The following is a 922,746-nucleotide window of genomic DNA, read 5'->3' as shown; positions in this document are numbered from 1 at the left end:
GACGGTGCCAATGGGTGTCTTAGGTATTTACCTGTTTGTAGACTATTTTGATACCGTAAGGGGCAAGAAGCAGGCTAGGCAAGCTGCCGAGAAGCGCAAGTTAGATGAACGGAAGAAAGCTCGAAAGGAAGGATTCAAAATCCACATTCCAGACCCGATAGAGCAATCTGATAGAAATACGCATAGATAGGTGGTGGCGAAGTGCCAAAGGGAATTTTTATTACGCTTGAGGGGCCGGATGGCTCTGGCAAAAGCACACAGGTTGAAAATATTAGGGCTTATTTTGTAAGCAATGGCAGGGAAGTTGTAGTTTCCAGGGAACCCGGTGGAACGTCGATTAGTGAGAAGCTTCGCAGCATCGTTCTTGATAATGCAAATGCCGAGATGGACGATGTTACAGAGATGTTAATATATGCGGCCGCTAGGGCACAGCATGTTGCTGAGAAGATAAGACCAGCGCTCGAGGGAGGTGCGGTTGTAGTTTGCGATAGATTTGTCGATTCAAGCATCGCATATCAAGGCTTCGGAAGAAACCTTGGTGACCAGGTTTCAGAGGTGAATAGATATGCGACAGGTGGACTTGAGCCAGATGTCACTTTCTTCATGGACTTAGACCCTGAGATTGGTAGAGCTAGAATCGGTAAAGATGTTAGAGACAGACTTGAGCAGCAGAAGCTGGATTTCCACTATCGTGTGTATGATGGCTATAAGGCGCTTTGCGATAAATACCCTGAGCGCATAGTCAGGATTGATGCGAGTAAAACGATAGATGAGATAAAGGGCGACATCTATTCGAAACTCGAGACACTATAGTATAGGGATAATATAGCGAGATAGATGACTGAATATTTTACAGGCATCGGAGGATACGGGAGAGATATGGCACGGGAATATGCACATGCATACATCATAGAGGGAAGAAGTGGTGAAGAAAGGGATGATTATATCAGAAGCTTTGCAAAAGATATAATTTGCCCTAATACGGACTTGTCTGGACATGCGTGTGGAAGCTGCCCCGCCTGTATAAGAGTGAGCAGCGGTACTCATGAAGATCTGCTCTTTATGAGCCAGAGCGGTAAGGAAACTTATAAGACGGCTGACGCAGCAGCCATGATAGAAAGACTTAGCATGAGACCTTATGGAGAGCACAATGTGGGTATCATTGATAACGCAGAGAGGCTCAGCGAAATAGTTCAGAATAAGCTGCTCAAAACATTGGAAGAGCCATATCCTGGTACGGTAATCATTCTCGCTACAGATAACAAAGAGTCGCTTCTACCTACAGTAAGGTCCAGATGTGTCGAATTAAGAATGCATGAACAAACAAGCGATTTTGCAAACTCAGATAGCATTGAGCTTCTGATGAAAGAGTGGTTTGGTAAGACGTATTTTTTCAAAATCCGCGAACTCATTAGGAAAAGCTTTAAAGGCAACGAGGAGGCGTTTAAGTTTCTTGATGCACTGGAGAATAATTTGCACGAAAAGCTGATAGGTGGTGAAAGACTTCCTAAGGATGCTGGAGCTATTCTACAGATGATTGATAAAGTTGAGGAGACGAGGATAAATATCAAGCGTGGCATGAGCCCAGAATATGCGTTAAATTCATTGTTTCTGAGCAGAAATAACATAAATAATCGTTAGCAACTATCCGGATGTTTAAATTCGGTTTTTAATAGATAAGAAGGGGATTTTATAAATGGTAGAAATTATAGGTGTAGGCTTTATGAAAGCCAACAAGACATATTACTTCGATCCAGCAGGGGTTAGCTACGAACTCGGTGAACTAGTAATAGTGGAGACAGCTAGGGGCATGGAGCTCGGTCATATTTCAATAGCAAACTGTGAGATCGATGAGAGTGAGCTTGTTGCACCGCTCAAGGGTGTCGAGCGCAAGGCGACGAAGGAAGATATACAGAGATACAAGGACAATCTTGCTAAGCGTGACGGCGCTATGAAGGTCTGCGAAGAGAAGATTCTGCAGCACAAGCTGGATATGAAGCTTGTGGATGCGGAATTTACGATAGATGGTACAAAGGTGATATTCTACTTCTCAGCAGATGGAAGGATTGATTTTAGGGGGCTTGTAAAAGACCTTGCGTCCCAGTTTAAGATGAGAATAGAACTTCGCCAGATTGGCGTTCGAGACGAGGCGAAGATGCTCGGTGGCATAGGGATTTGTGGCAGACCGCTTTGCTGCAGCAAGTGGTTAAATGACTTTCAGCCGGTTTCAATCAAGATGGCAAAGCAGCAGAATCTTTCTCTCAATCCATCCAAGATATCTGGTACTTGCGGTAGACTTATGTGCTGCTTAAACTTTGAAAATAAGACTTATCAGGAGCTCCGCAAGGGGATGCCTAATGAGGGAGAGCGCATCGAGACTCCTGACGGAATAGCTAAGGTCGTAAACGTCGATCTATTTAATGGAAAGGTCACAGCTAGACTTATCGTCGAGGATAAAGAAACTGGAGAGGATACGCTCGGTCCTGATTACAATATCTATTTCAAAAAAGAAATTAAGCGAATAGATAAGAAACACCACCACAAGAAAAATGATGACCTAGGAGACCTCGACGAAGAGACTCTGAAGGAGATTAAAGAGCTAACGCGTGACTAGTTTAGGTATATTGAGATGCCTTATGGTGAGGACCTGAGATATGCAGAGAAAACCAGAGCGAATCGATGATATAGGAATGGGTGGATTTAAAGTAGTACAGGGGGATGGCTTTAGCTACGGTATTGATGCGGTTTTGCTATCAGCTTTTGCCAGTGGCGAAACCGGTGCTAAACCTGTCAAGAGTAGGCTCAAGATGCGCGTAGCTGACCTCGGGACAGGGAATGGGATTATTCCATTTATACTTGCACATAAACTCCCTATATCTGAGATTGTAGGATTTGAAAGGAACCCCATAGCTCTTGATAGAGCAATGCGTGGACGTGAGATGAATGCTCTTGAGAATAGAATAAGCTTCGTGCTCACAGATGTTTCTCAGCTTGATGGATACGATGGTTTTTTCGACGCTGTTGTCACCAACCCACCTTACTTTAGGCGTGGTTCTGGGATTCCAAACGAAGATAGTGCAAAGTTCATTGCGCGGCACGAGACCACGGCTGGAGTCACTGAATTTGCAAAGTGTGGAAGTCAGATTCTGAAGTCCGGAGGCGACTTCTACATGATTCATAGACCATCGCGCCTACCGGACATCTTCGAAGCCCTGCGAGCAGCAGCACTGGAGCCCAAGGAGCTGCAACTCGTCGTACCGAGCAGCAATGAACCAGCGAATCTGGTTCTCATCCATGCAGTAGCAGGTGCAAAGCCTGACCTTAAGATGCTGCCAGAGATTGCAGTCTACAATTCCGATGGCTCCGGATATACAGATTTGATCAAACGCATATATTTATAGAACTGCATGAAAGATGAATATCATAAAGGAATATATGAGATATCGTATATTTATAAGATTGAACATACAATATGCCTAAGGTATAATTTATATACTACCTAAAGAGTAGAAGGAGGGAATGATGAGAGTCTCATTAGATATCAAGCAGGCGGCAATATTGCTAGTGCTAATCGCACTTTTTATACTCATAATTTTCTTGATTAGATTGGCTATCAAGCTTGCTGACACGCTTAGAAACGTGGATGAGTTGCTAGCTGATACCAAGAGGATGACAACAATTGCAGCAGCTAGAACTGAACAGGTTGATGAGCAGATAGACCATGCGATTGACATGTTTACGAGTGTGAGCGATAAAATTAATGAGAACCGGTCTATTATTAGGACTGCAGGCAATGTAGGAACTGCCGCTGGTGCACTCAAGTCATTCAGCAGAAAGTCGAAGAAGCGTGCGAATAGATATGAGATGGACGAGATGAATTACGAGCGTCCTAACAGGATTCGCAAGAGAAAACGCAGATAACTATATAAGATAAGGCAATTATTTAAGAGGTGCTTTTCGGCATCTCTATATCTATTTATCAAGGAGAAATTTCAGTGGCAAAGATACTAGTTAACAATAGCGGACCTTTAGAAGGAGAGGTTAAAATTAGCGGAGCAAAGAATGCGGTTCTTCCGCTCATGGCAGCGACTCTGCTGACTCCAGACACATGTGTGATCGATGATGTCCCAGACCTGTCAGATGTAATGGTTATGCGCAAGATGCTCGAGAGCTTTGGAGCTGTCGTATCTATGTCTGATCCAGGTAAGCTGTCGGTCAATGCAGCTGAGATTACTACGGTTGAAGGAGATGCCGAGCTCGTGTCCCAGATGAGAGCTTCTACAATGGCTATGGGTCCACTTCTTGCAAGATGTGGCAAGGTCGTTATGCCGCTTCCAGGAGGATGCACTATCGGGAAGAGACCTATCGACCTTCACCTCAAAGGATTCAAAGCTCTTGGAGCAACCGTGACGGAGGACCTAGAGAATTCGAGTATCATAATCGAAGCACCGAAAGGCGGTCTTGTAGGTGATGCGATTTACCTTGATTTTCCTAGTGTTGGTGCGACAGAGAATATCTTGATGGCAGCAGCGCTTGCCAAGGGGCCTACTATTCTAGAGAATGCAGCCAAGGAACCTGAGATTGTCGATTTAGCCAATATGCTGAACAAGATGGGAGCGAAAATTAAAGGTGCCGGCACAGATACCATACGTATTACTGGAGTTGATGAGCTTTCAGGTGCGATTCACACCGTTATTCCGGATAGAATAGAATGTGGAACATTTATGCTAGCTGCTGCTATCACAAGGGGAAAGGTACTCATTAGAAACGGTATTCCTGGTCATGTAAGACCGATAATCGCCAAGCTAAAGGAATGCGGAGTTTCGGTAAATGTCGATGAAGAGGGCATCCTCGTAGATGCAACTAAGGGAAATCTCGTTGCGACTGATATCAAAACTCTGCCATATCCAGGTTTTCCGACAGATATTCAGTCACCTTTTATGGCATTTCTGACTACTGTCGAGGGAACTAGCGTCGTTAGAGAGACAGTTTTCGAAAATCGTTTTATGCACGTTGTTGAGCTTAATCGTATGGGTGCGGACATTTCTACAGATAACAGCAGAGAGGCGACGATTCCTGGAGGCAAGCAGCTTCATGGAGCAAAGGTTAGATCAACAGACCTTCGTGCGGGTGCGGCAATGGTACTTGCAGGATTAGTAGCAACTGGAACAACTGAAGTGAGTGAGATATATCATATCGAAAGAGGATATGAAGATTTTGTAGGAAAATTCAAGAGTCTAGGTGCAGACCTCATGAGAGTGGAGGAACACGATGTCTAACAATAAGTATCTCGAGATGCTAGCTCAGAAATATCCAAATCATCGCTCTGTCAATGCAGAAATTGTTAACCTTAGAGCGATTCTCGCCCTGCCGAAGGGGACAGAATACTTTCTAAGCGATCTTCACGGTGAATATGATGCGTTTCAGTACTTTGTGCGCAGTGCATCTGGTACTATCAAGATGAAAATCGATGAGAACTTTGGGGCGATTCTTAGCGCAACAGATAGAGAGCAATTAGCGGCGCTCATATACGATCCGATAAATGAACTTAAGAGAAGAGAGGCAAATGAAGCCGATTTTAATGCTTGGTGCTCTTCTGCTATTTATAGATTGATAATCATTTGCAGAGCAGTATCTAACAAGTATACCAGATCCAAGGTTAGAAGAATTCTTCCTGATAATACTGGTTATATTATGGATGAGCTGATGTTTGCAGATGATGATGATAACAGACAGAAATACTATCAAGAAATCATTGATTCAGTAATTGAATTTAAAATTGCCAAGACGCTGATCACTGAGATTGCTAATACGATAAGTGAACTGGCTGTCGATCACCTTCATATCATCGGAGATATCTTTGATAGAGGCCCTAAACCTCACAGGATTATGGACTTCCTCATGTCTAGACGGAGTGTGGACATTCAGTGGGGTAATCACGACGTTGTGTGGATGGGTGCAGCGTGCGGGAATAGACCGTGCATTGCAAATATCATTCGCATGAACGTTAGCTACAATAATTTCGATATGCTAGAGTATGGGTATGGCATCAATCTGCGTCCGCTAGCGACACGAGCGCAGCAGATTTATGGAGATGATCCTTGTACAGGTTTTATGCCTCATGTACTCGAAAAGAACAGATTTGACCCAATTCCTGAAGAGCTTGCAGCTAAGATGCACAAGATGATTGCGATTATCCAGTTCAAGGTTGAAGGTCAGACTATAATGAACCATCCGGAGTTCAAGCTTGATCACAGGTTGATGCTTGATAAGATTAATTTGGATGAGGGAACAGTTAATTGCTACGGAGAAGTTTATCCGATCAAGGATACGAACCTTCCTACTATCGACCCAGCAGATCCATACAAGCTAAGTCCTGAAGAGGAGGAGGTAATGGTTGCGCTTGAGGCATCTATAACTAATTCCAAGAAGCTACAGGAGCACATTAACTTTCTATATACTCACGGAGCTCTTTTTACAACATACAATGGCAACCTATTGTTCCATGGATGCATCCCATTTACGGAGGATGGCGATTTCATGGAAGTTACAATAGCTGGTAAGACAAACCATGGGGCAGGGCTCATGAGACAGCTTGACCAGGAACTAAGAGAAGTCTATTTCAATCCTAGATGCGAACTCGATAAGGCTGATGCTGCAAATCTAATGTGGTATCTCTGGCTCGGACCAGATTCGCCGCTGTTTGGAAAGGATAAGATGACTACCTTTGAGAGGCTCTTTATCGCAGATAAATCAACTCACAAGGAGCACACGGTTCCGTATTATAAGCTGATTAAGAATAAGGACATCTGCATCAAAATTATCCGTGACTTCGATCTTGACCCATCGAAAGGGATTATCCTCAATGGGCATGTTCCGGTTAAAATCAAGGACGGAGAAAGCCCAATCAAGGGAGAAGGTAAACTTATAGTTATCGACGGTGGTATTTCAAAGGCTTATCAGAAGACTACTGGAATTGCCGGATATACGTTTATATTTAACTCCTGGTTTATGGCGCTATCTGAACACGAACCATACCATCCGCTCCAGCCAGACGGTACGCAAGAGTTTAATAATCCTAATATCGTTACAACTCACACCCTTCCTGCTCGTATGCTTATTATAGATACGGACATAGGGAAGGTGCTGCAGTCTCAGATAGATGACCTTCAGCAGCTGAATGCTGAATTCCGCAAGGGAACCATCAAGGAAGTTTATCCGAAGAGGGGCAAATACTACTCTAAGAACTAGGCGATACTCGCTATGAAAGTGGAACCAAAGCTATTAAGTGTCGCTAATACTATTTATCGAAAGAAGGTGCTACTATGATTCGCATAATAAGCGTTGTGCTCGGCGGAATTTTATTTGCTCTATGCATTTACTATTTTATGTTGCTATACAAGAATAATAGGAGAAATAGATTCTAATGAATGTGCAGACCATTAGCATTCCCAATAAGAAGTGCGATAAGCCGTCCAGCGGACTAGCTTGCGTAACTGGTGCTAGCTCTGGTATAGGTGCGGAGTTTGCACGTCAGCTTGCAGCCGAAGGATATTCAATTATCTTGGTTGCAAGAAGAGAGGATAGGCTCGTTGACCTTGGTCAGGAACTCGCAAGCGATTACCGCGTAGAGTGTGAGTGTATAACAGCGGATTTATCAGATTTAAATGAATGCGAGAACCTTATTTCGCATCTCAAATCAAAGCGCGAGATGCCTTTAGACATACTCATCAATAATGCTGGTTTCGGAGCGGTGGGAAGATTTGATAAGAGCGATATTTCGAATGATTTAAACATGATAGATGTCAATGTTAAGGCTCTTCACTACATCGCACATCAGATGATGCCGCATTTTATAGAGCGGGATTATGGACATATCATCAACGTAGGGTCTGTTGCTGGACTTATGCCAGGAGGACCGTATATGGCGACGTACTATGCGACCAAATCCTATGTCGTATCTCTTACAAATGCACTTGCAGAAGAACTGAAACTCCTCGGTAGCCACGCCCAGGTTCATGCGCTCTGCCCAGGGCCGGTAAATACAGAGTTCAACGATGTTGCAAACGTGAAATTCTCGCTTAAGGGAATATCTGCGCGTGAATGTGTATCGTATTGCATAGACGAAGCGGATAAGGGCAAGATTATCATAGTTCCTAATATGATGGTTAAAGTAGCTGCAATTGCTTCAAAGTTTGTACCAAGAGAGATAGTACTCGGCATAGTGGCACGCAGTCAAAAAAGTAAAATTGAAAGATAAGCTTGTAAGACCATTGAATTTACTTGACAACAGCACTATACCATGTTAAATTGTTATAGTGCTTTGAGCGCCTATAGCGCAATTGGATAGAGCGTCACACTACGAATGTGAAGGTTCGGGGTTCGAGTCCCTGTGGGCGCACCACACAAAATACTGCAACTCAGCTGAGTTGCAGTATTTTGCTTTTTGTAGATGCAATACCATTCAATTTGATATTGATTATTTCAATTTTAAACCTCTAATAATAGAACATCTTCAAATAGATTTTACCTATAGGCAAATCTATTGAGATTAAATGCCGTAGGTGGTAATCTCTTTTACGTAATGAAAATGAAAATTTATGGAGGTGTATGTAATGTCAATTACAGCTGAAACAGCGCAAGCGCACAAGAATGACCCTGCGGTTCTATGCTGCAGAGCGGAGGAGGGAACTGAACTAACTCCGGCAAACTTTGAAGATCCGGCAATTTTTCCTGATCTAATTGATACTGGACTACTTAACATCGATGGAGCGCTTAAGCTTGGACAGGTGCTCAACGGATCGAAGCTAACTAAGACCGTTGATTCCCTAACTCCAATTACTCCAGACATTGTTGATAAATACGACGAAGAAGTCGATGAGGCTGCTGAAGAGACTGAAGAAGTGGCAGAAGCTGGCGCATTGACAGAACCTTCAATTGGTGGACAAGTACAGAACGTTAATATGTCAGTTGTTGGCGGCGTTGTTAAGCTCTATATCGGGGAGGGCAAAGACATCGCAATTGAGTTCCCAGTTTAGAACCATCATTTTTACCGCATAGATAGATTGATCAACTCCTTTGAGCCAGGCTTAGCCTGGCTCTTTATTTTAAATAAAGAGATGAAAAAATACGGGCTGACATTTGCCAGCCCGTATTTATTATGAGTATAAATCATATTTATATACTATTTAGGAACTACGAAACCCTTTCCTAGAGCATCGTCTGGATCGATGAACCAAGTAGCTTCTCCGCAGAGATATGCACCACCCTTTACCTGAGGTACGATTGCATCGAACTCGCCAACCTTTGTCTCGCTCTGAATCATGCCGTAGAACTTAGTTCCGATGAATGACTCGTAAACGAACTCCTTACCAACAGGAAGTTCTCCGAGTGCATGGAGCAGGGACATCTTAGCTGATGTACCAGTTCCGCATGGGGATCTGTCTAGCTGAGGGTCTGCAGGATCTCCGAATACTACGAGGTTACGTAGGTCTGCATCTGGGGTATCTGTTGTTGAGTAGTTCTCAACTAGGTCTACAGATGTGATATCTAGCTCAGGGTGCTGTATGGAAACGGTCTTGTTAACTTCCTGTAGCATGAAGCTTGAGAATCTTGTTAGGAAGCCAGCTGTGTCAGGGCCAACCTTGATTCCGAAGTTCTTCTCTGTATCAACAAGAGCGAAGAAAGAACCACCGAAGCAGATGTCGTATACAACGTCTTTGCCTTCGAATTCAACATGAAGATCTTTCTTATATCTGAATGAAGGAACGTTTGTTAGAGTTACACCGGTAACCTTGCCATCCTTAACATCAGCAACAGTTCTGATGATACCAGCTGGAGCTTCTAGAACAACCTCAGTCTGAGGCTCTTTCATCTCCATTAGACCACCTTCAAGGATTGCTGTTACAACACCGATTGTGCAGTGACCGCACATGTTGAGGTATCCGCCACCGTCCATGAAGAATACGCCGAAATCAGCTTCCTTATTGCAAGGCTCAACAACGAAAGCACCGAACATATCGTGGTGTCCACGAGGCTCGAACATGAGAGCGGTTCTTAGATAATCGTAGTGCTCTTCGAGGTAATGCTTTCTCTCAATCATTGTGTTTCCTTCTGTCTTTGGACAATCGAGAGCTACTCTGCAGTACTCACCTTCAGTGTGAGCCTCTATAGTTCTGATAGCGTCAGTGTACTTAGTGTAATCAATCTTAGCAGTTAGTGCCATATCATGTACCTCCTTAGGTTACATAAGTATAAAAATAAATAATTGCCACCTAAGTAAACTATAGAGCAGTAAATATTAAAAGTCAATAATATAACAAATGCATATTACCAAAATTAAAACACAGATGGTATGAGTGTTAGTTCAAATGCACTGAAACCATCTTGTTTTAACGAAAACGTTGTGAATTGATTATCAAGAAAATTCAATAAAGTTTTGATATCGATAGAAATTACTGATTAAAATATGTGACTAAATATGTGACTAAAAAAGCAGATATTGTATAACAAAGGATAAGATATGACAGAAAATTATCTATTGAAAAACTCAATAGATAATCTAACAATTATCATTGAAATAAATAAATCGTTATGTTATCATCAATCTAGAAAAGAGTGCGCATTACCTTTATTTGTGTGGCTTTTCGAACGATACGCATTAATGATTTGTAGAGTCAAAGATATTTAAGGAGAGACTGTGTCATGGAAAATTTGCAGATTTTGTTGAGACAGCATGTAGGTAAACCTTGTGCTCCAATTGTTAAAGTTGGTGACAAAGTTAAGAAGGGAACCCTCATTGCAGAACCAACAGGTCTCGGCGCAAATATCTTCTCCAGCGCTTACGGCGTTGTTGAAGAAATAACAGACGAGATGATTGTTATTAAGCCTGATGAAGAGCAGAAGGACGAGTTCGTTCCTATCGAAGAAGGAACTCCTCTTGAGATGGTTAGGGCTGCTGGAGTTGTAGGAATGGGCGGAGCTGGATTCCCTACTGCAGTTAAGCTAGATGCTCATTTTGAGGATGGTGGTTACATCCTTGTAAATGCTTCTGAGTGCGAGCCTGGACTAAAGCACAACATTCAGCAGATTGAGGAAGAACCAGAGAAGGTTATCCGTGGAGTAAAGCTCTGTATGGAAATCTCTGGAGCAGATAAGGCAATTATTGCTATTAAGAAGAAGAATCGTAAGGCTGTTGAAATCCTTGACGAATGTCTCAAGGATGAGCCAAATATCACTAGACATCTTCTACCAGACATCTACCCAATGGGTGAAGAAAGAGCTGTAGTAAGAGAATGTCTAGGTATTGAGCTAGAGCCAAGCCAGCTTCCATCAGCAGCAAAGTCTGTTGTAATCAACAGTGAGACTTGCTCAAGAGTAGCTGAGGCTGTAGATGAGAGAAAACCATCATTCCTAAAGCACCTCACAGTAAGAGGTAAGCTCAACGGAGGACACGATGCTCACGTATTTATGGACGTTCCAGTTGGAACAAGCGTTGGTGCTCTAATCGAGAGAGCTGGTGGAATTGATGGTGAGTATGGTGAAATCGTAATGGGTGGTGCCTTCACTGGTAAGTCAACAACATTAGATGCACCTATCACTAAGACAACAGGAGCTATCCTAGTTTCTATGCCATTCATGGATTTACACGGAGCAAGCATGGGAATCCTCGTTTGCGCATGTGGTGGTAACTATGAGAGAATGCAGGAACTTTGCAAGAAGTACAACGCAAAGGAAGTTTCTCACTGCTACTGCAAGCAGGCACAGGAAATGCCTAATGGTTCAAGAAAGTGCGAGAGACCAGGAAACTGCCCAGGTCAGGTATCAAACAACCTACAGTTCAAGAAGGATAAGTGTGAATACATTATTATCGGAAACTGCTCAGATTGTTCGAACACTGTAATGGCTTCTGGACCTAAGATGGGTCTAAAGGTAATTCACCAGACAGACCACATCATGAGAGCGGTTGATCATCCACTATATAGAACTCTGAGAGTTTCTAAGCAGGTTGATCAGGATCTTAACGTAGTAGATAACGTTGAGAACAACTAGTTGATATTTAATCCGAGTGCTTCATGTGCCCGATCGCATGAAGCACGGACGGAATAAATATATAAAATTTTGCATTTGCAAAGGCAATATTTTCAAGGAGGAAGATCGATATGTCAATCACAGCTGAAACAGCTAAACAACATGCGAACGACCCAGCGGTACTATGCTGCAGAGCAGAAGAGGGAACTGTTCTTGAGCCAGCTAACTTCGAAGATCCAGCAATTTTCCCAGATCTAATTGATTCTGGTCTGCTGAATGTCGATGGAGCTCTCAAGCTCGGTCAGGTACTAAACGGATCGAAACTAACTAAAACTGTTGATTCTTTAACTCCAATCACAGCAGACATCGTTGATAAGTACGATGCTGATGAGGTTGCAGAGGAAGAGGCTCCAGTTGCTGAGGCAGAGGAAGCTCCAGCTGCAGTTGCAGCTCCAGTTGCTCCAGTTGCTGCAGCAGCAGGAACAATTAAGCTACACATAGGAGAGGGAAAGAACATCGACATCGAGCTCCCAGCAGGACTTGGTGGCAGCGTTGTAGCTCCAGCTCAGGCAGTAGCAACAGCAGCTCCAGCAGTAGCAGCAGCTCCAGTTGAAGAGCATACTGAGACTGTTCTAAGAGAGATGACAAGAAAGCACTACAAGATCAACAAGGTTGTTCTTGGAGACGAGACTAAGATTGAGGGAGATACACTTTACGTTCGTAAGAGTGCAGCTACAGAGGGTGCTGAGGCACAGAAGCTAGTACAGTCCCTAGAGCTTAGCCTAATTACACCAGATAATTACCACGTTTACACAGAGACAGTAATGGATATCCAGCCAATCGCTACAAAGGCAGACTCCGATATGGGTCTTGGTGAGGGCGTTACTCAGGTTCTCGATGGCGTTGTAATGGTTGTAACTGGTGTTACAGAAGAAGGTGTTCAGGTTGGTGAGTTCGGTTCATCCGAGGGTTACATCGACGAGAACATGATGTGGGGTCGTCCAGGTGCTGTTGATAAGGGTGAGATCATGATCGTTGCTCACGCTGTTATCGACAACCTAAAGAACATGGAAAGACCAGGACCTATCGCAGTTCACACTGCTGTAGACCACGTAGTTTCTGAAATCAGAGAAGCAATGAGAAGAGACCTTAAGGATGTTACTCCTTCTGAGGAGCAAACACTTAAGCAGACAAGACACCCTGGAAAGAAGAAGGTTGTTATTGTTAAGGAAATCATGGGACAGGGTGCTATGCACGACAACTTCCTATTCCCTAACGATCCTGTAGGCGTACTTGGAGCTAAGCCAAACGTTGACCTAGGTAACGTTCCAGTAATGGCTAACCCACTCGAGGTACTCGATGGCTGCATCCACGCTTTAACTTGTATCGGACCTGCTTCAAAGGAAATGTCCAGACACTACTGGAGAGAGCCACTAGTTGTTGAGGCTGTACATGATGAGGATATTGACGTAGTAGGCGTTATCTTTGTTGGATCACCTCAGGCTAACTCCGACAAGTTCTACGTATCCAGAAGACTTGGTCAGATGGTTGAGTCCATGGGCGTTGACGGTGCATTTGTTACAACTGAAGGATTCGGAAACAACCACGTTGACTTCACTTCCCATATCGAGCAGATTGGTAAGAGAGGAATTCCAGTTGTTGGATTCTCATTCTGTGCTGTACAGGGTGCTCTAGTAACAGGAAACAAGTACTGCGATGCAATGATCGACAATAACAAGTCCATGTCCGGAATTGAGAACGAAGTTCTCGCTTGCAACACTCTCTGCACAGAGGATGCTATCCGTGGACTTGCTATGCTGAAGGCTAAGATGGCTGGTGAAGAGATTAAGGCTCCAGAGAGAGCATACAACGTAAATGTTAAGAACAACAACGTTGAGCTCATCGAGAAGGCTACTGGTACAAAGATTGATCTAGTAGAAAACGAGCAGTCACTTCCAATCAGTGAGAAGAGAAAGGAAAAGTACGACTAATCTTTGCTTGCGAAAGGTAGATATTACAGATGAATTACGGAGATAAGATAATCAAAGTTGAGGGAGTCATTACAGAGGTTCATGATGGGGGAATCTGCGTAGACATTAAAGGTCGACTAGGTGAACTCAAGGTGCCGATGAGGATGGTAATCTCGGATTATCCGCTACAGGTCGGACAGACGGTCGCTTGGAATATGAGCTTCATAGAACAAGAGGGACCAGAAGTTAACGAGAAGTACGTAAGTAATATCGACATTCTAAACAGACGTCGTGCTGAATACGCTGAAAAGCACAAATAACTAAGGAGGAAAAGACAAATGAGTATGACAGTTGTAAAAGGCTTACAATCTGAAATATTTGTTCCTATTACACCTAAGTCAGTATTTACACCAGTAACTAAGCCTCTCAATGAGATGACAGTTGCTCTTGCTACTGCTGCAGGTGTACACGTAAAGACAGATAAGAGATTCAACCTCGCTGGAGACTTCACTTGGAGAAAGATTCCAGATGATGTTCCATCAAGCGAGCTAATGGTAACACACGGTGGATACGATAACTCTGACGTAAATAAGGACATCAACTGCATGTTCCCTATCGACAGACTCCACGAGCTAAGAGACTCAGGTTTCATTAAGAACACTGCACCTACACATGCTGGATTCATGGGTGGTGGTGGAAACATCGAAAAGTTCACTAACGAGACAGGTCCAGAGATCGCTCAGATGCTAAAGGATGAGGATGTTGATGCAGCAATCCTCACAGCTGGATGAGGAACTTGCCACCGCTCTGCAACAATCGTGCAGAGAGCAATTGAGGCTGCTGGAATTCCAACAGTTATTATCGCAGCGCTTCCACCAGTTGTAAGACAGGCTGGATCTCCACGTGCGGCTGCTCCTATCGTACCTATGGGTGCTAACGCAGGTGCTCCACATGACGTAGAGATGCAGACAGCTATCGTAAAGTCAACACTAGAGCTTCTCGAGACAATCGAGACTCCAGGAAAGATCGTTCCACTGCCTTACGAGTATCACGCTGTAATCTAGTTCTTAATTAAATAGGACATCGGAAACGAAGACGGGGCAGATTTATATCTGCCCCTTTTTTCTAAAGGAAGTTCGAGAAATTCTTAACACATCATGCCACCTATTTCTAAGATTAATCGAACAGACTAGGAATTATTATGTAAATTATATATAAGCTAAAGTATTGAGGTATGCATATGAGTGTACAAGAAATTGATTTGAGAAGGCTTGTCATTAAGGCTTTTCATATGAATGACGTTGAGATGGGTGACCACAATAGCGTTGGGTATAACGGTATGATGACCGTATCCAAAGAGATTATCCCATCACTTCTAGAAAAATATGAAACACTTGATAATATAGATATTCAGGTAATTAAGCCGGGAGATCATGATAGATGGACTAATACTATCATGGATATCATCCCTATATCTGCAAAGGTGCTAGGAAAATGTGGAGAAGGTATCACTCATACATTAACAGGTGTATATGTGATGCTTACTGGTGTTGATACCGAGGGTAAACAGACACACGAGTTTGGGTCTTCAGAAGGTCAGCTTAGCGAACAGTTAGTTCTTGGCAGAGCTGGTACACCAGGTGAAGATGACTATATTATCTCATTTGATGTTACCTTTAAAAAGGATATGGGACAGGAAAGACACGGCTGTCTAGAAGCTCATCAAGCCTGTGATGACTTTATTCAGATATACAGAGAGCTGATGAAGAAATTTGACGGAAATAAAGCTACAGAGCGTCATGAGTACCATGACATCGCAAGACCAGGGCAGAAAAAGGTGCTAATTATCAGGCAGGTTGCTGGTCAGGGCGCTATGTACGACACATATCTGTTCCCAGATGAGCCGTCAGGCGCTCATGGTGGACGTTCTATTATAGAGATGAACAATATGCCTGTCTTCTTAACTCCAAATGAGTACAGAGACGGTGCTATCCGTTCAATGCAGTAAGGAGGTGCTGATATGGGAATTGGTCCTTCAACAAAAGAAACAAGCTTACATCACTTTAGAGATCCACTAGTAGATATAGTCGGTTCAGATTCGGGTATCGATCTAATGGGAGTTCTACTATTTGGTACATCTGATGATAACAAGGAGAAGCTTAGAAATAGCAAACGCGCTGCAATTATGGCAGAAGGTATGAGAGCTGATGGTGTAATCCTTACATCTGATGGATGGGGAAATAGTGACGTAGACTATACAAACTGCGTTGAAGAGCTCGGAGAGATGGGAATCCCGATGTCTGGGCTGAACTTCAGCGGAACTATGGCTACTTTCGTGGTTGAAAATGAGTATTTGCAAAATAATATCGTAGATATCAACAAGAACCCAGAAGGGCTTGAATCTAATATCGTAGGTGAGAACAACATGACAGCTGACGATGTTAAGAAGGCACTTATGATTCTTAAAATACGCATGAAGGAAAAAGAACTCAAAAACAGATAGTAAAGTGTTGGTATCATTAATATGATATAATAGCGACAAGGGATGACGGGGAATTCCGACATCCCTTGTTTTATAGTTATGAATACTAATAAAAGCGCTATACATTTGATTAGCAACAGAGTATAAGCTAATATAAGGAGAAGGAGATAAAGCGTGAGCCAATAATAAGTAACTGGCTATATCGCAAGACATGAGTCATATGAGAAATCCAAATAGACAGGCGGCAAAGAGGCGTGCTACACAATCAGAGAATTCAGACACTATACTAATCTATAATTCTAGCAATGGTGCCACAGAGAAGTATGCAGAATGGATAGCAGAAGCACTAGACTGCGATGTGATGAAATATTCACGTGCTAAACTAGGATATGCTTCGATGTATAAAAATATAATATTTGGTAGCTGGATTAGGGGTGGTGAGATAACACGATTTAATATGCTTCGCGCAAACCTATCAAATTTTGGTATAGATAATAATAACCTTATCGTATTTGCAACTGGTGTTATTGAGCCGACAGATGAGTATAGGACCTTTGTAAAAGGGCTTAATGGTTGTAAACAGCTGCCGGATGATTGTTTTTATATGCTTCCAGGAAAATATAATTCAAAAGATTGCAAGAGTGCAGATAAGATTGCACTAAAAGCTATGGGAGAAAAGATATTTGTTCCAGTGCATGATGATCAAGTTCAAGATGCAAAGGAAAGATTTGAAAATGGCTATGACGGAATTGATCATGAGGCAATTCTCCCTATCCTTGAGAAGGTGCGTGAATTTAGGGGAGCGTAGATATAAAAGGTTCTGTGATACAGGAATTAGTAGATATAGAAGTGCTGTAATTCAGTGAGTACGAGACTGAAATATTATTGATGATAGAGCCTATAGATTAGCAGGTACTAAAATATTAAATACATAAAAAAGGTCTCCATCTGGAGACCTTTTGCGATTTCTTATTGTGCTTACCAATTAAGCTTTCTTTTTATCAGCAAGAGCATCCTTACCAAACATGAATGCTGTGAAGTATACAACTACGATAACAACCTTAAGAAGTACATCTATTGGCATCTTCTTTACTAGGAAGTATGCGATGCAAACACCAATTACACCACCTACCATCTGGCAAAGTGTGCAAACCATGTCGAATCTGTTTTCCTTGATGAACTTAGGTCCATTACCAAATGCCATTAGGTATGCGCAAGATCCCATCATGATTGGGAATGCAGCTCCAATGTTCATTCCGAGAACGGAGATAAGTGCTAAGCAAGGAGCATATAGACCTACACCGATATTCATAAGTGCGCCTAGGAAGAAGTTAATAACTACAGCGATTACCAGCTTAGCTCCGTGAAGAGCAGTTGCAGTTCCAACTAGTCCGAAAGGTCCAATATTAGCAGTCTTGCAAGCCATTACAGTTCCTAGGATAAGTAGACCAACGCACATTCCGATACGAACCTTGTGCTGATCCCACTTTGTAACGAATCCAGCTCCTACGAATGCACCTAGTACAGCTGCGACAAGCATGGATACAAGTGTTAGAGTATCAATATCAACAAATCCGAAGAATAGGAATGCCTCTAGAAGTACAGGGAGAGTATCTCCAACGTTTAGAGTTCCAGGGATATAAATGTCCTTGATGGACCCTCTGATCTTAAAGAGTGCGCAAGATGTAGCATATGAACCGATTCCTAGTGTGTCGAAGAAGTTAGCAACAACGCCGACCATAGCGTTCCAAGGTGCAAATTTCTTCTGCTCAGCCCATTCAGCCTTACCTTCTTCTGTTGCTAGGTTAGCTTTTACCTTTAGTAGTGTTAGCGCAATACAGAGAACCATTCCGATCACGCATAGACCTTTTAGTGCATATAACATAATAACCTCCATACGTTTAAAAAACGATGTAAAAAAGATAATTCCTACAGACTCCCGATCGTCTGTTCTTGAGTTCATTATATTGGTTTGACATATGTTTGTCAATAATATAGCGATAATATGTTATTATTATGAAGATATTGATATTTAGCTATTTTCGGGTTATTGTGATACAATTTACTGACTGAAAGAAAAATTATTTTTAATATATTATTTATTAATTAATATATTTATTAGTAAAGAGGTAGAGATGGCATTTACACACTTACATGTTCACTCAGAATACAGTTTGCTAGACGGAATGTCCAAGATTAACAAAGCACCAGAATATGTGAAGAGTTTAGGAATGGACTCCTTGGCTATAACCGATCATGGTGTTATGTTCGGTATTATCGACTTTTATAAATCCTGCAAAAAATCAGGCATTAAGCCAATTATCGGCTGTGAAGTTTATGTTGCTCCGAGAACTCGCTTTGATAAGGACCCTGATCGTGACAGGAATATGAATCACCTCATACTGCTTGCGGAGAACATGATTGGATATAAAAATCTAACTAAACTCGTGTCAGCTGCATTTACAGAGGGATTTTATTTTAAGCCGAGAGTAGATAAGGAGTTGCTGCGCGAGCATAGCGAAGGAATAATTTGCCTTTCCGCTTGTCTAGCTGGTGCAATTCCAAGAAAGATATTAAATGGTGATTACTCTGGTGCGAAGGCAGAGGCGCTTGAGTTACGCGATATATTTGGAAAAGACAATTTCTATTTGGAGATACAAAATCACTTTCTAGATGATGATAAGCCAGCTACTCAGGGACTCGTTAAACTTGCAGAGGATATCGGTGCGCCACTGGTTGCTACTAATGATGCACATTATATAAAGAGGAGCGATGCTAAGGCTCACGATGTGCTTCTTGCAATCCAGACAGGATCAACGGTTGACGATGAAAATCGAATGAGATTTGCGAACGATGAATTTTATCTTAAGAGCGAGTCCGAGATGATGGAACTTTTTCCAGATCACCCGGAAGCTATAGAAAATTCACACAAGATTGCGGAGCGCTGCAATGTAGAGTTTGAGTTCGGCGAATATCACCTACCAGAATTCGTACCACCAGAGGGAATGACTAACAAAGATTATCTCAGGAATCTTTGTTACGATGGGCTTGAGAGAAGATATGGTAGCGAAGCTCTTCAGGATGAATCCATATATCGTACCAGGCTAGAGAGTGAGCTCGAGGTGATCGAGAAGATGGGGTATGTCGAGTACTTTCTAATCGTATGGGACTTTATTCATTATGCCAAGAGCAATGATATCCCCGTTGGACCTGGCAGAGGTTCAGCGGCGGGAAGCATAGTGGCATACAGCCTGGCAATCACCGAGATAGAACCTATTAAGTATAATCTAATCTTTGAGAGATTCTTAAATCCTGAGCGAGTAAGCATGCCCGACATAGACGTCGACTTCTGCATCGATAGAAGACAGGAGGTCATTGACTATGTTGTTCAAAAGTATGGAAAAGACAAGGTGTCGCAGATTATCACTTTTGGAACGCTTAAGGCGAAGGCTGCCGTGCGTGATGTAGGTAGGGCGCTCAATGCGAGCTATGCGGAGGCTGATTCAATTGCGAAAGCGATTCCGGCAGAACTTGGTATGACTATCAGCAAGGCTCTCGATATCAATCGCGATCTCAGGGCGAGATACGAAACTGAGCCTCTTGTAAAAAATATCCTCGACATGTCGATGGCAGTTGAGGGTATGCCACGCCATTCCTCGACGCATGCCGCAGGAATTGTAATCAGCAAGATGCCTCTCGATGAATATGTTCCTCTATATATGTCGGATAAGGGGCTAGCTACTCAGTTTAACATGACGACGATTGAGGAGCTGGGGCTTCTGAAGATGGATTTCCTTGGACTTAGAAACCTTACCATGATTAATGAAGCTATTCAGCTAATCAAGGAGAATCATGGTGTAGAGATTGATTTCAGCAAGATGGATTACGATGATCCAGCTGTGTATGAGATGATTTCAAAGGGCAACACACAGGGAATATTCCAGCTTGAAAGTGCTGGTATGACCGAGTTTATGAAGAACTTGAACCCATCTTGCTTTGAAGATATAGTAGCCGGAATCTCACTATATAGACCGGGTCCGATGGACTCGATTCCAAAGTATATAGAAAATAAAAAGAATCCAGAGAAAGTCAAGTATGTTGATCCTCACTTGGAGCCAATTCTTAACGTGACTTATGGATGCATGGTTTATCAAGAACAAGTAATGCAGATTGTGCGTGAACTTGGAGGATATTCATTTGGTAGATCTGACCTCGTGCGTCGTGCTATGTCCAAAAAGAAGATGAGTGTCATGCTGGAGGAGAAGAAATACTTTATCCACGGCAAGGACGATTCCGACGGAACACCGGCAATTGCTGGCTGCGTGGCAAATGGCATACCTGAGAGGGCAGCAGAGGCTATATTTGACGATATGGTTAGCTTTGCCGAGTATGCTTTTAATAAATCCCATGCTGCAGCTTATGCTGTTGTATCTTATGAGACCGCTTATCTCAAGGCACATTATCCTGTAGAATTCATGGCGGCTCTTATGTCAAGTGTGATGGGAGAGCCTCGGCACATCGCGGCGTACATCAGGAACTGCAAAGAGCTTGGAATCGAAGTGCTACCTCCTTCAGTCCTGCATAGCAGGAGAAAATTTATCGCCAAGGATGGCAAGATCAGATTTGGACTATTAGCTATTAAGAACGTTGGAAGCAGTATAGTTGATGCGATAGTCGAAGGAAGAAGAGGGCGTGATATAGATAATTTATACGATTTTATCAAGTCTATTGAACCATCAGAGCTGAATAAAAAGGCTATAGAGTGCCTTATCAAGGCTGGCGCGATGGATGAATTTACGCAAAATAGAGCCGCGCTTCTCGCTATAAGTGACGATGCCGTCGGAGCAGCCCAGAGTAGTGCTCGCAGAGTTTCTAAGGATCAGATTTCTCTGCTCCAGCTCGATTCCGATATCATGGAAGATGTCAAGACTGCACCAGAGCTTCCTAATATACAGAATTTCGATAAAGCACATCTTCTCGCCATGGAGAAGGAGATGATGGGCGTATACCTGTCTGGACATCCACTCGACAAGTATCGTGATTTGATAGATGAGAATATAACTGCGAATACCGCAGAAATATTTGATTCCAATCTCAGCGGTGATGGTGAGACTGAGTCTGAGTTCATAGAGGAGAGATCATCTGGAAGTAATCGCTTTAATGACGGCGACACAGTTATAATGGCTGGTATGGTTGGGGATTTACGCCGCATGATAACAAAGTCTAACCAGGAGATGGCTAGACTTACTATCGAAGATTATTACGGTGTAATAACTGCGATTGTATTCCCTAGAGATTATGCGAAGGCAAAATACGTGTTAGAAAACGATGCTATCGTCGCTATCAAAGGCACGCTAAGCTTCAAAGAGGATTCAGACCCAGAGATCTTAGTAAATAAAGTGACTGAAATAGAGCGAATCAGTGAGTTCAAAGACCAGGGTAGAAATGATTATAATCGCACTAGCATGAGAAACTATTCGCGAAGTAAAGCGAAGACCGAACCGTTACGTGAAAAGCAGTATCTCAAGTTGAGAGTCAGTCAAGAACTGTCTGATATGCTCGGAAATGATGAAATTCAGCAGAGAATACTGGGAGCTGTATCAGCACACAGAGGAGACACGGATATGCTAATATATTTGCCAGGGCAAAAGCCACTTAAATCAGCAAATGGTGTGGATATCGATGAAAATTTACTGATTGAATTAGAGCAGCTTCTCGGAAAAGAGAACGTAAAGCATTAAAATAGATTTGTGAGGAATAGTTTTGATTAAAAAAGCAATAGTAATATACAATTCAAAACGTGGCTCGACTAAGCAGTATGCAGAGTGGATTGCCGGTGAGTTAGGATGCACATCGGTATCTCTAGAGAATCTTGACTATAGTTCACTTGGGCAGTTCGATGTCGTGATTTTCGGTAGCTGGTTAAGGGGGAGTGGAATAGTTGGATTTGACAAGTTCAGAAAGCAGATTGCGTATTGTGCTGACAAGCTGATAATTTTTGTAACGGGAATTTCCGAGTACAATCCACAGAACTATCAGCAGATATGTGAGATCAACTTCAAAGACGGAATAAACATGCAGAACACGCTCCTATATTTTTGCCCAGGCAGATATGTGCCGAGCGAAGTCAAGGGACTGGATAAGTTTCTCATGGCAATTTCAAAAAAAGTGCTTATATCAGGGGCTACCGATAGGGCATCGTCGTCAGCAGCTAGTACTATGGTAGATGCTATAGAAAATGGAGTAGATAACGTGGATAGGCGTTATACTGAGCAGGTGCTAAGGGCAGCGCGAAAGAAACTAAAGGATGAGTCTTAGGACCCATCCTTTTCCCTTTAATATCACAATATTATAGATTAAAAATTCTGTATTAACGCTTGAATTCAAGTGGAAAGGTGATTAGATTTTCAGTATATTTAATAAAGTATCAAGTATGTAGTTACTTTAAGAACTTTTCCTGATGTTTACAGCTTGCTCTGATAATTGCCTTAAATATTTCTTCGTTTAAATCTGCTAGGTCATCGATGGAAAGGAACTGTATCCTCTTCAGTAATGATGCCTCTCTATTTGAATCAATTATTCCAAGATTATTTTCTTTCTTGTATGCGGCAACTGATTCGGCAATTTGCAGTCTACGTTCTATTAAGTTTAGCAGCTGCAAATCTATCTCATCAATCGATGATCTAAGATGTGAGAGGTCGTCGGAAGCGAGACCGAAGCTGCTAGCTGAAGTAGGTGATGCCGTCGTCAGTCCCTTTGATTTTTTAGAAGCTGCAGATGAAACAGCTTTTTCTGTCAAAACTAGATCAGCTATCACAACTGCAGCGGCAGCCTCCACGCAAGGGACGGCCCTCGGCACTATGCATGGATCATGCCTGCCTTGAACTTCGATTACAGCCTCCTCTGTACTATCGTATACTATGGTCCTCTGCGACCTTGCAATAGATGGTGTCGGTTTTATTGCCACGCGGAACTCTATATCCATACCGTCGCTTATTCCACCCAGTATGCCGCCACAGTTATTTGTTCGGGTGCACACCGTGTCATTCTCATCGTAGTAAAATTCATCGTTATTTTCACTTCCGTACATACGTGTCGATTCAAAGCCAGCACCAAATTCGATGCCCTTGACCGCAGGTATCGCATATACTATTTCTGCAATTCGGCCTTCAAGTCCTTCGAATAACGGTCCGCCGTATCCAGCATCTAATCCACTTATGGTGCATGAAATCGTTCCACCGACTGAATCCCTAAGTACTTGAGCTTTTTTTATCTCGGATAGAGGATCTTCTGCATTTCCATGAATATCGTGGATTGAAGCGTGAATATAAATTCCTCTCTCCGCAAGTAGCTGCTTGCAAATTCCGCCTGCTATACATAGCGGTGCAGTCATGCGGCCAGAGAATGCTCCGCCGCCTCGTGAGTCCTCCAATCCACCGTACTTTACGTGTGCTGTGTAATCGGCGTGCCCAGGTCTAGGTGTATTCGCTATCTTTGAATAATCTGAGGATTTCACATCTCTATTGTAGATTATCGCCTTTATCTCAGATCCATCTGTAGTAAGGTTTCTTGAATTTCGAGAACTCCCAGATTTTAGACCGCTCACAAACTTAGGGATATCAGGTTCTTTGCGGCTAGTCGAAAGGGGACTATTTCCAGGAGCCCTTCGTGCCATAAACTCCTGCAAGACATCAAGATTGATATTAGCTTCTGAAGGAATTCCAGATAGTGTCATTCCAATCGATTGGCCGTGTGATGTGCCGAATATTGATAATGTGAGTGTTTGACCTTTATAGATAGACATTTGTCCTCCTATGGCATAGGGTGATTAACATACGATATGTTGATATTACACGAGTTCGAGATTGTCATCGAACCCTAGTAGTTTAATAACTTCAAAGAAGTTTGGATATGATTTTGCAACTGCTGAAGCCTCGTGGATTCTAACAATACCGTCTGATATGAGTGAAGAGACTGCAATCATCATTATGATTCTATGGTCGCCATATCCATTACCCTCGTAAGAACCACGAAGTGTATCTACTCCTTCAATGATTAGTCCATCTTTTGTCTCTTCTATATTAGCACCGAGATTCCTAAGTACGCTGCATGTGCTAGCGAGCCTGTCGCTCTCCTTGTATCTCAGTCTTTCTGCATGGTTTATAACTGTCGTACCGTTCGCAAGGCTAGCAACCAAAGCGATGATAGGAACAAGATCGGGGAACCCTGAAGCGTTAATACTATTAATTGCCCTTAGGTTTCTGCATGGAAATACATCTATACTTCCACCATTGACATCCAATATATCTGGATAGCAATTAATGGTTACGCCAAAATCTTCAAGCAAATCGAGTATATTCATATCTCCCTGCATCGATGGAAGTGGTAGGTTACGGACTCTTATTGGGCTATTCCCAAGTGCTCCGAGTGCTAACAAAAAAGCCGCATTTGACCAATCGCCATCTGGAGTAGAAGCTGAATAAATATACTTCTGGTTACCAGGTACGTTAAATACCCATTCTTTATTTGTATGCGCATAATCCACTTTTATACCATATTTCCCAAGCACATCGAGAGTCATCATTACATATGCCGAGGACTCAAGGTTATTGAGTATGCGGATAACACTGTCACCGTTCAGCAGTGGCAGGGCAAATAGCAGCCCAGTTATGTACTGCGACGACTCGGGGTTAGCAAAATTATACTCGCCAGGTGTTATGTGGCTAGAGCTAGCAGATATTGAAATGCTTCCTGAGTCACTTATCGTTATGCTTGCACCATGTCTCCCTAATTGACTGATTAGCTGCTGCATAGGGCGTTCTCTTAGTCTGCCAGTTAGCTTGAATTCAGCATTTAGTCCGAGTGCTGCGACTATTGGTAGCAGAAATCTGAGTGTGGAGCCGCTTTCTTTACATTCAAGTATGAGTTTGTCATCTGATGAAACGATGCTAGACTCAAGGTTTCCCAATGCTGAGCAATTAGTATGATTTGAAATAATCTTTACCGCCTCATATGTCGCAATGATATCATCCGAAAGTTCTTTAGTATCCAGACATAAGTCACTACCCGACAGCATAGCCGCTATAATCTCTCTATGTAGATAAGACTTAGAAGGTGGAGCAGATACCGATCTCGTAGGTGCAAATAGAGGTGCGCCGCGATGTGATATAGCCGCACTTTCGGGACATATCGCACTATAGGTGGCAAGTATTTCTCCTAGCTGCGCTAGCGTTATGAGTTTAATCTTGGACTGTCCTATATCGCTGCTGACTATAAACTTAATGGCATCACCAGCATTTTTTTTATCGCCCGCCATAGCATTTGCTATATCACAAGCTGGAAAATCAATAGATAGATCATATCCAAATTTTTCAAGCAAGGCATGTATACGGTCCCTGCAGTCGATACTGCACCAACCTAAGTCATACGAGAGACTTGCTGTGAATGCAATTCCTTTTGCAACAGCATGACCGTGACCAATCTCATAGCTACTCAGCTTCTCGAGCGCATGTGCAAGCGTATGACCGTAGTTCAGCATATGCCTAATTCCAGAATCATTTTCATCTTTTTCGACGTAGTAGGTTTTAACTGCAACACAGTCGTCAATTATCTCTTGTATATCGAAGTTCCCCGACTCAAGTTTCTTGAACAAATCATCACTTCTAGAGATACAGGCAGTTTTGATAATTTCTGCGTAACCATCCATCAAGACGTAGTCATCTTCGGAAGCGAGTAGCGCCGTGTCTTGAAGTACGAATTTTGCCTTGTGAAAGGCGCCGACTAAGTTCTTGCCAAAATAAGTATTAATTGCCGATTTTCCTCCTACCGATGAGTCTACGGCAGCAAGAAGGGTTGTTGGAACTTGGTAGAAATTGATTCCCCGCATATACGTTGCAGCCACAAAGCCAGCTATATCTCCAACCATGCCACCTCCGAGCGCAACTATTCCGTCTGTTCTCGTGAGTGAAATACGAGATGCATATTCGATTATTTTGATATAAGTTTCAAAAGACTTTGACTCCTCTCCAGCGGGAATAGCGTAGCTATCACAAGCTAGTCCACAGGATTCGATACTCAAAATCGCTTCGTTTAAGTAGAGAGGGGCAACGTTAGTGTCCGTAATTATGAGTACGGTTCCGCGTGCTTGATATTTACATATAAGTTCTCCAAGTCTGGATAATTTCATCTCTCACTCCAAAATTTATAAAAAAATTACAATATGATATATTATTTTATGGTGAACTAAATCACATAAACCTAATAAACTAAAAGGTAATATATTGTCTTACAGTAATTGTAACAGTTACAGACGGAAGGGGCAAATATCACAATAATTAAAGTATATATTTATTTTTAATTATACCCACTGAGTCTATCATGTATAATTGCATGTGATATAATACAATTATAAATACGATGTTAATCGCATATGGCTAATCGAATTAGAAAGGAGTTAATTTATGGTTAACGAAAAATATCATGGACTCGGGACTGCCCCATCCGTAATCAGAGAGCTTTTTGCGTACGGTCTGCAGCAGGCAAAAGTAGTTGGTAAGGAGAATGTGTTTGATTACTCTCTTGGTAATCCAAGTATCCCAGCACCTGCTAAGGTTAACGAGACAATTAAGAAGCTCATTGATACTACTGATTCCATTCAGCTTCACGGATATTCAATGGCTCCTGGATTTGAGAACGTGCGTCAGGCAATTGCTGACAACCTCAATGCTAGATTTAACTGCAATGCAAAGGCAAGTGAGCTATTCATGACTTGTGGATGCGCTCCTGCTCTAGTATCTGTTGCTCACGCACTGACAACTTCCCCAGAAGATGAATTCATCGCTATCGCACCATTCTTCCCTGAGTACAATGTATTCTTTACATGTGCAGGTGCTAAGCTAGCGGTAGTTCCAGCTGATACTGTTCACTTCCAGATTGATATGGATGCACTCGAGAAGACAATAAATGAACACTCGGTCGCAGTAGTAATCAACTCTCCTAACAACCCTTCAGGCGTTGTTTATACAGAGGAGACTCTTAAGAAAATCGCTGAGCTTCTTGAGAAAAAGAGCAAGGAGTATGGACACCCTATTTACATCGTTGCTGACGAGCCATACAGAGAGCTCGTATACGATGGAGTAAAGGTTACATTTATCCCTAACGTATACGACAACACCATCGTGTGCTATTCATGGTCGAAGTCACTTTCTCTACCAGGAGAGAGAATCGGATATGTATACGTTCCTGAAAAGTGTGCAGATGCTAAGGCTGTATATGATACAGTTTCAGGTGCAGCTCGTGAAATCGGTTCAGTTTGCCCTCCAACACTTACTCAGAAGGTTATCGGAGAGTGTGTTGGCGAGATGCCAGACCTTGCAGCTTATGAAGAGAACAGAAACCTTCTCTACAACTCACTAACAGAGTATGGATATGAGTGTGCTAAGCCAGATGGCGCTTTCTACCTATTTGTAAAAGCTCCAAACGGTGATGCTGTCGCATATTCTGAGAAGGCTAAGCTAGATCACAACCTACTCGTAGTTCCTGGAGACGGATTTGCTTGCCCAGGATACTTCAGACTTTCGTACTGTGTAAGCAATGATATGATTAAGAGATCGCTGCCTGCTTTCAAGGCTATGATTGAGTCTTACAAGTAAGTCAAGCGAGCTTCGGTTACAAATCAATATTTAGATTTTACGGTGATGGGTGGGACTTTTGTCTCGCCTACACCTTTTTGTAGAGGAAATATTCTCATGGAAGCTAAGACTATAGTAACTTTTATTAAAGCGGCGGAGCTTGGTAGCTTCTCGCGCACAGCAAATGTACTAGGTTATTCACAGGCTGCTGTAACGGTGCAGATTAAACAGCTTGAGGATGAACTTGGCACGAAACTGTTTGATAGAATGGGAAAGGGAATTCAGCTCACATCAAGTGGAGAGCGGTTTCTTCCTTATGCGCATCAAATTCTTAAAGCCAATGAGCAGGCTCGCAAGTTTATGCAGCAGGACGACGAGATACGTGGAACCATAAGAATAGGCACAACCTCATCTATGGCGAATGCTTATTTTCCTACGCTCCTACGTGAATTTAGCGAGACATATCCTCATATTAAGCTTATGCTCAAGACATCGGATTACTTTGATAACCTATATGAAAAGCTTAAGCAAAATGAGATAGACTTTGCGCTATTTATCGATAGAAAGATGGTCTATAAGGACTGCAACACTGTAGTTGATCATCCAGAAGATATGATTTTTATCGCTTCGCCGGATAATCCGCTTACAGGACAGAAGGATATCCCGATTAGAGAGGTTGTAAAGAGTGGATTTATCACCTCTGATCAAGAGGTAAGCTATCCTAGATTCCTCGACGATTACTGCAAGGACAACGGTATAGATTATGACCCAATTATGGAGGTCAGTTCAATCATTGCGATAAGTGAAATCGTTGCAAGTAGCAACTCAGTATCGTTCATCCCTAGATCATCAATAGTTAGAGCGCTAGAGCAGGGAAGAGTGGTTGCCCTCGATGTTGAGAAAGATTTCAAGTGTAGAATGTACTCTCAGATTGTATATAGGAGAGAGAAGTGGATTGAGCCGCACCTCGGACTATTCATGGAATTCGTGAGAAATAGAATTAAACGAATCTATGATGAAGATAACGATGAGTAGAGATTTAATATATTGGAGTTAGAGAGCAATAGAGATGAAGATGAGCAAAACCGGTATTATAGATTTTATTTTAATCACGATTGGTACGATAATTTGCGGCGTAGCGACGTATTTCTTTATGTTGCCGAGCAACCTTGCGATTGCCAGCGTTTCTGGTGTCGCTATCCTAATTGGTAAATTTGTGCCTTTATCAAAAGCTATGCTAATACTCATCTTGAACCTAGTGCTCCTCGTCATATCATGGTTCTTCGTAGGACGTGAGTTTACTATCAAATCGATATATCCTTCTGTCGGACTGCCTGTGGTTATGATGATTCTCGGGCACTTTACTCCGAACTATCATGGGGTGATGAATGATCAATTCTTAGACATGATTTGCTACTTGTTCCTCTGCGACCTTGGAATAGCGCTCATGGTCGTGCGAAACGCATCATCTGGGGGATTAGATGTTCTCTACAAGATGGCTAATAAGTATCTGAAAATAGATTTTGGTGTTGCGACATCGGTAATCGGTTTGTTTATATCAGCGCCGGCAATATTCATCTATGACCCGAAGACTGGAGTTCTCAGTATCCTTGGTACTTACGTAACTGGAATCATTATAGATCACTATGTGTTCGGCATGACCACTAAACTGAAGGTATGTATACTGTCCAAGAAGAACGACGAGATTTGCAAATACATCATCGATGAGCTACACAGCGGAGTTACAAGGTATGAGGCATTAGGTGGTTTTACAGGAGACAAGTTTGACGAGATAAACGTAATCGTAAATAGAAACGAGTACGCAAAGCTGATGAAACACCTGCGTGAAGTGGATCCAGATGCATTTGCGACAGTGACCAATATTCACGATGTAATGTACAGGCCAAAGCGAATTGCTAAGCAGCATAATTCAAAATAGAATAGTGTCAATATGGATGTTACCTATATGAGATGGTGGCATCCATTTTTGTTTAATCGGCTGACTCATTGAGTCTAACGACAATAAAAAAAGAACGAAGGGAGACACTCCTTCGTTCTGGCGTATTTTTAACTTATACGCTGCACGTCTATGTGCTGTGGGGACGGGTGAGTTTTACTTACTCTCCTTGAGATTGTTAAGTCTCTTTGCGAGTCTCGAAACTGTTCTCGAAGCGGTATTCTTGTGGAAAGTACCCTTAGCAGCAGCCTGCATGAACTTCTTTTCAGCGTGCTTAAATGCCTTCTCTGCCTCTGCAACGTCACCAGCCTTAACAGCAGCTAGGAAAGCCTTCTCAGCTTCGCTAACATGGTTCTTAACTCTGATGTTACGAGCAGTTTTCTTCTCGATAGTTCTGATTCTCTTCTTTGCGGATTTAATGTTTGCCATTTAATTTACCCCACTTTTCTTTTAAATAGTTATAATTCGCCTAGCCATTATAACTCAACGGCTTTGAAATTTCAAGATATGAGTGCAGTTTATTAATGTGTATACTCCAATTTACTCGAGGGCTGCCAGCTCTTCGCGCAGATACTTTGCAATAAGCTTATGTCCCGCAGCATTAGGATGCATACCGTCTATACATATATAGTCGCTATAGTCTCCAAGCTCTAGAAATGGCTTTCTGATATCGAATACCTGGATTCCATACTCATCTGCCAGTTCAAGGATCATCTCGTTGTATGAGCTATGCCATCTTTCTATAAATATAGTGCTTCCGCCCATGTACTTCATGATATTATCCTTATTAAGGTCTCGAGATACCCACTCGAAGAATCTGTTCCTCTCAAGTGGCGGTAATGTGAGCAGAATAGGACGACTGCCAGCGTACATCGTCTTCTCGATTATATCCTCGTATGTAGCTTTAAACTCGGATAGCGGAGTCTTGGCGAGATGCTCCGCATTAGGCGTAACTGAGATCTGCTCCCAGTTGAAGTTGCAATCGTTTCCGCCAAATTCAATTAAAGTGTATTTATGTGACTTAATACTTGAGTAGCGTTCTTCAAATATCCTTAGCCCTTTCGTAATAGTCGCTCCAAATGAAGCGAAGTTCTTTATCTTAGTGCCGAACTCCCTCTGTAGCAAAGAGATAAAGTTGTCGTTAAGCACTGCATACCTATCTTTTAAATCGTCAAAAACTATTCCCTTAGAGATGGAATCTCCCAATACGCATATATCTGTCACTTTGGTCACCTCCATGTGATTACAATACCAGTAGCTATATCATTGTCTAGATATACTTGAGTAATATGATAAGCATTATGTCTTAATATAGTATTCAATATTATATTAAATAATTATAAAAATTGCAATATATCAATATGAAGATTTTCTGAATGAAAGCTGTTATTTGCGAACATGATTAAGTATAATAGAATGTATAAATTTGAGAGAGGTACTTACATGTCAGAACGAATTAACGAACTCGTCTCAAGACTTGAGAATTCCAGGCCTGAGAGCTGGGATAAGATTCCAGATATAGATCTATATATGGACCAAGTCATCGGATATATGAAGAGACAACACATAGGGCTTGAGTGTGAAGGTGAGGAAACTCTCACGCCAGCCATGATTAACAACTACATGAAGAGTTCGCTCCTACCGAGAGCGCATGGCAAGAAGTACGACCGTGAGCATATAGGGTATCTAACAGCCATTTGCTTGTTCAAGCAGGTCATGAGTGTCAAGGAAGCTGGTCTTTTGCTCGGTTCGGAAATGGAGCACATGGATGTAGAGCATTTCTATGATGAGTACTGCAGGACTATAGATGATGAATACTTGCGAGTAGCGGATAAAATTAAAGGCTGCAAAGACAAAGAAACTGCTACGAAGCTGGCACTTGAACTGGCTGTGGCAGGGTATGCGAATATGCTCGCTTGTAAGGAGCTCATAGCCTCTATTGCAGAGACGGATGAAAGTAAATAAGAATTAATATAAATTGAGATAAGGACGAATATGGATTACTTAAAGAAAATTAGAAATTTCAGCATCATCGCTCACATCGACCACGGTAAGTCGACTCTGGCTGACAGGCTGATTGAAAAGACTGGACTCGTCGCGTCAAGGGATATGAAAGAGCAGTTCCTCGACAATATGGATATCGAGAGAGAGCGAGGCATTACTATTAAGCTACAGACGACGAGGCTCTCATACAAGGCAAAGGATGGAGAGGAGTACGTACTAAACCTGATCGACACTCCTGGACACGTGGACTTCAACTATGAGGTATCTCGTTCTCTAGCCGCTTGCGATGGTGCCGTACTGGTAGTGGATGCCACTCAAGGCGTAGAGGCGCAGACGCTTGGCAACGTATATCTAGCTCTTGATGAAGACCTCGAGATACTTCCAGTTCTTAACAAGATGGATTTGGACAGTGCAAGACCTGAGGAGGCAAAGGCTGAAATAGAGGAGATTATTGGAATTGATGCTGAAGAGGCACCGCAGATTTCTGCCAAAACAGGTCTAGGCATAGACGAGATGCTCGAGAAGCTCGTTGAAGTTATTCCACCACCAGAGGGTGATCCCGATGAACGACTCAAGGGTCTAATCTTCGACTCGTACTATGATAGCTATAAGGGCGTCGTTATATATACGAGAATCTTTGACGGTAGAGTCAAGAAAGGTGATTTCATCCGTATGATGAACACCGGCAAGGACTACGAGGTAACTGAGGTAGGCTACTGTATACCGAGCATGGTTCCCTCTAAGGAGCTAAAGGCAGGAGAGGTGGGCTACATCTGTGCCAGCATCAAGCAGGTTGCCGATGCCAGAGTCGGAGATACAATTACTCTGACTAAATCGCCGACAGAACATCCACTCAAGGGATATAAGAAAGCGCAGTCAATGGTGTACTGCGGAGTATATCCGGCAGAGGGTGAGAAATATGAGAATGTAAAGGATGCACTCGAAAAGCTACAGGTAAACGATGCGGCGTTCAATTTTGAATCTGAAAATTCTGCTGCGCTCGGATTCGGATATCGCTGCGGATTCCTCGGGCTACTTCACATGGACGTGATTATCGAAAGGCTCGAGAGAGAGTTCGATCTTAACGTAGTTACGACTCTTCCAAGCGTTATCTATAAGGTAGTTATGAAAGACGGATCAGAGATCATGGTTCAGAATCCTTCTAACCTTCCAGATCCAGCTGATATCCAGAGAATAGAAGAGCCGATTGTTTCGGCTGAAATCATGACACCTAAGGACTACGTTGGCACTATCATGACGCTGTGCCAGAGCAGGCGTGGAAATATGGTGCACATGGAATATCTGACTGAGACGAGAGTTCAGTTACACTACGAGATTCCTCTAAACGAGGTAATCTATGATTTCTTTGATGCGCTCAAATCCAAGACAAAGGGATACGCTTCGCTTGACTACGAATTTAAGGAGTACAGAGCTGCGAAGCTCGTGAAACTAGATATTCTGCTCAACAAGGAACTTATCGACGCCTTCAGCACTATCGTGCCTGAAGAGGAAGCATATGCAAAGGGGCGTACGATCTGTGCAAAGCTCAAGAAGTTAATTCCTATGCACCAGTTTGAAGTCCCGATTCAGGCAGCTATCGGGCAGAAAGTAATTGCGCGTGAGACCGTAAGAGCTTACCGTAAGGACGTAATTGCGAAGTGCTACGGAGGAGACATCTCGCGTAAGAAGAAGCTGCTCGAGAAGCAGAAGGAAGGTAAGAAGCGCATGAGGCAGTTCGGAAGAGTTGAGGTGCCTCAGGAGGCATTCACAGAGGTTCTGAAGTTCGATGACGACAAATAAGAATCCTGGTATATACGTTCATATTCCGTTCTGTGTGAGGAAGTGCAACTACTGTGCGTTTCTATCTGGAGCTTCGGATGAAGCCCTGAGAGAACGCTACGTGAAGGCGCTGTGCGAAGAGATTCGCATCAGAGCAAGGCTTATGAGTGACCATGCACATGGAGTCTTCGATACCATCTTCTTTGGCGGTGGAACTCCTTCGCTGCTAAGTAGCGACCAGATTGCAAGGATAATTAGTGAGCTAAAGGCGAATTTTAATATAGCTAGTGAAGCCGAGATTACTCTCGAATCTAATCCTGCGACACTGTCCATGGAAAGCCTGAGAGGTTACAGGCAGTCTGGTGTTAACCGCTTATCTATGGGCGTTCAGAGTATGAACGATGAGATACTGAAGAGGCTTGGAAGGATTCATACAGCTGGGGATGTGATAAGAGATGTGCAGAATGCTAGAGAAGCAGGCTTTGATAATATCAATCTCGATCTCATGTTCGCTGTGCCAGATAGCAGCTTGGAGACTACGCTTATAGATATAGAAGCTGTTACGAGCCTAGAGCCTGAACACATATCCTTCTATAGTTTGCAGCTTGAGGAAGGTACAGCCTTCTTCAAGGAGTTTGAAAGAGGAGAGCTCAAGGAAGTTCCTGATGAAATCGATAGAGCTATGTATCACGCTGGAACTAAGCTCCTTAAAGAGAAGGGATATGAGCACTATGAGATTTCTAACTTCGCTAAGCGTGGCTATGAATCTAGACATAATCTCAAGTACTGGAACATGGCTCCGTATCTCGGTCTAGGACTCGGGGCATCTTCGTTCATCGATAACAGCAGGGTTATGAATGTCTGCTCGCTCGATGAATATTTTAACCTCACTGGTAAAGGTCTTGCGCCTTCCGCTGAAGTACACGAGAACTCGGAGCATGACAACGTGGCGGAGGCTGTTTTTACAGGGCTTAGGAAGGTAGAAGGAATTAGATACGAGGATGTGCTGGGTAGTTACGAGAAATTCTGGGAATATTACAGTGATGTCTTTGAAGAAGCTTGCGAATATGAGAGAGAAGGCAAACTCATAATAGATGAAGAGGGCATGAGGCTCACAAGCGACGGAATAGATATAAGCAACAGTATTATGGCGCTTTTTGTATAGCATGGATAGGAGGCTATGATGGGTGAATACATCATGACACTCGACGAAGGTACGACGAGTGCGAGGTGCATAATCTACGATAGAGTGGGAAATGCGGTAAGCGTTGGACAGAGGGAGTTTAAGCAGATTTTTCCTAATGATGGATGGGTTGAGCATGATGCGATGGAGATATATTCCACGCAGATGGCGGTTGCTCAGGAGGCGCTGCTCAAGGCGAGTCTTACCTATAGGGATATCGACTCTATCGGCATAACCAATCAGCGTGAGACCACTATTGTCTGGGACAAAGAGACCGGAAGGCCGATTTACAATGCGATTGTGTGGCAATGCAGAAGGACTGCAGACACCGCTGAATGGCTTAGAGATCAGGGATATTCCGATATGATTAGGGAGAAGACGGGTCTTATCATAGATGCGTATTTCAGTGCTACTAAGCTCAAGTGGATACTCGACAATGTAAAAGGTGCGAGGGAAAAAGCTAAGCGTGGTGAGCTGCTGTTCGGAACGGTTGAGACCTGGCTTATCTGGAAGATGACTGGTGGCGCTAAGCATCTCACTGACTATTCAAATGCAGCCAGAACCATGATGTTCAATATCAATACGCTTGACTGGGATGATGAGATCCTATCTATCCTAGATATACCACGTGTGATGCTTCCGAAGCCAGTGCCATGTGCTGGTGACTTTGGAGAGACTATTTTCGAATTATTTGGCGGTAAGCTACCTATCACTGGAGCGGCAGGAGATCAGCAGGCTGCACTCTTTGGTGAGGCTTGCTTTAACGAAGGCGAGATTAAGAGCACGTATGGAACGGGAAATTTCCTACTTCTGAACACTGGTAATAAGCCCGTATATAGCAGCAGTGGCCTCCTCACGACTATCGCTTGGGGGCTAAATGGTGAGGTTAAGTACGCGCTCGAAGGCTCCGTATTCGTGTGTGGTGCTGCTATCCAGTGGCTACGCGATAACCTGCAGATGATTAAGAAATCGAGTATCTCGGAAAACTTCGCGAGCAAGGTTCCAGATAGTGATGGAGTAGTCGTTGTGCCTGCATTTACAGGACTTGGAGCACCTTACTGGGAACCAGATGCGAGGGGAGCGATTCTCGGTATTAAGAGGTCTACCAAGAAGGAGCACATAGTTAGGGCGACACTTGAGTCAATTGCTTTTCAGAGTGATGATCTGATCAAGGCTATGGAGAAGGATCTTGGCAGAAAGATCACTGATCTCAAAGTAGACGGAGGTGCTTCGCTTAACAATTTCCTAATGCAGAACCAAGCGGATATCTCGGATATACATATAGTCCGCCATAAATCGATAGAGTCTACTTCGCTCGGAGCCGCGTATCTGGCAGGACTTGCTTCAGGGTATTACAAGTCGATTGAGGATATCATCGAGATCAAAGATATTGACAAGGAATTCTATCCAGCGATTGAAGATGAGGAGAGGCAGCGTGCTAAGGCTAAGTGGCATAGGGCTGTTGAGGCTGTGCTTGCGCTGGCAGAGGATGAGGAATTTTAGGGGCAAAGAGTCTTTGCTCGTAGTTGTTCGTATTAAGGAAAATGGAGATGTTTGTACACAAACATCTCCATTTTTAGCGAGTTTTTAATATCTCATCAAATTATTGAGAGAGTGTGTATTTTTTCTGTAAATTCGTCTTCCATGGCAGTTACTAGAAGAGTCTCGTAAAAGTTAATATTCTATTTAACTTTTGTAACGCTTTTGACTGGTTCACGATACCACGTTGATAATGCTGGTACTATATCTGATTCATTTGTTACGTATACACCAGCTTTATCTAGCATTTCGCGATATTTTACATAAGTATCATTATCGATGTTGTCTTTGTTTAACGCCGAATCAACGTTCTTGATTCCATAAATATAAAAATGAGTTGTTTCATCAATACCTCCTTCGCCGTCTCTTTCAACATGATATTCTTTAAATACCGCAACTAGCACATCACTGTCTTCTAACTTTAAGAAATATGTGCCATAATATGAAAAATTATATGAATAATAGGGATCATTAGAGTAAAACTTGTTTAATTCAGATTCTCCTTTGGATTTAACAAGTTGAACAATTTCAGTACTAATATCACTGGCACTATCAAATCTATAATTTAGTTTCTTAACCTTGATTTTCTTTGAAGATTTAGTTATTTTTAACTTTAATTTCTTTGCTTTCTTTTTATCGTAAACTACATTTACAGTTATCTCATCACCATTCTTAATTTTATTTGATTTTGAATAATCATAGTTGAGATTACTGATAAATTCAGAAATTTGAGCATCGTTTTTATCGTATTTAATGTCATTTTTGATATCAGAAATATATGCATTTCCAGATATTCCATCAATTGTTAATTCAATATTTGAAGATAAGTCAATTTTAGTGAAATTGAAAAAAGTATTCCATATGTAGTATCCACCACCTGCTACAGCAAAAATAATAACAATAATAGAAATTAATATGATTCTTTTTTTCGTAAGTACACGTTTATTGTTATTAACAACATTAACAACTTCTGTTGTATTAATAGGATCGTTAAGATTATTATCTGTTAGGTCGGAGTCTTTGTGTTCATTTTCAGATTCTATTTCATTAAAATGTTCTGTTGCAATAATATTTGTAGAGTCGTTTTGAACCTGATTGTCATTAATTTTGCTTCTTCTATAATCAAATTTCGTGATGCTCGCAGTCCCCTTAAATGCATCCATAGATACGTTCATATATATGTTTTGCCCATACTTGCTAAACATTGCTAGAAGATATACGGCATAAATTGAACTAATGACACCTAATAGTATCATTAGTTTGAATTTAATAGGAATAATATTTTCGCTATCCAGAAATGATGATGCAGCTTCAAGGTTACCAACTGATAATTTTCCGCTAATAAAATCGTTTGGATCAGATGACATAATGATTCTCATACCGTTCATATACTTGTAATTCATGAGCATGAGAAGACAACTTATTACAGATATTACAGAATAAGTGATCACCTTTAAATCTTTATAATGAATAGCATTTAATATTGAGACAATAAGTGAAATAATACCTGTAATTAAAGCTAAATAATATAACCACGGTATTAGTTTCATTAAGGTGTTTATCAAAGTTAATTTGTCACTATAATTGTTTAAAGTGATGTTATACAAGGTTTTCATTGTAATTAAGGAAATAATCCCAATTATGCAAAGTATAGCACCAGCAATAACACCAAGTATAACGAATATTTTGTCTCTTGACAGAGTTTGAAGAGTATTTTTGAAAGAGTTTTCATTGTGCGAATCAGAAGATTTAGAATCAACAAATAGGTTGTCTTGATTATTGTTATTGTTGCTTTGAGGTTTGTTAGGTATTCTCTTGTCTTTCATAATAATTGCCTCCCAAATAGGAAATTAACTATATTCACTTCAGTATCGAAATTATGCACAAGTAATCGCTATTAGCAAAATGGGTGCATATAAAATGCAAATAAATAAATTTTAATGATTATCTAATCGCACATGGTGTTTTGATTGGAATTCAATATCGCTACTACATAAATAGAGTATTCCTTCAATAAAACCAATTATTCCAGGAATAAATGTCCAACAAAAAAGAAGATACAGCACACCCATTCCAGGTTTATTTAAATAAAATTTATGAACACCTAAACCGCCTAAAAAAATAGCCAAAAGCGCTGCAACAAACTTATTACGTACAGGTAAATTTTCTGTAAAATGAGAGGGAGCTTCTGGGGAAGGGTGGTTAGGAATAGCAACACCACATTTTAAACATACGGATTGATTTGGATTAATTTCACTACCACAGTTACTACAAAAACTATTTCCATTATTTTTTTTAATACCACAGTTCAAGCAAATAGCCTGATTTTCATTCATTTCTGTACCACAATTTTTACAAAACATAATTCCTCCTATTTTATACGCTGTGACATCTAGTGAATGTCAATTATGGGTTGATTCTACCATACATTTATCTTAATGACAATCACTGAATGTCATCAGTAGTTGGTAGGAGATTTAAGAAATGTTTATTAATAAAACTTTTGATGGAAGAAATAATATATCGGGTAGAGAGATATCAAGGTTGAGAAAGAACAATAATATGTCACAGAGAGAATTGGCTGACAACATGCAGCTTCTGGGACTTGATATTGATAAAAATGCAATTCAAAGAATAGAGGCAGGAAAGCGCTTTGTTACAGATATTGAGTTAATAGTTTTTGCTGAAATGTTTAAGATTACAGTCGACGAACTGCTGGAAAAGTAACAGTATTGTTTGTATTATGAAAACAACTAGTCACGTATAATGTGACTAGTTGTTTTTTCTATAAGGTTTATTTATTTTCATAATGTCGTTGATACCGATGGAATCCTGATCAGCATTGACCTTAGAAGTCAGCCAATCTGTGAAGCCTGTTCCGATGAAGGTCGGGATATGACTCCTGTACATCCTGCCCGAATAAGCTTCGTGAGGAATATTTATGAAGTGCGGTAAATTACCATTTTCATCTCTCGTCAGAATTCGTCTATAGATAGGATCTGCGATTACGCATTTTGCACCCTTTAGCACCTTCTCTATGTCAGCTTCGTCGCGCACCATAACATCGCCCTCTCTAAGCATATGAGCATCTACCTGAGTAGGGCATAGTATGTGAACTTCAGTAATTCCAAGGTCGTGCTCCAGCACATAGCGTATGCCTGCTGCATTAATCGCTTCTCCGATAATCCAGGTGCCACCCTTGGCTCTATCTCTAAGTGTGAAGCTAGACTTTGCGTGTTCAAGTGGTGGGATACAGGTTATCTCATCGGCTGAGCCGAGCAGACGTGATTTACCATCAACGGCAGATTCCCTTATAAGCTTTTCAAGTTCATAGCAAGCAGCCTTTCCCATAGGTAGACCCAGAACTGCAGGTGTTCCGTACTTATCATTGAGTATTCTCGCACCGTCAAGTGCCAGAGATGAGCAGACGACATTGACATCAGCTTTATAAGCCTCTGTCATTTCAGAAAGAGTGCAGCCCATCGTCATGCAGCAATTAACCTCGATACCGCAATCTTTAAAATACTCCTTTAGAGCCTCAACGTTTCCGATTATCGAGAAGTCGAGTGGAGTTACGCCGAGTAGATTTACGGATATGGAAGATGAATCAGATATAGCCTGGCTACCATCAAGAGCAGGGCAGAATCTATCTAGGAATTCTCGGTATACCATGTTACCGCCTAGCACATAAGTATCCATAGCATTAGTCGTAAATCCAAATGTCGGTATTCCCGTGCGCTTCTCGATGATGCGGGCGATTCCCTTCATATCCGTGCTCATAAAGAGTGGAATCAGCGCAGCAGAGATAGCGATGAATTTAGGATTAGTTTCCTGTGCAGCCTCAATTACATCGCTTATAAGTTTCTCATCGTTTCCGAGAATTACGTCATTTTCAATGAGCCCAGATATGTAAATCATGCTCTCTATATCATACCAACGCGGCTCATCGTGCGTGTTGTATGTTGAATTGCAGCCGGATGCATCGTGCATTACAACGAGACCGCCCAGCTCATATAGGACGGAGCAGATGCCGAAGAGGTCGGCTGAATAGGTGGATAAAACTCTTGCTACTTGTTTCATGCCGAGCACCCCCAAGCCTTAACCTGAATTATGGACTTAGTGTCTTTTTCGTTGTTAAACGCATCGATCATTTCTGCTGCGAGCTTCTTAATCGCGTCATATCCATACCAGCTGTTGTTGGCGATTAGATTTACAAAGTGGTTAGTGCCAGTAAAATACGCAGCTTTCTGACCTATTGCAAGCAGCTTGCCACCCTCAGCTTCGTCTCTTGGATAGAAGCGTGCACGAAAATCCTGAGTTGCAATCAGCGGAATATCTGGATAATTCTGCTGCAGCCACTCGAGATCAAGTTTGCTATCTGGCGTTAGAGCATCTCCATAAATCTCAGTCACGTTGAAGCCACGTGAGAGCAGGAGCTTTGCAAGGCTCAAAAAGCGCGGCGTGCTCATGAAGTCTATAGCAATCTGTGCATCTCCGATAACAGAAAGTGCATCTCTTAGAGCTTCATCAGCTTCTGCCCGAAGCGATGCAAAATCAGGAGCAGGAGCTCCGATAATCTTAGAAAGCGCACTCATATCATGGTCAATCTCGTCGTAGTCGTAAGTGTACGGCATGTACAGGCTCTTCTGACCGAGCCTCTCCTCAAGGCATTCAGTGGACCACTTCGCGATAGGAAGGGAGTAGATATTGAGAAAACTCTCGCCCATAGCCTTGTACTCATCGTAATCATCGATTGAAGCGAGATCATGAGTACGGAAACCATTATCATGTAGTAGCTTCATATGATCACCAGACCTATCAATCGGAAAACTATCGCCGATGAAATTAACGACTTTATCATTAAGCGGTTGTTCCTCGATACACAGATACATCGAGCGACACATGTCCTCTTCAGGTGTGTGGTCGTTTATCTTCATAGTCGGCGTCATCTGCGAAGAGATGAAGTCGATGTCTGGAAAGCGAGCCGAAAGTTCGTCATATATATATTCGATATCCGTGGCTAAGAAGTAGTGAATGCAGCCTGTAAAAGGGAGCACGCACGTAGGCTTGTGGTCAAGCTTATTCAGGATGTCGGTAACGCCCTCGATAAAAAGCTCTTCCATGTTGCCACTAAGAATATCCTTTTCCTCAATGAGTACCATTGAAAATCTATCCAGCCCCTCATACTCGGCGGCAGAGAGAACCACGCCGCGTAGACATGCTGACGCTCCGATGTATATCATGTGCGAACCAGGAATAATCATCGGTGTATGCGCGATAGTCCAGCCACCGCGCGAAGGACATGAGTATTCAAGTTTGCGTGGGAAAGGAGCCAGGGTATCGAGATCTCCAAGCTTCACCTTCGCTTTATTAATATCGGGTTTGTGTAAATCAATCAGCATATTAGTCCCTGTTTATAATCTCCATCGCTATCTTAGTATATACGTCAACCATCGGGTCATCGGGAAAAGCTTCGGCGACAGTGAGAGCGTCGTCAGACGCTCTTTTTACCACCATGCTGTGCTCGATAGTTCCGACTATCGGGCACTCGAGGTCTTCACTGAGTGTATGAAGTTTCTCGTCTTCGCCGTTGACATTGCGCTTGTTGGCAATTATTCCAGATAGCCCGTTGTGACCTCTGCGTTTAAAATTTTCCATCGCTAGACCGAGGTTCATCGCCGCATATATCGCCATCTGCTCCCCAGAAGAGATAACATATACGTTGTCCGCATAATTCTTGCGAAGCGGCATCGAGAAACCGCCACATACTACGTCTCCGAGCACATCGTAGAAGACGACATCGGGATGGAGTACTTCTTCGAAATTCTTTTGCTTGAGCAAATCCAGCGCCTTAGCAACGCCGCGTCCAGCGCAGCCAATGCCTGGAGTTGGACCACCAGCTTCCACGCAGATAACACCGTTATAGCCGATGGTATACATGTCTTCAAGCTGAATGTCCTTGATCTTATCCCTGTAAGTATCGAGAACTGGAGTGAGATTCCTTCCTTGGCGAAGACTAATCGTGGAATCTGCTTTCGGATCGCATCCAATCTGCATGACCGTATATCCTTTTCCAGCGAGTGCCGCAGACATATTAGAGACGGTAGTGGATTTTCCAATTCCGCCTTTCCCATATATTGCAATTCTTTTCATAGAGAAATACTTCCTAAAAAATAAATTTCACCTCACCAATTTACACCTTTTTAATAGGTATAAAGAGAGAAAATGTATTTAAAATATTTTATCAGTCACTCAAAAAAATGTAAACGATTGTGATTAAAATACCTTTTATTGCGCACAATCTGTTGCGATAGTATAATTTTAATTAATTAAATGAAGACCAACCACAAGGTGTCCCGAGTGGTATGAAATTGTTTTCGGAGACTTCTACCTGTGTGGTTTGAAGTCTTTTTGTGTAGGGGGATAAATGATTAAAGTAGCAATATATGGTAAAGGTGGTATCGGCAAGTCGACGGTGACTGCGAATCTCGCAGCAGCCTTTGCAGTTAAGGGATATAAGGTAGTTCAGATTGGATGTGATCCAAAGGCCGACTCGACTATCAATCTTCTCGGCGGCAATCCGCTGATTCCGGTTATGAACTTCATGAGAGATAACGACGATGAACCGACTATCGACGAGATGGTTAAAACTGGATTTGGAGGAGTAGAATGTATCGAGACTGGTGGGCCTACACCTGGCATCGGATGCGCAGGCAGAGGTATCATCTCGACTTTTAATCTAATAGATGACCTAGATGTTTTTGGCAGATTTCATCCTGATGTAGTCCTATATGACGTGCTCGGGGACGTAGTCTGTGGAGGCTTTGCTGCACCTATCAGAGAGGGCTTTGCAGAGGATATACTCATCGTAACGTCGGGTGAAAAGATGGCTCTCTATGCGGCAAATAATATCAAGACGGCTGTAGATAATTTTGCGGACCGTGGCTATGCCAAGGTAAAGGGCGTGGTGCTCAATCACCGTAACGTCGAGAATGAGACGGAGAAGGTGCAGGCATTTGCAGATGAGGCTGGAATACCAATCGTAGGAGAGATCCCTCGCAGTCAGGAGATCATAGACTGGGAGGATCAGGGTAAGACCGTAATCGAGGGTAATCCTGAGTCGGATATCGCAAAGAGGTTCTTTGCACTGGCAGACTACCTGATTAAGGAGAATTCGTAATGGCGAGAGACACTTATTTCACGACAATAGGAGCGCTCGCTGAGGCTGGCAGTATTCCGACCGAGCTAGTGAGCAACGAGCATCTCGTGTATAGCTCACCGGCGACCTTGATGTACAATTCACCAGGTGCGCAGGGATTTGGCGTTAAGAGAGCAGGAGTAGTAATACCAGAATCGGTAATGCTCGTGGTTGCGCCAGCTTGCTGTGGCCGCAATACCACGATTTTGGCGGACGAAGGCGGATATAGTGAGAGGATGTTTTTCCTTCAGATGAGTGAAAATGACCTCGTCACAGGTAGACATCTATCCGATATACCAGAGGCTATCGAGGAGATCTATGAAGTCTGTGAAGTGAAGCCTAAGGTTGTGGTTATCTGCATCACATGCGTCGATGCGCTTCTCGGAACTGATCTAGAGCGTGTCTGTAGAAAGGCTGAGGAACGCACGGGAATTCATGTAGTTCCTACATATATGTATGCGCTTATGCGCGAGGGCAAGAACCCACCGATGGTAGCTGTAAGAGAAGCGATTTACTCGCTGCTTGAGAAGAGAAAGCCGACAGGTGGGACCGTTAATTTACTCGGTAATTTTACACATCTCGAGGATGATTCTGACCTGTATGATATCCTCGGTCAGATGGGAATCAAGACCATACATGAGGTAGGGAGAAAAGAAACCCTCGAAGAATACATGGAGATGGGCGGAGCAGATTTCAATATCATACTTCATCCAGAGGCTAGAAAGGCAGCATTCACACTTGAGTCAAAGCTCGGAATCCCTTATGTGGAGCTGACTAGAGTATATGAAATAGATAGAATTCAGCGTCAATATGCGCTGTTCGCTGCGGCTCTCGGAGTAGAAATCGATGATTCGGAATACTTCCGTGAGGCTAGCGATGCGTGCCTAAGACTTCAGCAGCTGTGTGAAGGAAAGACATTTGCAATAGGACAGGTTGTAAATGGAAACTCAATCGAGATGGCGCTAGCACTCGAGAAGCTGGGACTACGCGTTAAGTCGGTGTTTGCGAATGTAAGCGAAGATGACTTCCCTTTTATCAGAGAACTTGCTAGCTATAACCGGGGCCTTAAGGTGTACTCGACTATGTCGCCGACAATGATGAACTATGATGGTTCGGAAAAGGTTGATATTTCAATCGGTATAGATGCACAGTTCTACTATCCAGAGTCGATAAATGTGCACTGGAATAACGAGATTCAGCCGTTTGGATACAAGGGACTAGTACACTTTGTAGAGGCAATAGAGAGGAGGCTCGCTGATGAAAGGGCTTAGAAAATATCTATCGCCGTTTACGCCAGACCAGTCTGGAGCGGTCTCTGTGCTGTTTCACTACGGCGGTATGCTGATAATCATGGATGCTGGCGGATGTGTTGGAAATATCTGCGGATACGATGAGCCGCGTTGGGATAAGAAAAAGAGTGCGATATTTAGTGCAGCTCTTCGTGACCTAGATGCGATTCTCGGCCGTGATGAGCTTCTCATCCAGAAGACTAAGGAAGCACTCGGAGATATAGATGCTAAATTCGTCGGTCTAATCGGGACACCAGTACCAGCCGTTATCGCTACTGACTATAGAGCGTTAAAACGCCTGATGGAGACTGACTACGAGGTGCCAGTTGTGCCTGTTGAGACTAATGGAATCGACATGTATGACGAAGGTGTTAGCAGGGCGTTTCTACAGATACTCAAGAACTACTTGTATGAAGAAGGTGGATCAGGAGCAAGGTTCATCGCAAATGGCAGTCTTGAGCAAAAAGCCATTAGCTTGGAAGAGCTAGAAAAGCTAGGAAAACTGGGCAAGCTAGGTGATTTAGGTAAGATTGATAAGAGTAATGCTTCCGAAAGAGTTGGGGTACTCGGCTTTACGCCGCTCGACACCCCTGGAAGCGGCGATTACGAAGATATGGTGACTGCACTTAGCGAGCAAGGCATGGATAACCCAGTTATCTATGGCATGAACGATACGCTCGAAGATGTGGCTGCCGCTGCACATGTGGATAGAAATATCGTCGTATCTCCAGGCGGTGTAAAGCCTGCGAGATGGCTAAGAGATAAGTACGGCGTACAGTATGAGATATGCTATCCACTGCCACAGGAGCGTTCAGATAGGTTCGCCCATAAGGTGATGGACCACGAGCCTCGGAAGGTGCTAATCGTGCATCAGCAGGTTTTGGCAAATTCTCTTAGAGACGTGATTCTAGAAGCTTCCAAGGATAAGTCATTAGAGCGCGTAGACGTTGCGAGCTGGTTCATGATGAGCAAAGAGGTTCGTCATGAAAATGATACTAAGTTAAATGAAGAGGATGAGCTCATGAAGCTCGTAGATGCAGAAGGATACGATATGGTGATTGGTGATCCGCTAATCAAGAGGGCGCTTCCTGGATGGAAGGGTACTTTCCTCAGTCTTCCTCACTTCGCAATCTCGGCTTCTCTGTACTCATCGAGCTCAGATGAAGAATACTGGCAGAAAGCTGGAGATGAAGTGAAATAGATAGATATTGGTGATTGCAATTGGTATGTAGATTAATTAGGATTTATGGAATAGTTCAGGGCGTTGGCTTTAGACCCTTTGTGAGCAGACTTGCGGATAGATATGGCATATCTGGAAGTGTCTGTAACAAGGGCTCTTACGTTGAGATAATCGCAAGAGCAGATGAGTCCGTAATCGGCGATTTTGTGCATGCCATAGAAGCAGAAGCGCCAGAGCGGTCTGCAATCGTCAAGGTTAAGGTAATGGATAGCCCTGTAGATATATCGATAGACTCTGGATTCAAGATTGCACTGAGCAAGCATGAGGATGGTCAGATATTCGTATCGCCTGACATAGCAACTTGCCCTGACTGTGCAAGGGAACTGTTTGATAAGAATAACAGGAGGTATCTCCATCCGTTTATAAACTGCACTCAGTGTGGTCCTCGTTTAACTATACTAGATTCTATGCCTTACGATAGGGTGAAAACCAGCATGGCTGGTTTTCCGATGTGTGAGGCCTGCAGTGTTGAATATACCGATATGGATTCGAGACGCTACCATGCCCAGCCTGTATGCTGTAATGACTGCGGGCCGGAGCTATACACCCTCGTGGGCAGGGCTTCTGAGTCTGACGTACAAGGTATGGGAACTGATTCGGAGCGCCCCGAGGGTGCATATGGCGCGGCGGCGCTTCTAGAGACCAGGGCTGTGATCAGGAATGGCGGCATCGCCGCCATCAAGGGAATCGGTGGTTTCCACCTCTGCTGCGACGCCGCGAATGAAGCAGCGGTCCAGCGCCTCAGACAGCTGAAGGCGCGCCCGATGAAGCCGTTTGCTGTGATGATGCGGGATCTCGAAGTGGTCGGGCGCGAATGCAGGCTGGAGCCAGAGATGGAGCCGCTGCTTACCGGCCCGCAGAAGCCGATAATACTGATTCCTAGACGTCACGATTCAGCTGAGTCGGCAGAGCTTGATTCCAATATACAGGAAGAAATTAAGACCAACAGCCAGATACGGCATAGATTAAGAATCGCAGCATCCGTAGCACCTGACAATCCTAATTTAGGCGTGATGCTGCCATATACACCAGTTCATATGCTTCTCTTCGATTATCCAGACGATGAGCCAATATCTGATGTGCTGGTGATGACTAGCGGAAATCCATCTGGAGCTCCGATATGCATGAACGATGAGGAAGCGCTTAAGTATCTATCGCCGATGTGCGATATCATACTTTCCAACTCTAGGGACATACGGATAAGAGCGGATGATACGGTTATGGCATTTTACAGAAGCAAGCCTTATATGATCAGAAGGTCAAGAGGATATTCTCCGCTTCCAATAGTAGCGAAGAGAGAAAGCTCGTACGCGGTGCTCGGAATAGGTGGAGAGTTAAAGAATGCATTTTGCCTAGGCGATAAGGGGCTTTTTTATCCATCACCATACATAGGCGATATGGCGGATATGAGAAGTGTGAGAGCACTTGAAGCAGCGACAACTCGCATGGAAAGGCTATTAGAGATTCATCCAGATATAATAGTGGGAGATATGCACCCAGGCTATAACACGAGTGAGATGGCTAGGGTGATTGCAGAGAGAGAAGGTGTTCCGGTTATGGAAGTGCAGCATCATCATGCACACATGGTATCGTGCATGGCAGAGAACGAATACGAGGGAACAGCTCTGGGAGTGACTTTTGACGGAACTGGATACGGTCCAGATGGAACTATCTGGGGCGGGGAATTCCTGCTTGGAGATGAGAGCGGATACGAGCGTGTTGGCAGTATTGCACCGTTTATACATGCTGGCGGAGATATTGCCTCTAGGGAGGGGTGGCGAATCGCATACTCCATGATTAGCACAGCGCTCGGAAGCGAGGCGGCAAACCGTATAGGAGAGACACTCGGGCTCGGAGACGAGAAGGGTAGGCAGAGCATCGATTTCATGCTAGGCAATAATATAAATACAGTGAAGTCGACAAGCGCAGGTCGCCTCTTTGACGCAGTAAGCGCAGTGCTCGGCATAAAGTCAGCCAGCACCTTCGAAGGCGAGGCCTCGATGGCGCTCCAGTTTGCAGCTGAACGCGCCGAAGCACAAGGAATAAGCCTAGCGCCTTACGAGGGCAGGCTGATGAATATCGACGAAGAGCAGTTCGAACTGTGCACAGACACCTTGCTCATGGAACTAGCTGCAAGGAGTCTGGCGGATCAAGATACTGACCAGCTGGCATACTTATTTCATAAAGCGCTGGCAGACATGATCGTTATCGCTTGCTGCTACCAGCGTACGAGGTGCGAAGTGAACGTTGTTGCCCTATCGGGAGGAGTGTTTCAAAACCTACTACTTCTAAGGCTAGTGGATGACGGGCTTGAACGAGAAGGCTTCAAAGTGCTGAAGCACGGAGTCGTGCCGACAAACGACGGCGGCATAGCGCTCGGTCAGGCGGCTGCAGGAATAGCGGCGCTTCGGGATGAGGAACAAAATAAAGAACAATAAGAAGAACAATAAATAGTACAGTCACATGACTGAACATGGGTATAGAATATATAGAGATTAGAAAATGACGGAGGTGCACATATGTGCGTGGGATTGAGAGCAAAGGTTGCTAATATAGAGAATAATATGGCTGTCATCGATGCTGGCGGCGTTAAGAGAAAGGTTTCTGCGGAGCTGATTTCAGACCTCGCTCCTGGAGATTATGTGATGGTGCACGCAGGTCTTGCTATTGCAAGAGTTGCAGCAGATGAGGCGGCAGAGGCCGATAAGGTAATGGAGGGGCTGAATGACAATTAACGAGAGTGCAAAAAAAGCTCGCGACATTGTCACCTCTTACGACGGCCCGAAGCTTAGAATCATGGAAGTCTGTGGAACTCATACGCATGAGATTTTTAGACTTGGAATCAGGAGACTTCTACCGGATAATATCGAGCTGATTTCAGGACCAGGATGTCCAGTCTGTGTTACGCCAGTTTCGTATATCGACGAGGCCGTCATGCTGGCGCTGGATAAGAAAGCGACCATAACGACTTTTGGAGACCTGATTAGAGTTCCCGGAACGGAGATGAGCCTTGCAGGGGCTCGCAGCAAGGGGGCGAATGTAAGTGTTGTATACTCGCCGCTCGACTCGCTAGAGTATGCCAAGGAGCATCCAGATGAGCAGGTCGTATTTCTTGCGGTTGGATTTGAGACGACAACACCTGGGAGCGTGATGGCGGTTCGTGAAGCGAAGGCGCAGGGCATCGAAAATTTCTCGATACTGACAGCCAACAAGACGATGTATAACGCGTATCTAGCGCTCAAGGGCAGTGCTGATGCATTTCTGTATCCAGGTCATGTGAGCACGATGACTGGTATGGAGGAATACTATAAACTCCGTGATGAACACGGAATATCTGGAGTAGTTGCTGGTTTCTCTGGCTCCGAGGTGCTAACAGCGCTAGCGGTAATCATCAAGAAGATAGAAGAAAACAAACCTTTCGCAGTAAATTGCTACCCAGCAGTGGTAACTGAAGAGGGAAGCCCTGCAGCTAGAAAGCTTGTCGAGACGGTCATGGAGCCTTCCGATTCAGAGTGGAGAGGGCTCGGCGTTATAGAGAAATCAGGTGTTGAGCTTAGGCCAGAGTATCGCGATTACGATGCTAGATATAAGTTTAATCTTCCAAAGATAGAAGGGAGACCAAATCCAGCATGTAGATGCGGAGAGGTGCTACTCGGCAAATGCAAGCCTTACGACTGCAAGGTGTTCGGTAAGGGCTGTACGCCAGAGCATCCGATAGGAGCGTGTATGGTTTCTAGCGAAGGCGCATGTTCGGCGTTTTATAAATACGGAGGCGACATATGGAACAAACAATAACCCTCGCGCACGGTGCAGGTGGAAAGCAGACGAATGACCTGATCGGTGGGATTTTCAAGAAATATTTCGACAACAAATACCTAACAGCGGACGATGCGGCAGTGCTGCCACCTCCAGTCGGCAGGATGGCGATGTCCACGGACGGATTTATCGTATCTCCTGCAGAATTCCCTGGCGGGAACATCGGGAAGCTCTCGATATGCGGTACGGTAAATGACCTCGCGTGCATGGGCGCAAAGCCACTATATATCTCTTGCGCATTTGTAATAGAGGAAGGATTCCCCGTTGAGAAGCTGGACCGCATCGCTAAGGCGATGGCTGAGACAGCTCATGAGGTAGGCGTTTCGATCGTATCTGGTGATACCAAGGTTGCTGGTAAAGGGCAGGTGGATGGCGTGTTTATCACGACCACCGGCGTAGGCGAGATACTGGAAGGCGTTAATCCAGCTGGTGCAAATGCTGAACCTGGCGATAAGATCATCGTGACTGGAGACGTTGGCCGTCACGGTTGTACGATTCTACTCGAGAGGGACAGATTCGGCATGGAGGCAAATGTGACGAGTGATTGTGCGCCACTCTGGAACGCTGTAAATGCTGCACTTGAAGCCGCACCAGACATCCACGTTATAAGGGATGCGACGCGCGGCGGAGTTGGGACTGTGCTCTATGAGATTGCTGACCAGAGTGATGTCGGAATCAAGCTCGATACTGAGTCCATTCCTGTAAACCATGAAGTCGCTGGTGTCACGGGCATGCTCGGGCTAGAGCCACTTTATCTCGCTTGCGAGGGTAGGCTTGTGATGTTCGTCCCTGCAAAATCCGCTGACGCTGTACTCGCGGCACTGCACAGCTCCGAGCATACAGAGGGTGCGGTGGTAATAGGCGAGGTGACTAATGAGATGCCTGGTCACGTTGTGATGACCACGGAAATAGGCACTGAAACGCTGCTGCCACCACCAAGCGGAGAGCTGCTGCCGAGGATTTGTTAGTGAAGTCTGGAAACTAGTGAAACTAAAAAATCCTAGTTAAACGAAAAAGTACTAGACAAGTTCTGAGATATTATGTATACTAATTCGTGTCGCACTCGTGACACGAATATATGCCGCATTGGTCAAGAGGTTAAGACGCAGCCCTCTCACGGCTGAATCTCGGGTTCGATTCCCGGATGCGGTACCAATATAAACAAAGAGAAACCTTGTAACTATTGAAGTTACAAGGTTTTTTGTATCAGTCATCATAATTTTTTAGGGACAAATTTTAGGTCGTGTTTGTAGGACCTTACGAAATGTAAAGGGATTATCATTTGATTATTATAAGTTTTATGCTTATATAATCAATACCACTAAGTTGTATATTATGATAAAATACTTATAATATATATTTAAATTTTAAATTATAATTATTACTTAACAATTTTATGTGAAAATACTACTCGTGGAGTTTTGATAAAATCACGATATATAAAGGAGAGAGTGTGAGTACGGATATAAAACTAGATGATAGTTATGAGAAATTTCTAAAAAAGAATAATTCCAGTGTTAGTCTTAATGTTTCCTTGAGTTTTGAAAATGACGATTATTCCCATTTGTCTGTGAAATCTAACATGAATGATATAAAGAACATGTTAAGTCAAATTTATTGCAAGTATCAAGACATCGCTCGTGTTGATGCAAGCAATTTTGCAAAACTTGGTAGACAGTTTAAAGAACTGGATGAAGAAATTGCGAGAGATTTAAATAATTCAAATTAATAAATGCGATATGTATTAAAAAGAAGGTTTATATAGTATGGATAAATTGAATCAACAGATTGAAGATTTAGATATATTAATAAATAGCTGTAAGAATGACTTTGCTGATATGTATGAGCAAAGCTTTTATCGCTTGAATCAGATTGATGAAGAAGCGTATAGATTCAGTTCAGATAAAAAGATAACTGCGAAACTTGATGAGCAACACAATTTGGAGAGAATCATAAGGCAAGAGCAGGATGATGTGGTTGAAGAATTACTGGGTTATCGTAGGAAATTATTGAATGAGAAGGAAGAAGTAGAATACAAACGACGGAAAGAAGGTGTGAGTAGTGGGGCTTAAAGTTGATCCCAAACAAATTCAAGCAGAAGCCAAGAGCATAACAGACAATGCAAATAAATACTATTCAATGGTTAGTGGAATAAGGGATTCAATGAATTTCCTTCTAACAAATAGTACATCTGAAGGATTAGCTATTTCTGCTGCAAAAAATCAGGCTCATGCACATATAGTTGCAATCGATTATTTCGAATATATTTCGGTAGAAATTCTTACGCAATATCAGAAGCTTGTAACAGCGATTTCTAATAATGAAATCACTGAAAAGCTTGATGAAGATGAGTTAAGGGCATTAATTAATCAAAAGCAAGAAGACTATAACTTCTATGGTAATAGAGTAGATAATATAAGGATGCTACAACGGAATTTTGAATTCTGTGCATCAGTGTTTGATTTGCTAAAAAATCATTATAAAGCTGCTCGAGACAATGCTCTTTCTTTAAAGAAAGATTATGAAAAAAAGCTTATTAACCTCATTAATTTGGAAAAAGCTAGCAGTTCGTATTACTCCTCAGTTAATACGATGATCAAGAAACAGAATATGTTACTATATGACCTATCTATCGCCGGGGCTAAAGGCAAATTTCCTAAAACGAAGCTTGCAAATGCACTATCAATATATTCAGCAATTCGAGACCATAACATAGATCCGAATAAGTTGTTATTTTGTAAGGATGCGAGTGGCAAAAAAGTAATCTCTGTGGAAGCGATTGGGCTGTTTGCAGATACCGAGAAGAAAAATATGTCTCCGCTCCAGCTTTCTATGTATAACTATATTATTAATCATATACACTCAAGTAAATGTACGACTCATGATTTGGATAATATTATTGAGGGATATTATGGACAGGAAATTAGAACAAAAAGGGGTGATAGTATAGTTTCACTTCGACAGCTCAAAAAATCTGCACCGAACCTCGTTTCAGACTTAAATGAAAACCTAACTAAGTTAACTAAGAACGGTAAATCAAATAATAAATTGGTCGAAATAACCGAGTTTGTAAATACCGTTTTTAAAGAAACAGAGGTGACCAAAGTCGGACAAGTTAAATACCATAATGGATATTCAATAAAGATTCATACCTATCGATATGAATATGGAGCTTGGAAATATGAAAATGGTGTTGCTCATAGTTCGACTAGAGCAGTAAGCTGTACAAAAGATATTACGGTGCATACCTTCGGAAAAGGTGTTGATGGGGCAGTAGAATATCATACAAATGTATTGAAAAATTATATAAATGAGAACAACTTTATATTAAAACGATCAATGGCAAAGATAGGAATTGATGTTGCTCAAGATTTTATTCCTACACCAGGTCTATCTGCAGTTATGGATTTTACTGAGGATATGAATAATGATTACAGAGCTAGAATTTTTGCAACAAATTTAACAAGACTTGAAATGGCAAAATCAACTGATTCATATATTACACAGGTTAATGACGAATGTATTATACGTATTGGACCAAACATAGATGCTGTAATGAAATATATGAACGATAAAGGTTATCCTTTAGAAGGAACAATGAAGGAAAATATTGATAATATGATAAAATATGGTAAAGATATAAACAGAAACTCAACTGTACAGATTAGGGATCATATTATAAAAGAGCTTAGAGAAGGAGGCTACGAGTGGATAGATTAAATAAAAGATTTACTTTAATTGTATTAGTTTCGATATTTATATCCATTTATTCGTGCTACTCCATACTTAGAATGAGTAATGCTATATATAATACAAAACTCTTAATCAATTTAGACATGAATATGTATTTATTGAGCCTTGACTGTCAAGTTTCAGAGTTTGAAATAAGAAATGGAGAGATCATCTACAGTGTAAAAATGGGGCCTAACACTAATGAGATTATGAAATATCTAAACAGTGAAGGTTATTACATATCAATTAAAGAAAAAAATAATAAAGCAAAACAGCTGATTGACTTTCAAAAATATTATCGTTCTAAAAACAATATAAAGGGAATGTATAAAGGTGTATATATTAGAGATAAGATACGCGAGGATATGACAAAAGTCGGATATCAGTGGGAATACTAACGAATATTGCGTGCATGTTGAGTTCTGTTACAAGGGAGATTTAAGAAAATGAGCACTAAGCGAAAAATTATATTATGTGTACTTTTATTGATTAATATAGTATGTCTAGCCTTTGCAGTACGAAATTATCTGGAACTGAAGAGTCTTCATGAAGCACTAGACAGTATAGAAATCAACTAAAATTAAAGATGAAATATTTAGTTTGAAAGTAAAGACTTATTCGGATGTTAAAAAGAAATAGCTTGTTATAATTTAAGGAGGTCTAAGAAAATATGAGTTACGATTTAATGGTTTTCGAAAAAGCACAGGCTCCAAATAATAAGACAGAATTTATAAAATGGTACGAAAATCAAGTGGAGTGGAAGGAAGATCATAATTATGATTCGATAGAAGTAAGCTCAGCTAATCTAAAGAACTGGTTTATGGATATGATACAAGTATTTCCACCGATGGAAGGAGAATTTGCTCTTAGTGATGATGAAATAGAAAATGATGAAGATCTTGCAAATCGCATTACAGACTATTGTATTGGTAAAGATGTGATATATGCATGTTTTGCATGGTCACTAGCAGAGGACGCATATAATACTATGCTTAAAATTGCGTTAAAACACGGTGTCGGATTTTTTGATGTGAGTGGTAATGGAGAGATTATATTATCTGAATGTGATGAACAAAATTAGGATGTGCAATTTAGCTAAAAAGATCGTTTAACGCCAAACCTTGAGTGATAGCTCAAGGTTTTTTTATACCCTTACACATCTAGCTCACATGTTGTATCATTAAGTTATTCTATAAGAGTTACATAAAAGAGGAGATACTGATAATGGAACTAAAGGAGATGCGTAAGCTCCTCGGCTTATCGCAAGCGACATTTGGAGAAAAATATAACATCCCAGTAAGAACAATTCAAGATTGGGAGAGTGGGCGCAGGCAAGCTCCCGTATACGTTCTTGAACTACTAGAGCGAGCTGTGATTGAAGATTCCAAAGCTTAAGTGAATTAATAGATATCCACACTTCATAGGCAGTCTGGCCTAATGATTTCATGTGGGTTATTAATCCTTTAAACAATAACAACAGGAATAACTTATGGACAAGAAACGAAACGACCGCATAGCAACTATTGTATCTATCGGCTTACTAGCTACAATATGGCTGATTTCAGGCCTGACAAGATATTTCAGTTCAGGAGATGTTGACACTGGCACGGGATATTCTACCCTCAGCTACAATGTGACTGTGGATGTTAGAAATGACTATTCATACGTAGTCGTAGAGAAGATTAAGGTGAATTTCACCGACCCAAAGCACGGTATAGTTAGAAACATTCCTTTCGGCAAGGGATACAAGATCAAAGACGTATCCGTAGATGGGGATAAATACAAGATTAAGAATCTGTATAAAGCTAACCAAATGCAGATTAAAATCGGTGATAAAAAGAAGACGGTTACTGGCGTTAAAGATTACACCATCATCTATACCCTTGCTAATTACGAGCGCAAGAATAATCCTAACGACATATATGTGGATGTGCTTCCATCGGAATGGGCAACAGACATCAAGTCGGCATCAGTTTCTGTGTGCTTGCCACAACATTTTCCGTACAGCGGCATGAAAGGGTATAGTGGCCCGCACAAGAGCACGTATAATATGTACGGTACATGGACCTACGACAAGAATCAAAATATAATCGAATATAACGTTCAGAACTTGCCTGCGAATAATGGTGCGACATTGCTCGTAGATACTCCTAAAGGCTACTGGTACAAAGCGCCTAGCAAGTACTGGGTGAACTATGCGACCGTAATAGTAGCAATTCTCGGTGTCATTATACTTATCGTGCTTAGGGTTTTGAATGAAAAAGAACACCCAATTGTTGCGCCCGTTACGTTCAAGCCACCAAAAGGTGTTCCGCCTGGAGAAATCGGATATCTGATCGACGAAGAAGTGAATAAGAGGGATATCACATCGATGTTCTTTTATTTGGCATCTAAAGGGTATATATCGATTGAGGAATACAAGAAGGGAAAATATCAGTTCGAGAGCCTCAGGATTCCCGATGTATATGACGAGCCCCCAATTACCGTTACTTTTTACAAAACTATATTTGGAAGCACGAAGAATGGCACACTTGGCAAGGTTGTGAGCCTAGAGGAAGCGAGCAAACGCATAGGCAAAGAATGTGAACTTATTAGAAAGGTAATAGTTGAAGAGTACACAGACAACAAATCGATATTCTCTAAGAAATCGCAGAAAAATGAGAAGATTGCAGCTATCATCAGCTGCATAATAGGAGGTATGCTAATCGCACTTTCTATGTATGGAGAGTTGTACCAACCCGGCTGGCAAATTTTGATATTCGTGTATGGTGGCTCGGTGATTCTTGATGCATTTTGGAGATTGCCTGTTAAGAGGATGTGTAGAGAGTATCATTTTCATAGGACGAGAAGCGGTATAAGGAGCGTTACATCTTTTGCGTTCTGGGGAATTATCTATCTGGCGATATCATCGTTTATGTTATTGTTTTTGTACAAGATTGCAGGCGGTGAGATGACGCTGTATGCTCTAGCTGCAATAGCTGTATATGCATTGGCTGTACCATTGATTCTATTAGGATTCCTCAAGAGAACTAAGGATAGTGCTAAGCTTTATGGTGAGATTATCGGCTTCAAAGAATTTATCGCTACAGCAGAGGTGGATAGGATAAATGCCCTTGTTCAAGAAGACCCAGCGTATTTCTACGATGTGCTTCCGTATGCCTATGTATTTGGGCTTACTGACACTTGGGCGAAGAAGTTTGAACCAAAGAATCTAGCTGGACATATTGGATACAGTGCGTTAGTCGGAGATGTATACGACTTTATAAATATGGACATTATGATTCATCATGTTCAATCTAGCGCATTTTCTAGAGTATCATCGGCATTGTACGAAGATGTCAGCGGAGGTCTAAGCTCTGGCGGCGGCGGATCGGTCGGCGGTGGCTCTGGCGGCGGCGGAGGCGGAGGCTGGTAGACACTGCTTCCCAATATATACGCACTACACCTAAATCGATTATTCCTAAGTTCATAAGTTACAGAATGACGATTCGAAACGGCTTGAACTAATAACACTAATTTACTAAAGGAGCAGCAATGCAGCAGTACTTCATATACGGCAGCCCTAGCGCTGAAACTATTGAGATAACGGACAAGGATACAATCAAGCACATGTTCCAGGTCATGAGACTTAGGGCTGGCGATGAGGTAGTTCTCGTATTTCCAGATGGGATAAAGAGACGTGCGGAGGTTGTAGATGCAGAGAGCAGAACTATGCGCATCGTAGAAGAACTAGACGAAAATGTTGAATTGCCAGTTCAAGTTACTATCGCATGCGGCTTTCCTAAAGGCGATAAGTTTGCGACCATAGCACAGAAGGCGACGGAGCTCGGGGCAGCTGAGATATACGGCTTTCCAGCAGATAGATCAGTAGTGAAATGGGACGATAAGAAGCTCACCAAGCTAGCCGAAAAGCTTGAAAAGGTAGTGCAGGGAGCTGCCGAGCAGAGCAAGCGCAATATCGTTCCTAGCATAAATCTTGTTGCTAACAAGAAGGAATTTGTAGATAGCTTCACTGAGTACGATAAGGTCTTCGTAGCCTACGAGGAAGCGGCAAAGGAAGGCGAGAAATCTGCTCTTGCAAAGGCGCTTTTGGAAGTTTCAGCAGGAGAGAAGTTGCTCTTTGTATTCGGGCCAGAGGGCGGGATTACTGACAAGGAAATAGAAGCGTTTACAGAGGCTGGAGCGGTATGCGTAGGGCTTGGACCACGCATCATGAGAGCTGAAACGGCACCTATGTACGCACTGTCTGCTGTGAGCTATGCGCTAGAACTCAGTAAGGAGAAGTGATATACGAACTATGCGAAGCTTTTGGCAATGTATTAAAATTATTTTTTGCAAAAAATTTTAATTTACCTCTAGACAAATTGAATAAGTGTGCTAGAATACTTAAGGTTTAAAAATATTGAAGCACATAAGAAAGAGGCAGAAAGATGAAGAAGCGAATGTTTCGCGACTCGTATCTTGAATATAGTAACGTAGATTAGGACTTCGACATTGGAATTGTTATTCCAGTGATCGAAGTCTTTTTTTTAAAATTAATGTAGATGTGGAAACAGGAAAGGTGGAAAAAATGGCAAAAAGAAGTGACATCAAGAAGATTCTAGTTATCGGTTCAGGACCTATCGTAATCGGTCAGGCGGCAGAGTTCGACTACGCGGGCACACAGGCATGTATTGCTCTAAGGGAAGAGGGATATGAGGTAGTGCTCTGTAACTCCAATCCAGCAACCATCATGACGGACACATCTATGGCAGACAAGGTGTATATGGAGCCACTCACTCTCGAGTATCTGGCTAGGATAATCAGATATGAGAGGCCCGATGCAATTCTTCCAGGTATCGGCGGACAGACAGGTTTAAATCTTGCTATGCAGCTCGAGAAGAAGGGCGTACTCAAGGAGTGCCGTGTAGAGCTTCTCGGAACTAGGAGTAGCAGCATCGAGCGTGCTGAGGATAGAGAACTTTTCAAGGAGCTTTGCGAAGATCTAGGCGAGCCGGTAATCCAGTCGGACATTGCAAATAGCGAAGAGCACGGACTTGAAATCGCAAAGGAAATCGGCTTCCCTGTAGTTCTCCGTCCAGCGTTCACACTCGGTGGTACGGGCGGTGGATTTGCATATGACGAAGAGGAATTTAAAGAGCTTATAAAGCGTGCGCTATCCATCTCACCAACTCATCAGGTACTAATCGAGAAGAGCATCAAAGGCTTCAAGGAGATAGAGTACGAGGTAATGAGAGATGGCACTGATAAAGCAATCGCAGTCTGCGATATGGAAAACCTCGACCCAGTTGGAGTACACACAGGCGACTCGATAGTAATCTGCCCAACCCAGACTGTAAGCAAAGAAGACAACGAGATGCTTAAGAATAGTGCGCTTAAGATCATCCGTGCACTTCAGATAGAAGGTGGCTGCAACGTGCAGTTTGCGCTAAATCCAAATTCGTCTGAATACTACTTAATCGAGGTAAACCCAAGGGTTTCTCGTTCATCCGCACTTGCGTCCAAGGCAAGCGGATACCCAATCGCAAGAATCACAGCCAAGATTGCAGTGGGCATGACACTGGATGAAATCGAGATTATAGACCAGCCCGCTTCGGTAGAGCCTGCCGTTGACTATGTTGTGAGCAAGGTGTCTAGGTTCCCGTTCGATAAGTTTGCAGATGCAGATAACAAGCTAGGAACGCAGATGAAAGCCACTGGAGAAGTTATGAGCATCGGTATGAATCTCGAAGAGAGCATTCTTAAAGCCGTTCGCTCCCTTGAAATAGGTGTTTCCCACATATACATGGAGAAGTTCGATACTTGGGAAACTGACGAGATGAAGGAGTATATAACTGAGGGTCGTGACGATAGAATATTCGCCATAGCAGAGCTTCTGAGAAGAGGAGTGAGCAAGGCGGAGATATGTGAACTGACGGCAATAAATGAGTATTTCATAGAGATGTTTGAGAATATCATCTCCATAGAGAACGACCTAAAGGCTAACAAAAACGATGTCGCAAGACTGAGGATAGCAAAGCAACATGGCTTCTCGGATGTAGAGATTGCAAGGCTCTGGGGCACAACTGAGCAGGAGGTGTGGAAGCTTCGTGAGGCAGTTTCCCTCTTTCCAGAGTACAAGATGATAGACTCGTGCGCAGGGTCTAAGGATGCATACGTGCCATACTTCTATTCGACATTTGACGGAAGTGAGACCAAGAAGACTAGGGATTCTGGAAGGAGAAAGGTTGTAGTTCTCGGTTCAGGGCCAATTAGAATAGGACAGGGCGTTGAGTTCGATTATTCGACTGTTCAGGCGGTGAGAACTCTCCGTAGTCAAGGCTGCGAAGCTATAATCATAAATAATAACCCTGAGACAGTTTCTACAGATTATACTACGGCAGATAAGCTATACTTCGAGCCACTCTGCATCGAGGATGTAATGAACATCCTTAGACTAGAGAAACCGGATGGAGTAATTGTTTCACTCGGAGGGCAGACCGCTGTAAACCTTGCAAATGCACTCGACGAGAGAGGCGTAAATATTATCGGAACCGACTGCGCTGCAATCAACTCTGCCGAAGATAGAGATGAGTTCGACAAGCTGCTCCAGGAGCTCGGTATCGCTAAGCCAGAAGGAAAAGCGGTAACAGATATAGATGAGGGCTGCGCTGTTGCTAAGGAGATCGGCTATCCAGTGCTCGTTAGACCAAGCTTCGTGCTCGGTGGTAGAGCGATGAGAATTGTAGCGGACGAGACTCAGCTCAGACAGTACCTGAGAACAGCCGTGGAGATCGACGAAGATAAACCAGTGCTCGTTGACCACTATATCCGCGGAAAGGAAATAGAGGTGGATGCGATCTGCGATGGCAAGGATGTATTTATCCCTGGCATCATGGAGCTCGTTGAGCGCACAGGTGTGCACTCTGGAGACTCGATTAGCATCTATCCGCCATGCTCCATCTCAGAGAAGGTAAAGGAGACTATCAGAGAGTATACGGAGAAGCTGGGCCTAGGAATAGGCATTTGCGGTCTATTCAACATCCAGTTCATCGTCGATGCTTCTGAAAATGTATATATAATTGAGGTAAACCCTAGATCCTCGAGAACCGTTCCATTCCTATCCAAGGCAACAGGATATAACCTCGCTGATATAGCATCCAAGGTAATGCTCGGCATCAGCCTAGAGGAGCAGGGATTCAAGGGGTTAAAGCCACTCGAGAAGAAGAGATGGTATGTAAAGGTGCCAGCGTTCTCATTTGCAAAGCTATCAGGAATGGATATAAGACTATCTCCTGAGATGAAATCTACTGGCGAAGCCATCGGGTATGACGATGATATGATGCGAGCTTTTTACAAGGCTATGCAGGCAGCGGGCATGAGAATGCAGAATTACGGAACGGTATTTGCATCGATTAACGACGAATCTAAGGAGGATGCACTGCCACTAATCAGAGGTTTCTACGACCTTGGGTTCAATATCGAGGCGACAGAAGGTACGGCGCAGTTCCTCAAAAATAACGGCGTAAAGACCAGAAGCTTCAAGCACACTGATAACAGCCTAGATGCAGTTATGGATGAGTTCAGACAGGGATACGTGACATACTTGATTAACATCGGAGACATCAGATCCGTAGATGCAAATTCTATGGGTAGCCGCATCAGAAAGTGTGCTGCTGAAAATAACGTGACTACGCTCACCTCACTCGATACTGTGAGAGTCCTTCTAAAAGCGCTTGATGATATAACATTTAAGGTGTCCACAATCGACGCTTAGTGTTATAATTAGGTATTATTCAACTAGAGGAGGGGGCTATGAACATCAGAGAGTGTGTAAAGGTGAGACACTCCGTGCGTGCTTACGAGGACAGGCCTATCGATGCGAAGGTAGCAGAGGATCTTAAGGTCATGATTCAGCAGTGTAATCGCGAGGGAGATATGCATTTTCAGCTTATACAGGATGAGCCAAAGGCATTCTCGAGTCTACTTGCAAAATACGGCAAATTCTCAAATGTTAAAAATTACATTGCCGTAGTCGGTAGGAAGCGTGAAGACCTCGATGAAAAGGCGGGATACTACGGTGAGAAGCTAGTGATCCGCTGTGTGCAGCACGGGCTCAGCACTTGCTGGGTAGGTGGAACCTATAAGAAGGTCAAGGAAGCGATTGATGTCGGACACGATGAGAAGATCGTTGCCGTAATTACCCTAGGCTATGGATGCACGACGGGAGCTAGCAGGAAGTCTAAGAAGCCAGAAGATGTCTTCGATGGCAAATCTTCGAGGATTTCAAGCTTCGAGGACACTCCTGAGTGGTTCAAGAAGGGCATTGAGATGGCGCTCCTAGCACCGACAGCTATGAACCAGCAGAAGTTTACCTTTGCGATAAGCGGAGATAGAGTGAAGATAAAGCCTGGCTTCGGACCATTTACTAAGCTAGATGCTGGCATAGTTAAGTATCACTTTGAGATAGGTTCTTCACCAAAGGATTTCGTGTGGGCATAGTGCTACGCACAAGGCAAAATACGACGCATAACTGCTCAAAGTCAAATCAGAAGTGAGAACTTCTAATCGTAAGCTTCTAATCAGATGATACGTCAATCAGGTATAGGACAGGATAATGAACGACATACATGAGATTCGCCAGGTTGCTGTAATGAGATCTGCTTTCAAGCAGAAGTACGGTATTCCGAGGCAGCCAAGGCTCGTACAGGGCCTTAAGTCGGAGGTAGTCTTCGGCGACGAATTTAATAATCCTGACGCTGTGAGAGGACTCGAAGAGTTCTCTCACATTTGGCTAATTTGGGGATTTTCGGACACCAAGATAGATATGACCGAGGAGCATCCTGCGTGGAAGCCTACCGTGAGACCACCTCGCCTCGGCGGGGATATACGAAAGGGCGTATTTGCTACGAGGTCGCCATATAGGCCAAACTCACTTGGCATATCTGCAGTCAAGCTCCTCGAGATACGAGATGATAATGGTCAGCTCAGACTCATCGTCGAAGGGGCAGATCTACTCGATGGCACGCCGATATACGACATCAAGCCGTATATCCCATATAGTGATATCATCACAGAGGCAGATGAAGGGTTTGCAAAGAGCATTGATAATTCGATTGATGTCGAATTTCCAGATGACCTACTTGCAAAAGTCGATGAAGAGTTTCGCGCGCCACTCATAAGGATTCTTGAGCTTGATCCAAGGGATGCCTATGATAGGGATTCTGCAAAGCCATGCAAGATGGCGTTTGTGAACGTCGATATAGAGTTCGTGTTTCGAGACGGAAGATTGGTTGTCACAGCGGTGAACGAGCTTTAAGGCTGATAACAGAATCAGGTAAGGCTTGATTTAAAAAACAGCATAATATTTGAACAGGAAAGAAATGGATAACGACAAGATTATTACAGCGAGAATAGAGGATAAGCTCGAGCAGTGCGAGCGTGGTAGCTACATTACTGCGACAGGCTTTCTTAACATGCACGAGCAGTCGCTTGCCATGCGCATCGTGAAGGGAAGAAGTGATGTCAAATCTTTTTTCTACGGAGGGTATGATGATGCCGAGAGACGGATTATCATGTTCGTTCCAGATGGATACGCTGATACTCTCGAGGAAACGCTAGAGATGATTTCACCGCTTTCGGTACTTCACATCAAGGTGGTTCCAGGCGGCAGAAAGCTCACGCATAGGGATTATCTCGGGTCTGTGCTCTCGCTTGGGCTTGATAGGTCTGTGATCGGTGATATCCTTGTAAATGACAATGGTGCCGACATGATTGTGAATTCTGAAATTGTGGATTTCCTTCTAGCCGAATTTCACAGTGCCGGTCATACAAATCTCCAGATTACAGCCTCTGATATAGGCGAACTGGAAGTACCCGAGCAGAGGGTGAAAGCGGTTAGAGACACACTTTCTTCGCCAAGACTAGACAATGTGGTGTCAGCGGCGTTCCATGTCTCGCGGAGCGAAGCGGTGAGAGCCATCAAAGGAGGCATCGTTTTTGTAAACCACGAGGAAGTTACCAAGGTAGATAAGCGTATCAATGAAGGTGATACGATAGTGCTCCGCGGCAAAGGTAAGGCGATACTTTCTGAGCTCTCGGGGGTCTCCAAGAAGGGAAGAATCTGGGCGGAGTTCAAGGTGTTTATTTAACAGAGTTCAAGGTGTTCATTTCATATAAGATAAGGAAATCATTTCTACACCATAGCTCCAGCTTCGCTAGCTACACTTCTCAGTGGAAAATCAGCAGAATTGGTGCCGCAACAGCTCCATAACCGTTTGAACTGGTTGCGCCCCGGTGTTACAATCAAAATGTAATAAATATTTCTCTATATTATTATTTTGGAGGTAGATAAATGTTTGAATATACTGATATCAAGACTGCACCTGCAGCTCTAGGACCATACTCACAGGCAGTGATGGCGGGAAATACACTTTACGCTTCTGGTGCAATCGGAATCGACCCTGAGACAGGGAAGTTCGCTGGCGAGGATGTGCAGAGTCAGTGCGAGCAGGCTTGCAAAAATGTAGGCGAGATTCTCAAGGCTAACGGCATGACTTACGATAACGTAGTTAAGACAACTTGTTATATCCTCGACATGTCAGAGTTCAAGGATTTCAATGAAGTATATGCTAAGTATTTCACTTCAAAGCCAGCTAGATCATGCGTTGCAATCACAGCGCTTCCAGCAGGAGCACTCTGCGAAGTTGAAATTATTGCAGTGAAGTAAAACTCGTAATCAATAAAACTATGAAGCAAAACTGCATATTAAATCAGTTAATAAAACACTGTGACGAAAACCCGTATTGAAATTTTCAATAGCGAAAAATGCACTAATTTCGGAGTAGTAACTATGATAATCGACTGATTTTGCATAGCTGTAACATAAGAGACCGCCTTTAGAAGCCTTCTGGCGGTCTTTTTATTTTGAACTCCTATAAATCATGACCGAAAATTCATGTATAATAGCCATTATGAAAGGAAGGGGTTATGAACGATATTAAGGTTATTAGATTTGATAATTTACATGATATAGAGCTACCTCACGTGTTCGAGTGTGGTCAGTGCTTTCGCTGGAATGAATGTGAGGATGGTTCATACATAGGTGTTGCAGGAGGTCATGCGGCACACGTTTCGCTCGAGCATGATGGCGATTCGTGCTCGCTTATAATCGAGTGCACGGGCGGTAGTGAGGAGTATTGGCATAGCTACTTTGATTTGGATACTGACTATGGAGCGATGAAGAGAGCACTTCTCGCTGGTGAGCCTAAGCTAGCGAAGTCTATAGATGTGTGTCACGGCATCAGGATACTTAATCAGGACTACTGGGAGGTTCTGATCTCATTCATAGTCTCGCAGAACAACAACATACCTAGGATTAAGAAATGCATTGAGTCACTTGCGAAGAACTACGGCACTGAAATCGGTGAATTCATGGGCGAGGTGAGATATGCATTTCCTACGCCGGAGCAGCTGTCGAAAGCTACGCTTGAAGAACTTGCGGACTTAAAGCTCGGATATAGAAACGCATACCTAGTATCAGCTCCTAAGCATTTCGCTGAGCACGGAGTGCCTACGGGAACAACGGAGGAGAAACATAAGGCTCTATTATCTTATCTTGGTGTTGGCCCTAAAGTCGCAAACTGCATACTTCTATTCGGGCTCAGAGACTTTACGGCATTTCCGATTGATATCTGGATGAAGAAGATAATGGTTGATCTATACGGCTTTGATATCAAGGATATCAAGGGTATGCAGAAGTTTGCTGATGAGCACTTCGGCGAACTAGGCGGCATAGCACAGCAGTATCTGTTCTATTACTATAGAAGCATGCAGTGAAGATATTTTCACATTTAATTCATAGTGCTGTGTTGACAATGCATAAGGGGCTGAGTAAAATTATGTTATGAAGGTTAGCACTCTTGATTATTGAGTGCTAACAATACGAATAAAGCGTATAATCAGGAGGTTACAAATGAGTATAGGAATAAAGCCACTAGGCGCAAGAGTTGTTATTAAGCGTAGCGAAGCACTTGAGAAGACTGAAGGCGGTCTGATACTTTCGGCAAGTGCCAAGGAGAAGCCACAGGAGGCTGAGGTTCTCGCAGTAGGTCCAGGAACTGAGGACGAGAAGATGGAAGTAAAGGTAGGAGATAAGGTTATATTCTCGAAGTACGGCGGTACAGAGCTCAAGTATGGTGGCGAGGATTATATCATCATGAGCCAGAGGGATATATTGGCAGTTATCGAGTAATTGCTTAGCCTCTATATAAGTATAGAGAGTGCTACTAGGAGAGGCAGATATACATAATGGCTGTAGAGTCAGTAGTTTAAATATAATCACGCACCGTGATTGGTGCATATATAGGAGGAAGCTAAAATGGCAAAGGATTTACATTATGGAGAGGAGTCTAGAAGAAAGCTCCTCGCAGGCGTAGACAAGCTTGCAGATACAGTTAAGATTACACTTGGACCTAAGGGCAGAAATGTTCTCATAGAGAGATCGTATGGATCACCACTTATCACTAACGACGGTGTTTCAATCGCTAAGGAGATCGAGCTCGAGGACCAGGTAGAGAACATGGGAGCTCAGCTAGTTAAGGAAGTTGCTACAAAGACTAACGATGTAGCAGGTGACGGAACTACTACAGCTACACTTCTCACACAGGCAATCGTTCGCGAAGGATTCAAGAACGTAACTGCTGGAGCTAATCCAATGGTTCTCAAGAAGGGAATCAGCGGTGCTGTAGAGGTTGCAGTTGAGTACCTCAAGAACAGCGCAGTTAAAGTAGATGATAAGGAGAGTGTAGCTCAGGTTGCATCTGTATCTGCTGGAGATAGAGAGATTGGTGAGCTAATATCCGAGGCTATGGAGAAGGTTGGAACTGATGGCGTAATCACAGTTGAGGAGTCGAGATCACTCGGAACTACACTAGACGTAGTTGAGGGTATGCAGTTCGACAGAGGATATCTATCACCATATATGGCAGCTAATTCTGAGAAGATGGAAGCAGTTCTCGATAACCCATACATCCTTCTTACAGATAAGAAGATTTCCAACATTCAGGACCTAGTACCGCTTCTTGAGGATATCATGAAGTCAGGCAAGAAGCTGCTCATCGTTGCAGATGATGTAGATGGTGAGGCACTTGCAACACTAGTAGTTAACAAGCTGAGAGGAACACTCGATGTAGTAGCTGTAAAGGCCCCTGGATTTGGCGACAGAAGAAAGGCTATGATGGAGGATATTGCAATCCTCACAGGCGGTACTGTAATCAGCGAGGAGCTAGGATATGAGCTCAAGGAAGCTACAGTGGATATGCTCGGTAAGGCTGGAACTGTTAAGGTTAATAAGGATCACACAGTAATCGTAAACGGTGCTGGAGATAAGTCTGAAATCGAAGAGAGAGTGGAGAAGATCAAGGGAGAGATTGAGGACTCAACTTCTGACTTCGATAGAGAGAAGCTGCAGGAGAGACTTGCTAAACTAGTAGGTGGAGTTGCAGTTATCAATGCTGGAGCTGCTACAGAGACAGAGCTTAAGGATAAGAAGCTTAGACTCGAGGACGCTCTAAATGCTACTAGAGCTGCAGTTGAGGAAGGCATCGTTGCAGGTGGTGGTACATCGCTTATCTCTGCAATCGACAAGGTTTCTGAGTATGCTGAGAGCCTTGACGGAGATATGAGGACGGGTGCAAGAATCGTTGTTAGGGCACTAGAAGAGCCAGTTAGACAGATTGCTGAGAACGCAGGATATGAAGGCAGCGTAATCGTTGCTAAGGTTAAGGAGTCCAAGAAGGGCGTCGGATTTAACGCAGCAACAGAGGAGTATGTAGACATGATTGAAGCTGGTATCGTTGACCCAGTTAAGGTTACAAGATCTGCACTTCAGAACGCTTCGAGTGTAGCAGGCATGCTTCTCACTACTGAGGCTGGAATTTCAGAGATTAAGGAAGACTTGCCAGCTGCACCTGCAATGCCTGCAGGCGGCGGAATGGGCATGATGTAATAGGCGAGGGATATGGCAGCAAGAGCATCATCAAAGACGGATAGAGTAATAGCTGAACGCCTCATGGTGAGCCCTCTTTTCGATAATATGACGGTAGACGAAGTGCATAACTGCTTTACATGCAGCGGTGCACTCTGCCTCTCGTTCAAGAAGGGGGACATGATATTCACTGAAGAGGATGAACCAACAAAGCTTCACATCCTCCTAGAGGGTGGAGTGAGAATCGGCTATGATTCATTCGATGGCAATAGGAGAATTATCGGAAACTTCACGGATACGGGAGAGGTGTTCGGAGATATACTGCTATTTCTCGGCAAAGAGAAGTACGGTGTATTCGCGCAGGCTACTTGCGATACCAAGGTTATTGCGCTACCACGCGAGTTCATGTCTGGGACATGCGCGAGCGGATGTGACTATCACAATCATCTGATCAATAACATGCTTATGAGCTTTGCGAGAAACGCCTACGCGCTAAATATGAGGCTCAGGATTCTATCTTGTCCGACTCTCCGCCAGAAGATCGCTAAGATGCTGCTCGTCTATAACGACAGGGATATGAGCAAGCCGATCAATATGACGAGAGAAGGTTTAGCTGAATTCCTGGGAGTGACTAGACCGTCGGTTTCGAGAGAGCTTATGAAGATGCAGGACGATGGCTTAATCGAGATAAAAGGGCGCAAGATATATGTTCTTGACCCTGCAGAAATCGAGGCGCTCAACTGATGGTGAATCATTTATTCGCATATAATTAATGCAGATAGAACGCAACTAACGTAGATAAATGCATTAATTCAAAAACAAAAATAAAAAGATGGAATTGTAACATTAGTTACAGATTCCATCTTTTTTTAATGATATGCTTGTGCCATAAACTTAAAGCAAACATTAATTAAAGCAAAAAACAAATGACGTTATATAACAGTGAAAGGAGAAACACATGGAAAACCGTATGTTTTGTTATCAGTGCCAGGAGACAGCAAAGGGCACAGGATGTACTATGAGAGGAGTTTGCGGCAAGCTTCCAGAGACAGCAGGACTACAGGATCTGCTCGTATACGTAACTAAGGGACTTTCTGCAGTAACTACACAGCTAAGAGCTGAGGGTAAGGAAGTGAGCGAGCAGGTAAACCACCTAGTGTCGCTCAACCTATTCACAACTATCACGAATGCTAACTTCGACGATGAAGCAATCACAGCTAAGATCGTTGAGACGCTAACATGTAAGGAGCAGCTACTAAAGCAGCTTGACGATGCAAGCAAGCTTCCAGAGGCTGCAAAGTGGAACGGCTGCGTAGGTGAGTTCGCTGCTAAGGCTGCAAGCCCAGAGGTTGGCGTTCTATCCACTGAGAACGAAGATGTAAGATCGCTAAGAGAGCTCATCACTTACGGACTAAAGGGACTTTCCGCTTACAGCAAGCATGCAAATGCTCTACTTAAGGACAACGTAGAGGTTGATGCTTTCATGCAGAAGGCTCTAGCACTTACACTAGACGATTCTCTATCAGTAGATGACCTAGTTGCACTTACACTAGAGACAGGTAAGTATGGTGTAGATGGTATGGCTCTACTCGACGAGGCAAACACATCTGCTTACGGAAACCCAGAGATCACAAAGGTAGATCTCGGTGTTAGAAAGAACCCAGGAATCCTGATTTCAGGTCACGACCTAAAGGACCTCGAGATGCTTCTAGAGCAGACAGAGGGAACAGGCGTAGATGTATATACACATTCTGAGATGCTCGCAGGACAGTACTACCCAGCATTCAAGAAGTACGAGCACTTCGCTGGTAACTACGGAAATGCATGGTGGAAGCAGAAGGAAGAGTTCGAGACATTCAACGGACCTATCCTGATGACTACAAACTGCATCGTGCCACCAGCAGATAGCTACAAGGATAGACTATTTACAACAGGTGCAGCAGGATACCCAGGATGCAAGCACATCGACGGCAAGTACGGTGAGACTAAGGACTTCTCTGAGATTATCGAGCTAGCTAAGAAGTGCCCAGCACCAACAGAGATCGAGACTGGAGAGATCGTAGGTGGATTTGCACACGAGCAGGTATTTGCACTAGCAGATACAGTAGTTGAGGCAGTTAAGTCTGGAGCAATCAAGAAGTTCTTCGTAATGGCTGGCTGCGACGGCAGAATGAAGTCTAGAAACTACTACACAGATTTTGCAAAGGCTCTACCTAAGGATACAGTAATCCTCACAGCAGGATGCGCTAAGTACAAGTACAACAAGCTAGACCTTGGAGACATCGGTGGAATTCCACGCGTGCTCGACGCAGGACAGTGCAACGACTCATATTCACTAGCATTGATCGCGCTCAAGCTCAAGGAAGTATTTGGACTAGATGACGTTAACGAGCTACCAATCGCTTACAACATCGCTTGGTATGAGCAGAAGGCTGTAATCGTACTTCTCGCACTTCTATACCTCGGTGTTAAGAACATCCACCTAGGACCAACACTACCAGGATTCCTCTCGCCAAACGTTGCAAACGTACTTGTCGAGAACTTCGGAATCGCAGGAATCGGAACAGTAGACGACGATATCGAGCTATTCCTTGGTAAATAGGAGGTAACGATGAGTTTATTTCTAGGACCTATACATCAGTGGCTATATGACAAGATTATATTTCAGGAAGACCTAACAGACGCTCTGATCGATGCTGGAAAGGCAGAGGGATGGAGCGAGCTAACAGAGGAGCTTGCAAATGAGTGTCACAGCTACGATAGACGTCCGCTTGAAGAGGCGGTTGACCCTGACAACATTCACGGCAGCCTTCAGGCAAGAATTGCAGATGCAGAGAGCAGATATGCGAAGCTAGTTCAGACTATCGCATCAGCAAACCCTGCAAGAGTAGAGGATCTAAAGCAGGCAGCTAGACGCTTCGGCGAGCTAAATGCGGTGCCAGCTGGAACTAAACCAGATGTAGCTTTCGGATACCTCAACAACACACTGCTCGACGGTATGCCTTGTGACAATGTAAATGAGATGATCAGCCAGACAGACGACTCCATCACATGGAGGCGCAACATGGACATTCACGCTCAGCACTGGGCTAATGAAGAGGATGAACTCTACTATGTGCTCAGATCAGAAATCGTAAAGGGAATGTTCGAGCCTGCAGGACTCACATACGAGGAGCCTCAGGAAGGGACATACGAGATTAGAGCGTAGTTCAAGGGGATACAAAAGGGAACACAAGACTAGAGTGTAGCCACAAATAGGGGATATACTAGATTAGAACTTAGTTTCTAAAAAGGGTATACGAGATTAGATAGTCACAAACAGAAAGTTAATGAACCAAAATCATAACCGAAGCTAGTGATTACATAAAAATTAAATCATGGGGTTGTGGCTGGGCGATTCGCTTGGCCACAGCTTTTTTATTATATTTTCCGCTCCAACCACTACCGAAAACCACCCTATTGTGCTATAATTTTCAATTAATATCTTAACTTACAATTTGATTTTCATATATAGAAAGAGAGAGGTGCAAAATGGCAATCGTTCTAACAGAACCATCAAGAACATTTAGCGAGTACCTTCTAGTGCCTGGATATTCTAGCGCAGATGCTAGGCCTGAGAATGTGTCGCTCGCGACTCCGATTACTAAATTCAAGAAAGGCGAGGAGCCTAAGATCAAGGCAAATATTCCACTTGTTTCCGCAGTAATGCAGGCTGTTTCTGATGACGGGATGGCGGTTGCATTAGCGAAGGAGGGTGGAATTTCTTTCATCTTCGGTTCTCAGTCAATCGAGAGCCAGGCGGCAATGGTCAAGAAGGTTAAGTCCTACAAGGCAGGCTTCGTACCAAGTGATACCAACGTAAAGCCTGACAGTACACTTGCTGACGTTCTCGCAATTAAGAAGAACTCCGGACACTCGACGGTAGCGGTTACAGATGACGGCACAGGCCACGGCAAGCTAGTCGGCCTCGTTACAAGCAAGGACTACAGAATTAGCAGACTCAGCACAGATACTAAGGTTTCTGAGTTCATGACACCTCTCGAGAACATCGTGTACGGCAACGCTGGAATCACTCTATCCGAGGCAAACGACATCATATGGGAGAACAAGGTAAACCAGCTGCCAATCGTGGATAAGGACGGATGCCTAGTAGCATTTGTATTTAGAAAAGACTATGACTCTCACAAGCAGAATCCTAACGAGCTACTCGACGACAACAAGAGCTTCATCGTAGGTGCAGGAATCAACACTCGTGACTACGAGGAGAGAATCCCAGCTCTCGTAGAGGCAGGCGTAGACGTGCTTACAATCGACTCCTCAGAGGGATATTCTGAGTGGCAGGCTAGAACCCTCAAGTGGGTTAGAGAGAAGTACGGCGATACAGTTAAAATCGGTGCTGGTAACGTCGTAGATAAGGAAGGTTTCGACTTCCTCGCTAAGAGCGGCGCAGACTTCATCAAGGTCGGAATCGGTGGCGGCTCCATCTGCATCACTAGAGAGCAGAAGGGAATCGGACGCGGACAGGCATCTGCAGTGCTCGAGGTTGCAGCAGCAAGAGACGAGTGGTTCGAGAAGACAGGTGAGTACATTCCAATCTGCTCCGACGGCGGAATCGTGTACGACTATCACATGACGCTAGCACTCGCTATGGGCGCGGACTTCATCATGCTAGGAAGATACTTTGCAAGATTTGACGAGTCACCATCCGCTAAGGTTATGGTAAATGGCAACTACATGAAGGAATACTGGGGCGAAGGTTCTGCGAGAGCTCGTAACTGGCAGAGATATGACCTCGGCGGCGATAGCAAGCTCAAGTTCGAGGAAGGCGTTGACTCCTACGTTCCATATGCAGGATCGCTGCACGATAACGTAAACCTCTCTCTAGACAAGGTTAAGTCGACGATGTGCAACTGCGGGGTTCTCTCGATTCCAGAGCTACAGCAGAATGCGAAGCTCACACTCGTATCGGCGACAAGCATCATCGAGGGTGGAGCGCACGACGTTGTACTCAAGGACAATAGCGTAGCAACAGTAAGACGTTAGGAGCGATAATGGCTAACAAGATATTAATTATTGATTTTGGCGGACAGTACAACCAGCTCATCGCCCGCAGGGTTCGTGAACTCGGCGTGTACTCGGAAGTCCATAATTTCGAAAGCATAACAGTTGATAAGGTCAAGGAATTCGACCCATGTGGCATCATATTTACAGGTGGACCGCAGTCCGCATACGGAGAGGGTGCACCAGCAATCGACAGAGGAGTGTTTGAGCTAGGGCTACCGATACTCGGCATCTGCTATGGCGCACAGCTTATGGCACACGTGCTTGGCGGTAAGATCGGAACAGCTCCGACGAGCGAGTACGGCCGCACCGATACAGTGGTTGACTGTAAGGAAGGCCTCTTTGCAGGACTTAGCGACGAGACCGTAACATGGATGAGCCACACTGACTATATCAGCGAGGTTCCAGAAGGCTTCACGATTACGGCACATACAGAAAATTGCCCAGTTGCAGGTATGGAAGATAGGGCGAGGGGCTACTATGCAGTTCAGTTCCACCCAGAGGTAAATCATACGGCAGAGGGCACAGAGCTGCTTAGCAACTTCATACTAGGCGTGTGTAAGTGCGAGCAGGATTGGAAGATGGATTCCTTCGCTGAGAAGGAAATTGCAGAGATTCGCGAGAAAGTTGGAGACGGAAAGGTGCTACTTGCGCTCTCTGGCGGCGTTGATTCCAGCGTAGTTGCGGCACTTATGGCAAAGGCAATCGGCAAGCAGCTGACCTGCGTGTTCGTGGACCACGGACTACTCCGTAAGGACGAGGGCGATCAGGTTGAAGAGATATTTGGCAGCAAGGGTGAGTACGACCTCAACTTCGTGCGTGTAAATGCTCAGGAGAGATATTACGCAAAGCTCGCTGGCGTGACAGACCCAGAGACGAAGCGTAAGATTATCGGTGAGGAGTTCATCAGAGTGTTCGAAGAGGAAGCGAAGAAGATAGGTGCAGTGGACTTCCTGGCACAGGGAACGATATACGCAGATATCATCGAGAGCGGCCTCGGCAAGTCGGCAGTTATCAAGTCACACCATAACGTGGGCGGACTGCCAGAACACGTTGATTTTAAGGCGATAATCGAGCCACTCCGCATGCTGTTCAAGGACGAAGTGCGAGCACTAGGAAGAGAACTCGGTCTCCCAGACTATCTGGTTGACCGTCAGCCATTCCCAGGACCAGGACTCGGCATCAGAATCATCGGCGAAGTAACAGCTGAGAAGGTTAAGATAGTGCAGGAAGCTGATGCGATCTACCGCGAAGAGATAGCAAAGGCGGGTCTCGAAGGCTCAATCAGCCAGTACTTCGCAGCTCTAACTAATATGAGATCAGTCGGCGTAATGGGTGACTTCCGTACGTATGACTATGCGGTTGCGATCCGTGCGGTCGAAACAGTCGACTTCATGACGGCGGAGGCGGTGGAAATCCCATGGTCAGTGCTGCAGAAGGTGATGAATAGAATAATAAATGAGGTGGATCACGTGAATAGAGTGTTCTATGATCTGACCTCGAAGCCACCGGGAACGGTGGAGTTTGAATGATGGAACTACACGAAAAAGGGACAATGCACAAAATGTGCATTGTCCCTTTTCCGATGTAGTTCCTCCGCCAGGACTGTCCAAGAAGCGAGCGACAGCGAAGCTGATTGGGAACAGTCTACGGCGTGTTGGATTTTGGGATAGTCCCTCTAATGAAGGGTAGCCTTTTTGATTGTAGGTCCTCCACCAAGACTGCCCACGAAACAAGCACAACGTGCGCAGTTGAGTGGTTGCAGTCGACGATGCATCTGGATTCCGATGTAGTTCCTCCGCAAGGACTGTCCGAGAAGCGAGCGATAGCGAAGCTGATTGGCACAGTCTACGGCGTGTCAGTGATTGATGTGTGTCCTCCGCCAAGACTGTCCAAGAAACAAGTACAAGGTGCGAAGTTGAATTGATTTCTTATAAGAACTATATGTATTGGATTAAGTGCATATGTATGATAAATTATTTGTATATTGCGGGTTTAGGGTATTTGAATTGATAACCGTTCTATATTTTATAACTAAATGAACTAAACATAATTGATTAAATTGGCACTTATCAAACTATAAGCCTTCCATCATCTGGCTTTTGTGGAAAATGATAATGAAATATTTGAAGTTGTGGAGGAGGTGTAAAATATGGGGTTTTGGATATTTATGTTCATCATCACATTATTAATACCTGCTGCGTTATTATTAACTTGGCATTTATGCCCGAAGCTCAAAACGATTAATAATGCAAGTGGATATAGAACGAAGCAGTCTATGAAAAATCAAGATACATGGGATTTTGCACAAAAATATTGTGCAAGAATGTCGATATATATGTTTTTTCCATCGTTGATATTGACAATTGCAATTATGCCTACAGTGATTAATAAGTCAATTGATAGAATAGGGTGGATAGGACTTGGTATTACAATAATTCAAATGATAAGTTTTGTTGTTATTATATTATCTACTGAAAAAGCTTTAAAGAATACTTTTGATGAAAGTGGAAACAGAGTGTAAAGAACTGCCTACTTAAAGGTAGAGATAAATTCCAGTTTTGTTTAAATTATCGAACAGTATAAAAGATAATGCACATGACTTTGAGGAGAGGATGGGGCGGATAAAAACTTGAACACATATTGAGACTCTAAAAGAAGGCATTGATGTATTCAAAAGACAGATGGTAAAGGTGCTACGTATTTATCATCAGATAGGATCTGTTACAGATACGGTGCACCAACTTGGTTATCACAGCAGGGAACATCTGTACGCATGGATTCGTAACGAGGGAAAAACAAAAGGAGACAGAACAGTTATGGATACATACAAATTTTATTATGATGAGTCTGAACACAGTAGAAAAATCAACTATAATACCGTAACTGCTACAAATTATTATGACAATTTTGTCACTGTTATAGTTGGTTGGTCTAAAGAAAAAGAAAAAGAAGCTTTCAATAAATATAAGGATTTTGAAAGTAAATATGCAGACCGTAAAGATAAAAACGGAGAATTAAAAAGTACAACCTTGAAGCAAAAGAAGTTTGAATGTGGATTTGCTTCGCTCGATAAAGCCAACATACAGTTTATGATGGACTTCTTAGCCATTTTCGATGAAAGTACCAAGTTGTATTTTTCTGTTGCGAGTAAGATAGAATATTTGGTTTTGCAACTTTTTGAAGGCTATCGGAATAACTTAATTATAAATGCAGATGCAGTTAAGTATTCCATTACAAAAGCTCTTGTTACTTATCGTCCTCAGAATGTTATCAAAAGTATTTACGATAATCCAGAAGAATTTGTAGATGAATTGAAAAGATTTTTTAGAGAACGAATTGAATTTAACCGCTCAAATATAAGTCTTAAAGAGCTTGAGAATGAAGCCTTTGAAAATTTACTGTATATATTGGACGATATTTCAGCTATTCCAAAATTGCAATGGGATTATCATATGCCATTTGACGGTTTTGCGAAATATTTGCAGGAAGAACAGATTAATAATTACTCCTTAGTTTTAGATAAAGAGGGAGAGCAGAACGAAGCCAGCAGGACAATGCAAGCTGCAGTTGTAATGGGACTGTCTAATGTGACAGAGAAAAATTCAAAAGATAGTTATGGCTTGCGTATGGCAGATATGATGGTGGGAATTATTTCAAAGCTGTTAAAATCCTTGTGTGATGAATTACACTATCATTCCTTTGCTGAGGGAACGGAGAAAAGGCTGCTAAATGCAAAATGGTTTCAGCTTAATGAAACTCAACTGGAATTATATAAAAAATTATATAAGATAATTTGTGAATGGGATAATGCTTGGTATAAGGCTTATGCAGGAATTTATTCCGATGACTTAGTGTGTTTTATAGGACTACTTGGCTATATGTCTCATTTTGAAAATTCAGAATATATTGTTAATGAGAAACTCAAGGCATACGGTGAATATTATAATGGATATGTTTGTCAGCAGTTATTTGATTATTTTAAACTTAGGTGAAATAAATTACCTATAGACTTTATTGATTAGAATTTTAATGATTCTGTGCTTATAGAGATACTAAATTATTTTGAAACACGAGATGATAAGCGAATAGAATAAAGTGTTGCAGATGAGACTGCAATACCAACTATCTTTGAATATATTTTGGGAATTATATATGGCATAAAGTAAGTAAAGACAATGGAATATCTTGGACTTCATGAAGTTATAATTAGAAGCTAATTTATTGCCTAAGACACATGTAGCTGGAAGTTATGCAGATATTATATATGAATATTAAGCATACACCTATTATCTTAAACATTCGCTATTATTTGTAGCAACTCTTGTATGCGGAAACAATCAAAGAAAAATAGAGATGGAGCCTGTTTAAAGACATTTAGGAGATATTGCAGAATTAGGTTTAATAATCCGTTCGATTACAGTTTGTTTGTCAGCACATACTTAGATAAAAATGTGATTTCAGATTTTAGGTATAGAAAAATAATCCTATATACCAGAGATGAAGAAACTATTACAGGCATGAAGATTATTTCAATGGATACAGATTCTCTGAAGAAGATTATTGAAAATAAGGTCAAGTATAAGTATCTGTATGAAGTATTTGATAAATATCATGAAATGCCATTAGAAACGGTAGATTGGCATGACGGAATGATAAGAGAGGCTACTGGAGAGTATAAGTCTTAATTACAATAAAAGGAAAAGTATAATGAATGATGTAATTGAAAGAAAAATTGGAGAAAGTATTATATTAGAAATTCATAATCTAGGTGATGAATTAAAGGATAAAATAAAAGAGCAATTGGTTGAAATTTGTCATGGAGAATATGCTCTTGTTTCAGGACTCAATTATCATTCATTTAATGAAACTGTAAAAGAATTGGTAAATCATAGAATTCCAAGTAATATAAATAGAAAAGTAGGAGTGATAGGTGAGTTATTGTTAAATGTGCTGATTAGAGAATTTACTGATATTAAAATAGTTTCACCATTTTTTAATTTAGAAGAAAGAAATGTAAAAAAGGGTTTTGATATTATTGCTGTTGATCCTAATAAAGATTTATGGATTATAGAATCAAAAGCGGGAGAATTAGGTAAACTAAAAACTTCTACTGAAAAGGTACGAGAAAGAATCAATACTGCTAAAAGAGATTTAGATACACGACTGAATATGCACAATTCACAATTATGGTTAAATGCAGTGAATAGCGTTAGGAGTGCATTGGATGATACTAGTGAAAAAAATACTATAGTTAATATACTTAATAAAAATAGCAACTCATGTTTAAGCAACGATAAAAATGTTATTTTAGGTGGTACTGTGTTTTGCATATTTAATTCTACAATAGATTCAATAGAACTAAGAAAACTGTACAATTCGATATTAAGCTCTAATAAATTTTCAAAATTGAAATTAATTGCAATACAAAAACAAACATATCAAGCAATAATAGATTTTTTAGTGACATTAGTATAGGAGGTTTGAAGTGGATAAATTAACATTGAGGAAGCTTTATAACACTGAATTTCCAGAACTATATAAAAAGTTACAGATAGGTATAGAGTTATCAGATGAAGAACTAGAAAAAATATTATCTATAGGGATTTTTTTGACTGGATTGGATAATAAAAATCTACAAAGATTAGGATACAGATTATTTTTATTGTATAGCAAAATAACAGATGATTATAAACCGCTATACGAATTAAGTTTGAATAAAGGGCTTATCCCCATATCAAAATTTATAGAAAACAATCTAAATTATTCAGAGAGATATGGGAATATCTATACTGAAATAAATAGTATAGAGAGTGATGAATTTAAATGGAATAATTCGTATCAAACAATAGGGCAGTTTGAATTATTTAAGGAAGCTACAGAATCAAAATTAAAATCGCAGATTATTGTGGCTCCAACATCGTATGGGAAAACGGAATTGATATTATCATTTATTGAACACACTAAATTTAAAAAAATATGTATCATTTCTCCTACAAAATCTCTTTTGGTGCAAACGAAGAAAAGGATTATAAATAAATTTGGATATAGGAAAATAATAACATATCCAGAAATGTATAGTGATAAAGATAATGAAATAATTGCTGTGTTAACTCAAGAAAGACTGTTGAGATTGCTACAGAATAACCCAAATTTGAAATTTGATTTATTAGTTATTGATGAAGCACATAATATATTAGATGAATTTTCAGATGAAAATAGACGCAGTGTGATCTTGGCTTCTGTTATTATTATTTGCAAAAAAAGAAACGAAAACCTTGTTTGCAAATATTTGACGCCATTCTTAAGATCTAAAGAAAGTTTAAAGATTGAATGTCTCCCGAATGTTGATGAATGGTATAGTGTTGTTGAAAATGTTAAGTCAGAAATGTTTTATTTTTACGATTTGGAGAACAATAAGAAAGTTTTATTAGATCAATATTCTACGATGAAGGACAAGCTGATTGATTTACAGGTCAATGAATTAGGAGACGACGCAGATGTTGTTATTACAAATTGTGATAACAAAAATATAATATATTTAAACAGTCCTAAAAAGCTTGAAAATTTTGCGTTTAAACTATTTTCTAAACTCCCTGAAAGACAAATGCTTAGACTTAATAAAGCTGCTAGTGATTTGAGGGAATATGTACACGAGGATTATAAATTAGCTGATTATATTGAAAAAGGAGTTATTTATCATCATGGTTCAATACCAGAGCCAATAAGGTATTTTATAGAGGACTTATATGTTGATTTACCAGAAATAAAAATGCTTATTGCTAATTCTACATTACTTGAAGGAGTAAATATTCCTGCAACAAAGATGTTTATATTAGATCCTTGTAGAGGGTTTCGTGTCATAATAATGACACAGGCAAATAGTCAAGTAAATACAAGGGTTTTAGAGCTTCTACCAAAGTTTAAAATCAAAAAAATGAATCGTTGGTGTGCTGTTTAGAGCAGTTATTACGAAAATAAATGTTGTAAACAGTACATCAGCATAAAGGAGGAACTCACATGTCTAAGGTGAAAAAAGACACGATCGAAGCAAAAGGTTTTGCTATTCAAATTTATACTGAAGACTTTAAAAATGACTATATAAGTCTAACGGATATTGCAAGATACAAAAATGTGCATGAACCTAAAGATGTTGTTAAAAACTGGCTAAGAGTAAGAGATACAATTGAATTCCTTGGTCTCTGGGAGACTATTCACAATCCTAATTTTAAAGGGGTCGAATTCGACTCCTTTAGAAAGGAAGCAGGAACAAATGCATTTACATTATCACCTCAAAGATGGATTGAAAATACAAATGCGATCGGTATTGTTTCTAAATCTGGGAGAGGTGGAGGAACGTTCGCTCATCCTGATATAGCAATGGAATTTGCTTCATGGATTTCAGCAGAGTTTAAGCTCTATTTAATCCAAGACTACAAAAGGCTTAAGTCAGATGAAAATTCTAAGCTATCGTTAGGTTGGAATTTGAATAGAGAAATTTCTAAGATTAACTATAAAATCCATACAGATGCAATCAAAGAATATCTATTAAAGGATCTTACCGACGAACAGTTATCCTATAAATATGCAAGTGAAGCAGATATGCTCAATGTTGCCTTATTTAACAAAAGAGCAAAACAGTGGCGTGAAGAAAATCCAGATTTGAAAGGTAATATGAGAGACTATGCAAGTCTGAATGAATTATTGGTACTAGCAAATATGGAAAGCTATAATGCAATCCTTATTGGTAAAGGTATGGAACAAAAAGAAAGAATGATAGAACTTAGAAAGCTTGCGAGAACTCAGCTGATGTCAATTGAAAAGTTGAACAATACAGGAATTAAGAGTTTAGAGGATAAGTCAAAGAAATAGAGAGGTATGTTATGAGATGGGTATTAAAAATTATCTTATTTCCAATAATATTGCTCTTGTCGATACTAATTGCTTTTCTAAAATATATTATAAGAGTTAGTGGAATGATTTTAGGTATAATATCTTTTCTAGTATTTATAGGAGCAGTAGCTTGCTTTATACAAAAAGATATGGCAACAGGAATAGCAGCATTACTACTGGCATTCTTGATCAGTCCTTATGGGCTACCTAAAATTGCACTTTGGATCACAGCATATCTTGAAGTAGCGAAAGATACATTAAAGGAAATATAAGAGAGAGTTAAGACGATGGAATATAAATCTATCGTCTTTTTCTATGCCTAAATTTCAGAGAAAGGAGGCGATGATATGAGTATGTATTTATTTGATGAACAACCTATACTGGCTAATAAAGCATTAGCTAGAGAATTAGGCTTAAATGAAGCTCTTGTGCTTCAACAAATAAATTACTGGATTGAGATAAATAAGAAGTCTGGTAACAATTATCATGATGGCAAGTATTGGACATATAACTCAATACGAGCATGGCAAGAAAAAGATTTTGATTATTTAAGTGTTGATACAGTAAAGAGAACTTTTTCTAAGCTTGAAAAAGCGGGCTATCTTTTAGTTGGAAACTATAATAAAGATCCTAGAGATAAAACGAAGTGGTACACAATAAATGATAAGAAATTAGAAGAACTTTATCTTGAACTAAATCAAAGAAAACAAGAGAAAGAAAGAGAAATATTAGAACAAGTAAGTAAAAGTGCTATGCCTAATGCATTAGGGCAAAATGCACCAATGGAAGAGGGTAAAATCAACCAATGCAATGAGGCATTTAGCACCGATGCATTTGATGAAAATCTACCAGTGCATTATGGCAACTTGCATGAACCATTACCAGAGATTACTACAAATAATTCATCAAAGATTACTTCAGATATTTCTACAGAGAATTCCTCCCACCTACCCATCTATGAAAGAGATCTGTTTTATTCAGGGGACGGAATGGAGGAAGGACGTAAACAAATAAAATCATATAAATCTTGTTTAGAAGAATTAAGAGAAAGCACAGGATACAACGAACATATGAAACTGGGCAATAAGATTATTGCTAAAACCTTTGATGAAATAATTAAAGTTTTAGCTGATGTTATGGTATTAAATGCGGAAGATACAGTCACAATAAATCAAACGAAATTACCAGCATATGTTGTTCAAGAGAGATTTAGAGAATTAGATTCTTCGCATATGGAGTATCTTGTAAATGCTTTATCAGAGAACGAATCAAAAATAAGAAATGTAAGAGCATTTATTTTAACGGCAGCATATAATGCACCAAGCAATATGGATGCCTATTATACAGCACTTGTTAGTTATGATATGAGGGAAGGAGGTTACTGATGATAAATGAAGAAATTTCTAATAGAGTAGTTAATATTGAAGTTAATGTCTTAAAGGCAACATATCAAGAAATCTTAAGCCAAGTAAAGAAGTTACAACAGAGATCAAAACAACATGGTGGCTTAGATAAACTTATCAAGGCTGAGGGAAATGAAGTCAAACTCAAAGATATGGTTAAGAAAGGTCAGCTTGAAGAAATCAATGTTAAAGATGGTGAATTAAAAGAACTAAAAAAAGAATTGAATAAACATGGCGTTAAATTCTCAGTGATGAAAGATAAGGAGACTGGGACACATTCAGTATTCTTCCAAGCAAAAGATACAAAAGTTATGAATAAAGCTTTTCAAAATGTGCTTTCAAATATTGAGAAGAAAGAGAAAAATAAGGAGTCAATTCACAAGAATATTGAGAAGTTCAAGGAGATGGCTAAAAACTCTGTTTCCAAAGATAAAATCAAGAATAAACAAAAGGAGCAGAGCCTATGATAGATAAAATATTACAGGACATCAAAGGCTTATTTAAGGTGCAAGATAAGGTAAAGTTTCTAAAGCAGAACATTCCCTATCTTGCATTTTTCTATGTTGGCAATATCTTTTCTCGTCATGTACGAGCATATACGGGTGGCGATGTGATAGACAAAATCTTTCAAGGGATATTAGAGATTAATACGATGAGCTTTATTACGAGTATTCATCCTACGGATATTATAATGGGCGTGGTAGTAGCTGTTTTAATCAAATTTATCGTATATACCAAAGGGAAAAATGCTAAAAAGTTCAGACAGGGGAAAGAGTATGGCTCAGCAAGATGGGGAACGACAAAAGATATTCAGCCATATATGGATGAAAAGTTTCAAAACAACATTTTGCTTACCCAAACTGAACGATTAACAATGAATGGAAGACCTGCTAATCCAAAGTATGCTCGTAACAAAAATGTACTTGTTATTGGTGGTTCAGGCTCAGGTAAGACGAGATTTTATGTAAAACCGAACCTAATGCAAATGCACTCGTCATATTGTGTTACAGATCCTAAAGGAACGATAGTAATTGAGTGTGGTAAGATGCTTGAAGATAACGGGTATGAGATAAAAATCTTAAATACCATCAACTTCAAAAAGAGCATGAAATACAATCCATTCGCCTACCTTAGAAGTGAAAAAGATATACTCAAATTAGTGCAGACAATCATTGCAAACACTAAGGGTGAGGGTGAAAAAGCAGGTGAGGATTTTTGGGTCAAAGCCGAAAAACTCTACTATACAGCTCTTATCGGATATATCTTCTATGAAGCTCCAAGAGAAGAAAAGAACTTTGCGACACTCCTTGATATGATAGATGCTTCAGAGGTAAGAGAAGATGATGAAACTTACATGAATCCGATTGATAGACTCTTTGAAGCGTTAGAAAAGAAAGAGCCAACACATTTTGCAGTGAAGCAATATAAAAAGTACAAATTGGCTGCGGGAAAAACGGCGAAGTCTATTCTTATATCATGTGGTGCAAGGCTTGCTCCTTTCGATATTCAGGAGCTTAGAGACTTGATGAAGGAAGATGAACTTGAGCTTGACACTCTTGGCGATAGAAAGACAGCGCTCTTTGTTATTATCTCTGATACAGATGATACTTTTAACTTTGTGGTATCTATTATGTACTCACAGCTCTTTAATCTACTTTGTGATAAGGCAGATGACGAGTACGGAGGAAGATTACCTGTTCATGTAAGGTGTTTGCTTGATGAATTTGCAAATATCGGCTTAATTCCAAAGTTTGAGAAGCTAATTGCAACAATCCGTTCAAGAGAGATTTCAGCAAGTATTATCTTGCAGGCGCAATCTCAGTTAAAGGCGATATATAAGGATAATGCTGACACAATCGTGGGCAACTGTGATAGCACGCTATTCTTGGGCGGAAAGGAAAAGACAACACTTAAAGAGCTATCTGAAACATTGGGGAAAGAAACCATAGACCTGTATAATACATCGGAAACACGCTCCAATGCCAATAGCTATGGATTGAATTATCAAAAGACAGGAAAGGAGCTGATGAGCCAAGACGAGATAACGGTTATGGATGGCAGTAAATGTATTTTTCAGCTTCGAGGTGTCAGACCGTTCTTATCAGACAAATTCGATATTACAAAGCATAAGAATTACAAGCTCTTGGAGGACTATGATAAGAAGAATTTATTTGATATTGAAGACTATATCAAAAGAAAAGGTAAAGTTAAACTTAATAGAAATACAGTAATTACAAGATTGTAATATTTTCTTTTATAGCTTTATGTGGCGTGGGTATATTTGGTATAATAAGATAAATTTGAATTTATGGGGGTGTGGCTATTTGAAGAACGGTAGACCTGATTTCAGAGATATAAAGTCATTTGAAGAATTTTCTAGATATTATTGGTACAGAGAGGAACTTTCAAAAATTTGCAAGTCACTTGGATTAGAATATAGAAGTACAAAGCAAGAACTGAATCGTATCATAGAACAATATTTTATGGGAAATAGAATAGAGAAATCTCAGAGAAATGGAAACAAAAATCAAACAGAAGTTGTAACATTATGTACACCATTACTTGAATGTGCTTTTTCCTTTAATCAAAAATTTAGGGACTATTTTTCTGCAGTAACGGGTGTTAGTCCATTTAAGTTCAATGCCGATATGGCAACGGCATGGAGAAAAGTGAAAACAGAAAATGACTTAAACTTTACAATTCAAGATATGCTCAAAGTATATTATGGCGAGTCAGACTACGCTAAGTATGATAATTCAGCTTGTCAATGGAATCAATTCCTAAAGGACTTTTGCTCAGATGAATTTAGCGACTATTATTCTAACAAGTTAAAAGTTGCTGCTATTATATGGAAAGAAGTTAGAGACTCAAAAAATGAAAAAATTTATTCGAGACAACTCCTAAACGAATATGGAGATAAAATAGAGGAGTATCATAAATAAATCCTAGTTTGTCGAACTGAATATAAAGTATTAAAGACGATAGAAATAAAAAATCTATCGTTTTTTTTCATGCCTATTTTCAATTTATATTGCGATCAATAAATAGGAAAAACTCGCAAGAGTTGCTAACTAGTATTTCAAATGCCTCTCACTAATATATACACGACAAAATGATAGTTCCCTTAAATATGTTACAGAAAATAAAGGAGAAAAGATGCTAAGGATAAGAAGCCCTACCTAAAAGACAACTAAATATAAAAATACTTGGCGATTGGAATTAACTTTTCAGTCGCTTTTTTAATTGGAGGAAAAAATGGATAAAGAAATGATTAATATCAATGCCAACCTGTTAAAAGAACCCACTTTTGGAACTTTTACAAGAGATGATGAAGAGGTTCAAGTTGTAAATTTTGCTCTTTCGAAAGGATATGGAAAAGGTAGAGAGTATATCAACTGTGCAGCCTATGGCAATAAATCTGACGTGGCTAAGGAATTTTCAGAAGGTGATTTCATTCATGTGTATGGTTACTTCAACAAACGAACTAAAAATGGAAAGACATATAAGAATTTTGTAGTTATGTCTATGAACAAAATCGAAAAGAAAGAAGAAAACGAGGAGGAATAAATAATGGATTTTTTCGTACAAGCAGTTAATGTATTAAAGATTTTGGTAATGGCAGTAGGTGCTGGTCTTGGAGCATGGGGTGTTATTAACCTTATGGAGGGATATGGTAATGATAACCCTGGAGCAAAATCTCAGGGCATTAAGCAGCTAATGGCTGGTGGAGGCATCGTTCTAATCGGCTTAAAACTAATCCCATTACTTTCAAATGTATTGAAGTAAGGAGAGTAGCTTATGTTTGGTATTTTCGATAAGATAGAGGAATTTTTTAAAGAGCTTCTTCTCGGAGGTATCCAAGCAAATCTTGAGTCAATGTTTATCGACATTAATGATAAAGTCGGAGCAGTAGCAACCGATATAGGCAAGACACCAATGGGATGGAACTCAGAGGTATTTAACTTTATTAAGAGTATCAATGATAGTGTCATTATTCCAATTGCAGGTTTAATCATTACAGCAGTTTTATGTATTGAACTGATAAATATGGTTATGCAAAAGAATAATATGCACGATACAGATACCTTTGAGTTTTTTAAATACATGATAAAGATGTGGATAGCGGTATGGCTAGTATCTCATGCCTTTATATTCTCGATGGCAGTCTTTGATGTTGCACAACACCTTGTAAATCAGGCGGCAGGAGTAATCAATACTTCTGCTACCGTTTCAGGTGATCAAATTGTTCAGATGATTGAGGGATTAAAAGACAAAGGACTTGGAGAACTGGTGATGATACTCTTTGAAACCTCGCTTGTTAAAGTTGCAATACAGGTTATGTCGGTAGTCATAATGCTAGTTGTCTATGGCAGAATGTTTGAGATATATGTTTACTGTTCAGTTTCAGCAATTCCATTTGCCACTATGGGAAATAAGGAGTGGGGACAAATTGGAACAAACTATATCAAAGGTCTATTTGCTATTGGGCTTCAAGGCTTATTCTTGATTATATGCTTGGGTATTTACGCAGTTTTAGTAAAGACGATAAAGATAACGGACATTCATGCAAGTACCTTTATGATATTAGGCTATGCATTACTTCTTGGTCTAATGATGCTAAAGAGTGGAACGCTTGCAAAGAGTGTATTAAACGCACATTAAGGAGGATTTTTAATGATAGAAGTAAATAAAAAGTTATTTCCTGTTTCAATTATTGCAGTAGGAATTGGAGCATTTGCTATCTCGATTTTTAACAGGAACAAATTAAAGAATTTAGAAGATGAAGTAAAAAGTACAAGAGATGATGTGAAATCTATTCTTTGTTATCAAGAGCAGAAAAATGCATTCATTGAGTCAGAATTAGAAGAGATGAGAAATGAAGTTGCTTCATGCTATGAACATTTTGAAGCATTTTCAAAGGAAAAAGAAGATGGGAGGTAAGCTATGGGCTATGTACCAATTCCCAAAGATTTAAAAAAGGTAAAAACAAAGGTAGCCTTTAACCTTACAAGAAGACAATTAATTGGATTTACACTTGCTGGACTGGTTGGTATACCAGTCTATTTATTTATGAGAAAGTTTATGCCAAATGATATAGCGATACTGTTTTTAATTGTATCAACGCTTCCAATCTTCTTTGTAACACTATTTGAAAAAGATGGACTTACCTTTGAGAAATATTTTAAGCACATATATCTACACAAGTTTTATCAACCACAGAAGCGACTGAGAAAGGAGGTTTACCTTGAACAAGAAAAGAAAATTACAGCAAATTCAATTAGAAAAAAATCAAAAGGTATTAAAGGAAAACAAAAGAAACCTGAAAAAAGAAAAGCTGACTAAGCAGAAGAAAAAAGCTTCTCTAATCGACTTAATATTTAAGAAAGAGCCTAAGAGATATACTGTTGAAGACACAATACCTTATCTGAGAATGCTAAAAAGTGGAATATGCCAGCTTGATGAAAAGCACTATAATAAGTGTATTGCATTTCAGGATATAAACTATCAGCTTGCCTTAGAAGAAGATAAGGATTTGATTTTCAATCAATTTGCGAATGTTTTAAACTCTTTTGATCCAAGTGTAGATATTGAGTTTTCATATATCAATCAGCTTGGAAGAAATAATGAATTAAAAGCAGCTATTCAGATACCGGATAAAAATGATGGTTATGATGATATTCGATTAGAGTTTCGTGAGATGTTAAAAAGTCAGCTTGCAAAGGGAAATAATGGTTTAAAGAAATCGAAGTATATCACCTTTGGAGTTGAAGCGGATAGTTTGGAGCAAGCGACTGCAAAACTTGAGCGACTTGAGATTGATATATTATCAAATCTAAAGAGTATGGGAGTTCGTGCTGAGGGCTTAACTGGAGTAGAAAGACTGAAGGTATTGCATGATATTTTAAATCCAGATAAGCTCTTTTCTTTTTCCTATAAAGACTTAAAACCAAGAGAAAGTACAAAGACGGTGATTACACCAGATTCTTTTAATTTTGTACCAAGTAAGTATTTTAAGTTTGGAAAATATATTGGAGCTGTTAGTCATCTTCAAATACTTGCAAGTGAGCTATCGGATAGAATGCTTGCAGAATTTTTAGATATAGATGATAACATCAATATTTCCTTTCATATCAAGGCAGTTGAGCAGACAGAAGCTATTAAAATGGTGAAAAGAAAAAATACAGATATTGATAAGATGAAGATTGAGGAAAATAAAAAGGCAGTTAGAAGTGGCTATGACATGGACATATTGCCAAGTGATTTAATTACCTATGGAGATAATATCAAGATGCTTTTAAAAGACCTTCAGACAAGGGATGAGCGTATGTTTATCGTAACGATTGTCTTTATGAATTTTGCAAGGACAGTACAAAAACTTGATACGACTATTTCTCAAATTTCATCTATTGCAAGTAAACATAATTGTAAGATTAAACGCTTAGATCATAGCCAAGAACAAGGTTTTATCAGTGTATTACCTCTTGGCGTAAATAAGATTGAAATAGATAGAGGACTAACATCATCATCTACAGCAGTCTTTTTACCATTTACAACAGAGGAGCTTTTCATAAACTCATCAAATAGCTTGTACTATGGATTAAATGCCTTAAGCCATAATCTCATTATGGCGGATAGAAAAATGCTTAAAAATCCAAATGGCTTAATTTTAGGTACGCCTGGTTCTGGAAAGTCCTTTTCCGCAAAGCGTGAAATGGCAAATGCTATTCTTACAACCGATGATGATGTCATTATCTGTGATCCAGAGGGTGAATATGGCAATCTTGTTAAACAGTTCAAGGGGGAAGTCATAAAGGTTAGTGCAAAGAGTAAGGACTATCTCAATCCACTGGATATAAATATGAATTATGGAGATGGTGATGCACCACTTAAGGATAAGGCAAATTTTATTATGTCTATGCTTGAACTTGTGGTTGGTGGTAGTGGACTTACGGCAGAAGAAAAGTCTGTTATAGATAGGTGTTTACCTAGAATTTATGAAAAGTATTTTGAAAATCCAATTCCAGAGAATATGCCTATACTTCAAGACCTTTACAATATGTTAAGAGGGCAAGAAGAAAAGGTGGGAAAGAAACTTGCAACAGAAATGGAAATCTATGTTTCAGGAAGTCTTAATGTCTTCAATCATCAGTCAAATGTAGATTTAAATAAACAGCTTATTTGCTTTGATATTAAAGAACTTGGAACGCAGCTTAAGAAGATAGGTATGCTTGTTATTCAAGACCAGGTTTGGAATAAGGTTTCCCAAAATAGAAATACCGGCAAAAGTACAAGGTATTACATTGACGAGTTTCATTTGCTTTTAAAGGATGAACAGACTTCACAGTATTCGGTGGAAATCTGGAAGAGATTTAGAAAATGGGGAGGTATTCCAACAGGAATTACACAAAATGTCAAAGATCTACTTGCAAGTAAAGAAATTGAAAATATTTTCGACAATACGGATTTTATTCTAATGCTTAATCAAGCAACAGGTGATAGAGATTGGCTTGTTGTAAAGCTTAAAATCTCAAAGGATCAGGAAAAATTCGTTACCAATTCAAGAGCAGGTGAAGGTTTGATTTTCTTTGGAAACACCATTGTTCCATTTGTAGATAACTTCCCTAAAGACACAATCCTATATCAAAAGATGACTACAAAACCTGAAGAAGTGAGGTAGCGTCTTATGAGTAAAAAAAGAAAGCGAGATTTGAATGAAAAGTTAAGGGCAAGAGAAGAGAAAATCATCACAAAATCTGAAACAGATGATGTCCTAGATTATAAAAGAAAAACTGGAGATGATTACAGGGATAAGGTAGTTAAAGAAGAAAATAGGTTTCAAGATAAAATTCACGAGAAGATAAGTAAAAGAACGGATATTACTAGTGAAATAGAAACAAGTAACAAGAGCAAAAATGCTATAAAAAGAAATATTCGAAGTAACAGTTTTCAAGCCGAAGTAGCCAAGTCAGATTATCAAACAGAGGTTAAAGAAAATCGAATCTATGATCCTTTAGCAAAAGACCAAGATGGTGATGGTGTTATTGATAGATATGATAATGACTTTAGAGATAGCGATGTATCTTATGAGCCTTTAGGTAATAAAAAATCCAAACTTCATGAAAAGCAGAAAAAATCACTTAAAAGAAAGAACTATTCGGATAAGCTCTTTACAAGAAAAGGGGCAGATAAGAAAAAGGAAGATAATATTAACGTTTCTAACACTGGTAAAGAAGTCATCAAAGATAGGGAAAAGAAAAATCAGCTTTATAAAAGGTATAACAAGGAAACCTTAGTTGGTGGAAGTGTGATTGGAGCTGCAAAACTTGGTGAGGTTACAAGTGCTTATCTATCATCTGGTAGTGATGAAAATGCATCTGTTGAAGCTGCTGAAAAAGGCTTAGGAAGTTCCTCTAAACTTATTCATGGTGTAAAGAATTATTCGGACAAGAGAAAAAGTAAGAAGCTATATGATTTAGAAAAGAGCGATAGGAAAATCCAAAGTAGAAAATCTAAGCTTCAGTTTAGAAAAAGCATGGACGAGGTTAAGAAGACCGACCAATATAAAAAAGCAAATGCTTATAAAAAGTTTCAAAAGAAGAAACAGATGAAGTCAGCTATCTATAAACAAAATAAGACAAGAATTAGAGATAGAGTTAAAAAGACACTGATGGATACATTTAAGGTATCTAAAGACTTCATCATAAGAAAAGCAAAAGTGGTAGCAATCATAATGACCGCCATAATTATTTTTGGAACTTTTGTATTTAACTTTGCAAGCATGACAATGGGTGGATTTGCTAATTCTACGAGCAGTGTTTTAACAACATCATATTTATCAAGACCAAATGTTTTAACTGAGATTAACCAAAGTTTTTCAAACAAGGAGAATGACTTATATAGCGAGCTTGAAAATGTAGAAAAGAATAATCCCGGATACGATGAATATATCGTAAGAAAAAATGGAGATATTGGTCATAATGTTCATGAACTTTTATCCTATATCACTTCAAGATGTGGTGAAGTAAAGAGTTTATCTGAAGTTAGTAATATTTTAGATGACTTATTTAAGACTATGTACCATGTCGATTATAAAGAGGAAATAGAGATAAGATATAAGTCTGTAACTGAAACTTACACTGATGAAGATGGGAATGAATATACTGAGAGCCACGAAGAACCTTATGAGTATAGAAAACTCATTGTTACTTTAAGTAAAAGGGAAATGGATAGTGTAGTTCGAGAAGTCTTCGCAAAGTATCCAGATAATTTAAAGCATTATGAAACACTATTCCTTGCACAGGGGAATATGGGTGAAATGTTTGGCAACACGAATCTCATTACTGCAAATGGTGGCATAGGTGGAGGAAAAGAATACGAAGCATCGTCTGATGTTCAAAAGAAAATTGTAAATGCAGCATATATTACTCCATCACCTGGAGCAGGGTGGTGTGCAATGTGGGTTTCACAGGTTTATCAAAATGCAGGTCTTGGATATATCGGAGGAAATGCTAATGATATGTACCGAAATCATACATTTACTTCTGATAGATCAAAGTTAAAAGTAGGAATGATTGTAGCTGTTGAAAGTAGCAGTAGTGGTGGACAAGCCGGACTTACTTATGGTCATGTCGGTATCTATATTGGTGATGGTAAGGTAATGGATAATATCGGAGTAGTTAGGGTAACAACCTTAGATGATTGGATTGCAACATTCTGTAAACACCATCCAGTAGGATTTGGATTTCCACCAAACGTACAAAGATAGAAGGGAGTGGAAAATGTGAATAGGGAACTGAATACTGTTAATAAAAAAATTCAAAAATTATTAGATAAGAGGGCTCATATCGATAAAGATTTAGAGCCTTTATTTATTCGTAAAGAAGAACTATTAGACCAAGAATATGTAGTGATTTGTAGAGAGAACAATATCACTCTTGAGGAATTAGTGAAGATGTTCAAAGAGAAAAAAGAAAAGGAGAAATATAGTAATGAAAAGCAAATTGAAGAATAAGAAAGTATTGGCCGCACTTATTGGAGCAGCGTTACTTTTGGTTTCAATTATAGGTGTGATGACTGTAAATAAGCAGATTGTATTTGCAAAAGATGGAACTGTACTTTCAATGCTTAATCCGATTGAAGCTCTTGCAGAAACGGAAGAGAAATTTGAAGTAAAGATTAAGTATGTATTTTCAGACGAGAAAGTATTTAAGGAAGAGGTTGTAAAGGCAGATAAAGGACAAATCCTTGATAGTGGTGACTTGCCAATATTACCTGACGATATGAAATTCATTGATGATTTTCTTTATTATGAAGTAAAAGGCGATGGAAAAGATGAGATTATCCGTAAGGTAGAAAAGATTGTAAAAGATGAAGCAACTCAGACTGAAAATGATAAAGATAAAGAAAAGAAGTCTGATGAAGCAAAACAAGATAAAGCCACTCAAACAGAAGAACCTAAGAAAGATTCATCAGCTCAAACTTATATTACTAAAAATGATTTAGATAAGATGGATAAGGAGTCTAAGGACTTAAAAGAAAAGGTAGATAATCTTAGCAAGGAACTTAAGGATAAAGATAAGTTAAGTGATAAGCAAAAAGATAAAATCAAAAATCTTGAAGATGACATTGAAGCTTTGGAAAAGAAAATCAAAAAGGATAAGGATTCTATTGATTCATCAAAGGAAAATATTGAGCTAAAAAAATCTATTGAAGAGTTAGAAAAGAAAACTAAGGAACTACAGGAAAAGCTTAATTCTGTAAATAAGATAGGGACTAATGTTAATCCAACTATTTCAAATCCAGTACCTAAAAACAGTGGATCATTTAGTAGTTTTATTCCAAGCACACCTATAAATACAGGAAAAGGAAGCGATGCTTCTGGTAATATTTCAACACCAACATCTAAGACTGAAAATAAGGTAGAAACTAAGTCAGATAAAAAAGAGGAGAAACAGGAAATCCGTTATCCGAATAAGCTAACACCTAAACAAAATTCAAGTAATGGAGATACGTCTTCTATGGATGGAACAAGTAAGCCTGTAAATACCAATAAAGGAGTAGCGTCAGCACCATCAAAGGCAAGAGGCTCTGTTACAGAGAATAAGGATAATGCAAACAAAGATTATCCAATTCACCACAACGATGGTAAAGATAGTAAGTCTACGGATATGTATTCAGCAGATGCAAGACAGTTTGTAACTTTTACAACTAAAAATGGAAAGACTTTTCATCTAATCATTAATCATGATGAAGATAGCGAGAATGTAATGCTTTTAACAGAAGTTTCGGAAGACGACTTATTGAACATGGTTGAAAAGAAAGAGACACAAAAGGAGATTGTAAAGGAAGAGCCAATAAAAGAAGAGACTAAACCAGTGAAAAAAGAAGATAGTAGTAATATGGGAACATACTTAATTCTGATTCTAGTAGTAGCTGGAGCATTAGGTGCAGGTTATTACTTTAAGGTTGTTAAAAAGAAAGAGAATGAAGAGCTTGAAGCATTAGAAGATTATGACGATGATTTTTTCTCAGAAGCTGATGAAAGTGAAGAAACATCAGAGATAGAGGTTGAAGAAATCGAAGAAGATGAAGAATAAAATGCACCATAAATTATATGATTTTGGGTGCAAGTTAAAGGCAAGGGAGTATTATCTTTCGCCTTATTTCATTTGAAAGATTGGAGATAATATGGAATTAGTTATTGCAGAAAAACCGAGTGTAGCTATATCAATTGCAAAGGTAATAGGAGCTACAAAAAAGAAAGATGGATACTACGAGGGAAATGGATATAGGGTATCCTGGTGCGTGGGTCATCTGATTCAGATGGCAAATCCTGATAGCTACGATGAAAAGTATGCTAAGTGGAATATGGAAGATTTACCGATTATTCCAAGTGAATATAAGTATGAGGTTTCAAAATCTACAAAGAAACAGTTTAGTATTTTAAAAAAATTATTGAATGCTAAAGAAGTAGAGAATGTAGTAAATGCTTGTGATGCAGGTCGTGAGGGAGAAAGCATATTTAGACTTGTTTACAATCAAGCAAATTGTAAAAAGAAGATGAAACGACTTTGGATTTCATCAATGGAAGATGGTGCAATTAAAGATGGTTTCAATAACTTAAAAGATGGAAGTTACTATGATGATTTATTTGAATCTGCTAAGGCAAGAGCGATTGCTGACTGGCTAGTCGGAATGAATATTAGTAGGCTTTATTCTTGCTTGTATAAGCAAAATTATAGTGTGGGAAGAGTACAAACACCTACACTTGCAATGATTGTAAATAGAGATGATGAAATTAATAATTTCAAGAAAGAAAAATACTATACAGTAGAGCTTTCTTTAGATGGATTTTCACTTTCTACAGATAGAATTGATGACAGGACTACAACAGAGCAGCTAATCAATTTAGTAGGTAATTCTATAGAAATTATTGATGTCGTTCAAAAAGAAAAGATAACAAAGCCTGAGTTACCATTTGACCTCACAACACTTCAAAGGGAATGTAACAAGTATTTTGGATATAGTGCGAAACAGACACTTGATTATGCTCAAAGTCTTTATGAGAAGAAACTTATCACATACCCAAGAACTGACAGCAGATGTCTGACTGAAGATATGATTACAAGCGTAATTAACAATATATTAGGCAAGAATGACTTTGATACTGAAAGAATTAAGATAGTGTTTAACTCCAAAAAAGTTACGGATCATCATGCGATTATACCGACAATCAGCTCATTAAAAGAAGATATTTCAACTCTTCCAGAAAGTGAAGCAAAGGTATATAGACTTATAACAAATAAACTTCACGCAAGTGTTGGATACCCTTTAGTAGAAAATACTACAAAAATTGTTGCTGAGTTTGATGGCTTTGAATTTACAAGTAGTGGCAAAGTGATAATTGATGAGGGATTCACTAAGTATCTAAAAGAATATAAAACGAAGAAAACGGAAGATATACTACTCCCAGATATAAAGGTTGGAGATGTATTTGAAATAAAAAATAAAGAAATAAAAGAGAAATATACAACAACACCTAAACATTTTACGGAAGATACACTTTTAAAGGCTATGGAAGTAGCAGGTAATGACGCGTTAGAAAAAGGCATTGAGGTAGAAAGAAAAGGACTTGGTACACCGGCAACTCGTGCAGGTATTATTGAAAACTTGATTTTCAAAGGTTTTATCGAAAGAGATAAAAAGAATTTAATTGCAACCAATAAAGGAATTAGTTTGGTGGCTATTGTTTCAGATACTTTTAAATCAGCAGAAACTACTGCCGAATGGGAAATGAAACTATCTGACATTGCTAATGGCAAGGCGGATAAGGATGACTTTTTAAAAGGTATAGAGAATGAAATAAGAGAAACAGTAGGAATATATCGTAAATAGTTTTTTAGGGGGAATGAGATCTAATCTTGTTCCCTTATTTTATTGGAGGTGATGAAAATAGATGAGCTAAATGTATTAGAACTGTTTGGTGGTATAGGTGCTATTAAAAAAGCTTTAATAAGGCAAAAAATACCTCACAAGACGATTGATTATGTAGAGCTAGATAAGAACTGTGTTAAAAGCTATAATGCACTTTATGATGAAGAATTTGAGCCTAAAAGTATAGTAGATTTTCATCCAACAGATAAAAAAATAGATTTATTAATGCACGGTAGTCCCTGTCAAGATTTCAGCAGAAGTGGCTTAAAGCAAGGTGGTACAAAGGGCAGTGGTACAAGAAGTAGTCTTCTTTTTGAAACAATACGAATAATAGAAGAAATGAATATTAAGCCAAAGGTTGTGCTTTGGGAAAATGTAAAGGGAGTTCTCGATAGAAATTTGAGAGCTTCCTTTTTTCATTACTTAAAAGAAATGGAGAGACTTGGATATGAGAGCAAATATGAAATTCTAAATGCTATGGATTTTGGAATACCACAGAAAAGAGAGCGTATCTTTGTTGTGAGTATTTTGGAAAATAATCCTTTTGATTTTGTCAAACTAGAAAAAACACAAGCAAGGGATATATCTGAATTTCTTGAGAAAGACACTTCAAATATTTATGAAGTAAGGCAAGAGTCAATGCTTCGATATATAAGAGGAGAGCCTAAAAATAATAATTTTAGAGGAAGACTTAAAGTGATAGATAAGTTTGCCTACACAATTTCTACCAAGCAAGTGCGTATTCCTAATTCAGGAATTATTGATTTAGGTAATGGCAAATATAGATATTTAACTGAGCGAGAGTGTTTTAGACTTATGGGTTTTGATGATGAAGACTTTAATAAGCTAAAAGCAATTTATCCAGGAAGAAAAGGTAAATTATCGTCAATACTGTATAAACAAGCTGGAAATAGCATTGTCGTGAACGTGTTAGAAGCAATATTAAAAAATATCTATCATATAAAATAAGGTTCGTGTGGGGTATAATATAGATAAATTGAATTTTGGGTGGTGATAATATTGGATTTATTCTCAAAAGTAGAAGTAAGTGCTTATTTAGAAAAAATTAAAACAAAAATGGAAGATGAAATATTGAGTCTTTCTGACGAACAAGTAACTACAATTGATATTGATGAGTGGCGTGAATATTATTATTCTAACTATCAAATTGAACCAATTTTAATCTATGTAGATCAGGCAGAATTAGATATATCTGAAGTTAAAATACAGGAATATAATATATGGTCTAAATATGACCCTTATGAGCAAGAATATTTTCTAGTTGATGGGTACAAGATAATATTTAAAATTCCATTTTATGGAGAAAGTGAGTTATTTAACTTACGCCCTTCATCATTTATTTTGAGTAGGTTTGTGGCTGATAAAATTGTAAGTCCAAGAAATGATAACCCTGGTTATTTATTTTATGCTTCTCAATATAAGAGAAATGATTTGAAAGGTAAAGAAGATATTAGAACATTTGTAATTGAAGAGTTTAAAAGTGGTTTTAGAAGCTATTTAACAATGATTGAAAATGTAAATAACGATATTAAAGGTTTTAATGTGGGGTTAGAAAATTTAGTAAAAAGCAAATTAGAATTAAGAAAAAATAAAGCTAGTGATTTTGATAATATTAAAAAAGCCTTACAAATTCCAATGAATTTAAAAGCAGATGCACCTAATATAAGACCATTGCCTTTGAAAAAAATTCGTAAAATTATCAAACCCAAAACTAAAAATGTATTTGCAGAACCAGAATATTGTATTTCAGATTCAGACTATAACAATATCTTAAATATTATTCATAATGCATGTTCAACCATGGAAGCAACCTCACGAACCTTTAATAAAAATAACGAGGAAGAACTCAGAGATTTTATAATATCAACCCTGGGGACTCATTATGTTGATAGCGTGACTGGAGAAACATTTAGAAAAATAGGCAAAACAGACATTCATGTAATATTTGAAAATAAATCAGCATTTATTGGTGAATGTAAAATATGGCATGGAATTAAAAAGTTTACAGATGCAATTGAACAAGTTTTTGGATACTCTACTTGGAAAGATAGAAAAATATCGTTGATTATTTTCAATAAAGATAATAAAGATTTTAATAGTATTCTTGATGTGATTGAAGATTGGATAAAAGCGAATACAAAAAAGGCAACGAAAGAGAATGCTAATATGTGGAAGTGTCTAATACACAGAGAAGAAAGCAACTCTGATATTCAGATAGCAATACAGGTGTACGATATATCCATATAATATATACAAATATATACCAAATACAAAGGCGATAGAAATATCGTCTTTTTTAGTGCAAAAAAATAAGGAGGTAAAGATGAGGACGAATGATTTTTACAACATAATTGAGCTTGTAAAAAGAGATGTTTTAGATAGTGAAAGAGAATATTTAAAACTCTTAAAGGTCATTGGAAATAATCAAAGATATGACTTTTTAAGTCAACTTAGTATCTATGATAAAAATCCCAATGCAACTGCTTGTGCAAGCTTTGATATGTGGAGAGAAAGATTTAATCGAACTGTTATGAGAGGGCAAAAAGGGATACCTATTCTAAATGACAGTAATGCTTTCCAAAAGGTAGGATATATCTTCGATATTAGTCAGACGGTATCGATGGATAGAAATGTTAATGAAGTGGAACTATGGTCTTTTGATAGAGAAAAGCATGAAAATTCATTAAAAGATATGATTGAGCTGCAAGGGTATGATTCAAGTGAAAACCTATCAGAGAATCTATATTCTCTTAGCAGAATATACGCAGATGAAAGCATATATGAGCTTGCAAATAATCTGAGGATTGCTGATGAAGATAGAAACTCATTTATAAATTTTATGAGAAATTCTATTAGCTTTGCAATTTCAAATAGATTTAATCTGGATTATCCTATTCCAATGGATAACTTACAAGAAAATTTTAAGTACCTAGATAGAATTTCTTTAATGAGCGTTGGTAACTGTATTTCCAATGCTTGTAGCAATATTATTGAAGCTACGATGGTTAGAACAAGAAATTTATCTGTCAATTACGACCTGACAAAGAGTATAGGTGCCGATTATAATAAGCTTAACGAAAATAATAAAGAATTAGGAGGTGTGGAGAATGCTATTCGATCAAATGACGAAAGAGATGATAATGACAGAAACCGAATTTTCAGGGATGGAAAATACGGACGAGATAATTTCGATAATCAAAGAGAAGACTTTGAACAATCTGGAGGAAGAGAAGAAATTCATGGAAGAATTTCCGAATCCAATTTACGCAGTGATGAGATTGGACTTTCTAACAGAGAGCAGCGAGGAGAAACACTATCAAATGCTAATAGACCTTTACAAAGAGAAGAGCCTAGTGAAACACTTGATGGAAGTTCAAAAGAGAACCATCGATTTTATGAGGAAGGAAAAGCCGAATATGATGGAAGCTTGGAAAATAGAGAGCGAAACGAATCCAGAATACAAGGCAATGGTTTCAGCCTTGAAAGAGATGACAATCAAGGAAATAGTGGAAGCTTAGAAAATAGCATTGAAAAAACAAACGAGGGAGCAGAAAATGCTTCCTTTTTCTATTCTAAAGAAGATCCATACAATTTAATGACTGATGAAATGCTTGAGCGTGTTCCAAAACTTTATGACCAAGAACACACTGATCTGGCAGATACTCAGGTTCATGCAGCATATATCATTCCATTTAGAAGCAATTGGACATGGTATATGACGGAATATGATAGGGAAACAGGAGATGCATTTGGTCTTGTTTTAGGAATTGAACCAGAGTGGGGATATTTTAACATTCGTGAGCTTGAAGAACTAAATGCTCAAAGACTTATTTTAGAAGATTTCCCAAAGACTTTTAGAGAGCTTAAAGACAGAGAATTAAAAAAGCAGATGGATGAACATGAACTTCAAATGGTCTTTAATGGAGAACTTAGTTTTGAAAATGAGGTAATTCCTAAAGAAGTTACCAGTGAAATAACAGATGAATTTGAAGAAGAATTAAGTCCTAATTTTGCTGAAGAAGTTGCCTCTATTATGGAAGAATACGAAGTCCCAAGAGATGTTGCAATTAGCAGACTTGCCACTAGTAAATTAGAAGAAGCTCTTCAAGGAACAAACATTGGGATTGATGATTTCAATTTTGAACAATTAGAACAGATTATGAGTGCTATAAAAGAGTATGACTTTTATGGAAATGAAATTACTGAGATTGCAGATCCTAAACTTCCTGTATGGAAGATGGAACATTTGAAATGGCTTATTGATGATTGGAACAAAGGTCTGGATGGTGTTACATCAGAAAAGATAAAATATCTGAAAGAGTTAGACATTGAACTTGCTAAGTTTAATGTGCTTAAAGGTTATCTAATGAATGATGAAGTAAGCATAAGTCAAATCGAAGAATTTAAGGATAACATTGACTTTGTTACGATGAGTGAGTTTGTTGATAGCCTTAAAGATTACGCATATAACAATCAGAATGAGAAAGTAGCAGTTAAAGTCGGCAATGAATTTATACTTGCAAGTAAAAAAGATAGCTTAGATATTAGCCTTGAAGATACTGGAAGAAAAGTAGAAGTTGATGGAGTAGAATATTCACTTAATCGAGGAGTAGATTTTAAGGAAAGTACAAAGATTGATACTTTGATTGATAGTGGAAAATATGAAGCATATAAGATTGCTGATTATGTTGTGGAAGCTACTCAAGTTGAAGCAAAACAAGAGACACTTTTTGATTACCTTAATCCAGAAGAAGATAAAGAAAAATCATTAGATTTATCTATTGGAAAAACTGTCTACATGGATCATGAGGCATATAAGATTGATGATGAAGTGAGCTTTAATGAGATTCTAAAAAAGAATGATTTAAGACTTGCTCCTCTAAGAAATGGTAATCATATGATGCCTATAGTAAGTTTTGCAGATGATAAAGAGCTATTAGAAAAGATTAGATTTGATAGACCTAAGCTACTTGTTGGAGACGAAGTTCACTATAAAGATAAAGACTACACTATAACTCGCTTTGACGAGATGGGTGGTGGTCTTAAGACTGTTACAATAAAAGATAATGTTGAGTATCTTGGAGGAATGATTACGGGTTCAGAAGTTATTCCGTATAGATTAGAAAGTGATTTAGAAAGATTTTTTGGACTTGAGGAAAAGAAACAAGAGAAAGTATCAAACTTTAGAATTAAAGAAGATATTTTCCCTGATAAACTTACTCCAAGCGAAAGGTTAAATAATAATCTTGGAGCCATTTCAATGCTTAACAGAGTAGAAAAAGGTGAAAGGGATTTAGATATTACAGCACAGGAAACTTTATCTAAATATGTTGGTTGGGGTGGACTTGCTGATGTCTTTGATGAAAGTAAAGACGGTCAATGGAAAGAAGCAAGAGCTTTCCTAAAAGAAAATTTATCATCATCAGAATATGAGGCTGCTAAGGAATCTACCTTAACAGCTTTTTATACGCCTAAAATTGTAATTGATGGAGTATATAGTACGCTTTCAGAAATGGGATTTAAGAGTGGAAATATCTTAGAACCATCGATGGGCGTAGGTAATTTTATCGGTAATCTTCCATATGAAATGAATAAATCAAAGTTTTATGGGGTTGAGCTTGATTCTGTTAGTGGTAGAATTGCAAAACTTCTTTATCCTGAAAGTGATGTGCAAGTTAAAGGCTTTGAAGAGACCAGTTTTTCAAACAACTTCTTTGATGTGGCAATCGGTAATGTTCCGTTTGGTGAATTTAAGGTTAATGATAGGGAATACAATCGTGATAACTTTCTAATTCATGACTATTTCTTTGCTAAATCTATTGATAAGGTGAGAAATGGTGGTGTTATAGCATTCGTCACATCATCTGGAACTATGGATAAGAAAGACGAAAGTATCCGTAAATATATAAATGCAAGAGCAGAATTTTTAGGTGCAATAAGACTTCCTAACGATACCTTTAAGGGTGTTGCCGGTACAGAAGTAACTTCAGATATTATATTCCTAAAGAAAAGAGATAGTGTACTTGAGCGTGATGATAACTGGGTTCATTTAGCGGAAGATGAAAATGGTCTTGTATATAATAAATATTTTGTAGACCATCCAGAACAAGTTCTTGGAAACATGAGAGAAGTAAGTGGAAGATTTGGAAAAACTCTTACTTGTGAGCCAATAGCATTTTTACCTCATGAAATAAATATGTCTTCTTTAAAAGATCGTATTGAAGCTGCAGGTGAAAGAATATCAAAAGATTCGAAGTATGAAGAGATAGAGCTACTAGATGATGAAGTAACCTCAATACCCGCAACCGATGATGTAAAAAACTTCTCTTACACCTTGATTGATGATGAGGTATATTACAGAGAAAATTCACTTTTCATTAAGAGAGAAGTATCAGACAAAAACAAGGAAAAGATTAAAAGTTATCTTGAATTAAATGACGCACTAAAGGATGTGATATACAAGCAAAAAGAAGATTTTAGTGAAGCTGAAATTAAAGAGTCTCAGGATAAATTAAACGCTGTTTATGATAACTTTTCTAAGAAACATGGTTTTGTTAATAATTTAAGTAACACCAGAGCTTTAAGAGAGGATAGTAACTTCCCACTGGTATCTTCTATCGAGATACTTGATGAAGAAGAAAACTTCAAGGCAAAAGGCGATATTTTTTCTAAACGAACTATCACAAAAGCGAAAGTTATTGACCATGTGGATTCTTCACTTGAAGCATTGGTACTATCTATTTCACAAAAAGGTTATGTAGATTTTGATTACATGACAAATCTAACGAATAAGGATAGAAACACTCTTATAGAAGAACTTAGAGGAGAAATCTTTCTAAATATTAGGGAGGAGAATGTTAGTTTTAATCAGAAGCTTTCTTTTGACTTGGAAGATGGTGATTTACCATTTGCTTGTAGTGATGAAACTAACTCCTTTAAGTATACCTATGTAACGAAAGATGAATACTTAAGTGGAAATATTAGAGAAAAAATAGGTATTGTAGATAGCTATATCAATAGGTTGCGACAAGCAGAACGAATGCTTACAGAAGAAAGTGAAAACGAAAGGGAAACACTTGTAAACGAACTAAGCAGACTGGAATATCAAAAAGCAGAACTTCAAAGAGTAATACCAAAAGAACTCGAAGCCAGTGAAATCAATGTAAGGCTTGGTGCAACATGGATTCCACCTAAGGATATTGAAAGATTCATATTTGAAACATTAAAGACTCCAGGATATGTAAGATGGGATATTAAAGTTAAATTTTCACATTTAACCAGTGAATGGAATGTTGAAGGTAAGAGCAAAGATAGAGGAAATGACCTTGCTGAAATGACCTATGGAACAAGTAGAGTGAGTGCCTACAAGCTGATTGAAGATGCTCTAAACCTAAAAGAAACAAAGGTGTTTGACCAAATTCTCAATCCAGATGGTTCAAAGACTTCAGTACTAAATAAAAAAGAAACTATGCTTGCGGGGCAGAAACAAGAACTTATAAAAGAAGAATTTAAGAATTGGATATTTAATGATCAGGAAAGAAGAAATAGACTTGTAAAAGCCTATAATGAAAAATTCAATTCTATCCGTAATCGAGAATATGACGGATCAAATTTAAGCTTTGATGGAATGAGTACAGATATTTCGCTTCGTCCACATCAAAAGAACGCAATTGCTAGAATACTTTATGGTGGTAATAGCTTACTTGCTCATGTAGTAGGGGCCGGCAAGACTTTTGAAATGGTGGCAAGCTCAATGGAAGCTAAGAAACTTGGAATGTGTACTAAGTCATTGTTTGTTGTGCCAAATCATCTTACAGGGCAAATTGGTCGTGAGTTTATGCAACTATACCCATCAGCTAATATTATGGTGGCCGATAAAAAAGACTTTGAACCAAAGAATCGAAAGAGATTTATTGGAAAGATTGCAACAGGCGAATATGATGCAGTTATTGTTGGGCATAGTCAATTTGAAAAGATTCCAATGTCTAAGGAATATCAACAAAAGCACATTCAAGACCAGATTGATGAGATTATAAATTATGTAGAAGAGTACAAGCATGATAGAAATCAAAATTTTACAGTAAAAGAGCTTCAAAAAACCAGAAAGAAATTAGAAACAAGGCTTGAAAAGTTAAATGATGATTTCAAAAAGGATGATGTTATTACTTTCGAAGAGCTTGGCGTAGATAAGCTGATTGTTGATGAAGCTCATAACTACAAGAACCTATATCTTTATACAAAAATGAGAAATGTTGCAGGTATTGGGCAATCAGAGGCTTTTAAGTCATCAGATATGTTTATGAAATGCCGATACATGGATGAAATGACTGGTGGCAAAGGAATTGTATTTGCGACAGGCACTCCAGTATCAAACTCAATGACAGAGCTTTATACTATGCAAAGATATTTACAGTATGACACTCTGAAAAAGAATGGACTAGAGCATTTTGATTCGTGGGCTTCAACTTTTGGAGAAACACAATCTGCTTTTGAATTATCTCCAGAGGGAACAGGCTACAGAGTGAAGACTCGTTTTTCTAAGTTTTATAACCTACCTGAGCTTATGAGTATGTTTAAGGAAGTAGCCGATATTCAAACTGCAGATATGCTTAATCTTCCTGTTCCTGAAGCTCATTTTAAGGTCATTAAGACTGAGCCAAGTGAAGAGCAAAAAGAAATACTAAAGAGCTTGTCTGAAAGGGCTGATAAGGTGCGTAATAAGTCCGTAGAGCCTGAAGAAGATAATATGCTTAAGATTACTAATGATGGTAAGAAACTTGCCTTAGATCAGCGTTTAATCAATCCATTACTACCAGATGATGAAAATTCAAAAGTTAATGTATGTGTTAAAAATGTATTTTCTATTTGGGATAAGACAAAAGAAGAAAAATCAACACAACTTCTATTTTCAGATATGTCTACACCAAAAGGTGATGGTAGTTTTAATATCTATGATGATATTAGAGATAAACTTGTAGATTTAGGAATACCAAAGGAAGAAATTGCTTTTATCCATGAAGCCAATACTGATAAACAAAAAGATGAACTCTTTGCAAAGGTAAGAAAAGGAGAAATTCGTATTTTAATGGGTTCTACTCAGAAAATGGGTGCTGGTACAAATGTGCAAAATAAACTAATTGCAATGCACGATTTAGATGTACCATGGAGACCTGCTGACCTTGAGCAGAGAAGTGGTAGAATTGTTCGCCAAGGCAATGAAAATAAAGAGGTTAATATTTATCGTTACATCACTGAGAATACCTTTGATGCGTATCTTTGGCAGACGATAGAGAATAAGCAGAAATTTATTTCACAGATTATGACTTCAAAGACTCCTGTTCGTGTTGCAGAAGATGTGGATGAAAGTAGTCTTAACTATGCTGAGATTAAGGCACTTGCTACTGGTGATCCAAAGATAAAAGAAAAGATGGATTTGGATAATGAAGTCACGAAACTTAAAATGCTTGAAGCAAACTATAAGTCCAATCGATATAGATTAGAGGATAAGGTTGCAAAGACATATCCTGAAGAAATAGCAAGGACTGAAAAGTTAATTGAAGCAGTGAAAAAAGATATAGAAAATGTTGAACCACAAGGAAGTGGTGAAAATAAATTCACTTCTATCACGATTAATGGCGAGATAATTCGAGATAAAAAGATAGCTGGAGAAAAGCTCTTAGAAGCTATTAAAAGCGTAAAAATTAATGAAAGTAAGGTTATAGGAGAGTACCGAAATGTGGACTTAGAGGTAAGTTATAACTTCTTCACCAATGAGCATAATTTCACTTTAAAAGGTGCTACAAACCATTCAGGAGAGCTTGGTACAAGTGCAGATGGTAATATCACAAGACTTGATAATGCTATTGATAAAATGCCAGAAAAGTTAAATCGTCTTGAAGAAAAACTTGTTGGCACAAAGGAACAACTGGAAAATGCCAAAGAGGAATTGAAAAAGCCTTTTGAAAAAGCAGATGAGCTAAAGACAAAAGTATTAAGACTTGCAGAATTAAACAAGCTACTTGATATGGGAGAAGTAGAAGAAAAAGAAAATCTTAATCCATTACTTGAAGATGTAAAGAGGGCTATTGTAGATTTTTGTAAAAGGGAATATGAAGATGATAGTTATACCTATGAAAATTTTAGTAATCTATTTCCTGACCTTGCTCATATTGGAATTGCATATACTACTACACCAGATGAAAAGCATGAAATTCAATATGAAATTAGCTTAGAAGATTTTACAGCTACTCAATATATCAATGGAGAACCAGTTACAAAGATTGATTATCTCAAAGACCTTGGAAGTGAAGAAAAGGCGTTGGAATTTCTAAAACAAGAAATGGAATATGGAGACTTTGGAGAGTTTGTATCTATTGATGATAATGACCTTAAAAAAGCATTAGGTCTTGAAAGAGATGACGATGGTAATATCTATGATACGCTTGCAAAAGATTTGGACAATGATGGTGTGCCAGATAGATACGATAATGACTTTAGAGATAGTGACTATTTTGAAACTACTTATGATGTAGAGGATAATTTTAATGCAAGGGCAGAAAGCAAAGAAAAGGTATCTGAAAAACCATCTATTTTAGGGCAAATTAAGTCATATCAGTCACAAGAAAAACAAGCAGAAACACGAGAAAATAAATCAAAAGAACACGATGAACGTTAAGGGGCTTATTACAAGCTCCTTTTCATTTTTAGTAGAAAAATGGAGGTATATTATGAACTACAATGAAATGAGAAATACCCTAGAACAAATGGCAAACGAAAATCACGAAGATTTTGCAAAGGCACTAATTAGTTTTGAAAAAGGAATTAATGATAAAGATGCCTTGGACAAGTTATACCAGGAGTATATGGATAATGACAGTATGAGCTTACTTAATGATGAGTTTGATTATTTGATTGATGAACTTAGAGAAAATGGACAGATTAAAGAAAGTGTAGCAATCGAAAAAGAAGATAATAATCTGGTGAACATTGTTGGGAATGTCGTAGGTGAGATTGAAACAATTGATAGAGAAAACAAAAATGGAGAAGCCTTTAAAGTAGTTAATTTCTCGGTTGTGTCAAAAGATGATGAGGGAAATAAGACTTATACAAATTGTTCGGCTTATGGAGATAAGGGAGATATACCAAAGAATTTTAAGCAAGGTGACTTTGTAAAGATTTTTGGTCAGGTAAGAACATCCATTGACGATAATGGAAAAGAGCATACTAATATTAGAATCCTATCGTCTAAGCTTTTGAAAGCAAAGGAACAGATGAAAAACCAAGAAGAAAAGAAAGAATCTGTACTTGGGGCAATAAAAAAATATAAAGCTGAAGAAAAAGCAAAATCTATTGAGAGGAAAGAAGCTTCAAAGGAAACTGAGAGATAGAATATGTCGGTGTAGTCCTCGAGCTACACCGATTATTTTTTTATGAAAATTAGCTCTGGAATAGATTTTTCATGGCTGGTATAATAAAAGGTAATAGTTTTTGAAATATAAAATCACAATGAAAAGTTATATTTGATTTTAAAGTCTGAATTCAGCAAAAAAGGAAAACATAGGGCAATTAATAACATAAGCCCTAATTTATGTGAAATGACGAGTATCAGTTCTACATTAATGTATGTAAGTGATATTTCTGCGATTGTGAAAGAAAATGAATGAAAAATAAAGGGGGAAAGTTATGGGTGAAATAGTAATACTTGATAATAGCTCACCTGAAATTCAATACCTCTGCAAGAAAGATAAACGATTAGCAAAAGTAATATCTATGATTGGTTCCATTACGTATGAGATTTATGATGAAGATCCTTATGAGTTTCTTATTCATGAAATCATAGAGCAAATGCTATCTATCAAAGCTGGAAATAAAATATTCTCCAGATTAGTAGATTTATGTGATGGCGAAGTCACACCTTCAAAGGTGAACAAATTATCCGATGAACAAATTAAAAGTATCGGAACTGCAAATTCTAAAGTATCTTTTATTAGAAGTGTTACTAATGCTGTTCTTAATGGTGAATTAGATTTTGGCTCATTAAAAGAAATGAATGACTCTGATGTTTTTAAGCACCTAACATCATTCAAGGGAATTGGAAAATGGACAGCAAATATGTATTTGATATTTGTTCTTAACCGAATGGATATCTTACCTACAAACGATGCTGCTTTCTTACAATCCTACGAGTGGCTTTATAAGACAACTGACCGTTCAGATACATCAATACGAAACAAATGTAAAAAATGGAAACCTTACTCCTCTATTGCTTCTAGATATTTATACCGTGCATTAGATTCAGGATTAACAAAGGAAGAATTCCATTTGTATAAATAACAAAGGAGATTTTGATTATGCCAGATTTTAACTATCTTGATAAACGTGCTAACGAATACTACATAAATAGCCATGTACCGTTCTCTCCACTAGGAACACTAAATCCAGACTTAGTAGAAACAGTATTTGATTTTGCATATCAAATGACTTTCGGGCAAGGCGGAGAACACAGAGCACACAGAACAGGTGGAACTCATCAAAGACGAAATGGAGAAATCTTTGCGAATACATTCCAAGGTAAGCTTGCAGAATATGCTCTTTTTTGCGTACTGACTAATAGTGGCATTAATGTAAGTGAACCTGATTTAGGTGTTTTCGGTTTAGGCGAGTGGGATTCTGTTGATTTAACAATCGGCGATGAATCAGTTTCAATTAAATCAACAAAGTCTTTTGGGAATCTTCTTTTATTAGAAGAATATGATTGGGACGAACAAGCAAATTATCTACCTAATGGTCATGGGTATGACTATACATTTTTAATTAGAATGAATCCATTCTGTGAAGACGTTATGAGAAGAAATAGATTTTTATATTCTGATAGCATTAATGAAGCAATCCTTAAACAAATAATCATGGCAGAAAGCTGGACGTTTGATATACCGGGATATGCAACCAGAGAAGACTTAATTCAGATAATCAACGAAAACTATATTCTTCCACGCGGTTCTATGCTTAACGGTAAGACTCGAATGGATGCATCAAACTATTACATTCAATCAGGTGATATGAGAAACTTGAACAGTTTCATTATAGACCGAGGATAAGGAGGATATATGATTACTATACCAATAAACAAAAATGACATACTGAAGTCGATATATTTCATCACAGCAATCATACAAAAGCAAACAAGCGGTTCAATGCAAGGGGCGTTAAGTTCCAAAGGCGACTTGATGGGTGGTATTTTTGACAGATGGATTAACACCGTTCCTGAAAGTATTATTTTCAATAAAATTATACTTCCGGAAGTGAGAAATGGTCAGTCCTCTGAAATCATTTCAGACTTTTATTTGTATGATCCTAAAACAGCAGGAATAGCACCAGATGTAATAGGAATCAGAACCCCTAACGGTACTATACCATTTGCAGTTTTTAATGAACGATGGATTCCTGTAGACAATATGCCTCAAATTGAAGTTAAAACCTTCAAGAAACCTCAAAAAATGATTTCACTTAGAAATCAGGATTACGATGGCAAATATCTTGTAATGGCTGAAAGTGAACTAAGAATTGATTATTTGTTACCGTTTTTTGATGCTTCAATCTTCCAGGATTCAATCCATAGCAATCTTGTAATGGATGATGATTCTTTTATTGTTTCTAATTCTGCTGGTAGATTGCAAGGAATAGACATTGTTAACATTAACAATTATGAAATCGGAACTGTCACATTACTCAAAGTTACTACAGCCGAAGCTTTCATGAATTCTGCTACTTTCTGTGAAGGTACTGTAAGTGTTCAATACATAAATGGAGTAGAGAAAAAAACAAGAGTTCCTGCCGGGGCCTCTGAAGAAATCCCGTTATCAGAATACTGCAATAGAACAGAAATTGGTTTATACAGATTTTCAGATAAGTGGTATGAGGGATATACATCCGAAAAGATACCGTATTATACAAAAAACTCACGTGGTGGGTCATCAAATGCATTTTTGTATAGAACATTGGATTTTTATGTGGACGATATTAATTCAGTAAGCATAATTAAAAAATCTAATAGTTCTATGTATATAAAGACTAATAAATCTATTAGATTAAACGAGCATCAGCTCCAAGCTGATTCGATTTACAAGGTTGACTTTGCTATGCTTGACCGCAGTTCTAATAACGGTGTCGAGTATTTTATGCAAAAGAGTTTAATAACACACATTGATGATTATCAAGAACAATTAAAAAATTCACTTGAAATAATAATAAACGGAGGAAAATAATAATGAAAGACTACAAAGTAAGATTAAAGGATGGAACAATTATCACAGGAGATGACTTTGACCAAAATGACTTTGAAAAATTGAAAAGCATATTTAAGAAATGGTTAGATATTAACGCCGATTTAAAATCTCTTAAAGGGCGTGGGTTAAATGTCCCTGATGTTTTCAGTGAAGCCTTGTTCTGCATTGCTTTTGATGCTGTTCGTACTAACAATGATCCAGGCGCACACTCTTATGACTGTGTCATCAAAGCAACAGATGAAGGAGTTCAAGTTAAATCTGCATCTATTCCTAATGATTGCACTTCTTTCGGACCTACCTCAACTTGGGATTTATTATACTATGCAGATTTTGCCCCAAATGGTTATGTAGATGGTAATGTATATTTCTATGAAATAGATTCTGCCGATGTATACAGTTTAGTTTTAAATCAGAAAAAGAATGAAACTTTTGCTGACCAGCAGGCACAAGGAAGACGTCCACGTTTTTCTATGCAATCAAGAATAATTAGAGAAAAAGGTCTTAAACCTGTTAAGAAAATAAGTCTCGTTGATTAAAAAAACACAGCCAGAATGAAAATCTCTCATTCTGGCTGTTTGTTATTTCGAAATAATTTTCAATATTTCTTCTGCTATAAGTGTAATCACAGGAACTGAAACTGCATTTCCCGCCTGTTTATAAAGATGGCTATTTCCATACGCCTTTCCTTTATAAGTTGTAGGTAAACAATATCCATTTCCGACTGGAAATCCTTGTAACTTGAATGTTTCTGCAGGAGTCAGTTTTCTTATACCGCTTGGTGTCAGAATCAAAGGAACGTTATGCCCTCCAGTTCCCATGTTAGCCGTTAAGGTTGGACAAACATCGGATTGATTCTTTCTAACATACTGACCTCTTCTAAGCTGATAAAACTGGTACATTTCTGTAATTGCTTCTGTTAAATGGATGCGGATATTCTTTTCACCTTCCAGTTCTTTGAATTCCGCCTCCGTAACAAAATAGTGAGGATATCTCTCCCTAGTGTAAAAATATGACTTATCTTCAACGGAGTAATCAATTATCTTTTTTACATCTTCAGCTCTTTCTTCTGTTCCTTTTTTCTTTTGGAAAGGAGTCAAGTTATCAAACATGGTAAACTGATCAGCATCTTCCTTATTCAAGAAACCAATGATATAAATACGCTCTCTGTTTTGTGGCAAATCAGAGTAGAGCATCGTATTTAGAACCATCTCTTTGATTATATAACCACTTGCTTCTAGTTTGCTTTTGATGACCTGATAAGTTCTACCTTTATCATGCGCCTTTAAATTTTTAACATTTTCTAGAAAAAGAATTCTAGGTTTCTTTCCAAACTTTGCATCCAGCTGGCTTATCAAATCAATGAATGACATAAACAGATTTCCTCTTTCATCATTGAAACCTTTCTGTTCACCAGCAATACTAAATGCCTGGCAAGGAAATCCGCCATTTAAAATATCGATTGGTTCTGCCAAAATCTTCTCATGTAACTGTGAGTAATATTCAATATTATCGCTGTTTTCAGGATGTAAAACCATATTTATATCACCCTCAAGCAACGTATGTTTAAAGTTTGTTCTGTATGTTTCACACGCAAATTCGTCTATTTCATTTGCCCAGCTCATTATATATTCAGCATCTGGATTTTGGGCATTCATAAAGCCTAAACAAATACCACCTACACCGGCAAACAAACTTCCGACTTTATACTGTTTTTTCATAATATTATCCTTTCAATTCTTATTTATTTTCATCTTCATCAACCCTAAGAATAAGTTGAACATTAAGTTGGTCATAATAAACTTTGAATTTACTTTTCCCTTTTTCTATATTTAGATTTTCCAAAATGCTCTTGGGCATTCGTATTCTCATGTCTTTTTGTAGTACATAAGTGTCAAGATATATTAATTCTTCGTCTTTCATATGGCTTCCTCCTCAACCTGATTTTAGACTAATTATAACCTGTTTTTAGTCTAAAGTCAACTATGTGTGAGCTAAAATGAACTATTTCAAAATTAGTAAATCAGATAGATTATCATATTCTTATACCTATGTGTTACAAAAATATATTTTAAATTTAAAATTAATTCTCTAAAAGTTAACTCACTTAGAATTCTCCATAAATATAGTAAACATATGCAATAAAAGATTTATAAAAGCTATCTCTCCATTTCCATACTCATATATTTTTCATAATTTTTTCTGATTTGATACAGTTCTTTCATATCGGATTTTGAAGAAGAATACTCTTGCATTAGGGTATTCTTTTTTTCATGCAATGAATCAAGCTCTTTCAAAATATCCTTGGAGTTTGGAAATTTTGAGTAATATTTTTTTAGGTCTAAAAGAACATTTTCATAGAGTGTAATTTCTGATTTATGCTCTTCAAAAAAAGCTTTGTCTGATGGATCTTTCTTATATTCCAGATAGATTTGACGATACAATTTTACGGTATGAACTTGTTCCATAATATTTGATAGAGTTGAAATTTTGTTATCAACAACTTTGATTTGATCCTGTATATTTTGTCTTTTTAATGCGCTTTCTTTAATGAACTCATCAAGCTGGGAGATAGACTTAAATCCTTTTTCACGCATCAAAACCACAGTATCGGCTGCAGTTTTTAAATTATGTTTTGTAGCCCAATACTCGTAGCCTTTGCTTGATTTTATCTTTTCATTATTTGCAATATCTATAATATTTCCGATACGTTTTTTAACAGCATAGGTTCTTTGATTAGCATTATCTAAGATACGCTCTTTTAATCTATCCTCAGTATAATCTTCTCCAATAGTTTTAGCTCTTGTAAATCTTTCTTTGTCCTTGTGCTTAAATGCAATGTGTTTTCCATATTTGATCTCATAATTAAGGGCAGCCATTCTCTTTATAAAATCATCCCAATCTTTGGATTGTTTAATAGCTCTATCTATATCAAATTGAAGTCTACTTTTCCAAGAAGTACCTTTTTTAAATTGGTCATTTTCATACCATGACTTTCCATTAGTCTTATATTTCTTCCTATAAGTTTCGTAGAACTCATCAATAACAGATAGGTTGTTTTCTTTGCATAGTTTATCACTTTGATACTTAATTTGATGATAGCTTCTCTTGTTGGACTGGTAGCACTTGCCTGTAACCATATTTACATTATTGAATATGATGTGATTGTGGATATGCCCTTTATCTATGTGAGTAGATAGTACAAATTCGTATTCGTCCTTTAATATCTTTTTACACAGTTCAAGACCGATTTGATGTGCCATTTCGGGCGTTGCTTCACCGGGTAGAAAAGATTGAATAAGGTGTCTTGCAAGTACAGAACCACTCACTTTGTTATCTTCTCTTGTCTTTATAAAAGCAGTATGAGCAGTAGAAGCAAAGCAGTTGTGAGTGCTTACCAAAATCTTTTCATCGGTTTTTTCTTCGTTGGTAATATAATCAATAGCAAGATTAAGTGTAGATTTTATAGGGTGTATTTTTGTAATTGCCACTTATATGTCATCTCCTTTGTTGGTAGTTTTATTGAGCAGTAGGGAATGTATTTGCCATATTTCTTTTGATAGATGTTCAATTTGGGACTGCATATCTTTTATGTCATCGCTATAGATAACACAAGTCGAATTAACTCGTTTAGCAATTTGGTTGACGCTACTTGCATACCTAAAAAGCAATCCTTGAATTTCTCTAAAGGGCTGTAAATCAACAACATAAATATCTGTTTCAGATACTACTTTTCTTAAAAAATGGTTCATTGTTTTACACTTTGCCATCTTCATTTTCTTTTTGAAAAGTGCTTTTTCTTCTTCTGTTAAGTTTATTTTCAGCTGAATATTTCTAATTCTATTTGCCATATTTGTTACTTCCTTTCATAAAATCTGGGGTCTTAGGGTACTCCCTAACAAGCTAAAATTGATAAAAAAAGAAGCAACTCCACGAGGGGTTGCTTCATCGATTTTTCGTAAGTGGGTACACACTTACTGTGCTTGCTACATAAGAATGATTTGTAAAACAAGCGTTAAGCGAGATATGAGTTTGTGTCTTAATTATACCAAGTATAGAAGTTAATGTCAGCGTATTCAGGAAACTATTTCTAAAAAAATTGAAATAGTTATTGAGTTAAGTCCTGTGATGATGTTATAATTATTTTGAAAAAAATTGAAATAGATTATGGAAAGGCTAAGCTAATGGATTATTATGATAAGTTTAAAGCTCTATCCGATCCGATAAGACTGGATATATTAAATGCATTGAATAATGGAGAGTTATCTGCAGGGGATATTGCAGATAAATTTGCTTTACCAAATTCAAAAATTTCGTATCATTTAGCGATACTAAAAAAAGCAGATATGGTTACAGAAAGAAAATATAAGAATTTTATTTTTTATAGCCTAAATCGAAATGGTATTCAGGAAGCTTTAACTTGGTTTGATAGATTTCAAAAATAAAATTCACATAAATAAGCTTTCTAAAATTAGCAATTACAAGGAGATGAAGATTTAACTGTTAATTAGGAGGATGATGTGCATGGGATGGGTTACGCACGATTTAATAAAAGGGATTCATAATTTTTTGTGCGGAAAATTTTCCTTATTACATTTATCCTTTACCTAATCCCAAACTTAATAAATTAAATAGTAGAACTGTTTTTGTTCATTTGAGAGGACTCGGTGTGCCATCATGCCGTAGTCCTCCTTTTTTGTCTTCAAACAAGATTTTGAAACAAAAAGGAGGACGAAAAATGAATAAAGAATATTTCTTGTTTGTAAACGGAAAGAAGATCAAAGTTAGCGAGGAGATTTATAAAGTCTATTGGCAAGAGAAAAATCATGAGAATTACTTGAAGCAGATAGATCGAAAAAATCATCTGCTTTTATTTTCTTCTTTTGATCATGATGGACATTTTGAGGATAGTATAGTTGATGAGGATTTTGATGTAGATAAGATCGTTCAGACACAGATGATGATTGAGGCAGTGCGAGATGCACTGTCAAAATTGAATGATGAAGAAAGAGAAATCATTGATAGACTTTATTTCAATGATGAAACCATTCGCTCAGTAGCTGAAACTAAAAAAATATCTCATCCAGCTCTCATAAAGAGAAGAAATAAGATATTAGACAAGCTAAGAGAATTGCTGAAAGACTTTAGATAATATTAATCAAAAGGAGCTAGAAAGATAAAATCTATCGGCTCCTTTTGATTTGATAGAATGGAAAAATATGTTTAAAAATGGTATAATTATATCATATATTCAGAAAAAATTTTAAAAATACAGAGTTTTAATTTGTATTATGTATAAAAGAGAGGAGATAATATGGCTATAAATTTTTCGAAATTGAAGTCTTCTTCTAACCAATCATCTATAGAACCGAGAGATATTTTTATGGCATTGCCTACAAAGGATAAAAGCTATGGGTATCCTCGTGATGTTCAAACAGAAGTTTGGAAACAGTGGTTTGATAAACGCAATGAAAAAAACACAATCATAAAAATGAATACTGGAAGTGGAAAAACTGTTGTGGGGTTAACAATTTTACAGAGTTGTTTAAATGAAGGAAAAGGTCCTGCAGTGTATATTGTTCCAGATAATTTTTTAATAAAGCAAGTTTGTGACGAAGCAATAAAGCTAGGGATTAGGGTTGCTTATGATAATGAAGGTGTGAAAGGTGAAGAAGATTATTATTTTAAGCATAATAAAGCAATTTTAGTAACAAATATACACAAATTAATTAATGGTAAAAGCGTGTTTGGGTTACGCTCAAGTAATAATGTTAAAATTGGTAGTATCATAATCGATGATGTACATGCTTGTTTAGATACAATAGAAAAGCAACACACAATAACTATTGAATCTAATCATGATTTATATAAAAAAATAATTTCATATATATCTAACTACACAGAAGTCAAGGAAAGTCAAAATTTTTGTGATATAAAAGATAGAAATGATCCGAGATATAGTTACTTGGTTCCGTTTTGGATTTGGCAAAAAGAATGTCAAAATATATATAATAGTATTTCTGATGAAGATTATAAGGATGAAGCATTCGTATTGTTTAATCTTCCGTTGATGCGTGATAATTGGAAAACAGCTAATTGTGTTATTTCTGCTCGTAGGGTTGAAATAACATTAAAAGGTACTCCTATAAATAAAATAACTAGTTTTGAAGAAGCTCAACGTAGGATATTTATGAGTGCGACACTAGCGGATGATAGTGTATTTGTATCTAGTATTGGATTAAAAGAAAAAGAACTTTCCAATATCATTACACCTGAAAAGGCAAATGATATTGGAGAAAGGCTCATAATTTTTCCTAAACATTTAAATGCCAAGATAACAGATGAAGAGATAAAAAATGAAATTTGTAATGTTGCTAATCAACATAATGTTGTAGTTATTGTGCCATCTTTTGATAGAGCTAATTTTTGGAGTGATATAAGTCCTAGTCAAATTCTTTCATCAAATGCAGATAATATACAAAGTGGTGTTGATAAATTAAAAAGAGGAGAATTCACGGGAATTACAATTCTAGTAAACAAGTATGATGGAATTGACTTACCAGATGATGCTTGCCGAATGCTTGTTGTTGATGGATTACCAAGTATACGGAGTGAGTATGATTTGGCAATACAAGGGATGAATCCAAATGACAACAGATTATGCAGAGAACAAATTCAGAAAATTGAACAGGGAATGGGTAGAGGGGTTAGATCAAATAATGATTTCTGCTCAATAGTATTAATGGGAGAAAAACTAACTGATGTAATTGTAAATCAACATGGTAAAGAATTTTTCAGTTCAGCAACATTAGAGCAATGGAATCTTTCTCAGCAGCTATGGGAACAACTAATGGAATCGACACAAAGTCCTACTATAGAAAATATTTTTGCTTTAACTAATTATATGTTTGAGCGTAACCCAGAGTGGATTTCTGCTAGTAAATCTAATTTATCTAATGTTGTGTACAATAAATCTGGCAATGTAGATTCTTTGATTCTTGCTATGCGTGAAGCTTTTGAAAAAGAATGCTTAGAAAACTATGAAGAAAGTTTTTCAATTATAGAGCAAGAAAAGAATAAAACAAATGATAACAAAACTAAAGGGTTGTTGATGCAGTATATGGCTGAATATAAGAACTTCAGCAATCCGGCTGTTGCACAGGAAATATTACTTTCAGCAAGAAACCTTAATTCTATGGTTTTAAAACCAATTAAGGGAATCCAATTTTCAAAATTAACTAGTACAAATAATGGACAATCTAACTCTATTATAAAATATATTGAAGAAAATGGATTAAATGCCAATGAATATATTCTACGTGTATCGGCTATATTGGAAGATTTAAAATTTTCAGATAATCCTGCGAAGCGATTTGAAAAAGCACTTAATGATATAGCATCAGTTATAGGTATTGCATCATCTCGCCCAGAAGTTCAGTTTGGAGGAGAAGCTCCTGATAACTTACTAGCATTTTCGAATTCTGAATATGTAATTATTGAATGTAAGAATAGAACAATAACAGAATTAATTTCAAAAGATGACTGTGAGCAGTTACTTAGTTCGATACAATGGTTTAAGAATCATTATATTCTTGGAGAAAAATATACTCCAATTATGATTCATAACAGTGATACTTTCCGAACTGAGGCATCACCTAGTCCAGATATGAGAATTATGACACCTGAATTATTGGATGAATTTTCACGAGCAATAAGAGGGTTTGCAGAAGGTGTTGTCAAAAATGGAGTCTTTGGGAACAATAAAGAAGTTGAAAAATTATTAAATTCATTTAAGTTAAATGGTTATCAGATAATTAATCAATATACAAAGCCATTTAGTAAAAATAAATAACTTTTAAATTTTGCATCTATAATTTTATAGATGCATTTTTTGAAATTTCATAAATCTGGTTACCAAGAAGGATAAATTTTCACTATTAAAGTGTAGGGGGGAATTTATCCTTTTTGCTTTTGAGGTAGAAGAGAGAATCTATTCCGTTATTAAGCAAAGAATCCTACATAGCAGAAAGCTAATTGATCTTTGACAACTGAATAGACCAAGGTGGGACGTTATCCATTTGTAGAGAATTATGACCTACGCCAAGACTTTTCTGCTGAGAGATTGGTTTAAATGAATACTGGTAAGTGCCAAGGATAAAAGAAAAAGAGCGATAAATAGGAATACATAAAGGATAGATGTGGCAATCTATCTCTGTGATGCAAATGGTGATAATGATACTTCAATAGTTTAAGCCGGCTCGTCTTAATAAGGGGCGGAGGTGAGATTCCTATGTAGCAGCCAATGCACCTACCAATGTCAAAAAACTTATTAAAAAAATAGTGAGGTTAAGACTATGAATAAAACAAAAGAAGTTAAACAAGATAAGGATAAAAAGCAAATAGCAGATGATTATTCTAAGAAAATAACCTACTCTACGAGCGAAAGTGAAAAGCTCGATTTACTTGATATTGTTGAGATGTATCTATGTAAATCTTGTGTCAGAATTTGAGGGGCTGACAAAGAGAAATAGGGTGCGGTAAAATATAGGTGGTAGAAGTAATCTTCCGAAATGACTATTTGCCAAAATATCATTTTAGGAGGATTGTTATGAGAAATACTGCATGTATGTATCTTCGTCTTTCAAGAGAAGATGGGGACAGTAATGAAAGCAACTCTATTTCAAATCAAAGACAAATAATCAAATCTTACGCTAAAGAAAAGGACATTGAATTATCCTATGAATATGTAGATGATGGATATAGTGGTTCTAATTTTGAGCGACCATATTTTAAGAATATGATTGATGACCTGAATAAAGGAAAGTTTTCTATCATTATGGTAAAAGACTTATCTCGTTTCGGCAGAGATTATATTGAGTCTGGGAAGTATTTGCAAAAGATATTTCCTGAAAAAGGTATTCGCTTTATATCTGTAAATGATAACTATGATAGTGATAATGCAGATGTTAGTGATACACATTTAATACTTCCAATTAGAAATTTTATCAATGACAGTTATTGTCGAGATATTTCTATGAAAGTGAAATCATCAAAAGAGGTGAAAAGGAAGAATGGCGAGTTTATTGGATCATTTGCTCCTTTTGGATATAAGAAAGATGATAAGAACAAACATCAGCTTGTAGTTGATACAGAAGTAGCTCATATCATTGAGCGAATATTTAATATGAAAATAGAGGGTTATTCCTCAAAGGCTATTGCCGACTTTCTAAACAGTATTGGAACAGTTACACCATCAAAGCACAAAGAAAATAATGGTGATAACTTCAATACTGGTTTTGTTGTGAAAAAAGCAAAGTGGGATGCTAAGATGGTAAACCGTATTATTTCAAATAAGGTTTATATTGGTGTCCTGGAACAAGGAAAAACCACAAAATTAAATTATAAATCAAAGCATGAAGTCGATGTTTCCAAAGAAGACTGGATAGCAATAGAAAATGCTCATGAAAGCATAGTATCAAAATCCATCTTTGCACTTGCAAACAAAATGCTACTTCGTGATGTGAAACAGTCTAAAGATAAGCCATATATATTATCAGGTATGCTTTATTGCAAAGATTGTGGAAGTCCTATGATTAGGCGAAAAGTAAGAGACAAGATTTTCTACATTTGCTCTGAATATAACAATGCTGGAGAGTGTTCAAGACATAGTGTAAAAGAAGACTATGTTACTCATGCAACTATTCATGCATTAAATGAATATCTATCTAAGTACAATGAACTGCTTAAAAAAGTTAGCGAAATAGATGCGTCAAAGTTTAAATTAAAAGTTGATTTTGAGTCATTATATGCAGAAAAAAGAAAGTATGAAAGACTTAGACAATCTCTTTATATGGATTTAGAAGAAGAACTTATAACGACTGAAGAATTTGAACGATTTAGAAAAAATTATCTTATTAAGATTAGGGAAATTGAGAAACAAATTATTACAAAGCAAAATATCGTAAATGAACTGAAAATGAAGATAAACGATAAAGGTAGTTTCGTTTCTGAGATAGTTCCTAATCCTGAAAGTGATGAACTAAATCGATTGTCTTTAGTGTCTTTTATAGATCGTATTGAGATTGGAGAAGATAATGTAATTAACTTTGTCTTCAACAATATTGAAACAGTGAACCTGCTTCAAGCAATTGTGGATAGTGATAAGGTTGAAGCTAAGGATACACATAAGGCAAGACTAATATCAATGGGCAAGCTATTTGGTGAGCATTTAGAAAGAGTTGAACCTATGCTTGCAGTTGGAGGTGTTTGTTAATGGCAAGGACTTCCAAAAGATATATAAGAAAAAGTGAAGAACAAACACAAAAAGTATTTTATAAAGCTGGAATATATACAAGATTATCCAGTGAAAGAAAAGAAGAGTGGCGTGAGAAATCATCGTCTATCGAAACACAGGTGCTTTGTTGTAAAGAGTATGCTTTAAAGGAAAATATTAAAGTCGTAAATATTTACACAGACTATGAATATAGTGGGACAAATTTTGAAAGACCACAGTTTCAGGAGATGATGCAAGATATTCGTGAAAGAAGAATTAATTGTATTATCATAAGGGACTTATCAAGACTTGGAAGAGAATATCTTGAGATGGGAAGACTCATAGACAAGGTATTTCCGTTCTTGGGAGTAAGGTTTATTTCTGTTAATGATAAGGTTGATACCGTTAAGGATTTAGACTCTAAGAAGTCATTTGAAGTAACTCTTAAGAATATCGTCAATGATATGTATGCTAAAGACATTTCTGTAAAGATAAAGACAAGTAAACATAATAGGGCAAGAAATGGATATTTTATTGGTTCTGTTCCGCCCTATGGATATAAGGTAGTGAAATTAAAAGAGGGACAGAAGTTAGAAGTTGATGAGAATGTTCGAACCATTGTTGAAGAAATGTTCCGACTAACACTTGAAGGAAAAAGCCAATATGAGGTTGCAAAGCACTTTAATACTATGGGTTATGCTACAGGAATGGTCTATTACAAAACAGGTAGAATTTATAGACAGAATGGTGATCCGCAGTGGAATAAAGGTACTATTTCCAAAATGCTTACTAATAGAACTTATACGGGAACTTTGGTGCAAGGCGTTAAGCAACAAAATCTTGCAAAAGGAATGAAGCAACAATTTGTAGATGAAAGCCAGCATATTATATATGAAAATGCTCATGAACCTATTATCTCAAAAGAAGACTTTGAAAAAGTGCTGCAAGGGCGAGCAAATAGATTAAAGAACAATGCTTTTGGTGCAGAGATGCATAACTTTGAAAGAGATTATGAGAATAGATATAAGGGCTTGATTTTTAATAATGCAACAGGTAAGGAACTTTATCGAAGAACCAGAATTTACGGGACAAACCATGATAGGCTTTATTACTCTTTTCAAAACGATACTTGCACAGGCAAGATAGATAACGAAGTAAGAGTATTTATTATGGAGAGAGACTTAGATAAAGCAATGTCAGAAAAGGTAGCAGATTTTATTACTAAGGCTACAAGCAAGACAAAGCTAATAGAAAGAGTTTCTAAAAGATTTTCTGAAAGTATTGGTAAGCTAAACAAAGATATTTCAAAGCTTAAAATTAAGACGGAGAAGGAAGAATTCCTAATTCAAAAAGCTTATGAAGAATATAGCTTAGGCAAGATTGATAGGGAAACATATAGTCTGAAAAGGGAGATTGCTTTAAGTCATATTGCAACAATCAATAATGAAGTTATTGCTATTGAAAAGGTTGTAAAAGACCTTGAAAGGGATAATAAAACATCTATTAAGTGGATTAAGGATGTGTTTTCGGCAAAAAAGGTTGAAAAATTACCAGCTGATTTAATTCATAGCTTAGTGGAAAAGATAATTGTCTATGGCAATCATAACTTTGAAATAATCTTTAAATTTAATATGGATAGTTTGATGGGAGGTGTAAAGTATGAGTAAGATTGCCCTTTATATCAGATTATCTGTAGAAGATCAGATGAAGAAAGATGAGAGCGAAAGTATCGTCAACCAAAGGTATTTCCTAAATGATTTTCTTAATAGAAATGACGAATTTAAAAGCTTCAAAAGAGAAGAATATGTTGACGATGGATATACAGGGACAAATGAGAAAAGACCATCTTTTCAAAGAATGCTTGAAGAAGTTAAGAATGGTAAAATCAATGCCATAATTGTAAAAGACTTGTCGAGGTTTATGAGAGATTATATTACCCTTGGTGATTATCTGGAGAATATATTTCCGTTTCTTGGTATTAGATTTATTGCTATTAATGATGGATATGACAGTGCTAAGGAAAAAGGAAATGGGACGGATTTTGATATTCAGTTTAAAGGATTGTTATATGACTTCTATACAAAAGATATTTCGCAGAAAGTAAAGACAGTTACTACTGAACTAAAGAAGCAAGGAAAGTTTCTTGCTTGGAGTCCACCATTTGGTTATATGAAAGATCCGGATAATAAGCACAACATTATTATTGATGAAAAGACAGCTTGGATTGTGAGGAAGGTATATGATTTAGCACTTACAGGACTTGCATCGAGAAAGATTGCAGTAGTTATGAATGAAGAGAATATACCAACACCAAACGAGCGTAAAAAAGAACTTACCAATATGGATTATGAATATAACATAGTGTCATCAGATACAAGAGACGCACCAACATGGACAAATGGTACAGTGGTGGATATTTTATCCAATGAAAATTACACAGGCACTTATGTCTTCAATATGCAAGAAAAGTCGGTATTGACTCCTGGTAGTTTTAAACTTAATCCCAAAGAGGAATGGAGTAGAGTTTATGAACATCATGAGGCTATTATCTCAAGAGAAGAGTTTGAAAAGGTTCAAGCTATCAAAGAAAATAATAGTTTCTTAAAAGGGAAAAATACTGACTATCCATGGAGAAAGCATTCTCCATTACAAGGATTTGCAAGATGTCCTACTTGTAACCATATTCTGGGACTTACTCAATCAAAATTTAAGCGACCAGATGGAAGTATGAGAATACATAAGTATTTTCATTGTAGGATCTGCAAGTGCAATAATGTAGAACATAAAAACTCAAGAGTAGATAAGTTAGAGGATCAGGTGCTTGCACTTATTAAAGAGAAATATGGTGAAGCAGAAGTGAAGCCCAAAGAAAAAATAAGTATTAAAGATATAGAGAAGAAGATGGAAAAGCTTCAGGCGAAAAAAATGTCTGATTTTGAAAAATATAAGCTTGGTAAAATGACAAAAGATAAGTTTGTAGAAAGTAAAAACCAGATAGATAATGAATTTGATAGGCTTGATGAAAAGATAAAACTATCTTCTAATGAAACAGAAGTTGTAACAGATAATGAACTTACACGAGAACTTATGGAAAAGTATGTTGAGTCGGTTATCTGTGAAGGTAGTATAGTTCAAAAAATCATATGGAAATAGACGCAAGAGGGAGTGAGAAATCACTCTCTTTTTGCTGTCTAAAAATAGACAATATATTTTGTGTCAGTCGCTTGACACGAGAGGGGAATAGTTATTTATCGCCATCGTCTTTTAAAAATTTAATTGGAAGGGTATGTAGATTTGGAGAGATTTTTAATAATAGCACTGGAGATTTAAAATACTTGTTGCCAGAAATTCATATTGTTAAAGGCGGATATTGTAGACAAAATTTTAAAGTAGAAAATTTTGTCAAAGGACGAAAAATATTAGTTGAAGATTATGATAAAATTGTTGATGATATAAAAAATCCACTGTTAGTTAATTCTGATTCTGATGAAGTTAAAAAGAAAAAGGCAGAAGAAATTCTAGAAAATATTTCTCATAGCGATGTTATAACAGACAATAACTCAAATAAGGCAAAAACAAAAGTTGGGCAGTTATGTTTTGAAAATAATATTAATATATTCAGTATACTTGAAATAGAGAAGCAAATAGATAATGAGATAGAAAACATAAATATAGCTCAAAGTATAGACACAGTTTTCAATATAATAGATCATTTATTTTTTTCTAAAATAAATGATAGTAACGGAGAATACAATAATTTAAAGCGTTTGAGAGAACATGAAGCACAAAGTTTTTACAAAATGCTAATTAACTGGAGAATAATGGGATTTACCATGAAAGTAATGACAGATGAGGTGGTTGGATATTGGAATACACTTAGAGAAGAACAATCAAGAATTGTTTATGTTGGCAAATGGGGGGATAAAACCAGAGGTGGACATAGAGAATATTGGACTGATATTACAGAAAAAGATGAATATGAGAAGGTTAATTTAGCTATCGTAAGATTAAAAGAGGAATATGATTTTATAGACAATGAAATAGTAAAATATATAGAAGTACTATATTCTTTAGAACTTATCGAAGAGTCCCTTTATCTAAAAATAAAATACGGAACAGATGATAAAACTAAAATTGCGTTATTAAACTGTGGCATTAGTAGTATTCTTTCAAAATTGTTGCAAGAAAAATATTCGGATATGTTTGAGGCTGATATAGGTAATAGTACTGTGACTTTTTCTAAAAATTTGATTTCTGAAATGTTAAAAAATAGTGAAAATGGTATATTTATTTCAGAGGTAAAAATGAATGCTAAAGAATAAATTGGAGTTCCATGCTTGCAAAAAAATCGGATAAACAGAAATAAACTGGATAATAAGACTAGATCCGATAACAAAAACCTTGATTATATGCCATTTATACAAAAGGATATTAATGGACATATTGAGATGGAATGATGGACACACACAGAAAGCACGCTCCGAAAGGAGCGTTCAATTAGGGATTTATGGAAATCATGTTTAACTGATAACCTTTAAGGGGTTATAGGACAAAACGTGTTGGTCACTAATCCCAATAATTCTGAAATTCAGATGACTTATGCAGCTCTCCCCAGACCACCGCATCTCCCCATGTAGGGATAGATGAAGTGCGTTTATCCAACTCTGAAATCTTATGGTATAAAGCTGCAATACTTTTATCAGTTGGCATTACTTTTAATAGGGGTCATCAAAGTTTTTTAGGGTTTGCCAAAGTTTGTTAGGGGCGAATTTTAGGGTCTGGTTTTAGGGTCTTACGAAATGTAAATGGATTGGGCAGTTTGCCCAATCCATTTTGCATGGGAAAACATCATTGGTTTAATAATTAGCCTTTGTAAATTGGATTTTTACGAGTAGCAAAAAGGAATCGATTTCTCATGTGTTCAAAGTTTCAAAATCCTCTACCTAGTCGCTTTAGGTCTTTTACTTTGCGATTTAAAGATTAAATTGGATCATTAGAAAGGCGGCTGTTATATATACCGTCTGGTCTGATCCTATCCACCAGTATGAATGAGTTAATAATGGGATTCTTGTATTTACGTAGCAAATTCCCAAATTCAACGAATATCGGATATTCATTTCTTGAGTATTTTTGTATTAGAGAATCTATTTATTTAGCAGCTTTTAAGGTATTACCAGCATTTCTAGAATTAAATCTTACGTACTCTTCTTTTAAATCTCTGAAGACTTTGATATATGGATGAAGAGCGAGAAATTTTTCCTCATAACCAAAATTGTTTATGAAATACCGAAAGTGTCTGTTTTTTCAGAAGTTAAATATTTACAATATATTGCGTGAGAATAATTATATTAATATAATTAAACAAATATATTATATAAAAACTTTCATGTGATTAAGGAGAAAGAACAAACGGAGATTAACGATGGCTATTCCAACTGTAAAAACCATAAATATTAATAAAGCGTTAAAGTATATTGATCAGCATGGTATTCCACACAATAATCAAAGTACTGGATATGATCTTATAAACGATGAAGGAAAGAGGTATCCCCCTAAATATGTAATTGCAGTAGCTAAGTACCTTGAAGGACAAACACCAGATATTACTACTTTAGGATGTGGATCGCGTACTGCAAGAGCATTTTTAAAGAAACTGGGCTTTACGATTGCGCCAAAAAACAAAACAAATAAAAACATGAATTCAAAAGATAAAGTTGCTTTGACTAAAATGTATTCAGGATGGCTTCTAAAATCTAAGAATATAGTATTTAGAGGGGCACCTGGTACGGGGAAAACATATCTTTCTAAGCAAATAGCCGCAGACATAATAAGTGGTGGTTACACAGACAAATGGGCTGATTTAACCGAAGCGCAGAGAAGACAAGTCGAGTTTGTCCAGTTCCATCCAAGCTACGATTATTCAGATTTCGTTGAAGGTTTAAGACCTAAAATGAATGAAGATGGAAGCATGGGTTTTGAGCTACAAGACGGTATATTTAAAAGCTTTGTAGATAGAGCAAGACGAAACTTCGAGGATTCTCAGAAGCCTAAAGAGGTAAGGGAGAAAGAAATATCTTCAAGCACTGCGCTCGAGGAATTCTTTGCAGACATTGAGTTTGGGGAAGAAGAATTTAAAACTATAAAAGGCAGTAAGTTTACTATCACCAATATGGATGATAAGCACATTTATCTTGCAATACCAGGCAATGAAACAGTAAATAAACTAAGCCTAAATATAGATGAATTACGAAAGATGCTTGAGTCTGGACTCGAATTCAATAAAGTAAGCGATATTACTAAGTTCTTCGGTAAGCAATTCGGCACGCAGAACTACTCATACGATTTTGCTTTATTCAAAGCCATTAAAGCAACAGGAAAAGCCAACCGAAAGGCAAAAGTCGAAGAAGAACCATTAAAGAAATACATCTTCATCATCGATGAAATCAACCGTGGAGAAATTTCAAAAATCCTCGGTGAGTTGTTCTTTGCAATCGATCCAGGATACCGTGGACAGGCTGGTGAAGTGGCAACCCAGTACTCAAATATGCATGTTAACCCAGATGAGAAGTTCTACATCCCTGAGAATGTATATATCATAGGCACTATGAATGATATCGACAGATCTGTAGATAGCTTCGATTTTGCGATGCGAAGAAGATTTAGGTTTGTTGAGATTGGGGCTAAATCAACGCAAAAAATGCTCGATACACTTTCGGATACTAATATTAGAACTGAAGCAAAAAAAAGAATGGATAAATTAAATGAAGCGATTAAAAATACTGAGGGATTAAATGAAAACTATCAGATAGGTGCTTCGTATTTTCTTAATCTCAAAGATATGGACTTTAATCAGCTGTGGGAAGACTTCCTTGCCCCTTTATTACAAGAATATGTGCGTGGGCTATATGATGAAAAGGGGATCATGCAGAGGTTCGCTGGAGTTTATGGAAATTCTGCCTTAGATGAAGGTGTTGCAGATGAATCCAATGAAAATTAAGGATAATGAATCTCGTGAAAAAGAGAAATTCTATCAAGTAAAATCCATAGCCTCGTGCGTTTCCGACAAGACGCTTGAGCAGCTTGAACGAGAAGGTGTGTTCGTATTCCCTGAGATAATGAAGGATGCGGAAGACATAACCAAGAATCAGATGATTCTACAAAGCTGTAATGACATGTACTGCACGGGAAATGTCATGGGATTTCTTGGCTCGGGCGATGAACGTCTTATCATAGAGTCGAGGTTTAGTCGTGGTGAAAACGACTATTTCTTCCAGTACCTACTAGAAAAGGTGCTGGATTTTCCTAATTTCATAAGTCTCGATACGAATGCTAATCAGGAAGAGCGGATGTTTAATTTGCTGCTTTTCCTGTTTCCTCATTATCTCAAGGTTGCTGCTAGGAAGGGCGCATTCAAGACATACATACGCAATAAATACAATGATGGCAACGTGCGGGGAACGATTGATATTGCTAGGCATATCAAAAATAATATTCCATTTGTAGGTGATATCGCGTACAACCAGAGGGAATATTCTTTTGATAACTATCTCATGGAGCTTGTGAGGCATACGATTGAGCATATAAAGAGCAAGTCTTATGGTCACAAACTGCTTAATAACGTAAAGGATGAGATAAAACTCGTCGTAGATTCCACGCCTCGATATAAAGCCTCTGATAGAAGAACTATATTAGAGGCTAACAGGAAAAACACCATTCGTCATGCGTACTACCACGAATATAGAGATCTGCAGAGGCTTTGTATATTAATTCTTCAGAATCAAAAGCATAAACTCGGAGTTGGACAACGAAAAGTATACGGTATTTTATTTGATGGCGCTTGGCTGTGGGAGGAGTACATTAACTCACTTATCAGCGATATGTTCTACCACCCAATGAATAAGTCAGGTAGTGGAGCTCAAAGGCTTTTCGCTAGTGGAATCGGCTTGATATATCCAGACTTTATAGGGAAGAATCCAACTGAAAGAGTCATCGCAGATGCTAAATACAAACCAATTGATAACATTGGTAATAAGGACTATCTTCAGGTTCTTGCCTATATGTTTAGGTTTGATTCTAAGCGTGGATATTATCTATATCCTGATTCAACTGACTCTGGGAATAAGTGCCTGATGATGAATGAAGGCTCGACGTACGAGGGGGGTGTGTCAGCTAGAAAAGATATTAGTATTACTAAGCTTGGGCTGAAGGTTCCGAGTGAGTCGAAAGATTATGAGGAGTTTAAGAGGCAAATAGTGGGTAGTGAAATGGCCTTTATAAAATCAATCGAAGTAACAGTATAACTTCAATTAGTTAATTACAGTTACTGATTTTGATAGCCCTCAGTTGAATCATACTATTACTTGGGAACAGCGTAAGTTGGGGAATTTAGTTATTATTGAGCGTGGTGGCTCACCAAGACCGATAGAAAATTACATCACAGATGCACATAATGGCTTAAATTGGATAAAAATTGGAGATGCGCCTACAAATGGGAGATACATTAATAAAACAGCAGAAAAAATTAAGCCGGAAGGCCTATCAAAAACGAGACAAGTATACCCTAATGATTTGATTCTCTCGAACTCCATGAGTTTTGGAAAACCTTATATAATGGGGATTAATGGCTGTATCCATGATGGCTGGTTACTTATAAGAGATACTCAAAAGAAATTCGATTTGAAGTTCCTATGCCATATGCTCGGAACGGAGCAAATGCTTAATCAATATAGGATGTTTGCCGCAGGGAGCACGGTCAATAACCTAAATAAAGAGTTGGTTGGAAAAACTATAGTTTCCATTCCGTCCACCGAAGAACAGCGGCTAATCGGAGAATATCTAGATAACCTCGACAACCTTATCACCCTTCATCAGTGTAAGTATGACAAGCTAGTTAATGTCAAAAAGGCAATGCTCGAAAAAATGTTCCCGAAAGATGGTGCTGATGTACCAGAGATTCGTTTTAAAGGTTTTACTGAAGCTTGGGAACAGCGTAAGTTGGGGGAGTTAATGACTGTTACATCTGTCAAGCGTATTCATCAGTCTGATTGGATGGGTTCTGGAGTTAGATTTTTAAGAGCAAGAGATATTGTTGCAAAACAAAAAAATGAAAAAATTACGGAACCATTATTTATTTCAAAAGAAAAATATGACGAATACAGTGCCTTATGTGGAAAAGTTAGTATAGGCGATTTGCTTGTTACCGGTGTAGGAACCATAGGTGTTTCCTTACTGATAAAAAGCCAGGAGCCAGTATATTTCAAAGATGGAAATATAATTTGGTTTAAGAATGAAAATAAATTAGATGGTGATTTTTTTTATTATTCATTTAACTCTGATGGTATTCAGAGTTTTATAAATGAATCTGCTGGAATTGGTACAGTTGGAACATACACTATACAGAGTGGTAAAAACACTCCAATAAATTATCCATATAAAAAAATAGAACAAACCAAAATTGGAATGTTTTTTCGAAATCTCGACAACCTTATCACCCTTCATCAGCGTAAGCTTGAAAAGCTCAAAAATCTCAAAAAAGCATGCCTTGAGAAGATGTTTGTATAGCAAAAACCATGAATCTTTAAAATACGGAGGAAAACTCTATGATTTTTAATAAAGAAGCTGACTTTGAAGAAGCTTTAATAAAAATACTATCTGAAAAAGGCTGGGAAAAAGAAGTCCTTAAGAACTATACAGAAAAGGACTTACTAGATAACTGGGCGAACATCCTTTTTGAGAATAATCGTGATATCGATAGGCTTAATGATTATCCGCTAACTGATAGTGAAATGCAGCAGATATTAGAACAGATAGAAGCGCTTAGAACACCACTTAAGTTAAATGGCTTTATCAACGGCAAGAGTGTTTCTATCGTTCGAGATAATCCAGATGACACACTTCATTTTGGTAAAGAAGTCAGTCTTAAAATTTATGATCGAAGAGAAATCGCTGCAGGTCAAAGCAGATATCAGATAGTACAGCAGCCTAAGTTTCCAACGAAGTCAAAAATTCTAAATGATCGTCGTGGAGACCTGATGCTTCTTATCAACGGTATGCCTGTAATTCATATTGAACTTAAGAAGAGTGGAATACCAGTAAGTCAAGCCTACCACCAGATAGAAAAATACTCACATGAAGGTGTCTTTACAGGACTATTTTCATTAGTTCAGATATTTGTAGCAATGGAGCCAAATGAAGCCGTATACTTCGCAAATCCTGGACCAGAAGGTAAGTTCAATCCTGATTACTACTTCCATTGGGCAGACTTTAATAATGAGCCAATCAATGAATGGGACAAAGTAGCTTCCACGCTACTGTCTATTCCTATGGCTCATCAGTTAATAGGATTTTATACAGTTGCCGATGATTCAGACGGAGTCCTGAAGGTTATGCGTAGTTATCAGTATTTTGCGGCTAATGCCATTTCCGACAAAGTCGCAAAGACAAAGTGGGAGGGTGACAACCAGCTTGGTGGCTACATCTGGCATACGACTGGCTCAGGTAAAACTATGACCAGCTTTAAGTCAGCTCAGCTAATAGCGAGTTCAAAAGATGCTGATAAAGTAATATTCCTTATGGACAGAATTGAACTCGGCACTCAGTCGCTTAAGGAGTACCGTGGGTTTGCTGATGAGAACGAAGACGTTCAAGCAACTGAAAACACTAATGTTCTCATATCAAAGCTAAAGAGTAGCTCTCCTGCAGATACACTTATAGTTACATCTATCCAGAAGATGAGCAATATAAAAGATGAAGAGGGCGGACTAAATGCTCATGATATTGAGCTGATAAATAAAAAGCGCCTTGTATTTATCGTGGATGAAGCACATCGTTCGACATTTGGCGACATGCTGATCACTATCAAAAACACATTTACAAAGGCGATATTCTTCGGATTTACGGGTACACCAATTCAGGATGAGAATAAGAAAAAGAAGAATACAACGACCACAGTATTTGGAGATGAACTTCACAGATACAGTATCGCAGATGGAATTAGAGATAAAAATGTCCTAGGTTTCGATCCATACAAGGTGTTAACCTTCAAGGATAAGGATGTTAGAACTGCCGTTGCACTTATGAAGGCAAATGCAAAAACTGTGGAAGAGGCTATTAATAACCCTGAGAAGAGCAAAATATACTATTACTATATGGACTCTAGTAAGGTTAAGATGGCGTCATATAAAGATGAAAATGGTAAAAGTATCAAAGGAATTGAAGACTACGTTCCTAATACTCAGTATGAGACAGAAGCTCATACTAAGGCTGTAGTTCAAGACATATCAGATAACTGGCTCACCTTAAGTAGAAATGGTAAGTTCCATGCAATATTTGCTACAAGTAGCATAAATGAGGCAATTAAATATTATCGCCTCATGAAAGAGATGTTGCCAAAACTCAAAGTCACTGCGCTGTTCGATCCGAATATTGATAATAACGGTAATTTCCGCATTAAGGAAGATGGGCTTGTAGAGATAATAACTGACTATAACGAGATGTACGAGCAATCTTTTGCAATCCCTACATTTGCAAAAATGAAAAAGGATATAGCTGCACGATTAGCGCACAAGAAGCCTTATGAGAGGATCGAGAGAGAACCTGAAAAGCAGATTGATTTGCTAATTGTCGTTGATCAGATGTTAACTGGATTTGACTCAAAATGGGTTAACACTCTGTACCTAGATAAGGTGCTAAAGTATGAGAATATTATCCAGGCATTTTCACGTACAAATAGGCTGTTTGGGCACGAAAAGCCTTTTGGCACTATTAGATATTATCGAAAGCCACATACTATGGATCAGAATATTAGTGATGCAGTAAAGCTGTATTCTGGAGATAAGCCGCTAGGATTATTTGTTCAGCATCTAACCGAAAATCTTGTACAGGTAAATATAATATTTGAAAGTATTACCGTGATTTTTGCGAATTCTGGAATAGATAATTTCGAGAAATTACCAGATGATGTAGAGTCGAGAAAGAAGTTTGCAAAAGACTTTAATCAGTTAAATATCTTTTTAGAATCAGCAAAAATTCAAGGCTTCACATGGGATAAGAGCTCATATACTGATGAAGTATCTGGAGAGATAATTTACGTTTCAATTAGTAAAAATACTTATGATATATTAGTTCTTAGGTATAAGGAGATAGATCCAAGTGGACCTAATCCACCGTTTGATGACATGGCGCCTTATGATCTAGAGAGCTATATAACAGAGATGGATACTGGCGTAATCGATTCAGATTATATGAATTCACGTTTTGACAAGTATCTGAAGCTTCTTAGAGCAGAAGATGTAAGCGAGGAGGACGTTGAACGAGCAGAATCTGAACTTAATAAGTCGTTTGCTATGCTTACCCAAGAAGAGCAGAAGTATGCTTATCTATTCCTTCATGATATTCAGAGAGGTGATGTAAATATCAGTCCTGACAAGACATTAAGGGATTACATAAACGATTACATGCTACGTGCAAAGACTGATCAGATTCACCAAATGGCTCTGAACCTTGGCCTTGATGAACAGAAGCTCGCGGATATTATGAGTTTGAAGCTCAATGATTCAAATCTAAATGAGTTTGGTAGATACGATGAGCTTAAGCAAACAGTCGATAAGACGAAGGCTAAAGAATATTTTGAGAGAATCGAAGGCGTGAATCTTATACCACCAAAGGTTAGTATCAAGACCGACAAGCTTCTTAGAGAGTTCATCCTTAGTGGTGGCATGGATTCTACAGAGGATGAAGAGGAATTAGACTAGATTTTATAAGAAAAAAAGTGAGGTTGGTTCATGGCAAGAGTATTCAGAATGAAATTTGTTCCAACTATATCAACCCCTGGAATTAGCAATGGAGAGCCTGGATATAATACATGCCGAAATGAAATATTCGATAAATTTCTAAAGCATGGATTTGTTGGTACTGGCTGGGGCTATCTTGGTTTAAGAGCAGGAATGGTTGATAACGAAATAAGACCGCTTATAAAAGCTGGTGAACAGCTTTATACTCTAAGGTTACTCTGTCAAATTGACAAAGATGACTTGATTTGGGTTTTACATAATGGTTCATACTATCTATTTAAAGTGTCAAAGAACCTTTTAGGTAATCAAAAGTCAATGAAAGAATATTATGATATTAAGGATTGGTATTCTGAACGAGATATAAGTAGCATATATACAGGTGAGTGGTGTTATATAGGTGATGTTATTAATGTTCCTGGCGTTATCGTTAATGCGATGGGAATTGGACCAACTATGATGGAGGTTAAGACTGCTCCTGAATTAACCATGAACATTTGGAATCACAGACATCCAAATGAAACTCCATATACAATGAGAAAGATAACGGATGAGCTTTTTTGGCATATGTTAACTGACAGGCAAAAGGAAGGATTAGCTTTAACGTATATTCAAAAAACATATGATTGCATTGTTAACACAGAGAGTCTGAAACACAATACAGCTGTATATGAATGTGAGTTAATAGGAGAAAATGGTACTAGATTTTTGCCACAAGTGAAATCAGGTAAGAGTGGGGATAAGGAATATCCAGTAGAGGAGTATTGTAAAATAGTTAAGGGTATGTTTGATGAATATCTCGTAAAGCCGGTGTTATTTTATGAGAATGAGGAATATGGAACATATGAAGATGAAGATCTTATTAAAATTACAAAAAATGATTTAATGAATTTTATTAGAGAATATCCATACTTGGTTTCAAAGAAAGTAATGGAGGTATATGAACTAATTGAGGATTAGCTGATTGTTAAATTTGAACAAAGTGTTCTCATTTCCAAAACCAATTACCATTCCTACCCCCCCCCAGATGATATAGTCTTAAAACTATTTCAACAAAGGAGAACTACTTGAAACGATATATGAATTCCGCCATAATATACGCAATCCTCGCAATGCTCGTAGTTCGTGGTATAATGCAGGTTCTAGAAAGTAACCTGTCGTCTGTACTAAATGCTTTGATCTCAGGTATGGCAGGAATCGGTCACATACTACTAACAGTGAGTATGGTGATACTGTTACTTCAGATTAGACGAAGTGTGTCTGAAGCAGACAAATAACTAAAAATAATGCACCAAAATCAGGATCACGTTTGTTTTTTCCTTTTATGGGGGAGAATTTTGTGAAACATAGTGGTATAGAAATTATAATTTTAGGAGGGACAGCATGCTAACAATAAGTGATATTATGAATGACAACTTTGAATGGGATGAAGTTATAATTGATGAAGATGAATTTGAGGAATTAAGCACAGAGCTTATTATTGATTTTCTTAAGAAAAATACTCCGAAAGAAAGACATCTACTAGCAATAAGTTGGAACTTTGATAATTCTAAAAAAGTAATCCAATGGATTGTTGAGCAGCCGGATACTGACAAAGGTACAATCCTTTATTTGTACTGGTACATGACACCTAGTTTTTTAAAAGAGAACTGTGCAGATAGAAAAGAGTGCGAAGAAAACTATTCATGGGCTTTAGAAGATTATGACATCATAAGTACCATTGAGAAAAACTATCTTTCGGATTTCTATAATGAACACATTTACGCATTTAATCCTGCTAACGATTTATATTCTGATGGATATGATTGGACAAAAGAATATGACGAAAGTAAAGCAAAAGTAAAGATACCTGATGTAATGTTTAAGGCATTAGAAGGTGAGACGCTTGAACATCCAGACTGGGATGAAGGAATTCCAACGGATCTTTCTGAAATTATGGACAAACTTTACAGCGCTTTGGATGAATAGAATAATTCCAATTTATCTAGCTCATTCGAAATATGCTTACAGAAGCCTTCCATCATTTTGGTGGGAGGTTTTTGGTAATAGCGGATGACAAATTTGAAGTTGCAGAGAACTAAAAGTAAACCATGGAGTAAACTTCAAATACTAATATTATATTAAAGCTCATGCGAGGGATTATGGAAACATATAGAATTGCACATTTTGGAACTTTTGATGCATCTCAGTTGGACTTGGAAATAATAGCAATTTATAACAACGATTTAGAAGCATTGAAAAAACTGCTCGGGAAAAGAATTAATAAGATTATTAAAATAAATGGAGCATATCCCGAGCCTTTTACTCCGCTTGAAGTAGCACTGTACTTGAACAAAAAAGATATAATCAAATATTTATTTGATAACAATGCATCACACAAAGGGAAATTCCACCCTAAGCCGATTGAAATTGCGGTAAGGTGTTGTGATGCCGAAACGGTTCTTATGTTTAAAAATGATTTGGAAAGTTTGGACGAAGAGAAAAAAGCTGAGCTTTTAAAAACGGCTTTTTGGGGAGAACATACGGCTGAAAATATAGACGCTTTGGAGAGTCTTGGTATCACCATTTCTAAATACGGAGGCCTTATGTTAAGATATGCAGCTTTTAATAATGATATTGAAACGGTGAGACTTTTCTTAGAAAAAGGAGCCGATGTAAATTATCAAAAAGCGGACTCGGTATTTAACGATACAAGTACACCAATATTGGAAGCTGTGAGATGTAGTAACCTTGAAATTGTTCGTTTGCTTGTCGAGCATGGAGCGGATACAAATATCAAAAATAAGTGCGGAGAAAGACCATATTCTCTTGCCGTTAAGAATGGTAACAGAGAAATAATAGAGTTATTAGCAAAATACGAATCAAAAGATTCGTATAATAATGATTCGTATAATATGGAAAGTAAGAATGCAGAACTGCAAAAGTATAACTTACCGAATAGTCTGGTTGAATTTATTAAAGGAGACAAACTCAAGATAAATTTTACCAATGACAAGTATTGTAAGTTTATTCGCTTTTACCCTTATCTCGATACGGTAGAAACTAAATGGAAAAGAAAAAAAGTACTGTCATTGGTCGCGGAAGTAGACAATTACAGCGTCGTGGATATCGTTTGGCAACCTAATAAACAAATGATTTGTGCTATTGACGAGGAACATTGTACCTTTACTCCACTTGCCTCTTGGGAGGAGTTTAGTTTAAATATGGAAAAAATTGTTTTGGCATACTTGAATGGAGAATATGAATAAAGGAATCTGAAATAGCCTTTGTAAAACCGATTAAACGAGCAAAATAAATACAAAATGCTGTGGGTTTAATCCCATAGCTTTTCTAAAATAAACCAAAATTTTGCACCTCTAAATCCTTATTTGAACTCACCTTGTAAATCAGTAATCAACTAAGCAAGAACTGATGGCACACTATGATCCTGAAAGTTTGAGAAAACTGTAAACCAGCATATCAACCACACTATTGTCGTATCATTACCTATTGAAAATTCAAAGAAACTTGTGATGCACTAGGAGTAAGTCAAGCCTCAGCTCTTACTGGTTTAATGAGGCAGTTTATTTCAGAAAACAGGTCATTTTTGAAATAAGCAGTGAATAATAAAGCTCTTATTTCAAAAACCATCACTTTTTTGAAATAAGGAACACATATTATCAGAACTATCAAAATTTTTCAAAGCCACAAAAAAATCAGGCCCATGCCTGATTTTTTTTCCTTACCCTATATAGTTCTGTGCATATCCAAACTTACTCGCACATCGCCATCTCAACGCTATCGAGATACTGACAGAGCGACTTATTAAACTTCTCATAATCAGCATATGCAAATTCCTCAGTAGCCTGCGCGATATTGACATACACAGTCTTAGACTGGTTATAAAAAGTAATCATCAGTGGCAGCTTGAACACCGTCGAAAATCCCCTAACTGTTAGATGGCCAGCTTCCTCTATATTCATGATGTCATCCTTCGAATGAGCACCTGTTAGATGATCATCCGCTAATATCTCAACTGGCATCTCCTTGCTATCATAGTAATCGTACATCTTAGCAGCAGCCTTGCAAATGCCCTCCCAGCCTGTAGCATACGTAAGATTCCACTGTGACAATAACCAGTTTCCATCCGCTCTTACTCCGACTAATAGCATCTTAACCTCCTGACCCATACCACTAGGTATGTATCCAATATTTTCTGACTATAGAGTAAACCCATTATCATTCATTTTCAACCATCTAGGGCAAATAACTCTTCGCATGCATATATACACGACAATCCGCATAGTTTCACTTTACCCCGTACTTTTAGTATAATACTCTGTAATAGACATAGAGATTGCGGAAGATAGGATATTAACTACTTAAAGATGCTTGTGATATTCGCTAGAAATTGCATACCATTTGCACATAACAGAGCGAGCACCAAAAGGAGGAAAACCATGAATACCAAGATGAAGCTAAGATCAGCGATTGCGATTTTACTATCCGCATTGCTCATCTTATCTATCGCAGGCTGCAGCAAGAAGGTGCCTAAGAAAGAGGAGAAGAAGCCGCCAAAGCCAAAAAAAGTCACTGAGCAGCAAGAGAAGAATAGGAAAGCTGCGTATAGCGCGTATAAGACTATCATTGAGCAGAATGCTACTGCGATAAAAGCGTACTCGTGGCAGACAGTTCCAGGTAAGGATACATATAATGCTAGAGGTATAGATAGGCCTATTGCACTGTGCGATATAGACGGTGACAATGTTCCAGAGCTGTTCTTCTTCACCTCGCAGAATCAGGGAATCGCGAGCTTGCACATCTACACCTTTAATGGCAAGGAAGCAGTAGAACTCAGTTACGATGGCTTTAATGAAGGTGCATATAGTGGCAAACTCGCGGATCAACAAGCTGCTGCGGGTACATCGTATGTAGTGTATAAGGGCAAAGAGTCAAATACTCTATATATTTATGATTCAAACGGCGATGATTACATGCAGTATAATATCCATAGATACGTGATGAAGAATTCCAAGCTTGAGCTTGTTGAATCTCTATCTAACCGCGTTGGACAAGATGATTCGGGAAATACTTCGGATATATATAAGAGAAACGGTAAAACCGTGCCAAATGCACAGGGCGGGAAGTCTTTTACAAGTTCATTTGCCCAGCTCGATAAGGCAATTATTTTCAGCGCAAATAGAGAAGAGAACAACGTATCTATCTGGAAGAAGTTCAGCTTCGATGGGGCACTCTGCATCTCGTATGATCAGGCGATAGCTAAGCTGAGTAAATAAGCCTTTGTAAGCTTAAATATTATCTAAGAGAGGCAGTGCCTCTCTTTTTCATTTCTTCATTCTATGAAATTCTGTTAAATTATCTACTATATATGCTACAATAATCATTACCGCGCCGATATTCGTCTGCGTGATACGAAATTATAGGAAAAGAGAATTTATGATTAAAAACGGAGCGATTTTCATAATGCTTTCCGGCACCCTCTGGGGCACAACCGGAATATATTCACATCTATATAGAGCGTACGGCATCCCGCCAGTGACGATGTCAATCCTGAGAGTATCATGTGCGATGCTAGTCATCCTCCCGTTCATGCTCATGAAAGGGCGAAAGAGTTTCAAACTCAGTAGGCGCGGTTTCAAGATAGCCTGCGTGCAGGGCGTAATCACACAGGCCGTGTTCAACGTGGCGTACTTCACAGCGATTGGTAAACTCGGCATGGCGAGCGCAGTCGTGCTCGTCTACACATCCCCGATAATCGTGGCGATTATGTCGTACTTTATATTTAAGGAAAAGCCTACCCTGAGAAAAGTCTTCGCCATGTGCGTGACCATCATGGGAGTTACATTCACGGCGACCGGGGGAGTGTTCGACCTAGGGAAGCTGTCTCTTTATGGTATATTCATGGGACTTATATGCGGATTCTGCTTTGCAAGTTTAGCGATTACAAGTAGACTTGGCGGACAGTCGGAAGATACGACAGCGATGACATTCTATACGATGGTATTTGGGCTCATCGCTCTTTTGATATACGGATCCATAGTTGGCATTGGCGAATTTCGTGCTGACGGAAAGCTGGTGCTCATAAGTATAATCAATGGCTCGACGTCTGTTGCCCTTCCATACTTCATGTACGGCTTCGCGATAACGAGGCTTAAGCACGTGTCGTATGCGCCGATATTGTCATCGGTGGAAAATGTCGCAGCGACGCTATTTGGCACACTGCTATTCGGGGAGGAACTCGGCCCATGGAGGGTTGTTGGTATCGTGCTGGTTATCACATCGATAGCGATGATTAACATGCCAGAACGCTCAAAATGCGCCCTAAAATCACCTGGATGCGAATAACGCAAGGCAAAAAAGTACCAAAAAACGGAAAAATTTGCACAATTTTTGACCTAATATACACTATTTTTGAAAACATAGAGACAAAGCATAAAAATAAGGTTATACTACCTACATGAGAACAATAAATAATATCAAGCAGCAAACTTCTCGTAGCTAATAGCTAGTATAGCGGCAAGCTGAGAAGGAATAAGGAGAACTTATGATTAGCATATTTGATACCGATATTGTGACTTTCGAAAAGCCTAAGTACACATTAGAGATTCGTAGTGACGGCTTCACCTACACGCATAAGAAGAAGGGTGTGCTGAACGTTAGTTTCGACGATATACTGACCATTATCACGACGAACTATTTCAGTTCCAACGGTAGCTACAACATTAATCTGGTTAGTGTAGATCCTAAGCAGAAAATGATAGATATAACCTTGGATGAGGATTATGGCTATGAGACTCATAATATCAAAGAGACTAAGACTCTTCTTACTGCCTTTGCTGCACACAAGCTCACCAAGGACTTTCCTAATAACATCGGTGAGTTAGACCTCACACTTGGCACATCTCTCAGGGAGAAGCAGATAAAGCTCCGTGGTAACAAGATTATCGGTGCTAAGCACGAGATAGATATCAATGATATTAAGCGAGTTGTATGCGCAGTTAGTGCAATAGGAACCTTCGGCATATACACTAGCGAGACCAAGAAGGGATTGTTCGATAAGGCGGACATGGTTGTACCAATCAATTCCGTCACTGCTCCACTCCTAGAGGCGATAGTTACTAAGAATACAGGTAAAGGAATAGATTTCAGCAGGGGTAATAACTGGGATCAGAAGAACTCTGAATTCATAATTATTCGCTTTATGGAGCCAGGATTCTTCCTTACAGATAGGGATTCTATCAAGGAAGAGTGGCAGAAGATTGCCTTTGATAGAGTAGTCATGTATGGATATTTCATCAATGGCGATATGTAATTAATTTGCTATTTTCATTCTTTCAGATACACACTGTTAAAGGGACGAGCCAACGGCTCGTCCCTTTAATTGTTTGCATTATTATTTTGTTCTAAAACTCTATAAATATCCTTAGATAAGTAAAATTATTGGTTCAAAAAAATATTGCATATTTGTGCAATTTGCATTAAAATACAATATACATTAGTTCAATTTAACTAACTTTTGTAAAATATATCTAACTTATTCAAAATTTTCACACTCATTCATAGGAGGAAAGATGAAGACAACTGGTTTCAAGGGAGTGCTGTCCTTTGTCGTAGCCGTGGCTGTTACCGCCGCTATGGCTTATTCGGCTGTTACGGTCGTAGAGAAGAACAACGCTGCCAAAGAAAAGGCTGCCAAGGAAGCTCAGGCAATTGGTTCAGAGGTTTCTACTGAAGGTCTTAAGGATGGAGAATACGAGGGTACTGCAACCGGTTACGGTGGACCCCTTACTGTTCGCATCACCGTTAAGGGTGGAAAGCTGACAGATATCAAGGTTGTATCCCAGACAGAAACGCCAGAGTATTTTAACAGGGCGAAAGCTGTCATAGGCAAGATACTGAGCAGTGGCAATGTAAACGTTGACTCTGTTTCAGGAGCGACTATCTCTTCGAATGCGATTAAGAAGGCAGTTGCTGATGCTCTAAGCAAGGCTGGATCGAAGCAGCAGGCGAAGGTGACGCCAGTCAAGAAAGACGCTAGATCTGCGAAGGGAAGAAAGGGCAATGCAGCTGGAACTTTTTCAATCGGAAGTGCTAACCTGAACGACGGTGTGTACACTGGTTCGGGTCAGGGCTACAATGGTCCAATAAGAGTTCGTGTGACCGTTTCTGGCGGTAATATTACTAATGTTGAAATACTTTCAAATAGTGATGATGCCCCATTCTTTAATCGTGCAAAGGCGGTAATCGGTAGATTGCTCGGAAGTCCAGGCAAGAGCGTGGATACAGTTTCTGGTGCTACATACTCTAGCCGCGGTATTATCGATGCCGTGAGAAATGCACTTTCAGGTGCAGGCAAGACTAGTGTTACTAATACTAGTAGCAGCACAACCACGCCTGCTGCACCGGATAATAAGCCAAGCGAGGACAATGTATCTCCAGCGGTTAACCCTGAGACAGGAGATCCAGCATATGTAGATGCAGCACTTCGTAAGCATTATCCAGGAGATAAGCTTAAGGATGGAGACTATACTGGAATCGGTATCGGATACCTCAATCCAGGTGGAATCAAGACCTATATAACGGTAAAGGATGGCGAGATATCGTCTCTAAGGGTCGGTGTAGGTGACGATTACCGCGATGACATGGGACCATTTAGAAGTCAGGCGGAGAACGTGATACCGTTCCTGCAGGGTAAAGACGGTCGCTGGAATATCGCTAAGCTGGGATTATACCGTGAGTACTTTGAAGCTATAAGGAAGAGCACTGATCCTAAAGCTAAGGTCAAGGAGCTCCTTGGCGATAAGTATGTCGGCATGCTAAGTGGTCTATCGGGAAATAACACAGTGTCTGACCTAACGCTCATGTCGCGCGCTGTAAAGGCTTACATGAACGACCGATATGAAGGCAAGAAGATGTTCGATAGTGTGAGTGGCGCAACGATTAGTGCGAGCGGAATTTCGGCTGCTACCAAGGAAGCTAGCAACAAATCAGCAAACGATTACAAGACTAACTCTGGTATTAAGGAGATTTCAATCGTATCGCCTAAGTCGAAAGCGGTAGAGGTAAACACTGGTAGCCCAGTCGACTTCTCGAATCTCAAGGTTAAGGTCGTTAAGCGAGACGGAACAGAAGCGGAAGTAGCATGGAATGATTTTGAGGCAAACGGACTCAGCATCACAGATGAGGACGGAAATGCAATCGAGAACGGTAGCGATCTCAAGGTGTACGGTGATAAGAAGGTCATCAAGGCAAAGGTTATTCATAAGCAGTCGCTTTCATACGATAACTTCAGAATCCTCGTTGGCCGCTACAGCAAGGACTACATCGTTGGACTCGAGTACAGCAAGGACGGCTCAAAGTGGTATAAGGCTGATACCTTAAACAAAGACTCTATAGATAGCAACAAGATCGATGATCAGCAGGTTATCGATGCACCAACTTCGTTTGAGTTTGAGAATGTAAAGGTGCGCCTAGTATCCAAGGAAGGTCATCGCTATGAGTACACAGCTGATCAGACACCTGTCAGCAAAAAGGTAAGATACACAGTGGTTAAGGATGAGAATCCTAATGCACCGCAGGCGCTGTTCGTATCATTCAACCTATCTGGTACAGAGGCGGATAAGCAGCTCGTTCAGAATTCAAGTTCAGACAATGAAAACCCAGGAACTACTGAGCCTACTGAGAATCTCCCAGAGGTTAAGGTAGACAGCAAGGTAATCGAGACTGTACTCGACGAGCCAGGCAGACCTAAGTGGACACAGGGTGTTCCTATTAAGCCAGCTACAGTTACAAGCCTAGATAAGGACGCGGAGATGGTCGCTTCGATCGAAGGACTTCCTAAGGGTCTATCTTTTGACGGTACTACAATCACCGGCACACCAGTCGTGGATGACGACAACTGGGATGGCGATGACGGAATGTTTAAGACAGTAACTATGAAGTTTAAAGCCAAGAAGAACGGCAAACTTCTAGTTAGAGAATACAAGTACTGGATTTACAGAGACAAAGACCACGACGGAATCGCGGATGATGACGAGGACGGCGGAACAGCATTTACACCGCAGAGGGTTAATGCAAAGCCTATCGACGTGGATGGCAAGGCGCCAACGCTCGAAGATTACAAGGCTAAGTTCAGCAACATCCCTGCGGACGGTTCTGTAAAGGTTAAGCTGCTTCAGAAGCCTGACCTATCTAAGAAGGGGATAACTAAGGCAGTGCTCGAGTTCTCAGTTGATGGAATCGACAAGAAGAGCAAGGCAATCGTGATGGTTAACGTGAAGACTCCAGCAGCAGATACAGAGGATGCGCTCCCAGAGGTTAAGGTAGACAGCAAGGTAATCGAGACTGTACTCGATGAACCAGGTAGACCTAAGTGGACACAGGGTGTTCCTATTAAGCCAGCTACAGTTACAAGCCTCGACAAGGATGCGGAGATGGTCGCTTCGATTGAAGGACTCCCTAAGGGCCTATCTTTTGACGGCACGACAATCACCGGCACACCAGTCGTGGATGACGACAACTGGGATGGCGATGGCGGAATGTTCAAGACAGTAACCATGAAGTTTAAAGCTAAGAAGAACGGCAAACTTCTAGTTAGAGAATACAAGTACTGGATTTACAGAGATAAAGACCACGACGGAATCGCGGATGATGACGAGGACGGCGGAACAGCATTTACACCGCAAAGGGTTAATGCAAAACCTATCGACGTAGATGGAACTGAACCTACACTCGAAGACTACAAGGCTAAGTTCAGCAACATTCCTGCGGATGGTTCTGTGAAGGTTAAGCTGCTTCAAAAGCCTGACCTATCTAAGAAGGGCATAACCAAGGCAGTGCTCGAGTTCTCAGTTGATGGAATCGACAAGAAGAGCAAGGCAATCGTGATGGTTAATGTGAAGACTCCGGTTGCTAGTGGGGCAACATCAGCCGTTACTAGTGGAACAACTAGCACGAGAAGTGCAGTAACTGCTGCGATCTCTGGAAATTCTAGTGTAGAGACTAGAGATAGCGGAAAGGCTAACAAGAGAGAAGATATACAGAAGCCAGCAGAGAGCAAGGTAGTAGCAGAAAATTCTGCTGCGGCTGAGACGGAAAGGACGGTATCGTGAACTTAATATTTGGAATCGCAGTGACTGTCATATTCTATATTCTGACAGCAGATGCAATTAAGAAGCACCCAGGGGCTTTTTATCTGGGCATATACGTGTGGTGCGGAGCAGTTGTTATGTACTTCAACCTCGGCTATGACCAAAAATTCCCAGAGTGGTTCAACGTATACTTTATGAACATGTTCAGTAGAGGCATCTTTACGACAGCTACCTTTATGGTGGTAATGTATCTAGGTGTCATCACTAAGCACAACAAACTATCCCGTAAGCTGATGAGCGTGCGTGGAGAGATATCCATCATAGGAAGCTTGCTGACTTTAAGCCACAACGTGGTGTTCGGAGTTAAGTACTTCCCGATGCTTTTTACAAATCCAAAAGCTATGCCTACTAGAGAGCTCATAGCATCGTCAATCACTCTGTGCCTGCTAGCTATGCTTATTCCTCTCTTCATCACCTCGTTTAAGTCGGTTCGCCGCAAGATGAGTGGTAAGACTTGGAAAAAGATTCAGCGCATGGCATATCCGTTCTTCATCGGAATCTATGTACATATAATGGTGCTGTACTCGGCAGATGTGAAGTCTCATATAACCGGAATAGTCGTTTATACATTGATATACGGAAGTTACGTAGTACTAAGGCTCAGAAAGGCAGCGCTAAAGAGCAGAAAGCTCAAGGCGGCTACAGCATAAATACGATAGCTTTCATAGTCTATACATAAAATAAAGTAGCAAACAGGGGCTGGTCTCATTTGAGACCAGCCCCTGTGCTGTTTCATATTATTAATACTTGTAGCTAGGCACAAGTTCCTTAAGTGTAGGCATGATGCCTATATTGCCAGGAGTCTGCCCTGGTAGCTGCCAGAAATCGTGAGCGCAGTACACGTTGCCCTCGATGATAGCAGGTCCATTAGGAGTAACAGCGACGTCCCAGCCGACGTATCTGATCTGTGGAACCTCCATAGCTGCCTTTAGAATCATCTCCTTGGCCTCCTTGAAAAGAGGTGTCTTAAAGCCTACTAGCTTCTCATGTGTATTAGGGTGCTCAGTGTATAGCCCCTCAGCTTTCGTATCACCAGAGTGTGCAGGGAATAGGAATTCACCAGTCTCTAGGTCAACTGGTCCATGAACTCCGTAGTTATCTACAACTCTGCCGTTGATACCGAATTTCTGCACTGCGTAGATTAGATGTGGCTTGCCGTCATCACCGATAATCGTGATCATACGCATCGTGTTGGCACTGCCGGAATATACCTTGTCGAGATCAGGATGGTTCTCGATAACACCCTCGAGAGTACCAAATCCCTTTTCCTTGATATATGAATAGAATGCGTCGAAATTCTCAAAGTCAGAAGTCACCAGTCTCTCGCAGCCTATGCCACATTCGAGATCCTTCATCTTGCAGAAAACCTTGTCTTTTCTGTTGAAATACTCCTCTACCTCGTCCTTAGTCGCAGTCTCGAGTTCGATGAAGTCACGACCGATGTAATCCTTGAATTTCTCATTGAACTCATCCTTGTTATCAAAGAAATGTGCGTAAGCAGGGTCATTCATCTGAGATACAAGCTTCTTGCTTCTGAATCTTGTGAGATAAGTGTCTCTCTCTGCATCGGTCTTGTCCCAGAACTGGAAGATTACATAATCATAGTAACCAGCATCGAATTTTCTCATGCAGTGCACAATGTCCATCGCGCATGCAAGCTTGCTCTTACCGGATATTCTGTGTGCTTCGTTGACACAGTCCGTGAACTTCTTGAAGCTCGCGTTCTTTAGCACTCTTAGTCCGTACTTTAGTTTGCTTTCGCCCATTTAATTTCCTCGTTTCATAAATCGTAAATTTTCAGTTTATCTTTAATATTTTATATCAGGTAATAGTTATAAATCAAATGTTTATTGGGCAAATTCATGAACCGCAAAATGTCCAATGCCTGTCGGTCTATGGTATCATAAGCATATTGAATTTAAGAAAAAGAAGTTAATAAGATTATGCAGTTAAATGATCATGATAACGGCACTGCAATCGATAGCAGCACAGTGTTAACACTGGGAGCAGCAGCGTCTTACATCATAATAGATACATGAAAAGGGCTTAGGAGATATGGCTAGACAGAGATACTCGGGGCAAGGATATAGGGGATATAGTAGAGTGAATAAGAAGATGGAGAAAATGGTTGCGACATTAGTGATCGTTGCGACTGTTTTCGTCCTTAATCAGATGGGAATAGATATAGGAGGCTCAGGTAGCTCAGGTAGCAAGGTAAAGCCACTAAAGGAAAAGAGTGTAGAGCAGCTACTCGATGAAGTGAAGGTTGCCTCGCCAGATGAGTACGCTGATTATGATAGGAACTCCTATACAGAGCCATATAAGAAAATCGAGTATAAAGGCAGAAAGTATTCGCTGAGAAAGTTCGCCTTTGTGACGAGTAAGCACTACAAGGATGGCGATTATACAGACCCATATACGGGCGATGAACTCTCTCTTGATGACAGCAATTTCGACCATATCATTCCGCTTAACTATGTGAATAAGCATGGAGGCGCCAAATGGAGCCATTCTAAGAAGCACCAGTACGCGACAGATGTGCGTGTTGGAGTAGATGTAGATGGGGCGGTAAATCGCGATAAGTCAGATAAGGGACCGAGCGATTGGCTGCCAGAGACGAACGTTGATGACTACTGCTATACTTGGTTGGTCATCGCTGTGAGCTACGATATACCGCTTTCGCCAGAGGACGTCAAAGTTATTAGGGACCATGTCGGAAGTAGTCCAAAGCTGATAAATCCATATAATTAAAGGAGTGCTGCTATGTACATGTATTATTACGACTCACCGATGGGTGTTATGAAGCTTTGCGCTAATAAAGAGAGCCTTCTCGGTGTCTGGTTCGATGAAGCGCGGATAGCAGAGGCTTCTTTAGATATCGAAGCAATCGAGAATTTCCATGATAATAAACATATAAGCGATGCAGTGCGCTGGCTTGACGAATACTTTGCAGGAAATGTTCCAAGTTTTACTCCGAAGCTAAAGCTGCAGGGGTCAGAATTCAGAAAGACCGTATCAGAGATAATGCTCAAGATTCCTTATGGCGAGCTTAGCACTTATGGTGAAATTGCGAATGAAGTGGCTATGAGAATTGGTAAAGACCGCATGTCAGCTCAGGCTGTTGGCGGAGCGGTCGGTAGCAATGAGTTTTCAATCATAGTGCCTTGTCACCGAGTGGTGGGGAAGGGCGGAAAACTCACGGGCTACGCAGGAGGCATGGATAAGAAGGTTTATCTGCTTCACCATGAGGGTGTTGATTTCGAGAAGTACAATCTCAGGTGAGAATACTAGAAGATACAACTAATAAAATAGCAGGCAGAGCTACGCTCTTTGCCTGCTATTTTCGTTTGATTTTAGAATTACTTTTCCGCCTACCGTCCAGTTGATAGCGCTTGTAGGGCATATGCTCCTGCACTTACCGCAGCGAATGCATTCAGCGCTGTTGATGTTATCCAGAACCTTGACCTGCATATCGCAGTGGATTTCGCATTTCATGCAGTTAATACATGCACCCCTATCCACTTCCATCTGAAGCACGCTAAAGCGGTTAAAAAACGAATATATCGCGCCTAGAGGGCATATGTATTTACAGAAAGGTCTGTAGATCATCGTCGAAAGTATGACCGTGATAATCAGGAGAATCATCTTCCAGTCGAACAAGATGCCCATCATAGCTCGGAGGGATTCATTCTTAATGAGAAGCGGGATGCCGGCTTCGATAGTGCCAGCAGGACAGATGTACTTGCAGAAGAACGGCTCTCCAATCCCAAACTCATTCGATATTGCGATCGGAAGTGCGAATACGAATACCGCAAGTATAACGTATTTGAGATATCTGAGCGCTTTATCCAACTTCACAGGTATCCTTCGCTTCTTCACTCTGATCTTATATAGCAAGTCCTGAAAGAATCCAAATGGGCACAAAAATCCGCAGACGAACCTACCGAGAAATGCTCCAGTAATAAGTAAAAATCCCATCACGTAGTATGATATGTGGTATTTGTTACCGTTTTCGACCGACTGCAGTGCTCCGATAGGGCACGCTGCGCCGGCTGCCGGGCAAGAATAACAGTTTAAGCCAGGTGAGCAGAAACTCTTACTCTTTCCTTTGTGTATGGTGCCGTCGGTGAAATTCGAGACGTGAGGATTTGTCATGAACGTCGCTATGAGCTGCACTAGATGACGCCTTGGGCTATTAGTCTTCATGACGCCTCCTATCCGATGCCTATGCACTCGAGACAGACGGTGGCAGCCTTGCTGAAGACCGTCATCATCTCACCTCTACTGACACCTATTATTAACATAACGATACCAGCTACGATGAGCGCAGCCGGTATCAGCCTTTTATACTTCTTAGACATAATCTATTCCTGATAATCCCTGCCTATGACAATTTCTTAAGACGAGAATTTACTTCATTCATGTATAGCTCCGTAATCGCATCAGTATCATGTGTTGAGAACGCTCCAACCTTTGGATCGCCAATTTGCTTTCCGTTCTTATCAAAGAACACGGTGGTAGGAGTGCCGCTTACGTACTGAAGAAGTCCTTCGTTCAAAGAATCGCTTGGAACGAGCGTCTTTGCCGTTAATCCCTGCTTAGAGAGAATCTCCTTTGCTGTATCTGGTGAAGCTTCTCCGTCGAGACAAATAGATACAAACTGTACGTTGGAAGGAAGCTGATTCTTGAGCTTCTCAAGAGCAGGCATCTCATCGATGCAATAGCCACAAGTCGTCGACCACACGTTAACCACGGTGAGGTCGTAATCCTTCAGGTTATCCTGAGTGAACTTTTCGCCGTCAAGCGTAGTTGTTTCGAAGTTCTTAAGGCTAGCCTTTGGACCGTTACTGCCTTTTGATTCTGAATTTGAACTATCCTTACCGCAGCCTGTGAGTGCTATTGCGAGTGCTAGCAAAACTGCCGCTAGCAGTGTAAACCTTTTAATGTGTAGTTTTCTCTTCATAATATTCCCCAATATTCCTTATTTATCGTGATTAAACGAAACATAATGTATTATAATCTTACGATATGGGTTTAGTATAACATCTAAGTGACGGAATTAATCATTATAAAAATCTTAATTTAAATTGTGCACTATCAAAAATATTGATGAAAGCGATATATTGACCGAAGAGGTCAACGATACTAAAATGTTACGATACGGAAAAGGAGAAGAAGGATATGAATATTACAGTTTACTGCGGATCTCGATTCGGTGAGAAGCCCGTGTTTAAGGATAGAGCAGTTGAGCTCGGAAGCTGGATTGTAGAGAGCGGTCATAATCTTGTATACGGCGGCGGAAATGTAGGACTCATGGGAACCGTTGCAAATACAGTACTAGAAGGCGGCGCCAAGGTCTACGGTATCATCCCAGAGTTTCTGCTCGACCAGGAGAAGGGACACGAGGGGCTCTATACACTGGAAATTGTGAAGTCTATGCCAGAGCGCAAGACTCGTATGATCAACCTTGGTGATGCATTTATCGCTCTCCCAGGGGGGCCTGGCACACTAGAAGAGATTTCAGAGATAATCTCCCTAAGAAGGCTGAACAGAACTGAGAAGCCTTGCATTCTATACAATATAGAAGGCTTTTATGAGCCTCTAAGAAAGCTGCTTGAGGAGATGGTAGCTGCCGACTTCCTGCCAGCTGAAGACCTAAGCAAGGTTGTCTTCGCGAGCAATCTGGATGAGATTAAGGCAGCGCTGGGCGAGAATTAAAAGTAATAAGGGAAGATAATATTGCTTATGAGAGAACCCTGCAAGTGATGGAATTCATGCTTGCAGGATTTTTAGTGCACAAATTTACATATAATTCATTATAAGGATTATCTATACAAATGGCAGAAGTATAGATATAAGCAATTGTTAGAATTTTGATAGACTAGCTAGAATAATAAGGAATGTTATTCCCCAAAACATAAAATATAAAAGGAGGAACTATGAAGTTCAAGAGCAAGAGCTCAAGAAGTCTAGTAAAGGTCCTAGCGCTATCGATGATACTATCGACAGCACCATTGTTTGCCTTTGCAGACGATTCTGCAGTTACTGAAAAAACAGAAACTGCAAGTGTTTCAACCGAAGCGAAAGCTGAAAAAAGTGATGCTACACCGGCTACAAGTAGCGTATCGCAGCCAGCTAACCCAAGACACGGATCAGGATTCCGTGCAGCAGAGCCTTCCAAGACTGGTCCTTATAAGGAGTCGGATTTTGCACTTCTATATAAGACTGAGAAGGCAACACTTAGGAACATGCCTGTAATTGACAAGGCAACAGGTAAAGCGCTAACTAAACCAATTAAGTTCAAGGTTTGGAATGCAACACTTCAGAGATTTGAAAAGGAAGTTACTTCATCTAATGGTGTGCTTCCAGATGTTGAATTAATCAAGGATCATCATTACATCATTTTTGCACAGGACAAAGAGTATAATTTCAAAAATAACGCATACATAATTATCAAGGAAACTGGAAGTGTCGTATATAATGACAGAACTCCAATTACAACGAGCCATCCAGGACAAGATGAAAAAATCACCTCATTCGTTCTAGAGAAGAGGGCTACACCGATTACGGATGCTACAAAGGCAAATCGCGTAAAGATTAATCTACAGCTCTTCTATATGGAGAAAGTTGGCAGAAACTATCTACCAAGTGACGATAGTTTTGACTGGGAGGAAACTAATTCAACCCTAGTCCTGACAAGCCCGTTCGAGACAATTAGAGTTCCAATCAGGGACAGCACAGTTGAAGTTGAACTCATGGAAGACGATGTATACACAGTAAGTGTTGAGAGTGAGCAGCTCGGCATGTATACGTATCCGCTAACTGTTAAAGACCACTCAGAGCGTGGTGCTGACAAGCTTGCGTATAACCATCTCAGCTGCACAAACAAGGATACTATCATGCTTTTTGACAAAGATGGTCAGATTGAGAAGAAGTATCTTGATGCACTAACAAGCGTAAGTGGAAAGACTAAAGTAGAAGGACTAAACTTCAACAGCAGAATTTTACCAAGATGGTTCGAACAGTATAACGATAGCGTAAGATACACTATGAATGAAAAGCTTCTCGATAAGGCTGTTGCAAAAGGTCTAAAGGGAGATTTTGATGTAATAGATATTCACTCTATCAATATGGCTAGAACTGAGCGTTCACGTCTCATGCTTGCTGAAGGTCAGTTCTTTAATTACACAACTGAAGTTCAGCCTGGTAAAAACGTGGGAAAGGTTTCATACATAGACAGCGATGGCAAGCTAAAGCCACTATCGTTCACTCAGACTGGTAATAAAATCAAGTTCAATATGAATTCCCTGTCCGTATATCCGATAGTGGTTCAGTACGTATCAGATAGCAGCGTTCAGTATGTAGCAACTGAAGGTGACGGATTATCATTTGAGAAGGGTGATAACGTTGATGTAAAGGCTGTATTTAAGTCTACCTCCTCAGTGGACAAGAGCTTTGAAAACTTCAGTGGAGTGGAAGTTGATAACGTAAGACTCGAGGATTCTGACTACACTGTCACTAAGGGAAGTACAGTTATCAGGCTTAATAAGAGTTTTGTGGACAGGCTATCTGCTGGTAGACACACACTTACTGCATACTTCGATGCCGACACAAAGTCATCTTCGATTACATTTACAATTAAGCCTGCAGCAGTGCGTAGCAACAATGGTGCTGTAAATAATACAAGTTCAAACAGTAGCGCACCGAGAGTTTCTAACTCTACGGCTCGTAGGAGCGCTGTTACATATGACAAGACTGCTAAGGTAAGAGCAGGTAGAGTTGTAAAGACTGGTGATCCAGGAAATTACGCTCTACATGCTGTGCTATTAATTTCGTCAATATCCGTACTATCTATCTTACTTAAGAGACGTAAGGAGAATTAGAGGGAAGATACTGGAAAGGAATATGAGAGAGATTAATAAGCTATTTATATTAAAAAAGCTTTCTTTGATGATAATAATAGTTGTTTCTCTATCAGTGATTTTATCAGGCTGTACTGAACAGACAAGAAAACAAGCGCTTGAAACAGTCAAGGGCATTAAGATAGAATCATACATGGTAGAGGAACAGCCAATCGTCAAAGACCTTAAGAAGGAATTCTCGAAAGAAATTGATAAGGCTAAAGATGACAAATCTATCAAAAAACTGCTAAAAGATTTTAAGTCTCAGATTAAGTCTATCTCAACTAGAGAGGATAAAATAAAGGCTTTTAAAAGGCTTCTGAAAAAGCAGATTGATGCAATGGATGGGAGCAAAGCTGAAGAAGCACGTAAAATCCTGAAGTCATATGAGAAGAAGTTCAATAAGGTAAAGAGTGACAGTGATCTTACTCTGTTAACAAATGAAATAGGTCAGAAGATTGCAGAGAAAAGTGGTATGTCGTTTGACGCAAGTGCGACGACAAATCTAATCGAAAAGGAAAATAAGACTAGCGAAAAGCTGTCTAAGCAAAAGAGTTTATCTAGCAGTAGTTCTACAAAAAGCAGCTCATCGAGTACAAGCACAACTAGCCAGAGCAGTAGCGATGGTGGCAAGAAAAAACACTGGGTACCTGCAGTTACTAAGACTATAACGCATCCAGAAACTACTAAAGAGAAACGATATATTGTTAGCTATGTATGTCAATGCGGAAGATCATTCCCAAATCTTTCAGCATGGCAAGCTCATAAACCAAATCCTTGAGATGGGAACCATGTGTACTACAATCCAGTCTGGGGAACTAAGACTGTAAAAGTACCTGCATGGACTGAAACCGTGGTTGTTTCAGAAGGTCACTGGGAATAGGTGAAAATATGAAGAGAAAGATAATACCGATTATTATAATTCTGGCTATAAGTACAGCGCTACTAGCCGGCTGCACTAAGAAGGGTGCAGATGACAAGAAGAATAAGGACGGATACACGCATATCTCTGGTAAGGAGGCTGCTAAATTCGTTGAAAATGCTGAAAAGGATGATGCTAAAATCATCGACGTACGAGGCAAGGTTGCTTGGGGAATGGGCCATATTCCGAATTCTATACCTGTATGGTACGAAGACTTCGATAAGGGGGAAGTAAAGGAACTCCCTGATAAGAACCAGAAAATCCTACTTTACTGCGATTACGGTGGTCTGAGCAAGAGGGTTGCAAAGCGTCTTGTGAAGCAGGGTTATACCAACGTATATGAGTTTAATGGACTCAAGGTATGGAAGGGTAAAGTCATAGTCGAGGAGGAGTACAAAGACCTCCAAGAAGGTGAGAGCAACTAAGTCTCTGCCGTACAGGCAATATTTATAAAACAATAACAGCGAGGGTTATACCCTCGCTGTTCTATTGCAGTAATACTATTGTCTAATATTCTTCCTGTTCAACACCTACGATGTTGTAACGACCATCTCATGTGTTGCCTTGAGATAACCATGCCTGCCTTGCAGCTGCAATCTGACCAGTTGAGTAGTAGCGCCCTGCTCTAGTTATGTACACAGTTCTCGTTCTCTTGGCAGCAGGTTGCTGCGGCTGAGAGTGCGATGATGCCCCCGAAGAGCTACTCGAGCTTGAAGACGAATGAGATGAGGATGAGCTTGATCCTGATGAAGAGGAAGAACTTTTGTTGCTTGCAGCATCCTTCTTGCTCTTGTCATCTTTCTTATCCTTCTTGTCATCGCTTCCCTTGCTCGTTTCGGATGAAGCCACCGCAGAATCTCCGGATTCAGAGCTGCAGCTGTCTGATGCGGCTTCTATTTGCTTTTTATTTTTTGTTTTTGCTTTCTTATCCTTACTGGACTTTGAGCTTCCGCTCATGTTTAAACTCACAGCAACTATTAGTGCAGCAACAGCTATTACAAGCAGTAGCACAAGCACCTTTTGCATGAGACTCATTTGTTTTATTCTGTTCATCGATAAATTAATCCTGTTTCCCTATTCCCAAGTTTTTTAAATTTTACTTTCGTTTCTAGTTCCCCGTATGTTACTTCTTGACGGTGAGCTTCCACGATTTGTTATCCTGCTTGTCGAAGTCTAGAACTTCATGATTGTGCTCTTCGCAGTAACCGGGTAGATTTACCACTGCATCAGGGCAAGTGAACTCAACCTCTATTATCTGTCCATCTTCAGCATCACCTAAAGCTTTCTTGAGCTCTATCAGTGGCAGCGGGCAGTCCATTCCCTTAGTATCTAGTTTAATATTTTCCATCGTCGTTCCTCCTGATGATAGATTAATGTTTTATACCTATTGGTTTCATAAAATTCTATACTCTCGATAATCCTTTATAGCCTCGATTAACCTCTTGCACTCTTGGAGCCACGTACGTACATAAACCATGCGCCAAACCAGATTCCAAGTGCGATGAATAGCAGTGCTAGCCAGGCTCTTGTCGCAAGCTGTGAAGTTGCGACCAACCCGTTCCCGATAAGGCAGCCCTTTGCCCATACAGCACCTATTCCCATGAGCATGCTTCCAATTACAGTTTTTATTACGATTCTCTTATCCGTCTTGACTATCGAAAATTCTTTACTAGTGAAAGCTGTGAAGAATGAACCTATGATTATTCCTACGATCACCAAATTATCCCAACCGACACCGTCGGTTTTGTTATAGACAACTCATCCGATAGGTTCTGAGTGAGTGCCTGTTATCATGTTGAACCACGATAATACCGGGTCTGAAATTGAGATTCCACCATTTCTGCCGGTGAGGTTGCTGAAGTAGAATGCAGCAGCCATCAGCACGCCGATTAGTATGACAGTTACCTCGCGACTCCAAATCTTTTCGCAGAAGACGTGGCGCATCCCTGTGTAGCTTTGCGGCAACTTGTATTTGGGTCTGTGCGCTCGGTAATGACGAAACATGATGATGTATAGCAGCACAGCCAATGGCGCAAATATTAGTATCGGGGAGAAAGGCATATCAAACAAATCGATGTCGTATACCTCCTGTAGTCCCATAACCTTTTGCGTAAATGGCTTAAAAATCCACTTGTTTGTAAAGTATTCAGTCGTTGCAAAAACTATAAGCGATAATATTCCGATGATTCGCCCGTCTCCGACCTTGACGAGAGTGCTCGTAACGCAGCCATTGGTGAGCACCGCTCCGATTCCGAAGATGAATCCACCTATAGGAACTGCAACCATTGAATAGCAACCGAAGTATGGTGATGGAATTACAGTGCTTCCAACCATTATGTGATAAAAGAGTCCTTCAGTTGCGATTATCGCCAAGATGAGGACTGCATTATAGTATTTCTTCTCAAGATAGATATCTCGTATCGTTCCAGTAGGACAGAATCGTCCGCGCTTAAGTAGAAAGCCGAACAGCAATCCTATAAACAAACCAGATATGTTAAGTAGCAAAATAGCCTCCTTTTATATGAATTCCAATTGATAATTATATTTCTTTATGTAAAGTCTTAAAATATGTATACAGATAATCAATACAGAATTATTCTAAATAGAGATTATCAATGCATTAAAATACGTGTAACCGTTGTAATGTACGGGGAATAAGAAAATAAGAAGATCGGATTAATGGGAAAATGTTGACTAGCACGATGGATAAGAATATAATCATTAACATTAAGAATAGTTAACAATGTTAATTGATTTGCTTTAAAGAACATTTGATTAATTTTGAGGTTAGTAACGTATAGTGCAATTCCGTTAATAAACGTTTTTTGCTGAAAAGGAGTTTTAAGTGAAAGAATATCAATCTAAATTTTTGCTTCAGATGCATAACTTCCATAAGATTAAGTTTTGGAGTCTAGTCCCAGAGCTTAACCCGAGCGAGCACATGCTCGTGTTCGCTTTATGTAGATGTGAAGCTGGAAAATGTGGTGAGTTTAGCGATGATCTCGATATAAAGCTGCCTGAGATGAAGGGGGTTAAGGTCTCTGATTTAGCCAAAGCGGTACGCATGACGATGCCAGGTGTATCCAGGGCATTAGCAGGTCTGGAAGAAAAAGGCATCATAGAGCGGAGAATCGACAAGAGTGATAGGCGTAATACCTTGGTGTTTCTAACTGAAGATGGGTATAGCAAGATAAGAGAATATAAAAAAAGAATAAATAAATATTTCGAAACCGTCTTCGAGAGATTTGGGGAAGATAGAGTAGCCGAGGTTATAGAGCTTATCGGAGAGCTATCTGAGATTGCCCAAGAAGAATTACAGAAGGAACTAATTGGTAGCGAAAGCATGCAAGATGGTAGGGCTGTGAGCGAAGATAAGATCAAGGATATACATCAGTAGGGAGATGAGAAGTAACAGATGATAAAATTAATTAGGAATTTAAAGCCATACAAAATGGCTGTTCTGACGCTTCTCGTAGTACTTGTGGTTCAGGCATTTGGAGACATTTCGATTCCAAGCTATATGCAGAAGATTATCGACACTGGTATTCAGAACAAAGGTGTTGAGCACATAATGCCGAGCAAGATTAAGGGAGACGAGTATAGGGAAGCGCAGATTTTCATGAATGATGGCGAGAAGGCGCTTTGGTCGTCCTCGTACAAGAAGGATGGCGAGAATTACACTCTCGTGGTTAAGGATGAAAAGAAACTAAATAAGCTTGATAGAACATTGCTTAAACCGATAGTTCTTAGTTATCAGCTCGGTCATATGACTGTTAAGCAGTTTAAGAATACTGTAAAGGAGCAGCTAAGTGCTAGACCAGAAACTAAGGCGATGGCTATGCGCATAGATGACATGTCTATTTCTGAAATTGCTAATATGATGAAGGTGGATATCAAGTCGTTTAAAGCAAAGGACCAGAGCGGTAAAGTGCATACTTACGTTGACATGCGTCCCCTGATTCAGTCGCATATTGCTAGCGGAGAGATGGATGAATCGGAGATTAATAAATCAAGGAGTGATATGGATAAGACTATATCGTCCGTTGGCGATAAGACGCTTAGGTCTATGGGTATAGCTTATGCAACTAGCGCATCTCAGGAAGCCGGAGTAGATATAGATGGCGTACAAAAGACATATCTGCGTCACACTGCTTTTAAGATGATGCTCGTCACATTTTTGATGATTTCAGCTGCCATTTTAGCGTCCTATATAGCTTCGAAGGTCGGAGCTAAGATAGGCATGACTCTCAGAAGAGAGGTCTTTGAAAAAGTCATGAGCTTCTCAAGCGCTGAGATGGATAGATTTCAGACATCTTCTTTGATTACGAGAGCTACCAATGATATTCAGCAGGTGCAGATGACAACGACAATCATGCTTCGTATGGTGCTTTACGCGCCTATTTTAGCAATCTGGGGAATCATCAAGGTGATTGAGACGGGGGCACATATGAGCTACGTGATTGCGCTCGGTGTAGCTACTGTAGTTGTTATAGTATTAATACTTATGATTATTGCCTTGCCAAAATTTCGCATCATGCAGGAGCTGGTGGATGCTCTAAATAGTGTTTCACGCTCGATACTCACCGGCATCCCGGTAATTCGTGCCTTCGGAAGGGAGCGATCGGCGGAAAAACGCTTCGATAAGGCGAGCCTTGATCTTATGAAGACTCAGTTATTTACCAATAGGATTATGACCTTCATGCCACCGATGCTAATGATGCTGATGAATTTGCTTGGCGTGGCAATTGTATGGGTTGCTTCGCACCGAATTAACGCGGGTAATATGCAGGTTGGATCAATGACTGCATTTCTCACATATTCTATGATGATAGTAATGTCATTTATGATTCTAACTGTTATGTCTATACTAATTCCGAGAGCTGGGGTTGCAGCTAATAGGATAGATGAAGTGATTATGTCTGAATCATCGGTGGTCGATAGTTTTGATGCAATTGTTATTAATGAATGTTCAGGCCGATTGGAATTTGATAACGTTTCATTTAGATATGAAGGCTCTGATGAGGATGCTCTATCAGGTATAAGCTTCACGGCAAATCCAGGTGAAACCACTGCGATAATCGGAAGCACAGGTTCAGGCAAGAGCACGATAGTTAATCTGATACCGAGATTCTTTGACGTAACCGCTGGATGCATTAGACTAGATGGTAGGGATATACGTGACATCAGCATGAAGTCGCTCAGAGATCAAATCGGGCTAGTGCCTCAAAAAGGTATTCTGTTCTCGGGCACTATCGATTCAAATATTAGATTTGGAAACGAAGCTGCTACACCAGAGGAGGTCCGTGAAGCTGCGGAGATAGCACAGGCTCTCGAGTTCATCGAGGAAAAGGAAGATGAATTTGAAAGCTCAATTGCACAGGGTGGATCAAATGTATCTGGCGGACAGAAGCAGAGACTTTCCATCGCAAGAGCGATTGCCAAGAAGCCCAAGATTCTAGTGTTTGATGATAGTTTTTCAGCACTCGATATGAAGACGGATGCGAAGCTCAGAAGAGTGCTTGCAAAGCATGAGAAGGAAGCGACTAAAATCATAGTCGCACAGCGAGTTGGCACGATTATAGATGCTGAACAGATTATCGTTCTCGATGAAGGAGAAATCGTTGGAAAGGGTAGGCATAGAGATTTACTTCGGACTTGCGAAACCTATAGACAAATAGCTGAATCGCAGCTTTCAAAGAGCGAATTGGAGGTGGAATAATGGCAGGAAATACGAATAAGAAACCAGCTCCAGTTAAGCGAGGTCATGGTCCAGGAGTAGGAGCACCTTCTGAGAAACCAAAGAATTTCAGCAAGTCTATGAAGCAGATAGTTAGTTATAGTGGAAATTATAAATATGCATTCGTAGTAGTTATATTGTTTGCAATTTCAGGTACAGTGTTTCAGGTAATCGGACCTAAGGTGATGGGACGGGCGACCACAGTACTTGCAGAAGGTCTGATGTATAAAATCAAAGGGACAGGCAACATTGATTTTACTACGATTGGTAAGATCTTGGTCTTAACTGCTTCCTTATACGCACTTAGTGCGGTGCTGACCTTTGTGCAGGGGTGGATAATGACCGGGATCACTCAGAAAATCGTATATAACTTACGGCGAGATATATCTGAAAAGATTAACCGCATGCCGATGAAGTATTTTGAGAGTCACCAGTACGGTGATGTGCTGTCGAGGATTACGAACGATGTAGACACCTTGGGGACGGGGCTAAACCAGAGTGTAACCACGATTATTACATCCGTGGCAACTGTTATAGGGGTGCTAGTAATGATGCTGACCATATCGCCACTTATGACATTGATATCATTTGTTACGATTCCAGTGTCTATTTTTCTGCTCGGTTTAATAATCAAGGCGTCGCAGAAACACTTCAAAATGCAGCAGGAGTACCTCGGCAATATAAACGGACAGATAGAAGAAAGTTTTGCAGGGCAGCTCGTGATAAAAGCTTTTAACAGAGAGAAATCAGTGGAGAAGACATTTAATGATACAAATGAGATTCTCTACGAGTCAGCCTGGAAGTCTCAGTTCATATCGGGCATAATGCAGCCTGTTATGATGTTTGTCGGAAATCTCGGATATGCGGGGGTAGCTATTTCAGGAGCCATACTGGCAATCAAGAATGTGATTGGAATCGGAGATATACAGGCGTTTATACAATATGTTCGTAATCTTACGCAGCCACTTTCACAGGTTGCTCAGGTTATGAATCAGGTACAGTCGATGGGAGCGGCAGGAGAGCGCGTATTTGAATTTTTAGCAGAGGAAGAGGAACCTAGGGATCCTGATGATGCCATTAGTACCCTCAATGTAGAAGGGGTTGTCGAATTCGAGCATGTGAAATTTGGTTATGATTCAGACCAGATTATCATAAACGACTTTAGTGCTAGTGTTAAACCGGGACAGAAAATCGCTATCGTCGGACCGACAGGTGCGGGTAAAACCACAATAGTGAAGCTATTGATGCGCTTCTACGATGTAAATGGTGGGTCGATAAAAATTGACGGTAATGATATTCGTACGATGAGCCGTCATGGTCTGAGGAATAATATCGCTATGGTTCTTCAGGACACTTGGCTGTACTCAGATACTATTATGGAGAATATCAGATATGGGAATCAGGATGCGAGCGATGAAGAGGTTATAGCTGCTGCTAAGGCGGCAAGGGCAGATCGATTCATCAAGACTCTCCCTGGCGGATACAATATGGTTTTAAACGAAGATGCAACCAACATATCAGAAGGACAGAAGCAGCTTCTAACCATCGCGAGAGCGATTCTTGCAGACCGTAAGCTTCTGATTCTTGATGAGGCCACATCTTCGGTTGATACAAGAACAGAGGTTAGGATTCAGGAAGCCATGGATCAGCTTATGAAGGGACGTACAACTTTTGTCATAGCACACCGATTATCGACCATCAGAAATGCTGACCTCATACTCGTGATGGACCACGGTGATATAATAGAGCAAGGAACGCATGATGAACTTCTCTTAGAAGGCGGAGCATATGCTGATCTGTATAACTCACAATTTGACGAAGTGGAGGCATCTTAATGAACAAAGCTAGACTTAGCACGCTGTGTTATATTGAAAATGATGATAAGTATCTTATGCTACATCGCATCATCAAGGCAAATGATATAAACCATAATAAATGGATTGGTGTCGGAGGTCATTTCGAAGATAGAGAGAGTCCCGATGACTGTCTACTTCGTGAAGTACGTGAAGAGACGGGGTACACGCTTACAGACTACAAGTTTCGAGGCATAGTTACCTTTATCTACGGAAGCGGTGAAAAAGAGATGGTCGAGTACATGCATCTCTTTACGGCGACTGGATTTGTAGGAGAGGAAGTGCCGTGTGATGAAGGCGTCCTCGAGTGGGTGCCAAAGGATAAGTTGCTAGACCTCGAGCTGTGGGAAGGAGATAAGATATTTCTTAGACTTCTAAGTGAGCGAGATGATTTCTTTTCGCTTAAGCTCGTATATGACGAGAGCGACGAACTGATAGAAGCTTTGCTCGATGGAAAGGCGATATAACACTCGTTTAGGAAAATAATTCAAAATAAAAGACCTAGGAACTGGAACTATGTGATTCCAAATCCTAGGTCTTGTTCATATATTAGCGGTCAATTGATCTAGATTAAATTCTAATCTTAGCGATGTAATGAGCGTTTTCAGGAAGCTTTAGATCTCTACCTGCCTCGTCGAAACTCCACATCTTTACACCAGCTCTAGTTGAATCAAGAACTGCATAGAAATTGAACATTGCAATTCCGTAGTTGAGAAGCTGGTCTTCAGTAGTTGTGAGCTCGTCGTCTAGACCAATTAGCGATACGATATCATCATCAACGATTACTCTGTATGGCTGACGATTGAAGAATGACTGTGCAACAGCGATTGATAAAAGTGCATCTTCAAGCTCAGTGTACAGAAGCTCCATGTTAACTGGCTCTCCATATACCTTGTAAGATAGAAGGTCCTGCATGCTAATCTTAGGTGCAACCTTCTTCTCGCAAGAAACCATCGTAACGTTGGATGGGCTCTTGATATCGAGACGAACGTCCTTTTTAGCCTTGTTTCCGTGTCCAAATGCGATAAATACTGCAAGAGTTTTATCAGTATCAATGCCGAGTGCGCCCTTAGCTGCTTCTGCATCGTTTACAGTTAGCCAGCAAGCATCGAATCCAAGCTGTGTGAGCTTAAGTGTTAGACCCTGTGCGATAAATCCTGCATTCTCTAGATAATGAGGTGCTTCCTCTGAGTAAAGCGCTAAGTAGTTAGGTGCCTTTACAGTAAAGCCGTTATATCCTACGCTGCTTCCAAGGAAATCCGCCACATCGCCACCGAAGAAATGAAGCTCGGTAGAAATCTCAGGAAGTAGCTTTGGCACTACTTCGTTATAAGCTTTAATTTCCTCAACTGAAGCAGCATCAACTACTGTATCTGCGAAATCGCGGCACGACTGGCGGCGAGAAACGATCTCATCATAATATCTTAGGTATTCCATAAAGTTCTCCTTTCAAGTCCATACATAAGAACATAATATCAATTTTGCACAATTAGTACAAGACGGATAATCAATATATTTCTTAAATACTATAAAAAAACAATAGCTCTGACAGGGCAAACGGGTGCGCAGTAGCCACATCGCACGCACTTTTCAACGCTGATTTCTGCTAGGCCACTATCATTCCAGGATATAGCTTGACTGACGCAGCGGGCCTTACATGCTCCACAGCCTTCGCAGTCACTCTGGTCGACCATCATGCGTTTCTTGCTGATATCGGGTCTGTAATCGCTGCCGAGATTTCCTTCAAAGTAACTAACTGCAGTGTCGACTTCATCCAGACTTCCCATGCCAATCATCACAGCATCCACACCCTCGAGTGAAGTTACGTAATCAAGACATTCTACATAATCCTCAATGATATTTCCTCCGCCGAAAGCCTTCATGGTGAATACTCCAACGCCATGATTTGAACAGAGCTTTATCGCTTCAGCCATATCATCTCGTGTACCAGGGCCCTCTCCGTCTCTGATTCCCATGCCAGCTTTGTTTATCAGTGGGAATATCACATCACACGAGTCTAAGTTCGCCGCTGCACGGCATGCATCAACATGATGCGTCGATATTCCGATTGCCCTAATTAAGCCGGAGGCTTTTTTGTCCCTAAGCGCCCTCCAAGCCTCGCTTCTCTCATGAAGGTCGACAACTCCTCGAACTTCGTGAAGTAGAAAAATATCTATCTTCTCGAGATTAAGTTCAGAAAGGCATTCATCGACTGCAGCTGATGCACTCTCGTAGTCAGATTCGAGAGTCTTGCTACAGACAACCGGCATATCTAAGTTTTCATCTGATTTAATTGTATCTAGCGCAGGTCTAAGATATCTATAGGTGTCATAATACTGCGCAGTATCAAGAAAGTTAATACCGCTCTTTACCGCATGCACGATGATGCGAGCACCTTCGTCGGTGGAAAGATTCTTTTGCGAGAAACCCATCGTAAGCGTTCCCATACCTACAGCTGAAACCTCTATACCCGATAATCCTAATCTATTTCTATTCATATCATAATTTTAACACGCAACTGATGTATAATACACACTAAAGTTTATGATGAGGGTGTGCGTTTTGCTACAAAGTGACGTACGTAATAGGGGAGATAGATGTCGCTAAAAGGGTATGATTTGCATTTTTTAAAAAAAGATATTCCTGCCGGAATCATCGTTGCGCTAGTGTCCATTCCGATTTCCATCGGGTATGCATTAGTTGCAGGGCTTCCGCCAATTTATGGTCTATATGGATCACTGCTCCCTATATTGGTGTACGGATTGATAACGAGTTCACCGAGATTCGTTTTCGGGGTTGATGCTGCCCCAGCTGCACTTGTTGGAGGCATGCTATATTCGATGGGCATTGCATATCAATCGCAAGATGCGGTGAGGATAATACCTGTAATAACACTATTTACTGCTGCCTGGATACTGATAGCACGCTTAGTTGGACTCGGTAGGCTGGTCAAATTCATCTCATCGCCAGTAATGGGAGGCTTCATAACGGGTATCTGCTGCACGATTATATTGATGCAAATTCCTAAACTATATGGCGGGGATGCAGGGCGTGGAGAACTCCACGAGCTCTTAATTCATATCTATAAAACAGCAAGTGTAGGAGTCCATATTCCGTCACTTGTGCTTGGGCTCGGTACGATCATCATAATCTTGGGATCTAAGAAATTTATCCCAGCTGTACCAATGAGTGCAGTTATGATGTTCGCTGGGGCGGGGCTGAACTATGCTATGGACCTTGGACAGTACGGAGTTAAAATGCTTCCGGAGGTGAAGGCAGGGCTGCCGCCTCTGGCTATCCCTGACATTTCGCTGGTTCATGGGAATGTTAGAACTATGATGCTTCAAACGCTTATCATAGCAATCGTAATCATCGCTGAGACTCTTCTTGCAACCAATAACTTCGCACTTAAGTATGATGATAAAATCGATAATAACAGGGAGATTCTCGCCTACGCGATGAGTAATCTAGCAGGTGGTCTCGTTGGCTGCTGCCCTGTAAATGGAAGTGTTTCGAGGAGCAACATAGCTGATCAGTTCGGCGTGAAGTCACAGGTGATGTCGATATCTGCGGCAGCTACGATGATGATAATTCTGATCTTTGGTACAGGTTTTATACACATGCTTCCAGTACCGGTTCTGACTGCAATAGTGATTTCTGCACTCATCAGCAGCACTGAATTTGATCTCGCCGCTAAGCTGCGCAAGGTTGACAGAACTGAATGGAAGATATTCTATGTGGTGATGTTCACAGTCTTAATTTTTGGAACGATATATGGCGTGCTTATAGGAATTATCCTCTCCTTTGTGACAGTAATCATCAGAGCATCCAATCCCCCTAGAAGTAGACTCGGGTATATTCCTGAGAAAGATCAGTTCTATCCTGTCGACAGGACTACGGGTACTCGTGAGATTAAAGGGGTGCTTATATACAGATTCGGAGGAGCGTTGTTCTTTGCCAATGCGAATACGATCAAGGACGAGATTGATGATTTGGTAACCGACGACATGAAGGCCGTAATTATTGATGCAAGTGGCATCACGAGCATCGATGTCACAGCTGTAGAGCGGTTGATGATTTTATATACAAAATATAAAGAGCGTGGCATAAAGCTCTTTCTTACCGAGCACTCTGGAAATTTAAATGATCAACTGCGTGCTTTCGGAGCGGAGCAGATGTTCAAAGACTACGCTATAGTCCCACACATTTATCAGGCACTAAAGTCGGTGGGTATAAATAAGCCATATGAACTAGGTGATTGCGAGGGCGATGTCTGCTATATATCCATCAATGGCTCGGCTGGAAGCTCTCAGATTGCTGAGTTTGAATGGGCATATGGTGATCAAGCAGAAGCTAGGATGGAAGAGGTTGCTAATTCGCTCGCAGATAAACTTATTAGTCTTGAAAGAGTAGATGAGGATATGATTCGCGAGGCTGAGCGAAATGCGCTTGGCAGTAACTGGAGTGAGATTGACGAGGAGAAGTTCCTAGATTTCCTAGAATTCCAACTTGCACATCTTCTCGAACTCGGCAAGATAGATCTCGAAAAATTTCAACGAGTACGAGAAAAGATTCTGCTATATCACGCAAAGCTCGACATGCAGATTAACGATAGAAATTCCGAGGAACTCGATGAAATCATCAGGACGAGAATTGTCCGTGAAGAACAGTTTAGAAGTAGATTCCCTGATGCATATAATGCTTTTGCAGAAGAGAGAGCTAGGCACAGAGAAATCCTGAAGACTGATTATCCTGAAATCTGGGAGAGAATCATGAAGATTCGCCGAGAGGGAGAAGATAAGGACAAACTCCGAGATAAGATTCATGATAAGCATTTATTCCCAGGACTTGATGAGATTGAACATATAGTAGATGGTGTAAAAGATTATTTTCATAGAAAGAAATAATTATAGCTTGTCCATCAGGGTAAATGCGTCGAGACGATATACATAAAGAAGCAATTAGGCTGCATATTACTAATAAATTAAAATAGAAAGGTTAATTCGTTATGAGGCTATATATTCTTAGGCATGGGCAGACCGACCTAAATAGCGAGAAGCGCTTTCAAGGTCACATGCAAACAGAATTGAACGATGTTGGGATTGCTCAGTCAGAGAAGGTTGGAGAGCTGCTACGCGAACGTGGCATTAAGTTCGACAAGATTTATTGTAGCCCTCTAGAGAGAGCAATCAAAACAGCAGAAATCGCTACCTCGGAGACAAGAGACAAGTTTATAATAGACGATGATCTTACGGAAATCGACTTCGGGATAAATGAAGGACGAAAGTATGAAGAACTTCAGGGTAGTAAGAACAATATATTTTTGTCTCCAGGCAATTACATGCCCCCAGAAGGTGGCGAGTCACTAGAGACTCTTAAATTCAGGGTAAAGAGGTTCCTTGAGAGGGTGCGAGATGAGAACGATGAAGGAAATATACTGGCGGTATCTCACGGAACGGCAATTCACATGATGCTCCTATATATGAGAGGCATGGAATTCAGCGATTTATGGACGGAACACGTCGGAAACTGCAATGTAACTGTAGTCGATATCGAAGGTTGGGAACTTAAAATTAGGGATGACCTTCAGATCGAAACTGATAAATATGTAAAATAGAGAACTTTTTATAAAAAAGGGGGTAAGACATGAGAGGCGTTATAGATGTTGGTGGCGGTACACGCGATATATTTGGAGCAGGAGTGTTCGATTATTTTTTAGAGCACGGAATAACTTTTGATAAGTGCTATGGTGTATCGGCAGGCTGTGCGAATATATCTTCCTTCCTTGCTGGGCAGCAGCATAGGAATTATGAGTTTTATACGGAGTATTCGATGCGTAAGCAATATATGAGCTTTGATAATTTCTTCAAGACGGGTTCATATGTGGATCTCGATTACGTTTCGGATGAACTTTCAAACAGTAGCGGTGAGTATCCGCTTGACTACGAGAAGCTGAAGGCTAATCCTGCAGACTTTACATTAGTGGCTGCAGAAGCAAACACAGGTAAGACTAAGTACTTTACGAAAGATGATCTGAGTTTGAATAACTATGATCCGATAAATGCTTCTAGCTCGGTGCCTGTTGTCAATAAACCGTATGAAATAGATGGAGTTGAATATTTTGATGGAGGGCTTGCGGACCCTATTCCTTACCAGAAGGCATTAGACGATGGATGCGATGAGCTTGTGATAATACTCACTAGACCTAAGGATGGATATCGAGTGGATACTAATGACAAGCGGATGGCACAGATACTTGCCAGGCAATATCCTAAGGCGGCGGAGCTTCTCGAGCATAGAGCTGAAACCTACAATGCTCAGCTAGATGCTATCAAAAAGCTTGAGGAAGAAGGCGTCGCAAAAATCATTGCACCTGAGAGCATTGGGAAACTCAAGACTCTGACTAGAGATGTGGATATGCTTAAGTCGCTGTATAGAAAAGGCCTTGTTGCGGCAAAAAATGCTGACATAAAGTAGCAAAATTATATTAATTGATATTAGATTAAGTGGACCAAAGTCAAGGCATCACGATTATAGATGTATACTCGAAAATTAGCTGATTATGAAAATAGGCAGGAGCATTCGCTCCTGCCTATTTCTTTGATGTTGTTCAATGTAAGCGCCTGAACTCGCTCTTACTGCTCGATTGTATTCATGAAATTATGAAGTAGTTTGAACAGTGCTGCAGCTTCGTCGTCAGTAAGACTAATACATGAACGAATCTCCTGTGGTACGGCAAGCGCTTCCTCACGGAGAGCCATACCCTTGTCCGTAATCTTGATGATTAGATTGCGTTCATCCTTTACCGAACGATTTCTAGTTAGATAACCCTTAGATTCAAGCTTCTTGAGAAGTGGAGTTAGAGTGCCGGAATCAAGGAAAAGTTTATCTCCGAGTTCCTTAACACTCAGCTCGCGAGTCTCCCATAGTACCATCATAGTGATGTACTGTGTATATGTGAGATCCAGCTTGCTCAGAAATGGCTTATATCTGCGAGTTATCTCCTTAGAGCATGCGTACAGCGGAAAGCATAGTTGATTTTCTAGCTTTAGGCTATCGTACTTGTCCATCAGTTTTCCTCCCAGTTGTGCAGATACTGTATGCAATTCTCTAAATATATATCTTGTTGCATACAATTTAATTTGATTTTAGCCTAACGCAATATATGTGTCAACAATTGTTTGTACAAACGTTCAAAGAATCACGCATTTTCTTTTGTTGTTATAATATTTCATTGTGTTAAAATATCTAGTAGGGGGATTAGAAAAATGACTGAAGTTATGCGACTAGCACGCAAGCTTGTTGAAGACGGGCTTTTGGAACATAACGAATATGTGGAGCTACTTGCAGATAGAGATGATGAGGTTCGTGAGTATCTACGCAGTACAGCACAGGGCATCGCAGTTAGTAACTATGGTCACGATATATTTTTGCGAGGACTCATAGAGTATTCCAACACGTGCAAAAATGACTGCTATTACTGCGGTATTAGACGGAGTAATGATAACGTTGAGAGATATAGGCTTAGTCTTGAAGAAATCCTAAGCTGCTGTGAGATAGGATATCAGATAGGGCTTAGAACATTCGTGCTACAAGGTGGAGAGGATCCATATTTTACGGATGATATGATGTGTGAAATTATCTCTTCGATTAAGTCGCACTATCCCGACTGTGCGTTAACTCTTTCGATTGGAGAAAAGGGACGCGAGAGCTACGAGCGATATTTTGCGGCCGGTGCAGATAGATATCTGCTGAGGCATGAAACTGCTGATATTGATCATTATAGGCGCCTTCATCCAGAGTCACTTTCGCTAGAGAATCGCATGAGATGTCTCGAAGTACTGAAGGATATTGGGTTTCAAATCGGAGCTGGCTTCATGGTTGGTTCACCGGGTCAGACCTATGATACGATGGCAAGCGACTTTGAGTATTTAAAGAAGCTGAATCCTCATATGATAGGAATCGGACCATTTATACACCATAAGGATACACCGTTTAGGAACGAAGCTGACGGAACACTTGAACTGACGCTTTATTGCCTTAGTATGCTGAGGATAATGTTCCCTAAAGCGTTACTGCCGGCGACAACAGCGCTTGGTACAATCGACAAAACGGGTCGTGAAAAGGGCGTGCTTGCGGGTGCGAATGTTATAATGCCGAGTCTTTCACCGGATAATGCCAGGAGTAAATACCTTCTGTATGAGGGCAAGGTGGGGGTCAAGGACAAAGCAGCAGAAGGCCGTCAGTTGCTCGATGAGAGATTAGCGGAGATCGGGTACAGGACGGTGACAACGCGTGGAGACTACAAAGGTTGGGATAGAACGTAATTTTCGTATCAACTCAGCTGGTTTGTGTTAATTTATAAAGAATGAAATTATAAAGAATGAAATCAGACGTTATCATATGATTATCGACTGATTCACAATATATTGCAGTATATTTTATTCATTGTGGAGGTGCTTAATGGATAAAGAAACTCGTCCGTATATAGCTTGGGATGTTGTGCAGGATTTTATGGTAAAGGCATTCACAGAACTCGGAGTTCCTGAGGCTGATGCCGAGATCTGTGCTGAAGTTCTAATGGAGAGCGATAGGAGAGGTATCGAAAGTCATGGAGTAAATAGATTCAAGCCTATTTACGTTGACCGCATCAACAAAGGTATCCTTAATCCAGTTACAGAGGTGGATATTATCAGGGAATCTCCTACGACCGCAGTGCTCGATGCTAACGATGGCATGGGAATGGTTGCTAGTAAGATGGCTATGGATATGGCTATCGAGAAGGCGAAGAAGTACGGAACTGCCTGCGTTGCCGTTCGTAACTCATCGCACTACGGTATCGCGGGATACTGGACTTCTATGGCGACTGATGAAGGCATGATAGGGATCACAGGAACTAATGCAAGACCGTCAATCGCACCGACATTCGGGGTGGAAAATATGCTTGGAACAAATCCGCTTACGATTGGAATTCCTACGGATGAAGGATATCCATTCTTAATTGACTGTGCGACATCTATAACACAGAGAGGAAAGCTAGAGTTTTACGAGCGCATCGGCAAGGATACTCCGGCAGGAATGGTTATCGGAAGAGACGGTTCAGCGCTGACTGATACATCTTACATCTTGAAAGCACTGAATAATAGGGAAGCTGCGCTAGCTCCACTCGGCGGAATAGGAGAGGAGCTTGGCGGATATAAAGGTTACAGTTATGCGACAGCCGTTGAACTGCTATCGGCAGCTCTTTCTGGAGGTATGTTCCTCAAGAACTTGACGTGTATAGGCGAGAACGGAGAACTAAGACCTTATCACCTCGGACATTTCTTCATCGTAATTGATCCTGAAGCGATGATTGGCAGAGAGGTGTGCGAGAAGACTGCGGGCGATATACTTAGAGCTCTTAGAGCGTCTCAGAAAGCGCCTGGTCATGACAGAATATACACTGCTGGAGAGAAGGAGTGGGATATAAAAGAATTCCGCAAAGACAAAGGCGTTCCAATGGGAGAGGATGTACAGCGTGAGTTTATCGAGGTGCGTGACTCGCTCGGCATGGATTTCAAATTCCCATTTGAATAGATGAATTACAACTAAATACGTAATAAGGGGGGATATATGATTAGATTAGCTATCAATGGATTTGGTCGTATAGGTAGACTAGCATTCAGACGTGTCATGGAGATGGAAGAATTCGAAGTTGTTGCAATCAACGACCTAACATCTCCCGATATGCTGGCATACCTGCTAAAATACGATAGTGTACAGGGAACTTATCTGGGACATACTGTGGAAAATGACGAAGATTCAATCACAGTCGACGGTAAGAAAATTACTATTTACAAGGAGTCAGATGCTAGGAATCTACCTTGGGGAGAATTAGAAATAGATGTCGTGCTTGAATGCACAGGCTTCTATACGTCTAAGGAGAAGTCGCAGGCACATCTGGATGCAGGTGCCAAGAAGGTCCTGATTTCAGCACCTGCTGGAAATGATCTAAAGACCATCGTATATGGCGTTAATCACGAGACTCTGACTTCTGAAGATAGAATAGTGTCAGGGGCGTCTTGTACGACGAACTGCCTCGCTCCAATGGCAAAGGCGCTCGCTGATTATAGAGAATTGCGCACAGGATTTATGACGACCATCCATGCTTATACTGGCAATCAGAAGATACTCGATGCACCGGATAAGGGGTCTAAATTCAGGAGGTCGAGAGCAGCGGCAATCAATATCGTTCCTACTACCACAGGGGCGGCGCAAGCGATTGGAAATGTAATTCCAGAGCTTGCAGGAAAGCTAATTGGATCTGCGCAGAGAGTTCCAGTAGCTACTGGATCCATTACTATCCTAGATGCTACCCTCAAGGACGAGACTGATTCGGTGTCAGTAGAGGGAATCAATGCAGCAATGAAAGCTGCGCAGGATGCATCGTTTGGTTACAACGATGATGAAATAGTATCGACAGACGTTATCGGGATGAGCTATGGCTCATTGTTTGATGCAACTCAGACTCTAGCTCAAAAGTGCGGAACGCATATCTACGAAGTTAGAGTAGTTGCATGGTATGACAATGAGATGAGCTATGTAAGCCAGCTGATAAGAACTCTAAGCTACATGGCGAAGCTATAAGGTTATTTCAAAGCAGGAGGAGATTATTAAAATGGAAGTAAAGGAAGCAAGACAATACGTCGTTGACAAACTAGAGTACGCATTTAAGCCAAACTCAATCGCTGTAATAGGAGCTAGCCGTAATGAGACTAAGGTTGGGTTTAAGGTAATCCAGGGACTGAGAAAGTGCGGATATGAGGGAGAGCTTTACCCTATCAATGTTAAGGCCACAGAAGTTGCTGGAATTCCAGCATATCAGAATATAAAGGATGTTCCTGGTGATGTTGACTTAGCATTCGTATCGCTACCAGCAACGGGTGTTTTCGATGCTTTAAAAGACTGCGTTGAGAAAAACGTTAAGATAGCGGTAGTTTCATCATCTGGTTTTAAGGAAGTTGGAAACGGTGACCTGCAAAATGAGATAACCAAGTTCTGCCGTGAACACGAGCTTCCGCTGATAGGTCCAAACCTAGTAGGTATTGGAACTCCATACCACGATTTCAACTGTGGATTTATACCATATCTGCCTAACAAGGGACCAGTTGCACTGATTTCGCAGTCAGGATCTAACCTACTAGCTGCGCTAGGCTCATCTCAGATTGACCACTTTGGCATCAGCATGTTCGTAGGACTTGGTAACAAGGCTGATGTTGATTTCTGTGAGATGATTAAGTACGCAGACAAAGAGCCTAATACGAAATGCATCGCAGTTTATATCGAAGCTCTAGATAGCCCTGAAGCATTTAAAAAAGCTTGCCTTGAGTGCGAAAAGCCGATTACTGCAATAAAGGTTGGTTCTTCTGAAATAGGTGTTAAAGCTGCTTTTGCTCATACTGCATCTGAGAATCAGGGTCATTCAAATGCTGAGTACGATAAGTTATTCGAGGAATCAGGTGTTCTCCGCGAGAAGACATGGCAGGAGTTCTTAGATACTTCACTCGCTTTAGGTAACTGCCCTCCGCTGAGAGGTGACAATGTAGTTATCATCACAAATGGAGGTGGTGCAGGACTTCTAGCAGCTGACCATTTTGAGAGACTGGGCATGCCTTTAAAGGAGCTCAAGGATATCTCACCAGACCTTAGAGAGAATATCAGAAATTACATGCCTGCATTCGGTTCGCCTCTCAACCCTGTTGATATCAGTGGAACAGCAACCTCTGATATGTATGGTGGTGCACTTAAAACGGCATATAGAGATGAGCACGTTGATGGAATTTTGATTTCCGTTTGCCCAACTGCAGTAACTGACGTTGAGGCTATTACTGAGACTGTAATTAATATTCACAGACAATACAAGAATCTCGGAAAGCCATTCATTATGGAGTGCCAGGGTGGAAATGAATGCAGAGAAGCTATCATGAAACTCAGAGACAAGGGAATCCCTGCTTACTCTACACCTGAGCAGGCGGTGAATGCTATGGTTGCACTAAGAAGATATAGCCATATCATGAACAAAAAAGAGAAGCTAATCAAAAATATTTAATGACTCTAATACAGTCTAATTTTAAAAGTGAGATAATGCGTTGTGTTTGAGTGATGCAGGTATTCCTGCATCACTCTTATAAGGAATGAGTATGAACGGAGACAAACTTTTCAGACTTCTAATGGCCCTATGCCTGGCTATGGGTATTATGGGAATCACCGTCGGGAAATTTATTTTAGGTGGTATTTTCGTCGGACTTGCAGTGGCAATATGGCTGACGACAGGAGGAAAGCACTACAATGATCGTAACCTATATGACAAAATCGTTGAGGGCTGTGAAGATATCACTATAGAGCATATCTATGAATGTCTAAGAACTGTTGACACATGTTTAGGATGTCCGTGGATGGGGAGCAACACTTTTACGAGTGGAGATGCTATCATGTTTGGACCAAGTCCATTCAAAGACTATATTACGATTTATAAGGATAAAAAAAATAATATTGTCGTTAAAAGTGGCACGGAACTCAGTCATATCGTGAGAAATGCGGATAATGAAACCCATTTTAAAGATGTCCTGGACACGAAGAGCATGACGGTTAATCCCAAAACTTATTCGCATTTTGCTAGCTGGAAGTTGATGAGTGCTGTTTTGGTTGACGATTTAACGGAAATAATAAAAAAAATCAAAGTTGGCGATAATTCAGCTGTTAAGTCACTGGGCAAATTTAAATTTTTCTATGCAAATAGCACGGACTGTTTGTATAGAGATAGTGATGATAATGAGTATACCTATGTGAGAACGATAAATGAGCCTCTCAATGTGAGAATCTACGAGATACCTGAAGGTGATGAATCAATTGAAGAAACTGGTGAAATGCTCGCTCAGGTTACAGGATCTGCAAAAGCCGAGAAGAATGGATTTAAGTTCTATATGTCAGGTGAAGAATATGGAACTCTATACAGAGACACTGAAAGCGATAGTGATTCATACTTTATTGAGACGAGCGATGGACGTGTTTATGTAGAGGGATTTAGAGCCGTGCGAAAGGCGAATCTTAGCTGTAATTACATCATCACGATAGATGGTGTGAGGAAGGCCGTGATTGCAGGAAATGCGAGAATTGCTTTCGAAGAAGATGTGCTCACTGAAAATAGTCTAATCTGCAGTCTGGATGACGAGTACCTGCTGTTATATATGGCTATACAGGAGATGATAATGACCAAAAACAAGTGGCTGAAATAGTTTAGCCACCCTTTAGTTTGATTTTAATATCGCTAAAATGTATAATTAATTTGTATATTTAAATGGGAAATTAATGTACTTATTAGAAAGTAGTAAGGGTGATTTGATGAAGAGAATTCTTGTGCCAGTTGATGGTTCACCTAGGAGTTTAATAGCGCTTGAGCAGCTTAAAACCACGTTTTCGCCGAAGGCTTTCGAGGTTGTGCTCGTTATGGTGCGTGAAAATACAGGATATGCGCTCTCTCTCGGTGAGGAAGCAGAGATTCGAGAGGAACTCGACAAGAAACTCAATTCTATTGCCAGGACAATAGATAAATATAGTGTCATAACGAGATCTGCAGTAGGTCGTGCCGGAGCTAGAGTTATCGAAGCGGCAAAGGAATTTGGCGCAGAGATGATTGTCATGACAAAGTCTACAAAGCCAGGTGCAGGCAGCACGATAGGTCTTACGGCATCATACATCATTAGGCATGCACAGTGCGATGTGATGATAGTCAAAGAATCGGAGACAAAAAAGATTCAAGAGTATAGAGGTGCTATTTATAAGAGAGCAAAGGGGACTGTTGCTCTTCGCGGGCAGCTCAGCCTAAAGCAGAGCGAATGCTTAATTCCTAGTGTAAAGGGTGATGTGATATATCACATCGATGTTAAGAGAGGAAGAGTTAGATTCCTGCATAGGTCGTTTAATGCTGTTACTAAGGAGTGGGATTTACCACCAACAAACGGTCAACAAGAGGTATATGAGATCGAAGCAGGGGTATCGATTCAGATTCCAGTCAATGCTACCGGAGATGGCAAGATGGCCGATAGAATCAGAATATTAAATCGTAGCATGAAGACTGAAGCTGTGTTCGACTATGAGATTACAGCTGATAAGAGATCTCTGAACTCACATTCTGCATCTGAATCAAGCGAGATTCAGGATAGAACGGATGGTGATAAGACTGATAATGACAAATCTTCTGATGTAAAAGAAGCTTTGGCATCCAATGCCGATGCGGTTGCTGACGAATCGGTTCTTGAAAAAGTGCCTGGGGCGGAAGTATCAAATTATTCTAGCGTGAACGCGGAGGAAGCTACCGAGACTCTTAACTCTGTAGATTCAGTTGAATCTGCAGAAGCTGAATATGTAGAGGTAACTGAGCCAGAGGCGATTGAATCGAAAGTAACTGAACTAGAGGCTGATGAATCTGAGCAAGCTGAACCAACTGAACCAGAGGTTACTGAGCTGGAAGTAACTAAACCGGAGGTTGGTGCGTCAGAGCAAGCTGAATCAGAATCAACTGCACCAGAGGATCCAGAAGGAGTTGTCAAGACATCTGAATCTGAAGACAGAACAGGTGCAGATAGTGTAGAAACTGAAGAAACCGAAGAGCGTGAAGAAGGTACAGAAAGCACAGAAACTTTAGACTTGAGTGATCTAGAGAAGGAGCTTGAATCTACACCTAAAGGTTCAAAGGACACGATTGCAGCTATCGAGAAACTTTGTGCTACAGGTGCAATTGATGCAGTTGAGCTAATCAAGGCGCTTGATGAACTTGAAGCGAAGTCCGAAGAATCTCAGGAGTAAGCAATAAAGATAAATATATACTTTCAAAATCAGAGTATATTCGGAAGTATGATTATGAAATGCAAATAACTGCGTCAGGATTGACAGTTTTAAGCGTATTTGATATTCTATAACGAGTAATTAGGAGGATAACGTAATGAGCAGAATTAAGACAATTTCAACAAGAAATATGGCAAAGTCAACACTTTCTGGTGGATGCGGTGAGTGCCAGACATCTTGCCAGTCCGCAAGCAAGACTTCATGCAGCGTTGCTAATCAGCATTGCGAACAGGCTAAGAACAAATAGTAACTGAAAGCGCTGCTTATTGCAGCGCTTTTTTATTGTTTGAGCTATTTCTTCGATTATTGAAGATTAACGAAATGAATTTTATGAGGTATGGTACAAGAGTAAATGATACATCAGTATAAATTAAACGGATATAACATAGTGATGGATGTGAATAGCGGAGCTGTTCACTCTGTAGATGAGGTAGCCTACGATATAATCGCCTTGTATGACAAAGGTGTGCCTAGAGAGGAAATCATAGATGAGATAAAAGCTAAGTACGGTTCAGTTGCAGATAGTGATGTCGATGAGACAATAGCTGATATCGAGGAACTTAAGGCGGAGAAGCTGCTTTTCTCAGATGATCCATTTGAGGAGATTGCAGGCGATTTAAAAGCTAAACAGTCTGTGCTTAAAGCAATCTGTCTCCACGTCGCACATGGATGTAATATGGACTGCAAATACTGTTTTGCGGGTAAAGGTGAGTACAGTGGCAAAGCTGGAATCATGTCTCTTGAAGTTGGTAAGCAGGCACTTGACTTCCTGGTCGAAAATTCCGGAAGCCGTAAGAATCTTGAAGTTGATTTCTTTGGTGGCGAGCCACTTTTGAACTGGGACGTATGCAAAGAACTCGTTGCGTATGGAAGAGAGCTCGAGAAGACGCATAACAAGCACTTTAATTTTACGCTTACTACAAATGGTGTACTGATTGATGATGATGTAATCGAGTTCGCAGATAGAGAATGTAGCAATGTCGTTCTGAGCATGGACGGACGCCGAAAGACACACGACTTCATGCGTACGAGTAAAGATGGCAAAGGTACGTATGACAAGATTATAGAAAAATTTAAGAGCCTAGCTGAGGATAGGGGACAGAAACAGTATTATATGCGTGGAACGTATACTGCACATAATAAGGATTTTGCTGAAGACGTGCTAGCTATGGCGGATCTTGGATTTAAAGAAACCAGTATAGAGCCTGTTGTCAGCGATCCTAGCACCGATTATGCTCTTCATGAGGAAGATCTGGATATCTTGAAGGCGCAGTATGAGAAACTAGCCATTGAGATGCTAGAGAGAGAAAAGAGAGGCGAGGGATTTAACTTCTATCATTATACAGTGGACCTTACGGGAGGACCTTGTATCTATAAGCGCGTTAGCGGATGTGGTGTAGGTACGGAATACCTTGCGGTTACACCGTCTGGAGACCTTTATCCGTGTCATCAGTTCGTGGGAGATGATGATTACAAGGTCGGAAATGTCTATGATGGGATAGAAAAGCAGGAAATAATAGACGGTTTTAGATACAATAACAACCTATACACTAGAGATAAGTGCCGTGGTTGTTTTGCTAAGTTATATTGCTCTGGTGGATGTGCAGCTAATAATCTTCATACTAATGGAGATATCAACAAGGTTTACAACTTTGGGTGTGAGCTTCACAAAAAGAGAATTGAGTGTGCGCTCATGCTAAAGGTAGCCGAAGAAGAGCTCGGCATCGATAGAATATCAGAATAAGTGGCCAATAACTATAATCCATATTGGAAGTGTAATCATCGACATCATCGTGGACATGGCAACGGCTTCTGACATAAGTTTAGTATCCTTGTGTTCAGCAGCCGCTAAAGCTACACTGAGAACAGCACTAGGGTATGTAAATGAAAGAGCTATAGTGAGTTTTAAGACGCTAGCTAGCGGTAGAAACCAAATGGTGACAATCGCAAGTGCTGGCTCTAGCACTAGACATACGAGGCTAGAAATAATTAACTCTTTGTCTGTGATGAGACCCCTGAGTTTGCAATCGCCGAGTTGGATACCGATTATAATCATGGATAACGGAACAGTTGTTTCTCCGATAGATGATAGGAAATTCATGGCAGGGGCAGGAATCCTGATACCAGAAAATAGAATAATTACAGAACAGATTGAGACGATTGTCACGACGTTTTTGAACGGCTTGATAATGGTCTCTTTGCTTATGGCTCTAATCTTACCTGAGTCATCTTTGCTATCACCGAGGTTCATCTGAATCATGCAGCCTATAAAAAGGTATAGGTTACATGCGATATTCTGGACTACTGAATAATAAAGCACAACTTGACCAAATACTGAGCGAGCGATAGGAAAGCCCATAAAACCTGAATTGCAGGTAACCATAGCTACCGATAAGACATTTTGCTGATCGTTGCTTTTCTTGCCAAATAATCTGGAGATTTTAACCGATATTGCACCGAATATAATGAACATAAATATTGAGAGAAATATAATAATAATCGTGTTTGAAAATGTATCAGGGCATATGGATTGACCGCAGATTGAATAAATCAATAGGCATGGAGTTGTGATGTTCAAAACTAGTGAAATCAAGTGATTTATTGAGTCTGTTCCTAATATACGAAGCTTATTCGCAGCAAAACCTATAGCTATATATAAAAATATAACAAAAACTTTTGAAGCTATTAATTGCATAGCACTATTATCCTTTCTTTTACAAGTAATATAATACCAAAAATTCGTCATTAACAAAATACGCCGTGTTTTATTTGTAAACCAAGATAAAATACATAAATAAGCAGTTCGTTATGGTATAATTACTATGATTTTTGAGAATAAGAGACCGAGGTTGTCTTAAGTGAATCGGACTTTTATTTCAAAAAAATGGGTATTGTTAAGGAGATGTAGATGGACAAAGTGATTTTGGCGACGCAGAACGAAGGGAAAATTCGTGAGATGCGCGACATATTCTCTAAGTTTGGCATGGATGTTATTTCGCGTGATGAGATGGGATTGCCAAAGGATGAAATAGAAGAAACTGGCACAACTTTTGAAGAAAACTCTTACATAAAGGCTTCTACGATTGCAAAACAGTGCGACGGGATAGTAGTTGCAGATGATAGCGGTATAGCCGTTGATTGCATTGGGGGAAAGCCGGGTGTTTATTCAGCGCGATTTGCTGGTGAAGGCTGTACTCCGCATGACAACAATGTAAAACTACTTCAATTAATGGACGGTATCCCAACCGAAGAAAGAGGGGCTCGTTTTGTGTCAGTGATTACGCTTATATATCCAGATGGAACGAAGCTTGTTGCTCGTGGAGAGTGCGAAGGCTCCATTTCTGAGGATATGCGTGGCGAGAATGGCTTCGGGTACGACCCGATATTTATTCCAAAAGGATATGATCAGACTTTTGGTGAGCTGCCTGCAGAGCTCAAGAACAGAATTAGCCATAGGGCTAAGTCGCTTCTGAAGCTAGAGGAACTTATCAATGAACAAAGAGACAGAAAATAAGTCAAATATTAATATTGACAAGGAGAAGAAAAAGAAAGTTCGCCTGAATAAAGACAATCTTATTAAAATTGTCTTTCACATATTCAGACAGTTCGACGACCAGTATTATGCGGGTTTTGCCGCACAGGTTGCGTATTACTTCTTCATGGCCAGTGTTCCAACACTCATAGTGCTTTCACAGGTACTAGGAGTTTTTGACTTATCATTAGATATTATAAAGAATTGGCTCAACCACAATGTTGATTCGCAGCTTAGCGGGTTCGTAATGGGGCTATTTTCCGCTTCATCTGTGAGGCTTGGTAACTTCATCATGATTTTCTTAGCGCTTTGGTCAGCTTCTGCCCTGGAGTTCTCGCTCTCTAGGTTGACGAGTTATACACTAACTGAAGGTGCTTATAAATTCAACTTCTTTGCAGAGAGGCTGAAAGCTGTTCCCGCAGCTGCTATTACAATTTTCGCAGTAGCATTTACACTTGTTGTATTCGTATATGGAGAAGATATATTTTACAAGTTATTTAATGGTGGAATCCTCGCAAAAGCTCTTATTGCACTAAAACTACCGATTGTGGCGATATCTTTCTTCGCCATGATTACTTTAAATTATTATATATTGCCACTTGTAAGAGTACCGATTAGAGCGATACTTCCTGGGGCTGTATTTTCGTCGTTTGGACTTTTGATTGCGACCACGATATATGCAAATTACATCAGTTACTCGGTAAATTACGACATTCTGTACGGTGCATTCGCGTCGATTGTCGCTCTGATGCTGTGGTTCTATATAATTTCGTGGATACTGTGCGTCGGGATGATGTTCAATAAGGCATGGGATGAAGTCATGCAGCGGAATAGGCTGAGTCATGAAAAGATGATTGAGTATATTGAAAAGAAGTCGATGCTACTTGGCGAGGAAAAATCAAAGAGATACATTATATCGGGTAATGATAATTACGGCGCTGAACTAGAAACAATTGCAGTTAAGTTAAGCCGTAAATTTGTCAAAGGCTACGAAGAAGAGCTTCGTAAAGAAAAGCAGAGAAAGGCGCACCGCAAGCTGTAGCTTGTGAGTACTAGTGAAATAATTCTAATAAATTGGTGGGGCTATAGTCTCAGGTTAACTTGAGGTGAACGATATGGAAGAATTAAATATTATTGAAACTATCGATAGAAAAAAACTGCTATTTATTCTAAATCCTCGTGCAGGCACTATGCAGGCGAGCAAGAATTTAAGTGATATTCTGCAGATTTTTTCAGATGCTGGGTGTTTAACCAGTGTGCTGGTGACAACGAAATCAGGTGACGCAAGAGAATTTGCACATCGATATGCTAATGAGTACGATGTGGTTGCCTGTGCAGGTGGAGATGGTACGTACAACGAGATGATTGATGGCGTTATATCTTCGGGTGCTAAGTGCAAGGTCGGATATATTCCTGCTGGCAGCACTAATGATTTTGGATCCAGCATCGGTTTATCGAAAAATATCATCGAAGCGGCAAAAGCTATTGCAAATGATGAGTCTATTACGCTTGATGTAGGTTCGTTTAATGGGCGCTACTTCTCGTATGTGGCCTCGTTTGGAGCTTTTACAAGCACATCTTATTCAGTGCCGCAGAACCTAAAGAATTTACTTGGGCACACTGCATATGTGCTACAAGGAATCAAAGACATAGTTAATATTAAATCCCAACATGTAAAGGTTATCACAGACGAGGGACTTCCGACTGAACGTGTTATTGAAGAGGACTTGGTGTTTGGTGCTGTATGTAATGCGACATCCGTAGGCGGAGTGCTTAAGCTCGATTCATTCAGAGTAGATATGAATGACGGATTGATGGAGGTTCTACTTATCAAGTCTCCTAAGAACTTGCTAGATGTGAATTCGATTGCAAGGTCGCTGTTGGCAAATGATTTAGACACTAAGGATATTGCATTTTATAGCGCAAAGACTGTCAGGTTTGAGATGAGCTCCGACGTTCCGTGGACTCTCGATGGAGAGTACAAGGAAGGCGAAAGTGATATCAAGATTGAGACAGTCTGCGATGCGGTAAATATCTTGGTTTAAAGATAGCTTTATAGAAGAGGTTCTTAATTTTTTGAACCTCTTTTTTGTGTAATTGGACTTGATAGGTTGTTAGGTGCACTTTAGGTCAATAAGAAAGGGAAGTAATGGCAGCAGAAGCAGTTGATAAAATAAAGAAGGACATAAATGACGAAAAAACTCGTCGTAGCAACCTTACAAGGGCAGATTTAGAAAAATCCTATCTTGAGTTGGAAAGTAATGATTTCGATTCTGGCATGAGGATAAAATTTGCAGCCGACTTAGCAGAAAGTAATGAAATTTCATATCACTATGAACTTATTATCAAAGACTGGGAACTGAATTTAAATCTACATCTTGAAAATGGTTTTTATAAACATGACAGAGAAGGGATAGTACTTTTATTTGGGAAACTGGATGAAAATATAGATGAAAAAGTAAAAGTATACACAGCTTATCTATTGGCAAAAGCATTATCGCAATTAAAGCATAGAGAATTTTATCTACCGTTTTGTAATAAAGCCTGTGATATTCTTGTTTCGCTTTTAGATACAAATGATGATAACCTTCGTTGTAAAGTCATCATTGCCATTGGCTTTATAGGAGCATCGAATGAAATTGAATTACTTGCGCATCAGTTGCTCTATGATGAGGAAGCGCTTTGCCGTGCGTGGTCTGCATCTAGCCTTATGCAGATGATGTTTCATCGTGTCAAAATAGAAGAATTACAGGAAAGAACTAAATTATCATTTCTCGAAGGAATTTCTAGTGAAATGGATTTATATACCTCGGGAATTATGATAGAAGCGGCACAAACCATATTTGGAAAAAGATGGATATCTTCATCCGCTGTAGAAAGTGAAGAACCTGCAGCAATCGAGAAAGCGAGAAAGTCAGCTGTGCGTTTTTTACGGAAGTAATCAAGATTGCTAATCTGATTAAGAATTTAAAACTGCTGGCAAATGCGTTACGCATCTGCCAGCAGTTTTGTGTTATCAAGTAAGTTTGCTAGATTACAGGCCACATTTCATATTCATAGAGAATCGACAGCCTGAGCACTGTATTTCTTACAGCTCGCGAACTCTGAGGATTCCTTCTCCAGATAGCTCGCCAGATGCATCTGCAGGTACGAGTGCAATCGCAGCACCATACTCTGAGCGGCTCTTGCCAACGCATACGTCGTCAACGCTTCCATAAGCAGCCTTTACAGCAGCCTCAACATCGAGTTCGCCCTTGAATAGAATGCTAACCTTCTTAAATCCTTCCTTAGCTGGAAGTTCAACAGCAGGGAAGTTAACAGAGTTTCTGATAGTTCCCTTCTCTAGGTAATCCATAAGCTCATCAACAGCCATAGCAGCACAGTTCTCTTCAGCCTCTGCTGTGGAAGCGCCAAGGTGTGGAGTAGCGATTACGCCAGTTTTGCCGACTAAATCTTCACTTGGAAGGTCAGTCAGGTACTTTCTGAGCTTGCCAGATTCTAGTCCTGCTAGGATATCCTCGTTCACTACTAAATCAGGTCTAGCGAAGTTAAGTATAATTGCGCCTTCCTTCATGTTGTCTATAAGTGCTTTGTTGATCATGCCCTTAGTCTCAGGAAGGGATGGAACGTGGATAGTTATATAGTCACAAACCTTAACCATCTCAGAGATATCGTCATACATCTCGCATGGGGCAGTGAGGATTGGGTGGATTACTACAGAGTTTCCAACGATGTTCATGCCTAGAGCATGAGCTGCATTTGCAACCTTTGCTCCGATAGCACCTAATCCGATAACTCCGAGAGTCTTGCCAGAAATCTCAGTTCCAGCGAACTGTTTCTTTCCCTTTTCTACCTGTCCAGCAACATCACCTTCGAGAGTATTTGTCCAAGCAACTCCTTCGCAGATGTTTCTAGCTCCTACGATCATTGCAGAGATTACAAGTTCCTTTACGGCATTGGAGTTTGCTCCAGGTGCATTGAATACTACGATTCCTTCATAAGCACATCTGTCTAGAGGAATGTTGTTAACTCCAGCACCAGCTCTGCCGATAGCGAGTAAATTGTCAGAGAAATCCATATCGTGCATCTTGAAGCTACGAACTACAACTCCGTGTGCTGTGTCTATATCTTCTGTCAACTCATACTTGTCTGTAAGTCTACCAAGACCTACCTGTGAAATGTTGTTGAGCGTACCGATATTAAACTTATCCATTCTTAAGTACCTCCTATTGCCTCCCGAGTTAGGGGGCGTGGTCAAAGTGTTGAAAATATAATTCGTTGAACAGCCCATTAATCACGAACTAGACGGCTTGTACACAGCCATAAGTGTTGAAAAATGCACTATTTACGATATTAAGTATAGCATTATTATTCTTTACATTCAATGTTGAAAGTGCTACAATTTTTATGTAAGTTTGAAACAAATTTGGAGGTATTTAAATGGCTACAAATGAACGTGTATTTAACTTCTCTGCAGGTCCTTCAACTCTACCTGTAGAGGTACTAGAGAAAGCTGCAGCAGAGATGCTCAACTACGATGGCACAGGCGAGTCTGTAATGGAGATGAGCCACAGATCGGCAGAGTACAAGCAGATTATTGAGGATGCTGAGAAGAATCTAAGAACTCTGATGAACATTCCTGATGATTATTATGTTCTGTTCCTTCAGGGTGGTGGAACTCTCCAGTTCTCCATGGTTCCAATTAACCTGCTAACTGGCAGCAAGAAAGCTGATTACCTCATCACAGGTAACTGGGCTAAGAAGGCTTATGAAGAAGCTACTAAGTTTGGTGATGTAAAGATTCTTGCAAGCTCTGAGGAAGACAATTATTCATATATTCCTAAGTTTAAGCCAGAGGATATCAGACCTGACGTAGACTACGTTCACATTTGCTACAACAACACAATCTTCGGTACACATTGCAACGAAGTTCCTGATGTAGGTGATCATCTACTAGTTGCCGATATGTCATCTTGCATTCTTTCTGAGGAAGTTGATGTTACTAAGTTCGGTCTAATCTATGCCGGCGCGCAGAAGAATGTTGCACCTGCTGGTGTTACGATTGTAATCGTTAGAAAAGATCTCGTTGGAAAGGCACCTGCTAACACTCCAGTTTATCTAGATTATGCTACTCACGCTAAGAAGGGATCGATGTACAATACACCTCCATGCTACCCAATATACATTGCTGGCGAAGTGTTCAAGTATCTTCTTAAAAATGGTGGTGTAAAGGCTACTCACGAGAGAGATGTTGAGAAGGCTAACCTTCTATATGGCTACCTTGATAAGAGCGAGATGTTCAAGCCATCAGTTGCTAAGGAAGACAGATCGCTGATGAACATTACTTTCGTAACAGGAGATCCAGAGCTCGATAAGAAGTTTATCGCTGGCGCAAAGGAACAGGGTATGATTAACCTTGCTGGTTATAGAACTGTTGGCGGAATGAGAGCAAGCACATACAATGCAATGCCTTTAGAAGGTGTTGAAGCTCTCGTCGCTTATATGGAAAAGTTTGAGAATGAGAACAAGTAACAAGGCTGTTAATTCAAAAAATATTAATAAAAGTTTTGTGAGAATTTTGGTGACCGTCATGGTGATGCTTCTGGTGTCATCATTGATGGTCACCATCAATATTAATACAAGCTTTGCCGCTTCAAAGAAAAAAGCAAAAGCAAAGACGAGCACCATTTCTGCACCAGAGATTGAGGCAGAATCGGCGGTCGTCCTTTCGGCGTCTACGAGTGAGGTTGTTTACTCATCTCGCAAAGACAGAAAGCTCCAACCTGGGAGCACAGTGCAACTCATGGTAGCTATGGTTGTCATCGACAACATGCATGATGATAAAGAATATAAGAACAATGTCCAGATTTCGGATGCTGTCTACAGTGCAGGCACCACATTTCCATCGGGGTCAAATGTCAAGGTCGAAGACCTCATGTACACCATGCTGATGTCAGGAGATGCGGAGTCAGCCAGAGCTTTGGCAATTTATTCAGCAGGTTCGGAGGCGAACTTCGTCGACCAGATGAATTCGAAGGCTCAGCAGCTTGGACTAGTCAATACTAGATATACGAATGCGACTGGAGAGTATGATACTGATCAGTACTCCACAGTTGAAGATACGGCAAAAATTGCCAAAGCAGCATACCAATACGGTGCCATCAAGAGAATGTCTGGCGAAAGCAGTCATACTGTCAAGGTAACAGATGGTGGTGGTGATAAAAAAATTACCAATACGCACCCATTTATGACGGGAAGTGATTCCTACAAAGGGTTTAAGGGCGGTACTTACTCAAAACTCACAGAACCTGAGGGCAAAGAAGTATTCCTAGCATACGTAACTCATAACGATATGAGTCTTGTGGTTGTATTGTTTGACGAAGCGGAGGGCAAGTCCGCAGAGGATGCAACTAAGCTGTTCGACTATGGCTTTAAAAAAGCAACCCAGAAGGTCATTATTAAGAAGGGTGTAAAAGTCGGTAGAGTCAAGGTTAAACATGGTGCAAAAACCAGGATGAAGGTTTATACATCTAGCAAGGGATATGTCTATATTCCTCCAGAGGGGAGTGATTCTCTCGTAAAAACCGAAGCAGTTATATACAATAATGTTGAAGCACCGCTAAAATCAGGCGATAAGGTTGGAGAATACCGCATTTATGTAGCAAATGAGCTTACAGGAACGGTAGATTTAGTTGTCACTGAAGATGATAAAGTGGGGTGGTTGCCGTCTTATATATATATTTCCAATATGATGACGGTAACTATATGTGTGATACTATTCGTAATTTTTCTACTTTTAGTACGTGCTAGAAATATAAGAAGACGTAGGAAGAGATTAAGGGCTCGAAAGCATAAGGAGAAAATCCGTGAGATTGCGAGACAGAGGCTCGAAATAGAAGAGGATAGAAGAAGGCGTAACTGGACTTATAGATAAGAAAAGGGTCAGATATCATAATAGGGACAATATTCAATGTTTAACATCGAAGAGGAGCTTAAAAAATTACCCCTTTCACCGGGAGTATATATGCATAAGGATAGCCTTGGTAACGTAATTTACGTTGGCAAGGCTATTAAGTTAAGAAATCGTGTTTCGCAGTATTTTCATAAATCCTCACAGCAATCACCTAAGGTGCGTGCTATGGTGGATAACATCGCGGAATTCGACTATATTACATGTGCTACGGAGATGGAGGCGCTGATTTTAGAGTGCAATCTCATCAAGAAGTACATGCCGAAGTATAATATCCTGCTCAAAGATGGAAAGACATACCCCTATATAGAGGTTACTGTTAGCGAGGAGTTCCCGCGCGTTATCAGGACGAGGGAAGTAAAGAGAGATGGCAATAAGTATTTCGGACCGTATTCAGATAGCGGGGCTGTTACAAAGATTATAAAGCTGATCGATGAGATTTATCCTATCAAGAAATGTAAGACTAAGGAGTTCCCGGCAAACTTCCGTCCGTGTTTAAACTATCACATCGGGAAATGTAAAGGTATTTGCATAAATGCTGTAGATAAGACCGAGTATGATGAGATGATAGATAGTATTCTCAAGATTCTAAATGGTAAGGATGCTAAACTTATCAAGGAGCTTAAAGAGAAGATGATGTCAGCCTCTGACAAAATGGAGTATGAGGAAGCTGCTAAATACAGGGATTATATAAATGCCTTTAAAGCGCTTGGAGAAACGCAGAGAGCAACTATGGCTACGGATAGAGACATAGATGTACTACTGCCGCTAATTGCTCAGAACAGTGAAATTATCGCTCAATACAAGGTGCGAGAAGGCAAACTCATAGGGCGCGAGATTCACTATATGAATGAACATGATTCTGACCTAAGCAGTACAAGAAATGAGATGGTTTCTGCATTTATAAAGCAGTACTACACGGGAAGTGCCAAGCTGCCTAAGGAGATTTTGCTCACGGAGCACATCGATGAAGAAGATCTCGTCATAGGCCTTCTCAACAACACAAATGAAGAGAATGCAAAGGCGAAGAGTGATACTATGCATCACACCAAGATAATCGTTCCGGAGCGTGGTGAAAAGAAGGCGATTCTTGATCTTGCGATAAATGATTCTTTGCAGGTTATAAAGGGCCTAGATGAAAGAGCGGAGCGCGATGCCGAGAAGAAAGATAAACTTAGAGATGAGATTACGAGGCTAATTAAGAAGGCAGCACAAGTTGAAGGCTCAATTCCGTATATCATTGAAGATGGAGATGATCGCGAATATAGAGTTGAAGCCTATGATATATCTAATATGAACGGCCTAGACACTGTCGGTGCGATGGTTGTATATGAAGGTGCAAAGCCGATTAGAAATGATTATCGAAAGTTTAAAATCAAGAGTGAAGATGCTGAGGGAGATGACTATGCGTCGCTTCAGGAGGTTATCTATAGACGATTAAAGCGTGCAAAAGATGGTGACGCAGGGTTTAGCACATATCCGGATATACTCTTCATAGATGGAGGCCTAGGACAGGTGCATGCGGTACAGAAAGTTGTCTCTGCACTACGTATGTCGATTCCTGTAGTGGGTCTTGCGAAGAATGATGTCCACAGGACTAGAGCTATTGTTTTTGGCGATGGTTCGGAGATTGAGCTCGAAGGAGATCCACTTCTATACAGTTACTGCGGCCGTATCCAAGAGGAAGTTCACAGATTTGCGATAACTTTCCAGCGAGGGCGAAGAACTTCTGCGATGACCAAGTCGGCTTTAGAAGAAATTCCAGGAATCGGACCGTCTAGACGAAGGGAGTTATTAAAGCATTTCAAAGATATTGAATCGATAAAACGTGCTAGCTATGAAGAGCTTCTTGCTTGCGATACCATTAACAGCAGGGCTGCAGAGAGTATAATCGAATACTTTAGCAAGAAATAACGGAAATGCATTGATAAATGAACATATTAATGTTATATTAACCTAACACAGATAGAGAAAAGGAGAGTAACTATGTCTCAGGAAGAACGTAACATGATTGAAGAAGAAGAGGATATAATCACTCTAGAATTTGACGACGGAACTGCAGTTGATTGCGATGTTCTAGGAACATTTGAAGCTGATTCCAAGGAGTATATTGCTCTTGCCCCAATTGATGGAACTGATGATGTATACATCTATGGATATAAGGATATCGATGCTGATACATTTGATATCGTAGATATCGACGATGAGGAAGAGTTCAATACTGCTGTGAAGGCTTTTGAAGCAGCAATGGCAGAAGAAGACGAATAATATAACTGATAGATTATATCGCCGCGCTGATTTTCTCAGCGCGGTTTTGCTATGAGTATTTTATATTTACATTTTTTTTTAATTATTGTATAATATCGCTTGTCTATTTCAGTTTAAAACTGCATGAGCGGATGTGGCGGAATTGGCAGACGCGCACGGTTCAGGTCCGTGTGACGAACAGTCATGAGGGTTCGAGTCCCTCCATCCGCACCACGTGAGCGAGGTTTATATGTAACCTCGCTTTTTTGTTAAGGAGAGGGAGATGGATAATAGAGCAATAGGATTCTTTGATTCTGGGCTTGGTGGCCTGACTAGCGTGCCAGTTCTTAAGTGCGCCCTTCCAAATGAAAAAGTATTATATTTTGGCGATACTGCGAGGACTCCGTATGGTTCCAAGTCACCAGAGACAGTTTGCAAGTTCTCTGCACAGATAGTTGACTATCTGGTTAGCAAGAACGTTAAGCTGATTGTAATCGCCTGCAATACTGTTACAGCAATGGCGCTTGATATGCTGAGAAAAAGGCATCCTGAAGTTCCAATTGTCGGGGTAATAGATCCGACAGCTAGACGTGTAGCCGCAGATAACACTCTCAATGTAGGGATTATCGGAACAAAGGTGACGATAGAGAGTGGGGTCTATGCCGAGAGAATTCATGAACTTAATCCAAATATCAACACCTTTAGCCTAGCTTGTCCGGCTTTTGTGCCGCTGATTGAAGAAGGAATTATTGATAATGAGATAATGGATCTTACAATTAAGTATTACATGGATGATTTTGTAAAGAAAAATCAGCTAGATAGTCTGATTCTTGGGTGCACTCATTATCCGCTTATTGCACCAAATATAAGTAGGCTTTATCCGAAGCTAAGGCTATATAATTCTTCAGCTGAGGTTATAAGCGATGTTGTGGACATACTGACAGAAAGGGATATGTTGGCAGAAGAAAATGACTTCCCAGATAGATTCTACGCCAGTGACCTCTCGGAAAACTTCATAAGAATGACAGATACGCTATTTGAAGGGTATGATACAAAAATTAAATTAAAGAAATTGGACGAATAATACCGCAAAAGCGGTATTTTTTATGTTAAAAGTGTGTAGAAATGCTCAAAAGTGGGTGCCGAAGTGGCTCTCGCATTGACAAAATCAACGGTTTTATGTAAAATCAATTGATATTACGAAAAATGCCGTACTAGCGGCTATTGGGAGTTTATATGGAAACAGAGTTTAAATTTTGTATCGATGACACGTCTCTTGTAGATAAAATTATAAATGATTCAATGCTTGATGATTATGTTGATCGCAATGCATTAGAAGTAATCGACATGAAGGCGGTTTATTTTGATACGGACGATCTTGATCTTCGTAAAGCGGGGATCGCCTATAGGGTTAGATATGAGAACGACCGCATTACTGCTACAGTGAAGTGGGATAACAAGGTTGAAGATGGACTTCACTCTAGAGAAGAGTTCAATTTAGTAATCAACGATGAAAGGTTCGCTATGGAGCCTGACATTGAAGCCTTCGAGTCAAGTGAAGCGTATGATGTGCTTATCAAGGCAGCAGGAAGCAAGAAGTTGAAAGAAGTTATGAAGATGGATTTCACACGTGAATTGCTTAAAATTGACACAGGTGATTCCATAAGCGCTCTCTCTTTTGACATCGGCACTGTTCATGGTGAATCGGGAGACGTTCCTATTTCAGAGATGGAACTCGAATGGTACCACGGAAGTGAAGAAGATTTTAAGTATATTGCTAGTAAACTGGCTGAGAAGTACAATCTTAAAGCGGAGAATATCTCAAAGCTTCAGAAGGGCTTTGCAGAATAGAATATGAAGACTCCACATGTATAACATAATATCAACATTAATTATTTAAGGAACAAAATTTAGGAGGATATATAATGAACACTAATCTGATCTCAAAGGAAAATAACATCGCTAAATTCACCCTCGTATTCACCGCTGACGAGTTCGAGGATGCTATCGTAGACGCATACAAGAAGAACAAAGACAAGTTCTCTATTGATGGATTCCGTAAGGGCAAGGCGCCTAGAAAGATTATCGAGAATAACTATGGCGAGGATATTTTCTATGATGAGGCTTTAAATGGTCTGCTCAACAAGGCTTATCCTGAAGCAGTAGTAGAACTTGACCTTGAGGTTGTTGCTAATCCACAGCTTGAGGTTGGAGAGGTTAAGAAGGGTGAAGACGTAACAGTTAATGCAACTGTTCAGCTCTTCCCAGAGGTTGAAGTAAAGAATTACAAGAATCTGGAGGTAACAAAGGTTGCATCAGAGGTTACTGATGCAGATGTTGATGCAGATCTAGAGAGAATTCAGAAGAGCCAGGCTAGACTTGAGACAGTTGAAGGTCGCAAGACTCAGGATGGTGATACAGTTGTTATCGATTTTGATGGGTCCATCGATGGAAAGCATTTCGATGGTGGAAAGGCTGAGAACTTTGAACTTAAGCTAGGTTCTGGACAGTTTATCCCAGGCTTTGAAGATCAGCTAATCGGCAAGGAAGCTGGTGAGGAAGTAGAAGTTAGAGTTACATTCCCAGAGAACTATAATGCAAAGGATCTCGCAGGCAAGGATGCTCTATTTGAGACAAAAATCCACGAGATAAAGGTAGAAGTTCTCCCTGAAATTGACGATGATCTAGCTAGTGATGTAAGCGAGTTTGAGACACTAGCAGAACTAAAGGCTGATGTTAAGAAGAATCTTGAAAAGAATGCAAAGGATAGAGATGAAGCCCAGATGAAGAACGAGCTTCTAGATAAGCTTTGTGAAGTAAATGAAGTTGAAGTTCCTGCAGCAATGGTAGAAGAAGAAATCGATAGAATGGTTAACGAGATGAATCAGCAGCTCGCTTACCAGGGACTATCTCTTGATCAGTACATGCAGCTTCTCGGACAGACAATTAATGATGTAAGAGAGGGAGCAAGAGAGGATGCCAAGAAGAGAGTTGCTATGAGAATTCTCATCAGAGCAGTTGTTGCCAAGGAGGGTATCGAGGCTACTGAGGCTGAACTAGAGGAAGAGCTACAGAAGTTCGCTGAGCAGTATGGACAGTCTATCGATCAGGTTAAAAAGGTTATGGGTGAAGAAAATCTTAGATTCTTCGCTGAAGATGTAAAGACACGCAAGGCTATCGATTTCATGTTCGATAACGCTAAGCTGGTTGAAAAGAAGGAAGAGGCAGAGGAGAGCAAGTAGGCTCTCAGTCAGATATATCTGCCATAGGGAGGAAGCATAGTGAGTTTAATACCTTACGTAGTTGAACAGACTGGCGGCGGCGAGCGCAGCTATGATATCTATTCTAGATTGCTCAAAGATAGGATTATCTTTATTGACCAAGAAATAGATGATCATCTTGCGAGTGTTGTCGTTGCACAGCTATTGTTTCTAGAAGCCGAGGATCCTGAGAAGGATATTAATATTTATATCAATTCACCAGGTGGCTCCGTAACGGCAGGAATGGGTATCTACGATACGATGAAGTACGTTAAGCCTGATATCGCTACTATCTGCTTTGGGATGGCTGCGAGCATGGGAGCTGTCCTCATGACGGCAGGCACAAAGGGAAAGCGTTTTGCACTACCTAATGCTGAGATTATGATTCACCAGCCACTTGGCGGAGCTAAGGGCCAGGCGTCAGACATCAAGATTCAGGCAGAGTGGATGCAGAAGACAAAGGAAAAGCTCAATAAGATACTTTCTGAAGCGACAGGTCAACCTTATGAAATGATTTTAAGGGATACTGACCGAGACAACTTTATGTCAGCTTCAGAGGCAGTTGAATATGGCCTTGTAGATAAGGTTCTGTCTAGAGATGAATTGAGCAGATAGCTGGAGGTAGAGCTTGGATAACAATCATAATCCAAATGAATTAGTTTGCTCATTCTGTGGCAAGACTAGCTCCCAAGTTAGACGTATAATCGTAGGTCAGGATGTAAATATCTGTAACGAATGCATTGAGCTTTGCTCGGAACTCCTCAAGGAAGATGGGGTGACGGGTGAAGTGCATGAGACGCTGACTACGCTACCAACTCCAAAGGAGATTGCGAGAGAGCTAGGAGAATATGTAATAGAGCAGGAAACTGCAAAAAAGAGTCTTGCTGTAGCTGTTTATAATCACTACAAGAGGATTAAATATTTAGAGCAAAATGCAGATGAGAAGAACAACGATGCAGTTGAGCTTCAGAAGAGCAATGTTTTGATGCTAGGACCGACTGGTAGCGGTAAGACGCTGCTAGCTCAGACGATGGCTCGCATCCTCAATGTTCCGTTTGCAATAGTTGATGCTACGTCGCTAACTGAAGCTGGATATGTAGGTGAAGATGTCGAGAACATTCTCTTAAGACTATATCAGGCAGCAGATGGTGATCTTGATAGAGCGCAAAAGGGAATAATCTATATCGATGAGATTGATAAGATTGCGCGCAAGTCTGAGAATACATCTATTACTAGAGATGTAAGCGGGGAGGGAGTGCAGCAAGCACTTCTCAAAATTATCGAGGGAACGGTGGCAAACGTACCACCTCAAGGCGGACGGAAGCACCCAATGCAAGAATTTATCCATTTCGACACTAAGGATGTGCTATTCATATGTGGCGGTGCTTTTGCTGGGCTTTCGACAATAATAAAGCGCAGGCTTGGAAATAAGGTTATCGGCTTCAATGGTACAAATGATTCTGCTCACGATATCGATGAGAAGGAGATTTTGTCGATGGTGGAGCCGGAGGACTTGCTAAAGTTTGGAATTATCCCAGAACTGATAGGAAGACTTCCTGTAATCGTTTCACTTGATGAACTGAGCGAAGAAGCTCTCAGCAAAATCATGAAGGAGCCTCGTAATTCGCTAATTAAACAGTATACAACCATGCTTGCTATGGACAACATTGAGCTTGAGGTTGAAGAAGAGGCAATTTCTGCCATAGCTAACAAGGCAATTGAGCTTAAGACAGGTGCTAGAGGCCTGCGAGGGATATTTGAGGGCATGATGACAGATGTCATGTATGAGTTGCCGTCAAGAAATGATGTGCACAAGTGCATTGTCACTAAAGAGACTGTCGAAAAGGGTACTATGCCTATTTTAGTGACAGATTCTGAAAGCAAGGAAAAAGACGCATAAAATTTCAAATGATATCTCAAGGCGGCATTAATGTTTGATGCCGTCTTGTGGTATAGGGACTTAAGGAGGGAGTATGAAAGTTAGAGTACCATTCATACCACTTAGGGGACAGACCTTCTTTCCAAATACAATAGTTGGATTTGATATCGGAAGAGACAAGTCCCTTAAATCGCTTGATGCTGCTATGAGCGAAGATAAACATCTCATTGTAGCAACTCAAAGAGATATTTCTATAAATGCACCAAAGGAAGAGGATATATTCACGACTGGTGTAGAGATTCGTGTTAAACAAGTTATAAAGCGCCATGAGGAGTACGTGAGAGTGCTCGCAGAGTGTGTAAACCGTATTAGGCTTTCTGCTGTATATGACGAAGATGACACTCTATATTGCGATTACGAAGTACTTGATACTATTTCTGAAGAGAATTATGAACTAAATGTTATCGCTCTTGTAAGAGTGCTTAAAGAGACTTACTTCAGTTATGTCGAGATGAGTAACTCCGGAGAAGCTGCTGCACGGGCTCTGATAGATGGGGTAGAAGATCCGGTAGAACTCGCCTACACTATAGCGGGAGAACTTGCTGTGCCGTATGATGTTCTGCAAGGACTACTAGAGTTGAATTCAGTAAATGAGTTGATAGAGCAGCTTATTGAGACAATTTCTAGGGAAAACGAGGTTTTGACACTAACAAAGCGCATTAACAATCGTGTTATGCAAAATATGAATAAAGGTCAACGTGAGTATTATCTACGTGAACAGCTGAATGTCATCAAAGAAGAACTTGGCGAGAATGATGATGATTCTGATGATGAGGCGGATGGATGGCTTAAAAAGCTCGATGAACTTAAATTAGATGAGAAGGTTGATGAAAAGCTTCGCAAGGAAATCAGTAAATTCCGTAAGATGAATATGATGAGCCCTGATGCAAACGTGAGCAGGACCTACATAGAGACTATTTTGGAGCTTCCTTGGAACAAAGAGTCAAGGGTTAATACGAACATCAGAAAAGCTGAAAAAACACTTAATAACGAGCATTACGGTCTAACAAAGGTTAAAGAGAGGATTATCGAGCAGCTTGCTGTTATGCACCTTACAAAAGGAGCAAAGGGACCCATCATCTGTCTCGTTGGACCTCCGGGCGTCGGAAAGACATCTATAGCTCGGTCAATTGCTCATGCTACTAATAGAGAGTTTGTGAGGATGTCGTTAGGTGGAGTTCGTGATGAGGCAGAGATTAGGGGTCATAGACGCACCTATGTTGGCGCAATTCCTGGTAGAGTTATCAATAACTTCATAGAAGCTGGGACGAATAATCCGCTGTTCTTACTCGATGAGATTGATAAGATTGGAAGCGATTTTAGGGGAGATCCTGCATCCGCACTGCTAGAAGTGCTAGATCCAGAACAGAACAAGACGTTTACAGATCATTATCTTGAAGTGCCATTTGATCTATCGAGAGCAATGTTTATAACCACCGCAAACACAACTCAGACCATTCCAAGAGCTTTGCTCGACAGAATGGAAGTCATTGAACTCTCAAGTTATATCGAGGAGGAAAAGGTTCATATTGCAGAGAATTACCTGATTCCAAAGCAGCTTAAAGAGCATGCTATAAGAAAGAGTCAGCTATCGTTCTCTGAATCAGTAATTCGCGATATAATCAACTACTATACGAGAGAAGCTGGTGTTCGTAATCTGGAGCGTGCAATCGGATCGATTTGCCGTAAAGTAGCAAAAAATATTTTAACTGAGAAGAAGCATAGGTACTTAATTACATCTAGAAACCTTGAAAAGTATCTGGGTAAAAAGATATTTAGAGAGGATCTCGATGATTTAAGTCCTCAGATTGGTGTAACAACGGGGATGGCATGGACGGCTGTTGGAGGGGTAACCCTTGAGATTGAAACAATCAAGATGCCGGGAAGCGGAAAACTCATACTGACTGGTCAGATGGGGGACGTGATGAAGGAGTCGGCTCAGGCAGCTCTGGGTTATATCAGATCTGTAGCTTCGAAGTACGACATTCCAGATAGTATATTTAAGGATAACGACCTTCAGGTTCACATTCCTGAAGGTGCAACTCCAAAAGACGGACCGTCAGCAGGCGTGACGATGTGTTCAGCTCTTTTCTCTACTTTGTCTGGCAAAAGGGTTAGGAGAGATGTCGCTATGACTGGTGAGATTACACTGAGGGGTAGAATCCTACCGGTAGGTGGAATCAAGGAGAAAGTGCTCGCAGCGTACAGGCAGGGGATTAGAAAAATACTTCTACCTGCTGACAATAAGCGTGATACTGAAGAAATACCGCTATCAGTCCGCAAAAAGCTTGATTTTGTGTTCCTCGAGACAGTTGAGGATGCATTTAAAGAGATTATACTTGAGGATGAGGCGAGCAAAAAACAGGATAAAGCAAGTAGTTAAAGAGGATGAGATATGCAGATAAATAAATCTGAACTAGAGGCAGTTGCAGTCAAATCTGCGCAATACCCTGAATCTGGTGTACCAGAGATAGCTTTTGCAGGTAGATCAAATGTAGGAAAATCGTCGCTACTTAACTTGCTGACTAGAAGAAAAAATCTAGCAAGAGTTAGCGGTAGCCCTGGCAAGACCAGAACTATCAATTTTTATAGGATAAATGATGAGTTCAGGATTGTCGATTTACCAGGATATGGTTATGCAAGAGTATCAAAATCTGAGTCTGAGAAATGGGGCGCGATGATGGAAAGCTATCTTGAGAATAGAGAAGGCCTCCTCAAAGTGATTCAGCTAGTAGATATCAGGCATAAACCTTCTGCGCAGGATGTTCAGATGTATGATTATCTTAAGTATTTCAATTTAGATGGCATCGTTGTGGCGACGAAAGCTGACAAAGTGTCATCTAATCAGCGTAGTAAAAACATCTTAGAAATCCGAAAGACTTTAGGTATGAGTAATGCGGATAAGATTATTCCAGTAAGTGCGCTCAAGAAATCAGGGCATGAAGTTCTATTAGATGAAATCGAGAAACTGCTGGAAAACTACGGAGAATAGAATAATTTAATCTTTTTAAGAAGTGTATACCGTGATTATTATTAAAGTGGAGGGAGCAAATGGCTAATATTAAGGCTTCGGAAAGTGGAATTTTTGGGAAAATCCTATATACTGAAGAGCAGATTAGAGAGCGTGCAAAGGAGCTTGCAAAGCAGATTTCTACGGACTTTGAAGGAGAGGAACTTATAGTAATAGGTACTCTTAAGGGCTCTGTGCTGTGGATGTGTGATCTATTAAAGGAACTGACGATAGATACGAGCATTGACTTTATTAAGGCCAGCAGCTACGGCTCAAGTACTACAAGCTCTGGAGTCGTTAAGATTAAGATGGATACGGATATGAACCTATACCAAAAGAATGTGCTTATCATTGAGGACATAGTCGATACGGGTACTACTCTTACTTTCCTGCTCGAAAAGCTTAAGGAGAGGAATCCAAAGACCATCAAGGTTTGCACAATGCTTGACAAGCCATCACGCCGAACAACTGGTTTTGTAGCTGATTATATCGGATTTACTGTCGATGATTTATTCATAATTGGTTATGGCCTTGATTTTGATCAGAAGTATAGAGGACTTCCGTATATTAGCTATCTTCAGCCTGAAGAATAACGCATGAAAACTTCTTAAAGAATAACTTTTTTAGAATATTTTGGACCTGTTTATGCAGGTCCATTTATTTTTTTCTGTTTTTTTCTTACACTTGATATGTAAAGGAGGAATATGTATGAAAGAGTATCAATATCGAATTGAAGGTGAGCGATGTCTGCCGAGAGAAGTTTATTACCAATGTGTGTGGATGATTCGCGATATGGAAAGATTAGAGAAAATCGCCATGAGTTCCAATTATGAATCTGGACAGGATCATAGGATAGATGACGCAATTGTCAAACTTGATTGTCTTAGGAGAGCTCTTGAAGAAATACCTGATTATTATAGGCAAGGGGTTATTAGCAGTGTCAAAATCAGAGGGGGTGGCTTCGATGATTTTGCTCATATCAACACATGGAAGAAGTGGAAGATGAGATTTATGCATGCATTTGCCGCAAATCTTGGACTTTACTAGTACCATTAAGGGTAAATGGCTATATGAAAATCATTTATATATTCGTGAATTCAAATTTGTTTTCATTACCCGTTCAAATTTCGTCTAACTAAAGATGTGCTGAAGGGGAAATCTTTCGGTGATACTATTAAGCCGTATCTTATTTCTTGCGCATGTGCGTGTGTGAATATGAGAGCAACACATAATTTTTAATTTGCAAAATCCCTCGATTTTAAGTAAAATTACGAGGGATTTTTTATAATTTTAGAAAATACGTAAATTTCAAGCGAAAATTCAAGCTTTTTTTGTTTTTTTTAAGTATAATGGCATGCTATTAACATAAATTGTGATAAAGTTATATTAGTAAATGGAGGGTATACAGGAATATTTATGGCTTATGAGGAAAAAACATTAGAGTCGAATATTGTATACAAAGGGAAGATTTTTGACATTAGAAGGGATAAGATTTTAGCAGTCAATGATAAGATCTCATATAGAGATATTGTTGTGCATGGGGGAGCTGCAGTACTTATACCGATTACAGAAGATGGAAAAATAGTATTTGTAAGACAATGGCGACAGGCTCTCAGAAGACAGGTTATCGAACTTCCGGCAGGAAAAGTCGATCCTGGAGAGTCGTTTGAGGACGCAGCAAAGCGTGAACTCAGAGAAGAGACAGGGTATTCGGCGGGACAAATGGTTAAGCTCTTTCGAATGGCTCCATGTGTTGGATATTCTGAAGAGATACTTGAGTTTTATGCTTGTCATAATCTCAGCCCAGGGAAAACCGATTTCGATGAGACAGAGGATATCGATATCGTTCAGATGGCACCTGATGAGGTCATTAGAAGGATAATGTCCGGGGATATTGAAGATGGCAAGACGGTTGCAGGTGTACTGTTTGCTAGAAGTGCGGGAATTATCTAAACCGGGTGCATATAATTATAACGGGGGGTTAGGTTATGATTAATGAATTTATTACGTATCTAAGGGATACAAAAGGTAAAGCTGATAATACCTTGGTGGCTTACAAGAGGGACGTTATCTCATTTGCGAAATTCCTTGAGGGTCATAGTGGTCGAGAGCTTGCAGAATGCAAAGAGAGCGATTCAATTGCATATATCTTAGAGTTAAATAATGCAAGCAAGTCTAAAGCGACAATCAATCGCAAACTTTCATCGCTCAGAACATTTTACGATTATGGGATTGAAACCGGTGAAGTGACTGAGAATCCTTTCTCTAAGATTAAATCTGCAAAGAACGATAAGAGACAGATTGAATTCTTGTCAATTGAAGAGGTTGAGAAGCTTCTATCGCTGCCAGATCAGACTGTAAAAGGAATTAGAGATACAGCTCTGTTTGAGTTCATGTATGGAACAGGCGCTAGAGTAACAGAGGTCGTGCGTCTAAAGTTCGAAGATGTTAATCTCAAGATGAATTTTGTAACTCTCCGTGATGGCGAGGGAGAGAGCAGAATCGTACCGCTGGGTTCGTATGCGCAGAAAGCTCTTAGAAGGTACAGAGATACGGCATATTCGGGTTTGGCTCGTACAGAGGTTACGGATGACAGCTATGTGTTTATCAATTTTAGAGGACAGCCTCTAACCCGGCAGGGAATTTGGAAGATGCTGAAGGAATACGGTGCGATGATTGGCATAGAAGATCGCATGACTCCACAGATTCTAAGAAATAGCTTCGCAGTGCATATTTTGCAAAATGGTGGCGACCTCAAGACACTTCAGGAGCTTATGGGATTTGATGATATGTCTGTAGGTATTGCTTATCTATCTGTGACGAATATTAGAATAAAAGACGTATACAGCAGGACGCATCCAAGAGCATAAAATGGAGCCCGCAGAAGCGGGCTTTTTTAATAGAAATGCTTTTAACCCTTGCAATACGAGTATTGGTATGATATTATACAAAAGTTATTACGGACGGTCCTCTAGCTATGCAAGTAATGGGCAGAGCTCGATGAAGAAACATGCTACGAACGTCTTTGAGAGAGAGGAGGAATAACGATGAATATTTTAGATCAGATTACTCAGGATTATAAGAAGAATGATGTTCCTGAGTTCAATGTCGGTGATACTGTAAAGGTACATGTTAAGATTATCGAGGGTCAGAGAGAGAGAATCCAGGTATTCGAAGGCTATGTGCTCAAGATGCAGAATGGCGGCATTTCTCAGACTTTCACTGTAAGAAGACTTGCACAGGGAATCGGTGTTGAGAAGACTTTCCCAATACACTCACCTAAGGTTGACAAGATTGAGGTAGTTAAGAAGGGCCGTGTTAGAAGAGCTAAGCTTAATTACATGCGTGAGAGAACAGGTAAGGCTGCTAGAATCAAGAAGGCAAAATAGTCTTAGCTTACAAGCAAGGATAATAATGCATACCTCGGCATATTGCTGCGGTATGCATTTTTCTTAGGAGAAATTATGATTAATAACATTAATTGGTATCCCGGACATATGAAAAAAACTCGAGAGCTCATCCAAGAGAATTTAAAGGCTGTGGATCTCGTAGTTGAAATAGTGGACAGCAGGATTCCGCTTTCCAGTAGAAACCCTATTATCGATGAATTGATTTCGGGGAAAAAGCGTGTGGTTATTCTAGGAAAATGCGATCTTGCTGACAAGCGTGCAACGGACGAGTGGAAAGCTTACTTTGAGTCGAGTGGAGATATTGCTCTACCTGTGGATTCCAGAAATGGCGAAAATATAAAAGCTTTTTATAAGATTCTTGATAAGCTTCAGCAGGAGAGAAACAAGGAGCGCTCTCTAAGGAGGCCTCTTAGAATGATGATTGTAGGTGTTCCTAACGTAGGTAAGTCCTCGTTTATTAATAGACTCATCGGAAAGAAAAGTGCCAAGACTGGAGATAGACCAGGTGTAACAAAGGGGAAACAATGGGTTACACTGGAGAATGGCATGCAGCTTCTCGATACACCTGGAATTCTGTGGCCGAAGTTCGAAGATCCACATGTGGGGTTAAACCTCGCTTTTTGTGGAAGCATCAAGGATGAGATTCTGAATGTGCAAGACCTAGCATATGAACTACTTAAGGTTTTAAGAGAAAACTACCCAGAAGAACTAATCGCAAGATATAAGCTTGACGGTCTTATGGATGAAGACGAAGAGGTGTATAACGAGTATGGCGAGCCTTTAGATCCGGTGCTTTTTGATATGGAGGCGATTGCTTTGAAAAGAGGATTTATTCAGTCTGGTAAGCGCATAGACTATGAGAGAACTGGCCGTGCAATTTTAGATGAATTTAGAGCGGGAATAATAGGGAATATCACGCTAGAAAGACCCGTGCTCAAATAAATTGGCATGTTGTTATGGTATAAACATATGTATGAGAAGAGTGTCTAACTATGACGAAGCAAGAACGTGAAGAAAAGAAAATAATGAGGATGCAGGAGCTTCTTCAAATTGAAGATGAGCTACGCAAATCAGGTGTCAATATTATAGCGGGCATAGATGAGGTCGGCCGCGGACCACTTGCTGGGCCCGTTTATGCGGCCTGCGTGGTGCTCCCAGCGGATTTTAGAGCGCCTGGAGTTGACGATTCCAAGAAGGTTACTGAAAAGCAGAGAGACATGCTTAGCCAGAAAATCTGTGAATGTGCTATAGCATATGGGATTGGTGTCGCAACTGCGAAGGAAATCGATGAAATTAATATCCTTAATGCTACAAAGCTTGCTATGCATAGAGCTATAAAGGAAGTTCAGGACAAACTTCCTGAAGGTGAGAAAATAGAAATGCTGTTAGTTGATGCGGTTGACCTTGAGTCTGAAGGGATACCACAAAAACCGATCATTAAGGGCGATGCAACATGCTACTCTATTGCAGCAGCGTCGATAGTCGCAAAAGTTGCGAGAGATTCGTTTATGAAGGAGCTTGAAGGTGAATACCCAGGATATGGGTTTGCCAGCAACAAGGGATACGGAACGGCTGCTCACTATGACGGTCTACGCGCTCTTGGGATCTCTCCGGTTCATCGCAAATCATTTCTAAAAAAGTTCGAGGCAAGCGAGGATAGTAAAGTGTCAAAGAAAAAGTTTTATGCGGTAAAGGTAGGAAGGGTTCCGGGCATCTATGGTACTTGGGATGAGTGCAAGATGCAGGTTGATGGATATCCGAATTCTGAATACAAGGGATTTGCAAGACTTAGCGAAGCAGAGAGCTTTGTAGGTCCAGAAGTACTTGAAAGCATGAAGTTAACCTCTGATATCTATGCACATGAAGAAAAAGCATCCGTACCACTAGAAGATGGTTATGCTGTAAAGGCGTATGTCGATGGCAGCTATGATGTCGCAACGGGGAACTACGCTTCTGGTGCGGTAATCCTCGTAGATGGAAAGACTGTAGAGCTAAGCAAGCTCTATACAGATGACGCAGGTGGTAAACTAAGAAATGTCGCTGGCGAAATCAAAGGTGCAGAGCTGGCGATTGAGTACTGTAAGAAGCAGGGAATCGATTCAGTGGTCATTTACCATGACTATCTCGGCGTAGGGAAATGGGCTGATGATGAGTGGAAGGCAAATCTCGATATGACAAAGGCTTACAAAAGTTATATACGTGAATGCCGAAAGAATATGAGAATCAATTTCGTGAAAGTAAAAGGACATTCGGGAGATAAGTATAACGACATGGCTGATGCACTTGCAAAAGCAGCGCTAAATAGCAAATAGCACTGGGTTTTACGAGTATAGCAGTGATTATGAGATTTTTAATTAATTGCAATAATGAGTGTTATCGTATATTTTATGCGATAACACTTTTGTTGTTTAGCTTAAAGAATATACTAATTCTTTTGTCATTATGCTATAATATTAAATGGTTTTACACGTTAAAAATGCGGAGGAAACATCAGATATGCATACATTGTTAAAAGGCGCTCCCGTTAGGGATGCGATAGATCAGGATATTATTTCAAGAGTTGAACTGTTGACGAAAGCTGGTAAAACACCAAAGATTGCCACTTTTAGAATTGGTGACGATGACGGAGAGAAATACTATGAGGGCGCTATTATCAAGAGAGCTGGCAAATATGGAATAGACTGTGAGTCAGTTGTGCTAGATGAAGGTGTGTCTCAGAGTGACGCCGAGGAGGAGCTCGTAAGGCTAAATAACGATGATAATATCGACGGTATTATCATGCTTATGCCTTTTCCTAAATCAATCGATGGCGAACGTTTGCGCGCACTTCTTTCCCCAACAAAGGATATAGATGCGATTACAGATGCTTCCTATGCAAACCTTTTTGCAAACGATCCTAATGCATTTTACGCATGCACAGCGGAATCCTGCATGGAGATACTAAAATTTTATGGGGTTGATTTAAAGGGAAAGCAAGTAACGATTGTTGGCAGAAGCATGAGAGTTGGAAAGCCACTTATGCTCATGATGATGAATGCAAATGCCACAGTTACAGTTTGCCACACGAAAACTACTGATGAGAATCTTAGAGAAGCTTGTGAAAGAGCGGATGTTGTTGTACTTGCAACAGGTCAGATTGAGTCATACAGTCCTGAGTTATTCCATGATGGGCAGATAATCATAGATGTCGGAACTGGTACAGGCAAGGATGGAAAGCTCGCTGGGGACTTTGACTCTGGCGCACTGGAAGCTGAAGGCATGCCTAAGTCGCTAAGCTACTCTCCTGTTCCAGGTGGAGTAGGTACAGTTACAACCGCTTTGTTGCTTCGCAACGTCGTAAAAGCGGCGGAACTTGCCTAAACATAAGATATTTATAAGGTCGTGTTTGACCGGTAGTTTTGAAGGGCATAAGGTGGAATGAATATTACTAATGAGATACTTAATCCTGAAAGACTGAGCAAAAACAAGCTGGAGCTTGTGCGAGATAAGGAAGCCTTTTTTCAGGAAATCGCTGATATAAGGCTAGAGTATGAGGCGGCGATAAAAGAGATTTCCACTAAGCTGGAGATTTTAGATGATGACTTCAAGCAACAAGATGATCATGGTCCTATCCACCACATTCAATATAGACTAAAGTCTGTTAACAGCCTATTTGAAAAGGCAGAGAGATATGGGATAGAGGATCCGCTTAACAACATATCTGAGATTAGAAAGCAGATTTACGATATAGCGGGTGTTAGAGTCGTCTGCAACTATCGAAACGATATATATAGGCTATCAAGTTTATTGCTGAAACAAGAGGATATAAAGCTCATCAGGATTAAAGACTACAGTTCAAATCCAAAGGAAAGCGGGTATAGAAGCCTACACGTTGTTATAGAGGTACCGATATTTCTTGTTAGCAAAAAAGTATCGATTCCAGTTGAAATGCAGTTCCGGAGCATCGCTATGGATACTTGGGCAAGTTTGGAACATGAGCTAAAATATAAGAATGAAGGTGCGCTGAGTGACGATCTTCAGAATAAGCTAAAAATCTGCTCAGAGATTCTCGCTGATGTCGATAATATGATGGAGAATATCAGGCACGAGGTTTTTTCTGAGGAATAGAAAGATATTGCACATATTGTAGAGCGGATTATTCTGTAGCTGAGACTATTTGGCTACTGAGATAGATTAACGATAATAGGAATTTAGGAGTAAAAAATGGGTAGAAATCTTGCTAAAACATACGATCCAAAGAGTTTTGAAGATCGTATTTATGAGATGTGGGAGGAGCATGGCTCTTTTAATGCAGAGGTGGACAGGGACAAGAAACCATACTGCATCGTAATGCCACCACCAAATATCACAGGGCAGCTACATATGGGTCATGCTCTTGATCAGACGCTTCAGGATATCCTCATCAGATGGAGGAGAATGCAGGGCTATAGTGCACTCTGGCTACCTGGCAGCGATCATGCAAGTATCGCAACTGAGGTTAAGGTCAACAATGCTCTTCGTGAAGAGACTGGCAAGGATAAGAAGGACATAGGTAGAGAGGCATTCCTCGAGCGCGCATGGAAGTGGAAGGAAGAGTATGGCGGCAGGATTACGAAGCAGTGCCGCAAGCTCGGAGATTCCTGTGATTGGCGCAGAGAACGTTTTACGATGGACGAGGGCTGTAACAAGGCGGTTACAGAGCTCTTTATCAGGCTGTATGATAAAGGCATGATCTATAAGGGTAATAGACTTGTAAATTGGTGCCCGGACTGCATGACATCCCTTTCGGATGCTGAGGTTGAACATGAGGACGAGCATGGCAAGTACTGGTACTTCCGTTACCCTGCAAAGGACGGTGGAGAGGGAATCACCGTTGCGACATCTAGACCGGAGACTATGTTTGGCGATGTTGCAATTGCCGTGAGCCCTGAAGATGATAGATATAAGGATTTAGTAGGGAAGACTGTAATTTTACCTATTTTGAATAGGGAGATTCCGGTTATTGCGGATGAGTATCCAGACCCAGATAAAGGTACGGGTGCTGTAAAGATTACACCTGCTCATGATGCCAACGATTTCCTCGTAGGTCAGAGACATAATCTAGAGATTATGTCCTGCATGAATGATGATGCCACGATGAATGAACTAGCTGGAAAATACGAAGGTATGGACAGATATGAGTGCCGTAAGGCATGGGTTCATGATCTTGAGGAAGCCGGCTTCCTTGTTAAGATTGAAGAGCTTACTATTCCGGTAGGAAAGTGCTATAGATGTCACAATGCCATTGAACCAAAGCTTTCAGACCAATGGTTCGTTAAGATGGAGGATCTCGCTAAACCAGCGGTAGAGGCTGCAAAATCTGGAAAGCTAAAGCACGTTCCTGAGAGATTTGAGAAGATTTACCTAAATTGGCTAAATGATATTCATGATTGGTGCATATCGAGGCAGCTATGGTGGGGTCACAGAATACCTGCATACTACTGCGATGACTGCGGAGAAATCGTCGTAAGTCGCACTATGCCAAGTGCATGCCCTAAGTGCGGATGCACTCACCTACACCAGGATGAAGATGTGTTAGATACATGGTTCAGCTCTGGACTATGGCCTTTCTCTACACTAGGATGGCCTGATAAGACGCCGGAACTCGATTACTTCTATCCTAATTCAGTAATGGTTACGGGATACGACATTCTGTTCTTCTGGGTTATCAGAATGGTATTCTCAGGGTGCGATGCTATGGGTGAACCACCTTTTGAATATGTATTCTTACATGGACTCGTTCGCGATGAACAGGGTAGAAAGATGAGTAAGTCGCTTGGTAACGGAATTGATCCACTTGAGGTAATCAATAAGGTTGGTGCAGATGCGCTAAGGTTTATGCTCATTACAGGTATTACACCTGGTAACGATACGAGATTTATCTGGGATAGACTCGAGTCCTCGCGTAATTTTGCTAATAAGCTTTGGAACGCATCGAGATTTACAATTATGAATCTTCTGGATGACGAAGGCAATCCGTTACAGGTGGCAACTGCTGAGAAGACAATGCTTAGAGATGAGGATAAATGGATTATCTCCCGCGTAAATGAAGCTACTGCTGATATCACAAATTCACTGGAGAAGTTTGAACTAGGGCTTGCAGGTCAAAAGGTTTATGAACTCATCTGGGATGAATATTGCGACTGGTATATTGAACTTGTTAAAGCGAGATTATGGAGCGATGATGAAGAGGATAAGGCAACTGCAAGATTCGTTCTGCAGAGCGTCCTCAAGGATTTACTTAAATTGCTACACCCATTTATGCCGTTTATTACAGAGGAAATATGGGGATATTTACCAGCAGAATCAGGCGATTCAAATGACGATGATAACTTGCTAATCACTTCATCGTGGCCGATTTATGACGAAAGAAAGATATACTCTGAGTCTGTTTCAAGAATTGAGACTGCTAAAGAAATCATCAAAGCAATCAGAAATGCTAGAACAGAAGTAGATGCTGCACCTAGTCGCAAGCTTAATCTGATCGTCAAGACGGATGCGCTTAAGGATACAGTTGAAGTGATTTCTGCCCACATAAAGAAGATTGCTAATGTTGTAGATATAACTGTTGAAGGAACTGATAGCGAAACTCCAGATGGGGTAGTTTCAGCGGTATTCACTGGAGGGGAACTCCTAATTCCGCTAGCTGATCTGGTTGACTTCGAAGCAGAACGCGAGAGACTTGAGAAGGAGAAGAAGAGACTCGAGGGCGAGGTTGCTCGTGTAGACAAGAAGCTCTCTAACCAAGGGTTCGTTGCGAAGGCTCCTGCATCAGTGGTTGAGGAGGAGAAACAGAAGGGCGACAAGTACCGTGAGATGCTAGAAACAGTTATCAAGAGACTTGAGTCCATGGGTGAAGCAAGTGCCAAATAAAGCGAGTGAGGCGGTTATACGGCGCATTTGGGAAATGACAGCTAAGAGAGGTCCGATTGGACTTTCACGGATGAAAAGGCTTCTCGAGTTATTAGGTAACCCTGAAGAAGACTTAAAATTTGTCCATGTTGCTGGCACGAATGGTAAAGGTTCTGTATGCCAGTTTATAGCATCTATGCTGCGTGCTGCTGGTTATTCTGTAGGGGTGTTCACGTCTCCCCATGTTATGGAGTACAATGAGCGCTTCGATATAGACAGGAACTATATCAGTGATGATGATTTCTGTAGGATTGCAACATATGTGATGTCCTTTGCGGAACAAGTTAATGACGAGGGATATGGATACTTCTCTGAGTTCGAGATACTGACATCAACGGCTTTGCTGTATTTTAAAGAGCGATTACCTGATATAGTGATTCTGGAGACTGGAATTGGCGGTAAGATGGATATGACAAATGTCATTTTAAATCCTCTAGTTTCAGTGATTACACAAATAGGATTTGACCACGTCGATATGCTCGGGGACACGCTCGCTAAGATTGCTGAGGCTAAGGCTGGAATTATCAAGGAGGGTGTACCTGTTATATCTGAATCTTCTGAGCTTGAGGTAAAAGAGGTCATATCCGATGTCGCTAAGGAAAAGAATGCAAAATTTATTGATGCTTCTCTTGCCAAATACAGAATAAATGATTATTCTGAATTTATGGACTTCGATTTTGAAGTTAGTGATGGAACTGACAAAGTCAAAATGGATGGCGTAAGGATAAGCCTCATCGGGGAACATCAGATTAGGAATGCCATAACAGCATTACTTGCTGTAAAGAGTATGCGAGATCGCATGCTAATAGATATCGATGAATTAGAGATGCGTGAGGGTCTAACCAGTGCAAGAAATATGGGACGCTTTGAGATTCTCAAGAACAATCCATACATAGTTATAGATGGTTCGCACAATCCTCAAGGGCTCAAAGCTGCTATGGAGACACTTAAGGAGCTTAGAGAAACTATATTCAAGAATAAGAGAATAATTACGGTCTTCGGGTGCTTTGGAGATAAGGAGTATCAGGATATGACTGAGATACTCCGTTCAGGACTTACTGCAGTAGATGCTAATGAGGTTATTGTAACTGAACCAGTTAGTCCAAGAGCTCTTAAAGCAGAGAAGCTAAAGAAATTACTCGAAGATGAAAATATCGCTGTTACAGCTATCAGCGATGAAGAAACAGCCTTTGATAGGGCACTGTCGTCTGGTGCAGACGTAATGCTCTTTTTAGGATCCATATATCTTATTGGAGATATAAGAATTTTTTTCAATCGAAAGGACGGGAAAATTAATGTTTGACAGAAATGGCTACGATGACAGCAGATACAACTTAGAAAATATCGCTGAAATTGCAAAGACATCTCCTACAGTTGCTGCTCTAGTTGAGAAGGAGTACAACAGACAGAAGAACAACGTGGAGCTAATCGCATCTGAGAACTACTGTTCAGAAGCAGTTCTTGCTGCTTGCGGAAGCTGTTTATCATGGAAGTATGCAGAAGGATATCCTGCAAAGCCAGTTGATAGACATTCCGGAAACAAGGGAAGATACTACGGCGGAACAAGATACGTTGATGAACTTGAGGAATACTGCTGCGATAAGTGGAGAGAGGTATTCAATACAGATTATCACGTAAATGTGCAGCCTCACAGTGGTTCACAGGCTAACTTTGCTGCATACAACGCAGTACTAGAGCCAGGTGATACAATCCTTTCACTCAACCTAGACAACGGTGGACATCTGACTCACGGTTCATCGGTTAACTTCAGCGGTAAGTTCTTCGATGTTCATTTCTATAACGTAGATGATAATGGATTCATCGATATGGAAGACCTAGAGAAGAAGGCGAAGGAGCTCCAGCCTAAGCTGATACTAACTGGTGCTAGTGCTTACTCAAGAATCATCGATTTTGAGAAATTCGCTGAGATTGCAAAGAGCGTTGATGCTCTATTCATGGTAGACATGGCTCATATCGCTGGTCTCGTTGCTGGTGGAGTACATCCATCCCCATTTGGATATGCTGATATCATCACAACAACAACTCATAAGACACTTAGGGGACCAAGAGGCGGAATGATTTTCTGTAGGGAAGAGCTCGCTAAGAAAATTGATAGCGCAGTATTCCCATTCGCACAGGGTGGTCCGCTTGAGCACATCATCGCTGGAAAAGCTGTTTGCGCTGAGGAAGCATTAAGACCTGAATTCAAGGAATATGCAGCACAGGTTGTAAAGAACTGCGCAGCATTTGCTGACGAAATGCTCAAGCTAGGATATACAATTGTAACTGGAGGAACAGATAACCACGTATTCCTTATCGACCTTTCAGATAAAGCATTCTCTGGTAAGGATCTCCAGAATGCATGCGATGAGGTTGGCATAACTCTTAACAAGAACTGCGTTCCTAACGAGAAGCGTTCTCCAATGCAGACTAGCGGTGTTAGAGTCGGTACAGCGCCGATGACAACAAGAGGCTTCGTCGAGGAAGACTTTATCGAGGTTGCACACAGAATCGATGAAGTTGTTAAGAAACTCGACGCTGAGAAGGCTGCAGAAGCAAAATAGTGACTAGTTTTAAATACTAATTAAATTCGATACCCGGATTTGTTGATATACAAATTCGGGTATTGTATAATCAAAAAAAGAAAATAAAGGAGGACGATTCCATGGTTAAATTATTGGTAGGACATAAGGGTAAGGGTAAGACCAAGAAAATGATCGAGCTAGCTAACGCAAGTGTCGAGGAGACCAAGGGTAGCACCGTATTTATTAACAAAAATTCCAGACTTATCTATGATTTAGACTACAAGATTCGTGTAATCTGCATGGAGGATTTTGTTCACATAACTAATGAGGATGAGTATATCGGATTTCTATTCGGTATCATCAGTTCTGACAATGACATCCAGACAATATTCTTGGACGGTATCATGAGACATGCTGATTTCTCTCTAGATATGCTTCCAAGCTTCCTTTCAAAGATTAAGGATATCTCAAAGGATTATGGCATCGACTTCGTAATTAGCATCAGTGCTGAACTCGAAGAGATGATTGGGGTTAACTTCGATGGAGTAGAGGTTCTCAACTAATTTTAATATGGACTTATAGTGCAACCTGGCTATCGATTTTCGATTAAGCCAGGTTGTTTAGTTTAACGGATATTTTTATATATCAGAGTTCATTGATTGCTTCAATCAATGAATCAACATCCCGCTGCTCGGTATACCAAGCGGTACAAAGTCTCATGCACTTATGAGACTCATCTATAGTCTCAATTTCAGATAGCATGTATTCTTTGCTAAGCGCTTTAATCTGCTCATTGGTCATAATAAAGAACTGCTGGTTAGTCGGACTATCTACGGCAAGCTTGATGCCTTTTGAAAGCATAGCAGACCTTATGTCTAGCGCCATCTTTACTGCTGGCTTAGCAATTTCGCTATATAAGTTATTATTAAATAGGGTGTAGAACTGAAGCCCAAGAAGCCATCCTTTTGCAAGGAGCGCACCATGTTGCTTCTGATAACTAAAGAAATGAGGCTTTAGCTCATCATTCAGTATAACAACTGCTTCGCCAAACAGAGCACCACACTTTGTGCCACCAATGTAAAATGCATCGCAGTTATCAGCCAGACATTTTAAATCAACGTCGTTAAAAGGGGAGGAAAGTGCATAGCTAAGACGTGCACCATCAACGAACAGGTAAAAACCAAATTCATCACAAGCTCCACGAATCGCTTCGAGTTCCTCCTTGCTATATAGAGTGCCGAATTCTGTAGGCTGTGAGATGTACACCATCTTAGGTTCTACTACGTGACCTGGCGTAGGGTTATATAACTTTAGCACACCTTGTTCCCTAACCTGTGCAGATGTGATTTTACCATCTACTGATGGTAGGGCTATAACCTTGTGGCGTGTGAACTCAATAGCCCCTGTTTCATGGACATTTACATGACCCGTATCCGCGGATATGACACCTTCAAAGCTCCTCAGTGCTATGTCTATTACAGTCATGTTAGTCTGCGTGCCACCTATGAAGTAGTGGATGTTTGCATTCGGTTTGCCGATTGCCTTTCGAATTTCTTCACTTGCTCTTTCGCACCATGAGTCTAGCCCATAGCCAGCATATGAATTATGCATATCTTCACTTAAGGCCTCGATTATCTTTGGATGTGCACTTCTACTGTAATCGTTATCAAATTTAATCATTTCAATCCTTTGAGCTTAAATCACTTTATGTGCTTTATATATCTACTTTGTTTTATTTTCTTCCCACTCTTTAATCGCTTTTCTAGCACACTTATCGTCATCTTGGGGGATGTTAACACCGTTAATATGTTGATATTTATCATCACCTAGACCGATGATAGCGACGAGGTCACCCGGCTCGGACTGAGTAATAGCATAGTGTATAGCCTCCGGTCTATTCTCTATAACCATGTACTTTCCTCCAGTAGGCTCAAGCCCAGACTTAACACCCTCAAGTATAGTCTCAAACGGTTCAAACCTGTTGTGCTCAGTAGTAATAATTGAGAAGTCGGCATATTTTCCAGATGATTCACCCATTCCAATTCTTCTCTCAATATCTCTGTTTCCCCCAGCGCCAAATACACATACGAGCCTCTTAGGATTATATGCTCTAAGTGCCTCGAGAACAGCTCTCGTGCTCTCTCTAGTATGAGCAGAGTCAATGCATACACTTAGGTCTTCTGTGCGATAAATCATGTCCACTCTGCCGTTAATATGGATATGCGAAAGAGCTTTTCTCGCTGCATCTGCAGGTATTCCGAGAGCTTCTATAGTAGCGATTGTAGCTGCTCCATTTAGTGGAACGAACTCACCGGGCATGTTTACAAATACAGTGTCATTAAACCTACCTGAAAGTTTAAACTCTTCACCGATAAATCCGCTACATTCCTTGGTGTGAGATTCTGAGATGACATAATCTGGTCTGCTGCCGAGCTTGTCCGTTTTCTTATGTATTCCATCATGACCGACAGTAATAAGATTACATGTTGCATTTTTTACAATGAAATCAATATTTTCATCATCTAGATTAATGATGCCTGTATTACACTGCTGTAGCAGAAGACTTTTACAATATGCATAGTTTTCAAATGTAGGGTGTTCATCTGTTCCAACATGGTCTCCATGCTGAATATTTAGAAATACACCGACATCAAAATTAATCATATTCGTCCTATGTTGCATAAGTCCCTGTGAAGAGCACTCGAGAACTGCGTACTCTATACCTTTTGATACCATGATAGAAAGAAACTTTTGCATCTGGTCAGAGTCAGGTGTTGTGTTGGCAACCTCTAGAACTTCGTCGCCTAAGTTCACCCCATTTGAGCCTATTGATGCCGCTCTATAGCCTGCTTCTCTTAACGATGCCATAATCATCGTTGTAACAGTAGTCTTGCCCTTTGATCCAGTAACGCCAACCATCTTGAGCTTTTCCGCTGGATAACCATAAAATGCAGCTGAAACCACAGCCTTAGCATGTCTTGTATCCGAGGTTGAAATTACAGTTGAGGTTACAGCTGATAAGTCGAGTTCGCAGCTCTCGTCTACTATGATGAGGGCAGGATCGCCACTATCGATCTCTAGAAGTGCATCGTGCGAGTCAAATGATGCGCCGCGAATGCATACAAAGACATCGCCGGACTTCACTTTTCTGCTATCGAAACAGATACCTGTAACAGCTTGGTCAAGTGACCCTTTTAGCAATTTATATTTTAGTCTCGAGATAATTTCTTTTGTGTTCATAATTCCTCCGAAATCCATAAGAATATGGGATTTACAACTTATAATTATATCCTTAATTAGTTAATTTTCCAATACATATGGTATAATACAGCGGTATAAAGAGGAGTAAAGATGATTAGATTAATAAGTTCACATGAAGAAAAACGAGACTTTTTAAAATCACTAGATGAAAAATCTAACGAGAAAATAAGAGCACTTAGGGAGTATGCGTTCCGAGGCATTTCTGATGAACTCATTTTAGGATTTCGCACTGAAGATGACAATTCAGCACTTATAATCACATCTCGGAATGAATGCGTTCTTATAACGGAAGATGCAAAGCTTATCGAATGTATATCAAAGGTTAACAGCAAAGATCCTCGCGATGAACTTCTCGAATTGATGTTAGAGTATTCATCAGATGACATATATGAACTAGAGAATCTTGAGTCGAGTATAGTCGATATGGAGGAAGAGCTATTTGGAGGCGCTAGGCCTGATAAAGCAGGGCTCAAACAAATTGTGGTTAGACGAAAGGAAATCATGTTCAAGAAGCAATATTATGAAAGAATGGAGCTTCTTACCGATGACCTAGCAGAGTTAGATAAAACATTTTCATACTTAGATAAGAGATTTGATAAACTCTATAGCTTTATACTCAGGGTTCAAGAATATCTTAATCACGTCAGCGAGATGTACCAAGCTCAGATAGATATAGAGCAGAACAACTTGATGAAGTTCTTTACGGTCGTGACCAGTATATTTGCACCGCTAACACTAATTACGGGATGGTATGGTATGAATCTGAAGCTACCAGAATTCGGGTGGAGATTTGGTTATATCTACGTATCTGTACTCAGTTTAAGTGTGGTACTGGGGCTTATCTACGTGTTTAAAAAGAAGAGGATACTTTAGGAACAGAGTGCAATCGAATTAATGACTGATGATTCTAAGTTTAATGTTTAGGCAATAGGAGAAAAGATGGATAATAAGGACTATATAGTAAGAGCGAGCCTTGCAAATGACAGTGTTAGAGCTTTCGCTATCAGCTCTACTCATCTCGTGGCTGAAGCAAGAGAGCGTCATAGGACACTGCCCGTAGTGACGGCAGCCCTAGGTAGACTGCTATCAGCAGGAGCCATAATGGGCAGCATGATGAAGGGTGATAAGGATATAGTGACGATTTCTCTCAAGGGCGATGGTCCTGCGGGATATATAACCGTCACGGCGGATAGCCATGGTCATGTCAAGGGATTTCCAGGAAATCCAAATGTTGATATACCGCGCAAGTATGCCGGGAAGCTCGATGTAGGGACGGCAGTAGGCAGAGGCCTTTTAACGGTTAGCTACGATCTCGGATTAAAGGAGCCGTATAGCGGTCAGGTTGAGATTCAAACTGGAGAGGTTGCTGAAGATCTAGCATACTACTTTACGGTGTCGGAACAGCTACCATCAGCAGTTGGTCTAGGGGTTATGGTAGATACAGATAGCAGCGTAAAGCATGCTGGAGGCTTCATAGTACAGCTCTTACCAGATGCTCCTGAGGATGTGATTGAACTCCTGGAGAAGAAGTTAGCTAACCTGGAACCTGTAACAACTATGATGGAGCAGGGGATGACACCTGAAGAGATGCTTTTACATATATTTGAAGGCGTCGATATTGAGTTTACGGAGAGGCACGATGTCAAGTTCTACTGTGACTGCTCCAAGGAGAAGGTAAAGAGAGCGCTAGCCGCAATTAGCGATAAGGATTTACAGGATATCGTGAATGATGATGAGGATATTGAGGTTAAGTGTTTTTTCTGCAATACCGCATACAAATTTAGTATAGCTGACATAAAAGACATACTTTCGTCGAGAAAAATCGATTAAAATTTGTTAGAAATCAATAAAAATAATACATACGTATTGAAAGAATTTACAAAAAATGCTACAGTTAGATGTAGTTAAACCATTGTAATGATAAAAATTTTTTAGAAAAAGGTGTAGTAATGAAAGATAGAATTTATCTAAACGATAATGAAGTCATTTTGAACTTCGATTTAGTATACCCAGAGACTAGTCTAGAGGTTATTAAGTCTAAAGAATTCAAAGTGTTTATGCAGAGTTATATAGCTCATCTCGAAGAGACTGACTCAAAGCTTTATAATTGGGCAACGCAGGGTAAGTCGCTACAGACGGCTATCGAGGCGCTATCTACATTTGCACGTCAGACATTAGTTTTTTCTGCAGAGGAGATTGAATCACCGTACATTGAAGATAGAACGTCAGCACTTTCGTTCGTCGAAGGCATGTATGACTTCTGGAAGGCTCACGAGAGGTATTCAGTTACAACAGATAGAAGAAGAGAATCGAGCTCAACAACATTTGTACATGCTGATTCTTCTCATAACCAGCTTATAATGGCTACATATAGACGCATCGAAGAAACTCTAATGGGTCGTGCAAACAAGATATATCGTCAGCAGCCTGCAGGAACTAATGCAGCTCTGTCCCTATATAAAAATGAATCGTTTAAACTAGGTGCACGATATGAGTCCTTGAGAAAGGTTAAGTTCATAGACTCAATCATGCTCCGTACACCGATGATTCTGCATCCTAAGTCGAACAAACGTGAGTGGGCATTCCAGCAGGTATATGAGAATCCACTAGATACATTTAAGGGCAATAGTGATGAATTCTTCTGCTTCCCAGCCAAGGTTGGAGATCTCACAGTTTTCGTTTACTTCCACAGAGATTTTATGTCAAATGGAGTATCGCTAGCTAACCTATTTGAGCTTGCATCCAAGAAGGAGGCTTCGAAGAAACCTGACTGTGTGCTGATTTTCGGCAACGATGATGGCAAGAATGCATGCACATTCTACCACGATGAAGAGGAGAATATCTGGGTAGGATCGGTTACATATAACGAGAAGATCTCTTACTTCGGATATATGAAGAAGACCGTTCTAACGCTCCATAACGTTGCGATGATGCAGAAGGGGTGGCTGCCAATTCACGGTGCGTTTGTAAATATTACTCTCAAGAACGGAAAGAGCAAGGGTATCTGCCTCATGGGAGATTCAGGAGCTGGAAAGTCTGAGACTATTGAAGCTCTAAAGTCGCTTGGTAATGAGAAGATTAAGAATATAGAAATCGTGTTTGACGACATGGGAACATTCCATGTTGAAGATGGTACAGTATACGCAAAGGGTACTGAAATAGGTGCGTTTGTAAGACTTGATGACCTCGATCCAGGTACACCTTATCGTGATATGAATAGATCTATATTCTTTAACCCAGATTTATCTAATGCGAGAGTTATTACGCCAGCAGCTCCTTATTCAGTAGTTACAGAAAATCATCACGTAGATTTATTTGCTTATGCAAATAACTATGATGAGGATCTCGGACTGCATGAGTTCGAAAACCTCGATGATGCAAAGACTGTATTTGTTGAGGGTAAGAGAATGGCGAAGGGTACCACTCAGGAAGTTGGACTATCCACCACTTACTTTGCTAACCCATTCGGCCCGATGCAGCAGCAAGATATCTGCGACCCAATTATCGACAAGGTGTATGAGTGCCTGAAGGATAACGGCGTATTTATCGGAGAGGTATACACTCACCTCGGTAGAGATCCAGAGGATAGAGAGAGCATCGTTAAAGGTGCAGAGGAGCTTCTAAGATTTATAGAAGAGAACTAATCGCAGTGTAGATTTTAGAAAATATGAGGCGAAGCAGCAGCGCTGCTTCGCCTCTTTTATAAGTAGTGAAAAAATCAGATTGAGTTGTTATCCTAAATGGATGAATATATAATTGCTTAAATAGCATATACAGGAACGATAGTTCAAAGCATGTGACTAGCTGAAATAAAAGAAAGATAAATATAATCTGGGTATGAATGAAATAGAGAGATTAAAAAAATCATTAATTGATGATCCTGGGGCGGAGTCTACCGCTAAGAGTTTCGGTGTACTGATACCTATAATAGAGACTCCGCACGGGCTATCTGTATTGTTTGAGGTGCGTGCCAGGAATCTGAGGCGGCAGCCAGGTGAGATATGTTTTCCTGGCGGCAGCACCATGGAGGGCGAGCCTCCTGCGCATGCTGCAATCAGAGAGGCGAGCGAGGAGCTCCTCATCGCCCCATCTAGCATCGAAGTTCTGGACGAGCTCGATGTAGTGAACATATATTCGGGCGGCACCTTGCAGCCTGTTGTTGGGCTTCTTAGGGACTATGAATATACTTTCTCATCTGATGAAGTAGCTGAAGTCTTCACGGTGCCGCTTGCGTTCTTTTTAGAGAATCAGCCAGAACGCTATGACGTAGCGATGAGGAGCGTACCAGTCGAAGGCTTTCCCTATGATAGAATCGAGGGAGGGAAAGCCTACGCCTGGGATTCTAGCTATAGAACCATATATTTCTACCATCATGAGGGTAGAAATATATGGGGACTTACTGCCGGCATAGTAAACGATTTTATAGAGAAAATAAAGCGAGGTGGATACCTTAAATAATGGTGAACTACAGTTCTGATTGAGTATATATCTAAAAGTATATTAGTGCAGTTTCGAATCAAAATTCTTATTTTAAAATAAATATTACAGTATTTGCATAGACTTTTCACACAGTACAAATAAAGATTATGCTATAATAAATTAAAAGTTGATGTGGGTGTTCATCACCCGCATTTATTTTTTAGGATATTCATTATTCCAAGGCTGTTATTTCAAGCGATGCATAAAAGAGACATATAAAGAGAGACTTTAATGAATTTAAGCACCAAAGAAGACAAGTTGATAGATAAAAATTATACGCCTGCTATCTCGGCCCGTATAGCTTCCTTGATAGTGGCTTTATTTCTGTTGGTGTTTTTTGCTTCTAGTTCGGTATTTGCAGGCACTTCCCTACCAAGCACACCGCCGGATAGAGAGGGGTATTATGAATTTCTCGGCATCGATGTATCCGAATGGCAAGGCAGTATCGACTGGAATGCTGTAAAGGATGATGGAGTAAACTATGCATTTATTAGAGCTGGAGCCACCACATCGTCAAATTTTGATTTGAAGACGGATTCTAAATTCGATGTGAATATGGAAGGAGCAAAGGCAGCAGGCATCGCACGAGGAGTATACTGGTATTCTCAGGCCACGAACGAAGATGAAGCTGTTGCTGAAGCTAAGAAGCTCGTTGCGCTTGCTAAGAAGTATGATCTAGAACTCCCGCTCGTCATGGATCTAGAATTTTCCGATGGCAGATTTGACAACGCATATACTTCTTGGCGTGCAAATGGAAGCGAGTACGCAAAGAAGCGAATGACCGCAGTTGCGGATGCTTTTTTGTCCTACTGCCGATCGCAGGGATATCCTGCTTCGATTTATCTTTCAACATCTCTCGCAGGAAGTACTACTGGAGTGGATACTACAAGTCTTGTGAATAACTCAAACGAGGTCTGGGTTGCTCATTATGCGAGCAATCTCTCTGCATCATCTGACTATACGATGTGGCAATTTACAAGCACTGGAAGAGTGAATGGTATCAAGGGTAAAGTGGATTATGACGTTATGTATGTGGATAAGAAAGCCACAAAAGCAGGCAATCCGGGTCTTAACGCAGAGGCATCTAATGACATGCTTAAGTACACGGGCAGTCCTGTTACAATCAATGTTAATCTTACTGATAATGGAAAATCACTAACGTTAAACCAGGATTATACCGTTTCATATATTGATAATGTTAATACTGGGACGGCATATGCGCTAGTTAAAGGAAAGGGCGATTACATTGGTTATACCGAGGTTATACCGTTTCAAATAGGTGATGAAGATATCCTTAATTCCAATGAACTTGAACCATCTAAAGTAGTAACAAGCGTGAAGGGTGGAAAGACAAGCGTGAAGTTTACACCTGCAAGTGGCAGAGTAGACAACTATAGGATTGAATACAGGAATAGTGATTCTGATGAGTGGGAGTCAGTGATGACTGATGGCAAGACTGAGTATGTTATAGATGGAACGCCTAAGCAGATAAGAGTATCTTCTGTTCTGGGAAAAGACATATACGGTCTAGTTACACCGGATAACTCGCAGAAATACGAAATTATCGATGGCTCTGTAGAGGCTGATTACAAGCTCGGCGGACAGTCTCTATTAAATAGCGATAAGTTTAAAGAGATCAATGAGGAGGTAAGTGACGATGTCGTCATCTAAAGGTAATAGCCCGCATAAGAGATATACTCGTAAGCAGAAGCTTCTTATCGGATTACTTATCTTTATCATCATAGATGTCGCATTATTTATGTTCACTGTTACCAGATACACAGGATACGATCTCATTAACTCCGAGAAGTATGTAGAATTCAGGATGCCAAAGGAGAAGACGCTCACGGAGCAAGAGTGGCAAGCGCTTGTTAAGAATACAAGGGTGATCAAATACCCAAAGGTTCAGTTATCAATAGAAATTAATAACATTAAGAATCAGTATAGGAAGCGCATCAAAGAATATGATATGACCATGACTGAGTATCTAAAAGAAGCGGATTTGACACAGCCCCAGTTTGATAAACAGGTTGAAGAGATGGCAAAAGCGAATGTGAAAGCTAAGCTAGTGCTCCATGCCATCGCAGAGAAAAAACGGGTATCAGTAAGTAAGACCGAGATAGATAAAGCTGAGAAGGGGATTCTCAAGGAGAAGGGCGTTAATTCGGAGACAGAGTACAAGAAGTTAACTGGAGAGTCACTTGGTGAACACGTCAAAGAAATAGACCTCGAATCGAAACTTCTATACGCTAAAATCGTTAAGAAATAGAATGATGCTGGTAAGAGCATTCGAACATTGCTGACCAAAATGGGGTGCTGCATTGCATCTCATTTTTTAATGAGAACAAGCATTGTATAAGTATAAAAACCAAGAAATTCCAATCTTAATTTTTATTTAATAATTTCTTCCCAGTCATTTAATGCGATTTATATAAAATTTATAATAACAAAGGAGTAATGGAGGTACGATATGGATATCATAGCAAAGATTAAGAGCACTGCTATAGAAACACCTGATCGCTTGGTGTTTAGCTCGAGAGATGGCAAGATGACATATGGCGAACTTTGGAAAAAGTCATCAGCACTTGCTAGCTACATATCGAATAGACTAGAGGGAAATCGCGAACCTATTATGGTCTATGGACACAAGCATCCTGATATGCTCGTTGCTTTTCTCGCATGTGTGAGATCGGGTCATGCGTATTGTCCAGTAGATATAGGCAACCCTAGGGAGAGGGTGAGCGATATTGCATCAGCTATAGATAATGAGATTGTAATAGTTGTACAGCACGAAGAGATGATTGATATAGATGATAAGTACGAGATTGTGGGTAGAGAAAAACTCGATACTATTCTTGAAAGTGACACCTCTTATGATGATAACGAGCCTGTGTCAGGTGATGAGACGTATTACATAATATTTACATCTGGAAGCACAGGAAAGCCTAAGGGCGTTAAAATCCCAGCTGATGCGCTTAACAACTACTTAAAATGGTCAGTTACACTTTCAGGCGGAATTCCAGAGGCTACTAGATTTTTAAATCAAGCTCCCTTTTCTTTTGACCTATCTGTAATGGATTTGTACACTGGACTCGCAACTGGATCGACAATTATTGCGCTAGATAAGGGATTACAGCAGGATATGCCGGAGATGCTAAAGTATATTGCATCGTCCGATATCGAATACTGGGTATCTACTCCTTCCTTTTCTGATATGTGCCTTGGAGAAGCTGATTTTAGCGAGGAAAATTTTGGAAGCATCAAGGCGTTCCTGTTCTGCGGAGAGGTTCTTACTAAAGATACGGCAAAGCAGCTAAGATCTAGATTTCCACATGCTAAGGTAATCAATACATATGGACCGACAGAATCGACCGTATGCGTGACAGAGGTTGATATCACAGATGAGGTTATCGCTAGAGAAGGCGCACTTCCTATCGGGCTTCCTAAGCCAGGAACCGAGATTAGAATTGATCCAGAGAACAGCGAAATGATAATCGTCGGAGATTCAGTAAGCTCAGGATACTATAAGGACAAGGAGAGAACTGATAAGGTCTTCTTCATGGCTGAGGCCGGATCTCTTAGTGAAAATCCTAAGGATATGGTTAGGGCTTATAGAACAGGCGATACAGGGCACTACGATGAGTCAGGCATGCTATTCTGCGATGGCAGAATCGACCATCAGGTTAAGCTGCATGGGTATAGAATAGAGCTTGGAGATATTGAGTCTAACCTTACGAATATTGAAGGAGTTGCAGCTGCGGCGGTTATTCCAAAGAGACATGAGGGAAAGGTTGAAAGCTTAACAGCATTTGTTGTAAGAGAAGGAGATATCATCGCTGATGACTATAGTGGCAGAAAATATGTGCGCGAAACGTTAAAATCATTTTTGCCTAGCTACATGGTCCCAAAGCGTGTAAAGTTTATAGACAAGATGCCACTTACTAATAACGGTAAGGCAGATAGAAAGAAATTGGAGGAGTTGGTATAGATGCAGCTTTTTACAGACAATAGCTTCTTTATATGGTTAGCGGGTCTGTCGATTCCTGCAATATATCTAGGTTGCAGGGAGAAGTCACTCAAGTGGTACGGTATGTTCGTAACATTTGTGTTCGTATGGCTGTCGATGGGTAGCAATCTAAATGCTCTCTTCAATCTAGGGCTGTACACGGTTATAGAATATGCTGTTGTACGCATATATCTTGAGCTAAGAACTAAGAAGGGTAGAGTAACATGGCAGTATAGGATATTTTTGTTAGCGAGTTTAGCTCCGCTCACAATTTATAAAATCCTGGGCCTGACTGGTAATAAGTACCATATCTTTGCATTCTTAGGCTTGTCATACATGACGTTCAAGTCTACTCAGATGGTAATCGAGATATATGATGGAGTTATAAAAGACTTTAAGACCTCAAACTTCATATACCTACTGCTGTTTTTCCCCGCTATCACATCTGGTCCTATTGATAGAAGCAGAAGATTTGATGAGGATATAGATAAAATCATTCCTAGAGATGAGTATCTAGAGCTTTTAGGAGAAGGCATATACAAGATACTCAAGGGCATGGTTTACAAGATGGTAATTGCAGCATGTTTCTACACGGTTATGAACTACTTTGGAACTGGAGGAACATGGTACTCGATAGCGATTTACTTCTATATATACGGAGTATACCTGTTCTTTGATTTTGCCGGATACAGCAATATGGCTATAGGAGCCAGCTACATATTCGGAGTTAGAACGCCTGAGAACTTCAACGCTCCGTTTGTGAGTAAAGATATCAAGGAATTTTGGAATCGCTGGCATATGACACTGTCGTTCTGGTTTAGAGATTTTCTTTTCTCTAGAATCACAATGGCACTAGTCAGAACTCGCAAGATTAAGAACAAGCTTGTGATTGCCACAATCGCATTCATGATTAACATGTTTGTCATGGGTGTATGGCATGGGCTTGAGCTAAACTACATCGTTTACGGTCTATATCACGGAGTGTTATTATCTGCATGCGAGATATTCCAAAAGAAATCGAAATTCTATAAGGCGCATAAAAAAGATAAGTGGTTTATAGGAGTATCTTGGTTCATTACGCTTCACCTCGTTATGTTCGGATTCTTCATCTTCTCCGGAAGACTAGGGATCTTACTTTCGAATCAAGGCTAGGTATGTGTAAATAAATTTTGATCGCATAATTAAAGAATCAGAAAAAATAGAAACACTGAAAACGCAATAATAATTAAAATAAAAAAGTATTTAAAACATAGCTAAAATTAGGAGGAAATTATCATGAGAGATAAGCTACTAGACATCATTGAGAATATTTGCGGAGATGAAATTGTAAAGGAAAATCCAGATATCAATTTACTGGAGGAAGATTTAATTGATTCGCTCGATTACGTTAGCCTCTTGTTAGATATTCAGGATGAATATGGAGTTGTTTTATCGCCATCTGAATTTACAAGAGAGCAGATGGATACACCAAACAAGATTATAGAAACAGTTTCAGCAAGAATTCTAGGGGAATAAGACAGGAACGAAGATAAGATGAAGAAGATAAATTCGTTTGTAGCGGCTCTCGTGCTGCTGGCGATGTTCACAGTGGTTGTGCATTTCATATGTGCTAATAATGATCTTAAAGACAACACAGGGCAGTTTGGAACTTGGTATAACACATATAAAGATCTGTCGTACAATGCATTGTCGCGAAATCTTGAAAAAGATTCGGTGCTCATGCTCGGCTCATCTGAGTTCAGACATGGACGTAAGACGCAGTACCATCCAACGAACTTCTTCAAGGATACAGATGTTAAACTCGTTACAGTCGGAGGACCGTTCAACCAGACGCTGTTCCACACTGTTGCACTTGGGTCACTTCAACCACATCTAAAGAGTAAAAAAGTTATATTGCTTGTTTCACCAACCTGGTTTAAACACTCAGGTGTTAAGAAAAATGACTATGCTCTGAGGTTTTCGGAGACGGAATATTTTGCATTCATGGAGAACAAGAATGTTCCGCTCAAGACAAAGAAATACGTTGCAAGAAGAACAGAGCATCTGCTATCTAAGAATAAGAGCCTACAGATGAAGGCGCGCATGATTGATAAAGTAAATCTTAATGACGAATCAAATCTCCTATATGGATTTGAGAGACGCCATGCTTTCGACAAAGATAAAATCACTGTTGGAGCAGCAATGAGATTTATGATGAAGAACAAAAAAACGCCGCAGAAATTCGAGAGGTACACGCCAGATAATTTCAATTGGAATGGTTTCTTGAAAGAGGCATATAGAGATAGTGAATACAAGGCTGATAATCCGTTCTATATGAGCAATCGTGTGTGGAGAAATAAGTTTAGACAGGTATATCCTAAGATGAAGGATGTTCGTTTGAATCAAAACTACAATACTTCACCAGAGTACAACGATCTTAAAGCATTTCTCGAGATCGCTAAGGCTAATGATATTAAGGTCAAACTTATTCTACTTCCTGTAAATGGTAGATGGTATGACTATACAGGTATGACTGCTGATAAGCGTGTAGTTGTTGGTCAAAAGATTCAAAAGCTCGCTAATGAATACGGTGCAGATTACACTAATATGACAGAATATAGCTATAACAAATACATTGTTTCGGATGCAGTTCATCCATGGAATGAAGGTTGGGTAAGGATTAATGAAAAAGTCGCAGAATTCGCTCATAAGTAAAATTAAGAATAAGATATCTTTAAAGTATACTCTTTATATGTTTATATTCATGGCTGTGCTGTATGTGTTCTCGCTGTTTGGGAGCATGCTCAGCAGTCCGGCATTTACATATGCTGAGTTCTAAAACTCTTTAATAAGTTGCTATTTATTAAATGCTCCGTGGTATGAGAATGCAGGCGCTATTCTCTTAACACGGAGCATCGTTTATTTTGAACTCTTCAAATAGACATATTAATATCAATATTTTATAATTAACAGACATATCCAATCAGCAGTGGATGACATGGTCGCTAAAGAGGAAGGTTAAGATGAGCAAAGTTTTAGGAATTGCAGAGAGCATAATTAAAGGATTAGAGCATGGAGAAGTTACGGTATCTAAGCCATTCAGTGTCTTGGAAAAACATATGTATGACAGTTTTCGTGCTAATGAAGCTAACTCTGATTTAGACAATAATATTCTAGCGCTTGGCGATAACCTAGAATTTATGTCATGGCTTCTAGAAAATGGATATGAGGGTAAATTTAAGTGCATATATATTGACCCACCGTTCTTTACAAAGTCGAAATACGATGCAACTGTAGAAATATGTGACAGTGATGGAAAGATACATAAAGTTAAACACCTTGCATATGATGACACATTCGACAGAAGCATAGAACAATATGTTGAAAACATGACCACTAGACTTGTAATCATGAAGAGACTTCTTGCTGATGACGGCTTAATCTGGGTGCATCTTGACTGGCATTCGGCACATTACGTTAAGCTAGCGATGGATGAAATTTTCGGTTACGAGAACATGCGGAATGAAATTATATGGAAATATAAATCTGGTGGCAGTGCAAAGACACATTTTTCAAGAAAACACGATACGATTCTCATGTATAGTAAGTCGAAAAAATATTCATTAGATGTGCCTAAGGAGAAGTCATATAATCGAGATTTCAAGCCTTATCGATTCAAGGGGGTTAAGGAATATCAAGACGAATATGGGTGGTATACACTCGTTAATATGAAAGATGTTTGGAGTATTGACATGGTGGGCAGGACCTCCAGCGAAAGAAATGGTTACGCAACTCAAAAGCCTTTAGAGCTGATGAAACGAATAATTAGTTCATGTACAGAAAAAGGCGATTTGGTTGGAGATTTTTTCTGTGGTTCTGGTTCATTTCTAAAAGCTGCCAATGACATGGATAGATGTTGGGTTGGATGCGATGTAGAAACTCTAGCGCTTGGAACTGCTAAAAAAAGGCTCGATGCATGTGAGTCAAACTATCTTTTTTATGGAAATGGAGTAGAGCGCCCTTACAGAGCAGATGCGATAATCAAAATAGAGAGAGCTGATGAGCTGGAAAATGGTAAGAAGCTTTGTCATGCTAGGCTCATGGCCTTCAGACCTGAGCTAGAGATAGGATATGTCCAGCACAAGGACAGGGAGTTACTACAAAATGCTTGCAAGAGTTCACCCGAATCACTTATAGACTATATTATGATAGATCCTGATTATAACGGGGAGTTCTCCGCTGAGATAAGCGTAACCGACAATTATGATGATATAAAATTTATTTCCCGCGGTAATGTGGCATATATTGTTGTTGATATTTTTGGTAAGGAGTACTTGGTAAAGTGAAAAATGCCCGGACTCTTGAATTAATAATCGGAGTGTGAACTATTCACACTCCGATTTTAGGTTTTTTGTATTACCGTGACTATTTAAAACTTGCTTAGTAGCAGTGCATAAATGCTATTTAGTCAGGCGCTTCTCGAAATTTCCGTATATCTGGGCGCCTTCATTTACAATGACGAACGCATCTGGATCGGCCTCTTTAACAATCATGAGCAGTTTTGTTATCTCGTATTTAGCAATAATAGTAACTATTACATTAGAGTCTTCCTTTGTATATGCGCCGGTTCCATTCCAGTTTGTAACTCCTCTTCTTAGTTCGCTCATTATAACGTCTTCAACACCAGGTTTCTTAGTGAATATCATGACCTGCATATTGATGTTCTGAATGTGAACTCTGTCTAGTGACATAGCGAGGATAGTCGTGTATATCAAGGAATAAGCAACAATTTCTATGTTGAATAGGAATAGGCAGATTATATAAATTCCAATGTTGATCATGATGCTTATCTTGCCAACACTGTAATTTGGATTTAGTACCGATACAATAACTCCGATGATATCCTGACCGCCCTGCGAGCTACCTGCCCTGAGCACCATTCCGGCGCCTGTACCGGCAACGACTCCGCCTATTAAACAAGCAGTTAGATAGTCATTAAATACCGGGGTTTTAGGAACTGGTATCACACCGAGTGCGACAGAACATAGAGTAATTGATATAACTGATGTTATGCAAAACTCTTTATTAACCACCTTGTATGAGATTATAAGAAGTGGCAGGTTAAGCAAGAAGTAGAGAATACCAACTATATCAACACCTGGTATCTCGGGCATATGAAAAACATTTACAAAAAGAAGTCTAAGAAGCTGCGCCATCCCTGTGAATCCACCATTGTAAAGATTCATCGGAGTGATGATAACATTTACTCCTAACGCAAATATTACGTTTCCAGCGAGCATCCAGCCAAGATAATGGACGAGATATTGTTTGCGTGGTGATAGATTATTGTATAGGTTCAAAGTGGACCTCCTGCAAATGATAGTAATTAAATACAATAAAAATTATCATATGACATTGTATTAACGATTATAATACTATTAAAGAGCATATGAATTCAACCGCCGATTGCGCACAATCAACTGCAAGAAATGCGGGGAAAATATGATATAATAAATTTACATTTATATAAAAGAGATGCGCAGGTAGTTTCTGTCTGCGTTTTTGCGTTGGGATTTATAGAGATTATTTAAGAAAGGAATTTAAAAATGGGAGAGTCTAAGGATAAAGTTATGTCATCTAGCTACCTCATTCGCAGGTTTGCACCATATTTTAAGCCGTATAAAGGGATACTAATCTTTGATCTAATCTGTGCTTCGTTTACTACGGTAAGCGATATAGTTCTGCCTCTGTTAATCAGATATATAAGCAATGTTGTTGCTGCTGATTTTGCGGAATTTACAACTGATTTGATAGTCAAGATTGTAGGAATCTATCTATGCCTGAGGGCGGTTGACGTGGTGGCAAATTACTATATGCAAAATACCGGGCACGTGATGGGTGCAAAGATAGAAACTGACATGAGGCGTGATCTATATGAGAAGTGTCAGAACCTATCTTATTCATATTATAGTGAAAATAAAACAGGTCAGCTGATATCTAGAATTACGAGTGATTTATTTGATATAACAGAGTTTGCGCACCACTGTCCAGAAGAATACTGGATAGCATCGATAAAGATCATTCTGGGTTTTGTACTCTTGGTGAGAATAGATGCTCTGCTAACTGTGCTTATGTTCGCAATTATTCCTATCATGATTGCTGCAACATATACTTTTAGGAAGAAGATGAGACGTGCTTTCAAGATGCAGCGAAGTGGTCTCGGAGAAATCAATTCACATGTGGAGGATAGCCTTCTCGGGATAAAGGTTTCAAAATCATTTGCAAATGAAGAATTTGAGCAGGCTAGATTCGATGTAGATAATTCGAGATTCCTGGGGGTAAAGGCCATAGGGTATAAGGCGATGGCAGGGTTCCGCAGTGTTACACGCACATTCGATGGCTTAATGTATATAGTTGTAATCCTTGTTGGATCATTTGAACTTAAGAACGGAAGGATTACCACAGGTGACTTCGTAGCCTTTATGATGTATATAGGAGTGCTGCTAGAAGCAGTTCGAAGAATTGTAGAGTTCACTGAGCAGTTTCAGCGTGGAATGACAGGGATTGAGAGATTCATCGAGGTTATGGATGAGCCTATAGAGATCGATGATGCACCTGATGCTATCGATTTAAAGGACATCAAGGGTGCAATTGAATTCAACGATGTTACATTTAGATATAGTGACAGCGAGGAAATACTCAATAAGATCAACCTAAGCATTAAACCTGGAGAAAACCTCGCTTTGGTAGGGCCATCAGGAGCAGGAAAGACGACATTTTGCAACCTTATTCCAAGGTTTTATGAGGTTTCGGAGGGAAGCATCAAAGTAGATGGTTACGACATTAGACAGCTGACATGCAAGTCGCTTAGATCGCACATAGGAATGGTTCAGCAGGATGTATATCTATTCTCCGATACTATTGCAGGTAATATCGCTTATGGAAAACCAGGAGCGACAATGGAAGAGATTGAACAGGCTGCAAAGCTCGCGGGAGCTGACGAATTCATAAGAGAGATGTCTGACGGATATAATACGAGTGTCGGTGAGCGAGGTATGAAGCTGTCAGGTGGTCAGAAGCAGCGTATTAGCATTGCAAGGGTATTTCTCAAGAACCCACCAATCCTCATTCTCGATGAAGCTACATCAGCTCTGGACAATGAAAGTGAGAAGCTGGTGCAGCGGTCGCTAGCAGATTTGTCGAAAGGAAGAACAACTATCACAATTGCGCACAGATTAACCACAATTAAGAGTGCAGACCGAATCATCGTGTTAAATCAAGATGGAATTGCAGAAGAGGGAACACACGATGAACTCATGGCGAAGGACGGTATATATGCAAATATGTATCGTATGTACCAGTTATAAACGGATGTCGAAACATAACGATAAACGGTAAAATATAATGAGCAAAAATGCGAGTTAAGTTGGTGAAAGTTCAAGAAAAGACTAGCATAAAATTTTGCTCATTTTTTAATACACCAAATTCCTATATGAATAATAGGAAAATGCTTGATTGGTTGTGCGCAATGTGTTATTCTTCAGTTGTAAGAAATGAACACGCAAGATATCAAAGAAAGGAAGAGCCATGATTGTTTCAACAAAAGGTCGTTACGCTCTGATGGTCATGATTGATCTTGCTAACCACGACGATGGAGGTTACGTATCTCTCGCGGATATATCAGATCGGCAGAAGCTATCGATGAAGTATCTCGAGAATGTCGTATCGATGCTTAACAAAGGTGGTATGCTGAGGAGCCTTCGAGGTAAGAACGGTGGCTATAGATTGATTAAATCACCTGAAGATTATAACATCGGTGAAATCCTTCGTATTACGGAAGGCAGTCTTGCCCCAGTAGATTGTATAAAGTCTGGTGAGGTCAGCTGCGGTAGAGCGCATTCATGCGTGACACTTCCACTGTGGATTGGCCTTGACAAGGTTATCGATGAGTATCTTGATAACATAACGCTACAAGATCTCATGACTGGTAATGTCGATAAGCTCATACAAGATCAAGACACATCAAGATAATTGTTTTAAGTTATATCCAAGAGTAATTCCTATTGACCAGGTAGGGATTAAAGGGATATAATACAACTGCACTAAGATGACTAAATTATTGGTAGGGAGGTATACATGAGAGTATATGCAGATAATGCGGCAACAACTTATTTGAGCGATGTCGCACTCAATACGCTGCTAGATTGCCTTAAGAATTATAACGGCAACCCTAACAGTCTTCATACGGATGGACAGATTGCTAAAGAGAAGCTGGATGAGTCCAGAGAGAAAGTAGCTAAGGCGCTTAATGCTGCAAAGCCTAATGAGATTTATTTTACTTCAGGTGGAAGTGAAGCAGATAACCAGGCTTTAATTTCTGCAGCTAGAGGGCTAGTTAAGAAGGGTAAGAAGCATCTGATTTCTCTTAATATAGAGCATCATGCAATTCTTCATACACTTCGCAAGCTAGAAAAAGAGGGCTTCGAGGTTACACTGCTAAAACCACAGCCAAATGGAAGTGTAGACGTTAAGGATGTTGAGGACGCAATCAGAGAGGATACGGCACTCGTATCGATTATGTTTGCTAACAACGAGATGGGAGCTGTTCAACCAATTGCTGAGATTGGAAAGCTGTGTCACGAAAAGGGCGTGCTCTTCCACACAGATGCCGTTCAGGCTGCAGCACACCTACCTATAGACGTTCAGGCAATGAACATAGATATGCTATCATTATCAGCTCATAAATTCCACGGACCTAAGGGCGTTGGAGTTCTATATGCTAGAAATGGTATCAGATTAATAAACGTAATTGAAGGTGGAGCTCAGGAGAGAGGCAAGAGGGCTGGTACGATTAACGTTCCAGGCATTGCTGCTCTTGCTGCTGCCCTTGAAGATGGAATTGAGCACATGGAAGAGAATAATGCAAAGACAATTGCCCTTAGAGATAGACTTATCAAAGGGTTGTCGGATATTCCTTATTCGCAGCTCAATGGAGACCCTGTAAAGAGACTCCCTGGTAACGTTAATTACTCGTTCGAAGGAGTTGAGGGCGAGTCGCTGCTATTGGCTCTTGATATGTATGGCATCGAATGCTCATCTGGATCAGCTTGCACAAGCGAATCCCTCGACCCAAGCCACGTTCTAATAGGTATGGGTGTTCCTATTGAGGCAGCACACGGGTCTCTTAGATTTAGTCTCAATGAGGAAAATACAGAGGAGCAGGTAGACTACATCATAGAAAAGGTTCATCAAGTTGTTGAACACTATAGAAAAATATCACCATTCTGGGATGAACTAGAGAAGGGGGAGAGAGAACATGTTATATAGTGAAAAAGTAATGGATCATTTTGAGCATCCAAGAAATGTAGGCGAGATTGAAAATGCCGATGGAGTTGGTGAAGTAGGAAACCCAACATGTGGCGATATCATGAGAATTTACCTAAAGATTGATAATGATATCATCACAGACGTAAAGTTTAAGACCTTTGGATGCGGGTCAGCGATCGCATCTAGCTCAATGGCTACTGAGCTTATCAAGGGCAAGAGCATCAAAGAAGCTCTCGAACTATCTAACAAGGCAGTGGTTGAAGCGCTTGATGGTCTACCATCAAGGAAGATACACTGTTCAGTACTAGCTGAAGAGGCTATCAAGGCTGCACTTGTAGATTATTATGAGAAAAATGGACTTGAGCTTCCACCGGAGATTAAGGACTTTGAGCCATCTGAAGAAGAGTAATTCTTCTATAAGAAAATTATCAATATTAATAACAAAATTTTGCGGCGGATTTTAACATTCCTCTCACATAGTGCGTTTCAAAAATGTTATACTTTCATATAGTAATTAACGAGAGTTATTAGGGAGTTTAATATAATTGGAGGGACTATGACTACTGCAATCAAAGGCGGAAAGATTTACAAATCTGGAGAGTTTTTACCTAACGAATTGTTTGTAGTTGATGCTCGTGAGAAGGCCGGTCTAGAATCCGAAACCGGTAGTGATTTTGATTTTGAAAGAGTTATCAATGCTGATAACTCTTTTATTTTGCCGTCATTCTGTGATGTGCATGTTCATTTTCGCGAACCAGGCCAGTCTTACAAAGAGACCATCAGCGCAGGGAGTAAAGCTGCAGCACACGGTGGATACACTACAGTGTGTACAATGCCTAATTTGAAGCCAGCACCATCTACACTTGATGCACTTAATGTGCAGCTTGATTTGATCAAAAAGGATGCCGATATAGAGGTGATTCCATATGGAACTATCACTATGTCACAGAATGGTAGAGGAGAGCTCTCAGATATGAAGGCTCTTGCGCCACATGTGTGTGCATTTTCTGATGACGGACGAGGTGTGCAGGCAGACGGGCTGATGCGCGACGCAATGTATCAGGCTAAGGAACTTGGCAAACTCATCGTAGCTCATTGCGAAGATGAATCACTGCTAAGGGAAGGCAAGGTCAGAGAGAGTGAATGGAAACAGATAGAGAGAGATCTAAAACTCGCAGATGAGACTGGTGCTGGATATCATGTATGCCACATCTCCTGCAAAGAGAGCGTTGAAGTGATTAGAGATGCCAAGAAGAGCGGTGTAGACGTCACATGCGAAACAGCACCTCATTACCTCGTGTTCGATACGGATTATTTAAATGCATTTATTAACAGATGGCCAGAGCTTGGTGGCAGGTTCAAGATGAATCCTCCGATTAAGGATATAGCTGATAAGAATGCTCTTATAGAGGGAATTCTAGATGGCACTGTAGATATGATAGCAACAGACCACGCACCTCATAGTGCTGAGGAGAAGAGTAGGGGCTTTCTGAAGAGTCCAAACGGAATCACTGGACTTGAGTGTGCTTTTTCGGCTCTTTACACGTACCTGGTTAAGACCGGTATCATATCGCTTGAGCACTTAGTAAAACTGATGTCAGTAACACCAAGGGAGAGATTTGGTCTTGAGCAAAATGGATTTACTGTAGTTAATTTAGATAAAGATTACAAGCTAGATGCATCAAAATTCCTCTCATTAGGAAAGTGCACTCCTTTTGATGGGAACATGCTTAACGGACTAGTGGAGCTCACAGTTATGAATGGTAAGATAGTTTACGAGAATTTGGAGAAATAATATGAGGGACCTACGAAGCGAAATACTTGAGAATAAAAAACTCGCTGAAGGCATTTACCGGATGACTCTCGAGACACCGAAGTCTGAATTTACAAGACCAGGTCAGTTTGCGATGGTTGAAGTTCCAGACAAATTTCTGAGGAGACCAATTTCGGTTAGCAGCTACGATAGCAGCAGATACACTCTAATCTACAAAGTCGTTGGTGAAGGGACAGATATCATGAGCAGGATGGAGCCTGGAGACTATGTAAAAGGAATTACAGGTCTAGGAAATGGTTACGATCTCGATAAAATCCCAGATGGTGCATATTTAATCGGTGGTGGTATCGGAATTCCGCCGATGCTTGGATTACTCAAAGCGATGGTTATGGCGGGAAAATCCTGTAAGGTGGTGCTAGGCTATAATTCTGCAGATGAGATGTTTATGCTCGAAGACTTCGAACATTTTTCAGATGATATAACGGTTATGACTGCTGATGGCTCATATGGACAGAAGGGATTTGTGACGGATGCTTTTGACAAGTGTGAATATGCATGTGCTTGCGGTCCTCTGCCGATGCTTCGTGCTCTAGATCATAAGGTGGAGCGCGGGCAGTTCAGCCTCGAAGCTCGCATGGGATGCGGATTTGGAGCATGCATGGGATGCTCCATAAGAACGGTAGATGGAAGTCAGAGAGTCTGTAAGGAAGGACCGGTTTTTGATAAGGAGGTGCTAAGATGGGAAAGCCTTTAACTAAGGTTAATCTGGCGGGAATTGAACTCAAGAATCCGGTTATGCCAGCAAGTGGGACATTTGGCTACGGGCAGGAATATAGAGAGTTATTCGATTTAAATGTCTTAGGCGCTGTTGTGACGAAGAGTGCAACTGCTGAACTGAGGTATGGAAATAATCTTCCTAGAATCGCTGAATGTACGAGTGGCATGCTTAACTCTATAGGGTTACAGAACCCTGGAATAGATCGTGTAATCGATGAGGATTTACCTGCGCTAAAAGATATTTATCAGGGACCTCTAATTATCAACATAAGTGGATTTAGCATTTCTGAGTTTGCTGAGGTAGCATCAAAGCTAGATGCGTCGGGATATGCCGATATACTTGAGGTGAATATTAGCTGCCCTAATGTGGAGCATGGCGGATCGGCATTTGGCGCTGATCCAAGTATGGCTGAGAGAATAACTAGAGCCGTCAGAGATGTTACGAAACTGCCGATATTTATGAAGCTTACTCCAAATGTAACCGATATTGCTGAGATTGCAAAGGCTTCTGAAGCAGGAGGTGCAGATGGAATCAGTTTGATCAACAACTTCAAAGCTATGAGAATCAATCTCAGAACGAGAACAACTGTGACGGCGATGAAATATGCAGGTCTATCTGGACCAGCTATCAGACCGATTGCCCAGCGCATGGTAAATGAAGTGTTTCATGCAGTAAAGCTCCCAATAATTGGCATTGGTGGTATTCAGAGTGTTGATGACGTGCTAGAGATGATAATGGCTGGAGCAACAGCGATAGAGATCGGTTCTGCAAACCTTATCGATCCATGGACAATGCCACGCATAATCAGTGAGCTACAGCCTAGGATGGAAGAGCTAGGAATCAAGAATTTGGATGAAATTAGAGGAGTAATATAGATGAAGCCAGAGATAATAATAGCATTAGATTTTCCAAGTGGAGAGAAAGCACTTTCATTTCTCGATAAATTTGAAAATGAGAAACTATATGTAAAGGTTGGTATGGAACTCTTCTATGGCGAAGGTCCTTCAATCGTGAAAGAGATTAAAGGTAGAGGGCACAAGGTTTTCTTGGATCTTAAACTGCACGATATACCAAATACAGTTAAGAGTGCGATGAAAGTCCTCGCCTCTGTAGGGGCTGACATGGTTAACGTCCACGCAGCTGGTGGAATCAAGATGATGAAGGCAGCTGTAGAAGGTCTCGAAGAAGGCTCAGCTGGGGGCATTAGGCCTGAGATTATAGCGGTTACTCAGCTTACATCTACAGATCAGGAGACTATGAATAGAGAACTCAGGATTGAAGGTGACCTCAAGGATACAGTACTAGCATATGCAAGGAATGCACAAGCGGCAGGGCTAGACGGAGTAGTTTGCTCGGCTTGGGAGTCGGAAGAAATACATGATGGGACTTCGAAGGAATTTCTTACAGTAACACCCGGAATCAGACTCCTTGGAGACGCGAAGGGTGATCAGAGTAGGGTTGCAACCCCTGGGCGAGCAAAGGAAATGGGATCAAATTATCTTGTAATTGGCAGGAGCATAACGAAAGCAGATGATCCTGTTAAAGCATATAAAACTTGTATGGAGGAGATTAACAATGACTAATTCAGCGAGCAAATCAAAGCAGATTGCAGAGGGGTTACTCGGCATAAAAGCGGTATTCCTAAGCCCAAATGATCCTTTTACATGGGCAAGCGGTATCAAGAGCCCTATTTACTGTGATAATAGACTTACACTCACTGCACCTAAGGTGAGAGATGTTATCGAGCACGAGATGGCTAGAGTAATCGATGAGAAATTTCCTGAGTGTGATGTAGTAATGGGTACGAGCACAGCTGGAATTGCTCATGCAGCCATTTCAGCCCACATACTGGGGAAGCCTATGGGGTATGTAAGAGGAAGCTCCAAATCACATGGCAGAAACAATAGAATTGAGGGAAAGCTTGAAAAAGGAGATAAGGTAGTAGTTGTAGAAGATCTTATCTCTACGGGTGGATCATCAATCGAGGTAGTTGAAGCGCTTCGTGAGGCTGGAGCAGAAGTGCTCGCGGTTATTAGTATCTTTACATATGAAACTGCGAAGGCTGATAAGAATTTCCAAGATGCAAATGTCGAGAAACTAAGTCTATGCACAATAAGTGAACTCATAGATACTGCTGTTGCTGAAAATTACGTAACAAGTGAAGAAGGAAAGGTAATAATTGAATGGCTAAGAGAGATTTAATTAACATTACTGATCTCGACCTAGATGAGCTAGACCGACTGTTAGCGCTAGCAAGCGATATAATTGAATCACCTGAAAAATACCAGGATAAGTGCGCTCATAAGACCCTGGCGACATTGTTCTATGAACCAAGTACACGTACGAGGCTCAGCTTCGAATCTGCAATGTATGGACTTGGAGGCAATGTGGTTGGGTTCTCTGATGCTAACTCATCGTCAGCTTCTAAAGGGGAGACGGTAAGCGATACGACGAGAGTTATGGAATGCTTTGCCGATATAATCGCTATGAGGCATCCTAAGGAAGGAGCAGCACTTGTAGCTGCTAACTCATGCGACGTACCGGTTATCAACGCAGGTGATGGTGGTCATTTACATCCATCTCAGACACTAACCGATCTACTCACGATACTTCGTAACAAAGGGCGTTTAACAGATTTAAAGGTGGGATTTTGTGGTGACCTTAAATTCGGTAGAACAGTGCACTCGCTCATCTTGGCGCTTTTGCGATATAAGGGGATTGAGGTTGTGCTCATATCTCCTGACGAACTAAAGCTCCCTTCGTATAATAAAGATGCCATGGATGATGCCGGCATTAAGTGGGTTGAGACGACATCCCTAGAAGAGGCGCTCCCTGAACTAGACGTACTCTATATGACTAGAGTGCAGAAGGAGAGATTCTTTAATGAAGAGGATTACGTTAGACTCAAGGATACTTATATACTAGATGAACAAAAGTTAGAATCGGCAAAGGATGATTTAGTAATTATGCACCCACTGCCAAGGGTTAATGAAATTTCCGTAGAGGTAGATAAGGATCCTAGGGCTAAATACTTTGATCAGGTTAAGAACGGAAGATACGCGAGAATGGCGCTAATTCTCATGCTTCTGGGTATCGAAGGAGGTCTGAATTAATGAATATTGATGGAGTAACAACCGGAATAGTTCTTGATCATATTGATGCAGGAAAATCTCTAGCCATATATAATCTGCTAAGACTTGATAAACTAGATTGTAGTATAGCTATTATCCAGAATGCTAAAAGCGGTAAGTATGGCAAGAAGGACATAATCAAGATTGATCAAATTATCGATTTGGATTTTGATTTAATAGGCTTTGTAGATCCTAATATTACAGTCAATATAATCAAGGATAGTAAACTCCATAGCAAGAAGCATATGAAGCTGCCAGAGCGACTTACAAATGTTATTCAGTGTAAGAATCCTCGCTGCATTACCTCGACTGAGAGAGGAATTGAACATAGATTCCGTCTTGATGACGCTGAAAATCACATATATAGATGTGAATATTGTGATACTGTTCATCGTGGCAGTATCAAGCTTTAATGGGCTTCAAATTGTATTTTACTTATTTAGGAAACTTTACAGATAATGATATTTACCCTCTTTGCCGGATAACCTGCGAGGAGGGTTTTTTGTGTAAATTTATATAGGGGTTAGATGGGTTGTTTTACAAAATTAAATCTGATACAATACGAATAATCCGATTGTTTACTGATAAAAAATGATAAGAGAAGGAATGTATTATGGAAGACAAAATTATGAAATATGAAACTACAAATTCATCAAAATATAGACGTGCTTTTTCATTTCTTTTAATTCTGCTTTTTACCGTGCAGCTCGTATTGTTCTTCGATATCGACGAGACTTTTGCGGAGGGGAATAATACTTCGGGAGCAACGGCTGTCGATGAGAATATATCGTATACAGGTTCATATACTCTGACAGGACAGGAAATGAATGAATATATTAATTCATGGAAATCTATCCACTCAGATATTGTCAATCCAGATGCTAATGATCCAGCTGCAGAACAGGCAGCAGCTACAGTTATACCTTGGGCAGGTGGTAAATATGGAGAATACAGGGTTGCTACACAGACAATTAGGTATCGAACTGTAGAAAATGGGGTAGAGGTGTTTAAACCCGTAAAGAGACGCGTTATATTTCTTGGTCTAACGGTTACTGGAGCTGTTCCTAACGTTACTATAGGGGCTGAACAGAAAGCAGCAAAAGTGACCAGATACATCGATGAAGATGGCAACACCGTAAAAGAGGCTGGGACCTTCGGATTCCTCGATGCAGATCAGTATATATACGATGCAGGTGGCAAGATCGCTTATGTCTTTAAAAATACCCTCCCAGACACTTCGGATATTCGTACGCATGTCTACACTAAATATGTAGAGTCCGTTTCAACTACACCTCAGATTCAGAATGTGCCAAAACCTAAGGTCTCAAAGTCAAGTGATCCATCTAGACATGGGATTTCTAAGGCGAAAAAAGCTAGTAGTAGCAGGATTACGCCAAAGACAGCTGACAATACAGGTATTGAATTTTACTCGGGACTGCTTGGTCTCTCGGTAGCTAGTGTCATGCTGATTATGAGGAAAAAGAAGTTTAACCTTAGTAAGTAAAATCGTCTTAAAAGAAAGCATGTACAAGAAAGCACAACCGCTTAACAGGTGTTAGGTGGTTGTGCTTTCTTAGATTTTATATAATGTAGTGCTATACGAAATATGAGCTGCATTAACTGTTCAATTCCATGCCCAATATTTGCATATGTGCTTAATTATATGTCATTTATAAATGGAACTTACGTTAAGACCATAACTACTCATCAAGTCCAGAAATGGTCTCGCGAATAATTTTTTCTACAAGAGGTCTACAGTTTCCACAGCTAGTGCCTGCACCTGTTTTCTCTTGAATCTCTGTATATGTACGTGCTCCATTTAAGATGGCTCGTTCGATGTCAGAGCGATATACTCTGACACATCCACAGATCAGTTTGTCCTTCATGAATTACTCCAAATTCTATATTAAAGTTAATTAATGTGATGAATTAGTATGATATATGGGATTTTAACATGAAAATCGATTGCGCACAATAGATTGTGCGTCAAAGAAAAATAGGGTATAGAATTATGAAGTTGTGGTAAACTTTTATCTGACAGCCAATCATTTTTTTCATAATGTGATTGCTGTCATTGTGCTATAATAAAAACTATCATTAAACAATATACAAGGGGGACTAATAAAATGAAGATCATTCTTATGGAGCCACTAGGTATTTCCGAGGACACCTTGAAGAGACTATCGAGTACACTGACAGAACAAGGTCATACATTTAAGTCATACGATACTGTGACTACTGATACAAGCGAGTTAATAAAACGCGCTGAAGATGCAGAGGTTCTTATCATAGCAAATCATCCACTTCCTGGAGAGGTCATTAGAGCAGACGAGAATCTTAAACTCGTCTCAGTTGCATTTGTGGGGATAGATCATGTGGACGTTGAAGCTTGCAGGGAAAAAGGAGTACTTATATCCAATACGGGCGGATACTGTGATGACGCGGTGGCGGAGCTCGCAATAGGGTTGACTTTAGACTGTTTGAGAAATATTACTCTATGCAACGAAGCCGTTCAAAATGGACTTGGTAAAGGCAGCCTCGCAGGCAGAGAGCTCGCAGGTAAGGTTGTCGGAATAGTAGGTACAGGTGCAATCGGCATTAGAACTGCTGCTATTTTTAAGGCATTTGGCTGTAAACTTATTGGTTTTAATAGGAGTGAGAAAACCGCAGCCAAGGCTCTTGGACTCGAGTATATGCCGCTCATCGATGTCATGGCGAACGCAGATATTATTTCGATCCACACTCCTTTGACACCAGAAACTAAAGGTTTAATTGGGGAAAAAGAAATTGCCACTATGAAGCAAGGAGCAATACTCGTGAACACAGCAAGAGGGCCTGTTATTGAGACAGAAGCATTAGCGAATGCGCTTAGAGAGGGACGAATTAAAGCTGGAATAGATGTTTTCGAGAAGGATCCTCCGCTCCCTAAAGATCATCCGCTTATTGGCGCGCCTAACCTAGTTTGTACACCTCATGTGGGCTTTGATACGAGGGAATCCATCGATAGACGTGCAGAGATGGTATTTGAGAATATAACATCATGGATGGATGGAAAACAGATTAGAAAAATGCTGTAATAAAGCAAAATAAATTTTTTAGACGGAGCGTCATGCTCCGCAGGAGGCATGTATGTCTATGTCAAAAAGACATTCAATTAAGATATTTTTTACACTAATGCTAGCATTGGGGATTAGTCTTTCTATGGCAGCTTGTTCGTCTTCTTTTAGCAAAGCAAAGCTTAAAGAACTTTATGCACACCCTGAAGAGTTTAAGGGCAAGACGATAAAAGAATTAAAAATGCAGATTGTTGCTGTAGATAAAGTCCACGGGGAGATTCATCTGCAGGGATATGAGGACTTCGCCAAGCAGGAGCACCCAACAGTTGTAGTTGTATCCGATAATAAGGTAAAGTACGAAGATGGCGAATATATAAAAGTAAAGGGTAAAGTCATTGGCAAAGCGCAGGTCGTTGATGCGGAATCGACAGAAATGACGGCTGTTAAACTCGAAGCAAAAAAGATTCAAAAGATAAAATCAACTGATGCGATTCCGGCGGAGGAGACTCTGGATATCGGATATGATGTTAAGGTTAAGGGCGTTTCAGCTACCGTTCAAAAGGTTGATTTAACAAGCGATGAGACGAGAGTTTACATTAAGGTAAAGAATGGCACTAAGAAAAACATCGAAATATATCCAAATCAAAGCATACTTAGTCAAGACGGCAATGATTATGAGGCTGACCTAGAAAATTATCTTTATGACGATGTTCATATGCAAAAAAATATCAAGGCTGGAGCGAGCATATCTGGAGTGATCATATTCAAGAGGATAGATTCAAATCTTCCATTCAAATTTACATTAGAAGGCGCTGATAATGAAGGTAATGAACTTGAATTACCTTTCTCCTTCGAGATGCAGTAATCCGATGAATATATAAAGAGCAATGCATTCAATGGCTGAACGCATTGCTCTTTTAAATCTATGATTTGTATTTTTTGTTAGGCTATCTAATTTACCATTTTTCGTTATGAACCTTATCTGAAGGAAAACTTGGCAGCTCATGAGCCTTAGGCTGTTCATCAATATGACCTAGCACTAGTAGAGCTTCCACCTGCATGTTTTTAGGTGGGTTGAGTCTTGCATTTACAAATTCTTCAGCTGTAACACCCTCCACGTTTGAAGGACGTAACCTAATCTGAAGCCAAACTGCGCCTAAACCAAGATCGGCTGCTTCGAGTAGCATGTGAGTCATAGCAATTGAGCTATCCTCTGTATATGTATCAGTCTTATCTGAATCAGAATAAACCGCAATGGCAACATTAGCCGTCTCGAGCATCTTTGCGCCTCCCTTACGGCAGTTCATCAATTCTCTAAGAGTATCCTTTTCTCTGACAACTACAAATTCCCAAGGTCTAAGTCCTTTACCATTTGGAGCGAGTAGGGCTGCTGAAATAATATCGTTTAATTCCTTCTCTGTAACAGGTTCGGTGTTATACTTACGAACACTGCGTCTCTTCTGCATTGTTGTTAGTAGACTCATTTCAAATACTTCCTTTCGTCTTAGATATACACATTATACCACAAAATTAAAAAGTGGTTGAAACACAATTAAATATTCAAAAAAATACCTTCGTTTCAACAGCTGATTGAATATTAAATTTTAGAAAGATGTGTCATGCTCCAATATATTCCCGTTAACGTATCTATACCAGATGTATGACCTATATCTAGAAAACTGTCTAGCAAATTATCGATTTTATCTTGTTCAATGCCCGGTGACTGAACATTATCTAAACATAATGAATCATATAGATCTATGATTGCCTTGCTAAATTGACCTCTTAATGCACAGTCGATGAATGTGCTGCTTATTTCGTTAGTATTGTTTCGTCTACTACATACTGAGTTAGATAGAGCTGAAATCAGTTTGTGGTTAAAGCATTGCGGAAGTGCTTTAAATGTTGAAAGTACCCCCGTCATAAAGTCGTCACCGCTAGGTGTAAGACCAGTGCCAACACCTATCAGACCTGATAGTAAATCACACAATTTAGTAAGCTGATTCGATTTAGTGGGTTCATCTGCTGAATTCCCAGACATCATAGTGTTACATATCGATTCCGCATCAATTAGTTTTTTCTTGGCATATGAAAGGGCAATATCATCTGGAGTGTTTTGTGATTTTATGAGGGTTGAAAAACCGTCTCTATCAGAGGCTATTATAAGCTGCCACACTACATCCTTTAACGAAGATGAACAGGTGTGCTCGTAGAGCGTATCATCATAAACATCATAGGCGCGATCTAGTGAAATGATATTTTCCCCTACTAACAAATTGGTACCATCTATTGATACAGGACTATTAGATTTTATTTTTAGTCTGTCTAAACCCGTTTCGTCCAATGGCAAAATGATGCTTATAGGAGAAACTGGAGAATCAGCAATCTGCAGTGCTATAAGCTGACCATCGAGCATTAGATTTATAGTGCGTTCATATATTGAATGAACGTACAAGTCTATGTTTGGTCTAAGTTTAGCTGATTTCAGTCTATTGAAAGTTTTTATTGTGTACATAGATGTTTGCAATATGTCCATCTTTACTACCCTCGATTTGGAATTATTAACACTATTATAACAAAAACTAAAAAGTATTTTAGTTTTAACGTACAACTTCAACAAACAATAAAAAATTTTAATTAAAAAAAGACAATCAATCCGTATTTAAATAAATAAGGATATTGAAGATTTTTAGCTACTAATGTAGTATATATCCATAGAAATATTGAAATTGGTTGACCACATTTTTTTATAAATGAATGTACCTAATCAATTTAATTAATTACTTCACATTTATAGTCTAAAAGGCTATAGGGAGGGGATTATATGTATGATTTATTAATTAAGAACGGACAGGTAGTTACACCTGATCTAGTTCAGGATGCAAATATTGCTGTCAAAGATGGCAAGATTGCAGCCATACTAGCAAAGGGTGATGAACCTGAAGCGGCTAAAGTAATTGATGCAGCTGGCAAGCAGGTTTTTCCTGGAGCTATTGATACTCACGCACATCTTAATGATCCGGGCTACGAGTGGAGAGAAGACTATGAACATGGAACTGCAGCAGCTGTAGTTGGTGGATATACGACGATCATCGATATGCCACTTCAAAATGAACCAGCGCTTACTACACCTGAGATTTTTGATGCTAAGCTAGCAAAGGTTCAGCCTAATGCGTATTCAGATTTTGCATTCTGGGGAGGACTTGTACCGGGTAACCTTGACCAGCTAAAGGGTCTCGATGAGCGAGGAGTAATAGCTTTTAAGTCATTCCTAGGACCAGTATCACCTGACTATTCACCGCTAACATACGGGCAGGCATATCAGGCCATGAAAATCATAAAGGAATTTGGCGGCATGGCTGGATTCCACTGCGAAGATTTTGCGATGATTAAAGAAGGGGAAAAGGCACAAAAGGAAGCTGGTAATCTCACATGGAGAGGTTTCCTCGATTCAAGAACTCCAGCATCTGAAATCGTAGCAACAGAAACTGTAGTAGAAATTGCTAAGGAGCTTGAATGCCGTGCACACATCTGTCACGTAAGCCATCCAGCAGCCGCTGAGAAGGTGTATGAGGCGCAGTGTGAAGGATATCAGGTTTCTGCAGAGACATGTGGACATTACCTGTCATTCACAGAAGACGATGTGTTAGAGAACGGTCCGCTATTCAAGTGCGCTCCTCCGCTCAGGACGAAGGCAGATGTTGAAGGCATGTGGATGTGCGTAGAAGCAGGTGTTTTCGCTGGGCTAGCATCAGATCATTCGCCTTGTACATATGATGAGAAGTTCAATGAAATCCTAGGACAGAAGATAGAGAATGTATTTGACGTATGGGGTGGAATAAGTGGCATCCAGAGCTGCGTTCAGGCGATTTACTCTGAAGGAGTTTTTAAGCGCGGAGTTGACCCACGTGTCCTTGCTAACTCATGGGCTAAGCTGCCTGCAGAAGCATTCCACATTTATGGAAAGAAGGGTGATATTAAAGTTGGCTTTGACGCTGATATTGTAATAATTGACCCTGAGAGAGAATGGGAGATTACAGCAGATTCTCTATACTATGTAAATAAGATTTCTGCATTTGTAGGAATGAAAGGTAAGGGTCTACCTGTAGCTACTTTCGTAAGAGGGGAGCTAATGGCAGAAGACGGTAAGCTTGTTGGACAGAAGGGTACAGGCGAACTGGTTAAGAGACTATTCTAAACGAAATTATTTGAAAAATTAAAGGAGAATATTTTAATGAGTATTGTAGATAACAAAACACTTGATCCGAATCTTGTTGTCGGAGTCAATGAAGACCTACAGCCGACAAAGAGTCGAATCATGGGATCGCTATCTTACACAGCATCGTTTCTAGGTGGTTGTGTATCCATCGGTACATTCTCGATGGGATCAGCACTCATAGGCACACTAACAATCGCGCAGGCTATTCTAGCTATGACGATCGGATGCCTTGTAATTGCAATTGCGCTAGTGCTTATCGGTAATGCAGGACATAAGTATGGTATGCCATATGTTGTTCAGCTAAGATCCAGCTTCGGTACAACTGGTGTAAAGATTCCAGGAGTTCTTAGAGGTCTTCCGGCTATCGTGTGGTTTGGATTCCAGTCATGGGTTGGAGCAGGAGCTATCAACAGCTGCTTCAAGATTCTGTGGGGATTCGATAACCTCCCAGTTGTATTTGGCCTCTTCACGCTTCTGCAGGTTGGCCTCGCTATCAAAGGATTCCACGGAATCAAGTGGCTTGAGAACTTCTCTTGCGTATTCATCGTAGCAATCCTCGCATACATGCTATACGTTGTAAAGACTAAGTTCGCCGTAGATATCAGCGCATCGTTTGCAAATGTTAAGGGTACATGGGGTATGCCTTTCTGGGCTGCGACAACTTCGTTCCTTGGAATCTACTCGACAATGATCATCAACGCATCAGATTACTCGAGAAACCTTAAGGAAGACATAAAGCCAGTTAAGACTGGTTCGATTTATACGATCGCTATCCTGCCAGTAACACTGTTCATGGGACTCATCGGACTTCTCGTTACTGCAGCAACAGGAAATTCAGACCCAGTAGTCGTATTCTCAACAACAATGGGAAGCAAGTTCCTAACAGTTATCACACTGTTATTTATCGCATTCGCACAGGTTACAACTAACGTACTGAACAATATCGTTCCACCAGCATATGTTCTGATGGAGTCCTTCAAAATGAAGTGGTCACATGCGACAGTGCTCGTTGGTATCCTATCTGTGTGCGTAATGCCTTGGAAGCTAGTTACTGCTGACTCAGCTGCTGGACTATCCCTTTTCACAAAGGTATACTCCGCATTCCTCGGACCTATCTTTGCTGTAATGGTTGTAGATTACTACTTCCTTCGTAAGAGCACACTTGATATCAATACTCTTTACGACAAGCAGGGTCCTTTCAAGGGAATCAACTGGGCAGCTATAATTTCAATCGCTGTTGGAGCCCTCGTATCAGTATTCGTTGTAGACCTATCGTGGTATATCAGCCTCATCCCAACAGGTGTTGTTTACTATCTACTGATGAAGCACATGCCATCTTCTAAGAATTTCAGAACTGGAACAATCTTTGAAGACTAATAACAAATTCAGTTAGAATTTTATGTAATCATTCATTCAATAAATAAGTGGAGAGGTGCGATAAGCATCTCTCTCTACTCATAATAAGGAGGATTAGACATGTATGATCTAATTATCAAGAACGGTAAGCTGGTTACACCAGACCGTGTCTACGAAGCAGATATTGCTGTAAAAGACGGCAAGTATGCTGCATTCCTAGCTCCAGGGACTGAAGCTGAAGCTACAGAAGTTATCGATGCAGAGGGAAACCTAGTATATCCGGGAATCATCGATTGCCATGCTCACCTAAACGAGCCTGGATTCGATTACAGAGAAGACTTTGAAACGGGTTCAAGAGCAGCCGCTGTTGCAGGCTGTACAACTCTTATCGACATGCCTCTTAACAATGACCCATCGCTCATGAATAAGGAAATCTTTGATCTAAAGATGAGCAAGATTACTAAACATTCATACATCGACTTCGGTCTATGGGGTGGAATTGTAGGGGACTTCGATGATGATCCAGACTCGGTTCATAACAATCTTGCTGATTTAGAGGACCTTGAGAAGGCTGGCGTAGCTGCATTTAAGGGATTCACATGCCCTAACGGACCACTTTTCCCAACTGTGAATATGGGTAACGTTCGTGAAGCTCTTGAGCTTCTAAAGCCATACAAGGCTCTCTGTGGATTCCACTGCGAAGAATATGGACAGGTTCTCGAGAGAGAGAAGAAGGCTAAGGCTATGACCGGTCTTTCAAGACAAGAGAAAATCAGAGCTTTCCTCGATTCTCACGATGTATGGACAGAATACGTAGCTACTAAAAATGTAATAGACATGGCTAGAGCAACTGGCGGTAGAGTGCATATCTGTCACGTAAGTCATCCTATGGTTGCACAGGTCGTTAAGGAAGCTCAGTACGAAGGGCTACCAATAACTGCTGAGACGTGCCCTCACTACCTAGGTTTCTCAGAAGATTTTGTGTTTGAAAAAGGCGGACCAGCTAAGTGCACACCACCTCTAAGGACTAAGGAAGACGTAGAAAAGCTTTGGGATTATGTACTCGATGGAACTTTATCATGCGTTGGTAGTGACCACTCACCAGCAGCGGACGAGGAAAAGGATAATGAGTCGAGAGACATTTGGCAGGCCTGGGGCGGACTCAATGCTATACAGTTCTTCCTGCCTATGATGTTCGATATGGTAGTACATCAGAAGAAGCTTTGCCCAAGCCTAATAGCTAAGGTTATGGACTATAATCCGGCAAAGGTATTCGGTTTCTATGGACAGAAGGGTGCATTTGAAATTGGGTTTGACGCTGATGCGGTAATTCTTGATCCAGAAAAGCCTTGGAAGGTTGAGCAGGAGAAGCTCTTCACAAAGGGACATGTAACTTGCTTCGACGGACTGGAAGGAAAGGGTGCACCAACATGCACAGTTATCCGTGGCCGCGTTGTCGCTAAGGATGGTATGTATGTAGAAGAAGCTAAGGGCTTTGGAAAGTATGTAACACCAGTTAGATAAAGGTGCTAAATAATTAAGGGAGAACAATATGAGTACAGAAAACAAGAACGTAAATACCTCTAATAATGAGGGCGAGAGCATCAAACCGATTCCGTGGGAGAAACGTACCATGAGCTGGGGCTCGAACACTATGCTTTGGCTCGGTGGCTGTATCTCAATCGGAACTTTGGCAATGGGATCCGCTCAGATGGAGACAGGTCTCAATTTAATACAGCTGTTCCTAGCAGTGCTGCTTGGCTCAACGATACTAGTAGTTGGAATAGCTATGAATGACCAGTTCGGTTATAAGACTGGAGCACCATATTCCATCCATCTTAAGAGTGCATATGGTACTAAGGGGAATGTACTTCCATCTATGATAAGAGGTCTTCCGGCTATCGTATGGTATGGCTACCAGACATGGCTAGGTGGAGCTGCTATCAACAATATTTCGAAACTATTATTCCACTATGATAATATCTGGCTATTCTTCATCCTCTTCCAGATTGTGCAGATTCTGCTCTCAATCAAGGGATTCAAGGGTGCAAAGTGGGTCGGAAATATCGGCGGAACGGTAATTGTAATTGCAATGTTCTATCTGCTTTACATATGCCTTACAACTCAGTGGGATGCTATTTCTGCTAACCTAATGCATAAGAGCGGTACATGGGGACTTCCATTTGTTGCTTCTGTAATTGCTTTCTTTGGAAACTCAACTACAGTAATGCTCAATGCATCGGACTATTCTCGTGAGATGAAGCAAGGATACAGCGCACCTGTAAGAGGCTTCTCGTATTTCATGGCTATGGTTCCAGCGACAGTTATGCTTGGAATTATTGGTGCTATGGCGTCGACAGCTACTGGAATTGCAAATCCAATCAACGCATTTGCTGAGATGGTAGATAATAAGATTGTACTAGTTGTTACGCTGGCATTTATCATATTTGCACAGCTTTCGACAAACCTTGCAAGTAACGTAATTCCACCAGCATACGTATTCATGGATACATTTAAGATGAAGCACAGAACTGCTGTAATCCTAATCGGAATCCTTGCAGTAGCAACTTGCCCATGGATCCTAACTAATGATAGCTCTGCAAAAGGTCTATCGCTATTCGTTAAGATTTATTCGGCGTTCTTCGCTCCAATCTTCGCTATCCTTATTGTTGACTACTTCATTCTCCACAAGAGAAACTTCACTAAGGAACAGCTAGACGATCTATATAATCCAAATGGGTCAAAAGCTGGTGTAAACATGGCGGCTATCATTGCAACTGTAGTAGGTGCAGCAATTGGACTTTACAAGGTTGACCTTTCGTTCTTCACAGCTACGATTCCTACAGGGGTTATCTATTACCTGCTAATGAAGAATATGAAGTCTTGTGAGAACTTCAGAAAAGGAACTACACTCGAGAAATAAACTAGTAGAGATTATATTACGGGATTTGCGAATAACTTTTCCTAAAATAGACTAAAATTCATCAAGCCCATTCACTCAAATATTGAGTGAATGGGCTTTTGTTTTGGTATAATATCTTTAAGTTGTGAAAGCGGGGAAAAGATATGAATGAAAAGATGACGCAAGCTGAGAGGTTAGATTTTCTAGTTGAGCAATTTAAAGCGGATTCTATAGATTATAAAGATTTGCAAACGCCAGGGGACGTTGTTGGAAAAAGGCGACTTCTTCGTTCACTTATGAACATACGCAGCCCTCGTCACATCGACGATTTAATTTTGAGAGTTCAAGATGAATATTTAAAAGGTGTAGCAGATGAGCATGGAATTGTTGAAGTAAATGATATTCCTATTAGAAGCGAATGTCTCTCAATCTGGCAAGGGGACATTACTAGGCTATCTGTAGATGCAATAGTAAATGCTGCCAACTCACAGATGCTAGGCTGTTTTATCCCTATGCATACTTGTATAGATAACTGCATTCATACATACGCAGGAGTACAGCTTAGAGAGGAATGTAATAGGCAGATGAATCAGCTAAGAGCCAAGTTCGGAGCAGATTACCAACAGCCAACGGGAATCCCTATGCTTACAGACGGATATAACTTGCCGGCGAAGAAAGTTATCCATGTTGTTGGACCTATCGTGCAGTTCAGTCTTACTCATGAGCTTGAGCAAGACCTTGCAAATTGCTATATCAATACACTGAATATGTGCATGGAAAACAGTTTAAAGACAGTAGCGTTTTGCTGTATATCGACAGGGGTATTCCATTTTCCTAATGAGCGCGCTGCAGAAATTGCAGTTAGTACTGTAAGAAGCTGGCTCTCGGAACACCCAGGGGTTATGGACAGAGTGATATTTAACGTATTTAAGGACGAAGATAGAGGGTATTATGAGAGACTTATTTAGAGATAGACCTAATGGATATATAGAGAGCATAAAGAGAGGGCAAGCGGTTATGAGCTACCTCAATGGGCAGATGGTTTATGGTGAAGGCTCTATTCAAGAAAGAACTGAAAAGCTGGCGGTAGCCATAGAGTCAGCCGATGCCGTAATCATCGGAGCAGGGGCAGGGCTTTCAACATCGGCGGGTTTTACGTATAGCGGCGAACGATTTGAAAGATATTTTTTTGATTTTGCTGAGGAGTATGGAATAACCGATATATATTCAGGCGGTTTTTTTCCATTTCCTAACGATGAAACTCGCTGGGCATGGTGGGCAAGGGCAATTTATTATAATAGATATATAAAGGCTCCTAAGCCTGTCTATGAAAATTTACTTAAGGTTGTTAGTGGAAAAGATTATTTTGTAGTAACTACGAATGTTGATCACCAGTTTCAGAGGGCAGGTTTTGATAAAAAGAGACTATTCTATACACAGGGGGACTTCGGGCTGTTCCAAAGTGAGAATGGTAAGGATGGCATTACCTTTGACAACGAAGTCTGGGTCAATAGAGCTATGGAGGCACAGGGATTTATACGTGATGATTCTGGCGAATTCGATGTTCCTAGTGATAAGTCAATCAAGATGCAGATACCTTCTGAACTAATTCCTGTTATGCCGACCACAGGAGGACCAGTAACAAATAACCTTAGAGCTGATGGGACTTTCGTCGAAGATGGTGGCTGGCGAGATGCTTCGGCAAGATATTCGGATTTCCTGCGCAGACACGAGAACATGAATGTGCTATTTCTTGAGCTAGGTGTCGGTGCAAACACACCGGTGATAATAAAGTTTCCATTTTGGCAGATGGCGATTACAAATAAGAACTCAACTTATGCTTGTGTTAACTATGGAGAAGCATTTTGTCCAGCAGAACTTGAAGATAGAAGCATTTGTATTAGCAGTGATATCGGTGATGTGCTTGAAACAATACTGCAGTTCTAATCAATAGCTTAGGAGAATTTGAGTTGCATGAATATCTTAATTGAAAAAGGCATAAATGATGCTGATGCATTGTCTCTATGTGAATGGTCTAATGATAAGGGTAAGGATTTTCAAGAACAATGGATGGGGAACAAGGTATCTTATCCGCTTGATTGTGACAAAATAAGAAAACTTGAAAATGTTTTTTCAATTTTCAATGATGATGAGTTTGTCGGAATAATACAAGAAATAAGGTCAAGTATAGATAGTATCCACATCGGTAGGTTTGTAATAAATCCTGAAAAAACAGGTATGGGCTTAGGTTCAATGGCATTAAAAGAATTTTTAAAATACATTTTCGATAATAAAAACGTTAATAGCATTACATTATCAGTTTTTGATTCTAACAAAGTTGCTAAGAACCTATATGAAAAACAAGGGTTTATAATAGAGAAAACAATTGAGAAACCAAAGTTAAAATATATTATGAGAAGATTCCGATGAATTTTCATACGGAATCCCTCATAGCATCTAATTATATTTAAATATTATTAGATATAAATGCAATAGTCTTATTAAGAAGTTCAACTGTCTCAGGTTCATTAGTATTCCTGTCGAAGTCATGTTCAGGTATAGAGGCAACGAATTTATCCGGATGATATTTACTACATAGGGCGATGAATTCGCTATATGGAACATCTGTGTCACCTGTACTATGTGCAGCAAATAAAGGCGCCGGAAGACTATCTACGGCTCTTAACGTGTATAACAAAAAGAAATATTTATCGCGCCCCTCGTATATTAAGTCTTTCCATTTCCCAGTCTGCCTTGCGTATATATATGTGCTGAAATAGTTAGCTATATCCCCTCGATATACGATTTCTTTATCGTGAATCTTCGTAGAGCCTTCTTCGACAATAGGAAGGTTCACATAGTGTGGGCTTGGCGTGTCATACCAGCTGTCACATAGAAATCCATAACCGTAGTACGAAATTATTCCGTTCAATTTAAGGTGGAGCTTATCGCTAGCAGATGCGAGCAATGCGAGGTAAGCGCCTGCAGATCGCCCCCAGACGAATAATGGGAGATCGCTTCTAAGACCAGTTAGCTCAAAACAATTATTTATAGAATCAATAATGTCTTCTAGAATATCATCAATCTTCGCCTGCGGAGCAAGAGGGTAATCAATAGCTAAAATAGCGTATCCCTCGTCTGTTAATTTCTCTTTATGAAGTTCCGGCAAATCCTTTGCATTACCACATAGCAGTCCGCCTCCGTGTATGTATACGATTAAAGCGCGTATAGAAGAATCGCTAGGATAATAAAGAGTGAATCTTCTTGACGAGTTAATACTGTTTTCTTTTAAAACCGTAATATTCTTAACATTTAACATAATTTTAATAACTCCTTCGCTTGCTATCCAAAAAAATTTTTATGTTAAAAATAAAAATTATCTAACCAATGAATTATAAATTAATGAATACAAATAGAGCTTGTATATTTAAATATCATTGAATTATAAAATATGCAAAATAAATATATCTTAGAAAGCTTGAAAATACATGATAAATACAATGAAATCTTATAGAATTATATAACACTATTAGATAAAATTCAAAAAAGCAATAAGGACGATATTTAGAACACAAAATTTCAAACTAACACTTGAAAAAAAGGTTGAAAGATGATTAAATTGTAATAGAAAATTGGTTGATAAGTTTCACCAAATTAAAAGTCTATTATTATTAAACATGAGGAAGAGAGGTAAACTTCATGAGTTATTTAAACAATAATACTGGTTACAGAGAGACACTGCTTTCGACAAGATCTGTTTATAAGAAGGGTAAGTACACTATTCTTGAGCCAGACGGCATCGTTAAGAACGTTATCCCCGGCTACGAGAACTGCGATACAACTATTCTAGGTTCACCTGCTATGGGCGCATCATTTGCTGATTATATTTCAACAGTTCATCCAGGCGGAAAGAACGATAAGATTGGAGGAGATGGAATCGAATCTTTCCTATATGTAATTAGTGGAGAGCTTACAGTAAAGAATGCTGACAAAGAGGCAGATTTGACAGAGGGTGGTTACATTTATTCGCCAGCAGATAAGCCATTCAGCTTCGTAAACAATAGCGATAAGGACGCTTTCGTTTATATCTACAGAAGAAGATATAACCCACTTCCTGGGAAAGAAGCTTACACAGTTGTTGCAAATATTAACGATACACCTTGGAAGGATTACGAGGGCATGACAAACTGTCAGAGCAAAGATTTCCTCCCTGCAGCAGAGGATCTAGGATTTGATATGAACATGCACGTACTGAAATTTGCTCCAGGTGCATGCCATGGATATATCGAAACTCATATTCAGGAGCATGGCGCATACTTCCTACAGGGTAAGGGAATGTACGTGCTTGATGATGAGTGGGTTCCTCTACAGAAGGGTGACTATGTATTCATGGATTCATACGTACCACAGGCTTGCTACGGTGTAGGTACTGAAGACTTTATCTACATCTACTCAAAGGATTGCAACAGAGACGTTGAGCTGTAAGTTTAAACAATATTAAGAATTGTTGGTAACAGGTTCGCGTCATAGATGCGGACCTGTTTTTATAGAAAGAATTTGTATATACAGGTTCATGGAGGAAAAAACAAGTGAAATTATCTAGAGAAGAATTAAAGGGCCTGATGAAAAATAAGCTCATGCAGGCGGGACTACATGCTGATGACGCTGAAACTACAGCAGAGATTCTTACTTGGGCTCATGAAAGGGGCTACTATTCTCACGGTGCAGTAAGAGTTGAGTACTATAGTGAGAGAATTGCTAAAGGTGGAATCACGGTTGAGCCAAACATGACTTGGAAAGAAACTGGACCATGCTCTGGAATCCTTGATGGAGATAATGGAATAGGTTTTACTGTTGCTAAGGTAGGCATGGAAAAAGCTATTGAGATGGCTAAGAAGAATGGAATCGCTGTTGTAGGAATGGCAAACCTGTCACACTCGGGATCCATTGGTTACTACACCGAGATGGCTGCGGATGAAGGGCTACTAGCAATTTCGTTCTGCCAGTCAGATCCTATGGCAGTTCCTTACGGTGGTGCTGAACCATATTACGGAACAAACCCTATGTCATTTGCAGCTCCAACCGCCGATGATAGAAAGGTAGTATTCGATATGGCTACTACAGTTCAGGCTTGGGGAAAGATTTTGGATAAGAGGTCTAAGCATGAGGAAATTCCTGCAGATTGGGCGGTAGATGAGAATGGTGCTCCTGTAACAGACCCACATAAGGTCAATGCGCTTAACCCTATTGCTGGAGCTAAGGGGTATGGACTCATGATGCTCGTTGATGTCTTCTCTGGAATTCTTCTTGGTGTACCATTCGGTGGTCATGTTAGCTCCATGTATCATGATCTATCAGAGGGCAGAAGACTTGGTCAGATGCATATCGTAATTGACCCAGAGAGATTTGTTGGCGCAGAAGCATTCAAGAAGGCTATGAGCCAGTGCCTAGACGAACTTGATGCAATGAAGCCTGCTCCAGGATTTGATAAGGTAAACTTCCCTGGAGAGAGAGCTAAGAATAGAATGGAAAAGGCTTATGCAACAGGTGGTTTAGATGTTGCAGACGAACTAGTCGAGTATCTAAAGGGTGAACCGGTTCACTTCAATAGATATGATCACAAGAATAGATTTGCTGACTAATATAAAAGGGAGAGAATAAATGCTAAAGACAATTGTAAAAGCAGGAAGTTATCATGATTCTGTTACCCTAATGCTACTTACCAATGCGGTTTCAACAGTTGATGGTGTAAACAAGGTATCCATCATGATGGCAACTCCAGCTAACAAGGACATTTTTAAGCAGAGTGGGCTTGAGACTGAAGAGCTAATGAATGCAACTGCCAACGATATGGTAGTTGTTGCTGATGTAACAGAAGAGAGCGTGCTCGATGCGCTTATGGATAAGGTTGACGAGTACTTCGCAAAGGAAGCAAATGCTGATAAAAAAAGCGAAGGAAATAAATCAGCAAAGAGCTGGGATCAGGCACTTAAGCAGATGCCAGATGCAAACCTAGCAGTAATCTCCATTCCAGGAGCTTACGCTGCACTTGAGGCAGATAGAGCTCTCGACGAGGGTATGAATGTATTCATGTTCTCTGACAATGTAACGATTGAGGATGAGAAGAAAATCAAGGATAAGGCTCACGAAAAAGGGCTCGTGGTAATGGGCCCAGACTGTGGAACTGGAATCATTCAGAGTGTGCCAATTGCATTCACAAACACTGTAAATCCTGGTTCAATCGGCATAATAGGTGCTTCAGGAACGGGTATTCAGGAGCTCACAACTATTATAGATAGACTGGGTGAAGGTGTAACAAATGCTATCGGTACCGGTGGACGTGACCTCTCTGAAGAAGTTGGTGGTACCACTATGATGGATGTCATCGACGCTATGGAAAAGGATCAGACAGTTAAGGTGCTCGTAGTTATCTCAAAACCACCAGCAAAGTCAGTAAGAGATAAGATTGCCGCAAGACTTAGCGTTTACAGCAAGCCTGTAGTTTGCCTATTCCTAGGTGAGAAGCCAGAGTATTATGAAGAAGGTCTATATCAGACTTATACACTTGATGAGTGTGCTCGTCTTGCAGTCAGTCTAGTAAGAGGTCAGAAAGTGGCTGAAGGGACTGTTGATTGTGACAGGTCTAAGTTCTTCAAAACTGAAGATAAGAAGACAATCAAAGCATATTATTCCGGCGGTACATTGGCAGGCGAGGCCGCTATGATGATTAAGGATGCCCTTAAGATTACTGATAATACGCATGCAGATGGATTTAAGCTAAATCACGACGGTCACGTTGTAATTGACCTAGGTGATGACATGTATACTCAGGGTAAGCCACATCCTATGATTGATCCTACAAAGAGAGTGGAATGCATGGAAGAGGCTATGGACGATCCTAGCACAGGTGTAATCCTATTTGACGTTGTTCTAGGATATGGTTCTCATGACGATATGGCAGGCGCCCTTATTCCTGCTGTTGAGACGCTAAAGAATAAGGCTAAAGCTCAGAATAGAGAGGTTTTCTTCGTAGCAGAGGTTTGCGGAACAAGAAATGATTATCAGGGTTATGACGAATCTGTTAAGAAACTTCAGGATGCAGGTGTAATCGTTGCAGAGACTAACAAGCGAGCTGTTGAGACGGCTATCGAAGCTGTAGGATATAAATTTACTGAGGAGCCAAAGGAAACAAGACCTAAGGAAGTAAAGGAATTTACTCCAGCTGAGCCTTCAGAAAAGCTTTTATCGATGCTTTCACACAAGCCAAAGGTAATTAACATCGGTCTTAAGAGCTTTGCAGAGGTTACAGCTAAGTTCGGATGCGATGTAGTTCAATATGACTGGATGCCACCAGCAGGAGGAAATATTGAGCTCATTAAGGCTCTTAACTTCCTCAGAAACTACGAAGGATTTGATATCGACGAAGCAAACCGTAAGGTTATCGCTAAGGTTGTAGCTGCACAGCCAGTTCTGAAGGATAATGTTCCAGCTATGACGGTTATCCCTGAGCTCAACGAGAACAATGGAAGAGTTATTCTTCACGCCGGCCCTCCTATTGAGTACAAGGATATGCCTGCTACAGTACAGGGTTCTTGTGTAGGTGCAGTATTATTCGAAGAGTGGGCAGACAACGAAGCTGATGCTCGTAAGCTCCTTGAGTCTGGAGAAATTAAGTTCATCCCTTGTCACCACTGCAATGCAGTAGGTCCTATGGGAGGAATTACTACTCAGCATATGCCAGTGTTCGTGGTTCAGAACGAAACTGATGGTAATTATGCATACTGCCAGATGAATGAAGGAATAGGAAAGGTTCTTAGATTCGGTGCATACTCAGAAGAGGTTGTAAACAGACTAAGATGGATGAGAGATGTTCTAGGTCCAACACTCGGAAGAGCTATAAGAAGCATCGAAGGTGGACTGAATGTTAATCCATTAATTGCTAAAGCAATTGCTATGGGTGATGAATTCCACCAGAGAAATATTGCTGCTTCTCTATGCTTCCTAAAGGAAATGGCACCGATAATCACCGATATGGATATGCCAGAGGATGAAAAGTCTCAGGTAATCAAGTTCCTGTCTGATACAGATCAGTTCTTCCTCAATATAATGATGGCTACAGGAAAGTCAATCATGGATGGAGCTAGAAGACTTACAGAAGGAACTGTAGTAACCGCAATGTGCAGAAATGGTGTGAATTTCGGAATCCGTATCGCAGGTATGGGAGATGAGTGGTTCACTGGACCAGTTAATACACCACAGGGTCTCTATTTTACAGGATATGACGGGGAAGATGCTTGCCCAGATATCGGTGATAGCGCTATTACAGAAACCGTTGGAGTTGGTGGTATGGCTATGATTGCTGCACCGGCTGTAACAAGATTTGTTGGTGCTGGTGGATATGAGGATGCTCTAAATACATCAAATGAGATGACAGAGATCACAATCGATAGAAACCCTAATTACATTATTCCAAATTGGAATTTCACTGGTACTTGCCTAGGAATCGACGCAAGACTTGTTGTTGAGAAGGGAATCACTCCTGTAATCAATACAGGTATTGCTCACAAGATTGCTGGATTTGGTCAGATCGGTGCCGGAACAGTGCACCCACCAATTGAGGCATTTGAAAAAGCAGTACTAGCGTATGCAAAGAAGCTTGGTTTCTAGAACGTATAGAAATCTTATAAGACAAAACAACGTAGCGGCCTGAGAAATCAGGTCGTTACTATTATTAGACAATATCAAGGGGGATATAAATATGGCAAAGAAGATTGTCATCGCACTAGGAGGAAATGCTCTAGGCAATACAGTTGATGAGCAGCGTGAAGCGGTTGCTCATACTGCGGAAGTAATCGTTGATTTGATTGCTGAAGGCCATGACCTTATAGTTACACACGGGAATGGACCTCAGGTTGGAATGATTCAGAATGCAATGGATGCTCTTGCAGCTACACACCATGGATATGGTGCGGTTCCGCTACCTACAAGTGTTGCTATGTCACAGGGATACATTGCAATCGACCTTCAGAATGCAATAAAATACGAGCTTAAGAAGAGAGGAATGGACAAGAAGGTATCATCGATTATCTCACAGACACTCGTTGATCCTGCTGATGAAGCATTTAAGAATCCAACTAAACCGATTGGAAGCTTTATGACTAAGGAAGAAGCAGACAAGCTTATCGCTCAGGGTGTCTCAGTAGTTGAAGACTCTGGCAGAGGTTACCGCAAGGTGGTTGCATCGCCAATGCCACTAAGAATCTGCGAGCTAGGAACTATCAGAACACTTGCTGAAGCAGGTCATGTTGTAATCACTTGTGGAGGTGGCGGAATTCCAGTATTTGACGAAGGTGGTAAACTCGTTGGAGCAGAGGCTGTAATAGATAAGGATAACGCTTCGAGTCTTCTTGCAAGGGAGATTGGGGCTGATTATCTCGTAATCCTTACAGCCGTAGAAAAGGTTGCCATCAACTTCGGCAAGGAGAACCAGGAGTGGTTATCTGATCTTTCAATTGATCAGGCTAAACAGTACATTTCTGAGGAGCAGTTTGCAAAAGGCTCAATGCTACCTAAGGTTGAAGCGGCTATCCGCTTTGCAGAATCTGGAGAAGGCAGAAATGCGCTTATAACACTGCTAGAGAAAGCTAAAGAAGGTATAAACGGAGAGACGGGAACGGTTATTCACAAATAATTCATCCCGCATAAAATAATTGTCCGTATAATTCATAGGAGTTATTAAGAAAATGAACATACCTGTTAATTTTGCGATGTGGGGCATGGCTATCTTGCCAATCATCGTATTAATCGTATTAATGATCAAATTCCGCTGGGGTGCTACTGAAGCTGCTCCAGTTGGATTGATTGTAACAATTGTATCTGCAATGACGTTTTACAAAGCGCCAGCCAATCTTGTTGCCGTTGAGAGTGCAAAAGGTGTATGGAGTTCTTTGGTAATACTCTTAATCATCTGGACGGCGATATTACTATATCAAGCAGGTCAAGAAGCGAACGCTTTTCTAGTAATAAAAAATGAGCTTAGCAAGCTCATTCCAAATGAGCTACTGCTGATATTAGCTCTCGGTTGGGTGTTTGTAAGTTTCTTGCAAGGAATTACTGGATTTGGGGTTCCGGTTGCAGTTGGAGCACCGCTATTAATAGGAATAGGTGTAAGACCGATATATGCTGTTGCAATCTCGCTTCTAGGTCAGGCATGGGGAAATACCTTTGGCACATTGGGAGCAGCTTGGGATGCACTTGCTGATTCTGCTGGAATTAAAGCTGGAAGTGATGAGTATTTTAAGGCAGCTTTTTGGGCAGCGGTATTTCTATTAGCGTGGAATCTTGTTACAGGTGTTATTATTTGCTGGTTCTATGGTAAAGGAAGAGCTGTTCGCAAGGCATTTCCCGCTGTTCTTATTCTGACACTTGTTGGAGGAGGCGGACAGCTAGTTTTGAGCCAGATAAATACGACGCTGAGTAACTTTATTCCTGCGGTTTTAGCTCTTGTTATAGTTATGCTTCTCGGTAGGATGAAGCTCTATAATACTGATTGGAAAATCGAAGAGTCTTCAATCATGGACAGAACAGAAAGAAGCGACAAAGCTGAAGGTGAAATTCCTGATATGACACTATTTCAGGCATTTCTTCCATATTTGCTTTTATCAGCTATGACGATTGCTGTTCTAGCTATAAAGCCTGTTAATGAAGCTCTTGGACATTTTAAAATAGGTATCACAGTTCCCGAAACACGTACGGGGTACGGAATTGTAAACATGAGCAGTAACAATTATTCGCCAATTGCGATATTTACACAGGCTAGCATGTTTCTTTTCCTCGCAGCCATAATAGCGCTCATTTACTATAAGAAGAAGGGTTGGATAAAGGAGGGAGGCATAAAGACTGCCTTTGCAAACTCTATATCCATGACAATGCCTTCAGGGATGGCTGTAATCGGACTTGTAATAATGTCGAAGATTATGGGTGGCACTGGTCAGACAATAGTTCTATCACAGGGAATTGCAAATGTACTCGGAAGCAAGTACCTACTACTTGCTCCGTTTGTTGGTCTTCTCGGAACATTTATGACGGCTAGCAACATGAGCTCAAATATATTATTTGGTGGATTCCAAGTTACTACTGCTAATCTACTGCATGTTTCTACTTCCGGCGTACTCGGTGCTCAGACTGCGGGTGGTGCTATTGGTGCTGCAGTTAGTCCAAGTAAAATTATTTTAGGCACGACTACAGCTAACATTCTCGGCAAAGAGGGTGAAGTGCTAAAGATTCTACTCGCTATAACAATTCCAGCAACGATATTAATCGGCGCTTTCTTGTTCGCAGTATTTGGAATATAGGAGGTGTGATATGGATAAAATAAATTTCTGGAAGACAAAGGCGGGTGCACTGACTATAGGTTTTATACTTGCAATGTTAAGCTTTATAATAATACTATTTGGAATTAAGATGAATTCTGAGACGGTCGAGAATTTCGGGCTGATTGTAGTAATCGTTGCAGTATTAATTTCGCCTATAAAAGTTTTTATACTCGATAAGCGGAGTAAAAAGGAGGATTAAAGATGGAAATTGAAATGATCACAGGAAGAATTGCTCAGAATCTAGAGCATCTAAAAAGATATACTTCCACACCTGACGCAGGATGCACTAGACTTCCGTTTACAAAAGAGACCCGCGAAGCAGTTGATTATCTCAGAAAAGAGATGGAAGAAATAGGTCTAGAGGTTAAGGAAGATGCTGCTGGTAATGTATACGGAATTCTTAGAGGAACAGACCCAACGCTTCCTTGTGTAATGACAGGATCACATATTGATTCAGTGCTTCATGGTGGAAACTATGATGGTATCGGTGGAGTTGTGTGTTCTTTGGAGGTTGCAAGACAGATTGTTGAGATGGGACTTGAACACAAGAGAGATCTTGTTGTAATCGGTTTCATGGATGAAGAAGGAATGAGGTTTGGTACCGGCTACTTTGGTTCAGGAGCTATTCTAGGACATAGAAATGCAGAATACACTAGACAGTTCTCCGATATAAACGGTGTCACTATAGCTGAGGCAATGAGAGAATATGGACTTGATCCTGATAAGGTTGAGGATGCTGCATGGCCAGAAGGATCAATTGGAAACTTTGTAGAGGCACATATTGAACAGGGACCAGTACTGGATCAAAAAAATATTGAAATCGGATTAGTTACTGGAATCGTTGGTATTCAGAGATACATGGTTAAAGTGTATGGAAGAGCTGACCATGCTGGCACAACACCGATGGATATGAGACTTGATGCAGCAGATGTAGCAGCAAAGGTAATATCCAAGATTGCTGACTGGGCTAGAGAAAAAGCGGACGGAACTGTTGCAACTGTCGGACTGATTAAGGTTCCTAATGGTGGAATGAATATCGTAGCTGAAGAGGTTGAATTTACTGTTGACATTCGTTCGATGAACAATGACAATATAAATGATATTGCAAATAGAATTAAAGCAGCATTAACACGTGAGTGCAAGATAATGGGCGGATCATTTAAGATTGATACAAAGCTTGTTATCACACCAGTTGAACTGAGCAAGAGCATGCTTGATAAGCTTGAGACCTCGTGTAAAACACATGGTTTCTCGTATATGAGAATGCCAAGTGGAGCGGGTCATGACTCCCTTGAAATCGGTCAGCAGCTACCTACTGTGATGGTGTTTGTGCCTAGTAAGGATGGAAGAAGTCACACACCAGTTGAATTCAGCAGATATAGCGACCTTGCTAAAGCTTCGGTACTGATGACAGACCTGATTGCAGATTTATTGAACAAGTAATATTAATAATGGATGGTGAAAGCTATGGTGGATGGTAGATATAATTCTGCCTTCAAAAGGAAAAACATTAGACAACTGAGACGTGCGCTAAAGATGACACAAAAGGAATTTATAGATTACTTTTTATCAAATAGCGACAATAAACCATCGATGAGCATTGCCACACTCTCCAACCTAGAATCAAGGGGGGGAGAGCGTGTCAATGAGGTTGTTAGCTCAGTATGTACAAAGCTCCAAATCGATACGATGTTATTCTCGCTGAGCACAGAAGAATTTATTAAAGAGATAGAGAAATATCTTGCTGAGCATAAGGATAACGAAGAATTAGTGCGGGGTATAGAAAAGAAGGGCAGCATTAGCAAACTAGTGAACAGGCTTACTATGTATTTTGCTGACGAGATGCTTGAAGGTAGGCTTAAGCGTGGAGATCAGATCGAATCTGATAGAGAGCTAGCTAGGAAGTTAGGTGTAGGGAGATCAGCAGTTAGAGAATCCCTTAAGGTGCTTGACGTACTTGGAATGATTGATATTAGACTGGGGCAAGGAACTTATATTTCTAGTAGAGAAACTAATTTCTTCTCCATCCCTTTATCTTGGTCTCTGTTTCTTGATGGAGATCAAGTTGATAGTATCTTAACTGTAAGAACTATTCTTGAAATTAAATCAGCTGAACTTGCTGCACAATGCGAAAATCAGGTCAAGCTAAACAGGTTAACCGATATCTATAATAGGATGGAGCATACATTTGCTAGTTATGATACCACGGATAATGTACAAGTTGCTCTCAAGGAAACGCTGGATGAAGATATCGATTTCCATACTTGTATTGCAGAATGTTCGGGTAATCCAATAATTATATCTATGCTCAGAACAATCAGAAACTTCTTACAGAGAGTAAGTGGTACCGGAATGGTTGAGCCGAAGCAGATATCTGCAGTTCTTGTGGAACATAAAAACCTTTATGAGGCGATCATGTCACATGACCCTGATGTAGCAGCGCAGGCGATGAAAAATCACCTCAATGAATCGAGTCTGCGTTATAATCTATAATTAGATTAACTTGTATAAAAATTGAATTAAACTTAGTGAAAAATTGGTTGAAAACTAGCGTGAAGCTGTGGTAAAACATATTCAACCAATTTTTACTTATGTTGACACTATTAGATGCGAGTAGTATAAATATATGTAAGGCTTTATTAATAGGGCTTTTAGTATTATTTATTTTTATTCGTGCGAATGACTTAAGACGCATATAAACTATTTTATATAACTATAGTCGTATTAACTTTTTTAATATGGAGGCAAAATGTACAAGATAGTTAGTAAAAAAATCTTGAACCCGGCACTTGGACTTATGGAGATTCATGCACCATTTGTCGCTAGAAAGTGTGAGGCAGGTCAGTTTATCATTCTAAGAGTTGATGAGGATGGAGAGAGGATTCCTCTCACGATTGCCGATTTCGACAGAGATAAGGAAACTGTTACAATCATATATCAGAAGGTTGGATATTCCTCAAATCTGCTGGCAACAAAAGAAGAAGGGGATTACATTGAGGACTTTGTTGGACCGCTAGGTGTCCCATCACCTCTTAAATATACCGATAAAAAGATTATCGGCGTTGCTGGAGGACTCGGTGCTGCACCAATCTATCCGCAGCTTAAGAAATTAGCTGAGATGGGCGTTAAGGTGGATGTTATTCTAGGCGGAAGATCTAAGGAATTTGTAATTCTTGAGGAGCAGTTCAGAGAATTCTGTGACAACATTTATGTTTGTACAGATGATGGCTCATATGGAGAAAAAGGCTTTGTTACAGTTGTGCTTCAGGAGCTTCTGGATAAAGGCGAAGAATACGAAGAATGCATTGCTATAGGTTCGCTAGGCATGATGAATGGTGTGGTTAATGTTACCAAGCCAGCAGGTCTTCATACAATGGTTTCGCTTAACCCTCTTATGATTGATGGTACGGGTATGTGCGGATGCTGTCGTGTAACAGTTGACGGTGAGATGAAGTTCGCATGTGTTGACGGACCAGACTTTGATGGATTTAAAGTAGATTTCAAGGAATGCATGGAGCGTCAGAACTTCTTCAAGGATAAGGAGAAGGAGATGAATGATCACGCATGTAAGATAGGAAGGGGTTAAGATGGCTATTAATAGAAATATGAGTCTTGAGAAGGTCAAGATGCCTGAACAGGATCCTAACGTAAGAAATAGAAACTTTGATGAAGTTGCACTTGGATATACTCCAGAGATGGCTATAGAAGAAGCTCAGAGATGTCTACATTGCAAGCACAAGCCTTGTGTAGGTGGATGTCCTGTAAATGTTCCAATTCCAGAGTTCATAGAGAAGGTTGCCGAAGGTGACTTCGACGCAGCATATGAAGTTATCACAAGAGAGAATGCACTTCCTGCAATTTGCGGACGAGTATGTCCACAGGAGGATCAGTGCGAGGGTAGGTGCGTTCGTGGTATCAAGGGAGAACCAGTTGGAATTGGCCGTATGGAAAGATTCGTTGCAGACTACCATATGGCTAAAGGTGATGCATCTGAACCGGTTGTTGAAAAGAATGGAATTAAGGTTGCAGTTATCGGCTGTGGTCCTTCAGGAATAACTTGTGCAGGAGAGCTTGCTAGAAGAGGCTATGAAGTAACTGTTTTTGAAGCACTTCATAAGCCAGGTGGGGTACTAGTATACGGTATTCCTGAATTTAGACTTCCTAAGTCATTGGTGGCAAAGGAAATTGAAAATGTTGAGAAACTCGGTGTAAAAATTGATACAAACGTAATCGTAGGTAAATCAATTACAGTTGATGACCTAATGGCTGATGGATATAAGGCTGTATTTATTGGAAGTGGAGCAGGATTACCTAAGTTCCTTAACATCCCTGGAGAGAATCTTCTCGGCGTTTATTCGGCTAATGAGTTCCTCACAAGAGTTAATCTCATGAAGTCCTTTAAGTTCCCAGAGGTTCCTACACCTGTTAAGGTTGGTAAGAAGGTAGCTGTAGTAGGAGCAGGAAATGTTGCTATGGATGCTGCAAGGACTGCGAAGAGACTAGGCGCTGACGAGGTGTATATCGTATACAGAAGAAGCGAAGCAGAGTGCCCAGCTAGACTTGAGGAGGTTCATCACGCTAAGGAAGAAGGAATTATCTTCAAGTTCCTCAATAATCCGTCTAAGATACTCGGAGATGAGAATGGATATGTAACAGGTATTGAAGTTGTTGAGCAGGAGCTAGGAGAGCCAGATGCATCTGGAAGACGTAGGCCAGTTCCTATCGAGGGCTCAAACTATGTCATCGATGTTGATTCGGTTATTATCTCTGTAGGAACAAGTCCAAATCCTCTGCTTAGAGCGACGACTCCAGGGCTTGATACACAGAGCTGGGGCGGAATCATAGTTGATGAGGCTACTATGGAGTCGAGCAAAGAATACGTATATGCAGGAGGAGACGCTGTAACTGGTGCGGCTACTGTAATCCTAGCTATGGGTGCTGGAAAGACTGCAGCAGCAGCGATAGATGAGAAGCTTAAGGCTAATAAATAAGCTATGTCCAGGTTCGAAAGAGCCTACATATAGATACATTACCTCATACTTATGGATAATTGAGTACATGCTGATGTATAAGATTGTTCAGAAAACCCGCTAACGACCTTACCTGTTGGCGGGTATTTTTATGAAAATATCTAGCGATGAGTGTGCATAAATTATATTTGAATTCATTGCAGTTTCCGTATTTTATCACGCTTATTTGGTAAAAAAGTTCGTAAATTTGGCTTATAAATGATTTATAAAGCCAACATTAATGATAATTTTTCCAAATCTTTTATTAATTATTGAAATTTAAATGTTTAACAGATAAGCTATATATGAGAAATAGTGAAATCTAGAATAACTAGATAGATGGAGAAGACAATGGAAAGAAAAGTAGGCACGATATCAAGAGGAATTAGATGTCCTATTATTCGTGAAGGTGATGATATCTCAAGTGTTGTGGTTAAGTCTGTACTTGAAGCTGCAGAGTCTGAAGGTTATGAAATCAGAGACAGAGACATTGTTGCTGTAACAGAGTCGGTAGTTGCTAGAAGTCAAGGTAACTACGCTAGTGTTGAGGCAATTTCGAAGGACGTTAAGGCTAAGCTTGGAAGTGATACGATCGGAGTAATTTTCCCGATTTTGTCGAGAAATAGATTCGCAATATGCCTACGCGGTATATCGATGGCTGCTAAGAAAATAGTTTTGATGCTTTCATTCCCAAGAGATGAAGTGGGTAATCAGCTTCTAACTGAGGATCAGCTCGATGAGGCAGGAATCGATCCATATTCAAAGGTTATGTCTCTTGAGGAGTACCGTGAACTTTTCGGAGAAAATAAGCATCCATTTACAGGAGTAGATTACCTCGCTTACTATGGAGAGGTTATAGAAGCTGCAGGCGCTGAAGTGGAGATTGTTCTCGCTAATCATGCGACAGAGATTTTGAACTACACAGACAAAGTTATTAACTGTGATATTCATACTAGAAAGAGGACTCGCCGCATACTAAAGGACGCTGGTGCAACAGTGCTTGGCATGGACGAGATTCTAAATGCTCCAGTTGATGGAAGCGGATTCAACAGCAAGTATGGACTGCTAGGTTCCAATAAGAGCACAGAGGACAGTGTTAAGCTTTTTCCAGAGAGCTGCGAAGATGTTGTACTAGGTATCCAGAAGTCAATACTCGATAAAACAGGTAAGTGTGTAGAGGTGCTAGTTTATGGTGACGGAGCATTTAAGGATCCTGTTGGTAAGATTTGGGAGCTTGCAGACCCAGTAGTGTCACCTGCATACACTCCGGGGCTTGAGGGTACACCTAACGAACTTAAACTTAAGTATCTAGCTGATAATGATTTTAAGGAACTAAGTGGCGAAGAGCTAAGAGAAGCAATCTCTGCTAGAATCAAGGAGAAGGATGACAACCTTGTTGGCAAGATGGAGACAGAGGGAACTACACCTCGTAGACTGACTGACCTCATCGGTTCGCTTTGCGACCTAACAAGTGGTTCTGGTGATAAGGGAACTCCTGTAGTGCACATTCAAGGCTATTTTGATAACTATACAAATTAATATTAGAAACTATAAAGGCTCGGATGTATCCGAGCCTTTTTATATAAGAAATACCCTTTGTATTATATGAAATTCGTGGTAAATCCCCTTTACCGATTGTGCAAAATCGAGTAGAATATACGCGGGTTAAAATGAAAGGAAGGAATATGGGAAAGAAACAAAGTCTCAAAGAACGAATTATAGAAGTGTCGTGGGAACTGTTCGAAGAAAAGGGCTACGAAGCAACAACGATGAACGACATCATCGAGAAAGCGCAGGTGGCGAGAGGCTCTTTTTACTATTACTTTAAAGGGAAAGAGAGTTTGCTTGATACGCTCGCTAATGTTTTTGATAACAAGTATAGAGAAATTATGAAAGGAATCCCAGCGGACACTAGTGTTTTTGATACGCTGATGATCCTCAATTTTGAAACTCATACGTTTATTGAGAAGCATATCGATCATGAGCTTCTAGGCAATATGTATGCAAGTCAGCTAACCAACACTGCTGCTAGTAAGCTGCTCGATAAGGACAGATATTATTTTAAGCTCCTCGGTGAATTGCTCAAGCGAGGACAGGAGAACGGGGAGATAACTATAGAATTCAGTGTGCCTGAACTGGTTAATAATTACGTAATACTTGAGCGTGCACTCGTTTCTGACTGGTGCATGAAGAATGGTTCGTTCTCACTAGCTGAGTATAGCAAGAAGTATATGCCACTATTCTTTGGGGAGTTTAGGGTTAAATAATTTTTGTAAACATTGAAGATGAATGCAAATTGATTAATTTAGCGGAGTGAAAGCTCCGCTTTATTTTTTTGCAAAATTTTGAAAATATTTTAACAAAATAGATTGACAAGGTTTTATCATGATGATATGGTTATATTAAATTTAGAACGCAGTCTAAAAATTATTAAAGGGTGATTGAGACATGAAAGCAATTACTAACATTCAGAAGTTTTCAATACATGATGGAGACGGCATCAGAACTACCGTATTTTTCAAAGGTTGTCCGCTTCACTGCACTTGGTGTCATAACCCTGAGACACAGTGCTACAATCCAGAGGTTGAGTTCGACAGCGAGAAGTGTGTAGGGTGCGGCTTCTGCATTGGAGCTTGTCACGCTGAAGCAATCAGTATCGTAAACGGAAAGGCGTTTACGGATTCTAACAAATGCGATCGCTGCGACAAGTGCGGTAAGATGTGTCCAAGCTCTGCTAGAAGGGTAATGGGCAAAGATTACGAACCAAAGGCACTTGTAAAAGAGCTGATGAAAGACCTCATGTTCTACGAGGAGTCAGGTGGTGGCGTAACACTCTCAGGCGGCGAAGTGATGATGATGGATATAGACTATCTGCTCGCTATAGCTAAGGAACTAAAACGCAATGGGATTTCGCTTTTTATCGATACATGCGGATATGTTCCATATGAGAGGCTAAGCAAAATCCTTCCATACACAGATACGTTCTTATACGATCTCAAGTGCATGGATGATGAACTCCATAAGAAATACACTGGAGTTAGCAACGAGAAGATCCTCGACAATCTCGCAAGACTTTCTAAGGACGGAGCAAGGATCTATGTAAGAATCCCAGTTATCAAAGAAGTTAATGGCAATGAGAAAAACATGCAGGATACTATAAAATTCTTGCAAGATAACGGAATACATCCTGCTAAAATCAACCTTTTACCTTATCACGACGCAGGTGTTCCGAAGTATTCGAAGATTGGAATGGTGTATGAGGGACGTGAACTGCATGCGCCGTTCAAGGAAGAGATGGAAAAGTTCGCTGAACTATTTATAAAAGCTGGTTTTATTAATACCAAGATAGGAGGATAGCAATGGCAACACATGGTATGAATGATAGGATTCAGAAGTTAAGGGACATCAGTGTAAACACACCGGTACACATCGATCTCGAAAGAGCTAAGATTGAGACAGACTTCTACAGAGAGAACGATGGAAAGTACTCGATTCCTGTAATGAGAGCTATGGTTCTCAAAGAGTATTTCTCCAAGAAGACGCTTTACTTTGGAGATGGAGAGCTTATCGTCGGTGAGAAGGGTAAGGACCCTCAGGCATCACCTACATTCCCTGAACTATGCTGCCATAGTGAAGAAGATATGATTGTAATGAGCGACAGAAAGCTCGTTTCATTCCATACTACAGTAGAGGATAGAGAACTACAGAAGAAGGAAATCATTCCTTTCTGGGAAGGAAGAACTATCCGAGAGAAGATTCTAGCATCGATGAAGCCAGAGTGGCATGAGTGCTACGAAGCAGGTGTATTCACAGAGTTTATGGAGCAGAGAGGCCCTGGACACACTTGCGGTGGAGAGCAAGTATTCACTACTGGATACATGGATTATAAGGCTAAAATTAAGGAAACAATGGATAAGCTAGACTGGATGAACGATCCTGAAGCTTTTGATAAGAACGAAGAGCTAAAGGCTATGGATATCTGCTGTGATGCAGTAATCATCCTCGGTGAGAGATATCACAAGCTTGCCCTCGAGAAGGCTGAAGCAGAGACAGATCCAGTTAGAAAGGCTGAGATTTTGCAAATTGCTAAGAACCTCGAAGTCGTTCCTGCACATGCACCACAGACTTACTGGCAGGCAATCCAGCTATACTGGTTTACACACCTAGCAGTTACAACTGAGCTCAATCCATGGGATGCATTCAGCCCTGGCAGAATGGACCAGCACCTCATCAAGTACTATGAAGCAGATACTGAAGCGGGTATTCTCGATGATGAGAAAGCTCTTGAGCTTCTAGAGTGCCTATGGGTTAAGTTCTATAACCAGCCAGCTCCAGTAAAGGTAGGAATTACACTCAAGGAGAGTGCAACATACACAGACTTCGCTAACATCAACACTGGTGGAGTTACACCAACTGGAGAGAACGGTGTTAACGCAGTTAGCTATCTAATCCTTGACTGCATGGATGATATGAAGCTTGTACAGCCTAACTCAAACGTAACAATCAGCAAGAAGACTCCTCAGAGATTCCTAAGGAGAGCTTGTGAGATTTCAAGAAAGGGTTGGGGACAGCCAGCATTTTATAACACAGAAGCTCAGATTATGGAGCTGATAAATGCAGGAAAGACACTCGAAGATGCTCGTCGCGGCGGTTCTTCTGGATGTGTTGAGACTGGAGCATGGGGAAGTGAAGCATATATCCTTACAGGTTATATGAATATTCCTAAGATATTCCAGATGACACTGTTCAACGGATATGATCAGGTGTCCGGCAAGCAGCTAGGTCTAAAACTTGGCTATGCTAAGGATTTCAAGACTTACGAGGAGTTATGGGATGCGTTTAAGAAGCAGCTAGAGTACTTCGTAAACATCAAGATATACGGTAACAACATCATTGAGAGAATCTATGCTGAGTTCATGCCAGCACCTCTACTTTCTGTAGTAACTAACGATTGTATCTCAAATGCTAAGGACTACAATGCTGGTGGTGCTCGTTACAACACAAACTACATCCAGGGTGTAGGAATCGGAACAGTTACAGACTGTCTAACATCTGTTAAGTACAATGTATTTGATGAGAAGAACTTCACTATGGACGAGCTCATCGAAGCTATGGAGCACAACTTTGAAGGATACGACTATATCTATAGCCTCGTAACTGAGAAGACTCCTAAGTACGGAAATGATGATGACTATGCTGATGATGTTATGAAGCAGATCTTTGACTTGTATCACGATACAATCGTTGGCAGACCAAATATGAAGGGCGGAAAGTACGGAATCGACATGCTGCCTACAACTTGCCACGTATACTTCGGTGATGTTATCCTTGCAACTCCAAATGGACGTAAGGCACACAAGCCGGTATCTGAGGGAATTTCACCAGAGAAGGCTGCCGATGTAAACGGACCTACAGCTGTAATCAAGTCCTGCGCTAAGATGGATCATCTCGCAACAAGTGGCACTCTTCTAAACCAGAAGTTCACTCCTGATGTAGTGGCTGGTGAAGAGGGACTAGCTCACATGGCTGACCTTGTTCGTTCATACTTTGCTATGGATGGACACCACATTCAGTTCAATATTATCGATAGAGCAACTCTGATTGAGGCTCAGAAGAACCCTGAGGAATACAAGGATCTAATCGTAAGAGTAGCTGGATACAGTGACTTCTTCCGTAACCTTGATAAACCTTTACAGGATGAGATTATCAATAGAACTGAGCAATCCTTCAGCTAAAAGGGATAAACCGTGTGTAGAAGAAATTTCGATGTATAATAGATATATGAAGCGACTATGCGCAGTGTATCCTAAATAATTACAACTTGACTGGATTGGCGTGAGACTGCGCCAATCCATCTAATATAACTTTACTTATAGTATTTGCGTGCGTTAGGAGGCAGAAATGAAAATAGGCTTTATCGGCACAGGGGTTATGGCAAATGCGATGATGGGAGGTATCATCAGCGCTGGAGTCTGCAAACCTGAAGATATCATCGGTGCAGATCCAACTGAGTTTGGAAGAACCAAAACTAAGGAACAGAATGGAGTAGAGGTTACAGACAATAATCTAGATATACTTGAAAAATGCGACTACGTATTCTTAACTGTAAAACCGCAGTATTATGCACCGGTAATCGAGGAAATAAAGGATCACGTAAAGGAAAATCACGTGTTCATCTCGATTGGAGCAGGTGTGACACTAGACTATCTTGGTAAAGCTTTCGGTGACAAAAACGTAAAACTCGTTCGCGTAATGCCAAATACACCAGCTCAGGTTGGTGAAGGCATGTCGGCAGCATGCCCAAATGAGTTCGTAAGTGAAGAAGAAACTAAGACTACTCTTAGCATTCTGTCTGCATTTGGAAAGGCTGAAATTATACCAGAAAATCTATTTGATGTGGTTACTGGAATTAGTGGCAGTGGACCAGCTTACGTATTCCTATTCATCGAGGCTCTTGCTGATGCGGCAGTGGTTGGAGGCATGCCTAGAAGACAGGCCTATGAATTCGCTGCACAGACAGTATATGGTGCTGCTAAGATGGTTATGGAAACTGGTAAGCATCCGGGTGAACTCAAGGATATGGTATGCTCACCAGCAGGAACTACTATCGCGGCTGTTCGCACACTCGAAGCAAACAACTTCAGAAGCGCAGTAATCGAAGGTGCCAATGCAGCTACGGAGAAGTCAGCGGCTATGAGAGGCTAGAGTTTGATTAGCAAAATATCTAGCTGATACTAACATTGACATATATATGTATAGAATATTGTTGCATAAAAAGAACTCGATTCAGCTGAATCGAGTTCTTTGCTTACTATTTGTCTTTCTTAGACTTCTTATCTTTCTCGTAGTAATGAGAATAAGTCTTTTCAATCGCATTTGCTACGGCTTTTGCGTTTCCTTTTAAATTTTTGTCAAATAACTTGTTATCGTGCTTATTGCTGATAAATCCAATCTCAACTAGGCAAGAAGGCATCTTATTGACACTGAGTTCGTCGTACTCGTTGTTTTCGCTAACGAGTGTTCCTGAACGCACTCGTCTTTTTGCAAAGCCTTCATCATGTAGCTGTTTCATAATCTGTTTGCCGAGATATCGGCTTTTTGGATTATCATCCTTTGGAAGAAAGACCTCTACCCCTTGAGCTCTAGGGTCTCCGGCTTTGTTTCTATGAATTGATACCATAAGCTTGGCTTTTTTTCTGTTAGCCATTTTTCCAATTTTGATCCTCTCGGTAAAGCGATCATTCTCACGAGTTAGGTAGACCTTAAAATTTTTCTTGTTAAGTTCTTTTTTTATTTGTAGTGCTATACGAAGCGTATCATCTTTTTCTTTTCGAGACTTGGTTTGAGAACCTGGGTCATGTCCACCGTGACCAGGATCGATGAAAATTACTCCGCGATCAAGCTTTGGTGGTGCGAGTACATCTCTATTACGGTATAGTCCGATCACAAAAAATAGAACTAAGAAGAGCGATATGAAAAATGTATATTTGCGTCTACGACGTCTACGCATTTTTTTCTTGCGCCTGTCTGCGATTATTATCTCGCGCATCTGCTGCTCTGTAAGTGCCAATTTCTTCTCCTGTTTAATTGTCAATATATGTAACTATGCTACTATATTGCATAAAATTTGTAAATATTACATATTGGGCTCCTTAGAATTATTGAAGGAGCTTTGTTAAAATGCTATAATTTAAGCAAACTATGTCGTAATAGGAAGAGGGGCTTTTATGTATGCATTGACGGCGAAGGCTATGCGTTACATGGATGAATATACGATTGGCAAGGGTATACCGAGCGCAGTTCTTATGGAGAATGCTGCTGGGGGACTTGTTAATGAGATTATTTCTCGCTTTTCTGATAAAGACACCGAAGTGCTCATAGTTGTTGGTCATGGCAACAATGGTGCAGATGGTCTCTGTGCAGCTAGATGGTTAATTCATCTGGGTTATGTTGTTAATGTCTACTTCGTTGGAGATAGAAGTAAGGTTTCGCGTGCGTTCACTGACCAACTAAGAATTTTAACATCTATGAGCAAATCCTTTAGGATGTACGGGTTGGGCTCAAGAGATGATCTTAAGATTCTACAGCAACGTTACGATGTAATTATAGATGGTATTTTTGGAATTGGGCTAAATAGGAGATTTGGCTCTAACTTTGCTAAGTTTATCGAGTATTTAAATACGAAGTCAGGCTTCAAGGTTGCTATCGATATTCCATCAGGGTTAAACGCCACTACAGGTGGTATCATGGATGCTGTGTTTAAGGCTGATCTCACAGTGACATTCGGAAACTACAAGACAGGGATGTTCTTTGGCGATGGAAGAGCCGTGTCTGGTGAAGTTAAATTAATAGATATTGGAATAATCAAATCCGGTTATTCTACAATCGAGGATAAGCTTTTTATATGCGATAAGAAGTTTTTAGATGATACAAGGCATCTTGCTCTAGTTCCACGTGAAGAACGCTCTCATAAAGGAACCTTCGGTTCGGTTGGAATTGTGGTTGGACCTAATGCGATGATGGGAGCTAGCATGCTGGCGGCCAAAGCGGCCTACAGATGCGGATGTGGCCTGGTTAAGATATTCTGTCCTAATAAGTACGTTGGATATTTCAATGTTGCGATCCCTGAGGCTGTAGTCGTGCCGTATAAGAACGATGATATCAGTGGTGCGATGACTGAGTTTGCAAGCTCTGTTGATGTTGTGCTTGTAGGACCTGGACTCAAGGAAGATTCTACAGGAAGGATACTTGTAAAGCAGCTATTAGCAATGGAAATCAAACTTGTTATAGATGCAGGTGCACTTAATATTATCGCACGAAATCTCAAACCTTTCCGCAAGAGAAGAGCAAGCTGTGTCATAACTCCGCACGTTGGCGAGATGGCAAGGCTGTGCGATGAGGACATAAAGGTCGTTGATAAGAACAGAGTTGGATTTATTAAAAAGTTCTCACAGCACTATAATGTGAGTATGGTGTTGAAGTCTGATGTGTCGCTGATATCGCTTTTGAACGGTAATGACCAGAGGTTGTTCCTTAATACGCTTGGCAATTCGGGCCTTGCAACTGCAGGTTCCGGAGACGTGCTTGCAGGTACAATCGCTTCGCTTGTAGCGCAGGGCAATAGTCTTAATAACAGCTTACTATACGGAGTTATGATTCATGGCAATGCTGCGGATAAGCTCGACACTGGTGAAGATGCTAGAAGAAAGATGATGGCTAGCGATATAGTGGAGAATCTTTTTTAAGAATCAATAGTTAATTTGAATAATTACGGAAGTCGCTTGCATAAGATTAAGTCTGAAGTGGCTTCTGTTTTTTATTTCTTGTACTAAGCGAGTGAAAATGTTATAATCAATCCGTTATGACGAAGCTTGTCCATAACACTCTGAAATGGCAGGAGGTGAATCAGTAATATGGCACAGGTTACCGTTAGAGAAAACGAGAGCTTGGAGAGCGCGCTCAAGAGATTTAAGAGATCTTGTGCACGTGATGGAGTAATGTCCGAACTTAGAAAGAGAGAGCATTACGAGAAGCCAAGCGTAAAGCGTAAGAAGAAGTCTGAAGCTGCCAGAAAGAAGGCAAGAAAGTTTTAAGTCTTAGGAGGTGAAGAGCGTGAGTTTGAAAGAACAGTTGATGGCTGATTATAAGACAGCTATGAAGGAGCACGACGTCACCACCAAGGAGACCGTCAACCTCGTTAGAGCCGCTATTAAGCAGCACGAAGTAGATCAGAAGGTCGCACTTGAGGATGACGCCGATATCGTTCCAATCATCAAGAAGCAGCTCAAGATGCGTAGAGATGCGCTAGCTGATTTCGAGAAGGCTGGAAGGACAGACTTGTTAGATGGTTATAAAAAAGAGATTGAGGTTCTCGAGAGATATCTTCCCGAGGAGATGTCTGAAGAGGAAATCCTTGATGCTATCAAAAAGATTGCTGACGAGACAGGAATCGAACGCAGCATGAAGAGCATGGGCGTTATGATGAAGACTGCTATGGCTAAGCTACACGGTAAGGCTGATGGCTCACTCGTGTCTAAAATGGTTAAGGAATACCTCAGCAAATAACTATCAATATGTAACTAACAGGGCATACGCCCTGTTTTTTCTTTTTATCTCATTGAAATTACAAATGCTTGTTAAGTATCATTTCGTTGTAATAAGTAGTTAAAAAAGCTATAATAATAGTTAATATTTACAAAGGAAGAGTGCATGGATAATAGTAAAGATATAGTTAGATTTGAGATTCCAGAGGATATTAATAGAGAACAGCTTTTTGGCACACTTGATGCTAATATCAAGCAGGTCGAAAAGGCTACGGGCACGTCAATCGTAATGCGAGATGACGGGCTTTTTATTAAAGGAACGGAGAACCTGAAAGCTGCAAATATAATTAATAGAATGGTTGAGAATCTACGAGTTGAGCCAGAAATCGATGCGCGCAGGGTTAACTACCTGATCGATCTTGAACAGAAAGGCGAGAGTTTTGATGCTAGAGAGCAGGTAAATGATGTAATCTGCTACACGCATAAGGGGAAGCCGCTTAGGCCGAAGACCAAGGGACAGAAACGATACATCGACACCATTCGAAGGAATGATATGGTTTTTGGCATCGGTCCAGCGGGAACAGGAAAAACGTATTTAGCATGTGCTCTTGCTGCTAATGCCCTTAAGAATAAAGAAGTAGAGAGAATAATATTGGCTAGACCAGCTGTAGAGGCGGGCGAAAGCCTCGGTTTCTTGCCAGGAGACCTTCAGGATAAGGTTGACCCATATCTTAGACCTCTATACGATGCTATATTTGAGATAGTTGGGCAAGAGACTGCTGCTAGGCTCAAGGAAAGTGGGGTTATCGAGGTTGTACCTCTAGCTTATATGAGAGGTCGTACACTCGATAATTCATTTATCATACTCGATGAAGCGCAGAACACTACGCGTGAACAGATGAAGATGTTTTTAACTCGTATGGGCTTCAATTCAAAAGTCGTTGTAACAGGTGACATCACTCAGATAGATTTACCGAAGGGCGCGGGGTCCGGTCTTGTTGAGGCAAAGCGTGTTCTATCTGGTGTGGAAGGTGTCGAATTCAGCTACTTGACTGAGGTGGACGTAGTTAGGCACGAGCTTGTTAAGCGGATTATAAAGGCTTATAGTGATTATGAAGACTCGAATAATTCCGGAACGAATGTCAGACGTGGTGGGAGTAAATGATGATTTTAGATATCAACTACAGTGATGCTATATATGGTGATGCTGATATAGATGAACGCATCGATAAAGATTTGATTCATGAGGCCGCAGTCTACCTAATATCCTCAGAGCTGCTCGGTGAGATGAGTGAAGAAGCGCTTGATAGAGCGTCGGAGTTGCCAATATACATTGGCGTGTCCCTTGTTTCAGAGGATGAAATAAAGGACATTAATAGAGATTTTCGTGGCATAGACAAGGTCACTGACGTGTTGTCATTTCCGCAGTTCGAAAGCACTGATGAAATTCTTGCGGAAATAGAAGGTGATGAGGCACTCGTAGATATTCCGCTAGGTGATGTGGTTATTTGCCTTGACCAAGCAGAACGTCAATCGAAGGAGTATGGAACGTCCATTAGACGCGAAGTTACATACCTCTTCGTGCACAGTATACTTCATCTGCTAGGATATGATCACATGGAGGAAGAAGATAAGTCATTGATGCGGGCACATGAAGAAAAAATCATGACGGCACTAGACATCTTAAGATAGGTGATTCTTTAATTAAGTTACTAAGCGGTAAGTTTCTGTGTTCTCAAAAACATAAGAGAACTGGAATTATTGCTATCAAAATGAATGGAGAACTAATGAAATCAGGTTTTATTGGAATAATCGGAAGACCTAACGCGGGGAAATCTACACTTCTTAATAATGTACTAGGTGAGAAAATTGCCATCACCTCGGACAAGCCACAGACGACGAGAAATAGAATTACGGGTATTTACACGGATCTCGAGTACGATGAGGGAAGTGGTATACAGATGATTTTTCTGGACACACCTGGGATACATAAGCCTAAAAATAAACTGGGGGCAGCGATAAACGAGACTGCGATTAACACTATGGGTGGGGTGGATGTGGTCTTGCTTATTGTAGATGGGACAAAGAAGTTCGGAAGGGGAGACCAGTATATTTTAGACATGCTAGCTCAGTCAGATAGCAAGAAAGTGCTTGCAATCAACAAGATGGATTTAATTAGTCCCGAGGAATATCTTGAACTTTATAATAGATATGATGAAAGTGGAATGTTCGATGGGATTTTCGGAATCTCAGCACTTCAGGACACTAACGTAGACAAACTCATGAAATGCCTAACGAAATATATGGCCGAAGGACCTATGTATTATCCTGAAGATATGGCGACTGATCATCCTGAAAGGTTCATAGTAAGCGAGATAATTAGAGAAAAACTACTGCAATATCTAGATCAAGAAGTACCACATGGAATCTTCGTTGAAATTGAGTCATATGAAGAGAAACCACACATCACGGAAATCGGTGCAGTCATATGCTGCGAGCGCACATCGCACAAGAGCATTATTATCGGTAAGGGTGGACGCAAACTCAAAGGGATTGGAAAGAGCGCAAGGGAAGAAATTGAATTGCTGCTTGGAACCAAGGTGTTTCTGTCGCTTTGGGTAAAGGTTAAAGAACGGTGGCGTGATTCTGACAGGGTTATTAGAAATCTTGGATATAGGGATGAGTAATAATGCTTATTAATACAGAAGGAATAGTGCTTCGTCAGAGCAAGATTGCCAATAACAGACGGATTATTACGCTTTTCACAAGGCGATACGGTAAAATAACTGCGGGGACAAGTATTAACGAGCGTGCTAAAGGAAGGGCGGCGCTTGCTATAAGACCTTTTACATATGCGGAATATGACATATTTAAAGGGCGAAACTATTTCAATATCAATAATGCGGATGTAAAGAAAAGCTATTACTCAATCGGCGAAGATATAGATAGATATATGGTTGCTTCAAAGCTTCTTGAGTATATAGATAAAACAACTGAAGAGGAACAGCTTAGGCCTAGACTTTTTGATTTATCAATTGAGTTCATGGAGTCAATCACCAATGCTAAGGGGAGTTACGTGACACTCCTTTATGCGTTTGTTGTAAAGTCGCTATCGCTTAACGGAGTGATGCCAGAAATAAAGCAATGTGTGAGCTGTGGTAAGTCGCTTTCTGATATCAGAAAAGAGGGAAATGGTAAGGTAAAGTACTTTTCTGTGACTGGTGGTGGCATTCTGTGTGAGGATTGCTACACAAGGCTTGATGCGCAAGATGTTTCGTTGATTTTCAAACCCGATTTTGATATAGTTGAAGTGTTAGATTACTTTGCAAAGAAGCCACTCTCGAGTTTTGAAAAAGTAGCTCTCAAGCCCGCAGTATCAAACGGATTGCAGAGAATTTTATCTGAATACTTGAAGTATTATCTTGATGTTGATATTTTCGATAATGACATTAGCTTATAGAGTTAGTTGCAAAGTTTAAAAAGGAGGATGCTATGGAAATCACATTAGAAAAGATTGAATTAGTGAAAGACAGGACAGGGGTTAGCTATAGAGAAGCAAAGAGTGCTCTTGAAGAAGCTAATGGAAGCGTGGTCGATGCTATTATTCTCATTGAGGAGAATATGGGGACCGAGGATTCAGCTGATGAAAATCTGTACGGCAATGAACTTTTCGCTCGTCTTAAGAAGACTGCTGAAAAGGGGAATATGTCACGAATCATCATCAAGAAAGGCGATGAAGTGCTCGTTAATCTACCGCTTACAGTTGGTATTTTAGGTGTTGTTATCGCCCCTTGGGGAATGATACTAGGTCTAGTCGCTGCGGCAGGATTTAACTGCAATGTCGAGTTTGTAAATGACAAGGGAGAAGTTACAGATGTTAACGGCAAAGTTAAAGCTCAGTATAGCCGTGCAAAGAGCGCTGGCACCGAGACTGTAGATAAGATTAAAGATAGCGAGCTGTATAACGATATTAGAATCAAGGGACAGGATAAGTTTGAAGATTTAAAGGATAAGGGTCTCGATAAGTTTGATCAGGTTAAGAGCAATGTCAATCTCTCTGATTTAAAGCGCAAGGGCAGTGAGATTCTTAAGAAACGCAGCAAAGACGACGAATTTGATTTTTCTGAAAATGATATAGCTGATGATGTTGATGGATACTATGATTTGGATATTGAGAATCTAGGACCTGATCAGCCAGGAAACGTATTTGTTGACAATGAGGAAACTCATAAAGAAGATACAGAAGAAAAATAAAAGCTTGCGCTAAGCTGCGCGAATAGTTAGAAATTTTTTAGATAGGACAGGTATAGACAGATGGCAATTGATAAGAGTGTAGTTCAGCCAGATAGAGTTGTAACTATGGATAAGATTACTGCTCTGGCGAAGAACAGAGGTTATATTTTCCCCGGATCAGAGATTTATGGTGGCTTAGCCAATACATGGGATTATGGACCTCTTGGAGTTACATTCAAGAACAACGTTAAGAAGGCTTGGTGGAGCAAGTTCGTCCAGCAGTCAAAATATAATGTTGGCATTGATGCTGCTATCCTCATGAATCCAGAGACCTGGGTAGCATCTGGTCATGTGGGTGGCTTCTCAGACCCACTTATCGATTGTAAGAGCTGTAAAGCAAGGTTTAGAGCGGATAAGATTATTGAAGACTACCTTGTTGAAAAGGAGGGCAAGCAGATTTCGTGTGACGGCTGGAGTAATGAGGAGATGGAAAAATATATCTCTGAGAACAATATTCCGTGCCCAGAGTGTGGTAAGTCTGACTTCACAGGAATTCGCAAGTTTAACTTAATGTTTAAGACTTTTCAGGGTGTAACAGAAGATTCTAAATCAGAAATCTTTCTAAGGCCTGAGACGGCACAGGGCATATTCGTTAATTTTAAGAATGTCCAGAGAACTTCGCGCAAAAAGATACCGTTTGGTATAGCGCAGATAGGCAAGTCGTTCCGTAACGAAATTACGCCTGGAAACTTCACTTTCAGGACTAGGGAGTTTGAGCAGATGGAGCTAGAGTTCTTCTGCAAACCAGGAACTGATCTAGAATGGTTTGAGTATTGGAAACAATATTCAATTGATTTTCTCAAAAATCTTGGCATGAACATGGAAAATATCCGTGTTAGAGATCATGAAAAAGAAGAACTATCGCACTATAGCAATGCAACTTCAGACCTAGAATATTTATTCCCGTTCGGGTGGGGAGAGCTATGGGGAATAGCGGATAGAACAGATTTCGACCTCACTAGACATCAGGAGCACTCAGGACAGGATATGAGTTATCTTGACCCTGAAACAAACGAGAGATATGTTCCATATTGTATAGAGCCATCTCTTGGAGCAGACAGAGTAGCACTCGCATTCCTAATCGATGCATACGATGAGGAAACTGTGGTTGATGGAAAGGGCAAAGAAGATACTAGAGTTGTTCTTAGACTTCACCCTGCACTTGCTCCTTACACAGTTGCAGTTCTGCCACTATCTAAGAAACTAGAAGATGTAGCTTTGCCTATTTACGAGGAACTTAGTAAGCATTTTAACGTTGAATACGATGCTGCTGGTTCAATAGGCAAGAGATATAGAAGAGAAGATGAGATTGGAACACCTTTCTCAATCTGTGTGGATTTCGACACAGAAACCGATAAATCAGTCACTATACGCGACAGAGATACGATGGAGCAGATTCGTCTACCTCTGTCTGACGTTAGGGAGTATATAGAAAACAAATTGCAGTTTTAACTAAGGAGAAATGCCATGGAAAAATTTGTTTATTCTTTCAATGAAGGCTCTAAGGATATGAGGAGTCTTTTAGGTGGTAAGGGTGCAAACCTTGCTGAAATGACTAAGATTGGTCTGCCAGTACCATTTGGATTTACTATTTCAACGGATGCTTGTAAAGACTATCTCGACAAAGGTGGAGTATTATCCGAAGAGATTGTTAAGGAAGTATATGACCATCTTTCAGAACTTGAACACGTAATGGGAAAAACTTTTGGAGATGTTGAGAATCCTCTTCTCGTATCGGTTAGATCTGGAGCTCCTGTATCGATGCCTGGTATGATGGATACTATCCTCAATCTTGGTCTTAATGACGAGTCTGTAAAAGGGCTTGCTGCAAAGACTGGAAACGAAAGATTTGCTTATGACAGCTATAGAAGATTTATCCAGATGTTCGGAGATGTAGTTCTTGAGATATCAAAAGCTAAGTTTGATTTTATCTTCGACGGTAAGAAAGAAGCAGTTGGAGCTGAGTTTGACGTTGATCTATCTCCAGAAGATCTTAAGTCTATTATCGAAGACTATAAAGCACTCGTTAAAGAGGAGCTAGGAAGAGATTTTCCACAGGATCCTAAAGACCAGCTGATGGAAGCTATCCAGGCTGTATTCCGTTCGTGGAATAACGACAGAGCTATTTTATACAGACAGCTAAACAACATTTCCGCATCTCTTGGAACTGCGGTTAATGTACAGTCTATGGTATTCGGAAATACTGGCGAGACGTCAGGAACTGGTGTTGCATTTACAAGAAGCCCTGTAAACGGAGAGAACAAGATCTTTGGTGAGTTCCTTGTAAACGCTCAGGGTGAAGATGTTGTTGCCGGAATTAGAACACCTCAGCCAATCGCAGAGATGGAGCAGGCTTTCCCTGAAGTATATGCGAAGTTTGAGTCTGTAGCTGAGATTCTGGAGAAGCATTACAAAGATATGCAGGACATGGAGTTTACCGTTGAGGATAACAAACTATTCATGCTCCAGACTAGAAATGGTAAGAGAACTGCTACTGCAGCTGTTAAGATTGCAGTGGACATGGTTGAAGAAGGGTTAATTGATAAGGAAACTGCTATACTTCGTATAGAACCAGATCAGATTAACCAGCTACTTCACCCTACATTTGATAGTGCAGAGCTAGCAACTGCAACTGCTGTTGCTAAGGGGCTTCCAGCTTCACCAGGAGCTGCTTGTGGTGAAATCGTATTCAGTGCTGACGACGCTGCAGAGGCTGCTGCATTAGGTAAGAAAGTCGTACTTGTAAGAGAGGAAACTTCGCCAGAAGACCTGGCAGGTATGGTTGCTGCTCAGGGTATCCTTACTGCAAGAGGTGGTATGACTTCTCATGCGGCTGTAGTTGCTCGTGGAATGGGTAAGTGCTGCGTTGCTGGTTGCAGTGAGGTTACAGTACATGAGTCTGCGAAGAAAATGGTTGTAAACGGTAAAGAGTACCATGAAGGAGATGTAATTTCTATCAATGGTACTGACGGAAGTGTTTATGATGTAGCAATTAAGACTGTATCACCTGAGCTATCGGGTGACTTCGGAACTATTATGAAGTGGGCTGATGATGTTAGAAATCTCGGAGTTAGAGCTAATGCTGATAACCCAAGAGACGCTAGACAGGCGCTAGAGTTTGGAGCTGAAGGAATCGGTCTTTGCAGAACTGAGCACATGTTCTTTGAGGATGAGAGAATCCCTAAGATTAGAAGAATGATACTTGCTGATTCTGAGTCTGAGAGAAGAGAAGCGCTAGCAGGTCTACTTCCATACCAGAAAGGTGACTTCAAAGGTCTATATGAGGTAATGGGCGAGAGACCAGTTACTATCAGACTTCTAGATCCACCTCTACATGAATTCCTTCCTAAGACTGAGGCTGATGTTAATCAGCTTTCAGAACAGTTTGGAATTTCTAAGGAAGCTATAGAGAAGAAGACTGTCGAGCTTCATGAGTTCAACCCTATGCTCGGCCACAGAGGTTGTCGTCTTGCTATTACTTATCCTGAAATAGCTGAGATGCAGACAGAAGCTATTCTAACTGCTGCACTTGAAGTAGCTAAGGAGAAGGGTTATAAGATTAAGCCTGAAATCATGGTTCCTCTAGTAGGAAATGTTAAGGAACTGCGTTTCGTTAAGAATACAATTGATGAGACAGCTAAGAAGTGCTTTGAAAAGGCAGGAATGGAACTTGAGTACATGGTAGGTACTATGATCGAGATTCCAAGAGCGGCTCTAACTGCAGATGAAATTGCTGAAGAAGCAGAATTCTTCTCATTCGGAACTAACGACCTAACTCAGATGGGATTTGGATTCTCTCGTGATGATACGGGTAACATCATTAAAGAATATATCAATGATGGCATACTTGAGAGAGATCCATTCCAGTCCCTAGATCAGAAGGGTATTGGAAAGCTAGTTAAGATGGCTTGTGAAGGCGGAAAAGAAACCAGACCAAACATCAAGTTAGGTGTTTGCGGAGAGCACGGTGGAGATCCTGATACTATTGAGTTTATGTACAAGACTGGACTTCAATACGTATCTTGCTCACCATTCAGAGTACCAATCGCAAGACTTGCTGCTGCACAGGCAACAATCAAGAATCGTAAATAGTATCTATCGGTGAAGCATCCGCTATGGATGCTTCACCATAAATTTTTTGAAATGAACTGGTTTAATAAATTTGAAGATAAATGGAATGGATTATCAAGTACAATACTGATAATCCTAGGAAACTTAATCTATGCGTTCAGCATAAACCTTCTAATTACTCCGATGCATCTTTATAACGGTGGCTTTCTCGGAATTTCCCAGATTGTAAGACATTTAATTGTCGCTAATACTGGCGTTAGAACGATATATGGGCTTGATTTTACGGGTATTATCTACTTCCTGATAAATATTCCTTTATTTTTGTATGCGTACTCTTCAGCTGGATTTAAATTTGCGACTAAGACACTGATTTCAATAGGCATATCGTCGGTTTGTCTTACACTTGTTCCGGTACCGAAGATTCCTTATATTGATGACTACCTAACTGCATGCGTGGTAGCAGGTGTTATCGGAGGAATAGGAACCGGAATGATTTTAAGGGGTGGAAGTTCCACTGGTGGCCCAGACATCATTGCAGTGTGCATGGCAAAAAAGAATCCAAACGTTAGTGTAGGGATGCTTAATAATGTTGTGAATTTTGCTGTATATGGTTGCTGTTTATTGCTATTTAATGTAAAGATAGCAGTTTATTCCTTCATTTACTCTGCTATCAAAGCGATGTTTATCGATAGGATGCACACCCAAAATATCAAGACAGAGGTGCTGATTATTACTAAGAAAGAAGGCATTGAAAAAATTCTTACTGAAGAATTAAACAGAGGTGTTACTAGCTGGAAGGGAACAGGCGCATATACAGGAGATGAGGTAAATATAATTCTAACGCTTGTCTCAAAATATGAAATTGAACATCTTAAGGGAATCGTTCACGATATTGATCCTCATGCATTTCTAATGATGTCAGAAGGAGAAAATATTGTGGGGAATTTTAAGAGACACATAGGGGTCGGCGAATAGCAAAAGGCTGCGAGCATTGGAAGCAGATTTCTTTTACTCGGCGGATTATACAAAGTCTGCGTAACTTGATGTGATAAAACAATACTCGACTTTGTTAATCCGCATTCTCGTAAACGTTTAACACTTCCAAAACCTCGCAGCCTTTTGTATTCGCCTTCAGCTTCTTAACTGTGATGACTGACCAAAAGGTAGCCTGCGAGCATTGGAAGCAGATTTCTTTTACTCGGCGGATTATGCAAAGTCTGCGTAACTTGACGTGATAAGACAATACTCGACTTTGTTAATCCGCATTCTCGTAAACGTTTAACACTTCCAAAACCTCGCAGCCTTTTGTATTCGTCTCCAGCTCCTGAACTGTGATGATTGATCAAAAGGAAGCCTGCGAGCATTGGAAGCAGATTGCTTTTACTCGGCGGATTATGTAAAGTCTGCGTAACTTGATGTGATAAAACAATACTCGACTTTGTTAATCCGCATTCTCGTAAACGTTTAACACTTCCAAAACCTCGCAGCCTTTTGTATTCGCCTCCAGCTCCTGAACTGTGATGATTGATCAAAAGGAAGCCTGCGAGCATTGGCAAATAGTTTCGCTTACTTGCCGAATTATACGAATACTGCGGAACTTGACATTGTAAGAAATTTTTTTAAACTTAATTTAGTGAGAATAAAAAAAGTGAGAAGTAATCTATGAGTTTTTTAATCAAACACCCATGGATAGTAATAGTTGCGATGTCCGTGTTGTTTTATATAAGTGTGGGTATATTGCATTATAAGAACACTAAACGGCGGAAAGCATTTAATACTATTAAGAGCATGAAACGCGATAAGGAGCTGCCTAAGGTATACCTTAGAATCGATAACGGTTATGGTCAATTCTATGATATGTCATTTTCGGCTGATGGAGAGAACTGGTCATCTGGAGTATTATTTTCAGACGAGTTTCTAACACCGTCTATCTTGATGCCTCCAGGAGAGTACAAGATAAGATTCTCAATTAAAGCTCGCCCTGGGATATCGGCATATTACAAGAAAAAAGGACCTTTTTACACGGAGGTCTTAGTAAAACCGTTTACTGACACGATGATCGTGTTTGATAATGATACATTAACTAGTTGGCAAGAAGATTTAAAGGAGTAAAGTTACATGAGTGATCTAAGAATCAATTTTATAGACAACTGGGAGAAGAAGGACGTAGACTTAGAAGAGCTAAAGCGCGCTCTTGAGGATGGAAACTCATCTGTTTACAATGATGCAAGTATTAAGAAAGTGTCTGCTAAGTGGAAGAAGTTCAAGGAGAGAGGGGTATCTAATCTATACCTTCTAAAGGAACTAGATGATGATGGTGTTGCGTGTGCAATGTATGCATATTCGATTACTGATGGATTTATCGATGATGAGACTCTAGAGAAACTAAGAGAAATATGTGCTCAGAATCTATCCTCGGGTGAGATGAGAGCTGATGGCTCATTCTCGAAGCCAAATGAGTGGTGGGACACAAATCCTGGACGTTCTATCAAAGCTGTTGAATCGGGTTCTGCGGATAGCTTGCATCAGTATCTGGGTGCTGAACTATATCCAAAGGGAATCGTGCTAAGCTCTAGAAGCATTAAGTCAAAGAATGCTGATGAACTAGCTTGTTCAGCTATCGCATGGGGCGTAAGTACATCGATATTTAAGAAGGGTGCTTACATGAGCGTTCTAATTCATAATGATGCGCTATAAATATTGATTTTAGGGTTTATTAGTTTTAAGTAAATAAGGTAGATGTGGTCAACATCTACCTTTTACTTGGTTTTATAAATTTACAGTTCTGTTATATACATAGGATTCTTGATTGAAAGTCTATGTGAGTATTTGATACATGTAATAAATGAATACAGTTAGACCGGAAATAGTGACAATAAAAAGCAGTGCTAACCAAATTAGAAGAATGATTTTAGGTCTATCATCAGGGTTTCTCCAACGTGGTTTTTCCTTCAATGTAAATACCCTTAGTAATATTAAAAATGCACTTCCTAATGAAATTGATGCCGTTCCTAATACGATGAATGTTATTAAACAGATAACAGTTAAAAATAAAATACCACAAAAGAAAAACAAAACTATAATACTCATTAATTCCCTCCACACATCTTATGAATAGATGATTAATATTTATTGTACATTTATGTTGATTAACTGTCTACACCAACGCCTGCTCAAGCGAACCTTTTCCCTGTGCGCATGTAACTCTGCCGTACGCACCATTTATCACTGTAAAGCATGGCTTTACATGGCCGATATCTGCATTCCAGATGAATGGGATATCCGGAATAGCTTGACGTAGCTGTGCTATATATTCCTCGTCTGATTTGTCTCCGAACATAGTTCTCCCAAACACTATCGCTTTGGTGCCTTTAAAGTAACCGCAGTACTTCATCTGCATAATTGTGAGGTATAGGTCAAATGAAGTCATCGCAAAATTATCTAGGAACCATATTTTATGAGGATATTTCTTTACAAATGACTTGCTGCCATCGAAAGGAGTTCCTATTAGTTTTGCGATACAATCTATGCATCCTCCTATAAGTCGCCCCTCAGCTATTAGCCTTGGTGAATCAGCAGCGGACGATTTATCTATTATCTCATCTGTACCTGGCATTGATAGCTGCCAATTTACGTCTCCATCAAGAACCACATCCTGAACGCTAAAGTCGGTGTTAGAGTCGTACTTATCGAATGAGTATTGTTTTATAGTGTTGCCGTACATAAGTTTGAGTGAATTCTTCTGGAACTCGTGAAGTGTATCCCAGTCAAAGCTACCTGCATTAAAACCGTACATCGTAGCTATGTCGAGTTTAGTAGTTACGTAGTACATAATGTTAGTGGGGTCGCTTGCACCAGCAATCCACTTGGGGTAATTAGCCAACGTCTCTGTATCTAAGTAAGGTAATATTTCGATGTTATAATCACCACCAGCTGCAGAAACAATCATCTCTACATCAGGATTTTGAACGAGAAAGTTAAACTCTTCACCACGAGTCTTAGCATCAGCAGATTTTATATTATCATTCCTAACACTAGCTGTTTCTATAATATCAAAGCCCGATGATTTAAGGGCTGCTAATGATTTATCAAACAATTTAATTTTGTGACCAACTCCAGCGCTCGGGGCACAGATGCCTAGAGAGGAACCTTTTTCAGGAAATTTAGGATATATCATAATGTCCTCCTTATATTAAAAAGCGCCCTGCAAACCGCTGCTATAAAGCTTCCCGCAAGTAACATACATTGAAAAAGTAGAACGCAGCAAAGTGATTCCCAATGAATTTGCAAGAGTGACAAGCGATGGCTCTGGTTCGTAAATGCCAATCAAAATGACACATTGAACGCCTTTCATTTCAGCGGTTTTAAGGATTTGAGGGTTATACACTGCCGTGATAAGTATCGACTTATCGCTAGCATATGTTACGATGTGACTTATTACATCAGATGAAAAGGCATTAACTAGCTCAAGATTTAGATCTGGATTCTTGGTTAGGATCTTTCCTTCTATAATAGAATTAATTTCAAGTAGTGTCATTATGTCCTCCCTAGTCAACGCATGTGCAGATACAATTATGCTTATATTATACGTTACACAATTATCAATTGCGAGTGGATTTATCGAAAAAAGCTGCGGATAATTACAGCGAAAGTAACAGTGAAATGAATGGTTTCATCACATAGATAGATTCGTAACTATCATTGAAATAAATTTATTTAATATATATAATAAATTAAACATATGATTTAATTTTGTTAAATACCACTAACTAATTTGGTTGAAGGAGGTTCTAGGTATGAAGGTTTCAAATGTCCCATTCAAGGGCACACCTGAGCAAGAGCAGCAATTACTAAAGGTTATTGACGAGCTTAAAGGTGAGAAGGGTTGCTTGATGCCAATCATGCAGCATGCACAGGAGATATATGGGTATCTCCCATATCAGGTTCAGAAAATCATTTCCGATGAAACGGGTTTTCCTATGGAGAAGGTATATGGTGTAGCTACATTCTATGCTCAGTTCTCAATGTCACCTAAGGGTGAACATGAAGTTTCAGTCTGTCTAGGTACTGCATGCTACGTTAAGGGTGCAGGAGATATATTTGATAAGTGTGTTGAGGAACTCAAGATTGGTGATGGAGAATGCACACCGGATGGAAAGTTCTCCTTAGATTCATGCCGCTGCGTTGGGGCTTGTGGACTTGCTCCAGTAGTTATCGTTGGCGGAGACGTGTATGGCAAAATGACTGCGGATAAGATCCCAGAGGTTCTTGCTAAATACATGTAGTTTTCGGTTGTAAATGATACGCTTAGCAGCGTTGTGTAGACTATGGAGGTTATTATGAAATCGCTTAATGAACTTAGAGCCATCAAGAATAAGATGATGTGCCAAGTAAACCTCAGGCTAGGTGGTGAAGCAGCTATCCATGCTGAGGCTGAGGGGGCACAGGTTCATAAGAATTATATACTTGTGTGCGGAGGGACAGGATGTACATCTAATCACAGCTTAGATGTAGTTAAAGCTTTCGAGACTCACCTCAAAGAGCATGGACTTCAAGATGATGTGAAAATCATCCAGACAGGATGTCTTGGTCTATGTGCTAAAGGTCCTGTAGTTGTAGTTCATCCTGGCTCTGTTTACTATGAAGAAGTTGATCCTGAGAAGGTAGAGGCAATTGTCAACGAGCATATCGTTGGTGGTGTTCCGACTGACAAATACATGCTCAAAGAGGAGACTACTGATGGAAGTCCTGCAAAGACAATGACAGAGTCCGACTTCTATACTAAGCAGGAGAGAATTGCACTTAGAAACTGTGGAGTTATTGATCCAGAGAATATCGATGAATACATCGCTACAGGTGGATATGAGGCACTGGGCAGATGCTTAACGGAGATGACCCCAGATGAGGTTATCCAGACTGTACTCGACAGTGGCATTAGAGGCCGTGGTGGTGCAGGATTCCCAACAGGAAAGAAATGGAAGTTCGCATCTGGCAATAGAGGAGAAGTCCAGAAATACGTATGTTGTAATGCTGACGAGGGAGACCCTGGTGCATTCATGGATCGTTCAATATTAGAGGGGGATCCACATTCAGTTTTCGAAGCTATGGCCATTGCAGGATATGCAATTGGTGCAGATCAGGGATACATCTATGTTCGTGCGGAGTATCCAATTGCCGTTAATAGGCTAGAGATTGCGCTTAAGCAGGCTAGGGAATATGGCCTGATTGGCAAGGACATATTTGGTACGGGATTTAACTTTGATATCGACTTAAGGCTCGGTGCGGGAGCATTCGTCTGTGGAGAGGAAACTGCTCTTCTAACTTCTATCGAAGGAAATAGAGGTGAACCACACCCTCGTCCACCGTTCCCTGCTGTAAAGGGATTGTTCGGATGTCCAACAATCCTTAATAACGTTGAAACCTATGCTAACATACCAGTGATATTTAATAAGGGACCAGAGTGGTTCAGTTCTCTCGGAACGGAGCTATCCCCAGGGACTAAGGTATTCGCGTTAGGTGGTAAGATTAATAATACAGGGCTTGTAGAGGTCCCAATGGGCACAACTCTGCGTGATGTAGTTGAAAATATCGGTGGCGGAGTTCCAAACGGTAAGAAATTTAAAGCTGCTCAGACAGGCGGTCCATCTGGCGGATGCATACCTAGCACATACTATGATATCCCTATCGACTTCGAGAACCTAAAGAGCATCGGATGTATGATGGGCTCTGGCGGTCTTATCGTAATGGATGAAGATAGCTGCATGGTAGACATCGCAAAGTTCTTCCTAGAATTTACGGTTAGTGAGTCATGTGGCAAGTGTACACCTTGCAGAGTTGGTACTAAGAGAATGCTCGAAATACTAACGAGAATCTCCGAGGGAAAAGGTGAGATGGAAGACCTTGAAAAGCTCGAGGAATTGGCTAACTTTATTCAGACCAACTCGCTATGTGGACTTGGCCAGACAGCACCAAACCCAGTTCTTTCGACAATGAGATTCTTTAGAGATGAGTACGTTGCCCACATAAAGGATAAGACATGTCCTGCGGGTGTCTGCAAGAAGCTACTCAAGTACAGCATAATCGAAGAGAAATGTAAGGGATGTACTCTCTGCGCTAGAAACTGCCCAGTTGATGCTATCTCTGGTGCAGTTAAGACACCTCACGTAATTGATACTGCTAAGTGTATCAAGTGCGGAGCATGTATGGATAACTGTAGATTCGGCGCAATAATCAGAAAGTAGTGGAGGAAACGAGATGTCAGATGTTAAAGTAACAATTGATAACATAGAGGTTAATGTTCCTGAAGGTTCTACGCTACTCGAAGCAGCGCACATCGCAGGAGTTGATATCCCTACGCTATGTTATCTAAAGGATGTAAATGAAATTGGTGCATGTAGAATGTGTCTATGTGAAGTAGAGGGTGCTCGTGCACTTGCGGCAGCATGTGTATTCCCTGTATTTGACGGAATGGTTGCACGTACTAATACACCGAAGATAGTTGAGTATAGAAGAAAGAATTTACAGCTTCTATTATCAGATCATAACATGGACTGCCTAGGTTGCTTCAGAAGTGGCAACTGCGAGCTTCTAAAGCTATGTAGAAGGTACGGGGTAGATGATACTGAGTACTACAAGGGTGCAAAGAATCATTCCGTAATAGAAGACAGTTCGAAGTCAATAGTTCGCGACAATAGCAAGTGTATACTATGTCGTCGCTGCATAGGAGCATGTAATAATCTTCAGAGCATCGGAGTAATCGGTGCTAACAAGAGAGGATTTGACACTTACGTTGGGACGACTTTTAATATTCCTTTAGCTGAGACGAGCTGCGTAAATTGTGGACAGTGCATCGTTGCTTGTCCAGTAGGCGCTCTATATGAGAAGGATTCTATCACGCAGGTTAAGGAAGCGATTGAAGACCCAGATAAGTTCGTAGTCGTTCAGGCTGCTCCTTCAACCAGAGTTGCGCTAGCTGAGTGTTTTGATCAACCGATAGGTATGGAAGTAGAAGGGAAACTGTCTGCAGCTCTGCACAGGCTTGGCTTTGATAGAGTTTTCGATACGAATTTCTCGGCGGACCTCACTATCGTTGAGGAAGCAAATGAGCTTGTCGAGAGAGTTAAGGGGGGCGGAGTCCTTCCTATGATTACTTCTTGCTCGCCAGGATGGGTTAAGTTCTGTGAGCACTACTATCCAGAATTAATTCCTAATCTATCGACATGCAAGTCGCCTCAGCAGATGTTCGGTGCTGTGACAAAGTCATACTATGCAGATGTTATGGGTATCCCGGTGGACAAAATCGTGTCTGTAAGCGTAATGCCATGTACAGCTAAGAAACATGAGCTTGGAAGAGATGATCAGGGTACTGATGGATATCAGGATGTTGATTACTCGCTTACAACTCGTGAGCTTGCGAGGATGATAAAGATGGCTGGTATCGAGTTTATGAAGCTTGAAGATGAGCCTTATGATAATCCGCTTGGTGAATACACCGGAGCTGGAGTAATATTTGGTGCTACTGGTGGTGTAATGGAGGCAGCGCTCAGAACGGCTGTCGAAAAGCTTACAGGTGAAGAGCTTATTGATCTTGATTTCGTAGATGTTCGTGGCGTAAAGGGCGTAAAAGAGGCTGAATACGACCTGCAGGGCAAGAAGGTTAAGGTTGCTGTTGCCAGCGGGCTGGCAAACGCCAGGATAATTATGGATAAGGTAAAGGCAGGAGAAGCTGACTATACCTTCATAGAAATCATGGGATGTCCTGGTGGCTGTGTAAATGGTGGTGGCCAGCCACATGTAGACTCCCAGGTTAGAAACTTTATCGATGTCAGAGCTGAACGAGCAAAAGGGCTATATACCTTGGATAAGAATGCTCCAATTCGTAAGGCTCATGAGAATCCAGTAATTATCAAGATGTACGATGATTATCTCGGAGTTCCAGGAGGCGAGAAGGCACATCATTTACTACATACTTCATATGTAAATAGAGGTGTGAATAAGCAGGCTGACTAATTATTGATTAAGATTACAATACCCCGTCTCCTATGGAGACGGGGTATTATTCGTAATTACCATTATAGTAGGTATGACATGTATGCAGTTGAAATTTATCTCTACAATTCGCAGTTCTGATAGATAGATCAGCGTTTTTGAGACTACGCCTCTATAATAAACGCCTTATATCCCTTGTATGCTTCGTATACGTCAGACTTGCTAACCGCTTCGTATGGAGCATGCATGTTGAGTACTGCGATTCCGCTATCTACAACTTCCATGCCGTAAAGTGCCAAGATATACGCAATAGTACCACCGCCACCGACATCTACTTTGCCGAGCTCAGCTGACTGGAACATTACATTGTGCTTATGCATGATCGCTCTGAGCTTGCCGAGATATTCGGCATTAGCGTCGTTAGAACCACCTTTTCCTCTGCTTCCTGTGTACTTGTTGAACACGATTCCTCTACCGAAGAGAGCAGCGTTTCTCTTGCTGAACTTGTCTGCGTACATAGGGTCGTAAGTTGCACTTACATCGGATGAGAGCATGCGAGAATTTCTCAGAACGCGAGCTGCATTTAGCTCTGTGTAAATTCCTAGTCTATCTAGTAGTTCTCTAACTATATCCTCGAAGAAGTGAGACTGCATACCTGTAGCACCGTAGCTACCGATTTCCTCTTTGTCTACAAAGAGTCCACAAGTAGTGGTCTTTGGATTTTCAACTTCGAAGAGAGCAACAGCAGAAGTGTACGCACAAGATCTATCGTCGTGCCCATAACCGAGAATTAGGCTCCTGTCTAAACCTGCTTCTCTGGCTCTTCCAGCTGGCACAGCCTCAATCTCAGCCGACCAGAAGTCGTCTTCTTCGATACCGTATTTATCCTTGAGTAGCTTTAATACGTTAGCCTTCACTGCGGATTCACTCTCGCTGTCAAGTGGCTGCGTGCCGAATACGATATCCATGTTTTCACCATCGATCAGCTTGGCTGCGGTAAGCTGCATCTGGTCCTGAGCCAGGTGAATTAATAGGTCGCTGATGAAGAAAACTGGGTCTGATGGATCCTCGCCTATATTTACATTAACAACGGTTCCGTCCTTTTTGGCAATTACGCCGTGAAGTGCAAGGGGCATAGTAACCCACTGGTACTTCTTGATGCCACCATAGTACTGTGTATCTAGATAGGCAAATTCATCAGTCTCGTATAGTGGATTCTGCTTTAAATCAATTCTAGGTGAGTCGATGTGCGCCCCGAGGATGTTCATACCGCGATTAACGATGTCTTCGCCTATGTTAAATGTAATAAGACACTTATTCATGTTAACTGCGTAGACCTTGCTACCTATGCTCAAAGTTTCATTATTTTTAATCACCTCATTTAGGTCACGATATCCATGAGCCTCTGCCATCTTGACTAGAAGCTCTGTGCACTCGCGTTCAGTCTTCCCTTCTGAAATGAAATCTATGTATCCCTTGTTTAAATTCTCGAGAGCTTTAAGCTCCTCTGGAGAGTAGTTATTCCATGCGTTTTTATCTTTCATAATGTACCTCCTATAGTATGTAAATGGTAGCACAAAAGGTATTTAAGTACAATCAATCTGTGTGAGGGTATTATGAATTGATAGAGATATCGGCGTATGCTACAATAAATGGGTTAAATATAATATATAAATATCAATCAAATCTAGAGAGTATAAATTTACAGGTATTATTTTTCAGCTATATAGTAACTGTGAGAAAGGAAGGGTAGATGCTAAAAACGTTTCTTATGGCTATGGTGCCTATTATAGAGCTACGTGGTGCAATACCGTATGGTGCTGGAATTGCAGGACTACCAATCTGGCAAGCGGCATTAATTGCGGTGCTCGGCAATCTGCTACCTGTTCCGTTTCTCGTCGTTTTTACAAGGGACGTATTTGCGTTGATGCGCAAGAAGTCTGATAAGCTTAACAGTATAGTCCTTAGGATGGAGCGAAAAGCTGATAAGAACAAGGACGTTGTCCTAAGGTATGAGTTCTGGGGACTTATGATTCTTGTAGCGATTCCACTTCCTGGAACTGGAGCATGGACAGGTGCTCTAGTGGCTGCGATGATGGATATGCAGCTCAAAAGAGCGTTCCCTGCAATTGCCCTAGGTGTAGTCGTCGCAGCATTCATAGTTACATGGGTAACGTACGGAGCATCGATGTTTTTATAGAGTTCTAGTGTTTCTTGCCTAGATAATCTAGTTCATAGCGACTAAGGTCTGGTTGATTATGATCAATCAGACTTTTTCTTATGTATTTGATTTCAGAAACAGCCTTGTCTATGGCCATTTCGTACTTCTTCCAAATTTCAGAATTGCTCTCCGCTGAGCGAGGATCATATTCGTTAGATGCTACCATGTCGCATTGTTTCATTGTTACTCTGTTAGAAGCGAGGATTGAGAGAAGTCTTCTGCGAAGGAAGTCATTCTTTGTTCCGAGTATTAGAATTGAACGCCTCATATCTCTAGTTGCTAGCTGCATCTGGCTAGCGGTAGGGGATTCATAAAAAGGTGCCATTATTGAACCGAGATTTTTCCTCACTGGCGCAACGAGCTTTAGCTCAATAGTAAATGGCGTAAGGTCGTGCTGTTCTAGCACATAGTGATCAAACTCTCTTTCGACCAAGCTGTGTGACATACCAGTTGTTTTTACGTAATTATTAATAATAGGGTGACATAGAGAATCTAGTATATAGTGACACATCGCACCATATAAATAGCTGATTTTCTCTACAGTAGGAGATTCTTGAACAACCTTAAAGGCATGTTTAAAGAAGGATGAACCAGGACTATGATGGATAGTTGCACCTTCTTTATTAAGGATGCTTGGAAATATCGGTCTATAAAATGCAAGGATATCAGGTCCTTGGAGCCCGAAAACAAATGCCGCATATGAATCGGCATTTGTATTAATTAACCTCTCAGTATCAGCAGGTAACTTGCTTAGAACAGTTCTTCCGAACAGATAGTGTGCGTTATGTGCAGGCATGATGACCTCCTATATATCTTATAAATAAATAAGCCGTGGGCTATCATAATGCTCACGGCTCATAAAATCTTAAGTCGGTAAAGTACTAAACTTTAAATGTCTGGAATTTATCGTCTTCGTTATCCTCGTCAAACTCATAATCTTTTCCAGGGAGTAGCATATTAGCTACAATGCCAACTATAGCCGCAATGGCGAGTCCAGAAAGAGTGATTTTTACGCCAATAACTGTAAATGTTATACCGCCAATCTGGTTAAATCCTAGAGAGCATACGAGAATGAGAGCAGTGATTATAGTATTTCGAGTGTTTTTGTAATTAACCTGGTTTTCAACAAGATTTCTAATGCCGACTGCAGAAATCATGCCGTATAGTATCAGTGAAACACCGCCAATAATTGCTAATGGAATAGTTTCTATGATAAATGCAAACTTTGGTATAAACGAGAGTATTATCGCAAAGCATGCGGCAATTCTTATTACTAGTGGATCATATACCTTTGTTAGTGCAAGAACGCCAGTATTTTCACCGTATGTTGTATTAGCAGGTCCACCAAATAGAGAGGCGAGCATCGTTGCTAGTCCGTCACCGAGAAGCGTGCGGTGTAGACCTGGGTCCTTAATGTAGTTGTAACCAGTTGTAGCGCTGATGGCGGATATATCTCCGATATGCTCCATCATTGTCGCTAAGGCAATTGGAGTGATTGTGATAATTGCGCTTATATTAAACTTAGCCATCATGATGGGAGGGAAGGCAACAATTGACTCTTTACCCATACCCGAGAAATCAATCTGTCCCATCGCTAGAGCTACTAAATATGAGATTATTACACCTAAAATGATAGGTACAATCTTGGCCATGCCACGGCCCCACATATTGAAGAATATGATCGATGCTAGGGCAACAATGGCTAGAAGCCAGTTAGTTTGTGCATTCTTGATAGCAGATGGCGCGAGTATTAAACCGATTGAAATGATGATCGGCCCTGTAACTACAGGAGGAAAGAATTTCATGACCTTTTCAATCGTAAATAACTTTATAAGTGCAGCAAGTATTACATATACAAAGCCTGCAACAATTACTCCACCGCAAGCATATGGGAGCATTTCTGTATTGGGGTGACCATTCTGAAGCGGTGCTACAGCTGCATAACCACCAAGAAAAGCGAATGAAGAGCCGAGAAACGCCGGTACCTTACCTTTAGTCAGCAGATGGAATAACAGTGTTCCAAGACCAGCCATCAAAAGCGTAGTGGATATGCTAAGACCTGTGAGAAGTGGTACCAGCACGGTTGCACCGAACATGGCAAATGTATGCTGAAGGCCTAGTAGAATAGTTTTCGGCCAACCGAGTGTTCTTGCATCGGTTATGCCGTTAGAGTAGTGATGTTCGTTACTCTGTGTCATCGTTTCCTCCTTGGGTACGTATAAAGTGAAATATTAGTTAAAATATCTGAAGACTCCCTTAACCTTGCCGACAATCTTACAGTCATCGACAATTATAGGCTCCATGAAGTCGTTTTCAGGCTGTAGCCTTATGTGTCCTTTTTCTTTATAGAACCTCTTAACTGTCGCCTCAGTCTCAAATGCGCCGTCTATCATCGCAACAACAATATCGCCGTTAGATGCAGTCTGATCTTCTTGTACGATTAAGTAATCGCCATCATTTATTCCGACATTAACCATACTGTCACCGTGTACTACCAGCAAGAAGTTATTTCCATTACCGATAAATCGAGCAGGGAAAGGGATGTTATCCTCAATATTTTGCTCGGATAGAATCGGAACACCTGCTGCAACGTTACCTATTACGGGAAGCTGCACCATGTTGATGTCATCCGCTTCAAACATAGGCTCCTTCGCATCTTTGCTAATTGAATCGACAATTGCCAGTGCACGAGGTTTGCTAGGGTCTTTTTTGATGAACCCCTGGACTTCAAGTGCTTTGATATCGCTATATACCGTTGAAGTTGATTTGATCCCTATAGCGTCACAAATCTCCCTAACGGTTGGGGGAAATCCTTTTAGTTTTATAGTTTCCTTCATGTACGCGAGCACCTGCTGCTGACGTTTTTCGCTTTTTTTAACCTTTGTCATGTCAAATCCTCTATAAAGTAAGTGAATTGAGTGTCATCTCTTCGCCGTAATTATTCCAATCATCGTATATTTCACCAGTTTGTCTGATGATAATATCACCGACTTTACCATTGATTTTGCTGTATGGAAGCGTTTTGTGATAAGTGATTCTGCTGTCTCCAAGCTGAAATAGGAAGCCAGTACGGAACAGTTCCTTTTCAAGCTGTCCCTTGTATTCAGCGATGGAATCGATTAGCTTGAATAAATCGTCATGCTCTGTGTCGAACACGTTATCAAGTGTCAACTTAGAGTAGTTAGCTCGAAGTTGTATCTCATGACCAGAGAATCTATCTAGAACCTTGAGCAGTTTTTCCTTTGTGTCAGCTTCAGTTGCATCCTGGAAAATAACGCAGTTAATGCGATGTGGGACTTCAAGAAGCTCGAAAATCTCATCAGAGCATTCCTTGACGTAATGCTTAAGGTGTCTTGATACATTAATGCAGCTAATCTTATCTTTATTTTTGTTAAGCACTGCTGCAACTCTATGAATATCTTGATTCTCATTGGTTGGCAGTGTTGTGTTGATGTACACATGATGACCATCCTTAATGTGATCAAGTATGTCCTGAAGCGCATCAAGATCTGCAAGAGGCTCACCTCCGGTAAGCACTATATCGTTGTGCGGTAAAATCTTGTCTAGTAAGTCTAGAGACCTGTAGCATCTATCAAGATTGAACGAAGATGTATCTCTATAGTCTTCTTTATTTACACAGAAAGGGCAACAATTGTTACAGTCGTATGGAACGAACATGGTAACAGTTTGTCCCTCTTTGATAAAATCTTTCATTCTAGTTTATCCCCCTATACTAAAATCATTAAATTATACCATTTCGAACAGTTGTTTGCAATTGAAATGACAACGAAATACAGCGTTATGACCATTTTTAAGACCAGAAACATAAATAATACAATTATGTATGGTTAATAGAACAAAAGCCTTTAAAGGTTGTCAATAATAATGTATACTAAAATTAATGTTATCAATTCAATCAATTTTATATATGAAAGGTTAAAAGCAAAGATGAGGGAATTCTTTCGCGACCGGCATCTAGCTAGCAACCCGTACCTCAATTTCATCGAGGTTTATGGTTTGTTATTGCTTCTCTGGATTGTGATGTCAGGAATATTTACAGTTAAATTTATAATTTATGGATGTGTTTCCTCGTTTTTGATTTCATGTTTCGTAGTGGGCTCTCTGCGCATCGGAGGGCTTAAATCTAACCGAACATATTTTATTCTTCATGCTAATTATCCAAAACTGCTAATCTATTTTCTGTGGCTTATGAAAGAGGTCGTTAAGAGTGCAATAGACGTTTCTAAGATTGTATTATCTTCTAAAATGAAAATTGAGCCTCTCGTAGTATGGTTTAAGGCAGATTACGACAATCCGGCAGCAAGGGCGATTCTTGCAAATTCAATCACATTAACACCGGGAACTGTAACTATCGATATCTATGATAGCGGTGTTTTCTCCGTTCACGCGCTAAATAGCGAGTTTGCTGATGGACTGCTAGATGGATCTATGCAGATGCGTGTTGCAAAACTTTACGGAGAGACTATAGATTACAAGGTGGTCGATGTGGTTACTGATTACGACTTTACGGAGAAGGAAGTCGTTGAACTGACATCAAAGCGATTCAAGAGAAGGAGGAAGAAGTCTAATGCATAATTATTTTATCGCGCTTCTTGCTGGTCTGCTTGCAATCGTCATAGTAATGGTTATAACGATGTTTATAGGTAAGACGGTATACGACAAGCTCAATGCTTTATTCGTCATAAATACGAATATCGTTATGCTGATTTTAGTCGTTGGCTTGATTGACAACAGAATGGATATGCATATAGATATCGCACTAAGTTATGCGATTTTAGGGTTCGTAACAACTGTTATTCTCGCTAAATTCATAGGAGGTAGAAGGTAATGAGTTTACAAAACATCGTGGCGATTACTATTATTTCCTTCGGTTTTATGTTTATGGCTTTAGCAGCAGTTGGAGTAATAAGATTTCCTGATTTTTTTACAAGGCTTCATGCTTCTGGTGTAGGAGAAACTTTCGGAGCACTGATGATGACTATAGGAATAATGGTGTACACAGGATTTACATTATTATCAGTAAAAGTATTTATCATATTCTTTCTACTACTACTTACAAATCCTCTCGGAACTAATTTGATTATGATAACATCGGTTCATGCCAAGAATTACCAGGATTATAATCACAAGAAGCATATGGGGGTAATCAGGATGATACTGCGGATGAAAAGGAGGGAAGATAGATGAGTTCATTTCTTGTAGAAGCTATTCTACTTCTCGCTTTAATATCTATTACTCTCGTGATTATATTTGATAAAGACCTCGTGTCAGTTGTCGTAGTGTATTGCGCATTCAGCTTTGTAACGATGTTTCTGTACATTATCATGGGCGCACCTGATGTAGCCTTTACAGAGGCTGTAATTGGTGTTATTTCAACTATTTACTTCATAATGACACTTAAGAGTATAGATAGGCGGTGTAAGTAATGCGCAAGTATATTAACATGACATTTTTGATTGCGGCGATACTGCTACTCTTTGTTATAGTAGCTAAGATCGATGTACTCCCAGCAATTGGGGATATCGACTCTGCACCAGCACTTCATGTTTCAAAATACTATATAGAGCATTCCGTACAGGATACGAATTCTCCAAATATGGTTACTGCTATGATTGTAGACTACCGTGCATTCGATACAATGTTCGAGACGACAGTTATGTTCCTAGCTGGAATAGGGGTAATCATGATTCTGGCGGGTAGACCAAAGGCAAAGAATAGAATTGTACAGCCAAAGAGATATTTTGGTCACCGTTATAAGCTCGGAGATCCTGCATACAAGACTATCAATAAGGATGTAATGATTACGCTCATTGGACCGCTAATCTTGATATATGCATTCTATGTATTATTTCATGGAGAAGTCAGCCTTGGTGGAGGATTCCAGTCTGGAGCGCTCATTGCATTGACGTATATCATTGATATTCTAGTAATTCCCGATAAGAAAAACTTGTTTATGATGACAGGCAAAAATTCGGCGAGTATTGCAGGCATTGGTGTTTTGATATATGTGATGACAGGAGTTGTTCCGATGTTCAACGGAGGCTCATTCATGGATTACACCTATCTGCCAATTCCGGTTCACGCTGCAGAACGACATGCGATTGGAATTCTGCTCGTTGAGATAGGCGTAACTATCGGAGTAATGGGCACTATTATCACGATTCTCAATGCGATTATGAAGAGGGTAAGATTTGATGATGACACAGATAAATGGACTTCTGGCAAGTAAAGGGATTTATTTTTTAACTTTACTACTTTTGCTACTTGGAGTTTATGGAATGGTTTCTTGTAAGAACTACATGAAGAAACTCATTTGCATGAATATCATGCAGGTTGCAGTAATATTTTTCTACCTATGCTTTGCTCAGAAGAAAGGTGGAACTATTCCTGTTGCGCTAGATACAATAGTTAATGCTGATAAATACGTTAACCCAATTCCCCATGGATTAATGCTAACAGCAATCGTTGTAAGTTTAGGTACTACTGGTGTTGGACTTGCGCTACTAACTAGAATTAAGGAAAAGTATGGCAGCATAGAAGAGGACGATATAATAAGAAGGGAGAACCGTTTCAAATGAATGATCTTCCAATAATTATTATTTTATTTCCACTAATAAGTGCGCTACTGTCACTCCCACTGTCCAAGATAAATAAACACTTAGGAAGAAATGTGGTTGCAATTTCGATATTTGCGGCCTTTGTTTGCTCGGTAAAGCTTCTAGCTGAAGTTATACATGATGGCGCAATTCGATATACATTTGGAGGCTATAAAGCACCGTACGGTATCGAATTTTATATCGACTCAATCGGTGCAATTATCGTTTTGATAATTCTGCTCCTCGGATTTATTACAGTACTATATACCATGAATTTTGAAGTTACCAATGAACGCAAGGTTATAGGCGGAGCATATGCTCTTATAGGCTTGTTAATAGTCGGAATGTGTGGTATGACGCTAACTGGCGACGTATTTAATCTATACGTATTCTTAGAGATTACTTCACTTTCTGGTTATTGTTTAATTGCTCTAGGTGGTAGCAGGGGAATAGTAGCGTCTTTTAGATATCTTCTAGTGGGTACAGTTGCAGCTACCATGTACTTGCTCGGTGTCGGCATACTATATGCATCAACAGGGACGCTAAACATGACTGATATGAGGAGCATTCTGGATTCACAGGACTATACAGTCCAGATGACTGTCTCCATGTGTCTTTTTATCGGTGCTTTTGGCATCAAGATGCCAATGTTCCCGTTTCACGGCTGGCAGCCATCGGCATACGCACATGCTGAACCAGGTTCTAGACCGCTGATCGTCGGAATAATGGGTAAGATTCCAGCTCTCGCTATGTTTAGATATCTGTATATTATCTATGGCACAGATTTCAAGTATTTTAATCTATTTCTAACCATAATCGGTGTGCTCTCTTGCATTGGTATTATCTATGGATCGATTAGAGCTATGGCACAGGAGGATATCAGAAAGATATTCGCATATTCATCTATTGCTCAGATTGGGTACATAACACTCGGTTTTTCCATAGGTAATTCATATGCACTAGCTGGAGCCTTCTTGCATTTGATTGGACACGTATTCATGAAGAGCGGGCTTTTCTTCAGTTCAGCTGCAATCAGATACAGATTCGGAAACTTCGAGCTTTCGAGTTTCGGCAGGATTTATAAGAAGATGCCTATTACATCAGCTCTTATCGTTTTGGCCTCACTTTCGATGATCGGAATACCGCCAACTGTAGGGTTTTTCAGCAAATGGTACATTGCGCTAGGAGCTGTACAGAATCATCAGTTTGTGTATTTAGCCGTATTAGTGCTTAGCAGTTTGCTAAATGCGATTTACTTCTTCAAGTTAATTGAGAAGATCTTTATTAATAAACCGACAGAGCTTAACGATAGACGAGAAGGAGAAGTGCGTGAACTTCCTATATCTATGCTTATTGCGATTGTAACTTGTTTTGTAGCAATAATTGCTATAGGAATACTTAACGTAAGCGTTATAGATGTGATTATGATGACTGTGAAGGGGGTAGGAATATGAATTTAATTTCTCTAAATATCCGCCCACTTCTTGCGATATTAGTTTCGCTATGTGCATCTGGGCTTATATATGTGCTCGGCGATCATATAAAGGAAAATGCAAGAGAAGCTATAACCTTTATAGCTGCAATTATTAAAATTGTTCTCGTATATTCAATGGTACCAGCTGTTTTGGCTGGCCATACTATAAGATTAGAACTATTTAGGATAGTGGATGACGTAGATTTCACTTTAAATGTGGATACAGCTGGAATTGTTTTTGCATGTAGCGCATCGACGCTATGGCTATTAACATCTATATATTCTGTTGGATACATGAGAGGGCATGGCGAGAAAAATCAGACCGGATATTATGCATCTTTTGCAATGTGCCTGTCAGCGGCCATGGGAATTTGCTTTGCAGCAAACATGATAACATTTTTCATATTCTTCGAAGTGCTTACTATTGCGACTTATCCGTTAGTTGTGCATTATCGTGATGCCGAAGGTACTAGATCTGGAAGGAAATATCTAGCATATACGCTAATCAGTGGGCAGATATTCTTTGCAGCTATGGTCATAGTTTACTCTGTATCAGGTAACATGGAGTTTAAACCGGGTGGATTCCTGGATAAAAGCATGCTACCAGCGCCTTGGGCACTAGTTGTATTTATGATGATGATAGGAGCAGGAATAGTTAAGGCAGGTGTTATGCCTCTCCATAGTTGGCTTCCTGCGGCGATGGTAGCGCCTACTCCTGTAAGTGCGCTCCTTCATGCTGTAGTAGTCGTAAAGGCTGGAGCATTTGCAACACTCAGGGTGGTGCTATATGTATTTGGACCTAAGCTAGCTAGAGAGTGCGGTGGTGCAACTATACTAGCTTGGATGGCAGTAGCGACTATTCTAATATCATCACTGATAGCACTTAAGAAAGACAATCTAAAGGCTAGGCTTGCATTTTCAACTATAGGGCAGCTGTCTTATATCGTACTCGGAATAGCTATTCTGTCTCCATTAAGCACAGCGGGAGCTCTATATCATCTTGTTGCTCATGCATTTATGAAGATTACACTCTTTATGTGTGCCGGTGCGATATTTGTGACTACTCACAAGAAGGATATCAGTGAAATGGTTGGACTTGGCAGGAGAATGCCCGTTACTATGAATGCATTTACGATTGCTTCGCTTGGTATTGCAGGATTCCCATTTTTCGTGGGATTTGTAAGTAAGGCAAATATCATCATGGGTGCACTCAAGACAGGGCAGCTGCTATTTGGTGCTACACTTATTGTAAGTGCAGTACTGGCACTTACGTATCTGATGCCAGTTGTACTTATTACTTTTAAGAGAGAACCGGTGAATCCAGAGTTCAATACGTACGGTGAAGCTAGCAAGACGATGCTAGTTCCGCTGCTTATCACAGCGACTGTATCTGTGATACTCGGTGTGGCTCCAAACTTCGGACTTCACCTGCTAGACCTAGCGATGAGCACGGGTGAAGCGGTGTTTGCCCATGTGGGAGGTGTGATATGTTAAACGAGATATTACATTTTACCGTACTCTCTCTTGTAGGCTCGTTGGCGCTTGTATTTATAAGTAAGGTTATCTTAAATAAGCTTTTACGCCGTAATGTGAATTACTACGAGGGCACAGAAATAAATGAAGAAATGGAACTTATTCAGCATGCTGGATTAGATGCGTCTTATTTGGAAAGGAGGACTGATGATGATAAATAGTTTTCACCCTGGACTCCTTATGATTCTGGTTGGAGCGTTAATCCTCGTTCTACCAGATAGATTTAAAAAGCCGTGTTCAATTGTTGCAGCTGCATCGGGAATTCTTGGATTATTCACACTAAATAATAGCAGCCATTTGGTGTATCAGATTACACCAGATATCAAGCTGCAGATGATTCATGTTGATAGATTATCAATGATATTCGTAATCATCTTCAGCATAATTATGGTCATCAACTCCATTTACTCATTTGACATACAGGACAAGTGGGAGAAGGGTGTTTCAGTTATCTATGGAGGCAGCATCATAGCTGCAACTTTAGCAGGTGACATAATTACCATGATCGTGTTCTGGGAGGTTGCTGCATTTAGTGCGGCATATCTGATATATGCAAGGCACACAAGGCGTTCGTCAAGGTCCGCGCTTAGATACCTTCTGATGCATGCATTTGGAGGAAACATGCTTCTAGTAGGTTTCTTGCTGCACGCAGCACAGACGAATTCTCTTGGAATTCCTAAATTTACCGCACTAGGTGGTTCAGCTACATTCTGGTTCGTTCTAATTGGAGTTGGGGTAAATGCATTAGTTCCGCCGTTTAGCTCGTGGATTTCGGACTCATATCCTGAGTCTACTATTGCAGGAACAGTTTACATGTGCGGATACACTACAAAGCTTGGTATTTACGCTATGATAAGGATTTTTGCCGGTACTGAAGCACTTGTGTATGTTGGCGTATTTATGGCGCTATATGGCGTATTAATGGCTTTATTAGAAAATGACCTCCGCAGGCTATTCAGCTATCACATTATGTCACAGCTGGGCTATATGGTTGCAGCGCTTGCTATAGGCGGAGCATGGGGAATCGATGGGGCGTCATCTCATGCGTTTAACCATATACTATACAAGGGTGTACTTATGATGTGCTCAGGGGCTGTAATAATGGCAACAGGTAAGCGAAAAATTACAGAATTAGGCGGACTAAGGAAGAAGATGCCAATTACAGCATGGACTTTTCTCATAGCCTCGCTATCAATTGCAGGTATGCCATTTTTGAATGGCTTTGCTTCCAAAAGTATTATTATGCACGCAGTCAGTCTCAGTGGACATGAGACAGCAGCTCTGCTGCTTACCGTGACATCAATAGGAACATGGCTCTCTGTAGCTCTAAAGGTGAACTGGTTTGTGTTCTTCGGCAAGGCTAGAAGTGAGTTCGAGGTAAAGCCTATACCTGTGAGTATGAAGATGGGTATGATTCTAGGCGCTTCAGGATGTATAATTCTGGGCGTATATCCATCTCTTCTATATAGGATTATGCCGTACAAAATATCAGTGAATCCGTTTAACATCAGTCATATCGCGGAGTATATAATACTGTTTGTTGGGGCTACACTAGTGTTCTGGATTTTCAGAGTTAAGATGCTTCCGCACGATGAACTTTCATTAGATTTTGACTGGTTCTTTAGGAAGCCGCTGGCAAAGTTCGTTAATTGTGTTTCAGTTGGTCTTAATAGGTTCACGGCATGGGCAGACAGTAAATCGCTGAACTTCGTGCATTTCCTTGGCGAGAGACTAGGGAATCCATATAAATGGACAGAGAACTCAAGAAATGGTGCTATTAGAAATATTTCGTTTGAGAATGAAGATCGCGATATCGGAGTCGTAATTGAGATATCGGTTTCGATGTTTGCGCTGATTCTGATGATTGCGATGATTTACATTAACTAGATTAATTGTATAGTACAAACCAGTTGCTTTGCATAGCAACTGGTTTTTTTCTTTGATGCTGAATGATAATAGAATGTTTTATCCAATATGTAAGTTATTTCTGATTATTATCATTGGATAAGAAATACATCGCCAAAATAAGGCAAGCAATTCGGATGCTCCACGCAAAATTTGTAATTCTACTTATAGAGAATTCATCGGTTGTCACGTTAATATGGTCTGAGATAAAGGTGCTTATTGGTGTAGAAAGCAAGCAAATGCATACAAGCCCTAAAATTAACTTTAAATTGTCCTTACGCATGATTTCCCTTTCTTAGATATTAATTAGATTATTTATATTTAACTAAATATTATCATATTGTATGTGGCATATCTTAGCCTTTATTTTAATCAATAAAGGATGATCTATTAGTATTTGTAATAGTTTAAACCATAGTTTTTTATTGACAATAATACTCAGTCACTTATAATTAAAGATAGAGTATGCAAGGTCATACGAAGGGGTACACCACCTTGGGTGTAAAACTTCGTATGACCTTTTTTTGTTGCCGTATAGCTACTTAACTTATGACAGCAGCTAATAAACGAATCGAGGGGAATAGGCAAATTATAAAGTCCATTATGAAAGGTGGTGAGAATTTGATTAAGGTAAATGGTAAGGAAATTGAATATACATCTGGCATGACAGTACAAGACCTTGTGATATCGCTCTCGTACAGCACATCTCGTATTGCGGTAGAGAGGCTTGGTGAGATTATACCTAAGAAGAATTATGCAGACACTCTAATAAACGATGGTGACAAGATAGAAATAGTTTGCTTCATGGGAGGAGGTTAAACGATGGACAATTTAAATTCTTCTACTAAGAAGTTTCCTAGTGCCAGCGAGTTTGATAAGGCTAAAGATGATAGATTTTCACATGATGTCCATCAGAAACTAAAGCGGGCAAGCGTAGCCATTGCAGGTGCGGGTGGTCTCGGATCAAATATCGCTGTTATGCTAGCTAGAAGCGGCGTTGGACACCTTCATATTGTCGACTTCGATATCGTGGACATAACTAATCTGAACAGGCAAGTATATACCGTTAGGCATATTGGTTCGCGAAAGGTTGATGCCATAAAGGAAATTCTCATGGAGATAAACCCATACTTGAAAGTAACTACCGACTGTGTTCGAGTAACAGCGGATAACTGCGATGAGATATTTGGCGGTTATGATATTGTGTGCGAGGCATTTGATGGAGCCGAGTCAAAGGCGATGCTCATAGATTCACTCCTCACGGTTGAAGATGGACCAATTGTGATTTCAGGATCTGGCATGGCTGGGTATGGTAGCGCAAATGAAATAAGGTCTAGACGCATCATGGATAGATTATTCATATGTGGTGATGGACATACAGATGTAGGTGATGGCATTGGACTAATGGCTCCGAGAGTTGCTGTCTGTGCAGGTCATCAGGCAAATCTCGTGATAGGGCATATTCTAGGCGCGGATAATATTTAATCGAGATTTAATGTGGAATTGAGATAAATTGAGATGTAATTGGGTAACGGGGTTTGGTTATGCGTATAAACAGGGGATTTTAATTAAAAGGAGCACATAATGAATGATAAATTAGTGATTGGTGGTCATGAATTTGATTCCAGATTCATACTTGGTTCTGGCAAATACGATGTTGAGCTTATACAAGCTGCCGTTGAACAGGCGGGGGCAGAGATGATTACTCTCTCGGTTAGAAGAGCGAATACAGATGTTCAGAATATCCTTCAGTACATCCCAGACCACGTAACCCTGCTTCCTAACACATCTGGAGCGAGGAATGCTGAAGAAGCAGTTAGAATAGCAAGGCTCGCTAGGGAGCTGGGATGCGGTGACTTCATTAAAATTGAAGTCATCAAGGATTCGAAGTACTTGTTCCCAGATAATTATGAGACTATTCGTGCAACAGAGATTTTGGCAAATGAAGGATTTATCGTGATGCCGTACATGTACCCAGATCTTAATGTTGCAAGAGCTCTTGTAGATGTAGGCGCTTCAACTATTATGCCACTAGCTGCACCAATTGGTTCAAACAGGGGATTAGTAACTAAGGATATAATCAAGATTCTCATTGATGAGGTGGATATCCCAATCATAGTAGATGCCGGTATAGGTTCACCATCTCAGGCTTGTGAAGCTATGGAAATGGGTGTAAGTGCGATTATGGCTAATACGGCAATCTCTACGGCAAATGACGTAGCAGGGATGGCAGGAGCATTTGGAAGTGCCATTAATGCAGGTAGAGCAGCTTACCTTGCTGGTCTTGGACGCATCGTAAGAGATGGCGGAGTTGCATCGTCACCGCTTACTGGATTTCTGGAGGATTAAAATATGACTGATGTGAAACATATGGATTCATCTGGTAGTGAGAAAATGATGATGCGCACTGACCATATGGCTTATATGGATGGAATGGAGATTATTCCTCATGATATTTTTGATAGAGTTATAGCCGAAATTAATTCATATAACCCTTTGGAATACAGCGAATCAGATGTAGTGCGTGCTATTAAGTCGGATAGATGCAGTATCGATGATTTCAAGGCACTGCTATCTCCAGCAGCTGATAAATACCTAGACCAAATCGCCGAGAAGGCAAGTCTTGAGAGAAGGAAACATTTCGGTAATGTTGTAAATTTATTTACACCTCTCTATATATCGAATTACTGCGAGAATTACTGTGTGTACTGCGGCTTCAACTGCCATAACAAGATTCATAGGGCTAGGCTTTGCTCTCACGAGATAGAGAAGGAGATGAAGGCTATCGCGAAAACCGGGCTTGAAGAGATTCTAATTTTAACAGGGGAAAGTAGGAGTAAGTCAGATATAGAATACATCGGTGAAGCATGCAAAATTGGCAGAAGATACTTCAAGAACATCGGGATTGAGGTTTATCCGATGAATTCGGATGAATATGCGTATCTAAAGGCGTGCGGAGCTGACTACGTGACTGTCTTTCAAGAGACGTACAATTCCGATGAATATGAGAGGCTTCACCTAGCTGGACACAAGAGGATTTTTCCATATAGGTTTAACGCTCAAGAGAGAGCACTTATGGGCGGTATGAGGGGTGTGGGATTCGCGGCACTTCTTGGACTTGATGATTTTAGAAAAGATGCTTTAGCTACTGGCCTTCATGCATATCTAATTCAGCGCAAGTATCCATGGGCAGAGATTTCGCTATCATGTCCAAGACTGAGACCAATCATAAGCAATAACGATGAAGGGGCGATGTTCACTCCGAACCAGAATAATGAGAAGGTGGGGGAGCGCCAACTGCTTCAAGTTATCTCTGCATACAGGATTTTTCTTCCGTTTGCAGCGATGACCATTTCAACTCGTGAGCGAGCTGGATTCAGAGATAATGTCATGGGTATAACTGCTACAAAAATCTCTGCAGGTGTGGATACTGGAATCGGTAGCCATAGCGATGATGAAACGAGTTCTGGTGATAATCAGTTTGAAATAGCTGATGGAAGATCCGTTGATGAAATCCGTAAAGCTCTTAAGGAACACGGCATGCAGCCGGTTATGAACGATTATGTATACGTTTAAAAAAGTCTGTGTAACGAACCGCCACTTAACCGATAGACCGCTTTATGAACAAATTAAGGTAGTATTTGCAATTTCGAAGCCAGATATCGTCATACTTAGAGAGAAAGATCTTTCTGAAGACGAATATAGGGAACTAGCTTATAAAGTTAAATTGCTCTGTGATTTATACTCTGTAAGACTGATTGTGAACAAGTACTATAAGGTTGCGCGCGAACTCGGTACAACAGTTCAATTATCGATTAATGATTATGAATCCAATGTTAGAAGCTTAAACGGATTATCGGTATGGGTTTCAGTTCATTCACTTCAAGAAGCTATTAGCGCTGAAGAGTCTAGTGCCAATGCCATACTTGCTGGTCATATCTATGAAACTGATTGCAAGAAAGGGCTTCCAGGACGTGGTATAGACTTCCTGACAAGCATAATAGAGCAAGTTGATGTACCAGTATATGCGATAGGTGGAATCGATGAGTTCAATATAGAAGAAGTTTCCTCGGCAGGAGCAAGTGGGGCATGCCAGATGTCGTTTTATATGAAGCTATAAAAAGTGGGGCTAGCATATGTAATATGCAGCCCCATTTACATTGATGTTATTTATTAAGTTCGCTGATTATCCTATTATAAGGTAGCCCAACGACATTTTCGTAATCGCCTCTAAACTCTCTGATATATTTTCTAAAACCGCCTTGGATAGCGTATGCGCCAGCTTTGTCAGCCGGTTCACCAGCCTTTATATATGACCATATATCTTCATCTGTATAATTACCGCATATGATCTCCGTGACTTCGGCAAACGAGCATATGTCATCAATCTGAGGAACTCCGTCAATAATGTCGATGAGTGTGACACCAGTAGCCACATAATGGGTATCATTTCGTAGAGATGCCAGCATATTAAAAGCATCCTCGTTATCGTGTGGTTTGCCCATGATAATGTCTTTATAGACGATAGTGTCCGAAGCAATAAGTAGCGATTTGCCTTCAAATACTAATATATCTGGAAGTTCTAATGCTGCCATAGCTTTTCGCTCGGAAAGCATCGTTACCGCATCTGTAAATGATATACCCTCTGGTAGTGATTCGTCAGCATTTCCAGGTTTTACAATTGGTTCAACGCCATGATCTCTCAAGATATCTAATCTACGTGGTGATTTCGATGCAAGAATAACTCTGTCATATCTTGATAACAAAGGGTTATCAAGCTTAGTTTTCATTCTTAATCCTCTCAAATATGCTCTTAACAGGTGGCATGTTAATTACAACAACAGTTATTGCAGCTTCAACTGCTAGGTAAGTGAAGTTGTACCAAATCGACCATGTAACTGCGTGGAAGCCCTTTGGCGCATACGCTCCAAAGAAGATTATGCCCGATGCCACAGCACAGAAGTATCTCGCAAATACACCTGTAAGGTATACCTTTGTGAGCCCGTTCTTTCCGTCGCGCAGTGCTCCTCCAAGACCGAGGGCTCCGAAAGCAATCGGATAGTCGAGAAGTAGCTGAACCGGATGGATTACGTAAGGTCCAAAGATTAGATTTACAAGACCGAGCGCAACTCCGGCAGTTACTCCGCGCTTCGTTCCGTACAGGTATGTGATTACCGCAATTGGAAGAAGTGAGAGTAGGGTGACAGAGCCTCCTTGAGGCATGGTAAATATCTTAATGTTGGATAGCACCACAGCTATTGCAATTAGAAGTGAGGAAATGGTTAATGCTTTAACATCTATTTTCTTGCTATCGCTCTTTGACTTTCCGCTAACTGTTATTAAGCATAGTAATAGGATGATTATAAATACAATCAAAACCTGACCAACTCTTGATTCGACAAAACTCTGTAAAGTCATAAAAAAACCTCCTATAATGCAGGAGGGGGTGCTTTTGTATTCTAGCCAGCTTCCCGCTACGGCATTATCCGCAGGGTAGAAGGGTCTCGCTTCATCTTAGTGTATAAAATGACCAATTTATACGTAAGTGAAGCAACTCTCAGCTATCGCTCCCCCAGCAATATTTCATTCATTAATTGTATATTGTTATATGTGATATTGCAATACGATAAATTTTATCAGTGTGACCATTGTTATTTTTATTATTTTTTATGTTCAATTCTATTATAAATGTTGATTGCATTAGATCTTTAAAACAAAGACCTTACTCTACAATCCTATAAAATATACTACTTTTTTCTTTATCAAAAGTTTCAACGATTCCTTCGGTTCCCCATATTAGTGGAGCTTGAAAATTTTCTTCGCCAAATTCTATATCACTACGGTAAAATGTATTTGATTCGAGATTTTGTTCATCGGATTCTATCATCCGATATGGCCAAGGATGATGCCCTTTGCTTTTTTTGCAATGGTCGCATGTCCCATTGTCGATAACTCCATAAGTGACTTTTCCCTCAAATTCAACACGTATCTGTTTTGCTTTTTCAAGATCGAAGGATACAGTATTGATGAAGTTGCAAATATAGTAGCCTTCGGATTTTTTAAAAGGTATAAACTCGATGCCTTTCATTTCATAATTATGATATATATCGTAAAACTGTTGGTTCACAATGCTTACACCGTCGTATGTGGTAGCAAAGAAAGTCTTGTTTCTCCATTTTAATGTTGCGGCGGCTTGAGATATTAAAGCTTCGCGATTAAGGATCATCCCGCAATATGGACAGAACTGTACATTAAGTTTCGAATTTCTTTCTAAGTATAAATAATCAGTATCATCCAAGCAGATGTTGTAATACTTCATTTATTATTTCCTCATTACTATATTAAATAAACATTAGGTACTATGATTGTAACATTAGATTGATGCCATTGACATTTTAAATTTAATGACACACTTACAAAGTATGTGAAAAGCTCTTAAAATACATAGAAAAATATAAATTAACGGTGTAAGAAAGTTTGATTTTGTGTAAAATGATAGGTAGTGCTTTTATTCGATTAGTAAAAGTTTTAAGACGTTACTTTTATATTAGACGAGTTATTGAGGGATTTTAATGAAAGAACAAATTAAACTTCACCAGGAAAGAGAAGCAAGTGGCTTGGCGTTAATTCCACTTCTTTTCTTTATCGTTATTTACCTGGGCGTTGGAATTGTCCTACATTCCAAGGGTGTAGAAATGGCATTTTATCAGTTCCCTTCTGTGGTCGCTATGACAATTGCCGTTATACTGGCTTTTTTAATGTATCACAAGACGGGAATCGACAATAATTTTAAGCTATTTGCAAGAGGTGCTGGGGATGAAAATATTATGACGATGCTCATGATATTCCTTTTAGCAGGTGCTTTTTCTTCTGTTGCTGGTGCGATGGGAGGAGTATCGTCAACAGCAAATCTTGGACTCGCGATTATTCCACCTAGGTTCATTGTCCCAGGAATTTTCATAATAGCAGCATTTCTATCTACTGCTACTGGCACATCTATGGGTACTGTGGGAGCGATAGTTCCAATTGCTTATAATATGGCTAAGACAGCAGATCTTAATATGTCATTCGTGGTTGCTGCTGTTCTCACAGGTGCGATGTTCGGGGATAACCTTTCGATGATTTCTGACACTACTATTGCTGCTACAAGGACTCAAGGGGTAGATCTTAAGGATAAGTTTAGAACTAATGCGTGGATTTCTATTCCTTCTGCGCTAATTACTCTTTCACTTATGGTTATTTTTAGCAAGGGCGGCACTGCAACTGGAAATCTAGATTACAACTTGATAAAGGTAGTACCATACGTGCTTGTTCTCGGGCTCGCATTATTAGGACTCAATGTGTTCGCTGTACTGATTATCGGAATTATCAGCGCCTCAGCAGTAGGTGTTGGAACTGGTGCAATTGGTCTTATGGAAGTTGCAGCTAAAATCTGGGCAGGTTACCAGGGTATGATTGAAGTATTTATTTTATCAATGTTTGTAGGTGGTCTTGCAGAACTTACTAAGCATTACGGTGGTCTTAAGTGGATTATAGATAAGACAAGTAAGCTATTAAAAGGTCCTAAATCTGCATCTGTAGGAATCGCGGTATTATCAGCTTTAACAGATGCTGCAACAGCTAACAATACAGTAGCGATTATCGTTACTGGTGAGATTGCCAAAGAAATTTCAGAGAAGTATAAGATTGATCCTAGAAGAACAGCTTCGTTCCTCGATATATTCTCATGTATAATGCAGGGCTTCATTCCGTACGGAGCACAGTTCCTTCTAATCGCCAGCTTGACTAAAAATGCAGTAAATCCGACTAGTATGATTCCATATAACTGGTACCTGATAATTCTAGGAATAATGTCGCTAATCTCAGTAGTGTTTCCTTCGTACAATAGGATTGTGTGTAAAGGAGAGTGGAACTGGGAGAATATGAAGCCAGAACAAGAAGTTGAAAAACAGTAAAGGCATATGTCTTTTAGTATTGACACAAGTTCAACAATAGTCTATAATCATCTAGTCAAAGAAGAAGTTATCCGCTTCTCACCTTGTGGGCGCAGGCGTACGGGTTATCAATAACTTGATTTATTTCAGTTAATTCGCGGATACTTCTGTATCCGCTTTTTTATTATATGGAGGTAGACCAATTAGCAAGGATAAACAACAGATCAACGGAGATATTCGTGCAAAGGAAGTCCGTTTGATAGATGAGAATGGAGATATGCGCGGAGTTATGGGCATAAGAGAAGCGCTCGCAATTGCAGAAGAGGCTAATCTAGACCTCGTAAATGTTTCTCCGAATGCTGAACCGCCAGTTTGCAAGATCCTAGACTTCGGGAAATATCGCTACGAGCTCCAGAAGAAGGATAAGATGGCTAAGAAGAACCAGAAGACCATGCAGGTTAAGGAGGTTCGTCTCAGCACATTTATCGAGGAGCACGATGTAAATGTAAAGGCGAATACAGCAATCAAGTTCCTAAAGGATGGAGATAAGGTCAAGGTTAGCCTTAGATTCAGAGGGAGAGAACGTGATTACACAGCAAAGGGCTTCGATGTTATGAACAGCTTCGCAGAGCTGGTTTCTGAATACGGTATCATAGACAAGAAGCCAAAGTTTGAGGGACGAAGTCTTACTATGTTCCTATCACCAAAGAATAGTAAGTAATGAATTAACAACTTAGGAGGAAATCATTATGGCAAAGAACAAGATGAAGTCTCATAGAGGCGCAAGCAAGAGAATGAAGCTTACTGGTTCAGGTAAGATTAAGAGAAACAAGGCATTTAAGAGCCATATTCTGACAAAGAAGACTGCAAAGAGAAAGAGAGGTCTTCGTAAGTCCACAGTACTTACTAGTGCAGATACAAAGCGTATGCTTAGATCAATGGCAAAGTAGTTTAGGGAGGTTTTAAGATATGGCAAGAGTAAAGAAGGGCGTAAACGCTCATAAGAGACACAAGAAGATTTTAAAGCAGGCAAAGGGCTTCTACGGACAGAGAAGCAAGAACTTCAGAGCTGCTAACCCAGCAGTTATGAGAGCTCTAAGATCTGCTTTCGTTGGAAGAAAGAACAAGAAGAGAGAATATAGAAGACTCTGGATCGCAAGAATTAATGCTGCTGCAAGAGCTAACGGCATTAACTACAGCAACCTGATGAACGGTCTAAAGAAGTCCGGCGTAGAGCTAAACAGAAAGATGCTCTCCGAGATGGCTATCTATGATGCTGCAGGTTTTGCTGAGCTTTGCGAACTAGCAAAGAAGGCTAACTAATAATGGAATATTTTCTAAGCCATGTTGGCGTTATATTTATCGCTGGCCTAATTGTTGCTGTGTGCGCGGTTACTTGGTGGGGGTTAACGGCGAGAAATGAAGTTCTTAAGCGAGAAAGAGCAAAAGCACGTAAAGAGGCTGCACTTGCAAAGCGCAGAGAACAAGAAAATAATGATTAACTCAAATGACAGGGAATTATCCCTGTCATTTGTTATTTATTCTTAAGATTTATTAATTGTAATACTCGTGTGGTTACTGTGAAACTCGTTGAACCCTCGATTTTGCTATGATAATATATATTGAAAGAATTATAAGTATAAACAACTTAAAGCACAATATATAAGGGGTTTTAATATGTCACGTAACAAAATATGCAAGTCGACAATTGTGGCGGTTATGGTAGCCGGTGCACTCATGCTTACTGCGTGCGGTGGAGCATCTGTACCAGACAAGTATAACTATGATGATTTTAGTAAATATGTAAAGCTGGGCAAGTATAAGAATCTTGAGTACACAAAGGCTGATGCTTCAGTGAGCGATACTGAGGTCCAGGATGCAATTAATACTACGCTGGAACAGGCGAAAACCAAGGAACAGGTAAAAGAAGGAACTGCAGCGTCGGATAGCATTGTTAACATCGATTATACAGGTAAGATTAACGGCAAGAAGTTTGATGGTGGATCAGCTACTGGATATGAACTAAATCTTGGAGATAGTAATTTTATCAGCGGATTTGCCGAACAGATAGTTGGACATAAGGTAGGAGAGACTTTTGATATAACGGTTACGTTCCCTGCTAACTATTCTAATAACACTGAGCTTTCAGGTAAGAAAGCGACGTTTACAATTAAGCTCAACTCTCTTGTTAAGACTGTTACACCTGAGTATACTGATGAATTTGTAAAAAAGAATACAAAATTCAAGAATAAAGCTGAATATGAGAAGAATCTAAAAAATCAGCTTTTGAAGGATAAGAAAGCTCAGGCAGCAAGCTCTGAGAAACAGGAATTGTTCCAGAAGATATTGAACTCAAGCAAGATTAAGAAATACCCTAGTAAGGAACTTAAGGATGCTCAGAAAAAGATGATTGACACGTACAAGGCTCTTGCTAAGAAGAATGATATGTCATATGAGAAGTATTTAAAGAGCTCGATGGGTATGTCCAAAAAAGCTTTTGAAAATCAAGCAAAAGTTGCAGCAAAGAATACTGTTAAGCAAGAACTTGTGCTATTTGCTCTAGCCAAGCAGTATAATATCAAAGTATCTGATAAGGAATACAAGGAGTACTTAGATAAACTTCTTAAGGACGCAGGTTATACACGCTCTCAGTATGAAAAGGCTGCTGGTATGTCGATTGAAAAATATGCTGATCAGAACAATCTGTACGATACCATGGTGTACGAGAAGGTTATGGCAAAAGTCCTAAAGGACAGCATTGCAAAATAACTTTTGCCGTAGCTTTATGCTGAATGCCAACCCTTATATATACTTAATTAAGATAAAACATAAATAAATTGATAAATCATATGCTACGAAACTTTTTATTGTTAATTAAACATGGAGGAACGATATGAAGTGCCCTTATTGCGGTAATCCTGATACAAAGGTTGTTGATTCTAGACCTGTTGAAGAAGGTCTTGCTATCAGACGTCGTCGTGAGTGCGACAAGTGTCATAAGCGTTTTACAACATTCGAGAAGATTGAAAACTCGCTACTTGTGGTCATAAAAAGTGATGGCACTAGGGAGAGTTTTGACCGCAACAAATTGATAAATGGTGTATTAAAGGCTTGCGAGAAAACCAAGGTTAAGTACGATGACGTGCAGAGAATTGCTGATAACATTGAACGTGGCCTAAATAACACTATGGAAAAAGAGATAGACAGCAAGATGATCGGGGCTCTTATCATGGATGAACTTCGTGATTTAGATCAAGTTGCATATGTTAGATTCGCATCTGTATATCATAGATTCACAGATATAGATACATTTGTAAAAGAGATTAATAATCTGCTGGAGAAGGACAGAAATGGTCACGATGCGGAGAGATATGTAAAGGAATCTACTGGCGAAGAAGATTCCGCAGACGAGAATTAAGGTGCGAAGATGATAAGAATTGCTATTGATGGGCCTGGTGGTGCCGGCAAAAGTACTATCGCCAAGCTTGTAGGTGATAAGCTAGGTCTCGAGTATATTGATACTGGTGCTATGTATCGTGCTGTAGGACTAAAACTCAATCGCAAGGGAATTAAACCTGATGATTTAATATCTATTAGCAATGTATTAGAGGAGACAACTATTGATTTTGTGAATGGTAAGATTATTCTCGACGGGGATGATGTCAGCGATATCATAAGAACTCAGGAGATTTCCAAATTTGCATCAATTTATTCTCAAATACCAGAAGTTAGAAGCAAGCTTGTCGACATACAGCGAAGAATTGCTGCTGGTAAAAGTGTAATCATGGACGGGCGGGACATAGGAACCAATGTTTTGACAGATGCAGAACTCAAGGTTTTTTTAACTGCTGATTCTATGGTTAGAGCTCGCCGTAGATATGAAGAACTTAGGTCAAAAGGCGTAAATGCAAATCTTGATGATATCCACGAGGAAATCAAAGAGAGAGATTATCAGGATATGAATAGGAAGCTTAATCCATTAGTTCAGGCTGAAGATGCGATTAGGTTAGATACTTCTGATATGACTATTGATGAGGTTGTAAATACAATTGTAGCTATGGCCGCAAGAGTTTCGTGCAATTAGTAATGGAGGTCATGTATGAAAGAAGGTGCGATTGCACTTGGTAAAGTTAGAGGGTATTGTTACCTGATATTTTTGTTCGATATACTTATTTTGTTCCATTCTGAAATAGCTGGATTTTTTGGAACAACGGATAAAAAGATTCTGTATGGTTTTACAGCGATAATCTTGTTTCAGGCAGTGCTTAGTGTCCTTTATGTGGTGAAGTATGTAACTACAGTGGGTCAAAAATACAAGAAACGTAAAGAGATTATAATGTACGCTGCTCGCTTAAGGTACTGCTTTATGGCTATGTTAGTGTTTCTCGCAGGAATTATCTGTAATTATGCGGTAGCTGACAATATTTATGTTGAAAAAGCGTTAATTATGATGCTTGTAATGATGCTTTTGCTGGCACTTAAGAATCTAACAATACTCCAGCGTGGTAGATATTAGAATCAATATAATAATTGAAATTAAATATTCTAAATTAAGGAATTTTGGACCCTGTCTGTGCTTGTTGCAGACAGGGTGTTTTGATATAATTCTATTGTGTTGCTCTCGAGAGAGGGTTATATATGGATAATGAAAATAACAACCTATACAGGTTGCCACAGGAAAAACTAATGTATTCTGGGGCATCATCACTTTCTGATGTCGAACTTTTGGCTTTAATTTTAAGGACTGGAACAGCAGAAAAGAAGGTGATTCAGTTAGCGGAAGAAGTGATGAACTACACTGATGATTTATCACAGAATATCGCTAGTGTGGATGCTAGAGAGCTGCTTAATGTAGACGGTATAGGGATTAGCAAAGCTTGCTCAATTGTTGCTAGCATGGAACTAGCTAGACGCGTTAGAAGGTCTAGTCTACAATCCGGTAAGACTATTACAACCGCTGAAGATATAGCTGAAATTTACATGGAGCGTATGCGTGGTGCAAAGCGCGAGCATGTTCAGATGTTTATTCTTAATACAAAGTGTAAAATTGAATCTGAATACACGGTCTCTATTGGTGAATTAAATTCTGCCGATATCCATCCTAGAGAGGTTTATAGCATTGCTATAAGGCGAAGCGCTGCAGCCATTATAATTGCGCATAATCATCCTAGTGGTGACCCTACGCCTAGTAACCTTGATATTGCAGCAACAAAAAGACTCGAGGCGGTTGGCAAGATAGTAGGGATTAAGCTGCTTGATCACATAATAGTCGGGTATGACAGCTATGTTAGTCTAAGAAGCGAAGGAATTATTGAACAAGATTCTTAAATGGAGAGTGTGATAAGGTGTCCAAAACAATTTACATCACGTCTGGAAAAGGTGGCACGGGAAAGTCCACATTTGCTGCGAACATCGGATTAACGCTTGCATATATGGGCAAGCGTGTTATTTTGCTTGATATGAATATGGGCATGAGGGATTTAGATCTCTATCTAGGTGTTCAAAATGAAGCGATATTTGATGTTTATGACGTAATTATGAGAACATGCGAACCTAGGGATGCAATCATACATTCTACTTTTGTGGATAAGCTTGCCATAATTCCTGCACATCAAGGTGGAAACTGGATTGATATATCAAGGGCGGATATAGATGAACTTATAGAACACCTTAAAGGTGAGTATGATATCGTGATTATGGACGGGGCACCAGGTATAAATCGTGCTGTCGATTTGTGCCATAGTTCTGCTGATGAAGTAATAATAGTTACAACTCCAGATTACTCTGCTATAAGAGACGCAGATGCCATCGAGGATAGATTAATCAAAAACGAGATTATGAACAGGCATTATGTCTTAAATAGGGTGATGCCTGTGAGCGATGATCTTGGATGTGGGCCTAGCTTGGTAGAGATCGACTTGCGTTTTAGATCGCAACTACTAGGTGTGATTATGGAGGATGAAAATATTCGTGCTTCGTGTAATATTGGCATACCAATAGTTGCAAAAAGAGATACCTATATAGCTAGAAATTTTGATAAAATAGCGGAACGCGTGATTAGAGAGATTCTCTAATAGTTGACTATGTTTTCATTAAAATATATAATTAATCAGTATGATTATATACACGAAATACTTATTTTTAATAATTAATAAGTAAAAATATACTGTATTACTAACAAATAACTAAATAAGGAGTTGAACATGACACCGCTATTAATAACTATGGTGGCTGGTATAGCGTTCCTGATTATTGGATTGCTACTTGGCTACAGTGTGCGTAAGCGTGTCGGAGAGAAAGAAATTGGAAGTGCAGAGCAAAAGGCTCAGAACATAATTCTTGATGCGGAAAGTTCCGCTGAGAATCTCAAGAAAGAAAAGGTTCTTGAAGCCAAAGAAGAGGTGCACCAAATCAAGGAAAATCTCGAGAACGAAATTCGCGACAGACGTAATGAGGTTACAAGAGCTGAAAGACGTATTCTTCAGAAGGAAGAAAACATTGAAAAGAAACTAGAAAGCATCGAGCGTAGAGAAGAGGGTTTATCAAAACGTGAGCGCTCAATGGATGAGAAGCATAAGGAAATCGATCAGTACATTGAGAAGCAGATTGCTGAACTTGAGAAGATTTCCGGTTACTCAAAGGATGAGGCAAAGCACCTCTTGCTTGAAGAAATCGAGAAGGATGTTAGAAAAGATGCCTCGGCCATTATAACTAGAGTTGAAGAAGAAACTAAGGATGAGGCAGATAAGAAGGCTAGAGAGATAATTACTTTAGCAATTCAAAGATGTGCGGCTGACCAGGTTGCAGAGACGACTGTTTCAGTAGTGGCACTTCCTAACGATGATATGAAAGGTCGTATCATCGGAAGAGAAGGAAGAAATATCAGAGCTATTGAGACACTAACTGGAGTTGACTTAATCATCGACGATACACCAGAGGCGGTAATTTTATCAGGATTCGATCCAGTAAGAAGAGAGATCGCTAAAAGAGCGCTCGAGAAGCTTATTTCAGACGGAAGAATTCATCCAGCGCGCATCGAGGAGATGGTACAGAAGGCTACAAAGGAAGTCAATAACATTATCAAGGAGGAGGGTGAACAGGCTTGCTTCGAGACAGGTGTTCACAATCTCCATCCTGAGATGGTTAAGCTTTTAGGTAGACTAAAATACAGAACTTCATATGGTCAAAATGTGTTAAAGCACTCCGTAGAAGTTGCTCTCCTTGCAGGTATGATGGCTTCGGAACTAGGGCTTGATCCAAGGTTAGCAAAACGAGCAGGATTACTCCACGATATTGGAAAGTCTATTGATCACGAAGTTGAAGGAACACATGTAGAGATAGGTGTAAATATCTGCAAGAAGTATAAGGAGTCCTGGAAGGTTATCAATGGAGTTGAAGCTCACCACGGAGATGTTGAAGCAACGACACTTGAAGCAGTTCTTGTAGGTGCTGCAGATGCTCTATCTGCTGCTAGACCAGGCTCAAGAAGAGAGACTCTTGAAGCTTATATAAAGAGACTTCAGAGCCTAGAGAATATTGCAAATACTACTAAAGGCGTTGATAAATCATATGCTATTCAAGCTGGTCGTGAAATCAGAGTTGCAGTTAAGCCAAACCAGGTTAAGGATGATGAAATTCCGATGTTGGCTAGAGAAATTGCTAAGAAGATTGAAGCTGAGCTTGAGTATCCTGGTAACATCAAGGTCAATGTAGTCAGAGAGACTCGCGCAATAGATTATGCAAAGTAAAATTAAGCTCTCCGCTTGCGGAGAGCTTTTTAAAAGCAATCAATGATATTGGAGAAATAATGATATATCTAGATAATAGTGCAACAACATGTCAATACGAGGAAGTGACAGAGCTCATATATAAACTGAGTAAGGAAGCCTTTGGAAACCCTTCATCGCTCCATATGCTCGGCTTTAGGAGCGCCGAGTTGATTCGCGAAGCAAGAGGACAGGTTTCCAAAGCCTTCCCAGCAAATGGGGAAATCATATTCAATTCTGGCGGTACAGAAGGTGATAATACCGCCATATTGAGCACCGCGAGAAAGCTGAGACGAAGAGGCAACAAAATTATCACATCTAAGATTGAGCACCCTGCGGTTATGGAACCTTGCAAGAAACTAGCTGAAGATGGATTTGAAATATGCTATCTCGATGTGGATAATACCGGAACTATTAAGCTAGATTGTTTAAAAGAGGAATTAGACGATAAGGTAATACTTGTCACGCTGATGGCTGTAAATAATGAAACTGGCATGATTCAGCCTATCTTAGCAGCATATGATCTTGTCAAGGATTATAATAAAGCTAATGGAACAAACATACTATTTCATACTGATGCAGTTCAGGCATTTGGCAAGATGAATCTTAGATCAGTGCCTTTTGATTTAATTACAATCAGTGGTCACAAATTTCATGCACCTAAGGGCGTTGGAGCGATGTATGTGAAGTCAGGACTCAAGCTTCCGGCGTTCATCACTGGAGGCGGTCAGGAGAACGGGAATCGCTCTGGCACGGAGAATACGCAGGGCATATCAGGACTTGGGTTAGCTACAGAGCTTGCTTATGATAATTTGGCAGAAAAGCAAAGGCATATCATCAATTTAAATAATCGATTACGTGAAGGCCTAATGTCTGAACTTGATGATATAATAGTTAACGGCACTATAGATATGGGGGTTGACGTTTCTGATTATGGAAAGCGCTTTCCGTCGGTTCTTAATATTTCATTTCTAGGGGCTAGGGGCGAAGTCATACTTCATACTTTAGAGCAGGATGAGATATTTGTATCAACGGGCTCGGCATGCTCATCTCATAAGAATAGCGATAGCCATGTACTGGCTGCAATGGGGCTGGGTCACAAAGAAATTGAAGGTGCTATTAGATTTAGTATCTCTGAATTCAATACACTAGAAGAAATGGATGAAGCTGCAGCGAAGGTTTCGGCAGCGGTTAAAAGGTTTAGAAGATTAGGTAGCTTCAGATAGGGGTTATGATGAACGAGAAAAATATTTACATTGTTAGATGCGGAGAAGTTGCGCTTAAGGGCATGAATAAGCCATATTTTGAGAGAGTGCTTCTTGAGAGAGTTCGTGGGGTTCTCACTTCGTATGAAAATACGGAATCTAAGTGGAATGACGGACTCATGATTGTAAAGATTCCTAAGGAAATTGATAGAGAAGATGTAATAAGAAGAGTTTCAAAGGTTTTTGGTGTTGCTTCAGTAAGTCCAGCCGTTGAAGCGGAAAAAGATATCGAGAAAATCGGTGAAGCTGCAGCAGAGTTTATGATGGAGCTCATAGAGAAAGAGGGAATTAAGACCTTCAAAGTAAAAGGAAAGAGGGCTGATAAGACTTTTCCTATACAGTCGCCAGAGATTGGCAGGATAGTGGGAGCTAAGATTCTTAAAACGTGCAAGGTTTTGTCTGTAGATGTTCATAATCCTGACTGTGAATTATATGTAGATGTGCGACGTGAAGGCACATATATATTTAGGGATAAGATAAAAGGCTTTGGTGGACTACCTCTTGGGACGAATGGCAAAGGGCTAATCCTAATGTCTGGAGGCATAGATAGTCCAGTTGCAGCATTTATGATGGCGAAACGTGGTATGAGGATCGAAGCTGTTCATTTCCATTCATATCCTTATACCAGTCCTCGTGCCCAGCAGAAAGTCGAGGATCTCTGTGCGACACTTGCTGGATATATGGGAACCATTAGAATGCATGTTGTAAACCTTCTCCCAATTCAGGAAGAAATTGTAAAAAACTGCCCTGAAGAGGAGACGACGCTGCTCGTTAGACGTTTCATGATGCGTATAGCCGAGAGTATTGCGGTTCGAAAGAAAGATATGATGCTGATAACTGGAGAGGATCTCGGTCAGGTTGCCAGCCAGACCGCAGAAGCTCTTGTAGTTACTGACAGTGTAGTTAAGATGCCAGTTATGAGACCGCTGATAGCCATGGATAAGGTTGATATTATGGATAAGGCTAAAGAAATTGGAACGTATGATATCTCAATTCAGCCATATGAAGATTGCTGCACGGTTTTCTTGCCTAAACATCCTGTTACAAAACCAAAATTAAGTAAAATTGAAAAGTCCGAAGAAGCACTAGATGTAGAGGCTCTTGTTATTGCAGCAGTAGATTCAGCAGAAGTTATTGATATAACACCTAGATAATAATTGAGATATTTGCTAACATATGGTTAGCTATACGTTTACTTAATCGATTAATATATAGGATATAGGGATTACAATATGAGAGACAATAATATCAAGGATAATCACGGCGGTAAGAGTAGACAATCTACAAAGGGCCAGAATACATGGCTTATAGCCGTAATAGTAGTCCTTGTTCTTATGCTAACAATAGGTATAGTGGTCACAACACTTGCATATATTGGCGGAGCTAGCTTCAGCTCCATCTCTGGAAAAAGTTCGTTTGGAGGCAATTCTGTCGCTGTTCTAGATGTTCAGGGCGAGATTGGTGATGTCAGTGCGAGAGCTACTTATGATCACAATTGGACGATGCATACAATCAATGAACTGATTGATGATTCGTCTAATAAAGGTATTGTCATCCGTGTTAATTCTCCGGGTGGTAGTGTTTATACATCTGACGAATTATACGAGGAACTCATGAAGTATAAGAGTGAGACAAAGCGTCCAGTTTATTTCTATTTTCAAGATCAGGCCGCATCTGGTGGATACTATATCGCGATGGCTGGAGATAAGATTTATGCTAATCGAAATACATGGACCGGATCTATAGGCGTTAAGACAGGTACTCTCTATGATGTTAGAGGATTGTTAGATAAGCTCGGGATTAAAACCAATACTATTACAAGCGGCCGAAATAAAGCTATGGGTAGCATGACAACTGAGCTTACTGATGAGCAGCGTGAAATCCTTCAGAGCCTAATAGATGAAGCATATAATCAATTTGTTAGGATTGTTGCTAAGGGCCGTAATATGTCCGAGAGTAGAGTGCGAGAGATTGCGGATGGACGTGTCTATTCGGCTAGTCAAGCCAAAGAACTCGGTCTAATCGATGGTGTGTGCAACGAGGAGGATTTCTTTAAAACTGTGAGAACATTCAAAGGGATGAAGGATGTTTCCTTTGATTATATGGAACCAGAAAAGGAAGAGCGTGTATACGATTTGCTGCAGCAGTTCATACAGTCAAAGAGCAGCAGCGGTAAAGCAGCAGAATATCAGAAACTCATTGAGCTATCTGAAGACGGTAACAAGTTTACAGTTATGTACCTAGCGGACATCAAAAAATAGATATCATAAGGAGTTATCATGGGCATTAAGTACAAAAGAGTTTTGATTAAACTGAGTGGCGAGGCGCTTGCTGGAGAAGATAAATTTGGGGTTAATCCAGATGTGACTCTCAAGACCGCTAAGCAGATAAAGGAAATCAGAGCGAATGGTGTTGATGTAGCTATTGTTGTCGGTGGAGGAAATTTCTTCCGTGGTCGTACCGGTGGAAGTATAGATAGGGCTACTGCCGATTACATGGGGATGCTAGCCACAGTTATGAACGCCTTAGCCTTACAGGATTCACTTCTCTCAATCGGCTGCGAAGCAAAAGTTATGACGGCTATTGAGATTAGGGATATGGCTGAAGGATACTCTAGGCGCAAAGCTCTCGATTATTTGAAGGAGGGCAAGGTCGTAATATTCGGTGGAGGAACTGGAAGTCCATTCTTCTCAACAGATACGACTGCAGCTCTTAGAGCAGCTGAGATGGATGCCGAGGTTATTCTCATGGCAAAGGCTATCGATGCTGTATATTCTGCGGATCCAAAGCTTGACCCAAGTGCTGTTAGATATGAACACTTGACGTATATGGATATCGTTGAGAAGGATTTAAAAGTTATGGATCTAACTGCCGCAACGCTTTGCAAGGATAATTCCATTAAGCTATATGTATTCGCACTTGCAGAAGAAGGCGGACTCATGAAAGTAATAAATGGTGAGAATATAGGCACTCTAGTAGAGTAGTTACTCATCGCTTTGTTTGGTAATATTTAAAAATTTATATTAAGTATCACGGAGGAAATCATGGCTAAGAAGAGCTTAGAAGAGAAGATTGAAGTTACTAAAAACGTTCTTAAAGAGAACCTTAACACAGTGAGAGCAGGAAGAGCAAATCCAGCACTTCTCGACAAGGTAATGGTTAGTTATTATGGAGTACCGACTCCTCTAAAGTCACTTTCCAACATCACAACACCAGATCCACGCACACTCATGGTTGCACCTTTTGATGCAAGTTCCATTGGTGACATTGAGCATGCTATAAATGAAGCAAATTTAGGCTTAAATCCATCCAATGATGGAAAGGTAATCAGACTTACAATTCCGCAGCTAACTGAGGAGAGACGTAAGGAACTGATTAAACATGTCAAGAAGTTTGGAGAGGATGCAAAAGTTGCAGTGCGCAATATAAGACGTGAGGAAAACGAAGAGCTTAAAAAGCAAGAGAAGGCGCATGAAATTACTGAAGATGACTGCAAGAGTGAACTGGATAACGTTCAGAAAAAGATAGATAAGGCTGTTAAGGAAATCGATGCTATCATTGAAAGTAAAAACAAGGAAGTAATGGAAGTATAATTCTTAGTAAACGTGGCCTAGGTCACGTTTGCTTTTTATGAGGTTGCAGGATGTTAGAGATTGGTAAATTACCCACACACGTAGCTGTTATTATGGATGGCAATGGGCGATGGGCTAAGAGCAAGAACAGACCTCGTCTATTCGGGCATAATGCAGGTATGCAAGCGATGAAACAGATAGTTATCACCGCTTCAAATCTTGGAATTAAGTACTTAACAGTTTATGCTTTTTCTACGGAAAACTGGAAGCGTAGTACAGAAGAGGTCTCTGGTATATTTAAGCTTATAATTAAATATGTGGATTCAGAGTTAAAAGAGCTTATTAAGAATAATGTTCGTATCAACATACTTGGTGACTATAATATGCTACCGGGCGATTCCGTAAGAGCGATAGATGAACTACTTGACAAGACAAGGGATAACGATGGACTCGTATTCAATATTGCATTAAATTACGGCGGTAGAGATGAGATTGTTAAGGCTATCAACGAGATTATAATTGATAGAAAGGCTCTTGCAGATGAAGGGATTTCGGTTGATGTGACTGAAGATGAGGTATCAAATCATCTGTATACTGGCGTCCTGCATAAGAATATTCCTGATCCAGATTTAATCATAAGAACGAGTGGTGAAGAACGGCTGTCAAACTTCTTAATCTGGCAAGCTGCTTACAGTGAGATGATGTTTACTGACACACTGTGGCCAGATTATTCGCCAGAAGAATTTACGGCCATGATTGAGAAATTCTCACATCGTAAGAGGCGATTTGGCGGGAGAGAAAAGGAAGACAAGTGATGAAAACTAGAATTATCTCGGCACTAGTGATGTTGCCGCTGCTCGCAGTACTTTATTTTGGTGGTATCTGGCTTGTAGGAGCCGCGCTCCTAATATCAGTAATTGGAGTAAAAGAATTCTTTGATGGATTCAATGCCTGTGATATTAGACCTTCGCGTAAAATTGCCATTGCTATGGCCGTTATCTTATATGCGGGATACCTTACACTTGGCAATGTATCGGATTTTGTTGGAGTTTGGCTTGTTGCTTCAGTTATGGCGAGCCTAGTTTATGGATGGGATATCAAGAGTCGCGGAATTAGCGACTCAATCGCTACACTTACAGGTATAGTATATGTTGTGCTGTTTCCATATTTCATAGTGCTTATTGATGCATCTAGATATAAGCATCTAACTTGGCTCGTTCTAATTGCGGCTTTTGGAGCTGATATTATGGCGTATTTTTCAGGTATGGCATTTGGAAAGCATAAGATGGCACCTAACCTCAGCCCGAAGAAAACAATTGAAGGGGCAATTGGAGGACTCGCAGGGGCATCAATTTTTTCTGCTCTATTTGGTTACTTTGTCATGCCGGACATCGTAGTGCAGTGTGCAATTATCGGTGTTCTCGGTGGTGCGGTATCGATGGCTGGAGACTTAACGGCTTCTGCATTTAAGAGACAGATGGGAATTAAGGACTATGGCAAAATAATACCTGGTCATGGCGGAATACTAGATAGATTCGATAGTGTGCTTTTCGTTGCACCTTTTGTATATTATTTTTCGGTATTTTTCATTCATTAAGGGTAGATAGGAAAAATGGGGATAAAGAGAATAATTTTGCTCGGTAGTACGGGTTCAATTGGAACTCAGACCTTGGATATAGTTAGAGAGAATCCAGATAAGTTCAAGGTTGTGGCGCTAACTTGCAAAAACAGGATAGATAGTCTGATAGAACAGATTCAGGAATTTAAACCAGAAGCTGTATGCGTTGGAAATAAAGAAGCAGCCGCACAAGTGAGTGCGGCTTTTCCTGCTATTGAAGTGAATATTGGTGACAATGGATTAAGAGAAATTGTTAAGGTTGATGCTGATATCGTTCTCAATGCTTTGATGGGAATAAGTGGTATGGCACCTACTTATGAGGCAATTTTGACTGGAAAGGATATCGCACTTGCTAATAAGGAGACACTTGTTGCAGGGGGCAGTTTGATTATGGAACTTGCTTCTGAGAAAGGCATCAAAATACTCCCAGTGGATAGCGAACACAGTGCAATCTTTCAATGCTTAGAAGGGAATAGCGGAAGAAAGGTGAGGAGGATTTTACTCACGGCTTCTGGTGGACCATTTAGAGGATATAGCCTGGAGCAGCTTGAGAAGGTGTCTCTACAGGAAGCACTCCATCATCCGAAGTGGAGCATGGGGCGTAAAATCACCATCGATTCAGCTACAATGATGAATAAGGGGTTAGAAGTTATTGAAGCAAAATGGCTTTTCGATATAGAGCCCGATAAGATTGACGTTCATGTTCATCCAGAGAGCATCGTTCACTCGATGGTAGAGTTTGATGATACTTCGATTATCGCACAACTTGGGCTTCCAGACATGCGAATTCCGATAAGCCTTGCGCTTGGATATCCAAGTAGGCTTCATTACTCCGGTAAGAGCTTAAACATGTTCACGGAAGGTTCAACACTCCACTTTGAAAAGCCTGATACAAATGTGTTCGAATGTCTATCTATGGCATATGAGGCTATTGAAAATGGGGGGAGTTATCCAATACTGCTTAACGGTGCAAATGAAGAGCTCGTAGCGATGATTCTAGATGGTAAGATAGATTTTCTCGACATACAGAGATCACTTCGCAGATTGATGGACGAACATAAGTCGGTGAAACCACAGACGATTGAAGATATTTTAGAGATTGATAAGGAAGCGAGAGCTAGGGCAAAAGAGCTCTTTAAGTAAAAGTGATTTATATGATACTAACGGTAATTCTGACAATATTGATGCTCATGATAATCACAGTTCCTCATGAATTTGGGCATCTGATAACGGCTAAAATCTTTCATATCAAAGTAAATGAGTTTGCAATAGGCATGGGACCACTTCTCGCAAGTAAAGACAGGGGCGAGACGAAATATTCACTAAGAGCCATTCCTATAGGTGGTTTTTGTGCGATGGAAGCGGAAAATGAAGAAAGTGATGAAGAGGGGGCATTTAACAATAAGCCAGCTTGGCAGAGATTAATTGTTTTAGCTTCTGGTGCTGCTGTTAATGTGCTTGTTGCATTAATTTTGATGATTATAATAACCATATATGTTGGGGTGCCGACTAATACCCTAGATAAGGTGGTTTCAGGTTCGCCAGCAGCGATGTCAGGTTTAGTAGCGGGTGACAGAATAACATCGATAGACGGAAAAGAATCATCATCATGGTTAGACACTGTGACAACAATTTCTAAGAATACTGACGGTAAAGCGATGAAGGTAGTAGTGGAGCGTGATGGAAAGATTCATGCATATACCATTACACCGACTAAGGACAAGGATGGAAGGCTAGTAATTGGTATAGTATCTAGGGCATCACACAATGTTTTTGTTTGTGTAGGTCAAGGCGTGAAGGTCACTTGGAATCTTAACAGCCAGATGCTAGGTGCGCTTAGACAGATGGTGCATAAGGGGATAGATAGAGATAGCGTGACTGGTCCTGTGGGAATGGCAGGTCTGGTGAATAAAACAGCTCATACTGGAATTTTATCGTATTTATATCTGGTGGCACTTATAAGTCTAAATATGGCGATTATAAATCTTTTACCTTTTCCGGCGCTCGATGGTGGTAGAATCATATTTGTCTTGATTAGAAAAATTACTGGTAATATGATTTCTACTAAGGTGGAAGGATATATGCACTTAGCGGGATTTGCCATTCTCATGGCGCTTTTTGTGCTCATCACATGGCAGGACTTGTCTAAGTTATTAGGACATTAAAAAATGGGTAGGTAGTAGTATGAATAAACAGGTTAGATGTGGCAGAGTTCTTATTGGCGGAGGTGCACCAGTATCAATTCAGTCGATGACAAATGTAGATACAAGAGATAGCGAGAAACTTCTTACGCAAATTAAAGCGCTTGAGGCTGCTGGCTGTGACATAGTGAGAGTTGCGATTCCTGATGAAACTGCGGCAAAATCATTTGCGAAAGTACGTCAAGAGACGGAGATGCCACTCGTAGCAGATATTCATTTTAACTATAAACTAGCACTTGCGGCAATTGAGGCTGGTGCAGATAAGATCAGAATCAATCCAGGTAATATCGGAGCCGATGATAGAGTTGCTAAGGTAGTTGAAGCTGCTGGTAACAAGGGAATTCCAATTCGTGTAGGAGTGAATTCTGGTTCGCTTGATAAAAAACTACTTGCTAAGTATGGTGGTGTAACGGCTGCTGCGCTAGCAGAGAGTGCGATAGAGACTCTCAGCAAGATTGAGCGAATGGGATTTGACGATTTAGTGCTATCTATTAAGTCGTCTAATGTCAAGATGAACTACGACGCTCACATGCTAGTCAAGGAGATGACCGACCATCCTCTTCATATAGGTATAACTGAGTCAGGGACTCCTGAAAATGGTAGACTTAAGTCGGCCGTAGGAATCGGGTCTCTTCTTCTCGCTGGAGTAGGTGACACTCTTCGCGTATCTCTTACTGATGATCCGGTAAATGAAGTTATATTCGGACGTAAAATACTAGAGTCTGTCGGACTTAGGGAGAAGAGCATAGAAATTGTCTCATGTCCGACTTGCGGCAGGACTGAGGTCAATTTAATCGACATGGCCAATGAAGCTGAAGAAAGCCTTAGAGAGCTTGGTGAAAGAAGAGCAATACTCGGTTTAAAGCCACTCAAGATAGCGGTCATGGGATGTGTAGTGAATGGACCGGGAGAATCAAGAGAGGCAGACTACGGAATTGCCGGCGGCAACAAGGAAGGGCTTGTATTTGCCCATGGAGAGATAATCGCAAAGGTGGCTGAAGACGAGCTGATTCCTACTCTTATTGATATAGTATCAAATGATATGACTAAGAAGTAATGCATTGATGGAGAGAATTAATCGATGATTGAAGTACCTAATGGAATAATAACTCCTGAAGAGGTAAGTGAGTCTGCTGGTAAGCCAGAAGATGAGCTAACGCTATCTTTCAAAAACATATCTCTTGATAGCGCTGGATTAGTGCTGGAGCTAGATGTGCTAGTAAACTTTGACGTTAAGCCACGACTAGAGCGTGTCATGAGGGATAGACTCATCAAGTCACTCGGAAATATAAATGATGTAAAGTTTAATTATTTCTATGACGAGAGCTATGGAGAAAGCAAACAGCAAGCATCAAGAGCAAATAGCAAACCTACTGAGAAACTAAAAACTAACAATAATGGGATAATACTTGGCAAGAGAATTACCATGGCTGAAACTGCGTATGAGAATCTTGCAGAGATTTCTGGTGCTCGAACCAAGGTTGCTGTATCAGGTACTGTGTTCGAAATAGAGATTAAGGATACCAAGAAGAAGAACTTCTGGGTTATGACTCTAAGGATTAATAGAGGACCAAAGGCTGTTGCTGTAAAAGCATTTATAAAGAGTAAGCAGGAATTTGATGCAGTTAATGAATTAATATCAAAAGGTGACGAAATAATCGCTCAGGGAGATATTAGATATGACGAGTATATTCATGAGAATGTCATGATTGCTAATAGCATCAATAAATCTGTAAAGAGCACTAGAAAAGAAACGTATGGTGGGCAAAAGCGAGTAGAGCTACATGCCCACACGAGAATGAGTGAAAACGATGGGTTTAATGATGTCGAAGAAATGGTAAAGCAAGCTGCCGAATGGGGACAGCCTGCTATAGCAATCACTGACCATGGTGTCGTACAATCGTTTCCCGATGCTGCTAATACAGCGAAGAAACTCGCAAAAAAAGGAAAGAATATTAAGATACTGTACGGTATGGAAGGGTATCTCTATCCAGATGATGACGCATATGATGAGAACGGCAATATCAATCTGAGTAAAAAGCGAAATACATATCATATAATACTAATCGCCAAAAATCTTACTGGACTTAAGAACCTTTACAAGATAGTTTCATATACGCATATCGACTATTTCTACAGAAGACCTCAGCTTCCAAGAAAGGTGTTAGATAAGTATAGGGAGGGACTGATTATTGGAAGTGCATGCGAGGCTGGAGAAGTGTTCCAGGCAGTGCTCAAAGGTGCTTCTGATGAAGAGCTGCTCAAGATTGCATCATATTATGATTATTTAGAGATTCAGCCACTTGGAAACAATCACTTTTTAATAAATAGCGATAGATATCCTCATGTGACGAGCAAGCAGGACCTCATCGATATGAATATGAAGATTGTTGAGCTAGGAGATAGGTTAAGAAAGCCTGTCGTTGCAACTACAGATTCACACTATCCAGATAAAGAATCTGCTATTTACCGTAATATCGTCATGTCGATGGTCGGATTCAATGATACGAACTCAAACTCCCTTTACCTTAGAACTACCGCTGAGATGCTCAAGGAATTTGAATATTTAGGTGATAGGGCTAAGGAGATAGTCATAGATAACACTAACCTTATAGCGTCCATGACCGAAGAGTTCCAGCCAGTGCCAGATGAGAAGTGCCCACCTAGCATCGAAGGAGCAGATGAGACTCTAAGAGAATCGTGCTATGCTAGGGCTAAGAGCATATACGGAGATCCACTCCCTAAGGAAGTTCTGGATAGGCTCGATACAGAGCTCAATTCTATCATAAGCAATGGGTACGCCGTTATGTATGTGGCAGCGCAGCTTCTCGTTGAAAAGTCAAATAAGGACGGTTATCTTGTAGGTAGCCGAGGTTCGGTAGGTTCTTCATTTGCAGCTACAATGGCAGGAATTACGGAAGTAAATCCGCTTGAGCCACATTATATATGTCCGAATTGCCATAATTTAAAGTTTACAGATCAGCTGGATAAGTATGATACTGGCTTTGATATGCCTGATAGAGTATGTGAAAAATGCGGAACTAACATGAACAAGAATGGTCTGAACATTCCGTTTGCAACATTCCTTGGATTTAATGGTGATAAGGAGCCAGATATCGATCTCAACTTTGCCGGTGAATATCAGCCTATCGCCCATAAATTTGTCGGTGAAATATTCGGTGAGGAGAACATCTTTAAAGCTGGAACAGTTGCGACAATAGCCGAGAAGACAGCTTTTGGATATGTAAAGAAATATGAGGAAAACACTGGAAAGAGCTTCTCTAATTCAGAAGAACTCGTACTTGCAAACGGCTGTACTGGGACGAAGAGGACCACAGGTCAACATCCTGGTGGTATCATAGTAGTTCCTGCCGATAGAGAGATATTCGAATTCTGCCCAGTTCAGAAACCTGCAAATAACAGAGATGCTGAGTTTATAACAACTCATTTTGACTATCACAAGATTGATAAGAACCTACTCAAGCTCGATATACTCGGGCATGATGTGCCGCAGATGATTAGGCATCTGCAGGATATGACCGGTGTTGATCCGCTTGGAATAGATATTGCTGACAAGAAGACGCTAAGCATATTTACATCCATTGATGCATTAAACATTGTCAATCCAGATGATTATGAATTCAAGCATGGTACTTATGGTATACCTGAATTTGGTACAAACTTTACCAGAGGGATGCTCGATGCCATAAAGCCAAAGACAATTTCAGCTCTGATCAAGATCTCCGGCTTTTCGCATGGTACTGATGTATGGACCAATAATGCTGAGGACCTAATAAAAAATGGTGTTGCAACTATTGACGAGCTTATATCTTGTCGAGATGACATCATGAACTATCTTATGATCAAAGGTGTAGATAAGAGTAACGCTTTTAAAATCATGGAGGCTGTGCGTAAGAACAAAGAGCTCAAGCAAGAGGAACTCGATATCATGAAAGAGCATGGTGTGCCTGATTGGTACGTTGAGTCCTGTAGGACACTCAAATACCTATTCCCTAGAGCCCATGCTGCAGCATATGTAATGATGGCACTCAGAATGGCGTGGTTTAAGGTTTACTATCCAAGTGCTTTTTACTGCGCATGGCTATCAACCAAGATAGATAACTTCGATGTAAATGTAGCTAGAGGAGGTGTAGAGGCGGCAAAAGCTGCGTTAAGCTCACTAAACTCCGAAGACGATGATACCAGCGCCGCAAAAAAGAAAGAGCTCAAGGTAGTGTATGAAGTCATATACGAACTTCTATCTCGAGGCTGTGAGTTTTCACTTCCAGAGCTTGGTGTATCTGATCCATGCATGTTCAATGTTGTAGATGATAAGATTAAGATACCGTTTATGGCAGTTTCTGGAGTAGGAAGAAGTGCTGCTATTTCACTCGCTGAGGCCTACAAGGAAGGACCATTTTTATCAATAGATGAGGTGCAGAGAAAGACTAAACTTTCAAGCACAAATATCGAAGATCTCAAAGCATGCGGAGTGTTTGATGAACTACCGGATAGCGCACAGGTATCCATCTTTGATATGTAGAAAAGTTTGCAATTTGCAATATTTTATGATAGTATAAATGCGAACGTTAAAGAGCGAAAGAGTGGGGCAACCCACTCTTTCACTTATGTTATGACTTTTTCCGGGAGGAATTATGGCAAAACAAGATGTTGCTGCAAGGATTGAAGACTTGCTAAATGAGTATCTTACAGGGAAAGAGCTTGAGATATACAATATAGAATATAAGAAGGAAGGTAAGGACTGGAAGCTTCGAGTTTATCTTGATAAGCCGATTGACTGTGATACAGAGTACGTAGACATCAATGAGTGCGAAGAAGTTACTCGTTTTTTGAGTGATAAGCTAGATGAAGAAGATTTTATCGAGAGAAGCTACACTCTCGAAGTTTCCTCGCCGGGACTTGATAGAGAGTTGATTAAACCTTCTGATTTTGATCGATTTAAAGGCAGAGAGGTTGAGGTTAAGCTGTATAAGTCAATCGATGGTAGGAAGGAATTCACGGGCACTTTGATTGGCAAATCTGCAGGCGAAGTTACAATAGATATAGATGAACGTAAGGTCGGTATTCCGGCAGATCAAATTTCTAAGATTAATTTAGCAGTAATTTTTTAGGAGGATTCAATGAACAAAGATTTTCTGGATGCTCTCACTGAACTAGAGCGTGAGAAAAACATTTCAAAAGAAGACATTATCACTGCGATTGAAGATGCAGTGGAGCTTGCTTACAAGAAGAACTACGGAAACTATCCAAACGTAAGAGTTTTGGTAGATCGTGAGGATGGTGAAGTGCTCGTTCTAATGAGCAAGGAAGTTGTATCAGAAGTTGAAGATGACATGATGGAAGTTTCGCTTGAAGAGGCTAGATCATATGATGAAAGATATGAAGTTGGTGATGTCATCGAATATCAGGTTGATCCAAAAGATTTCGGCCGTATCGCTGCTCAGACTGCAAAGCAGGTTGTTGTGCAGAGAATCAGGGAGGCGGAGAGACGCAACTCTTATGATGAATTCGTTAACAAACAAGGTGAAATTGTCACTGCTAAGATTGAGAGAATTAACAACGGAACGATGTTCTTGTCGGTTGGTAACTCTGAGGGTATACTCCCACTGTCGGAGCAGGTTAAAACGGAGTCTTTTAACGTAGGTGATAGAATAAAGGTTTATGTAATCGACGTTAAGAAGGCTACAAAAGGTCCTCAGATATTCCTGTCGAGATCGCATCCAGGCCTCGTAAGAAGATTATTCGAATTAGAGGTTCCTGAAATTTCTGATGGAACGGTTGAGATTAAGGGAATAGCTCGTGAGGCAGGATCGAGAACCAAGATTGCTGTATATTCACACGACGAAAACGTGGACCCAGTCGGTGCATGTGTTGGTAACAGAGGTACTAGAGTTCAGAGTATCGTTGATGAGCTATTCGGTGAAAAAATCGATATCATCGTATGGGACGAGGACCCAGCTGTGCTAATTAGCAATGTACTGAAACCAGCTGAGGTTGAAGGCGTATATATCAACTATGTGAGTGAAAAGGAAAAGATGGCAACGGCTGTGGTTCCAGAGCAGCAGTTATCTCTTGCAATAGGCAGGGAGGGACAGAATGTTAGGCTCGCTGCTAGGGTTAGTGGCTGGAAAATCGATATCAAGAGCAAGTCACAGCTTGAGGACAGCGGCTTTGATTTTGATGAATACGAAGACCAGGATGGACAGGCGGTAGATGTGCTTAACGATGAGGATGTGCCTGCAGATGCTCCGCTTGATCTAGAAGCTGCTGAAGTAGAAAATGATGTAGATGCGGAAGCATAAGTATGGCTCTAAATGAAAACAGAGAGCCAATGCGTAGATGCATTGGATGCAGGAGTTCACATCCAAAAAGAGAAATGTTTAGGTTTACATGCCGTGGTGTGGAAATCTATGAAGATATAACGGGAAATGACGAAGGCAGAGGCGTTTACCTATGTAAAAGGGAGTCATGCATAGAGTCTGCCCGTAAGAATAGAGCATTTAACAGGGCTTACAAGAAGGCGATTGATGATAAGAGCCTCAGCGAGCTTCTCGTAAAGATGCTAGAGAAAACAAGGAGGTAGCGGATGACGAAAAAGGTAAATGAGCTGATGACAGAGCTCGGTGTGTCATATCAGGATATTAAGAAAGCAGCTGATACGATGGGCATCGAGGTAAAGTCGGAGCGCACAAATCTCGCTCAGAAGGACGCTGATAGATTGAATGACACAATTAGCAAACTGAAGGGACTGGATTCAAAATCCGATAAGAATAACAACAAGCCTAAAATTAAGGCTGTTCCAATAATTAGCAAGGATTTTGCGCATAAACCTAAGGCACCAGTAGGAAAGCCAATGCCACGCAAGGCAGAATCTACAGATGGTGAAGTTGATGAAGTGAAAGCAAAATCAGAAGTGAAGGTGACAGTAGATAAAGAGGTAAAAGCTGAGGTGAAAGCGGAAAATGCAGAAGCCAAGCCTAAGACTACTAAAAAGAAAACTGCTGTTAAGGAAAAGCCATCCGATGAAGTTAAAGAATCAAAGGTAGCGAATAAAGAAAAGGCAGTAGCGTCAAATGAAGATGCTGAAAAGGCTGAAGGAAAGCCTAATAAAGGTGAGGAAGCAGCTAAAGAACCAGAGAAAAAGATAGAGAAAAAAGAGGAGTCATATGAAAATGCTCCTAACAAGCCAATGCGCTTCAAGAAGATTTTCGATGCATCATCAGCACCAAAGGAAGAGCCTAAGCCTGCTCGCAAGAAGTCTTCCGACAAAGACGGACGTAAGGACAGTAAGAAGGATGAGCGTGGCGGCAGAAAGAACGATAAGAGAGATGGACAGAGCAGAAATTCTGACTCAAAGCAGAGCAGAAGTTCATCAAGACCTCAGAGTTCAGCTGCTGCAGATGCACCTATGGCAGATAAGCCACAGACTAAGGGCAAGAGCAAGAAATTCTTTGACAAGGATAAGGATAAAGATCGCGATAAGTTCAAGCATGAAAAGCGCAGTGAAGGAAGAAACAGCAAGTCTCGCTTCTTTGATGAGAGAAACCTTGAGAAGCAGGTTAAACACAGAAAGAAGAAGGCTCCAAAAGTTACTGAGCCTGAAATAGAAATCGAAGAACTACTTCCAGAGGGTGCAGTGGCTGTGACCGTTCCGATTACTGTTGCTGGTCTAGCTGAACAGGCAGAAATTTCTGTCAGCAAGATTATCATGTCGCTCATGAAGCTTGGAATAATGGCTACTGTAAACCAGACTCTCGATAAGGACACCGTTGAGATGCTCGGAGAAGATCTCGGGATGCAGGTTGTAGTAACAGAAGAGAAAGAAGAAGTTGTTGAAGAAGGTCTTGACCTACGAGAGGACAAGGAAAACGAGTTAAAGCCTCGTGCACCAATCATTACCGTAATGGGTCACGTTGATCACGGTAAGACTTCGCTTCTCGATGCTATTAGAAATACCAACGTAACGGCTGGTGAGTCTGGAGGTATTACACAGCATATTGGTGCTTCTGAGGTTAAGATCAATGGCAAGAAGATTGTTTTCCTAGATACGCCAGGGCACGAAGCATTCACTACAATGCGAGCTCGTGGTGCTCAGGTAACTGACATCGCTGTACTAGTAGTTGCGGCAGATGATAGCGTTAAGCCACAGACAATAGAATCTATTAGCCACGCGAAGGCAGCAAACGTTCCTATGATTGTTGCCATCAATAAGATAGATAAGCCAGGCGCAAATGTTGACAGGGTTAAGAAAGACCTTGCTGACCGTGGTGTACTTGTTGAGGATTGGGGCGGAGATGTAATAAGCGTTCCAGTATCAGCTAAGAAAGGTGAGGGAATTACAGACCTCTTGGAAATGATCCTATTACAGGCTGAGGTTCTCGAGCTTCGTGCAAATCCAGACAGGCTTGCTATGGGAACTGTAATTGAAGCAAGACTCGACAAGAGCAAAGGACCAATTGCTACACTCCTTGTTACTAATGGAACTCTCAAGGCTGGACAGAGTGTCGTTGCTGGTACAACATCAGGTAAGATTAGGGTAATGACTAACTTTAAGGGAGAAGCAATTAGAAAGGCTCTTCCTGCTACACCTGTTGAAATACTTGGACTTTCTGATGTTCCTATGGCAGGTGACTCATTTAATGCTGTTAAGGATGACAAGGTCGCTAGAGAGATTGCAGAGAGTAGACAGGAGAAGATGAGAGAAGATGTACTTGCAAAAAATGCAAGCACTACACTAGAGAAACTTTTCTCTCAGATTCAGGAAGGCGAGACAAAGGAACTCAACCTAATCATCAAAGGAGATGTACAAGGTTCCGTTGGTGCTATTATTTCATCGCTTGAGAAGTTAGATACTGAGGACGTGCGAGTAAATGTAATTCACTCAGGTGTAGGTACAGTTACAGAATCTGATGTAATGCTTGCTGAAACTTCAGGGGCTATCATCATAGGCTTTAACGTAAGGCCAACGACCGCAGTTCAGGCGAGAGCAGATGATGCGGAGATTGAAATCAGAACATACCGTGTAATCTATGACATCATCGATGATGTACAGAACGCTATGAAGGGTATGCTTGATCCTGAGTATAAGGAAGAAATTCTCGGTAAGGCTGAGATAAGAGAGACATTTAAGGTTCCAAACATCGGAATTATCGGCGGTGCGTATATCGTTGAAGGTAAGGTTAAGAGAAATGCTCAGGTTCGTCTCGTAAGAGATGGTATCGTAATTCACGAAGGCACGATTTCTTCACTTCGCAGATTTAAGGACGATGCTAAGGAAGTAGCTCAGGGCTATGAGTGTGGTATCGGAATTGAAGCATACAATGATATCAAGCCTATGGATATTATCGAGTGCTTCCACATGGTGGAAATAGAGAGGTAACATGGGAAAGAATTACAGACAGGGGAGACTCGGTGAGGAAATTAAGAAAAGCATCTCAGGATATTTACTTAATGGCATCAAGGATCCAAGACTTTCTACTAGGATAATCACCATATCAGCTGTTGAGGTGTCGAGTGATGGAAGCTATGCGACCGTCTTCTTCACACCTCTCACGCTGAGCGGAGAAGATAGTAACGAAGTTAGCAAAGAGGTTCTAAGTGCATTCAATAATGCGAAGGGTCTATTTAGAACTAAAATATCTCACGACATAAAGCTTAGACATGCTCCTGAGCTCAATTTTAAGCTAGATTCATCGATGGAATATGGTAGACATATTGATGAGATTATCGATGAGATAAATAAGCCGGAAAGATAAATAATGACAAATAATACTTATAAGGAAATAGCTTTAAAACTGCATGGTTACGACAAGGTTCTGATTTTTCCTCATGTAAACATGGATGGGGATTGCCTTGGTTCATCAGCTGCGTTATGCCACGCGCTTCGCGGCTTTGGTAAAGAGGCTTATGTCCTTGCCGACGATGTAACCCCTCGCAATCTGGATTTTCTAGAGAGTGGTGTGGTTACTAGAGATTATGATGTATTTGATGAATATGACCTTGCTATTCTTGTGGACTGTGGAAGCAAAAGTAGGATAGGAGAAAGAGCGGCCGTTTTTGATAGAGCTAGAGAAAATGCGGTAATAGATCACCATGGGGTGTCGGAAAATGATACAGAGTTCAACTTTGGAATCATCGAACCGAGCTCCGCAGCAACTGCTGAGCTCATCTATCTGATCGCGAGCGAGATGGGAGCAGAAGTTACACTGCGCATCGCACAGTGTATTTTTGCTGCCATAAGTACTGATACAGGAAGCTTTCAGCACTCAAACACCACTGCTAGAACTCATAAAATTGTGAGTGAGATATATGAGGTTCCGGGCTTTGATGGTAATAAGATTGCTCAGCTTTTATATAATAGAAAGTCGCTAGGTGCAATTCAGCTTGAGGGCAGGGTTATCTCTGAAATGGAAACTTTTAGCGGTGGCAGGATTATCATGAGCGCCGTAACTCAGGCTCACTTGATTGAAACTGGCACCCTAATGAATGAGTCTGATGGTATAATACAGAAACTCATGAGCATCGACGGTGTTGAAATAGCTTGTGTTCTTAAGGAAACAGACGATAAGACTGTTAGAGCAAGCCTAAGAGCTAAATCTTATGCAAACGTTGCACGTGTTGCCAAGAGCTTTGGTGGAGGCGGGCACATTCGTGCGGCGGGATTAACTTTTGAAGGAACTATATGTGAAGCAAAAGCTGAGATTGCTAAAGCTCTCGAGGCTGAACTTGTTAGGTCAAATGATGAAAAATAGCGGTGTTATAAACATTAATAAACCTGAGGGCTACACATCTCACGATGTAGTAGCTAAACTTAGGCGTAAGCTCGGAATCAAGCGAGTTGGACACACTGGAACTCTCGATCCGATGGCGACGGGAGTTCTTCCTATTTGCTTTGGCAAGGACACGAGACTAATTGAATATTACGATCACGATTGGAAGACTTATGAAGCAGAATTAGAGCTTGGTAAGATTACAGATACATTAGATATTACCGGCGATGTGCTTGAAGAGCGCGAAGTTAAAGATATTACATCAGAGGACATCGAATTACTTGCTTGTAGATATAGGGGTACGATCACACAGATTCCACCTAAATATTCGGCGCTAAAGGTTAATGGACGTCCTCTGTACAAGTATGCTCGCGAAGGGCAGGAAATAGATATCGAAGCGAAAAAGCGCCATATAGAGATAAAGCATTTTGAATTTAATTTTATAGATATCGATTTAAAAAAAGTATCTTTTATCGTAACTTGTTCGAAGGGCACATATATAAGGAGTATTTGTTCTGAGATAGGTGAATTGCTAGGAGTTGGAGCGACGATGACTAAGCTTGTGAGAAGGAAGAGTGGCGTATTTACAGACGAATCATCATATGATCTGGAGCAGGTGCTAGAAATGAGTGAGTCAGAATTAAATGATATTATCATCAGCGGCGAATCTACTATTGTTAATCTCAGAAAGCTTGTGCTTAAAAACGGTAGCGAGCCATTCTATTTTAATGGCAGAACTATAGAAAAAAAGTACTATATGACTTATGAGGAGGCCTGCGATGCTATCAAGCAAAAAGAAAAATTAGTTAACAAAGGGAGTTTTGATATCGCAGAGGACGAGCTAAACTTCTTCAGCGACATATACAGACTATATGGTGAAGAAGGTGCTTTTCTAGGAACTTGCCTGATGAAAGAAGATGGCAGCCTGAAACCAGAGAAAGTAATGGGTAATAGAAATTAATATGAAGGTGTACAGATCACTTGCAGATATTAATATAGATTTTGAAACGTCAGTTGCATTGGGTAATTTTGACGGTGTCCATATAGGACACCAGAAGATTTTAAAGTCTGCCGTTAAGCTGGCAGCAAAGCTTGGTGTAAGGCCAGCTTGTTTTACATTTTCAAATCATCCACGCGAGCTATTTGGGAAGACTGGTGGTGGCGTACTCTTTATTGCTAATGATGATGAAAAGTTGCAGCTTTTTGAAGACGCAGGAATTGAAGTAGTGTTCGATGTGCCATTTGATGAAGTTACGATGAATATGTTGCCAGAGGTATTCATTAAAGATATTCTATGTGATAAGCTAAAGGCGAAAGGCGTATCTTGTGGCTTTAATTACCGTTTTGGTACAAGGGCTAGTGGTGACGACAATTTGCTCCTTGAACTTGGTAGTATATACGGATATGAAACTAGTATAATTCCCCCGGTTAAAGTTGGTTCTGAAATAGTTAGCTCAACTGCCATAAGAAAATACATAGAAGCCGGGGATATCACAAAGGCTAATGAATATCTCGGTAGACCATTTACCATCAATGGCACTGTGATTCACGGAAATCATATCGGTTCAAAAATAGGATTTCCGACAGCTAACATTGAACTTAGTTCGACCAAGATATCGCCTATGAATGGAGTGTATTTTACACGCACCTCAGTGGGTCTTTCTACTTTTAATAGTGTGTCTAACGTCGGTAATAAACCGACTATTGGTGATTATAATAAATCTATTGAGACGCACATATTTGGCGTAAATGAAGAATTATATGGAAGAGAGATAAAAATTGAATTTCTTAGGCTTCATAGACCAGAGGTTAAATTTAAAAGTATAGAGCTGCTCACCGAACACATCGCTGATGATGTAGAATCAGCTAGGAGATTCCATGGTGTCAAAGCGCTTTAATAATGAACATAAAGATAGAGAATTAAATAAAGATGCGATTTTAGCAGAGAAGATAATTGCCGCAGCACAGGACAAGATCGTCGCAAGCATGCGGTTTATGGACTCTGCTGTTTTTGCGCTCAAAAAAGAAATTGCGCTCGATAAGAAGGGTGTTTTCATGGTAGATGGAACAACGCTGTACTATAGTAGCGATGAGATATTTGCTAGAATGAAGCGCGGCCTTTCTTCTTTCACACATGATTATATGCATGTTCTTCTTCACTGCATTTTCAAACACTACTATGTGAGTGAGAAGGTAAATAGACTATACTGGGATTTGGCATCAGATATTGCTGTTGAAGAAATGATTGAGTCGCTTGGAGCACCCTGCTTAAATACACCTGAAAGCAGTGAAAGAAGAGATGAACTTAAAAGAATTAAAGCTAAACGAGGGAGGCTTTCGGTTGATAGACTATATAAGTCTTTTGTAAATGACCCACCGATTGAAGCTGAAGTAGGGCTGATGCGAGAACTATTTACAGTAGATGATCATTTGCTGTGGTACGGAGCTGATAAGAGTTCGAATAAGCCAGTTGAAACTTCCGAAGCGAGTGATGATGAGTTAGAAAATTCTAGTCTGCAAGATCAGGAGGAAAATCAGCAGCGAAGCTTCGACGATGATACTGATACGAAGTTTAATATAACGAGCATAGAGGAGTTAGGCAATAATGAAGAATGCGATGGTGCAGCGCTGCTATCTGACCAGGATTGGGATAAGATTCGAGAGACGGTAAAAACCGCACTCGAAATGGATGATGCAAGCTTCGGTGACGTTGGTGGAACGATGAAGCGAGAGCTAAGGTATGCTGAGGAGAAACGAATAGATTACAGCACATTTCTCAGGAAATTTGCTGCCAATCATGAGACTCTTAAGGTCGATGACGATTCATTTGACTATATCATGTATACGTATGGATTAAATAGGTATAGAGACATGCCACTCATCGAGCCCCTCGAGTACAAAGACGAGAAGAATATTCGTGACCTCGTTATAGCAATTGACACATCAGGATCCACGGATGGTGAGCTAGTGAAGAAGTTTGTTGACAAAAGCTTCGAGATACTTTGTAACAACGATGTTATCGGAGCTAAATTTAACATTCATGTGGTACAATGTGATGCAGAGATTCAGGATGACACAGTGCTTAAGAACCGGGATGATGTGGATGGTTTTCTGCGCAATTTAGAAATTAAAGGCCTTGGCGGTACAGATTTTCGCCCAGTATTCCATTATATAAATGAGCTCATACGTAAGAAGGAACTAAGAAATCTAAGAGGTCTGCTGTATTTTACGGATGGAAAAGGGACTTACCCAAAACGAAAGCCGGTGTACGACACTGCATTTATATTCGTAGATGATGATGCATGCGGCGATGATGTTCCGGCGTGGGCGATGAAGGTGTATTTTGACGAGTGAAACATATCTAGGTATGTGGAAATGGAGATAAATTGAATATTCAAGAAGCAAAGAATCAGGTGAAATATGCAGTTATTTCATACCTATCAAAAGATGAATTTGGAGAATATAAGATTCAGGTTGAGAGGCAGAGACCAATATTTCTCGTAGGACCACCGGGAGTTGGCAAGACTGAGATTATGTCACAAGTGGCAGAGGAAATGGATATCGCTCTGGTGTCATATTCTATGACGCACCACACTAGGCAGAGTGCAATAGGACTGCCTTTCATTTCTGAACATCAGTATGGTGATGATAGCTATAGGACTACGGAATACACCATGAGTGAGATCATTGCTAGTGTGTATGACAAGATGGAAGAAACTGGTAAGAGGGAAGGAATTCTCTTCTTAGATGAAATTAACTGTGTATCGGAAACACTTGCGCCCGCAATGCTGCAGTTTCTTCAAATGAAAGTATTTGGCCGCCATAGACTTCCTGAGGGCTGGGTGGTCGTAACGGCAGGAAATCCTCTGGAGTACAATAACTCGGCAAGGGAATTCGATCTTGCAACACTCGATAGACTTAAGAGAATTGATGTAGAACCGGAGCTTGATCCGTGGCTCGTATATGCTAGAAATAATGCTGTTCATGCTGCAGTACTAAATTATTTAAGCATCAAAAAAGATGACTTCTATAGTGTAAGGCTTACGGTCGATGGCAAGCTCTTTGTAACAGCTAGAGGATGGGTAGATCTATCTGAGATGATCTACCTATATGAACAAAACGATATCGAAGTTAATCTCGCACTGGTGAGCCAGTATATTCAGGATGAGAGAATCGCTCGCGATTTTACTTCGTACTACGATTTGTTTTATCGCTATAGGAGAGAGTATGATATCGCTGGAATTCTTGCAGGTACAGGCTTTGATAAAGCGGCTGCGAAACTCGCAGATGCCCCGTTTGATGAGCGCATTATGGTCGTCAGATTATTAAGTGATGCTCTAGGCTCAGAATTTAGACGTGAGTTTGTGAAATCTGCAGTTATAGATGAAGTAGTGAGCCGTATTAAGATTCAAAAGGATGAATTACTAGGTGCAAAGCTTGATAAAGCTGCTCATATTTTGAAGCTTATATCCTCCGATATGGAACTTGATTTAGAGGATCGTAAGAAAGCACACTCTATATCTAAGATGAACGAGAGAATTGCAAGAAAGTCTATCCAGACCATGAGAGACATCATGCACAATGTCATGGGTGGAATAGGTGAACCTTCGTCAGTTATTACTGGTGAGATGAGTAAACTAAACGATGAGAGAAATGCTCTTGTAAAGTCGGTGCAGGATCGCCTCAGAAACTCATTTAATTTTATAGAAAGCTCTTTTGAGGGAGATAACGAAATGATGATATTTGTTAGAACTCTTTCAGAAGATAGATATAGTGCGGGCTTCCTAGGGAAGCATGGAAGTGAAGAATACTCGAGGTGGAGCAAGGGGCTTATGATGAGCGACAGGGAGCAGGAGCTTACCAGAGAGATTGAAGGTTTAGAATAGTAAGGAGTCTGTATGCCAAAGCTAATAGCAGGACACACACTTATCAATTATGATGAAAATGTGTCACGAGTTGTTATTCCTAAATTCGTGTTTGCGATAGCAGATAGGGCGTTTAGCGAAAGAGGACAGATTAAAGCGATTGAAATGGGAGAATCGGTCAAGAGCATTGGTAATTACGCTTTTAGAATGTGTTATAGCATGAAGGAGATAATTCTGCCACAGACTGTAGATGAGTTTGGGAAGGGTGTATTTGAGAATTGCTGGGCTCTTGAAAGGGTTGCAATTCCAAAAGGAACTAAGGTTATTGATGATGAGATGTTCATTGATTGTAACTCTCTAATCGAGATTTATTTACCGAATAGCATTGACGTGGTAGATGATAATGCATTCAGCAGGGTCCCTAAACTGACGACGCTACATATGGGTCCGGAGAAACTTGAAGTCCTCCCTGAGGCTATCAGAGATGTTGCGGTTCTTTCTTATTTGGAAAAACATAGCAGTGATGATGTAAGTCAGGAAAAGCCTAATGAGTCAGAATTAATCTACAGATATATCGACGAACATGGTGATAGGCTTACGAGAAGGGCTATTACTGATTCTAGAACTCTTGCGATAAGCTATATGGTTAGAAGAAATCTAGTGAAATCAGCCTTCATCAGCGAACTCGTGGATATGGCTGCTAGTCAAAGAAGCTCTGAAATTGTTGCCCTTCTTATTGATGAACAAAATAAAATTCAGAGAGAGGAGTCTGAGCAAGCTGAAGAGGCATGGAATCCATTTGCTTAGAGTAGGGGGAAATATGAAAAAGGAGTTTGAAACTTCTGAATCAATGAGAATAGGAATACTGCTTGCAATATGCGGTGGATTTATGGATGCTTATTCATATACCTGCAGGGGTGGAGTTTTTGCTAACGCTGCAACTGGTAACATAGTACTGCTTGCAATCAGCCTAGGTAATCACAATATACGAAATATATTTCATTACCTAATACCTATAGTTTCATTTGCAGGGGGAGTTATGATTTCCCAGCACGTAAAAATAATTCGCAAAAATAGACCGACAAGACTTCATTGGCGTCAGGTCACTATTTGTTTCGAAATCATTGCTATGTTTGTAGCAGGATTCCTACCACAGGAGTATAACCTACTTGCAAACTCACTTATATCGTTAACGTGTGGTATTCAGGTTGTGACTTTTGCAAAAGTGCGTGGATATACTATTTCTACTACGATGTGTACGGGAAACCTCAAGACAGGAACCATGAATATAAATATGTACATGGCGACAAAGGATTTTAATTATATACGAAAGAGTCTTCATTACTATGGATGCATAATGTTTTTTATATGCGGGGCAATCATCGGGGACTTCTTTACGCGAAGAATTCATGAATCGGCAGCGTTCATAGTTGTACTGCTATTACTCATCGCTAATATAATGATGTTCTTCAATAGTAAGAGCATCGAAAGGAAATGCCGTGAAGATAAAAGAGATTAGAAGCAAGCTTTTTGATATGCAGGACATTGACTATAAGAAATTCCACTGCAAGCTAATTCCAGGGGTTAATCCGGATACAGTAATAGGAGTTAGAACTCCAGCACTGAGGAAACTCGCAAAGGAAGTTTTTAAATCTGGTGATTATGGAGAGTTCATAAGCGACCTTCCTCACGAGTATTATGAAGAGCTTAATCTCCATGGGATGATCATCTGTATGATAAGTGACTATGAAGAGGCTTTAAGTGAAATAGATAAGCTGCTTCCATATGTAGATAACTGGGCAACCTGTGATTTGCTCAGCTTTAAGAAAGCATTCAAGGGTAATCTGAATAAACTTGAAAATGAAGTTAAGAGATGGATTTCATCGGGTGATACTTATACCGTTAGATTTGGAATTGGAGTACTGCTGGAGTTCTATCTCGATGATGCGTTTGATCCACAATATCTGGAATGGGTGGCAGGAGTTAAATCTGATGAATATTATGTGAGGATGATGCAGGCGTGGTACTTTGCAACTGCACTTGCTAAGCAATATGACGAAACGATTCCATATATCGAGAACAAAAGGCTTGATGAATGGGTGCATCGCAAAACCATTCAGAAGGCAAAAGAGAGCTATAGGGTTAGCGATGATACAAAAGCGTATCTGAATTCACTAAAGTAATTTGCTCGAAAACTAGACAGATACACGTATGTATGATAGTATAACAAAGTAATTTTTTATACCCTTGCTTCGGCTACACGTTACTCCGAACGGTGGCGATGTGAGGGCGGATGACCAATAGGAGGAGAAACGATGCTTACAAAGGAAAAGAAGCAGGAAATTATCAAAGAGTATGCTACTAAGGAAGGCGATACGGGTTCCCCAGAGGTTCAGGTTGCGATTTTAACTTACAGAATCAACGATCTTAACGGACACCTCAAGGAGCACGCTAAGGATTACCATTCAAGAAGAGGTCTTCTTAAGATGGTAGGACAGAGAAGAAACCTACTTAAGTATCTTAAGGATGCTGATATCGAGAGATACAGAGCACTTATTGCTAGACTCGGCCTCAGAAAGTAGTAATATTATCTGACAATATAAGCGGGATGTGTATCCCGCTTATTTGTATATAGGAGGGAATAATCCCGAAGTCAATCTAATATAATGATTGACTTGCAATGCGAATCTTATTAGTAAAATAGTACGATTAACAGGAAGGAGTTGTTAATTATGGGAAGATTCACTGATTATCACACATTTAGAACAGCACTAGGCGGTAGACTGTTACAGCTTGAAATTGGAAAGGTTTGTGAACAGGCAAACGGCCAAGTTACAGTTAGATATGGGGATACCGTTGTAAACTGTACAGCTACAGCTTCGAAGCAGCCAAGACAGGACATTGATTTCTTTCCTCTAAGCTGCGACTATGAAGAGAAGATGTATGCTGTAGGAAAAATCCCTGGCGGATACATCAAGAGAGAAGGAAGACCTGGTGAGCACGGAATTTTAACTTCTAGGCTTATGGATAGACCACTCAGACCTCTATTTCCAAAGGGGTTTAGAAATGATGTTTCAGTTGTTGCAGTAGCTATGAGCGTTGATCATGACTGCTCGCCTGAAGTTGCAGCTATGATTGGTTCATCTGTTGCCCTAGCTACATCTGACATTCCTTGGGATGGTCCTACAGGATCTGTAAAAGTGGGAAGAGTAGATGGAGAGCTTATCATCAATCCTACATATGAGCAGAGAATGAAGTCAGATATAGACTTAACAGTAGCTGGAACTAAGGAAGCTATCATGATGGTTGAAGCTGGTGCGAATGAAGTTTCCGAGAGTGACATGCTTGATGCAATCATGTTCGCTCATGAAGAGATCAAGCAGTTATGCGTATTTATTGAGGAAATTGCTAATGAAGTTGGCAAAGAGAAGATGGAATACGTAGTTTTCAAGGCTGATGACGATGTTGATGAAGCCGTTCGTGCTTACGCTACAGACAAGATGATTGAAGCGATAAAGACATTTGATAAGCTTGAGCGTCTCGAGAATATGGAGAAAGTCGAGACTGAAACTCATGAACACTTTGCAGAGATTTTCGAAGACAGGGATAAGGAAGTAGGCGAGGTTCTATACGCCATCAAAAAGGAACAGGTTAGATCAATGATCCTTGATGAAGGTGTAAGACCAGACAATAGAAAACTAAGTGAGATTAGACCTCTATTCTCAGAGACAGGATTCCTGCCAAGAGCACATGGTACAGGACTATTCAAGAGAGGGCAGACTCAGGTTCTATCAGTCGCTACACTTGCACCTCTATCAGAGGCACAGGATTTAGATAGCATTGATATCGATAGAACTACCAAGAGATACATGCATCAATATAACTTCCCAGGTTACTCTACAGGTGAGCCAAAGCCACCTCGTAGCCCAGGCAGAAGAGAGATCGGTCACGGAGCACTCGCTGAGAGAGCGCTTCTTCCTGTAATTCCAAGCGAAGAGGAATTCCCATATGCAATCAGAGTGGTATCGGAGGTTCTATCTTCAAACGGATCATCTTCGATGGCATCAACTTGCGGCTCTTGCCTTGCTCTGATGGATGCCGGTGTTCCAATCAAGAAGCCTGTATCAGGAATAGCGATGGGTCTAATCGAGAGAGTCGAAGAGGATGGAAGCAGTAGATATGCAATTCTATCTGATATCCAGGGCATGGAAGACTTCCTCGGAGACATGGACTTCAAGGTAACTGGTACTCCTGATGGAATTACTGCAATTCAGATGGATATCAAGGTTCATGGTCTATCTAGAGAAATTCTAGAGCAAGCACTTGAACAGGCTAGAGTTGGTAGAGCATATATCCTTGAAAGCATGCTAGAAGAGATTGCTGCACCAAGAGCTGAACTATCACCATATGCGCCAAGATGCATCTCGATGAGAGTGCACCCTGACAAGGTAAGGCTAGTAATTGGACCTGGCGGCAAGAATGTTAACAAGATTGTGGAAGAGACAGGCTGCAAGGTTGATATTTCTGACGACGATGTAGGTCTAATCAGTATCTATAGCTCCGATGAAGCTAGTGCTGCTAAGGCTAAGTCTATGATTGAGTATCTTACAGCTGATGTAGAAGTTGGCAAGACTTATGAGGGTGAAGTTAAGAGAATTATGAACTTCGGTGCATTTATCGAAATTCTCCCTGGTAAGGAAGGTCTGCTACACATCTCTAAGATTGCTAACCATAGAGTTGACAAGGTTGAAGATGTAATGAACATTGGAGATAAGGTTGTTGTCAAGGTAACTGAAATCGACAATCAGAACAGAATCAATCTATCTAGAAGAGAACTAGTAGAAGACTAATTCTTATTAAATAAGTATTAAAATGAGCATAGTGGTTTTACCGCTATGCTTTTTTTGATATTATTAAAGACGTACTTTATTGGTATAATATCAATCTAGATGATTAAAACTGAAGGGGTTAACTATGTATCATAAGGCATTTAGGAACATGCTTAGTAAAATAACTCTGATTCTGGTTGTGATATTTGTGGTTACAATGGGTATAGCTATCAAGAGTGATGTTTATGGGAGTTCTTCTTATAATTCATATTCTAATTCTTACTCTAGCTCATATACAAACTACTACAATCAAAATCAAGCATCGCCATTGGCTGAGCAAGATTATACTAGGTCAGGATATACTACAAAGATCTTTGATGTAGATGTAAAGGTTAATAAGGATTACTCATATGACTTCACTGAGACGATAAAAGTCGATTTTAGATATGCAAAGCATGGAATTATTAGAAAAATTCCTATTGCTAGTAACTATAAGATCAAGGATATCAGCGTTGAAGGTGGTGATTTTAAAGTAACTAAGGATAACAACGTTAACATCAGGATTGGGAGTGCTCATTCTTATGTGACGGGTGAGAAAACATATGTTATAAAGTATAAAATTTATAATTATATACAAAGTAATCAAGAGAATAACATTTATGTAGATGTACTTCCATCAGGATGGGAAACATCGATTGCATCTTCAAAAATCAATGTTTCACTTCCAAGTGATTTCAAATACACCGAGATGAAGGGATATGCAGGTTCATATGGTTCATCTACTGAGGATAATAGCAAGTGGACATATGATAAAGCGAATAACACATTGTCATATGAAGATGCTGCTATAAGCTCTAATTCTGGAGTAACGCTGATGGTCAAGACACCGGATGGTTACTGGGTTGGGGCTCCAAGCAAAGCATGGAGTAGTGTCGCAAACGCTGCAGTACTCGTCATCTGTCTTATATTATTAATTTATATCAAGGTTACAAGAAAGAAGGACGCAGATATTGTCGCACCTATAATGTTCAATCCGCCTGAAGGTATAACACCAGCTGAGCTTGGATATCTCGCAGATGGTGTGATTGATAAAAAGGACATTACTTCATTATATCTATACCTAGCATCAAAAGGATATATACAGATTATTGAAGGGGAGAAGAAAAAAATAACCATAAAAGCTTTACAAGCACCGAGCGATGAACCGGCATTTGTAAAGAAGATGTATAATGCAATATTTGATGAAAAATCTGCTCCGGCGGTGGGAAGCACGATTAGCATAAAAGAGTCTGGAAAATCAATCGGAGAGTCATATGACACGATTAAGTCGCAGCTAAAGGATAGATATACTGGAGATAAGGCTATTGTATCTACCGCTTCGGATGCGAAGGGGATTTTTGCTACATTTATTGCTGCGATAGGTTATATACTTAGCATTGTGTTCAGTGCATATAGAGCTGGTTCCGTCGATGTTTTGTTTGGTTCAAAATATGGTGGTATAATGGCCATTTTCGTAATAATCTTCGTATTGGGTATTTGGGCATCGATATGGCTTCTGATACTTCGTAAGTTAAATGATGCATTCTTCTATCGCAAATCTTTAGGTCCTGGCAGTTTAACTTTTAGGGTTATTGTATGGCTATTAATTTATTTTGTGTATATGAGCACCCTGATAAACTCATTGTATTTTGCCGGCAAAGGTGAAGGGGAGATGTACTTATTAATAATACTCGTCGTATATACAGTCGCTATGCCTTTCCTGTTGTCGAATATCCAGAGCAGAACTGAATACAACCGCAAGGTTTATGGCGAGATACTGGGATTCAAAGAATTTATAGAAACTGCTGAGCTTGATAGAATCAATGAACTTGTAGAAAGCGAACCTTCTTACTTTTACAATATTCTGCCTTATGCATATGTTCTAGGACTAACGGATAAATGGATAAATAAATTCAATACCATCAAGATCCCTGAACACGCTGGATTTAGCTCATATAACGCAACTACGTTCGATTACATGAGGATGAACATGATAATGAACAGCATTCAGCATAGCACGTATTCTGGAATTGCTGCCGCACATGCTGATAGTGGTGGTGGAATCGGCGGATTTGGTGGTGGTGGTTTCTCTGGCGGAGGCTCCGGTGGTGGCGGAGGCGGCTCTTGGTAGAGGCTGTATCACAAGATAAATTAAGTACGTTTCATATGTTGAAGTAAGTGTACTGATGTGCTAATATAACGAATCAATAGATATTAATAGTTATTACTTTTTAATAAAGAAGAGGTGTAAAAATGGTAATTTGGATAGTTTTAGCGGTGGTCGTACTTCTGCTACTATGGGTTATTGCTACATATAATGGCTTTGTAAAGCTAGCTGTAAACTGTGATGAAGCTTTCTCGACTATGGATGTGTATCTCAAGAAGAGATTTGACCTAATTCCTAATCTGGTTGAGACTGTAAAGGGTTATGCAGCTCATGAATCGGAGACACTCAAGGCTGTAACAGCAGCTAGATCTGCCGTTGGAAATTCCTCTACAACTGCTGAAAAGCTTGAGAATGAGAATATCCTATCTGGTACTTTAAGAAGCTTGTTTGCTGTTGCAGAGTCGTATCCAGATCTAAAGGCAAATGCGAACTTTATCGAGCTAATGGAGCAGCTAAAAGCAGTTGAGAATGATATCGCTAATTCTCGCAAGTACTACAATGCTGTTGTAAAGAAGTTCAACGTAAAATGCAGAGTATTTCCTTCAGCAATCATCGCAAGGATGTTCGGATATGAAGCGAAGCCAATGTTCGAAGTTTCGTCAGAAGCTGAACGTGAAAATGTGAAGGTAGATTTCGGAACAAGCAAGTAGTTATTGATCGAAGTTAATATCGTTCGGATACAGAGTGTGCATGGGTGCGCACTCTGTTTTATTGTTATTAAACAAAAAAACAAATTTTAAATTATGATTTTTGTTTATAAATACTATTAATTTTGTTAGAATGACTACGACTAATAAAACACGAAGGGTAATGTATATATGTACGTAATAATTGATATTGGTTCTAACACGATAAGAATGGCGGTTTATAACATAGGGAATGATAAGTCTTTCAGTCAGATTATGAGCAACAAGATTTCATGTGGAATTGCTGGATATATAAATGATAATGAGATGAGTGCAGAAGGAGTAGAAGTTATGATTGATGCACTCAAACAGTTTAGGATTGCAGTAGACGGAATGTCTAATGTCCTCGTATTTGCAATAGCTACTGCAAGCATAAGGGAACTTAAGAATAAAAAAGAAATTGTCGCACGCATCAAGGATGAAGTTGGATTTGAAGTAGATGTAATAACGGGTCAGGATGAGGCTAGATACGATTACTACGGCATAATGAAGGATATCGGAGATGCTACTGGAATGCTTACAGATTGTGGTGGAGGTAGCACAGAAATATCTATATTTACAGGGGATGAGATAATTTTTGCTGATACCATGCCTATAGGATCTCTCAATGCTTATCACCGACATGTAGCTGAGATATTTCCTACAAAAGAAGAGTTATCATCGATTAAGAAAGAAACTGAGAAGCTTCTTTTGAAGCTGCGTATTCCAAAAGATGTTAAAGCTTCACCTGGGCATGTATATGCGATTGGAGGTACTGTCAGGGCCACATGCAAGCTCGCAAATAAGCTTTTGGATAGGAGCAAGAGTACGGCTACACTTTCTGCAAGAGAGTATGACGAGCTGTTTGAACTATATTTTACTAATCAAAGGGACTTTATCAGAACGTTACTCAAAGTAAAGCCAGAGCGTGTTCAGTCGCTTGTCACAGGGATGTGTATACAGAAGACGATTATGGATAAACTAGGTTACGATGAAATAACTGTCTCCGAATCGGGAGTAAGAGAGGGATTTCTGATGAAAAAGCTGGAAGATTTGAATAATAATTAAAGTGAGGCGTATCGATGAGTGAGCTTTATCTTGAAGGGTTTACACAGAACCGAGATCTCTCGTGGCTTAAGTTTAACGAGAGAGTATTAAATGAAGCTGCAAATACCATGAATCCGATTCTTGAAAGAGTAAAATTTAGATTGATTTACGAAAAAAATTTAGCAGAATTTATACGGGTACGTATTGGTAGTTTGAACAATATTAGAAAGGTTGATTCGCTAACACGAGACACAATGTCCGGTCTTAATTCAGATGAGCAGATTCATTACATATGGCGTGAGATACGTACAATTAATGAAAAAGCTGAAATGATAACTGAACAGATATACAAAGAACTGAGAGAAATAGGTGTGCACTGCGGTTCTTATAAAGATTTAACGGAATCTGATTACGACTTTGTTGATGGGCAGTTTCTTATGAAGTTTTCATCGAGTTTTAAGCCGCAATTTGTTGATAAAAGCGATATTTCGGAAAACATAAAAGATAGTCATCAGTATATTCTTATTGATACTTCTGTAGATAATATCAGAAAACTGATGATAGTTGAAATTCCAGAGTCGCTTTTAAAAGGTGTAATTGTTCGCAATTCGTATGGTATTAATTTATTACTTCCTTTAGAGCTTATTAGATTGTATCTGAATAATATATGTTTCCCATTTGAACCAAAAGGGTTTATAGCTTTTACGGCTTTTAGAAATGCTGATATTGACTTTGAATATGACAATTTCAATCTTGGAACTGGCGCAATAGAACGAATAAAAAAGATGCTTGATAAGCGTGGAAATTCAGAGTTTGTAGGAGCATTTGCATATTCCGAATGTATTGATAATAGTCTCTATGATTGCTTGAAAGATATTCTTAAGCTTCCAAATGAGGAATTAGTTCTTTGTTCCAATATTCCGTCGTTAAGTCACCTAGGCTCCTTAAAGGAGCACCTATCAAGGCACATAGTTTTGAATAACTCATTTCCTGAATTACGTAAAACAAATTCTGAGAAAAAGGTTAGAGCCAATATTATAGATCTGATAATGGAAAGGGATTTGCTCGATGCATATCCTTATGATTCAATGGATAACTTGCTTGAACTTTTAAGAGAAGCTGCGAGCCATAGTAAAGTCAAAGAAATAAAAATCAGTATTTATAGAATGACCAGTCATCCTAGAATTATCGAATATTTGATAAAAGCTGCTAATAATGGTAAGCGTGTTAGAGTACTTATTGAACTCAGGGCTAGGTTTGACGAGGCCAATAACGTAGATTGGGCAAAAAAACTTAAAGATTCTGGATGTGAAGTATATTACGGAACTAAGCGATTTAAGTCGCATTTTAAGGCATGTCAGATTGTCTTTAAAAAGTCATTTAGTAAAATTGGAGAGCAAGAAATCATTACGCAGGTTGGAACCGGAAATTATAACGAAACTACAGCACACCAGTATACTGATTTTTCAATTCTAACATCAAACCGTATACTTGGTGAGGAGGTTTCAATTCTATTCGATAATGCCATCGATGGGATTATTGATAATCAATTTAGATATATAATTACATCACCTTCTTGTATGAGGAAGCGTCTTATTGAGTTAATTGAGCGTGAATGTGCAAAGGGATCTAAAGGAAGAATTTTTATAAAAGTAAATTCACTTTCAGACCGTTACATCGTAGAAAAGCTATCTGAGGCATCACAGGCTGGTGTTAAAGTTCGCATGATAGTTAGAGGAATTTGTACAATCCTGCCTGGTGTAGAAGAATACACCGATAATATTCAAATAATAAGCATTGTAGGTAGGTTCTTAGAGCATTCTCGCGTATATATATTCGGAAGTGGCTCAGATGAACGTGTGTATATTTCATCGGCGGATATTATGAACAGAAATATGGATAAACGTTTTGAGCTAGCTTTCCCTATAACAGATGAAACTTGTATTGCGAAGATAAAGTTAATTATGCGGATGAATATGATGGATAACGCCAGGGCTAAGTACTTTCTTTCAGATGGGAGATATGTTAATATCGCATCTAATGGTATAATGTTCGACAGTCAGGAGAGGCTCTTAAAGGAATTTGGAGGTCACAATCAAAGGGAGGGACAATGATAGCTGGATATATACTGACTGATATTGCAATATTTTTTCTTGTATATGCAGTAATCGGCTGGATTACAGAAGTTATTTATCAAGCAATCAGTAAAGGAATTGTCGTAAATAGAGGATTTTTAAATGGACCTATTTGTCCGATATACGGTTTTGGTTCGCTTTTTGTTATCCTTCTGGTAAAGGCGCTTGGATTAGACCATAGTTCATTTACTACAGATGTACAGGTGTTTCTCCTTGGTATGTTGCTATCCACAATGCTTGAGTTAGTCGGAGGATATGCGCTTTTAAAAATATTTCATGCTAGATGGTGGGATTATACTTCGAAACCATTTAATTATCATGGATATATTTGCCTAGAATTCAGCATTATATGGGGATTTGGAATTTTGGTTGTAGTGAGGCGAATACAGCCATTTGTTGAGGTAGTATTCGGGGGCCTGGGAACATCTACATTTGGGATAATATTGCTTCTTATAGCATATATTGCGTTTATTTCAGACTTCGCTGTTTCTGTACTTATCACGCTCGGACTTAACAAAAGGATTACGCGTCTTGATGATATGAAAAAATCGATGACTGAATTCAGTGACTTGCTCAGTACTAGAATAGGTGATGATGCCATAAATGCTAAGGGAAAGGTTGACGCTTATAGAGCCGAAAGCACCTCCTTCAACGCTGAAATTAGGGATGCAGCTGCAGAGAGAAGGGCTGAGGTTGCAAAGGAACTTGCAGATATGAAGAGAGACTATGAGCTTGCAAGAGAAGAATTTTATAAGAAGATGCGTAAGACTAAGTTCTTCGGGACTGGTAGAATTCTTAAATCTTACCCTGATCTAAGGATAGTCAATCACGGCGAAATCGTTGATAAAATCAAAGAAACTCTTAGGTATAAGACCAAATCATAGTATTTGTTTTTGGCTATATACATAGCGCTCGTTTATTGACAATTTGTGCTTTGGATAGTAAAATGAATAAATATTTTGTTTATATTAATAATAAATGATGTTAGAGGAAGGGATATTAAAAATGTTTGAAAACTTATCTGAGAAATCAGTAGCAGATATTCAAGAAGAACAGGTTCAGCATTGGTCTGACATAGATCTTCTGCATCTCTGCGTAAAGGAACGAGAGGGAGATCCTAGTTTCGTATTCTATGAGGGACCTCCAACAGCTAATGGTAAGCCTGGTATACACCATGTAATGGCGAGAACATTGAAGGATTCAATCAATAGATATAAGACGATGCAGGGATTTCAGGTTAAGCGTAAGGCTGGTTGGGATACTCATGGTCTTCCTGTTGAAATAGAGGTAGAGAAGCAACTTGGTATGTCCGGAAAGAACGATATCGAGAAGTACGGAATCAAGGAATTTAACGAAAAGTGTCGTGAGTCAGTATTTAAGTACACTAGTCTTTGGCGTGAAATGTCAGAGAAGATGGCGTATCTTGCTGATATGGATGATCCATACATCACGTATGACAACAACTATATCGAATCTGCTTGGTGGATTATAAAGAAGTTTTTTGATGCCGGGCTCATCTATGAGGGACACAAGGTTCTCCCTTACTGTGCAAGATGTGGAACCGGTCTTGCTTCTCATGAGGTAGCACAGGGGTACAAAGAAGATCCAGTTCTTACTGTAACCTGTAAGTTCAAGCGCAGAGATAGAGAAAATGAGTATTTCCTAGCTTGGACAACAACACCATGGACACTTCCTTCTAACATTTTAATTACAGTTGGTCCAGAGGTTGTATATGTAAGAGCTAAGATGCTTGAGGGCGAAGAAGAGGGAAATATCTTCTACGTTGCAAAGAACCTCGCAGACAAGGTCCTAGGTGAGGGCAAGTACGAAGTACTTGAAGAGATGACCGGCAAGGACCTAGAATATGTACCTTATGAACCCCTTTCAACGTTTGTATATGGAGAAGACCTTGATAATGTAAAAGGCTTTTATGTTGCAACTGCAGATTACGTTACTGTTGAAGATGGTACTGGCCTCGTACACACTGCATATGCATTTGGTGAAGATGACTATAATACTTGTCGCAAGTATGGTGTAGACTTTGCAGAGCCCGTAGATGAGAAGGGCTGCTTTACGACGACTCCATGGGAAGGTCGTTTTGTAATGGAAGAAGGTCTTGATGTTGAGATACTCAAGTATTTCGCTGCAGAGGATAAGGTGTTTGCAAAGCAAAAGATGGTTCACAATTATCCACATTGCTGGAGATGCGATACACCACTAGTTTACTATTCTAAGCCAGGTTGGTATATCGAGATGACTAAGCTTAGAGATAATTTAGTTGCTAATAACAATACTGTAAATTGGTATCCACCATACGTTGGAGAAAAACGTTTCGGTAACTGGATTGCAGACGTTAAAGACTGGAATATCTCTAGATCTAGATACTGGGGAACTCCAATTCCAATATGGAGATGTGAGTGCGGTCATCTTGAGAGTGCAGGAAGCCGTGCAGAACTTGCCGAAAAAGCTGTTGAGGATGTAAATCCTGATACAATCGAGCTTCATAGACCTTATGTAGACGACATTCACTTCAAGTGCCCATGCTGCGGCAAGACTATGGAGAGAATTCCTGAGGTTATGGACTGCTGGTTTGACTCAGGCGCTATGCCTTATGCACAGTGGCATTATCCATTCGAGAATGCGGATAGATTTGAGAAAGAATTGTTCCCAGCAGACTTTATCTGCGAAGGTATTGACCAGACTAGAGGATGGTTCTATTCATTGATGGCTATTTCAACATTTATTATGGATAGAGCACCATATAAGAATGTTCTTGTTAATGACCTTATCCTCGATGCAAAGGGTAAGAAGATGTCTAAGCATGTAGGAAATACTGTAGATCCATTCGATATGATGAGCAAGTATGGTGCAGACGTAATTCGCTGGTATCTCGTTTCCGTATCGCCTGCTTGGACTCCAACTAAGTTCGATGAAGAAGGTGTTAAAGACGTACAGAGCAAGTTCTTCGGAACACTTAGAAATATATATAATTTCTTTGTGCTATACTCCAATATGGATGACTTAGATCCAGCAAGTCTTGATGTTCCATATGAGAATAGACCTGAACTCGATAGATGGATCATTTCAAGATACAATAGACTCGTTGCTAATGTAACTGAGTATATGGACGAATATGATCACATGAAGACAGTAAGAGCTATCAACGATTTTGTCGTTGAAGACTTCTCAAACTGGTATATAAGAAGAGCTAGAAGAAGATTTTATGCGGAGGGAATGACTGACGATAAGAAGAGCGTATATGCTACAACATATGAAGTTCTTCTTGGTGTAATCAAGATGATTGCTCCGATTGCACCATTCATCTCAGATGAGATGTACGTTAAGCTAACCGGTGAAAAGACAGTTCATATCGCTCATTTCCCAACTTCAAACGGTAATCTAATCGATGAGAAGACTGAAGAGAGGATGGGGCTAGTAAAGACTCTAGTTAACCTCGGAAGAGGAACAAGAGAGAAGGAGAGACTCAAGGTTAGACAGCCTCTAAGCGAAGTGATTGTTGACGGTAAGTATGAAGAGCTAATCAGTGACCTTGTGCCTCTGATCACGGAGGAGCTCAACGTTAAGAACGTTGTGTTTGAGAATGATCTTGATAAGTATATGAACTTTGCTGTAAAGCCTGATTTCAAGGCTGCAGGACCAGTGCTTGGCAAGGATATAAAGGAATTTGCAGGAAAGCTAGCGAAGCTTGATGCGAAGGAACTCATCGCTGATGTTTCAGCTGGTCCTGTAAAGCTTGAACTAGGCGGAAAAGAATATGAAATCACAGAAGATTTCCTAGATGTAAGAATTTCAGCAAAGGATGGTTTCGTCGTAGGAATGGAAAACAATGTGTTCACTATTCTTGATACGACTCTAACCCCAGAGCTTGTTAACGAAGGATACGTTCGTGAGGTTATATCCAAGGTTCAGCAGCTGCGTAAACAGAATGACTTTGAGATGCTAGACCATATAACCATCAGTTTTGAAGCAGATGAAGAAGTAAAGGCAGCGGTTCTTGATGCGGCTGACCACATCAAGGAGGAGACACTTGCTGATTCATTAGTTGAGGCTTCGGGTCTAGAGAAGTTCGATATCAACGGACACAAGACTGGTCTTGCGGTTGCAAAGTGCTAAGAGATTTAAATATTATGAGTGAAGAGAATTACAACAAAACTTCTAAGCTCAATATCGCAGATTACGATCCCGACGAATTAGCCGGGGTCGTTTCTTCATGCGGAGATAAGCGATTTAGAGCAAAGCAGATATTTGGCTGGATTGCTAAGGGTGTAGAGTCCTTCGATGAAATGACTAACATTCCAGCAAAGCTTAGGACGGCTTTAGCTGAGAGATATTACATTGGACTTCCTGAGGCCATTTTGGTTCAGGAGTCTAAGAAGGATGGTACGAGAAAGTGTTTATTTGAATTTCGTGACGGAGCTAGAGTCGAATCCGTCTTTATGAAGTATAATTATGGAAATTCTATATGCATTAGCTCTCAAGTTGGTTGCCGCATGGGATGTACGTTCTGTGCTTCGACGCGTAATGGTCTTGAAAGATCCCTTACTGGCGGTGAGATGCTGGCGCAGGTTCTTAAAATGCGTAATATCACCGGAGAAGATATTGGACACGTTGTGATTATGGGAATTGGCGAGCCTTTTGATAACTATGACAACATATCAAAGTTCATAAAGCTTATTAATAGCAAGCAAGGATATAATCTCGGTATGAGAAACATTACTGTGTCTACATGTGGTCTGATTCCATTTATTGAAAAATTTGGTGAAGATTTTCCGCAAGTGAATCTTGCTGTTTCTCTTCACGCTCCTAATGATGAGATTCGCTGCCGTACGATGCCTGTAGCGAGGAGCTTTGAGTATTCAGAGCTCATGAAAGCATGTAGGAATTACACTGAGTCTACAAAGAGACGAATTACGTTCGAATATGCACTGATTGACGGTGTAAACGATGAGCCGGAGCATGCCCGTGAACTTGCAAGCCATTTGAAAGGCTGGCTTACACACGTGAATTTAATTCCTCTGAACGAAGTTTCTGGGACTGGATACAAGACATCACATAAGACTAACGTTAGAAGTTTTGCTTCACTATTAGAAGAGCAAGGGGTGGCAGTATCCGTCAGACGAACTCTTGGTACAGATATTGATGCTGCTTGTGGACAGTTAAGATTAAGATAATGACAATAGCAACTAAAAAGTGCTGCTCCATTATAGAGCAGTACTTTTTAGTTGTGATATTTCTTAGATGGCTTTAAATATCGCATGTTCTAGCGTTTTATGGTATAATAATGTGCTAATTTAAAGCTTGTTTTAAAAACGTATTACATAATACTGATATAAGCTTTCGTAATAGGCTATGAAATATGCGAAGACTAGCTTGCGTAGTTTACGAATCATGGAGGGACTATGAGAATACTAATCGATGGTATGGGCGGTGATCACGCTCCTCAGGAAATAGTAAAGGGTGCGATTCAGGCGGCAAGAGAGATTGACGATACAGTTGTAATCATCGGCGCTGAAGATTTAATAAAAGCAGAACTCGATGTTCAGAAATGGAATGGAAGTAACATAGAGGTCGTGAATGCGACAGAGGTCATAACAAATAACGAATCCCCAGCAATGGCGGTTCGCAAGAAAAAGGATTCGACCATTAATCGTGGAATGAAGATGGTCAAGGAAGGTGAAGCAGATGTCTTCATATCTGGAGGAAGTACAGGCGCACTTCTAGCAGCTGGACTCCTTGGACTTGGGCGAATCAAGGGAATAAAGAGACCTGCCATTGCAGCGTTTTTTCCACAGATAGGAAAAGACGATACCACCCTCTTGTTGGACTGCGGTGCTAACGTAGATTGCAGGCCTGAGTTTCTGTATCAATTCGGTGTGATGGGAAGCATTTTCGTACAGAACGTCAAAGGAAAGGAAAGCCCTGATGTTAGACTTCTCAATGTCGGTGCTGAGTCCGAGAAGGGCGATGAACTCCATAAGGAAGCATACGAACAGTTAGCTAATAGCTCGATTAATTTCCAGGGTAACATCGAAGGCCGAGAAGTTGTATCTGGTGTGTGCGATGTTGTAGTAGCTGATGGATTTTCAGGAAATATATTCCTTAAGAGTTCAGAAGGTCTTGCTTTATCAATTATGGGCAGACTCAAGGAAGTCCTTATGGGCGGAACTATCTCCAAGATAGCAGCGCTACTACTAGCAAAGCAGCTAAAGGGTATGAAGAAGGATTTCGATTATTCCGAAGAGGGCGGAGCTCCTATCTTAGGTCTAAAAGGCCCTGTTCTCAAAATTCATGGTAGCTCAAAAGCCTATGCTGTATATAACGCTATCCTCAAAGCTAGAGATTATGTAGAGTCAGATGTAACAGGTCAGATTGAGAAGGCAATTGCTGAAAGCGATGAGATCAGCAGCGGTGAGGCAGTTAAAACAGAGGCTTAATATATAGCTTTTGACAGATAAGATGTTAATGCTTCTAATTTATGGATGTTAGGTTTATGGACAGCTTAGAGAAGAAACTAGGATATAAATTTAATAATAGAAAGCTACTTGAGATAGCTCTCACACATAGTTCTTACGCATCCGAACATGGCAAAAGCTATGAGTTTAACAACGAGAGACTCGAGTTCCTTGGTGATGCTTTCCTCGATGCTATTGTCGGAAAAAAAGTCTTCGTTATCATGCAGGAGGCCAATGAAGGCGTTCTGTCAAAGACGAGGGCCGATGTAGTTTGTGAAAAATCTCTTGCTGATGTAGCTAAATCTCTGAATCTAGGAGATTATCTCAGACTAGGTAAAGGAGAGGAAAATGGGGGCGGAAGACAAAAGCCTTCAATTGTCGGCGATGCTGTAGAGGCTTTAATTGGTGCTATGATAATCGACGGCGGATATGAGAGAGCTGAGAGAATAGTTCTAGACTTATTCTCGGATAAGATTAGACTAGCAATCAAAGGAGAGCTGCATAAAGATTATAAGACTAAGCTACAGGAGAAGTTACAAGATCACATAAAAGGAGTTTGCATAGAATATAAGCTAGTGCGTGAGGAGGGTCCTGACCACAGAAAAGAATTCGTCACAGCCGTTTTGGCTAATGGTGAAGAACTTGGGCGTGGCATAGGAAAAAGTAAAAAGGAATCAGAGCAGGCGGCAGCATCAAATGCGCTTACGAAGGGAGATATAGCTTGTATTTTAAACGAATAGAGCTTCAGGGATTTAAATCGTTTGCAGATCCCGTGACCATAGACTTAAATGATGGAATAACATGCATTGTAGGACCTAACGGAAGTGGTAAGAGCAACATCAGTGATGCACTACGTTGGGTGCTTGGTGAGCAGAGCCCGAAATCACTTCGCGGCGGTAAGATGGATGATGTTATATTTGCCGGAACTGCGACCAGAAAGCCTAAGGGAATGGCCGAAGTTTCTCTTGTTATAGACAATTCACTGGGCATTTTGCCTCTTGAGTATAACGAAGTGCAGGTTACTCGTCGCATGTATAGATCTGGTGAGAGTGAATATCTTATAAATGGCAACCAGTGTAGACTGAGAGATATTAAAGAGCTTTTTATGGACACTGGAATAGGTGTTGACGGATATTCAATTATTGGACAGGGCAAGATTCAGGAAATTGTCAGCACTAAACCTGAGAATCGCAGAGAGATATTTGAGGAAGCTGCGGGGGTAGTTCTGTATAAGAGTAGAAAGGCTGAGGCTGAAAGGAAGCTTGCTTCCGCATCTGATAATCTCGAGCGAGTTAAGGATATTATTGCTGAAATTGAAGGCCGCATAGGAACGCTGAAGGATGAGTCTGAAAAGGCAAGTGAATATATCGTCCTCCGCGACAGATATAAGTACGTAGGTGTTAATATCATCATTCACAATATCGATGGTTTAATTCGCACTGTTGAAAATTCTCGCAATGAACTTATCGAGATGGAAAATCAGCTTAGAGCTATAGATGAGAGATCTGAAAACATTGAACTTAAGATTGAGGAAATAAGAGATAAGTCATCGATGCTTGATCAGGCATACGAGGAAGCGAATGCTGAGCTTCTAGAAAAGATTGATGAGCTCAATACTATTACGAGCCGCGGACAGGTCAATGAAGAAAAGATTCAAGGCATTGAACGTGAACTAACAAGACTCGAATCTGTCATCGAAGAGACGAAGAATAAACTTGAGGCAGAAAATAATAATTTTGCAGAACTAGAAGCAAATGAAAAATCATATAGAGCGGAGAAGGGGGAGGCTTTAGCTGCTCTTCAGAAAGCTGAAGCTGACTTCAATGAGAGTAAGAGAAAGCTGGAAGCTATTAATTCAGAGATTGAAAATAGTAAAGATGATATCATCAGCCTTAGCAACAAGAATATTACTAGAAAGGCAGATATATCAACTCTAGAGAATTATGTAACAACGCTCAATGACAGAAAAGAAAAACTGAGCGAAGAGTATAGTGGCAAAGACGAGACTGATGCAGAGAATGCCCGCCAGCTTAAACAGCTAGAAGAACAGTATAGAGAAGTAGAGAATAAGCAGAATGTTGCAGCAAGTCAGCTTAATGAGATTATTGCAAACATTAGATCGCTTGAAAATCAGACTAGCAATAATGCAAAACAGATAGAAGACCTCAGCAATAAGTACAATAGAACTCTTGCTCGTAAAAATACCATCGAAGAGATGGAGAGCAACTATGAGGGATATAACAATGCTGTTAGATTGCTGATGAAACAGCATACTGGGGGGATCATCGGTACAGTTTCAGATTTAATAAAAGTTCCGGCTGGGTATGAGGTTGCAACCGAAACTGCGCTTGGGGCGGCAATGCAAAACATCATATGTGATGATGATGCTTCGGCAAAATCTGCGGTAAGATGGCTAAAGGATAATAAGGCTGGGAGAGCAACGTTCCTACCACTATCATCTATTAGATATAACAAACAGTATCCAGAGCGCGAGATTGAGAATGCTCCTGGATATCTTGGAGTTGCATCTGAGATTGTTAAAGCGGAAGATAAATACCACAGTATTCTCGAGTATTTGCTAGGACGCGTTATATTTACTAGCAATATGGATGATGCAGTTAGAATATCTAAGATGACTAGCAAGGGCTACAGGATTGTTACTACAGACGGTGAAGTTATCAACTCTAGTGGTGCAATTACAGGTGGAAAATTTAAAAATAAGTCTGCAAATATACTCGAACGCAAAAATGAAATTAAGGAACTTAGTGAGGCTGCTCTAAAGCATAGAGAACAGATAACTGCACTTAGAGAAGAAATCACAGCTGCTAATGTTAAAATTGCAGAGCTCAAAGAATCTAGAGGAAAGGCATATGATGAGCTCCAGCAGATAGAAGTTGACAAAGGTGTAATCGCAAGTGAACTTGAGAGAATCAAAAAGCTGACAGATGATGCCGGTGCACACAAAGACCTTTATGCAAGTGAACTCGATACTCTTAATGGAGATATAGAGAGAGCCACTGATATGGTTACGAAGCATAGAGCTGAAATAGCAGATGCTGAAGCAGAAATCACTAGACTCAATAATCATATTGAGGAGCTCATGGGAGAGGCTGAGAAGTACGACGATCGCGTTAATAAGCTTCGTGAGATAACACTAGAAAATAAACTTCAGTTAAGTGAGCAGGATGCGAGAATTCTCGGTCTAAACGAATTGATCGAACGAGTTAGAGACACCATTACAGACCTTGAAAATGAGCTGGAGGAGGCTGCAGAAGCACATGAAGAGCTTAAGGAAAAGCATCATATGCTTACCAGTAGCGATGCCGAATCAAGTGAGAAAATTTTACAGCTTACTGAATTTAAGCAAAACCTCGAAGAGCGAATCAAGGGACTAGGCGAATCTATCGACGATAATAAGGCAGCTTACGAAGAGGCTATTAAGGATCAAAAGAAACTTGCAAATGAACTAAATGAACTACAAGATGCTAAGTACAAGCTTGAGGTTAAGAGCGCCAAGAGCGAAACACTGCTCGATACGCAGAAGGATAAGCTATGGGATGAATTCGAAGTTTCATTCGCGGAGGCACAGGATATCAGAGACGATGATTTTGGTATCACTGCTGGTAATAAAGAAGCCAAGGAGATCAAGCTTCGTATGGCTGAACTAGGCGATGTAAATATATCCTCTATTGAGGAGTATAAGTCGGTAAGCAAGAGATATGAGTTTATGACGGCACAGGAAAACGATATTTCTACAGCTATGAAGGAGCTCAGGTCAATTATTACCAATATGGAGCGCAATATAAGGGATAAGTTCAAAGAGAATTTCGATAAGGTGGTCATTAACTTTGAGCACAGCTTTAGAGAATTATTCGGAGGTGGTCACGCTGAACTTAGACTTGAAGATGAAAGCGATCCTCTTTCATCGGGCATTGAGATTATCGCACAGCCACCGGGCAAGAAGCTCAAGAATATCAATTTGATGTCAGGTGGAGAGAAGACTCTGACAGCGATTGCGCTGATGTTTGCTGTAATTAAGGCTAAACCAACGCCTTTCTGTATTCTCGATGAGGTAGAGGCAGCGCTTGATGAGGCGAATATCGAGAGATTCTCAAGTTATCTTAAACGCTTTGAAGACGTTCAGTTTGCACTCATAACTCACCACAAAGCAACTATGGAGCATGCAGATGTGCTCTACGGGGTAACAATGCCAGAGCAAGGGATCTCCAGAGTGCTTTCACTTAAGTTTGAAGACGGATTTGATCCAAGCGAGTATTCGAACGAATAGATAACTTGTACAGCTTTAGCTGGAAAGGATAAAGATGGGACTTTTTAAAGATAAAAGCACATTTCGAAAATTTACGGAAAAGGTTACCAATGTAATCGTCGGTAACCCAAACATCGATGAGGAATTTTATGAGGAACTCGAGGAGTCACTTGTAATATCCGATATCGGTATTGAAACGACAGATAAAATAATGGATATGCTAAGGAAGCGTATTAACGCAAAGTATCTTACCAAGCCGGAAGATATCAAGCGAGCACTTGCAGATGTTATAGCCGAAATCGTTGATAAAGGTGATAGAAATAAACTTTCAAGTGATTATCCACTCGTTATTCTGATGATAGGTATTAATGGTGGGGGTAAGACTACATCTATAGGTAAGCTGGCAAATATGTTTAAAGAACGCGGTCACAGTGTTCTGCTTGCAGCTGCGGACACATTTCGTGCAGCGGCCGCAGATCAGCTTGTAGAGTGGGGAAACCGTTCAGGAGTTCGAGTCATTAGACATGAAGAAGGGACTGACCCAGCCGCAGTAATATATGATGCCGTACAGTCTGCAAGGGCAAATGATATAGATGTCCTAATATGCGATACCGCAGGCAGGCTTCAGAATAAGACCAACCTTATGAAGGAACTCGAGAAGATGGATAAAATCATCAGCCGTGAGTATCCAGAGGCTTCGAGGGAGACGCTGATAGTGCTTGATTCGACCACTGGTAAGAATGCAATCAGCCAAGCTAAAGAATTTTCAGAAATCGCAGATATCACTGGCATAGTTCTTACAAAGCTTGATGGAACAGCTAGAGGAGGAATTTCTATTACTGTAACTGATGAATATAATCTTCCGATCAAGTTCATAGGAGTAGGTGAGGGAATTCACGACCTAAAGGAATTTGACCCAAAGGAATTTGCAGGAGGTATTTTCGATGAGTAAACCTATACTCGCAGTTGTAGGTAGACCTAACGTAGGAAAATCTACATTCTTTAATAGAATAATTGGAGAAAGAAAAGCCATCGTTCAGGATACCCCGGGAGTTACTCGCGACAGAATCTACGCAGAGACTGAATGGAACGGCAGGGAGTTCGCTATTGTCGATACAGGTGGTATCGAGGCTAATACGAGCGATGTAATCCTCTCTCAGATGAGAGAGCAGGCTGTGACTGCGATGGAACTTGCAGATGTTATTGTGTTTATGGTAGATGGCAAAGAAGGTCTGACTTCGGCAGACCATGACGTTGCTGATATTTTACGTAGAACCGGCAAGGAAATAATTCTTGTAGTCAATAAGGTCGATAATCCAACCAAGTATGGCGATAATATTTATGATTTCTATGAACTCGGATTAGGGGAGCCTATTGCAATCAGCTCTGTCAATATGCTCAACATCGGGGACTTGCTAGATGCAATAGTTGCAGGCTTTCCAGATGAAATATATGGGTATGAAGAATCGACTAAAATTGCTATCATAGGAAAGCCAAACGTGGGAAAATCTTCCCTAGTAAATGCACTCACTAACGAGAAGCGCGTAATCGTCTCGCCAATTGCTGGAACTACTCGTGACTCTATAGACACGCCATTTACTTATAAAGACAGGGAATATACACTTATTGACACAGCAGGACTCAGACGTAAGAGCAAGGTAAACGACTCCATTGAACACTTCAGTGTTATCAGAGCCGTTACGGCTGTCGAAAGATGCGACATATGCATCATGATGATTGATGCTATGGAAGGACTTACTGAACAGGATAAGAAAATTCTTGGCATTGCTCATGAAGCCGGTAAGGGTCTGATGATAGTGGTTAACAAGTGGGATCTCGTTGCAAAAGAAACAAATACTATGCGAGACTATGAACGAACACTCAGAGCAGATCTACAGTTCGTATCATATGCACCTATAATATTTACATCTGTACTAGAGAAAAAAAGAATATTTGATATTATAGACAAGGCTTCCAAGATTGAGGAAATCAGGTCTAGGAGAATAACGACAGGAAAGCTAAACAGCATTATTGAAGATGCTGTAATGATGAGACAGCCACCTTCAGATAAAGGTAAACGTCTCAAGATTTATTATGCTAGCCAGATAGGTTCAAGACCACCGCTATTTTCATTCAATATAAATTCACGAGAGCTGATGCACTTCTCTTATTCGAGATACCTCGAGAACAAGCTCCGTGAAGCGTATGATTTTGAAGGAACACCTATCAAATTCTTATTTAATGAGAAAAAGGGAGATCAGTAATGAAATATTTACCGCTTATAATCATGGTAACTTTTGCATATCTTATCGGTAATATATCCCCAGCAACATTAATAGGCCGATTCTACGGAATAGACATCAAAAAGTCTGGAAGTGGAAATGCCGGAACAACTAATGTACTAAGGGTTCTGGGGACTAAAGCAGCAATATGCACATTGCTGATAGATGTGTTTAAGGGATTTATAGCAGTTCATATTGCACAGGGTAGATTTAATAATCTTGGAGCAATGCTTGCATTTGCTGCCGTGGTTATCGGACATATCTATCCAGTCGTATTTAAATTCAAGGGAGGCAAAGGAGTTGCAACTTTTCTAGGAGCAGCTATGGCTTTAAATTGGCCTAGTATGTTTGCAGCAGCATTAATAGCTGTTGTTGTAGCAGCGGCATCGAAAAAGATGTCACTTGGGTCAATAACTGCAGCGATGATATATCCGTTTCTGATGCTTTATTACTACCCAAAAGCATTACCGATTGCAATCATAATGACATTTATAATCTTATTCACTCATCGTGGGAATATTAAGAGGCTGATGAAAGGTGAAGAGAAGGAATTAAGCATCGGTTCAAAAATTAAAGAGAAACTAAGAGAGCAGCTAGATGAATCAGAGAATATTAATAAAATAGATACTGCTAATATCTCTGATTCATCTGGAAAATCTGCTATCAATAAAAAGATTTCCAACGCATCTGAATCTGAAAATAGTCTCAAACATGAAGATAATGAAGAACAGACAAATGTGAAAAGCGATAGTGGTACAGATGAACGGGCCAACGATGAAAAAGATGATATGATGATCATTGGTTCAGATAATGAACTTGTGAGTGAAGCAACCGCTATAGAACACACTAAAATTAAGGTATCAGATAAACCAATTGATTATTATAAGGATGTTGATATTCCGCACTTAAAAACAGAAGATAAGAGGGTAGTATCAGTAATTGGAAATGGAAGTTTTGGTACTGCTATTGCTAATGTAATAGCACATAACGGACACCGTGTAACGATATATGGTCGTAATAAAGAAGATATAAATAATACGCGTGAAAGTAGGGTAAATGAAAAGTATTTACCAGGGGCTTTGCTTTATGACAAGATTAGGTTTACTTCTAATATTAGAACTGCTGTCGGTAAGCGAGATATAATTATATTTGCTATTCCAGCGCAGCAATTCGGTGCTTTCCTCGAGAAGAATGCAAAGTATATAGATAAAAATGCTATCATTGTTAACTTAGCAAAAGGAATAGAGAATAAGTCTCTTAAGACTATGTCCCAAATTGCTAAGAAATTTATTAAAAATAAATATGTTGCTGTTTCTGGGCCTTCGCATGCGGAGGAGATTGTTCGTAATTACCCGACCACTGTTGTAGCAGCATCGGAAGATGAGAAGGCTGCTAAAGAGATTCAGAATATAATGATGAGCAAAACCTTTAGGGTATATACCACTAACGATATAATCGGGGTAGAACTTGGCGGGGCCCTAAAAAATGTAATCGCTTTGGGCACTGGGATCACAGATGGCATGAATTTTGGTGATAATTCCAAAGCTGCACTCATGACTAGAGGAATTCACGAGATATCAAGACTTGGTGAAACTATGGGCGCAAACAGTGAGACTTTCTCCGGCCTTTCGGGAATCGGAGATCTAATGGTAACATGTTCTTCTGATTTATCAAGAAATAGAAGATGTGGTCTTTTAATTGGTGGCGGCATGACACCAGAAGAAGCAGTTGCAGAAATTAAAACCACTGTAGAAGGAATTTATACAGTAGAAGCGGCAAGCAAATTGGCTAAAAAGCTCAAGGTTGACATGCCTATTACGAATGCTATAAAAGAAGTAATCGATGGTAAACTAAACCCACGAGATGCTGTCGAGATGCTCATGAATAGAGATAGGAAGCAAGAGAACAAATAATAGATGAAGAGATATCATATTATAACATTCGGATGTCAAATGAATGAACATGATTCCGAGAATATCGCGGGAATGCTCGAAAGTATGGGATATGTTCTAGCAGACGACCCTTTTAAAGCAGAAGTTGTAGTACTTAATACGTGCAGTGTTCGCGAACATGCTGATAAGAGATTTTATGGAATGCTGGGGCAGTTTAAAAAAAGACGTGATGAGAATAAGGATACAAGAATTGTGTGTGTCTGCGGATGTATGCCGCAGCAACCACGTGTTCAAGATGAGATAAAAAAGAGCTTTTCATGGGTAGATGTAGTATTCGGTACGCAGACTATTGGTGATTTTCCTAGACTTCTCAATGATAGAATATCAACAGGCAAAAAACAGTTTTCTATTACCGCAAATAATTCTATCGTGCCAGACGAAAAGGAATCAAAGAGGCTTCATAAGCACAAGGCTCTTGTTAATATAACATATGGATGCAACAACTTCTGCACTTACTGCATAGTCCCTTATACACGAGGAAGAGAGAAGAGTCGCTCTCTTGAAGATGTAGTGTGTGAGGTGAAAAAACTGGTTGCTGATGGAGCAATTGAAGTTATGCTCCTTGGACAAAATGTTAATTCATTTATTGATGACAAGGGGAATACTTTTCCGACTCTTGTAAGAGCGATTAATGACATAGAAGGACTTGAGCGAATTAGATTTATGACTTCTAATCCTAAGGATTTATCAGATGAGCTGATAGAATGTTATAGGACATGCGAAAAACTATGTAAACATATACATCTACCTGTACAATCAGGTAGTAGCTCAGTACTGAAACGCATGAATAGACGATACGATAGAGAGAAGTATATCGATATCATAAATAAGCTTAAGTCAGCATGTCCAGATATTGCAATTACTACGGATATCATCGTAGGATTCCCAGGAGAGACAGAGGCGGAGTTTGAGGACACATTATCGTTGGTAGAATACGTGAAATACGATTCAGCTTTCACGTTTATCTACTCGCCACGAGAAGGGACACCTGCTGCTGGATTTTCAGACCAGATACCATACGATATTAAGCACGAGAGATTTGAACGACTAAATGAAGTTGTAAATAAGTATTCGCTTGAGAAGAATGAACGACTTTCAGACAAAACTGTCAAGGTGCTTATTGACGGCTCCAGCCGCAAGGATGATAAATCATATTCTGGAAGGACAGATGGGTTTAAACTCGTAAATGTCTCTTCAGGGAGAGATATTACTGGTCAGCTTGTAGATGTTAGAATTACTGAATGTAAAACATTCAGTATCGATGGAGTACTTGCATAAAATAGGATGATGATATGAGAGATAATTTAAAAAATTTACTTCGCTCTGGACCAGGAATTATATTAATTCTACTATTGATTACGAATTTCCTGGATGGAGGATTAAGCAATCCAAAGACATACTTCTTTGACATGCTTCTAACCTTACCGGGGATTATAGTTGGGTTATCATTTCACGAATTTGCACATGCTTTTGCATCTAATGCATTTGGTGATCCGACACCAAGGATGCAAGGAAGATTGACTGTTAATCCTGTAAAACATATTGACCCATTTGGGTTTGCAGCACTGATATTCTGTGGATTTGGATGGGGTATACCCGTTCAGATTGATAATCGATATTATAAGCACCCTAGGCTAAATGAGTTTATAGTCTCTATCGCAGGCGTATCTATGAATTTTATTATCGCAATAGTTTTTGCTTTTATAACTAGGTTTTCTATTAACATGTGGGGCAGAGAGGCCATACTAGAAGATTCATTTCAAGGAATCATAACAAAAATATTTTTATATGTAGTAATGGTCAATATAACACTGATGGTATTTAACCTGATTCCAGTGCCTCCACTTGATGGATTTGGATTAGTTACAGAACTATTTAATCTACGCAAAACAAGTTGGTACTCTACTGTGTACCAGTATGGAGGTATTATCTTACTGTTAATGTTACTCTTTGGTCTTGTAAGTAAGATACTTCATCCATTAACTAGTGGCATATATTCGGCTATACTTAACGGTATTATCTTGTCCTAATCATTGGTATATAAGAATAAAGCTGCGTATGATAAAAAATAAGCTTAAATCCGCATCTTCACATAATCATCACGTTAATTATTAGCACTCGTCACAGACGAGTGCTAAATTATTAATGTAAGCAAAATGTGATGCTTATAATAAAGTAATTATTTAAGGAGGAAGGCAATGAATATTGAAAAATATACACAGAAAATGCAAGGTGCCATTCTCGATGCGCAAAGTATAGCTAATTCGTATGGACACCAGCAATTAGAAATTGCACATGTTCATTATGCAATAATAAGTGATAGTGATGGTTTGATTCCTAAGCTTTTGGAGGCAATGAATGTAGATGTTAAATCTTTAAAAGCTGACTTGAAATCAGATCTTGAAAAGCTACCTAAGGTAAGTGGTAGCTCTGCACAGTTATATATGAGTTCTGAGCTTAACAATGTGCTTACTAAAGCCGAAAAAATAGCAAGTGACTTCAAGGATGAATACGTAAGTGTTGAACATCTATATCTTGCAATTCTTGATTCTAACAACCAGGAAGTAAGCAGATTGATGACCAAGTATGGTATTAATAAAGACGAATTCATGAAGGCTCTGACTATGGTTAGAGGAAATCAAAGAGTGACAAGTCAGAATCCAGAGGATACGTATGATGCTCTAAATAAATATGGAACAGATTTAGTTGATGCTGCAAGAAAGGGTAAGCTTGACCCAGTTATAGGCAGGGATCTCGAGATTAGAAGGGCAATTGAAATCCTATCGAGAAGGACGAAAAACAATCCGGTACTTATTGGACAACCTGGAGTTGGAAAGACTGCTGTTGTAGAGGGACTTGCTCAGCGTATTGTAAATGGCGATGTTCCAGATGGACTTAAAGGAAAGACCATTTTCTCTCTTGATATGGGTTCGCTTATTGCCGGTGCCAAGTATAGAGGTGAGTTTGAAGAACGTCTTAAGGCGGTTCTAAATGAAATTGATAAATCAGATGGGAATATCATACTCTTTATAGATGAGATTCATACTATTGTCGGTGCTGGAAAGACTGAAGGGTCGATGGATGCAGGAAATCTTCTAAAGCCAAAGCTTGCTAGAGGTGAACTTCACTGCATAGGGGCAACAACTCTTGATGAGTACAGAAAGTACATAGAGACAGATGCAGCTCTTGAAAGACGATTCCAAAAGGTGATGGTAGATGAACCATCTGTTGAGGATACTATATCTATTTTAAGAGGTCTTAAAGAAAAGTTTGAGATTCATCATGGTGTTAGAATCACTGATAATGCTTTAATCGCATGTGCAACATTATCTAACAGATATATTAGCGACAGATATTTACCTGACAAAGCTATTGATCTGATGGACGAGGCCGCTGCTAGGATTAGAACTGAAATAGACAGTATGCCTTCAGATCTTGACCAGATCTCTCGTAAAATCATGCAGCTTGAAATTGAAAAACAGGCGCTCTCCAAAGAAGAGGATAAGGCTAGCAAGAGTAGGCTTGATGCGATCAGCGAGGAACTAGCAAATCTTAAGACTGAAAATGACGAACTCATGGCTAAATGGTCAAATGAGAAAAATATGATTCAAGAGCTTAAGAATAAAAAGCTAAAGCTAGATGAGCTCCGCCATGAGATTGAAAGTGCAGAGCGTGAGTATGATTTAGAGAAGCTAGCAAAGCTGAAGTATGGTGAGCTACCAGCTCTTGAAAAAGAAATTGAAGATTTAAAGAATAAGACAGAACAAGCTAATGAAAGCCGAATGCTCCGTGAGGAGGTTGGAGAAGAAGAAATTCAAGCAGTAATCTCTGAGTGGACAGGTATTCCGGTAAGTAAGCTAGCTGAATCTGAGCGTGAAAAATTGCTCCACCTGGAGGATATTCTTCATAAGAGGGTAATCGGTCAGGATGAGGGTGTAAAAGCCGTTTCAGAGGCAATTTTAAGGGCTCGTGCAGGGCTTAAGAACGAGAATCGTCCAGTTGGGTCATTTATATTCTTGGGACCTACAGGAGTAGGTAAGACAGAGCTCGCAAAAGCGCTTACAGAGACACTATTTGATACTGAAAAGAACTTAATCAGAATCGATATGTCAGAGTACATGGAAAAGCATACGGTCTCAAGACTAGTCGGATCTCCTCCAGGATATGTTGGATATGATGAAGGTGGACAATTAACTGAGGCTGTAAGAAGAAAACCTTATAGTGTCATATTGTTTGACGAAATTGAGAAAGCTCATCCAGATGTATTTAACATACTCCTTCAGTTACTGGATGATGGAAGACTTACAGACAACCAGGGACGGACGGTAGATTTTAAGAACACAATCATTATCATGACGTCTAATCTACCTGAATCACAGCTTAAGACATTCTTCAGACCAGAGTTTCTCAATAGAATAGATGATATAGTCGTGTTTAAGTCACTCACAATTGAGCAAATAGAAAAGATCGTTGATTTAATTATTGAGTCGCTCGTAAAGAGGCTTGAAGAACGCGGTATAGGTCTTGAACTTTCCGAAGATGCAAGGCGCTTTATAGCTAAAGAGTCATATGACGAAGAATTTGGTGCAAGACCTGTAAAAAGGTATGTACAGAAGAATATCGAGAATCAAATTGCGGAGATGATTATTTCAAACGAAGTAATTGATGGTCAGACTATAGAAATCACAGTATCTGATAATAGCCTTAAGTTCGATGTTCGTTAAGCTTGTGCGTACAATAGTTAATACTAACTGATAGATAGAGATAGGTGTTTTATTTGCACCTATCTCTTGTGCTATACTCTATTATAGGGTGTGAATTATCATCATAATTATTAAATTTGAATATTAAATTTATTGGGATAAATTAACACAAGCATAATATTGTGAGGTGACACATGGCAGAATATAGGGATATATATAGACGTGCAGCAAACGGTGAAGGACAGGTTGTTTCGTTTAAATACACACGCGTAAACCCACGTGCTATAGTTCAGATAGTACACGACATTAGCGAACATAGCATGCGTTATCATGAGCTAGCCGTGGCGCTTAATGACTATGGATTTTACGTATGTGGTAATGATCTTATAGGTCACGGGATGAGCAAACAGGGGCACCAAGGTTGCTTTGGGATAAAGAAAAATTCCTACGAGGGATTGCTCGGCGATATAGATTCACTTTTTAACGAGGTTTCAGCTGAAGTTGGCGGCACAGTTCCTAGAATCATAATTGGTGCTGGATTTGGAGCAATGCTTAGTGAGCTATATACGATTAAGTATGGGAATATATCAATGATAATCTCTATGGAAAATCTTGAAATTCCCGCAGCTCTAAGCTTTATTAAATTAAATGCCAATAATCACATTAAGAGGAAGGGCTTTAACTCCGTATCTGAGAGTGTTCATAATACGATGTACCAGATGGGAAAGCCGGCAGGCTCACCCCCTTACAATGAATTTTTCTGGATAAGCAGCGATGAAGGAGAGTTAAAGAAATATGTGGACGATGAAGATTGTGGATTTATGCTTACTGCGTCTGCCTATAGAGAAATGATAAGTGTAATTGAGCAATTGAGAGGAAAGGACGGTATAGTTAGACTACCAGATATTCCTATCTATATACTTGCTGGTTCGGAAGACCAAAGAGGAAACTGCGGGAATTCGGTCATGAGAATAGCGAATATGCTTAGCGCAAAAGGTCATAATGAAGTTTCGTACAAACTATATAAGGATTGTTATCATGATATTCTTCATGATATTTGTAAGAAACAAGTTATAAAGGATATATTGGGGTGGATAGAGCACAAGTTAAACAAATAATCTAATTCATATAAAATGCGATAGTATTATTAAAAAATAATGCTATCGCATTGATATGTTATTTAGAAGAGATGAGACATTCTTCGAAGTTTGCTTTGTTTCATATGGTATTCCATAGCAGTTTTACCAGCGGCTACATTTTTAGTTTCGAAGGCTTCAAAAATATTCTTGTGCTCCTGCAGTATCGTTTTCAGATAGTCATCGGAGAATGTCTTTGCAGGTGCTGAGTGCTTAAGGTATGTTTGATATGTTGATAAAGTAAGATAGAGCATTCTGTTTTTAGTACCTTTATAGATGATATTGTGGAATGCGGAATTAAAATACAAAACCTTATCTACATCATTTTTTAGAGTATAGAACTCCATAAATTCGATGTTCTCTCTAAGTGTGTTTACTTCATCATCATTCATTCGCTCAATCGCCCATTCGACTGCTTGTACTTCAAACGTTCTCCTAAGATCAAATAGGTCTGAAATATCACGGCTTGATAAACCGATTACGTATGCACCGCGATTAGGTATATTTTCAATTAGTCCGTCAGATTCTAATTGTCTAAAGGCCTCGCGTACAGGAGTTCTACTAACGTTGTATTTCTTGCAGATTGCCTGCTCTGTAAGCTTTGAATTAGCTGGTATTTTTCCGCTGAGAATGTCTTTTTGGACCTTTACGAAAAGACTATTTGATAGAGGCTGATTGCTCTCTAGTTCGGGGTTCATTACCATATTTAGCTCCTTTAATTGTAATTACACTACTGTATGGGGTATACAATTTGTATAAATGTATTCTTCGTATACGATTATATTGAAAGCATGTATAAAGTCAATATTTAAACACGAAAAAAGGGTAGTATCATGAATAAACGTAAAACAAAAAAATATTTTAAAACTGATGATGAAGTAAAATTAGTATTGGATAAGCTGGAAGCAGAGTATCCTGATGCTGATTGTGCACTACATTATGATTCGATCTTTCATTTGCTACTTGCAGTTGTATTATCTGCACAGACGACAGACGCAAGTGTAAACAGGATAACACCAAGACTTTTTAGTACTTATGAGAATCCACGTCAACTAGCAGCAGCAGACATCAAAGACGTGGAAGGAATGATTAAAACTCTAGGATTATATAAAAATAAAGCAAAAAGCCTTGTAGGAATTGGAAATATGCTAACTGAATCATATGGGGGAGAAGTTCCTCGCAACTTTTCAGAACTTCAAAAACTTCCGGGAGTAGGGCGTAAGACAGCCAATGTAGTCATGTCTGTCGGGTTTGGAGAGCCTCATATAGCTGTCGATACCCATGTGTTTAGGGTTTCTAATCGAATTGGGCTCGTTGATGAGGGTGATGTTTTAAAAACAGAAAAAGCACTTATGGAAGTAATTCCTAAGAATAGATGGTCACATATGCATCATGTATTAATTTTTCACGGAAGAAGATGCTGTACCGCCAGAAATCCCAAATGTGATGAATGCTGTGTAAGGGATGTATGTAGATATAATAGAGAGAATCAAAAATAAATTTAAAATTGCATTATTGAAAATACAACACCTAACTGATATTATATTTTTGTTGAAAGTTTTAGTTTTTAAGGAGATGAATTTGTCACTACATGTAGTCCTAGTTGAGCCAGAAATACCTCAAAATACTGGTAACATTGCAAGAACCTGCGCAGCAACCAATACTACGCTTCATCTAGTGCGACCACTTGGGTTTAATATAGATGAGAAATCGGTTCGCAGAGCTGGACTTGACTACTGGAGATACGTTGATTTAATCGTTCACGATAGTTTAGATAAGTTCCTCTCTGAACATGGGAATGCGAGATTATTCCTTGCTACCACTCACGGTGATAATTGTTATACTGATTTCGAATATGAAGATGGTGATATGTTCTTATTTGGGCGAGAGACAAGAGGTCTTCCTAAAGAGCTGATTGGAAATTATGCTGACACAGCTATTAGAATACCCATGAGTGAGAATACAAGGCTTAGGTCTCTGAACCTTGCTAATTCAGTCAACATTGTTTTATTTGAAGCTCTCCGTCAGAACGGATTCCCTGGGCTTCTATAGTGTCGTTTTATGTAATGGCAATCTTTTTCGAATGTTAAGGAGGAAAAAATGATTAAAGTCGGTATTAGCGGATTCGGAAGAATTTCAAGAGTAGTCATGAGAGCAGCTCTTGATATGGATGATATCGAAATTGCAGGTATTAATTGGCGTAACTCCGATCTAGATTATATCGTCTATATGCTTAAATACGATTCGACGTTCGGCAGATTCCCTGGAACTGTTGAGAAGTATGAAGATGGAATCGTTGTAAATGGCAAGAAAATTCCAGTATTTATGGAAGATGATGCGAAAAATATTCCTTGGGATAAGTGTGGAGCGGAATACATAGTTGAAGGAACAGGTGCTTATAACACTACTGAAAAAGCTCAGGCACATCTCGATGCTGGTGCTAAGAAGGTAATTATTTCGGCTCCTGCAAAAGATAAGGCAACACCTACGTATGTCTATGGTGTTAACCACGAGGATTATGATAGTAAGTTCAATGTTGTTTCTAATGCATCTTGTACAACGAACTGCTTGGCTCCTCTTTGTAAGGTTATCAATGATAACTGGGGAATCGATCAGGGTCTGATGTCAACCATTCATGCTGCAACAGCAAAGCAGAAAGTTGTTGATGCAAGATCTATGAAGGACTGGAGAACCGGAAGATCTGTATTTAACAATATAATTCCTACTACAACCGGTGCAGCAAAGGCTGTATCTCTTGTAATTCCAGAATTAGAGGGAAGACTAACAGGTAAAGCTTACCGTGTACCAACAGCGAATGTATCGGTTATAGATTTAAATCTTATTCTCAAGAATCCAGCATCTTACGAAGATATTTGTGCTAAGGTCAAGGAAGCTTCTGAGAATGAATTTAAAGGAATTATCGAATTCGTTGATGATGAAGTTGTGTCGTGTGATTTTATCGGGGATCCTTGTACGTGCATATTTGATGCTAGAGAAGGTATAGAATTAAATGACAGGTTCTTCAAGTTTATTATGTTCTATGATAATGAGTACGGATATAGCATACAGCTTCTAAGACTCATCCAGCACATGGGGAAAGTTGATAATAAATAAGAATTATAACTATACGATGCCGTGCATTATGCGCGGCATATCATTTATTTTGTACAAGTGAGGTACACGATATGAAGAAGACGATTAGGGATATTGATTGGTCTGATAAAACAGCGGTGGTAAGGTGCGACTTCAATGTTCCGCTTGTAAATGGTAAAATCAGTGATGATACTAGAATTGTTGCTGCATTACCAACTATAAATTATTTACGTGATAATGGCGCTAAAGTTGTTATTTTATCGCATCTTGGTAGACCAAAAGGTGAGCCTAATGATGATTTCTCGCTCCATCCGGTAGCGGAAATGCTTAGTGAAAAACTTGGATCTCATGTTAAATTTATAAAATCTGATGTAGTGGTCGATGATAAAGTTTCTGAAGCTGTTAAAAATCTTGCTCCTTCAGAAGTTGCTCTTATTGAGAATGTAAGATACAGAAGTGAAGAAACGAAGAATGATCCTACGTTTGCACGAGAGCTAGCATCTCTCGGTGATGTATTTGTACAGGAAGCATTTGGAACGGCGCATAGAGCGCATGCTTCAACAACAGGTATAGTCGATTATATTCCTGCAGTGTCGGGATTCCTGATTGAGAAGGAATTGAAGTTTTTGGGTGCTGCAATTGAAAAACCGGAAAGACCGCTGGCTGCAATAATGGGTGGCGCAAAGGTAAAAGATAAGATTCCGGTTATTATTAATCTATTAGATAAGATAGACTACTTAGTTATTGGTGGAGGTATGGTTTATACTTTCCTAAAAGCTGAAGGCTATAGCATTGGAAAATCTATTTTCGACGAAGAAGGTTACGAACTTATCGGAAAGATTAAGACTGAAGCAGCAGCAAAGGGTGTTAAGCTCATGTTACCTGTGGACGTTGTAGCAGCAAAAGAGTTCTCGAATGAATCAGAGCACGGTGTCTATAGTGTGTCAGAAATTCCTGACGACATGATGGGAATGGATATCGGACCAAAGTCTGAGCAGTTATATTGCAGTGAACTTGAGAAGTGCAAGACCGTAGTGTGGAACGGGCCAATGGGAGTGTTTGAAATGCCAACGTTTGCTTCTGGAACAAGAGCGATTGCAGAATGCCTAGCATCAATTGATGCGACTACTATAATTGGGGGTGGAGATTCAGCTGCAGCAGTGACTTCGTTTGGGTTAGCTGATAAGATGACGCATATTTCCACAGGAGGAGGAGCAAGCCTAGAATTCTTAGAAGGAAAAGACCTTCCTGGAATAGCATGCTTAAATGAAAAATAGATTAAAGGGCAGGATAATTAGATGAAGAAATTTTTAATTGCTGGTAATTGGAAGATGAATAAATCAATTGCTGAAGCAAAACTCTTTGCCGACCAATTAAAAGGTGAGAGGATTGCACATCCAGAGCAATTGGCTGTAATTGCACCGTTTACGCAGCTTGAGACCCTCAAGAGAGAACTCGATGGGACAGGTATAAAGGTCGGTGCACAGAATGTTCATTTTGAAAAGAGTGGAGCCTATACTGGAGAGATTTCAGTCCCTATGCTCAAGGAGCTTGATATTGATCTCTGCATCGTGGGTCACTCTGAAAGAAGAGAATATTTTGCTGAGACAGATAGTACGGTAAATATGAAGCTTAAAGCACTCTTAAATGCCGGAATCACGCCTATTTTATGTGTTGGGGAAAGTCTAGAAATTAGAGAGACTGGCAATGCAATGCTATTTGTCAGTGGACAGATAACTGAAGACCTAGACGGACTCACCCCAGCGGAAGTTGAACAGATTGTTATAGCATATGAACCAATTTGGGCGATAGGAACAGGTAAGACGGCAACACCAGATCAGGCAGAGGAGATGTGTGGATTTATCAGAGGAATGATAGAAGGGATGTATGGAAGGGAAACTGCAGAAGGAATGATAATTCAGTACGGAGGCAGTATGAAACCTTCAAATGCCGATGAACTTCTAAAAAAACCTGATATTAACGGAGGCCTTATAGGAGGTGCAAGCCTGGAGGTTGGAACGTTTATGGAAATTGCAAAGGCAGCGTTCAAACTACAGTAATTACAGATATATATTATGTGTATTCTGTTATATTATATTAAATTTTACTTAAAAACGGAGGGTATGGTATGTCATCTATAATCACAAATGTAATTGGCAGAGAAATTCTTGACTCAAGAGGAAATCCTACAGTTGAAGCTGAGGTATGGTTAGAAGATGGGACTGTGGCAGTTGGCGATACACCAAGTGGTGCATCAACGGGTATATATGAAGCTCTTGAACTTAGAGATGGTGATAAATCTCGTTACGGTGGCAAGGGTGTTTCTAAAGCAGTATATCACGTCAATAATGAGATTAAGACCTTGCTTCTTGGCAAGGATGCTCAGGACATATATGCAATAGAGAAGCTAATGATCGACGCAGATGGAACTAAGGGAAAGAGTAACTTCGGTGCAAATGCTATTCTTGCAGTGTCTCTTGCTTGTTCTAAGGCTGCAGCTAAATCATTAGGTATTCCACTATTTAAATTTTTCGGTGGTATTAACGGAAACACACTTCCTGTTCCAATGATGAATATCCTGAATGGAGGAGAGCACGCGTCAAATACCGTCGATGTACAGGAGTTTATGATTATGCCTGTAGGTGCACCTTCCTTTAAGGAATGCTTAAGATGGTGTGCTGAAGTTTATCATCAGTTAGGTAAAGATCTTAAAAAAGCAGGATATTCCGTAGGAATTGGTGATGAAGGTGGATTCGCACCAGACCTAAAGGATGAATTTGAAGTATTAGACTACATCTTAGCAGCAATCAAGAATGCTGGATATACTCCAGGAAATGACTTTGTAATTGCGATTGATGCTGCTGCAAGTGGCTGGAAAACCGATAAGACGGGTTATTACAAGATGCCTAAGTCAGGTAGAGAGTTTAGCGCTTCTGAACTAGTTCAGAACTGGGCAGAGTTCTGTGACAAATACCCAATTGCTTCTATCGAGGATGGAATGGACGAAGATGATTGGGATGGATGGAAGCTCATGACTGAAAAGCTTGGAGATAAGATTCAAATCGTTGGTGATGATTTATTTGTTACTAATCCAGAAAAATTAGCAAAGGGTATTGAGCTCGGCTGTGCAAATGCAATTCTAATTAAACTTAACCAGATTGGAAGTATATCTGAGACACTAGAGGCAATTGAACTTGCTAAAAAGAACGGATACAATGCAATAGTTTCGCATAGATCTGGTGAGACAGAAGATACTACTATTGCAGATTTAGTAGTAGGCATCAATGCAAGACAGATTAAAACCGGAGCACCTGCTCGTACAGATAGAGTTGCAAAGTATAACCAGCTTTTAAGAATTGAAGATAAGCTTGGAGCTGGTGCCAAATTCCCTGGGAAAAAGTGCTTCTAAAAACTGGTAAGGTGGATAATTGGAAATAATAAGAGCTGATCATTCTGGGTTTTGCTTTGGTGTAGAGAAAGCCATTGATAAGACCTTTGAACGAATAGATAGAGCAAAAAAAGATTGCCGTACTACATACACGTGCGGCAATCTAATTCATAATAGGGCTGTCACTGAAAGGGTTGAATCCATGGGAGTGAAAATGATTTCTTCTCTCGATGAAGCAAAAGAAGGTGACGTTGTAATTGTACGCTCTCATGGGGAACCAAAGGAGTTTTACGATAAGGCAGATGCAAAAGGTATAGAATTAATAGACACAACCTGCGTATTTGTAACTAAGATTCACAAATTGGTTTTATCGGCCCATGGAGAAGGTAGGCCAATCATAATTGTCGGGAGTGCAAATCATCAAGAAGTTAAAGCTACCAATGGATGGTGTGATTATGCTGGAATAATTTTAGAGAATAAAGAAGAGGCAGATAGATACGTTAGAAATTTTAATTCTGACAAAATTCCATTAATAGTGTGTCAGACAACTATAAAGCGAGAACTGCTGGATTCTATTCTTGGCGTTTTTGACAAGGCATCTCTCAAATATGAGATAAAAAACACTATCTGTAATGCAACCAGAGATAGACAGGAAAGCTGTGCGCAACTAGCAAAAAAAGTAGACGTTATGGTTGTTATTGGAGATCCGAATAGTTCAAATTCAAAAAAACTATATGAAATAGCAAAAAAATACTGTAAAAATGCATTATTTATACAGGATATTTCAGATTTAGAGTTGAAAGAACTGGGCAATTATAATAAAATAGGGGTAACTGCGGGTGCTTCAACACCCGAATGGATTATTAAGGAGGTTATTGCTAGTATGAGCGAAAATGTCACAGCTAATGTGGATCATAATCCAATGTTGGATTATATGGATGACATTGAGAATTCTTTACGTCTACCAAGACCTGGAGAAATTGTTGATGGAACTGTGCATCAGGTAATGGATAACGAGGTAATCGTTAACATTGGATGCAAGAAGGATGGAATCCTTTTGAAGAATGAGGTATCTCTAGAGCCAGGACAGACTCTAGCTGACTTATTTAAGGAAGGTGATGAAATCCAGGCCAAGGTAATGAAGTCAGATGATGGTGAGGGTGGAATTCTTCTTTCTAAGAAGAGACTCGAGATGAACGAGAACTTCAAGGAACTTGCCGCAGCACAGGCTAATAAGGAGATTATTTCAGTTAAGCTCGTTAAATCTGTTAACAGCGGAGTAATTGCAGCTTATAAGGAGATTTCAGGATTTATTCCTCTTTCTCAGCTATCTGATAGATATGTTGAAAATGCCGATGAATTCCTAGGACAGACAGTAGATGTTGAGGTTATCAAGGTTGACAACAAGCGTAACAGAGCAGTTTTCTCAAGAAAGGCTGTACTAGTTGACGAAAAGCGTAAGCAGGTTGCAGAGATTTGGGCGAACCTAAATGTTGGCGATGTTGTTGAAGGAAAAGTTATGAGATTCACTGACTACGGTGCATTCGTAGATATCGGTGGTGTTGACGGTCTTCTTCACATCTCTGAAATTTCTTGGGGCAAGCTTAAGCACCCTAAGGAGGTTCTCAACATCGGAGACATTATCAACGTTAAGATTCTTGCATTAAACGAAGAGAAAGGGAAGATTTCTCTTGGTCTCAAGCAGACTCAGCCTGAACCATGGTCGCTAGTTGGTTCAAAGTATGAGGTTGGTCAGATTATTGAAGGTAAAGTAGTTCAGATTAAGGACTATGGCGCATTCGTTGAGCTAGAAGCTGGTCTTGATGGACTAGTTCATATTTCTGAAATTGCCAACAGAAGAGTCGAGAATGTTTCTGATGAGCTAGCGCTCGGAAATTCGATTACTGCTAAGATTATGGAAATTGATGCAGATAGAAAGAGAATCAGTCTAAGCATTAAGGCTTTGCTTGGTGATGAAGAAGAAGTTGAAGCTGAAGCTGAATCAACAGAAGAATAAATAATCAATAGATTATCATGGCCGACTTTTGTCGGCCTATTTTTATATTTACAAGTAGGATGAGATGTCTAGAAGAAGAAAGATAAAGAAGCCGAAGCGAAACGCTAGGAGAACGATGATTGTAGAAGGTAAACTCATGAAGAATAAACGTGGGTTTGGTTTCGTGTGCCCTGATGATGGTGCTGATATATTCGTATCAGGAAGAGACATGAATGGTGCCATGAATGGGGATATTGTACGAGTGAAGTCTCGTGAAAATCACAGAAGGCGGGGTGCTTTTGAAGGCAATATAATTAAAATCGTAGAGCGGAGCTGTAAATACGTTATCGGACATTTAATCGTGCAGCGTGGCTTATACCTTGTAAACCCCATTAATAAAAATAACGACCATATAATGATATCTAAGCATAATCTTAGCAGTGCTAAACCTGGAGATATCGTTAAGGCGAAGATTATTAGATACCCTAAAGGCGATTATATTGCCGAAGGTAGGATTAAAAGAATAGTAGCTAGAGCTGGAGATAAAGATCAGTTCATTCTCAGTCAAATGGCTGATTATAACGTTAAACCACATTTCTCTAATCGAGTAATAAATGATGCAGATGAAATAGCTAATAGAGTAAAGACTGTTCCTTCGCATGGACGTAAGGATTACAGAGCGCTTATGACCGTAACTATTGATGGAGCTGATTCAAAGGATTTTGACGATGCTATAAGCGTTAGAAAGCTAGATAATGGAAATTACGAGTTGCTTGTACACATCGCTGACGTTGCGGAATATGTACGTGAAGGCAGTTCTCTTGATAAGGAGGCTTTAAGTAGAGGAAATAGTGTATATCTACCTGATAGAGTTATCCCTATGCTTCCTGAACGTCTTTCAAATGGCGAGTGCAGTTTAAATCCTGATGTCGAAAGACTTACGATTAGCTGTGCAATGGAAATTGATGATGAAGGGCATGTTGTAAATTACGATATTAGTGAATCAATAATTAAGTCTAATTACAGGTTAATTTATGATGATGTATCGGATATGCTAGAGAATAATAATGAGGAACAAATAAAAAAGTATTTTGATGCGTATCCGATGCTGACAGACGCCTCCGAATTATATCATATCCTCTCAAGCAGACGGAAACGTGACGGAAGTCTTGACTTTGATTTACCTGAATCAAGGATAATATTAAATGAAGATGGTGAGCCGATAGATGTTATTCTGTCTAATCGCAGAGTAGCTAACCGATTGATTGAGGAATTTATGCTTGCTGCTAATAGGACTGTTGCAGAGCACTATTTCTGGGCGAAAAAGCCATTTGCCTATAGAGTTCATGAGAAACCCGATACTCTTAAAATGATGGAGCTAAAGGAATTCCTGATGAATCTAGGCTTTTGTCTCAATGGCAAATCAGATTCGATAAAGACAAAGGAGCTAAGCAATATTCTTACTATGCTTGATGGCAAACCAGAAGAAGCACTAGTAAGCCGTGTTATGATTAGAACAATGCAGAAGGCATATTATTCATCAGAATGCCTAGGTCACTACGGTCTTGCGTTTAAGTACTATTGTCACTTTACATCCCCAATCAGAAGATATGCTGATTTGCTCGTTCACAGAACGATTAAGAATCAAATTCACGCAGGAGAATTTATTTCGGATGGAACAGGATATAATGCGTTCTTGGAGGAGGCTTGTAAGCACATATCAGAGACTGAACGAAATGCTATGGAGCTTGAACGAAAGGTTACAAAGCATTACCAAGTTATCTATATGCGTAATCATATCGGCAGTGAGTTTGACGGGGTTGTAAGTGGAGTAAAATCTCACGGTATATACGTTGAGCTTGAGAATACGATAGAGGGGTTTGTAAGTATTGATCTGCTTGGTAATAGATATATAGTTGATGAGAAGACATATTCTGCTATTGATGAGATTAGTGGAAGTGTAATTACACTCGGACAGTCGATTAGAATCAGAGTCATTGATGCAAGTCCAGAAGACGGATATATTGATTTTGACATTGTTTAACGCTAGTAACTTTATGGCTATATAGTAATCAGTCTATTTTTCGACTAATTTCAGGACGACAGATTCCTTGCCGGCATTATGTCCTACAACGGTATCTATTTCCCAGTGACCACACTCAATTTTGAGTGAAGCAATCTTAAGACGTTCATCTATGCGAGCACCAAGAATACGTTTATTAGTATGAGCTTAATGTGTCTTGCACTTTCCAGTACCCCTGTGAATTTCGTTTAGAACCGTAGAAGCGGAGTAACCAACGGCTTCGGGAGTCTTGCGTAGATAATAACCAGATTTAGTAAAGATGCGAATGCTGCATATGTCCTCAAAGTTTAAGTGCTGACATCTTTCCCTATCAGGTGTAAATGTAGTAGAATTAGTTAATCCATGATGTTGATTCCTTTCTTGAATTTCTTTGATAACTTAATTCTAGCAAAGAATCCATCACGGATTACTTTTTTATTCAAGTGTTCAAGTTGATTTTACAATTAACAAAAAAATTTTGGACTCAAAACCTAAAGATAAGAATCTTGGTTTGGCATATTCTGCTATATGCGTTGCTTATATTGAAGGTAAGTTGTCATTTGAAAAGGAAGCCTAGCTATATTGTCTTTTAACTTTGGATGGCCATTATTATGCAATTTTAAAGAATATTGATGGTGAGGTACAAATGAAAGAATATAAAATTAAAGGTACAGTATACAAAATTCGATATAATGATTTTTATGGTGACTCAATACCAATTGTATTTATACATGGTTTAGGATGTGCGGGATCTTTTGACTACGTTGAAGTAGCATCTGCTCTTGGAAGTGAACATAGAATAATTTTAGTTGATTTATTGGGTGCGGGTTATAGTGATAAACCATTACTATTTAAATATACAGTTTCTTCACATGTTAAATACTTAAAAGAATTTATTGAAGATCTTAATTTAGAAAAAATTATTTTATTTGGTCACAGTTTAGGAGGTGCAATAGCTATAGAATTGTCTGCTTTGTTAAAAAGTCGTGTAAATGCTCTTATCCTTAGTGAATCAAACTTAGAACCTAGCACTCCTGGATCAGCAAGTTTTGAATTTGCAAATTTTAATGAGATGGATTTAGATAAGTCTTTTGAAAAGAAACTTATAGAGTATGAAAAATCAGGAAATACAATGTGGACCGCCACATTAAGAAGCTGGCTACCAAAAGCCGCATTTGAATTATCTGTTAATGCTGTTAGTGGTGGTAAAGTATCATGGAGAGAACTTTTATATAGACTTGAATTTCCAAAATATTTTATTTTTGGAGAAAAATCATTGCCTGATGCAGATTTTGATAAATTAACAGAGCATGGTATTCTTGTTGAAGTTGTTCCAAATGCTGGGCACTCAATGGCATGGGAAAATCCTGATGACTTTGCACAAGCAATAAAAAGGTGCTTGAATTCAATGTCTCTAGGATAAAAATCGAATGTAAAACTATGGGAGATTGATAAATTCCATCTCTTTTTTTCAAACGATAGTGAGGTGCATTAACAATTTATACCGTGAAATTGTATCTATTTGCGAGTCCCAATGAACGGTGCCGCCCTCTCACGCAAAAAAACGGGTTCAAAGGAGGTATTAAAGAATATCATTCGAAAGGTAAAATATTTATTCTAGCCTATTGACAATAAAACTTGGCATGATACAATATTAATACCAAGTAAACTTGGCAAAAGGATAAAGGAGAATGAATATGAAGAGAGATGAAGTTTTAGCAAGAAGTCGTGAGGGGTATAAATATCACGATGAGATGATGGTTGATATTTTTAAAAAAGCAGGTGAAATTTCCAGCCAAATCGGATTAGCTGTTGCTGCCATCCTATTTGGAATTGAAGCTTTTTTCTTCAATTCCTTTAATTATGGAATACTAAGTATTTATTTTAGTATTGAAGCAACGAAAGAACTTGTAAAGTATACAAAACTAAAAGAAAGAAAGCAATTGTTAGTGGGGATACTTATGGCGATTATAGGAATTGCCTTATTTGTAGCTAGCCTTATAACATTGAAGTAGTGATGGATTATGGATGATGAACTAGTTCTCAAAAATCATTTAAAAGAAGTCAGAAAAGAAAAAGGCTATTCACAACAACAGTTAGCTGATGAGGTGGGTGTTTCAAGAAACACAATCAGCTCAATTGAAACTGGTCAATTTAACCCCACTGCTAAATTAGCTTTGATACTTTGCATTGCTTTAGAAAAGAAATTTGAGGATCTTTTCTATTTTTAGACAAACATAGTTAAACCAAAATCTCCCTACAGTAAACAATATTGTTTATTGAAGGGAGATTTTATATTTAAGTATTAGGAGGTGATACCGTCGCTAAAGATGGAACATACAGAGGTGGAAGACGTGTAGAAGCAGGAGGGAAACCACAGCCTGCTGCTGAAAAAATAGAAAAAGGTAAAAAAGTAGAAATACTAATGAATGATATTCCAACATTCACGCCAAAAGAAATAGATGCTGTTGACTTACCAGATGGAGCAGTTCTTGATGGAACGGATATGCCAACACCTAGTAATTATCTATCAGCAAAACAAAAGAACGGCATATGATACTGTATTCGTGGAGGTAAATGCACATGAATACAGTACTATTAACTCAACTAAAAATATTAAAAATTAGCGACATTAAACCAAATTTTTCAGAGCTTGCAAGGTTATATGAAATGGACCGAAGAACTATTAAAAAATACTATGAAGGAAGATCTAAAAATAGATATAAAACTAGTAAATTAGACAAATTATAGTATCAATGAATAACGCTACACGCAAATGGATACAATAATATATTTGCATTTTGTAAAAACAATTTGGACAAAAGTGAGTTGTAGACACATTGCCAACAGTAACTATTTTCTTTAACCCTTGAACTTCGCAAGACAATAACTCAAGGTCATTGTCTTCTATGTATAATAAAGATGTGATAATATTCATATGAATTTCTTTCTCAGATGTTTTCCCCAAAACATATTATGAGAAAGTGAAAAGCGAGGTAAGAATAACAATTGCCTCGCTTTTCAAATACCAAATCTGGCCCCTAAAACCAGACCCTAAAATATCTAGATTCTAAAAAACTTTGATTCCCCGCATTTTATTAGAAGAAGTCGTTGTCATTCTTCCAAAAGCTCTTAAAGAATATGAGGATAAAAGGATAAATTTCAAGCCTACCAGCAAGCATTAGAAACATCATAGTTATCTTTGATACTACAGAGTAGTCATCAAGAATCCCAGTCGTTGCAGTTTGATTAATATAAGTACCAGTGTTAGTGAGCATCGCTAGCGAAGTGCTTAGTGCAGTATTAAGATCAAGATTAATCGATAATATTAGAGCACCAAACAGATACGTTACAACAAACATTACAATGTATAAGTTACAACGTAGAAGGGTGTTGAGTTTAAGCGGTGTTCCTGCGTATTTAATTGGTCTAATAGCATTCTTGTGAATATGGTGATAAAGCGTTCTAGAAGCCGTTTTTAAGGCAATTATTGTTCTTGCAGCTTTTATTCCACCACCAGAAGATATCGCGCATGCTCCGATAAACATCTGCACTAATATAATTGCACAAGCTGCTCCTGGCCATCGGCTAGTATCAGAAATTTGATACCCTGCTGTAGTAAAATAAGAATTAACTTGCATTAGAACATTACCGAATTCTTTTAGCGATGAAATACTTCTGTTATATGTGATATACAATATTCCCGTAATGAAAATAGCAGTTGTCAAAATTCGTCCAGAGTGAAATTTTAATTCTGGTCCTTCAGTTAACTCTCTAAATTTTCTCATAGTTGCTAATAATAGAATAGAAAAGTTGAGCGAACTCATGAAAGCGAAAGTTGTAATTATTATCTTTACAGCTAGTCCATAACTAATAATATTCCCATTGTTAAGGTTCATTAAGCCAGCTGTACTAATGTTGCTCAACGATGTAATAAGAGAATCGCTTTTATTTAAACCCGATAATCTTAATAGTGCATATTGTATTGCAGTAAGTGATATATATATTGCTAGAGCTCTGCGATAAGTCTTTCTGAATGTAGTATTTATTTTCATAAATCCAGGACCTGCTATTTCTGTAATGACAAGAGATCTTCCTACAAACTGCCATGTCGGTAAGAAGTTTAAAGCAATAACAATAATCCCGAGTGCACCCATCCAGTTACACGAAGCGCGTAGCATTTGAAGACCAATTGGCATAACATCTGAGTTTACAACCGAAGTACCAGTAGTTGTCCATGAAGCAACGGCTTCATATAATGAATCTATATACGATAAATTAAGGCTACTCAGATAGAAAGGGATTGATGTAATGAAAATCATAGTGAGCCACGTAAAAATAGTCGTCATAAAGCATATTCTCGAGTTCATACGATTTATATCATAGTAAAACACTTTCTGACCTATAAAACCTATAATGAATGTTGATATAGATATAGTACCAATATGAGCTAGTTCATTGTAATCCTGATATCTTATGCATAACAAAACAGCTGGAACCGTGAAGGCTCCAAATATCATCAAGGATGCAAATACCATATGAAGAACAAATCTCTTTTCTTTACTAACCATCTGATATCCTCATTAAACTCTATGTCTATTCCAGTAATGCCTAGAGAACATGATCAGAAATGTGCTAAGCTCGAGTCTTCCAATTATCATTATTAACGCAAGTACAAATGTTGAAAAGTCAGAATAGAAATGGAAGTTTTCTATCGGACCAACTTGGGCTAATCCAGGACCAACGTTACTTATACAAGATAAAACAGCTGTAAAATCAGTGACCAAATCAGCGTTTGATCGGAGAGAAACTAGCATAGTTCCAATACCTAGCGTCATCAAAAATGTAATGACAAATGATAGCATGTACATCATAACTTCACCAGAGATTTTCGTACCGTTATATTTAACATCGTCAATAATGTTGTCATGAAGTCTAACCCTAACTTCACGCTTAAACATCTTAAATACTGACAATACACGGATGATTTTTATTCCACCTGCTGTTGATGAACTCATTGCTCCTGTAAACATAACTAATATCAAGACCATCTTACAAAATGCAGGCCACAGATTAAAATCAGTAGTTGCATATCCAGTAGTGGATATCATCGTTGCAACTTGAAATGCCGCATCAGTAACTGCTTTAAATGTATTCTTATATCCACCTTGAAAGAGAAGTGATATTGTTATAAGTGTTGTAGATATTGCCAAAATGCCAGCATAAAGTCTCAATTCCTCATCAGCCAGAGCAGTTTTAATTTTGCCTCCAAGCATTGTAAAAAAAAGATTGAAGTTAGTACCTGCTATAATCATGAATATTATAATAACCCATGTAATGTAATAGCTATGGAAATGAGCTACACTATCATTATAAACACCAAAACCACCAGTAGCCATAGTTGAGAAAGAGTGGGCAACAGCATCAAACATGCTCATACCGCCCAAAAGCAGCAGAACTATTAGAATAACAGTAAGTATTACGTATGCGATATAAAGACTTCTAGCAGTATCGGAGAATCTAGAAGTCAGTTTCGTTACAGTGGGACCGGGTGTCTCTGCACTTGCAACGTTTTGCGCCTTTACTCCTAGGTTAGGAACTAGTGCAACCATTAAAACGACAATTCCCATTCCTCCAAGCCATTGGGTCTCTGAGCGCCATAGTAACATTGATTTTGGCAGGGCCTCAACATCTGTAAGAATAGTTGCTCCAGTGGTTGAAAAGCCAGAACACATCTCAAAAAAAGCGTCTATAACATTTGGAATAGACCCTTGTATTACGAATGGTATCGCAGCCAAAACAGAGGACATAATCCACGCAAATGAAACGATAAAATAGCTATCTGTGTAGCGAAGCGCTTCAGTAGAGCTAGATCTTCCTAAAATGCTCGTTGTAATTATGCCTAACCCGAAAGAAATTGCGCATGCTATAGTAAAAGCAACTACTGAGTTATATTCTTTGTAAATCACCGCGACAAATAGAGGTAGCATCATGCTACCTCCGATAATAAATTGCAGTTTTCCGATTATATTAATAACTCGTTTATACATGGCACTTACTTTAAAATACTAAGTCTTATATTTGGCTTAAATAGTTTCTCTACATATCCGATGTTGGAGATCATGCAGACGATTGTAACTCGATCTCCAGGTTTGATTTTTGTATTTCCATCAGGAATTATTGTGTCCATTCCGCGGTGGATGGCAGCGATGATTATATAATCAGGCAGTTTCATGTTTTTAAGAGGAATATTAATCATGCCCATGCCTTCCTGCGCATAAACCTCCATGAGTTCAGCCTGACCCTGTAAAAGAACAGATGATATAACTTTTTTTGCCCCGCGTATGAGCCTAAGAATAGTTGAACAACTGATATCAAGTGGGTTAAGAACTACATCTATACCGAGCTTTGAAATTAAATCTGTATAGCTGTCATGGCTAACCTTAGAAATTACATCTTCTATACCATGCGTCTTGGCCATAAGAGCAAGAAGGAGGTTCTCTTCATCATAACCTGTCGCCGTTACAAAAGCATCCATTTCATCCATATCCTCTTCAGTTAAGAGACCAACATTAGATCCATCACCATTAAGAACCATTACATTTTCAAGCTTATTCGCCAAATAGTGACAACGAGCTTTATCTTTTTCGATTATCTTTACGAACACGCCGTATTCAGATAGCCTAGAAGCAAGGTAATACCCGGTTTTTCCGCCACCGATAATCATAACCTTCTGTACTGCAGAATGCTTCATTTTAGTGTGTACACGACTAGCTAAATCAAATACATTTTCCTTCTCGCCTATAAGATATAGGAGGTCGTGTGCTTCTATAACCGAATTTCCATGCGGAATTATCATTTTCCCTTTGCGAGAAATACCTACCATTAGCATATCTGGCATAATAGTTCGAAATTCAACTAGCGATTTACCGATAAGCTGAGGTTTCTTATCAGCATCAAATTCAATAAGTGCGATACTTCTCGAAGTAAAAATACCATTGCTAAGAGTGTATTTCTCAACCAGATATCGATAGATTTCAGAAGTAATCAGGAGGTCAGGATTAATGAGCATATCAATATTATAGTGCTCTCTAAGAAAGTCCAACTGATTCATATGTTCCGGCTCTCTAACTCTTGCAATTACGCGTTTGCAGCCGAGAATCTTTGCAAACGAAGCAGCTAAGATATTTGTATCATCAGATGTCGTTGTGGCGATGAGAAAATCGAAAGATTTTACGTCAATCTTATTGAGTGTTTCGATAGTCTTCGCATCACCAAGAACAGTGAAAACGTCAAACTGCTGGGCTAGTATATCTAATTTTTTTTCATTGTTATCTACAACTGTAACATCATAATCTCCATCAAGCAGGGCTTCAGTAATTCTGATTCCAAGCTTTCCGGCTCCAATTATCGCAATTTTCATTTCGCCATCCTGTCATAAAATAAAATATAGATTAACGAGCGTGATCAATATATAATGTATTTCATTAATAGCTCAATAGTGAATTATAATTCAAACACACATTATTTGCAATTGAGTTATCGTTTTTTGATTGAAAAATCAACAAAAAAGTGCATTATGAGGTATAAATGAGTATTAAGATTATTGGATTAGATTTAGATGGAACAACTCTTGGAATTAACGGTAAACTACCCCCAATCAACAAGATTGCTATTGAGCGCGCAATTGATGCGGGTATCAATGTTGTTGTGACGACAGGGCGCGTCATTTCAGCAGTTCCAGAAGATATTATGAATATATCAGGGCTAAGATATATAATTTCTTCAAATGGGGCTCATGTTCGCGATTTAAAGCAGGGACATGATGTGTATTCCAGTTTTATAGATCCAGATGTAATCGGGAGAGTAGTGGATCTTGCAAGAGAACGCAATCTATATCTCGAGGCTTTTCACGATGGAAGAGCATATATAGATTCAGCTCTCTATCATGATATTGATGTTAATGGAAGCATTCACAGAAGGCGCGAGTATGTTCTTAGGACGAGAAATCCACTAGACGATATATTTGGATTTATGCTTGATAACTGCACAGAGATTGAGAATATAAATATCTTTTTTGAAGATATGAATAAGCTTGAGGATATTCGAAAGATAGTAAGCAAATATGATGATGCTAATGTAACGTCATCTGTGCCAAATAATATTGAAATCGGTGGACTCGGCTCTAGCAAAAGCAAAGCGTTGTCTGAACTTATGAAAATACTCTCGATAGACAGATCTGAGCTTATGTGCTGTGGTGATGCTGCGAATGATATTCCGATGTTGCAGTTAGCGGAAATTGGAGTTGCTATGGAAAATGCATGGGATATCGTTAAGGAGAATGCCGATTACATAACGGATACAAATGTAAACGGAGGCGTCGGTAAAGCCATATTAAAGTTCTGCTTTGGCGAAGAAGTGTAAAATCAAATCAAAATAAAAAAGCAATGCATACGAACTGTAAATTCACTATTTGCAGTCCTGTATGCATTTTTTTTGCAATCATAATGAATGCTTATCTATTTCGTGATAAAAAGAGTTTCCATAACAATTAGAAATTGCATCTATTAATTATTGAAACGGAGGATGTATGAAGTACAACAAGATAATAGGTAGTCTAGGCGAAAAGATGGCCGCAGATATACTTGAACAGCAAGGATATGAGGTGATTGCAAGAAACTATACATGTAAATTAGGAGAGATAGATATTATCGCTATGGATACGAGGGAAAATGTACTTAGCTTTATTGAAGTTAAAACGAGGACGAGCGATAAATATGGTTATCCAGCAGAGGCAATATCAACCAATAAAATCCGTCACATCAAAAACGTAGCCGGTCATTTCTTGCGTAAACACGCAGATTTTAGCGATTATAATGCTCGATTTGACGTAGTCGAAATTGAATGCAAAGTTAGTAAGAATTGTTTTTAGAGGTGAATATGCTATCAACGATTACAAGTGGAGTTATTAAAGGAATCGAAGGTCAGAAGGTAAACATTGAGACATGTATAGGCAATGGTCTTCCTAATTTCAATATTGTTGGTTTAGCTTCAAAATCAGTTATAGAATCGAGGGAAAGGATTCGCTCAGCAATAATACATTCAGGTTATGATTTTCCTCATGGCCATATAACTGTCAATTTATCACCAGCAAGTCTTAATAAAAATGGAAGTCATCTAGATCTCCCGATTGCAATCGGTGTACTCTCGAGTACTCTAGTAGTAAATAGTAGGAAAGCGAAAGCATATGCGGTCATTGGAGAGCTATCTCTATCGGGGAGGATTATGCCAATAGATGGGGTTTTACCTTTGATAATAGCCTTTCGTGAAGCAGGCATAAAAAAGGTTATTCTTCCTGTAAGAAATGTTAAGGAAGCATCGATGGTAGAAGGCATTTCTGTTATAGGGGTTAAGAAACTTGAAGAAGCAATAGTTGCTATTAATAACGAACTTAGTGAGGGAGACACTTTTCCAATTGCAAATTACTCTAGTGAGAGAATAGAAGAATGTGATTATTCAGACATAAAAGGGCAAGAATATGCAAAAAGAGCACTTGTTGTCGCCGCTGCTGGTAAGCATCCACTACTTATGATTGGACCTCCCGGGTGTGGTAAAACTATGCTTGCAAAGCGGATGCCTACAATATTAACACCGATTACAAATAGTGAACTGCTAGAAACTACAATAATACACTCCGTGGCAGGGCATCTTAATAAGGGCAGTAATAACTTGATAAATAGACCTTTTAGAGCCCCGCATCACACTATATCTAGAGCAGCTCTTCTCGGTGGTGGGGTATATCCGATGCCTGGAGAACTTTCTTTAGCTCATAATGGAGTGCTGTTTCTCGATGAATTTTGTGAGTTTGATTCAGGTCAAATAGAAGCACTTCGGCAGCCGTTAGAAGATCATAAAATCGTAATATCTAGACAAGGAATTACATATGAATTTCCATGTAGAGCACTTGTGATTATGGCGGCAAACCCTTGCCCATGTGGATTTTTTGGAAGTGAATCAAATGAATGCACTTGTACTGCACAAGAGATTGCTAGGTACAGAAGACGAATGAGTGGTCCAATTTTAGATAGGATAGATTTGCAACTTACCATGCAAGAGGTAAGGTATGAAGACCTTAAATTTGAGAAAATTGGGAAAGACAAGGTGCTAGATAGTGAAACCATGAGTTCGATGGTAAGTGATGCTGTAAGGTTCTCTAAACTAGAAGGTAGAGACGAGAAATGTGGAAATATTAGTGATAAGAAAATTAGAGATGCTTGTCTACTTGGTAATCTTGAAAATAAATTTTTAGAAAATGCATATGATAGGCTTAAACTATCTCCGAGGAGTTATATACGCACACTTAAGGTAGCGAGAACCATTGCAGATATAGAGCAAGAGAGGAAAGTTAGTATTGAACATTTAGCAGAAGCACTAGGATATAGATGTAGTGAATATGATATAGGAAAAGATTAAATATGAATAACAAATATAGTAATGAAATTAAAGAAATTGATTTTAATTCACCTTATTATCCAGAAAATCTAAGAATAATAAATAATCCACCTGAACGTCTATATTGTATAGGAGACTTAAATCTTCTTGGTCTCAAATCAGTAGCAGTAATTGGTTCGAGGAAATATACACTTTATGGAAAAATTGTAGCCCAAATGATAGGTAAAGAACTTGCTAAAGCTGATATTCCCGTGGTTTCAGGTCTTGCATATGGAATTGATAGTTTTGCGCATGAAGGAACAGTGAGTCTGGGAGGGAAAGCCATAGCTGTACTCGGTACTGGAATCGATATAATTCATCCAGTGAGAAATGCATGGCTATATAATAAAATAGCTTCTAGCGGATTAATTATATCTGAATATGAGCCTGGTACACCAGGCGCTAAGTATACATTCCCTCAGAGGAACAGGATTATAAGCGCAATATCTGAAGCTGTAGTAGTTGTGGAAGCTGGTCTTAACAGCGGCTCACTAATAACTGCTGACTTTGCAAATGAACAAGGAAAAAGCATCTACTCTGTGCCTGGGAACATAAATAGTCAGTTTAGTGTTGGAACAAATAAATTAATTAAAGATGGTGCAATTCCGTTGATTAGTATCAGTGATGTAACATCGGAAATCAAGGGAGTAGAATATACTCCTCAAGATATTGAGATGGATCTAGGAAATGATGAACTAGAGATTTATAAGGAGATTCAGAAATCCACATGTTGTACTATTGATAGCATTGCACACAATCTCAACAAAAACGCTGGAAAAGTCAGTGCTATACTTACAGTGCTCGAGATTAAGGGGGTCATTACAACCTACGGTGGCAAAGTATTTCTTGCAAAATAAAATCCCAAGGTTTATGATGAACTCTAATATTATAGAGAAGTTATATTTATAAATTAATTGTTAAGGGGTTAATTGATGCCTAGTACAAAAACTAAAACGTCAACCAAGAATAAAAAAACAACGAAATCCAAGAAAATTGCTAGGAAGCGCACACTATTAATTGTTGAGTCGCCTTCAAAAGCTAAAGTTATTGGAAAATACTTAGGTCCTTCTTATAATGTGCTCGCTTCGGTAGGACATGTAAGAGATTTACCTAAGAGCAGACTAGGGATAGATATAGAAAATCAATTTGAACCTGGATACATAAATATAAGAGGCAAGGGTGACAAGATTAAGGAACTTAAGAAAGCGGCAGCGTCTGCGTCACGTGTTCTTTTAGCAACTGACCCAGACCGTGAGGGAGAGGCTATATCATGGCATTTAGCATATTTGCTTGATATCGATCCAAAAAGTGAATGCAGGATAGTTTTTAATGAAATAAATAAAGAAGCCGTAAAAGAAGCTATTAAGCATCCTAGGTCAATTGATATGGGATTAGTAGATGCTCAGCAAGCCAGGAGAGTGTTAGATAGATTAGTTGGATATCAGATTAGTCCGCTTCTATGGCAGAAGGTAAGGCGTGGTCTCTCTGCTGGTAGAGTGCAGTCAGCAGCTCTCAAGATGATTTGCGATAGAGAGAATGAAATAAAATCTTTTGTACCTGAAGAGTATTGGACTATAACGGCTGATTATGGAGATAATTTCAATGCATCGCTCAGTAAATACAATGGAGAAGATATTCGCATTACTAAAGCTGAAGAAGCTGATGCTATTGAGAAGCAGCTAAGTGCAGGAAGATTTGTAGTAGAGAGTGTAAAGACAGGTAAGAGAAAGCCAAAACCTTATGCGCCATTTACTACTAGTAGTCTACAGCAGGATGCTTCTATAAAGTTGAATTTCCAGACTAAGAAGACTATGCAAATTGCCCAGCAGCTTTACGAAGGGATTGACGTAAAAGGAATTGGAACGAGAGGTTTAATTACTTATTTACGTACTGATTCCGTTAGAATATCATCTGCTGCAAAAGAAGCTGCATCGGAATTTATAGCTAATAAATTTGGTAAGGAATACTGTTCCAATAACTCATTTTCAAACAAGAATAAAGACATACAGGATGCACATGAAGCAATTAGGCCAACAGATATAAACCTTGAACCGGAGGCAATTCGTGACTCATTGACTTCAGATCAATTTAAGCTATATACACTTGTTTGGAATCGATTTGTTGCATCACAGATGTCAGCTGCAGAGTTTGATACAGTAACCGTAACCATAGATAATAATGGATATGAATTTAGAACATCTGGATCAAGATTAGTTTTTGATGGCTGGAGAAGGGTATATCCAATTGCAAGCGATAAGGATTCGTATGTACCAGAACTCAAAAAAGGTGATGAACTTAATTGTATAGAGCTTATTAAAGAACAGAAATTTACACAACCACCTGCTAGATATACGGAGGCTGGTCTTGTTAAAGAGATGGAAGAAAAGAATATAGGAAGACCTAGTACATATTCAGCCATTATAACAACGCTTACGGGCAGACGCTATGTTACTAGAGAAAAGAAAAATCTAGTACCAACACAACTGGGCTTTGATGTTACGGGTATTCTTTCAGAGTATTTCGGAGATATCGTAGATGTCGAATTTACGGGTGAATTAGAGAATCAACTAGACCAAGTCGAACTAAAAAAAGAAGCTTGGAAGCATGTAATAGAGGATTTTTATGGACCATTTAGCAAAGAGTTAGAAGTTGCTCAAAATGAAGTAGAGAAGATTGAACAGGAAGTAGTTCTAAGTGATGAAGTTTGTGAATTATGTGGGAAACCTATGGCGATTAAAGAAAGCCGATTTGGTAAATTCTTAGCCTGCACCGGATATCCTGAATGCAAAAACACAAAACCAATTTTAAAGGAAATTGGGGTAAATTGTCCAAAATGTGGCAAACCAATTATTGAAAAGAGGACCAGACGCGGTGGCAAAATATTCTACGGGTGTAGTGGTTATCCAAATTGTGAAGTTTCATTTTGGGATAAGCCAACTGGAGAACTGTGTCCTAAATGCGGATCAATGCTTCTTGAAGGCAAAGGGAAAAAAGCTAAAATTAAATGCTCTAACGAAAATTGTAGTTATGTAAAACCAGAGAAAAAGTAAAGGTTTATTATAATTTGGAGGTAGATAATGGTTCAATTTCATGCGACAACTATTTGTGCAGTTAAAAGGCCTGATGGAGATATTTGTATTGGTGGCGATGGGCAGGTTACGATGGGGGAAACTACCATCATGAAGAACGGTGCCAAGAAGGTTAAGAAAATCTTTAAAGGAAAAGTCCTAACTGGATTCGCAGGTTCCGTGGCTGATGCCTTTTCACTAACCGATAAGTTTGAGAACAAGTTACAGGAGCATGATGGAAATTTAAAGCGTGCAGCTGTTGATTTAGCTCAATTTTGGAGAAGCGATAAAGCAACGCGTAGTCTTGAAGCTTTGATGATAGTAGTTAACGAGGAAGATTTACTAGTTATATCAGGAAACGGGGAAGTTATTGAACCTGATAAAAATGTCGTTGCTATTGGTTCTGGCGGTAATTATGCGTATTCTGCTGCTTCCGCTCTATTTGATAATACTGAATTAGATGCTGAAAGTATTGTTCGCAAGTCACTAGAAATTGCATCTTCTATTTGCGTATATACAAATGACAATATTTCTGTTGAGAAATTATAGGAGGTAAATAATGAAAAATAATATTAAAACGATGACTCCTAAACAGATAGTGGCTGAGCTTGATAAATATATAATTGGACAGGATGAAGCAAAAAAATCAGTAGCAATTGCTCTCAGAAATAGATATAGGCGCAGTCTACTAAGCGAAGACATGAGAGAAGAAATCACTCCTAAAAACATTCTCATGATGGGACCTACTGGAGTTGGAAAAACTGAAATTGCAAGAAGACTTGCTAAAATTATGGAAGCACCTTTTGTAAAGGTTGAAGCCACCAAGTTTACTGAGGTGGGCTATGTTGGACGTGATGTTGATTCGATGGTTAGAGATCTAGTTGAGGCCTCTGTCAGGATTACTAAACAGCAACGTATAAATGAGAAATATGGAATTGCTGATGAACTTGTTGAGGAAAAGATTATTGATGCTCTTGTTCCAGGGGCGTCATCAGATAATGTCAAGAATGTTAATGGACCTAATCCGTTTGACTTTTTCCTTAACAATTCCAACTATCCAAGTCAAAAGAAGCAGTATGAAGAGCAGCAGAATTTGGAAAAGCAAAGTGTTCCAGAAGACGTTGCTATGGCTAAAGAACAAGTTAAAATTCATTTAAGAGAAGGCAAACTAGAGGATCAACTTATAGATATAGAAGTTGAGGACTCTGTAAATACTAATCAGTTAGATATGCAAAATGAAGGAATTGGCATAGCGATAGGCAATATATTTGGAGATATGATGCCTAAAAAGACCAAGCACAAAAAAGTTACGGTTAGGGAAGCAAGAAAAATCTTAAGGGAGCAAGAGGCACAAAATTTGATAGATATGGATCAAGTTATTGATGATGCTATCGAAAACGCTGAGCAGAACGGTATTATTTTCATTGATGAGATAGACAAAATTGCTTCTAGAAGTTCGATGGCTTCAGGTGCGGATGTTTCCCGTGAAGGTGTACAACGAGATATTCTTCCGATTGTTGAAGGGAGTGTAGTTAATACAAAACATGGTCCAGTAAAAACTGATCACATGTTATTTATTGGAGCTGGAGCATTTCATGTTTCTAAACCTTCTGATTTAATTCCGGAGCTGCAGGGAAGATTTCCGATAAATGTTGAGCTAAAGAATCTCGATAAAGCGGATTTTAAAAAGATTCTTACTGCTACAGAAAATGCTGTAACAAAACAACAAAAAGCATTACTCGAAACTGAAGGAGTAAATGTTGAGTTTACAGATGACTCAACGGATGAAATTGCTGAAATGGCATATCTTATGAATGAGCAGACTGAAAATATTGGAGCAAGAAGATTATATACGATTCTTGAAAAATTACTTGAGGATATATCATTTATGCTTCCAGATAATTCTGTTGAAAAGATAGTGATTGATAGAGAGTTTGTAAAAAATAAATTCAAGGAGACTGTCAAGGAAGTAGATGTTGACAAGTACATTTTGTAAATGAAGCTCTATGACACTGTATACCAAGAAGCTAAAGCTGAATATATAACCCAAAAATCTCGTTTTATAGCACATATTTCGCCGGTGGACTCATGTGATGAGGCGAAAGCGTTTATCTCGTCAATTAAGAGTGAATATAAGGATGCTACACACAATGTGCCGGTTATGGTAGTAGGAGATAAACAAGAGATACAATGGTCTAGTGAAGATGGTGAGCCACAGGGGACTGCTGGCGCACCGATTCTTCGCATGATTGTTGAAAGAGGGCTAACTAACCTGGCTATTGTCGTGACTCGCTATTTTGGTGGAATAAAGCTTGGTACTGGGGGCCTCGTGCGGGCATATTCGACTTCTGCGAGACTTGCGATAGATAAAGCATTGCTTTCTGAAGTAAGGGAAGCTATAGTTTTAACATATGAAATTTCATATTCGCATTTGACACAAATTGAAAACATTTCAAAAACAGGGGTTTTCAAGATTGCAAAAATAGAGTACACTGATAAAATCACACTGGATGTTAGTGGAGATATTGATCAAAAGCAATCAATAATCGATACAATAACAGAGGTTACCGCAGGTAAATGCAAGCTGTTGAAAGAGAAATCAAGAAAAAATAAATTTCTGATTGACAGTGATTAGATGCTGTGTTAGTATGAATAACGCAGTTGAGTGAAGACTGCAGCACGAAATTGACGCTTAAGGTTAAATAATCTAGTGCGACAAATATCTTTGGACGCTTAGCTCAGCTGGGAGAGCATCTGCCTTACAAGCAGGGGGTCATAGGTTCGAGCCCTATAGCGTCCACCATATTTTGGCCGGGTAGTTCAGTTGGTTAGAATGCCAGCCTGTCACGCTGGAGGTCGACGGTTCGAGCCCGTTCCCGGTCGCCAATTTTAACGGTTATGCTGATGTGGCTCAACGGTAGAGCAGCTGATTTGTAATCAGCAGGTTGGGGGTTCGATTCCCTCCATCAGCTCCAATATTTCGAGGGATTCCCGAGTGGCCAAAGGGGGCGGACTGTAAATCCGTTAGCTGTGCTTTCGATGGTTCGAATCCATCTCCCTCGACCAATAAATATGCGGAAGTGGCTCAGGGGTAGAGCATCGCCTTGCCAAGGCGAGGGTCGCGAGTTCGAATCTCGTCTTCCGCTCCATTTTGCGGATGTAGTTCAATGGTAGAACTTCAGCCTTCCAAGCTGATAGCGTGAGTTCGATTCTCATCATCCGCTCCATTTTTTTTAAGGGTCCATAGCTCAGTTGGATAGAGCAACGGCCTTCTAAGCCGTGTGTCCGGGGTTCGAATCCCTGTGGGCTCACCATTTTTAGATTTTGTTTGGTTAAGTAGACGAACTAGAAGTCATGCTTTTGGGGTATAGCCAAGTGGTTAAGGCAACGGACTTTGACTCCGTGATTTCGCAGGTTCGAGTCCCGCTACCCCAGCCATTGTGACCCATTAGCTCAGGTGGTAGAGCACTTGACTTTTAATCAAGGTGTCCGGAGTTCGAATCTCCGATGGGTCACCAATTTTTATCAACATCCGGAGAGGTGTCCGAGTGGTTTAAGGAGCTGGTCTTGAAAACCAGTGATTCTGAAAGGGACCGTGGGTTCGAATCCCACCCTCTCCGCCAAGAATCATTTAGTTATAGCTTTTGGAGAAGTACTCAAGAGGCTGAAGAGGACGGTTTGCTAAACCGTTAGGGTTCGTATTAGGGCCGCATGGGTTCGAATCCCATCTTCTCCGCCATATTTATATACCATAGGGGTATAGCTCAGTTGGTAGAGCAGTGGTCTCCAAAACCACGTGCCGAGGGTTCGAGTCCTTCTGCCCCTGCCAAGATTTTCGGGGTGTAGCGCAGCTTGGTAGCGCAACTGGTTTGGGACCAGTGGGCCGCGGGTTCAAATCCTGCCACCCCGACCATTATTAAACTGAATATATTAATGTTTACAAATAAGTCCTTGAGTGTTAAAATCATATGCGCCGGGGTGTAGCGCAGCTTGGTAGCGCAACTGGTTTGGGACCAGTGGGCCGCGGGTTCAAATCCTGCCACCCCGACCACTTTAGGGCCATTAGCTCAGTTGGTCAGAGCGTCCGGCTCATAACCGGCAGGTCCTGGGTTCAAGTCCCCGATGGCCCACCATTATTTATTTAGTTTATTTGCCCAGATAGCTCAGTTGGTAGAGCAAGGGACTGAAAATCCCTGTGTCCTTGGTTCGATTCCGAGTCTGGGCACCATTAAAGAAGCAGAGATGCTTCTTTTTTTATATCTATATATTGCTTTATTCTATTTAACTATCTTTATATATTGTGGTATTTATATTATTTTTTACTTTTAAGCAATTAATTCCCTCTTTTATATTGAAATTTCAATACTTATAACGATTATTTTATTTAAATTAATTTTCCTATTTGTTAAAATATATAAATATTAGTTATATTTTGCTACTAAGAAATTAGAAAATTATTTATTAAGAAAGAGGGACTAATGAATAATATTATAGCTATAAAACTTAAATCAATATTTGCAGTTCTTGTTTTCATAATTCTGCTAATGTTGGGTTTTGCTGAGGCTGCTAATGCACAATCAGTTCAGAATGCGACAGGTTACATCAATTCAAAATCAGGAGTAAACGTTAGGGCGGGTACTTCCGTATTTTCTAAAAAAGTGACGTCTATTTCTAATAATAAGAAGGTTACAATAACAGAGGTTGTTTTTTCGTCAAATTCAAATGCAGCTGCTAGGGATAAATGGTATCATGTAAATTATGGCGGAAAGTCAGGTTATATTAGATCTGATTTGATTAATAGGGTGGAATATTCTGCAGTTGCGGGTAGAACATCTTCGACTTTAAACAGCAGACTTGGTGCCGGGACTAGATTTGCTAGTGTTACTACATTTGGAAAAAATGTAAATCTTACAGTCCTTTTAAAAGCTAAGGCTAATAAGTCAAATGTTGACTGGTATATGATTAAATATAATGGTGGCTATAATTATGTCTGTGCTACTTGGGTAGATATTACTGGAAGTATTTTCTCGAATAACAGCGGTGGTACTTCTGATAATGCTGGTACGATAACAACTAATCCAGAGCCAAATCCTGATATGAATCCATCAGATAATAATGCATCGCCTAGTAATGGCACATCATCACCCGATAATTCAAACACTGTAAACAATCCTGGTAACACGAACAACAATGATAGTGGTAATACAAGCAGCAGTGTAAATTCAAATGTTGATCAAACACAAACTGATTTTGAAAAATCAATTGCATCTTTTCCTGAGGATTATAAAGTCCATTTAAGAAAGCTTCATGCTTCTCATCCAAATTGGAAATTTATCGCTAAGGAAACAGGAGTTGATTGGAATACTGCATTATCAAAGCAGAGTCGTGACGGAGTGTCTCTCATTAATGGTGCTTATCCATTATCATATCGAGATATCAATCCTTATAGCTTCAAGGCTAAGGATCAGAGTAGACCTTTGTATAGTGGCGCAAGTATTTCATCTGGTTCAGTTGGCTCAGCAAGTGCTAATACTGATATTTCATTGTTAGATGAAGTATTTAATGCTAATAATGGAAGCGATGATGCAAAATTTGTTCACATTAGAACCGCTTCTGGACAGACTGGATATATACAGGGCAGTGTAACTAACGAAAATTATTCACATGAGATTAATGGTACTGTAAAAGGTGGTTATACGAACATAAGAAAAGGTGCAGGAACCGGTTATGGAAGAATTGGCGGGGCAAATACCGGAGATAAGGTTTCAATTGTTTTGACAGCAAAAGCGTCAGATGGTGTTGTTTGGTATAAGATAAAACAGGGAAACGGATTTGGATACATATGTAGCAAGTTTGTGAAAGTTGATGATTCCATAGCTCCAAGTTCAAATACTAAGCAGACGACATCAACATCATCAACAACAAATACTGATGTAGTTTTCGGAACTCTAAATCAAAGCGCTTCATACAGAATGGGACCATCTGATATCTTTAAAGAGGCTGGAACTTTAACCTCCGGACAGAACGTAACGATTATAAACAGCGTAAAGAATATTGATAACAGTAATTGGTATAAGATAGCTGTAAGTGGAAAAGTGTATTATATTCCTTCAAGTTATGTTACATCTTCGGGAAAAGTTAAGGATGGAGAAGCAAGTGTAAGTGGCAAGGTCCATGATTACTTAAACTATAGATCGTCATACGATATTACAAATAAGCCTGTAGGAACTTTTCCGAAGAACACAGATGTAGTCATCACAGGAGCTATAAATTCTGGTAACTACAACTGGTATAGAGTTCAGTATAAGGGAAAAACATACTACGCAGCAGCAAATTGGATAACTGTATCAGATCAGAAGTATGATGGTAAGGAAGCGACTCCAGCAAGTGATGCACAATCTGTTGAAGCTCCTGCTGGAGGTATAGAGTCCCTGAAGGGAGTTGGTAGATTTACTGCATCAGGAACTTATATACCAAAGGATGGATCAACGTGGTTCAATGCTAGTTCACAAGTAGTTGGTTACTATATGGATCCTCGTAATTTCATTAATGAAAATAACATTTACATGTTTGAAGATTTGTCGTATCAATCATACCAGTCTCAAGCTGCTGTTTCTAAAATAATATCAGGGACTGCGCTTGAGAGGAATGGTTTTATGGCTAGCTGGTTTGTGAGTGCAGGTAAGGAAAATGGTATGAGTCCAATTGCACTTGCTGCAAGAGCTCGCCAAGAAACTGGCGGAGGAAGTATTGCAATTTCAGGGTATATATTCCCTGATGGTAAGTATGCATATAACCCATATAATATTGGTGCTTATTCTAATGCAAATCCTGTTATGAGAGGACTCGAATATGCTAAGAAGCAAGGATGGGATACTAAACAGAAAGCAGTATTTGGAGGAGCCAAGTTTATCGCTAGCGGATATATCAAGCAGGGTCAAAACTCCGTTTATTTCCAACGATTTAACGTTGCAAATGGCGCTGCTAAAGTTGGAACACACCAGTATATGACAAATATATCAGCTTGCTACACTGAATCTATTTCAACAAAGAATAGCTACAGTGCTTACGGAATTACAAATGAATCACTAGTGTTTGTAATTCCTGTATATACCAATATGCCGGCATCAACAGCATTGCCACACTAGTTTGTGTATTTATCGATTTTAAATAATAGCAGAGCGGATATTACTAAAACAGGTAATATCCGCTTAATATATCGAGATAATTTTGAAGATATCTATTTATTTAGTTTTGCACCTTGAAAAGTATCACGTATGCGAAGCTCTCTATTAATTGCATTTAGAATCGTTCTTTTTTTATAACTCCACTCTGGGCTGATTAAAAGCTTTCTAGGTACATCACCAGTCAAACGATGAATAGTTATATCTGGAGGTATTTCTTCAATCATCCTTACTACTAGATCAACATAGCTTTCTAGACTATCAAATGAAACATATTCTGGCATTTCCCTATAAAGTGGAGATGTACTAACTATATTCATCAGGTGAAGTTTGATGCCAAATATACCACTATTTGTTACATGATGAAGTGATTCAAACATATCACGTTCAGTTTCACCAGGGAGTCCTAGTATCAAATGTGTCACAGTTTTGATTTTTCGTTTTGACAGTTCATAGATTGCCTTATCATAATCTGTTAGGTGATAACCAATATTCATACTATTAAGCGTCTTTTCGTGTATGGTTTGAAGTCCTAGTTCTATCCACATAAAATGATTTTCATTTATTTCTGCAAGTAAATCTAAAATTTTATCATCGAGACAGTCAGGTCTAGTCGCAATTACTATTCCTTCAATTTCAGGATGAGATAGGGCGGCATAATATTTGCTCCTAAGAACATTAACAGAAGCATAAGTGTTTGTGTGGCTTTGAAAATAAGCTAAGTGGCCGGCATTTGGCCATTTATCGCTTAGCAAACGAATCTGCCCTGATATATCTGATGCGAGTTCTCCCGAGCCACCAGATGAGCAGAACTTGCAACCACCATAACTAACTTTCCCATCGCGATTTGGACATGTAAAGCCAGCTTCGATTGAAAGCTTTGCCATCTTCTTGCCGAATCGTCCCTTTAGGTAAGTGTTTATTGAATAAAATCTTTGACTATCAGTAAATTTCAAACATAAACCTCGCTGAAATTATATTGGTGAAATAACTCCTAAATATTGATATTGTTATTGTTGCTATAGAAAAAAGCGACAATATTTTGTATAATAAATAGATAATTTTAAAATTCAGAGGTACATCTAATGAAAGAAAAATGTGACACATATGTGGGTTTTCGTACGAATGAATTTCAAAATAAAGTTTTGCCTGTATACATGCATACTGACTTAACTAATAGGAAGCCAAGAATACTTCTGCATGCATGCTGTGGTCCATGTTCGACTTCTTGCGTCGAACGGCTTGCTTTTGACTATGATGTTACTGTTTTTTATTATAATCCAAACATTACAGATCAGGAAGAATATCTTTTACGCAGGGATAATCTGATAAAGTTTATCGATGCTTTTAATGATGAGTTCAAAGAAAGGACGCATGTTAATTACATTGAAGGTGAATATAAAGTCGAAGAATTTATCAAAGTAGCACAACCACTCTGTCATGAACCGGAAGGTGGAAAGCGATGTGATGTGTGTTTTGAGCTTAGGTTGGAAGAGACAGGACGTATTGCGAGTGGCCTCGGAATGGATTATTTTGCAACTGCAATGGCCGTTAGCCCTCACAAGGACTATGCTTCTATACTTAGAATTGGAGAGAGTATTGGCGCATCTAATAATATCAAATTTTTGGATGTGGACTTTAAGAAGAAAAATGGTTTTGGGAGAAGCATTGAGCTTTCGAAGAAATACGGTTTATACAGGCAGAAATTTTGCGGCTGTGAGTACGCACGAGCTATGATGAAAAGCAGATAACTATATTTCTGTTTAACAATATTAATAAATAAATTTTATATAGAAAGGTTTTAGGATATGGGGAAATTAGTACTACCGAAAGATTATAGACCTATTATTGATCACGTTGAGACACAGAGGGCGATTAAGAAGATTAAAGATTATTTTCAGCAAGAGCTAGCATATGGTCTACAGCTTCGCAGAGTGTCAGCGCCTTTATTTGTATTTCCAGAGACTGGACTCAATGACAATCTTAATGGATATGAGCGCAGAGTAAATTTTACAATTAAGGATATTGATGAGAAACAGGTAGAGGTTGTTCAATCACTTGCTAAGTGGAAAAGAATGGCGCTCGCTAAATATGAAGTAGAGCCTGGTCACGGTATATATACCGATATGAATGCAATCAGAAGAGATGAGGAGCTTGATAACATACATTCCATCTACGTCGATCAGTGGGATTGGGAGAAAGTAATAACTAAAGATCAGCGAACCGATGAATTTCTAGAAGAGACAGTTATAACAATTTACAATGCGATGAAGAATCTAGGTGATTATGTTAATCGCCTATATAGAGATATTCAGATTGAGTTACCAAATGAAATTACATTCGTAACCACACAGGAGCTTGAAGATAAGTACCCGAAAAACACCCCAAAAGAGCGTGAGAAACTCGCAGCTAAGGAGTTTGGTGCTGTATTTATCAAGAAAATTGGTGGCGTCCTCGCATCTGGCAAGAAGCATGACGGACGAGCTCCAGACTATGATGATTGGGAGTTGAACGGGGATATTATAGTTTGGAATGATGTCCTCGATGATGCTCTAGAACTTTCATCAATGGGAATTCGTGTTGATAAGGAGGCCATGGAGCGTCAGTGCAAAATTGATGGCAAAGAAGATAGGCTTAGCCAGTCGTTCCATCAGAGTGTTCTAAATAACGATGTTCCTTTGTCTATTGGTGGTGGAATTGGTCAGAGTAGAATATGTATGTTCTTTCTTCAAAAGGCTCATATCGGTGAAGTGCAGGCTTCAGTATGGCCAGATGATATGATTGAAGCTTGTGCGGAGGACAATATATTTTTACTATAGGATCAATTATGGTTCAATAATTTAAAATCTTATAAAGAAAGGATTCATGTTCATGAAATATGTCGATGTCGTAATTGATAATAAAAGTGAATATATGGATTCTTTTTTTACTTATTTGGCTCCTGATGATATTAATGTGGGAGACAAAGTTAGTATACCTCTAGCTAGAAAACCAAAAGGTGCTGAAGGATACGTGGTGTCAATCGATACTACACCAGGCATTGAGACAGATAAGGTTAAAGAAATAATTAGTATTGATAAAGATAGGTCTCTTACACCAGAGATTATTGATACTGCTATCTGGATGAGATCTAGATATGGTGTTAAGTATATTGATGCTATTAGAATGTTTGATGTTACAGGTAAGCGTATTCCCCATCATATTAAGGAATATCATGAAACAAAGCTTGAGGATGAACCAACTTTATCTGAAGAACAGAAGTACGCAGCCTTAGACATATGTAATTCGATTGATAATGAACTTGGTAAATCGTTTCTTATCCATGGTGTGACGAATTCAGGCAAGACGGAAGTTTATATTAGAGCTGCAAAAAATGCCATAGCTAAGGGGAAGACAGCGATTATACTAGTCCCAGAAATCGCACTATCATCACAGATTGCCGATCGTTTTTCAAAGCGTTTTGGTAAGGATAAAGTTGCCATAATGCATAGTAAGCTTAAGACTAGTGAACGTCTCGCTGAATGGATGCGGATAAAATCCGGTGAAGCAAAGATTGTTGTAGGGGCGAGAACTGCAGTTTTTGCTCCAGCTTCAGATATAGGTGTAATTATAATTGACGAAGAGCATGAATCTACGTACAAGTCTGATCATAATCCTAAATTTGAGACAGTAGATGTTGCTTTTAGAAGAGCAAAGTATCACAATGCAACATTGGTTTTAGGGAGTGCTACTCCAAGCATAGTTTCCTATAACCGTGCCATGGACGGCATTTATCAGCTTATTGAGATGAAAAACAGAATTGGTAAAAGCATTATGCCTGAAGTTAAGATTGTTGATATGAGGGATGAACTAAGATCAGGAAACTCAAGCGTTATCAGCAGAAAGCTGCTAGCATCGATAGAACAAACTGTAAACAATGGCGATCAGGTAATATTGTTCCTTAATAGGAGAGGCTTCTCTACACAAGTACTATGTCCTGAGTGTGGTTACAGAATGATGTGCCCAGATTGTGATATTACGCTTACCTATCATAAAAGAGATAACGCTGCGATATGCCACTACTGTGGACGCAAGTTCAAGATTCCAGAGATTTGTCCTGAGTGTGGAAATAGCACCTTATCTTTTATAGGGACAGGAACAGAGCGTTTAGAAGAAACTATAGAAGAGCTTGTTCCAAATGCTAAGGTAGAGAGGTTTGACCTTGACACAGCGAAGAACAGTTCTGAGATTAAAAAAACACTCAGGCATTTTAATTCTGGCAAAACCAATATTTTAGTTGGAACACAGATATTAGCAAAAGGATTAGATTTTAAAAATGTTGGTTTAGTTGGGATAATTTTAGCAGACTCATCACTCAATATACCTGATTACCGTTCACCGGAACGAACATTTCAGCTTATAACTCAGGTATCGGGTCGTGCAGGTAGAGAAGGTGGAAAAAGTAAGGTGATCCTTCAAACGTATCAACCTGAAGATGATACAATAAAAAAAGCTGCAAATAGAGATTATTATGGTTTTTATGAACAAGAACTAGCTCACAGAAAAAACATGAACTATCCACCTTTTTCTGATATTATCACTGTGATATTCGTTGATAAAAAAGGTTCAAAGACTGAATATAGTTCGACACTAGATCATGCCAATGATTTTAGAAAATATCTTTTATCGATGAAAAACTTACCAACGGGCACAACGATTTATGAGCCAAAGCTTGACACTCAAAGAGGTGGAGCTGATAGGAACCGTGTAATTTTTATGATAAAAGCACCCAGAGGAACTAGAAGTGGATTTGTTAATGCCTATATGAATTACAAGGAACTTATGATAAAACATAGAAGTACCTGTCATATTGAATTAGATATAAATCCATATGGAATAATTTAGATTAATTAATATTGAAGGGAGTATTATGGCACTAAGGAAAATAGTAATTAGAGGAGATGAGATTCTAACAAAGAATTGTAAGCCCGTTTCCAAGATTACAGATAGGATTAAAGTATTATGTAATGATATGCTCGAGACCATGAGAGAGGCTGATGGTGTTGGGCTTGCGGCACCTCAAGTAGGGGTTATGAAAAGGATCTTCGTTTGCAGACCAGAACTTGAAAACTTTGATCAAGAATATGTAATGATTAACCCTGAGATAATCGAAACGGAAGGGGAGCAGGAATCAGCAGAAGGATGTCTTAGTGTACCGGGATATATAGGAATGCTTAAGAGACCGAACAGAGTTAGGCTTAAAGCTATGAATCTGGAAGGTGAAATTAATGAGTATGAGTTTTCTGGATTTGCTGCAACTTGTATAATGCACGAGAATGATCACTTGAATGGAATTGTATATACTGATGTAGCGGAAGAAGTATACACTACTGAACAATACAATGAAATGATGGCAGAAATTGCCGAAGAAAATACAGAGGAAGAAAACTAAATGCGAATTATATATATGGGGACTCCTGAATTTGCTGTTCCAGCATTAAACAGCATAATAGACGCTGGGCATGATGTGGAATTGGTCGTGACACAGCCCGATAGACGAGGTAATAGAGGAAAAGTGGTTTTCTCACCTGTTAAAGCTTGTGCTCTTCATCGTGGAATTAAGGTTTCTCAGCCTAATAATATAAAAAATGACCCAGATTTTATTCAAGAGCTTGATGCATTAAAGCCGGATCTAATTGTAGTTGCAGCTTTTGGGCAAATACTTCCTAAGGAGGTTCTAGACATACCAGTTTACGGATGCATTAATATCCATGGATCTATTCTTCCAGAGTATAGAGGTGCTGCGCCAATGCAATATGCCATACTGGATGGCAAGGACAAGACAGGCGTTACTATCATGCAGATGGAGCTTGGACTTGATACAGGAGATATAATCAGTGCAGAAGAGGTTGAAGTGGGAAGGAAAGATATAATTACCTTATCTGAGGAACTTGCTGAATGTGGGGCTAGGTTAGTCGTTAAAACGATTGATTTAATAGCTGAAGGTCAAGCAACGTACACAAAACAAGACGACTCAGCTTCATCATATGCTCACATGATTCGCAAAGAAGATGGATATACTGATTTTAATTCCTCAGCTGCTGAAATTGATAATAAAGTGCGTGCCTTTAAAATTTGGCCAGGTACATTTACCAATATCGGAGATAAAGTCCTTAAGCTTTTTGATGTTTTACCAATAGATGATGTCGATATAAATGCTGATTTTGGTGTGATTACCAGTGTTGACAAGGAAAAATTTACCGTGAAGTGCACCAATGGGACGCTTGAAATTAGGGAAGTTCAATTGCAAGGCAAGAAGAGGATGAGCGTTTCAGATTTTATTAGAGGTAACAAACTAGAAGTTGGAATGCGTCTTAAATAAATATTATATTGGAGGTATAGAGATATGTTCGGTGGATATTATTCATCTATGATTGTGTTAATTCCAGCAATGATTTTTACGATGATAGTGCAGGCGCGTATAAAGCGTGCCTTTTCAACATATACTGATATTGAAAACAGCAAAGGGATAACGGGTTTTGAAGCAGCTCGAACGATGCTTGATGCTAACGGTCTTCAGCAGGTTTCAATCAATGTTTTGAATGGAGATGCACTAACTAATTATTACGATCCAAGATCTAATACAGTTAATCTTAGTTCGGAGATATATTCTCAAGATTCTGTTGCATCTGTTTGTATAGCTTGCCATGAAGTTGGGCATGCGATACAGCATGCTACTAGTTATGCTCCTGTCAAGATGAGAAATGCACTTGTACCCGTAACTAACTTTGCCCAAAACACATCATGGCCTTTAATCTTGTTGGGCATTGTTCTCTCATCTACAACAGAGTACGGGAATATGTTTTTTAATATAGGAATTTTTTGCTTTGTTGCTGTCGTTTTGTTTCATCTTGTTACACTTCCAGTTGAGTTAAATGCAAGTAGTAGAGCTCTACAGCAGATGAAAGCACTAAATCTTGTCGATGATTCTGATTACGCTGGAAGCAAAAGAGTTCTAAGTGCTGCAGCGATGACATATGTTGCTGCATTAGCCACTGCGGCGGCAGCACTAATTAGAGTTCTTCTGATTAGAGGAAATAGAGACTGATGAACAATGATTGGTATGCAGTATATGATGTACTTCGTAGTGTATACTGCGATAATTCATACTCGAATCTTGCGATTAACGAAGCGCTTAAGGAACATGAAGTATCCTCACAGGGCTTCGTTCGTGTTATGTCTAAGGGTGTTATACGGGATACAATCCTTTTAGATTATAATATTGATAGATTAGCAAAGAATGGTATCAAGGGAATTAAGAAAAAGAATTTAATTATTTTGCGTATGGGCATGTATGCAATGGCAAAAATGGACTCGATTCCAAACTATGCAGCTGTCAATGAAGCTGTCACTCTTGCTGAAAATATTTCACCATCAGTAAAAGGTTTTATCAATGGTATGCTTAGAACTTTTGAACGTGAAGGTGCAATATTATTAATTCCTGATTCCGAAGATATCCTAGAGTCATTTTCATATAAATATTCCTTTCCGTACCATCTTGTCAGGTTTATCTCTAAGCAATATGGTGAAGGGAAGATAGAGGAGATTATCAAAGGTCTTTACGATATACCCGAGCTTAACATAAGAGTGAATTCATTAATTTGTAATCGTGAAGACTTAAAAAAATGCCTATCAACTAGAGATATAAAAGTTAGAGATAATCCATTTTCTCGAAATGGGATAATAATAGAAAATGGTTCAATAGTTAATATCCCAGAGTTCAGAAGTGGGATGTTTACAGTTCAAAGCACTTCTTCGCTAAGATGTGTGGAAATGCTAAGTCCAAAACCTGGTGATAAAGTACTCGATATATGTGCTGCTCCTGGGGGTAAAACTACCGCAATGGCGGAACTTATGAATAATACAGGTGAAATCTTTGCCTGTGATATTCATGAACATCGTGTGAAGCTCATAAACGAGCTTTCAAAACGCCTCGGAATTTCTTGCATTAAGACAAAAGTGATGGATGCCACCCTATACGACAAGAGTTTAAGTGAACGTTTTGATAAAGTACTCGCAGATGTTCCTTGTTCTGGACTTGGGGTTATCGCTGGAAAACCTGAATTAAAGCTACATGTTAATCTTAATGAGCTTCCAGGTTTATATGAAATTCAGTACAGCATTTTAAAAAATGCCTTTATGTATTTAAAACCTGGAGGAGAGCTAGTGTATTCCACTTGTACTATCAATAAGCGGGAAAATGAACAGATAGTTTCAAGGCTCTGTAACTCCTTTGAAAATTCAAGTATTGTTGAATACAATTCAATTTTACCGTATAATAAACAAGTAGGATTTTACTATTGTAAAATCAGTAAGTGTAACAATTTATAATTTTAATTTACTCAGGTGGTAAGACTTTAATGAGAGTAGGATATTTAACAGATAAGGGCATGAAGCGCCCTAAGAACGAAGACGCTGTAAAAGTATTAAAGGATAGCAGATTTTTCATGCTGGCAGACGGCGTTGGCGGAAATAAGTCCGGGGAAATTGCAAGCACTGCAGCAGTAGATTTCCTTGCAGATTACGTGTACAACAACCCAATAGAACTTGTTGAGGGAAGTGAAGCGATTTTCACATATTTTGAAAATGCTGTTAACTTTGTAAATGAAAGTATTTTACAGCTTTCCAACACAAAACCAGAGTACGTAGGAATGGCGACAACACTCGTTTTTGCATATGTTGACCACAAAATTCTATACGTAGGCAATGTGGGAGATAGCAGAGTGTATTTCCTTCACAAGGATGAAGTGCATCAGATTACTGATGACCACACCTATGTAAATGATTTAGTTAAGATGGGTGCTATTACACGTACTGAGGCGGATCATCATTATAAAAAAAATGTAATCACTAGAGCTATTGGTGGAAATGCATACAACAATCCTGACTGCTTCAATATATATATGGAGCCAAGTGATAGAGTATTAATCTGTAGTGACGGACTCTATGAGGAAGTGTCAGATAGCGAAATTCTTGATATATTCAATGAAAGCTCTGATATGCAGGATTGTGCTGAACGTATGGTTGAAAGAGCAAACTTAAACGGTGGAAATGATAATATTTCAGTAATCTGTATTGACATGTTGGAGGAATCAAATGAGCAGTAGACTTCTATCTGGCCGTTACGAACTTCTTGAGAAAATCGGTGATGGCGGTATGGCAGTCGTTTACAAGGGTAAGGACAGACTGTTAAACAGATTCATCGCTATCAAGATACTCAGACCGGAGTTCACAAAGGACGCTTCGTTTGTTGAAAATTTCAAAAGAGAGTCGCAGGCAGCTGCTGGACTTTCTCACCCTAATATAGTAAGTGTTTACGATGTAGGTAAGGAAGGAAATATTAACTACATAGTAATGGAGCTTGTTGAAGGCCGTAACTTAAGCAATATAATTGCAGAAGATGCACCTCTAGACTACCGTACGGTAATCGACCTTACTAAGCAGGTTGCATCTGCATTGAGAATTGCGCATAAAAATAAGATAATACATAGAGACGTCAAGCCTCATAACATCATGGTTACATCTGATGGTGTTGCAAAGCTTGCCGATTTTGGTATTGCTAAGGCTGTTAATGACGCAACACTTTCGACAAACAGCAAGGTCATCGGATCAGTACACTATTTTTCGCCGGAGCAGGCTAGAGGAAACTACGTTGATGAAAGATCCGATATATACTCACTCGGTATTGTAATGTATGAGATGCTCACAGGGCGAGTTCCATTCGATGGAGATAATCCTGTATCCATAGCCCTCAAGCATATAAACGAAGAAATTGTGCCACCACATGAATATGTGGATGGAATTCCACCTGCACTTGAAAGAGCTGTTCTCAAGGCTACAAATAAGTTTCAAACTAATAGATTCAACAGTGCAGATGAACTCATTGAAGAACTTGATAACATCGAATTCGTGACTAAGGTTGTTGGAAATTCAATTTTTGCAGAGGCATCTAATGAGGTTGCACGTAAGCGATCTGATACTGAAGAAGATGATAGTGACGATATAGTTTCAGAAAATTCAAAAGGCAGGAAGAAAAAGAAGAAAAAATCTAATTCTTCTAGTCGCAAGAAAAAGCTTATTAAACTTGGTATTGCCGGAGCGGTTCTACTCGTTCTTGTTCTGGGCGTTGCTTTTGCAACAGGTGTCTTCTCTAGTAAAGCTAAGGTACCTGATATGTCTGATATGACTTATAAGGAAGCGAAAAAAACGGCTGAAAAGAGCGGATTTAAAGTTGAAAAGGGTAAAAGTGTATATTCATCGGAAATTTCTGAGGGACATGTAGTCGAACAGGATCCTTCTGGTGGAGAAGAAGCTAAAAAGGGTTCAACGATAACACTTCATCTCAGCAAAGGTTCGAAGGAAGGAACCGTACCTAATATAGTTGGTCAAGACTATAAGAAAGTTGAAAAGAAACTCAAAAAGGCAGGCTACAAGCTTGGAATAGTTAAGTCTGAGACTTCAAATAAGCCTGAGGGAACGATACTAACCCAAGATCCTGCAGCTGGAACAAATGCCGACAAAGGAACAAAAATTAACATTACAATTAGTGATGGAAAAGGGAAGGAGAAGGGAACAGTACCTTCTTTAACAGGAAAGTCACTTGAGGAAGCAAAATCGGCTATTACAAATGCTGGATTTAAAGTCGGAAATATTTCTTACGACGAAAGCAATGTTTATGGCAATGGTTATGTAATGTGGCAACAGTATGCTGCTAATACATCACTCGAAAAAGGTGAAACAATTGATATTGAGGTAAGTAAGGGTAAACCTTCTTCAGGAAGCTCTTCCGACAACTCAAATAACAGTGGAACAAGGTTATAATATGCTGGGAAGAGTCGTTAAGGGAATTGGCGGTTTCTACTATGTTGATGATGGAAAACGAGTTCACATGGGAAATGCTCGCAAAAATCTTAAGCGAGGTAAATCAATCATCTATGTTGGGGATATTGTAGAATTTGATTTAAGGCAAGAAGACGGCGACTGTATAATAACAAAGGTGCGCGAAAGAAAAAACTTTCTTTCGCGCCCACCTGTTTCTAATCTAGATAAGCTTGTTGTTGTATTTGCAGCAGCTTTTCCTAATCCGAACAATCTTATTATTGATAAGTTTACCACTGCAATACTATATAACAACATCGAAGTTATTATCTGTATTACAAAACCTGATCTTGTATCGGAAAATGACCTAAAAGAGCTTGTTTCAACTTACGATAAAGCTTTTCCAGTTGTTGTTGTTAATGGCAAGAACGGTGATGGCATAGATAGGTTATATGATTTGATGAAGGGATCTAATGTTGCGCTAGCCGGTCCGTCAGGTGTTGGAAAGTCAACAATCATGAACCATATAACCGGTAGAAATGATATAGAAACAGGAGATATTAGCGATAAAACTGCCAGGGGCAGACACACGACACGGCATGTCGAGATTTTTAGTATTGATAACGATACTCATTTTTATGATACACCAGGTTTTACATCTCTAGACATGCCTAGACTTGATAGGTATCATGTTAGAGATTATTTCCCTGAGATTAATGCATTTAAGGGCTGTTGCAAATATCTAGATTGTATTCATGTTGATGAACCTGAATGTGCGGTAAAAGGAGCACTCGAAAAAGGAGAAATTAGCAAAACTAGATATGAATCATATTTATCAATTTTGGAAGAGGTAAAAAAATGGCAAAAATAGCACCTTCGATTTTAGCAGCCGATTTTGCTAAACTTGGTTCTGAAGTCGCTGATATCTGCAAGGGCGGATGTGATTTTATTCATGTAGATGTTATGGATGGCGCGTTTGTTCCTAATATCAGTTTTGGAAGTGCCGTTATGAAGAGTCTTAACGGCTATGCAACTGTCCCTTACGATGTTCATTTGATGATTGAAAATCCAGATCAGTACTTGGAGGAGTTTGTGACGGATAGTACTGCTTATATTACGGTTCACTACGAAGCATGTCCTCACATTTGCCGGACTCTATCACATATTAAAGAGCATGGGGTAAAAGCAGGTGTTTCTATAAATCCGGGTACTCCTGTATCTTGCCTTGAAGCTGTACTTCCTTTCGTTGATATGGTGCTAGTTATGTCTGTGAATCCAGGATTTGGTGGACAGAAATTTATTCCTGAAACTGCGAAAAAAGTATCTCAGCTTAATAAGTTAAGAAAAGACAATGGATACAATTTCGAAATCGAAGTTGATGGTGGTGTATCTGATAAGAACTCAGGGCTTTTAATTTCATGTGGAGCTGATATTCTTGTTGCTGGTTCTGCAGTTTTCAAGCATGAAGATAGAGCAGAAGCCATAATGAGAATTAAAAAGGTTGATGCATAAATCTCATTAGAACTGCTTTGACAAAAAGTAAAATAAGCTAATGCCTAGCTTTCTACCTACGTAGAATGGATAGGCATTTTTTCATATCATCTGGCAAAGGTGCCTCAATATTAAGTGTTTTTTCTGTCATTGGGTGCTTTAAACTCATTTTTGCGGCATGTAATGCCTGTCTTTCCATAAGCTCTGGTGCATCACCACCGTATAAGTGATCGCCCGTAATTGGATGACCTATATGAGTGAGATGAACTCTTATCTGATGTGTTCTTCCAGTATGTAATGTAACTTCAACGAGCGTATTTCTTTTAAATCTCTCGAGAACTTTAACATCCGTAATTGCATCTTTACCACCTTCTGATAGTACAGTTCTCTGAATCGATTCTTCACTAGGTCTCCCGATAGGCTCGTCTATAGTAAATTCATCATCTTCAATAACACCGTTAACGATTGCTATGTACTGCTTATGCACTGAATTGGCACGCATCTGGTGGGATATGTCGTTTTGTGTGTTCGCATTTTTTGCAACGATGACGATTCCAGATGTATCCATGTCGATTCTATTAGCGAAACGAATCTTGTAGCTTTGGTCGTTATCCTTCATGTATTTCATTAGACCATTTGCGATAGTATGAAGTGGGTGTCCTTTAGTTGGATGAACTATCACGCCAGGCTGTTTGTTGATAAACATGAGATCATCATCTTCATAAATTACATCTATAGGAATATCTTCAGCTGGAAAATCGCTAATTTCTTCTGGAAGTCTTATCGATATTACATCTCCTACATCTGGTTTAATAAATCCAGGAGTAGGTATACCGTTGAGATCAACAAGTTTCTGAAATTTTATCTTAGTTTTGAACCGTGATGAGAATTTGAAATTCGCTTTTATGATCTGATTTATGCTCAAACCGATATCAGATTCAGTTACTTTGTGATTGTATTTTCCCATTATTTCCTCAAATTCAGTCTATAAAAGCTTGTTCGTAAGCTTCTTCCAGTAATCGTAACCAGGCAGTCTTAGAAGATGAATCTCGTCATCTGCCTGCATTACATCAATTTTAGATACATTGCTAAATTCTCTTGTAAGTCCATCATATGCTAATAAAAGTTTGTCTCCGACGGTACTCTTGCGCGTTACCAGTCTAACTTTTTTTGACGCAGGGTAGAGAATACTCGACCTAAAGCATCTGTAAGCGCTAGTATTCATCGGAGCCATCGGTGTTAATTGTAGGGCATCTAGCTCTGGAGCTACCAGTGAGCCACCAAGTGAATAGTTATAAGCGGTTGATCCAACAGGAGTTGATACGAGGATTCCATCGCCGATAAACTCCTGAATTGGAGTATCGTCCATGATTATCGAAAGATGGGCAAGTTTTGTATACATACCCATTACAAGTATCTCGTTTATTCCCGTTATCTCGTGAATGCCATCTCTGTCTGTGATTAGGGCGCGTATTGGATGTATCTTTTCAACTGTGTAATTGCCATCATTATAGTGATTAACAAACATCTCAAGTTCAGAAGGAACCAGCTCCTGAAAAAAACCTAGATGACCGGTATTTATCCCGATAATAGGCGTCTTTGGGAGTCTGCATTCATGTACACAGTTTAGAAAGGTTCCATCACCGCCGATGCAAGCGATCAAATCAACGGTTTCATCATATTTGCTCGCAATCTCAAATTTTTTTTTGCTTAGAACGTTGACAAGTTCATTGGCAGTAGCCTTTGATAAACCTGTATCATTGCTATAGATAAATACTTTAGTTGGTTTCATAGTATTTCCTCATATAAAATGCGCTATATCATCTCGTCTAGTTCATCAACTAGTTTTGCAAAAGTAGATAGAGCAGAGAGAACAGGCTCCTCAGTACTCATATCTACTCCAGCGATTTTAAGTAATTCTATTGGGTAGTCAGATTCTCCGGTAGCTAGGAATTTTAAATAATCATTTCGTTCAGCTTCTCCGCCGGTTAATATCCTGTTAGCGATAGCATTTGCAGCGGAGTATCCCGTAGCATACTGATATACGTAGTAAGCACGGTAGAAATGAGGAATTCTTGACCATTCATACTGAATAAACTCGTCATGTTCAATTGACGGACCATAATAAATAGTGTTTAGCTTATCGTACTCCTCGTTTAGATATTGTGCTGTGAGTGATCCACCATTTTCGACAGTTTCATGTGCAATTTTTTCAAATTCAGCAAACATTGTCTGTCTGAACAGTGTAGATTTAAACTCGTCGATATAGAAGTTGATTAGATATTTCTTCATATCTACTGATTCAGCATTACTTAGAAGGTAATGAATCAATAGCGTTTCATTAACAGTACTAGCAACCTCTGCTGTAAATATAGAGTGTCCTCCATACACAAATGGCTGTGTGCGTCTAGTATAGTATGAATGCATTGAATGACCAGCTTCATGAATGAGTGTAAATACGTCACGTAGTTCTCCGCTGAAGTTCATCAAAATATATGGATTACTATCGTAAGAACCGAAACTATATGCGCCAGATGTTTTACCTGCATTCTCATATATATCAACCCATCTATCTTCGGTTAATCCTTTTCGTAACGTCCTAACATAGTCTTCGCCTAGAGGTGCCAAGGCTTTGCAGGCGATATCTACAGCCTCTTCATAGCTGCATTCTAATCCTTCTGGCTTAACAATGGGGCGATAAACATCATACATTCTTAGTTCGTTAAGACCTAAAGCTCGTTTTCTAATTTCCATATATTTATGCATAGAAGGTAGGTTCTTATGCACAGCATCTATAAGATTATCATACACTGAGAGTGGAATGCGTTCGCCAGATAGCTCGCTATCGAGTGTAGATTTATATTTACGTAGCTTGGACATGATATAGTCATGCTTTACACTGTAGTTATACATCACAGAAATTGAGTTATTAAACTCCTTGTATCTTTGGTACATTGCTTCAAAAGCATTCTTTCTAACCTCGCGGTTTTCCGACTCCATAAACTGGATATAATTTCCGTGAGTGAGTTCCACATCTATCGCATCTTCATTAGTGACTTTGCCAAAAGAAAGATCCGCATCATTAAACATAGTGTAAATCTCGTCTGGTGCACTAGCAGATTCATTAAGCTGAGCTATTATGCGTTCTTCATCAGAAGACAGAACGTGAGGCTTGCTAAGCATGATTGAATCGAGCATGAAGGAAAATTCCTTTAAAGCTGGTACTTCATAGATATATCCCTTTATTACAGTTTCATCAGCTTCCAGCAGTTCGGGTGTAAAGAATGATACATTAGCTGAAATTTGAGCGAGAGTAGAGAGGGATTTATTGTTCATCTCTGTATATTTCGTATTCGCATTATCCTCATCATGACGCATTCGTGAATAAACAAAAGCATTCTCGGCTTTACGCATCATATCAGCGTATAAGCGCAGTGCTTTAAGAAGGCCTTCTGCCGACTCTGTTAGACGACCTTTAAGTAATATAAACTCTTCACTCGACTTAAGAGCAGTGGACAAATCTTCTTCCCATTTGGCTTCATCTGGATACATCGCTTCTAGATTCCATTTATCTCTATCCGCTATCTCAGAGCGGTTTTTTAAATCGTATTTCTTCATTTAACTAGCTCCTTATGCTATAATTGATGATGTATTATTATAGCATAAATCGATTTAAAGGTGAATTAATGAACAGAGATGAACTCTATCAAATCCTTGATATTGTTGCACCAGAGGAGTTTGAGTATTATGAAAATCTTGCTGCACTTCTAGAAGCCGATGAGGTAATAGATGTCCAGCTAATTCTAGAACTGGTAAAAGAATTAGATATGGAATCTTTAGCAGATATGTTTGATTCATATTTTGAAGAGTGGAATAAATCAATCCCTGATGAACTTGCGGAATTCTATGTGACTGTCGATACAGCAAAGCGCAGCATTATGGGGAATTTCAATGATGGTATGACTGACGAAGATTATTCAAATCTTGCTAGCGCTATATATGATTTTAGACGTTGGTACGTTATTACACCGCATGTAATCGATAATGATACCGGAGTAGAAATAAACGTGAGAGATGCCAGGTATAATATCAGTGCGTCTAGATATACTGGAGAAACCTGTAATTATAGTTTTGATGACGCTTATGAGTACACAGGGGACTCGTATTCTGTGAGACTGTCAGATATTATAGGTGCAGAGTATAACTAAGGGGGATGTATGCTAGAGGTTATAACGCTGGATTCAGGCGTAAGACTAATTCTTAATTCTATGGATTCAGTGAGATCTGTATCCATAGGTATATGGTGCAATAACGGTTCAGTAAATGAAAATGATAATGAACAGGGGATTTCGCACTTTATCGAACACATGCTATTTAAAGGAACCAAGAATAGGGATCACTTTCAAATAGTTAATGAGATAGATAAACTTGGCGGACAGATGAACGCATTTACCAGCAAAGAGTGCACTTGCTTTTATGTGAAATGTCTTGATGAGCATTTTCGTGCAAGCGCTGAAGTGTTGACGGATATGATCTGTAATCCTACTTTTCCAGAGGACGAACTTGAGAAGGAGAAGGGTGTAGTTATTGAAGAAATAAATATGAATGCAGATGATCCTGATGAAGTAGCTTTTGATATTCTTGAAGATAATGTATACAAGGGTATGGGGATGTCTCATCCTGTACTTGGAACAAAATATACGGTTTCATCGTTTACACATGACAAACTTGATGAATATTACTTTAATCACTATACAAGAGATGAAATTATAGTGTCGATTGCTGGTTCATTTGATAGACAAGATGTAATCGAGTATTTTGAAGACAAGTTCTATAGTCTAAAAGAACGTAGAGAGTTCGTTACTGATAAAAATGTCTCTCCGGCTTCTGAAGGGAGATACATTGAAGTAACGAAGGATATTGAGCAAGCGCACATTGCGATGGGAGTTAGACTTTTTCCGGCAGAAGACCCAAAAAGGTACCCTATGATGCTACTTTGCAACATACTTGGTGGAGGAATGTCATCACGATTGATGCAGAATGTTCGTGTTAAGAAAGGGCTTGCTTATTCAGTGTACTCTATGACCGGATTTTACAGTCATACGGGACTCTTTGTTATATGTGCTGGTGTTGCCAAGGATAAGGTGGATGAAGCTTTAGATGCAATCAAAGAAGAGCTAGATCGACTCAAGGATGATGATATTAGCGTTGAAGAATTCCAGAGTTCAAGGGAGCAGCTTAAATCCAGCTTTATATTCGGACAGGAGAGTGTGCAGAATCTGATGATATACAACGGGAGAAATCTCCTTACTTACGGAAGGTCTATAACTCCTTCTGAAGTTCTGCAGATGTTAGACGACATCACATTGGAAGACATAAACAATGTAAAAAAAGAAATTTGTGATTATAGTAGGCATATTGTTATTAATGTTACTGGTAAAAAATAAATGTAAACCTGTAGACGTTTGTGCTGAGCAATTTAGCTTTGAAAGCTTTAAATCTCAGTGGTTTCTTATCATTTGTTAGAAAGGATGCATTCTAAATGGAATTAAAATTTAAATCACTCAGTGGTTCACTTCCAGCTTATGCTACAGATGGGGCATCAGGCATGGATCTCCGAGCTTTTATAGATGAGCCTATAACATTAAAGCCTATGGAGAGAAGTCTCATTCCAACTGGACTATTTGTTCAAATTCCAGAAGGTTATGAAGGACAAGTCAGAGCAAGGTCAGGACTTGCTATTAAGCATGGAATAGGTCTAGTTAATAGTATTGGCACTATTGATTCCGATTATCGTGGAGAACTTAAGATTCCTATGATTAATTTTGGAAATGAATCCTTTACGATAAATAGTGGTGATCGCGTAGCGCAGCTTGTAATTGCTGCTTATGAGAGAGTAGAACCGATAATTGTATCCGTACTAGATGAGACTGATCGTGGAGAAGGCGGTTTTGGACATACAGGGGTGAAAGGATAGATGATTTTACGTGATGACCTTGAAAGGAGAGAATTTAATTATCTTGATGAGCGAGCTTCAAAGTCTAAGAACTCTTTGGGCCGCGATGTATTCGAAGATAAATGTTCTTTTCGAACCGACTATCAGCGTGACAGAGATAGAATTATCCATTCAAAAGCATTTCGTAGGCTGATGCATAAAACACAGGTATTTCTTGCACCAGAAGGTGACCATTATAGAACCAGGCTTACACACACCCTCGAAGTTGCTCAAGTTGCTCGTACAATTGCAAAAACTCTCAATTATAACGAAGATTTGACGGAAGCAATTGCTCTAGGGCATGATCTTGGACATACGCCATTTGGACATAATGGAGAGGATGTTCTGAACAGGATTCATCCGGGTGGATTTAGACATAATGAACAGAGCTTAAGAATTGTAGAACGTCTTGAATGCACATCAAAAAGAGTGGGGCTTAACCTTACAAAGGAAGTAAGAGACGGAATTCTCAATCATAGGGGTGAAGGTATTCCGATAACACTTGAGGGGCAGATAGTAAAGATTAGCGACCGTATTGCTTACATAAATCATGATATAGATGATGCAATAAGAAGTAATGTAATAACAATCGATGTACTTCCTACTGAAGATCTCGATGTACTTGGGCATTCTCATAGCGAAAGGATAAACAACCTGATCTCTGATCTTGTGACATTTAGTGACGGAAAAGACAAAATCAGCTTAAGTCCTGATTTTAATAGAGCTCTTCTTCATTTACGAAAGTATATGTTTGAACACGTGTATTGTAGCGAGCTCGTTAAACGTGAAGAAGATATGAATAAAGTTGAAGTGGTTATTACCGCACTTTACAACTATTTCATTAAACATCCAGACAAGCTGCCTGAACTATACAGGGAGGTAGCCTTAGAGGATGGAAATGCTACGGCAGTAAAAGATTATGTCTCAGGAATGACAGATAGATATGCGATATCACTATATTCTGATTTGTTTGTTCCTCGTGGATGGACGGAATTTAAGTAAGCAATTTGCTTAAAAGGAGAAAACATGGCGATTGGCAGTAGCTTTATCGATGAGATAAAGTCAAAAGTTAATATTGTGGATGTCATTGGTCGTGAAGTTCCTCTAAAACAAAGCGGTAGTAACTTTAAGGGTCTTTGTCCATTTCACAATGAAAAGACACCATCATTTATGGTAAATGAGCAAAAGCAGATTTTTAATTGTTTTGGGTGCGGTGAAAAAGGTGATGTAATCCATTTTGTGCAGCGGTTTAATAATATGGAGTTCATGGAGGCGTGTGAAAAGCTAGCTGATGAATATAATATTGAGATCCCAAAGCACGGAACACGAAGGAAAGAAGATTTATCTCGCTATTATGAGATTAACTCTACAGCTGCAAGATTTTTCTTTGATAACCTCACGAAACATGCTAATCCCGGATATACATATATTCGTAAAAGGGGTATTAGTGATGAAACTATTAAACGTTTTGGACTCGGATATTCTCCAAATTCTTGGAACAGTCTGTATAAATTTCTACAAGATATGGGCGTATCAGATGAAGATATGCTTAAGCTAGGATTGGTAACACAAGGGAAAAAAGGTATTTATGATAAATTCCGAGGAAGACTTATGTTCCCAATTTTTAACACCCAAGGAAAAGTAATAGGTTTTGGAGGTAGAGCTATCGGCGATGAGATGCCTAAGTATCTAAACTCCTCTGAGAGTGAAGTTTTTCTTAAAAAAATAACCTTTATGCTTTAAACTTTACTAAGAAAAGTATCAATGATACAGATCAGGTTCTTATCGTTGAAGGATATATGGATGCAATATCCTTATATCAAGCTGGAATTCGAAACGTTGCTGCCTCGCTCGGCACAGCTCTGACAGAGAACCAATGTCAACTTATTACTAGGTATACTAAGAATGTTGTGTTATCATATGATTCTGATTCGGCTGGAATAAAAGCAGCTCTCCGAGGGATCGATGTAATGCGAAGTTCAAATGCAAACGTAAGGATTTTACACGTAACTGGTGGAAAAGATCCTGATGAATTTGTAAAGAAATATGGAAAAGAGGAGTTTTTAAAGCTCGTTAACAGTGCCGCTCCATCTACAGAGTTCGTGCTAGAGATGATGAAGAAAAATTTCAATCTTAGCGACAACCTTGATATTATAGAGTATATAAGGAGTTGTGTTCCAGTATTAAAAAAGCTAGGTGCTGTGGAACAGGATTTATATGTTAAGAAGCTTGCCTCAGAATTTGATATATCTGAGCACGCTATACTAACAGAGATAGCTTCAGATGAAAGCAGACAAAGTGCTTCTTACCAAAAGAATTTGCGTGAAAGGAAAGAATTCAATACCGATAGCTTTGGAAATGATGAAAGGCTTGAAGTTTCTATTCTCTATATTTTAACGAGGGATGTGCGATATCTCGATACTTTTAGAGAAGACGATATAGAGTTCAGAACTGCTCTTGGCCGAGAGTTTTATGATGTTGCAAATAAGCTAATTTTGCAGAACAGAATGTCTGAAATTAATATTAACGACATATATAAAGAACTAGATCCTGAGGACGAAAAGGCTCTTAAAAAGATATTATCATTGATAAGAATTGGTGCGGATGAAAGTTCGTACTACAGAGAATGTTATGTTAAATATGCGCAGATGCATTACGGAGAAAAAATAATAGAGCTACAAAATGCGATTGCTGTCGCTGAGAAGCTGGGTAATGAAGAAGAAATCTCGCGTCTTGCTATGCAGTTACAAGATATTGAAGATAAGAGGAGAAAGGTTAGGTAAAATATGCCAAAGAAAGAAGCAACCGAAACACCAGCTAATGAGCGCGTTGAACAGGCTGTGGAAGAGATTATGAGACTCTCTGAAAACACTGGCAATGAAATAACTCTAGCTGAGATTGGAGAACATCTATCGAGAATAAAACTAAATAAAGATCAGATAGATGAAGTCTACGACTTGGTGGAAAAAAATGGGATTAGCATAGTTGATACAAGGGAACCTAACGGCAACGAACTTGAAGATGTTGAGGAAGATGACGTAGATGTTGATGATGGACTAGTTCTTAAGACAAATGGTGAAATTGATGTAGATGCAACTGTTCCTAAATCGCTACCTACTGATGATGCAGTTAGAATGTATCTCAAGGAGATTGGTAAAGTACCTCTTCTTACAGGAGCAGAAGAGCGAGAACTTGCAATCCGCATGGAACAAGGCGACGAGGAAGCTAAGAAGAAGCTGTGTGAATCAAACTTAAGACTTGTTGTAAGTATTGCTAAAAGATATCTAAACAGAGGACTCAGCTTTCTTGATCTTATTCAAGAAGGTAATCTCGGTTTGATTAAGGCTGTTGATAAATTTGACTATACGAAAGGATACAAATTCTCGACCTATGCTACTTGGTGGATAAGACAAGCAATTACTCGATCGATTGCTGATCAGGCTAGGACGATTAGAATTCCTGTTCATATGGTTGAAACCATCAATAAATTAATCAGAATATCTAGACAGTTGCTTCAAGAGCTTGGGCGTGAACCTACTTCTGAAGAAATCGCTAAAGAGATGGGGATAACAGTAGAAAAGGTTAGGGAAATAAAGAAAATTTCTCAGGATCCAGTTTCGCTCGAGACACCGATTGGTGAAGAAGAAGATAGCCACCTTGGTGATTTTATTCCTGATGATGATGTACCAGCACCAGTAGAAGCAGCTGCATATTCAATGCTTAAGGAGCAGCTGATGGAGGTTCTTGACACGCTATCAGATAGAGAAAAGAAAGTTCTCATGCTTAGATTTGGACTCGAGGATGGAAGACCACGTACTCTTGAAGAGGTTGGTAAAGAGTTTAACGTTACAAGAGAACGAATCAGACAGATTGAAGCTAAGGCACTTAGAAAGCTTCGTCATCCTAGCAGAAGCAAGAAGCTGAGAGATTACCTGGAGTAAATATGAAGATTAGTGACAGAATAAAAGCAATATGCGGTGCTGTCACATCTGGAGAGACAATTGCGGACATAGGCACAGATCATGCCTATGTCCCATTAATTCTATATAAAAATAATGTTTCTCCACATGTGATTATGTGCGATATTAGTGCTGGCTCTCTATCAAAAGCCAAAAAAAGTTTTACCGATGCCGAAATTGATATGCCTGAATCATCATTTAGAGTGGGTGATGGGATTGATGTAATCGAAAAAGGGGAAGTCGATGTCCTTATCATTGCTGGACTTGGCGGGGTAACTATTGTAGATATTCTTTCAAATGATATCGATAAATTGCAGAGCTTTAAAAAACTAATTTTACAGCCTCGTAACAATAGTGGTCCATTAAGAAGTTTCTTATATAGATATGGGTTCGATATTACCGATAACAAGCTCGTAAAAGAGGGTAAATTTTCATGTGAAGTTATTGTAGCTGTTAGAACATCAAATATTAACAGAGAAAATGGTTCAAGCTCCGAAAGGGAGCTACCTTATAAAGATACTGATATAAGATGGCGATATCCAGAAGGCATTATAAACAATGATGCGTTAGTGGTTAGTAAAAGACTTGGTCATGCTATAGAGAATCACAAAAGGGAAATTGAAAACCTTAGACGCGCGAAACACGACCAAAGTGATAGAATAGCTATGCTTAAAAAGGAGCTTAATTATCTGTACACATTACTAGGGGAATAAATGGATAAAAAATTAAATTTCTTTACTGTAGCGACGATGTACATAGGCGTCATAATGGGTGCTATATATCAGACTGCAACTAGCACTTATTATGGCTTCAGTATCACAATAAATAATACACCTATGAAGAAAACAATCCTTTCAATTGGAGCGATAGTTGCTTTTATTGCTGGATTAACGGATTTTAAAAAAATAGTAGCGATATTGTATCCAACACAAGGATATATTGGGTGTATCATTTTAATTTTAGTGGCAGTAAACTTTATTAAAATAATTATTAATAAATTAAATAATTTTAATTGTGGATAAAAATGTATCCAATATATATTTTGCACAATGTATTTGTGGTATCATTATATCCTGAAATGGGTAAACTGGATGATCGCGTGATGTAACAATCACGAGGAAAGTCCGGGCTCCATAGGGCGAGGATGCCAGATAACGTCTGGCGTAGGTAACTATAGGGAAAGTGCAACAGAAACATTCCGCCGAAACGGATAATGCCGTGGTAAGGTTGAAATGGTGAGGTAAGAGCTCACCGGCATCATGGAGACATGGTGGCCGTGTAAACCCCATCCGGAGCAAGACTAAGATAGGTATGAAATGCGGCGGCCCGTCGCAGCCGGAAGGTAAGTCGCTTGAAGCAGCTAGCGATAGCTGTTCTAGATGGATGATCATCGTATACAGAACCCGGCTTATAGTTTGCCCATTTTAATTTAGGGATATGAGTGAAAGGACCTCGATATCTCTATCGAGGTTTAGGTGACCATATGAGATTAGGTATTGATGTTGGATCTACGACGGTAAAACTTATCGTTTTAGATGATTCAAATAGTATTGTGTATTCTAGGTATGAACGTCATATGTCGAATGTTTTCGACAAAGTTGCTGAGCTTCTCACGGATATGACAAAGGAGCTTGGCGATATTGAAGTTAATGCAGTTATCACCGGTTCAGGTGGTATGGCATTAGCACAGATTTTAGGAATAAAATTCGAACAGGAAGTAATTGCATGTAGCAAAGCAATCGAAACAATAATTCCGATGACAGACGTAGCTATTGAGCTTGGCGGAGAAGATGCCAAGATTACTTTCTTCGAGTCAACTATTGAGCAAAGAATGAATGGTGCGTGTGCAGGTGGAACCGGCGCATTTATCGACCAGATGGCGGTACTTCTTCATACTGATGCACAAGGCCTCAATGAAGCTGCGAAAGAGCATACGATGATTTATCCGATTGCATCAAGGTGCGGAGTATTTGCAAAAACTGATATTCAGCCGCTTATAAATGATGGTGCAAAAACCTCGGATATCGCAGCCTCAATTTTTCAGGCAGTTGTAAATCAGATGATCAGCGGACTAGCATGTGGTCATCCTATAAGAGGTCATGTTGCGTTTCTTGGCGGTCCTCTTCAGTATTTATCTGAACTTAGAAAGAGATTTGTTGAGACTCTTGGACTTAGTGAGGATGAGGTTATTTTTCCTGAAAATGCAAAATACTTCGTTGCCATTGGAGCAGCAATTCTTGCTGAAAAAGAGACTAAGCAGGTAGAACTTAATAAGTTAATTGACTTAGTGAAAAAAGCTGATCCTGCTTCAGCTGGTGGAACTGTTTATCTTGATCCGTTATTTGAGAATAAAGAAGAACTTGAAGAGTTTAGAGCAAGGCATGCCAAAGCTAAAGTAAAAAGAGCTGATATATCAGAACAGTCTGGTCCTTTGTTCCTTGGAATCGATGCTGGATCAACTACAACTAAAGCGGCACTTATCAATAAGGATAAGGAGCTCGTTTTCGAGTACTATCAGAGCAATGAAGGAGACCCATTAAACGTTGTTCGTAACATAATGACAGAGATTTACGATAAGATGCCCGAAAGTGCTTTTATTGGGAGATCAGTTGTTACTGGTTACGGTGAAGGTTTGATAAAAGCAGCTTATAGGCTTGATGGTGGCGAAATTGAGACGATGGCTCACTATAAAGCAGCTGAAGAATTTCTTCCAGGCGTTACATTTATCCTCGATATCGGTGGACAGGATATGAAATGCATGAAGATTAAAGACGGTGCAATCAATAACATTATGCTTAACGAGGCTTGCTCAGCTGGATGCGGATCATTTATCGAGACATTTGCTAAATCTGTAAATACAAGCGTTGAGGAGTTTGCTGAGGATGCACTTGAATCTAGGATGCCGGTAGATCTCGGTACTAGGTGTACTGTATTCATGAATTCGAAAGTTAAGCAGGCGCAGAAAGAAGGGGCTACAGTTGCTGATATTTCAGCCGGATTATCTTATTCAGTTATTAAAAATGCGTTATACAAAGTTATGAAGCTAAGAAATCCTAGTGAGACAGGGGACAAGGTTGTAGTTCAGGGTGGTACTTTCTTAAATGAGGCTGTTTTAAGAAGTATTGAGCTTGTGTTAGGCAAGGATGTAGTCAGACCAGATGCTTCTGGACTCATGGGTGCCTATGGTGCAGCTATTATAGGATCAAATGAATATGTTGATGGTGAAAAGTCGAGCGTCCTAACTAAGGACGAACTAGATGGTTTTTCAGTTGAAACTAGTAATGACAGATGTCAGAAATGTGGTAACCACTGTCTTCTGACGATATCAACATTCTCTGACGGCAATAAGTATGTATCGGGAAATAGATGTGAAAAGGGAGCTGGCGAGACAGTTGAACCACATAATAATCCTGATTTATATAAAGAGAAACTAAAGCTTTTGTTCGGTAGAAGAAATTTAAAACAAGAAGAAGCAAAACGCGGAATAATAGGTATTCCTCGTGTACTTAATATGTACGAAGATTACCCATTCTGGCATAGTTTCTTTACAACATTAGGATTTAGCATAGTATTAAGCCCTCAGAGCTCTAAGAAACTGTATGAATCTGGTATGGATAGTATCTCATCAGATACTGCTTGTTACCCTGCAAAAATCACACACGGTCACATCAAATGGCTAGTTAATAAAGGTGTGAAGAGGATATTTTATCCATGTGTTAACTTTGAGGTTATCGAGGATAAGACTGCTGCAAACCATTATAATTGTCCAATAGTAGCCACATATCCTGAGGTTATAGATAAGAATATGGCAGACTTATTCTACGAAAATAATGTGGAGTTTTATCACCCATTCCTGCCATATGATAACGACGATAGAATGGTTGAAGAGCTCTATAAATTCTTCTCTGGAAAGAGAAAGATTGACGTTGATAGAGCAAATCACACTGATTCGATAAATCGTTTTGAAAATGATACGAGAATTTATAGCTTATTCGGATTAAACCTATCTAGATCTGAACTTAGAGAGGCTATCAGAGCTGGTAGAAAAGCTTACCAAGAATTTAAGGATGATATGAACAAACTCGGTGACGATGCTCTTAAGTTTATGGAGGAAAACAACAAGAAGGGTATTATTCTTTCAGGTAGACCTTATCACTTGGATCCTGAAATTAATCACGGAATTAATAATGTAATCAATCAGCAGGATATGGTTGTCCTCACAGAAGATTCCGTTTCGAATAAGATTGATATTGCTCGTGATGTCAGAGTGCTTGATCAATGGACATACCATTCTAGGCTATATAAAGCGGCTGTTTTTGCAGGAAAGAGAGATGATCTTGAACTTGTTCAGCTCAACTCGTTTGGCTGTGGACTAGATGCTGTAACTACAGATGAAGTTGATGAACTATTAGGTCAGAACAATAAACTTCATACTGTGCTTAAGATAGATGAAGGATCAAATTTAGGTGCAGCCAAGATCAGAATCAGATCACTAAAGGCTGCGCTTGATGAGAGAGATAAGGCCGGAACTCATTCAGAGGGTTTAAATGAACCATATAAGAGGGTAATATTTACACCGGAGATGAGAGAAGAGTATACGCTTCTCGTCCCTCAGATGTCTCCGCTTCATTTCCAGTATTTCACACCGATTTTACGTGCAGCTGGATACAAGGCAGAACTGCTACCTGAAGCAACTAAAAATTCAGAAGAAGAGGGTTTAAGATATATCAACAATGATGCTTGCTATCCAACTATAGTTACATTAGGACAGATTATTTCTGCTTTAAAATCTGGCAAATATGATCTAAATAAAGTTGGTGTGTTCATGTCACAGACTGGTGGTGGATGCAGAGCTAGTAACTATGTTGCACTTCTACGTAAGGCTCTCAAGGATCTTGGAATGGAGCAGGTTCCTGTAATTTCCTTTAATACAGCAGGGCTTGAAAAAAATCCAGGTTTTAAAATAACTCCTAAAATGGGTTTAAGCCTTGTGTTTGCCGTTAACTATGGCGATTTAATAATGAAATGCTTATATCGTACAAGACCATATGAAAAGGTTAAAGGCAGTGCAGAGAAAATTATGCACAATTGGCATGATAGAATAGTTGAGAATGTTTTAAACTGTAAGGCGAGTACCTTTAAGAAGAACATAAAAATGATTGTTAAGGAGTATGACACTCTGCCAATTTATGAAGATGTTAAAAAGCCTAGAGTTGGTGTTGTAGGAGAGATACTAGTTAAGTATCATCCAAACGCTAATAACAACCTCGTTGAGATCATCGAAGAAGAGGGCGGAGAAGCAGTGGTACCTAGCTTTATTGATTTCTTTGAATATGGCATGCTCAATAAGCAGTTTAACTTCAAGAACCTTTCTGGTTCTCGTAAAGAGATGATTTTCAATAGTGCAGCTTTAAAGGCTATTGAGCACTATAGAGAGTATGTAAGAAAAGCTTGTAGAGCTAGTGAAAGGTTTGAACCAGATCACTATATAGAAGAGACGGCACTTAATGCTGAAAACATTCTTTCTGTTGGTAACCAGTGTGGAGAAGGATGGCTCCTAACGGGAGAGATGGTAGATTTAATAAATTCTGGGGTTAAAAATATTCTTTGCCTACAGCCGTTTGCGTGTCTACCTAATCATGTTACAGGTAAGGGCATGATTAAAGTTCTTCGAAGCTATGATGAGGATGCAAACATTGTGGCTATAGACTACGACCCTGGTGCAAGCCATGTAAATCAGTTAAATAGAATCAAGATGATGATGTCTACGGCTTTCAAAAATCTTGAAAAGAAGTAGTTTGATATGCTATTATATTACGGCAAATTTAATAGTAAAATGAATAGAAGGAGGTCCACCTGTGGGTAGACATGGTACGATTGCAGGTAGAAAATCTGCACAGGATGCAAGAAGAGCAGCGATGTTCACGAAGTATACAAGACAGATTATTGTCGCAGCAAAGGATGGTGGCGACCCTGAGTTTAACTCATCACTTAGAGTTGCAATAGATAAGGCAAAAGCTATAGGCATGCCTAATGATAATATTAATAGAGCTATCAAGAAAGGTACTGGTGAGTTAGCAGGCGAATCGTATGAGGAACTGTTATTTGAAGGTTACGGTCCATCTGGTGTCGCTGTGATTGTTGAAGCTCTAACTGATAATAAAAATAGAACAGCTGCATTTGTAAGATCGACATTTGATAAAAATGGTGGAAATCTCGGCACTCCAGGATGCGTATCTTATATGTTTTCTAGAAAAGGTGTAATATTCATCGAGAAGACTGACAGTCTTGACGAGGATACAGTTATGATGGAAGCACTTGAAGCAGGAGCTGAGGATATGATTGTTAATCAGGATAACTTCGAAGTAAGAACAGAAGCTACTGATTATCATGCAGTCCTTGAGGCACTAAAGGCAGCAGGATATGAAATTGCTGAATCCGAAGTAGAGTTTATACCATCAATGGAATCAAAGGTTGATGATGAGTCTGCGATAAAGGCTCTTCATAAGCTAATTGATACACTTGATGATAATGATGATGTGCAGAGAGTTTCTTATAACTGTGACCTGCCTGATATGGAATAAAATCCTAAACGGATAGTGGTTAAATCACTATTCGTTTTTTATTTCAAGTATTGAATTTAGATTTTATGATAATATAATCAAAATATAAGTTCTGGGATATGCGTTGTGTATCATTAATTGAACCTACACTTCTTACACGGGATTCCGAGTTCGCTTCTAGGCGATATGCTAAGCTGGTATACCGGAGACTTAGAAATTACTGAATAGCGACAGGAAGTACCCACCTTATCAATCGATAGGGCGTCAATTAAGAGCATGACGGTATTTCGGATCTTTTCTAAAAAAGACAAGCCTCATCGTATGATGAGGCTTTAATTTTGTTTAATTAAAGTCTGTTACATGCTATAATATGTTGAATTGATATAAATTAAATCGTTCATGTTGTTTTGTCGTGTATGAAGGTAAGAATATAAGCGAAAGGTATCAGAGAATGGGCTTTAAGAGAATTGATGTAAGGGATATTGATGGCTTTAAACTAGGCAATGCTGAAAATCAAAGTGCAGGCACTGGTTGTACCGTCATTATATCTGAGAATGGTGCTGTAGCTGGAGTTGATGTAAGGGGCGGTGGTCCAGCCACTCGCGAGACGGACCTTCTAAAATCGGAAAATACTGTTCAGGCTGTTAACGCAGTGGTTTTGAGCGGTGGAAGCGCTTTTGGTCTTGAGGCAGGTTCAGGAGTAATGAAATACCTCGAAGAAAAAGGTATTGGCTTCAAGGTAGGGGAACGCAATGTTCCTATAGTTACTCAAGCTTCTCTTTATGACTTAGATGTTGGCTCGGGCGATGTCAGGCCTGATTTAAATATGGGAGCACAAGCATGCATAAATGCATATGAAGGAATTTTTGATCACGGAAATCATGGCGCAGGAACAGGTGCATCTGTAGGCAAATTCTATGGTATGGATAGAGCGATGAAATCCGCACTTGGAACTTTTGCTTGCTCTGATGATGTTCTTGAAGTCGGCGCAATTACTGCTGTCAATGCCTTTGGAGATGTTTATAACGGCAATAATAACATAATTGCAGGACTTTTAAGCAAAGATAAGGAATACATTAAAGGCTCTATTTCAGTGATGAAGAATCATGTGCATGGAGAAGGCGGACCGGAAGCACCAGACATTCGTGACCCATTTAAAAATGATGAAATAGTTGTTACAAACGAAGTAGATGATGATGGAGACGTTAACACAGAAATTGACGAATTATCTATTAAGCATGATATAACTGATCAACAAAATTCAGCAGATATACAAACTATCAAAACTTCAGATTATGAAGCTGTTAGCGAAGAAATTGAAGATAATAAAGAAGACAGTAGGTCAGAGATTGATGAAATCGAGTCTAAAATCAAAGAACTTCGTGCAGAGCTTGAGAGTAATTCTGAACATCATGACACGTTGTTTAAAGAAGACAGTGTACAGGGTGAACCTGATCATGAACCAATTCCAGTTGAAGAGATGGGATACGATGTTCCTTTTAACACGACGTTATCGTGCTTAATCACTAACGCCAAACTAACTAAAACTCAAGCGAATAAGCTAGCTTCAATTTTGCACGATGGTTTTGCGCGGGCTATAAAACCAGTTCACGGGACTCTTGACGGTGATGCAATATTTGTAATGACAACAAATCAAGTAGAAGTTAATTTCGATGCTTTTGCAGCACTTGCAACAGATATTCTTCAGTATAGTGTAATTGATGGTGCGCTTGCGGCAACTGATGCTTATGGACTTAAGGCATCGCGTTCAATTATCGGTAAATAAGCTTGATTAATGAGAGGAAATAGCTTATGAGACTTGTAATAATCGATGGCAACAGCTTGCTTTTTAGGGCTTATTTTGCCATGAGACCAATGATGACAAAAGAAGGGGTGTACACACATGGTGTGTACGCCTTTATCAATATGCTTAATAAAATATTAGGCGATTATACTCCTGACTACATTGCTGTTTGCTTTGATATGAAGGCTAAGACGTTTAGACATAAACAATATGAGGAATATAAAGCAGGTAGACAGCAGACACCGATTGAACTTCTTTCCCAGATTCCTCTCATGCATGATGTACTAGATGCTATGAATATTTCTGTTTTCGAAAAGGAAACATACGAAGCAGATGATTTAATAGGTACAATTACATCTGAAGCTTCGAGAAGAGGCATAGAGTCAATCATAATTACGGGTGACAAAGATGAACTTCAGCTAATTGATAAGAATACTAAGGTCGTAATCAATAAGAAGGGTATGACCGAATTTGACATATATGATGAAGCTGCGATGATAGATCGATATTCGTTGACTCCAAAGCAGTTTATTGATCTAAAAGGTCTCATGGGAGATAAATCCGATAATATTCCTGGTGTTCCCGGAATTGGTGAAAAGAAAGGAATCGCTCTTCTTAAGGAATACGGTTCAGTTGAAGGTGTTCTAGAGAACGCTGATAAGATTAAAGGTAAGCTTGGTGAAAATGTTAGGGCTAATAAAGAAATGGCAACACTTTCAAAGTCGCTTGCTACCATTAGACGCGATGTGCCACTTGATTACGAGTTTGATGATTTAAAATTTGTTAAGCCTAACTATGATGAACTCCTCAATATATATAGAAGTCTTGAATTTAATAGTCTGATAAAAAAATTAGATTCATCAGAACATGAAGCAGTAACAGAAATTAAGAAATCAGGCGCTAATATATTTGATGAATATTCTAAATATAATCATGTAGATCCTTCAAAATTCTATGACAGAGTAAGTTCAGGAAGTGATGTCGTTATAACGTTTAAAGGAGATAATAACCACTCGAGCATGCCTATGCTTGATAGTGTTTCGCTCTTGTCGGCTGAAGAGAAGATTATTACTAAAATTGAACTATCACCGCTTAACGTTTCTTCGGCTATTGAAACGCTTATAAGTAGACGATATGAGTATATCTGCTATGACATCAAACCATTTATATATACGTTACTTAAATATAATATAAATGGTTTACGAATAAAACATGATGCATTTGTTGCAGAATATCTTTTAGATCCGAATAGAAGCAGATATTCCTTAGATAAAATGCTCGTTAAGTATACTGATTTTACCTTTGATGAATCAACTGATGACTCCGTTCATTTGTTATATATATTAAAAGTATATGAAGGTCAGAAAAAAGGAATAGATGAGAATGGGCTCACCACTGTATATGAAGAATGTGAGCTTCCACTTATTGAAACTATGGCAGCTATGGAATCTATCGGCATGAAGGTAGATAGGGCTGTGCTAGAATCTGTTGGAATAGAGCTCGATGCAAGAATAATTGATTTGGAAAATTCAATTTATGAAAAAGCAGGACAGTCATTCAATATTAAATCGCCTAAACAACTGGGTGTGGTATTATTCGAAGATATGGGAATTCCTTATCCTGGTCGTGGTAAAAAGAAGACTGGATACTCTACATCGGTAGATGTTTTAGAGAAGCTGAGAGACGAGCAGCCTATAGTTAATGATATTCTGGAGTATAGAAAGGCCACTAAGCTAAAAAGCACATACATAGAAGGCCTTATTGCTCTTATAGCTGACGATGGCAAAATCCATCCGCATTTTAACCAGACTGTTGCAGCTACAGGTCGTATCAGCTGCACTGAACCTAATCTACAAAATATTCCAATCCGTGATGAATATGGTCGTTATATCAGAAAGGCTTTCGTGACTAGTGACGAGAATCACACATTCATAGGCGCGGATTATTCACAGATTGAATTGAGAATATTAGCGGCGCTCAGTGGTGATGAATCTTTGATAAATGCTTTTAATAATAACGAAGATATACATCGGATAACCGCGTCGAGGGTATTTAATGTGCCACTAGATCAAGTAACACCGCTTGATAGATCTAGAGCAAAGGCGGTAAATTTCGGGGTTATTTATGGAATGAGTGGATTCGGGTTAAGTGAAGAGCTCATGATTTCTAGAGCTGAAGCTCAGCGTTATATCGATGATTACTTTTTAAAGCATACGTCTGTCAAAGCTTATCTCGATGAACAGATTAAAATAGGTGAGCGTGACTACGCTGTAAAGACAATAATGGGGCGCATTAGACAGATTCCTGAATTTGCTTCACGTAAATATATGGATCGTCAGTTCGCAAATAGATTGGCAATGAATACACCTATTCAAGGAAGTGCGGCCGACATAATCAAATTGGCAATGAACAGTGTGTATCTCGAGCTTAAGGATAGAAACTTAAAATCAAAACTGGTTCTTCAAATTCACGATGAATTAATTATTGAAGCGGTTAATGACGAGCTCGAAATAGTCAAAGAATTGCTAAGACGTAATATGGAAAATGCTTTTGAACTTAAGGTTAAGCTGGTATGTGATATGCATACTGGTAGCACTTGGTATGATTTAAAATAGGGGCTTCATTATATGTTAAGGATTGCCATTACGGGGGGGATTGGTTCGGGAAAAACCGCCGTTACTAATTACCTGGAATATCTAGGGTTTACTGTCGTAGATGCCGATGTGATATCGCGTGAGATGACAGGTCCAGGGGGATGTGCGATTGAACGCATTGCCGAGGTATTTGGACCCGATATTGCTTCAATTGAAAAAGGGCTATCACGTGAATATATTCGCACTCTTATATTTAGTAACAATGAAATGAAACAAAAATTTGAGGACATAGTTACTAAATCTGTTATCAAGACTATTAATCGCATTTTAAAAGGCTATGAACTATCAGGAAAGAGCGCTGTTTTCGTTGCGGCACCACTTCTATTTGAATATGATATGCAAGATGATTTTGATGCAGTTTGGTTAGTCGTAGCAGATGAAGCTAAAAGAATAGCAAGGGTGGCTGAACGGGATGGGCTTGATGCAGAAATGATTACCAGAATAATTGATTCGCAGTTAAGCGATGAAGAAAAATCTCTACTTGCATCTGATATCATAGAGAATAATTCGACGGTAGATCATTTGAAAGACGCTGTTAATGTGCTTTTAGATAAATATAAACTAGGGCCATAATTGAGAGATAGTAATATTTGTGATAAAATTATATGTCTTAAATTATGTGAGGTAGAGTTATGAGTGCAAATTTTCTTTATAAACTTAGGGTGCTTTCGGGAGCGAGATTCTCAAAATTAAATGATGTTGCTACTGAAATTAATAGAAGATGTGGAAAAAGTAAATCTAGTATTATAAGAGATATATATCACTGCTACAGACGATTCGGTAGTGGATATTACGATTACATAACTTATCATTTTTATGAATTAGATGATAAAATGCGTGATACGTACATGACGCGTATGCGTAGCAAAAAATTAATTACTTTTCTAAACAATCCTGAAAAAGCAAAGATTTTTGATAATAAAAACAAGTTCGATGAAGTGTTTAAAGAATTTATCGATAGAGATTTTCTTGATGCACTTAATTGTGATCTCGATGAGGCAACACGCTTTTACAATGAAAACGAAGTTGGGTTTGGTAAAATGCTTGATCTCTCATGCGGAAAGGGCGCCGAGATTATCAGAATGTCAGACTTCGAAAATGCTGAGGCATTCTATGACTATATAAAAGAAAAGGGATTCGGAGTTGTTGAGGAGTATCTAATAAATCACGATAAGATTCGTGAAGTATATGAACCTGCACTTAATACAATGCGTATGATTACAATTATAGGCGATGACAACGAACCACATTTATTCTTTGCCGCTCAGAAATTTGGCGTAAATGGTCGTTTTATCGATGTTCACGGTATTCATGCTCCAATAGATTTGGAAACAGGGATTGTTCATTTCCCTTTTCACAGCGGAAATACCGATACTGATTTGATATATACAAAACACCCTGACACTGGCTATGATTTAACAAATTATGAGGTACCTTTGTTCAAGGAAGCTAAAGAAATGATTCTGCGAGCAGCAACGAAGGTTCCCGAGATGAGATATGTAGGATGGGATGTTGCTGTTACAAATAAAGGACCTAAAATTGTTGAAGGAAATGATTACACTGCATATGACTACATGCAGCTTCCGTATCAGAATCCTAGCAGAATCGGTGTTATTCCTGATATTTTAAAGCTTGTCCCTAGCTTCAAAGATGAACTATACAAATAATTCGCACTTAAGCTTGTATGCTAATGGAGAAAGGTTGGCACGAATAAATGGGTAAATTGCGCTTTTTCTGCGCTCTCTTAATTGCAAAGCTATCTATTATTGCGCTTAAGATTACTAGGCATAATGGCACTAACTTTCCTGGTATAGTTGCTATTAGAATATGTCCTAATTTTCTTGAGTATATTGAGCTACCTGATAAGATAATCGGAATTACTGGAACTAATGGCAAAACTACATGTTCTAATCTACTTAATGACGCCCTTACTTTTTTAGGAGAGAAGGTACTTAATAATTCTGCTGGTTCTAATACGATCACTGGTATTACAACGTCACTCATAAATAGTGTAAATTTGGCTGGAAAACAGAGCTATGACACAGCAGTCTTTGAAATAGACGAGCTATCTTCTAGAAGAATATTCCCATTTATACATATCGACTATCTCGTGGTTACTAATTTGTCTCGTGATTCCATAATGAGAAATGGACATCCAGAATACATGAGGTCAATTCTTGAAGCTAATATTGACAAATCTACAAGACTTATTTTAAATGCAGATGATCTTATATCTTCACTGATGTGTCCTGACAATAGCAAGGTTTATTTCGGAATTGAATCACTTGATAGCGACAAAAATTGCTGTACGAATCTTATTGACGACTGCCCAATTTGTCCAGTATGCAGTTCGAAATTAATGTATACGAAAAACAGATACAGCAATATAGGTAGGGCATATTGCCCAAATTGTAATTTCAAATCATTTACTGCTGATTATTTAGCCACAGATGTTAATATCGATTCCATGACGATGAACGTATTTCTAGAAGGTGAGAACTGCAAATTTAACCTGTTTAATAATGGAATTTTCAATATTTATAATGAATTAACGCTTATAGCGACTTTGAGTGAATTAAACTATAAAGTGGATGAAATTAAAGAAGCTGTAGGAAGCGTTCATATAACAAAAGAGAGACTGAATGAATTTGAGGCTGGTGGAATTAAATTAAGTTCTGTTCTTTGTAAGGATAGAAATGCATATGCGAGCTCAAGAGTGTTTGAATACATCGAAGCACAGCCTGGAGATAAGGAACTTCTATTATTCAACAATAACTTCCAAGACGATGCCACATGGTCAGAAAATATGTGCTGGCTTTATGATGCGGATTTTGAACTACTCGCAGATGACAGAATTAAAACTATAGTTACTACAGGGTCTAGAGGATTAGATTTTAAATTAAGACTGCTTTCAGCTGGAGTTAGAGAAGAAAATATTAGATATGTAAAGGATCCTCTTGACTGCGTAAAAGAGTTGAATTTTACAGAAGGGGAAACCATATTTTTGCTTTATGGAACTGATCCGCTTTCACCGGCACGAAAAGTCAGAAAAATTCTAGAAGAACATCTAAACAGGATTGATAAAAACGAGAAGGTGCATTAAATGATTATCGAAATGCTTTATCCAGAGCTCAGTAACTTATATGGAGACTCCGCCAATATTAAGTATCTTAAGGATTCTTTTCCAGAGATTGAAATAATAGAAACAAATATTGGTGAGCGTCCCACTTTTTTAAACAAGGGTAAAGTCGACCTTGTATACAGAGGAACCATGACTGAACGCGGTCAGCAGCTTTTTATAGATAATGCATCAATGTATGTCGACGAAATGAAAGATGCTATAGAGCAAGGGCAGCGTTTTTTAGTTACTGGCAATGCTGTTGAGGTTTTTGGTAAATATATAATTGATAAGACAGGGGAAAAGATTGACTGTCTTAAAGTTTTTAATTATCACACTGAGAGAGATATTCTAGCCAAACGTTTTAATTCACTCTATGTCGGTATGTATAATGATATTAAGATAGTTGGATTTAAAAGCCAATTTGGTCATAGTTTCTATGATGATGAAATTGAACCACTTTTTGATACCATTAGAGGACCTGGATTTAACAGTAAAGAAACACGTGAGGGTATTCATTATAAAAATTTTATGGGCACGTATTTACTTGGTCCATTACTGATTCTCAATCCGGATTTTACAATTGATTTTGCTAATGAAATTGGCATGTCTGAATTTAAGCCTGCATTTTACGATACAGCTAAAGCTGCTTACGAGATGAGGCTTAAGCAGTACACAGATGATAAGACAGGTTTTTATTACTAGTATATTAAATCTTAATTTGGACAGGTACATAATCTAATTAAATTTCTCTTGTTCATTTGATTGTTATCATTGATTAATTTAAAAGTTTTTTTATATTTTACTTGCAATTAAAGCGATTATTTTGTATATTTAAATAGTCGTGTGGCTGTGGCGGAATGGCAGACGCGCATGCTTGAGGGGCATGTGGGAGACCGTGCTGGTTCGAGTCCAGTCAGCCACACCATTTTTTTTACAAAAAAATAAGAATTTTGCCGGCGTGGTGGAATTGGCAGACGCGCGGGATTCAAAATCCCGTGGTAGTAATACCGTATGGGTTCGACCCCCATCGCCGGCACCAGTTTATTTTTCATTTATTACCATAACGAAAATATGGAGGTTCAGAGATGAAGACAGGTTTATACAATATCGTCTTAATATTGGTATTTATACCACTTATCTACTTTATGCTTATTAGACCACAGAGAAAGCGTGACAAAGAAGTTACTAGCATGAGAGCTGCTCTTAAGCCTGGTGATAATATCGTCACAATTGGTGGTATTGTCGGAAAAATTGTAAGAATTAAGGATGATAGAATTCTTATCGAAACTGGTTCAGGCAAGACTAAAATGGAGATTGTTAAATCTGCTGTAGGTAGCGTTGTTGGCAAACAGGAATCTGACAAAAAGGAAGATAAACAGCCTGAAGAAAAAGCTGAACCTGCAGAAGAGACACATGTTAACAGATCCAAGAAGGTTACTCCAAAGAAGCTTGGTGCTAAAAAATCTGATAGCAAGGATGACACTGAAAAGGATGCCGAATAGTTAGAGTTTAGGGTGTGCATGTTGCACACCTTTTTTATTTGTTTTTTTACTAAAAGACTATCTAAATTAACGACAAATAAGGTCATAAATAACCTTATTTTGAATTATGCTCAAAATAGCTATTTATCAACGGATTTATCACTTGAAGAAATCGCCTATATAATGTAAAATATCTTGAAGTATTATTTAATAATTGGGGGCTTGTGTCCTCATTGCATGACGAAGGAAGGGCAATTCGTAATTATGAAAACTGGAACAAAAAAGTTTTTAGCAGTATTAGTTACAGTTATTATCATTATTGGATGGGCTATTGCTATTAACGGAGCTGGTCCCATTAAGAGCATTAACAAACAGCTCAAATACGGTCTTGATATTAACGGTGGTGTGTATGTATTACTTCAGGCAGATACGAAAGCAACTGGATCTGATCTTAGTAAACTTATGGATCAGACTAAATCAGTACTTGAAAACCGTGTTAACGCAATGGGTATTTCAGAGGCAACAGTTTCTGTAGAAGGTAATAATAAAGTTCGTGTCGAAATGCCGGGAGTTGATGATGCTGATACAGCCATCAAGCAGATTGGTAAGACGGCTCAGCTCAGATTTTTACTCGCTGATGGCACTCAGATTATGAATGGTAATGATATCAAAGATGCATCATTTAGCACTGATTCAAATAATGGTGGATACAAGATTACTATGGACTTCACCTCTGCAGGCTCACAAAAGTTTGCAAAAGCGACTGAAAAAACTTCTCAAGGTGCTGTAACTGCAACACTAAAGAACTCCGATGGTAGCGCCTTTGATGCACAGTCAATCATCATTATGCTTGATAACAAAGTTATTTCTGCACCTACAGCGAAAAGCGTGATAAACAGCAGAAGCTGTGAGATTACTAGACAGGGTGGTTTTTCAAAAGAAGAAGCTTCACAGACATCGTCTCTCATTAGAGGAGGTGCACTACCTGCGTCTCTTACAGAAGTTAACTCATCAGTTGAGACTGCGACGATTGGAGCGAATGCGCTAGTTAAATCTGTTAAGGCAGGTATCATCGGTCTTGCTATTGTTTTCTTAATTATGCTTGTAGCATATGGACTACTAGGATTTATTGCGGACCTTGCTCTGTCGCTATATGTTCTAATAGTATTGGTAGCAATGGCTTCACTAGGGGCAGTTCTAACGCTTCCTGGTATTGCTGGTATAATTCTCTCAATAGGTATGGCTGTTGACTCAAACGTTATTATATTTACTAGAATCAGAGAGGAAATATCAAAGGGTAAATCGATCAGAGCTGCAGTTGACACAGGATTTAAATCTGCATTATCAACTGTTGTCGATTCTCAGACCACAACGCTGATTGCTTCAATCGTATTATATCTAATTGGTACTACAGCGGTTAAGGGCTTCGCTCTTACTCTAATGCTCGGTACAATTTGCAGTATTTTTACAGCTGTTATAATAACTCAGCTATACGTGACGCTTCTTGCTGACAGTAAGACATTTGGAAAGAACAAATATTTTGGAGTAAACGAAGACGGTACTCCTAGATTTAAACTAAAGCGTGAGTTTGACTTCATCGGAAATCGAAAGAAATTCTACGCTCTCTCACTTAGCGTAATTATCATCGGAATCGCTTGTGCCGGGTTTAAGGGTTTCAACTACGGAATCGATTTTACTGGCGGAACAACTATTCAGCTTGATATGGGCAAGAAGGTCAATATCGAAGAGGTTAAGAAAACGATCGCTAAGCACAAACTAGATCCTCAGATTGTATATGCTGGCGACAAGAACAACCAAATTGTAATTAGGACGATAAAAGCGCTAAAAGCCGATCAGCGACAAGAGGTAATTAATACAATTGATTCAAAATACAGCTTGAAGAAGGGCGCTGTTCTTTCATCTGAAGAGTTTGGACCAACAGTAGGAAAAGAGCTGAGACATAACGCTGTTAAGTCCGTACTCATAGCAACGTTCTGTATGCTTATATACATAAGATTTAGATTCAAGAACTGGAACTACGGACTTGCTGCTGTCAGCGGACTTGGTCATGACGTATTAGTAACGCTTGCTATTTACGCAATATTTGGATTTACAATCAACAATCCATTTATCGCTGGTATATTGACCGTTGTAGGTTATTCCATCAATGATACTATCGTAGTGTTTGATAGAATACGTGAGAATACAAAGTTCTACAAGCGTAAAGAAGTTGTAGAACTCATAAATGACAGTATCAATCAGACCCTATCGAGGTCGATTATGACGTCGCTTACAACTATTGTTGTTATGATTCCACTGTTCTTCCTAGTTTCATCTGAAATTAGACAGTTCTTGATACCGTTAATTATCGGTGTATCGGTAGGAACGTATTCATCAATATTCTTATGCAGCCCACTTCTTTATGAGTCGATGCGTAAGCAGAATATGTCAAAGTACGCAAAACGCATAGAGCAAAACGAGAAGCAGCGCAAGAGGATTGAGCGCGCTAAACGCGAGAACGACGGCATAATAAAATAGCAATTTAAATTAAATCTATTGGAGGCAAAATTTGCAGTCAGAAGCTGTAGTTATGACAACTGAAGAATTTATAGCTAAGCTTGAAAGTCTTAACCACAAGTATAATTCACCGCTTGTGGTTAAGGCATTTGAAATAGCTAATAATCTGCATAAAGGGCAGCTTAGGAAAAGCGGGGAACCGTACATAATTCATCCTATTGCTGTCAGCTTTATATTGGCTAATTTTGGCATGGATACCGAAACAATTATTGCCGGACTGATGCATGATGTCGTCGAAGATACTCCATATACCCGCGAACAATTAGTCGAAGATTTTGGTGAAGAAATTGCACTTCTGGTCGATGGTGTTACCAAACTTGGCAATATCAAATACGATTCAAAAGAAGAACTTCAAGCTGAAAATTTTCGAAAGATGTTCCTTGCTATGTCGAAAGACATTAGAGTACTGATTATTAAGCTTGCCGATAGACTTCATAATATGAGAACTTTAGAATATATGCCGACAAAAAAGCGTGAGGAGAAGGCTCTAGAAACACTTGAGATCTATGCTCCACTTGCTGGACGCCTCGGTATATATAGCATTAAATTTGAGTTAGAAGACTTAGCTCTTATGTACCTTCATCCAAACGAATATAAGGAGCTATCTAGCAAAGTAAGTCAGAGACGAGAGAGTAGAGAAAGCGTTGTTCAGCGATTAATATCTGAAATAAAAGAAGGACTTGATAATGCACATATTGAATGCGAAGTAATGGGGCGCTCTAAGCACCTATACAGCATTTATAAGAAAATGGTAATCCAAAAGAAGCAGTTAGATGAAATTTTTGATTTAACGGCTATCAGAATCATCGTCGATAGTGTAAAAGATTGTTATGCTGCTCTCGGACTTGTTCATACTAAATGGACTCCTATTCCTGGCAGGTTTAAAGATTACATTGCAATGCCAAAACCAAATATGTATCAATCGATACACACAACCGTCCTAGATGATAATGGTAATCCATTTGAAATTCAGATTAGGACTAAGGAGATGCATCGCATTGCAGAATACGGTATCGCCGCTCACTGGAAATACAAAGAAGGAAAGGCTGTCGGTACCGAAGATGAAGATGAAAAGAAATTAGCGTGGTTAAGGCAGGCTCTCGAATGGCAAAAGGAAACTGATGACTCGCTAGAATTTCTTGAGACTTTAAAAGTTGATTTATTTGATCATCAGGTATTTGTTTTTACACCTCATGGTGATGTTGTTGAACTTCCTGCGGAGTCTACACCTATCGATTTTGCATTTAAAATCCATACAGATGTAGGCGTAAGGTGCGTTGGTGCTAAAGTTAACGGAAAGATGGTCACTATTGACCATAAGCTTAACACTGGTGATATCGTAGAAATTATCACTTCAGCGAACTCTGCTGGCCCTAGCATGGATTGGCTTAATATCGCAAAGAGCTCTCAAGCAAAAAATAAGATTAGAAATTGGTTACGCAAAGCTGATAAGACTAATGTTGTTGAAAAAGGTAAGAATAATATCACTAACTATATTAGAAAAAAAGGGTACGATCCTGCACTTGTTGCAAAAAATTCTTACCTGCTTAAGGCTGTAAAAGATTTAGGTATGAGTAATATAAATGAGCTATACTCCTCTATCTCTGGAGGTGGTGCAGCTCAGGTAAGACTTGGTCAAAGGCTTATCGATTACTATATCGAAGATACTCATAAAGAAGAAAAAAAAGCTGAAGAAATAATAAAAAAGAAACCAATAAAGCATGAATCCAATTCAGGAACACCTGGAATTACGGTTAAAGGTTCTGACAACCTTCTGATTAAAGTTGCTAGATGCTGCAATCCTGTACCTGGTGACGACATCATCGGCTTTATCACAAAAGGTAGAGGTATTACTGTCCACAGAAAAGACTGCACAAATATACTTAGCTTGCCGAATTATGAGAAGGGTAGACTTATTCAGGTAGAATGGGAAACTCCTAAACTCGGTCAGACATACTATGCGGATGTCCTTGTTTCTGGGCAGGATAGAAAAGGGCTGTTTAGTGATATATCAAAGGTTTGCGAAGATTTAGATATAAAGCTTTCTGGAGTTAATATGAGACCAGCCGAGGACAACAATATTACATGTACACTAACGGTATCAATATCAGATACACATCAGATGCAGCGACTTTTAATAGCGCTTCGTAATGTTCCAGGTATTTCAGAGGTATATAGGGCTAGATCATAATGAGTATAAATGTTAAACGAATTGAATGTGCTCCAATAGGAGAAAACACATATGTAGTAAAGGATGATGCTACAGGGCTTTGTGCGGTAATTGATCCAGGCTGTCACAATGACTCTATCGATTATTTTATCGGAGGAGAGAATAAGTTAAGTTATATTATTCTGACTCATGCACATTGGGATCATATAATTGCCCTTAATGAATACAAGAGCAATTATCCTAATGCAAAGCTGATTGTAAATTTTGATGAGCATGAGATGATAACCGATTCTTCAATCAATGGAACTAAGCAATACACGAATGAAGATATCGCCTTAGAAGCTGATATCTACATTGCTGATAACGAAGAACTTATGCTTGGCAACACAACCCTCAAGTTTATCACAACACCAGGTCATACTAAGGGTGGGATGTGCATTCTTGCTGATGGAAATCTGTTCAGCGGTGATACTTTGTTTTTCAAGAGTGTTGGAAGAACAGATTTATATGGCGGAAATTGGGGGCATCTCAAAGAATCAATTCAGAACAAGCTCTTTAAACTAGATGGTAAGACGATTGTATATCCAGGTCATGGACCATCCACAACTATTGAATTAGAGATGAGGGAAAATCCTTTTGTATAGATTATATGTTAATGGAATACATAACGAACATCACTATTCTGAGTTAGCTCGCGAGTTTTTTGCTGACGATGAATATGAGGTTATACCAATTAATATAGAAAATGCTAAAAATTTATCACTTGGTGATTACAGCCTGATTTTTAACGCTGATTTGGGACAAGATAGAGATTGTATAAAACGCGATATATTTAGAACACTATCTGAAATTACTGGCAAATCTCCTGATTGGGGAACTCTGACAGGTGTTAAACCTCTCAAGCCTGCGATGAACCTCTATCTAGAAGGATACGATTTTTCAGAAGTTGAAAAGGGCTTATCTGATATATATATGGTTTCAGATTGCAAAAGAAAACTTATAGATGAGATTCTAAGATATCAGATTGAAAATGTACCCGTTGCTGACAGTAACAAATGGTCAATATACACTAGCATTCCATTTTGCCCTAGCCTCTGCTCATATTGTTCATTCGGTTCTGAGCTTGCTAGAGATAAGTCAATTCTCAGATATATTCCGGAGCTTAAAAAGGAAATAAATGAATGTGGCAGGCTCTTTAGAGAATCTGGCAAGAGCATTGAAAGTGTATATTTTGGTGGTGGCACACCAACTTCTCTAAATGCTATGGAACTTGTTTCTTTATTTAATTCAATAGAGCACTCTTTTGACATTAAACTGAGAGATATGGAAACGACAGTTGAAGCTGGTAGACCAGATACGATAGATAAAGACAGATTAAGCGCAATAAAGGAATTTGGCGTTAGGCGAATTAGTATCAACCCTCAATCGTTGAATGATGAAACACTTAAGAAAATCGGTCGATCTCATTCAAGTGACGACATAAGAAATGCATTCAAACTTGCTCGTGAATATGAATTTGAGGTTATAAATTCCGATGTTATAGCTGGTCTTCCAGATGAAACAGCTGATGATATCGAAAACACTATTAAGAAGTTAATAGATATAGGTGCTAACAACATTACCGTGCATACATTATCTGTAAAACGAGGCTCTAAACTCAAACAGGAAGATCCCGATTATCATTTGAGAGGGATTAGAGAGGTGGAGACGATGTTAGAAAAAGCATCTAATATACTTCATGCAGCTGGTTTTGTGCCTTATTATGTATATAGGCAGAAGCATCAGATGGGATCGTTTGAAAACACCGGTTGGTGTATCCCTGGTCTACATTCTTTGTATAACATAAGGATTATGGAAGAGATGCAGACAATTATGGGGCTCGGTGCAGGAGCGATTGGAAAGCGTTATTTTCCATCAGAGAACAGGTTAGAACGAATACCTAATATAAACGACTATAGAATGTACGTAGAACGGATTGATAACATCATCGCTAGAAAGCATAAATATTTTGATTAAAAGCACTATTTAGGAGGAGATTATGGCAATAAAAGCACCAAAAGGAACCAAAGACACAATGCCTAGGGATTCATACAAAGTGCAATATATCGAAAGAGAGTTCTCGGAACTTTGCCGCCTTTACGGTTTTAGAGAAGTGAGAACACCTATGTTTGAAAGTACTGAGCTTTTTAACAGAGGCGTTGGGGAGACTACCGATATAGTACAGAAGGAAATGTACACATTTGAGGATCTTGGTCATCGCAGCATAACTTTGAAGCCTGAAGGAACTTCTCCTGCTGTTAGAGCGTTTATTGAAAGCCACGACTATGCAGAAATGCAGCCAACTAAGTATTATTATGATACGCCTTGTTTTAGGTATGAGAGACCGCAAGCTGGTAGGCTTCGCGAATTCCACCAGTTTGGTGTCGAGAATTTCGGTACTCCAGATATGATGGCTGATGCTGAAGTCATAGCACTTGCGTCTGATTTTATTAAAAAAATTGGAATTGAAGATGTTGAATTAAGAATAAACAGTGTTGGGTGCAGAGAATGTAGACCAGTATACCGTAAAGCTCTTCAAGATTACTTACGTCTATATTATGAGGAACTATCAGATATCAGTAAAGATCGATTTGAGTCAAACCCAATGCGTATCATCGATAGCAAAGATATTACTGATCAGAGAATTGCCAAAGACGCTCCGTACATGCTCGATTACCTTTGCGACGATTGTAAAGCTGCATTTGAGGCATTAAAAACTAATCTTGACGCAATGGGTATTTCCTATGTTGTCGATCCAAGGATCGTACGTGGACTAGACTATTACACGAAGACTGCTTTCGAGTTTGTAACAACAAAGATTGGTGCACAAGGAACAGTTTGCGGGGGTGGTAGATATGATCACTTAGTAGAAGAAATTGGTGGACCTTCAATTCCTGGTGTTGGATTCGGGTTAGGTAAAGAAAGATTGCTTATTCTTATGGAGCAAAACGATATTATCGTAGATGATCCAAATGTTCCAGATATATCTGTTTCATTTATCGGTGATAAAGCTAGACTTTATGCTCTCGATTTAGTTCACAAATTAAGAGCGTGTGGTGTTTCGGCAATCATAGATACTTTAAACAGAAATCTCAAAGGTCAGATGAAGTATGCTAATAAGCTAAATGCACGATACTCAGTTGTTATCGGTGAAAACGAGATTGAAAAGGGTATAGTTACGCTAAAAAATATGAATAGCGGTGAGCAAAAAGAAATTAACGCCATAGATATAACTAAGGAGATTGAAAAATAAGATGTCTACATTACTTAAAAGAACACATATGTGCGGTGAGTTAAGACTAGAAGACGCTGGTAAAGAAGTTGTCCTAAACGGTTGGGTTGCTAAGGCTAGAAGCCTTGGAAGTCTTGTGTTTGTCGACATCAGAGATAAGTCTGGAATTACGCAGATCACATTTAACGAGGATATCCCGGAAGAGCTTCTAGAAAAAGCTAAATCCCTCAGATCAGAGCATGTTATAGGGGTTACTGGCACGGTAAAGGAAAGATCTTCAAAGAATGATAATTTGCCAACTGGAGCAATAGAAGTTTTTGCAAATGACCTTGTGATTTATTCCGAAGCTGATACTCCACCGATTTATATTAAGGATGACGATAATGTAGATGAAAACCTCAGACTAAAGTATCGCTACCTGGACCTGAGAAAGAGTAAGATGCAAAGAAATCTTTCATTTCGTCACAGGCTCACGAAGCTTGTACGTGATTATTTCGATGAAAATGGATTTACCGAAGTTGAAACACCGATGTTGATTAAACCAACGCCAGAAGGAGCGAGGGACTATCTTGTGCCTAGCAGAGTTAATCAGGGGGCTTTCTATGCGCTACCTCAATCACCACAGATGTTCAAGCAACTCCTAATGGTGGCAGGTACTGATAGGTATTTTCAGATTGTTAAGTGCTTTAGAGATGAAGATCTTCGCGCAGACAGGCAGCCAGAGTTTACTCAAATAGATCTCGAGATGTCTTTTGCAGATTCTGATGATGTTATAGGTATGCAGGAAGGTTTGCTGAAGCGCATCATGAAGGAATTAAAAGGAATCGACATAGATACACCGTTCCCAAGATTAACATATAAAGAAGCTATGGAGAGATACGGTTCTGATAAGCCTGATACTCGTTTTGATATCGAATTAAACAAATTAAACGATATTTTTGAAGAAAGCGACTTTATGGTGTTTAAAGATGCACTTGAAACCGGTGGGGACATACGAGGTATTTCAGTTCCTGGTGGAGCAGCTGAATTTTCTAGAAAGAAAATCGACAAGCTTACAGATGAAGCTAAGCACTATGGCGCTAAAGGTCTTCTATGGATTAAAGTTGAAGAAGATGGATTCTCTTCTTCGGCTAGCAAGTTTCTTAATGACGCAGAATTAATTAAAGTAGCTGAACGTTGTGGCTCAAAACCGGGTGATATAATATTTATTGTATCCGCCCAGCCAAAGGTAGTGTTTGATACTTTAGGATGGCTTAGAAGGAAAATTGCCGGAATTCTTGGTCTTCTTGATGATAACAAGTTTAACTTCCTTTGGGTAGTGGATTTCCCAATGTTTGAAAAGGATGATGAGGGCAATCTTAAAGCGATGCATCATCCATTTACTCAGCCAAAACTTGATGAATTAGATAAGCTCGATGGAGATATATTATCTTTAAATGCAGATGCATATGACATTGTTTTAAACGGAGTTGAACTAGGTGGGGGGTCAATCAGAATTCACGATAGAGAACTTCAGGATAAAATGTTTAAGGTACTTGGCCTCGGAGAAGAGGAAAGGATGGAAAAGTTCGGATTCTTTATCGAGGCATTCAAGTATGGTGCACCCCCTCATGCAGGGCTCGCATATGGACTAGATAGAATGGTAATGCTTTTACTTGGCGAGAGTAGCATCAGAGAAGTAATTGCATTTCCTAAGAATGCGAATGCTGAATGCCCAGTCTCAGAAGCTCCTGGAAAGGCGGATTCTGTTCAGCTTGAAGAGTTAGGACTGGCCGTTGTGGCTAAGCACGAACAAAATTAATTATATGCTAATAAATTTTAGTTTATAGGAAATAATCTTGATGAAAAAAATAGCGATATTCGGAGGTACATTCGATCCTATTCATATTGCACATATTGCACTGGCAAAGACAGCTTTAAATGAATTAGGCTTAGATAAGTTAATATTCATGCCCAATTCAGTTTCACCATTCAAGCTAGATGCGAATATTACTTCAGCTGAGCATCGATGCAACATGATTGAACTAGCCATAGAATCTGACGAGCGTTTAGAGATGACTAGATATGAGATAGAAAAACAAGGTATTTCATATACATATGATACGCTTAATGAGCTTACAGCTATATATGATGCTCGTCTTTACTTCGTATTGGGATTCGACTCCGTAGTTGCTGTCAATTCATGGTATAGAGGAGAGAGTATTTTAAAGGAGTTTCCTCTTATTACCGCTTTAAGACCTGGAGTTGATAATTCTTTGGGCACTAAGAAAATAGCCGAATATCGTAAGACATACAACGCCGAAATACATATTTTGCATATGCCTCCGATTGACTGTTCATCATCTCAGATACGTGAACTATGTAGGAATGGGGGATCAATTACAGGTTTAGTAAGCGAAAATGTTGAGGAATATATAATTAAAAATGGATTATACAAAGACTAGAGAGATTGACGATTATCTTAAGCATGTACTTAAACCTCAAAGATATATTCACTCGTTAGGGGTGGTAGATATGGCTGGTGACTTAGCATCGATATATGGTTCCGATGTTAAAAAAGCTAGATTTGCAGGATTGGTCCATGACATAGCAAAATGTTTCTCTTGTGAGACCATGAACCGTTTGATAAGGACATATGGTATCGATTTAAAATATTACAATAGACCTGAACTTGCCCATTCTAAAGTGGGTGCGGCAATGCTTAGAATAGATTTCGGTATCGATGATCCAGAGATTTTGATGGCAGTTTCATCCCATACTGCAGGTCGCTATGGAATGAGTATGCTTGAGGAAATTGTATATGTTGCTGACGCTATCGAAATTAATAGAAATTATCCCGAAGCAGCAGAACTTAGAGAACTTGCTAGAGAAAATCTTGATATGGCTTGTCTTACGATAATTGATTACAGTATTGAATTATTAGGTAGACGAGGTATTTCAGTCGATGATGACACATATGAAGCAAAACGTTTCATTCTTGATAAGATTACCGAAAGGAAGGATTAATTATGACAATGCAGAATAACGCAATTGAAATAGCTAAGGTTCTATCCGAGAAAAAGGCTCGTGATATTACAGTTATTAATATTGCTGAAAAATCCTCATTTGCAGATTTTTTCATCAACGCAACTGCAGGTTCTGACAGACAGCTTAGTGCACTTCTTGACTTCGCAGAAGGGAAGGCAGCGGAGCTGGGACTTGAACAGAAAAACGTCGAAGGGATTCAAGGTTCCGGATGGATTCTCGCAGACTACGGGGATATAATAATAAATTTATTTACGGCAGAGACTAGAGACAAATACACTCTCGATAAGATTTGGAGTGATTGCGAAATAGTATTCATTGAAGAATAAAAGAAAGGGTAGGATTATGAACGAAAAATACAATTTTGGCGAAATAGAATCAAAGTGGCAACAAATTTGGTCTGATGAACAGGCCTTTAAAACGAGTGATGACAACTCAAAAGAAAAATACTATACACTCGAGATGTTCCCATATCCATCGGGAAAGCTCCACATGGGACATGTACGTAACTATTCTATTGGAGATGCTATTGCAAGATTTAAGAGAATGAAGGGCTTTAATGTACTTCATCCAATGGGCTGGGATTCGTTTGGACTTCCTGCAGAAAATGCAGCTATAAAGAACGGTATTCATCCTGCAATTTGGACTGATAGCAACATTGCCGAGATGCGTAAGCAGCTATCTGCACTTGGATTTAGCTATGACTGGGATAGAGAGGTAGCTACATGCAAGGAAGATTACTATCGCTGGATGCAGTGGTTATTTATCCAATTTCATAAGAAAGGACTCGCTTATAAGAAAGAGAATCCCGTGAATTGGTGTCCTTCATGCAAGACAGTTCTCGCTAATGAGCAGGTAGTTGAAGGGGCTTGTGAGCGTTGTCATACACCTGTAACAAAAAAGCATCTATCTCAATGGTATTTAAAGATTACTGATTATGCTGACGCTTTACTTGAAGATCTTGATAAGCTTGATGGTTGGCCAAATAAAGTTAAGCTTATGCAGAAGAATTGGATTGGTAAATCGACAGGAGCTGAAATCAGATTTCAGATAGATGGAACAGATAATGCTCTAAATGTATATACGACGAGATGTGATACAGTTTACGGAGTAACATTTATGGTTATGGCTCCAGAGCACCCTTATGTTAAGGAGTTAACTGTAGGAACCGAATACGAAGAAGCAACAAATGAATACATTGCAGAATGTGCACATAAGAGCGAAATTGAGAGAGTTTCACTGACAAAGGAGAAAACCGGTGTATTCATAGGGCGTTACTGTATAAATCCGTTTACTGGCAAGAAGATTCCTATTTACATTTCAGATTACGTACTTATGGACTACGGAACTGGAGCTGTAATGGCGGTTCCTGCCCATGATCAGAGGGACTTTGAGTTTGCAAAGAAATTTGGCCTAGACATTATTCCAGTAGTAGACGTCAATGACCCAGAAGTTGATTTATACGACCTCAAAGAGGCTGCTCCTGCAGAAGGTAAATTGATCAATTCAGGTGAGTTTAATGGTCTAGATAATCTTAAATCAATTCCTAAGGTTATCGATTATATTGAAGAAAAAGGAATCGGAAAGAAGTCAATTAACTTTAAGCTTAGGGACTGGCTAATTTCAAGGCAGAGGTACTGGGGATGCCCTATACCGATGGTTTATTGTGATGAATGTGGCTGGGTACCTGAAAAAGAAGAGAATCTTCCAGTAAAGCTTCCTACCGATATCGAATTTACAGGTAAGGGTGAATCGCCAATAGCTACTAGCTCAACTTTTATTGATACAACTTGCCCTTGCTGTGGAAAACCAGCTAGAAGAGAAATCGACACTATGGACACGTTTGTTGATTCATCATGGTATTTTTTAAGATATTGTGATCCTCACAATGACAAAAAGCCTTTTGATAGAGATAAAGTTGACTACTGGATGAATGTGGATCAGTATATCGGTGGTGTTGAACACGCAATTCTTCACCTTCTATACTCAAGATTTTTCCAGAAGGTACTAGCAGATCTTGACTTTGTTTCGGCTAGAGAGCCGTTCCAAAATCTTCTCACTCAGGGTATGGTTATTAAGGATGGAGCTAAAATGAGTAAATCACTTGGCAACGTTGTTAGCCCTGAGGAAATACAGAAGAAATATGGGGCAGATACTGCTAGATTGTTCATACTATTTGCTGCACCACCAGAAAAGGAGCTCGATTGGTCAGACGCTGGTGTAGAGGGAAGCTATAGATTCCTTAACAGAGTTTACAGACTTGTATATGATTATGTAACAGATATTAGAGATATTGATGCAGTTTCTGGTGATATAGTTGCAGTTACTCCTGAAGACAAAGCTCTTAACTATCAATTAAATAAAACTATTAAGAAAGTATCAGATGATGTTGGAGGTAGATTCAGCTTCAACACTGCAATCAGCTCGATAATGGAGCTGGTTAATGAGCTATACAAGTATAAGCAGCTTAAAAATGTTAATATGCCTCTTCTCGATAAGGCTATTAAGAGCACAATATTGGTTCTAAGCCCATTCACACCACATATATGTGAAGAACTTTGGTCTGATTTAGGTGAAAAATCACGCATATATAATGTGCTTTGGCCAGAATATGATGAATCAGCATTGGTTCTTGATGAAGTTGAGATTATTGTCCAAGTAAATGGAAAGCTGAAGGACAAGCTCACAATGTCAAAAGATTCATCAAAGGAAGTGCTTGAAGAAGCTGCGAGAAATAGTGATAAGGTTCAGGAAGCTATCGGTGATTTAAATATCGTAAAAGCTATAGTAATTCCAGGTAAGCTAGTAAACTTCGTGGCTAAGTAATCTTCGGGTATGAATATGGGAATAGAAAATAGAAATAGTAAAAAGTTCCAGAAGACAGGTAGCTCAAATCCTTCAGTAACAAGAAAAAATATTGCTAATAATCGTGGCGGTGACTCATCGCCACGTAATAGCAATTTTAAAGTTAGTGATAATTCTCGTTCCAGAGCCAAAGGGGCAAAAGTCACTGTTAATAAAGGAAATAATAAACAGTCTAAAAGTGGAACTCAGAAAAGAAACAATAGGTTTAATAACGATAACATTACCTACAATAACAATAACACAAATAAAAACGGCAAAAGAGTAAACAATAACCAAAATAAAAAGCTTGGAAATGGTAGTAAGAATACACCAAGTAACAGTCACTCTGTAAATAATCAGAAAAACAATCAAAGGAAACGACCTAAAGCTCCAATCGAAACTATGCGTGTTATGCCATTAGGCGGCCTCAAGGAAATTGGAAAAAATATTACTCTCGTTGAATATAGAGACGATATTCTTATAATTGACTGTGGTTTTTCATTTCCTGAAGATGAGATGTTTGGAATCGACGTTGTGATTCCTGATTTCACATATCTTAAGGAAAATATGGAAAGAATCAAGGGTCTTATCATAACTCATGGTCACGAAGATCATATAGGTGGAGTACCGTTCCTTCTCAAGGAAATAAACGTTCCAGTATATGCGCCTCCACTCGCTATGGGTCTCATACGAAATAAACTAAAAGAACATGGTTTAGCCATGGAAGAACATGTTATCGAAGCCGGTGACATCTTTAATGTTGGTGCTTTCAGAGTTGAAGCTATTCATACTAATCATAGTATTGCGGATGCAATGGCATACTCGATAAAGTGTCCTGGAGGTCATCTCGTTCATACCGGTGATTTTAAGATTGACTACTCACCATTAGATGGCAAGAGAATTGATCTTGCTAAATTTGCGCAATTGGGACAAGAAGGTGTCGACGTTCTTCTCTGTGATAGTACAAATGTGCTAAGACCGGGATATACTCCATCAGAAAGAGTCGTTGTAGATTCTATGAATGAGATTTTTGCAAAGACGGAGAAACGTTTAATCATAGCAACATTCTCATCTAACATATATAGGATCAAGTACTTCATGGAGGCTTCAATTAAGTACGGTCGAAAGATTGCGATCTCTGGTCGTTCTATGGAGAATGTTCTAACACTAGCAAGAGAACTTGGATATGTTAATCTTCCAGAATCTGCTTTTGTTGATATAAGAAAAATTGGAAATATTCCAGATGCGAATATCACCATTATTACCACCGGAAGTCAGGGCGAACCGATGTCTGCACTGACAAGAATGGCAAATGATTCTCATAGAGCCGTTAAATTAAAGTCTGGTGATACTGTCGTCTTCTCATCATCGCCAATTCCAGGCAATGCAAAAGCAGTAACTAATATAGTTAATAAGCTTTACGAGAAAAAAGTTAACGTATTTTTATCAGATTTCGTTGATATACATGTTTCAGGGCACGCATGTAAAGAAGAATTAAAGCTTATACACTCGCTTGTAAAACCAAGATTCTTTATACCTGCGCACGGCGAATATCGTCATCTACGAGAACATGCACGGCTTGCCGAATCAATGGGGATGGATAGAGGCAATATCTTCGTTATGAACAACGGAGATGCACTTCGTATAACTGGTAAGCAGGCAAAGGTTGAACCAGCTGCAGCACCTGCAGAAGATGTACTCGTAGATGGTTATGGAGTTGGAGACGTTGGAAACGTTGTACTACGTGATAGAAAGCAGCTCTCTGAGTCAGGACTAATTGTTATCGCTGTTTCGATTGATAGTAATTCAGGATTACTAGCTGCTAGACCTGAGCTTATAACACGTGGCTTTATCTATGTTAAGGAGAATATGCCTCTTATAAACGAAGCTACTGAAGTTGTATACGAGTCAATAGATAAATGGAATAATCTGGGTTCAGAAGATATTAACGCTTTAAAAAGTATTATCAAAGATGATATGAGGGGCTTCATATACAAGAAAACGCGCAGAAGTCCAGTAATTTTACCAGTGATAATGGATATTTAATGAACGCTTTGGTTTAGGAGGTTTTTAAAATGAATGTATATTCAAGTGCCCATGAACTTGCTTCTGCAATTAAGGCAAGTAATGAGTTCATGGACTATGATAAGCTTCGCAAGGAGATAGAGCAGGATCCGACTCTCAATCAGATGATTAGCGATATACAAAAGCGTCAAATCGAGATTCAAGCTAAGCAATTAAGCGGTGAAGAGATTGGACAAGAGGCAATGGCTCAGATGCAGTCAATGTATGCTATGATGTCATCTAATCCTAAAGCTGCAGAATACATGCAAGCAGAGGCGAGATTTGCTATAATGATGAAGGACGTGTATGAAATCCTATCAGATGTTGTAAAGATCAATATTTAACGGGAATATTTGATATAATACATACGTATACGTTACATAAAGATAATAATTTTAATTTTTAATATCACAGAAAGAGAGATTAAGTATGATTAGTGCAGGAGATTTCAGAAAAGGCGTAACTTTCGAGATGAACGGAGAGCCACATGTAGTACTTGACTTCCAGCATGTAAAGCCTGGTAAAGGTGCTGCTTTCGTTAGAACTAAGTACAGAAATATTCTTACTGGTGCTACCAGAGAAGAGGCATTCAACCCTAACGATAAGTTCCCAAAGGCTCATATCGAGACAAAGACTATGCAGTATCTCTATAACGACGGCGAGCTATACTACTTCATGGATCAGGAGACTTTCGACCAGGTTCCTCTAAGCGCAGATCTCGTTGAAGACGCTGTAAAGTTCATCAGAGAAAATGATACCGCTACTATTAAATTCTATCAGGGAAATGCCTTTGCTGTTGAAGCTCCAAACTTCGTTGACCTCAAGGTTATCGAAACTGAGCCCGGAGTTAAGGGAGATACAGCGACTAATGTTACTAAAGCTGCTACAGTTGAGACAGGTGCTGTAATTCAGGTTCCAATCTTCATCGAAGAAGGAGAGGTTATTCAGATAGACACTAGAAATGGTGGAGAGTACTTAGGAAGATCTAAGTAGTATAAAGCTTATTTAAATTATCAATTTAAATACTGTGTAATGAAAATTGTTAGCTAATTTCAATTTAGTTTGATATTGGCTAACAATATTCCTAGTTGTTGGAGGTAATATGAAGAAGTCAGTAAAGAAAGCATTAGGCATTCTTATCGCTTTATTGCTCATCCTTGTCGCATTAAGTGCATCACTTCTTATAATTAACAAACCAAAAGATCGAACAGATAATACATTTGTAGTTGTTAAGATTAAAGAAGGTTCATCAACTAATGATATTGCGAAGGAGCTTTACAAAAAGGGTGTAATCAGCAGCGTATCTAAGTATAAGCTCGTGTCTAAGATTTGGAGATATGATGGTAAATACAAGGCTGGTAGCTTTTCAGTATCTCCTAGTATGAGATCTAGTGATATAGCACAGACCATCGTTAAGGGAGTTTCAAGTACAAAGACCTTTACAATTCCTGAGGGATATACTATCGAACAGACAGCTACTAAGTTAGACAAAGAAGGAATTGTCAATAAAGATAAATTCCTTGAAATTGCTAAGCACGGAGATTTTAGCAAATTTTCTTTTTTAAAGGGTGCTCAGACAGGTGATAATCATCTCGAAGGATATCTCTATCCAGATACTTATGCGGTAGACTTAGATGCTGATGAAACCCAGGTTATCACTACGATGCTCAATCAGTATGATAAGGTGTTTACTAAGAAATATAGGAAGCGTGCAAAAGAGCTAAATCTAAGTGAAAATGAAATAATAATAATCGCTTCTCTAATAGAACGCGAGTCTCAATATGATGGAGACAGAGCTAAGATTGCAAGTGTTATATACAATAGAATCAAAGCTGGCATGCCTCTGCAGATTGATGCAACCATTCAGTATGCACTAGGAAAACCTAAAGAAAATCTATCAATTGCTGATACAAAGATTGATTCACCATACAATACGTATACTAATAAAGGATTACCACCAGGACCTATATGTTCACCTGGAAAGGCGTCGATTAAAGCTGCTCTTTATCCAGAGAGCACCGATTACTTATATTATGTTGTAAGTGAGAAGCTTGATGGCACACACAACTTTAGTAAGGACTATAATAAATTCCTAAAAGACAAAGAAGCTTATTCAAAAGCTTTAGCGGAGAAGAACAAATAATGAGTATAACTGACGAAAAAATCGTTAATCTTTTAGACTCATTTTACTCACCCATATCAGATAATTTAGGAAAATTTAGATCCTTTTGTGAGAATGATAATGTACCGTTGATACTGCGTGAAACCGAGAGCTATTTAAATACTTTTTTAAAGATTGCGAAACCAAATAATATACTTGAGATCGGAACGGCTTACGGGTATTCAGCATGTTATTTTGCAACTACTTGCGAGGGGGCTCATATCACAACGATAGAGAGAGCCCCTCATATGTACGATTATGCAGTTTCTAACATAAAATCACTTGGTTTAGAAAGCAGAATCAATTTAAAATTTGGTGATGCAAATGGCATATTAGATTCTTTAATCAAGGATAATTCACCAGATGCACGATTTGATCTTATTTTCATAGATGCCGCAAAGAGTCATTACCGTGAGTTCTTTGATAGAGCTGAGAAATTATCAAAACCAGGGGCAACCATAATCTGTGACAATATGCTAATTCACGGGTATTTAACTGGTTCAACAATTGATCCTGGACGCAGACACCGTACAAGCGTCAAGAGGATGAAAGAATTTTTAGAGTATTTAAAGGGTAGAAAGGATTTGACCATTTCATTGTTAAGCTGTGGTGATGGTCTTGCTGTAATTAAACTAAATGACTAATAAGAAAATCGAACTACTTGCTCCAGCTGGAGATATTGAGAAGCTTAAGACAGCTATTATATATGGGGCTGATGCAGTTTACTTTGGAGGTGAACTATTTAGCCTTCGTGCCGGGGCAGGAAATTTATCTATAGACGAAATCAAAGAAGCGATGGAGTTTATCCATGAACACGATGCTAAAGGATATATGACCATCAATATATATCCGCACAATGATGATATTCCGCCACTCAAGGCATATCTTGAAAAAATAAAGGATATACCGATTGATGCATTCCTTGTTTCAGATCCAGGTGTAATGACAATAGTAAAAGGCATCATCCCTGATGCTGAAATTCATATTAGCACACAGGCAAATACGACTAACTATATGACTGCTGCATTTTGGGTTGAACAAATGGGTGCAAAAAGAATCGTTGCAGCCAGAGAGATGAGCCTTGAAGAGCTTAGAGAGATGAAAAAAGTTCTTCCGCCTGATACCGAAATTGAGGCATTCGTTCATGGAGCTATGTGTATGTCTTACTCAGGCAGATGTCTACTTAGCAATTTCATGGTTGGTAGAGATGCAAACAGAGGTTCATGTACACATCCATGTAGATGGAAATATTCACTAGTCGAAGAAAAAAGACCAGGTGAGTATTATCCTGTTGAAGAAGATAATCGAGGAAGTTATATCATGAATTCTCGTGATTTATGTATGCTTGATAAACTTCCTGATCTAATAGATGCTGGAATCTCCTCTCTGAAAATAGAAGGACGTATGAAGAGTCCATTTTATGTAGCGACTGTTGTTTCTGCATATAGAGCGGCGCTTGATGAATATCTTGAGGACCCAGATAATTACACATTTCAGGAAAAATGGTATAAAGAGCTGTGTAAAGCCAGTCACAGAGAGTTTTATCACGGTTTCTATTATTCTAAGCCCGATAGTAGTGGGCAGAATTATTCTAGCAGCGATTACACTCGTGAGTATTCGTTTATCGGTGTTGTAAGAGGCTATGAACCTGATAGTGGTCTAACCATTGTCGAACAGCGTAACAAATTCTGTGTTGGCGAGGATATCGAAGTTTTTGGACCTAGTACAGATTATACTGATGAGATAGTTAGAGAAATGTATGATGAGAATAATAATCCAATAGAATCAGCGCCTCATCCTCAGCAGATAATCAAAGTTAAACTTAGCAAAACGTATCCATCTGACTTCATACTCAGGAAGAAAAAGGAATCATAAAAGCAACAATATCGCATATTTATATTAAATAAATTATTAAAAGGAGAAAATCATGTCATCTGACCCCGTGAGTTGGACCATATATGTACTTATAGTGTTCGCAATTCTAATTGCCAATGGATTGGTTTCTGCGTCACTAAATGCACTTGACTGTGTAGATAGAAATAAGCTTAACGAAATTTTAGAGGACGAGCCTAACAATAAAAGAGTGGAGCTCATCCATAATTTCATAAAAAAACCATCTAAATACCAGTATCCGGATAGGATTTTCATGTATTCGATGGCAATAATTGCCATAGTTGTTTTTAATTTTGGTTTTTACAATAGGCTGAGTACATACAGATTTCTTCCAATTATAGCAAATATTGTCTTTGCTACTATTTACTTTGCTATAGCTGATATTTTCCCGAAGAAGCTTGCCGCACAATCTGCCGATTCATATGCTATCAGATTGATTAAAATGCAGCGGTTTGTGTATGTTGTACTATTTCCTATCACAAAGCTATGTTTAGGCGTTGCCAACTTATTTCTTCTCGTGATGAGAAAAGATATTGATGTAGATGATGCGCAGTTCTCTGAAGATCATGTAAGATCAATGCTAGATAAAGGGCAGGAGAGTGGTGATCTCAAAGAAGAAGGACGTCGAATGATCGACAGCATATTTGAATTTGATGATTTACTCGCATATGAGATCATGACACCACGAACTGATGTTTTTATGATTGATCTACAGGATGATAAAGACGAGTATTTCGAAGAGTTAATGGAGCTTCGTCACTCACGTATTCCAATATGTGATGGTGATACTGACAACATTATAGGACTTCTTCTGGTTAAAGACTACTTGCTGAAAGGTGCTTCTTCTGGTTTTGATAACATAAATATCAAAGAGATAATGCGAGAACCTTATTTGGTACCTGAAACCAAGAATATCGACTCCCTTTTTGTAGAACTGCAAAAGACAAAACAACATATTGCAATATTAATTGACGAGTACGGCGGGTTTAGTGGCATAGTATCAATTGAGGATATTATCGAACAAATAGTTGGAGATATCGATGATGAATTTGACGATGAAGATAGGATTATAGAGAAGATTTCTGACTCAGAATACATTGTTGATGGAAATGTATATCTTGATGATCTTGACAAAGAAACTGGTATCGAACTTGAATCTGAAAATAGTGAGACTGTTGGAGGATTTATAATTGATTATATCGGTGAAATTCCTAAAGAGAACTCCACGTATAGCCCCATCGAATATGGTAATATTACTTTCCAAATCTTAGAGGTAAAAGATAGACGTATTGAAAAAGTTCGTATAACAATCGAAGATCATGATAAGTATAGCGAAAAGGAAGACAATTTAGATGAGTAGTTTCAATACTGGTAATGGCTGTATCTCGATAGATGATCAAGTTATTGTTGGATATATTACTGAGGAAGTACACAAAATCAAAGGCGTAAGTAAAATGATTTCAAGTATTTCTGATAATTTCTCAAAAAATATTTTTGGTCGTGATAGCGGTATGAATGGCGTGCGAATTAATCGAGACGGCGATAATATATCTATCAACTTACATATTATAGTGTATTATGGTTACAACATTCCTCAGTTATCTTATGAAATTCAGAGTGCGATCAAAAATGTAATCGAAGAATTTACTGGACTGAAAGTAGACGCTGTAAACATAAGTGTAGAAGGAATCGACCAGGAGAATGATTAATGGATAGAAGAATAATTAGAGAAAACATAATGCAGTTCGTTTACCAAATGGATGTAACTGATAATTTTGATTATGAGCAACTCACCTGTGTCGAAGAGGCAGAGAAGGCGTTAAAACAAAATCAAGCAACAGATACACTTAACGCTATTCGAGATCATATCAGTGAAATAGATAAACTTATTTCTAAGAATATTGATAATTGGGATATAAACAGACTCCCTAAGGCTGATCTCGCGATACTTAGAACTGCACTTGCTGAAATTCTATATGTTGATTCAATTCCGGCAAATGTTTCTATTAATGAAGCCGTTGAACTTGGCAAGATTTATGGAGATGAAAGGTCTTACGCATTCATAAACTCGGTACTTGGTAAGATAAATAGGGAGTTAAATGAGCAATAGATATTGTCTTGGCATAGATACATCTAATTACAAAACGTCGGTTGCAATTACTGATCAAGATAACAATACAATATTTGAAAAGTCAGATTTTTTGGAGGTTGAACACGGTGCGCTTGGACTAAGGCAGTCTATCGCTTTCTTTAAGCACGTAAATGTTCTGCCTTCATTTATTGATGAGGCTCTTTCTGTAGTAGATAGAAGTAAAATTTGTTGTATATCTGTTTCCGATGCTCCTAGACGAGTTGAAAGTTCATACATGCCCGTTTTTATGGCAGGATTTAATGCAGCTAAGCTTCTAAGCAGCAGTCTTGCTGTACCGCTATATACATTTTCTCATCAGGAGGGACATGTAGCTGCAGTTTTAAAATCTTTTGAAACGGACTTGTCAGATGATAAAATAATATTTTTTCATCTCAGTGGCGGTACAACAGAAGCTCTTCTTGCGACTAAAGACGATATTCACTATGACCTTGATATAGTTGGGGGAACTAAGGATATAAGTATTGGAAAGTTGCTAGATAGAGCTGGCGTTGCTCTCGGTTACAATTTTCCAGCAGGGAAGTATATCGATCAACTCGCTTTAAAATATGGATATAACGGCTCTAGCCACCTTACAAAGATTAAGGTTGATGATGGATGGTTTAATTTGTCAGGTACTGAGTATCAAGTTTTAAATGCAATCGAAGAATCAAGAGCGGAAGTTGCCGCGGAGCTTATGGAAAGACTATCTATATTGCTCTTCGATGTTTCAAAATATCTTGCTAATAAGTTTGATATACCTAATATTTATATGGCTGGTGGAGTGGCATCTAGTAAGTATTTTAGATTGAAGATAAAAGAATTTATGGACGGAAGTAGTTCTTTAAAAATAAATTTTGGTAGCCCAGATCTATCTGGCGATAACGCAGTAGGCATATCTATTCTTGGAGGAAACGCATTTAATGAATCCATTTTCAATAACACAATTTAACGAGTACGTTTCAAAAAAGTTAAACGGTGATCCTAACCTCAAGAATTTGCCATTAATAGGTGAAGTATCAGGTGTTTCTACGAGTGGCGGTCATATGTATTTCTCCTTAAAAGACGAAAATAGTGTACTTCGTGCAGTCATATGGAGGAGTAATATTTCGAGAATCGACACATCTCTTATTAAGAATGGTAGTAAAATAGTAGCGCTTGGAGACATAAGCGCTTATGCTCGTGGTGGTAACTATTCCTTTTCCATCCGTATGGTTGAAAGCTTTGGTGAAGGCGACCTTGCAAAGGAATATAATCGAGTAAAGAAGCTCCTCGAATCTGAAGGGTTGTTTTCTCGAGAACATAAAAAGCCAATCCCTAGATTTGTAAAGCGTATTGGTGTAATAACTTCTGACACTGGAGCAGCTATAGAGGATATTAAGAAGATAATCACAAGCAAGAACGATTATGCTGATATAATAATTTTTCCAACGCTAGTACAAGGCATAGGTTCTCCGGCGAGCATTATAAAAAGCATTGAAACTGCTAATAATTATAGTAAATCCGTCAAATGTATAGACGTTCTTATTATTGGACGTGGTGGTGGTTCAGCCGAGGATTTAGCGGCATTTAATGATGAAGATGTCGCACGGGCTATCTTTGCATCAAAGATTCCGACTATCAGTGCAGTTGGTCACGAATCAGATGTATCAATATCGGATTGGGTGGCTGATGCAAGAGCCGAGACCCCAACCGCTGCTGCTGATATGGCTGCTATTAATACATTTGAACTTAGGGAGCAAATCGCGAGAAATGAGCAAGAGTTAAAAAAATCCATCGCTTATAAAATTAAGATGGAGCGTAACAATATTAAAATTCAAAGAGAGCATCTCATTCATGCAATGAGTGGCAAGATTCGCGAAATGAAACTTAACATCGATAAAGCAGTTATAACACTTAAGGAGAATAATCCAACTAATGTGCTCAGTAAGGGTTATGCTCTTGTCACAAAGAATGACATAGTGGTCTCAGACATGTCAAATATCGCTTTAGACGAGATTTATACCATAGTTATGGCTGATGGGTCATTTGAAGCAAAAACTACGTCGAAAACGCAAAATTAAGAGGTGTGATATGACAAAGAATATAGATAAAACATTTATGGAGGCTTATCAGGATCTAGTGGATGCCGCTAATAACATTACCAAGCATACAACTTCAATTGATGAGTCTATGAAGCTATTTGATCAAGGCATGAAGGATGCAGAGCTTTGTAATAAAATACTCGATGAAGCAGAACAGAAAATTGAAGTTTTCAATTCTGATGAAGAATAGGTGCGGATATGTACGATTATAACGAATATAAAGCTCTTATCGAAGAGCATTTGCTCGATTACATTCCTAGGATTGATACTAAAGCGCAAATGCTCTTTGAATCAATGAAATACAGCTTGACAAGCGGCGGTAAGAGGCTTCGCCCTGTACTACTGTTAGCTGCATGTGATTTTGCTGGCGGCAATATATATGAAGCGCTACCATTCGCATGTGCAATTGAATATATCCATACTTATTCGCTAATTCATGATGATTTACCAGCGATGGACAACGATGATTTACGTCGTGGAAATCCAACTAACCATAAAGTATTTGGAGAAGACATTGCAATTCTCGGAGGAGATGCACTACTGAATACTGCTATGGAACTTATGTTCAGGGATTTTACATATCAATTTGATAATCTCGAGAAGCTTAGGAGACACTGCCGAGCAGGTCTTATAATCGCAAAAGCTGCCGGAGTTAATGGGATGATAGCCGGTCAGGTGGTAGATGTCGAGAATAGCTCAAAAGTTAATTTGCAAGAGTATGTGGATTTTATTGAAGAAAACAAGACAGGAGCTCTTATCTGCGCACCAATTATTGCTGGTTTAAGTATAGCTGGAGCGGATGAATCTATAATCGATGCATTTAATGTATATGCTAGATGTATCGGAAAAGCATTTCAGATATCTGACGATATACTGGATATGACCGGTTCAATAGAAGAACTCGGCAAGACACCTGGCAAAGATTCCCAGCAGGAAAAAGCTAATTTTGCAATAGTAAACGGTATAGAGCAAGCAAAAGAAGAGCTACACACCCTTACAATAACTGCGATTGAATCGATTGAACAATTTGAAACATCAGATAAAAAATTCTTTAGAGATCTAGCACTAAGGCTAGAACAGAGGAGAGCATAATGAAATATGATCTTGAACATGAAGATCTGATATCTATTATAAAATCAGCCGACGAAAATGAACTCGAGGAACTGTGCAGTGACATCAGGGAATTTTTGATTCAGAAAGTTTCTAAAACTGGTGGTCATCTTGCATCAAATCTCGGTGTAGTTGAGTTAACTGTTGCTATGCATAAGGTTTACAACAGCCCTGTTGACAAGATAATCTATGATGTCGGTCATCAGACTTATGTACATAAGATACTCACGGGCAGAGCTGATCAATTCGATAAACTACGTAAATTTAAGGGGCTAAGCGGTTTCCCTAAAGCATATGAAAGTGTTCATGATGCATATGATACTGGTCACAGTAGCACATCACTTGGTGCAGCTGCAGGCTACGCAGTGGCTCGCAATTTAAAAGGAGAAGAAAGCGAAGTTGTTGCGCTAATAGGGGATGGGGCCATGACCGGCGGGTTGGTTTATGAAGCTTTAAATAACATCGGTTCTAATAGACTAAAGATACGCATAATACTGAATGATAATGGCATGTCTATCGCTCATAACGTAGGGGCTATGTCAAAGCATTTGCAGCGTCTTCGTAGCTCATCTAATTATATAAATGCAAAAAAATCCGTACGCTCATCACTGAATAGAGTTCCGCTGATAGGAAAGCCTATTTCAAATGGAATAAGTCGAACAAAATCACGAATTAAGCTTTCAGTGCTAGATCAACGGGGAATCCTTTTTGAAGAACTTGGCATTAAGTATATCGGTCCAATTGATGGATATGATATTCCTAAGCTCATAGAGGCATTTAATGCAGCAAATGCGGTCGAAGGACCGACTATCGTTCACGTTATTACGACAAAAGGCAAAGGCTATTCATGGTCCGAAAAATTTCCTAGAAAATTCCATGGTGTCGGTCCATTTAGTATTGATGACGGTAATTTATTATCGTCAAATAATTCATCTAGTGAGGTTTCATTCTCAGAAGTATTTGGTAACAAGTTACTAGAATTAGCAAAAGAAGATGACCGAATAGTTGCTATTACAGCAGCCATGGGAACCGCTACAGGGCTAGGTCCATTTTGCGATGAACTTCCAAATCGTTTCTTTGATGTAGGAATTGCTGAACAACATGCTGTACTATTTGCTGCAGGACTTGCAAAAGCTGGCATGATTCCAGTTGCGCCAATCTACTCTTCATTCCTTCAGAGGGCATATGACCAAATCATTGAAGATGTATGTATACAAAATCAGCATGTCATATTTGGAGTTGATAGAGCTGGACTAGTAGGTGCAGATGGTGAAACACATCACGGTGTATTTGATCTTAGCTATCTTTCAAGTATTCCCAATATGACAGTGTTTGCACCTGCGGATGGAGCGCAGCTTGAAGAGATGCTCGAATATGCTGTAAAGAACATGAAATCTCCTGTAGCTATAAGATACCCTCGTGGTTCTTCCAAATTTGATCATCTCAAATTAAAGGCATTTACAGGTAATAATATAAAGCTTTCTGATGGCGCTGATATTACTATCTTTGCAGTTGGAAATATGCTCGACACTGCACTTGAAGCTGCACAAGAACTCATGTCGAAGGGTTATGACGTTGGTGTAACAAACGTATGTGTAGTAAGTCCGTTTGAAGAAGACCTGACTAAAATAGATACTAATCTTGTGATTACTATAGAGGATAATATTGTTCGCGGAGGTTTTGGAGAGATATTCGCTACTAGAGCGACAGAAACAGGGAATGATTATGGGTTAATCACCTTTGGTGTTCCTGATAAATTTATAGAACAAGGCTCTATAGAGCAGCTTCGTATTGAATGCAGAATGACAGCAAATGATATAGTGAAAGGAGCAACTGAGTACTTTGAAAGAAAGGCTTGATGTCATACTCGTGAATAATGGACTTGCCTCATCACGGGATAACGCAAAGCGTACAATAATGGCCGGTCTTGTAACAGTTGACGGAATTGTCGAGACTAAATCTGGTCAAAAATTCGATGTAGATAGTGAATTTAAAGTTAAAGACAAGCTTCTTAAATATGTTAGTCGTGGCGGTCTAAAGCTGGAAAAGGCTATACAATCATTTAATATCAAACTAAATGGTTGCTATGCTGTTGATATGGGAGCTTCTACTGGCGGTTTTACCGACTGCATGCTCATGAACGGAGCACTAAAAGTTTACGCTCTAGATGTTGGTTATGGCCAGCTCGACTACAAGCTACGTGTAGACCCTAGGGTGATCAACATGGAGAAAACTAACATTCGTTATCTCGATACAACCCTTATTGAAGAGCCGATTGATTTCATATCCATCGATGTTTCATTTATTTCATTAAGGCATATGTTTCCTGTTGCATCAAAAATTCTCAAGGATACAGGAGCGGTTATGTGTCTCATTAAGCCGCAATTTGAAGCAGGTAGAGAGCAGGTGGGAAAAAAAGGCATAGTTCGTGATAGTAAAGTCCACGTGGAGGTGATAGAGAATGTCATCGGCTACGCATCTGATAACGGACTATACCCACATGGGTTAGATTATTCTCCTGTTAAAGGAACTAAGGGTAATATTGAATATCTACTATACCTTAGGAAAACAGAATCATCTAAGGAAATCTCGCCACAAGAAGTTGTGAGTATAGCTCACGGCGAGCTCGATTATTAATAACATACAAAAAGGGGGGGATTATGGGCCTTTCACCGATGATGAAGCAATACTTCGACATAAAAGAGCAATACAAGGACTGCTTGTTAATGTATAGGCTAGGTGATTTTTATGAGCTTTTTTTTGACGACGCTCTGATAACATCTCGTGAATTGGAACTTACGTTAACCGGCAGAAATTGTGGTTTAGAAGAAAGAGCACCTATGTGTGGTGTTCCTTTTCATGCAGCGAATTCATATATTGCTAAACTAGTAGCAAAAGGATATAAAGTTGCTATTTGTGAACAGATTGAAGATCCAAAAGAGGCTAAAGGCATTGTGAAGAGAGAAGTAATAAGAATTATTACTCCTGGAACAATTGATATAGATGAGTCCACAAATGCGAAAGACAATTTATATTTAGCCTCTGTATATATTACTAAAAAGACTAGCGGGATAGCATACACTGATATCACTACCGGTGAATTTACAGCACTTGAAGTCCGTGATAATCATGACAACGAGCTGTTGATTTCTGAGCTTGTAAGAATATCTCCTAAAGAAATCATTTACTTTGATGAAACCTCTTCAGATTTTATAGAAACATACTCTAAGACATCACCTGGCACATATATAAATACAATAGATGAATCATATTTTAAATATTCGTCTTGCGAAGATATACTCTTGTCCCAATTTGAGGTAACTTCTCTTATTCCTCTCGATATACAGGATAAGAGGGAAGTTACAATTGCCTCAGGATCGCTTCTTCTGTATCTAATGGAAACCGAAAAGCATGCATCTCCACAGATTAAGCATTTAATTCTAAAGGAATCCGGCCTAAATATGATTCTAGATAGGTCTACTATGCGCAATCTAGAACTGCTAGAGACGCAATATAATCAGAGTCAGAAGGGCTCTTTGCTTGACGTTTTAGATAAGACACATACAGCAATGGGTGGAAGACTTATCAGAAGGTTTATTAAAGAACCTCTAAAGGATAGCGATGCAATCAATAAGAGGCTGGAGGCGGTTGAAACACTGGTTGATTTGCCAGTTAATAGAGCGAATATAGTGTCATCACTAAAACACGTATATGATTTTGAGCGTCTCACAGCTAGGATAGCGAGTATGAGAGCTAATGGCAAAGACCTCATAGCACTAAAGACTACTATTAGAGAGCTACCCTCAATAAAAGATGAGTTATGCAATATAGATACGCCTCTTTTAAACGAAATCTATTCATCTCTTGACGATTTTTCGGAGCTAGAGGCTCTTATCGAGAATTCTATTGTTGAAGAACCACCATTTACAATCACGGATGGAGATCTCATTAAACCAGGTTACTCCGAAGAACTTGATAGTCTAAAATTATCGATCAAAGATGCAAAAGAATGGATTACAGGTCTTGAGACTAGAGAAAAAGAGCGTACAGGTATTAAGAATTTAAAGGTTGGATTCAACAAGGTATTTGGATACTATATCGATATTAGTAAATCTAATCTTCCTCTCGTTCCAGATGACTACATAAGAAAGCAAACACTCGTCAACAACGAGAGATACATAACACCAGAGCTGAAGGAGAAGGAGAGTCTTGTCTTATCAGCTGAGGCTAAAATTAATAATATAGAATATGAGATTTTTAAAGAAGTTCGAGCTTCTATTGAGCCTTATTTTGCTAGGCTTCAAAGAGCATCTGCCTCAGTAGCTCTTCTCGACGTCCTGACTTCTCTTGCCGATGTCGCTTCAAGATATGGATACGTAAAGCCCATTGTAGATGATTCTAGTGTAATAGACATTAAAGAAGGTCGTCACCCAGCAGTGGAGCAGATGATTGGGGAAGGATTATTCGTATCAAATAGTACGCTACTTGATACAGTATCACGCAGCATGCTGATAATCACAGGTCCTAATATGTCTGGTAAATCCACTTACATGCGCCAAACAGCCATTATAGTGCTGATGGCACAGATTGGGTCGTTTGTTCCTTGTGAACATGCTCATATTGGAGCGGTTGATAGAGTGTTCACCAGAATAGGTGCTTCCGACAATTTATCTCACGGTCAATCGACTTTCTACATTGAGATGAGTGAACTAGCAAATATCCTTAGAAATGCGACTGAGCGTAGCCTAATCATACTCGATGAAATCGGTAGGGGTACTAGTACCTTCGATGGCCTTTCAATTGCATGGGCTACTATTGAGTTTTTGTCAAAACCAGGAAATTGTATTAGGACCATGTTCGCTACTCACTACCACGAGCTAACGGTTCTCGAAAGTAAATACGCAAACGTTAAAAATCTATCTGTTGCCGTAAGTGAGCAGGGAAGTGATATTGTATTTCTCCACAAGATATCTGAGCAACCTGCTAGTAAAAGCTACGGTATTCATGTTGCAAAAATCGCCGGGGTTCCTTCTGAAATCCGTAAAAAGGCTGCTTCAAAGCTCAGAGAACTTGAGTCTGGTTCTAGTTCATCACCACTATCTAGTGATCAGATATCATTCTTTGGACAGAGTATTGTAGCAGATGACGAGAACGAATATGAAGAAATTATCGATGAAATTAAGGATATAAACCTTAATAACATCACACCGATGGAAGCAATGTTAAAACTGAAAGAAATCCAGGATAAAGTAAAATAGAAGGAGTTACTATGATTAGAATTCTCGATGAGTTTATAGCAGATAAAATAGCTGCAGGTGAAGTCATTGAACGCCCACTTTCTATTGTCAAAGAGTTGATTGAGAACTCTATTGACGCTGGCTCCTCGCAGATAGTAATTGAAATCAAAAATGGTGGTAAGTCATGCATAAGGGTAACAGATAATGGGTCTGGAATAGTTAGCGATGAGATTGAACTGGCATTTGAAAGACACGCAACAGGTAAAATATCAAAACTCAGCGACCTAGATCATATAAATACTCTTGGGTTCAGAGGTGAAGCACTAGCTAGTATAACTGCAATCTCTAGAATTACAGTCTATTCCAAGACTGCGGATTCTGAACTGGGCACTAAGCTCAAGATGCAAGGAGGAACAACTGTAAGCATAGAAAAGACTGGTATGAATACTGGTACTACCATGGTGGTTGAGGATGTATTTTACAACACTCCTGCAAGACGAAAATTTATGAAGAGCGATGCTGCAGAAGCAACAGTGATCATCGATATGATTCAAAAGATTGCCATATACTATTCCCACATTGCTTTCAGACTCATTAACAACAAACAGACTGTTATTGCAACACCTGGCACTGGTGATATCCTCACTACAATTCAGTCAATATATCCATCTTACCGCCAACTAATAGAAATTCACGGTGACTATGTTCACGGATTTATCTCAGATCCAGGAAGCACAAAGAGCAACAAAAGAGGGCAGATATTCTTCGTAAATGGTAGATATGTAAGTAGCTCTACTATTGAAAATGGCATTGTAAAAGGATACGGAGACAGAATATTCTCCGGTCACCCGATTTGCATCCTGTTTCTTGAAGTTAACCCGGAAACTATAGATGTAAATATTCATCCTAATAAGAAGGAAATAAAATTTCTACACGAAGAAGATATTGTCAAAGACATAGAAAACGCTATCAAGCGTGTAATTAACTCAGAGAATACAATTCCTTCAGCAATGGGTCTTAGATCCGAAGGCACTTCTGATACAAACGCCTCTTCAGCATTGAATATTACCACTTCAAACGCTGAAAGACTCTCTTCAGAGACCTATCAAGACAATTCGCTAAAATCCGATGAAAAAAAGAGTACGCAGGTTGATATAAAGTCATTTCTTGCATCTAAAACGAGGGTTTCAGATATCACTGATACATATACACCTGATGGATTAGCTGAATCTACACAAAATTGCACTGATACAGATTCTGTAAAGGGTGGTTTTGAAGAAGCTAATCATAATAATAACACATCAAATGCAAATAATAATGATGTTAAAATCAACGATAATGCTAAAGATAATGCTATAATTAAAAAGCAGATTGCAATTAAAGCACCTAATGTCCAGACATTTGATTTTGATTCACTAGTATATAAGGGATACTTATTTGATACATACATTATCATGCAATCAACTGATATAGCATATCTAATTGATCAACACGCTGCACACGAGCGTATCATGTACGAGCGTTTTATCACTGTGTATAATAACTCGGAACACGTATCTCAACCAATGCTAATGCCTTTTTCCATTGAGACTTCGAGCGATGTATATGCTGCCGAAAGATTCTGGATGGATGATCTCGCTAGACTAGGTTTCGATATCGACGATTTTGGAAATAATACATTCATCGTTAGAGGTATTCCGACCTACATGGATAGAGGTGAGGCAGAGCTATTTATCCACACATACATTGAGGACCCAGAATCAAGATCTGATAGAGGGAATACGACCGTTATCGATAAACTTATCATGCGCTCGTGCAAAGCCGCTGTAAAAGGCAATAATAAGCTTAGTACGATGGAGATTGAGGAACTTATCGAGCAATTGTCAAACTGTGTAAATCCATTTAGTTGTCCTCACGGGAGGCCTACATTCATTAGGTTTACATTATCAGAAATTTCGCGCGCATTTAAGCGTTAACAATATATAGAAGGGAAATCGTTATGACCATAGGTAATAAAAAAGTTTATATAATTGGCGGGCCGACTGCTGCTGGAAAAAGCATTGTAGCACTATATCTCGCCAAGAGAGTTAAGGGAGAAATTGTAAACTGTGATTCTGTTCAGCTTTATAAGTATATGGATATAGGAAGTGCTAAACCTTCTCAAAAGGATATGAAAGCCATTCCTCATCATCTATATGGTTTCGTTGATCCGGCTGATGATATAACAGTAGCACAGTATCAGAAGCTCGCTTTTGAGAAGATAGATGAGATATTAGCACGTGGCAATACGCCAATAGTTGTAGGTGGAACTGGACTATATCTTAACTCACTTATATACAAGATGTCATTTGCAGCTAAGCCAATAAACCTAAAGCGTAGAGATGAATTAGAACATCTTGCAGAGGTAAGAGGTAATGAATATCTATTTGAGCTTCTATCTGCAGTCGACCCTGATGCAGCCGCAAGAATTCACCCTAATAACATTAGGAAGATTATCCGAGCAATAGAAGCTTATGAACTAGGCTCAAAATTGGAATCAATGGATAAACTCGAACCTAATACTAAATATGATTTCAAGATTAATATTGTTAATATGGAACGTGAATGGCTTTACACTCGTATAAATAGACGTGTTGATAAGCTAATGGAGGAGGGACTACTCAAAGAGGTAAAGCACCTTCTTTCTATGGGATATAATAGCGAAACACCAGCGATGAAAGGTATCGGATACAAAGAACTCTTATTGTACCTTGACGGTAAAGCTACACTTGAAGAAGCTGTGAATAATATTAAAACGAATACACGACACTATGCAAAACGTCAATTGACATGGTTTAAGCGCTACGAAAATGCTCACTGGATTGAGATACAAAAGGGACAGATGGTTGGCAATGTAGTCGATGAAATTCTAGAAGCTAGCAAATAATTGGGACTATGGCTATAAAAAGAACTATCGGAGCCGCTGGCAACGATGTAAAGCGGCTCAAAATTCACAATAAATCTGATAAACCAGATAATGTGATTGAAAAAGAAAACGAAATATACATGAAGTGTGAGGCAATTGAACGCGAACTACCTAGTTTTTTGCGTTCATATTTTGTGTACCTAAAAGGAAATGTTCTTCCCATGTCTAGACTTGCATACCTGCAGGATGTGCGTTTTTTCTTCGATTATCTCATTAGTAATACTTCGCTCACAGATGCTGATGTTCCAAAAAATATAAAACTTGACGAAATTCGTGAACTAACATCTATGGATGTCAATCTATTTATTGATTTCTGCCGCAAGTACACTGTAGATGATGGCGATAAGATAATTATTTATGAGAATAATAACAAAACTCTCGCACGCAAAAAGTCTTCTGTATCCGTCATGTTTAAACAGCTTTATCGTGATGGATTTATTGAGAACAACATAACTGATGGATTTGATCCAATAAAGGTTCCTAAACCTGGTGAGCGTGAGATAAAGGCACTTCAAGATGACGAAGTAATGATTATGCTTGACGCGGTAAGCACTGGTTCAAACATGACTCCACATGAGCGCAAGTACTGGGAGAAGACGAAGCTTCGTGATAAAGCAATTCTAATTCTTTTCTTAACATATGGTCTTAGGCTTTCAGAGCTTCAGCAGCTCAACATTTCTTCATTTAACTTCTCTCGTGGCGAATTTATCATTTATCGCAAAAGAGGTAAAGAATCAAGCATGCCGATTAATCAGTCAGTACAAATGACTGTTCAGGATTATATCAACAACGAACGTTCTTCGATTGCTGAAGAAACGGAAGCCGACGAGGATGCGTTATTTCTATCTTTGCAAGGAAGACGTATGACATCAAGGTCGATAAGGGAGCTAGTAAAAAAATATACTGCAATCGCGCTTAACACTACAAAACACAACGGTTATAGCCCGCACAAGCTACGCGCAACAGCGGCCACTAGTCTCATAGGGCGTGGAAACTCCATCTATGATGTACAAGCTCTACTTGATCACGAGCAAGTAACGACGACTCAGCTTTATGCTTCACATAAGATGAACGTAAAGCGAGATTTGGTGAAAGATATGGAGTGGGAGATAGAGAGAAAGGACAACGATTAATGACTAGCTATAATGAGCATCTCATAAAGAATTTTGATATTAAGCCTGCTGTTCTAGACATCGTAGATAGGGCAGAGGAACAGCTAAAAAACCAGTTTGCTGAACTAGAGGATATATGTGCTATTAACCAGCTCAAAGTTCTAGGTGCATTTCAGGATAATAAAATTAGCGATTCACACTTCGCATGGAACACTGGATATGGATATGACGATGCAGGTCGTGAAGCCGTTGAAAAGGTATATGCTAGTATCTTCAATACGGAGGCAGCTCTTGTAAGGCCAAATATTGTCAATGGCACACATGCGCTCTCTACGACGCTTTTTGGCATACTAAAACCAGGCGAAGAATTGATTTACGTGACAGGTAGACCATATGATACCTTACAGACGGTCATCGGCATTAATGACCATGATTATATGGGAACTTTGACGGATTATGGTATAGAGTACAGCGAAGTTGAGTTAAATGATAACTTGGATGTTGACCTAGAGGCAATAAAAAATTCGCTCCACGAGAATACGCGGGTAGTTGCAATGCAGCGTTCAACAGGGTACGACTGGAGACCAGCGATAACCTTGGACAGCATCCGTAAAGTCACTGATCTTATACACAAAATTCGCCCGGACATCATAGTTATGGTAGATAATTGCTATGGTGAATTCGTAAGTGCAGAGGAGCCGACTGATTTTGGTGTGGATGTAATTGCTGGTTCTCTTATCAAGAATCCAGGTGGTGGACTAGCGCTTTCTGGTGGATATATCTGCGGAAGAGAAGATCTAATAGAGAGAATCTCATATCGCCTCACGTGTCCAGGCATTGGTTCAGAATGCGGATTAACTTTTGGACAAAATCGTTCCGTTCTTCAAGGAATTTTCCTTGCACCCAAGGTTGTAAATGCAGCGCTAAAGGGAGCTATGTTATGCGGTGCTGTTTACGATATGCTCGGATATGAGGTGTGCCCACCGGTTTCTTCAGAGAGAAGTGACATAGTCGAGGCAATTAAATTCAGGAATCCTGACTTAGCGATAGCATTTATTCAGGCGATTCAGTCTGCTGCACCAATCGATGCATACGTTACCCCCATTCCCTGGGATATGCCGGGTTATGATGACCAAGTGATTATGGCAGCTGGCGCCTTTGTACAAGGTTCTTCCATTGAATTAAGTGCTGATGCCCCGCTCAGAGAGCCTTATATTGCTTACTATCAGGGCGGTCTTACTTATGAACATGCTCGATTCGGTATCATAAAAAGCTTGCAGGAGCTAGTAAATAGAGGCCTAATAGATGTCAACAAAGCACAAGGAGAAAACAGAAAATAATATTGAATGTACAGCGAAAGCAACAATAACTGATTTAAAACAAGATGTACGTGCAAATACACGTAATATCACTATTTCTAAACGGTTAATCGCCTTTGGTAAGCTATTTTTGCTTTTTGCTATATTAATTGTTGTTCCACTCGTGTTATATCTCTTATATAAAGATACATTGTTCAATAAGGATTATTTGTCAAATATATCAAATAGACTTGATGACTTTAAAGGTTTTGCATTTATTCCTCTAATATTACTGCAAATTATTCAAATCGTCATATGTATCATACCAGGTCAACCGATACAGTTCGCATCAAGTTACTTATATGGGGTACTAGGTGGTTTCTTAATATCACTAGCGGGAGCTTTCATTGGGACAGTAATCACTTACTACCTTGCAAAAGTCCTTGGAAATGACGCTCTTCATGTTATATTCGGCGAAGAAAAAGTTAAATCATATGTGAGAAAACTTAATAGTAGACGCGCTTATGTGATAATATTTCTCATATACTTAATACCTGGTATTCCGAAAGACTTCACCAGCTATATTGCTGGTATTTCAAATATAAAAATCAAACCATTTATATTTATTTCGATACTCGGCAGGTCTCCGGGAATTCTTGAAAGCTTGTTATTCGGAATGTTTTTAGCACATAGAAATTACCTTGGTATTGCTTTCTTGATTATTGTTAGCATTATTATTATGCTATTTTGTTATATAAAACGCGATTTATTACTTAAATTTATTGACTCTTATGAAGATTCTGAAGATAGTTTAGAGGTTTAGATTATGGCTAAAAAAGAAAAAATTGAAAAAACTAATGCGATGAGACAGCTAGATAGCGCTGGTATTGACCATGATATAAGTGAGTATGATTATGATGAATCTGATCTCTCTGGAGAGCATGTTGCTGCAGCACTAGGAATATCTGAAGAAGAAATTTTTAAAACATTGGTAACTCATTCAAATACTGGAGAATATTTCGTATTTGTAATTCCAGTTGCATCTGAGTTAAATCTTAAAAAAGCAGCGTCTGTAGCAGGTGCAAAGAAGATAGAGATGATTCATGTAAAAGAGCTACTTCCGCTAACAGGCTATGTTAGAGGTGGGTGCTCTCCAATAGGAATGAAAAAACATTTTCCGACCTTCATCGATGAAACTGCAATACTATATGATCATATATATATCTCGGCAGGAAAGAGGGGAGCCCAGATAATAATTAATGGAGAAAAACTAGCTGAGTTTATTGATGCGTCTTTTGCAGATATAACAGCATAGTCATCTAAAACTCATACAATACCTACCATATCTATTCTTTCCAAGCAATAAAACAAGAAAAAACTATTAATATTTCGAACAACTTATCATCCTTAAGATGCTGTAAATACAGAATTACAGCATCTTTTTATATTTTTTCAAACATTTGTTCTTTTTCTTATTGACTTTAAATATGTAAGGGGTTATACTATGAACATCCAAATAGAACATTTGTTCTTTTTAATTCATTGATAGTTAATACCATAGCTATAAGCTATTAGTATCATATATACGGAGGTAATCATTATGAAAAAGAAATACAAAATCGTTTCGCCAGTTAGATTTTTTATATTTGTCCTAGTAACAGTATTAAGCATGACTATGCTCGTGTACAGCTTACTAGGTTTCGCTACAACTGAAGCTGGTACTTCAGATACATATAGACAAGTTGAAGTTAAACAGAACGATACACTTTGGTCTATTGCTAATAAGTATAGTGGCAAGTACGTTGATCCTCGCACCACAGTTAACAAGATATGTGAACTTAATGGTATATCTGCTTCTGATGTAAAAACAGGAGATACTATTCTAGTTCCAGTAGAGTCGTAAAAAAGCGAGGCCAAAATTTCGCCTTAGAGGCGTTTTTTATGAGATAAGGGTATATGACCCCTCCGTGTTACGGTAGATATTCGAATACAGAGTATATATTCCTTATTATTACATAGGTATTGGTACAGTGTTACATCACTTGTTGTCAAATACATAAAGCTCCATTTACGAGGCTGCCTCCGTGGCAGCCATATTTCTTGTTTTATAACTATTCCCAAAATTATGATTTTAGGAATAGTTATATCTCATTAGATTCATGTCCCCATCGATACTTATTTGCTTCACTGTGATAATACCTTCATATTCTTTAAATATCTTTTAATTATTTTGTTAATAAAAAACTACCTAAACTAAATCGTTCAGGTAGTTTCCTTATCATTCGCAACATATCAATTACAGAAATATTTAATATATTACGCATCATCTCATATTCATTATGACTAAAATTCTCACTTATTATCTCTATCTAGCATTTACTATCTTGTGTATCTTATCTATCAAAGCTCCAACGTAATATACACCCACAACCATCGCTACTCCGATTTCAATTGTCATCCTTATTAATGGAGTTGTTGAATCTAGATTCATCGATAACATCGCTATCGCCCATCCTGCTAGGAAACTTGGCAGATATACATACCTGGGAAATTTTGCAGATATTATTACTGCAATAAATCCTAGTATAAATAAAGTAGACCAAAGTTTAATATTCGCACTAAAAGGCGTTTTTTGCATCACGACTGTGGCAATTAATGACCATATGTCTCCAGCGATATATCCAGCTGCTATTTTAAAAGAGTCTTCGAATTTATTCCCATTTGCACCATATATGCCAGCAGCAATAAGAGCTATTGGTCCAACGTGCACTCCTATATATGGGCTTATTAAAGCCCATGTTGGAGGAAGAATTCCAACTAAGAGAGCAAGGGTAAGCACTTCTTTATACTTACCCTTGCCACCGTCGCGATTAAGGCTTTCCCTTTTACTCATATTATTTCCGTTCTTACCTCATTGTAATATAACCATGATAACCAGTCATATTATCTGATCTTGCTATATCTGATAAGAAAATTCCCGAGATTCCATATGACTTTTTGAGATATGGGAAATCCGCAGTCTCTCCCCAAGATGGCTTTTTTACTATTTTAGCAGCCTTTTCTGTCGCTGCTACCCACGCGGACTGACATGGGAACCACATTTCAACAACGCGATCAAAATCACAGCCATTTATTTCCTTTATTATCTTGCTAGATAAACATCTTATTACTTCATCCTGTTCTGTATAGGCTGGTAAGAATTCTTCCTTAAGCCACTTATCTCCTTCTTCAAGAGTAACCCCCTCAGGGTAATGAACCATAAACTGCCATCTATAGTTTGGTCCATCTTCAACAGTTCTGCCTTCACCTTTGAAGTCTTCTTCCCACCATACCGGGATAAATGCAAATATAAATGGAACTGTACCTAATTCTTCGCTCCCTTTTGTAGCTCTCGCATCATCACCTTCAAAATTAACCTCTTCGGATTTATTAATTTTATGAGAGTTCCCCTCATCAGGCATATTATTTTGCCATATTAGTACATCCTTAGGAAAATACTCTGTCAGTGCCTTATGATGTACGAAACTTCTAATATCATTTGGATTTGCTAGCCAGTAGTGCTCTGTCATCTGCATTCTTACAGTACCAAATCTTTCACCACCTGGAGGTGTTGGAAGAGCCTGATAAAATGCATACTTTGACACATAAGGTCCAAATTGCGAAATACTATCTGGAATATGGTACCTGTATAACCAATTCTCAAGCTTTATCCTATAATCCTCATGGGCAAGATCGACGTATATTAGACTCCTGACTGGATAGAATTCTGGTCTATTCATACTAACACCTCCTATTTATTCATGACAAATTGCTCTTGAAGCCTTGTCTGCTACGGGATACCATATCATCGCTATAATTAGTGTTGGAATATAACATGGTATAAAGCCAGCAACAACAGCAAACAAATAGTCATTCATCGTTCCATTACCAGCTATGAACACACCAAAAGCTGTCATCACTAAATCCAAGATAACTACAAAGAAAAAAGCTACAACAACATTTGCAAGAAGTCCAAACTTGAATGTATTATCTTCTGCATACTTACTTGCGAATTTAAAACCTATCATACCAACAGGCAGAAAATTAATAAAAAATGTAAGTACATAAGCTAAGCAAAAGCTCGGAATAAATCTTTCCATTGTCAGATTACCACCTAGTGCAAGTGCTACCATAGTAACAACGATGCTGAGTGGTAAATCCATAATGAGTGCATATACTGCAGTTAATTTCTTACTCTTTGGCATTGTAATACCCTCCATCCATAATAAAAACAATCCATAGCTCAAAATCGTTAAAACCGAAACGACCTTGTTTGTCTATATTTTAAACAAACAAGGTCCCTTTGTATAATTGAATATTAGGTATGCTCTGCATAACCGCGTTGTTATGAATCAGCTGAACAAGATATAACCAGATCATATAATTCCCTAACCTCATCATTAGTGCTGTTCTTAATCATTCCAGCACAGATAAATTCTTTTTTTTGTAAATCAATAGATTCTAAATTCTTATCATTGAGATATCCCGTAAATTCATCGCAAATTGCAACACCAAGGTTGTATCTTACACAGTTAATCATCGATTCAAAATTATTTACGAACTGAATATTCGGCCTGATACCATACGGCTGCATATACATGTTAATGCTCTTTGTAACTGTATCATCCATGATACTCCAGGGAGCAAAAAATTTTTCATTAGCAAAATCTGCTGGACTGAGATTTTCTTTCATAGCTAAAATATTTTGCTTGTTATATACGAGTTTCTTTCTGGTTTCGAGTATATTCCGAGATTCTATCTCTGCGAATGTGTCAAAAGTATTTTTTAGCGAAATTGCAATGTCAATCTCATCCGTAAGGAGCAGCGTTGATACTTCCTTGGCACCGACATAATTAATCAATATATCTACATAACCATGTGAATCTCTATACTTTTTTATAGCGTTAGTAAGCCATGATGCAAAATCCCAACCTTCAAGTATTCCGATGGTTATTGTTTGGGCAGTAATGCCATCTAATTCAGCTACTTCGTGTTTAATATTGCCCATTTCAGTCTTATATCGACTAAAAAAATCAAAATATCTCTTCCCAGCCTCTGTAAGTTCTGTTCTCCTGTTATTTCTAATGAATAGCTTAACCCCAAGCTCTCTTTCTAGAAGTGCAATTTGCTTGGAAATTGCAGGCTGAGATACAAAGAGTTCTTCCGATGTCTTGGTAAAGCTCGAATTAGTAGCTACGGCCATAAAATAATCTATTTGAAGGTCGTTCATAACACGCGTATATTCCAGTTACCTGATAAAAATCTGGATTTTCCTTTCTCCGAGACTTCTCGGTGATTTTATTTCATTATGCTAAATATATATATTCAACAACTAAATCGCAAAGCTCTCCGTTTTCGTCATAACCAAAATAGACAGGATATCTTCCATCTCCAAACCCTGATTGTATCATGGGAATTGAGAGTTCTGAATTTGGTATTTTAAAATTTATCCAGTCGCCACCCTCTCTTTGATAAACTGGATTCTCCTCAGCATTCTTTGCAAAAACCTCAGCAAAAAAATCGTCATATATATTCTTGTCGGGGTTTTCTGCATACCATTTATCTTTAAAATCACAGTATGCGTTTCTTGTCTCTACATCAACTATAGTTGCAAGACCAGCATCTACATTAAATCCAAATATGCTATCACCATCTACATCATCTAGATTTTCATCACCCTTAAGTGCCTCGTAATAAATCTTAGGGACGTTTTCTGTAAATCTCACTCTGGTTAGTGCGTACCTGTAGTGATCTTCTTCTAATTTTACAACTAACGTTTCAATTCTATATTTTCCTCTCGGCACAGATGTTAAATATGCTTTTTCATCTCTGTTTAGCCATACTAATGGATCTCTTACAAGTATATCTCCTGTAGAAAATTCAATTTCACCCATATCCAAAATGAATATTTCCTTGCCCTGAATTTCCTTCATGTCAAAGCACTTTGCATAGTTTACCGGTGATGTAAGCAGGTTCTTTACCTCTTCATACCTTTTCTTCCACTCAATTGATGGTTGCAGCTTTTTCATTTTACTCATTCGTTTCATGCAAAATTATCCATTCTTTCCCCCGAATTTAATCTCGTATATTTCACTTATTATTATATTTGCAAAGTGTCCGCACAAATAATCAGTTTCAGTATCAAGATCGATATGTCTTCTCCATTAATCAGGCTCCTAACAATAATAGTAAAATATAGACTTACCAAGCACCGCCGCCGCCACCTCCGACACCGCCACCTGAGAATCCGCCGCCGCCGCCACCTGAGAATCCGCCGCCGCTGAATCCGCCACCTCTACTGCTACCCATAAATCCTCCCGAGTAGGTATTTGGCACTTCAATTTCTGTTCTTAGCTCAATATTACTTATCATCCTATTAACTGTCATAGGATTTAAATCATTTTGTCCAAATGAAGTATAAGAGCAATGGTTAGGCACCGATATAGTATTGAACTTCGAAATCCATTTATCCGTTAACTTAAACACATATGCATAAGGTAAAACATCATAGAAATACGCTGGATTTTCATCTACAAGCTCATTTAGCCTGTCAAGCTCTACACTTTCTATAAAGTTCTTGAATCCGACAATTTCACCAAATATATTTCGGTTGTAATCGCTTCTGACTTTTATCCCGTTTATTAAAAATGGAAGAAGCATCAAATATATTATAAAAGCTAAATATAAATATATTGGTGTTAGATATCTGGATATTGAAAAAAGAAAAACATTTAGTGCGATTGCACATATTCCATAAAGCACACCCAACAATATTATATTACGCATACCATTTGATGCAGTACTCATTTTTCTATATGATATTTTCTTTATTATATAATTAATCGACACAATGCAGATAGCTGTAATTAGAAAAAATATATTTGGAGGAATATTCCAAGTTTCGATGTGCAATCTATCTAAGTAAAACAGTAAGGTTGATACAATTCCGAAACCACCTAATATCTTAGCAATTAGTTCACGTCCCTTAGATTTCTCAGAGTAGAACGATTTATCTCCTTCGAATTTTTCTATAATACTTTTGCAAATTTTATCAAGAGAGTTTTCTAATCTTTTACTAGCATCATCTATACTAATCTGTTTGCCTACACTTACTTCATATATCGAATCAAATAAAGCTATGTAGAAATCATTTACATAACTTTCTTCATTCTCGGGAGGCTTTAAAGATGTAATCATAATCTTGCTTTTATCTTTGTTATCCTCTATTTTTATATATCCCTTTGATGCTAAATATAAGTAAAGTGAAACAATATCTTCGTTATCGATTACTTCGTCTGCTAAATATCCGAGCTCTGCTGATGTAATTCCATCTGGCGGATTAAACATCACAGGTATTATAAGATCTTTATTTTTGTGGTTTGTATACTTAAATACTGCAATAATAATTAAAATTATTAAAAGTATAGCCATGTTTAAATTGACACTCCATCTATTACTTGGAACATCAACCCAGTAGTTTTTAGGTGTATCTACTTGAAGTGTCACTCCGTAATTTGCCGGAAGCATAGTAGCCTTATAATTCAACGTATTGCTTTTCTTATCGTATTTCCACTTAGTAGTCTGCTTAGTACTTCCATATTTACCTACATAGCTTTTCATCTTTGAATACGGAAAACCGTCAGGTAACTTAACCGTGACATTTGCATTCATGATGATCATTTCCCAGTTTGTTGGTATTACATTAATATTTATTTGCTTATCTGCATTTGTTGGAAGGTAATTTTCTATTTTGTATTCAATTGTATAACTATTTTCTCCAAATACTGTTCTATCTGGTCTTCCGATTGTAATTACTTTATTTCCTTTCACAATATTCACATTGTAATTGTAATCGGAGACTTGTAAATCATTTATTTTATAATTGCCTGTAAGTGGAATAGACCTTACAATCCCATGCTTATTTCGATTTAGAATTACATTGATTTCCTCTCTAACATTATAGCTATAGTCTTTATTTACTGTGATTTCAACATCAAAATAATTTGTTGTTGCTCCATAACGCTTGAACTCATTTCTTGCAGCTTTGCTGTTTGGTGTTTCATCAAATAATTTATTGATTTCATTGTATGAATATTTATCATAATCGTAGTATTCACTGTTCCAAATATCGCTTTCTTCTGCAAGCACCGATACGATGCTCAAAGCTGTAAGTAACATAAGCAATACTATAACTATCTTTACATGCCTTTTCTTATTTATCTTATGCACATACAACCTCCTTTGATATCACGTTTTAAAACAATTGAATCACTAAACAACACGTTTAGGCAGTTTACGCTTCACCAAACACCGCCGCTATCCGATTTACCCATATATAATCAAAGCCACCAGCTCTATGTGAAGTATAACTGCTATGAATAGGAATTTTGATGTCTTCATACTTTTTTTATATAAAATATAAATTTCAATACTTACTATAGATCCGTGCACACAGCATAGGCTGTGTTTCCCTTTGCCGCAATAGCATAAAGCTTATCATTATCTATTATCATTTGCTGATATACTGTTATTTCGAATTTATCAAATTCGAGTTTCTTATATAGGGTACCGTCATTTCTATTTATCAAAACAGGTTTGTTTTTCTCATTCGACAGAAGTACATAATCTTTGTAATAGAGAAAATTAGATGTTCCCCTGGTGTTATAGCTATACTTTATACTTCCATCAGACAAGTTAACAGCAAAGAACTTTCCGCCCATTCCATCCGTTCCGAAATACAATATACCCTCTTTCTCATCAACATCTGTATAAAGATACGCGCCCAGTTTAGTCTTCCAAATAACTTTGCCTGAATCAGCCTCCCGACATGCCATTATAAAGGATGAATGCATATAAACCTCTATGTTTCCGAAGCGATATACTTTGCCGTCACTATAGGTATTATCTAAAGGAGCAGGCGCATCCCCTATCACTTTTAGTTCTTCATCAGTGACTTCTATCAACTTTTCTAAAGACTTGCGATATCCCTTATATTTCTTTGTATTAATTATGAATCTCCCATCTTTCTCGTTAAGCTCACAATCGAGAGCCGATATATCGTCTAGATCCATAAGACGAATCTGTCCATGATTCATAAAATCAGTAGAAAAATTTGTAAGTATAAATCCCTGCATATAGTCTTTTGAATCATCTATATGAGCAGTATAAGATACACAGCTAAGTACTGCGATTTTATTCTTTATCTTATATATTCCAACAGTATTATTTGCTCTTAGTTCAATATCATCCCAAGTCAAAGGATATGCTATCAAATGAATCATATTTCTTCCTCGTTAAGTTCTCTAAAGCTATCTATATGATATCCAAAATAGCTTTTTCCAGACCTTCCGATAAATATTCCATGCTCCGGCATATTAGAGATTTCACCTAAGAAGATCATGGGTAAATCATCTGAAAACGGATATTCTACCTCTATATCATTCTTTAGCGTAACAAGTGCTTTTTCTTTAATCATCCAAATCACCAAATTAATATTAAAAACGATGAAACTTAGTGATGGAACAGTCTGAATCCTGTAAACGCCATAGCTATTCCATACTTGTTACAAGAATCAATAACTAGATCATCGCGGGTCGAGCCTCCAGGCTGGGCAATATACGAAACACCACTTTCATGAGCCCTGTCGATATTATCGCTAAATGGAAAGAATGCATCTGATGCTACTGATACGCCTGTACTCTCATCAAGAATCTGTCTTTTTTCTTCAACTGTAAAGACCTCAGGCTTCTCCGAGAATAATTCCTTCCAGTCAAAATCCCCTCTAGCTTCAGGCGTATCCTCCATTGCTATATATCTATCTATAAAGTTATCCTTGTTGGGTCTCTTTATACCTTCCTTAAAAGGTAGATCGAGTACCTTTTCAGACTGTCTGAGATGCCAATTATCAGCCTTTGAACCAGCAAGACGAGTGCAGTGAACTCTTGACTGCTGACCAGCTCCTACTCCAATTGTCTGACCATCTGCTGCATATGCAACAGAGTTTGACTGTGTATACTTAAGTGTTATTAGGGCAATTACCAAATCATCCTTAGCATCCTCTGGAATATCCTTTATTTCAGTCACTACATCATTAAGGCAAGACTTGTCTATTTTTATATCATTATGCTTCTGTTCAAAAGTAACGCCAAATACCTGCTTTGTCTCAACTTCAGGTGCTCTGAACTTTTCATTCACTTTGAGAATCAGATAATTTCCATTTTTCTTCTGTTTCAATACCTCTAGTGCTGCGTCAGTAAAATCTGGAGCAATTACACCATCAGAAACTTCTCTCTTAATTAGATTCGCACATGTTTCGTCACAAGTATCACTCAAAGAAATGAAATCACCAAATGATGACATACGGTCAGTCCCACGAGCCCTCGCATATGCTGTTGCAATCGGAGATTCATCTAGACCAGCAATATCATCTACAAAGCAAGCTTTTTTAAGCTTATCGCTCATAACTCTCCCAACAGCAGCAGACGAAGGACTTACATGCTTAAAAGAAGCAGCTGTAGCTTTACCAGTCGCCTCCTTTATCTCACTTACCAGCTGCCATCCATTTAAAGCATCTAGAAGGTTAATATATCCAGGTTTGCCATTTAAAACCTCAAAAGGCAATTCTGAACCATCTTCCATATATACAGAAGCTGGCTTTTGATTTGGGTTACATCCGTATTTTAATTCGATTTTTTTCATTTCATTCACCACTCGTAACTACGCGACAATTCTTACTCTTATAATCGAGATAAGAGGCTATTAAAACAGCCTCTCATCTTATATATTGCATTAATTAAATAAATTTGAAATTAATAACCTCTATAGGTTAATCTCAGTTTCGATGTTTTTCTGAGGATGACGTTCGATAATTGGATCAATAACCTCAGTAATCAATTCTTCAACCTGAGATGGACTTCTTCCTACATATAGAATTGGATCCATAGCTGATAGAATCTCTTCTTTAGAAAGTCCAAATGTCTTATCGGCAGCAATTCTATCTACAAGATCATTATTAAGTCCATCTCTCTTAACTCTTAAAGTTGCCTCATGAGAATGAACTCTTATCTGTTCATGTAAATCCTGTCTATTTCCACCCTTCTTAACTGCTTCCATCATTATATTCTCAGTTGCGATGAACGGGAGCTTCTCCATAGTACGGGCATTTATAACCTTAGGATACACCACCATATCACTTGTTATATTGATATACAGATTAAGAATACCATCTAGTGCTAAAAAAGCTTCAGGAACGGAAATTCTCTTATTTGCAGAGTCATCCAGTGTTCTCTCGAACCACTGCGTTGCAGCCGTAATCGCTGGGTTAAGTGAGTCAACGATTACATATCTAGCAAGAGATGTAATTCGCTCGGATCTCATTGGATTTCTTTTGTATGGCATAGCAGAAGAACCAATTTGATTCTTTTCAAAAGGCTCTTCCATCTCTCCAAATGACTGAAGGATTCTAAGGTCGTTTGAGAACTTAGAGGCACTCTGTGCAACTCCTGAAAGCGACGATAATATATTAGCGTCCACTTTACGAGAATAGGTCTGTCCAGATACCGGAACACAACCAGATACTCCGAATTCTTTTGCAATAATCTCATCAAGCCTCTTGACCTTAGACTCATCGTTGTTGAAGAGGTCCATAAAGCTTGCCTGAGTACCTGTTGTGCCCTTTGAACCAAGCATTTTGAGATCTTCGAGCCTTCTTTCAAGTTCGATTACATCGAGCGCTAGTTCATACATCCACAGCGATGCTCTCTTACCTACAGTAGTTAGCTGTGCTGGCTGCAAATGTGTGTATCCAAGGCAAGGCATAGCCTTATATTCTCTTGAAAACTTCTTTAGATTTACAAGGACCTGAACTGTCTTCTCGATGATAAGTTCAAGAGCTTCCTTCATCAAAATAACATCTGTATTGTCACCAACATAGCACGACGTAGCTCCGAGGTGAATTATCGCCTCTGCTTTAGGGCAACGCTTTCCATATGCATAGACATGGCTCATTACGTCGTGACGTACTTCTTTTTCCCTAGCTTCTGCTACTTCAAAATCAACGATGTCCTTGTTATCAATCATTTCCTGGATCTGTTCATCAGTGATATCAAGACCAAGTTCTTTTTCAGCCTTTGCTAGAGCTATCCATAGCTCATGCCATGTTGTAAATTTCTTCTTTTCGGAGAATATATACTTCATCTCCTTGCTCGCATATCTAGAAGATAGTGGCGACATATACTGCAATCTATTGGTTTCCATTAATCCCCCATTCTCTTGTTATAAATATTAACTTCTCTTTCTAGAGTCTCCGGATTGATCATCATAGTGCACAGAGAAATTTTATTATCATCATTAAGGCTATTCCATATAGTATCAGTAAACTCTTCTATAGTATCTGGAATTTTAAATAGCTTAGGCTCACCTTCAAATGTTGGAAGAGGTGTATCGTTACCCTCATATGTGTGTATAAAATGTGCGTAGTTTGGACGCGAAGGGTATTCGTAGAAATATCTATGACAATCTGTCCCTTGTCCATCAGAATCCTTGAGAATACTCAGTGTATACGAACCATCTACAAGGCTTAGAATACCACTAATTCTCGGTGTAAAATGAGGCGCATCAGGTTCGAAACATCTAGTTCTCAAAGCATCCTCAAATGTAAGGCCTTTGTTAAGGAACTCCTCGACTGTATCCGTCTGATCTCCATTCGTTACAATTAAATTCTTGCCATTTGTCTTAATTGGATAATAGATGATGAGAGTTGGGTCAATATCTGCCTCTTTATCGTATGGTGCAATTGCTACTCGATCATCTTCCTTATAAAAAATTCTATTTCGACTATTTTCACTTCTTCCCATTATAAAATAGGCAACGGCAATCTTATTTGATGTTCTTCCAATAAGGATGCCCCTGCCCCAATAGTCATTAGAAGCGAGAAAACTAAGTTCATTAATTTGTGTCTTATTCATTGCTCACCCTGTCTAAATAACTTTGTAATATTAAAATTGCTGCCTGCTTGTCAATAACCTTCTTGCGATCACTTCTTTTTACATCACCTGCAATAAGGATATTTTCTGCTAACTTCGTCGTAAATCTCTCATCCTGCCACTCGATATTTACATGAGCAAGACCGGAGCTTCTTAATTTATTTTCAAGCATAGTACGGAAATCACGTACCTTTTGAGTCTGTACGCTATCGGTTCCATCAAGGCTTAGAGGAAGCCCGACTACAACTGTATCACACTCATATTCACGCACTAAATCAAGCACCTTGGTAGTATCCTTTCTAATACCAACACGCTCAATTGTAGTGACTCCCTGTGCTGTAATATCTAGTAAATCGCTTACCGCAACACCTATAGTTTTTTCACCGACATCAAGTCCTATTTTTCTCATCTAATATAAAACCTACTTATCAAGCTCTAGATAAGACTTTAAAATCTCCTCGAGTAGCTCATCTCTATCAATCTTAAGAATGAGGTTTCTCGCATCATTATGGCTTGTTATATAAGATGGGTCTCCAGATGTTAAGTATCCAACCATCTGATCGATAGCATTGTATCCCCTCTCCTGAAGAGATGAATAAATCTGATGCATCGCTTCTTTGTTGGAAATCTGTTTGATCTTTGCACTTTCGAACAAAATTGTATCCTTGCTCATATCTTCCTCCTATTTTTTATAGAATGTAGCGAGATATATTTAGTTATAATAGGTGAATTATAAGCCACTCACCTATTATCTACCTAACTTATTTATTTGCAACTAGAGTCTTTGCTAATTCGAATGCTTCTTCTAACTTGCTTTCATCCTTTGCTCCAGCCTGCGCCATTCCAGCCTTTCCGCCTCCATTACCGCCGGCAACCTGCGCGATTTCCTTAACTAGCTTTCCAGCATGGAAGCCTTCGCTAACAAGCTCATCGCTTACAGAAACAAGAATTGCAATCTTACCATCATTTACAGATGCAGCAACGAAAATAGACTTAGTCTCGCTGGACTTTATAGCATCTGCCATCTCTCTAAGTTGAGCAACATCTGTATTGTCGAACCTCTTCGTTATTAGCTTGATACCATTTATATCAGAACCAGATGCGATGATTTCATCAAGTGAACCTGCGATTTCATCTGCCTTCAAAGATTTAATTGTCTTCTCAAGTTCCTTATTGTCGGAAACGAGCTGAGCTGCTTTCTTTTCAATATCACTAGCATTAGACTTAAGTGTTGCACATACATTTGAAATTACTGACTCTTTGTCTTCAGTATAACCGATAACCTGAGTTCCAGTAATTGCTTCAATTCTTCTGATGCCAGATGCAATACCAGCTTCAGAAATAATCTTGAATGCACCGATTTTACCAGTATTGTCGATATGAGTACCACCACAGAATTCTACACTATAATCACCCATGCTTACAACGCGGACGATATCCCCATACTTTTCACCAAATATGGCAGTAGCGCCCATCTTCTGAGCTTCCGCGATTGGCATTTCCTGCATAAGAATCGGAAGAAATGCGTCAATCTTATCGTTAACGATATCTTCTACCTCTTTAATCTGATCATGAGTCATAGCCTCGAAGTGATTAAAATCAAATCTAAGATAGTGATTATCAACATAAGAACCGGCCTGTGATACGTGTTCTCCAAGTACATCCTTTAGGGCTTGCTGAAGAATATGTGTTGCACTGTGCCCTCTAGCTGTTCTATTTCTATTTGCTACATCAACCTTTAACTCTGCAGTATCTCCGACATTTACATTATCAACTGATTCATCAACAAAGTGTAAAAAGATATCATTTTCTTTAGTTACATCATTTACATGATATTCCTTATCAGCTATGATAATCACTCCTATATCATGAAGCTGGCCACCGCTTGTAGCGTAGAAGGGAGTCTTATCGAAAATAAGCAGATTCTTGCCCTTACTACTGTTAACGTATAAAACTTCAGCGTCGGCATTAAATTCCATATAGCCGAGGAATTTACTCTTTGGCAATTTATCGTAATCAGCTGCATCTTTCCATGCTACATCTTCTGTGGATTTCTGACCCTGACGCGCGAGTTCCTTTTGGCGGTCCATGTTTTCCTTGAAACCATCCATATCAACGGTAATCCCTCTCTCAGCCAGAATTTCTTCAGTCATCTCTACAGGGAATCCGTAGGTATCATAAAGTTTGAATGCATCTACACCATCTAATACCATCTTATCGTTTTTATCCAGCTTTGCAATGTACTCTTCAAGAATTCCCATGCCATTATCCATGGTCTTTGCAAATTGCTCTTCCTCGATAGCTATTAGCTTCTTAATATAGTCATGCTTTTCGACTAGCTCAGGATATGCTCCGCCAGAAACTTCTACTACAGAATCCATAAGCTTAGCTAGAAAATTATTCTCTTCAATTCCTAAGAGTCTTCCATGTCTAGCCGCCCTTCTGATAAGACGCCTTAAAACGTATCCTCTTCCTTCATTACTTGGCATAATTCCATCTGCGATCATAAATACCATAGATCGCAAATGATCAGTAATTATTCTCAAACTTACATCATTCTGTTCATTTCCAGCTTGATAGTCAACTCCTGCCATTTGTGCAACTGAGTCAAGTATCTTTCTAATAGTATCTATATCAAATATGGAATCTACATCTTGCATAATGCAGGCAAGTCTTTCAAGTCCCATTCCAGTATCAATATTAGGATGCGCTAAATTTGAATATGATCCGTCGTCTTCCTTCGAAAACTGTGAAAATACATGATTCCAGAATTCTATATACCTGTCGCACTCACATCCTGGTTTACAGTCAGGTGCACCACATCCATAAGCTTCACCTCTATCATAGTATATCTCGGAACAAGGTCCACATGGACCAAGACCTATTTCCCAGAAGTTATCTTCTTTTCCGAGCCTTACTATCCTTTCAGCAGGCATACCTAGTTTTATCCATATATCGTATGCTTCATCGTCATCCTGATATATAGTAGCCCAAAGTTTATCCTTAGGCATATTCAGATGTTCGGTAATAAATTCCCAGCCCCATGTCAATGACTCTTCTTTAAAATAATCTCCAAAGCTGAAGTTTCCTAGCATCTCAAAGAATGTACCATGACGTGCAGTCTTTCCAACATTATCGATATCTCCAGTTCTTATACATTTCTGGCAAGTCGTCATCCGTTTAGATGGTGGTGTCTCCACTCCTGCAAAATATGCCTTTAATGGTGCCATGCCAGAATTAATAATAAGCAAACTTTTATCATTTTTGGGAATCAAAGATGCACTTCCCGCTGCATAGTGACCCTTACTAACAAAGAAATCACGGAATAAATCTCTTATTTCATTAAGACCAAGTTTTTCCATTTAAAAAAAATCTCCCTTTATATACAATGCTTATATTTTATACTGAAATATCGATATTCACAAGTAATTAGAGCATTAAGAATTATAATTAATCGACAATTTCTATGCATTCAAGTTGACTTTTTACATCTTTTTTAATATCAGCCAGAAATTCCTTGCGGAGTTCTGCTTGTTCCAACGTCTCCTCAACTGTTAAACCTTCGCTCTTGCTTTTTTTTGCGAGCTCATTAATTCTATCGATTTTTTCTTTTTTCATCTTGCACCTTTTCTTTTTTTCTAATTAGATAAACATGCCATACCCGCATAGCGAGTATGACATGCAATTTATTTAAACTATTTATTTAAACTATTTATTTAAATCCCTTGCTTCTTTTCACAAGATCTTCGTATCTCGCTTCAGCTTGTTTAGCTGCCTCGTCAAATAGCTTCTTTGCTCTTTCTGGATTCGATTGCTCTAATGCCCTGTATCGAACTTCTCCATCTAAAAACTCTTTATACTCAAGAGTTGGTTTTTTACTATCAAGAGTGAACGGATTACCATCACCCTCAATAGCTTTTCTTGGATCAAATCTGAAGAGGTTCCAATAACCAGACTGAACCGCTTTCTTCATCTCGTTCATAGAGCAGTTCATTCCGGCTCTAATTCCGTGATTTATACAAGGCGAATAAGCAATGACAATGGAAGGCCCATCGTATGCTTCTGCTTCTTTTAGAGCCGTCAAAGTCTGTGTAGGGTTAGCACCCATTGCAACTTGTGCCACATACACATAACCATAAGCCATTGCAATTTCCGCAAGGTTCTTTTTGCCTACAGCCTTACCAGCTGCAGCAAACTGTGCTATAGCACCAGCCGGAGTAGACTTAGAAGCTTGTCCTCCAGTATTCGAGTATACTTCAGTGTCAAATACCAGAATATTTACATTTTCACCGGAAGCGATTACATGGTCGAGACCACCGTATCCGATATCATAAGCCCATCCGTCACCACCGAATATCCATATAGAAGGTTTTGGAAGTAGATCAGCATTTTTTGCAACAAATTTAGCATCAGCATCATCACTATCCTTGCAAACTTCTATTAGCTTTCTAGCAGCGCTTTCAGCCTTACGGCTATCTTCCATTCCATCAAGCCATTCCGTTGCGACATCACAGAATTCACTCTTTTCTGCAAGTCTCTTAACTGCCGACTTCATTTCTTTACGGCGAGTATTCATCGAAACAGCCATTCCAAGTCCAAACTCAGCATTGTCTTCGAATAATGAATTGGACCATGCTGGCCCTCTTCCTTCACGGTTTATAGTGTAAGGGGTACTTGGTGCACTACCACCCCAAATTGAAGAACATCCCGTCGCATTTGCGATAAACATTCTATCACCGAATAGCTGTGTTACAAGTCTAGCATAAGGCGTCTCACCACAGCCTGGACAAGCACCTGAGAATTCAAGCAGTGGCTTAATAAAGCTTACGTTACGAGGAGTATCTACATTGCCATCTAATACATTCTCATCTGTATGGTCATTAGCATAATCAAACACCCTCTGCTGTTCCGCTGACCTCTCATCTTCATAAGGTATCATCTTAAGAGCTTTTTCCTTAGCAGGGCACACCTGAACACATGAGCCACAACCCGTACAGTTCACTGTAGATATGGAAATCATAAATTTATGATCTGGATTGGCTTTTGATTTTAAAGTTGTTGCCTGCGCTGCTTCTGCGTCGGCTTCGCTTAAAGCAAATGCTCTAATAACCCCATGCGGGCAAGAGTATGCGCACAAGTTACACTGAATACAGTTTTCAGAAATCCATAGAGGAACATCTATGGCAATCCCACGCTTTTCGTATGCTGCGGTTCCTGCTGGAATCATTCCATCTGCAACATCTAAAAATTTGGATGTAGGAATCTCATCACCCTTCATCGCAGCATCAGTTGTTAAAATATCATTGAGATACTTCTTAAGGTCTGGTCTATCTGACTGAAGCTGTTCTTTATTTGTTGAAACTGTAATAGTCTTCCATCTCTCTGGTGCTTTAACTTTATGAACATGAGTAACCCCAGCATCTACAGCGTTACAGTTCATATTAACAATATCCTCACCTTTATTCATGTAGCTCTTCTTGATAGCAGACTTCATGTACTCTATAGCTTCATCAATAGGCATTATATTAGAAATCTTAAAGAAAGCGGCCTGCAGTACAGTGTTAGTTCTTCTTGAGCCGAGCCCAACCTGATTAGCAAGTTTAACTGCATCACAAGTGTAGAATTCTATATTATTGTCAGCAATATATTTCTTTGCTGCATCAGGAAGATGTGTTTCTAACTCTTCATCTGTCCAACTGCAATTCAGAAGGAATTTACCACCTGGATTAACGTCTTGAACGATATCATACTTATGCATGTACGCTGCACTGTGGCAGGCTATGAAATCTGCAGAATTCACATAGTAAGTTGATCTAATAGGTTCATCTCCAAATCTTAGATGAGATATGGTTACACCACCAGATTTTTTAGAATCATACTGGAAATATGCTTGAACATACTTATCGGTATGATCTCCAATAATTTTGACGCTATTCTTATTAGCGCCAACCGTTCCATCAGCACCGAGTCCCCAGAATTTACATGCAACTGTTCCTTTTGCAGAAACAATCGGATTTGAAGTTCTCTCTAGAGAAAGATTGGTAACGTCGTCGTTGATAGAAATAGTGAATTCTTTCTTTGGATTATCAGCAGCCATGTTGTCATAAACAGCGATAATGTCACCCGGCTGAGTATCTTTAGATCCAAGTCCATAGCGACCTCTTGTTAATCTAGGATTTAAATCATCCGAATCTGCTAGTGCAGACACAACATCGAGGTAAAGTGGTTCTCCATTTGAACCAGGCTCCTTAGTCCTATCAAGAACTGCGATATTTTTTACGGTTCTAGGAATCTCCTGCAGTAAATACTTGCTAGAGAATGGTCTAAAGAGCCTAACCTTTATTAGTCCAACTTTTCTACCATTTTCATTTAGATAGTCAACCACTTCAGCAGCAGTTTCACATACAGAGCCCATGGCAATGATTACATCGGTTGCATCTTTTGCACCATAATAGTTAAATGGCTTGTAATCAGTGCCAATACTCTCATTAACCTGATCCATTACGCCTTTAATTATATCTACAGATTCATCATAAAATACATTTCTAGCTTCATTATGCTGGAAAAATGTCTCTGGCTGTTCAGCAGAACCCATCAGATGTGGATGACATGGGTTATTAGCATGCTGCTTGAATCTATCTACAGCATCATGATCAAGCATCGAATCAAGTGTTTCATAATCCCATACTTCAATCTTCTGCTGTTCATGACTTGTCCTAAACCCATCAAAGAAATGTACAATTGGTAGGCTCGCTTTAATAGAAGCTAGGTGCGATACAGCAGCTAAATCCATAACCTCCTGTGGGCTATTTGCAGCAATCATACCTACACCAGTTGCCCTTGCAGCCATAACATCAGAATGATCACCAAAAATAGAAAGTGCATGCGTCGAAACAGCTCTAGCAGCAACGTGGAAAACGCCTGGTAATCGTTCTCCAGCAATCTTATACATATTAGGAATCATCAGAAGAAGACCCTGAGATGCTGTATAGGTGCTGGTCAAAGCGCCCGCATTAAGTGAACCATGAACTGCTCCAGCAGCTCCACCCTCAGATTGCATCTCTACAACGCGTACCTTCTCTCCAAATAAGTTTTTTCTTCCTTCAGAAGCCCATTTATCAATTACCTCAGCCATAACAGAAGATGGTGTTATTGGGTAAATCGCTGAAACTTCAGAGAAAGCATAAGCAACATGGGCCGCAGCCGTGTTGCCATCCATAGTCTTTTTAACCCTTTTTACTCTACTCATACTTACATACCTTTACTTTCATGTACTAATAGCAAGTTGAACAATTAATATAATATTTACAGTTTATCACGATTCAATAGTGCATTCAACGAAATTAAAGGTTCTAAAGATTGTACTTTATATAGCTAAAGCCTCTAATAGTTTCTGTATTTCTAGCATTTTAATAGCCATGAAAACGATGGTATCTTTATTTGTAGGTGGCGAATTTAAACTAGGAAACACAAAATTATAAATAGCAAGACATTTAGTTTTATCTTTACAAACCATCCATAATTCTTTTGTAAAGTATCGAATAGCCTTTTCCACAGCCTCAGGAGATACATGAAATCGCTCTGCAACTTGTCGATATATCTCTCCAGCAATAATAACGTTTTGACGTGCTAGCAGTTGCTTACATACTATGACTGCTTCTACTAAATAACTTGCCCCCATTCCATCTTTCATAAAAACAGAACCAGCAAATGCACTTCTCAAAATGTGATCATCTACTAACTGACTTAGATCATAATCGCCTTCATCCATGCAATTAATTATCTTTTTAATTTCAGCATACAAAATTCTTAGTTTCAAATCTCTGAAATAGTTGAACGATGTACACTTACTAACTTTACAATCATGATTTAAACAAGAAGCAAACACTAACGATAACGCATCTTCTGCGTCAAATGATATAGATTCATTATTTTTAATAGAGTAAAAATTTTTCATCGGATTATGCTTGTTATTCATAATAATAATTCCCTCTTTCATTAATATTAATGCCCACACTTAAACATTAAACAGTAATCATATTTTTTAACTTCTCAAATGTAGCGTCTCCAATACCTTTAACTTGCTTCAAATCTTCAACTTTTGAAAACCTATGGTCCTTTCGATAATCAATAATCCTCTGTGCAATCGCATCCCCAACGCCAGGGAGGCTCATGAGTTTAGACTTGTCTGCCAAATTAATATTAATTATCCCACCATCATTGTTCGATTTATCCTCATTTTCTCTAGTTATATCCCCACCTCCATTGCTCGGTATAACGATTTTCTGACCATCTTGAACAAACTCTGCTTGATTTAATGCGTCCAGATTAGCATCTGATTTTAGACCACCTGCTTTTTCAATAAGTTCAAAAACTCTAGTTTTTTTCTTGACCTTATATACTCCAGGTGAATTAACGGCGCCACTTATATCTATGTAAAATTCATCTACTGCTTGAGGGCGTTCCTTTTCCTTGACTTTTTCTGTCTTATCAAGCTTGATAGTATCAGCATTACTAGATTTCATATGTATTCCTGTAGCTCCAATGAAGATAACAACAACAAGTGCAACCTTGTATTTAAGCTTTCTATCCTTCGCAAATTGGAATCTAATACAATCAATTAAGTGATTTATCAGGTCATTATTTGTTTTTTTCATATATTACCCCTTCCGGGGGTAGATTCAACTACATAGATAATACAATTTAGAAAATTATTTTGCAACAGTCTATCAGAAAGTCAGGAACATGTAAATATATATTATTTATAATTATTTTACAACATAAAACCCCATATAAATCAATGCACTCTAGATTGGCAATACAGTATTAAATATTTTTTATATAGGTTTTTAATGTAAAATAGGTGAATACATACTGCAAATAATGCAATTATGTATCCACCTATTTTGCTTATAATATCTTAAGTACATCATGTAGTGTCTAGATATAATTTTAGCCACATGAAAGATTTAGAAGCTTGAAAGAAAATTAATTACCTAGTCATCGTAATATTCAAACTCATAGTCTTCTATTCTAACCGTATCTCCCTCTTTCAAACCAATCTTCTTTAGCATTTTAATGCCGCCTCTATCCACAATAAATTTATACAAATATCGCATTGAACCTGTATCCGTAAAATTAGTAGATCTAAAGATTTTAGAAAGCTGCTTACCTTCGAGAACAAAAGCGCCGTCATACGCTCTATAGGCCTTAAGTTTCTTGAAGTCTTCATCGAGCTCATCCTTCTCAAAATCAAAGTATTCAACTTCTTCCGCTTCTGGTTCAACATAATTATCTAGCTCATTGATTGTAGCATTAAGAAGTTCTTGTATACCTTGTCTAGCCGCAGCAGAAATCTTGAATACTCTTTTGCCTTCATTTTCAACAAATTCAATAAATTCTGTTAGCTTTTCCTCATCGCAAACGGCATCTATCTTGTTTGCAGCTACAAGCATAGGCTTTGCCAGCAGCCTTTCATCGTACTTTCTTAGCTCATCAATTATCTTCTTATAATCATCTATTGGGTCCCTGCCTTCACTGCCAGAAACATCAACTACATGAATAAGAACCTTTGTGCGCTCAATATGCTTTAGGAACTTAATTCCGAGCCCCATACCTTCATGTGCACCTTCTATAATTCCCGCAATATCTGCCATCACAAAGCTTTTGTCATATAGATCAACTACCCCAAGATTGGGATCTATAGTCGTGAAGTGATAATTTGCAACTTTAGGTTTTGCACATGTAGAAACGGAAAGTAACGTTGATTTTCCAACATTAGGGAAACCAACGAGTCCTACATCAGCGATGAGTTTAAGCTCCAGAATTACAGTTCTAACTTTAGGTAATTCACCAGCCTCAGCAAAATTAGGTGCTTGTCTGATGGAATTCTTAAAATGAACGTTACCCTTTCCACCTTTACCACCTTTTGCTGCGACAAGCGTATCCCCGTTATGCGCCATATCCTTCATCAGAAGTCCTGATTCTTTGTCAATAATCATGGTTCCAACAGGAACTCTTATCTCCAAATCCTCCCCGCGCTTACCGTATTTCTTACGACGCATACCGTTTTGACCATTTTCAGCTTCATACTTGCGCTTGTATTTAAAATCCATTAGTGTGCGAAGGTTATTATCGGCAACAAATATAATATTACCTCCATCGCCTCCATCGCCTCCATCTGGACCACCTTCTGGAACGTATGGCTCTCGTCTAAAGGTTACGGCTCCATCTCCACCTTTTCCAGATGTAATAATTATTTCAGCTCTATCTACGAACATTTATTTCTCCAATATATTAAAAATGACCCCTTGAAATAAGGGGTCAATAAGTTTAAGCTTCTTCGCTGTATACGCTGATCTGCTTTCTCTTCTTGTCAAATCTCTCAAACTTAACGTTGCCATCGATCTTTGCAAATAGAGTATCATCTCCACCGATACCAACATTGTTACCAGGGTGGAACTTTGTTCCTCTCTGTCTAACAAGAATGCTTCCAGCACTTACATACTGTCCCGCACCTATCTTAAGTCCCAAGCGTTTGGACTCGGAATCACGACCGTTCTTGGAACTACCTACTCCTTTTTTACTTGACATGACTAGTCACCTCCTATATTGAAATTCTTAATTACTTAGATTCAATTGCTGAAAGAATATCAGCCTTAGTAGCCTTTGAAGGAACCTCAACTCCAAGATTCTTAGCAATCTCTAGAAGCTCTTCCTTCTTCATTGATAGCGAAGCCTTCACTTCAGACTTCTCTGCCTTCTCTGTAGTCTTAGCCTTAGCTGGAGCTGCCTTCTTAGCTGCTGCGCCAATGCCTGTAACCTTAACTAGAGTGTATGGCTGTCTGTGACCATTCTTTCTTCTGTAGTCCTTCTTAGCCTTGTACTTAAAGATAATAACTTTTTCGTTCTTACCCTGCTCGAGTACCTCGGCCTGAACTGCACAACCTTCAACAAATGGTGTACCTACCTGAAGTTTGTCTCCTCCAACAGCTACAACCTCATCAAAGGTAACTGTCTCTCCAACTGCAGCGTTAAGCTTTTCAACCTTAAGTACGTCATTCTCCTGTACTCTATACTGCTTACCGCCTGTTTTAATAATTGCGTACATATTAATTCCTCCTCAAACCAGACTCGCCAGAATTACGGGTGCTACGCTTAAAAACCCATTCTGTGCGGCTAACCGTCTAAATATAACATGTTCCAGGACTTATGTCAAATCCCAGAACATTATAAATCATTATTATTCGATTACTACTCCATCTTCGTCAACTTTAAGCTCTTCTTCATCATTACCGTGAATGGCATCCATGATTTTAGTCTTAAGAGTCTCAAGAATCTCAGGATGAGAAACGAGAAATTCTTTTACATTCTCACGACCTTGCCCTATTCTTTCACCCTCATAGCTATACCACGAACCCGCTTTATCAATGAATTTCATATCTGTAGCAGTATCTAGCACATCACCTGCAATAGAAATACCTTCTCCATACATTATATCGAACTCAGCAATTTTAAATGGAGGTGCTACTTTATTTTTTACAATTTTAACCTTGGTTCTATTACCAATGGTCTCATCACCACGCTTGATAGAATCAGCACGTCTTACGTCAAGTCGCATGCTAGCATAGAATTTGAGTGCTCTGCCACCAGTTGTCGTCTCTGGATTACCAAACATGATTCCGATTTTTTCACGAAGCTGGTTGATAAAAATAACACAAGTATTAGTTTTGTTAACGGTTCCTGCAATCTTTCTGAGGGCTTGTGACATAAGTCTGGCCTGGAGTCCAACGTGAGAGTCTCCCATATCACCCTGAATTTCAGCCTTTGGAACTAGTGCAGCCACAGAGTCTATAACAATAAGATCAATAGCTCCACTTCGTGCTAGCATATCGCAAATCTCTAGCGCTTGTTCTCCAGTATCAGGCTGCGACACTAATAAATCATCTACATCTACACCTAGATTCTTAGCATAAACAGGATCTAGCGCATGTTCAGCGTCGATAAACGCTGCCTTACCGCCAGCCTTCTGAGCCTCTGCGATGCAGTGCAATGTAAGAGTTGTCTTTCCTGATGATTCAGGTCCATAAATCTCAACAATACGGCCACGGGGAACACCACCGATACCGGTCGCAACATCTAGTGATATAGAGCCCGTGGAAATCCCTTCAATGTTGTTATGAAGACCTTCATCTCCAAGCTTCATAACTGCACCTTTGCCAAACGCTTTCTGAATCTCATCTAGAGCATGTTCAAGAGCCTTTTCTTTATCACTAACATTACCGATTAAACTCTTGTCTTTACTTGACTTAACTGCCATAGTCCCTCCTGTATATTTCGAACATCTGTTCGTATTGTATATAATCTTCTTTTGTTTGTCAAGATTATATATTCTTTGCATGATAACGGTCAAATTAAATATCGATATAAATCAATATTAGAACCACTATTTCAGTAAATTTTCACACTATAATACATTTTACCAATATTCATGAGATTACATAAAAATCTAGCATTATCTATTATCGATTTAATATTTAGATCATTTTTTATTAATTACTTAAATTGCGTCATTGATGATATTATAAACAACTAAAAGCATCCTAAGTTTGAAGAAGTTACGATTCCATTTTCTATCGTTTCTCTTGGTGTTAATCTCAATAAAACCGCTCTTGTTACCTAGTTTATTGCCACAGGCATACCCAATGAAAGCATTTCCATTTTCACGTCCTTCATCAGCTTCTGGTCCAGCGTATCCTGTTATGGAGATTGCAATATCGCTATTCGAAGACTTTTGTGCTCCTTTTGCCATTAAAACCGCAACTTCTGAACTAACGACAGAGCATTCTTCTATAATTTTACTATCAACGCCTAAAACTCCAGCTTTCGCAGTCTCGCTATACGTGACAAACCCATGCGAAAAAACATTAGATGCACCTGGTACATCAGTTATACAAGATGCGAACATGCCTCCCGTACATGATTCTGCAGATGATAAAGATAATTTGTTTTCTCTTAGCTTCCTAACAACAACCTCAGCCAGTTCTTCGTCATTATAACTGTATATATACTTCCCAATTAACTTGTCGATCTCACGAATCATGTTCTCCACAGCTAGTTGAGCTTCTGTCATCGTTTCTCGCTGTGAAGCTACACGAAGTGTACACTCACCTTCTTTTGCATACGTTGCTATCGTAGGATCCTTCTGATTATCGATGATTGGAAGAAGCTTCGTCTCTAGGTCAGATTCACCTATTCCGATAGTCCTAATAACCCTATAATACATTTGCTTACTTGAAAATCTTTTTAAATAATCTACTACGCAGTTTTCAAATAACCATTTCATCTCACGTGGTGGACCGGGTAGACAAATTGCACATTTCCCATCCTTCTCAATGCCAAAAGCCGGTGCTGTTCCAGCTTCATTATGAAATACTTCCGCGCCTACAGGGATATATGCTTGCTTGCGATTATTTTCAGCCATAATTCGATTTCTATCATCAAAATAAGACTTTACTTCCCTATAGCATCTTTCATCAAAATACAGATCTACACCCATAGCCTCTGCAACTATTTCCTTGGTAAGATCATCCTGAGTTGGTCCTAGTCCACCTGTCAGTATAATCATATCACTTTCAACAAAGGTAGAAATAATTAACGCTTTTAACCTTCCAGAGTTATCGCCAACTACATGGTGATACATGACATTAAACCCCATCAAGTTCAATTGATTTGAAATATATGTCGCATTTGTATTTACAGTCTGACCAAAAAGTAATTCAGTTCCAACCGCTATTATCGAGACGTTCATCTTGATTACCCCTTATTACCCCTCTAAGCAATTACTCGGCGTACCTGAGCACCCCGAGTAAGTTTAATATATTAAATATATGTTTTGATACTAATACTAATGACATTTTGCATTATATTTGAAATGCAAAATTTACATTGAGAATACATCTTTATTTTTGATTATATACTCGCATCCCGAATAAATTGTTGCTGCCAAAGAGGCCCAGAAAAGCGCCATACCTATTGTCATCAGCACATATACTGAATCAAACGTGAGCGCAAGAATCAGTGTAGGGACTGCAAGCATCTGAAGGACTGTCTTAATCTTACCGCTCATTCCAGCGGCAACTACTCGACCTTCTGAGGCTGCAACTGTTCTCATTCCACTTACCGCAAACTCTCTAGCCAAAATAACAATAAGCGACCATGCCGGAATCGTTCCTTCACCTATTAAAAGACAAAGCGCTGAGTATACCAGTATTTTATCCGCTAGCGGATCCATTATCTTCCCGAAGTTAGTAACAAGGCCTCTTGCTCGAGCAATCTTCCCGTCCAATAAATCAGTAAACGAAGCAGCAATAAATATAATGAATGCTATCATGTAATACTGCAACATAAATGCAGCGACAAAAAATGGAACAGCAATCATTCTGCCAACTGTAAGTTTGTTAGGTAAATTCATCTAAACCTCCTCACCTATGAGATCATATTCATAAGCCTCTGTAATCTTAACCTTTACAATATCCCCTGACATATGAGCAAGCTTACTAGTGAAAGTAACCTCATTATCAATCTCTTGTGCATCATACCTTGTTCTACCTATGTATTCACCATCAGATTGAACCTCATCGACCATAACCTCGAAAATCTTTCCAATTTTATTTCGATTGAGTTCCTCACTTATACCAACCTGTAGTTCCATTATAGTATTTCTGCGATTTTCTTTTACTTCTTCTTGTAGCTTTCCATCGAGTCTATGAGATAGAGTGCCCTCTTCATCAGAAAATGCAAATACACCTAATCTATCGATCTTAGCCTCTTTTACAAATTCTACAAGTTCATCAAAATCTTCTTCGCTCTCTCCCGGAAATCCTACAAGCAAAGTGGTTCTAATATGTACCCCTGGGATATTATCGCGCAATTTTTTGAATGTATCCCTGATGGAATCTCCTGTTGAATTTCTCCTCATCCGGCTAAGCACGTTATCTGAAATATGTTGGATTGGTATATCTAAGTAATTACATATTTTTTCATTTGCAGCAATGGTATCGATGAGCTCATCAGTAATCCCATCATCGTAAACGTACATGATTCTAATCCAATTGATACCATCTATATTACATAGCTCTTCTAGGAGTTTTGGCAACATAGCTTTGCCATAAAGGTCTTTGCCGTAATAAGATGTATCCTGTGCTATGATTGTCAGTTCTTTAATGCCTTGCTCAGCCATAACTTCCGCTTCTCGAACTACATCCTCAATTTTTTTACTTCGATATGGTCCGCGAATTTTTGGAATGGCGCAAAATGCACATGTATTATTACAGCCTTCAGCAATTTTTAGAACGCCAGAATACGAATTCTTCGGAAGAACCCTTTCTTTATATGGCAGAACTCTACCAACCTTCCCCTTAACACTATCTGCCATCACTTCTTCAGCTGATAGCAATAGTTCAGGAAGTTCGTCGTAGTCATTAACACCTGTAAAAATGTCAACCTCAGGAATCTCTTTTACCAAATCTTCATGATAACGTTCTGAGAGACAGCCTGTTACTACAAGCTTCTTAGTCTCTCCTTTAATAGCTGCCATACTGAATATATGTTCAATTGATTCAATCTTCGCCGATTCAATAAAACCACAAGTATTTACAATCAGAATATCCGCCGATTCTGGAGAATCTGAAAGCGTACACCCTCTACTCATGAGTTCAGCTGCCAAAACCTGCGAATCATAGTCGTTCTTCGCACACCCTAAGGTATCAATATAGAACGTCTTGTTCGTATTTGTCATTAAAAATCTCCGTTACTATTTACCACTTCATCGTCTTTAGGATCCAAATCGTCATTTTGTGCTCCGCTATCAAAGGTCGTCTGATCAGCTGGTCCATAATACTCCTCCTCGGTCATTAACACTTGTCTAGGTCTTGAACCATCAGACGGACCAATTATGCCCATATCTTCTATCTCATCAATGATGCGAGCTGCACGATTATATCCAATTCTAAATCTACGCTGTAACATAGAAACCGATGCTTGCTTTTGCTTTAAAATAAATTCTATTGCATCTTCAGTTAGTTCATCTTCTGCTGACTCCTGTGCAACAGGCTTGTCTGTTACTTCAATGCTCTGAATCACATCTTCTCGGTATTCCGTTTCGCTTTGCGATTTTACGAAGTCAATTACCGCAGCACTCTCCGTCTCTGATATGTATGGACCCTGAATTCTGATAGGCTTATTAGCCTCAACCGGTGAGAAGAGCATATCACCCTTACCGAGAAGTTTTTCAGCTCCAGCAGTATCGATAATTGTACGTGAGTCAAACTGCGATGATACACTAAATGCAATTCTTGAAGGAATATTTGCCTTAATCAGACCAGTTACAACATCAACAGATGGTCTCTGAGTAGCTACTATTAGATGCATACCAGCGGCTCTTGCCTTCTGTGCTAGTCTACATATAGCTTCTTCAACCTGAGATGACGCCGCCATCATGAGGTCTGCAAGTTCATCTATGACGATAACAATCTGAGGCATAACCTTTTCTGCATCTCCAGAGTTAGAAACAGAATGATTATATGATGTGAGATCCTTAGCTCCAATCTCAGCAAATTTGTTATATCGTTGTTGCATCTCGTTTACTGCCCAGTTAAGCGCAGCAGCTGCTTTCTTGGGATCTGTAACAACAGGTATTAACATGTGTGGTATTCCATTATAGCTCCCTAGTTCAACCACCTTAGGGTCGATAAGTACAAGTTTAACTTCATCTGGCGAAGCTTTGTAAAGGAAACTTGTAATTATGGTGTTTATACACACACTCTTACCAGAACCAGTTGCACCTGCTATAAGCATGTGAGGCATGCTGTGAAGATCTGCAATGACATTCCTTCCCGAAACATCTTTTCCCACGACGAAGCTTATCTTAGACTTTGCATGCTTAAACTCATTAGATTCGATTAGCTCTCTAATAAGTACAGGTGCTGCTTTTTCATTTTCGACTTCTATTCCAACAGCTGCCTTACCCGGGATTGGAGCCTCTATTCTAATGCTCTTTGCCCTCATATTAAGAGCAATATCATCAGCAAGCCCTGTAATCTTACTAACTTTAACGCCTGTAGCCGGTTGAACTTCATATCTCGTAACAGACGCACCTTGTGTAACATTTAGGACCTTCGCTTCTACATTAAAATCATTCAAGGTCTGTTCTAACAATCGAGCTCGTTCTTCAAGTTGATTGCCACTCATCATATTGTTATTAGGCTTAGGCCTATTTAGTAAATCTACCGAAGGGAATACATATTTGCTTTCCTTCTTTGCTTGACCTTCTTCCACCTGCTTTACAATTTCGTCATGGTCAGCCTTAGTCGGTCTAGTATCTTCTTTTTGATTATATACGGCATCTTCTGTAGATTTTCCAGGTACAAGATTTCCAGCAGCTGTTGCCGCACCTATTCCTGCACTTGTACCAAGACCTGATTTCAATGCGGATTCCTGTGCCTTTAATCCATCAAATTCAGGTGTCCCTGGGCCGCGATAAGTTGCAATTCTAGACCTTGAAGTTTTTCCTGCATTTGAATCATCAAGCCCTAATCCCGACTTAGGAGAAATGCTTCTATCATCACTTATTCCATCATATCCACAAAGACCTGTCGATCCTGAAGATGATGATTCTATAGCACCATCGAGCCCATAGCCAGCTTGCCCTCGTGATGATAAATCATCTCCAGTACCAAGGCCACGACCAATATCGCTTGCATCCTTCCCTCTATACCCCTCATAGACTACACTTTCATCTCCACCAAAGTCAGATCCATTATCGAGCATATCCGCTAGTTCTCTCCTAGTATCCTCATCTGGAAATCCTGCGGCAGTTTTCTTTCCACAGGCTTCGCTATTCTGCGAAACACCTATGTTTGAGCTCTCTTTTGTAGGTTGTATTCTAGAATCTCCGGTATCATTCGCCTGAGCTCTTTCCTTCCTTGAATTAAGGTGTTTGGCAAGCATTCTACCAAATAAACCTGATGTTGGTTCTTCTTCCAATTCGTCAGTATAGACATGACTCGTATTTCCAGAAAGGCTATAATCAGTTACGGCTGAAGAGGCTGCAGAAGTAACGCTCACGCCTACTTGCTCGTCCTCTCCAAACTTCATTTGTTTATTGTTATCAGTTCTATCCGAAGTAACCCCTACATCATCAGCCTTATTCACTCCAAAACTTGATGACGGTCCAATGCTCCCTCCTGAACGTTCAAATTCTCTAATTAGACGTTTCTCTTCTCGAGCTTCTCTAAATGCGTGTATTTGCTTAGAAATAGGGGTATTAGCAACTAAGAGCACAGATATAAAAATCAAAGCTAAGCCAAGAATGATCAATCCTGGTTTTCCGATAAGCTTAACAAGAACATTTGCTAACTCCATCCCGACAGCTCCGGCATTATACCCTTTTACGCCATCTCGATAAAAAATCAATATATCACCAAATCCGAATTTGATGTTATTAGAGTCTACAAATCTGTATCCATTAAGTGCACACATCATAAAATATATGAGCGTAGTTAATGATGCTGTCCTAGCATTTAAATGCTGTAACTTCTGAAGGAATAAGCAAATTGCAACCAATATCAAAAAATATGGAAGCACATAAGACATCCCGCCGAATAGACCTCGTAAAATGTTATGTATTCCGTGACCGAAACTTCCAGTACTATCACTCTTCATCGTAAATATCAAAAAAACACCTATTGCAAATATGGCAATTCCCCATATCTCATCAATAAGCTTTCTATGTGAATTCCTTTTTTCCTGCATCTCACGAATCTGCTTCTGTTCAGCATTCTCCGCATTACTGCTGCTTCTCTTATTATTAGAAGTAGATGCAGATTTTTTTGACTTATTCTTACTTCCGGGCGGTCTGCCTGGACCACGTTTTTTCTTATCCTCTGCCATAATTCCCCAATTCGTGTTTATACATTATATATTCTTTAATTATACTATTTGTAAAGTATATTTGCAAAAAAAGAAAAAGACCCGAGATATCTCGGATCATGGGCTTGTCTTAACTATTCAGCGTTATTTACGACGTCTTTTCCATCATAAAATCCGCATGTTGGGCAAACTCTGTGTGGAAGCTTTGGCTCATGACACTGAGGACAAGTTGAAAGTCCTGGAGCGCCCATCTTCATGTTAGCAGCCTTTCTGCTAGCAGTCTTTGCTTTCGATGTTTTCCTCTTTGGTACTGCCATTGTCGACACCTCCTTACAAATGTGATTATCTCAAATATTGAAATTACGTTTCACGCATTACAAGTCAATATTATATACGTAACATCTATCTATGTCAATGAAATTTAAAGCATTATCGGACTTTTTACGCGATCCGATTCTTTGTACATATCATTCATTGCTACAATATTGTAAGTATCCGCAGCCTTAATGTCAAGAAGCAATTGATTCTTAGCAAATATTGGTAGATTCTGAGCTTCCCTGTTGATATTTGTCAATATGGGCAGCATATTTAACTCTTCGTTCTTTGCCATTCTAACAAGCTTTCTCCCCATCTCATTAGCAGCAAGTAGCCTAAGGTATCCTGGATCCATTCCATCAAACTCGGTGCGTTTAATCCTTAGTACAATCTGCATCAAAAGCCTTGAAATGCGGGTATATGTATATCTCTTGCTCTTTGCCGCCATAATAAGTTCATCTGCCGACTTACATTTGTTAATTGCATCCAGAAGCTTTCCTCCTATACCTTCTCCACCCTGTGGAAACTCGTCAATTTCATCAGGCGAAAGATTTAAAAGGGCATATCTCACTAGGTTAAATAGATTATCATCTATTCTGTCTCTAATGACAGCAGATTTATTTTTCATGTACTTCACTGAATCTTCAGGCATAAAATCAGATACATCAATATTATTTCGAATGGCTTTTCTAATTCCAGATGCACTTTGAAATTTCATACGAGCATCAAAGACTGCTGAATACCCAGATGACTCGCGTTTTACAGTGTGAAGATCAATATTTGAGTTTTTAAGGACTGCATTTGCTTTGATATACTCAAGTGCAAGTGTATCATTTGGTCTACTTAAAATTTCATTAGAACTATCACCAAATAGCTCCTCGTACGCAATTAAACGCGCCTTTGGATAACTGTGTCCCTCTTTTGACAGTTCATTAATCCTCTCGCCTATCCTTATGTCATTCAGATTAGAGGCAGTCTCTGTCAATTTTTCTAGATTACCCGATTCACTACCAAATGATATAACATCTATAAAACCAGTTGCAGAGAGAAGTTTAATTGCCGTAGACGCATAAACAGACGCATTGCCGAGACATGCATAAACAGGTATCTCAAACACTGCGTCTATTCCATTCTTAATTGCGGACTCTGCTCTAACCCACTTGTTAGCCACAGCAAGCTCACCACGTTGCATATAATCTCCGCTTAAAGCGACTATTACTGCATCAGCACCAGTTTCTTGCTTTGCCTTATTGATATGATACAAATGTCCATTATGAAGAGGATTGTATTCAGCAACAATTCCCAAAACTTTCATCGGGTAATTATTGCTCCTCTTCTTCTACTTCGGGAGCTGTCTGCTGTCCTTCGCTATATGATGCTCCGCCCTGAATGCGTTCAGCAAGCGCTTTCATTTCCTGACGGTTTCCATTTACTCTTCCATTCATCTCGCCTAGCATGTCAGTGAAGTAATCATTCATTGGCTGAATGTACTCTGTAGCAACCTTCGCAATATCATTCTGCATGTCGAAAAGAAGCTTATCTACATACTCATAAGAACGAAGCTTAATATATCTGCTATGATTTTCAGCCTCAGAGATAAGAGCATCTGCCCTCTTTTCAGCTTCCTTCTTGATAATATCATTCTCAACAAGATATTCAGCCTGCTTTTTTGCTGCGATGATTACCTTATCGTACTCACCTCTTGCTTCGTTAAGAATTCTGTCCTGCTCGTCCTTAACCCACTTTGCCTGCTGAATGTCCTTAGGCATACTGAGTCTGATATCATCAACAATACTCCTAATTTCATCGCTATCTACAATTGCCTTCTCCGAAAAAGGAACCTTAGATGCATTAGCCAGAATTTCCTCGAGATCGTCAAGTAGTGTCATAACTCTAATTGATGCGTCGCTCATAACGATTTCCTCCTAGTTTATTGATTATCAACTTTTGTTTTAATCATTTCGTTTGCATAGTCTGGTAGCAACCCATCTACATCGCCACCATAAGATACCACTTCTTTGATGAGAGATGAACTAATGAACGAATACCGAGGGTCTGTCATCAAGAAAACAGTCTCTGTCCCACCCGTGTATAAGCGAGCATTCATCTGCGCCATCTGAATTTCATATTCAAAATCAGTAGTTGCTCTAAGCCCCCTAACAACCGCTTCGAAATCGTGCTTGTTAACATACTCTGCGAGCAGTCCATCGAATACATCGATTTCGATATTAGGTATGTGTTCCGTCACCTTGGAAATTATCCTCTTGCGTTCATCCAAAGTAAAGAGTGGAGTCTTAGAACTGTTAACGGCTATGCCGACAGTCAAACTATCGAACATATTAGCTGCGCGTTCAATTATATCCAAATGACCATTGGTTATCGGATCAAAAGAACCCGCATAAATTGCAGTTCTCTTCATATTTATCACCATCTCTCAACGTATTTTAACAAACAGATATTGTATTTGCAAGGCTTTAAGCTCTTTCAAAGAAGTCTACACCTATAGTTCCATACCTTTTATGCTTAGTTCTAGAGAAGCCAAGTATATTGTCAGATAATTCATTATCGTTTAAATGCTCGGCTACGATCACTCCACCATCTGCCAAAAGCCCATATTCCTCAACGAGTTCAAAGACTTCACCATAATACCCTTCACGGTAAGGAGGGTCTACAAATATTATATCAAACTCTCTATTTGCAAGTGTAAGAGCCTTTCTAAAATCATTATTATATATTGAAGAAATTTCTTCAGCCTTACAATTTGTAATATTATTTTTTAGAATCTTATAGTTTTTTCTATCACCTTCGTTAAAAACGCAGAACTCAGCCCATCTTGATAGAGCTTCGAGTCCTAATGATCCCGAGCCTGCAAACAAATCAAGCACAGTCGCTCCTTCTACCCTACCTATAAGCATGCTGAAGACCGCTTCTCTAACTTTCTCTGTAGTGGGTCTAGCGCTCTCAGGAATCTCCAATTTTCTGTATTTGAACCTGCCGGAATTAATCCTCATTGATATCTCCTTTGCTATTTCCTACTATATTATATTACTATTATCTTGCATCATGATATTGTTTGTTCGAAGCTGCAGCTGCTCTATGTCTACGAGCTCTTTAATCTCACTTTGATCCTTAGACAGGATCTGTTCTGCGTCAGAAGTTGCAAGTTTTAATATTTTATCATATCCAAATAAGTCATAAAAACTATTACCAGAATACCCGTGCTGCATAGTCCCCATCAAATCACCTGCACCACGCAGCCTATAATCTTCTTCGCTAATCTCAAATCCATCGCTAATCTCTACCATGGCATTCATTCGTGCTATTGCATTCTCAGAATCACTATAACAAATTAGATAGCAAAACGACTGCAAATCATTTCTTCCGACTCTTCCCCTAAGTTGATGTAGCTGAGCTAAGCCGAATCTTTCTGCATTTTCAATTACTATGACAGTTGCTTCAGGAACATCTATACCAACTTCAATTACAACAGTCGATACGAGCACATTGATAGATCCATCAGCAAATTCATTCATTATTCGCTCTTTTTCTAATTTTTCAAGTTTTCCATGAATAAGCCCTACCTTTAAACCCTTGAATTTTATTTTCAGTTCTTCATACAGCGCTTCCGCAGATATTAAATCGCTTTCTTCATTTTCCTCGATTGACGGTGCTACAATATACGCTCTATTACCGCTCCTTACCTCATTATAAACATTTGCATACACACGTTCTCGAGATTTTTCGGTAGCATATCTTGTTATTATATCCTTGCGATTCGATGGTTTACTCTTTATTACAGAAAAATCCATATCACCAAAGACTGTAGCCGCGAGCGTTCTGGGAATTGGAGTTGCCGACATTACCAGTACATTAACGGCTTCTGACTTTTCTGACAAAATCTTCCGCTGGTTAACACCAAATCTATGCTGCTCATCGGTTATAACTAGACCAAGCTTTGCAAACTCTACATCAGACTGAATGAGAGCATGTGTCCCTACAATTATATCAATATCACCGCTAGAAATACCTGAAAGAATTTCTCTTCTCTCAGCTGATTTAAGTCCACTGATAAGAAGCGCTATTCTCATTCCGAACTTTGCAAAATCCACACTAAGCTTAGCAAAGTGCTGTCTAGCTAAAATTTCAGTTGGCGCCATAAACGCAGCCTGCCACCCCGCACTAACAGCATGAAAGATAGCTGTTTCAGCGACGACAGTTTTTCCGCAGCCAACATCGCCCTGTACGAGCCTGTTCATGGCTCTTGTGTTCATTAAATCATGTTCTATATCATCTATTGCACTCTGCTGCCCTAACGTAAGTCTAAAAGGAAGAGACTCTAAGAACTTGCCTATGTCTACTGGGGCAATCTTTGAGTTTCCGCATTCTTCATCAAGAATTCGACGGTTATACAGAACGGAATATTGAAATGCCAGTAGTTTATCATATATTAATCTAAACTTTGCCCTATTGTAGGCTGCTCCACTTTCTGGAAAATGAATATTCCTATATGCATAGTCTTCGGGAGCAAGATTATTTTTCTCGATAAGCTCATCGCCCAGCCACTCACATGATTCATCTAGCTTGTCCACTATGCTTCGAACCAGTTTAGATAATTCATTAGAGGATATTCCTGCAGTGCGTCTATAGACAGGAATTATGCCACGAATGTCACGAGGACTATCCGTAGGATACATTTCGGGATTGACAATAGTCTTTGCCCCATTTCTCCACTTCATCTTACCAAACAATGTGTAATCAGTGCCCAATCTTAAATTCTTTTCAAGAAACGGCATATTAAAAAAAATTGCGTGAAAGATACCGCTCTCATCTCGTAGCGCACATTCAAGCATTGTTCGACCTTTTCCTATAGACCTAAGCCTTTTATTAATCAATATGCCACCTATCAAAACATCTTTACCCTCAGGAACATCCATAAAAGGCTCCCTACTCAGTCTGTTCTGATATCTAAATGGCTTATGCTCAAGTAAGTCGTATATAGTGGATATTCCCATAGCCTCGAGCAGTATTTGCTTTTTAGCACCCACACCCTTAATTGTAGTTATACTATCGCTTAATCTCATACTCTATTCATTCGTCCTAATCACTTCAACATCTCTTCTCGTAAGATGCTCAGCTTGTACACCCTTAATGCAGGCCTTTATCTCTACAGGTTTGACGAGAGAAAACATTTCGAAGTCACGCTCTATACTATCAAAAATAGCATTGCTAATCTCATTAATACTTTCACCAAACTTTACTATAATATAGAAGACTATGTAAGTCCCATTAGCTGCCTCGTGAATCTCAATAGAAGAAAGTAGTTCATTTATACCGGAAAAGAATCCTTTTTTTAAGGGTTTTCCTGTCTGGCTGCATGGGAATACAATATCTTCATATTTAAGTAATTCATCAAGGACAAGTTTATTCATAACTTGTTTAGTGATGTTTATAGCTCCATAATGAGATTTATTAAGCACCTGCATGACATCCTCCACATCGCATTAACTACCCTTTCTTCCGTGAACCTATATTTAAGATTATATCCGATTATTTAATGAATAGCGATTATATATCGCTTTAATTCAAAAATAAAAAAAAGCCTTAAACGGCTAGCCGTTTAAGACAAGAAATCGGGTATATAGACTAAATGGCACGGTCTACTTTGCCAGATCTCAGGCAACTCGTGCAAACGTTTGCCTTTCTGACCGTACCGTTCTCGCTAATCCTTACAGACTGAATATTAGCATTCCACTTTCTCTTCGAATGTCTGTTAGAATGAGAAACAGCGTTTCCCGAAGCCTGACCCTTACCGCAAACTTCACATTTTCTGGACATTTGCCGCACCTCCTTGTAGTTAATATAGTTGCATTCACTAGTAACGCGATGAAAATTATAACACAACAATTGCACTAGGTGCAAGGGTTTTGTTATCATTTTTGTATTCATTTAATTATAACAATACTATTACCGAAATCAACTTTAATTTGATCTACACTTATAAGATTAATTTAGAAATTAATTAAGTATCATAATAGTAGATTTTCTTGTTCTAATCTTCACACTTACTCTGTATAATGAACTCTATATAAGATATAAAAAACTGAAAGGATTTCCATGCGTAATTCTAATAAAAAAACCACAGCTATTGTGCTCGTAATTGTTTTAGCATTTGTCGGCATTATTGCATATTATAAAATGACGAAGACTCGACTTGTTAATAAGGAAAACTACATGAGTTTTCGCGAGCAGCTTTTAGCAAAATCAAAAGATTTTAAATCTAATTCTGACCTGCAGAAATTTATCGAAAGCGAAACTGCTAAAGATAAGGTCTTATTTATAACCGACGAACACGGTAATATAATTATCACCAAGACAGCGTCAGATGTTACGGCTCCTGCCACTGTTGTTATCGCCGATTATAATTATAAGACTGCTGCTATTGATGCTGATGCACTTGCTACTCTCCACGAAGTATCAACATCCAAGACAAATGGAGGCAGCGTAATAGCAATCTTTATGAATAACGAAAATAATAATCATGTCGGAGCAAAGAATATAAACAAATCATATATACCTGCAAATTCCAATGTCATATATGTAAGTGGCGGAAAGAAACTATATATATCAAATAATTCATTCGCAAGTGGTATGAGTGATATATCTATCCCATATACTACAGAAGCGAGAACACAGAATACCGGTATCAAAATTAAGATTACTGGCATCAAAACCGATGTTCCTAGCTCCTACATCTCACAGCAACCAGATGTATTTGATGTATTCAGTTCCATAGTATCTAAATATAAAAATAAATCTGTATCATACCAGATTGCTGATATGAAGGTGGGAAATAACGGTAATATGTATCCAAGTTCGCTTGAGTTTACACTTCTTGTAGATTCATACAACCTAGATGATACAAAGGAGTACTTTGACGGCCAAGTCGAGAAATTTATGAAGGCAAACAAAAAGTATTTCCCAGATGCTAAGATGACCTATTCTGTTATCACAGATGAATCAAAGTTACCGGACACTGCAATATCCCAAAGCACGATTGAGTATTTAACAACTTATCTTTATATAGATAAAAACAGCAATTATAGGTTCGGTGACGATGATAAGATTCCTCATAAGTATTCAAAGGGTGATGTATATGCGACAAATACGATGGAAGAGCTATATGTAGAAGGTAATATTATGCATCTTAAAATGAATACGACAGGTGTTACCAATGCATATCGTGACCAAATAATGAAGGATAATGCATCGGCAGCATCACTATCTGGTTTAGAAATTAAGACCTATGACCTATATGATGCATATGAAAATAAAGACCAGAAACTTTCTAGTGCTCTCAGTTCTATTTACTCAAATGTAAATGATAAAGCAGCACAGACAATCGCTATTCCAATTGATAGAGATCAAAAGTTTACAACCATGTCACTGCTTAAGAGTGTTCAGTCCGATGCTAATATTACTCATATTAACCTAAATGACGATGATCAAGATGCAGGTATAAAGGTAACGAATACTATACTAAACTATGTAAATTCTTATACAAAATCTGGGTTAATAAATTTTTAAAATGCATTTTATTATCATGTAATAGACTGTAATTTTAAGCAGTTCTATTTAAAAAAACATTTTTAACGCTTCTGCCCTATTTGATGAATTTCAGATAGAATAGAGGCGTTTTTATATAATAATTTAATTTAAGCTTCTATTAATATTTTTCATACGAATATATGTGATATAATGATATGAATTATATAATGTAATAATCTGCTTTATATTTATTATTTATAATTGGAGGGTTTCTAATGAAGTCTGATAATGACAAGATTTCTAATAACGAACGTGAAATAGATGAATTTCTATCTAAGTTCGAAGCGCTTGATAGCGATGATACATCACAGGCATCTGCTAATGTCGGAGATGCATCGTCTGATAAAGGCAGCAAAAGAAACAAAAAAAATAAATCTAAAACCAAAGGCTCTAAAAACCATAGAGGTTCTTTTCTTGCACGATTAATTAAGGGAAATGGTGAGCCTCTCAAAGATAGGCTGTTTCTTAAAGAAAATCCCTACTATAACAAAAGTCTAGGCGCATCGGTAGTTGTCAATGGAAAAAAAGTAAAAAATACACCGAAAGTTATAAGCAAAGGAAAAATTGCAAAGGATCTTATAATTTTATTTGCCATCTTGTTTGTGATTGCAATCCTATATACATTCGTTGTAATCAGTACTGCTCCTAAGATAGATCCCGAGAATATCTATGATTCGGTAGCTCAAAGCTCGGTAATCTATGACGATCAAGATAAAAAGGTTTCAACTGTTTTCTACAATCAGGATAGACAGCTCATATCTTATAAAGATATGCCAAAGAATATGATCAATGCCTTTGTAGCACTAGAGGACAAGACTTTCTGGAAGCACCACGGGTTCAACTGGACGAGAATGGCGGGAGCTGTAGTTCAGTCTTTTACAGGCTCTGGTCATATAAGTGGAACAAGTACTATAACGCAACAGCTCGCACGTAATGTATACCTACCAAAGATTAAGAGTCAGCGAAGCATTAAGCGTAAAATCCTCGAGATGTACTATGCTAGTCAGATTGAAAGATCTTTATCAAAGAAGCAAATTATCGAAGCGTACCTTAATACAATTTACCTAGGTTTTGGAAGTTATGGTGTATATTCAGCATCGCATGCTTACTTCTCTAAGGATCCTAAGGATTTAACTCTCGATGAGTGTGCAGCGCTTGCCGCCCTACCTCAGGCGCCTGATACTTATGCGCTAGTTAAACTTGTGGGTAAAGACTCTGTAACCGAAGGAAATACCAACATAATCCTTCGTGACCCAGATACTTATATAGCTAATGACACATCTAAAAATCGTCGTGACACCGCCCTTAAGCTGATGCATGAACAAGGCTATATAACAGATAAAGAATTTAAAGCCGCTTATAATAAAGACTTAATTAACTTTATCAACCCATCTGTTAAAAGTAACAAGAGTGTAAATTCATATTTCAATGAATATGTAATTGACGAAGTATCTCACGACCTACAGAAGAAATATAATATTTCACCAGAAGAAGCTGAGAGAATGATCTATACCGGAGGACTACAGATACACTCCACTATGGATTCTACAGCACAAAGTGTAATAACAAAGGAATTCGAAACAGGATCTAACTTCCCTTCCCTAGTAAGTATACGCAAGGATTCTTCTGGCAATGTGATAGGCGCAAACGGAACCATATTATTATATGACTATAACGATAGCTTTAACTCTGACGGTGACTTTACGCTAAAGAGTGACGAAGTAACTATTAATAAAGATGGTTCAGTTACTATTAAACGTAACAAAAGGCTAAATATATTCACTACAAAGGCTGGTGGAAAAGTAAATTATAGCCTTGAGTTCAAAAAACAATATGTTCAGGAAAACGGTACATTTTACATATATTCAGGTGGATTTATAAATGTGCCAAGCAAGTATAAGAAACTAGATAGCGACGACAATCTGGTTATTGATAAGAGTTATTTCAAGGACTTCCCTAAGGCTATGGTAAAGTCTGGAAACACATTGATCATTAAACCAGATGCATACTCGTTAAATGAAAAGACTATTCAGCCACAAGCGGCAATGGTTGTAGTAGAAGTTGGAAGCGGTAAGATAAAGGCGATGGTCGGTGGTCGTGGTCAATCCGGTAGCAGATTGTATAACCGTGCACTTAACCCAAGGCAGGCTGGTTCATCAATAAAGCCACTCTCTGTATATGGTGCAGCACTCCAGAAGAGTTTTGACTATGCAGAGAAAGGTGAAACATGGCCGTTTGTCGATTATAAGCATGATAAGCAAGGAGTTAAGAGCTACGGTAGCTATTTAACAGCCTCATCTACCATTGTCGATGAGCAGATGACATTTAACGGAAAAGTATGGCCTAAAAATGCAAGCAACAGCTTTACTGGTCCAGTTACCATGCGTAAAGGATTGCAGCAATCTATCAACACTATAGCTGTCAAGATTCAGCTCCAGGTTGGAAATGAATATTCTGCAGATATGCTAAAGAAGTTTGGATTAACAACAATTGTTACTAAAGGCGATACTAGCGATATGAACTCAGCGGCGCTTGCGCTTGGCGGTCTTACAAATGGTGTAATCCCTCTTGAGATGGCTCAGGCTTATGCTACCTTCCCTAACGGTGGTGTGCGTCAGTCCTCTATAGCTTACACTAAAGTTACAGATAGGCACGGTAAGGTTCTGCTAAAGAGTAAGTCTAAGAAAAAGAAGGTCATGGATGAAGGAGTCGCTTTCATCATGACTGATATGCTTAGAACTGTAGTATCAAATGGTATTGCCGGAGCAGCATCTATAAGTGGTGTTCAGGCCGGAGGTAAGACCGGTACTACTAACAGTAATTACGATATTTGGTTTGATGGATTTACACCTAATTACGCTGCTTCACTATGGATTGGTACAGACGTTAATATCAAGCTATCATCCATGTCCGGTATGGCTGCAAGACTATGGGGCAGAATTATGAATCAGGTGCCTAATGCTAAGAATGGCAAGTATAAATCAATGCCAAACGATGTCGTAAAGGTAGGAAGCGAATACTACACTAAGGGTACAGAAAAAGGTCGTTCCACATATGTGCAACCTAAACCTACTCCTCAGCAGAAGCAATATGAAGAGGATGATGATACCGATGATGACACCAGCCAGTCATCATCAAATACTAATTCTGGACCTACCATCCCTGGTGCATAAAGCTTGACTAGATTAGTTGTTGAAATTTTATAATGACTGAAAAATTACTTTGTAAAAACAGCTCCGCAAACACTGCGAAGCTGTTTTTCTCTATACATAGAAGCACTTTATCCTCACCTTTTATATTAATAATGATGTTACAAATTCTAGCTATTTTCTAAAATATTTATTGATGTAACAAAAATTTTTAATAATTAAAATTATATCAATATCTCTGTATTAGTTGAAATAAAAGGCTTATGCCATACGAAGTGAAAAAGTGTCGAATTTGTGATGATGAAGTCATATTGACAACACAATACACCAATTCTATAATCAAACTGTACTTGTAATAGGACTTTGATTATTCTATGTATGGAGGTTATTTAAAATGGAACAGGAAAACAACAAAGGCCAATTTAATTCCAATTTTGGATTTTTGATGGCTGCACTTGGTTCCGCTGTAGGTCTTGGTAACCTATGGTCCTTCCCTTATAAGCTAGGACTTGGCGGCGGATTCGCATTCCTAATTATTTACACAATTCTTGCTATCGTAGTAGGATATCCTCTGATGCTATCCGAGATTGCTCTTGGACGTAAGACTCAGAAGGCTGCTATCGAAGCATACAAAGAAGCTGATCACAGATTCAAGTTCAACGGTGTTCTTCAGACTATCGTTCCTTGGTTCCTAATCTGCTTCTACTGCACATTTGGTGGATACATCACTAAATACTTATTTGAGTCAATTCAGGCTCTATTCGTGAAGAATTCAGTTCTCAACACTGGGGATCCTGGTGCTCTATTCGGTGGCATGATCGGAAACGTTGGAAACTCTGTAGCATGGATGACTGCATTCCTTCTACTCACTATGGTAATAGTATTTGGAGGAGTATCAGGCGGAATCGAGAAGTTCTGTAAAATCGCTATGCCTGCACTATTCTTCCTACTAATAGCTGTAGTTATCAGATCTTGCACACTTCCTGGGGCTGGTCCTGGACTTAAGTTCCTCTTCTACCCTGATTTAACAATGTGGAAGACTGACTTCTTCGAAGTAGTAAGACTTGCTGGTGGACAGATGTTCTTCTCACTGTCACTTGCTTCTGGCTGTATCATCGCTTACGGTTCATACCTCGGTAAGAAGGAAAACCTCGAGTCTAACGCTGCTATCATCACTGCAGGTGACTCCATAGTAGCTGTTCTCGCAGGAATGGCTATCATGCCAGCTGTATTCGCATTTGGTCTAAAGCCAAGCGGTGGCCCTGGACTACTATTCGTTTCGATGACTACTGTATTCCAGTCGATGGGTACTACTGGAAAGTTCTTCCAGCTAGCATTCTGGCTACTAGTATTCTTCGCAGCTCTATCTTCCTCAATCGGAATGATGGAAGCTGGTATCTCTGCTATCCTCGACTCCAGAGTTAAGGCTGGTAAGCCTGCAAGCAGAGTTAAAGTTTCTGTTATCATGGCACTTGCAGCATTCGTAGGAAACTTCCTAACAACTGCTGACAGCCTAGGCGGAAACCCTAAGATGAACTGGTTCCACCTATTTGGACAGGCTGACGTTCTCAGCGTATGGGATTGTCTAGCTGAAGGCATCTTGATGCCACTAACAGGTCTCATCATGGCTATCCTACTTGGATGGGTTGTACCTCACTCCCTCGATGAAGAAATCGAGAACGGTGGAGCTCGTACATTCAAGACTAGAGGATTCTACAATTTCTGCATCAGATGGATCGGACCTCTCTTCATGGCTATGATTGTATATGGACAGTTCAAGGATTTCTTTGGTGCGAAATAAGATTATAATCTCATAATGAGGTAATAAATTATATGATCAAAGTCTCAAAGGCCCTCCCTATTGGGAGGGTCTTTAATTTCTACTATAAATGACAAAACTAAAAGCCGCTCAAATTATGCGGCTCAAATTGGGTAATCTATTTGATAAATTTCCTTCATGTGGTCACTCTATAATGCTGTCAACAAATGAAGAGAAAGTCTTCTCATATTCATCTGGCTGTACAACATACGAACACACATGTCCAGCTTCTTCTACTATAAGTAACTCCTTAATCTCTGACTTACATACTTCATATAATCTTAACGAATTATCAGGCAGTACATATCTATCGTCTTTACCGTGCACAAACATAATTGGGAGCTTTATATGTGACATAGATGTAATCGGAGATGCATCACTAGCATTAGCCTTTGCTCTAAGCCGCATATTTGCCTTAAATAGGCCTATAGCTATCTTTTTGGTAATATTACTCCTCTTTCCCAATAAATACTCTATCTGGCCGATTATATTGTCATATGGGCTATCTGCTATGCAGCAGATTATATTAGGTTTGCTATTATCATCTACAAGGTTATCATATATGCCCGCAGCTATTAAAACCGTAGCCGCTCCCATTGATACTCCGTGTAAAATTATCGGAATATCAGGTGCATATATCTTGCGTACAATATCGACCCAATCAAGGACATCCAATGACTCCTTTGCACCAAAAGTTAGATATTCGCCTTCTGAATCAAAGTGGCTCCTCTGAGAAATGATTAGATAATCAAATCCGTTCCTTGAATACATATCAGCGAATCTGCCCATATCTCTTAGACCTCCGCTATGGAAGCCGTGAACAGCAATTACAACAGCTCTAGGCTTATTTTTTTGCTTCTTATAGAGCCGTCCCTTGAGCACTAGTCCATCTCTAGATTTGATATGAACCAGTATTGGATCTTTGAGAGCCTCGCCTTTTAGAGATTCTTCATACTGTAGTAAATACGCTCTGTCTCTAGGTTTACAATTGTCAGATGTTATATTGAGGGCTCTATCGCTCCTTTTCATAAATTCAAAAATAGCATTACCTCCTATTTAAGAGGGAGCTTTAGCAAATCCCCGTACTTCTTTTTGCTGTTAATAATAATTATTACTTTGCATATTTTAACTTAATTTTAAATATTTGCAATAAGAGATTTATATATCTTATTTATGAAGCTCATTACAGTATTATGGCACAATAATACCCTCATCGCTCAAATTGAGCAATGAGGGCAATTATTAATGAAGTTGTTTTAAAAGTAAATTAATTAGCTTTCTTTCCACGTCTATAGCCCAATAGTCCAAGCGCCGAAGCAGCTGTCCCAAGCATCAATGTATATAGCGCTAGATGGCTATCATCACCAGTTCTCGGTGAAATATGTTTCTTTGGAACAGAAGGCTTTTTAGGTGTTGGTGTTGTCGTCGATGGAGGATTTTCTTTCTCATTGGTAACAGTAAATCCATCCGTAGCATTTCCCTTATAAATAACCTTATATGATTTACCACCGAACTTAATTAGATTTCCATCTTCACCTACCTCTTTTACAGTATATTTAATCTCTTGATTGCTATTGTTGTATTTCTGTAGGTTTGCAAATACGTGTTTCCAGTTGTTCGCTTCTTTAAGCTCTACCTCACCAACTTCTGAACCATCTGCGAACAGTTTAACCTTTGCACTATCAGCAGCTTCTCCTACCCACTTCTTCTCTACAGGAATGGAAATTTTATCAGTTGAGGTATTAGTTATAATAAATCCTTCGTTTTGATCGCCAGTAATATCCGTGTCATATCCGGCAACATTTACTTCCTTCACGTAGTATTTGTAGATAACTGGATTTTCGCCATCTTCTATATAGAATTCATACATATCCTTAAATGTATGCTTCCAATTATTAGAATCGTTAAGCACTGCAGAATCTACTTCTTCGTCTATAGTAGTTGTTACATTCTTGTTAAGATTATAGTCATACTTTGTTACCTTGCAGGTCCTATAAAGCTTAACTTCCACTGGACCGCTCTTCTTACCTACCCATTTCTTCTCTACGGGAATGTCTATTATGGATTTATTGATCACTACATCGATAACACTAGTATGAAGATATTCTGTCTTATAGCCGAGTACAGGTGTTTCCTCAATTGTATATTGTATCTCGTGATTATCTCTCTCATCATACCTTGGAAGATTTTCAAATTTGCCAGTCCAATCCATATCCTTTGTTAGCTGCATTGTATCAACTACTCTGCCGTCAGCTAAAAGCTTAACTGTGATAGAATCGGGAACTGCAACCTTTGATTTACTTCTGTCATCAGGTTGCTCTCCATCATCAGAAGAATTGACAGGGTCATCGTAATTTTCATCTTCTGTATTTGAATCAGCAGCAAGGCTTGTATCCAAGGAATAGCTCATAGCATCATCAAAGGCACTCAAAACATTTGTCACGAAAAACATAGTAGGCGGAGCCGCAGGACTTGGTGTACCTGGAATTACAATATTAGGTATCATGTTCCACGACTTACCTACAGTTATGTCGATTAGTGAGAAATTCTTGATAACAAAACCACTTGTCGCATCGCCAGAAATCGTCGTCTTATATTTGAAGCTTCCGTATGTAGTTATATTAGGCTGAGTTACAGTGTACTTAATCTCATCACCATTTTCATCATACTTAGGCATATTTCTAAAGGTATGCTCCCAGTGTTTCTGATAGTCTAGATAAACAGTCGCTTTCTAACACCGTTAGCCCACAGTGTAACATCAACTGGAACTCTATCTCTACCCGTCCACTCTACCTTAAGAGGGATATCGATTTTTTCATTTGCTACACTAGGAGATACGCCGTGAGCAACACCGCTACCCGCCGTTGCTACAACTCCAGCTGTAGAACTAGTTGCTGGTTGCGTCTCATTTGTTGCCGCATAGACAGAAATTCCTGCTACCATAAACAGAACAAAAGAAAATAGCACAGCCATAACTCTTTTTAGTCCTCTAGAATTCATTCAATCTCTCCTTCTACGTCTTCCTTCTTCAGTGAATTATACATACTAAATCAATTTTTAACAATTATACTAAAATTATAACCGTAAGTCTACTTTTATAGTCCAATATTTTTAATTAATATTACAAAATGCAATTGTGCTATAACAACTTTAATTGTAATTTTTCCCAGCAAACGTTAACATCAATTAAGCAAATCTCTAGATTTTTTGATATAATGTATTGGTTATTGAGAAAAGGAGTTTAAAATGACTGTAATTTTGCAAGCGATTTTCTTTGGTATTGTTGAAGGCATTACAGAATGGCTACCAGTTTCTAGTACTGGTCATATGATTCTTGTTAACGAGATTTGGCCTATGCAAGTCAATAAGGATTTTATGAGTATGTTCTTGGTGGTGATTCAGCTTGGAGCAATTCTAGCCGTAGTAATAACATTTTGGAATGACATATGGCCTTTTACATCAGACAAATCTAAGAAATATATCCGCAAGGATGTTTGGTCTATGTGGTTCAAAGTCATCGTGGCATGTATACCAGCTGTAATCGTCGGTCTCAAGTGGGATGATGCGATTGAAGAGCATTTTTACAACTACAAGGTAGTAGCAATCATGCTCATATTAATAGGTGTTCTCTTTATCATTGCTGAGAACCGTAATAAGCATCTAAAGCCTACTACTAATTCGCTGGATGAACTGACCTATAAGCAGGCGTTTATCATCGGATTATTTCAACTCGTGGCAGCTGTATTTCCTGGTACATCACGCTCGGGATCTACAATTCTCGGTGCACTAGTTATAGGTGTTAACCGTAAAACTGCAGCGCAGTTCACATTCTTCATGGCAATTCCTGTAATGTTTGGAGCTAGCCTACTAAAGCTTCTAAAATACGGATTCGATTTTGGAGGAAACGAACTGATAGTTCTGCTTGTCGGAATGATAGTAGCATTTGTAGTATCGTTATTCATCATCAAAATACTCATGAACTATATCAAGAAGCATGATTTCAAGGTATTTGGTTACTACAGAATAGTGCTTGGAATCGTTGTACTATTGTATTTTATGTTTAACTAGCATTTGATTTAAATCAACAAAAAAATCCACACGCAAGCAAGCTTTCCATATCTATGGAGTATTCTGCACCGTGTGGATTTTATATTATTTTCAAAGTATATTATTTAATTGTCTAAGAATGACGTTATTGTCCTATAGAAATTAGGATAAGTTTCTTTTAGATATTTAGCATTTACTACCCAGTTTATAAGTAGGAGTTCCAATACCTGGGCAAAATCACTATTTAACTCCGTCAAATCATTTGGCGTGAGCTTAACGTAATCGCCTCGTAATCTAAATTCATCCATTAAGTGTAGAAGCTCCCACAACAGATCAGAGAAGTACTCGTGGTCATATAACATTGGATTTGAAGAAAGGATCAAGATGTCTGTCTTTGATGCTATGATTACATCGCTGATTATTGTATAAATCCCCATATCAGCATTGACAGTAAGACCACTATTCTTGATGGCGGTGATTTTATCCGAATCAGATAACTCTGTGTCATTTATTGTGTGAAGTAGTTCTTCATCTATATTGGATACAAGAGCAAGCATACTCATAAGCTCAAAACCTATATCGCTAAAGAATGTGCTCGTTAACATTCGCGTCTTTTGACGACTGTCACGCTTATTATTGATATCGAGGAGCTCCCCGACTACAACAGTTGTAATTGCAATACTTATAGGTATGAATGCCATATCTTGAAATATATAGAACTCTGTATTTCTCACATCCTTAAATATGAGAATCTGCATTCCATATATACAAGCGGATATTGCGAGCAGTACCGATATGATAATAATATTTTTCTTATTGAACATAATATCCTCCCGCTTATAACACCCAATGTAAAGCTATACTTATGTTAACACTAATCTCTTCTATACTAATTTATCATATAAATGGTTCGTTTTATCTTTTACCGTAGTATCTTTTGATAAAAAATCACTTAAAGCCCTATTAAATTTCTTATAGTTCCAGCGTGCAACAGTATGTTTTCCAGGAATAAATTCAAGCTGTGCATCGGGTATGTGCTCAGCAATAAACTTTGTATGACTTCCATACATTAAGTCAAATGTACCCGCAATAACAAGCGTTTTAGACTTTATCCCCTTTAGCTCATCTGCACTTACTACCGGTTCATTCTTCATTAGTTCAAGCCTCTCAGCTCTAAGCCTCCTCTTTTCAAGGCTCACGCTAAATGTAGCATTGATGAGCTCGAGCAGTTCAATTCCAATACGAACAGTAAATCTAAGTGCCCTATACTTGATATTCGCTCCATTAAGTATGAGCTTATCAACACGTTCTGGATGATCTATAGCGAAACGAATTGCGACATTTGCTCCATCTGAGAAACCAAGGATATGCGCTTTCTTAATATCATGCATATCCATAAAGATTCTTAGATCTTCAGAGAACTGCAAAATTGTGAGAGGCTTATCACCACGCGGAGTCCTCCCGTGACCTCTCGAATCAACAGCTATAACCCTATATTTAGTTGAAAAATAGTTAATCTGGTGATAAAAGTAGCTGCTATCTAAACCATTTCCATGAAGCATAATCAGCACTTCACCTTCACCTTTTTCTATATAGTTATGCTTAATCATGATATTTACATTGTATCAAACTAGTTTTGTTTTTGAATATCATTTTAGTGAATTTTTTGAATAAAATTAAACGTATTTTCACATTTGACTCAAGCAAACAACAAGTGAACTCTACCAGATGCATTGATGGTGCGCTATAATTAAACTATGAAGAATAAGTATTTGCTAAGAATGGCTATCTCGATGGTGGGTTCGGTCATTTTATTTATGTTTGTCGTTAATAATTCCTGGATGTATAAATCTCCAGTCGCAAAAGTCCTTGCTGTCCATAACAATGGTAATAAGCAGTCTATTGAACTGCGCCTTGAAAATGGCAGTGATAAAGGAAAGACTATCTATGTAAAAAATAAGTACGATAAATCGCAGGTTTACGACGAGAGATACTTTAAGCACGACTACGTATTTCTTAATGATGAATACACAGGTATAACAGGAGTTAAAAGAGACTACTGGGTTGCGGCTATATTCTTAATCTTGCTTTCTGCTCTGATCACGGTTGGCGGAAAAAGAGGTGCTTACACATCAATATGCATTCTCGGTAATATAGCGCTTTTTGGTATTATTATCTATATGAATATGCGCGGCGTCGATATTCTCTATATGACAATTGCTGGTACTGTGGTATTTACATTCTTCGTACTACTTGTGGTAGACGGATTGTCTCATAGGATGATGCTTTCCTTTGCCGCAGCATTACTAACTACCCTGCTACTCTCTAGTCTTGTCATGCTTCTGATATGGAATACCGATATTGATTATGATTTTCTTCACTTCTTGCCAGAGCCATTCACAACTACAGATGCAAATCATTTTTTCCTAGCTCAGATAATAATCGGTTGTCTAGGAGCTGTAATTGATGTATCAGTTACCATTACAGCAGCTTGCATGGAGCTCATCGAACGGACGCCTAACATCAGTAATAAATCGCTTCTTAAGTCAGTGCGAGAGGTTGCAGATGATATAAATGGAACCATGATAAGTGTCGTTCTTCTAACGAATATCGCCTCTACCCTTCCGATATTCTTGATTTCAATGTCCAATGAAATAGGTTTTAGAACGGTAGTAAACCACGACGCATATTTTTATATAGTTCGTTCACTTACTGGAATGCTCTCTATAGTTGTTGCCATACTTGTCTCAACATTCGTCACCTCTCTTGTAGCTAGAAAGGAGCTTAAACATGATTAAAGTTCTTATCATTGTATTCGTACTCCTCTCTCTCCTTGCAGGAGGTGATCGAACTGCCAAATCACTTATGACAACTGCAATTAATGTAACAATATTCGCCGTGCTCATAGAACTCATCTATCTTGGATTCAACATCGTGTTTACAACGACCATCGCTGTTATTCTAATTACGGCTACGACAGTTTTTTACCAGAATGAGAACAATATCAAAACAGTTTCTGCATTTATTTCAGTTGTTATAGTTCTTGTTCTGTCCTCATTTTTTATAGCTTTTATCATAACACATGCTCATCTTCAGGGTTTTGGAATAGTCGGTGATGTCAAAATACAACCTTCAAATGGATACGAGGAAGACATCGGAATTAATATGAAATTAGTTCAGGTAGCAGTCTTTATAGTTATTCTTATTGGTGGATTGATAGATACTGCCGTAGCAATATGTTCAGGGACTTATGAGATTATAAGGCATAATCCGAATGCAAACCGTTCAGAAATCATTGAGTCAGGCATGAACATCGGTTGCAAGATACTAAGCTCTAATGTTAATACACTATTTTTTATATTTGCAGGAGAGTTCATGATTATGTGCATTAGTTTCCTAAAATTCTACTCTTGGGGCACATTAATCAACTCTAAAGATTTTACCCAAGAGCTCATTGCAATTATGATCAGTGCAATAGGAACGGTTGTAATAATCCCTATTTCTTCATATGTTGCTTCTCGGTTCATGTTCCATAGGAATGTAGCGGATTAGCGAGTGCGTGTATTTACATTTATTAACACTCATGTAAAATAAATATATGGAGACTAAGATTAAACGTAACAAAATTCAATTATCAGACCATTTCACTTATTTTAAGTTGATAAGATTCGTCCTTCCTTCTATAGGTATGATGGTATTCACTTCAGTTTATGGAATAGTAGATGGTCTTTTTGTGTCTAATGTTGTAGGAAAGACGGCTTTCGCTTCTATAAATCTCGTCATGCCAGTCGAAATGATTGTAGGTGCGATAGGATTCATGATTGGTACTGGTGGAGCAGCACTTGTAGCTAAGACTCTCGGTGAACAGCGAAGAGACCGCGCAAATCAATATTTTTCTGTGCTTATAGGCGCTACCACGATAGCCGGAATTTTTATATGCATCTTAGCGTATGTGTTTATGGAGAATATATGTTTAGCACTCGGTGCTGACTCTAACATGATAAGTGACTGCGTTACATATGGAAGAATAAGCATGTACTTTAATGTATTCTTCATGCTACAAAACTGCTTTCAGGATTTTCTAATCGTTGCTGAAAAGCCTCATCTTGGACTTCTATGCACTGTAATCGCGGGCCTCTCTAATATCGTGCTTGACGCACTATTTATATATGTTTTTGGCTGGGGTGTTGCAGGTGCTGCTATTGCTACAGGCATTAGCGAAGCTGTAGGTGCGATTATACCTATAATTTACTTCATCAAACCTAACTCCAGTCTTTTGAGTCTCGTAAGATGTAAACTTGAAATTAAGCCTATCCTTAAAGCTTGTAGCAACGGAATTTCGGAAATGGTTACGAGCATCACTTCTTCATTTGTAAGTATGTTTTATAATGTACAGCTTATTAAATACGTAGGCTCTGATGGTGTTGCTGCTTATGGCGTTCTAATGTACGTGTTATTTATATTTGCAGCGATTTACATCGGTTACTCTATGGGTTGTGCTCCTATCATTGGTTATCATTATGGTGCTAAAAATCCAAGTGAATTACGAAATATACTTAATAAGAGCTTCAAGCTATTAACATTCACAGGATTCGTAATGCTGATCGTCGGAGAGGTATTTGCTAGACCACTTTCAAGCTTATTTGTCGGTTACGATGTTACGCTAACGAATATGACTGTTCATGCTATGAGAATCACCACTATATGCTTTGTGATTCTTGGCATCAATGTGTTTACTTCATCATTCTTTACCGCACTAAGTAACGGATGGCTTTCAGCGATAATATCGTTCCTTAGAACTTTCATATTTAAGCTTTCGTTTGTGATTTTCTTACCTGTGATAATGGGAATTGAAGGTATCTGGTGGTCAAATCCACTTTCAGAAATCGTAGCATTTATAATTTCAGTCGTTTCCTTATCATTAATGCGTAAACGATACGACTATTAGATTTAAAATTAAGTTGAACAAACAACAATCCTGGTCTACAGAATACTGTATGACCAGGATTGTTTTAGTTTAGATAATATAGTTAAGCATATCATCTATAATTTACTTTGAGTGTTAGTAGCGTATTCTCTACTTCTCGTTGCTCTTTCTTCTAGCATAAACTGTAACAGCAGCGAGCATTGTAGCAACAAGTATACTTAGTGAGTATAAAATTACTGAGCTTGAGTCACCAGTCTTAACTACTCTGCTAGTTGACTTTCCATGCTTTGTAGCCTTTGCAACATGGCCTTGATTTGACCTGTGAGCAGAAGCATTATTAATTGCTGATGAGTTTGCTGGCTTCTTATTTGCAAAGAAGAAGTTCGAGAAATGATCAGCTTCAAACTCAATCTTCTTTCCATCGATAATCTTGAAGTCCTTGATTTCCTCAAGCTGCTTATTTCCCTTATCGTGGAGGATAACAAGCTTTTCAGGATCTACCTTCTTAAGCTCAAGCTGAACTTTAACCTTCTTACCAGCCTCTGGCTGAACCTTGTTATCTGAACCATCTCTTAGAGAAATATCATACGCCTCATAATCATAATCGTTTAGATTATATCCAGCAACGTTATAACCGAGGAAGATTTTCTTAATAGCATGTTCAGAATCAATCTTTTTAACCTCAACATCCTTAGTCCCAGGAGCAATGATCATTTCCTTTACACTTGGATGTCTATCTGATTTAAGTTCGATAGTATAGATACCAGCTGCACCTTTTTTGAAGATTGGAGTCTCAGAACCGTCTTTACCCTTTAGCTTTCCATCGAAATTAACTGTTCCATCTGCATTAAAGATAGCCTTCATTAAATCACGGCCTTTAACTCTCTTTCCATCAATAAGAACTGTGCTGATTGATGATGCATAGTCTTCCTGCGAAAGACCTTCTGGAAGTGTCAGCTTATTATCTACTAGTTTAACTTCACCATCATGGTACTTAGATCTCAAATTGAAAGATGCTTCGATGTCAGCAAAGTTCTCATCTTCGTAAACAACTATATATGTGCCCATTCCAGTTTTGTCTGTTTCCTTGATGGATATCTTGTTACCGGATACTGTGTAGTCCTTGCCCTGCTCAAGAGTATTTCTACCCTTGTAAATAGCTGCTATCCTATAGTTGCTTCCCTGAGGAGTCTTAACATCAGATGTTACAGTAACACCGTCCTTGAACTCAGCATCATTTATAGTAGCTCCATACTTTTCATCCAGAAGTGTCTTGCAAAGTACATTAGTGTTGATAACAAGATCAGCTTTATCTCTTACTAGATAGCGAATCTGAGTTATTCTCTTACCCTGTAGATCCTCGTGACGCTTATAATCAACGGTATTACCGTGTGGCTCAACGAAACCCTTCTTTACGGCGAACGAGAACTCGTTTGGACGAAGCCAGATATTTTCAAGATGCTCCATACCATACTGCTTACCATCACTAGTCTTAACGATAATTCCTTCGATTTCATCAACCTTAGGAATCTTTTTGGAATCAACGTTTACTAGGTAGTGGCCCCAAGCACGTCCAGTCTCAACTGTTACCTTTGCATCAGGATCGAGCACTTCCTGTGTGGTTGTAGCTGATAGTGTTCCATCACCATTAAGAACCTTATACTCATAGGAAGCAGCTGCAGGATCTTCATTTGCCTTGAAATTCTTGACAAGGTTTAGTAGAGGGTTGTTGGAAGACTTGCCTTCTTTGATTGCCTTCATCGCCTCAACATATAGACTCTTTCTGATTGCAACATTAGCATCCTTTATGCCAAGGATTTCAACGCCGTTTTCCTTTTCCTCAAAGTAAGTAGTTGGGAATCTCTTTGACTTTACCTTTGTAGCACTTGTCACTGCATCGTACTGCCCTGCACCCCTCATGCTTGCAGCCTTATCTTCAGCATTCAGATCCATACTCTGAATTCCATTCCTTATATTGTTAAGCTCACCATAGTAGAAATCAGCATATGCTAGGTTGATCTTGCCGTATATATAATCATTATCGGCTATCGCATCTATGCCTGTCTTTGGATCTGTGTTATTTCCTGGTGTTGGGTTATTATTTCCAGGATTTGGATTAGGGTTTGGATTCTCATTGTTACCAGGATTTACAGGTGTGGTTCCGCTCTCCTTAGCTTCGGCATCCTGCATCATCTTAACAGCGATCCTCTTCGCTCCCTTGAGTGAATATGTCGCACCAGTATTAGAATCAACTAACCCGTTAACAGAACTTAACGTAGCTGGCTTACCAACAAGTGTTCCTAGCTGCATTCTTGTTAAATCCACATATCCTCTGTTCATTCGATCCATATTTGCAGCGGGAGTGCACTCTATAGACTTGATAACTCCATCTTTTACTTCCATCTTAAGACTGATATCGTAACCACTCCATATAGAATGCGGATCCTCAGTTACTCTACCGGAGCCCGTATATACTTTGTCCTTAGCAACCTGGTCACCTGTAACCGCAAAAGAGTTAGCGGCACCCATGCTGAACAACATACTGGACGTTAAGGCTGCGGTAAGAAGCTTCTTCGACCAATTTTTCTTCATCTACTTATTCCTCCTTAATGAATAAATACATGCAATGCAAAAGCGTGTTAAATAATACTGCTGGGTTAATATAAGAAAACCAAGTTAGTTCGCTTAAACTAACCCATGAAAAATTTTAACATCATATCAATAAAAAATCTACACATAATTTATTTAAATTTATTACAACTTTTCCACAATTTAACTAAATATTACAATCCTATTGTCACGCCACATTGTGACGCATACTAGATTATTGTTACTTACAGTAAATAAAAAGCCTGATCAGTCAACAGAGAATACAACTCCCTGTTAACGTTCAGGCTATCGTCAATCATTATGATTTGAAATTTGTATATGCATACTTATGAAAAATATCTAAATATCTCTACCAGAGTCCCAATACATGCTGAAGAATAAGACTCACTATCGTAATGCCTGCCCAGCAAATTGCCCCAAGAACAAGCGGTTTTCCTCCTGTCTTTATAAGCTTCACTACGTTGCTATTTAGACCTATTGCTCCCATGGCCATGACTATAAGAAATTTGCTGAGTGTCTTAAGTGGTTCGAAAACCCTTGCATCTACTCCAGCTGATACAACTATAGTCGTTATCAAGGAAGCAACTATAAAGTAAAGTACAAACATCGGAAATGCGCGCTTTAGGCTAAATGAATTTTCACTTTCGGCTTTGCCACAAGTGTTACTTTTCTTTTTCGCTGTATATACTGCAAGTACTAGTGTAATTGGAATTATCGCTAGTGTTCTTGTGAGCTTAACTGTTACGGCTTTATCGAGCGACTGAGTTCCAAGGTGCCACATACTGTCCCACGTAGACGCAGCTGCTGTAACCGAAGATGTGTCATTTACAGCAGTTCCAGCAAAAATTCCAAATGCATCCCCGCTAGTCGTGCTCATTCCAATCATATGGCCAAATATTGGAAATATCAGCGCTGCAATAACATTAAAGAAGAATATAACCGAGATTGACTGCGCTACCTCATCATCAGTAGCATCAATTACAGGCGCTGTTGCTGCAATTGCAGATCCTCCACATATAGATGAACCGACTCCTACAAGTGTAGCTGAATTTACATCTACCTTCATAATCTTATGCATCATGTATGCTAGTACAAGGGATGTCGAAATTGTGCATACAATAATCGGCAGTGACTGGGCACCAGTATCGAGTATGACCCCTAAATTAAGTCCAAACCCTAATAACACAACTGCCATCTGCAGGATATACTTTGAAGTAAACTTTATCCCCTGACCAAATCTGCCTTTATCAGTCCAAAAAAGAGTAATAACCATACCTAGAAGAATTGAAAAAACCGGTCCGCCAACAACCGGTACGAATTTACCAAGTAACCAGGCTGGTATGGCAATCGCAAGGCATACGATTAGTCCCGGTAATTTGGTTTTAAATGAATTCATGTAAATCTCCTCGAAATGCTGCAAATAAGCTATAAGTATACTAATAATATATCACAAACAGTCTAAAATTTCATATTTTGTGAGAGCTATTATGCCCTATCTTATCTCGGATTTGCTTCAAGCCCTGCATCACTTGGATTAAGAGATATACGTCCATTTTCTAATACAAAGCAAGGAATTCCAACACCTCCCGCTTCTTTTACATCTTTAAAGATTTCTACATTTTCATCTGAATCTCGCAGTCTAAGAAATTCCTTCATCTTGAGCACGTGTTCACCTATCTCTACATACTCATATTTATCTTTAAGACCAGCGATTTGGTCCATTAGATAAGAACAATCTGGACAAGTAATCATACCGTAAATCTTGATCATTTTACACCTCTCTTAAAATACTTTTGTAGTCCACTCGGTACAGTCCCATATCTCTGTAGCTAAATCCTCATAGAAGAACGGATCGTGACAAACCATCAAGATGCTACCCTTATATTCGTTAAGCGCTCTCTTTAACTCGTCTTTAGCATCTACATCTAAATGGTTAGTAGGCTCGTCGAGCACTAGCAAGTTAGAAGGTCGATTTAGAATTTTGCACAGCCTAACCTTTGCCTGCTCTCCTCCAGACAGCACTTTAACCTTGCTCTCGATATGCTTAGTCATCAGACCGCATTTTGCAAGAGCCGCACGCACTTCCGCTTGTGTATATGACGGAAATTCTTTCCACACAGCCTCAATACAGGTATTGTCATCATCAGATCCGTCTTCCTGCGCAAAGTAGCCGATTTCAAGACCGAATCCCCTTTCCGAAGTTCCAGAAAGTGGACTGATAAGCCCGAGTAGGCTCTTAAGGAGTGTCGTCTTACCAATTCCATTAGCACCTGTGAGAACCACCCTGCTTCCCCTCTCGAGTGAAATATTAAGCGGAGAGGATAAAGGTTCATCATATCCGATAACTAAATCCTTAGTCGTGAAAATAAACTTTCCAGGCGCCTTGGAGTACTCAAAGTGAAACTCTGGCTTAGGCTTCTCGACAATTTTCTCAATAAGCTCCATGTTATCGAGTTTCTTCTTACGTGACATCGCCATATTTCTAGTGGCAACCCTGGCTTTATTTCTATTTACGAAATCCTGAAGCTCTGCAATCTCCTGTTGCTGCCTGTTATATGCAGCCTCCCTCTGAGCCTTCTGCATCTCAAAGACTTCAAGGAAATGATCGTAGTCGCCGACATATCTGTTAAGCTGCTTTTCATACATGTGATAAATTGTATTGATTACGCTATTTAGAAATGGAATCTCATGAGAGATTAGGATAAATGCGTTTTCGTAATCCTGTAGGTATCTAGTCAGCCAGGCGATATGTTCCTCGTCGAGGTAGTTGGTCGGCTCATCGAGAAGTAAAATCTCAGGCTTCTCTAGTAAAAGCTTACCAAGAAGAACCTTCGTACGCTGACCGCCTGAAAGCTCTGACACATCGCGGTCTAGCCCAAGATCAGTTAACCCTAGCGCACGTGCGACCTCACTCACTTTGGCATCGATCATATAGAAATCATGCGCAGTCAGGAGTTCCTGAAGTGTGCCAGCTTCCTCCATATAAGAATTCATAGTTTCTTCATCCACATCAGCCATAGACATATACAGATCGGTGATACGTGATTCCATATCATATAGATAGTCAAAAGCACTAGCTAAAACGTTTTCAATCGTCATGCCCTTCTTGAGTACAGAATGCTGATCAAGATAACCAACACGTACATTCTTTGACCACTCAATCTTGCCCTCATCTGGCTGTAAACTGCCAGTTATTATATTCATAAAAGTAGACTTTCCTTCACCATTGGCACCGATTAAACCGACATGCTCTCCTGGAAGAAGCCTAAATGAAACATCCTCAAGAATTGCTCTATCACCGAATCCATGTGAAACGTTTGAAACAGTTAAAATACTCATTAATCTCTTTTACTCCTGTATATGCAGATATATATTATCAAAATTCACGTCCCTAAATTATACACTATCACTACTATATTGTAATGCTTAAGCTGATATTAAGATTTAGAAGTTTATGCAAAATAATAAGGGTACCCATAGGCACCCTTATCTGAATATTGTGTTGGTTATACGGCTTGGCATATCGCCTTTATCAGCTATTATTTTGAAGGCGATGGAGTTGGCTCACAAACTGATGTATAATGTGCCTTCCTCGCTTTGAAAGTCTCATCCTTAAACAGGTTCATGAGTCTACCTTCGTTCTCAAAGATATCCTGACCATGTAATGCTTTTCCAGATAGAATATCGTGAGCATGATGAAGTGTAGCTGGATCGAACTTGAGTCGTAATGCTCCGTCCATCATAACGAGCTCACCCTTAAGTCCACAAAGCTCGCATTCAGCTTCGTTGGTATCTGGGTGGATATAGAAGTTGTTTCCATGACAGTGAGGACATGCACCCTTGTGTCCCTTGAAATAGTCAAGCTTATCGTTTTCTGGATCCATAATCATGAGATTTCTCTCCGCGATGTCCTTCGCAGCTTCAACCAGATTCCTTCCAATTTCCTTCACGCGAGCAACCTTGTCATCCTGCATGAGAACATCCTTTGACCAAGAGAAGTAATCGTTATCCACAACCTTCCAGCCAGGGCTCATAGCCAGCATTGCGTGATCAGTCTCAGTACGCACAGCCCAGTCAGATCCGCCGATTCCGAGGAATGAAATCGCTCTCTGCTTAAAATACTTCATTGGTAGTGGCTCCTTGCCCTGTTCCATCATCTTAGCCTGACATCCGAGCATTAAACCAGTATCATGACCAGGCCCCATTCTATCCATTAGATTATGGAACATACCTGTACCACCTGACTCAAATATTGGGTCTACAACTAGTATTCCGTCTGAATCGGTCATCTTCTCATATAGCGCTGCAAAGTCGTCCTTCTGCGAACAGACCATCCCCTTGCCCATTACGAGAGCTCTTGAACAAGCGACACATCCAGTACATGGCTTGATGTTCCAGTCAAATAGATGGATAAACTCTATATCGCACCCCATCTCCTTTGCCTCTTCAAGTGCAACGCGACACATAGTGTCATTATTACCGTTCTTTGTTCCTAGAGAAATTCCTAAAATTTTCATACTCAATCCCCCAACATTTACCATAAATCATCCATTTATAAGCACTTGTTAAAAACAAAACACTGCTTACAACTAGATATTACAATAGGAGGATTCATTTGTATAATTGATATATACACATAAGTATCATAACTGTTATGTTATGAACTGCTAGCCTATAAACCCATTACTTTTAGTCCATATCAGCTTCGATTTACGTTTAACTACATTAAACTCCCTTTTATATCTTTCAAGATTAAATTCATCTTGTGGTATGGTGTAAATAAGAACCTCTCTTTCCTTATACCTCTCCCATGCATCTGATGACATATAATAAACTTCCTCTATATCAGCTAACTTTTCTTCACCATTCTTATCTTCATACGAATATTCCCGATTTGGTCCTTTCCAAATTACTCGGTCAGAATAACTGCTATCGTTACTAGTTCTATGTGTTCGATTCAAAACTATAATTAGTGATTTTCCGTCAGTTGAGATTACCTGATTAACGTCTCGATACTTCTCACTAGTTTGCATACTATCTTTTACCCACTTTATTTTCGCCTCTTTGTATGGCATATAAATCCTGTGATTATCGTAGTAATCCCAAGCACCTACAGCTACGATCGCTGTAAATATGACCGATATCAAAACTGTTATCTGTATCTTAAAGCTTATCCTCTTCCGTATTTTATTAAGGGAATCATAGATACTTTTATTTTCAATTTGGTTAACTGCACAGCTATGTACTTCATCTCCTGATAGTTTTTTTAGCTCATCCCTACAGCTTTCACATTGTTCTATATGTTCATCAACTAAATTCTTGCTATCATTAGACAGCATATCTTCGACATATAAAGGTAGTAAGTCTCTAATCACATCACAGCTTATCTTCATTTTAAGACCTCCAAACTATCCATTATCTTTAAACGACTTCTGTGGTAAGTAACGCGCGCCCATCCATCAGATTTACCAAACAGTGTCCCTATGTCACTAAATGATAAGTCGGCATAAACTCTAAGCATAAAAACTTCTTTATAGGGTTCCTCTAAAGCATGGATTGCGGCTCTTAATTCCGCTGACTGTTCCTTGCTTAGGATAGCGCTCTCAACACTTTCATCCACAAGGTTATCTGATTCATCGAATTTAAACTCACAGAGGCGATTATTCTTATTGAGATAAGAGAAATAGATATTCTTAGCAATTTGACAAAGCCACACCCTGGCACTCGCTTCTCCGCGGAATGAATCAAGTTTTTTGAGCGCTCTAAAGAACGTCTCCTGTGTAATCTCTTCGGCAAGCAAGGAGTCTTTACACATAGAGAAAATGTATCTATAGACCGAGGTGAAATATTCACGATATAGCTGGTCTAAATCCATCATATCCTCCTTTAGTATTTGCGTTTCTATATATATGACTCTGCTTAATCTAAAACGTTACAAGATACCCTCTTATATTTTAAATATATTGAAATAAAAAAAGAAAGTCCATGAGTATAACACCGACTTTCTTAGAATATGTGAAAAATATTTAATTAGCTTAGCTTTTATCCTTTAAGCTCTTCAAGTAGCTGCATTACTGTCTTGTTAAGTGCAGGATGACGGAGATGAGGTGCAATCTGAGCTAATGGAACTAGCACAAAGTCTCGCTTATGCATCTCGATATGAGGAATAGTAAGGTTCTCTTCCTCCACTATATAGTCATCATACATGATGATATCGAGATCCAGCGTCCTTGGCCCCCAGTGCACCTTCCTCTCGCGATGTGCCTCAAGTTCAATTCGCTGTAGCTCGCTAAGGAGCTCTTTAGGAGATAGTAGTGTATCAACTTGCAGCGCTCCATTTAAGAAATCATCCTGCTCAACACCACCATAAGGCTCTGTTTTAATATATTCAGATACTTTATTAACTCTGCACCCTTCGATTTCTACTATACTCTTAACTCCGAAGTCAAGGTATGCCTTTTTGTCACCCATATTTGATCCGATAGCTATGTAAGCATTGTGCCAGAAGCGCTCAATCTTGACAGAAGCCTCTCTAAGAGGGAGCCCAATCGGAGCCCATGGCTTCTTAATCTCAACAGAGACACCCTTCGCCATATCATATCGGAGCAGCATTGCCTCAGCTAACTCTTCAGCAGCAGTTTCAAGAAGCTTCACGGTATGAGTTTTAGTGTATTCGGTGACAAATGATGCTACATCACCATAGTTAATCGAGTCCTCTAGCTGATCAGTCTTCCCTGTAATTCTAGTATCCATATATAGCTTTATTGTAAATACGAACTTCTGCCCTAAAGTATTCTCTTCAGGTAAAACCCCATGATTTGCAAAGACTTCAAGGTCAGTTATTTTAATCTCATCGTACATTTTCCGTCTCCTCGCGTACGTTCAAGCTTTGAAAATTATCGGTCAGCAAGTAGTATTTGTAAACCTATCCTAGATATGCTCCCTGAGAATTGCCTGCATAGTCTTCATCGCACGATAATTCTCTTTAACATCATGAACTCTAAATATAGACGCACCCTTAGCCACACCGTAAACAGTAGTTGCAACTGTTGCCTCAACTCTCTCTTCAACAGGAAGGTCAAGAATCAGCCCGAGAGTAGACTTTCTAGAAGTTCCGAGCAGAATCGGTAGCTCTAACCCCTTCATCTTGTCTAGGTGATGCATAGCTATAAGATTGTGTTCGGGTTTCTTACCAAAACCAAATCCAGGATCCATTACAATCTTGTCCATGCTTACGCCGTGAGCCTTAGCGATATCGATACAACCACGCATATCATCTAACCACTCTTTAACAAAATCAGTGTATTCGGTATTATTTCTATTGTGCATGAGGCAAACTGGGACATCATACTTTGCTACTGCCTCAGCTACCTTCTCATCATACTTAAATCCCCATATATCATTAACCATATCAGCTCCGCATTCAAGAGCAGCCAGAACAACTGAGCCCTTGTAACTATCGATAGATACCGGAACATCAAAATGCTCTTTGACAGCTCTTATTACAGGCACGATTCTCTCGATCTCTTCCTGCTCCGTAATCTGAATGTGTCCAGGTCTAGTCGACTCACCGCCGATATCAATAATTGCAGCACCTTCATGAATCATCTCTTCAACGTGACGCAGCGCACTATCCATGTCGTTCCACTTGCCTCCGTCAGAAAATGAATCGGGAGTGAAGTTAAGAATTCCCATGATATAACAGTCGTTTTTTAAATCAAAGTTTTTATTTCCAATTTTCATTTTATTCCTTATCCTTTCCACATAACTATTGTGGAATTACACTATTAACCCAATTAGTACTTGATGTTCATATTCTTCTTATCATTAGGCCACTTACAGGTATCGCGTGCATCACAGCTCAAGCATAGACGCGACTCCTTATCCGCACGTTTAATTACGTATGATAGTCTCTCTATTAATCCGCTAGCCTCTTCTGGTACATAATGACCTCGATGATCTCGAACTGCAGTAATTATCGCTTCTCGCTCCTTTTCGCTGTATGATGACCTCTTTAAAATTTCCTCTGCTATACTAGCGCCCGCTTCGTCATGAGGAATACCATCAGTATACTCCTTACTTCGTCCAATATCGTGAAGTAGTGCTGCAGCGTAGATGACATCCTTCTGTATACATAAAGCCTCTTCAACCGAAAGAATATACGCTATACGAGCCACATCCATCAGATGAGTAAAATCATGCCTACAGTAAATTCTGCCACTTTCAGCGGCTTCTATCTCTTCCATACAAATCAGCCAAAGTTCGTCATGATAAATATCCTGAAAGCGGTCTATAAACCCTCTCTCATGCGGAAAAGCTACATCAATCGTGTTCATACTTTTTACAGAATAAGCCATTTAATCTACTACCTATGCTCTAACATTCTAAAGAATGTATTTTGTAGGCATTCGTCGTTCTCGAAGCTTCCGCGCGCCATAACCGTAACTGTCTTGGTTCCTGGTTTCTTGATTCCGCGCATAGTCATACACATATGTTCAGCCTCAATCATAACCATAACACCCTTTGGATTTAACTCCTCCATGAATGCATCAGCTATCTGCGCTGTCATTCTCTCCTGAAGCTGCAGTCTCTTGGCAAATACCTCAACAGTTCTAGCCATCTTGCTTAGTCCAATGACCTCTCCATTAGGTATATATGCGATAGCCACGCGTCCATAGAACGGTAGCATGTGATGTTCGCATAGTGAGTAGAATTCAATGTCCTTCTCGAGAACTATGTCGTTGTTCTCAACATCGAATCGTTTCGCTAGGTGTGTGCTAGCAGAATCAGTGTATCCACCTGCTAACTCTTCATACATTTTGGCTACACGCTCAGGTGTTTCGAGCAAACCCTCTCTTGTTACATCCTCGCCAATTCCATCGAGTATTAACTTTACACCTTCCATGATTTTTTCTCTATCCATTGTTCGTACCCCTTGTTTCTATAATCCTTTTTACATCCCCTAGGAAAGATAGTGACCCACACACTAGTATCACATCATCCTTACTAGCGTATTCATACGCTTTATCAATCCCCTGATAAATGCTATCCGATGCCTCGACATGCTTAGAATAAGAGAGCGCCTTTTGTGCAAGCGCAATTGCTGGCATAGCTCTGTCGTTATTTGGCGTCTCAACAGTTATAACCTGCTTTGATAACGGTACTAAGTGCGAGAGCAACTTATCGTACTCCTTGTCTTTAAATACACCTATAACCAGTATAACTTTCTTATCCCCAAAATACTGGCGAATTGACGATTCAAGTGCCATAGCTGCACCCTCGTTATGTGCACCGTCGATGATTACCGTTGGGTCCTTTGCTAGTTCCGTAAATCGTCCAACCCACCTTGCAGCTCTGAGTCCATCGTATATCGCTTCATCTGGTATAATGACGTCCTTATCTCTTAAAGCCTCAACCGCAAGTAGAGCGAGCGAGGCATTGCTGAATTGGTGCGTTCCCGCAAGCGATATGGTCACGTCCGCCCAGGAGCCGTAATTAAAGCGTTGTTCTCCTATTCCATATGAAATCGGTTCAATAGCAGCTTCATCAACCACTCTAAGCTCAGATCCGAGTTCAGCGCACTTAGCAGCTAGCACTTCTTCAGCATCAGCATGCTGCTTAGCACTTACTACTATGGTATCAGGCTTGATTATACCAGCTTTCTCACCAGCGATTTCCCTAATAGTCTCTCCAAGAAATGCCATGTGGTCCTTAGAAATTGGTGTTATCACTTCAACCAGGGTTGTACCAACGACATTCGTCGCATCCTCCCTGCCGCCTAGACCTGTCTCTAGCACTACGAAATCGCATCCTCTGCTCTTGAAATATAGCATAGCAAGAGCCGTTTCAGCTTCGAATAGCGTCGGTGAATTAAGCCCATCTACCACCATGCTGCTAATCGCTTCGGCTATCTCTGTAGTATGGCGTGCGAGCTCATCATCTGCGATATGAACCCCATTCACCTGAAACTGCTCGCCGTATTCAAAAAGCCACGGAGAGAAGTAGCACCCCGTGGTATATCCTGCTTGAATTAAGATACTGGATAGATACGAGAGAATCGACCCTTTGCCATTGGTGCCAGCGACATGAATAAACTTTAGCCCGTCTTGTGGATCACCCAGTCTGTGGAGTAGCTCGCGCATACTGTCCAGGCCAAGTACACTTCCGTATCTGGATAGTTCATCCAGATATACTCTTGACTCATTGTAATTCATTTATTGCTCCTAACTTGTTTTAACTCCATATATTCTAATGCAGTTAGTAATTTCTATCAAGTGATAATCGCAACATAAAAACCTCCCTATTTCAAATAGAGAGGTTTTCATCAGTATTAATCTTTCAAAATTATTTTACTATCTTATAGTATGTGCGTGACGTCATCTTAAATATCACGAAATATATCACGAAGAATACACCGATTACCAAGCCGAAGTATGTTCCATACTGCGTAAATTGGTTTACTCCGAACATCTTTAAAAGTTGATATACGATCTTAGATGCCACCATACAGTGTACAATCGCTACCATAAGCGGTGCGTATAACATCCATACAATCTGAGAAGCTCCAGTTTTTTTAATCAGATCATCATTAAGTCCTATTTTCTTCATGATCTGATACTTTTCTCGGTCTTCATACCCTTCACTTATTTGCTTATAGTAGATTACGAGGATAGTTCCAGTTAAGAAGATTATACCGATAAGTACTCCAAGAAATAGGAATCCGCCGTTTAGTTCGTATAAACCCTTTAGTACCTCTACTCTACTCTCAAGTGTATATCCATTATCATTCTTTAGCTTACTTAGGCTTCTATCATACGAATTCTTATTTATCCCAGACACATTCCATTCTATGCTGCACTTTATTGAAGAATTTTCCATGGTTTTATTCTGGATATTATACGTCTTCAGCACGGAAGCTATATACTGCATAGTAGATAGATCTTTTACAACAAGTGCATAACTATCTACATTTGCACTAGAGAGGATTTTATTATCAATTTCTCTCACTTTAAAGGTGCGGTCACCGATTTTAAGGCTACTCATATTGAGAGCACCTTTTCTATTAGAAGTCATTAGCACTTCGTCATCTTTAAGAGAAATATTTTTGTTTAGCTTTTTATTATAACTAGCAAGGTCATATGTGAACATGAAATACGGCGAAGTTTTCGCATCTCTCGTATATGTCTCAATTGAATTTCCTTTTTTAGCTACAGCAGGATTCATGCTGAGCTCTATAAAAGAGTCCTTTATCTTCGCTTTACCTGTAACAGTCTGACTCACTCTGTTTTCAAGATTTTTCTGAATATCTTTGAAGTTATTCTCATATACAGCAGTATCACTTGTTAGAATGTAATCTCTTGAAAATGCGATAAAGCTATCTCCATTTTTCTGAATATTAGAATAGATAGTTGCCGTAGCTGATAGCGTGATAATAATACCAACACTCATAACAGCTATACTTGCGAGAGATACTGCATTGCTCTTCATCCTATAAAGTAGACCACTGACACCGAGAAACTTCTCTGGCTTAAAGTAACTTTTTCTTCTTCTCTGCATCTTCAATATAATAATTGAAAATGAGATGAATAATAGATATGTAGCCGCTATAACCAGTAGTGATGCGATGAAGAAATTAACCAGTGCGGATAGCGTTCCTTCTGTTGTTAGGGCAATTCCATATCCGCCGCATAGAGCTGCTAATCCTATAATTGTTAAAACAAATCTTGATTTTGGTTCACCTTCGCCACTATGTTGTTTTCCTAGCAGCTGCACTGGTGTCGTCATATATATTCTATAACTGCTTCTTGCAATAGTTATGAAATATAAGCCAAGCATCGTAATAGAGCATACAATCATCGCAGTTATACTGAATGGATAATCCATGATTCTGCCCGTTACATCATGCATTAATCTATTGAGTCCCAAAAATGAAATCTGTCCAAAAATGTATCCACCAACCATTCCGAGTATCGCTATGATTGAGAATAATACGAAGAACTCAATGCTTATGATTTTACGAATGTGCTTCTTCTCAAGGCCAAGAATTGCATATAAAGCAAACTCTTTATTGCGCTTTTTTAGTAAAAAATTAGTCGTGTACATTACGAAGATAATCGTAAAAATTCCAACTACCACAGCTCCCATAGTGATAAGTTCGGGAAGAGTTTTATGTCTCGTCTGAACATACTTATTGTTGATAAGTGAGATCATGATGTTGAAAAGCATCAGCATAATTCCAGATGATAATACAAATGGTATCTCCAAAATTCTGTTTGCCTTTAAATTTTGAAAAGCAAACTTTCTTGCCATCGAAAACTTCATTAGTTATCACCTCGATTCAGCATGAATTGAGCCTGATTAATGCGCTCCATGAACGCCTCTTGCCTTTCGTTCTCACCTCGATAGATTTCGTGATAAACGATGCCGTCCTTTATAAAAAGTACCCTTTTTGCATAAGATGATGCCCTCAGTGAATGAGTAACCATGATGATGGTCTGTCCAGCTTCATTTATCTTGCAAAACATCTTAAGGAGGCTCTCCGACGACTGCGAGTCTAGTGCGCCAGTCGGCTCGTCAGCAAGAAGAAGTGCGGGATTAGTTATTACTCCCCTAGCAACTGCGATTCTTTGCTTCTGACCTCCTGAGACTTCATAAGGGTATTTTTCAAGAAGCTCGCCGATTCCAAGAGCGGATTTGAGTTTACTTAGTCTGTCCTTCATAACGGCTTCTTTTTCATTAGATAGAACAAGTGGAAGAAATATATTATCCCTATTATTGAATTGATCTAGCAAGTTAAAGTCTTGGAATACGAAGCCTAATTCTCTTCTACGAAAATCGGATATCTCGCTGTCCTTAAGGAGACTTGTATCTTGTCCATTTAAAATTACTGATCCTGAGGTTGCTCTATCGAGAGTTGCAATTATATTTAGCAGCGTAGTTTTTCCTGCACCTGATTCACCCATTATGGAAATGAATTCGCCACTATCGACCGAGAAATTTACGCCCTTTAGAGCCTCTGTTGTCACTTTTCTAGTTTTATACGTTTTCTTTACGTCTTTTAATTCTAAGATTGCCATATCTTTAGTCACTCCTTTTTTCTTTATGCTCTAATTTTACATATCGTAATCAATCGCTGCATTTATCTAATATGACAATCGATTATAACAACCTTACAATTCTGAAAGATTAGTTCGAAGGAAATCTAATCGAGAACACACTCCCGACATTCAATGTCGACTGAACATTTACTTTGACGTTAATTACATTCGCAATAGTTTTGACTAGATATAAACCGAGACCGCTAGATTTTTCATTAATTCTTCCATTAAATCCAGAATAACCTCGGTCAAATATTTTACTTAGATCCTCTGAGCGTATTCCAATTCCAGTATCACGGATTTTAAGTGTGTTTGAATCCTCTTCAAAAGTTATCTGTATAGTTCCTGATTCGGTGTATTTAATCGCATTTGCTAAAATCTGTTCTATCAATATCGATAGCCATTTTGTATCTGAAATAACATTAGCTGAAATATGATTGTAATCTAAGGATATGTGTTTCTCAATGAACAGCATCGAATACTTCTTAAGTAGACTTCTAATTAGAGAATCTAGGCTAATAGATGTAATATCCATATCTGCATCCCTATCCATGAGTTTCAGATAGTTTATAGCCATATTAGTATATTCTTCGATATAGAACATCTGCTCTTTAAGTTTATTCTTATCTTCAAACTCGCCCTTTTGTAATATTAAATTTGAAACTGTTATAGGTGTCTTTATCTGATGAACCCATAATAAGAAATATTCTTCAAGTTCTCGCCTATCAATGGTGGCTTGATTTAATAGCCTTCTGTTTTCTATTTCAAGCTCCTTCGATGTTATCTTGTAATTTTCTTGTCTTGTATAGTTTGTCCATTCGATAAAAAGGAATATCGCACTAATAAAAGCAACAACTTTTACTCCAAGCCAAAAGTATTCTCGATTAAAATTTGCAAACGAAAAGACAATCCCAAACACACCTGTTGTGTATAGCACTGTTACGATGATCTTATATTCATTTTTTAAAAAATCGCTTACTTTTCTCATATTCTCTCTACCTTAAGAAATACCCAATACCCTTTTTTGTTTGAATTAAATCTTCAAAGCCAATCCCGTTTAACTTTTTTCTTAGCCTCGTCATATTTACCGCAAGTGTATTGTCATCTATGAAGTCATCACCTTGCCAGCAGTGATTAATTATATCTTCTCTCTTGGCTATCTGTCCTTTCATATTAAACAAACTTTCAAGTATCAGTAGCTCTGTTCTAGTTAGTTCAACTGTGACGTCCTTACCTTCAAGCAGTGCGGCAGACAGATTTAAAGTCAGTTCTCCATAAGTTATCTTTTCGGAATCCACCGTGTAATCATAAGCTCTTCTCAGTACAGCCTGTATCTTAGCCCTGGTAACTGCAATATCAATAGGCTTTATAATATAATCATCCGCCCCAAACTGAATCGCTTGAATCATATCCATCGATTCTGAATGAGATGAAATGAAAATTATAGGAACATTAGATTCTTGTCTTATCCTTTGCGTCCAATAAAACCCGTTATACTGAGGAAGCGTAATATCCATTAGAACTAAATCTGGCTCAAACTCTTTAAAATCATCATATACATCATTAAAGTTATCAATTCCACGAGTCTCGTATCCCCACTGGGAAAGTTCTTCGCTTATGATTGAACTGATGTTTTTATCATCCTCCACAATTAATATTCTAAACATGCTTTATACTCCTATTATCATGAGATATCTATTCTTGTGATGCATTAACACTATATTCATGCTTTCATAATAAAAAATAGCCCTGTAGTCGTATAATTTCAAGGGCTATATCATTAAGTTCTTTTTTTAATTCTTACTTATTTAAGCGCATTAACAGGGCACACCTTAACGCACTCAGTGCAGAGTATGCACTCTGTACCATTCGCCCTTTTTCTGGAATTGTCCGTCATCTCGACATCCATCGGGCAAACCTTCTTGCATTTACCACATGATATGCACTTATCAGTATCACACTTGATTCGGACTAGTGAGTAGTAGCTCATCGGTTTCATGAATACTGTTATCGGACAGACGTATTTGCAAAATGCTCGGTTATCCTTAAATGCAAACGCCATACCTATTCCAACTGCGTAATATAACGCATTGCCAATTATAAAGGCAAAGAACATTATTCGTTCGATATTACCTACTTTAGCTAGGAATAAAGCCGATACGAAGAAAAACGCTGCTACAAATGTAGTGTATCTAATCCAACCTATTTTCTTTCTAGGTCCAGATGGCACTTTGTATGGCAAGAAGTCTAACACCATTGCGGTCCAGCACGCATAACCGCACCAGCCTCTACCGAATATAAGTGGTCCAAAGATTTTCGCCACAGCATAGTGAATCGTAGCTGCCTCGAAGACGCCGGTGAACAAGTAGTACCAGAAGCCTTCTATTTGCATGTTCTCGTTGTTTATGAGTCCAAGATAGATGAGCATATATAGTCCGATGAGTAGCTGCACAATACGCCTTGCATGTTTATACCTACATATAAATAACATCTGCCCAATGAATATAGAAATACCGATATAGCTGAAATTGAGAAGATAAAACAGGTTGTCCTTAGCGAGCCATAGCGTCACTGCTATCGTCTCAAATGTTACCAGCATCAGCACTGGCAGACAGTATTTTTTCATCTCTTACACCTTTGTACCTTCATATAATTTAAATTGACGTTACTCATGTATGATAACACTAGTAACGTCAATCTCTCAACGAGTGCATAGTCTTTTATTCAAATTGAATTATTTGTCCAGCATACTATTTCTTCCCGAACAATTTTGATAGAAACCCCTTCTTCTTCTCTGGCTTAGGAGCACTCTCTTCTGGTATCTCATGATCAGTCTTCTTGTATACGACATTCTCAGCTATTTCATCATCGCTCATACCAGTCGCTTCTCTAACCTGTGCTAAAGCCACCTCACGGTATATAAGAGCGCCTCGAGGATCGCAAAATCGTATATCTGAATAGCAAGTTGATTTATTTAAGTCAAATGGCTGAACCTCCATTACCTCGGTTGCTTCGATAAGACCACTATCTGTATTTGCAGCATCTTGTAAAGCAAACTGAAATACCCCCAGGTTGTCCGGTCCAAATGATTCTGTAACAATGCTGCGGACAGCTTCATCACTTTCTATATCTCTTAGTAGCTCCTTTACGTGATCAGGACCAATGAATATACCTGCAGAGTAATTCTCCTCAATCAAGTCGTTGCTAGGAGCAGGAAGCCACGAAGGTAGCACTTCAGACCAAGGGGTGCGGTATCTATCCATCTCGGGATGTCTTTCTATTACAAACGAAAAAGCAGCACCGCGTACATATTGATAGTCGCGGAAGAATCCACCGATTATAGGTAATCCGTATAGAAGTCCCTTTTCCGATGGCTCTCCTTCATCTATCGATGTGAAGTATTTCATGTGATCAACAAACTTTTCGTGAAAGAATTCCTCTCCTTGTGATTCCATTAAAGCATTTAGAACACTCTCATCTCCATCTCTAAGAGCCTTGAGCGGAGCAAAGTACCACTCCTCCATCTGAGTTCTGCTCATAGGATGATAGCTAATATCAAAACCCATATATATCCTCCTTAATAATATTACTTATAAATTAAAACTGTACAGATATCTTCATACAAATAGGTGTTTTCACCACATGCTTGTTCTCAGGATAATCCGAATAATTAACTACCGGATACTGATCCAAATACGACCTTAGAGCCTTTCGGATCACCTGCATATTTTCGATAACACCTGTCTCATCACCCCAATTAAAGTAACGCCTTAGAAGAACTCCATAGTATCTTTCTCCATCAAGATTCTCTTCTCCTTCTACTTCTAAATAGCTTGAAGAATCATATTCACTCGCTGGAAACTTAGATGCCAAATTATATATCATATCTATGTAAAGTGTGTCTGTCAGCTGACCTCGCTTACCCTGCTTAGTACTGGTTGCAAGGTAGAAAGGCATATCCGGATAAGCATTCAGTTTTACCTCTACTTCACCTTCATGCGAAACTTCATCTGATGGAACTTTTCTGAATGTGTAAGTTCCACTACCATACTTAGAGTCTAAATACGAAATAATTTTAGACTTGCTAATTTTATCTCGCATAGCTGGTTTTTTATATTTGGCAACAGCTGGAACAGCTCCCCGTGGCTCCTTGAAATAAGCCAAAACATATGCATCCTTAACGACAGAACTATAGTGTTCATTCATGTATTCGCACATTGCCTGCAGCTTAGAACACAGAGCTTCAACATCCTGATCACTTTTTACATTGCATTTATACTTAATTATTGAATCCGAGAATTCTATATTTTTTATCTCTTTTCGGCTGAAAAACTTATGCAGGACAATTTTACCTAATATTTCCATTCTATTATCATCATCCGTATATGCAGGGACTGGAATTACACCTCCATGACCAATTTTCTGCTTAATGGTGTACTTGATATCAGGATAATCAGTAGGCGAAATTTCCCAAGTCTTCCTATCAAGCTGTTTAACTTTTACCTTACCTGCACCGTAACGCTCTTCGGCCTTCTCCGTTACACTCTCAGTGGTTAATGGTTTACCATCAGGCAGTATACATCCAGAGCACAATATCATAATTAATGTTATTACCAGCCCTAATAAGTATATTTTTTTCATATATTAATATGCCTCTTTCATATAACATTGTTAATACAGCTTTGATCTAAGATAGTAGTTCTATAATCTTCTCTCGCGTTTGAGAATTTAGTTTATTGTTAGTCATTAAAGGAAATACTTACGTTACAGAGTAGAGTGTCGTCATTACGCAGAGTTTCTCGTATCAGCTTACTAGTGAACTTCTCGCCTCTTATACCGGCTCTTTTCTGGCCAGATTGTGCAAGATTGCCTCGATGCCAGATAACTATTATCGGCACAATTACAATTATTGCAAGTAATATGATTTCAAAAATATAATTCATGATAGGTATATCTCTATGTGTTACATTATGCAGAACCTCTTCCATTATAAATTAAAATTATAAGAGTCCCAACAGTTCTTTTCGCTTAATATATAAAAAAGCATCTAAGAACAAACCGAAGAGCTATTTTAACCATCTCCTTGCAGTTTTTTATCATTCATATTTATATTAATTTAGTCATAGTTGCAACTGCACACGGAATCCTTCCATCTGCCAGCTCTACATTTACATCATCATATCCAGCTGTTTTAAAAAATTCAATATAGCTAACAACATTAAAATATTGTTTAAAATCAGCCCCTGCTTTTCCGACCGAATCAGTCAGTGCGCTCTTTTTATCATGTTTATCACGATTCATATACGTTGGAATTATTAAAAGTCCACCAGGTTTGCAGACACGGTTTAACTCGGCAAGTGCCTTTAGTGGTTCATCTAGAAGATGTATCACGTTACCAGCAATAACCTTATCAAAGCTATCATCCGGATATTTAAGTGACATGATGTTCGCATATTCAAAATTGATATTAGTATAAGACGAGCAGTTCTTCTCAGCACGTTTAATCATCTTAGGTGCAAAATCAGTTGCGACAAGCGTATTACACCTTTCAGCTATAACAGCACTAAGCATACCGGTTCCTGCCGCACACTCGAGCACATTGTCATTTGACTCTATGTATTTGCCAACTATCCTCTTTAGCTCGTTATGTGTCTTTCTGTTTATAACTTTAACGAATATGTCATATACGCCTGCTATATTATCCCAGAACATTTTTTAACTCCTTTATCAATTCCGAGTGTAAATCAATCTTTCTCAGCTTAGTTATGCTCAATTTTTATTCATAGCATAATTAAATTATGATAATCTGCCGTTATCCATCTCATATATTCTATCGGCAAGCGAAAGTGTCGATTTCCTGTGAGATACGAGTACTATTGTCTTTCCTATTTTTTCATTTTCAAGAGACTTTAGGATAATTCCCTCATTCAGAACATCTAGATTGCTGGTCGGTTCGTCAAGTAGCAAGAGCTCTGAGTCATGAAGAAATGCTCTTGCAAGCCCTACTCTCTGCTTCTCACCATCAGACAGAGTGCTACCGAGCTCTCCTACGTTTGTCTCATAACCGTGCGGAAGTCTAATAATAAAATCGTGAATGCTAGCCTTCTTAGCTGCCTCCTCAACTTTAGCGAGCTCTGCGTCTGGATTAGCAATCCTAATATTATTTGCTATGGTATCACGAAACAGTATCGTATCCTGTGTTACATATGACGACATTGAGCGAAGGTCATCTGTATTGATTTCCTTGATATCCTTTTCAGATATCAGCATCTGGCCCTCTTTCACATCCCAAAATCTCATTATGAGCTTTAAGAGCGTTGATTTTCCAGAACCGCTAGCACCATGTATTCCGAGCACCTTACCCTTTTCAATATCTACCGTTACATTTTTTAATATAATCTCGTCTTCATATGAGAAAGTTATATCGTCTGCCTTAGCCCCTTCAAAATAAGTATGCTCCTTGCCACATACTTCCTCGACCGGAGGTGCTTCCTCGAGTAGTGCCAGGACTCTCTCCCCGCAGGCAAGTGTCTGATTTAAGCTATTAGAAAGCGAAGCAAGTGCAACGACTGGTCCGAAGGAGCTCATCATAGCAAGTGTTGAAATCAGCACTTCAGAAAATGTAGCCGCACTCTCCATATAAAGGTAAATCATCGTAAATAACATGCCCCAAGAGAATAGCTGGATGACAATATTAGTTACTGCCCTCTGAGAGCCTTCGAATTTGCTCAGATTCTCCTGATCCTCGGCAAGCGATTGTGACTTTTCATTCATCTTACTGAGCTGCTGATCACCTTGACCATACTGCAGAATCTCATCCACACCGTACATGCTATCTAGTACGAAGCCATTTAGTTCACCGACGCCGTTACGAAACTTCATTCCAGCACTAGCACTTCTCTTACCGTTCCATATCGGTAGTACAACTCCAACTACAGTGTATCCCATACATGCTATGACCCCAGCCACCATGCTTTGAGCTCCTATGAATACCACCATTATTAGCGAAGTTAAAAATGCAATTACAATCGGAGATATGGTATGTGCGAAGAACACCTCAAGAAGTTCGATATCACCCGTGATAATAGAGATTAGGTCGCCCTTGTTCTTTCCTTCAAGCTTCGCCGGACAGAGCTTTCTAAGGCATTCAAAAACCTTATGACGTATAATCGCAAGAATTCTAAAAGCTATATAGTGATTACAATACTGCTCGCCATAGTGAAGAATACCTCTCGCTAATGCAAGCCCAATAAGCAGCACAAATATCTGATTCCAAGAAATCACTTCATCTAGTGCAGTGCTGCCGAACATGACGTCTCCACCAAATACGGATAGACCTTTTATAACTCCAATGCCACCTACAATGGTTAGGAATATAGCACAGAGGAATCCGGCTACACCAAGTATGATGCCTGTTATCATTACGCCTGTAAGAGGCTTTACTAGTACGATTAGTCTCCGCATTATCGCTATATCAGACCTACGCATATCTTTGTCCATATTTAAGCCTCCTCTCTTCCTCTTGAATAGTTTTCAAGCTCTGATTGTTCAGAGAAAAGATTTGCATATGTTCCCTTGATACCCATGAGTTCATGATGCGTACCTTTTTCGATGATCTTGCCATCTTTAAGCATATATATTGCATCGCTATCTGTGACATTAGCAAGTCTATGGGATATTAAGATTACGGTCTTCTTTTTAGCAATCTGCTTAACAGCTGTCATTATAGCTTCCTCACTGTCAGCATCGATGTTAGATGTTGCTTCATCAAATATGTATACTGGTGTGTCGTGAAGGAGAGCTCTAGCTAGGGCAAGTCTCTGCTTCTGACCACCTGAGAAGTTAGAAGCATTTGATTCCACCCTAGTATCTAAACCGCTCTGTGACTCAAGAAAGTTCTTTAGATTTACATTATCCAAAGCATCTAACAGTTCAGCATCAGTTGCCGTAGGATTTCCCATAAGCAGGTTCTCACGCACTGTACCCTTAAAAACCCAGCTGTTATGGCCAATCATAGTGAAATTCTCCATAAGCGATTTGCTAGATAATTCTTTATGCTCAGTACCGTTAACTTTTATACTGCCACTATAATAATGATTCTTACCAAGCAAGATTCCAGCAATTGTGGATTTTCCTGAGCCCGAAACTCCAACGATGGACACAAGAGAGCATGAATCTATATTCATACTTATATCATGTAAAACCTCTCTGCTCTCATCATAAGAAAATGAGACATTATCGAGCGATATATCTATCTTGTTCCCAGCAATTTCCTCTTCTCCACGTTTCTGCTCTGGCAGATTAAGAAATGCAAATATTCTATCGCTTGCCTTCATACCGTTCATTCCGATATGGAAGAAGCTACCAAGGAGGCGCATGGGAAGAAAAAACTCTGCAGCTAAGAATATGCACATTAACACTCCCGAAACATTGATGTTACGGTCAGAAAATTCTGTTAGCGCACTTATAATTCCAGCAGCTGCCCCACCGTAAGCGATAATGTCCATAATCGAGGTGCTGTTAAGTTGCATCATCAGAACCTTCATCGTTATCTTGCGGAACTGCTCTGATTCACTATCTATCTGCTCTACTGCCCTCCGGTCAGCTCTATAAATCTTCAGAGTTGTCATTCCCTGCAGCTTCTCGAGAAAGCTGTCTCCAAGGCCATAATATATATCGAAGTAATTCCCGAGAATCTTTCTAGCAATAAACATTACTAACATGATTACAATCGGAATAAGCGGAACTGCAGCGAGTAACACGACAGCTGTTCTTAAGCTAATTCTTGAAATTATAATAAATAGAGAAAACGGTGCTAAAAGCGCGTATAAAAACTGGCTTAGATACCTGCCAAAATAAGTCTCAAGCTGTTCTACGCCTTCACCAGTCATCTGCACAATTTCAGATGTTCTAATCTGCTCGCGGTATGATGGTCCTAGCCATAGAACCTTTCTATATATTTGCTCTCTAAGCACACGCTTAACATCGACACTAGCCAAATAACACGAACGTGAATATAAACGGTCGCAAATAAACCTAACGATAAGTCCAGCCGATACAATTCCAATAGTCATAAGAACACCGGAGCTTGTAATACTCTTTTGCCACGCTTCATCGATTAACTGAGTTACCTGCCATACTATCGCAATCTGAGCGAGCAGTGAAAGCCACTGCCATGCAATCTGATAGATTATGTACTTTCCAGAGCCCTTCAATAGCTTAATAAGCCTCATCTTAATCACGCCTAGTTCTCCTCTTTTCCTTCGCTCCTGTTATAACATGTCTTAGACACAGAAGCGGATGATATATGATAATTCGCGGTCCACTATAACGCATGACCTTCTTAATTTTATCTCTCATATCTGGCGAGTAGCAGTGAATCTTACAGTTACTGCAAAATGACTTGCTCTTCATAAAACGGCATTTCTCGCTACGTTCACGCGCATACTCGATCAACTCTTGACATTCATCGCAAAGTTCTTTTCCATTCCGATTAGTATGATTTTTATGACAATAAAGCTTGATCATCTGTGAAACTAGCATTATCTCTTTTTGGCGTTTACGCTTGATTCTACTTGATTCCATGTTTCCTCAAACCTCTCATTATCATATAAAGCCGTTATAATAAATTGTAATCGCAAATTTATTATGTCTATATTATCATATTAGATACATCTAACAAATATTAGAGGTCAGTATACCTAAAAAAATCACATATATATACTGTGTGCATAAGATTTTATAAAATAATAAGAGCACCTGCTTTTGATATACACAGAATTGTAATCATATATCGTTTACAGATGCTTAAAATTATCTCATATAAAATTGTTAATATTGACTTGTTTATTTCTATCCTATAGCAAGAACAGGAAGATAAATAATATTGCATAGAGTACTACAAATGCCCATTTAATCTTTACGCAAGCAGCGATAAACTCTCTTATGAAAGCAGATGGAATATAATAACCCGCGGTTCTACACCCTAGTCCGTCTCCGTCCATCTTAATCTTTCTTGCATAAGCGCTAGTTCTATACACATGATAATTATTAGTTACAAACAAGAACTTCGGTTTATCTACTAACTCTTCTCCGATTTCTTTTGAAAACAGCAAATTCTCATATGTCGTAGTAGATTTTTCTTCGAGAAGCACACGGCCCATCGGTACTTCCGTATTGGATGCAATGTAATTTGCCATGGCTTTAGCTTCAGAAACTTTCTCATCTGACCCTTGTCCACCACTACAAATAATCTTAATGTTCGGATTACTGGAGTTATGAAAAGCTTCAATGGCCTTGTCAATTCTCTGCTTTAACAGCGTCGTGACATATTCACCGTCACGAAGACCAGCACCATGAATGATGATGAAGTCATATATCTTTTTCTTTGGAGTAGCTAGATAGATAAATGAATACAGCAGGAATGCTATAAATGCTGTGACTATTGCAAATGTTATTAAGTACATTCAGTCCTCGCAATTCTTCACTTGTCTACTTATAAGTTGTAAAATACAATTTGCCGTCTTCATATTCCGCTAGGAAAACATCCCTATGCGATTTAATCCCACGTTTAATAATTAGAATCATCACAATGAACCCTATAAACAGTTTAAGACTTATCAGTGTAAATATATGCATATAATATCCTTTCGTAATTGCAAAATCATTTTGTTATTCTTGTCATTATATAATGCACCATCGATTATTTCTATTATCAATTTAAGGTTTATGATATCATATAAATCAAATGATTGGAGGCAAATAAATTGGATACAAAAAAATCACCTTTAAAAAGACTACTATTTTTATTTCTACCATTTATATTTTTGTTTGTATATGACATATTGGCATCTTTAGTATCCGTTGTTATAGAAAGAGGACTAACATTATTTTCAGTTAGCGATAAATTTCTGAGTTCAAGCGCGAGCTTTATGGATGCATCCATAGCTTTCGTATTATCTATCATATGCTACATATTTTATCGCACAGTTTTTACCAAAAGAGAGCCCGAAGTTCGTATATCTAAACCAACTGGAGTAATATATGCTATAATCCTCGGCTTCGGTACGGGTGGAATATCGAGCCTTTGGTTAAACGGCGTGTACATTATTGCTGATTATTCACCTTTTCTCGCAAAGCAAGTCAAAGGATTTGATTCGCTATATAGCGATATGGAGAAAGGCCCGTATATATGGCTATTCCTTGCGATTGTTGTAGTAGGACCGATAATCGAGGAAATACTTTTCCGCGGAATCATCTTTAGCAGCTTTGAGAATGCAACGAGAAGTTCATGGTTTCCTGTAATCATAACCGGTGTTATGTTCGGTATATGGCACGGAAGCTTTATACAGGGTGTGTATACGGCAATCTTTGGCATGATCCTAGCTTACTTCATGAAGAAGTGCAGATCGCTGGTGTTTGTTGCATTTGCACACGGCATTAACAATCTGAGCGGAACATTGCCACCTTCACTCGATACTGACTTTACTAACACACTTCTAAATGTTACATCGTACGTATGCATTCTACCAACACTTGCGATCTTATATCATCTGCATCGGAAGAGTAAGAAAATCACTAATTAGTATGATACATTTAGAGATTTATTATCACTTATACATGGTGTAAAGCAATTTAAAAATCACTTATTTATAAGAAAAAAGCGTTTGCCGAAGTTCATGGCAAACGCTTTTATTGGTTGTAATATTTGTTAAACTAAGGCCTTACATATACTTTCTTTTTACTCCATATACGAAGCCGAGTGATACAAGTGCACCAATTCCTAGAATCGTGAAGAATACCACATGATTTGCATCACCAGTCTTAGGTGTGCGCTTAACCTTCTTAGGAGGATTCTTAGGGTTTGGCTTTGGCTTTTCAGCATTGGTAATAACAGTCTTGCCATCCTGGTCAATCTCACCATAGGTTACTTTATAAGTACTACCATTAATGGTAATTTCACCATTTGACTCTCCAACTTCAAGAACCTTATATTCGTTATTATTCGCTGCACCGGCATCCTTTACGAGGAGATTCTCAAATCTTGTTGTCCAGTTATTAGCGGCATTTAATGTAACGACTGTCCCCAGCGGAGCTCCATTTTTGTATAGCTGGACCTTAACTTCGCTAGCTTTCTTACCTACCCAATCCTTTTTAACCTCTATGGTCATCTCTTCTGGCGCAACATTATTGGAGATTGTCTGTTTTGAATCACCAGTAGCCTCTGTAACTATTTCATATGCAACCTTTATCGTCTGTGTTCCAAAATTTGCTTTCGACTCATTCTGAACCCAGTTTCCATTGCTGTCCATTTCACGAACAACATAAATGAAAGGATTATTAGTATCCTGAGCATCATTCACCATGTTGAACTTTATTAAGTCAACGAAGCTATGTTTCCAGTTATTTGCATCATTAAGAACAACCTGATCAATTTGCTGATAATCAGTAGACCCGCTTTCCATCAGCTGTTTAATCTTTGCTTCGGATAGCTGGCTAGCAGTCCAGCCAGTTGTATCTATAGGATTACCATTTGCATCCTTCAGCACCACGCCGTCAATGACACTCTTAGTAACTCTGAACAAACCAACTGTTACAGATGTTACATGATCATTATTATCAGTTTCCCACTTCTTTGTGACTTCTAGTTTTATCTTGTCGTAGTTAATTGGAGATGTTCCAAAATCAACTTCACCATTAGATCCAATTCCACCACCACGAGGTGCTTTATTTCCTGTAACTACAACCTTTGCGGATGTTCTAGCTGCTGCCTTACCCTGATCTGACATAATGGACTTCAAACTGATGTTATCAGTTATTCCATTTAACGTACCTCTATCAACAGGAGGGTTAACTGTATTAGGGTATCTATCACTTCCGTTAGATGCGCCTAGATATGAATTATCAATCTTTCCATCTTCATACCAGTGAACAAGCCAATTATCTAATCCATTATTAGATAGTATTAGAGTCTGTGTAGCTGGGTCATTCTTTGAAATGGATGCAACATCATCTCCAGCTGCAGTTGTATCATTGTTATTTGCACCAGTACCTGCTGTGTTGTCAAAGAACGAAGCGCCATTAGTAATTGCCGTCTTTGCACTTCCTGTTGGGCAAAGCCACATTCCGCCACCAAGCTTTGTAGCTGTATTTCCAGTCACCATAGTCTTACCCATCTGAAGCCTATATGGTACAGCGGCAACATATACTCCACCACCCTGCTTTCCAGCAGTATTGTTGGTGATATTAGCGCCATTTATAGTAACTTCCTGTGAAGCAACGTAGATACCACCACCTACGCCGTTCTCTGCATAAGGGTCATTATTTACCTTGTGACCAGTTAGAACCGCATGGTTACCAGTGATAGTACCGTTGTTTATCGTTACCTTAGTAGGGAAAAATCTTCTCCAAGTGCTCTCTGGGTATGAACCACGGTCGTTAGAAAGAAGATAGTCATTAATTCCTATTCCACCGCCAAATGGTGCCTTGTTTCCAGAAATAGTTCCACCTTCCATTGTAAGCTGACCCGCTCCATTAACAGCTATACCGCCACCAAGCGAGTTAGCAGTATTGTTAGAGATGGTACCCCCATTCATTGTCATCTTACCGGTCGAAAAGATATACGCTGAATTTGACCAGTTAAGGTCACGCGTACTTGCTGTACTGAAGCTTCCAACGAGCACTCCGCCAAAATCAGCACTATTGCCAGTGATGGTACCCCCATTCATTACCATAGTTGAGCTTCCCTTGATTCCCTCAACGGTTACGGCAGCATTATTTCCAGAGCTTCCATCTGGTGTAAGAGTGTTATTAGAGATATCACCACCGTTCATAGTGAATGAAGCACCCTCTGTAACCTTGACAACAGCAATAAACTGGTTAGACATCTTGTTATTGTGAATCGAGCCACCGTTCATAGTGAACGAAGCATTTGTCCCTCTCACTTTAACTATGCCAACAAATCCCGAATCAGTTTTTACATTCTTGATTTCTCCGCTATTCATCGTGAGTTTACCAGCATTATCGATGATGGCGGAACTATAGTTTGTGCCAAGCTGATTTCCATCTAGCTTAACATCCTGCCATGTCAAAGACCCACCTTCCGCAATCTTTACAGCTATTCCAGTGTTCTTCTTAGTGATTGTTACAGCACCCTTCAAAGTGATGTCCTTACCTGCTGGCACATTAATCGGTGTACTGAGATCCATATCTCTAGTAAGAACAATTTCAGTAGCCCCTGTAGCATTGTTAATTGCCTGCTGAATCTCTGCAGTACTGCTCGCATTTACAGTCGCTGCGTTAGCTTCTAAACCAAACATTATGAATGCTGAAATTAAGGTTACCAGTGTCACCAAGATAGGTGTAAGAGATTTTCTAATACTCATTTCAAACCCTTTACTTTCATGAATAAAAAATAACCTATTCCAGTATGTCAAAATTTACATACTTGTTCACACATTATACACGATATTACCAAGCATTTGTGCAATTATCGAGATTTTATCATATATTAATATCTTAATTTATTTAGATAGAAAAATGGACCTGAGCACTGTGCTCAAGCCCATTTTATTAACCATTAATACCTTCTAAGGTTTAGAGAAGGTTAAAATTCGTGCAACTAGTGCTCCTATTAACGGTCTCTTCTTCTCTTGCGAATTAGCATCAGAATTGCTGCTTCAAATGCTGCAAAGATAGCAAATCCTGCATATACATAAACCTCAAAGCTATCTCCTGTCTTAGGACCGAAAACGGATCTTAGTGGAGTCTTTCCTGCATGATTACGTGCATTATGTCCTCCTGGCCTTCCTGAGTTTGCACCAGAGGTTGGTCTAGAATTCGCATCCTTAGGATTAGTTCCATTTGAATCTTCAACAGCATCTGAATATCCATCTCCGTCATCATCCGTATCTGTAATGTCTGGATCACCGTCACCATCTGTATCCCTTAGCACTGTGATTTCAACAGTCTTGGTAATCTTGGAACCATCTGGATTCGTAATGACTACTGGAATCTCAAACTTGCGTTTTTCTTCCGTACTACCCCAATCAGTTACATTTGGCGTGCCACTAATTGTCTTAGTTCCTGAATCATAAGTTACACCGTTTGGTAGTTTGCTACTGTCTACAGTTACAGTTGCGTTATTATTTCCTGGTGTTACTACGATATTGCTAATCGCAGTCTTATCATTAACGCTCTGCGTTCCATTAGTGATCGTTGGCTGTGCAATAGGTGTAATCGTAGCAGCTGGTCTAGAATTCGCATTCTTAGGATCTGAGACCTTTGCCGTCTCTACCGTATCTGGAACGCCATCGCCATCGTCATCCGTATCTGTGATGTCAGGATCACCGTCACCATCTGTATCCCTTAGTACTGTGATTTCAACAGTCTTGGTAATCTTAGAACCATCTGGATTCGTAATGACTACTGGAATCTCAAACTTGCGTTTTTCTTCCGTACTACCCCAATCAGTTACGTTTGGTGTTCCACTGATAGTCTTAGTACCTGCATCGTAGGTAACACCATTTGGTAGCTTGCTATTGTCTACAGACACAGTTGCATTATTATTTCCAGGTGTCACTACGATATTGCTAATCGCAGTCTTATCATTAACACTCTGTGTTCCATTAGTGATCGTTGGCTGCGCAATAGGTGTAATCGTAGCAGCTGGTCGAGAGTTCGCATTCTTAGGGTCTGAACCCTTTGCTGTCTCAACCGTATCTGGTATACCATCGCCATCATCATCCGTATCGGTAATATCTGGATCACCATCGCCATCTGTATCCCTTAGTACTGTGATTTCAACAGTCTTGGTAATCTTAGAACCATCTGGATTCGTAATGACTACTGGAATCTCAAACTTACGCTTTTCTTCTGTACTACCCCAATCAGTTACGTTTGGTGTTCCACTGATAGTCTTAGTTGCTTGGTTGTAAGTTACGCCATTTGGTAGCTTGCTTGTATCTACTGTTACTGTAGAACCTGTAGCTCCAGGTGTAATTGTGATGTTACTAATCGCAGTCTTATCATTTACAGACTGCGTACCATTCGTAACAGTAGTTGGTGTCACAGGAGTTACAACAGCAGCTGGTCTAGAGTTCGCATTCTTAGGGTCTGATCCCTTTGCCGTCTCTACCGTATCTGGTACGCCATCGCCATCATCATCCGTATCTGTGATGTCAGGATCACCATCACCATCTGTATCCCTTAGTACTGTGATTTCAACAGTCTTGGTAATCTTAGAACCATCTGGATTCGTAATGACTACTGGAATTTCAAACTTGCGTTTTTCTTCTGTGCTACCCCAATCGGTAACATTTGGTGTACCACTGATAGTCTTAGTACCTGCATCGTAGGTAACACCATTTGGTAGCTTGCTATTGTCTACAGACACAGTTGCATTATTATTTCCAGGTGTCACTACGATATTGCTAATCGCAGTCTTATCATTAACGCTCTGCGTTCCATTAGTGATTGTCGTAGGTGATACTGGAACTATCACTGCAGCAGGGACAGACCCTCTATTCTTAGGGTTAGATCCTCTCGCATTTTCCTCTACATCAGATACGCCATCTCCATCGTCATCTGGATCAGTGATATCTGGATCGCCATCCCCGTCAGTGTCCCTTAGTACTGTGATTTCAACAGTCTTGGTAATCTTAGAGCCATCTGGATTCGTAACTACAACAGGAACTTCAAACTTGCGTTTTTCTTCTGTACTACCCCAATCAGTTACGTTTGGCGTGCCACTAATAGTCTTAGTTGCTGGGTTGTAAGTTACGCCGTTTGGTAGCTTGCTTGTATCTACAGATACAGTTGCATTATTATTTCCAGGTGTTACTACAATGTTAGTAATTGCGGTTTTATCATTTACAGACTGTGTACCATTCGTGATAGTAGTTGGCGCCACAGGAGTTATAACAGCAGCTGGTCTAGAATTCGCATTCTTAGGATCTGAGCCCTTTGCCGTCTCTACCGTATCTGGTACGCCATCTCCGTCATCATCTGTATCTGTGATGTCAGGATCACCATCGCCATCTGTATCCCTTAGTACTGTAATCTCTACAGTTTTGGTGATTTTAGTTCCATCTGGATTCGTAACAACTACAGGAATCTCGAACTTACGCTTTTCTTCTGTGCTACCCCAATCGGTAACATTTGGTGTACCACTGATAGTCTTAGTACCTGCATCGTAGGTAACACCATTTGGTAGCTTACTATTATCTACTGTAACTACAGACGCTGCATTTCCAGGTGTTACTACAATATTTGTAATTGCTGTCTTATCATTAACCGTCTGTGTCCCATTTGTGATAGTAGTTGGAGCAACAGGTGTCACAACAGCCGCTGGAATAGAGCTTGCACTCTTAGGATCAGAACCTTGTGTCTTTTCTGCGAGATCGGTATATCCATCACCGTCATCATCTGGGTCTGTTATATCTGGATCACCATCTCCGTCTGTATCTCTTAGAACAGTTATTTCTACGATTCTAGTAATCGATGAACCATCTGAGTTTGTAACGACTATAGGAATTTCGTACTTGCGCTTTTCTTCATTGCTACCCCAGTTAGTCACATTAGGTGTTCCAGTTATTGAGAGAGTTCCTGGATTATATGTAACTCCCGGTGGAAGTTTTGCACTATCAACATATTCAGTCGAGTCAATATCTATCGTTCCAATAGTTATATCATTAATAGGATGTCTATCAACAACAGTCTGTACTGGATTAATAATATTTAACGGGTCTGCTGGAGTAATCGTACCTGCTGGTATAGAGTGACTATTCTTCGGATCAGATCCTTTTGTCGTCTCCTCTGTATCAGAGTATCCATCTCCATCATCATCCGTATCAGTGATATCTGGATCACCATCTCCATCTGTATCTCTAAGTACAGTGATTTCTACTGTCTTTGTAATCTTAGAGCCGTCTGGATTCTTAACTACAACAGGAATTTCAAACTTACGCTTTTCTTCTGTACTACCCCAATTTGTTACATTTGGTGTACCGCTTATTGTCTTTGTACCTGCATCATAAGTTACTCCGCTTGGTAACTTACTGTTATCAACGGTAACAGTTGCGCCAGAAGCCCCCGGTGTTACAACTATATTCGTAATTGCTGTTTTATCATTAACCGTCTGAATCGGATTTGTAACTGTAGTCTGAGCAATCGGTGTTATCATACCTGCCGGTACTGACTTTGAATTCTTTGGATCGGATCCCTTAGCTGTTTCTTCAGAATCTAGGTATCCATCTCCATCATCATCAAGATCAGTAACATCTGGTATACCATCCTTATCGGTATCCCTCTGAACTGTGATTTTAAATGTCTTTGTAGAAGTATTTCCTGCGGAATCCTTAGCCTCTACCGTAACGGTAATCTCTCGAGTTTCCTCATTACCATGCCAGTCAGTAACTTTAGGAGTTCCGCTTATTTTTCCATTCGAATACTGAACTCCAGTCGGTAAATCTTTAACCGTAACAGTAGCAGTAGGATCATCAGTTGTAACAGTAATCTCTGTGATTGGCTGTCCCTCGATAACTGTCTGGTCTCCAATGTTATCAATTACTGGAGCCTTGTTATCCTTCCATACAGCAAAGACTTCTTTGGCTTCAGTAATATTCTTTAGAATATCCGCATCCGCCTCAGTAGCACCAGAAGTTGCAGCCCATCCCATAAATTTATAACCATCTCGGGTAGGCTCTTCTGGCTGAGTTGCTTTTCCGTTTACTGCTGATACAACCTTGTCTACATTCGTACCATCTGCCCATTTTCCGCCATTAGTATCAAATGTGACTTTGATAGCACCAACATTTACCTTAGTGCTCGAAACCATAGGATTCTTTCCATCCGGTGAGTAAGCTACAAGTATGACTTTATCACCGTCTGCAAAAGTTCCTGCTGGAACGTTTATGCTAAATTTTCCATCTTTCAAATCAGAAAACGGTATTGTAGTCTCTGCCTTAGCCGTCTCATGAGTGTAATCTGTATCATCAGCGACGTATTTATAGGCTTTTACAATAACGTTACCCGCATCAGTGTTAGTAGCGGTTAGCTTCTTAGTTTCATCTGCAGGGTTATTATAAATTGTCTTTGGAACAGTTCCCTTGATTGTCTCTGCTCTATTTGCTTCGATGTTCGTCGTTGTAACATTTGGCTTAACTACCAGATACGAATTAGCCTTTGTCGGATCAGTCTTATCTGTTAGGTATTCCTGACCATCAGGAACTCCATCGCCGTCAGTATCAACGTTATACTTATCAGAACCTATTTCGTCTTCTACAAAGTCAAATAGACCGTCCTTATCCGTGTCAAGAACCTCAAGGAATGCGTTAGTATATGAGTGCTGAATTCTCTTATTAGGCTTCCCACCGTCAGGCTTTCTAATTCCCTTAAATGCGTTTGTAGAATCTACAAAGTCAGCTGTGAGCCATGACTCAAAGTTAAGCTGCTGATTATTAGCAGTGATATAATTGTTTAGAGCCTTTGCGAAATCCTGATTTGTAACGTTCGACTTCAGCTTATACTCAATTGTATATGACCTTCTCTGTCCTAGTGCTCCGTAGAAAACTTGTGAATCAAGGGTATTCCTAACTTGTTCTACCTTGCTCCAGTCATCGCCAACTATGCTGAGTGCCGGGGTATCTTTTGTAGAAATTACACCATTTCCGTTAGGGTCTACAGTTAGCTTAATAGGATTAGACGCTGTGATTGTACCAGTTGGTGTGGAAACACCAAGTCTAACCTCATTAGTATCGATGTACTTGAGCAGCTCCTTCGGAATTACTTCATTGATATATAGAACCCATCCGCTATTTGCCTGCAGGAAGTTCTGGTCAGGCTTGAAAGAAACTGTCGACTTTATAACCTTGTTCTTGGCATCGTAGCTTACAAGCTTGCCGGTATTGCCACCTGAAAAATTACCATCCTTCGACTGTGTACCATCAGTTGTAAGAAGATTCAGTCCAGTTCCTAGGTAGTCATCATTACCAGCACCGGAATTGGTTGGAAGCGCAGGAACATTAGGGTTATTCTTGAGAATGAACCCATTGTCATTTCCACCCCTATCTGCTTTTCCATCTGATCTTACCCAAGTAGTTGTAAAATCAATTTTCTTTGAATCAAGCCCTAGGCTCGTAAGTGTAGCACCATTCTTGAGCTTGATAATAACGTCTGTGTTAGTAACGACCCCGATTAAACCTGATTGGAAAGTTTGATTATTGATAGGCACCTTCCAAAGTGCTCCATCTGCTTCTTTTTCAAACTGAACTCCGCGTACTTCAATTGACTGAATCTGCTTGTAGAAATCATCGTCAAAGAAGTTAATTAGGAATCTACCGTTATACGGTCCTTTATCTGTACCGCCCCAGCTACCTGGTAACTTTGCCCACTTAGTAACTGTTAGATGGATACCAGAGGCATCCTCCTTGGCGAAATCGGTTCTAGCGTAGTCCAAAACTCCATCTGTCTCTCCAGCTAATGTGTAGTTGACTGAATTGTTCAGCGATCTCGGCTGACCACCTTCAGCCCTTACTGTAACTGGTGATATAAGCATGGTAAAACCAAGCATGCAAGATAGCGCTATAGATGATGCCCTTCTAGCTACTTCTCCCTGCTTCCCAGTCTTCGATGTTCGTCTTGTCTCTACATTGTTGTTATCAAAAATGCCAAAACAATTCATCTTGTTCCTCCGAAAATTATCTCTAGTTAACATACTCTTGATATATTACCATAGATATGCTGTTAAATGTTGTTTTTTTTAGACAAAATAGGTATTATATTTTAAGCGATTCAATTGCGCCAGTTTAAAAGGAAACATATTTTGTCTAAATGCTTACTTTTTAGGGATTAATACCCCTATTGTCATTCCTATTATCTCCCCGATAGACATTCCCATAACCATTCCAAATCCAGATCTTTCAAACAGAATGCCTGCTAACAGACCTACGGAAATACCGATAATCATCCCACTGGCCATATGGTCACCTTTATATTTTTTCGTCATAACCCTTCTAACAATGGTAAATATCATAATAGAGATGCATAGCACCGTTAAAATTATAGTATATTTACCAATTACCAAATAATTACCATCACTCACAAGTTCACCCCCTTCGCCGTTATTCATTCTCTTTATTAAAAGTTAAAATATTTCTTATTCCCCATAAATAAAACACTACTGCCGAACTACCAGTCAGATATGGGCTCATAGTTGATCCACTACCATTTAGATAGTGAATCAGTTCAATTAATCCAGCAGTTGCTAAAGATATCTGCAATACTATCATAAATACTTTAAAAATTTTTTTCATTTTACATGCCACCCATTTGAGAATCCTATAATTTCTAAACTTTTAAATTATAATTAACAATTTCATACGCAATTAGACCTATTTTATCTAAATTATAACCCGAAAATAGTTTCTTCAAAACCATTTATCCAATTATTAGCTTCTTTAGCTTCATATTGTTATATCTATTTCCAATATAACAAATAAAAAGGAGCCTCTTTGCCTCGGAAAACAAACTGGTAAGAAACTCCTTTTAGATAATTCTATTTATTTAATTTATAAAGCGATATTTAAGCAATTACTGCTCAAGAGCCTGATCAACGTCGGCGATTATATCGTCGATATCCTCGATACCTACTGACATTCTCACTAGATCCTGAGAGATTCCAGCCGCTGCTAGCTCCTCATCGTTCATCTGTCTATGCGTGGTCGATGCAGGATGAAGCACACAAGTTCTTGAATCAGCTACGTGTGTAACTATTGCTGCGAGCTTTAGCGAATCCATGAACTTAATTGCTGCCTCTCTACCGCCTTTTACTCCAAATGCGATAACTCCGCAAGATCCGTTAGGAAGATACTTCTCCGCGAGCTCGTGCTGGCTATCATTTTCTAGTCCTGAGAACGAAACCCAGGAAACCTTAGGATGATTTTCGAGATGCTTAGCGAGAGCAAGCGCATTCTGGAAATGTCTTTCCATTCTCAGATGTAGCGTCTCAAGTCCAATTCCCAGATAGAAGGCATTTTGAGGTGAAGGAATAGATCCGAGGTCACGCATAAGATTAGTCGTCATCTTTACAATGTATGCGGCCTTGCCAAAGCTCTCTGTATAAACAGTGCCGTGATATGTCTCGTCAGGAGTTGTAAGTCCCGGGAACCTGTCGCTGTGCTTAGTCCAGTCGAAGTTACCTGAATCTACAACTGCTCCACCGACTGAATTAGCGGTACCATTCATATATTTTGTAGTTGAGTGTGTGACGATATCAACGCCCCACTCGAAAGGTTTGCAGAAAATTGGCGTAGGGAATGTATTATCTACGATTAGCGGTACACCATGCTTATGTGCAGCATTAGCAAACTTTTCAATATCTAGAACACTCAGTGAAGGATTTGATAAAGTCTCACCGAATACAAGTTTTGTGTTAGGCTGGAACTTCTTCTCTAACTCCTCAGGTGATATATCTGGTTCAACAAACGTAGACTCTATCCCCATCTGCTTCATAGTATGTGCGATAAGATTGTATGTCCCACCGTATATAGCAGAGCTAGAAATAATGTGATCACCCGCGCTTGCAATATTCATCATAGCATAGAAGTTTGCAGCCTGACCAGATGATGTAAGTATAGCTGCAACACCACCCTCTAGCTGGCAAATCTTGTTTGCTACTGCATCATTAGTTGGGTTAGAAAGTCTAGTATAAAAATATCCAGACTCTTTTAAGTCGAATAGATTTCCCATCTGCTCTGATGATTCGTACTTAAAAGTAGTGGACTGAACTATTGGAACTACTCTTGGTTCTCCGTTCTTTGGCTCGTAGCCACCCTGCACGCATACCGTGCTAGTTTTGTAATTTGTCATATAAAAGTCCCTCCTTTTTGTATCTAATTAACTATATAGTGTTTATTCGTGAATTGCAAGTTACACGCATACCGTTAATTAAATGATACTTATTACTTAACCGAACCGAACAAGTCATTAAGTGCCTCCGCCATTGTCGGATGTGTAAATATCTGGTTAGCGAGCACTGTGTATGGCTGCTTTGCAATCATTGCTGTAACTACAATATTGATAACTTCGTGAGACTCCTCTCCAAAAAGCACTGCTCCAAGTATTTGATCAGTATCGGCATCAACGACAGCCTTGTAGATCCCCGCCTGATTTCCAAGTATCTTGGCCTTTGGAATAGCCGTTACGGGCAATTTCGAGACTCTTACGTTATAACCTTTTTCCCTTGCATCTTTTTCACCGAGACCGACTTTAGAGAATGTAGGATGTAGAAATGCTGAGAAAGCTATTCCCTGGCGCTCTTTTCGCGAGTAGCTTCCATCCCCGTCTAAATAGCTTTTCACAATGCGGTAATCATCGAGGGAAACGTAAGTGAACTGAGGCCCGCCATTGATGTCCCCCATTGCGAAGATATGCGGCTTGTTAGTCTGTAGGTGATCATTTACATTTATAAATCCTCTTTCAGAAACTTCAACTCCAGCATTCTCAAGATGCAGTTCCAAGGCATTAGCTCTTCTGCCAGTCGCTACCAGCAGTGCATCTACCTTGAGTTCTTTGATGTCACCATTTTCTGTATATGAAATCAATACTTTTTCATCACTCTGCTCAACATGATTAATTTCTGAATTGAATAGAATATCAACACCTAGTGACTTATATGATTCATATACTACTTCTGCTACATCATCATCTTCTCTTGGAAGTAGTCTGTCCCCATTATCAATAATCGTTACTTTAGTTCCAAACTTTGCATATGTTGCTGCAAACTCTAGCCCTATAAATCCGCTCCCTAAAATAGCTAGCGTTTCAGGGAATTCCTCGAGGTTCATCAGCGTTTCGCTAGTATGAATGCGGTTACCTACTTCCAGTCCTTTTACGTCAGGAATAAACGGCCTAGTTCCAGTATTGATAAAAATCTTTTCAGCAAATATCTCATATGAATCCGAGCCGTTATCAACTATGATAGTGTGGTCGTCTTTAAACGAGGCTGTTCCATCAAGAACTTCTACGTTTTCATTGCTTTCAACCTTGTCGTAATTTGCTTTATTCAGCTTCGCTATAAGGTTTTTCTTACCTACTACAGAATCTTTATAGTAAGCTTTATTATCAGCATTGCTATAAGCCTTCCTATCTGCACAAGTTGCGAGGAACTTAGATGGGATGCACCCCACGTTTATGCAGGTTCCACCATACATATTTGATGATTTCTCAACAAGAACAGTCTTCTCTCCTTTATTTCCAAGGTAATTAGCCAGCGTCTTTCCAGCTTTTCCGAACCCAATTATTATGTTATCTACTTTTCTATTCATTTTTTTATGCTCCTTATTGTAATTTTAAATTGCGTGCTATTTATTTAAACAATATCATATTGCGCATAGCATAATATGTTGAATTGTAGAAGTTTTTAGTTATTGAAATATATAATTTATTTCTTAAAAATATCCTTCTTTTTTAAACCATTCTTCTTAGCCTTTGGAATCCAGTACATTCTATTAGCCTGATGTTTCCATATAAACCTTGGCCAGTTAGGATTAATATAAAGTTCTTCACCAGTGCCCCGTCTATTAATATTTATGGCAAAAGCTTCTAAAGCATTCCCTAAATTTTTAGTCGGTCCATGCCCAAGTGGTACTTTTTTTAAAAAAGGCAGCATTTCACCAGCTCCGCAGCCTATTCCTTGCCCCCATACAAAACCATTATCACAACACCAAAGTTTCATCTGCTGAATGGCAATATGATTCTGTTTGCCTTCATAAAAGCCATTATTCATAATTACGTATATAATGAGCTTATTATTTCTATGATTTTCACTTATTCTTTCCATAAGATATAGGATATGAGACGGAATACTATCAACGTATAGAGGAAAGGCAAAAACGAGCATATCTGCTTTAACGATTTCATCAATATATTTATCTACGGATTTATAATTCTCCACATGAGCAATATTCACTTCATTTTTTTCTTGTATGAATGGTAATAACAACTCTACAAGAAGTCCCGAGTTACTCTTACCATGTCTTGGACTACCATTAACAATTGTGAGTTTCATATGATATCCCCTTTCTCAAAGCCTCCTCTTCATTTTCGCAGAAATTAATCTTTAATCTATTTGCATCAAAGTTAATTGCATTGGCCTCTACTAGCTTTGTAGCGATTTCTTTTTCTTTATTTGAGATATCACTTCCATAAAAACATACAATAAGATTGAATCTATTATGGTAGCGCTGTTTATGATGTGTTTCATTTTGTTTTATTTTGAAAAAAGGAAGTAAATAAGGAATGCTTCGATCCATTACATTTTTTACAAATGGACTATATCCTCCGTAGAAGCAGCGACTTATGACAATGACATTTTCTGCCGCCCCAAATAACGCCCCCATATTTTGATAGTCATCATTTATCACACATTTGCCAGGTGTCTTTATCCAGCATCCGAAGCAGCCCATACAATTTCTGATTGAATTATTATTTGAAATGACCTTTATATCGTCATTCCCTCCTATAAATTTTTCAACTTCAATTCTGTTTAAATCATGAATTAGTAGATTCATCTTGTATCTCCTATATTTCTCTGATGATACGTAATATTATACTCCCTCACAATCCACTCTTTATGATGTGCGTTTATTCTTTTTGAAAAACTATTACCTATATCAAGGTATGAATTGTTATAATACCACTATATGCTTTTTATTATATTTTAGAGGGGAAAAAGACTTCATATGGGCTTTTTAATTGTATTTCTTGGCTTTTTTATTATTCTGATTCTATCTTTTATTGCCACTATTTATATATACATTAGATTCGCCTTTGCTGTTAAATCTGATACAGAAGTTCCTGCTTGGATTTATAAGATCGGTCAATCTTTCAAATCTAGAAGCTACATTACTTTTGATAACGTTACTGACTCCACGGCATTCAAAGAAGCGACACTATTTATTGTTAGGCTCATTTTTATAAATCTTCTTTTTATAGCCGTAGCTTATCACAATACTCACAGCCTAACATTCGCCGCATACAAGTGTATAAAGGCACAGTTTGCCCTTGTGCTCGTAACTACTTTTATTCAAAAAATTATTAAATTAATTTCCATAACGAGAGCTAAGTTAGATAATCCTGTTTACTCATATGCTTCGACGAATGCAGTAATTACTTCGATATTTTTTACATCCTTTATCTTAATGCTCTGCACGTCCATGGCAGGCGTCCCTGTAAAGCCGCTTAACGTACAGCTTGATAATACCAATGTGATTATCGGCGAGACGACAGCAGCCGACCTAATCTCCTCGGGATTCACTTTCAAAGATGCTTCCCCAAATGATATAGTTGTAAATCAACGTAACGATCACTTTTATTATGGCAAGCTCGTTGAGATTACTAAAGATGGTAAGTCTTACGGTAACATGTTTCTCACTCCGGAAAGCGGTGATAAAGACAAGCTCAGGAACTGTATAGTTACATTTTACAGAGTAGAAGCTACGAACAATCAGATATCAAAAGTGAAAATAAACAATACAAGACTAGAAAATCTTAGATACAATGACTTTAATAGTAAGAAAATGATTAATATCTTCTCGCTGAACCCACTTGATTACAAAGAAGATACATATGACAACTCTTTTAGCTTGAAGGTCGGCACCGATGAATACCTAATATGGAAAGCGTACTGGATTACTGCTGATTTTAACGATGATAAATCACCTTATAGATACAGCGTAGGAGTGCACCACATAAAATGGGAGTAAGCACTATGATACTCCCATTTACATATTTTCTAACAAACTTATTTCCTTTTGTAAAATATTTTTTTCTTTCAAAATAGCTATGAGTTCTTCTCGCTGCTGTTCAGACATATATTTTTTTACTTGATTGCTTTGCGAAGAACTATAGCACTGCCTGATAGCAATCTTAATGTGGGACAACGTAAGTTTATCTCTTTTCTTCTCTAATACTTTTATGAAAACATCCCATACAAATGCTTCTTCATATATCCAAAAGAACGATGCTACAGCCTGCAGTACCTTGGGATGTTTTTGTGTCTCAAGCAAATATCTAACGTATTTTTTACTTTCTTCCTCGAAATGATTAATTTTGTCTTCTGTAATTATATCTGAGTCAGCCTTATATAAATGACTTAAATGAATATATCGTGCACAAAAGCTTTGGAGCGTATATACATTGTTCCATATAGTATCAATATTGGTCTCTTTTTTTATTGCTGATATATACCTATCTGTATTGGTAATAAACCAAACCTTTATCTGTTTTGTATCTTTAGTACCAAGCTCTTTGCATGCAGCTCTCATAAAATGACTTGAGGCTTTTTTACGTGCTTTCTCATCATTGCTTTCCAAGTTGCATAGTTCATTATCCATTGTCTCAATCGTATATTTCATATCAATTCCTCATGATATTTAAAATTTGTGTCTTACACAGTCTACCATATAACAAGAATATTCTGGGTATAATTTAAGCTCCATTTCCGGTCTCAGCTGCTTGTCCTTTATACGAGATATCATCTCTTCAAAATCTCGCTTATCTTCCTTCCAGCTTTCGATAGTCTCTTGCTTTTCCTTCTCACTATCATATTCTGTATCTACTATAGCATCAGCGATTGCACCCTCAAGGTATTTTCGATTCTTTTCTTCAAGCCTTGTAAACCTATCTCTTTTACCACTTATCCACAGCACATAATACAGGTGTTCCCAATCAACTGTATAGTATTCGTTATCCACTTCTTCAGTGCAGTATCTTAGGAATCTATCATATTCTTCTAGCGCATAATATGCATCAAATACCTGATATTCCATAATGTCATCGGTGTTCAAATCATAATTATCGTCAGATCCTATTTTTATATTTTCTAGATATGAAATTGCAGTGGTTTTATTACCGAGAGCCACATCACAGTATGCTATACAAAGCTTTAGCCACATTCTATCTGGGTACACCGTAATTAGTTTCTCAAATATCTTTTTCGCCTCTTGATATTCTCCAAGCGCATAAAGTGATGCCCCATAGTTAATATTAGATTCATAACTATCCTCGAGCTCTCTTGCATGCTTAAAAAACTCATTACTACGTTCGATATTCTTTTTCTCTTTAGAGAAATCATAATCAGGAAAATAATAAAGTCCGAGGGCTTTATATGTCTCCACATATGGGGATTTCAAATCCTTCGCTTTTGTCAAATAATCTAACGCTCTTCTTGAGTAATCCTCAATGAAAGCAATGTTGGTATAAATCCTCGCAACTTGCTTATCGTCTACCTCATTTGAAAATCTATCTAGAAAATCCTCCAGCAATTTAATATATTCGGTGTCACCTTCTCCGAGTTCTAATTTGACAGACGCCAATGTGCATATTGCATCTACATCAGAGGGACGCTCCTTTAACTTAGAGAGTAGATATTCTTTCATCTGTTCGAGATAGTCTTTTGATCTTTCAAAATCCTCTAAAAAAGATTCTTTATATCGATTTTCATATTCTGCTTTTAACTGTATCCAGTGCGCTCTTAAATCCTTCATCATGTGTGTCAATCCTAAAGTTTTCTAATGTAAAAACATAAGTCTATCTATAGATATAAGTTAATTTTATCAAAAAAGCTGGGTGCGATACACCCAGCTTCTATTTAAATTTTTAACTTATTTATGTGAAATAGGTTAATCTTTATCTCTACTTCACATTCTTTCTGCGATTATATCCAATAGCGCTTAGAGCTAGTCCCGAAGACAGAAGTAATAGTGCATACTGTGCAAAGCTTCCTTCATCCCCTGTTTTTGGAGATTTAGACTTTACCACAACGCTTGGCTTCTTTGCCCCTGGCTTTGGTGTTGTACCTGGAGTTGTCGGTTCAGGCTTAGCGTTATCCGTTACAGTTATCTTTCCACTAGCAGCTACTACAGTCTCGCCCTGTGCGATTGTTCCAAGCTTCACTGTTCCATCTGCCTTTACTGTAAATGTAAAGTCTGTCACCGCTAGGAATCCTGCTGGTGCAACCTCCTCATGGAATCTATATGTTCCAGGCTCAAGCTGAATCTTGTGGCTCGTTGTTCCACTTGTCCACTCGTTAACCTTCTGAACACCCTTGTAGATTTCAATTTGGGCTCCTGCAAGTTCTGTACCACCGAGCTTCACTTTGCTGAACTCGATTTCCTTAGTATTAGGCTGTGGAGTCGGTGTAGTCTGAGCGTTATCCGTTACAGTTATCTTTCCACTAGCAGCTACTACAGTCTCGCCCTGTGCGATTGTTCCAAGCTCCACTGTTCCATCTGCCTTTACTGTAAATGTAAAGTCTGTCACCGCTAGGAATCCTGCTGGTGCAACCTCCTCATGGAATCTATATGTTCCAGGCTCAAGCTGAATCTTGTGGCTCGTTGTTCCACTTGTCCACTCGTTAACCTTCTGAACACCCTTGTAGATTTCAATTTGGGCTCCTGCAAGTTCAGTTCCGCCAAGTTTCACCTTACTAAACTCAACTTCCTTGGTTGTCGGTGTTGGAGTTGGTGTATTGGGCTGAAAATGGCCACTTAATAAATTCTGATAGCTATTATCTTTTGCTCTATAAATATCAAGTTTCGTTCCAGCAGGAATTGCAGTAGTACTATTAACTAAATCGTTAAATGCATTTTTCTCATTTTCAGTGAAATTGTTACCACTTGTATCTCTTGCCGGCATATTGAAAGTATCAGTATAGTACCAAACAGCATACTGTGTTATCTGTCTAAACTGTCCATCTGTCAGTCCATATCTTTCTTTTATTCCCGATTTGTTGTTAGGATAGCCATCGTAAATTATCCTTACTAATCCATTATAAAGATCTTCTCCGTTCACTCTTTCAGTATCAGCAAGTTCTTCAAACTTTGCAGCTGTTCCAAGTTCCTTTGTATATAAAGTTTTTCTAGGTGAAAATGCGCTATCTGGAAATGATCGATGATCATTAAAGCAGTACGCAACATCACCTTTAGCATTTGATCCATCCGGTCTAACGTAGATTGGGTTTTTAAGGTGGTCACTAGCCGGATATTCTCCCGATTTTGTGTACGCCTGATATATATCTTCAGCATGTACTTCAGTAAATGGACTAGAAAAAATTGGAATCAATACAATAGATAACATCAACACTGTTGCTATTATAGGATTCCTCAACTTATTGATTATTCTATTCATTACAGTCCTCCTCTTGGTCTTGTTATTTAGGCGGATTATATAATGGAATCTATAAAATTTCAACAATTTTTTATTAATTTTAGAATGGTTGTCTAATAATAATTCTACAGATTATTCTTTTTTTCGATTCTAAGTCTTTCTGCTGGTTTTGGAATTTTACTAAATGCTGTTTTGCTACTAACCTTAACAAGGCTACTTAAAGCAGTCATGAGTTCTGTTCTTTTTTCTTTTGGCAGCTTAACCAGACCTTTTATAATAATTCCTGTATTCTTGAAAAGACTATCGCTAAACTCATAAAACGTCTCAGCTTCCGTCTCCTCAATCATTGAAAATACAGTTGATACAATCGATAGCCTCGTTTCATCGTCAATCTTTTCTAGCCACGAACCAAGCGCTACATCAACAAATTTTCCGAATTCATCCAGTTCAGTCTCAATAAAATTCTCTTTTGTCACTTTCCATGTCATAGCGTCATGCTGATATAGACCAAATGCATCGCTCTCGACAACTTTCTGCTCACTTTCATTCGCAAGCAGTTGTCCAATCATCGATGTTTGAGGAACAATTGTACAAATCTTATGTACGATAGCTTGATATTCATTTGACTTAATTACTTCGTCTCTAAATCCAGGACCATCGTTGTTATATACACGACTTATACGCTCTTGAACCACATTGTCACAAAATGCGGAAGCAAACATAGCAAAGTTTCCTCCTTTAGAATGACCGCCTACCATCAGGTTGCCTTCGAGGAATTTTGATACTTTATTAATATATTTAACGGCTTCCTTTGCACCTTCTGTATCTGCCATAAAAGTCATTAGGAAATCTTCTTTCCAACCTATAATGGTACTGTCAGTACCTCTAAAAGAGATGTAGTTCGTTCCATCGGGAAGTATGAATGTAACCGCTGCAAATTGCTTTACCTTCTCCTTATCGAGATCTTCCGCATAGTGCACAACTTTCGTCCCTTTGAAGCGGTCAGCTTGTACCATCTCTTCTAACAGCAATGCTATTCGCTCCGTGAACTGTTTGCTCTCCCTAATCTCATCTAGCGAATGATTTTTACAAAAAAGCTCAAAAATTTCCTCAATGGTATAAGAATCATTAGAATTAGTAAAAAACTCACTGAAATCTATATACGCCAGACACGACAAGATAACGTTATCTATATCGTTAAATGGTGAAGCTTCGAGGCTTACATCATTTCGCCATTTTAAGTAATCTAGTAAAACCATCAGAACTCCTTTACTTCATCGAATACATTTATAAGTTCATCCTTGTTAACAGATAATTCATCAGGTATCAGATTTAAAATTTCATCTAGTGCCTGGAATATTTCATCCCTTTCCGCAGTATATATAAAATTTTTTCTTTTATCCATCTTGTTAAATCCTACGGTATATTCTCTCACTAAAGTCTCTGTTTCCTTTATTAAGTCAGTATCTGGATCTGCGATTAGTTTAACCATGGCTGACCTAGTCTTTCTATACATCGTGGACGCTTTCTTTGCTATTCCTTGCGGTATATTTTCGTCCCCATCCCATGAGCGAAAAGGATTGTCTAGGTTCTGTGCGAGCCATTCTTCTTTTCTTGGCTTTGTTATCCGTAGGTCAAGTCCTTCGCCCTTGCGTTTTTTGTAAAGCTTTTTAACTTCCTTCGCAGCTTCTTCTGGAAGACTATCCATCCATAATCTGTATAGTTTTTTTAAATCTTCAGGTCTAGGCACCTCACTGGCTGTAAATCCGAAGATATCCATAGTTGTCAGGACTTCTAATTCACTAAATTTCGTAAGTTTTCCAAAATTTATTATCTTGCCAGGTTTGCCCCACAGCCTTAGCTCCTTAAGCTTCGGATATTCTCCTGCGATGTCATCAATATCAAGTTCTGTTACTGCTGTCATATGGAGTGCATTTAAATCCTCTAAACCTTCTAGTTTAGGAACCATACCTTCGCAGTTTAAAATCATATATTTACCGGCATCGCGAGCCCTTATCTTGCAGCTCTCCTTTACTTGTCCGGTTAAAGATAGCATATTCAAATCTTCATTTAGTATTAGCTCATCAAGTCCTGTCATATCAACTGTGAGCCTATGTATAGAAGTTCTTGAGAAGTCGAGCTTTGATTTCCCATGATTCTCAATTATAAATTCTCTAATAAATGGATTCGAATTTAGATATTCAAATAAGTTCTTATGCCATCGTGTAACCGTCAGAGATGAAAGACAAGGAAATACCCTAAGTTTTAATGCATCATCAAAATCATGCCAATTATCATTTTCGTTATGGGTTCGTATCCTTCGTCTTTTACCCTCAAAATCTACAAACTCATCACTTTCATTTGCTTTCTTAAAAGTATCTCGTTTATCTTTAGGAATTTTTTCCCATATGAACTGATTATATACTTCATGCCCCTTACTCCAGCTACCATAAATATCTGTATCATCATTATTAATCGGTGTGAGATTACCAATGTAAACATAATTAGGCGGAACACTTATATCAACCTTTTTCATATGTAAAGCTCTATTCCAGTACATGTAATCGATATAAAGTGGTGTCACCGCAGCAAGATCCTCCAGTTCAGGAAGTTTGTCACCGAACCAGTCAAGTGACAATATAATAGCCTGCGGTTTTTTACCGCTGTCATCTACCTTTGTTACTTGGCAAGCAGTGTATTTCTTAAAAAGTTCATTGTAAACGCAGTAAATATCTCCAGCCTTTGCTATCATGTATATCTCCTTAGGTTAATTCACATAATTATATAATTTGTCCAGCAGCTTATTTTTAATGATTTGCACTCTTTACGCGGAACAGCATCGCTGGTCTATGTCCATATCCCTCAATTATCTCTCCAGTTTCTTCTACGTATTCTGCAACCTTCCTTCTGAAGTTTGCAGACAGAAACTTCTTATCTGTCACTTTTTCAATAGTGCTCTGTAGTTGAGCCAAGGTAAATGATTCTGGCAATAAATCAAACGCAATTCTAAGGTCGTACTCCATCATATCTCTGAGCTCGAGAAGTGACTGAACTATGATTTTAGCATGATCAAATCCCAGTTCACCGCTGTCTACTATCTGATAACTCGATACGTGGTTGTAGCCTTTTCTTGTTGATTTCTCTGACACAATTGCTTTAATCTCAATATTCTCATCACCTTTTATATTGCTATCGGAAGAAGCGCTATCAAAGGATAAGGTGAGAGTGTGTTTTATCATTTTAGTTGTGCTTGTAGAATCATCGGATGAAGTATTATCACTCTGAAGCTTTACGCAGAACCAAGCTGCATCCCACGCATCAGTATCCGCCCTTAGTGTGCAATTTTCCGCATTAATTAGAGATATGAAGCTATTTGATATAATCCAGCCTCTAGGGTCTCTTCCGGCTTCTGAGTATACCCCTGCTAGGTGTAAAAATGGATTCTCTACGCCTGTTTCCTCAAGGAGTTCACGCTTTGCAGTCTCCTCGATGGTTTCACCTGGTCGTAAAAAACCTCCGGGGAGTGCCCAAGCACCTTTGTACGGAAATTGAGATCTCTTGATAAGCAAAAGTTTAAGCTCTCTATTTTCCAGCTTCCTAATATTACTTTGCTCCCCATCTTGCATTACAGCAAACGCAACTATATCAGTGGCAACTGATGGACGTTCAAATTGTTCAATATTGTAATTCTCGAGGTATTCCCTCTCTTCAGAACTATTTATATCGTATGTCATATAGGTCATCTCCCGCTAACCAATTATTCTTTCCGTTACTATAATTTCAGTTCTTTAGTAAGTAATTATTAATTATATAGTATCAATTTTAGGATCAAACATAGGCATGAGTTTCAATTTAAATAAATTCTGTACATGCTTTCTATCTATAATTTCTTTCTTTTCTAAGTCGGTAATCTCGCCTGTCCTAATATATACATCCAGCATTTCATAAGTGAACCCGAGGTTATCTTCATCGGTTTTTCCACACAGACCATCGATAGGCACTTTGTCAATAAGAACATCTGGCAATTCTAGCAGACGACCAATTTGCTTAACTTCCGTTACAGTCAAATTAGACATAGGACTAAAGTCACCGACAGAGTCGCCATACCTAGTTGAATAACCAACCCAATCTTCCGATAAATTACATGTATTAACAACCCTGCCATTCATGCTTTGACTTATAGCATATACCGTAGACATTCTAATCCTAGGAGGGAGGTTTTCTTTTGTCTGCTTTGAAATCTCTAAGTTCAATCCGTTCTTCTCACCTGATTCAATCCCATTAAGCACCCCATCCACGGCAGACTTGATATTAATCTCGATGCTCCGTATTCCTAAATGATTAACTAAAAGCCTTGCCATTTCGATATCAGCCTGCTCTCCATTTGGCATAAGCACGCCTATTACACGGTCCCTACCTAGCGCCTCTACGCATAGTGCAGCTGCAATGGAGCTGTCCTTTCCCCCCGATATTCCAAGTACTGCATTACAGCCTGGTCCATTCTCATCGAAGAACTGACGAATCCACGTAACCAGTTCATGTTTTGTCTTCTCTGCATCGAATCTATATTCCATCATAACCATATCCTTTTAAATTATCACAAAATTATTATTATAATTTACCGTTTAAAATTCACCTTTATGTAGCACCGCTCTTATTTCCGCTAGAGTCTGGCTTACTGTAAGTTTACCATCTTTGAAAACAGAAATTAATTCGTTCTTAGGATTTCGGCATACTTCTTCCCAAGCATATTCATCCTTGTAACTAAGCTCACCTTTATCATCCTTAAACACAGCGCAGCAACCCTTCTGTGACTTTTTGAATCCACCGTCCTTAGGATTCTTGAAAATAGGATATGGTTTCCCCTCAATCTCGCAGTAAGTAGCTTTAATGCACGAGCTGAAAGTATCTCTTGTAAACGGTTTCAGCACACCACCTTCTTCGATGCACTGCATTGAAAACGATCCAACACCTAGTGCGACATTAGAACAAGCAAATCCATTTTCCTCAAGAATTCTATAGACCTCTTCGCATCTTTGAACGGTTATCGAGTCACCATAAATTGCTTTCACGTGAGGGTCAAGAACCTTGTATCCCTTGCTGTTTATAGTTCCACCAAACTGCTCCCACAGCTTGAAGACAGTTTTAGTTACGACTTCGATGCAGTCCCCTGAATCGCCTCTCATGAGCATGCACCCGTTATGTGCCATGATTTCAGGCTTTAATTTAGGAAGCACATTATCGATAATATTCCAGTAGTCGTATGAATCTAATACAGCACTGAAGCTTGTATTTGGATATATCTCAGTAAGCAGTCTTCTGAGCAAGGTAATTTCATCCCCATCTATCGCATAATTGCTACACATAACCGAATGCTCGGTACTTGGGCTGCCAAACGCTACAGGCTCCTTCGTGCAGTCACAATTGTAGTTAGCCTCGAGGTACGGGATAGTCGGAACAGTGGCGGTGTTAAGGAAAGACAAGCACCATCCAGCGCCAGCCTTCATGGCAGATTCAACAGATTCTTCTCCTCTGAAGTCAAATGCCCCTAGAGCTCTCGCACGAGGAATATTATCATCACACGTTTTGTCGTAATATTCATTTACAATCTGTCTATATGTATATCCGACAGTTGCAGCGATCATAGGATGCCAGCTTTCGGCAGATATTAAGCTTTCAAGCGACTGAGGAAGCCATGCAAAGTCTGGGTGTGTATTAGTAATTCCGAACATAGGCACATGCATTGGCACCAATGTACCCTCTGGTAGGGCCACAATCTCTATTGGCAGGTATCCAAGATGATGTAGCTCTTCTACTTTTTCTATTTTATAAGCTTCACTACCAAGGGCGTTATCCATAATCCTTTTATAATCTTCAATTACTTCATCAAAAGGTCTTCCAAAGAACTCCTCATTAAAGTAATCAATTAAATAGTTCTTAATAAAGCCTTGAAGTCCGAACATTACAACCTTGTCCCATCTGTTTACGCGGCTCATCCTCGGTGTAAAATATGAAACCGACTTTGTTATTCCTTTAGGTAGCATTTCGGCATGTACAGCCTTATAAAAATCTATAAGCAGCATAGGATTTATCTTATTCGCACTCATGATGAACTCCTCTCTAATACTCCTTTACAACCCTAACTGGTCCCTTATCCTGAAATCGATATATGCTATTGGTTGTATAAACATTCCTAACGAGCCCGCTCTTAATCATATCGCCTTCCCAAACTGCATTTTCGAGGTGAGACACATATAGGTCAATATCGGCAGCACCCATGTCTTTTAAAGCTTTAGCACTATGTAAAAACGTTCCGCCCCTCGAGCATATATCATCGATAATAAGGATATTTTTGCCTGGAACTACATCGGTTTCTCCAAGCACTTCAAGTCCCAATATCTCCCCTGTTCTCCAGTCACGATTCTTCATGCCGAACACATACGGAATATCGCACTTTGATGCTATGTGAGAATACCTTTTCATTGCCCCCTCATCTGGAAAAAACAGAATGGTATTTCCGTCACTATTCACGATTTCGAGTAGATGTAAGATAATATCCGTCGGTTCAATGATAGAGATGTTATCGATTAACGCGGTACTGACATTTGAATGTGGGTCAATTACCTCCACGGTGTCGAATTTAAGATCATTGATAAACTCAGCAAAATACTTAAGCGTGAATACTTCGTCGGAGTTTTTTACCCTATCCATTCTGGCATTTGGAATATAGGGCATTAGTAGTTCAATTCTCTTTACCCCATGAGTTCTCAGGTGCTTCACAAGGAAATAAATCACCATGTACTCTTCATCATTATCATAAAGCCAAGTGATTTTGGTATTTTCACAATCAGATAAGTGTTTTATGAGCATAGTACCATCCGGAAAATGTTTCAAATCAATTTCTTTATTATCTATACGAATCATATAAGCTCTCCCAATTACCGTTTAAATAACTATAAATAACTAAATGTGGTTACTATTCACCTATTACGTTTACCTGACAGCATCTCATGGTGGTCAATGCCGCCTCATGAGTCTCTGGTGTTACTCCTGCACAGCAGCGCGCATCTACAGTTACATCAATTTCTGGAAATGCTGCCTTGATTATAAGTGCGTTCGAGACTACACATATGTCTGTACAAAGTCCAATAATTTCAACATCTTTAAAATCAAATTTGTCCCAGTCAGTGTATCCGAAGCTCGGTTTATTTAAATAAGTAGCACCTTCGACATAAAGTTCTTCCGGAATTTTCCAGCCCTCAGTCTCCTCGATGCAGTGCTCTACTGGGAGATGTCTACCCTCATTCGTCTCAAGGTAGTTTTGCTTATGAGTGTCTCTCGTAAAAATTATTTCATCACCTCTAGACTTATATTCAGCAATCTTATTCTTAACATTTTGAACTATGTCAACTGCTTCTTTCGTACCTAATGCTCCATCAATAAAATCCTTCTGCATGTCTACAACAATTAATGTTTTTTTCATGGTATTCACCTCATCTTAACTTATTATCATTTTGATAATATCTTTATGGTCATAACTTAACATCATTTGGATATTAAGTCAATAGTAAAGTGTAATTTAATGTAAATAATTATATACATAAATAGAATCAATCATGAAATATGTTGACTCTCACAGATTCCGATGTTAATATTGTAAAAAATTACAAACCGCTGACGGAGAATAGTAAGCTTAGATGCAGCAGAAGAGAGATTTGCAGATGGTGTGATTGCAGACTGTATGCGCTTTGCTGAATGGCCTCCTGAGGGCAAACTGAACGAGTTTAATATCTAGACTCTATTAGGGGCGACGGAGAAGATACTTCGTAAACAATATCTGCATATGTTAGTATGCGAAGGAGTGGGCGTTTTTACGTCAATGCCGGGTGGCACCGCAGGAGATTCAACTCTTGTCCCAGCAATTTGGGGACGAGAGTTTTTTTATTGCTTTCTTTCACACTTCGCAAGATTAGATGAGATGACAAAGGAGAGTAAAATGTCAAAGAACACAAACAATAGCGCAATACCGTATAAGATTTATTTGCAAGAAAATGAGATGCCAACACACTATTACAATGTGAGAGCTGATATGAAAGATAAGCCCGCTCCACTTGTAAATCCAGGTACAGGAAATCCGGTAACCTTCGATGATCTGAAACCTGTGTTTTGCGATGAGCTCATAGAGCAAGAGTTAAACGATACCGATAGATATATCGAGATTCCTGAGGAGATAAGGGATTTTTATAAGATGTATAGACCTTCCCCTCTCGTACGCGCTTACTGCCTTGAGGAGAAGCTCCAGACCCCTGCCAAGATTTATTATAAGTTCGAGGGAAACAACACTAGCGGAAGTCATAAGCTCAACTCGGCAATAGCACAGGCTTACTACGCTAAGAAAGAGGGACTCAAAGGAGTCACAACCGAGACTGGTGCTGGTCAGTGGGGAACTGCCCTATCCATGGCTTGCTCTTGCCTCGGTCTAGACTGCAAGGTTTACATGGTTAAGGTTTCATATGAACAGAAACCATTCCGCCGTGAGGTTATGAGGACTTATGGTGCATCGGTTACACCGTCTCCTTCTGAAACTACAGAGGTAGGTAGAAAGATCCTGCGCGAGCACCCTGGAACTACAGGAAGCCTTGGCTGTGCAATTTCCGAGGCTGTAGAGGCTGCTGCGACAAGCGATGGATACAAGTACGTACTAGGAAGCGTATTAAATCAAGTGCTTCTACACCAGAGTGTAATCGGCGAAGAAGCAATGACCGCAATGAAGAAGTACGGCATCAAGCCCGATGTAATTATCGGATGTGCTGGTGGCGGTAGCAACTTAGGCGGTCTCATATCACCATTCATGGGCGAAAAGCTTAGAGGCGAGGCTGACTACCGTTTCGTCGCTGTTGAGCCTGCATCATGCCCTAGCCTTACAAGAGGTCGTTATGCTTACGATTTCTGCGATACTGGACATGTATGCCCAATGGCAAAGATGTACACGATTGGCAGTGGCTATATCCCTGCACCTAATCACGCAGGCGGACTGCGCTACCACGGTATGAGCCCAATCGTTTCTGAGCTATATCACCAAGGCGAAATCGAGGCTGTAAGCTATACACAGACGGAAGTCTTCGAAGCTGCTCGTGACTTTGCTAGAGTTGAAGGCATACTCCCTGCTCCAGAGAGCAGTCATGCTATTAAGGCAGCTATAGATGAAGCTCTAAAGTGCAAAGAGACTGGCGAAGAAAAGACCATTCTGTTTGGACTTACTGGAACTGGTTATTTTGATCTCTATGCCTACGAACAGTTTAACGATGGCAATATGACTGACTACGTACCAAGCGACGAGGAAATTGAAGCGAGCCTAGCTACACTTCCAAACATTGAAGGTTAAGGCGGTTATCTCGTTAATATTTCTCACATATGTACAAAAACGCCTCCTAAGATTAGCAATAATCTTGGAAGGCGTTTATATATATTCTGTATTCTAGATTGAAAACTACCTATTATAATTTTGAGCTTCCAGATCTATCTCACCAACAGTCATGCTTGTACGAACATCCGGATTTTCGTTAAACCTTTTAGTGAGCTCTTCTATGGCAGTTATTTTAAATTCATCACTTGTCTTTTGCCTATAATAATCAAAGCAGTCATAGGTTCCACTGCAACAATCTCCCCAATCGGATAAATATCCGATAACTTCAAAGAAGCTATCGTTATATTTTTCAAATCGCTTCGTCGCAGTACTCTTTAAATACCCGGAAACGCAGTATACAAAAGAATAATAAAAGGCTGGATCACGAAATGAATTATATTCCTCGCTATGAAAGCTCGGGTCGATGATCCTTGCCTTTCGCACATCGTCAATGCTTGGTTTTCTTGACATTTTAATATCTGTCTGTATATAAGAATAGAATGTTTCCTTATCGTAGAATTTACTGTCTACAGCGATTAATGCCCCATACCTTCCATCCTCGTATTGAAACACCATTACAGCACCATTTCTGTATTTACTTTCCACAGGAATGGGTGGAGCAACCCTCTTTTTCGGCTTTTCTTTTTTGACGCTGATTTTTTTTAGGAATTTCTCTAAGTGTGCAGTTCTCTGCTTAATGAACGACTTATCAGCACCAAGTTCTTCAAGAACAGCCAAATCTTCTTTGCTCTCTATGACTTTCTCTATATCATATAGAAACGATTCATCTAATTGTCCTACTTCCCACATACATTGCGCAAGAGCAAACATCACGTTAAATCTATCTTCATCATCTATATCTAAAAGCAGGTCTTTCTTTATATCCTCAGGCTCTTCTCCCAGGTTATACCTTTCAAAAAATTCATCTTTTACATCAAGAGATGTATCGTTACCAAAAATGCTTGCACTCCATGTACCCATAGTTTTCTCCCCTTATCCTTTTATTCTAAGCCAATGAATCACTTAGATTTTACAATAAAAAAAAGCAGCAAGTGGCAACATTTCACATCATTGCTTTTACTTAACACATCTCACTCGATATCAAAATCTACCTCAAATTTAGGATTATTCAAATTCGGAAACCCATATTTTTCTACACTATTTAACACTCTTTCAATCTGTTTGGTAATATTTTCCCTGCTAACTGGCAAATTGCTTATGATATATATAATTCCATCTCGTTTTGCCGGGCAGATAATACCGCGTCTATCTTCCTTATTTATAATGCGAAGAAGATAGACATCGTATTTGGTTTCAACATAAAAATCAAGCTCCTGATTATCATAAATCTCATCTGAAATCATATGAACCGGGGCAACTATACAGTCTTTCATTCTGATGCTGTCGCTTCCAAAATGCATTTTACAATTACGTTTTCGCTTTTTTCTTTCTATCCATTCAGTAAACATTTTTTACCTAAAAACACAGTTTTACAAAATCTTTTCCATTCATTTCCTTACCTAAATTCGCTCTATGTATAATAATATATTGGTTTATTATACTTTTCTACAAAATAGGCTTGATCCAGCTCCATACTTGCTTGGAAAATTTGGATTCATCAACTTCTTCGGCTAGCACTAGTGTTATCCTATTTAGCTTTGATGAATATTGCTTATTAATTATTAATAAAAACGGACCTTCTCCAGAAAGGTCATCTGTATAAAAGCCTTTTTCGTCCATTAGCTGAAACATCTCCTCATCTCGGGAAATATAAACATCTGTTGTTTCATCTTCATTATCAATAACGAAGTATGGATTTTCCCAAAATGGGATAGTTTCTTTTATTTTTTCTATAAGAGCATCCTTACTTTTATCAGTATATAAGATGTAATCAACACCTGTAATCATAATTTCACCTATCACCTAAGATTCAATTACATTTAAACAGTATTTCAAGCCATTTCTTTGCATTTTCGCAGCTACCATCTATTGGTGTTGCACGATTGTTTGTAAAAGCTTCCCACTGCCAATCTTCACCACCTACACACCCTATTTTGGTGTATTCATCCAGAAACTCTTGGAATGAATTTGCCATTACATAGCCATGCATATCGCTTCCGTCATGGCTTAAATACACAATTCTTCCATAGCCTCCTTCTTCCAAATCAATAGCAAATAAATCGCCATTACTTACTTTTTGGAAAGCTAATTTATTATGAAAGATTTTGTCATATGGATTATTGTAATCAGGATAACAAATATCAATCCATCCCTTTCTGCTTTCTTCACAGCTAAGGATAGTATCAATTCCGAAGTACAAATTGCCCGAAAAAATTTCCACTAACTCTTTTGGCAACTCTAAAAGTTCTTCGTCTTCACGATAGAGATTCCAGAAAAATTCTAAATGCGACGATACATTAAGAAGTACCCACCTGAAATCTTCTGGTAACTTATGCTCTAATTCCTTTTCAAGATCTAGTATTTCCTCTTCCCTTGCAACTTCTTTACAAATTATTTTGCTTGTAGTTCCACCTAATTCGTCGACTCTGTTCTTAAAACGATTAAGTCTCTCTAATATTATCTCTTTTGTGATGGTGTTCATAAGCTAAGCTCCTTCGGATATTTACTAAAACATTTCATTGAAATTTATATTGATCTATACCAACTTCGTTTCAGGTGATTTCAAACCATATTCTGAAATAAACTTCTCTTTTTCAGAGCTTATTTCCTTCTTTTGTTGCAAATACACTTTTAGCTCTATTTCTCCCTTATGTCTTTGCTCAGTTAAGTTTTTCTCTCTCTTCTCTATCTCAAGATATGAAACTATAGTAAAAAACGATGCACCTGGATTCACATTTTTGAGCCTTAAATATTCCACCACGTCATACTGCAAATCAAACATTTTAATCTTTGGTGTAACTTTGATAAAGTAACTGTTTAAGTTATTTTTCCCAAACTCTTTTTCTAACATCTCCCATTGCTCATTTGGCAGAACGCAAAAAGCGAAAGTATCATCTTCAGCACTGTCGACAAATAAACGAATCGAAAAATCATCTTTGATTACTTCATTTATCGATTTTATCGTTATGTCTCTATCCATCTTTTCTTTATAAGGGATCCTCATGCTTTTATCTTTATAGATTAAAATGATATCATCCCCATACGGCTTTTTATTGTCCTCCCTGTAGACAGAAATCATATTGCCTATTGCCTTATTAAAATATTTTACAATGTTCTCGTCATACTCGCGCCAATCGATCTCTATAAGTGCCTGACTTTCATAAAACTGATCTACATTTTGCGGATTTGCTAAAAACGCTTTGATTGCTTCATTAATTTGTTTCATAAAAACCTCAAAACACCTTATCTCTGAGCAACGAATTTATTATATCGAGCTATCAGTTTCTTTGGGAGCTCCTGTATGTTTGACCCGCACAGTTTATATAGTTCAAGTCCCTTTTCCGTGAACCCAAATTTTTCTATATAGGTAAGAACAAATTCGCCTTGAATACTTTGATGTTCCCCGTCACAAAGGGATAAATAATCGCATACCAGCTTATGATATTTTTCATTGTATAGTCCTAATGCAAATACCGCAAAGCTTCCCGGCATCGCGGAGTATTCGCCGTCAAGGTTCAGGTACCATTCAAACTCCTTCATCGCTAGCCTTGCGTATCTCTCAATTTTGTCATGAAGCTTAGGGTAAAGAATCGCGTTAGCGAAGAGCTGGTTTACACCTTTCTTAGGTAGCTTTTTGATAGGAAGATATATCTTATTTTGCCCTTTGAATTCTATAGCATAACTATGCGAAAATCCAAACTCCAGCAAATTGCAAAGGTAATCTAGGATTTTACTATAGCTTTCCTCAGATTCATTTTTTACCGATATTTTTATAGTGGCAAAGGCGTCATTAGCAATGCAAGAAAATTCCTCCGTCTTGCATTCTGCAATTTCTTTAGGCAAAGATCCGCTGCCGTTTTTCTTTATCTTCGCCGGTAGTTTACTTCCAAGTGCCGTGACTAAATCAAAGATTTCTTTCGTAAAACTCTTATCAAAGCTATGACCGTACTTGGTAAAGCAAACTGCGATATAGCAAGCGAACTTAAGTTGCTCATCAGTTAGCGTATATCCTGGGTCCTCTGGATTTAATACCCATTTGTGCTCGTATTCACTATCACTTGCATCGCAGAAGAACGGATTTATTACGACCCTCTCTATCCACTTTCTGAGCACTCTGTCAACGTCCCATTGCCAGCCACATATTGCTCTCATTTTTTCCGTGAAGGCTTCTGCACTTTCACTGATGAAACCATTGCAATGAAGGTCATATAGGTAGTATTCGAGAACCGCAGATACGAGAAATTCTTTTCCCTCTACCCTAAAGCATGGCCATGAAGGGTAGCCTGCTTTTGCTCTCGTGCGGGACAAGCGAGCGATTCCCTCTTGCACATCTTTAACACATAGATCAAAGTACTTTCTTAAGCTTTTATCTCTGAGAACATCATCAAAGACAAAGTATGTTGGTTTATCTCCCATTAGCTTAATTCCTTCCAAATGTCCTAAAACATAATAAAACTAGTTGCAACTGTTGATTCAAACGCCTAATTATGTCTCATTAACTTCGAACCCTCTTATCAGCTCCCATGTATCTTTAAATTTAAGATTCGAAGTCTTTTTGTCTATGGAAATTTCACTATAAATGTCCTCCAACGTGGAAGCAGGTGAGAGAATTCCTAATACATAATCTTCCAATTCCACTCGACCAATCTTCTCAAATCTGTCTATAATCAATCCTAGCTCTTTATGATTGAACCAGCAGTCTGTCTTCAGGCAGTATGATGTATTCTGTTTTCCACACGCAATTTCACTGTTTATAAAATCATCGATATTAGGTTTTTCATTTTGCAGTAATCGAGTACATGCTAAGTGATATTCTATTTTTCTCGGACCTTCATCTACAGAAGATACAAAGCAAGCGCCATACTCATCATCAAATTTTATCGCAAGTACATCCCCGGTTTTAAAGTATGGCTTTCTTATAATCTTTGACTTTGGTACCTTGATTGGCTTTGGATTTTCGTTTTCTAATTGTATTGCTAATTTATCCAGGTTCTTTTGCCTTTGCTTTAAGGCATTGCCATCTATTTCAAGCCAAAATTCATCTGCTCCTTTTTTGATGATTCCTATTGTTTTCTCTTTTACATCATCTGGTAGGTGTCCTATTTTCCATAGCGAATAAGCAAGCGCCGTCCAGTAAATTTCGGAATAAAAATCATCGATGCAATAGTCTTTTTCTTCAGCTAGCATGGTTTCGACGATTTTATCTACACTCACCCCGTCCTTATAGCTCCCGATAACATAATTATAGATATCATATCCTGTATCGCTATCTATAATTTTCACACCATCTATTGCCATAATGCATAATCCCTCATAATTTTTCTAATTCCTCAGCTGAAATATACGTGCAATCCATTTTCTTCCCATAAATTCTATGCTTCGTCAATAGCTATAACAAGCTCGCTTTTTATCCCATTAAGTTCAATATAATTATCGGATTCATCATTTGAAAATGACTCTACCTTTTTTCCGTACTTTTCATAATAAATAGTATTAGCAATTCCTTTTTTTGCACTTCTAAAACAGAAGTTTTCAGGTATTATAAGTCTTGATGTTGCAGACAATTGATTGATTTCAACTGCACCTTCATGCGAGATAACATTAATCTGCATATCAAGATTAGAATCTATTTCAATTTCACTTTTGTTGCCTTTTAATGCAACTTCACTGATTTTTCCATTTATTTCAATATTTTCATTTTCAATATCATTAACAGTTAGTGTCCCTGCATTAACTGATATTTCCACTCTTCCTATATATTGGGTTGGAATGTTAATATTTACAACGAGGCTCTCCTTAGCAATTGCTTCGCTTACTCCGTTTAGCCTTGCAAGCTCAATATCAATGTTATGCCTTATATCATCGATTTTAACTTTATAGTCCGCCTGAATATTTTTATAAACATTCGAAAATAGTTCAACTACTATTTTTTCTCCATTATACGCTTTTAAATCTACTTTATATGCCCCACCGAGTTTGATATCGAAGTCTTTTTTCCCATCGATATCGTATTCCGTACGACTTTCATAGATATAATCAGATTTTTTACTCTCTGTTTTCTCATTTGACAATAATTCATCTATGGATATTTGAAAGAGATTGGCTATAGCCATCAAGTTTGAAATATCAGGTGTTCCAGTTCCATTTTCCCATTTTGTAATCGCCTGACGAGATACACCAATCTTCTCCGCCATCTTTTCCTGTGACAGTCCTGCCTGTTTTCTGTAATGTTTGATTTGATCTTCAAATAAAGTCATTTTTCTACCTCCGATTTTTAGCTATATTTTACTTACCTCAAAGGTTAGTAAATTGACGTTTACCAATCAAGAAACATTAGTTGTCTTTATTATATTTTTTGCTACTTTTCGTAGCAAAGCAGCAAAAATTTTAGTTTAAGTAAAGTTTATTTCTCTACTCTATATACCATATCTCCCCTGTTCCAAATATACATAATTGCTGACACTGGTTGTTTACCATCTTCCAAAAGCCAGCCTGTATATGTTGTCGTGTTACCAAAATATCCTTCTTTGATTATTTCAAACTCTGAGCCTGCATATTCATCCATAAATTGCTGTAATTCAATAGCCTTTCCATAAAAACGGCCTTCACCCAAAGTTTTATTAAATATCAGTACATCACACATGTCCAAATCACAATCTTTAAAAAATACTTCGCCCGGATATGCTTTTTCTTCACCATCCACAAATTGAAATATTTTATGTACCTTTAATGTCAAAGTCTTATTGTGATATTTTATCTTATTCACCCTGCTGTCATGAAGGCTAAAAAGGATGTTGCTTTTTCTATCATGTATAAAATCCATATTATTCCTCACAAAATCGAATTAATTATAATTTCATTTTAACAAATTATCTATCATCTGCTCTGGAGCATCCATAAATCTTTTTGTTATAAAAAAATGTTCAGTTTCCTTGTAATCGATGCTCTTTATTCCTTCATTCGTAATTTCAAGAACTTCAGCATCTGGAAATGTCATCAAAATGGGCGAGTGTGTAGAAATTATAAACTGAGATTTTTCATCCACCAGTTTCTTTATATAACACATCAATTCCATAAGTCGCATTGGCGATAAAGCCGCTTCAGGTTCGTCTAATATATATAATCCATTTCCAAAAAACCTATTTTCCACTAAAGCCATAAAGCTCTCACCATGTGATTGTTCATGTAAAGATATACCACCATAGCTTGATATAATTGGGGGACCCCCTCCGTCCTTATCTAAATAATCGATGTTTGATGCGACATTATAAAAGCTTTCAGCTCGTAAGAAGAATCCATCTTTATGTTTCCGACAGCCTCTACCTACGGTGATGTATTCATGAAGATTAGAATGAGATTCTTTTGTAGAAAAGCAAAAATTAATACTTCCCCCCTCCGCATTAAATCCCATCGCTACAGCAATTCCTTCAATTAGGGTTGATTTTCCAACCCCGTTTTCTCCAACAATAAATGTAACTGGTTTAGTTAATTCCAGTTCTTTTATTTTTTTTAAATTTGAAATTACTGGTAAGTTTTTAAGATAATTGTCATTAGGAATTTCTCTAGATAAAAACACATTTTTTATATACAATTCCTTGTTTTTCATTTTATTTTCCATTTGATCCTCATGCATATCCTAAAAAAGGTAATGATACAATTACATACCATTACCTCGATTATACAACATGAATTATTTCTACAAAATCCGTCTTTTTTACACTGCTAGAACTGCCTATATATTAATAAAAATTCAATCCATAAATCAACATTGGCAATATCATTTAATTGTTTGTACCCATTACGGATACTAATTAACACATTCAAGTGCTTCGCATAGCAACAATCAAGTATAAGCCAACCATCAGCAAAGCAATTCCAAGTAGTAATTCAATAAGGCCAATTTTTCTAGCATAAGATTCTGTTTTCTTACCTGCTTTGCGATTAGCTTCATAGTCATTGATGAGATTATACTTCTTCTTAAAATAGATTAAGTATCCAAATATCGAAAAAGTTGTACCAAGTGCTATTAAAATGATTTTTAATAATGTCATAAATTAAAACCTGCAAATTTCAAATTTCTTTTAATTATTGTCTCGCTTTAGTCCAAATTGATCCTATAAAATGAATTCTAGAGTGGATACAAACTATGACAATAAATAATCATCTTAGACGTCTGTAGATATGCCATTTAATAAATATGCTTAATATCAGATATTGTAGGCAGAAAAGCTTTCTACCTGCTCTACTAGATCTAAAATAAGCTCCGAGAAGCTCTCTGAAATTTCCTCAAGGTCCGCATAATCATTGTTATATCCACGTACTTTGCCAGATTCAAGGTCTATAAACACGATGCTCCCATCACCTAAACCTCCGATAGGAAATGCTGGGCCGTGTTCACATTCACACATATATTCCTCATATACCTCTTCAAAGATGGCATAGTTTTCCGTTAGCTCCTTCAAACCAAAAATCCATGGCTCTGCCAAATAGCAACCGCCTAAGTTAAGTAGTAGCCACCTGTACTCTGATGGTATGGAGGTGTAATTTGCTTCGAACTTTTTTATATCTTCCTCTGACTCTGGCCTAACACCTTCTGTAAAGGCACTTGCTTCATAAGCCGCCTTAATCCTGCCCTGATATTTTTCCAATTCGATATTGCACATGTTGATCTCCTAGTTATTGGCGTTATCCATCGTTTCTTTAACATATTCTTCAGTGTCTTGTATCTCTAAAACCGTTGGATCTAAGTGACAGAGCAGATTCCAATCTTCGGCATCGTTTTTTCTGTAGATAACCGCCTCGCCATCTTCACTTCCGAAAAAGCTTCTATCGACTTCGTATCCATTACGCTCTAAGACGTCTTTTATCTGCCGATATTTCGTTTCTCTTTCTTCAATATAGTCTTTGACTTCATCGTTGTTAACGACATAGGCATCAATTTTTGAATATCCTTCGATTACTTGATCGCTTGTAACTGATAGATTTGAAAGCTCTTTCCAAATGATCTCAACATTTTCCTCAGAATCAAACATAAATCTAGAGAAAGGAACAATATTGCCGTTATAGATAAATTCCGTATAATCTGGTATGTCTTTAGGATTAAAATATTCGTATTCAAGCTGATATTCCTTTTCTATTGTATATCCGGGTATTTTAGATACAAATTCTCTTCCTTCTTCTAACGAATCAAATGCAACTAGGTCTTTTGAGTAATTGCCTTGATGCAATTCTAATATAACCATCTATAACTCCTCAGCTCTTAACTTTTCCTTTAATTCTAAATATTTCTGCGATAACGTAAATTGCATGAATCATCGGATAACCGCCGAATGGATTATTCCGTCATAAGGACAACTTATCCCAATCCTGCACCGATTCTATTACCGGAATCCAACTGTCTATTTGGAATCTTTCTTCTATCCACGGCTCCGCATAGCCGTCAAGAATAAGCACCCCATTGCATTTTATATGGGCTTTTGCCTCTACTATGTCTAAGATTTCTATCCTGTATTCAAGCAACGGTTCATTTTCATAAATATAAAATGAATCCTCACGCTCTTCACTATCCAAAGCTGTCTTTACTGAAAATGTAGTCCCCACCAATTCCTTTACAGTGCTCTTATCCGTATCTATCGGATTGATACAGAGTGACGGGGAAATCTCATTTCCCTCAAAATCGCCTGGCTTAAACCCAATGTCTACAGCCCATGAAGCGCTTTCCTCCAGGTCTGCTTTAAAGAACATCAGACAACTCCTTCTATTCTCCCAATCTTCTTGAAATGTAAAATCTTTTATCTTTAACATTTTGCTCTCCCTACAAACTGGAACCTGTACATGTACCTACGGGATTTTTTTATCTGTACATCTTTCGATTCTATAAAAACGGCACCATATACACAGGGATATAATTAATGCCATTTTCCCACTTATAATCCTTCGTATGAACGACGTATTTATCTCTTATGCGGTTACTGAATTTTCTACAAAAATTGTCCAGCGATTTATGATTTCTATAGTTTCCTGATTTAACTTCCACCGGACATATTTTATCGCCTGTTGATATTAGAAAGTCGATTTCATGCAAATGATTTGAAGTTTCACTCCCCATTGTATAATAAAAAAGTTTATTTCCTTTAGCAGTTAGCATCTGAGCGACTGCATTCTCGTATACATACCCCAGGTTTGCCTCTAGTTTATCAGAAAGCAGTTTATTATAGATTATATTTTCAGTGTACTTCTTATCTCTGAAAGCAAGAGTTACAAACAATCCTACATCAGATGTAAAAAGCTTATAGCGCCCCGCATCCTTCTCAAGCGACATTCCTACACTTGGATTATTAGCATGATATGCAATAAGCACTGTATAGGAACTCAACATATCAGGTACAAGTTCCTTCATTTGTCCTGACTTGATGCCAGCTCTAGCATTTGCCAAAACATATCTTGATGCATTACCGCTAAGGCTAGCTGGAATCGCATCGTAGACATCTCCCGCAAGACCTGTCCCATCTATTTTTGTGAAATCTTCCTCGTATAAATCTACAATTTCTCTTTTAGCTTCATCAACTGCCTGCAGATTATTATCTGCCAAATATGTTTCAACTGCCTGAGGCATACCGCCAACAAGCATATACAGCCTAAAAATACGCATCAGACTCCTATGCATCGTATTACCGGCCGGTCTTTTATTTTCCATCAGAATTCTAATTGTATCTGCAGTTACTTCATCTCCGATTGCCCACAGAAATTCTTCAAAATCCAGGGGGTACATATCTATTTTATGTTCCTCGCTTGGTATGAGAATATCCTTCGTATTTTTTCTTATAGACAAAAGTGAACCCGTCTCTATATATTTATATCTTCCGTCCTCAACAAGATACTTAATAGCCTGCCTTGCCTTAGGCAGAAGCTGTACCTCATCAAATATGATTACTGATTCCTGCTCATACAGTCTAACACCAGTCAGCTGTTGCAGTTGGAGAAAGAAAAAATCCAGACTATACAGATCCTCGAATAAGCTATTGATGTCTTTACTGGTACGAGCAAAATCAAGCATTATATATGATTTGAATTCTTTACTTGCGAACTCCTCGACAATCGTTGATTTTCCAACACGTCTAGCTCCTCTTATCAAAAGTGCATACTTATCGCTTCGATTGTTTTTCCATTCAAGAATTTCATTATATATTTTCCTTTTAAAGACTGTTGTCCCCATGTAATCACCTCACTATAATGATTTTACCCCAAATCCCCGTTTACGTAAAGCGTAATATACCTTAAATCCCCATTTAAATATTTTTGAATTTTCCTCAAATCCCTATTCGACAGTCATGCTTTTTATGCCATCTGCCTTCACAAACAAAGATTAATTAAATCACTCCTGCTTTTTCAAAATGTTTTTCAAGTATCCTTGTTGCAACAAATGCTCCTATGCAAGCAAGAACAAATGTTATCAAGCCAAATCCTACTGCCCACGAAACTTTGAAATAAGATAATGCTTCATTTATTTGTGTTTCGCTCATTTTCCATTTTGATGCTCTTTCCACAAAAGAAGCTGTCCCGAATATAATTACAGGAATTACTGTTCCTAAAAAATCTGCTAATGCAAATGTTCCATATCCAATAATCATTCGTCCTTTGCTCTCATAATTTCCTATAATCAAATCACATATAATTCCACCGATTACAGCAAAGACTGCATGAGGTAAATGTCCTCCTGACAACGCAATTAAACCAAGAAGCGTTCCTGATATTGTAAATACACCCTTCTTTTTAACTTTTACAGCCATAAGAATATAAACGGTAGCAGCTATCATAAAGCTAACTCCTGAAGCAATAAATCCTCCAATAACTGTTGTTGCCATAGCAAATGCAACCGCCATGTATATGACAATTCCAATTGCATTAAAGATTCCGATTGTAATAAAATCACGACCATTCAATTTGTTTTTCATAAAAGTCCTCCTAATAAATTTTCTGTATTACTATCACAAGAGCAACCATCAAAGCCCCTAATAGTCCAATCATTAAGTCTGTTTTTCTAAACCGCAATTCTGATAATGTTACCCTCTTCTCATCACTATCAAGTCCTCTAATAAGTGCTGAAGCTGACAGTTCATCTGAAATCTTAATCATTCTCATTAAAAGCGGAACAAGCGTATATTCAATATATTTAATTGGATGTAGCAACGGGAAAAATCTGCTTTTTACAATTCCTCGAATCTTCATATTCTCTTTTAATGCCTTGAGTTCTATTTTTATAGTTGGTACAAACCTAAGCAAAACACTAAAAGGTATACCAATGCTTCTTGGTACTTTCATTCTATTTAACGCTTCAAGCATTTCACTTACATTTGTAGTCTTTGTTATATATCCGCCAAACATAGCGATTAAGGTCATTCTTGATGCAAAGTAAATAAACATATATATTGCAAATACAATACTTGCTTCACAAAATTTTCCAAGCCCTAACTCTATGTAGTATAAAAGCACAAAAAACAAGATCAAGCGTAACGCTCTTTTCCACATCCCACTATATAAATATAGAAAAAAGGCAAAAACAATTAGTACAAAAAGTAGAATTGTATCGCTTATGAAAAAGCTCGTAAAGGAGGCAATTGGAAGTAGAGTAAGTTTTATTCTAGGATCTACAGTTTTTCTATCTGACAAGCTCTCTACCTCCTCTCATCTTGTCTAATATGAGAAATTTATTACTTTCACTCATATCTAAAACAGTTTCTATTTTTCCATCTCCCATTACCCACAGCTTGCTCACTGTGTTTGCTAAAAACTCAAAATCATGACTTATTACCAAAACGGTTGTCCCATTTTTCAATTGTTCTTCAATCAGTTTTGCGACGGAAAGCATTGAGGCTTTATCACAACCTGATGTTGGTTCATCATAGATGAAAATCTTTGCCCGTTTCATCATTCCACAAGCTATTGTCAGTCTTTGTTTTTCTCCTCTTGATAAAGCAAACGGATGCTTATCAATGTATTTGTCTAAGCCAAGTACACTCAAAATAGACTTTGCATTTTGAGTATTTTCTTTTTTATCTTTACCCTCCATACCAAGTAGCATTTCATCAAGTACACTTTCCGAAAACAACTGATAGTCTGAATCTTGAAAGACAAAATATGACATATCCATTAAATCTTTATGATTAAGCGACTTATCTTTTTCCACCCATATTTTCCCCTCTTTTATCTTCTCAAGTCCTGAAATCACTCTTGCAAAGGTAGTTTTTCCGGTACCATTTAAGCCGATAAGACCAATGGCTGTTCCGCACTCAATATTGAAATCAAGATGATTTAAAATGTACTGTTTTTGTTTCTTTACATCCTTAGCTACATTCGGATAGCAAAATTTCAAGCCTTTTCCGCTGATACTTTCATCATTTAATTGATATGAATCTTTCTTCTCACTTATCCTATATTCTTCTAATTCAAGGGTTCTTAGTCCATTCTCATCCCAAAACTCCCCTTCAAGATGGATAACTTCTTCCCGACTCAAGTCCTGTGCAATCTCTCCATCTTTCACCAAAAGAAAACGGTCAAATATAGATTTTGCATAGTACAAACGATGCTCAATTAGAACAACTGTTGTTCCTTTTTTCTTTAATTTTTCCAAAATTAAAAACAGATCAAATGTTGCTTTCATATCCAAATTTGCTGAAGGTTCATCTAAAATTAAAACTTTCGGATTCATCGCATAGATACTTGCAATAGCTATCTTTTGTTTCTGTCCGCTTGATAATTCAAAAACAGATTTTCCTTTCAGTTCCTCAATATCTAGCTCAACATATACTTCTTCTACTCTCTGTTTGATTTCATCTCTTGATTTGCAGATAGTTTGAAGCCCAAAAGCTATTTCTTCATCTGTCGTTGTCGTAAAAAACTGACTTCGTGGATCTTGAAATACACTCCCTACAATATGCCCTACTTCATGAAGTAATAATTTGCTTATATCTTTTCCGGACGCAAAGGCTTCTCCTTTCATTTTGCCTTTGTAATAATGTGGAATAAGACCATTCATTACACTTCCAAGAGTGCTTTTACCACTTCCACTTTTCCCTGAAATTAAAACAAATTCACCTTTTTTAATTTCAAGATTGATATTTTTTAAAGCAGTTCGCCCATCTTCCCATTCATAAGAAACATCTTTTAACAAAATCATGATTATACCCCGTACTGAGCTTTCCATAATTTTGTATAGTAGCCATCTTTCTCAAGAAGTTCCCCATGCTTTCCTTTTTCAAGTAAATTTCCTTTTTGAAATACGAGAATTTGGTCAGCTTTTTGAATTGTTTTTAAATGATGAGCCACTACAAGTACAGTTCTATTCTTTGCAAGTTCCGTAATGGCATCTTGTATCAAAGATTCATTTACAGGATCAACATTACTTGTCATTTCATCAAGAATTAAAATAGGTGCATCCTTTAGAAAAGCTCTTGCAATAGATATTCTTTGTCTTTGTCCACCTGAAAGAATCCCACCATTTTCTCCAATATCAGTTTCATAACCTTTTGGCAAACTCATAATGAAATCATGTATCCTTGCCTTCTTTGCAGCTTTAATGATTTCCTCTTTTGTAGCTCCTTTTTTACCTACTCTGATATTTTCTTCAATCGTGTTATCAAACAGTTGAACATTCTGCATAACAATGCTGATACGATCCAAAAGTTCATCATAAGGAATATCCCTTATATCAGTTCCTCCGAGTGTAATTTTTCCTTTATGCACATCATAAAATCTTAAAAGCAAGTTGGTTATAGTAGTCTTTCCACTACCTGATTCTCCAACTAAGGCTGTCACCCGTTTTTCAGCAATAGAAAAGCTCAATTTTTCCATTTTAAATTCATCTTTTTCATAAGAAAAATCTATATTTTCAAAAGCTATATCATTATCTTTCGGAACAGTTCCATTCACTTTATCCGGGATTACATCTGCATATAAAATTCTTGAAAGTCTATCGTAACTATCTATCGCCGAAACATAGTACATATAGTGTTGTTCCATAGACGCGAACGGCTTATAAAACTCTTTTGAAATTACTGCAAAGATAATAAAATGAAGTACATCAAGACTTCCCTTTGTAACAAGTATTGCTCCTATAATTAAAAGAACTAAATATCCAATATCCAGTAAAAACCCAAATATAGATAGCTGTTTTGCCTTGAATCTTGAAGCTACTTTACTTGTTTCTCCAAACTTTTTTGTCTTATTCATAAGCTCATTATCCAAGCTCTTATTGTTTGAAAAACTCTTTAATACAGGTATTCCTCTAACATATTCAACAAATAAGCTAACCATATCAAGAAGTGCTGAGTTGTTCTGATTTTCTATTTTTTCAGATTGCTTAATTGTCAGATATAGAAAGATAAGTGCAATCGGAACAGATACAGCCATAATAATAGAAAGTTTGAAATCAATACTTGCAAGACCAACAAATACGACTGCACCTATCAAAAAATCACCAAACATTCTCGACCACATGTGTCCTACAACAAGGGACATATTATCAACATCTTTGTGTAAAATTGTATTGATCTCTCCCAGTCTTTCATTGGTATAAAATCCTAAGCTGAATTTCTTTAATTTGATAATCATGCGCTCTCTTATTTGCTGAACAATATCAAAACCTGCACTATGCTTTTTCATATCTGCGACCATATTACAAATACCTTTGAAGACTACAAGTATTCCAATCGCAATAAAATATTTATATAGGCTTGCTAAACTCGTCCCATCAAAGATTTGGAACAGTATAGAAAATACGATGACAATCATGGCTATGGAGCTTAGTCCATAAAGTGCAAAGAATACACTTGATATAATCAAATCTCTCTTGCCGATTTTTGTAAGTAGTTTTAACATTTCTCTAAGCATTTTCTGTTACCACCTCCGTACACTCGCAGTCCACTCTGTTCCCTGCTCGTGAAAGACTATTATCTTTCAAATTCCATCTATCAACTTTGTTCTGTGCATCAACCATATCCTTATAAAAATCACATCTTTTCATCAACTCTTCATGGCTTCCTGCATCAAGAACAACACCCTTATCCATAACAATAATTTGGTCTGAATCTCTAATCGTATTTAGATGATGAGCAATTGTAATGATGGTTTTATCCTTACTTAAATCATCAATCGCTTCACCTATTAGTCTTTCATTTTCACTATCAACAGCTGCCATTGCCTCATCTAATATTAAAATCGGTGCATTTTTAAGTATCATTCTTGCTATGGAGATTCTTTGTTTTTCTCCACCGGATAACTTAACTCCCATTTCACCTATTCGTGTTTCATATCCATTTGGTAAAGCAGAAATAAAATCATGGCATCTTGCTTTTTTAGCAGCTTCTATGACTTCTTCTTTTGTCGCATTATGTTTCCCGATTGCAATATTGTCAAAAATACTTAAATCGAATAGGATGACCTCCTGCCCGACACTTCCAATAAGATTTGAAATATTTTCCTGACTGTAATCCTTTATATCTTTCCCATTTATTTCTATTCGTCCGCTGTCAGCATCCCAAAATCCCATAAGTAAATTAGATACAGTACTTTTCCCACAACCACTTGCCCCTACAAAGGCATTCAAGCTATTTTTCTTAAAAGTCAAATTGATATCTTTAAGCTCAAAGCCATCTTTTCCGTACGCAAAATTCACATCTTTAAATTCTATGTTTCCAAATTCTAAACCTTGTTCTATCTTTTTATTTGGAAGTGGAACTGTTAAAACTTTTCCAATCGCCTTTAATGCCTCCTTAAATACAATAGAAAAATGTTGTAGAGTGGCTGTCTTGCTTATGGATGCTGTAAACGCAGATGATAGAATAATTGCGAGTATAAATTTAGGTGTTGTTATTTCTCCATAATAAAGAAATATACTTCCCAAAATCATGACAATAACTACTCCAATTTCCATAAATATGTCAATGAGTCCCATTGGAATTGCAATTGCTCCCATGCTCTTTTTAACCCAGTAAATATACTCTCTTGCCGTTTTTAATGTTCTTTCGCTAATCTCCTCTTCTTTAGCAAAAGCCTTAATCACGGAGATATTTTTTACATATTCCATTAGCTCTTCTCTCATCTTGTTTTCATGGTTAAAGTAAATAGCAAAGTTCTTATCCATTGTTTTCTGTGAAAGAATTTTTACCAAATACATGAGTGGAACTCCGGCAATCATTCCAAGAGCAAGACGCCAGTCTACAAAAATCATAGCTATGAAAATAATGGTAGGCAGAAGCGTAACTGCCATTATTTCAGGAAGACCATGAGCAAGGTATACTTCCACTTGCTCCACATCATGCTGAACAATGTTCATAAGCTCCCCTGTATTATGTTCTTTGAAAAATCCCAAACTTAGTTTTTTTAGATGCCCGATAATATCTATCCTAAGTTCTGTCAATTTTTCGTATGCTTTCTCATGGGCAACCTTTGTTGCAAAATAGTAAAACACGCCTTTTAATACAAACGATATAAAGATTCCCAAGAATATATACTTTAAATTACCTTCGTTAATATTGTTTGTGATTAAAGAACTAATCAAATATACAAGTAAGATTTGTGGTATCAAATCAAATACTATTTTTAAAGCAAGAAGTGAATTGGATAAGCCGTTTTTCCCAATCACTTTTTTCCTTAATTCTTTTTCTGGCATGAACAACGCTCCTTTCAAAATTGAATAATATTGAATTTTAATTCAGTATTAAGGTTTAAAGTAAGACTTTGCTGATTACGCAAAGTCTATTTTTTAGTGCTAATTATAGGGATTCCACGCCCTTGTAGTAACACCTTGCAATAAGTTTTAACATGTCTTTTGCCCACTTTTCACTTTGATAGTGCCTTGCTATTTCGAGAAGCCCCTCTGTAAAGTTACTAGCTAAAATATGAGCAAGCATTGGATCATATTCCTGTTTAGATTGTCTTTTTAAACTTACTTCAATATGAACCTGCATTTGCGATATGAGTTTTTGTTTTGCTTCTGTATGCTTTGTACCTGAGCTTTTATCCATTAAAATAATTAACTTCTTACGCTCTTTTAAAAGTTCATGAATATAATTTTCTCCAACCTCATCAAATCTTTCAGAAGCAGAACCTTTTTCCAAAGATTCTTCCTCATTAAAAGCTGACTCGAAGTTTATATAAACAGAACTTACTACTGCGTCAAACAAAACTTCCTTATTTTTGAAATAGGTATAAATTAGTGCTACAGGAATATCTGCTTCTTTTGCAATTTCTGTTAATTTGGAACCTCTATAATCCTTTTTATAAAATACTTTTTCTGCTGCTTCGAGTATTCTATTCCTAACTTCTTCTTTTAATACTTGTGCCATAGCACGCCTCTTTCTATCCTAATACTGAATTTATATTTAATAATAAATCAAAATTCAATATTCGTCAAGTTGCCTATAGAAAATATATGAACACTAAAAAGCGTCTTTGCCAATTGTCATATAGTCTCGACAGTAAGAAAACAGTTCTACAGCCACAACCACCTATTTCCAGTGTCAGAACTATTGCCAAATACTCTAAAATCTCAATGCACCCCCTCTTTCCAAGTCTATGCATTTTTCACTAACCCCTTTGATTTCAAGGCATTTCTATACTTTGTAGCTCGTTCCTATGTTCTGGCTTCCGCGGTTCGCTGTCTCCAATCGCAAAGTCGCCTCGCTCCTTGCTCTTGGACAGCTGTCGCGTGGGCAGTACCAGCTTTTAGTTTGCGTCAGTACCTGACTTAACTAAACGGGTAACTGCTTCAGCATGAAACGAATGAACACTACGTTGCCTGTATGTCCAAGGATGTCAAACGTTCATTCAGGAATTATTCTACACAATCCTCAAAATCCAATCCCATTCTTTCTGCGAGAACGGCAAGCCACCAGACGCATCCGTCAATTTGTAATCCATGTAATGAAAAGTCCTTTAGGATTCTTTCCCACTTGTTTAATACTCTGAAAATCCACCTTAAGCATCATTGGATAAATCATAATCCAGATAAGTATTGCAATCGGAATCGATATCCCAGATATTTCAAGATTACCTAGTGCGTTTGGTATGGTCGGTAATAACTTACCAATGATTACTCCAACTACCATACATATAAATACCCAGATTGTAAGATACTTTTGGAAAAAATTAATTCCTTCACTCTTTTTCTTTACCATTAAAATCCCAACTTCCAAGCAGCTTAATTACTTCAGCACTCTTTAATACTTTCCCCATTGAAGCAACTGTTTCATTCACAACAATGGCAGGCATACTCATAACACCGTAAGCCATAACTTTTTCCATATCTGTGATATATTCTACTTCAATTTCTAACCCTAGTTCTTCAATGGCCTTTTTAACATTTTCATACTGATCATGACAGCTTTTACACCCAGCACCAAGAACCTTAATGCTTGTAACCTTATTGTCTCCACCACAACAGTTTTCTACTTGTTGACCGCCACAGCAACATGATGATGCTTCATAAGTAGCTACTTCTCCATTACAGGCACAAGCTAACTCTACCTTAGCTTCTTCTTTTTTCTTTCCTAATCCAAATAATGACATAGTCTTTTCCTCCTGTTAAACAAGTAAATATTGAAATGCATTAAATGCATAACCAACAATAATAATTCCTACGGTACAGATTCCAATGAACAGACCTAAAAGTTTTGGTTTGATTGCCTTTTTCAGCATAATAATTGATGGAAGAGATAGTGTGGTTACTCCCATCATAAAAGCCAACACAACGCCCAACCTTGCCCCTTTAGCAAGCAGTGCTTCTGCAATAGGAATGCATCCGAAGATATCTGCATACATCGGAACTCCTGCAATTGTGGCAATAATGACACCAAATGGATTACCAGTACCAAGAAATCTCACTATAACATCTTCCGGTATCCAGTTGTGAATAAAAGCTCCTATTCCAACACCAACAAGAATATATGGGAAGACTTTTTTAAATGTTTCAACAACCTGCTCCCACGCATATTTTATTCTTTCTTTAACCATTAGTTCTTCCTGTGGAATATCGATTTGCTTTGCATTTCTTATAAATTCTTCTACCTGATTTTCAAGGTGAAGTTTTTCGATAAGTGTTCCTCCTACAACTGCAATCACAAGACCGAGCAACACATAAACCACTGCCACTTTAGTTCCAAAGATACTCATCAAGAGTACCAGCGAACCAAGGTCTACCATTGGAGACGAAATAAGGAAACTGAATGTAACTCCTAATGGTAATCCGGCACTTGTAAATCCAATAAATAGTGGGATGGATGAACAAGAGCAAAACGGTGTAACGGTTCCTAATAATGCAGCTATGATGTTTGCACCGATTCCATGAAATCTTCCAAGTATCTTCTTAGTTCTTTCTGGTGGAAAGAAACTCTGGATGTAACTGATGATAAAAATCAGTACACAGAGCAAGAAAATAATTTTTATCACATCATAGATAAAAAATTGAACACTGCCTCCAATCTTCCCAGATGTATCAAGACCAAAAAAGTTTAAGAACTGTCCTATCAATGTACTAAGCCACTTCATTCCTAGAACTTGGTCTTGAATAAACATCCAAAACTCACTTAAGAATTGCATATCTGACCTCCTTATTGTTTTATAGTTTTACATATATCAATGTGTTTGTTTAAGAGAAAGGCAATCTTACTGATTGCCTAATATATATTATTCGCACTTATCGCAGCTGCATCCACCATCTGAATCCGTGGTTTCAAGATAGTAAGAAAACATATCCTTAAAACGTTTTTTCCCTTCCTCTGAAATTGAGTAGTGCATCCATCGCCCATCTTTTCTAGAATCGACAAGCCTACAGTCGCAAAGCAATTTCATATGATGAGAAAGAGTCGATTGGGTAATGGATAACTCTTCAAGTATAACGCAGGCACATTTTTCTCCGTGATGCAAACATTCCAAAATACGAAGTCTATTTTCATCTGCCAAAGCCTTAATCATACGAACATCTTCTTTATAACTCATAGTATCCACTCCTTCCTGTAAATTTACACTTATCATATCAAATACATTTATACTTATCAATATATCTAACTATAAATTTTCTATAAATGACAAAACACCCTGCATTACTACAAGGTGTCCGCATCATATTCTATATTCAATTATCTCTTAAGTTCAAACATCATGCCGGATTTACATTCAAAGATAAGCTTGTCATCAAAAACCGTAATCATCTCGATAAGCCTTTTTACCATCTACTCATCATACTCCGTAACACGGTTTATCTGTGTCTGTAGTAACTGTAGGATCTCATCGTTTCACTTTTTAACATTTCCTGTTCGGCATCCCTGGTTACAATTGATGCCTTCTTTCCACTTGAGCATCAATCTCATTTGCAATTGCATCGTACTCGGTATTCTTGTTTACTCACATTTCTCTAGTGTAACCTCTTTTCTACAGATATGTTCCCACTCAACCTTATTTCCTCTCAAATAACAAGGCTTATTCCAAACTACCGATACCTTTTAACGATAGACTTAGAATAAGCCTTAGTTTTCTACATTTTATTTTAATCTTGATTGTCATTGTGGTTTTGACACACCCTCAGTCAGCAGTAGCCCGCTACAAATCAAACTTCACTTCGCTCGTTTTCTTTGGCGTGCCTTGCATAGGACGTACATCTGCTTCTACTTCGCTACTTTGTAGCTCGTTCCTATGTTCTGGCTTCCGCGGTTCGCTGTCTCCAATCGCAACGTCGCCTCGCTCCTTGCTCTTGGACAGCTGTCGCGTGGGCAGTACCAGTTTTTAGTTTGCATTTCTGATACTAGTTTTTTTATTATGCCTCCGCAGTAGCCCGCTACAAATCAAACTTCACTTCGCTCGTTTTCTTTGGCGTGCCTTGCGTGAGACGTACATCTACTTCTACTTCGCTACTTTCTAGCTCGTGACTATGTTCTGGCTTCCGCGGTTCGCTGTCTCCAATCGCAACGTCGCCTCGCTCCTAGCTCTTGGACAGCTGTCGCGTGGGCAGTACCAGCTTTTAGTTTGCAGTTCTGATACTAGTTTTTAGTATTATGACTCCGCAGTAGCCCGCAACAAATCAAACTTCGCCTTGCTCGTTTTCTTTGGCGTGCCTTGCGTGGGTGATACATCTACTTTCACGAACTATAGAGTAGTTCGTGAAAGTAGTGTTACCGACTCCACATGCTTCGTCTTCGGAAAATTATCATACGCCTTCATCACCACAGGCTCGTACCCCAGCTCAGAGAACTTCTCCAAATTCATCGCCATGGTATTAGGATTACATGAGATATAGAGAATCTGTTCTATGCCGTAGCTAGACAGCATCTCCACTACCTTGTCGTGCATTCCCATTCGTGGTGGATCCACAACTATCATATCGGGTTTCTCAGTCACCTCATCAAGCTTCGCTTTAACGTCGCCGCAGATAAAATGACAGTTATCTATATTATTCATCTTGGCATTATCAATTGCTGCATCAACTGAATCCTGCACTATCTCAATTCCGTACACCTTCTTGGCTTTAGATGCCATAAGCTGAGAAATGGTCCCAGTTCCGCAGTACAGGTCGTATACGACTTTTGAGTCAAGTTCCGGAATTAGCGCAAGCGCTTCGCTATACAATCTTTCAACCGCTTCGATATTAGTTTGGAAGAATGAAAAGGCATTTACCTTAAACTTTAGCCCGAGAATTTCCTCGTTGTAGTAATCACGGCCAAATAGAATTTTTACTCCTTCGTTGATTACGGCATCTGCTAGGCTATCATTGAACGTGCGCATAACACCGATAAGCTCATTATCTAGCTTAAGTCCTAGCAGCATATCAAGGTAAGCTTGTTCATCAAATCCATCTTCACTGCTTGTAACTATGTTAACTAGCAGCTCATTAGTCTTTACTCCGTGACGAACTACGAGATTACGAAGAAGACCTTGATGCGATTTCTTATGATAGAACGAATATCCTTTTTCTACACAGAAATCAAGTGTTGCACGAAGCACCCTGTTGAAGTCCATAGGAACCAGTTGACATTCGTCGCATGTAACAATCGACATGAAGTGTCTCTTCTTGTGCATACCTAGGGTAAGTTCACCACCGATTTCAAGGTCGCCGAACGTATACTCCATCTTATTTCTATATCTGTATTCTGAGAGAGCCGGAACTAGACCACAGAATACAGAATCGTCGACCTTGCGCCTCGTCAGCTGCTCTCTGATTATATTTTCCTTCTCCGCGCGCTGCTCTTCATATGAGACACCCTGATACAGACATCCTCCGCAGTGCTCGGAGATCGGACAGATCTTAAAATTCTCCATATTTGTTATAGAATTCCCTCTTATACTCTAGGAACCTATCCTCCTCAATTGCTTTTCTGATGTTTTTCATCATATTTACCAAGAAATGAATATTGTGTTCTGATAGCAACATCGAGCACAGTATCTCATCATTCTTAAATAGATGCCTTAAATATGCACGCGAATAATTTCTGCAGCAATAGCAATCACAATCTGGATCTAAAGTGCTGAAATCCCTTGCAAATGCAGCATTCTTGATATTGATTTTACCTCTGCTCGTCATCGCCATGCCATGCCTTGCTAGCCTTGTTGGCAGTACACAGTCGAACATGTCGACTCCTCGCTCAACACTTTCGAACAGGTAATCTGGGGTTCCAACCCCCATAAGGTATCTTGGCTTATCTTCAGGTAGTAGGTCGACGCAGTCATCAAGTACATCGAGCATGATTTCCTTTGGCTCACCGACGGACAATCCGCCGATTGCATAACCAGGCAGGTCTATCTCCGTAATTTGCTTTGCGCTTAGTTCTCGAAGATCCTTGAACATTCCGCCCTGCATGATTCCAAAAAGCGCCTGCTTCATAGTATCAGCGCCTGTTTCCATAGCGGATTTAGCCTCTAGCCTCCTGTGGTGATCGTCGCAGCGTCTAAGCCATCTTGTAGTGCGCTCTAGAGATCTAGCGACATACTTCTTTTCAGCAGGATATGCAACACATTCATCGAACGCCATCATGATATCTGAACCCAGCGCCGTCTGCACTTCGACCGAGCTCTCTGGGGTCATCATATGAGATGAGCCATCTATGTATGATTTAAACTTAGCCCCTTCCTCGGTTATCTTGCGGAATTTTCCAAGCGAAAATACCTGAAAACCACCACTATCTGTAAGGATAGGACGATGCCAGTTCATGAACTTATGTAACCCACCAGCTTCACGGACGATGTCCTCACCAGGTCTAAGGTATAGATGATAAGTATTTCCAAGTATAATCTCCGCACCTGTCTTTTCAACATCTTCAGGCTTCATCGCCTTTACCGTAGCCTGAGTGCCAACCGGCATGAATACGGGCGTCTCAATAGTACCGTGAGGTGTCGTAATCCTGCCGCGCCTTGCTCCAGTGCGAGCGTCCTTTTTTATTAGCTCAAAACTAAGTGATTCTTTCATCTCAAACTCCTACTTTATAAACATCGCATCGCCGTAGCTAAAGAACTTATATCTCTCACGCACAGCCTCTTCATAAGCCGCAATAATGTGCTCCCTATCGTATAGCGCCGAGACAAGCATGATCAGAGTCGACTTTGGAAGGTGGAAATTTGTAATAAGTCCATCCACGACCTTATATTTATACCCCGGATAAATGAATATCCCTGTGCTGCTATGTCCGCTCTCAATCTGCCACACACCGTCAACCTGCTTTGCAGCACTCTCAAGAGTTCTCGTAGAGGTCGTGCCAACGGATATAACCCTCCTGCCCTCTCTAATTGCTCGGTTTATGGTTTCAGCCGTCTCAGGGGCTATGGTGTATTCCTCAAAATGCATCTTGTGGTCCTCGATATTATCCACCTTGACCGGTCTAAAGGTTCCGATGCCGACATGAAGTGTTACGTACGCGATTTCGACGCCTTTTTCCCTCACCTTCTCAAGTAGTTCATCTGTAAAATGAAGACCTGCCGTCGGAGCAGCCACAGACCCATCCACCTTGCTGTATACGGTCTGATATCTCTCCTTATCGTCATTTTCCGCGTCTCGCTCGATATACGGTGGAAGTGGCATACTTCCAATTTCTTCGAGGCGTTCCATAAATATACCTTCGTATTCGAACTCTATTATACGTGTTCCGTTTTCTTTGTCTTTAAAACCTAAGATGTTCGCCTTAAAAAGCTTGTTCTCATCTAGAACCACAGTATCGCCTTCCTTAAGTCTCTTTCCAGGCTTAACAAGGCTCTCCCACTTATCACCCTCTAGGCGTTTGATAAGAAGTAGCTCTATATGTGCACCCGTCTTCTCTTTGATTCCGTACAGTCTTGCAGGAATTACCCTCGAATCATTTACGACAAGACAGTCGCCTTCATGCAGGTACTCTAGAATATCGTAGAAATGTCTATGCTCTATCGTATTCTTAGCTCTATCGAGCACCATCAGCCTACACTCATCCCTTTTTAGCGACGGTGTCTGGGCGATTAGCTCTCTCGGAAGCTCGTAATCAAAATCTTCTAGTCTCATTTATTCTGTATTCTCCAGTTCTAATCAGCGAGGCGCGATTACGGATACATATAGCACATATCCGCCGCGCCCCTTATTAATCTTCTTTGTAATAGGACATCAGTCCTAGGTATTCATATGCAAGCTTAGTAACCATACGTCCTTTCTGCGTACGGTACATGAGGTCTGACTGAATGAGGAACGGTTCATTGACATCCTCGAGTGTCACCCTCTCTTCGCCGATCGCACTAGCAATAGTTTCAATTCCAACCGGTCCACCGCCAAAGCTCTTGATTATCGTCTCGAGGATCTGCCTGTCTAGCTTATCCAGTCCGAGTTCATCCACGCCGAGTGCTTCTAGTGCTTTACGTGTCACTTCGATATTAAGCTGTCCATCACTTATAACTTCACTAAAATCCCTCGCCCTCTTGAGCAGTCTATTTCCGATTCTTGGTGTCCCTCTCGATCTGCTAGCTAATTCATCGAGGGACTCATCGTCTATCTCTATGCCGAGAACCTTTGCAGAGCGAAGTAGAATATTCCTGATTTCCTCGTGAGTATAGAATTCGAATTTTGTGATTATTCCAAATCTATCTCTTAATGGTGCTGAAAGGCTTCCAGCCCTCGTTGTAGCTCCGACTAACGTGAATTTTGCGATATCAATTCGAAGAGATCTAGCCGCAGGTCCTTTTCCGATAATGATATCTAGTGCAAAGTCTTCCATAGCGGAATACAGGACCTCTTCAACTGAACGATTTAGCCTGTGAATCTCATCTATGAAGAGGACGTCATTCTCATTTAAATTCGTAAGAATAGCGGCTAAGTCGCCAGCCCTGCTGATTGCGGGTCCTGACGTAATCTTGATGTCTACTCCAAGTTCATTTGCAATAATATTTGCAAGTGTAGTCTTACCAAGACCTGGAGGTCCGTAGAAAAGCACGTGGTCTAGTGACTCACCGCGCTTCTTAGCAGCTTCAATATATATAGACAAGTTCTCCTTCGCAACTGACTGACCGCAGTACTCACTTAGATACTGGGGTCTGAGCGTGAACTCCCCGTTTATCTCATTCGGTATAACCTTAGTTGATGTGATGTTATCTAGCATTTCCCAATCCTTCTTCTATAGCAGATACTTAAGAGCTTTCTTGATGTAAGTCTCCGTATCAAGTCCTTCATCGGTTACGTGACCGATTGCATCTTCAGCCTCAGTTTTCGAATAACCAAGTGTAGTGAGTGCCATAACAGCTTCTTGCCTCGCTTTATCAAGCCCAGGAATAGGAACTGGAGTCGTTCCTCCCATATCTGGCATAGGAACCGAGTCAACCTTATCGCATAGCTCAAGAATTACACGCTCCGCAGTCTTCTTGCCTACACCCTGTGCCTTAGCAATTGCAGTAGCATCTTTATTGGCGATACTGTATTTAATCTCATCAGCTGACCCCGTCGACATAATCGCGAGACCCGCCTTGGGGCCAACACCTTTTACGGTGATTAGCTGTTCGAACAGATTCAAAGAATCAAGCTTTGAGAAACCATAAAGCGACATGCCATCTTCCTTGACCTGCATGTACGTAAATATATTTACAATATCACCCTCTCGATGGAGAAGTAGCGGCGAAGTATCCGCAACGTATATGCGAAAGCCGATTCCTCCGCTCGTCTCGATAATCATTGATCCCTTGTCATAATAAAGGTATTCACCTTTGATATTTCTTATCATTATCTCTTATCTCCCAATCACTCTGGAATTACGCGAATGTGCGTGACAGATAGCAGCAGCAACTGCGTCAGCTGTATCGTCAGGCTTAGGGACTTCCTTTAGATTCAGAATGGTCTTGACCATTGTCTGAACCTGCTTCTTCTCCGCCTTTCCGTAGCCTACAAGGGCTTGTTTAATCTGCATTGGTGTGTATTCAGACACCGAAAGCCCACCCTCAACGCATGCGAGCAGAGCGATTCCTCGTGCCTCACCTACGCCGATAGCCGTCGTAACATTTCTATTAAAAAAAAGCTCCTCTATCGACGCTTCGTCTGGCTTGTACTCCTGAATTATTTCAGTCAGCCCGTCGTAGAGCAACTTTAACCGCTCAGGCATCGGCACTCCCGCCTTCGTCTCAATTGAACCGTAATGGACGGTCTTAAAGCGGTTGCCATTATAGTCTAAAATGCCATATCCCATGATGGCATAACCTGGGTCTATTCCTATAATTCTCATCATTAATCACCTCCGATATTTTACCAAAAACAGGCCATTTTGTCTATTAATCAGGACAACGAGTGTTAATGTTTCGTATTTATTCATTCACTTGCAAATTTATGCTATAATTTATTGTGTGTTGTGTACAGAAAACCTTTTTATCATTGGGAGGACAGATGCGTTACTCAAGACAGAATAAGATATTAGAACTAATCCAAAAGCACGTAGTAGAGACACAAGATCAGCTACAAGATCTACTCGAGCAGGAAGGCTACAAAGTAACTCAAGCGACTATCTCTAGGGATATTAAAGAGCTGCAGCTCGTTAAGGTATCAATTGATAAGGATCGCTATAAGTACACATCAGGGAAGTTCGACATTCAGCCGATTTCTGAAAGGTTTATCAAAATTTTTAGAGAGACTATCGTCTCCTATGCTTCGGCACAGAATCTCATCGTAGTAAAGACACTTTCTGGCTGTGGAAATGCCGCAGCTGAAGCCATCGACTGTCTGAAGCTCGAACACGTTGTGGGCTCAGTTGCCGGAGATAACACTCTACTTATTATTGCTGAACATGAAGAATATGTTGCAGCAATTCTCAAAGTGTTTGAAGACATGATTGCCCTAAGAGAATAAATTAAAATTGAGGTATCTTAATGCTCGATCGTATTGAAATCACTAATTTTGCGACAATTGAACATATGGCATTTGATCTTGGTTCCTCTCTCAATATCATCACTGGTGAGACGGGATCTGGTAAATCTGTACTAGTGCAGGCCATTAGCACAGCCCTCGGGGACCGTGCTGATATTTCTATGATCAGAAATGGCACAGATAAAGCCCTTATTCAAGTTGTCGGCCATATTGGAGAGGAAGATGTTATTATCTCACGAGAGCTTCTTAGGTCAGGAAAAAGTGTTGCAAAGCTTAATGGAGAGATAGTTTCTCTGGCAAAACTAAGAGAGTTTTGCAGTGAATTTGTTGACATCCACGGCCAGTACGATAACCAGCAGATACTCGATCCAGAAAACCATATACTCATCACCGATAGCTATAATCACGGATCTATCGATAAGGAGCTCAGTAAACTTAGTGACCTTTATAAACTATATCATGAAGTCAAACGTGAATACGATCAGCTACTCCGAAGCGAGTCAGAATCGCGTAGACAGCAGGACTTCTATCAGTTCGAGTTTGACTACATAGACAACCTTGATTTACAGCCTGGTGAAGATGATGAGTTAAGAGAGCAGCTAGAATTGATGCGTAACAGCGAGCGAATATACGAGGCCGTTGCCGGTTCATATAGCAAGCTAACTGAAGATCCTCCTGTTCTCAGTGTTATTGGCTCATGTATGAATCAGCTTCAGAGCATTGCATCATACAGCGAAGAGCTAGGCGAACTATCAGAGAGCTTCTCAGAGCTATACTATGGCCTTGAAGATATCTCTTCTAACCTTAGGAATACAAGTGAATCTATCAACTTCTCAGAGGAAGAGATAGATCTTGTATCGTCAAGGCTAAGTGTAATTGAGGATGCTAAGCGAAAATACAATATGAGCATCGAAGAGATTATCGCATACAAAGAAGAGCTCGATAGTAAGCTAGGCGTAATCCATAATCTTGACGATGAGAAGAAAAGACTTGCCGAGCTTATCGACAAAAGATATAGCGAACTTGAAGCGCAGGCTGAAGTAGTCAGCAATATTAGAAAGGCCAATGCTGCTTCACTTGAAAGAGAGATAATCAAGGAACTTCAGGACCTTGCTTTTGCAAATTCCGAATTCAAGATCGATATAACAAGACATGACGACATCTCTGAACTCGGATATGACGGTGTTGAATTCCTGATATCTACTAACCCAGGTGAACCTCTGAGACCGATGGCAAAGATTGCCTCTGGCGGTGAAATTTCTCGAATCATGCTCGCCTTCAAGCATATCATCGGTAGTAGTGACAGCGTTGAAACCATGATCTTTGACGAAATTGATACTGGAATCAGCGGTAAGACCGCACTTGTAGTAGGTCATAAACTTAGCGAGATTGCCAATCATAGACAGATATTATGTATCACTCACTTACCTCAAATTGCCGCTTCTGGAGATGATAACTTCTCGATTGATAAAGAGATTTCAGAAGGTAAATCTCATACGGTTATCACTCACCTAGATGAGGCAGGCAAACTTGAGATGCTTGCTAGATTAATAAGCGGTGCTCCAAACAGCAGCAATGCACTTGAAGCTGCAAAAGAGCTAGTCGCATCAGTTAAAAAATAAAGCTTGAGGTACAGCCTCAAGCTTTTTCCGTTTATCTTGTTTATTATCGGTGATTTTTGTGTACTTTTACATTAGCTACCAGTTAAAGACAAATAGCTCAAGTGATGTATTCTTATCCATCTCGCCTGTCTTTAGCAATCTATCAGTATCGTATAGCTCAATTAATGCTTTTTTTATCTTAGGCTTACCAACTTTTCTAGCTGCAGAGTATGCCTTTTTTAAACGATACTCATTCACTCCAAGGTTCTTAGCCATAGCCTTGATAGGCATACCTTCGTCATCTAGTTCTAGCGAATCATACATAATCTCAAACTGACCTATTAACGTAGACGCAAGTGAGAAAACATTTCCTTTACCTTTTGAGTTTTCACCAGCAGAAATGGTATTTATCAAAAGCTGCATAGCCATGTTTTTCTTACCAGCTAGTAGATAGTCAATGAAGTTAAACACAAATCTATCCTTATCACCAACCATTATCTCTTCTATGAGCTGCTTTGATACACTATCTTCATCAGAAGCATTTACTAGCTTCGTAAGGTCCGATTCCATCCTGTATAAATCATATTCGCTGTCATTATTGAGATATCCGGATATATCTACGAGGTAATCCATATCGCGAGCACCAATCAGCTTTCCGGCTGAGCGAATTCGCTTGTTTACAAATGATTTAAGTTCCGATGGATTCAGCCTCTCGAAATTATATGTACTGCATAACCCCGATACTTTGCTAGCAAAAGCATTTAACTTCTCCTTCTTGCCAGGGCTCACAAGTGGCTCCAGATAAAATAAGAGAATCGTCGATGGATTTGGGCTGCTGAGATACTCTAGAATCGGAGCAGTTTCAGTTACGGAGCTCTTTTTTATTAGTGGCTGATAATTTTTAACCGTCAATACCCTTGTGCTGGCAAACATGGTCATGGTATTAGCAGTTTCAACGATTTCCTGCGCTGTTACAGTCTCTCCATCGAGATCTGTTACCACGTATTTTCTGTCAACCTCACTCGAATTGCTTTCTACAATTCCCTTTACAGCCCAGTCAGTAAGGAATCCCTCTTCGCCATAGAGAAAAATATTACTGCCTATTACGCCACTCTTTATATCTTTACTAAACTCTTTAAACGACATCCTTAATCATCCTATCGATTCTAATCTTGTTATTACTAATATCTACGCCAATAGCTCCTTCTTTATCATTTCTATAGACACTAATCCCACGCTTTTTAAAGCGCTCTATTACTCCTGCATTAGGATGGCCATATGTATTATGTTCACCAACCTGGATAATTGCAATTCTCGGGTTTACAGCATCTATAAACTTTTCATTAGAGCTATACCTGCTTCCGTGATGCGCTACTTTAAGTATATCGCATTTTAACACGTCAGTAGATTTGTAGTATTCTATCATATCCAGTTCATCTGCCTCAACTAGGTCCCCAGTTAACATTATCTTAACGCCCTTATAGTGCAGTATGTATACGGTATTTAATTCATTATCATCAGATTCACTCGTCGCTATCCTATCATCCATAGGCCAAATAGCTTCTATCCAAACGCCTTTTTCTAGCCTTATCTTATCTTTGAATCTAACTAAATTTAAATGTCTCCCCTTCACTTGGTATCTGTATGGATACGGAACCATATACTGTTTTACAGGATACACTTCGCCTAACTCCATGGCACCTTTACAGTGATCCATGTGCATGTGGGTAAATATGCTTATATCTAGATTGCTACAGCCATTCTTCAAAAAGTACTCTTTTAGCACCTTCTCCCCGATATTACGTTTCCTTTCTCCACCACCATCTAGAAGTACATCATAATTGTCAGTTCGTATGTGTATCCCATCACCCTGTCCGACATCAATAAATACCAATTCATAATCCAAAAATAAATTTCGGTACGCATAACCTATTGTAATAGACATACATAAAATGAGTATCACTGATTGCAATACGACTAAGTAACGTTTTCGGAGTATCATAACGATATTGAACTCTGAACATATGTAAAATAGCAATGCATAGATTGCAATTAATGTCGCTATTTTCATAGAGCTAATGGAATATGAGAATTTACCACCCATATTAAGCAAGTGATTGAGCCTAATTATGATTTCTGTCAGATAAAATATCTGGCTTTTAATTATTATTCCAACTTTACCGATTATTGAGTACGTTGCTAGTCCGAATATAGAGAATGGCACTAGCATACCTATTAATGCAACAATTGGTACATTTATCAGAAATCCTATTGGATTAATTTTGTTAAACGTAAACATCGTATAAGGAATCATCGAGAGCTGAATCGCTAGTAAAAACCCTCCTCTCTTTCCAATTAATCTGCCAAGTGGATCAGTGAGAAAAGCAATTCCACACACCGCAAGAAACGACATTTGAAAACTAGCGCTGAAAAGCAAGAACGGATTATATATCAGCAGCATAATAAAAGATAGAGCCAATGAAGATAATAAATCGAACGGGCGCTTTAGATAAAAGCCCATAATTGCAGTACATGTAAGAATTACCGCTCTTGTAGTCGAAACATTCCAAGTAGTGAGTTCACCATATCCAAGCATTGCTAACATCGTCAGAACTCCTACGATTCCTCCATGGCGCCCCATAGCCATGAGCCTTAGCATCCCATATATTACCCCAACGTGTAATCCACTAACGGCAAGTACATGCGCCGTAGTATTTTCCCGAAACTCATCGATTGTATCTTCGTCTATGTCATCAGTATCTCCAAAGGTTACACCTTTTATAAATCCATACACTTTATTTCTACCATCCGATACATTTCTTGCAAAGCCTTCTTTGGTATTATTTAAAGAATGCCTCATAATCCAGAGTTTGCTTGTTTTCACACCTTTAATTTCGCTTATATTTATTACCTTCATGGTGTATGTAATCTTCTTAGTTAGAAGATATCGCCTATAATCAAAACATCCCGGATTACGAGCTACTGTCGGAACTTTTATTATTCCCTGCACCTTTACCAGCTTTCCATAAAGTTTCGTTCCAAGTTTATGATCCATGTCTTTGTATTTAATTTTTTTATTACTATAGCCAGCATTTGTTCTAGCTTTGAAACCATCACCTCTCTCTCTAATAAAGCCTTTCAATTTCTGACATCTAACAACAGTTTCATTCCCTAGCGAATAGGTTTTTACATCAATCGTAAGCCCTTTATCATTGTCTTTATAACCTATTACTCGTCCCTCAATATAATTATAATTTGATAGTTTATTAGGCATCATTGGTTTCATATCATGTTCATGAATTGCATAATTCATGCAACCAACGCAGAACATAAGTGCGCAAAGAATAGTATCCCTTCTTATATATTTTCTTGTGATTCCCTGTTCTATCGCTGTTCTTATGCAAACTATACGATAAATAGAAAATAAAAATAATGCAGTCACCGAAAAAGCTTTAACCGGACTTCCCTTATTTATAAATATGTCAGCAACAACAATACCTAGCGCCAGAGACACGCTTAGAGCAACAATTCTTCTTCTAAACATACTTAACACCACCGCTTAACAAGCGTCTATTATATTAATTTTTATATATTTATCAGATGCTATCACGCACAGGAATTCCCTTCAGCACATATTTAATTTATACAGATAATGATCATCTAATACGCACATACAATCTTCACATTAAAATCGTCCTAAATGTTCATCTTTCAAGCGATTCATGGTAGAATAATATGTCATATTTTATTTAAGAGGCAATTTATGGGAAACGATTCAACAAACATAAAAGAATTAATTAAGAGACTACAGAATGGCGAGCGTCTTTCCTCTGAAGAAATGCGCATAGTTGCAAATCATGTAGCACAATTGAAGTTTGAAAAAGCACAGCGGGAAAAGCGTGCACAGGCTGCTGCTAACGGAAGCGAGAAAAAAGGTCTTTCCTTCCATGAGCAGGTTGCTAAGGCTGATGCAGAGGCGAAAAAGAACAGACTTAAGAACAATCTTGAAAAGCATTCTGCTAAACACAATACCACTGCTGACGAAGCCTCGCTTAGTAGCAAGGCCCGTATTATTAGCGAAGATGGTAAGGCTGCTTTTCATGAACAAGTTGCTAGAGCTGAAGCTGAAGCTGCAAAGCACGATAAATCAATACGAAAAAGAGCAAAAGAAGAAAAGAAACTTTTAAAACAAGAGCAGAAAGCAAAAACACGTGACGAAGGCGTTCGTTTTAACCTAAAGAGAGATTTTAGGCACCCTGTTCAGTTTATAAAACGAGTATTTACTAAGCCTAATCCGTATTACACCCCTGGAGCTGGTGAATATATTATGGTAGCAGGTAAAAAAATTAAGAATAAGGCTCGTGTTTTTAGTAAAAAATACGCTATTCGCAATTTTATTGTGATGGGCATAGCCATGACACTTATGTTTACAATCTATGCGGCTGCAGTTATAGCTTTTGCACCTAAGATTGATCCAACAAAAATCTATGATCAAATATCTACAGATACGATCATCTATGATGATACTGGCAAGCGTGTTGGAAGTGTCAATAATGGAGAAAGTCGTACTATCATTAAGTACAAAGACATCCCAAAACACACAGTTGATGCATTTGTAGCTCTTGAGGACAAGACATTCTGGAAGCATCACGGTTTCAATTGGACGAGAATGGCCGGCGCTATAGTCTCCTCCTTTGGACATGGTAACATTCGTGGTACTAGTACACTTACTCAGCAGTTAGCAAGAAACGTGTATCTCCCAAATATCAAGAGTCAGAGATCAGTTCGTCGTAAAATCCTAGAGATGTATTATGCTGCTAAAATTGAGAAAACTCTGACTAAAAAAGAGATTTTTGCGGCATATGTAAACAGCATTTACTTTGGGTATGGTAATTACGGTATTGAAAATGCTTCAAAGACTTATTTTTCAAAGAGTGTAAGCGAACTTTCCATAAAGGAAAGTGCCGCACTCGCTGCTATGCCACAGTCCCCAGATACTTATTCACTCGTTCAAAATACAGATTCTCCACTAGCATCGAGAGAAACTTCAACTCCTATTAAGGTTGGTGGAAAGACGTACATTGCGAACGATATTTCAAAATCGCGTCGTCAGATTGCACTTAAGCTTATGTACGATCAGGGGTATATCACAAAAGCCCAATACGAGGATAATAAATCTGCTAATCTTGTAGATTTCCTAAACCCTTCATTGAGCTCGGGAAGCGATGCAAGCTCTTCTTATTTCACTGATTATACTGTGAACCAGGTAATCAAAGCACTTATGAAGAAGTACAAGCTAGACTACAAGAGTGCTCATGACATGGTTTACAATGGTGGTCTAAAGATATACTCAACCATGGATTCCAAGGCTCAGAAAGCTGTTGAAGATGGATTTAATGAAGGTAGCTACTTCCCTTCACTAACTGGACTTAAAAAAGACAGTTCAGGAAATATCGTAAGTGATAAAGGTTCTATTACACTCTATGCATACGATAATATGATTCAAGACGACAAATTCGTACTTCAGGATGGCGAGTACAAGAATAACGCCGATGGTTCAATCACACTCTACAAGAACAAGCGACTAAATATTTACAAGACGTCAACGGCTAATGGTACTGATTATAGCCTTGAGCTAAAGCCTTCATATGTAATAGAAAATAGTAGCTTATATATAGTTCCAGGCGGATATATCAACATTCCAAGCAATAGCAAGTCCATGGATAAATCTGGCAATCTTGTGATCAGTGCTAAGTTTATAAAGAATAACAGCAAACTTGTCACTACTGTTGATGGAAATCCAGCTTTCACTGACAAGCTATACATACTTCAGGATAAAGTTATTCAGCCACAAGGAGCTATGGTAATCACTGAAGTTGGTACCGGAAAAGTAAAGGCTATGGTCGGTGGTCGTGGTGTTACTGGAAAACAACTATATAATCGCGCTATTAACCCTAGACAGCCTGGTTCTTCAATAAAACCTCTCGCAGTATACAGTGCGGCACTCCAGAGAAGTTATGAGTATGCGGAGCAAGGTCAGAAGTATCCACTTGTCGACCCAGGTAACGATAAGCAAGGAACAGATAATTACGGTGACTATCTAACTGCCGCGTCGGTTATTATCGATGAACCAATTAAGATTAACGGCAGAATTTGGCCTAAGAATTCAAACAATAGATACTCTGGGCCTATGACTATGCGTAAGGGTATGCAGACGTCGACAAACGTTGTTGCTGTAAAATTATATGAGCAGATTGGTGCAGATTATTCTGCTAGTATGGTTGAAAAATATGGAATTAGTACACTCAACAAGTCAGCAAATGGTGATATGAATCCTGCTGCACTTGCTCTCGGCGGTCTGTCAAAAGGCGTTTCACCTTACGAGATGGCGGAGGCATATGCTACCTTCCCTAACGGTGGTGTTCGTGTAGAGAACAGGGTCTTTACAAAAGTTGTTGATAGAGATGGTCGTACAATTCTTACAACTGAAAAGAAGAAGCATAAGGTTCTAGATGAAGGTGTTGCTTACATTATGGTTACAATGCTTAAGTCAGTTGTAAATGGTGGTACAGGATCAAATGCAGCTATCTCTGGTGTTGAAGTTGGTGGTAAGACAGGTACCACAAGCAGCAACTACGATATATGGTTTGATGGAATCACACCAAAATACGCAGCTTCACTATGGATTGGTACCGATGTAAATATACCTCTAACCTCTTCATCAGTTTCTGCTGCAAGCCTGTGGTCGAGGATTATGCGTAATGTTCCTAATATTAGAAAAGGCTCCTACAAGCCAGCCCCTTCTAATGTTGTACATAAGAACGGAGAATATTTCACCAAGGGAACAGAAGGTGGATTAGGCAATAAACCTGACGAAGAATCTGAAGAAACTGAGATTATCGAGGAAGAACAGGAACAAACTAATCAACCTCAGAGTAGCAATAATAATTCCAATAACCAAGGTAACAACCAGGGTAACCAAGGCAATAACCAAGGTAATCAGGGCAATCAAGGCAACCAAGGTAATCAGGGTAATAATCAAGGAAACAACCAAGGTCAGCCTAGTAATCCATAATTAACCTTTGTAGCAATATGTTTTTTACATAATTACACATGTAAATAGCGGGGGTTCTCAATATGAGGTTCCCCGCTTTATTAATTAGCTGATATTTCAGTCTTAGTTTTAGATTTTCTTATCGACTCAATTCATTTATTTCTTAAAGTACTTAGCTCTTGCACCTGCTCGAAAAACAGCTTCTCCCTTATAAATAAAATTACTAAAGCCCTTTGCAACCATTAGTTCATAAAATACCGTCTCTCCAAAGAATAAATTCCCCATTGCATGATATATAGGGAGTTTAAGTATGAATGTAATGAAAATTGCAACTAATTTCGTATAGTTCCCCACCTCAGGCATTCCCATATATGAAAACAGTACTAGTGGTAGGCTGGAAAATATTATGAACGGGATATATGTCATGTCTAGCTGAAACAAACGAAACTTATTTCCCTCCATCAACCTCCTACTTTCTGCTAGGCAGCTCACTGCACTTTTCGATGGATCCTCAGCTAATACGTTGAATGCCTGCCTAAACATGTAAAACGCAATCACTCCTGGCACTATCAAAAACATTGTTAGTATTGATATCGCAGTCATCTGGATTATATAAATGAGCGTGGCACTAAAGAAAAATCTAACTCCATCGAGAATTGACGGGTAGTCGATTTGATTATTTCTTAGGTATCGCAATATATAGAATGAACGCCCAAGCATAAGAACGCCTCCGAGCGCAGCTACATATATAAAAGATGAAAACGCAAGATCTGGCAATTGTGCTAGAAGTTTGGGATCAATATCACCTGTAACAACCTTGAAGTATGATCTAGGCACAAAGAAACCTAAGACGGCAGGTACCAAATCCATAAATACATAAAATATAACGATCCCTAAGATATATTGAATCATAGTATCCTTCATATGCATTATCGATAGGTATCTGATCTCACCTAGATCCTCTTGAACAATGTAATGATTATTATTTTCAGTCATTATTACTCACTTTCTAGTTTAGAATCGTCTCTAATTGTAATATACTGAAAGTAGTAATTCAAGATTTAAGGACAAGGTGACACTATGTATAATAAAGCTTTAATTATCCTATCATTTGTTGAGAAGATAGATGTATCACATTTAAATGCTATCTCGAGTATTAGCGACTACATTATATGTGCAGATGGCGGTGTAGATATAGCGAAGACATATGGCATAATGCCAGACTGCGTAATCGGGGATTTCGATTCCACAATTAATAGCAACCGCCTTGATTGCCTTTATATCACACTACCGTCTGAGAAGGATTTCACTGATACTGAAGCTGCTATCAATCACGCAATCGAACTGGGTATTAGAGACATAACAGTGTATGGTGGAATAGGTGGCAGGCTAGATCATACGCTTGGTAATGTAGGTCTACTTGAAAAATATCTTGGCAAACTCGATCATCTCGAATTCATGGATGAAAAAAATTCTATGCAGCTGCTTGATGGCGAATCATGTAGTACAACGATTCTCACACCAATTTCTAACTACAGATTCTTTTCGCTTGTATCATTAGATTCAGCTGCTGATGGCATTTCAATCACCGGAGCTAAATATAACCTCGATAACGCCTCAATATCTCGAGCATCGACACTTTGTATTTCAAATGAGATTATTCTTAACCAGGCTCATATTTCAGTACATAAGGGCAAGGTTCTCTTGATGCGTTCTGCAGATTAGTTTTAGATTCTGCTTCTAACCTCATCACATATTACTGCTACAAATGTCTATAGTACTCACAAATACTTTTCCAGTAATGAAAAATAACTCCATTATTTATAACAAAAGGTCACTGCGGCGAAGCAGTGACCTTATTAATTTAAACCACATGTCTAGTTCGTAATCATCACCTGATTACTCTTCTCTGAGAGTAACGCCAGTCTTCTTGGCAAGTACATTTAAGATATTCTTAGTCTTCTTCTCAATCTGCTTAGCGGTCATAGTACTATCATCATTTCCAAGCTTGATACGAATCATGATGGACTTCTTGCCTTCTGGGATTTGAGATCCTCTGTATTCTTCTATGAAGCTAACCTCCTTAGCCATATATTTGATTGCTTCATATATATCTTCCCATTTGACATCTTCATCTGCTAAAAGCGATAAATCTTCCTCTACAAGTGGGAATTGTGGCAAATGCTCAAATTCATTAGTTCTTGATGTAAATGGAACCAGCTTCTTAACATCTAGCTCAAATACAGCAGCACTAGCTTTCTTTACACCTGCATCAGAAAGTGTAGCAACTGAAACCAGGCCAAGCGATCCAACAATCTCTTTATCATCATTTAGGATATTAAGGTATACTTCCGAATCGGCCCAAGATGGTTTCTCGACTTGCTTAAACTGATATCCATTCATATGACAGTATCTTGGCAGGGACTCCACTACTCCCTTCGCATCAAAGAATAAAGATTTTGCATCCTTGCCAACTACTGCACCTGTAAGCATAAGCTTGTGGATTGGTAGTGTTTCATCTTCTGATGACGGGTGGAATTCACCCTTTTCAAATACTTCAGCAACCTCGAAAATCTTAAATTCATCGTAATACCTAAGGTTCTTTACGACAGCTTCAAGAGCACCAGGTACTAATGACTGTCTCAAAGTTGCTAGCTCTGGAGCCGGAGGTGTCGCTAGTCTAACTCCCTTTGCCATATCAATCTTTGCGGCTTTTATATACTTCTCATCAATCCAAGGATAAGTAAATATCTCGTTGAAACCACATCTAAAGGCTAGATGCTCTCTGAGATGTCTGTTAAGATCCATTTCAATTTGATGAACTGCATTTTCAAAATTAACAGGTAGTGGCTTTGCTTCAAAATTTTCGTAACCAACCAGCCTTGCAATCTCACCAAGCACATCATCTCTCATCGAGATATCGCCTGTTGAACGCCATGTAGGTGCTACAGTATGGAATACGCCATTTTTGAATTCAACATCAAAGCCTAAACGACCCAAAGTATCTGATATTTCATTATCATCCAGGACTTTTCCAAGTCTAGTATCAAGGAAATCTTTTGTCAAATCAACTTCAGCCCTCTTTGTTTCTATTGGATTTACATCCTTAAAGGCTGTGAATTCAGCCTCAGGGAATATTTCCTTAAATAGCTTAATCCCAAGAGCAAGTCCCTGATCTACCCTCTGTGTATCGATTCCTTTCTCATACCTAATTGAAGCATCTGTCTTCTCATCAAAACGTTTTCCTGTATTTCTGATTGCTCCTGCTGTAAAGTTTGCCACTTCAAGCACAACATCAACTGTATCATCAAGTATAGAGTCCTTCTTGCCACCTCTGATTCCTGCTAGCGCAATAGGTCCTTCAATATCGCAAATTACCAGATCTTCATGAGTAAGCTCAATATTTTCTCCATCGAGAAGTTCCAGTTTCTCATCAGACTTAGCGTTTCTAACAACAATCTTCTCACCTGTAACGTGAGTTCTATCAAATGCGTGTGTTGGCTGTCCAACACTAAGCATTATATAGTTGGTTATATCGACAATGGCATTGATTGGTCTCATACCACCGTTTATAATAGCGGTTTTCATCCATAGAGGCGAATCTTTTACAGATAAGTTTCTAATCTCTAGGCAGGCATATCTATAGCATTTTTCAGTACAGTCTATTTCAACTTCATATTCCCGTAATCCTTCCGGTACAACAAATTCATCAAGAGGCTTCAAAGGGAGTTTGTAAATTGCAGCTAGTTCCCTTGCAATCCCATAGTGCCCCCATAAATCAGGTCTATTGGTAAGCGATTTATTATCAATCTCAAGAACAGTATCGTTCATACCAATAACATCTGCTATGTTCTGTCCAGGAGTTGCATCAATATCTCCGAGGTCAACAATTACAGTAGGATCATCTGCAGGATATAGATCTTCAAGATAAACCTCCTCGGCTCCGCAGATCATACCATACGAAGCTACTCCACGCATCTTCGTCTCCTTGATCTTCATGAGTTCACTTTCACCATGCCAGTAAACCTCTGCACCGGGCTTAGATACAACAACCTTTTCGCCCTCGTACAAATTTGACCCGCCACAAACAATCTGTACATCCTCGGATTCACCTATATCTACCATACAAATTCTGAGTTTATCTGCATTAGGATGAGCATTTACTGCAGTAATCTTTCCCACGACAATGTCATGGAACTTTTCAGCAGTATCAACAACATCTTCAACCTCTACAGTTCTCATGGTTAAATCGTATGCAATCTGAGAATTCGTCAATTCCGCAGGTATGTCTATATATTTTTTTACCCAATTTAGTGATACTTTCATAATGCCCTCCTACTTGAACTGCTCTAAGAATCTAAGGTCAGCACTATGGAAAAGTCTAACATCATCTACTCCGTAGCGCATCATAACAAGTCTATCTAGACCAATGTTGGTGTAGAAACCAGTCCACACATCAGGGTCGAGGTTAGCAGCCCTAAGAACATTTGGATGGATAACACCACCTGGCATAACTTCAATCCATCCATTCTGATTACACACTCTACAGCCCTTACCACCGCATACGAGGCATTCCATATCGATTTCATATCCAGGTTCAGTAAATGGGAAGAAGCCTTCACGCATGCGAACGTTTATCTTCCTGCCGAATACCTTTTCAAGAATAGTCTCTATCATTACCTTTCCTGATGAAAAAGATAAGTCCTTATCAACAATTAGAGCCTCATACTGAAAAAAAGCTCTTTCATGTCTAGCATCTGTATTTTCATTTCGATATACACGACCAGGATAAACAAATCGCGTTGGAGCACCAACCTCAAGCAAGCGTCTAACTGAAGCACCAGTTAGATGAGGTCTAAGACAAAGTCTATCTGTTCCGTTCTTGTTCTCCGTACCTTCAATCCAGTATGTATCCATCATCTGTCTTGCCGGGTGATCAGCAGGGAAATTCAAGTTGTCAAAAGCATACTTCTCACTACTAATGTCATTCTCGCTAAATATCTCAAAGCCCAAGGAGAGAAAGGCATCGTTAAGATCGTAGCACATCTGAGTGATTGGATGAAGCGCACCGCTCTTTATAGGTGTGCCAGGTAAAGTAAGATCTATTTTCTCATCTACAGCAGATTTTGATGCGACGAGTTCTTCTTCTCTCTCACTAATCTTTTCTGCAAAGAAATTTTTAATTTCATTTGCCTTCATTCCAACTGATTTTCTCATCTCTGGTTCAAGCTTCCCAAGGTTCTTGAGTACGTCAGTTAACGCCCCTTTTTTTCCTGTAAGCTCTCTACGAACATTTTGTAAAGCTTCAACACTTTCAGCATTTGCAATACGTAAAAGCCCATTTTCACGTATTTCTTCTAATCTACTATGCATAACTTAAGCCCTCCTTGTAAGCATGCTATCTTAAAAATATACCCAAATATTTTATCATTTTTTGTTATTTTATTCAACAAGACTGAAAACCTCATTTCGTACAAAATTAAGTATTTTCATTATAAAAGGACATGTACATTAGTACATGTCCTTACATTTAATATTGACACTTATTGTCCCTTAAAAGAGGATTCCACCAAAATGAACGAACACAGGTGCGAATACAAGAGAAACGATAGTCATAAGCTTAATAAGTATATTGATTGATGGACCAGATGTATCCTTGAATGGATCACCAACAGTATCACCAACAACTGTAGCCTTGTGAGTCTCACTTCCCTTTCCGCCATATGCTCCACTCTCAACATATTTCTTTGCGTTGTCCCATGCACCACCAGCGTTAGCCATCATGATTGCTAAAAGAACTCCTGATGCAAGTGAACCAGCAAGCATTCCACCGAGAGCTTGGGTACCAAGTAACAAGCCAATCAACAAAGGTGCAACGATAGCTAGTAGACCTGGGGCAATCATCTCATGAAGAGCAGCACCTGTTGAGATGTGAACACATCTAGCATAGTCTGGCTTTGCACTACCTTCCATAATGCCCTTATTTTCACGGAACTGACGTCTTACCTCTTCAATCATCTCATTAGCAGCTTTTCCAACCGAATTCATGGTCATAGCTGAGAACAAGAATGGAAGCATAGCTCCGATGAACAGCCCGACAATTACCAGTGGATCAAGTAAGCTAATCTGGTTTAATTTTGCCGAAACAGCAAATGATGCAAATAATGCAAGTGCTGTAAGAGCAGCTGATCCAATGGCAAATCCTTTACCAATAGCAGCCGTTGTATTACCAACAGAATCGAGAGTATCAGTTATCTCTCTTACGCTTTCAGGTAGCTCTGACATTTCAGCAATACCACCAGCATTGTCAGAAACTGGTCCATAAGCATCTACAGCAACTGTCATACCTGTTGTAGATAACATGCCTACAGCAGCTAGCGCAATGCCGTATAGTCCTGCAAAGTTGTACGCAACTATAATTCCTACACAGATAAAGATAATTGGCCAGAAAGTTGAGCTCATTCCAACACCAAACCCACTAATGATTGTAGTAGCCGAGCCGGTCTGCGACTGTTCAGCGATCTTCTTAACAAATCTATATGAATCTGAAGTATAGACCTCTGTGATGGCTCCTATAATAACACCGACCAAAAGACCCGCGATAATCGCATATGCGTAAGTAAGTGATCCTAAAAGCTTGTTACTTAATACAAGTGAGCCGATAATTACAATTGCACTGCTCACATAAGTTCCAACATTTAATGATTTAGCAGGGTTAACATTTGCGCTTCCCCTTACACACATTACGCCAATAACTGATGCGATAATACCAACAGCAGAAATAAGTAGTGGGAATATCGCGGCAGTTGCCTCTGTAAAAGTTCCAGTAACACCAGAAGCATCAACGGCAACGGCAGCTAGAGTTACAGCGGAAATAATAGATCCAACGTATGATTCAAATAGGTCAGATCCCATTCCAGCAACGTCACCTACATTATCTCCAACATTATCCGCAATAACAGCAGGGTTTCTTGGATCGTCCTCAGGAATACCTGCTTCTACCTTACCTACAAGGTCTGCACCAACGTCGGCTGCTTTAGTGTAAATACCTCCACCTACACGCCCAAATAGGGCCATCGATGAAGCTCCTAATCCAAAGCTCGTAATGCACTGCATTATAGTTGCTAAATCAAGAACAACTACAACGACACCTAGTCCTAAAAGTCCTAGTCCTGCAACACAAAGTCCCATTACCGCACCACTTCTAAATGCAATTTTGAGAGCTCGTGGCATACCTGATTCCATAGCAGCATTGGCTGTTCTTACATTACCTTTTGTAGCAACATTCATACCAAAGAATCCTGCAAGTACAGAAAGCAGAGCACCGCAAACATAGAGAACCGCAGATGTCCAATTAATTGCAAATCCAATGAGAATGAACAATGCAACGATTACGATTACCATCGTCTTATATTCTCTCTTCAGAAATGCAAATGCGCCTTCCCTGATGTAGCCGGATATTTCCTTCATTCTGTCTGTACCTTCCGGCGCCTTACCTACCCACGAAGCAAGTGCGAAAGCTACAAGCAGACCGATTAATGCCGCAGCAGGAACCATCCACTTAATCGCCATAATAAACCTCCTTGAAATGTGAGAAAAATCTCAAATTCCTAAATAATAAAATAAAAATATATTAAAGATATACAGAGGCTTAATCCCAAACCTCTGTATATCAACATAAACAATCTGTTAATTTACTGTATTTTTGTATAAATACTAGTTGAAAATTGCTACGATGACTAATGCTACAATGATATAAATAGCCGATACAACTGTCGTAATTCTAGCGAGTATTGCATCATAACCATTGCTCTTCTTCTTTCCAAAAAGCTGTTCTGCACCTCCAGCAATTGAGCCGGAAAGTCCATCACTCTTGCTTGATTGAAGCAAGATGCTAAGGATCAGAATCACACTAGTGATGAGTAAAACAACCATTAATGCGGTGTGCATAATCCCCTCCACATATGTTACATTTATAGTTCTTAAAGAACCATAATAGTTTAACATGAGCAATAAACAAAGTCAACATTCCATAGGTCTTCGAATGCTTGAAACCGTGTACACGATAAGTACTTTAGTTATATATCCTTCTATATTCTACAACCTAAAATAAGGACCCATTCTTAATTATAGATCCTCATTCTTTTTGTATTATATTTTCGCAATATTCCTAAATTACACATACTGAGCTAACAAAGTCTTAAGAGCAGATGCACTGCTTGAGTGAACCCAAGCAACCTCAACATTTTTACGCTTTGCCTCTGCAACAGCGGTGTTCATCATCTTATGTGACACGGTATTTGTAAACATCACGAGCAAATCTGGACAGCCCATCTTCTTCCCTACATTTCCGCGTTCCTTAGTGAATACCTTGGCTTTACATCCGTGTTTTTTACAAATCTCCTTATATTGACATTCCATACACTCATTTCCGCCTACTATGACAATACTCATAATCTATCCTCCCAGCTATGCACAAACGGTTAATTTTGCAATATCACCGTCTATTTTGAACCTCTTCATATAAATTTTTTCGCATCGCTTATATTTTGCAAAAAGATTCTTGGCATACTCAACATCACCGTAAACTTTCCACTGCCCACAAGCCTTACAATTATTTCCACAATGATTGATGAAACCAGCGACGTCATCCACAGGATAACCTAAAAATATACCCACTTCGTGAGGGAAACTCCCACAAATCGAAATCCTATAAATAAGTCTTTGTAAAGCCCCTGTCACATCGCAGCTTTCATATCCAAAATTATGCATCAATTTACTTACACAGCACTCTGATAAGCGCATAAATAACATATCTGGTCTAAATACATATAGGAGAGCTCTTTTGCCATTGTCATGTAGTACTACTACAACAACCCCTTTACGATTTAGTTTATTGTTAATTATCGCAAGTTCAACCTTGAGTTTCTCCTGTGAACAGTAGCTATAACCGAACATGCCGCCTATTTTAATTCGTGCCAGAGTTGGTGCACAAAACTGAATAACTTTGTCCTCTAACATCCTATACCCCTGAGATGATATTCACGATATACTTGCTTATGCACACTGTTTTGCGACCAGTCACAAAACAGTTAAATATATCTAACTCATTATTTTTAAAAAAGACTCTTGAGTTAGAGTCTTTTAACTATTGATAAAATACCATATTATTTGTATCTAAGTCAAGATATAAGAGAAAATTTATATTATTTTTCCATAATTAATATAAAGCCAATGGCAAAATAATAAATGTACTATTAATTTAATCACAGTAACTAACTTTGCTTATAAAGCTAGGCACCCTCTTCTCTTCAGACTTAATCTACACTACTTTCTCATTTAAAAATCTATTCAGATTCTTTTCTGCAATACTCTTTGCTCTGTATATTTCATTTTTTGCTAACTCATCTTTTATTAATTCAAAACAATTAATAGCCTTCTTCTTGTTTTTAGTTCCAATTTTATCCATAAACCTTATGAGCTTAATATTAAATGGTGTCATTGTCGTATCTGGATAAAACAATATTCCTATACTATTATAGTCTGTCCTATTTCTAACTGAATAAATAAGCTCAGGTTCTATCAGATATCTCTCTGCTCCAATAAGCATCTGACAATTATTATCATTAATCATGATGAGAGTTAGCACTAATTGCAGCTTATCGATCTCTGTAAGTTCACGATATACTAGGCGCCGCTTATTCTTTTTATCATATGAAAATATATAAGTATCATTCTCGCATATAATTGTCATATCCAGAAATGCTTTTGCATAATGATTGCATAAAATCTCGCATATATATCTTGGCATCTTATAGTCAGTAATACTTTGCCTAATATCCTTCTCCACTTAACTAACCTCCACATTTTGAACACGGTGTATATCCGCGCCTCTCTGCAATTTTCTTTGTTACCTCCACGTAATTCCTCTCCATAACCCTGCAACCTGCCATATGGTAGCATTCACCTTGAACAGGATAGTAATATACACGAGCCCCAACCTTCGCCCTTTTACTCTTACACACTGGACATGGATCATATTCCTTTCTAATACTTGAGGTTAACGTAGTTGACGTTACCTTTGAGTGCATATATGTGCATCCTTGATTATGATACTTCTCTCCACGTTTAGGAAAAATGAAGACAGGTCTATCACCCTCCCCTGTAAGATCATCAACAGTCATATGGGTATCATCTCTCACACGCCCAACATATGCACGAGTTATTGTCTTAAGTCTATACTTTGCTTCTGTTTTAAACCCAATTGGATTTTTAGTATTTAATCTCAAATCTGCATCTATAGATATGACTTCATCTATTCCGAAAGCGTTCTTCCTATACGATGTTGAATTTACTGCAAACCCATCAATTTGAGAATGGTTTAAGTTTAGCTCATTATGAATTTGATTAGGAACTAATTGAAAGATGTTAACTTTTGACGCAACCGCTGCCGATTTTCTCAAATGATTAGCTGATATATAGTTTGCATCTTCAATACAGCTATAAGCAGATATAATAGAACTCATAACCATAATCGCAATCATGAAAATCGGCAGAATCAATGTTGCCTCAACGATATAACTTCCCCTTTTATTATTGATTTCTTTACTTGTACGAATCATCAACTTCATATGATTTACCATTAATTTTTAAATTGAATCTTACCCCACAGTTATATTCATCGAAGTTAAAATCATCATAGTATCGATATTTCATGTTAATCTGAATTAGATCCATAATTCTACGCGTTCTTAGATCCTTAGGGGTTGTTAACATCATTAGCAAGAGATATTCTTCATAGTTTTGCCCACTCATATTCTCTACAAAGCTTTCAGTCTTACTCATTTCCTTCAGTTGTTCTGAATTCTCATTCATTATTTTTCTAGATTCCTCATCTATCTTTTCACTAAACTTTTCATCTCCCAGCACACTTTCTAACGATACCTTCCACTCACCTTTCTTTTTTATAAAAGGAATTCGTTTGTTATCTAGTAAAGCTTTCACATCTTCGCGAGCTTCAAGAGCTGCCCAGCTTTCCATTATTATGCCTTGAATGACTATTGCGCCTGGCCCCGGAGATATGACCTCTGATACGGCTGCTATTAACTCCATCTTTTCAGGATCTTTAGATAATGCAGCTAAATTTAGTGCATTTCTAATCAAAAAAATGCTCTTTTTACAGCTCTCGAAGTTTTTATTATCATCTAAATTCCCTTTAACAATATACTCGTACTCATTTGCAAAAAATGTCTCTTTATCACTACAAGTCTTAAGGTGGCTATTGAACTTATTAACTATGAATGCCATTTCAGAGATTTTCCCTAGAGCTTTGGAACTTAACTTATCCGAAGCATTGTTATTACTTATCATTCCAGATATCCTTTTTATGTTGAAATTATTCTTTTCACCTCTCGATGGCAAAGTTTCTATAACGTATTTGTTTCCGATTATCCTTTTCCCGTATACACTCTTATCTTTAGATTCAGCAGTAGCATTTTTAGATTCATCTATAGAAACATTTAGGTTTTTAACGTCACTACGAACATTTCTATTACTACCATCAAGCACCGACTTGGCGCTTTCATATAGAAGTGAGTCACGTATACTTTTGCGAAAATTATTCAAATCTGACATACGGTACTGATCTAGGTTTGCACTTGGTGTTCCAAGGCTAACGCGAAGTTTATCCTCAAAGGAATATTTTGAATATACATTTAGCCTCTTTACAACATCTATATCATTGCTTTGAAATGCCATTATTCCGTAATCATGTAGTAAATATTTATCATATTCAGACAGAATCGCTTTACCCCAAAGTTTTCCACTCACCTCTGACCAACTTTGAACAGTGCGGCTTCTCGCTATCCCAATTGCAATTATTATCATTGATATCAAAGCGAGGAATACGTACGATATAATAACAATCGTCGATCCGCGTTTACTCTTGAACAGCTGTCTCAACAGTATCACCAACTCTCACGAACTTATCTTCACACAGCGTAAATCCTTTTACATCTATAGTTTTTCTAATCAGCCCTTCAGCCAAACCTAAATTAGCATAGTTAATATCTCTAAAATCATTAAGTGTTTTAACCACAGGTGATTTAGTGCTGTCCCATTTTGATAACATCTTGCGATGCATATTAGTCTGAGTAATTAAGCATTCTAGATAAAAGGTGCAAAGTCTAATTAATAGCATTATTACCAGTATTATGATTGGCAGAACAATGCTCGCTTCTACCATCTGTTCCCCTCGTTTATTAGAAAAAGGCATAAATAAATTCTGCGCGCAGGATTTAAAATTTACTCGCATTAAGTGCTTTGAATGTTTTGTTTACAAAAGACGTAATCTCTGTTTTGAAGATAATCCCGAGCGCAATAGCAATAGCGATTAGAATAGCTACTTGAACAAGCTCCATACCTGCTTTAGATTTAAATAGTTTTTTTATGTTTTTCATATCTTTCCTCCTTTGTCACTGCAGACACCCATCATCACATACTTAAATAGGCAATAATCAACACACACATTTACATTTACACATACACACTTACATCTAATTGCATAAAATACGTTCAACTCTATAATATTAACCCTTACATTTCAATCACCTCCTTAATTATCATAGTACTAAGCACTACATGGACATCATTGCTGGTGCCATGGTTATTATAATTAACAAAACTAGAAGTAATCCTAGCGGATAAGTCATTTTAGTGTCTATCAGTTTCCCTTGTTCCCTTGCAATAACTTTTCTAATATCCCAAAGAAATGCACTCTCACGTTCTAGCTTTTCCTGAATATTGCTCCCTCTTTTTTCATTCTCCCGCAAAACAGTTGATATTCGCATTAGCTCTTTTACAGAATACTTCTTTGCCAATTCAGAGAACAGTATCGGTATACTTCGATTAGTTAGCTCTGCTGACTCCGTCATGGCAATTATATTACGTTCTAGTTCACCTTGATGCTCAATCTGCATCATAGAGTACCCATAGCAAATCTTATGAAAGGCATCGCTTAAAATAACACCAGAGTTCATCATCAATAACAACTGATTTGTAAATCTCGGAAGCGCTTTCAAAATCTGTTTGCGCATATCTATGTCCGCTTTTCTAAGTTTATCGTGTTTGTCGAAAATCACTGCGATTCCGATTAGTACATACATAACGACAACCATCATCCAGCCTCTATTAGACTTTCCACTTTTACTCCAAGTGACAATGCTGCCATCATCGAGCTTTGAGGGCAAAATAATCTTTTTACTACGTGATTCCTCTAGTCTGCTTACTGCAATTCCTAGGCTTGCACTCATTTCTGCTTCAATATCATGTGAGGAATTATGATTCTCTTTTCCATTATTTTCATCCACATTTTTTCTGAGACTTACATCTTGTGATATGCTTTTGTTATCTCGCTGCACATTAGCAATCAAGTTGTATTCAGCAAATTTTTCTGTTCCTCGTTGCATTATACCAACAACATTTCCTTTGTCATTGACTATGTACTTGCCACTCATTTGGGGTTTAATCAGAATAATTACTAAAAAAATGAATGAAATAACTGAAATCTGAACTAGTTGTTTCTTAAGTTCACGATCAAATATATCTCCAAGATTAATTTTCACGGACTTCTCACCTTCCTATATTTCAACATTAGTAATTTTCTGCATAACTGAATATATAAAAATGTCAGCAGCAACAACCATCGTCATAATAACTCTGCCAATATAGCTCTCATAAAGAGGTGCGATATATTCAGGAGAAAATAAATTTAGAAACAGTACTACAATAAACGGCATCACAAAAAGAATAATACTCTCATTCTTCTTTCTATTCGCCATAGTTCTAATCTCATTCTCTATAGTCATCTTATCTATAATCACACTGGCTGCTTTATTTAATGCATCAACGAGACTAGCGCCTGTCGTCTTGCAAGTTGAATAAATAATCATAAAATCAACTATATCTTCCGATGCCGAACGCTTAGCAAAATCATTTAGAACTGTCACATCTTCTTCATTACCAATGCTCATGCGCTTATGCATATTCTTTAACTCCCTACTTAAAATAGCATTTTCACCATAAATTCCAACTATCCCAGGTATGGCTTCACCAATTGCATCACGCATTCCTCTACCTGTACCAATTGATGTAGATAAAATAAATAGAAAGTCCTTAAATTGCTCAGCAAGTGCCCGCTTCCTTCTAGCTAGCATATATTCCGCATATATTTCTTGAATTTTAATATAAAATAATAAAAGCACTAAACTGAAAAAAACATTGTGATACATAAGTACAGATAAAGCTGTACCGACTACAAGTGTACCGGCAAATAAGAGCTGTTTTTCTCTTTTATCTACCATATATTTATCATATCTAATTTCAGAATTAGCAAGATGTTCACTCTGAATATTATAGTCATCCTTTATCCCCACATGCTTAATTGGGGTACTCTTATTAAGATCTCTTGCAGACTCTCCATTAACCAGAAATCCATTTCTCAACTCACTGACACACCTTCCTCATGCAAGTTTTGCATTAATTTCTCACAATTAGTTAAATTATTTCCCGTTTCCATTAGTTTTCCGTCAGGATCCGTATAATAAATATAATTTAATTTATAATCTTCGCCATCAAATCCTACCAACTCCGCAACTTCAACAAGACGTCGTTTTCCATCACTATCTCTACGCAGATGAACAAATATATCTAGAGCATTTGCAATCTGGCTTTTAATCGAATAAATAGGAATTTGAGTATCCATGAGGTACATTGTCTCAAGTCGGTTTAACATCCCTTTTATAGAATTCCCGTGTCCTGTTGACATACTGCCATCATGACCAGTTGACATAGCTTGTATCATATCAATAACTTCCCGACCTCTGACTTCACCAACAATAATTCTGTCTGGTCGCATTCTAAGACTAGTCTTAATCAGCATTTCCATGCTTACCATTCCTTTCCCAACAGAATTAGCATTTCGACATTCCATATGAACAATATTTTTTATCTGGCTAACCTTTAGCTCAGCAGAATCCTCAATGATAATCACACGTTCATCCGAATTAATTGCTGATGATAAAGCATTTAAAAAAGTTGTTTTACCTGAAGATGTCCCACCACTTATAAAGATATTGTATTTTGCTGCAACAAGCTTAGTTAAGAAATCCGAGCATTCTCGAGGCATAGAATCATTGTTTACAAGATCATCAAGTGTAATTTCATCATTTGCAAACTTCCTAATAGTTAAAATTGGACCATTTAGAGCAACATTTTTTAATACTCCATTTACTCTGTATCCGTTCTCAAGTCGTGCATCAACAATTGGATTTGCTTCATTAATCTCGCGGTGAATATCAGATGCAAACATCCTTATTAACCCTTCTAACTCATCATCGGAGTAGAATGCATTATCTACTTCAGTAATTTTTTTATTCTTCTCAACAAAAATACGATTATATCCATTTACCATAATTTCATTAATACAAGGATCTTCAATATAGTTTGATAAAATGCTATATTTACTTGATACTCTTAAAAATATCGCCCTAATTACATCGGTGATTTCATCATAATCAATTAAAGAAATATAACTACTTTCAAACACTGTATTTTCAACTAACTCAAGAAGTTGTTCTTCATTTAAAGATTCGTCAGAATGAGAAATTATGGCTTTTAAATTGTTTGTAATTAATTCAATAACTCTTGAATGTTTGTTTACAACATACTTCATACTATAATTTGAAACCATTTCCATAAGTAATTCCTATCAATATAAAAAATATTAGAATATCAAGTAAAAGTATTCTGTGCAATTATGAGTTTAAAACTGTATCAATCAACTCACTAATAGTAATTTCTAAAGTAGTTCCATCAGAATCATGGTTAATGTAAGAAAGATTATTTATACTCAACTCTGAGATAATGCTTGAAAATGATTCGTCAGGCTTACAATTCCTGCTAAGTAAAATAACTTTATCCATCTGATGAAGTAATTTAATATTACGTTCATTAAGACAACGTCCAATATCAAAACAAATAACATCAAAGAAATGTCCACATATATACTTAATTAACATTTCAAAAGAAGAATCATCCATTTTCGCTATAGGATTCAAAGCCAAAGAGCTCTTAAAATAATAAAATCCTAAGTTGTCTAAAGAAAAAAAAGATTCAATTGGAATTCTCTCATGTTTATTAATTAAATAAACAAGTTTCTTAAAAACATAAGAATCAGTAAATCCTTTGTTTTCAAAATAATTAATCGAAGACAAATACTGAAGTGGAAAAATCAACACATTTAATCCGTACTTATAGACTATTTGCTTCGCAAACTGTTCAATAAAATCAGAAGAATAAACATCTATATCAAAAATAAATGCGATTTTATGATTTTTCGAGATGTCATAGCTGTTACCTCCAAAATAGCTAAAACTACAAATCTTAATTTTAGATATTATGTCATCAAAAGGCTGAAACTTAAAAAGTTTAAATGGACCTTTAAAAAGATTTTCCTCACCTGTTATGGGAGAAAGAACACACACAGCCTGAATGTTTAAAGAAGGATACTGATGAGATAACGTTTCAACATTAATATCAGTGATTAACAGTTCATCATCAAGGAGTAAACCATTAAAATTTAAGTCAATAAGAAGGTTTTTGTCAATCTTACTAGTCATTTCAACAAAAGACGTAAGATAGTATTTATCACTTAACAAAATTCGAAATCTCATCAATCACCTCTAGAAATAGTAAAAAATTGGAGTGGTAAGGATTATCTACATCCTTACAAGCAAATGATATCATTAAAAAAATTCCCCTTCAGCACACCTTTTTACAAGCAAAGAAAATAAGGAGCTATAAGTAAATAATGTAAATAATGTAAATAGATTAAAATTATATTAAATTGATAATAATCAGAAATAATAAAAGGTAAATATATATAAATAAAAAAAGACCTATAGATAAAACTATAGATCTAATTTGGTGCGCTTGGAGGGACTCGAACCCCCACGGTCGCCCGCCAGAACCTAAATCTGGTGCGTCTGCCAGTTCCGCCACAAGCGCATATTTAATTGGTGGTGACCCCACCGGGAATCGAACCCGGGTTACCGCCGTGAAAGGGCGATGTCTTAACCGCTTGACCATGGGGCCTTATAAAAAAACCGGCGACGTCCTAATTTCCCAGGCAGCTTCCCACCAAGTATCTTCAGCGCTAAAGAGCTTAACTTCTGTGTTCGGGATGGGAACAGGTGTAACCTCTCTGCTATTGTCACCGGATTATGTAAATCGCGTTTCGCAATCTACTCATATATTTTGTAGTAAGATGTACTTTATCATCTTCTACGCTTTTGAGAGCTGTACCCTCAAAATTGAATAACCACCTCATGCTTAAAACCATTTGGTCAAGTGTTCGACCTATTAGTATCAGTCAGCTGAATACGTTACCGTACTTACACCTCTGACCTATCAACGTGATAGTCTCTCACGGGTCTTACCTTTCGGAGGAAATCTTATCTTGAGGTGGGCTTCGCACTTAGATGCTTTCAGCGCTTATCCCTTCCATACGTAGCTACCCGGCTATGCCCTTGGCAGAACAACCGGTACACCAGAGGTATGTCCATCCCGGTCCTCTCGTACTAAGGATAGCTCCTCTCAAATTTCCAACGCCCACAGCGGATAGGGACCGAACTGTCTCACGACGTTCTGAACCCAGCTCGCGTACCTCTTTAATGGGCGAACAGCCCAACCCTTGGGACCTACTTCAGCCCCAGGATGAGACGAGCCGACATCGAGGTGCCAAACACCCCCGTCGATGTGAACTCTTGGGGGGTATAAGCCTGTTATCCCCGGGGTAGCTTTTATCCGTTGAGCGATGGCCCTTCCACTCGGAACCACCGGATCACTAAGCCCGACTTTCGTCCCTGCTCGACCTGTATGTCTCGCAGTCAAGCTCCCTTTTGCCTTTGCACTCTTCGCGCGATTTCCGTCCGCGCTGAGGGAACCTTTGGGCGCCTCCGTTACTCTTTAGGAGGCGACCGCCCCAGTCAAACTGCCCACCTGACACTGTCCCTGTACCGGATCACGGTACTAGGTTAGATTTCCAACATTACAAGGGTGGTATCCCAACGGTGACTCCTCCAACACTGGCGTGCTGAACTCAACGTCTCCCACCTATCCTGTACATGCAATGCCGAAAATCAATATCAAGCTACAGTGAAGCTCCACGGGGTCTTTCCGTCCTGCTGCGGGTAACCGGCATCTTTACCGGTACTACAATTTCACCGAGCCTATTGTTGAGACAGTGTCCAGATCATTACGCCTTTCGTGCGGGTCGGAACTTACCCGACAAGGAATTTCGCTACCTTAGGACCGTTATAGTTACGGCCGCCGTTTACTGGGGCTTAAGTTCTGTGCTTCGGTTGCCCTAACACTTCCCCTTAACCTTCCAGCACCGGGCAGGCGTCAGCCCCTATACATCAGCTTTCGCTTTAGCAGAGACCTGTGTTTTTGGTAAACAGTTGCCTGGACCTCTTCACTGCGGCCTGCCGAAGCAGGCACCCCTTCTCCCGAAGTTACGGGGTTATTTTGCCGAGTTCCTTAACAATAGTTCGCTCGCTCACCTTAGGATTCTCTCCTCATCTACCTGTGTCGGTTTGCGGTACGGGCACCTTGGATCTCATTAGCGGCTTTTCTTGACAGCGTGAAATCGATTGCTACCGGTCATTCGACCACCCCATCACAGCTCAGCCTTGTAGAAAGCGGATTTGCCTACTTTCAAGCCTTGCTGCTTGGACACGCTCAACCAACGGCGTGCTCAATCTATCCTTCTGTGTCCCCACTTCATTCAAACAATCCTTGGTGGTACAGGAATATCAACCTGTTGTCCATCGCCTACAGCGTTCGCTCTCGGCTTAGGTCCCGACTTACCCTGAGAGGACGAACCTTCCTCAGGAAACCTTAGATTTTCGGCGGACGGGATTCTCACCCGCCTTACGCTACTCATGCCAACATTCTCTCTTCTATACCGTCCAGATTTGCTTACACGCCTCCTTCTACCTGTATAGAATGCTCCTCTACCAATTAGTTATACTAATTCCAAAGCTTCGGTGGTAAGTTTGAGCCCCGTTTATCTTCGGCGCAGGATCACTCGACTAGTGAGCTATTACGCACTCTTTAAATGTATGGCTGCTTCTAAGCCAACATCCTAGCTGTTTGTGCAATCCCACATCCTTTTCCACTTAACTTACTCTTTGGGACCTTAGCTGTTGATCTGGGCTGTTTCCCTTTCGACCATGGAACTTATCTCTCATAGTCTGACTCCCAAGTATGATAGCACGGTATTCGGAGTTTGATAGTTGTTGGTAACCGGTGAAGGCCCCGCGAACAGTCAGTGCTCTACCCCCGTGTATCTTTACCTTGAGGCTAGCCCTAAAGCTATTTCGAGGAGAACCAGCTATATCCGAGTTCGATTGGAATTTCACCGCTATCCACAAGTCATCCTAACCTTTTTCAACAGATATAGGTTCGGTCCTCCATAACCTTTTACGGTTACTTCAACCTGCTCATGGATAGGTCACCCGGTTTCGGGTCTACAGCATGTAACTCTCGCCCTATTCAGACTCGATTTCTCTACGGCTCCGTTGCTCCAGCAACTTAACCTCGCTACATACCATAACTCGTTGGCCCGTTCTACAAAAAGTACTAGGTCACTTGCGCTCCCTATGCTTGTAAGCATCAGGTTTCAGATTCTATTTCACTCCCCTCCCGGGGTTCTTTTCACCTTTCCCTCACGGTACTATTCGCTATCGGTCACTGGGTAGTATTTAGGCTTGGAGGGTGGTCCCTCCTGCTTCAGACCGGGTTACACGTGTCCGGTCCTACTCTGGTGCCACCTATGCGCTTTCTGCTTCGCCTACAGGAGTATTACCTTCTCTGCTTGAGCTTTCCAACCCTATTCGGCTCGCATAACTTCGTCAATGTCGGTGGTCCACAACCCCAAACTGTAAACAATTTGGTTTGGCCTCTTTCCCTTTCGCTCGCCGCTACTCAGGAAATCGATTTTTCTTTCTCTTCCTAGGGCTACTTAGATGTTTCAGTTCACCCCGTTCCCTTCATTAAGCTATGTATTCACTTAATGATACATACGCATTACCGTATGTGGGTTCCCCCATTCGGAAATCTGCGGGTATATCGGATATGTGCTCCTTACCGCAGCTTATCGCAGCTTATCACGTCCTTCATCGGCTCCCAGTGCCAAGGCATCCACCCGATGCTCTTTGTACTTGACCATTCATCTCTTTCGAGATGTTCTCTCGCCTAGTTAGCGTTAACTAGGTCTTATTCACTATTGTAATTCTCTCAGTGAATTCTGGTTTCTCTCAACAAATAGTCTGTTTGAAATCGTTACCCAATTTGAATCTCCTTCTAGAAGATTCGGCTTGTATCTCGATTCGTTGTCTATTTGTCTTCATTTACACTTGGTGTGTTATTCAATTTTCAAGGTACTACTTCACATATAATAAATATATGTAATGGTGGGCTTGGGAGGACTCGAACCTCCGACCTCACGCTTATCAGGCGTGCGCTCTAACCACCTGAGCTACAAGCCCATAAACTATCATAGTGTAGAGACTAGGTCTCCTTAGAAAGGAGGTGATCCAGCCGCTCGTTCTCGAACGGCTACCTTGTTACGACTTCACCCCAGTCATTGGTTTTGCCTTAGGCGATAGATTAATTAACCGACTTTGGGCACCCCCAACTTCCATGGTGTGACGGGCGGTGTGTACAAGACCCGGGAACGCATTCACCGCAGCATTCTGATCTGCGATTACTAGCAACTCCAACTTCATGTAGGCGAGTTGCAGCCTACAATCCGAACTGGGATCGGTTTTGGTGATTTGCTCCACTTCACAGTATTGCCTCTCATTGTACCGACCATTGTAGCACGTGTGTAGCCCAGAACATAAGGGGCATGATGATTTGACGTCATCCCCACCTTCCTCCGAGTTGACCTCGGCAGTCTCGCTAGAGTCCTCAACTGAATGTTAGTAACTAGCGACAAGGGTTGCGCTCGTTGCGGGACTTAACCCAACATCTCACGACACGAGCTGACGACAACCATGCACCACCTGTCTCTGCTGTCCGAAGAAGGGACCGGTTAAGGTCCTGTCAGCAGGATGTCAAGCCCTGGTAAGGTTCTTCGCGTTGCTTCGAATTAAACCACATGCTCCGCTGCTTGTGCGGGTCCCCGTCAATTCCTTTGAGTTTTACTCTTGCGAGCGTACTCCCCAGGCGGAGCACTTATTGCGTTAACTGCGGCACTGAGCCCTAACGGGCCCAACACCTAGTGCTCATCGTTTACGGCGTGGACTACCAGGGTATCTAATCCTGTTTGCTACCCACGCTTTCGTGCCTCAGTGTCAGTTACAGTCCAGAAAGCCGCCTTCGCCGCTGGTGTTCCTCCTAATATCTACGCATTTCACCGCTACACTAGGAATTCCGCTTTCCCCTCCTGCACTCAAGTAGCCCAGTTCGCAAGGCAAGTAGAGGTTGAGCCTCTAAATTAAACCTTGCGCTTAGGTAACCACCTACGCACTCTTTACGCCCAATAATTCCGGATAACGCTTGCCCCCTACGTATTACCGCGGCTGCTGGCACGTAGTTAGCCGGGGCTTGCTCCTAAGGTACCGTCATTTGTTTCTTCCCTTAGAACAGAAGTTTACAACCCGAAGGCCTTCATCCTTCACGCGGCGTTGCTGCATCAGGCTTTCGCCCATTGTGCAAGATTCCCTACTGCTGCCTTCCGTAGAAGTTTGGACCGTGTCTCAGTTCCAATGTGGCCGATCACCCTCTCAGGTCGGCTACTGATCGTCACCTTGGTGAGCCGTTACCTCACCAACTAGTTAATCAGACGCAGGCCCATCCCTGACCGATAAATCTTTGACCGATGAAGCATGTGCTTCTACGGTGTCATGAGGTTTTAATCATCGTTTCCAATGGCTATCCCTCTGTCAGGGGCAGGTTGCCTACGCGTTACTCACCCGTCCGCCGCTGTCCGTTAGCATAATCCCCCGAAGGTTCATGCGCTAACATCTCGCTCGACTTGCATGTATTAGGCACGCCGCCAGCGTTCATCCTGAGCCAGGATCAAACTCTTAATAAATGTTATCTGAAGAATCTTTCGATTCGTCCAAATCCTGTTAATGGATGACGCTTATCGCGTCTCGACTCGTTATTTCCGAATCATTGTTGTTTGTGTTTGAATTGTACAGGGACATACGACATATTGTACATCGTTTGTCTCTTATACGATCTTGAGATCTAATCTCCGGTTTTCACCGTGTCGATCTCTTGACCAGTTTCTACACTATGAAGTTGTCATGGTTCTGCTGACTGCGTTTGAGCGATTTTTGTTGCCCGCTCTCTCGCGACAGCTTAATCATTATAGCGCACCATTTTGGACTCGTCAAGCACTTTTTTCATCTTTTTTAAGATTTCTTGCTTGCCACGCCCTGGCTCGCTCACTCGTAATCTATTTAGAAAACAAGTTCTTTTCATTATAAAGTCTGCACTATCGCCTGTCAACCCCTGGTTAGCAACCTTTTCCTTTTATAATAAGATTTCCATTTAATAAGTAGTATCAATTTTGTAATTATATTATTTATTTTTTTACACTTTTCTTATATTACTAGCCCTTTTTCTTTAAGTGTATCAATAAAAACTGTTTTATATCATTTATAGCTCGACATTCTTATCATTCAATCTTTCATTCACACTTTTTACAATTACATAGATACTATATATTTATTTACACTATTTTATTTTTCCTTCTTTAAATCACACTAAAATAGTGCAGACTTTTAATGCATTTAACTCACTTAATGATTTTTCCCTTTGTATTTTACTTCATCTTCCCAAAGTGAGTTAATTGTCGCGTGTGGCTTGCTCTCCCAATCCACAGTTACATATGGCGGATATCTAAATAGATATTTCTTATACGCCCTTCTAATCTTAGAGTGATTGTTTCTTCCTATACCTATCTTCCTTCCAGATTCAAATTCGATTTCGTATTTGTCAATTTTTCTTACTTTATCGAAGTTAATAATTAGGCCAACAAGAGGTCTGAAAAACGACCTGCCTATCAATGGATAAGCGATATCATCAATTTTGGCGAAAGTTTTGTATATGTATGATGACGTATAAATTAGAAGAGACTTTCCTTCCCTATCTATAAATTCGATGTCATCAATAGCAACTTGCGCGCATGTCGACCCAGTGATAATTGATATTGTGTCTGTGTTCTCTTTATACATAATTTGCTCCTTCTTACGATATGAAATAACACACATTTACAACCAGGGGTGGCTGGTGGCTTAATATTAACCTTACAGACACTAAAAGTAAATCGACTTTTTTCGACCTCAAAATCAATATATTGAATTTGTTCGTAGCGATGCCACAACTTATGCTATTTTAAGATAATTGCGCTTTTTTAGCTTATATTTTCTTATTATCTTTTTCGATTTTTTATAAGAATTCAGGACTGTTTCTCAACGCATTTATCGTTCTCAAATATATTACCATTGAGCAATTAACAAACATGCCTCTAATCAACATTTTTAATTAGGCATCTATCAAAATGCGATGCATTTATCAAAGAATGAATATGACAGTTTTTCGTTAACATATTTAAATAACTGTATACATTGATTCTGCATCAACCTTCTTAACGTTATCTAAAAGCTTTTCCACTCGCACTTCTAGTACACTTGTTCCAAATGTAATTTTAATTGCATCTCCTTCCTTGAGCTCAACTCCAGGTTTAGCAATTTTACCGTTCACTTCCACTCTTCCCTGCTCACAAGCTTCCTTTGCAACTGTACGCCTTTTTATTATCCTAGAATTCTTTAAAAATTTATCTAACCTCATATTGCCTCCAATTAATTATTATTACATTATTTTACTTTTACTATTTTTTAAAATTTACCATGAAGGATACCCTACTAATTATCATCGTAATTGCGAGCTATCTCTGCAACAATTTGAAAATCTGTCATCATATTGCTTTTATTGAATCTAACATATGAATAATATTCATTCCAAAACAAGTGATCGCTCCTTGGAGTCCACTGTATACCATAGTAGAGGCTTGTCTCATCCGTCGGATAATTCGGAACTGACCACAAATGACTGCCAAAAGTTTCCTTAAAGTCTTTTTCTTTTAAAGTAGATAGCAGATCAAGCCCATTAAGTTTGACTTTGTTGCCGTGTTTTCTAGCATTTTTATACAATCCTCATCCATCATAATGGCAACTACTTTACAATCCTTTAGCAAGGTGTCTTTTTTCATATCGCCGAAGAAATGTATAGCTCCAACTACAGTGTTGTTTTTTACTACTAAATACTTCGAATAAAGTATCCCCGCTTCAGCTCGCTTGTATCCTGCCGGTATAGAGATATTGCTGTTAAGTGAGTATCTTCTATATCTCGGGGAAGCTGAAATATTTGTATAATCATCCTCATTCCAAGTTTCATCACTCACACGCTCATATATATCGAAACCTTCGTCCATTAGCTCTGAAGCCTTCGTCTGAGCCATCTTAATATCCATGCCAGCGATTGATACAATCGGCGCTTTGCTCGGGAGGCCGATTATAGAAAAAGCTATCATAAGAAATACCGAGAGCAGTGCCGTTGCCGCGAGAACCATAAGTGATCTGCCCGTCCTTTTTCGAGCATTAAAAAGTGCTAGTGCAGGCGGTCCAATAATCCATCTCGCCATAATTGAAAACCCTGAACCTGCCCCGTGCATTAACTTAATTGCACCACTAACGGCTATTGCTATCATTAGAAAATAAACTATTAGCTCATTCAGAGGAATCTTACTCGTATCTTTCGATTCGTTTACAGCGCTATCAAGAAGCGATACGCCATCAACTTTCTTGTTCTTTAGGTACTTATATGCCCCAAACCAGATTCCAAGGTAAAGAAGAGCCAAAAGCACGAGTGAACATAGTAACACTATTCTAGCCATTTCTATCCATTTCTATCCTTTCAATTTAACCTATACCCCATTAGTAGTAACAACTATACCTATCCTAAGTAATATAATGTAAACGCATCGTATATATAACTTTGATTGCCCATTTTCTATCAGTTATGAAAATTCCTCAAGGACACAGCAAGAACACAGATTAACTTCAGTTTAATTATAAACGCACTTCTATTTTTCCGTATAGTCCGCCAATTAAATTTAGCAAAAGAAAAAGATGGGCACATCGTACCCATCTCCCTAAGTATAATTCAATTACTTATTTACTGCATCCTTAAGCGACTTTCCTGCCTTGAAAACAGGTGCCTTTGAAGCTGGGATATCAATAACTGCCTCTGGCTTCTGAGGGTTTCTACCCTTTCTAGCCTTTCTTGATCTTGTCTCAAATGTACCGAAACCGATAAGTCTAACACTGTCTCCAGCAACTAGGGACTCTTCAATAGTTCCAAGTACAGCATCCAAAGCTGCTTCTGCATCCTTCTTCTTAAAACCAGTCTTATCAGCAACCTTGCTTACTAATTCAGCCTTATTCATAATTTTCCTCCTTATGGTAACTTAACTACACGTATTATACTGTTGAAGTATTGAAAAGTCAACGAATTGATTGTTTTATCTTGCTTAAAGTCTGTAAAAAGCCTATAAAGTATAAAAATAAGCATCATTTACTATTATTCGTCAAGTGAAATTTGTTCGTTAGCCTCAAAAGTTTCTCTCCTTTAGGCATCATTAGAATTTCCTCAGGGCCTAAACACTTTGTAACGAATACTGCAGCAACATATATGAATACAGCGATTATCATCGCAGCTAGCGTTGCAAGAGAATTACTTCCCAAAAGCTTATATATTAGCACGTATGATCCATGAGCCCCTGCACCCATAACAAGAGCCGCGACTGCTGGCTTAACAAATGTTCCGACTATATTAATATTTGTACCGGTGAGTTTATGCATAGCACGATAATTAAGTATAGCCGTTATTCCATATGCCGCAACATTTCCTGCAGCTGCTCCATTTATGTTAAACGCCGGAATACCCACTAGTATATATGTGATTATAAATTTGCATATGACACCGATTGATAGGTTAACAACAGGAATCGCAGGTTTCCCTATCCCTTGTAAAACGCTAGAAAACGTACGTAGTATCGATAAACACACTATACCAAGCGATAAAACTTGTAGTGTAGGTACTGCAAGAGCTGAATCCTCTGGTTGTCCTGGATAAAGCAAGAAAAGAATAGGTCTAGCTAAAGCAATCAGTCCAATCATGCAAGGGAAACTGATTATCATGCTGGTTTTGATTCCCGTTTGTATATTTTTATGAAGTCCCACCATGTCTTCCCTTACAAATGCTGACGAAATAGCTGGAACAAGGCTTACTGCCACAGCAATAGTAAACACTTGCGGAAATCCTATCAGTGGATCACAAAATCCACTTATTAATCCGTATAGCTGCTTTGATTGATGATGAGTCCAGCCTGTTGCTTGTAGTCTTCTCATTACCAACCATAAATCTACAATCATCATGAACGGCAAAATAGCTGATCCAATAGTAATTGGAACTGCTATCTTAAGAAGCTGACTGAATATAGATTTTGTAGGTTCATCCTTATGAATTGATTTCTGAAAATGGAGTTTTCGTTCCTTACCGCCCACAATGTAGACAACAAGTAGAAGTATAAGCGCAGCTATTGAACCAGCAGAGGCACCAAAGGTAGCACCTGCGGCTGCTTTTGTAAGATCTCTACTTGAACTAAGGAACATATAAGCTAGTCCAAGCCCCGCAAATACTCTCATAAGCTGCTCAATAACTTCCGATGCTCCAGTAGGCATCATCTGTTGCTGTCCTTGAGAATAACCCCTGAATGATGCAACAATTGGGGCGGTCAATAATGCTGGTGCTATAGCTCTTAACGAAGCTGCACCACCAGGATTCTTACTATGAGCAGCGATTATATCAGCCCCAAAGTAACATACAATAAATCCAAACACACCTATAGCAAACATGATGTGAAGAGACACTTTATATACCCTGTGCGCATTTATATAATCGCCAATAGCTACCCTTTCAGATACCATCTTTGAAATAGCAACCGGTAGTCCTGCAGTTGCTATAATAAGAAAGAACGAATAAATAGGATAAGCTACACCGTAGTATGACATACCTGCAGCGCCAATCCAATTGTTAAGTGGAATTCTGAAGAACGCACCAAAAACTTTGGCAATTATCCCTGTAATTGACAGGATTGCCGCTCCTTTTACGAATTTAGCACCATGTTCAGAGTGTTGAATTTTACTCATTTATATCTCCTATAACAAAAAGTGTATTTCAGCACTAACGCCGATTATACCATAACACGTAAATATGTCCATGATTAAGATTGGTTGATTCAGTACTCTAATCTGACTGTGCAAGTCCTTGGAGTCTAGCCTCCGCCATCGTCATCATTAAATCTAAGATTCTCACAGCTGGTTTTTCTCTACCTTTCTGTAGGCTAAGGAAAGGATTGTTACCACTACTTATCACCAGCTGGTCTCCATACTTTTGTTTAGCTACAATCAGTGTGAATGCATCTGCATTATTCTCTTCATTAAATTCAATTACATAACGCCCACCACGTTCTGATATAGATCTTACACCTAGCTCAGCTGCAAAGCATTTAATCTCGGAAATCCTAATAAGATCCACTGTTACATCAGGTAGGTCACCGTATCGATCAATCAGTTCTGCTATAAGCTCCTCAGCCTCTTCATGATTCGCAATCTGAGCAATCTTCTTATATGCCTGCAATTTAAGCGTTTCATCCTTTATATATTCAGCAGGAATACGCGCAGGGATATCAACTTCTATAGATATGTCTTCTCGTCCTTCGGTTATTTTCTCTCCTTTTAATCTTCTAACAGCCTTATCAATTTCCTTAACGTATAGTTCATAACCAATTCCAGCTATGTTACCGTGTTGAGCCTCTCCCAAGACATTCCCTGCTCCTCTGAGCTCTAGGTCACGCATCGCAAGTTTAAAACCCGCGCCAAACTCGGTAAACTCTCTTATTGCCGCAAGTCTTTTTGTAGCGACTTCTGTCAAAACTCTTTCTGGTTTATACAGCAAGTACGCATAGGCAAGTCTACTTGATCTTCCTACCCTACCTTTAAGTTGATACAGCTGCGAAAGCCCGAGTTTGTCTGCGTTTAGTATAATTATGGTATTAGCGTTTGGAATATCAATTCCATTTTCAATAATCGTTGTTGCCACAAATATATCTATTTCACCTTCTACAAAGTCTAGCATGACATTTTCTAGTGTTGTTTCGTTCATACGCCCATGGCCAATCGCAACTGTTGCATTCGGTACTAATGAATTTATACGTTTTGCAACATCATTAATTCCATTTACGCGGTTATATATGACATATACCTGTCCACCTCTATCAAGTTCACGCCTGATTACGTTTCTTATAAGCTCATCGTCTTCAGCAGATACAAATGTCTGTACGGGATATCTATCTTGAGGAGGTTCCTCAATTGTACTTATATTTTTAATTCCTGTTAACGACATGTTCAAAGTTCTAGGAATTGGAGTTGCGGAAAGCGTCAAAACATCAACTGTCTGTCTTGCCATTTTGAGCTTTTCCTTGTGCTTTACGCCAAAGCGCTGTTCTTCATCTATAACTAATAGTCCCAAATCCTTATATGTTATATCCTCCGACAGCAGTCTATGAGTTCCAATAACTAAATCTACAGTACCTTTACATAATCCTTGAATCACTTTCTTTTGGTGTGATTCATTTACGAACCTAGACATCATTTCTATATTGAATGGATAATCTTCAAAACGTTCTTTTAGTGTATTGAAGTGCTGATTGGCCAAAAGTGTTGTAGGAGCAAGAAATACCGCTTGCTTTCCCTCAGAGAGGCACTTAAAAATTGCCCTAGCAGCCACTTCTGTCTTACCGTAACCAACATCTCCGCACAGAAGTCTATCCATAGGTAGCGGTTTTTCCATATCTGCTTTTATCTCTTCTGTAGCTTGTAGCTGATCATCAGTTTCCTGATATGGAAATCTCTCCTCAAATTCATGCTGCCATACAGTATCGTGCTGAAATGCGTAGCCCCCACGAAGTTCACGCTCAGCATATAATTTAACAAGATCCTCAGCAATTTCCTCAATTGCCTTACGTGCTCTAGCCTTAGTATTGCGCCAATCTCCACCAGACAACCTGGACAGCTTGGGTGCTTTTCCTTCACTTCCAATATATCGCTGTACAATATCCATTTGTTCAGTTGGGATATATAGAACATCAGTACCTGAATAATGGATTTTTAAATAGTCCTTTATTTCTCCATCGGCTTCAAGAGTTTTAATCCCTTCAAATCGCCCTATCCCATGTTCCTCATGAACAACATAGTCACCAGCGTGAAGATCTAAAAAATCTTGTTTCTTCGTCTTACGACGCAACTTTCTTTTTTTACTTTTTCTTATATTGGGAAAAATATCTGCATCCGTTATATAGCAAAGCTTTTCGTCATCGAGCATCATTCCTGATCCGAGAAGTCCTAGATCATATCTAAAATGTCCGAAAATCTTGGCATCTTCTAAATACTCACGAATGCGTTCGTGTCTCGTGCGTTCATTAGAAACTATATGGACTTCATATCCTTCTTTGGATAGTCTTCTCATCTCTCTTCCAAAGAGTTCCATCTGCCCGTTAAAGCTCGCAATCTGTCTGCTAGTTACATTTATGACTCTATTAAATTCATCAATCTCCTTTATCGGTTCTGGAAATGGTGTGAAAACAATAAGATCACTATCATACAATTTCTTAAGATCATTTTTTTCCTCGTGCTCCGGAATCTCAGTTTCTATTCTATTTGGATCATATATCATTAGGTTCGAACTGTCTGATAATCCCAGATAATCCCATAGCCTTTCGGACTTTATATTGAAGTACTTTAGATAGTTGGCAAATATTTGTACATTGGTACATTCCGTGAACATCTCTGTAATGCGGCTCTTAAGATCTTCGATTCTCTCTATTCTGCCATCAGCTAGTTTTTTATCACCACTTTGAGCAGTCAGTTCATCAAGACGCCTATCATATTCATCAATTATCAAGGGGAGCACATCAAGGCGTTCTCGTTCAGTAGGCACAAACTCTGCAGCTGGACATATTCGGATAGAATCAATATTTTCAAGTGACATCTGTGATTCGAAGTCAAAGAATCTAATCGAATCTATTTCATCGTCAAAAAACTCAACCCTTATTGGATCTGCGTGGTTAGGTGAAAATATATCTATTATCCCTCCACGAGTGCTAAACTCACCTTCTGCTTCAACTATTGGAGATGACGTATATCCAATTGACACTAGCTCACTCTTCAATTTTTTCGGATCAATCCTCATACCTAATTTAAGGTTTATAACTGAGTCTATAAACCTTTTTGCTGGCTGAAGAGATTTTAAAGCTGCTGAAATCGGAGCAATTACAATAGCTTCTTCATCTGAACATAACGCATCTAGAGCTTTTAAGCTCTGTACAGTTGCATTGCTGTCTTTCGCCTCATAAACTATCTGAAGCTCATCTTCTTCAGGCATTATAAAGATTTCTCTGTCTTGTACAAAAAAAGAAATATCGTCCTTGAGCCTTGTCGCAACATCCGCTCTGGAAACGATAATCATTGTCTTTTTCTTCTTAACAATCTCCTTGGCTGCATAGTAGGCAACCCTACTTCCGCTAACTCCGGTGATATTAATTTTCATATCTAGTCCTTTTTCTTTGTAGTATTGTTGAGATTCATGGCTTTATCGATACCAACCTCGATAATATCCCTTGCCGCCTTAGCTGCTTTTGTAGCTGTTTCATCGAGAATTGCATTCTCATCCTTTGAAACTTTTCCAATTACATGATCAACAAGTGAACCGTCACCACTACCAACGCCAGTTCGAATTCTTGGGAATTCTGTCGTTCCAAGCTGGCTAACAATTGATCTCATACCATTATGTGTACCTGGACCACCAAATTTACGAATTCTAATAGCTCCAAGAGGAATATCAATATCATCATATATAATTATTATGTTTTCTGAAGGCACCTTGTAAAAGTTTGCTACCTCTCTCAAAGCATCCCCGCTAAGATTCATATAAGTCTGTGGCTTAACAAGAAGCACTTTCTGTGTGCCAATTCTGCATTCTCCAATAAGTGACTTAAATTTAGCTTTGGTGATATCAACATTTAGATCATCGGCAAGCTTATCAATTGCTCTAAACCCCATATTATGCCTTGTCTGTGCGTATTTATCCCCAGGATTCCCTAGTCCTACAATAATGTACATACTCTTTTACTCCAATAGACAGATTGGCAACGGAGTTCCCTCCGTTGCCATAAATCACAGTGTTATATCAATTAATCAAATAAAGTGCTTACGGACCCACCCTGGTAAACCCTCGTAATAACTTCCGAGAAGATTGGTCCAACAGATATAAATGTCATCTTGTCTAATTTCTTCTCATCATCGATTGGAAGCGTATTTAAAAGAACTAGTTCCTGTATAGGACTCTTCTCAAGACGCTCTTTTGCTGGTCCTGACAAAACTCCGTGTGTTGCGCAGGCATATACATTTTTTGCACCTAGTTCAATTAGTGCACTTGCTGCATTGCAAATAGTACCTGCGGTGTCAATCATATCGTCTAACAGAATACAATTCTTGCCATCAATATCTCCGATTATATTCATAATCTCACTCTTATTTGGCTCTGGACGTCTCTTATCTACAATTGCAATTGGTGCATCGAGCCTTTCAGCCATGTTCCTTGCTCTTGTAACACTTCCGTGATCAGGTGATACAACGACAACATTATCCAGATTCTTTTCTTTGAAGTACTTTGTAAGTATCGGTAATCCAAGAAGGTGATCTACCGGAATATCAAAGTAACCCTGAATCTGATTAGCGTGAAGGTCCATTGAGATAACTCTATCTGCTCCGGCAGCCTGAATTAAGTTAGCCACAAGCTTAGCTGTAATTGGATCTCTTGCCTTCGCTTTTCTATCCTGTCTCGCATATCCATAGTAAGGAATTACTGCGTTGATCCTTCCTGCTGATGCTCTCTTGAGGGCATCAATCATGATAAGCAGCTCCATCAAATGGTCATTAACAGGTGCACAAGTCGGCTGTACAACATATACATCACAATCTCTTACAGACTCCCAAATACTTACCTGAATTTCACCATCACTGAATTTATTAACAGTTGATTTTCCAACTTTAATTCCCATTAATTCAGCAATCTCATTTGCGAGCTCGGGATGTGCGTTGCATGTAAAAAGCTTTAGATCGGAAAAGACCTTGTTCATTATTTACCTCCAATACGTGAACTTAAAAATATAATCTTTTTTTATTTATTATCTTTCTTTAAAATTTTACGATTACGTACCCAATTTTCCTTTGTGGTCATTCGCGATCTTCCTATGCAAAGGGCGTCTTCCGGAACATTTTCCGTGACTGTAGTCGCTGCCGCTACGTACGCACCTTCACCCACTTCAACCGGAGAAACAAGGTTTGAATTGCATCCGATAAATGCATCATCAGCAATCTTGGAACGATACTTTTTAGTACCATCGTAATTTACGAATACTACTCCGCATCCGAGATTTACATTTTTACCTATATCTGCATCACCTATATACGTTAGATGCGAGGACTTACTTCCATCTCCAATAGTAGAGTTCTTAACTTCAACAAAGTCACCGACCTTGCATTCGTCACCGATAATACTGCCCGGCCTGATATAAGCGAATGGTCCAACGCTAGTCTTCGCTCCGACCTTACTCTCGTATATATATGATGCTTCAACAGTGGAACCGCTACCTACTTCAGCATCTTTAAGAACTGAAGATTGTCCTATGTAAGCACCTGCTCTAATTATAGATTTGCCTGAAATTGTGACATTCTGAGCAATTGTAGCACCTTTTTCAATTACAACATCTTCATCTATGTACGCAGAGTAGATATCTACGAAGTTAACTCCGTCATCTTCCATCCTACGTTTATTTGCTTCAAGCCTGGCGCTTTCGCAATTCCTATATTCCTCAATAGTCATGTAATCCCTCCACTATACTTCAAGCATCATCTGTCCAATCTTATAGACATCGCCGGCACCCATCGTCATCACAATATCATCCTTCTCTGCATTAGCAGAAAGATACTTAACTATGTCCTCAAAATCTTGAACATAATAAACTTCCCTATCAGGATACTTTGCCTTAATTGCATTCACTAACTGGTATGATGAAACACCGTAGACATCCTTCTCTCTAGCTGCATAGATATCCGTTATGATAAGTGAGTCAACATGGTCAAACGAATCTACAAAATCTTCAAAAAGTGCCTTTGTTCTAGTATATGTATGTGGCTGAAACACAACTCTCAGCTTATTATGCTTAACCTTGCTAGCAGCTGAGAGAGTTGCCTTTATTTCTGTCGGATGATGAGCGTAGTCATCAACAATCTTAACACCTTTCTTGGTAACACCAGTAAAATCAAAGCGTCTGTGAGTTCCCTTGAATTTCTTAAGTGTTCCAGCGATTACATCATCGTCTACACCGAGATATCTAGCTGTAACATACGCAGCCATCGAGTTTAGGACGTTGTGTTCACCTGGTACGCCTAAATGTAGATGGCAGAGAGTCTTGCCTTCATGACAAATATCATATTCTGGAAATCCTCTATCATCAAACGAAATATTTTCAGCATAAAAGTCGTTGCTGTCGGTGTATCCATACGTTATTACATTAGTAAGTCCTCTTAGAGCTTCTTTTACAAAAGGATTCTCACCAAATGCTATAATAATGCCTTTCTTAGGAATATTAGAAACGAACTCCTTAAATGATTTAACAATATGGTCCATATCCTTAAAATAGTCTAGGTGATCTGAATCTATATTGAGAAGCACCCCTATCGTTGGATTAAGATGCAAAAAGCTATCCATGTATTCACAAGCTTCAGTAACAAAATAGTTGTTGCCACCAATTTCTACATTGCCTTTAATCTCCTCAACATTTCCGCCGACAAGAATTGTTGGTTCATACTTTGCATCACGAAGTATGAGCGAAGTCATGGATGTAACGGTAGTTTTTCCATGTGTACCACATACGGCAATACTGTGCTTATAGTTGCTCATAATCATTCCCAAGACTTCTGCACGGGAATATATCGGAATTCGTCTTTCCTTTGCACGAACAATCTCAGGGTTTGTATCAGATACTGCATTTGAATAAACTATAGCATCAACATCATCTACATTCTCCGCTTTGTGCTCATAAAACACTTTAATGCCAATCCTATTTAGGTGATCAGTAATATCAGATCTATTTATATCTGTTCCGCTAACTACATGACCATTATCCTGTAATATCTCTGCAACAGCTGATAGACCTACACCGCCAATACCCAGGCAATGAATTCTCTTGAACTTTGAAATGTCAGCCACTTTATTTACCTCCAAGCTAATTAATACCTCGAATAATTATACGGCATATCCCTTATGATTTCAACGAATAAAAGACATTAAACACGATAAGAACACGAATTGACTTTTGGTCTAATAACAGTAAAATGAATGGTATTGGAGGAATTTGCTATGAAGAAAAATAAGCGTGTTGGAAGCTTAATTACCGAGCTTCTTTCTCACCCAAGTAAGCAGTATTCTTATAATCAATTCTGCTCTAAATTCGATATTGCAAAATCTAGCCTCAGCGAAGATATTACGACTGCCGGAGAGATTATAGCCTCAGAGGGCATCGGTAGGATTGAGACAATCCAAGGAGCAAACGGCGGATTAAGATATGTACCAGCGTTATCAGATGATAGATTGAAACAGCTACAAACGACTCTTGTAAATAAATTATCCGATCCGGCAAGGATTCTCGGAGGAAGCTTTTTATACACCTCAGACATCATGTTCGACGGACAGTTAACTCGCAGCATGGGCACTTATTTTGCGGGCAAATTTGCAAATTTAAATGCTGATTATGTCGTAACGGTTGAGACTAAAGGAATATCATTAGCCGCCGATGTAGCTTTTATGATGAATTTGCCTTTGGTAGTTGTTAGACGCGAGGCAAAATATTCAGAGGGTTCTACCGTAAGCATCAACTACTTCTCCGGCTCATACGATAGAATACAAAAAATGTCTATCTCAAAAAGAGCGGTTTCCCAAAACAAGCGCGCTATAATCATAGATGATTTTATGCGCGGTGGAGGAAGCCTGAAGGGTGTATCAGAAATCCTATCCGAGTTCGATATAGACGTAGTTGGTGCTGGTGTGGCAATTGCCTCAAGAGAACCTGTCAAGAAAAAAATCGCGTCTTACCTTCCCGTTATATACCTCGATTCAATCGACGAAGACGCTAATCTGATCAAAGCATCATTTGAATAATATAAATAATATATATTCAGCGATCTACAACAATGCAATATACTTGTATTTGCTTTGATTTCTACATATTTTTGACATAATAAGGTTATATAATTAGAACAATTTAATTTTAGGGGAAGTTTATTTTGTTAAAATTTGATATGCACTGCCATACAAGGTATGGCTCAATTGATGCCAAAGTCAGAATCTCTGAATATGTTAAAATGCTTTCTGCAAAAGGGTATGACGGGATGCTTGTAACTGATCATGATTCTTACCGAGGATATAATCGCTGGAAATCAGAAAATCCAGACATTAAATTTAGAGTAATAAGAGGTGTCGAATACGATACGAGAGATGCTGGACACTTTATCGTAATTTTGCCAGATGGCGTTCACTTAAAAGCACTCACGATGCGTGGAATGAAGGTTGAAAAGCTTATTAATCTTGTACACCAGGTCGGAGGCATAGTCGGGCCTGCTCATCCGTTTGGCACCAGAAGCTCAAGTGCGATGCTTTTTAAAACGCTCAAGCGAAACAGGGCTCTTGTTAAGGAATTTGATTTCATCGAAGGGTTTAACGCTTGCGAAACTGAAACTGCAAATGACTTTTCTCAGATTCTGGCTAAAGATTTCCATAAACCTACATTTGGTGGATCCGATTCACATGATTACGAGTATGTTGGCATGGGTTATACTCTGTTTTCAGATGATATATGCTGCTGCGATGATTTAATTTCAGCCGTTCACAAGGCTTCCGAAAGCAAAGATAACTCGATAAGCTGTGGTGGTATCGTTCGTGGCGAAACACTAAAATCCAAGCACGCTCATGCATTTTATTCAGTCTATGCTTTTATAGCTTATAATGTCAGCCTCGGGCTTCTATACTCACCGCTCAGAAAGCATAGAGTTAAGAAGGCTCTCGAACATAAGTAATATAAAGTTTTAAATCTGCATTAGAAAAGCGCTAGCAATCATTTTTTAATTGATACTAGCGCTTTTTAAATATTTATTTTTTAAACTCTTAAATATCGAGCTATCTGCTCATATTGCTAATTATACACATATACTATTGTCCCTGCAGGAATAATCCCAAATAACTGCGCAGCCATTGATGGTGGCATATTAACACAGCCATGAGAACCATTAGATACATAAATACCTCCACCAAATGCACCTCTCCAGGTTGCATCATGAAGGCCATTTCCACCATCGAAAGGCATCCAGTAGCTTACAGGTGATTCATAGTCTGAACCGTCATCGTTACGACCTTTAAGCGTGACATTACGCATCTTGCCGTTTATCTTAAATATTCCTGTTCTCGTCCTATGTCCTGGACCTCCAGAAACAACTGATGATGTGAATACCACATTACCATTCTTTATGTATTTTACATTTTGAGCAGCAAGATTAATCTCAAGATGAGAACCATCTCCACTAGAGGCTGCTCTATCTGTCACAATTGTTCCAGTTTTCCCATTTTTGGCAGAATCAAGAATGGAATCAGCAGTTTTATCAACATCTACACTGAGCTTAAGTGCACTATTATATAGCGTCTTATCACCGGCAAGAGTCTTTACAGTTAAAGTATTTCCCGAATACTTTTCTGCTATTCCCTTTGCAACTTCCTTTGCGCCCTTCTTACTGTACTTAGGTCCTTCCTTTGTATAAAGGATAACCTTTGCAAGCGAGTTCTGATCCACTTCATAAGGTGTTCCGGTAACAGTATTTAGATAAAGCGGCTTTGAAATATACTTCTTAGCAAATTCAAACTCATCCTTAAGCGATTCTGCAGTAACCTTAGGCTCTGATATAAGCTTCTTACGATCAATCTTATACTTATTAAATTTATAATCAGAAGCTTTTTTTTCAGCAATGTCCTTTGCCACCTTAGTGAAATCAACACTGTCACCTTGGACCTCAGGAACAATCTTCATGTTATTGTAATCAATATATGCATCTTCAGTGTATTTAACACCTTGAGCATCAGGAACCGCATCGCCTATAGTCTTGGCAGATTCCTTGATTCCGCCTGCGTTTTTAAGCGAAATATTATAGCTAACACCCTTACCTATCAACACTCTTGGATCTACCGATGATATCCCTATCTTGGCACGAACTGATGATTTAATATCATAGGTAAAGGATGTGTTTATCTTCTTAGGCTCTTGTCCATCTTCTTCTATTGTAAATGAGTTATTTGCATCTGTAATCTTCTTTACCGCATCTTCAGTCTTAAGACCAGATACATCTACACCATCGATTTTTACTCCCTTAGGGAATGTTGTCGCATTGCTGTATCTGTAGCCTCCAAATGCACCCACACATATAAAAATCAATGCAATAATCGCAATGATTATCTTAGCTCGCTTACCAGTACCAACTTTCTTATCAGCGAGGTTTTGCACTACATTTTTGTTTCTCAAGTCTACAATTCCTTACTTAATTATTTATTTAATTGCATTTTGTAAAATCTATACCTATTAATTAAATCACAACAAGGTGTTCATGTCAAAACAAAATAAAACAGCTAAACTAATCGTTCAGCTGTTTCAGTTATGGAGGCGACACCCAGATTCGAACTGGGGATAAAGGTTTTGCAGACCTCTGCCTTACCACTTGGCCATGTCGCCATTATTGGCTGGGGTAACAGGATTCGAACCTGTGAATGACGGAGTCAGAGTCCGTTGCCTTACCGCTTGGCGATACCCCAATATTAAAATGTAGAAGTTAATGGGGTGGGTAGTGGGATTCGAACCCACGCATACAGGAGCCACAACCCTGGGTCTTAACCGCTTGACGATACCCACCATATCGATTTTAAAAATTGGCGACCGGGAACGGGCTCGAACCGTCGACCTCCAGCGTGACAGGCTGGCATTCTAACCAACTGAACTACCCGGCCAAAAAATGGTGGACGCTATAGGGCTCGAACCTATGACCCCCTGCTTGTAAGGCAGATGCTCTCCCAGCTGAGCTAAGCGTCCAAATGGTAGCGGCGGATGGACTCGAACCATCGACCTTCCGGGTATGAACCGGACGCTCTAGCCAGCTAAGCTACGCCGCCATATACGCACTAATGTGTCGCCAAATTATATTACCAAACGTCATTATTCTTGTCAATACTTCATCTTCATTTTCTGTGATAATCTCGTTAATTTAGCTCATTTATGATATACTATCCTAGTATATTTTTTAAGAATCAACTTTGTATTGGAGGTTTCTGTGACATCACCAGGTCCAATTGCAATTTCAATAGCAGGCTTCGACATTAGATGGTACGGCATACTAATTGCCTCGGGCGCACTTCTTGCGCTATATATAAGTTACAAGCGCGCACCAATATACGGATTAGCTTCTGAAGATGTATTAGACATAGCATTAGGAATTCTCCCACTTGGAATACTTGGGGCAAGAATTTACTATGTTATATTCAACTGGAGTTACTATAGCGATTCACCTTCTGAAATTTTTGATATTCGCGGCGGAGGTCTGGCAATACACGGTGGTTTAATCTTCGGTTTTATTGCAGCATACGCTATTTGTAAGTATAAGAAGATCAGCTTTATAAACGTTGCTGATCTAATCCTCCCTTCCGTTGCTTTAGCACAAGCGATAGGCCGCTGGGGAAACTTTTTCAACAATGAAGCGTACGGCACTGAAACATCCCTTCCATGGGCAATAATAATAGACGGGAAATCGGTACACCCTACTTTTCTCTATGAATCGATATGGTGTTTTATTATTTTTATTATCCTCTCATCTATTTTTAATCATAGAAAATTCCCTGGTCAGGTTGCATGTCTATATGGACTTCTGTATGCGCCAGAGAGGTTCCTGGTAGAAGGATTAAGAACAGACAGCTTGATGATTGGTTTCTTGAGACAAGCTCAAGTTATAAGCATAGTTATCTTTATCGTTTCAATCGCATTATATGTATATCTTTGGAAAAGAAACGATTATAATATTAAGAATAATTTATAAGAGGTAAAAAAATGAAACTAGGCATTGTTGGTCTACCTAACGTAGGAAAAAGCACATTATTTAACGCAATCACTAAGGCTGGAGCAGAAGCTGCCAACTACCCTTTCTGCACAATTGAGCCAAATGTGGGGGTCGTAACTGTTCCAGATAAAAGACTGGAGGTGCTGACGGATATCTACAAGGCAAAAAAGACCATTTACACGACTATAGAATTTTGTGATATAGCTGGGCTCGTTAAGGGTGCTTCAAAGGGTGAGGGTCTTGGAAATAAATTCCTCGGTCATATCCGCGAGGTTTCCGCTATCGTTCATGTTGTAAGATGCTTTGAGAATGACAATATAGTCCACGTAAATGGTCACATCGATCCACTAGATGACATAGATACGATTAATACCGAGCTCATATTTGCCGATTTAGAGGTCTTGGAAAGAGCCATCGTAAAACTTAACAAAAACATGAAGGCCGATAAAACTCTCGGCAAGCAGGTCGCACTGCTCGAAAGAGTTAAAGCGTGGCTTGAAACAGGTAAGTGTGCTCGCGCTATGGAGCTCGAGGACGAAGAGAAAGAAATCATTTCATCTATGGACCTGCTTACCTATAAGCCAGTAATCTATGTCGCTAACGTTTCCGAGGATGAAGTTGCAAGTGAAGATAATGAGTATGTTGCTAAAGTCTCTGAATTTGCAGCTACTGAGGGAGCAGGTTGCGTAAAGATTTGTGCGGAAATTGAAGCTGAAATGGCTGCTCTTGAAGATGATGAAAGGGAGATGTTCCTTGAAGATCTAGGCATAGAGGAATCTGGTCTAGACAAGCTAATAAAAGCGAGCTATGCCCTGCTTAATTTAATATCTTACCTGACCGCAGGCGAGCCCGAGGTTAGAGCTTGGACAATTACAAGAGGAACAAAAGCTCCTCAGGCGGCTGGAAAGATACATACAGACTTCGAGAAAGGTTTTATAAGAGCTGAGACCATTGCATACGACAGGTTAATAGAATGTGGTGGCAGCCTCGGCAAAGCCCGTGAGCAAGGTCTAATTAGATCCGAAGGTAAGGACTATGTCGTACAGGACGGAGATGTAATTCACTTCTTGTTCAATGTATAAAAAATAATTTATATGCATCTTATGATAAGAGGACTACTTAACGCTTTAGTTTGAACCCTAAAAGTTAGACATGCTAGCTTTTGTAGGTGTGATTCAGCTAAACTTGCAAGCCGAAAGTTGTCCCCTTTTTTATTTATTCCTGTAAAATCCACTTTTCATCACATAAATCAATCGAATAATCATTCACTAAAAATATTAATTATGTTACTAGTATAATTATTATCACATTAAGTATTGCAAAATGTACAAAGAGCGACTATAATCATTTATAGAGATTGTCTCCCTGGCAATCTCTTAATCTCTAGTCCCAATACCCTTTTTACAAAACAGACTACTCCCCTGTAGTCTGTTTTACTTTTTTGTGCTAATGAATTATAGTAATAAAACATAGCAGATATCATTTCAATTAATGACAGATTTAGATATTAGATATTATTATATTTCTTAATAAGCACTTATATGTCAGTTTTTGACATAACTAAAAATAAAGACATGAAAAAATTTACTAGATCTTATAACACTTATATTTACTCAGGACAAATATTCGATTTGTATCACGGCGGACTAAAGCCATGCATATTTGATATTGAAACAACGGGCCTCTCCGCACAGCGCGGAAATAAAATCATTCTGACGGCTTGTCTTATACCTAATAGCAAAGGCGTGACCATAACTCAATTTCTTGCTGAAAATCCATATGAAGAAGACCGCGTAATTATGGCTACTATGAATTTTCTTAAAGATGAAAGTGTCGATTATTTAATCACATATAATGGGGCCTCATTTGATATTCCATTCATGAAGCAGCGACTTGCAACGAAAAATCTCCCTTATGTTTTAAATATGTATGAATTTGATTTATATAATTTCATAAGATCGAATACTGGCCTTAAATCACAGATTGGTTCGTTAAGTCAAAAGAATGTTGAGCAGCACTTTGGAATCAGTTCAAATCGAAAAGATGTAATATCTGGACGAGAAAGCGTCAAGCTGTTTGCCGAATATGCTATTAATCAGGATTCTGTAATAGAAAAGATAATCCTCACGCATAACCGTGAGGATGTCCTACAGCTCTGTCATCTGTTCAATATAATCGGTCGAAACAATTTTGGCGCCGTGCTCGGCGAAGGCGATAATGGGTGTGATGGCTTTAATGGGGCTGGAATTCATGATGCGAATGTGACGTCTGATATGCGCACCGCTTATGGTGCTAGCAACGCTTATGATTTGAACGCAGCATCTGATGGCAGTAATCGATCTTGTATAAACTCTGAGCCTGGGGCGAGCGCTGATTCTGATGCGAATATGGCGCCTATTGTTTCGAACCACCGCTTGGACGCGGCGCTGGCGCAGACGGGAGCTGGGCTCCCGTCTGCTGGCGGCGAGCTGACAGCAAGACCAAGGCTCGCCGCCGGCTGCCTGACCGTGGCGGGCAGGCAGCTCCGTGCGCCGCACAAGCTATCCGATAATACCGATTTCGCAATAAACGCTAATTTCTTTCCAGAAACAGCATCATCTATTAGTGCTGAATTCATCAAAGAAAACTGCTCATATCAGATTAGAGTTCCACTCGAGAAGCACGAAAACTCTCAGTTCCTTGATATCAAAAAAATGCTATTAGATGCGGAATCTTCTGGTGATAATACTCAAATTAAATGTGCCCACCTATTAAAGGATTCTGATAATCTTATTAACGATTATCTGCTCCTGGTAAATGAAGGTTCGGAATTGAACCGAGAGATCAACCTGCTCTCAGTTCTTATCAGCACTCAGTTGTATAGAACTGTATAACCCACATAAACTAAATTGTAAGGACTGTGTATTTTAATAGTTATATTTTTGTTTGCCTAATGATAGAACAATGCATGCTGCAGCAACAGCCGCAGCATGCATTTCACTAACACATTTGTATAAATAAATCGTTACTCGGGATTATATTTTAGTCTTAACTCTACCTTCCTCTCTTTTTCGAGGTGTAATGAAACAGAAGGATTGCGATATCCTCTTGATTCTATTTTAAAATCATTTCTTTTAAAAGTAATATTTTCTATTTTGAATCCTAGAATGCTTTTAAATTTATCTGAAACATCTAAGACTGTCTTATCAGGCAGATTTTTATCCATATACTTACCATAGACATAATGTTTATTAATAGTTTTATTGTTCATACCAAGATTACCTCGCTTGCACGCTATAACTGCAAAGTAGATTATCTTATCAGAAAACATGATATTAAACAATAATTATTTAGATAATAAAAAACGACTTCAGATTACTCCAAAGTCGTTACTTTTCGTTGGTTGCGGGGACAGGACTTGAACCTGCGACCTCCGGGTTATGAGCCCGACGAGCTACCAACTGCTCTACCCCGCGATATCTATAATTGGTGCCGGAAACCGGGGTCGAACCGGTACGAGAATCACTTCTCACGGGATTTTAAGTCCCGGGCGTCTGCCAATTCCGCCATTCCGGCACAAATTCAATGGCTCCGAGGGTGGGGCTCGAACCCACAACCTACCGGTTAACAGCCGGTTGCTCTGCCATTGAGCTACCTCGGAACATCATCCCGCATTTGCGACTTCCTTATTTTACACTACACATAATAGGCTGTCAAGCGGTTTTATGTAAATATCGTGCTTTTATAGCGACCTAGGTAACTATGCACTTAGGTCGCTTACACCCTTATTCGTTTTTGCCACAGATATTTTATCGAGAAGCATTTCACCAATTATTAGAAGTATAGTCATTATCGTGAATATAATATACTTATTGACTTCAATAGGAAGTGCTGGAGGCAATTTCATCAAGTAACTATAGTTGCTTCCAAGAATCGTATTTGCAATCATAATCACTAAATTCATAATAAATGTAATCAATACTACATCTCTAAAATTTAGCTTTACTTCATTCCTCGAAATAATAATAAGTGAACTCATAGCGATTAGATAATGAGTGCATATGAATGTAATATTAGTTAGATGCGGCCACAAATAGTCAGATGGATCCGGTACGCCAAATGCTATTATGGTTCCTATTATTCCAAGCCACGCAAAGTACCTAGAAATCACCGGTTTCTTTGCTACATATCCCACTGCCATCATAAGCACAGCAATCCTGCAGTGATATAAAGGCAGCCCTTCCATTATAAAAAGCTCCTTATACCCCAAGTACCAGATAAATAGTATAATCTGAAGTAGCACATTGGTAGCTAGCAATACTTTCAGCAATTTATCATTTTTTCTAAATCTATATGCAATAATTATTGCGATAACTAGACCCGCATATATCAGTTTCATGTTTAGGTGTGGGTCACCATCTAATGTATGTCTAAAAAAATGTTGCATTCCCAATCCTTAGAATTTTTCTTGTTCTATATTATTCTTAACTATATCGATCTTATTTAAATACTTAGAAGCATTTACCTGATCTCCTATCGCAGTATAAACCGAGGCTAGTTCCTCCATAATATCTGTATTGCTAGGAGTATAAATCAGCGCCTGCTTATAATAATCAATCGCTGACTCTGCTTCACCTAGAGATGCTGCACATACCGCCATGTAGTACCATAGAGGCCACCAATCACGATAATTTCCATCCTTGTATCTAGATAGGATCTCAAGACCTCCTAAATAGTCTCCGCTAAGTACGCAGTTTACCCCCTCCTCTATCTTCACTGGTTCTTCGAGTGTTTCCAATCTCTCGGAAATCTCACTACGAAGCTCTTCAATTTCAGAATCTCCAGAGGCTGCTGTCAGTTCTATAAATGATTTCCACGTAAGGCTTGCCTTCGTGTATAGTCCCATGTTCGCATATCCATAACCAAGGAAGTAGTAGCCCATAGCAAAATCTGGATGGATCATAGTTAGAAGTTCAAATACTTCGAGTGACTCTGCTTTAAAACTTCCAATATAAGATTCATCTTCATCTTCTTGTTCATATGCATCCTTACAAGCCCTGCCGTATAGGTAAAGTGCATCCCGCGACTTAGGATCAAATATCAGTACTGCTCTAAAGAACATCGCAGCAACATCGTAGTTTTCAGATTGACCATACTTGGCACCCTCTGCAATAAGCGCTTTACTCGCTTCTTCTCCGAATATATGTTTAATATAGGCTATGTAGCTATCCTTATATTTAAAGTTGGTATCTGCTCCGATTACTCTTGCCATACCAAAAGCTATTGTCAGTGTTGTAAGCTCGTCACTCACTCCAGCCGAAATAGGAACAGGAATGCCGTGAAGTATTTCAAATACTCCTGCCTCTTTTAAGTATTTGTCTGATAGTTCATCAAACAAAATACCTCCATTTAAATTTTGGAGGTATTTTGCGATGCGATCTTGTTTAGCTTTTTGCTTTGACATGTATTTCCCAACCTTTACGTTCTAGTCTTCTAATCACATCGTGCGAAACATTGTTGTTCATATCGCTGTGTAGCACTTCTTGAAGCACCTGCAGCTTCAGCGTATCCTCATTCTTATCATATATCTCTGCAGCATACGTATAAAGAACCCTATAAAGATTCTCCTCTTTGCCTAGCTTGCATGTAAGATCATTCTCCATTATGAATGACGTAAGTCCATCGAAAAATGCGAATGGCTTCATGCCAGCATCGAACAATATCTTGCCGATAGAATCTTCAAAGCCATGCTCGAAACGTTTCACCGTTTCAGCAACTAGCTTGGTTCTAACTATATTAGCAGCTGAAATGTAATCATTAGTTATGACTTCATTAGGGTATTCTCTGCTGTATTCATAGCCAAACTCATCAGCATTCTGCCTAAACATCGTCCCCTTCTTAATGCGAAGAACTTCTATGTCAAACTCATCAGCCCCTAGGTTATATATCTTGTTAAACGATCTTTCAAATAATTCTATCGTCTCACCTGGTAGCCCTACTCTCTGTATAACCCTTACATTCACCTTGCTGTTCTGCAAAAGTTTAGATACGTTATACATAAGCTGATATATATTTTCCTTACGCCCGGCTGCCGCTAGTGCAACTGCATTGGTGCTCTCGATATCTATATTGAAGTGGAATAAACCTTCTCGCGCCTCGCTAAGTAGCTCAACCGTTTCTTCATCTAGCAAATCACCATTCACATCGAACGAGAACGACGTAAACCCATTATCATTGTTAATAAGATATTCCCAAATTCTATAAGCCCTAGAAACATCGTAGTTAAACCATTTTTCCACAAACTCAACTCTGCAGGCTTTCTTGACGAGGAAGTATCTGAGTTCATTACAAATTCTGTTTAGTGATAAGGAACGCAGAGACATACCTGGCATGTACTGAGAATAGTGGCAAGTATCGGGAACACCTCTAGACGATTCGTAATATACCGTCTCACCTTCCTGAACTTCAAACTTATCATATGCAAATGGAATATCTTCATAACGAATCGGCTCGCCAATCTTATTTACAAGAATCTCATCATTCTCTCTATAAGCTAGTCCATCTATGCTCTCAAAATTAAAACTATACGTGATAATCGAACGCACGAAGTCAAACAGAACCTTCTCGCCTTCACCGCGGAAAACGTAGTCCACCTCTGGGTGTGCTAGCATGAATTCACGAGTCTCAAAACTCACTTCCTTGCCACCGATAATTGTAATACAGCTTGGGATAGCCTTCTTAATCATCTCGCAAATGTGCACTATCTTGGATTCATTGATTTCATCAGCATGGAAATACAGGATACTGTACTTCTTATCAAGCAATTCTTCATAAATCCTCTGGTCATCTTCACTCAATTCAAATTCCTTGAGAGTCACCTCTAACGGTGCGTTCCCAACGACATTATACATGTTCTTGAGTGCTAGCTTTGAATCAAAGCAATCTGTCTTGACTGTGCTGAGCAATAGCTTCATCGTTGTCTCCCCTACATTTTATCTGGCGCTTTTATACCCAAAATAGCTAAACAGTTAGCAATTGTAACTTTAGTAGCATATACTAGCGCTAGCTTTTCAACTTTCTCTTCCTCATTATCCACTAAAATATGTTCATCATGATAGAACCTATTAAAGCTCTGTGCGATGTCTATAAGATGTCTCGTAAGAATTGATGGTTCATACTTAGCTGCAGCTTCTCTTACAACCTCTGGCACCCTATATATAAGCTTAGTTAGCTCATAAGCACTATCTGATGTTACATAGCTAAAATCTTTGATATCACAACTCTTAATCCTGTCTAGTTCCTGCTGCGATGCATTTCTTAGGACGCTAGATGCTCTAGCATGTGTATACTGAACATAAGGTCCTGTCTCACCATCAAAGTTAAGAATTTTATCCCATGAAAATACATAATCTTTAATCCTGTTGTTAGACAGTTCTTGGAATATAACTGCGCCAATTCCTACTTCTTTAGAAATCTCATCGATATCAATACCACTGGTATTCTTCTCCGAGATTATCTCTCTAGTCTTCTCAACGGCTTTATTAAGTACATCCTCTAAGAATACCACTCTCCCCTTGCGAGTAGACATCGTGCCTTCTTCAAGGCTTACTAGACCAAATGGAACGTGGATACAATCCTTTTCCCATGAATATCCCATCAAGGCTAGGACCTGTTTCCACTGCTTAAAGTGGAGATTCTGCTGTGTTGCTACTACGTAGATGTTCTTGTAGAAATCGTAGTGCTGCTTTCTATAAATAGCAGCAGCAATATCTCTAGTAGCATATAGACTCGAACCATCAGACTTCGTGATAACAGCTGGAGGCATATCGTAATCTTCGAGGTCTACTATCTGAGCACCTCTCGATTCGTGCATAAGGTTCTTATCCTTTAACTCCTTCAGAACTGCTGGCATCTTATCAGAATAGAAACTCTCACCTGCATATGAATCAAACTCGATGTCAAGCATCTTATAAACCCTGCTAAACTCTTCGAGGCTTAGCTCTCTAAATCTTTTCCATAGCTCAACCTCTTCGGGTTCACCGTTCTCTAGCTTGGCAAAAGTCTCTCTAGCCTTATCGTCTAGGCTAGGGTCCTTCTCAGCTTCTTCGTGAAACTTCGTATAGTATTTAAGAAGTGATTTTATAGGATTCTTTTCTAGTTCTTCCTCGCTTCCCCAAAGCCTATAAGCAACAATCATCTTCCCAAACTGTGTACCGTAGTCTCCGAGGTGGTTGATTCTAACAACATCATAACCAGTGGCATCATACAGCTTGTAGATTGAATTTCCGATAACCGTGCTTCTGATGTGTCCGATATGGAATGGCTTAGCGATGTTAGGTGATGAGAACTCTACTATTACCGTTTTCCCTTCGCCAACATTAGATTTACCGTATTCACATCCAAGGGAAACAACTTCCGAAACGACATTTCGCACAAACGCATCCTTACAGATAAACATATTCACATATGCATTGACCTGTTCAACCTTATCAAAGATAGATTCATTTTCGATTGACGATGCAACATCAGCAGCGATCATCTGCGGAGCTTTTCTCATCGTCTTCGCTAATCTAAAGCAAGGAAATGCAAAATCACCATTTTTAGGATCGGTTGGAACCTCAATCATTTCGGCAATTTCTTCGGCAGTTAACCCAATTTCCTGCTTAGCAATAATTTGTGCAATCTGTACCTTATAGTCGATCATTACTCGGACTTCTCCTCTTTATACCTTCTCTTTAAAATTATTCTCACTCATAACTGGTATCCCTCGTTTCTTGAGAAGATTGGCAAAGATGCCATCCCCAGAAATCAGGGTTCCTGTAAATGTTCCATCATAGATATGGTCACTACCGCACGATGGGCTATTAGCCTTGAGTATAGCTCCTTCTATCTCTTCACCTAGCTCATCAGCCTGCTTAAGGGCTAACTCTAGTGAAACAACTGCACCTTTGTGGAAATTATCTGTTAAATCGTTACCTTCCTTATCTATTACACGAATTTCCAAATTCCCATCAGAAGCCTTTATGTACTGTTGCTCTGCTGGCATTCTCGGCGCCTTTAGCCCGCCTGAAGTCTCTGGGCATACTAAAACAAATTCGTGGGTACGGCAGAATTCAACAACTTCCTCGTTATAGTTATTACCACCATTATACTTGCAATTATTGCCTAGAAGGCAGCTGCTAACGACGAACATTTACAAAATCTCCAGAATAAAACTTTAATCAATTAATTATATATCAAAATCAGCATTTTAGTAACCTATTAAAAGGAGCAAAGGTCATTATTTGTCTATAAAGGTGACCACAGTTACGCCTTCTCCACCTTGATCATATGAAGCGCCTGATACAGACTTGATGTTGCCATTTCTTTTAAGCATATTCCTGATGCCATTACGAAGTATTCCCTCACCTCTGCCGTGCACAATCTGCACTTCATTTATACCTGATAAAAAAGCATCGTCTATATACTTGCTAACTTCAAGTTCCGCATCGTCGAGGCTTTTCCCTATCACGTTGATAGATGGTGATATTGTCTTTGCCTTTGATGTATTCATTTTTGCGTAGCTCCTACGATTGCGCTCTTTTGTACCAGGCTTATTATTCTCGATAATCATAACATCCTTAATCTTTGCACCCATCTTTAGTGCTCCGATTCTCACCGTTAGGTTCCCGGAGGAATCTGGCGATGTTTCAACTTCACCATTCTGACCGAGCTTAAGTAGCTTGATTCTAGTTCCCGGCTTCAAATCATCCGCCCTCGGAACGTTTAAATTCTTGATCTTGCGTGGAGCAACGGCATTCTCAATTGACTTCTCCCTAAGTTTACGCTTGCTTTCTGCAACAACAGACGAAGAATTATTCCTGCCCTCCTTGGCTGCCTTTCTGAGCTCCTTGCTCACTTCCTTGACAGTCCTATTTGCATCGCTGATTATAGCACGAGCCTCTTCCTTAGCTTCTTCAATTATCTTATGTTTGCTTTCCTTTGCTTTCGCAAGCTTTTCCTCCGCTTCCTTAAGTTTTTTCTCAGCTTCTGCTGCTTTGATGCGGGCTTTTTCAAGCTCTATAATAACTTCCTTTTGATCTTCCTCTACTCTGGATACAGCACCCTCAAACTCGATATCACTTTCATTCATCAGAGATATCGCTCTATCGATAATACTAGGTTCAAGGCCGAGTTTTCTCGAAATTTCAAATGCATTAGACTTTCCAGGAAGTCCAACTTTAATCCTATATGTCGGTGCAAGTGCATCCATATCGAACTCCATCGATGCATTTTCAACGCCATCCGTAGAAAGTGCATATTTCTTGAGCTCCGTATAATGGGTGGTTGCAACGATATGTGCACCTTTTTCTTTCAAGGCTTCAAGCATAGCGACGCCAAGCGCCGCTCCCTCAGCGGGATCAGTTCCGGATCCCACTTCGTCGAGTAGTACCAGAGACTCTTTGTCTGCATTTGCAATAATGTTTGCAGTATTGAGCATATGAGAGGAGAATGTGCTCAGATTATTTTCGATGCTCTGTTCATCCCCAATTTCCGCATAAACTTCCTTGAATATCGGAATATTGCTCTCTTCATAACACGGAACGTGTAGACCAGACTCTGTCATAAGTATGAATAATCCAATAGTCTTAAGAGTTACAGTCTTACCGCCTGTATTAGGTCCAGTAATCAGAAGTGAATCATATCCATCACCTAGAGTTATATCAATCGGCACCACTTTCTCTGTATCGAGCAGTGGATGTCTACCCGCACGAATATAGAGAAACCCATCTTGATTCAGTTTTGGAGCAGTCGCATCCATCTTAACCGCAAGACGCCCCTTTGCATTTATAACGTCCAGTTTCACTAGCAGTTCTTGATTATTTTTGAGCTCGTTATAATGCTCTCCTACTCGGTCTGATAGCATCTGAAGGATTCGCTCAATTTCTCGCTGCTCGGCTAATTCCAGTTCTCTAAGTTCATTATTAAGACTTACTACAGCTTGTGGTTCAATAAAGAACGTAGCACCTGTTTTAGACTGGTCGTGGATGAGACCAGGTACCTTGCTACTGTATTCTCGCTTAACAGGTATTACGTATCTGCCATTCCTTAAAGTTACTATTGAATCCTGAAGGTATGAATTGTTGTTTCCTGCACTAGTGTAGCTATCAATTTTTCGACGTATACTCTCATTTTTGTTCCTGATTTCTCGTCTAATCTTATTTAGTTCAGGAGAGGCATTATCTGCCATCTCATCTTCAGACAGTATGCAGCGGTTTATCTCGCTCTCCAGCTTGGTATTTGGAGCAATTAGCGAATTTATCTCACTAATCATAGGGATTTCAGGAACATCATAAGATAGGAAGTCCTTAACTTCCCTTGCGCCAGCTAGGCTGCGATTGATAGCAAGAAGCTCCCTCATCGAAAGTGATCTGCCCTTGCGTACAATATCTAGCAGACCTCTAATATCCCCAATTTCTCCAACCGGAATACTGCCTTTATATAGAATAACGGAAACTGCTTCCGTAGTTTCCGTTAATGCTTCCTTAACCATCCGCATATTGGACATAGGCACGAATCCTTTAATGCGCTCTCGCGCAAGTTCTGACCCAGCCTGAGCGGAAAGAAGGTCTATTATTTTGTTGTACTCCAGAAGATTTAAAACCTTCTTATTCATTCTCGCCTCTAAACTTCTGTAAGTTTCTAATTTCGTTCTTGAGATTAGTATTCTCCATCTGGAGATCAAAGTAAGCACTTTCAAGCTCCGAACACTTAGTCTCTAGAGCTTTATACTTCTCGCTCTCCTGAACATTCATATCTGATGCAGTTGTCATCTTATCCTTCAGATCAGATACTTGTAGCTTAGCATCCTCCCAGAGTGAGATATAGTGTTTAACATCGTTATCAAGCTGATGATTCTCAGTCTGCAGCTTAAGCAACAAATCACTATTATCCATGAGTTTCTCAGCTAAGTTGATAGCTGTCAAAACTGCACTTCTGTAATTTGGATTGCTATTAAGCATCTTGCTGGTATGTCTAAGCTCATCGTCTACGTACTTAGCAATTTCCTTAATCTTATCCTCGCTCTTATCTCCAGATAGGACATAGTCATTGCCACAGATTGTAACGTCTGCTTTGCATTTTTCCATAATATACTCCATTCTGCTATAAACGTTGTATCCGTATTATCCCTCAGCAGCCCTTACCGCCTCGTACATGAGTATCGAAGCACATATCGCTGCATTAAGCGACTCAACTTCACCTTGCATTGGTATAGTCACCCGGACGTCGGAACATTCCATAATCTCGTCACTGATACCATTGCCTTCATTTCCTATAATAAGTGCTATATCCTTTTCAAGGTTACACTCATAATAAGGACACCCTTCTCTTGGATCTGTGACTACAATTTTCTTATCAAGCACGGTCGTTAAAGTCTTTAATTCATCAACATCATCGAGTTCCACAACAGAAATTCCGAATATCATTCCTGCTGATGCTCGAAGCACCTTAGGCGAAAAGATATCTGCAGTACCCTTTATTGTCGCAACAATTGAATAACTTGTCGCAACAGCAGTCCTAATCATAGTCCCTATATTGCCTGGATCCTGAAGTCTATCTAGCACGAGAATATTACTTGTGCCAATAGATTTTAAGCTGTCTATGGCATCCAGCCTATAGGAGATTTTATCAACGACCGCAATAATCCCAGATCCATTTTCCGCATCGCTTATCTTATCAAATAGATAGCGTGGAATCAGGTATATATCGCGATATTCAACGCCTTCGGCTAACTCGTCAGCAATCTCTCTGTAATCAAAATCATCTGATATGAGAACGAGTTTTATATGCTGCGCTTTACTTAGTGCCGCTCTTACAAGGTTGATTCCTTCAATAACGAATTCACCATGCTTATCACGGTATTTTTTTCTACCAAGTTTATTAATAAGGCGTATCTTATCATTGTCAGGTGAACTAATGAATCGATAGGACTCATTAGTCTTCCTGCCATATTCGTTATAAGCTTCCACTACTTAAGGAAATCAGGAACATCAAAGTCAGATGATCCGCTATTGTCCTTATGGTCTTCCTTCATGAAGTCGCTCATGTCAACAATCTGACCTTCAAGTCCATCGACATTAACACGTGTTCCACGAACACTAGGTGATGCAACTTCAGGAGTCTCATTAATTGGAGCGGAAAGCCCACCGCTTGTAAAATCAGTTGCGATAAGCGTAATAGACACTTTATCGTTCATATTCTCATTGACTGTAGCTCCAAATATGATGTTAGCATCAGGATCAGCCTCGTCTTGAATCTTGCTAGCAATCTTGCTGATATCCTGCATACCCATATCATATCCACCACAAACATATAGAAGTATGGATCTAGCTCCATCGATTGATGTCTCAAGAAGAGGACTCTCGATAGCATTTCTAACTGCATCTTCAATTCTGTTGTCCCCTGTACCGATGCCAACTCCCATGTGAGCAACTCCTCTGCCCTCCATAATAGTCTTAACATCTGCAAAGTCAACGTTAACGATTCCGTATTCAGAAATAAGATCAGAAATACCCTGTACACCCTGTCTTAGTACATCGTCAGCCATTGAGAATGCCTCAAGCATCGTTGTATTCTTTTCGCTTGAATCTATAAGTCTATCGTTAGGAATGATAACAAGAGAATCAACAAAATTAGTCAGATACTGTATACCCTTTGTCGCTCTGTTCCAACGTTTCTTACCTTCAAACGAGAAAGGCTTAGTAACTACTGCAACTGTTAGCGCACCACAGTCCATCGCAGCTTTAGCAATAATTGGCGCAGCACCTGTGCCAGTTCCACCACCCATGCCAGCAGTTACAAATACCATATCTGCATCCTGCAGATAACCTGAAATCTCCTCTAGGGTCTCCTCAGCTGCTCTCTGACCAATTTCAGGATTAGCACCTGCACCACGACCTCCGGTTAACTTTTCTCCTATCTGAATCTTTACTTCAGCTTTGCATTTTGCAAGAGCCTGCTTATCAGTGTTAACCGCAATAAAGGTTACACCTTGAAGATTCTCGTCAACCATTCTATTGATGGCGTTACAACCGCCGCCGCCTACACCTACGACTTTGATAATCGCAGCATTATCAGTGCTGGATACGAAGTCTGAAACAAATTCCATCATAAAGCCCCTCCTATTATCGACTAAATCTAACTAATAATATCATATTGAATCACACAATGCACTATATATACGGTTCTTTTTTGCATTCATACCACAAAATACATGGTTTTTTATTGTTTTTGATTAACAAATAATTAATATCTGTCATTTTAGAGTTCGGGTGTAAATGATGCATACCCATCGGACGAAATTGTAATTGTACCGCGCTTAATATTTCGTTTGAATAGTTCATCGAGCACCTTATGTAGTCGTCCTTTATCGATATTATCTTTAAGGTCCTTATATTTACTCTTCACAACCAGTGAATCATATACATTTGCTGTTATAAATAGCTCTGTGATATTTATTTTAGTGAAGTAAACATCCCCTGCCTCCATAGACTTAAGAAGAGATAATAGTTCTTTGAATAAATCTGGGCTATTAACCTCTACAGGCTCTCCAAGCTTAACCTTTTTAACCTTAAACCCTGTGACAATTGTTAGCTTTGGTTTTGTTTTAGTTATTCTCAGCAGCGTGCCCTTATTATCTATTATCAGAAACTGATCTCCATAAGTCAGGGCAGCAATCTGAATTCTCTCTTTTACATTTATAACAATTGTACTCGGCAACTTTCTATAAACTCTGGCTTCCTCTATATATGGGTTTTTTTCGAGATAATTAAGCATATTTCCTTTATTAAGTTTATAAATGATGTTCTGCCCTGTACTAGCATGCGCCATATTTGAAATCTCTTCATCGGTGAAGTATTTATTGCCTTGAACATCAATTGTATCTACTGTAAAGAAGCTTGATAAAGAAAACGCTGTAACTGCAATTATAACCCCTAGAATGATAAAGATTCTCGTAAAAAAACCTGGCATTTTAAGCTTTCTTTTGCGCTTCATCCGGCGTTTCTCTATATCATCAAGATCTGATTTTGTTTTTCTATCAGCCGGGCTCTCTATTTCTTCATTTACATTAGACTCTTTTTCGTCAGGTTTTTCACCTCCATTATTCTGTGAAAGCCCTGCGCCAGATGTCTCTCTTTCCAATGAAGAATCCTCTAAAGATTGATTATTATCACTTCCATCATTATCGAAGTTCTCAGGTGTATCTGTACCATTATTGGTATTAGAAACACTCGGTGTTCCTAGTTCAGAATCGATTTCCAGACCATTTTGTATATCTGCTTCATTCTTATTTTCTGATTTTTCATCTTCCTTGTCAGCCTGCTCTGGCTCTTCGTCAGCAGCTAACTGATCATTAGATACTATATATGCTTCTAGTTCATCTTTAGCACCGTTAAAAAGCGATTTAAGGTATTCTTCTTTACTCAGTTCAGGCTTAGTGCTCTTATCCTTTTTCATTGAAACCCCTATCTTCGTCTAGCTTTTACGTCACTAATTATCTCTTCACAAATTATTTTTGCAGCATCAACAGGCGCTGATTTATAGCTTCCTTGTTCCATCTCCTCTAAAAGAGCGCCATCTGTTCTAAGAGCTTTTAATGCATTGAGCACCCTAAGCTCTACATCACCATCTTCAGTTATAAGGACGGCCCCACCGTTATCAGCCACAGCTTTCGCATTGTAATATTGATGATCACCCGTTACATTTGGTGATGGAATAAATATAGCTGCTCGTCCAGCCATAGTTACTTCTGCTGTTGAAAGTGCACCTGATCTACAGATGATTACGTTGCTTGCAGACAGCATCTTTGCCATCTCAGATATATATGGCATCAATCTGACATTTGCAGGTACTTCCTTGCCGCCAACTTTTAGTCTATTATTGACATGTTCATAATAGTCCTTTCCTGTGCCGAACAGGATAGTTACATTTCTATCATCTCCATATTTGTTTATTATCGCAAGTCCGATGTCGTTAATAGTTTCGGCACCTAAACTGCCTCCAAAAATCAATACAGCAAAATCATCCTGTGCGATGCCTAGTTCAGAACGAGCAAGGTCTCTGTTTTGCTCTCCAAATTCGTTTCTAACCGGATTCCCTGTATATACTACCTTCTCACTAGGGAAGTACTTTCGCGCTGCCTCAAACCCTAGAAACACTCTTCTAGCATACTTAGAAAGTAGCTTGTTTGCCACGCCAGGATAAGCGTTTTGCTCATGAATATAAACGGGAATCTTAAGGGCTTTAGCTGCGAGCACTACCGGCACACTTACAAAACTGCCCGTACTTACGACAAGATCAGGCTTAAACTGCTTCATTACATTAATCGCCTGTCTCTTTCCACGTTCATTTTTGAAAAGTGTCTTAGCGAGCTTAAGAGGGCTGCTTCTATCAAACCATCTGGAGTCTATATACTTTAGGTCATATCCGTATTTGGGTACGATATAGCGTTCCATACCCTCATCAGAACCGAGGTAAAGGAATTCTGCATCCCTATCGATTTCCTTGAATTGATCAGCAATCGCTAGTGCAGGATAAATATGTCCACCCGTGATTCCCCCAGTTAAAATTACTCTCATCTCTACTTTGCCCTTCCTTGCTTAGATATATTTAGCATTATGCCCATAGACGCCATGAACACCCATAACGATGTACCGCCATAGCTAACGAATGGCAATGTAATACCTGTTGCCGGCATAGATGCGGTTACAACAGCCACATTTACAATAACCTGCAGCCCAAGCATAATAGCAATTCCTGCAGCCATGAATAGCCCTAGCTTATCCTTGGCCTTAGATGAAACCATAATACATCTCCATATTAGAACAAGATATACAATCATCATTATAAAGATTCCTACGAAACCGAGTTCTTCGCCTATTATCGCTAGGATAAAGTCATTCTGTGGCTCTGGTAGATATAGGTTCTTGGAGATACTATTTCCAAGACCTAACCCTTTGAAGCCTCCATTTCCTAGTGCAATTATGGATTGTGAAACTTGATATCCCTCTCCTTGAGCATCCTTAAATGGATCCATCCAGTTTGTAAGTCTTGAGTACCAATGCGTGTGCCTAAAAAACAGCAGAATCGAGACCATGCCAACACCCAAGCTACCAAACGCAATGACAATGTATTTCCAAGCTAGCCCACCCACAAATAGAATACCAATCATAATGGCCACGATTACAATTGCTGTAGATAAGTTTGGCTGCTTGATAATCAAAGCTGCATGAACTGCCATAAGTGCTAATATAGTTGACATTCCGGTAATCCCTTGTTTTGCTTTATTAGGATGTTCCGCAAGGTATGTGGCAGTAAAGATGATCATGGCTAGCTTCGATATTTCACTCGGGGTAATTCTGATTGGTCCTATAAATATCCACCGCCTCGCGAAATTTACAGTTACTCCTAGAGGTGTGAAAAGAAGCAATAGCATCAATAAGCTGAACAGCGCAATCTGCTTGTAATACTTAGAGTACGAATGATAGTCTACTTTTGAAAAAACAAGCAGAATAGCAAAGCCTGATACAGCAAAAGCAACCTGTCTCTTCAGAAAGTAATATGCATCCGTTGATTTCGCAAGTGTAGAATAATAGCCTGCACTAAATACCATCACCACCCCGAACATGGTAAGAGCAGCAACCAGTAAAAGTATAGTGAAATCGCTTTCCGTATACAAACTGCTCATCGCTCCTTTAAAGAACTTACGACTCGATGATAGCTTGCTAGTCCTAGCGGGAATTTCCGCTTTAGACTTATTATTCTTTTTTGACTTTTTAATATTGCTTGGTTTCTTCAATTTTGGCTTCCCTCTATCCCAAACTCTAATGAACACTAACTACTATCTTAGCAGTTGATTTACACAGTTTTTAAAATGGTCACCCCGTTGCTCATAATTATCGTACATATCCCAACTTGCGCAAGCAGGTGATAATAACACTTTGTCGCCTGATTCAGAGAGTTTATGCGCTCTCTTTACACAATCATTCATATCGTTTTCATGGTAGATATTTGAGAATCCAGCGGCCCTAGCTGCCTTCTCGATATCTTTTGCATCTCTTCCTAGTAAAACAAGCGCTTTTACACGACCAAGCAGGTTTTCGCCGAGCTCCGTAAAGTCTTGTGCTTTTCCATCTCCTCCTGCAATCAAGACGATATCCCTCTCCAAGGCCTTTAAAGCAATTATTGAAGCATCGACATTCGTTCCCTTTGAATCATTATAAAACTTCACCCCATCGACAATACCGCAGTATTCTATTCTATGTTCAACGCCAGGGAACTTCTTAAGTGCATCAGCGATGACAGCGGTATCGATACCGGCAAAAAACGAAATTGCAGCTGCAGCAAGAGCATTCTCTAGGTTGTGGTTACCGATTATTTTTAGCTCATCCTTACTACAAATTTGATGAACTATTCCACTTTCATCTCTGATTACTATATAGCCATCGTCTATATAGGCCCCAAATTCAAGCTCTTCAATCCTGCTAAACGGTACTAGCCTAGCCTTCGTATTATCGCCAAGAGCAAGACATGCCTTATCATCATAGTTTATAACCATGTAGTCGTCAGAAGTCTGGTTCTTGCCTATCGCCGCCTTACAAGCACCATAAGCTTCCATACTACCGTGTCTATTAAGGTGATCCGGAGTAAAGTTAAGTATTGCGGATACTACAGGCTTGAACCTTGAAACTGTTTCAAGTTGAAAACTGCTAGCCTCGGTTATCATCCATTCATCATCCGTTGAATCCTGCACCTTTGAAATAGTAGCAACACCTATATTGCCAACTACAGTGTACTTCCTGCCGGACTCCTCAAAAATTTTACCTACCAAACTTGTAGTCGTCGTCTTACCATTAGTTCCGGTAATCGCTACAAACTTACCATAAGATAGTCTATATGCCATCTCTAGTTCGCCAATTACTTCTACCCCATGGTTTCTTCCATCATTAAGGAATGAAAGATTAGGATTCACCCCCGGACTAAGCACGACGATGTCAAAACTGCCCATATGCTCTGGCGTTGATCCAAAATAATATTCTATACCCTCTCTATCTAGGAATGTTATGAATTTAGGGTCTATCTTTTCTACTGTATTGATGTCCTGTGCTGTTACTGTCGAGCCAAGAGCATGGAGCTCTTTTACAGCCGCCATCCCAGAGCGACCCATACCTACAACAAGGATTTTTTTATCGGAGACTTCTCTTCTGTATTCATCAACTGTATAACTCATAATCCACTCCTCACCAGTTCTAAGCAACTGAGAAATATGCAATTACACTCGAGCATATCGTTACGAGTGTAAATAGTTTTACTACGTTGTACTCTTTCATACCACCGAGTTCAAAATGGTGGTGAATCGGTGCCATGCGAAAGAACCTCTTACCACCAGTCTTACGAAAGTATACTACCTGAATAATAACTGAAAGAGATTCCACTACATATATTATTCCTGCAACAGGAAGTAGGAATTCAGTCTTACTTACTATTGCAATTGCAGAAAGGACACCTCCTAGAGCCATTGAGCCTGTGTCGCCCATGAATATCTTAGCTGGGTACTTATTGAAAAATAAGAAACCAATCAGAGAGCCTGCAATAGCTAGTCCACTGACCGTTAGTATATATACATCGTGAGTGTACCCTACTAATGCAAAAAGGATTGCTACAACAAGCGTTACTGAAGACGCGAGACCATCAAGTCCATCGGACAGATTAACTCCGTTTGACATAGCGACTTCTGTCAAAATTACGAAAGGCATGAAAAGCAATCCGAAATTCACATATATATTGACAAACGGGATTAGCACATCCGTACCATTGCCACCAAGTATCATGTATAGCCCTATCCCAAGGCTAAGCAATACTTGCAGCAATATCTTCTGCTTTGCTGTTAGTCCTAGATTATTCTTCTTGGCAATTTTCTCAAAGTCATCAAGAAACCCTATAGCACCAAATACAAGCATAGTAAGGATTATTGCAAAGGTGTCAGCTGCATCTCCGTTAGTGACTATCCCGGTAGCAAGCCCGGCAGCAATTCCAAGAACTATCATGACACCACCCATAGTTGGTGTCCCAGCCTTTTTTTTGTGTGCCTCCGGTCCTTCTTCTCGAATGAATTGGCCAAACTGCTTCTGCTTAAGAAATGGAATCAGAAGTTTGGTCCCCACCGTCGAAATGAGCAATGATACTATAAAAACAACTACAAGTGAAATATTCATCTACCTCTTCCTTGCTAAATAATAGCTGAAATAACTTCTTCTAACTTCATACCGCGGGATGCCTTTACTAAAATTAAATCACCTTTATGAAGTATTGCGTTAAGGTCCTTAATCGCCTCATTTTTATCTTTGTACGAGATCACTCTCGTCCTACTAGCTATATTATGCTCAGCACCTATAAATGCGTCTTCCGCTGCGCTAGCAATCGCCTCAGCATTTGATCCAATTGTTATTAGTAACTCTAGGCCAACATCTACAGCGTATGTTCCCACGCTTCTATGGAGTTCTACCGAATCATCACCAAGTTCAAACATGGCACCAAGTATCGCCACATGCCTTTCTGCTTTAGATGCCATAAGCATCTTGATACCTGCTTTCATAGATTCCGGACTAGCATTGTATGCGTCGTTAATAATCGTTAGATTATCACGTCTATCAATCTCAAGGCGCCCTGATGAAAAATGTGTGTTAGCCAAAGCCAAAATCGCATCTTTCGGTTTAATATCAAGCCTGGTACCCGCAGCGACTGCAAGTGCGGCATTACCGAGATTATGTGACCCAACTACTGGTATGGTGAGTTCGAATGTTCCGTCGTAATCCTCATCACCTGTTTGAACATCTAATATACAACTAACGCCATCTATCCCACCGTCTTTAATATCGCGGAATATAAAATTATCGTCATCTTTACTTCCTACTGTTAGGATTTCCGTGTCAGAAGGCACTATTTTGCTGACTTTCTGTCTAGTAAGCATGTCACAATCTGAATTAACAATAACAGTTTCTTTGTCATTGAAATATTTCGTGATACCTAGCTTTTCAATCGACAAGTTCTCACGCGTTCCGAACACTTCTAGGTGCGAAGTCCCCACATTTGTTACCACACCTATCTGCGGCCTAACAATATCAGCAAGTTCGCTGATGTGTACAGATTCTCCAGCTCCCATTTCGATAACAGCAGCTTCAATATCATCTTCGAATCCAAACACTGTTAGTGGCACTCCATAATCGCTGTTAAGATTGCCTGGAGTCTTCCCGGTCTTGTACTTTGCCGAAAGAACTGCTCCTAGAAAATCTTTCGTACTCGTCTTTCCAACACTGCCTGTAACGGCAACTTTGATTAAATCCTTCCAGTCTGCCATATACTGTTTTGCAAGCTGCATGAGCGCATCTCTGGTATTATTCACTAGGATTACCGTCATATCACCGGTTTCTGAAATCTTTTTAGCCCAATCGGGATTGGATACCACCGCTGCAAGACATCCGCTTTCCTTAACTGCTGGTAGGAAATCATGACCATCATTTCTCTCACCTATAACAGCGAAAAACAGTGTTCCTGATTTCACCTGTCTTGAATCGATAGCAACACTAGTGATCTCTTTCGACCCTGTGTCAGATATAAGCTTTGCACCATGCATTGATTCAAGAATATATTTAATTCCTGTTTTCTTCATTAAACTAGTCCTTAATTATTTACTATAAATATATACCGTACCGCCTTTAGCAATCTTATCGCCTTTCTTAGGATACTGATCGATTACAACAAATGAATCGCCAGTTCCTTCTGGCATCTTTTTAGCCTTGAGACCTGCAGCAGTAATCTTGCTTATCGCCTCACTGCTATTAAGACCTTTAACATCGGGCACAGAAATCTCTGCTTTGGCTAGGGCACTCTCCTCACTCTTTGAATATTTACGCTCTATACCCTTGTATACAAGTGTCTTTTCGAGAATTTTCTTGACTATAGGACCGGCATTGGCTGCACCGTAAATACTCTTCTTAGGTCTCGTTACCATAACGAGAATTGATACCTGTGGATCGTCCATCGGTGCCATAGCGATAAACGAAGCTATGGTCTGTTCAGAGTATCCTGAATTCTCAGCGATATTTGCAGTACCCGTCTTACCTCCGATCCTATATCCAGCCAGATAGGCGCTTGTACCGCCACCATCCGATACGTAGTACTCCATGATAGAACGCATCTTATCGGCAGTTGACTTAGAAACTGTCTGTCTTAGACGTCTATTCTTAATTACTTTCTTAACCTTGCCATCAGGACCTATGATTTCCTTTACTACTTTAGGTTGCATCATTATCCCGTCATTACCAAGTGAATTTATAGCAGTCATCAGCTGGATTGGAGAAATAGCTATTCCCTGTCCATATCCCATTGTGGCAAGGTCAACGTTGCTCACATTATTCTTATTCTTAATTATTGGGTCAGCTTCTCCAGGTAAATCCACTCTCGTCTTCTGAGTAAATCCGAAGATATCTATGTACTTGTAGAAGTTAATCTTTCCCATATCAAGGGCAACTCTAGCTAGTGCAGGGTTGCATGAATTTCCAACTGCTTCAGTGATATTCTGAGTTCCGTGTGGAACTGGACTCCAGCAATTCAGCTTTGTTCCATCCACATTGATATATCCAGGACAGTTGTATCTAGACGAATCGGTTGTAGTTCCAGATTCGATAGCGGACGAAGATGTTATTAGCTTAAATGTCGATCCAGGCTCATAAAGCCCACTTACAGCTGGATTGGTCCACATTCTACTAAGGTACGCACTCTTCTCCTTAGTACTGAGAGATTTAAACTTCTTCGCTTCATCACCTGACGGAGTGTATGGGTTGTTAGGATCATAGCTTGGAGTACTTGCCATAGCTAGTATGTCTCCTGTACGCGGGTCCATAACTATGCATGTAATTGACTCTGCTCCAGTGTCATCCATGCCCTCAGCGAGTGCGTCTTCAACATAGTGCTGAATTACTTCATCTATCGACGTCACAAGGCTATCACCATTCTGAGGAGAATAATATTTGCTACTACCTACAGAAAGTGCATTGCCATATATATCAGTCGTTCTAACCACTCGCCCTTTGATTCCGGCAAGTTTCTCGTTATATTGGTATTCTAGACCGTTAAGTCCAGTATTTTTACTGTCTACTGACCCAAGGAGTGTAGATGCAAATGTACCATTAGGATATGATCTAGTAACCTTTGTCTTTACTACAATATCATCTCCCCACTCTTTCTGAGCCTTGTTGACTTGACTTTGATCAAGCCCTTTTGCAAGCAAAACTAGATTGTCTTTGCCTGAAAGCTTTTTCTTCATCTCCTTACGGCTATCACCAGATAGCTTAGATAAATCGCGTAGATTCTTCTCTTTCGCAGAACTATCCAAACCCTTTTTCTTGTATAGGTTAAGCGAATAGCCATAAAGTTCATACTTTGTGACTGTCTGAGCTAGAACTTTTTTATTCCTGTCATAAATATTACCTCTTACGGGATCAAGTTCTGTATCTATCTTCTGCATTTCAGCAGCCTTTGCATTTAAATCATCAGCCTTAATAACCTGCCAAAACGCTAGACGAAATATAAGAATCGTAAAGCATACTACGATTGCTAGAAACCCAAAACCAAGTCTGCTTTTATTTTCAGCAGTCACCGCGGTACTTACAGCCTTGCGATTAGCGGTATTGGTAGTTGTTCTGGTCACCTTGCCTTTACCTGAAGCCTTCTTATTCTTTTTATCTAAAGGATTGTGGAACTTAGCCATCAAATTCTCCTAATTACTTTCTAATTATCCGCAACACTACAATTTACATTATATACCATATCTAGTCGTTTTTTGTATATTTACTGTACATATATTTGAAAAAAGCCACCGATCCAATTTAGGATCAGTGGCATTATAATCAATATGAACTATTTATTCATAAGCTTCATCCTTGATTGCCGATGCTAGGTTTGTCTTGCTAGAAGATTTTGAGTCTCCAATAGTTATACAATTCTGCGACTCAGAATGTACCATTCCGAATTTCTCAGTTGCAGTCTTCTCAATTTTATTAATATTGCTTGCATCGTTTATCTTCGTGTTTAGTGAATCAACCTCTGCTTGGATATAGTCGTTTTTCTTCTGAAGCTGGTTGTTCTCTTGATTGAGATTTGCCGCAAATGCGGACATAACCACCATCATGAGACACATGATCCCCGCAATAATAACTACAGCAAGCATCCTCGAATTCTGCTTTGCTCTTGTGTTACGATTGATATTGCTATAGCTCCTTCTTTCAACGCGAGCTCCACCATTCATTGTCCCTGCTACGTTAGTCGCAACCTGCATTTCCTTCTTCTCCCTTACTGAATACCCTTAAATTTTTTCAATAACTCTTAGCTTAGCGCTTCTTGCTCTCGGATTCGACTCCAGCTCTTGTTCGCTTGCTACTAATGGCTTTCTCGTAACCTTTCTTACATCTGCCACTTTACCGCATACACACACAGGTAGCTCTGGCGGACAGGTACATGGATTCACTCTCTTATTAAATGCATCCTTTACTATTCTGTCCTCTAGCGAATGAAATGTTATAACAGACATTCTTCCGCCAGGTGCTAACAACTCAGGAAGCTTCTCCATCGCTAGCTTTAGATGTTCTAGCTCTCCATTTACCTCTATCCTTATCGCTTGAAATGTTCTCTTTGCCGGATGAGGTCCTGTTCGTCTTGCTGAGGCTGGAATAGCAGCCTTTATAATATCTACCAGTTGTCCCGTGGTCTCTATATATTTTTCATCTCTCGCCTTAACTATGAACTTAGCTATACGTGACGCCCAGCGCTCTTCGCCGTACTCCTTGATAATTCGAAAAAGCTCAGCTTCTGAATATTCATTTACAACAGTCGCTGCTGTGAACATATCGTCTTCATTCATACGCATATCCATAGGGGCATCGTGCATGTACGAAAACCCTCGCTCTGCTGTATCCAGTTGATAAGAGGAAACGCCTAAATCCAAAAGTATTCCATCAACTTTACCAATTTCAGTTCTTATCTTGTCGACATCACTGTAATTTGCATGAATGAACGTCTTCTTACAACTGAACTTACTCAGCCTCTCCATCGCAGTTTCGAGCGCAATACTGTCTCTGTCAACCGCCACCAGGTGTCCATCATCACTGAGTCTCTCGCAAATTCCTGAAGAATGACCAGCTCCTCCGACCGTGCCGTCCATATAAGTCCCATTCGCCTTTATATTGAGCGAATCGATAACTTCATTGAATAAAACTGGCACATGTTCAAACGTCATCATCTCTCCTAAAGCCCATACTCAGCTAATTTCGCTATGAAATCTTCGTCATCCATAGGATTGTCATCCTCATTTTCATTGAAGATTTCCTTGCTCCAAACCTCTATCTTGTCCATCGCACCAAGGGTTACCAAATCTTTATCTATCCTTGCGTAACTCTTGAGGTTCGCAGGTACTATCACGCGTCCCTGCGAATCCAGTTTGCATTCACTCGCCTGCGAAAATAGCTTCCTTATAAACTCTCGTATAGCTGGGTCTGACTGCCTAAGTTCCTTTAATTTTTCTACTAACAGCCCCCAATCTTCCATCGTGTAGATGTAGATACAGCGGTCATACCCTCTTGATAGAACGCACTCCCCGCCGAGCTGGTTTCTGTACTTTGCCGGAATGATTAACCGGTTCTTGCTGTCTATTGAATTTTCATAAGTCCCGGTAAACATATCTTCCCTCTTTGCACACAAATTCTATTTTTTTATACTTGCTCCTCCATTTTAAACCACTTCTCTCCACAATTCAACACTTTATTGGTATTTTTATGTATTTTTCAGTAATTTCGCTGATTTTTTTCATAAAAAAAGAAGACTGTTCAAAGTCCAGTCTTCCATCATAAATTCATTTAATAATTCATCAAGTGAGCAAAGATACAATTTTAGATAGTCACTTTTTTAAGTCCCACAGCTGCCTCAAGATTTAACATTCCATCTGCTTCTGTATAAAAATATATTAGCTTTTCCGCCCTATAATCCATTTCGCCAGGATCCACAGCATCGCTGCGATAAACCTTAAACTCGCTGCCCAGCGGCGCTTCGTGAACGTACCTAAGATTAATCGATGTAATGAAATACTTTTCTGCATCATCAATATTGTCGTACAGCTTAGATGCATATACAGTATTATTCATATGCATATTAATGTCTATCATCGACATCGCCACCTTAGAACTCTCAACTTCTTGAAACTTTAGCTCTTTAGGGATTCTAAACCTCCTTGGAATCGAGAGTTCTGGAGCCTCATCCATAGAGTAGGTACCCATATCATAATCTTTGCTAGCTATAAGCTTTCCCGTAACGGTATCAACGAGAGCCCAGTTGCAGATGGCTTTTGCAACCAACTGACCACCCTTATACATTTCATAGCCGCGCGGAAAATTCGCACCTTTACCAGGGATAATCCACGTTTCTACGTCAACGTCGTAATACTTTTCAACTGGCGTAAACACTTCAATACTCATTCGGCTTACCACAAAAGCTTTATGCTCTTTGTTATATAGCTCATCGTATGCTACCGCCTCTTCTCTCATCTGTCTATCACCAGATTCCTGAAGAAGCTGCATAAGCTGCATCGGTTTAAGCGCGCCATGCAGGTCGACTTCATACGATCTGATATTATAATGTGTCTTGAATCTCATATAAGTCCCCTTTTCTATACTACAGTCGAATTATTTGCCCTGTCATAAAAGATGAACTGGTTGATGCCAGCTGCCTAGTTGCATCTGCAACATGTGTACTAGCATTGTCATCTTTCTCATATATAATAGCATTGACATTAATATTTGCATCGTTCAGCGATTTAGACAGTGATATGGTTAAGCCCTTGATATACGATTCGAGTATATCGCATGAGAACCCTGAGTTCTCGTCCTTCGCAGCGGTTATTATTATACTGCCACAACGCCTGTTTAAAAACGGTCTGAGCGCCCTAATCGTATAGAAGAGTCCATCAATCTCTGCAATTACCTTGTTCCGCCATTTGTCACCATCCATATTGTCGAAGCTCGTATTGTCAGAAATATCAATATTAAACACAAGCACATCAAACTCATCATCGAAATATCCTCTTAGCACTTCAAGTGCCGACCACAGCGAATCAAGTTTAGATATCTTACACCTAATATTGAGTGCACTTACCTCTTTGCTAAGAGCAATGGCCTTATCGTATGAATTGCTGTAAAAGAAAGCTGTAGATGCACCGTACGAAGCAAAGCTTCTCACTAGCATCTCACCACCAGCATTTACACCGTCTGTTATAAGAACACGTTTGCCCTTTCTCATGTTTTAGACCTCCAACACTACTGCTCATGAATATTTTTAATGTTATCACTTAGCCCACACAACATCAAGAGACCGCTATATGCTTCTGCACATAGCGGCCCTCTAATATATTCAAATATGTGATATCTCCAGATATTACCAAAACTACTATTTCCAGAAATCCGTCTCGTCATGTATACCGATATCTGATGCGATAAAATGCGGATCAAGGCCAGCATGCTTCTGTTTCCTGTAGTCATTCAAGCATCTAACAGCAGTTCCACCTAGGAATAAAATTACCGGCATGTTAGTAATGACCATAAATCCTTGTGCCATATCAGCCATATTCCACACGAGGTCAGCCTGTGACACAGCACCCACATATATTAGGACAATAGCAATGCATCTAAATACAAGCGCTTCCTGTCTCTTGAGATTCCTCTTCAGTACAAATGCCAGGCAGCCTTCGCAATATGAGTAGTTTCCAATTAGCGTAGTAAAAGCAAAGAAGAACATCGATATAGCGATAAATATAGGTCCGAAATTGCCAAGCGTCGAATGAATAGCGGCTTGTACGTATTCCGCAGCTTTTGCTGCGTCTCCATCAACGTATTTCTGAGGATCTACATCCGTAATTAAGCATAGGAATGCTGTTGTTGAACAGATAAGGAGCGTATCGATAAATACTGACAGCATCTGAACAAGTCCCTGCTTTACAGGGTGCGATACGTCTGCTGTAGCGGCGGCATTAGGCGCGGATCCCATACCTGCTTCGTTAGAGTATAGTCCCCTCTTCACACCAAACATTATACAAGATCCCGTGAACCCACCGAAGATTGCTTTGAAATCAAAAGCATTTGCAAAAATAATCTGGAACATGTGAGGAACGTTCTTGATATTCATGAGGATAACCACAAGCGCAACACCAACATAGATGACTCCCATTACCGGTACAAGTATCTTTGTTACATCTGATAATCTCTTTGCTCCACCTATTACTATCGCTCCAAACGCAAGTGCAAGAATCACCCCGATAACTTTTGGTGAATTCTGATTATAGAAACTGAAGGCACTAAATGTTGACTGCAGATTATAAGCTGCTAGCATATTATAGCCGACTGCATATGTAAATATTATGATTATAGAGAAGAATACTCCGAGCGCCTTTCCGAGGCCTTTGAACCTAATCGCATCTCGCATGTAATATGCCGGTCCGCCGTAGCTAGAGCCGTCGCTGTTTTTCTTCTTGTAAATCTGAGCAAGTGTAGACTCAACAAAAGCCGAAGCTCCACCAAAAATAGCAGTGAGCCACATCCAGAAAATCGAACCAGCTCCGCCGAGGATAATAGCTGTGGCAACACCGATGATATTACCGGTACCTACTCTAGATGCAGTAGAAACCATTAACGCACCGAATGACGAAATACCGTTTTCACTCTTAGGTTTCTCAGACACAACTTTGATTGAGTCCTTGAACATGCTTATCTGCATAAATCTGGTGCGGATTGTAAAGTACAATCCACCAGCAAGGAGTAGCAGTGGCACAATCCAAGGCTTATATAGCACATCACTTATCATGAGCACTATATTGTTAATAGCATTTTCCATATTTTTTCTCCCTAATAATAAGTCCGCATAGTAGTAACGTATAAAGTAAAAGTATTTTAGTATAAAAAGTTGATGCACGATTCCCCTAATAATCATGCATCAACGTGAAAATTATACCACACTACAAATAATGTGTCTATTATTTGTATATTATTTTAAATGGCATTACTCTATGATTATAGCTTGGTAATTAGCTGTTCTTTAGCTTCCCTAGTCATCTTTTTTATGTGCCATTCTCTGCTCATCGCTTCGCTCCTGTTATCAAACTCCTCGTAATACACTAAATCTACCGGAACACGTGTACTAGTGTATTTTGCACCACTTCCACTATTGTGAGTATCAATTCTTTTAGCTAGATTTACCGTCCATCCCGTGTATAAACTACCATCATCGCAAAGCAATATATATGTATAGAAACCGTCTTTTTCAGGTGCTTTTAGCTTTTTAAACTTTTCTACATGTGAAGATTTATAATTATTAATCATAAAATTATCCATTAATCTTTTTCATCGCTGTTATAACATCATCCATATGACCATGATTGCCGCCTTTGTTGTAGCAGCCCAATGTAATAACTATGTACTTTTTGCCATTCTTTTCCGCTAATACAGCTATGCTCTTACCAGCTTCTCTTGTATATCCAAACTTACCACCGAGAACCTTAAAACTTTTAATCTTATGCTTATTAAATGCTGAAATAACGTCATTTGATAGTTTTATACCATCAGGATGACGCTCAGTCTTTGTCGATACATAAGTCGGCGTAGTGAAAATTTTATAATAATCTTTATCCGGTAGCGATTCCTTGAGTAATTTCGCAACATCCGAAGCAGTCGAGTACTCCCCACTCTTATAAACACCATCCGGTGTCTCGTAATGCGTATTGGAAAGTCCTATTTCACTTGCTTCGTCATTCATCTCACTTACGAAATGGTTTATATTGCCACCCATCATGCTAGCAATCGAATTTGCACACGCTCCATCAGATCGCATAATCATCGCATAAAAGAGATCCCTTAAATCGGTGCTCTCATCCACGTCATAACCCACCATAAACTCTTTTTGCCGCTTGACAATATTAACCGCTTCTTCACTCACTTGCCCGCTATCATCAAGGACAAGCCCCTTACTTCGCATTACTATGAGAGCTTTTCGGCAGGTCATCAGCTTAGTTAGAGATGCTATTGGCAGCTTCTTATTGCCGTTAACATCAATCTCTACTTTACCGTCAGTCAAGTTGTATACATATACACTTTTGCTATTATAGATATCTTTGCTTCTGCTCCGGCGCTCTCCAGTTCCTCTATCAGAGATAAAAAAACACATGAAAGAAACTATTGCAACCACAATGATTGCAATAGTTATCCAGATGTAAATTCTTTTTCTTTTATTCTTATTCTCGCGTCTAGTTTCCAATATACCTTCTTACTAAAATTCTTACAGAAAGCATGATGCTAATTCAAACCAGCTTCCGAGACAGCTAAATACTTTTATAGCATCTCAAGAAAAGCAGTAATTCTGGTATTAAGCTGCCCTACATCTGCCTTAGAATAATCCGTTTCCACGCTCAGGTACGGAATCCCCTTCTCCTCTGTTACGAATTTTCCTATCGATTTAGATTCAATATTATATGTCAGACAGGCAGTAAGCGACATATCAATAACTCCGTCTACATTATACTGATCGATTAGTCTCCCTAGCAGTTCATACCTATTCTCATTTGGCGTCATCACTGAACATCCAATCTTTAGGTATCTATCTGCTATCGCTCCTATTATATCATCAGCCTCTGCATCCACAAGTCTATCAAAATTCTTGTACCCAGAACAATTCTCGTAACATACAACAACGCCACCATTATTTTCTATGGCATTCACGACTTTCATGGTTCCACTACCCATCGGACATCCTGTTATTAAAATTCTAGAACGCTTATCTAGCATGTTGCCGTGATTGTATTCATCTTCTATTCGATTAGTCAGGGCATTAAGTGATCCGATAAGTTCTTCTTTATCGAATTTAAAGGTGCTGCCATATACAGCATTGAATAGATTTTCTCCTGTAATAGGTGCTGGATCATGTATCATCACTTCAGAGATCTTTCTCTGTGCATCTCTCTCCCTATTCTTGAGCCTTGCAGCATCTCGAAGCTTATCTTCTGTAATTTCAACACCAAACTTTTCTTCCAAATACTTGATAAACTTAACTACTTCTGCACGCCACAGTTTCCTACCTTCTTCGTCCTGACTATTAGGAAGATTCATTAGGTAAAGTTCCTTAAAATCAGACATGAGCTCATACATTTTCTTCTTACCATCGCAAGTCGTCTCACCTACAACTACGTCGGAAAAGTGGAAGTAAGGACACTTGTCAGATTTTGCAAACCCGTAGCTGGCCTTAATCAGCGGACATAGGTTAGCAGGCAAATCTTTTTCGGCCTCAGGAATAGCTTCATCCGACATAGAACATAAGCCTATAGGTGCTGCCCCTGCAGCCATAGCAACTTCCTGCGGAAAATAGGTGCAGTATGCACCTATAACCGGTGTGCCCGACTCCTTGATTTCTTTAACGCTTAAGAATGAGTTCCTCCTCTGTTCAGAGAACTCCTCAAATACCTCCGGTAATTCCTTAATAATTTCCATATCTGCTCTCCACCTACTCTTTAAGTATCAAAATTCGTGCTGCATGCGATAAATCCTTTTACAAATGCTAATACACTCTTAAAATAATTATACCAGTTCACTTTATAGGATTTTACACCTGGTAATGCATATATTCAATCGCATAAATGCGTATTTTACAGCACTTTGAGGATTATAAGCCTTTTTTATATCGCCAGTTATTATTTTTTATTTTTCAATAATTAGTATCAGAATATCCCATTATTAAGTATTTATTAAATTGCACGCAACCTACTATGAAGAGCGGTTTTTAAATGCTATATTTACAGATAATAAATGTAATCTTTACGAGATTAGGAGAATTAGTAATGGACAGTTCAAAACTACACAAACTGAAAGTCTTGTCTGGTGCACAGCTCAAGTATATAGCATTTATCTCGATGCTGATAGATCATACAAACAAAGCCCTTATATACCCGAATCTTACGGGTGGAAAACTGAATGTCTTAAGCGATGTATTTGATATACTCGGCAGAATTGCCTTCCCTATATTTGCCTTTCTACTTGTAGAGGGTTATTTCAAAACACGAAATAAATGGCGATACCTCGGAACACTCCTATTATTCGGAGCTATTTCTGAGGTGCCCTTCGACATGTTTACAAGCGCAGAATTCTACGAAAAGAATTGGAGCAACGTGATGTTTACGCTTGCACTCATGCTTATAACAATCTGGATTATAGATATACTTAAGGAAAAGATGAAGTCTTTACATATGTTTTTTTGGTACCTCGCATCTATTTTCGTCATCCTAGCAGGCATCGCTCTCTCCTTGTACTTTAGTGTCGACTATGACTACCACGGAATCCTGATTGCATACTTTTTCTATTTATTCCACGGGAGAGAGTTACTGGCAATTCCATTCTGTTTTGTTTCGATGATCAAGGAGCCATGGGCACTACTTGGATATGGATTCGTTCTCACTTATAACGGAGAGCGCGGAAAGCAGTATAAGCTTTTGAACTATTTATTCTATCCTGTACACCTGCTAATTTTAGGAATCATCAGGATGAAGTTCGGAATCTAGCGCATAGGAAAATAGAAAAGAAAATCATGTCCAAAACAGCTCGAGGAATGTAAACGAAATTTTCACTGTACAAGCTAATAACAAGAAATAGAATGCTAAAGGCCTGATTCTAGGAATCAGACCTTTTTGCATGTGCGAAATATGGAGTTAGGAATATTTCGACCTGTGTTAGTATGTGGCCAACACCCATCGATATGGATATATGCCTTAAAGGCGACATTGTAGCTGCACTACACAACTGACTATCGCCATCATGCTATCTATCTTATGCAAATTAATTCTATGGTATGGAATTATTCTAGTGTCAAGTGATTTTTTCTTTTTTTATAAAATGCTTATGATTTATAGCGTTTTTAGATTTGATGTATCATAAAAATATATAGAGCTCATTTGAATAATTTTGCATATAAAAACCTTGGATTTATTCCAAGGTTCATTCATATCAATACTATCTACTTTTCTTTAGCCAATCTTTATCTGAAGTTCCATCACCACGTGAAGTTCTCCTGATTTTTTTAATTTACTCGCAATCATGCCTATTACCGGATTTATTGCAATCTTTTCACCGTATCGAGCGTAGGCGGTCTTGCGGAACATATCGATTGCCGACATATCAAACTTTTTTACGCATCCAATATTTTCAAGTGAACACAGGTACGTTCCCTCTGGCTCATACTCGTATCCATGAGGCAAATCTATGGATAGTTCCTCTGTGTATGATTCTGATATAGACGCATGCCACGACTCCGTATCATCGATTGAAGTAAAACCATAATCCACAAAAGGGTTTACGTAATCTGTGAACAATACATCACTGATTGATGCTTCAAGTTCTATGGCACCAAATTCCCCGCTAATACTATCTACAACGTGGTATCTATAGCGACCAGGCACACTCTGTATCCAATAGCTACCGATGTTCTGATTACTCGTTTCGTACCTAGATTTGAGTTCTTCTATGCGCTTTAGAAGCGTGGTGCCAAAACTTATTTCGCTCTTAAGTTCATCATAATATCTATCCAGATAACACGACATATTGTGTTCATAATCACCATGCCGCATCGCCTCGATTTCTCTAATGCTCAGATTAAGATTTTTGTGCTGAATTGTATCAAGTAACTCAAAAACCGCCATATTGTCATAGGTGCGGTAATTGTTGCTTTCATTGCGCTCCGAGACAATCATGCCTCTCTTCTCATAGTAGCGAATCATATCTCTGGATAAGTGCAAGAAATTAGCTACTTCTCCGATCGTGTACTTCATATCTCCACCCTATTAACCTTTGGCATGATTATATAGTATAGATGGTAGTTCGATGTGAATTGTTTTTATTATGTGCAAGGTAGTATTGTATTTTAATTATAATTTTATTAGATATTTAATCATCACTTATATAGCTAGAGAAAATTATTATCTATACGAGTATAAAAAAGGACTTCAAAAGAAGTCCTCGATAGTTATAAAAACAAACTAGTTATTATCAATTTGTTTCTTGTAGTTTCCTATTATAGCATCAAGCCCATGACATAAAGATCGTAATATGTACCATCAATTAAAGTTGTATTAGGTAATCTTCCTTCTATCTCAAATCCGAGTTTCTCATAAAGCCTAACCGCAACCTCATTGTCACATCTAGTATCTAACTGAATTCTCGTTGTAACTCCATTATTACGGCAAAACTCAATCAGATTATTCATAAGCTCTTTACCTATTCCCAGACCATGATATTTCTTAGCAACAACAATCCCTAGTTCACCTTGATGTCTAGATTTTATTTTATTCCCAGAGTGAATGGTTCCAATTCCTGCAATTTCCCCAACATCCATTGCCAGGAGCATAATGCAAGCAGGATGATTATTTATTGAAGAAATAGCCTCCCTTTGTTCTTCCACATTAAGCGGATATTCATCTTTCTCAAAACTCAAGAAAGTTGTTTCACCTCCTACAAAATTGTAGAAGCTAACTATGCTTTCTGCATCTTCAAGCTGCGGCTCTCTAATAACAATTGATTCTTTCATAACCCCCCATTTAGTCTCTTTGTTAAGATTTAATATCGAATTCGCTTAATCTATATAAAAATTTAAGAAAAATGTCTATTATTTTGCCGGTATAATCTCAATCCAATATCCGTCTGGATCTTCGATAAAATATATCCCCATCCCCTCATTAACAAAGACAATGCAATCAAGCTCTTCATGAAGTTTAACAGAAGCTTCGATATCATCAGTAGTCATTGCAAGATGATACTCGAGTTCTCCTAGTTCATATGGCTCCTTGCGGTCGTGTAAATACGTGAGTTCCAGCTGAAAATCGGTTTTACCGTCACCAAGATAAACTAAAGTAAAGTTGTCGCCATGGTTTTCTCTAACTGGCTTTAGGCCAAGCGCCTTATCGTAAAACTCAAGGCTACGCTCTAAATCTAGAACGTTGAAGTTAAAATGATTAAAAGTAAACATGTTTTCTCCTTTAAATCGAACAGAATAAAAATTCAATTGTATTAGTGATTCCCTAGAGCATCTTTTAAACTAGGAATTCATTCGATACCATTTGAACTTGATTAAGTTAATTCGATTTCTATCATACTTAAATATAATTTTTCTGTATTATATCATACAATAATAGGCATCAATAATTGTCTATAAAGAATTCAGCAACATTAATGTACTAATATTATAAGCTAAGGTATCCCATTGACGTTTTGTTATATTTATTATTTAATTAAAGCACCATCTTTGAAAGATGGATATACTAGGTGCGTGCTTCCCCTACGTGAGGTGGGCACCTGGTTTTTATATGATAGTGTGCAACCTGCTTACTCTATAAGCATGTATAACTCGTACATAAAACTAAAACAATCATTTAAAAGTCAATGATTCTAGTCATTTTGGCGGACACGGGAACCCGTGGCTTCTCGTCCCATCATTATTGCATAAAAAAGAGACGAGCCTAGCTCGTCTCTTTTTGGCGGAGGACATGGGACTACTATGGCGGATACTGTTCGACTTTCGCTTCGCTCTGTCTCACTGACCGCCTCTGTATTTGACCTGCCTTGCCTCTCCCTTCGCTTCGCTCGGCAGTCGGCTGGCTAGGTCATAATCGAACCTCACGGGAACCCGTGGCTTCTCGCCCCATCATTATTGCATAAAAAAAGAGACGAGCCTAGCTCGTCTCCTTTTGGCGGAGGACATGGGACTACTATGGCGGATACTGTTCGACTTTCGCTTCGCTCTGTCTCACTGACCGCCTCTGTATTTGACCTGCCTTGCCTCTCCCTTCGCTTCGCTCGGCAGTCGGCTGGCTAGGTCATAATCGAACCTCACGGGAACCCGTGGCTTCTCGCCCCATCATTATTGCATAAAAAAAGAGACGAGCCTAGCTCGTCTCCTTTTGGCGGAGGACATGGGACTACTATGGCGGATACTGTTCGACTTTCGCTTCGCTCTGTCTCACTGACCGCCTCTGTATTTGACCTGCCTTGCCTCTCCCTTCGCTTCGCTCGGCAGTCGGCTGGCTAGGTCATAATCGAACCTCACGGGAACCCGTGGCTTCTCGCCCCATCATTATTGCATAAAAAAAGAGACGAGCCTAGCTCGTCTCCTTTTGGCGGAGGACATGGGACTCGAACCCACGGGGCTGTTACGCCTTACCTGATTTCCAATCAGGCTCCTTAGCCACTCGGTCAATCCTCCACACGCGGCTAACGCACTAATATTCAAATCGTGCCTAAATAGGTTAACACAAACGGAATCTAAACGCAAGCCGTTATTATATTCACGTGTATGGTATTATGTAAATACACAGAAAGGAGTATCAAATGCACGAGCTTATAGAACTATTAAAATCTGATATGAAGCCTGCACTAGGTGTTACTGAACCAGGTGCTATAGCTTTTGCTGTTTCCACGGCTTGTTCGTACCTTAGTGGCGAGGTAGAGAGCATCGAGCTTAGACTTAATAGCGGTATATACAAAAATGCTTTTACCTGTGGTATTCCGAGCAGCCCTCACCTAGGCAACCTATATGCAGCAGCACTCGGTGCAATCGCCGCCGACCCTTCTATGGGGCTCGAGTGTCTTTCGTCAGTCACTCCTGATGATAATAAAGCCGCTGAGAAGATGATTGCCGATGGCCGGATTACGGTTTTGCTATCAGAGATTAGCAGCCGCATACACATAGAAGTAGTCGCCCGCTGCGGCGATGAATACGCTGAGGTAATCATTTGGGATAGCCACACCAATATTACATGCATAAAACACAACGGCGAAATTGTAGAGGGCAGTGATTCACCCGCTTATGACCGGTCTGAACCTGCTGAACCACCGATAATTCACAAGTACACTCTTCAAGATTTTGTCAATCTAGTTAACGAAGTTTCATTTGATGATATAGCGTTTATTAAGGATGCTTACACGGTTAATCTCCACCTTTACGATGTTGCCATGGCTAGTGACCGCACGACTTTTGCAAAATCGCTATATAAAAATAACGGAAATAAAACTATTAGCGATAACGCTGTCGATACAGCAAGTCTATTATGCAATGCTGCGATTGAAGCGAGAGTACTTGGACTTGATGCTCCAGCGATGAGTATTACTGGCTCTGGTGCACATGGAATCATAGCTACACTTCCTCTATATGGCTACTGTAAAATCCATAATATCGAAGATGAGAAGCTTATCCGAGCAACTGCTCTTAGCTATCTAGTCTGTACGTATATAAAAGAGTATTCTGGTAAACTATCTGCATTTTGCGGATGTGCTATAGCTGCTGGAAGCGGTATGGCTTCTGCACTTGTATACCTTGATGGTGGCGATACTGAAGCAATGTTCAGATGCCTTAACAACATGGCGAGTAGCATCACTGGGATGATTTGTGACGGAGGAAACCATGGATGTGTAATGAAGGGGATCTCAGCTGTAGATACGGCTTTTCGTTCAAAAGACTTTGCAATGGCTGGTATATGCATAGAAAACCTACACGGCATCAACGGTTCAACTCCTGAAGAAACTATGCGTAATATGGGCTTAATCGCCTCACCTGGCATGGTCAAAACAGAGGAGACTATCTTAGATATAATGAAATCAAAAATACAATCATAAGCATAATTAATATTCTAATCATTATTGGAATCATAAGAATAATGACAAAGCGGACGGCGCTGCCGTCCGCTTTTTTTATCTAACTTCAAAATCGATTCAAAAGTTTACTATTCGTAAATCTTGTACTCCTTTGTCTCAAGAGCTCTGAGTGCACCATCAGCGAGAGACTTCATCTCTTCCTCTCCTGGGAATCTTAGAACTGGAGCAACCTTACCTACGTAGGAAGTGATTTCCTCACAGAATCTATCACTATAAGCCATTCCACCTGTGTACACAATTGCATCTACATCGAAGTGAAGAACGGCAGACATAGCGCCGATATCCTTAGATAGCTGGTAAGCAATAGCTCTGAATGCACCTAAGCACTCCTTATCTCCTTCGTCAAACGCCTTGTTCTCTACTGTACGGAAATCCTTAGTTCCTGTGTATGAGAATACACCAGCCTCATGACCGATGATTTTCTTTACTTCAGCCTTAGTCTTTCCAGAGAAGCATAGGTTAACGAGAGCATTTGCAGGAAGAGCACCACCTCTATCCATACCCATAGAACCATCGTCCTTTACGTTGTATACATCTACAACTCTGCCCTTCTTGTGAGCTGCAACAGATACTCCACCTCCGAGGTGAACTACAACTAGGTTGAGGTCCTCATAAGCCTTTCCTATTTCCTTTGCTGCCTTTCTAGCAACTGACTTCTGGTTAAGCGCATGGAAGAAGCTCTGTCTCTCCATACCCTTTAGTCCAGAATATCTAGCAACATCATCAAGCTCGTCTACGCAAACAGGGTCAACGAAGAAAGCAGGAATGCCAACTTTATCACCTAGTTCTTTTGCTAGATATGCTCCGAGGTTAGCCGCATGCTCACCGTAAGGTGGGTTCTTAATATCTCTGATAACTGCATCGTTAACGAGATAAGTCCCAGATGGGATATGCTTGAATAGTCCACCACGACCGCAAATTGCGTCAAAATCTTCCAGTTTGTAGCCTTCAGCATCGAGTGTTTTCATTATTACGTCGCGACGGAATGGCATCTGATCTACGATGTTTGCATACTTGTCCATCTCAGCTGCATCGTGGTCAATGCCTACGCGCATAAGCTCCTGATCATTCTCGTATACAGCAATCTTTGTGGATGTTGCTCCAGGGTTGATTACAAGAATCTTCATGTTACCAATTTCTCCTTTCGTTACCTCAATATTTTAATCATGTCCTTAGTATAAATACATTCGAACGTGATAACATGACTATTTATTTCTATTACCAGCTTTGCGCCTCTCAATCTCTTTGAGAAGCTTCTTGCGAAGTCTGATATCCTCTGGTGTTACCTCTACGAGTTCATCTCCATTGATGAATTCGAGTGCCTCCTCCAGGGTAAATGTTCGCGGTGGTGTAAGCTTAATCGTGTCATCGCTACCCGCCGCACGCATATTAGATACTCTCTTTGCTTTGCATGGATTTACTACCATATCATCGCCTCTAGAGTTCATACCGACTATCATACCTTCATAAACGTGAGTTCCAGGTTCAACGAACATCTGCACACGCTCCTGAATATTAAATATTGCATATGGCGTACAGTTGCCTTCTTCCTGTGCTACAGCAACACCGTTAGTGCGCTCTGGAATTTCACCCTTCCAAGATTCAAATCCCTCAAAGCGTCTAACCATGGTACCTTCACCATGAGTATCGTTGATAAACTCACTTCTATATCCCATGAGTCCACGAGTTGGAACGGAGTACTCAATCTTCGAATATCCGTTGCCTTCGCTCATCATCTGCTTCATCATGCCCTTACGCATATTGAGCTTAGAGATAACCGATCCAGAATATTCATCTGGAACACTCACGACAACCTCTTCAACTGGTTCAAGCAGCTCCCCATTGTCACCGCGCTTCGTTACAACCTCAGGCTTAGATACAGCGAGTTCATATCCTTCACGGCGCATATTCTCTATAAGAATCGATAGATGAAGCTCTCCTCTACCCGAAACCTTAAATGAATCAGTAGAGTCTGTAGGCTCTACTACCAGTCCAACGTTAACCTCAAGCTCTTTTTCCAGTCGCTCTTTGATGTGTCTACTTGTCACGTATTTGCCGACTTTACCAGCGAATGGCGAAGAGTTAACCATGAAGTTCATCGACAAGGTTGGCTCTTCAATGCTGATATTTCCAAGAGATTCAGGATGAGCTGGATCACAGATTGTCTCCCCTATCGAGATGTCGGAAATACCCGATACAACGACGATATCCCCGCACTCAGCCTCGTCAACTGACATTCTCTGAAGACCTCTATATACAAATACCTGATTTATCTTGGCATTGTAAGACTCTTCTTCATCCTTCATGACTACTACTTGCTGTGCCGCCTTGAGTGTACCTCTTGTAATTCTGCCTATTCCAAGTCTTCCAATATAGTCATCGTATGCAAGTGAAGAAATCTGCAGCTGAAGCGGCTCGTCTCTTAGATCAGGATATGGGTCACAGTGTTCAACAATCTTATCAAGCAGAGGTTCTATATTGAACTCCCCAAAGCCCTTTGGGCTTTTCTTAATCTTAGTTGTACCGTCATCCACCATGATATCAGCAACTTCACTAGGATCACTAACTGCTATTCCCTGTCTTGCAATTCCATACATGATTGGAAAATCTAGCTGTTCATCATTAGCCTCAAGATCCATAAACAGTTCATAAACTTCATCTACAACCTCATCTATTCTGGCATCCTTCTTATCTATCTTGTTGATAAACAATATCGGATTTAATCCCTGCTCAAGCGATTTATTGAGCACAAATCTGGTCTGAGGCATAGGACCTTCACTAGAGTCTACTAGTAGAATTACTGTATCAACAGTCTTCATGATGCGCTCAACCTCGGAGCTGAAATCTGCGTGTCCTGGTGTATCGACAATATTAATCTTGTAATCCTTGTACATGATAGAGCAGTTTTTGGAATATATAGTAATTCCACGCTCTCTCTCGATTGCATCACTATCCATTACACACTCTACAACCTCTTCATTGTCTCTGAACACATGAGATTGAGCAAGAAGTGCATCAACAAGTGTTGATTTACCTGCATCAACGTGTGCAATTACTGCGATATTAATTATCTTATTCTTTTCTCCCATCGTTATCCCTTCTAACTGGCTATATCTATATAATATTTATCTTCCCGAGCTGAGGAAAAATCTTCTTCTGCGGTTAATTACGTTGTAAACGCTTTCTATCGTTCTTTCAAATTGATAAAGCTCTCTAGTCAAAGTCTCGACATCACCATTTGAAACGCTAGCCATAGATGTGCGTCCTTCGGCGACAATTTCAAACCAATCTGGCGCTGTAACCTTGAACCCTCTGAACTTCTGTGCCCATATCTCATACTGCGAGAACTGCATAGCGTAAGGTAACATCTCGTAGAAATATTCAGGATTTGACTGCTGCATTATTGCAATATCCCTAGGCTGTGCCTCTTCTATGAAGTTGCGCATACCCATCATCCTGTTTGAAAGACGAGCATTTTCTCTAGCCCTCGCGGCCATTAGGCACGACATCATCGCTGCAAATGCACCGGCAACTAGTATCAGAAGAGGAATCATTAGTGATTTATTGCACTTATACACGAGATATCCCACGTACACAAGTTCAGATACATAAAGCGCAGAATACATAGAAATTGAAAACTTGAAGTGCTTCCAATCCATATCGTACCTGAGATCAAATCTCATTGTGATAATGTTCAAAATAAGCACGGAGAGCACGAATAACCCAGCTGGAAGTCCATATTTAATCTCTTCTTCATACGTATACATCGACACAAGAACAGGAATAGTAGCAATTGCAAGAGATATAGCTACAATACTTACATACCTAAACAGTTTAGATATCGTAGTGCTCGCCCTCATCTCGCGAGAGTTATAACCACTAGCAACACTACTTTCAACATCGATAAGTATCCTTTTGAGCTTAACTCCTATGTCCTCCATCTCGACAGCTCTTCCCTCATAAACATCTTCAAAAAGCTCTCCATAAATTGCACGAATATATCTATCTTCGTCAATAGATGGTGTATTAAGCTTCACTAGTTTATACTTCTTAGGAGCGTACTCAACTATCTTGAGGCATCCTGATATCCCCAGCCTGACTATAAGCGGGACGATATCCCGTATTGATAGCTTACCGTTAAATACATATGCTACGTCAGCTGTCGATATTCCATCAATTGGATTGGTAATAACCTTTTTCTTAAATTTAGGATCTCTTCCACCTGCTAACCACAGGATCAAAGATAGTGTTGCTGCAGCGATAAATAATACCCCTCCTAGTCCAATAGTCCACTCATTGTTTAGAGGATCTTTCCAATATCCGTCTGGAAGTTCGGCCTTAAAAGTGATGCCGAAATCTGATGGAATAAGCGAACCACTCATAGTAATAGTATTTCCATCTATGGAGTAAGACATCTTGTTTGATACATCCTGCGAACCAAACTGACCCGCATAGTACTGAAGATCATCCCAAGGGAAATCCTTGGGCAGCACTAACGTGAACTTGTAGTTCTGGATTGGTACCTCCCAATCAGGAGATAGCGCAGTCAAATAAAACAAGTCATAATTTTTATTCTTTTCGGCAAACTCCTTCACGATATAGGTAATCTTAAAGGTATGACTTCCCTTTCTTAACTGTTTCTTGTCATTAATTACGATGTTATACTTCGAGCCATTTTTTGACAAAGAAAAATCAGTACCCTTAACATCTACATCACTAATGATGTAGTTACCTGCGGGTACGTCGAAAGATATTTCCGAAAGATTATTCGGAAGATTAACGGTTATCTGCTTAGAAACTTCATAGGTGTGATTCTTTTTTACAACAGCCTTAAAATCATAGTTGTTAATCTCGTAGCTATTATCCTTAGTTGCACCGAAAGAGTCAGCCAAAACTAGACCATGACTCACACTCATGATTGCAAAAATTAGTAATATTTTAAGTAAGTATTTATATATATTTGACAACACTTTACCGTTGCTCGTCATTATACGTCTCCTTCTAGGCAATACTTCTAAATATTATACCGCATAAAACGGTTAAGCACAATAATTCAAAGGAGCATAGAATAGTTGATACACTTTGAACCTTAGTATAAAATACAGGATAGATACTATATTAACGAGGGCATAATATGAAAAGACAAGATTATATATCATGGGATGAATATTTCATGGGAGTTTCCCTGCTTGCAGCTAAGCGAAGTAAGGACCCTAACACACAGGTTGGAGCTTGCATTGTCGATATTAACAATGTGATTCTATCCACTGGTTACAACGGATTCCCTGTCGGTTGCTCGGATGATGATCTACCGTGGGACAGAACTGGTGAGGATACCAAGTACCCTTACGTTGTTCATGCTGAATTAAACGCAATTCTTAATTCAGGAGGCAAGTCACTTAGAGGTGCAACGATTTACGTTGGACTTTTCCCATGTAATGAATGCGCTAAGGCCATTATTCAGTCCGGCATAAAGGAGGTCGTATATCTAAACGACAAGTATGCTAACGAGAAATCCACCTTAGCATCTAAAAGGCTCCTCGGCATGGCTGGGGTTAAGCTTCGCAGGCTCACTCCTAGGGAAAAGAATCTCGTACTAAGCTTCGAAAACGAGCTTGATAGATAGCACTCAGATTTTTTACGATTATTATTAAGTAATTATTTTGTTAATTGGAGGTAGTTTTATGAAACTTCTAGTTGTTGGTCCTCGCGGCAAAATGGGTCGCCTGATTACAGCGATTGCTGCAGACCGTGAAGACATCACTGTTGTCGGTGGTGTCGCTCCTGCTGATAGAGATTACATCGGCAAGGACATCGGAGAAGTTGCTATGATTGGCAGAGTGTTAGGTGCTCCTGTTGTTTCAGACATCGAAGAGCTAATTGATGACTGCGATGTGATCATCGATTTCGCCACTGTTGAGCAGGCTATGATTACACTCGAAGCTGCGAAAAAGCACAAGAAAGCACTAATCTGTGGAACTACGGGTTTCAGCCAAGAACAGAGGGAAGCATTTGAAGAAGCAGGTAAAACAATCCCTGTAATGCTTGCGGCTAATACATCTAGACTTGTAAATGTTATGTATAAACTAATTGAAGATGCCACGAAATTGGCTGGTGATGTGGATGTTGAGATACTCGACATGCACGACAGCACTAAACTTGACTCTCCTAGTGGTACTGCTAAGGAAATCGGTGAGCTCGTAGCTAAAACTAGAGGCGAATCACTCCATGATGTGGATAGATATGGCAGACAAGGAAGGTGTCCTCGTGAGCACGGCGAGATTGCTTTTCATTCCATCCGAGGCGGAGATATCTCAAGCAGCCATACAACTTATTTTGTAGGTCTCGGCGAAAGGCTCGAGATAACTCACCACTCTCAGAGCTTTAAGTGCTTTGCTGCCGGTGTAGTTGACTGTGCAGTTTACCTCAGCAAGCAGCCTGTTGGATCATATACGGTTCAGGATTGCTTTGGGCTTTAGACTATTTATGTCAATCAACACATAGTGAATATATTGACTTCTGCTCCTTTATTTGTTGTTTATAGACCGCATTTAAAGTGTCGCAGAAGTTTTTCATTTATAATGATTTTTGTTTATTACCCTGCCTCATAATACTAACTGTATAATTATTTATATTAAGATTTAAAGCTTGATTTGTAGTTTTTTTATTATTCTTTATGATGAAACCAATAAGAATGGAATCCAGAATTAACAACAAATCCTCCCTTAGGTACTTGTCGTATTGTATTAACTATATTGATATAGTCCCCTACCCCAAAAATAAATGGAAATGCACAGTATGATAAAACTTTGGTTCCTATATCTCCCATGTTTACAAAAAAAACAGCCCAGAAAATATATGGAATAACGGCAAAAATTAATGTTGGCGCAATGGACATTAGTATAAATCTTTTTTTCTCGAGTGGCTTTGTAGAGTGACATGCTAGAACCCCATTGCTTAAGGATATGTAAATCTTCACATCCGCATTTTTTCCATAACACACAGCATGGATATATTCATGTAATATCGCCTGTATAATCCAAAGAGCTACTATATCCAAAGTAAAGTAATCTGCACCTATGTATGGTACACCCTGAATATCAGAAATAACCTTACTAATGGTAACAAAAATAATCGTTACGACTATTGCTAAAAGTAAACACTTAGGAATAAGCGCCTCTACATCCTTGCTCTCCTTGAACATAACTGCATTATCAGGTAGATTAGCTTCTTCTAGATTATGCAAATCCTTAATTAATTTATGCTTATTTAAAAACTTATACATAAAGATGTCCTAATATATACGATATAATCAATGAGGTAATAATACCTAAAAAAAACAGTACAAACTTATTCATATTTTCTCCAGTAAGCGGTGGTACTTTACTAGTAGCAACGCTAAATATAATTTATAACTAATCTATTGCTATTTTCCCCTATTCCCCCAAATGTATTTTTCCGGAGCACACCATCCACATATATAATCTAACATATCTGCAATCCACTGTTTATTTAGACTATCCGCTAAATTGTTGTGATACCTAAAAAGTATGTTATATGCTTGCTCTTGTGCAACTCTTAATTCTTTTATTTTAATCAAAATATCATATCCCTGCATATTGTATGCATGATAATTTTCCTCAGTTATATTCGTGGAAAGTTGCTTTATTTGATTAAATAATTCGTCTGCTGTACACATTAAAGGTTCCATAAATCGCTCTATCAACTTATCTGCCTGCTTTATGCCGTCGCATGCTGCTGATGTAATACCACCTGCATATCCACAGCCCTCACCTGCAGGATAAATACCGGAGATCGTTGTACTTTCGCCCGTCTCCCTATCTCTAATAACTCTTAGAGGTGCCGAGCTTCTAGTTTCAACAGCTTTGATCACTGCATCTGGGCTATCATATCCGTGAATCTTTTTGGCGAAATTCGGGACTGCTTCTCTTATCGCTTCGTATGCGAAGTCCGGAAGAGATGCAATGACCTTATCTGCTTTTCCAGAGAGGAACTCACCCATGGTGCAGGTTGGAGGATTGTAGTTTCCACCGCCATTTTCAAAGGCTAGTCTTTCGTACTTCTGCTGGAATCTGATGCCTGCTAGCACATCATCGGATTCAAAGTCGCGCACTCTCACATCGCAGAGAATGCCACTGTTAGCAGTGCCGCTATCTCTCCGCCTGTTGCTCATGCCGTTAACGCAGACTTCTCCACTATGTGTCGAGCAAGTTACAACCTCACCTCCAGGGCACATGCAGAAAGAATATACGCCTCTTCCATTGCTCGCTTTGTACGAAACCTTGTATTCTGCAGGCGGAAGCCTATCCTCTGCTCCGTACTGTGCTCTATCGATTAGCTCTTGTGGATGCTCCATTCTAACACCTATAGAAAGCGGTTTCTGCTCCATCGCAAGTTTCGAATCTTTGATTAACTCGTACGTATCTCTCGCACTATGACCAGTGGCAAGAATCATCGCATTGGTTTCAATAACCTCTTTACTTCCATCTGAAGAAGTGACAGTTACAGACCTTAGTTCGCCATTTGAAATCGATATATCGCTGAGCTTTGATCCAAACCTAACTTCGCCACCGTGGGCAATTATCTGCTCTCTAAGCCTTACTATCACTGCCCTCAGTACATCTGTACCTATGTGAGGCTTATGCTTATATATAATTTCTTCTCCTGCGCCAGCGTCAGCGAAGGTCTCCATTACGAACTTGATATTAGGATCTTTGATACCGCTGGTTAGCTTTCCATCGGAAAATGTACCAGCTCCACCTTCTCCAAAGAGAATGTTGGATTCTTCATTTAGAACGCCATCGTTTTTAAATGCCTCTACATCCTTAACACGTTCAGACATGCCCTTGCCACGCTCTATGACTATCGGTCTATATCCATTCCTAGCAAGCTCTAGGGCTGCAAATATCCCGCACGGACCAAATCCTACGATAACTGGGCGACCTATAAGATTCTCACTTCCAGGTATCGGGGCCAATTTTTCAATTTGCCTATGCACGTTACACTTATGCTTTTTTGCAATTCTAGGTGACACCTGCACTCTTGTCGTAAAATCCACGGTATATACCATGAATATATTTGACTTGTCCCTTGCATCTATCGACTCACGAGCAACCTGCCAAGTCATGATATCCGAAGCTTTTAAAGATAGCTGCTTAGATATTTTGGCTGGTAAATCAGTCATTTCACGTCCCACAGGAAGCTTAACTTCGCTAATACGGTATGAATATTTACCAGGCGTCTCTCCGCCGCGCCATACTCTATCTACAATTCTAGTTTCCATACTTTGTACTTCATCCTTATACTTTAACCTTTTCAGAGCCCTACTCGTACCTAGTCTAAATACGGTCTGCCACTGCAGCACCTGCACGCTTTCCGGACAGAAAAGCATGATTTAGGTTATATCCACCGCAAAAGCCGTCGTAATCTAGAACTTCACCAACAATATATAGATTCTTTACTAGATTTGATTCAAACGACGATTGATCAACTTCAGATTCTACAACTCCACCTGAAGTGCACTGCGCTTCCTTCCACCCCTTCTGGCCTGTCGGCTGGAACTTAAGAGCACTCGCACTTGCTACTAGCTTATCTCTTGCTTCTTCTGATGATAAGACTAGAGAGTCTTCATCTGCTTTAAAGCCAGCCTGCCTAATTATTTCAAGCGCTGCGCCTTCCTTGAAAACAGTCTTAAACACATCCACAAGCTTCTCGCTCTCTAAAAATTCATTATTTGTATTAGAAACTCTTTCGGCCGCACGCTTTAAAACCTCTCCTAACTCTACATCTCTACATAAATCAAGTTCGATTTCGAAGTTAGAAAAAGTATCTCCTGGTTCAAACTTCATCATCTTAGATAGATTAAATACGCATATGCCTGAGAGCCCAAACTTAGTGAATAGAACTTCTCCACATTCTCTATGTATTTCTTCGCCATTCTTAAATAGCTTCGCTTCCGCACGAACTCTTGTACCCGACAGCTTTGATAAATCTGCACCACCACACTCTATCGGTGCAAGTGAAGGCACGAGCCTAGTAACAGTATGACCAAGTCCTCTGAGCCACCTGTATCCTTCTCCAGTTGAACCGTATACAGGTGCGGACTTGCCACCTGCAGCTATTACAAGTGCTGACGAATATACGGTGCACTTAAGTGCATTAGCCAATCTACCTTGGCTACTTGCGCCCCCCATGGAAACCGACGTTACGAATTCAGTCTTGTCAGAAGCATACGATACTTCCATTGCAGTAACACCAGTATATACCTTTACACCGAGCTGCTTTAGCCTTAACTCAAGCAGTTCTGAAACATCAGCAGCAGACTCAGATACAGGGTAGAGAAATCCATTGTCATTAGTTTTAGTCACTATGCCTAGAGAACTCAAAAAACTAGTAACTTCACTAAAACCTTCCGCATTAACATTAGTTATATTGCATCTTCCATTACCAGTCGCACGAAGCTTACGGCCCATGATTTCATTTTTTTCAATCAAAACCACATCAAGCTTAGAATTGCTTCGCTTGGCACTTATAGCTGCTGCCATACCTGCTGGACCGCCACCGATTATTAAAATGTCACTTCTTAGAGTTTTGGGAATCTGAGGGCTATGGAATGCACCCTTTTCCCTCATGTGCTTTTGCGACATAAATACACCTTCTTGCATATATAAAATCATATAATTATATCATAATGGGCTAATACAAACATGCCCAGATGATTGTATTAGCCCATTATTCTTGTGGTATTAACTTTATGTATTCGCTTTATCCTATGCGAACTTCTCCGCTGCAGCCTTTAGCTGCTCAGCCTTATCTGTGTCTTCCCATCTAACGCCGAGCGCATCTCTGCCGAAGTGTCCGTAGGCTGCCAGTGCTCTATAGATTGGCTTAAGGAGGTCGAGCTGCTTGATGATAGCAGCTGGTCTCATATCGAAGTTCTCTCTCACTAGCTTGGCGATGTCTTCATCTTTGAGGCTTGCAGTCCCATAGGTGTTTACATATACGGAAACCGGCTCTGCGACGCCGATAGCATAAGCTAGCTCAATCTCGCATTTACGAGCAAGTCCAGCAGCGACGATATTTTTTGCAATATATCTAGCCATATATGCACCACTTCTATCAACCTTCGTTGGATCTTTACCTGAGAATGCACCACCACCATGGCTAGCATATCCACCGTAAGTATCAACGATGATCTTACGTCCTGTCAAACCAGAGTCACCCTTTGGACCACCGATTACGAATCTGCCAGTAGGGTTAACGAACAGTTTAGTTTCATCGTCGATTAGCTCAGCAGGGATAATAGGTTTAATTACATGTTCAATCATATCGCGTCTAATCTGTTCGAGAGTTGCATCTGGATCGTGCTGAGTTGAGATTACTACAGTGTCAACTCTTACAACCTTGTCATCATCATATTCAACTGTAACCTGCGTCTTACCATCAGGTCTTAAGTAGCTTACTGTACCATCTTTTCTTACTTCAGCAAGCCTTCTTGCTAGTTGGTGCGCGAGAGAAATAGGCATTGGCATGAGCTCTTCCGTCTCATCACAAGCGAATCCGAACATCATACCTTGATCTCCTGCACCAGTCATAGCATCATCGTCAGCTTCCTTTCCTTCCTTAACCTCAAAGGATTCGTTTACCCCCATGGCGATATCAGGCGACTGTTCCTCGATGCTGACGAGAACTGCGCAAGTGTTACCGTCAAAGCAAACTTCACTGCAATCATATCCTATACTCTTAACAACACCTCTAACAATTCCCTCGATATCTACAGTGCAGGTAGTTGAAATCTCACCAAATACGATTACAAATCCTGTCTTGGTTGCTGTCTCGCATGCTACATGAGCATGAGGATCTTCGGCAAGTATGGCATCAAGAATCGCATCGGATATTTGATCGCAAACTTTATCAGGATGACCTTCTGTAACCGATTCTGATGTAAATAATTTCTTCATTAAAAACCTCCATTGAGCATTACTGCCCTTCTTCAAATAAAAAACTCTTCAGCATGAGCCACATGCATGAAGAGACAATTTTCATCTATGAATATGTCTCCTCATCTTTCAGGCTTTACCTGTGGGACTTGGCACAACCGCAACATGCGATGCTGCCGCGAGTTCATCGGGCCCATTCCCTCACTCGCTCTTAATAAGGATTGTAAAAGTATTATATATGTAAATCCGTTAGTGTCAAGTTTCATATGTTACATATTATGGTTTTTTGAGAAAAATGGCAGCAAGAGCGAGATTATAGCTCAGTTTTGGTATAATCATAGTGTTATGGACTGACAAGGAGAATTAATATGCCCAAGCTAAGAGTTGTAGAAGGTAAACTTTCGAGCAAATATAATCATTTTAAAGACTATCGTTTTGACTCATGTATAGCGACAGACACTCGTCTCATGGGTGTCGTAGCAATGAAAGTCTCATGGACTGCAAAGGATGGAAGCAGAGATAAACTCTTCCAGCTTATTCATCTCGATTTCTCAGAATACGGCGTGGATGATTACCGTGAGATATTCTCAAATGCTAATAACCCCGAAGGTGGTCGTGAAGTTAGGTCAGAATGGAAACGTATATCAGGTGGTCTTGGAGGCAGTGAAGTTAAAATCCCATTCTTTACACTTGTGCAGCTAATTGATGAGGTTATAGCGACGAACGAAAAATATTATGAAGGCCACGAACCATTTATTCAGGCTTTTCGTAAAGAAACATTGATGAGGCTCAGACTTATGAAGGAGGCCTCTAGCAAGCTGCTATATGAGGGTGATAGCTTTGAAGAGAAGAGCAAGGAAGGACAGCAGTTAGTATGCAAATCCCCTCTCACCTCGTTTGAACTCATCAACTACTTCCTCATGAGGATGCTAGATAAAGATTTTCATGGTGCTTCGTTCCTCGGGGATGTGACCACCAGCGAAATGCAGCAAAGCAGGTTTAAGGAAATCGGTCTAGCTGAGCTGGTCAGGAATAAAATATCAAAAGAAAATACTTCCGCTACTCCTACCGGCGGAGAAGCGGTGTATAAGTCCAGGTTCACAGCGCTTTCCGATTCATATATCTACGGTGAAGCGCTGATCACACTTTCACCGCGCAGCCTCATGCGAACACGCAGCGTCCTAGATTTCGAAGTGACGACTCTAATGCACATCTCAAGCTACGAGGCAGCGCTCCAGCTCCAGCAGGCCGAGTATATAACGCTTTACGAACTGACAGTGCCTGCAGAAGCGTTCGATCTGGACGATTCCGTCTTCGGGGCAGACGCCACCATGTCGCCAGCCCCTAACGGAATCACATATATCCTATACAATAAGGATAATTATCATGTGGATTCATCAAACTACTATATGAATCACGACATGTATGGTGCATATCTATTGACACCTAATAATGAGCTCGTGGTCATGAGCCATGACATCATCAAGATAACTAATATGGAGGCCGATATAAGTAGAAGCATGAATGCTAGCAAACTCGAGTTGAAAGGCAGATACAAGCTAGAGACTCAGGTATTTAAGAGCTTCTCAGAGATGCCTGGTGCAAAATTTAGCGAGATGATTTATAGCCCGGAAAATAACGACTAATTTTATCTGTCAATGCTTGTTCTTTTTTGACTATCAAAATTAGCGCGAGTTATCCACATCGCTTGAATCCCAATAAAATGCACACATCAAGAATTATCCACATAAAAATCAAAAATCGTATACAATCTTTTCAACACCCAGAAGTGGATAAGTTGACAAACAAAAATGTGCATTTTTTACGGCTTAGCGATTCTATTCTGATATGTCAAGAGAAGTTATCAACAGTTTTAAAAAATGTTTTTATACATTTTTGTTCGATTTATAGAAGAACAATTTAGCAAGGAGAAAATATGACTACTGAAAAAGTTTTCCACAATGATCAATACTTAAAAACACTCGAGGCGACAATAACTGATATAGTTATTTCCAAGGAGATGACTGAAATTATAACAGATAGAACCATTTTTTTCGCTGAGGGCGGTGGGCAACCTGGTGACAGAGGAACCATCCATCTATCAGATGATAGCAGCAAAATAGTAACGATTTTTGATACTCATGATTCGGGTGATGCAGTGGCCCACTACACCAAGGACGAAGTGCCATTTATAGTCGGCGACAAGGTCATCTTAGAACTCGATTGGACATTTCGTTTCACCAATATGCAGAGACACTATGGTGAACACATTCTTAGTGGTGCGATATATAAACTATATAAAGGAGCCAACAAAGGTTTCCACATGGGACAGAATTATATAACCATAGATATTGATCTCGGAGGCGAGCTCATGACGGAAGAAATGCTCGAAGCATCTGAAGATCTATCTAATGAAGCTGTATGGGCAAATCTTCCTATACAAGCCCACAAGTTTGCTTCAGTTGAGGTGGCTAATGATATGCCACTTAGAAAAGCAGTTAACGAAAAGGTAGATGGAGATGTCGTAGTTGTCACGGTGGGCAATCCTGAGAATCCCTTTGACTGCTGTGCATGCTGCGGTACCTACCCTGCCTTTAGCGGTGAAGTCGGTGTAATAAAAATATTTAAGGCTGAGCCTAACAAGGGAATGACCAGAATTTATTTTGACTGCGGCCGAAATGCACTGCTTCACTACCGCAAGTCGCATAAGCTTCTTACCGAAGTGGCAGAGAAATTCTCATCAAAACCAGAGAATCTAATGCACGCCATTGCTAAGAAGGACAAAGAAGAAGCCGAGTTAAAGGCAGAGCGCGCAAGTCTTGCTGAATATGTTCGTAATTTCGAAGCAGAAGCGATTGCACGTAGTCTCGAATCGGGAATGAATTTTGTATATAAAGAGTATGACAACATATCTCCTAATGATCTTCAGAAGCTTGGTTTTAAGGCACTCGAGATGATTGACGGAGAAAAGCCATTACTAGCTCTTGCAAATTCCCCTTCCCATACGCTCATGCTCGTTTCCGATGGGAACTATCCCTGCGGCACCCTCGTAAAAGAACACGCTAAGAACTTTGGCGGAAAAGGTGGTGGACGCGATGATAATGCGAGAGCGCAATTTGATAGTAAAGATGGTCTTGAATCATTCGTGGAAGTTATAAAACAGAATTTATAGCTTGATATATTCACATTATATTGTGTTATAATCAGCTTAAGGAGGCGGTGTTATGTCAAATAAAGTCATAGTAACAATCGGAAGAGAATTTGGTAGCGGAGGTCACGAAGTTGGTAAGAGACTTGCGACTGAGCTTGGAATAAAATTCTATGATAATGAATTCATCAGCATGGCAGTTCAGAAGACTGGATTCCATGAAGATTACGTTAAGAACAACGAGGAGAAGGCCCCTGATTTTGCAGCTAGTGCACTCTTTTCAGGAATTGAGCTGTATCAGCCATCTCCATTCGATAAGATTCAGGCAGAGGAATACAAGATCATCAGAGAAATTGCTGCCGAGGATAGCTGTGTTATTGTTGGCCGTGGTGCAGATTACATACTTAGAGACCAGTCTCATGTCAGCATTTTCCTATTTGCTCCACTAGAGGATAGAGTAAAGCGCAAACTCGCTCTCCTATCTGGTCAGGATGCGAAGAATATGACTCCTGCTCAGATGGAGAAAATAGTTAAGCAGATGGACAAGCAGCGCCGTAGATACTACGAATACTACACTGATACAAAGTGGGGAGACAGAGATTCGTACGATTTGCTCATCAACACCAGCCGTGCGGGTATAGATGGTGCAGTAAAGATTATCAAGACATACATAGAGTCGAGTCGTGGCGAAAGCATGATGCCAGACTAGATTTTGATTTCGGTCTTAGATCTAAACTAGAACAATTCTTATAAAGCAGTACAAAACGCAGATGTTTCTGATTGAATCAATGAAGATTCTTTCAGTTTACATCTGCGTTATACATTTCTAATTCGGATAAGCCGAACTATATTGACTTCAAATACTCAACCTCTGCTGGTCCAAGCTTTCTATATCCGCCAACCGCCAGTCGCCCGATTACTAAATTACCAATCTTGATTCTCTCTAGCTCCTGAACCGGTGCATCGATAGCCTTAAACATGCGTCGAACCTGATGGTTCTTACCTTCATGAATAGTGATATCAACTACTGTTGAGTTTCTATTGTGCTTTATAACATCTACCTTGGCAGGTGAAGTTCTAAAACCACCTATGTCGATGCCTTTTTCAAGTCTTGCAATCTTGCCACGTGTAAGTATACCAGATACTACCGCACGGTAAGTCTTATCGAGCTCCTTAGACGGATGCATGAGCTTATTTGCAACATCTCCATCATTGGTAAGAATAAGAAGACCAGAAGTGTTATAATCAAGTCTTCCCACGGGAAAAATCCTCCTGTCCTCATCCTGAATTAAGTCGAGAACTGTCGGTCTATTCTTATCATCTGAGGTAGTGGTCACGTATCCTACTGGCTTATTTAACAGTATATAAGTCTTACTAGTCTCCGGCGATATCTTTCTGCCCTCACACAGAACCTCATCATCTGGCTTCACATCATATCCTGGCTCTTTCATTACAGCACCATTGACAGCTACCTTACCGTCTAATATAAGCTGATCAGCCTTTCGCCTGCTAGTTACACCAGAGGAAGCGATATATTTATTTATCCTCACTATCCGCATCTCCTTCAAAATTGATTGATAACTGCTCATGAGGAGTTTCCTCATCGTATTCCTCGATATCGTCGAACTCTGTTATATCAGGCAGGTCTTTTATTGATGCAAATCCAAATTTCTTAAGGAACTCACCTGTCGTCTTGTATAACAGCGGACGGCCAACGCCTTCTGACCTTCCAGCAACATCGACCAAATCCTTACTCATGAGTCCATCAATGACTCTCTCGCTCTTGATACCTCTAATTGAATCGATTTCACCTTTAGTAACAGGTTGTCTGTAAGCTATGATAGCAAGCACTTCGAGTGCTGCCTGCGATAGCTTCTTGACCTTGACTGGAGTGCAGAGCTTCTCGATGAAAATCTCGTTTTCAGCATGCGTTACGAACTGAAAAGCACCATCCACCTCTCTAATCCTGATTCCGCGTCCCATCATCGCATACTCACGCTGTAAATCCAGAAATAAATCTTTAACTACTTTCTTATCAGCATCTAAAACCTCTGCTGCATCCTTGACCTTGAGCGGTTCTCCCCAGACAAACATCATCGATTCAAGTGCTGATTTCATTACCTTATCATTGTACATCTGTCTGAACCTCTTTCTTTATAACACTTATATTTCCGTAGTTTTTCTCTTGCCTTGCATCTACTTCTTGCATCTTAATCATCTCAAGAAGCGACATAAACGAAAGCGTGATATCGTATCTATCCGCCTCCTCTGGCACTAGCTCTGTAAAATCAATATACTCACCCACAGAAACTCTGTCTTTAATTATTGCTGTCATGTAGTTTATACGATCCTCTATAGAAGCTCGCTCTCTCTTTATTCTCTGATATCTCTTTTTGACATCTGCCACACGCTTCTTCTTTTGTAAAAATGCATTAAACGCGTTAACAAACTGCTCGATATCTGCTTTTAAAAGTTCATCTGGTGAGTCTAGATATTCCGATATATCTTCAGCTGGTTTCTCATGTATGCACTGGTTTGCCTCCAGTCTCTCCTGAAGCATCTCAGCGATTTTCTTGGTCTTTACGTATTCAGCAAGCCTGCTCGCTAGCTCCATGCGCGGATCTTCATCAATTATGACTTCACCAGCATCATTGACACGAGGAAGCAGCATATGTGACTTGAGCCTAATAAGTACAGCTGCTAGGACTATGAACTCGCTGCTTACTTCGACATTAAGTTCCCCCATCTCTTTTAGATAGCCTATGTACTGCTCCGTTATCTCAGCCACTCGTATATCGTAAATATCCATCTTGGCATTCTGAATCAGATAAACCAGCAGATCGAATGGCCCTTCAAATTTATCAATTCTTACTTTGTACAAGTGCTGCCTCCACATTTGAATCCATCATCAAAATATATTTCTTCTAAGTACAAACCTTCTGGTGGTGCCGTAAACCCCGCCTTACTCCTATCAGTGGATGCTATGATAGCCTCCATATCGCTAGCTTCTCTCTTGCCAGTTCCAATCTCAAGCAAAGTGCCGACTAGGATTCTAACCATATTATACAGGAAACCATCACCAGTGACCTTGATAATAGTCCTGTCACCTTCTTGTATTATGGTAATATCCGTGATCGTCCTAACAGTCGTCTCTCTGGGAATCCCACCTGATGTTTGAAATGAAGCGAAGTCATGTGTTCCAACTGCAAGCTTTGCTGCCTTACGCATAGCCTCGTGATCAAGCTCTAAGCCAAATTGATACACATGATTACGTTCAAATATATCACCACTTCTATCGATAATATACTTATAAGTCTTACCATGGCAAGAAAATCTGGCGTGAAAATCCTCCGGAACTTCATGTGCCGAAATGACCTTAATATCACCAGGAAGTCCACTTCTCCCTAGACCACCTGCACCGAATCTTCTGTTCATGATATCTGCTAGTTTATCAGTTGGAAGTGGATTGTCCCATGTGAAGGAACAGCATTGACCTAATGCATGTACACCTGTATCGGTTCTGCTTGTTCCATTTATAGGCACTTCATAACCTGCGATAAAGCGGAGCACATGTTCAACTTCGCCTTGCACAGTCCTAACATCAACCTGCTTTTGCCAGCCGTGAAAATTCGTGCCGTCATATTGAATTTTAAGAAGAATATTCTTGCTTCCCTCAGACATATTTACCTTTCTATCTATTTACATAAACTATACTTCGTAGCTTCTTCTACAAGGTCCCTATATTATTTTTTAGCTAGCTTCACTATAGTAGCACAAGTGGAAGATAATCCCATAAAACCAATACATATAGAGTTACAGCAGGAAGAGCATATACGAGCATCGGTCTATGTTCATCAGCATCAAATTTCTTTGTGATGCTCAGGTAAATAATGTGAATAAGTGCGAAAACAGAAATCAAAATGAATATCGCAATCACTCCATGCATACCTGTAACCAAGCCTATTGATATGTAGAACTTGATGTCCGCTCCGCCAATTACTGTCTTGTGGTAAATTAATCTCCCTAAACCATATGTAGCGAGTCCAAGCGATAATCCTATGAGCGCACCATAAATAGGCTCGAGCAACTTCTCGTTAAAACTCACGAAACCAACTGCTGATACGGCTAATAGCACGTTCAGTTGGTCAGGAATTATGCGATACTTGGCATCACATATTGCCATCATGGTAACAATGAATATCAAAAGCATACCGGCAATCATAAACTGTGATGATTCCCTGATGGACAAAAATACGCCGCTTGCTCCGAAGAATACAGTGAAAACGAGCTTCCACGGAGTGCTAGGAAGTCTCTGTCTCTCACTTTCAATATCTGCGATAAGTGATGATGGGAGATTTTCTCCCTCCTCCTGAAACCATCTCACAGGCATGTTATTAAACCAGACAACTGTACCATTGCCTAGCAGTAATGCGATAATTACTGAAATTACCGATTTAATTATCATAAATACGTAATATTGATCCATTCGCTAATTATAACACACAATATAATATATAAGGCACCCCAAAGGGCGCCTTAATGTACCTATTATAAGTCTATTATCAACAAAATCTATCTCTTATTTGATTGTCTCCATACATTTACCTTCTTTGCTGACTCAATGAGTTCCTCTCTGAAATCAGGATGTGCTAGGTTAATCAGCTTTTCGGCACGTTCCCATACTGAAGCTCCTGCGAGATTTTCTATGCCATACTCAGTTACCATAGTATATGCCTGACTTCGCGGATCCGTAATTATGTCGCCACCAGTAAACGTAGGTTTGATATTCGAATGTAGATTTCCTTTTTTATCTGTATATGTAGAAGGAAGTGCGATAAAGCTCTGAGCTCTAGGATTCTTGAAACCTGCAGTGAGGAAATCAAGCTGCCCTCCAGTTCCACTTATATGCCTAGTTCCCGCACTTTCTGCTGAAATTTGTCCAAATAAATCCACCGCGATACAACTGTTTATGGATACGAAGTTGTCAATTTCTCCTATTACTGAAAGGTCGTTTACATAATTTATTGGAGCACAGCACATGCTAGGGTTATCTGAAACCCAGTCGAATAATTCTTTTGTACCGTGGGCGATACTGAACACCGATTTACCTCTCATGATGTCATGCTTATTTAAATTTGTTATCTTACCTGCCTTGTGCATATCGAGATAAGCATTTACTAGCAGTTCTGTATGAATTCCAAGGTCTTTGAGCTCAGACTCAGCAATCAGTTTTCCTATCGCATCTGGCATACCTCCAACTCCGAGCTGAATACATGCACCATTTGTCATTCTATCAACGATAGATTCAGCAATCTGCTCCTCTACTGGACCAGCTACAATTGAAGGGAATTCAGTAAGTCCCTCATGTTCCCCTTCAATAACCATATCTACTTCCGAGATATGTATGGTATTTTCAAGTCCATGAACAAAAGGTAGTTTCTCATTTACCTCAAGAATGATAATATCCGCTACATCAAAAACTGCACGAGCATGAGAATTGCTCATTGACATGTTAAAGTAGCCGTGCTCATCCATTGGAGTTACGCCCATTACAGCGACATTTACCGTAAGAAAACGCCTGTAGTAATCGGGGAGATTTCTAAATACCATAGGAATGAACTTGCAGAGTCCCCTATCAGACAGCTTCCTCTCATATCCGATCATGTGCCACGAATTATATGTGAAGTGTTCTGCATCTGGATCCTGCTCAGCTATCTGTAGTGGTTTAGTTATGAGTAGTGCGCGTACTTTTACATCCTCAAGTTCAGCTTTTCTTGCTGCAAGCGCCTCATCAAAGAGGGTTGGAAAGCCCTGGTAGCATCCGAAATCTACCCAATCGCCACTCTTTACGACCTGCGCAGCTTCGCTAGGTGTTTTAAGCTTTGAATTATAAAGTTCTCTATAGTTCATTGATATCCTCTAACCTTTCGTCTAGCCAAGTTCTAATATCGTCGTACACAGAGTCTCTGTCTGTCTCATTAAGGATCTCATGTCTGTCATCATAATACAGTTTGATATCCACTATGCACTTAGTGTTGCTCACATACTGCATATATGCTTTTCTAACGCCTTCTCCAAAGTCACCCACTGGGTCTTCAGCGCCAGAAACGAAGAGCATAGCAAGGTTTGGAGAGATTGTTTTAGCACTATCCTTATCAATACACCTCAGGACACCCTTAAACATCTCTTTGTATGCATTTACGGTAAAAATAAAGCTACACCACTCTTCCTCGCAGTACCAATCAACAATCTCAGTATCCTTTGTTAGCCAATCAAATTGCGTCCTTGCCGGCTTAAACTTTTTATTATACGAAGAGAATGCCATAGAGTTAATGAGTTTACTTCTATATCGAGGCCCTCTCACAGCTTTAAACAGGGATGCCAGTGCACTTCCCGCATGCAAAACCAACGCATTAGGCTGACATGTCCCCATCACTATCGCGCCCGCTAGACCTTCAGAGTAGCTAATTCCATCATTATCTTTTTCCGTTAGATACTGACGCAAGAGACAAGATCCCATGCTGTGACCGAGTATGAAATATGGAATATCTGGATATTCCTTAGATGTTCTATTTCTAAGTTCATGGATATCAGCAATCAAAGTCTCATTGCCATGATCGCCAAAATACCCGTAATCATCAGGCGTGAGTGCCGATTCTCCATGCCCAAGCAAATCATGTCCAACGACAACATATCCGTGATCAGTCAGATACGAAGCAAATGCACTGTACCTGCCAACGAACTCAACCATTCCATGTATTATCTGTAGAACCGCCTTCGGTTTCTCATCTGGTATCCATTTTCTAACATGTATCGGTGTCTTTGCATCTGCCGACATAAATGTTTCATCAATCTTTTTCATCAGTTAATTTCCTTGCCTGTAAATGTCTGTGCGATTCACGCCATTTACATAGTTACTTTGAAATTTTCTGTCCGTGGAACTGATAATAGGTAGTCTGAAGTCTTCCGTTATATAGCTTACGTCTTCTATCAGCTTTTCTATCAAATATCTTCTCCACTTCTCGGTCAGTCGTAATCATGAATAGAGACCATGTAGGATCTTTTTCAAGAATCTCTTTTAATCGCGCATAAATTTTATGAATCGCATCCTTATCGCCGATTCTCTCACCATACGGAGGATTTGTAATGATGATTCCGTTTGATTCATCTGCTCTGAATTTGCGCATGTCCATGCGGCTGAATGAGATATCTTCTTCAACACCTGCTTCCATAGCATTGGCCATAGCTGCAGCAATCGCTTTTCCATTTATATCAAAGCCTTTGATTATTGCTTCGCTATCGTAATCAACAGCGTTATATGCAGCCTGGCGTTCTTCATTCCACAGTTCCTCCGGGATGAAGTCCCATGCCATCGCGGCAAACTTGCGGTTAAGACCTGGTGCGATGTTTCTAGCCATCATAGCGGCCTCGATTAGAATCGTTCCAGATCCACAGCATGGATCTACAAGAATCCGCGCCACATGGTCAGGATTATCCTTATCTCTACGCATCACGCCTTCCTTCCAGAAGCTAAGCCTTACAAGCGCTGCTGCTAGTGTCTCTTTCATAGGTGCTGCAACATCTACTGCCCTATAACCACGTTTATGAAGTCCTGCTCCCGATGTATCGAGAAGCAACGTGACGTGGTTCTTGAGTATAGAAAATCTGATGCGATAATTTGCACCTGCTTCATCAAAGTGATTTTGCACATAGAAATCAGAAAGCCTTGAAACTATCGCTTTCTTGATTATGCTTTGGCACGACGTAACGCTGTGAAGCGTGGATTTTACTGATGTTCCTACAACAGGAAATGCCGCATCAACTGTCAGAAAATCCTCCCAGCCGATTCCGCGAACCTGCTGGAATAATTCTTCAAAGGTTTCAGCATTGAACTCAGCAACCTTAATATAAACTCTATCGGCTGTCCTAAGCCACATATTGCTGTGAACAATGGCTCTCTCATCACCGATAAAAGTTACCTTCCCATCTTCGACCTTTACCACATTGTACCCAAGATCCTGTAGCTCCATCTTTACTACCGCTTCAAGTCCAAATGTCGCTGTTGCAATTAATTCATACTTCATATACTATACTTTCTCGAAAACTCGTAACTTAGCTCGGCTAATTGAGTTTTACGCCTATCTTTTAACTCACTAAGAATCAATATGTAAAACTATATGTACTTTAGTATTTTATCATATTGATTATGCGTCCGCCTCGTTTTTAGCAGATAATTTCAGTACCATTCGGATTCTTTTTGTGCTCCTTTTTATGGTCAATCATTTGCTTATATTTGTACGGATATTAAAAGCGCAGCATAAAGCTGCGCATTCAAGAAGAAAAATTAAAAAGGTTTATATCTATAAATGATATTTTAATGAATGAAAACCTCGGAAAACTGGCACTCCAGTATACGTGAGTACGTCTACCTGATCAGTCATAGCCTGATATGCACCGGATGCGAGAGCCGCAATTTCCCACTCCCCTGGCATCACCCACGTTTCTGAGATCCAGTCTACGTATTTCTCTAAATTCCTTACTATATATTCGCTTCTAGCAAGCCCACCTGTAATGAGTATTGCATCCACATCACCTTTGAGTACACATGCGCATTCGCCCACAGCCTTTGCAAACTGATAAATCATCGCATCGAGGACAAGCTTTGCATATTCATCATTATCCTCTTCTATGCGTTTCATGATTTCCTGAACATCAGCAGTTCCTAGGTGACTGCTGAGCCCGCTATTTCTGACAATCAAATCTTCAAGTTCTTCGTGCGTGTAGTCACCACTAAATGCAATGTCAATTATTTTCTTTGCCGGTATTGTACCGGCCCTAAGGGGTGTCATGGGACCATCGCCGATTAGATTGTCGTTGCTATCAATCATCCTGCCTTTACGGTGAGCTGTTATGGATACACCGCCGCCAAGATGGCAGATGATGAAGTTTGACTCATTATAAGTTATGCCTTTTTCCAAGCAGTAGCGTCTTGCTACCTCCTTCTGGTTTAGGCAGTGAACGTGACTATCTCTGTAAATCCCTTTAATGCCTGTAACTCTCGCCAAATCCTGAAATTCGTCTGTATCTGGTGGATTTACGATATAAGCCTTTGCCTCGTATTTATTGGCTAGCTGCCTTGCTATCTGGGAAGCGAGTAGAGCAGGATGGTGTATTCCAGAGGCTGCGGTTTCACAATCGTAAATTATTTTATCATTTATACAATATACACCGCTTGTTGAGGGAAGAAGCCCTCCTCCTCTGCCAACGAATGCATCTACCTCTTGTAGATTTACACCATTGCATGCACACCTATTCTCAACGAGCAGTTTTCTATAGCTTAGCTGCTCTTGTATACTGCCAAACTGAGCGAGTTCATCTTTCTTATGATATATATTCTCGATAAATACCTTTTCGCAGTTGTGATAAAACCCGAATTTCGTCGATGTCGATCCAGGATTTATAGCCACTATGTTATATATCTTTTTTTCCATCCTATCCCCCTTTGGCAGTTTTGAAGAACAGGGGAATGCAGTACGTGCCCGCACACCCCTGTACTTGCCTATATTAAGCAGTTTCTTTCGCTGCTTTGATTGAGTCGATTAGCAGTGGAACAACTTTGAATAAGTCACCAGTAATTCCGTAATCTGCGATCTCGAAGATTGGAGCTGTCTCATTCTTGTTAATTGCTATGATGCATTCAGAATCTTGCATTCCAGCCTTGTGCTGAATTGCTCCAGATATTCCTAATGCAACATATATTCTTGGGTGAACAGTCTTACCTGTCTGTCCTACCTGATGATCAGCACTGATCCATCCGGCATCTACGCAGGCTCTCGATGAACCTACTACTCCGCCGAGCAGTTCTGCAAGCTCAGTTGCTAGAGCAATTCCGCCCTCAACATCCTTTGCAATTCCTCTACCTACTGATACGATTACATCAGCACCTATTAGGTCTACCATTTTCTTGGCAGCCTTAACGATATCTAGTACTTCTGTCTCAATATCTGCAGCCACAAGTTCAAAGTCTGGATGCATAATCTCTACATTTGCAGCTCCAGCTTCGTCGTATGGTCTCTTCTGCATTACACCCGGTCTTACAGTTGCCATAGCTGGTCTGAACCTTGGGCAAACGATGGTAGCCATAAGGTGTCCACCGAATGCAGGACGAGTCATCTTGAGATTGGTATTTACATCAAAGAGCTTAGTATCAAACTTCATATTGTCTACATCTAGAGATGAGCCAGAACGCAGGAAGTTTATATATCCATCGAGATCTATATCAAGGTGTGTACAGTCTGCACAGAGACCTGTATGAAGTCTTGCTGCGCATCTAGGTGCAAGATCTCTGCCTATGTTAGATGCTCCAAATAGCATTACCTCAGGTCTAAACTCCTGCACCGCTTCACTTATAACCTTAGTATATCCGTCTGTAGTATAATTTTTGAGCAGTGGGCTGTTATATACGTATACGCCATCTGCCCCGTAGCCGCCGAGTTCAGAAGCTAGATCATCTACGTCATCTCCGAGAAGTATTCCGTATAGATTGCATCCTAGCTCATCCGCTAGCTTTCTTCCCTCGGATATAAGCTCAAATGTTGTTGGCATCATCTTGCCTTGGCGCTGTTCGCAGAATACCCACACATTCTTGAAAGCGTCGATTTGTGAACTATCGTAAGCCATGTTGAATTCTCCTTTCTATATGATGTGCTTGCCTGTCAGAATCGATACAAGCTCATCAGTGGTATTCTTGTCTGAACCTTCTAGAATCATGCCGCCACCCTTAACTGGAGGTGTAAACGACTTATAGATATTGGTTGGAGAACCCTTTAGTCCAATGGTAGTCTTATCGATAAGTGGATGATTCTCAAGTGCTGCAAAATCCATTATCTTAAGTGGCATGTCCCAGCACTTTTCAGTTCCGATTACGCTCATATATCTAGGTGTATTGAGCTCCTTGATGCAAGTAATCATGCAAGGTGTTGGAACCTTTACGAGCATATATCCGTCTTCGAGCATTCTCTTGATGATAAGGGACTCGCCTTCCTTGGTAACTTCACCGGCATATGTAACCTGTGGTAGATGTAGCTTCTCAGCAATCTGAGGTCCTACCTGCGCAGTGTCACCGTCGATAGCTTGACGACCAGCGATTATTATGTCATCCTCTTCGATTCCATAAGTATCTATTGCTGCTGCAAGGATCTGAGAAGTCGCATATGTGTCTGATCCTCCGAATTCACGAGCAGATACCAGTACTGTCTCATCTACGCCCATTGCCATTAGTTCTCTTAGCATTCCTTCAGCTGGCATAGGCCCCATCGTGAAAGCTACTACCTTATATCCAAACTCTTCCTTTAGAGTGAGCGCTTGCTCTACAGCATTAAGGTCATCAGGATTGATGATAGTCTGCATTGAAGCGCGGTTAAGTGTTCCATCCTCGTTTACTGCAACCTTGCCGGAGGTATCAGGAACCTGTTTTACTGTTACAAAAATTTTCATTTATTCCTTCCTCCTCTACTTAAGCAAATTATTTGCGATTACAACTTCCTGAATCTGGCTGGTTCCTTCGAATATGCTCATGATACGAGCATCTCTATAAAGTCTCTCTACTCTATATTCCTTGATATAGCCATATCCACCATGAATCTGTACAGCCTTGTAAGCGCAGCGGTTTGCAGCTTCTGCAGCGAAGTACTTAGCGATAGAGCAAGCCATTCCTGCCTGAGGAGAATTCTGGTCCTTGAGCGTAGCTGCGTGATATGTTAGCTGTCTTGCAGCTTCAACATCAGCCTGCATCTCAGCGATCATGAAGCTCACGCCCTGGAAATCTGCGATTCTGCGGCCAAACTGCTTTCGCTCCTTTGCATACTTTACAGCCTCATCTAGGCAGCCTTGAGCTACTCCTACCGACATAGCAGCTACTCCGAGTCTACCTCCGTCAAGCGTCTTCATTGCATACTGGAAGCCCTTGTTGAGAGGTCCGATAAGATTTGCCTTTGGCACCCTTACATCTTCAAATACTACATCAGAAGTTGGATATCCATTGATTCCCATCTTTTTCTCTGGTGCTCCGAGCGATACGCCATCTGCGTGCATATCTACGATGAACATCGAGATTCCGCGAGAACCCTTTTGAGATAGATCTGTCTTTGCATAGATGATAATCCAGTCAGCCATAGGTGCACCAGATATGAAGCACTTACGACCATTGATGATAAAGTCATCACCATCCGGAATTGCTGTTGTAGTAGTTCCACCTGCATCTGAACCTGCGCCAGGTTCAGTGAGTCCGAACACGAGAATCTTCTCACCGCTTGCAACCTGTGGTAAATATTCCTTTTTCTGAGACTCGCTTCCTGCGAGCAGAAGAGGTCCTCCGCCGAGCGAATTTGATGTATTTGCATATATTGCAAGAACTGCATCCTGGCGAGCGAACTCTTCATCCATGAGTACGTATGTCAAGCTGTCAGCTCCAGCTCCGCCGTACTCCTCAGGAATCTTCACTCCCATAAATCCATAACGGGCCATTTTCTTGTGCATATCCCAGTTAAATTCACCCGTTTCATCTAATTCATCCTGAAGTTCCTTGGTGAATTCTGTCTCTGCAAACTCGCGGAACAGTTTCTGCTGAAGTGCATGCTTTCGATCTAAAATCATTTATTTACCTCCTTAGCATGGTATTTCATGAGATGACTTACCTTCTGTCAAAATCTCATAGATGCTGTCAACTCCACATGCTGCCATAGATTCAGCTGCCTCTTCAGTGAAGAATGCCATGTGTGGTGTGTGATATACGTTTACGAATGAACGCAGATATTTAAGCTTAAAGTAAGGCATTCCTTCAGTTCTGATAATGTCTGTGCTATGTGGAATGTGGATAATACCAGTCTCTCCTGGAAATGCATCACAGAAGAGTGCACCGATTTTTTCACTTTCAATACCCTCGATAATAGCATCTACATCGAGTAGTTCACCTCTTGCATTGTTGATGATGATTACTCCATCCTTCATCTTTGCCACAGCCTCTTTGTCAATCATGCCGGTTGTAGCTGGCAGTAGTGGCATATGGATTGTTATTACGTCGCATTCTTTGTATATGGTATCCATATCAACGTATGTTGCATATTCCTTAACTTCGTCATCCTGAATTACGTCATATGCTAGGATTTTGCAGCCAAATCCACTTAGAATCTTGATTACGGTTTTACCAATCTTTCCTGCGCCTAGCACTCCCACTGTGAGAGATCTAAGCTCTCTACCCATCTTGCCTTTTAGTGTAAAGTCGTTGTCATTTGTGTTATACAGCGCTTTCTTCTGGTGACGCATGCACATCAGTATCGCCATTACAGAGTATTCCGCAACTCCATTTGGAGCATATGTACCGTTACAAAGCTTAAATCCAAGCTTCTTAGCATACTCAACATTCATGTGATTGTATCCTACGCAGCGTGATGCTAGTACCTTAACACCCATCTTCTTTAGTTCATCAAGCACCTCGTTAGAATATGTGCTCTGCCCTAGAGTAGTGATTCCATCACTTCCTTCAGCAAGGTTAACTGTAGTATCGTCAAGATTTGCTCTTGTAATAACCACGTCTATACCGTACTTCTCACATAGATTTCTGATGACAGGCTCTTCATCAGGTCTAACTTCATATGCAGTAATTTTCATACCATTTCTCCTTTGTAAATCACTTTTCTTGTGTCAAACCTATGCATTTTCCCTGTATATTTTAAATTAGTCCCTAAGTGCTGGATCCATATCGATTGCAGCACCACTCTTTATTAACTCATCTATAGCTTCGGCAGAGTACCCAAGTTCACCGAGAATATCCTTTGTCTGCTCTCCAAGATAAGGTCCTCTCTCATATGGAGGTAGTCCCATCTGGTCGAATAAAACTGGAGGTCTTACGAGTGTACGCTTGTTTCCGTTGCTATAAGACATCTCATAGAAGCAATCCGATGCCCATGCCTGCTTATCTTCTAGGAGGCTGTCCCACTCCTGAGCAATTGCGTATGGCAAATCATTTGCATCCAGCAGCTTGCACCATTCGTCGCAAGTCTTTTTCTTAAACTCTGCAGTTATCCACGCTGAGAACTCTTCACGATTAGGAATTAGATTCTTCTGTGGATAATATCTAGCATCGTCAGCAAGTTCTGGATAGCCCATAGCGTTCATCAGTATTGGATAATGTCTATCGTACTGAGGCATTGCTATCTGTAGCCATTGACCATCAGCTGTCTCATAGCAGAGCACAAGCGGATTACCTAGCTTCCACCTCTCCATAGGGTACTGAGTGCTATCTGCTCCGTACTGGCTTGCCTGCAGCATCAGTGAGATATCCCATATTGCGCTGTGGAATAGCGATACCACTACGTGATCACCTTCACCAGTCATCTTAGCCTTGAATAGTGCTGCGAGAACTCCGGCTGCTAGGTTCATAGCAACCTGGTGGTCTCCGAAGCCCTGAACTGTTAGCATTGGCAAGCTGTTTTTGTCACGAAGAGGTCCTAAGATGCCGCCTCTTGCGTAAAATGCAGTAAAGTCGAATCCTGGGAGATCCTTATCAGGACCTTTTTCTCCGTATCCTGATACATATCCGTACACTAGCTTAGGGTATTTCTCATGCAGAGTATCCCAATCTAACCCTGCTCTCTTCAGAGGTGACTGACGCCAGTTGCAGATAAATACGTCCGCAGTTGCCAAAAGCTTCTCTAAAGCCTCTCTTCCCTCCTCAGACTTTGTGTTGAGCGAGATACAGGTCTTGCCTGCATTCTCAAGGTCGTAGGATGTGTTCTCCTTCTGGTCTAAAGGTCTTCCTTCATTAACCGCAGTGTATCGTAGTGGATCTCCCATAGGTGGCTCAACCTTTATAACTTCAGCTCCTAGGTCAGCTAGAAACCTTGCTGTACAAGGTGCTGCGATAAATGTTGCCATCTCAACAACTCTGATTCCCTCAAGTGGTCTATTTCCCATTTTATCCTCCTTGAATTTATCTATATGTTTGATGCGTTTTAAAACATTAACATGTCACGGAATGTTTCGAGGTTAGTCTTAACCTGTTCAAACTGCTTCATCTGCCTGTCAACCTCAACTAGGGCAAGTGGTAAATCCGCTTTTTCACAAGCTTCCTTAATACATACGAAGTCGAATTCCTCAGGATCACAAAACTTTGTCATTACCACGACAACTCCCTTTGCGCCTCTCTCCTTCGCTATATCTATAATCCACTGAATTCTTGGCTTTTCTACGTTATAGAGAACTGAGCAATTGTCAGTGTTTGCAAATTTAACAGCGAGAGCTTGTAGTGGATCATCTCCATCTGGCACATCAGTTCTATACTGCCTTGAATGTGCACAGACATCATCTGCTACGATATGAATTCCTATCTCATCGAAAGCTTCACTTAATCCTGTCATGTCGGTAAGAATTCCAGATACAACCACCGGATAATTACCTACGCTCTCCTCGGAAGCTTCAAGCTCGGCGATAAGTTTTTTTACAAGAGCGGTATGTTCCTCTACAAGCATATAGTTAGCGCTTGCAAATATATCGCTTCTCTCCTGCACCGTCACTTCTGCGTGTCTTGCAAGTAATTCATCCACTCGTCTCATCGCTTCGTTGTGTTCGTTATAAAGCTTGTTCGATTCAGCTAGCCTATACATCGAGAACTTCGCGCCAGTACATTCCTCAAGATCCTTAATGACTCTTTCGTATCCAGCCCTCGTATAGGCGATTCCATATGCAGGCTTTCTGTTCTGCGGATAGGTCATAGGTATGAATTTGATGTCTGGTACTGCATACTTCCAGTTCTCACCCATAGTCTTGAGAGTGTCACAGAGAGACGGGATTATGATTGCGCTCGCACCCTTGAACTTTCCGGAGATTCCTAGTTCTAGGATTGATTGCACGATAGAGCACATGAATGCAGGAAAGTATTCCTTCGCTCTGTTAAGCTCCATGTCTGCGCCCCAAGTTCCCATTGGAACAAGCCCCATAGAGTATACAATTTCATCGGGTGTGTAGTAAGGAACTGTAAGCACGATTTTCTTGCCTTCTGCAAGGTATTTATCGATCTGTTTGCGAGGAGATGATGCTATCTCATGAAACTCTTTAATTGAACTGTATGTCATAGCTACTTATCTCCTTTCTCAGCTTTGTTTGACTCCATAATTTCCATAAGGCCCTGCACTCTCGTATCATATTGTGCCTCAGAGAAGTTCCTTGGGTCTGCCTGGTCTCCATCAAAGCTTGTAACTGGTATATCGCAAGCCTCTCCTATCTGTCTGCTCATCTCGTACATGAATCCGCTCCACAGCTTGCATGAACGATTGGTATGTACAAGCAATCCTTCCACGTGGTTGTCCTTGCAAAGCTTTATTCTCTTATCTCTCGACTTCTCGAGGTTTATAGCATTTGGTACACTGCAGTAAGCCTTGATCATCTCATCGAATGAATGATAGTCAAACCCAAAAGCATCCGCATATATCGTTGTCACCATGTTGATGCCGCGATCTTTGAGACCATGAGATGTTGCTCTCAGATATGGCCAGCAAGCGATTCCTTCGAACATGATTCTGTACTTCTCTTCTGCCCTAAATGTACTTGTTCCATTTAGGTGATTTTCCTTATACTCCTTGAGAAGTGTCTCCATTGCCTCGCCTGCTTCTTCCTTACCTCTCGCCGTAACCATTACAGCCATGTGGTTTAATAGATCGAATCCATTGAATGGAGAAGGTACGTATTTTGCCTGTGCTGTCGCATCGAGCCAAGCTCTGCTCGCTCTGCAGCTAAAACCTGTAACCTGCTTGAACTTTTCATCATCCCACTTTAGTCCAAATAGCTTCTCGAGCTGGTGAACTGCGTCCCAGAACTGAGCGGAAACATATTCAACCTCAGCGTCAGATACTTCGTAATCAGGGTTAAATGGTATGTCTAGGATAATCATCGGAATATTTAAATCCCTTGCTAGATTCTCGTACCACTTGATCATGCAGTTACAGATATTGTTGCAACATAGAAGCACATCTGGCATCGCTACATCCTGCTCTGGACACTCCTTGAGCTTGGCGTATGCGAGGCTCACTCTCGCATATGCGCAGATATCGTTCGAATAACCATCTGCTTCTGCAACGTTACACATTCTCTCCCCTGCACCACGGGCAGCGATTCCTGCAGCCTGATTTTCAGGATATGCAGTAGCGATGCCTAAAGTCTCTGGTATCTCTACCGGAAAGTTACTTGAAACCCATGCAACTGGAATACCTTCCTTCTTAGCTTCAATCGCACTTGCAAATGCATCACCAGCAATTTTCCCAAGCTTGAATTTAGCTGAATTAGGATCAATTGGCTTCTTAGGCTTTTTGATTTCCTCTGCCATAACCATACCTCCTCTTTTATTTTGTTAATCTATTAGGAAAGTTTAATTGTATATCTTAACTTTAAACTCAATCTGCACTATTATTGTTAATTTTATAACATCATTTGGTAAATTTTTTACTGCCCTTATGAGCAGTAAATCTATTTTTTATTACTTCTAAAAGCATAAACAGCTGCACCGATTGCTCCAAAATACTGTGCAAGTGAATCATACTCTATCTGAACTTCGAGAGCTTTACTCATCGCATCTCTTACTGCACCGTTTTTTGCAACGCCACCTGACATACATACCTTCTCTTTGACTCCGGCTCTACGCGCAAGTGAACTAACCCTTGAGGCTACGCTGTTACAGATTCCAGCGATCACATTTTCTCTGCTCTCACCATTAGCAAGCTGGCTAATCACTTCCGATTCAGCAAAGACTGTGCATGTGCTTGAGATAGTAGCAGGACTATCCGCTTTTGATGCTAATACCTCTAATTCAGAAATATCTGCTCTTAGTATGTTCGCCATCACATCTAGGAATCTACCTGTCCCAGCTGCGCACTTATCATTCATCACAAAGTTTGTCATCCTTCCTGAATCGTTAAGGCAGATTACTTTTGCGTCCTGACCGCCTATATCTATTACAGTCCTCACTTCAGGAAAAATAATTTGACTCCCTAGTGCATGACATGTGAGTTCGCTTACTTCTAGATCACAGCCTTCGTACTTATTTCTTCCATAACCAGTAACAACGCTACATGAAATATCAGATTCATTAAGTCCTGAGACCTTCATAATCTCCGCTATGACTTCCTCTGGACCAGCTGTACCAAGCCCTCCAACTCTTAGAGCCTTTGCGACAATCTTTTTTCCATCCTCGAGTATCACGCTCTTCGATGTAGTTGATCCTATGTCTAGCCCAAGAGTAAACATCTGATAATCTCCTTCCCATGTACGTCTCTATGTACAATTTCATTATATATCTCGTTATTTTATAGTCAACCAACTTTGTTAAAAAAATATTATAGTTGTTTTTCAAGTGTGTATTTAATAATTTTTAATGGTTTTATTTTTATGACCCCCATAATTGAATTTCTAAGCGTTTTTAATAAAAAAAGAAGGGGTAATCCCCTTCTTAAAATAGTTTTTCCTATAAAAAATTGTAATAGCACCATCCGTACATTCGCCAATCCGCGCTATTTATATATAAGATAAATCTTAATTATAAAATTAATTAACCTTTATCTTATCCCAAAGCTTTGACATTCTCTCCATGCTCTTGGCATCTGTACCATTCTTTTTAAGCTGCTTCATATACATCTCTTTTGGTACCCCCATCTTCTTATACGCACCAAGATACTTCTTGGAATAATTAGTCATGTACACGAAGAATCCGCCCATATATGCAGCACCTGCTACAGCCAACACTGCTGCTGCAATCCATGTCCAGAAAAATCCGCAAGCAAAAATCAAAATAACCCATACAATTCCAAGAATTCTATTAATCTTTGTTATCTTTTCAATATTGATAGATTTTGGAACCTGGATATCTTGCTCTTTCATCTGTTTCTTATATAAATTCTGCTGATAGCCTTTCGACTGTCTTATGTATTGTGGTGGTCTCTGCTTACCTTTGCTCATTTCATTATTCCTTTTCTAATTAATCTAGTGTAGTATTTTAACACAATTTATTCACTCTTTTCAAGCGATTTGAACATCTCCTGCATCGTTGGGTTATTTTTGGTAAGTTTTTTTATCGTCAAATCCTCGGCTTTATTATTCGCTAGCCTCAAGTTATTCTCTGAGGAAGTTAAAGCCTTCTTGATCTTTTCAAGATGGTTAATCGATTTATCTATCTCATCTATCGCTTCCTGGAATTTTCTAGAAGCCAGATCATAATTTCTCGCAAAAGCACTTTTGAAATTCTCCATGTCTTCCTCGAAATGGGTGATATCAACATTCTGTGCCTTAATCGTCTCCAGTTCCTGCTTGTACTTTAGAGAGTTATATCCCATGTTGCGAAGCAGTGATATCATCGGAATGAAGAACTGCGGTCTTATCACATACATCTTCTCATATCTATGCGATACGTCCACAATCCCCTGATTGTAGTATTCATTCTCAGACTCTAGCATCGAAACGAGCACTGCATATTCGCACTTTTTTTCTTTTCTGTCTTTGTCAAGTTCCTTGAAAAAATCTTCATTCTTATGCTTTGTTGCTGTCGTATCCATCTCGTTCTTCATTTCAAACATTATAGATACGACCTCAAGCCCTGCCGCATCATTCTCTCTGAATATATAATCGCCCTTGCTTCCACTGCGAGCATCGTTATCCTTTTCAAAATATGCATTCTGAAATGCAGTTGCTCTGAGCTTATTAAATTCTATCTCACAGTGTTGTTCTAGTGTCTCGCCAACCATCTTCGTGGATTGGCGAGCTTTGAGATCCTTGTAGTAATCTATTTGTTCATCCTTCATCTTAAGTTTAGTCTCATACTCGTCCTTAAGCACCTGTATATTTAGCTCGGCCTGCTTTTCACTAACCTTTAGCTCGCCAGAAAGCCTTTGAAGCTGTTCCTTCTTTTGTGAAATTTCTTCATCTAGAGAAGCTGCTACCTTGCGATGTTCAGATTCTTTTTCATCGACTAACTTCCTATATTCAGATTCCTTCTGCTGTACTGCCTCATTGACTGCTAATGCTTTCTCCTTGTCATATGCCTCGATGCTAGCACGAAGCCTTACTATTTCCTGATCTTTATCTGAAATAATTTCTTGGACTTTCTTTTCTGTCTCAGCCTTCGCAAGGCTAACAGCCGCAGCTTTATCCTCTTTGTACTGTTCCTCAGCACGCTTTATCTCAATATTAAATTCTCTATCTCTGACCTGCTTAACTATTGCTGCATAACCGGCTTCATCTATTTGAAATACTTCGCCACACTTAGGGCATTTTATCTGCTGCATAATATTCCTCCTACGAAGTGATACTACTATTTTATACAAAAAAGCTTCGGTGAAAAACCTTTAATCTCATCACCGAAGTTATTTTTTAAATTTAAATCAATCAAATAACCATCCTTTATTTTAGTAACATTACTAATCAAAATATCATATATGTGCGATTGATCATTATGCACGATTAAGGCTATTCCCAGCTACTTATCATCGGATATTACCTCTACATCTACATCTACCGCATCCTTGGTAAACTCATCTTCTAGTTCCTTACTAGCAGAGTCATCTCTATGATAAGACCTAGTTTCCGAATAATAATATTGCTTAGACTCATCTGATCTACGTCTTCCGAACCTCTTCGAGATAGCCTGAAATAGCACAAGTATGCCGACAACAATCCAAAAAACAGGGCTTAAAATTATAGCCATCACCGCTGACAAAAGTATCAGCATTATAAATATTCCAATCAAGCAGCCGAGGCCACCATCATCACGATAGTACATCTCATTTTCCCCCTATGTATTAACCTTCACCATATCGATGATATATTGCTTTTCTTATATCGCGTATTATAACACATCGTGTTTGTGTTTTAGGTGACGCAATGATAAAGAACCACTTATGAAAAACGAATTAAAGTATTAAAAAATGGGGCATAAGCCCCATATCTTTTATGAATAGTATCTGCACTTATTATTGGATTTAGCCAAAGTATCTCTTTAGAAGTCCAGCAAATGCCTTACCGTGTCTAGCCTCATCTCTAGCCATCTCATGAACTGTGTCATGAATTGCATCTAGATTAGCAGCCTTAGCTCTCTTAGCTAGGTCAAACTTTCCAGCAGTTGCACCATTCTCAGCATCTACTCTCAACTGTAGATTCTTCTTTGTGCTGTCTGTTAGAACCTCTCCTAGAAGCTCAGCGAACTTAGCAGCGTGCTCTGCCTCTTCGTAAGCAGCCTTCTCGTAGTATAGTCCAACTTCAGGATATCCTTCTCTATGAGCAACTCTAGCCATTGCAAGGTACATACCTACCTCGCTACACTCTCCCTCAAAGTTAGCTCTTAGATCAGCCATGATGTCCTCGCTAGCACCCTGAGCAACACCTACAACATGCTCAGCTGCCCAAGACATCTCACCTTCCTGCTTCTTGAACTTCTCCGCAGGAACTCCGCAAACAGGACATTTCTCTGGTGCCTGATCTCCCTCGTGAACGTAACCACATACCTGACATACATACTTAGCCATTTTCATACTCCCTTCTTCAGCATTGCTGAAATACATAAAATAAAGTCATCTTGTTAATCATCTATGCACGGCTCTTTGCCACGCAGTCGGTACAAAGTCCATAAAATTTAACCTCGCACCCCTCTATTGAGCCAGTAAAACTACCCTGGCCAATTTTAACGATTTGCTCCTTATCGGTATCAATATCGAGGACAGCACCACATCTATTGCAGAAAAAATGTGCGTGGGGCTTCACATTATAATCATACCTCATCGCCCCATCCGTGATAATTGTCGAAATTTCACCCATTCCTTCAAGTTGCTTAAGATTTCTATATACAGTTGCAATACTAAGATTAGGCATATTAGTTTTAAGCTCAGAATATAGAGTCTCAGCTGTCGGATGATCTCCTCTATTCGATAATTGGTCTTTAATCGCTTGACGCTGCTTGCTATACTTAATCATTAGTCTCCTCTAATATTGATAATCATTATCGTTATCAATATAATACCACATCAGATTAGATTGTCAACAACTAAATTGAGAAAAATTTAAATTTATCATTTAATATACCAGTAATGTTGATATTATCTATTCGTTATGCTAATCTAACTATAAATGAAGGAGGGATATTTCATGAAAATTCAGAAGTCTTCAGAAGATTATTTAGAGACAATGCTGATGCTTAGTGAGCAGAGAGGATACATTAAGTCCATCGATATTGCAAGGCATCTCGATGTTACGAAGCCTAGCGTTTCATATGCTACCAAAAGGCTCAGAGAGAACGGCTACATTACTATGGACGATGATGGTCTGATTCACCTCACTGAGACTGGAATGTCTATTGCTACAAAAATTTACGATAGGCACAAGATGCTTTCCCGTTTCTTAAACCTGCTTGGTATTGATAAGGAAACTGCTGATGAGGATGCGTGCAAAATCGAGCATGATATCAGCCAAGAGACATACGAAGCTATTTGTAACCATGTTAACAACTTCTTGGCAGAGTGCCCTGCGATGAATCATGAGGAAGAACCGTCGGCATAGTGTCTCTAATATAATTTTATAAGCATATAATCCACCATCTCAATCAAGAGATGGTTTTTTCTTGCGCTACAATTATGCCTTTATCTTGCATAGATGTTTACTTGTCACGCCTTGTATGGCAAAATTAAATTATAATATATGATTGTAATTCCATATATTAATAGTGTGTTTTCTTCCCTGTTTTGATTATTGATACATGTGCACTTTTTCCTTTTGCACAAGGTACAGTCAAGACGGAGATCGTAAGTTATTGCTGTCACACCTTATTAAGGAGGTATCTCATGACAGAACTTGAAAGAAAGCGCAAATTCCCGATAGCGTTTTGGGTTTGTGGCTGCACAGAGATCTTTGAACGTCTATCATTTTATCTTGGTCGTTCTCTGATTCTAGTTTTTGTTACCACTGCTGTTGCATCTGGTGGACTTGGTCTTGCTAATACAACAGGCGCAAAGATGCAGGCGGATTTAACCGCTTATTCATATCTTGCAGGTTTCCTAGGAGCATTCATCACCGATAAATTAGTAGGTGCTAGATATACTACTCCGGTCGGAATGCTCATCATCGCAATCGGATATTTCTCTGGATCCGTTGCACATGATGCCACGCTTGTATATGTAATGGTATTCTGCGTCGCATTTGGTCTAGGTCTATTTAAGACTGGTCCACTTATCGGAAGAGTTGTACGCCCTGAGGATCTTAACTCAGCATATTCTATCCGCTATTCACTCGTTAACGTCGGAGCATTCTTCGGACCGCTAGTTGCTGGAATCCTTTATCAATACACCTTTAAATCAGGTAATGTTCTAGGTTTCCGTCCTTGCTTTAGACTTGCTGCTATATCAATGCTTCTTGGTTGTATCTGGTTCACAGTTGGAATGCTGTTAAAGGGTAAGGACTATGGCAAGAAGCCATTTAAGATGTACAAGACCGAAGAAGAGCTAAAGAGAGAGGCTGAAGAGAAGGCAGCGGCAAAGACACATCAAAAGATGACTCTTCTCGAGAAGAAGCGTGTATCCGCAATCGTTCTAGTTTCAGCCTTTCAGATAATATTTTGGATGTTCTGGTATCTAGCTTATCTTCCAATCTACTACCACTGGACAGAGAATATGAACTGGAAGGTTGGCGGATTTACTGTTCCTACAACATGGTTCGACTCACTAAACGCTCTATTCTGCGTTATTTCTGGACCTCTAACTGCTCTTCTATGGCAGAAGCTTGCAGCTCGTCCACAGGGAGATATCAGCATCTTTAAGAAGCTGGGGCTAGGACTAGGATTCCTCGGAATCGGATACATCTATTACGCTGTAATAGATATCGTACGTGGGGATAGCAAGCCTACAGTACTTCTTCTAGTTATCTTCTTCGTATTCCTAACACTTGGAGAGATGTTCTTCTCACCTCTAGGAAATGCATTTATCGGTCAGTACTCACCAAGCCGTCTACTAGCTATCATGTCAGCAGTATGGGGACTCGGACTATTCGCAGCAGCTAAGCTATATGGAAATGTATATGCATTTGCATTCAGTGGAAAGTTCGCATTCTCCAAAGCTTGTATAACAATCGCTGCTATTGCATTTGTAAGCACGGTCATCCTATTCGCTCTCGACGGAAAGTTAATGTCGCTAGTTAAGGATAAAGATGAAGCATAAGAGCAATAGGACTTAAATATATTGCTGATATCTACACTATTAATATATGACTCTATACTCTTTAATGAAGCTATATAGACTGAACATATCATATAGTAACTAGAGAGCATCAAATTCTGATGTAGCTGCTGATTTCAGCAGCTACATTTTTTATATCTAATTGAAGCTAATATTATACTTAGTATTCCCATTTATACACTTCAACAACAGCAAGCTCAATTAATTCAATTTTCTTGGTTTTTCGTCACGACTATACTATGTAATCTATATCCGACTATTTCGGTATAATTTAAAAAACATAATTAAAGCGATACTAAAAGTAACTTTTTTTTAAAAAAGGTATATAATACACTTGTTAAGTTACTTTAGTTAGTGTATGAAATTTTAGGAGGATATAAAATATGAGAAAACTTTATGGACGTTTTTTGAGTATTGCTGTTTCTTCAGCAATGCTATTTAGTTTTTCAGCAATCTCAATATTTGCAGATACACCAGCTGATATCTCTCAAGATGCAGTAGTCACTGGAAGCATTAATAGCTCTGCCAACACTTTTACAGAAACTGATACTGTCTCTGTAGATACATCTATAAACAGGCCTGTTAATAGCGGAGACTTCGTATCATATCGTTTTGACAATTTAGCGATGGGCAATCTTGCAAACAGAGATATTACACTGCGCGGAACCAATACAGTTATAGGTAAAATCATCGTTACTGATGCAGGTGTCAACCAAGCAGATAAACAGATAACCGGTTCAGATAATGATAAAGAGGATGCAGTTCCCGGCAGTCGTGTTGGTTATAAATTCAAAGTAGTTTTTAACGAAAATGCCACAGGTCATTCTTCACTTCATTATACCTTTAATTATGCAAATGCTGTCGAATCAGTTGCAACCGTAGATTCGCCTAAGACAGTTGTACAAAAAATAACTGTTAATAACAACGTAGTTGTTTCGAACAATCTTACGATTCCAGCATACGTTTTAAAGCCATATTCTAATCAAGGAAACACAGTAAAAGTTTCAAATTCCTATTCCTTCGTGAACGTTAACCACTTGAATATACAAAGTGGTGACCATGTATACGACGCACTAGGTAGAGAGATTCCACTCACCGATGCCATGAAATTAAATGCTCTCGATACTTCGGATGTTACTTTCGATATTGCTAGTGATATAGAGTCTAATGATCATCTCAAAGTTGGTGATCTGTTGACATATGAAATCACGGGAAATAATGCTGTTAAATTCAACCCGAATGCATCTGAATTTGCTAATAGTATTGAATCTGCTGCACTTCATAATGCCCGCGATGTATATACTCCCCTTTCTTATAATCCAGTAAATACTCACGGAGTACATAAGCTGACAGATCTCGTACTTAAAGTTAAGCCCGTAAGTGTCACCCCAACAAAGGTTGTTTTACAAGTTACAGAGGCACCTACTTCAGGCATGACTAGGGCTTCCTATGCATATACTGTAAAAGATGGATTAACAATCCCTGTAAAAACAGTGACAGTTAAGAGAGCTGACGGTTCAGAACAAGCGTACAGAGTGCTAGATGTTGCGAAGCTCCCAGATTTAACAACATCAGGAAGGCTCGATATGTTAGATGCAAAATCCACATATCAAACTGCAGGTAAATCCCCTTACCAGGAAACATTGCTTAATCAGTACATGCTATACTCCGGTACACTTGCTTCGGCAGATGTAATTGACCTGCCTGACACTCCTACTCCATCTACACCTAGCACCAACACTCAGACTCCACCTACATCAGGTGGTTCTGTTCACAGAACTCCTGGTTCTAATGAAGCTAACAAGATTAAGAAGGTAGCGCTTAAGAGCGTTCCAAAGACTTCTGATTCGGCAGATATCATCATCTACGCTGGTTTGTTATTTGCATCAATAATCGGTCTATCAATACTTGGTGTGAGTGGTAGAAAGATATTAAATAAATAAAGCAAATAGCTTAATTTGGCACCAGCTTGCTTCTAAAAAATATTTCTTAAAGTTTATATAAATACAGTTTAAAATCTTATATGCAGAAGAATGATTGGGCATTACGCCCAATCATTTTGTATTAAGAGATTTTGTTTCTCTGTTCGATATTAAAAATATCCAAAAGCTCTTAATATTACAGAGCCTTTGGATTATATAACTTTAATTAATTTTATGTTTTAATTACTATCTACTCTTGATTTCTTTCACTCTTGGAACTATTAAGTAAAGCGGAATTATGTTCAAGATGAACACTATTAGAAATAGCAAAACATCTTTTGAATCAACTGGACGCCCTGACGAAATCGCTGTTACGATATCACTGTAATAGTATCCAGGGAAAATCATCTGAATTTTGCTAACAGCCCCGATGAATCCTCCATCTGCACCTAGAGAAGCAAATGGTATTATTGTCATCGCTGCCAAGATGATAGCAGGAAAGCTAATCGTATCAAGTGTCTTTGCATCAACGCGCACACCGAGCACAAAACCGATAATGCTAAAATATATTCCCATAACCGTGAGGAGTAGAAACTGAACTACCAGACTGGTTGTAACATGGAGGTTAAAAAAAGAAACCGCGAATGCAAGTACAGCCATGAATATTAGCGTATTTAACGCAAGTTGAACGAGCATCTGATCAAGAAGGTAGTCTTTCACGGCATATCTTGTGAACCTCGATTCAAATGAGTAGAACTCAATATTTGTTGCGATTCGCTTACTAAACGTTGCTAGGCTGTTTCCAATGATTCCGATAAATACTGCTATACCGAATACGATGTTCGGTAAAACACCCTTTTGCACATTGGAAATAAACACATACCATATAACAGGAACGAATATAGTAAAAAGCAGGAATCTTTTATTTCTTAAAACCTGTTTTAATTGTATCATCTTCATAGCTTTAGCCCTCCATTTCGATTTTCTCACGGTAATACTGTTCTATTGTCCTGCCAGAATCATGGATGGACTCCACTGATTCATTTGCAGTTATTATTCCATCCTTCAAGATGAGCACCTTCGTAAAGAAATGATCTATCTGATTGAAGTCATGAGTGACAATTACCGATGTGTAATTCTTATTCTCGAGTAGCTTCCAAAAATTATCTACCGATTCAAGGTCCATACCTGTAGTCGGTTCATCTAAAAAAATAAGCTTAGGAGAATTAAGTATCGTCAGTAAAAGTGATAAACGTCTTTTCTGTCCACCAGATAAGCTTCCGACATACTGCTTCTGATGTTCTTGAAGTTCAACCATCATGAGTAGTTCCTCAATACAGACATCGCTTAATTTATTCATTTTGCACTTTAGACTAACGATTTCAAATACTGTCAAATCATCGATAAGTATATCTGCTTGTGGCATCATGCTTATTTCAGTCTGAAAATCAAGGCTAGTATCTACTTCACCTGAGTTAGCCACTATCTGTCCAGCAATTATCTTAAGAAGAGTGCTCTTGCCAGCACCGTTACCTCCGAGCAACGCGACTCTATCTCCTTCTGAAATCTCAAATGTAACACCCTTTAAAACTTCTTTATTTTTAAACGATTTCTCTATCTCTTTTACTTTAAACATATGAGCCTCCGTTCTTCTATTCTTGCTTTGTGACAACATTATAGGTCATACCCAATTGATAAAACCATGTTTGTCAAGAACGGCACTTAAAATGTCGCTAACGGTTAATCATCCGCTCCTACATTCGTACTTTAATAAGGTGACTAATCGAAGGCGCACAAAAGCCTGGATATTTAGTATCCAGGCTTCATGTATGAAAATATATTTGTTTATGTGTTATTTTCTAAATGTAATCGTCTGAGAGAACAGATAATCTGCGCTTCGAGTAGATACGGATGAAAAAGGATACTTTGCAAGGATTTCTCTGACATTATGAAGTCCAATCCCTCTTCCCTCGCCTTTACTTGAGTAACCTTCTTCAAATATATTGCTGATATTCACTCTCTCATCAACAGTCGAATTTTCAACCACTAATATCAGCGCTTCACCATCGAGAATCAGTGCAACTGTCAGCTTTGGCAATTCTGACTCTAAGCTCGCTTCGATTGCATTATCACAGAGAATTGACATCACTTTGATAAAGTCTAGCAAATCTATCTTGAAGTCATATACAGCATCTTCTATCTCAATTGCGATTTCCACACCTCTACTATGTGCTTCAATAAGCTTTGCAGAAAGTACACTTTTCACGGCATCGTTTTTTATATTAGAGAGTTTTGCTATATCAAACTTGCTGTTATATAGTTGTTTACCACTGTCCCCGAGAACACCTTCATAGACGCTCTTGATTGCATCGATATCCTTATTATCAATACCTACTTTTATGCTGGTAAGGATATTGATGTAATCATGGCGAAAGCTGCGAATCTCACCGTATAAATTCTCTATGTGATGACTATAGTTCGATAGTTCGCTTAGCTGAATATCCTTTTGTTTAAGAATCTCCTCCTTAAGCTTTTCCTTTGAGGTTGAATTTAGATAAAGTAGCATCACGAAGAATAACAGAATATAGATATCATTGATATGACCACGCAAGTAATCAGCATGCGATATTTTCTCACCAAAGATCATAAGGACTGAAATAATAAGCATGTATACAAGCATTGATACATCCACGACAAGTAGCATACGGTTAAAGAAGTTGCGCTCAAACCCCTTTTTCAAATCGTTAAAGTCTAATTTCAGAGTTTTAATGATAAGAATGTAGAAAGGGAATGTGAGAGCATCAATCAATAAATCGTAAATACTAATATTTACCTCGTTATAAACCGCGATTCCCACTAGAGGGAATATGTGATACGCAAGTAGTCTTCCGAGCAAGCTTAATATAACGATAGGATAAACCCCAATAAATAGGTTAAATAGCTTATTGCCATGAGGATTAGCGAAAAAGCTGTATGCTACAAATATAAAAAAGTATCCGAAGTATCCAGCTGGTGGGCATAACATAAAAATCACAACGTAAACCAGCGGAAAAATCATATACCAATACGGCTTAAACTTTTTCTCACTTACCTGACTGTATAAAAGCATTGTTAAGAGTATCTTAAGCGCAATACTAAAAATTTTTAATAACATATCTCTATAAACACCTTAATATCTAATAATTGAGTTTTTCAAGAAGACCTCTGTACTTCATCCTTGATATCAGACAGCTCTCTCCATTTTCAAACAGAGCAATCTTGCTCTCCTTATCTATCTTAATTATATTATCAGGATTAACTACAAATGATCGGTGACAGCGGTAGAGGCGACTATCAGCCTTCTCAACATCAGCGATGCTACCATAAAACTCCATACGTTCATCTTTAGTATGCAAAATTACTTTGTGGATCATCGGAGAAGTCTCGAAATACAATATATTATTAAACGGTACCTGTACACGTGCCATGGATGTTTCAATAGCGAACGAATCTTGAGCTATGTTTGATCCAACCTTGCAGATAGTGTACTCGATAGCCGAGCACACTCGCTCTTTGAATAACTCTTCATCAAGTGCTTTATCGATAAAATCTAGCGCAGCTACTTTATATTTAAACGTAACAGGCATAAACTCTGTATGCGTTGTTACAAATACGATTGTCGCATTAGGATCTCGGCTACGAATTTCCTTAGCAATATCCAGTCCCTTCTGTTCTTCTCCCTTAATCTCGATATCAAGGAAAAACAGTTGATGGGAACCGAATTCTGAGATATTATCTAGCATCTGCTTCGGACTGCTAAAAATTTCTGGAGTTTTGCACTTCAAATCTTTCTGGTCAATCACTTCCCTGATTATATTGTCGATTCGTGATTGCTGCAGTATCTCATCTTCTAAAATGAATATATTAATCATTTGATTTACTCCTAATACCTCTTCAGCTCTTACTATCCAACTTGCATGCATATTCAGGTCAAAAATAGCTGCCCATATTTTATCATTAAAAGACCCATCCAGTAAACTGGATGGGTCGCTCTTTACTTTATCTATACTAAGATATTATATTAATTGTGCTTAAACCTCTCTTGTATACTTAGCAAGGTACTCTCTCTCATCCTCTTCTAGGTATGGAGCGATAACCTCATATACATGCTTATGGTAGTTATTAAGCTGCTTGCGCTCTTCAGGTGTCATGAAATCTGGATCAATAGCATCTAGGTCAAATGGAACTAGAGTTATTGGCTCAAACTTGAGGAACTTGCCGTATTCATTAACTTCATCTAGCACACAGAGAAGCTCATTCTCTAGACGAACTCCGTGAGAACCTTCGATGTATATTCCTGGCTCATCGGTGATAACCATACCCTCATCGATTACGCACTGGTTGCCCTTTCTGTATACCCAGCGGAAGCTAGCAGGTCCCTCGTGGATATTTAGAAGGTATCCTACACCATGACCGGTTCCATGGTTGAAGTTTAGATGGCGATCCCAGTATGGCTTCCTTGCATATGCGTCGAGGATTACACCATTACAGCCGTATAGGAACTTAGCATTTGCTAGAGATAGATTACTGATAGCAACTAGAGTGAAATCCTTCTTCATTTGGTCTGTAATCTCACCTACAACATAAGTTCTAGTGATATCAGTTGAACCCTCATAGAATCCTGCTCCTGTATCCGTTAGGTGGAGTCCCTTAGGTAGCACTGGAATGTCTGTCTCAGGAGATGGTGCGTAGTGAACTATCGCAGCATGAGCTCCATATGATGAAATTGGCTCGAAACTTGGACGGATGAAGTTTCCTAGCTCAGCACGGAACTCGTCGAGCTTATTAGCAACGCTAAGCTCTGTCATCTCAATCTTGCCAACATTTTCCTTGAGCCACTTCATAAGACGTAGATGGGCAATGCTGTCCTTAATCTGAGCCTTTCTTATGTTCTCTAGCTCAACATGGTTCTTTACATTCTTGAAAATCATCTCTGGATTCATCATGTCAATCTTCTTAACTGACTCAGGGATGTTGCAGAATAGTGCATAGTTAACCTTAGAAGCATCAAGCATCAACTTAGTATCTTCAGGGATATACTTAATATCCTCATAAATGTCATTGTATGGATGTAGAACTACTCCGTCTTTTTCGAAGTGAGCTTTAATCTCATCACTTAGTTTACGCTCATCTATATACAGGTGATATTCATTTGCATCCATCAGAGCATATGACAGAACTAGTGGGAAAAAGTCGATATCATCTCCACGGATATTCAGAGTCCAGCAGATATCGTCAAGCGTTGTAACAACGTGCATATCTGCCTCAGCCTCTACCATCTTCTCACGGATATCAGCAAGCTTTTCAGCAACGGTCTTTCCAGTATATTTTACTTCAAGCTCAAATGCTGGCTTTTCGGAGAGCGGTGGTCTGTCTGTCCATATCTCATCGATTAGGTCAACGCTATACTCGATGCATCCTTCGTGCTTCTTAGCAATTTCATCATATAGCTGTCCTTCATCCATGGATACAACTCTTCCATCAAATCCGATTTTCTCACCTTTCTTAAGGTTGCTATTTATAAATGCATCTAGTGTTGGAACTCCAGGCTCACCCATCTTCATGAGCTCAACAGTTGTACCCTGAAGCTGCTCGCCAGCCTGAAGGAAATATCTTCCATCAACCCATAGCCAAGCTCCGTCTAACCCTACTACTGCAACGCCTGCAGAACCAGAGAATCCTGTTATGAACTTTCTTGCCTTGAAGTGCTCCCCAACATACTCTGACTGATGAAAATCAGCTGTTGGAACAACGTAATAATTAATACCGTGCTCCTGCATCTTAGAACGGAGTGCAGCGAGTCTCTCCTGAATTACATTCATTTAAAGTCTCCTTTCGAATGAACAATTAAATAATTATATTTAATAATAATATCCTAAATTGATTATAGCACCAGACACGTGTGGCAAAAAGCCTAACTCCATAATCTGGTGCATAATAATACTATTTCTTATGATAAGCCAATTATAGTTCCGTCGGACAGGATATCCATACCGTTTGCAGCCGGAACCTTAGGGAGCCCTGGCATTGTCATTATTGAGCCGGTAAGCGCTACGATAAACCCTGCTCCTGCTGATACTCTTAGTTCTCTAACAGTGATGGTAAATCCTGTTGGTGCACCTAGCAGCGTTGCATCGTCTGAGAATGAATACTGGGTCTTTGCAACGCAGATTGGCAGCTTGTCATATCCTAGCTTTGTGAGCTCCTTAATCTGCTTTTTAGCTGCTGGTGTGAAATCCACTCCGTCTGCGCGGTAAATTTCCTTCGCTATCTTTTCCATCTTCTCCTCAATTGATAAATCGAGATCATATAATGGCTTAAAGTCAGCCTTACCCTCTTCACAGATTCTAACTACTTCTTCAGCGAGATCCATTCCACCTTCAGCACCCTTTGCGAAGACTTCAGACAGAACAACCTTTACCCCATACTCCTCACAGATCTTATCGAGAAGCTCTAGTTCAGCATCTGTATCAGTTGGAAATCTATTGATTGCTACTACTGATGGCACTCCGAACTTTGCTACGTTCTCTATGTGTCTTATGAGGTTAGACGAACCAGCTCTCAGGGCATCTAAATTTTCTTCAGCGAGATTATCCTTAGCCACGCCACCGTTCATCTTGAGAGCACGCACTGTAGCCACTATTACTACACAGTCAGGCTTTAACCCAGCGTATCTGCACTTGATATCAAAGAACTTTTCTGCACCTAGATCTGCTCCAAATCCAGCTTCAGTGATCACATAGTCACCGAGTTTTAGCGCAGTCTTCGTTGCTACTACGGAGTTGCAGCCATGAGCGATATTTGCAAACGGTCCACCGTGAATGAATGCCGGCGTGTTATCTAGCGTCTGAACCAGGTTAGGCTTAATGGCATCCTTGAGTAGTAGTGCCATAGCACCTGTAGCTTCTAAGTCGCCAGCCGTAACAGCCTCTCCATCGTAGTTGTAAGCAACAACCATTTTTGACAATCTTTCCTTGAGATCATCAAGATCAGACGCAAGGCAAAGTATGGCCATGATTTCAGAAGCCACCGTAATATCAAATCCGTTCTCACGTGTTACGCCATCACCCTTGCCTCCAAGCCCGATAACGATATTACGAAGAGCACGATCGTTCATGTCAACAACGCGCTTCCATACAATTCTCTTAGTAACTATTCCGAGCTTATTGCCTTGGTGAATATGATTATCAAGTAACGCTGCAAGCAGACTGTGAGCGGATGTAATGGCATGGAAGTCACCTGTAAAATGCAGATTGATATCATCCATAGGAACTACCTGAGAATAACCGCCTCCTGCTGCGCCTCCCTTAACTCCGAAGCAAGGTCCTAATGAAGGCTCGCGAAGAGTTGTAACAGTCTTTTTACCAAGCCTACTAAGTGCCATAGAAAGCCCCACGTTAGTGGTCGTCTTTCCTTCTCCTGCCGGAGTAGGATTTATAGCTGTAACTAGCACCAGTTTGCCATCTTCCCTATTCATGTTCTCCTTAATATAAGAATATGAAAGCTTAGCTTTGTATTTTCCATATTGCTCAAGTTCATCGCTCGGGATATCGAGCACTTTTGCAACTTCTGTGATTGGAAGCATTTTCGCTTCCTGAGCAATTTCAACATCTTTCTTCATAACATTCCTCCACAAATATAACAATATGTGTCAAAAGCAAATATCTAAATAAATAGGTATATGGTCATTATACTTCATGTTCATATTCCCATACAACATTATTAGGTTCGATTATATTATTTAATGATTTTATCGCTTATAAACATATTTTTTATAAATAATTTGTTGCTAACACTTATTACTAATCAGATTCTCTATATATAAAAAAGCAACCGGATTGTCTCCGATTGCCCAAATCTTATTCATGAAATTCTACGTAATTAAAAGTTCATATATCACTTAATTACAGAGTCATGATACCAAATTATCTTAACTTGAGTTCGTTATATGGTTCGCGACCTTCTTCATCCCTTATCTCACGCAAGTAATTATAAAGAGTTGCTTGAGATATAGATAAAGTCTCGCAGATAAACGGAACAGCTTCCTTTACAGAGAATAAGCCCTGAAACTTGAACTTAGTCAATAGCTTAATCTTACCTTCCTTAGTATTAATTTGGTTAGGATCAAACTGTTTTATCGACTTAATTATAGTATCCTTCATCACATTCTGAATATAATCTTCGTCATTTATAGAATATACCGAATCATCCGCAGTTGGCTCCTCAACATCATGAATCTTAATAGATTCGCTAAGGTAGTTGATAATATCCTGAACTTTTGATGGATCCTGATTTATACAAATCATAGCTGCTGGATTGTTTTCTTCATCCATAAACATGAAGTGAGATGCGCGAAGCTTCTTGCCATGTGCTGACTTGCTCGCATAACCGATGAGGTGTCCCTCGCCATCAGCTAGGTTATTGATAACATCATACACACCGGGGTTAATCCTATAGCTTCTCTCTCTACCGGTGATATTGTTGTTATGCATGAACACTATTTCTCTTTTAGTAAGATCATGGAGTACAACTTCTGTATCGCTACCCATAAGCTTAGCGATTCCAGAAGCAACCTGTGCTAATATATCTAAACGTTCTTCCTGAGTCATATCTTGTTTCACTCCTCTTTTTGCGTAAGATCAATTCCTTGACGACGCTCTGCAACCTTAGGCACGTAATCCTCATCACTAAACCATGTAGTAAATCCATTTCCATTTACTTCGCTAACATTGGTTATAGTGATAAATGCATTTTCGTCTATTGCGAGAGCTGCCTGTTTTACTTTATTGAGATTTCTACTACCAACTACACAGTACACCAAGTCCTGTTCAGACTGTAGATATCCACCTGTTGCATGCATAATTGTCGTACCAAACCCTAGCTGTAGTATCTTCTCGTTGATTTCTTTGATTTTCTTTGTGAAAATCATGAGCTGTACACCACCTTGACCGAGCAGTATCATCTTGTTCATGCACACGCTATAAATCAGCGCGTACAGAATTCCTAGGATTACTCCGTTTGTCTTCGTTACCGGAATCTGCATCATGAAGATTGCAAAGTCAATGGCATACATAATCGGTGCAATTTTAACACCAAATTTTCTATTTAGAATCAGCGGTGGCACGTCTATTCCACCTGTTGATCCACCAACCCTTAGGATTAACCCCAGCCCTATTCCATCGATAACACCAGCACAGATAGCTGCTAGAAGCGGATCATCTACAAGATGATGAAGCACCGTCGCCTTCTGAAATATTCCCAAAAATACTGGAAATAATACTGTTCCTAGTACGATAGACGCTGCAAACTTTTTGCCAAGAGCCCATGTTCCAATTACAAAAAGTATGACGTTAATCACAAGAACCGTTCCTGACACGCTTAGGCCAAAGTAATAATTGGTCATGCGGCCAACACCTGCTAAACCTGAAACCACCATCCCATATGGCAAAGCAAAACAGGCAATAGCAAAAGCACTTAATGCATTTCCGACAACCATTTGAAGTACTTCTAGTCCCACCTTGGAAGCATTTCTCATAATCCACCTTGTCGAGCACCTATAGGTCACTCGCAACCCTTTCTTTAGTCTAAAACTCGCCAAAAACTTAAAGCATAACCATAGTAAATAGTCTAAAAAAATAACTATGTACAATAAAGTAATATATCATCAGATAGCGGAAATTGTCAAGATTTCAGGGAATATTCTAGGTGAAATTTTTATTATATTTGTATTCTTATTGTCAACTTGTTACCCTTTTGTCAACCTCCTAGGTATCTAAATATTTGGAACAATATCGCGTCTGTGATAATATAGATTATATTATTTACGTTTTGATTTGGTTTCATAAGGAGGCCTTCGATGAAAGCACATGAAAGATTATTAAAATACGTTTCGTATCGCACCCCAAGTGACGAAAATAGCGAAACATCCCCTTCAAGCCAGTGCCAATTTTCATTGGCACACGCATTAGTTGACGAGCTCAAAGAACTAGGTGTCGAAGATGCGGCATGTGATGAATATTGTTACGTGTACGGGCACATACCAGCTACCCCAGGAAAAGAACATGTAACAGCGATTGGTTTTTGCTCACATATGGATACAGTGAGCGACTATTGCGATCACGATGCAAATCCACAGATTATAGAGAATTACGATGGAGGAGTGGTTAAACTCGGCGACAGCGGACTTGTCCTTGACCCGGAGGTTTTCCCTCATCTCAATGACCTCAAAGGACGTACCTTGATAACTACAGACGGAACAACAGTGCTCGGTGCTGATGACAAAGCTGGAATTGCCGAGATTATGACCGTAGTTGAACACATAAATGAATTCGAACATGGTCCTATTTCAATAGCATTTACGCCTGATGAGGAAATTGGCAGAGGTACCGCGCACTTCGATGTTGCAAGATTTGATGCAAAATACGGATATACGCTAGACGGTTCAACCGAGGGTGAAGTTCAATATGAGACCTTCAATGCTGCTACAGCAAAGGTTTATTTCAAGGGTGAAAATGTTCATCCTGGTTCAGCGAAGGATGTTATGATTAACGCTTCACTCGTTGCAATGGAATTTGATTCCCTGCTTCCTGCTGCTGAACGCCCTGAGCGAACCGAAGACCACGAAGGCTTCTATCACCTAATATCGGTAAACGGAACTGTAAGCGATGCGAATATGACATATATCATCAGAGATCATGATGCATCTAAGTTCGCAAACAGACAGGATACAATGAAAATGGCCGAAAAGTTTCTTAACGAGAAATACGGAGAAGGAACCGTAAGACTCGAGATTAAAGAACAGTATAGAAATATGGCTGAAGTTCTTGAAAAGTGCCCAGATGCTATTGAAAACGCCAAGAACGCTTGTAAAGTAGCGGGTGTTGATCCGCTAGTTATTCCAGTAAGAGGCGGCACAGATGGTGCTAACCTCAGCTTCATGGGTCTACCTTGTCCAAACCTCGGTACTGGTGGACACGCATTCCACGGTCCTTATGAGCATATAACTGTAGAGGGCATGGAGACCGGTGTAGAGGTTATAAAGGCTCTGATAAATGAATTTGTAAAGGAATCATAGATCTGAATGATTCAGACACTGTGCTTGTATTAAAAAAAGCGGTTAGGATTGATATGACACTAGTTTAAGAGCGCATATCGAGTTTACCTAACCGCTTTTAATTGCATCTAGACATTCTACATCAGTACCGCGAAGAGCCTCAGAGTTTGTCTAAATATATTTAAAGATTTCTTTCCATCTACATATCTATCTGTCACTTCTACACATTTTGTAAGAGTTTCATCAAAATCTGCCTTTATATCATAGACAGCTCTGCAGTTATACATCAATACACCATTTTCAAAGTGGTGAAAGAAACTTCTGTAATCAAGATTAATTGTTCCGCAAGTAGCTATCTCATCATCAGCGACGCATTGTTTTGCATGGCAGAAACCTGGAGTGTACTCATAAATCCTAACCCCGTCTCTTACAAGCCTCGAATAATACGACCTTGTCACAGCATATGTAGCGCGTTTATCTGGGATTCCTGGAGTAATTATTCTTACATCAACCCCTCTCGACGCAGCAAGTGTCAACGCCTTATTCATCTCATCTGTGATAATGAGATAAGGAGTCATAAACCACACATACTCATCGGCGTTGTTTATAATATTGAGATAGACGTTTTCCCCAACATGCTCATGATCAAGCGGGGTATCCCCATAAGGCTGAATAAAGCTGCCTTTCTCCTGGCTCTCCAGTTTAACATCCGGAATGTATTTTAAGTAGCTCACGTCTTTTGTATCGTGAGTCTTAGTTGCATTCCAAATTTCCAGAAACATCACAGTTAGATTATGCACAGCATTTCCTTCAATTCGCACACCAGAATCTTTCCAATCCCCATATGGTCTGGTTAGCTTAAAATACTCGTTTGCAAGATTGTATCCACCTGTAAACCCAATCTTCCCATCTACAACTGTAATCTTGCGGTGATCACGGTTGTTCAGAAAAACATTGGCAATCGGTACAACCGGGTTGAATACCCTGCATTTAATACCTAAATCATTAAGACGTTTTATAAAGCTACTATCGATAAACCCAACACTCCCGACATCGTCGTAAATGATTCTAACCTCAACACCTTCTGCTGCCTTTTCTGCTAGAATTTCCTTTATTCCAGCAAATGCCGCGGAATCTTCGATAGCGTGATATTCCATGAATATGAAATGTTCCGCCTTCCTCATGGCTTCTTTCTGTGCTGTAAGTGCTGCTCTAGCCTCTCCGTAGAACTCTATGTTTGAATCGCTGTAAGCGGGGAATAAGGCTTTATGAGAGATATATCTAAAAACATTAGCAACGCCTAGATCCCTATCTCCTATCTCCTCTAGAACCTCTTTGTCACCATTAAGGAGCGGGAACAACTCATTATCAACATTTAGAAACCTCATCCTCATCTTTCGAGTCGATCCAGAAAATCCAACCATAAAATATATTGTAACTCCTATGATTGGATTAAGCATAATGAGAACCACCCACGGTAGCTTAACAGATGCACTCGCAGATTTTGTCGAGATGGCTATGACGATAGCTAGAGCGATGATTCGGAAAATTGTTGCTAGTATGGTGTATTTTTCATTTAAGCTACTTATGAGCATAGCAATAAACAGCACTTCAGCTGCGATAGCTATGACAGCTATCATCAAACGCCCAATGCTATTTTTGACCTGCTCCTTTTTCTCATATGTTGCAAATGTCTTTGAAACACTCATGCGGCTAGCCCCCTATGCGTTTATTCGTCCCAGAGCACAACCTTTCCTTCTTTTCTAGTCTTATTCATATCTATCAGCCTTTGATTTTCTGATCCTCTAAATCTCAGCTGAATGTTCTTAAGTTCTTGTTCGAATCTCCCGTCGATTAGTACATCAATCATATTAAGCATATCCATAGTCACTTCTGTGTGACAATGCGTCCCTTCTCTCATGAGATCTTCGAGCACAAATCCTGAAAATGACCAAATCGTTTTATCAGGATAACTCTCTTTCACACGTTTAAGGAACGGCACAAGTGCAACCTGATTTTCTGGCTCGAACGGCTCTCCCCCAAGAACTGTGAGACCTGTTATATAGTCAGGCTTAAGCATCTCAATAATCCTGTCTTCAGTCTCCTTGGTGAATTCTTGTCCGTAATTAAAGTCCCATGTCTGTGGCTGAAAACAGCCAGGACATCTATTTGTACAGCCTGACACGAACAGACTGACTCTTACACCAATTCCATTGGCTATATCACAATCTTTAATCTCTCCGTAATACACTTTCTTACTCTCTCTTCATTTTGTTAATACAATTATATCGTATAACTAGTACTATTATAAGCTTTAAAAATCATACTTTGTGAGGAATCTACCATTTAGTCGGAAGCTTACAAAGACTTCGTCTTCTGTCCTTGTAATTCGGTTCAAATCGTCTTACAACGTCCCAAAATGCTTTCGAATGATTCGCCTCAATAAAATGGGCTAGCTCGTGCACCACTACATATCTCAGATCCTCATATGATGCAGTCACAAGCAGAAGATTTAGGGTTATCTTGCCTAAATCAGGGCGGCAAGACCCCCATCGTGATTTCATCTGTCTAATAGTTACATGCGGGAAAGGGACCTGATAAACAAATCTAAATTCATCATATACATCATGCAAAACACTCATAAATACATCGATTGCCTGCCTTCTATACCACCGTTTCACTAACTCTATGCGAGCAGAAACATTATTTGGTTCTGGCATCTGTATGAGAAGGAAATCACCATCTATACATACATTAACTCTCGGCCCTTGCGATAACTTCACCTCGAGTGGTCTGCCTAAGAAATAAGCTTTATCCCCGTCATCATACCTCGATCTGTCGGCCTTGGCCGCCATGATTCGTTCAAGTGTATCGACAATAAAAGAGCCCTTGCTGATCATGAATTTTTCAATCTCAGCTAAGGGCACTCTATGAGGTGCTGAGACGTATATCGAAGCATCAGGTCTGATTCGCAAGTTGATATTTCTCACATTCTTGCGCTCTAAGGTGTAGATTAGAGTTTCTCCATCTACATTTATAGCGTGAACCTCACTACACTTCTTGCTTCTCAAATGTCGTCTCCTCATATTAATTTTCTCTTATAGGTGTAGAACTCTATCCTTGATTTCCTGAGTTCTTCCCTGATTCCAGAACTGTGTTCCGATGTATCCGCAAGTCCTTCTCGCTACAGACATCTTGTCCTGATTGCGATTTCCGCAGTTAGGGCACTCCCATACAAGCTTGCCTTCAGCATCTTCAACGATTTTAATCTCACCACTGTATCCGCACTCTTCGCAGAAGTCGCTCTTCGTATTGAGTTCAGCATACATGATATTCTCATGGATATACTTCATAACCTCAAGTATAGCCGGGATATTATCCTGCATGTTAGGAACTTCAACGTAGCTGATAGCTCCACCTGGAGATAGCTTCTGGAAATCTGATTCAAACTTCAACTTCTGGAATGCATCGATTTCCTCTTCAACATGAACATGATAGCTGTTAGTTATGTAGTTCTTATCTGTAACGTGAGGGATTACTCCAAATCTTCTCTGTAGCGCCTTAGCGAACTTATAAGTTGTTGATTCCATCGGTGTGCCATATACGGAGTAGCTGATATTCTCAGCAGCCTTCCATTCAGCACACTTGTCGTTGAGTCTCTGCATAACCTTTAGTGCAAATTCTCTACCCTCATCAGTTGTATGGCTCTTGCCTACCATGCGGTAACACATCTCGCAAAGTCCAGCGTATCCTAGGGAGATAGTCGAATATCCGTTATAAAGCAGTTTGTCGATAGTCTCACCTTTCTTGAGTCTAGCAATCGCTCCGTACTGCCAAAGGATAGGTGCAACGTCTGAAGGTGTTCCGAGTAGTCTCTCGTGACGAAGTCTTAGCGCGCGGTGGCAAAGCTCAAGTCTCTCATCGAGAATTTCCCAGAACTTGTCCATATTTCCATACGATGAGCAAGCTACGTCAACTAGATTGATTGTTACAACACCCTGGTTGAACCTTCCGTAGAACTTGTAGCTTCCATCAGCGTTCTTCTGTGACTCTTCAACTGTTAGGAATGATCTGCATCCCATACAAGTATACACGTTACCCTTCTTGAGCTCTCTCATAACCTTAGCCGAGATGTAGTCAGGAACGAGTCTCTTAGATGTGCACTCTGCAGCGATCTCTGTCAGGTGCCAATAAGGGGCATCCTCTCTGATGTTGCAATCATCAAGCACGTAGATTAGCTTAGGGAATGCTGGTGTAATCCATACACCCTTCTCGTTCTTAACGCCCTGCATTCTCTGCTTAAGAACCTCTTCGATGCAGAGAGCTAGGTCATCTCTAGTTCTTCCCTCTGGAGCCTCCTCAAGGTGCATGAACATAGTTACGAATGGAGCCTGTCCGTTACAAGTCATCAGTGTGATGAGCTGGTACTGGATAGTCTGGATACCACTCTTAATCTCGTCTCTTAGTCTATCCTCAACAACCTTATTAAGGGCTTCCTGCGTTGTCTCGATACCTGCATCCTTGAATTCCTTCTCAACCTTAGTTCTGATTTTCTGTCTGCTTACATCAACAAACGGAGCTAGATGAGCTAGTGAAAAGGACTGTCCACCGTACTGATTAGAAGCAACCTGAGCGATAATCTGAGTTGTTATGTTACATGCTGTGTAGAAGCTATGTGGCTTCTCGATAAGAGTCTCGCTGATTACAGTTCCGTTCTGCAGCATATCCTCTAGGTCGATAAGGTCACAGTTATGCTCCTTCTGTGCAAAGTAGTCGGAATCGTGGAAATGGATGATTCCAGCATCGTGTGCAGCAGAGATTTCCTCTGGAAGAAGGATTCTTCTAGTGAGATCCTTGCTTACCTCCCCAGCCATATAGTCTCTCTGAGTTGAATTGATAATAGGATTCTTATTGGAGTTCTCCTGCTTAGCTTCCTCGTTGTTAAGCTCGATAAGCGAAAGAATCTTGTCATCTGTTGTGTTGGACTGACGAACGAGGGATCTTGTATATCTGTATGTGATATATGCCTTTGCAACCTCATACGCTCCGTGCTGCATGATATGCTCTTCCACCATATCCTGAATTTCTTCTACTGCAGGTGAACGACCAAGGTCTTCACAGGATAGAATTACGCTGTCAGTGATTCTCTTAATCTGAATAGGTGTAAGTCTAACGGCTTCTTCAACGGAATTATTTGCTTTGATAATTGCATTTTCAATCTTGGCTTTGTCAAAAGTTACTTCTGAGCCATTTCTCTTGATAACATTCATTGTCTCTCCTTAACCGAATACCCGAACATATTGATTTATGTGAGTTAATTCTCTTAAAATTAATTAATACACTTTTTAACGCCAAACACTATATCTTGTTTGACGCCCTGTCATTATATCCCATATAGTGGGGTTAGTCAATCAGTTTTATACTATATTATTTTATACAATTTTAAGCCTGCGAGGTAGAAGTTTCAAGCCTTCTGTGCTAGTATTTACTAAAATACGAAAAATAATTTATGCATATTTTTTGTACTTCATTTGCACATACGAGCACAAGATATTGTGCCATATATGGAGGAAATACATATTATGAATAACTTCGATTGGTATGCACCTACGCACATTGTATTTGGCAGGGGAACTGAATCAGAGGTGAGCTCTCTACTCAAATCATCAAAATGTAACCGTGTTCTCCTTCACTACGGAAGTGGTAGCGTGATTCGCACTGGCCTGCTTGGCAAAATCAAATCTTCGCTAGAGAACGCATGTATAGATTACATAGAACTTGGAGGCGTGGTCGCTAATCCAAGGCTGTCTCTCGTTTATGAAGGCATCGAACTTGCGAAATCTAAAGGTGTAGATTTCATACTCGCTGTTGGTGGTGGTAGCGTAATAGACTCTGCGAAGGCAATAGCATATGGCGCAGCAGCTGATTTCGATGTATGGGATTTATATGATAGAAAGAGAACTCCAGAGTCCGCACTCCCAGTAGGGGTTGTACTTACAATCGCAGCTGCAGGTAGTGAGATGAGCAATTCTTCTGTAATCACTAACGAAGACGGAGGCATCAAGCGCGGCTATAGCAATAACATGGTTAGACCTAAATTCGCTATACTAAACCCAGAGCTAACGATGACTCTTCCAGACTTCCAGACAGCATGCGGCTTCACAGATATCATGATGCATACGATGGAAAGGTATTTTACGTCAGCAGGAAATATGGAACTAACTGACGGGATTGCCGAAGCACTGCTCCGTACAGTAATAAAAAATGCATTGATACTAGTAGAAGATCCGAAGAACTACGAAGCACGCGCCGAGGTAATGTGGGCTGGTAGTTTGTCTCATAATGGTCTTACAGGATGCGGTAATGGTGGTGACGATTTTGCTACCCACCGAATTGAACATGAGATTAGTGGCATGTTCGACGTAGCACATGGCGCAGGACTTGCCGCAATTTGGGGAAGCTGGGCTAGATACGTTTTAGACGACTGTCTCCCTAGATTTAAGCAGTTTGCGACAAATGTATGGAATGTCGAGGATTCTGGTGATTGCCGTGAAGTCGCACTCGAAGGCATAGCGAGAACCGAGGACTTCTTTAAAAGTATAGGAATGCCTGTATCTCTAAAGGATTTTGGATTTGAGCTAACAGATGAAGTTATAGAGGAACTTGCTGAGAAATGCGAGAAAGCTGTCGGCGGAAAAGTCGGTGCTGCAAAGGTTCTGTATCGGGATGATTTTAAGAAGATATACAGAATGGCTTACAACAAATAAGAGGATATATAAACACAAAATGCGCCCCAAAAGGAGCGCATTTTTATTGTTTTGTAACCAGAAGGTCTCTATCGTCTACCATCTCTCGCTAAATCGTCATACTCACGTTTGTATGCAGAGCCTTTCACATGAAATCTCTTATAATCGCAAAGATTAGTAGCGCAGAGCAGTAAACCCCGAGCAGAGCCTTATTCCACAGCGGCATGCGCTTTTCGGTATAGCTCAGATATACGTTATACACTATCTCAAACAGTATAAATGGGATAGTTGTGAAGATGAACGGGTTGGCATAGAAAGCATCGCCAAACCTAAATCTCAGTATGCTTACACACATGGTTGTCGTACCACAGCACGGACACCTATAACCGGTTATTGATCTAAAGATGCAAGGAATGTACAAATGAGTCATCCTCAGCCAAATATAGTAAACGACTCCCAATATTACAAAAGGAGTCGTTTTTTTAATAAGATAGTGCAGAAAACTGCACACCTGCTCATCATACAATGGTTTCATTTTTAGCCCTGACTTCACACACTCAGTAAAATTCTAGTTAATTATCCTCTTAACTGCCAATATACTCTTGCCGCTATAGGTATTCTTAGTACCTGGCTTATAGAGATCAATCTCACAAATATCATGTGCTGGATCCATAGCGTGTACAACGCGGCCATTTCCCGCATACATTGCAACGTGAAGTCTCCTAGTACCTCTGCCAAAGAAAATTATATCCCCTGGCTTCATATCATCTACTGACACAAGTGTACCACCGCAATTATCATAGAGCGTATTAACCGAACCCATCTTCCAGTTGTAACCATACTCCTTATATACAAGTGTTATGAATGAAGCACAATCACATCCGTTGGTGAGGCTCTTCCCACCGAGCACATACGGCTTACCGATAAACTGCCTCGCAAATGAAATTACACTCACCCGCTTGTCCTCTGCCACCTTGATATTCCGCTCGGTCTCAGCATTAGTGATTGTCGCCTTCATACCAGTCGATTCGCTTGATTTATTATCAGAGCTAATTGTCCTGAGCGTGGCCACGTTTAGATACTTAGTCACAACACGTCGGTCATTTATAGCATCTGCTTTAACGACAATAGTCGATACCATCACTACCATGAGTAGCAATTCAGTAACGACTATCACCTTAATATTCTTAAAAGCTGTTCTTAGCTTTGATACCATACGTGCTTTCCCAATCCTTCTGTTCTAAATAATATAGTGGATACTATATTATCATAAAATATCCGGTATGGCATGTGTAGTTTTTATATAAATTCTTACTGGAACTTCTCCTTGTAGTGTTCCATGATTTCGTCCATCACCTGTACGCATTCAAGAGTTCCTACATATTCACCATTCGCGTCTCGAACAGCCCTGTAGCTCACGAGGACATCGCTTCCGCCTTTATTCATCCATACCTCTACCTTGTCTTGCGCACCTGATTTAAATGAAGATATTATGCTGCGAACCATCGGCTCAATCGTTGGTGGATGGCAAGTATACACCTCTCTATCGAGCGAGCTTATTGGTCTCTTGAATAGTTTCTTCTCACCGTTATCATTGTAGTATCTGTTCATATCCACGTGATCTACAAATGTTAACTCGAGAGGAATGGTATTTAACATCGCCTCAAGCTGGTACTGAGTCATGTGTCCACTCGCGAATATGATGTCTCCATCATTTGCAGTAGCCCCATTCTTACCTTCTTTAGCTGCTCTATGCGTATAATCCTCCTTAGAAGCTTTATCCCATTCAGCCGGTTCTTCCTTGAGTAGACAGTAATCATATTCCTTGAGATCACGCCCTACTTCTTCCCACTCTTCATCTTTGAAGAACTGTACGCAGATTGGGAACAGGATGTTTGACTCCTTATAGATCATCTCATCTGCTCGCTTAACAACTGCCTGGGATCTCTCTATCCACTCCTCATCGGATAATGTTCCATCGGTAACATGTCTTAGTTCATCTCTGATTTCATCATCGACTGTCCACATTACATCAGATGGGCCTGTTACATCGTATCTACTCTTAAGTATCGTGTAGATTATGTCGCCTTTCTTTGCATAGTGAATAGAGACATCACGAAGTTTGTTTAGTTCATCGGTAATTACAGAACGGTCCGCACCTTCCTCAAATAGCTTGTTAATTACTGCAATCTGTTCAGCAATTCCCTCGTTCTCGAGAGTCAGCACATTTAACGGATGTCCAGGTTCAGCGATAAGCGTCTGAGCCTTAATTTCCGCCGCTTTTCGATCATTTGCGCCATTCATTCTTCTCTGAGCAGCTTCTTTTGATGCTGCAACGGCTTTCTCAGCATTCATAATCTTTTCCTGCTTAGTTGAGCCGTGGAATAGTGCGGAATGCACATCACAAAGCTTCTGAACCTCCTGGTAAGGAACTCCGCTTTTTATGAGATGCTGCTCCGCATTAGCAATTTCAAGGGCATCAACTTCTTTGAAGTTCTGTACGAACTCTTTTCTTACAGTCTCTAGATCCTCGCCCTTAGTAAGTCTCTCTATGTAGCTACGAAGCAGAACCTCTCTCTCACTAGCATTCTTAGGCTTATTAGTTTCCTCAGATGCAGGTTCTTCTCCACGCTTCGCATCACTACCTGATGTAAAAGATGGGAGTTTGCTTGGATCGATTCTTCCATCAGCATCTAGAAAGTTCTTTACGAAATCAGGTACTTTATCTACATCCACAGTTCCGTCTTCTCTGATGTAAGCCTTTGCAAAATCAGGAATATTTAGTTTATTGATATCGAATGCCGGCTTTGATGATTCTTCTTTAGCCCCAGGGGTTTTAGCTGTTTCCTTCTTCTTTAGCTCAGGAACATTTATAACCTCAAACCCCTTTTCTTCAAACAGAGATACAATTGAATCCAGGTCTATTCCCTTAATCTGTGATCCCTTTGGAATTGTCATCACCCTTCCCATGGTATTAAGAGCAACTGGATTAGAGATATCCTTAAATCCGAGCTCAATCATGATATCTATCACCTCTGGGTATTCTGTAGCCAGATCGTGTACATTTTTCTTCATATCTAATACTTTTTCAGCCATTTCTATTTCCTCCTTTAAATTAATCTTATCTTTTTTCATAATCCGCCGATGTTGTGGCCGTCATATTGTGTTTAATCTACTTTTTATTGTATATACATTATACATTAAATGCATCTAATCTCCGTAACAGATGTTACAATTTATTGTTATTTAGAAAAAATTCTTGATAATAACAAAAAAGACGCTTTCCAACCGTTATCTGAAGTTCATTCACTTCAGATAACGATTTAGTTAGCATCTAATTTTCTTCGCATTATGCTTTCACAACGAAGGCATTGTATATAGCTCTAATAGCTCTCTGATAATCGGATTCCGATACACCTACTTGCACGCTGATACGCTCTGGTGCATGATCGATGAACCTTACATTAACATGAGCACTGGATAATGCTTCAAATATCTTCATCGCAACAGAAACTTCTCCTGAAATATTCCTCCCAACTACAGCTATCGCTGCAATACCCGTGGAGATAGTGATCTCATCAGCATCAGTTGCGCTTCTTAGCCTCTCCGTTAGCTCTTCCTCACAGTTAGCTACACTTTCTGAACCGACGATGACCGAGAACGAGTCGAGCCCAAGCTGCTCACTTTCAACGGTGATGTTAAACTCATCGAGGATATTCTGTATTCTCTCACGATACTTTGGATTGTCATTTAGTTTTTCTCGCTCGATGAGAATTGAAGAGTATCCCTTCTTACCGGTTATACTGGAAATTTCAAGGCGGTTCTCGTATGAGTCAGCATTCTTAACTATGAGAGTGCCAGGCTTTTCTGGCTCTAGTGTACTCTTGATATTGATTGGAATTCCGCACTGGCTCACAGGTCTAACGGCATCTTCGTGGAGAACTTCAGCGCCTCTGAGCGCAAGCTCCCTAAGTTCTTTGTATATAATTACAGGAACACTGAGCGGATGTTTCACAATGCGAGGATCCGCCATCAGTAGTCCAGGCACATCTGTCCAATTCTCATATAAATCAGCCTTTGCCGCTGATGCTATAATCGCGCCAGTGATGTCTGATCCACCTCTCGAGAAGGTCACAACTTCCCCCGTTTCATTTGAACCATAGAATCCAGGAAATACTATTCTCTTATGATTTTTAATAAGCTTCTCGATGTTTTTTCTCGTCGCATCATCAAGCAGCTTCCCCGTGTCATCAAACTTAATAACTTCAGCTGCGTCTACAAAATCATACTGAAGCTGTTCAGCCATAAGCTGGGCAGTTATGAACTCCCCTCTGCTGATGAGATAATCTCGGCACCTAGAATCCTTATAATTTTCAATTATCTTATCAAAGATCTCATCGATATTAATCTCTGAACCTAGTCCAATTGCAAGGTTCTTGAATCGATTTCGGGCCTGAGTCATCTTGGTATCGAATTCATCTGGGTTTTCGTGAGCAGAAATCAGAAGATCTGTAATCTTAATCTTTTCATCGTCATGAACTCCTGGTGCCGAAACGACTACGTAGCGTCGTGCTTTATTTTGACGTACTACTTCCGCAGCATTTCTAATGCGCTCTGCCGTTGCAAGTGACGATCCTCCAAACTTCGCTACTGTTAGTTCAGAGTTGTTTCTAAGCGCAGGGGCAAGATCCTCGTTATGTATGAGCTTTATATCGTACGGAGTTGACTGATATACAAAATAGTTCAGCCAATTTGAGAACAGAAGGCTCCCGGAAGACCTCCAGCGAACCACAGGTGTTTTCGAATCGTCATCATCAGGGAAATAATTTGCAGGAATCTCCGGATTAATACCTGCTTCCTTGTCTCTTACATACTCCTTAAGGAGTGTATTCCAATCATACTCAGTGTGCCCCGTAACGAAAATCTGTCTATCATTATCTGACTTAACGCAGAAAACACCGCCTTCTTCTGAGGTGGAAAGAACAGTAATTCCTGGAGTATTATCGATGTCCTCCTCATCTACAGTTGTATTCCTGGATTGGGGAACATAGAATTCATCATCAAAACCTCTAAATAGCATGCTGCGTTTAGTTTTAAGTGTATGCTTGTATACTCCTGATAGCTTCTTTGGAAGTCTTTTCTTATTTATTCCATAGTGATAGTAAAGCCCTGCCTGAGCTCCCCAGCATATGTGAAATGTACTGTGAACATGAGTTTTAGACCATTCCATTATCTCACAGAGTTCTTCCCAGTAATTAACCTCTTCAAACTCAAGTAGCTCTATCGGAGCACCTGTGATAATCATTCCATCGTAATATTCATTCTTTACGTCGCTGAACGTCTTGTAAAATGCCAGCATATGCTCCTGAGAAGTAACGTGAGGTTTATGTGTTGCGGTCTGCAGAAGCTCGAGTTCCACCTGCAGTGGTGTGTTACTGAGCATACGCGTAATCTGCGTTTCAGTGTCAATCTTTGTCGGCATGAGGTTGAGAAGAAGTATGTGAAGCGGACGCATATCCTGCGTCATGGCACGCGTATCCGTCATTACGAACACGTTTTCATTAGTAAGCGTCTCTATCGCCGGTAAATTATTTGGTACTTTAATTGGCATTTTATTCTCCTCCCAAAACCCCTTTTATATTAGTTCAGCTGCGATGGCACACCATTCTCCTAGTTCAGCAACTGCTAGCATTTCAAAACCGTTCTCCTTAAGTGCTGCAATCACCTTATCCTGCTGAGTAGTTAGTATACCAGACATTATGTATCTTCCGCCACTATCGAGGTGATTACGGATATCACCCGTGAGACGAATGACAAGATTTGTAAGAAGGTTGGCTACTACTATATCGGCCTTAAAGTCCACTCCTTCTGTCAAATCAGCCTTTTTAATGACCACATTATGTACGTCATTAGCCTCGCTATTTTCTATCGAAGCTGCCACTGCCTCATCATCTATGTCTATACCTAGCACTTCACTAGCTCCGAGCTTACTAGCTAATGTAGATAATATGCCTGTGCCGCAGCCTACGTCTAGAACCTTATCGCCCTCATTGATATACGATTCTAGCAAATCTGCTGATAGCGAAGTGGTCTCATGAAGACCAGTTCCAAAGGCCATGCCTGGATTTATGCGTATAATCTCTCTATCAGGTTCAAATTCCTTTGAATAGTCAGCAATATCTACCCATGGAGGGGCAGCTATGTAGCTAAATCCAAGTGCAGCTGGTTTAAGAAATTCCTTCCAACGGTCTTTCCACTCTTCGTCGCCCCTGATATTGACCGTTACCTTCAATGTGCCGAGATCAGTAACAGTGCCGAATAGACCTTTTTCTGCATTTTCTCTAACTATTTTGGCCGCCTTCTTCACCGCATTAATAGTACTATCAGCTGTCATATCATCCGCTGCATATACTACAATGCTTGGCGACTTGCTACTCTCCCTTTTAAAATCCTCTGGTGCTAGATAATCTGTCTCACCAAGTTGATCATTCATAAATAGAGCATCTGCTGGATCGTTTACTTCTGCAGTCTCTATACCTTCACAGATAAGCGCTGCCAGCATCGGTTCAATTCCGAGCTCCGATACTGCAATTTTTATTTCGTAATATTTCATCTAAGTGTCTCAATCTCTCTTGCATAGCCTTCGAGGTCTTCCTGCGGAGTCTCGAGGATGCATGGAAGCCCTATAATATGTGGATTATTAACTACTGACAGCATCGCATCAAGACCTATTTCTCCGTCACCAATCTTCTCATGTCTATCCTTTGCTGCCCCCATAGGATTCTTGCTATCATTGATATGTAGCGCACATAGTCTATCTAGCCCTATAATTCTATCGAACTCTTCCAGCACTCCAGCGAAGTCGTTCTTTACATCATATCCCGCATCACTTATATGGCATGTATCAAGGCAAACACCTATCTTGTCTTTGATTTTTACGCCATCGATAATCTGACGAAGCTCTTCAAAATTCTTACCTATTTCACTACCCTTGCCAGCCATTGTCTCGAGTAGCACTACTGTATGCTGGTCCTCCCACATCACGTGGTTAAGCGTATCAACAATCATCTGTATTCCCAGTTCACTGCCTTGGCCAACGTGACTGCCAGGATGGAAATTATAGTAGTTTCCTGGCAAATATTCCATTCGCTTTAGATCTTCTAGCATGCATGTTCGTGCAAATTCCCTCACGCTTTCCTTACCCGAGCATGGATTTAGCGTGTACGGTGCATGGGCTACAAGCTTTCCGAAGTTATGCTCATCCATCAGCTTCATCAAAGCCTGTGCATCGGCTTCATCTATTGCCTTCGCCTTTCCACCACGTGGATTTCTAGTAAAAAACGCAAATGTATTTGCACCAATTGATAGTGCAGCTTTTCCCATCGCTTCAAACCCATCCGAAGACGATAGGTGGCATCCCAAATATTTCTCCATCAATAGTCCCTTTCTGCCTCTTTACTTCTAGCCTTACAATTATGTCTAATATTTTGTAACTATAATGTTAATTCTATTCTTCTAATCAATTTTCCTATCTATTTTCATCGAGGAACTCCCTAATCTCCTGCAGAGCTGTTTCGATATCAAGAAGGAATTCCCGAGATGATATCCTGAGAGCGCCGTGTCCTAGCGACATCTCTTGAACTAGTGCATCAGATGATACCACCGTAATACTTTCTCGCTTACCAATCTCTTTTGTAAGCTCAGCGATATATGCATCTGCTGTCTCATTTTCCTTAGTATACACGACTTCGGTATCACTTACTTTATATTTTCTTCCAAAGCTGTATGGCACTCTGTACGCATCAAAGACGATAGTCATCTTGCATCCTAGATATCCGCGATAATTCGCAAGAATATTTATCAGATGATCCCTGGCCGCCCCAATATCAGCCTTAGAAAGTTCTTTCATATGCTCATCAGCATTTATAAGGTTATAGCCATCTATAACGAAGTGAGTATCTGGCTTTCCAATTCTTTCAAGTCTATGAAGTGAACGCTTCTGCTGCTCCATAGCTCGATATTCGGACTCTTTCGGTTTTGTCTTATGCTTTACTAGAGTTCCATTTGAAATTTTTCCGTACGTCCTCTCAAATATCGCCAGCAGCTCTGCATCGCTCGCTAGTTTGCGGCCAGCCGCCATTGTTTCAGCTCTAGCGGAATCTTCGCTTAAACCAGAATCCTTTTCTTCCTCGAGAACAAAGGGCAGATGCATATAGTCTTGAACCTCATCCCATTTGACAGTCCTCCCAGCCCCGTGATAACAGAATATTGAATCTCCTGTTTCTGTTTCATCCTTATCTTGTTCGTACTTGGACTCCTCAATAACTTCTGATTCATTATGACAAAAGTCATATCCAATTAGCATGCAGCTAATATGCCCTCTACCACCTGTGTAAGAAGTAAGCTTTCTCTGATAGTCAATTAATGATACTGCAGGCGCTTTCCCTTTCAAAGTAGACATATCACCATCAATAATTGGCTCACTAAACGACCCGGAAGCATTTCCTATATCGGTCATAGCCATTCCAATATTAGCACTAGGCAGTTTTATCTCAAAGCTAAACCAAGGTTCTAGTATCCGGCAATTACCACGCAGAAGTCCATTTCTAACCGCTCTATAAGTGGCCTGCCTAAAATCTCCCCCTTCAGTGTGTTTTTCATGAGCTTTTCCCGCAGCTAATGTAATGCGCACATCTGTGAGCGGGGCTCCAATCAGCACGCCACGAAATACCCTCTCATCTAGATGCGATAATATTAAATTTTGCCAATTTCTACTTAAAACATCCTCTGGAATAATGCTATCTGTGACGATACCACTTCCGCGCTCACCTGGTCTAATAATTAGATGTACTTCAGCATAATGCTTAAGTGGTTCGAAGTGACCAATGCCTTCAGCTGCCTCTATTACAGTCTCCTTATAGATTATATTTCCTGCCTCAAAGCGCACTCTATATCCAAACCTGTTCATTATCTGAGTTTCAAGAATCTCTTGCTGAACCTCGCCCATAAGCCTGATATTAACACCACGGAGACCCTGCTCTACGGAAATATGCAGCTTTGGGTCTTCTTCTTCGAGCACTCTCATATCCGCTACAAACTTGTTTTGCTCCACGCGTTCTTCTGGAATGATTATATAAGAAAGGTATGGTTCAATTATCCCGTTTCTCGTCTCATCCTCCGCAAGTGCTCCTATTCCCCCGCCTGCTCTTGATGAGTTTACACCAGTTATTGCGCATATATCGCCAGGAGATGCTGAATCTACCATCGTATATTTCTGACCGGAGTAAATTCTTATCTGATTGATCTTTTCATGCAGTAGTTCACCGCTTTCAGTTCTGACTGCGACGTTATCCTTTAGGTGAAGTACACCTTGCATTACTCGTATAAATGAGATTCGCTCATCCCTTTGATCACGGGCTATCTTATAGACCAGCGCCCCCATTTTATCATCTGATGAGGTTCCTCCTCTAAGTTCATCAAAGCCGCAGGTGTATGTCGATATTACATCGAGCAATTTATCTACCCCATCTTGGTGGAGAGCTGATCCGAATAAGCACGGAAATATCTGGCACTCTCGGATTGCCCTTCGGACACCTTCTTCCGACAATTTAAGATTGTTCAAAAAATCCTCCGCAAGCTCCGGAGAATAAAATGTTACACCATCTATAAAATCTTCGTCGTTATTACCTACACTAAAATCGACGAATCCTTCACCAAGTCTGCCCTTGATGCGGCTGATCTGTTCGTGCCTATCAGCGATAGCAAGATCCATCTTATTGATGAATACAAACGTCGGAATTTTTCGTGTTCTGAGTAGCCTCCAGACTGTCTCTGTATGGCTTTGAGGTCCATCTACGCCACTAACAACTAGTAATGCATAGTCTATTACATCGAGAACTCTCTCCATTTCAGCCGAAAAATCATCATGACCAGGTGTATCGAGTATGGTGATTTGACTATCATTCCAGTTTAGTCTCGCTTGCTTTGAGAAAACAGTAATCCCGCGATTTTTTTCAACCTCATAATTGTCGAAGAACGAGTCGCCATTGTCGACTCGTCCTAGTTTTCTTATTGTTCCAGCGGTATAGAGCATGGCTTCACTGAGCGTAGTCTTACCCGCATCAACATGTGCCAATATCCCAAGTGTCAGCTGCTTACTCATGCTCCCTCCTAAAAATTTTCTCTTATAAATAAATCTGGTTAAATCACGTAAAACCACTCGTCCTGCTTACGTTCTTTCTCCTGCCCCGCCTTGTGCGACTGCTTGTCATAAACCATTTCAAGAGTCTTAATTGTTACAGTCGTATGAGGATCTACGGACTTTGTTACGAATGCATTTCCTCCGATTACAGCACCCTCTCCGATTACAGTATTTCCACCTAGTACGGATGCTCCAGAGTACAGTGTAACATTGTCCTCAATTGTTGGATGCCTCTTTGTTCCATGAAGCTTTTGACCCGCCTTTGTAGAAAGAGCACCTATGGTAACCCCTTGATATACCTTAACGTGTTCGCCGATTACGGAGGTTGATCCTATTACTACGCCCGTTGCATGGTCCATACAGAAGTATTTTCCAATCGTTGCTCCTGGATGGATATCCACACCGGTTTTTCTGTGCGCATACTCAGTCATAATCCTTGGAATTAGCGGAACATCCAGTTCATGAAGCTCATGAGCAAGCCTATAAATAGCTGTAGCATAAAGCCCCGGGTACGCGAGAACGATTTCATCCTTGCTGTTTGCCGCAGGATCTCCGTCATATGTGGCAATTATATCAGTATTAAGAAATTCTCTGATCTTAGGAATCTGCTTAAAAAACAATTTTACAATTTTCTTAGCCTCATCCTGCCTAATCGCTATGCATGCATCTTCAAACTCTGGTCTATGAAGTAAGGCTTTTTCTATCTGTTTAGTCATCATGAACATCACATCTTCTAGAATGACAAGAATTTTCTTATCTACACTATAAGTTCGATAAGATTTCTCACGATAATATCCTGGAAGAAGCACCATCATCAGCTCACGAATGATTTCCTTAATGGCTTTCTGCTCAGGTAGTTCATACATTCTAATGGCATCGATGTCACGATCCTGCTTATAATCTTCTAGGAGCTGCTCAGCCAAATCACTCATATCCTTATCGATTTCTTCAGTAATTCTAGTGTCACTAGCATGACAAGTCTCCATCATCATTGTATCTTTATCCACTTAAGTCTCCTCTCTATAAACCTTACGCAGCACTCCTATATCCCATCAGTGTAGATTTTATATACGATTAGTATCGTCATATATGATTCTATATTTAGAGCTCAGCCCCGCACTCCATGCAGTACAAAGCTCCAGGTTGCACCTCAACACCGCACTCTGGACAGACCGTGACATTGGATTTATCGACGGCATCCATAATAGCAAGCTCTACTCCATCTCGAAGCTTATCAATAATCCTGTTCGCATAGCTAGAAATCTTGAAATCCTGGCGGCTAAATCTAGTTTCATTAGCAGTCATTTCGAGCAGCGCAAGCACATCATCGTAATCCGCCCTATTCCGGAACACTAGAGAAATGGCATATGGTGTTGGCTTCTTTACAATAAGAGATATAAAATAGCGCTTTTCGTAAAATAACACTGCGTAAAGCTGTTCGTTAGCGTTGATTCGCGCTCCATCTATTGGTCCCTTATCATCTCCAATGAGAACATAGTCGCAAACAAAATTAAACGAATTAGCTCTAGACACCTTTTTATTTACGACAAACATACACTCTCCGGTGCAATTCAGCTTAGTCGCTCCCACATTTTCCTCCATAAATTATCAGCAATATATGCTATTTAGTAATAGCTGCAACCAGTGCCTCCATGTCGGAGCAAATCAGGTTAGCTCTAGCACTCTCTAAAAACTTTCTGTTTCTAAATCCCCAATCGACACTTATGCATTTTAACCCTGCATTATGTGCAGTTTTGATATCTACCTCGGTATCGCCTATATACACTGCCTCATCTTGGTCAATACCCATGAGTTCAAGTATCCTAAGTGTTGCGTCTGGATTAGGCTTCCTCCTGATTTTGTCATCTACACCCTGAACATATTCGAAAATTCCGGGGAAGTATCTATCAGCAAGAATCACCGCAGCCTCATGCATCTTGTTGGACACTACTGCTGTCCTTATCCCTTTACTCCTCAAATAATTAATCGCTTCGATCACGCCTTCAAAAGGCTTCGTCTTCTCATCACAATGATCAGGGTACCATTCCTCAAATGAGTTAATTACCGCTACTAGCTCAGCTTCGTCACCCTCATAGGATGTCTCGACACCTATGAGATCAACCTCATCGTCGCTGTATCCAGCTTCAGTCGCTAGCGCCCTAGCCATGGCAACCTTTACTCCGCTACCAAAAAATCTTGCTGCGTCTCTCACATTGTAATCACATCTATGCCCGTTTACTTTAAGCGCATGATTGGTGCTGTCCTTGAGATCCGTTATGGTATCAAGAATAGTTCCATCCATATCAAAAATTGCAGCTTTATACATCAATCTCTCAATCCCTTCTCAAATGCAGCTCGCACTGACTTTATAGATATCCCAAGCTCTGAAGCTATAGCCTTCATGCTCTCGTACTCCGGATATGTGTACGTGTGCCCAGATGGCGTCGAGACCTGCTTTGCTTCAATCTGCCCTAGCTCAGTATCCACCAGAGTTCTAACCCTCGTAAGTTCCTCACGCTGCACGGGATAATATCTAACACCGATTGTAGTTGTTTCATCAAAGATGATTTCGCTGAGTTTCTCTCTAGTTTCGGCCCTACATATAACTTCGAGCCTATACGCAGGTCTATTTTTCTTCATAAAGATTGGAGAATATGAAACATCAAGAGCACCTGCATCCATAAGTTTCTCGAGCACATATCCGAGGTCCTCGCCACTTGAATCATCGATATTGGAGTTTATAACTATGATATCATCATTCTGAGTCTCGCCATCTGCTGTTACATCTTCTCCGAGAAAAACCCTAAGTGTATTAGGTCCACCGATATTGCGGCTGCCAACTCCGATACCTATTTTATTTAGATTCATCTCCGGCATCAGACCATATGACTCGGCAAAAGTAGATATAATCGCTGCTCCCGTAGGTGTTACGAGTTCCGTTGGAACTTCGATTTGCTTAAATCTAATCTTTTCATTTTTATACATCATCGATGTTGCCGGCACTGGAACGCTTAGCACCCCATGCGCACACTTAATCGTGCCGTATCCGTCAGAAACAACACTTGATATAACTCTGTCTGGATTTATGTAATCCATCAAAATCGCTACACTGACAATGTCAACTATCGAATCAATAGCCCCAACCTCGTGGAAATGAACCTCATCTATCGGCTTACCATGAACTGCCGCTTCAGCAGCTGCAACTTTCTGAAACATGGATCTAGAAAGTTCCTTTGCAGCTTCTGTAATTCCACTGCCTTCTATTATTTGCTTAATATCAGCATATGTCCTATGAACATGATTGTGATTGTGATTATTATCGTTGTCATCTTGATGATTATGACAGTGATTGTCTAAAGAGTGGTCATGTTCATGGTCGTGATAGTGACCATGAGAGTGGTGTTCTGGGCTGGAATCAAGCTCGTGATGATGACTATGGGTATGTCCGTGATGGAGCCCCAGAGTAGCACTGCTACCTACATTCTTGTTCCCATCATGTATTGCATCAACTGGTATTCCTGTATTAGCCTCTAATACCTCAACATATGTTCCGTCAATTCCATGAGAATCCCTCTTAATTACATTTAATTGATATCCTGGAACTCCAAGCTTGGCGAGCTCATCTCTCAAATATTGCTCACCATCACAGATCTCTAAAAGTGCTCCAATAGCCATATTGCCACTGATACCAGTCGCGCAGTCAAAATAAATTATTTTCATCTAAACCTCTTAAACAAATGTAATTATTTTTTTCATATGTCTATAATAGTAGAGCATTGCGCTCTGCGCAATGCTCTTAACCTCGTAAAATGATATTTTTCAAGTATTATAGCGCTTTTCCTGAACAGCCAAGAACATTTACAATCTTGTGCCTTACAAGCTCCTTGATATTAGCTCTTGCAGGCTTCAGATACTGCCTAGGGTCAAAATCTGCAGGGCACTCAACAAGATGCTTCCTAACTGAGCCTGTCATCGCTAGTCTAAGATCTGAATCTATATTAATCTTGCATACTGCCGAACGAGCAGCTTCTCTTAGTTGATCCTCCGGAACACCTATCGCATCCTTCATCGCTCCACCGTAAGTATTTATCATGTGCACATACTCCTGTGGAACAGACGATGCTCCATGAAGTACTATTGGGAATCCTGGCAGCTTCTTCTCGCACTCGCGAAGCACGTCAAATCTTAGCTGTGGCTTAGTACCCGGTTTAAACTTAAATGCTCCATGACTCGTTCCTATAGCAATTGCAAGTGAATCACAGCCGGTCCTACGCACAAACTCCTCAACCTCTTCAGGTCGAGTATATGATGAATCTTCCGCTGAAACAACCACATCGTCTTCAATGCCTGCAAGTGTGCCAAGCTCAGCTTCAACTACAACGCCATACTTATGCGCATAATCCACAACCTGCTTAGTAATTTCAATATTCTCTTCAAATGGTCTTGAAGAAGCGTCAATCATTACAGAAGTAAACCCACCATCTATGCATGACTTACAAGTCTCGAAGTCCGGACCGTGATCAAGGTGAAGTGCAATTGGAATGTCAGGACAATCCATAACCGCTGCCTCAACGAGCTTCATGAGATAAGTATGGCTAGCATAAGAGCGAGCACCCTTTGACACCTGAAGTATCACAGGTGAATTCTCCTCCTTACAAGCTTCGGTGATTCCCTGTACAATTTCCATATTATTAACATTAAAAGCTCCGATAGCATATCCTCCATCGTATGCTTTCTTAAACATCTCTGTTGTTGTTACAAGTGCCATTAATAACCTCCCTTTCTCGGTTCGAATTTCAAATGACCGTAACCCTCATGATTAATTTACATTATAACACACAGAATGTAGATTAAAAACTATGTGCATTTGCTCAAATATGTTACAATTTAGTAGATATTTTTTTGTTAAGAAAGGAATAGTTATGACAGAACAGAGCATTGCAAAGAAAGGTATAATTCTCAACAGCGTACTCATAATCGCCACAGTAGTAGCGTTTATAGTAATTAAAATTACTAACTCGTATCTAACATCTAATTTCGGATTAAGCGGTTATTACATGGAGATGTTCACTTTACAGAGAGCCACACTTATCGGTCTCTTCATCGTATCATTGGTAGTTACCATTTGCTCAGCAGTACTTATGACCAAGAACCATGGTAAGAACACCGGATTTATACTGCTCATCGTCGGAGCTGTTATAGCCGGTATACTCGCATTACTCGGACTCGTACTTGGAATTATCACATGGATTCTCTGCGGAGTATCGATCACCCAGTTCAGAAAGCTGCAGGGCGAGAGCAACTTTGAAAGCAACCTTGATTTTGGCGCAGTTGCAGAACTTAAGAAGTCTTCTGATAATGATAATTCTACTCAGGCTGCACCTGTACAGAAGGTAGAGGCTGTACCAGCTGAACAAGAAACTGAAGCTGCACCTGTCGATGTCGATTACGAAGTTAAGTCTGAAGACAATAGCACTTCGGATAACACCGAAGCATAATCATAGCTTAAACGCGATTTATTAGAACTGAAGAGATATTTGCAAAAAAGAGATATGAAAAACATAGAGACTAAGTTTTATTCGAAAGAAAAGCTAGAAAAGTCAATTAAACGATCGTTAATAGCATACATTTGTTTCGCAGTAATACGTATCGTGCTTTATCTTACCCTAGGAACATCCATATCAAATGACATCGTAGTCGGTAATAGTTACTTCTTCTATCAGGATATAACTACGCTATTCAAGCTGATGTTCATGGGATTTGTCTTTATATTATTATTGATCGCATCCGTTACGGTATTAGCACTATGCTTAAATAACGCAGCTGATTTAAATGATAATTTTGATATAAAGATAAGACAAGCGCTCTACTTGATTCCTATGCTCCTGGATATATTTGGAGTATTAATCTGCATTTTTATCCTTGTAATCGGAAGCCTAGCTCTGATTTTAGGCGTATTAGCTTCAATCGCTGAAATAGCGTTTATCATCTGGCTAATGTATAGCGAAAAGAAGGATAATTAAAGCTCTGCTTAGCAATCAAAGTTTAAGGAGTAATATATAATGAATATATTAAAAGGGAATGTAAATATTAACGCTCCAGCCGAAGTCGTTCAAATCGCTCTTAAGGGACTCCTTTCATACAAAGGGGTAGACAACCCTCAAAGTTATTCTTTAGATCGTAAAGCGATAAAGACTCTGCAAAAAACTCCCGAAGGTAGAAATCTTTCCGGTTTATTGATCAACATAAAAACTTTAAAATTCGATATCGTTTCGACGTCCGGTGGAACTTCAAACCTATCATATGAAGCTGAGCCCAGAGGATATAAGGCTCCACTACCAATATTTTTGTTTGTTGAGAGTGGTCTTCTTTTCCTGATAGGTATCATGGCTCAGATTATTACAGAAATGTTACCACTTGCTATAATATGCTATATAGTAGGAGCTTTATTAATAGCTGTGACATTTGTATTTGCGATACCTACGCGTAATAGGTTTGAAAAGATTATTCAAAAACTACTATTACCGAGGCTTGATCGCTATATAGACATTATTAACGAGCATATAGAGAGATAGCTTCACAATCAGAAATAAAAATAGCAGCCCACATGTGATATCCTGAGGGCTGCTGTTTTTTATGAATTCCACATTGCTACTTCAGATTTCAGCCATGCCTCGAGCTCTTCAAAGCCTTCTCCAGTCTTAGCAGAAACGGGGAATATCTTGATGCTTGGATTTCTCATTGTTGCATATTCCATTAATTTTTCCATATCAAAATCAAAATACGGCAACACATCAACCTTATTAATAACGAGTGCTTTACACACCTCGTACATGAGAGGGTATTTAAGTGGTTTATCATGGCCTTCTGGAACAGATAAAATCGACATATTGAAAGCGGCACCGGTATCGAACTCCGCAGGACATACTAGGTTGCCAACATTTTCGAGTACCAACAGATCAAACTCTTCATATCCTATCTCATCAAGCCCTTGCTCAGTCATTCCAGCGTCAAGGTGACACATCCCACCTGTATGTATCTGTATAGCCTTTGCTCCAGTTTCAGCGATAGCCTCCGCATCTACAGTAGAATCGATGTCTGCCTCCATTACCCCAATTGAAATTTCAGTACTCAAATCACCAATTAACCTGCGAAGAGTAGTGGTCTTACCAGCACCAGGTGATGACATTAGATTTATTAAACATGTCTTCTTAGATTTTAGTTTCTCTCGTACCCTATCCGCCTCTCTATCGTTATTTGCAAAAACGCTTTCCCTTACTTCAATTACCTTTACTTTATCCATCTCTAAACCTCTGGTACTTCTACTTCCTTAATCATAAATTCATTCCCGCGTATCAAATAAGTATTCCCACTCCCACAATATGGGCAAGTACGTCCATGCTTTACGGTTGAATATTCACGAGCACATGTCTCACAGTAAGTAACTGCCGGAATAGTTTCAATCAAGAGCTCCGCATTTGAAACAAATTCATGTTTTGCAGATGCCCATTTCCAGCAATCCTCAAGATATGAAGGTATTACAGAAGATACCTCTCCAAGTTCAAGGACGACTTTAGAAAACCTGGTCACATTGTTGTCTTCTGCAACAACTTTCAATTCATCGATAATATGAAATACCACTCCAAGTTCATGCATGGAATTTAACCTTTCTTTCCTGCAACCTTTACTCTCACTGCCTGTTTAATTGCGTATGGGATTATGTGTTTCATCTTTTCTTCGCTAGGTACCATATTGGAACATTCTGGATGCTCACGATGTAGCTTAATTGCGTCAAATCCACACTTTGTAGTACATACACCGCATCCGATACACTTGTTCTCGTCTACGATTGAGGCTCCACATGATAAACATCTTGAAGTTTCCTTCTTGACCTGCTCTTCGGTAAAGGAGATTCTCTCATCTTTAAACGTCCTTGCCAGTGCCTCATTATATCCAATTCTCTCTCTTGGTGAATTATCGAATGACTCTTCGTTTACGCTCATATCTTTTTTATTAAATTCAACAAAGCTTCTGCGATCTCTCCCTATCGTAAGGCTTGATCGTGGCTGTACAAATCTATGAAGAGACACAGCCCCTTCTTTACCTGCTGCAATCGCATCAATAGCGAACTTCTGACCAGTGTAAACATCGCCTCCAACAAAGATATCCGGTTCGTCCGTCTGATATGTAACTGAATCCGCCTTTACCGTCCCATTTGCATTAAGTTCAACATCAGTACCTTCAAGTATCGATCCCCACTCTACCTTTTGACCTATACAGTAAATTACGGTGGTACATCTAACAGTCACACGATCATTATCATCAAACCTTGGAGCAAATCTGCCTTCGTCATCTCTCACTCTGAGGCATTTTCTAAACGATATTGCTTCACAATTATCTTCATTTTTTGAAATAGAGATTGGTCCCCATCCACCATGAATCGTTATTCCATCACGTTCACACTCACTTCTATCCTCTTCACCGCAAGGCATCTTTTCATATTCTTCAAGGGAATACATATCCACGGCATCTGCACCAAGTCTTATGGCTGTCCTAGCAACATCGCAAGCGATATTACCACCACCGATAACAACCACTCGTCCTTTTAGTTCAGTTGCATCGCCGAGATTAACCCTGCGCATAAAATCGATACCAGATATTATGCCATTTGCATCAGCTCCACTGATATCTAGCTCTCCGCCAGACTGCAGCCCAACAGCTAAGTAGAATCCTTTGAAACCTTGCTCCCTTAGCTCTGGAATCGTGATATCCCTACCTACTTCAACTCCACATCTAAATTGAACACCAAGTTCTTTTAGCACATCGATTTCTGCCTCTACAACATCCTTTTCAAGTCTAAAACTAGGAATTCCATTGGTAAGCATTCCACCCATTCTGCGTTCCTTCTCGAATATTGTTGGACTGTATCCCTTTATAGCTAAATAATATGCGCAACTTAAACCAGCTGGCCCGCCACCAATTATGGCAATCTTTTCCTCAAACTCCCCACACACCTTAGGTATAACCTTATCAGGGACATATCTTCTGTCGCTGTCAAGATCTTGCTGTGCGATAAACCTCTTCACTTCATCAATTGCTACCGCCTGATCGATAGTCCCTCTCGTACATGCATCTTCACATCTTCTGTTGCAAATTCTACCGCAAACCGCTGGAAATGGGTTCTCTCTCTTTATTAACTCCAGAGCTTCCTTATATTTTCCTTGTGCCGCAAGTCTTAAATAACCCTGAACTGCAATATGCGCAGGGCAGGCCGTTTTACATGGAGCCGTTCCAGTTTCATAGCAATTGATGCGGTTATTGTCTCTATAATCTATATCCCATTTCTCAGGGCCCCACTTCTCTAGAGAAGGCATAGAACTCTTTGGATACTTAACTTCCGAACCGTCCGCTTTGCATAGCTTCTGACCAAGCTTAACCGCACCTGCTGGACAGTACTCTACACATCTGCCACAAGCAACGCAATTTTCTTTCTCAACGCTTGCAACATATGATGAGCGCGACATATTTGGAGTATTAAATAGCTGTGACGTTCTTAATGCATAGCATACGTTTACATTACAGTTACATATTGCGAATATCTTCTGCTCTCCGTCAATATTAGTAATCTGATGAACGAATCCGTTATCCTCTGCTTTTTTGAATATCTCAAGCGCTTCTTCTTTGGAAATGTATCGTCCGCCCTTCTTCGTTTCAACAACATAATCCGCCATATCGCCGACAGCAATGCACCAATCGTTAAAATCGTCAGCGCAGCCTTCGTCGTATGAGCAGTTAGATTTACGACAAGAGCATGGGCTCGCCGCATACTTGCCTTCATATTTCTCAAGCCAGTGCGAAATATGCTCAACAGAGATAGAAGTATCTTCCATTGAAATTGCTTGCTCTACAGGAATAACATGCATTCCAACACCAGCACCCCCAGGCGGAACAATTTTAGTTACTCTCTCAAGAGGAAGAAACGTCATCCTCTCGAAAAATCGACCAAGCTCCGGATGCTCATTCATATTGGTCTCATGCATAGCTGCAAATTCACCAACTCCAGGTACAAACATAGGAACTATGTATCTCTTTTCATTTTTAGGATTTGTACCATCTAGATTCTCCCAATTATACTCTAGGACACCCTGCTCAGACATATGATCTATTAGCTCTCTGCACTGCTCTTCACTCATACCCGAAAGCTTATGAATTTCTTCAAATGTCTTTGGTTTCCTCACTCCGAGTTTACTCGCTAGCTCAGCCTCTTCATCCGAGATTAAGGCCGCCAAACCCCAGTACTCCGGGTCATCTTTTGTAATCTTCTTAAGGCCTAGATGCTGTGCAGGTCTATCGGTAATCATCTTAGCAAGTTTAACTATCGATTCGCGAATGGGGCCGTCATCCTTAACACATTCTGGCTTTTTATTTCCTTTAATCTTATCGTAATTAATCATACTGCTCTCCTATAATCACTATAATCTGATTATGCTGCTCTCGCCATAGCCTCTTCAAAGTCACGTGTACCTTTAAATACTTCTTTTTTGTATGGATTAATACCCTGAGCCTTTGCTCGTTTAACGATGTATGCAAATATTGCAAGGTTAATAAGAATTGAAGCGACTGCAACAACTCCACCAGCTCTAGGATCAGCGGCAGTTGGGTGAATATTGGACTTCATGAAACCATCTGCGTATAAGCTTGGTATTACGGAGAATCTACTATAATCTTGGAACATTGGGAATACTTGTGCGAACATACACCAAGTAGCGAGTGTATTGGCACGATTCTGAATCCATCCACCTTTATTCCAGAACATCGCTGCAACAGTTGGTGCTAATAGTAGCGCAAATCCGCAGTACCACGAATGTGTTGGAAGATTTAAATACGTATACTCAAAATTCCAAATATCATAAGCTAGTATATAAGCCCATGTCATATCCGGCCATAGCATATCATCTTTCTTTTTAGACTGATAAATCCCCCACCATCCAGTCATGCAGAATATGTTTATAATGCCTGCAACACCATTGGCTACATTCCACCAGCCACCGTAAAGCCATACACCTTCAGAGGATAACCACCATCTCGTGCCTGTATTAGCCAGTGCAATAGATCCTCTTATTGCACTCTCGAAATCACTGCATACCGCGATTACTATATTAATAGCCACGATTACAAACGGAAAAACTTTAAACCATTCAGTCTTTCCAATCCCCTTCTTGTATTTGAGCATCATAAACCCTATGCATCCTGCTGTAGCTGCATAGAGCTTAGCATAGTGGAACCAGCTGGTCATATGAACGTATGTAGGGTTCTTAAGCGCCCAGGAAGCACCATTAGCCGCACCGATATAGATAGCGATAAAATAAGCAGTGAGTGCCGCCGGTAACACGAAAAAGAAAAAACAGCCTCCTGCCTTAGATCTTCTCTGAATCTCATTTGTAATAATAAGTCCTGCAAAAACCATAACCCATCCAATTAGCTGGTAAAATGAGTTATCACCATAAACCTGGAATAACATTTGGTGCCTCCTTCAATAAATAATTCGTATCGTTTTATCCGACATCTGTGATTGATATCTTTTTATCAATTGTAATCTTGTTTCACGTTGTCCCGCAATTCAAAATATGATAGTATTTATTCTATATTAGAATATATAGCTTCGTTAATCGAAAGGCACGTTATGAATACAGAACATATAAAAGAATTTATTTTATTGGCTAGCAATCTTAATTTTAGCAAGGCTGCCGAGGATTCATTTATATCACAATCATCATTATCTAAGCATATAAGAATTCTTGAGAAGGAACTCGGGACACAATTATTTATTCGAACGACACGATCAATTAGGTTAACTGAAGCAGGAATCATGTTTCTGCCTTATGCAAAAAAGATAATTGGACTATGCGACTCTTACTCGAGTGAGTTAGAGCTATTTAGCTCCAGGGATAACAATAAACTCGTTGTTGGGATTATCTCAAATCCACAGTATTACGATCTTGCAGGGTATATGATCGGATTTATGATCGCTGAACCCGATATAAATTTTAATCTTATCGAGGCAGATGAAATAGGCTTACTAGATATGTTCAAACAACGAAAATACAATCTATTTACGGCATTTCCTCCTAGTGAGTTAACTGGGAATTATGAGTTTCTGCCAATGGTTGAAACTAAATTTGTAGCATTAGTTAATACATCTCATCCACTCGCTAATAAAACCAGCCTATCACTTAAGGATTTGTCTGGCGAGAAGATACTCATACCTGGGAGGAACTCCACTCTCCAGGCTATTATTAAAGATGCAATGATTAAGCAGGGGCTTGAATTTTGTCCTACGTACGAAGGTAGTTCAATAGGAAGTATTGAGCTACTAAAGGCTGGAATGGGGATTTCACTTCACTCTGTTGAATTTTCGAATAATCTACCAAATAATTCAAATATACAGGCTATACCAATTGAGCCAGATATAAAATTCGTATACGGTATAGGACATCGTCCTATAGATGAACTTTCTTCAAGCGAAAAAAAATATTTAAACTACCTAAAGCAATTCGAATTAAAAAAAATATAAATATATGTGATATAAACAAAACATCAGCCTGCAGGTAATATCCCGCGGGCTGATATTTTTAATCAATGCATTTAGGTGATATGAATCATCGTTTTTATGTTTCGTACTAGATATGTAAATATGGAAAATTTATCGTTTAACACCTCCACTATTTCAGTTTCAGGTTAGCTTCTTCACGCCTGCTTCCTACCATGATTACGCATTATCTCGCGGTCGAGCACTAGCTCCTTAATGTTAACATTTACACACTTTACCTGAAATGATGTCATCTGTTCTATGCTGCGCTTAACATCCCTTTGCAGGATAATACATGAACGCATACAATCGACGGTCTTCCTGACCTTTAGGTCCAGCTCGATTACCAGACTGCCAGTTTTACCATTGTTATAAAAATTCGTCACCCTGATGTTGCGCCTATACTTCCTCGCCACAATCCTGATAATATCACCGATTACGTTCTCATTAATCGTGTAATTTCCATTATAAACATATTGTGGCATAACCACAGTTTTCTCATACTTATCTGTCTCATCGTTAGCGAGGTTCCAGTTTTTGAGAAATCTCTGCGGATTCATGAAGTACCCTGCAAAATCCCTCTTTAAATCACCCATTGGCGCTGGAATAACGTGTTCCCCATGGTTGTAGCGACGCTCCGCCGCAAGTTCACGTTCACCAGCACTGGTGTAATCCTCAATGTATAGTCTCTCTATAGCCCTTGGTATTTCTAGTGTGTCGGTTATTATATCCACCATATGGTCAGATGTACCGAGCACGAGTAGTTTCTTAATCTTGAGGGCTTTTATCTTTTTCTGCACATCGATTCTGTGATCTTCATAATTGAAAAGTGCAATGCGCATCGCTTTAGCTCTTGATTCACATTTTTTGGCTGATCTGCCTGCCACAATTTTATTTTTATAAATCAAAAGACCATCATCAATCAGCGCCGGAATCCCCTTTTCCTTAGCAACCCTAATCGCTTGATAGCTCTTGCCAGTCCCACTTTTTCCTGTAAATGAATATACCTTCATATAACGTTATTCCTTGAAAACTTCACAAAAAGTTAACTTTATCAAACCCATTATACCATGATACAATGCTGATAAAGAAATCAAATGAATTGTTTATCATAGGAGGATTATTATGGCTTATAAGATTAGTGAAGATTGCATCAGCTGTGGTGCTTGCATGGATGGTTGCCCTGTAGAGGCTATTACAGAAGGAACACCTTATGTAATCGATGCAGATACTTGCATTGACTGCGGAGCTTGCGCAGATGTATGTCCAGTAGGAGCACCTGCTCAGGAATAATCCGTTAAGGATATACCAAAGGTAGCAATTTCCCCTGTGCTTTACACAGGGGTTTTTTTATGCCCTACCTCAAAATACATATAAACAAAATGGCTGGGCACTGCCCAACCATTTCTTTTCATTGAATTATGTCTAACTATTTACTTCTCAGCATCTTCTAGCTCATTGCTTCTGATTAAGAACGATAGCGTGTGTAAACTATCACTTAGATGAACATTCTCAACAGCGACATCGTTTGGTACATTGAGATCTACTGGTGCAAAATTCCAGATTCCCTCAATACCAGCATCGACAAGAACATCTGTGACTTTCTGTGCATTCTCACGGTTAACGCAGATAATCGCAATATCTATGTCATTTTCCTTTACAAAATCGCTCATCTCAGAAAAATCGCGAACAAGCACATCATTGATGCTTAGCCCTACTAGCTTTGGATTAACATCGAAGAGACCAACTATATTGAATCCAATCTTGTAGTAATAAGTGTAGTTCGTGATTGCCTGACCAAGATTACCAATACCAACTACGATAGTCTTGTACTCACGGTCAAGACCTAGAATCTTGTTAATCTCATGGAATAGAGAATCAACTGAATAACCGTATCCCTGCTGGCCAAAGCCACCAAATGTATTGAGATCCTGTCTAATCTGAGATGCAGTATAACCAATAAGCTCACTTAATTCATTAGAAGAGATTTTCTTAACGCCCTGCTTACGAAGTTCGTTCAAATATCTTCTATATCTTGGTAGTCTGCGGATAATCGCATTTGATACCTTTGTATTGTTGCTTTTCATAAATACTTCCCACCCCAACTCGACAATTTTCGTGTTTCTTACTTGTGTGAATCTACGTACTCTACTAAATCCTTAACAGTCTCAAACTTTTCAGCTTCTTCATCTGGAATGTCTAGACCGAAAGCTTCCTCAACGCCAAGAATGATTTCTACAGCATCAAGCGAATCTGCTTCGAGATCTTTCATCAAGTTGGTGTCCATCTGAACCATATCAGCATCAACTCCAAGCTGCTCGACTACTATATCTCTTATTGTATCAAAAGTCATAGCTCTAACCTCCTTTTGAAATTCAACGTTAATTATAAATTATACAATCAATTCTTGCAAGTTTTTTATCAATCATATGCATATTAATCACGATAAATGTAAATAATTCCGTATATTTTTTGCATTTATAGAGCTATAATTCGCAATTTAGAAATTGATTGTATTTTTACAGTGAGGTATCCCACATTATCAGAAAGAAAGGGCTGGGGTCATATCACGGCCCCATGCTTTTCTTCGATAATACTCTTCCTTTTACATATTAAAAGAAATATTAGTAATGTATTAATGAGTTTTAAAAGTCTACCTCTGTATCGTAGTAGCAGGCCTTAAGTAGGTTTTCCATTTCTTCTTGATTAATTTTACGAGGGTTTGCACCTGTACAAGCATCGAGGATAGCATTCTTTGCAATCTCTGGTAATCTTGCTAGGAATACATCTTCTGGAACAAATCCTTGGTCTGCTGGATAGCTATCCGCACCGTAATTTTTGATGCCGTGAGGTATATTTAAAGCGTCATTCATACCTCTCAGCCATTCAATCAGATTTTTAATCTTCCCATCTCTGCTCTCTCCACCCAGCTTGAGTGTATCTGCAATTACAGCAAATCTCTCCGCAGCCCTCTCATCCTTTGCATTGAATGCGATAACCTTTGGCAGGTACATTGCATTTGCAGCACCATGGATGATATGCGCGCCATAATCGTCAAATGCGGCTCCTGTCTTATGTGCCATAGAGTGCACTATACCGAGCAGTCCGCTTGAGAATGCAATTCCAGCTAGACACTGTGCATTATGCATAGCATCTCTCGCTTCCATATCTCCCTCATATGACGGAACTAGATTCTTCTGAATCATTTGTATAGCGTATAAAGCTGGTGCATCCGTGTAATCTGATGCGGCTAATGATACAAAGGCTTCTATCGCATGTGTAAGAGCATCCATTCCTGTGTGAGCTACAAGCTTCTGTGGCATCGTCTCTGCAAGATCTGGATCGACAATAGCTACATCTGGTGTAATCTGAAAATCTGCGAGTGGATATTTGATACCCTTATCATAGTCAGTAATTATGGAAAAAGCAGTAACTTCTGTGGCAGTTCCCGATGTAGAGGATACTGCGCAGAAGTGTGCCTTCTTTCGAAGTTCAGGAAGCCCAAACACCTTGCACATGTCCTCAAATGTACATTCTGGGTACTCGTACTTAATCCACATAGCCTTCGCAGCGTCAATTGGAGAGCCTCCACCAATTGCAACAATCCAGTCAGGTTCAAATTCGAGCATCTTGCGGGCACCATCCATGACTGTAGTTACGGAAGGATCTGACTCAATTCCCTCGATTAGAGCAACCTCCATACCTGCTTCTTCTAAATACTGCTGAGCCTTATCTAGGAAGCCGAACCTCTTCATACTTCCGCCACCCACGCATATAACAGCCCTCTTGCCTTTCAGCGATTTAAGTGCCTCCAGAGCACCCTTACCGTGATATAAATCCCTAGGATTTGTAAATCTCATCATCTCAAGTACCTCCTCAGTAAAACCTAATATTTTGATACAATCTTAACAAGATTATCTCATGAAACCAATGTTTGCTACAAATTGTTATCACAGATAGACTTATCAACTGTTATAAATATTTTTTATGAAATAATAACTTTATTTCATTTAGATTAATTATTTGATTAAGTTAGCATCATACTGTGTCTATCTCAATTTTACATTAGTTGCGCTATTAATCTGATATAGTGTGTTAGGTAATAATCGTCCATAGAATTATAAGCAGGCATAAAAAAAGGCTGCGCTCGGCAGCCTTCACTCATATTATTAAGAGAATTCAGCTATTCGTCTTCCTGTAAGCTGAGCCATTCGTCGTAAATACTCTCGAGTTCGGTCTTGTACTCATCAGCCTTGTCCCCAGCCTCTCGGAGATAGAACACATCAGAAGCATGTTCAGGCTTACACATTTCAGACTCGATATCATCAATCTTAGCCTCTATATCGTGGATAATCGCTTCTAATTCAGCGACCCTGCGCGATCTGCGCCTCTCTTCAGCTTCTCGTTCCTTCCTGCGTCTACGCTCGTCTTCAGCGCTTAGTTCATCATTTGTATTTTCATCGCCACCAATATCGTTATCTTGCTTGTCAAACTCTGAACTTTTCTCGAGATAGTAATCAAACTTGCCTTTGTATTCCCTTATTCCTTCGTGTCTTAGTTCGAGGATTCTGTCGGGAATCTTACTGAGCAGATATCTGTCATGAGATACGATTAGAACAGTTCCTTTGAATTCCATAATCGCCGCCTCGACAATTTCCTTTGATTCAATATCAAGGTGATTGGTCGGTTCGTCGAAGATTAGGGTATTAGCTCCGGATAACATTAGCTTTAGAAGCGACAATCTCGCTTTTTCTCCGCCTGAAAGTGCCGATACACTCTTGAATACGTCATCACCTCTAAATAAGAATCTACCTAGGATATTTCGCATTTCCGTGTCGGTATAGAGATGATATGCGTTTTTCATCTCACCTAATACAGTCTCGTTCTCATCAAGTAACAGCTGTCCCTGGTCATAATATCCAAAATCAACATTATGTCCGATTTTTAAATACCCTTCATCTGCTTCTTCCTCGCCCATGATGATGCGCAGCAGGGTGGTTTTACCTACACCATTCTCTCCGATAAAACATATCTTCTCTCCACTTTTGATATCAAACTTGACATCCTTAAAGAGCTGCTTCTCTCCAAAGCTCTTAGACAGCTCTTCTGTCATGATTACATCCTTACCACTCTGAAAGTCAGCATCAAATGATAGTTTCAGTTCGGCCTGCTTGAGTGACGGTCTATCCAGTACTTCTAAATGCGCAAGCCTCTTCTCTCTAGACTGTGCCCTCTTGACGAGATGTTCCGTATTATGCTGCTTAAATCTGCGGATTATTTCTTCCTGCCTAGCGATTTCTTTCTGCTGCTTTTCGTACTCTCGTCTCATCACCTCTTCGCGCTCACTACGCTTTACGAGGTATTCTGAGTAATTTCCGCGATAATCTACAAGGTGCGTCCCTCGCATATCAAATATGCGATTCACTATCCTATCCAAAAAGTATCTATCATGAGATACGACGATTATTGTCCCTTTATAAGTCTTTAGGAATGACTCGAGCCAAGCAAGCATCTTAAGATCGAGATGATTAGTTGGTTCGTCTAGCATGAGGATATCTGGCTTTTGAAGCATCATACAAGCCAATGCAAGTCTGGTTTTCTCACCGCCAGAAAGCATGCTTATCTCCTTATCGTGAGTATCTGCACCAAATCCCATACTCGCCAGTACACCGATTAGTTCGCTCTTGTATGAATATCCACCAGTAGCTTTATACTCATCCATAAGGTGGGTATAGGCTTCTAGATCTTGATCAAATATCGGATTATTCGTATCAGAGATTGCCTTCTCCAGACTTGAAATCTCCTCTTCCATCTCATAAAAGTGCGTAAAAGTCTTCGCAGCTTCCTCGATCACTGTTCCTTCTGAGAAAAAGTGATCCTTCTGTTTGAGATACCCGACGACATACCCACTGCGGATAAAAACATCGCCGCTAGTCGGTTCATTCTCGCCTGCAATTATGCTTAACAATGTGGTTTTTCCAGCACCGTTCGGGCCGACTATTCCAACTTTGTCTCCTTTATTTACAGAAAACGAAACATCCTCGATGATGATGTCCGTTCCGTACGACTTGCATATATCTTTTGCCGACATTACAAGCATAGTTAAAACTCCAGTCCGGGGCACGCATCTAATGACATGTCCGCGAACTCTCCTTTCTTCATCTGATAGTATGCAGAGCAAGCGATCATCGCACCGTTGTCTGTGCACAGGATCTGAGCTGGCTTAAGAATCTCGATTCCAGCTGCTTCGCCCTTGCTCTCAAGCAATTCTCTAAGCCTGCTGTTAGCAGCAACGCCACCAGCCACTACGATTTTATTATTTCCATAAGAAGTAGCTGCGCTGATTGCCTTATCTGCGATAACTTCCATAATCGATTCCTGAAATGAAGCTGCCAAATCAGGTATATTTATCTCTCTTTCTGCCTGTCTTTCGCTATTTATGTAGTTTAGTACCTGAGTCTTGAGTCCGCTAAAGCTGAAGTCATAGCTTCCATCATTGAGATACACCCTTTTAAATTTGATAGCATCTCTATTCCCTTCGCGGGCAGCTTTATCTATCTTTGGTCCACCTGGATATCCTAGTCCTACTACCCTAGCAACCTTATCCATCGCTTCACCTGCCGCGTCATCTCTGGTCGCTCCAAGTATCTTACACTCGTTGTAATCATCGACTTTGATGATGTTGGTGTGTCCGCCAGAGACCACGAGCCCGATGAACGGTGGCTCAAGTTCCTTATATTCTAGATAATTCGATGCGATATGACCATGCATATGGTTTACCCCTACTAGCGGAATACCTCGAGCCCACGCCATTGCCTTTGCCGTTGCCACTCCAACAAGTAGCGCACCAACCAATCCTGGTCCATAAGTTACTCCTATTAGATCCACCTCATCCATAGTAACTTCAGCTTCATCTAGCGCTTGCTCTATTACATCGTTGATACTCTCAAGGTGACGTCTCGAAGCAATTTCAGGTACTACACCACCAAACTTAGTGTGTATGTCAATCTGCGATGAAATGACATTTGCTAGAATCTCACGCCCGTCTGCAACTATGCCTACTGCCGTCTCATCACAGCTCGATTCTATTCCCAGTGTAATATGCTTATTATTATGCATAACCACCTGTCTCCCTCTTCATAATCAGCGCATCCTCACCATTATCTAGATAATACCCTGGACGCACTCCGCACTCATTAAATCCGTATTTTTTGTAAAGCTTTATCGCAGGCATGTTGCTGACTCTCACCTCGAGGTTTATAGTTGCCACGCCATTTGCTGAAAGTATTTCAGTCATCGCGAGCATAATCGCATCACCTATTCCCTTCCTTCTGAAGTCAACTCTCACTGCGATACTGTTAAGATCAGCTTCATCCAGAACTGTCCAAATATCAGCATATCCTGCAAATTCGCCTTCATACTCAGCAACAATCACGAACGCATTATCGTTTTCAAGTATATCGTAGCTAAGTGCCTCCTTGCTCCACGGCATTGCAAACGTCTGCATATCAAGCTCATATATATCATCAAGATCTGAGGACTTTGCAATTCGGACTCTGATCTTAGCCTTATCCCGACATGTTTCCATTATCATCTGAGCTTCCCTATCTTGCTACTGAGAGTACCGGATTCAAGTCTCATCTCAGCTTCACTCTTTCTCATATAGTTAGGAAGAAGATAATCATAAGTGATTGTATTGTTACTGTTATATTTTTGAAGTGCTAGCTCAGCCACTGACGAAGCATCTTGATAGCGCCACTCCTCATCAGCTAATCTATATAATCCAGCTTCGCGAATTTTATCTTCATATGCATCTATGCCGTCACCAACAAAGATAATCTGATTCTCCTCAGAATCGATTTTATCAATCTCTTCCAAAAACTCATCTATCATGTACTGCCTCTCACTAAGTACAGCGTTATATCTGGCGCCATCTCTCTCAAAAAGTGCACCGTAGAGCTGTCCTCTCCTCGCATTGATGATAGGTGCGAAAAATCTTACTTCCTCACCCATATGAGCGTCAGCAAGAGCCGCCATTCCCTCTAGAGAAGATATCGAAATACAAGGTATATTAAGCATCTCAGCGATTCCCCTCGCACTAGATACCCCAATTCTTATACCTGTAAACGAGCCTGGACCTATAGAAGCCGCCACTGCGTCGATGGAATTAGTTCCAATCCCTTCTGCCTTAAGGCATTCATCAGCAAGTAGCATGATATCCTTAAGGTGATTCATTTCTTCATGTGAGCTTTTTGATGAGATTCTGCCATCTCCATCTATGAGTGCAGCTGAACCATATTTTCCTGTCGTCTCAATGCTTAGAATATACATCTATAAATTCGCTCCCCTTGTTTTTCACCATACTCTATCAATATTACCTTTGCTTTCTCAGGTACAACATCCGCCACTATATCAGCCCACTCAATTATGCATACTCCATCAGAATAGAAATATTCATCAGCTCCGATATCGAGAAGTTCATCACCACTCGATAATCTATACACATCAAAATGGAAGAGCGGTATTATACCGCTCTTGTGTTCCTTAACAATATTGAAGGTTGGACTATCGATATTCTCAGTAACCCCAAGCCCCTTTGCGATATACTTCGTCAAAGTAGTCTTGCCAGTTCCAAGATCTCCAATTAGAGCCACAATATCGCCCGGCTCCAATGAGGAAGCCAATTTCATTCCAAACTCTTCAGTATCATGCTCATTTTTTATATAAACAATCTGTTCCTGAACACCCATTTCTCTTCTTATACCTACTTACAACAAAGCTTATATATGGTCGAGGCATATATCTTTGCCATCTTGTCATACGAATCAAGAGAGATTCTCTCATCTGTCATGTGCATGCAATCATCTTCCCACGGAAAGAGTCCTCCGAATGCTAATACACCATCAAAGTGCTTAGCATATGTTCCGCCACCGATTACTACTGGTTCACTATCTAAATCTCCCGAGTAATCTCGATATGCTTCCATCAGTGTTTTTACAAACTCGTCTTCTGGATCAACGTATATCGCTTTATCGTCTGTACCCTTTACTATGCCTTGATTTGGTCCTAGTACACTTTCAACACCCTTCATAACTGCTGAGTTATCATACGTTACTGGGACTCTTATATTAATCTTCATAGTGGCAACTTCATCGTTAATATCAATCGTTCCAACGTTTACGATTACCTTGCCTGATTGATCATCTTCAAACTGACATTCTAGGCGTTCACCATTTAAATCAAATCCGATATGTTCATTATAGAAATCTATAAACTCAGTTACCTCATCCCCAGAGAGGTCAAGCTTGCCTAGGAACTCCATAAGAATACTTATAGCATTAAGCCCTTTCTCTGGAACTGAGCCATGTGCCGCAACTCCATGAGCTTCAACGGCTAATGATGTCCCCGTCTTTTTAGCGGTAACATCATACCCGCTCTCTTTACTATATGATTTAGCGAGTTCAATAATATCGTCATATCTTGCTCTCTCATCTGAAGCTATAACTGCTCTAGCATGCGCTGGAACTGCATTTGCTGCCAGTCCACCTTGAACCTTGCTCAACATGAGCCCTTCCTTCGCTGTAGGCTTCTTGAGCTTCTGTGCGATATCAAATATAAGAATCCCCTTCTCGCCATTAATTACGGGGAAGTCAGCATCTGGGGTAATCCCAAAATCAGGCATCGCTGCTACTTCTCTGTAATGGATAGCGCTTTCCTTGCCGGTCTCCTCATCGAGGCCAGCAATCAGCTTAATAGTTTTCTTAGGTGTAATACCTGCATCTTTAATTGCTTTCATTGCAAAAAGTGCAGCGATAACAGGTCCTTTATCGTCAGCTGTTCCTCGTCCATACATAAAACCATCTTCAATCACTGGATTAAACGGACCATGCTTCCAATCGTCGGCCACCGGAACTACATCGAGGTGTCCAACTATACCGAAGGATTCTTCGCCTGGCTCTCCAGGAAAAACGATTTCTCCAACGTAATTATCATAGTTGTGGACCTCGAATCCCATGCTCTCACCAAGTTTAAGCAGCTCTGCAAGAGACTCCTGAACGCCCTTTCCAAACGGGTAAAGCTCCCCTTCAGGTGTTCTTACTGGTTCTGACTTTACACTGTCAATTCTTACCTGCTTTGCAAGCTCTTCAATCATCTCAGAATTTGAATTTTCTAAGTACTCTATATAATTCATTTTACTACCTCTAACTACAAAGCATCTCGCACTAAACAATACTTCAAATGCTTGATTATACTTAATTTACTTACTTAATCTTTCCCATATTTTCCGCTGTGGTCTTGTCGTTAGTCACATATAGCGAAATAACCTTTCCAGACTTAATTGTTGATAGGTTTACTGATTTTATAGGATTTCCATATTCATCAAAAGTGAACACACCCGTCGCCCCTCTGACATTTGATAATTCTGACAAAGCCTTTCTTATGTCCTCTGGTTTTTTAGAATTTGCTCTATTGATAGCATTGATGGCCAGCAAATATGAATCATATCCAAGGGCTGCATTACTCGTTGGTTCGGAATCATTACCGTACTTCTTTGCATACTCAATAATGAATCTCTGAGTCTCAGCCGTTACAGACTTTGTCGTCGTTTTTCCACCGCTGAACACGGAGTCCGACGGAAATACAACTTTAATCTTTGGATGGCTCTTCATCATCGCTATAAAGTCTTCATTGTTCCAGTTTGAACTTCCTACAAAGGTTATCTTCTTCTCTAGATTTTCTTTTTCTATTTCTGAGAAGAGCTTATCGGAATTCTCTGCCCCAAACGGTACAACCACAACATCTGCATCAGATTTCTTTATACTTTTAACAAGCTTTCCATAGCTTTCAAAATCGACATCAACAGCCTTCTGATAGACAATGGACGAAACGCCGGGAGAATCACCGGAAGTTCCCTGCTCTAGTTCGCTAATCTTGGAGTTGAAGCCTCTCTGCATGGCAGTGTTTGCACTATCATTCTTCATGGATATCGTTGCAATTTTTCTTGATCCGAGCACACTGTACACGTATTCGGCTAGCCCTGCTCCGCGCTGTGATTCGGTAATAGATGCCCTGAAATAATACTTGTTGTTCTCAGTAATCAGCGGATTGACAGCAGACGGCGTAATAGTCGGGATCTTTGCTGCCTCAATATATGGTGATGCAACCATAGAGTTTGCCTCACCGGCACTCCCAAGTATCACAGAGGGTTTCATCTTGATGAGGTTCTGTATCGCACCTTTTGCTGAATTGACATCAGACTGGTTATCGACTCTAACGAGTTTAATCTTGATTCCATTTACATTGCTATAAATAGAATTTGCGAGCTCAATTCCTCTGATTTCCTCTTCACCTTGTTCTTTAAATTCTCCAGAACTAGGTTCATATATACCGATGGTTATGGTGTTATCATCACCAACTACCTGCTTATCTACAAAAGTCTTTTTGAAATTGTCAAAGGTCGTGCATCCACCAAGTACACTAGCTATCATTATCAGTAATAACATGATGGATACCGCTTTAAGTTTCTTCTTATTACTCAATGTTCAAAGCCTCTTTCATCTCTGCATGTGTTTCAATATTATTAATCTTACCACGGAGTTTAGCTGCTCCCTTCACCCCTTTAGTATACCATGCGACAAACTTCCTCATCTCTCTTACCGCAGAATATTCATCCTTAAGTTGAACCAGTTCGTCTAGGTGTCTAATCATCATCATGCTAAGTTCTCTTACAGTTGGACGAGGTGGTGCCTCCTCGCCATGGATGGCTGCATTTAATTCTTTAAATATCCAGGGATTTCCCATTGCACCTCGTGCTACCATGACAAAGTCGCATCCTGTCTCCTCCATCATGCGCACGCCATCTTTACCTGTAAATACATCGCCATTGCCTATAACTGGTATACCTACAGCTTCTTTGACCCGCCTTACGATATCCCAGTCAGCATTGCCTGAATAGTATTGTTCCCGTGTTCTCCCGTGAACAGCAACAGCAGATGCCCCTGCACTTGATATGGCCTTCGCAACTTCTACTGCATTGATAGACTCCTCATCGAATCCTTTTCTTATCTTAACGGTAACTGGTTTCTCAGAATTTTTCACAACCGCATATACGATATCATAGACAAGGTCGGGGTTCTTCATCAGAGCTGCACCATCACCATTTTTTACAACCTTAGGTACTGGACATCCCATGTTAATATCGAGAATCTTATTGGGTTCTGAGTTCAAAGCCGATGCAGCATACGACATCACATCAGGTTCACTGCCAAAAATTTGGACTGCTGTTATTCCGGATTTCGGAGGTATATATAGGAGTTTTGGCGTCTTCCTATCTCCGTAGTATAAACCTTTTGCACTCACCATTTCAGTGCACGTCATCGCCGCTCCCTGCTCCTCACAGAGTCTTCTCATAACTGCATCCGTGACACCTGCAAGCGGTGCTAACAAAAATGGATTTGGTAGCTCAACATCGCCAATAATATATCTCGTATCTGACATTAGTTACGTTTCTTCCTCTGTGATTTGTTCTTTTCATAGATGAGCACTAGGCCATCGAGCGTAAGTCTCTTTTCAATGACATCTATGCACTTTACGCCATCCTCTACCATTGGAGCAAGCCCACCTGTCGCAATGACTTTAATGGTATCGTAATCCTTCCCGTAGTTTTCTACGAGCTCTTTCTTCATGCCTTCAACGATGTATTCGGTAAGCCCCATATGACCATATACTAGTCCCGATTGCATGCCTTCAATGGTATTCTTACAAATCATATTTCCTGGGACCTCTAGATCTACATGTGGTAGCTTAGCTGTCTGCTCAAAAAGCGCCTTAGCTGAAATTTTTATCCCGGGTGCGATCGTACCACCTAGATAGTCTCCGTCCTCAGTTATCGCGCAGAAAGTCGTAGCTGTTCCGAAATCGATGACAATTAGCGGATTCTTATACTTGTGATGTGCAGCAACGGCATTCACAATCCTGTCAGAACCGATTTGGCGCGGGTCATCACACTTGATCTTGAGCCCCGTCTTCACACCCGTCTCAACAACAAGTGGTGATACGTGCAAATACTTATAGCACATGTGCTGTAAGGCAAAAAGCAGCGAAGGCACGACAGTGGATATAATCACATCGTCAATGTCAGATGGGTCTATCCCCTCATGTCTGAACATCTGCTCGACTAGAATCCCATACTCGTCTGCACTTCGCCTGCTATCTGTAGCAAGTCGCCAGCTGGTAATGAGCTGCGACTTGCTGAACACGCCTATCACTATATTTGTATTTCCTACATCTACAGCTAGAAGCATTTAGTGATCCTCCATTCTCCTTAGAGCCAGTGCCATAGTGAGCCCTGGGATAATTCTGTTTCCTGTTAGCTCTGCGCCGAGAATCTCATTGATTCGCTTTAGTCTGTATTGAACTGTGTTGTTATGAATATTCATAAACTCTGCAGTCTTATTACTATTCATTCCGGCATCAAGTACGAATGTTTCGAGTGTCTCGAGGAGCAACCTTCCCTTATTTAGAGATACTTCTCGTTCAAATGGCTCGAGTAAATCTAGGTAAATCTTCTTGAGCACACTACTCTGCATCTGAATATTGATACAGTTGCAGACCATCGACATCTCGTACTTAGTAAACACCCTCTTATATGGGAACACAGCCTCTACGTTATTCCAAGTCTCGTTAATCATCTTGAAACCGTCTATAGCGCTGTCGAGCTCCTCAATACCTGTAGAGTGAAAAATCCTTACATCCTTACGACCTTCCTTGAGATCATCGTACATTCTGAGGCAATCATTCTTGAGCTGAACGCCCTTCTCTTCACCTGCATCGGCATAAATCATCCCGTAAAATTCATTTCCTTCAATGAGTGGAAGTATGCCGAATCCCTTGTCTGATTTATATTTCTCGAGAATATCCTGTGATGCTCGGTTGTTTATCCCATTCGCATAGAATACACTGACAAACTGTTTGCCTTTGAGTCCAGCCTCGTCGATTAGGGTGTAGCAAAATGTCAAATCTCCTCTTATAGCTGACTTGATAAATTCAGCCCTTGAATCTCTCTCAGGAGTGTACTTCCACATACCCATCGCAAGCTCGATAATCTCAGCTAGTTTCTTGATCTCAGTAGCCGAGTAATTGTCCTCATTATCCACAATCATCAAGATGTGCTTCTCATTATTTATATCTATAGTCCCCCAGTAAGTGATTACGTCATTAATATTGACCTGGGTGAACATGGTCGAGTGCGACACATCCATCTTCTTGGCCTGAACTATCGCATTATCAATAGTTTCCTCATGGCGAGTCTCAATCGTGAGTATTGGATTGAACTCCGAGGTCATCAAAATAGCCTGATAATCATTATTTATAGCCGCTTCCTTCAGCGCACTCTGGAAGTTTCTATGCTTTTCAAAGTTAAGAAGATGATAAATTGTGTTGTTTAAAATATTGTCACTGTAGTTGTGTCCGTACAAGATTTTATCAAGCACCTGTTCCATGAGCACGGCATACGTGGTCTCTTTATCGTCTGGAATAACGATAATCAGGAGTCCATTTTCCTCCGCTGTCTTGATTACCTTTTGGTCTACAGCTCTCACACCTTCCTCATGCAGGAATATTACGAGTGTAGCGATTGCCTTTTTACCAAAACCAACGACAATTCGGCACTGAGCATCAATATCATCCTTACAATTCCAGAAATGGGTAAGAACCATCTGTTCCTTTACTCCGTTGCGCTCGATTCCCTTCTCATAATCAATTTCATCGAAAACTGAGATGGTTCGCACTCTTCTGTCCATCTTTCTCTTGCAGGAAATTACGGTGCTCCCTTTGAACGCATCTAGATTAAGGCAATCTTCTACAGTTATCCTCATTTTATTGCTCCTTCAATTTCTTTGACTCCGAGCCTCTCGCTCTTTTACTCTTTGTCAGCTTCCGCATCATTCTTGGATTCATCTTTAGATTCAGGCTCCGCATCCTTTGCTGCATCTGCATCTGTATCCGCATCTACATCAATCTCATCATCTTGCGGCTCTTCTTTAGTATCAGAAGGCCATCCTACGCTAGACTTCGCCTTTTCTTCTTCAGATGGCTTTTCCAAATCTTTCTTGTCTGCATGCTTGTTTTCCTCTGCAAAAGTAGAGTCTTCAAACTTTAAATCACCAACGATAACAGACTGAAGTTCCTTTAGCCTCTCCTCAGCTTCCTGACGTCTCTCTTCCTCGAGTCTCTCACTTTCCTTTGCCTCTGCCTTGTTTAGCTCCGCAATTTCTTCATCACGAGCCTTTACATTCTCAGCAAGCTCCTCAGGTGTGATTTTTCCTTCATAGAGATCATTAAACTGTTCTCCATCAAGTGTCTCGATGAGTAGAAGGGCCTGCGCAACTCTTTCAAACGCTTCATCATTATCCTTAAGGATGTTAGTCGTTGCTTCGTAGCAGCTCTCGAGTATATGTTTAATCTCAGCATCGATTTCTGAAGCGGTTTCCTCGGAATAATTCTGTCTTGTGGAAAAGTCCTTTCCAAGGAACACTTCATCACTTGAGCTAAAGCTTACTGGTCCAAGCTTTGAGCTAAACCCATACTTTGTAATCATCTGTCTAGCGATAGCTGTTGCACGTTCAAGGTCGTTACTTGCACCGGTACTTATATCATCAAGCTTAAGCTCCTCTGCAACTCTGCCGCCTAGTAAATGTTTAATCATATTCACCATATCACCCTTTGTCATGAAGAACTTTTCATCTTCAGGAAGCGACATCGTGAATCCACCTGCCATACCTCTCGGTATGATAGTGATTTGATGAACTGGGTCAGAGTTAGGTATGGCCTTCATAACTATTGCGTGTCCAGCTTCGTGGTATGCAGTAAGCTTTCTCTCAGCCTCGGAAATAACTCTCGATTTCTTTGCAGGACCAGCCATTACCTTAGTAGTAGCCTCCTCAATTTCATCCATTCTAATCTTAGTACCGTTGCGTCTAGCTGTTAAAAGTGCCGCTTCATTAACCAAGTTCTCGATATCTGCAGGTGAAAAACCAGGTGTTCTCCTAGCTAGAATCTCAATTGTAACATCGTCAGCAAGCGGTTTATTCTTGGTGTGGACCTTGAAAATTTCCTCTCTCGCTTTAACATCAGGCATCCCGATTACAATCTGCCTATCAAATCTGCCTGGGCGAAGCAATGCAGGGTCTAGTACATCCGGTCTATTTGTAGCAGCTAAAATAATGATGCCTGAGTTTCCATCGAAACCATCCATCTCAACAAGAAGTTGATTGAGCGTCTGCTCACGCTCATCATTACCCCCGCCAAGACCAGCACCTCTCTTACGTCCCACGGCATCAATTTCGTCTATGAATATGATGCAAGGAGCATTCTTCTTAGCTTGGTCAAAAAGATCTCTTACACGAGAAGCACCCACACCTACAAACATCTCGACGAAGTCAGAACCTGAAATCGTAAAGAATGGAACTCCAGCCTCACCGGCTGTAGCTCTAGAGATGTAAGTCTTACCAGTACCTGGATTACCTACGAGTAGTACCCCCTTAGGAATTCTAGCACCTAAATTAGAGTATTTAGAAGGATTCTTAAGGAAATCAACAATCTCCTCGAGCTCCTCTTTTTCTTCCTTTAGCCCAGCTACATCAGCAAAACGAATATTCTTACCATTTTCTTTGTACAGCTTAGCCCTGTTCTTACCGAACTGGAATGCTTTGTTGTTACCACCTTGACTCATCATGAAGTAGAACAGGAATCCGAGTGCGACAACCATAATAATCGTCGGTAGCAGTGAGAAGAAGTTAACACTACTCTGCGGTGGATCGCTAGAAAGCTTCAGCTTACCGGACTTAACCTGCGGGAACACATAGCTGTTCTCAAGCCAGCTGATTTCAACAACCGATGGCGCATAGGCGTATTCCTTGTTGCCATTCTTTAGCGTTGCCGTCATCTTTCTATCCGTTATATTTATTGTCTTATATTTTCCTTTTTCAAGGTGAGTTGCAAATGTTGAGAATTTCACTTCGGCAGTCTTCTTCGCACCATCTGCTCCCTTGTAGAAAAAAGCTACTCCGAGAACAACCGCGAATATAACCAAATATATCGCAAAATTCTTAATAAATCTCTTCAATTATCGTACCCCTCATATTTCTTTAATAATATTTTTGGTCTAAAATTTGTTATTTTACACAAACTGTCGTGTTATTTTATCATACGAATTAGCGCAGTTCAAGAAACAAAACCCTCTCTGAACTGTTGTCAACCTGATATTTTTGTGAATATTTCCCCTTAATCCTATATCGCTCTGACTTAAACATTTCATTAGGTAAAATCCAAAGTATTTCACTACCCATTGCAGCCAATTTTATTTCATCTCGAGACGCCTTTGGCACCTTCTCATCTACTAAAAAATCCTGCAGCTTTTTGCTGCCGTTTCCTGTTCCGATATAGTCTCCAGACCTTCTGGTGCGCAGTCTAACGTCAAGTTGTGAGCTTTCATCTGATACGCCAATCATTTCCGCTTTAAAGCCCCTTTCCTTAAACAGCTTGTCTAGGTCAAATGCTGCATATGGATTATCATTTTCTTCGCTGCCTTCTGCACTTCCTATTAACTCTTGATATTCTGCAATAGATATAGCTTTTAAAGAAATCTCTTTTATACCACACCTTCCTGAACCTGAGCGAGGATCATTCACGTATTTTTTCTGTAAAAACACCAGCCTCTCATACCTGCGCTCTGCTGTTACTCCTCCAGGCAGATCGTAGCTTGCTGAAGGGCTCCTTGAATCGATGATTCCTACTAATGAATTGACGAGCTCATAGGTTGGATGAACATCCTCTGCCTCAAGCATCATGGCTGCTATTCGTCTCTTTAGTGCTTTATGCACATCCCTCACTTCATAAAGTTCATATTCATGATTCAAAGAGACGGAATTCTCATATAGTCTTGCCGCTTCTTTCATCATGTATTCATCATCACAAGCCGCTGACTCGCTCAGCCGCGTAATTGCCTTTCGAAACGAAGGATTATAATCTCTTTCGAGCTCTGGTATCAGTTCAAGTCTAATCTTATTACGGCTGTATATAGGCTTTTCATTGCTCTTGTCCATGCTTGGTTTTAGATCACAGTCATTTATATATCCCTCAATCTCAGTTCGACTTATATCTAGAAGTGGTCTAATTACAATGTATCCACGCTCATCTAGCCTTCTAATAGGTATACCAGCTAGACCACGAACTGCAGTGCCACGCAGTATATGAAACAGGACAGTCTCAACTTGATCGTCCGCGTTCTGAGCTACTGCTATCTTTATTCTATCTCTAGGTGTTCCGCACCGTTCTAGTTCATACGCCATATCAGAGAATGCTTCGTAGCGAACCTTGCGACCAGCCTCTTCTTCCGATATCCTTTCGCGTTCTGCGATCTCCTTACAGTCGCAGATAACGAGTTTAAACGGAATACCAAGCTCTATACATATACGTCTAGCATGTTCTGCCTCAACATCACAGTCCACAGGTCTAATCTTATGATTAATATGAACCGCATATATTGATATTCCAAGCTCCTCCTTAGCTGAATTCAGCGCATGAAGAAGTGTCAGTGAATCAGGCCCACCCGAAAAACCGACTATTACTTTATCTCCATTTTCTACTGTTTTGCTATCGATAATCTTTTTTATAATTCCATTCATAGGTATCCCAAGTTAACTCCTAAATAGCGTATTTATGCGTAATAGTATGAACATGTTTCCGAATTGCAGATAACTCTACCTATAATACCTCTATATTAAAGAAGCGTCTCGCATTTTCTGACGTTATCCGTACTGCTTCATCAAACCCGATGTCCTTTAATAGCGCCATTCTTCTCACAACATGCTCAATATACGGCGTTTTATTAGGCCTCCCTCTCTTCGGTTCAGGCGCTAGAAAAGGCGCATCTGTCTCACTCATTATAAACTGAAGCGGTATTCCCTCTAGTACCTCTACAGTTTTTCTCGCATTTTTAAATGTAAGCGGTCCACCAATAGAGAATGTCGCCCCAAGCTTCACATACTCTCGCGCCAGTTCAAGGGAACCCGAATAGCAGTGTAGCTGCACTCTGGCATCAGCAACCATCTCCCCTTGTCCGTCTGGCCTCTCTGGGAAATGAGCTTTCCTCTCTTCGCTAAATGCTCCTTCCTCGATGAGGATATCTCTTGTAAGTGCATCGGCTTCTCGTGTATGAATCATAATCGGCATCATGAGTTCATTCGCAATTCTTATCTGCTTCCTAAAAAGCTCAATCTGTTCAGCCTTGGAGTCCTTTCCATAGTGGAAGTCTAGACCTATTTCACCGATTGCTTGAACCTTTGGTGCGCTAGCGAGCTCCTTGATCTTATCTATATCATCATCAGAGTATGTGAGTGCCTTATCCGGATGAATCCCAACAGCTGCATAGCACCAAGAATAATCAGCTGCATCCTTAATCGCCTGCTCTGACGATTCTACAGAGTCGCCAACATCGATGATAAACTCCACATCAGACTCTTCTATCTCCCTTGCCCTATCAAGCCGCTCTTCTTCACTGAACTCTTCATAATTCAAATGAGTGTGTGCATCAAATAGCATTTTTCTCCCCCTCTTATATTGGTAAAAAAGACCTCAAGTCTATACTTGAGGCCTCATTCTTATTTATTTTTTTCGGTTGTTCTTCTTTATAGCAACCTTTTCCTGTTCTGTATTAGATAGAACTTCGATCTCCTTAGCTACATCTAGCCTTGGGAACAAAGCATCTCCTTTGTGGACATTTGCCCCAGCCATCATGCGGAACTCTTCGAGATCCGACCATTTTGCCTCTTGATTTGAAATTCCGAGCTGATCTCTCATCCTATCTGAAGTCGTATGCATATATGGGATGATTAACACAGAAATCATTCTGAGCACCTCTGCTAGATTGCTCATAACTGTATCAAGTTCGGCTTTCTTACTCTCGTCCTTTGCAAGAACCCAAGGCATCTTTTCGTCGATATACTTGTTAGCTCTCGAAATAACTATCCAAATCTCCTCGAGCGCATTGTTGAAGCGGAATTCATCCATGTGGGCTTCAACCTTCGCAGCGCATCCGAGTGCTGTAGCAATCAGGTCACGATCGAAATCATCCTCAGTCGTAGCTTCTGGAACCACTCCGCCGCAATACTTTTCAATCATCGAAACGGTTCTCGATAGGAGGTTTCCAAGGTCATTAGCGAGGTCGTAGTTGATGCGGTTAAGCATGATTTCGTTGGTATATAGCCCGTCTTGACCAAAAGTATACTCTCTGAGCAAGAAATACTTAAGCGCATCTATTCCATAACGATCGATTAGAATCTCCGGATCAACAATATTGCCCTTCGATTTCGACATCTTACCACCATCGATTAGAATCCATCCGTGACCAAGAACCTTCTTAGGCACTGGCTCATTCATGGACATGAGCATTGCAGGCCAGATAATGGAGTGGAATCTTACGATTTCCTTACCTACTAGGTTTATTCCTGGCCAGTACTTTTTGTACTGCTCTTCATCCTCACCAGGGAATCCAAGGGCGGTAATATAGTTTGATAGAGCATCGAGCCACACATAGATTACGTGTCTCTCATCAATCGGAACCTTGATGCCCCAATCTAATGAAGCTCTCGAGATACATAGGTCCTCGAGCCCCTGCTCTACAAATGAAATCATCTCCTTCGCACGAGATTCAGGCTGAAGGAATGTGCCATTTCCAAGAAGCTCAACAAGCTTGTCAGAATACTTTGACAGCTTAAAGAAGTATGCATCTTCGCTCATCTTCTTAACAGGTCTACCGCAATCAGGGCAGTTTCCTTCTACTAGTTGGCTCTCTGTCCAAAAGGACTCACAAGGAGTGCAGTACCACCCCTCGTACTTATCCTTGTAGATATCACCATTGTTGTACATCTTCATGAAGATTTCCTGAACACGCTTTTCATGGCGCTCCTCTGTGGTTCTGATAAAGTCATCATAGCTAATCTCCATCGTCGCCCAGAGTCTCTTAATTGTATCAACAATTGGATCGATATATTCAATCGGTGTCACGCCAGCTTCCTGTGCACACTTAGCGATCTTCTGACCGTGCTCGTCAGTACCTGTGAGGAATCTTACATCATATCCAGTAAGCCTCTTAAATCTCGCCATAGCGTCTGCCATAACGGTGCAGTATGTGTGTCCAATGTGCAGCTTAGCGCTTGGATAGTATATAGGTGTAGTAATATAAAAAGTGCCCTTTTTTTCCGTCATCGTATTCCCTTTCAAAATCTATAGCATGTGTCAAAGGATTGGTTTAATATACGCCGTAGTCCTCGTCTTCTTCTCCCCAATCTACATCTGACCAATCATCCTCAACAAAAATTTCGTCGAAAATCTTCTTAGTTGCAACGACAAGAGTAGCTCCTGCGATTATGCTGAGACCAGCTATTCTCATGCTCGTTTTGAGCATCTTCTGTCTTCTAGCTGCTTTTCCCTCTTCAATTAGAAGTGCTTTTTCTGCATCTGTCATACGTCTTCTTCTAACCATTATATCCTCCTTGCCATCAGGCAGTATTTACATGTGTTACTTCTCTCGATTATATCTAAATACCTTGTTTTTTTCAAGGTGTTTAGATGTTGACCTTATACATTTAGCCATTTTGTCAGAAGCCAATAAACCGCACACGCGCTTCGTTATCTTGTATATATCATATAAAAAGCGATAATCTTTTCTGATGATGAGAATTGATTATCGCCTATACTTTATTCATATATTAAGACATTTAACTAGTTGGCATTTTCAAAGTTTACACCTAGTATACTCTTAAGTTTTCCGCCTACGCAAAAAGCTACATGAAGCTTTATCATATCTCCAATTATGAACGGCAGTACCGTAAGCTGGAGAACTTTCGTAAATGGAATGTTGTTCCCAAGATGTACACTCTGTACAAAATAGAAGTATCCCGCACCTACCGCATATATCACAAAGGTCGCTATAACAAGACTAACATATCTCTTCACGTTTGAACTCGATTCATATCCTGCACCTACTATATATGCTGCTAAGATGAACGCTATTATGAATCCAAATGTTGGAGCAAATATATACTGCGGTCCTCCTTTTAGTCCGGCAAATACTGGGAGTCCAACAAGCCCTGCTATCACATACACTATAACAGCCATCACACCGAGTCTTCTCCCCATAGTTATCCCTATCGAGAGCACTACGAGCGATTGCAGGCTAATGGGAACTGGGCCGATTGGTATGGAAATCGCAGACCCTATCACGAGAAGAGCTATCGCAAGTCCAACGCTTGTAATAGTGCGTGCGTCTAGTCGGTTGTGGCTTTTAACGTGACCATTATTACAATTCTTGTTAATATCGCAAATGTCGTTTTCTTTATTTCGATTCTTATCCATTTTTAACCTTTTCTTTCTCATCTGTTACATGATTATTTTCCCTGAAATGAACTTTTTCATGCCCGATTCTGTCAAAAGTAAAAGCGCCCCGTCTTCGCCGACTCCAGTCAGCGTACCTTCATAGCGCTTATCCGATTCAAAAGTTACAGTTAATCCCTTTGCGAAGAGATGTGAGTTCACTTCTCTTTCCATATACTTCGTATTATCCGAACTGCTATCCTTCAAGTGTTCAAACAGCTTTACGATAATATCCGCAAGGAGCTCACATCTATTAAATTCTATACCCTTATATTCATATAAAGATGTCATATTATATAGAGTCATCTCTTCTTTAGTTTGGTTAACGTTGATTCCAAAACCTATTATTAATTTTTCAGTTTTTCCGTTCTCTATAATTGTCTCACAGAGAATCCCACCTAGCTTCTTGCCGCCTATATAAATGTCATTTGGCCACTTGACCTCAGCTTCAACCCCATGCTCTGCCAGCACTTCACGGATTATAACCCCGACTAGAAGCGGATACACAATTGTTTCAGCTGGCTCAAGATCAATCGACAGCATAATCGTCGCCAGTATCGATTGACATGGTGACGACCACCAGTGAGATGAATTCTTACCTACACCAGCATATTGGTTTTCAGCCACAATTATTGCGTTCTCAAGTTCGCCAGCATGTTCCTTAGCATATTTATTTGTTGAATCGATATTTTCGAAATATATATATCGAAACCCATTAGGCAAAACACTATCTGCCTTATGTTTTCTATTAATTTCTGAAATTACCGAGTCCTCATATAGCCTAAAATCATGCATCTAATCGACCTTGTTGTCCGCGATAAATCTATTAACCTCACCCATAAACTCATCGCTCATGACCTTAAGAATGTGCTCTAGGTTATCGATTTCTTCTTCTGTAAACCTCTTCGCCAATCTGTCGAGCACTATCGGTATATAACTATTCTTCGCCTTATAGTACTCGTGAAACTTTTCAGTCTCCTTGAGAATATACTCTCGCTTATCCTCTTTAGACTGAATCTTCTCTATATATCCCTTCTTCATCAAGGAAGATATCTTATAGGCAACATTAGGTGTCGACATCTCCAGGAATTCCGCAAGCTGGCTCACCTTAGGGTTCTTCATCGCATGAATAACCTCTAGTGTAAATGTCTCTGTCGCTGTAAGCTCATGCTCCTTGCCTCCGCCATTTACAAACATATGCTTATATAAGTTCAATTTGAACTTCTCGTATACCTCTGCAAATACCTCTGTAAGCATCTATTCAAATCCGCCTTTCTTAACTACAGGGATTAAAGTTCTGGCGCTCTACATGATGGCAAATGAAATCTCGCATGACATCGCTTTCTCACCGTCAACTAGGATGTAGCCTTCTCCAAATCCAATATTCCCGACTCTCTTATTGATTGCGCAGTGGATCTCCAGCTGATCTCCCGGAACGATTTTCTTATGAAATCTAGCCTTCTTGATTCCCGCAAGGAACGCATTAGCGCCCTTTTCTTGATCGATTAAGACTGCAACAGCGCCGACCTGTCCCACTGCTTCCACTTGAAGAACTCCTGGCATTACAGCCTCACTAGGGAAGTGTCCCTGAAAGAAAGGTTCATTTCCGCTAACATTCTTAATTCCAACAGCTTTATTTCCCGCCTCAAGTTCGACAATTTTATCAACCATGATAAATGGGTATCTGTGCGGCAAAATATTTCTCACTTCTTCATATGTCAATTTCATTCGGTCCACCTCTTTACTACGATTGATGCATTATGCCCTCCGAACCCAAGTGAATTCTTGAGCGCATAGTTGATTTCTGCTTCCTTATACCTATTGACCACAAGATTGAGATCGCATGCGTCATCTGGATATTCGTAGTTTATAGTTGGAGGAACTATCCCTGCCTGCATGGAAATTATAGTCATCGCTAGTTCCGTTGAACCAGAAGCTCCAAGAAGGTGTCCTATTTGTGATTTTGAAGAAGATACGAGTACATCTCTGTAGTCCTCGCCAAATGCACGCTTTATAGCTGCCGTTTCATATTTGTCATTGAGAGGAGTTGACGTTCCGTGCGCATTGATGTAATCGATATCGCAAGTCTTAATCCCAGCATCTGCTATTGCCTGTACCATGGCCTGCGCGGCAAATTTTCCATCCTCGCAAGGAGCTGTGATATGATTTGCATCGCAGGTATCACTGTACCCTACAATCTCTGCCAGGATATTAGCACCTCTATTGACCGCATGTTCGTATTCCTCTAGAACTAGCACAGTCGCGCCTTCACCCATTACAAATCCATCTCTCTTCTTATCGAATGGAATCGACGCCCTGTTAGGATTTTGAGAGAGCGATAGCGCCTTCATAGAGGTAAATCCACCTACCGAGAGTTCCGTGATAGGAGCCTCGCTGCCTCCGGCAAACATGATATCAGCATACCCATGCTTGATGTGGCGGTATGCCTCACCGATGGCATTAGTTGCACTGGAGCAAGCCGTAACCATAGCCTGACAAGAACCGTGAGCATTTAAATCAATGGCGATATTTCCAGCTGTTAGATTTATTATTGCCATCGGGATGTAATATGGCGACACCTTGTCGAAGCCACGACTCATACCCTTGGCATGCTCTGACTCGATAGTGCTTATTCCACCGATTCCAGAGGAAACAAAGACTCCGGCTCTTTCATTTGACAAATATTCTCTTGTGAGATTAGCATTTTCCAAAGCTCTTCTGCCGGCTATTATACCAAATTGAGTGACTCTATCCAATCGCCTCTGTTCTCTTTTATCAAAGTAATCGTCGGGATTGTAGTCCTTTACTTCTGCAGCTAGCTTAACAGCTCTATCACTTGCATCATATCTTGTGATTTCTCCGATTCCACAGCGCGAATTCTTGATTCCCTCAAGCACTTCAGCTGCACTGTTTCCTAACGGAGTAACCATGCCGATACCAGTTAATACTACTCTACTCATTATATGTTCATACCCCCATCTACTGATATAACCTGGCCTGTAATGTAGCGCGATTCATCTCCAGCAAGAAACGCTGTCAGATTCGCAACATCGCTCGGCTCCCCAATCTTGCCGAGTGGAATCTCAGCCTTAATTTTATCTTTTACCTGCTCCGTCAATTTTTCAGTCATCGGTGTCTCTATGAACCCCGGTGCTATCGCATTCACGAGGATATTTCTCGATGCGAATTCCTTTGCGAATGACTTGGTCATGCCTACAAGACCTGCCTTTGCAGCAGCATAGTTAGCCTGTCCAGCGTTACCATGTAGACCTACGACCGAAGCCATGTTGATGATTCTGCCACTACGTCTCTTCATCATGTATCTCGACACGTATTTGCTTAGATAGAAAGCACCATTTAGGTTAGTGGTTATAACATCTTCAAAGTCAGCCTCGCTCATCTGCATGACGAGCTTATCCCTGGTGATACCTGCATTATTAACAAGCACATCAATCTGCCCCTGTTCCTCGATGACTTCCTCTACCATCCTCTTACAATCTTCAGCTCTTGCGATATCACCGAGCACCACCTGCACATGGCAGCTTTCGTCCGATAACCTCTCTACTAGCTCTTTAAACTGTGGCTTCACGGTACGAACATTTAGTGCAAGATCAAACCCTTCGCTCTTCAGCTTTTCGGCAATTGCTGTGCCTATTCCACCAGCAGCTCCTGTAATAAGCGCTACTTTATTCGCCATACATATACTCCTTTTTATTTCTAAGAATTTGAACACTTGGCCTAGGCTTCAAGTAGTTCAATCAAATCATCATCGTTCTTAATCGTGCTAACCTCTAGACCTTCAAATTCTCTCTCTAGGATTGTAGAAAGTACACCACCTGGACCGATTTCCAGAAAACGTGTAACCCCATCATCTACCATATTTTTGAATGTCTTGTAGAGGAGCACCGGTGACACTATCTGTTCCGATAACACATGGACCATCGGCGTTCCATCGTACTTCTCTCCAGTAACATTTGGATAATATGAAATTTCTGGTACTCTAAATGAAGTCCCTTCAAGGGTTTTCATAAATCCAACCCTTGCCGATTCCATAAACGGAGTATGGAATGCTCCGCTAACTGTAAGAGGTTTAGCAAGCTTCCTGTTAGCCTTTAGAAAATCCTTAAGTTCATCTATTGCGTCACCTTCACCTGATACAATGATCTGCCGACTGCTGTTTATGTTAGCGATATATACCTTCTCTTCGAATTTAGGATTGCCCTGCAGAACCTCTCTAACTTCGTCTTCAGTCATCTTGAGAATTGCTAGCATTTTGCTATTTCTATTCTCTGATGCTTCTCCCATCAGGGCTCCACGCACAGCAACAAGTCTTAGTGCATCGCCTTCGTCGATTATTTCTGATAGTGCTAGTGCACTGTATTCGCCTAGGCTGAGTCCGCACGTTGACATAAGTCCCTTTAGAAGATCCGGTTTATGTGTGCGAATCAGTTTCAACACGGCAAGCTGAAAAGCAATCATGATTGGCTGAAGATTGTTAGTCTTAGATATGTCATCGATGCTACCTCTGAAGGACATGTCTGTGAGTTCTCTGCCTAGTCTGTCATATATGCCTCTAATCTCGGGATATCTATCATACAGCTTACTGCCCATACCCTCATACTGCGAACCCTGTCCAGCGAATATTACTGCTAAATTACCCATTATCTCCTCTATTTCTCTGATAGATTTACTTTACTGTCATTTATGTAAATAGGTCTCTCTATTTAACGCTATTCTTTGCGAGCTGATATTCACTCATCAATTTCTCAAGTAGCTCAGAAACTGAATACAGCCTATCAAACTGAGCAGCTGTGTATCCTGCCATAACAGAACCCTGATCCACATCACCTTCATATACTGCTTTTCTTAATCTTCCAAGCGTGAAATCCTCAAGCACTTCCTTATCACTCTCGCTCCTTTCAAGCTCCTTAAACTCTCTGGTCATCGGATTCTTGACAAGTCGCATAGGTCTTCCATTTAGATTTCCGATTGACGTAATGCGATGGGATTCAGTATGCATCAGCAAATCCTTATAGTTCTGGTGAACGGGAACTTCATCGGTGAAGAGAAAGGCTGTTCCGATTTGAACACCTTTAGCTCCCAGCACTTCCGCAGCTAGCATCTGTGCACCCGATCCGATTCCTCCGCCTGCAATTATCGGTTTATCAGTTGCACCCGCTACCTGATAGATCAGAGTCATAGTCGTCATCTCCCCGATATGACCTCCTGCTTCCATCCCCTCTGCAATGTAAGCAAATATATCGAACTTATCGAGGCGCTTAATCTGAAGCGGCGATGATATAACCGGCATAACCTTTATTCCAGCAGCTTGGAAATCCTCCATATATGGGCCAGGGCTGCCTGCTCCAGCGATTACATACGGAACCTTCGCCCTGCACACAACCTCAACAAGCTCCTTAATATCTGAACGGAACATAATCAGATTTACTGCAAAAGGCTTATCTGTTAGACCTTTACATATGTCAATTTCTTTGGCAAGTACATCAGCCTTCATGCCGCCCGAACCAATCGTCCCTAGAGCTCCGGCGTTAGATACAGCGGCTGCAAATTTACCATCTGTTATATTCGCCATTCCTCCCTGAATTATCGGATATTTAATATTTAGTAATTTATCTAAGTTCATCTCTACCACTCCATCAGTACCGAATTAACAATTAGTCCCGCTCCAAAAGCCGTGAACAGAACCTTATCCCCATCTTTAAACTTATCCCTGTACTCGTACAAAAGTGTTGGAACAGATGCTGCCGAGGTATTTCCTCGTTCTCTTATATTCTTTAGAACCTTATCCTCGTCTATTCCAGTTCTCTTGGAAATCTGCTCGAGTATCCTCACATTAGCTTGATGAGCAGCGACATAATCTATATCGGCTCCAGTGAGATCAGCTCTTTCTAGTAGGCGCTCAAGAGATTCTGGGACTTTACTTATCGCGAATTTGAACACCTCTTGACCATTCATCTGGATGAAATCATTGTCGTCCATTACGATTACCCGATCATCTCCATACGTACTCGCATCGCTCAGCCACAGCTTATCGTTTTTCTCAACTACAATGCCTGCACACCCATCTCCAAACAGTACAGCTATCCCTCTGTCGTTAAAATCTATATATCTGCTAACCTGTTCGCTGGCAACGAGAATAGCCTCTTCTCCAGGATTAAGCATGCGCTCGGCCATAATCATAGCCGACACAAAACCTGCACAGGCAGCATTAATGTCTACAGAAAAACAGCTGTTATTAAGTTCTAATCTCTTGTGGAGTATACCCGCAATCGAAGGAATCCTAACGTCACTCGAGAAAGATGCGACGATAAGCGCCTTTACCTTATCTCGATCGAATTCAAGTTGGTCAGCGAGATCCTTAGCCATCTCTGACGGAGTTTCCTCCGTTATGTAGCGATTTTCAATCCCCGTACGAGTTAGAATCCACTCGTCAGTCGTATCGAGTCTTTCTTCATAGTACTTATTGCTACGCTTAACTCCTCTAGTCAAGCTCTTAATGTCCTTAACTTTAAGTCCCATCTTATCCTCTAATCTCTCTAAATTTATCGTATCTGCGCTCTCTAATCTCCTCGCCAGTCATGTCAGACAAGGACTGAAGCTCAGTTGAAATCAAATTTCTAAGCTGTGTAAAGTTTACCTTATCCCCATTCTCATCTATGATTTCGTCTACAATTCCGAAGTCATATAAATCCTGTGAAGTGATTTTCATTACGTCAGCAGCCTTTTCGGCAAGCCCTGCATCCTTCCATAGAATCGATGCAAAACCTTCGGGTGAAAGAATCGAATACACGGCATTTTTAAACATAAATATCTTGTTAGCTACAGATAGGGCTAACGCACCACCAGATCCGCCTTCACCTATAACCACTGCAATTACGGGGACTGTCAGCATCGACATCTTCTCTAGTGAAGATGCTATAGCTTCAAACTGTCCACGCTCTTCTGCACCTACACCTGGATATGCACCTGGTGTGTCTATAAATGTAATTACAGGTCTTCTGAATTTTTCAGCCTGATCCATCAACCTCATGGCCTTGCGATATCCTTCAGGCATTGGCATTCCGAAGTTCGTTTCTACCCCCTCTTCAATACCACGCCCTTTCTGAATCCCGATAAAGGTAACCGGTCTTTCCTCAAATGATCCGATTCCACCGATTATCGTTTTGGAGTCCCCGAAGCACCTGTCACCCTTAAGGTAGACTATGTCTTCGAAAAGCCTTTCGATAACCTCTTTAGATCTAAGCCTGTTGCTAGATCTTGCCTTTTTAACTATTTCATAAGCATTACTCATATTTTGCTCCAATCTTCACATGGTGCTTGAGCAGCTTAGCAATCAGTCTACGCTGGCTCTCTCTTTCGCAAATAATATCTACAAAACCGCATTCCTCAAGTTTCTCAGCTCTTTGGAACCCTTTTGGCAGCTTCTTTTTGATGGTCTGCTCAATTACCCTTGGTCCTGCAAATCCAATCAGCGCATTAGGCTCAGCTATGATGATGTCCCCAAGGGATGCGAAGCTCGCTGATACTCCTCCTGTGGTAGGATTTGTCAAAACACTTATATAGAGCAATCCCGCATCTTGAAACTTTCCGATAGCAGCGCTCGTCTTGGCCATCTGCATGAGAGAAAAAATTCCCTCCTGCATTCTAGCTCCTCCCGAAGCTGAAAATACGACAACTGGAAGTTCATTACTAATCGCATATTCGAACATCTTAGTCAGCTCTTCGCCCACGTATGTACCAAGGCTTCCCATCATATATTGAAGTTCAAGCACCGCCACTAAAACAGGCTTCCCTTCTATCGTACCCTTAACGATAGAAACAGCCTCATTAAGCCCCGACTTCTTTTCTTCCTTAGCACGCTTTTCATCATACTTAGGAAAAGAAATTGGGTCTTTTAGCTCGCTACCAAAACTGATTTTTTCATATCCCTCATCCATGAGGTACTCGAAGCGCTCATGTCCGTTCATCTTCATGTGATATCCGCACTCTGGGCATATCTTAAGATGTTCTACGAACTCCTTGTAGTCGATTACTGACTTACACCCTTCACACTTAAGAAAAAGGTCGGGAAGCGCTCTTCGAGGCTCACGCCTAACCTGATTCTGCTTGCTCCCGCCTCTTATACTCTTAATTGCGGACAATAGATTTTTTCGCTTATTTAAGCTTCCCATTTTCTGCTATTCTCCCGTTACATGCATGCTTTCCAGAAGCTCAGCTTCCTTGTGAGCAACATAATTTGTATCAATGTTCCCAAGGATAAAATCCTTGTCATACAGTATCGCATAGATAAATCCTAGGTTAGTTGGAACACCGTCTATAATCGTCTCAGAAACTGCACGTCTAAGCTTCTTTATAGCATCCATTCGCGTACTTCCCTTTACGATTAGCTTTGCCATCATAGAATCGTAGAATGGCAGTATTTTTGCACCTTGATATAGCGCGGTCTCAAATCTCGTGTCGAGACCACCTGGTGGTAGAAAGAAGCTTATCTCACCACAACTTGGCCTGAAATCATCATAAGGATTTTGGGCATTAACTCTAACCTCAATCGCATGACCATTAGCTGCTACATCTTCCTGCTTTACAGATAGAGGAAGTCCCGAAGCAATTCTGATCTGCTCCTTGATAAGGTTAATTCCTGTGACCATCTCTGTTACCGGATACTCGACCTGAATCCTCGTGTTCATCTCCATGAAATAATAATTGTCGTATTTATCTACTATGAACTCTACAGTTCCTGTACCTTCGTAACCACAAGCCTTTGCACACATCACGGCAGACTTATACATCTTTTCCAGTAAATCGCTGTTAGCTCTGCTAGGGCTCTCCTCGATAATCTTCTGGTTATTTCTCTGGATACTGCAGTCTCTCTCTGGTAGGTACACAACATTTCCGAGGCTATCCGCAAGTACCTGAATCTCGATATGCCTAGGATTCTCAATTAGCTTCTCAATATAGATATCATCGTTTGCAAATGACGCCTTTGCCTCCCTCCTTGTTAGTTCCCAGCCAGCAACGAGATCTTCACGCTTATAGATTCTGCGCATGCCTTTTCCACCGCCACCAGCCGATGCCTTCAGAAGGACGGGATAACCAATCTCATCAGCAATCCTGTAGAGCTGATCCTCATCATGGACTACATCATTGCATCCAGGTACAACTGGAACACCACTCTCTTCCATGAGACCTCTGGCGGAAAGCTTATTACCCATAAGATTAATCACCCTCGATGATGGTCCTATGAGTTTTAGCCCACAAGCCTCTACTTTTTCTGCAAAATCACCATTTTCAGCTAGAAAACCATATCCAGGATGGATAGCTTCGCAGCCCGACTCAATCGCAGCGGTCAGGATATTCGCAACATTTAGGTATGATGCAGAACTCTTTCCTGACCCGATACATATTGACTGATCTGCCAAATATATCGCCGGTTGACCTTTATCTACATCTGAATAAACCGCAACAGTCTCGACACCCATTTCATTACAATTTCTCTGTATGCTCAGCGCAATCTCTCCGCGGTTAGCTATTAAGACCTTTCTAATCATTCACCTTTCTCCAGCACAAACATAACCTGATCAAACTCTACAAGCTCTTCGTTCTTGCACTTGATTTCCTTGATTACCCCATCATAATCAGATCTAATCTCATTCATCATCTTCATCGATTCTAGGATGCAGAGCACATCACCTTTCTTCACAGTATCTCCGACCTTCACGAATGGAGGTGAATTAGGATCCTTTGCTGCGTAGAACACTCCTACAATCGGTGATTTTACAACTTCTGTGTTAAGAGAGGCTGTATCCAACTCCTTAGCAGGCGCAGATGCTTCTAAGCTAGATGCATCATTTGCCTCTGCTACGGCCCTTGTCTGCACGGCTGGTACCGAATCAGGAGCGACAGGCTGCAGGGATACTGTAGGTGCTACTACTTCTGTCACAGGTACTGATGGTACTGCACATACAGACGAGCCTTTCTTAAGAGTTAAAGCATAGTCCGATATCTTAATTTCTAAATAGTCACTACTACTACGATCGAACACGCCAACTAGCCTCTCGGTTAGCTCTAAATACTTTTCCATAATTAGTTACCACCATTTGCGAACTTCAGCACATCTGCAATAGTCTTGCACTCTGGGAATTTTTCCTCAGGAATTGAAACTCCATGAGCTTCTTCCATCATCATCGAAAGTTCTACAGCATCTAGCGAGTCAAGCTTTAAATCCTCCTGAAGGTCTGCAGTCTCAGTTACCTTATCCTCACTAACACCAAAATTCTCGCAAATTAGTTCCTTTAGCTGTTCAAAAGTCATATCATTTACTCCTTTTTCTCTTAATCTCTGTATTTGATAAAATAATTTAGTTAAATAATTTTATCTATTATTTTTTTACTATTTTATTTGCCTTAGCTACTTTCGTCAAGTGAAAATTTTGTGTGCAATTCTTTTTTTGCTTTAAAAATAGCTGAATTTCAACGTTTAAAAGCCTCAGATTAAAATTTTTATTTTTTTCAAAAAAAGAAAAGATGGCTGAAATTCAGCCATCTCTCCTCATACTTTATGGATTATCAATATACGCCCATTACCTAGCGTATGCCATTACTGTCTAGCTTCAGCACCAATATCAAGACCTGTCTTGAAAGCCTTATCATTTAGTGGAATTACCTTTGGCTTGTGCTCAAACTTGTGGTGAATTCCATCATAAATAACCTGCTCAGGTACTGCATTAGAGTATCCAATGTAAGCTCCAAGCATAATGATGTTAAGAACTCTTGGGTTACCCATCTCGAGAGCCATCTCTGTAACTGGAACAGATACCACAGTGATGTCATCTCTATCAATAGGATCCTTTACGATTGAGCTGTTAATGAACAATGTACCACCCTTCTTAAGAGTTGGAAGGAACTTGTGTAGTGAAGGTCCATTCATTACAACAAGGTCATCTACACTGTTAGATACAGGTGCACCGATTTCATCATCAGAAATTACAACGTAACAGTTTGCTGTACCACCTCTCATAGCTGCGCCATAAGAAGGGAAGAATGTTACATTAAGGTCTGTTGACTGACATGTAGCTTCCGAAAGAAGCTTTCCCATGGTCATTACACCCTGTCCGCCGAATCCGGCAATCATCAAATTTCTTTCCATTCTAAACCTCCCTATTTAGCTTCTGCGCCCTTGTCTCTAACGAGACCTAGAGGGTACTCATCAAACATATCCTTCTCGAGGAACTTCAGTGAATCAAGCGTGCTCATTCCCCAGTTTGTTGGGCAAGATGTAACGATCTCTACAAGGGAGAAACCTCTGCCTTCAAGCTGATACTGGAACGCTTTCTTGATTGCCTTACGAGCCTTGATTACGTTCTGAGGAGTGTTGCAAGAAACTCTTTCTAGATAGTAAGGAGCTGTTAGCTGGTTGAGAATTTCAACGATGTGCATTGGATATCCGTGAAGATCCGGCTCTCTACCCTCTGGTGTAGTTGTGGAGTTCATGCCGATAAGAGTTGTTGGCGCCATCTGTCCACCAGTCATACCGTAAATTCCGTTGTTAACGAAGATTACTGTGAAGTTCTCTCCTCTGTTAGCAGCTGACATAGTCTCTGCAAGTCCGATGGAAGCAAGGTCTCCATCACCCTGATATGTGTATACAAGTGAATCAGGGGATGATCTCTTGATTCCTGTAGCTACAGCGCAAGCTCTTCCGTGAGCAGCGATAGTAGCATCATGAGCAACGTAGAACTGACCGAGTCCGCAGCAACCTACACCCTCAACTCTTACGAGCTTATCGAGCTTACCTAGTTCTTCTGCCGCTTCACCGATTAGCTTATGCACAGTACCGTGCATGCATCCCGGACAGAATCCGGATACTGTATCAGGAAGAATTCCCTTAGTTCTTGAATAAACTTTTGCCATCTATAGTACCTCCTTAATCAGTTCGCGAGCAGCTTCCATTACCTGATCATTAGTCAGAAGCTGACCACCGGATCTTAGGCACTCCTTGATAACTGTTCTGCCCTTAACTGCATGATCCACGTCCCATCTCATCTGAGCAGGGATGGACATCTCGACATTGAGAATACCCTTTACTCTGTTAAAGTCTAGATTCTCAAATGCTTCATATGGGAATGGAGAAAGCTTGATAGGTCTGATCATACCAATCTTAACTCCTTCTTTTCTTAGCTCTCTTACGACAACCTTTCCGATACGAGCGGAGATTCCGTATGCTGCGATGATAATCTCAGCATCCTCTGTCTCAAGCTCCTCGTACTCAACATCCTTGTCCCAGGTTCTGTAGAGCTTATCTGCTTCGATATTAACAGCTTCCTGTCCTGTTCCAACAGAACCAGGTCTGCAGAATGCGTTCTCACCTACTGGGTGACCCACTATAGCTCTATAGTTGAATGCATCTCTTAGTTCTGCAATCTCTTCAGGTGTCTTCATTGGAGGAAGAACTACTGGCTCCATGATTGTTCCCATAACTCCATCTGTGAGGATGAGTACTGGATTCTGGTCTCTCTCAGCATAGTCAAATGCCTTATATACCATATCTACGCACTCCTGAACAGTTGCTGGAGCGAGTACGATCATTCTGAAACCACCGTTTCCAGAAGCCTTAGTTGCCTGAAGGTAATCCTGCTGAGCTGGCTGGATAGCACCGATTCCAGGACCACCTCTCTGTACGTTTACATATACTGCTGGTAGTCTAGCGGATGCGCAGAAGGAGATACCCTCTGAGTACAAGCTGATTCCGCAGCTGGATGAAGAGCTCATCGCTCTGATTCCAGTCGAAACAGCACCGTAAAGCATGTTTACAGATGCAACCTCGGATTCACCCTGTACAAAGCTTCCACCTACTTCTGGCATTCTTCTTGCCATATACTCAGGAATTTCGTTCTGTGGTGTGATTGGATAACCAGCAAAGAAACGACATCCTGCTCTTACAGCTGCCTCTGCAATCGCTTCGCAGCCTTTCATAAATACACGTTCTGCCATATTGCTCCTCCTTACTAATCTCTCCAAACCTCAATACAATCCTCTGGACACATCTGTGCACACATTGCGCAACCGATGCAAGCCTCTGGTGTAGCTGCAACTGAATAAGGGTAACCCTTAGAGTTAACATTCTCACCGATAACGAGGACTTTCTTTGGACATGAAATCACGCAATACTGGCAAGATTTGCAAGCCTCAGCATTGATTTCAACTCTACCTTTAGCCATCAACATTACCTCCTTAAATAAAATGTTTTAGCGATCAACCCACGAATACGTCAGGAACAACTCGATTGGGAATAGATGTCTGTCAGTCATATTCTTGACTTCGTCAAATATCTCATCCCTCACAACGAAACTTCCGACAGTAACTATTCCGCCGAGCATCTCGTCGAGCCTAGCAAGTCCTTCCATGAATTCTTCTGCACTCGTCTGGTAACCTAGGTTAGGGTTACCAAGAATATAGATGCGATTCAGCCTAGCCGCAGTGACAATATCGCTCATAGTCTCATCAATCGCCTTTAGACTCTTCGTCCAAGGTCTGTACGGATTGATGACGTAAACTGGAACTGTATCGTCATCCTTTAGCAAGTGTGCGTACACTCCTACAACTCTCGATGCATTGTGACCACCGCCGATATCAAGGACTGTATACACGTCCTTGTTCATAAGCGATTCAGCAACGCCACCGACTACAGTCGGTGCATCGAGAAATTGCAGCTGATAATTTATCTCCACACCCTTCTGGGCGAATGCATCCTTCATATCTCTAGAGCGGTATAGCGGTTTACTCTGGTCCATATCGAATACCTGAACCTTTGCACCAGTCTGTTCAGCAAGCTTTGCTGCAACATTGAGAACGATCTCACTCTTACCGCTTCCAGCCTCTCCTATAAAGAGAAAATTCTTCTTCTCTTTGAGGAGATCTCCGAAATCCTTATCCATCTCGTAGAAAATGCTCATCCTACTACCTCATCTAAAAACTTCTTTCACACAATGTCACAAGATAAACAGCGAGATTGTGTAAAGTAAATCAGTTTTAACTATCTAAATAAATTCTCGCATTCAGAAGCTGTGTCCTGCAGCCTTGGGATTATCGAGTAAAGGCTTCTGACCATCCTCTCTTTATACCCACTGACGCTAATTGCACAGACTGCTGTTCCATCCGTTGAAAGTACAGGCGCCGCTACACATACGAGTCCCTCTGTGACTTCTTCCATATCATAGGCGAGTCTGCTTTCCTTAACCTCTTCGAGGAGTGTTTTATACTCGTCTTTGTCTACGATACTCTTGTGTGTGAGCCTTATGTAATCAATCTCTTCGGCTAATTTATCCGATTCACCGGAAAATGCAGTGAGCACTTTCCCTGCCGCTGTCAAGTTTAGACTCATCATCTCCTCAGAGCTAACCACTACGGCAACGCCAGTATATGGATTCTTACGAATCGCTATATATGACTTTAGCCCTTCACGCACCGATACAGTCACCGCCAGACCGCATTTCCTACATAGTCTAGCCACCGGTTCATCTAGCATATTGACTATCTGCTTCTGTATATTAGTATTTCGACTCAAGGTGAACACTCTATCTGTAAGATAATAACCACCATCGATTTTATCCTTGTAGATGTACTTCATCTCCTCAAGCGAATTGAGAATTCTGCTTATAGCAGCGTTGGAAAGTCCCGTTTGCTGAGCTATAGACGTCAAGGTCAATCGGCTTTGAGATTGGTATAAATCAAGCACCTTTAACGCTTTTTCAAGTGAACTATTGCGCTCTGCCATGATGTCTTCCTTTCACTGCCTTTTTACAATTCAAAATATACTCTTTAGCATTAAGTTAGTCAACATTAACAGGCGAAATTTTTCCGTATTTCGAGCAGCAAATTCGTTATACGGAAAATATTGGTTGATAGAATTTTAAGTTCTTCAATTGATATTGACACCGCAATTTACTTATAAGACAATATAAACATTATGAAAATATTAAGTATTAGCACTCAAAAGCCGCACTCAACCGGTAGCGGCGTATACTTGACGGAGCTCGTCAAATCTTTTGACAGAGCAGGTCATGAACAGGCTGTAGTTGCTGGGGTATATGAAGATGACTTATTCGAATTTCCTCCTTCTGTACGCACCTACCCTGTATATTATTCACACGAGGATTCTAGGGGAGAATTACCGTTTGAAGTGCTTGGCATGTCAGATGTTATGCCATACCCTTCTACGCTATACAATTCCCTCACTGATGATATGGCAGATATGCTTTATAGCGCTTTTGGAAAAGCTATCGGTAGAGCTATAAGAGAGCTCGATCCAGATGTAATCCTCTGCCATCACCTATTCTTGCTCACTTCCATGCTTCCTGACATGGTCAAAGAGTTTGCACCAGGTTCATTTCATGGCAAAATCTATGGTATCTCGCACGGCTCCGACATAAGGCAGTTTCAGAACTGTCCGTTCAGGCGTGATTCTATCATCTCTGGGATAAGGAAGCTTGACGGAATCTTTGCTCTTCATGAAGAACAGAAGAATCAGATTATCGAGCTTTACGGCATAGCTGAAGGCAAGATCAAAGTTATCGGCACCGGATATAACTCGCAGATATTTAATATGGATGAAGATATGGAAAAGTCAGGGTCAGATGATCCGTATAAAATCATCTATGCCGGCAAGCTCAGCACGGCTAAGGGAATTTTTCCGCTTATAGAAGCCCTTGCTGAACTGGATGAGGATAGCGAAATTCCCGATTTTGAGCTCCTGCTTGCCGGCGGCTGTCAGGATAAGGGAATCGCGCGCCTCCTCTCGGGGAAGCCAGCGCTCCGCGCTGGCGACGCAGGCGAGCTCAAAGCCCTACCATTCAGAGCCCGTTACCTCGGCATGCTATCCCAGACTGAGCTCGCTGCGGCCTTCAGAGCCAGCGACATATTCGTGCTCCCTTCATACTATGAAGGCCTTCCTCTCGTCCTAATAGAGGCGATGGCGTCGGGCGCGATTCCCGTCTGCACCAGCCTGCCGGGCATACAGAGCTGGCTGGCCAGCAAGATTATATCTGACAATACCGTCTTGGTAGAGCCGCCTGAGATGAGAGCTCCAGGCGAACCATATGAGTCCGAAATCCCTGCATTTAAGGAGCGGCTCAAGGATGGTCTCATATCAGCTTTAAAGCTTGCACGTAGCAAGAGATTTGATCCAGATTATATATATCCAGATACGAGCAAGGCATCGTGGGATGGAGTTACAGAAGCTATTCTAAAATATGTATAACTTTCCTTGCTCTCTCCACATTCAAAATCACATTAGATGATATAATTTCACACATAATATCATATGTATATATTGCCCAAATCTTAGCTGGACACCTTTGTATGGGGATGGATATACAACTTGTGTTCACAGAATTATCGGGATACTTATATCGCGGATTTTATTTAGGAAATTTAGGAATAAAGAGATAATCAGTGTAGCTCGAGCTATCAAGCTGGCTGCACTACTCTAATACAAATAGTATAGAGAGGTATGAAATGAACGAATTACAAGTGAGGGAACTTATTGTTAAGTATGCCTCAGACTTTACAGATAGATATACGAAGGCATACGGATCAATCATCGCTAGGGTTGATAACGGAACATATCTCATGTCGAGGCCAGGCTTAGTTCTTGATACTATCAAGGATTCAGATCTGCAGCTTTTCGATATGAGCTCCGGTGATGCAGGCAAGATACTGAGCACTAGAAGGGACATCAACGTCATGATCTTTGCATGTACGGAACCTTCAGCAATTTTCTCCAAGGATGCAGATGTGCTTAGACCAGCGCTCTATGACCTCGCTGGCATAGTTGGTACTGATATAAAAATCGCTGAAGACACTACAGCAAAATCCTTGCTTGCTGCATTAAAAGACAGAGCAGGCTGCCTAGTTCGAGGCAAAGGAATATTTAGCACTAGTAGCAATATGAAGGATGCGATTTCAATAGTTAAGATTATCGAAAAGAGTATCGAGGCAGAGATGTACGGAGATAAAATCGGTGGTATAAAGCATCTATCCGCTGAGGAGGCACTGCGCACTCGCCAGATGCATAATCACCTCTATTCTAATGTCAATTCTGAGAAACATGTTGATTTCGTAAATATCTCAACAGATGAACTCGATGTGCGCAACAACATGATTGACTATGCAAATAAGCTCAAGGACAAAGGCCTCTTCCATGGTTCATGGGGAAATCTCTCTGTTAGGCTTAATGATCACGAGATGCTGATCACTCCTTCAGCTATGGAGTACAACAAACTACGTGCCGAAGACATAGTGAAGGTTGATGTTAACACACTGGCGTTTGATCACATACAGCGCGTGCCTTCAAGCGAATTTGACTTGCACGCTGCCATTTATAGAGAGCACCCTGATTGGAACGCGATAATCCGCACACATTCACACGGGCTTTCCGTATTTGCAGCTGCTCAGGTTGGTTTCAAAATCACAGACCCTGCTCTTCACCAGCTACTCGGCGATGTCAGCGCAAGCGAGCACGTCGAACCACATACTCCTGATTTCATCGAAAGTATACTCAAGGAGCTAAGACACAACAATATCTGCGTGATTGCGAATCGAGGTCCGATTTTCTGTGCTACTAGCCTGGAAAATGCTGCAGTTATGGCAGATGCCATAGAGGATACCGCTTGCAACATGCTCGGTTATAACGAGCCACTTCTAAGAGCCGAGGAAGAATAAAACCAAACGATGGCATGCATATGATGCATGCCATTTTATCTTTTATGAAATATAATATTTAACAGCAACACTTAATTAATCAAAATGACTTATTCACTTATGGAGGATCAAAATGAGCTGGATTAAAACTAAGGAAAAGAGGACTCACTATATTCAGGAAGAGGCACTTGGTGGTCCTGGTCACCTGATTACGACGCAGATTATCGATAATGACGAGGAGCTTCTAGGCAAAGGACGACTTTTTAAGGAGAATGTTCTCGAAAAGGATTGCGGTGTAGGTTACCATGTACACGAGGGAGATGCTGAAATTTATGTCATCCAAAGTGGCGAGGCTGAGTACAATGATAACGGCACTATAAAGACTGTGCGCGCAGGTGATGTCACATTTACTGGACCTGGCGAGGGACATAGTCTGACCAACAAGAAGGATGAGCCAGTAAAATTCGTCGCCCTCATCATCTATGAATAAATTTTATAGAAATCCATTGTTGGAATTAGGCGAGTGTTGAGCTTAATTCCATTTTTTTGCGAGAATGCTTGTTGTAAAGTAGCTCTCAAGTTGTTATAATCTCACGGGCAGATTACTGCGCGGATATCATCGTAGCATACCGCACGATAGAGACTCCATAGAGCAGTGCCTGCCTACAAATCATTTCTTCGGGGCAACCCGGCTCATCGCTGTATCCTTACGGAACGGCAGAAGGAGGTTAATATGAGGGATAAATTATCCAATCCTAAATTTCTTGCGCAACTGGCGCTTCTCGTTGCAGTTGAACTTGTCATGAAGATTACAGGGCTTGGCAGTGTGCCGATCGGTCCAATCTACATGTCATTTCTCACACTTCCAGTCGCTATCGGGGCGATACTAATGGGACCACTCGCTGGAGCCATACTCGGCGGAGTCTTCGGCATCGCAAGCTTTGTAGATGCTATTTCAGGCGCATCTGCAATGGGCGGAGTTTTGTTTCAAGTCGCACCATTTAAGACATTTGTACTATGCGTTATCACAAGAATCTTCATGGGGTTCTTAGCCGGCGTAGTATTCAAGATTGTTAATAAAATCTTCAGAGGACACACTATTGCATACTCAATTGGAGCAATCAGTGCTCCCTTGCTCAACACATTATTCTTCATGGGATTCCTAGTAATTGCATTCTACGACACAGACTATATCCAGAAACTGGCTCATACGATTGGTGCTACCAATCCGCTTACTTTCGTAATTACACTCGTTGGCCTTCAGGGCTTAATCGAAGCTGTAACTTGCTGTATTCTCGGAACAGTAGTCTCTAAAGCACTAGCAAAGCATCTCGGACATAGCACCGCAGGAAACACAAACGCTTAAAGAATCTTTAATCTAGCAAATTATTGTGCTAGATACACAAATAAAAAAGCCACGCAAGCAAATATCGCAATGCGTGGCTATTTTTTATGCAGTTATATCACCCTTCTTCCGAGCTATCGCTCTGCATAGGTACACAAACGGTGTATCGCAGAGACTCGTCACGATGTAGATTATGTAGGTCGAGAATATTAGAGTTATTACGGTCTTTGTATCGTACAATCCCGCAAAAGCAAATACCGTATATAGCGCTGAATTCACTAGCTGCGAGACTAGGGTCGAGCCGTTATTACGAAGCCATAAAAATCTATCTCTATTGCCAAACCTCTTGTTAGTGAAATCCCACCACTTGTGATATAGCCATACATCAAAGTACTGAACGATTATATATACCGCTAGACTTGCGAACATAAGTCTTGGCGTATGTGCAAAAATCTGCCTGATTGAAGGCGATGCGAAATCACTTGAGCTCGGCGAATATAATAGCCAAGATGAGCTGATTACCACAAACGCAATGGATGTCGCTACACCTAGGTGTACCGCTTTGTGCGCATCTTTTTTTCCATATATCTCACTAGCGATATCAGTGACCAAAAAAGTAGTAGCAAAGAGAACGTTTCCAAGTGTCATCTCCATGCCGAACGCCTTTACGAGTATAAGAACCTCAATGTTGGCGGTGATAGTTGCTAGTACTGTCCATAGGTAGAGGCCGTCTCTTCCAAGATACTTGTACATGAGCACAACCGCACTGTACTCAACTATTAGGGTGATAATTAGTAGTAATTCATTACTCATTTTGTTTTTGCTCGGTTCATTTATACACCGAGCTCTCCTTTCTGCATCAAATCTCCAGAAGACAATCGTAATTCTTCACAGCACTTATTACCAAACAGTTGCGGCTGGTAAAATTAGCAAAATAAATAGCCGACGCAAAACAAAACGCCGGCTTACTTTCGTATTCCTAGTACCCGTAGTTTTGATAAAGCAGGATGGTTTCGAACTGCTGTATAAAATTGTCTCTATACTTAGCTTAAACGTTTAAAAAGGAAAAAGCTTCTTCCTCACTTGCGAAAGTGATTATGGTGAGTAGAACGAGCACTGCTGCCCATACTAAAAGTGCCAAAAGCAGAATCCACCTCAGTGGTTTGTTAGATCTAGCTCTATAACATACATAGCCGAACAGCGCAAATATAACTAGCATCGCTGCCCATACTATAGCGCTAGCGTGTGGCACAAAATATTGTTCTGCGAATTTTTCAATCGGCGCAGGCAATCTCATCTCTATCTCCTTTCGAACCCTTTGACTTAGCTATTACATTTTAGACTAATAGATCCCCCTTAGGCAAGACCTTATTGAGAGTTCTTTTATATGCAATTACCATCATTGACGCTGTGACAGCCCAGCTCACTGGATACACGAGCATTAGATTAATCCATGTTGGGTTAAATTTAAAGAACGTATAAATCCATATTATCCTAAATCCGCATACTCCTAAGAGCGTTACTATTGCAGGGCTTAGCGAGTATCCATATCCTCTCATGCCTCCAGACAAGGTCTCGATTGTAGAATTCAAAACCTCACCTGCCATAAGGATAACAAGTCTTATATATCCGAATTTTATAACTGCCATATCGTCATTAAATACACTCAGCATCTCCCTACCAAATACGATTACTGTGGCTCCGAATATAATCATAGAGATCCAGTTTAGGATTAATGTCTGCTTGACAACATCTTTGCACCTTCGATAATTTGAAGCTCCGTGATTCTGTCCTACAAACGTAACTGCAGCCTGTCCAAACGCATTTGAAATAAAGTATGCCATAATCTCAATATTGAAGGCGGCAGTTGTGCCAGCCATTGCATCAGTGCCGAGGCTGTTAATTGCAGACTGAATCAGGAGGTTAGATATTGAAAATACCATACCTTGCATACCAGATGGGATACCGATTCTAAGAATATTGCCAGTTATCTTCTTGTCTACCCGCAATTTATTTAAACTAATTTGTACTGCTCCGCTATGCTTTTTTAGAAAATAGAACAGAAGTGAAGAGCTGAGAACATCAGCTATAACAGTAGCGATAGCAACGCCTTCTACATCCATCCCTACCACTATAACGAAGAATAGATTTAATGCGACATTCACAAGACCAGAGATTGCAAGACATATTAGAGGAGTTCTCGTATCACCTTGGCTTCTAAATATTGCAGACTGGAAGTTGTATAGCATTATAAATGGCATTCCGCAAAAGTATATTCTCAGGTATCTAATAGCTAAAGGTGCTATATCAACTGGAACACCAAGCAAATTTACTATCGGATTTGCGATTATATTACCAATAACAGCAATCGTTATGCCGCTAATCAGCGCTAGCACCACTGATGTATGTGCTGTTCTACTAACCCCATCAGCATCGTTAGCTCCTGTATACCTAGACATCATGACATTGGCGCCCACAGAGATACCAACAAATAGATTAATCATTAGCCCTACTACAGGCGCGTTACTACCTACAGCAGCCATGGAATTTTTGCCGACAAAAGTCCCAAGGACAGCTACATCAGCTGCACTAAATAACTGCTGAAGCACGCTAGTAAGAGCTAGTGGCAGTGCAAAAATTAAGACCTTCCTCCATATGCTGCCATGGAGGAGGTCACTCATATCATTTGATTTCATCTATAATCCCTTCTATCTCTAGAGTTATCTTTCTTTAGATTTATCCATGCATGATTCGCACATACCATAAAAGACCGTGCGAAACGGATCGACTTTAAATCCATGCTCCTCAATCAGATGCTGCTCTATATCCTTAATCTTATCGCAGTGAACATGAATGAGCTTTCCACAGCCTTCACACTTGCAGTGATATGCACTTACAGCTTCGTGAGGTGCCCCATCACCGACATACTCAAAGCAAGCGGCTCCATTCGTTCCCACTGCATATTTGCTTACAATACCTTCATCGAGCATCCTCTGCAGGTGACGGTACAATGTTGTGACCCCTATCGCTTTATCCTTACCAGCGAAGTGTACATACAGCTCGTTCACCGTAAAATGCTGCCCGGGAATTGACGATATGTATTCGACAAGTTCATCGTACTGTTTTGTCTTATATCTCTTCTTCGATTCCATCTCATCCTCGCTAAAAATCAAGAAAATTGGTTTTCAACTCTCTAGAATTGAAAACCAATTTAATTTTATGACAAGTTGCTTACTAAGTCAAACGTACACGGTTAAGAAGAACTACTGTTTAAATTTAAGCACGCGCATCGAATTTATTATGCATATAATGCTAACTCCTACATCACCAAATACCGCATACCACATCGAGACGAGACCAAGTGCAGACAATACGAGAATTAGAAGCTTTACTCCTATAGCAAATGCAATATTGGATTTTACAATCCTCATCGTTCGCTTAGCTATTTTTATAATTAATGGTAACTTTCTCAAATCATCATCCATCAGAACGATATCTGCAGCCTCTATTGCCGCATCAGAACCTAGAGATCCCATGGCGAATCCGACATCAGCTCTCATGAGCACCGGAGCATCATTTATTCCATCTCCTACATAGCCAAGCTTTGACCAAGTATTACGATTTCCTTCTATGAGCTCCTCAACCTCCTCAATCTTGTCAGCTGGAAGTAGCTCATACCTAACTACATCGAGTCCGAGCTCTCCAGCTACAGTCTCTGCAGTCGCTTTCCTATCGCCCGTGAGCATAACCGCCTTCTTGACACCCTCACGCTTAAGTTCAGCGATGCTTTCTCTCGCTTCATCCTTAATGGTATCAGACACCACTATATATCCTTTATACTTCTCGTCATACGATACAAATGTGATAGTTCCCATCTCGGAGCCATATACTCCACTCACATCTTCTATTTTATTTTCATCGAGGAGTTTACGGCTACCTACAAGAAGAGATTTTCCATCTAACATAGCTGAAGTGCCTTTTCCTGTTAGATTGACCACATCTTCAAGCCTACTCTTATCAATCTCCTTATCCTTTGCAGCTTCTAGTATTGACTTTCCTATTGGATGTGTTGCAAATGCCTCACCATACGCAGCGAGTTCTATTAGCTCATCTTCAGATACACCCTCTGCTGGTACAAGTTTTGATACTTTAAATTCTCCCTTTGTTAGCGTTCCCGTCTTGTCAAAGACCATTGTATCTAGGCTCGCTGCTGCTTCTAGGAAGTTGCTCCCTTTTACAAGAACTCCGACCTTGGACGCCGCACCAATGCCTCCAAAGAACCCTAGCGGAACTGAAATAACGAGTGCGCACGGGCAAGATACAATCAGAAAGTTGCAGGCTCTTTCTATACCGTCTGACCATGATAAGCCGAACACAAGAGGCATAGCTACAGCCAAAAGTGCAGCGCCGATAGTAACTATAGGTGTATAGACACGCGCAAATCTCGTAACGAAGTTCTCGAGGACAGCCTTCCTAGCACTAGCATTTTCAACCAGTTCTAAAATCTTTGCAACTGTCGAATCATCATACTCTTTGGTAACTTTAACCTTGAGCATACCTTCGCCATTCACACATCCCGATATGATATCGTCGCCCTCAGAAACTCTCCTAGGAACAGATTCCCCTGTCAGAGCTGACGTATCGATAAAAGACTCTCCTTCGATTACTACTCCATCAAGTGGAACCTTATCGCCAGGTCTAACCACGACTACACTACCAATTTCGACATCCTCAGGATCCACCTCTTCAGTCTCATCTCCATTAAGCACAAATGCTGATTCGGGGGCAATCGCCATCATCTCAGTAATTGAAGCCCTCGACTGTCCGACGGCATAATCCTGGAACGCTTCACCTATCTGATAGAAAAGCATGACAGCGAGCGCTTCAGAATACTGGGTATCCCCAAATAGACCTAGTCCAAACGCCGCAAACGTCGCAATCATCATAAGGAAATTCTCATCAAAAACTTGACCATTCCTAATATTCTTGGCCGCTTTTATGATTACATCATTACCGACTATAATATAAGGTATAAAGTAAATTACAAACAGGACGAATCCGTGAACTCCATCTAGCACACCTGTAAGCTCAAGTATCATCAGTACTAGAAAGCACACGAGTGATATCGCTATCCTATTTCTTCTATTTCTTTGCTTTTTATTCATAAGTAAAGCCCCTAATCTATAAATACGCTATGCTAAAAAAGTTATATAATCTAAATACTACTTTATCTCTACAGTAAAATCAGGCTCAATCTTCTTACCTGTCATAATAGCTGTTTCAAGGATTTCATCGAATCGATCGTCATCAGCAACAAGAGTGAATTTCTGAGCCATAAAATTAACCCTTGCTTCCTCCACTCCGTCTAGCTTATTTATCGCATCCTCTATCTTTGCAGCACAGTTTGCACAATCAATCTCACACTTGAATTTCTTTTTCATCTCTTACTCCTTTTCTGCCTAATGCGTTTCTTAAATCTTAAAATCTTGTGCTCTTATTAAATTACATTAAGAGCATAATGTCTCTCTCCTAGATTATCTCTCTTCGATATGTTCCTTACCGACAGCGATAATAATTCTCACATGCTCATCTGAAAGCTCATATATGATTTGTTTACCTGCCCTTGAAAACTTAACTAGTTTAGCTTGTTTAAGGATCTTAAGCTGGTGAGAAATAGCCGACTGTGTCATGCCCAATGCTTCCGCCAAGTCGCATACACACATCTTCTCTTCGAATAGTGCAAATAATATCTTCATCCTGGTAGAGTCACCAAACACCTTGAATAGCTCGGATAGATCAAAAATCTCTTCCTCTTCAGGCATCGCTCCGACAACTCTTTCTACAGTGCTTCCATGCACTTCGTTAACCTCGCAGTGAGGTGCTAAATCTTTTTCCATATAATCTCCTACTTTAGAAAACACAATCATATGCGTTCATATGAGCACTTGTTCATATGTTCATTTATAATATACTCTCCTGCTTTTAAGGTGTCAACATGTCTTTGATTAAATTCATGTACTATATCTAATACTACGAAAAGCAATAGTTATGCTATAATCAGTTATCCAATGGAAATAGGAGACTAGAAATGAAAAAGAAAGTTCTCGTCGCCATGAGCGGCGGAGTAGATAGCAGTGTGGCAGCTCTTCTTGTAAAGGAAGCTGGTCATGATGCAACAGGGGTAACGATGAGGCTGTATGATAATGATACAATCGGCAGCGATGCTAAAACATGCTGCAGCCTTGAAAATATAAATGATGCAAAGAGTGTCGCTAATAGCCTAGGTATTCCTTTTGAGGTCTGCGATTTTAGACCAGAGTTCGAGGAAAAGGTTATAAGTAAATTTATAAGCGCTTATGAGCACGGCATAACACCGAATCCATGTGTAGATTGCAATAGGACTCTAAAGTTTGATGAGCTCTTTAGAGCTGGTAAGGAATTAGGTCAGGATTACATAGCCACCGGCCATTACGTCATTGTAGAGCATGGAGAAGATGGAAGATACAAGCTTAAGAAAGCTGTCGATTTGTCTAAAGATCAGAGTTATGTGCTCTATTCTTTAAGTCAGGAGCAGTTATCACACACTATGTTCCCTCTCGGTTCAATGCATAAATCAGAAACTAGAACAATTGCTGAAGCTCATGGATTCATAAGCGCAAAACGCAAGGAGTCTCAAGATATTTGCTTTATTCCAGATGGTGACTACGCGTCATTTATAGAAAGATACACAGGAAAAAAGATAGCTTCTGGCAATTTCGTAGACATGGATGGCAATGTACTAGGCATCCACAGGGGGATAATCCATTATACAGTCGGTCAGCGCAAGGGACTTGGACTCGCACTTAAGCACCCGATGTATGTACAATATATCGATGTGGATAACAACGAGGTAGTGCTCGGTTCAAACGAAGATCTATTCAAAAGAGAGCTGACTGCACATAATTTCAACTGGGTTTCAATCGCCTGCCCAGATGCGCCTTTCAGAGCTAAAGCGCGAATTAGATATAAGCACAAAGAGGCACCAGCCACCATTACGCCTCTAAGCGAAACTGAAGTTAAAATAGTATTCGATGAACCTCAGCGCGCCATAACAAAAGGGCAGTCAGTCGTTGTATACGATGGCGACTATGTCGTAGGTGGCGGAAAAATTGTCTAGCATATCACTCATGCTATATTAAAGAAAAATAAACTCATAAGATAAGCAGGAGCCGATTGGCTCCTGCTTGACTTTATTAGAAGCAGCATCGCTGTTATTGTGCGCTCCTCTTTCTACGGTATAATGCAAATATCAATCCCATAACAGATGATGCTAGTAGCACCATGCTTAGACCAATGCTATTATCATCCCCTGTCTTCGGTGCATCACTAACTCTATTTACTCTATGTACAGTTCTAGGCTTTGCGGTATATACGAACTCGATTACGTTTTCCGAGTCATCATTCGAAAGAGTGATATTCTTACTCGAGAAGTCCACAGCGTAGCCCGGAATATTTAACGCTTCCTTGTAGAGCACATCGTACAAATTATCAGTTCCTCTAATGCTTCTCGCCAAGGTTCTTCCCATCGCATCGACATATCTAACTTCCCAATTTGCTGGTTTACGCGACGACCATTTTGCATAGATAATAGTATCGCTTGCGATTGCTTCATTAACATCAAAAGGAACTGTGAAAGCTGCATCCTTATACCATCCGTCGAACCAATATCCATTCTTGGAAGGAATCATAGGCAAATCTCTATAAACGCTTCCCATCTTAGGGATGTCAATCGTTGACGGAAGTTCAGAAACTGCACCGTTGCTAACTACAGTGACCTTTACATGAGGCTCCTCCCACTTTGCGTAAAGGAAATAGTCTTGAGTACCAATCTTTGCATCATCTGTCAGCTTCGTACTATCCTTGAAGCTCGCATCCGTGTACCATCCTGCAAATACATAGTGTGCTGGAACCGATGCTGGCCTAATAGGATTATCTAGAGAAGACTTCGCTAGAGAAGAGAGCGGAGCCCCACTGTACATCGTCACCGATGCATTATCTGCATTTATAAAGCGAAGCTGGTACTGCACCCTTTCCGCATATGCATGCAGATATTCCACACCATCACCGTCATAGTCGTTTACTAGCTGGTTATTTCTTAGTATATATATACGGCTATTTGAGGTGTACGGATTCAAGGCTGGGTTCGCAGCACTAACATCTGTAGTGAAATCATTTTCGCCATTTGTCCAGTAGTAGAATATGTACTTATAAGCTAGTCCAGATGTGAAATACGTATAGAAATTTGAATATCTCTCTGTATTCTTTTGACTCTTAGTGCTGGACATATCCTTTGTCCATGTTCCATCAACATTCTGGTTGTGGATGATGACATAGATTGCCTTCTGAACTACCACCGCTGTTCTTCTAGCATGAAATTCCGCATTATAAGGACCTGTCATAAAATTTGGAGCAACTGAAAAAGAACTCTTCTCCGTAGTATAACTATCCGGATCATCTCTCGTAGTCCACCTTAACTCTGGCTCAAGGGAGAATATGCCATTTGTAGAGTGGCCATATATACCCTTAAAATCTTCTCTCTTCTCTTCAGCACCTGTAGTTAAGTTGTAATATACTTTCGTAAAAGTCATCACAGGGCGATCGTAATATACATTTACAACAGTCTTACCATCTGCTCCCACTACCTTGCCTGCGTTTTCAGCATCTGTCTTAGCCTGATTGTATTTTACGTATGTATTCTCACGAGTCTCACCATTGTAAACCACTGGTGTATTAACATTCTGAGTCTTAGTTTCATGATCAAAAAGCGTATATGTCTTCTGATCATCCGGTGTATTAACTTCATCCGTGTTGTTCTGGTACCAATAATTTATAACGTACTCTGCCTGCGCTGGAACGTCATACTCCGCATATACGGTAACATCCTTTGCAGGTTGTGTACTCGGAGTCCATGTCTTCCATACACCATTATCGTCTTTATATGTCCAGCGGACAAAGTTCTTTCCAGGTATAACCGGACTTGGCGGAGCAGTCTGTACTGCACCGTACACATACGTCTTATAGAAATCCTTCGATGTGTCCCCAGTTTTAAAATATGTTGTATAGGATCTTCTAGCATAATAAACGGAAACCGTAATATCTCCACTAGGAGCAATCTTTACCTGCTCTGGGACTAAAGCCTGAAATCCGCTGTATGAGCGGTTTGCAGATGCATTAGTCCTTTCTCCTACATTCCCAGTAAGTCTCTCGTATTCAGCCATTGACTCATCACTATAGCTTCCATTAAGGCCCTGCCTGATATGACGAACCTTATATGTCCTCGAAGCCGGAGCTATCTGAGTCGTAGTAGTTGATTCTGCAAACGCTGAAAGTGGCATAACGGTAATGATCATGCTGCACATCAAAGCCAGCGAAAGCAGGATGCTTCTACATCTCTTCTTGTTCATATTCCCTCCCTCATTAATAAAAATACAGATGAGATAAGCATACTCCGAAGTATTCAAATGCGCATCTGTATACACGCTATACGATCACTAGATTATACTAATTTTACAATTGACTATTCAAGTAAATAAACTGCATAAAATTAAATATTTTACACCATATCTATTTAACATCTTTATGGCACAGTTCGTCGAGTGTGATCCCAAGGACTTCCTCTAGTTCATCTATTATCCCCTGCGTATGAGCTTTCGCTTTCAGGATTCGCTCAGTTCGCGCTGGCGTCTTTCCTGGCTTATCTATTAAGTACTGCATCCTCTCGTCGAGTCCGACATAGCAATCCTCCTTGACCAGGCGGTCCGCAAGGCAGAGTATATCTATCTCCTTAAACCTATCCGCATGATTAAATGGATGATAAGTCATATGGCGTCTCACAAGCTCGGCCTCATGTGGAAGATTCATATTCATCAATACTTCGGCTCCAAGCTTATCGTGATCTTTTTCTGTTCTTAACACGTCGTGAACCAATGCCGCACCTCGTAGTTCATCCACATTGATCTGTATTCCCTTATCCTTAAGGCGTTCAGCGATAACCACAGCGACCCTTGCAACCTCGTCGCAGTGACGCTGTACATGCTTCGGCGTATTATATTTAGCGAATAATTCCTGCTGTTTTTCCTTATCAATATACATATTATTCAATCCCTGTAAACACTTTGATATGTCTAAGTGCATTCTCATACATTCCCTGTGTCATCGCAGTATTTAGGCCGAAGTAGTCATGCTTTCCTTCGCTTGCAAGGTAATTAGCTGCGAATCCTGTAACATTTTTAAAGCTAGCGGTCCCAATATTAATCTTGGCAATCCCTAGCGATACGGCCTTCCTAAAATCATCATCTGTAAGACCTGAACCACCATGGAGCACCAATGGTTTTCCCGCCTTATGATTTATCTCTTCGAGTATATCAAATGCAAGCTCTGGAGCCACAGGATAATCACCGTGAGCATTACCAATTGCAACAGCAAGCGCAGAAACACCAGTCTTCTCACAGAAATCGTGTGCCAAATCAGGATTTGTACACTTAATACCGTGGTCACTTAGACCATCCTCGCTACCTCCAACTAGTCCGAGTTCACCTTCAACTGACGCACCATACTTACTTGCAAGTTCATATGCCCTACGGGTTCCAATTATATTATCTTCGTATGGATTAGTCGAACCGTCGTACATTACCGACGTAAATCCAAGTTCTAGCGCCTCCTCTATCACATAAAAACTGCTGCTGTGATCCATATTAACAGCCACATCAACTTTAGCAGCCTTAGCTGCATTCACCATCGCTGGTCCTATGTACTCGAGCGGAGAATACTTAAGCAGCCTTTCGGCAATCTGAATGATTATCGGCTTATCAAGTTCCTCTGCCGCTCTAATTGCACCGCGAATCATCTCTAGGTTGCCTACATTAAATGCAGGAATACAGCTTCCCTCTGCCCATGCACGCTGAACAAGCATATCCATAGTTACCAAACTCATATCTTATACCCCTTTACCTGTTTCGAAACAGCTTCATCTAGACTAAATAACACAGGCACCGAATGATACGGTGCCTGCAATCTAATTTATTCTATTGTATATCCTCATCCTCTTATATGCAACGAATTACATAAAGAAGCTGAGTGCGATTACTTCAACAACACCAACTGCCCATGCAATTGTCGATGTTATTGACCAAACCTGAAGCTGCTCCTTGGCCTCTGAAACTCCTAGTGTCCTGTTAACTACCCAGAAATAGCTGTCGTTGAAGTAGCCGAAGAATAATGATCCCACGCAGCATGCGATTGCTCCGAGCATTGGGTTAACACCTGCCGCTAGTAGGATTGGTGCAGAAATGCTCGCAGCTGTCGTCATAGCAACAGTACCAGATCCCTGAATGAAACGCATTGCTGTCGAAATAACGAGTGGCAGGATGATCATAGGAACTGCAGCCTTTGCAAGTCCATCTGCCATGTATGTACCAAGTCCAGAATCTTTGATGATCTGACCAAGAGCACCGCCGCCGCCAGTTACCAGCATGATAATACCAGCGCTTGCCATACCTCTCTCCATAGCAGCTAGAAGCTCCTCTCTGCTGAAAGGTCTGCCTAGCGTAAATATAGCAACGATTAGTCCAAGCCCAACCGCAACGATTGGCTGTCCAAGGAAGATAAGAACCTTCATAATGCCATCTGTCTTGCCCATAGCAGTTGCAACTGTATTGATAAGTATGAGCACTATAGGGAGAAGCAGTGGAGCAAATGATTCAAATGTTCCAGGAACACCGGACATGTCCATGTTAAATGCCGCCTCATAGTCTGGCTCCTGATATTCAGCCTTTTCTATAACTCCGTCTTCCTTAACTAGCCTATAGAACTTCTTTGATAGAACTTTTCGAGAGTATGCGATACAAGCAAATGTCATTGGAACCGCAAGAACCAATGTCATTAGTATGAACTTGCCAACATCTATACCAAAGATACCTGCAACACCAAGAGGCCCTGGTGTAGGTGGTACAAGCGAGTGAGTTATTACAAGGCCAGATGCTAGAGCAACTCCAAGTCCAATTACAGACTTTTTAGTTGACTCTGATAGAGCCTTTGCGATAGGTGCAAGTACGATGAATCCTGAGTCGCAGAAAATTGGAATCGATACGAAGAATCCAGTTAGCGCAAGCGCCTCCTCCTCTCTTCCCTTTCCGAACAGTCTTAGGAACGAATAAGCCATTCGCTTCGCTGCTCCAGAGACTTCAAAAATCTCTCCCATCATAACTCCAAAACCGATGATGATTCCGATGTTACCTAGGGTCCCTCCGAATCCAGTTGTGATGGAATTTACAATACCAAACGGCTTCTCGATGCCATCGACTTTAATCATCTCGGTAGCTAGAGGCATCCCTCCGATTATTCCGACGATAACTGTGGTGACAATAAGTGCCAAGAAAGCCTGCACCTTGGTTTTGAGCACGAGGATAATAAGTATTGCAATACCAATTAGAAGTGCAATCAGCATCCTCTGCCCGTCTAGGCCATTAATCATAATAGTCCTCCTTAAGAAAATAATATATTACTGCTTAAAGAATGGTGCGTATTTTGCAGCCAATCTAATAGCCTCTTCCATGCTGACAGCACCTGCAATGCCTTTGCCAGCAATATCGAATGCCGTACCATGGTCTACGGATGTACGTAGAATTGGCATTCCGTTAGTGATAGAAATCGTTCTGTCAAAGTCCAGTGTTTTAGTAGCGATATGCCCCTGATCATGATATAGGGATAGGACGCTGTTAAATCTGCCTTGAGCAGCCTGATGGAATACAGAATCAGCAGGAACCGGTCCTGCAACATTAAATCCTCTCTCCTTTAATTCCTCAACAGCTGGAGCAATTTCCTTGACCTCTTCCCATCCAAAGAGCCCGTGCTCACCAGAATGAGGGTTAAGACCTGCAACAGCCATCGTACCCTCCTTAACACCGAGCCTTCTCAGCGCATCTGTACATCTCTCTACATAATCTATAATTCTATCCTTCTTGATATCATCGAGCATGTCTCTTAGAGACTTATGTCTTGTGAGGAAGAACACCCTTAACCCGTTTGTCTCGAACATTGTAAGCGGATCCGCTGTGCCTGTTAAGGCGCCAAAGATCTCCGTATGCCCAATAAAGTCAACTTCTGCAGCATGTAGCGATTCCTTATTGATAGGAGTCGTCGCAACCGCATCAGCCTGCTTATCCATAGTAATCTCGATACTTTTCTTGATGTAGTCAAATGCAGCCTGTCCGCACATAGCATTTATCTTGCCATATTCGAACCTGCTCATATCGATATTATCTAGGTCAATCATGTTGAGAACGCCGTAAGAATAATCTCCATCTGCAGGACTGTCAACTACATTAACCTTGAGGTCAGCCCCAACGATCTCAATGGCCTTTTCCATGACCTTCTTGTCTCCAATTACGATGCATCTAGCTACATCATATGTTGCTTTGTCAGCGATGGACTTTGCAACAATCTCTGGACCGATTCCAGCTGGATCACCCATCGTAACCGCAATAATTGGCTTTTCCATATACATATTTCCTTTCTTAGATATTATTTAAATGTACAGCTTCTCCTTAAGATACGTTATACATAAGTTGATTGCATCAGGTCCGCCTTGACTTCCACCCTTCGTAATCAGGTGAACCCCGTCGAATTCTCCACCGAGGAATTTGCCATAAGCTGCAAGAGGCAGAACTTCATCACGTAGTCTAAGACCCGCAGTATTGAACCTATCACAGACAGAAACTGTAATATCTCCTCCACTTGTATACATGGCTCTAAAAGATGACTCTTTCTTAAATACCTCATAAGCGATTTCTGCAAAAGAATCGTTTATTATGCAAGACACTTCATCCATCGAGCATTGGAGTAAATCCATATAAGGTCTGAAATCTATGCGATTTTCGGGATAAATTCCATCTCCAACGACTGTCGTCACCTGCCTCTTGTTACAGCCGATAAGGACTTCTTTGATTACTCTTTCAATCTCGTGCTTTCGAGCAGCCTCACTTTCGAGCAACCTTTTGGTAACGACCATGACTCTATGCGTACGCTGAGCAAGCCATAAATTTTCCATCTGAACCTTGGCATTTGGATTTACACTTCCTACAACCGCAAGTATTCTGCTGTCCACCTGTTGATCCTTAGGTACGATTAGCTTTCTAGCAAGTGTCGTTGTAAACACTCCAGGATCAACTGCCACTATCTTCTTCTTGCTGGTTATACAGGCATCTGCGATCAAATCGAGATCCTCTTGGCTTATACAGTCAAAACAGATTATCCGGTTCCCCTGCTCTACATTTGAATTTATTATATCTGCAAGATAATGCTTGCCGTGCATGAGCTCCTTTAGCCTAACTGAAACCACGCCATACTTGCTCTGCTGCCGGAATAGCTCGGCTACCTCAGATATTTTTACAGGCGTCTTTGGGTCGATAGCGATATTGGTTTTATGTAGTGGTACCCCATCTACAAGCATATACCCACCGCAGACAATACGACCAGTAGCGGGGAAGCACGGTGCACAAATCGCTATATAGTCCTCTCCGAGATAATCCAGCATCGCATCCGTTTCACTTCCAAGATTACCTCTTAGTGTACTATCTATTCTGTGTGAATACAGAGTCGTTCCTTCGGTAGCTAGTGCTGCACATGCCTCATACACCTTGTCATATGCCACTTCAGATGTAAGTCCTCTGCTGTTAGTAGGATAAATCACACAATCGCATTCAGCGAGCTGAGATGGTTCTATAGCGGCTAGGTTGATCACGGTATGCGCTTTGTATTTCATCTTTTTAAGCAATACTCCAGTCGCATTACCACCTGTAAGATCATCAGCAATTACTACGCATTCTGACATTTTTGTCTCCTTATCTCTTGTTCATCAGCTCTTCTACAGCTTCTCTTAGAGTAGTCGCCTCACCGACATTACCCGGGAAGATAACGTATGGGGTATTAGGGAACTTGCTCTCGCTTCCGGTCTGCCATACTGGGATTCCAGGTTTAATCTGCCCTAGAACGGTGGCTCTCTTGACCTTTAAAGCCTTTACACCAACATCGCTCGAAGTTATTCCACCTTTGGCAACTACGAAACTAGGCGTAACTGCGAGTCTTCCCACTAGCGACTGTACCGCATCGGAAATTCTAACAGAAAGTCTGAGTTCATCTTCCTTATCGCCAGTGTTAGCGACAACTAGTGATCTTGAAGTATAACAGCAAACTGTCTTCCCAGACTTAATATACTCCCCTTCAAGTGCTAAGCATCTGCCTACTTCATTAGCAAATTCTTCTTCGTCCCTGACGAGATTTGCATCGAGTTCGATAAACTCTATGTCCGCAATTTCCTTGAGACACTCTAACTGAGAGGTTGTCTTTGCTGTGTGAGAACCAACGACAATGATGCCACCATTTTCGCTCTCATTAACTATCATATCCGAACGGGTTAATAACGGCATATCAGACACCCCACCCATCACCTTTACAAGCGCGGCAGCTGTTCTAAACATGAACATCTTGCCAGCATTCATTGCCCTAAACAGGGCAACGGAAAACACCTTGATGTCAGAGTAATCAATAGCATTAACGATTATTTTATTGAAATTCTTAGCTGACATCAGCTGCGACTCAATCTTGTCAAAATCCATACTGCGAATATCTTCAAGCGAAATGCTGATTACGTCCTTTGCCTTATATTCACCTGCAGTCTTCTCTTCAACATAATCTGGAAGATTCTCTGCCGTATATCCAAATGTTTTATCCTTAGCGAATTCAGTTTCATGCGCGGGAACAAGCTCATCACCATACTTTACATAATGTACATTCCCTATCGTATATCTTCCACCCTCTTTGAAGAATGGGCACAAAATCTCACCATCTAGTTTCACACCTGTATTTCGTTCATAGCATTCCTTAAGTAGCCTCGTCTCCAGAGGATAATGACCGCGCAGAGTGCTGTCGCTTCGGCTTATAAATATATAATCCCTTGATGCTTCCTTAGCCGCCCGATCAACAGCATCAGCAATCTCAAGATGAGCTACCTTCGTCTGTGCCTCAGTAAAGCCTCTAGAATTGGTGAGTATATAGAATAGGTTGTTCTCTTCTGCAAAAGCTTCCCTTAGGCTATCAGCATCCCATCCAGTATATACAGATATGTCGTGAACGGTCTGCACACCCGTTGGGTCATCGTCGAGAACAACTATCTTTTTATTATTATTCTTAATCTCTTGAGCCAGTAGTTCATCTACTGTTTTTTCATCTATTGATCTGTATGACCTTAGAACGTCAGCGCTGATTGACATCTTAGTTCTCCTTCTTCTCAACCTTGCAGTCTGCAAGAGCTTCAAAATACTGAACGATTCCCGCATGGTCGTCACCTAGATGACCGTGAACCTTGAGAGTCTGCATTATCTCATATAGCTGTGCGCTGTATGGAATCGGTGCATCAATCGAATGTGCTGTCTTAACCACATTAGTTATATCCTTATGGTTGACCTTTATAGTTCCTCCAGGTACGAAGTTTCTATCAATCATCATAGGGGCTTTTGCATCCAGCACGGCACTGCCTGCAAGTCCAGAGCGAATCGCCTTGTATACCTTCTCTGGATCAGCTCCAGCTTTCGATGCAAATACGAGTGCCTCAGATACGATTGCGATGTTGTTGTTTACAATTATCTGATTGGCAAGCTTCGTAACACTGCCGCTACCACTTGGACCTGTCAAAATCATAGAAGAAGCATATGCATCCATGTATTTCTCAGCTGTATCAAATGCTTCCTGGTCTCCACCAACCATTATCGCTAAAGAGCCAGCGATTGCTCCAGGCTCTCCGCCAGAAACTGGTGCATCTAGGAAACTGATGCCTCTCTCCTTAAGCTCGTAGTAGCATTCGTTTGATTCAACAGGTGTTACCGAGCTGTGGTCGATTATGATGCTTCCTTTCTTCATCGAACTAGCGATTCCACCTTCATCGAAGATTACAGACTTAACTATATCTGCATTTGGCAAAATCATCATAACGATGTCACACTGTGAACCGATTTCGCTGTAGCTACCAGTACCTGCGCCCATGCCAACTAGCTCGCTGACGAGCTCCTGATTTAAATCAGTAACCATCACGTCATGACCTGCATTTACAAGGTGTTTTGCCATAGGACGTCCCATGATCCCGAGACCAATAAATCCGATTTTCATATCATTCTTCCTTTCATTATCTGGCAAATTTGCTTTTAACTATTCTATACGCGTCATCGAAGTCTGACTGATTACCATCACCAGTTACAGTTCTAGCGATTCTGTGTCTACTTCCAACATTATCAGTCAAGAACAACGCCTTCTCTTTACCTTCTGCAACACCGACCTCGAACTTAGCCATCCCGTCAAATGCATATATCTTTAGCGAAGGTCTTACGACTATAGCGTATCCTTCTGTAATCATCAGACCCAGACCGTAGAACTTAATAGCTCTTTCTAGCTCAGCACGAAAGGCGTTCATATCTCTTATCTTGCTCAGTTCCTTTTCACGGTCATGCCGCTTAGCAGTAGCTACGTATAATAGCAATATTCCAGCGGCGATAAAAACATATGCCATATTCGTCTTAATTGACACTAGCATCAGAACTCCAACAGCGAGCATAGTAACTGCTATGACATAGTTAGTTTTTATCTTCACGTTATCATTATCTAAAATGTTAAAATCATCCATTTTCATGATCCCATTACATAATCCCAATAAAAAACGCACTCACCCATAAACGGAAACAGATACAATCCCTCCGCTCATAGTGATGCGCTACGTTGACTTAATAGATTGAAAATTTCCCCTATATTAATAATCTCTAAAAGCCCTATTCAATTATAACAAATATCAATAACAAATTCTATCGAATACCTGTGTTAGTTTTACTGAATTTAAATAAAATTTTTGTTTTTGAACATAAATAAAATTGAATTATTGCAATTTGTCCGCTGATAATAAATAATAGAATTATCAAGAGAATTTGATTGGAATGACCATAGGAGGTATTAAAGCAATGGCAAAGTACAATTGGGATAAATTTGGTTTTCACATCCCTGAAATAATGGTACCTAAGGTTGGCACTGATTACAGCAAGTGGGCTGTAGTTGCATGTGACCAGTATACTTCAGAACCGGAGTACTGGGAAAAGGTAGAAGAAATCGTTGGTGATACACCATCTACACTCCGACTTATGCTACCAGAGATTTTCCTAGATAAGGAAGGCGAAGCTGAAAGAATCAAGGCTATCCGTGAGACGATGGATAAGTACATGGCTGACGGAACACTTGAGACTCTCGCTCCAGGATGCATGCTTGTTAAGAGAACTGCTGAAGGACGCACTCGACTTGGGCTTGTAATCGCTACGGATCTTGAAGCATATGATTTCAACAAGGGATCTAAATCCCTCACAAGAGCAACTGAGGGAACTGTAGTAGAGAGAATCCCGCCAAGACTAAGAATAAGAGAAGGTGCTCCTATCGAGCTACCACATATTTTGATTCTTATCGATGATCCAGAGAAGAGTGTAATTGAGCCATTGGTAAATGCTCCTATGAAGCAGATTTACGATACAGACCTAATGCTCGAAGGAGGGCACATCACCGGATGCTTCATCGAAGAGAAGGATCTTGAGGGTGCTAAAGATGCTCTATCTGAATTATTCGATAAGGCAGTAGAGAAGTACGGAGAAGGCAATGTCATCTTCCAGGCGATGGGAGACGGAAATCACTCACTTGCTACAGCTAAGACCAACTGGGAAAACATCAAGAAGACTCTCTCACCAGAGGAAGCTGCTACCCACCCAGCTAGATACGCTCTCTGTGAGATCGAAAACATTCATGACGAGGGCATCGTATTTGAGCCAATTCATCGTGTAATCTTCGCTAAGAACGGGCAGTCTGGTGAAGAACTAGTTAAGGAAGCTGTTGAGCTACTAAACGAACAGAACGAGAAGGCTTACATAGCACCAGAGGGAACCGCTGCTCCAGAAGGAGGCTTCGCTATTCCTTGCCTAGCTGGTGAGCAAAGAGGAACTATCGTAGTTGAAGGTCCTTCCGCTCAGCTAGAGGTAGGAGTGCTACAGAACGCACTAGATGTAATGGTTAAGGAGAGAAAATCCGTAGACATAGACTACATCCACGGAACAAAGGCTCTAGAGTCTCTATCCGCTGAGGCTGGCAATGCAGGTTTCGCACTTCCAGCCATGGATAAGTTCATGCTCTTCCCAGCAGTTGCAGCAGATGGTGCTCTTCCAAGAAAGACTTTCTCGATGGGAGAAGCTAACGAGAAGCGCTACTATATCGAAAGCAGATATATCGGCAAATAAGCTGTTGAACAAAATATAATATATATTCATTACACAACTCTTGCGAGCTACGGTTCTGTATCGGACGTCGAGCACTACCGTAGCTCGCATTTTAATATTTTCTTAAAGTTTTGGCGATAATTTGACATTATCATTATTACATTTTATCCTATACTAAACCATTTACTTAAAGATTTTGAGACATAAGGAGATTACTATGTATATTAACAGAGGAGAATTAAAGCATCGGGGCAGCTTTAGGTTCCGCGCTAATTACTGGCATGCGGTACTAGTAGCATTCGTGTATATACTACTTAACGGTGGTGCATTTGCTGCCTCACGCCGCTATAACACCACAACTACAACGACCGACAGTAGCTTTTCTTATAATGCTTGCTACTCGCTAGCTGACGACCCAACTTTGCAGTGGTTTACTGGTCTCGCAATTGGTGTGATATTGATAGCTTTTGCAGTTGGATTTGCTTTTGCAATATTTGTAATTAATCCAATCAATGTTGGAGTTGATACATTCTTCCTTCGCAACTCATCCGGCGAGGCTGAGGGATTCCATCTAGGCGATGGATTCAAGTACAATTATCTAAATGTTGTAAAGACCATGTTCTTTATGAACCTATGGATACTGCTGTGGACGCTTTTGTTTATCGTTCCAGGAATAATTAAGTCTTATTCCTATAGACTCGTTCCATATATACTAGCGGAGAACCCTGATATCGATACCAATGAAGCGCTAAGGCGTTCTGAGCAGCTTATGAGCGGCAACAAGTGGGAAACATTTATATACGATCTTTCCTTTATAGGTTGGTACATTCTTAGCATATTCACTTGCGGAATACTTTCAGTTTTCTGGGTTTCGCCATACAAGCTCTCGTGCGATGCAGAGCTGTATAGACTACTAGCAGGAAAGAGTGGCGAGGACTACAGCTTTGGCGTTGAAGGAACTGGCACGGGCCCTTCAGGCTACGAAGAGTCATCATACTATGCACCTGGATTTGGCAGAAATGATTCGGCAGCCACAGGAGAGCAGGCTTCAAGCAGCACCCCATCAACTTCTTCACATTCTAGTGAAACAAAGTCCGATGGTGTCGTATCTGAAGAAGATACTATAGAATATAAACCTGGCGAATAACGCTTAGGTGTAGTGCAGAGCTTTTAAACAAGCACATTACAAGACCTCCTTCATATATAAGGAGGTCTTTTTTTCTGTACTAAGTTGCTATTAGTATTTCTAGTTTAGTGGATATTTTGTGTTATCAATATTTATGAGAACAAATTTGACATTACCAGCATTAAACTATATCCTATAATGAATCATCAATTAAAGAAGGAAACTTAACTTATGGAACAAATTATGTACATAGATGCATTAGCGCTCAAATACAAAATAAAATTTAGACATAATCCAAGTTATTGGAATAAGGTAATGATTGGAATAATCTACAGGATGTTCGTTGCTGGAGGTTTACTTTCATTAGCCCATCGCTTTGAGATGGTTACTACTGATTTTGGCGGAAATAATCTTATTGACTACTCCTTCGCACAAGACCCATTCTACACGCGTCTTACTTCACTTCCAATTATTGCAATGATATTAGTACTGCTTCTATTGATAGCGGTAAAAATATTCTTCATTAATCCGCTCAATGTCAGCGTTAGATCCTTTTTTCTGAATAATGCAGCAGGTGACCATTATGGACTTCACCTTATAGATGGATTTAAGAGCAGCTACGTCAATATTGTTAAGACTATGTTCGCAAGGAACATTCGGATTCTTAGTTGGTCAATTTTATTCATCATCCCAGGAATCGTTAAGGCATACAAATACAGAATGGTACCTTATATTCTAGCCGAAAACCCAGATATTGACACTAATGCAGCTCTAAAACTTTCAGAAGATATGATGCATGGTAATAAAGAAAAAATGTTTAACTATGACTTATCATTTATAGGTTGGTATATTGGAAGCCTCGTTACATTCGGTCTAGTCGGAATTTATTATTATACGCCGTACAAACTATCTTGCGATACTGAAGTATATAGAATAATTTCTGGAAAACTCGGCAGCAACATTAAATTTGGCAGGAAGCCAGTTATCTATCCTGTTATGAATCAAAGCTACTATAGCAGAAAAGCTCCAAGGTAGATGCAATCTAATTGGAGCTCTTTTATTTGTCTGTATATTTGTGTCTATCGCTAAATTAACCTAAACTGCCTGGTCTTGCTGAACTCATATATCTCAGATATCTCAGTTCCAGCATCATCACCGAATATCTTCTGCATAGACTTGATATACGATTCTACTCTTCCCATCGCTGCAATGGCAGCAGATATGCCCTGCCTTCCATCGCCTATGATAGCAGTAGCACCGCTATCGTAGAGAAGCTCATCACTCACGGATATTGCAATCGCAAGCTCTTCGAATGTCGGCGCACCTGCAACCCCATAAGATTGAAGGTATTTAAATCTTGAGCCACTTGCAGATTTAAAAGTGTTTATAAACCTCTCTATGTCATCAGTAATTATATAACTACTAGCCTCTAGCGTCCTGATGATCTCGCCCATATAGCAGAACGCTCTGAGAAGTGCCCTATCGCCGAGCTCATCTCTTATTTCCTCCGCATGCTCTAGTAGCACATCGTTATTTACATCTCTAAGCACTCTCGCCCCGATAATCCCTGCAACCTGTCTGAGCTCATGGACGATATCTCCAAGTGCTGCGATATCAGTCCGCTCACTTAGAATTGCCTTTGGATAAAGCTTAGTGAGCACTAATCTGTAATCTCTAGGCAGCACCTCACCGATGACTTTACTAGAAATAGGAACACCTGGTTTTTTGAAATCCGCAAAGCTAAATCCACCCATGCATGAAGCGAGCTGCCTCGAAGTACCGCTAGGTACATCATAATGTGAGTTCGATGCACATTGCCCTATCTCGGCTAATTCATACTTGTTAAGTTCACCATGATTAAATAGCTCAAATATAGCTCTCGTCATCAAGACTTCAAAGGTTGGCACATATATCTCATCGAGATCAAAAGGCGCATGTCCTAGAACATAAGCATTAAATCCGCCTATCTCATAACCCCTCAGTTTCAGCTCCGCGAGCATGCCTCTGACTAGCCCCTTCAGGGTATGTACTTCATTCTCATTTCTTCTGAGCCCCCAAGGATCTAACTCGAGTATTCCTTTCGCTTCAGAATACACATGGACCATCTTATCCTCAGATTCACATATAACAACTACAAGCTCGTTATTTATGGCCGCACTAAGCACCGCACCGTTCTGAGCTTCCGTGAAGTCTCCGAGCAGCGGAATCGTAAACGGAGCACAATATACGGAAACCTCCATCTGACCGAAATCCCTCTCAAATCCACTGATGGCATCACAGAGTCTCCCTCTCTGCCTCGTAATATCATCAGAACTTGCCGCATCTTTGAGAAGCGAATCGTACACTCCGTCCTTTAATTCAAAAATCAGTTTGTTAGTTGTTTTCATATACGCTTTATTAATTTACAACATCGACCTGAAGCTGTCTCTCTACATCCGAATCATCATGCTCTGTAGAGTCTGCTGGCATCGAGTCGAGCACGCCCATATACTTAGCCTTAAATTTTGCAAATAGCTGATTATATAGATCATCGTCAGAGTGGTGAATATCACGTAAGTACTGGTGCTCATTTCCATAGATATTATCATCTTCGATACCAAGTATATTAACACCAAGGTCAGAGCACTGATCGGAGATACGTTCTAGATTCTGTAAGATATTCTGGAAGCTTATACCCTTAACTACATCGCACAGGTTGTGCTTCATTCTCCACATGTGTCTACGTCTAACTTCATCCACAAGCTCGTCGATAACTTCCTCAAGAGGCTCAATCCTCTGAGCCTTTTCGTAGCTACTCTCCTTATACGCATCAGCCGTCAGTTCGAGTATATCGTTTACAGCCGTCAGCAGTACCCTTAGTTCAGCCATAGCAGCCCTTGAGAATTCAACATCATCTTCCCTCATATTCTTAATAGCATCCATGATGTTAATCGCCAAATCGCCGATTCTCTCAATACTTACTAAGCCCTTCATCAGAAAGCTCTGGAATCTATCATCATAATCCAATGTGATATGCGGTGAAATCTCGACCACATACTTGTCAGCGACGTCTGTCATCTTGTCGATCATATCTTCTCGCTGATTCATACGTTCGTTACGCTTTGGATCATACTCGTACATCTGCTGTATACAAGCGGTATAATTGTGTAGCGCAACCTCGAACATATTGCTCGTCATCGAGTGTGTCTCTCCGAGGGCGATACGAGGATTATTGATGAGCCTGAGGTCAAGCTGCTTGATACTTTCCTTGATCATCGTATCCTCTGGATCCTCTGGCTGGTCTGGTACGAGCCTCTCTGCAACCTTTGCAAAAATCCCAGCACAAGGAAGCAGTAATAGTGCTGGTATTAGCTTAAATAGTCCGTGAACATTAGCAACACCACCTGCGCGGAGCGTCATATACCAAATATTATCATCTATAACACCTGTGCCTCTAAGCACACCTACAGCTATAAATAGAAGTATAGATGCCGTAAAGTTATATAGTACATGGACAAGTGCCGTCCTTATCTGCTCCGGTTTTGCACCTATACGGCAAACCAGATATGTAGTCAAACAGTCACCGATATCTATACCGATGATTACTGCGAATACGCCGCAGAATTTAATTCCAATAGTACTTGCGATTGACTGCAGTATTCCGACTACAGCCGAAGAGCTCTGGATGATTCCTGTAACTAATACACCCGAGAAAAAACCAAGTGCTGGGTTTCCTTCGAAAGAAACGAGCAATTTACTGAGCGTATCACCCATATGAGAAACCGCTGCACTCATGTTCATAAGGCCTACGAAAAGTGTTCCGAATCCCATAAGAATGGTTCCCACTGTATGCGCGGCTCTCGAGCTTACAAACATAATTAGAACTATACCTATAACAAGTGCCATAGGCGCTAAGTTGTCTGATTTAAAGAAAGACAGGAAACTTGTAGACCCTGCTTTAACGTCCATCAACCTGATAATCTGTGCCGTGATTGTAGTTCCTACGTTTGCACCTAGCACGATTCCAATCGACTGCCTGAATGTCAGGAAACCTGCTCCAACAAGACCTACAGTGAGTACGATGGCTGCCGTTGAGCTCTGAATCATACACGTTACTATAAGCCCGAGTAAAAAACCTTTAAAAGGCTTATCCGTAACCCTTGCAAGGGCCGCCTTCATCGCGCCTCCTGACGTAGATTTAAGTCCATCACCCATGATGCGCATTCCGTATAGGAACATTGCTAGTCCGCCGAGCAGACTCACGATTTTAAAGAAAATCTCCAATCTGATATCTCCTTACATTAAATATTTCGTCTTAAGAATGTAATACCCATGCAGTGTAATTCTATTACAGTAGTACATCTTTTGCAAACACTTCTATGCCAATAATTACAAGAATTACGCCCCCAACAATTGCAGCATGAGCAGAAAACAATTCGCCGACCTTCGCACCTATACGCATGCCAATAAAGCACATAATCCACGTAACTGCTGCAATGACACTCGAACAGACGATGGCGGCTTCTGCATCATAGCTAGAAATAGTAAATCCCGTCGATAAAGCATCAATAGATGTGGCAACTCCCTGCATAAACAGAGTCATGCCTGTAAGTTCAGCTGGCTGCGTTTCACTCGCTTTTGAAACTGCAGCCTTGCTACAGACCTCTGCATTACTATTCTTCACAATGCCTCCATCACTACAGACATCTGCTCTTGATTTTCCACATCTAACGCCTTCGAGGATCATGCGACCACCAAGAAAGGCTAACAACACCAAAGCAATCCATGGGACGAGTTTATTGAAAGCACCAAGAGCCTTTGCCGCTTCGTGCACCATAACCCACCCTATCATTGGCATTGCAAATTGAAAGAATGCATATACCGCTGTAACTTTCATTACATATCTACACTTAGCATCTGGTCTACTTATGCCATTAGCGATTGATATCGCAAATGCATCCATCGCAAGACCAACACCCAGAAGTATGCTAGCAATAAAAAAAATCAAGTTCATATTCATCCTACATAATATGAGAGCCGCAATTACGGCTCCCATAGAAAATCATATTGCATCAGCCTAGAAGTCCTTACCTGTCAAAAGCTTATATGCTTCCTTATACTTCTCGATTGTCTTATCGATTACATCGTCAGGAAGCTTATAATCGCTATCAGGATTTGCCTTCAGCCAATCTCTTACAAACTGCTTATCATAAGAAGGCTGTGACTTACCTACTTCATATCCCTCTACCGGCCAAAATCTTGAGCTGTCAGGTGTCAGAACCTCATCAGCAAGTACAACATTGCCCTCTTCGTCAAGTCCAAATTCAAACTTAGTATCTGCGATTATAATACCTCTCTCGAGCGCATAATCTGCACACTTCTTATATACAGCGAGTGTTAACTCCTTCGCCTTCTGAGCTAACTCTTCACCTCTTCCTGGGTATGCTTTCTCCAAAACTTCAACGCTCTTTTCGTATGAGATATTCTCATCGTGATCGCCTATCTCAGCCTTTGTACTAGGTGTATAAATAGCTTCAGGAAGCTTCTCAGACTCTCTAAGCCCTTCCGGTAGTTTGATTCCGCAAACCTCACCAGTCTTCTGGTAGCTGGCCCATCCACTGCCTGTTATGTACCCTCTAACGATGCACTCTAAAGGCAGCATATCTAGCTTGCGGCACATAGTGCATCGACGAACGAACTTCTCGCTTCTGAAGAACTCCGGCATGTCATCATTATCAACCGAAATCAAGTGATTTGGAACAATATCCTCAGTCAGATCAAACCAGAACTTCGAAATCTGTGTGAGAATCGCACCCTTGTCAACTATATCATTCTTAAGAATGTGATCAAATGCTGAAATTCTATCTGTAGCAACCATGATTAGGTTGTCACCATTATCGTAAATCTCTCTTACCTTACCAGCCTTAAAAGGTTTAAACTCTTGCATTTTGCTTCCTCCTAGCATTTTAAACAGCTTGAAAATCTGTACCTATAGATTGTATCACCATTTGACGCGTCTCGCTACTCCCAAAGGAATCTTATCGTCTCGGCAACGGCAATTTTTCTTTCCTCAAGCGACGGAAATAAGTGTTTACCGCCTTTGATTTCTACGAGCTTAGCATTTGGAAATATCTTTGCAGCCTTACGTGCGTAATCGATATCCACAAGCTCATCATCCGTTCCATGTACTATGAGCACTGGATTCTTGTACCGCATCATTTCGCGCCACTCGCTGAGCACAATAGCATCAGCAACATATCTTTTACCAACTCTAAACTTATCGTTCATAACTTTAAAGCTATCGGGAATTTCCTCCCCGCTAAACTCCGCCCCTAGCATAGAGCCTTTACGAGCATCGTCAGGTATGGACAATGCAGGATAATAAAGTACGAGCTTCTTAACTTCATTCTTTCGCTTCTCGGCAGCAAGTGAAGCGACGAGCCCACCCTGCGAGCAGCCCATGAGAAATACAGCATTTTTATTCACAAATGGACGGTCTTGCACATAGTCAAGCACCACGAGGAGGTCAATCACCTCAGTCGTTACGCTCATTTCCGTCGACTTTCTGCCTCTACTAGTCCCGCTTTCAGATCCACAGAAATCAAATATAAATACGGCGTACCCTTGCTTGCACAGCATCTGAGCATACCTACTTGTAAACCTCATATTTGTTCCGAACTCATGGCAAATTATGATGGTAGGCTGCTTCTCCTCGCGCCCATCCATATACCACCTTCCGTGTATTGCGAGTGACCCCTCTCTAATCGTAACTCCACGTGTAATCACGATATTCCTCCAATAAGCTTTATTACCATATATTTTAATTCCTGATGACATTCAAAACAAGTATATGAGATGCATCTAGTGTGTTACAATATTTCTATGAATATTTTAGTTTTAAGTGATACACATGGCGAGTTAGACCGCGCACTCGAGATGTACGAGCGCATATCGACTTCGATTTGCAAAATAGACCGCATCATCCACTGCGGTGATTTCATTAAGGATGCCCATGAGATTGAAACTCAAACTGGCATCCCTGTTAGCTCTGTTCCGGGCAACTGCGATGGCTGTAACAAAGAGAATTTCGAGATTATCGATAGTCCTGCTGGTAAAATCATGATCACTCATGGTCATATGGAAAATGTAAAATTTTCGCTCATGAACCTAAAGTATCTCGCCATGCAGCATAAATGTGTAGCTGTCTGCTTCGGTCACACGCACGTCCCTGTAAACGAAGTTTCTTCTGGTATAAGGTTTATCAATCCCGGCAGCCTCACTAACCCTAGAGGCGGAAGTAAGAGTTCTTGTGCTCTGATAATTTCTGAGGATAAAAAGCTCGCAGCAACTATTATAGAGTATTGATATTATGGACCTCGTTCGAAAATAAAGTGATTTTATGCAAATTTAACTTTTAATAATGCTATCTAAAATTTTATAACATAGCAGAAAAGCCGATACGCCAACTGAAATTTCAATTGATGTACGGCTTTTCCTATGCACTAATGAGGCTAGTTATTTGTATAAGTTATATAGCGTTATTCCGCTTGCTTTAGAGCAATCGCCATTGGAATTTTCTTAATCTGACGCATTAACACATTTGATATCAAGAGATACCCAATTATACCAATAGCGAGAAATTCAATATAAACCTTTGGTTCTATGTAATATTCGAGGCATCCGCTATACCCAAGCATCATGTAATAAAACAGTTCTCTAATGATTCGCTCTCCTAAGAACGCTGAAATCACCAGCGAGGATATCGCAACAATCCCTGTTGCGTAATTGTACAATTTTCCTATTTCACCGTCCGAGTAACCAAGTATCTTGACGAGCGATATCGAATTGACGCTCTTCTCGATTGTTGATCTGGCAAGTAAATAAAGGAATAGCAAGTATAACGTGCAGGCAAACGCACCGAACATCTTGAATATTTCACCCATAGATGACTCTAGCTGGTTGGCTGCAAGTGTTAAGTCTTGCTTCGTAATAATCGATGCAATGTAATCATTATTTATCTCATCCAGCTTCTTATCTGAGAAGTATCCCGTGTAACTTCCTGCATCCTTTCCAAATACTTTATTATATGCGCCTATAGGCATAAAGAGTGTCAGGGACGAAGGGTATTTATATGTCCTCTTCAGTACGAATGTGTATTTTCCATCTCCAAACTTATCATGGAGCTTAATCTTCGCGCCGTCTTTTAGTCTATATTTCTCCATATATCCGCTAGATGCAAGTACTTCTATCTCCTTCTTTCCGCTATCGTACTTTGCTTCGGAACTTGTTGAATCAGCAGCATCAACTTTATTAGTATCTATGTTTACTAGCTTTCCCTTAAAATATCTTGAGTTATCTTCGATTCCATATATCGACACATCTTCATCTCTATTGTTTTTAAGCGTAGAGTATGCGTATTTCTCCGCCTTATCGTACTTAACATCGAATGGAGCTTTAAGAACGTACTGATACTTAGCAATCTGACTTTTCTGCACATCCGTCTTAAAGTGAGTCAGCATCGGACCGAACATAGTTCCATATATCATCAATATGCTCGCCATCAATATTCCTATCGCGAGTGTGATATATGCACCTATGTTATGAAGAATAATCCGAGCTCTAAACCTTGAGATAAACTTCCAGTTCGGTAATTGCACCGGATTTCTGGTACCCACCTTACTCTTAACTTCACCTCGAAGTAGCTGCAGCGGCTCTGTTCTAAGAGCTAGTGTCAGTACAACGATGTTTACGATAAATACTATCACTATTGGAACGAGAGTTGTCTTGATGAACGCTTCACTATTCCAATAAGTCGTATACATTGGAAGTGAGTAACTATGATAATATGCTTTTGCGATAATTCCCTTTAGATATGAATATCCGAGGATATTTCCAGTGACTGCAGCCACCAGGGATACTATCATCGGTAGCATCAAGTAGTACGACAGAAGCTCTCTCCTCTTGTAGCCGGTAGCACGTAGTGTTCCGATTGTTTTCGACTCCTTCTCAATTCCATTTCTAGCGCTGATTGCGAATATAAATGCTATGACCGCCATAATTATATACAGCATCATCTGCATGCTTGCCATATCGTTTCCGAAGTCATTTCCAGTAAACATAATCGCATTGTTATCCGGTCTAGCGACTATATCGGTCAGCATTACATGCTCACCTAGAAGTTCGTCCTTTACATCTACAGCTTTGTCCTTTTGCGCTTTTTCAGACAGATTTTGATTTTTATTTCTCCACGCATAGGAATAGAATATTCCATTATCTCCCAGTTCATCCCAAGCTTTGCCTGTTACAACTGCGACGGAAAAGTTCTGCGCATCAAACATCATATCCGCATTGTTCCTGAACATCGCACTGTAGTCGGAAAATGCACTGAGGCCAGAAACCTTGAATTTTCGCCCGTTAACGTATATCGCATCACCGATTTTAATATCGTTATTCTCCGCATATAGTCGGTCTATAGCAATTTCACTATCGTGCTTAGGTAGGTGTCCCGATAAAACGGAAATCTTATTTAAAGCTTTCCTGTTCTTATAAATTCGGAATGTATCTCCCTTGTGCCTTCCTGCCGTCACTTCCTGTTCTTTGTAGAACTGTTCTTGTACAGTGATTTTTTGATTCTGCTCAAGATTATCAATTATCTTGTTGAAGTCTGAACCTGGCTTCATAGCTATATTAAAATGCCCGTTTTCTACAGCATATTTGTCGAAGCTCTTGTTGTATGTGCGTATCATGCTACCATCGGCAACAAGATATCCGCTCGTGAAACCGATAGAGAACACAAGAAAAAGAAACAGCACTAAATACTTTGCCTTTTCGGCCCAAAGTTCTCTAAAGACTCTCTTGTAAATTGGGTTCTTCATAGCCGCACCTACCATTCTATCAGTTCTGCAGCTAGCCTGTTATTGTTCTTCTCATCGCTTCTGATCCGACCGTCATGAAGATTAATGACTTGATGGGCCATCTGGCTGATTGCGACATTATGTGTAACTATAACTATAGTGCTACCATACTTGTTGTTAATATCTTCAATGAGCTTTAGTATCTCCTTAGAGGTATTGTAATCAAGTGCACCTGTAGGTTCATCGCATAGTAATAAATCTGGATTTTTTACAATAGCTCTGCCTATGGAGGTGCGCTGCTGCTGACCTCCAGAGAGCTGGTTCGGTCTTTTATTCTTATGGGCCTCAAGTCCAAGCAGTTCAATCAATTCATCTATAGGAAGCGGTTTGTCGCTGAGATACGCTCCTACTTCAATATTTTCTCTCACAGTTAAATTAGGAACAAGGTTATATGACTGGAATATATAGCCGAGATGTTTGCGCCTGTATTGAGATAGCTGTTTATCATTAAAGTTTTCGATTTTATCTTCCCCGATTGTAACAGACCCGCTGTCAGCCTTATCGATGCCGCCGAGTATGTTTAGTAGTGTCGACTTTCCAGACCCTGACGGACCTAAAAGCACACATATTTCTCCCTTATTAACGCCACAATTTATCCCTTTTAGAACATCAACACGGCTGTCCCCTGTGCCATAGCTTTTCTTAATGTTGTCAATCTTAAGATACATGTTCTATCCTCTGCCTTCCTTATTAATCAGTGAGCATTATTAGATAAGCGTGAGTTAGGTTTATCTAACTCAACTAGTTTAAAAAACAGGAATAATCATGCAACTATTCCTGTCTTTATTAATATATCACTATTTATTTAACGATTCAATACGGCTTTTTAATTCACTATCTCACAGCCCGTTACTTGCAGTGAGACAGGATTAGCTTTAGGTAATCCCAAGTTCTCTCTGTCGAAGGGATGGAAAGTTCCTCATTCACCGAGTGTACGCCTGTCATGTCTGGCCCGATAGAAACAGCATCGACCTTTCCTACCTTTTCAGCCCAGATTCCGCACTCAATTCCAGCATGCATTGCGCTTACCACTGGCTCTTCACCATACTGCTCCTTATAGGCGTTGATGCACACATCAAGAAGATCTGACTTGTTATTGAATTCCCATGCTCCGTATGAGCTACCATGTTCAACCTCTGCTCCAAGAGCTTCTGCAATGATACCAATCTTTCTTGCGAGCAGCCTGTTACGTGAGTTCACGCTTGAACGAGACATCGACTTAGTAATTAGTCTGCCGTCCTCAAGCTTTACAACCCCGATTGAGTGTGATGTCTCAACAAGGCCCTTGAGCTCTACACTGTAGTGCTCCACTCCTGTAGGACAAGCGACTAGGAACTTAAAGAAATTATCCTGGCATACAGTATCTACAGCCTCTTCCGATGCTTCACCGACAGCTTCAATAGATACTGTGATTCCTGGGTCCGAAGTGCGGTATTCAGCCTTAATTTCCTCAGTAGATGCTGCAATGCTTTCTTCAAATGCTTTAACATCTGAGGTAGCAACGATTACTTCACCGTCTACCTTTCCGAGGATTACGTTAGTAGCTCTTCCGCCATTTATAGACACAATATTAAGCTCAGCCTTTTCTCTAGCATCGAGGAATAATCTAGCGACAATCTGCCCAGCATTTGCACGTTCCTGATGAATATCTAGTCCAGAGTGACCAGCAAGGAGTCCATCAACTACATATTTGTACTTAACGCCATTAACGAGCTTTTTATCCGCAGGGAAACTTGTAAAGATATCCACTGCTCCTGCACATCCAACAGTGATTATACCTTCTTCCTCAGAGTCAATGTTAATTACCTTGCGGGATCTAATCTTCGATCCATCCAGCGCGTACGCACCTAGCATACCTATTTCTTCATCAACAGTAGCGATAAATTCTAGTGGTGGATGAGGGATGTCTGTCGAGTCGAGAAGAGCAAGCCCCATTGCGATAGCAGCACCGTCATCTGCTCCAAGAGTAGTCTTGTTAGCGGTTAGGAAATCCCCATCTATAACAAGCTCTAGTGGATCGTTCTGGAAATCATGAGTGCTATCCTCTGTCTTCTCCGCAACGATATCCATGTGCCCCTGAATCATAACCATGTCAGAGTTCTCATATCCAGGAGTTCCGTCCTTCCAGATAATCACATTGCCAGATTCGTCCTGGTAATATTCTAGTTCGTGCTCCTTAGCAAAATTAACGAGGTATGCGCTAATCTTCTCATTGTGTGATGATGAACGTGGAACATCACTGATTTCCTTGAAATATCTAAACACTTCCTGTGGTGCTAGCTTGCTTACGTCGCTCATTGAAAACCTCCATAATGTCATAATCATAGTTTTATGTACTATATACAAAACAATTATAAATATTTGTGCGTGTAAGTTCAATATAATTCAGCTACAATTGTTTTTTTATAGATCGTTGCTCTCAATTCATAAATTATTCATATAAAAAACAGCGCAGCCAGTGGCCACGCTGTGTCATTACCCGACATATCACGAATATCGAGATTTTAATTCTATTTGTATAGTGCTTACTACGAGTATAGGTTAGCCCTGAACCGCTGCAGCAACTTCAGCAGCAAAGTCATCTTCCTTCTTCTCGATTCCTTCGCCAACTTCGAATCTTACCATGGATACAACCTTCATATCCTTGCCGATTTCCTTAGCGCACTTCTCAACATACTGTCCTACGCTTAGGTCACTGTCCTTAACGAAAGGTTGGTCAACAAGGCAAACTTCCTTGAGCTCCTTCTTGATTTTGCCAGCAACAATCTTCTCAACCATCTCAGGCTTCTTACCTTCGTTTAGAACCTGCTCAGTGAGAATCTTCTTCTCGTTCTCGATGTACTCAGGATCAACACCATCTTCATCTACAAACTTAGGGTTCATAGAAGCAACCTGCATAGCAACGTCTCTGCCGCAAGCTTCTACCTCTGCAGGTGTAGCATCAGTTTTGATTCCGATAACAACACCGATTCTGCCGCCACCGTGGATGTAGCCGGTGTAAACAACGCCATCTTCCTCAACTCTAGTGTATCTTCTGATGTTAAGGTTCTCTCCGATCTTAGCAACCTTTGCTGTCAGAACTTCCTTAACAGTAGATCCCTGGAATGGCTCTTCTAAGAAAACATCCATATCTAGGTCACCCTTTACAAGTGCTTCAGCAGCAATTGCTTCAACAAATTCAACGAACTCTTCGTTCTTTGATACGAAGTCAGTCTCAGAGTTAACCTCAGCGATTGCAGCAACCTTGTTGCCTTCGCCAAAAGCAATTCTTACGAGTCCTTCAGCAGCAATTCTGCCGGACTTCTTCTGTGCCTTCATGATTCCCTTCTCACGAAGCCAGTCTACTGCCTTATCGATGTCTCCATCTGTCTCAACTAGTGCTTTCTTGCAATCCATCATTCCGGAACCTGTAAGTTCACGAAGCTCCTTGACTAGTGCAGCTGTTACAGCCATTGTGTCCTCCTTACTAAATAACCGCCCGAGCCGGGTTAGTTCTCGGTCCGGACGGCATTCACTTGTTATATTATGCGTTTATAAAAATCTCTTTAATTTATGCTTCTGCTTCAGTCTCAGCTTCCTCAGCTGGAACCTCGCTAGCATCGAAGCTCTCGCCCTGCTTTGCCTCGATTACAGCATCTGCCATTGCAGAAGTGATTAGCTTAACAGCTCTGATAGCATCATCATTAGCAGGGATGATGTAATCAACATCATCTGGATCACAGTTTGTATCTACGATACCTACAACTGGGATTCCAAGTGTTCTTGCTTCCTTAACAGCAATCTTTTCCTTCTTAGGATCTACTACGAACATTGCACCAGGCATGCCCTTCATGTCCTTGATTCCGCCGAGGAACTTCTCTAGCTTATCAGCTTCCTGTCTAATCTTGAGAGCTTCCTTCTTAGCATACTTGTCGATAGTGCCATCGGCTTCCATCTCACGAATCTCAGCTAGTCTAGCAATTCTCTTGCTGATAGTCTTGTAGTTTGTGAGCATACCACCGAGCCATCTCTCGTTAACGAAGTACATTCCTGAACGTAGTGCCTCGTCCTTAATAGCAGCCTGAGCCTGCTTCTTAGTTCCTACGAATAGGATTGGCTCTCCATCTGCTGCTACTTTTCTGATGAAATCATAAGCATCGTCGATTCTCTGAATAGTCTGCTGAAGATCGATAATGTAGATTCCATTTCTCTCTGTGAAGATATATGGAGCCATCTTAGGGTTCCATCTTCTAGTCTGGTGTCCGAAATGAACACCTGCTTCTAAAAGCTGTTTCATTGATACTACTGACATAATTAACCTCCGGTTGTTACTTCCACCGTGAACACTAGCCTTCAACCTTCAATAGGCACCGCGGCAACTTCACGATGTGATTATTACTTACTACATCCATGCATTTGAACACAAAGATGCCTATATATTATAGGTCACGAGCCTTATTATTGCAAGTATATTTGAGTAGTTTTCAAGCTTTTATATGTAAAAAACGGCAATCATCTAATACCTAGCTGATTGCCGCCTTATTTCATAATTCGTAAGTATTCGAGCACCTGCTTGCATAGCTATTCATCATTGTAAAAGTTCAATGGTCTTATTACCGAACTTGCTACTGAATATTTTTACGTCTTTTTTTAGCTGTAACTACCGCGAGTATAACCGAAGAGGCACATAGCACAAGTGCAGATTGAACAGGTTTGCTTGAATCACCAGTCTTAGGACTATTGTTCTTGTCGTTTCTGTCATCCCGGCGCTTAGTCACCGTTACGCTAGTCTCTCCTGGAACCTGGCTGTTCTTAATAATCTTCGTAACAGACTTATCTGGGCCGAAGTCCGCTGGAACTACCTTAACAGTCTCCGTGGATAGCATATATCCTTCTGGAGCTTTTTTCTCTTTTATCGTATACTTATCCTTCAGAAGTCCTCCAAGGCTTCCATTACCATTGCTGTCTGTAGTAATCTCCCCAACTTTAACACCCGAAGAGTCTCTGATAACTTCGAAAACAGCGCCACTCAAGCTATCACCATTTTCATTTTCCTTGTGGATTTTGATAGTAAAGTGGTAGCCGTTTGCCTCACCACCAGACTCCTGATATACAGCTCGTATTACTTCGTCCATAAGCACCTGAGTGTCATTATAGCCACTAATTCTGTTGTTGACAATTTCTTGATTGACGGGTCTATATGAAAGCTTCATATCATACTTTATGTAGTAGCCTTCTCCCTGCACGTTAGTGAAATCAATAGTGAAGCTGTTGCCATTAAAGTTAATCGGAATCTGATTTGTTACGTCAACTTCATTCTTTAGAGCAAAGTATCCATCAGCTCCAATCTCCCACCTACCCTTCGTAATCCTAAAGCTGTTCTTGTCATACGAAACAGCTGGCGTTTCGATCATGTCTTTTACTGTGAGTTTCTGAAAATTGCCACCCTTGCCGTTTACACGGATTCTGGTGCGCACAATTGTAGGATCGTTGTTATCGAAGTAGCTTCTCTTATACAGGTGTTCATCCGGATTATCTCTACGAACGCCAGCATATACAAATGGATTGATGTCAAATCCATGTCCACCGTCCATAACCAGACGCAGTCTCATCGTCTGACCAGATGTAACGACATCTGTATCAATTTTTACAGTGACATGGAGTGAACCAGATATATCAGAGTGACTATCTACATAATTGGCATATGTAATCGTAACTGTCTTCGCATCAGGGTCTGTAACCGCATTAGCGATAGTCTCGCCTGAAGGGCTCTTGATAGCGAAAGACTCTCTCTTCACGATTTCAAATTCATTAGGGACATGGATAATAGTCTTGTCTCCCGAATGAACTCTATTATTCAAAGCAAACTTAACTACAAGCTGCATCCTAGTTGTCACATCCGCCCATGTTGCTGGTGTAACTAAATCCGCCTTCGTTAGTTTGACTTCAGTAACAACATCATTATGAATGGTCTCTGCAAAAGCTTTTTCCATAATCGGTGTTATACCGAGCAGCATAATGCATGACAAGGTAAGGACAATGAGCCTCTTAGATACAGAAATAAATCTCGTATTCATAATTTCCTCCTTATAAAAATACCCACAATGTTGACTAATATTGTCATCATTACAAATGTAGCATATTCACGTTCGTATGTCACACTAAATTTAAGAAAAAAAGACGCCGACTAATCGGCGTCTTTTTCATTATTAAAATGTTTTGAGAAATCTTATGATTAATTATCTCTCTTCTCTTCTCTTGAGTCCAGCTGCACCAGCAACACCTGCTACCGCACCACCCATTATGAGCATATATAGCAGAACATCTGAAGTATCGCCAGTCTTAACAACTTTGCTAAGCTTAGCAGGCTTATTTGGCTTCACTGGTGTAACAGGAGTCGTCTCTGGAGCATACTTTAAAGTAAATGTAATCTTACTGAGATCTGTTGGGGCAATTGCATCCGCTCCATCTGCAGTTTGCTTACCGTTCCACTTTAGATTAAAGTTTACAACCTTGCCACTAGGTATATGAGTTGCCTTTGCTTTAAATACTCCACCAACTTCACCTTTCATCGTATAGTTGGTGTTAACAAATGCAGCATTTGTAAACTTAACTCCACCGACTTTCACCTTTAGATCATCGCTTACGGATCTGATATCTCTAGCTAGATCTTCATAGTTAGTGTAAGTCTTTACAAGCTTGATAGTAACGACAACCTTGTTGCCTGTGCGAGTAACATCAGTGATTTTGAACACATTGTTGCCACCTTCAAGAGTTGCACTTGGAGTACCACTGCCAAATGTCATTTCATTTGGTAATTCAAGGCTTGCAGTAAAGGTTGTATCTACACCATCGAGGCTGATTTGATTAGCAATAGGATTACTATAGTGATTCTCGATTTGAGTCATCTGATCCTTTACAGGCTTCACTCTTAGCAGACCAGTGACTTCATGCGTGTCGTTTCTACCTGTTACATATACCTGATTGTGCTCTGTTTCATTTCCGATGAGTATATCGCCCTCAAGGTCTCTAACGTCTGTTACAACTGTAGGTGCTTGCTTATACTTAAGGGTGAAAGATATCCTGCTTAGGTCAGATGGGTTAGTTGCATCTGAACCTGCTGCACTCTGCTTCCCGTTCCATGCATAGTTAAAGTTTATCACCTTGTTGCTTACTGTATTGGTAGCCTTTGCTTTGAAGCTTCCGCTAACCTTACCTATTACCGTATAGTTTGTATCTGCAGTTGCAGCAGATGTGAACTGCGCACCCTTAACAACAACCTTTAAGTTGTCGTCCACTGCGGACACCGCACTCTTTAGCTCGTTGTAGGTTCTAATATTATTAGAATTCTTAAGCTTAATGGTGACATCAACCTTATTACCATTTAATGAAGAATTAGTAATTTCAAACTTGCCATTTGCTCCAAGCAGCTGAACAGTTGGATTCGCATCTTTGAACTTCATACCAGAAGGAAGTTCAATTGAAGCATTAAAGGTTGTGTCGATATTTTCGACGTTAATTCCAGCAGCCACAGCTCCGTTAAACTGATTCTCTAATCTTGTGAGCTCGTCCTTTATAGGCTTTACATTGAGGTTGCCTGTGAAGTCGATGGTATCATCCTTCTGAGCCTCATACACAGCACTGTGTTCAGTCTCATTGCCGACGAGGATGTCACCCTCGAGATCTCCTGTAGTAGTCAAATCCTGAGGGAAATACTGTGTTAGATTACTTGTAAAACCAACGCTTGCTACGTCAGTGTTGTATGTCTCAAGGCCAGAACCAATCAAAGCCAAAAATCCAGATGGATAGAACGAGAAATCACCCTTTCCAACGATGCGCTCTCCCTCCATTCTAGCAGCTGATGCCTTATCGTTAGCTGTAACGCTATAAGGAATGCTGATATCTACAGTATGAGCATTTGGATTCGCCTTATCTGCAAGATATGCATTATAGATGCCCTGCCAGTTAACATCGTTCAGATACATCTTGAAGTTTACAGTCCTGCCATTAACAGTCTTAACTATCCTGTTACTATTTATGTATGATACAGAGTTTGCTACAGATATATTGCCGAGATTCACATCTTCAGGAAAAGTTACATTGTACTCGATGTAAGCTATTCTATTTTTCCCCTCTCTTCCGTGTGGGTACAGACCATTTGCAGCAGCATTTGCCATCTCTGTCTCATTAGGTTCAAGAACCTTTGACATTGGAATCTTTAGCTTCACAGTTCCGTTATACGTCGAACTGTTACCACCTGCTCCACCAGTAGAGCTTCCTACTTGGGTAACATACTGCGCAACAGGTAATACGTTGCTTGCAGCAGACGTTGGAAGCACAGCAGCAAGCTGGGCAACTATCATCGCAGCAACGACTATTAGCGCATGAAGCTTCTTAGACAATCTCTTTGCCTTCATCTTAATTCTCCTCCTTCTATTAAAAAAGCAGCAACACTCTGCCGCTAAAACTTAACGAGTAATTTGTTAGACTAATTTTACAGCCTGTTAGACTTAAAGTCTACACGCAATATTCCATTTTAAAAGGTGATGCATGTATTTATTTTCATACACCACCTGTAGATTTATTAATTTAAATTAATATATTTTATTGTGCCAATTCCAAGCCGATCTGCAGATATCCTCTATCCCGTACTTTGCAGTCCATCCAAGCTCTTCTCTAGCCTTATCGCTGCAAGCATACATTTCTGCTATATCACCATCTCTCGCAGCTTCTATCTTGTATGGGATCTCTCTACCTGAGGCTTTTTCAAAAGCCTTAATGGTTTCTAACACACTGTATCCACGACCAGTTCCAAGATTATATGTATATACATTCGGCTGACTATAAAGCTTTTTTATAGCCATAACGTGCCCATTAGCTAGATCTGTTATATGAATATAATCTCTAATACCTGTACCATCAGGCGTATTATATCTAGTGCCGAGCACTTTAAAGTACGGAATATCTCCATTTGCCGCAAGAGCAAGCGACGGGACGATATTGCTTGGAGACTTTCCATACATCTCGCCAATCAGACCACTCGGATGGGCGCCTGCCGGATTGAAGTATCTGAGAATCACTATATTCCACCTATCATCAGAGGTGAATACATCCCTTAGCATCTCCTCTTGAACCCACTTAGTCCGACCATAAGGATTTGTACAATTCCCGGTCTCACAACCCTCGGTAACTGGCACAACGCTTGACTCGCCATATACATTTGCGGATGAGCTAAGTATAATCTTGCGCACACCGTAATTATCCATCACCTCGAGCAACGATGTGGTAGACGCAATGTTGTTTCGGTAATATTTAAGCGGTGACTTAACCGCATCTCCGACAGCCTTGTATCCAGCTAGATGTATAGCCGCATCTAACTCTTCTTTTTCAAATAAGTCCACAAGGAGTGACTTATCGCAAACATCTATATTATAGAACGTAAAATCTCTTCCCGTAATTTTTCGAATTCCCGAGAGCGATTCTTCACTGGAATTACTAAGGTTATCAGCTATTACGATATCGAATCCCGATTCGAGAAGCGAAACAGCAACATGACTGCCAATATACCCAGCGCCACCAGTGAGCAGAATTTTTTTCTTATAAGCTTTGTTATCAATATTAATATCTGACATTTTTCCAACCTCAATACCGTATAAATAACTTCTAAAATCGCTTATGGTGATACATTATAGATTTTCTCAATATCAAAGTCTATTATATAGTTAAAATAAATACATGGGTTCTCGGCGGTTTCCGCTGCTTCCTTGAACATTCCACCGCTTTACACGTTGCAAAGTTCGGAAAAATCATTTTTTATGACTGATATATCATTTTAAGCCACTAATTTGTGTGAACCTTTCTTGAAGTCGGTCTTTATGCAACCTATAATTATTCTATCACGAATAGGCTATTATATGAGCTATTCAAATATTTAAAAGAAATTATTTATCACTAGAAGGAGTTATCTTTATGGAAAAGTTTTTTAAACTTAAGGAACACGGTACTACCACAAGTACTGAGATTATTGCCGGAATTACCACATTCCTATCGATGGTATATATCCTGGCAGTAAACCCTAACATTCTCTCTGCTGCAGGCATGGACGGGGCGGCTGTTTTCACAGCTACTGCAGTTTCCGCAACTGTAGCGACACTATTCATGGCATTCTTCGCAAACTATCCTGTTGCACTAGCTTCAGGAATGGGACTAAACGCATACTTCGCTTACTCGGTCTGCATACCTATGGCCAAGGCAGGGATTAATGACCCATGGAAAATCGCACTTGCCGCAGTACTTATAGAAGGTATCGTATTCGTTCTTCTTTCACTAACTAGCTTCCGTGAAAAGCTTGTTAACGAAGTACCTGCTAACCTAAAGTATGGAATCACAGCGGGTATCGGATTATTTATCGTACTCGTTGGACTAAAGGGTGCAGGTATTGTAATCAGCAGCACTGCAACACTCGTTGATCTCGGTCACGTTGGAACACCACAGTTTGTACTTGCTATGATCGGATTCTTCTGTATCTGTGCTATGGTTCGCAAGAACGTCCCTGGTGCAGTTCTATGGGGTATCCTCATCACATGGATTCTCGGAATTATCGCAGAAAAGACTGGTTGGTACCACGTAGATCCTGCTGCTGGCGCGTTCTCACTAGTACCTGCAAAGATTTTCAGTATTCCATCCGCACCGCACATCGGACAGTTTGACTTCGCTTGGATTTCACAGAATCTGATTAACTTCTTAGTTATCACATTCTCATTCCTGTTCGTTGACTTATTTGATACTGTAGGAACACTTATCGGAGTTGCATCTAAGGGAAATCTTCTCGACGAAAATGGAAATCTTCCTCGTGCTAAAGGCGCTCTTCTCGCTGATGCATTCGGAACAATATTCGGAGCTATCGTGGGAACCTCAACAGTAACTTCATACGTTGAGTCGAGTGCCGGAGTAGCTGCTGGAGGTAGGACAGGTCTTACTGCAGTTACATCTGCTGTTATGTTCGCAGTAGCACTATTCTTCTCACCAGTATTCCTAGCTATCCCTGGATTTGCTACAACTCCAGCGCTTATGTATGTAGGATTATTGATGGTGTCGTCTATCAAGAATATCGACTTTGACTCTGATATCGCTGATACTGCTGCTGCATTCTGCGCAATCACATTCATGCCTTTTACTTATTCCATAGCAAACGGAATCATGTTCGGTATGATTTCTTGGGTGCTACTTAAGGTTATCGGAGGAAAGATTAAGGAAGTTTCCCCAGTAATGTGGGTTTCATTTGCACTCTTCGCACTTAGAATCGGTACCTTAATTGCTGGAATCGGATTTCACTAAGTTGACTTTATTATAAGCAGCATATTGAATAAAAATATTAGGCGAGCTCCTTTGAGCTCGCCTTTCTTATATTTAAAAACACCCGTTCGCAAACTTCCAAAATCGTTTATAATAGTACAGAACCAACTTATGAAAGGACTGCAGCATGAACTCCGATAGACGAATACTACATTGTGATATGAATAGCTTCTATGCTTCTGTCGAGCTTTTGTCACGCCCCGATATAAAGGATAAACCCGTTGCAGTCGCAGGAGATCCCGATAGCAGGCATGGAATAATTTTAGCCAAGAACGAACTTGCAAAAAAGTTCGGTGTTGTAACAGCCGAGACTATTCAGTCTGCAAAGAGAAAATGTCCAGAACTTGTAACAATACCTCCCCATCACGACAAATATCGCGAGTATAGTCATATGCTTAACTCGATATATTTGGAGTATACAGATCTTGTGGAACCATTCAGCGTTGATGAATCATGGCTAGATGTGACCGCTAGCGAAATGCTGCTCGGTGATGCGAAAATCATAGCTGACAATATAAGAGAGCGTGTGTACCGCGAACTTGGTCTCACACTATCTGCAGGTGTATCGTTCAATAAGATATTTGCAAAGATGGGAAGCGATTACAAGAAACCTAACGCAACTACAGTTATTTCAAGAAGTAATTTTAAAGAATTATTATGGCCGATGGCTGTTTCTGAAATGTTCTTTGTAGGCAGATCGACCGCTACTAAGCTAAGCAGCCTTGGAATTCACACGATTGGAGACTTAGCTCATGCAGACCAGTTGCTGCTTTCCAGGACCTTTGGAGTCCATGGCGTAAATCTCTATAAGTATGCAAATGGCCTAGACGATAATCCCGTTAGAGCATACGACAATCGCGAGGACATCAAGTCAGTTGGACACGGCATGACATTTAGGCGCAATCTAATGGGTGCCGACGACGTAGGGATTGCCTTGACAGAATTAACAGACAAAGTCAGCACTCGCTTAAGAAGGCATGATAAATGGGCACGTGGTGTTAAAATAGAGATCACTACGCCTGAATTTAAAAGGTTTTCGAAACAAAAGCGATTACCGAGCCCAATCAGTAGCCCTGCAGCATTTAGAAATGCTGCAGTAGAGTTAATTAGCGATCTAAATTTTACGAATAAGCCAATAAGACTTCTTACTGTAACAGCAATAGACCTGACAGATTCACCGGACGATGGTCAGCTCACCATATTTACGATGGGCGCTACAACAGACGAGAAACAGAGAAGCGAAAAAGATGAAAATATAGCTAAAGCGATGGATGAGATAAGGGATAAATTTGGAAAATCATCGATAAAGTTTGCTCACGTAATCGGAAACGATATCGGGATTGACGAGGATTAGAATGAGACAAGGACAAAACAATTCATCAAGACGAAGGCGCAGAAAATCTACGAGAAAACGAGATGGCCTTCGCTCAAGGATTAAGAAATATTGGAAACGAAAATGGAACTCATTTAAGCGCAAGTCTATACGCAAGATAAAGAAGAACAAGTTCAAGGTGGCATTTTCTATTATCGGACTATTGGCGATTTTGATTGTGATCATTCTCCACTCTATGCGCAGTATCCCTTTTGAGTACGGCAATTTTACGCATGATGCTAGGTTTAAAGGATACGTGATATCCACGGGGATTGATGTTTCATATGCACAGGGAGATAATATCGATTGGCATAAAGTTAAGAAGTCCGGTGTCGATTTCGTATATATACGCGCTGGCTTCAGGGATGCTTCAAAGGGGAATCTCCATAAGGATACTAAGTTCGAAAAGAACATTAAAGGCGCATCTGATGCAGGTCTAATGGTCGGAGTGTACATATACTCACAAGCTACAACGACTGAAGAAGCAGCAGCCGAAGCTGATTATCTAGCTAACCTGGCAGACAAATACCGCATCGACCTACCGATAGTAATGGACTACGAGCTATATAACGGTGGTAGGCTGGCTAGAGCGATAAATTCTGGTTCCCTCGGAACTTCGGGAATTAATAAAAACGCTTTAGCATTTGCAAAGAGAGGCTGGGGGCGTGGCTACGAAACAATGGTCTACGGAAACTATGATTTTCTAATGCACTATGCGAGCGGGTACGAGCTATCTAAAAGCACAAACATTTGGCTTGCTCAATATCATACGCAGGCCACATACAAAGGTAAATATATGATGTGGCAGAGCACCGATAAAGCTACTGTTCCAGGTATAAGCAAGAACGTTGATCTCAACTTCATGTATCTAAATCCAAAGGATACATATCGGTCTCAAAGATCTAGCGCAATTGGTAAGAGGTCGATTGAAAGATGCAATGTGCAGCTTAAAAGCCACAGCTCAAGGTATCTCGGATTTGCTGTTAAGCCTGGTATCGTGGTTTACGACCGCGGCAAGGAGCTTAGCGAAGATAAAGATTATAGAGTTGCATACATTAAGAACACATCTCCTGGCACAGGATATGCTATAGTTACAGGGATAGGAAAATACAAGGATTCTGTCATGACGAGCTTCAAAATCAAGAAGCTATTATGATGATGCAGAAATTGATATGCCAATATTGCAGAACCTTGTGAGATAATGAAATTGCCAATTAAGACAAAGGAAGATTATAAAATGAAATTTATATCATGGAACGTAAACGGTTTCAGAGCTGTTCTAAAGAAAGGGTTCGAAGAGATTTTTAATGAACTCGATGCTGACTTTTTCTGTCTTCAAGAAACCAAGATGCAGGAAGGTCAAGCTGACTTCCACCCAGAGGGTTATTACGAATATTACAGCTATGCGGAGAAAAAGGGTTACTCAGGAACTGCGATTTTTGCAAAAGAAGAGCCGCTAAGTGTCACATACGGAATCGATGGAAAGCACAATGACGAAGGTCGTGTAATCACGCTTGAATACGATGATTTTTACCTAATATGCGCATACGTGCCAAACGCTCAGAACGAGCTTAAGAGAATTGACTACAGGATGGAATACGAGGACGACCTGCGAGCTTATATGACTGAGCTAGACAAAGTGAAACCTGTCGTATACTGCGGTGACCTCAACGTTGCACATCAGGAAATCGACCTCAAGAACCCGAAGAGTAATCGCGGAAGTGCTGGGTTCTCCGATGAGGAACGTGGCAAGATGACAGAGCTCCTCGCATCCGGATTTACTGATACATTCAGATATCTACAACCTGAAACTACAGGGGTATACTCATGGTGGTCATACCGCTTCAACGCTCGTGCCAACAACGCTGGTTGGCGCATAGACTACTTTATCGTGTCTAATCGACTAGAACCTAAAATCAAAGAGGCTTCTATATTAACTGATGTGTACGGCAGTGACCACTGCCCTGTCTCATTGGTACTTGAATAGCATTGGTGACCACAATATATGTGCTCCCACATGAACGATTGCACAATGATAATTTAGATACTAAAAATATACTTATGATAAAAATACTTGAAAATCAAGCTATTTAATTAAAACTAACACTAATATTTATGTATAAGTAGAAAGGGAAAAGTTATGAAAAAGATTACAGCATTTGAATACGCAGGCTGCCCATACTGCGTGCAGGGAAAAAAGGCTCTCGCTGATCTCATCGAGGAGAATCCAGAGTACGGCAAAGTCGAGGTTGAATGGATTGAGGAGAATGAACATCCTGAGATCATCGCAAACTACGATTACTATGCTACACCTTCGATGTTCATCGATGGTGAGAAGAAATATGAGGCTCATCTATTTGAAAGCTACGAGGAGTGCAGAGGTCACATCAAGGATGTGCTGGATGAGGCACTGCGGTAATAACGGATTTATGCTATATTCAACTAATTTTAGTAGCAGAAAAAAACAGCAACTTATTTATGAAGTTGCTGTTTTGTTTATATAATTTTTATAAAGAAGTAATAAAAGTTAAACCTCCTAATATCACTCCAGTTGCATTGGGAATGATGAGGATCCAGTCTTTTTTAGGTTCTTTTGTCCAACCATAGATTACCCAAATTAAACAAAAAGCTGCTGCGAATAGTGGTTGGAATGGTTGAGCTTTTTCTCCTTGTAAGTTAGCGATAATTTGTGGAATATATGCAACAAAGACAAGGATTCCAATAAAAGCTCCAATAGATCCGACAAAGCGATTAATTTTTTGTTTAGACATATAACACCTCCTAAATTTTTATTGTATCAGAGGGAAAAGATACTGTCAATAACACATGGTTCATCAAGTAGAGTATTTAAATCGTTTACCTTCATACATCCCCCATTGTTTTTTATGCCTTATCTTGTCATAATTTTTCTATTATTTAGTTCGTAATTTTCAATTTTTTTAGTAAATTTATTACAAACAAAAGAGCGAAAACCAGTTTTTAAGTCTTCGCTCTTTGTTCTTATTTATCAAACTTGAGGTTATTAAACTCTTTCTTGCGTGGATATGAGTCCTCGGAGAACTCCTCAGCCATATTCTTAATAGCCTTCTTCTCCTTCGAGCTGAGTTTAGTAGGAACCTCGATATTAACCTTTACATAGAGGTCGCCATATCTACCAGTTCTAGGGTTCTTAACACCCTTGCCCTTCAGCCTAAAGTTTGAACCCGTCTGAGTTCCTGGAGCCAGTGTGTACGAATATGTCTCGTTGAAACCCGGAACTTTAACCTTGTCACCGAGAACTGCCTGATCATATGAAATAGGCATCGTCAGATATAGGTCATCACCACGTCTCTTGTAAATCTTGTGTGGCTTTACGTTGATAACAATATACAGATCTCCGGACGGACCTCCATTTACACCAGGCTCGCCCTCTCCACGAATTGGAATGATGCTGTCGCTATCAACTCCTGCCGGAATATCAATTTTAAGTGTAACAGTCTTTCTAACTGAACCTTTGCCGTGGCAATCAGGGCAAGGTTTATCTATTACCTGACCAGTTCCACCGCATGCATTACAAGTAGTCACATTTTGGAAAGTACCAAAAGGAGTCTGCGATACACTAGACACCTGACCAGTTCCACCGCACTTCTCACAAGTATGCTTATGTGTTCCTGGGGCTGTTCCTTCACCATTACAAGTTTTACATTTAACTTCTTTTGTTAGCTTGATTTCTTTTCTGCAGCCAAATATCGCTTCTGTAAACTCGATTGTAATCGACTTCTGTAGGTCATTTCCCTTGCGAGGACCATTCCTCCTAGCACTGCGTCCGCCGAAGCCACCAAAGCCACCGCCGAACATATCAAATATATCTTCAAAGCCACCGAAGCCACCAAAGCCTGCTCCTGCTCCTGCTCCACCACCAAAACCTGCATTTGGATCTACTCCTGCGTGTCCAAATCTATCATACTTATTCTTTTTATCAGGATCCGACAATACAGCGTATGCTTCATTGGCTTCCTTGAATTTTTCTTCAGCTTCCTTATCTCCTGGATTCTTATCAGGATGATATTTCATCGCCATCTTACGATATGCTTTCTTGATTTCGTCTTCGGAAGCGCCTTTCTGGATGCCCAGCACCTCATAATAATCTCTTTTTTCTGCCATATTATTTCCTTCCAACGATAAATTTATTAAATCAGTGAACTGCCGGCACTAGGTGCCGGCAGTAATCACCTGCTGTATTTAGACTTATTTGTCTTCGTCTACCACTTCATAGTCAGCATCTACAGTGTTGCCATTTGGACCTGCACTCTGTGCGCTGTCCTGTGCCTGCTCACCAGATCCTGCAGCACTTGCCTGAGCCTGCTGAGCTTCCTGATAGATTCTCGATGAAATTGGATAGAATGCCTGTGTTAGAGCCTCAATCTTAGCCTTGATATCTTCAACATCGTTAGCTTCTACAGCCTTCTTAAGGTCTTCCCTTGCAGCATCAACCTTAGACTTCTCATCAGCTGTAACCTTGTCACCGAGTTCATTCATCTGCTTTTCGGTTTCGAAGAGCATTCCTTCAGCCTGGTTCTTAACCTCGACTTCTTCCTTCTTCTTCTTATCCTCTTCAGCATACTGCTCAGCTTCCTTGATCTTAGCGTTAATCTCATCCTCAGAAAGCTTAGTTGAAGACGTGATCGTGATCTGCTGCTCTTTTCCAGTTCCTAGGTCCTTAGCACTTACATTTACGATACCGTTGGCATCGATGTCAAATGTAACCTCAATCTGCGGAATTCCACGAGGAGCTGGAGCGATACCTGTGAGCTGGAATCTGCCCAGTGTGATATTGTCGGCAGCCATCTCTCTTTCGCCCTGCATTACGTGAACATCTACCGCTGTCTGATTGTCTGCTGCTGTCGAGAAAATCTGACTCTTCTTAGTTGGAATAGTAGTATTTCTCTCGATTAGCTTAGTTGCTACACCACCTAGTGTCTCAATTGAAAGTGATAGTGGAGTAACGTCGAGCAGAAGCACGTCATTTACCTCTCCTGTAAGTACACCAGCCTGAATTGAAGCACCTACTGCAACGCACTCGTCAGGGTTGATTCCCTTAAATGGTTCTTTACCGGTTACCTTCTGAACTGCTGCCTGAACTGCTGGAATACGAGTTGAACCACCAACGAGGATTACCTTAGAGATGTCAGCGTTAGTTACTCCAGCATCTGCCATAGCCTTCTTCATAGGCTCAATACTTCTATCCACTAAATCGCTAGTGAGCTGATCAAATCTAGCTCTTGTAAGATCCATATCCATGTGAAGTGGGCCAGCTTCAGAAACTGTGATGAATGGCAGATTAATCTTAGTTGTCTGAGCACTTGATAGCTCTTTCTTAGCCTTCTCTGCAGCTTCCTTTAGTCTCTGTAGAGCCATGTTGTCTTTTCTAAGATCTATTCCGTGCTCTGCCATGAAGGAGTCAGCTAGGAAGTTTAGAACTGCGTTATCGAAGTCATCTCCGCCGAGATGTGTATCTCCGTTTGTAGCTAGTACCTCAAATACTCCGTCTCCTAGTTCAAGTACAGATACATCGAATGTACCGCCACCTAGGTCGTATACGAGGATTTTCTGTGATCCGTCAGCCTTGTCTAGTCCGTAAGCTAGCGATGCAGCTGTTGGCTCATTGATGATTCTCTTTACATCGAGTCCTGCAATCTTACCAGCATCCTTTGTAGCCTGCTTCTGTGCATCGGAGAAGTATGCAGGAACTGTGATTACAGCCTCTGAAACCTTCTCTCCGAGGTAAGCTTCAGCATCTGCCTTAAGCTTTCCTAATATCATAGCTGAGATATCTTGTGGAGTGTAGCTCTTGCCATCGATCTCTACAGTGTAGTTCTCGCCCATGTGTCTCTTGATAGAAGCGATTGTTCTATCTGGGTTAGTTATAGCCTGTCTCTTAGCAGTCTCTCCTACTAGTCTCTCACCGTTCTTGGTGAATGCAACTACAGATGGAGTCGTCCTTGCACCCTCTGCATTTGCGATTACCACTGGTTCTCCGCCCTCTAGAACGGCTACACAGCTATTTGTTGTTCCTAAATCAATTCCAATAATCTTGCTCATTTTATTTACTTCCTTTCATATAAGAAATCTTAATTTACTAATTTTATGTACTCGCCTTTTGTGCTACCGCACTACTTTGCGACAGTAACCATCGAAGGTCTAATGACCTTTCCGTTAAGGGTATATCCCTTCTGGAGCACGCTACAAACCTTATTGCTGTCGTACTCTTCACTATCTGCTGTCATAACTGCGTTATGCATGTTAGGATCAAACTCTTCACCAAGAGCCTTCACTTCCACAAGTCCAGACTTCGTGAGCACTCCGAGCAATTGATCAAAGATAAGTTTCATGCCCTGCGCATAACCTTCTACATCTGTGGAATTATCAGTCGCGAGCGCTCTCTCGAAATTATCAAGTATCTCGAGTAGTTCAGTTACAATCTTTTCATTTGCATAAGAATGTATATCGGACTTCTCCTTTGCAACTCGCTTCTTATAGTTCTGAAACTCTGCCATCAGTCTGAGGTATTTTGCATCGCCATTCTCTTCAGCTTCCGCTTTCTTGCTATTATCTTCTGTAGCGACCTCCGAAGCATTATCCTCGGAACTTTCTGAGGATTCAGGCTGCTCATCTTCTTTTGATGTTGTTTCATTTTCCATATTGTTATCTATTGAATCTGAAGTTTCAGTCTTAAGCTCTTCTGTCGCTTTCGTCTGAGCTTCAGCTTGATCGCCATTAATCTTTTTCTCTTCAGTCATCCTTAATTTCCTTTCCCTCGCTTAGCAAGAACGATTTACTGAGGTTCTCAGTCAGATACTCCATAATAGAAGTAACCTCGCTGTAGTTCATACGTGTCGGTCCAATTACACCAATCTTTCCTATCAATTTACCATCTACATGATATGTCGCTGTTACAAGCGAGCAATCTTTCATCGAAGAATCGTTATTTTCATCTCCTATAGTCACGATTATTCCATCATCACGCTGGAGCATGTCCTTCGCAAATTCATCCTTCTTGCTAACTAGCTCGATAAAAGCCTTTGCCTTATCAATGCTACTGTACTCAGGAATATTAAATATATTAGTCAAGCCTTCCATGTATAGATTGACATTGAGCATATCCTCAAGCGTCTTCATAAAGTTAGGCATAATCTTGCTTGCTAGCGGACTCATCGCCTCAAGGTCAGAATTGAAATCTGCGATAATCGATTTCTTAAGGGCCTCATCTATCGTAGTCCCCTTATAGTTATACGTCATCGACTTGCTCAAAACCTCTAGAGACTCAGGTGTATATGGAACATCCACTTTAAGCGTAGTATTGTTAACATTACCTGTATCCGAAACTATCATTAACACGATTGTGGCTTCATCTACTGGGAGTAGCCTTATGAACTTTAACGTGTCGCAGCTTGCTGATGGTGTCATCGCAAAGGATGCAAGTTTTGTAATATCAGATAGAAGCTCTGCGGCCTGCTGAAGTGTCTGATTAAACTCAGCCACACTCACCTGCATTCTCTCGTTAATAATCTCTTTTTCCTCTGGCGAAAGATCGTGCTTACTCATCAGACTATTTACATAGAGTCTGTAAGCCTTATCAGAAGGCACACGGCCTGCCGAAGTGTGAGGATGAGTCAGGTAACCAAGCTCTTCTAAATCAGCCATTTCATTTCTAATCGTAGCTGGGCTGACGCCTAGTCCATACTTCTTAGCAAGTGACCGCGAGCCAACAGGTTCCGCACTTTTAACATAATCAGTAATAATTGCCTGGAGGATCTGAAGTTTTCTCTCACTAATATCCATTGCTCTCCCTCCTGTCCTCAAATTTTCTGTTAGCACTCATCAATATGGAGTGCTAATCACTACACATAGTCTACTATCACAGCCCCCATGTGTCAACATATAAAATGAAATACTATATGTTTTTTTCGTGAAGTGCACATCAGTATATGTTCACACTAAAATAGACCTCGGCATATGCCGCGGTCTATTAATATTCATCTCAAAGGATTCTTTTAGAAGATTATTTCCTTACCTTCTGGCGGGCATTTCCGCTTATTGATTCATCTACGTTATTTACCTTCATGACCTGCATTCCCAGCAAATATAAACACCATATACTTAACATACACAAATGCTACGAACGCCGTTGCTATTACTGTCTCTGCTAGAACTATGTTGCTTAGCCATGGAAGTGGATGCCCCATGAGAGCAGAACATGCCATCGTCTGCTTAGTAGCAATCGCACTGATTACAAAAGGGAATGTGAAACCCGCAAAGCTCGGATAGAACTTCTTCAGCAATCCAAGAGAGACAACTAGAGAATATACATACAGTACTGTTGCGACTACGAACATCGCCATAAGCAGCGTAAAGTTCTTCACTTGAACCGATTGAATATATGCTGCGATGCAAAGGCTCATAGGGGCCGCAAATATCCCACTAAGTGGTTTTACCGGTTCTGGCAGCGGATGCACTGCATACCTCTTGATAACTATTACAAGAAGTGGGATCAGTGTAATCAGGCCGAACCAAAATGTCGCTGCTCCAAATCCAGTCTTTCCATACGCAGGTGCAGTTACTCCTGCAACTGCAATTCCTACATATACGATGAACCAAGTCGTGAAGACCTTCTTCTGGTCATATTTTAGCAAGAACTTCGCTGTGAAATACACGATTAATATGACATGTAATACTATAGCGAATATCCAGACAAAGTATGCGCCTTGCCCTATAAATGGTTTAACGTAGGTACTGAGTATCATCAGTGCCATTGGAAAAGTTGCTGCTACTCCAGCCATTACAGGAGTATCCAAATCTTCTTTTATTGTACTCGGATATTTTACGAGCTTTAACAGTATTAAAACCAGCAAAAATGCCGCCAAGATCCCACAGATATTTCGAACCGTCTCCGAATAACTCTGTAGTAGATTTCCGAGGGCAGCTGTTCCAAGCATCACACCACATATGGGAAAAGGTACTTTCTTAATCATAATCACATTCTCCGTTCTCTACAAAAACAATTTTTAAGCTTCAAGTGGCGTAGTTCTAGTCTTGAGATAGTCGTCATGAGAAAGGACTTTGATTTCCCCAGTAGTCTCGATCCCGAGTTCACGAGCGAGTATTTCTGCGGCCTTTGCAGCACACATTCCTGTATAGTAGATACACTGCGACTTATGACCACCCTGGCTCATATCAAATTCTCTTGTAAGAACACGGCAACATGCTGCCTTCTTTGTATTATTCTCTCTAAACCAGTCGTGAAGTTCATTTGTCATGCTCATACATTTTACAACCTCTGGATCCTTAGGCCCCCTTTGCTCATCTCTACCGAAGAACATGCTTATTGCCAGCACCCCACCGTTGAGAGCACCGCAGATACATCCAGATTTACCAACACCGATTGCCATACCAGATGCCATCTTGATAATCTCATGTGGAACATCTAGCTCAAAGTTATCCATAATAACTTCCATAACTGCCTCACAGCAGAAGAATCCCTTGCGATATGACTCTTCAGCCTCAGCCTGTACCTTCGCTAAATCGATAGATTTTGCATTTACTTTCATTTTGTTACCTCCAATCATACCTTCAAACGTATCATCCTTGTGATACATTCTTGACTATTGTAACAAACAATACTCTAAATACCTAAAAATTTTTATATATATTAACAACTTCAATAATTGCTTTGATTTATTGGGGTTAAAATAAGAATAATCAATACCTTTTTATTTTGGACACTTTATCAAAGAAAAGTAACAAAAATAGCGACCTCCTAATAGTGGAAGTCGCCAAAGTTTAGTGACATATTATTGATATTTACAAAGGTAATATCATAGAAGCTATATCTATACTGTGCAGCGAACGATGTAGAGTCCATCCTGATATGTATCCACGTAGATGTACCCTCTATCATCTACTATGCAGTCCTCAGCATGTCCAACATGTGGTCCAGGGAATAGCGTACCTTCATCGATATCAAACCAAGTACCTTCTGGATCTGGTGGCATGAAGTAGGCAATCTCCTTTGGTACGAACGGATCTGAAACATCATAAATACGAAGACCCGCTTGGAAGTGACAGTTATACACTCTGTCATCTCTGCTCTCGAGGCAGTCCTGTCCGAACGCATCGAACATATTATGTGGTCCAAATACCACCCTCTGACCATCGATGATGTTGAAGTTCTCTCCGTGACACTTCTTATACGCTTCTGGTACCTCTGGGTATGGAAATACAGAGATGAGTGCTGGGTTCTCTTTATCAGATGTCTCAATCATTCCAATGATGTTCATAGGCTGACTAGTAATCTTATGGAACATTCCTTCTTCTCTATTGTTATCGAAGTACCATGTTCTCTCGCCTTCTGTGGTAACAATGGCAAATGGTCTATCCCCAAGAGGCATTGCTGTATGCACAGCTGCTCCCGACTGACCGTTACTGAATGGAGGATTTAGAGAGACGTTTCCAAGAAGTCTAGGTCTACTCTTGTCGTGTACATCGATCATGCAAAATCCTACATTAGGAAAAGCTGCATATACGACATCATCTTTTACCGTTATTGCATGTCCATTAGGGAGCTTCATAAATGGCTCAGTCCCAACCTCCGGCATGTCAGATGCCTTCTTGTTACCGAGATACTGTCCATCTGCCCACCAGCTTCCTACTTCTGTCGGATTAGTTGGATCCGAGATGTCTACAATTCTTAGGATATACCCTCTGAAGTTGCGTTTACTGCCCATAATATATGCGTAGTCTCCACCATTATAGAAGCTACGATGAACTCCAGGACCATCTTCGCACTCAAACTGTCCGAGCAGCTTAGGATTTAAAGGATCTGCCTCTATGTCGTAAATCTTGAACCCACCCCAATATGGTTGCTCGTGAGTGCCATGTAGAACTCTCATAGTACCACCATAGCAAGCGATCAATTTGCCATCAGCTACCTGCAGCTTAGCGAGGCTCTGTCCATCGTGAACTTCACCTACCCAATCTCCCTCAACCCACTTTGCAACTGGATTTGCAGGATCTGTAACATCGACGATATTAAACCCGTTGTCGCGGAAACAAGCGGTATAAAGATAATATCTGCCATCCTTCGTACGATGCATTCCCATCTGAAAACCCGGTTTCTTATTCAGATCTGAATAACCGACGAACTCAGTGTTTTTAAAAAGCATCTCTTCTCTTCTAGACATGTTACCCTCCTTATATTTTATATATAAATCTCATACTTAACTAATTGATGACTATAGACTATCACTTAAATAGCCCTATTAGAACCCACAAAAAACGAATAGGTATCAATGCGCATTTTGCATTGATACCTATCATTCTTCAACACTTTTGTTATTCATGCTCTACGACTATCTAGCCTTTGAAGTGTAGCTTAAGCTCTTCTTTAAATAATTTAACCTCTCTGTTCGGTGCATTTTCGTGCCAAGCCAAAGCGACATTCGCTTTGCTACTTATCCCAATCGAGTGAATTTCCGTTCCACCTCCAACAGATACCCATTCGTCTGCCAGTATGATGCCTCTTGCATTTTGCACATTTGCAAACATCGACTCAAGATTAGGAACCACTTCAATCTCTGGTATAAAGTTGTACGGTCTAAGATTAAATCCTATGAGCGAGATAATTTCACGCAGCTTTGGATCTTCGGCGACAAACATCTTTGCACCCTTTAACTCCTTTGGACTATTCACCTTCCTATCTAGAAGTTTATGTGAATAGATTATAGACCGATCAACTTCGGTCACGACTTCATATTCAATTCCCAATTCCGAAGTGCCCTGCATATAATCATCTAGTGACAACACTGCATCTAGCTGTCCTGACTGAAGCTTGTTCATGAGTGCCTCAAAGCTAAGGCATTCAATTCTAACCGAGAAGTCATCGTATGTCTTACGGCATTTATCTATTACTTGTGGGAGAAAATGTGATATATTCCACCCGATATTGTATCCGAGCCTCAGCTCATGCGTCTCGTCCCTAAGCGATTCTCTAGTTTTGGCAAGTTCAGCATCGAACCTCTTAAAAAGACTATAGTATTTCTCACCAGCGAGTGATAACTTAATACTTCTAGAGTTTTCCCTGTCAAATAATATCACCCCTAGCTCATCCTCGAGTCCCTTAATCGCACGACTGACTTGAGATTGTGGCACATAGAGCTTTTCAGCGGCCTTTGTGAAATTAAGAAGCCGAGCTGCTTCTACAAAAGCTTTTATCTGTCTATCGTTCATAGTCTATCTCCGCTTTATGTATATCCTATTTTGACTTTACTTCCTTCCAGCTATCGCCATATAGCTTAGTCGTATCAGGGTCGAGATTCCTTAGCAGCGTACAGCGAGCAATCGTCTCCTTGCTAGGAAATAGCGCTGGATTAGAAACGTATTTTGAAGGAATCATTTTGATCGCTGCAGTATTCGGAGTCGTATAATATAAATAGTCAAAATTGCGCTTCGCTACTTTCGCTTTGCACATGTAGTTTATGAATCTTTCTGCATTTCGCTTATTGCGGGCACTCTTAGGCACAACCCAAGAGTCGATGAAGAACTCCGATCCCTCCTTCGGAACTACAAACTCAATATCTTTATTGAGATCGTGCGTGTAGTTGTATTCACCATTCCACACAACACCAATTGCAGCTGATTTATCGGCTAGCAGATCTCTAGCCGAATCATTTGCGTATTTATATACTAGCTTCTTCTGCTCCTTAAGTGCGTTCTTCGCCTCTTCGATTTCTTTAGGATTTGTGGTGTTAGGTGAATAGCCAAGTCTTAGGAGCGAGATTGCAAAGGCATCGCGCACACTATCCTGCATGACTATGTTATTCTTAAAATCAGGGTCCCATAGTGCGTTCCACGAGTCTATCTTCTTACCCTTCACCATCTTCTTATTGTATAGAATCCCTGATACTCCGACCAGATATGGAACAGAATATTCATTGCCTGGATCATACTCCTCGGCTTTTCTCATGTAGTCCTCATCAAGATTTTTAATGTTTCTAATATTCTTTTTGTCCAATTTCTGCAGCAGATTCTCGCCCTTCATCTTGCTTATCATATAATCGGACGTGCACACTACATCATAGTTCGCAGAACCATTCTTTATTATAGGGTACATCTCCTCTGCAGTATCATATGTATCCTGAATTACTCTTATTCCAGTATCAGCTTCGAAATCCGCAACAACCTCCGGGTCGTAGTAATCTCCATAGCTGTATACATAAACTTCTCCATTTTCGCCACTTCTACATCCTGTCATTGTAAGAAGTAGCAGTAGTAGTAGAGAACCCATTATCAATTTCTTCATGCCCTTTTTGGCTCCTTATCCCTATTCACGTTGACGATCAATAATGCTACTAGAGCTATCAGAAATATTATCGTAGATAGCGCATATAGCGATGGTCTGATTCCGATCTTTACCTCGCTATATATGAGTGTCGATATAGTATTGATGCCTGCACCCCTGGTAAAGTGTGTAACTACGAAGTCATCTACTGACATCGTAAACGAAAGAAGCGCACCAGACATTATTCCCGGCATGAGTTCAGGAAGAACGACCTTTCTAAAAGCATATGGACGTGAAGCCCCTAGGTCCATCGCAGCTTCAAAAAGGGTATCCGTCCTCTTGTTAAGTCTCGGCCGTACTGAAAGTATCACGTACGGTATACAAAACGTAACATGTGAGAATAGTATAGTCATATAGCCTAGCGATACTCCAAATAGCAGAAACGATAGCATCAGCGAGATACCAGTTACGATATCAGCGTTAAGCATAGGTATGTTGTTCACTGCTAGGAGAGTCTGCTGCGCACCAGGTCTTAGCGACTCAATTCCGAGCACTGCCAAAGTACCGATTACAGTTGCGATAAGTGAAGCTAAGATAGCTATCGAAAATGTATTTACAATAGCTCCAAGTATGAGTCTGCTGTGAAACATCTCCTGGTACCACTTCAGCGAAAATCTCGTAAAAACCGACATCGAACGGCTCTCGTTGAATGATAGGAATATGAGCGTTAGAATCGGCAGATACAGGAAGAGCATTATTATTATCAAATACATATTTCCGAAGAATTTCTTCATAATAAATGATCCTCCTCTCCATCGCCAAACTTCTGGACTATAAGCATGCTGACGATGATAAATACCATCATAACTAGTGAAAGTCCAGAGCCTAGATACCAGTTTGAGTTCACAGTGAATTCCTGTTCGATAATATTTCCAATCAGATTAACCTTGCCACCTCCAAGCATGTTAGATATTACGAATGTAGTGAGTGCTGGGATAAAGACCATAGTCACTCCACTTGCAATTCCAGGGATACTTAGCGGGAAGATAACTCTTCTGAACACATAGAATTTGCCTGCTCCAAGGTCATATGCTGCCTCAATCAGGCGGTTATCGATCTTGGATACGACGTTATAAATAGGAAGCACCATAAATGGCAGGAAGTCGTATACCATACCGAGCACCACTGCTCCAGGTGTTCCCATCATCTCCTGTCTATTTAGTCCTATGGATGCGAGCACAGAATTGATCACTCCCTGTCTCTCGAGGAGAACTTGCCATGCCATAGTTCTGAGCAGGAAATTCATCCACATAGGAAGTATAAAGACAAATATCATAAAACCTTGCTTGCCGAACCTGCTTTCCCTCAAAATTAAAGCCATAGGAAAAGCCAGCACAAGACATACCAACGTGCTCACAACTGAGAGCAGCAGAGACATGCCGAGCGCCTCAAGGTGCTGCGAATTAAACATCGCCGTGATATTTTCAAATGTAAAGGCACCGTTTCTATCGGTTATTCCGTAATACGCAATTGTCAAAATCGGGATTATAGTCCCTGCGATTATCCAGATGACGAAAGGTGCTGTATATCCTTTTTTAGATATCAACTTCCTGTGCCTCCTCGTCCTCTGATGTAGGCTTGTGCATGATCTGAATGTTTTCAGGTCTTACATACATACCTATCGTCTCACCAACTTCATGAGAATCATAATTCTGGAGTAGCCACTCCACCTTACCATCCTCACTCTGCACGAGCATCTCGTAGTGAACTCCGATGAACAGCTTGCTGATAATCTTGCCGTTCATGATGCCTTCTCCATACTCGCGAATCTCTATATCCTCGGGTCTAATTACCGCATCGACAGGCTGACCGACATTAAATCCATTTTCCCTGCCATCAATACATTTAAATACATGCCCGTCTATCTCAACGAGCTTATCATCCACCATCTTGGCATCGACGATATTGCTATCTCCGATGAAGTCTGCTACAAAAGCATTTTCAGGCTCATTATAAATCTCTTCAGGTGTTCCCATCTGCTGAATGTAGCCATTGTTCATGACGATGACAGTGTCTGACATCGTCAGGGCTTCTTCCTGATCATGAGTAACGAATATAAATGTAATGCCTAACTCTTTCTTGAGTCTAACGAGTTCGTACTGCATCTCCTGTCTGAGCTTAAGATCAAGAGCCCCAAGTGGCTCATCTAGTAGCAGAACTCTAGGTTCATTAACTATCGCACGTGCCATTGCAACCCTCTGCTGCTGACCACCTGACATCTTGTCGACTCTTCTATTTCCATAACCGTCGAGATTAACGAGCTTAAGTCCGTATGCGATTTTATCCTTTATGTACTGTTCGGATTTACCGCTTACACGCAGTCCAAAAGCGATGTTCTCCTGCACTGTCATATGCGGGAACAACGCGTAGTTCTGAAATACTGTATTTACATTACGCTGATTCGGTGGGACATTGGTTATATCCTTGCCGTCAAAAATTACTTTCCCTATATCAGGAGTCTCAAATCCTCCGATGATACGCAGGGTCGTGGTCTTGCCACATCCCGATGGTCCTAGCAGCGTTACAAATTCGTTCTCCCTGATTGAGAGCGAGATATCGCTTAGCACCTCGTGGTCACCGTAGCTCTTCCCTATGTTGTCAAGTCTGATTAACTCGTTCAAAATCTTCCTCCAATTTTGCTGTCGTAAAGCATTATCCTATAGTTCTAGAAACTAGGTGGCGAACTCACCCATATAATCTCAGCACCCTTGCCAGAGCTTATATAATGCTCTTGCTCTGGGTATATATAGAACGACTCGCCCTTTCCCACATGATATGCATCACTACCTATATGTACATCTATACTACCTTTGATGACGTATCCGAATTCCTCGCCTTCATGAGGGTTATCAGGTATCGTTGTGCCGCCAGTACCTATGGTCACTCTTATGGGTTCCATGTTGTTCTTTTGAGCATTTGGAACAATCCATTCTATAGTACTCTTATGTCGTTCATCTTCCTTAACGAAGTAATCCTCTCTGTTAAATACGACCTGCGGTCTCTCCTTCTCTGAGAAGAATGACGTGAGGTCTGTGCCAAGAGATATAACGATGTCCTCTAGTGTCGCAATCGATGGAGAGGTCAGATCTCTCTCTACCTGTGAAATAAACCCTTTCGATAGTTCTGCTCTATCTGCGAGTTCCTCCTGAGTGAGTCCCCGTTCTATTCTAAGCTCTTTAATTTTCTCTCCGATTTCCATCTATCGTCCAATCTAAATGCTTTGTATTTGCAGTATATCCACATAAAAATGCTTGTAATATTATTTACTGCCATGCATTATAATAAATAATTAGTTTAGTATTTGTAAACCAACATCACTATTATAATCACATTAACTACAGTGTCAATATATTAATCTCTAATCTCAATATATTAAACAAAGTATCTAGGCAAATAAAGAGCCCCAGTCCTCTCTCTCGAGATTTCTGAGGCTTTTTTTCTATATATAGTATCAATATAGATGCGTGACACTACTTCTCAATATCGTGCAGCATCTGCATTATAGACTCGTCGAGAGCTGTCGTGTCAGCAAACTCGATTCGTCCCTGATCGCTCAGTGTAGCTAAATCAGGATTGATTGGGAGCTTTGCAAGCACTTTGAGCCCATTCTCTGATGCAATTTCGTCTACATGGCTCTTTCCAAAGATCTCGTACTTCTTGCCGTTATCCGGGCACTCGAAGTAGCTCATATTCTCAACAAGACCCAAGATAGGAACATTCATCATCTTCGCCATCTTTACTGCCTTCTCAACTATCATAGATACGAGCTCCTGTGGTGATGTAACTACGATGATTCCATCGATTGGAAGTGACTGGAACACTGTGAGAGGCACATCGCCTGTTCCAGGTGGCATATCTATGAACATCACATCGAGATCTCCCCATGCTACATCTGTCCAGAACTGTGTTACAGCCCCTGCGATTACAGGGCCTCTCCACACTACTGGGTCACTTTCGTTTTCTGTGAGCAAATTGAGCGACATAACTTTAATCTCTGATGCACTCTTACCTGGAATAATACCAATCTCACTGCCGTAAGCCTTATCATGTATACCGAACATCTTTGGAATTGAAGGTCCTGTGATGTCAGCATCCATAACTCCAACCTTGCATCCGTTTCTATTAGCCGTTACAGCTGATAATGCGGTAACCATCGATTTACCAACGCCACCTTTACCACTGACAACTGCTATAACCTTCTTAACACTGCTATGCTCATTTAGCTTCTCATGACCACCATGCGCACCGCCTTCTCTTGATGGGCAGCTTGACCCGCAGCTTGAACAATCATGGCTGCAGGATTCAGGTGTCTGCATATTATCTGCCATTTCATTCCTCCTATATATCCAATTACCTATATGTTAATCGTGCTCATTTATTGTACTACAAATTCAGAAATTCCTAAACGTATTCTTGTCCGTTCATCCTATCAACGTAGTGACAAGCCTTCGTTGCAGCAATGGATCCGTCGGACACTGCAGTAGTTAACTGCTTTAATTCCTTTGATCTGCCATCTCCAGCTACGAACACGCCAGGAGTACTTGCTTCACAGGTTTCACCGATATCGAAATACCCAGCCTCATCAGTAGCTACAAGATTTGCAAAAGGCTTTCCATTCGGAATCTTGCCGATAGCTACGAAGAGAGCACTGACATCGATATCCCTAGTTTCACCTGTCTCGTTGTTTTTGACGGTGATCGACTCCAGCGCCTTATCTCCGTTCACGCCTACAACATTGCTAGTCATTACAAACTCAACATTATCAAGTGCTTTCAGCTCATCTACAACTGCCTGCTCCGCTCTGAACCTATCTCTCCTGTGAATTATAGTGACCTTCGAACAGATATTGGCGAGAAATGCCGCATCTTCTACAGCTGTATTTCCCCCGCCATATACTGCGACTTCCTTGTTCCTGAAGAACGCACCGTCACACACTGCGCAGAAAGAAATTCCACGGCTTATTAGACCATCTTCACCAGAAATTCCCATCTTTCTATTATCAAGTCCAGTGGCAAGCACAACGGCTGTAGCTTCATACTCGTCGCTATTACCCTTAATCTTGAACGTTCCTCCCTCAGTCTCTGGCGCAGTAACTTCAGTTATTTCATCCATGATGATTTCTGCGCCGAACGATTCAGCCTGCGACTGAATCTTCATTGCATACTCTGCACCGTTCATTCCTGGCGCAGCAGGAAAATTATCTATAGAATCTGTGAAAGTAATCTGCCCTCCTATAAGTCCACGCTCGATAACTGCAGTTGACTTGCCTGCTCTAGCTGCATAAATTCCTGCAGTAAGGCCTGCTGGTCCTCCGCCAATAATTGCAACATCATACTTCTTTCCCATCTCTAGTACCTCCGTATAATTGATTCCTTATGTATGTATTCTTACGATGAACCTATAGCACACCGTTATTATCTTAAGTTCATTATACCTCATGAACTTTATGGATTATGAAAATTCTGTGATTTTTAATTTTGTGCAATCTAATTTTATAGTTTAGAACTATATCATTTTTGTTGATAAATTCTTGAATTATCTGACGACTAGTAGTATATTATTAGCAGACAGCACTAGAGAGTGCTAACAGCGAGATAAATAATCTTATGAAAGAAGGTTTTGATATGGAAAAAATGAAATTTAAAGCGGAGTCGCAGCGACTCTTAGATATGATGATCAACTCTATCTACACCAACCGCGAGATATTTATGAGAGAGCTTGTCAGCAATGCGAGCGATGCGATTGATAAGCGTTATTATAAGGAAGCCGAAGATGGCTGTACAGGAAAATCTAGAGATGATTACGAAATCAGAATTGCAGTTGATAAAGACGCGAGAACTCTTACAATCTCAGATAACGGAATCGGTATGAGCAAAGAGGAACTTGAAAATAACCTCGGAATAATTGCCAACAGCGGTTCTCTTAAATTTAAAGCAGATAACGCTGAATCGATGAAGGATGTAGATATCATTGGTCAATTTGGTGTCGGCTTCTATAGCGCGTTTATGGTTGCGAAGAAAATTCAAGTAATCTCTAAGGCCTATGGCTCCGACCAGACATATATGTGGGAGAGCGAAGGTGCCGAAGGCTTCACAATCGACAAGGCAGAGCGTACAGATGTTGGAACTGACATAATCATATATCTTAGGGATGATACTGAAGACGATAAATACTCCGAGTTCCTAGACGAGTTTAGGATTAAAAGCATCATTAAGCAGTATTCCGACTACATCCGTTACCCAATCGTAATGAACGTTACAAAGCAGCGACAGAAACCAGCCTCTGAGGAAGAGATGAATTCTGAGGATTATAAGCCTGAGTACGAGACTTATACTGAGGACGAAAAACTCAACAGCATGGTGCCTCTATGGAAGATGAAAAAAAGCGAAATAACAGATGAACAGTATAGTGACTTCTACAAAAAGACATACATGGCATGGAGCGATCCGCTAAAAGTAATCCACACTAATGTTGAAGGTGTAATATCATATGATGCACTGCTATTTGTACCTAGCGACGTGCCTTTTAATTACTATAACAAAGACTTTAAGCCAGGACTTCAGCTCTACTCGAGTGGCGTCCTAATCATGGATAAATGCGAGGATCTTCTACCAAGTTACTTTGGATTTATCAGCGGTCTAGTTGATTCTCCTGATTTATCGCTAAATATCTCAAGAGAGATGCTCCAGCAAGATAGACAGCTTCGTGCTATCGCACAGAGACTAGAGAAGAAACTGCTACAGACTTTCGGAGAGATGCGAGATAAAGAAAGCGAGAAGTATGAAAAGTTCTTTGAGAACTTTGGAATCCAGCTCAAATACGGAGTATATGATAACTTCGGAGCAGATAAGGATAAGCTTAAGGACTTGCTTCTATACTATAGTAGCACCACCGAAAGCATGACTACGCTGAAAGACTATGTCTCAAGGATGGCTGACGACCAGAAATACATATACTATGCTGCTGGTGAGTCGAGAAGTAAAATTAAGATGATGCCGCAGATGGACCTCTTTGCAGATAAGGGCTATGAAGTTCTTTATTGTACTGATAATATTGACGAATTCGCATTTATGGCGATGAGAGAATACGATGGCAAAGAGTTCAAGAATATATCCGACAAGGATTTAGGATTTGAGAAAACTGAAGAGGAGGTAAAAGCTCAAGCGGATAAAAACGAAGCGGCGAAGAGTACACTGGGTGCGATCAAAGAAGCCCTAGGCGATAAGGTATCATCTGTAATCCTATCGACCAGACTCAAGAATCATCCTGTATGCTTCGCAACATCTGACGGAGTGTCTATTGAGATGGAGAAGATCCTCAAAGCTCAAGCAGCAATGTCTGGTAACAAAGAGCTATCAGGCGTTGAAGCAGATAAAGTCCTTGAGCTTAACGGCGACCTACCGTTCTTTGATGCTATTAAGAAGGCCGTAGAAGCCGGAGATAGTGACAAAGTGAACGACTATGCAAATCTCCTGTATGATCAGGCGCTTGTGCTCGAAGGTATGCCAGTTGAAGATCCGCTAGCATTTGGAGAGAGAATCTGTAAGCTCATGAAGTAAGCTGCTTCCCCTGCCAAGTAATATCATGACAGCGGGGGACTTGTACTTCTAATGCTAAATCCAAACACATAATCTCTATGTAAAACAAGACCGTGGCTTTGCAGCCACGGTCTTTGTTATTTGCTTAATCTATCGGATAGCCGATAAACAGGTGCTACTGTGCTGCCTGTCCTGCCTGAACAGACTTGATTGCTGTGAACATTCCACCCATCATTGCATCTAGGAAGTCAACGTTGCTGTTAATATCAGTTGTCCATTCGCCCTTGTCGTTCTTTGTACAGTTGATAGTAACTGTCTTCTTGTAAGACTTATCTTTTACACTGTTTAGGTTCTGGAACATCAGATTGTAAACATAGTCCTTAACATCTGTTGTTGCAGTGATCTTTCCGCTCTTAGCGTCAGATACTACGGTATCATAAGTAGTCTTGTAAGCTGCACCGAAGTCGTATGTCTTAATCTCAACCTTTACAGTTGCTTTCTTTCCATCAACCTTCTCGTCCTTTACTTCATAATCGAAGTCCTGAACCTTCTTGATGAACTTGTCATACTCTTTTCCATACTTCTGCTCTAGAGTTTTGTCGTTGAATAGCTTAGAAACGTTCGAAGAAGTCTTCTCAGTCTTAATCTGCTTGAGGTTATCCTCTACAACGCTCTTAGGTGACTTGCTGCCACAAGCTGTTAGCGCAAACATAACTAGTACAAGCATGCTCACAATAAGTAGTGTCTTTTTCTTCATTATAGTTCTCCCTTTCGTGACTATTTTATCGCCTTTCGGCACTCTCCATTAAACACTGTTATACCGTACTTGTCAAGTGCGGATAATAAGATAGAGGCGTATTTCCTTGAAATTTCAAGCTTATCTCGATAATCAGCGAGAGTGAATCCTTCTGGCTTTTCAGTTCCAAGTTCACGTACAGTTGCAGTTGCTATATCCCATGCTTTGGTATCGATATAGTAGCTTGCATCGAGTTTAAAGATCTCTCCTCGTGACACGAGCTCATTTTGAATGGCGCTAGCAATATCTTTGTTACCTGCGAGTTCATATATATCTTCATTTTTAATCGTTTCGACGCCAGCTTTATAATACATTTTCTTAATATCATCCATCAGGGCAAGCTGCTCATCTGAGAACTCAACCTTGAAACCTGCAACCGAAATCGTCTTCTCCTTGTCCTCGAGCATACCCGAATCTAAGAACTTAGAAATAATCGCCTGCCCTAGCTTATCATCCTCGATATGGCGATACTCCTTAATCCTGCTTAGCAGCTCTCTCTTAGGGATCCCATCTACCATAGGATTCTGGCTATGATACTCTTCGATTATCTTTGAAACAGTATCCTCGAGTATTTTTAACTTATCCTCGTTTACGATAGAGCCATCTGCAAGTATTACCACCCTGCCTTGGTCGGCGAGTGATTTAATAGCTTGTTTTATTTCAGAAGTCGTGAGTCCAAGCTCCTGCCTAAGCTCCTCTTCTTTGTAATATTTCCACTTCCCGGACTTTAGATGAATGATATCTCCTATATCGCCAGCAGCAAGTATCTCGAAGTCAGCTAAGACATCGTCACGGTTTCTCTTATGTTTCTCAGGATTTGAATCAAGCACCCTGCCACCACCAACTGTAATAACCGGCGAATAGAACCTTATGATAAATTTATCTCCTCTTCTTACCGCTATGGGTTCTTCGAGCCTTAGCTGCACAAAAGTCTTATCTCCACTCACCATAACATCTCTGTCCATGATAATAACCTTTGCTAAAACTTCTTTGCTGCCGGTATATAGATGAACTCTGCTGTTATTTAATATCTGCCTATCGCTGCTGTTAAAAATGCTCATCTCCACGTCGAGCATATTGGTCACAGTAACGGCACCTGATGCAGCTAATACAGAGCCTCTAAGCACATTTTCCTTCTTAACACCAGATAGGTTCACAGCCGTTCGCTGTCCAGCAACCGCCTCATCAGTATCGTTGCCATAAGTCTGGATTCCTCTTACCTTCACAGGCAATTCCTCAGGATATATATTCAGGTCATCATTGAGTTTTAACACACCATCCACTAGAGTTCCTGTGACGACAGTTCCAAATCCCTGCATAGAAAAAACTCTATCTATAGGCAGTCTGAATAGCTCAGGCTCCTCGCGCCTCTTTGACTCACGGTCACATTTCTTTAATATTTCTGCTTTCAGAACATCGATGTTTTCGCCTGTCTTGGATGAAACAGCTATCATGGGTTTTCCCTCAAGAAAAGAGCCCTTAAAATATTCCTTTACATCCTCGACTAGCATCTCAAGCCACTCCTCGTCCACCATATCCTTTTTGGTGATTGCGATGATGCCATCATCGATTCCGAGCGCTTGCAATATTTCAAAATGCTCTTTAGTCTGTGGCATGATACCTTCATCTGCTGCAACTACAAATAACACGAAGTCAACACCACCGATTCCAGCAAGCATATTTTTGATAAATTTCTCATGCCCTGGCACATCAATTACACCGATATTATAGCCTGCATCATTATCTATGTGAGCAAACCCGAGTTCGATGGTAATTCCACGCTTCTTCTCTTCGGATAGTCTATCTGTATCGATACCAGAAAGAGCTTTAATCAGCTGCGTCTTGCCGTGATCGACGTGACCAGCTGTGCCAATAATTACGTTCTTCATCTATTCCACTTCCCTTAGCGCTGCTGCTATATCATCAAGCTCGCGGTCAAGCACAGTTCTTACCGAGAACAGCAGTTCATCCTCGTGAATTCTTGCGATTACAGGAATTTCATGTTTTCTAAGTGTCCTCTCAAGTCCCTTAGTAGTAGTTTTATCTGATGTCACAGCTACCGCAACACCTGGTAAAAATACCATCGGAGCAGACCCACCGCCAATCTGGTCATCTGCATCAACAATTTTAACATTGAGCTTGCTATTTGATGTACGGATCTTGTCAGCTAAACTCTCAGCTCTTTCGAGCAGAACTTCGTGAGTTGTCGTAATCATGCGGAGCACCGGGATATCACGCATCGCAACTTTTGTATCCCTATATTTCTTTAACGTCTCTTCCATCGCTGCAAAAGTCATCTTATCCACTCTAAGTGCACGTGCCAGAGGATGCTTCTTCATCTTCTCGATAAACTTTCGTTTTCCAGCGATAATCCCAGCTTGAGGACCACCGAGAAGCTTATCACCACTGAATAGAATGACATCGATTCCCGTACCTAGGGACGCAGGCACATTAGGCTCGTCAAGTCCATAATCAGCGAGGTTCACCATCAGTCCATTACCCATATCGAAGATGACCGGGATATCGTGCTCCTTGCCAATAGCAACTAAATCATCGAGTTCAGCCTCTTCAGTAAATCCCATGATTTTATAATTGCTGGTGTGTACCTTCATGAGGGCGCCAGTTTTTTCATTTATCGCCTTCTCATAATCACTAGGCTTAGTCTTGTTGGTTGTTCCGACCTCATGTAGAGTCGCACCACTCTGCTCCATGATATCAGGAATTCTAAACGCTCCTCCTATTTCAACCAGCTCACCTCTCGATACCACGACCTCATGACCCTCCGCCATAGCAGAAAGCACAAGCATCGTAGCAGATGCGTTGTTGTTGACGATCATGACATCCTCAGCACCGGTAAGTTCAACCATGAGTTCCTGCAGAATATCATGTCTTGAACCACGATTTCCTAACTTAACATCGTATTCGAGATTCGAATATCCTCGCGAAACCATTTCTACATTGCGCACTGCATCTTCACAGAGTGGCGCTCTACCGAGGTTTGTGTGCAAGATGGTTCCTGTCGCGTTAATTATTCCGTGCAGATGATTCACTTCGTCAGCTTCGAGTATATCCTTAATCTCATCAGCGATATACGAGATGCTTAGTTTCTTTACGTCATAATGCTCTAGTTCATCATCGCTTAGAGCAAGAATTTCCGCACGCACCCCATCTATAACCTTTCTGGCCATAGATGTTACAACATCTCTTCCACTTTTCTCGAAGGCATTAGAAAAGAGGTGCTCTTTAAGCACCTCATCTATCTTCGGAATCTGTCGTAAAACTTCATTTCTTTTCATATTATTACTCCCATGCAAACTTAAATGGCGGGAGTGCGTGGGAATCGAACCCACCCGAGAAGGTATCAGCTCCTCATATCGGTTTTGAAGACCGTAAGGCACACCAGCACCTATCCACCCCCAAGTTACATATTTTGTCATTATATCATCAAAGCTAAAGCCTATCAACAGATAGTTGAATGGATATGTGCCATTTTCAGATACTATAACGAAAATTTTGTATTAGCGCATAACTCATTTATCATCGCTTTTTATAAAGATTCACATGTATATTAATAAGCACCACATCAACTATATAACATCTTTATGATATAATAAGAAACACTCATTTCTAATAATGGAACTATTATTTCGTGGGAGGCTTTTGATGATTTATCTAGATAACGGAGCTACTTCCTTCCCTAAGCCACAGGAAGTCGCTGATGCAGTCTATGAATATATGACCAAGGTGGGAAGCAACATCAACCGAGGTGGTTATGAAAAAGCTTATTCGGCTGCCGAGGTAGTCCTCGAGACCAGAGAGATGATCGACTCGATGATGAATGGATATGGCGCGCGCAATGCAATATTTACACCTGGCAACACTTATGCGCTCAACTTTTTAATAAAGGGATTAGCTCGAACAGGAGACAGATTCCTCACTAGCCACATGGAGCACAATGCAGTCTATAGACCGCTGCACCAGCTTCAGGAAGACGGTGTAATCGAGTATGAGTGCATGCCTTGCAACGAACTTGGACAGCTCGATCTTGATAAAGCTCTAGATATGATCACTCCAGATATCAAGGCTGTAGTCATGCTTCACGCTTCTAATGTGAGCGGTACCATACTTCCCATCGAAGAAATAGGAAAAAAATGTCACGAGGAAGGTGTGCTCTTCATAGTAGACGCAGCACAAACAGCGGGAAATACCCCTATCGATATGCAGAAGTGCCATATCGACGGACTTACTGTTCCAGGCCACAAATCACTTCTTGGCCCACAGGGTATCGGTGTTATGCTCATTAACCCCGCGATTAAAGATGAAATTATCCCTGTAATTTCAGGTGGTACGGGCAGTCACTCTGATATGGCTGATATGCCTTCTGAACTTCCGGATAGATTCGAGAGCGGCACTCTCAACTTGCCAGGAATCTTTGGTCTTCATGCGGCCCTTAAGTGGGTTCAAGAGCATTTTGACGAAGTCCGCGCACATGAAGAGAAGCTTACCGCTAGGATGCTAGAGGGAATCGCTAATATAAAAGGTGTAAGGCTTGCCGGAATTCCTACTACAGAAGGTAGAGTAAGCGTAGTCTCCATCGATTTTACAGAAGAAGATAACGGCATCTGTGCGTTCAATCTCGAGCATACGTATGGGATTAACACGAGAGTCGGACTCCACTGCGCACCGCTTGCGCACGAGTCTCTACATACGTTCCCAGAAGGAACGGTTAGATTCTCGATTGGACCATTCAACACCGAGGATGAAATTGACGTAGCTCTTAAGGCAATCGAGGAACTTGCGCTGGCGAGCAACGTATAGATATATTGCAATGCATTGTGATTTTTACCATAGTATGATTTAACTAGATTCAATAACAGAAAGAGGAAAAGGATAATGGGAGATAACGAAAAGAAATCTTGCTGTGCCATGCCTATGGCACTGGAAGATGTTAGACTTACAGAGATGACTGCCGCTGGCGGATGAGGAGCTAAAGTAGGGCCGGGAGTCCTAAGCGACATATTGTCTAAACTACCTAAGATACGAGACGAGAGGGTTATGGTCGGATTTGATAGCAGCGACGATGCTTGCGTGTACAAAGCAAGTGATGATCTCGCTATCATCAATAGCATCGACTTCTTCCCACCAATCGTAGATGATCCATATATGTTCGGTCAGATTGCCGCAGCTAACTCACTCAGCGACATATATGCGATGGGCGGTACCCCTAAGCTAGCGATGAACCTACTAACCTTCCCTGAAAAGCTTCCAATTGCAGCTGTTGAAGCGATTCTTGAAGGCGGAAACGACAAGGTGAACGAAGCTGGAGCTATGACAACTGGTGGGCATAGCATAAACGATAAAGAACCTAAGTACGGACTCAGCGTAACAGGATTTGCACATCCTGACGATATCCTGAGCAACAGTGCTTCTGAGGGTGACTACCTCGTAATTACCAAGAAAATTGGTTCTGGAGTGCTCACAAGTGCCGAGAAAGTAAGTCTTCTTAGTGAAGCTGAAAGCAAAGCGTTAAGCGACACCATGGCTGAGCTCAACAGATATGCCTTTGAAGCAACCGCAGGCGTAAAGGTCGACGGCTGCACGGATATTACAGGCTTTGGTCTACTTGGACATGGCGCTGAGATGGCAAAATCCGGTGACGTAACTCTTGAGATTTTTGCAGAAAGAGTTCCTCTCATGGACAGGGTACTCGATTTCGCTTCGCAGGGAATTCTTCCTGGTGGCGCTCATAACAATATGACATACCTAGAGAAGGATGTAATCGACTACAGTGTCGGATTAAAACAGGCTCAGCTTGACATGCTCTACGATCCACAGACTTCTGGAGGCCTGCTCCTTGCTGTAAAGGAGCCTGAGCTAGAGAGACTTCAGTACCAACTCGGAGAGAAGGGCTGTGAGAACGCCATAATCGGAAGGTTCAAGAAGCGTACATCACATTACATTGAAATTCTGAACAAGTAGCTCTGATGCTATATAACGTTCAGGACTAAGTATACAAACTCAAAACATACAAAAAACAGGAAGCGAATTTCATCGTCTTCCTGCTTTTTTCTAATTTGATTTTAATTAAATATCATTCAAATATCCTTCAAAGCATCCTACTTGTGCTGCTCCGCATTCTCAAGCACGAATTTCCTAAACGCCTCGGCAACTGGCGAAAGAAATACATTTTTGAGTGTAATCATATAGAAGCTGCGAAGTTTGTCGAAGCCATCTATCTTAAGAACCTTAAATTCGTCTGACCTTACAACTTTGTTAACGGTTTTCTCGGAAAGTATCGATGCACCAACGTTATTTGCAACGAGACGCATGATCATGTTAAGGTCATTAGTTCTAGAGATAACTCTAAAGTTATTCTTATCAAAACCCTTAGATGCAACCGTGTCCTCGAAAGACTTACGGGTAGCAGATCCGTTTTCTCTCCAGATAAGCGGTAGCTTCGACATCTCCTCTAGGGTAATCGTATCCTTATCAGTTTCATAAGTACCAGGAACTAGCAGTACCGGGCGGTCATGGAAGATTTCATGTACTTCAATACCTGGTTCAGCGACGTACTCTCCAACAAAACCAATCTCCCCACGTCTCTCTAGAAGACTTTCAACCGTTGCCTTGCTATCATTCATCTCGATGTAGAACTGAGTGAAAGGATGAGCATCTGTGAACTTACGGATAATCTCAGGCAGGAATGCAATCCCTGGCACTGTCGAAGTCTGAAGCTCTAAAACTCCGTCCAGATTATCATCACCATTATCCAGTGCCTCAATAGCCTGCGCTCTAGCATTTACCATCTCGACTGCATACTGATAGAACTTCTGACCATGAGGTGTCATCTCAACAGTTCTGCCCTTTCTATCAAGCAGTTTAGTGTTGAGTTCCTTCTCCAGCGAACTGATATGCGTGCTGATAGTTGGCTGGGTAAAGAATGTCGCATCTGCCGCACGACTAAAGCTCTTAAACCTAACAACATTTACAAAAGCTTCAATTTGCTTAAAATCCATCTTTCCTCCACTAACCCTTAATCAAAAAGGAGCGCCTCGCTAATGAAACACTCCTGTTAGCTAATGTAAATACTATATTATTTGTAATTTCGTGTCAAACAAACAGCATTATATACGGGTTTGCTATTGAAAAATTCTATTCTACGCCGATAAGATTAGCTTTTTTTATACCTTCTGTCTCCCTCATGTCGAGTATTAGTTGCTCAAGACCACATGTTGCATCATCCATATTGAGGGCTATCATGATAGTCGCAATGTTATTTACAGGCGGACTCTGGTTGATGGTCCATATACTGTATGAATGACTAGCAATCACGCGGATTAACTTCTCCAGTACGCCAGTTTCATGTCGAAGCTGCATAGAGATGATTGCCCTCTTGCTTGTCTTCTTGGCGCTGAGTTCCATCACGTAATCCTTGTACTTATAGTACGTACTGCGTGAAATTTCCACTTTGCGCACCGCTTCACTTATATCTGGTGCCTCGCCTTCTGCAAGCAGCCTGCTAGCCTCAACGACTTTCTCAAAGTATTCAGGAAGAATTTTCTTATCTACTATTAGATATCTGCTATCCACCTTCTACTCCTTGCCTTCACTAGCATATTTTTTAACTTCATCCATCATCTCGTCCACATCGATGATATCCCTGTGCTTAACTTCCTTTTCAAATATCGCACTAAGAGGACCAGGAATCTCTGTGCCAGTAATTTCAGATAATCTCTCCATATCTGCCTTATCATCTCCTGATGCTTCTTCTCCGAGTGCCGCAAGCACTGAACCCGTAAACTTATAAGGTGAAGCGGTTGATAGAACCACATTCTTTGTTTGTAGCCCACAATCTCTCAAATACTTGTCTGATGCAGCCCACGCGATGGCAGTGTGTGTATCCATGACGTAGCTCGCATCCTTAAACAGCCTCCCGATAGCAGCTGCCCCCTCTTCATCCGAGCAAGCATAGCCTAGGAAATCTCTCTTGATCTTAGATAGCTCATCTTCGCTTATCTGATACTCTCCAGTTTCAGCAAGAGACTTCATGTACTCTTTAGTCTTATCGGCACCGCACACGAAGAATAGTAGCCTCTCAAGGTTACTTGATACGAGAATATCCATAGAAGGTGATGATGTCTTATAAAATTCTCTTTTCTTATTGTAATGCCCCGTCTCGAGGAATTCTGTAAGAACATCGTTCTTGTTGGAGGCGCAAACTAACTTTCCAACCGGGAGCCCCATCTGCTTAGCGAGGTACCCAGCCATGATATCTCCAAAGTTTCCAGTCGGAACTGTGTAATCAACTGCATCACCTATCTTAATCTCGCCTGCATCCACAAGACTCTTATAAGCTGCGAAATAATATACCACCTGCGGAACTAGCCTTCCTATATTGATGGAGTTAGCGCTCGACAGCGAAACTCCTTCGCAAGGTCTTGGAATCTCCTGGAATAATCTCTTAACCCCTGTCTGAGCATCGTCGAAGTTTCCTCTCACTCCGAACGCCTTGGTATTAGCGCCTGATTGAGTTACCATCTGTAGACGCTGAGTCTCGGATATGCCCTTATCTGGATAGAATACTGCTATTCTAATCCCTGTGACATTTGAAAATCCATGAAGTGCAGCGCTGCCCGTATCTCCGCTCGTAGCTGTAAGTATTAGGATCTCATCCTTAAAATCATTGAGCTTTGCTGCCTCTGACATTAGGTTAGGAAGCGCAGAGAGCGCAACATCCTTAAACGCACAAGTAGGCCCGCAGAAGAGTTCTAGTATATATCTACCATCTACACTTACTAGAGGAGTAATCTCTTCTGCTGTGAACTTATCCTTGTAGCTTCTCGTGACGATAGAATCTATCAATTCTTCTCCATAATCAGGAAAGAACTTCCCGAACACCTTTTTAGCCATGCCACGATAGTCCTCGGCTATTACCTCTTTATAATCTAGCTTTAGTTCGGATAAATCTTCTGGAACGTAAAGTCCCCCGTCTTTAGCAAGTCCATCGAGTACTGCCTGTGACGAAGAAACCTTGTGATTCACATCTCTTGTGCTTATATAATTCAACATTTTATCTCTCTTTTCTGTTGCGTATTTTGTGTTTTTATGATACATTATTCCTCGTAGGAATACAAGTGTTTTTCACACAAGGACACGATATGCAAAAAATGGACATAGAGAGGATTTAAGAGTATATAAATTATGAAGATTGCAATTCTCGGATACGGAGTAGTCGGAAGCGGCGCATACGAAGTCGCACAGGCTGCTCATAATATAGAAGTAAAACGCGTGCTCTACAAGAGGCCGATAGATGAACTCGGAGATATCGTAACTACTGAGTACGAAGATATTTTGAAGGATGAGGAGATTGAGCTAGTTGCAGAGTGCATAGGTGGTCTCCACCCAGCATACGAATATGTATCTGCTGCTCTTAAGAGTGGCAAGCACGTAGTAACACCTAACAAGAACCTGGTTGCAGCATACTGGGACGAACTACACGATCTCGCTAGAGAGCATGGAGCTGAATTCCGCTACACGGCTTCTGCTGGCGGCGGCATCCCATGGCTTTTCAATCTTCAGCGCCAGTCGAGAAGTGATGACATTTTATCTATAAGCGGTATCGTCAACGGCACATGCAATTACATTCTGGATACTATGCATAACGAGCCAGTTGATTTTGCAGAGATCCTTGCAAAGGCACAGGAGCTCGGATATGCAGAGAAGGATCCGACTGCGGATATCGGAGGTTTCGATACACAGCGCAAGTGCGTGATTTCAGCGAACCTCGCCTTTGGCACAAGTATTTCCGAAGAAGATGTACCTGTGTTCGGAATTCAGAATATCACAGCTGGAGACATCAAGTATTTCAACGAACACGGATACACTTGTAAGCTTCTCATGAATGCAGGTCAAACCGAAACAGGTGCTTACGCATACGTTGAGCCTACCCTTGTTAGTAGAGGCGCACTCGAGTCCAGCGTTCCAGCGAATAACAACCTCATCAGCCTGACGGGAAATCACATCGGTACACTCAGTTTCTACGGACAAGGTGCTGGCAAGTACCCTACCGGAACTTCAGTGATTCAGGATGTGCTGGATATTGAAAACGGCTGGAAGTTCTCAGACAAGAGTGAGAAGAACGATGTATCTGTTGACAACAGACTTGAAGCTCATAGATATTACATAAGGGAAAACGGTTCATGCAAGATTACAGGGCCACTAAGCGTTACCGAGGCACACAGATTAGCCTCCGAGAGCAGTGACGAGCATTTCTTCATGGCAGGAATAAGGGAGTAGATATATACTAATGATTAAAGTTGCAAAGTTTGGCGGTTCATCGCTCAGTGATGGTGCGCAGTTTGCCAAAGTAAAAAATATAATTGAGCAGGACCCTAGTCGCAGAGTGGTATTGGTTTCGGCACCAGGTCGCCGCACTTCGGATGATAACAAGGTGACAGACCTTCTCTACCTAGTGAAAGCGCACATCAAGTACGATGTATCTTATGACAGTATATTTGAGATGATTGAGCAACGCTACATGGACATCCGCTCTGAATGTGGCCTATCACTCGACCTCGATCAGGAGTTTGAGATTATCAGAAGTAAGCTAAGCAAGAATATCTCCATGGACTACCTCGCATCTCGGGGTGAATTTCTCAACGCGAAGCTTATGGCTGAGTATCTTGGATACCAGTTTGTGGACTCTGCAGATCTTATCAGCTTCAAGTACAACGGCGATGTAGATATGGAGAAGACAGAGCAGAACTTCAAAGAAATCTTCGATGTATATAACAAAATCGTAATTCCGGGATTCTACGGAAGCCTTCCAAATGGCGATATCAAAGTATTTTCCCGAGGAGGCTCCGACGTATCAGGGGCAATCGCAGCGGCTTCACTAGACGCAGATGTGTACGAGAACTGGACCGATGTCAGCGGCATCCTGATGGTAGATCCTCGCATAGTTGAAAACCCAAAGAGCATAGCCCGCGTTACATACGCAGAGCTCAGAGAGCTTTCTTATATGGGAGCTGCGGTTCTCCATGAAGATACAGTCTTTCCTGTACGAGCTAAGGATATTCCGCTCAACATCAGAAATACCAACGAGCCTGATAACCCAGGTACTATAATCCGCGAGAGCTTCGGCGAAGATAGTCCAGAGGAAAGCAATAGATTCATCACGGGAATTACCGGCAAACGCGATTTCTCATTGATCAAGATAACAAAGGGCAATATCGGAGAGAATCTAAATACACTCCGCAAGGTTCTCAACATATGCGAGCAGCACGATGTACCTATATCGCAGATTCCTAGCGGTGTTGACAGCTTCTCAATCATCACTCCGTCATCCAAGCTCGAGCAGTGCAAGTATGATGTGCTAGCGGCTATCAAGAAGGAATGTGGAATCGATGCCGAGATTGACCAGGGTATCAGCATGATTGCTATCGTCGGCAGACAGATGGCATACAAGACAGGAATTTCCGGCAAGCTATTCGGGGCGCTAGGTGTTAACAAGATTAACATTCGTATCATCGAGCAGTGTGCGGATGAAATCAATATTATGATCGGCGTATTTAACGAAGATTTTGAAAAAGCGATTCGCGTGCTATACGAAAGCTTTGCAAAGTAGCAAGAAAGGGGTTTGGGATCGGTCAGATTCCAGTAGATAAGATATGAAAGAATACAGATTAGGAATACTCGGTGCTACTGGTGCCGTTGGACAAGAGATGCTAAAGGTACTTCAAGAGAAAGACTTCCCTCTGTCAGAGCTCAGACTACTCGCTAGCAAGAGAAGTGCTGGCAAGGAAGTTCAAACTGAGAAGTACGGAACAGTTGTGATTCAGGAGGCAACTGATGACGCATTTGCAGGACTAGACTTCGTGCTCGGTGCTGCAGAGAACGATATTTCAATTAGATTTACCGATGCAATTAAGGCTTCAGGGGCTACGTATATTGATAATTCTAGTGCATATAGGCTCGATGATAACGTACCTCTAGTTGTTCCCGAGATCAATCCAGAGGACGCCTTTAAGCATAGTGGAATTATTGCGAACCCAAACTGCTCGACTATAATCACACTTGTTGCTATAAACGCAATCAATAAGCTCTCCCCTATCAAGGGGCTCTATGCCTCGACTTACCAGGCAGTGAGCGGAGCTGGTGCAGGTGGACCGATTGAATTATTCGAGCAGACGAAGCAGGTACTAGATGGAGAGAGTAGCTCAATAGAGCCAAAGGTATTCCAGCACCAGATCGCTTTTAATCTAATTCCGCAGATTGGTGGTTTTGGAGACAACCTTTACACTTCCGAAGAGATGAAACTTCAGAACGAAGGTCGTAAGATCCTTCACCTTCCTGAGCTAAAGGTATCTTGCACATGCGTAAGAGTTCCTGTTGAACGTTCGCACTCAATCTCTGCAAATGTAATCACAGAAGAACGACTTGATCTGGATGATGTAAGAAAGGCTATAGCAGGTGCTAAAGGCTGCAAGCTCGTAGATGATCCTGAATCACTTAGCTACCCAATGCCAATCGATACAAGCGATCAGGATATCGTATTCGTTGGACGCATCAGACGTGACCTCGTATGCGAAAATGGAATCAACCTATGGTGCGCAGGAGACCAGGTTCGTAAGGGTGCTGCAACTAACGCAGTGCAGATTGCGGAGCTGCTAATCAATGCCTAGAACAGCTTTAAAGCTGAGCGATACAAGAATTCAATAAACAAAAGACAAAGCAGGAGGACAGCGCTATGCCGCATGTCCTCCTGCTTTATATAGTTATAGAAAAAAGCTTCACACCCTCGGATTATTTTAATTATAAGCTTCACTTATTATTTATGCCGTCAATACGAGAGCTTTTAAATATTGTCGTCTTTCTTATTGCTTGCATAATTCGCACTCAATATGACATCCCCCATTGTCCATATGCTTATTATTCCAGAACCATAGACACAACCATTCTTATATATGTATCCTCGAAAAACCGTATCATACCCGCTGTATGTCTCCGTTATAATCTCAAAAATCCCATTTGGGAATTTATCTATAAATTCTCTCATTCTGTATCTTGTTCCGGTGAATGATCCATATCCAAGCTCAGAATCAAAAACTATGACATCGCATTCTTCGTAATCAATGCCCTCAAACAGCATAGTAGCAGGATAGCTTTTCTCATTATCGCCACTATACTCATACACTTTGTCAAACGTCAGAGTAATACGCTCTGCTTCTGCGCTGATTTTGATGATTCTACTATCATGAAGACTGAATGGTATGTTGTTATCAACTCTCTTTTTTATATTCATAACCACCTCCGCATTAGTATTAACATTAACTAAATCAATGCTAATGCTCCTGGGAGCGCCTCGGGAGCAAAAAAAGCTACTCCTACAATAGCAACAAATATCCCCGCTGCTATTATTAAATCTCTTGCATTTCTAAGATTGAGCCCCCTTCTTTTTATTTATGCCTCTTCAGACTTAGCCTCTTCCCTGCGTAGCTTTTCAGCCTTCTCCTCATCGATAATCTTCTGAGTCTCAACGAATCTCTTTACCTTCTGGGTACTTGTCTTCTCCATAGGTTCATCAGTTGTGTATACTCTCTTGATTCTCTTGTACGGAGGAAGCTTGTCATTGATTTTCTCAACATCAGCCTTTACTATCGCGTTGATTTCTTCAGGCGTCTTGCCCTCAAATTCCTCTGGATTATAAACGAGCTTAAGTGTGACTACGAGGTCACGCTCATCCTCGGCGTTCGGAATACCGACGATAATCGCTTCTTCTTTGTATGGAAGTACATTTAGCTCCTGCTCGATTTCCTCAGGGAATACGTTCTTTCCATTCATCAGTACGATTACGTTCTTCTTGCGGCCTGTGATATAAAAGTATCCGTCCTTATCCTTATATCCGAGGTCTCCTGTGTGGAACCAACCATCGTAAATGCACTCGTTCGTCGCCTCTTCATTACCATAGTAACCGAGCATGATGTTCTCTCCGCGAGCGATTATCTCTCCGATGCCGTTCTCATCAGGCTCGTAGATGTCCATTCCAACACCTTCGATTGGAATTCCTACGGAACCAGGTCTTCTATACGCAGGTCTCTCTGCAGAGAGCACCGGCGAGGTCTCTGTCAGACCATAACCCTGTAGACATATAACGCCGAAGTCATTCCAGCCCTTAATGCACTCTGGATCAGCAGCAGCCGCTCCTAGGATTACCATGCGAAGCTTTCCACCGAACGCCTCGAGAACTCCCTTAAACACAGTTCTTCTGATATCTATATGTGCCTTTCCAAGAACCCTTACGACCTTCCCCATTGTTTTGAGCCTGCCAGAAAGGCCTTCCTTCTCAGCCTTCTTAAGGATACGGCTATACATAGTCTCGATGAGAAGCGGTACTCCTACGAAGATGGATACTCCATACTCTTTGAAGTTCTGCTGGATATACTTAAGCCCGTCACAGAATACAGTCGACGCACCCGCAGCAAACATGATAATCTGGCATGTAAGACCGAAGGTGTGGTGATATGGTAGAAGCGAAATATTGACATCTGTATCATAAATCTGCTCAGAGGCGATAGTATTGACAACATTAGAAGCAACATTACGCTGCGAAAGCATTACAATCTTAGACTGGGATGTAGTTCCAGATGTAAAAATCATGAACGACATATCATCTGGATTGATTACAACATCATCATACTTGCGAGAGCCTCCATCGATGAGTTCCCTACCTTCTACTGTGAGGTCATATATATCAGTCTTATCAGAGACTTTGAATAGCGGAAACGCAGCCTTAATACGAGTCTTACCACTAGAAATTGCTTTAGCGACGGACTCCGACTCCTTCTCATCGTAGAAGATAACCTCTGCTTCACTACGAATGAGCGAGCTTTCAAACTCATCGTGCTTTAGCTCTTTGTCGAGCGGCACAGTTATGTTGTCTGTTAACAAAGTTGCCATATTGGCGAGATACCAGTTGTAGCTATTCTTGCCGATGATGACGATTCTAGTATTCGAGAAGCCTCTACATAGCAGCGCCTCTCCAAGACATCTAATCTCCTCATAGTATCTGCTGTAGGAAATATCACGATACTCTCCATCACCAAGCTTGAGTGTGAACGCCTTGTTAGCCCCGTACTCGCTAACAGCAGCTTCCATTATCTCTCTAATATTCTCCAAAATTACCTCCGTTTATCCAACTGTCACTTGCCCCTTACAAAAACACCGTCCACCAAAAGCCACTAAAGCGTAGTGTTCCGGCATGCCGAGTGAGCACGATTTGCGAAAAAATATAAAATGGTTTTGAAAACTATATTATTTAGTATTACAATCTAGGTATATGCTGTATGATACTCCATTTAGCACGATTTAGCAATATTTAATTTGATTTTTATGCAGGCATACATGTGTAAATGGTTGAAAAATACAAGTTATTAGAAATTTGAAGCTCACGGCGAGCTGTGATACTATCCTATATGAAAGTATAACTGGAAGGAACTTATGGAACAGAGAGAAACGATTCAGGACAGCACTAGGCTTCACCTCCCACGCTGGGACGAGCTACCTGATATATCGCTATATATGGATCAGGTGCTATCGCTGATAAATCCTCATTTTCAGGACACATACGGAGATAGCTATCTGCTGACTAGCACTATGGTCAATAACTACGTTAAGCTAGGGGTCATCCCACCTCCTGTAAAGCGTCGGTACGGCAAGGAGGCCATCTCACGGCTTTTCGTAATTGTCACGCTCAAGTCGATATTTAACGTGCAAGAGATTGCAGAGCTAATTTCGGCTATCGACGATGACAATAGCCTCAGATATGAGATCTCCGAATCTTATGACCTGTACTGCAGTACACTTGAGGCTGCGATTGATGCGACATGTGCAGACAGCATCTCTCACACCAAACCTGCCCAGGATTATTTTAGAGTAATAGAAGACGTTGCGACAGCTGCCGCTTATCAGCTAATAGTGAAGCGTAGGCTGAAGCTGAGACGAGAAAGAAAGGAAGAAAGGAAGAAAGTATGATATATAAGCCAGAAGGTGTCTGTGCCCAGCTCCTGAATCTTGATATTGAGGACGGCATAGTAAAATCAGTTGAATTTATAGGTGGATGCGCCGGAAACACCCAGGGAATAGCCAGTCTAGTAAAAGGAATGCCGGTCGATGATGTAATCGAAAGACTAGAGGGTATAAAATGCGGATTCAAGGATACATCATGTCCGGACCAGCTTTCTGAAGCGCTAAAGAAGTACAAAAATGAGCAGCAGTGATTGCTGCTTTTTTTGTATTAAATTGTTTTTTCTACCCCCCCATTTACACTGATCAGTTTATATGGTAATTATAGGTTACAAGCAGTTAACACCTCTATAATTAAAAGTGCACTTTATGCACTGGAGGTAGAATCATGAAGAAATCAAAAGCATTAGCTATAGTGATTGCTATTGTTTTAGCTCTGCCTGTACTTTCAATTTATGGTAACACTAAACTTGGTCATTCAAACGAATATGACACTAAGTCTGAACAGTACCATGGAGTTTATTACAGAAATACGCTAGTAAGAAAATACAAACATTATAGCCAATATAAGCGAGTGTCTAAAGATGTCGAGAGCACTGTGGACGGGTTACCAATTACACCAGATAGAACCGTAACCTTTCGTGCATATGTAACAGGCAATACGCTAGGTTACCGCGTAAATAAGGATAAATTTATCACTAACGGTTTTATGAGTTGGTACGCTCTTGATAGACTAAACAACCGGATGGAGGGAAATCTATCATATAAGCGCCTATTTATTCAAGATATTAATAGTGAATTAACTGATCCAATTGTCCTAAATGGAGAAAAAAGCAAAGTGCAGCATATCGGCTTCAGGGCTGTCTATACCGTCGAAGAATACGAGGTGAAGATGTTCGAACAGAAGACTGGAAAACTCATAGGCTCAAGCAACTACAAGCTGTATAAACCAGTTTACGGGGAATTCGCTCTACTTTATTATAAAGAGTAGCACAATCTTATAATTAAATACTTTGAATACGATAAGAGGGATGGCTTAGCCACCCCTCTTTTACTCTATTAACGTTAATTTATTTCATCCCATTTTATGAATTCACTTGTTGCCTCATGAATTTACTTGGACTTTTCTTTAGCTGCCACGATATACGGAACTGCTACAAATAGCACGCCACCTATCATATTTCCAAGCGACACCAGTCCGAGATTATAGAGGTATCCACCGACAGTAACTGCTTCATTCCCGCCATTATTAATAAGTGCAAGAGCAAGAATCGTCATATTAGCAACGCTGTGCTCAAATCCAGTGGCAAAGAACGCAACGATGCACCAGAATACCATGATGAGCTTGCCTGCATCGGTCTTGCATCTAAAGCTGCACCACACCGCAAGGCACACGAGGAAGTTGCAAAGCGCACCTCTCGTAAGAAGTGCGATAGGCGAAAGGGTCATTTTTACCGCCGCTGCACCGACTACCGCTGCCTGAGTACCATCTATGTATAGACCGGTCAAATTGAACAGTCCAGCGAGAAGTGCCGAACCTATAACGTTTCCAAGCCAGCATATGACAAATATCTTGAGGACATCGGCAATCGTCACTTTACGCCTCATATACCCGACGGCAAGAATCATGTTGTTACCTGTAAAGAGCTCTGCCCCAGCTATTATTATAAGGCTGAGAGCTACGCTAAAGAATATAGCCATGACGAGCTTAGCATAAGGTGCGCCCTGGAGCTGCCCGCCTAGAGTAAACGAAATCAGCACCCCGAATCCTATGTATATTCCTCCGAGTAGTGACATGATAATATATCCGCCAGGGTTTTCTTTAAGAAGTCTAACCTTAGCTTCTGCTCCATTCGAAATAGCTGCGATTTATTCTCTATACATGTGCCGTCCTCCGATAACGCTCTTCCTAAGTACTTAATATGATACATTATAAGCGATTGGAATTAAAGTTATTGCATAAGGTCTGCGGCATATAAATACAGTTAAAATGCATAAAATTACGGTCAAAGATTTAAAATATAATTAGATTTTACCTTTACAGACTGGAGAACTTTTACGTGAGCAATCAAGTTTCTGAATGGGTTTATTATGGTGATGGTATAGGAGCCGTAATAGTTGACTACGCTTCATACATTTGGATGGTCGATGAAATAAAAAAGGATCTCGACGAATGGGATATTATGAACTGTGTGGTAGTTAGCGTAGACCTGCCACATGTTAATCTAATAGGCTTAGCTAGTTTAGATATCAGTGCTTTTCTTTTTCTTTTGCACAAACAAACTTGGAATATATTACACTAATCAAGAAAGATGCGATCAGTAATACCAGAAAAACTATTTCAGCCATATCGCTGGATATAGTAAAAAATGCAATCATAGATACCAATCCCACAATTACTAGTAATATGCCTAGAAATTTATTGCTCTTCTTCCACGTGACATCGTTACTCAGACCAAGCGGTTCTAATTCCAAGTATTGGATTTCTGGGTACAAACATGCATGCAGCTCCCGTTAATACACTAACTGTGAATACTATTAATAAAAAAACGTCAAAGCTAGTCATTGTTATCCCCCTTGCCTTAACCATACCTTATTGCTATAATCAATGTAGCTACGGAAGCTATCAAATCGATAGTTGCAGTGATGAGGTTAAGCATTTCAGCCTTGTTGCTGCTTTTTTTATTTCTCGTCTTATATTATTATAAGCATAATTTGACAATAAAGGTTAGAAAAGGAAAAACTTCTTAATTTCGATGCGAATTAATATATTTAGTTTTCATAAAAGCCACCTGTCTAATCTTCATTTTTAATCTTCACTATTGTTTCATTACTTTTTCTAATTCTTTCATTTTTAATTCTCCTTTCAAATTTTATAAAATACAAAAAGCTAAATATCTTTAATAGATAAATAGCCTTTTGAATTATTTATAAATATTTCGTTATATTTACATTGAAATTATCTTATTGCATGATTAGGATAGTCTATCATCATGAGTTGCAATAATCATTGTTATCAATGTTTATTTATTTCACGTATACCTCGAACTCCATTTGCTACACCTAATATCATTGCCATTAGCGATATTAGTTTCAATTCCACTTTGCCTCCATATGCAATAGTTTTAATAAAAACCATTGCGGCAAGTATTCCAACTACTATTTGTAGTATTGATAGAACATACCTGTACTTACTTCCCATAATTCATGCCTACTAATATCTTCTCACCGATTTCTTTGTAATAAATATATTTATTGCGAAATAAATATTTATTGTTCCAATTGTTTCACACAATCTTCTAATAATGTTGGGATAATATTCATGATACGGCAGTATGTATGCCAACACCACACATGCTCCTCCTATTGCAACTGTTACCACGAAGCTCACGATACGATTTTTCTTTGACAACAAATCACCATAGTCATTTTTTTTATATTTCTTTGCCATTAACAATGTTGATAAAAAAACCAAAGGTGATAAAGGCACAAACAACAATGCCACTATGTTAATGGCCATAATTATGGTTATCGCTATCATAATACAATGTAACCGCTATTAGGAATAGCATCAACAGAATCAAATTTTCTAGCTAAAAATGTTCCTAGCTCAAGATAAGTATCTACTAAGGGTTTATAGCTAAGTGTCATAGTTTATCTCCTTTACAGTAGTTTTATATTTCTTATTATAATACAAACCACTGTAAAAATCCTCCATATCAACTTATTAGTTATGTCTGCATTAGTATTTTTTGAGATAGTCCTGTTTTCAATGCTTTTCGCCTTACCAATTCGGACTGTCCAACATCCTCAGAACCCCCAGCGGGGTCGAAATCTTTCTCGCATATAAAAATAGGTAGCACATAAAGTGCTACCTATTTTTTATGGCGGAGAGAGGGGGATTTGAACCCCCGCACGGGAATTACCCGCCTGCTGGTATTCGAAGCCAGTCCCTTCAGCCTCTTGGGTACCTCTCCACAAATGATATCCTGGAGACTAACGACCAATAAAGGTCAAAAGCCTCAACCAGAAACTAAGCCCAAGACGGGGGCGGAAGTTTCTGCAGGATACCGCGAAGGTCATTATAGCATAGGCTTATGGTGTACGCAAGTAGTCGCAAGCGATATAACGATGCGCTTAGCTACTTATCCCTGCCCTTATCATGCTTCCCAATTGGCACTGCAGCTTTCTTTCTGCGCCTTTTCACTAGGCAAGCAATCACGATTAAAACAACTAGAACTGGACCTAATATCATAGCACCTAGATTAGATATATATGCCTCGGATGTTATCCAGCCCTTACTCACATTCTGCTTCACTACGAGCGGTGCGTCAGACACATACTTGCCATCGACATAAACCTTTGCAATCGCCACCTGGTCTCCCTTCCTTAGCGGAGCCTTGACGGACCAATCACGCTTTATTTTTACAGTTATCTTTGCACGATCGCCCTTCTCGGTATACGCGTAAGCCGTCTCACTTGCATAAGCATCGACTATGGTGTTCTTGCCACCGCGAACTAGAATTTTTGTGACCTTTTTTCCTTTTGCGACAGGCTTATTAACCCTTAAATATTTGTATGCATATTCAAAAATCGCTTTTGCATCCTTCGGACGATTTTCCTTATCATCACCGAACAGCACGAGTACCATCTTCAGATCTTTCTTATCATAAGCGAGCACGATCGAAGCTTCACCGTTCCAGAAACCAGTTTTGCCAGCAACTACACCGGACCCCTTTGTATTAATCAAGTCAGTATGAGATTTCATGACGCGCGCTTCGTTTAGGTTGGTCGCTCCCATCTCGTATTTCTTGGTGCTTGCAAATTTATAGACCTGTTTGTTCTTAAGCGCCGCCCTAGCAATCTTCATATAATCGCTAGCTGTAGTATAATGATTTTCTTCTTTCATTCCGTTCGGATTTACAAAATTAGTATCCTTACAGCCTAAAGCCTTTGCTTCGTCATTCATCATCTTAACGAATTCATCGACATTGCCATTCGATACGACCTCTGCGAGGCTATACGCGGCATCGTTCCCCGACAAAATCATCAGTCCATACAGAAGCTGCCTAACCGTTACAACTTCTCCTTCTTTGAGCTCCATCGAAGAACCACCAAGAGCTGCAGCCTCCTTCGATATCGTGACTTTCTGATCAAGATTTTTTATGTGCTTAACGACTAGCAGCGCTGTCATCAGCTTCGTAGTGCTAAATGGAGCTACGCGTTCATTCTTATTCTTCGAGAACACCACAGTATTCGTATTCTCGCTGTATAAAACCGCACTCTTTGCATTTATCTCAGGTGCCTGAACCTTATTTGTCACGCTTGACGTCTTAGCTGATTCTGTTTGCTTCGATGATTTAGATGAGCTTTTATCGCTAGCACCATATGAAATCATGTAAAGCAAACCGGTGCTGAAGACCATGGTTATGCACAGCACCGTCAAAATCGCTATTTTAAAACTCTTCCTGAGATTATCCCAAGCTTTCATCTCTAATCTCCAATCAAGATTTTTCTTTACTGATGTGCCTCGCATCGATACGCTCAATCAGTTCCTTAAAACCTCAGCTAAACCTGAAGATACGGCACTAGCACCCGCATAGCCCTATCCTTAACCTCTATCGCAAGCTCGTCAGTTTCCGTTATCTCGCCATCTACGACAAACTTCATGTGTCCACTTCTGGGGATAATATCGATCTTTCTTCCCTGCTTAAACTCAGTAATCTTCTCTATTCCCTTTATCTCATCAAGCTTTCCTTTTGAGAATTTAGGTAGAACCTTAAGCACAGTACGCCTTGGGATCCTATGCACGACAAGCACATCTAGAAGTCCATCATCGAGCTTCGCCTTTGGGCTGCTCTCAATTCCGCCACCACAAAACCTACCGTTTCCAATAGTGCACATCATCAGCGGCCCCTTAAATAGCTGCTGTCCATCTATATTAACCTGTAGATTCTGTCCCGACTTCTCGATGAGGTTTAGAAAAATCGACAGTCCGTACGATAACGATCCACCGATAAAAGTCTTTTTATTAAAATAAGTCGCCAATATCGCAACGTTCCCGTCAAAACCGATATTAAACGCATTGAGTCCGATTCTGTTATAGCTCTCTCCGTCTCTCTTGTATGAGTACGACATAACATCAATTACTTCTTCCTCAGCCAAAAGCTGGGACATGAGATCTTTATAATCCGTGGCTTTAGGGCCCCCGAAGTTACGGATAAGGTCATTTCCACTGCCAATCGGGATAACTCCGAGTGCTGCATTTGCATGGCCGTATACACCATTTGCAACTTCATTCACAGTGCCATCCCCACCGCAGGCATAGATTCGCACTTCTTCGCCGTCTCGCTCTGCAGAAGCCGCAACCTTATCTGCGATGTGCGTCGCAGAACCTGGTCCGGTCGTATAATGTAGCTCAATGTCGAATTCCGAATCTAGCGCCGCTGCACTGATTTCTTTGCACAGCTTGTCCGCCTTCTTGCCATTTCCAGCAATCGGATTAATGATAAATGCATATTTCACTTATAAATGCCCTCTTTTTTAATTTATCGTTACTTTTCCTGTTCACTATCATAAATTAGCTTTGGTTTCGCACCGAGGTAGTCTAGTGAAACGAGTTTATAGTCTATACCACCATGCTCGCCCTTGATACCATTGTTCCACGCGACCATGCCGTGAAGGTGACCATAGACGCACTGCGTAACACCGTATTCCTGCATAATCCTGGTAAATTCCGTCTCTTCCACCTTAGCCGGCGGATAGTGCATCGCCATGATAATTTCTGATGCGCCCTTTATCTTCGCATCTACGAGGCTATTTCTAAGTCTGCCTTGCTCACGCAAATACATCTTTTCATCATGCTCTGTATACGTAGTAGCGTCAGGTGTCGGCCAGCCGCGTGAGCCACAAATCGCAAGGTCTAATGCCTCTACATAGTAACAATCATTTTGCAGAAAATGCATATCGTCGTAGAGTGTCCTAAGGTGCTGAATCCTGCACCACCAGAGGTCATGGTTTCCGCGCAGCAGCACCTTCTGACCAGGCAGCTCATGAATCCAGTCCAGGTCAGCCATAGCCTCGTCTAGCTTCAGGCCCCACGATATATCTCCTGCAATTATTACAATATCATCGTCTGTAACCAGCTCGGTCCAAGCAGCTTTAACTCGCTCTGCATGGTCTCCCCAGCCAGGTCCAAAGACGTCCATCGGCTTATCTATTCTCTCATCAAAGGAAAGATGAAGATCCGCAATGGCGTATATTTTCATACTTATTCCTCTTCGCCTTCAATATTATTTACTCTCTGCAGCGCTCTCTTCATCTGGCGCATGCGTACGCCTGCCAGCTCATCGATATCATCACTAGCTTGCTTTAAGTGCCCTTGTGACTTGGCTAGAACCACCTCAAATCTCTCAAATTCCTTCTGTACAGCGTGCAGTAGCTCCCACACTTCACTGCTCTTCTTCTCTATCGCTAAAGTGTTGAAGCCCATCTGTAAACTATTAAGAAGCGCTGCCATCGTGGTCGGTCCGGCAATGGTTACCTTGTACTTCCTCTGCAGTGGTTCGATGAGTCCAGCATTAATCGCTTCAGAATACAGTCCTTCGAACGGAAGGAATAGTATTGCAAAATCCGTCGTAATCGGTGGATTGATATACTTCGAGTTGATGTCTTTGGCTTCACTCTCGATTCTATTAACGAGCTTCTTCTTCGCCTCGCTAATCGCCTCTTTCTCCCCTAGGTCATATGCTTCAAGCAGTGCGTTATAAGCATCTCCAGGGAACTTCGCATCGATAGGGAGGAACACATCGTGATCGTCCGTTCCAGGAAGTCTAATCGCAAACTCGACATTCTCCCTGCTGTTCTCCTTAAGCCTAGCATTCTTAACGTAGTGACTAGGCGGAAGCATCTGCTCGAGAATAGACCCAAGCTGCACTTCACCGAGTATACCGCGAGTCTTTACATTAGACAGTATCTTTCTGAGATCACCAACTCCCTGTGCGACTGACTGCATCTCGCCGAGTCCCCGGTACACTTGCTCTAGTCTCGCGTTCACTAATCCAAATGACTTTGTGAGCCTTGTATCCAAAGTCGTCTGCAGTTTCTCATCGACCGTATGGCGTATATTCTCGATCTGCGTGTTATTCTCAGCACGAAGCCTCGCCATGCTGTCATTTAGCTCTTTGAGCCTCAAATCCTGATGCTCGGACATCGTCATCTGACTCTTGGCAATAGCATCGCCGTACGCCTTAAAATACGTATCCATTCGCTCCTCATTGCCTTTCGTGCGCATCAGAACGAGGATGCTCATGAGCATCGACCCTAGACACATAATTAATAACAATATCATAATAGTATTCATATATTTATTGCTTTACCTTTATGCTTTGATCTTCCAGCTGCGCATCTCGGAGATTATCTTATAGATAACACCGCTGGTATATCCTCTGTTCTCTAGCTTTCTAGCCATAGATGCTATCTTGCGTTCATCCAGATATTCCGCTTCTTCGCTATCTGATGCACTCTGTAGCACGGCTTCTACCGAGTTCTCGTACCCTCTCGTCGCTTCAAAGCCGTATATGCTCTCTATTGCTATCCGCCTGGCATTTGCAAGCTCATCTACACCCGCTTCGTACTTATAATCTTCTAAGGCATTTTCTGCAGTTAGAGCATCGACGCCCTTCTGCTCGAGTTCACGTTTGGCTCTCATACCTCCCCTTAGCTTCTCGAAGGAATTCCTGTAGAAAGCAAGCGCGTATTCATAATCATCTATGTAGTGGTGAGCCTTGAGGTCATCAATTGCGCCCTCTATCTCGGAGTCCTCATATTCCTTCTCCTTGAGGTGCTGACGCATCTCCTGCTCAGTCCTCATGCGGTGCGATAGGTATCTCATAGCCTCGTCACCGACGCCACGTTTCTTGCTCATATCCTCATATACTCCTATCGGTAATATATTTTGCGGGAGGCTCCTTGCTGCCACATACCTTCGGCGCTAATATTACCCATGTTTATTAATCAAGCGTAGATACCTGCAGATTATTAGTTCCTCCAAATGCAGAATCATCTCTTACCGCAGTTGCTGCGTAAAGCCATCTCTCTCTCCTGCATGATCCATCGCTAGATGTAGCTCCCGCATTATCAGCACTACTTATCTCAGCGCCTAGCGATACATCATAGATGCGCCACATAGCGCCTTCATATATAGTGCTTTCCCCCATTGTGCTAGGAGCATCGTAGAAGACAGAGCTTCCGGCAGCTTTGATAAGTGCCTCTCTCCTTGACCATATGCGGAAGAACTCATCTATTCCTAGTTTATTTACACTCTCCTGCTCATCTTCCTGATATAACTTTACAGCAATCTTCTCGAGCTTCGCTTTTTTATTATACTGTATATCGAGGCCGCATGGTGCATCTGAAAAAATGATTGCCCAAGTATTCTCGCTATGAGAGATCGAATAATCTGGAATCCCAGCGATATGAGGCTTTCCATTTTTGTTGAACTCGATATTATCTGCTATATACCTTCGTAGCTCTTCACCTGTAAGTGCAGCTAATTCAGGGGCAATATCTATGCTACTATCACTCTCGATAAGCTTTCTAATGCTCCTTGCAAGTAGCTCTCTACTATGCGCAGAATTCCTCTTGTATTCATTTGTATATAATAAATACATTGCGAGCCCCCTACTTGCTCTCAAGCAGCTTCATCGCTTCTTGAATTGCTACGTCTCCAGACTTTGCTTCCACATTAGGCGTTACGCCCTTTTCATTTATCCTTTTGCCATTTGGATCGATATACTCTGCAGTCGTCAGTTTCACCACAGATCCACCCTTAAGCTTAAAAATCGTCTGTATTACACCTTTTCCGTACGTCTTAGTTCCAATTATTTTCACATCGTTTGCTTTTAGTGCAGCCGCAAATATCTCCGCCGCACTTGCTGTATCCTGATCTACAAGGACTACAAGCTTTACATCAGCCGAACTGTCATCTGAAGTGTATTTCTTGGTCTTTTTCTTGGAAACTATCTTGCCAAGCTTCGCTTTTTTAAGAACCTCGTCTGCTGAGCCAAATGCTTCTTCGACTACCCCTCCGGTATTGCCGCGTATATCAACGATGATCTTATTGCAATCCTCGGTTTTAAGCATCTCTATAGCGTTTTTGAATGATTTTGAAGTTCCCTTTCTAAATGTACTGATGCGTATATATCCTATGTGTTTTGATGAATCCTTCACCTCATATGTCACACCATCATCTTCAACTTTAGAACGAGTGAGCTTGTACTTCTTAACGACTCCCCCTCGCGAGATAGTAAATTCGACATCATTGTCTCCGCCGCCTTCCATTAGCTCGGCTGCATCGTTTAGACTCTTTACATTCTTGCCATTAATTTTAAGGAGTTCGTCCCCCGCTAGAATCCCTGATTGTTCTGCATCGCTTCCAGATAGTACCCTATTAACCACGATTTTATCATTTTCATCAAGCTTAAGAGCTACTCCGACGCCAGAATACGATGTTAAATACCTGCGTTCAAATGCCTCGTACTCTTTCTCCGTCATATATTCGGCGTATTTATCATCCAGTGTCTTTAGCATGCCAAGAGCTACAGCTTTATCGACTTCGTCAGTGTCTTGCTTGTAGTATGCCTTGTTATTGATTATTTTCTGAATGTCATAGTACTTGCCGAACTCATCATCTAGGGCCTCATATTGGTCGAGTTTGTACTGAGATATCAGTCTCCCTCCAAGCACAATATGCATGAAAATCACAGCGCAAACTACCGCAGTTCCAAACCCTGCGGCAAATGCGATTAATAATGTTCTATGCCTCCTCAACATCGAGGACTCTGATTTGAACATTCTCTCTGTCCTTCCACCTATTTATGTCCATCACTCCGTAAACTGTCAGAGGTTTATTGCTAGCAATCAGGCTATACACGTCCATCGCTTTGTTGAACATTATGCACTGAATGGCACTTCCGTGCTGCATCACAGAAAATCTCGCATGTTTATTATCCGATAGGAATTTCCAATCTACAACCTGCACCTTCTCGAATCTGAACACTGGTTCTGGATTTCCTGCTCCGAACGGGGCAAAAAGCTCTAGCGCTCGCGCAAGCTCTATACTTGTATCCGGAACTATTATATCCATATCCGCCTCTATCGTCCTGTCAAATAACTTTTCATTATCCGCAAGTAGTCCCGCCACATCTTCTTTTAACGAAGCCCTAAGCTTTTCAAGATTCTCAGTCTCCATCGTGAATCCGCAAGCAGCCTTATGACCACCGAACTTCACAAAATACTCTGAATGGCGATTCAGCAGAGAATACAAGTCTATTCCCTCGATAGATCTACCAGTCCCTTTGAGGAGCCCATCGTTTGGTGACACAATAACAACTGGTCTATTGTAGCGCTCTTTGAGATTTCCAGCTACAATTCCCAGGATTCCCTCGTGAGCATGGTCGGCCTCAATCATTATGAAATCACCCTTTTCGAGTTCATCATCCGCAAGACTTATGCAGTTTTCAAAAGCTTCCTGCTGTAGCTCACGTCGCTTCGTATTTGTCTCCATAAGCTTTGTGCATAGACGCTCTACTTCATCATCGTCATCGGATAGCAATGCTCTAACTCCAAGCGAGGCATCACCAAGTCTGCCAGCAGCATTAATCCTAGGAACTAACGAAAAAGCAACGTTCGTAGAAGTAATATTGTTGTAATCAACACCTGATAGTTCTGCGAGCCTTCTTAATCCCTTGTTCTTAAATCCAAGTCTCATGAGTCTGAGACCATACTTTACAAGCGAACGGTTCTCATCCACTAGCGGCATTACATCTCCGATAGTTCCAACCGCAACGAGTTCGAGCACTTCTGTAATAAGGCTACGAGGGATTTCACAGTTACGACTAAGCGCTAATGCAAGTTTATATGCTACCCCTACCCCTGCAAGACCCTTAAAGGGATAAGTATCTTCTGGCGCCTTGGGATTGATGACGATTCCTGGCGCAATCACATCTTTTATAGTATGGTGATCAGTCACAATAGTCTCGATGCCAAGGCTATTCGCATACGCAACCTCTTCGGCTGACACAGACCCACAGTCAACTGTGACGATAACCTCGCCTTCGTCTTGATATATCTGGTCTATGGCTGACTTATTAAGTCCATAGCCCTCATCAAGTCTGGAAGGTATATAGTAAGTCACATTGTCTGTGAGAGAGCCGATAACCTTCATCAGAAGAGCTGTCGAAGTTACGCCATCACAGTCATAATCACCATATATAACTATTTTAGATCCGCTGTATATAGCATCTAACAACAAATCCACTCCCGCATGCATGTTTGCTAGCAGGAATGGATCATATGCAAGCTTAGGACTTGGAGAAAGGAACTCTTCGAGCTCCGCATCTCCCTCTATCCCTCTTTTTCTTAATAATTCATTCAGCACTGGAGTGCTTTTAAAAATATCTATATTCATATAATTAGAATAAACTCATTGGGTTAATATACGTACCGTTCTTGATTAAACTGAAATGAAGATGCGGACCTGTTGACCAACCCGTACTTCCAATATATCCAACAACTTGCCCTTTAGTTACATACTGACCATTAGAAACCGCAAATCCACTCATATGTCCGTATAGGGTGGTGTATCCGTTTCCGATTGAAATCATAACGCAGTTACCGTAACCACCATAGTATGATGCCTTGGTAACGTAACCGTTAGCGATAGCTCTGATAGGTGTACCCTTTGGGAGACCTGATACATCTACACCATCGTGATACTTCTTTGTCTTGAATATTGGATGAACTCTCCATCCGAAAGGAGAAGTTATAGTTCCACCGCTTACTGGCCACTGATATCCGCTTGAAGTAGTTGGTGCACTTGGACGGCTTGAGCTTGAGCTACTTGAGCTGCTCGAACTTGAGCTTGAGCTACTTGAACTGCTCGAGCTACTCGAGCTACTCGAAGAAGACTGACTCTGAGCCTGCGCTGCCTGCTGCCTTCTAAGCTTTTCCTCTGCTGCTGCCTGAGCTGCTGCTGCCTCTGCTGCTAGCTTATCACCCTCGGCGTTTAGCTGGTCCTGCTGCTTAGAATATTCATCCGCAAGCCCCTTGTACTTCTCACGAGTTGCTTCGACTTCCTTTTTATTCTTCTCCAGAATCTTTTCCTGTTTAATCTGCTGATCCTGAAGAAACTCGATTTCTTTA

Annotated in this window: 816 protein-coding genes, 36 tRNA genes, 3 rRNA genes, 2 other RNA genes, 4 pseudogenes, 1 riboswitch and 1 other annotated feature (2 of these 863 only partly in view); of the genes and pseudogenes, 456 read left to right on the top strand and 405 right to left on the bottom strand. The window is 39.9% G+C overall.

All coding sequences use genetic code 11. The annotated features are described in order from the left end of the window. The 11 genes from C5Q96_RS04820 to C5Q96_RS04770 all read left to right on the top strand — a co-directional run. On the top strand, positions 1-190 hold the 3' portion of the coding sequence (locus C5Q96_RS04820; protein ID WP_106057275.1) for a hypothetical protein. The gene continues 35 nt to the left of window position 1, outside the view; only the last 190 of its 225 coding nucleotides appear in the window; its start codon lies off the left edge, out of view; it ends in the stop codon at positions 188-190. An 11-nt stretch (positions 191-201) separates the two neighbouring features. Beyond that, complete coding sequence (gene tmk / locus C5Q96_RS04815; protein WP_106057274.1) at positions 202-813, top strand: dTMP kinase; 612 nt, start codon at positions 202-204, stop codon at positions 811-813. A 24-nt stretch (positions 814-837) separates the two neighbouring features. Then, positions 838-1,641: a hypothetical protein gene (locus C5Q96_RS04810; protein ID WP_106057273.1), complete on the top strand. Its 804-nt coding sequence runs from the start codon at positions 838-840 to the stop codon at positions 1,639-1,641. Positions 1,642-1,696: 55 nt separating this feature from the next. Then, positions 1,697-2,614 (top strand): PSP1 domain-containing protein, encoded by a 918-nt coding sequence (locus C5Q96_RS04805; RefSeq protein WP_106057272.1) that lies wholly within the window; start codon positions 1,697-1,699, stop codon positions 2,612-2,614. A gap of 40 nt (positions 2,615-2,654) precedes the next feature. Continuing rightward, a complete protein-coding gene (locus tag C5Q96_RS04800) occupies positions 2,655-3,401 on the top strand; it encodes a tRNA1(Val) (adenine(37)-N6)-methyltransferase (RefSeq protein WP_106057271.1) in 747 nt (248 codons plus the stop codon). 121 nt (positions 3,402-3,522) lie between these two features. Continuing rightward, on the top strand, positions 3,523-3,921 hold the full coding sequence (locus tag C5Q96_RS04795) for a DUF948 domain-containing protein (protein WP_106057270.1): 399 nt from the start codon (positions 3,523-3,525) through the stop codon (positions 3,919-3,921). A gap of 74 nt (positions 3,922-3,995) precedes the next feature. Further along, positions 3,996-5,279, top strand: coding sequence for a UDP-N-acetylglucosamine 1-carboxyvinyltransferase (gene murA / locus C5Q96_RS04790; RefSeq protein ID WP_106057269.1), 1,284 nt, complete (start codon positions 3,996-3,998; stop codon positions 5,277-5,279). Then, positions 5,272-7,251 carry a fructose-1,6-bisphosphatase gene (locus tag C5Q96_RS04785; RefSeq protein ID WP_106057268.1) on the top strand — a complete coding sequence of 660 codons (1,980 nt, stop codon included), beginning with the start codon at positions 5,272-5,274 and terminating at the stop codon, positions 7,249-7,251. Before murA ends, C5Q96_RS04785 begins: the two co-directional genes overlap by 8 nt. A 175-nt stretch (positions 7,252-7,426) precedes the next feature. Continuing rightward, the gene (locus C5Q96_RS04780) at positions 7,427-8,260 is read left to right on the top strand and encodes an SDR family NAD(P)-dependent oxidoreductase (protein ID WP_106057267.1); all 834 of its coding nucleotides are present in this window, start codon (positions 7,427-7,429) and stop codon (positions 8,258-8,260) included. A 67-nt stretch (positions 8,261-8,327) separates the two neighbouring features. Next, positions 8,328-8,404 (top strand) — tRNA-Arg (locus C5Q96_RS04775). Positions 8,405-8,615: 211 nt separating this feature from the next. Beyond that, entirely contained in the window at positions 8,616-9,038 is a 423-nt protein-coding gene (locus C5Q96_RS04770; protein ID WP_094234557.1) for a sugar transporter, read from the top strand. Between the two features lie 146 nt (positions 9,039-9,184). Here the strand turns inward: C5Q96_RS04770 and C5Q96_RS04765 are convergent, their stop codons facing one another. Next, on the bottom strand, positions 9,185-10,225 hold the full coding sequence (locus C5Q96_RS04765; RefSeq protein ID WP_106057266.1) for a proline racemase family protein: 1,041 nt from the start codon (positions 10,223-10,225) through the stop codon (positions 9,185-9,187). Between the two features lie 479 nt (positions 10,226-10,704). Here C5Q96_RS04765 and prdC point away from each other — a divergent pair, with 479 nt between their 5' ends. The 7 genes from prdC to C5Q96_RS04730 all read left to right on the top strand — a co-directional run bounded on the left by prdC (position 10,705) and on the right by C5Q96_RS04730 (position 17,290). After that, entirely contained in the window at positions 10,705-12,051 is a 1,347-nt protein-coding gene (gene prdC / locus C5Q96_RS04760) for a proline reductase-associated electron transfer protein PrdC (RefSeq protein ID WP_106057265.1), read from the top strand. A 110-nt stretch (positions 12,052-12,161) separates the two neighbouring features. Further along, complete coding sequence (gene prdA / locus C5Q96_RS04755) at positions 12,162-14,021, top strand: D-proline reductase (dithiol) proprotein PrdA (RefSeq protein WP_106057264.1); 1,860 nt, start codon at positions 12,162-12,164, stop codon at positions 14,019-14,021. Between the two features lie 29 nt (positions 14,022-14,050). Beyond that, the gene (locus C5Q96_RS04750; protein ID WP_106057263.1) at positions 14,051-14,320 is read left to right on the top strand and encodes a CBO2463/CBO2479 domain-containing protein; all 270 of its coding nucleotides are present in this window, start codon (positions 14,051-14,053) and stop codon (positions 14,318-14,320) included. Positions 14,321-14,338: 18 nt separating this feature from the next. Beyond that, positions 14,339-15,064 (top strand): D-proline reductase (dithiol) protein PrdB, encoded by a 726-nt coding sequence (gene prdB, locus C5Q96_RS04745; protein ID WP_106057262.1) that lies wholly within the window; start codon positions 14,339-14,341, stop codon positions 15,062-15,064. 176 nt (positions 15,065-15,240) lie between these two features. Then, positions 15,241-16,008, top strand: coding sequence for a proline reductase cluster protein PrdD (prdD, locus tag C5Q96_RS04740; protein ID WP_106057261.1), 768 nt, complete (start codon positions 15,241-15,243; stop codon positions 16,006-16,008). A gap of 12 nt (positions 16,009-16,020) precedes the next feature. After that, positions 16,021-16,503: a glycine/sarcosine/betaine reductase component B subunit gene (locus tag C5Q96_RS04735; protein WP_106057260.1), complete on the top strand. Its 483-nt coding sequence runs from the start codon at positions 16,021-16,023 to the stop codon at positions 16,501-16,503. A 199-nt stretch (positions 16,504-16,702) separates the two neighbouring features. Next, a complete protein-coding gene (locus tag C5Q96_RS04730) occupies positions 16,703-17,290 on the top strand; it encodes a flavodoxin family protein (RefSeq protein WP_158696690.1) in 588 nt (195 codons plus the stop codon). A 177-nt stretch (positions 17,291-17,467) separates the two neighbouring features. Here the strand turns inward: C5Q96_RS04730 and C5Q96_RS04725 are convergent, their stop codons facing one another. Continuing rightward, complete coding sequence (locus C5Q96_RS04725; protein WP_205763985.1) at positions 17,468-18,367, bottom strand: permease; 900 nt, start codon at positions 18,365-18,367, stop codon at positions 17,468-17,470. A gap of 250 nt (positions 18,368-18,617) precedes the next feature. Between C5Q96_RS04725 and C5Q96_RS04720 the strand changes: the two genes are divergently transcribed. Together C5Q96_RS04720 and C5Q96_RS04715 are read left to right on the top strand one after the other, a co-directional pair. After that, on the top strand, positions 18,618-22,223 hold the full coding sequence (locus tag C5Q96_RS04720) for a DNA polymerase III subunit alpha (protein WP_106057257.1): 3,606 nt from the start codon (positions 18,618-18,620) through the stop codon (positions 22,221-22,223). Positions 22,224-22,245: 22 nt separating this feature from the next. Continuing rightward, a complete protein-coding gene (locus C5Q96_RS04715; protein WP_158696689.1) occupies positions 22,246-22,800 on the top strand; it encodes a flavodoxin domain-containing protein in 555 nt (184 codons plus the stop codon). Between the two features lie 121 nt (positions 22,801-22,921). Here the strand turns inward: C5Q96_RS04715 and C5Q96_RS04710 are convergent, their stop codons facing one another. After that, positions 22,922-24,286: a chorismate synthase gene (locus C5Q96_RS04710; RefSeq protein ID WP_106057255.1), complete on the bottom strand. Its 1,365-nt coding sequence runs from the start codon at positions 24,284-24,286 to the stop codon at positions 22,922-22,924. Between the two features lie 45 nt (positions 24,287-24,331). Next, entirely contained in the window at positions 24,332-26,668 is a 2,337-nt protein-coding gene (aroB, locus tag C5Q96_RS04705; protein ID WP_106057254.1) for a 3-dehydroquinate synthase, read from the bottom strand. 274 nt (positions 26,669-26,942) lie between these two features. On the opposite strand from aroB, the gene C5Q96_RS04700 reads away from it, so the two are divergent. From C5Q96_RS04700 to C5Q96_RS04690, 3 genes are all read left to right on the top strand, one after another. Continuing rightward, positions 26,943-28,133 carry a pyridoxal phosphate-dependent aminotransferase gene (locus C5Q96_RS04700; protein WP_106057253.1) on the top strand — a complete coding sequence of 397 codons (1,191 nt, stop codon included), beginning with the start codon at positions 26,943-26,945 and terminating at the stop codon, positions 28,131-28,133. Positions 28,134-28,229: 96 nt separating this feature from the next. Then, positions 28,230-29,147: a LysR family transcriptional regulator gene (locus C5Q96_RS04695; protein ID WP_158696688.1), complete on the top strand. Its 918-nt coding sequence runs from the start codon at positions 28,230-28,232 to the stop codon at positions 29,145-29,147. A gap of 34 nt (positions 29,148-29,181) precedes the next feature. Continuing rightward, positions 29,182-30,051 carry a YitT family protein gene (locus C5Q96_RS04690; protein ID WP_106057251.1) on the top strand — a complete coding sequence of 290 codons (870 nt, stop codon included), beginning with the start codon at positions 29,182-29,184 and terminating at the stop codon, positions 30,049-30,051. Between the two features lie 174 nt (positions 30,052-30,225). Here C5Q96_RS04690 and rpsT read toward each other — a convergent pair whose 3' ends face one another. Further along, entirely contained in the window at positions 30,226-30,498 is a 273-nt protein-coding gene (gene rpsT / locus C5Q96_RS04685) for a 30S ribosomal protein S20 (RefSeq protein WP_106057250.1), read from the bottom strand. A 111-nt stretch (positions 30,499-30,609) separates the two neighbouring features. After that, positions 30,610-31,293 carry an SGNH/GDSL hydrolase family protein gene (locus C5Q96_RS04680; protein WP_158696687.1) on the bottom strand — a complete coding sequence of 228 codons (684 nt, stop codon included), beginning with the start codon at positions 31,291-31,293 and terminating at the stop codon, positions 30,610-30,612. 219 nt (positions 31,294-31,512) lie between these two features. On the opposite strand from C5Q96_RS04680, the gene C5Q96_RS04675 reads away from it, so the two are divergent. From C5Q96_RS04675 to glpK, 4 genes are read left to right on the top strand one after another with little or no spacing between them, the layout of a single operon-like run. Next, positions 31,513-32,034: a DUF1836 domain-containing protein gene (locus tag C5Q96_RS04675; protein ID WP_158696686.1), complete on the top strand. Its 522-nt coding sequence runs from the start codon at positions 31,513-31,515 to the stop codon at positions 32,032-32,034. A gap of 30 nt (positions 32,035-32,064) precedes the next feature. Continuing rightward, positions 32,065-33,873 carry a translation elongation factor 4 gene (lepA, locus tag C5Q96_RS04670; protein ID WP_106057247.1) on the top strand — a complete coding sequence of 603 codons (1,809 nt, stop codon included), beginning with the start codon at positions 32,065-32,067 and terminating at the stop codon, positions 33,871-33,873. Continuing rightward, positions 33,860-35,017 carry a radical SAM family heme chaperone HemW gene (hemW, locus tag C5Q96_RS04665; RefSeq protein WP_106057246.1) on the top strand — a complete coding sequence of 386 codons (1,158 nt, stop codon included), beginning with the start codon at positions 33,860-33,862 and terminating at the stop codon, positions 35,015-35,017. Before lepA ends, hemW begins: the two co-directional genes overlap by 14 nt. A gap of 18 nt (positions 35,018-35,035) precedes the next feature. After that, on the top strand, positions 35,036-36,538 hold the full coding sequence (glpK, locus tag C5Q96_RS04660) for a glycerol kinase GlpK (RefSeq protein WP_106057245.1): 1,503 nt from the start codon (positions 35,036-35,038) through the stop codon (positions 36,536-36,538). Between the two features lie 179 nt (positions 36,539-36,717). On the opposite strand, the gene C5Q96_RS04655 is transcribed toward glpK, so the two are convergent. Together C5Q96_RS04655 and C5Q96_RS04650 are read right to left on the bottom strand one after the other, a co-directional pair. Continuing rightward, positions 36,718-38,400, bottom strand: a complete 1,683-nt coding sequence (locus C5Q96_RS04655) for a hypothetical protein (protein ID WP_106057244.1) — start codon at positions 38,398-38,400, stop codon at positions 36,718-36,720. Positions 38,401-38,511: 111 nt separating this feature from the next. Beyond that, positions 38,512-38,937 carry a TM2 domain-containing protein gene (locus C5Q96_RS04650; protein ID WP_106057243.1) on the bottom strand — a complete coding sequence of 142 codons (426 nt, stop codon included), beginning with the start codon at positions 38,935-38,937 and terminating at the stop codon, positions 38,512-38,514. Positions 38,938-39,058: 121 nt separating this feature from the next. Here C5Q96_RS04650 and C5Q96_RS04645 point away from each other — a divergent pair, with 121 nt between their 5' ends. Beyond that, positions 39,059-39,301 (top strand): helix-turn-helix domain-containing protein, encoded by a 243-nt coding sequence (locus C5Q96_RS04645; protein WP_106057242.1) that lies wholly within the window; start codon positions 39,059-39,061, stop codon positions 39,299-39,301. A gap of 45 nt (positions 39,302-39,346) precedes the next feature. Here the strand turns inward: C5Q96_RS04645 and C5Q96_RS04640 are convergent, their stop codons facing one another. Genes C5Q96_RS04640 through C5Q96_RS04630 form a run of 3 tightly spaced genes read right to left on the bottom strand, consistent with a single transcriptional unit; the run spans position 39,347 to position 42,727 of the window. Beyond that, positions 39,347-40,654 carry a nitrogenase component 1 gene (locus tag C5Q96_RS04640; protein WP_106057241.1) on the bottom strand — a complete coding sequence of 436 codons (1,308 nt, stop codon included), beginning with the start codon at positions 40,652-40,654 and terminating at the stop codon, positions 39,347-39,349. Further along, positions 40,651-41,976 carry a nitrogenase component 1 gene (locus C5Q96_RS04635; protein ID WP_106057240.1) on the bottom strand — a complete coding sequence of 442 codons (1,326 nt, stop codon included), beginning with the start codon at positions 41,974-41,976 and terminating at the stop codon, positions 40,651-40,653. Before C5Q96_RS04635 ends, C5Q96_RS04640 begins: the two co-directional genes overlap by 4 nt. A 1-nt stretch (position 41,977) precedes the next feature. Continuing rightward, positions 41,978-42,727, bottom strand: a complete 750-nt coding sequence (locus C5Q96_RS04630) for a nucleotide-binding protein (protein ID WP_106057239.1) — start codon at positions 42,725-42,727, stop codon at positions 41,978-41,980. Between the two features lie 274 nt (positions 42,728-43,001). Here C5Q96_RS04630 and C5Q96_RS04625 point away from each other — a divergent pair, with 274 nt between their 5' ends. The 59 genes from C5Q96_RS04625 (at position 43,002) to C5Q96_RS04340 (ending at position 110,448) form a co-directional block, all read left to right on the top strand. After that, entirely contained in the window at positions 43,002-43,754 is a 753-nt protein-coding gene (locus C5Q96_RS04625; protein WP_106057238.1) for a nucleotide-binding protein, read from the top strand. Beyond that, a complete protein-coding gene (locus tag C5Q96_RS04620) occupies positions 43,754-45,043 on the top strand; it encodes a nitrogenase component 1 (protein ID WP_106057237.1) in 1,290 nt (429 codons plus the stop codon). Before C5Q96_RS04625 ends, C5Q96_RS04620 begins: the two co-directional genes overlap by 1 nt. After that, positions 45,030-46,262 carry a nitrogenase component 1 gene (locus tag C5Q96_RS04615; protein WP_106057236.1) on the top strand — a complete coding sequence of 411 codons (1,233 nt, stop codon included), beginning with the start codon at positions 45,030-45,032 and terminating at the stop codon, positions 46,260-46,262. Before C5Q96_RS04620 ends, C5Q96_RS04615 begins: the two co-directional genes overlap by 14 nt. Before the next feature lie 20 nt (positions 46,263-46,282). Continuing rightward, positions 46,283-48,739 carry a carbamoyltransferase HypF gene (gene hypF / locus C5Q96_RS04610; RefSeq protein ID WP_106057235.1) on the top strand — a complete coding sequence of 819 codons (2,457 nt, stop codon included), beginning with the start codon at positions 46,283-46,285 and terminating at the stop codon, positions 48,737-48,739. An 81-nt stretch (positions 48,740-48,820) separates the two neighbouring features. Continuing rightward, positions 48,821-49,036 carry a HypC/HybG/HupF family hydrogenase formation chaperone gene (locus tag C5Q96_RS04605; RefSeq protein ID WP_106057234.1) on the top strand — a complete coding sequence of 72 codons (216 nt, stop codon included), beginning with the start codon at positions 48,821-48,823 and terminating at the stop codon, positions 49,034-49,036. Continuing rightward, positions 49,026-50,096: a hydrogenase formation protein HypD gene (gene hypD, locus C5Q96_RS04600; protein WP_330403782.1), complete on the top strand. Its 1,071-nt coding sequence runs from the start codon at positions 49,026-49,028 to the stop codon at positions 50,094-50,096. The genes C5Q96_RS04605 and hypD (C5Q96_RS04600) overlap by 11 nt, the downstream gene beginning before the upstream one ends. After that, positions 50,081-51,085, top strand: coding sequence for a hydrogenase expression/formation protein HypE (gene hypE, locus C5Q96_RS04595; protein WP_106057233.1), 1,005 nt, complete (start codon positions 50,081-50,083; stop codon positions 51,083-51,085). The genes hypD (C5Q96_RS04600) and hypE overlap by 16 nt, the downstream gene beginning before the upstream one ends. A gap of 112 nt (positions 51,086-51,197) precedes the next feature. Further along, positions 51,198-51,272 (top strand) — tRNA-Glu (locus C5Q96_RS04590). 298 nt (positions 51,273-51,570) lie between these two features. Further along, on the top strand, positions 51,571-51,846 hold the full coding sequence (locus tag C5Q96_RS04585; RefSeq protein ID WP_106057232.1) for a hypothetical protein: 276 nt from the start codon (positions 51,571-51,573) through the stop codon (positions 51,844-51,846). 37 nt (positions 51,847-51,883) lie between these two features. Continuing rightward, a complete protein-coding gene (locus C5Q96_RS04580) occupies positions 51,884-52,189 on the top strand; it encodes a hypothetical protein (protein WP_106057231.1) in 306 nt (101 codons plus the stop codon). Next, positions 52,179-53,837: a hypothetical protein gene (locus tag C5Q96_RS04575; protein ID WP_106057230.1), complete on the top strand. Its 1,659-nt coding sequence runs from the start codon at positions 52,179-52,181 to the stop codon at positions 53,835-53,837. Before C5Q96_RS04580 ends, C5Q96_RS04575 begins: the two co-directional genes overlap by 11 nt. Further along, a complete protein-coding gene (locus C5Q96_RS04570; RefSeq protein WP_106057229.1) occupies positions 53,825-54,247 on the top strand; it encodes a hypothetical protein in 423 nt (140 codons plus the stop codon). The genes C5Q96_RS04575 and C5Q96_RS04570 overlap by 13 nt, the downstream gene beginning before the upstream one ends. A 272-nt stretch (positions 54,248-54,519) precedes the next feature. Beyond that, positions 54,520-54,930, top strand: a complete 411-nt coding sequence (locus C5Q96_RS04565) for a hypothetical protein (RefSeq protein ID WP_106057228.1) — start codon at positions 54,520-54,522, stop codon at positions 54,928-54,930. 143 nt (positions 54,931-55,073) lie between these two features. Continuing rightward, positions 55,074-55,244 (top strand): helix-turn-helix domain-containing protein, encoded by a 171-nt coding sequence (locus tag C5Q96_RS04560; RefSeq protein WP_106057227.1) that lies wholly within the window; start codon positions 55,074-55,076, stop codon positions 55,242-55,244. Between the two features lie 94 nt (positions 55,245-55,338). Further along, positions 55,339-57,264, top strand: coding sequence for a DUF2207 domain-containing protein (locus C5Q96_RS04555; protein WP_106057226.1), 1,926 nt, complete (start codon positions 55,339-55,341; stop codon positions 57,262-57,264). A 119-nt stretch (positions 57,265-57,383) separates the two neighbouring features. Next, on the top strand, positions 57,384-58,136 hold the full coding sequence (locus tag C5Q96_RS04550) for a 16S rRNA (uracil(1498)-N(3))-methyltransferase (protein ID WP_106057225.1): 753 nt from the start codon (positions 57,384-57,386) through the stop codon (positions 58,134-58,136). Between the two features lie 283 nt (positions 58,137-58,419). Then, complete coding sequence (gene carB, locus C5Q96_RS04545) at positions 58,420-61,605, top strand: carbamoyl-phosphate synthase large subunit (RefSeq protein WP_106057224.1); 3,186 nt, start codon at positions 58,420-58,422, stop codon at positions 61,603-61,605. 38 nt (positions 61,606-61,643) lie between these two features. Then, on the top strand, positions 61,644-62,330 hold the full coding sequence (locus C5Q96_RS04540) for a nitroreductase family protein (RefSeq protein ID WP_106057223.1): 687 nt from the start codon (positions 61,644-61,646) through the stop codon (positions 62,328-62,330). Positions 62,331-62,445: 115 nt separating this feature from the next. Then, positions 62,446-63,147, top strand: a complete 702-nt coding sequence (tsaA, locus tag C5Q96_RS04535) for a tRNA (N6-threonylcarbamoyladenosine(37)-N6)-methyltransferase TrmO (RefSeq protein WP_106057222.1) — start codon at positions 62,446-62,448, stop codon at positions 63,145-63,147. Between the two features lie 64 nt (positions 63,148-63,211). Continuing rightward, positions 63,212-63,979, top strand: a complete 768-nt coding sequence (locus C5Q96_RS04530) for a YlmH family RNA-binding protein (RefSeq protein WP_106057221.1) — start codon at positions 63,212-63,214, stop codon at positions 63,977-63,979. A gap of 203 nt (positions 63,980-64,182) precedes the next feature. Beyond that, complete coding sequence (locus C5Q96_RS04525) at positions 64,183-64,557, top strand: Rid family detoxifying hydrolase (protein ID WP_106057220.1); 375 nt, start codon at positions 64,183-64,185, stop codon at positions 64,555-64,557. Between the two features lie 260 nt (positions 64,558-64,817). After that, positions 64,818-65,666, top strand: coding sequence for a DNA-3-methyladenine glycosylase family protein (locus C5Q96_RS04520; RefSeq protein ID WP_106057219.1), 849 nt, complete (start codon positions 64,818-64,820; stop codon positions 65,664-65,666). A gap of 142 nt (positions 65,667-65,808) precedes the next feature. Further along, positions 65,809-66,081, top strand: a complete 273-nt coding sequence (locus tag C5Q96_RS04515; RefSeq protein WP_094234772.1) for a co-chaperone GroES — start codon at positions 65,809-65,811, stop codon at positions 66,079-66,081. A gap of 126 nt (positions 66,082-66,207) precedes the next feature. After that, on the top strand, positions 66,208-67,836 hold the full coding sequence (groL, locus tag C5Q96_RS04510; protein ID WP_106057218.1) for a chaperonin GroEL: 1,629 nt from the start codon (positions 66,208-66,210) through the stop codon (positions 67,834-67,836). A 12-nt stretch (positions 67,837-67,848) separates the two neighbouring features. Then, positions 67,849-68,559, top strand: coding sequence for a Crp/Fnr family transcriptional regulator (locus C5Q96_RS04505; protein WP_106057217.1), 711 nt, complete (start codon positions 67,849-67,851; stop codon positions 68,557-68,559). A gap of 214 nt (positions 68,560-68,773) precedes the next feature. Beyond that, positions 68,774-70,417, top strand: a complete 1,644-nt coding sequence (hcp, locus tag C5Q96_RS04500) for a hydroxylamine reductase (protein ID WP_106057216.1) — start codon at positions 68,774-68,776, stop codon at positions 70,415-70,417. A gap of 9 nt (positions 70,418-70,426) precedes the next feature. Beyond that, positions 70,427-71,023: a hypothetical protein gene (locus C5Q96_RS04495; RefSeq protein ID WP_106057215.1), complete on the top strand. Its 597-nt coding sequence runs from the start codon at positions 70,427-70,429 to the stop codon at positions 71,021-71,023. A gap of 323 nt (positions 71,024-71,346) precedes the next feature. Further along, positions 71,347-72,858, top strand: coding sequence for an IMP dehydrogenase (locus C5Q96_RS04490; RefSeq protein ID WP_106057214.1), 1,512 nt, complete (start codon positions 71,347-71,349; stop codon positions 72,856-72,858). An 8-nt stretch (positions 72,859-72,866) separates the two neighbouring features. Further along, positions 72,867-74,408, top strand: coding sequence for a glutamine-hydrolyzing GMP synthase (gene guaA / locus C5Q96_RS04485; protein ID WP_106057213.1), 1,542 nt, complete (start codon positions 72,867-72,869; stop codon positions 74,406-74,408). A gap of 239 nt (positions 74,409-74,647) precedes the next feature. Next, entirely contained in the window at positions 74,648-74,803 is a 156-nt protein-coding gene (locus C5Q96_RS08620) for a hypothetical protein (RefSeq protein ID WP_158696685.1), read from the top strand. 225 nt (positions 74,804-75,028) lie between these two features. After that, on the top strand, positions 75,029-75,400 hold the full coding sequence (locus C5Q96_RS04480; protein WP_106057212.1) for an SdpI family protein: 372 nt from the start codon (positions 75,029-75,031) through the stop codon (positions 75,398-75,400). Between the two features lie 295 nt (positions 75,401-75,695). Continuing rightward, a complete protein-coding gene (locus C5Q96_RS04475) occupies positions 75,696-76,871 on the top strand; it encodes a DUF3800 domain-containing protein (RefSeq protein WP_245905547.1) in 1,176 nt (391 codons plus the stop codon). Between the two features lie 333 nt (positions 76,872-77,204). Continuing rightward, a complete protein-coding gene (locus C5Q96_RS08740) occupies positions 77,205-77,564 on the top strand; it encodes an AlwI family type II restriction endonuclease (protein ID WP_205763983.1) in 360 nt (119 codons plus the stop codon). Positions 77,565-77,586: 22 nt separating this feature from the next. Continuing rightward, positions 77,587-78,354 (top strand): Hachiman antiphage defense system protein HamA, encoded by a 768-nt coding sequence (locus C5Q96_RS04465; protein ID WP_106057211.1) that lies wholly within the window; start codon positions 77,587-77,589, stop codon positions 78,352-78,354. Positions 78,355-78,364: 10 nt separating this feature from the next. After that, positions 78,365-79,837 carry a DEAD/DEAH box helicase gene (locus C5Q96_RS04460; protein WP_170035494.1) on the top strand — a complete coding sequence of 491 codons (1,473 nt, stop codon included), beginning with the start codon at positions 78,365-78,367 and terminating at the stop codon, positions 79,835-79,837. A 59-nt stretch (positions 79,838-79,896) separates the two neighbouring features. Continuing rightward, the gene (locus tag C5Q96_RS04455) at positions 79,897-80,748 is read left to right on the top strand and encodes a KilA-N domain-containing protein (RefSeq protein ID WP_106057210.1); all 852 of its coding nucleotides are present in this window, start codon (positions 79,897-79,899) and stop codon (positions 80,746-80,748) included. An 11-nt stretch (positions 80,749-80,759) separates the two neighbouring features. Continuing rightward, the gene (locus C5Q96_RS04450) at positions 80,760-81,041 is read left to right on the top strand and encodes a CD1845 family protein (RefSeq protein ID WP_106057209.1); all 282 of its coding nucleotides are present in this window, start codon (positions 80,760-80,762) and stop codon (positions 81,039-81,041) included. Between the two features lie 75 nt (positions 81,042-81,116). Then, complete coding sequence (locus tag C5Q96_RS04445; protein ID WP_049493331.1) at positions 81,117-82,154, top strand: DUF6017 domain-containing protein; 1,038 nt, start codon at positions 81,117-81,119, stop codon at positions 82,152-82,154. Beyond that, positions 82,154-82,639 carry a PcfB family protein gene (locus tag C5Q96_RS04440; RefSeq protein WP_106057208.1) on the top strand — a complete coding sequence of 162 codons (486 nt, stop codon included), beginning with the start codon at positions 82,154-82,156 and terminating at the stop codon, positions 82,637-82,639. Before C5Q96_RS04445 ends, C5Q96_RS04440 begins: the two co-directional genes overlap by 1 nt. After that, complete coding sequence (locus C5Q96_RS04435) at positions 82,636-84,417, top strand: VirD4-like conjugal transfer protein, CD1115 family (RefSeq protein ID WP_106057207.1); 1,782 nt, start codon at positions 82,636-82,638, stop codon at positions 84,415-84,417. Before C5Q96_RS04440 ends, C5Q96_RS04435 begins: the two co-directional genes overlap by 4 nt. 79 nt (positions 84,418-84,496) lie before the next feature. Then, entirely contained in the window at positions 84,497-85,114 is a 618-nt protein-coding gene (locus C5Q96_RS04430; protein ID WP_106057206.1) for an SAP domain-containing protein, read from the top strand. Between the two features lie 313 nt (positions 85,115-85,427). After that, entirely contained in the window at positions 85,428-85,739 is a 312-nt protein-coding gene (locus C5Q96_RS04425; RefSeq protein WP_106057205.1) for a single-stranded DNA-binding protein, read from the top strand. 3 nt (positions 85,740-85,742) lie between these two features. Continuing rightward, positions 85,743-85,958, top strand: a complete 216-nt coding sequence (locus tag C5Q96_RS04420; RefSeq protein WP_000345446.1) for a Maff2 family mobile element protein — start codon at positions 85,743-85,745, stop codon at positions 85,956-85,958. 12 nt (positions 85,959-85,970) lie between these two features. After that, positions 85,971-86,834 carry a VirB6/TrbL-like conjugal transfer protein, CD1112 family gene (locus tag C5Q96_RS04415; RefSeq protein ID WP_106057204.1) on the top strand — a complete coding sequence of 288 codons (864 nt, stop codon included), beginning with the start codon at positions 85,971-85,973 and terminating at the stop codon, positions 86,832-86,834. 12 nt (positions 86,835-86,846) lie between these two features. After that, complete coding sequence (locus C5Q96_RS04410) at positions 86,847-87,113, top strand: hypothetical protein (RefSeq protein ID WP_106057203.1); 267 nt, start codon at positions 86,847-86,849, stop codon at positions 87,111-87,113. A 3-nt stretch (positions 87,114-87,116) separates the two neighbouring features. Further along, positions 87,117-87,515, top strand: a complete 399-nt coding sequence (locus C5Q96_RS04405; protein WP_106057202.1) for a PrgI family protein — start codon at positions 87,117-87,119, stop codon at positions 87,513-87,515. After that, positions 87,418-89,850: a VirB4-like conjugal transfer ATPase, CD1110 family gene (locus C5Q96_RS04400; RefSeq protein WP_106057201.1), complete on the top strand. Its 2,433-nt coding sequence runs from the start codon at positions 87,418-87,420 to the stop codon at positions 89,848-89,850. The genes C5Q96_RS04405 and C5Q96_RS04400 overlap by 98 nt, the downstream gene beginning before the upstream one ends. Positions 89,851-89,856: 6 nt before the next feature. Beyond that, positions 89,857-91,938, top strand: coding sequence for a CHAP domain-containing protein (locus C5Q96_RS04395; RefSeq protein ID WP_106057200.1), 2,082 nt, complete (start codon positions 89,857-89,859; stop codon positions 91,936-91,938). A 15-nt stretch (positions 91,939-91,953) separates the two neighbouring features. Then, the gene (locus C5Q96_RS04390) at positions 91,954-92,184 is read left to right on the top strand and encodes a conjugal transfer protein (protein ID WP_106057199.1); all 231 of its coding nucleotides are present in this window, start codon (positions 91,954-91,956) and stop codon (positions 92,182-92,184) included. Continuing rightward, on the top strand, positions 92,162-93,769 hold the full coding sequence (locus C5Q96_RS04385) for a CD1107 family mobile element protein (protein WP_106057198.1): 1,608 nt from the start codon (positions 92,162-92,164) through the stop codon (positions 93,767-93,769). Before C5Q96_RS04390 ends, C5Q96_RS04385 begins: the two co-directional genes overlap by 23 nt. Positions 93,770-93,860: 91 nt before the next feature. After that, positions 93,861-95,567: a DNA topoisomerase 3 gene (locus C5Q96_RS04380; RefSeq protein ID WP_106057197.1), complete on the top strand. Its 1,707-nt coding sequence runs from the start codon at positions 93,861-93,863 to the stop codon at positions 95,565-95,567. A 42-nt stretch (positions 95,568-95,609) separates the two neighbouring features. Beyond that, positions 95,610-96,575, top strand: coding sequence for a DNA cytosine methyltransferase (locus C5Q96_RS04375; RefSeq protein ID WP_106057196.1), 966 nt, complete (start codon positions 95,610-95,612; stop codon positions 96,573-96,575). Positions 96,576-96,626: 51 nt separating this feature from the next. Beyond that, on the top strand, positions 96,627-97,874 hold the full coding sequence (locus tag C5Q96_RS04370) for a hypothetical protein (RefSeq protein WP_106057195.1): 1,248 nt from the start codon (positions 96,627-96,629) through the stop codon (positions 97,872-97,874). Between the two features lie 76 nt (positions 97,875-97,950). Next, positions 97,951-106,302, top strand: a complete 8,352-nt coding sequence (locus tag C5Q96_RS04365) for a helicase-related protein (protein WP_106057194.1) — start codon at positions 97,951-97,953, stop codon at positions 106,300-106,302. Positions 106,303-106,354: 52 nt separating this feature from the next. After that, a complete protein-coding gene (locus C5Q96_RS04360; protein WP_106057193.1) occupies positions 106,355-107,014 on the top strand; it encodes a DNA-binding protein in 660 nt (219 codons plus the stop codon). Between the two features lie 295 nt (positions 107,015-107,309). Beyond that, positions 107,310-107,960, top strand: a complete 651-nt coding sequence (locus tag C5Q96_RS04355) for a DNA-3-methyladenine glycosylase family protein (protein WP_106057192.1) — start codon at positions 107,310-107,312, stop codon at positions 107,958-107,960. A 17-nt stretch (positions 107,961-107,977) separates the two neighbouring features. Next, positions 107,978-108,724, top strand: coding sequence for a hypothetical protein (locus tag C5Q96_RS04350; RefSeq protein ID WP_106057191.1), 747 nt, complete (start codon positions 107,978-107,980; stop codon positions 108,722-108,724). A 9-nt stretch (positions 108,725-108,733) separates the two neighbouring features. Beyond that, the gene (locus tag C5Q96_RS04345) at positions 108,734-109,891 is read left to right on the top strand and encodes a hypothetical protein (protein WP_106057190.1); all 1,158 of its coding nucleotides are present in this window, start codon (positions 108,734-108,736) and stop codon (positions 109,889-109,891) included. 2 nt (positions 109,892-109,893) lie between these two features. Beyond that, positions 109,894-110,448, top strand: a complete 555-nt coding sequence (locus C5Q96_RS04340; protein ID WP_106057189.1) for a Bsp6I family type II restriction endonuclease — start codon at positions 109,894-109,896, stop codon at positions 110,446-110,448. A 42-nt stretch (positions 110,449-110,490) separates the two neighbouring features. Here the strand turns inward: C5Q96_RS04340 and dcm are convergent, their stop codons facing one another. The 4 genes from dcm to C5Q96_RS04320 form a co-directional block, all read right to left on the bottom strand. Then, on the bottom strand, positions 110,491-111,630 hold the full coding sequence (dcm, locus tag C5Q96_RS04335) for a DNA (cytosine-5-)-methyltransferase (RefSeq protein WP_245905546.1): 1,140 nt from the start codon (positions 111,628-111,630) through the stop codon (positions 110,491-110,493). A gap of 19 nt (positions 111,631-111,649) precedes the next feature. Continuing rightward, positions 111,650-111,832 (bottom strand): sucrose-6-phosphate hydrolase, encoded by a 183-nt coding sequence (locus C5Q96_RS04330; protein WP_106057187.1) that lies wholly within the window; start codon positions 111,830-111,832, stop codon positions 111,650-111,652. A gap of 236 nt (positions 111,833-112,068) precedes the next feature. Further along, on the bottom strand, positions 112,069-113,400 hold the full coding sequence (locus tag C5Q96_RS04325) for a relaxase/mobilization nuclease domain-containing protein (protein WP_106057186.1): 1,332 nt from the start codon (positions 113,398-113,400) through the stop codon (positions 112,069-112,071). Then, positions 113,401-113,760 (bottom strand): plasmid mobilization protein, encoded by a 360-nt coding sequence (locus C5Q96_RS04320; protein WP_106057185.1) that lies wholly within the window; start codon positions 113,758-113,760, stop codon positions 113,401-113,403. It lies immediately after the preceding gene. 294 nt (positions 113,761-114,054) lie between these two features. On the opposite strand from C5Q96_RS04320, the gene C5Q96_RS04315 reads away from it, so the two are divergent. The 16 genes from C5Q96_RS04315 to C5Q96_RS04245 all read left to right on the top strand — a co-directional run bounded on the left by C5Q96_RS04315 (position 114,055) and on the right by C5Q96_RS04245 (position 136,218). Then, positions 114,055-114,354: a metalloregulator ArsR/SmtB family transcription factor gene (locus tag C5Q96_RS04315; RefSeq protein ID WP_245905545.1), complete on the top strand. Its 300-nt coding sequence runs from the start codon at positions 114,055-114,057 to the stop codon at positions 114,352-114,354. Between the two features lie 293 nt (positions 114,355-114,647). Then, positions 114,648-115,061 carry a sigma-70 RNA polymerase sigma factor region 4 domain-containing protein gene (locus tag C5Q96_RS04310; protein ID WP_106057183.1) on the top strand — a complete coding sequence of 138 codons (414 nt, stop codon included), beginning with the start codon at positions 114,648-114,650 and terminating at the stop codon, positions 115,059-115,061. A gap of 162 nt (positions 115,062-115,223) precedes the next feature. Next, positions 115,224-117,761: a DEAD/DEAH box helicase family protein gene (locus tag C5Q96_RS04305; protein ID WP_106057182.1), complete on the top strand. Its 2,538-nt coding sequence runs from the start codon at positions 115,224-115,226 to the stop codon at positions 117,759-117,761. Between the two features lie 502 nt (positions 117,762-118,263). After that, positions 118,264-118,419 carry a hypothetical protein gene (locus C5Q96_RS08720; RefSeq protein WP_170035485.1) on the top strand — a complete coding sequence of 52 codons (156 nt, stop codon included), beginning with the start codon at positions 118,264-118,266 and terminating at the stop codon, positions 118,417-118,419. 98 nt (positions 118,420-118,517) lie between these two features. Continuing rightward, on the top strand, positions 118,518-120,182 hold the full coding sequence (locus tag C5Q96_RS04300) for a recombinase family protein (protein WP_106057181.1): 1,665 nt from the start codon (positions 118,518-118,520) through the stop codon (positions 120,180-120,182). Then, positions 120,182-121,849: a recombinase family protein gene (locus C5Q96_RS04295; RefSeq protein ID WP_106057180.1), complete on the top strand. Its 1,668-nt coding sequence runs from the start codon at positions 120,182-120,184 to the stop codon at positions 121,847-121,849. Before C5Q96_RS04300 ends, C5Q96_RS04295 begins: the two co-directional genes overlap by 1 nt. Further along, positions 121,842-123,335, top strand: a complete 1,494-nt coding sequence (locus tag C5Q96_RS04290; protein ID WP_106057179.1) for a recombinase family protein — start codon at positions 121,842-121,844, stop codon at positions 123,333-123,335. The genes C5Q96_RS04295 and C5Q96_RS04290 overlap by 8 nt, the downstream gene beginning before the upstream one ends. Next, the gene (locus C5Q96_RS04285; RefSeq protein WP_106057178.1) at positions 123,326-124,504 is read left to right on the top strand and encodes a DNA helicase; all 1,179 of its coding nucleotides are present in this window, start codon (positions 123,326-123,328) and stop codon (positions 124,502-124,504) included. The genes C5Q96_RS04290 and C5Q96_RS04285 overlap by 10 nt, the downstream gene beginning before the upstream one ends. 1,100 nt (positions 124,505-125,604) lie before the next feature. Then, complete coding sequence (locus C5Q96_RS04280) at positions 125,605-127,179, top strand: McrB family protein (protein ID WP_106057177.1); 1,575 nt, start codon at positions 125,605-125,607, stop codon at positions 127,177-127,179. Then, positions 127,160-128,482 carry a 5-methylcytosine restriction system specificity protein McrC gene (locus tag C5Q96_RS04275; RefSeq protein WP_106057176.1) on the top strand — a complete coding sequence of 441 codons (1,323 nt, stop codon included), beginning with the start codon at positions 127,160-127,162 and terminating at the stop codon, positions 128,480-128,482. Before C5Q96_RS04280 ends, C5Q96_RS04275 begins: the two co-directional genes overlap by 20 nt. Positions 128,483-128,525: 43 nt before the next feature. Next, positions 128,526-129,743, top strand: a complete 1,218-nt coding sequence (locus C5Q96_RS04270; RefSeq protein WP_106057175.1) for a restriction endonuclease subunit S — start codon at positions 128,526-128,528, stop codon at positions 129,741-129,743. Positions 129,744-129,781: 38 nt separating this feature from the next. After that, the gene (locus C5Q96_RS04265; protein ID WP_106057174.1) at positions 129,782-132,934 is read left to right on the top strand and encodes a type I restriction endonuclease subunit R; all 3,153 of its coding nucleotides are present in this window, start codon (positions 129,782-129,784) and stop codon (positions 132,932-132,934) included. Positions 132,935-132,964: 30 nt separating this feature from the next. Next, positions 132,965-133,930 (top strand): hypothetical protein, encoded by a 966-nt coding sequence (locus tag C5Q96_RS04260; RefSeq protein ID WP_106057173.1) that lies wholly within the window; start codon positions 132,965-132,967, stop codon positions 133,928-133,930. 107 nt (positions 133,931-134,037) lie between these two features. Then, positions 134,038-134,247 (top strand): DUF2871 family protein, encoded by a 210-nt coding sequence (locus C5Q96_RS04255; protein ID WP_245905613.1) that lies wholly within the window; start codon positions 134,038-134,040, stop codon positions 134,245-134,247. Between the two features lie 106 nt (positions 134,248-134,353). Continuing rightward, entirely contained in the window at positions 134,354-134,938 is a 585-nt protein-coding gene (locus C5Q96_RS04250) for a DUF4274 domain-containing protein (protein ID WP_106057171.1), read from the top strand. Between the two features lie 173 nt (positions 134,939-135,111). Continuing rightward, the gene (locus tag C5Q96_RS04245; RefSeq protein WP_158696683.1) at positions 135,112-136,218 is read left to right on the top strand and encodes an ankyrin repeat domain-containing protein; all 1,107 of its coding nucleotides are present in this window, start codon (positions 135,112-135,114) and stop codon (positions 136,216-136,218) included. Positions 136,219-136,722: 504 nt separating this feature from the next. On the opposite strand, the gene C5Q96_RS04240 is transcribed toward C5Q96_RS04245, so the two are convergent. After that, entirely contained in the window at positions 136,723-137,121 is a 399-nt protein-coding gene (locus C5Q96_RS04240; RefSeq protein ID WP_106057169.1) for a hypothetical protein, read from the bottom strand. Between the two features lie 288 nt (positions 137,122-137,409). On the opposite strand from C5Q96_RS04240, the gene C5Q96_RS04235 reads away from it, so the two are divergent. From C5Q96_RS04235 to C5Q96_RS04215, 5 genes are all read left to right on the top strand, one after another. Continuing rightward, positions 137,410-138,246 carry a hypothetical protein gene (locus C5Q96_RS04235; protein WP_106057168.1) on the top strand — a complete coding sequence of 279 codons (837 nt, stop codon included), beginning with the start codon at positions 137,410-137,412 and terminating at the stop codon, positions 138,244-138,246. Positions 138,247-138,406: 160 nt separating this feature from the next. Further along, a complete protein-coding gene (locus C5Q96_RS04230) occupies positions 138,407-139,315 on the top strand; it encodes a DMT family transporter (RefSeq protein WP_106057167.1) in 909 nt (302 codons plus the stop codon). 199 nt (positions 139,316-139,514) lie between these two features. Beyond that, positions 139,515-140,282, top strand: a complete 768-nt coding sequence (locus C5Q96_RS04225; RefSeq protein ID WP_106057166.1) for a hypothetical protein — start codon at positions 139,515-139,517, stop codon at positions 140,280-140,282. Positions 140,283-140,541: 259 nt separating this feature from the next. Beyond that, entirely contained in the window at positions 140,542-144,081 is a 3,540-nt protein-coding gene (locus C5Q96_RS04220; protein WP_106057165.1) for an FMN-binding protein, read from the top strand. After that, complete coding sequence (locus tag C5Q96_RS04215) at positions 144,078-144,770, top strand: ferric reductase-like transmembrane domain-containing protein (RefSeq protein WP_106057164.1); 693 nt, start codon at positions 144,078-144,080, stop codon at positions 144,768-144,770. Before C5Q96_RS04220 ends, C5Q96_RS04215 begins: the two co-directional genes overlap by 4 nt. 90 nt (positions 144,771-144,860) lie before the next feature. On the opposite strand, the gene C5Q96_RS04210 is transcribed toward C5Q96_RS04215, so the two are convergent. After that, entirely contained in the window at positions 144,861-145,886 is a 1,026-nt protein-coding gene (locus C5Q96_RS04210; protein ID WP_106057163.1) for a sugar-transfer associated ATP-grasp domain-containing protein, read from the bottom strand. Positions 145,887-146,175: 289 nt separating this feature from the next. On the opposite strand from C5Q96_RS04210, the gene C5Q96_RS04205 reads away from it, so the two are divergent. After that, positions 146,176-146,871 (top strand): hypothetical protein, encoded by a 696-nt coding sequence (locus tag C5Q96_RS04205; protein WP_106057162.1) that lies wholly within the window; start codon positions 146,176-146,178, stop codon positions 146,869-146,871. A gap of 12 nt (positions 146,872-146,883) precedes the next feature. Further along, positions 146,884-147,402: a methylated-DNA--[protein]-cysteine S-methyltransferase gene (locus C5Q96_RS04200; RefSeq protein WP_330403841.1), complete on the top strand. Its 519-nt coding sequence runs from the start codon at positions 146,884-146,886 to the stop codon at positions 147,400-147,402. Between the two features lie 39 nt (positions 147,403-147,441). Here C5Q96_RS04200 and C5Q96_RS04195 read toward each other — a convergent pair whose 3' ends face one another. The 3 genes from C5Q96_RS04195 to C5Q96_RS04190 are packed head-to-tail and all read right to left on the bottom strand — an operon-like array spanning position 147,442 to position 149,083. After that, complete coding sequence (locus C5Q96_RS04195; protein WP_106057161.1) at positions 147,442-148,326, bottom strand: 4Fe-4S binding protein; 885 nt, start codon at positions 148,324-148,326, stop codon at positions 147,442-147,444. 8 nt (positions 148,327-148,334) lie between these two features. Continuing rightward, positions 148,335-148,481: a CD1871A family CXXC motif-containing protein gene (locus C5Q96_RS08715; RefSeq protein ID WP_170035482.1), complete on the bottom strand. Its 147-nt coding sequence runs from the start codon at positions 148,479-148,481 to the stop codon at positions 148,335-148,337. Positions 148,482-148,504: 23 nt separating this feature from the next. After that, positions 148,505-149,083 carry a TlpA family protein disulfide reductase gene (locus tag C5Q96_RS04190; RefSeq protein WP_106057160.1) on the bottom strand — a complete coding sequence of 193 codons (579 nt, stop codon included), beginning with the start codon at positions 149,081-149,083 and terminating at the stop codon, positions 148,505-148,507. A gap of 218 nt (positions 149,084-149,301) precedes the next feature. Here C5Q96_RS04190 and C5Q96_RS04185 point away from each other — a divergent pair, with 218 nt between their 5' ends. The 4 genes from C5Q96_RS04185 to C5Q96_RS04170 all read left to right on the top strand — a co-directional run bounded on the left by C5Q96_RS04185 (position 149,302) and on the right by C5Q96_RS04170 (position 153,368). Further along, positions 149,302-149,838: an LOG family protein gene (locus tag C5Q96_RS04185; protein WP_106057159.1), complete on the top strand. Its 537-nt coding sequence runs from the start codon at positions 149,302-149,304 to the stop codon at positions 149,836-149,838. A 221-nt stretch (positions 149,839-150,059) separates the two neighbouring features. After that, complete coding sequence (locus C5Q96_RS04180) at positions 150,060-152,003, top strand: hypothetical protein (protein WP_106057158.1); 1,944 nt, start codon at positions 150,060-150,062, stop codon at positions 152,001-152,003. 22 nt (positions 152,004-152,025) lie between these two features. Further along, complete coding sequence (locus C5Q96_RS04175) at positions 152,026-152,802, top strand: CHASE3 domain-containing protein (RefSeq protein WP_106057157.1); 777 nt, start codon at positions 152,026-152,028, stop codon at positions 152,800-152,802. A 110-nt stretch (positions 152,803-152,912) separates the two neighbouring features. Next, the gene (locus C5Q96_RS04170) at positions 152,913-153,368 is read left to right on the top strand and encodes a rhodanese-like domain-containing protein (protein WP_106057156.1); all 456 of its coding nucleotides are present in this window, start codon (positions 152,913-152,915) and stop codon (positions 153,366-153,368) included. Between the two features lie 127 nt (positions 153,369-153,495). On the opposite strand, the gene C5Q96_RS04165 is transcribed toward C5Q96_RS04170, so the two are convergent. From C5Q96_RS04165 to C5Q96_RS04150, 3 genes and pseudogenes are all read right to left on the bottom strand, one after another. Beyond that, on the bottom strand, positions 153,496-153,996 hold the full coding sequence (locus tag C5Q96_RS04165; RefSeq protein WP_106057155.1) for a hypothetical protein: 501 nt from the start codon (positions 153,994-153,996) through the stop codon (positions 153,496-153,498). 70 nt (positions 153,997-154,066) lie between these two features. Continuing rightward, positions 154,067-154,291: a sulfurtransferase TusA family protein gene (locus C5Q96_RS04160; protein ID WP_106057154.1), complete on the bottom strand. Its 225-nt coding sequence runs from the start codon at positions 154,289-154,291 to the stop codon at positions 154,067-154,069. Between the two features lie 86 nt (positions 154,292-154,377). Beyond that, a pseudogene (locus C5Q96_RS04150) lies at positions 154,378-155,415 on the bottom strand (YeeE/YedE family protein). Positions 155,416-155,788: 373 nt separating this feature from the next. Between C5Q96_RS04150 and C5Q96_RS04145 the strand changes: the two are divergent. The 4 genes from C5Q96_RS04145 to C5Q96_RS04130 are packed head-to-tail and all read left to right on the top strand — an operon-like array spanning position 155,789 to position 161,000. Continuing rightward, positions 155,789-156,340: a MarR family winged helix-turn-helix transcriptional regulator gene (locus C5Q96_RS04145; RefSeq protein WP_106057151.1), complete on the top strand. Its 552-nt coding sequence runs from the start codon at positions 155,789-155,791 to the stop codon at positions 156,338-156,340. Positions 156,341-156,358: 18 nt separating this feature from the next. Continuing rightward, entirely contained in the window at positions 156,359-158,662 is a 2,304-nt protein-coding gene (locus C5Q96_RS04140) for an ABC transporter ATP-binding protein (RefSeq protein ID WP_106057150.1), read from the top strand. After that, positions 158,662-160,515, top strand: coding sequence for an ABC transporter ATP-binding protein (locus C5Q96_RS04135; protein WP_106057149.1), 1,854 nt, complete (start codon positions 158,662-158,664; stop codon positions 160,513-160,515). The genes C5Q96_RS04140 and C5Q96_RS04135 overlap by 1 nt, the downstream gene beginning before the upstream one ends. After that, positions 160,515-161,000, top strand: coding sequence for an NUDIX hydrolase (locus C5Q96_RS04130; RefSeq protein ID WP_106057148.1), 486 nt, complete (start codon positions 160,515-160,517; stop codon positions 160,998-161,000). Before C5Q96_RS04135 ends, C5Q96_RS04130 begins: the two co-directional genes overlap by 1 nt. Before the next feature lie 103 nt (positions 161,001-161,103). Here the strand turns inward: C5Q96_RS04130 and C5Q96_RS04125 are convergent, their stop codons facing one another. After that, complete coding sequence (locus C5Q96_RS04125; protein ID WP_106057147.1) at positions 161,104-161,970, bottom strand: nitroreductase family protein; 867 nt, start codon at positions 161,968-161,970, stop codon at positions 161,104-161,106. A gap of 89 nt (positions 161,971-162,059) precedes the next feature. Then, positions 162,060-163,031, bottom strand: coding sequence for an aldo/keto reductase (locus C5Q96_RS04120; RefSeq protein WP_106057146.1), 972 nt, complete (start codon positions 163,029-163,031; stop codon positions 162,060-162,062). Positions 163,032-163,130: 99 nt separating this feature from the next. On the opposite strand from C5Q96_RS04120, the gene C5Q96_RS04115 reads away from it, so the two are divergent. The 3 genes from C5Q96_RS04115 to C5Q96_RS04105 all read left to right on the top strand — a co-directional run bounded on the left by C5Q96_RS04115 (position 163,131) and on the right by C5Q96_RS04105 (position 167,010). Then, complete coding sequence (locus C5Q96_RS04115; protein ID WP_106057145.1) at positions 163,131-165,440, top strand: SulP family inorganic anion transporter; 2,310 nt, start codon at positions 163,131-163,133, stop codon at positions 165,438-165,440. Between the two features lie 101 nt (positions 165,441-165,541). After that, on the top strand, positions 165,542-166,150 hold the full coding sequence (locus C5Q96_RS04110) for a histidine phosphatase family protein (protein WP_106057144.1): 609 nt from the start codon (positions 165,542-165,544) through the stop codon (positions 166,148-166,150). Positions 166,151-166,179: 29 nt separating this feature from the next. Continuing rightward, complete coding sequence (locus tag C5Q96_RS04105; protein WP_106057143.1) at positions 166,180-167,010, top strand: patatin-like phospholipase family protein; 831 nt, start codon at positions 166,180-166,182, stop codon at positions 167,008-167,010. A gap of 158 nt (positions 167,011-167,168) precedes the next feature. Here C5Q96_RS04105 and C5Q96_RS04100 read toward each other — a convergent pair whose 3' ends face one another. Further along, a complete protein-coding gene (locus tag C5Q96_RS04100; protein ID WP_330403840.1) occupies positions 167,169-167,603 on the bottom strand; it encodes a MarR family winged helix-turn-helix transcriptional regulator in 435 nt (144 codons plus the stop codon). A 198-nt stretch (positions 167,604-167,801) separates the two neighbouring features. Between C5Q96_RS04100 and hydE the strand changes: the two genes are divergently transcribed. The 8 genes from hydE (at position 167,802) to scfB (ending at position 177,160) form a co-directional block, all read left to right on the top strand. Next, positions 167,802-168,860 (top strand): [FeFe] hydrogenase H-cluster radical SAM maturase HydE, encoded by a 1,059-nt coding sequence (gene hydE / locus C5Q96_RS04095; protein WP_106057142.1) that lies wholly within the window; start codon positions 167,802-167,804, stop codon positions 168,858-168,860. A 136-nt stretch (positions 168,861-168,996) separates the two neighbouring features. Continuing rightward, a complete protein-coding gene (locus C5Q96_RS04090; RefSeq protein WP_106057141.1) occupies positions 168,997-170,109 on the top strand; it encodes an Ldh family oxidoreductase in 1,113 nt (370 codons plus the stop codon). Positions 170,110-170,145: 36 nt separating this feature from the next. Next, a complete protein-coding gene (gene gap / locus C5Q96_RS04085; RefSeq protein WP_106057140.1) occupies positions 170,146-171,159 on the top strand; it encodes a type I glyceraldehyde-3-phosphate dehydrogenase in 1,014 nt (337 codons plus the stop codon). Positions 171,160-171,190: 31 nt separating this feature from the next. Then, positions 171,191-172,621 carry an acetate--CoA ligase family protein gene (locus C5Q96_RS04080; protein WP_106057139.1) on the top strand — a complete coding sequence of 477 codons (1,431 nt, stop codon included), beginning with the start codon at positions 171,191-171,193 and terminating at the stop codon, positions 172,619-172,621. 91 nt (positions 172,622-172,712) lie between these two features. Then, positions 172,713-173,807, top strand: coding sequence for a hypothetical protein (locus tag C5Q96_RS04075; RefSeq protein WP_106057138.1), 1,095 nt, complete (start codon positions 172,713-172,715; stop codon positions 173,805-173,807). Positions 173,808-173,913: 106 nt separating this feature from the next. Continuing rightward, positions 173,914-175,377, top strand: coding sequence for a universal stress protein (locus tag C5Q96_RS04070; protein ID WP_158696681.1), 1,464 nt, complete (start codon positions 173,914-173,916; stop codon positions 175,375-175,377). 136 nt (positions 175,378-175,513) lie between these two features. Then, positions 175,514-175,663, top strand: coding sequence for a six-cysteine ranthipeptide SCIFF (gene scfA, locus C5Q96_RS04065; RefSeq protein WP_106057136.1), 150 nt, complete (start codon positions 175,514-175,516; stop codon positions 175,661-175,663). Between the two features lie 105 nt (positions 175,664-175,768). Then, positions 175,769-177,160 carry a thioether cross-link-forming SCIFF peptide maturase gene (scfB, locus tag C5Q96_RS04060; protein WP_106057135.1) on the top strand — a complete coding sequence of 464 codons (1,392 nt, stop codon included), beginning with the start codon at positions 175,769-175,771 and terminating at the stop codon, positions 177,158-177,160. On the opposite strand, the gene C5Q96_RS04055 is transcribed toward scfB, so the two are convergent. Beyond that, the gene (locus C5Q96_RS04055; RefSeq protein ID WP_158696680.1) at positions 177,152-178,111 is read right to left on the bottom strand and encodes an AEC family transporter; all 960 of its coding nucleotides are present in this window, start codon (positions 178,109-178,111) and stop codon (positions 177,152-177,154) included. The two genes, scfB and C5Q96_RS04055, sit on opposite strands and share 9 nt — an antisense overlap. Positions 178,112-178,324: 213 nt before the next feature. Here C5Q96_RS04055 and C5Q96_RS04050 point away from each other — a divergent pair, with 213 nt between their 5' ends. The 4 genes from C5Q96_RS04050 (at position 178,325) to C5Q96_RS04035 (ending at position 181,889) form a co-directional block, all read left to right on the top strand. After that, positions 178,325-178,930: an XTP/dITP diphosphatase gene (locus C5Q96_RS04050; RefSeq protein WP_106057133.1), complete on the top strand. Its 606-nt coding sequence runs from the start codon at positions 178,325-178,327 to the stop codon at positions 178,928-178,930. Next, positions 178,908-179,990 carry a YihY/virulence factor BrkB family protein gene (locus C5Q96_RS04045; RefSeq protein WP_106057132.1) on the top strand — a complete coding sequence of 361 codons (1,083 nt, stop codon included), beginning with the start codon at positions 178,908-178,910 and terminating at the stop codon, positions 179,988-179,990. Before C5Q96_RS04050 ends, C5Q96_RS04045 begins: the two co-directional genes overlap by 23 nt. Before the next feature lie 73 nt (positions 179,991-180,063). Then, positions 180,064-180,993 (top strand): diacylglycerol/lipid kinase family protein, encoded by a 930-nt coding sequence (locus C5Q96_RS04040; RefSeq protein ID WP_106057131.1) that lies wholly within the window; start codon positions 180,064-180,066, stop codon positions 180,991-180,993. Between the two features lie 104 nt (positions 180,994-181,097). Beyond that, complete coding sequence (locus C5Q96_RS04035; RefSeq protein ID WP_106057130.1) at positions 181,098-181,889, top strand: HEAT repeat domain-containing protein; 792 nt, start codon at positions 181,098-181,100, stop codon at positions 181,887-181,889. A 147-nt stretch (positions 181,890-182,036) separates the two neighbouring features. On the opposite strand, the gene C5Q96_RS04030 is transcribed toward C5Q96_RS04035, so the two are convergent. Beyond that, complete coding sequence (locus C5Q96_RS04030) at positions 182,037-183,161, bottom strand: 3-phosphoglycerate dehydrogenase (RefSeq protein WP_106057129.1); 1,125 nt, start codon at positions 183,159-183,161, stop codon at positions 182,037-182,039. A gap of 227 nt (positions 183,162-183,388) precedes the next feature. Here C5Q96_RS04030 and serC point away from each other — a divergent pair, with 227 nt between their 5' ends. From serC to C5Q96_RS03905, 25 genes are all read left to right on the top strand, one after another. Further along, positions 183,389-184,480 carry a 3-phosphoserine/phosphohydroxythreonine transaminase gene (serC, locus tag C5Q96_RS04025; protein ID WP_106057128.1) on the top strand — a complete coding sequence of 364 codons (1,092 nt, stop codon included), beginning with the start codon at positions 183,389-183,391 and terminating at the stop codon, positions 184,478-184,480. Then, the gene (locus C5Q96_RS04020; protein WP_106057127.1) at positions 184,467-185,882 is read left to right on the top strand and encodes a D-alanyl-D-alanine carboxypeptidase family protein; all 1,416 of its coding nucleotides are present in this window, start codon (positions 184,467-184,469) and stop codon (positions 185,880-185,882) included. The genes serC and C5Q96_RS04020 overlap by 14 nt, the downstream gene beginning before the upstream one ends. Positions 185,883-185,918: 36 nt before the next feature. Beyond that, on the top strand, positions 185,919-187,832 hold the full coding sequence (gene uvrC, locus C5Q96_RS04015) for an excinuclease ABC subunit UvrC (protein ID WP_106057126.1): 1,914 nt from the start codon (positions 185,919-185,921) through the stop codon (positions 187,830-187,832). A gap of 72 nt (positions 187,833-187,904) precedes the next feature. Next, positions 187,905-188,186 carry a DUF1292 domain-containing protein gene (locus tag C5Q96_RS04010; RefSeq protein ID WP_094234034.1) on the top strand — a complete coding sequence of 94 codons (282 nt, stop codon included), beginning with the start codon at positions 187,905-187,907 and terminating at the stop codon, positions 188,184-188,186. 127 nt (positions 188,187-188,313) lie between these two features. Next, positions 188,314-188,399, top strand: a tRNA-Leu gene (locus C5Q96_RS04005). A 49-nt stretch (positions 188,400-188,448) separates the two neighbouring features. Beyond that, complete coding sequence (murI, locus tag C5Q96_RS04000) at positions 188,449-189,249, top strand: glutamate racemase (RefSeq protein ID WP_106057125.1); 801 nt, start codon at positions 188,449-188,451, stop codon at positions 189,247-189,249. Between the two features lie 152 nt (positions 189,250-189,401). Continuing rightward, complete coding sequence (locus tag C5Q96_RS03995; RefSeq protein WP_106057124.1) at positions 189,402-190,016, top strand: CYTH domain-containing protein; 615 nt, start codon at positions 189,402-189,404, stop codon at positions 190,014-190,016. 74 nt (positions 190,017-190,090) lie between these two features. Continuing rightward, the gene (gene tig, locus C5Q96_RS03990) at positions 190,091-191,407 is read left to right on the top strand and encodes a trigger factor (RefSeq protein WP_106057123.1); all 1,317 of its coding nucleotides are present in this window, start codon (positions 190,091-190,093) and stop codon (positions 191,405-191,407) included. A gap of 39 nt (positions 191,408-191,446) precedes the next feature. Beyond that, on the top strand, positions 191,447-192,040 hold the full coding sequence (gene clpP, locus C5Q96_RS03985; RefSeq protein ID WP_106057122.1) for an ATP-dependent Clp endopeptidase proteolytic subunit ClpP: 594 nt from the start codon (positions 191,447-191,449) through the stop codon (positions 192,038-192,040). Positions 192,041-192,053: 13 nt separating this feature from the next. Beyond that, the gene (gene clpX / locus C5Q96_RS03980) at positions 192,054-193,325 is read left to right on the top strand and encodes an ATP-dependent protease ATP-binding subunit ClpX (protein ID WP_106057121.1); all 1,272 of its coding nucleotides are present in this window, start codon (positions 192,054-192,056) and stop codon (positions 193,323-193,325) included. A gap of 73 nt (positions 193,326-193,398) precedes the next feature. Next, positions 193,399-195,747, top strand: coding sequence for an endopeptidase La (gene lon / locus C5Q96_RS03975; protein ID WP_106057120.1), 2,349 nt, complete (start codon positions 193,399-193,401; stop codon positions 195,745-195,747). A gap of 12 nt (positions 195,748-195,759) precedes the next feature. Then, positions 195,760-196,356, top strand: coding sequence for a ribosome biogenesis GTP-binding protein YihA/YsxC (yihA, locus tag C5Q96_RS03970; RefSeq protein ID WP_106057119.1), 597 nt, complete (start codon positions 195,760-195,762; stop codon positions 196,354-196,356). A gap of 59 nt (positions 196,357-196,415) precedes the next feature. Next, positions 196,416-196,967, top strand: coding sequence for a hypoxanthine phosphoribosyltransferase (gene hpt, locus C5Q96_RS03965; protein ID WP_106057118.1), 552 nt, complete (start codon positions 196,416-196,418; stop codon positions 196,965-196,967). Between the two features lie 115 nt (positions 196,968-197,082). Continuing rightward, positions 197,083-197,421 carry a hypothetical protein gene (locus tag C5Q96_RS03960; RefSeq protein WP_106057117.1) on the top strand — a complete coding sequence of 113 codons (339 nt, stop codon included), beginning with the start codon at positions 197,083-197,085 and terminating at the stop codon, positions 197,419-197,421. Positions 197,422-197,790: 369 nt separating this feature from the next. Then, positions 197,791-198,327, top strand: a complete 537-nt coding sequence (locus tag C5Q96_RS03955) for an NUDIX hydrolase (protein ID WP_106057116.1) — start codon at positions 197,791-197,793, stop codon at positions 198,325-198,327. 35 nt (positions 198,328-198,362) lie between these two features. Continuing rightward, positions 198,363-199,244 carry a tyrosine-type recombinase/integrase gene (locus C5Q96_RS03950; RefSeq protein WP_106057115.1) on the top strand — a complete coding sequence of 294 codons (882 nt, stop codon included), beginning with the start codon at positions 198,363-198,365 and terminating at the stop codon, positions 199,242-199,244. 177 nt (positions 199,245-199,421) lie between these two features. Further along, entirely contained in the window at positions 199,422-199,763 is a 342-nt protein-coding gene (gene rplS, locus C5Q96_RS03945) for a 50S ribosomal protein L19 (RefSeq protein ID WP_106057114.1), read from the top strand. Positions 199,764-199,838: 75 nt separating this feature from the next. Then, positions 199,839-200,726, top strand: a complete 888-nt coding sequence (ylqF, locus tag C5Q96_RS03940) for a ribosome biogenesis GTPase YlqF (protein WP_106057113.1) — start codon at positions 199,839-199,841, stop codon at positions 200,724-200,726. Positions 200,727-200,776: 50 nt separating this feature from the next. Further along, positions 200,777-202,096, top strand: coding sequence for a ribonuclease HII (locus tag C5Q96_RS08735; protein WP_106057112.1), 1,320 nt, complete (start codon positions 200,777-200,779; stop codon positions 202,094-202,096). A gap of 184 nt (positions 202,097-202,280) precedes the next feature. Then, a complete protein-coding gene (locus C5Q96_RS03930; protein WP_158696679.1) occupies positions 202,281-203,144 on the top strand; it encodes a bifunctional 5,10-methylenetetrahydrofolate dehydrogenase/5,10-methenyltetrahydrofolate cyclohydrolase in 864 nt (287 codons plus the stop codon). A gap of 57 nt (positions 203,145-203,201) precedes the next feature. After that, positions 203,202-203,891: a GTP pyrophosphokinase gene (locus tag C5Q96_RS03925; protein WP_106057110.1), complete on the top strand. Its 690-nt coding sequence runs from the start codon at positions 203,202-203,204 to the stop codon at positions 203,889-203,891. A 96-nt stretch (positions 203,892-203,987) separates the two neighbouring features. Further along, positions 203,988-206,675 (top strand): valine--tRNA ligase, encoded by a 2,688-nt coding sequence (locus C5Q96_RS03920; RefSeq protein ID WP_106057109.1) that lies wholly within the window; start codon positions 203,988-203,990, stop codon positions 206,673-206,675. Further along, positions 206,665-208,017 carry a bifunctional folylpolyglutamate synthase/dihydrofolate synthase gene (locus tag C5Q96_RS03915; RefSeq protein WP_158696678.1) on the top strand — a complete coding sequence of 451 codons (1,353 nt, stop codon included), beginning with the start codon at positions 206,665-206,667 and terminating at the stop codon, positions 208,015-208,017. The genes C5Q96_RS03920 and C5Q96_RS03915 overlap by 11 nt, the downstream gene beginning before the upstream one ends. After that, positions 208,010-209,278, top strand: a complete 1,269-nt coding sequence (locus C5Q96_RS03910) for a serine hydroxymethyltransferase (RefSeq protein WP_106057107.1) — start codon at positions 208,010-208,012, stop codon at positions 209,276-209,278. The genes C5Q96_RS03915 and C5Q96_RS03910 overlap by 8 nt, the downstream gene beginning before the upstream one ends. 101 nt (positions 209,279-209,379) lie before the next feature. Next, positions 209,380-209,802, top strand: a complete 423-nt coding sequence (locus tag C5Q96_RS03905; RefSeq protein ID WP_106057106.1) for a hypothetical protein — start codon at positions 209,380-209,382, stop codon at positions 209,800-209,802. An 82-nt stretch (positions 209,803-209,884) separates the two neighbouring features. On the opposite strand, the gene C5Q96_RS03900 is transcribed toward C5Q96_RS03905, so the two are convergent. Further along, on the bottom strand, positions 209,885-210,919 hold the full coding sequence (locus C5Q96_RS03900; protein ID WP_106057105.1) for a threonine aldolase family protein: 1,035 nt from the start codon (positions 210,917-210,919) through the stop codon (positions 209,885-209,887). Positions 210,920-210,961: 42 nt separating this feature from the next. Further along, the gene (locus C5Q96_RS03895; RefSeq protein ID WP_158696677.1) at positions 210,962-212,479 is read right to left on the bottom strand and encodes a Mur ligase family protein; all 1,518 of its coding nucleotides are present in this window, start codon (positions 212,477-212,479) and stop codon (positions 210,962-210,964) included. 111 nt (positions 212,480-212,590) lie between these two features. Between C5Q96_RS03895 and C5Q96_RS03890 the strand changes: the two genes are divergently transcribed. The 11 genes from C5Q96_RS03890 to C5Q96_RS03840 all read left to right on the top strand — a co-directional run bounded on the left by C5Q96_RS03890 (position 212,591) and on the right by C5Q96_RS03840 (position 225,310). Then, entirely contained in the window at positions 212,591-213,373 is a 783-nt protein-coding gene (locus tag C5Q96_RS03890; protein WP_106057103.1) for a CorA family divalent cation transporter, read from the top strand. 66 nt (positions 213,374-213,439) lie between these two features. Continuing rightward, the gene (gene hslO / locus C5Q96_RS03885) at positions 213,440-214,330 is read left to right on the top strand and encodes an Hsp33 family molecular chaperone HslO (protein WP_106057102.1); all 891 of its coding nucleotides are present in this window, start codon (positions 213,440-213,442) and stop codon (positions 214,328-214,330) included. 119 nt (positions 214,331-214,449) lie between these two features. Next, positions 214,450-216,144, top strand: a complete 1,695-nt coding sequence (locus tag C5Q96_RS03880) for a phosphoenolpyruvate carboxykinase (ATP) (protein WP_106057101.1) — start codon at positions 214,450-214,452, stop codon at positions 216,142-216,144. A 193-nt stretch (positions 216,145-216,337) separates the two neighbouring features. Beyond that, on the top strand, positions 216,338-216,958 hold the full coding sequence (locus C5Q96_RS03875; protein ID WP_106057100.1) for an NUDIX hydrolase: 621 nt from the start codon (positions 216,338-216,340) through the stop codon (positions 216,956-216,958). A 252-nt stretch (positions 216,959-217,210) separates the two neighbouring features. Continuing rightward, the gene (locus C5Q96_RS03870; protein ID WP_106057099.1) at positions 217,211-218,650 is read left to right on the top strand and encodes a glycoside hydrolase family 25 protein; all 1,440 of its coding nucleotides are present in this window, start codon (positions 217,211-217,213) and stop codon (positions 218,648-218,650) included. After that, positions 218,637-219,248: a SurA N-terminal domain-containing protein gene (locus tag C5Q96_RS03865; protein ID WP_106057098.1), complete on the top strand. Its 612-nt coding sequence runs from the start codon at positions 218,637-218,639 to the stop codon at positions 219,246-219,248. Before C5Q96_RS03870 ends, C5Q96_RS03865 begins: the two co-directional genes overlap by 14 nt. Before the next feature lie 201 nt (positions 219,249-219,449). Further along, entirely contained in the window at positions 219,450-220,967 is a 1,518-nt protein-coding gene (gene dltA, locus C5Q96_RS03860; protein ID WP_106057097.1) for a D-alanine--poly(phosphoribitol) ligase subunit DltA, read from the top strand. Next, positions 220,968-222,137 (top strand): D-alanyl-lipoteichoic acid biosynthesis protein DltB, encoded by a 1,170-nt coding sequence (dltB, locus tag C5Q96_RS03855; RefSeq protein ID WP_106057096.1) that lies wholly within the window; start codon positions 220,968-220,970, stop codon positions 222,135-222,137. Positions 222,138-222,260: 123 nt separating this feature from the next. Continuing rightward, positions 222,261-222,500 carry a D-alanine--poly(phosphoribitol) ligase subunit 2 gene (gene dltC / locus C5Q96_RS03850; RefSeq protein ID WP_106057095.1) on the top strand — a complete coding sequence of 80 codons (240 nt, stop codon included), beginning with the start codon at positions 222,261-222,263 and terminating at the stop codon, positions 222,498-222,500. 18 nt (positions 222,501-222,518) lie between these two features. Further along, a complete protein-coding gene (gene dltD / locus C5Q96_RS03845) occupies positions 222,519-223,679 on the top strand; it encodes a D-alanyl-lipoteichoic acid biosynthesis protein DltD (RefSeq protein ID WP_106057094.1) in 1,161 nt (386 codons plus the stop codon). A gap of 308 nt (positions 223,680-223,987) precedes the next feature. Continuing rightward, positions 223,988-225,310: a DNA-methyltransferase gene (locus C5Q96_RS03840; RefSeq protein WP_158696676.1), complete on the top strand. Its 1,323-nt coding sequence runs from the start codon at positions 223,988-223,990 to the stop codon at positions 225,308-225,310. Between the two features lie 114 nt (positions 225,311-225,424). Here the strand turns inward: C5Q96_RS03840 and C5Q96_RS03835 are convergent, their stop codons facing one another. Continuing rightward, positions 225,425-226,324, bottom strand: coding sequence for a YitT family protein (locus C5Q96_RS03835; RefSeq protein ID WP_245905609.1), 900 nt, complete (start codon positions 226,322-226,324; stop codon positions 225,425-225,427). A gap of 246 nt (positions 226,325-226,570) precedes the next feature. On the opposite strand from C5Q96_RS03835, the gene C5Q96_RS03830 reads away from it, so the two are divergent. The 12 genes from C5Q96_RS03830 (at position 226,571) to C5Q96_RS03775 (ending at position 237,478) form a co-directional block, all read left to right on the top strand. After that, the gene (locus tag C5Q96_RS03830; RefSeq protein ID WP_245905607.1) at positions 226,571-228,331 is read left to right on the top strand and encodes an ABC transporter ATP-binding protein; all 1,761 of its coding nucleotides are present in this window, start codon (positions 226,571-226,573) and stop codon (positions 228,329-228,331) included. 220 nt (positions 228,332-228,551) lie between these two features. Next, the gene (locus tag C5Q96_RS03825) at positions 228,552-228,995 is read left to right on the top strand and encodes an RrF2 family transcriptional regulator (protein WP_106057092.1); all 444 of its coding nucleotides are present in this window, start codon (positions 228,552-228,554) and stop codon (positions 228,993-228,995) included. Positions 228,996-229,100: 105 nt separating this feature from the next. Beyond that, complete coding sequence (locus C5Q96_RS03820) at positions 229,101-230,291, top strand: cysteine desulfurase family protein (RefSeq protein ID WP_106057091.1); 1,191 nt, start codon at positions 229,101-229,103, stop codon at positions 230,289-230,291. Further along, positions 230,281-230,700, top strand: a complete 420-nt coding sequence (gene nifU, locus C5Q96_RS03815; protein WP_106057090.1) for a Fe-S cluster assembly scaffold protein NifU — start codon at positions 230,281-230,283, stop codon at positions 230,698-230,700. The genes C5Q96_RS03820 and nifU overlap by 11 nt, the downstream gene beginning before the upstream one ends. A gap of 147 nt (positions 230,701-230,847) precedes the next feature. After that, positions 230,848-232,086 (top strand): dihydroorotase, encoded by a 1,239-nt coding sequence (locus C5Q96_RS03810; protein ID WP_106057089.1) that lies wholly within the window; start codon positions 230,848-230,850, stop codon positions 232,084-232,086. A 1-nt stretch (position 232,087) separates the two neighbouring features. After that, entirely contained in the window at positions 232,088-232,819 is a 732-nt protein-coding gene (locus C5Q96_RS03805) for a dihydroorotate dehydrogenase electron transfer subunit (protein ID WP_106057088.1), read from the top strand. Continuing rightward, positions 232,804-233,718, top strand: a complete 915-nt coding sequence (locus tag C5Q96_RS03800) for a dihydroorotate dehydrogenase (protein WP_106057087.1) — start codon at positions 232,804-232,806, stop codon at positions 233,716-233,718. Before C5Q96_RS03805 ends, C5Q96_RS03800 begins: the two co-directional genes overlap by 16 nt. Continuing rightward, positions 233,719-234,426 carry an orotidine-5'-phosphate decarboxylase gene (pyrF, locus tag C5Q96_RS03795; RefSeq protein ID WP_106057086.1) on the top strand — a complete coding sequence of 236 codons (708 nt, stop codon included), beginning with the start codon at positions 233,719-233,721 and terminating at the stop codon, positions 234,424-234,426. After that, the gene (gene pyrE, locus C5Q96_RS03790) at positions 234,419-235,045 is read left to right on the top strand and encodes an orotate phosphoribosyltransferase (RefSeq protein WP_106057085.1); all 627 of its coding nucleotides are present in this window, start codon (positions 234,419-234,421) and stop codon (positions 235,043-235,045) included. The genes pyrF and pyrE overlap by 8 nt, the downstream gene beginning before the upstream one ends. Then, entirely contained in the window at positions 235,027-235,956 is a 930-nt protein-coding gene (gene pyrB, locus C5Q96_RS03785; protein WP_106057084.1) for an aspartate carbamoyltransferase, read from the top strand. The genes pyrE and pyrB overlap by 19 nt, the downstream gene beginning before the upstream one ends. Then, positions 235,956-236,387, top strand: a complete 432-nt coding sequence (locus C5Q96_RS03780) for an aspartate carbamoyltransferase regulatory subunit (RefSeq protein WP_106057083.1) — start codon at positions 235,956-235,958, stop codon at positions 236,385-236,387. Before pyrB ends, C5Q96_RS03780 begins: the two co-directional genes overlap by 1 nt. 200 nt (positions 236,388-236,587) lie before the next feature. Continuing rightward, positions 236,588-237,478: a hypothetical protein gene (locus C5Q96_RS03775; protein WP_106057082.1), complete on the top strand. Its 891-nt coding sequence runs from the start codon at positions 236,588-236,590 to the stop codon at positions 237,476-237,478. 196 nt (positions 237,479-237,674) lie between these two features. Here the strand turns inward: C5Q96_RS03775 and C5Q96_RS03770 are convergent, their stop codons facing one another. Further along, a complete protein-coding gene (locus C5Q96_RS03770; protein ID WP_106057081.1) occupies positions 237,675-237,860 on the bottom strand; it encodes a (2Fe-2S)-binding protein in 186 nt (61 codons plus the stop codon). A 240-nt stretch (positions 237,861-238,100) separates the two neighbouring features. Here C5Q96_RS03770 and C5Q96_RS03765 point away from each other — a divergent pair, with 240 nt between their 5' ends. After that, the gene (locus tag C5Q96_RS03765; protein WP_106057080.1) at positions 238,101-239,051 is read left to right on the top strand and encodes a 2-hydroxyacid dehydrogenase; all 951 of its coding nucleotides are present in this window, start codon (positions 238,101-238,103) and stop codon (positions 239,049-239,051) included. A 52-nt stretch (positions 239,052-239,103) separates the two neighbouring features. Beyond that, positions 239,104-239,895 carry a DUF4352 domain-containing protein gene (locus tag C5Q96_RS03760; protein ID WP_106057079.1) on the top strand — a complete coding sequence of 264 codons (792 nt, stop codon included), beginning with the start codon at positions 239,104-239,106 and terminating at the stop codon, positions 239,893-239,895. 91 nt (positions 239,896-239,986) lie between these two features. Here the strand turns inward: C5Q96_RS03760 and C5Q96_RS03755 are convergent, their stop codons facing one another. Both C5Q96_RS03755 and C5Q96_RS03750 read right to left on the bottom strand, forming a co-directional pair. Then, the gene (locus C5Q96_RS03755) at positions 239,987-240,514 is read right to left on the bottom strand and encodes a nitroreductase family protein (protein ID WP_106057078.1); all 528 of its coding nucleotides are present in this window, start codon (positions 240,512-240,514) and stop codon (positions 239,987-239,989) included. Positions 240,515-240,627: 113 nt separating this feature from the next. Beyond that, the gene (locus C5Q96_RS03750; RefSeq protein WP_106057077.1) at positions 240,628-241,566 is read right to left on the bottom strand and encodes a DUF2877 domain-containing protein; all 939 of its coding nucleotides are present in this window, start codon (positions 241,564-241,566) and stop codon (positions 240,628-240,630) included. Between the two features lie 288 nt (positions 241,567-241,854). Here C5Q96_RS03750 and allB (C5Q96_RS03745) point away from each other — a divergent pair, with 288 nt between their 5' ends. From allB (C5Q96_RS03745) to C5Q96_RS03715, 7 genes are all read left to right on the top strand, one after another. After that, entirely contained in the window at positions 241,855-243,228 is a 1,374-nt protein-coding gene (gene allB, locus C5Q96_RS03745) for an allantoinase AllB (protein WP_106057076.1), read from the top strand. Between the two features lie 36 nt (positions 243,229-243,264). Continuing rightward, positions 243,265-244,626: an NCS1 family transporter gene (locus C5Q96_RS03740; RefSeq protein ID WP_106057075.1), complete on the top strand. Its 1,362-nt coding sequence runs from the start codon at positions 243,265-243,267 to the stop codon at positions 244,624-244,626. A gap of 99 nt (positions 244,627-244,725) precedes the next feature. Next, positions 244,726-246,129: an allantoinase AllB gene (gene allB / locus C5Q96_RS03735; protein WP_106057074.1), complete on the top strand. Its 1,404-nt coding sequence runs from the start codon at positions 244,726-244,728 to the stop codon at positions 246,127-246,129. Between the two features lie 28 nt (positions 246,130-246,157). After that, positions 246,158-247,528 (top strand): NCS1 family transporter, encoded by a 1,371-nt coding sequence (locus tag C5Q96_RS03730; RefSeq protein WP_106057073.1) that lies wholly within the window; start codon positions 246,158-246,160, stop codon positions 247,526-247,528. Positions 247,529-247,671: 143 nt separating this feature from the next. Beyond that, on the top strand, positions 247,672-248,475 hold the full coding sequence (locus C5Q96_RS03725; protein ID WP_245905605.1) for a protein-ADP-ribose hydrolase: 804 nt from the start codon (positions 247,672-247,674) through the stop codon (positions 248,473-248,475). Then, a complete protein-coding gene (locus tag C5Q96_RS03720) occupies positions 248,459-249,454 on the top strand; it encodes an SIR2 family NAD-dependent protein deacylase (protein WP_205764005.1) in 996 nt (331 codons plus the stop codon). The genes C5Q96_RS03725 and C5Q96_RS03720 overlap by 17 nt, the downstream gene beginning before the upstream one ends. Positions 249,455-249,481: 27 nt before the next feature. After that, entirely contained in the window at positions 249,482-249,937 is a 456-nt protein-coding gene (locus C5Q96_RS03715) for a GNAT family N-acetyltransferase (protein ID WP_106057071.1), read from the top strand. Positions 249,938-249,974: 37 nt separating this feature from the next. On the opposite strand, the gene C5Q96_RS03710 is transcribed toward C5Q96_RS03715, so the two are convergent. Continuing rightward, complete coding sequence (locus tag C5Q96_RS03710; RefSeq protein ID WP_106057070.1) at positions 249,975-250,826, bottom strand: alpha/beta hydrolase; 852 nt, start codon at positions 250,824-250,826, stop codon at positions 249,975-249,977. A 380-nt stretch (positions 250,827-251,206) separates the two neighbouring features. On the opposite strand from C5Q96_RS03710, the gene allE reads away from it, so the two are divergent. The 15 genes from allE to proC all read left to right on the top strand — a co-directional run bounded on the left by allE (position 251,207) and on the right by proC (position 270,596). Then, on the top strand, positions 251,207-251,992 hold the full coding sequence (gene allE, locus C5Q96_RS03705; protein WP_106057069.1) for a (S)-ureidoglycine aminohydrolase: 786 nt from the start codon (positions 251,207-251,209) through the stop codon (positions 251,990-251,992). Positions 251,993-252,096: 104 nt separating this feature from the next. After that, positions 252,097-253,149 (top strand): ureidoglycolate dehydrogenase, encoded by a 1,053-nt coding sequence (allD, locus tag C5Q96_RS03700; protein WP_106057068.1) that lies wholly within the window; start codon positions 252,097-252,099, stop codon positions 253,147-253,149. Between the two features lie 19 nt (positions 253,150-253,168). Next, positions 253,169-256,174 (top strand): bifunctional FdrA/YlbE family protein, encoded by a 3,006-nt coding sequence (fdrA, locus tag C5Q96_RS03695; RefSeq protein WP_106057067.1) that lies wholly within the window; start codon positions 253,169-253,171, stop codon positions 256,172-256,174. 91 nt (positions 256,175-256,265) lie between these two features. Beyond that, the gene (gene arcC, locus C5Q96_RS03690; protein ID WP_106057066.1) at positions 256,266-257,198 is read left to right on the top strand and encodes a carbamate kinase; all 933 of its coding nucleotides are present in this window, start codon (positions 256,266-256,268) and stop codon (positions 257,196-257,198) included. A 52-nt stretch (positions 257,199-257,250) separates the two neighbouring features. Then, on the top strand, positions 257,251-258,861 hold the full coding sequence (locus C5Q96_RS03685) for an L-lactate permease (RefSeq protein ID WP_106057065.1): 1,611 nt from the start codon (positions 257,251-257,253) through the stop codon (positions 258,859-258,861). A 10-nt stretch (positions 258,862-258,871) separates the two neighbouring features. Then, a complete protein-coding gene (locus C5Q96_RS03680; RefSeq protein WP_106057064.1) occupies positions 258,872-259,081 on the top strand; it encodes a hypothetical protein in 210 nt (69 codons plus the stop codon). A gap of 2 nt (positions 259,082-259,083) precedes the next feature. Continuing rightward, entirely contained in the window at positions 259,084-260,325 is a 1,242-nt protein-coding gene (locus tag C5Q96_RS03675; RefSeq protein WP_106057063.1) for a M20 family metallo-hydrolase, read from the top strand. A 24-nt stretch (positions 260,326-260,349) separates the two neighbouring features. Next, a complete protein-coding gene (locus tag C5Q96_RS03670; protein ID WP_106057062.1) occupies positions 260,350-261,375 on the top strand; it encodes a FadR/GntR family transcriptional regulator in 1,026 nt (341 codons plus the stop codon). Positions 261,376-261,631: 256 nt separating this feature from the next. Next, positions 261,632-262,468 (top strand): sulfide/dihydroorotate dehydrogenase-like FAD/NAD-binding protein, encoded by an 837-nt coding sequence (locus C5Q96_RS03665; protein ID WP_106057061.1) that lies wholly within the window; start codon positions 261,632-261,634, stop codon positions 262,466-262,468. Position 262,469: 1 nt separating this feature from the next. Further along, positions 262,470-263,873, top strand: a complete 1,404-nt coding sequence (gene gltA, locus C5Q96_RS03660) for an NADPH-dependent glutamate synthase (RefSeq protein ID WP_106057060.1) — start codon at positions 262,470-262,472, stop codon at positions 263,871-263,873. A gap of 369 nt (positions 263,874-264,242) precedes the next feature. After that, a complete protein-coding gene (locus tag C5Q96_RS03655; RefSeq protein WP_106057059.1) occupies positions 264,243-265,430 on the top strand; it encodes a coenzyme F420-0:L-glutamate ligase in 1,188 nt (395 codons plus the stop codon). 146 nt (positions 265,431-265,576) lie between these two features. Beyond that, on the top strand, positions 265,577-266,158 hold the full coding sequence (locus C5Q96_RS03650; RefSeq protein WP_158696675.1) for a TetR/AcrR family transcriptional regulator: 582 nt from the start codon (positions 265,577-265,579) through the stop codon (positions 266,156-266,158). A 181-nt stretch (positions 266,159-266,339) separates the two neighbouring features. After that, positions 266,340-267,248, top strand: a complete 909-nt coding sequence (locus C5Q96_RS03645) for a trans-4-hydroxy-L-proline dehydratase activase (protein WP_106057057.1) — start codon at positions 266,340-266,342, stop codon at positions 267,246-267,248. Positions 267,249-267,250: 2 nt separating this feature from the next. Further along, entirely contained in the window at positions 267,251-269,626 is a 2,376-nt protein-coding gene (gene hypD, locus C5Q96_RS03640) for a trans-4-hydroxy-L-proline dehydratase (RefSeq protein WP_106057056.1), read from the top strand. Between the two features lie 166 nt (positions 269,627-269,792). After that, positions 269,793-270,596, top strand: coding sequence for a pyrroline-5-carboxylate reductase (gene proC / locus C5Q96_RS03635; RefSeq protein WP_106057055.1), 804 nt, complete (start codon positions 269,793-269,795; stop codon positions 270,594-270,596). A gap of 106 nt (positions 270,597-270,702) precedes the next feature. Here proC and C5Q96_RS03630 read toward each other — a convergent pair whose 3' ends face one another. Continuing rightward, a complete protein-coding gene (locus C5Q96_RS03630) occupies positions 270,703-271,461 on the bottom strand; it encodes an N-acetylmuramoyl-L-alanine amidase family protein (protein WP_106057054.1) in 759 nt (252 codons plus the stop codon). A gap of 157 nt (positions 271,462-271,618) precedes the next feature. On the opposite strand from C5Q96_RS03630, the gene C5Q96_RS03625 reads away from it, so the two are divergent. From C5Q96_RS03625 to C5Q96_RS08615, 14 genes are all read left to right on the top strand, one after another. Next, complete coding sequence (locus C5Q96_RS03625) at positions 271,619-273,136, top strand: NAD(P)H-hydrate dehydratase (protein ID WP_106057053.1); 1,518 nt, start codon at positions 271,619-271,621, stop codon at positions 273,134-273,136. A 168-nt stretch (positions 273,137-273,304) separates the two neighbouring features. Further along, entirely contained in the window at positions 273,305-273,484 is a 180-nt protein-coding gene (rpsU, locus tag C5Q96_RS03620; protein WP_094234409.1) for a 30S ribosomal protein S21, read from the top strand. Between the two features lie 19 nt (positions 273,485-273,503). Continuing rightward, complete coding sequence (locus tag C5Q96_RS03615; RefSeq protein ID WP_106057052.1) at positions 273,504-273,956, top strand: GatB/YqeY domain-containing protein; 453 nt, start codon at positions 273,504-273,506, stop codon at positions 273,954-273,956. 144 nt (positions 273,957-274,100) lie between these two features. Continuing rightward, positions 274,101-275,099 (top strand): PhoH family protein, encoded by a 999-nt coding sequence (locus tag C5Q96_RS03610; RefSeq protein ID WP_106057051.1) that lies wholly within the window; start codon positions 274,101-274,103, stop codon positions 275,097-275,099. Continuing rightward, complete coding sequence (gene ybeY / locus C5Q96_RS03605; protein WP_106057050.1) at positions 275,096-275,626, top strand: rRNA maturation RNase YbeY; 531 nt, start codon at positions 275,096-275,098, stop codon at positions 275,624-275,626. Before C5Q96_RS03610 ends, ybeY begins: the two co-directional genes overlap by 4 nt. Before the next feature lie 95 nt (positions 275,627-275,721). Continuing rightward, a complete protein-coding gene (gene era / locus C5Q96_RS03600; protein WP_106057049.1) occupies positions 275,722-276,621 on the top strand; it encodes a GTPase Era in 900 nt (299 codons plus the stop codon). Positions 276,622-276,623: 2 nt separating this feature from the next. Beyond that, the gene (gene recO / locus C5Q96_RS03595; protein ID WP_106057048.1) at positions 276,624-277,394 is read left to right on the top strand and encodes a DNA repair protein RecO; all 771 of its coding nucleotides are present in this window, start codon (positions 276,624-276,626) and stop codon (positions 277,392-277,394) included. A 32-nt stretch (positions 277,395-277,426) separates the two neighbouring features. Beyond that, positions 277,427-278,188, top strand: coding sequence for a DUF4342 domain-containing protein (locus C5Q96_RS03590; protein WP_106057047.1), 762 nt, complete (start codon positions 277,427-277,429; stop codon positions 278,186-278,188). Between the two features lie 60 nt (positions 278,189-278,248). Continuing rightward, complete coding sequence (locus tag C5Q96_RS03585) at positions 278,249-279,679, top strand: glycine--tRNA ligase (RefSeq protein WP_106057046.1); 1,431 nt, start codon at positions 278,249-278,251, stop codon at positions 279,677-279,679. Between the two features lie 15 nt (positions 279,680-279,694). Next, positions 279,695-282,319: a pyruvate, phosphate dikinase gene (gene ppdK, locus C5Q96_RS03580; protein WP_106057045.1), complete on the top strand. Its 2,625-nt coding sequence runs from the start codon at positions 279,695-279,697 to the stop codon at positions 282,317-282,319. Positions 282,320-282,346: 27 nt separating this feature from the next. Then, positions 282,347-283,273, top strand: coding sequence for a YitT family protein (locus C5Q96_RS03575; protein ID WP_106057044.1), 927 nt, complete (start codon positions 282,347-282,349; stop codon positions 283,271-283,273). Between the two features lie 813 nt (positions 283,274-284,086). Then, positions 284,087-284,410 (top strand): peptidase associated/transthyretin-like domain-containing protein, encoded by a 324-nt coding sequence (locus C5Q96_RS03570; RefSeq protein ID WP_245905603.1) that lies wholly within the window; start codon positions 284,087-284,089, stop codon positions 284,408-284,410. A gap of 6 nt (positions 284,411-284,416) precedes the next feature. Further along, positions 284,417-284,995 (top strand): hypothetical protein, encoded by a 579-nt coding sequence (locus C5Q96_RS03565; RefSeq protein ID WP_106057042.1) that lies wholly within the window; start codon positions 284,417-284,419, stop codon positions 284,993-284,995. A 148-nt stretch (positions 284,996-285,143) separates the two neighbouring features. Further along, positions 285,144-285,416 (top strand): hypothetical protein, encoded by a 273-nt coding sequence (locus C5Q96_RS08615; protein WP_158696674.1) that lies wholly within the window; start codon positions 285,144-285,146, stop codon positions 285,414-285,416. Positions 285,417-285,455: 39 nt separating this feature from the next. Here the strand turns inward: C5Q96_RS08615 and C5Q96_RS03555 are convergent, their stop codons facing one another. Beyond that, positions 285,456-286,475: an LD-carboxypeptidase gene (locus C5Q96_RS03555; protein WP_106057041.1), complete on the bottom strand. Its 1,020-nt coding sequence runs from the start codon at positions 286,473-286,475 to the stop codon at positions 285,456-285,458. 15 nt (positions 286,476-286,490) lie between these two features. Further along, positions 286,491-286,835, bottom strand: coding sequence for a DRTGG domain-containing protein (locus tag C5Q96_RS03550; RefSeq protein ID WP_106057040.1), 345 nt, complete (start codon positions 286,833-286,835; stop codon positions 286,491-286,493). Positions 286,836-287,094: 259 nt separating this feature from the next. Between C5Q96_RS03550 and C5Q96_RS03545 the strand changes: the two genes are divergently transcribed. The 3 genes from C5Q96_RS03545 to C5Q96_RS03535 are packed head-to-tail and all read left to right on the top strand — an operon-like array spanning position 287,095 to position 291,307. Beyond that, positions 287,095-287,583 carry an NADH-quinone oxidoreductase subunit NuoE family protein gene (locus C5Q96_RS03545; RefSeq protein WP_106057039.1) on the top strand — a complete coding sequence of 163 codons (489 nt, stop codon included), beginning with the start codon at positions 287,095-287,097 and terminating at the stop codon, positions 287,581-287,583. Between the two features lie 54 nt (positions 287,584-287,637). Then, on the top strand, positions 287,638-289,539 hold the full coding sequence (gene nuoF, locus C5Q96_RS03540; RefSeq protein WP_245905601.1) for an NADH-quinone oxidoreductase subunit NuoF: 1,902 nt from the start codon (positions 287,638-287,640) through the stop codon (positions 289,537-289,539). A gap of 13 nt (positions 289,540-289,552) precedes the next feature. Further along, on the top strand, positions 289,553-291,307 hold the full coding sequence (locus C5Q96_RS03535; RefSeq protein WP_106057038.1) for an NADH-dependent [FeFe] hydrogenase, group A6: 1,755 nt from the start codon (positions 289,553-289,555) through the stop codon (positions 291,305-291,307). A gap of 143 nt (positions 291,308-291,450) precedes the next feature. Here C5Q96_RS03535 and C5Q96_RS03530 read toward each other — a convergent pair whose 3' ends face one another. Then, a complete protein-coding gene (locus C5Q96_RS03530; protein ID WP_106057037.1) occupies positions 291,451-292,830 on the bottom strand; it encodes an aminopeptidase in 1,380 nt (459 codons plus the stop codon). 209 nt (positions 292,831-293,039) lie between these two features. On the opposite strand from C5Q96_RS03530, the gene C5Q96_RS03525 reads away from it, so the two are divergent. Continuing rightward, positions 293,040-293,486, top strand: coding sequence for a COG2426 family protein (locus tag C5Q96_RS03525; protein WP_106057036.1), 447 nt, complete (start codon positions 293,040-293,042; stop codon positions 293,484-293,486). Between the two features lie 4 nt (positions 293,487-293,490). Here C5Q96_RS03525 and C5Q96_RS03520 read toward each other — a convergent pair whose 3' ends face one another. From C5Q96_RS03520 to C5Q96_RS03505, 4 genes are all read right to left on the bottom strand, one after another. Further along, on the bottom strand, positions 293,491-294,303 hold the full coding sequence (locus C5Q96_RS03520) for a zinc dependent phospholipase C family protein (RefSeq protein WP_106057035.1): 813 nt from the start codon (positions 294,301-294,303) through the stop codon (positions 293,491-293,493). A gap of 85 nt (positions 294,304-294,388) precedes the next feature. Beyond that, a complete protein-coding gene (locus C5Q96_RS03515; protein ID WP_106057034.1) occupies positions 294,389-295,705 on the bottom strand; it encodes a uracil-xanthine permease family protein in 1,317 nt (438 codons plus the stop codon). A 33-nt stretch (positions 295,706-295,738) separates the two neighbouring features. Beyond that, positions 295,739-296,395 (bottom strand): transcriptional repressor LexA, encoded by a 657-nt coding sequence (gene lexA, locus C5Q96_RS03510; RefSeq protein WP_106057033.1) that lies wholly within the window; start codon positions 296,393-296,395, stop codon positions 295,739-295,741. A 10-nt stretch (positions 296,396-296,405) separates the two neighbouring features. Next, positions 296,406-297,221 (bottom strand): radical SAM protein, encoded by an 816-nt coding sequence (locus tag C5Q96_RS03505; protein ID WP_106057032.1) that lies wholly within the window; start codon positions 297,219-297,221, stop codon positions 296,406-296,408. A 171-nt stretch (positions 297,222-297,392) separates the two neighbouring features. Here C5Q96_RS03505 and C5Q96_RS03500 point away from each other — a divergent pair, with 171 nt between their 5' ends. From C5Q96_RS03500 to C5Q96_RS03425, 15 genes are all read left to right on the top strand, one after another. Beyond that, positions 297,393-298,103: a Na+/H+ antiporter subunit E gene (locus tag C5Q96_RS03500; protein ID WP_106057031.1), complete on the top strand. Its 711-nt coding sequence runs from the start codon at positions 297,393-297,395 to the stop codon at positions 298,101-298,103. Then, positions 298,096-298,356, top strand: a complete 261-nt coding sequence (locus C5Q96_RS03495; RefSeq protein ID WP_106057030.1) for a monovalent cation/H+ antiporter complex subunit F — start codon at positions 298,096-298,098, stop codon at positions 298,354-298,356. The genes C5Q96_RS03500 and C5Q96_RS03495 overlap by 8 nt, the downstream gene beginning before the upstream one ends. Beyond that, a complete protein-coding gene (gene mnhG / locus C5Q96_RS03490; RefSeq protein WP_106057029.1) occupies positions 298,356-298,715 on the top strand; it encodes a monovalent cation/H(+) antiporter subunit G in 360 nt (119 codons plus the stop codon). Before C5Q96_RS03495 ends, mnhG begins: the two co-directional genes overlap by 1 nt. Further along, complete coding sequence (locus C5Q96_RS03485) at positions 298,712-298,954, top strand: hydrogenase subunit MbhD domain-containing protein (protein ID WP_106057028.1); 243 nt, start codon at positions 298,712-298,714, stop codon at positions 298,952-298,954. Before mnhG ends, C5Q96_RS03485 begins: the two co-directional genes overlap by 4 nt. After that, a complete protein-coding gene (gene mbhE / locus C5Q96_RS03480; protein ID WP_106057027.1) occupies positions 298,954-299,757 on the top strand; it encodes a hydrogen gas-evolving membrane-bound hydrogenase subunit E in 804 nt (267 codons plus the stop codon). The genes C5Q96_RS03485 and mbhE overlap by 1 nt, the downstream gene beginning before the upstream one ends. Next, positions 299,723-300,106, top strand: coding sequence for a sodium:proton antiporter (locus C5Q96_RS03475; RefSeq protein ID WP_106057026.1), 384 nt, complete (start codon positions 299,723-299,725; stop codon positions 300,104-300,106). The genes mbhE and C5Q96_RS03475 overlap by 35 nt, the downstream gene beginning before the upstream one ends. Further along, positions 300,103-301,578, top strand: coding sequence for a complex I subunit 5 family protein (locus C5Q96_RS03470; RefSeq protein ID WP_106057025.1), 1,476 nt, complete (start codon positions 300,103-300,105; stop codon positions 301,576-301,578). Before C5Q96_RS03475 ends, C5Q96_RS03470 begins: the two co-directional genes overlap by 4 nt. Continuing rightward, a complete protein-coding gene (locus C5Q96_RS03465; RefSeq protein WP_106057024.1) occupies positions 301,575-303,092 on the top strand; it encodes a monovalent cation/H+ antiporter subunit D family protein in 1,518 nt (505 codons plus the stop codon). The genes C5Q96_RS03470 and C5Q96_RS03465 overlap by 4 nt, the downstream gene beginning before the upstream one ends. After that, positions 303,086-303,292 (top strand): hypothetical protein, encoded by a 207-nt coding sequence (locus C5Q96_RS03460; RefSeq protein WP_106057023.1) that lies wholly within the window; start codon positions 303,086-303,088, stop codon positions 303,290-303,292. The genes C5Q96_RS03465 and C5Q96_RS03460 overlap by 7 nt, the downstream gene beginning before the upstream one ends. Then, positions 303,279-305,018: a proton-conducting transporter transmembrane domain-containing protein gene (locus C5Q96_RS03455; RefSeq protein WP_158696672.1), complete on the top strand. Its 1,740-nt coding sequence runs from the start codon at positions 303,279-303,281 to the stop codon at positions 305,016-305,018. Before C5Q96_RS03460 ends, C5Q96_RS03455 begins: the two co-directional genes overlap by 14 nt. 639 nt (positions 305,019-305,657) lie before the next feature. Continuing rightward, positions 305,658-305,855, top strand: coding sequence for a sulfur carrier protein ThiS (gene thiS / locus C5Q96_RS03445; protein WP_106057998.1), 198 nt, complete (start codon positions 305,658-305,660; stop codon positions 305,853-305,855). A 3-nt stretch (positions 305,856-305,858) separates the two neighbouring features. Next, positions 305,859-306,521, top strand: coding sequence for a sulfur carrier protein ThiS adenylyltransferase ThiF (thiF, locus tag C5Q96_RS03440; protein WP_106057020.1), 663 nt, complete (start codon positions 305,859-305,861; stop codon positions 306,519-306,521). A gap of 99 nt (positions 306,522-306,620) precedes the next feature. Next, positions 306,621-307,385, top strand: a complete 765-nt coding sequence (locus C5Q96_RS03435) for a thiazole synthase (protein WP_106057019.1) — start codon at positions 306,621-306,623, stop codon at positions 307,383-307,385. Between the two features lie 3 nt (positions 307,386-307,388). Then, entirely contained in the window at positions 307,389-308,612 is a 1,224-nt protein-coding gene (gene thiH, locus C5Q96_RS03430; protein WP_245905599.1) for a 2-iminoacetate synthase ThiH, read from the top strand. Then, complete coding sequence (locus C5Q96_RS03425) at positions 308,599-309,156, top strand: thiamine phosphate synthase (RefSeq protein WP_106057018.1); 558 nt, start codon at positions 308,599-308,601, stop codon at positions 309,154-309,156. The genes thiH and C5Q96_RS03425 overlap by 14 nt, the downstream gene beginning before the upstream one ends. A 46-nt stretch (positions 309,157-309,202) precedes the next feature. Here C5Q96_RS03425 and C5Q96_RS03420 read toward each other — a convergent pair whose 3' ends face one another. From C5Q96_RS03420 to C5Q96_RS03410, 3 genes are all read right to left on the bottom strand, one after another. Next, positions 309,203-309,826: a Maf family protein gene (locus C5Q96_RS03420; protein WP_106057017.1), complete on the bottom strand. Its 624-nt coding sequence runs from the start codon at positions 309,824-309,826 to the stop codon at positions 309,203-309,205. Then, positions 309,816-310,454 carry an energy-coupled thiamine transporter ThiT gene (gene thiT / locus C5Q96_RS03415; protein ID WP_106057016.1) on the bottom strand — a complete coding sequence of 213 codons (639 nt, stop codon included), beginning with the start codon at positions 310,452-310,454 and terminating at the stop codon, positions 309,816-309,818. The genes C5Q96_RS03420 and thiT overlap by 11 nt, the downstream gene beginning before the upstream one ends. 304 nt (positions 310,455-310,758) lie before the next feature. Then, complete coding sequence (locus tag C5Q96_RS03410) at positions 310,759-311,355, bottom strand: hypothetical protein (RefSeq protein ID WP_106057015.1); 597 nt, start codon at positions 311,353-311,355, stop codon at positions 310,759-310,761. A 253-nt stretch (positions 311,356-311,608) separates the two neighbouring features. On the opposite strand from C5Q96_RS03410, the gene C5Q96_RS03405 reads away from it, so the two are divergent. From C5Q96_RS03405 to C5Q96_RS03140, 55 genes are all read left to right on the top strand, one after another. Next, entirely contained in the window at positions 311,609-312,991 is a 1,383-nt protein-coding gene (locus C5Q96_RS03405; protein WP_106057014.1) for a Na+/H+ antiporter NhaC family protein, read from the top strand. A 52-nt stretch (positions 312,992-313,043) separates the two neighbouring features. Continuing rightward, positions 313,044-313,161: a sequence feature (ribosomal protein L20 leader region), on the top strand. Between the two features lie 11 nt (positions 313,162-313,172). Continuing rightward, positions 313,173-313,691 carry a translation initiation factor IF-3 gene (gene infC, locus C5Q96_RS03400; protein WP_106057013.1) on the top strand — a complete coding sequence of 173 codons (519 nt, stop codon included), beginning with the start codon at positions 313,173-313,175 and terminating at the stop codon, positions 313,689-313,691. Positions 313,692-313,719: 28 nt separating this feature from the next. Then, complete coding sequence (rpmI, locus tag C5Q96_RS03395; protein WP_106057012.1) at positions 313,720-313,920, top strand: 50S ribosomal protein L35; 201 nt, start codon at positions 313,720-313,722, stop codon at positions 313,918-313,920. A 19-nt stretch (positions 313,921-313,939) separates the two neighbouring features. After that, positions 313,940-314,293, top strand: a complete 354-nt coding sequence (gene rplT, locus C5Q96_RS03390) for a 50S ribosomal protein L20 (protein WP_106057011.1) — start codon at positions 313,940-313,942, stop codon at positions 314,291-314,293. Positions 314,294-314,295: 2 nt separating this feature from the next. Beyond that, the gene (locus C5Q96_RS08610) at positions 314,296-314,472 is read left to right on the top strand and encodes a hypothetical protein (protein ID WP_158696671.1); all 177 of its coding nucleotides are present in this window, start codon (positions 314,296-314,298) and stop codon (positions 314,470-314,472) included. Positions 314,473-314,647: 175 nt separating this feature from the next. Then, positions 314,648-315,739: a trigger factor gene (gene tig / locus C5Q96_RS03385; protein WP_106057010.1), complete on the top strand. Its 1,092-nt coding sequence runs from the start codon at positions 314,648-314,650 to the stop codon at positions 315,737-315,739. Between the two features lie 124 nt (positions 315,740-315,863). Then, positions 315,864-316,388, top strand: a complete 525-nt coding sequence (gene nrdR / locus C5Q96_RS03380) for a transcriptional regulator NrdR (protein WP_106057009.1) — start codon at positions 315,864-315,866, stop codon at positions 316,386-316,388. A gap of 9 nt (positions 316,389-316,397) precedes the next feature. Further along, on the top strand, positions 316,398-317,054 hold the full coding sequence (cmk, locus tag C5Q96_RS03375; protein WP_106057008.1) for a (d)CMP kinase: 657 nt from the start codon (positions 316,398-316,400) through the stop codon (positions 317,052-317,054). 15 nt (positions 317,055-317,069) lie between these two features. Further along, on the top strand, positions 317,070-317,486 hold the full coding sequence (locus C5Q96_RS03370) for a hypothetical protein (RefSeq protein ID WP_106057007.1): 417 nt from the start codon (positions 317,070-317,072) through the stop codon (positions 317,484-317,486). 122 nt (positions 317,487-317,608) lie between these two features. Beyond that, the gene (gene radC, locus C5Q96_RS03365) at positions 317,609-318,298 is read left to right on the top strand and encodes a RadC family protein (protein ID WP_106057006.1); all 690 of its coding nucleotides are present in this window, start codon (positions 317,609-317,611) and stop codon (positions 318,296-318,298) included. A gap of 17 nt (positions 318,299-318,315) precedes the next feature. Further along, positions 318,316-319,044, top strand: a complete 729-nt coding sequence (locus C5Q96_RS03360) for an AAA family ATPase (RefSeq protein WP_106057005.1) — start codon at positions 318,316-318,318, stop codon at positions 319,042-319,044. A 123-nt stretch (positions 319,045-319,167) separates the two neighbouring features. Further along, the gene (gene rny / locus C5Q96_RS03355) at positions 319,168-320,718 is read left to right on the top strand and encodes a ribonuclease Y (protein WP_334293711.1); all 1,551 of its coding nucleotides are present in this window, start codon (positions 319,168-319,170) and stop codon (positions 320,716-320,718) included. 59 nt (positions 320,719-320,777) lie between these two features. Beyond that, the gene (locus C5Q96_RS03350) at positions 320,778-321,962 is read left to right on the top strand and encodes a cysteine desulfurase family protein (RefSeq protein WP_205764004.1); all 1,185 of its coding nucleotides are present in this window, start codon (positions 320,778-320,780) and stop codon (positions 321,960-321,962) included. Between the two features lie 8 nt (positions 321,963-321,970). Then, positions 321,971-323,155: a tRNA uracil 4-sulfurtransferase ThiI gene (gene thiI / locus C5Q96_RS03345; RefSeq protein WP_106057002.1), complete on the top strand. Its 1,185-nt coding sequence runs from the start codon at positions 321,971-321,973 to the stop codon at positions 323,153-323,155. 78 nt (positions 323,156-323,233) lie between these two features. Next, complete coding sequence (gene sppA / locus C5Q96_RS03340; protein WP_245905595.1) at positions 323,234-324,262, top strand: signal peptide peptidase SppA; 1,029 nt, start codon at positions 323,234-323,236, stop codon at positions 324,260-324,262. An 18-nt stretch (positions 324,263-324,280) separates the two neighbouring features. Continuing rightward, positions 324,281-324,985: a UMP kinase gene (gene pyrH, locus C5Q96_RS03335; protein ID WP_330403830.1), complete on the top strand. Its 705-nt coding sequence runs from the start codon at positions 324,281-324,283 to the stop codon at positions 324,983-324,985. Positions 324,986-325,045: 60 nt separating this feature from the next. Then, complete coding sequence (gene frr / locus C5Q96_RS03330) at positions 325,046-325,594, top strand: ribosome recycling factor (protein WP_106057001.1); 549 nt, start codon at positions 325,046-325,048, stop codon at positions 325,592-325,594. 50 nt (positions 325,595-325,644) lie between these two features. Next, the gene (locus tag C5Q96_RS03325; protein ID WP_106057000.1) at positions 325,645-326,388 is read left to right on the top strand and encodes an isoprenyl transferase; all 744 of its coding nucleotides are present in this window, start codon (positions 325,645-325,647) and stop codon (positions 326,386-326,388) included. Next, complete coding sequence (locus C5Q96_RS03320; RefSeq protein WP_106056999.1) at positions 326,388-327,170, top strand: phosphatidate cytidylyltransferase; 783 nt, start codon at positions 326,388-326,390, stop codon at positions 327,168-327,170. Before C5Q96_RS03325 ends, C5Q96_RS03320 begins: the two co-directional genes overlap by 1 nt. A 15-nt stretch (positions 327,171-327,185) precedes the next feature. Beyond that, complete coding sequence (locus C5Q96_RS03315) at positions 327,186-328,334, top strand: 1-deoxy-D-xylulose-5-phosphate reductoisomerase (protein WP_106056998.1); 1,149 nt, start codon at positions 327,186-327,188, stop codon at positions 328,332-328,334. Positions 328,335-328,345: 11 nt separating this feature from the next. Beyond that, a complete protein-coding gene (gene rseP / locus C5Q96_RS03310; protein WP_158696670.1) occupies positions 328,346-329,356 on the top strand; it encodes an RIP metalloprotease RseP in 1,011 nt (336 codons plus the stop codon). Positions 329,357-329,375: 19 nt separating this feature from the next. After that, on the top strand, positions 329,376-330,449 hold the full coding sequence (ispG, locus tag C5Q96_RS03305; RefSeq protein WP_106056996.1) for a flavodoxin-dependent (E)-4-hydroxy-3-methylbut-2-enyl-diphosphate synthase: 1,074 nt from the start codon (positions 329,376-329,378) through the stop codon (positions 330,447-330,449). 24 nt (positions 330,450-330,473) lie between these two features. Beyond that, positions 330,474-333,935 carry a PolC-type DNA polymerase III gene (locus tag C5Q96_RS03300; protein ID WP_106056995.1) on the top strand — a complete coding sequence of 1,154 codons (3,462 nt, stop codon included), beginning with the start codon at positions 330,474-330,476 and terminating at the stop codon, positions 333,933-333,935. 112 nt (positions 333,936-334,047) lie between these two features. Further along, positions 334,048-334,524: a ribosome maturation factor RimP gene (locus C5Q96_RS03295; RefSeq protein ID WP_106056994.1), complete on the top strand. Its 477-nt coding sequence runs from the start codon at positions 334,048-334,050 to the stop codon at positions 334,522-334,524. A gap of 9 nt (positions 334,525-334,533) precedes the next feature. After that, positions 334,534-335,715: a transcription termination factor NusA gene (nusA, locus tag C5Q96_RS03290; RefSeq protein WP_106056993.1), complete on the top strand. Its 1,182-nt coding sequence runs from the start codon at positions 334,534-334,536 to the stop codon at positions 335,713-335,715. 2 nt (positions 335,716-335,717) lie between these two features. Beyond that, positions 335,718-335,996, top strand: a complete 279-nt coding sequence (locus C5Q96_RS03285) for a YlxR family protein (protein ID WP_106056992.1) — start codon at positions 335,718-335,720, stop codon at positions 335,994-335,996. A 3-nt stretch (positions 335,997-335,999) separates the two neighbouring features. Beyond that, positions 336,000-338,792 (top strand): translation initiation factor IF-2, encoded by a 2,793-nt coding sequence (gene infB, locus C5Q96_RS03280; protein WP_106056991.1) that lies wholly within the window; start codon positions 336,000-336,002, stop codon positions 338,790-338,792. 1 nt (position 338,793) lies between these two features. Continuing rightward, positions 338,794-339,168: a 30S ribosome-binding factor RbfA gene (gene rbfA, locus C5Q96_RS03275; RefSeq protein WP_106056990.1), complete on the top strand. Its 375-nt coding sequence runs from the start codon at positions 338,794-338,796 to the stop codon at positions 339,166-339,168. A gap of 3 nt (positions 339,169-339,171) precedes the next feature. Next, a complete protein-coding gene (locus tag C5Q96_RS03270; RefSeq protein WP_106056989.1) occupies positions 339,172-340,164 on the top strand; it encodes a DHH family phosphoesterase in 993 nt (330 codons plus the stop codon). Continuing rightward, complete coding sequence (gene truB / locus C5Q96_RS03265) at positions 340,151-341,143, top strand: tRNA pseudouridine(55) synthase TruB (protein WP_106056988.1); 993 nt, start codon at positions 340,151-340,153, stop codon at positions 341,141-341,143. The genes C5Q96_RS03270 and truB overlap by 14 nt, the downstream gene beginning before the upstream one ends. A 1-nt stretch (position 341,144) precedes the next feature. Beyond that, the gene (locus C5Q96_RS03260; RefSeq protein WP_106056987.1) at positions 341,145-342,080 is read left to right on the top strand and encodes a bifunctional riboflavin kinase/FAD synthetase; all 936 of its coding nucleotides are present in this window, start codon (positions 341,145-341,147) and stop codon (positions 342,078-342,080) included. Beyond that, positions 342,061-343,536, top strand: a complete 1,476-nt coding sequence (locus C5Q96_RS03255; RefSeq protein WP_106056986.1) for a vWA domain-containing protein — start codon at positions 342,061-342,063, stop codon at positions 343,534-343,536. Before C5Q96_RS03260 ends, C5Q96_RS03255 begins: the two co-directional genes overlap by 20 nt. 32 nt (positions 343,537-343,568) lie before the next feature. Further along, entirely contained in the window at positions 343,569-345,068 is a 1,500-nt protein-coding gene (locus C5Q96_RS03250; protein ID WP_106056985.1) for an ATP-binding protein, read from the top strand. 12 nt (positions 345,069-345,080) lie between these two features. After that, entirely contained in the window at positions 345,081-345,854 is a 774-nt protein-coding gene (locus tag C5Q96_RS03245) for a leucine-rich repeat domain-containing protein (RefSeq protein WP_106056984.1), read from the top strand. Between the two features lie 13 nt (positions 345,855-345,867). Next, positions 345,868-346,566: a YoaK family protein gene (locus C5Q96_RS03240; RefSeq protein WP_106056983.1), complete on the top strand. Its 699-nt coding sequence runs from the start codon at positions 345,868-345,870 to the stop codon at positions 346,564-346,566. Then, entirely contained in the window at positions 346,547-347,230 is a 684-nt protein-coding gene (locus C5Q96_RS03235) for a DNA alkylation repair protein (protein WP_245905593.1), read from the top strand. The genes C5Q96_RS03240 and C5Q96_RS03235 overlap by 20 nt, the downstream gene beginning before the upstream one ends. Positions 347,231-347,362: 132 nt before the next feature. Continuing rightward, positions 347,363-347,629, top strand: a complete 267-nt coding sequence (rpsO, locus tag C5Q96_RS03230) for a 30S ribosomal protein S15 (protein WP_106056982.1) — start codon at positions 347,363-347,365, stop codon at positions 347,627-347,629. Positions 347,630-347,779: 150 nt separating this feature from the next. After that, on the top strand, positions 347,780-349,897 hold the full coding sequence (locus C5Q96_RS03225) for a polyribonucleotide nucleotidyltransferase (protein WP_106056981.1): 2,118 nt from the start codon (positions 347,780-347,782) through the stop codon (positions 349,895-349,897). A gap of 124 nt (positions 349,898-350,021) precedes the next feature. After that, positions 350,022-352,046: a DUF2207 domain-containing protein gene (locus C5Q96_RS03220; RefSeq protein WP_106056980.1), complete on the top strand. Its 2,025-nt coding sequence runs from the start codon at positions 350,022-350,024 to the stop codon at positions 352,044-352,046. Positions 352,047-352,168: 122 nt separating this feature from the next. Continuing rightward, positions 352,169-352,732 carry a LemA family protein gene (locus tag C5Q96_RS03215; protein WP_106056979.1) on the top strand — a complete coding sequence of 188 codons (564 nt, stop codon included), beginning with the start codon at positions 352,169-352,171 and terminating at the stop codon, positions 352,730-352,732. 168 nt (positions 352,733-352,900) lie between these two features. Then, positions 352,901-353,815 (top strand): Ppx/GppA phosphatase family protein, encoded by a 915-nt coding sequence (locus C5Q96_RS03210; RefSeq protein WP_106056978.1) that lies wholly within the window; start codon positions 352,901-352,903, stop codon positions 353,813-353,815. A gap of 14 nt (positions 353,816-353,829) precedes the next feature. Further along, complete coding sequence (gene ppk1, locus C5Q96_RS03205) at positions 353,830-355,908, top strand: polyphosphate kinase 1 (RefSeq protein ID WP_106056977.1); 2,079 nt, start codon at positions 353,830-353,832, stop codon at positions 355,906-355,908. Beyond that, the gene (locus tag C5Q96_RS03200) at positions 355,905-356,813 is read left to right on the top strand and encodes a putative ABC transporter permease (protein WP_106056976.1); all 909 of its coding nucleotides are present in this window, start codon (positions 355,905-355,907) and stop codon (positions 356,811-356,813) included. Before ppk1 ends, C5Q96_RS03200 begins: the two co-directional genes overlap by 4 nt. A gap of 121 nt (positions 356,814-356,934) precedes the next feature. Beyond that, complete coding sequence (gene ileS, locus C5Q96_RS03195; protein ID WP_106056975.1) at positions 356,935-360,063, top strand: isoleucine--tRNA ligase; 3,129 nt, start codon at positions 356,935-356,937, stop codon at positions 360,061-360,063. A gap of 14 nt (positions 360,064-360,077) precedes the next feature. Beyond that, the gene (rlmN, locus tag C5Q96_RS03190) at positions 360,078-361,121 is read left to right on the top strand and encodes a 23S rRNA (adenine(2503)-C(2))-methyltransferase RlmN (protein ID WP_106056974.1); all 1,044 of its coding nucleotides are present in this window, start codon (positions 360,078-360,080) and stop codon (positions 361,119-361,121) included. Between the two features lie 228 nt (positions 361,122-361,349). Beyond that, complete coding sequence (gene plsX, locus C5Q96_RS03185; RefSeq protein ID WP_106056973.1) at positions 361,350-362,384, top strand: phosphate acyltransferase PlsX; 1,035 nt, start codon at positions 361,350-361,352, stop codon at positions 362,382-362,384. A gap of 56 nt (positions 362,385-362,440) precedes the next feature. Beyond that, positions 362,441-363,142, top strand: a complete 702-nt coding sequence (gene rnc / locus C5Q96_RS03180) for a ribonuclease III (protein WP_106056972.1) — start codon at positions 362,441-362,443, stop codon at positions 363,140-363,142. Next, positions 363,124-366,690 carry a chromosome segregation protein SMC gene (smc, locus tag C5Q96_RS03175; protein ID WP_158696669.1) on the top strand — a complete coding sequence of 1,189 codons (3,567 nt, stop codon included), beginning with the start codon at positions 363,124-363,126 and terminating at the stop codon, positions 366,688-366,690. The genes rnc and smc overlap by 19 nt, the downstream gene beginning before the upstream one ends. A gap of 34 nt (positions 366,691-366,724) precedes the next feature. Next, on the top strand, positions 366,725-367,621 hold the full coding sequence (gene ftsY / locus C5Q96_RS03170) for a signal recognition particle-docking protein FtsY (protein WP_106056970.1): 897 nt from the start codon (positions 366,725-366,727) through the stop codon (positions 367,619-367,621). Continuing rightward, positions 367,614-368,933, top strand: coding sequence for a ribosome biogenesis GTPase Der (der, locus tag C5Q96_RS03165; protein WP_106056969.1), 1,320 nt, complete (start codon positions 367,614-367,616; stop codon positions 368,931-368,933). The genes ftsY and der overlap by 8 nt, the downstream gene beginning before the upstream one ends. Then, entirely contained in the window at positions 368,933-370,864 is a 1,932-nt protein-coding gene (gene plsY, locus C5Q96_RS03160; RefSeq protein WP_106056968.1) for a glycerol-3-phosphate 1-O-acyltransferase PlsY, read from the top strand. Before der ends, plsY begins: the two co-directional genes overlap by 1 nt. Positions 370,865-370,867: 3 nt before the next feature. Further along, positions 370,868-372,181, top strand: coding sequence for a tRNA (N6-isopentenyl adenosine(37)-C2)-methylthiotransferase MiaB (gene miaB, locus C5Q96_RS03155; protein ID WP_106056967.1), 1,314 nt, complete (start codon positions 370,868-370,870; stop codon positions 372,179-372,181). A gap of 14 nt (positions 372,182-372,195) precedes the next feature. Beyond that, positions 372,196-372,933 (top strand): site-2 protease family protein, encoded by a 738-nt coding sequence (locus tag C5Q96_RS03150; RefSeq protein WP_106056966.1) that lies wholly within the window; start codon positions 372,196-372,198, stop codon positions 372,931-372,933. 168 nt (positions 372,934-373,101) lie between these two features. After that, on the top strand, positions 373,102-375,627 hold the full coding sequence (gene clpB / locus C5Q96_RS03145; RefSeq protein ID WP_106056965.1) for an ATP-dependent chaperone ClpB: 2,526 nt from the start codon (positions 373,102-373,104) through the stop codon (positions 375,625-375,627). A gap of 173 nt (positions 375,628-375,800) precedes the next feature. After that, positions 375,801-376,724 (top strand): serine aminopeptidase domain-containing protein, encoded by a 924-nt coding sequence (locus C5Q96_RS03140; RefSeq protein ID WP_106056964.1) that lies wholly within the window; start codon positions 375,801-375,803, stop codon positions 376,722-376,724. Between the two features lie 62 nt (positions 376,725-376,786). Here C5Q96_RS03140 and C5Q96_RS03135 read toward each other — a convergent pair whose 3' ends face one another. Beyond that, complete coding sequence (locus C5Q96_RS03135; protein ID WP_106056963.1) at positions 376,787-377,446, bottom strand: GntR family transcriptional regulator; 660 nt, start codon at positions 377,444-377,446, stop codon at positions 376,787-376,789. Positions 377,447-377,575: 129 nt separating this feature from the next. Here C5Q96_RS03135 and nth point away from each other — a divergent pair, with 129 nt between their 5' ends. The 13 genes and pseudogenes from nth to C5Q96_RS03070 all read left to right on the top strand — a co-directional run. Beyond that, the gene (gene nth, locus C5Q96_RS03130) at positions 377,576-378,241 is read left to right on the top strand and encodes an endonuclease III (RefSeq protein ID WP_106056962.1); all 666 of its coding nucleotides are present in this window, start codon (positions 377,576-377,578) and stop codon (positions 378,239-378,241) included. Positions 378,242-378,323: 82 nt separating this feature from the next. After that, complete coding sequence (gene trmL, locus C5Q96_RS03125; RefSeq protein ID WP_106056961.1) at positions 378,324-378,794, top strand: tRNA (uridine(34)/cytosine(34)/5-carboxymethylaminomethyluridine(34)-2'-O)-methyltransferase TrmL; 471 nt, start codon at positions 378,324-378,326, stop codon at positions 378,792-378,794. A gap of 48 nt (positions 378,795-378,842) precedes the next feature. Further along, positions 378,843-379,856 (top strand): type I glyceraldehyde-3-phosphate dehydrogenase, encoded by a 1,014-nt coding sequence (gene gap / locus C5Q96_RS03120; protein WP_106056960.1) that lies wholly within the window; start codon positions 378,843-378,845, stop codon positions 379,854-379,856. Between the two features lie 71 nt (positions 379,857-379,927). Then, positions 379,928-381,112, top strand: a complete 1,185-nt coding sequence (locus tag C5Q96_RS03115) for a phosphoglycerate kinase (RefSeq protein WP_106056959.1) — start codon at positions 379,928-379,930, stop codon at positions 381,110-381,112. Positions 381,113-381,133: 21 nt separating this feature from the next. Beyond that, complete coding sequence (gene tpiA / locus C5Q96_RS03110; RefSeq protein WP_106056958.1) at positions 381,134-381,895, top strand: triose-phosphate isomerase; 762 nt, start codon at positions 381,134-381,136, stop codon at positions 381,893-381,895. 68 nt (positions 381,896-381,963) lie between these two features. Further along, positions 381,964-383,244: a phosphopyruvate hydratase gene (gene eno, locus C5Q96_RS03105; RefSeq protein ID WP_106056957.1), complete on the top strand. Its 1,281-nt coding sequence runs from the start codon at positions 381,964-381,966 to the stop codon at positions 383,242-383,244. A gap of 19 nt (positions 383,245-383,263) precedes the next feature. Continuing rightward, on the top strand, positions 383,264-385,240 hold the full coding sequence (locus tag C5Q96_RS03100) for a bifunctional 4-hydroxy-3-methylbut-2-enyl diphosphate reductase/30S ribosomal protein S1 (RefSeq protein WP_106056956.1): 1,977 nt from the start codon (positions 383,264-383,266) through the stop codon (positions 385,238-385,240). A 64-nt stretch (positions 385,241-385,304) separates the two neighbouring features. Next, the gene (gene rnr, locus C5Q96_RS03095; protein WP_106056955.1) at positions 385,305-387,263 is read left to right on the top strand and encodes a ribonuclease R; all 1,959 of its coding nucleotides are present in this window, start codon (positions 385,305-385,307) and stop codon (positions 387,261-387,263) included. 664 nt (positions 387,264-387,927) lie between these two features. Then, positions 387,928-388,704 carry an alpha/beta fold hydrolase gene (locus tag C5Q96_RS03090; protein ID WP_106057993.1) on the top strand — a complete coding sequence of 259 codons (777 nt, stop codon included), beginning with the start codon at positions 387,928-387,930 and terminating at the stop codon, positions 388,702-388,704. 274 nt (positions 388,705-388,978) lie between these two features. Next, on the top strand, positions 388,979-389,296 hold the full coding sequence (locus C5Q96_RS03085; protein WP_106056954.1) for a DUF6442 family protein: 318 nt from the start codon (positions 388,979-388,981) through the stop codon (positions 389,294-389,296). A 9-nt stretch (positions 389,297-389,305) separates the two neighbouring features. Continuing rightward, a complete protein-coding gene (locus C5Q96_RS03080; protein ID WP_106056953.1) occupies positions 389,306-389,512 on the top strand; it encodes a helix-turn-helix transcriptional regulator in 207 nt (68 codons plus the stop codon). 194 nt (positions 389,513-389,706) lie between these two features. Further along, a complete protein-coding gene (locus C5Q96_RS08820; RefSeq protein ID WP_273280143.1) occupies positions 389,707-389,838 on the top strand; it encodes a hypothetical protein in 132 nt (43 codons plus the stop codon). A 26-nt stretch (positions 389,839-389,864) separates the two neighbouring features. Next, a pseudogene (locus tag C5Q96_RS03070) lies at positions 389,865-390,026 on the top strand (IS21 family transposase); the annotation flags it as partial. Between the two features lie 353 nt (positions 390,027-390,379). Here the strand turns inward: C5Q96_RS03070 and C5Q96_RS03065 are convergent. The 3 genes from C5Q96_RS03065 to trkA form a co-directional block, all read right to left on the bottom strand. Continuing rightward, positions 390,380-391,852, bottom strand: coding sequence for a TrkH family potassium uptake protein (locus C5Q96_RS03065; RefSeq protein WP_106056952.1), 1,473 nt, complete (start codon positions 391,850-391,852; stop codon positions 390,380-390,382). A 12-nt stretch (positions 391,853-391,864) separates the two neighbouring features. Beyond that, positions 391,865-393,274 (bottom strand): TrkH family potassium uptake protein, encoded by a 1,410-nt coding sequence (locus tag C5Q96_RS03060; protein WP_106056951.1) that lies wholly within the window; start codon positions 393,272-393,274, stop codon positions 391,865-391,867. A gap of 62 nt (positions 393,275-393,336) precedes the next feature. Beyond that, on the bottom strand, positions 393,337-394,704 hold the full coding sequence (gene trkA / locus C5Q96_RS03055; protein ID WP_106056950.1) for a Trk system potassium transporter TrkA: 1,368 nt from the start codon (positions 394,702-394,704) through the stop codon (positions 393,337-393,339). 167 nt (positions 394,705-394,871) lie between these two features. Here trkA and C5Q96_RS03050 point away from each other — a divergent pair, with 167 nt between their 5' ends. The 25 genes from C5Q96_RS03050 (at position 394,872) to C5Q96_RS02930 (ending at position 407,988) form a co-directional block, all read left to right on the top strand. Beyond that, positions 394,872-395,705, top strand: a complete 834-nt coding sequence (locus C5Q96_RS03050; RefSeq protein ID WP_106056949.1) for a Cof-type HAD-IIB family hydrolase — start codon at positions 394,872-394,874, stop codon at positions 395,703-395,705. Between the two features lie 166 nt (positions 395,706-395,871). Further along, the gene (locus C5Q96_RS03045; protein WP_106056948.1) at positions 395,872-396,213 is read left to right on the top strand and encodes a YraN family protein; all 342 of its coding nucleotides are present in this window, start codon (positions 395,872-395,874) and stop codon (positions 396,211-396,213) included. 8 nt (positions 396,214-396,221) lie between these two features. Continuing rightward, positions 396,222-397,754, top strand: a complete 1,533-nt coding sequence (locus C5Q96_RS03040) for a YifB family Mg chelatase-like AAA ATPase (RefSeq protein ID WP_106056947.1) — start codon at positions 396,222-396,224, stop codon at positions 397,752-397,754. 2 nt (positions 397,755-397,756) lie between these two features. Continuing rightward, on the top strand, positions 397,757-398,629 hold the full coding sequence (gene dprA / locus C5Q96_RS03035) for a DNA-processing protein DprA (protein WP_106056946.1): 873 nt from the start codon (positions 397,757-397,759) through the stop codon (positions 398,627-398,629). 75 nt (positions 398,630-398,704) lie between these two features. Beyond that, the gene (topA, locus tag C5Q96_RS03030) at positions 398,705-400,822 is read left to right on the top strand and encodes a type I DNA topoisomerase (RefSeq protein ID WP_106056945.1); all 2,118 of its coding nucleotides are present in this window, start codon (positions 398,705-398,707) and stop codon (positions 400,820-400,822) included. Between the two features lie 27 nt (positions 400,823-400,849). Next, the gene (gene hslV, locus C5Q96_RS03025) at positions 400,850-401,389 is read left to right on the top strand and encodes an ATP-dependent protease subunit HslV (RefSeq protein WP_106056944.1); all 540 of its coding nucleotides are present in this window, start codon (positions 400,850-400,852) and stop codon (positions 401,387-401,389) included. Between the two features lie 10 nt (positions 401,390-401,399). Continuing rightward, positions 401,400-402,836 carry an ATP-dependent protease ATPase subunit HslU gene (hslU, locus tag C5Q96_RS03020; protein ID WP_158696668.1) on the top strand — a complete coding sequence of 479 codons (1,437 nt, stop codon included), beginning with the start codon at positions 401,400-401,402 and terminating at the stop codon, positions 402,834-402,836. Continuing rightward, a complete protein-coding gene (locus C5Q96_RS03015) occupies positions 402,837-403,475 on the top strand; it encodes a YigZ family protein (RefSeq protein ID WP_106056943.1) in 639 nt (212 codons plus the stop codon). A 92-nt stretch (positions 403,476-403,567) separates the two neighbouring features. Continuing rightward, positions 403,568-403,643 (top strand) — tRNA-Val (locus C5Q96_RS03010). Between the two features lie 6 nt (positions 403,644-403,649). Continuing rightward, positions 403,650-403,726: transfer RNA gene (locus tag C5Q96_RS03005), tRNA-Asp, on the top strand. Positions 403,727-403,740: 14 nt separating this feature from the next. Then, a tRNA-Thr gene (locus C5Q96_RS03000) sits at positions 403,741-403,815 on the top strand. 6 nt (positions 403,816-403,821) lie between these two features. Beyond that, positions 403,822-403,906 (top strand) — tRNA-Tyr (locus C5Q96_RS02995). An 8-nt stretch (positions 403,907-403,914) separates the two neighbouring features. Then, positions 403,915-403,989 (top strand) — tRNA-Gly (locus tag C5Q96_RS02990). A gap of 4 nt (positions 403,990-403,993) precedes the next feature. Continuing rightward, a tRNA-Gly gene (locus C5Q96_RS02985) sits at positions 403,994-404,067 on the top strand. Positions 404,068-404,077: 10 nt separating this feature from the next. Continuing rightward, a tRNA-Arg gene (locus C5Q96_RS02980) sits at positions 404,078-404,154 on the top strand. A 47-nt stretch (positions 404,155-404,201) separates the two neighbouring features. Further along, a tRNA-Gln gene (locus C5Q96_RS02975) sits at positions 404,202-404,278 on the top strand. A gap of 4 nt (positions 404,279-404,282) precedes the next feature. Further along, positions 404,283-404,358: transfer RNA gene (locus C5Q96_RS02970), tRNA-Lys, on the top strand. 16 nt (positions 404,359-404,374) lie between these two features. Continuing rightward, positions 404,375-404,463, top strand: a tRNA-Ser gene (locus C5Q96_RS02965). A 23-nt stretch (positions 404,464-404,486) separates the two neighbouring features. Then, positions 404,487-404,579, top strand: a tRNA-Ser gene (locus C5Q96_RS02960). A 14-nt stretch (positions 404,580-404,593) separates the two neighbouring features. Then, positions 404,594-404,669, top strand: a tRNA-Trp gene (locus C5Q96_RS02955). A 7-nt stretch (positions 404,670-404,676) separates the two neighbouring features. Continuing rightward, positions 404,677-404,753, top strand: a tRNA-Pro gene (locus tag C5Q96_RS02950). Positions 404,754-404,814: 61 nt separating this feature from the next. Then, a tRNA-Pro gene (locus C5Q96_RS02945) sits at positions 404,815-404,891 on the top strand. Between the two features lie 5 nt (positions 404,892-404,896). Beyond that, a tRNA-Ile gene (locus C5Q96_RS02940) sits at positions 404,897-404,973 on the top strand. A 19-nt stretch (positions 404,974-404,992) separates the two neighbouring features. Next, positions 404,993-405,068, top strand: a tRNA-Phe gene (locus C5Q96_RS02935). 250 nt (positions 405,069-405,318) lie between these two features. After that, positions 405,319-407,988, top strand: a complete 2,670-nt coding sequence (locus tag C5Q96_RS02930) for an SH3 domain-containing protein (RefSeq protein ID WP_106056942.1) — start codon at positions 405,319-405,321, stop codon at positions 407,986-407,988. 92 nt (positions 407,989-408,080) lie between these two features. Here the strand turns inward: C5Q96_RS02930 and C5Q96_RS02925 are convergent, their stop codons facing one another. Continuing rightward, positions 408,081-408,980: a TIGR01212 family radical SAM protein gene (locus tag C5Q96_RS02925; protein WP_106056941.1), complete on the bottom strand. Its 900-nt coding sequence runs from the start codon at positions 408,978-408,980 to the stop codon at positions 408,081-408,083. A 129-nt stretch (positions 408,981-409,109) separates the two neighbouring features. On the opposite strand from C5Q96_RS02925, the gene C5Q96_RS02920 reads away from it, so the two are divergent. The 11 genes from C5Q96_RS02920 to rpe are packed head-to-tail and all read left to right on the top strand — an operon-like array spanning position 409,110 to position 420,393. Beyond that, a complete protein-coding gene (locus tag C5Q96_RS02920) occupies positions 409,110-409,775 on the top strand; it encodes an epoxyqueuosine reductase QueH (protein WP_106056940.1) in 666 nt (221 codons plus the stop codon). 57 nt (positions 409,776-409,832) lie between these two features. Then, on the top strand, positions 409,833-410,843 hold the full coding sequence (gene asnA, locus C5Q96_RS02915; protein ID WP_106056939.1) for an aspartate--ammonia ligase: 1,011 nt from the start codon (positions 409,833-409,835) through the stop codon (positions 410,841-410,843). A 52-nt stretch (positions 410,844-410,895) separates the two neighbouring features. Then, positions 410,896-412,908: a replication restart helicase PriA gene (gene priA, locus C5Q96_RS02910; protein ID WP_158696667.1), complete on the top strand. Its 2,013-nt coding sequence runs from the start codon at positions 410,896-410,898 to the stop codon at positions 412,906-412,908. A gap of 25 nt (positions 412,909-412,933) precedes the next feature. Beyond that, the gene (gene def / locus C5Q96_RS02905) at positions 412,934-413,455 is read left to right on the top strand and encodes a peptide deformylase (protein WP_106056937.1); all 522 of its coding nucleotides are present in this window, start codon (positions 412,934-412,936) and stop codon (positions 413,453-413,455) included. Next, positions 413,456-414,385 carry a methionyl-tRNA formyltransferase gene (gene fmt / locus C5Q96_RS02900; protein WP_106056936.1) on the top strand — a complete coding sequence of 310 codons (930 nt, stop codon included), beginning with the start codon at positions 413,456-413,458 and terminating at the stop codon, positions 414,383-414,385. A gap of 24 nt (positions 414,386-414,409) precedes the next feature. Continuing rightward, positions 414,410-415,111: a zinc metallopeptidase gene (locus C5Q96_RS02895; RefSeq protein ID WP_106056935.1), complete on the top strand. Its 702-nt coding sequence runs from the start codon at positions 414,410-414,412 to the stop codon at positions 415,109-415,111. Further along, positions 415,111-416,394 (top strand): 16S rRNA (cytosine(967)-C(5))-methyltransferase RsmB, encoded by a 1,284-nt coding sequence (gene rsmB, locus C5Q96_RS02890; RefSeq protein ID WP_106056934.1) that lies wholly within the window; start codon positions 415,111-415,113, stop codon positions 416,392-416,394. Before C5Q96_RS02895 ends, rsmB begins: the two co-directional genes overlap by 1 nt. Before the next feature lie 29 nt (positions 416,395-416,423). After that, a complete protein-coding gene (locus C5Q96_RS02885) occupies positions 416,424-417,170 on the top strand; it encodes a Stp1/IreP family PP2C-type Ser/Thr phosphatase (protein WP_106056933.1) in 747 nt (248 codons plus the stop codon). Continuing rightward, positions 417,160-418,884 (top strand): Stk1 family PASTA domain-containing Ser/Thr kinase, encoded by a 1,725-nt coding sequence (gene pknB, locus C5Q96_RS02880; protein ID WP_106056932.1) that lies wholly within the window; start codon positions 417,160-417,162, stop codon positions 418,882-418,884. Before C5Q96_RS02885 ends, pknB begins: the two co-directional genes overlap by 11 nt. A gap of 1 nt (position 418,885) precedes the next feature. After that, a complete protein-coding gene (rsgA, locus tag C5Q96_RS02875; RefSeq protein ID WP_106056931.1) occupies positions 418,886-419,752 on the top strand; it encodes a ribosome small subunit-dependent GTPase A in 867 nt (288 codons plus the stop codon). Further along, positions 419,740-420,393, top strand: a complete 654-nt coding sequence (gene rpe, locus C5Q96_RS02870; protein WP_106056930.1) for a ribulose-phosphate 3-epimerase — start codon at positions 419,740-419,742, stop codon at positions 420,391-420,393. The genes rsgA and rpe overlap by 13 nt, the downstream gene beginning before the upstream one ends. Positions 420,394-420,445: 52 nt before the next feature. Here the strand turns inward: rpe and C5Q96_RS02865 are convergent, their stop codons facing one another. From C5Q96_RS02865 to pepF, 3 genes are read right to left on the bottom strand one after another with little or no spacing between them, the layout of a single operon-like run. Continuing rightward, positions 420,446-421,339, bottom strand: a complete 894-nt coding sequence (locus C5Q96_RS02865; protein ID WP_106056929.1) for an RluA family pseudouridine synthase — start codon at positions 421,337-421,339, stop codon at positions 420,446-420,448. 18 nt (positions 421,340-421,357) lie between these two features. Then, positions 421,358-422,164 (bottom strand): NAD(+)/NADH kinase, encoded by an 807-nt coding sequence (locus C5Q96_RS02860; protein WP_106056928.1) that lies wholly within the window; start codon positions 422,162-422,164, stop codon positions 421,358-421,360. Positions 422,165-422,187: 23 nt separating this feature from the next. Further along, on the bottom strand, positions 422,188-423,990 hold the full coding sequence (pepF, locus tag C5Q96_RS02855) for an oligoendopeptidase F (protein ID WP_106056927.1): 1,803 nt from the start codon (positions 423,988-423,990) through the stop codon (positions 422,188-422,190). Between the two features lie 68 nt (positions 423,991-424,058). Here pepF and C5Q96_RS02850 point away from each other — a divergent pair, with 68 nt between their 5' ends. The 55 genes from C5Q96_RS02850 (at position 424,059) to yneA (ending at position 483,790) form a co-directional block, all read left to right on the top strand. After that, positions 424,059-424,580 (top strand): hypothetical protein, encoded by a 522-nt coding sequence (locus C5Q96_RS02850; protein WP_106056926.1) that lies wholly within the window; start codon positions 424,059-424,061, stop codon positions 424,578-424,580. Between the two features lie 9 nt (positions 424,581-424,589). After that, on the top strand, positions 424,590-425,819 hold the full coding sequence (locus C5Q96_RS02845; protein WP_106056925.1) for a M16 family metallopeptidase: 1,230 nt from the start codon (positions 424,590-424,592) through the stop codon (positions 425,817-425,819). A gap of 95 nt (positions 425,820-425,914) precedes the next feature. Next, positions 425,915-426,349 (top strand): dUTP diphosphatase, encoded by a 435-nt coding sequence (gene dut, locus C5Q96_RS02840; RefSeq protein ID WP_106056924.1) that lies wholly within the window; start codon positions 425,915-425,917, stop codon positions 426,347-426,349. Continuing rightward, positions 426,350-427,369, top strand: a complete 1,020-nt coding sequence (locus C5Q96_RS02835) for a deoxyguanosinetriphosphate triphosphohydrolase (protein ID WP_106056923.1) — start codon at positions 426,350-426,352, stop codon at positions 427,367-427,369. Between the two features lie 24 nt (positions 427,370-427,393). Then, entirely contained in the window at positions 427,394-428,110 is a 717-nt protein-coding gene (dnaG, locus tag C5Q96_RS02830; protein ID WP_106056922.1) for a DNA primase, read from the top strand. A 17-nt stretch (positions 428,111-428,127) separates the two neighbouring features. Continuing rightward, a complete protein-coding gene (locus C5Q96_RS02825; RefSeq protein ID WP_330403844.1) occupies positions 428,128-429,150 on the top strand; it encodes a toprim domain-containing protein in 1,023 nt (340 codons plus the stop codon). Between the two features lie 3 nt (positions 429,151-429,153). Beyond that, positions 429,154-430,308 (top strand): RNA polymerase sigma factor RpoD, encoded by a 1,155-nt coding sequence (gene rpoD / locus C5Q96_RS02820; RefSeq protein ID WP_106056920.1) that lies wholly within the window; start codon positions 429,154-429,156, stop codon positions 430,306-430,308. A 2-nt stretch (positions 430,309-430,310) separates the two neighbouring features. Then, complete coding sequence (locus C5Q96_RS02815; RefSeq protein WP_106056919.1) at positions 430,311-431,039, top strand: tRNA (adenine(22)-N(1))-methyltransferase; 729 nt, start codon at positions 430,311-430,313, stop codon at positions 431,037-431,039. Next, positions 431,040-431,348 (top strand): hypothetical protein, encoded by a 309-nt coding sequence (locus tag C5Q96_RS02810; RefSeq protein ID WP_106056918.1) that lies wholly within the window; start codon positions 431,040-431,042, stop codon positions 431,346-431,348. It begins immediately after the preceding gene. A 57-nt stretch (positions 431,349-431,405) separates the two neighbouring features. Next, an RNA gene (gene rnpB, locus C5Q96_RS02805) (RNase P RNA component class A) lies at positions 431,406-431,752 on the top strand. Positions 431,753-431,809: 57 nt separating this feature from the next. After that, complete coding sequence (locus C5Q96_RS02800) at positions 431,810-436,123, top strand: 2-hydroxyacyl-CoA dehydratase (RefSeq protein ID WP_106056917.1); 4,314 nt, start codon at positions 431,810-431,812, stop codon at positions 436,121-436,123. 61 nt (positions 436,124-436,184) lie between these two features. Next, positions 436,185-436,910 (top strand): YebC/PmpR family DNA-binding transcriptional regulator, encoded by a 726-nt coding sequence (locus C5Q96_RS02795; protein WP_106056916.1) that lies wholly within the window; start codon positions 436,185-436,187, stop codon positions 436,908-436,910. 85 nt (positions 436,911-436,995) lie between these two features. Further along, positions 436,996-437,187: non-coding RNA, 6S RNA (gene ssrS / locus C5Q96_RS02790), on the top strand. A gap of 153 nt (positions 437,188-437,340) precedes the next feature. Then, complete coding sequence (locus C5Q96_RS02785) at positions 437,341-438,675, top strand: P1 family peptidase (RefSeq protein ID WP_106056915.1); 1,335 nt, start codon at positions 437,341-437,343, stop codon at positions 438,673-438,675. A 26-nt stretch (positions 438,676-438,701) separates the two neighbouring features. Continuing rightward, positions 438,702-441,308, top strand: a complete 2,607-nt coding sequence (gene polA, locus C5Q96_RS02780; protein WP_106056914.1) for a DNA polymerase I — start codon at positions 438,702-438,704, stop codon at positions 441,306-441,308. Positions 441,309-441,320: 12 nt separating this feature from the next. Then, positions 441,321-441,920, top strand: coding sequence for a dephospho-CoA kinase (gene coaE, locus C5Q96_RS02775; RefSeq protein WP_106056913.1), 600 nt, complete (start codon positions 441,321-441,323; stop codon positions 441,918-441,920). A 59-nt stretch (positions 441,921-441,979) separates the two neighbouring features. After that, entirely contained in the window at positions 441,980-443,014 is a 1,035-nt protein-coding gene (locus tag C5Q96_RS02770) for a sugar-transfer associated ATP-grasp domain-containing protein (RefSeq protein ID WP_106056912.1), read from the top strand. Positions 443,015-443,061: 47 nt separating this feature from the next. After that, positions 443,062-444,450: a Mur ligase family protein gene (locus C5Q96_RS02765; RefSeq protein WP_106056911.1), complete on the top strand. Its 1,389-nt coding sequence runs from the start codon at positions 443,062-443,064 to the stop codon at positions 444,448-444,450. Continuing rightward, on the top strand, positions 444,451-445,170 hold the full coding sequence (locus C5Q96_RS02760; RefSeq protein ID WP_106056910.1) for a hypothetical protein: 720 nt from the start codon (positions 444,451-444,453) through the stop codon (positions 445,168-445,170). 141 nt (positions 445,171-445,311) lie between these two features. Next, positions 445,312-445,393, top strand: a tRNA-Leu gene (locus tag C5Q96_RS02755). A 27-nt stretch (positions 445,394-445,420) separates the two neighbouring features. Beyond that, positions 445,421-445,507 (top strand) — tRNA-Leu (locus C5Q96_RS02750). 46 nt (positions 445,508-445,553) lie between these two features. Beyond that, positions 445,554-445,970 carry a preprotein translocase subunit YajC gene (gene yajC, locus C5Q96_RS02745; protein WP_106056909.1) on the top strand — a complete coding sequence of 139 codons (417 nt, stop codon included), beginning with the start codon at positions 445,554-445,556 and terminating at the stop codon, positions 445,968-445,970. 243 nt (positions 445,971-446,213) lie between these two features. Continuing rightward, positions 446,214-448,487, top strand: coding sequence for a protein translocase subunit SecD (gene secD, locus C5Q96_RS02740; protein ID WP_106057991.1), 2,274 nt, complete (start codon positions 446,214-446,216; stop codon positions 448,485-448,487). 52 nt (positions 448,488-448,539) lie between these two features. Next, the gene (locus tag C5Q96_RS02735; RefSeq protein WP_106057990.1) at positions 448,540-450,717 is read left to right on the top strand and encodes a RelA/SpoT family protein; all 2,178 of its coding nucleotides are present in this window, start codon (positions 448,540-448,542) and stop codon (positions 450,715-450,717) included. Beyond that, positions 450,717-451,340, top strand: coding sequence for an MBL fold metallo-hydrolase (locus C5Q96_RS02730; protein WP_106056908.1), 624 nt, complete (start codon positions 450,717-450,719; stop codon positions 451,338-451,340). The genes C5Q96_RS02735 and C5Q96_RS02730 overlap by 1 nt, the downstream gene beginning before the upstream one ends. Then, complete coding sequence (gene hemZ / locus C5Q96_RS02725; protein WP_158696666.1) at positions 451,333-452,712, top strand: coproporphyrinogen dehydrogenase HemZ; 1,380 nt, start codon at positions 451,333-451,335, stop codon at positions 452,710-452,712. The genes C5Q96_RS02730 and hemZ overlap by 8 nt, the downstream gene beginning before the upstream one ends. Positions 452,713-452,734: 22 nt before the next feature. Beyond that, positions 452,735-453,988, top strand: a complete 1,254-nt coding sequence (hisS, locus tag C5Q96_RS02720) for a histidine--tRNA ligase (RefSeq protein ID WP_106056906.1) — start codon at positions 452,735-452,737, stop codon at positions 453,986-453,988. Position 453,989: 1 nt separating this feature from the next. Beyond that, positions 453,990-455,768 carry an aspartate--tRNA ligase gene (gene aspS / locus C5Q96_RS02715; RefSeq protein ID WP_106056905.1) on the top strand — a complete coding sequence of 593 codons (1,779 nt, stop codon included), beginning with the start codon at positions 453,990-453,992 and terminating at the stop codon, positions 455,766-455,768. Positions 455,769-455,808: 40 nt separating this feature from the next. Next, positions 455,809-456,411, top strand: a complete 603-nt coding sequence (gene nadD, locus C5Q96_RS02710) for a nicotinate-nucleotide adenylyltransferase (protein WP_106056904.1) — start codon at positions 455,809-455,811, stop codon at positions 456,409-456,411. Then, positions 456,392-456,973, top strand: coding sequence for a bis(5'-nucleosyl)-tetraphosphatase (symmetrical) YqeK (yqeK, locus tag C5Q96_RS02705; protein ID WP_106056903.1), 582 nt, complete (start codon positions 456,392-456,394; stop codon positions 456,971-456,973). Before nadD ends, yqeK begins: the two co-directional genes overlap by 20 nt. Positions 456,974-456,975: 2 nt before the next feature. Continuing rightward, on the top strand, positions 456,976-457,320 hold the full coding sequence (rsfS, locus tag C5Q96_RS02700) for a ribosome silencing factor (protein WP_106056902.1): 345 nt from the start codon (positions 456,976-456,978) through the stop codon (positions 457,318-457,320). Between the two features lie 16 nt (positions 457,321-457,336). Then, positions 457,337-459,817: a leucine--tRNA ligase gene (leuS, locus tag C5Q96_RS02695; protein WP_106057989.1), complete on the top strand. Its 2,481-nt coding sequence runs from the start codon at positions 457,337-457,339 to the stop codon at positions 459,815-459,817. Positions 459,818-459,832: 15 nt separating this feature from the next. Beyond that, positions 459,833-461,881: a ribonuclease J gene (locus tag C5Q96_RS02690; protein WP_330403824.1), complete on the top strand. Its 2,049-nt coding sequence runs from the start codon at positions 459,833-459,835 to the stop codon at positions 461,879-461,881. Between the two features lie 29 nt (positions 461,882-461,910). After that, positions 461,911-462,243: a YlbF family regulator gene (locus C5Q96_RS02685; protein ID WP_106056901.1), complete on the top strand. Its 333-nt coding sequence runs from the start codon at positions 461,911-461,913 to the stop codon at positions 462,241-462,243. Positions 462,244-462,328: 85 nt separating this feature from the next. Further along, complete coding sequence (gene efp, locus C5Q96_RS02680; protein WP_106056900.1) at positions 462,329-462,892, top strand: elongation factor P; 564 nt, start codon at positions 462,329-462,331, stop codon at positions 462,890-462,892. Positions 462,893-463,001: 109 nt separating this feature from the next. After that, a complete protein-coding gene (gene mltG / locus C5Q96_RS02675) occupies positions 463,002-464,042 on the top strand; it encodes an endolytic transglycosylase MltG (RefSeq protein ID WP_106056899.1) in 1,041 nt (346 codons plus the stop codon). Further along, positions 464,042-464,704, top strand: a complete 663-nt coding sequence (locus C5Q96_RS02670) for an O-methyltransferase (protein WP_106056898.1) — start codon at positions 464,042-464,044, stop codon at positions 464,702-464,704. Before mltG ends, C5Q96_RS02670 begins: the two co-directional genes overlap by 1 nt. Then, positions 464,697-465,935 carry a peptidase U32 family protein gene (locus C5Q96_RS02665; RefSeq protein WP_106056897.1) on the top strand — a complete coding sequence of 413 codons (1,239 nt, stop codon included), beginning with the start codon at positions 464,697-464,699 and terminating at the stop codon, positions 465,933-465,935. Before C5Q96_RS02670 ends, C5Q96_RS02665 begins: the two co-directional genes overlap by 8 nt. A 52-nt stretch (positions 465,936-465,987) precedes the next feature. After that, on the top strand, positions 465,988-467,313 hold the full coding sequence (locus C5Q96_RS02660) for a hemolysin family protein (RefSeq protein WP_106056896.1): 1,326 nt from the start codon (positions 465,988-465,990) through the stop codon (positions 467,311-467,313). Beyond that, a complete protein-coding gene (locus tag C5Q96_RS02655; protein ID WP_106056895.1) occupies positions 467,306-467,662 on the top strand; it encodes an Asp23/Gls24 family envelope stress response protein in 357 nt (118 codons plus the stop codon). Before C5Q96_RS02660 ends, C5Q96_RS02655 begins: the two co-directional genes overlap by 8 nt. Beyond that, positions 467,662-468,063: a transcription antitermination factor NusB gene (nusB, locus tag C5Q96_RS02650; RefSeq protein WP_106056894.1), complete on the top strand. Its 402-nt coding sequence runs from the start codon at positions 467,662-467,664 to the stop codon at positions 468,061-468,063. Before C5Q96_RS02655 ends, nusB begins: the two co-directional genes overlap by 1 nt. After that, entirely contained in the window at positions 468,053-469,033 is a 981-nt protein-coding gene (locus C5Q96_RS02645) for a tRNA (adenosine(37)-N6)-threonylcarbamoyltransferase complex transferase subunit TsaD (protein WP_106056893.1), read from the top strand. Before nusB ends, C5Q96_RS02645 begins: the two co-directional genes overlap by 11 nt. Further along, the gene (gene xseA, locus C5Q96_RS02640) at positions 469,005-470,144 is read left to right on the top strand and encodes an exodeoxyribonuclease VII large subunit (protein ID WP_106056892.1); all 1,140 of its coding nucleotides are present in this window, start codon (positions 469,005-469,007) and stop codon (positions 470,142-470,144) included. The genes C5Q96_RS02645 and xseA overlap by 29 nt, the downstream gene beginning before the upstream one ends. 10 nt (positions 470,145-470,154) lie before the next feature. Next, a complete protein-coding gene (xseB, locus tag C5Q96_RS02635) occupies positions 470,155-470,355 on the top strand; it encodes an exodeoxyribonuclease VII small subunit (protein ID WP_158696664.1) in 201 nt (66 codons plus the stop codon). A gap of 8 nt (positions 470,356-470,363) precedes the next feature. Further along, on the top strand, positions 470,364-471,257 hold the full coding sequence (locus C5Q96_RS02630) for a polyprenyl synthetase family protein (RefSeq protein ID WP_106056890.1): 894 nt from the start codon (positions 470,364-470,366) through the stop codon (positions 471,255-471,257). Next, positions 471,257-473,134, top strand: coding sequence for a 1-deoxy-D-xylulose-5-phosphate synthase (dxs, locus tag C5Q96_RS02625; protein WP_106056889.1), 1,878 nt, complete (start codon positions 471,257-471,259; stop codon positions 473,132-473,134). The genes C5Q96_RS02630 and dxs overlap by 1 nt, the downstream gene beginning before the upstream one ends. Beyond that, complete coding sequence (locus tag C5Q96_RS02620) at positions 473,118-473,912, top strand: TlyA family RNA methyltransferase (RefSeq protein ID WP_106056888.1); 795 nt, start codon at positions 473,118-473,120, stop codon at positions 473,910-473,912. Before dxs ends, C5Q96_RS02620 begins: the two co-directional genes overlap by 17 nt. 23 nt (positions 473,913-473,935) lie before the next feature. Then, positions 473,936-476,533 (top strand): DNA mismatch repair protein MutS, encoded by a 2,598-nt coding sequence (gene mutS, locus C5Q96_RS02615; protein WP_106056887.1) that lies wholly within the window; start codon positions 473,936-473,938, stop codon positions 476,531-476,533. 11 nt (positions 476,534-476,544) lie between these two features. Next, positions 476,545-478,488, top strand: a complete 1,944-nt coding sequence (mutL, locus tag C5Q96_RS02610; RefSeq protein ID WP_106056886.1) for a DNA mismatch repair endonuclease MutL — start codon at positions 476,545-476,547, stop codon at positions 478,486-478,488. Positions 478,489-478,511: 23 nt separating this feature from the next. Continuing rightward, entirely contained in the window at positions 478,512-479,438 is a 927-nt protein-coding gene (gene miaA / locus C5Q96_RS02605; protein WP_106056885.1) for a tRNA (adenosine(37)-N6)-dimethylallyltransferase MiaA, read from the top strand. 8 nt (positions 479,439-479,446) lie between these two features. Next, positions 479,447-480,610, top strand: a complete 1,164-nt coding sequence (locus tag C5Q96_RS02600) for a tyrosine-type recombinase/integrase (protein ID WP_106056884.1) — start codon at positions 479,447-479,449, stop codon at positions 480,608-480,610. Further along, positions 480,610-481,929 carry a methionine gamma-lyase family protein gene (locus C5Q96_RS02595; protein WP_106056883.1) on the top strand — a complete coding sequence of 440 codons (1,320 nt, stop codon included), beginning with the start codon at positions 480,610-480,612 and terminating at the stop codon, positions 481,927-481,929. The genes C5Q96_RS02600 and C5Q96_RS02595 overlap by 1 nt, the downstream gene beginning before the upstream one ends. Continuing rightward, entirely contained in the window at positions 481,895-482,710 is an 816-nt protein-coding gene (locus C5Q96_RS02590) for a TVP38/TMEM64 family protein (RefSeq protein WP_106056882.1), read from the top strand. Before C5Q96_RS02595 ends, C5Q96_RS02590 begins: the two co-directional genes overlap by 35 nt. A 3-nt stretch (positions 482,711-482,713) precedes the next feature. Further along, entirely contained in the window at positions 482,714-483,202 is a 489-nt protein-coding gene (ybaK, locus tag C5Q96_RS02585; protein WP_106056881.1) for a Cys-tRNA(Pro) deacylase, read from the top strand. 285 nt (positions 483,203-483,487) lie between these two features. After that, the gene (gene yneA / locus C5Q96_RS02580) at positions 483,488-483,790 is read left to right on the top strand and encodes a cell division suppressor protein YneA (protein WP_106056880.1); all 303 of its coding nucleotides are present in this window, start codon (positions 483,488-483,490) and stop codon (positions 483,788-483,790) included. A 462-nt stretch (positions 483,791-484,252) separates the two neighbouring features. Here yneA and C5Q96_RS02575 read toward each other — a convergent pair whose 3' ends face one another. From C5Q96_RS02575 to rpmB, 34 genes and pseudogenes are all read right to left on the bottom strand, one after another. Beyond that, entirely contained in the window at positions 484,253-484,780 is a 528-nt protein-coding gene (locus C5Q96_RS02575; protein ID WP_106056879.1) for a DUF1097 domain-containing protein, read from the bottom strand. A gap of 13 nt (positions 484,781-484,793) precedes the next feature. Then, positions 484,794-485,666: an acetyl-CoA hydrolase gene (locus C5Q96_RS02570; RefSeq protein ID WP_106056878.1), complete on the bottom strand. Its 873-nt coding sequence runs from the start codon at positions 485,664-485,666 to the stop codon at positions 484,794-484,796. Positions 485,667-485,681: 15 nt separating this feature from the next. Continuing rightward, positions 485,682-486,131 carry a hypothetical protein gene (locus C5Q96_RS02565; RefSeq protein ID WP_106056877.1) on the bottom strand — a complete coding sequence of 150 codons (450 nt, stop codon included), beginning with the start codon at positions 486,129-486,131 and terminating at the stop codon, positions 485,682-485,684. A 140-nt stretch (positions 486,132-486,271) separates the two neighbouring features. Continuing rightward, positions 486,272-487,156, bottom strand: coding sequence for a LysR family transcriptional regulator (locus C5Q96_RS02560; protein WP_106056876.1), 885 nt, complete (start codon positions 487,154-487,156; stop codon positions 486,272-486,274). Between the two features lie 76 nt (positions 487,157-487,232). Further along, positions 487,233-487,964, bottom strand: coding sequence for a DUF4241 domain-containing protein (locus tag C5Q96_RS02555; RefSeq protein ID WP_245905589.1), 732 nt, complete (start codon positions 487,962-487,964; stop codon positions 487,233-487,235). A 163-nt stretch (positions 487,965-488,127) separates the two neighbouring features. Further along, a complete protein-coding gene (locus C5Q96_RS02550) occupies positions 488,128-490,155 on the bottom strand; it encodes a DUF2207 domain-containing protein (protein WP_106056874.1) in 2,028 nt (675 codons plus the stop codon). 206 nt (positions 490,156-490,361) lie between these two features. Beyond that, on the bottom strand, positions 490,362-491,207 hold the full coding sequence (locus tag C5Q96_RS02545; RefSeq protein WP_106056873.1) for a PQQ-binding-like beta-propeller repeat protein: 846 nt from the start codon (positions 491,205-491,207) through the stop codon (positions 490,362-490,364). Further along, positions 491,204-491,401 carry a hypothetical protein gene (locus tag C5Q96_RS02540; RefSeq protein WP_205764001.1) on the bottom strand — a complete coding sequence of 66 codons (198 nt, stop codon included), beginning with the start codon at positions 491,399-491,401 and terminating at the stop codon, positions 491,204-491,206. The genes C5Q96_RS02545 and C5Q96_RS02540 overlap by 4 nt, the downstream gene beginning before the upstream one ends. Positions 491,402-491,436: 35 nt before the next feature. Further along, positions 491,437-492,624 carry a phosphoribosylaminoimidazolecarboxamide formyltransferase gene (locus C5Q96_RS02535; RefSeq protein ID WP_106056872.1) on the bottom strand — a complete coding sequence of 396 codons (1,188 nt, stop codon included), beginning with the start codon at positions 492,622-492,624 and terminating at the stop codon, positions 491,437-491,439. Between the two features lie 120 nt (positions 492,625-492,744). Further along, positions 492,745-494,181, bottom strand: a complete 1,437-nt coding sequence (gene purB / locus C5Q96_RS02530) for an adenylosuccinate lyase (RefSeq protein WP_106056871.1) — start codon at positions 494,179-494,181, stop codon at positions 492,745-492,747. Further along, positions 494,181-494,891, bottom strand: a complete 711-nt coding sequence (locus C5Q96_RS02525; protein ID WP_106056870.1) for an IMP cyclohydrolase — start codon at positions 494,889-494,891, stop codon at positions 494,181-494,183. The genes purB and C5Q96_RS02525 overlap by 1 nt, the downstream gene beginning before the upstream one ends. Next, positions 494,884-495,318, bottom strand: coding sequence for a Holliday junction resolvase RuvX (gene ruvX / locus C5Q96_RS02520; RefSeq protein WP_106056869.1), 435 nt, complete (start codon positions 495,316-495,318; stop codon positions 494,884-494,886). Before ruvX ends, C5Q96_RS02525 begins: the two co-directional genes overlap by 8 nt. Positions 495,319-495,330: 12 nt before the next feature. Continuing rightward, positions 495,331-495,582: an IreB family regulatory phosphoprotein gene (locus C5Q96_RS02515; protein WP_094234230.1), complete on the bottom strand. Its 252-nt coding sequence runs from the start codon at positions 495,580-495,582 to the stop codon at positions 495,331-495,333. Between the two features lie 88 nt (positions 495,583-495,670). After that, positions 495,671-498,271, bottom strand: coding sequence for an alanine--tRNA ligase (gene alaS / locus C5Q96_RS02510; protein WP_106056868.1), 2,601 nt, complete (start codon positions 498,269-498,271; stop codon positions 495,671-495,673). A gap of 88 nt (positions 498,272-498,359) precedes the next feature. Next, positions 498,360-498,527 (bottom strand): DUF896 domain-containing protein, encoded by a 168-nt coding sequence (locus C5Q96_RS02505; protein ID WP_106056867.1) that lies wholly within the window; start codon positions 498,525-498,527, stop codon positions 498,360-498,362. A 94-nt stretch (positions 498,528-498,621) separates the two neighbouring features. Beyond that, entirely contained in the window at positions 498,622-502,158 is a 3,537-nt protein-coding gene (gene nifJ, locus C5Q96_RS02500; protein WP_245905587.1) for a pyruvate:ferredoxin (flavodoxin) oxidoreductase, read from the bottom strand. 117 nt (positions 502,159-502,275) lie between these two features. Beyond that, a complete protein-coding gene (locus C5Q96_RS02495; RefSeq protein ID WP_158696663.1) occupies positions 502,276-502,887 on the bottom strand; it encodes a sporulation initiation factor Spo0A C-terminal domain-containing protein in 612 nt (203 codons plus the stop codon). 46 nt (positions 502,888-502,933) lie between these two features. Next, a complete protein-coding gene (locus C5Q96_RS02490) occupies positions 502,934-503,566 on the bottom strand; it encodes a helix-hairpin-helix domain-containing protein (RefSeq protein ID WP_106056865.1) in 633 nt (210 codons plus the stop codon). Positions 503,567-503,905: 339 nt separating this feature from the next. Then, a complete protein-coding gene (obgE, locus tag C5Q96_RS02485) occupies positions 503,906-505,189 on the bottom strand; it encodes a GTPase ObgE (RefSeq protein WP_106056864.1) in 1,284 nt (427 codons plus the stop codon). A 52-nt stretch (positions 505,190-505,241) separates the two neighbouring features. Continuing rightward, on the bottom strand, positions 505,242-505,502 hold the full coding sequence (rpmA, locus tag C5Q96_RS02480) for a 50S ribosomal protein L27 (protein WP_106056863.1): 261 nt from the start codon (positions 505,500-505,502) through the stop codon (positions 505,242-505,244). A 211-nt stretch (positions 505,503-505,713) separates the two neighbouring features. Further along, positions 505,714-506,019: pseudogene (rplU, locus tag C5Q96_RS08755) on the bottom strand (50S ribosomal protein L21); the annotation flags it as partial. Positions 506,020-506,151: 132 nt separating this feature from the next. Then, positions 506,152-507,228: a recombinase RecA gene (gene recA, locus C5Q96_RS02470; protein ID WP_106056861.1), complete on the bottom strand. Its 1,077-nt coding sequence runs from the start codon at positions 507,226-507,228 to the stop codon at positions 506,152-506,154. A gap of 240 nt (positions 507,229-507,468) precedes the next feature. Further along, on the bottom strand, positions 507,469-508,719 hold the full coding sequence (locus tag C5Q96_RS02465) for a competence/damage-inducible protein A (protein WP_106056860.1): 1,251 nt from the start codon (positions 508,717-508,719) through the stop codon (positions 507,469-507,471). Positions 508,720-508,851: 132 nt separating this feature from the next. Continuing rightward, positions 508,852-509,382, bottom strand: coding sequence for a CDP-diacylglycerol--glycerol-3-phosphate 3-phosphatidyltransferase (gene pgsA, locus C5Q96_RS02460; protein ID WP_106056859.1), 531 nt, complete (start codon positions 509,380-509,382; stop codon positions 508,852-508,854). Continuing rightward, on the bottom strand, positions 509,383-510,708 hold the full coding sequence (gene rimO / locus C5Q96_RS02455) for a 30S ribosomal protein S12 methylthiotransferase RimO (protein ID WP_106056858.1): 1,326 nt from the start codon (positions 510,706-510,708) through the stop codon (positions 509,383-509,385). Further along, positions 510,708-513,860, bottom strand: coding sequence for an FtsK/SpoIIIE family DNA translocase (locus C5Q96_RS02450; RefSeq protein ID WP_106056857.1), 3,153 nt, complete (start codon positions 513,858-513,860; stop codon positions 510,708-510,710). Before C5Q96_RS02450 ends, rimO begins: the two co-directional genes overlap by 1 nt. Positions 513,861-513,973: 113 nt before the next feature. Next, on the bottom strand, positions 513,974-514,156 hold the full coding sequence (gene rpmF, locus C5Q96_RS02445; protein WP_094234218.1) for a 50S ribosomal protein L32: 183 nt from the start codon (positions 514,154-514,156) through the stop codon (positions 513,974-513,976). Positions 514,157-514,260: 104 nt separating this feature from the next. Then, the gene (locus tag C5Q96_RS02440) at positions 514,261-515,469 is read right to left on the bottom strand and encodes a tRNA(Met) cytidine acetate ligase (protein ID WP_106056856.1); all 1,209 of its coding nucleotides are present in this window, start codon (positions 515,467-515,469) and stop codon (positions 514,261-514,263) included. A gap of 7 nt (positions 515,470-515,476) precedes the next feature. Beyond that, positions 515,477-516,067, bottom strand: a complete 591-nt coding sequence (locus tag C5Q96_RS02435; RefSeq protein ID WP_106056855.1) for a hypothetical protein — start codon at positions 516,065-516,067, stop codon at positions 515,477-515,479. Between the two features lie 17 nt (positions 516,068-516,084). Then, positions 516,085-516,573, bottom strand: coding sequence for a pantetheine-phosphate adenylyltransferase (gene coaD / locus C5Q96_RS02430; protein ID WP_106056854.1), 489 nt, complete (start codon positions 516,571-516,573; stop codon positions 516,085-516,087). Positions 516,574-516,628: 55 nt separating this feature from the next. Next, positions 516,629-517,165 carry a 16S rRNA (guanine(966)-N(2))-methyltransferase RsmD gene (rsmD, locus tag C5Q96_RS02425; RefSeq protein WP_106056853.1) on the bottom strand — a complete coding sequence of 179 codons (537 nt, stop codon included), beginning with the start codon at positions 517,163-517,165 and terminating at the stop codon, positions 516,629-516,631. A gap of 24 nt (positions 517,166-517,189) precedes the next feature. Continuing rightward, the gene (recG, locus tag C5Q96_RS02420; protein WP_106056852.1) at positions 517,190-519,235 is read right to left on the bottom strand and encodes an ATP-dependent DNA helicase RecG; all 2,046 of its coding nucleotides are present in this window, start codon (positions 519,233-519,235) and stop codon (positions 517,190-517,192) included. Positions 519,236-519,238: 3 nt separating this feature from the next. Then, on the bottom strand, positions 519,239-519,637 hold the full coding sequence (locus C5Q96_RS02415) for an Asp23/Gls24 family envelope stress response protein (RefSeq protein WP_106056851.1): 399 nt from the start codon (positions 519,635-519,637) through the stop codon (positions 519,239-519,241). Positions 519,638-519,797: 160 nt separating this feature from the next. After that, a complete protein-coding gene (gene rpmB / locus C5Q96_RS02410; protein ID WP_094234211.1) occupies positions 519,798-519,989 on the bottom strand; it encodes a 50S ribosomal protein L28 in 192 nt (63 codons plus the stop codon). Between the two features lie 396 nt (positions 519,990-520,385). Between rpmB and C5Q96_RS02405 the strand changes: the two genes are divergently transcribed. The 3 genes from C5Q96_RS02405 to C5Q96_RS02395 all read left to right on the top strand — a co-directional run bounded on the left by C5Q96_RS02405 (position 520,386) and on the right by C5Q96_RS02395 (position 526,709). Next, positions 520,386-521,738 (top strand): zinc-binding metallopeptidase family protein, encoded by a 1,353-nt coding sequence (locus tag C5Q96_RS02405; protein WP_158696662.1) that lies wholly within the window; start codon positions 520,386-520,388, stop codon positions 521,736-521,738. Between the two features lie 236 nt (positions 521,739-521,974). Continuing rightward, on the top strand, positions 521,975-524,932 hold the full coding sequence (locus tag C5Q96_RS02400) for a transglycosylase domain-containing protein (RefSeq protein ID WP_106056849.1): 2,958 nt from the start codon (positions 521,975-521,977) through the stop codon (positions 524,930-524,932). 370 nt (positions 524,933-525,302) lie between these two features. Further along, entirely contained in the window at positions 525,303-526,709 is a 1,407-nt protein-coding gene (locus C5Q96_RS02395; protein WP_106056848.1) for a sodium-dependent transporter, read from the top strand. Between the two features lie 162 nt (positions 526,710-526,871). Here the strand turns inward: C5Q96_RS02395 and C5Q96_RS02390 are convergent, their stop codons facing one another. From C5Q96_RS02390 to C5Q96_RS02380, 3 genes are all read right to left on the bottom strand, one after another. Next, positions 526,872-527,756, bottom strand: coding sequence for an alpha/beta hydrolase (locus C5Q96_RS02390; RefSeq protein ID WP_106056847.1), 885 nt, complete (start codon positions 527,754-527,756; stop codon positions 526,872-526,874). A gap of 238 nt (positions 527,757-527,994) precedes the next feature. Further along, positions 527,995-529,404 (bottom strand): Cna B-type domain-containing protein, encoded by a 1,410-nt coding sequence (locus C5Q96_RS02385; RefSeq protein ID WP_106056846.1) that lies wholly within the window; start codon positions 529,402-529,404, stop codon positions 527,995-527,997. 35 nt (positions 529,405-529,439) lie between these two features. Next, the gene (locus C5Q96_RS02380) at positions 529,440-529,727 is read right to left on the bottom strand and encodes a hypothetical protein (protein ID WP_106056845.1); all 288 of its coding nucleotides are present in this window, start codon (positions 529,725-529,727) and stop codon (positions 529,440-529,442) included. Between the two features lie 246 nt (positions 529,728-529,973). Here C5Q96_RS02380 and C5Q96_RS02375 point away from each other — a divergent pair, with 246 nt between their 5' ends. Next, positions 529,974-530,795 (top strand): undecaprenyl-diphosphate phosphatase, encoded by an 822-nt coding sequence (locus tag C5Q96_RS02375; protein ID WP_106056844.1) that lies wholly within the window; start codon positions 529,974-529,976, stop codon positions 530,793-530,795. 104 nt (positions 530,796-530,899) lie between these two features. Here the strand turns inward: C5Q96_RS02375 and C5Q96_RS02370 are convergent, their stop codons facing one another. Together C5Q96_RS02370 and C5Q96_RS02365 are read right to left on the bottom strand one after the other, a co-directional pair. Then, positions 530,900-531,598, bottom strand: coding sequence for a hypothetical protein (locus C5Q96_RS02370; protein WP_106056843.1), 699 nt, complete (start codon positions 531,596-531,598; stop codon positions 530,900-530,902). A 60-nt stretch (positions 531,599-531,658) separates the two neighbouring features. Next, entirely contained in the window at positions 531,659-532,384 is a 726-nt protein-coding gene (locus C5Q96_RS02365; protein ID WP_106056842.1) for an alpha/beta fold hydrolase, read from the bottom strand. Positions 532,385-532,531: 147 nt separating this feature from the next. Here C5Q96_RS02365 and C5Q96_RS02360 point away from each other — a divergent pair, with 147 nt between their 5' ends. The 3 genes from C5Q96_RS02360 to C5Q96_RS02350 are packed head-to-tail and all read left to right on the top strand — an operon-like array spanning position 532,532 to position 535,722. Further along, positions 532,532-533,572, top strand: coding sequence for a YibE/F family protein (locus C5Q96_RS02360; protein ID WP_106056841.1), 1,041 nt, complete (start codon positions 532,532-532,534; stop codon positions 533,570-533,572). Then, positions 533,565-534,326: a YibE/F family protein gene (locus tag C5Q96_RS02355; protein ID WP_106056840.1), complete on the top strand. Its 762-nt coding sequence runs from the start codon at positions 533,565-533,567 to the stop codon at positions 534,324-534,326. The genes C5Q96_RS02360 and C5Q96_RS02355 overlap by 8 nt, the downstream gene beginning before the upstream one ends. A 46-nt stretch (positions 534,327-534,372) precedes the next feature. After that, positions 534,373-535,722, top strand: coding sequence for an MATE family efflux transporter (locus C5Q96_RS02350; RefSeq protein WP_106056839.1), 1,350 nt, complete (start codon positions 534,373-534,375; stop codon positions 535,720-535,722). Positions 535,723-535,851: 129 nt separating this feature from the next. Here the strand turns inward: C5Q96_RS02350 and C5Q96_RS02345 are convergent, their stop codons facing one another. From C5Q96_RS02345 to C5Q96_RS02225, 25 genes are all read right to left on the bottom strand, one after another. Further along, positions 535,852-538,293: a hypothetical protein gene (locus tag C5Q96_RS02345; RefSeq protein WP_106056838.1), complete on the bottom strand. Its 2,442-nt coding sequence runs from the start codon at positions 538,291-538,293 to the stop codon at positions 535,852-535,854. A gap of 367 nt (positions 538,294-538,660) precedes the next feature. After that, entirely contained in the window at positions 538,661-539,707 is a 1,047-nt protein-coding gene (locus tag C5Q96_RS02340) for a YeiH family protein (protein WP_106056837.1), read from the bottom strand. A gap of 101 nt (positions 539,708-539,808) precedes the next feature. Continuing rightward, entirely contained in the window at positions 539,809-540,081 is a 273-nt protein-coding gene (locus C5Q96_RS02335) for a glutaredoxin-related protein (protein WP_106056835.1), read from the bottom strand. Positions 540,082-540,093: 12 nt separating this feature from the next. Continuing rightward, positions 540,094-541,650, bottom strand: a complete 1,557-nt coding sequence (locus tag C5Q96_RS02330) for an ABC-F family ATP-binding cassette domain-containing protein (RefSeq protein ID WP_106056833.1) — start codon at positions 541,648-541,650, stop codon at positions 540,094-540,096. Positions 541,651-541,850: 200 nt separating this feature from the next. Further along, on the bottom strand, positions 541,851-542,828 hold the full coding sequence (locus tag C5Q96_RS02325; protein WP_106056831.1) for a flavodoxin family protein: 978 nt from the start codon (positions 542,826-542,828) through the stop codon (positions 541,851-541,853). A 150-nt stretch (positions 542,829-542,978) separates the two neighbouring features. After that, positions 542,979-543,704, bottom strand: coding sequence for a zf-HC2 domain-containing protein (locus tag C5Q96_RS02320; RefSeq protein WP_106056829.1), 726 nt, complete (start codon positions 543,702-543,704; stop codon positions 542,979-542,981). Further along, positions 543,701-544,189 (bottom strand): RNA polymerase sigma factor, encoded by a 489-nt coding sequence (locus tag C5Q96_RS02315; protein WP_106056827.1) that lies wholly within the window; start codon positions 544,187-544,189, stop codon positions 543,701-543,703. The genes C5Q96_RS02320 and C5Q96_RS02315 overlap by 4 nt, the downstream gene beginning before the upstream one ends. Positions 544,190-544,353: 164 nt before the next feature. Continuing rightward, positions 544,354-545,172, bottom strand: coding sequence for a 2-amino-4-hydroxy-6-hydroxymethyldihydropteridine diphosphokinase (gene folK / locus C5Q96_RS02310; RefSeq protein WP_106056825.1), 819 nt, complete (start codon positions 545,170-545,172; stop codon positions 544,354-544,356). Positions 545,173-545,241: 69 nt separating this feature from the next. Continuing rightward, positions 545,242-546,054: a dihydropteroate synthase gene (gene folP, locus C5Q96_RS02305; RefSeq protein WP_106056823.1), complete on the bottom strand. Its 813-nt coding sequence runs from the start codon at positions 546,052-546,054 to the stop codon at positions 545,242-545,244. Positions 546,055-546,107: 53 nt separating this feature from the next. Beyond that, the gene (locus tag C5Q96_RS02300; protein WP_245905586.1) at positions 546,108-546,668 is read right to left on the bottom strand and encodes an HD domain-containing protein; all 561 of its coding nucleotides are present in this window, start codon (positions 546,666-546,668) and stop codon (positions 546,108-546,110) included. A gap of 8 nt (positions 546,669-546,676) precedes the next feature. Continuing rightward, positions 546,677-547,234 (bottom strand): GTP cyclohydrolase I FolE, encoded by a 558-nt coding sequence (gene folE, locus C5Q96_RS02295; protein ID WP_106056821.1) that lies wholly within the window; start codon positions 547,232-547,234, stop codon positions 546,677-546,679. Continuing rightward, the gene (locus C5Q96_RS02290) at positions 547,227-548,525 is read right to left on the bottom strand and encodes a bifunctional folylpolyglutamate synthase/dihydrofolate synthase (protein ID WP_106056819.1); all 1,299 of its coding nucleotides are present in this window, start codon (positions 548,523-548,525) and stop codon (positions 547,227-547,229) included. The genes folE and C5Q96_RS02290 overlap by 8 nt, the downstream gene beginning before the upstream one ends. Positions 548,526-548,655: 130 nt before the next feature. After that, positions 548,656-550,620 carry an FtsX-like permease family protein gene (locus C5Q96_RS02285; protein WP_330403819.1) on the bottom strand — a complete coding sequence of 655 codons (1,965 nt, stop codon included), beginning with the start codon at positions 550,618-550,620 and terminating at the stop codon, positions 548,656-548,658. 11 nt (positions 550,621-550,631) lie between these two features. Further along, a complete protein-coding gene (locus tag C5Q96_RS02280) occupies positions 550,632-551,387 on the bottom strand; it encodes an ABC transporter ATP-binding protein (protein WP_106056816.1) in 756 nt (251 codons plus the stop codon). 109 nt (positions 551,388-551,496) lie between these two features. Continuing rightward, entirely contained in the window at positions 551,497-552,396 is a 900-nt protein-coding gene (locus tag C5Q96_RS02275; RefSeq protein ID WP_106056814.1) for a sensor histidine kinase, read from the bottom strand. Positions 552,397-552,403: 7 nt separating this feature from the next. Then, complete coding sequence (locus C5Q96_RS02270; protein ID WP_106056812.1) at positions 552,404-553,075, bottom strand: response regulator transcription factor; 672 nt, start codon at positions 553,073-553,075, stop codon at positions 552,404-552,406. A 137-nt stretch (positions 553,076-553,212) separates the two neighbouring features. After that, positions 553,213-554,034: a 4Fe-4S binding protein gene (locus C5Q96_RS02265; RefSeq protein ID WP_106056810.1), complete on the bottom strand. Its 822-nt coding sequence runs from the start codon at positions 554,032-554,034 to the stop codon at positions 553,213-553,215. A 124-nt stretch (positions 554,035-554,158) separates the two neighbouring features. Then, a complete protein-coding gene (locus C5Q96_RS02260) occupies positions 554,159-554,974 on the bottom strand; it encodes a hypothetical protein (protein WP_106056808.1) in 816 nt (271 codons plus the stop codon). A 31-nt stretch (positions 554,975-555,005) separates the two neighbouring features. After that, positions 555,006-556,049 carry a hypothetical protein gene (locus tag C5Q96_RS02255; RefSeq protein WP_106056806.1) on the bottom strand — a complete coding sequence of 348 codons (1,044 nt, stop codon included), beginning with the start codon at positions 556,047-556,049 and terminating at the stop codon, positions 555,006-555,008. 98 nt (positions 556,050-556,147) lie between these two features. Continuing rightward, positions 556,148-556,351, bottom strand: coding sequence for a hypothetical protein (locus C5Q96_RS02250; RefSeq protein ID WP_106056804.1), 204 nt, complete (start codon positions 556,349-556,351; stop codon positions 556,148-556,150). A gap of 163 nt (positions 556,352-556,514) precedes the next feature. Then, entirely contained in the window at positions 556,515-557,120 is a 606-nt protein-coding gene (locus tag C5Q96_RS02245; RefSeq protein WP_106056802.1) for a class I SAM-dependent methyltransferase, read from the bottom strand. A gap of 84 nt (positions 557,121-557,204) precedes the next feature. Next, a complete protein-coding gene (locus C5Q96_RS02240; RefSeq protein ID WP_106056800.1) occupies positions 557,205-558,908 on the bottom strand; it encodes an amino acid ABC transporter ATP-binding/permease protein in 1,704 nt (567 codons plus the stop codon). A gap of 2 nt (positions 558,909-558,910) precedes the next feature. Further along, positions 558,911-560,641, bottom strand: coding sequence for an ABC transporter ATP-binding protein/permease (locus C5Q96_RS02235; RefSeq protein ID WP_330403843.1), 1,731 nt, complete (start codon positions 560,639-560,641; stop codon positions 558,911-558,913). Position 560,642: 1 nt separating this feature from the next. After that, positions 560,643-560,993, bottom strand: a complete 351-nt coding sequence (locus C5Q96_RS02230) for a nitrous oxide-stimulated promoter family protein (protein ID WP_106056796.1) — start codon at positions 560,991-560,993, stop codon at positions 560,643-560,645. Positions 560,994-561,265: 272 nt separating this feature from the next. Next, complete coding sequence (locus tag C5Q96_RS02225; protein WP_106056793.1) at positions 561,266-561,874, bottom strand: YdcF family protein; 609 nt, start codon at positions 561,872-561,874, stop codon at positions 561,266-561,268. A 300-nt stretch (positions 561,875-562,174) separates the two neighbouring features. On the opposite strand from C5Q96_RS02225, the gene C5Q96_RS02220 reads away from it, so the two are divergent. Further along, complete coding sequence (locus C5Q96_RS02220) at positions 562,175-562,993, top strand: CPBP family intramembrane glutamic endopeptidase (RefSeq protein WP_106056791.1); 819 nt, start codon at positions 562,175-562,177, stop codon at positions 562,991-562,993. Positions 562,994-563,131: 138 nt separating this feature from the next. Here the strand turns inward: C5Q96_RS02220 and C5Q96_RS02215 are convergent, their stop codons facing one another. From C5Q96_RS02215 to C5Q96_RS02180, 8 genes are all read right to left on the bottom strand, one after another. Beyond that, positions 563,132-565,792: a Cna B-type domain-containing protein gene (locus C5Q96_RS02215; RefSeq protein WP_106056789.1), complete on the bottom strand. Its 2,661-nt coding sequence runs from the start codon at positions 565,790-565,792 to the stop codon at positions 563,132-563,134. A 248-nt stretch (positions 565,793-566,040) separates the two neighbouring features. Then, positions 566,041-572,088 carry a putative Ig domain-containing protein gene (locus C5Q96_RS02210; RefSeq protein ID WP_158696661.1) on the bottom strand — a complete coding sequence of 2,016 codons (6,048 nt, stop codon included), beginning with the start codon at positions 572,086-572,088 and terminating at the stop codon, positions 566,041-566,043. Between the two features lie 153 nt (positions 572,089-572,241). After that, on the bottom strand, positions 572,242-572,508 hold the full coding sequence (locus C5Q96_RS02205) for a hypothetical protein (protein WP_158696660.1): 267 nt from the start codon (positions 572,506-572,508) through the stop codon (positions 572,242-572,244). A gap of 19 nt (positions 572,509-572,527) precedes the next feature. Continuing rightward, a complete protein-coding gene (locus tag C5Q96_RS02200; protein WP_106056783.1) occupies positions 572,528-572,719 on the bottom strand; it encodes a hypothetical protein in 192 nt (63 codons plus the stop codon). A 277-nt stretch (positions 572,720-572,996) separates the two neighbouring features. After that, the gene (locus C5Q96_RS02195; RefSeq protein WP_106056781.1) at positions 572,997-574,274 is read right to left on the bottom strand and encodes an O-acetylhomoserine aminocarboxypropyltransferase/cysteine synthase family protein; all 1,278 of its coding nucleotides are present in this window, start codon (positions 574,272-574,274) and stop codon (positions 572,997-572,999) included. A gap of 92 nt (positions 574,275-574,366) precedes the next feature. Beyond that, a complete protein-coding gene (locus C5Q96_RS02190) occupies positions 574,367-575,731 on the bottom strand; it encodes an FAD-dependent oxidoreductase (RefSeq protein ID WP_106056779.1) in 1,365 nt (454 codons plus the stop codon). A gap of 116 nt (positions 575,732-575,847) precedes the next feature. Further along, positions 575,848-576,474 carry an NAD(P)H-dependent oxidoreductase gene (locus tag C5Q96_RS02185; protein WP_106056777.1) on the bottom strand — a complete coding sequence of 209 codons (627 nt, stop codon included), beginning with the start codon at positions 576,472-576,474 and terminating at the stop codon, positions 575,848-575,850. Then, complete coding sequence (locus tag C5Q96_RS02180) at positions 576,455-576,976, bottom strand: NAD(P)H-dependent oxidoreductase (protein ID WP_106056775.1); 522 nt, start codon at positions 576,974-576,976, stop codon at positions 576,455-576,457. The genes C5Q96_RS02185 and C5Q96_RS02180 overlap by 20 nt, the downstream gene beginning before the upstream one ends. A 171-nt stretch (positions 576,977-577,147) precedes the next feature. Here C5Q96_RS02180 and C5Q96_RS02175 point away from each other — a divergent pair, with 171 nt between their 5' ends. Then, complete coding sequence (locus tag C5Q96_RS02175) at positions 577,148-578,170, top strand: hypothetical protein (protein ID WP_106056773.1); 1,023 nt, start codon at positions 577,148-577,150, stop codon at positions 578,168-578,170. A gap of 18 nt (positions 578,171-578,188) precedes the next feature. Here the strand turns inward: C5Q96_RS02175 and C5Q96_RS02170 are convergent, their stop codons facing one another. The 10 genes from C5Q96_RS02170 to C5Q96_RS02125 all read right to left on the bottom strand — a co-directional run bounded on the left by C5Q96_RS02170 (position 578,189) and on the right by C5Q96_RS02125 (position 589,056). Beyond that, complete coding sequence (locus C5Q96_RS02170; RefSeq protein ID WP_106056771.1) at positions 578,189-578,821, bottom strand: hypothetical protein; 633 nt, start codon at positions 578,819-578,821, stop codon at positions 578,189-578,191. A gap of 18 nt (positions 578,822-578,839) precedes the next feature. Next, on the bottom strand, positions 578,840-579,955 hold the full coding sequence (locus C5Q96_RS02165) for a tetratricopeptide repeat protein (protein WP_106056769.1): 1,116 nt from the start codon (positions 579,953-579,955) through the stop codon (positions 578,840-578,842). A gap of 145 nt (positions 579,956-580,100) precedes the next feature. Beyond that, positions 580,101-581,594: a thioester-forming surface-anchored protein gene (locus C5Q96_RS02160; protein ID WP_106056767.1), complete on the bottom strand. Its 1,494-nt coding sequence runs from the start codon at positions 581,592-581,594 to the stop codon at positions 580,101-580,103. A gap of 104 nt (positions 581,595-581,698) precedes the next feature. Then, positions 581,699-582,832: an Mbeg1-like protein gene (locus C5Q96_RS02155; RefSeq protein WP_106056765.1), complete on the bottom strand. Its 1,134-nt coding sequence runs from the start codon at positions 582,830-582,832 to the stop codon at positions 581,699-581,701. Beyond that, on the bottom strand, positions 582,832-584,325 hold the full coding sequence (locus tag C5Q96_RS02150) for a gliding motility protein (protein ID WP_106056763.1): 1,494 nt from the start codon (positions 584,323-584,325) through the stop codon (positions 582,832-582,834). Before C5Q96_RS02150 ends, C5Q96_RS02155 begins: the two co-directional genes overlap by 1 nt. Before the next feature lie 55 nt (positions 584,326-584,380). Further along, entirely contained in the window at positions 584,381-585,307 is a 927-nt protein-coding gene (locus C5Q96_RS02145) for an NUDIX hydrolase (protein ID WP_158696659.1), read from the bottom strand. A gap of 72 nt (positions 585,308-585,379) precedes the next feature. Further along, a complete protein-coding gene (gene nadE, locus C5Q96_RS02140; RefSeq protein ID WP_330403817.1) occupies positions 585,380-586,150 on the bottom strand; it encodes an NAD(+) synthase in 771 nt (256 codons plus the stop codon). Between the two features lie 48 nt (positions 586,151-586,198). Next, positions 586,199-587,680 (bottom strand): nicotinate phosphoribosyltransferase, encoded by a 1,482-nt coding sequence (locus C5Q96_RS02135; RefSeq protein WP_106056760.1) that lies wholly within the window; start codon positions 587,678-587,680, stop codon positions 586,199-586,201. Between the two features lie 13 nt (positions 587,681-587,693). After that, positions 587,694-588,497 (bottom strand): phosphoribosyltransferase family protein, encoded by an 804-nt coding sequence (locus tag C5Q96_RS02130; RefSeq protein ID WP_106056758.1) that lies wholly within the window; start codon positions 588,495-588,497, stop codon positions 587,694-587,696. A 52-nt stretch (positions 588,498-588,549) separates the two neighbouring features. After that, a complete protein-coding gene (locus tag C5Q96_RS02125; protein ID WP_106056756.1) occupies positions 588,550-589,056 on the bottom strand; it encodes a cysteine hydrolase family protein in 507 nt (168 codons plus the stop codon). Positions 589,057-589,569: 513 nt separating this feature from the next. On the opposite strand from C5Q96_RS02125, the gene C5Q96_RS02120 reads away from it, so the two are divergent. After that, the gene (locus tag C5Q96_RS02120) at positions 589,570-590,958 is read left to right on the top strand and encodes a TrpB-like pyridoxal phosphate-dependent enzyme (protein ID WP_106057983.1); all 1,389 of its coding nucleotides are present in this window, start codon (positions 589,570-589,572) and stop codon (positions 590,956-590,958) included. Between the two features lie 105 nt (positions 590,959-591,063). Here the strand turns inward: C5Q96_RS02120 and C5Q96_RS02115 are convergent, their stop codons facing one another. From C5Q96_RS02115 to ruvC, 31 genes are all read right to left on the bottom strand, one after another. Continuing rightward, a complete protein-coding gene (locus tag C5Q96_RS02115; RefSeq protein ID WP_106056754.1) occupies positions 591,064-591,960 on the bottom strand; it encodes a hypothetical protein in 897 nt (298 codons plus the stop codon). Positions 591,961-592,070: 110 nt separating this feature from the next. Next, positions 592,071-592,373: a hypothetical protein gene (locus C5Q96_RS02110; RefSeq protein WP_245905583.1), complete on the bottom strand. Its 303-nt coding sequence runs from the start codon at positions 592,371-592,373 to the stop codon at positions 592,071-592,073. Positions 592,374-592,545: 172 nt separating this feature from the next. Then, entirely contained in the window at positions 592,546-592,887 is a 342-nt protein-coding gene (locus tag C5Q96_RS02105; protein ID WP_106056750.1) for a hypothetical protein, read from the bottom strand. 22 nt (positions 592,888-592,909) lie between these two features. Next, complete coding sequence (locus C5Q96_RS02100) at positions 592,910-593,581, bottom strand: SMI1/KNR4 family protein (protein WP_106056748.1); 672 nt, start codon at positions 593,579-593,581, stop codon at positions 592,910-592,912. A 54-nt stretch (positions 593,582-593,635) separates the two neighbouring features. Then, positions 593,636-594,325: a hypothetical protein gene (locus C5Q96_RS02095; protein ID WP_106056746.1), complete on the bottom strand. Its 690-nt coding sequence runs from the start codon at positions 594,323-594,325 to the stop codon at positions 593,636-593,638. Positions 594,326-594,342: 17 nt separating this feature from the next. Then, complete coding sequence (locus tag C5Q96_RS02090; protein ID WP_106056744.1) at positions 594,343-595,515, bottom strand: DUF6138 family protein; 1,173 nt, start codon at positions 595,513-595,515, stop codon at positions 594,343-594,345. Positions 595,516-595,584: 69 nt separating this feature from the next. Continuing rightward, complete coding sequence (locus tag C5Q96_RS02085) at positions 595,585-596,397, bottom strand: hypothetical protein (protein ID WP_106056742.1); 813 nt, start codon at positions 596,395-596,397, stop codon at positions 595,585-595,587. Positions 596,398-596,471: 74 nt separating this feature from the next. Beyond that, the gene (locus tag C5Q96_RS02080; protein ID WP_106056740.1) at positions 596,472-597,356 is read right to left on the bottom strand and encodes a helix-turn-helix domain-containing protein; all 885 of its coding nucleotides are present in this window, start codon (positions 597,354-597,356) and stop codon (positions 596,472-596,474) included. Between the two features lie 146 nt (positions 597,357-597,502). After that, entirely contained in the window at positions 597,503-597,922 is a 420-nt protein-coding gene (locus C5Q96_RS02075) for a hypothetical protein (protein ID WP_106056738.1), read from the bottom strand. A 33-nt stretch (positions 597,923-597,955) separates the two neighbouring features. Further along, on the bottom strand, positions 597,956-598,717 hold the full coding sequence (locus C5Q96_RS02070; protein ID WP_205764000.1) for an AAA family ATPase: 762 nt from the start codon (positions 598,715-598,717) through the stop codon (positions 597,956-597,958). A 202-nt stretch (positions 598,718-598,919) separates the two neighbouring features. Next, the gene (locus C5Q96_RS02065; protein WP_106056736.1) at positions 598,920-599,150 is read right to left on the bottom strand and encodes a DUF3784 domain-containing protein; all 231 of its coding nucleotides are present in this window, start codon (positions 599,148-599,150) and stop codon (positions 598,920-598,922) included. Between the two features lie 156 nt (positions 599,151-599,306). After that, positions 599,307-599,762, bottom strand: a complete 456-nt coding sequence (locus tag C5Q96_RS02060) for an SMI1/KNR4 family protein (RefSeq protein WP_106056734.1) — start codon at positions 599,760-599,762, stop codon at positions 599,307-599,309. Positions 599,763-599,771: 9 nt separating this feature from the next. Continuing rightward, positions 599,772-600,341 carry a hypothetical protein gene (locus C5Q96_RS02055; protein ID WP_106056732.1) on the bottom strand — a complete coding sequence of 190 codons (570 nt, stop codon included), beginning with the start codon at positions 600,339-600,341 and terminating at the stop codon, positions 599,772-599,774. A gap of 100 nt (positions 600,342-600,441) precedes the next feature. Next, positions 600,442-600,903 carry a hypothetical protein gene (locus C5Q96_RS02050; protein WP_106056730.1) on the bottom strand — a complete coding sequence of 154 codons (462 nt, stop codon included), beginning with the start codon at positions 600,901-600,903 and terminating at the stop codon, positions 600,442-600,444. A 70-nt stretch (positions 600,904-600,973) separates the two neighbouring features. After that, positions 600,974-602,314, bottom strand: coding sequence for an ATP-binding protein (locus C5Q96_RS02045; protein ID WP_106056728.1), 1,341 nt, complete (start codon positions 602,312-602,314; stop codon positions 600,974-600,976). Between the two features lie 154 nt (positions 602,315-602,468). Further along, complete coding sequence (locus C5Q96_RS02040) at positions 602,469-603,053, bottom strand: MptD family putative ECF transporter S component (RefSeq protein ID WP_106056726.1); 585 nt, start codon at positions 603,051-603,053, stop codon at positions 602,469-602,471. A gap of 10 nt (positions 603,054-603,063) precedes the next feature. Further along, positions 603,064-603,768, bottom strand: coding sequence for an energy-coupling factor transporter transmembrane component T (locus tag C5Q96_RS02035; protein ID WP_106056724.1), 705 nt, complete (start codon positions 603,766-603,768; stop codon positions 603,064-603,066). Further along, positions 603,758-605,275 carry an ABC transporter ATP-binding protein gene (locus C5Q96_RS02030; protein ID WP_106056722.1) on the bottom strand — a complete coding sequence of 506 codons (1,518 nt, stop codon included), beginning with the start codon at positions 605,273-605,275 and terminating at the stop codon, positions 603,758-603,760. The genes C5Q96_RS02035 and C5Q96_RS02030 overlap by 11 nt, the downstream gene beginning before the upstream one ends. 2 nt (positions 605,276-605,277) lie before the next feature. Next, complete coding sequence (locus tag C5Q96_RS02025) at positions 605,278-606,987, bottom strand: ABC transporter ATP-binding protein (protein ID WP_106056720.1); 1,710 nt, start codon at positions 606,985-606,987, stop codon at positions 605,278-605,280. Further along, positions 606,980-608,767: an ABC transporter ATP-binding protein gene (locus C5Q96_RS02020; protein ID WP_106056718.1), complete on the bottom strand. Its 1,788-nt coding sequence runs from the start codon at positions 608,765-608,767 to the stop codon at positions 606,980-606,982. Before C5Q96_RS02020 ends, C5Q96_RS02025 begins: the two co-directional genes overlap by 8 nt. A gap of 103 nt (positions 608,768-608,870) precedes the next feature. Continuing rightward, on the bottom strand, positions 608,871-609,443 hold the full coding sequence (locus C5Q96_RS02015; protein ID WP_106056716.1) for a TetR/AcrR family transcriptional regulator: 573 nt from the start codon (positions 609,441-609,443) through the stop codon (positions 608,871-608,873). Positions 609,444-610,001: 558 nt separating this feature from the next. Next, positions 610,002-610,205, bottom strand: coding sequence for an arsenic resistance protein (locus C5Q96_RS02005; protein WP_330403814.1), 204 nt, complete (start codon positions 610,203-610,205; stop codon positions 610,002-610,004). A 49-nt stretch (positions 610,206-610,254) separates the two neighbouring features. Further along, positions 610,255-610,665 (bottom strand): thioredoxin family protein, encoded by a 411-nt coding sequence (locus C5Q96_RS02000; RefSeq protein WP_106056714.1) that lies wholly within the window; start codon positions 610,663-610,665, stop codon positions 610,255-610,257. A 15-nt stretch (positions 610,666-610,680) separates the two neighbouring features. Then, positions 610,681-611,694, bottom strand: coding sequence for a permease (locus C5Q96_RS01995; protein ID WP_106056712.1), 1,014 nt, complete (start codon positions 611,692-611,694; stop codon positions 610,681-610,683). A gap of 87 nt (positions 611,695-611,781) precedes the next feature. Then, positions 611,782-612,093, bottom strand: coding sequence for an ArsR/SmtB family transcription factor (locus C5Q96_RS01990; RefSeq protein WP_170035478.1), 312 nt, complete (start codon positions 612,091-612,093; stop codon positions 611,782-611,784). A 1,143-nt stretch (positions 612,094-613,236) separates the two neighbouring features. After that, positions 613,237-614,406 (bottom strand): 23S rRNA (uracil(1939)-C(5))-methyltransferase RlmD, encoded by a 1,170-nt coding sequence (gene rlmD, locus C5Q96_RS01985; RefSeq protein ID WP_106056710.1) that lies wholly within the window; start codon positions 614,404-614,406, stop codon positions 613,237-613,239. Then, positions 614,393-615,550 carry a tRNA guanosine(34) transglycosylase Tgt gene (gene tgt / locus C5Q96_RS01980; protein ID WP_106056707.1) on the bottom strand — a complete coding sequence of 386 codons (1,158 nt, stop codon included), beginning with the start codon at positions 615,548-615,550 and terminating at the stop codon, positions 614,393-614,395. The genes rlmD and tgt overlap by 14 nt, the downstream gene beginning before the upstream one ends. Before the next feature lie 9 nt (positions 615,551-615,559). Further along, complete coding sequence (gene queA / locus C5Q96_RS01975; protein ID WP_106056705.1) at positions 615,560-616,609, bottom strand: tRNA preQ1(34) S-adenosylmethionine ribosyltransferase-isomerase QueA; 1,050 nt, start codon at positions 616,607-616,609, stop codon at positions 615,560-615,562. Between the two features lie 76 nt (positions 616,610-616,685). Next, positions 616,686-617,693: a Holliday junction branch migration DNA helicase RuvB gene (ruvB, locus tag C5Q96_RS01970; RefSeq protein ID WP_106056703.1), complete on the bottom strand. Its 1,008-nt coding sequence runs from the start codon at positions 617,691-617,693 to the stop codon at positions 616,686-616,688. A 15-nt stretch (positions 617,694-617,708) separates the two neighbouring features. Then, entirely contained in the window at positions 617,709-618,308 is a 600-nt protein-coding gene (gene ruvA, locus C5Q96_RS01965; protein ID WP_106056701.1) for a Holliday junction branch migration protein RuvA, read from the bottom strand. A gap of 6 nt (positions 618,309-618,314) precedes the next feature. After that, positions 618,315-618,803 carry a crossover junction endodeoxyribonuclease RuvC gene (gene ruvC / locus C5Q96_RS01960; RefSeq protein ID WP_106057980.1) on the bottom strand — a complete coding sequence of 163 codons (489 nt, stop codon included), beginning with the start codon at positions 618,801-618,803 and terminating at the stop codon, positions 618,315-618,317. Between the two features lie 158 nt (positions 618,804-618,961). Between ruvC and C5Q96_RS01955 the strand changes: the two genes are divergently transcribed. After that, complete coding sequence (locus C5Q96_RS01955) at positions 618,962-619,420, top strand: arginine repressor (RefSeq protein ID WP_106056700.1); 459 nt, start codon at positions 618,962-618,964, stop codon at positions 619,418-619,420. Between the two features lie 20 nt (positions 619,421-619,440). Further along, entirely contained in the window at positions 619,441-621,060 is a 1,620-nt protein-coding gene (gene recN, locus C5Q96_RS01950) for a DNA repair protein RecN (RefSeq protein WP_106056698.1), read from the top strand. 75 nt (positions 621,061-621,135) lie between these two features. On the opposite strand, the gene holA is transcribed toward recN, so the two are convergent. Then, positions 621,136-622,185 (bottom strand): DNA polymerase III subunit delta, encoded by a 1,050-nt coding sequence (holA, locus tag C5Q96_RS01945; protein ID WP_106056696.1) that lies wholly within the window; start codon positions 622,183-622,185, stop codon positions 621,136-621,138. Next, positions 622,175-624,583 carry a DNA internalization-related competence protein ComEC/Rec2 gene (locus C5Q96_RS01940; protein WP_106056694.1) on the bottom strand — a complete coding sequence of 803 codons (2,409 nt, stop codon included), beginning with the start codon at positions 624,581-624,583 and terminating at the stop codon, positions 622,175-622,177. Before C5Q96_RS01940 ends, holA begins: the two co-directional genes overlap by 11 nt. Before the next feature lie 219 nt (positions 624,584-624,802). On the opposite strand from C5Q96_RS01940, the gene C5Q96_RS01935 reads away from it, so the two are divergent. Beyond that, complete coding sequence (locus C5Q96_RS01935; RefSeq protein WP_158696658.1) at positions 624,803-628,114, top strand: transglycosylase domain-containing protein; 3,312 nt, start codon at positions 624,803-624,805, stop codon at positions 628,112-628,114. A gap of 135 nt (positions 628,115-628,249) precedes the next feature. Here C5Q96_RS01935 and C5Q96_RS01930 read toward each other — a convergent pair whose 3' ends face one another. Beyond that, entirely contained in the window at positions 628,250-629,089 is an 840-nt protein-coding gene (locus C5Q96_RS01930) for a DUF975 family protein (RefSeq protein ID WP_106056690.1), read from the bottom strand. Positions 629,090-629,173: 84 nt separating this feature from the next. Between C5Q96_RS01930 and C5Q96_RS01925 the strand changes: the two genes are divergently transcribed. Next, complete coding sequence (locus C5Q96_RS01925; protein ID WP_106056688.1) at positions 629,174-629,818, top strand: thiamine diphosphokinase; 645 nt, start codon at positions 629,174-629,176, stop codon at positions 629,816-629,818. 174 nt (positions 629,819-629,992) lie between these two features. On the opposite strand, the gene pheT is transcribed toward C5Q96_RS01925, so the two are convergent. The 31 genes from pheT to murC form a co-directional block, all read right to left on the bottom strand. Then, positions 629,993-632,419 carry a phenylalanine--tRNA ligase subunit beta gene (gene pheT / locus C5Q96_RS01920; RefSeq protein WP_106056685.1) on the bottom strand — a complete coding sequence of 809 codons (2,427 nt, stop codon included), beginning with the start codon at positions 632,417-632,419 and terminating at the stop codon, positions 629,993-629,995. A gap of 9 nt (positions 632,420-632,428) precedes the next feature. Continuing rightward, positions 632,429-633,466 carry a phenylalanine--tRNA ligase subunit alpha gene (pheS, locus tag C5Q96_RS01915; protein ID WP_106056683.1) on the bottom strand — a complete coding sequence of 346 codons (1,038 nt, stop codon included), beginning with the start codon at positions 633,464-633,466 and terminating at the stop codon, positions 632,429-632,431. A gap of 180 nt (positions 633,467-633,646) precedes the next feature. Beyond that, positions 633,647-635,665: a sodium-translocating pyrophosphatase gene (locus C5Q96_RS01910; RefSeq protein WP_106056681.1), complete on the bottom strand. Its 2,019-nt coding sequence runs from the start codon at positions 635,663-635,665 to the stop codon at positions 633,647-633,649. Positions 635,666-635,809: 144 nt separating this feature from the next. Then, positions 635,810-636,043, bottom strand: a complete 234-nt coding sequence (secG, locus tag C5Q96_RS01905) for a preprotein translocase subunit SecG (RefSeq protein ID WP_106056679.1) — start codon at positions 636,041-636,043, stop codon at positions 635,810-635,812. A gap of 225 nt (positions 636,044-636,268) precedes the next feature. Further along, positions 636,269-636,547 (bottom strand): DUF2325 domain-containing protein, encoded by a 279-nt coding sequence (locus C5Q96_RS01900; RefSeq protein ID WP_094234138.1) that lies wholly within the window; start codon positions 636,545-636,547, stop codon positions 636,269-636,271. 15 nt (positions 636,548-636,562) lie between these two features. Further along, complete coding sequence (locus tag C5Q96_RS01895; RefSeq protein WP_106056677.1) at positions 636,563-637,114, bottom strand: DUF3793 family protein; 552 nt, start codon at positions 637,112-637,114, stop codon at positions 636,563-636,565. Positions 637,115-637,415: 301 nt separating this feature from the next. Further along, a complete protein-coding gene (locus tag C5Q96_RS01890) occupies positions 637,416-637,943 on the bottom strand; it encodes a hypothetical protein (RefSeq protein ID WP_106056675.1) in 528 nt (175 codons plus the stop codon). 4 nt (positions 637,944-637,947) lie between these two features. After that, positions 637,948-638,724 carry a hypothetical protein gene (locus tag C5Q96_RS01885; protein WP_158696657.1) on the bottom strand — a complete coding sequence of 259 codons (777 nt, stop codon included), beginning with the start codon at positions 638,722-638,724 and terminating at the stop codon, positions 637,948-637,950. Further along, positions 638,699-640,063 (bottom strand): DUF5702 domain-containing protein, encoded by a 1,365-nt coding sequence (locus C5Q96_RS01880; protein ID WP_158696656.1) that lies wholly within the window; start codon positions 640,061-640,063, stop codon positions 638,699-638,701. The genes C5Q96_RS01885 and C5Q96_RS01880 overlap by 26 nt, the downstream gene beginning before the upstream one ends. Further along, entirely contained in the window at positions 640,032-640,337 is a 306-nt protein-coding gene (locus C5Q96_RS01875) for a hypothetical protein (protein ID WP_106056669.1), read from the bottom strand. Before C5Q96_RS01875 ends, C5Q96_RS01880 begins: the two co-directional genes overlap by 32 nt. A 52-nt stretch (positions 640,338-640,389) precedes the next feature. Continuing rightward, on the bottom strand, positions 640,390-640,551 hold the full coding sequence (locus C5Q96_RS01870) for a Flp1 family type IVb pilin (protein WP_094234132.1): 162 nt from the start codon (positions 640,549-640,551) through the stop codon (positions 640,390-640,392). A gap of 177 nt (positions 640,552-640,728) precedes the next feature. Next, complete coding sequence (locus C5Q96_RS01865) at positions 640,729-641,715, bottom strand: type II secretion system F family protein (RefSeq protein ID WP_106056667.1); 987 nt, start codon at positions 641,713-641,715, stop codon at positions 640,729-640,731. Positions 641,716-641,730: 15 nt separating this feature from the next. Beyond that, a complete protein-coding gene (locus C5Q96_RS01860; protein WP_106056665.1) occupies positions 641,731-642,594 on the bottom strand; it encodes a type II secretion system F family protein in 864 nt (287 codons plus the stop codon). Further along, positions 642,591-643,847, bottom strand: coding sequence for a CpaF family protein (locus C5Q96_RS01855; protein WP_245905582.1), 1,257 nt, complete (start codon positions 643,845-643,847; stop codon positions 642,591-642,593). The genes C5Q96_RS01860 and C5Q96_RS01855 overlap by 4 nt, the downstream gene beginning before the upstream one ends. 58 nt (positions 643,848-643,905) lie before the next feature. Next, the gene (locus tag C5Q96_RS01850) at positions 643,906-644,823 is read right to left on the bottom strand and encodes a hypothetical protein (RefSeq protein ID WP_106056663.1); all 918 of its coding nucleotides are present in this window, start codon (positions 644,821-644,823) and stop codon (positions 643,906-643,908) included. 251 nt (positions 644,824-645,074) lie between these two features. After that, a tRNA-Leu gene (locus tag C5Q96_RS01845) sits at positions 645,075-645,157 on the bottom strand. 12 nt (positions 645,158-645,169) lie between these two features. After that, positions 645,170-645,244, bottom strand: a tRNA-Glu gene (locus C5Q96_RS01840). Positions 645,245-645,253: 9 nt separating this feature from the next. After that, a 5S ribosomal RNA gene (gene rrf / locus C5Q96_RS01835) occupies positions 645,254-645,370 on the bottom strand. A gap of 120 nt (positions 645,371-645,490) precedes the next feature. Beyond that, positions 645,491-648,382, bottom strand: a 23S ribosomal RNA gene (locus tag C5Q96_RS01830). A gap of 243 nt (positions 648,383-648,625) precedes the next feature. Further along, positions 648,626-648,702 (bottom strand) — tRNA-Ile (locus C5Q96_RS01825). A gap of 36 nt (positions 648,703-648,738) precedes the next feature. Next, positions 648,739-650,255 (bottom strand): 16S ribosomal RNA (locus tag C5Q96_RS01820). The 16S, 23S and 5S rRNA genes sit together here with 3 tRNA genes alongside, the layout of an rRNA operon. A gap of 715 nt (positions 650,256-650,970) precedes the next feature. Continuing rightward, positions 650,971-651,405: a LytTR family transcriptional regulator DNA-binding domain-containing protein gene (locus C5Q96_RS01815; RefSeq protein ID WP_158696655.1), complete on the bottom strand. Its 435-nt coding sequence runs from the start codon at positions 651,403-651,405 to the stop codon at positions 650,971-650,973. Positions 651,406-651,781: 376 nt separating this feature from the next. Continuing rightward, complete coding sequence (locus C5Q96_RS01810; protein ID WP_106056659.1) at positions 651,782-652,021, bottom strand: RNA-binding S4 domain-containing protein; 240 nt, start codon at positions 652,019-652,021, stop codon at positions 651,782-651,784. A gap of 292 nt (positions 652,022-652,313) precedes the next feature. After that, positions 652,314-653,126: a hypothetical protein gene (locus C5Q96_RS01805; RefSeq protein ID WP_106056657.1), complete on the bottom strand. Its 813-nt coding sequence runs from the start codon at positions 653,124-653,126 to the stop codon at positions 652,314-652,316. 273 nt (positions 653,127-653,399) lie between these two features. Further along, positions 653,400-653,678, bottom strand: coding sequence for an HU family DNA-binding protein (locus C5Q96_RS01800; RefSeq protein WP_009643555.1), 279 nt, complete (start codon positions 653,676-653,678; stop codon positions 653,400-653,402). Positions 653,679-653,802: 124 nt separating this feature from the next. Continuing rightward, positions 653,803-655,443 (bottom strand): putative polysaccharide biosynthesis protein, encoded by a 1,641-nt coding sequence (locus C5Q96_RS01795; protein WP_106056655.1) that lies wholly within the window; start codon positions 655,441-655,443, stop codon positions 653,803-653,805. Positions 655,444-655,540: 97 nt separating this feature from the next. Further along, on the bottom strand, positions 655,541-658,900 hold the full coding sequence (gene mfd, locus C5Q96_RS01790) for a transcription-repair coupling factor (protein WP_106056653.1): 3,360 nt from the start codon (positions 658,898-658,900) through the stop codon (positions 655,541-655,543). Positions 658,901-658,902: 2 nt separating this feature from the next. Continuing rightward, positions 658,903-659,472 carry an aminoacyl-tRNA hydrolase gene (gene pth / locus C5Q96_RS01785; protein WP_106056651.1) on the bottom strand — a complete coding sequence of 190 codons (570 nt, stop codon included), beginning with the start codon at positions 659,470-659,472 and terminating at the stop codon, positions 658,903-658,905. Positions 659,473-659,543: 71 nt separating this feature from the next. Continuing rightward, a complete protein-coding gene (locus tag C5Q96_RS01780) occupies positions 659,544-660,491 on the bottom strand; it encodes a ribose-phosphate diphosphokinase (protein ID WP_106056649.1) in 948 nt (315 codons plus the stop codon). A 41-nt stretch (positions 660,492-660,532) separates the two neighbouring features. After that, entirely contained in the window at positions 660,533-661,237 is a 705-nt protein-coding gene (locus tag C5Q96_RS01775; protein ID WP_106056647.1) for a UDP-N-acetylglucosamine diphosphorylase, read from the bottom strand. Positions 661,238-661,249: 12 nt separating this feature from the next. Continuing rightward, a complete protein-coding gene (murC, locus tag C5Q96_RS01770) occupies positions 661,250-662,626 on the bottom strand; it encodes a UDP-N-acetylmuramate--L-alanine ligase (protein ID WP_106056645.1) in 1,377 nt (458 codons plus the stop codon). A gap of 150 nt (positions 662,627-662,776) precedes the next feature. On the opposite strand from murC, the gene purR reads away from it, so the two are divergent. Together purR and C5Q96_RS01760 are read left to right on the top strand one after the other, a co-directional pair. Beyond that, positions 662,777-663,574, top strand: coding sequence for a pur operon repressor (gene purR, locus C5Q96_RS01765; RefSeq protein ID WP_106056643.1), 798 nt, complete (start codon positions 662,777-662,779; stop codon positions 663,572-663,574). A gap of 125 nt (positions 663,575-663,699) precedes the next feature. Continuing rightward, positions 663,700-664,488 (top strand): PHP domain-containing protein, encoded by a 789-nt coding sequence (locus C5Q96_RS01760; RefSeq protein ID WP_106056641.1) that lies wholly within the window; start codon positions 663,700-663,702, stop codon positions 664,486-664,488. 116 nt (positions 664,489-664,604) lie between these two features. On the opposite strand, the gene C5Q96_RS01755 is transcribed toward C5Q96_RS01760, so the two are convergent. From C5Q96_RS01755 to C5Q96_RS01725, 7 genes are all read right to left on the bottom strand, one after another. Continuing rightward, on the bottom strand, positions 664,605-665,978 hold the full coding sequence (locus C5Q96_RS01755) for a L,D-transpeptidase (protein ID WP_106056639.1): 1,374 nt from the start codon (positions 665,976-665,978) through the stop codon (positions 664,605-664,607). A gap of 133 nt (positions 665,979-666,111) precedes the next feature. Further along, a tRNA-Cys gene (locus C5Q96_RS01750) sits at positions 666,112-666,185 on the bottom strand. A 5-nt stretch (positions 666,186-666,190) separates the two neighbouring features. Beyond that, positions 666,191-666,265 (bottom strand) — tRNA-Gln (locus tag C5Q96_RS01745). 21 nt (positions 666,266-666,286) lie between these two features. Further along, positions 666,287-666,362, bottom strand: a tRNA-His gene (locus C5Q96_RS01740). A gap of 18 nt (positions 666,363-666,380) precedes the next feature. Beyond that, positions 666,381-666,457, bottom strand: a tRNA-Asp gene (locus tag C5Q96_RS01735). Between the two features lie 6 nt (positions 666,458-666,463). Beyond that, positions 666,464-666,539, bottom strand: a tRNA-Val gene (locus C5Q96_RS01730). A 3-nt stretch (positions 666,540-666,542) separates the two neighbouring features. Continuing rightward, a tRNA-Met gene (locus C5Q96_RS01725) sits at positions 666,543-666,619 on the bottom strand. 158 nt (positions 666,620-666,777) lie between these two features. Here C5Q96_RS01725 and lgt point away from each other — a divergent pair. The 3 genes from lgt (at position 666,778) to C5Q96_RS01710 (ending at position 670,430) form a co-directional block, all read left to right on the top strand. After that, the gene (gene lgt / locus C5Q96_RS01720) at positions 666,778-667,536 is read left to right on the top strand and encodes a prolipoprotein diacylglyceryl transferase (RefSeq protein ID WP_245905580.1); all 759 of its coding nucleotides are present in this window, start codon (positions 666,778-666,780) and stop codon (positions 667,534-667,536) included. A gap of 11 nt (positions 667,537-667,547) precedes the next feature. Then, the gene (gene ychF, locus C5Q96_RS01715; RefSeq protein WP_106056634.1) at positions 667,548-668,639 is read left to right on the top strand and encodes a redox-regulated ATPase YchF; all 1,092 of its coding nucleotides are present in this window, start codon (positions 667,548-667,550) and stop codon (positions 668,637-668,639) included. A gap of 492 nt (positions 668,640-669,131) precedes the next feature. Further along, on the top strand, positions 669,132-670,430 hold the full coding sequence (locus C5Q96_RS01710) for a ribonuclease H-like domain-containing protein (protein ID WP_158696654.1): 1,299 nt from the start codon (positions 669,132-669,134) through the stop codon (positions 670,428-670,430). Positions 670,431-670,561: 131 nt separating this feature from the next. Here the strand turns inward: C5Q96_RS01710 and C5Q96_RS01705 are convergent, their stop codons facing one another. The 29 genes from C5Q96_RS01705 to C5Q96_RS01565 all read right to left on the bottom strand — a co-directional run bounded on the left by C5Q96_RS01705 (position 670,562) and on the right by C5Q96_RS01565 (position 699,149). Beyond that, positions 670,562-670,807: a hypothetical protein gene (locus C5Q96_RS01705; RefSeq protein WP_158696653.1), complete on the bottom strand. Its 246-nt coding sequence runs from the start codon at positions 670,805-670,807 to the stop codon at positions 670,562-670,564. Positions 670,808-670,936: 129 nt separating this feature from the next. Further along, positions 670,937-671,012: transfer RNA gene (locus C5Q96_RS01700), tRNA-Met, on the bottom strand. An 11-nt stretch (positions 671,013-671,023) separates the two neighbouring features. Continuing rightward, positions 671,024-671,112, bottom strand: a tRNA-Leu gene (locus tag C5Q96_RS01695). Between the two features lie 10 nt (positions 671,113-671,122). Next, positions 671,123-671,197, bottom strand: a tRNA-Asn gene (locus C5Q96_RS01690). Between the two features lie 99 nt (positions 671,198-671,296). Then, a complete protein-coding gene (locus tag C5Q96_RS01685) occupies positions 671,297-671,983 on the bottom strand; it encodes a YwaF family protein (RefSeq protein ID WP_106056628.1) in 687 nt (228 codons plus the stop codon). Between the two features lie 9 nt (positions 671,984-671,992). Then, the gene (locus tag C5Q96_RS01680; protein ID WP_106056626.1) at positions 671,993-672,934 is read right to left on the bottom strand and encodes a tetratricopeptide repeat protein; all 942 of its coding nucleotides are present in this window, start codon (positions 672,932-672,934) and stop codon (positions 671,993-671,995) included. Between the two features lie 46 nt (positions 672,935-672,980). After that, entirely contained in the window at positions 672,981-674,510 is a 1,530-nt protein-coding gene (locus C5Q96_RS01675; RefSeq protein WP_106056624.1) for a B12-binding domain-containing radical SAM protein, read from the bottom strand. A gap of 11 nt (positions 674,511-674,521) precedes the next feature. Beyond that, positions 674,522-676,240: an arginine--tRNA ligase gene (argS, locus tag C5Q96_RS01670; RefSeq protein ID WP_106056622.1), complete on the bottom strand. Its 1,719-nt coding sequence runs from the start codon at positions 676,238-676,240 to the stop codon at positions 674,522-674,524. A gap of 18 nt (positions 676,241-676,258) precedes the next feature. Beyond that, on the bottom strand, positions 676,259-676,729 hold the full coding sequence (locus C5Q96_RS01665; RefSeq protein WP_106056620.1) for a DUF523 domain-containing protein: 471 nt from the start codon (positions 676,727-676,729) through the stop codon (positions 676,259-676,261). Between the two features lie 87 nt (positions 676,730-676,816). Continuing rightward, positions 676,817-679,192, bottom strand: coding sequence for an endonuclease MutS2 (locus C5Q96_RS01660; protein WP_106056618.1), 2,376 nt, complete (start codon positions 679,190-679,192; stop codon positions 676,817-676,819). Beyond that, complete coding sequence (locus C5Q96_RS01655; RefSeq protein WP_158696652.1) at positions 679,185-679,664, bottom strand: cell division protein ZapA; 480 nt, start codon at positions 679,662-679,664, stop codon at positions 679,185-679,187. The genes C5Q96_RS01660 and C5Q96_RS01655 overlap by 8 nt, the downstream gene beginning before the upstream one ends. A gap of 36 nt (positions 679,665-679,700) precedes the next feature. Continuing rightward, complete coding sequence (locus C5Q96_RS01650) at positions 679,701-680,546, bottom strand: TrmH family RNA methyltransferase (RefSeq protein WP_106056614.1); 846 nt, start codon at positions 680,544-680,546, stop codon at positions 679,701-679,703. After that, the gene (ftsZ, locus tag C5Q96_RS01645; protein WP_106056612.1) at positions 680,546-681,688 is read right to left on the bottom strand and encodes a cell division protein FtsZ; all 1,143 of its coding nucleotides are present in this window, start codon (positions 681,686-681,688) and stop codon (positions 680,546-680,548) included. The genes C5Q96_RS01650 and ftsZ overlap by 1 nt, the downstream gene beginning before the upstream one ends. A gap of 149 nt (positions 681,689-681,837) precedes the next feature. Beyond that, the gene (locus C5Q96_RS01640; protein WP_106056610.1) at positions 681,838-683,034 is read right to left on the bottom strand and encodes a cell division protein FtsQ/DivIB; all 1,197 of its coding nucleotides are present in this window, start codon (positions 683,032-683,034) and stop codon (positions 681,838-681,840) included. Between the two features lie 8 nt (positions 683,035-683,042). Continuing rightward, the gene (murG, locus tag C5Q96_RS01635; RefSeq protein ID WP_106056608.1) at positions 683,043-684,155 is read right to left on the bottom strand and encodes an undecaprenyldiphospho-muramoylpentapeptide beta-N-acetylglucosaminyltransferase; all 1,113 of its coding nucleotides are present in this window, start codon (positions 684,153-684,155) and stop codon (positions 683,043-683,045) included. 2 nt (positions 684,156-684,157) lie between these two features. Next, complete coding sequence (gene ftsW, locus C5Q96_RS01630) at positions 684,158-685,375, bottom strand: putative lipid II flippase FtsW (protein WP_106056606.1); 1,218 nt, start codon at positions 685,373-685,375, stop codon at positions 684,158-684,160. Between the two features lie 42 nt (positions 685,376-685,417). Next, complete coding sequence (gene murD, locus C5Q96_RS01625; RefSeq protein ID WP_106056604.1) at positions 685,418-686,806, bottom strand: UDP-N-acetylmuramoyl-L-alanine--D-glutamate ligase; 1,389 nt, start codon at positions 686,804-686,806, stop codon at positions 685,418-685,420. A 19-nt stretch (positions 686,807-686,825) separates the two neighbouring features. Next, positions 686,826-687,791, bottom strand: coding sequence for a phospho-N-acetylmuramoyl-pentapeptide-transferase (mraY, locus tag C5Q96_RS01620; RefSeq protein WP_106056602.1), 966 nt, complete (start codon positions 687,789-687,791; stop codon positions 686,826-686,828). Positions 687,792-687,805: 14 nt separating this feature from the next. Continuing rightward, the gene (locus C5Q96_RS01615) at positions 687,806-689,245 is read right to left on the bottom strand and encodes a UDP-N-acetylmuramoyl-tripeptide--D-alanyl-D-alanine ligase (protein WP_106056600.1); all 1,440 of its coding nucleotides are present in this window, start codon (positions 689,243-689,245) and stop codon (positions 687,806-687,808) included. Between the two features lie 15 nt (positions 689,246-689,260). After that, positions 689,261-691,345 carry a penicillin-binding transpeptidase domain-containing protein gene (locus tag C5Q96_RS01610; RefSeq protein WP_106056598.1) on the bottom strand — a complete coding sequence of 695 codons (2,085 nt, stop codon included), beginning with the start codon at positions 691,343-691,345 and terminating at the stop codon, positions 689,261-689,263. Positions 691,346-691,498: 153 nt separating this feature from the next. Further along, entirely contained in the window at positions 691,499-691,912 is a 414-nt protein-coding gene (locus C5Q96_RS01605; protein ID WP_106056596.1) for a cell division protein FtsL, read from the bottom strand. A gap of 27 nt (positions 691,913-691,939) precedes the next feature. Next, positions 691,940-692,869, bottom strand: coding sequence for a 16S rRNA (cytosine(1402)-N(4))-methyltransferase RsmH (gene rsmH, locus C5Q96_RS01600; RefSeq protein WP_106056594.1), 930 nt, complete (start codon positions 692,867-692,869; stop codon positions 691,940-691,942). Positions 692,870-692,877: 8 nt separating this feature from the next. Further along, positions 692,878-693,309 carry a division/cell wall cluster transcriptional repressor MraZ gene (gene mraZ / locus C5Q96_RS01595; protein WP_106056592.1) on the bottom strand — a complete coding sequence of 144 codons (432 nt, stop codon included), beginning with the start codon at positions 693,307-693,309 and terminating at the stop codon, positions 692,878-692,880. Between the two features lie 209 nt (positions 693,310-693,518). Beyond that, positions 693,519-694,277, bottom strand: a complete 759-nt coding sequence (locus C5Q96_RS01590; RefSeq protein WP_106056590.1) for an acyl-[acyl-carrier-protein] thioesterase — start codon at positions 694,275-694,277, stop codon at positions 693,519-693,521. 19 nt (positions 694,278-694,296) lie between these two features. Next, a complete protein-coding gene (locus tag C5Q96_RS01585) occupies positions 694,297-694,920 on the bottom strand; it encodes an SDR family oxidoreductase (RefSeq protein ID WP_106056588.1) in 624 nt (207 codons plus the stop codon). 147 nt (positions 694,921-695,067) lie between these two features. After that, the gene (locus C5Q96_RS01580; RefSeq protein WP_106056586.1) at positions 695,068-696,507 is read right to left on the bottom strand and encodes an alanine/glycine:cation symporter family protein; all 1,440 of its coding nucleotides are present in this window, start codon (positions 696,505-696,507) and stop codon (positions 695,068-695,070) included. Between the two features lie 176 nt (positions 696,508-696,683). Next, positions 696,684-696,992: a GIY-YIG nuclease family protein gene (locus C5Q96_RS01575; RefSeq protein WP_106057978.1), complete on the bottom strand. Its 309-nt coding sequence runs from the start codon at positions 696,990-696,992 to the stop codon at positions 696,684-696,686. Between the two features lie 4 nt (positions 696,993-696,996). Next, complete coding sequence (locus C5Q96_RS01570; RefSeq protein WP_106056584.1) at positions 696,997-697,923, bottom strand: D-alanyl-D-alanine carboxypeptidase family protein; 927 nt, start codon at positions 697,921-697,923, stop codon at positions 696,997-696,999. A 74-nt stretch (positions 697,924-697,997) separates the two neighbouring features. Then, complete coding sequence (locus C5Q96_RS01565; RefSeq protein ID WP_106056582.1) at positions 697,998-699,149, bottom strand: double-cubane-cluster-containing anaerobic reductase; 1,152 nt, start codon at positions 699,147-699,149, stop codon at positions 697,998-698,000. Positions 699,150-699,496: 347 nt separating this feature from the next. Between C5Q96_RS01565 and C5Q96_RS01560 the strand changes: the two genes are divergently transcribed. Then, positions 699,497-700,213, top strand: a complete 717-nt coding sequence (locus C5Q96_RS01560; RefSeq protein ID WP_106056581.1) for a TraX family protein — start codon at positions 699,497-699,499, stop codon at positions 700,211-700,213. A gap of 462 nt (positions 700,214-700,675) precedes the next feature. On the opposite strand, the gene C5Q96_RS01555 is transcribed toward C5Q96_RS01560, so the two are convergent. The 4 genes from C5Q96_RS01555 to C5Q96_RS01540 all read right to left on the bottom strand — a co-directional run bounded on the left by C5Q96_RS01555 (position 700,676) and on the right by C5Q96_RS01540 (position 703,902). Continuing rightward, positions 700,676-701,476 (bottom strand): MerR family transcriptional regulator, encoded by an 801-nt coding sequence (locus tag C5Q96_RS01555; RefSeq protein WP_106056580.1) that lies wholly within the window; start codon positions 701,474-701,476, stop codon positions 700,676-700,678. A gap of 242 nt (positions 701,477-701,718) precedes the next feature. Next, positions 701,719-702,231 (bottom strand): GNAT family N-acetyltransferase, encoded by a 513-nt coding sequence (locus tag C5Q96_RS01550; protein ID WP_106056579.1) that lies wholly within the window; start codon positions 702,229-702,231, stop codon positions 701,719-701,721. Between the two features lie 78 nt (positions 702,232-702,309). Beyond that, positions 702,310-702,669, bottom strand: a complete 360-nt coding sequence (locus C5Q96_RS01545) for a VOC family protein (RefSeq protein WP_106056578.1) — start codon at positions 702,667-702,669, stop codon at positions 702,310-702,312. 1,145 nt (positions 702,670-703,814) lie between these two features. Further along, a tRNA-Ser gene (locus tag C5Q96_RS01540) sits at positions 703,815-703,902 on the bottom strand. Between the two features lie 125 nt (positions 703,903-704,027). On the opposite strand from C5Q96_RS01540, the gene C5Q96_RS01535 reads away from it, so the two are divergent. Beyond that, the gene (locus tag C5Q96_RS01535; protein WP_106056576.1) at positions 704,028-705,311 is read left to right on the top strand and encodes an L-cysteine desulfidase family protein; all 1,284 of its coding nucleotides are present in this window, start codon (positions 704,028-704,030) and stop codon (positions 705,309-705,311) included. 107 nt (positions 705,312-705,418) lie between these two features. Here the strand turns inward: C5Q96_RS01535 and buk (C5Q96_RS01530) are convergent, their stop codons facing one another. The 3 genes from buk (C5Q96_RS01530) to C5Q96_RS01520 form a co-directional block, all read right to left on the bottom strand. Continuing rightward, positions 705,419-706,477: a butyrate kinase gene (gene buk / locus C5Q96_RS01530; protein ID WP_106056574.1), complete on the bottom strand. Its 1,059-nt coding sequence runs from the start codon at positions 706,475-706,477 to the stop codon at positions 705,419-705,421. Between the two features lie 78 nt (positions 706,478-706,555). Further along, positions 706,556-708,439, bottom strand: a complete 1,884-nt coding sequence (gene typA / locus C5Q96_RS01525) for a translational GTPase TypA (protein WP_106056572.1) — start codon at positions 708,437-708,439, stop codon at positions 706,556-706,558. A 36-nt stretch (positions 708,440-708,475) separates the two neighbouring features. Beyond that, positions 708,476-710,338 carry a DUF2207 domain-containing protein gene (locus tag C5Q96_RS01520; RefSeq protein WP_106056570.1) on the bottom strand — a complete coding sequence of 621 codons (1,863 nt, stop codon included), beginning with the start codon at positions 710,336-710,338 and terminating at the stop codon, positions 708,476-708,478. 146 nt (positions 710,339-710,484) lie between these two features. On the opposite strand from C5Q96_RS01520, the gene C5Q96_RS01515 reads away from it, so the two are divergent. Together C5Q96_RS01515 and dapB are read left to right on the top strand one after the other, a co-directional pair. After that, entirely contained in the window at positions 710,485-710,976 is a 492-nt protein-coding gene (locus C5Q96_RS01515; protein ID WP_106056568.1) for a deoxycytidylate deaminase, read from the top strand. A 58-nt stretch (positions 710,977-711,034) separates the two neighbouring features. After that, a complete protein-coding gene (dapB, locus tag C5Q96_RS01510) occupies positions 711,035-711,829 on the top strand; it encodes a 4-hydroxy-tetrahydrodipicolinate reductase (protein ID WP_106056566.1) in 795 nt (264 codons plus the stop codon). Positions 711,830-712,017: 188 nt separating this feature from the next. On the opposite strand, the gene C5Q96_RS01505 is transcribed toward dapB, so the two are convergent. The 4 genes from C5Q96_RS01505 to metK all read right to left on the bottom strand — a co-directional run bounded on the left by C5Q96_RS01505 (position 712,018) and on the right by metK (position 717,331). Beyond that, positions 712,018-712,635, bottom strand: coding sequence for a DUF3267 domain-containing protein (locus C5Q96_RS01505; protein WP_106056564.1), 618 nt, complete (start codon positions 712,633-712,635; stop codon positions 712,018-712,020). 141 nt (positions 712,636-712,776) lie between these two features. Beyond that, positions 712,777-714,654: an FAD-dependent protein gene (locus tag C5Q96_RS01500; RefSeq protein ID WP_245905579.1), complete on the bottom strand. Its 1,878-nt coding sequence runs from the start codon at positions 714,652-714,654 to the stop codon at positions 712,777-712,779. A gap of 55 nt (positions 714,655-714,709) precedes the next feature. Next, a complete protein-coding gene (locus C5Q96_RS01495; protein WP_158696651.1) occupies positions 714,710-716,017 on the bottom strand; it encodes an aminoacetone oxidase family FAD-binding enzyme in 1,308 nt (435 codons plus the stop codon). 123 nt (positions 716,018-716,140) lie between these two features. Further along, positions 716,141-717,331, bottom strand: coding sequence for a methionine adenosyltransferase (gene metK / locus C5Q96_RS01490; RefSeq protein WP_106056560.1), 1,191 nt, complete (start codon positions 717,329-717,331; stop codon positions 716,141-716,143). Between the two features lie 98 nt (positions 717,332-717,429). Then, a riboswitch (SAM riboswitch) is annotated at positions 717,430-717,531 on the bottom strand. 147 nt (positions 717,532-717,678) lie between these two features. Between metK and C5Q96_RS01485 the strand changes: the two genes are divergently transcribed. From C5Q96_RS01485 to C5Q96_RS01475, 3 genes are all read left to right on the top strand, one after another. Further along, positions 717,679-718,956: a hypothetical protein gene (locus C5Q96_RS01485; RefSeq protein ID WP_106056558.1), complete on the top strand. Its 1,278-nt coding sequence runs from the start codon at positions 717,679-717,681 to the stop codon at positions 718,954-718,956. 290 nt (positions 718,957-719,246) lie between these two features. Beyond that, on the top strand, positions 719,247-720,482 hold the full coding sequence (locus C5Q96_RS01480) for an alanyl-tRNA editing protein (RefSeq protein WP_106056556.1): 1,236 nt from the start codon (positions 719,247-719,249) through the stop codon (positions 720,480-720,482). A 52-nt stretch (positions 720,483-720,534) separates the two neighbouring features. Continuing rightward, complete coding sequence (locus C5Q96_RS01475) at positions 720,535-721,167, top strand: cytidylate kinase-like family protein (protein WP_106056554.1); 633 nt, start codon at positions 720,535-720,537, stop codon at positions 721,165-721,167. 136 nt (positions 721,168-721,303) lie between these two features. Here C5Q96_RS01475 and C5Q96_RS01470 read toward each other — a convergent pair whose 3' ends face one another. From C5Q96_RS01470 to C5Q96_RS01365, 22 genes are all read right to left on the bottom strand, one after another. After that, positions 721,304-722,017, bottom strand: a complete 714-nt coding sequence (locus tag C5Q96_RS01470) for a pseudouridine synthase (RefSeq protein ID WP_334293713.1) — start codon at positions 722,015-722,017, stop codon at positions 721,304-721,306. After that, positions 721,995-722,594 (bottom strand): SMC-Scp complex subunit ScpB, encoded by a 600-nt coding sequence (gene scpB, locus C5Q96_RS01465; RefSeq protein ID WP_106056550.1) that lies wholly within the window; start codon positions 722,592-722,594, stop codon positions 721,995-721,997. The genes C5Q96_RS01470 and scpB overlap by 23 nt, the downstream gene beginning before the upstream one ends. Further along, positions 722,584-723,339 (bottom strand): segregation and condensation protein A, encoded by a 756-nt coding sequence (locus C5Q96_RS01460; protein ID WP_106056548.1) that lies wholly within the window; start codon positions 723,337-723,339, stop codon positions 722,584-722,586. Before C5Q96_RS01460 ends, scpB begins: the two co-directional genes overlap by 11 nt. Further along, complete coding sequence (gene truA, locus C5Q96_RS01455; protein ID WP_106056546.1) at positions 723,327-724,139, bottom strand: tRNA pseudouridine(38-40) synthase TruA; 813 nt, start codon at positions 724,137-724,139, stop codon at positions 723,327-723,329. Before truA ends, C5Q96_RS01460 begins: the two co-directional genes overlap by 13 nt. Before the next feature lie 82 nt (positions 724,140-724,221). Then, positions 724,222-724,923, bottom strand: a complete 702-nt coding sequence (locus C5Q96_RS01450; RefSeq protein ID WP_158696650.1) for a prepilin peptidase — start codon at positions 724,921-724,923, stop codon at positions 724,222-724,224. A gap of 107 nt (positions 724,924-725,030) precedes the next feature. Further along, on the bottom strand, positions 725,031-726,368 hold the full coding sequence (locus tag C5Q96_RS01445) for an acetyl-CoA hydrolase/transferase family protein (RefSeq protein WP_106056541.1): 1,338 nt from the start codon (positions 726,366-726,368) through the stop codon (positions 725,031-725,033). Continuing rightward, positions 726,358-727,320 carry an alpha/beta fold hydrolase gene (locus C5Q96_RS01440; protein ID WP_106056539.1) on the bottom strand — a complete coding sequence of 321 codons (963 nt, stop codon included), beginning with the start codon at positions 727,318-727,320 and terminating at the stop codon, positions 726,358-726,360. Before C5Q96_RS01440 ends, C5Q96_RS01445 begins: the two co-directional genes overlap by 11 nt. Positions 727,321-727,372: 52 nt before the next feature. Then, on the bottom strand, positions 727,373-728,542 hold the full coding sequence (locus C5Q96_RS01435) for a THUMP domain-containing class I SAM-dependent RNA methyltransferase (RefSeq protein ID WP_106056537.1): 1,170 nt from the start codon (positions 728,540-728,542) through the stop codon (positions 727,373-727,375). 276 nt (positions 728,543-728,818) lie between these two features. Next, complete coding sequence (gene buk / locus C5Q96_RS01430) at positions 728,819-729,949, bottom strand: butyrate kinase (RefSeq protein ID WP_106056535.1); 1,131 nt, start codon at positions 729,947-729,949, stop codon at positions 728,819-728,821. 73 nt (positions 729,950-730,022) lie between these two features. Further along, complete coding sequence (acrA, locus tag C5Q96_RS01425) at positions 730,023-731,138, bottom strand: acryloyl-CoA reductase electron transfer subunit beta (protein WP_106056533.1); 1,116 nt, start codon at positions 731,136-731,138, stop codon at positions 730,023-730,025. A 15-nt stretch (positions 731,139-731,153) separates the two neighbouring features. After that, complete coding sequence (acrB, locus tag C5Q96_RS01420) at positions 731,154-731,954, bottom strand: acryloyl-CoA reductase electron transfer subunit gamma (protein ID WP_106056531.1); 801 nt, start codon at positions 731,952-731,954, stop codon at positions 731,154-731,156. Between the two features lie 15 nt (positions 731,955-731,969). Beyond that, positions 731,970-733,112: an acyl-CoA dehydrogenase family protein gene (locus C5Q96_RS01415; RefSeq protein WP_106056529.1), complete on the bottom strand. Its 1,143-nt coding sequence runs from the start codon at positions 733,110-733,112 to the stop codon at positions 731,970-731,972. 12 nt (positions 733,113-733,124) lie between these two features. Further along, positions 733,125-734,126, bottom strand: a complete 1,002-nt coding sequence (locus tag C5Q96_RS01410) for an NAD(P)-dependent oxidoreductase (RefSeq protein ID WP_106056527.1) — start codon at positions 734,124-734,126, stop codon at positions 733,125-733,127. 66 nt (positions 734,127-734,192) lie between these two features. Continuing rightward, on the bottom strand, positions 734,193-735,431 hold the full coding sequence (locus C5Q96_RS01405) for a CaiB/BaiF CoA transferase family protein (protein ID WP_106056525.1): 1,239 nt from the start codon (positions 735,429-735,431) through the stop codon (positions 734,193-734,195). A gap of 38 nt (positions 735,432-735,469) precedes the next feature. After that, on the bottom strand, positions 735,470-736,588 hold the full coding sequence (locus C5Q96_RS01400) for a 2-hydroxyacyl-CoA dehydratase subunit D (RefSeq protein ID WP_106056523.1): 1,119 nt from the start codon (positions 736,586-736,588) through the stop codon (positions 735,470-735,472). 2 nt (positions 736,589-736,590) lie between these two features. After that, positions 736,591-737,835, bottom strand: coding sequence for a 2-hydroxyacyl-CoA dehydratase subunit D (locus C5Q96_RS01395; protein WP_106056521.1), 1,245 nt, complete (start codon positions 737,833-737,835; stop codon positions 736,591-736,593). A 140-nt stretch (positions 737,836-737,975) separates the two neighbouring features. Then, on the bottom strand, positions 737,976-738,752 hold the full coding sequence (locus C5Q96_RS01390) for an acyl-CoA dehydratase activase (protein ID WP_106056519.1): 777 nt from the start codon (positions 738,750-738,752) through the stop codon (positions 737,976-737,978). Positions 738,753-739,049: 297 nt separating this feature from the next. Beyond that, positions 739,050-739,460, bottom strand: coding sequence for a hypothetical protein (locus C5Q96_RS01385; protein ID WP_106056517.1), 411 nt, complete (start codon positions 739,458-739,460; stop codon positions 739,050-739,052). A 47-nt stretch (positions 739,461-739,507) separates the two neighbouring features. Then, on the bottom strand, positions 739,508-740,782 hold the full coding sequence (locus tag C5Q96_RS01380; RefSeq protein ID WP_106056515.1) for a DUF2130 domain-containing protein: 1,275 nt from the start codon (positions 740,780-740,782) through the stop codon (positions 739,508-739,510). Between the two features lie 191 nt (positions 740,783-740,973). Next, positions 740,974-741,276, bottom strand: coding sequence for a hypothetical protein (locus tag C5Q96_RS01375; protein ID WP_106056513.1), 303 nt, complete (start codon positions 741,274-741,276; stop codon positions 740,974-740,976). Positions 741,277-741,475: 199 nt separating this feature from the next. Continuing rightward, positions 741,476-742,018 carry an NADH peroxidase gene (locus C5Q96_RS01370; RefSeq protein WP_106057977.1) on the bottom strand — a complete coding sequence of 181 codons (543 nt, stop codon included), beginning with the start codon at positions 742,016-742,018 and terminating at the stop codon, positions 741,476-741,478. A 61-nt stretch (positions 742,019-742,079) separates the two neighbouring features. After that, on the bottom strand, positions 742,080-742,463 hold the full coding sequence (locus C5Q96_RS01365) for a Fur family transcriptional regulator (RefSeq protein WP_106056511.1): 384 nt from the start codon (positions 742,461-742,463) through the stop codon (positions 742,080-742,082). A gap of 171 nt (positions 742,464-742,634) precedes the next feature. On the opposite strand from C5Q96_RS01365, the gene C5Q96_RS01360 reads away from it, so the two are divergent. From C5Q96_RS01360 to C5Q96_RS01350, 3 genes are all read left to right on the top strand, one after another. Next, a complete protein-coding gene (locus C5Q96_RS01360) occupies positions 742,635-743,045 on the top strand; it encodes a metal-dependent transcriptional regulator (RefSeq protein WP_106056509.1) in 411 nt (136 codons plus the stop codon). Between the two features lie 281 nt (positions 743,046-743,326). After that, the gene (locus C5Q96_RS01355; RefSeq protein WP_106056507.1) at positions 743,327-744,694 is read left to right on the top strand and encodes a peptide MFS transporter; all 1,368 of its coding nucleotides are present in this window, start codon (positions 743,327-743,329) and stop codon (positions 744,692-744,694) included. A gap of 401 nt (positions 744,695-745,095) precedes the next feature. After that, the gene (locus tag C5Q96_RS01350; protein ID WP_106056505.1) at positions 745,096-746,655 is read left to right on the top strand and encodes a hypothetical protein; all 1,560 of its coding nucleotides are present in this window, start codon (positions 745,096-745,098) and stop codon (positions 746,653-746,655) included. Between the two features lie 225 nt (positions 746,656-746,880). Here the strand turns inward: C5Q96_RS01350 and C5Q96_RS01345 are convergent, their stop codons facing one another. The 8 genes from C5Q96_RS01345 to C5Q96_RS01310 all read right to left on the bottom strand — a co-directional run bounded on the left by C5Q96_RS01345 (position 746,881) and on the right by C5Q96_RS01310 (position 756,208). Next, positions 746,881-747,594 carry an ABC transporter gene (locus C5Q96_RS01345; protein WP_106056503.1) on the bottom strand — a complete coding sequence of 238 codons (714 nt, stop codon included), beginning with the start codon at positions 747,592-747,594 and terminating at the stop codon, positions 746,881-746,883. A 4-nt stretch (positions 747,595-747,598) separates the two neighbouring features. Further along, positions 747,599-748,270 carry an ABC transporter ATP-binding protein gene (locus C5Q96_RS01340; protein WP_106056501.1) on the bottom strand — a complete coding sequence of 224 codons (672 nt, stop codon included), beginning with the start codon at positions 748,268-748,270 and terminating at the stop codon, positions 747,599-747,601. Positions 748,271-748,486: 216 nt separating this feature from the next. Beyond that, a complete protein-coding gene (locus tag C5Q96_RS01335) occupies positions 748,487-749,788 on the bottom strand; it encodes a sensor histidine kinase (RefSeq protein ID WP_158696649.1) in 1,302 nt (433 codons plus the stop codon). 22 nt (positions 749,789-749,810) lie between these two features. Continuing rightward, positions 749,811-750,545 (bottom strand): response regulator transcription factor, encoded by a 735-nt coding sequence (locus tag C5Q96_RS01330; protein ID WP_106056499.1) that lies wholly within the window; start codon positions 750,543-750,545, stop codon positions 749,811-749,813. A gap of 159 nt (positions 750,546-750,704) precedes the next feature. Beyond that, positions 750,705-752,495, bottom strand: a complete 1,791-nt coding sequence (locus C5Q96_RS01325) for an aminopeptidase P family N-terminal domain-containing protein (protein ID WP_106056497.1) — start codon at positions 752,493-752,495, stop codon at positions 750,705-750,707. A gap of 128 nt (positions 752,496-752,623) precedes the next feature. Further along, entirely contained in the window at positions 752,624-754,294 is a 1,671-nt protein-coding gene (locus tag C5Q96_RS01320; protein ID WP_106056495.1) for a formate--tetrahydrofolate ligase, read from the bottom strand. 304 nt (positions 754,295-754,598) lie between these two features. Beyond that, positions 754,599-755,282 (bottom strand): helix-turn-helix transcriptional regulator, encoded by a 684-nt coding sequence (locus C5Q96_RS01315; RefSeq protein WP_106056493.1) that lies wholly within the window; start codon positions 755,280-755,282, stop codon positions 754,599-754,601. A gap of 8 nt (positions 755,283-755,290) precedes the next feature. Further along, the gene (locus C5Q96_RS01310) at positions 755,291-756,208 is read right to left on the bottom strand and encodes a YitT family protein (protein WP_106056491.1); all 918 of its coding nucleotides are present in this window, start codon (positions 756,206-756,208) and stop codon (positions 755,291-755,293) included. Positions 756,209-756,529: 321 nt separating this feature from the next. Here C5Q96_RS01310 and pepT point away from each other — a divergent pair, with 321 nt between their 5' ends. After that, the gene (gene pepT, locus C5Q96_RS01305; protein WP_106056489.1) at positions 756,530-757,747 is read left to right on the top strand and encodes a peptidase T; all 1,218 of its coding nucleotides are present in this window, start codon (positions 756,530-756,532) and stop codon (positions 757,745-757,747) included. A 116-nt stretch (positions 757,748-757,863) separates the two neighbouring features. Here pepT and cls read toward each other — a convergent pair whose 3' ends face one another. From cls to nrdD, 4 genes are all read right to left on the bottom strand, one after another. Then, entirely contained in the window at positions 757,864-759,435 is a 1,572-nt protein-coding gene (gene cls, locus C5Q96_RS01300) for a cardiolipin synthase (protein WP_106056487.1), read from the bottom strand. A gap of 20 nt (positions 759,436-759,455) precedes the next feature. Then, entirely contained in the window at positions 759,456-759,977 is a 522-nt protein-coding gene (nrdG, locus tag C5Q96_RS01295; protein WP_106056485.1) for an anaerobic ribonucleoside-triphosphate reductase activating protein, read from the bottom strand. Positions 759,978-760,065: 88 nt separating this feature from the next. Then, positions 760,066-760,797, bottom strand: a complete 732-nt coding sequence (locus tag C5Q96_RS01290; protein WP_158696648.1) for a M48 family metallopeptidase — start codon at positions 760,795-760,797, stop codon at positions 760,066-760,068. A 27-nt stretch (positions 760,798-760,824) separates the two neighbouring features. Beyond that, the gene (gene nrdD, locus C5Q96_RS01285; protein WP_106056481.1) at positions 760,825-762,996 is read right to left on the bottom strand and encodes an anaerobic ribonucleoside-triphosphate reductase; all 2,172 of its coding nucleotides are present in this window, start codon (positions 762,994-762,996) and stop codon (positions 760,825-760,827) included. A gap of 312 nt (positions 762,997-763,308) precedes the next feature. Between nrdD and C5Q96_RS01280 the strand changes: the two genes are divergently transcribed. Beyond that, on the top strand, positions 763,309-764,493 hold the full coding sequence (locus C5Q96_RS01280; protein WP_106056479.1) for an iron-containing alcohol dehydrogenase: 1,185 nt from the start codon (positions 763,309-763,311) through the stop codon (positions 764,491-764,493). Between the two features lie 124 nt (positions 764,494-764,617). On the opposite strand, the gene C5Q96_RS08880 is transcribed toward C5Q96_RS01280, so the two are convergent. The 12 genes from C5Q96_RS08880 to fba form a co-directional block, all read right to left on the bottom strand. After that, a complete protein-coding gene (locus C5Q96_RS08880) occupies positions 764,618-764,902 on the bottom strand; it encodes a DUF2752 domain-containing protein (protein ID WP_273280059.1) in 285 nt (94 codons plus the stop codon). Between the two features lie 138 nt (positions 764,903-765,040). Beyond that, positions 765,041-765,688: a C40 family peptidase gene (locus tag C5Q96_RS01270; RefSeq protein WP_106056475.1), complete on the bottom strand. Its 648-nt coding sequence runs from the start codon at positions 765,686-765,688 to the stop codon at positions 765,041-765,043. 95 nt (positions 765,689-765,783) lie between these two features. Further along, a complete protein-coding gene (locus tag C5Q96_RS01265; RefSeq protein WP_158696646.1) occupies positions 765,784-767,568 on the bottom strand; it encodes a DUF438 domain-containing protein in 1,785 nt (594 codons plus the stop codon). Between the two features lie 253 nt (positions 767,569-767,821). Next, positions 767,822-770,083 carry a homoserine O-acetyltransferase MetA gene (gene metA / locus C5Q96_RS01260; RefSeq protein ID WP_106056471.1) on the bottom strand — a complete coding sequence of 754 codons (2,262 nt, stop codon included), beginning with the start codon at positions 770,081-770,083 and terminating at the stop codon, positions 767,822-767,824. A gap of 24 nt (positions 770,084-770,107) precedes the next feature. Continuing rightward, entirely contained in the window at positions 770,108-771,085 is a 978-nt protein-coding gene (gene prmA / locus C5Q96_RS01255; protein ID WP_106056469.1) for a 50S ribosomal protein L11 methyltransferase, read from the bottom strand. Continuing rightward, the gene (locus C5Q96_RS01250; RefSeq protein ID WP_106056467.1) at positions 771,082-771,906 is read right to left on the bottom strand and encodes a deoxyribonuclease IV; all 825 of its coding nucleotides are present in this window, start codon (positions 771,904-771,906) and stop codon (positions 771,082-771,084) included. Before C5Q96_RS01250 ends, prmA begins: the two co-directional genes overlap by 4 nt. 94 nt (positions 771,907-772,000) lie before the next feature. Further along, entirely contained in the window at positions 772,001-774,634 is a 2,634-nt protein-coding gene (locus C5Q96_RS01245; protein WP_106056465.1) for a translation factor GTPase family protein, read from the bottom strand. Positions 774,635-774,672: 38 nt separating this feature from the next. Then, positions 774,673-775,680, bottom strand: a complete 1,008-nt coding sequence (locus tag C5Q96_RS01240; protein WP_245905577.1) for a serine O-acetyltransferase — start codon at positions 775,678-775,680, stop codon at positions 774,673-774,675. A gap of 94 nt (positions 775,681-775,774) precedes the next feature. Continuing rightward, positions 775,775-776,263, bottom strand: a complete 489-nt coding sequence (locus tag C5Q96_RS01235) for a zinc ribbon domain-containing protein (protein ID WP_158696645.1) — start codon at positions 776,261-776,263, stop codon at positions 775,775-775,777. A gap of 31 nt (positions 776,264-776,294) precedes the next feature. Further along, positions 776,295-776,999: an HAD family hydrolase gene (locus C5Q96_RS01230; RefSeq protein WP_106056461.1), complete on the bottom strand. Its 705-nt coding sequence runs from the start codon at positions 776,997-776,999 to the stop codon at positions 776,295-776,297. Further along, positions 776,999-778,393, bottom strand: coding sequence for a nickel pincer cofactor biosynthesis protein LarC (larC, locus tag C5Q96_RS01225; protein ID WP_106056459.1), 1,395 nt, complete (start codon positions 778,391-778,393; stop codon positions 776,999-777,001). Before larC ends, C5Q96_RS01230 begins: the two co-directional genes overlap by 1 nt. A 106-nt stretch (positions 778,394-778,499) precedes the next feature. Continuing rightward, complete coding sequence (fba, locus tag C5Q96_RS01220; RefSeq protein WP_106056457.1) at positions 778,500-779,441, bottom strand: class II fructose-1,6-bisphosphate aldolase; 942 nt, start codon at positions 779,439-779,441, stop codon at positions 778,500-778,502. Positions 779,442-779,595: 154 nt separating this feature from the next. On the opposite strand from fba, the gene C5Q96_RS01215 reads away from it, so the two are divergent. From C5Q96_RS01215 to C5Q96_RS01205, 3 genes are read left to right on the top strand one after another with little or no spacing between them, the layout of a single operon-like run. Beyond that, entirely contained in the window at positions 779,596-780,171 is a 576-nt protein-coding gene (locus tag C5Q96_RS01215) for a hypothetical protein (RefSeq protein ID WP_106056455.1), read from the top strand. Positions 780,172-780,225: 54 nt separating this feature from the next. Next, the gene (locus C5Q96_RS01210; RefSeq protein ID WP_106056453.1) at positions 780,226-780,696 is read left to right on the top strand and encodes a hypothetical protein; all 471 of its coding nucleotides are present in this window, start codon (positions 780,226-780,228) and stop codon (positions 780,694-780,696) included. A 39-nt stretch (positions 780,697-780,735) separates the two neighbouring features. Beyond that, on the top strand, positions 780,736-781,248 hold the full coding sequence (locus C5Q96_RS01205) for a hypothetical protein (protein WP_106056451.1): 513 nt from the start codon (positions 780,736-780,738) through the stop codon (positions 781,246-781,248). A gap of 59 nt (positions 781,249-781,307) precedes the next feature. Here C5Q96_RS01205 and hypB read toward each other — a convergent pair whose 3' ends face one another. Genes hypB through C5Q96_RS01185 form a run of 4 tightly spaced genes read right to left on the bottom strand, consistent with a single transcriptional unit; the run spans position 781,308 to position 786,194 of the window. Beyond that, complete coding sequence (gene hypB, locus C5Q96_RS01200; protein WP_106056449.1) at positions 781,308-781,976, bottom strand: hydrogenase nickel incorporation protein HypB; 669 nt, start codon at positions 781,974-781,976, stop codon at positions 781,308-781,310. A gap of 2 nt (positions 781,977-781,978) precedes the next feature. Continuing rightward, positions 781,979-782,329 (bottom strand): hydrogenase maturation nickel metallochaperone HypA, encoded by a 351-nt coding sequence (locus tag C5Q96_RS01195; RefSeq protein WP_106056447.1) that lies wholly within the window; start codon positions 782,327-782,329, stop codon positions 781,979-781,981. Positions 782,330-782,334: 5 nt separating this feature from the next. Then, entirely contained in the window at positions 782,335-785,127 is a 2,793-nt protein-coding gene (locus tag C5Q96_RS01190; protein WP_106056445.1) for an FAD-dependent oxidoreductase, read from the bottom strand. Positions 785,128-785,156: 29 nt separating this feature from the next. Further along, a complete protein-coding gene (locus C5Q96_RS01185; RefSeq protein WP_106056443.1) occupies positions 785,157-786,194 on the bottom strand; it encodes a DUF5692 family protein in 1,038 nt (345 codons plus the stop codon). 162 nt (positions 786,195-786,356) lie between these two features. Between C5Q96_RS01185 and C5Q96_RS01180 the strand changes: the two genes are divergently transcribed. Then, positions 786,357-787,247, top strand: a complete 891-nt coding sequence (locus C5Q96_RS01180) for a LysR family transcriptional regulator (protein ID WP_106056441.1) — start codon at positions 786,357-786,359, stop codon at positions 787,245-787,247. A 173-nt stretch (positions 787,248-787,420) separates the two neighbouring features. Here C5Q96_RS01180 and C5Q96_RS01175 read toward each other — a convergent pair whose 3' ends face one another. Beyond that, positions 787,421-788,275 carry an Asp23/Gls24 family envelope stress response protein gene (locus tag C5Q96_RS01175; protein WP_106056439.1) on the bottom strand — a complete coding sequence of 285 codons (855 nt, stop codon included), beginning with the start codon at positions 788,273-788,275 and terminating at the stop codon, positions 787,421-787,423. A 112-nt stretch (positions 788,276-788,387) separates the two neighbouring features. Between C5Q96_RS01175 and C5Q96_RS01170 the strand changes: the two genes are divergently transcribed. Further along, the gene (locus tag C5Q96_RS01170; protein ID WP_106056437.1) at positions 788,388-788,555 is read left to right on the top strand and encodes a DUF362 domain-containing protein; all 168 of its coding nucleotides are present in this window, start codon (positions 788,388-788,390) and stop codon (positions 788,553-788,555) included. A gap of 140 nt (positions 788,556-788,695) precedes the next feature. Here the strand turns inward: C5Q96_RS01170 and C5Q96_RS01165 are convergent, their stop codons facing one another. The 38 genes from C5Q96_RS01165 to C5Q96_RS00980 all read right to left on the bottom strand — a co-directional run bounded on the left by C5Q96_RS01165 (position 788,696) and on the right by C5Q96_RS00980 (position 824,489). Beyond that, positions 788,696-789,349, bottom strand: a complete 654-nt coding sequence (locus C5Q96_RS01165; protein ID WP_106056435.1) for a redox-sensing transcriptional repressor Rex — start codon at positions 789,347-789,349, stop codon at positions 788,696-788,698. Between the two features lie 38 nt (positions 789,350-789,387). After that, positions 789,388-789,615 carry an acyl carrier protein gene (gene acpP / locus C5Q96_RS01160; protein WP_106056433.1) on the bottom strand — a complete coding sequence of 76 codons (228 nt, stop codon included), beginning with the start codon at positions 789,613-789,615 and terminating at the stop codon, positions 789,388-789,390. Positions 789,616-789,907: 292 nt separating this feature from the next. Then, the gene (locus C5Q96_RS01155) at positions 789,908-791,125 is read right to left on the bottom strand and encodes an iron-containing alcohol dehydrogenase (protein ID WP_106056431.1); all 1,218 of its coding nucleotides are present in this window, start codon (positions 791,123-791,125) and stop codon (positions 789,908-789,910) included. A gap of 320 nt (positions 791,126-791,445) precedes the next feature. Beyond that, positions 791,446-793,362 carry a ribosomal protection-like ABC-F family protein gene (gene abc-f, locus C5Q96_RS01150; RefSeq protein ID WP_106056429.1) on the bottom strand — a complete coding sequence of 639 codons (1,917 nt, stop codon included), beginning with the start codon at positions 793,360-793,362 and terminating at the stop codon, positions 791,446-791,448. Positions 793,363-793,364: 2 nt separating this feature from the next. Continuing rightward, entirely contained in the window at positions 793,365-794,381 is a 1,017-nt protein-coding gene (gene tsaD, locus C5Q96_RS01145) for a tRNA (adenosine(37)-N6)-threonylcarbamoyltransferase complex transferase subunit TsaD (protein WP_106056427.1), read from the bottom strand. Then, on the bottom strand, positions 794,374-794,856 hold the full coding sequence (rimI, locus tag C5Q96_RS01140) for a ribosomal protein S18-alanine N-acetyltransferase (protein ID WP_106056425.1): 483 nt from the start codon (positions 794,854-794,856) through the stop codon (positions 794,374-794,376). The genes tsaD and rimI overlap by 8 nt, the downstream gene beginning before the upstream one ends. Next, complete coding sequence (gene tsaB / locus C5Q96_RS01135; protein WP_106056422.1) at positions 794,853-795,593, bottom strand: tRNA (adenosine(37)-N6)-threonylcarbamoyltransferase complex dimerization subunit type 1 TsaB; 741 nt, start codon at positions 795,591-795,593, stop codon at positions 794,853-794,855. Before tsaB ends, rimI begins: the two co-directional genes overlap by 4 nt. After that, positions 795,581-796,012, bottom strand: a complete 432-nt coding sequence (gene tsaE, locus C5Q96_RS01130; RefSeq protein WP_106056420.1) for a tRNA (adenosine(37)-N6)-threonylcarbamoyltransferase complex ATPase subunit type 1 TsaE — start codon at positions 796,010-796,012, stop codon at positions 795,581-795,583. The genes tsaB and tsaE overlap by 13 nt, the downstream gene beginning before the upstream one ends. 14 nt (positions 796,013-796,026) lie before the next feature. Continuing rightward, the gene (gene pepV, locus C5Q96_RS01125) at positions 796,027-797,454 is read right to left on the bottom strand and encodes a dipeptidase PepV (protein ID WP_106056418.1); all 1,428 of its coding nucleotides are present in this window, start codon (positions 797,452-797,454) and stop codon (positions 796,027-796,029) included. Between the two features lie 70 nt (positions 797,455-797,524). After that, entirely contained in the window at positions 797,525-798,802 is a 1,278-nt protein-coding gene (locus tag C5Q96_RS01120; protein ID WP_106056416.1) for an ABC transporter substrate-binding protein, read from the bottom strand. Next, complete coding sequence (gene dusB, locus C5Q96_RS01115) at positions 798,795-799,760, bottom strand: tRNA dihydrouridine synthase DusB (protein WP_106056414.1); 966 nt, start codon at positions 799,758-799,760, stop codon at positions 798,795-798,797. The genes C5Q96_RS01120 and dusB overlap by 8 nt, the downstream gene beginning before the upstream one ends. Next, positions 799,760-800,566 (bottom strand): type III pantothenate kinase, encoded by an 807-nt coding sequence (locus C5Q96_RS01110; protein WP_106056412.1) that lies wholly within the window; start codon positions 800,564-800,566, stop codon positions 799,760-799,762. The genes dusB and C5Q96_RS01110 overlap by 1 nt, the downstream gene beginning before the upstream one ends. Continuing rightward, positions 800,567-802,138, bottom strand: a complete 1,572-nt coding sequence (locus C5Q96_RS01105; RefSeq protein ID WP_106056410.1) for a PucR family transcriptional regulator — start codon at positions 802,136-802,138, stop codon at positions 800,567-800,569. A 44-nt stretch (positions 802,139-802,182) separates the two neighbouring features. Next, positions 802,183-804,387, bottom strand: a complete 2,205-nt coding sequence (gene ftsH / locus C5Q96_RS01100; RefSeq protein WP_106056408.1) for an ATP-dependent zinc metalloprotease FtsH — start codon at positions 804,385-804,387, stop codon at positions 802,183-802,185. Between the two features lie 88 nt (positions 804,388-804,475). Then, positions 804,476-805,948, bottom strand: coding sequence for a tRNA lysidine(34) synthetase TilS (tilS, locus tag C5Q96_RS01095; RefSeq protein WP_106056406.1), 1,473 nt, complete (start codon positions 805,946-805,948; stop codon positions 804,476-804,478). A gap of 79 nt (positions 805,949-806,027) precedes the next feature. After that, positions 806,028-806,864 carry a TatD family hydrolase gene (locus tag C5Q96_RS01090; RefSeq protein WP_106056404.1) on the bottom strand — a complete coding sequence of 279 codons (837 nt, stop codon included), beginning with the start codon at positions 806,862-806,864 and terminating at the stop codon, positions 806,028-806,030. 63 nt (positions 806,865-806,927) lie between these two features. Beyond that, positions 806,928-808,529, bottom strand: coding sequence for a methionine--tRNA ligase (metG, locus tag C5Q96_RS01085; RefSeq protein ID WP_106056401.1), 1,602 nt, complete (start codon positions 808,527-808,529; stop codon positions 806,928-806,930). Positions 808,530-808,572: 43 nt separating this feature from the next. Beyond that, positions 808,573-808,806, bottom strand: coding sequence for a hypothetical protein (locus C5Q96_RS01080; protein ID WP_106056399.1), 234 nt, complete (start codon positions 808,804-808,806; stop codon positions 808,573-808,575). Between the two features lie 239 nt (positions 808,807-809,045). Further along, positions 809,046-809,678 (bottom strand): biotin transporter BioY, encoded by a 633-nt coding sequence (locus tag C5Q96_RS01075; protein WP_158696644.1) that lies wholly within the window; start codon positions 809,676-809,678, stop codon positions 809,046-809,048. Positions 809,679-809,702: 24 nt separating this feature from the next. Then, a complete protein-coding gene (locus tag C5Q96_RS01070; protein WP_106056395.1) occupies positions 809,703-810,491 on the bottom strand; it encodes a biotin--[acetyl-CoA-carboxylase] ligase in 789 nt (262 codons plus the stop codon). Further along, positions 810,492-810,953: a MarR family transcriptional regulator gene (locus C5Q96_RS01065; protein WP_106056393.1), complete on the bottom strand. Its 462-nt coding sequence runs from the start codon at positions 810,951-810,953 to the stop codon at positions 810,492-810,494. Positions 810,954-811,001: 48 nt separating this feature from the next. Beyond that, the gene (gene fabZ, locus C5Q96_RS01060) at positions 811,002-811,424 is read right to left on the bottom strand and encodes a 3-hydroxyacyl-ACP dehydratase FabZ (RefSeq protein WP_106056391.1); all 423 of its coding nucleotides are present in this window, start codon (positions 811,422-811,424) and stop codon (positions 811,002-811,004) included. Then, positions 811,421-812,656, bottom strand: coding sequence for a beta-ketoacyl-ACP synthase II (gene fabF, locus C5Q96_RS01055; protein ID WP_106056389.1), 1,236 nt, complete (start codon positions 812,654-812,656; stop codon positions 811,421-811,423). The genes fabZ and fabF overlap by 4 nt, the downstream gene beginning before the upstream one ends. Further along, positions 812,656-813,393, bottom strand: a complete 738-nt coding sequence (fabG, locus tag C5Q96_RS01050) for a 3-oxoacyl-[acyl-carrier-protein] reductase (RefSeq protein ID WP_106056387.1) — start codon at positions 813,391-813,393, stop codon at positions 812,656-812,658. Before fabG ends, fabF begins: the two co-directional genes overlap by 1 nt. A gap of 41 nt (positions 813,394-813,434) precedes the next feature. After that, positions 813,435-814,358, bottom strand: a complete 924-nt coding sequence (locus tag C5Q96_RS01045) for an ACP S-malonyltransferase (protein ID WP_106056385.1) — start codon at positions 814,356-814,358, stop codon at positions 813,435-813,437. 58 nt (positions 814,359-814,416) lie between these two features. Then, on the bottom strand, positions 814,417-815,340 hold the full coding sequence (locus C5Q96_RS01040; protein ID WP_106056383.1) for an NAD(P)H-dependent flavin oxidoreductase: 924 nt from the start codon (positions 815,338-815,340) through the stop codon (positions 814,417-814,419). Between the two features lie 2 nt (positions 815,341-815,342). Continuing rightward, positions 815,343-816,236, bottom strand: coding sequence for a 3-oxoacyl-ACP synthase III family protein (locus C5Q96_RS01035; RefSeq protein ID WP_106056381.1), 894 nt, complete (start codon positions 816,234-816,236; stop codon positions 815,343-815,345). Position 816,237: 1 nt separating this feature from the next. Beyond that, positions 816,238-817,008: a carboxyltransferase subunit alpha gene (accA, locus tag C5Q96_RS01030; protein WP_106056379.1), complete on the bottom strand. Its 771-nt coding sequence runs from the start codon at positions 817,006-817,008 to the stop codon at positions 816,238-816,240. After that, the gene (accD, locus tag C5Q96_RS01025; RefSeq protein WP_106056377.1) at positions 817,001-817,888 is read right to left on the bottom strand and encodes an acetyl-CoA carboxylase, carboxyltransferase subunit beta; all 888 of its coding nucleotides are present in this window, start codon (positions 817,886-817,888) and stop codon (positions 817,001-817,003) included. Before accD ends, accA begins: the two co-directional genes overlap by 8 nt. A gap of 6 nt (positions 817,889-817,894) precedes the next feature. Continuing rightward, positions 817,895-819,265 (bottom strand): acetyl-CoA carboxylase biotin carboxylase subunit, encoded by a 1,371-nt coding sequence (locus C5Q96_RS01020; protein ID WP_106056375.1) that lies wholly within the window; start codon positions 819,263-819,265, stop codon positions 817,895-817,897. Further along, on the bottom strand, positions 819,262-819,798 hold the full coding sequence (accB, locus tag C5Q96_RS01015) for an acetyl-CoA carboxylase biotin carboxyl carrier protein (RefSeq protein ID WP_106056373.1): 537 nt from the start codon (positions 819,796-819,798) through the stop codon (positions 819,262-819,264). Before accB ends, C5Q96_RS01020 begins: the two co-directional genes overlap by 4 nt. Before the next feature lie 2 nt (positions 819,799-819,800). Next, positions 819,801-820,028 carry an acyl carrier protein gene (locus tag C5Q96_RS01010; RefSeq protein WP_106056371.1) on the bottom strand — a complete coding sequence of 76 codons (228 nt, stop codon included), beginning with the start codon at positions 820,026-820,028 and terminating at the stop codon, positions 819,801-819,803. Positions 820,029-820,313: 285 nt separating this feature from the next. Further along, positions 820,314-820,862, bottom strand: a complete 549-nt coding sequence (locus C5Q96_RS01005) for a 2-oxoacid:acceptor oxidoreductase family protein (protein WP_106056369.1) — start codon at positions 820,860-820,862, stop codon at positions 820,314-820,316. Positions 820,863-820,873: 11 nt separating this feature from the next. Further along, positions 820,874-821,626, bottom strand: coding sequence for a thiamine pyrophosphate-dependent enzyme (locus C5Q96_RS01000; protein ID WP_106056367.1), 753 nt, complete (start codon positions 821,624-821,626; stop codon positions 820,874-820,876). Continuing rightward, a complete protein-coding gene (gene vorB, locus C5Q96_RS00995; protein WP_106056365.1) occupies positions 821,627-822,706 on the bottom strand; it encodes a 3-methyl-2-oxobutanoate dehydrogenase subunit VorB in 1,080 nt (359 codons plus the stop codon). Positions 822,707-822,720: 14 nt separating this feature from the next. Beyond that, complete coding sequence (locus C5Q96_RS00990; RefSeq protein WP_205763999.1) at positions 822,721-822,933, bottom strand: 4Fe-4S dicluster domain-containing protein; 213 nt, start codon at positions 822,931-822,933, stop codon at positions 822,721-822,723. A gap of 27 nt (positions 822,934-822,960) precedes the next feature. Beyond that, the gene (locus C5Q96_RS00985) at positions 822,961-823,668 is read right to left on the bottom strand and encodes a nucleotide-binding protein (protein ID WP_106056361.1); all 708 of its coding nucleotides are present in this window, start codon (positions 823,666-823,668) and stop codon (positions 822,961-822,963) included. An 80-nt stretch (positions 823,669-823,748) separates the two neighbouring features. Further along, entirely contained in the window at positions 823,749-824,489 is a 741-nt protein-coding gene (locus C5Q96_RS00980) for an IclR family transcriptional regulator (RefSeq protein ID WP_106056359.1), read from the bottom strand. Positions 824,490-824,681: 192 nt separating this feature from the next. On the opposite strand from C5Q96_RS00980, the gene C5Q96_RS00975 reads away from it, so the two are divergent. The 4 genes from C5Q96_RS00975 to C5Q96_RS00960 all read left to right on the top strand — a co-directional run bounded on the left by C5Q96_RS00975 (position 824,682) and on the right by C5Q96_RS00960 (position 828,779). Next, a complete protein-coding gene (locus C5Q96_RS00975) occupies positions 824,682-825,971 on the top strand; it encodes a glycosyltransferase family 4 protein (protein WP_106056357.1) in 1,290 nt (429 codons plus the stop codon). 257 nt (positions 825,972-826,228) lie between these two features. Then, positions 826,229-827,434, top strand: a complete 1,206-nt coding sequence (locus tag C5Q96_RS00970; protein WP_106056355.1) for a class II aldolase/adducin family protein — start codon at positions 826,229-826,231, stop codon at positions 827,432-827,434. A 112-nt stretch (positions 827,435-827,546) separates the two neighbouring features. Beyond that, a complete protein-coding gene (locus C5Q96_RS00965; protein ID WP_106056353.1) occupies positions 827,547-827,903 on the top strand; it encodes a cupin domain-containing protein in 357 nt (118 codons plus the stop codon). A gap of 243 nt (positions 827,904-828,146) precedes the next feature. Further along, positions 828,147-828,779, top strand: a complete 633-nt coding sequence (locus tag C5Q96_RS00960) for an ECF transporter S component (protein ID WP_106056351.1) — start codon at positions 828,147-828,149, stop codon at positions 828,777-828,779. A gap of 84 nt (positions 828,780-828,863) precedes the next feature. Here C5Q96_RS00960 and C5Q96_RS00955 read toward each other — a convergent pair whose 3' ends face one another. The 7 genes from C5Q96_RS00955 to C5Q96_RS00925 all read right to left on the bottom strand — a co-directional run bounded on the left by C5Q96_RS00955 (position 828,864) and on the right by C5Q96_RS00925 (position 834,655). After that, complete coding sequence (locus C5Q96_RS00955) at positions 828,864-829,571, bottom strand: queuosine precursor transporter (protein ID WP_106056349.1); 708 nt, start codon at positions 829,569-829,571, stop codon at positions 828,864-828,866. A gap of 235 nt (positions 829,572-829,806) precedes the next feature. Continuing rightward, on the bottom strand, positions 829,807-830,055 hold the full coding sequence (locus tag C5Q96_RS00950) for a hypothetical protein (protein ID WP_106056347.1): 249 nt from the start codon (positions 830,053-830,055) through the stop codon (positions 829,807-829,809). 40 nt (positions 830,056-830,095) lie between these two features. Then, positions 830,096-831,454 carry an MATE family efflux transporter gene (locus C5Q96_RS00945; protein WP_106056345.1) on the bottom strand — a complete coding sequence of 453 codons (1,359 nt, stop codon included), beginning with the start codon at positions 831,452-831,454 and terminating at the stop codon, positions 830,096-830,098. A 24-nt stretch (positions 831,455-831,478) separates the two neighbouring features. Next, positions 831,479-831,910 carry a Fur family transcriptional regulator gene (locus tag C5Q96_RS00940; RefSeq protein WP_106056343.1) on the bottom strand — a complete coding sequence of 144 codons (432 nt, stop codon included), beginning with the start codon at positions 831,908-831,910 and terminating at the stop codon, positions 831,479-831,481. 111 nt (positions 831,911-832,021) lie between these two features. Continuing rightward, positions 832,022-833,923 (bottom strand): heavy metal translocating P-type ATPase, encoded by a 1,902-nt coding sequence (locus C5Q96_RS00935; protein WP_106056341.1) that lies wholly within the window; start codon positions 833,921-833,923, stop codon positions 832,022-832,024. Positions 833,924-833,980: 57 nt separating this feature from the next. Next, positions 833,981-834,199 carry a cation transporter gene (locus C5Q96_RS00930; RefSeq protein ID WP_106056339.1) on the bottom strand — a complete coding sequence of 73 codons (219 nt, stop codon included), beginning with the start codon at positions 834,197-834,199 and terminating at the stop codon, positions 833,981-833,983. A gap of 93 nt (positions 834,200-834,292) precedes the next feature. Beyond that, entirely contained in the window at positions 834,293-834,655 is a 363-nt protein-coding gene (locus C5Q96_RS00925; protein ID WP_106056337.1) for an ArsR/SmtB family transcription factor, read from the bottom strand. Between the two features lie 191 nt (positions 834,656-834,846). Between C5Q96_RS00925 and mnmA the strand changes: the two genes are divergently transcribed. Next, a complete protein-coding gene (gene mnmA, locus C5Q96_RS00920) occupies positions 834,847-835,914 on the top strand; it encodes a tRNA 2-thiouridine(34) synthase MnmA (protein ID WP_106056335.1) in 1,068 nt (355 codons plus the stop codon). Positions 835,915-836,008: 94 nt separating this feature from the next. Here the strand turns inward: mnmA and C5Q96_RS00915 are convergent, their stop codons facing one another. From C5Q96_RS00915 to C5Q96_RS00875, 9 genes are all read right to left on the bottom strand, one after another. Continuing rightward, positions 836,009-838,201, bottom strand: coding sequence for an InlB B-repeat-containing protein (locus tag C5Q96_RS00915; protein WP_106056333.1), 2,193 nt, complete (start codon positions 838,199-838,201; stop codon positions 836,009-836,011). 160 nt (positions 838,202-838,361) lie between these two features. Further along, positions 838,362-838,889: an HD domain-containing protein gene (locus tag C5Q96_RS00910; RefSeq protein ID WP_158696643.1), complete on the bottom strand. Its 528-nt coding sequence runs from the start codon at positions 838,887-838,889 to the stop codon at positions 838,362-838,364. A 1-nt stretch (position 838,890) separates the two neighbouring features. Further along, on the bottom strand, positions 838,891-839,730 hold the full coding sequence (locus C5Q96_RS00905) for a class II fructose-bisphosphate aldolase (RefSeq protein ID WP_106056329.1): 840 nt from the start codon (positions 839,728-839,730) through the stop codon (positions 838,891-838,893). 126 nt (positions 839,731-839,856) lie between these two features. Next, positions 839,857-841,269, bottom strand: coding sequence for a GntP family permease (locus tag C5Q96_RS00900; RefSeq protein WP_106056326.1), 1,413 nt, complete (start codon positions 841,267-841,269; stop codon positions 839,857-839,859). A 27-nt stretch (positions 841,270-841,296) separates the two neighbouring features. Then, positions 841,297-842,295 carry a 4-hydroxythreonine-4-phosphate dehydrogenase PdxA gene (pdxA, locus tag C5Q96_RS00895; RefSeq protein ID WP_106056324.1) on the bottom strand — a complete coding sequence of 333 codons (999 nt, stop codon included), beginning with the start codon at positions 842,293-842,295 and terminating at the stop codon, positions 841,297-841,299. A 27-nt stretch (positions 842,296-842,322) separates the two neighbouring features. Beyond that, the gene (locus C5Q96_RS00890) at positions 842,323-843,627 is read right to left on the bottom strand and encodes a four-carbon acid sugar kinase family protein (protein WP_106056322.1); all 1,305 of its coding nucleotides are present in this window, start codon (positions 843,625-843,627) and stop codon (positions 842,323-842,325) included. A gap of 10 nt (positions 843,628-843,637) precedes the next feature. After that, on the bottom strand, positions 843,638-845,065 hold the full coding sequence (locus C5Q96_RS00885; RefSeq protein WP_106056320.1) for a four-carbon acid sugar kinase family protein: 1,428 nt from the start codon (positions 845,063-845,065) through the stop codon (positions 843,638-843,640). A gap of 1 nt (position 845,066) precedes the next feature. Beyond that, positions 845,067-845,957, bottom strand: coding sequence for an NAD(P)-binding domain-containing protein (locus tag C5Q96_RS00880; protein ID WP_106056318.1), 891 nt, complete (start codon positions 845,955-845,957; stop codon positions 845,067-845,069). Between the two features lie 16 nt (positions 845,958-845,973). Further along, on the bottom strand, positions 845,974-846,468 hold the full coding sequence (locus C5Q96_RS00875; RefSeq protein WP_106056316.1) for a hypothetical protein: 495 nt from the start codon (positions 846,466-846,468) through the stop codon (positions 845,974-845,976). 328 nt (positions 846,469-846,796) lie between these two features. Between C5Q96_RS00875 and C5Q96_RS00870 the strand changes: the two genes are divergently transcribed. The 3 genes from C5Q96_RS00870 to C5Q96_RS00860 all read left to right on the top strand — a co-directional run bounded on the left by C5Q96_RS00870 (position 846,797) and on the right by C5Q96_RS00860 (position 850,247). Then, positions 846,797-848,107, top strand: coding sequence for a DUF1015 domain-containing protein (locus C5Q96_RS00870; protein WP_106056314.1), 1,311 nt, complete (start codon positions 846,797-846,799; stop codon positions 848,105-848,107). Positions 848,108-848,303: 196 nt separating this feature from the next. Further along, the gene (locus C5Q96_RS00865) at positions 848,304-849,233 is read left to right on the top strand and encodes a DUF975 family protein (protein ID WP_106056313.1); all 930 of its coding nucleotides are present in this window, start codon (positions 848,304-848,306) and stop codon (positions 849,231-849,233) included. Positions 849,234-849,443: 210 nt separating this feature from the next. Continuing rightward, positions 849,444-850,247, top strand: coding sequence for a DUF975 family protein (locus C5Q96_RS00860; RefSeq protein WP_106056311.1), 804 nt, complete (start codon positions 849,444-849,446; stop codon positions 850,245-850,247). 50 nt (positions 850,248-850,297) lie between these two features. Here the strand turns inward: C5Q96_RS00860 and C5Q96_RS00855 are convergent, their stop codons facing one another. The 5 genes from C5Q96_RS00855 to C5Q96_RS00835 all read right to left on the bottom strand — a co-directional run bounded on the left by C5Q96_RS00855 (position 850,298) and on the right by C5Q96_RS00835 (position 855,977). Continuing rightward, the gene (locus C5Q96_RS00855; RefSeq protein WP_106056309.1) at positions 850,298-851,599 is read right to left on the bottom strand and encodes a galactokinase; all 1,302 of its coding nucleotides are present in this window, start codon (positions 851,597-851,599) and stop codon (positions 850,298-850,300) included. 10 nt (positions 851,600-851,609) lie between these two features. Beyond that, complete coding sequence (locus C5Q96_RS00850; RefSeq protein WP_106056307.1) at positions 851,610-853,475, bottom strand: Na/Pi cotransporter family protein; 1,866 nt, start codon at positions 853,473-853,475, stop codon at positions 851,610-851,612. 64 nt (positions 853,476-853,539) lie between these two features. Continuing rightward, on the bottom strand, positions 853,540-854,205 hold the full coding sequence (locus C5Q96_RS00845) for a manganese efflux pump MntP (protein WP_106056305.1): 666 nt from the start codon (positions 854,203-854,205) through the stop codon (positions 853,540-853,542). Positions 854,206-854,268: 63 nt separating this feature from the next. Further along, the gene (locus C5Q96_RS00840; RefSeq protein WP_106056303.1) at positions 854,269-855,138 is read right to left on the bottom strand and encodes a phosphoribosylaminoimidazolesuccinocarboxamide synthase; all 870 of its coding nucleotides are present in this window, start codon (positions 855,136-855,138) and stop codon (positions 854,269-854,271) included. A 74-nt stretch (positions 855,139-855,212) separates the two neighbouring features. Next, positions 855,213-855,977 (bottom strand): alpha/beta hydrolase, encoded by a 765-nt coding sequence (locus tag C5Q96_RS00835; protein WP_158696642.1) that lies wholly within the window; start codon positions 855,975-855,977, stop codon positions 855,213-855,215. A 96-nt stretch (positions 855,978-856,073) separates the two neighbouring features. On the opposite strand from C5Q96_RS00835, the gene C5Q96_RS00830 reads away from it, so the two are divergent. Beyond that, positions 856,074-856,556 carry a metallophosphoesterase family protein gene (locus tag C5Q96_RS00830; protein WP_158696641.1) on the top strand — a complete coding sequence of 161 codons (483 nt, stop codon included), beginning with the start codon at positions 856,074-856,076 and terminating at the stop codon, positions 856,554-856,556. Positions 856,557-856,729: 173 nt separating this feature from the next. On the opposite strand, the gene C5Q96_RS00825 is transcribed toward C5Q96_RS00830, so the two are convergent. The 8 genes from C5Q96_RS00825 to galE form a co-directional block, all read right to left on the bottom strand. Further along, complete coding sequence (locus C5Q96_RS00825) at positions 856,730-859,066, bottom strand: ABC transporter permease (protein ID WP_158696640.1); 2,337 nt, start codon at positions 859,064-859,066, stop codon at positions 856,730-856,732. A gap of 8 nt (positions 859,067-859,074) precedes the next feature. Then, the gene (locus C5Q96_RS00820; protein ID WP_106056294.1) at positions 859,075-859,773 is read right to left on the bottom strand and encodes an ABC transporter ATP-binding protein; all 699 of its coding nucleotides are present in this window, start codon (positions 859,771-859,773) and stop codon (positions 859,075-859,077) included. Between the two features lie 181 nt (positions 859,774-859,954). After that, entirely contained in the window at positions 859,955-861,403 is a 1,449-nt protein-coding gene (locus tag C5Q96_RS00815) for an aminoacyl-histidine dipeptidase (protein ID WP_158696639.1), read from the bottom strand. Positions 861,404-861,646: 243 nt separating this feature from the next. Beyond that, positions 861,647-862,558: a translation elongation factor Ts gene (gene tsf, locus C5Q96_RS00810; protein WP_106056290.1), complete on the bottom strand. Its 912-nt coding sequence runs from the start codon at positions 862,556-862,558 to the stop codon at positions 861,647-861,649. Positions 862,559-862,655: 97 nt separating this feature from the next. Then, complete coding sequence (rpsB, locus tag C5Q96_RS00805; RefSeq protein ID WP_106056288.1) at positions 862,656-863,396, bottom strand: 30S ribosomal protein S2; 741 nt, start codon at positions 863,394-863,396, stop codon at positions 862,656-862,658. Between the two features lie 313 nt (positions 863,397-863,709). Beyond that, complete coding sequence (locus C5Q96_RS00800; RefSeq protein ID WP_106056286.1) at positions 863,710-865,161, bottom strand: Ig-like domain-containing protein; 1,452 nt, start codon at positions 865,159-865,161, stop codon at positions 863,710-863,712. A 162-nt stretch (positions 865,162-865,323) separates the two neighbouring features. Next, a complete protein-coding gene (locus tag C5Q96_RS00795; RefSeq protein ID WP_106056284.1) occupies positions 865,324-867,501 on the bottom strand; it encodes a hypothetical protein in 2,178 nt (725 codons plus the stop codon). A 177-nt stretch (positions 867,502-867,678) separates the two neighbouring features. After that, a complete protein-coding gene (galE, locus tag C5Q96_RS00790; protein ID WP_106056282.1) occupies positions 867,679-868,716 on the bottom strand; it encodes a UDP-glucose 4-epimerase GalE in 1,038 nt (345 codons plus the stop codon). A gap of 337 nt (positions 868,717-869,053) precedes the next feature. Between galE and C5Q96_RS00785 the strand changes: the two genes are divergently transcribed. From C5Q96_RS00785 to C5Q96_RS00765, 5 genes are all read left to right on the top strand, one after another. Beyond that, positions 869,054-870,421, top strand: coding sequence for an NCS2 family permease (locus C5Q96_RS00785; protein ID WP_106056280.1), 1,368 nt, complete (start codon positions 869,054-869,056; stop codon positions 870,419-870,421). A 145-nt stretch (positions 870,422-870,566) separates the two neighbouring features. Further along, positions 870,567-871,793, top strand: a complete 1,227-nt coding sequence (dinB, locus tag C5Q96_RS00780) for a DNA polymerase IV (protein ID WP_106056278.1) — start codon at positions 870,567-870,569, stop codon at positions 871,791-871,793. A 1-nt stretch (position 871,794) separates the two neighbouring features. Continuing rightward, positions 871,795-872,967, top strand: a complete 1,173-nt coding sequence (locus C5Q96_RS00775) for a GH25 family lysozyme (protein WP_106056276.1) — start codon at positions 871,795-871,797, stop codon at positions 872,965-872,967. Between the two features lie 81 nt (positions 872,968-873,048). Further along, positions 873,049-873,798 carry an exodeoxyribonuclease III gene (locus tag C5Q96_RS00770; RefSeq protein WP_106056274.1) on the top strand — a complete coding sequence of 250 codons (750 nt, stop codon included), beginning with the start codon at positions 873,049-873,051 and terminating at the stop codon, positions 873,796-873,798. A 153-nt stretch (positions 873,799-873,951) separates the two neighbouring features. Then, a complete protein-coding gene (locus C5Q96_RS00765; protein ID WP_106056273.1) occupies positions 873,952-874,230 on the top strand; it encodes a thioredoxin family protein in 279 nt (92 codons plus the stop codon). Between the two features lie 88 nt (positions 874,231-874,318). On the opposite strand, the gene C5Q96_RS00760 is transcribed toward C5Q96_RS00765, so the two are convergent. From C5Q96_RS00760 to C5Q96_RS00685, 16 genes are all read right to left on the bottom strand, one after another. Beyond that, positions 874,319-874,582 carry a SemiSWEET family transporter gene (locus C5Q96_RS00760; RefSeq protein WP_106056271.1) on the bottom strand — a complete coding sequence of 88 codons (264 nt, stop codon included), beginning with the start codon at positions 874,580-874,582 and terminating at the stop codon, positions 874,319-874,321. 229 nt (positions 874,583-874,811) lie between these two features. Then, on the bottom strand, positions 874,812-875,954 hold the full coding sequence (dnaJ, locus tag C5Q96_RS00755) for a molecular chaperone DnaJ (RefSeq protein ID WP_106056269.1): 1,143 nt from the start codon (positions 875,952-875,954) through the stop codon (positions 874,812-874,814). 84 nt (positions 875,955-876,038) lie between these two features. After that, on the bottom strand, positions 876,039-877,892 hold the full coding sequence (dnaK, locus tag C5Q96_RS00750; RefSeq protein ID WP_106056267.1) for a molecular chaperone DnaK: 1,854 nt from the start codon (positions 877,890-877,892) through the stop codon (positions 876,039-876,041). A 71-nt stretch (positions 877,893-877,963) separates the two neighbouring features. Then, entirely contained in the window at positions 877,964-878,590 is a 627-nt protein-coding gene (gene grpE / locus C5Q96_RS00745; protein ID WP_106056265.1) for a nucleotide exchange factor GrpE, read from the bottom strand. Next, positions 878,583-879,632, bottom strand: a complete 1,050-nt coding sequence (gene hrcA / locus C5Q96_RS00740) for a heat-inducible transcriptional repressor HrcA (RefSeq protein WP_106056263.1) — start codon at positions 879,630-879,632, stop codon at positions 878,583-878,585. The genes grpE and hrcA overlap by 8 nt, the downstream gene beginning before the upstream one ends. Before the next feature lie 269 nt (positions 879,633-879,901). Further along, positions 879,902-880,822, bottom strand: a complete 921-nt coding sequence (locus tag C5Q96_RS00735; RefSeq protein ID WP_106056261.1) for a TDT family transporter — start codon at positions 880,820-880,822, stop codon at positions 879,902-879,904. A 33-nt stretch (positions 880,823-880,855) separates the two neighbouring features. After that, positions 880,856-881,398 carry a C-GCAxxG-C-C family protein gene (locus C5Q96_RS00730; RefSeq protein WP_106056259.1) on the bottom strand — a complete coding sequence of 181 codons (543 nt, stop codon included), beginning with the start codon at positions 881,396-881,398 and terminating at the stop codon, positions 880,856-880,858. A 282-nt stretch (positions 881,399-881,680) separates the two neighbouring features. After that, the gene (locus tag C5Q96_RS00725) at positions 881,681-883,030 is read right to left on the bottom strand and encodes an LVIVD repeat-containing protein (protein WP_106056257.1); all 1,350 of its coding nucleotides are present in this window, start codon (positions 883,028-883,030) and stop codon (positions 881,681-881,683) included. Positions 883,031-883,202: 172 nt separating this feature from the next. Next, the gene (locus C5Q96_RS00720) at positions 883,203-884,075 is read right to left on the bottom strand and encodes a LysR family transcriptional regulator (protein ID WP_106056255.1); all 873 of its coding nucleotides are present in this window, start codon (positions 884,073-884,075) and stop codon (positions 883,203-883,205) included. A gap of 25 nt (positions 884,076-884,100) precedes the next feature. Then, complete coding sequence (locus C5Q96_RS00715; RefSeq protein WP_106056253.1) at positions 884,101-885,147, bottom strand: ABC transporter substrate-binding protein; 1,047 nt, start codon at positions 885,145-885,147, stop codon at positions 884,101-884,103. Then, entirely contained in the window at positions 885,144-885,920 is a 777-nt protein-coding gene (locus C5Q96_RS00710) for an ABC transporter permease (protein ID WP_106056251.1), read from the bottom strand. Before C5Q96_RS00710 ends, C5Q96_RS00715 begins: the two co-directional genes overlap by 4 nt. Then, positions 885,917-886,732 (bottom strand): ABC transporter permease, encoded by an 816-nt coding sequence (locus C5Q96_RS00705; protein ID WP_330403806.1) that lies wholly within the window; start codon positions 886,730-886,732, stop codon positions 885,917-885,919. Before C5Q96_RS00705 ends, C5Q96_RS00710 begins: the two co-directional genes overlap by 4 nt. Continuing rightward, a complete protein-coding gene (locus C5Q96_RS00700) occupies positions 886,722-887,810 on the bottom strand; it encodes an ABC transporter ATP-binding protein (protein WP_106056249.1) in 1,089 nt (362 codons plus the stop codon). The genes C5Q96_RS00705 and C5Q96_RS00700 overlap by 11 nt, the downstream gene beginning before the upstream one ends. A gap of 41 nt (positions 887,811-887,851) precedes the next feature. Continuing rightward, the gene (locus C5Q96_RS00695) at positions 887,852-888,385 is read right to left on the bottom strand and encodes a cupin domain-containing protein (protein ID WP_106056247.1); all 534 of its coding nucleotides are present in this window, start codon (positions 888,383-888,385) and stop codon (positions 887,852-887,854) included. Positions 888,386-888,656: 271 nt separating this feature from the next. Beyond that, the gene (locus C5Q96_RS00690) at positions 888,657-889,514 is read right to left on the bottom strand and encodes an Mrp/NBP35 family ATP-binding protein (protein WP_106056245.1); all 858 of its coding nucleotides are present in this window, start codon (positions 889,512-889,514) and stop codon (positions 888,657-888,659) included. A gap of 73 nt (positions 889,515-889,587) precedes the next feature. Next, positions 889,588-890,532 (bottom strand): NAD(P)/FAD-dependent oxidoreductase, encoded by a 945-nt coding sequence (locus tag C5Q96_RS00685; RefSeq protein WP_106056243.1) that lies wholly within the window; start codon positions 890,530-890,532, stop codon positions 889,588-889,590. A 278-nt stretch (positions 890,533-890,810) separates the two neighbouring features. Between C5Q96_RS00685 and htpG the strand changes: the two genes are divergently transcribed. Beyond that, entirely contained in the window at positions 890,811-892,745 is a 1,935-nt protein-coding gene (htpG, locus tag C5Q96_RS00680; RefSeq protein WP_106056241.1) for a molecular chaperone HtpG, read from the top strand. Between the two features lie 154 nt (positions 892,746-892,899). Here the strand turns inward: htpG and C5Q96_RS00675 are convergent, their stop codons facing one another. The 4 genes from C5Q96_RS00675 to C5Q96_RS08605 form a co-directional block, all read right to left on the bottom strand. Then, positions 892,900-893,481 (bottom strand): peptidylprolyl isomerase PrsA family protein, encoded by a 582-nt coding sequence (locus C5Q96_RS00675; RefSeq protein WP_106056238.1) that lies wholly within the window; start codon positions 893,479-893,481, stop codon positions 892,900-892,902. Between the two features lie 20 nt (positions 893,482-893,501). Next, positions 893,502-895,409: a selenocysteine-specific translation elongation factor gene (gene selB / locus C5Q96_RS00670; protein ID WP_106056236.1), complete on the bottom strand. Its 1,908-nt coding sequence runs from the start codon at positions 895,407-895,409 to the stop codon at positions 893,502-893,504. Continuing rightward, on the bottom strand, positions 895,410-896,816 hold the full coding sequence (gene selA, locus C5Q96_RS00665; RefSeq protein ID WP_106056234.1) for an L-seryl-tRNA(Sec) selenium transferase: 1,407 nt from the start codon (positions 896,814-896,816) through the stop codon (positions 895,410-895,412). 25 nt (positions 896,817-896,841) lie between these two features. Beyond that, positions 896,842-896,938, bottom strand: a tRNA-Sec gene (locus C5Q96_RS08605). 245 nt (positions 896,939-897,183) lie between these two features. Between C5Q96_RS08605 and C5Q96_RS00660 the strand changes: the two genes are divergently transcribed. Both C5Q96_RS00660 and selD read left to right on the top strand, forming a co-directional pair. After that, on the top strand, positions 897,184-898,338 hold the full coding sequence (locus C5Q96_RS00660; RefSeq protein WP_106056231.1) for an aminotransferase class V-fold PLP-dependent enzyme: 1,155 nt from the start codon (positions 897,184-897,186) through the stop codon (positions 898,336-898,338). 177 nt (positions 898,339-898,515) lie between these two features. After that, positions 898,516-899,499, top strand: a pseudogene (selD, locus tag C5Q96_RS00655) (selenide, water dikinase SelD); the annotation flags it as partial. A 137-nt stretch (positions 899,500-899,636) separates the two neighbouring features. Here the strand turns inward: selD and C5Q96_RS00650 are convergent. The 3 genes from C5Q96_RS00650 to thrC all read right to left on the bottom strand — a co-directional run bounded on the left by C5Q96_RS00650 (position 899,637) and on the right by thrC (position 902,589). Next, positions 899,637-900,536, bottom strand: a complete 900-nt coding sequence (locus tag C5Q96_RS00650) for a selenium metabolism-associated LysR family transcriptional regulator (protein ID WP_106056229.1) — start codon at positions 900,534-900,536, stop codon at positions 899,637-899,639. A gap of 136 nt (positions 900,537-900,672) precedes the next feature. Then, a complete protein-coding gene (locus tag C5Q96_RS00645) occupies positions 900,673-901,110 on the bottom strand; it encodes an ACT domain-containing protein (protein WP_106056227.1) in 438 nt (145 codons plus the stop codon). Between the two features lie 3 nt (positions 901,111-901,113). Beyond that, on the bottom strand, positions 901,114-902,589 hold the full coding sequence (gene thrC / locus C5Q96_RS00640; protein WP_245905574.1) for a threonine synthase: 1,476 nt from the start codon (positions 902,587-902,589) through the stop codon (positions 901,114-901,116). 132 nt (positions 902,590-902,721) lie between these two features. On the opposite strand from thrC, the gene C5Q96_RS00635 reads away from it, so the two are divergent. The 3 genes from C5Q96_RS00635 to C5Q96_RS00625 are packed head-to-tail and all read left to right on the top strand — an operon-like array spanning position 902,722 to position 906,203. Next, positions 902,722-903,816, top strand: coding sequence for a homoserine dehydrogenase (locus C5Q96_RS00635; RefSeq protein ID WP_106056225.1), 1,095 nt, complete (start codon positions 902,722-902,724; stop codon positions 903,814-903,816). Positions 903,817-903,826: 10 nt separating this feature from the next. Beyond that, positions 903,827-905,146: an aspartate kinase gene (locus C5Q96_RS00630; RefSeq protein WP_106056223.1), complete on the top strand. Its 1,320-nt coding sequence runs from the start codon at positions 903,827-903,829 to the stop codon at positions 905,144-905,146. 43 nt (positions 905,147-905,189) lie between these two features. Continuing rightward, complete coding sequence (locus C5Q96_RS00625; RefSeq protein WP_106056221.1) at positions 905,190-906,203, top strand: aspartate-semialdehyde dehydrogenase; 1,014 nt, start codon at positions 905,190-905,192, stop codon at positions 906,201-906,203. A gap of 173 nt (positions 906,204-906,376) precedes the next feature. Here C5Q96_RS00625 and C5Q96_RS00620 read toward each other — a convergent pair whose 3' ends face one another. Together C5Q96_RS00620 and C5Q96_RS00615 are read right to left on the bottom strand one after the other, a co-directional pair. Continuing rightward, positions 906,377-906,823, bottom strand: coding sequence for a hypothetical protein (locus C5Q96_RS00620; protein ID WP_106056219.1), 447 nt, complete (start codon positions 906,821-906,823; stop codon positions 906,377-906,379). Positions 906,824-906,981: 158 nt separating this feature from the next. Then, positions 906,982-908,697 carry an AMP-binding protein gene (locus C5Q96_RS00615; protein ID WP_106056218.1) on the bottom strand — a complete coding sequence of 572 codons (1,716 nt, stop codon included), beginning with the start codon at positions 908,695-908,697 and terminating at the stop codon, positions 906,982-906,984. Between the two features lie 321 nt (positions 908,698-909,018). On the opposite strand from C5Q96_RS00615, the gene C5Q96_RS00610 reads away from it, so the two are divergent. The 3 genes from C5Q96_RS00610 to C5Q96_RS00600 all read left to right on the top strand — a co-directional run bounded on the left by C5Q96_RS00610 (position 909,019) and on the right by C5Q96_RS00600 (position 910,534). Next, positions 909,019-909,552, top strand: coding sequence for a DUF1836 domain-containing protein (locus tag C5Q96_RS00610; protein WP_106056217.1), 534 nt, complete (start codon positions 909,019-909,021; stop codon positions 909,550-909,552). Then, positions 909,549-909,797 (top strand): TIGR03905 family TSCPD domain-containing protein, encoded by a 249-nt coding sequence (locus tag C5Q96_RS00605; protein WP_106056216.1) that lies wholly within the window; start codon positions 909,549-909,551, stop codon positions 909,795-909,797. Before C5Q96_RS00610 ends, C5Q96_RS00605 begins: the two co-directional genes overlap by 4 nt. 134 nt (positions 909,798-909,931) lie before the next feature. Next, complete coding sequence (locus tag C5Q96_RS00600) at positions 909,932-910,534, top strand: hypothetical protein (RefSeq protein WP_106056215.1); 603 nt, start codon at positions 909,932-909,934, stop codon at positions 910,532-910,534. 122 nt (positions 910,535-910,656) lie between these two features. Here C5Q96_RS00600 and C5Q96_RS00595 read toward each other — a convergent pair whose 3' ends face one another. From C5Q96_RS00595 to C5Q96_RS00530, 14 genes are all read right to left on the bottom strand, one after another. Beyond that, complete coding sequence (locus C5Q96_RS00595) at positions 910,657-911,403, bottom strand: formate/nitrite transporter family protein (protein ID WP_330403842.1); 747 nt, start codon at positions 911,401-911,403, stop codon at positions 910,657-910,659. A 390-nt stretch (positions 911,404-911,793) separates the two neighbouring features. Beyond that, positions 911,794-912,018 carry an SdpI family protein gene (locus tag C5Q96_RS08875; RefSeq protein ID WP_408631999.1) on the bottom strand — a complete coding sequence of 75 codons (225 nt, stop codon included), beginning with the start codon at positions 912,016-912,018 and terminating at the stop codon, positions 911,794-911,796. Between the two features lie 541 nt (positions 912,019-912,559). After that, entirely contained in the window at positions 912,560-912,745 is a 186-nt protein-coding gene (locus tag C5Q96_RS00585; RefSeq protein WP_106056213.1) for a hypothetical protein, read from the bottom strand. 12 nt (positions 912,746-912,757) lie between these two features. After that, positions 912,758-913,084: a hypothetical protein gene (locus tag C5Q96_RS00580; protein ID WP_106056211.1), complete on the bottom strand. Its 327-nt coding sequence runs from the start codon at positions 913,082-913,084 to the stop codon at positions 912,758-912,760. A 344-nt stretch (positions 913,085-913,428) separates the two neighbouring features. Further along, positions 913,429-913,520: transfer RNA gene (locus tag C5Q96_RS00575), tRNA-Ser, on the bottom strand. Positions 913,521-913,684: 164 nt separating this feature from the next. After that, positions 913,685-915,034, bottom strand: a complete 1,350-nt coding sequence (locus tag C5Q96_RS00570) for a D-alanyl-D-alanine carboxypeptidase family protein (protein WP_158696637.1) — start codon at positions 915,032-915,034, stop codon at positions 913,685-913,687. Positions 915,035-915,111: 77 nt separating this feature from the next. Beyond that, complete coding sequence (locus tag C5Q96_RS00565; protein WP_106056207.1) at positions 915,112-916,068, bottom strand: diacylglycerol/lipid kinase family protein; 957 nt, start codon at positions 916,066-916,068, stop codon at positions 915,112-915,114. 29 nt (positions 916,069-916,097) lie between these two features. Beyond that, positions 916,098-916,811, bottom strand: coding sequence for a metallophosphoesterase (locus C5Q96_RS00560; protein ID WP_106056205.1), 714 nt, complete (start codon positions 916,809-916,811; stop codon positions 916,098-916,100). Positions 916,812-916,813: 2 nt separating this feature from the next. Further along, positions 916,814-917,809: a DNA recombination protein RmuC gene (locus C5Q96_RS00555; RefSeq protein ID WP_245905572.1), complete on the bottom strand. Its 996-nt coding sequence runs from the start codon at positions 917,807-917,809 to the stop codon at positions 916,814-916,816. A 114-nt stretch (positions 917,810-917,923) separates the two neighbouring features. Continuing rightward, positions 917,924-918,469 (bottom strand): regulatory protein RecX, encoded by a 546-nt coding sequence (locus tag C5Q96_RS00550; protein ID WP_106056201.1) that lies wholly within the window; start codon positions 918,467-918,469, stop codon positions 917,924-917,926. Positions 918,470-918,554: 85 nt separating this feature from the next. Continuing rightward, positions 918,555-919,214: a 4'-phosphopantetheinyl transferase family protein gene (locus tag C5Q96_RS00545; RefSeq protein WP_106056199.1), complete on the bottom strand. Its 660-nt coding sequence runs from the start codon at positions 919,212-919,214 to the stop codon at positions 918,555-918,557. Positions 919,215-919,224: 10 nt separating this feature from the next. After that, positions 919,225-920,397: a S41 family peptidase gene (locus C5Q96_RS00540; protein ID WP_106056196.1), complete on the bottom strand. Its 1,173-nt coding sequence runs from the start codon at positions 920,395-920,397 to the stop codon at positions 919,225-919,227. Then, positions 920,360-922,012: a single-stranded-DNA-specific exonuclease RecJ gene (recJ, locus tag C5Q96_RS00535; RefSeq protein WP_106056194.1), complete on the bottom strand. Its 1,653-nt coding sequence runs from the start codon at positions 922,010-922,012 to the stop codon at positions 920,360-920,362. The genes C5Q96_RS00540 and recJ overlap by 38 nt, the downstream gene beginning before the upstream one ends. A 4-nt stretch (positions 922,013-922,016) precedes the next feature. Then, positions 922,017-922,746, bottom strand: the 3' portion of a protein-coding gene (locus C5Q96_RS00530; protein ID WP_106056193.1) for a murein hydrolase activator EnvC family protein. 452 nt of this gene lie beyond the right edge of the window; only the last 730 of its 1,182 coding nucleotides appear in the window; its start codon lies beyond the right edge, outside the window — the gene reads right to left on this strand; it ends in the stop codon at positions 922,017-922,019.

The organism is Mogibacterium diversum (assembly GCF_002998925.1).
Classification (GTDB): domain Bacteria; phylum Bacillota; class Clostridia; order Peptostreptococcales; family Anaerovoracaceae; genus Mogibacterium; species Mogibacterium diversum.
Note: the sequence above shows the minus strand (reverse complement) of the source record. Positions and strands in the feature narration are given on the sequence as shown.

Bases quoted from the DNA above. Each gene is read 5' to 3' on its own strand.
- C5Q96_RS02230 (WP_106056796.1), bottom strand. From the start codon at position 560,993: ATGGAATCAAGTAGAATCAAGCGTAAACGCCAAAAAGAGATAATGCTA.
- dnaK (WP_106056267.1), bottom strand. From the start codon at position 877,892: ATGAGCAAGATTATTGGAATTGATTTAGGAACAACAAATAGCTGTGTA.
- C5Q96_RS02300 (WP_245905586.1), bottom strand. From the start codon at position 546,668: ATGGCTTATTCTGTAAAAAGTATGAACACGATTGATGTAGCTTTTCCG.
- C5Q96_RS03350 (WP_205764004.1), top strand. From the start codon at position 320,778: ATGATATATCTAGATAATAGTGCAACAACATGTCAATACGAGGAAGTG.
- C5Q96_RS03820 (WP_106057091.1), top strand. From the start codon at position 229,101: ATGAGAGTATATGCAGATAATGCGGCAACAACTTATTTGAGCGATGTC.
- C5Q96_RS04140 (WP_106057150.1), top strand. From the start codon at position 156,359: ATGATAAAATTAATTAGGAATTTAAAGCCATACAAAATGGCTGTTCTG.
- C5Q96_RS02850 (WP_106056926.1), top strand. From the start codon at position 424,059: ATGAACAGAGATGAACTCTATCAAATCCTTGATATTGTTGCACCAGAG.
- C5Q96_RS03870 (WP_106057099.1), top strand. From the start codon at position 217,211: ATGAATTTAAGCACCAAAGAAGACAAGTTGATAGATAAAAATTATACG.
- C5Q96_RS03645 (WP_106057057.1), top strand. From the start codon at position 266,340: ATGAAAGCAATTACTAACATTCAGAAGTTTTCAATACATGATGGAGAC.
- murD (WP_106056604.1), bottom strand. From the start codon at position 686,806: ATGAGTTATACAGTTGATGAATACAGAAGAGAAGTCTCCGATAAAAAA.
- C5Q96_RS03670 (WP_106057062.1), top strand. From the start codon at position 260,350: ATGGTGGATGGTAGATATAATTCTGCCTTCAAAAGGAAAAACATTAGA.
- C5Q96_RS00610 (WP_106056217.1), top strand. From the start codon at position 909,019: ATGGAACAGAGAGAAACGATTCAGGACAGCACTAGGCTTCACCTCCCA.
- holA (WP_106056696.1), bottom strand. From the start codon at position 622,185: ATGTCGTTTAAAGAGTTTAGTAAAGATATAAAGAGTGGCGTAATAGGC.
- C5Q96_RS02885 (WP_106056933.1), top strand. From the start codon at position 416,424: ATGAGAGTAGGATATTTAACAGATAAGGGCATGAAGCGCCCTAAGAAC.
- C5Q96_RS02165 (WP_106056769.1), bottom strand. From the start codon at position 579,955: ATGATGAAGGATTTAAGAGCGCACTGGATACAGTTAAAAGCAGAATAT.
- C5Q96_RS03370 (WP_106057007.1), top strand. From the start codon at position 317,070: ATGAAAGAAGGTGCGATTGCACTTGGTAAAGTTAGAGGGTATTGTTAC.
- C5Q96_RS03800 (WP_106057087.1), top strand. From the start codon at position 232,804: ATGGGAAAGCCTTTAACTAAGGTTAATCTGGCGGGAATTGAACTCAAG.
- C5Q96_RS04530 (WP_106057221.1), top strand. From the start codon at position 63,212: ATGGATAACGACAAGATTATTACAGCGAGAATAGAGGATAAGCTCGAG.
- recN (WP_106056698.1), top strand. From the start codon at position 619,441: ATGCTCGATCGTATTGAAATCACTAATTTTGCGACAATTGAACATATG.
- ychF (WP_106056634.1), top strand. From the start codon at position 667,548: ATGAAACTAGGCATTGTTGGTCTACCTAACGTAGGAAAAAGCACATTA.
- pheS (WP_106056683.1), bottom strand. From the start codon at position 633,466: ATGCATAGTAGATTAGAAGAAATACGTGAAAATGGGCTTTTACGTATT.
- murI (WP_106057125.1), top strand. From the start codon at position 188,449: ATGGATAATAGAGCAATAGGATTCTTTGATTCTGGGCTTGGTGGCCTG.
- C5Q96_RS01900 (WP_094234138.1), bottom strand. From the start codon at position 636,547: ATGAGTATTGTCATAGTAGGCGGAAATGAGTGTATGGAATGTCAATAT.
- C5Q96_RS04240 (WP_106057169.1), bottom strand. From the start codon at position 137,121: ATGCTATTAGTCGGAGTAAGAGCGGATGGAAACTGGTTATTGTCACAG.
- priA (WP_158696667.1), top strand. From the start codon at position 410,896: ATGAAATATGTCGATGTCGTAATTGATAATAAAAGTGAATATATGGAT.
- C5Q96_RS01940 (WP_106056694.1), bottom strand. From the start codon at position 624,583: ATGTTTAGAAGAAGAATTGTTGCTCTAAGCGTGTCTCTGGCGCTAGGT.
- C5Q96_RS00585 (WP_106056213.1), bottom strand. From the start codon at position 912,745: ATGGGAAGTAAGTACAGGTATGTTCTATCAATACTACAAATAGTAGTT.
- hcp (WP_106057216.1), top strand. From the start codon at position 68,774: ATGGAAAACCGTATGTTTTGTTATCAGTGCCAGGAGACAGCAAAGGGC.
- C5Q96_RS04225 (WP_106057166.1), top strand. From the start codon at position 139,515: ATGATTAGCATATTTGATACCGATATTGTGACTTTCGAAAAGCCTAAG.
- C5Q96_RS03910 (WP_106057107.1), top strand. From the start codon at position 208,010: ATGTTTGACAGAAATGGCTACGATGACAGCAGATACAACTTAGAAAAT.
- C5Q96_RS03080 (WP_106056953.1), top strand. From the start codon at position 389,306: ATGGATGATGAACTAGTTCTCAAAAATCATTTAAAAGAAGTCAGAAAA.
- C5Q96_RS01170 (WP_106056437.1), top strand. From the start codon at position 788,388: ATGGCTTATAAGATTAGTGAAGATTGCATCAGCTGTGGTGCTTGCATG.
- C5Q96_RS03840 (WP_158696676.1), top strand. From the start codon at position 223,988: ATGAGCAAAGTTTTAGGAATTGCAGAGAGCATAATTAAAGGATTAGAG.
- C5Q96_RS01075 (WP_158696644.1), bottom strand. From the start codon at position 809,678: ATGGATAAGAATCGAAATAAAGAAAACGACATTTGCGATATTAACAAG.
- guaA (WP_106057213.1), top strand. From the start codon at position 72,867: ATGGCTAACAAGATATTAATTATTGATTTTGGCGGACAGTACAACCAG.
- C5Q96_RS03655 (WP_106057059.1), top strand. From the start codon at position 264,243: ATGGAAAGAAAAGTAGGCACGATATCAAGAGGAATTAGATGTCCTATT.
- C5Q96_RS02110 (WP_245905583.1), bottom strand. From the start codon at position 592,373: ATGAAAGACTGTATAGTTGCCCCGGTTCATATGATTTCAGATGAGATT.
- C5Q96_RS00800 (WP_106056286.1), bottom strand. From the start codon at position 865,161: ATGAATACGAGATTTATTTCTGTATCTAAGAGGCTCATTGTCCTTACC.
- C5Q96_RS01105 (WP_106056410.1), bottom strand. From the start codon at position 802,138: ATGAGGATAACTGTAGAAGATTGCCTTAATCTAGATGCGTTCAAAGGG.
- pknB (WP_106056932.1), top strand. From the start codon at position 417,160: ATGAGCAGTAGACTTCTATCTGGCCGTTACGAACTTCTTGAGAAAATC.
- C5Q96_RS01445 (WP_106056541.1), bottom strand. From the start codon at position 726,368: ATGAACTATAGAGAACTTTATAATTCAAAGCTTAAAACACCTAGCGAA.
- C5Q96_RS01395 (WP_106056521.1), bottom strand. From the start codon at position 737,835: ATGGCAGAGGAAATCAAAAAGCCTAAGAAGCCAATTGATCCTAATTCA.
- C5Q96_RS04635 (WP_106057240.1), bottom strand. From the start codon at position 41,976: ATGCTGATTGATTTACACAAACCCGATATTAATAAAGCGAAGGTGAAG.
- buk (WP_106056535.1), bottom strand. From the start codon at position 729,949: ATGGAAAAAAAGATATATAACATAGTGGCTATAAATCCTGGATCGACA.
- C5Q96_RS04490 (WP_106057214.1), top strand. From the start codon at position 71,347: ATGGCAATCGTTCTAACAGAACCATCAAGAACATTTAGCGAGTACCTT.
- C5Q96_RS02125 (WP_106056756.1), bottom strand. From the start codon at position 589,056: ATGAAAAAAACATTAATTGTTGTAGACATGCAGAAGGATTTTATTGAT.
- C5Q96_RS00550 (WP_106056201.1), bottom strand. From the start codon at position 918,469: ATGAGCAAGAAACGTGGCGTCGGTGACGAGGCTATGAGATACCTATCG.
- C5Q96_RS00785 (WP_106056280.1), top strand. From the start codon at position 869,054: ATGGAAAAGTTTTTTAAACTTAAGGAACACGGTACTACCACAAGTACT.
- nadE (WP_330403817.1), bottom strand. From the start codon at position 586,150: ATGATGGAATATAGATTCGATGCAGAGAAGACAAAACATGAACTGGTT.
- sppA (WP_245905595.1), top strand. From the start codon at position 323,234: ATGAGAGACAATAATATCAAGGATAATCACGGCGGTAAGAGTAGACAA.
- coaE (WP_106056913.1), top strand. From the start codon at position 441,321: ATGTTAAGGATTGCCATTACGGGGGGGATTGGTTCGGGAAAAACCGCC.
- accA (WP_106056379.1), bottom strand. From the start codon at position 817,008: ATGAGTAATGCTTATGAAATAGTTAAAAAGGCAAGATCTAGCAACAGG.
- C5Q96_RS02815 (WP_106056919.1), top strand. From the start codon at position 430,311: ATGAAGATTAGTGACAGAATAAAAGCAATATGCGGTGCTGTCACATCT.
- C5Q96_RS04520 (WP_106057219.1), top strand. From the start codon at position 64,818: ATGAACGATATTAAGGTTATTAGATTTGATAATTTACATGATATAGAG.
- pth (WP_106056651.1), bottom strand. From the start codon at position 659,472: ATGTACATTATTGTAGGACTAGGGAATCCTGGGGATAAATACGCACAG.
- mnhG (WP_106057029.1), top strand. From the start codon at position 298,356: ATGAGTTTACAAAACATCGTGGCGATTACTATTATTTCCTTCGGTTTT.
- C5Q96_RS00940 (WP_106056343.1), bottom strand. From the start codon at position 831,910: ATGGAATCGAAGAAGAGATATAAGACAAAACAGTACGATGAACTTGTC.
- C5Q96_RS01065 (WP_106056393.1), bottom strand. From the start codon at position 810,953: ATGCTTACAGAGGTATTTGCAGAGGTATACGAGAAGTTCAAATTGAAC.
- C5Q96_RS03460 (WP_106057023.1), top strand. From the start codon at position 303,086: ATGTTAAACGAGATATTACATTTTACCGTACTCTCTCTTGTAGGCTCG.
- era (WP_106057049.1), top strand. From the start codon at position 275,722: ATGAAATCAGGTTTTATTGGAATAATCGGAAGACCTAACGCGGGGAAA.
- C5Q96_RS03090 (WP_106057993.1), top strand. From the start codon at position 387,928: ATGAAAGAATATAAAATTAAAGGTACAGTATACAAAATTCGATATAAT.
- C5Q96_RS00870 (WP_106056314.1), top strand. From the start codon at position 846,797: ATGGCAAAGTACAATTGGGATAAATTTGGTTTTCACATCCCTGAAATA.
- C5Q96_RS03040 (WP_106056947.1), top strand. From the start codon at position 396,222: ATGCTATCAACGATTACAAGTGGAGTTATTAAAGGAATCGAAGGTCAG.
- C5Q96_RS04360 (WP_106057193.1), top strand. From the start codon at position 106,355: ATGAACTACAATGAAATGAGAAATACCCTAGAACAAATGGCAAACGAA.
- nth (WP_106056962.1), top strand. From the start codon at position 377,576: ATGAATAAACGTAAAACAAAAAAATATTTTAAAACTGATGATGAAGTA.
- C5Q96_RS02225 (WP_106056793.1), bottom strand. From the start codon at position 561,874: ATGTACTTAATAACATTTGCAATAGTCACAGCATTTATAGCATTCCTG.
- C5Q96_RS01515 (WP_106056568.1), top strand. From the start codon at position 710,485: ATGAAAAGACAAGATTATATATCATGGGATGAATATTTCATGGGAGTT.
- C5Q96_RS02660 (WP_106056896.1), top strand. From the start codon at position 465,988: ATGTCATCTGACCCCGTGAGTTGGACCATATATGTACTTATAGTGTTC.
- clpB (WP_106056965.1), top strand. From the start codon at position 373,102: ATGAATATTGAAAAATATACACAGAAAATGCAAGGTGCCATTCTCGAT.
- C5Q96_RS01080 (WP_106056399.1), bottom strand. From the start codon at position 808,806: ATGGTTAGAAGAAGACGTATGACAGATGCAGAAAAAGCACTTCTAATT.
- C5Q96_RS04310 (WP_106057183.1), top strand. From the start codon at position 114,648: ATGAATAAAGAATATTTCTTGTTTGTAAACGGAAAGAAGATCAAAGTT.
- ybaK (WP_106056881.1), top strand. From the start codon at position 482,714: ATGGCTAAAAAAGAAAAAATTGAAAAAACTAATGCGATGAGACAGCTA.
- C5Q96_RS01325 (WP_106056497.1), bottom strand. From the start codon at position 752,495: ATGAATGTAATTCAGGAGAGACTCGCTGCACTCCGTTCTAAGATGCAG.
- C5Q96_RS00865 (WP_106056313.1), top strand. From the start codon at position 848,304: ATGTATATTAACAGAGGAGAATTAAAGCATCGGGGCAGCTTTAGGTTC.
- C5Q96_RS04110 (WP_106057144.1), top strand. From the start codon at position 165,542: ATGAGGCTATATATTCTTAGGCATGGGCAGACCGACCTAAATAGCGAG.
- secD (WP_106057991.1), top strand. From the start codon at position 446,214: ATGAAAACTGGAACAAAAAAGTTTTTAGCAGTATTAGTTACAGTTATT.
- C5Q96_RS02260 (WP_106056808.1), bottom strand. From the start codon at position 554,974: ATGGGTTTTGATATTAGCTATCATCCTATGAGCAGAACTCAGATGGAG.
- C5Q96_RS01330 (WP_106056499.1), bottom strand. From the start codon at position 750,545: ATGATTAATATATTCATTTTAGAAGATGAGATACTGCAGCAATCACGA.
- C5Q96_RS03515 (WP_106057034.1), bottom strand. From the start codon at position 295,705: ATGACACAGAGTAACGAACATCACTACTCTAACGGCATAACCGATGCA.
- C5Q96_RS01505 (WP_106056564.1), bottom strand. From the start codon at position 712,635: ATGTATAAGTTTTTAAATAAGCATAAATTAATTAAGGATTTGCATAAT.
- C5Q96_RS04640 (WP_106057241.1), bottom strand. From the start codon at position 40,654: ATGAAACAAGTAGCAAGAGTTTTATCCACCTATTCAGCCGACCTCTTC.
- C5Q96_RS04125 (WP_106057147.1), bottom strand. From the start codon at position 161,970: ATGGAATACCTAAGATATTATGATGAGATCGTTTCTCGCCGCCAGTCG.
- fba (WP_106056457.1), bottom strand. From the start codon at position 779,441: ATGGCACTTGTAACAACAACAGAGATGTTTAAGAAAGCATACGATGGA.
- C5Q96_RS03750 (WP_106057077.1), bottom strand. From the start codon at position 241,566: ATGGACATATTGCAAACATCTATGTACACAATAAAAACTTTCAATAGA.
- tsaD (WP_106056427.1), bottom strand. From the start codon at position 794,381: ATGCATAATAATAAGCATATTACACTGGGAATAGAATCGAGCTGTGAT.
- pyrF (WP_106057086.1), top strand. From the start codon at position 233,719: ATGAAGCCAGAGATAATAATAGCATTAGATTTTCCAAGTGGAGAGAAA.
- infB (WP_106056991.1), top strand. From the start codon at position 336,000: ATGACGAAAAAGGTAAATGAGCTGATGACAGAGCTCGGTGTGTCATAT.
- rpsU (WP_094234409.1), top strand. From the start codon at position 273,305: ATGGCACAGGTTACCGTTAGAGAAAACGAGAGCTTGGAGAGCGCGCTC.
- nadD (WP_106056904.1), top strand. From the start codon at position 455,809: ATGAAAAAAATAGCGATATTCGGAGGTACATTCGATCCTATTCATATT.
- C5Q96_RS08735 (WP_106057112.1), top strand. From the start codon at position 200,777: ATGACGAAGCAAGAACGTGAAGAAAAGAAAATAATGAGGATGCAGGAG.
- C5Q96_RS00830 (WP_158696641.1), top strand. From the start codon at position 856,074: ATGAATATTTTAGTTTTAAGTGATACACATGGCGAGTTAGACCGCGCA.
- C5Q96_RS00720 (WP_106056255.1), bottom strand. From the start codon at position 884,075: ATGAACGATAGACAGATAAAAGCTTTTGTAGAAGCAGCTCGGCTTCTT.
- C5Q96_RS01370 (WP_106057977.1), bottom strand. From the start codon at position 742,018: ATGGCTAAGTATGTATGTCAGGTATGTGGTTACGTTCACGAGGGAGAT.
- C5Q96_RS01270 (WP_106056475.1), bottom strand. From the start codon at position 765,688: ATGGTATCAAAGCTAAGAACAGCTTTTAAGAATATTAAGGTGATAGTC.
- tgt (WP_106056707.1), bottom strand. From the start codon at position 615,550: ATGAAAGAATCACTTAGTTTTGAGCTAATAAAAAAGGACGCTCGCACT.
- C5Q96_RS01955 (WP_106056700.1), top strand. From the start codon at position 618,962: ATGCGTTACTCAAGACAGAATAAGATATTAGAACTAATCCAAAAGCAC.
- C5Q96_RS02380 (WP_106056845.1), bottom strand. From the start codon at position 529,727: ATGAATTCTAGAGGACTAAAAAGAGTTATGGCTGTGCTATTTTCTTTT.
- C5Q96_RS04750 (WP_106057263.1), top strand. From the start codon at position 14,051: ATGAATTACGGAGATAAGATAATCAAAGTTGAGGGAGTCATTACAGAG.
- C5Q96_RS00855 (WP_106056309.1), bottom strand. From the start codon at position 851,599: ATGAAAACAACTAACAAACTGATTTTTGAATTAAAGGACGGAGTGTAC.
- typA (WP_106056572.1), bottom strand. From the start codon at position 708,439: ATGGGAGAAAAGAATAAGATAATTAATATCGCAGTAATTGCACACGTT.
- C5Q96_RS03420 (WP_106057017.1), bottom strand. From the start codon at position 309,826: ATGAAAACTAAGCTTGATAACCCTTTGTTATCAAGATATGACAGAGTT.
- fdrA (WP_106057067.1), top strand. From the start codon at position 253,169: ATGCTAAAGACAATTGTAAAAGCAGGAAGTTATCATGATTCTGTTACC.
- C5Q96_RS02600 (WP_106056884.1), top strand. From the start codon at position 479,447: ATGGCTATAAAAAGAACTATCGGAGCCGCTGGCAACGATGTAAAGCGG.
- C5Q96_RS03665 (WP_106057061.1), top strand. From the start codon at position 261,632: ATGTACAAGATAGTTAGTAAAAAAATCTTGAACCCGGCACTTGGACTT.
- C5Q96_RS00880 (WP_106056318.1), bottom strand. From the start codon at position 845,957: ATGAAAATCGGATTTATTGGTCTCGGGATCATGGGACGTCCTATGGCA.
- argS (WP_106056622.1), bottom strand. From the start codon at position 676,240: ATGATCGACTATAAGGTACAGATTGCACAAATTATTGCTAAGCAGGAA.
- C5Q96_RS02395 (WP_106056848.1), top strand. From the start codon at position 525,303: ATGGAACAGGAAAACAACAAAGGCCAATTTAATTCCAATTTTGGATTT.
- C5Q96_RS01805 (WP_106056657.1), bottom strand. From the start codon at position 653,126: ATGGCTAGAATAGTGTTACTATGTTCACTCGTGCTTTTGGCTCTTCTT.
- rsfS (WP_106056902.1), top strand. From the start codon at position 456,976: ATGACAATGCAGAATAACGCAATTGAAATAGCTAAGGTTCTATCCGAG.
- ybeY (WP_106057050.1), top strand. From the start codon at position 275,096: ATGATGATTTTAGATATCAACTACAGTGATGCTATATATGGTGATGCT.
- C5Q96_RS04275 (WP_106057176.1), top strand. From the start codon at position 127,160: ATGAATCCAATGAAAATTAAGGATAATGAATCTCGTGAAAAAGAGAAA.
- C5Q96_RS01685 (WP_106056628.1), bottom strand. From the start codon at position 671,983: ATGCAACATTTTTTTAGACATACATTAGATGGTGACCCACACCTAAAC.
- allE (WP_106057069.1), top strand. From the start codon at position 251,207: ATGAGTTATTTAAACAATAATACTGGTTACAGAGAGACACTGCTTTCG.
- hydE (WP_106057142.1), top strand. From the start codon at position 167,802: ATGACTGAAGTTATGCGACTAGCACGCAAGCTTGTTGAAGACGGGCTT.
- ftsZ (WP_106056612.1), bottom strand. From the start codon at position 681,688: ATGATGGAATTTGTTTCAGACTTCGTATCCAGCACTGATAATGCTGCG.
- C5Q96_RS02770 (WP_106056912.1), top strand. From the start codon at position 441,980: ATGAGTGCAAATTTTCTTTATAAACTTAGGGTGCTTTCGGGAGCGAGA.
- C5Q96_RS00990 (WP_205763999.1), bottom strand. From the start codon at position 822,933: ATGGCTAAAGGTAGAGTTGAAATCAATGCTGAGGCTTGCAAATCTTGC.
- aspS (WP_106056905.1), top strand. From the start codon at position 453,990: ATGTCTACATTACTTAAAAGAACACATATGTGCGGTGAGTTAAGACTA.
- C5Q96_RS02000 (WP_106056714.1), bottom strand. From the start codon at position 610,665: ATGTCATTATTTGGATTAGGAAAGAAAAAAGAAGAAGCTAAGGTAGAG.
- C5Q96_RS03960 (WP_106057117.1), top strand. From the start codon at position 197,083: ATGAAAGAGTATCAATATCGAATTGAAGGTGAGCGATGTCTGCCGAGA.
- C5Q96_RS04395 (WP_106057200.1), top strand. From the start codon at position 89,857: ATGAGTAAAAAAAGAAAGCGAGATTTGAATGAAAAGTTAAGGGCAAGA.
- trkA (WP_106056950.1), bottom strand. From the start codon at position 394,704: ATGAAAATTGCGATAATTGGAGCCGGAAAGCTTGGAATCAGAATTACT.
- C5Q96_RS04630 (WP_106057239.1), bottom strand. From the start codon at position 42,727: ATGAAAAGAATTGCAATATATGGGAAAGGCGGAATTGGAAAATCCACT.
- C5Q96_RS00540 (WP_106056196.1), bottom strand. From the start codon at position 920,397: ATGTTCAAATCAGAGTCCTCGATGTTGAGGAGGCATAGAACATTATTA.
- C5Q96_RS01615 (WP_106056600.1), bottom strand. From the start codon at position 689,245: ATGAAGAAAACAGGAATTAAATATATTCTTGAATCAATGCATGGTGCA.
- C5Q96_RS04675 (WP_158696686.1), top strand. From the start codon at position 31,513: ATGTCAGAACGAATTAACGAACTCGTCTCAAGACTTGAGAATTCCAGG.
- C5Q96_RS00905 (WP_106056329.1), bottom strand. From the start codon at position 839,730: ATGAGTTTGGTAACTATGGATATGCTTGTTCAGCGTGCATGGGCAGAG.
- recO (WP_106057048.1), top strand. From the start codon at position 276,624: ATGCTTATTAATACAGAAGGAATAGTGCTTCGTCAGAGCAAGATTGCC.
- C5Q96_RS01400 (WP_106056523.1), bottom strand. From the start codon at position 736,588: ATGACATACAGTTCAATTAAAGAGTTTCATGAGATAGCATCATCTCCT.
- C5Q96_RS04770 (WP_094234557.1), top strand. From the start codon at position 8,616: ATGTCAATTACAGCTGAAACAGCGCAAGCGCACAAGAATGACCCTGCG.
- thiI (WP_106057002.1), top strand. From the start codon at position 321,971: ATGAACGAGAAAAATATTTACATTGTTAGATGCGGAGAAGTTGCGCTT.
- dapB (WP_106056566.1), top strand. From the start codon at position 711,035: ATGAAACTTCTAGTTGTTGGTCCTCGCGGCAAAATGGGTCGCCTGATT.
- C5Q96_RS01450 (WP_158696650.1), bottom strand. From the start codon at position 724,923: ATGATAATTAAATCGGTAATTTCAGTAATTATCGCATTACTGCTAGGC.
- folE (WP_106056821.1), bottom strand. From the start codon at position 547,234: ATGGATAGAGAAAAAATCATGGAAGGTGTAAAGTTAATACTCGATGGA.
- C5Q96_RS04195 (WP_106057161.1), bottom strand. From the start codon at position 148,326: ATGAAGACTAATAGCCCAAGGCGTCATCTAGTGCAGCTCATAGCGACG.
- C5Q96_RS02440 (WP_106056856.1), bottom strand. From the start codon at position 515,469: ATGAAAGTTTTGGGAATTGTTGCTGAATACAATCCTCTTCATAATGGA.
- C5Q96_RS03530 (WP_106057037.1), bottom strand. From the start codon at position 292,830: ATGAAAGATAAAAACGCATGGAATAACTACTCTCCAGAGGAGCTTAAA.
- asnA (WP_106056939.1), top strand. From the start codon at position 409,833: ATGGGGAAATTAGTACTACCGAAAGATTATAGACCTATTATTGATCAC.
- gap (WP_106057140.1), top strand. From the start codon at position 170,146: ATGATTAGATTAGCTATCAATGGATTTGGTCGTATAGGTAGACTAGCA.
- C5Q96_RS00910 (WP_158696643.1), bottom strand. From the start codon at position 838,889: ATGTATATTGATAAGGAAAAACAGCAGGAATTATTCGCTAAATATAAT.
- plsX (WP_106056973.1), top strand. From the start codon at position 361,350: ATGAGAATACTAATCGATGGTATGGGCGGTGATCACGCTCCTCAGGAA.
- C5Q96_RS02785 (WP_106056915.1), top strand. From the start codon at position 437,341: ATGGGCTTTAAGAGAATTGATGTAAGGGATATTGATGGCTTTAAACTA.
- C5Q96_RS01585 (WP_106056588.1), bottom strand. From the start codon at position 694,920: ATGAGAAAGGGCAAACGTGTTCTTATAACAGACGGTGTAAATGCTGGT.
- rnc (WP_106056972.1), top strand. From the start codon at position 362,441: ATGGACAGCTTAGAGAAGAAACTAGGATATAAATTTAATAATAGAAAG.
- C5Q96_RS00685 (WP_106056243.1), bottom strand. From the start codon at position 890,532: ATGGGAAAGAAGTATGATGTTGCAATTATTGGCGGAGGACCAGCAGGC.
- C5Q96_RS00695 (WP_106056247.1), bottom strand. From the start codon at position 888,385: ATGGAAATCGGAGAGAAAATTAAAGAGCTTAGAATAGAACGGGGACTC.
- C5Q96_RS00935 (WP_106056341.1), bottom strand. From the start codon at position 833,923: ATGAATAAAAAGCAAAGAAATAGAAGAAATAGGATAGCGATATCACTC.
- allB (WP_106057074.1), top strand. From the start codon at position 244,726: ATGTATGATCTAATTATCAAGAACGGTAAGCTGGTTACACCAGACCGT.
- C5Q96_RS04170 (WP_106057156.1), top strand. From the start codon at position 152,913: ATGAAGAGAAAGATAATACCGATTATTATAATTCTGGCTATAAGTACA.
- C5Q96_RS04320 (WP_106057185.1), bottom strand. From the start codon at position 113,760: ATGGCAAATAGAATTAGAAATATTCAGCTGAAAATAAACTTAACAGAA.
- C5Q96_RS02075 (WP_106056738.1), bottom strand. From the start codon at position 597,922: ATGGATTTTATACATGATAGAAAAAGCAACATCCTTTTTAGCCTTCAT.
- mutS (WP_106056887.1), top strand. From the start codon at position 473,936: ATGGGCCTTTCACCGATGATGAAGCAATACTTCGACATAAAAGAGCAA.
- C5Q96_RS04645 (WP_106057242.1), top strand. From the start codon at position 39,059: ATGTTTATTAATAAAACTTTTGATGGAAGAAATAATATATCGGGTAGA.
- C5Q96_RS01665 (WP_106056620.1), bottom strand. From the start codon at position 676,729: ATGTTCGTCGTTAGCAGCTGCCTTCTAGGCAATAATTGCAAGTATAAT.
- pepF (WP_106056927.1), bottom strand. From the start codon at position 423,990: ATGAAGAAATACGATTTAAAAAACCGCTCTGAGATAGCGGATAGAGAT.
- C5Q96_RS08720 (WP_170035485.1), top strand. From the start codon at position 118,264: ATGAATAAAACAAAAGAAGTTAAACAAGATAAGGATAAAAAGCAAATA.
- C5Q96_RS03995 (WP_106057124.1), top strand. From the start codon at position 189,402: ATGGAAACAGAGTTTAAATTTTGTATCGATGACACGTCTCTTGTAGAT.
- C5Q96_RS02535 (WP_106056872.1), bottom strand. From the start codon at position 492,624: ATGAAAAAAATCGAATTAAAATACGGATGTAACCCAAATCAAAAGCCA.
- folP (WP_106056823.1), bottom strand. From the start codon at position 546,054: ATGAAAATTGGAAATAAAAACTTTGATTTAAAAAACGACTGTTATATC.
- C5Q96_RS01345 (WP_106056503.1), bottom strand. From the start codon at position 747,594: ATGAAGATGATACAATTAAAACAGGTTTTAAGAAATAAAAGATTCCTG.
- dnaG (WP_106056922.1), top strand. From the start codon at position 427,394: ATGGCGATTGGCAGTAGCTTTATCGATGAGATAAAGTCAAAAGTTAAT.
- C5Q96_RS02085 (WP_106056742.1), bottom strand. From the start codon at position 596,397: ATGGCAATAGATGGTGTGAAAATTATAGATAGCGATACAGGATATGAT.
- C5Q96_RS03680 (WP_106057064.1), top strand. From the start codon at position 258,872: ATGGATAAAATAAATTTCTGGAAGACAAAGGCGGGTGCACTGACTATA.
- C5Q96_RS02575 (WP_106056879.1), bottom strand. From the start codon at position 484,780: ATGAGTAAAAGGGAAAGCCTTAATCGCGACGGTGGCAAGGGTAAGTAT.
- pepT (WP_106056489.1), top strand. From the start codon at position 756,530: ATGAAAGCACATGAAAGATTATTAAAATACGTTTCGTATCGCACCCCA.
- C5Q96_RS03880 (WP_106057101.1), top strand. From the start codon at position 214,450: ATGAAAGATAGAATTTATCTAAACGATAATGAAGTCATTTTGAACTTC.
- C5Q96_RS04075 (WP_106057138.1), top strand. From the start codon at position 172,713: ATGAACGGAGACAAACTTTTCAGACTTCTAATGGCCCTATGCCTGGCT.
- C5Q96_RS04220 (WP_106057165.1), top strand. From the start codon at position 140,542: ATGAAGACAACTGGTTTCAAGGGAGTGCTGTCCTTTGTCGTAGCCGTG.
- C5Q96_RS01995 (WP_106056712.1), bottom strand. From the start codon at position 611,694: ATGCAATTCTTAAGTGAGTTTTGGATGTTTATTCAAGACCAAGTTCTA.
- dinB (WP_106056278.1), top strand. From the start codon at position 870,567: ATGAACTCCGATAGACGAATACTACATTGTGATATGAATAGCTTCTAT.
- ruvB (WP_106056703.1), bottom strand. From the start codon at position 617,693: ATGCTAGATAACATCACATCAACTAAGGTTATACCGAATGAGATAAAC.
- xseB (WP_158696664.1), top strand. From the start codon at position 470,155: ATGACAAAGAATATAGATAAAACATTTATGGAGGCTTATCAGGATCTA.
- C5Q96_RS04045 (WP_106057132.1), top strand. From the start codon at position 178,908: ATGAACAAAGAGACAGAAAATAAGTCAAATATTAATATTGACAAGGAG.
- galE (WP_106056282.1), bottom strand. From the start codon at position 868,716: ATGTCAGATATTAATATTGATAACAAAGCTTATAAGAAAAAAATTCTG.
- ispG (WP_106056996.1), top strand. From the start codon at position 329,376: ATGAATAAACAGGTTAGATGTGGCAGAGTTCTTATTGGCGGAGGTGCA.
- C5Q96_RS00970 (WP_106056355.1), top strand. From the start codon at position 826,229: ATGAACGAATTACAAGTGAGGGAACTTATTGTTAAGTATGCCTCAGAC.
- C5Q96_RS04230 (WP_106057167.1), top strand. From the start codon at position 138,407: ATGATTAAAAACGGAGCGATTTTCATAATGCTTTCCGGCACCCTCTGG.
- C5Q96_RS04080 (WP_106057139.1), top strand. From the start codon at position 171,191: ATGGAAGTAAAGGAAGCAAGACAATACGTCGTTGACAAACTAGAGTAC.
- C5Q96_RS00820 (WP_106056294.1), bottom strand. From the start codon at position 859,773: ATGTATCTTAAGATTGACAACATTAAGAAAAGCTATGGCACAGGGGAC.
- C5Q96_RS03585 (WP_106057046.1), top strand. From the start codon at position 278,249: ATGGCAATTGATAAGAGTGTAGTTCAGCCAGATAGAGTTGTAACTATG.
- ruvX (WP_106056869.1), bottom strand. From the start codon at position 495,318: ATGAGAAAAATAGGACTTGATGTCGGTGAAAAAACTATAGGTGTTGCG.
- C5Q96_RS08610 (WP_158696671.1), top strand. From the start codon at position 314,296: ATGGAATATTTTCTAAGCCATGTTGGCGTTATATTTATCGCTGGCCTA.
- ftsY (WP_106056970.1), top strand. From the start codon at position 366,725: ATGGGACTTTTTAAAGATAAAAGCACATTTCGAAAATTTACGGAAAAG.
- C5Q96_RS02200 (WP_106056783.1), bottom strand. From the start codon at position 572,719: ATGAAAAAAATTTTTAAAGTATTTATGATAGTATTGCAGATATCTTTA.
- C5Q96_RS01550 (WP_106056579.1), bottom strand. From the start codon at position 702,231: ATGAAAGAATCAATTGTTATTAGAGAGCCGCAGCTTGAAGATGCAGAA.
- rpsT (WP_106057250.1), bottom strand. From the start codon at position 30,498: ATGGCAAACATTAAATCCGCAAAGAAGAGAATCAGAACTATCGAGAAG.
- C5Q96_RS01210 (WP_106056453.1), top strand. From the start codon at position 780,226: ATGAAAAACATAGAGACTAAGTTTTATTCGAAAGAAAAGCTAGAAAAG.
- hisS (WP_106056906.1), top strand. From the start codon at position 452,735: ATGGCAATAAAAGCACCAAAAGGAACCAAAGACACAATGCCTAGGGAT.
- C5Q96_RS01795 (WP_106056655.1), bottom strand. From the start codon at position 655,443: ATGAGTAAAATTCAACACTCTGAACATGGTGCTAAATTCGTAAAAGGA.
- C5Q96_RS02045 (WP_106056728.1), bottom strand. From the start codon at position 602,314: ATGGGGACAACAGTCTTTAAAAGGAAAATATATAATGAAATTCTTGAA.
- C5Q96_RS04345 (WP_106057190.1), top strand. From the start codon at position 108,734: ATGATTACTATACCAATAAACAAAAATGACATACTGAAGTCGATATAT.
- hslU (WP_158696668.1), top strand. From the start codon at position 401,400: ATGAAAAATAATATTAAAACGATGACTCCTAAACAGATAGTGGCTGAG.
- C5Q96_RS01280 (WP_106056479.1), top strand. From the start codon at position 763,309: ATGAATAACTTCGATTGGTATGCACCTACGCACATTGTATTTGGCAGG.
- C5Q96_RS03050 (WP_106056949.1), top strand. From the start codon at position 394,872: ATGAGTATTAAGATTATTGGATTAGATTTAGATGGAACAACTCTTGGA.
- C5Q96_RS00725 (WP_106056257.1), bottom strand. From the start codon at position 883,030: ATGTCTAGAAGAGAAGAGATGCTTTTTAAAAACACTGAGTTCGTCGGT.
- C5Q96_RS04475 (WP_245905547.1), top strand. From the start codon at position 75,696: ATGGATACATACAAATTTTATTATGATGAGTCTGAACACAGTAGAAAA.
- C5Q96_RS01045 (WP_106056385.1), bottom strand. From the start codon at position 814,358: ATGGGTAATTTAGCAGTAATATTCGCTGGACAGGGTTCGCAGTATGAG.
- C5Q96_RS02545 (WP_106056873.1), bottom strand. From the start codon at position 491,207: ATGATTCATTTGATAGCATATCCTTTGACTTGGGATGATATTGAACTA.
- C5Q96_RS03210 (WP_106056978.1), top strand. From the start codon at position 352,901: ATGTACGTAATAATTGATATTGGTTCTAACACGATAAGAATGGCGGTT.
- C5Q96_RS04250 (WP_106057171.1), top strand. From the start codon at position 134,354: ATGCTAACAATAAGTGATATTATGAATGACAACTTTGAATGGGATGAA.
- nusA (WP_106056993.1), top strand. From the start codon at position 334,534: ATGAACAAAGATTTTCTGGATGCTCTCACTGAACTAGAGCGTGAGAAA.
- selB (WP_106056236.1), bottom strand. From the start codon at position 895,409: ATGAAGAACGTAATTATTGGCACAGCTGGTCACGTCGATCACGGCAAG.
- C5Q96_RS01590 (WP_106056590.1), bottom strand. From the start codon at position 694,277: ATGAGATTCAAGACACATTATAATATCAGATCGTATGAAGTCGACCTG.
- rsmH (WP_106056594.1), bottom strand. From the start codon at position 692,869: ATGACGTTTGAACATGTGCCAGTTTTATTCAATGAAGTTATCGATTCG.
- C5Q96_RS02655 (WP_106056895.1), top strand. From the start codon at position 467,306: ATGAGTAGTTTCAATACTGGTAATGGCTGTATCTCGATAGATGATCAA.
- C5Q96_RS02400 (WP_106056849.1), top strand. From the start codon at position 521,975: ATGAAGTCTGATAATGACAAGATTTCTAATAACGAACGTGAAATAGAT.
- C5Q96_RS03950 (WP_106057115.1), top strand. From the start codon at position 198,363: ATGATTAATGAATTTATTACGTATCTAAGGGATACAAAAGGTAAAGCT.
- C5Q96_RS02275 (WP_106056814.1), bottom strand. From the start codon at position 552,396: ATGAGAAAAGTAAGCGATTTTTTAAAAAATGAATATAAGATCATCGTA.
- C5Q96_RS01895 (WP_106056677.1), bottom strand. From the start codon at position 637,114: ATGTTAGAGGACAAAGTTATTCAGTTTTGTGCACCAACTCTGGCACGA.
- C5Q96_RS00815 (WP_158696639.1), bottom strand. From the start codon at position 861,403: ATGAGCGACGTAAGCAAGCTAGCACCACAGGAAGTGTTTAGATATTTC.
- C5Q96_RS03015 (WP_106056943.1), top strand. From the start codon at position 402,837: ATGAAGCTCTATGACACTGTATACCAAGAAGCTAAAGCTGAATATATA.
- C5Q96_RS03720 (WP_205764005.1), top strand. From the start codon at position 248,459: ATGAGAGACTTATTTAGAGATAGACCTAATGGATATATAGAGAGCATA.
- C5Q96_RS01535 (WP_106056576.1), top strand. From the start codon at position 704,028: ATGCACGAGCTTATAGAACTATTAAAATCTGATATGAAGCCTGCACTA.
- C5Q96_RS04120 (WP_106057146.1), bottom strand. From the start codon at position 163,031: ATGAATAGAAATAGATTAGGATTATCGGGTATAGAGGTTTCAGCTGTA.
- C5Q96_RS00770 (WP_106056274.1), top strand. From the start codon at position 873,049: ATGAAATTTATATCATGGAACGTAAACGGTTTCAGAGCTGTTCTAAAG.
- C5Q96_RS03455 (WP_158696672.1), top strand. From the start codon at position 303,279: ATGATGATAAATAGTTTTCACCCTGGACTCCTTATGATTCTGGTTGGA.
- C5Q96_RS03825 (WP_106057092.1), top strand. From the start codon at position 228,552: ATGATTGTTTCAACAAAAGGTCGTTACGCTCTGATGGTCATGATTGAT.
- mnmA (WP_106056335.1), top strand. From the start codon at position 834,847: ATGAAAAAGAAAGTTCTCGTCGCCATGAGCGGCGGAGTAGATAGCAGT.
- C5Q96_RS02215 (WP_106056789.1), bottom strand. From the start codon at position 565,792: ATGAGTATTAGAAAATCTCTTACACCTATCTTGGTGACACTGGTAACC.
- C5Q96_RS03610 (WP_106057051.1), top strand. From the start codon at position 274,101: ATGGATAATAGTAAAGATATAGTTAGATTTGAGATTCCAGAGGATATT.
- C5Q96_RS00555 (WP_245905572.1), bottom strand. From the start codon at position 917,809: ATGGATACGTATTTTAAGGCGTACGGCGATGCTATTGCCAAGAGTCAG.
- C5Q96_RS01520 (WP_106056570.1), bottom strand. From the start codon at position 710,338: ATGACGAGCAACGGTAAAGTGTTGTCAAATATATATAAATACTTACTT.
- C5Q96_RS02170 (WP_106056771.1), bottom strand. From the start codon at position 578,821: ATGAAATATACGATTGAGACAATGGATAATGAACTATGCAACTTGGAA.
- C5Q96_RS03255 (WP_106056986.1), top strand. From the start codon at position 342,061: ATGGTGTCAAAGCGCTTTAATAATGAACATAAAGATAGAGAATTAAAT.
- C5Q96_RS02835 (WP_106056923.1), top strand. From the start codon at position 426,350: ATGATTTTACGTGATGACCTTGAAAGGAGAGAATTTAATTATCTTGAT.
- C5Q96_RS04200 (WP_330403841.1), top strand. From the start codon at position 146,884: ATGTACATGTATTATTACGACTCACCGATGGGTGTTATGAAGCTTTGC.
- C5Q96_RS01360 (WP_106056509.1), top strand. From the start codon at position 742,635: ATGAAAATTCAGAAGTCTTCAGAAGATTATTTAGAGACAATGCTGATG.
- C5Q96_RS02190 (WP_106056779.1), bottom strand. From the start codon at position 575,731: ATGAATAGAAAAGTAGATAACATAATAATTGGGTTCGGAAAAGCTGGA.
- C5Q96_RS02175 (WP_106056773.1), top strand. From the start codon at position 577,148: ATGGGCTTTTTAATTGTATTTCTTGGCTTTTTTATTATTCTGATTCTA.
- murG (WP_106056608.1), bottom strand. From the start codon at position 684,155: ATGAGAGTAATTTTAACTGGGGGAATCACGGGTGGACATATTTATCCT.
- C5Q96_RS03410 (WP_106057015.1), bottom strand. From the start codon at position 311,355: ATGAAGTATTACAACATCTGCTTGGATGATACTGATTATTTATACTTA.
- C5Q96_RS01380 (WP_106056515.1), bottom strand. From the start codon at position 740,782: ATGCAGCAGATAAAATGCCCTAAGTGTGGCGAAGTATTTCAAATAGAT.
- C5Q96_RS03710 (WP_106057070.1), bottom strand. From the start codon at position 250,826: ATGTTAAATGTTAAGAATATTACGGTTTTAAAAGAAAACAGTATTAAC.
- C5Q96_RS08715 (WP_170035482.1), bottom strand. From the start codon at position 148,481: ATGTCTAAGAAGTATAAAAGGCTGATACCGGCTGCGCTCATCGTAGCT.
- C5Q96_RS02025 (WP_106056720.1), bottom strand. From the start codon at position 606,987: ATGCTTAGAGAAATGTTAAAACTACTTACAAAAATCGGCAAGAGAGAT.
- C5Q96_RS03465 (WP_106057024.1), top strand. From the start codon at position 301,575: ATGAATTTAATTTCTCTAAATATCCGCCCACTTCTTGCGATATTAGTT.
- C5Q96_RS00635 (WP_106056225.1), top strand. From the start codon at position 902,722: ATGAAGATTGCAATTCTCGGATACGGAGTAGTCGGAAGCGGCGCATAC.
- C5Q96_RS00795 (WP_106056284.1), bottom strand. From the start codon at position 867,501: ATGAAGGCAAAGAGATTGTCTAAGAAGCTTCATGCGCTAATAGTCGTT.
- C5Q96_RS02115 (WP_106056754.1), bottom strand. From the start codon at position 591,960: ATGGGTACATGGAGTGCAAGCATTTTTGGTAACGATACATCTCTTGAT.
- C5Q96_RS00875 (WP_106056316.1), bottom strand. From the start codon at position 846,468: ATGGATGATTTTAACATTTTAGATAATGATAACGTGAAGATAAAAACT.
- C5Q96_RS04035 (WP_106057130.1), top strand. From the start codon at position 181,098: ATGGCAGCAGAAGCAGTTGATAAAATAAAGAAGGACATAAATGACGAA.
- C5Q96_RS03300 (WP_106056995.1), top strand. From the start codon at position 330,474: ATGATTGAAGTACCTAATGGAATAATAACTCCTGAAGAGGTAAGTGAG.
- C5Q96_RS03890 (WP_106057103.1), top strand. From the start codon at position 212,591: ATGATTAGATTAATAAGTTCACATGAAGAAAAACGAGACTTTTTAAAA.
- C5Q96_RS04070 (WP_158696681.1), top strand. From the start codon at position 173,914: ATGAAGAGAATTCTTGTGCCAGTTGATGGTTCACCTAGGAGTTTAATA.
- prmA (WP_106056469.1), bottom strand. From the start codon at position 771,085: ATGAAATATTACGAAATAAAAATTGCAGTATCGGAGCTCGGAATTGAA.
- polA (WP_106056914.1), top strand. From the start codon at position 438,702: ATGAGACTTGTAATAATCGATGGCAACAGCTTGCTTTTTAGGGCTTAT.
- C5Q96_RS01035 (WP_106056381.1), bottom strand. From the start codon at position 816,236: ATGGGACTTAAAGTTAAGGACATTAAGAGCTTGACTAGAGGAGTTAAG.
- C5Q96_RS01315 (WP_106056493.1), bottom strand. From the start codon at position 755,282: ATGACTCAGGAAGAACGTTTAGATATATTAGCACAGGTTGCTTCTGGA.
- accB (WP_106056373.1), bottom strand. From the start codon at position 819,798: ATGGAAAAGTATTTAGAGCTAACCGAGAGGCTAGTTGGCGTGTTCGAT.
- tsaE (WP_106056420.1), bottom strand. From the start codon at position 796,012: ATGGGTGTTCAGGAACAGATTGTTTATATAAAAAATGAGCATGATACT.
- C5Q96_RS03500 (WP_106057031.1), top strand. From the start codon at position 297,393: ATGTATACTAAAATTAATGTTATCAATTCAATCAATTTTATATATGAA.
- C5Q96_RS00950 (WP_106056347.1), bottom strand. From the start codon at position 830,055: ATGAGATTGCCTGCGCCGATTGAAAAATTCGCAGAACAATATTTTGTG.
- C5Q96_RS01250 (WP_106056467.1), bottom strand. From the start codon at position 771,906: ATGGAGAAATATTTGGGATGCCACCTATCGTCTTCGGATGGGTTTGAA.
- C5Q96_RS00580 (WP_106056211.1), bottom strand. From the start codon at position 913,084: ATGATAGCGATAACCATAATTATGGCCATTAACATAGTGGCATTGTTG.
- C5Q96_RS01070 (WP_106056395.1), bottom strand. From the start codon at position 810,491: ATGCATGATTTTAGGCTATATGAGGACTCGGTAATTTCAGAAATTAAT.
- C5Q96_RS03575 (WP_106057044.1), top strand. From the start codon at position 282,347: ATGCTTCACCATAAATTTTTTGAAATGAACTGGTTTAATAAATTTGAA.
- C5Q96_RS02895 (WP_106056935.1), top strand. From the start codon at position 414,410: ATGTTCGGTGGATATTATTCATCTATGATTGTGTTAATTCCAGCAATG.
- dusB (WP_106056414.1), bottom strand. From the start codon at position 799,760: ATGTCAGATACGAGATATATTATTGGCGATGTTGAGCTACCAAATCCA.
- dxs (WP_106056889.1), top strand. From the start codon at position 471,257: ATGAAATATGATCTTGAACATGAAGATCTGATATCTATTATAAAATCA.
- C5Q96_RS03715 (WP_106057071.1), top strand. From the start codon at position 249,482: ATGAATATCTTAATTGAAAAAGGCATAAATGATGCTGATGCATTGTCT.
- cmk (WP_106057008.1), top strand. From the start codon at position 316,398: ATGATAAGAATTGCTATTGATGGGCCTGGTGGTGCCGGCAAAAGTACT.
- tig (WP_106057123.1), top strand. From the start codon at position 190,091: ATGAACACTAATCTGATCTCAAAGGAAAATAACATCGCTAAATTCACC.
- cls (WP_106056487.1), bottom strand. From the start codon at position 759,435: ATGAGTGTTTCAAAGACATTTGCAACATATGAGAAAAAGGAGCAGGTC.
- C5Q96_RS00715 (WP_106056253.1), bottom strand. From the start codon at position 885,147: ATGAAGAAATTGATAATGGGTTCTCTACTACTACTGCTACTTCTTACA.
- C5Q96_RS02160 (WP_106056767.1), bottom strand. From the start codon at position 581,594: ATGAATAGAATAATCAATAAGTTGAGGAATCCTATAATAGCAACAGTG.
- C5Q96_RS02540 (WP_205764001.1), bottom strand. From the start codon at position 491,401: ATGATTAAAGAAAAAGCACTTGTTACGCTAAAGAATGATATAGAGGTA.
- C5Q96_RS03865 (WP_106057098.1), top strand. From the start codon at position 218,637: ATGTCGTCATCTAAAGGTAATAGCCCGCATAAGAGATATACTCGTAAG.
- C5Q96_RS02195 (WP_106056781.1), bottom strand. From the start codon at position 574,274: ATGACAAATTACAAAACTAGCACGGTATGCGTGCAGGGTGGCTACGAG.
- C5Q96_RS00845 (WP_106056305.1), bottom strand. From the start codon at position 854,205: ATGAACTTGATTTTTTTTATTGCTAGCATACTTCTGGGTGTTGGTCTT.
- thiF (WP_106057020.1), top strand. From the start codon at position 305,859: ATGGACAATTTAAATTCTTCTACTAAGAAGTTTCCTAGTGCCAGCGAG.
- C5Q96_RS02515 (WP_094234230.1), bottom strand. From the start codon at position 495,582: ATGAGCAAGGATACAATTTTGTTCGAAAGTGCAAAGATCAAACAGATT.
- C5Q96_RS03775 (WP_106057082.1), top strand. From the start codon at position 236,588: ATGGAAGACAAAATTATGAAATATGAAACTACAAATTCATCAAAATAT.
- nrdR (WP_106057009.1), top strand. From the start codon at position 315,864: ATGAAGTGCCCTTATTGCGGTAATCCTGATACAAAGGTTGTTGATTCT.
- C5Q96_RS04800 (WP_106057271.1), top strand. From the start codon at position 2,655: ATGCAGAGAAAACCAGAGCGAATCGATGATATAGGAATGGGTGGATTT.
- topA (WP_106056945.1), top strand. From the start codon at position 398,705: ATGCCTAGTACAAAAACTAAAACGTCAACCAAGAATAAAAAAACAACG.
- C5Q96_RS03245 (WP_106056984.1), top strand. From the start codon at position 345,081: ATGCCAAAGCTAATAGCAGGACACACACTTATCAATTATGATGAAAAT.
- C5Q96_RS01810 (WP_106056659.1), bottom strand. From the start codon at position 652,021: ATGAGGTTAGATAAATTTTTAAAGAATTCTAGGATAATAAAAAGGCGT.
- C5Q96_RS03555 (WP_106057041.1), bottom strand. From the start codon at position 286,475: ATGATATATCCTAAATTTCCTGAAAAAGGTTCCTCTCTAGGCATCTGT.
- C5Q96_RS01495 (WP_158696651.1), bottom strand. From the start codon at position 716,017: ATGTCGCAAAAGCACATGAGGGAAAAGGGTGCATTCCATAGCCCTCAG.
- C5Q96_RS03675 (WP_106057063.1), top strand. From the start codon at position 259,084: ATGGAAATTGAAATGATCACAGGAAGAATTGCTCAGAATCTAGAGCAT.
- C5Q96_RS01410 (WP_106056527.1), bottom strand. From the start codon at position 734,126: ATGAAAATTACTGCATATGAAGTTAGACCTGATGAAGAGCCTGTCATC.
- C5Q96_RS01470 (WP_334293713.1), bottom strand. From the start codon at position 722,017: ATGCGGATAGTGAGGATAAATAAATATATCGCTTCCTCTGGTGTAACT.
- C5Q96_RS04380 (WP_106057197.1), top strand. From the start codon at position 93,861: ATGGAATTAGTTATTGCAGAAAAACCGAGTGTAGCTATATCAATTGCA.
- C5Q96_RS04505 (WP_106057217.1), top strand. From the start codon at position 67,849: ATGGCAGCAAGAGCATCATCAAAGACGGATAGAGTAATAGCTGAACGC.
- C5Q96_RS02765 (WP_106056911.1), top strand. From the start codon at position 443,062: ATGGGTAAATTGCGCTTTTTCTGCGCTCTCTTAATTGCAAAGCTATCT.
- C5Q96_RS02365 (WP_106056842.1), bottom strand. From the start codon at position 532,384: ATGATTAAGCATAACTATATAGAAAAAGGTGAAGGTGAAGTGCTGATT.
- C5Q96_RS01710 (WP_158696654.1), top strand. From the start codon at position 669,132: ATGAAAAAATTTACTAGATCTTATAACACTTATATTTACTCAGGACAA.
- C5Q96_RS01555 (WP_106056580.1), bottom strand. From the start codon at position 701,476: ATGAAGTACACGATCGGAGAAGTAGCTAATTTCTTGCACTTATCCAGA.
- C5Q96_RS00630 (WP_106056223.1), top strand. From the start codon at position 903,827: ATGATTAAAGTTGCAAAGTTTGGCGGTTCATCGCTCAGTGATGGTGCG.
- mltG (WP_106056899.1), top strand. From the start codon at position 463,002: ATGAAGAAGTCAGTAAAGAAAGCATTAGGCATTCTTATCGCTTTATTG.
- C5Q96_RS02060 (WP_106056734.1), bottom strand. From the start codon at position 599,762: ATGTGCAATATCGAATTGGAAAAATATCAGGGCAGGATTAAGGCGGCT.
- C5Q96_RS02235 (WP_330403843.1), bottom strand. From the start codon at position 560,641: ATGAGGCTTATTAAGCTATTGAAGGGCTCTGGAAAGTACATAATCTAT.
- C5Q96_RS01640 (WP_106056610.1), bottom strand. From the start codon at position 683,034: ATGAAAAAGGATAAGAGCACTAAGCCTGAACTGAGTAAAGAAGAATAC.
- C5Q96_RS01005 (WP_106056369.1), bottom strand. From the start codon at position 820,862: ATGGAAAGAAATTTGATGATTGCCGGATTCGGCGGACAGGGTGTAATG.
- C5Q96_RS03545 (WP_106057039.1), top strand. From the start codon at position 287,095: ATGAAGGTTTCAAATGTCCCATTCAAGGGCACACCTGAGCAAGAGCAG.
- lon (WP_106057120.1), top strand. From the start codon at position 193,399: ATGAAAGTTAGAGTACCATTCATACCACTTAGGGGACAGACCTTCTTT.
- C5Q96_RS01675 (WP_106056624.1), bottom strand. From the start codon at position 674,510: ATGAAGCTATTGCTCAGCACAGTCAAGACAGATTGCTTTGATTCAAAG.
- C5Q96_RS01485 (WP_106056558.1), top strand. From the start codon at position 717,679: ATGCCCAAGCTAAGAGTTGTAGAAGGTAAACTTTCGAGCAAATATAAT.
- C5Q96_RS02690 (WP_330403824.1), top strand. From the start codon at position 459,833: ATGGGAATAGAAAATAGAAATAGTAAAAAGTTCCAGAAGACAGGTAGC.
- C5Q96_RS02450 (WP_106056857.1), bottom strand. From the start codon at position 513,860: ATGGCAGAGGATAAGAAAAAACGTGGTCCAGGCAGACCGCCCGGAAGT.
- C5Q96_RS02050 (WP_106056730.1), bottom strand. From the start codon at position 600,903: ATGTTAAAGATAAAAGATTTTACATTTCAAGAAGATTGGGAGAATAGA.
- C5Q96_RS08620 (WP_158696685.1), top strand. From the start codon at position 74,648: ATGCATCTGGATTCCGATGTAGTTCCTCCGCAAGGACTGTCCGAGAAG.
- C5Q96_RS01375 (WP_106056513.1), bottom strand. From the start codon at position 741,276: ATGTACTATCGTGATGATGGTGGCCTCGGCTGCTTGATTGGAATATTT.
- gltA (WP_106057060.1), top strand. From the start codon at position 262,470: ATGGCTATTAATAGAAATATGAGTCTTGAGAAGGTCAAGATGCCTGAA.
- C5Q96_RS02565 (WP_106056877.1), bottom strand. From the start codon at position 486,131: ATGCCAAAGAGTAAGAAATTAACTGCAGTATATGCACTCATTATGGAT.
- rnr (WP_106056955.1), top strand. From the start codon at position 385,305: ATGTCTAGAAGAAGAAAGATAAAGAAGCCGAAGCGAAACGCTAGGAGA.
- rplS (WP_106057114.1), top strand. From the start codon at position 199,422: ATGAATATTTTAGATCAGATTACTCAGGATTATAAGAAGAATGATGTT.
- C5Q96_RS02845 (WP_106056925.1), top strand. From the start codon at position 424,590: ATGCTAGAGGTTATAACGCTGGATTCAGGCGTAAGACTAATTCTTAAT.
- gap (WP_106056960.1), top strand. From the start codon at position 378,843: ATGATTAAAGTCGGTATTAGCGGATTCGGAAGAATTTCAAGAGTAGTC.
- mraY (WP_106056602.1), bottom strand. From the start codon at position 687,791: ATGAATATTTCACTTGTAGTTGTTTTTATAGTATCATTGCTCATTTCG.
- C5Q96_RS00650 (WP_106056229.1), bottom strand. From the start codon at position 900,536: ATGGATTTTAAGCAAATTGAAGCTTTTGTAAATGTTGTTAGGTTTAAG.
- C5Q96_RS03325 (WP_106057000.1), top strand. From the start codon at position 325,645: ATGTTAGAGATTGGTAAATTACCCACACACGTAGCTGTTATTATGGAT.
- C5Q96_RS01110 (WP_106056412.1), bottom strand. From the start codon at position 800,566: ATGCTTCTAGCTGTAGATGTAGGAAATACAAATATAGTGATAGGCGTG.
- C5Q96_RS04020 (WP_106057127.1), top strand. From the start codon at position 184,467: ATGAGAACAAGTAACAAGGCTGTTAATTCAAAAAATATTAATAAAAGT.
- recA (WP_106056861.1), bottom strand. From the start codon at position 507,228: ATGGCAGTTAAGTCAAGTAAAGACAAGAGTTTAATCGGTAATGTTAGT.
- C5Q96_RS03590 (WP_106057047.1), top strand. From the start codon at position 277,427: ATGGAAATCACATTAGAAAAGATTGAATTAGTGAAAGACAGGACAGGG.
- tsf (WP_106056290.1), bottom strand. From the start codon at position 862,558: ATGGCTGTAACAGCTGCACTAGTCAAGGAGCTTCGTGAACTTACAGGT.
- C5Q96_RS04180 (WP_106057158.1), top strand. From the start codon at position 150,060: ATGAAGTTCAAGAGCAAGAGCTCAAGAAGTCTAGTAAAGGTCCTAGCG.
- nifJ (WP_245905587.1), bottom strand. From the start codon at position 502,158: ATGAGTAGAGTAAAAAGGGTTAAAAAGACTATGGATGGCAACACGGCT.
- alaS (WP_106056868.1), bottom strand. From the start codon at position 498,271: ATGGAAAAACTTGGTCTTAATGAAATAAGAGATTTATTCCGTGATTTC.
- C5Q96_RS03725 (WP_245905605.1), top strand. From the start codon at position 247,672: ATGAATGAAAAGATGACGCAAGCTGAGAGGTTAGATTTTCTAGTTGAG.
- C5Q96_RS02560 (WP_106056876.1), bottom strand. From the start codon at position 487,156: ATGAACGACCTTCAAATAGATTATTTTATGGCCGTAGCTACTAATTCG.
- C5Q96_RS08820 (WP_273280143.1), top strand. From the start codon at position 389,707: ATGAATGATATTCCAACATTCACGCCAAAAGAAATAGATGCTGTTGAC.
- C5Q96_RS01925 (WP_106056688.1), top strand. From the start codon at position 629,174: ATGTATAATAAAGCTTTAATTATCCTATCATTTGTTGAGAAGATAGAT.
- C5Q96_RS01660 (WP_106056618.1), bottom strand. From the start codon at position 679,192: ATGAATAAGAAGGTTTTAAATCTTCTGGAGTACAACAAAATAATAGAC.
- C5Q96_RS03115 (WP_106056959.1), top strand. From the start codon at position 379,928: ATGAAGAAGACGATTAGGGATATTGATTGGTCTGATAAAACAGCGGTG.
- C5Q96_RS03505 (WP_106057032.1), bottom strand. From the start codon at position 297,221: ATGAAAGATTTTATCAAAGAGGGACAAACTGTTACCATGTTCGTTCCA.
- pyrH (WP_330403830.1), top strand. From the start codon at position 324,281: ATGGGCATTAAGTACAAAAGAGTTTTGATTAAACTGAGTGGCGAGGCG.
- hypD (WP_106057056.1), top strand. From the start codon at position 267,251: ATGGCAACACATGGTATGAATGATAGGATTCAGAAGTTAAGGGACATC.
- C5Q96_RS03830 (WP_245905607.1), top strand. From the start codon at position 226,571: ATGGGAGAGTCTAAGGATAAAGTTATGTCATCTAGCTACCTCATTCGC.
- fabZ (WP_106056391.1), bottom strand. From the start codon at position 811,424: ATGAAATTGACATATGAAGAAGTGAGAAATATTTTGCCGCACAGATAC.
- serC (WP_106057128.1), top strand. From the start codon at position 183,389: ATGGCTACAAATGAACGTGTATTTAACTTCTCTGCAGGTCCTTCAACT.
- C5Q96_RS02525 (WP_106056870.1), bottom strand. From the start codon at position 494,891: ATGAATAAGACACAAATTAATGAACTTAGTTTTCTCGCTTCTAATGAC.
- C5Q96_RS03435 (WP_106057019.1), top strand. From the start codon at position 306,621: ATGAATGATAAATTAGTGATTGGTGGTCATGAATTTGATTCCAGATTC.
- C5Q96_RS03285 (WP_106056992.1), top strand. From the start codon at position 335,718: ATGGCTCTAAATGAAAACAGAGAGCCAATGCGTAGATGCATTGGATGC.
- C5Q96_RS04425 (WP_106057205.1), top strand. From the start codon at position 85,428: ATGGATAAAGAAATGATTAATATCAATGCCAACCTGTTAAAAGAACCC.
- C5Q96_RS02130 (WP_106056758.1), bottom strand. From the start codon at position 588,497: ATGATTCGTATAGATAATAAAGAAATTGATTTGAAACATTTTCCGGAT.
- nusB (WP_106056894.1), top strand. From the start codon at position 467,662: ATGGATAGAAGAATAATTAGAGAAAACATAATGCAGTTCGTTTACCAA.
- C5Q96_RS03085 (WP_106056954.1), top strand. From the start codon at position 388,979: ATGAAGAGAGATGAAGTTTTAGCAAGAAGTCGTGAGGGGTATAAATAT.
- C5Q96_RS02250 (WP_106056804.1), bottom strand. From the start codon at position 556,351: ATGAATTATATTTTTGAAATCATATTACTTGCAATAATTGTAATTGTG.
- C5Q96_RS02435 (WP_106056855.1), bottom strand. From the start codon at position 516,067: ATGAGCGACGCATCAATTAGAGTTATGACACTACTTGACGATCTCGAG.
- C5Q96_RS04100 (WP_330403840.1), bottom strand. From the start codon at position 167,603: ATGGACAAGTACGATAGCCTAAAGCTAGAAAATCAACTATGCTTTCCG.
- C5Q96_RS03060 (WP_106056951.1), bottom strand. From the start codon at position 393,274: ATGATGCTACCTCTATTTGTCGCGGTGATTTACAAAGAATATAACTCA.
- C5Q96_RS04565 (WP_106057228.1), top strand. From the start codon at position 54,520: ATGAGTTACGATTTAATGGTTTTCGAAAAAGCACAGGCTCCAAATAAT.
- nifU (WP_106057090.1), top strand. From the start codon at position 230,281: ATGTTATATAGTGAAAAAGTAATGGATCATTTTGAGCATCCAAGAAAT.
- hypB (WP_106056449.1), bottom strand. From the start codon at position 781,976: ATGGATAAAGTAAAGGTAATTGAAGTAAGGGAAAGCGTTTTTGCAAAT.
- dltA (WP_106057097.1), top strand. From the start codon at position 219,450: ATGGATATCATAGCAAAGATTAAGAGCACTGCTATAGAAACACCTGAT.
- C5Q96_RS02270 (WP_106056812.1), bottom strand. From the start codon at position 553,075: ATGTTTAGAATATTAATTGTGGAGGATGATAAAAACATCAGTTCAATC.
- C5Q96_RS02760 (WP_106056910.1), top strand. From the start codon at position 444,451: ATGATTATCGAAATGCTTTATCCAGAGCTCAGTAACTTATATGGAGAC.
- C5Q96_RS04165 (WP_106057155.1), bottom strand. From the start codon at position 153,996: ATGAACAGAATAAAACAAATGAGTCTCATGCAAAAGGTGCTTGTGCTA.
- C5Q96_RS01545 (WP_106056578.1), bottom strand. From the start codon at position 702,669: ATGTTTACTTTTAATCATTTTAACTTCAACGTTCTAGATTTAGAGCGT.
- C5Q96_RS01435 (WP_106056537.1), bottom strand. From the start codon at position 728,542: ATGAAGTATGAATTAATTGCAACAGCGACATTTGGACTTGAAGCGGTA.
- C5Q96_RS01565 (WP_106056582.1), bottom strand. From the start codon at position 699,149: ATGGAAATTATTAAGGAATTACCGGAGGTATTTGAGGAGTTCTCTGAA.
- C5Q96_RS01350 (WP_106056505.1), top strand. From the start codon at position 745,096: ATGAGAAAACTTTATGGACGTTTTTTGAGTATTGCTGTTTCTTCAGCA.
- htpG (WP_106056241.1), top strand. From the start codon at position 890,811: ATGGAAAAAATGAAATTTAAAGCGGAGTCGCAGCGACTCTTAGATATG.
- C5Q96_RS04305 (WP_106057182.1), top strand. From the start codon at position 115,224: ATGGCTATAAATTTTTCGAAATTGAAGTCTTCTTCTAACCAATCATCT.
- C5Q96_RS03045 (WP_106056948.1), top strand. From the start codon at position 395,872: ATGAAGTACAACAAGATAATAGGTAGTCTAGGCGAAAAGATGGCCGCA.
- C5Q96_RS01885 (WP_158696657.1), bottom strand. From the start codon at position 638,724: ATGAAGTTGATGATTCGTACAAGTAAAGAAATCAATAATAAAAGGGGA.
- C5Q96_RS04700 (WP_106057253.1), top strand. From the start codon at position 26,943: ATGGTTAACGAAAAATATCATGGACTCGGGACTGCCCCATCCGTAATC.
- C5Q96_RS02645 (WP_106056893.1), top strand. From the start codon at position 468,053: ATGAGCAATAGATATTGTCTTGGCATAGATACATCTAATTACAAAACG.
- C5Q96_RS04185 (WP_106057159.1), top strand. From the start codon at position 149,302: ATGAATATTACAGTTTACTGCGGATCTCGATTCGGTGAGAAGCCCGTG.
- ppdK (WP_106057045.1), top strand. From the start codon at position 279,695: ATGGAAAAATTTGTTTATTCTTTCAATGAAGGCTCTAAGGATATGAGG.
- C5Q96_RS03905 (WP_106057106.1), top strand. From the start codon at position 209,380: ATGGTTAAATTATTGGTAGGACATAAGGGTAAGGGTAAGACCAAGAAA.
- C5Q96_RS03535 (WP_106057038.1), top strand. From the start codon at position 289,553: ATGTCAGATGTTAAAGTAACAATTGATAACATAGAGGTTAATGTTCCT.
- C5Q96_RS01205 (WP_106056451.1), top strand. From the start codon at position 780,736: ATGAATATATTAAAAGGGAATGTAAATATTAACGCTCCAGCCGAAGTC.
- C5Q96_RS00960 (WP_106056351.1), top strand. From the start codon at position 828,147: ATGAGGGATAAATTATCCAATCCTAAATTTCTTGCGCAACTGGCGCTT.
- C5Q96_RS04300 (WP_106057181.1), top strand. From the start codon at position 118,518: ATGAGAAATACTGCATGTATGTATCTTCGTCTTTCAAGAGAAGATGGG.
- rpmA (WP_106056863.1), bottom strand. From the start codon at position 505,502: ATGTCAAGTAAAAAAGGAGTAGGTAGTTCCAAGAACGGTCGTGATTCC.
- thiT (WP_106057016.1), bottom strand. From the start codon at position 310,454: ATGACTTTACAGAGTTTTGTCGAATCAAGAGTTGGTCAGGTTTTGATT.
- C5Q96_RS01365 (WP_106056511.1), bottom strand. From the start codon at position 742,463: ATGATTAAGTATAGCAAGCAGCGTCAAGCGATTAAAGACCAATTATCG.
- C5Q96_RS03220 (WP_106056980.1), top strand. From the start codon at position 350,022: ATGTATCATAAGGCATTTAGGAACATGCTTAGTAAAATAACTCTGATT.
- C5Q96_RS00825 (WP_158696640.1), bottom strand. From the start codon at position 859,066: ATGAAGAACCCAATTTACAAGAGAGTCTTTAGAGAACTTTGGGCCGAA.
- pdxA (WP_106056324.1), bottom strand. From the start codon at position 842,295: ATGGAAAAGCCAATTATTGCGGTTACGATGGGTGATCCAGCTGGAATC.
- fabF (WP_106056389.1), bottom strand. From the start codon at position 812,656: ATGAGTAGAGTAGTATTAACTGGTATCGGCATGGTTACTCCGTTAGGA.
- C5Q96_RS03240 (WP_106056983.1), top strand. From the start codon at position 345,868: ATGAAAAAGGAGTTTGAAACTTCTGAATCAATGAGAATAGGAATACTG.
- C5Q96_RS03225 (WP_106056981.1), top strand. From the start codon at position 347,780: ATGGGAAGATTCACTGATTATCACACATTTAGAACAGCACTAGGCGGT.
- C5Q96_RS02555 (WP_245905589.1), bottom strand. From the start codon at position 487,964: ATGAGTAAAATGAAAAAGCTGCAACCATCAATTGAGTGGAAGAAAAGG.
- C5Q96_RS01185 (WP_106056443.1), bottom strand. From the start codon at position 786,194: ATGTTATTCCAGGTTTATGGTGATAACTCATTTTACCAGCTAATTGGA.
- yqeK (WP_106056903.1), top strand. From the start codon at position 456,392: ATGGATTATACAAAGACTAGAGAGATTGACGATTATCTTAAGCATGTA.
- C5Q96_RS01935 (WP_158696658.1), top strand. From the start codon at position 624,803: ATGGGAAACGATTCAACAAACATAAAAGAATTAATTAAGAGACTACAG.
- C5Q96_RS04560 (WP_106057227.1), top strand. From the start codon at position 55,074: ATGGAACTAAAGGAGATGCGTAAGCTCCTCGGCTTATCGCAAGCGACA.
- dltD (WP_106057094.1), top strand. From the start codon at position 222,519: ATGAAGAAGATAAATTCGTTTGTAGCGGCTCTCGTGCTGCTGGCGATG.
- C5Q96_RS00945 (WP_106056345.1), bottom strand. From the start codon at position 831,454: ATGAAATCAAATGATATGAGTGACCTCCTCCATGGCAGCATATGGAGG.
- C5Q96_RS01815 (WP_158696655.1), bottom strand. From the start codon at position 651,405: ATGTATAAAGAGAACACAGACACAATATCAATTATCACTGGGTCGACA.
- C5Q96_RS04440 (WP_106057208.1), top strand. From the start codon at position 82,154: ATGATAAATGAAGAAATTTCTAATAGAGTAGTTAATATTGAAGTTAAT.
- C5Q96_RS01000 (WP_106056367.1), bottom strand. From the start codon at position 821,626: ATGGCAAAAGTTTATTCAAGAACTAAGGGAATTCTTCCTGATACAGTA.
- rlmD (WP_106056710.1), bottom strand. From the start codon at position 614,406: ATGGAGAATTTTAAGATCTGTCCGATCTCCGAGCACTGCGGAGGATGT.
- C5Q96_RS03320 (WP_106056999.1), top strand. From the start codon at position 326,388: ATGAAAACTAGAATTATCTCGGCACTAGTGATGTTGCCGCTGCTCGCA.
- recJ (WP_106056194.1), bottom strand. From the start codon at position 922,012: ATGAATATAGATATTTTTAAAAGCACTCCAGTGCTGAATGAATTATTA.
- C5Q96_RS02105 (WP_106056750.1), bottom strand. From the start codon at position 592,887: ATGATTACAGGTGTTGATTACATCTTATATACTGATAAAAGTAAGGAT.
- C5Q96_RS02350 (WP_106056839.1), top strand. From the start codon at position 534,373: ATGGAGACTAAGATTAAACGTAACAAAATTCAATTATCAGACCATTTC.
- C5Q96_RS03570 (WP_245905603.1), top strand. From the start codon at position 284,087: ATGAAACGCGATAAGGAGCTGCCTAAGGTATACCTTAGAATCGATAAC.
- purB (WP_106056871.1), bottom strand. From the start codon at position 494,181: ATGGAAACCAATAGATTGCAGTATATGTCGCCACTATCTTCTAGATAT.
- C5Q96_RS03740 (WP_106057075.1), top strand. From the start codon at position 243,265: ATGAGTATTGTAGATAACAAAACACTTGATCCGAATCTTGTTGTCGGA.
- C5Q96_RS04295 (WP_106057180.1), top strand. From the start codon at position 120,182: ATGGCAAGGACTTCCAAAAGATATATAAGAAAAAGTGAAGAACAAACA.
- grpE (WP_106056265.1), bottom strand. From the start codon at position 878,590: ATGACTGAAGAGAAAAAGATTAATGGCGATCAAGCTGAAGCTCAGACG.
- C5Q96_RS04330 (WP_106057187.1), bottom strand. From the start codon at position 111,832: ATGAAAGACGAAGAATTAATATATCTTGACACTTATGTACTACAAAAA.
- C5Q96_RS02290 (WP_106056819.1), bottom strand. From the start codon at position 548,525: ATGAATTACAATGAGTCAAGAGTATATCTGGATGAACTATCCAGATAC.
- C5Q96_RS02630 (WP_106056890.1), top strand. From the start codon at position 470,364: ATGTACGATTATAACGAATATAAAGCTCTTATCGAAGAGCATTTGCTC.
- C5Q96_RS04160 (WP_106057154.1), bottom strand. From the start codon at position 154,291: ATGGAAAATATTAAACTAGATACTAAGGGAATGGACTGCCCGCTGCCA.
- C5Q96_RS04615 (WP_106057236.1), top strand. From the start codon at position 45,030: ATGAAAGGGCTTAGAAAATATCTATCGCCGTTTACGCCAGACCAGTCT.
- C5Q96_RS03315 (WP_106056998.1), top strand. From the start codon at position 327,186: ATGGGGATAAAGAGAATAATTTTGCTCGGTAGTACGGGTTCAATTGGA.
- C5Q96_RS04810 (WP_106057273.1), top strand. From the start codon at position 838: ATGACTGAATATTTTACAGGCATCGGAGGATACGGGAGAGATATGGCA.
- C5Q96_RS04245 (WP_158696683.1), top strand. From the start codon at position 135,112: ATGGAAACATATAGAATTGCACATTTTGGAACTTTTGATGCATCTCAG.
- C5Q96_RS04480 (WP_106057212.1), top strand. From the start codon at position 75,029: ATGGGGTTTTGGATATTTATGTTCATCATCACATTATTAATACCTGCT.
- mutL (WP_106056886.1), top strand. From the start codon at position 476,545: ATGATTAGAATTCTCGATGAGTTTATAGCAGATAAAATAGCTGCAGGT.
- C5Q96_RS01310 (WP_106056491.1), bottom strand. From the start codon at position 756,208: ATGAGAAATGCTTCCAAGGTGGGACTAGAAGTACTTCAAATGGTTGTC.
- C5Q96_RS04055 (WP_158696680.1), bottom strand. From the start codon at position 178,111: ATGCAATTAATAGCTTCAAAAGTTTTTGTTATATTTTTATATATAGCT.
- C5Q96_RS01175 (WP_106056439.1), bottom strand. From the start codon at position 788,275: ATGAAGGTATATTCATTTACAGGAAAAAGTGGGACTGGCAAGAGCTAT.
- rlmN (WP_106056974.1), top strand. From the start codon at position 360,078: ATGAGTGAAGAGAATTACAACAAAACTTCTAAGCTCAATATCGCAGAT.
- tpiA (WP_106056958.1), top strand. From the start codon at position 381,134: ATGAAGAAATTTTTAATTGCTGGTAATTGGAAGATGAATAAATCAATT.
- C5Q96_RS02595 (WP_106056883.1), top strand. From the start codon at position 480,610: ATGACTAGCTATAATGAGCATCTCATAAAGAATTTTGATATTAAGCCT.
- C5Q96_RS04495 (WP_106057215.1), top strand. From the start codon at position 70,427: ATGAGTTTATTTCTAGGACCTATACATCAGTGGCTATATGACAAGATT.
- hpt (WP_106057118.1), top strand. From the start codon at position 196,416: ATGGCTAATATTAAGGCTTCGGAAAGTGGAATTTTTGGGAAAATCCTA.
- C5Q96_RS01575 (WP_106057978.1), bottom strand. From the start codon at position 696,992: ATGATTAATAATTATAAATCTTCACATGTAGAAAAGTTTAAAAAGCTA.
- C5Q96_RS01560 (WP_106056581.1), top strand. From the start codon at position 699,497: ATGGACAGTTCAAAACTACACAAACTGAAAGTCTTGTCTGGTGCACAG.
- rpsB (WP_106056288.1), bottom strand. From the start codon at position 863,396: ATGTCAGTAGTATCAATGAAACAGCTTTTAGAAGCAGGTGTTCATTTC.
- scfA (WP_106057136.1), top strand. From the start codon at position 175,514: ATGAGCAGAATTAAGACAATTTCAACAAGAAATATGGCAAAGTCAACA.
- C5Q96_RS00975 (WP_106056357.1), top strand. From the start codon at position 824,682: ATGAAAATATTAAGTATTAGCACTCAAAAGCCGCACTCAACCGGTAGC.
- C5Q96_RS01930 (WP_106056690.1), bottom strand. From the start codon at position 629,089: ATGACTGAAAATAATAATCATTACATTGTTCAAGAGGATCTAGGTGAG.
- C5Q96_RS04090 (WP_106057141.1), top strand. From the start codon at position 168,997: ATGGATAAAGAAACTCGTCCGTATATAGCTTGGGATGTTGTGCAGGAT.
- hypE (WP_106057233.1), top strand. From the start codon at position 50,081: ATGGAACAAACAATAACCCTCGCGCACGGTGCAGGTGGAAAGCAGACG.
- C5Q96_RS04765 (WP_106057266.1), bottom strand. From the start codon at position 10,225: ATGGCACTAACTGCTAAGATTGATTACACTAAGTACACTGACGCTATC.
- hslV (WP_106056944.1), top strand. From the start codon at position 400,850: ATGGTTCAATTTCATGCGACAACTATTTGTGCAGTTAAAAGGCCTGAT.
- C5Q96_RS01780 (WP_106056649.1), bottom strand. From the start codon at position 660,491: ATGAACAAGGTCTTTTCCGATCTAAAGCTTTTTACATGCAACGCACAT.
- C5Q96_RS01165 (WP_106056435.1), bottom strand. From the start codon at position 789,349: ATGAAAAGCAACAATACAAAGGTATCAAATGCGATTATCCGCAGACTA.
- lepA (WP_106057247.1), top strand. From the start codon at position 32,065: ATGGATTACTTAAAGAAAATTAGAAATTTCAGCATCATCGCTCACATC.
- C5Q96_RS04105 (WP_106057143.1), top strand. From the start codon at position 166,180: ATGAGAGGCGTTATAGATGTTGGTGGCGGTACACGCGATATATTTGGA.
- C5Q96_RS04795 (WP_106057270.1), top strand. From the start codon at position 3,523: ATGAGAGTCTCATTAGATATCAAGCAGGCGGCAATATTGCTAGTGCTA.
- hrcA (WP_106056263.1), bottom strand. From the start codon at position 879,632: ATGGATATTAGTGAGAGAAAACTTCAGATCCTCCAGGCAATTATTACT.
- acrA (WP_106056533.1), bottom strand. From the start codon at position 731,138: ATGGCTTACGATAGTTCACAAATCGACGCTTTCAAGAATGTGTGGGTA.
- C5Q96_RS04735 (WP_106057260.1), top strand. From the start codon at position 16,021: ATGGGAATTGGTCCTTCAACAAAAGAAACAAGCTTACATCACTTTAGA.
- C5Q96_RS03685 (WP_106057065.1), top strand. From the start codon at position 257,251: ATGAACATACCTGTTAATTTTGCGATGTGGGGCATGGCTATCTTGCCA.
- dltB (WP_106057096.1), top strand. From the start codon at position 220,968: ATGCAGCTTTTTACAGACAATAGCTTCTTTATATGGTTAGCGGGTCTG.
- C5Q96_RS00710 (WP_106056251.1), bottom strand. From the start codon at position 885,920: ATGAAGAAATTCTTCGGAAATATGTATTTGATAATAATAATGCTCTTC.
- pyrB (WP_106057084.1), top strand. From the start codon at position 235,027: ATGGCTAAGAGAGATTTAATTAACATTACTGATCTCGACCTAGATGAG.
- C5Q96_RS04040 (WP_106057131.1), top strand. From the start codon at position 180,064: ATGGAAGAATTAAATATTATTGAAACTATCGATAGAAAAAAACTGCTA.
- C5Q96_RS04805 (WP_106057272.1), top strand. From the start codon at position 1,697: ATGGTAGAAATTATAGGTGTAGGCTTTATGAAAGCCAACAAGACATAT.
- C5Q96_RS02090 (WP_106056744.1), bottom strand. From the start codon at position 595,515: ATGGGAGATAAACCAACATACTTTGTCTTTGATGATGTTCTCAGAGAT.
- C5Q96_RS02055 (WP_106056732.1), bottom strand. From the start codon at position 600,341: ATGGTTATATTAGAATTGCATCAAGGCAATTACTCAAAAGACCTAGTT.
- C5Q96_RS01040 (WP_106056383.1), bottom strand. From the start codon at position 815,340: ATGAACTTAGATAAATTACTAAATATTAAATATCCGATAATTCAGGGA.
- C5Q96_RS04410 (WP_106057203.1), top strand. From the start codon at position 86,847: ATGATAGAAGTAAATAAAAAGTTATTTCCTGTTTCAATTATTGCAGTA.
- C5Q96_RS04655 (WP_106057244.1), bottom strand. From the start codon at position 38,400: ATGAAAGACAAGAGAATACCTAACAAACCTCAAAGCAACAATAACAAT.
- obgE (WP_106056864.1), bottom strand. From the start codon at position 505,189: ATGTTCGTAGATAGAGCTGAAATAATTATTACATCTGGAAAAGGTGGA.
- efp (WP_106056900.1), top strand. From the start codon at position 462,329: ATGATTAGTGCAGGAGATTTCAGAAAAGGCGTAACTTTCGAGATGAAC.
- C5Q96_RS01405 (WP_106056525.1), bottom strand. From the start codon at position 735,431: ATGGGAAATAGACCACTTGAGGGAATCAGAGTTGTTGAGATGGCAACA.
- C5Q96_RS04445 (WP_049493331.1), top strand. From the start codon at position 81,117: ATGAGTATGTATTTATTTGATGAACAACCTATACTGGCTAATAAAGCA.
- C5Q96_RS01010 (WP_106056371.1), bottom strand. From the start codon at position 820,028: ATGACTTTTGAACAGCTAAAGGAACTAATTTGCGAGAATTTTGGTGTT.
- C5Q96_RS02030 (WP_106056722.1), bottom strand. From the start codon at position 605,275: ATGATTTTGTTAAAAGATGTTTCTTATGAATGGGAAGATGGGCGAACT.
- C5Q96_RS00775 (WP_106056276.1), top strand. From the start codon at position 871,795: ATGAGACAAGGACAAAACAATTCATCAAGACGAAGGCGCAGAAAATCT.
- C5Q96_RS02665 (WP_106056897.1), top strand. From the start codon at position 464,697: ATGACTAATAAGAAAATCGAACTACTTGCTCCAGCTGGAGATATTGAG.
- C5Q96_RS03920 (WP_106057109.1), top strand. From the start codon at position 203,988: ATGGGTAGAAATCTTGCTAAAACATACGATCCAAAGAGTTTTGAAGAT.
- selA (WP_106056234.1), bottom strand. From the start codon at position 896,816: ATGAAAAGAAATGAAGTTTTACGACAGATTCCGAAGATAGATGAGGTG.
- C5Q96_RS03470 (WP_106057025.1), top strand. From the start codon at position 300,103: ATGAATGATCTTCCAATAATTATTATTTTATTTCCACTAATAAGTGCG.
- C5Q96_RS04285 (WP_106057178.1), top strand. From the start codon at position 123,326: ATGGAAATAGACGCAAGAGGGAGTGAGAAATCACTCTCTTTTTGCTGT.
- C5Q96_RS01870 (WP_094234132.1), bottom strand. From the start codon at position 640,551: ATGAAAAACATAAAAAAACTATTTAAATCTAAAGCAGGTATGGAGCTT.
- C5Q96_RS03295 (WP_106056994.1), top strand. From the start codon at position 334,048: ATGGCAAAACAAGATGTTGCTGCAAGGATTGAAGACTTGCTAAATGAG.
- C5Q96_RS02155 (WP_106056765.1), bottom strand. From the start codon at position 582,832: ATGGTTTTACTAGATTACTTAAAATGGCGAAATGATGTAAGCCTCGAA.
- mraZ (WP_106056592.1), bottom strand. From the start codon at position 693,309: ATGTTTACCGGGACTTATGAAAATTCAATAGACAGCAAGAACCGGTTA.
- C5Q96_RS03770 (WP_106057081.1), bottom strand. From the start codon at position 237,860: ATGAAGGACAAACTGATCTGTGGATGTGTCAGAGTATATCGCTCTGAC.
- C5Q96_RS01215 (WP_106056455.1), top strand. From the start codon at position 779,596: ATGACAGAACAGAGCATTGCAAAGAAAGGTATAATTCTCAACAGCGTA.
- C5Q96_RS00600 (WP_106056215.1), top strand. From the start codon at position 909,932: ATGAAGAAATCAAAAGCATTAGCTATAGTGATTGCTATTGTTTTAGCT.
- C5Q96_RS04235 (WP_106057168.1), top strand. From the start codon at position 137,410: ATGAATACCAAGATGAAGCTAAGATCAGCGATTGCGATTTTACTATCC.
- C5Q96_RS02865 (WP_106056929.1), bottom strand. From the start codon at position 421,339: ATGGGAAAATACAATCACAAAGTAACTGAATCTGATATCGGTTTGAGC.
- C5Q96_RS02335 (WP_106056835.1), bottom strand. From the start codon at position 540,081: ATGATCAAGATTTACGGTATGATTACTTGTCCAGATTGTTCTTATCTA.
- C5Q96_RS02330 (WP_106056833.1), bottom strand. From the start codon at position 541,650: ATGAGTATTTTAACTGTTTCAAACGTTTCACATGGATTCGGTGATAGA.
- C5Q96_RS00765 (WP_106056273.1), top strand. From the start codon at position 873,952: ATGAAAAAGATTACAGCATTTGAATACGCAGGCTGCCCATACTGCGTG.
- C5Q96_RS00890 (WP_106056322.1), bottom strand. From the start codon at position 843,627: ATGTCAGAATGCGTAGTAATTGCTGATGATCTTACAGGTGGTAATGCG.
- C5Q96_RS02405 (WP_158696662.1), top strand. From the start codon at position 520,386: ATGAGTTTTCGCGAGCAGCTTTTAGCAAAATCAAAAGATTTTAAATCT.
- C5Q96_RS02325 (WP_106056831.1), bottom strand. From the start codon at position 542,828: ATGAAAATTTTAGGAATTTCTCTAGGAACAAAGAACGGTAATAATGAC.
- C5Q96_RS02285 (WP_330403819.1), bottom strand. From the start codon at position 550,620: ATGGCAAGAAAGTTTGCTTTTCAAAATTTAAAGGCAAACAGAATTTTG.
- eno (WP_106056957.1), top strand. From the start codon at position 381,964: ATGTCATCTATAATCACAAATGTAATTGGCAGAGAAATTCTTGACTCA.
- C5Q96_RS01605 (WP_106056596.1), bottom strand. From the start codon at position 691,912: ATGCAGGTTGCGACTAACGTAGCAGGGACAATGAATGGTGGAGCTCGC.
- proC (WP_106057055.1), top strand. From the start codon at position 269,793: ATGAAAATAGGCTTTATCGGCACAGGGGTTATGGCAAATGCGATGATG.
- C5Q96_RS02240 (WP_106056800.1), bottom strand. From the start codon at position 558,908: ATGGACAAAGATATGCGTAGGTCTGATATAGCGATAATGCGGAGACTA.
- C5Q96_RS01850 (WP_106056663.1), bottom strand. From the start codon at position 644,823: ATGAGATTTCGAATTTTGTTAAGTGATAAATACTATCTTACGTCTTTT.
- C5Q96_RS03475 (WP_106057026.1), top strand. From the start codon at position 299,723: ATGATGACACAGATAAATGGACTTCTGGCAAGTAAAGGGATTTATTTT.
- C5Q96_RS02005 (WP_330403814.1), bottom strand. From the start codon at position 610,205: ATGGTAGTTGGAGTAATCATTGGTAAGTTATTACCGACCATACCAAAC.
- C5Q96_RS04695 (WP_158696688.1), top strand. From the start codon at position 28,230: ATGGAAGCTAAGACTATAGTAACTTTTATTAAAGCGGCGGAGCTTGGT.
- larC (WP_106056459.1), bottom strand. From the start codon at position 778,393: ATGAAAATAATTTATTTTGACTGCGCGACTGGTATCAGTGGCAATATG.
- C5Q96_RS01875 (WP_106056669.1), bottom strand. From the start codon at position 640,337: ATGGTAGAAGCGAGCATTGTTCTGCCAATCATAATACTGGTAATAATG.
- C5Q96_RS02145 (WP_158696659.1), bottom strand. From the start codon at position 585,307: ATGACATACGATATAAATAGTTCTGAAGAGAGGGAATACCTCGAGAAT.
- C5Q96_RS08740 (WP_205763983.1), top strand. From the start codon at position 77,205: ATGCGGAAACAATCAAAGAAAAATAGAGATGGAGCCTGTTTAAAGACA.
- frr (WP_106057001.1), top strand. From the start codon at position 325,046: ATGGCTAAGAAGAGCTTAGAAGAGAAGATTGAAGTTACTAAAAACGTT.
- yneA (WP_106056880.1), top strand. From the start codon at position 483,488: ATGAAAAAGAAATACAAAATCGTTTCGCCAGTTAGATTTTTTATATTT.
- C5Q96_RS01480 (WP_106056556.1), top strand. From the start codon at position 719,247: ATGACTACTGAAAAAGTTTTCCACAATGATCAATACTTAAAAACACTC.
- rimI (WP_106056425.1), bottom strand. From the start codon at position 794,856: ATGATAATGGAAACATGTCGGGATAAGGCTAAGATCAGAGTCCGAATT.
- C5Q96_RS04780 (WP_106057267.1), top strand. From the start codon at position 7,427: ATGAATGTGCAGACCATTAGCATTCCCAATAAGAAGTGCGATAAGCCG.
- C5Q96_RS00735 (WP_106056261.1), bottom strand. From the start codon at position 880,822: ATGATTAAGAAAGTACCTTTTCCCATATGTGGTGTGATGCTTGGAACA.
- rsmB (WP_106056934.1), top strand. From the start codon at position 415,111: ATGAACAATGATTGGTATGCAGTATATGATGTACTTCGTAGTGTATAC.
- dut (WP_106056924.1), top strand. From the start codon at position 425,915: ATGGAATTAAAATTTAAATCACTCAGTGGTTCACTTCCAGCTTATGCT.
- mbhE (WP_106057027.1), top strand. From the start codon at position 298,954: ATGCGCAAGTATATTAACATGACATTTTTGATTGCGGCGATACTGCTA.
- C5Q96_RS04435 (WP_106057207.1), top strand. From the start codon at position 82,636: ATGATAGATAAAATATTACAGGACATCAAAGGCTTATTTAAGGTGCAA.
- C5Q96_RS01335 (WP_158696649.1), bottom strand. From the start codon at position 749,788: ATGTTATTAAAAATTTTTAGTATTGCGCTTAAGATACTCTTAACAATG.
- tsaB (WP_106056422.1), bottom strand. From the start codon at position 795,593: ATGTATATTCTAAGCATTGAGACGACAGGAAAATATGGTTCAGCTGCA.
- buk (WP_106056574.1), bottom strand. From the start codon at position 706,477: ATGAAGATTCTTGTAATCAACCCTGGAGCAACATCCACAAAGATTGCT.
- C5Q96_RS01610 (WP_106056598.1), bottom strand. From the start codon at position 691,345: ATGGCTAAGTTCCACAATCCTTTAGATAAAAAGAATAAGAAGGCTTCA.
- C5Q96_RS03805 (WP_106057088.1), top strand. From the start codon at position 232,088: ATGAGGGACCTACGAAGCGAAATACTTGAGAATAAAAAACTCGCTGAA.
- C5Q96_RS02810 (WP_106056918.1), top strand. From the start codon at position 431,040: ATGGATAAAAAATTAAATTTCTTTACTGTAGCGACGATGTACATAGGC.
- prdC (WP_106057265.1), top strand. From the start codon at position 10,705: ATGGAAAATTTGCAGATTTTGTTGAGACAGCATGTAGGTAAACCTTGT.
- C5Q96_RS01910 (WP_106056681.1), bottom strand. From the start codon at position 635,665: ATGGCGATTAAGTGGATGGTTCCTGCTGCGGCATTAATCGGTCTGCTT.
- C5Q96_RS04290 (WP_106057179.1), top strand. From the start codon at position 121,842: ATGAGTAAGATTGCCCTTTATATCAGATTATCTGTAGAAGATCAGATG.
- C5Q96_RS01655 (WP_158696652.1), bottom strand. From the start codon at position 679,664: ATGGAAAAATGCAAAGCAGACGTTACAATCTGTGGCAATGACTATGTC.
- def (WP_106056937.1), top strand. From the start codon at position 412,934: ATGGCACTAAGGAAAATAGTAATTAGAGGAGATGAGATTCTAACAAAG.
- C5Q96_RS02135 (WP_106056760.1), bottom strand. From the start codon at position 587,680: ATGAGTGCGAATAAGATAAATCCTATGCTGCTTATAGATTTTTATAAG.
- truA (WP_106056546.1), bottom strand. From the start codon at position 724,139: ATGTCTGAGGGAAGCAAGAATATTCTTCTTAAAATTCAATATGACGGC.
- ileS (WP_106056975.1), top strand. From the start codon at position 356,935: ATGTTTGAAAACTTATCTGAGAAATCAGTAGCAGATATTCAAGAAGAA.
- pgsA (WP_106056859.1), bottom strand. From the start codon at position 509,382: ATGAATTTACCTAACAAACTTACAGTTGGCAGAATGATTGCTGTTCCA.
- C5Q96_RS04690 (WP_106057251.1), top strand. From the start codon at position 29,182: ATGAAGATGAGCAAAACCGGTATTATAGATTTTATTTTAATCACGATT.
- C5Q96_RS04050 (WP_106057133.1), top strand. From the start codon at position 178,325: ATGGACAAAGTGATTTTGGCGACGCAGAACGAAGGGAAAATTCGTGAG.
- C5Q96_RS00560 (WP_106056205.1), bottom strand. From the start codon at position 916,811: ATGAAAATATACGCCATTGCGGATCTTCATCTTTCCTTTGATGAGAGA.
- C5Q96_RS02375 (WP_106056844.1), top strand. From the start codon at position 529,974: ATGACTGTAATTTTGCAAGCGATTTTCTTTGGTATTGTTGAAGGCATT.
- C5Q96_RS03875 (WP_106057100.1), top strand. From the start codon at position 216,338: ATGAATGAAATAGAGAGATTAAAAAAATCATTAATTGATGATCCTGGG.
- C5Q96_RS02385 (WP_106056846.1), bottom strand. From the start codon at position 529,404: ATGCCTAAGTATGATGAAAATGGTGATGAGATTAAGTACACTGTAACT.
- C5Q96_RS04280 (WP_106057177.1), top strand. From the start codon at position 125,605: ATGGCTATTCCAACTGTAAAAACCATAAATATTAATAAAGCGTTAAAG.
- mfd (WP_106056653.1), bottom strand. From the start codon at position 658,900: ATGAAAATTAATATCACCGGAGTTAGCGGAAGTAGGGTTGCCTACTAT.
- C5Q96_RS03065 (WP_106056952.1), bottom strand. From the start codon at position 391,852: ATGGTTAGTAAAGAAAAGAGATTTGTTCTTCATATGGTATTTGCATCC.
- C5Q96_RS00570 (WP_158696637.1), bottom strand. From the start codon at position 915,034: ATGAAAGCTTGGGATAATCTCAGGAAGAGTTTTAAAATAGCGATTTTG.
- C5Q96_RS02930 (WP_106056942.1), top strand. From the start codon at position 405,319: ATGAATAATATTATAGCTATAAAACTTAAATCAATATTTGCAGTTCTT.
- rpsO (WP_106056982.1), top strand. From the start codon at position 347,363: ATGCTTACAAAGGAAAAGAAGCAGGAAATTATCAAAGAGTATGCTACT.
- accD (WP_106056377.1), bottom strand. From the start codon at position 817,888: ATGGGAAGCTTAAATAAGCGAAAAAATCTATTGTCCGCAATTAAGAGT.
- C5Q96_RS03405 (WP_106057014.1), top strand. From the start codon at position 311,609: ATGAAAGAACAAATTAAACTTCACCAGGAAAGAGAAGCAAGTGGCTTG.
- C5Q96_RS03550 (WP_106057040.1), bottom strand. From the start codon at position 286,835: ATGACACTACTTGAAATTAATTCTATTATAGAAGGAAAGATCCTAACC.
- C5Q96_RS00605 (WP_106056216.1), top strand. From the start codon at position 909,549: ATGATATATAAGCCAGAAGGTGTCTGTGCCCAGCTCCTGAATCTTGAT.
- C5Q96_RS01265 (WP_158696646.1), bottom strand. From the start codon at position 767,568: ATGGCTGAAAAAGTATTAGATATGAAGAAAAATGTACACGATCTGGCT.
- C5Q96_RS01390 (WP_106056519.1), bottom strand. From the start codon at position 738,752: ATGTTTACTCTTGGGCTAGACATAGGATCAACTACATCGAAGAGCGTG.
- C5Q96_RS04355 (WP_106057192.1), top strand. From the start codon at position 107,310: ATGGGTGAAATAGTAATACTTGATAATAGCTCACCTGAAATTCAATAC.
- C5Q96_RS02685 (WP_106056901.1), top strand. From the start codon at position 461,911: ATGAATGTATATTCAAGTGCCCATGAACTTGCTTCTGCAATTAAGGCA.
- C5Q96_RS00985 (WP_106056361.1), bottom strand. From the start codon at position 823,668: ATGAGCATTTTCTACGAGATGGATAAGGATTTCGGAGATCTCCTCAAA.
- rsgA (WP_106056931.1), top strand. From the start codon at position 418,886: ATGCTGGGAAGAGTCGTTAAGGGAATTGGCGGTTTCTACTATGTTGAT.
- C5Q96_RS02495 (WP_158696663.1), bottom strand. From the start codon at position 502,887: ATGAATAACAAGCATAATCCGATGAAAAATTTTTACTCTATTAAAAAT.
- C5Q96_RS02860 (WP_106056928.1), bottom strand. From the start codon at position 422,164: ATGAAACCAACTAAAGTATTTATCTATAGCAATGATACAGGTTTATCA.
- vorB (WP_106056365.1), bottom strand. From the start codon at position 822,706: ATGGCAGAACGTGTATTTATGAAAGGCTGCGAAGCGATTGCAGAGGCA.
- C5Q96_RS02080 (WP_106056740.1), bottom strand. From the start codon at position 597,356: ATGACTTTATTTGAAGATCAAATCAAACATTACAGAAAACAGGCAGGA.
- C5Q96_RS02570 (WP_106056878.1), bottom strand. From the start codon at position 485,666: ATGAATAGACCAGAATTCTATCCAGTCAGGAGTCTAATATACGTCGAT.
- C5Q96_RS02245 (WP_106056802.1), bottom strand. From the start codon at position 557,120: ATGTTCTGGGATAATATAGCAGGCGTATATGACATATTCGTTAAAGTT.
- C5Q96_RS01155 (WP_106056431.1), bottom strand. From the start codon at position 791,125: ATGATGAGATTTACAAATCCTAGGGATTTATATCACGGTAAGGGTGCT.
- C5Q96_RS04415 (WP_106057204.1), top strand. From the start codon at position 85,971: ATGTTTGGTATTTTCGATAAGATAGAGGAATTTTTTAAAGAGCTTCTT.
- C5Q96_RS04465 (WP_106057211.1), top strand. From the start codon at position 77,587: ATGAATGATGTAATTGAAAGAAAAATTGGAGAAAGTATTATATTAGAA.
- prdA (WP_106057264.1), top strand. From the start codon at position 12,162: ATGTCAATCACAGCTGAAACAGCTAAACAACATGCGAACGACCCAGCG.
- C5Q96_RS03495 (WP_106057030.1), top strand. From the start codon at position 298,096: ATGCATAATTATTTTATCGCGCTTCTTGCTGGTCTGCTTGCAATCGTC.
- C5Q96_RS03270 (WP_106056989.1), top strand. From the start codon at position 339,172: ATGACAAATAATACTTATAAGGAAATAGCTTTAAAACTGCATGGTTAC.
- C5Q96_RS01990 (WP_170035478.1), bottom strand. From the start codon at position 612,093: ATGAGTTATAAAGAAGATGTTCGTATGATTAAGGCTTTGGCAGATGAA.
- C5Q96_RS03525 (WP_106057036.1), top strand. From the start codon at position 293,040: ATGCTAAAAACGTTTCTTATGGCTATGGTGCCTATTATAGAGCTACGT.
- C5Q96_RS04730 (WP_158696690.1), top strand. From the start codon at position 16,703: ATGAGAAATCCAAATAGACAGGCGGCAAAGAGGCGTGCTACACAATCA.
- C5Q96_RS01320 (WP_106056495.1), bottom strand. From the start codon at position 754,294: ATGAAGAAAGATGTTGAAATTGCTCAGGAAGCGAAAATGCTTCCAATC.
- C5Q96_RS00925 (WP_106056337.1), bottom strand. From the start codon at position 834,655: ATGGAAAAAGATTTAGCACCTCACTGCGAGGTTAACGAAGTGCATGGA.
- C5Q96_RS03930 (WP_158696679.1), top strand. From the start codon at position 202,281: ATGCATACATTGTTAAAAGGCGCTCCCGTTAGGGATGCGATAGATCAG.
- ruvC (WP_106057980.1), bottom strand. From the start codon at position 618,803: ATGAGAATTATAGGAATAGACCCAGGTTATGCCATCATGGGATATGGC.
- C5Q96_RS02415 (WP_106056851.1), bottom strand. From the start codon at position 519,637: ATGCAGGTGCTTAATAAATCTCATTATGGAGCTATAAACATCACTAAA.
- ppk1 (WP_106056977.1), top strand. From the start codon at position 353,830: ATGAGTGAGCTTTATCTTGAAGGGTTTACACAGAACCGAGATCTCTCG.
- C5Q96_RS01705 (WP_158696653.1), bottom strand. From the start codon at position 670,807: ATGAACAATAAAACTATTAATAAACATTATGTCTATGGTAAGTATATG.
- glpK (WP_106057245.1), top strand. From the start codon at position 35,036: ATGGGTGAATACATCATGACACTCGACGAAGGTACGACGAGTGCGAGG.
- hslO (WP_106057102.1), top strand. From the start codon at position 213,440: ATGGATAATAAGGACTATATAGTAAGAGCGAGCCTTGCAAATGACAGT.
- C5Q96_RS00620 (WP_106056219.1), bottom strand. From the start codon at position 906,823: ATGAATATAAAAAAGAGAGTTGATAACAACATACCATTCAGTCTTCAT.
- C5Q96_RS04540 (WP_106057223.1), top strand. From the start codon at position 61,644: ATGAACATCAGAGAGTGTGTAAAGGTGAGACACTCCGTGCGTGCTTAC.
- C5Q96_RS02185 (WP_106056777.1), bottom strand. From the start codon at position 576,474: ATGAAACTCACAATTGTTAATGGTAGTCCAAGACATGGTAAGAGTAAC.
- C5Q96_RS04605 (WP_106057234.1), top strand. From the start codon at position 48,821: ATGTGCGTGGGATTGAGAGCAAAGGTTGCTAATATAGAGAATAATATG.
- C5Q96_RS03625 (WP_106057053.1), top strand. From the start codon at position 271,619: ATGTATGCATTGACGGCGAAGGCTATGCGTTACATGGATGAATATACG.
- miaB (WP_106056967.1), top strand. From the start codon at position 370,868: ATGAAGAGATATCATATTATAACATTCGGATGTCAAATGAATGAACAT.
- C5Q96_RS04785 (WP_106057268.1), top strand. From the start codon at position 5,272: ATGTCTAACAATAAGTATCTCGAGATGCTAGCTCAGAAATATCCAAAT.
- nuoF (WP_245905601.1), top strand. From the start codon at position 287,638: ATGAAATCGCTTAATGAACTTAGAGCCATCAAGAATAAGATGATGTGC.
- ruvA (WP_106056701.1), bottom strand. From the start codon at position 618,308: ATGATAAGAAATATCAAAGGTGAATACCTTTATTATGACAAGGGATCA.
- truB (WP_106056988.1), top strand. From the start codon at position 340,151: ATGATGAAAAATAGCGGTGTTATAAACATTAATAAACCTGAGGGCTAC.
- C5Q96_RS00900 (WP_106056326.1), bottom strand. From the start codon at position 841,269: ATGATTAATGGCCTAGACGGGCAGAGGATGCTGATTGCACTTCTAATT.
- nrdD (WP_106056481.1), bottom strand. From the start codon at position 762,996: ATGAATGTTATCAAGAGAAATGGCTCAGAAGTAACTTTTGACAAAGCC.
- hypD (WP_330403782.1), top strand. From the start codon at position 49,026: ATGACAATTAACGAGAGTGCAAAAAAAGCTCGCGACATTGTCACCTCT.
- C5Q96_RS04710 (WP_106057255.1), bottom strand. From the start codon at position 24,286: ATGTCTATCTATAAAGGTCAAACACTCACATTATCAATATTCGGCACA.
- C5Q96_RS02040 (WP_106056726.1), bottom strand. From the start codon at position 603,053: ATGAAAAACAAATTGAATGGTCGTGATTTTATTACAATCGGAATCTTT.
- C5Q96_RS03150 (WP_106056966.1), top strand. From the start codon at position 372,196: ATGAGAGATAATTTAAAAAATTTACTTCGCTCTGGACCAGGAATTATA.
- C5Q96_RS01195 (WP_106056447.1), bottom strand. From the start codon at position 782,329: ATGCATGAACTTGGAGTGGTATTTCATATTATCGATGAATTGAAAGTT.
- abc-f (WP_106056429.1), bottom strand. From the start codon at position 793,362: ATGCTTGTAATGTCGGCAAAAGATATATGCAAGTCGTACGGAACGGAC.
- C5Q96_RS02020 (WP_106056718.1), bottom strand. From the start codon at position 608,767: ATGCCAGAAAAAGAATTAAGGAAAAAAGTGATTGGGAAAAACGGCTTA.
- C5Q96_RS01020 (WP_106056375.1), bottom strand. From the start codon at position 819,265: ATGATTAGAAAGGTCTTAATAGCTAACCGCGGAGAGATTGCGCTGAGC.
- C5Q96_RS03215 (WP_106056979.1), top strand. From the start codon at position 352,169: ATGGTAATTTGGATAGTTTTAGCGGTGGTCGTACTTCTGCTACTATGG.
- C5Q96_RS02920 (WP_106056940.1), top strand. From the start codon at position 409,110: ATGAAAGAAAAATGTGACACATATGTGGGTTTTCGTACGAATGAATTT.
- C5Q96_RS02320 (WP_106056829.1), bottom strand. From the start codon at position 543,704: ATGAAGATAAGCTGTGATGTGATTAGAGACTTACTACCTTTATATGTC.
- queA (WP_106056705.1), bottom strand. From the start codon at position 616,609: ATGAGACTAGAAGATTTTGATTACGAGCTTCCGAGAGAGCTAATCGCC.
- tsaA (WP_106057222.1), top strand. From the start codon at position 62,446: ATGAACGACATACATGAGATTCGCCAGGTTGCTGTAATGAGATCTGCT.
- yihA (WP_106057119.1), top strand. From the start codon at position 195,760: ATGCAGATAAATAAATCTGAACTAGAGGCAGTTGCAGTCAAATCTGCG.
- C5Q96_RS02345 (WP_106056838.1), bottom strand. From the start codon at position 538,293: ATGAAGAAAAATTGGTCGAAGAAGCTTCTTACCGCAGCCTTAACGTCC.
- C5Q96_RS00930 (WP_106056339.1), bottom strand. From the start codon at position 834,199: ATGAAAAAGAAATTCAAGTGTGAGATTGATTGTGCAAACTGTGCTGCA.
- C5Q96_RS01475 (WP_106056554.1), top strand. From the start codon at position 720,535: ATGTCAAATAAAGTCATAGTAACAATCGGAAGAGAATTTGGTAGCGGA.
- C5Q96_RS01855 (WP_245905582.1), bottom strand. From the start codon at position 643,847: ATGGAAATGGTTTCAAATTATAGTATGAAGTATGTTGTAAACAAACAT.
- C5Q96_RS04350 (WP_106057191.1), top strand. From the start codon at position 107,978: ATGCCAGATTTTAACTATCTTGATAAACGTGCTAACGAATACTACATA.
- tig (WP_106057010.1), top strand. From the start codon at position 314,648: ATGTCACGTAACAAAATATGCAAGTCGACAATTGTGGCGGTTATGGTA.
- C5Q96_RS02100 (WP_106056748.1), bottom strand. From the start codon at position 593,581: ATGAACACCATCACAAAAGAGATAATATTAGAGAGACTTAATCGTTTT.
- thrC (WP_245905574.1), bottom strand. From the start codon at position 902,589: ATGTTGAATTATATAAGCACAAGAGATGTGAATCACAAGGTTTCTTCG.
- C5Q96_RS01355 (WP_106056507.1), top strand. From the start codon at position 743,327: ATGACAGAACTTGAAAGAAAGCGCAAATTCCCGATAGCGTTTTGGGTT.
- C5Q96_RS01440 (WP_106056539.1), bottom strand. From the start codon at position 727,320: ATGAAAAAGATTGATGAAACATTTATGTCGGCAGATGCAAAGACACCG.
- C5Q96_RS02370 (WP_106056843.1), bottom strand. From the start codon at position 531,598: ATGTTCAATAAGAAAAATATTATTATCATATCGGTACTGCTCGCAATA.
- aroB (WP_106057254.1), bottom strand. From the start codon at position 26,668: ATGAAATTATCCAGACTTGGAGAACTTATATGTAAATATCAAGCACGC.
- C5Q96_RS03925 (WP_106057110.1), top strand. From the start codon at position 203,202: ATGAATATTACTAATGAGATACTTAATCCTGAAAGACTGAGCAAAAAC.
- acpP (WP_106056433.1), bottom strand. From the start codon at position 789,615: ATGACTTTTGATACAATAAGAGATATAGTAGTCGAGCAGCTTGGAGTT.
- metG (WP_106056401.1), bottom strand. From the start codon at position 808,529: ATGACGGAAAAAAAGGGCACTTTTTATATTACTACACCTATATACTAT.
- allB (WP_106057076.1), top strand. From the start codon at position 241,855: ATGTATGATTTATTAATTAAGAACGGACAGGTAGTTACACCTGATCTA.
- C5Q96_RS01180 (WP_106056441.1), top strand. From the start codon at position 786,357: ATGAATACAGAACATATAAAAGAATTTATTTTATTGGCTAGCAATCTT.
- C5Q96_RS03135 (WP_106056963.1), bottom strand. From the start codon at position 377,446: ATGGTAATGAACCCCGAACTAGAGAGCAATCAGCCTCTATCAAATAGT.
- C5Q96_RS00860 (WP_106056311.1), top strand. From the start codon at position 849,444: ATGGAACAAATTATGTACATAGATGCATTAGCGCTCAAATACAAAATA.
- C5Q96_RS04450 (WP_106057209.1), top strand. From the start codon at position 80,760: ATGAGATGGGTATTAAAAATTATCTTATTTCCAATAATATTGCTCTTG.
- C5Q96_RS00545 (WP_106056199.1), bottom strand. From the start codon at position 919,214: ATGTATTTATTATATACAAATGAATACAAGAGGAATTCTGCGCATAGT.
- C5Q96_RS03730 (WP_106057073.1), top strand. From the start codon at position 246,158: ATGAGTACAGAAAACAAGAACGTAAATACCTCTAATAATGAGGGCGAG.
- C5Q96_RS02590 (WP_106056882.1), top strand. From the start codon at position 481,895: ATGTCAACAAAGCACAAGGAGAAAACAGAAAATAATATTGAATGTACA.
- C5Q96_RS04265 (WP_106057174.1), top strand. From the start codon at position 129,782: ATGATTTTTAATAAAGAAGCTGACTTTGAAGAAGCTTTAATAAAAATA.
- C5Q96_RS04340 (WP_106057189.1), top strand. From the start codon at position 109,894: ATGAAAGACTACAAAGTAAGATTAAAGGATGGAACAATTATCACAGGA.
- yajC (WP_106056909.1), top strand. From the start codon at position 445,554: ATGAAGACAGGTTTATACAATATCGTCTTAATATTGGTATTTATACCA.
- C5Q96_RS04555 (WP_106057226.1), top strand. From the start codon at position 55,339: ATGGACAAGAAACGAAACGACCGCATAGCAACTATTGTATCTATCGGC.
- C5Q96_RS04405 (WP_106057202.1), top strand. From the start codon at position 87,117: ATGGGCTATGTACCAATTCCCAAAGATTTAAAAAAGGTAAAAACAAAG.
- C5Q96_RS02315 (WP_106056827.1), bottom strand. From the start codon at position 544,189: ATGATGGATTTAGACCAGCTATATCGTGAATATTTCACCTCGGTCTAT.
- C5Q96_RS00980 (WP_106056359.1), bottom strand. From the start codon at position 824,489: ATGGCAGAGCGCAATAGTTCACTTGAAAAAGCGTTAAAGGTGCTTGAT.
- rpoD (WP_106056920.1), top strand. From the start codon at position 429,154: ATGCCAAAGAAAGAAGCAACCGAAACACCAGCTAATGAGCGCGTTGAA.
- C5Q96_RS02490 (WP_106056865.1), bottom strand. From the start codon at position 503,566: ATGAAAAAAACAAATAATGACCTGATAAATCACTTAATTGATTGTATT.
- fmt (WP_106056936.1), top strand. From the start codon at position 413,456: ATGCGAATTATATATATGGGGACTCCTGAATTTGCTGTTCCAGCATTA.
- C5Q96_RS04205 (WP_106057162.1), top strand. From the start codon at position 146,176: ATGGCTAGACAGAGATACTCGGGGCAAGGATATAGGGGATATAGTAGA.
- uvrC (WP_106057126.1), top strand. From the start codon at position 185,919: ATGTTTAACATCGAAGAGGAGCTTAAAAAATTACCCCTTTCACCGGGA.
- C5Q96_RS03425 (WP_106057018.1), top strand. From the start codon at position 308,599: ATGTATACGTTTAAAAAAGTCTGTGTAACGAACCGCCACTTAACCGAT.
- tilS (WP_106056406.1), bottom strand. From the start codon at position 805,948: ATGAATGGAATTATAAAAAAGATTATCGATAGCAAAACAGTAGAAAAT.
- dcm (WP_245905546.1), bottom strand. From the start codon at position 111,630: ATGAAAAAACAGTATAAAGTCGGAAGTTTGTTTGCCGGTGTAGGTGGT.
- C5Q96_RS03520 (WP_106057035.1), bottom strand. From the start codon at position 294,303: ATGCCTGCACATAACGCACACTATCTGTTCGGAAGAACTGTTCTAAGC.
- C5Q96_RS04130 (WP_106057148.1), top strand. From the start codon at position 160,515: ATGAACAAAGCTAGACTTAGCACGCTGTGTTATATTGAAAATGATGAT.
- C5Q96_RS04210 (WP_106057163.1), bottom strand. From the start codon at position 145,886: ATGGGCGAAAGCAAACTAAAGTACGGACTAAGAGTGCTAAAGAACGCG.
- C5Q96_RS04625 (WP_106057238.1), top strand. From the start codon at position 43,002: ATGATTAAAGTAGCAATATATGGTAAAGGTGGTATCGGCAAGTCGACG.
- C5Q96_RS02280 (WP_106056816.1), bottom strand. From the start codon at position 551,387: ATGGCAATCTTAGAATTAAAAGACGTAAAGAAAACGTATAAAACTAGA.
- rseP (WP_158696670.1), top strand. From the start codon at position 328,346: ATGATACTAACGGTAATTCTGACAATATTGATGCTCATGATAATCACA.
- thiH (WP_245905599.1), top strand. From the start codon at position 307,389: ATGACTGATGTGAAACATATGGATTCATCTGGTAGTGAGAAAATGATG.
- C5Q96_RS02505 (WP_106056867.1), bottom strand. From the start codon at position 498,527: ATGAAAAAAGAAAAAATCGATAGAATTAATGAGCTCGCAAAAAAAAGC.
- C5Q96_RS01385 (WP_106056517.1), bottom strand. From the start codon at position 739,460: ATGAGCAAAGGTAAGCAGAGACCACCACAATACATAAGACAGTCGAAA.
- C5Q96_RS01500 (WP_245905579.1), bottom strand. From the start codon at position 714,654: ATGGAAACTAGAATTGTAGATAGAGTATGGCGCGGCGGAGAGACGCCT.
- C5Q96_RS03755 (WP_106057078.1), bottom strand. From the start codon at position 240,514: ATGAGTCTACTAACAACAATGCAGAAGAGACGCAGTGTTCGTAAGTAT.
- C5Q96_RS02015 (WP_106056716.1), bottom strand. From the start codon at position 609,443: ATGGCACAAGTATTAAAAGAAGAAGTTAGGAATAGAATACTCGAAGCA.
- C5Q96_RS03650 (WP_158696675.1), top strand. From the start codon at position 265,577: ATGGGAAAGAAACAAAGTCTCAAAGAACGAATTATAGAAGTGTCGTGG.
- recG (WP_106056852.1), bottom strand. From the start codon at position 519,235: ATGAGATTAAGCGATAGTATAACTACAATTAAGGGTGTGGGTGCTAAA.
- C5Q96_RS04030 (WP_106057129.1), bottom strand. From the start codon at position 183,161: ATGGATAAGTTTAATATCGGTACGCTCAACAACATTTCACAGGTAGGT.
- C5Q96_RS03140 (WP_106056964.1), top strand. From the start codon at position 375,801: ATGGCAGAATATAGGGATATATATAGACGTGCAGCAAACGGTGAAGGA.
- hemW (WP_106057246.1), top strand. From the start codon at position 33,860: ATGACGACAAATAAGAATCCTGGTATATACGTTCATATTCCGTTCTGT.
- leuS (WP_106057989.1), top strand. From the start codon at position 457,337: ATGAACGAAAAATACAATTTTGGCGAAATAGAATCAAAGTGGCAACAA.
- rpmI (WP_106057012.1), top strand. From the start codon at position 313,720: ATGGCAAAGAACAAGATGAAGTCTCATAGAGGCGCAAGCAAGAGAATG.
- radC (WP_106057006.1), top strand. From the start codon at position 317,609: ATGGATAATGAAAATAACAACCTATACAGGTTGCCACAGGAAAAACTA.
- C5Q96_RS02210 (WP_158696661.1), bottom strand. From the start codon at position 572,088: ATGAATTGTTTTGGCATTTTTGATAACAACAATGTAGAGACAAGACGA.
- C5Q96_RS01415 (WP_106056529.1), bottom strand. From the start codon at position 733,112: ATGATTTTAGATCGAAAGCATGCACTTCAGCAGAAACTGTTCCGCGAG.
- C5Q96_RS04455 (WP_106057210.1), top strand. From the start codon at position 79,897: ATGTCTAAGGTGAAAAAAGACACGATCGAAGCAAAAGGTTTTGCTATT.
- C5Q96_RS04620 (WP_106057237.1), top strand. From the start codon at position 43,754: ATGGCGAGAGACACTTATTTCACGACAATAGGAGCGCTCGCTGAGGCT.
- C5Q96_RS00840 (WP_106056303.1), bottom strand. From the start codon at position 855,138: ATGCAAGAGTTTAAACCTTTTAAGGCTGGTAAGGTAAGAGAGATTTAC.
- der (WP_106056969.1), top strand. From the start codon at position 367,614: ATGAGTAAACCTATACTCGCAGTTGTAGGTAGACCTAACGTAGGAAAA.
- C5Q96_RS04720 (WP_106057257.1), top strand. From the start codon at position 18,618: ATGGCATTTACACACTTACATGTTCACTCAGAATACAGTTTGCTAGAC.
- C5Q96_RS03260 (WP_106056987.1), top strand. From the start codon at position 341,145: ATGAAGGTGTACAGATCACTTGCAGATATTAATATAGATTTTGAAACG.
- C5Q96_RS04190 (WP_106057160.1), bottom strand. From the start codon at position 149,083: ATGAAGAGAAAACTACACATTAAAAGGTTTACACTGCTAGCGGCAGTT.
- C5Q96_RS02360 (WP_106056841.1), top strand. From the start codon at position 532,532: ATGAAGAATAAGTATTTGCTAAGAATGGCTATCTCGATGGTGGGTTCG.
- C5Q96_RS03760 (WP_106057079.1), top strand. From the start codon at position 239,104: ATGTCTATGTCAAAAAGACATTCAATTAAGATATTTTTTACACTAATG.
- C5Q96_RS04260 (WP_106057173.1), top strand. From the start codon at position 132,965: ATGGCAAGAGTATTCAGAATGAAATTTGTTCCAACTATATCAACCCCT.
- C5Q96_RS04420 (WP_000345446.1), top strand. From the start codon at position 85,743: ATGGATTTTTTCGTACAAGCAGTTAATGTATTAAAGATTTTGGTAATG.
- coaD (WP_106056854.1), bottom strand. From the start codon at position 516,573: ATGAAGAGAACTGCAATTTATGCGGGTTCTTTTGATCCGATAACCAAT.
- dnaJ (WP_106056269.1), bottom strand. From the start codon at position 875,954: ATGGCAGAAAAAAGAGATTATTATGAGGTGCTGGGCATCCAGAAAGGC.
- metA (WP_106056471.1), bottom strand. From the start codon at position 770,083: ATGCCAATTAAAGTACCAAATAATTTACCGGCGATAGAGACGCTTACT.
- C5Q96_RS03780 (WP_106057083.1), top strand. From the start codon at position 235,956: ATGAATATTGATGGAGTAACAACCGGAATAGTTCTTGATCATATTGAT.
- C5Q96_RS04365 (WP_106057194.1), top strand. From the start codon at position 97,951: ATGAGGACGAATGATTTTTACAACATAATTGAGCTTGTAAAAAGAGAT.
- acrB (WP_106056531.1), bottom strand. From the start codon at position 731,954: ATGAAAATTTTTGTAACAGTAAAACAGGTTCCTGATACCTCCGGCAAG.
- scpB (WP_106056550.1), bottom strand. From the start codon at position 722,594: ATGTACAATGATAAGGTAATGAAATCAGCACTTGAATCGATGATGTTT.
- C5Q96_RS00885 (WP_106056320.1), bottom strand. From the start codon at position 845,065: ATGTCAATCAGCGCTGACGTTCTAAGGTCATACAGATCAATAGATGAA.
- dltC (WP_106057095.1), top strand. From the start codon at position 222,261: ATGAGAGATAAGCTACTAGACATCATTGAGAATATTTGCGGAGATGAA.
- pepV (WP_106056418.1), bottom strand. From the start codon at position 797,454: ATGAATTATATAGAGTACTTAGAAAATTCAAATTCTGAGATGATTGAA.
- C5Q96_RS03485 (WP_106057028.1), top strand. From the start codon at position 298,712: ATGAGTTCATTTCTTGTAGAAGCTATTCTACTTCTCGCTTTAATATCT.
- C5Q96_RS02730 (WP_106056908.1), top strand. From the start codon at position 450,717: ATGAGTATAAATGTTAAACGAATTGAATGTGCTCCAATAGGAGAAAAC.
- pheT (WP_106056685.1), bottom strand. From the start codon at position 632,419: ATGAAAGTATCACTAAATTGGGTAAAAAAATATATAGACATACCTGCG.
- C5Q96_RS02340 (WP_106056837.1), bottom strand. From the start codon at position 539,707: ATGAATTCATTTAAAACCAAATTACCGGGACTAATCGTATGCCTTGCG.
- C5Q96_RS00660 (WP_106056231.1), top strand. From the start codon at position 897,184: ATGATTTATCTAGATAACGGAGCTACTTCCTTCCCTAAGCCACAGGAA.
- C5Q96_RS00690 (WP_106056245.1), bottom strand. From the start codon at position 889,514: ATGGCAGATAATATGCAGACACCTGAATCCTGCAGCCATGATTGTTCA.
- C5Q96_RS00760 (WP_106056271.1), bottom strand. From the start codon at position 874,582: ATGTCTAAACAAAAAATTAATCGCTTTGTCGGATCTATTGGAGCTTTT.
- rbfA (WP_106056990.1), top strand. From the start codon at position 338,794: ATGGGAAAGAATTACAGACAGGGGAGACTCGGTGAGGAAATTAAGAAA.
- C5Q96_RS00675 (WP_106056238.1), bottom strand. From the start codon at position 893,481: ATGAAGAAAAAGACACTACTTATTGTGAGCATGCTTGTACTAGTTATG.
- C5Q96_RS02735 (WP_106057990.1), top strand. From the start codon at position 448,540: ATGACAACTGAAGAATTTATAGCTAAGCTTGAAAGTCTTAACCACAAG.
- carB (WP_106057224.1), top strand. From the start codon at position 58,420: ATGGCAAAAAGAAGTGACATCAAGAAGATTCTAGTTATCGGTTCAGGA.
- C5Q96_RS01340 (WP_106056501.1), bottom strand. From the start codon at position 748,270: ATGTTTAAAGTAAAAGAGATAGAGAAATCGTTTAAAAATAAAGAAGTT.
- C5Q96_RS03765 (WP_106057080.1), top strand. From the start codon at position 238,101: ATGAAGATCATTCTTATGGAGCCACTAGGTATTTCCGAGGACACCTTG.
- C5Q96_RS04385 (WP_106057198.1), top strand. From the start codon at position 92,162: ATGAAAAGCAAATTGAAGAATAAGAAAGTATTGGCCGCACTTATTGGA.
- C5Q96_RS03200 (WP_106056976.1), top strand. From the start codon at position 355,905: ATGATAGCTGGATATATACTGACTGATATTGCAATATTTTTTCTTGTA.
- C5Q96_RS00955 (WP_106056349.1), bottom strand. From the start codon at position 829,571: ATGAGTAATGAATTACTACTAATTATCACCCTAATAGTTGAGTACAGT.
- miaA (WP_106056885.1), top strand. From the start codon at position 478,512: ATGACCATAGGTAATAAAAAAGTTTATATAATTGGCGGGCCGACTGCT.
- C5Q96_RS02095 (WP_106056746.1), bottom strand. From the start codon at position 594,325: ATGAAACAAATTAATGAAGCAATCAAAGCGTTTTTAGCAAATCCGCAA.
- C5Q96_RS04175 (WP_106057157.1), top strand. From the start codon at position 152,026: ATGAGAGAGATTAATAAGCTATTTATATTAAAAAAGCTTTCTTTGATG.
- C5Q96_RS02800 (WP_106056917.1), top strand. From the start codon at position 431,810: ATGAGATTAGGTATTGATGTTGGATCTACGACGGTAAAACTTATCGTT.
- C5Q96_RS01580 (WP_106056586.1), bottom strand. From the start codon at position 696,507: ATGGAAAATGCTATTAACAATATAGTGCTCATGATAAGTGATGTGCTA.
- C5Q96_RS02255 (WP_106056806.1), bottom strand. From the start codon at position 556,049: ATGAAAAAAATATACTTATTAGGGCTGGTAATAACATTAATTATGATA.
- rpe (WP_106056930.1), top strand. From the start codon at position 419,740: ATGGCAAAAATAGCACCTTCGATTTTAGCAGCCGATTTTGCTAAACTT.
- C5Q96_RS02465 (WP_106056860.1), bottom strand. From the start codon at position 508,719: ATGAACGTCTCGATAATAGCGGTTGGAACTGAATTACTTTTTGGTCAG.
- purR (WP_106056643.1), top strand. From the start codon at position 662,777: ATGAAGAAAAATAAGCGTGTTGGAAGCTTAATTACCGAGCTTCTTTCT.
- rpmB (WP_094234211.1), bottom strand. From the start codon at position 519,989: ATGTCCAGAAAATGTGAAGTTTGCGGTAAGGGTCAGGCTTCGGGAAAC.
- C5Q96_RS00625 (WP_106056221.1), top strand. From the start codon at position 905,190: ATGAAAGAATACAGATTAGGAATACTCGGTGCTACTGGTGCCGTTGGA.
- C5Q96_RS04525 (WP_106057220.1), top strand. From the start codon at position 64,183: ATGTTTGAATATACTGATATCAAGACTGCACCTGCAGCTCTAGGACCA.
- prdD (WP_106057261.1), top strand. From the start codon at position 15,241: ATGAGTGTACAAGAAATTGATTTGAGAAGGCTTGTCATTAAGGCTTTT.
- C5Q96_RS02355 (WP_106056840.1), top strand. From the start codon at position 533,565: ATGATTAAAGTTCTTATCATTGTATTCGTACTCCTCTCTCTCCTTGCA.
- C5Q96_RS02150 (WP_106056763.1), bottom strand. From the start codon at position 584,325: ATGATAGCAAAGGCTGGAGATATTTACTGCGTTTACAATGAACTTTTT.
- C5Q96_RS02180 (WP_106056775.1), bottom strand. From the start codon at position 576,976: ATGAATCTACTAATTCATGATTTAAACAGAATTGAAGTTGAAAAATTT.
- C5Q96_RS03895 (WP_158696677.1), bottom strand. From the start codon at position 212,479: ATGAACACAAAAGAAATTATCTCGAGACTAAAATATAAATTGCTAAAA.
- C5Q96_RS04580 (WP_106057231.1), top strand. From the start codon at position 51,884: ATGGATAAATTGAATCAACAGATTGAAGATTTAGATATATTAATAAAT.
- C5Q96_RS00730 (WP_106056259.1), bottom strand. From the start codon at position 881,398: ATGAAAGTAAATGCAAAATCTATCGATTTAGCGAAGGTACAGGCTGAG.
- C5Q96_RS02670 (WP_106056898.1), top strand. From the start codon at position 464,042: ATGAGTATAACTGACGAAAAAATCGTTAATCTTTTAGACTCATTTTAC.
- xseA (WP_106056892.1), top strand. From the start codon at position 469,005: ATGAATCCATTTTCAATAACACAATTTAACGAGTACGTTTCAAAAAAG.
- C5Q96_RS02070 (WP_205764000.1), bottom strand. From the start codon at position 598,717: ATGGAAAATAAAATGAAAAACAAGGAATTGTATATAAAAAATGTGTTT.
- C5Q96_RS04115 (WP_106057145.1), top strand. From the start codon at position 163,131: ATGTCGCTAAAAGGGTATGATTTGCATTTTTTAAAAAAAGATATTCCT.
- C5Q96_RS03900 (WP_106057105.1), bottom strand. From the start codon at position 210,919: ATGATTAAATTTGATAACGATTACAGTAGAAGTGCACATCCAAAGATA.
- C5Q96_RS01800 (WP_009643555.1), bottom strand. From the start codon at position 653,678: ATGAATAAGGCTGAATTAGTAAGCAAGGTTGCTGATAAGACTGGTTTT.
- C5Q96_RS04010 (WP_094234034.1), top strand. From the start codon at position 187,905: ATGTCTCAGGAAGAACGTAACATGATTGAAGAAGAAGAGGATATAATC.
- dprA (WP_106056946.1), top strand. From the start codon at position 397,757: ATGAATAACAAATATAGTAATGAAATTAAAGAAATTGATTTTAATTCA.
- rsmD (WP_106056853.1), bottom strand. From the start codon at position 517,165: ATGAGGATTAATTCCGGCAGGTTCAAATACAGAAAATTGGAGATTCCT.
- C5Q96_RS03810 (WP_106057089.1), top strand. From the start codon at position 230,848: ATGACTACTGCAATCAAAGGCGGAAAGATTTACAAATCTGGAGAGTTT.
- groL (WP_106057218.1), top strand. From the start codon at position 66,208: ATGGCAAAGGATTTACATTATGGAGAGGAGTCTAGAAGAAAGCTCCTC.
- C5Q96_RS00965 (WP_106056353.1), top strand. From the start codon at position 827,547: ATGAGCTGGATTAAAACTAAGGAAAAGAGGACTCACTATATTCAGGAA.
- C5Q96_RS02120 (WP_106057983.1), top strand. From the start codon at position 589,570: ATGTCAAAGAACACAAACAATAGCGCAATACCGTATAAGATTTATTTG.
- pyrE (WP_106057085.1), top strand. From the start codon at position 234,419: ATGACTAATTCAGCGAGCAAATCAAAGCAGATTGCAGAGGGGTTACTC.
- C5Q96_RS03565 (WP_106057042.1), top strand. From the start codon at position 284,417: ATGAGTGATCTAAGAATCAATTTTATAGACAACTGGGAGAAGAAGGAC.
- C5Q96_RS02265 (WP_106056810.1), bottom strand. From the start codon at position 554,034: ATGAAAAAATACTGTCTGCCAGTGCTGATGCTGGTAACATTTGAGACG.
- C5Q96_RS00915 (WP_106056333.1), bottom strand. From the start codon at position 838,201: ATGAACAAGAAGAGATGTAGAAGCATCCTGCTTTCGCTGGCTTTGATG.
- C5Q96_RS01090 (WP_106056404.1), bottom strand. From the start codon at position 806,864: ATGCTATTTGATGCACACACTCATTTGAATTATGAAGAGTTCAGTGAA.
- C5Q96_RS01245 (WP_106056465.1), bottom strand. From the start codon at position 774,634: ATGAGTAAGCAGCTGACACTTGGGATATTGGCACATGTTGATGCGGGT.
- C5Q96_RS02390 (WP_106056847.1), bottom strand. From the start codon at position 527,756: ATGAAAAGGAGCGATAGAGCCCTCAATATAACATCTGACAATTGTAAA.
- C5Q96_RS04550 (WP_106057225.1), top strand. From the start codon at position 57,384: ATGCAGCAGTACTTCATATACGGCAGCCCTAGCGCTGAAACTATTGAG.
- C5Q96_RS04650 (WP_106057243.1), bottom strand. From the start codon at position 38,937: ATGTTTTGTAAAAATTGTGGTACAGAAATGAATGAAAATCAGGCTATT.
- C5Q96_RS08880 (WP_273280059.1), bottom strand. From the start codon at position 764,902: ATGACTCATTTGTACATTCCTTGCATCTTTAGATCAATAACCGGTTAT.
- ylqF (WP_106057113.1), top strand. From the start codon at position 199,839: ATGATTAATAACATTAATTGGTATCCCGGACATATGAAAAAAACTCGA.
- C5Q96_RS01230 (WP_106056461.1), bottom strand. From the start codon at position 776,999: ATGTATAAAGCTGCAATTTTTGATATGGATGGAACTATTCTTGATACC.
- rplT (WP_106057011.1), top strand. From the start codon at position 313,940: ATGGCAAGAGTAAAGAAGGGCGTAAACGCTCATAAGAGACACAAGAAG.
- secG (WP_106056679.1), bottom strand. From the start codon at position 636,043: ATGCACACCGCATTAATGGTTGTTTTACTCATCACTAGTGTGATTCTG.
- metK (WP_106056560.1), bottom strand. From the start codon at position 717,331: ATGAAGAAATTATTTACATCAGAATCGGTTACAGAAGGTCATCCTGAT.
- C5Q96_RS04135 (WP_106057149.1), top strand. From the start codon at position 158,662: ATGGCAGGAAATACGAATAAGAAACCAGCTCCAGTTAAGCGAGGTCAT.
- rpmF (WP_094234218.1), bottom strand. From the start codon at position 514,156: ATGGCAGTACCAAAGAGGAAAACATCGAAAGCAAAGACTGCTAGCAGA.
- C5Q96_RS08615 (WP_158696674.1), top strand. From the start codon at position 285,144: ATGAATACAGTTAGACCGGAAATAGTGACAATAAAAAGCAGTGCTAAC.
- plsY (WP_106056968.1), top strand. From the start codon at position 368,933: ATGAAATATTTACCGCTTATAATCATGGTAACTTTTGCATATCTTATC.
- C5Q96_RS01775 (WP_106056647.1), bottom strand. From the start codon at position 661,237: ATGACTATTGAGGAATATAGGAATTGCGAAAGCGCCAGGCTTGAAGCA.
- arcC (WP_106057066.1), top strand. From the start codon at position 256,266: ATGGCAAAGAAGATTGTCATCGCACTAGGAGGAAATGCTCTAGGCAAT.
- C5Q96_RS03955 (WP_106057116.1), top strand. From the start codon at position 197,791: ATGGCTTATGAGGAAAAAACATTAGAGTCGAATATTGTATACAAAGGG.
- C5Q96_RS01190 (WP_106056445.1), bottom strand. From the start codon at position 785,127: ATGATTAATTACGATAAGATTAAAGGAAATAAAAAGCCAGAATGTGTT.
- lexA (WP_106057033.1), bottom strand. From the start codon at position 296,395: ATGACAAAGGTTAAAAAAAGCGAAAAACGTCAGCAGCAGGTGCTCGCG.
- folK (WP_106056825.1), bottom strand. From the start codon at position 545,172: ATGTACGATGAGATTAAAATAACTGACCTTGAAGTCTTTGCAAATCAT.
- rimO (WP_106056858.1), bottom strand. From the start codon at position 510,708: ATGACAAATACGAACAAGACGTTCTATATTGATACCTTAGGGTGTGCG.
- scfB (WP_106057135.1), top strand. From the start codon at position 175,769: ATGATACATCAGTATAAATTAAACGGATATAACATAGTGATGGATGTG.
- C5Q96_RS04725 (WP_205763985.1), bottom strand. From the start codon at position 18,367: ATGTTATATGCACTAAAAGGTCTATGCGTGATCGGAATGGTTCTCTGT.
- C5Q96_RS02065 (WP_106056736.1), bottom strand. From the start codon at position 599,150: ATGACATTATTAAAAATCATTTTAATAGCACTTGGTACAACTTTTTCG.
- fabG (WP_106056387.1), bottom strand. From the start codon at position 813,393: ATGGCGAATAAAGTAGCGCTTATTACAGGAGCTGCTGGTGGAATAGGC.